At 65.6% G+C, this 906,366-nt stretch carries 846 protein-coding genes, 9 tRNA genes and 4 pseudogenes (2 of these 859 only partly in view); 386 read left to right on the top strand and 473 right to left on the bottom strand.

Going from position 1 to position 906,366, the window contains the following annotated elements; all coding sequences use genetic code 11:
* Positions 1–841, top strand: partial view of a 30S ribosomal protein S12 methylthiotransferase RimO gene (rimO, locus tag BRAD285_RS15960; RefSeq protein WP_006613964.1) — the 3' portion only. 485 nt of this gene lie to the left of the window's left edge; only the last 841 of its 1,326 coding nucleotides appear in the window; its start codon lies off the left edge, out of view; its stop codon occupies positions 839–841.
* A gap of 12 nt (positions 842–853) precedes the next feature.
* On the opposite strand, the gene BRAD285_RS15965 is transcribed toward rimO, so the two are convergent.
* On the bottom strand, positions 854–1,978 hold the full coding sequence (locus tag BRAD285_RS15965; protein ID WP_006613965.1) for a DUF2336 domain-containing protein: 1,125 nt from the start codon (positions 1,976–1,978) through the stop codon (positions 854–856).
* Between the two features lie 386 nt (positions 1,979–2,364).
* On the opposite strand from BRAD285_RS15965, the gene BRAD285_RS15970 reads away from it, so the two are divergent.
* Positions 2,365–3,561 (top strand): acetylornithine transaminase, encoded by a 1,197-nt coding sequence (locus BRAD285_RS15970; RefSeq protein WP_006613966.1) that lies wholly within the window; start codon positions 2,365–2,367, stop codon positions 3,559–3,561.
* A gap of 28 nt (positions 3,562–3,589) precedes the next feature.
* On the opposite strand, the gene BRAD285_RS15975 is transcribed toward BRAD285_RS15970, so the two are convergent.
* The gene (locus tag BRAD285_RS15975; protein WP_035647927.1) at positions 3,590–4,576 is read right to left on the bottom strand and encodes an LLM class flavin-dependent oxidoreductase; all 987 of its coding nucleotides are present in this window, start codon (positions 4,574–4,576) and stop codon (positions 3,590–3,592) included.
* A gap of 252 nt (positions 4,577–4,828) precedes the next feature.
* On the opposite strand from BRAD285_RS15975, the gene BRAD285_RS15980 reads away from it, so the two are divergent.
* Positions 4,829–5,110, top strand: a complete 282-nt coding sequence (locus BRAD285_RS15980) for a hypothetical protein (RefSeq protein WP_006613968.1) — start codon at positions 4,829–4,831, stop codon at positions 5,108–5,110.
* A gap of 124 nt (positions 5,111–5,234) precedes the next feature.
* Entirely contained in the window at positions 5,235–5,987 is a 753-nt protein-coding gene (locus BRAD285_RS15985; protein WP_006613969.1) for a YkgJ family cysteine cluster protein, read from the top strand.
* Between the two features lie 21 nt (positions 5,988–6,008).
* Here BRAD285_RS15985 and BRAD285_RS15990 read toward each other — a convergent pair whose 3' ends face one another.
* The 3 genes from BRAD285_RS15990 to pcsA form a co-directional block, all read right to left on the bottom strand.
* The gene (locus BRAD285_RS15990; RefSeq protein ID WP_006613970.1) at positions 6,009–6,983 is read right to left on the bottom strand and encodes a quinone oxidoreductase; all 975 of its coding nucleotides are present in this window, start codon (positions 6,981–6,983) and stop codon (positions 6,009–6,011) included.
* A gap of 166 nt (positions 6,984–7,149) precedes the next feature.
* Entirely contained in the window at positions 7,150–7,875 is a 726-nt protein-coding gene (locus tag BRAD285_RS15995) for a TerC family protein (protein WP_006613971.1), read from the bottom strand.
* On the bottom strand, positions 7,872–8,606 hold the full coding sequence (pcsA, locus tag BRAD285_RS16000; protein WP_006613972.1) for a phosphatidylcholine synthase: 735 nt from the start codon (positions 8,604–8,606) through the stop codon (positions 7,872–7,874). Before pcsA ends, BRAD285_RS15995 begins: the two co-directional genes overlap by 4 nt.
* A gap of 117 nt (positions 8,607–8,723) precedes the next feature.
* Here pcsA and BRAD285_RS16005 point away from each other — a divergent pair, with 117 nt between their 5' ends.
* Positions 8,724–9,923 carry a UbiH/UbiF family hydroxylase gene (locus BRAD285_RS16005; RefSeq protein ID WP_006613973.1) on the top strand — a complete coding sequence of 400 codons (1,200 nt, stop codon included), beginning with the start codon at positions 8,724–8,726 and terminating at the stop codon, positions 9,921–9,923.
* A 6-nt stretch (positions 9,924–9,929) separates the two neighbouring features.
* Here the strand turns inward: BRAD285_RS16005 and BRAD285_RS16010 are convergent, their stop codons facing one another.
* A complete protein-coding gene (locus BRAD285_RS16010) occupies positions 9,930–10,883 on the bottom strand; it encodes an AEC family transporter (RefSeq protein WP_006613974.1) in 954 nt (317 codons plus the stop codon).
* A 131-nt stretch (positions 10,884–11,014) separates the two neighbouring features.
* Here BRAD285_RS16010 and hspQ point away from each other — a divergent pair, with 131 nt between their 5' ends.
* The gene (gene hspQ, locus BRAD285_RS16015) at positions 11,015–11,347 is read left to right on the top strand and encodes a heat shock protein HspQ (RefSeq protein WP_006613975.1); all 333 of its coding nucleotides are present in this window, start codon (positions 11,015–11,017) and stop codon (positions 11,345–11,347) included.
* 124 nt (positions 11,348–11,471) lie between these two features.
* On the opposite strand, the gene BRAD285_RS16020 is transcribed toward hspQ, so the two are convergent.
* Positions 11,472–12,254 carry an invasion associated locus B family protein gene (locus BRAD285_RS16020; protein ID WP_006613976.1) on the bottom strand — a complete coding sequence of 261 codons (783 nt, stop codon included), beginning with the start codon at positions 12,252–12,254 and terminating at the stop codon, positions 11,472–11,474.
* Between the two features lie 260 nt (positions 12,255–12,514).
* On the opposite strand from BRAD285_RS16020, the gene BRAD285_RS16025 reads away from it, so the two are divergent.
* The 3 genes from BRAD285_RS16025 (at position 12,515) to BRAD285_RS16035 (ending at position 17,246) form a co-directional block, all read left to right on the top strand.
* Entirely contained in the window at positions 12,515–14,341 is a 1,827-nt protein-coding gene (locus BRAD285_RS16025; RefSeq protein WP_035647929.1) for an extracellular solute-binding protein, read from the top strand.
* Between the two features lie 48 nt (positions 14,342–14,389).
* Positions 14,390–15,898, top strand: a complete 1,509-nt coding sequence (locus BRAD285_RS16030) for a class I adenylate-forming enzyme family protein (protein WP_035647905.1) — start codon at positions 14,390–14,392, stop codon at positions 15,896–15,898.
* A 115-nt stretch (positions 15,899–16,013) separates the two neighbouring features.
* Positions 16,014–17,246, top strand: a complete 1,233-nt coding sequence (locus tag BRAD285_RS16035) for a hypothetical protein (RefSeq protein WP_006613979.1) — start codon at positions 16,014–16,016, stop codon at positions 17,244–17,246.
* A gap of 532 nt (positions 17,247–17,778) precedes the next feature.
* On the opposite strand, the gene mfd is transcribed toward BRAD285_RS16035, so the two are convergent.
* Positions 17,779–21,294, bottom strand: a complete 3,516-nt coding sequence (gene mfd, locus BRAD285_RS16040; protein WP_035647907.1) for a transcription-repair coupling factor — start codon at positions 21,292–21,294, stop codon at positions 17,779–17,781.
* On the bottom strand, positions 21,294–21,581 hold the full coding sequence (locus BRAD285_RS16045; protein ID WP_006613981.1) for a succinate dehydrogenase assembly factor 2: 288 nt from the start codon (positions 21,579–21,581) through the stop codon (positions 21,294–21,296). Before BRAD285_RS16045 ends, mfd begins: the two co-directional genes overlap by 1 nt.
* Before the next feature lie 196 nt (positions 21,582–21,777).
* Here BRAD285_RS16045 and recG point away from each other — a divergent pair, with 196 nt between their 5' ends.
* The gene (recG, locus tag BRAD285_RS16050; protein WP_006613982.1) at positions 21,778–23,880 is read left to right on the top strand and encodes an ATP-dependent DNA helicase RecG; all 2,103 of its coding nucleotides are present in this window, start codon (positions 21,778–21,780) and stop codon (positions 23,878–23,880) included.
* A gap of 536 nt (positions 23,881–24,416) precedes the next feature.
* Here the strand turns inward: recG and BRAD285_RS16055 are convergent.
* From BRAD285_RS16055 to BRAD285_RS16065, 3 genes are all read right to left on the bottom strand, one after another.
* A complete protein-coding gene (locus tag BRAD285_RS16055) occupies positions 24,417–25,568 on the bottom strand; it encodes an IS110 family transposase (protein WP_087877652.1) in 1,152 nt (383 codons plus the stop codon).
* Positions 25,569–25,652: 84 nt separating this feature from the next.
* Entirely contained in the window at positions 25,653–26,474 is an 822-nt protein-coding gene (locus tag BRAD285_RS16060; RefSeq protein ID WP_035646190.1) for an NAD(P)-dependent oxidoreductase, read from the bottom strand.
* A 191-nt stretch (positions 26,475–26,665) separates the two neighbouring features.
* Complete coding sequence (locus BRAD285_RS16065; RefSeq protein WP_006611712.1) at positions 26,666–28,549, bottom strand: autotransporter domain-containing protein; 1,884 nt, start codon at positions 28,547–28,549, stop codon at positions 26,666–26,668.
* Positions 28,550–28,811: 262 nt separating this feature from the next.
* Here BRAD285_RS16065 and BRAD285_RS16070 point away from each other — a divergent pair, with 262 nt between their 5' ends.
* Entirely contained in the window at positions 28,812–29,186 is a 375-nt protein-coding gene (locus tag BRAD285_RS16070; protein ID WP_006611711.1) for a VOC family protein, read from the top strand.
* A 95-nt stretch (positions 29,187–29,281) separates the two neighbouring features.
* Here the strand turns inward: BRAD285_RS16070 and BRAD285_RS16075 are convergent, their stop codons facing one another.
* The 3 genes from BRAD285_RS16075 to glmS form a co-directional block, all read right to left on the bottom strand.
* A complete protein-coding gene (locus BRAD285_RS16075; protein ID WP_006611710.1) occupies positions 29,282–30,079 on the bottom strand; it encodes a DUF502 domain-containing protein in 798 nt (265 codons plus the stop codon).
* Between the two features lie 192 nt (positions 30,080–30,271).
* The gene (locus tag BRAD285_RS16080; RefSeq protein WP_006611709.1) at positions 30,272–30,886 is read right to left on the bottom strand and encodes a LysE family translocator; all 615 of its coding nucleotides are present in this window, start codon (positions 30,884–30,886) and stop codon (positions 30,272–30,274) included.
* 379 nt (positions 30,887–31,265) lie between these two features.
* Positions 31,266–33,092 (bottom strand): glutamine--fructose-6-phosphate transaminase (isomerizing), encoded by a 1,827-nt coding sequence (gene glmS, locus BRAD285_RS16085; RefSeq protein ID WP_006611708.1) that lies wholly within the window; start codon positions 33,090–33,092, stop codon positions 31,266–31,268.
* A 230-nt stretch (positions 33,093–33,322) separates the two neighbouring features.
* On the opposite strand from glmS, the gene BRAD285_RS16090 reads away from it, so the two are divergent.
* Positions 33,323–33,550, top strand: a complete 228-nt coding sequence (locus tag BRAD285_RS16090; protein WP_006611707.1) for a hypothetical protein — start codon at positions 33,323–33,325, stop codon at positions 33,548–33,550.
* A 58-nt stretch (positions 33,551–33,608) separates the two neighbouring features.
* On the opposite strand, the gene glmU is transcribed toward BRAD285_RS16090, so the two are convergent.
* On the bottom strand, positions 33,609–34,955 hold the full coding sequence (gene glmU, locus BRAD285_RS16095) for a bifunctional UDP-N-acetylglucosamine diphosphorylase/glucosamine-1-phosphate N-acetyltransferase GlmU (protein WP_035646181.1): 1,347 nt from the start codon (positions 34,953–34,955) through the stop codon (positions 33,609–33,611).
* A gap of 138 nt (positions 34,956–35,093) precedes the next feature.
* Here glmU and BRAD285_RS16100 point away from each other — a divergent pair, with 138 nt between their 5' ends.
* Both BRAD285_RS16100 and BRAD285_RS16105 read left to right on the top strand, forming a co-directional pair.
* Positions 35,094–36,359, top strand: coding sequence for a hypothetical protein (locus BRAD285_RS16100; RefSeq protein WP_006611705.1), 1,266 nt, complete (start codon positions 35,094–35,096; stop codon positions 36,357–36,359).
* Between the two features lie 107 nt (positions 36,360–36,466).
* Positions 36,467–36,847, top strand: coding sequence for a hypothetical protein (locus tag BRAD285_RS16105; protein WP_006611704.1), 381 nt, complete (start codon positions 36,467–36,469; stop codon positions 36,845–36,847).
* Here BRAD285_RS16105 and BRAD285_RS16110 read toward each other — a convergent pair.
* Complete coding sequence (locus tag BRAD285_RS16110; protein WP_244422184.1) at positions 36,807–38,387, bottom strand: beta-(1-6) glucans synthase; 1,581 nt, start codon at positions 38,385–38,387, stop codon at positions 36,807–36,809. The two genes, BRAD285_RS16105 and BRAD285_RS16110, sit on opposite strands and share 41 nt — an antisense overlap.
* 405 nt (positions 38,388–38,792) lie before the next feature.
* On the opposite strand from BRAD285_RS16110, the gene BRAD285_RS16115 reads away from it, so the two are divergent.
* The 9 genes from BRAD285_RS16115 (at position 38,793) to BRAD285_RS16155 (ending at position 48,739) form a co-directional block, all read left to right on the top strand.
* On the top strand, positions 38,793–39,374 hold the full coding sequence (locus BRAD285_RS16115; protein WP_087877653.1) for a beta-1-3, beta-1-6-glucan biosynthesis protein: 582 nt from the start codon (positions 38,793–38,795) through the stop codon (positions 39,372–39,374).
* A gap of 340 nt (positions 39,375–39,714) precedes the next feature.
* Positions 39,715–42,417 carry a glycosyltransferase gene (locus tag BRAD285_RS16120; RefSeq protein ID WP_006614676.1) on the top strand — a complete coding sequence of 901 codons (2,703 nt, stop codon included), beginning with the start codon at positions 39,715–39,717 and terminating at the stop codon, positions 42,415–42,417.
* Between the two features lie 554 nt (positions 42,418–42,971).
* A tRNA-Lys gene (locus tag BRAD285_RS16125) sits at positions 42,972–43,047 on the top strand.
* Positions 43,048–43,208: 161 nt separating this feature from the next.
* Complete coding sequence (locus BRAD285_RS16130; RefSeq protein WP_006614678.1) at positions 43,209–43,880, top strand: hypothetical protein; 672 nt, start codon at positions 43,209–43,211, stop codon at positions 43,878–43,880.
* A gap of 347 nt (positions 43,881–44,227) precedes the next feature.
* Positions 44,228–44,836 carry a hypothetical protein gene (locus tag BRAD285_RS16135; RefSeq protein WP_006614680.1) on the top strand — a complete coding sequence of 203 codons (609 nt, stop codon included), beginning with the start codon at positions 44,228–44,230 and terminating at the stop codon, positions 44,834–44,836.
* Between the two features lie 339 nt (positions 44,837–45,175).
* On the top strand, positions 45,176–45,565 hold the full coding sequence (locus BRAD285_RS16140) for a transposase (protein ID WP_157681650.1): 390 nt from the start codon (positions 45,176–45,178) through the stop codon (positions 45,563–45,565).
* Positions 45,562–45,909 (top strand): IS66 family insertion sequence element accessory protein TnpB, encoded by a 348-nt coding sequence (tnpB, locus tag BRAD285_RS16145; RefSeq protein ID WP_006613318.1) that lies wholly within the window; start codon positions 45,562–45,564, stop codon positions 45,907–45,909. The genes BRAD285_RS16140 and tnpB overlap by 4 nt, the downstream gene beginning before the upstream one ends.
* Before the next feature lie 70 nt (positions 45,910–45,979).
* Positions 45,980–47,632 (top strand): IS66 family transposase, encoded by a 1,653-nt coding sequence (locus tag BRAD285_RS16150; RefSeq protein WP_157681655.1) that lies wholly within the window; start codon positions 45,980–45,982, stop codon positions 47,630–47,632.
* Between the two features lie 111 nt (positions 47,633–47,743).
* Positions 47,744–48,739, top strand: coding sequence for a helix-turn-helix domain-containing protein (locus BRAD285_RS16155; RefSeq protein ID WP_157681683.1), 996 nt, complete (start codon positions 47,744–47,746; stop codon positions 48,737–48,739).
* 59 nt (positions 48,740–48,798) lie between these two features.
* Here the strand turns inward: BRAD285_RS16155 and BRAD285_RS16160 are convergent, their stop codons facing one another.
* Positions 48,799–49,269, bottom strand: coding sequence for a hypothetical protein (locus BRAD285_RS16160; RefSeq protein ID WP_006614682.1), 471 nt, complete (start codon positions 49,267–49,269; stop codon positions 48,799–48,801).
* A gap of 1,048 nt (positions 49,270–50,317) precedes the next feature.
* Here BRAD285_RS16160 and BRAD285_RS16170 point away from each other — a divergent pair.
* Positions 50,318–50,947 (top strand): LysE family translocator, encoded by a 630-nt coding sequence (locus BRAD285_RS16170; RefSeq protein WP_006614683.1) that lies wholly within the window; start codon positions 50,318–50,320, stop codon positions 50,945–50,947.
* Between the two features lie 59 nt (positions 50,948–51,006).
* On the opposite strand, the gene BRAD285_RS16175 is transcribed toward BRAD285_RS16170, so the two are convergent.
* Positions 51,007–51,519 carry a DUF2721 domain-containing protein gene (locus tag BRAD285_RS16175; protein ID WP_035648417.1) on the bottom strand — a complete coding sequence of 171 codons (513 nt, stop codon included), beginning with the start codon at positions 51,517–51,519 and terminating at the stop codon, positions 51,007–51,009.
* A 123-nt stretch (positions 51,520–51,642) separates the two neighbouring features.
* Between BRAD285_RS16175 and BRAD285_RS16180 the strand changes: the two genes are divergently transcribed.
* Positions 51,643–52,632 carry a patatin-like phospholipase family protein gene (locus BRAD285_RS16180; RefSeq protein WP_006614685.1) on the top strand — a complete coding sequence of 330 codons (990 nt, stop codon included), beginning with the start codon at positions 51,643–51,645 and terminating at the stop codon, positions 52,630–52,632.
* 74 nt (positions 52,633–52,706) lie between these two features.
* Here BRAD285_RS16180 and BRAD285_RS16185 read toward each other — a convergent pair whose 3' ends face one another.
* Entirely contained in the window at positions 52,707–54,344 is a 1,638-nt protein-coding gene (locus BRAD285_RS16185; RefSeq protein ID WP_006614686.1) for an isocitrate lyase, read from the bottom strand.
* A gap of 145 nt (positions 54,345–54,489) precedes the next feature.
* Here BRAD285_RS16185 and BRAD285_RS16190 point away from each other — a divergent pair, with 145 nt between their 5' ends.
* Positions 54,490–55,956: a short-chain fatty acyl-CoA regulator family protein gene (locus BRAD285_RS16190; protein WP_006614687.1), complete on the top strand. Its 1,467-nt coding sequence runs from the start codon at positions 54,490–54,492 to the stop codon at positions 55,954–55,956.
* A gap of 65 nt (positions 55,957–56,021) precedes the next feature.
* On the opposite strand, the gene der is transcribed toward BRAD285_RS16190, so the two are convergent.
* The 6 genes from der to BRAD285_RS16220 all read right to left on the bottom strand — a co-directional run bounded on the left by der (position 56,022) and on the right by BRAD285_RS16220 (position 61,888).
* Positions 56,022–57,392 carry a ribosome biogenesis GTPase Der gene (gene der, locus BRAD285_RS16195; RefSeq protein WP_006614688.1) on the bottom strand — a complete coding sequence of 457 codons (1,371 nt, stop codon included), beginning with the start codon at positions 57,390–57,392 and terminating at the stop codon, positions 56,022–56,024.
* 81 nt (positions 57,393–57,473) lie between these two features.
* Positions 57,474–57,995, bottom strand: coding sequence for a hypothetical protein (locus BRAD285_RS16200; RefSeq protein WP_035648473.1), 522 nt, complete (start codon positions 57,993–57,995; stop codon positions 57,474–57,476).
* Positions 57,996–58,066: 71 nt separating this feature from the next.
* On the bottom strand, positions 58,067–58,720 hold the full coding sequence (locus BRAD285_RS16205; RefSeq protein ID WP_006614690.1) for a tetratricopeptide repeat protein: 654 nt from the start codon (positions 58,718–58,720) through the stop codon (positions 58,067–58,069).
* A gap of 180 nt (positions 58,721–58,900) precedes the next feature.
* On the bottom strand, positions 58,901–60,496 hold the full coding sequence (locus BRAD285_RS16210) for a class I adenylate-forming enzyme family protein (protein WP_006614691.1): 1,596 nt from the start codon (positions 60,494–60,496) through the stop codon (positions 58,901–58,903).
* A gap of 111 nt (positions 60,497–60,607) precedes the next feature.
* Complete coding sequence (locus BRAD285_RS16215) at positions 60,608–61,195, bottom strand: NnrU family protein (RefSeq protein ID WP_035648419.1); 588 nt, start codon at positions 61,193–61,195, stop codon at positions 60,608–60,610.
* 96 nt (positions 61,196–61,291) lie between these two features.
* Positions 61,292–61,888, bottom strand: a complete 597-nt coding sequence (locus BRAD285_RS16220; protein WP_006614693.1) for a hypothetical protein — start codon at positions 61,886–61,888, stop codon at positions 61,292–61,294.
* 159 nt (positions 61,889–62,047) lie between these two features.
* Here BRAD285_RS16220 and BRAD285_RS16225 point away from each other — a divergent pair, with 159 nt between their 5' ends.
* The 3 genes from BRAD285_RS16225 to BRAD285_RS16235 all read left to right on the top strand — a co-directional run bounded on the left by BRAD285_RS16225 (position 62,048) and on the right by BRAD285_RS16235 (position 64,133).
* The gene (locus BRAD285_RS16225) at positions 62,048–62,779 is read left to right on the top strand and encodes an aspartate/glutamate racemase family protein (protein ID WP_006614694.1); all 732 of its coding nucleotides are present in this window, start codon (positions 62,048–62,050) and stop codon (positions 62,777–62,779) included.
* 89 nt (positions 62,780–62,868) lie between these two features.
* Positions 62,869–63,735 (top strand): S1C family serine protease, encoded by an 867-nt coding sequence (locus BRAD285_RS16230; protein ID WP_006614695.1) that lies wholly within the window; start codon positions 62,869–62,871, stop codon positions 63,733–63,735.
* On the top strand, positions 63,732–64,133 hold the full coding sequence (locus BRAD285_RS16235) for a response regulator transcription factor (RefSeq protein ID WP_006614696.1): 402 nt from the start codon (positions 63,732–63,734) through the stop codon (positions 64,131–64,133). The genes BRAD285_RS16230 and BRAD285_RS16235 overlap by 4 nt, the downstream gene beginning before the upstream one ends.
* 69 nt (positions 64,134–64,202) lie before the next feature.
* Here the strand turns inward: BRAD285_RS16235 and BRAD285_RS16240 are convergent, their stop codons facing one another.
* Positions 64,203–66,137, bottom strand: coding sequence for an autotransporter domain-containing protein (locus tag BRAD285_RS16240; RefSeq protein WP_244422361.1), 1,935 nt, complete (start codon positions 66,135–66,137; stop codon positions 64,203–64,205).
* A gap of 494 nt (positions 66,138–66,631) precedes the next feature.
* Between BRAD285_RS16240 and BRAD285_RS16245 the strand changes: the two genes are divergently transcribed.
* Entirely contained in the window at positions 66,632–67,048 is a 417-nt protein-coding gene (locus BRAD285_RS16245) for a MarR family winged helix-turn-helix transcriptional regulator (RefSeq protein WP_244422363.1), read from the top strand.
* A 21-nt stretch (positions 67,049–67,069) separates the two neighbouring features.
* Here the strand turns inward: BRAD285_RS16245 and BRAD285_RS16250 are convergent, their stop codons facing one another.
* The 9 genes from BRAD285_RS16250 to BRAD285_RS16290 all read right to left on the bottom strand — a co-directional run bounded on the left by BRAD285_RS16250 (position 67,070) and on the right by BRAD285_RS16290 (position 76,174).
* On the bottom strand, positions 67,070–68,689 hold the full coding sequence (locus tag BRAD285_RS16250; protein WP_006614699.1) for a peptide chain release factor 3: 1,620 nt from the start codon (positions 68,687–68,689) through the stop codon (positions 67,070–67,072).
* Between the two features lie 337 nt (positions 68,690–69,026).
* Positions 69,027–70,034, bottom strand: a complete 1,008-nt coding sequence (locus BRAD285_RS16255; RefSeq protein ID WP_006614700.1) for an inorganic phosphate transporter — start codon at positions 70,032–70,034, stop codon at positions 69,027–69,029.
* 14 nt (positions 70,035–70,048) lie between these two features.
* Positions 70,049–70,693: a DUF47 domain-containing protein gene (locus BRAD285_RS16260; RefSeq protein ID WP_035648421.1), complete on the bottom strand. Its 645-nt coding sequence runs from the start codon at positions 70,691–70,693 to the stop codon at positions 70,049–70,051.
* A 144-nt stretch (positions 70,694–70,837) separates the two neighbouring features.
* A complete protein-coding gene (locus BRAD285_RS16265) occupies positions 70,838–71,806 on the bottom strand; it encodes a branched-chain amino acid ABC transporter permease (RefSeq protein ID WP_006614702.1) in 969 nt (322 codons plus the stop codon).
* 1 nt (position 71,807) lies between these two features.
* Entirely contained in the window at positions 71,808–72,671 is an 864-nt protein-coding gene (locus BRAD285_RS16270; RefSeq protein ID WP_006614703.1) for a branched-chain amino acid ABC transporter permease, read from the bottom strand.
* Between the two features lie 79 nt (positions 72,672–72,750).
* A complete protein-coding gene (locus BRAD285_RS16275) occupies positions 72,751–73,974 on the bottom strand; it encodes an ABC transporter substrate-binding protein (protein ID WP_006614704.1) in 1,224 nt (407 codons plus the stop codon).
* Positions 73,975–74,015: 41 nt separating this feature from the next.
* Positions 74,016–74,762, bottom strand: a complete 747-nt coding sequence (locus BRAD285_RS16280) for an ABC transporter ATP-binding protein (protein WP_006614705.1) — start codon at positions 74,760–74,762, stop codon at positions 74,016–74,018.
* On the bottom strand, positions 74,755–75,510 hold the full coding sequence (locus tag BRAD285_RS16285; protein ID WP_035648423.1) for an ABC transporter ATP-binding protein: 756 nt from the start codon (positions 75,508–75,510) through the stop codon (positions 74,755–74,757). Before BRAD285_RS16285 ends, BRAD285_RS16280 begins: the two co-directional genes overlap by 8 nt.
* A 307-nt stretch (positions 75,511–75,817) precedes the next feature.
* Positions 75,818–76,174: an ArsC family reductase gene (locus tag BRAD285_RS16290; RefSeq protein WP_006614707.1), complete on the bottom strand. Its 357-nt coding sequence runs from the start codon at positions 76,172–76,174 to the stop codon at positions 75,818–75,820.
* Between the two features lie 218 nt (positions 76,175–76,392).
* Here BRAD285_RS16290 and BRAD285_RS16295 point away from each other — a divergent pair, with 218 nt between their 5' ends.
* Positions 76,393–76,593, top strand: a complete 201-nt coding sequence (locus BRAD285_RS16295) for a hypothetical protein (RefSeq protein ID WP_006614708.1) — start codon at positions 76,393–76,395, stop codon at positions 76,591–76,593.
* A 30-nt stretch (positions 76,594–76,623) separates the two neighbouring features.
* On the opposite strand, the gene BRAD285_RS16300 is transcribed toward BRAD285_RS16295, so the two are convergent.
* The 3 genes from BRAD285_RS16300 to BRAD285_RS16310 form a co-directional block, all read right to left on the bottom strand.
* Positions 76,624–79,920: a DEAD/DEAH box helicase gene (locus tag BRAD285_RS16300; RefSeq protein ID WP_035648476.1), complete on the bottom strand. Its 3,297-nt coding sequence runs from the start codon at positions 79,918–79,920 to the stop codon at positions 76,624–76,626.
* 141 nt (positions 79,921–80,061) lie between these two features.
* Positions 80,062–81,039 (bottom strand): oxygenase MpaB family protein, encoded by a 978-nt coding sequence (locus BRAD285_RS16305; protein WP_006614710.1) that lies wholly within the window; start codon positions 81,037–81,039, stop codon positions 80,062–80,064.
* Complete coding sequence (locus BRAD285_RS16310; RefSeq protein WP_006614711.1) at positions 81,036–81,740, bottom strand: glutathione S-transferase N-terminal domain-containing protein; 705 nt, start codon at positions 81,738–81,740, stop codon at positions 81,036–81,038. Before BRAD285_RS16310 ends, BRAD285_RS16305 begins: the two co-directional genes overlap by 4 nt.
* A 126-nt stretch (positions 81,741–81,866) precedes the next feature.
* Between BRAD285_RS16310 and BRAD285_RS16315 the strand changes: the two genes are divergently transcribed.
* A complete protein-coding gene (locus BRAD285_RS16315) occupies positions 81,867–82,214 on the top strand; it encodes a hypothetical protein (protein WP_035648426.1) in 348 nt (115 codons plus the stop codon).
* 3 nt (positions 82,215–82,217) lie between these two features.
* Here BRAD285_RS16315 and BRAD285_RS16320 read toward each other — a convergent pair whose 3' ends face one another.
* Together BRAD285_RS16320 and BRAD285_RS16325 are read right to left on the bottom strand one after the other, a co-directional pair.
* Positions 82,218–82,445 (bottom strand): hypothetical protein, encoded by a 228-nt coding sequence (locus BRAD285_RS16320; RefSeq protein ID WP_006614713.1) that lies wholly within the window; start codon positions 82,443–82,445, stop codon positions 82,218–82,220.
* Positions 82,446–82,525: 80 nt separating this feature from the next.
* The gene (locus BRAD285_RS16325; RefSeq protein WP_006614714.1) at positions 82,526–83,605 is read right to left on the bottom strand and encodes a nitroreductase family protein; all 1,080 of its coding nucleotides are present in this window, start codon (positions 83,603–83,605) and stop codon (positions 82,526–82,528) included.
* An 834-nt stretch (positions 83,606–84,439) separates the two neighbouring features.
* On the opposite strand from BRAD285_RS16325, the gene BRAD285_RS16335 reads away from it, so the two are divergent.
* Entirely contained in the window at positions 84,440–85,780 is a 1,341-nt protein-coding gene (locus BRAD285_RS16335) for a TROVE domain-containing protein (protein WP_006614716.1), read from the top strand.
* A gap of 73 nt (positions 85,781–85,853) precedes the next feature.
* Here the strand turns inward: BRAD285_RS16335 and BRAD285_RS16340 are convergent, their stop codons facing one another.
* Entirely contained in the window at positions 85,854–86,159 is a 306-nt protein-coding gene (locus BRAD285_RS16340; RefSeq protein WP_006614717.1) for a hypothetical protein, read from the bottom strand.
* A 392-nt stretch (positions 86,160–86,551) separates the two neighbouring features.
* Here BRAD285_RS16340 and BRAD285_RS16345 point away from each other — a divergent pair, with 392 nt between their 5' ends.
* The gene (locus tag BRAD285_RS16345; protein ID WP_006614718.1) at positions 86,552–86,938 is read left to right on the top strand and encodes a hypothetical protein; all 387 of its coding nucleotides are present in this window, start codon (positions 86,552–86,554) and stop codon (positions 86,936–86,938) included.
* Between the two features lie 143 nt (positions 86,939–87,081).
* Positions 87,082–87,654 carry an NADH-quinone oxidoreductase subunit B family protein gene (locus BRAD285_RS16350; RefSeq protein ID WP_035648435.1) on the top strand — a complete coding sequence of 191 codons (573 nt, stop codon included), beginning with the start codon at positions 87,082–87,084 and terminating at the stop codon, positions 87,652–87,654.
* A 21-nt stretch (positions 87,655–87,675) separates the two neighbouring features.
* Here the strand turns inward: BRAD285_RS16350 and BRAD285_RS16355 are convergent, their stop codons facing one another.
* From BRAD285_RS16355 to BRAD285_RS16390, 8 genes are read right to left on the bottom strand one after another with little or no spacing between them, the layout of a single operon-like run.
* The gene (locus tag BRAD285_RS16355) at positions 87,676–88,593 is read right to left on the bottom strand and encodes an NAD-dependent epimerase/dehydratase family protein (protein WP_006614720.1); all 918 of its coding nucleotides are present in this window, start codon (positions 88,591–88,593) and stop codon (positions 87,676–87,678) included.
* Positions 88,594–88,597: 4 nt separating this feature from the next.
* Entirely contained in the window at positions 88,598–89,593 is a 996-nt protein-coding gene (locus tag BRAD285_RS16360; RefSeq protein ID WP_006614721.1) for a fumarylacetoacetate hydrolase family protein, read from the bottom strand.
* Positions 89,590–90,168: a cupin domain-containing protein gene (locus BRAD285_RS16365; protein ID WP_006614722.1), complete on the bottom strand. Its 579-nt coding sequence runs from the start codon at positions 90,166–90,168 to the stop codon at positions 89,590–89,592. The genes BRAD285_RS16360 and BRAD285_RS16365 overlap by 4 nt, the downstream gene beginning before the upstream one ends.
* A gap of 16 nt (positions 90,169–90,184) precedes the next feature.
* On the bottom strand, positions 90,185–91,342 hold the full coding sequence (locus BRAD285_RS16370; RefSeq protein WP_006614723.1) for an MFS transporter: 1,158 nt from the start codon (positions 91,340–91,342) through the stop codon (positions 90,185–90,187).
* Positions 91,343–91,386: 44 nt separating this feature from the next.
* A complete protein-coding gene (locus BRAD285_RS16375) occupies positions 91,387–92,517 on the bottom strand; it encodes an FAD-dependent oxidoreductase (protein WP_006614724.1) in 1,131 nt (376 codons plus the stop codon).
* A gap of 41 nt (positions 92,518–92,558) precedes the next feature.
* Positions 92,559–92,924, bottom strand: coding sequence for a Rieske 2Fe-2S domain-containing protein (locus BRAD285_RS16380; RefSeq protein ID WP_006614725.1), 366 nt, complete (start codon positions 92,922–92,924; stop codon positions 92,559–92,561).
* Complete coding sequence (locus tag BRAD285_RS16385) at positions 92,908–93,861, bottom strand: VOC family protein (RefSeq protein ID WP_006614726.1); 954 nt, start codon at positions 93,859–93,861, stop codon at positions 92,908–92,910. The genes BRAD285_RS16380 and BRAD285_RS16385 overlap by 17 nt, the downstream gene beginning before the upstream one ends.
* 39 nt (positions 93,862–93,900) lie before the next feature.
* Positions 93,901–95,055 (bottom strand): S9 family peptidase, encoded by a 1,155-nt coding sequence (locus BRAD285_RS16390; RefSeq protein ID WP_006614727.1) that lies wholly within the window; start codon positions 95,053–95,055, stop codon positions 93,901–93,903.
* 144 nt (positions 95,056–95,199) lie between these two features.
* Here BRAD285_RS16390 and BRAD285_RS16395 point away from each other — a divergent pair, with 144 nt between their 5' ends.
* Positions 95,200–96,108, top strand: a complete 909-nt coding sequence (locus tag BRAD285_RS16395) for a LysR family transcriptional regulator (protein ID WP_006614728.1) — start codon at positions 95,200–95,202, stop codon at positions 96,106–96,108.
* Between the two features lie 85 nt (positions 96,109–96,193).
* Here BRAD285_RS16395 and BRAD285_RS16400 read toward each other — a convergent pair.
* Positions 96,194–97,177: pseudogene (locus BRAD285_RS16400) on the bottom strand (transporter).
* Positions 97,178–98,192: 1,015 nt separating this feature from the next.
* Between BRAD285_RS16400 and BRAD285_RS16410 the strand changes: the two are divergent.
* Together BRAD285_RS16410 and BRAD285_RS16415 are read left to right on the top strand one after the other, a co-directional pair.
* Entirely contained in the window at positions 98,193–98,606 is a 414-nt protein-coding gene (locus tag BRAD285_RS16410; RefSeq protein ID WP_006614730.1) for a response regulator, read from the top strand.
* 135 nt (positions 98,607–98,741) lie between these two features.
* Complete coding sequence (locus BRAD285_RS16415; protein WP_006614731.1) at positions 98,742–99,164, top strand: group II truncated hemoglobin; 423 nt, start codon at positions 98,742–98,744, stop codon at positions 99,162–99,164.
* A gap of 11 nt (positions 99,165–99,175) precedes the next feature.
* Here BRAD285_RS16415 and BRAD285_RS16420 read toward each other — a convergent pair whose 3' ends face one another.
* The 5 genes from BRAD285_RS16420 to BRAD285_RS16435 form a co-directional block, all read right to left on the bottom strand.
* The gene (locus BRAD285_RS16420) at positions 99,176–99,370 is read right to left on the bottom strand and encodes a hypothetical protein (protein WP_006614732.1); all 195 of its coding nucleotides are present in this window, start codon (positions 99,368–99,370) and stop codon (positions 99,176–99,178) included.
* Positions 99,371–99,418: 48 nt separating this feature from the next.
* The gene (locus BRAD285_RS16425) at positions 99,419–99,805 is read right to left on the bottom strand and encodes an NUDIX hydrolase (RefSeq protein ID WP_006614733.1); all 387 of its coding nucleotides are present in this window, start codon (positions 99,803–99,805) and stop codon (positions 99,419–99,421) included.
* Positions 99,806–100,018: 213 nt separating this feature from the next.
* Complete coding sequence (locus BRAD285_RS16430; RefSeq protein ID WP_050886964.1) at positions 100,019–100,666, bottom strand: hypothetical protein; 648 nt, start codon at positions 100,664–100,666, stop codon at positions 100,019–100,021.
* 546 nt (positions 100,667–101,212) lie between these two features.
* Positions 101,213–101,389 (bottom strand): hypothetical protein, encoded by a 177-nt coding sequence (locus BRAD285_RS35795; protein WP_006614735.1) that lies wholly within the window; start codon positions 101,387–101,389, stop codon positions 101,213–101,215.
* Between the two features lie 12 nt (positions 101,390–101,401).
* Positions 101,402–101,653, bottom strand: coding sequence for a hypothetical protein (locus tag BRAD285_RS16435; RefSeq protein ID WP_006614736.1), 252 nt, complete (start codon positions 101,651–101,653; stop codon positions 101,402–101,404).
* A gap of 338 nt (positions 101,654–101,991) precedes the next feature.
* Between BRAD285_RS16435 and BRAD285_RS16440 the strand changes: the two genes are divergently transcribed.
* Entirely contained in the window at positions 101,992–102,345 is a 354-nt protein-coding gene (locus tag BRAD285_RS16440; RefSeq protein ID WP_006614737.1) for a DUF6481 family protein, read from the top strand.
* A 96-nt stretch (positions 102,346–102,441) separates the two neighbouring features.
* Here the strand turns inward: BRAD285_RS16440 and BRAD285_RS16445 are convergent, their stop codons facing one another.
* On the bottom strand, positions 102,442–102,678 hold the full coding sequence (locus tag BRAD285_RS16445) for a pentapeptide MXKDX repeat protein (RefSeq protein ID WP_006614738.1): 237 nt from the start codon (positions 102,676–102,678) through the stop codon (positions 102,442–102,444).
* Between the two features lie 364 nt (positions 102,679–103,042).
* Between BRAD285_RS16445 and dctP the strand changes: the two genes are divergently transcribed.
* From dctP to BRAD285_RS16460, 3 genes are read left to right on the top strand one after another with little or no spacing between them, the layout of a single operon-like run.
* The gene (gene dctP, locus BRAD285_RS16450) at positions 103,043–104,065 is read left to right on the top strand and encodes a TRAP transporter substrate-binding protein DctP (RefSeq protein WP_006614739.1); all 1,023 of its coding nucleotides are present in this window, start codon (positions 103,043–103,045) and stop codon (positions 104,063–104,065) included.
* Between the two features lie 3 nt (positions 104,066–104,068).
* On the top strand, positions 104,069–104,614 hold the full coding sequence (locus tag BRAD285_RS16455) for a TRAP transporter small permease (RefSeq protein WP_006614740.1): 546 nt from the start codon (positions 104,069–104,071) through the stop codon (positions 104,612–104,614).
* Positions 104,611–105,969: a TRAP transporter large permease gene (locus BRAD285_RS16460; RefSeq protein ID WP_006614741.1), complete on the top strand. Its 1,359-nt coding sequence runs from the start codon at positions 104,611–104,613 to the stop codon at positions 105,967–105,969. Before BRAD285_RS16455 ends, BRAD285_RS16460 begins: the two co-directional genes overlap by 4 nt.
* Positions 105,970–106,008: 39 nt before the next feature.
* On the opposite strand, the gene BRAD285_RS16465 is transcribed toward BRAD285_RS16460, so the two are convergent.
* From BRAD285_RS16465 to BRAD285_RS16475, 3 genes are read right to left on the bottom strand one after another with little or no spacing between them, the layout of a single operon-like run.
* Positions 106,009–106,920, bottom strand: coding sequence for a hydroxymethylglutaryl-CoA lyase (locus BRAD285_RS16465; protein WP_006614742.1), 912 nt, complete (start codon positions 106,918–106,920; stop codon positions 106,009–106,011).
* Between the two features lie 24 nt (positions 106,921–106,944).
* Positions 106,945–108,948, bottom strand: a complete 2,004-nt coding sequence (locus tag BRAD285_RS16470) for an acetyl/propionyl/methylcrotonyl-CoA carboxylase subunit alpha (RefSeq protein WP_035648438.1) — start codon at positions 108,946–108,948, stop codon at positions 106,945–106,947.
* A 2-nt stretch (positions 108,949–108,950) separates the two neighbouring features.
* On the bottom strand, positions 108,951–110,558 hold the full coding sequence (locus BRAD285_RS16475) for a carboxyl transferase domain-containing protein (RefSeq protein WP_006614744.1): 1,608 nt from the start codon (positions 110,556–110,558) through the stop codon (positions 108,951–108,953).
* A 319-nt stretch (positions 110,559–110,877) separates the two neighbouring features.
* Between BRAD285_RS16475 and BRAD285_RS16480 the strand changes: the two genes are divergently transcribed.
* Positions 110,878–111,519 (top strand): TetR/AcrR family transcriptional regulator, encoded by a 642-nt coding sequence (locus tag BRAD285_RS16480; protein WP_006614745.1) that lies wholly within the window; start codon positions 110,878–110,880, stop codon positions 111,517–111,519.
* Between the two features lie 5 nt (positions 111,520–111,524).
* Entirely contained in the window at positions 111,525–112,013 is a 489-nt protein-coding gene (locus BRAD285_RS16485) for an Lrp/AsnC family transcriptional regulator (protein WP_006614746.1), read from the top strand.
* A 52-nt stretch (positions 112,014–112,065) separates the two neighbouring features.
* On the opposite strand, the gene BRAD285_RS16490 is transcribed toward BRAD285_RS16485, so the two are convergent.
* Positions 112,066–112,371, bottom strand: coding sequence for an ETC complex I subunit (locus BRAD285_RS16490; RefSeq protein ID WP_006614747.1), 306 nt, complete (start codon positions 112,369–112,371; stop codon positions 112,066–112,068).
* A gap of 225 nt (positions 112,372–112,596) precedes the next feature.
* Here BRAD285_RS16490 and BRAD285_RS16495 point away from each other — a divergent pair, with 225 nt between their 5' ends.
* From BRAD285_RS16495 to BRAD285_RS16505, 3 genes are all read left to right on the top strand, one after another.
* Positions 112,597–113,739, top strand: a complete 1,143-nt coding sequence (locus BRAD285_RS16495; RefSeq protein WP_006614748.1) for an OpgC domain-containing protein — start codon at positions 112,597–112,599, stop codon at positions 113,737–113,739.
* A gap of 176 nt (positions 113,740–113,915) precedes the next feature.
* Entirely contained in the window at positions 113,916–114,320 is a 405-nt protein-coding gene (locus tag BRAD285_RS16500; RefSeq protein ID WP_006614749.1) for a hypothetical protein, read from the top strand.
* Positions 114,321–115,009: 689 nt separating this feature from the next.
* Positions 115,010–117,031: an acyltransferase family protein gene (locus BRAD285_RS16505; RefSeq protein ID WP_157681684.1), complete on the top strand. Its 2,022-nt coding sequence runs from the start codon at positions 115,010–115,012 to the stop codon at positions 117,029–117,031.
* A gap of 100 nt (positions 117,032–117,131) precedes the next feature.
* Here the strand turns inward: BRAD285_RS16505 and BRAD285_RS16510 are convergent.
* The 3 genes from BRAD285_RS16510 to BRAD285_RS16520 form a co-directional block, all read right to left on the bottom strand.
* Positions 117,132–117,208 (bottom strand) — tRNA-Pro (locus tag BRAD285_RS16510).
* Positions 117,209–117,389: 181 nt separating this feature from the next.
* Positions 117,390–118,043, bottom strand: coding sequence for a cold-shock protein (locus BRAD285_RS16515; RefSeq protein WP_006614751.1), 654 nt, complete (start codon positions 118,041–118,043; stop codon positions 117,390–117,392).
* Between the two features lie 196 nt (positions 118,044–118,239).
* Positions 118,240–119,001, bottom strand: coding sequence for a Sir2 family NAD-dependent protein deacetylase (locus BRAD285_RS16520; protein ID WP_035648479.1), 762 nt, complete (start codon positions 118,999–119,001; stop codon positions 118,240–118,242).
* A gap of 344 nt (positions 119,002–119,345) precedes the next feature.
* Here BRAD285_RS16520 and BRAD285_RS35800 point away from each other — a divergent pair, with 344 nt between their 5' ends.
* Positions 119,346–119,510 (top strand): hypothetical protein, encoded by a 165-nt coding sequence (locus tag BRAD285_RS35800; protein WP_172889778.1) that lies wholly within the window; start codon positions 119,346–119,348, stop codon positions 119,508–119,510.
* 77 nt (positions 119,511–119,587) lie between these two features.
* On the opposite strand, the gene BRAD285_RS16525 is transcribed toward BRAD285_RS35800, so the two are convergent.
* Entirely contained in the window at positions 119,588–119,872 is a 285-nt protein-coding gene (locus tag BRAD285_RS16525) for a hypothetical protein (RefSeq protein ID WP_006614753.1), read from the bottom strand.
* Between the two features lie 135 nt (positions 119,873–120,007).
* On the opposite strand from BRAD285_RS16525, the gene BRAD285_RS35420 reads away from it, so the two are divergent.
* Complete coding sequence (locus BRAD285_RS35420) at positions 120,008–120,157, top strand: hypothetical protein (RefSeq protein ID WP_157681685.1); 150 nt, start codon at positions 120,008–120,010, stop codon at positions 120,155–120,157.
* Between the two features lie 462 nt (positions 120,158–120,619).
* Here the strand turns inward: BRAD285_RS35420 and BRAD285_RS16530 are convergent, their stop codons facing one another.
* On the bottom strand, positions 120,620–120,922 hold the full coding sequence (locus BRAD285_RS16530; RefSeq protein ID WP_006614754.1) for an HU family DNA-binding protein: 303 nt from the start codon (positions 120,920–120,922) through the stop codon (positions 120,620–120,622).
* A 580-nt stretch (positions 120,923–121,502) separates the two neighbouring features.
* Here BRAD285_RS16530 and BRAD285_RS16535 point away from each other — a divergent pair.
* The gene (locus BRAD285_RS16535; RefSeq protein ID WP_006614755.1) at positions 121,503–121,955 is read left to right on the top strand and encodes a VOC family protein; all 453 of its coding nucleotides are present in this window, start codon (positions 121,503–121,505) and stop codon (positions 121,953–121,955) included.
* Between the two features lie 293 nt (positions 121,956–122,248).
* Positions 122,249–122,889, top strand: a pseudogene (locus BRAD285_RS16540) (glutathione S-transferase family protein).
* Positions 122,890–123,195: 306 nt separating this feature from the next.
* Here the strand turns inward: BRAD285_RS16540 and BRAD285_RS16550 are convergent.
* On the bottom strand, positions 123,196–123,453 hold the full coding sequence (locus BRAD285_RS16550; RefSeq protein ID WP_035648441.1) for a PilZ domain-containing protein: 258 nt from the start codon (positions 123,451–123,453) through the stop codon (positions 123,196–123,198).
* A 72-nt stretch (positions 123,454–123,525) separates the two neighbouring features.
* Between BRAD285_RS16550 and BRAD285_RS16555 the strand changes: the two genes are divergently transcribed.
* Positions 123,526–123,975, top strand: coding sequence for a hypothetical protein (locus tag BRAD285_RS16555; RefSeq protein WP_035648443.1), 450 nt, complete (start codon positions 123,526–123,528; stop codon positions 123,973–123,975).
* A 169-nt stretch (positions 123,976–124,144) separates the two neighbouring features.
* Here the strand turns inward: BRAD285_RS16555 and BRAD285_RS16560 are convergent.
* A tRNA-Glu gene (locus tag BRAD285_RS16560) sits at positions 124,145–124,219 on the bottom strand.
* Between the two features lie 218 nt (positions 124,220–124,437).
* Complete coding sequence (locus BRAD285_RS16565) at positions 124,438–124,770, bottom strand: Rieske 2Fe-2S domain-containing protein (RefSeq protein ID WP_006614761.1); 333 nt, start codon at positions 124,768–124,770, stop codon at positions 124,438–124,440.
* Positions 124,771–124,977: 207 nt separating this feature from the next.
* Between BRAD285_RS16565 and BRAD285_RS16570 the strand changes: the two genes are divergently transcribed.
* A complete protein-coding gene (locus tag BRAD285_RS16570; RefSeq protein WP_006614762.1) occupies positions 124,978–125,730 on the top strand; it encodes a hypothetical protein in 753 nt (250 codons plus the stop codon).
* A gap of 274 nt (positions 125,731–126,004) precedes the next feature.
* Here BRAD285_RS16570 and BRAD285_RS16575 read toward each other — a convergent pair whose 3' ends face one another.
* The 4 genes from BRAD285_RS16575 to BRAD285_RS16590 form a co-directional block, all read right to left on the bottom strand.
* Positions 126,005–126,220 carry a hypothetical protein gene (locus BRAD285_RS16575; protein WP_006614763.1) on the bottom strand — a complete coding sequence of 72 codons (216 nt, stop codon included), beginning with the start codon at positions 126,218–126,220 and terminating at the stop codon, positions 126,005–126,007.
* A gap of 117 nt (positions 126,221–126,337) precedes the next feature.
* Positions 126,338–126,916 carry a hemerythrin domain-containing protein gene (locus BRAD285_RS16580; protein ID WP_006614764.1) on the bottom strand — a complete coding sequence of 193 codons (579 nt, stop codon included), beginning with the start codon at positions 126,914–126,916 and terminating at the stop codon, positions 126,338–126,340.
* Positions 126,917–127,072: 156 nt separating this feature from the next.
* Positions 127,073–128,302, bottom strand: a complete 1,230-nt coding sequence (hemA, locus tag BRAD285_RS16585) for a 5-aminolevulinate synthase (RefSeq protein ID WP_035648445.1) — start codon at positions 128,300–128,302, stop codon at positions 127,073–127,075.
* Positions 128,303–128,418: 116 nt separating this feature from the next.
* Positions 128,419–129,567 (bottom strand): PLP-dependent cysteine synthase family protein, encoded by a 1,149-nt coding sequence (locus tag BRAD285_RS16590; RefSeq protein WP_006614766.1) that lies wholly within the window; start codon positions 129,565–129,567, stop codon positions 128,419–128,421.
* Between the two features lie 282 nt (positions 129,568–129,849).
* Here BRAD285_RS16590 and BRAD285_RS16595 point away from each other — a divergent pair, with 282 nt between their 5' ends.
* The 4 genes from BRAD285_RS16595 to BRAD285_RS16610 all read left to right on the top strand — a co-directional run bounded on the left by BRAD285_RS16595 (position 129,850) and on the right by BRAD285_RS16610 (position 133,314).
* On the top strand, positions 129,850–130,083 hold the full coding sequence (locus tag BRAD285_RS16595; RefSeq protein ID WP_006614767.1) for a hypothetical protein: 234 nt from the start codon (positions 129,850–129,852) through the stop codon (positions 130,081–130,083).
* Positions 130,084–130,256: 173 nt separating this feature from the next.
* Positions 130,257–131,285, top strand: coding sequence for a PrsW family intramembrane metalloprotease (locus tag BRAD285_RS16600; RefSeq protein WP_006614768.1), 1,029 nt, complete (start codon positions 130,257–130,259; stop codon positions 131,283–131,285).
* A gap of 126 nt (positions 131,286–131,411) precedes the next feature.
* Positions 131,412–131,999, top strand: coding sequence for an HdeD family acid-resistance protein (locus tag BRAD285_RS16605; RefSeq protein ID WP_006614769.1), 588 nt, complete (start codon positions 131,412–131,414; stop codon positions 131,997–131,999).
* 229 nt (positions 132,000–132,228) lie between these two features.
* Entirely contained in the window at positions 132,229–133,314 is a 1,086-nt protein-coding gene (locus BRAD285_RS16610) for a 3-deoxy-7-phosphoheptulonate synthase (protein WP_006614770.1), read from the top strand.
* 52 nt (positions 133,315–133,366) lie between these two features.
* On the opposite strand, the gene BRAD285_RS16615 is transcribed toward BRAD285_RS16610, so the two are convergent.
* Genes BRAD285_RS16615 through epmA form a run of 3 tightly spaced genes read right to left on the bottom strand, consistent with a single transcriptional unit; the run spans position 133,367 to position 135,801 of the window.
* Entirely contained in the window at positions 133,367–133,618 is a 252-nt protein-coding gene (locus tag BRAD285_RS16615) for a hypothetical protein (RefSeq protein ID WP_006614771.1), read from the bottom strand.
* Positions 133,619–133,654: 36 nt separating this feature from the next.
* A complete protein-coding gene (locus BRAD285_RS16620; protein WP_006614772.1) occupies positions 133,655–134,749 on the bottom strand; it encodes a lysine-2,3-aminomutase-like protein in 1,095 nt (364 codons plus the stop codon).
* Positions 134,746–135,801, bottom strand: coding sequence for an EF-P lysine aminoacylase EpmA (epmA, locus tag BRAD285_RS16625; RefSeq protein WP_006614773.1), 1,056 nt, complete (start codon positions 135,799–135,801; stop codon positions 134,746–134,748). Before epmA ends, BRAD285_RS16620 begins: the two co-directional genes overlap by 4 nt.
* A gap of 126 nt (positions 135,802–135,927) precedes the next feature.
* On the opposite strand from epmA, the gene efp reads away from it, so the two are divergent.
* From efp to BRAD285_RS16640, 3 genes are all read left to right on the top strand, one after another.
* Positions 135,928–136,494 carry an elongation factor P gene (gene efp, locus BRAD285_RS16630; protein ID WP_006614774.1) on the top strand — a complete coding sequence of 189 codons (567 nt, stop codon included), beginning with the start codon at positions 135,928–135,930 and terminating at the stop codon, positions 136,492–136,494.
* 51 nt (positions 136,495–136,545) lie between these two features.
* The gene (locus BRAD285_RS16635) at positions 136,546–138,198 is read left to right on the top strand and encodes a M23 family metallopeptidase (protein WP_006614775.1); all 1,653 of its coding nucleotides are present in this window, start codon (positions 136,546–136,548) and stop codon (positions 138,196–138,198) included.
* A 69-nt stretch (positions 138,199–138,267) separates the two neighbouring features.
* Positions 138,268–138,531: a hypothetical protein gene (locus tag BRAD285_RS16640; RefSeq protein WP_035648448.1), complete on the top strand. Its 264-nt coding sequence runs from the start codon at positions 138,268–138,270 to the stop codon at positions 138,529–138,531.
* 300 nt (positions 138,532–138,831) lie between these two features.
* Here BRAD285_RS16640 and BRAD285_RS16645 read toward each other — a convergent pair whose 3' ends face one another.
* Positions 138,832–139,014, bottom strand: a complete 183-nt coding sequence (locus tag BRAD285_RS16645) for a hypothetical protein (RefSeq protein ID WP_006614777.1) — start codon at positions 139,012–139,014, stop codon at positions 138,832–138,834.
* Positions 139,015–139,071: 57 nt separating this feature from the next.
* Positions 139,072–139,542 (bottom strand): carboxymuconolactone decarboxylase family protein, encoded by a 471-nt coding sequence (locus tag BRAD285_RS16650; protein WP_006614778.1) that lies wholly within the window; start codon positions 139,540–139,542, stop codon positions 139,072–139,074.
* Positions 139,543–139,595: 53 nt separating this feature from the next.
* On the opposite strand from BRAD285_RS16650, the gene BRAD285_RS16655 reads away from it, so the two are divergent.
* Both BRAD285_RS16655 and BRAD285_RS16660 read left to right on the top strand, forming a co-directional pair.
* Positions 139,596–140,123, top strand: coding sequence for a MarR family winged helix-turn-helix transcriptional regulator (locus BRAD285_RS16655; protein WP_006614779.1), 528 nt, complete (start codon positions 139,596–139,598; stop codon positions 140,121–140,123).
* Between the two features lie 42 nt (positions 140,124–140,165).
* On the top strand, positions 140,166–141,386 hold the full coding sequence (locus tag BRAD285_RS16660) for a lytic murein transglycosylase (protein ID WP_006614780.1): 1,221 nt from the start codon (positions 140,166–140,168) through the stop codon (positions 141,384–141,386).
* Between the two features lie 167 nt (positions 141,387–141,553).
* Here the strand turns inward: BRAD285_RS16660 and BRAD285_RS16665 are convergent, their stop codons facing one another.
* Positions 141,554–142,339, bottom strand: coding sequence for an NYN domain-containing protein (locus tag BRAD285_RS16665; protein ID WP_006614781.1), 786 nt, complete (start codon positions 142,337–142,339; stop codon positions 141,554–141,556).
* A 249-nt stretch (positions 142,340–142,588) separates the two neighbouring features.
* Here BRAD285_RS16665 and BRAD285_RS16670 point away from each other — a divergent pair, with 249 nt between their 5' ends.
* Positions 142,589–142,987 carry a hypothetical protein gene (locus BRAD285_RS16670; RefSeq protein ID WP_006614782.1) on the top strand — a complete coding sequence of 133 codons (399 nt, stop codon included), beginning with the start codon at positions 142,589–142,591 and terminating at the stop codon, positions 142,985–142,987.
* A 41-nt stretch (positions 142,988–143,028) separates the two neighbouring features.
* Here BRAD285_RS16670 and BRAD285_RS16675 read toward each other — a convergent pair whose 3' ends face one another.
* From BRAD285_RS16675 to recJ, 3 genes are all read right to left on the bottom strand, one after another.
* Positions 143,029–143,559, bottom strand: coding sequence for a 2'-5' RNA ligase family protein (locus BRAD285_RS16675; protein ID WP_006614783.1), 531 nt, complete (start codon positions 143,557–143,559; stop codon positions 143,029–143,031).
* 10 nt (positions 143,560–143,569) lie between these two features.
* Positions 143,570–144,577 (bottom strand): serine hydrolase, encoded by a 1,008-nt coding sequence (locus BRAD285_RS16680; RefSeq protein WP_006614784.1) that lies wholly within the window; start codon positions 144,575–144,577, stop codon positions 143,570–143,572.
* A gap of 822 nt (positions 144,578–145,399) precedes the next feature.
* Positions 145,400–147,241, bottom strand: coding sequence for a single-stranded-DNA-specific exonuclease RecJ (recJ, locus tag BRAD285_RS16690; protein ID WP_006614785.1), 1,842 nt, complete (start codon positions 147,239–147,241; stop codon positions 145,400–145,402).
* A 308-nt stretch (positions 147,242–147,549) separates the two neighbouring features.
* Here recJ and BRAD285_RS16695 point away from each other — a divergent pair, with 308 nt between their 5' ends.
* Positions 147,550–148,635: a methyl-accepting chemotaxis protein gene (locus tag BRAD285_RS16695; protein WP_006614786.1), complete on the top strand. Its 1,086-nt coding sequence runs from the start codon at positions 147,550–147,552 to the stop codon at positions 148,633–148,635.
* 10 nt (positions 148,636–148,645) lie between these two features.
* Here the strand turns inward: BRAD285_RS16695 and BRAD285_RS16700 are convergent, their stop codons facing one another.
* From BRAD285_RS16700 to BRAD285_RS16720, 5 genes are all read right to left on the bottom strand, one after another.
* Positions 148,646–149,365, bottom strand: a complete 720-nt coding sequence (locus BRAD285_RS16700; protein WP_006614787.1) for a haloacid dehalogenase type II — start codon at positions 149,363–149,365, stop codon at positions 148,646–148,648.
* A 15-nt stretch (positions 149,366–149,380) separates the two neighbouring features.
* Complete coding sequence (gene glpX / locus BRAD285_RS16705; protein WP_006614788.1) at positions 149,381–150,382, bottom strand: class II fructose-bisphosphatase; 1,002 nt, start codon at positions 150,380–150,382, stop codon at positions 149,381–149,383.
* Between the two features lie 204 nt (positions 150,383–150,586).
* Complete coding sequence (locus BRAD285_RS16710; protein WP_006614789.1) at positions 150,587–151,903, bottom strand: homoserine dehydrogenase; 1,317 nt, start codon at positions 151,901–151,903, stop codon at positions 150,587–150,589.
* Between the two features lie 36 nt (positions 151,904–151,939).
* A complete protein-coding gene (locus tag BRAD285_RS16715) occupies positions 151,940–153,160 on the bottom strand; it encodes an LL-diaminopimelate aminotransferase (protein ID WP_006614790.1) in 1,221 nt (406 codons plus the stop codon).
* 210 nt (positions 153,161–153,370) lie between these two features.
* On the bottom strand, positions 153,371–153,640 hold the full coding sequence (locus BRAD285_RS16720; RefSeq protein WP_035648452.1) for a hypothetical protein: 270 nt from the start codon (positions 153,638–153,640) through the stop codon (positions 153,371–153,373).
* A gap of 274 nt (positions 153,641–153,914) precedes the next feature.
* On the opposite strand from BRAD285_RS16720, the gene BRAD285_RS16725 reads away from it, so the two are divergent.
* Both BRAD285_RS16725 and BRAD285_RS16730 read left to right on the top strand, forming a co-directional pair.
* On the top strand, positions 153,915–155,723 hold the full coding sequence (locus BRAD285_RS16725; RefSeq protein ID WP_006614792.1) for an alpha/beta hydrolase: 1,809 nt from the start codon (positions 153,915–153,917) through the stop codon (positions 155,721–155,723).
* Positions 155,724–155,795: 72 nt separating this feature from the next.
* The gene (locus BRAD285_RS16730; RefSeq protein WP_006614793.1) at positions 155,796–156,194 is read left to right on the top strand and encodes an MAPEG family protein; all 399 of its coding nucleotides are present in this window, start codon (positions 155,796–155,798) and stop codon (positions 156,192–156,194) included.
* Positions 156,195–156,201: 7 nt separating this feature from the next.
* Here BRAD285_RS16730 and BRAD285_RS16735 read toward each other — a convergent pair whose 3' ends face one another.
* The 11 genes from BRAD285_RS16735 to BRAD285_RS16785 form a co-directional block, all read right to left on the bottom strand.
* Entirely contained in the window at positions 156,202–157,251 is a 1,050-nt protein-coding gene (locus BRAD285_RS16735) for a LacI family DNA-binding transcriptional regulator (protein WP_006614794.1), read from the bottom strand.
* Positions 157,248–157,892, bottom strand: coding sequence for a ThuA domain-containing protein (locus BRAD285_RS16740; protein ID WP_006614795.1), 645 nt, complete (start codon positions 157,890–157,892; stop codon positions 157,248–157,250). The genes BRAD285_RS16735 and BRAD285_RS16740 overlap by 4 nt, the downstream gene beginning before the upstream one ends.
* Before the next feature lie 10 nt (positions 157,893–157,902).
* Positions 157,903–159,000, bottom strand: coding sequence for a Gfo/Idh/MocA family protein (locus BRAD285_RS16745; protein WP_006614796.1), 1,098 nt, complete (start codon positions 158,998–159,000; stop codon positions 157,903–157,905).
* A gap of 22 nt (positions 159,001–159,022) precedes the next feature.
* Positions 159,023–159,871, bottom strand: a complete 849-nt coding sequence (locus BRAD285_RS16750) for a carbohydrate ABC transporter permease (protein WP_006614797.1) — start codon at positions 159,869–159,871, stop codon at positions 159,023–159,025.
* A complete protein-coding gene (locus tag BRAD285_RS16755; protein WP_006614798.1) occupies positions 159,864–160,805 on the bottom strand; it encodes a carbohydrate ABC transporter permease in 942 nt (313 codons plus the stop codon). The genes BRAD285_RS16750 and BRAD285_RS16755 overlap by 8 nt, the downstream gene beginning before the upstream one ends.
* 1 nt (position 160,806) lies before the next feature.
* The gene (locus BRAD285_RS16760) at positions 160,807–162,066 is read right to left on the bottom strand and encodes an extracellular solute-binding protein (protein ID WP_006614799.1); all 1,260 of its coding nucleotides are present in this window, start codon (positions 162,064–162,066) and stop codon (positions 160,807–160,809) included.
* 285 nt (positions 162,067–162,351) lie between these two features.
* Positions 162,352–163,479 carry an RNA ligase gene (locus BRAD285_RS16765; RefSeq protein WP_006614800.1) on the bottom strand — a complete coding sequence of 376 codons (1,128 nt, stop codon included), beginning with the start codon at positions 163,477–163,479 and terminating at the stop codon, positions 162,352–162,354.
* 44 nt (positions 163,480–163,523) lie between these two features.
* Entirely contained in the window at positions 163,524–164,750 is a 1,227-nt protein-coding gene (locus BRAD285_RS16770) for a threonine ammonia-lyase (RefSeq protein ID WP_006614801.1), read from the bottom strand.
* Positions 164,751–164,862: 112 nt separating this feature from the next.
* Entirely contained in the window at positions 164,863–165,852 is a 990-nt protein-coding gene (gene argC / locus BRAD285_RS16775; protein WP_006614802.1) for an N-acetyl-gamma-glutamyl-phosphate reductase, read from the bottom strand.
* Between the two features lie 10 nt (positions 165,853–165,862).
* Positions 165,863–166,513 (bottom strand): FMN-binding negative transcriptional regulator, encoded by a 651-nt coding sequence (locus tag BRAD285_RS16780; protein WP_006614803.1) that lies wholly within the window; start codon positions 166,511–166,513, stop codon positions 165,863–165,865.
* A gap of 234 nt (positions 166,514–166,747) precedes the next feature.
* On the bottom strand, positions 166,748–167,278 hold the full coding sequence (locus BRAD285_RS16785; protein WP_006614804.1) for a DedA family protein: 531 nt from the start codon (positions 167,276–167,278) through the stop codon (positions 166,748–166,750).
* A 272-nt stretch (positions 167,279–167,550) separates the two neighbouring features.
* Between BRAD285_RS16785 and parE the strand changes: the two genes are divergently transcribed.
* The 4 genes from parE to BRAD285_RS16805 all read left to right on the top strand — a co-directional run bounded on the left by parE (position 167,551) and on the right by BRAD285_RS16805 (position 171,824).
* Entirely contained in the window at positions 167,551–169,626 is a 2,076-nt protein-coding gene (parE, locus tag BRAD285_RS16790) for a DNA topoisomerase IV subunit B (protein WP_006614805.1), read from the top strand.
* Between the two features lie 240 nt (positions 169,627–169,866).
* The gene (locus BRAD285_RS16795) at positions 169,867–170,649 is read left to right on the top strand and encodes an outer membrane protein (RefSeq protein WP_006614806.1); all 783 of its coding nucleotides are present in this window, start codon (positions 169,867–169,869) and stop codon (positions 170,647–170,649) included.
* Positions 170,650–170,841: 192 nt separating this feature from the next.
* Positions 170,842–171,027, top strand: coding sequence for a hypothetical protein (locus BRAD285_RS16800; protein WP_006614807.1), 186 nt, complete (start codon positions 170,842–170,844; stop codon positions 171,025–171,027).
* 29 nt (positions 171,028–171,056) lie between these two features.
* On the top strand, positions 171,057–171,824 hold the full coding sequence (locus BRAD285_RS16805; protein WP_006614808.1) for an SDR family NAD(P)-dependent oxidoreductase: 768 nt from the start codon (positions 171,057–171,059) through the stop codon (positions 171,822–171,824).
* 11 nt (positions 171,825–171,835) lie between these two features.
* On the opposite strand, the gene BRAD285_RS16810 is transcribed toward BRAD285_RS16805, so the two are convergent.
* Complete coding sequence (locus tag BRAD285_RS16810) at positions 171,836–173,329, bottom strand: caspase family protein (RefSeq protein WP_035648455.1); 1,494 nt, start codon at positions 173,327–173,329, stop codon at positions 171,836–171,838.
* A gap of 493 nt (positions 173,330–173,822) precedes the next feature.
* Here BRAD285_RS16810 and BRAD285_RS16815 point away from each other — a divergent pair, with 493 nt between their 5' ends.
* The gene (locus tag BRAD285_RS16815; RefSeq protein WP_006614810.1) at positions 173,823–175,280 is read left to right on the top strand and encodes a DEAD/DEAH box helicase; all 1,458 of its coding nucleotides are present in this window, start codon (positions 173,823–173,825) and stop codon (positions 175,278–175,280) included.
* A gap of 339 nt (positions 175,281–175,619) precedes the next feature.
* The gene (locus BRAD285_RS16820; protein WP_006614811.1) at positions 175,620–176,687 is read left to right on the top strand and encodes a GGDEF domain-containing protein; all 1,068 of its coding nucleotides are present in this window, start codon (positions 175,620–175,622) and stop codon (positions 176,685–176,687) included.
* A gap of 28 nt (positions 176,688–176,715) precedes the next feature.
* Here the strand turns inward: BRAD285_RS16820 and BRAD285_RS16825 are convergent, their stop codons facing one another.
* The 9 genes from BRAD285_RS16825 to BRAD285_RS16865 form a co-directional block, all read right to left on the bottom strand.
* Positions 176,716–177,309 (bottom strand): TfoX/Sxy family protein, encoded by a 594-nt coding sequence (locus BRAD285_RS16825; protein ID WP_006614812.1) that lies wholly within the window; start codon positions 177,307–177,309, stop codon positions 176,716–176,718.
* A 125-nt stretch (positions 177,310–177,434) separates the two neighbouring features.
* Entirely contained in the window at positions 177,435–177,824 is a 390-nt protein-coding gene (locus tag BRAD285_RS16830) for an iron-sulfur cluster assembly accessory protein (protein WP_006614813.1), read from the bottom strand.
* A 61-nt stretch (positions 177,825–177,885) separates the two neighbouring features.
* Positions 177,886–178,257 carry an SUF system Fe-S cluster assembly protein gene (locus BRAD285_RS16835; protein ID WP_006614814.1) on the bottom strand — a complete coding sequence of 124 codons (372 nt, stop codon included), beginning with the start codon at positions 178,255–178,257 and terminating at the stop codon, positions 177,886–177,888.
* A complete protein-coding gene (locus BRAD285_RS16840; protein ID WP_006614815.1) occupies positions 178,254–179,501 on the bottom strand; it encodes a cysteine desulfurase in 1,248 nt (415 codons plus the stop codon). Before BRAD285_RS16840 ends, BRAD285_RS16835 begins: the two co-directional genes overlap by 4 nt.
* Positions 179,498–180,820 (bottom strand): Fe-S cluster assembly protein SufD, encoded by a 1,323-nt coding sequence (gene sufD, locus BRAD285_RS16845; protein ID WP_006614816.1) that lies wholly within the window; start codon positions 180,818–180,820, stop codon positions 179,498–179,500. The genes BRAD285_RS16840 and sufD overlap by 4 nt, the downstream gene beginning before the upstream one ends.
* A gap of 23 nt (positions 180,821–180,843) precedes the next feature.
* Positions 180,844–181,596 (bottom strand): Fe-S cluster assembly ATPase SufC, encoded by a 753-nt coding sequence (sufC, locus tag BRAD285_RS16850; RefSeq protein ID WP_006614817.1) that lies wholly within the window; start codon positions 181,594–181,596, stop codon positions 180,844–180,846.
* 119 nt (positions 181,597–181,715) lie between these two features.
* A complete protein-coding gene (sufB, locus tag BRAD285_RS16855) occupies positions 181,716–183,212 on the bottom strand; it encodes a Fe-S cluster assembly protein SufB (protein ID WP_006614818.1) in 1,497 nt (498 codons plus the stop codon).
* An 83-nt stretch (positions 183,213–183,295) separates the two neighbouring features.
* Positions 183,296–184,459: a cysteine desulfurase family protein gene (locus tag BRAD285_RS16860; protein ID WP_006614819.1), complete on the bottom strand. Its 1,164-nt coding sequence runs from the start codon at positions 184,457–184,459 to the stop codon at positions 183,296–183,298.
* Between the two features lie 46 nt (positions 184,460–184,505).
* On the bottom strand, positions 184,506–185,705 hold the full coding sequence (locus BRAD285_RS16865; protein ID WP_006614820.1) for an acyltransferase family protein: 1,200 nt from the start codon (positions 185,703–185,705) through the stop codon (positions 184,506–184,508).
* A gap of 224 nt (positions 185,706–185,929) precedes the next feature.
* Here BRAD285_RS16865 and BRAD285_RS16870 point away from each other — a divergent pair, with 224 nt between their 5' ends.
* Positions 185,930–186,949, top strand: coding sequence for a LytTR family DNA-binding domain-containing protein (locus BRAD285_RS16870; RefSeq protein ID WP_244563592.1), 1,020 nt, complete (start codon positions 185,930–185,932; stop codon positions 186,947–186,949).
* Positions 186,950–187,209: 260 nt separating this feature from the next.
* Positions 187,210–187,857 carry an alpha/beta hydrolase gene (locus BRAD285_RS16875; RefSeq protein ID WP_006614822.1) on the top strand — a complete coding sequence of 216 codons (648 nt, stop codon included), beginning with the start codon at positions 187,210–187,212 and terminating at the stop codon, positions 187,855–187,857.
* Positions 187,858–188,049: 192 nt separating this feature from the next.
* Here the strand turns inward: BRAD285_RS16875 and BRAD285_RS16880 are convergent, their stop codons facing one another.
* The gene (locus BRAD285_RS16880) at positions 188,050–188,724 is read right to left on the bottom strand and encodes a glutathione S-transferase family protein (protein ID WP_006614823.1); all 675 of its coding nucleotides are present in this window, start codon (positions 188,722–188,724) and stop codon (positions 188,050–188,052) included.
* Positions 188,725–188,804: 80 nt separating this feature from the next.
* On the bottom strand, positions 188,805–189,908 hold the full coding sequence (locus BRAD285_RS16885; RefSeq protein WP_006614824.1) for an anhydro-N-acetylmuramic acid kinase: 1,104 nt from the start codon (positions 189,906–189,908) through the stop codon (positions 188,805–188,807).
* A 197-nt stretch (positions 189,909–190,105) separates the two neighbouring features.
* On the opposite strand from BRAD285_RS16885, the gene tyrS reads away from it, so the two are divergent.
* Together tyrS and BRAD285_RS16895 are read left to right on the top strand one after the other, a co-directional pair.
* A complete protein-coding gene (gene tyrS / locus BRAD285_RS16890; RefSeq protein WP_006614825.1) occupies positions 190,106–191,359 on the top strand; it encodes a tyrosine--tRNA ligase in 1,254 nt (417 codons plus the stop codon).
* A 56-nt stretch (positions 191,360–191,415) separates the two neighbouring features.
* Positions 191,416–192,678: an MFS transporter gene (locus BRAD285_RS16895; RefSeq protein ID WP_006614826.1), complete on the top strand. Its 1,263-nt coding sequence runs from the start codon at positions 191,416–191,418 to the stop codon at positions 192,676–192,678.
* Between the two features lie 33 nt (positions 192,679–192,711).
* Here the strand turns inward: BRAD285_RS16895 and BRAD285_RS16900 are convergent, their stop codons facing one another.
* The gene (locus BRAD285_RS16900; protein WP_006614827.1) at positions 192,712–193,194 is read right to left on the bottom strand and encodes an SH3 domain-containing protein; all 483 of its coding nucleotides are present in this window, start codon (positions 193,192–193,194) and stop codon (positions 192,712–192,714) included.
* Between the two features lie 282 nt (positions 193,195–193,476).
* Here BRAD285_RS16900 and BRAD285_RS16905 point away from each other — a divergent pair, with 282 nt between their 5' ends.
* Entirely contained in the window at positions 193,477–193,722 is a 246-nt protein-coding gene (locus BRAD285_RS16905; protein WP_063828211.1) for a DUF2274 domain-containing protein, read from the top strand.
* A 221-nt stretch (positions 193,723–193,943) separates the two neighbouring features.
* On the opposite strand, the gene BRAD285_RS16910 is transcribed toward BRAD285_RS16905, so the two are convergent.
* Positions 193,944–194,522, bottom strand: coding sequence for a TetR/AcrR family transcriptional regulator (locus tag BRAD285_RS16910; protein WP_006614830.1), 579 nt, complete (start codon positions 194,520–194,522; stop codon positions 193,944–193,946).
* A gap of 95 nt (positions 194,523–194,617) precedes the next feature.
* Between BRAD285_RS16910 and BRAD285_RS16915 the strand changes: the two genes are divergently transcribed.
* Together BRAD285_RS16915 and BRAD285_RS16920 are read left to right on the top strand one after the other, a co-directional pair.
* Positions 194,618–195,406 carry an SDR family oxidoreductase gene (locus BRAD285_RS16915; protein ID WP_172889781.1) on the top strand — a complete coding sequence of 263 codons (789 nt, stop codon included), beginning with the start codon at positions 194,618–194,620 and terminating at the stop codon, positions 195,404–195,406.
* Between the two features lie 33 nt (positions 195,407–195,439).
* Entirely contained in the window at positions 195,440–196,255 is an 816-nt protein-coding gene (locus tag BRAD285_RS16920) for an oxidoreductase (RefSeq protein WP_006614832.1), read from the top strand.
* 242 nt (positions 196,256–196,497) lie between these two features.
* Here BRAD285_RS16920 and BRAD285_RS16925 read toward each other — a convergent pair whose 3' ends face one another.
* Positions 196,498–200,208 carry a DUF3971 domain-containing protein gene (locus BRAD285_RS16925; protein WP_006614833.1) on the bottom strand — a complete coding sequence of 1,237 codons (3,711 nt, stop codon included), beginning with the start codon at positions 200,206–200,208 and terminating at the stop codon, positions 196,498–196,500.
* A gap of 505 nt (positions 200,209–200,713) precedes the next feature.
* On the opposite strand from BRAD285_RS16925, the gene BRAD285_RS16930 reads away from it, so the two are divergent.
* Together BRAD285_RS16930 and BRAD285_RS16935 are read left to right on the top strand one after the other, a co-directional pair.
* Positions 200,714–201,415, top strand: coding sequence for a peroxiredoxin (locus BRAD285_RS16930; RefSeq protein WP_006614834.1), 702 nt, complete (start codon positions 200,714–200,716; stop codon positions 201,413–201,415).
* A 106-nt stretch (positions 201,416–201,521) separates the two neighbouring features.
* Positions 201,522–202,883 carry a M23 family metallopeptidase gene (locus tag BRAD285_RS16935; RefSeq protein WP_172889783.1) on the top strand — a complete coding sequence of 454 codons (1,362 nt, stop codon included), beginning with the start codon at positions 201,522–201,524 and terminating at the stop codon, positions 202,881–202,883.
* Positions 202,884–203,211: 328 nt separating this feature from the next.
* On the opposite strand, the gene BRAD285_RS16940 is transcribed toward BRAD285_RS16935, so the two are convergent.
* The 3 genes from BRAD285_RS16940 to BRAD285_RS16950 form a co-directional block, all read right to left on the bottom strand.
* Positions 203,212–204,444 carry a LysM peptidoglycan-binding domain-containing protein gene (locus BRAD285_RS16940; RefSeq protein ID WP_006614836.1) on the bottom strand — a complete coding sequence of 411 codons (1,233 nt, stop codon included), beginning with the start codon at positions 204,442–204,444 and terminating at the stop codon, positions 203,212–203,214.
* Between the two features lie 150 nt (positions 204,445–204,594).
* Complete coding sequence (locus BRAD285_RS16945) at positions 204,595–205,776, bottom strand: PLP-dependent aspartate aminotransferase family protein (RefSeq protein WP_006614837.1); 1,182 nt, start codon at positions 205,774–205,776, stop codon at positions 204,595–204,597.
* A gap of 67 nt (positions 205,777–205,843) precedes the next feature.
* Positions 205,844–207,004: a pyridoxal phosphate-dependent aminotransferase gene (locus BRAD285_RS16950; RefSeq protein ID WP_006614838.1), complete on the bottom strand. Its 1,161-nt coding sequence runs from the start codon at positions 207,002–207,004 to the stop codon at positions 205,844–205,846.
* Between the two features lie 110 nt (positions 207,005–207,114).
* Between BRAD285_RS16950 and BRAD285_RS16955 the strand changes: the two genes are divergently transcribed.
* The 3 genes from BRAD285_RS16955 to BRAD285_RS16965 all read left to right on the top strand — a co-directional run bounded on the left by BRAD285_RS16955 (position 207,115) and on the right by BRAD285_RS16965 (position 211,937).
* A complete protein-coding gene (locus BRAD285_RS16955) occupies positions 207,115–208,551 on the top strand; it encodes a PLP-dependent aminotransferase family protein (RefSeq protein ID WP_006614839.1) in 1,437 nt (478 codons plus the stop codon).
* 348 nt (positions 208,552–208,899) lie between these two features.
* The gene (locus tag BRAD285_RS16960) at positions 208,900–209,823 is read left to right on the top strand and encodes a DUF1837 domain-containing protein (protein WP_006614840.1); all 924 of its coding nucleotides are present in this window, start codon (positions 208,900–208,902) and stop codon (positions 209,821–209,823) included.
* Positions 209,824–209,960: 137 nt separating this feature from the next.
* Positions 209,961–211,937 carry a DEAD/DEAH box helicase gene (locus tag BRAD285_RS16965; RefSeq protein ID WP_244422366.1) on the top strand — a complete coding sequence of 659 codons (1,977 nt, stop codon included), beginning with the start codon at positions 209,961–209,963 and terminating at the stop codon, positions 211,935–211,937.
* Positions 211,938–212,048: 111 nt separating this feature from the next.
* Here BRAD285_RS16965 and BRAD285_RS16970 read toward each other — a convergent pair whose 3' ends face one another.
* A complete protein-coding gene (locus BRAD285_RS16970) occupies positions 212,049–213,281 on the bottom strand; it encodes a LysM peptidoglycan-binding domain-containing protein (protein ID WP_006614842.1) in 1,233 nt (410 codons plus the stop codon).
* Positions 213,282–214,159: 878 nt separating this feature from the next.
* Between BRAD285_RS16970 and BRAD285_RS16980 the strand changes: the two genes are divergently transcribed.
* Positions 214,160–216,310 carry a methyl-accepting chemotaxis protein gene (locus BRAD285_RS16980; RefSeq protein WP_006614844.1) on the top strand — a complete coding sequence of 717 codons (2,151 nt, stop codon included), beginning with the start codon at positions 214,160–214,162 and terminating at the stop codon, positions 216,308–216,310.
* Positions 216,311–216,320: 10 nt separating this feature from the next.
* Here the strand turns inward: BRAD285_RS16980 and BRAD285_RS16985 are convergent, their stop codons facing one another.
* Positions 216,321–216,863: a DUF3124 domain-containing protein gene (locus tag BRAD285_RS16985; protein WP_244422368.1), complete on the bottom strand. Its 543-nt coding sequence runs from the start codon at positions 216,861–216,863 to the stop codon at positions 216,321–216,323.
* 25 nt (positions 216,864–216,888) lie between these two features.
* Here BRAD285_RS16985 and BRAD285_RS16990 point away from each other — a divergent pair, with 25 nt between their 5' ends.
* Both BRAD285_RS16990 and upp read left to right on the top strand, forming a co-directional pair.
* Positions 216,889–218,613, top strand: a complete 1,725-nt coding sequence (locus BRAD285_RS16990; protein ID WP_006614846.1) for a cation:proton antiporter — start codon at positions 216,889–216,891, stop codon at positions 218,611–218,613.
* 48 nt (positions 218,614–218,661) lie between these two features.
* Positions 218,662–219,297, top strand: coding sequence for a uracil phosphoribosyltransferase (upp, locus tag BRAD285_RS16995; RefSeq protein WP_006614847.1), 636 nt, complete (start codon positions 218,662–218,664; stop codon positions 219,295–219,297).
* Between the two features lie 30 nt (positions 219,298–219,327).
* Here the strand turns inward: upp and BRAD285_RS17000 are convergent, their stop codons facing one another.
* From BRAD285_RS17000 to BRAD285_RS17015, 4 genes are all read right to left on the bottom strand, one after another.
* Positions 219,328–220,203: an NAD(P)-dependent oxidoreductase gene (locus tag BRAD285_RS17000; protein WP_006614848.1), complete on the bottom strand. Its 876-nt coding sequence runs from the start codon at positions 220,201–220,203 to the stop codon at positions 219,328–219,330.
* A gap of 3 nt (positions 220,204–220,206) precedes the next feature.
* A protein-coding gene (gene prfB, locus BRAD285_RS17005) for a peptide chain release factor 2 (protein ID WP_139020710.1) occupies positions 220,207–221,341 on the bottom strand; the annotation gives its coding sequence in 2 pieces (ribosomal slippage) (positions 220,207–221,271 and positions 221,273–221,341; 1,134 coding nt in all).
* A gap of 113 nt (positions 221,342–221,454) precedes the next feature.
* The gene (locus BRAD285_RS17010; protein ID WP_006614850.1) at positions 221,455–223,962 is read right to left on the bottom strand and encodes a penicillin-binding protein 1A; all 2,508 of its coding nucleotides are present in this window, start codon (positions 223,960–223,962) and stop codon (positions 221,455–221,457) included.
* A 231-nt stretch (positions 223,963–224,193) separates the two neighbouring features.
* Positions 224,194–225,498, bottom strand: a complete 1,305-nt coding sequence (locus BRAD285_RS17015; protein WP_050886968.1) for an N-acetylmuramoyl-L-alanine amidase — start codon at positions 225,496–225,498, stop codon at positions 224,194–224,196.
* An 815-nt stretch (positions 225,499–226,313) separates the two neighbouring features.
* On the opposite strand from BRAD285_RS17015, the gene BRAD285_RS17020 reads away from it, so the two are divergent.
* A complete protein-coding gene (locus BRAD285_RS17020) occupies positions 226,314–229,550 on the top strand; it encodes a ribonuclease E/G (RefSeq protein ID WP_006614852.1) in 3,237 nt (1,078 codons plus the stop codon).
* 106 nt (positions 229,551–229,656) lie between these two features.
* Here the strand turns inward: BRAD285_RS17020 and dctA are convergent, their stop codons facing one another.
* Positions 229,657–230,994, bottom strand: coding sequence for a C4-dicarboxylate transporter DctA (gene dctA / locus BRAD285_RS17025; RefSeq protein ID WP_006614853.1), 1,338 nt, complete (start codon positions 230,992–230,994; stop codon positions 229,657–229,659).
* 114 nt (positions 230,995–231,108) lie between these two features.
* Positions 231,109–232,308 carry a pyridoxal phosphate-dependent aminotransferase gene (locus tag BRAD285_RS17030; protein WP_006614854.1) on the bottom strand — a complete coding sequence of 400 codons (1,200 nt, stop codon included), beginning with the start codon at positions 232,306–232,308 and terminating at the stop codon, positions 231,109–231,111.
* A gap of 162 nt (positions 232,309–232,470) precedes the next feature.
* Here BRAD285_RS17030 and BRAD285_RS17035 point away from each other — a divergent pair, with 162 nt between their 5' ends.
* On the top strand, positions 232,471–233,871 hold the full coding sequence (locus tag BRAD285_RS17035) for a M48 family metalloprotease (RefSeq protein WP_006614855.1): 1,401 nt from the start codon (positions 232,471–232,473) through the stop codon (positions 233,869–233,871).
* Between the two features lie 99 nt (positions 233,872–233,970).
* Entirely contained in the window at positions 233,971–234,735 is a 765-nt protein-coding gene (locus BRAD285_RS17040) for a DsbA family protein (RefSeq protein ID WP_035648460.1), read from the top strand.
* An 84-nt stretch (positions 234,736–234,819) separates the two neighbouring features.
* Here BRAD285_RS17040 and BRAD285_RS17045 read toward each other — a convergent pair whose 3' ends face one another.
* Positions 234,820–235,491 carry a GntR family transcriptional regulator gene (locus BRAD285_RS17045; RefSeq protein ID WP_035648462.1) on the bottom strand — a complete coding sequence of 224 codons (672 nt, stop codon included), beginning with the start codon at positions 235,489–235,491 and terminating at the stop codon, positions 234,820–234,822.
* A 134-nt stretch (positions 235,492–235,625) separates the two neighbouring features.
* Here BRAD285_RS17045 and tcuA point away from each other — a divergent pair, with 134 nt between their 5' ends.
* The 10 genes from tcuA to aat all read left to right on the top strand — a co-directional run bounded on the left by tcuA (position 235,626) and on the right by aat (position 245,672).
* The gene (gene tcuA / locus BRAD285_RS17050) at positions 235,626–237,056 is read left to right on the top strand and encodes an FAD-dependent tricarballylate dehydrogenase TcuA (RefSeq protein ID WP_006614858.1); all 1,431 of its coding nucleotides are present in this window, start codon (positions 235,626–235,628) and stop codon (positions 237,054–237,056) included.
* Complete coding sequence (gene tcuB / locus BRAD285_RS17055; RefSeq protein WP_006614859.1) at positions 237,043–238,146, top strand: tricarballylate utilization 4Fe-4S protein TcuB; 1,104 nt, start codon at positions 237,043–237,045, stop codon at positions 238,144–238,146. The genes tcuA and tcuB overlap by 14 nt, the downstream gene beginning before the upstream one ends.
* A gap of 183 nt (positions 238,147–238,329) precedes the next feature.
* Positions 238,330–239,085 carry a DUF1236 domain-containing protein gene (locus tag BRAD285_RS17060; protein ID WP_035648464.1) on the top strand — a complete coding sequence of 252 codons (756 nt, stop codon included), beginning with the start codon at positions 238,330–238,332 and terminating at the stop codon, positions 239,083–239,085.
* A 240-nt stretch (positions 239,086–239,325) separates the two neighbouring features.
* Positions 239,326–239,823: a type II 3-dehydroquinate dehydratase gene (locus BRAD285_RS17065; protein WP_006614861.1), complete on the top strand. Its 498-nt coding sequence runs from the start codon at positions 239,326–239,328 to the stop codon at positions 239,821–239,823.
* Positions 239,824–239,856: 33 nt separating this feature from the next.
* Positions 239,857–240,342, top strand: coding sequence for an acetyl-CoA carboxylase biotin carboxyl carrier protein (gene accB / locus BRAD285_RS17070; protein WP_006614862.1), 486 nt, complete (start codon positions 239,857–239,859; stop codon positions 240,340–240,342).
* Positions 240,343–240,426: 84 nt separating this feature from the next.
* Positions 240,427–241,776: an acetyl-CoA carboxylase biotin carboxylase subunit gene (gene accC / locus BRAD285_RS17075; protein WP_006614863.1), complete on the top strand. Its 1,350-nt coding sequence runs from the start codon at positions 240,427–240,429 to the stop codon at positions 241,774–241,776.
* Between the two features lie 117 nt (positions 241,777–241,893).
* Positions 241,894–243,414: a CHASE3 domain-containing protein gene (locus tag BRAD285_RS17080; protein ID WP_006614864.1), complete on the top strand. Its 1,521-nt coding sequence runs from the start codon at positions 241,894–241,896 to the stop codon at positions 243,412–243,414.
* Complete coding sequence (locus BRAD285_RS17085; protein WP_006614865.1) at positions 243,411–243,848, top strand: response regulator; 438 nt, start codon at positions 243,411–243,413, stop codon at positions 243,846–243,848. The genes BRAD285_RS17080 and BRAD285_RS17085 overlap by 4 nt, the downstream gene beginning before the upstream one ends.
* Positions 243,845–244,933: a sensor histidine kinase gene (locus tag BRAD285_RS17090; protein ID WP_006614866.1), complete on the top strand. Its 1,089-nt coding sequence runs from the start codon at positions 243,845–243,847 to the stop codon at positions 244,931–244,933. Before BRAD285_RS17085 ends, BRAD285_RS17090 begins: the two co-directional genes overlap by 4 nt.
* Positions 244,934–244,991: 58 nt before the next feature.
* Positions 244,992–245,672 (top strand): leucyl/phenylalanyl-tRNA--protein transferase, encoded by a 681-nt coding sequence (gene aat / locus BRAD285_RS17095; RefSeq protein ID WP_006614867.1) that lies wholly within the window; start codon positions 244,992–244,994, stop codon positions 245,670–245,672.
* Between the two features lie 6 nt (positions 245,673–245,678).
* Here the strand turns inward: aat and BRAD285_RS17100 are convergent, their stop codons facing one another.
* Complete coding sequence (locus BRAD285_RS17100; RefSeq protein WP_035648470.1) at positions 245,679–246,680, bottom strand: DUF2155 domain-containing protein; 1,002 nt, start codon at positions 246,678–246,680, stop codon at positions 245,679–245,681.
* A 243-nt stretch (positions 246,681–246,923) separates the two neighbouring features.
* Here BRAD285_RS17100 and BRAD285_RS17105 point away from each other — a divergent pair, with 243 nt between their 5' ends.
* The 8 genes from BRAD285_RS17105 to BRAD285_RS17140 all read left to right on the top strand — a co-directional run bounded on the left by BRAD285_RS17105 (position 246,924) and on the right by BRAD285_RS17140 (position 254,421).
* Complete coding sequence (locus tag BRAD285_RS17105; RefSeq protein ID WP_006614869.1) at positions 246,924–247,697, top strand: SDR family NAD(P)-dependent oxidoreductase; 774 nt, start codon at positions 246,924–246,926, stop codon at positions 247,695–247,697.
* A gap of 44 nt (positions 247,698–247,741) precedes the next feature.
* Positions 247,742–248,704, top strand: a complete 963-nt coding sequence (locus BRAD285_RS17110; RefSeq protein WP_006614870.1) for an alpha/beta hydrolase — start codon at positions 247,742–247,744, stop codon at positions 248,702–248,704.
* A gap of 8 nt (positions 248,705–248,712) precedes the next feature.
* Entirely contained in the window at positions 248,713–249,054 is a 342-nt protein-coding gene (locus BRAD285_RS17115; RefSeq protein WP_139020711.1) for a hypothetical protein, read from the top strand.
* Between the two features lie 146 nt (positions 249,055–249,200).
* A complete protein-coding gene (locus tag BRAD285_RS17120) occupies positions 249,201–250,367 on the top strand; it encodes an amino acid aminotransferase (protein ID WP_006614872.1) in 1,167 nt (388 codons plus the stop codon).
* A gap of 25 nt (positions 250,368–250,392) precedes the next feature.
* Complete coding sequence (locus BRAD285_RS17125; RefSeq protein WP_006614873.1) at positions 250,393–251,004, top strand: YitT family protein; 612 nt, start codon at positions 250,393–250,395, stop codon at positions 251,002–251,004.
* A 237-nt stretch (positions 251,005–251,241) separates the two neighbouring features.
* Entirely contained in the window at positions 251,242–252,306 is a 1,065-nt protein-coding gene (locus BRAD285_RS17130; protein WP_006614874.1) for a ketopantoate reductase family protein, read from the top strand.
* 101 nt (positions 252,307–252,407) lie between these two features.
* Positions 252,408–253,421 (top strand): hypothetical protein, encoded by a 1,014-nt coding sequence (locus BRAD285_RS17135; RefSeq protein WP_006614875.1) that lies wholly within the window; start codon positions 252,408–252,410, stop codon positions 253,419–253,421.
* 118 nt (positions 253,422–253,539) lie between these two features.
* Complete coding sequence (locus BRAD285_RS17140) at positions 253,540–254,421, top strand: transporter substrate-binding domain-containing protein (RefSeq protein ID WP_006614876.1); 882 nt, start codon at positions 253,540–253,542, stop codon at positions 254,419–254,421.
* Positions 254,422–254,581: 160 nt separating this feature from the next.
* On the opposite strand, the gene BRAD285_RS17145 is transcribed toward BRAD285_RS17140, so the two are convergent.
* The 5 genes from BRAD285_RS17145 to BRAD285_RS17165 all read right to left on the bottom strand — a co-directional run bounded on the left by BRAD285_RS17145 (position 254,582) and on the right by BRAD285_RS17165 (position 258,674).
* On the bottom strand, positions 254,582–255,250 hold the full coding sequence (locus BRAD285_RS17145) for an amino acid ABC transporter permease (protein WP_006614877.1): 669 nt from the start codon (positions 255,248–255,250) through the stop codon (positions 254,582–254,584).
* Between the two features lie 34 nt (positions 255,251–255,284).
* The gene (locus BRAD285_RS17150; RefSeq protein WP_006614878.1) at positions 255,285–256,535 is read right to left on the bottom strand and encodes an FAD-binding oxidoreductase; all 1,251 of its coding nucleotides are present in this window, start codon (positions 256,533–256,535) and stop codon (positions 255,285–255,287) included.
* 22 nt (positions 256,536–256,557) lie between these two features.
* Positions 256,558–257,316 (bottom strand): SDR family NAD(P)-dependent oxidoreductase, encoded by a 759-nt coding sequence (locus tag BRAD285_RS17155; protein ID WP_006614879.1) that lies wholly within the window; start codon positions 257,314–257,316, stop codon positions 256,558–256,560.
* Between the two features lie 108 nt (positions 257,317–257,424).
* Positions 257,425–257,697, bottom strand: coding sequence for a hypothetical protein (locus BRAD285_RS17160; RefSeq protein WP_006614880.1), 273 nt, complete (start codon positions 257,695–257,697; stop codon positions 257,425–257,427).
* A gap of 38 nt (positions 257,698–257,735) precedes the next feature.
* A complete protein-coding gene (locus BRAD285_RS17165; protein WP_006614881.1) occupies positions 257,736–258,674 on the bottom strand; it encodes a GlxA family transcriptional regulator in 939 nt (312 codons plus the stop codon).
* Between the two features lie 114 nt (positions 258,675–258,788).
* Between BRAD285_RS17165 and BRAD285_RS17170 the strand changes: the two genes are divergently transcribed.
* Positions 258,789–259,484: a DJ-1/PfpI family protein gene (locus BRAD285_RS17170; RefSeq protein ID WP_006614882.1), complete on the top strand. Its 696-nt coding sequence runs from the start codon at positions 258,789–258,791 to the stop codon at positions 259,482–259,484.
* An 84-nt stretch (positions 259,485–259,568) separates the two neighbouring features.
* Here BRAD285_RS17170 and BRAD285_RS17175 read toward each other — a convergent pair whose 3' ends face one another.
* Complete coding sequence (locus tag BRAD285_RS17175) at positions 259,569–259,979, bottom strand: NADH:ubiquinone oxidoreductase subunit NDUFA12 (RefSeq protein ID WP_006614883.1); 411 nt, start codon at positions 259,977–259,979, stop codon at positions 259,569–259,571.
* 166 nt (positions 259,980–260,145) lie between these two features.
* On the opposite strand from BRAD285_RS17175, the gene BRAD285_RS17180 reads away from it, so the two are divergent.
* The 3 genes from BRAD285_RS17180 to BRAD285_RS17190 all read left to right on the top strand — a co-directional run bounded on the left by BRAD285_RS17180 (position 260,146) and on the right by BRAD285_RS17190 (position 266,090).
* Positions 260,146–260,841: a BA14K family protein gene (locus BRAD285_RS17180; RefSeq protein ID WP_087877655.1), complete on the top strand. Its 696-nt coding sequence runs from the start codon at positions 260,146–260,148 to the stop codon at positions 260,839–260,841.
* A gap of 479 nt (positions 260,842–261,320) precedes the next feature.
* A complete protein-coding gene (locus BRAD285_RS17185) occupies positions 261,321–263,606 on the top strand; it encodes a CHASE3 domain-containing protein (protein WP_006611792.1) in 2,286 nt (761 codons plus the stop codon).
* Positions 263,607–263,801: 195 nt separating this feature from the next.
* Entirely contained in the window at positions 263,802–266,090 is a 2,289-nt protein-coding gene (locus tag BRAD285_RS17190) for a CHASE3 domain-containing protein (protein WP_006611791.1), read from the top strand.
* Here the strand turns inward: BRAD285_RS17190 and BRAD285_RS17195 are convergent.
* A complete protein-coding gene (locus BRAD285_RS17195; protein ID WP_035646245.1) occupies positions 266,053–266,946 on the bottom strand; it encodes a DMT family transporter in 894 nt (297 codons plus the stop codon). The two genes, BRAD285_RS17190 and BRAD285_RS17195, sit on opposite strands and share 38 nt — an antisense overlap.
* Before the next feature lie 714 nt (positions 266,947–267,660).
* Between BRAD285_RS17195 and BRAD285_RS17200 the strand changes: the two genes are divergently transcribed.
* The 7 genes from BRAD285_RS17200 to BRAD285_RS17225 all read left to right on the top strand — a co-directional run bounded on the left by BRAD285_RS17200 (position 267,661) and on the right by BRAD285_RS17225 (position 275,062).
* Positions 267,661–271,425, top strand: coding sequence for a vitamin B12-dependent ribonucleotide reductase (locus BRAD285_RS17200; protein WP_035646253.1), 3,765 nt, complete (start codon positions 267,661–267,663; stop codon positions 271,423–271,425).
* A gap of 129 nt (positions 271,426–271,554) precedes the next feature.
* Positions 271,555–271,986, top strand: a complete 432-nt coding sequence (locus tag BRAD285_RS35425) for a hypothetical protein (RefSeq protein WP_139020619.1) — start codon at positions 271,555–271,557, stop codon at positions 271,984–271,986.
* A gap of 7 nt (positions 271,987–271,993) precedes the next feature.
* Entirely contained in the window at positions 271,994–272,848 is an 855-nt protein-coding gene (locus BRAD285_RS17205) for a hypothetical protein (protein ID WP_083846379.1), read from the top strand.
* 97 nt (positions 272,849–272,945) lie between these two features.
* Positions 272,946–273,539 carry a hypothetical protein gene (locus BRAD285_RS17210; RefSeq protein ID WP_006611787.1) on the top strand — a complete coding sequence of 198 codons (594 nt, stop codon included), beginning with the start codon at positions 272,946–272,948 and terminating at the stop codon, positions 273,537–273,539.
* A gap of 152 nt (positions 273,540–273,691) precedes the next feature.
* Complete coding sequence (locus tag BRAD285_RS17215) at positions 273,692–274,459, top strand: metallophosphoesterase (RefSeq protein ID WP_035646242.1); 768 nt, start codon at positions 273,692–273,694, stop codon at positions 274,457–274,459.
* Between the two features lie 46 nt (positions 274,460–274,505).
* Positions 274,506–274,808, top strand: coding sequence for a hypothetical protein (locus tag BRAD285_RS17220; protein WP_006611785.1), 303 nt, complete (start codon positions 274,506–274,508; stop codon positions 274,806–274,808).
* The gene (locus tag BRAD285_RS17225) at positions 274,805–275,062 is read left to right on the top strand and encodes a hypothetical protein (RefSeq protein WP_006611784.1); all 258 of its coding nucleotides are present in this window, start codon (positions 274,805–274,807) and stop codon (positions 275,060–275,062) included. The genes BRAD285_RS17220 and BRAD285_RS17225 overlap by 4 nt, the downstream gene beginning before the upstream one ends.
* 281 nt (positions 275,063–275,343) lie before the next feature.
* Here the strand turns inward: BRAD285_RS17225 and BRAD285_RS17230 are convergent, their stop codons facing one another.
* The 3 genes from BRAD285_RS17230 to BRAD285_RS17240 form a co-directional block, all read right to left on the bottom strand.
* The gene (locus BRAD285_RS17230) at positions 275,344–275,658 is read right to left on the bottom strand and encodes a hypothetical protein (RefSeq protein WP_050886832.1); all 315 of its coding nucleotides are present in this window, start codon (positions 275,656–275,658) and stop codon (positions 275,344–275,346) included.
* A gap of 186 nt (positions 275,659–275,844) precedes the next feature.
* Positions 275,845–276,039: a DUF433 domain-containing protein gene (locus tag BRAD285_RS17235; protein WP_035646236.1), complete on the bottom strand. Its 195-nt coding sequence runs from the start codon at positions 276,037–276,039 to the stop codon at positions 275,845–275,847.
* Between the two features lie 192 nt (positions 276,040–276,231).
* Positions 276,232–277,773, bottom strand: coding sequence for a hypothetical protein (locus BRAD285_RS17240; protein WP_006611782.1), 1,542 nt, complete (start codon positions 277,771–277,773; stop codon positions 276,232–276,234).
* Positions 277,774–277,863: 90 nt separating this feature from the next.
* Here BRAD285_RS17240 and BRAD285_RS35430 point away from each other — a divergent pair, with 90 nt between their 5' ends.
* The gene (locus tag BRAD285_RS35430; protein WP_139020618.1) at positions 277,864–278,070 is read left to right on the top strand and encodes a hypothetical protein; all 207 of its coding nucleotides are present in this window, start codon (positions 277,864–277,866) and stop codon (positions 278,068–278,070) included.
* An 84-nt stretch (positions 278,071–278,154) separates the two neighbouring features.
* A complete protein-coding gene (locus BRAD285_RS17245) occupies positions 278,155–279,300 on the top strand; it encodes a cytochrome P450 (RefSeq protein ID WP_006611780.1) in 1,146 nt (381 codons plus the stop codon).
* Between the two features lie 347 nt (positions 279,301–279,647).
* Here BRAD285_RS17245 and BRAD285_RS17250 read toward each other — a convergent pair whose 3' ends face one another.
* The 3 genes from BRAD285_RS17250 to BRAD285_RS17260 all read right to left on the bottom strand — a co-directional run bounded on the left by BRAD285_RS17250 (position 279,648) and on the right by BRAD285_RS17260 (position 282,764).
* Complete coding sequence (locus BRAD285_RS17250; protein ID WP_006611779.1) at positions 279,648–279,881, bottom strand: DUF2171 domain-containing protein; 234 nt, start codon at positions 279,879–279,881, stop codon at positions 279,648–279,650.
* A gap of 321 nt (positions 279,882–280,202) precedes the next feature.
* Positions 280,203–280,487 carry a hypothetical protein gene (locus BRAD285_RS17255; protein ID WP_006611778.1) on the bottom strand — a complete coding sequence of 95 codons (285 nt, stop codon included), beginning with the start codon at positions 280,485–280,487 and terminating at the stop codon, positions 280,203–280,205.
* 207 nt (positions 280,488–280,694) lie between these two features.
* Positions 280,695–282,764, bottom strand: coding sequence for a methyl-accepting chemotaxis protein (locus tag BRAD285_RS17260; protein WP_006611777.1), 2,070 nt, complete (start codon positions 282,762–282,764; stop codon positions 280,695–280,697).
* Between the two features lie 164 nt (positions 282,765–282,928).
* Here BRAD285_RS17260 and BRAD285_RS17265 point away from each other — a divergent pair, with 164 nt between their 5' ends.
* The 6 genes from BRAD285_RS17265 (at position 282,929) to BRAD285_RS17290 (ending at position 286,055) form a co-directional block, all read left to right on the top strand.
* Positions 282,929–283,708, top strand: a complete 780-nt coding sequence (locus BRAD285_RS17265) for a transglycosylase SLT domain-containing protein (RefSeq protein ID WP_006611776.1) — start codon at positions 282,929–282,931, stop codon at positions 283,706–283,708.
* A gap of 115 nt (positions 283,709–283,823) precedes the next feature.
* On the top strand, positions 283,824–284,108 hold the full coding sequence (locus tag BRAD285_RS17270; RefSeq protein WP_006611775.1) for a DUF2312 domain-containing protein: 285 nt from the start codon (positions 283,824–283,826) through the stop codon (positions 284,106–284,108).
* A 151-nt stretch (positions 284,109–284,259) separates the two neighbouring features.
* The gene (locus BRAD285_RS17275) at positions 284,260–284,610 is read left to right on the top strand and encodes a zinc ribbon domain-containing protein YjdM (protein WP_006611774.1); all 351 of its coding nucleotides are present in this window, start codon (positions 284,260–284,262) and stop codon (positions 284,608–284,610) included.
* Positions 284,611–284,673: 63 nt separating this feature from the next.
* Positions 284,674–284,865, top strand: coding sequence for a hypothetical protein (locus tag BRAD285_RS17280; RefSeq protein WP_006611773.1), 192 nt, complete (start codon positions 284,674–284,676; stop codon positions 284,863–284,865).
* Between the two features lie 555 nt (positions 284,866–285,420).
* Entirely contained in the window at positions 285,421–285,591 is a 171-nt protein-coding gene (locus BRAD285_RS17285; RefSeq protein WP_244422188.1) for a hypothetical protein, read from the top strand.
* Positions 285,592–285,824: 233 nt separating this feature from the next.
* On the top strand, positions 285,825–286,055 hold the full coding sequence (locus tag BRAD285_RS17290; protein WP_006611770.1) for a zinc ribbon domain-containing protein: 231 nt from the start codon (positions 285,825–285,827) through the stop codon (positions 286,053–286,055).
* A 32-nt stretch (positions 286,056–286,087) separates the two neighbouring features.
* Here BRAD285_RS17290 and BRAD285_RS17295 read toward each other — a convergent pair whose 3' ends face one another.
* From BRAD285_RS17295 to BRAD285_RS17325, 7 genes are all read right to left on the bottom strand, one after another.
* Positions 286,088–286,519: a Rieske (2Fe-2S) protein gene (locus tag BRAD285_RS17295; protein ID WP_006611769.1), complete on the bottom strand. Its 432-nt coding sequence runs from the start codon at positions 286,517–286,519 to the stop codon at positions 286,088–286,090.
* A 90-nt stretch (positions 286,520–286,609) separates the two neighbouring features.
* Positions 286,610–287,332 carry a DUF3750 domain-containing protein gene (locus BRAD285_RS17300; protein WP_035646233.1) on the bottom strand — a complete coding sequence of 241 codons (723 nt, stop codon included), beginning with the start codon at positions 287,330–287,332 and terminating at the stop codon, positions 286,610–286,612.
* Between the two features lie 122 nt (positions 287,333–287,454).
* Positions 287,455–288,297, bottom strand: coding sequence for an SH3 domain-containing protein (locus tag BRAD285_RS17305; protein ID WP_006611767.1), 843 nt, complete (start codon positions 288,295–288,297; stop codon positions 287,455–287,457).
* Between the two features lie 175 nt (positions 288,298–288,472).
* Positions 288,473–289,288, bottom strand: a complete 816-nt coding sequence (locus BRAD285_RS17310; RefSeq protein ID WP_006611766.1) for a DUF2066 domain-containing protein — start codon at positions 289,286–289,288, stop codon at positions 288,473–288,475.
* A 25-nt stretch (positions 289,289–289,313) separates the two neighbouring features.
* Positions 289,314–289,607, bottom strand: a complete 294-nt coding sequence (locus BRAD285_RS17315; protein WP_006611765.1) for a copper-binding protein — start codon at positions 289,605–289,607, stop codon at positions 289,314–289,316.
* Between the two features lie 754 nt (positions 289,608–290,361).
* Positions 290,362–291,213 (bottom strand): 3-hydroxybutyryl-CoA dehydrogenase, encoded by an 852-nt coding sequence (locus tag BRAD285_RS17320; protein ID WP_006611764.1) that lies wholly within the window; start codon positions 291,211–291,213, stop codon positions 290,362–290,364.
* A 107-nt stretch (positions 291,214–291,320) separates the two neighbouring features.
* Positions 291,321–292,238: a LysR family transcriptional regulator gene (locus tag BRAD285_RS17325; RefSeq protein ID WP_006611763.1), complete on the bottom strand. Its 918-nt coding sequence runs from the start codon at positions 292,236–292,238 to the stop codon at positions 291,321–291,323.
* A gap of 219 nt (positions 292,239–292,457) precedes the next feature.
* Here BRAD285_RS17325 and BRAD285_RS17330 point away from each other — a divergent pair, with 219 nt between their 5' ends.
* The 11 genes from BRAD285_RS17330 (at position 292,458) to BRAD285_RS17380 (ending at position 300,943) form a co-directional block, all read left to right on the top strand.
* Complete coding sequence (locus tag BRAD285_RS17330; RefSeq protein WP_006611762.1) at positions 292,458–293,840, top strand: MFS transporter; 1,383 nt, start codon at positions 292,458–292,460, stop codon at positions 293,838–293,840.
* A gap of 45 nt (positions 293,841–293,885) precedes the next feature.
* Positions 293,886–294,986 carry an amidohydrolase family protein gene (locus tag BRAD285_RS17335; RefSeq protein WP_006611761.1) on the top strand — a complete coding sequence of 367 codons (1,101 nt, stop codon included), beginning with the start codon at positions 293,886–293,888 and terminating at the stop codon, positions 294,984–294,986.
* Positions 294,983–296,080: an amidohydrolase family protein gene (locus tag BRAD285_RS17340; protein ID WP_006611760.1), complete on the top strand. Its 1,098-nt coding sequence runs from the start codon at positions 294,983–294,985 to the stop codon at positions 296,078–296,080. Before BRAD285_RS17335 ends, BRAD285_RS17340 begins: the two co-directional genes overlap by 4 nt.
* Complete coding sequence (locus tag BRAD285_RS17345; protein WP_006611759.1) at positions 296,077–296,490, top strand: Rieske (2Fe-2S) protein; 414 nt, start codon at positions 296,077–296,079, stop codon at positions 296,488–296,490. The genes BRAD285_RS17340 and BRAD285_RS17345 overlap by 4 nt, the downstream gene beginning before the upstream one ends.
* A gap of 96 nt (positions 296,491–296,586) precedes the next feature.
* Positions 296,587–297,033 (top strand): hypothetical protein, encoded by a 447-nt coding sequence (locus BRAD285_RS17350; RefSeq protein WP_006611758.1) that lies wholly within the window; start codon positions 296,587–296,589, stop codon positions 297,031–297,033.
* A gap of 84 nt (positions 297,034–297,117) precedes the next feature.
* Positions 297,118–297,582, top strand: a complete 465-nt coding sequence (locus tag BRAD285_RS17355; RefSeq protein ID WP_006611757.1) for a DUF2231 domain-containing protein — start codon at positions 297,118–297,120, stop codon at positions 297,580–297,582.
* The gene (locus BRAD285_RS17360) at positions 297,579–298,907 is read left to right on the top strand and encodes a sorbosone dehydrogenase family protein (RefSeq protein WP_006611756.1); all 1,329 of its coding nucleotides are present in this window, start codon (positions 297,579–297,581) and stop codon (positions 298,905–298,907) included. The genes BRAD285_RS17355 and BRAD285_RS17360 overlap by 4 nt, the downstream gene beginning before the upstream one ends.
* Before the next feature lie 32 nt (positions 298,908–298,939).
* Positions 298,940–299,137 (top strand): hypothetical protein, encoded by a 198-nt coding sequence (locus tag BRAD285_RS17365; RefSeq protein ID WP_006611755.1) that lies wholly within the window; start codon positions 298,940–298,942, stop codon positions 299,135–299,137.
* 122 nt (positions 299,138–299,259) lie between these two features.
* Positions 299,260–299,466, top strand: a complete 207-nt coding sequence (locus BRAD285_RS17370; protein ID WP_006611754.1) for a hypothetical protein — start codon at positions 299,260–299,262, stop codon at positions 299,464–299,466.
* A gap of 120 nt (positions 299,467–299,586) precedes the next feature.
* On the top strand, positions 299,587–300,381 hold the full coding sequence (locus BRAD285_RS17375; protein ID WP_006611753.1) for a DUF72 domain-containing protein: 795 nt from the start codon (positions 299,587–299,589) through the stop codon (positions 300,379–300,381).
* A 28-nt stretch (positions 300,382–300,409) separates the two neighbouring features.
* Positions 300,410–300,943 (top strand): DUF4142 domain-containing protein, encoded by a 534-nt coding sequence (locus BRAD285_RS17380; RefSeq protein WP_006611752.1) that lies wholly within the window; start codon positions 300,410–300,412, stop codon positions 300,941–300,943.
* 84 nt (positions 300,944–301,027) lie between these two features.
* Here the strand turns inward: BRAD285_RS17380 and BRAD285_RS17385 are convergent, their stop codons facing one another.
* Positions 301,028–303,103, bottom strand: coding sequence for a methyl-accepting chemotaxis protein (locus BRAD285_RS17385; RefSeq protein ID WP_006611751.1), 2,076 nt, complete (start codon positions 303,101–303,103; stop codon positions 301,028–301,030).
* 441 nt (positions 303,104–303,544) lie between these two features.
* Here BRAD285_RS17385 and BRAD285_RS17390 point away from each other — a divergent pair, with 441 nt between their 5' ends.
* From BRAD285_RS17390 to BRAD285_RS17415, 6 genes are all read left to right on the top strand, one after another.
* Positions 303,545–304,222: a Crp/Fnr family transcriptional regulator gene (locus tag BRAD285_RS17390; protein ID WP_006611750.1), complete on the top strand. Its 678-nt coding sequence runs from the start codon at positions 303,545–303,547 to the stop codon at positions 304,220–304,222.
* A gap of 69 nt (positions 304,223–304,291) precedes the next feature.
* Positions 304,292–306,361, top strand: a complete 2,070-nt coding sequence (locus BRAD285_RS17395) for a sensor histidine kinase (protein ID WP_006611749.1) — start codon at positions 304,292–304,294, stop codon at positions 306,359–306,361.
* Positions 306,362–306,857: 496 nt separating this feature from the next.
* Positions 306,858–307,769, top strand: a complete 912-nt coding sequence (locus BRAD285_RS17400) for a hypothetical protein (protein ID WP_006611748.1) — start codon at positions 306,858–306,860, stop codon at positions 307,767–307,769.
* Between the two features lie 128 nt (positions 307,770–307,897).
* Positions 307,898–308,104, top strand: a complete 207-nt coding sequence (locus tag BRAD285_RS17405) for a hypothetical protein (protein WP_006611747.1) — start codon at positions 307,898–307,900, stop codon at positions 308,102–308,104.
* 115 nt (positions 308,105–308,219) lie between these two features.
* Complete coding sequence (locus BRAD285_RS17410) at positions 308,220–308,609, top strand: hypothetical protein (protein ID WP_035646226.1); 390 nt, start codon at positions 308,220–308,222, stop codon at positions 308,607–308,609.
* A gap of 170 nt (positions 308,610–308,779) precedes the next feature.
* A complete protein-coding gene (locus tag BRAD285_RS17415; protein WP_087877656.1) occupies positions 308,780–309,454 on the top strand; it encodes an HAD family hydrolase in 675 nt (224 codons plus the stop codon).
* Positions 309,455–309,551: 97 nt separating this feature from the next.
* On the opposite strand, the gene BRAD285_RS17420 is transcribed toward BRAD285_RS17415, so the two are convergent.
* From BRAD285_RS17420 to BRAD285_RS17435, 4 genes are all read right to left on the bottom strand, one after another.
* Positions 309,552–310,388: an HD domain-containing protein gene (locus BRAD285_RS17420; protein ID WP_035647580.1), complete on the bottom strand. Its 837-nt coding sequence runs from the start codon at positions 310,386–310,388 to the stop codon at positions 309,552–309,554.
* A gap of 269 nt (positions 310,389–310,657) precedes the next feature.
* Entirely contained in the window at positions 310,658–311,008 is a 351-nt protein-coding gene (locus BRAD285_RS17425) for a cytochrome c (RefSeq protein WP_035647597.1), read from the bottom strand.
* A 46-nt stretch (positions 311,009–311,054) separates the two neighbouring features.
* Positions 311,055–311,939: a hypothetical protein gene (locus BRAD285_RS17430; RefSeq protein ID WP_006613523.1), complete on the bottom strand. Its 885-nt coding sequence runs from the start codon at positions 311,937–311,939 to the stop codon at positions 311,055–311,057.
* A 220-nt stretch (positions 311,940–312,159) separates the two neighbouring features.
* Positions 312,160–312,342 carry a hypothetical protein gene (locus BRAD285_RS17435; RefSeq protein ID WP_006613522.1) on the bottom strand — a complete coding sequence of 61 codons (183 nt, stop codon included), beginning with the start codon at positions 312,340–312,342 and terminating at the stop codon, positions 312,160–312,162.
* 216 nt (positions 312,343–312,558) lie between these two features.
* On the opposite strand from BRAD285_RS17435, the gene BRAD285_RS17440 reads away from it, so the two are divergent.
* The 3 genes from BRAD285_RS17440 to BRAD285_RS17445 all read left to right on the top strand — a co-directional run bounded on the left by BRAD285_RS17440 (position 312,559) and on the right by BRAD285_RS17445 (position 313,487).
* Positions 312,559–312,792, top strand: coding sequence for a hypothetical protein (locus BRAD285_RS17440; protein ID WP_006613521.1), 234 nt, complete (start codon positions 312,559–312,561; stop codon positions 312,790–312,792).
* A gap of 13 nt (positions 312,793–312,805) precedes the next feature.
* On the top strand, positions 312,806–312,967 hold the full coding sequence (locus tag BRAD285_RS35805) for a hypothetical protein (protein WP_172889785.1): 162 nt from the start codon (positions 312,806–312,808) through the stop codon (positions 312,965–312,967).
* Positions 312,968–313,085: 118 nt separating this feature from the next.
* Complete coding sequence (locus BRAD285_RS17445) at positions 313,086–313,487, top strand: hypothetical protein (RefSeq protein WP_006613520.1); 402 nt, start codon at positions 313,086–313,088, stop codon at positions 313,485–313,487.
* A gap of 17 nt (positions 313,488–313,504) precedes the next feature.
* On the opposite strand, the gene BRAD285_RS17450 is transcribed toward BRAD285_RS17445, so the two are convergent.
* The 5 genes from BRAD285_RS17450 to BRAD285_RS17470 form a co-directional block, all read right to left on the bottom strand.
* The gene (locus tag BRAD285_RS17450) at positions 313,505–314,431 is read right to left on the bottom strand and encodes a glyoxylate/hydroxypyruvate reductase A (protein ID WP_035647594.1); all 927 of its coding nucleotides are present in this window, start codon (positions 314,429–314,431) and stop codon (positions 313,505–313,507) included.
* The gene (locus BRAD285_RS17455) at positions 314,428–315,726 is read right to left on the bottom strand and encodes an ArgE/DapE family deacylase (RefSeq protein ID WP_006613518.1); all 1,299 of its coding nucleotides are present in this window, start codon (positions 315,724–315,726) and stop codon (positions 314,428–314,430) included. The genes BRAD285_RS17450 and BRAD285_RS17455 overlap by 4 nt, the downstream gene beginning before the upstream one ends.
* A gap of 37 nt (positions 315,727–315,763) precedes the next feature.
* Complete coding sequence (gene gabT, locus BRAD285_RS17460; RefSeq protein WP_006613517.1) at positions 315,764–317,065, bottom strand: 4-aminobutyrate--2-oxoglutarate transaminase; 1,302 nt, start codon at positions 317,063–317,065, stop codon at positions 315,764–315,766.
* 156 nt (positions 317,066–317,221) lie between these two features.
* Complete coding sequence (locus tag BRAD285_RS17465; RefSeq protein ID WP_006613516.1) at positions 317,222–319,246, bottom strand: methyl-accepting chemotaxis protein; 2,025 nt, start codon at positions 319,244–319,246, stop codon at positions 317,222–317,224.
* A gap of 256 nt (positions 319,247–319,502) precedes the next feature.
* Positions 319,503–320,390 (bottom strand): LysR substrate-binding domain-containing protein, encoded by an 888-nt coding sequence (locus BRAD285_RS17470; protein ID WP_006613515.1) that lies wholly within the window; start codon positions 320,388–320,390, stop codon positions 319,503–319,505.
* A 388-nt stretch (positions 320,391–320,778) separates the two neighbouring features.
* On the opposite strand from BRAD285_RS17470, the gene BRAD285_RS17475 reads away from it, so the two are divergent.
* Positions 320,779–321,024, top strand: coding sequence for a hypothetical protein (locus BRAD285_RS17475; protein ID WP_006613514.1), 246 nt, complete (start codon positions 320,779–320,781; stop codon positions 321,022–321,024).
* Between the two features lie 63 nt (positions 321,025–321,087).
* Here the strand turns inward: BRAD285_RS17475 and BRAD285_RS17480 are convergent, their stop codons facing one another.
* The gene (locus tag BRAD285_RS17480; RefSeq protein WP_006613513.1) at positions 321,088–321,678 is read right to left on the bottom strand and encodes an NADPH-dependent FMN reductase; all 591 of its coding nucleotides are present in this window, start codon (positions 321,676–321,678) and stop codon (positions 321,088–321,090) included.
* Positions 321,679–321,808: 130 nt separating this feature from the next.
* The gene (locus BRAD285_RS17485; RefSeq protein WP_244422296.1) at positions 321,809–322,066 is read right to left on the bottom strand and encodes a hypothetical protein; all 258 of its coding nucleotides are present in this window, start codon (positions 322,064–322,066) and stop codon (positions 321,809–321,811) included.
* Between the two features lie 339 nt (positions 322,067–322,405).
* On the opposite strand from BRAD285_RS17485, the gene BRAD285_RS17490 reads away from it, so the two are divergent.
* Positions 322,406–322,858 carry a hypothetical protein gene (locus BRAD285_RS17490; RefSeq protein ID WP_006613511.1) on the top strand — a complete coding sequence of 151 codons (453 nt, stop codon included), beginning with the start codon at positions 322,406–322,408 and terminating at the stop codon, positions 322,856–322,858.
* A 31-nt stretch (positions 322,859–322,889) separates the two neighbouring features.
* On the opposite strand, the gene BRAD285_RS17495 is transcribed toward BRAD285_RS17490, so the two are convergent.
* The 9 genes from BRAD285_RS17495 to BRAD285_RS17535 form a co-directional block, all read right to left on the bottom strand.
* Positions 322,890–324,086 (bottom strand): acyl-CoA dehydrogenase family protein, encoded by a 1,197-nt coding sequence (locus BRAD285_RS17495; protein WP_006613510.1) that lies wholly within the window; start codon positions 324,084–324,086, stop codon positions 322,890–322,892.
* 27 nt (positions 324,087–324,113) lie between these two features.
* Positions 324,114–324,890 (bottom strand): ABC transporter ATP-binding protein, encoded by a 777-nt coding sequence (locus BRAD285_RS17500; protein WP_006613509.1) that lies wholly within the window; start codon positions 324,888–324,890, stop codon positions 324,114–324,116.
* A 202-nt stretch (positions 324,891–325,092) separates the two neighbouring features.
* Entirely contained in the window at positions 325,093–326,439 is a 1,347-nt protein-coding gene (locus BRAD285_RS17505; RefSeq protein ID WP_006613508.1) for an ABC transporter substrate-binding protein, read from the bottom strand.
* 27 nt (positions 326,440–326,466) lie between these two features.
* A complete protein-coding gene (locus BRAD285_RS17510) occupies positions 326,467–327,522 on the bottom strand; it encodes a branched-chain amino acid ABC transporter permease (RefSeq protein ID WP_006613507.1) in 1,056 nt (351 codons plus the stop codon).
* A complete protein-coding gene (locus tag BRAD285_RS17515) occupies positions 327,522–328,412 on the bottom strand; it encodes a branched-chain amino acid ABC transporter permease (protein ID WP_006613506.1) in 891 nt (296 codons plus the stop codon). Before BRAD285_RS17515 ends, BRAD285_RS17510 begins: the two co-directional genes overlap by 1 nt.
* Positions 328,412–329,326: an ABC transporter ATP-binding protein gene (locus tag BRAD285_RS17520; RefSeq protein WP_006613505.1), complete on the bottom strand. Its 915-nt coding sequence runs from the start codon at positions 329,324–329,326 to the stop codon at positions 328,412–328,414. Before BRAD285_RS17520 ends, BRAD285_RS17515 begins: the two co-directional genes overlap by 1 nt.
* A gap of 9 nt (positions 329,327–329,335) precedes the next feature.
* Positions 329,336–330,448: a dimethylsulfone monooxygenase SfnG gene (gene sfnG, locus BRAD285_RS17525; RefSeq protein WP_006613504.1), complete on the bottom strand. Its 1,113-nt coding sequence runs from the start codon at positions 330,446–330,448 to the stop codon at positions 329,336–329,338.
* A 1,216-nt stretch (positions 330,449–331,664) separates the two neighbouring features.
* Positions 331,665–331,922 carry a hypothetical protein gene (locus tag BRAD285_RS17530; protein ID WP_006613502.1) on the bottom strand — a complete coding sequence of 86 codons (258 nt, stop codon included), beginning with the start codon at positions 331,920–331,922 and terminating at the stop codon, positions 331,665–331,667.
* 60 nt (positions 331,923–331,982) lie between these two features.
* Positions 331,983–333,020 carry a DUF2778 domain-containing protein gene (locus tag BRAD285_RS17535; RefSeq protein WP_006613501.1) on the bottom strand — a complete coding sequence of 346 codons (1,038 nt, stop codon included), beginning with the start codon at positions 333,018–333,020 and terminating at the stop codon, positions 331,983–331,985.
* A 224-nt stretch (positions 333,021–333,244) separates the two neighbouring features.
* On the opposite strand from BRAD285_RS17535, the gene BRAD285_RS17540 reads away from it, so the two are divergent.
* The 3 genes from BRAD285_RS17540 (at position 333,245) to BRAD285_RS17550 (ending at position 336,365) form a co-directional block, all read left to right on the top strand.
* Positions 333,245–333,679: a DUF1810 domain-containing protein gene (locus tag BRAD285_RS17540; protein WP_006613500.1), complete on the top strand. Its 435-nt coding sequence runs from the start codon at positions 333,245–333,247 to the stop codon at positions 333,677–333,679.
* A gap of 152 nt (positions 333,680–333,831) precedes the next feature.
* Complete coding sequence (locus BRAD285_RS17545; protein WP_006613499.1) at positions 333,832–334,077, top strand: hypothetical protein; 246 nt, start codon at positions 333,832–333,834, stop codon at positions 334,075–334,077.
* Between the two features lie 191 nt (positions 334,078–334,268).
* Positions 334,269–336,365, top strand: a complete 2,097-nt coding sequence (locus tag BRAD285_RS17550) for a PAS domain-containing protein (RefSeq protein WP_006613498.1) — start codon at positions 334,269–334,271, stop codon at positions 336,363–336,365.
* Positions 336,366–336,457: 92 nt separating this feature from the next.
* Here BRAD285_RS17550 and BRAD285_RS17555 read toward each other — a convergent pair whose 3' ends face one another.
* The 3 genes from BRAD285_RS17555 to BRAD285_RS17565 form a co-directional block, all read right to left on the bottom strand.
* On the bottom strand, positions 336,458–338,080 hold the full coding sequence (locus BRAD285_RS17555) for an ABC-F family ATP-binding cassette domain-containing protein (RefSeq protein WP_006613497.1): 1,623 nt from the start codon (positions 338,078–338,080) through the stop codon (positions 336,458–336,460).
* A gap of 102 nt (positions 338,081–338,182) precedes the next feature.
* Positions 338,183–338,635 carry a hypothetical protein gene (locus tag BRAD285_RS17560; protein ID WP_006613496.1) on the bottom strand — a complete coding sequence of 151 codons (453 nt, stop codon included), beginning with the start codon at positions 338,633–338,635 and terminating at the stop codon, positions 338,183–338,185.
* A 201-nt stretch (positions 338,636–338,836) separates the two neighbouring features.
* On the bottom strand, positions 338,837–339,871 hold the full coding sequence (locus tag BRAD285_RS17565; RefSeq protein WP_035647576.1) for a glutamine synthetase beta-grasp domain-containing protein: 1,035 nt from the start codon (positions 339,869–339,871) through the stop codon (positions 338,837–338,839).
* 548 nt (positions 339,872–340,419) lie between these two features.
* On the opposite strand from BRAD285_RS17565, the gene BRAD285_RS17570 reads away from it, so the two are divergent.
* Together BRAD285_RS17570 and BRAD285_RS17575 are read left to right on the top strand one after the other, a co-directional pair.
* Positions 340,420–340,614: a DUF2735 domain-containing protein gene (locus BRAD285_RS17570; protein WP_035647574.1), complete on the top strand. Its 195-nt coding sequence runs from the start codon at positions 340,420–340,422 to the stop codon at positions 340,612–340,614.
* Between the two features lie 143 nt (positions 340,615–340,757).
* Entirely contained in the window at positions 340,758–341,531 is a 774-nt protein-coding gene (locus BRAD285_RS17575; protein ID WP_006613494.1) for a tyrosine-protein phosphatase, read from the top strand.
* Between the two features lie 13 nt (positions 341,532–341,544).
* On the opposite strand, the gene BRAD285_RS17580 is transcribed toward BRAD285_RS17575, so the two are convergent.
* The 3 genes from BRAD285_RS17580 to BRAD285_RS17590 all read right to left on the bottom strand — a co-directional run bounded on the left by BRAD285_RS17580 (position 341,545) and on the right by BRAD285_RS17590 (position 343,347).
* Positions 341,545–342,240, bottom strand: a complete 696-nt coding sequence (locus tag BRAD285_RS17580; RefSeq protein WP_139020662.1) for a hypothetical protein — start codon at positions 342,238–342,240, stop codon at positions 341,545–341,547.
* Between the two features lie 98 nt (positions 342,241–342,338).
* The gene (locus BRAD285_RS17585) at positions 342,339–342,557 is read right to left on the bottom strand and encodes a hypothetical protein (protein ID WP_006613492.1); all 219 of its coding nucleotides are present in this window, start codon (positions 342,555–342,557) and stop codon (positions 342,339–342,341) included.
* Between the two features lie 91 nt (positions 342,558–342,648).
* On the bottom strand, positions 342,649–343,347 hold the full coding sequence (locus BRAD285_RS17590) for an SGNH/GDSL hydrolase family protein (protein WP_006613491.1): 699 nt from the start codon (positions 343,345–343,347) through the stop codon (positions 342,649–342,651).
* Positions 343,348–343,478: 131 nt separating this feature from the next.
* Here BRAD285_RS17590 and BRAD285_RS17595 point away from each other — a divergent pair, with 131 nt between their 5' ends.
* The 3 genes from BRAD285_RS17595 to BRAD285_RS17605 all read left to right on the top strand — a co-directional run bounded on the left by BRAD285_RS17595 (position 343,479) and on the right by BRAD285_RS17605 (position 345,333).
* Complete coding sequence (locus BRAD285_RS17595; protein WP_006613490.1) at positions 343,479–344,159, top strand: SDR family oxidoreductase; 681 nt, start codon at positions 343,479–343,481, stop codon at positions 344,157–344,159.
* Positions 344,160–344,254: 95 nt separating this feature from the next.
* Complete coding sequence (locus BRAD285_RS17600; RefSeq protein WP_006613489.1) at positions 344,255–344,953, top strand: DUF2161 domain-containing phosphodiesterase; 699 nt, start codon at positions 344,255–344,257, stop codon at positions 344,951–344,953.
* A 77-nt stretch (positions 344,954–345,030) separates the two neighbouring features.
* The gene (locus BRAD285_RS17605; protein WP_006613488.1) at positions 345,031–345,333 is read left to right on the top strand and encodes a hypothetical protein; all 303 of its coding nucleotides are present in this window, start codon (positions 345,031–345,033) and stop codon (positions 345,331–345,333) included.
* Between the two features lie 105 nt (positions 345,334–345,438).
* Here BRAD285_RS17605 and BRAD285_RS17610 read toward each other — a convergent pair whose 3' ends face one another.
* From BRAD285_RS17610 to BRAD285_RS17620, 3 genes are all read right to left on the bottom strand, one after another.
* Positions 345,439–346,092 carry a GNAT family N-acetyltransferase gene (locus BRAD285_RS17610; protein WP_006613487.1) on the bottom strand — a complete coding sequence of 218 codons (654 nt, stop codon included), beginning with the start codon at positions 346,090–346,092 and terminating at the stop codon, positions 345,439–345,441.
* A 128-nt stretch (positions 346,093–346,220) separates the two neighbouring features.
* Positions 346,221–346,619, bottom strand: a complete 399-nt coding sequence (locus BRAD285_RS17615) for a PaaI family thioesterase (protein ID WP_006613486.1) — start codon at positions 346,617–346,619, stop codon at positions 346,221–346,223.
* A 116-nt stretch (positions 346,620–346,735) separates the two neighbouring features.
* Positions 346,736–348,016, bottom strand: a complete 1,281-nt coding sequence (locus tag BRAD285_RS17620; RefSeq protein WP_006613485.1) for an ArgE/DapE family deacylase — start codon at positions 348,014–348,016, stop codon at positions 346,736–346,738.
* 144 nt (positions 348,017–348,160) lie between these two features.
* Here BRAD285_RS17620 and BRAD285_RS35810 point away from each other — a divergent pair, with 144 nt between their 5' ends.
* From BRAD285_RS35810 to BRAD285_RS17630, 3 genes are all read left to right on the top strand, one after another.
* Positions 348,161–348,313, top strand: coding sequence for a hypothetical protein (locus BRAD285_RS35810; RefSeq protein ID WP_006613484.1), 153 nt, complete (start codon positions 348,161–348,163; stop codon positions 348,311–348,313).
* Entirely contained in the window at positions 348,313–348,582 is a 270-nt protein-coding gene (locus BRAD285_RS17625) for a DUF6719 family protein (RefSeq protein ID WP_006613483.1), read from the top strand. Before BRAD285_RS35810 ends, BRAD285_RS17625 begins: the two co-directional genes overlap by 1 nt.
* 102 nt (positions 348,583–348,684) lie before the next feature.
* The gene (locus tag BRAD285_RS17630; protein ID WP_006613482.1) at positions 348,685–350,031 is read left to right on the top strand and encodes an HlyD family type I secretion periplasmic adaptor subunit; all 1,347 of its coding nucleotides are present in this window, start codon (positions 348,685–348,687) and stop codon (positions 350,029–350,031) included.
* 8 nt (positions 350,032–350,039) lie between these two features.
* Here BRAD285_RS17630 and BRAD285_RS17635 read toward each other — a convergent pair whose 3' ends face one another.
* A complete protein-coding gene (locus BRAD285_RS17635; protein ID WP_244422294.1) occupies positions 350,040–351,848 on the bottom strand; it encodes an adenylate/guanylate cyclase domain-containing protein in 1,809 nt (602 codons plus the stop codon).
* Between the two features lie 57 nt (positions 351,849–351,905).
* Between BRAD285_RS17635 and BRAD285_RS17640 the strand changes: the two genes are divergently transcribed.
* Positions 351,906–353,630: a type I secretion system permease/ATPase gene (locus BRAD285_RS17640; protein ID WP_006613480.1), complete on the top strand. Its 1,725-nt coding sequence runs from the start codon at positions 351,906–351,908 to the stop codon at positions 353,628–353,630.
* Between the two features lie 32 nt (positions 353,631–353,662).
* Positions 353,663–354,436, top strand: coding sequence for a hypothetical protein (locus BRAD285_RS17645; protein WP_006613479.1), 774 nt, complete (start codon positions 353,663–353,665; stop codon positions 354,434–354,436).
* Between the two features lie 32 nt (positions 354,437–354,468).
* On the opposite strand, the gene BRAD285_RS17650 is transcribed toward BRAD285_RS17645, so the two are convergent.
* A complete protein-coding gene (locus BRAD285_RS17650; RefSeq protein WP_050886921.1) occupies positions 354,469–354,861 on the bottom strand; it encodes a hypothetical protein in 393 nt (130 codons plus the stop codon).
* 326 nt (positions 354,862–355,187) lie between these two features.
* Between BRAD285_RS17650 and BRAD285_RS35815 the strand changes: the two genes are divergently transcribed.
* The gene (locus BRAD285_RS35815) at positions 355,188–355,400 is read left to right on the top strand and encodes a hypothetical protein (protein WP_006613477.1); all 213 of its coding nucleotides are present in this window, start codon (positions 355,188–355,190) and stop codon (positions 355,398–355,400) included.
* On the opposite strand, the pseudogene BRAD285_RS17660 reads toward BRAD285_RS35815, so the two are convergent.
* Positions 355,390–355,942, bottom strand: a pseudogene (locus tag BRAD285_RS17660) (CreA family protein). The gene BRAD285_RS35815 and the pseudogene BRAD285_RS17660 sit on opposite strands and share 11 nt — an antisense overlap.
* Before the next feature lie 224 nt (positions 355,943–356,166).
* On the opposite strand from BRAD285_RS17660, the gene BRAD285_RS17665 reads away from it, so the two are divergent.
* From BRAD285_RS17665 to BRAD285_RS17680, 4 genes are all read left to right on the top strand, one after another.
* Positions 356,167–357,900: a L,D-transpeptidase family protein gene (locus BRAD285_RS17665; RefSeq protein WP_006613473.1), complete on the top strand. Its 1,734-nt coding sequence runs from the start codon at positions 356,167–356,169 to the stop codon at positions 357,898–357,900.
* A gap of 154 nt (positions 357,901–358,054) precedes the next feature.
* Positions 358,055–358,630, top strand: coding sequence for a glutathione peroxidase (locus tag BRAD285_RS17670; protein ID WP_035647588.1), 576 nt, complete (start codon positions 358,055–358,057; stop codon positions 358,628–358,630).
* Between the two features lie 174 nt (positions 358,631–358,804).
* Positions 358,805–359,764, top strand: a complete 960-nt coding sequence (locus BRAD285_RS17675; protein ID WP_006613470.1) for a polysaccharide deacetylase family protein — start codon at positions 358,805–358,807, stop codon at positions 359,762–359,764.
* Between the two features lie 19 nt (positions 359,765–359,783).
* On the top strand, positions 359,784–360,344 hold the full coding sequence (locus BRAD285_RS17680; protein ID WP_006613469.1) for a dihydrofolate reductase family protein: 561 nt from the start codon (positions 359,784–359,786) through the stop codon (positions 360,342–360,344).
* Between the two features lie 9 nt (positions 360,345–360,353).
* Here BRAD285_RS17680 and BRAD285_RS17685 read toward each other — a convergent pair whose 3' ends face one another.
* The gene (locus tag BRAD285_RS17685) at positions 360,354–360,809 is read right to left on the bottom strand and encodes a DoxX family protein (RefSeq protein WP_006613468.1); all 456 of its coding nucleotides are present in this window, start codon (positions 360,807–360,809) and stop codon (positions 360,354–360,356) included.
* 147 nt (positions 360,810–360,956) lie between these two features.
* Entirely contained in the window at positions 360,957–363,269 is a 2,313-nt protein-coding gene (locus BRAD285_RS17690) for an NADP-dependent malic enzyme (RefSeq protein WP_006613467.1), read from the bottom strand.
* A gap of 241 nt (positions 363,270–363,510) precedes the next feature.
* On the opposite strand from BRAD285_RS17690, the gene BRAD285_RS17695 reads away from it, so the two are divergent.
* Positions 363,511–365,493, top strand: coding sequence for a hypothetical protein (locus tag BRAD285_RS17695; protein ID WP_006613466.1), 1,983 nt, complete (start codon positions 363,511–363,513; stop codon positions 365,491–365,493).
* A gap of 823 nt (positions 365,494–366,316) precedes the next feature.
* Positions 366,317–366,736, top strand: coding sequence for a LysE family translocator (locus BRAD285_RS17705; protein ID WP_244422292.1), 420 nt, complete (start codon positions 366,317–366,319; stop codon positions 366,734–366,736).
* A gap of 31 nt (positions 366,737–366,767) precedes the next feature.
* Here BRAD285_RS17705 and BRAD285_RS17710 read toward each other — a convergent pair whose 3' ends face one another.
* On the bottom strand, positions 366,768–368,321 hold the full coding sequence (locus tag BRAD285_RS17710; RefSeq protein ID WP_006613463.1) for an ABC transporter substrate-binding protein: 1,554 nt from the start codon (positions 368,319–368,321) through the stop codon (positions 366,768–366,770).
* A 599-nt stretch (positions 368,322–368,920) separates the two neighbouring features.
* On the opposite strand from BRAD285_RS17710, the gene BRAD285_RS17715 reads away from it, so the two are divergent.
* A complete protein-coding gene (locus tag BRAD285_RS17715) occupies positions 368,921–369,508 on the top strand; it encodes a cytochrome b (RefSeq protein WP_006613462.1) in 588 nt (195 codons plus the stop codon).
* 161 nt (positions 369,509–369,669) lie between these two features.
* Here the strand turns inward: BRAD285_RS17715 and aspS are convergent, their stop codons facing one another.
* A complete protein-coding gene (gene aspS / locus BRAD285_RS17720) occupies positions 369,670–371,574 on the bottom strand; it encodes an aspartate--tRNA ligase (protein ID WP_006613461.1) in 1,905 nt (634 codons plus the stop codon).
* A gap of 239 nt (positions 371,575–371,813) precedes the next feature.
* Between aspS and BRAD285_RS17725 the strand changes: the two genes are divergently transcribed.
* Positions 371,814–373,289: a YdiU family protein gene (locus BRAD285_RS17725; protein ID WP_006613460.1), complete on the top strand. Its 1,476-nt coding sequence runs from the start codon at positions 371,814–371,816 to the stop codon at positions 373,287–373,289.
* A gap of 397 nt (positions 373,290–373,686) precedes the next feature.
* Positions 373,687–374,835, top strand: coding sequence for a ribonuclease D (gene rnd, locus BRAD285_RS17730; RefSeq protein WP_006613458.1), 1,149 nt, complete (start codon positions 373,687–373,689; stop codon positions 374,833–374,835).
* A 98-nt stretch (positions 374,836–374,933) separates the two neighbouring features.
* On the opposite strand, the gene BRAD285_RS35820 is transcribed toward rnd, so the two are convergent.
* Positions 374,934–375,101 carry a hypothetical protein gene (locus tag BRAD285_RS35820; RefSeq protein WP_006613457.1) on the bottom strand — a complete coding sequence of 56 codons (168 nt, stop codon included), beginning with the start codon at positions 375,099–375,101 and terminating at the stop codon, positions 374,934–374,936.
* A gap of 41 nt (positions 375,102–375,142) precedes the next feature.
* Between BRAD285_RS35820 and BRAD285_RS35825 the strand changes: the two genes are divergently transcribed.
* Entirely contained in the window at positions 375,143–375,319 is a 177-nt protein-coding gene (locus tag BRAD285_RS35825; RefSeq protein ID WP_172889789.1) for a hypothetical protein, read from the top strand.
* 10 nt (positions 375,320–375,329) lie between these two features.
* On the opposite strand, the gene BRAD285_RS17735 is transcribed toward BRAD285_RS35825, so the two are convergent.
* Genes BRAD285_RS17735 through BRAD285_RS17745 form a run of 3 tightly spaced genes read right to left on the bottom strand, consistent with a single transcriptional unit; the run spans position 375,330 to position 377,159 of the window.
* Positions 375,330–375,908: an isochorismatase family protein gene (locus BRAD285_RS17735; protein WP_006613456.1), complete on the bottom strand. Its 579-nt coding sequence runs from the start codon at positions 375,906–375,908 to the stop codon at positions 375,330–375,332.
* The gene (locus BRAD285_RS17740; RefSeq protein ID WP_006613455.1) at positions 375,908–376,531 is read right to left on the bottom strand and encodes a GNAT family N-acetyltransferase; all 624 of its coding nucleotides are present in this window, start codon (positions 376,529–376,531) and stop codon (positions 375,908–375,910) included. Before BRAD285_RS17740 ends, BRAD285_RS17735 begins: the two co-directional genes overlap by 1 nt.
* Positions 376,518–377,159 carry a hypothetical protein gene (locus BRAD285_RS17745; protein WP_006613454.1) on the bottom strand — a complete coding sequence of 214 codons (642 nt, stop codon included), beginning with the start codon at positions 377,157–377,159 and terminating at the stop codon, positions 376,518–376,520. Before BRAD285_RS17745 ends, BRAD285_RS17740 begins: the two co-directional genes overlap by 14 nt.
* Positions 377,160–377,214: 55 nt before the next feature.
* Between BRAD285_RS17745 and BRAD285_RS17750 the strand changes: the two genes are divergently transcribed.
* Positions 377,215–378,258: a LysR family transcriptional regulator gene (locus BRAD285_RS17750; protein ID WP_006613453.1), complete on the top strand. Its 1,044-nt coding sequence runs from the start codon at positions 377,215–377,217 to the stop codon at positions 378,256–378,258.
* A 3-nt stretch (positions 378,259–378,261) separates the two neighbouring features.
* On the opposite strand, the gene BRAD285_RS17755 is transcribed toward BRAD285_RS17750, so the two are convergent.
* The gene (locus BRAD285_RS17755; protein ID WP_006613452.1) at positions 378,262–379,425 is read right to left on the bottom strand and encodes an autotransporter outer membrane beta-barrel domain-containing protein; all 1,164 of its coding nucleotides are present in this window, start codon (positions 379,423–379,425) and stop codon (positions 378,262–378,264) included.
* 351 nt (positions 379,426–379,776) lie between these two features.
* On the opposite strand from BRAD285_RS17755, the gene BRAD285_RS17760 reads away from it, so the two are divergent.
* Complete coding sequence (locus BRAD285_RS17760; RefSeq protein ID WP_006613451.1) at positions 379,777–379,986, top strand: cold-shock protein; 210 nt, start codon at positions 379,777–379,779, stop codon at positions 379,984–379,986.
* 444 nt (positions 379,987–380,430) lie between these two features.
* Here the strand turns inward: BRAD285_RS17760 and purN are convergent, their stop codons facing one another.
* Entirely contained in the window at positions 380,431–381,084 is a 654-nt protein-coding gene (purN, locus tag BRAD285_RS17765; protein WP_006613450.1) for a phosphoribosylglycinamide formyltransferase, read from the bottom strand.
* A 14-nt stretch (positions 381,085–381,098) separates the two neighbouring features.
* Positions 381,099–382,172, bottom strand: coding sequence for a phosphoribosylformylglycinamidine cyclo-ligase (gene purM, locus BRAD285_RS17770; protein ID WP_006613449.1), 1,074 nt, complete (start codon positions 382,170–382,172; stop codon positions 381,099–381,101).
* 157 nt (positions 382,173–382,329) lie between these two features.
* Between purM and BRAD285_RS17775 the strand changes: the two genes are divergently transcribed.
* From BRAD285_RS17775 to BRAD285_RS17800, 6 genes are all read left to right on the top strand, one after another.
* Complete coding sequence (locus tag BRAD285_RS17775) at positions 382,330–382,884, top strand: CDP-alcohol phosphatidyltransferase family protein (RefSeq protein WP_006613448.1); 555 nt, start codon at positions 382,330–382,332, stop codon at positions 382,882–382,884.
* A 56-nt stretch (positions 382,885–382,940) separates the two neighbouring features.
* The gene (locus BRAD285_RS17780; protein ID WP_006613447.1) at positions 382,941–383,618 is read left to right on the top strand and encodes a DnaA ATPase domain-containing protein; all 678 of its coding nucleotides are present in this window, start codon (positions 382,941–382,943) and stop codon (positions 383,616–383,618) included.
* Positions 383,619–383,760: 142 nt separating this feature from the next.
* Entirely contained in the window at positions 383,761–385,956 is a 2,196-nt protein-coding gene (locus tag BRAD285_RS17785; protein WP_006613446.1) for an RNA degradosome polyphosphate kinase, read from the top strand.
* A 27-nt stretch (positions 385,957–385,983) separates the two neighbouring features.
* Positions 385,984–387,483 (top strand): exopolyphosphatase, encoded by a 1,500-nt coding sequence (gene ppx, locus BRAD285_RS17790; RefSeq protein WP_006613445.1) that lies wholly within the window; start codon positions 385,984–385,986, stop codon positions 387,481–387,483.
* Between the two features lie 267 nt (positions 387,484–387,750).
* Positions 387,751–388,878: an NAD(P)/FAD-dependent oxidoreductase gene (locus BRAD285_RS17795; protein WP_006613444.1), complete on the top strand. Its 1,128-nt coding sequence runs from the start codon at positions 387,751–387,753 to the stop codon at positions 388,876–388,878.
* 81 nt (positions 388,879–388,959) lie between these two features.
* Positions 388,960–391,320: an FdhF/YdeP family oxidoreductase gene (locus BRAD285_RS17800; RefSeq protein WP_006613443.1), complete on the top strand. Its 2,361-nt coding sequence runs from the start codon at positions 388,960–388,962 to the stop codon at positions 391,318–391,320.
* A gap of 77 nt (positions 391,321–391,397) precedes the next feature.
* On the opposite strand, the gene BRAD285_RS17805 is transcribed toward BRAD285_RS17800, so the two are convergent.
* On the bottom strand, positions 391,398–392,261 hold the full coding sequence (locus BRAD285_RS17805) for a TerC family protein (RefSeq protein ID WP_006613442.1): 864 nt from the start codon (positions 392,259–392,261) through the stop codon (positions 391,398–391,400).
* Positions 392,262–392,348: 87 nt separating this feature from the next.
* Complete coding sequence (gene ndk / locus BRAD285_RS17810) at positions 392,349–392,771, bottom strand: nucleoside-diphosphate kinase (RefSeq protein ID WP_006613441.1); 423 nt, start codon at positions 392,769–392,771, stop codon at positions 392,349–392,351.
* A gap of 282 nt (positions 392,772–393,053) precedes the next feature.
* Here ndk and BRAD285_RS17815 point away from each other — a divergent pair, with 282 nt between their 5' ends.
* The 3 genes from BRAD285_RS17815 (at position 393,054) to BRAD285_RS17825 (ending at position 395,649) form a co-directional block, all read left to right on the top strand.
* Positions 393,054–393,329 carry a hypothetical protein gene (locus tag BRAD285_RS17815; protein ID WP_006613440.1) on the top strand — a complete coding sequence of 92 codons (276 nt, stop codon included), beginning with the start codon at positions 393,054–393,056 and terminating at the stop codon, positions 393,327–393,329.
* A 197-nt stretch (positions 393,330–393,526) separates the two neighbouring features.
* Positions 393,527–393,712, top strand: a complete 186-nt coding sequence (locus BRAD285_RS17820) for a hypothetical protein (RefSeq protein ID WP_006613439.1) — start codon at positions 393,527–393,529, stop codon at positions 393,710–393,712.
* A gap of 68 nt (positions 393,713–393,780) precedes the next feature.
* Positions 393,781–395,649: an ABC-F family ATP-binding cassette domain-containing protein gene (locus tag BRAD285_RS17825; protein WP_006613438.1), complete on the top strand. Its 1,869-nt coding sequence runs from the start codon at positions 393,781–393,783 to the stop codon at positions 395,647–395,649.
* Between the two features lie 61 nt (positions 395,650–395,710).
* Here BRAD285_RS17825 and BRAD285_RS17830 read toward each other — a convergent pair whose 3' ends face one another.
* The 3 genes from BRAD285_RS17830 to BRAD285_RS17840 all read right to left on the bottom strand — a co-directional run bounded on the left by BRAD285_RS17830 (position 395,711) and on the right by BRAD285_RS17840 (position 398,385).
* Complete coding sequence (locus tag BRAD285_RS17830; RefSeq protein WP_006613437.1) at positions 395,711–396,211, bottom strand: hypothetical protein; 501 nt, start codon at positions 396,209–396,211, stop codon at positions 395,711–395,713.
* Between the two features lie 206 nt (positions 396,212–396,417).
* On the bottom strand, positions 396,418–396,870 hold the full coding sequence (locus BRAD285_RS17835) for a DNA polymerase III subunit chi (RefSeq protein ID WP_006613436.1): 453 nt from the start codon (positions 396,868–396,870) through the stop codon (positions 396,418–396,420).
* A 15-nt stretch (positions 396,871–396,885) separates the two neighbouring features.
* Positions 396,886–398,385 carry a leucyl aminopeptidase gene (locus BRAD285_RS17840; RefSeq protein ID WP_006613435.1) on the bottom strand — a complete coding sequence of 500 codons (1,500 nt, stop codon included), beginning with the start codon at positions 398,383–398,385 and terminating at the stop codon, positions 396,886–396,888.
* Between the two features lie 338 nt (positions 398,386–398,723).
* Here BRAD285_RS17840 and lptF point away from each other — a divergent pair, with 338 nt between their 5' ends.
* The 8 genes from lptF to BRAD285_RS17880 all read left to right on the top strand — a co-directional run bounded on the left by lptF (position 398,724) and on the right by BRAD285_RS17880 (position 410,425).
* Complete coding sequence (lptF, locus tag BRAD285_RS17845) at positions 398,724–399,893, top strand: LPS export ABC transporter permease LptF (RefSeq protein WP_006613434.1); 1,170 nt, start codon at positions 398,724–398,726, stop codon at positions 399,891–399,893.
* Positions 399,890–400,987 carry an LPS export ABC transporter permease LptG gene (gene lptG / locus BRAD285_RS17850; RefSeq protein ID WP_006613433.1) on the top strand — a complete coding sequence of 366 codons (1,098 nt, stop codon included), beginning with the start codon at positions 399,890–399,892 and terminating at the stop codon, positions 400,985–400,987. The genes lptF and lptG overlap by 4 nt, the downstream gene beginning before the upstream one ends.
* The gene (locus tag BRAD285_RS17855) at positions 400,987–403,494 is read left to right on the top strand and encodes an LPS-assembly protein LptD (RefSeq protein WP_006613432.1); all 2,508 of its coding nucleotides are present in this window, start codon (positions 400,987–400,989) and stop codon (positions 403,492–403,494) included. The genes lptG and BRAD285_RS17855 overlap by 1 nt, the downstream gene beginning before the upstream one ends.
* 341 nt (positions 403,495–403,835) lie before the next feature.
* A complete protein-coding gene (locus BRAD285_RS17860; protein WP_006613431.1) occupies positions 403,836–404,702 on the top strand; it encodes a SurA N-terminal domain-containing protein in 867 nt (288 codons plus the stop codon).
* Positions 404,690–405,700 carry a 4-hydroxythreonine-4-phosphate dehydrogenase PdxA gene (pdxA, locus tag BRAD285_RS17865; protein ID WP_035647557.1) on the top strand — a complete coding sequence of 337 codons (1,011 nt, stop codon included), beginning with the start codon at positions 404,690–404,692 and terminating at the stop codon, positions 405,698–405,700. Before BRAD285_RS17860 ends, pdxA begins: the two co-directional genes overlap by 13 nt.
* Positions 405,697–406,557, top strand: coding sequence for a 16S rRNA (adenine(1518)-N(6)/adenine(1519)-N(6))-dimethyltransferase RsmA (rsmA, locus tag BRAD285_RS17870; protein ID WP_006613429.1), 861 nt, complete (start codon positions 405,697–405,699; stop codon positions 406,555–406,557). Before pdxA ends, rsmA begins: the two co-directional genes overlap by 4 nt.
* Before the next feature lie 26 nt (positions 406,558–406,583).
* Positions 406,584–407,642, top strand: a complete 1,059-nt coding sequence (locus BRAD285_RS17875; protein ID WP_006613428.1) for an alcohol dehydrogenase — start codon at positions 406,584–406,586, stop codon at positions 407,640–407,642.
* A gap of 377 nt (positions 407,643–408,019) precedes the next feature.
* Positions 408,020–410,425 (top strand): hypothetical protein, encoded by a 2,406-nt coding sequence (locus BRAD285_RS17880; RefSeq protein ID WP_006613427.1) that lies wholly within the window; start codon positions 408,020–408,022, stop codon positions 410,423–410,425.
* A 6-nt stretch (positions 410,426–410,431) separates the two neighbouring features.
* Here the strand turns inward: BRAD285_RS17880 and gmk are convergent, their stop codons facing one another.
* From gmk to fabD, 7 genes are all read right to left on the bottom strand, one after another.
* Positions 410,432–411,091, bottom strand: a complete 660-nt coding sequence (gene gmk / locus BRAD285_RS17885) for a guanylate kinase (protein WP_006613426.1) — start codon at positions 411,089–411,091, stop codon at positions 410,432–410,434.
* Positions 411,092–411,094: 3 nt separating this feature from the next.
* Positions 411,095–411,982: a YicC/YloC family endoribonuclease gene (locus tag BRAD285_RS17890; RefSeq protein WP_006613425.1), complete on the bottom strand. Its 888-nt coding sequence runs from the start codon at positions 411,980–411,982 to the stop codon at positions 411,095–411,097.
* A 122-nt stretch (positions 411,983–412,104) separates the two neighbouring features.
* A complete protein-coding gene (gene mltG / locus BRAD285_RS17895) occupies positions 412,105–413,385 on the bottom strand; it encodes an endolytic transglycosylase MltG (RefSeq protein ID WP_087877657.1) in 1,281 nt (426 codons plus the stop codon).
* A gap of 269 nt (positions 413,386–413,654) precedes the next feature.
* Positions 413,655–414,920 (bottom strand): beta-ketoacyl-ACP synthase II, encoded by a 1,266-nt coding sequence (fabF, locus tag BRAD285_RS17900; RefSeq protein WP_006610956.1) that lies wholly within the window; start codon positions 414,918–414,920, stop codon positions 413,655–413,657.
* 213 nt (positions 414,921–415,133) lie between these two features.
* Positions 415,134–415,373: an acyl carrier protein gene (locus BRAD285_RS17905; RefSeq protein WP_006610957.1), complete on the bottom strand. Its 240-nt coding sequence runs from the start codon at positions 415,371–415,373 to the stop codon at positions 415,134–415,136.
* Between the two features lie 434 nt (positions 415,374–415,807).
* A complete protein-coding gene (gene fabG / locus BRAD285_RS17910; RefSeq protein ID WP_006610958.1) occupies positions 415,808–416,545 on the bottom strand; it encodes a 3-oxoacyl-[acyl-carrier-protein] reductase in 738 nt (245 codons plus the stop codon).
* Between the two features lie 33 nt (positions 416,546–416,578).
* Positions 416,579–417,538 carry an ACP S-malonyltransferase gene (gene fabD, locus BRAD285_RS17915; RefSeq protein WP_006610959.1) on the bottom strand — a complete coding sequence of 320 codons (960 nt, stop codon included), beginning with the start codon at positions 417,536–417,538 and terminating at the stop codon, positions 416,579–416,581.
* Between the two features lie 372 nt (positions 417,539–417,910).
* Between fabD and rpsF the strand changes: the two genes are divergently transcribed.
* The 4 genes from rpsF (at position 417,911) to rplI (ending at position 420,368) form a co-directional block, all read left to right on the top strand.
* Positions 417,911–418,390 carry a 30S ribosomal protein S6 gene (gene rpsF, locus BRAD285_RS17920; protein WP_006610960.1) on the top strand — a complete coding sequence of 160 codons (480 nt, stop codon included), beginning with the start codon at positions 417,911–417,913 and terminating at the stop codon, positions 418,388–418,390.
* A 5-nt stretch (positions 418,391–418,395) separates the two neighbouring features.
* Positions 418,396–418,635: a 30S ribosomal protein S18 gene (gene rpsR, locus BRAD285_RS17925; RefSeq protein WP_006610961.1), complete on the top strand. Its 240-nt coding sequence runs from the start codon at positions 418,396–418,398 to the stop codon at positions 418,633–418,635.
* Between the two features lie 144 nt (positions 418,636–418,779).
* Positions 418,780–419,727: a hypothetical protein gene (locus BRAD285_RS17930; RefSeq protein WP_006610962.1), complete on the top strand. Its 948-nt coding sequence runs from the start codon at positions 418,780–418,782 to the stop codon at positions 419,725–419,727.
* A gap of 50 nt (positions 419,728–419,777) precedes the next feature.
* The gene (gene rplI, locus BRAD285_RS17935; RefSeq protein WP_006610963.1) at positions 419,778–420,368 is read left to right on the top strand and encodes a 50S ribosomal protein L9; all 591 of its coding nucleotides are present in this window, start codon (positions 419,778–419,780) and stop codon (positions 420,366–420,368) included.
* 54 nt (positions 420,369–420,422) lie between these two features.
* On the opposite strand, the gene BRAD285_RS17940 is transcribed toward rplI, so the two are convergent.
* A complete protein-coding gene (locus BRAD285_RS17940) occupies positions 420,423–421,223 on the bottom strand; it encodes a hypothetical protein (protein WP_006610964.1) in 801 nt (266 codons plus the stop codon).
* Positions 421,224–421,616: 393 nt separating this feature from the next.
* Between BRAD285_RS17940 and BRAD285_RS17945 the strand changes: the two genes are divergently transcribed.
* The 4 genes from BRAD285_RS17945 to alr all read left to right on the top strand — a co-directional run bounded on the left by BRAD285_RS17945 (position 421,617) and on the right by alr (position 426,475).
* Positions 421,617–422,867 (top strand): cyclopropane-fatty-acyl-phospholipid synthase family protein, encoded by a 1,251-nt coding sequence (locus BRAD285_RS17945; RefSeq protein WP_035645665.1) that lies wholly within the window; start codon positions 421,617–421,619, stop codon positions 422,865–422,867.
* A gap of 438 nt (positions 422,868–423,305) precedes the next feature.
* Positions 423,306–423,428 (top strand): hypothetical protein, encoded by a 123-nt coding sequence (locus BRAD285_RS36530; RefSeq protein ID WP_256387647.1) that lies wholly within the window; start codon positions 423,306–423,308, stop codon positions 423,426–423,428.
* A gap of 305 nt (positions 423,429–423,733) precedes the next feature.
* Complete coding sequence (locus BRAD285_RS17950) at positions 423,734–425,242, top strand: replicative DNA helicase (RefSeq protein WP_035645668.1); 1,509 nt, start codon at positions 423,734–423,736, stop codon at positions 425,240–425,242.
* A gap of 45 nt (positions 425,243–425,287) precedes the next feature.
* Positions 425,288–426,475, top strand: coding sequence for an alanine racemase (gene alr, locus BRAD285_RS17955; RefSeq protein WP_006610968.1), 1,188 nt, complete (start codon positions 425,288–425,290; stop codon positions 426,473–426,475).
* 330 nt (positions 426,476–426,805) lie between these two features.
* Here alr and BRAD285_RS35435 read toward each other — a convergent pair whose 3' ends face one another.
* Positions 426,806–427,330 (bottom strand): hypothetical protein, encoded by a 525-nt coding sequence (locus BRAD285_RS35435; protein WP_139020601.1) that lies wholly within the window; start codon positions 427,328–427,330, stop codon positions 426,806–426,808.
* Between BRAD285_RS35435 and BRAD285_RS17965 the strand changes: the two genes are divergently transcribed.
* Positions 427,308–427,838 carry a hypothetical protein gene (locus tag BRAD285_RS17965; protein WP_035645674.1) on the top strand — a complete coding sequence of 177 codons (531 nt, stop codon included), beginning with the start codon at positions 427,308–427,310 and terminating at the stop codon, positions 427,836–427,838. The two genes, BRAD285_RS35435 and BRAD285_RS17965, sit on opposite strands and share 23 nt — an antisense overlap.
* Positions 427,839–427,871: 33 nt before the next feature.
* Here BRAD285_RS17965 and BRAD285_RS17970 read toward each other — a convergent pair whose 3' ends face one another.
* From BRAD285_RS17970 to BRAD285_RS17985, 4 genes are all read right to left on the bottom strand, one after another.
* Positions 427,872–428,150 (bottom strand): hypothetical protein, encoded by a 279-nt coding sequence (locus BRAD285_RS17970; protein ID WP_006610970.1) that lies wholly within the window; start codon positions 428,148–428,150, stop codon positions 427,872–427,874.
* A gap of 99 nt (positions 428,151–428,249) precedes the next feature.
* On the bottom strand, positions 428,250–428,918 hold the full coding sequence (locus BRAD285_RS17975) for an HAD family phosphatase (protein WP_006610971.1): 669 nt from the start codon (positions 428,916–428,918) through the stop codon (positions 428,250–428,252).
* Positions 428,915–429,481, bottom strand: coding sequence for a GNAT family N-acetyltransferase (locus BRAD285_RS17980; RefSeq protein ID WP_006610972.1), 567 nt, complete (start codon positions 429,479–429,481; stop codon positions 428,915–428,917). Before BRAD285_RS17980 ends, BRAD285_RS17975 begins: the two co-directional genes overlap by 4 nt.
* A gap of 172 nt (positions 429,482–429,653) precedes the next feature.
* On the bottom strand, positions 429,654–429,896 hold the full coding sequence (locus BRAD285_RS17985) for a hypothetical protein (RefSeq protein WP_006610973.1): 243 nt from the start codon (positions 429,894–429,896) through the stop codon (positions 429,654–429,656).
* 26 nt (positions 429,897–429,922) lie between these two features.
* Here BRAD285_RS17985 and xth point away from each other — a divergent pair, with 26 nt between their 5' ends.
* On the top strand, positions 429,923–430,744 hold the full coding sequence (gene xth, locus BRAD285_RS17990; protein WP_006610974.1) for an exodeoxyribonuclease III: 822 nt from the start codon (positions 429,923–429,925) through the stop codon (positions 430,742–430,744).
* Positions 430,745–430,751: 7 nt separating this feature from the next.
* Here xth and BRAD285_RS17995 read toward each other — a convergent pair whose 3' ends face one another.
* On the bottom strand, positions 430,752–431,243 hold the full coding sequence (locus BRAD285_RS17995) for a hypothetical protein (RefSeq protein ID WP_006610975.1): 492 nt from the start codon (positions 431,241–431,243) through the stop codon (positions 430,752–430,754).
* Positions 431,244–431,404: 161 nt separating this feature from the next.
* On the bottom strand, positions 431,405–432,130 hold the full coding sequence (locus BRAD285_RS18000) for an alpha/beta hydrolase (protein WP_006610976.1): 726 nt from the start codon (positions 432,128–432,130) through the stop codon (positions 431,405–431,407).
* 102 nt (positions 432,131–432,232) lie between these two features.
* Here BRAD285_RS18000 and BRAD285_RS18005 point away from each other — a divergent pair, with 102 nt between their 5' ends.
* Positions 432,233–433,216 (top strand): helix-turn-helix domain-containing protein, encoded by a 984-nt coding sequence (locus BRAD285_RS18005; RefSeq protein WP_006610977.1) that lies wholly within the window; start codon positions 432,233–432,235, stop codon positions 433,214–433,216.
* Here BRAD285_RS18005 and BRAD285_RS18010 read toward each other — a convergent pair.
* On the bottom strand, positions 433,208–433,492 hold the full coding sequence (locus BRAD285_RS18010; RefSeq protein ID WP_035645677.1) for a hypothetical protein: 285 nt from the start codon (positions 433,490–433,492) through the stop codon (positions 433,208–433,210). The two genes, BRAD285_RS18005 and BRAD285_RS18010, sit on opposite strands and share 9 nt — an antisense overlap.
* A 257-nt stretch (positions 433,493–433,749) precedes the next feature.
* On the opposite strand from BRAD285_RS18010, the gene BRAD285_RS18015 reads away from it, so the two are divergent.
* The 5 genes from BRAD285_RS18015 to BRAD285_RS18035 all read left to right on the top strand — a co-directional run bounded on the left by BRAD285_RS18015 (position 433,750) and on the right by BRAD285_RS18035 (position 439,426).
* Positions 433,750–434,475, top strand: a complete 726-nt coding sequence (locus tag BRAD285_RS18015; RefSeq protein ID WP_006610979.1) for a sulfite exporter TauE/SafE family protein — start codon at positions 433,750–433,752, stop codon at positions 434,473–434,475.
* Positions 434,476–434,494: 19 nt separating this feature from the next.
* A complete protein-coding gene (radA, locus tag BRAD285_RS18020) occupies positions 434,495–435,994 on the top strand; it encodes a DNA repair protein RadA (RefSeq protein ID WP_006610980.1) in 1,500 nt (499 codons plus the stop codon).
* Between the two features lie 170 nt (positions 435,995–436,164).
* Positions 436,165–436,791, top strand: a complete 627-nt coding sequence (locus BRAD285_RS18025; protein WP_006610981.1) for a CvpA family protein — start codon at positions 436,165–436,167, stop codon at positions 436,789–436,791.
* A 59-nt stretch (positions 436,792–436,850) separates the two neighbouring features.
* Entirely contained in the window at positions 436,851–438,341 is a 1,491-nt protein-coding gene (purF, locus tag BRAD285_RS18030) for an amidophosphoribosyltransferase (RefSeq protein ID WP_050886809.1), read from the top strand.
* Between the two features lie 338 nt (positions 438,342–438,679).
* On the top strand, positions 438,680–439,426 hold the full coding sequence (locus tag BRAD285_RS18035) for an SDR family NAD(P)-dependent oxidoreductase (RefSeq protein WP_006610983.1): 747 nt from the start codon (positions 438,680–438,682) through the stop codon (positions 439,424–439,426).
* 33 nt (positions 439,427–439,459) lie between these two features.
* Here BRAD285_RS18035 and BRAD285_RS18040 read toward each other — a convergent pair whose 3' ends face one another.
* The 4 genes from BRAD285_RS18040 to BRAD285_RS18055 all read right to left on the bottom strand — a co-directional run bounded on the left by BRAD285_RS18040 (position 439,460) and on the right by BRAD285_RS18055 (position 442,578).
* Complete coding sequence (locus tag BRAD285_RS18040) at positions 439,460–439,846, bottom strand: 4Fe-4S binding protein (RefSeq protein WP_035645680.1); 387 nt, start codon at positions 439,844–439,846, stop codon at positions 439,460–439,462.
* A 265-nt stretch (positions 439,847–440,111) separates the two neighbouring features.
* A complete protein-coding gene (locus BRAD285_RS18045; protein ID WP_139020602.1) occupies positions 440,112–440,402 on the bottom strand; it encodes a hypothetical protein in 291 nt (96 codons plus the stop codon).
* Between the two features lie 23 nt (positions 440,403–440,425).
* Complete coding sequence (locus BRAD285_RS18050) at positions 440,426–441,667, bottom strand: patatin-like phospholipase family protein (protein WP_006610986.1); 1,242 nt, start codon at positions 441,665–441,667, stop codon at positions 440,426–440,428.
* On the bottom strand, positions 441,664–442,578 hold the full coding sequence (locus BRAD285_RS18055) for a DUF3313 family protein (protein ID WP_244422141.1): 915 nt from the start codon (positions 442,576–442,578) through the stop codon (positions 441,664–441,666). Before BRAD285_RS18055 ends, BRAD285_RS18050 begins: the two co-directional genes overlap by 4 nt.
* 179 nt (positions 442,579–442,757) lie before the next feature.
* Here BRAD285_RS18055 and BRAD285_RS18060 point away from each other — a divergent pair, with 179 nt between their 5' ends.
* The 3 genes from BRAD285_RS18060 (at position 442,758) to BRAD285_RS18070 (ending at position 445,983) form a co-directional block, all read left to right on the top strand.
* Positions 442,758–443,405, top strand: coding sequence for a TetR/AcrR family transcriptional regulator (locus tag BRAD285_RS18060; RefSeq protein WP_006610988.1), 648 nt, complete (start codon positions 442,758–442,760; stop codon positions 443,403–443,405).
* A gap of 70 nt (positions 443,406–443,475) precedes the next feature.
* Positions 443,476–444,612 (top strand): hypothetical protein, encoded by a 1,137-nt coding sequence (locus BRAD285_RS18065; protein WP_006610989.1) that lies wholly within the window; start codon positions 443,476–443,478, stop codon positions 444,610–444,612.
* A gap of 144 nt (positions 444,613–444,756) precedes the next feature.
* Entirely contained in the window at positions 444,757–445,983 is a 1,227-nt protein-coding gene (locus BRAD285_RS18070) for an ABC transporter substrate-binding protein (RefSeq protein WP_006610990.1), read from the top strand.
* Between the two features lie 107 nt (positions 445,984–446,090).
* Here BRAD285_RS18070 and BRAD285_RS18075 read toward each other — a convergent pair whose 3' ends face one another.
* Together BRAD285_RS18075 and BRAD285_RS18080 are read right to left on the bottom strand one after the other, a co-directional pair.
* A complete protein-coding gene (locus tag BRAD285_RS18075; RefSeq protein ID WP_006610991.1) occupies positions 446,091–447,359 on the bottom strand; it encodes a TCR/Tet family MFS transporter in 1,269 nt (422 codons plus the stop codon).
* Between the two features lie 103 nt (positions 447,360–447,462).
* Positions 447,463–449,112, bottom strand: coding sequence for a tetratricopeptide repeat protein (locus tag BRAD285_RS18080; RefSeq protein ID WP_244422143.1), 1,650 nt, complete (start codon positions 449,110–449,112; stop codon positions 447,463–447,465).
* Here BRAD285_RS18080 and BRAD285_RS36320 point away from each other — a divergent pair.
* Positions 449,074–449,310, top strand: coding sequence for a hypothetical protein (locus tag BRAD285_RS36320; RefSeq protein WP_244422145.1), 237 nt, complete (start codon positions 449,074–449,076; stop codon positions 449,308–449,310). The two genes, BRAD285_RS18080 and BRAD285_RS36320, sit on opposite strands and share 39 nt — an antisense overlap.
* Positions 449,311–449,480: 170 nt before the next feature.
* On the opposite strand, the gene mtnK is transcribed toward BRAD285_RS36320, so the two are convergent.
* The 21 genes from mtnK to BRAD285_RS18185 form a co-directional block, all read right to left on the bottom strand.
* Entirely contained in the window at positions 449,481–450,782 is a 1,302-nt protein-coding gene (gene mtnK / locus BRAD285_RS18085; RefSeq protein WP_006610993.1) for an S-methyl-5-thioribose kinase, read from the bottom strand.
* 201 nt (positions 450,783–450,983) lie between these two features.
* Positions 450,984–451,259 carry a DUF1467 family protein gene (locus BRAD285_RS18090; RefSeq protein ID WP_006610994.1) on the bottom strand — a complete coding sequence of 92 codons (276 nt, stop codon included), beginning with the start codon at positions 451,257–451,259 and terminating at the stop codon, positions 450,984–450,986.
* A gap of 14 nt (positions 451,260–451,273) precedes the next feature.
* Positions 451,274–451,678 carry a methylmalonyl-CoA epimerase gene (mce, locus tag BRAD285_RS18095; protein WP_006610995.1) on the bottom strand — a complete coding sequence of 135 codons (405 nt, stop codon included), beginning with the start codon at positions 451,676–451,678 and terminating at the stop codon, positions 451,274–451,276.
* A 48-nt stretch (positions 451,679–451,726) separates the two neighbouring features.
* Positions 451,727–453,397 (bottom strand): ribonuclease J, encoded by a 1,671-nt coding sequence (locus BRAD285_RS18100; protein ID WP_006610996.1) that lies wholly within the window; start codon positions 453,395–453,397, stop codon positions 451,727–451,729.
* On the bottom strand, positions 453,398–454,204 hold the full coding sequence (locus tag BRAD285_RS18105; RefSeq protein WP_006610997.1) for a biotin--[acetyl-CoA-carboxylase] ligase: 807 nt from the start codon (positions 454,202–454,204) through the stop codon (positions 453,398–453,400).
* Positions 454,205–455,632 (bottom strand): NADH-quinone oxidoreductase subunit NuoN, encoded by a 1,428-nt coding sequence (gene nuoN, locus BRAD285_RS18110; protein ID WP_006610998.1) that lies wholly within the window; start codon positions 455,630–455,632, stop codon positions 454,205–454,207.
* Between the two features lie 40 nt (positions 455,633–455,672).
* A complete protein-coding gene (locus BRAD285_RS18115) occupies positions 455,673–457,181 on the bottom strand; it encodes an NADH-quinone oxidoreductase subunit M (RefSeq protein ID WP_006610999.1) in 1,509 nt (502 codons plus the stop codon).
* Positions 457,178–459,271 carry an NADH-quinone oxidoreductase subunit L gene (nuoL, locus tag BRAD285_RS18120; protein ID WP_006611000.1) on the bottom strand — a complete coding sequence of 698 codons (2,094 nt, stop codon included), beginning with the start codon at positions 459,269–459,271 and terminating at the stop codon, positions 457,178–457,180. Before nuoL ends, BRAD285_RS18115 begins: the two co-directional genes overlap by 4 nt.
* A gap of 64 nt (positions 459,272–459,335) precedes the next feature.
* The gene (nuoK, locus tag BRAD285_RS18125) at positions 459,336–459,644 is read right to left on the bottom strand and encodes an NADH-quinone oxidoreductase subunit NuoK (RefSeq protein ID WP_006611001.1); all 309 of its coding nucleotides are present in this window, start codon (positions 459,642–459,644) and stop codon (positions 459,336–459,338) included.
* Complete coding sequence (locus BRAD285_RS18130) at positions 459,641–460,279, bottom strand: NADH-quinone oxidoreductase subunit J (protein ID WP_006611002.1); 639 nt, start codon at positions 460,277–460,279, stop codon at positions 459,641–459,643. Before BRAD285_RS18130 ends, nuoK begins: the two co-directional genes overlap by 4 nt.
* 9 nt (positions 460,280–460,288) lie before the next feature.
* A complete protein-coding gene (gene nuoI, locus BRAD285_RS18135; protein WP_006611003.1) occupies positions 460,289–460,777 on the bottom strand; it encodes an NADH-quinone oxidoreductase subunit NuoI in 489 nt (162 codons plus the stop codon).
* A 7-nt stretch (positions 460,778–460,784) separates the two neighbouring features.
* Complete coding sequence (gene nuoH, locus BRAD285_RS18140) at positions 460,785–461,855, bottom strand: NADH-quinone oxidoreductase subunit NuoH (protein ID WP_006611004.1); 1,071 nt, start codon at positions 461,853–461,855, stop codon at positions 460,785–460,787.
* 10 nt (positions 461,856–461,865) lie between these two features.
* Positions 461,866–463,935, bottom strand: coding sequence for an NADH-quinone oxidoreductase subunit NuoG (gene nuoG / locus BRAD285_RS18145; protein ID WP_006611005.1), 2,070 nt, complete (start codon positions 463,933–463,935; stop codon positions 461,866–461,868).
* A gap of 97 nt (positions 463,936–464,032) precedes the next feature.
* Positions 464,033–465,358, bottom strand: coding sequence for an NADH-quinone oxidoreductase subunit NuoF (nuoF, locus tag BRAD285_RS18150; RefSeq protein WP_006611006.1), 1,326 nt, complete (start codon positions 465,356–465,358; stop codon positions 464,033–464,035).
* A gap of 19 nt (positions 465,359–465,377) precedes the next feature.
* Positions 465,378–465,593 (bottom strand): hypothetical protein, encoded by a 216-nt coding sequence (locus BRAD285_RS18155; protein ID WP_006611007.1) that lies wholly within the window; start codon positions 465,591–465,593, stop codon positions 465,378–465,380.
* Positions 465,590–466,201 (bottom strand): NADH-quinone oxidoreductase subunit NuoE, encoded by a 612-nt coding sequence (gene nuoE / locus BRAD285_RS18160; RefSeq protein WP_006611008.1) that lies wholly within the window; start codon positions 466,199–466,201, stop codon positions 465,590–465,592. Before nuoE ends, BRAD285_RS18155 begins: the two co-directional genes overlap by 4 nt.
* 14 nt (positions 466,202–466,215) lie before the next feature.
* Positions 466,216–467,175, bottom strand: coding sequence for an FkbM family methyltransferase (locus BRAD285_RS18165; RefSeq protein WP_006611009.1), 960 nt, complete (start codon positions 467,173–467,175; stop codon positions 466,216–466,218).
* Entirely contained in the window at positions 467,175–468,371 is a 1,197-nt protein-coding gene (locus tag BRAD285_RS18170) for an NADH-quinone oxidoreductase subunit D (RefSeq protein ID WP_006611010.1), read from the bottom strand. The genes BRAD285_RS18165 and BRAD285_RS18170 overlap by 1 nt, the downstream gene beginning before the upstream one ends.
* Before the next feature lie 14 nt (positions 468,372–468,385).
* Positions 468,386–468,991: an NADH-quinone oxidoreductase subunit C gene (locus BRAD285_RS18175; RefSeq protein ID WP_006611011.1), complete on the bottom strand. Its 606-nt coding sequence runs from the start codon at positions 468,989–468,991 to the stop codon at positions 468,386–468,388.
* A gap of 11 nt (positions 468,992–469,002) precedes the next feature.
* On the bottom strand, positions 469,003–469,584 hold the full coding sequence (locus BRAD285_RS18180) for an NADH-quinone oxidoreductase subunit B family protein (protein ID WP_006611012.1): 582 nt from the start codon (positions 469,582–469,584) through the stop codon (positions 469,003–469,005).
* Positions 469,581–469,946: an NADH-quinone oxidoreductase subunit A gene (locus BRAD285_RS18185; protein WP_006611013.1), complete on the bottom strand. Its 366-nt coding sequence runs from the start codon at positions 469,944–469,946 to the stop codon at positions 469,581–469,583. Before BRAD285_RS18185 ends, BRAD285_RS18180 begins: the two co-directional genes overlap by 4 nt.
* 610 nt (positions 469,947–470,556) lie before the next feature.
* Between BRAD285_RS18185 and BRAD285_RS18190 the strand changes: the two genes are divergently transcribed.
* Positions 470,557–470,757, top strand: coding sequence for a hypothetical protein (locus BRAD285_RS18190; RefSeq protein ID WP_006611014.1), 201 nt, complete (start codon positions 470,557–470,559; stop codon positions 470,755–470,757).
* Between the two features lie 196 nt (positions 470,758–470,953).
* Here BRAD285_RS18190 and BRAD285_RS18195 read toward each other — a convergent pair.
* Positions 470,954–471,030 (bottom strand) — tRNA-Asp (locus tag BRAD285_RS18195).
* A gap of 610 nt (positions 471,031–471,640) precedes the next feature.
* Between BRAD285_RS18195 and pepT the strand changes: the two genes are divergently transcribed.
* Positions 471,641–472,897, top strand: coding sequence for a peptidase T (gene pepT / locus BRAD285_RS18200; protein ID WP_006611016.1), 1,257 nt, complete (start codon positions 471,641–471,643; stop codon positions 472,895–472,897).
* 18 nt (positions 472,898–472,915) lie between these two features.
* Here pepT and BRAD285_RS18205 read toward each other — a convergent pair whose 3' ends face one another.
* Positions 472,916–473,773 (bottom strand): class I SAM-dependent methyltransferase, encoded by an 858-nt coding sequence (locus tag BRAD285_RS18205; RefSeq protein WP_006611017.1) that lies wholly within the window; start codon positions 473,771–473,773, stop codon positions 472,916–472,918.
* Positions 473,774–474,000: 227 nt separating this feature from the next.
* On the opposite strand from BRAD285_RS18205, the gene BRAD285_RS18210 reads away from it, so the two are divergent.
* Positions 474,001–474,828 carry a metallophosphoesterase gene (locus tag BRAD285_RS18210; RefSeq protein ID WP_006611018.1) on the top strand — a complete coding sequence of 276 codons (828 nt, stop codon included), beginning with the start codon at positions 474,001–474,003 and terminating at the stop codon, positions 474,826–474,828.
* Here BRAD285_RS18210 and BRAD285_RS18215 read toward each other — a convergent pair.
* Positions 474,767–475,252: a Crp/Fnr family transcriptional regulator gene (locus BRAD285_RS18215; RefSeq protein ID WP_006611019.1), complete on the bottom strand. Its 486-nt coding sequence runs from the start codon at positions 475,250–475,252 to the stop codon at positions 474,767–474,769. The two genes, BRAD285_RS18210 and BRAD285_RS18215, sit on opposite strands and share 62 nt — an antisense overlap.
* Positions 475,253–475,395: 143 nt before the next feature.
* On the opposite strand from BRAD285_RS18215, the gene BRAD285_RS18220 reads away from it, so the two are divergent.
* Complete coding sequence (locus BRAD285_RS18220) at positions 475,396–475,605, top strand: hypothetical protein (protein ID WP_006611020.1); 210 nt, start codon at positions 475,396–475,398, stop codon at positions 475,603–475,605.
* A 37-nt stretch (positions 475,606–475,642) separates the two neighbouring features.
* Here the strand turns inward: BRAD285_RS18220 and BRAD285_RS18225 are convergent.
* The 4 genes from BRAD285_RS18225 to BRAD285_RS18240 form a co-directional block, all read right to left on the bottom strand.
* A tRNA-Val gene (locus BRAD285_RS18225) sits at positions 475,643–475,719 on the bottom strand.
* A 176-nt stretch (positions 475,720–475,895) separates the two neighbouring features.
* Positions 475,896–478,319 carry an endopeptidase La gene (lon, locus tag BRAD285_RS18230; protein ID WP_006611021.1) on the bottom strand — a complete coding sequence of 808 codons (2,424 nt, stop codon included), beginning with the start codon at positions 478,317–478,319 and terminating at the stop codon, positions 475,896–475,898.
* Between the two features lie 327 nt (positions 478,320–478,646).
* A complete protein-coding gene (gene clpX, locus BRAD285_RS18235; protein ID WP_006611022.1) occupies positions 478,647–479,921 on the bottom strand; it encodes an ATP-dependent Clp protease ATP-binding subunit ClpX in 1,275 nt (424 codons plus the stop codon).
* Between the two features lie 444 nt (positions 479,922–480,365).
* Positions 480,366–480,998, bottom strand: coding sequence for an ATP-dependent Clp protease proteolytic subunit (locus BRAD285_RS18240; protein ID WP_006611023.1), 633 nt, complete (start codon positions 480,996–480,998; stop codon positions 480,366–480,368).
* Positions 480,999–481,089: 91 nt separating this feature from the next.
* Here BRAD285_RS18240 and BRAD285_RS35440 point away from each other — a divergent pair, with 91 nt between their 5' ends.
* The gene (locus BRAD285_RS35440; RefSeq protein WP_157681687.1) at positions 481,090–481,254 is read left to right on the top strand and encodes a hypothetical protein; all 165 of its coding nucleotides are present in this window, start codon (positions 481,090–481,092) and stop codon (positions 481,252–481,254) included.
* A 40-nt stretch (positions 481,255–481,294) separates the two neighbouring features.
* Here the strand turns inward: BRAD285_RS35440 and tig are convergent, their stop codons facing one another.
* Positions 481,295–482,653: a trigger factor gene (gene tig, locus BRAD285_RS18245; RefSeq protein WP_006611025.1), complete on the bottom strand. Its 1,359-nt coding sequence runs from the start codon at positions 482,651–482,653 to the stop codon at positions 481,295–481,297.
* A 175-nt stretch (positions 482,654–482,828) separates the two neighbouring features.
* Positions 482,829–482,913, bottom strand: a tRNA-Leu gene (locus BRAD285_RS18250).
* Positions 482,914–483,087: 174 nt separating this feature from the next.
* Here BRAD285_RS18250 and BRAD285_RS18255 point away from each other — a divergent pair.
* Together BRAD285_RS18255 and BRAD285_RS18260 are read left to right on the top strand one after the other, a co-directional pair.
* On the top strand, positions 483,088–484,398 hold the full coding sequence (locus BRAD285_RS18255; RefSeq protein WP_006611026.1) for a multicopper oxidase domain-containing protein: 1,311 nt from the start codon (positions 483,088–483,090) through the stop codon (positions 484,396–484,398).
* A gap of 25 nt (positions 484,399–484,423) precedes the next feature.
* Positions 484,424–485,506 (top strand): enolase C-terminal domain-like protein, encoded by a 1,083-nt coding sequence (locus BRAD285_RS18260; protein WP_006611027.1) that lies wholly within the window; start codon positions 484,424–484,426, stop codon positions 485,504–485,506.
* A 61-nt stretch (positions 485,507–485,567) separates the two neighbouring features.
* Here the strand turns inward: BRAD285_RS18260 and BRAD285_RS18265 are convergent, their stop codons facing one another.
* On the bottom strand, positions 485,568–487,067 hold the full coding sequence (locus tag BRAD285_RS18265; protein WP_006611028.1) for a bifunctional ADP-dependent NAD(P)H-hydrate dehydratase/NAD(P)H-hydrate epimerase: 1,500 nt from the start codon (positions 487,065–487,067) through the stop codon (positions 485,568–485,570).
* Between the two features lie 532 nt (positions 487,068–487,599).
* Between BRAD285_RS18265 and BRAD285_RS18270 the strand changes: the two genes are divergently transcribed.
* The 5 genes from BRAD285_RS18270 (at position 487,600) to BRAD285_RS18290 (ending at position 493,201) form a co-directional block, all read left to right on the top strand.
* Entirely contained in the window at positions 487,600–487,938 is a 339-nt protein-coding gene (locus tag BRAD285_RS18270) for a P-II family nitrogen regulator (RefSeq protein WP_006611029.1), read from the top strand.
* A gap of 240 nt (positions 487,939–488,178) precedes the next feature.
* The gene (glnA, locus tag BRAD285_RS18275) at positions 488,179–489,588 is read left to right on the top strand and encodes a type I glutamate--ammonia ligase (RefSeq protein WP_006611030.1); all 1,410 of its coding nucleotides are present in this window, start codon (positions 488,179–488,181) and stop codon (positions 489,586–489,588) included.
* A 410-nt stretch (positions 489,589–489,998) separates the two neighbouring features.
* Complete coding sequence (locus BRAD285_RS18280; RefSeq protein WP_006611031.1) at positions 489,999–490,901, top strand: helix-turn-helix domain-containing protein; 903 nt, start codon at positions 489,999–490,001, stop codon at positions 490,899–490,901.
* 124 nt (positions 490,902–491,025) lie between these two features.
* Complete coding sequence (locus BRAD285_RS18285) at positions 491,026–492,312, top strand: MFS transporter (protein WP_006611032.1); 1,287 nt, start codon at positions 491,026–491,028, stop codon at positions 492,310–492,312.
* Positions 492,305–493,201, top strand: a complete 897-nt coding sequence (locus tag BRAD285_RS18290; RefSeq protein ID WP_006611033.1) for an amidohydrolase — start codon at positions 492,305–492,307, stop codon at positions 493,199–493,201. The genes BRAD285_RS18285 and BRAD285_RS18290 overlap by 8 nt, the downstream gene beginning before the upstream one ends.
* Before the next feature lie 1,578 nt (positions 493,202–494,779).
* On the opposite strand, the gene BRAD285_RS18300 is transcribed toward BRAD285_RS18290, so the two are convergent.
* Both BRAD285_RS18300 and BRAD285_RS18305 read right to left on the bottom strand, forming a co-directional pair.
* The gene (locus BRAD285_RS18300; protein ID WP_035645689.1) at positions 494,780–495,406 is read right to left on the bottom strand and encodes a hypothetical protein; all 627 of its coding nucleotides are present in this window, start codon (positions 495,404–495,406) and stop codon (positions 494,780–494,782) included.
* Between the two features lie 96 nt (positions 495,407–495,502).
* Positions 495,503–496,273, bottom strand: a complete 771-nt coding sequence (locus BRAD285_RS18305) for a gamma-glutamyl-gamma-aminobutyrate hydrolase family protein (RefSeq protein WP_006611036.1) — start codon at positions 496,271–496,273, stop codon at positions 495,503–495,505.
* Positions 496,274–496,533: 260 nt separating this feature from the next.
* Here BRAD285_RS18305 and BRAD285_RS18310 point away from each other — a divergent pair, with 260 nt between their 5' ends.
* Entirely contained in the window at positions 496,534–497,694 is a 1,161-nt protein-coding gene (locus BRAD285_RS18310) for an AI-2E family transporter (protein ID WP_035645692.1), read from the top strand.
* A gap of 19 nt (positions 497,695–497,713) precedes the next feature.
* Here BRAD285_RS18310 and BRAD285_RS18315 read toward each other — a convergent pair whose 3' ends face one another.
* From BRAD285_RS18315 to BRAD285_RS18330, 4 genes are all read right to left on the bottom strand, one after another.
* On the bottom strand, positions 497,714–498,883 hold the full coding sequence (locus tag BRAD285_RS18315; protein WP_006611038.1) for a M20 aminoacylase family protein: 1,170 nt from the start codon (positions 498,881–498,883) through the stop codon (positions 497,714–497,716).
* 121 nt (positions 498,884–499,004) lie between these two features.
* On the bottom strand, positions 499,005–499,553 hold the full coding sequence (locus BRAD285_RS18320; protein WP_006611039.1) for a hypothetical protein: 549 nt from the start codon (positions 499,551–499,553) through the stop codon (positions 499,005–499,007).
* Between the two features lie 18 nt (positions 499,554–499,571).
* Positions 499,572–499,874 carry an antibiotic biosynthesis monooxygenase gene (locus BRAD285_RS18325; RefSeq protein ID WP_006611040.1) on the bottom strand — a complete coding sequence of 101 codons (303 nt, stop codon included), beginning with the start codon at positions 499,872–499,874 and terminating at the stop codon, positions 499,572–499,574.
* 70 nt (positions 499,875–499,944) lie between these two features.
* A complete protein-coding gene (locus BRAD285_RS18330; RefSeq protein WP_006611041.1) occupies positions 499,945–501,174 on the bottom strand; it encodes a diguanylate cyclase in 1,230 nt (409 codons plus the stop codon).
* 391 nt (positions 501,175–501,565) lie between these two features.
* Between BRAD285_RS18330 and BRAD285_RS18335 the strand changes: the two genes are divergently transcribed.
* On the top strand, positions 501,566–503,644 hold the full coding sequence (locus BRAD285_RS18335) for a LamG-like jellyroll fold domain-containing protein (protein WP_035645695.1): 2,079 nt from the start codon (positions 501,566–501,568) through the stop codon (positions 503,642–503,644).
* A 92-nt stretch (positions 503,645–503,736) separates the two neighbouring features.
* On the opposite strand, the gene rpsI is transcribed toward BRAD285_RS18335, so the two are convergent.
* The 3 genes from rpsI to BRAD285_RS18350 form a co-directional block, all read right to left on the bottom strand.
* On the bottom strand, positions 503,737–504,219 hold the full coding sequence (rpsI, locus tag BRAD285_RS18340; RefSeq protein WP_006611043.1) for a 30S ribosomal protein S9: 483 nt from the start codon (positions 504,217–504,219) through the stop codon (positions 503,737–503,739).
* Position 504,220: 1 nt separating this feature from the next.
* Positions 504,221–504,685 (bottom strand): 50S ribosomal protein L13, encoded by a 465-nt coding sequence (rplM, locus tag BRAD285_RS18345; protein WP_006611044.1) that lies wholly within the window; start codon positions 504,683–504,685, stop codon positions 504,221–504,223.
* 158 nt (positions 504,686–504,843) lie between these two features.
* Positions 504,844–505,272 carry a PaaI family thioesterase gene (locus BRAD285_RS18350; protein WP_006611045.1) on the bottom strand — a complete coding sequence of 143 codons (429 nt, stop codon included), beginning with the start codon at positions 505,270–505,272 and terminating at the stop codon, positions 504,844–504,846.
* A gap of 70 nt (positions 505,273–505,342) precedes the next feature.
* Here BRAD285_RS18350 and BRAD285_RS18355 point away from each other — a divergent pair, with 70 nt between their 5' ends.
* The 3 genes from BRAD285_RS18355 (at position 505,343) to BRAD285_RS18365 (ending at position 508,388) form a co-directional block, all read left to right on the top strand.
* Positions 505,343–506,164, top strand: a complete 822-nt coding sequence (locus tag BRAD285_RS18355) for an enoyl-CoA hydratase (protein ID WP_035645698.1) — start codon at positions 505,343–505,345, stop codon at positions 506,162–506,164.
* 128 nt (positions 506,165–506,292) lie between these two features.
* Entirely contained in the window at positions 506,293–506,877 is a 585-nt protein-coding gene (locus tag BRAD285_RS18360; protein ID WP_006611047.1) for a CoA-binding protein, read from the top strand.
* A 227-nt stretch (positions 506,878–507,104) separates the two neighbouring features.
* A complete protein-coding gene (locus BRAD285_RS18365) occupies positions 507,105–508,388 on the top strand; it encodes an O-acetylhomoserine aminocarboxypropyltransferase (RefSeq protein WP_006611048.1) in 1,284 nt (427 codons plus the stop codon).
* Positions 508,389–508,826: 438 nt separating this feature from the next.
* Here the strand turns inward: BRAD285_RS18365 and BRAD285_RS18370 are convergent, their stop codons facing one another.
* Positions 508,827–509,021 (bottom strand): hypothetical protein, encoded by a 195-nt coding sequence (locus BRAD285_RS18370; RefSeq protein ID WP_035645702.1) that lies wholly within the window; start codon positions 509,019–509,021, stop codon positions 508,827–508,829.
* Between the two features lie 318 nt (positions 509,022–509,339).
* Between BRAD285_RS18370 and BRAD285_RS18375 the strand changes: the two genes are divergently transcribed.
* The 3 genes from BRAD285_RS18375 to BRAD285_RS18385 all read left to right on the top strand — a co-directional run bounded on the left by BRAD285_RS18375 (position 509,340) and on the right by BRAD285_RS18385 (position 510,381).
* Complete coding sequence (locus tag BRAD285_RS18375; protein ID WP_006611049.1) at positions 509,340–509,675, top strand: hypothetical protein; 336 nt, start codon at positions 509,340–509,342, stop codon at positions 509,673–509,675.
* Positions 509,676–509,755: 80 nt separating this feature from the next.
* Positions 509,756–509,986, top strand: coding sequence for an AbrB/MazE/SpoVT family DNA-binding domain-containing protein (locus tag BRAD285_RS18380; RefSeq protein ID WP_006611050.1), 231 nt, complete (start codon positions 509,756–509,758; stop codon positions 509,984–509,986).
* On the top strand, positions 509,983–510,381 hold the full coding sequence (locus BRAD285_RS18385; protein WP_006611051.1) for a PIN domain-containing protein: 399 nt from the start codon (positions 509,983–509,985) through the stop codon (positions 510,379–510,381). The genes BRAD285_RS18380 and BRAD285_RS18385 overlap by 4 nt, the downstream gene beginning before the upstream one ends.
* A 567-nt stretch (positions 510,382–510,948) precedes the next feature.
* Here BRAD285_RS18385 and BRAD285_RS18390 read toward each other — a convergent pair.
* Positions 510,949–512,037, bottom strand: a complete 1,089-nt coding sequence (locus BRAD285_RS18390) for a COX15/CtaA family protein (protein ID WP_006611052.1) — start codon at positions 512,035–512,037, stop codon at positions 510,949–510,951.
* 102 nt (positions 512,038–512,139) lie between these two features.
* On the opposite strand from BRAD285_RS18390, the gene BRAD285_RS18395 reads away from it, so the two are divergent.
* Positions 512,140–512,358, top strand: coding sequence for a DUF2842 domain-containing protein (locus BRAD285_RS18395; RefSeq protein ID WP_006611053.1), 219 nt, complete (start codon positions 512,140–512,142; stop codon positions 512,356–512,358).
* A gap of 14 nt (positions 512,359–512,372) precedes the next feature.
* Here BRAD285_RS18395 and BRAD285_RS18400 read toward each other — a convergent pair whose 3' ends face one another.
* The gene (locus tag BRAD285_RS18400; protein WP_006611054.1) at positions 512,373–513,434 is read right to left on the bottom strand and encodes a polysaccharide deacetylase family protein; all 1,062 of its coding nucleotides are present in this window, start codon (positions 513,432–513,434) and stop codon (positions 512,373–512,375) included.
* Between the two features lie 287 nt (positions 513,435–513,721).
* On the opposite strand from BRAD285_RS18400, the gene BRAD285_RS18405 reads away from it, so the two are divergent.
* Positions 513,722–514,942 (top strand): GNAT family N-acetyltransferase, encoded by a 1,221-nt coding sequence (locus tag BRAD285_RS18405; protein WP_006611055.1) that lies wholly within the window; start codon positions 513,722–513,724, stop codon positions 514,940–514,942.
* On the opposite strand, the gene BRAD285_RS18410 is transcribed toward BRAD285_RS18405, so the two are convergent.
* A complete protein-coding gene (locus BRAD285_RS18410; RefSeq protein ID WP_006611056.1) occupies positions 514,939–517,248 on the bottom strand; it encodes an exopolysaccharide transport family protein in 2,310 nt (769 codons plus the stop codon). The genes BRAD285_RS18405 and BRAD285_RS18410 overlap by 4 nt on opposite strands.
* A 351-nt stretch (positions 517,249–517,599) precedes the next feature.
* Between BRAD285_RS18410 and BRAD285_RS18415 the strand changes: the two genes are divergently transcribed.
* The 3 genes from BRAD285_RS18415 (at position 517,600) to BRAD285_RS18425 (ending at position 521,772) form a co-directional block, all read left to right on the top strand.
* Positions 517,600–518,733 (top strand): glycosyltransferase family 4 protein, encoded by a 1,134-nt coding sequence (locus BRAD285_RS18415; protein WP_006611057.1) that lies wholly within the window; start codon positions 517,600–517,602, stop codon positions 518,731–518,733.
* Between the two features lie 153 nt (positions 518,734–518,886).
* Positions 518,887–520,416, top strand: a complete 1,530-nt coding sequence (locus BRAD285_RS18420) for an undecaprenyl-phosphate glucose phosphotransferase (protein WP_035645722.1) — start codon at positions 518,887–518,889, stop codon at positions 520,414–520,416.
* Between the two features lie 87 nt (positions 520,417–520,503).
* A complete protein-coding gene (locus BRAD285_RS18425; protein ID WP_006611059.1) occupies positions 520,504–521,772 on the top strand; it encodes an O-antigen ligase in 1,269 nt (422 codons plus the stop codon).
* Here the strand turns inward: BRAD285_RS18425 and BRAD285_RS18430 are convergent.
* Together BRAD285_RS18430 and BRAD285_RS18435 are read right to left on the bottom strand one after the other, a co-directional pair.
* On the bottom strand, positions 521,769–522,947 hold the full coding sequence (locus BRAD285_RS18430; RefSeq protein ID WP_006611060.1) for a trans-acting enoyl reductase family protein: 1,179 nt from the start codon (positions 522,945–522,947) through the stop codon (positions 521,769–521,771). The two genes, BRAD285_RS18425 and BRAD285_RS18430, sit on opposite strands and share 4 nt — an antisense overlap.
* Positions 522,948–523,071: 124 nt before the next feature.
* The gene (locus BRAD285_RS18435; protein ID WP_006611061.1) at positions 523,072–523,857 is read right to left on the bottom strand and encodes a DUF169 domain-containing protein; all 786 of its coding nucleotides are present in this window, start codon (positions 523,855–523,857) and stop codon (positions 523,072–523,074) included.
* Between the two features lie 202 nt (positions 523,858–524,059).
* Between BRAD285_RS18435 and BRAD285_RS18440 the strand changes: the two genes are divergently transcribed.
* Positions 524,060–525,901, top strand: a complete 1,842-nt coding sequence (locus BRAD285_RS18440; protein ID WP_006611062.1) for a tetratricopeptide repeat protein — start codon at positions 524,060–524,062, stop codon at positions 525,899–525,901.
* Here BRAD285_RS18440 and BRAD285_RS18445 read toward each other — a convergent pair.
* Positions 525,898–526,686, bottom strand: coding sequence for a YdcF family protein (locus BRAD285_RS18445; RefSeq protein ID WP_006611063.1), 789 nt, complete (start codon positions 526,684–526,686; stop codon positions 525,898–525,900). The two genes, BRAD285_RS18440 and BRAD285_RS18445, sit on opposite strands and share 4 nt — an antisense overlap.
* 130 nt (positions 526,687–526,816) lie before the next feature.
* On the opposite strand from BRAD285_RS18445, the gene BRAD285_RS18450 reads away from it, so the two are divergent.
* From BRAD285_RS18450 to BRAD285_RS18465, 3 genes are all read left to right on the top strand, one after another.
* Positions 526,817–527,758, top strand: coding sequence for an acetamidase/formamidase family protein (locus BRAD285_RS18450; protein ID WP_006611064.1), 942 nt, complete (start codon positions 526,817–526,819; stop codon positions 527,756–527,758).
* Between the two features lie 1,036 nt (positions 527,759–528,794).
* Positions 528,795–528,992 (top strand): hypothetical protein, encoded by a 198-nt coding sequence (locus tag BRAD285_RS18460; protein ID WP_006614936.1) that lies wholly within the window; start codon positions 528,795–528,797, stop codon positions 528,990–528,992.
* Between the two features lie 82 nt (positions 528,993–529,074).
* Positions 529,075–529,551 (top strand): GcrA family cell cycle regulator, encoded by a 477-nt coding sequence (locus tag BRAD285_RS18465; protein ID WP_006614937.1) that lies wholly within the window; start codon positions 529,075–529,077, stop codon positions 529,549–529,551.
* Positions 529,552–529,601: 50 nt separating this feature from the next.
* Here BRAD285_RS18465 and BRAD285_RS18470 read toward each other — a convergent pair whose 3' ends face one another.
* Together BRAD285_RS18470 and BRAD285_RS18475 are read right to left on the bottom strand one after the other, a co-directional pair.
* Positions 529,602–530,024: a DUF559 domain-containing protein gene (locus BRAD285_RS18470; RefSeq protein WP_087877658.1), complete on the bottom strand. Its 423-nt coding sequence runs from the start codon at positions 530,022–530,024 to the stop codon at positions 529,602–529,604.
* Between the two features lie 119 nt (positions 530,025–530,143).
* Positions 530,144–531,112 (bottom strand): SDR family NAD(P)-dependent oxidoreductase, encoded by a 969-nt coding sequence (locus tag BRAD285_RS18475; protein ID WP_035646984.1) that lies wholly within the window; start codon positions 531,110–531,112, stop codon positions 530,144–530,146.
* 216 nt (positions 531,113–531,328) lie between these two features.
* Between BRAD285_RS18475 and BRAD285_RS35830 the strand changes: the two genes are divergently transcribed.
* From BRAD285_RS35830 to BRAD285_RS18515, 9 genes are all read left to right on the top strand, one after another.
* Positions 531,329–531,484, top strand: a complete 156-nt coding sequence (locus tag BRAD285_RS35830; protein WP_006612802.1) for a hypothetical protein — start codon at positions 531,329–531,331, stop codon at positions 531,482–531,484.
* Positions 531,485–531,975: 491 nt separating this feature from the next.
* Positions 531,976–533,085: a BMP family ABC transporter substrate-binding protein gene (locus BRAD285_RS18480; protein WP_006612801.1), complete on the top strand. Its 1,110-nt coding sequence runs from the start codon at positions 531,976–531,978 to the stop codon at positions 533,083–533,085.
* Positions 533,082–534,191, top strand: a complete 1,110-nt coding sequence (locus BRAD285_RS18485) for an ABC transporter permease (RefSeq protein ID WP_006612800.1) — start codon at positions 533,082–533,084, stop codon at positions 534,189–534,191. Before BRAD285_RS18480 ends, BRAD285_RS18485 begins: the two co-directional genes overlap by 4 nt.
* A 3-nt stretch (positions 534,192–534,194) precedes the next feature.
* On the top strand, positions 534,195–535,121 hold the full coding sequence (locus tag BRAD285_RS18490; protein WP_006612799.1) for an ABC transporter permease: 927 nt from the start codon (positions 534,195–534,197) through the stop codon (positions 535,119–535,121).
* A gap of 199 nt (positions 535,122–535,320) precedes the next feature.
* On the top strand, positions 535,321–536,004 hold the full coding sequence (locus tag BRAD285_RS18495; protein ID WP_006612798.1) for a cysteine hydrolase family protein: 684 nt from the start codon (positions 535,321–535,323) through the stop codon (positions 536,002–536,004).
* A 50-nt stretch (positions 536,005–536,054) separates the two neighbouring features.
* Positions 536,055–537,530 (top strand): ABC transporter ATP-binding protein, encoded by a 1,476-nt coding sequence (locus tag BRAD285_RS18500; RefSeq protein ID WP_085962830.1) that lies wholly within the window; start codon positions 536,055–536,057, stop codon positions 537,528–537,530.
* A 458-nt stretch (positions 537,531–537,988) separates the two neighbouring features.
* On the top strand, positions 537,989–539,545 hold the full coding sequence (locus BRAD285_RS18505; RefSeq protein WP_006612796.1) for an oleate hydratase: 1,557 nt from the start codon (positions 537,989–537,991) through the stop codon (positions 539,543–539,545).
* Positions 539,546–539,577: 32 nt separating this feature from the next.
* A complete protein-coding gene (locus BRAD285_RS18510; RefSeq protein WP_035646981.1) occupies positions 539,578–540,387 on the top strand; it encodes a hypothetical protein in 810 nt (269 codons plus the stop codon).
* Positions 540,388–540,508: 121 nt separating this feature from the next.
* The gene (locus BRAD285_RS18515; RefSeq protein WP_006612794.1) at positions 540,509–542,068 is read left to right on the top strand and encodes an oleate hydratase; all 1,560 of its coding nucleotides are present in this window, start codon (positions 540,509–540,511) and stop codon (positions 542,066–542,068) included.
* A gap of 467 nt (positions 542,069–542,535) precedes the next feature.
* Here BRAD285_RS18515 and BRAD285_RS18520 read toward each other — a convergent pair whose 3' ends face one another.
* From BRAD285_RS18520 to BRAD285_RS18570, 11 genes are all read right to left on the bottom strand, one after another.
* Positions 542,536–543,417, bottom strand: a complete 882-nt coding sequence (locus BRAD285_RS18520; RefSeq protein WP_006612792.1) for a GyrI-like domain-containing protein — start codon at positions 543,415–543,417, stop codon at positions 542,536–542,538.
* Between the two features lie 116 nt (positions 543,418–543,533).
* Positions 543,534–544,409, bottom strand: coding sequence for a methyltransferase domain-containing protein (locus BRAD285_RS18525; RefSeq protein WP_006612791.1), 876 nt, complete (start codon positions 544,407–544,409; stop codon positions 543,534–543,536).
* A gap of 119 nt (positions 544,410–544,528) precedes the next feature.
* The gene (locus tag BRAD285_RS18530) at positions 544,529–544,741 is read right to left on the bottom strand and encodes a hypothetical protein (protein ID WP_035646978.1); all 213 of its coding nucleotides are present in this window, start codon (positions 544,739–544,741) and stop codon (positions 544,529–544,531) included.
* 9 nt (positions 544,742–544,750) lie between these two features.
* Positions 544,751–544,957 (bottom strand): hypothetical protein, encoded by a 207-nt coding sequence (locus tag BRAD285_RS18535; RefSeq protein ID WP_006612790.1) that lies wholly within the window; start codon positions 544,955–544,957, stop codon positions 544,751–544,753.
* A gap of 209 nt (positions 544,958–545,166) precedes the next feature.
* Positions 545,167–545,244: transfer RNA gene (locus BRAD285_RS18540), tRNA-Pro, on the bottom strand.
* A gap of 104 nt (positions 545,245–545,348) precedes the next feature.
* A complete protein-coding gene (locus BRAD285_RS18545; protein WP_035646976.1) occupies positions 545,349–545,912 on the bottom strand; it encodes a MerR family transcriptional regulator in 564 nt (187 codons plus the stop codon).
* Positions 545,913–546,022: 110 nt separating this feature from the next.
* On the bottom strand, positions 546,023–546,382 hold the full coding sequence (locus BRAD285_RS18550; RefSeq protein ID WP_006612788.1) for an integration host factor subunit alpha: 360 nt from the start codon (positions 546,380–546,382) through the stop codon (positions 546,023–546,025).
* Between the two features lie 135 nt (positions 546,383–546,517).
* Positions 546,518–547,492: a beta-ketoacyl-ACP synthase III gene (locus tag BRAD285_RS18555; RefSeq protein WP_006612787.1), complete on the bottom strand. Its 975-nt coding sequence runs from the start codon at positions 547,490–547,492 to the stop codon at positions 546,518–546,520.
* Positions 547,489–548,550 carry a phosphate acyltransferase PlsX gene (gene plsX / locus BRAD285_RS18560; protein WP_006612786.1) on the bottom strand — a complete coding sequence of 354 codons (1,062 nt, stop codon included), beginning with the start codon at positions 548,548–548,550 and terminating at the stop codon, positions 547,489–547,491. Before plsX ends, BRAD285_RS18555 begins: the two co-directional genes overlap by 4 nt.
* 316 nt (positions 548,551–548,866) lie before the next feature.
* On the bottom strand, positions 548,867–549,490 hold the full coding sequence (locus BRAD285_RS18565; protein WP_006612785.1) for a DUF177 domain-containing protein: 624 nt from the start codon (positions 549,488–549,490) through the stop codon (positions 548,867–548,869).
* A 5-nt stretch (positions 549,491–549,495) separates the two neighbouring features.
* On the bottom strand, positions 549,496–550,032 hold the full coding sequence (locus BRAD285_RS18570; protein ID WP_006612784.1) for a ubiquinol-cytochrome C chaperone family protein: 537 nt from the start codon (positions 550,030–550,032) through the stop codon (positions 549,496–549,498).
* A gap of 130 nt (positions 550,033–550,162) precedes the next feature.
* Between BRAD285_RS18570 and BRAD285_RS18575 the strand changes: the two genes are divergently transcribed.
* From BRAD285_RS18575 to BRAD285_RS18590, 4 genes are all read left to right on the top strand, one after another.
* Entirely contained in the window at positions 550,163–550,624 is a 462-nt protein-coding gene (locus BRAD285_RS18575) for an outer membrane protein assembly factor BamE (RefSeq protein WP_006612783.1), read from the top strand.
* Between the two features lie 156 nt (positions 550,625–550,780).
* Entirely contained in the window at positions 550,781–551,788 is a 1,008-nt protein-coding gene (locus BRAD285_RS18580) for a tripartite tricarboxylate transporter substrate binding protein (RefSeq protein ID WP_006612782.1), read from the top strand.
* A 205-nt stretch (positions 551,789–551,993) separates the two neighbouring features.
* Complete coding sequence (locus tag BRAD285_RS18585; RefSeq protein WP_006612781.1) at positions 551,994–553,076, top strand: DUF2336 domain-containing protein; 1,083 nt, start codon at positions 551,994–551,996, stop codon at positions 553,074–553,076.
* Positions 553,077–553,254: 178 nt separating this feature from the next.
* On the top strand, positions 553,255–553,827 hold the full coding sequence (locus BRAD285_RS18590; protein WP_139020645.1) for an STM3941 family protein: 573 nt from the start codon (positions 553,255–553,257) through the stop codon (positions 553,825–553,827).
* A 95-nt stretch (positions 553,828–553,922) separates the two neighbouring features.
* Here BRAD285_RS18590 and BRAD285_RS18595 read toward each other — a convergent pair whose 3' ends face one another.
* The 13 genes from BRAD285_RS18595 to BRAD285_RS18655 all read right to left on the bottom strand — a co-directional run bounded on the left by BRAD285_RS18595 (position 553,923) and on the right by BRAD285_RS18655 (position 564,908).
* A complete protein-coding gene (locus tag BRAD285_RS18595; protein ID WP_006612779.1) occupies positions 553,923–556,043 on the bottom strand; it encodes a sodium-translocating pyrophosphatase in 2,121 nt (706 codons plus the stop codon).
* A gap of 204 nt (positions 556,044–556,247) precedes the next feature.
* Positions 556,248–557,249: a thiamine-phosphate kinase gene (gene thiL, locus BRAD285_RS18600; protein WP_006612778.1), complete on the bottom strand. Its 1,002-nt coding sequence runs from the start codon at positions 557,247–557,249 to the stop codon at positions 556,248–556,250.
* A 104-nt stretch (positions 557,250–557,353) separates the two neighbouring features.
* Complete coding sequence (nusB, locus tag BRAD285_RS18605) at positions 557,354–557,866, bottom strand: transcription antitermination factor NusB (protein WP_006612777.1); 513 nt, start codon at positions 557,864–557,866, stop codon at positions 557,354–557,356.
* Between the two features lies 1 nt (position 557,867).
* Positions 557,868–558,359, bottom strand: coding sequence for a 6,7-dimethyl-8-ribityllumazine synthase (gene ribH / locus BRAD285_RS18610; RefSeq protein WP_006612776.1), 492 nt, complete (start codon positions 558,357–558,359; stop codon positions 557,868–557,870).
* Between the two features lie 221 nt (positions 558,360–558,580).
* A complete protein-coding gene (locus BRAD285_RS18615; RefSeq protein ID WP_006612775.1) occupies positions 558,581–559,189 on the bottom strand; it encodes a riboflavin synthase in 609 nt (202 codons plus the stop codon).
* Positions 559,189–560,340 carry a bifunctional diaminohydroxyphosphoribosylaminopyrimidine deaminase/5-amino-6-(5-phosphoribosylamino)uracil reductase RibD gene (gene ribD / locus BRAD285_RS18620; RefSeq protein ID WP_006612774.1) on the bottom strand — a complete coding sequence of 384 codons (1,152 nt, stop codon included), beginning with the start codon at positions 560,338–560,340 and terminating at the stop codon, positions 559,189–559,191. Before ribD ends, BRAD285_RS18615 begins: the two co-directional genes overlap by 1 nt.
* Entirely contained in the window at positions 560,337–560,822 is a 486-nt protein-coding gene (gene nrdR, locus BRAD285_RS18625) for a transcriptional regulator NrdR (RefSeq protein ID WP_006612773.1), read from the bottom strand. The genes ribD and nrdR overlap by 4 nt, the downstream gene beginning before the upstream one ends.
* A 13-nt stretch (positions 560,823–560,835) precedes the next feature.
* Positions 560,836–562,137, bottom strand: a complete 1,302-nt coding sequence (glyA, locus tag BRAD285_RS18630; RefSeq protein ID WP_006612772.1) for a serine hydroxymethyltransferase — start codon at positions 562,135–562,137, stop codon at positions 560,836–560,838.
* A gap of 203 nt (positions 562,138–562,340) precedes the next feature.
* Positions 562,341–562,823 carry a hypothetical protein gene (locus BRAD285_RS18635; RefSeq protein ID WP_371507201.1) on the bottom strand — a complete coding sequence of 161 codons (483 nt, stop codon included), beginning with the start codon at positions 562,821–562,823 and terminating at the stop codon, positions 562,341–562,343.
* Between the two features lie 75 nt (positions 562,824–562,898).
* Positions 562,899–563,120 carry a hypothetical protein gene (locus BRAD285_RS18640; protein WP_006612770.1) on the bottom strand — a complete coding sequence of 74 codons (222 nt, stop codon included), beginning with the start codon at positions 563,118–563,120 and terminating at the stop codon, positions 562,899–562,901.
* An 18-nt stretch (positions 563,121–563,138) separates the two neighbouring features.
* Positions 563,139–563,363, bottom strand: coding sequence for a hypothetical protein (locus BRAD285_RS18645; RefSeq protein ID WP_006612769.1), 225 nt, complete (start codon positions 563,361–563,363; stop codon positions 563,139–563,141).
* Between the two features lie 203 nt (positions 563,364–563,566).
* A complete protein-coding gene (gene ldtR, locus BRAD285_RS18650; protein ID WP_006612768.1) occupies positions 563,567–564,079 on the bottom strand; it encodes a transcriptional regulator LdtR in 513 nt (170 codons plus the stop codon).
* 361 nt (positions 564,080–564,440) lie between these two features.
* Positions 564,441–564,908, bottom strand: a complete 468-nt coding sequence (locus tag BRAD285_RS18655; RefSeq protein WP_006612767.1) for a DUF6163 family protein — start codon at positions 564,906–564,908, stop codon at positions 564,441–564,443.
* A gap of 268 nt (positions 564,909–565,176) precedes the next feature.
* On the opposite strand from BRAD285_RS18655, the gene hemB reads away from it, so the two are divergent.
* From hemB to BRAD285_RS18670, 3 genes are all read left to right on the top strand, one after another.
* Positions 565,177–566,238 carry a porphobilinogen synthase gene (gene hemB / locus BRAD285_RS18660; RefSeq protein WP_006612766.1) on the top strand — a complete coding sequence of 354 codons (1,062 nt, stop codon included), beginning with the start codon at positions 565,177–565,179 and terminating at the stop codon, positions 566,236–566,238.
* 165 nt (positions 566,239–566,403) lie between these two features.
* The gene (locus BRAD285_RS18665) at positions 566,404–566,952 is read left to right on the top strand and encodes an RDD family protein (protein WP_006612765.1); all 549 of its coding nucleotides are present in this window, start codon (positions 566,404–566,406) and stop codon (positions 566,950–566,952) included.
* 118 nt (positions 566,953–567,070) lie between these two features.
* A complete protein-coding gene (locus BRAD285_RS18670) occupies positions 567,071–567,847 on the top strand; it encodes an arginyltransferase (RefSeq protein ID WP_006612764.1) in 777 nt (258 codons plus the stop codon).
* 68 nt (positions 567,848–567,915) lie between these two features.
* Here the strand turns inward: BRAD285_RS18670 and BRAD285_RS18675 are convergent, their stop codons facing one another.
* Positions 567,916–569,295 (bottom strand): Nramp family divalent metal transporter, encoded by a 1,380-nt coding sequence (locus tag BRAD285_RS18675; protein ID WP_006612763.1) that lies wholly within the window; start codon positions 569,293–569,295, stop codon positions 567,916–567,918.
* Between the two features lie 190 nt (positions 569,296–569,485).
* On the opposite strand from BRAD285_RS18675, the gene BRAD285_RS18680 reads away from it, so the two are divergent.
* Together BRAD285_RS18680 and BRAD285_RS18685 are read left to right on the top strand one after the other, a co-directional pair.
* Entirely contained in the window at positions 569,486–570,277 is a 792-nt protein-coding gene (locus tag BRAD285_RS18680) for a class I SAM-dependent methyltransferase (protein ID WP_006612762.1), read from the top strand.
* A gap of 90 nt (positions 570,278–570,367) precedes the next feature.
* Complete coding sequence (locus BRAD285_RS18685) at positions 570,368–571,594, top strand: MFS transporter (RefSeq protein WP_006612761.1); 1,227 nt, start codon at positions 570,368–570,370, stop codon at positions 571,592–571,594.
* On the opposite strand, the gene BRAD285_RS18690 is transcribed toward BRAD285_RS18685, so the two are convergent.
* From BRAD285_RS18690 to dmeF, 4 genes are all read right to left on the bottom strand, one after another.
* Positions 571,591–572,025, bottom strand: a complete 435-nt coding sequence (locus BRAD285_RS18690; RefSeq protein WP_006612760.1) for a universal stress protein — start codon at positions 572,023–572,025, stop codon at positions 571,591–571,593. The genes BRAD285_RS18685 and BRAD285_RS18690 overlap by 4 nt on opposite strands.
* A gap of 90 nt (positions 572,026–572,115) precedes the next feature.
* The gene (locus BRAD285_RS18695) at positions 572,116–573,375 is read right to left on the bottom strand and encodes an adenylate/guanylate cyclase domain-containing protein (protein WP_006612759.1); all 1,260 of its coding nucleotides are present in this window, start codon (positions 573,373–573,375) and stop codon (positions 572,116–572,118) included.
* Between the two features lie 41 nt (positions 573,376–573,416).
* Positions 573,417–573,821 carry an arsenate reductase (glutaredoxin) gene (gene arsC, locus BRAD285_RS18700; protein ID WP_006612758.1) on the bottom strand — a complete coding sequence of 135 codons (405 nt, stop codon included), beginning with the start codon at positions 573,819–573,821 and terminating at the stop codon, positions 573,417–573,419.
* A 35-nt stretch (positions 573,822–573,856) separates the two neighbouring features.
* Complete coding sequence (dmeF, locus tag BRAD285_RS18705; protein WP_006612757.1) at positions 573,857–574,846, bottom strand: CDF family Co(II)/Ni(II) efflux transporter DmeF; 990 nt, start codon at positions 574,844–574,846, stop codon at positions 573,857–573,859.
* Positions 574,847–575,044: 198 nt separating this feature from the next.
* On the opposite strand from dmeF, the gene BRAD285_RS18710 reads away from it, so the two are divergent.
* Both BRAD285_RS18710 and chrA read left to right on the top strand, forming a co-directional pair.
* On the top strand, positions 575,045–575,863 hold the full coding sequence (locus BRAD285_RS18710; protein ID WP_006612756.1) for a sulfurtransferase/chromate resistance protein: 819 nt from the start codon (positions 575,045–575,047) through the stop codon (positions 575,861–575,863).
* A complete protein-coding gene (chrA, locus tag BRAD285_RS18715) occupies positions 575,860–577,251 on the top strand; it encodes a chromate efflux transporter (protein ID WP_006612755.1) in 1,392 nt (463 codons plus the stop codon). Before BRAD285_RS18710 ends, chrA begins: the two co-directional genes overlap by 4 nt.
* Before the next feature lie 12 nt (positions 577,252–577,263).
* Here the strand turns inward: chrA and BRAD285_RS18720 are convergent, their stop codons facing one another.
* Positions 577,264–578,238 carry a cation diffusion facilitator family transporter gene (locus tag BRAD285_RS18720; RefSeq protein WP_006612754.1) on the bottom strand — a complete coding sequence of 325 codons (975 nt, stop codon included), beginning with the start codon at positions 578,236–578,238 and terminating at the stop codon, positions 577,264–577,266.
* 267 nt (positions 578,239–578,505) lie between these two features.
* Positions 578,506–580,758: a DNA topoisomerase IV subunit A gene (gene parC, locus BRAD285_RS18725; protein WP_006612752.1), complete on the bottom strand. Its 2,253-nt coding sequence runs from the start codon at positions 580,756–580,758 to the stop codon at positions 578,506–578,508.
* Between the two features lie 370 nt (positions 580,759–581,128).
* On the opposite strand from parC, the gene BRAD285_RS18730 reads away from it, so the two are divergent.
* The 6 genes from BRAD285_RS18730 (at position 581,129) to BRAD285_RS18765 (ending at position 587,826) form a co-directional block, all read left to right on the top strand.
* A complete protein-coding gene (locus BRAD285_RS18730; protein ID WP_006612751.1) occupies positions 581,129–581,959 on the top strand; it encodes an alpha/beta fold hydrolase in 831 nt (276 codons plus the stop codon).
* Between the two features lie 853 nt (positions 581,960–582,812).
* Positions 582,813–583,031: a hypothetical protein gene (locus BRAD285_RS18745; RefSeq protein ID WP_006612748.1), complete on the top strand. Its 219-nt coding sequence runs from the start codon at positions 582,813–582,815 to the stop codon at positions 583,029–583,031.
* A gap of 261 nt (positions 583,032–583,292) precedes the next feature.
* The gene (locus tag BRAD285_RS18750; RefSeq protein ID WP_006612747.1) at positions 583,293–584,504 is read left to right on the top strand and encodes an ABC transporter substrate-binding protein; all 1,212 of its coding nucleotides are present in this window, start codon (positions 583,293–583,295) and stop codon (positions 584,502–584,504) included.
* A 10-nt stretch (positions 584,505–584,514) separates the two neighbouring features.
* Positions 584,515–586,248, top strand: a complete 1,734-nt coding sequence (locus BRAD285_RS18755; protein ID WP_006612746.1) for an FAD-dependent oxidoreductase — start codon at positions 584,515–584,517, stop codon at positions 586,246–586,248.
* Positions 586,245–587,006 carry an SDR family NAD(P)-dependent oxidoreductase gene (locus BRAD285_RS18760; RefSeq protein WP_006612745.1) on the top strand — a complete coding sequence of 254 codons (762 nt, stop codon included), beginning with the start codon at positions 586,245–586,247 and terminating at the stop codon, positions 587,004–587,006. The genes BRAD285_RS18755 and BRAD285_RS18760 overlap by 4 nt, the downstream gene beginning before the upstream one ends.
* Before the next feature lie 31 nt (positions 587,007–587,037).
* Positions 587,038–587,826, top strand: coding sequence for an IclR family transcriptional regulator (locus BRAD285_RS18765; protein WP_006612744.1), 789 nt, complete (start codon positions 587,038–587,040; stop codon positions 587,824–587,826).
* Between the two features lie 3 nt (positions 587,827–587,829).
* On the opposite strand, the gene BRAD285_RS18770 is transcribed toward BRAD285_RS18765, so the two are convergent.
* The 3 genes from BRAD285_RS18770 to BRAD285_RS18780 all read right to left on the bottom strand — a co-directional run bounded on the left by BRAD285_RS18770 (position 587,830) and on the right by BRAD285_RS18780 (position 591,931).
* Positions 587,830–588,453: a glutathione S-transferase family protein gene (locus BRAD285_RS18770; RefSeq protein WP_006612743.1), complete on the bottom strand. Its 624-nt coding sequence runs from the start codon at positions 588,451–588,453 to the stop codon at positions 587,830–587,832.
* Positions 588,454–588,666: 213 nt separating this feature from the next.
* Positions 588,667–590,268 carry an FAD-binding protein gene (locus BRAD285_RS18775; protein WP_006612742.1) on the bottom strand — a complete coding sequence of 534 codons (1,602 nt, stop codon included), beginning with the start codon at positions 590,266–590,268 and terminating at the stop codon, positions 588,667–588,669.
* Position 590,269: 1 nt separating this feature from the next.
* Positions 590,270–591,931 carry an acetolactate synthase large subunit gene (locus tag BRAD285_RS18780; protein WP_006612741.1) on the bottom strand — a complete coding sequence of 554 codons (1,662 nt, stop codon included), beginning with the start codon at positions 591,929–591,931 and terminating at the stop codon, positions 590,270–590,272.
* Between the two features lie 152 nt (positions 591,932–592,083).
* Between BRAD285_RS18780 and BRAD285_RS18785 the strand changes: the two genes are divergently transcribed.
* Positions 592,084–593,127, top strand: a complete 1,044-nt coding sequence (locus tag BRAD285_RS18785) for a LysR family transcriptional regulator (protein ID WP_006612740.1) — start codon at positions 592,084–592,086, stop codon at positions 593,125–593,127.
* A 21-nt stretch (positions 593,128–593,148) separates the two neighbouring features.
* Here the strand turns inward: BRAD285_RS18785 and BRAD285_RS18790 are convergent, their stop codons facing one another.
* The 12 genes from BRAD285_RS18790 to rpoZ all read right to left on the bottom strand — a co-directional run bounded on the left by BRAD285_RS18790 (position 593,149) and on the right by rpoZ (position 604,412).
* On the bottom strand, positions 593,149–593,553 hold the full coding sequence (locus BRAD285_RS18790; protein ID WP_006612739.1) for an ACT domain-containing protein: 405 nt from the start codon (positions 593,551–593,553) through the stop codon (positions 593,149–593,151).
* Between the two features lie 5 nt (positions 593,554–593,558).
* Complete coding sequence (locus BRAD285_RS18795; RefSeq protein WP_006612738.1) at positions 593,559–594,545, bottom strand: glutathione S-transferase family protein; 987 nt, start codon at positions 594,543–594,545, stop codon at positions 593,559–593,561.
* Between the two features lie 152 nt (positions 594,546–594,697).
* Positions 594,698–595,744, bottom strand: a complete 1,047-nt coding sequence (locus BRAD285_RS18800) for a DUF2278 family protein (protein WP_006612737.1) — start codon at positions 595,742–595,744, stop codon at positions 594,698–594,700.
* Between the two features lie 151 nt (positions 595,745–595,895).
* Positions 595,896–596,648 (bottom strand): DNA repair protein RecO, encoded by a 753-nt coding sequence (gene recO, locus BRAD285_RS18805; protein WP_006612736.1) that lies wholly within the window; start codon positions 596,646–596,648, stop codon positions 595,896–595,898.
* Positions 596,649–596,795: 147 nt separating this feature from the next.
* Complete coding sequence (locus tag BRAD285_RS18810) at positions 596,796–597,176, bottom strand: hypothetical protein (protein ID WP_006612735.1); 381 nt, start codon at positions 597,174–597,176, stop codon at positions 596,796–596,798.
* 2 nt (positions 597,177–597,178) lie between these two features.
* Entirely contained in the window at positions 597,179–598,105 is a 927-nt protein-coding gene (era, locus tag BRAD285_RS18815) for a GTPase Era (protein ID WP_006612734.1), read from the bottom strand.
* Complete coding sequence (rnc, locus tag BRAD285_RS18820) at positions 598,095–599,198, bottom strand: ribonuclease III (RefSeq protein WP_006612733.1); 1,104 nt, start codon at positions 599,196–599,198, stop codon at positions 598,095–598,097. Before rnc ends, era begins: the two co-directional genes overlap by 11 nt.
* Complete coding sequence (lepB, locus tag BRAD285_RS18825; protein WP_006612732.1) at positions 599,195–599,956, bottom strand: signal peptidase I; 762 nt, start codon at positions 599,954–599,956, stop codon at positions 599,195–599,197. Before lepB ends, rnc begins: the two co-directional genes overlap by 4 nt.
* 312 nt (positions 599,957–600,268) lie before the next feature.
* On the bottom strand, positions 600,269–600,688 hold the full coding sequence (gene acpS / locus BRAD285_RS18830) for a holo-ACP synthase (RefSeq protein WP_006612731.1): 420 nt from the start codon (positions 600,686–600,688) through the stop codon (positions 600,269–600,271).
* A 12-nt stretch (positions 600,689–600,700) separates the two neighbouring features.
* The gene (locus BRAD285_RS18835) at positions 600,701–601,462 is read right to left on the bottom strand and encodes a pyridoxine 5'-phosphate synthase (RefSeq protein WP_006612730.1); all 762 of its coding nucleotides are present in this window, start codon (positions 601,460–601,462) and stop codon (positions 600,701–600,703) included.
* 82 nt (positions 601,463–601,544) lie between these two features.
* Entirely contained in the window at positions 601,545–603,851 is a 2,307-nt protein-coding gene (locus BRAD285_RS18840; RefSeq protein WP_006612729.1) for a bifunctional (p)ppGpp synthetase/guanosine-3',5'-bis(diphosphate) 3'-pyrophosphohydrolase, read from the bottom strand.
* Between the two features lie 168 nt (positions 603,852–604,019).
* Entirely contained in the window at positions 604,020–604,412 is a 393-nt protein-coding gene (rpoZ, locus tag BRAD285_RS18845) for a DNA-directed RNA polymerase subunit omega (RefSeq protein ID WP_006612728.1), read from the bottom strand.
* 360 nt (positions 604,413–604,772) lie between these two features.
* Between rpoZ and BRAD285_RS18850 the strand changes: the two genes are divergently transcribed.
* On the top strand, positions 604,773–605,429 hold the full coding sequence (locus BRAD285_RS18850; RefSeq protein ID WP_006612727.1) for an NYN domain-containing protein: 657 nt from the start codon (positions 604,773–604,775) through the stop codon (positions 605,427–605,429).
* A complete protein-coding gene (locus BRAD285_RS18855) occupies positions 605,410–606,114 on the top strand; it encodes a uracil-DNA glycosylase (protein ID WP_006612726.1) in 705 nt (234 codons plus the stop codon). Before BRAD285_RS18850 ends, BRAD285_RS18855 begins: the two co-directional genes overlap by 20 nt.
* A 164-nt stretch (positions 606,115–606,278) precedes the next feature.
* Here BRAD285_RS18855 and BRAD285_RS18860 read toward each other — a convergent pair whose 3' ends face one another.
* From BRAD285_RS18860 to dapA, 4 genes are read right to left on the bottom strand one after another with little or no spacing between them, the layout of a single operon-like run.
* Positions 606,279–606,863, bottom strand: coding sequence for a peroxiredoxin (locus tag BRAD285_RS18860; protein WP_006612725.1), 585 nt, complete (start codon positions 606,861–606,863; stop codon positions 606,279–606,281).
* 60 nt (positions 606,864–606,923) lie between these two features.
* On the bottom strand, positions 606,924–607,397 hold the full coding sequence (gene smpB / locus BRAD285_RS18865; protein ID WP_006612724.1) for an SsrA-binding protein SmpB: 474 nt from the start codon (positions 607,395–607,397) through the stop codon (positions 606,924–606,926).
* A gap of 1 nt (position 607,398) precedes the next feature.
* Positions 607,399–607,815: a large conductance mechanosensitive channel protein MscL gene (gene mscL / locus BRAD285_RS18870; protein WP_006612723.1), complete on the bottom strand. Its 417-nt coding sequence runs from the start codon at positions 607,813–607,815 to the stop codon at positions 607,399–607,401.
* Between the two features lie 38 nt (positions 607,816–607,853).
* Positions 607,854–608,744: a 4-hydroxy-tetrahydrodipicolinate synthase gene (gene dapA, locus BRAD285_RS18875; RefSeq protein ID WP_006612722.1), complete on the bottom strand. Its 891-nt coding sequence runs from the start codon at positions 608,742–608,744 to the stop codon at positions 607,854–607,856.
* A 404-nt stretch (positions 608,745–609,148) separates the two neighbouring features.
* On the opposite strand from dapA, the gene BRAD285_RS18880 reads away from it, so the two are divergent.
* Positions 609,149–611,425: a lytic transglycosylase domain-containing protein gene (locus tag BRAD285_RS18880; protein ID WP_050886904.1), complete on the top strand. Its 2,277-nt coding sequence runs from the start codon at positions 609,149–609,151 to the stop codon at positions 611,423–611,425.
* A 136-nt stretch (positions 611,426–611,561) separates the two neighbouring features.
* Here BRAD285_RS18880 and BRAD285_RS18885 read toward each other — a convergent pair whose 3' ends face one another.
* Positions 611,562–613,109 (bottom strand): porin, encoded by a 1,548-nt coding sequence (locus BRAD285_RS18885; RefSeq protein ID WP_035646964.1) that lies wholly within the window; start codon positions 613,107–613,109, stop codon positions 611,562–611,564.
* Positions 613,110–613,670: 561 nt separating this feature from the next.
* Entirely contained in the window at positions 613,671–615,221 is a 1,551-nt protein-coding gene (locus BRAD285_RS18890; RefSeq protein WP_087877659.1) for a porin, read from the bottom strand.
* 382 nt (positions 615,222–615,603) lie between these two features.
* Here BRAD285_RS18890 and BRAD285_RS18895 point away from each other — a divergent pair, with 382 nt between their 5' ends.
* On the top strand, positions 615,604–616,143 hold the full coding sequence (locus BRAD285_RS18895) for a MarR family winged helix-turn-helix transcriptional regulator (RefSeq protein ID WP_006612293.1): 540 nt from the start codon (positions 615,604–615,606) through the stop codon (positions 616,141–616,143).
* 57 nt (positions 616,144–616,200) lie between these two features.
* On the opposite strand, the gene BRAD285_RS18900 is transcribed toward BRAD285_RS18895, so the two are convergent.
* Both BRAD285_RS18900 and BRAD285_RS18905 read right to left on the bottom strand, forming a co-directional pair.
* Positions 616,201–617,295, bottom strand: a complete 1,095-nt coding sequence (locus tag BRAD285_RS18900; RefSeq protein ID WP_063828198.1) for a S9 family peptidase — start codon at positions 617,293–617,295, stop codon at positions 616,201–616,203.
* Between the two features lie 768 nt (positions 617,296–618,063).
* Positions 618,064–619,614 (bottom strand): porin, encoded by a 1,551-nt coding sequence (locus tag BRAD285_RS18905; RefSeq protein ID WP_087877660.1) that lies wholly within the window; start codon positions 619,612–619,614, stop codon positions 618,064–618,066.
* Between the two features lie 694 nt (positions 619,615–620,308).
* On the opposite strand from BRAD285_RS18905, the gene BRAD285_RS18910 reads away from it, so the two are divergent.
* Positions 620,309–620,401 (top strand) — tRNA-Ser (locus BRAD285_RS18910).
* Between the two features lie 163 nt (positions 620,402–620,564).
* Here BRAD285_RS18910 and BRAD285_RS36325 read toward each other — a convergent pair.
* The 9 genes from BRAD285_RS36325 to BRAD285_RS18955 all read right to left on the bottom strand — a co-directional run bounded on the left by BRAD285_RS36325 (position 620,565) and on the right by BRAD285_RS18955 (position 629,089).
* Entirely contained in the window at positions 620,565–620,948 is a 384-nt protein-coding gene (locus tag BRAD285_RS36325) for a hypothetical protein (RefSeq protein WP_244422157.1), read from the bottom strand.
* A 176-nt stretch (positions 620,949–621,124) separates the two neighbouring features.
* Positions 621,125–621,391, bottom strand: a complete 267-nt coding sequence (locus tag BRAD285_RS18920; protein WP_006611209.1) for a hypothetical protein — start codon at positions 621,389–621,391, stop codon at positions 621,125–621,127.
* Positions 621,392–623,045: 1,654 nt separating this feature from the next.
* A complete protein-coding gene (gene gatB / locus BRAD285_RS18925) occupies positions 623,046–624,524 on the bottom strand; it encodes an Asp-tRNA(Asn)/Glu-tRNA(Gln) amidotransferase subunit GatB (RefSeq protein ID WP_006611211.1) in 1,479 nt (492 codons plus the stop codon).
* A 5-nt stretch (positions 624,525–624,529) separates the two neighbouring features.
* Entirely contained in the window at positions 624,530–624,826 is a 297-nt protein-coding gene (locus BRAD285_RS18930; RefSeq protein WP_006611212.1) for a hypothetical protein, read from the bottom strand.
* On the bottom strand, positions 624,817–626,292 hold the full coding sequence (gene gatA, locus BRAD285_RS18935) for an Asp-tRNA(Asn)/Glu-tRNA(Gln) amidotransferase subunit GatA (RefSeq protein ID WP_006611213.1): 1,476 nt from the start codon (positions 626,290–626,292) through the stop codon (positions 624,817–624,819). Before gatA ends, BRAD285_RS18930 begins: the two co-directional genes overlap by 10 nt.
* Positions 626,289–626,522, bottom strand: coding sequence for a hypothetical protein (locus BRAD285_RS18940; protein WP_006611214.1), 234 nt, complete (start codon positions 626,520–626,522; stop codon positions 626,289–626,291). Before BRAD285_RS18940 ends, gatA begins: the two co-directional genes overlap by 4 nt.
* Before the next feature lie 78 nt (positions 626,523–626,600).
* Positions 626,601–626,888, bottom strand: a complete 288-nt coding sequence (gene gatC, locus BRAD285_RS18945; protein WP_006611215.1) for an Asp-tRNA(Asn)/Glu-tRNA(Gln) amidotransferase subunit GatC — start codon at positions 626,886–626,888, stop codon at positions 626,601–626,603.
* A 120-nt stretch (positions 626,889–627,008) separates the two neighbouring features.
* On the bottom strand, positions 627,009–628,085 hold the full coding sequence (locus tag BRAD285_RS18950; RefSeq protein WP_006611216.1) for a nitronate monooxygenase family protein: 1,077 nt from the start codon (positions 628,083–628,085) through the stop codon (positions 627,009–627,011).
* A gap of 8 nt (positions 628,086–628,093) precedes the next feature.
* Positions 628,094–629,089 carry a nitronate monooxygenase family protein gene (locus BRAD285_RS18955; RefSeq protein ID WP_006611217.1) on the bottom strand — a complete coding sequence of 332 codons (996 nt, stop codon included), beginning with the start codon at positions 629,087–629,089 and terminating at the stop codon, positions 628,094–628,096.
* 106 nt (positions 629,090–629,195) lie between these two features.
* Here BRAD285_RS18955 and BRAD285_RS18960 point away from each other — a divergent pair, with 106 nt between their 5' ends.
* The 4 genes from BRAD285_RS18960 (at position 629,196) to BRAD285_RS18975 (ending at position 632,709) form a co-directional block, all read left to right on the top strand.
* Positions 629,196–630,086, top strand: a complete 891-nt coding sequence (locus BRAD285_RS18960) for a LysR family transcriptional regulator (RefSeq protein WP_006611218.1) — start codon at positions 629,196–629,198, stop codon at positions 630,084–630,086.
* Positions 630,087–630,313: 227 nt separating this feature from the next.
* A complete protein-coding gene (locus BRAD285_RS18965) occupies positions 630,314–631,249 on the top strand; it encodes a cyclase family protein (protein ID WP_006611219.1) in 936 nt (311 codons plus the stop codon).
* A gap of 46 nt (positions 631,250–631,295) precedes the next feature.
* Positions 631,296–631,781: a Holliday junction resolvase RuvX gene (gene ruvX / locus BRAD285_RS18970; protein ID WP_006611220.1), complete on the top strand. Its 486-nt coding sequence runs from the start codon at positions 631,296–631,298 to the stop codon at positions 631,779–631,781.
* Positions 631,782–631,785: 4 nt separating this feature from the next.
* Complete coding sequence (locus BRAD285_RS18975) at positions 631,786–632,709, top strand: AEC family transporter (protein WP_006611221.1); 924 nt, start codon at positions 631,786–631,788, stop codon at positions 632,707–632,709.
* 7 nt (positions 632,710–632,716) lie between these two features.
* On the opposite strand, the gene BRAD285_RS18980 is transcribed toward BRAD285_RS18975, so the two are convergent.
* Genes BRAD285_RS18980 through BRAD285_RS18990 form a run of 3 tightly spaced genes read right to left on the bottom strand, consistent with a single transcriptional unit; the run spans position 632,717 to position 635,959 of the window.
* The gene (locus BRAD285_RS18980) at positions 632,717–633,541 is read right to left on the bottom strand and encodes a CPBP family intramembrane glutamic endopeptidase (RefSeq protein WP_006611222.1); all 825 of its coding nucleotides are present in this window, start codon (positions 633,539–633,541) and stop codon (positions 632,717–632,719) included.
* The gene (locus BRAD285_RS18985; RefSeq protein ID WP_006611223.1) at positions 633,538–635,181 is read right to left on the bottom strand and encodes an acyl-CoA dehydrogenase family protein; all 1,644 of its coding nucleotides are present in this window, start codon (positions 635,179–635,181) and stop codon (positions 633,538–633,540) included. Before BRAD285_RS18985 ends, BRAD285_RS18980 begins: the two co-directional genes overlap by 4 nt.
* Positions 635,182–635,203: 22 nt before the next feature.
* Positions 635,204–635,959: a M15 family metallopeptidase gene (locus BRAD285_RS18990; protein WP_006611224.1), complete on the bottom strand. Its 756-nt coding sequence runs from the start codon at positions 635,957–635,959 to the stop codon at positions 635,204–635,206.
* Between the two features lie 109 nt (positions 635,960–636,068).
* On the opposite strand from BRAD285_RS18990, the gene BRAD285_RS18995 reads away from it, so the two are divergent.
* The 5 genes from BRAD285_RS18995 to dprA all read left to right on the top strand — a co-directional run bounded on the left by BRAD285_RS18995 (position 636,069) and on the right by dprA (position 641,707).
* On the top strand, positions 636,069–637,022 hold the full coding sequence (locus tag BRAD285_RS18995) for an aspartate carbamoyltransferase catalytic subunit (RefSeq protein WP_006611225.1): 954 nt from the start codon (positions 636,069–636,071) through the stop codon (positions 637,020–637,022).
* 24 nt (positions 637,023–637,046) lie between these two features.
* Positions 637,047–638,348, top strand: a complete 1,302-nt coding sequence (locus tag BRAD285_RS19000; protein ID WP_006611226.1) for a dihydroorotase — start codon at positions 637,047–637,049, stop codon at positions 638,346–638,348.
* A 30-nt stretch (positions 638,349–638,378) separates the two neighbouring features.
* Positions 638,379–638,975: a glycerol-3-phosphate 1-O-acyltransferase PlsY gene (gene plsY, locus BRAD285_RS19005; RefSeq protein ID WP_006611227.1), complete on the top strand. Its 597-nt coding sequence runs from the start codon at positions 638,379–638,381 to the stop codon at positions 638,973–638,975.
* Between the two features lie 224 nt (positions 638,976–639,199).
* A complete protein-coding gene (locus BRAD285_RS19010; protein ID WP_006611228.1) occupies positions 639,200–640,528 on the top strand; it encodes a patatin-like phospholipase family protein in 1,329 nt (442 codons plus the stop codon).
* A 60-nt stretch (positions 640,529–640,588) separates the two neighbouring features.
* The gene (gene dprA, locus BRAD285_RS19015; protein WP_006611229.1) at positions 640,589–641,707 is read left to right on the top strand and encodes a DNA-processing protein DprA; all 1,119 of its coding nucleotides are present in this window, start codon (positions 640,589–640,591) and stop codon (positions 641,705–641,707) included.
* A gap of 3 nt (positions 641,708–641,710) precedes the next feature.
* Here the strand turns inward: dprA and BRAD285_RS19020 are convergent, their stop codons facing one another.
* A complete protein-coding gene (locus tag BRAD285_RS19020; RefSeq protein ID WP_006611230.1) occupies positions 641,711–642,109 on the bottom strand; it encodes a helix-turn-helix domain-containing protein in 399 nt (132 codons plus the stop codon).
* Between the two features lie 97 nt (positions 642,110–642,206).
* Here BRAD285_RS19020 and BRAD285_RS19025 point away from each other — a divergent pair, with 97 nt between their 5' ends.
* Positions 642,207–642,815 (top strand): FMN-dependent NADH-azoreductase, encoded by a 609-nt coding sequence (locus tag BRAD285_RS19025; protein WP_006611231.1) that lies wholly within the window; start codon positions 642,207–642,209, stop codon positions 642,813–642,815.
* Positions 642,816–643,208: 393 nt separating this feature from the next.
* Here the strand turns inward: BRAD285_RS19025 and BRAD285_RS35835 are convergent, their stop codons facing one another.
* Positions 643,209–643,373: a hypothetical protein gene (locus tag BRAD285_RS35835; protein ID WP_006611232.1), complete on the bottom strand. Its 165-nt coding sequence runs from the start codon at positions 643,371–643,373 to the stop codon at positions 643,209–643,211.
* A 269-nt stretch (positions 643,374–643,642) separates the two neighbouring features.
* On the opposite strand from BRAD285_RS35835, the gene topA reads away from it, so the two are divergent.
* The 7 genes from topA (at position 643,643) to BRAD285_RS19065 (ending at position 653,647) form a co-directional block, all read left to right on the top strand.
* Positions 643,643–646,390, top strand: a complete 2,748-nt coding sequence (gene topA, locus BRAD285_RS19035; protein WP_006611233.1) for a type I DNA topoisomerase — start codon at positions 643,643–643,645, stop codon at positions 646,388–646,390.
* 4 nt (positions 646,391–646,394) lie between these two features.
* Complete coding sequence (gene rnr / locus BRAD285_RS19040) at positions 646,395–648,785, top strand: ribonuclease R (RefSeq protein ID WP_006611234.1); 2,391 nt, start codon at positions 646,395–646,397, stop codon at positions 648,783–648,785.
* Positions 648,782–649,237, top strand: a complete 456-nt coding sequence (locus BRAD285_RS19045) for a DUF983 domain-containing protein (protein WP_006611235.1) — start codon at positions 648,782–648,784, stop codon at positions 649,235–649,237. Before rnr ends, BRAD285_RS19045 begins: the two co-directional genes overlap by 4 nt.
* Positions 649,238–649,275: 38 nt before the next feature.
* Positions 649,276–650,034 (top strand): NUDIX domain-containing protein, encoded by a 759-nt coding sequence (locus tag BRAD285_RS19050; RefSeq protein ID WP_006611236.1) that lies wholly within the window; start codon positions 649,276–649,278, stop codon positions 650,032–650,034.
* Between the two features lie 390 nt (positions 650,035–650,424).
* The gene (locus tag BRAD285_RS19055; protein ID WP_006611238.1) at positions 650,425–651,750 is read left to right on the top strand and encodes an LLM class flavin-dependent oxidoreductase; all 1,326 of its coding nucleotides are present in this window, start codon (positions 650,425–650,427) and stop codon (positions 651,748–651,750) included.
* Positions 651,751–651,879: 129 nt separating this feature from the next.
* A complete protein-coding gene (rpmG, locus tag BRAD285_RS19060) occupies positions 651,880–652,047 on the top strand; it encodes a 50S ribosomal protein L33 (RefSeq protein WP_006611239.1) in 168 nt (55 codons plus the stop codon).
* 247 nt (positions 652,048–652,294) lie between these two features.
* A complete protein-coding gene (locus BRAD285_RS19065) occupies positions 652,295–653,647 on the top strand; it encodes a globin-coupled sensor protein (protein WP_006611240.1) in 1,353 nt (450 codons plus the stop codon).
* 14 nt (positions 653,648–653,661) lie between these two features.
* Here the strand turns inward: BRAD285_RS19065 and BRAD285_RS19070 are convergent, their stop codons facing one another.
* A complete protein-coding gene (locus BRAD285_RS19070) occupies positions 653,662–653,892 on the bottom strand; it encodes a hypothetical protein (RefSeq protein ID WP_006611241.1) in 231 nt (76 codons plus the stop codon).
* A gap of 187 nt (positions 653,893–654,079) precedes the next feature.
* On the opposite strand from BRAD285_RS19070, the gene BRAD285_RS19075 reads away from it, so the two are divergent.
* Together BRAD285_RS19075 and BRAD285_RS19080 are read left to right on the top strand one after the other, a co-directional pair.
* Positions 654,080–655,078: a sensor histidine kinase gene (locus tag BRAD285_RS19075; RefSeq protein ID WP_006611242.1), complete on the top strand. Its 999-nt coding sequence runs from the start codon at positions 654,080–654,082 to the stop codon at positions 655,076–655,078.
* Positions 655,075–655,491 carry a response regulator gene (locus BRAD285_RS19080; RefSeq protein WP_006611243.1) on the top strand — a complete coding sequence of 139 codons (417 nt, stop codon included), beginning with the start codon at positions 655,075–655,077 and terminating at the stop codon, positions 655,489–655,491. The genes BRAD285_RS19075 and BRAD285_RS19080 overlap by 4 nt, the downstream gene beginning before the upstream one ends.
* 235 nt (positions 655,492–655,726) lie before the next feature.
* Here the strand turns inward: BRAD285_RS19080 and BRAD285_RS19085 are convergent, their stop codons facing one another.
* The 5 genes from BRAD285_RS19085 to BRAD285_RS19110 form a co-directional block, all read right to left on the bottom strand.
* Positions 655,727–656,128, bottom strand: coding sequence for a DUF1127 domain-containing protein (locus BRAD285_RS19085; protein ID WP_006611244.1), 402 nt, complete (start codon positions 656,126–656,128; stop codon positions 655,727–655,729).
* Between the two features lie 468 nt (positions 656,129–656,596).
* Positions 656,597–657,007 carry a DUF1127 domain-containing protein gene (locus tag BRAD285_RS19090; protein WP_006611245.1) on the bottom strand — a complete coding sequence of 137 codons (411 nt, stop codon included), beginning with the start codon at positions 657,005–657,007 and terminating at the stop codon, positions 656,597–656,599.
* A gap of 324 nt (positions 657,008–657,331) precedes the next feature.
* Positions 657,332–657,706, bottom strand: a complete 375-nt coding sequence (locus tag BRAD285_RS19095) for a hypothetical protein (protein WP_006611246.1) — start codon at positions 657,704–657,706, stop codon at positions 657,332–657,334.
* 1,234 nt (positions 657,707–658,940) lie between these two features.
* A complete protein-coding gene (locus BRAD285_RS19105; protein ID WP_006611249.1) occupies positions 658,941–660,362 on the bottom strand; it encodes a PleD family two-component system response regulator in 1,422 nt (473 codons plus the stop codon).
* Between the two features lie 12 nt (positions 660,363–660,374).
* A complete protein-coding gene (locus BRAD285_RS19110; RefSeq protein ID WP_006611250.1) occupies positions 660,375–660,740 on the bottom strand; it encodes a response regulator in 366 nt (121 codons plus the stop codon).
* A gap of 218 nt (positions 660,741–660,958) precedes the next feature.
* Between BRAD285_RS19110 and BRAD285_RS19115 the strand changes: the two genes are divergently transcribed.
* Positions 660,959–661,258 carry a DUF3572 domain-containing protein gene (locus tag BRAD285_RS19115; RefSeq protein ID WP_006611251.1) on the top strand — a complete coding sequence of 100 codons (300 nt, stop codon included), beginning with the start codon at positions 660,959–660,961 and terminating at the stop codon, positions 661,256–661,258.
* On the top strand, positions 661,237–662,562 hold the full coding sequence (locus BRAD285_RS19120) for a DNA polymerase IV (protein WP_050886817.1): 1,326 nt from the start codon (positions 661,237–661,239) through the stop codon (positions 662,560–662,562). Before BRAD285_RS19115 ends, BRAD285_RS19120 begins: the two co-directional genes overlap by 22 nt.
* Before the next feature lie 8 nt (positions 662,563–662,570).
* Here the strand turns inward: BRAD285_RS19120 and BRAD285_RS19125 are convergent, their stop codons facing one another.
* Positions 662,571–663,428, bottom strand: a complete 858-nt coding sequence (locus BRAD285_RS19125) for a cell envelope integrity EipB family protein (RefSeq protein WP_006611253.1) — start codon at positions 663,426–663,428, stop codon at positions 662,571–662,573.
* A 205-nt stretch (positions 663,429–663,633) separates the two neighbouring features.
* Here BRAD285_RS19125 and BRAD285_RS19130 point away from each other — a divergent pair, with 205 nt between their 5' ends.
* The 4 genes from BRAD285_RS19130 to BRAD285_RS19145 all read left to right on the top strand — a co-directional run bounded on the left by BRAD285_RS19130 (position 663,634) and on the right by BRAD285_RS19145 (position 666,725).
* On the top strand, positions 663,634–664,101 hold the full coding sequence (locus BRAD285_RS19130) for a RidA family protein (RefSeq protein WP_006611254.1): 468 nt from the start codon (positions 663,634–663,636) through the stop codon (positions 664,099–664,101).
* A 75-nt stretch (positions 664,102–664,176) separates the two neighbouring features.
* The gene (locus BRAD285_RS19135) at positions 664,177–664,929 is read left to right on the top strand and encodes a glycerophosphodiester phosphodiesterase (protein WP_006611255.1); all 753 of its coding nucleotides are present in this window, start codon (positions 664,177–664,179) and stop codon (positions 664,927–664,929) included.
* 101 nt (positions 664,930–665,030) lie between these two features.
* Positions 665,031–666,239: a GNAT family N-acetyltransferase gene (locus BRAD285_RS19140; RefSeq protein WP_006611256.1), complete on the top strand. Its 1,209-nt coding sequence runs from the start codon at positions 665,031–665,033 to the stop codon at positions 666,237–666,239.
* Positions 666,240–666,299: 60 nt separating this feature from the next.
* Positions 666,300–666,725, top strand: a complete 426-nt coding sequence (locus BRAD285_RS19145) for an HIT family protein (RefSeq protein ID WP_006611257.1) — start codon at positions 666,300–666,302, stop codon at positions 666,723–666,725.
* On the opposite strand, the gene nadC is transcribed toward BRAD285_RS19145, so the two are convergent.
* The 8 genes from nadC to BRAD285_RS19185 form a co-directional block, all read right to left on the bottom strand.
* Positions 666,726–667,574 carry a carboxylating nicotinate-nucleotide diphosphorylase gene (gene nadC / locus BRAD285_RS19150; RefSeq protein ID WP_006611258.1) on the bottom strand — a complete coding sequence of 283 codons (849 nt, stop codon included), beginning with the start codon at positions 667,572–667,574 and terminating at the stop codon, positions 666,726–666,728.
* Entirely contained in the window at positions 667,571–669,124 is a 1,554-nt protein-coding gene (locus tag BRAD285_RS19155; protein ID WP_006611259.1) for an L-aspartate oxidase, read from the bottom strand. The genes nadC and BRAD285_RS19155 overlap by 4 nt, the downstream gene beginning before the upstream one ends.
* Positions 669,121–670,107: a quinolinate synthase NadA gene (nadA, locus tag BRAD285_RS19160; protein WP_006611260.1), complete on the bottom strand. Its 987-nt coding sequence runs from the start codon at positions 670,105–670,107 to the stop codon at positions 669,121–669,123. The genes BRAD285_RS19155 and nadA overlap by 4 nt, the downstream gene beginning before the upstream one ends.
* A 68-nt stretch (positions 670,108–670,175) precedes the next feature.
* On the bottom strand, positions 670,176–671,132 hold the full coding sequence (locus tag BRAD285_RS19165) for a membrane protein (RefSeq protein WP_035645825.1): 957 nt from the start codon (positions 671,130–671,132) through the stop codon (positions 670,176–670,178).
* Between the two features lie 15 nt (positions 671,133–671,147).
* Positions 671,148–671,636, bottom strand: coding sequence for a tRNA (N6-threonylcarbamoyladenosine(37)-N6)-methyltransferase TrmO (tsaA, locus tag BRAD285_RS19170; RefSeq protein WP_006611262.1), 489 nt, complete (start codon positions 671,634–671,636; stop codon positions 671,148–671,150).
* 67 nt (positions 671,637–671,703) lie between these two features.
* Positions 671,704–672,048 carry an AzlD domain-containing protein gene (locus tag BRAD285_RS19175; protein WP_006611263.1) on the bottom strand — a complete coding sequence of 115 codons (345 nt, stop codon included), beginning with the start codon at positions 672,046–672,048 and terminating at the stop codon, positions 671,704–671,706.
* Positions 672,045–672,791: an AzlC family ABC transporter permease gene (locus BRAD285_RS19180; RefSeq protein ID WP_006611264.1), complete on the bottom strand. Its 747-nt coding sequence runs from the start codon at positions 672,789–672,791 to the stop codon at positions 672,045–672,047. The genes BRAD285_RS19175 and BRAD285_RS19180 overlap by 4 nt, the downstream gene beginning before the upstream one ends.
* A 102-nt stretch (positions 672,792–672,893) precedes the next feature.
* Positions 672,894–673,820 (bottom strand): lytic transglycosylase domain-containing protein, encoded by a 927-nt coding sequence (locus BRAD285_RS19185; protein ID WP_244422158.1) that lies wholly within the window; start codon positions 673,818–673,820, stop codon positions 672,894–672,896.
* A 202-nt stretch (positions 673,821–674,022) separates the two neighbouring features.
* Between BRAD285_RS19185 and BRAD285_RS19190 the strand changes: the two genes are divergently transcribed.
* The gene (locus BRAD285_RS19190; protein ID WP_006611266.1) at positions 674,023–674,958 is read left to right on the top strand and encodes a glycine reductase; all 936 of its coding nucleotides are present in this window, start codon (positions 674,023–674,025) and stop codon (positions 674,956–674,958) included.
* 60 nt (positions 674,959–675,018) lie between these two features.
* Here the strand turns inward: BRAD285_RS19190 and BRAD285_RS19195 are convergent, their stop codons facing one another.
* Together BRAD285_RS19195 and BRAD285_RS19200 are read right to left on the bottom strand one after the other, a co-directional pair.
* Entirely contained in the window at positions 675,019–675,423 is a 405-nt protein-coding gene (locus tag BRAD285_RS19195; protein WP_006611267.1) for a hypothetical protein, read from the bottom strand.
* A gap of 185 nt (positions 675,424–675,608) precedes the next feature.
* A complete protein-coding gene (locus BRAD285_RS19200; RefSeq protein ID WP_006611268.1) occupies positions 675,609–676,622 on the bottom strand; it encodes a carbon-nitrogen hydrolase family protein in 1,014 nt (337 codons plus the stop codon).
* A 190-nt stretch (positions 676,623–676,812) separates the two neighbouring features.
* On the opposite strand from BRAD285_RS19200, the gene BRAD285_RS19205 reads away from it, so the two are divergent.
* The 5 genes from BRAD285_RS19205 to BRAD285_RS19225 all read left to right on the top strand — a co-directional run bounded on the left by BRAD285_RS19205 (position 676,813) and on the right by BRAD285_RS19225 (position 680,638).
* Positions 676,813–677,769, top strand: coding sequence for a helix-turn-helix domain-containing protein (locus tag BRAD285_RS19205; protein WP_006611269.1), 957 nt, complete (start codon positions 676,813–676,815; stop codon positions 677,767–677,769).
* A 24-nt stretch (positions 677,770–677,793) separates the two neighbouring features.
* A complete protein-coding gene (locus tag BRAD285_RS19210) occupies positions 677,794–677,982 on the top strand; it encodes a hypothetical protein (protein ID WP_035645828.1) in 189 nt (62 codons plus the stop codon).
* Between the two features lie 23 nt (positions 677,983–678,005).
* A complete protein-coding gene (locus BRAD285_RS19215) occupies positions 678,006–678,344 on the top strand; it encodes a cytochrome c (protein WP_006611271.1) in 339 nt (112 codons plus the stop codon).
* 99 nt (positions 678,345–678,443) lie between these two features.
* Positions 678,444–679,868, top strand: coding sequence for an MFS transporter (locus BRAD285_RS19220; RefSeq protein ID WP_006611272.1), 1,425 nt, complete (start codon positions 678,444–678,446; stop codon positions 679,866–679,868).
* 23 nt (positions 679,869–679,891) lie between these two features.
* Positions 679,892–680,638, top strand: coding sequence for a sulfite exporter TauE/SafE family protein (locus tag BRAD285_RS19225; protein ID WP_172889791.1), 747 nt, complete (start codon positions 679,892–679,894; stop codon positions 680,636–680,638).
* Between the two features lie 74 nt (positions 680,639–680,712).
* Here the strand turns inward: BRAD285_RS19225 and clpA are convergent, their stop codons facing one another.
* Together clpA and clpS are read right to left on the bottom strand one after the other, a co-directional pair.
* Entirely contained in the window at positions 680,713–683,103 is a 2,391-nt protein-coding gene (gene clpA, locus BRAD285_RS19230; RefSeq protein ID WP_006611274.1) for an ATP-dependent Clp protease ATP-binding subunit ClpA, read from the bottom strand.
* Between the two features lie 374 nt (positions 683,104–683,477).
* The gene (gene clpS / locus BRAD285_RS19235; protein ID WP_006611275.1) at positions 683,478–683,810 is read right to left on the bottom strand and encodes an ATP-dependent Clp protease adapter ClpS; all 333 of its coding nucleotides are present in this window, start codon (positions 683,808–683,810) and stop codon (positions 683,478–683,480) included.
* A gap of 456 nt (positions 683,811–684,266) precedes the next feature.
* On the opposite strand from clpS, the gene BRAD285_RS19240 reads away from it, so the two are divergent.
* Positions 684,267–686,039, top strand: coding sequence for a pilus assembly protein (locus tag BRAD285_RS19240; protein ID WP_035645832.1), 1,773 nt, complete (start codon positions 684,267–684,269; stop codon positions 686,037–686,039).
* Positions 686,040–686,128: 89 nt separating this feature from the next.
* Here the strand turns inward: BRAD285_RS19240 and BRAD285_RS19245 are convergent, their stop codons facing one another.
* Entirely contained in the window at positions 686,129–686,470 is a 342-nt protein-coding gene (locus BRAD285_RS19245) for a phasin family protein (RefSeq protein WP_006611277.1), read from the bottom strand.
* Positions 686,471–686,909: 439 nt separating this feature from the next.
* Here BRAD285_RS19245 and BRAD285_RS19250 point away from each other — a divergent pair, with 439 nt between their 5' ends.
* Positions 686,910–688,667 (top strand): serine hydrolase, encoded by a 1,758-nt coding sequence (locus tag BRAD285_RS19250; protein ID WP_006611278.1) that lies wholly within the window; start codon positions 686,910–686,912, stop codon positions 688,665–688,667.
* 232 nt (positions 688,668–688,899) lie between these two features.
* Here the strand turns inward: BRAD285_RS19250 and BRAD285_RS19255 are convergent, their stop codons facing one another.
* The 4 genes from BRAD285_RS19255 to BRAD285_RS19270 form a co-directional block, all read right to left on the bottom strand.
* Positions 688,900–689,616, bottom strand: a complete 717-nt coding sequence (locus BRAD285_RS19255; RefSeq protein ID WP_006611279.1) for a DnaJ domain-containing protein — start codon at positions 689,614–689,616, stop codon at positions 688,900–688,902.
* Positions 689,617–689,699: 83 nt separating this feature from the next.
* The gene (locus BRAD285_RS19260; RefSeq protein ID WP_006611280.1) at positions 689,700–690,458 is read right to left on the bottom strand and encodes a hypothetical protein; all 759 of its coding nucleotides are present in this window, start codon (positions 690,456–690,458) and stop codon (positions 689,700–689,702) included.
* A 141-nt stretch (positions 690,459–690,599) separates the two neighbouring features.
* The gene (locus tag BRAD285_RS19265) at positions 690,600–691,487 is read right to left on the bottom strand and encodes an alpha/beta fold hydrolase (RefSeq protein ID WP_006611281.1); all 888 of its coding nucleotides are present in this window, start codon (positions 691,485–691,487) and stop codon (positions 690,600–690,602) included.
* 474 nt (positions 691,488–691,961) lie between these two features.
* Positions 691,962–692,885 (bottom strand): division plane positioning ATPase MipZ, encoded by a 924-nt coding sequence (locus BRAD285_RS19270; protein ID WP_006611282.1) that lies wholly within the window; start codon positions 692,883–692,885, stop codon positions 691,962–691,964.
* 261 nt (positions 692,886–693,146) lie between these two features.
* Here BRAD285_RS19270 and panC point away from each other — a divergent pair, with 261 nt between their 5' ends.
* The gene (gene panC, locus BRAD285_RS19275; RefSeq protein WP_006611283.1) at positions 693,147–693,998 is read left to right on the top strand and encodes a pantoate--beta-alanine ligase; all 852 of its coding nucleotides are present in this window, start codon (positions 693,147–693,149) and stop codon (positions 693,996–693,998) included.
* A 188-nt stretch (positions 693,999–694,186) separates the two neighbouring features.
* Here panC and BRAD285_RS19280 read toward each other — a convergent pair whose 3' ends face one another.
* The 8 genes from BRAD285_RS19280 to mgtE all read right to left on the bottom strand — a co-directional run bounded on the left by BRAD285_RS19280 (position 694,187) and on the right by mgtE (position 700,929).
* The gene (locus BRAD285_RS19280; RefSeq protein WP_006611284.1) at positions 694,187–694,627 is read right to left on the bottom strand and encodes a DUF1489 family protein; all 441 of its coding nucleotides are present in this window, start codon (positions 694,625–694,627) and stop codon (positions 694,187–694,189) included.
* Positions 694,628–694,650: 23 nt separating this feature from the next.
* Positions 694,651–695,586 (bottom strand): hypothetical protein, encoded by a 936-nt coding sequence (locus tag BRAD285_RS19285; RefSeq protein WP_087877734.1) that lies wholly within the window; start codon positions 695,584–695,586, stop codon positions 694,651–694,653.
* A 380-nt stretch (positions 695,587–695,966) separates the two neighbouring features.
* On the bottom strand, positions 695,967–696,158 hold the full coding sequence (locus tag BRAD285_RS19290; protein ID WP_006609003.1) for a hypothetical protein: 192 nt from the start codon (positions 696,156–696,158) through the stop codon (positions 695,967–695,969).
* A 224-nt stretch (positions 696,159–696,382) separates the two neighbouring features.
* Entirely contained in the window at positions 696,383–697,042 is a 660-nt protein-coding gene (locus BRAD285_RS19295) for a glutathione S-transferase family protein (protein ID WP_006609004.1), read from the bottom strand.
* A gap of 159 nt (positions 697,043–697,201) precedes the next feature.
* Positions 697,202–698,098: a hypothetical protein gene (locus tag BRAD285_RS19300; RefSeq protein WP_035644218.1), complete on the bottom strand. Its 897-nt coding sequence runs from the start codon at positions 698,096–698,098 to the stop codon at positions 697,202–697,204.
* A gap of 143 nt (positions 698,099–698,241) precedes the next feature.
* A complete protein-coding gene (locus BRAD285_RS19305) occupies positions 698,242–699,060 on the bottom strand; it encodes an aldo/keto reductase (protein WP_006609006.1) in 819 nt (272 codons plus the stop codon).
* A 75-nt stretch (positions 699,061–699,135) separates the two neighbouring features.
* Positions 699,136–699,429, bottom strand: a complete 294-nt coding sequence (locus BRAD285_RS19310; RefSeq protein ID WP_006609007.1) for a DNA-binding transcriptional regulator — start codon at positions 699,427–699,429, stop codon at positions 699,136–699,138.
* Between the two features lie 81 nt (positions 699,430–699,510).
* Entirely contained in the window at positions 699,511–700,929 is a 1,419-nt protein-coding gene (gene mgtE / locus BRAD285_RS19315) for a magnesium transporter (protein WP_006609008.1), read from the bottom strand.
* 109 nt (positions 700,930–701,038) lie between these two features.
* Here mgtE and BRAD285_RS19320 point away from each other — a divergent pair, with 109 nt between their 5' ends.
* Both BRAD285_RS19320 and BRAD285_RS19325 read left to right on the top strand, forming a co-directional pair.
* Complete coding sequence (locus BRAD285_RS19320; protein WP_006609009.1) at positions 701,039–701,893, top strand: polysaccharide deacetylase family protein; 855 nt, start codon at positions 701,039–701,041, stop codon at positions 701,891–701,893.
* 234 nt (positions 701,894–702,127) lie between these two features.
* On the top strand, positions 702,128–703,309 hold the full coding sequence (locus BRAD285_RS19325; RefSeq protein WP_035644221.1) for a polysaccharide deacetylase family protein: 1,182 nt from the start codon (positions 702,128–702,130) through the stop codon (positions 703,307–703,309).
* A gap of 74 nt (positions 703,310–703,383) precedes the next feature.
* Here BRAD285_RS19325 and BRAD285_RS19330 read toward each other — a convergent pair whose 3' ends face one another.
* From BRAD285_RS19330 to BRAD285_RS19345, 4 genes are all read right to left on the bottom strand, one after another.
* On the bottom strand, positions 703,384–703,758 hold the full coding sequence (locus BRAD285_RS19330; protein ID WP_006609011.1) for a hypothetical protein: 375 nt from the start codon (positions 703,756–703,758) through the stop codon (positions 703,384–703,386).
* Between the two features lie 224 nt (positions 703,759–703,982).
* Complete coding sequence (locus tag BRAD285_RS19335) at positions 703,983–705,221, bottom strand: FAD-binding oxidoreductase (protein WP_006609012.1); 1,239 nt, start codon at positions 705,219–705,221, stop codon at positions 703,983–703,985.
* A gap of 15 nt (positions 705,222–705,236) precedes the next feature.
* Positions 705,237–705,587, bottom strand: a complete 351-nt coding sequence (locus BRAD285_RS19340) for a RidA family protein (protein WP_006609013.1) — start codon at positions 705,585–705,587, stop codon at positions 705,237–705,239.
* 37 nt (positions 705,588–705,624) lie between these two features.
* Positions 705,625–707,121: an amidase gene (locus tag BRAD285_RS19345; protein ID WP_006609014.1), complete on the bottom strand. Its 1,497-nt coding sequence runs from the start codon at positions 707,119–707,121 to the stop codon at positions 705,625–705,627.
* 210 nt (positions 707,122–707,331) lie between these two features.
* Between BRAD285_RS19345 and BRAD285_RS19350 the strand changes: the two genes are divergently transcribed.
* The 3 genes from BRAD285_RS19350 (at position 707,332) to BRAD285_RS19360 (ending at position 708,703) form a co-directional block, all read left to right on the top strand.
* On the top strand, positions 707,332–708,000 hold the full coding sequence (locus BRAD285_RS19350; RefSeq protein ID WP_006609015.1) for a helix-turn-helix domain-containing protein: 669 nt from the start codon (positions 707,332–707,334) through the stop codon (positions 707,998–708,000).
* A gap of 81 nt (positions 708,001–708,081) precedes the next feature.
* Positions 708,082–708,441: a hypothetical protein gene (locus BRAD285_RS36335; RefSeq protein ID WP_244421997.1), complete on the top strand. Its 360-nt coding sequence runs from the start codon at positions 708,082–708,084 to the stop codon at positions 708,439–708,441.
* A gap of 1 nt (position 708,442) precedes the next feature.
* Positions 708,443–708,703, top strand: coding sequence for a hypothetical protein (locus BRAD285_RS19360; protein ID WP_006609017.1), 261 nt, complete (start codon positions 708,443–708,445; stop codon positions 708,701–708,703).
* Between the two features lie 100 nt (positions 708,704–708,803).
* Here BRAD285_RS19360 and BRAD285_RS19365 read toward each other — a convergent pair whose 3' ends face one another.
* Positions 708,804–709,766, bottom strand: coding sequence for an NAD-dependent epimerase/dehydratase family protein (locus BRAD285_RS19365; RefSeq protein ID WP_035644224.1), 963 nt, complete (start codon positions 709,764–709,766; stop codon positions 708,804–708,806).
* Between the two features lie 88 nt (positions 709,767–709,854).
* On the opposite strand from BRAD285_RS19365, the gene BRAD285_RS19370 reads away from it, so the two are divergent.
* A complete protein-coding gene (locus BRAD285_RS19370; protein WP_006609019.1) occupies positions 709,855–710,760 on the top strand; it encodes a LysR family transcriptional regulator in 906 nt (301 codons plus the stop codon).
* A gap of 12 nt (positions 710,761–710,772) precedes the next feature.
* On the opposite strand, the gene BRAD285_RS19375 is transcribed toward BRAD285_RS19370, so the two are convergent.
* From BRAD285_RS19375 to BRAD285_RS19400, 6 genes are all read right to left on the bottom strand, one after another.
* On the bottom strand, positions 710,773–711,369 hold the full coding sequence (locus BRAD285_RS19375) for a hypothetical protein (RefSeq protein ID WP_006609020.1): 597 nt from the start codon (positions 711,367–711,369) through the stop codon (positions 710,773–710,775).
* Between the two features lie 78 nt (positions 711,370–711,447).
* Entirely contained in the window at positions 711,448–711,792 is a 345-nt protein-coding gene (locus BRAD285_RS19380) for a Lin0512 family protein (RefSeq protein WP_006609021.1), read from the bottom strand.
* A 72-nt stretch (positions 711,793–711,864) separates the two neighbouring features.
* Complete coding sequence (locus BRAD285_RS19385) at positions 711,865–712,638, bottom strand: DeoR/GlpR family DNA-binding transcription regulator (protein WP_244421999.1); 774 nt, start codon at positions 712,636–712,638, stop codon at positions 711,865–711,867.
* Complete coding sequence (locus BRAD285_RS19390; protein ID WP_006609023.1) at positions 712,635–714,320, bottom strand: ABC transporter permease subunit; 1,686 nt, start codon at positions 714,318–714,320, stop codon at positions 712,635–712,637. Before BRAD285_RS19390 ends, BRAD285_RS19385 begins: the two co-directional genes overlap by 4 nt.
* Positions 714,317–715,324, bottom strand: a complete 1,008-nt coding sequence (locus tag BRAD285_RS19395; protein WP_006609024.1) for an ABC transporter ATP-binding protein — start codon at positions 715,322–715,324, stop codon at positions 714,317–714,319. Before BRAD285_RS19395 ends, BRAD285_RS19390 begins: the two co-directional genes overlap by 4 nt.
* Before the next feature lie 12 nt (positions 715,325–715,336).
* Entirely contained in the window at positions 715,337–716,344 is a 1,008-nt protein-coding gene (locus BRAD285_RS19400) for an ABC transporter substrate-binding protein (protein ID WP_035644278.1), read from the bottom strand.
* A 273-nt stretch (positions 716,345–716,617) separates the two neighbouring features.
* On the opposite strand from BRAD285_RS19400, the gene BRAD285_RS19405 reads away from it, so the two are divergent.
* Together BRAD285_RS19405 and eutC are read left to right on the top strand one after the other, a co-directional pair.
* Complete coding sequence (locus BRAD285_RS19405; protein ID WP_006609026.1) at positions 716,618–718,006, top strand: ethanolamine ammonia-lyase subunit EutB; 1,389 nt, start codon at positions 716,618–716,620, stop codon at positions 718,004–718,006.
* Complete coding sequence (gene eutC, locus BRAD285_RS19410) at positions 718,003–718,782, top strand: ethanolamine ammonia-lyase subunit EutC (RefSeq protein WP_006609027.1); 780 nt, start codon at positions 718,003–718,005, stop codon at positions 718,780–718,782. The genes BRAD285_RS19405 and eutC overlap by 4 nt, the downstream gene beginning before the upstream one ends.
* A gap of 1 nt (position 718,783) precedes the next feature.
* Here eutC and BRAD285_RS19415 read toward each other — a convergent pair whose 3' ends face one another.
* From BRAD285_RS19415 to BRAD285_RS19450, 8 genes are read right to left on the bottom strand one after another with little or no spacing between them, the layout of a single operon-like run.
* Positions 718,784–719,503 (bottom strand): ABC transporter ATP-binding protein, encoded by a 720-nt coding sequence (locus BRAD285_RS19415; protein WP_083846308.1) that lies wholly within the window; start codon positions 719,501–719,503, stop codon positions 718,784–718,786.
* Positions 719,496–720,251, bottom strand: a complete 756-nt coding sequence (locus tag BRAD285_RS19420; protein ID WP_006609029.1) for an ABC transporter ATP-binding protein — start codon at positions 720,249–720,251, stop codon at positions 719,496–719,498. The genes BRAD285_RS19415 and BRAD285_RS19420 overlap by 8 nt, the downstream gene beginning before the upstream one ends.
* A complete protein-coding gene (locus tag BRAD285_RS19425; protein WP_006609030.1) occupies positions 720,248–721,249 on the bottom strand; it encodes a branched-chain amino acid ABC transporter permease in 1,002 nt (333 codons plus the stop codon). Before BRAD285_RS19425 ends, BRAD285_RS19420 begins: the two co-directional genes overlap by 4 nt.
* Entirely contained in the window at positions 721,249–722,121 is an 873-nt protein-coding gene (locus BRAD285_RS19430) for a branched-chain amino acid ABC transporter permease (protein ID WP_006609031.1), read from the bottom strand. Before BRAD285_RS19430 ends, BRAD285_RS19425 begins: the two co-directional genes overlap by 1 nt.
* A gap of 10 nt (positions 722,122–722,131) precedes the next feature.
* Positions 722,132–723,382, bottom strand: a complete 1,251-nt coding sequence (locus BRAD285_RS19435) for an ABC transporter substrate-binding protein (RefSeq protein ID WP_006609032.1) — start codon at positions 723,380–723,382, stop codon at positions 722,132–722,134.
* A gap of 24 nt (positions 723,383–723,406) precedes the next feature.
* On the bottom strand, positions 723,407–725,782 hold the full coding sequence (locus BRAD285_RS19440; RefSeq protein ID WP_006609033.1) for a xanthine dehydrogenase family protein molybdopterin-binding subunit: 2,376 nt from the start codon (positions 725,780–725,782) through the stop codon (positions 723,407–723,409).
* A complete protein-coding gene (locus BRAD285_RS19445) occupies positions 725,779–726,318 on the bottom strand; it encodes a (2Fe-2S)-binding protein (RefSeq protein ID WP_006609034.1) in 540 nt (179 codons plus the stop codon). The genes BRAD285_RS19440 and BRAD285_RS19445 overlap by 4 nt, the downstream gene beginning before the upstream one ends.
* On the bottom strand, positions 726,315–727,175 hold the full coding sequence (locus BRAD285_RS19450) for a xanthine dehydrogenase family protein subunit M (protein WP_006609035.1): 861 nt from the start codon (positions 727,173–727,175) through the stop codon (positions 726,315–726,317). Before BRAD285_RS19450 ends, BRAD285_RS19445 begins: the two co-directional genes overlap by 4 nt.
* A 263-nt stretch (positions 727,176–727,438) precedes the next feature.
* Between BRAD285_RS19450 and BRAD285_RS19455 the strand changes: the two genes are divergently transcribed.
* Positions 727,439–728,083 (top strand): TetR/AcrR family transcriptional regulator, encoded by a 645-nt coding sequence (locus BRAD285_RS19455; protein WP_006609036.1) that lies wholly within the window; start codon positions 727,439–727,441, stop codon positions 728,081–728,083.
* 1,115 nt (positions 728,084–729,198) lie between these two features.
* On the opposite strand, the gene ccoG is transcribed toward BRAD285_RS19455, so the two are convergent.
* The 4 genes from ccoG to BRAD285_RS19480 are packed head-to-tail and all read right to left on the bottom strand — an operon-like array spanning position 729,199 to position 732,668.
* Positions 729,199–730,644 (bottom strand): cytochrome c oxidase accessory protein CcoG, encoded by a 1,446-nt coding sequence (gene ccoG, locus BRAD285_RS19465; RefSeq protein ID WP_006609037.1) that lies wholly within the window; start codon positions 730,642–730,644, stop codon positions 729,199–729,201.
* 44 nt (positions 730,645–730,688) lie between these two features.
* Positions 730,689–730,892 (bottom strand): DUF2892 domain-containing protein, encoded by a 204-nt coding sequence (locus BRAD285_RS19470; RefSeq protein WP_035644227.1) that lies wholly within the window; start codon positions 730,890–730,892, stop codon positions 730,689–730,691.
* Between the two features lie 52 nt (positions 730,893–730,944).
* On the bottom strand, positions 730,945–731,385 hold the full coding sequence (gene trxC, locus BRAD285_RS19475) for a thioredoxin TrxC (RefSeq protein ID WP_006609039.1): 441 nt from the start codon (positions 731,383–731,385) through the stop codon (positions 730,945–730,947).
* The gene (locus tag BRAD285_RS19480) at positions 731,382–732,668 is read right to left on the bottom strand and encodes an NAD(P)/FAD-dependent oxidoreductase (protein WP_035644230.1); all 1,287 of its coding nucleotides are present in this window, start codon (positions 732,666–732,668) and stop codon (positions 731,382–731,384) included. The genes trxC and BRAD285_RS19480 overlap by 4 nt, the downstream gene beginning before the upstream one ends.
* Positions 732,669–732,786: 118 nt before the next feature.
* On the opposite strand from BRAD285_RS19480, the gene BRAD285_RS19485 reads away from it, so the two are divergent.
* The 4 genes from BRAD285_RS19485 (at position 732,787) to BRAD285_RS19500 (ending at position 737,794) form a co-directional block, all read left to right on the top strand.
* Entirely contained in the window at positions 732,787–733,095 is a 309-nt protein-coding gene (locus BRAD285_RS19485; protein ID WP_006609041.1) for a helix-turn-helix transcriptional regulator, read from the top strand.
* A 119-nt stretch (positions 733,096–733,214) separates the two neighbouring features.
* Positions 733,215–734,204, top strand: coding sequence for an efflux RND transporter periplasmic adaptor subunit (locus tag BRAD285_RS19490; protein WP_035644236.1), 990 nt, complete (start codon positions 733,215–733,217; stop codon positions 734,202–734,204).
* The gene (locus BRAD285_RS19495) at positions 734,201–737,428 is read left to right on the top strand and encodes an efflux RND transporter permease subunit (protein ID WP_006609043.1); all 3,228 of its coding nucleotides are present in this window, start codon (positions 734,201–734,203) and stop codon (positions 737,426–737,428) included. Before BRAD285_RS19490 ends, BRAD285_RS19495 begins: the two co-directional genes overlap by 4 nt.
* Before the next feature lie 9 nt (positions 737,429–737,437).
* Positions 737,438–737,794, top strand: a complete 357-nt coding sequence (locus tag BRAD285_RS19500; protein ID WP_006609044.1) for a carboxymuconolactone decarboxylase family protein — start codon at positions 737,438–737,440, stop codon at positions 737,792–737,794.
* 8 nt (positions 737,795–737,802) lie between these two features.
* On the opposite strand, the gene BRAD285_RS19505 is transcribed toward BRAD285_RS19500, so the two are convergent.
* Genes BRAD285_RS19505 through BRAD285_RS19530 form a run of 6 tightly spaced genes read right to left on the bottom strand, consistent with a single transcriptional unit; the run spans position 737,803 to position 745,260 of the window.
* Positions 737,803–739,017, bottom strand: coding sequence for a M20 family metallopeptidase (locus BRAD285_RS19505; protein WP_006609045.1), 1,215 nt, complete (start codon positions 739,015–739,017; stop codon positions 737,803–737,805).
* Positions 739,018–739,035: 18 nt separating this feature from the next.
* Positions 739,036–740,610, bottom strand: coding sequence for an ABC transporter ATP-binding protein (gene nikE / locus BRAD285_RS19510; protein ID WP_006609046.1), 1,575 nt, complete (start codon positions 740,608–740,610; stop codon positions 739,036–739,038).
* A complete protein-coding gene (locus BRAD285_RS19515; RefSeq protein WP_006609047.1) occupies positions 740,607–741,437 on the bottom strand; it encodes an ABC transporter permease in 831 nt (276 codons plus the stop codon). Before BRAD285_RS19515 ends, nikE begins: the two co-directional genes overlap by 4 nt.
* Positions 741,430–742,377, bottom strand: coding sequence for an ABC transporter permease (locus tag BRAD285_RS19520; RefSeq protein WP_006609048.1), 948 nt, complete (start codon positions 742,375–742,377; stop codon positions 741,430–741,432). The genes BRAD285_RS19515 and BRAD285_RS19520 overlap by 8 nt, the downstream gene beginning before the upstream one ends.
* Before the next feature lie 15 nt (positions 742,378–742,392).
* Entirely contained in the window at positions 742,393–743,943 is a 1,551-nt protein-coding gene (locus BRAD285_RS19525; RefSeq protein ID WP_006609049.1) for an ABC transporter substrate-binding protein, read from the bottom strand.
* Between the two features lie 15 nt (positions 743,944–743,958).
* Positions 743,959–745,260 (bottom strand): M20 family metallopeptidase, encoded by a 1,302-nt coding sequence (locus BRAD285_RS19530; protein WP_006609050.1) that lies wholly within the window; start codon positions 745,258–745,260, stop codon positions 743,959–743,961.
* 81 nt (positions 745,261–745,341) lie between these two features.
* On the opposite strand from BRAD285_RS19530, the gene BRAD285_RS19535 reads away from it, so the two are divergent.
* On the top strand, positions 745,342–746,103 hold the full coding sequence (locus tag BRAD285_RS19535) for a GntR family transcriptional regulator (RefSeq protein ID WP_083846309.1): 762 nt from the start codon (positions 745,342–745,344) through the stop codon (positions 746,101–746,103).
* A 3-nt stretch (positions 746,104–746,106) separates the two neighbouring features.
* Here BRAD285_RS19535 and dhaK read toward each other — a convergent pair whose 3' ends face one another.
* From dhaK to BRAD285_RS19600, 13 genes are all read right to left on the bottom strand, one after another.
* Positions 746,107–747,096 carry a dihydroxyacetone kinase subunit DhaK gene (dhaK, locus tag BRAD285_RS19540; protein ID WP_006609052.1) on the bottom strand — a complete coding sequence of 330 codons (990 nt, stop codon included), beginning with the start codon at positions 747,094–747,096 and terminating at the stop codon, positions 746,107–746,109.
* On the bottom strand, positions 747,093–747,545 hold the full coding sequence (locus tag BRAD285_RS19545) for a hypothetical protein (RefSeq protein WP_006609053.1): 453 nt from the start codon (positions 747,543–747,545) through the stop codon (positions 747,093–747,095). The genes dhaK and BRAD285_RS19545 overlap by 4 nt, the downstream gene beginning before the upstream one ends.
* Complete coding sequence (gene ptsP / locus BRAD285_RS19550; protein WP_006609054.1) at positions 747,542–749,149, bottom strand: phosphoenolpyruvate--protein phosphotransferase; 1,608 nt, start codon at positions 749,147–749,149, stop codon at positions 747,542–747,544. Before ptsP ends, BRAD285_RS19545 begins: the two co-directional genes overlap by 4 nt.
* On the bottom strand, positions 749,150–749,452 hold the full coding sequence (locus tag BRAD285_RS19555) for an HPr family phosphocarrier protein (protein ID WP_035644280.1): 303 nt from the start codon (positions 749,450–749,452) through the stop codon (positions 749,150–749,152). It abuts the gene before it with no gap.
* A gap of 12 nt (positions 749,453–749,464) precedes the next feature.
* Positions 749,465–749,863 (bottom strand): dihydroxyacetone kinase phosphoryl donor subunit DhaM, encoded by a 399-nt coding sequence (gene dhaM / locus BRAD285_RS19560; RefSeq protein ID WP_006609056.1) that lies wholly within the window; start codon positions 749,861–749,863, stop codon positions 749,465–749,467.
* Between the two features lie 2 nt (positions 749,864–749,865).
* On the bottom strand, positions 749,866–750,471 hold the full coding sequence (gene dhaL, locus BRAD285_RS19565; RefSeq protein WP_006609057.1) for a dihydroxyacetone kinase subunit DhaL: 606 nt from the start codon (positions 750,469–750,471) through the stop codon (positions 749,866–749,868).
* Positions 750,472–750,473: 2 nt separating this feature from the next.
* Positions 750,474–751,484: an ABC transporter ATP-binding protein gene (locus BRAD285_RS19570; protein ID WP_006609058.1), complete on the bottom strand. Its 1,011-nt coding sequence runs from the start codon at positions 751,482–751,484 to the stop codon at positions 750,474–750,476.
* Positions 751,477–752,586, bottom strand: a complete 1,110-nt coding sequence (locus BRAD285_RS19575) for an ABC transporter ATP-binding protein (protein WP_006609059.1) — start codon at positions 752,584–752,586, stop codon at positions 751,477–751,479. The genes BRAD285_RS19570 and BRAD285_RS19575 overlap by 8 nt, the downstream gene beginning before the upstream one ends.
* 4 nt (positions 752,587–752,590) lie before the next feature.
* On the bottom strand, positions 752,591–752,809 hold the full coding sequence (locus tag BRAD285_RS19580; RefSeq protein WP_006609060.1) for a hypothetical protein: 219 nt from the start codon (positions 752,807–752,809) through the stop codon (positions 752,591–752,593).
* A complete protein-coding gene (locus BRAD285_RS19585; RefSeq protein WP_006609061.1) occupies positions 752,806–753,759 on the bottom strand; it encodes a carbohydrate ABC transporter permease in 954 nt (317 codons plus the stop codon). Before BRAD285_RS19585 ends, BRAD285_RS19580 begins: the two co-directional genes overlap by 4 nt.
* Positions 753,756–754,718, bottom strand: coding sequence for a carbohydrate ABC transporter permease (locus tag BRAD285_RS19590; protein WP_006609062.1), 963 nt, complete (start codon positions 754,716–754,718; stop codon positions 753,756–753,758). Before BRAD285_RS19590 ends, BRAD285_RS19585 begins: the two co-directional genes overlap by 4 nt.
* Positions 754,719–754,841: 123 nt before the next feature.
* Positions 754,842–756,173: an ABC transporter substrate-binding protein gene (locus BRAD285_RS19595; RefSeq protein ID WP_006609063.1), complete on the bottom strand. Its 1,332-nt coding sequence runs from the start codon at positions 756,171–756,173 to the stop codon at positions 754,842–754,844.
* A 325-nt stretch (positions 756,174–756,498) separates the two neighbouring features.
* Positions 756,499–757,152 carry a 4'-phosphopantetheinyl transferase gene (locus BRAD285_RS19600; RefSeq protein ID WP_035644282.1) on the bottom strand — a complete coding sequence of 218 codons (654 nt, stop codon included), beginning with the start codon at positions 757,150–757,152 and terminating at the stop codon, positions 756,499–756,501.
* Positions 757,153–757,612: 460 nt separating this feature from the next.
* On the opposite strand from BRAD285_RS19600, the gene BRAD285_RS19605 reads away from it, so the two are divergent.
* The 14 genes from BRAD285_RS19605 to BRAD285_RS19670 are packed head-to-tail and all read left to right on the top strand — an operon-like array spanning position 757,613 to position 790,149.
* Positions 757,613–758,767: an MFS transporter gene (locus BRAD285_RS19605; protein WP_006609065.1), complete on the top strand. Its 1,155-nt coding sequence runs from the start codon at positions 757,613–757,615 to the stop codon at positions 758,765–758,767.
* A complete protein-coding gene (locus BRAD285_RS19610) occupies positions 758,764–763,158 on the top strand; it encodes a type I polyketide synthase (protein WP_006609066.1) in 4,395 nt (1,464 codons plus the stop codon). Before BRAD285_RS19605 ends, BRAD285_RS19610 begins: the two co-directional genes overlap by 4 nt.
* Positions 763,155–766,454: a non-ribosomal peptide synthetase gene (locus BRAD285_RS19615; protein WP_006609067.1), complete on the top strand. Its 3,300-nt coding sequence runs from the start codon at positions 763,155–763,157 to the stop codon at positions 766,452–766,454. Before BRAD285_RS19610 ends, BRAD285_RS19615 begins: the two co-directional genes overlap by 4 nt.
* Complete coding sequence (locus tag BRAD285_RS19620) at positions 766,451–770,965, top strand: type I polyketide synthase (RefSeq protein WP_006609068.1); 4,515 nt, start codon at positions 766,451–766,453, stop codon at positions 770,963–770,965. The genes BRAD285_RS19615 and BRAD285_RS19620 overlap by 4 nt, the downstream gene beginning before the upstream one ends.
* Positions 770,962–774,960, top strand: a complete 3,999-nt coding sequence (locus BRAD285_RS19625) for a non-ribosomal peptide synthetase (protein WP_006609069.1) — start codon at positions 770,962–770,964, stop codon at positions 774,958–774,960. The genes BRAD285_RS19620 and BRAD285_RS19625 overlap by 4 nt, the downstream gene beginning before the upstream one ends.
* Complete coding sequence (locus BRAD285_RS19630; protein ID WP_006609070.1) at positions 774,957–776,054, top strand: patatin-like phospholipase family protein; 1,098 nt, start codon at positions 774,957–774,959, stop codon at positions 776,052–776,054. The genes BRAD285_RS19625 and BRAD285_RS19630 overlap by 4 nt, the downstream gene beginning before the upstream one ends.
* Positions 776,051–776,878, top strand: coding sequence for a thioesterase II family protein (locus BRAD285_RS19635; RefSeq protein ID WP_006609071.1), 828 nt, complete (start codon positions 776,051–776,053; stop codon positions 776,876–776,878). Before BRAD285_RS19630 ends, BRAD285_RS19635 begins: the two co-directional genes overlap by 4 nt.
* Positions 776,875–778,101, top strand: a complete 1,227-nt coding sequence (locus BRAD285_RS19640) for an ArsA family ATPase (RefSeq protein ID WP_006609072.1) — start codon at positions 776,875–776,877, stop codon at positions 778,099–778,101. The genes BRAD285_RS19635 and BRAD285_RS19640 overlap by 4 nt, the downstream gene beginning before the upstream one ends.
* Positions 778,098–778,544 (top strand): hypothetical protein, encoded by a 447-nt coding sequence (locus BRAD285_RS19645; protein ID WP_006609073.1) that lies wholly within the window; start codon positions 778,098–778,100, stop codon positions 778,542–778,544. Before BRAD285_RS19640 ends, BRAD285_RS19645 begins: the two co-directional genes overlap by 4 nt.
* 13 nt (positions 778,545–778,557) lie before the next feature.
* Positions 778,558–778,842 carry a hypothetical protein gene (locus tag BRAD285_RS19650; protein ID WP_006609074.1) on the top strand — a complete coding sequence of 95 codons (285 nt, stop codon included), beginning with the start codon at positions 778,558–778,560 and terminating at the stop codon, positions 778,840–778,842.
* Between the two features lie 3 nt (positions 778,843–778,845).
* On the top strand, positions 778,846–780,687 hold the full coding sequence (locus BRAD285_RS19655; RefSeq protein ID WP_006609075.1) for a non-ribosomal peptide synthetase: 1,842 nt from the start codon (positions 778,846–778,848) through the stop codon (positions 780,685–780,687).
* Between the two features lie 2 nt (positions 780,688–780,689).
* Complete coding sequence (locus tag BRAD285_RS19660) at positions 780,690–788,378, top strand: non-ribosomal peptide synthetase (protein WP_244422001.1); 7,689 nt, start codon at positions 780,690–780,692, stop codon at positions 788,376–788,378.
* Positions 788,375–789,250, top strand: a complete 876-nt coding sequence (locus BRAD285_RS19665; protein WP_006609077.1) for a class I SAM-dependent methyltransferase — start codon at positions 788,375–788,377, stop codon at positions 789,248–789,250. The genes BRAD285_RS19660 and BRAD285_RS19665 overlap by 4 nt, the downstream gene beginning before the upstream one ends.
* 11 nt (positions 789,251–789,261) lie before the next feature.
* On the top strand, positions 789,262–790,149 hold the full coding sequence (locus tag BRAD285_RS19670; RefSeq protein ID WP_006609078.1) for a class I SAM-dependent methyltransferase: 888 nt from the start codon (positions 789,262–789,264) through the stop codon (positions 790,147–790,149).
* Here BRAD285_RS19670 and BRAD285_RS19675 read toward each other — a convergent pair.
* From BRAD285_RS19675 to BRAD285_RS19685, 3 genes are all read right to left on the bottom strand, one after another.
* Positions 790,137–790,979, bottom strand: a complete 843-nt coding sequence (locus BRAD285_RS19675; RefSeq protein ID WP_244422003.1) for a methionyl-tRNA formyltransferase — start codon at positions 790,977–790,979, stop codon at positions 790,137–790,139. The two genes, BRAD285_RS19670 and BRAD285_RS19675, sit on opposite strands and share 13 nt — an antisense overlap.
* Positions 790,980–791,172: 193 nt before the next feature.
* A complete protein-coding gene (locus BRAD285_RS19680; protein ID WP_006609080.1) occupies positions 791,173–794,316 on the bottom strand; it encodes an efflux RND transporter permease subunit in 3,144 nt (1,047 codons plus the stop codon).
* Between the two features lie 30 nt (positions 794,317–794,346).
* Positions 794,347–795,528 (bottom strand): efflux RND transporter periplasmic adaptor subunit, encoded by a 1,182-nt coding sequence (locus tag BRAD285_RS19685; RefSeq protein WP_006609081.1) that lies wholly within the window; start codon positions 795,526–795,528, stop codon positions 794,347–794,349.
* A gap of 1,544 nt (positions 795,529–797,072) precedes the next feature.
* Between BRAD285_RS19685 and BRAD285_RS19695 the strand changes: the two genes are divergently transcribed.
* Positions 797,073–798,104: a dienelactone hydrolase family protein gene (locus BRAD285_RS19695; protein WP_371507723.1), complete on the top strand. Its 1,032-nt coding sequence runs from the start codon at positions 797,073–797,075 to the stop codon at positions 798,102–798,104.
* 99 nt (positions 798,105–798,203) lie between these two features.
* On the top strand, positions 798,204–798,689 hold the full coding sequence (locus BRAD285_RS19700) for a hypothetical protein (RefSeq protein ID WP_006609084.1): 486 nt from the start codon (positions 798,204–798,206) through the stop codon (positions 798,687–798,689).
* Between the two features lie 312 nt (positions 798,690–799,001).
* On the opposite strand, the gene blaOXA is transcribed toward BRAD285_RS19700, so the two are convergent.
* The 4 genes from blaOXA to BRAD285_RS19720 form a co-directional block, all read right to left on the bottom strand.
* On the bottom strand, positions 799,002–799,820 hold the full coding sequence (gene blaOXA, locus BRAD285_RS19705; protein WP_006609086.1) for an OXA-1091 family oxacillin-hydrolyzing class D beta-lactamase: 819 nt from the start codon (positions 799,818–799,820) through the stop codon (positions 799,002–799,004).
* Between the two features lie 83 nt (positions 799,821–799,903).
* On the bottom strand, positions 799,904–800,185 hold the full coding sequence (locus tag BRAD285_RS19710) for an EscU/YscU/HrcU family type III secretion system export apparatus switch protein (protein ID WP_006609087.1): 282 nt from the start codon (positions 800,183–800,185) through the stop codon (positions 799,904–799,906).
* Positions 800,182–801,819: a flagellar hook-length control protein FliK gene (locus BRAD285_RS19715; RefSeq protein ID WP_006609088.1), complete on the bottom strand. Its 1,638-nt coding sequence runs from the start codon at positions 801,817–801,819 to the stop codon at positions 800,182–800,184. Before BRAD285_RS19715 ends, BRAD285_RS19710 begins: the two co-directional genes overlap by 4 nt.
* Before the next feature lie 62 nt (positions 801,820–801,881).
* A complete protein-coding gene (locus BRAD285_RS19720; RefSeq protein ID WP_006609089.1) occupies positions 801,882–802,664 on the bottom strand; it encodes an ATP12 family chaperone protein in 783 nt (260 codons plus the stop codon).
* A 90-nt stretch (positions 802,665–802,754) separates the two neighbouring features.
* Here BRAD285_RS19720 and BRAD285_RS19725 point away from each other — a divergent pair, with 90 nt between their 5' ends.
* Positions 802,755–803,195 (top strand): hypothetical protein, encoded by a 441-nt coding sequence (locus tag BRAD285_RS19725; RefSeq protein WP_006609090.1) that lies wholly within the window; start codon positions 802,755–802,757, stop codon positions 803,193–803,195.
* Positions 803,196–803,198: 3 nt separating this feature from the next.
* Here BRAD285_RS19725 and BRAD285_RS19730 read toward each other — a convergent pair whose 3' ends face one another.
* Positions 803,199–804,605 carry an RluA family pseudouridine synthase gene (locus tag BRAD285_RS19730; RefSeq protein ID WP_006609091.1) on the bottom strand — a complete coding sequence of 469 codons (1,407 nt, stop codon included), beginning with the start codon at positions 804,603–804,605 and terminating at the stop codon, positions 803,199–803,201.
* Between the two features lie 106 nt (positions 804,606–804,711).
* On the opposite strand from BRAD285_RS19730, the gene BRAD285_RS19735 reads away from it, so the two are divergent.
* Positions 804,712–805,659, top strand: coding sequence for an alpha/beta hydrolase (locus tag BRAD285_RS19735; RefSeq protein ID WP_050886716.1), 948 nt, complete (start codon positions 804,712–804,714; stop codon positions 805,657–805,659).
* Positions 805,660–805,885: 226 nt separating this feature from the next.
* Here BRAD285_RS19735 and BRAD285_RS19740 read toward each other — a convergent pair whose 3' ends face one another.
* From BRAD285_RS19740 to BRAD285_RS19750, 3 genes are read right to left on the bottom strand one after another with little or no spacing between them, the layout of a single operon-like run.
* Positions 805,886–807,220, bottom strand: coding sequence for a replication-associated recombination protein A (locus tag BRAD285_RS19740; RefSeq protein ID WP_006609093.1), 1,335 nt, complete (start codon positions 807,218–807,220; stop codon positions 805,886–805,888).
* Positions 807,217–808,611 (bottom strand): DegQ family serine endoprotease, encoded by a 1,395-nt coding sequence (locus tag BRAD285_RS19745; RefSeq protein ID WP_006609094.1) that lies wholly within the window; start codon positions 808,609–808,611, stop codon positions 807,217–807,219. Before BRAD285_RS19745 ends, BRAD285_RS19740 begins: the two co-directional genes overlap by 4 nt.
* 60 nt (positions 808,612–808,671) lie before the next feature.
* Positions 808,672–809,049: a helix-turn-helix domain-containing protein gene (locus BRAD285_RS19750; protein ID WP_006609095.1), complete on the bottom strand. Its 378-nt coding sequence runs from the start codon at positions 809,047–809,049 to the stop codon at positions 808,672–808,674.
* Between the two features lie 117 nt (positions 809,050–809,166).
* On the opposite strand from BRAD285_RS19750, the gene BRAD285_RS19755 reads away from it, so the two are divergent.
* Positions 809,167–810,183, top strand: a complete 1,017-nt coding sequence (locus tag BRAD285_RS19755) for a zinc-binding alcohol dehydrogenase family protein (protein ID WP_006609096.1) — start codon at positions 809,167–809,169, stop codon at positions 810,181–810,183.
* Positions 810,184–810,510: 327 nt separating this feature from the next.
* On the opposite strand, the gene BRAD285_RS19760 is transcribed toward BRAD285_RS19755, so the two are convergent.
* Positions 810,511–811,230: a hemerythrin domain-containing protein gene (locus BRAD285_RS19760; RefSeq protein ID WP_006609097.1), complete on the bottom strand. Its 720-nt coding sequence runs from the start codon at positions 811,228–811,230 to the stop codon at positions 810,511–810,513.
* Between the two features lie 50 nt (positions 811,231–811,280).
* The gene (locus BRAD285_RS19765; protein ID WP_006609098.1) at positions 811,281–811,490 is read right to left on the bottom strand and encodes a hypothetical protein; all 210 of its coding nucleotides are present in this window, start codon (positions 811,488–811,490) and stop codon (positions 811,281–811,283) included.
* Positions 811,491–811,646: 156 nt separating this feature from the next.
* On the opposite strand from BRAD285_RS19765, the gene BRAD285_RS19770 reads away from it, so the two are divergent.
* The 3 genes from BRAD285_RS19770 to BRAD285_RS19780 are packed head-to-tail and all read left to right on the top strand — an operon-like array spanning position 811,647 to position 813,236.
* Positions 811,647–812,036 carry a GFA family protein gene (locus tag BRAD285_RS19770; protein WP_006609099.1) on the top strand — a complete coding sequence of 130 codons (390 nt, stop codon included), beginning with the start codon at positions 811,647–811,649 and terminating at the stop codon, positions 812,034–812,036.
* 55 nt (positions 812,037–812,091) lie between these two features.
* On the top strand, positions 812,092–812,772 hold the full coding sequence (locus BRAD285_RS19775) for a site-2 protease family protein (RefSeq protein ID WP_006609100.1): 681 nt from the start codon (positions 812,092–812,094) through the stop codon (positions 812,770–812,772).
* A 59-nt stretch (positions 812,773–812,831) separates the two neighbouring features.
* Positions 812,832–813,236: a hypothetical protein gene (locus BRAD285_RS19780; protein WP_006609101.1), complete on the top strand. Its 405-nt coding sequence runs from the start codon at positions 812,832–812,834 to the stop codon at positions 813,234–813,236.
* Between the two features lie 21 nt (positions 813,237–813,257).
* Here BRAD285_RS19780 and BRAD285_RS19785 read toward each other — a convergent pair whose 3' ends face one another.
* The 7 genes from BRAD285_RS19785 to BRAD285_RS19815 all read right to left on the bottom strand — a co-directional run bounded on the left by BRAD285_RS19785 (position 813,258) and on the right by BRAD285_RS19815 (position 819,918).
* Complete coding sequence (locus BRAD285_RS19785) at positions 813,258–814,046, bottom strand: TonB family protein (protein ID WP_035644252.1); 789 nt, start codon at positions 814,044–814,046, stop codon at positions 813,258–813,260.
* A gap of 16 nt (positions 814,047–814,062) precedes the next feature.
* Entirely contained in the window at positions 814,063–814,542 is a 480-nt protein-coding gene (gene exbD / locus BRAD285_RS19790) for a TonB system transport protein ExbD (protein WP_006609103.1), read from the bottom strand.
* A gap of 6 nt (positions 814,543–814,548) precedes the next feature.
* Positions 814,549–815,490, bottom strand: coding sequence for a tonB-system energizer ExbB (gene exbB, locus BRAD285_RS19795; protein ID WP_006609104.1), 942 nt, complete (start codon positions 815,488–815,490; stop codon positions 814,549–814,551).
* Positions 815,491–815,501: 11 nt separating this feature from the next.
* The gene (locus BRAD285_RS19800) at positions 815,502–816,191 is read right to left on the bottom strand and encodes a Fe2+-dependent dioxygenase (protein WP_006609105.1); all 690 of its coding nucleotides are present in this window, start codon (positions 816,189–816,191) and stop codon (positions 815,502–815,504) included.
* Between the two features lie 2 nt (positions 816,192–816,193).
* A complete protein-coding gene (locus BRAD285_RS19805) occupies positions 816,194–818,623 on the bottom strand; it encodes a TonB-dependent siderophore receptor (protein ID WP_006609106.1) in 2,430 nt (809 codons plus the stop codon).
* 239 nt (positions 818,624–818,862) lie between these two features.
* Positions 818,863–819,123 (bottom strand): hypothetical protein, encoded by a 261-nt coding sequence (locus BRAD285_RS19810; protein WP_006609107.1) that lies wholly within the window; start codon positions 819,121–819,123, stop codon positions 818,863–818,865.
* A gap of 315 nt (positions 819,124–819,438) precedes the next feature.
* Positions 819,439–819,918 (bottom strand): MarR family winged helix-turn-helix transcriptional regulator, encoded by a 480-nt coding sequence (locus tag BRAD285_RS19815; protein WP_006609108.1) that lies wholly within the window; start codon positions 819,916–819,918, stop codon positions 819,439–819,441.
* A gap of 169 nt (positions 819,919–820,087) precedes the next feature.
* Here BRAD285_RS19815 and BRAD285_RS19820 point away from each other — a divergent pair, with 169 nt between their 5' ends.
* Both BRAD285_RS19820 and BRAD285_RS19825 read left to right on the top strand, forming a co-directional pair.
* Entirely contained in the window at positions 820,088–821,257 is a 1,170-nt protein-coding gene (locus BRAD285_RS19820) for an efflux RND transporter periplasmic adaptor subunit (protein WP_035644303.1), read from the top strand.
* Complete coding sequence (locus BRAD285_RS19825; RefSeq protein WP_006609110.1) at positions 821,254–824,400, top strand: multidrug efflux RND transporter permease subunit; 3,147 nt, start codon at positions 821,254–821,256, stop codon at positions 824,398–824,400. Before BRAD285_RS19820 ends, BRAD285_RS19825 begins: the two co-directional genes overlap by 4 nt.
* Positions 824,401–824,420: 20 nt before the next feature.
* Here BRAD285_RS19825 and BRAD285_RS19830 read toward each other — a convergent pair whose 3' ends face one another.
* The gene (locus tag BRAD285_RS19830; RefSeq protein ID WP_035644254.1) at positions 824,421–826,697 is read right to left on the bottom strand and encodes an arylsulfatase; all 2,277 of its coding nucleotides are present in this window, start codon (positions 826,695–826,697) and stop codon (positions 824,421–824,423) included.
* A 153-nt stretch (positions 826,698–826,850) separates the two neighbouring features.
* On the opposite strand from BRAD285_RS19830, the gene BRAD285_RS19835 reads away from it, so the two are divergent.
* Both BRAD285_RS19835 and BRAD285_RS19840 read left to right on the top strand, forming a co-directional pair.
* Positions 826,851–827,573 (top strand): TetR/AcrR family transcriptional regulator, encoded by a 723-nt coding sequence (locus tag BRAD285_RS19835; RefSeq protein WP_006609112.1) that lies wholly within the window; start codon positions 826,851–826,853, stop codon positions 827,571–827,573.
* Between the two features lie 58 nt (positions 827,574–827,631).
* Complete coding sequence (locus tag BRAD285_RS19840; RefSeq protein ID WP_006609113.1) at positions 827,632–828,702, top strand: tetratricopeptide repeat protein; 1,071 nt, start codon at positions 827,632–827,634, stop codon at positions 828,700–828,702.
* Positions 828,703–828,715: 13 nt separating this feature from the next.
* Here BRAD285_RS19840 and BRAD285_RS35445 read toward each other — a convergent pair whose 3' ends face one another.
* Positions 828,716–829,354, bottom strand: a complete 639-nt coding sequence (locus BRAD285_RS35445; RefSeq protein WP_006609114.1) for a hypothetical protein — start codon at positions 829,352–829,354, stop codon at positions 828,716–828,718.
* A 774-nt stretch (positions 829,355–830,128) separates the two neighbouring features.
* Between BRAD285_RS35445 and BRAD285_RS19845 the strand changes: the two genes are divergently transcribed.
* From BRAD285_RS19845 to BRAD285_RS35840, 3 genes are all read left to right on the top strand, one after another.
* Positions 830,129–830,202 (top strand) — tRNA-Gln (locus BRAD285_RS19845).
* Between the two features lie 169 nt (positions 830,203–830,371).
* Positions 830,372–832,615, top strand: a complete 2,244-nt coding sequence (locus BRAD285_RS19850) for a tetratricopeptide repeat protein (protein ID WP_006609115.1) — start codon at positions 830,372–830,374, stop codon at positions 832,613–832,615.
* Positions 832,616–832,691: 76 nt separating this feature from the next.
* Positions 832,692–832,847, top strand: coding sequence for a hypothetical protein (locus tag BRAD285_RS35840; protein WP_172889794.1), 156 nt, complete (start codon positions 832,692–832,694; stop codon positions 832,845–832,847).
* Between the two features lie 263 nt (positions 832,848–833,110).
* Here the strand turns inward: BRAD285_RS35840 and BRAD285_RS19865 are convergent, their stop codons facing one another.
* Complete coding sequence (locus tag BRAD285_RS19865; RefSeq protein ID WP_006609118.1) at positions 833,111–833,617, bottom strand: hypothetical protein; 507 nt, start codon at positions 833,615–833,617, stop codon at positions 833,111–833,113.
* Between the two features lie 156 nt (positions 833,618–833,773).
* Between BRAD285_RS19865 and BRAD285_RS19870 the strand changes: the two genes are divergently transcribed.
* Positions 833,774–834,223 (top strand): NUDIX hydrolase, encoded by a 450-nt coding sequence (locus BRAD285_RS19870; RefSeq protein ID WP_006609119.1) that lies wholly within the window; start codon positions 833,774–833,776, stop codon positions 834,221–834,223.
* Positions 834,224–834,236: 13 nt separating this feature from the next.
* Here BRAD285_RS19870 and hpaD read toward each other — a convergent pair whose 3' ends face one another.
* On the bottom strand, positions 834,237–835,154 hold the full coding sequence (gene hpaD / locus BRAD285_RS19875; RefSeq protein ID WP_006609120.1) for a 3,4-dihydroxyphenylacetate 2,3-dioxygenase: 918 nt from the start codon (positions 835,152–835,154) through the stop codon (positions 834,237–834,239).
* Positions 835,155–835,324: 170 nt separating this feature from the next.
* Positions 835,325–835,846 (bottom strand): Hsp20/alpha crystallin family protein, encoded by a 522-nt coding sequence (locus BRAD285_RS19880; RefSeq protein ID WP_006609121.1) that lies wholly within the window; start codon positions 835,844–835,846, stop codon positions 835,325–835,327.
* Between the two features lie 447 nt (positions 835,847–836,293).
* Between BRAD285_RS19880 and BRAD285_RS19885 the strand changes: the two genes are divergently transcribed.
* From BRAD285_RS19885 to BRAD285_RS19910, 6 genes are all read left to right on the top strand, one after another.
* Positions 836,294–838,048, top strand: a complete 1,755-nt coding sequence (locus tag BRAD285_RS19885; RefSeq protein ID WP_083846310.1) for an ATP-binding protein — start codon at positions 836,294–836,296, stop codon at positions 838,046–838,048.
* 126 nt (positions 838,049–838,174) lie between these two features.
* Positions 838,175–838,669, top strand: coding sequence for a MarR family winged helix-turn-helix transcriptional regulator (locus BRAD285_RS19890; protein WP_006609123.1), 495 nt, complete (start codon positions 838,175–838,177; stop codon positions 838,667–838,669).
* The gene (locus BRAD285_RS19895) at positions 838,666–840,708 is read left to right on the top strand and encodes an FUSC family protein (protein WP_006609124.1); all 2,043 of its coding nucleotides are present in this window, start codon (positions 838,666–838,668) and stop codon (positions 840,706–840,708) included. Before BRAD285_RS19890 ends, BRAD285_RS19895 begins: the two co-directional genes overlap by 4 nt.
* Complete coding sequence (locus BRAD285_RS19900; RefSeq protein WP_006609125.1) at positions 840,705–840,914, top strand: DUF1656 domain-containing protein; 210 nt, start codon at positions 840,705–840,707, stop codon at positions 840,912–840,914. The genes BRAD285_RS19895 and BRAD285_RS19900 overlap by 4 nt, the downstream gene beginning before the upstream one ends.
* A complete protein-coding gene (locus tag BRAD285_RS19905) occupies positions 840,911–841,777 on the top strand; it encodes an HlyD family secretion protein (RefSeq protein ID WP_006609126.1) in 867 nt (288 codons plus the stop codon). The genes BRAD285_RS19900 and BRAD285_RS19905 overlap by 4 nt, the downstream gene beginning before the upstream one ends.
* A gap of 71 nt (positions 841,778–841,848) precedes the next feature.
* Positions 841,849–842,433 (top strand): peroxidase-related enzyme, encoded by a 585-nt coding sequence (locus tag BRAD285_RS19910; protein ID WP_006609127.1) that lies wholly within the window; start codon positions 841,849–841,851, stop codon positions 842,431–842,433.
* A 21-nt stretch (positions 842,434–842,454) separates the two neighbouring features.
* On the opposite strand, the gene BRAD285_RS19915 is transcribed toward BRAD285_RS19910, so the two are convergent.
* Positions 842,455–843,078: a ParB-like protein gene (locus tag BRAD285_RS19915; protein ID WP_006609128.1), complete on the bottom strand. Its 624-nt coding sequence runs from the start codon at positions 843,076–843,078 to the stop codon at positions 842,455–842,457.
* 201 nt (positions 843,079–843,279) lie between these two features.
* Between BRAD285_RS19915 and BRAD285_RS19920 the strand changes: the two genes are divergently transcribed.
* The 7 genes from BRAD285_RS19920 (at position 843,280) to BRAD285_RS19950 (ending at position 848,611) form a co-directional block, all read left to right on the top strand.
* On the top strand, positions 843,280–843,642 hold the full coding sequence (locus BRAD285_RS19920; protein ID WP_006609129.1) for a hypothetical protein: 363 nt from the start codon (positions 843,280–843,282) through the stop codon (positions 843,640–843,642).
* Between the two features lie 205 nt (positions 843,643–843,847).
* A complete protein-coding gene (locus BRAD285_RS19925) occupies positions 843,848–844,129 on the top strand; it encodes an acyl carrier protein (protein WP_006609130.1) in 282 nt (93 codons plus the stop codon).
* 9 nt (positions 844,130–844,138) lie between these two features.
* Positions 844,139–844,609 carry a 3-hydroxyacyl-ACP dehydratase FabZ family protein gene (locus tag BRAD285_RS19930; protein ID WP_006609131.1) on the top strand — a complete coding sequence of 157 codons (471 nt, stop codon included), beginning with the start codon at positions 844,139–844,141 and terminating at the stop codon, positions 844,607–844,609.
* Positions 844,606–845,811 carry a beta-ketoacyl-ACP synthase gene (locus tag BRAD285_RS19935; RefSeq protein ID WP_006609132.1) on the top strand — a complete coding sequence of 402 codons (1,206 nt, stop codon included), beginning with the start codon at positions 844,606–844,608 and terminating at the stop codon, positions 845,809–845,811. Before BRAD285_RS19930 ends, BRAD285_RS19935 begins: the two co-directional genes overlap by 4 nt.
* 36 nt (positions 845,812–845,847) lie before the next feature.
* Positions 845,848–847,122, top strand: a complete 1,275-nt coding sequence (locus BRAD285_RS19940; protein WP_006609133.1) for a beta-ketoacyl-ACP synthase — start codon at positions 845,848–845,850, stop codon at positions 847,120–847,122.
* 17 nt (positions 847,123–847,139) lie between these two features.
* Entirely contained in the window at positions 847,140–848,072 is a 933-nt protein-coding gene (locus BRAD285_RS19945; protein WP_006609134.1) for a lipid A biosynthesis lauroyl acyltransferase, read from the top strand.
* Between the two features lie 161 nt (positions 848,073–848,233).
* On the top strand, positions 848,234–848,611 hold the full coding sequence (locus BRAD285_RS19950; RefSeq protein WP_006609135.1) for a VOC family protein: 378 nt from the start codon (positions 848,234–848,236) through the stop codon (positions 848,609–848,611).
* Between the two features lie 85 nt (positions 848,612–848,696).
* Here the strand turns inward: BRAD285_RS19950 and BRAD285_RS19955 are convergent, their stop codons facing one another.
* The 15 genes from BRAD285_RS19955 to BRAD285_RS20025 form a co-directional block, all read right to left on the bottom strand.
* Positions 848,697–849,053, bottom strand: coding sequence for a DUF5615 family PIN-like protein (locus tag BRAD285_RS19955; RefSeq protein WP_006609136.1), 357 nt, complete (start codon positions 849,051–849,053; stop codon positions 848,697–848,699).
* Positions 849,054–849,055: 2 nt separating this feature from the next.
* A complete protein-coding gene (locus BRAD285_RS19960; protein WP_006609137.1) occupies positions 849,056–849,286 on the bottom strand; it encodes a DUF433 domain-containing protein in 231 nt (76 codons plus the stop codon).
* A gap of 59 nt (positions 849,287–849,345) precedes the next feature.
* Complete coding sequence (locus BRAD285_RS19965; RefSeq protein WP_006609138.1) at positions 849,346–850,452, bottom strand: polyamine ABC transporter substrate-binding protein; 1,107 nt, start codon at positions 850,450–850,452, stop codon at positions 849,346–849,348.
* 12 nt (positions 850,453–850,464) lie between these two features.
* Entirely contained in the window at positions 850,465–851,628 is a 1,164-nt protein-coding gene (locus tag BRAD285_RS19970) for an aminotransferase (protein WP_006609139.1), read from the bottom strand.
* Between the two features lie 9 nt (positions 851,629–851,637).
* On the bottom strand, positions 851,638–851,961 hold the full coding sequence (locus BRAD285_RS19975) for a rhodanese-like domain-containing protein (RefSeq protein ID WP_006609140.1): 324 nt from the start codon (positions 851,959–851,961) through the stop codon (positions 851,638–851,640).
* Between the two features lie 127 nt (positions 851,962–852,088).
* Positions 852,089–854,011 (bottom strand): potassium transporter Kup, encoded by a 1,923-nt coding sequence (locus tag BRAD285_RS19980; protein WP_006609141.1) that lies wholly within the window; start codon positions 854,009–854,011, stop codon positions 852,089–852,091.
* 156 nt (positions 854,012–854,167) lie between these two features.
* Positions 854,168–856,066 carry a potassium transporter Kup gene (locus BRAD285_RS19985; protein WP_006609142.1) on the bottom strand — a complete coding sequence of 633 codons (1,899 nt, stop codon included), beginning with the start codon at positions 856,064–856,066 and terminating at the stop codon, positions 854,168–854,170.
* Positions 856,067–856,345: 279 nt separating this feature from the next.
* Entirely contained in the window at positions 856,346–857,176 is an 831-nt protein-coding gene (locus BRAD285_RS19990) for a flagellar motor protein MotB (RefSeq protein WP_006609143.1), read from the bottom strand.
* A 36-nt stretch (positions 857,177–857,212) separates the two neighbouring features.
* On the bottom strand, positions 857,213–857,986 hold the full coding sequence (locus BRAD285_RS19995) for a motility protein A (protein WP_006609144.1): 774 nt from the start codon (positions 857,984–857,986) through the stop codon (positions 857,213–857,215).
* Between the two features lie 180 nt (positions 857,987–858,166).
* Complete coding sequence (locus BRAD285_RS20000; RefSeq protein ID WP_006609145.1) at positions 858,167–858,529, bottom strand: Hpt domain-containing protein; 363 nt, start codon at positions 858,527–858,529, stop codon at positions 858,167–858,169.
* Positions 858,526–860,721, bottom strand: a complete 2,196-nt coding sequence (locus tag BRAD285_RS20005) for a hybrid sensor histidine kinase/response regulator (protein ID WP_006609146.1) — start codon at positions 860,719–860,721, stop codon at positions 858,526–858,528. Before BRAD285_RS20005 ends, BRAD285_RS20000 begins: the two co-directional genes overlap by 4 nt.
* A 257-nt stretch (positions 860,722–860,978) precedes the next feature.
* Complete coding sequence (locus tag BRAD285_RS20010) at positions 860,979–861,698, bottom strand: RraA family protein (RefSeq protein WP_006609147.1); 720 nt, start codon at positions 861,696–861,698, stop codon at positions 860,979–860,981.
* A gap of 108 nt (positions 861,699–861,806) precedes the next feature.
* Positions 861,807–862,691, bottom strand: coding sequence for a phosphatidylcholine/phosphatidylserine synthase (locus BRAD285_RS20015; RefSeq protein WP_006609148.1), 885 nt, complete (start codon positions 862,689–862,691; stop codon positions 861,807–861,809).
* Between the two features lie 87 nt (positions 862,692–862,778).
* Positions 862,779–863,477, bottom strand: coding sequence for a phosphatidylserine decarboxylase (locus tag BRAD285_RS20020; protein ID WP_006609149.1), 699 nt, complete (start codon positions 863,475–863,477; stop codon positions 862,779–862,781).
* A 120-nt stretch (positions 863,478–863,597) separates the two neighbouring features.
* Entirely contained in the window at positions 863,598–865,541 is a 1,944-nt protein-coding gene (locus BRAD285_RS20025; RefSeq protein WP_035644262.1) for an ABC transporter ATP-binding protein/permease, read from the bottom strand.
* Positions 865,542–865,767: 226 nt separating this feature from the next.
* On the opposite strand from BRAD285_RS20025, the gene BRAD285_RS20030 reads away from it, so the two are divergent.
* Complete coding sequence (locus tag BRAD285_RS20030) at positions 865,768–866,370, top strand: TIGR00730 family Rossman fold protein (protein ID WP_006609151.1); 603 nt, start codon at positions 865,768–865,770, stop codon at positions 866,368–866,370.
* 3 nt (positions 866,371–866,373) lie between these two features.
* On the opposite strand, the gene BRAD285_RS20035 is transcribed toward BRAD285_RS20030, so the two are convergent.
* The 4 genes from BRAD285_RS20035 to cysS all read right to left on the bottom strand — a co-directional run bounded on the left by BRAD285_RS20035 (position 866,374) and on the right by cysS (position 870,489).
* On the bottom strand, positions 866,374–866,751 hold the full coding sequence (locus tag BRAD285_RS20035; RefSeq protein ID WP_006609152.1) for a VOC family protein: 378 nt from the start codon (positions 866,749–866,751) through the stop codon (positions 866,374–866,376).
* A 118-nt stretch (positions 866,752–866,869) separates the two neighbouring features.
* Entirely contained in the window at positions 866,870–868,468 is a 1,599-nt protein-coding gene (gene cimA / locus BRAD285_RS20040; RefSeq protein WP_006609153.1) for a citramalate synthase, read from the bottom strand.
* On the bottom strand, positions 868,465–868,965 hold the full coding sequence (locus BRAD285_RS20045) for a GNAT family N-acetyltransferase (RefSeq protein ID WP_006609154.1): 501 nt from the start codon (positions 868,963–868,965) through the stop codon (positions 868,465–868,467). Before BRAD285_RS20045 ends, cimA begins: the two co-directional genes overlap by 4 nt.
* 114 nt (positions 868,966–869,079) lie before the next feature.
* Positions 869,080–870,489, bottom strand: coding sequence for a cysteine--tRNA ligase (gene cysS / locus BRAD285_RS20050; protein WP_006609156.1), 1,410 nt, complete (start codon positions 870,487–870,489; stop codon positions 869,080–869,082).
* A gap of 373 nt (positions 870,490–870,862) precedes the next feature.
* Here cysS and BRAD285_RS20055 point away from each other — a divergent pair, with 373 nt between their 5' ends.
* Positions 870,863–871,171 carry a hypothetical protein gene (locus tag BRAD285_RS20055; protein WP_006609157.1) on the top strand — a complete coding sequence of 103 codons (309 nt, stop codon included), beginning with the start codon at positions 870,863–870,865 and terminating at the stop codon, positions 871,169–871,171.
* A 153-nt stretch (positions 871,172–871,324) separates the two neighbouring features.
* The gene (locus BRAD285_RS20060; RefSeq protein ID WP_006609158.1) at positions 871,325–872,488 is read left to right on the top strand and encodes a DUF2865 domain-containing protein; all 1,164 of its coding nucleotides are present in this window, start codon (positions 871,325–871,327) and stop codon (positions 872,486–872,488) included.
* 39 nt (positions 872,489–872,527) lie between these two features.
* Here BRAD285_RS20060 and BRAD285_RS20065 read toward each other — a convergent pair whose 3' ends face one another.
* From BRAD285_RS20065 to BRAD285_RS20085, 5 genes are all read right to left on the bottom strand, one after another.
* On the bottom strand, positions 872,528–873,886 hold the full coding sequence (locus tag BRAD285_RS20065) for a nitrilase-related carbon-nitrogen hydrolase (RefSeq protein WP_006609159.1): 1,359 nt from the start codon (positions 873,884–873,886) through the stop codon (positions 872,528–872,530).
* A gap of 12 nt (positions 873,887–873,898) precedes the next feature.
* Complete coding sequence (locus BRAD285_RS20070; protein ID WP_006609160.1) at positions 873,899–874,252, bottom strand: diacylglycerol kinase; 354 nt, start codon at positions 874,250–874,252, stop codon at positions 873,899–873,901.
* Positions 874,252–875,640: a class II 3-deoxy-7-phosphoheptulonate synthase gene (locus BRAD285_RS20075; protein ID WP_006609161.1), complete on the bottom strand. Its 1,389-nt coding sequence runs from the start codon at positions 875,638–875,640 to the stop codon at positions 874,252–874,254. The genes BRAD285_RS20070 and BRAD285_RS20075 overlap by 1 nt, the downstream gene beginning before the upstream one ends.
* Positions 875,641–876,166: 526 nt before the next feature.
* Positions 876,167–876,895: a sulfite exporter TauE/SafE family protein gene (locus BRAD285_RS20080; protein WP_006609162.1), complete on the bottom strand. Its 729-nt coding sequence runs from the start codon at positions 876,893–876,895 to the stop codon at positions 876,167–876,169.
* 41 nt (positions 876,896–876,936) lie between these two features.
* A complete protein-coding gene (locus BRAD285_RS20085; protein ID WP_006609163.1) occupies positions 876,937–877,116 on the bottom strand; it encodes a hypothetical protein in 180 nt (59 codons plus the stop codon).
* A gap of 233 nt (positions 877,117–877,349) precedes the next feature.
* Between BRAD285_RS20085 and BRAD285_RS20090 the strand changes: the two genes are divergently transcribed.
* From BRAD285_RS20090 to BRAD285_RS20100, 3 genes are read left to right on the top strand one after another with little or no spacing between them, the layout of a single operon-like run.
* Entirely contained in the window at positions 877,350–877,673 is a 324-nt protein-coding gene (locus tag BRAD285_RS20090; RefSeq protein ID WP_006609164.1) for a helix-turn-helix transcriptional regulator, read from the top strand.
* On the top strand, positions 877,670–878,080 hold the full coding sequence (locus BRAD285_RS20095; protein WP_006609165.1) for an SRPBCC domain-containing protein: 411 nt from the start codon (positions 877,670–877,672) through the stop codon (positions 878,078–878,080). The genes BRAD285_RS20090 and BRAD285_RS20095 overlap by 4 nt, the downstream gene beginning before the upstream one ends.
* A gap of 42 nt (positions 878,081–878,122) precedes the next feature.
* On the top strand, positions 878,123–878,338 hold the full coding sequence (locus BRAD285_RS20100; RefSeq protein ID WP_006609166.1) for a hypothetical protein: 216 nt from the start codon (positions 878,123–878,125) through the stop codon (positions 878,336–878,338).
* A 38-nt stretch (positions 878,339–878,376) separates the two neighbouring features.
* Here the strand turns inward: BRAD285_RS20100 and BRAD285_RS20105 are convergent, their stop codons facing one another.
* Complete coding sequence (locus BRAD285_RS20105; RefSeq protein ID WP_006609167.1) at positions 878,377–879,603, bottom strand: caspase family protein; 1,227 nt, start codon at positions 879,601–879,603, stop codon at positions 878,377–878,379.
* 280 nt (positions 879,604–879,883) lie between these two features.
* Here BRAD285_RS20105 and BRAD285_RS35845 point away from each other — a divergent pair, with 280 nt between their 5' ends.
* From BRAD285_RS35845 to BRAD285_RS20115, 3 genes and pseudogenes are all read left to right on the top strand, one after another.
* Positions 879,884–880,054: a hypothetical protein gene (locus BRAD285_RS35845; RefSeq protein ID WP_006609168.1), complete on the top strand. Its 171-nt coding sequence runs from the start codon at positions 879,884–879,886 to the stop codon at positions 880,052–880,054.
* A gap of 138 nt (positions 880,055–880,192) precedes the next feature.
* Positions 880,193–880,744, top strand: a complete 552-nt coding sequence (locus BRAD285_RS20110; RefSeq protein ID WP_006609169.1) for a thermonuclease family protein — start codon at positions 880,193–880,195, stop codon at positions 880,742–880,744.
* Positions 880,745–880,816: 72 nt separating this feature from the next.
* Positions 880,817–881,913 (top strand): annotated as a pseudogene (locus BRAD285_RS20115) (D-alanine--D-alanine ligase family protein).
* A 28-nt stretch (positions 881,914–881,941) separates the two neighbouring features.
* Here the strand turns inward: BRAD285_RS20115 and BRAD285_RS20120 are convergent.
* Genes BRAD285_RS20120 through BRAD285_RS20130 form a run of 3 tightly spaced genes read right to left on the bottom strand, consistent with a single transcriptional unit; the run spans position 881,942 to position 886,163 of the window.
* Positions 881,942–883,141, bottom strand: coding sequence for an efflux RND transporter periplasmic adaptor subunit (locus BRAD285_RS20120; RefSeq protein ID WP_006609171.1), 1,200 nt, complete (start codon positions 883,139–883,141; stop codon positions 881,942–881,944).
* A 2-nt stretch (positions 883,142–883,143) separates the two neighbouring features.
* On the bottom strand, positions 883,144–885,510 hold the full coding sequence (locus BRAD285_RS20125; protein WP_006609172.1) for an ABC transporter permease: 2,367 nt from the start codon (positions 885,508–885,510) through the stop codon (positions 883,144–883,146).
* Complete coding sequence (locus BRAD285_RS20130) at positions 885,504–886,163, bottom strand: ABC transporter ATP-binding protein (RefSeq protein WP_172889884.1); 660 nt, start codon at positions 886,161–886,163, stop codon at positions 885,504–885,506. The genes BRAD285_RS20125 and BRAD285_RS20130 overlap by 7 nt, the downstream gene beginning before the upstream one ends.
* A 532-nt stretch (positions 886,164–886,695) precedes the next feature.
* Between BRAD285_RS20130 and BRAD285_RS20135 the strand changes: the two genes are divergently transcribed.
* Positions 886,696–887,181 carry a hypothetical protein gene (locus tag BRAD285_RS20135; RefSeq protein ID WP_006609174.1) on the top strand — a complete coding sequence of 162 codons (486 nt, stop codon included), beginning with the start codon at positions 886,696–886,698 and terminating at the stop codon, positions 887,179–887,181.
* Positions 887,182–887,414: 233 nt separating this feature from the next.
* On the top strand, positions 887,415–887,630 hold the full coding sequence (locus tag BRAD285_RS20140; RefSeq protein ID WP_006609175.1) for a hypothetical protein: 216 nt from the start codon (positions 887,415–887,417) through the stop codon (positions 887,628–887,630).
* 478 nt (positions 887,631–888,108) lie between these two features.
* Here BRAD285_RS20140 and BRAD285_RS20145 read toward each other — a convergent pair whose 3' ends face one another.
* The 5 genes from BRAD285_RS20145 to BRAD285_RS20165 all read right to left on the bottom strand — a co-directional run bounded on the left by BRAD285_RS20145 (position 888,109) and on the right by BRAD285_RS20165 (position 890,415).
* Positions 888,109–888,381, bottom strand: coding sequence for a hypothetical protein (locus BRAD285_RS20145; RefSeq protein WP_006609176.1), 273 nt, complete (start codon positions 888,379–888,381; stop codon positions 888,109–888,111).
* Positions 888,382–888,401: 20 nt separating this feature from the next.
* Positions 888,402–888,806, bottom strand: coding sequence for a thiol-disulfide oxidoreductase DCC family protein (locus BRAD285_RS20150; RefSeq protein ID WP_035644269.1), 405 nt, complete (start codon positions 888,804–888,806; stop codon positions 888,402–888,404).
* 371 nt (positions 888,807–889,177) lie between these two features.
* Positions 889,178–889,591, bottom strand: coding sequence for a GFA family protein (locus tag BRAD285_RS20155; RefSeq protein ID WP_006609178.1), 414 nt, complete (start codon positions 889,589–889,591; stop codon positions 889,178–889,180).
* Between the two features lie 18 nt (positions 889,592–889,609).
* Entirely contained in the window at positions 889,610–890,089 is a 480-nt protein-coding gene (locus tag BRAD285_RS20160) for an SRPBCC domain-containing protein (protein ID WP_006609179.1), read from the bottom strand.
* Positions 890,086–890,415, bottom strand: a complete 330-nt coding sequence (locus BRAD285_RS20165) for a helix-turn-helix transcriptional regulator (RefSeq protein ID WP_035644273.1) — start codon at positions 890,413–890,415, stop codon at positions 890,086–890,088. Before BRAD285_RS20165 ends, BRAD285_RS20160 begins: the two co-directional genes overlap by 4 nt.
* Positions 890,416–891,302: 887 nt before the next feature.
* On the opposite strand from BRAD285_RS20165, the gene murI reads away from it, so the two are divergent.
* The 7 genes from murI to BRAD285_RS20210 all read left to right on the top strand — a co-directional run bounded on the left by murI (position 891,303) and on the right by BRAD285_RS20210 (position 897,012).
* Positions 891,303–892,100 carry a glutamate racemase gene (gene murI / locus BRAD285_RS20180; RefSeq protein WP_006609181.1) on the top strand — a complete coding sequence of 266 codons (798 nt, stop codon included), beginning with the start codon at positions 891,303–891,305 and terminating at the stop codon, positions 892,098–892,100.
* A 12-nt stretch (positions 892,101–892,112) separates the two neighbouring features.
* Positions 892,113–892,886 (top strand): HpcH/HpaI aldolase/citrate lyase family protein, encoded by a 774-nt coding sequence (locus BRAD285_RS20185; protein WP_006609182.1) that lies wholly within the window; start codon positions 892,113–892,115, stop codon positions 892,884–892,886.
* A 61-nt stretch (positions 892,887–892,947) separates the two neighbouring features.
* Complete coding sequence (locus tag BRAD285_RS20190) at positions 892,948–893,334, top strand: cupin domain-containing protein (RefSeq protein ID WP_006609183.1); 387 nt, start codon at positions 892,948–892,950, stop codon at positions 893,332–893,334.
* Positions 893,335–893,464: 130 nt separating this feature from the next.
* Positions 893,465–894,289: a hypothetical protein gene (locus tag BRAD285_RS20195; RefSeq protein ID WP_006609184.1), complete on the top strand. Its 825-nt coding sequence runs from the start codon at positions 893,465–893,467 to the stop codon at positions 894,287–894,289.
* Between the two features lie 218 nt (positions 894,290–894,507).
* Complete coding sequence (gene rpsD / locus BRAD285_RS20200) at positions 894,508–895,125, top strand: 30S ribosomal protein S4 (RefSeq protein WP_006609185.1); 618 nt, start codon at positions 894,508–894,510, stop codon at positions 895,123–895,125.
* Positions 895,126–895,324: 199 nt separating this feature from the next.
* Positions 895,325–895,867: a hypothetical protein gene (locus BRAD285_RS20205; protein WP_006609186.1), complete on the top strand. Its 543-nt coding sequence runs from the start codon at positions 895,325–895,327 to the stop codon at positions 895,865–895,867.
* Positions 895,868–895,944: 77 nt separating this feature from the next.
* Positions 895,945–897,012: a low specificity L-threonine aldolase gene (locus BRAD285_RS20210; protein WP_006609187.1), complete on the top strand. Its 1,068-nt coding sequence runs from the start codon at positions 895,945–895,947 to the stop codon at positions 897,010–897,012.
* Between the two features lie 3 nt (positions 897,013–897,015).
* Here BRAD285_RS20210 and BRAD285_RS20215 read toward each other — a convergent pair whose 3' ends face one another.
* The 3 genes from BRAD285_RS20215 to grxD are packed head-to-tail and all read right to left on the bottom strand — an operon-like array spanning position 897,016 to position 899,164.
* A complete protein-coding gene (locus BRAD285_RS20215) occupies positions 897,016–898,236 on the bottom strand; it encodes a serine hydrolase (RefSeq protein WP_006609188.1) in 1,221 nt (406 codons plus the stop codon).
* Positions 898,237–898,271: 35 nt separating this feature from the next.
* Positions 898,272–898,829, bottom strand: coding sequence for an O-acetyl-ADP-ribose deacetylase (locus tag BRAD285_RS20220; RefSeq protein ID WP_006609189.1), 558 nt, complete (start codon positions 898,827–898,829; stop codon positions 898,272–898,274).
* Entirely contained in the window at positions 898,826–899,164 is a 339-nt protein-coding gene (grxD, locus tag BRAD285_RS20225) for a Grx4 family monothiol glutaredoxin (RefSeq protein ID WP_006609190.1), read from the bottom strand. The genes BRAD285_RS20220 and grxD overlap by 4 nt, the downstream gene beginning before the upstream one ends.
* A 306-nt stretch (positions 899,165–899,470) precedes the next feature.
* Between grxD and egtB the strand changes: the two genes are divergently transcribed.
* Positions 899,471–900,721, top strand: a complete 1,251-nt coding sequence (gene egtB / locus BRAD285_RS20230) for an ergothioneine biosynthesis protein EgtB (protein WP_006609191.1) — start codon at positions 899,471–899,473, stop codon at positions 900,719–900,721.
* A gap of 57 nt (positions 900,722–900,778) precedes the next feature.
* Positions 900,779–901,750 carry an L-histidine N(alpha)-methyltransferase gene (gene egtD / locus BRAD285_RS20235; RefSeq protein ID WP_006609192.1) on the top strand — a complete coding sequence of 324 codons (972 nt, stop codon included), beginning with the start codon at positions 900,779–900,781 and terminating at the stop codon, positions 901,748–901,750.
* A 120-nt stretch (positions 901,751–901,870) separates the two neighbouring features.
* Here the strand turns inward: egtD and BRAD285_RS20240 are convergent, their stop codons facing one another.
* Positions 901,871–902,110 (bottom strand): BolA/IbaG family iron-sulfur metabolism protein, encoded by a 240-nt coding sequence (locus BRAD285_RS20240; protein WP_006609193.1) that lies wholly within the window; start codon positions 902,108–902,110, stop codon positions 901,871–901,873.
* A gap of 229 nt (positions 902,111–902,339) precedes the next feature.
* Here BRAD285_RS20240 and BRAD285_RS20245 point away from each other — a divergent pair, with 229 nt between their 5' ends.
* Entirely contained in the window at positions 902,340–902,705 is a 366-nt protein-coding gene (locus BRAD285_RS20245) for a DUF427 domain-containing protein (RefSeq protein WP_006609194.1), read from the top strand.
* Positions 902,706–902,757: 52 nt separating this feature from the next.
* Here the strand turns inward: BRAD285_RS20245 and BRAD285_RS20250 are convergent, their stop codons facing one another.
* On the bottom strand, positions 902,758–902,931 hold the full coding sequence (locus tag BRAD285_RS20250; protein WP_006609195.1) for a DUF1328 domain-containing protein: 174 nt from the start codon (positions 902,929–902,931) through the stop codon (positions 902,758–902,760).
* A 264-nt stretch (positions 902,932–903,195) separates the two neighbouring features.
* Here BRAD285_RS20250 and BRAD285_RS20255 point away from each other — a divergent pair, with 264 nt between their 5' ends.
* Entirely contained in the window at positions 903,196–904,392 is a 1,197-nt protein-coding gene (locus BRAD285_RS20255; RefSeq protein ID WP_006609196.1) for an acyltransferase, read from the top strand.
* 218 nt (positions 904,393–904,610) lie between these two features.
* On the opposite strand, the gene purL is transcribed toward BRAD285_RS20255, so the two are convergent.
* A protein-coding gene (gene purL, locus BRAD285_RS20260) for a phosphoribosylformylglycinamidine synthase subunit PurL (protein ID WP_006609197.1) crosses the window boundary here: on the bottom strand, positions 904,611–906,366 show its 3' portion. 455 nt of this gene lie beyond the right edge of the window; 1,756 of the gene's 2,211 nt are visible here — the last part of the coding sequence; its start codon lies beyond the right edge, outside the window; it ends in the stop codon at positions 904,611–904,613.

The raw sequence follows: 906,366 nt of genomic DNA on the forward strand, positions 1-906,366 counted from the left end.
CGATCTGGTGTCGCGGCCGGCCGCCGACGTGCTGCGCGAGGCCGAACGGCTGGTCGCGGCCGGCGTCAAGGAACTGCTCGTCATCTCGCAGGACACCTCCGCCTATGGGCTGGACATCAAATACGCCGAAAGCCCGTGGAAGGAGCGCAACGTCCGCGCCCGCTTCCTCGATCTGGCCCGCGAACTCGGCGAGCTCGGGGCGTGGGTCCGGCTGCATTACGTCTACCCGTATCCGCATGTCGACGAGGTCATCGGCCTCATGGCCGAGGGCAAGGTGCTGCCCTACCTGGACATCCCGTTCCAGCATGCCAGCCCGAACGTGCTGAAGGCGATGCGGCGCCCCGCGGCGCAGGACAAGACGCTGGACCGTATCAAGGGCTGGCGCGCGGTGTGTCCGGATCTGGCCCTCCGCTCGACCTTCATCGTCGGCTTCCCCGGCGAGACCGACGAGGACTTCGCCTATTTGCTGGACTGGCTCGATGAGGCCGAGATCGACCGGCTCGGCTGCTTCAAATACGAGCCCGTGGCCGGCGCGACGTCCAATGCCCTGCCCGGCCAGGTGCCGGACGAGATCAAGCAGGAGCGCTGGAACGCTCTGATGGCGCGTCAGCAGAAGATTTCGGCACGTCGGCTGAAGCGCAAGGTTGGAACGCGCCAGCAGGTCATCATCGATGAAGTCGGGCCGACCGTCGCCAAGGGGCGCACCAAGGCGGATGCGCCGGAGATCGACGGAGCGGTCTATATCTCCAGCCGCCGCCCGTTGCGGGTCGGCGAAATCGTCACGGCCAAGATCGAGCGCGCCGACGAATACGATCTGCACGGCTCGGTGGCCGGGTTCTGACGGACCTGCGGATCAGTTCGCGTTCGTGGAGCCCGCTCGGACGTTCCACAGCTTCAGCAGCCGTCCGGCCTCGTCCAGCGTCAGCTCGAGATATTTGGTCTTGAGTTTGATCAGCTCCTCGGGCTTCGTCGCGCCCGAAACGAAGCGGCTGTCGAGAATCGCGGCCACAGTGCTCCAGCTCAGCCCGGCGACCTTGCAGGGAACGAGAATGCCGTCGCTGCGTAAGCTCTGCATCAAGGGCCGCACCAGCTCGATGCTGCATTTCGCAAGCTCCGCGATGGCCGCGATGGTTTCGGCGTAGCGGCGCTGGCGGGCGAAATCGAGCAGCATGGCCTCGTTGAGCTTGCCGGTCTGCTTCAACTGCGCGACCGACGCCTTGGCACCGCCGAAGTCGCGCGACCGCGACATGCCGCGCTCGGCATCCGTCGTCGCCGCTGCAATCGCGCTACGGATTTCCTCGTAGAGATGCGGCGGGGCGGAGGCGAGCAGTCTGGCTTTCACCGCCTCGGACGCGCCCTGCAGCAGCGTGCGGCGCAGCGGCGACGGCAGGTCGGCACGAATGCCGGTCGCAATGGCCAGTTCGGGATCGCCGAGAGCCTGAGACAGGATGATCGAGAAGCCCGCCGCAGAGATCCGGGCGCCGGGATTCTTCATCAGCTTGCGGCTGACGCTCGGAAACCGACGGACCAGCAGCGCGTCGGTCACGACTTCCTGCAGCCACCAGCGGCCGGCGACCGCGATCAGGTGCTGCTCGCCTCTCGTATTGGCGATGTCGATCAGATCTTCGGTCGTGAGCCGCGGCGATTCGGAGAGCACCGGTCCGGCGACGGCGATGTCGTCGTGGTTGGCAAGACGCCGGATCACGGCCACCGGGGTCTGCGGGACAGGCGCCAGCTGAGCGCTCAGTTCGGCAAGCGCGATCCGGGCGCCGGCATCGGCCAGCGCGCGCAGCTCGATCGTGTTGACGAGGCGCTCGAACACGTCGGCGAACAGGGCGTATTGCTCGACATCCAGGCTGCGGGCCTGGGCGATGAACAGGGACGCGACGCGCTCAGCGACGCCGGAGCAGCGTTCGGCTGAGCCGGTGGCAATCGCCGCCTGGACCTCGTCGGCGATCGTGAGATGGGGATCAGACATCGCTCGTCCTGAGCGCTTGCAATTTCAAGCTCGCCAGCACGGTAAATGTTGCCGCTAAACGTTTGGTAAAATTTGAACTAAAGAGTTCTGAGCTAGGCGCCCTCACGGGGTCTACCGGGGGCCGGCGGCCGGACCGCGATCACGGCCGCTCTTGACACGTCTGGCGATCTGCCTGTATGGCCCGCCGCATGATCTTCAACCGGACCAACCGCCGCGCCGCCGTTTGCCGTCGTCACCGCCGTGACGATGCCGGGGCGCGCCATGTCCGAAAACGTTGCTGATCGGTCCAACTCATCAGCATCGGGTTTTCGAGAAGGCCGCTCCCGCAAGGAGCGGCCTTCTCGCTTTTCGGCCGTCGTTTTCCCACTGAGCATAGGAGATTGAACATGCTGACCGCCCCGCATCCGTATGACGCTCTGATGGAGATCACGGCGCGTCCGCGCACTGTCTTCGTGCAGGGCAAGGGCTCATGGCTGTGGGACGACAGCGGCAAGCGCTATCTCGACTTCATCCAGGGTTGGGCGGTGAACGCGCTCGGCCACGCGCCGCCCGAGCTTGCCAAGGCGCTGGCTGATCAGGCCACGCGGCTGATCACGCCGAGCCCGGCCTATTTCAACGACACCAGCCTGCAACTGGCCAAGACGCTCACCGAGCGCTCCTGCTTCGATCAGGTGTTCTTCACCAACTCTGGTGCCGAAGCCAACGAAGGCGCCATCAAGCTGGCGCGCAAATACGGCGCGTTGCGCAAGAACGGCGCTTATGAGATCATCACCTTCGAAGGCGGCTTCCACGGCCGCACGCTGGCGACGATGTCGGCGTCAGGCAAGAAGGCGTTCGAGCCGCTGTTCGAGCCGAAGGTGCCGGGCTTTCCCAAGGCGCGCCTGAACGACATTGCCTCGGTCGAGGCGCTGATCTCCGGCAAGACGGTCGCGATCATGCTGGAGCCGATCCAGGGTGAGGCCGGCGTCTGGCCCGCGACGGACAAGTTCATGCAGCAATTGCAGACGCTCACGACCCAGCATGGGCTGCTGCTGATCGTCGACGAGATCCAGACCGGCATGGGACGGACCGGCAAGCTGTTCGGCTATGAGCATTCCGACGTCCTCCCGGACATCATGACGCTCGGCAAGGGCATCGGCGGTGGCGTGCCGCTCGGGGCTCTTCTCGCGACCGATGAAGCGTCCTGCTTCGAGCATGGCGACCAGGGCGGCACGTTCAATGGCAATCCGCTGATGTGTGCTGCGGGGCTCGCCATGCTCGACGTGATCGAGAAGCCGGAGTTTCTCAAGGCCGTCGCCGACAACGGCCTTTATCTCGAAAGCGAGCTGCAACGCATCTCGGCGCGGCATGGCCTCGGCGAAGTCCGCGGCCGCGGCCTGTTGCTGGCGCTCGATGTGGTCAGGCCGATCGCGCCGTCGCTCGTTGCTCACGCCTTCGAGCTCGGCCTGCTTCTGAACGCGCCGCGTCCGGATACGCTGCGCTTCATGCCTGCGCTGAACGTCACGCGCGACGAGATCGCCGCGATGATCGACATGCTCGACGGCATCCTGACCAAGGCCGGCGTAGCGCGCTGCGTAGCCTAGCGGCTTGGACGCGACGGCCGGTACGCGATCAGTCGCCGGCCCCGCTTTCCAAGATGTGCGTCCGGAACGTCGCCAGCATGTCGCAGCGCCGTCCCGCGTCCACGCTGGCCGGGACCAGCAGCACGCTGCGCGGTCCTGCCGCGGCGAGCTCATTGAGCTTGGTGCGGACTTCTTCATGGCTGCCGATCAGCGAGCGCGCGAGAAAGCTCTCGATGTTGGTCGGCGGCACCACGGCGCCGGGTCCGGCGGACAGTTGCCGCCTGCGGTCGAAGAACTGTTGCAGGAACGGCGCGGCTTCGGCGATGGCCTCGTCCCGGGTCGGCGCGCTGCAATAGAACCGCGAGACTACCAGCCGTGGATCGGCGGTGGCATTGCGTTCCCGATAGCTTCGCAGCATCTGCCTGACGTCATCGAGCGACGATGTCAGGCCAGCCATCAGACCATGGCCATGCGCGGCCGCATCATCGAGCGCGGCTTCGCTCGCCGATGCGATCCAGGTCGGGACGGGGTTCTGCAGCGGCCGCGGCGTTAGCCTGAGACGATCGACCTGGAAGTAGCGGCCGTGATGGGAGACTTCCTCCTCGGCGAGGAGCCGCTGAATCAATTGCAGCGCCTCGAGCATGCGCGGCCGGGTCTCGTCCGGCGACACACCGAAATTCCGGTTCTGCTCGGGAAAAGGTCCGCCGCGCGCGACGCCAAAATCGAGACGGCCGCCGCTCAGGATGTCGATCGTTGCGACATCCTCGGCGACTTCCACAGGTGGACGAAACGGCAGCAGCACGGCCGCGGTGCCGAGGCGAATGCGGGTCGTGCGGGCGGCGAGATATCCCAGCAGCGCGAACAGCGAGGGGCTCGAGCTGCCATCATCGAAATGATGCTCGGAAATCCAGGCTTCATCGAAGCCGAGTGCCTCGGCCTTGAGCACCAGATCGGTTTCGGCCTGGATGGCCGCGGCATGGCCGAGACCGTGATTGTCGTAGGGGCAGAAGATGCCGATGCGGAGACGAGCACTCATGATGACCAAGCTGTACCGGCATCGCGGAGGAATTTCCAGAACTCGTCCTCGGTTGACCTAAATCAAAGACAGCGCGGCTCCTGAAAAACGATCTTGGCGGTGCCAAACACCTGCGGTCCGATGCATGACGTTGTATCCTTCTGGATATAGCGTCGTACGGGATGTGATCAGCTCGTCAGGAACGAGGCTTGCCGGAACCAAGCTGATGATCATTCCGCCGACAACGACGTCGGCATCAGAGGAGATGCAAGAATGGCGAGAGACAATCTGGCGCGCGTGCGGCCGGTGGAGGACACCCGCAGCCATATCGCCCCCGCTGCCGCGACCGAAGAGGTCCTGATCCATGTCCGCTTCTTCCCGAATTCGGACATCAACATGATCGGCGAGAAGCCCGCTGGTCTCACTGCCAACCAATGGTACGAGGGGCTGCTCGACATGGCGCGTCCGCACTATCAGACGTTTGCCGGCGGTCGCGGCTTCTTCCGCATTCCCCGCCCCTGCTTCGAGGCGATCCTCAAGGATGTCGCGGCCTGATCCAGGCCGCCGGCTGTTCGATTGAGGCAGTGGGCGTCCTCTCTGCCTCAGTCCTGTCGACCGCGGTGCGCCGGGTGCGCCGCGGTCGCTGGCGTTCGATCGTCATGTCTGGCGGAGCAAGCGCGTGAGCGATGCAGTGTTCAGTGAAGTACAACGGGGGTTCAGCGACATCGTCGCCGCAGTGTCCGCCTCGCCCCAACTGGCGGATAGGCTCGCGGACCGCGCATTCGATCTGTTCGAAGCCAACATCGACGCGCAGACGGCGCATCTGCCGGCGCTCGCCTGCGCCAAGGGCTGTCCGTCATGCTGTGCGTTGCGCGTGACAGCGACGGCGCCCGAAATTTTCCTGCTGGCGCGCTATGTCCGCCAGATCGATGCGCGGATGCCGGGCTCGGCGCTCGGCTCGCTGTCGCGCCGCATCAGGCTCGCCAACCGCGCGACGCGCGAATTGAGCGAGACCGAGCGCATGCGGCTGCGCCAGCCCTGCCCCTTCGTGGTGCGCGGCGGCTGCATCATCCATCCGGTGCGCCCGCTGGCCTGCCGCGGCCATGCCTCGTTCGACCGGCGCGCCTGCGCGCAGGCAATGGCCGGGCGCGATGTGGATGTGCCGGTCTCTGGTCCGCATATCGCGCTGCGCAGCCTGGTGCAGGATGCGCTCAGGGCAGCGCTCGATCGTGCCGGCCTCGCATCCGACCTCTACGAGCTGAACCAGGGGCTCGCTCTGGCTCTCGCGGATCCCGAACGGGAGGCGGCATGGCGAAGCGGCCAGGACAGCCTGGCGGCGGCGCGGATCGGCCCGCCGGCGGTCGCACAGACTGATGCCGTGTTGTGGAGCCGGGCATCCAGTCATGAAAGCGGGGTCCGCGACGACGCCTGAGTCGACGTCGCGCGCAGCGGGTCATGGCTTGAGGATCGACGCTCCCGTCGTGGCGCGGCTTTCCAGGTCGGCGTGCCCCCGCGCCGCGTCCTTCAGCGCATAGGCATGATTGATCGGCACGTGCAGCTTGCCGCTGATCACGGCCGAGAACAGCGTGTCGGCGCCTTCCAGCAGCTCCGCCCGCGTGCCGATGTAGTCGTTGAGCTTCGGGCGCGTCGCGAACAGCGAGCCGTGGCTGTTGAGCTCGGCGATCGAGAACGGCGGCACCGGCCCGGAGGCATTGCCGAAGCTCACGAACAGGCCGCGCCGTCTCAGGCAGGACAGTGATCCCGGGAAGGTCGACTTGCCGACGCCGTCATAGACCACGTCGCAGCCTTCGCCGCGGCTGATCTGCTTCACCCGTGCGACGAAGTCCTCCTCGTTGTAGAGGATGACGTGATCGCAGCCATTGGCGAGCGCGAGCTCCGCCTTGGCCTTCGAGCCGACCGTGCCGATGACATGCGCGCCGAGCGCGCGCGCCCACTGGCAGGCGAGCAGTCCGATGCCGCCGGCAGCTGCGTGGATCAGCACGCGGTGATGCGGCTCGACCTTGAACGTCTTGTGCAGCAGGTACCACACGGTCAGTCCCTTGAGCATCAGCACCGCGCCCTGCTCGTAGGTGATGTGGTCGGGCAGCTTGACCAGGCGCTGCCAGCCGATGTTGCGCTCCGTGGCGTAGCCGCCGAGGTTCTCGTAATAGGCAACACGGTCGCCGGGGTGGAAATGCGTCACGCCGGGGCCGACCGCAACCACCTCGCCGGCGGCCTCGTTACCGGCGACGAACGGCAGGCCCGGCGCCTTGTACAGGCCAGTGCGATAATAGACATCGATGAAGTTCAGCCCGATCGCGTGCTGGCGGATGCGGACCTCGCCGGGGCCAGGGGCGGCAAGATCGACCGGCTCATAGACCAGCGCCTCGGGGCCGCCCACCTTGTGCACGCGCACCGCTTTGGCCATCGAGCCATCCTCCCTTGCAGAACCTCGCGTGGCCGGATCTGACAATCCGGTCCAGGAGCTTCAGACAATTACCTGATTCTCATCGCGCATCCGGCGCGTTGAACCGCCGGCGCGACCGCCCGCGAAAGCGAAGGCGATCAGGACAGGCTTGTCAACTCGGCCGTCCTCACGCCTTGCGCTTCCTGCGGTTGCGCGAGGCCATCACGTTGAAGGCCTCGACCGCGAGTGCGAAGGCGATCGCGAAATAGATGTAGCCGCGCGGGATGTGGAACTCGAACCCGTCGGCCACCAGCGCGACGCCGATCAGCACCAGGAAGGCGAGCGCCAGCATCTTGGTGGTCGGATGGTTGGCTACGAAGCGCGCGACCGGCCCGGACGAGACGTACATGATGATCACCGCGATGATGACGGCGGCGATCATGATCTCCAGATCCTGCGCCATGCCGATCGCGGTGATGATCGAGTCGAGCGAGAACACGAGGTCGATGACGATGATCTGCGCGATCACCCAGAAGAAGCTGCTGCGGCCGCCGGTTTGCGGTCCCTCCCCCTCGCGTGCCTCCACCTCGGAGTGGATCTCATGCGTCGCCTTGGCGATCAGGAACAGGCCGCCGCCGATCAGGATGATGTCGCGCCAGGAAAAGCCGAGCTTGCCGATCGAGAACACCGGCTGGGTCAGCCCGATCAGCCAGACCAGCACGCTGAGCAGCATGATGCGGAAGATCAGCGCCAGCGCCAGACCGATCTGGCGGGCGCGCGTCGATTGCGGCTCGGGAATGCGCGCTGTGATCACCGACAGAAAGATGACGTTGTCGATGCCGAGGACGATTTCGAGCGCGGTCAGCGTCAGCAACGCGGCCCAGGCTTCGGGACTGGTCAGAAGGTCGATCATGCTTTCAAGGATCTCAACAGGCGGATCGCGGAGTCGCTCGCGACGATGTAGAGGCCGATCGCGCACAGCACAGTCGTGACGATCGGACCCGCGGTGAAATTCTGGCTCAACACATCAATCACCAGCAGGCCCCACAGCACGACCAGAGGCAGCGTCAGCCAGCGCAGCCGTTTCACGCGTACGGGATGGATGACGTGGAACGGCGCGAAGGTCAGCGCGATCAGCAGTGCCAGGCCCAGCGTGGCGAGCAGCGGCGACGGATGCAGCAGGAACAGATAGAACGCGGCGATATTCCACAGGCCCGGAAAGCCGCGGAAATGGTTGTCGTCGCTCTTCATGCGGCGATCCGCGAAGTACAGCGCGCCGCTCACGGCGATGCCGATTCCGATCACCGGCGCGGCCAGCGGCAGCAGCATCCCGCTCGCGGTGATCGCATAGGCCGGCACGAACACATAGGTCGTGAAATCCACGACGAGATCGAGCACGTCGCCAGACCAGTCGGGCTGCACGTTCATCACGTCGAGCCAGCGCGCCAGCGGTCCATCGATGCCATCAATGACGAGCGCCACGCCGAGCCACCAGAACATCGCTGTCCAATGCTCGCGCACGGCCTCCAGCATGGCGAGCAGCGCCACGCCCGCGCCGAGCGCGGTGAAGACGTGCACCGAGAACGCGGCGGCGCGATGCGCCGGCGTGGCTGATACGGCGCTCTCTGGTCTCAACTGATCCATGTCGGTTCACTGCTACCAGGAATCGGAGCGAATTGCATATCGTCGCTTGCGGCGATGCGCCGCGCAGGCGTGCGGAACACTCTTGAAAATGCCGGCGGGAACGTCAAATGTTCCGGCATGACCCACGCAGACACCAGCTTCGATGTCATCGTCGTCGGCGGCGGCCCCGCAGGGCTCGCGGCTGCCATCGCCCTGTCGCAGACCGGCGCCCGGACGGCTCTCGTCGCCCGCCAGGCTCCCTATGCCGACAACCGCACCACCGCCCTGCTCGGCGGCTCCGTCGACTTCCTCGACGAGATCGGGGTCTGGGCCTTATGCCGCGACCGCGCCGCCGGCTTGAAGACGATGCGGCTGGTCGACGACACCGGCCGGCTGATCCGCGCCCCAGAGGTGCGTTTCGTCGCCGACGAGATCGGGATCGAGGTGTTCGGCTACAACATCGCCAATGCTGTCCTGGTGGAGGCGCTGGAGCGGCGCGCCGGTGAGATCGCCGAGCTGACGCGGATTGCCGAAGACGCCGAGAGTGTCAGCTCCGGCGCCGAAGCGGTGACCGTCACCACCGGATCGGGCCGCGTGCTGACCGCGCAACTCGTCGTCGGCGCCGATGGCCGGCATTCGCTGTGCCGCGAGGCGGCGGGGATCGGCGTCAGCCGTCGCGCGCTGCAGCAGTCGGCGCTGACCTTCAACATCACCCATGCGCGGCCGCACCATAACGTCTCGACGGAATTCCACACCTCGCACGGCCCGTGCGTGTTCGTGCCATTGCCGGGCGATCGCTCCAGCGTGGTCTGGGTCGCGGCGCCCAGGGAAGCCGAGCGGCTCCATGCCCTCGATGACGACGAGCTGTCCGCCGCCGCCGAGCGGCAGTCGCATTCGATCTTCGGCCGGGTGCATGTCGAGCCGGGCCGTCATGTGTTTCCGCTCGCGATCGAGCGGCCGCAAGCTTACGCGCAGAACCGCATTGTCCTGATCGGTGAGGCCGCCCATGTCGTGCCGCCGATCGGCGCGCAGGGACTGAATCTCGGGCTGCGCGACGGCATCGACATCGCCGATGTCGTGCGCAAGGCCAAGGCGGCCGGCGAGGATCTCGGCGCATCCCAGGTGATCTCGCGCTATGGCGCGGCCCGCCGGGCCGACATCCTGAGCCGTACCTTCGCGATCGATGTCGCCAACCGCTCGCTGCTCAGCGATCTCCTGCCGATGCAGTCGCTGCGTGCGGTCGGCATGCATCTGATGGGTGGCATCGGTCCGCTGCGGCGGCTGGCGATGCGCGAGGGTTTGGCGCCCTCCTGGCGGAGCTCGCGCCGCGCCGGCTGAGCATAATCAGGGAAACACCAGCCGGCCGCTCTGGATCAGCCACATCACGCTGGTCAGCGTCACCACGGACGCGAAGGTGCCGATCAGCACCGCCGATGACGCGGGCTCGATCCAGCTGTCGTGCTGGCGCGCGATCACGAACACATTGAGCGCGGGTGGCAACGCCGCCATCAGCACCGCTGTCGCAGCCCATGGCTGCGCGAACGGTCCGAACAGCAGCATCAGGCCGAACGAGATCAGCGGGTGGATCACGAGCTTCACCACCGTGAGCACCGGCACCTCCCACGGCAGCCGCTCGAACGGACGCAGCGCCACCGTCACGCCCAGCGCAAACAGCGCCGTCGGCGCCGCCGCATTCTGCAGGAACTGCAAGGTCCGATCGAGCACCGTCGGCGGATGGAACTGAATGGCCGCGGCGAGGATGCCGGCGGCGGTGGCCATGATGAGCGGGTTGCGCAGGATCTGCCGCAGCACCGTGCGCAGCGCATGCCCCAGCGAGGCGTGATCCCGCTCGGTCAGCTCCACCAGCAGCGGAACGATCGAAAACAGGAAGATGCTGTCGCAGCAGAAGATCAGCGCGGTCGGCGCCGCCGCCTTGGCGCCGAGCACCGAGAGAGCGAGCCCCGGCCCCATATAGCCGATATTGCCATAGCCACCCGCCAGGCCAGCCATGGTCGCCTCGCGCAGCGACAGCCGGCCGATCAGCTTGCCGAGCACGAGCGCCAGGGTGAACGTCAGCATGGTCGCGAGCGTCGTTGCAACCAGGAAGGGAGGGTTGCTCAGCTCGGCGAACGGCGTGCGCGCAATGAGGTTGAACATCAAGGCCGGCAGCGACACGTAGAGCAGGAAGAAGTTCATCCAGGACAGCCCGGCCTCGGGCAGCTTCTTCCATTTACCGCAGGCGAACCCTATGAAAACGACGCCGAAATACGGCAGGGCCAGATTGAGAATGTCGAGCATGGGTCTTTGCGAATGACCCGTTGCGGGCCGGGGCTGCAGGAGCGCGCGGCACCGCGCGATTCGGGACTGTCTAGATTAAATCCGCCCCTCGGGCACTAGCATCGGCCTCAATCCTGGTCTATTCGACTCTGATGATCAAAGCGCGAACTGCCAAGTTTCAGATCGGCCAGATCGTCCGGCATCGGGTGTTCTCGTTCCGGGGCGTGATCTTCGACATCGACCCCGAGTTCAACAACACCGAGGAATGGTGGCTCTCGATCCCCGAAGAGGTTCGGCCGCACAAGGACCAGCCGTTCTATCATCTGCTGGCCGAGAACGCGGATTCCGAATACGTCGCCTATGTGTCGGAACAGAACCTCGTTCCCGACGAGTCCGGCGAGCCGATCCGGCACTCCCAGGTTGCGGAGATCTTCATCAAGGACAAGGCCGGCGGCTATCGTCCGCGCAATCCGCTGCTGAACTGAGGGCGACACGCCCTCACCTTTCCGCGTCCGAGCTACACCTCTCCGATACACCCGCTGATCCAACAAAAAAGGCGCTCCGACCGGAGCGCCTTTTGTTTTCGGAACGTGCCGAACCAGGCTGGCCTTACTGCTTCGCCGGCGGCTGGGTCTGCTCCAGCTTCTTGCGCTGCTCCTCGGCGCGCTTCTGCAGCTCTTCCTGCAGCTTCTGCTGGGTCTTCTCGAACTCCTTCGGATCGGTCGGCGGGCCGTCATAGGCCTTGGCGAAGCTGCTGGCGCCTTCCTGCAGCGGCAGCGGCAGGGTCAGCGCCGTGCCGTTCGAGTTGATCGCCTGCACGTACAGGTTCTGACCCTTCTTCAGGCTGGCCAGGAAATCCGGAGTCGCCTCGTAGTCCGACATGCAGCCGTTCTGGAAGCAGATCACGTAGGGGCTTTGCAGCGCCTGGTTGCTGTCGACCACGATGCGGGTGCCGGGCTGCAACTGCATGCCGAGCGGCAGGGTCACGCGCAGGATCTTCTTCGGCTCGCCTTCGGGCTCGATGATCACGGCGGCAACCACCGGCTGACCGGACTCGATGCGGCCGTCCTTGCCGATGAAGCAGACCTGCTTGGCGTTGGCATCCTGCCCCTTCAGGCAGAACTTGGTCCACGGGGCGTAGATCAGCTGCGGCATCTCCGCCGCCTGTGCCTGGGCCTGCTGGCCGCCGGCCGGAGGAGCACCGGCCGCAGGAGGTGCGGCGGGAGCGGGAGCTTTGGGGGCAGCAGCCGGAGCCTTTGCCTTCGGCGCTGCGGGCGGCTGAGCCTGCGCCTGCGCCTCCGAAGCAAAGGAAACGGCCAGCGCGGTGACCGCCAGCAGGGCGACGAGCCGCCCACGCGGCCCAACCGACGAGGCCAAGTCACGGAAATTCATTGCGGAAAACCCTTTCTGAACGGCAGCGCCCGAGACCGCCAAAGGCGCCAACCAAGCCGTCGAAGCGGCTGTCTCCTCAGGAAATGAGGCGGTTAAGTGACAGGCGTTGCCGCCGTAACTCAATCGCCCGCTTTCATAACGCGGTGCGCGGAAGAATCAATGCCGCGGGACCGTGTCCGGGCGGCGGTCTAGCGCGGGCGAGCCTGTGGTAAAAGCCTTTCGTGGCCTGTTCCGAATCAAATGCTTGCGCCCCGATGCTGATGCTGCAGCGCATGTTGCGCGCGGTGGTGGGATGCGGCTTCGCGATCCTGGCGCTGTTGCAGCCGGTCTACACTCCGAGCGCAATTGCTGCCGAAACTGCGGCACTGGCGATGCACGGCAGCCCGGCCCTGCCCCCCAACTTCGACCACATGCCTTATGTGAATCCGCAGGCGCCCAAGGGCGGCCGCGTGGTCTGGGGACTGCTCGGCACATTCGATAGCCTCAATCCGTTCATCGTGCGCGGCGTCGCAGTGCAGCAAATTCGCGGTTATGTCGTGGAAAGCCTGCTCACGCGCGGCAATGACGAGGCTTTCACGCTGTATGGCCTGCTGGCCCGCGGCGTCGAGACCGACGATCGGCGAACCTATGTCACCTTCCGCCTGGATCCCCGCGCCCGCTTCGCCGACGGTCATCCGGTCGAGGCCGAGGACGTCGCCTTCTCCTTCGCGCTGCTGCGCGACCACGGCCGCCCCAATCACCGGCAGTTCTACGGCAAGGTCGCCAAGGCCGAGGTGCTCGATCCCTTGACCGTCCGGTTCGATTTCGGCGGCACCGAAGATCGCGAGCTGCCGCTCATTCTCGGCCTGATGCCGATCCTGCCCAAGCACGCCACCGACGTCGCGGCGTTCGAGGACACTACGCTTTCCGCCCCGCTCGGGTCCGGCCCCTATCGTGTCACCGCAGTGCGGCCGGGAGCGAGCGTCACCCTCACCCGCAATCCCGATTATTGGGGCCGCGACCTGCCGGTCAACCGGGGATTGTGGAACTTCGACGAGGTCAGGCTGGATTATTACCGCGAGTCGAACGGCCAGTTCGAGGCCTTCAAGCGCGGGCTGTACGACTTCCGCGTCGAGACCGAGCCGCTGCGCTGGCACGACGGCTACGACTTCCCTGCCGCGCGCAGCGGCGAGGTCATCCGCGACAGCTTCACCTCGGGCATGCCGCAGCCGTCGCAGTTCCTGGTGTTCAACACCCGCCGTCCGGTGTTCGCCGACATCAGGGTGCGCCGGGCGCTGACCTTGCTGTTCGATTTCGAATGGATCAACCGCAACTACTTCTTCGGTCTGTACCGCCGCAGCGGCGGCTATTTCGCTGGCTCCGAGCTGTCGGCCTATGGCCGCGTCGCCGATGCCACCGAGCGTGAGCTGCTGAAGCCATTTTCCGGGCAGATCCCCCCCGACATCATGGACGGCAGCTATCGTCTTCCGGTCACCGATGGCTCCGGGCGCGATCGCAGCGCGCTGAAGACGGCGCTCGATCTGCTCGGCGAGGCCGGCTATGGCCTGGACGGCACGGTGCTGCGGCACCGGGCGACGCACGCGCCGCTCGCCTTCGAGATCCTGGTGACGACGCGCGACCAGGAGCGCATCGCGCTGGCCTATGCCGGCAACCTGAAGCGCGCCGGCATCAATGCGGCGATCAGGGTCGTCGATCCCGTGCAGTTCGACCAGCGCCGGCTGAGCTTCGAGTTCGACATGATCCAGAACCGCTGGGACCAATCACTGTCGCCAGGCAACGAGCAGGCCTTCTACTGGGGCAGCGAGGCGGCCGACCGGACGGGAACGCGGAACTACATGGGCGCCAAGGATCCGGCGATCGATGCCATGATCGCCGCGCTGTTGCGGGCCCGCGACAGGGAGGAATTTATCTCGACCGTTCGCGCATTGGACCGTACCCTGATGGCTGGGTTCTACGCTATTCCAGTGCTCAATGCCGCCGAGGAATGGATCGCTCGGTGGAATCGTATAGAACGGCCCAAGAGGACAGCTTTGACGGGAGCGCTCCCGGAGAGCTGGTGGCAGCGGCCGGAGCCGGCATCGAAATGACCACCGGGGCAGTTGGTCGGCCGGGTCCGTGAAAGTACGGGGCAACAGGTGAATCAGGCCAATACGTCGCCGACGCTCGACGCGTTGTTTCAACGCATCCTGGCGCGCAAGCCGGATGCGGTTGCGCTGATCGATCCGATCAACAAGCAGCGCATCACTGGCCGGCCTCCGATGCGCCTGACCTATGCCGAAGCCGATCGCGTGATCTCGGCGCTGGCGGCGCACTTCATCGACGCCGGCCTGCCCGCGCATTCTGTGATCGCCGTCCAGCTGCCCAACACGATCGAGTTCGTGCTCACCGTTCTGGCCGCGCATCGCGCCGGGCTGGTCGTCGCCGTGTTTCCGCTGTTGTGGCGGCAGTCGGAGCTGGTGGCGGCGCTCAACCGCACCAGCGCGCGCGCCATCGTCACGATGTCGAAGATCGATGGCGTGATCCATTCCGACCTGGCGATGAATGCGGCGGCCGAGGCGTTCTCGATCCGCCATGTCTGCGGCTTCGGCTCCGATCTGCCGGAGGGCATGTATTCGCTCGACCAGTCGATCGCGAAGCCGTCGCGCTCGACGCGCGGGATCATGCCCGACGGGCGCAAGGCCGCGATCGTCTCGTTCGACGTGACCGCCGACGGCTTCCGTGCCGTGCCGCGTACTCACCTCAGCCTGATTGCCGGCGGGCTTGCCGTGTCGCTCGAAAGCGATCTGCCGCAAGGCGTGAACATGATGTCGGCCTTCATGCCGTCGTCCTTTGCCGGTCTCGCCGCCTCCGTCGTCACCTGGCTGTTGTCCGGCGGCACGCTGGCGCTGCATCACCCATTCGATGCCGACGCGCTCGAGCAGCAACTCGCGGAGCTTGCCTGCGATACGCTGGTCGCCCCCGCACAGCTCGCCTTGCGTCTCGACGAAGGCGATCTCGCGTCCCGGCTGCCGAACCTCCGCTACGTTCTAGGCATGTGGCGCGCGCCCGAGCAGGTGGCATCGAGCCCTCTCTGGACAACGCGCGATATCGAACTCACGGATGTCTATCTGTTCGGCGAAGCCGGCCTGTTCGCGGTGCGGCGCACCGCGGCCGACGGCAGCCCCGGCTCGGTCAAGCCGGGACGCCAGGGCGCGCCGCGCGAGCAGCCGGGATCCTCGATCGCTGGCGAGATCCTGGTGACGCCGAAAGGCACGCTCGGCCTGCGTGGCCCCATGGTCGTCTTGGCCGCCTATGCGCCGCCGCCACCGCCCAGCGACTCGCTGATGCCGGCGCCGGCGCGCGATTTCGTCGACACCGAATATGCCGTGCGGCTCGACCGTGCCCACGACACCATCTCGATCACCGCGCCGCCGGCGGGCGTCATGGCCGTGGGCGGCTATCGCTTCCTCGCGCAGGACCTGCACGAATGGTCGCGCCGGCTCGGCCAGGGCGCGCTGCTCACCGCCCTGCCCGATCGTCTGAGCGGACATCGCTTGGCGGGACGCGCGATGGACAACGCCCGCGCCCGTGAGGCGCTGGCCGAACTCGGCCTCAATCCGCTGATGGTCGAGGCCTTCCGCGACCGTGCCAGTTCAGGCGGCTGAAGCTGCCGTCCGGACGACTGCGGAGCGCTTGCGTGTTCGGAACAGTGTTGACGCCGCGTTAACGGGAGAGACCTAGGATCGCGACGTATCGTCAGCGTATCCTGAGTTTCCCTGGATGTCCCAACAAGGCCCGCTCCTCATCGTCTCCAAGTCCACGCGGCCTTCGCTGACGGCGGCTCTTGCAGCGGCGCAAATTCTCCCGACGACCGAAACCCGTTGGGCCGATGCGGCCGGCGCGATCTCCCGGGTTCAACCGGCCGCCGTGCTCGCGGTGATGGACGACGCTGAAGCCTCCGAGATCGCCACGCTGTCGCGCCATGTCAGCGCGCGCAAGCCCTATATCCCGATGATCGCGATCGCGCCGGGCGACGCCGCCCTGCCCGACAATGCCATTCCGCTGCACGGCAGCGACAACCACGACCGCCTGCTGGCGCGGCTGCGCGCCGCGCTGCGGGTCCGCACGTTGCACACGACGGTTCTTCGTCGCCTCGACGAGAAGAAGACGCCGGACGCGACGCTGCCCGACACCGATCCGCTCAATGACGCAACCGTGCTGCTGCTCGGCCGCGGCACGTCGCTGCCGGGCCTGTCGGTCGCGCTCGGCGAGCGCATGGCGGTGGTCGGTGCATTGAGCATCGAGGCGGCCGCCAAGCATCTGTCGAGCCGCGACATCGATGGCATCGTGCTCGGCGAAGGATTTTCGCCGCGCGTGGTCGATGCGTTCCTCGCCGTGCTCGCCGAGGACACCCGCTTCCGCAATCTCGGCGTCGTCGTCACCGCCAACCAGCCGGCGCCGCTGCAGGAGCTCGCCAATCTCGAGATCATCGCCGGCGAGCCGCAGCGCATCGCGGCGCATGCCTTGCCGCTGATCCGACAGCACGCGTTCGAGAGCCGCCTCAACCGCACTCTGCGCGCGATCGAAGCCGGCGGCATGCTCGATCCCTTGACCGGCCTCCTCACCCGCACCGCCTTCGCGCGCGATTTCGCCACCGCCGTCAGCCAGACCCAGAAGAGCGGCGGCAGCCTGGCCGTCGCCCGCTTCGCCTTCGATCCGGTCAACCCGCGCGCGCAATATGATGGCGCCCGCATCATCAGCCGCCTGATGCGGCGGATGGACTTCGGCACCCATGAAGACAACGGCTCCGTCGTCGTCGTGTTCGCCGAGACCGACCTGCGCTCCGCCCACGCCATCGCCCGCCGCCTCTCCAGCGTGATGCGCCACACCTCCCACGGCAAGCGCGACACGCGCAGCGAGCCATCGATCACCGTCGCGGCGCTGCAGCCGAACGATACCGCGCGCACGCTGCTGGCCCGCGTCTACGGCGAGCCGCAGCGCGCGGCGTCTTGAGATTGATTCACAGCTAGTCCCCCGTCATTGCGAACGCAGCAAAGCAATCCAGGGCGTCAATGGGACTCTGGATTGCTTCGCTACGCTCGCAATCACGCATTGAGTTATCAGCTCGGATCTTATCCAACGACGCCGGACCGTAGGGTGGGCAAAGGCGCATGGAAGGTCTCGCCACAAGCAAGGGATCAGACGGCGCCGTGCCCACCATCTCACGGCGCAACACGCCGCCCGGCGGTGGGCACGCTGCCGCCTGACGGCGGCCGCTTTGCCCACCCTACGGACCGTTGTCTCCGATCACGATCTCTGCCCAATGCGTGCATGTTCAGATCGCGCATCCGCCTTACTCGTTTGGTGCAATCACGCTGATGGACTCGGGGGCATCCAACAAAGCGGAGCATGCGTCATGCAAAACCGGCAATCTCGCGAGGAGACCGATTGGGTCAGCGTCGTTGCGATCGTCTCGGTGTTCCTGATTGCCAGCCTTGCCTTGCACTTCGGCTGGCAACTTCGGTGACATGAAGCCGGCGGCGCATTACGCCGCCTTCTTCTTCTCCGCGAGCTCCGCCAGCTCCTTCAGAATATCCGTCGTGCCTTCGAGGCGCTCCTCCGGCGTCTCCCACACCTGCAGGAACACAACCTTCATGTCGGGGCGCACCTTGGCGGCCTGGCCGTGGCGCTTGATGAAGGCGACGAGGCGATCCGGATAGGCAAAGCTGTTGTCGCGGAAGGCGATGACGGCGCCCTTCGGGCCGGCGTCGACCTTCTCGACATTGGCTCTCCGGCAGTAGTTCTTGATCGCGGCGACCTTGAACAGATAGCGCGTCTCGTCCGGCAGCTTGCCGAAGCGGTCGCGCAGCTCGGCGGCAAAATTCTCGATCTCCTCGTCGGTCTCGAGATCGGCGAGCCGGCGGTACAACGACAGCCGCACCGAGAGGTCGGAGACGTAGTCCTCCGGAATCAGCACGGGCATGCCGATGGTGATCTGCGGCGACCAGCGGTCGACGGTCGGCTCGGTAATTCCGGCCTTGAGGTTCTCGATCGCCTCCTCCAGCATCGACTGGTAGAGCTCGAAGCCGACCTCCTTGATGTGGCCTGACTGCTCGTCGCCGAGCAGATTGCCGGCGCCGCGGATGTCGAGGTCGTGGCTGGCGAGCTGGAAGCCCGCGCCGAGCGTCTCCAGGGATTGCAGCACGCCGAGCCGCTTCTCCGCCTGCGCGCTGACCTTGTGGGTCGACGGCAGGGTGAACAGCGCATAGGCGCGCAGCTTGGAGCGGCCGACGCGGCCGCGCAGCTGATAGAGCTGGGCGAGGCCGAACATGTCGGCGCGGTGCACGATCAGCGTGTTGGCGCGGGGAATGTCGAGGCCGGATTCGACGATCGTGGTCGACAGGAGGATGTCGAACTTGCCGTCGTAGAACGCCGAGATGATGTCCTCGATCACGGTCGGCGCCATCTGGCCGTGGGCGACCGCGACCTTCATCTCCGGCACAGTCTTGTCGAGGAACTCCTTGACCTCGGCGAGATCGTCGATGCGCGGCACGACGTAGAACGCTTGGCCGCCGCGATAGCGCTCGCGCAACAGCGCCTCGCGGATCATCACCGGATCATGCGGCGCGACGAAGGTGCGCACGGCGAGACGATCGACCGGCGGCGAGGCGATGATCGACAGCTCGCGGACACCCGTCAGCGCAAGTTGCAGCGTGCGGGGGATCGGCGTCGCCGACAAGGTCAGCACGTGGATTTCGGCGCGCAGCTGCTTCAGCCGCTCCTTGTGACTGACGCCAAAGTGCTGCTCCTCGTCGACGATGACGAGGCCGAGGTCGCGGAACTTGACGGTCTTGCCGAGCAGCGCGTGAGTGCCGACGACGATGTCGACCGAGCCGTCGGTGAGGCCCTTCTTGACCTGGTTGAGCTCCTTGGTGGAGACGAGGCGCGAGGCCTGCGCGACGTTGACCGGAAAGCCCTTGAAGCGCTCGGTGAAGGTCTTGGCATGCTGTCGCGCGAGCAAGGTGGTCGGCACGACGACGGCGACCTGCTTGCCGTCGAGCGCGACCGCAAACGCCGCGCGCAGTGCCACCTCGGTTTTGCCAAAGCCGACGTCGCCGCAGACCAGGCGGTCCATCGGCCGTCCCGCTTCGAGATCGCCGAGCGTCGCCTGGATCGCGGCGAGCTGGTCCTCGGTCTCGTCATAGGGGAAGCGCGCGCAGAACTCGTCGTAGAGGCCAGCCTGCACCGGCATCTTCGGCGCCTCGTGCAGCATGCGCTCGGCGGCGATCTTGATCAGCTCGCCGGCCATCTCGCGGATGCGGTTCTTGAGTTTCGCCTTGCGCGTCTGCCAGCCCGAGCCGCCGAGCTTGTCGAGCTCGACATTGGTCTGGTCGGAGCCGTAGCGCGACAACAGCTCGATGTTCTCGACCGGCAGGTACAGCTTGGTCTCGCCGGCATAGCGCAGCTCGAGACAATCATGCGGCGCGCCGGCGACCTCCAGCGTCTGCAGACCGACGAAGCGGCCGATGCCGTGATCGACGTGCACGACGATGTCGCCCACGCCGAGGCTCGTCACCTCCGAGATGAAATTGTCGAGCTTGCGGCTGGCCCGGCGCGGCCGCACCAAGCGGTCGCCGAGAATGTCCTGCTCGGAGATGACGGCGATCTGGTCGGTCTCGAACCCGGTCTCCAGGCCGAGCACCGCGAGCATGGTCTCGTTGCGCGGCGTCGCCTGCACCATGCGCCAGGTGTTGACGCTGGTGACATGGATCAGCTTGTGGTCCTTCAACATCGAGGCCATGCGGTCGCGCGAGCCTTCGCTCCACAGCGCGATCACGACGTTCTTGCGCACCGACTGCAGCGCCTGCACATGCGCGACCAAGGCCTCGAACACGTTGACCGCGGCGTCGTTGCGCTCCGGCGCGAAGTTGCGGCCGGCCCGCGCACCGATGTCGACAACGCCAGCGCTCTCCGGCACGGCGAACGGCGTGACCTTCGCAAGCGGAGCGGCGGCGAGCCGCTCGGCCCACTCCGTCGACGTCAGATACAGCCGGTCGACGGTCAGCGGCTTGTAGATCGCGCCGCCGCCGGGATGCTCCATCGCCTCGCGGCGCGCGTCGTAATAGTCGATGATCTGCTTGAAGCGCTCGCGCGCGGCGTCCTCGCCCTGCGGCTCGATCACGATGGGCGTGTTCGGCAGATAGTCGAACAGGGTCTCCATCTTGTCGTGGAACAGCGGCAGCCAGTGCTCCATGCCGGGATAGCGGCGGCCTTCGCTGACGGCCTCGTACAGCGCGTCGTCGCGGTCGGGCGCGCCGAACTCGGCGACATAGCCCATGCGGAAGCGGCGGATGGTGTCGGTGACGAGCTGGAATTCGGAGACAGGCACGAGGTCGAGCGCACGCATGTCGAGCAAGGTGCGCTGCGTCTCGGCGTCGAAGGTGCGGATCGATTCCAGGCTGTCGCCGAAATAGTCGAAGCGCACGGGCTGGTCGAGGCCGGCGGGGAAGAGATCGAGAATGCCGCCGCGCACGGCATATTCGCCGCTCTCGCGAACGGTGGAGGCCCTGATGTAGCCGTTGTGCTCCAGCCAGGCGACCACGGAATCCATCGGCACGACATGGCCCGGCGCCACCGACAGCGCCTGGCCCGCCATCGTGTCGCGCGATGGCACGCGCTGCACGATGGCGTTGACGGTGGTCAGCACGATTAGCGGCTTGTCGCTGCCGGCGAGGCGCGACAGCCGCGCGAGCGTCGTGACACGCTGGGCGAGGATGCCGCCATGCGGCGAGACGCGATCATAGGGCTGGCAGTCCCAGGCCGGAAACTGCATCACCGGAAGATCCGGCGCGAAGAAGTCGAGCGCCCGCGCCAGCTGCTGCATCCGGTTGCCGTCGCGGCAGACCACGGCAAGGCTGACCGCCGGCGGCTTCGGCCGGGCGGCGATCGCGCGCGCGAGATCGGAGACGACGAGCCCTTCGGCGCCCTCGGCGACATTGGCGAGCGTGAGCGCGCGTCCCGGCGCGAGGTGCTCGGCGGGCGACTTGACTGGACTCTTCATCAATCGGCGTCCACCGCGCGGAATTCCTTGATCCGCTCGAACAGCGCCGGCGTCTGCTCCGGCGGCAGCGGCCGGGCGCCGGTGATCGCGGCGTAGAAATCCGGATCGGAGACCTCCAGGAGCTGTTCGAGCTGGTCCAGCTCGCCCTCGGTCAGCGTGCCGATCTCGGCGTCGGCAAAGCGCCCGAGAATCAGGTCCATCTCGCGGGTGCCGCGATGCCAGCAGCGGAACAGCAGCCGCTTGCGACGGTCGTCTAGGCCTTGGCTCGAACGGGTCGTTCCGGTCATCGCGATCTTCCTGCAGGACAACGCCAAAAGCCCGGACGGTGCCGGGCGCGGTTCATATAGCGGCGCGGCGCGCCCCTGTCAGCCCTCTCGGGGTGCAGAACCGGCATGCCGGGCCGCCTGAAAACGGGAAAAAAGAGGTGGATGTCTTGGCGATCACGGCTATTCCGGCCTGCAAAGCAAATTAAGTGTTCGGTCCATGCGCCCTGCCATCCTGAACCCGCTGTTCGCGCCGGTCACGACCCTGTCGGGTGTCGGGCCGAAGCAGGACAAGCTGCTGCGCTATCTGCTGAGCTGCAACGAGACGCCGCGTCTGGTCGACCTCTTGCTGCATCTGCCGGCCAGCGTGATCGATCGCCGGAACCGGCCGAAGGTGCGTGACGCCGAGGTTGGCACGGTGGTGACGCTGGAGGTGACCGTCGATCGCCATCGTCCGTCGCGTAACGCCCGGGCGCCCTATCTGGTTTACGCCAGCGACGAGACCGGCGACGTCGTTCTCACGTTCTTCCGGCCGAAGGGCGACTACATCGAGAAGATCCTTCCCGTCGGCGCCAAGCGCTACGTCTCCGGCACCGTGCAGATGTACGACGGCGTGCCGCAGATCGTTCATCCGCACCCCATTCTCGACGAGGCTGCTTTCGCCAAACTGTCAGGAATCGACCCGGTCTATCCGCTGACCGAAGGGCTTGCGCTTGGCTCGCTGCGGCGCGCGATCGCCGCGGCGCTGACCAAGCTGCCGGATTTGCCGGAATGGATCAGCCCGGAGGTGCTGAGCCGCTGCAACTTCCCCTCGCTGCGGGAGGCGCTGACGCGGGTGCACGTCCCGCAGGAGCTGACGGATATCCTCCCCGAGAACCCGTTCTGGTCACGCCTCGCCTTCGACGAACTGCTCGCCGGCCAATTGGCGCTGGCGCTGGTGCGCGCGCAACTGCGCCGCCCGGCCGGCAACCGTCACGCCGGCGACGGCCGTCTGCGCCGCATGATCATCGACGCCCTGCCCTATGCGCTGACCAATTCGCAGGCTCAGGCGATCGAGGCGATCGCAGCCGATCTCGAAAAGCCGGTGCGCATGCTCAGGCTGCTGCAGGGCGATGTCGGCTCCGGCAAGACGGTGGTGGCGCTGCTCGCAGCGGCGGCCGTGGCGGAGGCCGGCAAGCAGGCTGCGCTGATGGCGCCGACCGAAATCCTCGCGCGGCAGCACGCCAAGACGATCGCGCCGCTCGCCGAGCGCGCCGGCATGAACGTCGCCATTCTCACCGGCCGCGAGAAGGGCAAGGAGCGCCGCGACATTCTCGCCCGGCTGGAAGCGGGCGAGATCGACCTGCTGGTCGGCACGCATGCGCTGATCCAGGACGACGTCATCTTCAAGTCACTCGCGCTTGCCATCGTCGACGAGCAGCATCGTTTCGGCGTCCGCGAGCGGCTGGCGCTGACATCGAAGGGCGAGGCCGTCGACGTGCTCGTGCTGTCGGCGACGCCAATTCCGCGCACGCTGGTGCTGACCTATTTCGGCGATATGGACATTTCCGAGCTGCGCGAGAAGCCGGCCGGCCGGCAGCCGATCGACACCCGCGCCGTGGCCGACACCCGGCGCACCGAGGTCATCGATGCGGTCGGCCGCGCGCTTGACGCCGGCAAGCTGGTGTATTGGATCTGCCCGCTGGTCGAGGAGTCCGAGGCCGAGGGCATCGATCACCTCACCAACGCCACCGACCGGTACGAGAGCCTGCGCGAGCGCTTCGGCGAGCGCGTCGGCCTCGTCCACGGCAAGATGAAGGGCAGCGAGAAGGACGACGTCATGGGCCGCTTCGCGGCGCATGAGCTGCGGCTGCTCGTTGCAACGACGGTGGTCGAGGTCGGCGTCGACGTGCCCGCCGCGACCATCATGGTGATCGAGAATGCCGAGCGCTTCGGCCTGGCCCAATTGCACCAGCTGCGCGGCCGCATCGGCCGCGGCTCGGAAGCCTCGACCTGCATCCTGCTCTATCACGAGCCGCTCGGACAGATGTCGAAGGCGCGGCTCGCGGTCATCAGGGAGACCACCGACGGCTTCCGCATCGCCGAGGAGGATCTCAAGCTGCGCGGCGAAGGCGACGTTCTCGGCATCCGCCAGAGCGGCCTGCCCGGCTACCGTATTGCCCGCCCCGAGGTGCATGCGCAGCTGATCACGCAAGCGCGCGACGAGGCGCTGCGGATTTTGAAGGACGATCCCAAGCTGAAGGGCCCGCGCAGCGACGCGCTGCGCTGCCTGCTGTATCTCTACGAGCGCGACGAGGCGATCCCGCTGCTGACGGCGGGGTAACATTTGTAGGGTGGGCAAAGCGACGCCGAAGGCGACGCGTGCCCACCATCCGCGCCGGCGATCGTGGGCGGTGGGCACGGCGCGTCGAAGAGCTGGACACCAATGACGAGATGGGCGCGCCTTTGCCCACCCTCATATGGGGTCTTGTGAGTCAAGGCTCTATGATAGGTTGGGGGCTGCTTTCGTTCGTATCCTTGAGGCGGACTGGTTGGTGGAGCAAAGCCGACGGCCGCGCGCTCTCCATGTAGCGCTGTAGCGGACGGCGGCTTTGCGGTTGGCATGGCGATGCCGGCCTGGGTATCGGCGGTCTACGGTCGAGGACTGGCTTCGAAGATCCTGCAGCTTGTCCGCTGCATCACCTCATATCCGGTCGGATGATGACGGCATCCGAGCCCATGTTCCGCATGCTTGCGGCGAGAAGCCAGGAGGATGAGACCTATCTACAAGACGGCTGGTGGTACAGCCCTAGGGTGGCACGGTCATCATCCATCCTCGCAAGACCGCGGCGAGCCGCGGGCCTGATCGCAAATCCGTCTTTAGGCCTTCATCAGCGCGTCCTCAGGCACCAGGCCGGTCTCGAGATAGCGCCACAGTGCCACGATGAGCTTGCGCGCCAGGGCCACGATTGCGATGCGCCTGGCACGCTTGCCGGCGTTGAGCGTGCGGGCCCTGAACCATCGGCTGAGCGCGCTGTCCGGCTGATGAAGGATCCAGAGCCAAGTCAGCTCGATCGCCTTCTGACGGACGTGCGGATTGCCCGCCTTGCTGATGCCCTGCTCGCGATCGATGCCGCCGCTCTTCCATGGGCTCGGCGTCAGGCCGCAATAGCTCGCGACCTCGCGCCGGTTGCGGAACTCCTTGTAGAACAGCTCACCAACCAGGGTGATGGCAAACGCCGGTCCGACACCCTTGAGCCGCTGCAGCTGCTCCCGCCGCGTGGCCATTCTCGCGGGAACGGCAGAGGCCTGCGTCGTATCCTGGCTCTGCTCCAGCGCCGCGAGCTGCTCGCGCACCAGCATCAGACGCGCGTGCTCGCGCTTGACCTCGGCCATGACATGGGGCGGCAGCGGCTGGTCCTGCCAGTCACGTTGTTGCTCCAGCCAGGTGAGCCAGTTGCGGCGGCGCGGGTTGCCGACCTGAAGCCCGGACAGCCGCAGCAGCGCCTTGATCCGGTTGGTATGGGCAGTCTGCTCGGTAACCAATCGGTCGCGCTCGCGGCTGATCCGCCGGGCGTCCTCCTGCTCGACTGTCGGCACCCGGAGGATCCGGACTACCCGCGGCTCTCCGCGCAAATGAGCCATCAGCGTCCGCAGCAGCAGCTCGCCGTCGATCCGGTCGGTCTTCGCCCGCCGCGCCCGCTGCTCGACTGCGATGCTGGCCGGGTCGAACACCAGATTGTCGATCCCAGCCGCCACCAGCAGCCGGTGCAGCCAGAAGCCGTCATAGCCGGCCTCGTAGCAACTCGCCACGCGCGGCTCCGATCCGAGCTTCTGCGCCGCTCGGACCCGGATCTTGGCGATCAACGCTAGCAGGCCGGCGTGATCGCCGCCCTCCAGCTTGTAGCGCGACATGCGCCCCTGATCGGGACTGTGCACCGTGACCAGCCAGGTCTTCTGACTGAGTTCAATCGCAGCGAAAATTGTGCCAATGTTTGCCGCGGTGGGCGCGCCAAAAGTCAATATCTGCATCTGACTCTCCGAGGGTTCGAGTGTGGAAACCCAAACCTATCGGAAGGGCTCGCTCACCGCTCCCCCATGGAATCTACGCTGCTATCACGACGGCTTCGCCTTGCAGCTCTCCGCAAACGCCACCAGCTGCGCCGCCTCGGTGCCCTCGCCCTGCACGTCCGCCGCGATGTGCTCGAACAGCCGCACAAAGCCCTCGTAGATCAGCGCGGCCGGATGATCGTCCCCCAGGAAGCCCGCGATCTCGCGCATTTCGGCGACCCATCGATAGGCCTTGGGCAGCATGTCCGGCAGCGCATTGGCGAGCCGTGCCTGGACGTGCGGCAGGCTGAGCGCGAGCTCGTCACGCAGCGCATCCGCTGCGCCGGCGCGGGTTGCCGCCAACACCATCGCGGCGCCGAGCCCGGTCAGGCCCTTGTTGATCCCGGCGTAGGACATCTTCAGCGCCGAGGCGGCGCCGATCGGCCCGTCGATCGGGCGCAAGTCGAGCCCGAGCTGACCAAGCACGGCGACATCGGCCGCGGCCTCGCCACTGACATAGAGCGCCGGTCCCTTCGTGCCGGGCTTGGGCGGCAGGCCGATGATGGCGGCGTCGACCAGACGCGCGCCTGAGGACAGCACGATGTCCTCGATGGTCCGGATGGTCTCGACATTGACCGCGTTGCAATCGACGATGACCGGCTTCTTGGCACTCCGGTTGATGACCGTCGCGAGCTGCTCCGCCAGCGCCACGGCCTCGCCGGGCGGCACGATCGACAGGATGATGTCGCAAGCCGCGATCTCGGCCTCGCCGGCGCCGATCATTCCGGACGCCGCCGCCCTCGCTTGCGTCGCGGCGCTCCGGCCCTCCAGCGAGGTCAGCACCTTGCAGCCGTGCTCGGCAAGGCGAGCGGCGATGGCGCTGCCCATGGCGCCGGGCGCGATGACGGCAATGCTTGGGGGCATGACAACAACTCCGATTCCAACGAGGCTCCCGAAAGACTATCCGGGTTCGATGACGAAACGGAACACGCGAAAACGGAGGGGCAGCCCTTCCGGACTGCCCCTCTCCTGATCCGAGCAGCAGCCGCGCCCCCCAGCGCCTGCTGCTCCGACCGATCTCAGAACGAGACCTTCAAGCCCCCGCTGCCATAGAAGTCGTCGCCGCCGGTCCGCCCGATCGTCCGCGACACGTTGGCCGTCAGCGCCACGTTGCTCCAGAACGGCGCGACCACGCCCGCGGTCACACGGCCGTAGACATTATGCGACGTGCTGTTCGGGACGTTCCAGTTGTTGACGATGACAGGCGCAGAGGTCGCGCTGTACTGGATCAGGCGGCCGTTGCCGATGATGTCGTCATCGAGCGTCAGGTTCAGATACGGATTGATCGTGGCGCCCTGCGCCTGGAACGGCGTTCGCAGCTGCACGCCCACACTACCGACCAGGGTCTCCGCCGTCTGCGAGCCGACCGTCAGCGTCAGCGCGGGATCGCCGGCCTCGGTGAAGCCGTCGACCCTGGCGCGGGCATAGGTCAGGCCGCCGATCGGGCCGAGCTTCGCCGTGCCGGCATCGAACAGATAGCCGGCCTTGCCGGCGACGACGAAGGTCGTGCCGCCGGGATTCGAGGTGATGGTGTCGACCACGCCCGGCCGCGTGTTGCGATAGTCCTGGTGGCCGATCGTGGCGAGGGCTTGCGCAAACAGGTTGCTGCTCGCCCATGCGCCGTAGAGGCCGAACTGATAGGAGTTCGCATCCGTCGTGCCCGCATTGCCGAACAGCCGTGCCTTGGGATTGGAATAGTCGAACGCGGTGCCGATCATGGCGTTCGCCGACAGCCGGTACTCGACCCCGATCGTGCCGCCGACGCTGTCGAGATTGAAGCCGTTCGCGGCGCCGTTGCCGTGGCGATCGCTGATCCCGCCATTGCCCTGCATGTAGAACGACCACGGGTTGACCGCGGCCAATGGCGGCGCCTTCACGGAAGGCGCCTTGGTGATGATGGCGCCATAAGAGTTCATCGCCGACGGCGCGAAGCCCGCGGTCTCGCGGAACTGATCGAGCTTGCCGAACAAGGTCGAGGCGAAGCCCATCGCGGTGATAGATGCGACGTCGCCCTGCGGCGCGAAGGTCAGCGGCGCATTGAGGCGGTTGACGATGTATTGCCCGAGCACCTCGAAGCCGTGCGAGGTCAGGTGCACGCCGTCGACATAGAACAGATACTGGTTCTGCAGCGCCGGATTGCCGATGCAGGCGACCGGACAGGCGCCGACATTGCTGAAGCCGTAGCGCTGCGGATTGGCCTGGATCAGGGAGCCGATGAGGCTCGTATCGACATATTCGACGCGCACGCCGTTGCGCGCCACGTTCGCAAGCGAGGCCTGCATCAGGCTGTTGTAGGTCGTGCTGTAGAGCTTGCCGGTCGGCGCATTGGCGTTGCCGACCGCCTCCGGCAAGGTGCTGACATCGCCGGCCGTGAACACGATGCTGCGCGCGCCGGCGCCGACCAGCGCGTTGATGCCGGTCATGGCTTGCTGCGCGGTGACCGCCGCCGCGGTTGGCGCGCCGGCAAACGTGCCGCCCGCACGGTAATAGGCGCGCGCGTCATTGCCGCCGATCGAAATCTCGACGAGATCGGTCGAGGCGATCTTGCCGGAGAACCCCGTCAGTCCGCTCCATTCCTGAACGAAGCCGGGAATGCCGGGCCCCGCGACGTTGGTCGTGCCGCTGGTCGCGCCGCCGATCGCGTAGTTGAGCTGGGGAATGCCGAGCAGCGCCGAGGTGGTGTCGACGAAATTGGTGCCGCCACTGAAGCGCCCGGTCGGATACAGCGGCAGCTTGCCGATGCCGCCGGTGAAGGTCCAGAGATTGCCCGTGTCGGCGTAGCTGTCACCGAAGGCCTGGATACGCGTGTAGGTTGTTTGGGCGGATGCTGGTTGGCTCAGCGTCAGCCACGCTCCGGACAGCGCCATTCCGCACAGCATTGACGCCTGACTCATACGTCTCATTCTACGCCTCCCCTACGCCTTACTTTTGTTGGCTCAATGTTTCCATGGCGGCGGATTGGGACACCACCGCCCACAGGTTGTAGGGGCGCCGACGACGAATGGCTGTGCCCTGGCAGCATCATCATGCGGCGCAAAATGCCGCTCTGCGCACGACCGGCCGCTTCTCGCACACCGCCGAACACTGCTGACAGAATCTGGCAGCACGCTCCGCTACTGGATCAGTCGACGCGCCGATGCCGGCGCCAGCACCGGAGACACGACGATGCCCGAGTTCAATTTCCTGATCCTGTATGTCGACAACCCGCCGAACAGCGCCGCCTTCTACTCAGACCTGCTGGGCATTCCCGTCATCGAGCAATCGCCGACCTTTGCCATGCTGCCGCTGCGCGAGGGCATCATGCTGGGCTTGTGGTCGCGGCACACGGTCGAGCCGGCCGCGGCTGGCGCGGCGGGGTCGGTCGAAACCGCGTTCGCCGTGTCCGGCGTGGGTGAGGTCGAGCGACTGCACGGGGATTGGAAGGCGCGCGGCCTCCGCATCATTCAGGAACCGACACGCATGGATTTCGGCACGACCTTTGTCGCGCTCGATCCGGACGGGCATCGCCTCCGCGTCTTCGTCCCGCAGGACGCCGGCTAAGCAAGTCGGCTCATGAGAAGACGGCGCGTGTCGTCATTCCTGTTCGAAGGCGGATCGGCCATCGCTGCGGACATGACGATGCGCGTCGGGCTCGCCTAGTCGGCCTTGGCCGGCTCCGGCTCCAGGCGCGGCGCCGGCTGCACCGGGGCGTTGGCGATGCGCGCGGCGTTGGCCATGGTGGCGAGCGCGGCGGCTTTCTTCTGTGCGTCGGAGCCAGGCTGCACCACACCGCAGGACATGATCAGGGTCGCCGCATCCTCGGCGCTCATGTCGACCTCGATGATCTTGCTCTTCGGCAGATAGAAGAAGAAGCCGGTGGTCGGGTTGGGCGCACAAGGCAGGAAGACCGAGATCTGCTCATCATCGCCCGGCAGACGGCTTGCGACTTCCGTGCTCGGCGGCTGCGAGATCAGCACGATCGACCACATGCCCGGCGACGGAAACTCGACCAGGCCGACGCGGCGCAGGCTCGAGCCCTTGCCGGAGAACAGCGTCTCGAACACCTGCTTGAGGCCGCGATAGATCGCACGCACCGCCGGAATGCGCCCGAGCAGCCGCTCGCCGAGATCGACCAAGGTGCGGCCGATCAGGTTGGCGGTCAGGAAGCCGAGCAGCGTCAGGCCGATCACGGCGACGATCAGGCCGGAGCCGGGCACGCCGAACGGCAGATAGGTCTCGGGGCGGTAGACCAGCGGCACGAACGGGCGCACCAGCCCGTCGACCCAGGTCACGAACCACCAGGTGATGTACAGGGTGATGGCCACGGGCCCGGCCACGACGAGGCCGGTCAGGAAATAATTGCGAAACCGGAACATCAACCCATGGTGGGGCGTCTCGGCCTGAGCATCGGCCAAGGGATCGGTCTCAGGCGGCAGGTCGTCGCGGGAACTCATGCGGACTTCCGGATCGGATCAATTCTCAGCTAGGGTCTTAGCAGATTTTTGGAAGGGCAACGCCCCCTTTCCGACACAGCTGCGCGGTTTGACGCCCGCCTGTGGCTGGCCAGCCGGGCTCGAGGGACCTCATATGCGGGGCTGAGCCGCCGGTTTGGCCCCAGCGAGCCCGCCCTGCCTCAATTCGCCGCGCTAGGCGCTGCGCAGCGGCAGGGCGAGGCCGACAGCGATGAAGATGCCCCCGCAAACCTGGTTGAAGCGCCGCCCGGCCCGCGCCAGCCACGGCCGGACCCGGGCCGCTGCGCTGGCAATGGCGACCTCGGTCAGGAACTCCGTGATCGTATAGGTGATGGCCACGATGCCGAACTGCACCGCGAGGCTGCGCGTGGGATCAATGAATTGCGGCAACAGGGCACTGAAGAACAGCAGGCATTTCGGGTTGGTCGCCGCGGTCAGGAAGCCCGCCCGAAACAGCGAATGCCAGCTCGCCCTGACCGGTCCCTGGCCGATATCGACCGCCACCGGCGGCGATCGCCACAGCTTGATGCCGAGCCAGGCAAGATAGAGCCCGCCGACCCATTTCAGGACCACGAGCCAGGTGATCGAGGATTGCACCAGCGCGCCGATGCCGAACATGCACAGCGCCATGATCAGGACGAAGCCGATCAGGCCGCCGGCGATCGTGAACAGCGTCTTGCGCCCACCATGCAGCGCCCCGTGCGTCAGGGCCAGCAAGCCGTTCGGTCCGGGCGTCAGGGAGATGCCGATGCTCGTGAGCAGAAACAGCAGCCAGGTGTCGAGAGCCATGGAGAGCGCCATCATGAAGCGGACTGACCGATCCGCTGCCGGAGTCATCGCCCGCACGCATGTCGGATTGCGGATCAGATGGCAAGCGCGGGGGAGTTCGGCACGACTGCCGCGTCATTCAAAAGGATCGCACGCTCGCGCCCAAATGAAGCGTGAGCGCGAACAAAAACCGGTGTCGTCCCGGACAAGCCCGACAACGCGACAGCGTTGGCGGGCGCCGATCCGGGACCCATACTCCCAGCAGGCGGTTTGGGGCCGGCTGGAGCTGCCAGCGCTGCCAGCCATGAAGCGCGGTGGTTATGGATCCCGGCGTTCGCCGGGATGACACTGAATTTGCGGACGCTGGTCGCAACCCTGAAACGAGCCGAGAGCGGCGCCTCTACTCCACCGTCACCGACTTCGCCAGATTGCGCGGCTGGTCGACGTCCGTGCCCATCACCACGGCCGTGTGATACGCCAGCAGCTGCACCGGGATCGCATACACGATCGGTGTGAAGGTCGCGGCCATGTCGGGCATGGTGATCGTCACCAGCGACTCCACGGTCGCCTCCTCCGCGCCCTTGGCGTCGGTCATCAGGATGATGTTGCCGCCGCGCGCGGCGACCTCCTGCATGTTCGACACCGTCTTCTCGAACACCTTGTCATAGGGCGCGATGACGACGACCGGCATGGTCTCGTCGATCAGCGCGATCGGGCCGTGCTTGAGCTCGCCTGCGGCATAGCCCTCGGCGTGAATGTAGGAGATCTCCTTCAGCTTCAACGCGCCTTCCAGCGCCAGCGGATAGGAGGTGCCGCGGCCGAGATAGAGCACGTCCTTCGACTTGGCGATCTCGCGCGCGAGCTTCTCGATCTGCAGCTCCGTCGTCAGGGCCGCTGCGATCAGGCGCGGCACCTCGACGAGGCCATGCACCAGCTTGGTCTCGTCGGCTTCGGAGAGTTCGCCGCGACCGCGGCCGGCCGCGATCGCCAGCGCCGCCAGCACCATTAGCTGACAGGTGAAGGCCTTGGTGGAGGCGACGCCGATCTCGGGACCGGCGAGCGTGGGCATCACGATCTCGCTCTCGCGCGCGATCGTGGAGGTCGGCACGTTGACGACCGACAGCGTGTGCACGCCCTGCGACTTGGCATAGCGCAGCGCCGCCAGGGTGTCGGCCGTCTCGCCGGACTGCGAGATGAAGATGGCGAGATCGCCCTTGCGCAGCGGCGCCTCGCGGTAGCGGAACTCCGAGGCGACATCGAGCTCGACCGGGACGCGGGCGAAGCGCTCGAACCAGTATTTTGCGACGAAACCGGCATAGCTCGCGGTGCCGCAGGCGGTGATCGAGATGCGCTGAATGTCCTTGAAGTCGAACGGCAGCCGCGCCGGCAACGCGACGCGCTCGGTGCCCATGTCGACGTAACGCGCGAGCGTGTGGCCGACGACCTCCGGCTGCTCGTGGATCTCCTTCGCCATGAAGTGACGATAGTTGGCCTTGTCGACCAGGAACGACGACGCGCCGGATCTCAGCACCTCGCGCTTCACCACCGCGCCTGAGGCATCGTGGATGATACCGGACTCGCGGGTGATCTCGACCCAGTCGCCGTCATCGAGATAGCTGATCGTGTCGGTGAACGGCGCCAGCGCAATGGCATCCGAGCCGAGGAACATCTCGCCATCGCCATAGCCCATCGCCAGTGGCGAGCCCTTGCGCGCACCGATGAGCAGATTGCCGTGGCCCTTGAACAGGAAGGCCAGCGCGAATGCGCCTTTGAGCTGCGGCAGGGATGCAGCCACCGCCTGCTGCGGCGAATGACCCTTCAGCAGATAGGAATTGACGAGATGGACGACCGTCTCCGTGTCGGTCTCCGAGGCGAACTTGGCGCCCTGCTTTTCCAGCTCGGCACGTAGTTCCCGGAAATTCTCGATGATGCCGTTATGCACCACCGCAACGTTATCAGTCGCGTGCGGATGCGCGTTGCTCTCGGTCGGCTTGCCATGCGTCGCCCAGCGCGTGTGGCCGATGCCCGCATGGCCCTTCAACGGCTCCCGTTCGAGCCGCTTCTCGAGGTTCTTGAGCTTGCCCTCGGCGCGGCGCCGATCGAGGTGATCACCTTCGAGAGTGGCAACGCCCGCGGAGTCGTAGCCGCGATACTCCAGACGCTTGAGGGAATCGACGAGATGCTCGGCAACCGGCCCGCGTCCCAGGATCCCGATGATTCCGCACATCAGCGCTAGTCCCCAAATCGTCGAGAGAGATTCAAATGCGTGGCATTGTCTTAACGAAAACCGCGCGCTTTCAGGATTCAATAATTATTGCGGATTGCGACAGGGTTAAGTGGCAGCCTTAACCGAGATATCGGCCCGCAACTCCGGTTCGATGCGGAGGTCCGGTTCGAGGCGGCCTTAACGCCCGGTCAACGCTTTCGCGACGAAACTGTCGCGTCGGAGAGGACGCCATGACCACCAGCCGCCGCCCCACTGATCCCAAAGGCACGAGCTCACTGAGCCTGTCGCATCCCACGTCCGGGAGCCATCTGGCCCACTGGCCGCCGCCCACCATGGGTCACGAGCTCAAGCCGATGCCGATCAAGCATCGCAGCGATGAACCGGTCAAGCACGCCACGCGCCGCGGCTGGCGCCTGACGCGCGCGATGTTTGCCGAGTTCCAGGACGACGACCAGTAAGTTCGGGGAGCGCGCTCGCGCCGCAGAGGCAGCGATCCTCGATCGTGGCCTCACATTCTCATTTCTTCTGGCGTTGCTTGGCGCTCCGGAAGCGCGCCGCCGCGCCTTCGCGCGTCGTCTGCGGGCTGCGCTCGAGCGCCAGCGCGTCATCCGGCACGTCGCGCGTGATCACAGAGCCTGAGCCGATATAAGCGCGCGCGCCGATATTGATCGGCGCCACCAGCGAGGTGTTGGTGCCGATGAACGCGCCTTCGCCGATCGTGGTCTTGTACTTGTTGAAGCCGTCATAGTTGCAGGTGATGGTGCCGGCGCCGATGTTGGAGTTGGCGCCGACATGGGCATCGCCGATGTAGGACAGATGGTTGACCTTGACGCCCGGCTCCAGCACGGCGGCCTTGGCTTCGACGAAATTGCCGATCTTGGCGCCATCGCCCAGCGACGTGCCCGGCCGCAGCCGTGCGAACGGACCGAGCAGGCTGTTGCGGCCGAGCGTCGACTGCACGATGTGCGAGAACGAATGCACGATGGCGCCGTCGCCGATCGAAACGCCGGGGCCGATGACGACGAACGGCTCGATCGTGACATCCTTGCCGAAGGTCGTGTCTGCCGCGAGATAGACGGTCTCCGGCGCGATCAGCGTCACGCCAGCGTCCATGGCCGCCTGCCGCAACCGGGCCTGCATCACGGCCTCGGCCTGCGCGAGTTGCGCCTTGGTGTTGATGCCGCGTACCTCGTCCTCCGAGGTTTCAATGACGACCGCGTCGAGCCCCTGCTCGCGCGCAATCGCCACCGCATCGACGAGATAGTATTCGCACTTGCTGTTGGCGTTGCCGATCTTGTCGAGGATCGCCAGCGCGTGCCGGCCGCTCAGCGCCATCACGCCGGCATTACACAGCGTGATCGCGCGCTCAGCCTCTGAGGCATCGGCCTGCTCGCGAATGGCGATTAGCTTCGATCCATCCATCAGCAGCCGTCCATAGCCGGTCGGATCGACCGCGCGAAAGCCGAGCACGGCCAGCGCTGCGCCCTGCGCCAACGGCGCGCGCAGCCGCGCAAAGGTCTCGGCGGTGATCAATGGCGTGTCACCAAACGCGACGAGAAGGTCGTCGGCCCCGCGTACGATCGCTTCGCGCGCCGCCAGCACCGCATGCGCGGTGCCGAGCCGCTCGCGCTGGACGAAGATATTGGCGTCGGGGCGCAGGCGCCTTGCTTCCTTCTCGACCGCGGCGTGGTCAGGGCCGATCACCACGGCGATGCTGGCGCCGTCCCCTTTCGGAGCGGCCGCCAGCACGTGGGCCAGCAGTGATTCGCCTGCGACGGGATGCAGCACCTTTGGCACGCTCGTGCGCATCCGCGTGCCCTCGCCGGCCGCGAGCACAATGGTCAGACTGGATCGAGCGGTCATCAAACATCCTGGGAAAAGCTGAGCGGCACAGGTGGCGCTGTCATAAATCGTTTTCGGCACGCGGCAAACCTGCAGCGACTGAAACCCATACGGGTTTTCCTGTTAATGTTCGCTTCGTGATTCGATTAAGGCAGGTTCATGGCTAAGGACTCCCACAAATCAGCCGGCGCGCATGGAGTTGAGAAGACCGGCGGAACGCTGCCCGGACTGTTTGCCGACGAGAACGAGCTCGATCGCCGCGCGATGTGGCGGCTGGGCTGGTGGGGAGCCGGGGCCGTCGGTGCCGTGGGCTTGGCCATCTTCGTCAGCCAGGCGGCGCAAGGATGGCGAAAAGACCGCATTTCCGCGGCCGATTTCTCGCGCCAGGCGCAGCTGCTGCAGTCGCTCGCGCGGGACACCCAGGGCGAGGCGCGGCAGCTCGGAGCTGCCATCGAGACGCTCAACGCCGACCGCGACCGGCTCTATGCCCGCGTGACCGTCCTCGAGCAGGGCCTCGAATCGGTGACGGGCGCATTGGCCAAGCAGAGCGTCCAGGCCGGATCGAATCAGACCTCCGCGCCCAAATCCGCACCACTGCCGCAGATCGCGGCGGTTGATTCGCAGCCACCCGCGGCGGCCTCGTCCGGATCCACGCCGTCGACTTCGTCGCCGAGTTCCTTGCCGAGTTCCTTGCCGAGTTCCCTGCCTGCCTTCGCTAACTTGTCGCCGTTCATGCCCGTCCCCGGCGGAGCGGCTGCGACGAATGCCGCGCAGCCCGCGGCAACCCCGTCTGCTGCGGCGAGCGCCGACAAGCCGAAGCCGGAACTGGCCACCAAACCAGCTGACGCCGACAGGCTGGCCAAAGTCGACACAGGAGACGTTGCAGCCAAGGCCGCTGACACGGCGGAAGCTGCCGCGACGGCCGTCCAGAAGACCGAGTTCGCGGTCGATCTCGGCGGCGCCAACTCCATCGCCGGCCTGCGGGCGCTGTGGCGCGGGCTGGCCAAGAGCAATCCCGACCTTGCCGCGCTCCGGCCGATCATCATGCTGAAGGAAGGCCGCAGCGGCCCCGGCATGCAGCTGCGCCTCGGCGCCGGCCCGCTGACCGATGCGGCGGCGGCCGCGCGAATCTGTGCGGCCCTGGCCGAGACCCAGCGTCCTTGCGAGACCACCGTGTATGACGGCCAGCGGCTGGCGGTCGGCGAAGAGCCTGAGAGCACGGAGGCCAAGCCGGCCGCGCCCGCCGCGGCTGTCCAGAAGCCGGTGCAGCGCCGCCGCTACCTGCCACCGCAGGCGCAACAGCAGCAGCGTCATGGCAAGCGCGAGGAGCCGCCGGCCGCCGCGGCCCCGCCGCCGCCCCCGGCCGAGGCGCCGAAGCCGGAGCAGCAGCCGTCGGCGCTGTCGTCGTTCTTCCGCCGTTCCTGACCCCGAATCATCCCATTGCGAAAGCCGCTTGTGGCGGACTGTGAAAGCAGTCCGTGAAGCGGCATTGCGGCTTGTCCGGCGATCCGTTCCGCAGCATAGTCCCGCGCATGAAAAAGACCCCGTTCCGCCTCTCGCCGTATCAGGTGCAATGGCTCCTGATCGTCGGCTTCGTCACCGTCGGCTATGCCCTCTATCTGCGCTATCTCGCAATCGAGCTGTCCAGCGTCGCGCTGGCCTGCGACCCGGGTTTGCAGACGCTGGCCTGCAAGAGCCGGGCGGTCGCGACCACGCTGTTCAAGAATTCGGTGTTCGGCTTGACCGCGCTCGTCATCGCCACGCTGCACGTGATGCGGCCGTCGATCGTGCTCCTGACCGGCGGTCTGATCGCCGCCGGGCTCGGCATCGTGCTCTACAACATCGTGCTGTCGGGCCTGGCGATCGGCTTGCTCATCCTCGGCTTTGCGCGGCCCGCGCCCGCCACAGCGTGAACGCCAGGGTCAGGTACATCGCGCAGGTCCACAGCGCCTGCCAATTGTCGCGGCCTTCATTGTAGATCACGTAGACCGACGAGATTGCGAGCAGGCCGGCAAAGCTGGCCTCGGCGATCGGCCGCGGCCCTTGCGCCGGACGATTGCCGAGCAGCATCGCGAACGGCACCACGGCCATGGTCAGGCTGGCGAACGGGAAGTCGCGGTAGCGCGGGTCGAACACGAAGCCCAGCGCCGTCTCCGCCGCGATCAGCACGGTGACGACAAGCACGAGGCCGAGCGCGTAGGTGATCTTGAGCTGCTTGCGGCCGTCATTCGGCCCGAGCAGATCGAGGAAGGTCGGCAGCGGCCGCCCGGCCATGGCGGCGTTGGCGGCCAGGATCGGCGCCAGCACGCCGGCGGCCAGCAACGCGCCCCATTGCAGCCAGCCGCCGAGACCGAGACTCTCATAGAACATCTTGTCGGCGGCCATGCCGAGCAGCACGCCGGCCGTCGTGGCGGAGATGCCGACCCCGATCCAGGCCGAGACGTGCGGCGGCCAGGGCCGGCGGCGCATGGTCAGCCAGCCGGTCACGAAGACGAAGAAGGACAGGACCATGCCCGCCGCCATCTGCAGCTTCCACATCGGATAGTTGCTGACAGGCTCGCCCGGCGGATATTTCAGCGCGCGCGTGTCGTCGCTGATCAGGCCCCAATAGCCGCCGACCGTGCCCTCGAGCTTGCGCTTCCAGGGCTGGTCATAGGCCTCGATCAGGTTGACGCGGAAATTCTCGCGCTTGGCGAGGCTCAGGATCTCCGACACGACGCGGGCCTGGTTGGCGCGCGACGGCAGCGCGCCCTCGCGCATGCGGCCCTCGCTCGGCCAGCCGGTCTCGCCGATCAGGATCTCCTTGCCGGGAAACGCCACGCCGACCTGCTGGCGGATGGCATCGACATGGGAGGCCGCGAATTTGGCGCGGACCGGCATGTCCTCCCAATATGGGAGAATATGAACGGTGACGAAATCGACGATGTCGTAGAGTTCGCGGTTGCGCAGCCAGAACTCCCAGACGTCGGCATAGGTGACGGGCACCTTGACCTGCGCCTTGACGCTGCGGATGGCCGCGGCGAGATCGGCGGTGGTCATCTCCCCGCGCAGCAGCACCTCGTTGCCGACCACGACCGCCGTGATCACGCTCGGATAGCGCTTGATCAGGTCGACGGCGATGCCGATCTGCTGCTGGTTCTTCAGCTTGTTCGAGCCGAGCCAGATGCCCTGGATGACCTTGATGCCCACGCGGGAGGCGATGGCCGGCACCTGGTCGAGCCCGTTCTCGATCGAATAGGTGCGCACGCACTCGCTGATCTTGGCGAGTTGCACCAGATCCTGCTCGATCTGCTCGGCCTCGATATGGGTGGTCGGATCGAGCGGGCTCTGCTGTCCCCGGAACGGCGCGTAGGACACGCATTGCACCTTCGAATCGAGTTCGATGGGCGCGCGCGCAAGCGTGATGGGCTTGGCCAGCCACCACCACGCAGCGGCGATGACACCCAAGGAAATGAGCAGAAGCGCCAGCGGCGTACGAAGGGATTTCAGTTCCGTGTCTCCAGGCAGGTGGTGTCGATTACCCGGTCGGCGGCGATCTGCCAAGTAGGCGATCTGCCAAGCGATCTCCGGAGGCCGCCGCGGCGCGCGCTGCCCGTCACATCCGTCCTTTACGATGACGCGAGAAAGTTCGGGCGTTGCTGGACAAAATCGGAGATTCCAGTCATTGGGAATCCCCGGGGTTGACCTGCCCGTCGCACCCGAGGCTTCAAGGTGCCGTTCATGCGTCCGTTAGGAACGCCAATTTAGGAACGGCATGCGACGGTCGGAATCAATCTCCCGCCGTAATCGGGGCCGATTTGATCGGCATCAACACTGCGTCCCCGAGGGGACGGCATGAAGGCAACATTCGGGGAATTTATGGGTCGACGCGTGCTCCAGTCCAAGTTTACGGTTTCCCGCCTTGTCGCGTCTGTGGGCCTTGCTTTGGGCCTTGCGGTCCTCGTCGGAATCCCCGGCGCCTTCGCCCAGAGCGGCAACGACCACCCCCAGGACCAAAAGCCGCAGGCTTCGAGCCCGGCCGACCTCAAGGAAAACCAGCGCAAGGCGGATGAATTCACCGAGGCCGCCCAGGCGCTGAGCGGCGGTCCGGCCGGCAATCCCGAATGCGTCTGGCTCGGCCGGCGCGTCGTGCAGTTGATGTACCGCGACGACCTCGATACCGCGTTCCGCCACCTCGACCTCTACGACCGGTTCGGCTGCCCCGGCGGCCACATCCAGGCCTCGTTCCGCTGCCTGACCCGCTTCGTCGCCCAAATCGACGACAAGGTGCCGAACTCGCTGAACAACCACGTCCACACCTGCTGGATCAACCCGGACGCCAAGCCGCAGGTGGCCGCCGCGCCGGCGCCCGCTGCCACGCCGGCCCCGGCCGGATCGGCGCCGGCCACCCAGCCGGCCGCGCCGCAGGCCTCGCCCTCGCCGCAGCCGGCCAAGCAGTAACAGCCGCCGCGCGACGCCCTGCTCGGCCGCGCTGCCGGCTGAGCGGTTTCGATTGCGGATTACAGCACCGCTGCAGTTGTTTAATCGCGCTGCAGCGTTATCGTGTCGCAGGTGGTTCGGCTCCGATCGGTCCAGCGGTTCAGCCCTCGTTCAGTGACGAGGCGGCCTTAATGTGACCACCGGCAAGGCCAATGACGGACGTGCCGGTGCCTGATCGAAGCCGCGCTTCGCCTGACGTGCCTGGGCAGCACGAAGGCCGAGCGTTCCGCCGGTGCGCCGTTCGTCCCGCGTTGTCTCCGCTGCGCGTTCCTCTCTTCAGCCCGCCATGGTGTTCCGACCGATGCGCTTGACCGCAGCCGTCATCCTGTTCGTCGCCGCCGCGCACGCCGCGCTGTGGGGTGTCCTGCAGACCAAGCAGAGCGCGCCCGATTACACCGGCATGCTGCCGAGCGTCTCCTACGCGCCGTTCGAAGGCACCGACCATCCGGATGTCGACAACGTCCCCAATGCCGAGCGCATCCGCTCCGACCTGAAGAAGCTCGCCACCATCACCCGCGCGATCCGCCTGTATTCGTCGACCGGCGGTGTCGAGCTGGTGCCGCCGATCGCCGCCGAAGTCGGCCTCAAGGTCACGCTCGGCGTCTGGATCGACAAGAACGACGACCGCAACAAGCGCGAGATCGCCTCTGCCATCCAGCTCGCCCGCCGCAACAGCAACGTCATCGGCGTCGTCGTTGGCAACGAGACGCTGTTCCGCGGCGAGCTCAAGCCGGACGAGCTGATCGCCTACATCAAGACAGTCAAGAAGTCGGTCAGCGTGCCCGTCACCACCGGCGAGATCTGGAACCTGTGGCGCGACTACCCCGAGCTCGCCTCCAACGTCGACTTCATCGCCGCCCACGTGCTGCCCTACTGGGAGTTCTTCAACCACACCCAGGCCGTCGACCAGGCCGTCGACCGCTATCAGGTGCTGCGCAACAAATTCCCCGGCAAGCGTGTCGTGATCGCCGAGTTCGGCTGGCCGAGCGAGGGCTACAACCGCGGCATCGCCGATCCCGGCCCGTTCCAGCAGGCCTGGGTGCTGCGCAACTTCGTCACCCGCGCCGAAGCCATCGGCATGGAGTACAACATCGTCGAGGGCATCGATCAGCCCTGGAAGTTCTTCGAAGGCGGCGTCGGTCCGTATTGGGGCGTGCTGAACGCCTCGCGCGAAGCAAAATTCTCGTGGACCGGTCCGATCGTGAATCCGGACTACTGGAAGCTCGCGACCATCGCGCTGCTCGTCGGCGTGCTCCTGTCACTGCCGATCGTGCGGCTGCGTCAGCCCACGGTGATGCAGGCGATGGTGCTCGCGATCACGGCGCATGGCGTCGGCGCCTGGGTCAGCAACGTCTTCGCCTATTGGAACGTGCACTATTTCGTCTGGGGCTCGACCTTCGCCCTGACCCTCGGCCTGATCCTGCTGGTGCCGCTGATCCTGATCGCGATGGCCCGCATCGAAGAGATCGCGGCGATCGCCTTCGGCCGCGCGCCGCGCCGGCTGCTCACCCGCGACAAGGTCGCGCGCGACCGCGCCGCGATGCCGGAGGGCTACTGCCCGAAGGTCTCGATCCACGTGCCGGCCTATTTCGAGCCGGTCGACATGATGAAGCAGACGTTGGATGCGCTGGCGCGGCTCGACTACCCGAACTACGAGGTCGTCTGCATCATCAACAACACGCCCGATCCGGCGTTCTGGCAGCCGATCCAGGATCACTGCCGCATGCTCGGCGAGCGCTTCAAGTTCATCAACGCCGAGAAGGTCAAGGGCTTCAAGGCCGGCGCGCTGCGCATCGCGATGGAGCGCACCGCTGTTGACGCCGAGATCATCGGCATCATCGACGCCGACTATGTCGTGACGCCGGACTGGCTGTCCGACCTCGTGCCCGCCTTCGCCGATCCCGCCGTGGGCCTGGTGCAGGCGCCGCAGGAGCATCGCGACGAGGACCTGTCGCTGATGCACTACATCATGAACGGCGAGTATGCCGGCTTCTTCGACATCGGCATGGTCCAGCGCAACGAGGAAAACGCGATCATCGTGCACGGCACGATGTGTCTCATCCGCCGCGCCGCGATGGACATGGCCGGCGGCTGGTCGAGCGACACGATCTGCGAGGACACCGACCTCGGCCTCGCCATCCAGGAGCTCGGCTGGAAAACCCACTACACCGCCACCCGCTATGGCTCAGGCCTGCTGCCCGACACCTACGAGGCGTTCAAGAAACAGCGCCATCGTTGGGCCTATGGCGGCTTCCAGATCGTCAAGAAGCACTGGCGCCGCTTCCTGCCCGGCAAGAGCCGGCTGACGGCCGACCAGAAGCGCGAGTTCTCGCTCGGCTGGCTCAACTGGCTCGGCGCCGAGAGCCTCGGCGTGGTCGTGGCGATCCTCAACTTGATCTGGGTGCCGATCGTCGCCTTTGCCGGCATCGCCATCCCCGACAAGATCCTGACCATCCCGATCATCGCCGCCTTCGTGGTCTCGCTCGCGCACTTCCTGATCCTGTACCGGCTGCGCGTCGCGGTGCGGCCGTGGCAGATGCTGGGCGCGATGATCGCGGCCATGAGCGTGCAGTGGACCGTCAGCCGCGCCGTAGCGCAGGGGCTGATCACCGAGCACCTCGCGTTTGCCCGCACCTCCAAGGGCGGTCTCTCCCGGATGTCGATCGAGTTCCAGGCGTTCTGGGAGGCAGTGATCGGCGCCCTGCTCCTGATCGGCGCCACCATCCTGATCATGACCAATTATCTGGCGATCACCGAGCTCTACATCTTCGCCGCGGTCCTGATCCTGGAGAGCCTGCCGTTCCTGTCCGCGGTCGCCATCGCCGTCCTGGAAATGTCCCGCATCAACTCCTTCGACTTCTGGCGCCACGCCAAGGTCCGCACCGCCGAACTGATCGGCCTCCGCCCGGTCTGGGTGCCGGAGCTGGCGGGCCCGGGCATGCTGCAGCCGATGCAGCCGGCCCCACTGAGCGCGGCGGCGACGAAGGTGACGGAGAAGGTCTGAGGGCCTCGTCTGACTTCTGCGCTGGCCCCTGTCCATCGCATGGACATCCCGCCTGCGACGATCCTTCGAGATGCCCGCCTCCGGCGGGCTCCTCAGGATGGAGGGCGGAGTATGCGGCAAGAGGAGTATGTGGCGGCTCGGAGACCCTGATCCGACGACTCTAGCGCCCAGGCCGCGCAGCCCACACTAAACCCCGACCATGAACACGCCTCTCGGCGTGTTCATGGTCGGTGTGCAGGACCCCTTTGGGTGCCAGCCCCTCATGGTGAGGAGCGCCGCCGCTTGGCGGCGCGTCTCGAACCACGAGGCCCCCGCTGTTACGGCATACTCCTCCGCCCAGCCGCCCGCCGCTGTGGTTTCCCCCGCCCGCCCTATTGACCCGACCGCACCCACCCCCTACACAGCGCCCACGAAAGCATGCGGCCCACGGGCCAGGGGCCTACCCCCTCTCCCGCGCCGCAGTGAACCACGGCGACGCCTCCAGCGTTCTGATGGTCACCTGCCGACGATCCGGACAGTGACGGTTCAAGCCGTCACACCGCTTCCTTGGGAGCGAGCGCGTAGCTCAGCCGGTAGAGCACGTGACTTTTAATCATGGGGTCCCGGGTTCGAGTCCCGGCGCGCTCACCAAGCCGCAAATTAATCCGGCTCCGCCGACGACCCGATAAGTATTACCGGATGGCTCCGAGGGCGGCGCATCAAAAGATTGTCCACATGCTGGCTGGTACGCTCCGCCGATCCGAGGCACAATCGGGCGTTGCGGACTTTTAGATTTTTCCCGGGGCACTTGAATGAATTGGGCAAGAACAGTCGTCGGCGGTCTCCTGTCTGCCATTGCCTTGCAGGGCTGCATTACAACGTCCATGCAGGGATATGCAGACCGACAATTGCCAGCAAAACCGATTGGCCGCATCGTCGCTTACGTTTCCGGACCCGGCCCTCTCGTATCAAGCATCCAAACCAACATCGCCGAGGAGGCGCGTAAACGCGGCGTTGTAGCTGACGATGCGCTGATGCTGTTTCCCCCGACACGTACCTACACGAACGCCGAAGTTCAACAAGGTCTCGCGCGTGACGCGATTGAAGGTGTCCTCGTGATCAGCGTCGGCGACAGCGGTGTCCAGCAACAATACGCCGGGACAATCTTGTCAGGCCAATATTCCGGCACATCCAGCGCGAGCGGTACCGTCAATACGTTCGGCAACACCTCGACGATATCCATGAATGGCACGTCATCGGGTACGATGATTGCCACGGCGACGCCGACCTACCGCTACAAACGTCAGACCACATTCACAGCGCGGCTTCTAGAGGCGAGCACGGGACGAAATCTCTGGGTCGGTAATGGTCAGGTCAATGCCGGCGGTCTGCTCTTTGTCGGCGACGGCGCAAACGCCTCTAGCTCAGTCGCGGCGATTTTTGACGACTTGCAGCGCAAGGGCATCATCGGATCATCAAGCTAGTCGACTGTTGCCGACCACACCCATGCGATCGACTGAACCGCACAGTCCCGAGAAACTTCATTTGCGATCAACAGAGGCCGCCAAGGCTACGTATCATTAGTTCTTTTGTATTGCGGTGACAGCATTTAATCCTCTAGCGCTTCCACCGTGAGTTTTGTGCACCGCAATTCTGTCCGTAATTCTCAGTCGGGCGATGGCCTGGAGATCGTTATGCGCGGGAAGGCGAAAGAGGATGTTTTGACATTACGGACTAGGCCGGGAGGGTTATTGTCTAGTCTGCACCTTTATGTATTCCGGCACCAAGTACTTTATCGCCAATCAATAGGGTCAGCGATGGGCTGAATGACATGAAAGCATTACTGTCGATTGTGGCCATCCCGATCATGCTCCTAAATGCTTTTGGAGGCATTGTCTCGGGAATCTGGCTTGCCATTCTCGGACAATGGTGGGCGATCGGTTACGGCATTGCTGGCCTATTCGTTTCCACTACTCTGCTGGGATTCGCGATGATGCCGGGCCTGATCTTCGCTGCACCTGCTGCGATGCTAGCCGAAAGAGGAAAACTCCTGCTAGCGTTCCCGCTTTTGCTCCTAAGTCAGCTCTATACCTATATAGTCGTCATCGCATGGTGTGTACTTGTGTTCATCTTTTTTATGTCCCACTCCACGGCAAGCTTGTTTTGGCCGCTATTGATCTGGTCATATGGTGCCGCTCTTGGTCCACTGATGTATATGGCGCACCGGGAGGAAATGGCGGGGGATCACAGCGGGGCATGGATGACAACGGCCTTCGCACAGCTATCCTATATCGTCATGGCAGTCACAGCCGCTTTCACCGATGCAGCGCTTTTCATTCTGGCTGCTATTTTTGGCGTACTGATGCTGCTTGGAATGCTGATCCAAACTGGAGCTGCTATAGTTATGGTAATGGAGCAGAAGCGCCTCGAAATGATCTAATAGTTCAAGATGATCAGGTTTTTGGAATCGCTGATGACAGTCCTTGCCGACAATCAGTGCTTGGTACGACCTTCTAGCTGCAGCCATTTGCAATGGGGCCGCTCTTAACTGACCGTGCCTCTACTGACTATGATTCTCGTGCGGCACACATGCAGGAGGAAACCGTTTTGGAGACGATCGCCGAACGGATAAAGAGCCAAGGGCCCGCATTTTTTGACGGTATTGTGTCACGAAGGGAAGAGGAAACGTATCGCTCCGGCGTAGGCCGCCTTGTTCGGCGTCACCGGCCGCCTAAGGATATGGCCTTAAGTCCAGCCTTGAGGTCATGCGGCGATGCAGATGGAAGTTTTGGGCGCCGAACGGCGGCGTCGATGGAGTTATGAGGATAAGGTTCGTCTGATCGAGGAGACGATGCAGTCCGGGCAGACCGTCTGCGGAGTTGCCCGGCGGCATGGGGTGGCTCAGAGCCTGCTGTTCACCTGGCGCCGGCAGGCGCGGCAGGGCCGGCTGGGTGCCGAGGCTGTGCCGGCTATCGTTCCTGTCGCCATCGTGTCGTCGCAGGCTGACGACTTGACGAGGGTGCCATCACCACCGTCGCCATCGCGTGCCGCACCGAGCATGCGGGCCGGAACGATCGAGATCGAACTGGACGACTGCTGCGTGCGCGTCGACCGCGACGTGGACACCGAGGCACTTCGGCGCATTCTCGACCTTTTGAGGCGGCGATGATTCCGATCCCGAGCGACGTCAAGGTCTGGATTGCGACCGGCCACACGGACATGCGCCGTGGTATGCAGAGCCTGGCCCTGATGGTCCAGGAGATTTTGAAGCGAGATCCCCACGCCGGCGATCTCTACATCTTCCGCGGCCGTCGCGGGGATCTGGTCAAGATCCTGTGGCATGACGGAATCGGCTTGTCGCTCTACGCCAAGCGCCTCGACCGAGGAAAGTTCATCTGGCCCTCGGTGTCCAATGGCGCGGTGTCGATCTCGGCCGCGCAGATGGCCTACATGCTTGAGGCGATCGATTGGAGGAATCCGCAGCTGACATGGCGGCCACAGAGCGCAGGCTGAGCAGAGATAGTTGCGGCTTTCCGGTATTTAGGGAGTTCCAACCGGCCTGATCTGTGATTCACTGCGTCGCATGAACGCCGATTGCGATGCTGGACCGGATGACGTCGTCGCCCTGAAACAGGCGCTGGCGGCCGAGCGCGCGAAGGGATTGGAGGTCGCTGCCGAGCTTGCGGCTGCCCGAGCCAAGGCATCGGAAGACGAAGCCCTGATCGCGTCCCAGAAGCTGCAGATCGCCAAGCTGAGGCATCAGATCTACGGGCAGCGGTCGGAGCGTTCATCACGCCTGCTCGAACAACTGGCGCTGACGTTCGAAGAGCAGGAAGCTGGCGCCACCGAGGACGAGCTTGCGGCGGAACGCGCCGCGGCGAAGACCAGCACGGTCCGCGCCTTCACGCGCAAGCGCACCGAGCGACAAACCTTCCCCGAACATCTGCCCCGCGAGCGGGTGGTGATCGAGCCGCCGACGGCTTGCGAATGCTGCGGCAGCAATCGCCTGCGCAAGCTCGGCGAGGACGTGACGCGGACGCTGGAGGTGGTGCCGCGCCAATGGAAGGTGATCGAGACGGTGCGGGAGAAGTTCTCCTGCCGGGACTGCGAGAAGATCAGCCAGGTGCCGGCGCCGTTCCATGCCGTGGCGCGAGGATGGGCCGGGCCGAGCCTGCTGGCGATGATCATGTTCGAGAAGTTCGGTCAGCATCAGCCCTTGAACCGCCAGGCCGAGCGCTATGCGCTGGAGGGCGTGCCGATAGCGCTCTCGACCATGGCGGATGCCGTGGGGTCGGTCTGTGCGTCGCTGGACCCGCTGCTGCGCCTGGTTGAAGCGCATGTCATGACGGCCGAGCGCCTTCATGCCGACGATACGACCGTGCCGGTGCTGGCCAAGGGAAAGACTGACACGGGGCGGTGCTGGATCTATGTCCGGGACGACCGGCCGTTCGGTGGTGCGGACCCGCCGGCAGCGATGTTCTACTACTCGCGCGATCGCAAGGGCGAGCATCCGCAGGCGCATCTGGCGCGGTATGCCGGCATCCTGCAGGCCGACGCCTATGACGGCTATAACCAGCTCTATCTGGCTGGACGCGGCCCTGGACCGATCCGCGAGGCGTCGTGCTGGGCGCATGCGCGGCGCCCGTTCTTTGCCATGGCCGATCTGGAGGAGAATGCGCGCCGCAAGGCTGCGGGCAAGAAGGAGATCCCGCTTTCTCCGATCGCAATCGAGGTCGTGCGCCGGATCGATGCGTTGTTCGAGATCGAGCGTTCCATCAATGGCAAAAGCGCGCAGGAGCGTCTCGAAGCACGGCAGACGCTCAGTCGGCCTTTGACCGAAGACCTGCGGCTCTACATGCAAGAGCAACTCGCCAAGCTCGCCCGGGGGCACGACCTTGCCAAGGCATTCAATTACGTGCTGAAGCGATGGCCGAGCTTCACGCTGTTCCTCGATGACGGTCGTGTGTGCCTCTCCAACAATGCCGCCGAGCGCGGTCTGCGAGGCATCGCCCTAGGTCGAAAATCCTGGCTCTTCTGCGGGTCTGATCGCGGCGGCCGGCGCGCAGCTGCGATGTACAGCCTGATCGTCACCGCCAAAATGAACGGGATCGATCCGCAAGCCTGGCTGACCGATGTCATTGACCGGATTGCCGCTCACCCGTCCCAACGGCTCGACGAACTGCTGCCCTGGAACTGGACGCCTCAGGCCGCAGCGCTCTCCACCCGAGCAGCATGACCACGCACGTCAACAAAGTTCACCACGTCACCACCATCGCCAAGGTTGCCAAGGACCTCGGCGAAGATGAGGAATGGTTGCACGACGTCGCCAGCGAATTGGACATCGAGGATGGCGTCATCTGGGTCTACGGCGGATGCTTACGAGGAAACGCTGCATCTGGAGTTCAAGACTCTCTCACACCCAGGTGGCGAGTTAAAACGAGACGATAAAAAGCTCATTGCCAAAGCCGTGACCGGCCTTGCCAACGCTGAGGGCGGTGTCCTTGTTATCGGCATCGCAACCGCTCGTGTCGACGGAATTGACGTCGCTCAGGAAAAACGTCTCGTGAAGCAACTGTCACGTACAACAAATTTGGTACGAGCGGCGTTGCCCGAAATGCTCTCCCCCCAAAATCGGAAAATGGAGGTTTTCGGAATCGAGGAGAAATATGACGAAGGATTCATTGTCGTTGTTGTGCCCACATCCGCAGATCGCCCTCACTACAGCAACGTGCATCACCAGTACTTTCGACGCGGATCGGATGGCACCCGCCTTATGGAGCATGGCGAGGTTCGCGAGCTGATGTTTGCAGCCCGTGAGGGCAAGCTAGAACTTGTCGGCCGTGTTCTTCCTGGACTGCCCATAGTGGCTCCGGGAAGCGTTTGCTTCGGAATTCGCTACGCTCTCGCTCTCAAGAACTCAGGACCCGTACCAGCGAGAGCGGCCTACATTCGAATTGCGCAACAAGGCTGGAGCCAGAACCTCGGAATAGAAGTTCGATTCTCTGCAAACGAACATCTCGGGTATTACACAACTCGCGAAGACCTAATCCATGTGCAAGATGAACGCCAATTTGCATGGATCGATACTGGACTCGATTTCAGACGTACAGGAGCGCTGAACCTGAGTGACGCGATTCGTGCCGTTGAGAGCCAAGGCTGGCAAGTGTTCTCAATGATGCCAATAGCTCAAATGAAGCCGCTTGGAATGCAGGTTGCCGACGTGAATATTCGTGTGTCTGGCCTCTTTGGGGCAGAGAATGCCGTGTCTAAAGAGTTCGAATTGTTAATCGACAAAACTGAACTATTTCGACAGTTCTGCGAAGTCAATTCAATGTCGGCGTAACTCAGTAACCCGACGCTTCCGCAAATTGTCGTGACACCTAGCGACGAAACCTCCGTCCCTCACCTCCCGGCGCCATCCACCTCCAACACCACCTTCGCGACCGGATAACGCCAGTCGTTCTTCGTGTTGTCGGCGGCGGCGTCGATGCCGGCGACGATGACTGCGCCGAGGATGCCGCCATTGACGCCGCTGGCCAGACGCGCCTGGCGCGTGGCGTCGTACGGCGAGACCGTGATCATCCGCTTCTGATAGCCGGGCTTCTGGCAGGTCACGGCGAGCGTGCTCGACTGGCCGCGATAGAGCGGCACGCGCACCTTCGCGGGGCTCGTCATGGTCGCCGTGAAGCCGGAGGCTTCCAGGGAGCAGGAGGCCCCGGCCATCTCGACCTCGCCTCCCCCTTCGGGATTGTGGAACGTCCGCACTTCCACGAGCTGGTCACCGGCGAAGTCCGGCACGCTTGCGTCGGTCCGGCGCTTCTGCTCGTAGACGTCGATCCCGCGGCTGCCCGTCGTCGACCTGATGTCGGTCACATTGTTGACCGCAAGCGGCGCAGCACAGCCGCCAAGACACGACGCTCCAGCGATGGCCAGCCAAGTGGCCATCCTACGCAAACAGTTCATTTGAGCCCCCCACAGCGTCCCAGCTGTCGTTCACCAGCGGTAGCAGCGGCCGATCTGGGGAACAATAGCCGCAACCTCGGAGGGAATAGAGCAACTAACAAAAAGCGGACTACGTTGCGGACCGGTCACAGTTGCTGACGTCCTCCAACATCAGGCGCACGCGTTAGTTGCAGTGGCCGGCGGGCTTTCATCGGGCGAAGACCGGACCATGGTGCGACGGCGCAGCGTTTCCCAGCAGGATGTGCCGGTAGCGTGCGCGGATAAACGCATTTCCTCCGGCAGTTCAAGACGATCACCCCCGTCCAGTCCTCAGCGCAAAAATATTGTACTTCACTTTTTCCGAATTTCATGATTGACTGTCCCCATCCCGTGCTCCTCGAGAGGGGCGGATCGCGATCGTCACGGACGTTGGGCGCGGGGAGCGGTGGCCGCGGTCGGCTGCAGCGCGCTTTGGGCGTGCGGACGAACAGCCGGTCGCGGACATGAAATCGCGTGGTCCTGGCGCCCCGAAGCTGGCGCCAAGTCCTGGGGGATGATGACCCCTCGGGGCGACGGTGGCTACCAAGCCGGACACCGGGGAGATCGCGTATAAATGTTAAGACCACCGCGCGGGGAATGCCGGATGTCGGCTGAACCTGTGGTGACTGCCGCCTGCTTTTTGTGTTGCAGGCGGGCCATGGGTTGCGGCCTGCAGCCCGGCATTCCCCGCGCCCTCTATATTTCCGAGGGCGAGACGACCGGACACATTCGGGCGCGACCGCGCCGCGAAGACGGTCGAACGCGTCCCCTGCCCTGATGTCCCCTCACGCGCCGCGGTGTCGGCGCCTGCGCCACGCCCAGGCGGCTCGCCGTCACGTGAAGCGCGGCCCGCTATCGTCCGACGGTGCGGTGTGGAATGTTGGGGTTTGTTTTTGAAAGACGCCGGCCGCCCTCGCGGCCGCGAACCCGGGAGCCGCCGATGTCCACTGCCTTCCTGCTGACCTCGCTGATCGTCGTCGCCTCGCCCGGGACCGGCGTGCTCTATACGCTGGCGGTGGCGCTGACGCGGGGATCGCGGCTGAGCATCGCGGCCGCGTTCGGCTGCACGCTCGGCATCATCCCGGCGATGCTGGCTGCGATCATCGGCCTCGCGGCCGTGCTGCACACCAGCGCGCTGGCGTTTGCCACGCTGAAATATTGCGGCGTCGCGTATCTCCTGTACATGGCCTGGCAGACGCTCGGCGAGCGCGGCGCGCTGTCGGTGGAGGCCAAGGATGATGACAAGCAGGATGCGGATGCGCGCTCGGCCGTGCGGGTGGTGCTGACCGGCTTCCTGATCAACATCCTCAATCCAAAACTGTCGATCTTCTTCCTCGCCTTCCTGCCGCAGTTCATCGCGGCCGACGAGGCGCATCCGCTCGCTGCCATGCTGGAGCTGTCGGCCACGTTCATGGCGATGACGTTCGTGGTGTTCGTGGTCTACGGGCTGTTCGCGGCCGCGGTGCGCGATCGCGTCGTGAGCCGTCCCCGCGCGATGGCCTGGTTGCGCCGCGCCTTTGCCGGCGGCTTTGCTCTGCTCGGCGCGCGGCTGGCGCTGAGCGAGCGCTGAGGACGTCGATGTGAGCGCGGCGCGCCGGGCGATGGTTCGGATCGCTCGCCGGCGCGCCATCACAGCGCCCGGTCGCGCGGCGCGCGCGACAGCCGGCCGGGCTCCAGGCCGGTGCGGTGCGCCAGGTCGGGCACGTCGAGCAACTCGGCATCGAGTTGGCGATGCGTGTAGGACGCCTCGACGATCACCAGCACCGTGGCTGCGATGACCAGCGCGAAGCCGCCGAGCGCGCAGAGCGTGCCGAACACCGTCACGACAGGCGTATCGGGCACGATGACTTCCACTCCGCCCGCGATCATGGTCAGGAGAAACAGCACCGCGGCGGCAAGGCCGCCGAGACAGGCATAGCCCATCAGCGCACAGCGCCGCTTGAACAGCAGCACCTGCTCCCTGACATTGTCGCGGCGCTCCGGCGCGTGCTCGGCGCTGCGGAAGTCGCTGATCGCCGCGCGATAGCGATCGATCGCGGCATCGTAGCGCTGTTGCAGGAAGCCCATGAAGATCCAGGCCGCGAAGATGATCGAGGCGGTGGGACCGATGGCCTTGAGAATTTCGGAGAGCTGAAAAGTCATCCGCGGGAAACCGCCCGTCGGCCGCATCGTTCCTGGCAGGAAGTCCGAGGAACCATCGCGCGCGCGGTGCCGTTGCCCCTGCCCGCGCGGAGCGCCGCGCTTTCCAGGCCATTTCAAACGCACATGACGTCAGACCACAAACAGACATGCCTGGTGTTCTCGGGCGGACTCGGGCTCGGCGCCTATCATGGCGGCGTGTTCGACGCCCTCGTCGCACAGGGCCTGCCCCTCGATTGCGTGACCGGCGCCTCCGCCGGCGCAATCTCGGCGGCGCTGATCGCAGGCAGCGCGCCTGAGGCGCGCGTCGAGGGTCTGCGCAGCTACTGGCAGGCGGAAGCGTCCGCACAGATCGGAATCGGCGATCCCAACCGGCATCTGTCGGCCTGGATGAGCTCGCTCTCGACTCGGCTGTTCGGCTCTGCCGGCTTCTTCCATCCGCGCCTACCCTCGCCGGTGACGCGCTTCAGCGGCTTCTACGATCTCGCGCCGACCCGCGCGCGACTGCGCGAGCTGATCGATTTCGGACGACTCAACAGCGGCGAGCCGCGTCTGGCGATCGTCGCCACGGATCTTGCGAGCGGCGATGCTGTGGTGTTCGATTCCGGCCGCGACCGCATCGAGATCGACCACATCCTGGCGAGCTGCGGCTTCATTCCGGAATTCGCACCGGTCGAGATCGGCGGACGCTGGCTCGGCGATGGCGGCCTGTCGCTGAATGCGCCGTTCGAGCCGGTGCTCGATGCCGAGCGGCCGCTGCGCCTCTTTGTCGTCGACCTGTTCGCCCGCGACGGTGCCGTGCCGGATGGCATCGAGTCGGCCGCGGAGCGCAAGAACGATTTGATGTTCGGCAACCAGACCTATCAGCGCCTGCGCCACGCGCTCGCCGCCCGGCGGCTACGGCGCCAACGTGATGGCCTCGACGACACCGACGAGGTGCATCTCCTCAGCTACCGACCGGGCGACGAAGAAGCCGGTCCGGAAAAGTCCTTCGACTTCTCGCGCACCGCGATGGCACAGCGCTGGCGCGCCGGCCTGCTCGACATGCACCATGCAGCCCAGCCCGTGGCCGCCGTCGACGGCATCCAGATCGTCAGGCGTCCGAGGAGCGCATGAGCCAACAAAGAACCCGCCTGGAGCGTTGCCGCCCCAGACGGGTTGTCTCAGATCAACAATTCAGCAGGCTCAAATCAGCCGAACTGGTTCATCGTGTTGTGCGCGCCGCCGGCCTTGAGGGCCTTCTCGCCGGCGAAGTACTCCTTGTGGTCGTCGCCGATATCGGAGCCGGCCATGTTCTGGTGCTTGACGCAGGCGATTCCCTGGCGGATCTCGGCGCGCTGGACGTTCTTGACGTAGCCCAGCATGCCCTGCTCGCCAAAGTACTCGCGGGCGAGGTTGTCGGTCGAGAGCGCGGCCGTGTGGTAGGTCGGCAACGTGATGAGGTGGTGGAAGATGCCGGCGCGCTTGGCCGAGTCCGCCTGGAAGGTGCGGATGCGCTCGTCGGCCTCCTTCGCCAGCGGGGTGTCGTCGTACTCCGCCTTCATCAGCTCGGCGCGGTTGTACTTGCTGACGTCCTGGCCCGCCTCCTTCATCGCGTCATAGACCTGCCAACGGAAGTTGAGGGTCCAGTTGAACGACGGCGAGTTGTTGTAGGCGAGCTTGGCGTTCGGGATCACCTTGCGGATGCGGTCGACCATCTTGGCGATCTGCTCGATATGCGGCTTCTCGGTCTCGATCCACAAGAGGTCGGCGCCGTTCTGCAGCGAGGTGATGCAGTCGAGCACGCAGCGGTCCTCGCCAGTGCCGGGACGGAACTGATAGAGGTTCGAGGGCAGCCGCTTCGGCCGCATCATCTTGCCGTTCTGGTTGATGATGACGTCGCCGCTGCGCGCGGTCTCCGGCGTCACCTCCTCGCAATCGAGGAAGCTGTTGTACTGGTCGCCGAGATCGCCCGGCTGGCTCGAGAACGCGATCTGCTGCGTGAGACCGGCGCCGAGCGAGTCGGTGCGGGTGACGACGATGCCGTCCTCGACGCCGAGCTCCAGGAAGGCGTGGCGGCAGGCGCGGATCTTGGCCAGGAAGACGTCATGCGGCACGGTGACCTTGCCGTCCTGGTGGCCGCACTGCTTTTCGTCCGAGACCTGGTTCTCGATCTGCAGCGCGCAGGCGCCCGCCTCGATCATCTTCTTGGCGAGCAGATAGGTCGCCTCGGCATTGCCGAAGCCGGCATCAATGTCGGCGATCACGGGCACGACGTGGGTCTGGAAGCCGTCGATCTTGGCGATGATCTCGGTCTCCTTCGCCTTGTCGCCGGCCTTGCGGGCCGCGTCGAGGGTGCGGAAGAGATCGTTGAGCTCGCGCGAGTCGGCCTGGCGCAGGAAGGTGTAGAGCTCCTCGATCAGCGCGGGCACCGAGGTCTTCTCATGCATCGACTGGTCCGGCAGCGGGCCGAACTCGGAGCGCAGCGCCGCGATCATCCAGCCGGAGAGGTAGAGGTAGCGGCGGTCGGTGCGGCCAAAATGCTTCTTGATCGAGATCAGCTTCTGCTGCGCGATGAAGCCGTGCCAGCAGCCGAGCGACTGCGTGTACTTGGTGCTGTCTTCGTCATAGGCGGCCATGTCGGCGCGCATCACGGACGCGGTGTAGCGGGCGACGTCGAGACCGGTCCGGAAGCGGTTCTGCAGGCGCATGCGCGCCACGGCCTCGGCGGTGACGCCGTTCCAGGTCGGGTTGGCCTCGAGCAGCGCACGCGCCGCCTCGACCTCGGCCTGGTAGGATGAGGAGCCTTGGAGAGCCTGGTCGTTCAGTCCACGCGGTTGGAAGTTCATGTCCGTGATCCCTTGGTTAAGGACAACCTGGGACCTGTTGTAAGCAGCCTGCGCGCCCGGACCAGACATTGCGCAGAAAACTTGTCACACTTTACAAATCTCTCGTGTATAGCTGTAAGGAGCTTACAGACGGAGGTGACCGGCCATGAGTACCGCCACGGCACGCTCGATCTTCATGGGCCCGCGCCTGCGCCGGCTGCGCCGCGAGCTCGGCCTGACCCAGGCCGACATGGCCGCAGACCTCGAAATATCAGCACCTTACGTCGCCCTTTTGGAGCGAAACCAGAGGCCGGTGACCGCCGACATGCTGCTGCGGCTGGCCCGGACCTACAAGATCGACCTGGCTGATTTGGCCGGCGACGGCGGTGCCGACCATACGGCGCGGATGCAGTCGGTCCTGAAGGATCCGATGTTCTCCGACATCGACATTCCCGCGCTGGAAATCTCCGACCTCGCCGTCAGCTATCCCGGCATGGCCGAGGCCTTCCTGCGGCTCTACACCGCCTATCGCGAGGAGCAACTGGCGCTGGCCGAGCGCGCGCCTTCGATCTCCGGCGGCGCGCCTCTGCCCGAAGGCTTCGACGCCAACGATCCCGTCGCCGATGTCCGCCGCTTCCTCGCCGCCCGCCGCAACTATTTCGCGGGGCTGGACGACGCCGCGGAGCGGCTGGCACAGGCGGTCTTCCAGGGCTCGGCGACCGGATCTCCGCAAGTCTCGGCGAGCCCCGCCGGCTTCATCGAACGCTTCCGCGAGAAGCACAAACTGCAAGTCCGCTACATGCCGCCGAACGTGATGCTCGGCTCGCTCAGGCGGCTCGATCTGCATCGCCGTCAATTGCTGATCGAGGATTCGCTCGACAGCGCCAGCCTCAAGTTCGAGCTGGCGCGGCAGCTCGCTTATCTCGAACTCGACAATGAGATCAGCGCGGCGCTGGAGGACGGCAAGTTCGCCAGCAAGACCGCCGAGCTGCTGGCACGGCGCGCGCTCGCGGCCTATGCGGCAGCGGCGATCATCATGCCCTATTCGATCTTCGCCAAAGCGGTCGATGCCAGGGCCTACGATCTCGAAGCGCTGGCGCGACAGTTCGGCACCAGCTTCGAACAGACAGCGCATCGCGTCACGACCTTGCAGAAGCCGGGCGCGGAAAAGATCCCGTTCTTCCTGATCCGCGTCGATCCCGCCGGCAACGTCTCAAAGCTGCTCGACGGCGCCGGCTTCCCGTTCGCGCGGCACGGCGGGGCCTGCCCGCTGTGGTCGGTGCACGGCATCTTCAAGACGCCGCGCCAGATCGTGACGCAATGGCTGGAGCTGCCCGACGGCCGCCGCTTCTTCTCGATCGCCCGCACCGTGACCGCCGGCGGCGGCTCCTATGGCGCGGTCCGCGTCGAGCGCGCGATCGCGGTCGGCTGCGCGGCCGAGCATGCCGGGCAGCTGATCTACACCCGCGACGGCCACGGCCCCGATGCCGGCGCGCCGACGCCGATCGGCACAGCCTGCCGCGTCTGTCACCGGCCGAAATGCGCGGCCCGCTCGGCGCCGCCGATCGGGCGCGAGATTTTGCCGGATGATTTCAGAACGTCGTCGGTCCCGTTCGGGTTTTCGTCGGATTGAGGAGACTGATGGAGGCCGGCTGCGATCTGATCAACAGTCTCGAAGCGAGCTCTCCAACGAGCCGATCAGTTCGGCCGCTTGCGCTTGTGGGCGAACGGGTTGGCCTTCTCGCGCAGCGTAATGCGCACCGGGGTGCCCGGCAGCTCGAAGGTCTCGCGCATCGAGTTTGTGAGGTAGCGCAGATAGGATTGCGGGATGGCGTCGGCGCGCGAGCAGAACAGCACGAAGCTCGGTGGCCGCGCCTTGGTCTGGGTGATGTAGTTCAGCTTGAGGCGGCGGCCCGACACCGCCGGCGGCGGATTGTTGGCGATGGCGCCTTCGAACCAGCGGTTCAGCGCCGCGGTCGGCACGCGGCGATTCCAGACCGCATAGGCCTCGACGATCGCCTGCATCAGCCGGTCGATGCCCTCGCCCATCAGTCCGGAGACGGCGACGATCGGCACGCCCGCGACCTGCGGCAACCAATGGTCGGCATCCCTGCGCAGCGCGGAGATCTGGCCGGGCTGAGCGTCCATCAGGTCCCATTTGTTGACCGCGATGACCAGCGCCCGCCCCTCGCGCTCGATCAGGTCGGCGATGCGCAGATCCTGCTCCTCGAAGCGGTTCTGCGAATCCATCATCAGCACCACCACCTCGGCGAACCGCACCGCGCGCAGCGCATCGGCCACCGACAGCTTCTCCAGCTTCTCCTCGATCCGCGAGCGGCGGCGCAGGCCAGCGGTGTCGAACACGCGGAAGCTGCGGCCCTTGTGCTCGATCTCGACGGCGATCGAGTCGCGCGTCGTGCCGGCTTCCGGGCTCGTGAGCAGCCGCTCCTCGCCGAGCAGGTGGTTGATCAAGGTCGACTTGCCGGCGTTGGGGCGGCCGACAATGGCGACACGGATTGGCCTTGCGGCCCGCTCCTCGTCGGTCTCCTCGCGCTCGTCGTCCTCGTCCTCGGTCGGTGGCACGAGCTTGCTGACGGCGTCGTAGAGCTCGCCCATGCCCTCGCCGTGCTCGGCGGAGATCTGGATGGGATCGCCGAGACCGAGCGCGTAGGACTCCATCGCGCCGAGCTCGCCATGCTTGCCCTCGCTCTTGTTGGCGAGCAGCAGCACCGGCTTGTCGGCGCGGCGGGCAAAATCGGCGAAGGCGCGGTCGGCGGGCGTGAGGCCGATTCGGGCGTCGATCACGAAGAACAAGGCATCGGCGAGCGCGATCGCGGTCTCCGTCTGCTCCTGCATCCGCGCGGTCAGCGAGCCCTTCGGGCCCTCGTCGAGGCCGGCGGTGTCGATGATCGTGAAGCTGAGATCGTGCAGTCTCGCCTCACCCTCGCGGCGGTCGCGGGTCACGCCCGGCATGTCGTCGACGAGCGCCAGCTTCTGCCCAACCAGGCGGTTGAACAGGGTCGATTTGCCGACATTGGGCCGGCCGATGATGGCGATGGTGAAAGACATGATGATCCCGCGCGTTGGCGCGCAGCTTTAGCGCATCCGGCCGCAAAACCGAACGGGCGATCGGCCGATTCGCAGCTGAGATTAACGGCTGAACGAGCCGCTCGGCACCGGCGCCTGGAACTGGCCGCCCGACTGCGGCGCGGGCGCGGCGTCATCCGCCGGCGGAGCGGTGGTGCGGCGGCGGACGATCTTCTTCGGCTTCGGCGCCGCCGGCACGGCCGAGGCGCCCTCCTCGACCGCAGCCGCCTCGCCGTCCTGCGGGTCGGCCGGCGCGGGATTGCTCACGGCCGCCTGCTGGCGGCCCTTGGCGCCCTTCTTGGCCTTCGGCTGCTCCACCGGAGGCGTCGGCGCCGCGGCTTGGGCCGCCGGATCCTCCATCGGCTGCTGCTGGGCGCCCTTGTAGAGCTCCTTCGGCACGCCCTGCTCGAGACCGGGCACGCCCTCCGGGAACACCGGCTTGCGGTCGCCCGGCAGCTTCTTCTTGGTATCCAGGAAGTCGAGCATATCCGACGGGTCGAAGCTGCCGCCGCTGGCGCAGCCGCCGAGAACGCCGGTCAGCGCGGTAAGGACGGTGAGGGCGATGAGACGTTGGGGGCGACGCATGGTGGTCATTTTCCGATCAAACTCAGTCTCGCCGGCGCAACGTTTGCGATCGGCGCACCATCAGCTCCTGGTCAGCTCTTGGCGACGGCAGGCAGCAAGGCCTGCAACGCCTCTGCGCGCGAGCGCAGGCCCGGCGGGGTCTCTCCGTCCAGGGCAATCATGTCGAGCCATTGACGGGCCGCGGCGGCATCGTTGGCCTTCCAGGCCGACAAGGCCAGCAGCTCGCGAGAGGCATGGCGGAACGGCGCACCGGCCGCAGCTTCGCCTTCCAGGCGCTGCTTGAGGTCGGCATAGGGCGCGGTATCGACCAGCAGCCCCGCGGCGCGCAGGCGCGCCATCGACTGCTGCTCGGCGCCGATGCTCCGATCGGCCGCCAGCTCGTCAAAGAGCTTCACCGCAGGCGCCTTGTCGCGCACCGCAGCCTCGGCGGCCTGGTGGAAGCGGGCCAGCATGCGGTATCCCGATGGGGCGGTGGCGGCGACATCGGCAAAGGCCTTTTCAGCCTCTGCGTGCTTGTTCTGCTCCGACAGCTCGATGGCCTTGTTGAAGGCCGCGCCCGCCTCGGCAGCCTTCTGGGATTCGAGGTACTGGTATCCACGCCAGCCGCCGACGCCCGCGATGATCAGAACCGCCACGGCGATGATCAAGAGCGAGTAGCGGTCCCACAGCTTCTTGAGCTGTTCCCGACGGACCTCCTCGTCGACCTCATCAATGAATTCAGACACTTAGTGACATCCCGTCAGAGTCGCTGCGAGCTCGCGCGAATGATGTTGAAGTGCCGCGCGAGCCGCCCGTTGCCCGCACGCCGGCGCCGATACCGTATCGGTATGGCGGTGGCAAGGCGAGTCCAGCCGAATCAAAGCGTTACTGCTGTCCCGGCCTGCCACAACGGTCGACGGCGGCTATCATGCCCCCAAGCCTTCGCGCAACTGCCGTTTCATCACCTTGCCGTTGGCGTTGCGCGGCAGGGGATCAGCGGTCACGGTCAGGGTCTCCGGGACCTTATAGTCCGACAGCCGTTCGGCGCACCAGCGCCGCAGCGCTTCGCCGCTCATCGGCTCGCGCGTCACCACCACGGCATGAACGCGCTCGCCGAGCACCGGGCACGGCTTGGCGACGATCGCGCTCTCGATCACCGCCGGATGACCTGCCAGCACCGACTCGACCTCGGCCGAATAGATCTTCAGCCCGCCGCGGTTGATCATGTCCTTCTGGCGGTCGAACACCCGGACGAAATCGTCGGCGTCGATCGAGCCGAGGTCGCCCGAATGCCAGTAGCCGGCGGTGAAGCTCTCAGCGGTCGCCTCCGGCCGGTTCCAATAGCCCTTGATGACCTGGCCGCCGCCGATCCAGATCTCGCCGATCTCGCCGCGCGGCAGCTCCCGGCCCTGCGCGTCCATCACCAAGATGCTGGCCCCTGGACAGGGCAACCCGACGCTATCGATATGGCGGGCCGTGAGATCCGGCGGCATGAGGGTCGAGGGCGAGGTCGTCTCGGTCGAGCCGTAGGCGTTGACCAGCCGCAGCCCCGGGATCTTCGCCGCCAGCTTCTCGATCGTCGCCACCGGCATCGGCGCGCCGCCGAAGCCGCCGATCCGCCAGGACGACAGGTCATGGCTGTCGAAGTCGGGCTGCAGCAGGCAGAGATTGTACATCGCCGGGACCATGACGGTGTAGGTCACGCGTTCGCGCGCGGCGAGCTTGAGATATTCGCCGGCCTTGAACTCCGGCATGATGATCAAGGTCCCGGCGCAGCGCGCCATGCTGGTGACGTTGGCGACCACGCCGGTCACATGGCCGAGCGGCACCGCCGCGATCGAGCGATCGGATGGCGTCAGGCCGAGGCAGGCCTCGTAGATCATCGAGGAATGCACGATGTTGCAATGCGCGAGCATCGCGCCCTTCGGTCGGCCCGTGGTGCCGGAGGTGTAGAGGATCATCGCGGTGTCCTCTTCGCCCACGACGATCTCATCGACATGCGGCGCGTGGCCGGCGAGCGCAGCGAAGCCGGAGCGCGCCGGATTGTCGTGAACCGCGATGCGCTCCAGCAAGTCAGGCGTTTCGGCCGCAGCCGGCAGCCGCTCAGTCAAGGTCGCTTCGTGCAGCAGCAGCCGGGCGCCGCAGTCGTTCAGCACATAGGCGATCTCCGGGGTCTGCTGCCGCGTCGACAACAGCACGGTGATCAAGCCGAGCCTCGCGGCGGCAAACAGCGTCAGCACGAACTCGATGCGGTTGCCGAGCAGCAGCGCCAGCCGGTCGCCCTTGCCCAGGCCCCTCGCCTGCAGCCCGCCGGCAATGCGCCTCGCGGCGCCGGCGACTTGACGCCACGACAGGCGTTGCTCACCACAGATCAGCGCTTCGCCCTGGCCGTTCCGCGCGGCCGCCTGTTCGACCATGTCCCAAATGCTGGCCGGACGCTCCGCAAACAGCGGAACCACGCGATCACCGAAACGCTGCTCACGCCGCCTCGGCATGATCGCGGCATGCTGCGACCACTCCATTGGATCGCCTCCCCTGAACTGTTCTTGTCGTTGCCGGTTGGCACCGGTCATGGGCGTCGCCCGGTCCGGGCGATGCGCAATTGTGCGGCAGAACGCGGCTGCCGAGAACAGCTAATTGCCGATGACGGGAATGCCGAGCACGACGGGATGGAACGCGAAAGCCAGCGCTGCATAGACGATGATGCCGACCACCACCGCGATGACGTCGTTGCCAACGCCGCCGACGGGGATCGGCGGTCCTCCGGCGTCAGCGCGGCGCTTCAAGGAAATGCGGTCGAACACGGCCCAAGCCAGGATCGAGCCGAACAGGATGATGCCGCCGAGATCGCCATTGGCGAGCAGATGGCCGAACGCCCACAGCTTCACGCCGGCCAGCATCGGATGCTTCAGCGTGGTGTAGATGCGGCCGCGGATATAGGCGGCGACGATCATGATGACGGCTGGCAGCATCAAGGCGAGATTGATGTGCTTGAGCGCCTTCGGCGGCGTCCACACCTGAATCCAGCCGCCGCCATGTCGGTACTCGGCAAAGCCCCAGACGATCAGCGCCAGACCCGCCAGCGCAACGACGGTGTAGACGAGCTTATAGGGCGCCTCGCCCAGCTTCGCGATCACCTGCGCCCGCGCCTCGCGCCGGGTCGTGAACACATGGGCGCCGAGAAACAGCACCAAGCCCACCACCATCACCACAAGTCCCACGGCGTCCCCCTCTCGTGCACGCAACTCGTGGGGAACTGGGTATCATCTTCGGGGGCCGCCTCGCAACGTGGTGTCGACCTGGTGGCGTCGATAGAGCTATTGCTGCTGCGACGTTTTGCTCAGGTCGCGATTGTCGACATAGCGGATGGCGATGGGCCGGCCGGCCAGCGCGCCGCCGAGGCCGGAGGTGAACTTCAGCGGCAGGCAGGCGTCGAGCGAGGCATTGATCGCCTTGAGATAGGTCGCACGGGTATCGGCCGATACGCCCGAGGTGGCGAAGGTCACGCGCGGCGGCGCCACCATGTCGCCGGTCCGCTTGAAGCTGAAGCGGACCGTCATCTGCATGCCGGCGCGGGCGCTGTCCTCCGTCGGCGGTGTCCAGCACGCGCGGAGCGCGGCGAACAGATCTCCGATGGTGTCGAGATCATGGTCCGGCCTCTCGTACTTGGCCGCCTGGTCCTTGGCCGGCTTACTCTCGATGGTCAGCTGCAGGTTCTGGCCGTAGGGATAGTTCATCTCCGGGATGCATGGCCAAGGTCCGTACACGCTGCAGAACGACGGCGTGCATGGCTGCTCGTCGAGCACGCTGCACGGCGTGTGCGCGAACGGCACCGGGTTGATCTGGCGCCGGCGTGCGTCGGCGGCGCCCGAGGCGGCCAACATCAGCAGGAGAAGCACGATCACACGCAGCATGGCACACTCGGGATGGGACGGTTCAGATCTGGTCGTGGCCAGGGAATTCGCAAGCTCAATCCCGTTCACTTCCGTGCGTTCCCGCAAGCCCACGGCTCTCGACCGTTGCAGCGGAACTCGGCTAGAACACGGCAGGACACGATAACAACGGACGTACCGATGAGCCGCCCCAGCGAGACCGTGATCAACGTCATCAACCCGAACATGACGGCGACGATGACCGAGCTGATCGCGAAGGCCGCGCAAGTCAGCGCCAGCCCGAATACGCGCATCGTCGGCCGCACCGCGCGGTTCGGCGCGGCCTCGATCGAGGGGCATTATGACGAGGCGATCGCGGCGGTCGGCATGCTCAAGGAGGTCGAAGCCGGCGATGCGGAAGGCTGCCACGCGCATGTGATCGCCTGCTTCGGTGATCCCGGCCTGCTGGCCGCGCGCGAATTGTCCGCGGCGCCCGTGCTCGGAATAGCCGAGGCCGCGATGCATGCGGCCAGCTTCGTTGCGACGCATTTCAGCGTCGTCACCACGCTGTCGCGTACCAAGGTGATCGCAGAGCACCTCGTGCGCAACTACGGCATGGAGCATCACTGTCGCAAGGTGCGCGCGGTCGACGTCGCCGTGCTCGATCTCGATAAGCCGGAGTCCAATGTCCGTGGCACGCTACTCGGCGAATGCCGCGCGGCGCTGCGCGAGGACGGCATCGGCGCCATCGTGCTCGGCTGCGCCGGCATGGCCGATCTCGCGCACGACCTCTCCAGTGAGCTCGGCATTCCCGTGATCGACGGCGTGGCTGCCGCGGTGCGCTTCGCCGAGGCGCTGGTCGGATTGGGGCTGAAGACATCGAAGCACGGCGATCTCGCATTTCCGCTGCCGAAGGCGCGCACGACGATTTGAGCGGAGCTGCGGACGAGGGGCCTGCCCACCTGGGGAGTTCCGAAACGACCATCGACGCTCCACATTGGTTGCAACCGATGGAGCTCAAGATGTCCGATCTCTCTGCCCTCTCCGCGCTGTCGTCAGCGCTCTCCACCACGGTGGCCTCTGCTTCGCCGTCTCTGGTCTCCGTCCATTCGCACCGCTCGCGGGCCTCCGGCTTCCACTGGAAGCCGGGCCTCGTAGTCACGGCGGACGAGGCGCTGGCTGACGAGGGTGAGGTTTCACTCGTCTTCGCCGACGGCACCGCTCGGCCAGCCACGATCGTCGGGCGCGATCACACCACCGATATCGCCCTGCTCCGCTTCGACGGCCAGGACGCGCCGGCTGCGCCGCTCGCGAGCGATGTCCCGCCGCTTGGGTCGCTTGCCGTCATCACGGCCGCAGATCAGGGAACGCCGGTTGCGGCGCTGGCGCTGGTGTCGAAATCCACCGGTCCCTGGCGCAGCCTGCGCGGCGGCGACATCGACGCTCGGATCGAGCTCGACACGCGGTTGCGTCACAGCTCCGAAGGTGGCCTCGTGCTCGACGCGCAGGGGCGCGCGATCGGCATGGCCGTGCGCGGGCCGCGCCGCACGCTGGTCATTCCTGCCGCGACCATCACGCGCGTCGCAAGCAAGCTCGAGGCCCATGGTCGCATCGCCCGCGGCTATCTCGGCGCGGGCCTGCAACCGGTCCGACTCGATGATGGCCTCGGCGCGATGGTGATGAGCGTCGACAAGAATGGACCCGCCGCGACCGCTGGCCTCCGCCAGGGCGATGTCATCACCGCGCTCAACAAGGAGCCGTTCCGGGGCATGCGCGCCTTGATGCGCGAGCTCGGCCCGGACAGCGTCGGCGCCGTGGTCGAGATCGCCGCGCTGCGCGGCGGCGAGCCGTTGCAACTGGCCCTGACCATCGGCGAGCGCCCTGCGTGAGCGCCGACGACATCGCGCCGATCACGATCGCCATCGCGGTCGGCGATGCCGAGCTGGCCGACCGGCTGGCGGCGCTGCTCGGCGGCGTCGCCGGCCTGCGGCTGGTCGCACCCGGTGAGAGCGCCGACGTTGCAGTCATCGCGCCGAGCAGCGGCGATGCGGGCGAGAACGATGCGGATCGCAACCAAGCGAGCGACGCGTTTCAACTCACCGCGCGCGAGCGCGACGTGCTGGCGCTGATGGCCGAGGGCTGCTCCAACAAGGAGATCGCGCGCAGCCTCGGCATATCAGTGCATACGGCAAAATTCCACGTCGGCTCACTGCTCGACAAGCTCGACGCCACCGGCCGGACGGATGCGGTCGCGCATGCCGCGCGGCGCGGGATCATCGAGTTATGAGCGGCGCCGGCGCAGCATGTTTGCAAGGAGACGGCGAACGACGCCGTAAGCCGCCCATCCCGCGCAAGCTCAGAACGCGACCTTGAGTCCGCCGTTCACGCCATAGTCGTTGCGATCGGATCCGGCGAACGTGCTGACCACGCCGACATTGATGCTGATCTTGTCGGTGATAGCCGCGGCCAAGCCGGCCGCTGCTTTCCCGTAGGTCGCCCTGCGTCCGTCGATCGGGGTCAGGACCGGCAACAAGGGCGTCGTCACCTGGGTCGTGATCAGCGTGCGTGCGGAGCCGAGGAAATCGTGCTCGACGGTCAGGTTCAGGTATGGATTGTAGAACGCTCCCGCCGCTGCGAACGGCGCGCGAAACTGGACGCCCGCGCTTCCCGTCAGACTCTCCAGGCTCTGGCGGTTGACGATGTTGGTGAGCAGGATGTCGCCGGTTTCGGTGTAACCTGCGATCTGCGCACGGGTATAGGACAGTCCGCCGATCGGTCCCATCCGCAACGCGCCGAGATCCCAGAGATAGCCCCCGCGGGCGGCGACAGTGAACGTGTCTGCATGGGTCGAGCCGCGGATCGTATCGATGACGCCCTGACGGTCGGTGGCGATCGCCTGCCGGCCATAGGCGAGCAACGCATCGGCAAACCAGTTGGCGCGGCTGTAGGCGGCGTAGGCGCCGATCTGATAGGCATCGATCTTCTCGTGCGCGTTCTGCACGGAGAGATTTACGTTGGGCTGAGCATAGCTGAACAGGCCGCCGAGCATCAGGTCGGGCGATAGCTGATAGTCAAGCCCGATCCGCCCGCCGAGCGATTGATAGTTGTAGCTCGACAGGAATTGCTGGGAGTCGCGACTGCCCCCGGCATAGGCGACATCGCCATAGACCGACCAGGGGTTTTGCACGCCGGTGGTGGCCGCACGGATCGCCTTTGCCGGCATGTCCGCCGCCAACGCGTTCATGGCATTGGCGGCCCCGGAGACGTTGCGATAGGCGTCGATATGGCCGAACACCGAGCCGGCAAAGCCATTGGCAAGCGACATCGCCACCTCGCCCTGCGGGGCCACCGTCAACGGCGCATCGATCTGGTTGGTCTGATAACGCCCGATCAAGGCGAAGCCGGCGGTCGTGAAATGCAGGCCGTCATAGGACAGAAACTGGTTCTGCGCAGCGACGCTGCCACCGACGCAAGAGGGCACGGCCGTACAGGCCTGTGTGACGTTGGCGAAGCCGTAGAGGGACGGATTGGCGACGACCTTCTGCGTCAGGGTGCCTAGATCGAAGAAGAAGATGCGAACGCCGGAGCGCGCCAACGGCGCCAGGCTGGCCTGCTCCATCTGCGTCAATATAGATTGGAAATAGTGAATGTTCGCATTGCCGGGGGCGATCGGCAGATATGACAGATCTCCCACCGACATGATCGCGATGTTGCGTGCGCCGACCTGAACGAGTTGCTGAACGCCCGACATGATGTTGGACGTGGTCTGCGCAGCGGCCGCGTTCATCTGGGCTTGCGTGATGGCCGGATTGAACAGGATCGGCACGCCGTCATTGCCGCCCGCAGTGGTGATGCTGACGAGATCTTGCGGGCCGAAACGCCCGCCCGCCGCAACGAACGTCCTGATTTCCGTGCCGGTCCCCGGCAGCACCGGAACGGGCGGCCCCAACAGGTTTCCGACGTTGGTGTCGCCGCTCATCGCGCCGCCGGTCGCGTAGTTGGCGACTGCCGAGGTGGGAAGACCATAATGGAGCTGGAGCGCGTCGGCCATCGACAGCCCCGCGCTGTAGCGACCGCTCGGAGGGACTGCCGATCCGGCCCGCAGCGCATTTCCCCAATCGGCGTAGCTGTCGCCGAACACCGTCAGCCTCGTGAACTGGCCCGTGACCGTCGGACCGAACAGTCCTCGAACAGATGGATTCTGCTGGATGTAGGCATAGGCATCGGAGGTCGGAACGACCGCGATCGGCGTATAGGTTTGGGCTGAGGCGTTGGTCGAACTCCAAGCCATCCCCGTCGCGGCCACAGCCGCAGCAAGGACCCAGCGACCGCACGATGACGTGCGGGCCGCCCCGATCGGTCGTTGATGATAAGCGTGCTTGTAGCTTGCGTGCTTGCCCTCGGCGGTCTTGGACCTGCCCCGTCCGACACTGCGCATTTCGACTCCCCCTCATGAGCGCCGGCGCGTTGATCGCGTTGCGGACACGCTTGGACAGGAGGAGGTGAGAGGCCTGCGAAACTACTCAGGGGTATCTCACTCCCGACGTCAGCGCGTCATATGGTCGCTCTTATGCACATAATGTTCATGAGCTGATCTGTTCACGCCAAGAACAATTGCACATTCGGTTTGTTTCGACGGCACGATGGGGCAATGTGTGGCTTGGATACATCAGATATGAGGGTAACTTGGCGGATCGGACTCAACTAGCCTCGCGCGGCGCACTCGCACGTCCGAAACGACGGGTGGTCACCTCAGAGGCAGGCAAGGATCGGCCTGAGATCAGCGTGGCGGCCCTGACGGGGCTTGCGGGCTATCTGATCCGGCAGGCGCAGCTCTGGGTCTTCGAGGACTTCAACGCCACGCTAGCGCCGCTCGACATTCGCCCCGCCCAATATTCGATCCTGGTTGTGGTCCGCGACAATCCCGGTCTGTCGCAAATGGCGCTTTCGGAGGTGCTCGGCATCAGCCGCTCCGGGATTATCCCCCCGCTCGACGAGCTTCAGGAACGGGGCCTGCTGGAGCGTTTGCCGTCGTCAGACCGGCGTACCAACGCCTTGCATCTGACCGCAGTCGGCACCGAGTTGCTCGCGCGTGCCGACCGTCTGGTGCAGGAGCACGAGCAGCGGCTGATCGACAAGGTCGACGCCGAGGGACACCAGCAGCTCCTGCAGGTGCTCGAGGTCTTCGGCCGAAATCGATAGTCCAACGACGAGAGAGTTGGCTTACGCCTTCTTCTTCACGTCCTTGACGTTGGAGAACACGATGCCTTCGGCGCGCTCCTTGGTGTAGCCGAGATAGAACTCGTTCTTGGCCAGGAACACCGGATCGCCGTCGACGTCGTCGGCAACGCCGGAATTGTTGGAGGCGATGAACGCTTCCAGCTTCTTCTTGTCGTCGCAGGAGATCCAGCGCGCCAGCGAGAACTCGGAGATTTCGAACTCGACGGGCAGCGAGTATTCGGCATCGAGCCGCGCTTTCAGCACGTCGAGCTGCAGCGGACCGACGACGCCGACCAGCGCAGGCGCGCCGTCGCGCGGGCGGAACACCTGCACGACGCCCTCTTCCGACATCTGCTGCAGCGCTTCCTTCAGCTTCTTCGCCTTCATCGCGTCGGTGAGGCGAACGCGGCGGACGATTTCGGGCGCAAAGCTCGGCACGCCGACGAATGTCAGATCCTCCCCCTCGGTCAGCGTGTCGCCGATGCGCAAAGAGCCGTGATTGGGAATGCCGACGACGTCGCCGGCGAAGGCCTCGTCCGCGACCGAGCGGTCCTGCGCGAAGAAGAATTGCGGGCTCGACAGCGGCATGGTCTTGCCGGTGCGCACCAGCTTCGCCTTCATGCCGCGGTTGAGCTTGCCCGAGCACAGCCGCGCGAACGCGATGCGGTCGCGGTGGTTGGGATCCATGTTCGCCTGGATCTTAAAGACAAAGGCGCTCATGCGCGGCTCGGCGGCGTCGACCTTGCGCAAATTGGAGTCCTGCGCGCGCGGCGACGGCGCGTAGCGGCCAAGGCCTTCGAGGAGATCGCCGATGCCGAAATTGCGTAGCGCGCTGCCGAAATACACCGGCGTCAGATGGCCCTCGCGGAACGCGTCGAGCTCGAACGGCTTGCAGGCTTCCTTGACCAGCTCGAGCTCGTCGGTGATCTGGCTCATGTCCAGATTGGCATTGAGCTTGCCGAGCTCGGAGATTTCGATCTGCTGCGCCGCGCCGGTCTTGGCGCCGCCGCCCTCGAGCAGCCGCACGCCGCCGTCTCTCACGTCATAGGTGCCGATGAAGTCGCGACCGCGACCGACCGGCCAGGTCATCGGCGTGGTGTCGAGCGCCAGCGTCTTCTCGATCTCGTCGAGGAGATCGAAGGTGTCGCGGCTCTCGCGGTCCATCTTGTTGATGAAGGTGATGATCGGGATGTCGCGCAGGCGGCAGACCTCGAACAGCTTTCGCGTGCGCGCCTCGATGCCCTTGGCGGCGTCGATCACCATGACCGCGGAGTCGACCGCAGTGAGTGTGCGATAGGTGTCCTCGCTGAAGTCCTCGTGGCCGGGCGTGTCCAAGAGGTTGAACACCAGTCCTTCGAACTCGAAGGTCATCACCGAGGTGACGACGGAGATGCCGCGCTCGCGCTCGATCTTCATCCAGTCCGAGCGGGTGTTACGGCGTTCGCCCTTGGCCTTGACCTGGCCGGCGAGGTTGATGGCGCCGCCGAACAGCAGCAGCTTCTCGGTCAGCGTGGTCTTGCCGGCGTCCGGATGCGAGATGATGGCAAAGGTGCGCCGGCGCGCCACCTCGTCTGACAGAGGCGAGCGGGACGGCTGGTCGGTGGTGACGGCGGTATCGGACATGGGGCGGCGGACGTCGGTTCGGGGCCAGAGAGCGGCGATGTCGTGGGAAAAGCGCGGGCTCACGGCCGCCGCGCGCCCTCCATATAGGCGTTTTGCACCGCAACTCCAACCGGGGAGTTAACCGGGCGGAACGTAGGCCAGTCGGAATTGGCACCCCGCCCGTGGCCGTCCTTCGAGACGCGCGCCAAATGGCGCGCTCCTCAGGACGAGGTCCGAATGTGCAGCGAAATCCCTAGACTCGGCAAAATCCCAACCCTCATGGTGAGGAGCGCCGCCCTTGCGGCGCGTCTCGAACCATGAGGCCCCAATCGTTCCGAAACCGGCCTCGCTCCGGGTGTCAGTGCCGCAGCACCGAGACCAGCCAGAAGCTCAGCGCCGAGACGATCGCCGAGGCCGGGATCGTGAAGATCCAGGCGTAGACGATCGATCCGGCGACGTTCCAGCGTACCGCCGAGGCGCGGCGGGCGGCGCCGACGCCGACGATGGCGCCGGTGATGGTGTGGGTGGTCGAGACCGGCACGCCGAGGAAGGTCGCCAGGAACAGCGTGATGGCGCCGCCGGTCTCGGCGCAAAAGCCCTGCATCGGGTTCAGCTTGGTGATGCGCAGGCCCATGGTGCGGACGATGCGCCAGCCGCCCATCAGCGTCCCCAGCGCCATCGCCGTCTGGCACGACAGCACGACCCAGAACGGCACCGTGAAATGCTCGCCGAGATGGCCCTGCGAGTACAGCAGCACGGCGATGATGCCCATCGTCTTCTGCGCATCGTTGCCGCCATGACCGAGCGAGTACAGCGACGCCGAGGCGAATTGCAGGATGCGGAAAGCGCGGTCCACAGCAAAGGGCGTTGAGCGCACCGATGCCCAGGACACGATCGCGACGAGGATCATTGCCAGGATCAGGCCGACCAGCGGCGACAGCACGATGGCGAGGATTGTCTTCGTCAGTCCGCTCCAGACCGCGGCCGAAATGCCGGCCTTGGCGACCCCTGCCCCGACCAGTCCGCCGATCAGCGCATGCGAGCTCGACGAGGGAATGCCAGCCGCCCAGGTGACGAGGTTCCAGACGATGGCGCCGACAAGGGCTGCGAAGATCACCTGCGCGTCGACGATCGCCGGGTCGATAATCCCCGTGCCGATGGTCTGAGCGACATGCAGGCCGAACACGCCGAAGGCGACGAAATTGAAGAACGCGGCCCAGAACACCGCATATTGCGGCCGCAGCACGCGGGTCGAGACGATGGTCGCGATCGAGTTGGCGGCGTCGTGCAGGCCGTTCAGGAAGTCGAAGGCGAGCGCGACGGCGATGAGGCCGACCAGGATGGGAAGGCCGAGATGAGCGTCCACGGCGGGGCCCTACCCTAGACCTGTTCGATCATGATCGAATTGATCTCGTTGGCGACGTCGTCGAAGCGGTCGGCGACCTTCTCCAGATGGTCGTAGATCTCGGCGCCGACGATGAAGTCCATGGTGTTGGCGTTGCGATGCTTGAGGAACAGCTCCTTCAGGCCGATATCATGGAGGTCGTCGACGCGGCCCTCGAGCTTGGTCATCTCCTCGGTGATCGCGGTGATCATCGGCACGTTCTGGCCGATCGCCTGCAGCAGCGGCAGCGCGCGACCGATCAGATTGGCGCAATCGACCAGCAAGGTGCCCATCTCGCGCATCGTCGGCTCGAACTCCTTCACCTCGAACAGCACCACAGCCTTGGCGGTCTGCTGCATCTGGTCGATGGCGTCGTCCATCGAGGTGATCAGGTTCTTGATGTCGCCGCGGTCGAACGGGGTGATGAAGGTGCGGCGGACGGCGGTCAGCACCTCGCGCGTGATGTTGTCGGCCTCGTTCTCGAACTGGCTGACGCGCTGGCAATGGGTCAGCACGTCGTCGCCGCCCTTGAGCATGTCCTGCAGCGCATGCGCGCCCTGGATCACCACCTTGTTGTGGCGGGCGAACAAATCGAAAAACCGCTCCTCCTTGGGGAGGACGGCGCGAAACCAGTTCAGCATGGGACGAGATCCATCCAATCCGAAACGGGCCAGGGCTGGCCCGTCACGGAAGTGTCATACTCCGGATTGTGCCGCAGAAGAAGCGGAGGGCGGGTCATCCACCGCTTTCCGCCATTCCGGCATTATCCTCGTTAGATCAGAGGCTTAGAGCGATCGCTTGAGCAGGTGGGCGATTTCTCCGATCACGCCGCGGCGGAAGGTGAGCACGCAGGACACGAAGATGACGCCCTGGATCACCGTCACCCACTGGCCGAACCCGGCCAGATATTGCTGCATGCCCACGATGACGAAGGCCCCGACCACCGGTCCAAACACCGTACCGAGCCCGCCGACCAGCGTCATCAGCACGATCTGGCCGGACATGGCCACCTCGACGTCGGTCAGCGACGCATTCTGGGCAACGAAGACCTTCAGCGCTCCCGCGAGACCGGCCAGCGTGCCGGACAGGATGAAGGCCAGCAGCTTGTACTGGTCGGTCTTGTAACCGAGTGAGATCGCCCGCTGCTCGTTCTCGCGGATCGACTTCAGCACCTCTCCGAACGGTGAGTTGATGGTGCGGAAGATCATGAGGAAGCCAGCCAGGAAGCCGACAAGCACGACATAATAGAGCACGGTCGGCTTGGACAGGTCGAGGATACCGAACATCCGGCCCTGAGGAATGCCCTGGATGCCGTCCTCGCCATGCGTGAACGGCGCCTGCAGATAGATGAAGTAGAGCAATTGCGAGAGCGCCAGCGTAATCATCGCGAAATAGATGCCCTGGCGACGGATCGAGATGTAGCCGGTGATCACCGACAGCACGAACGATCCGGCGACGCCGGTGAGGATGCCGAGCTCCGGCGGCAGTCCCCACACCTTCAGCGCATGCGCGCTGCAATAGCCTGCGGTGCCCAGAAACATCGCATGCCCGAATGACAGCAGGCCGCCATAGCCGATCAGGAGGTTGAAGGCGCAGGCGAGCAGCGCGAAGCACAGAGCCTGCATGACGAAGAACGGGTACAGCCCGGTGAACGGCACGATGGCGAGCAGCGCCGCCATGATGACGAACACGATCATCTCGTCGCGCATGGCGCGCGGGGTGATCGGCTGGGTGTCGTCGGTGATCGATGTCATGTCAGGCCGCCCGTCCGGTCAGACCCGTCGGCTTCACCAGCAGCACCAGGACCATCAGAACGAAGACCACGGTGTTGGAAGCCTCGGGATAGAAATATTTGGTCAGTCCCTCGATCACGCCGAGCGCGAAGCCGGTGATGATCGAGCCCATGATCGAGCCCATGCCGCCGATCACGACGACCGCGAACACGACGATGATGATGTTCTCGCCCATCAAGGGACGGACCTGGTTGATCGGGGCCGACAACACGCCCGCAAGCGCGGCAAGCCCCACGCCGAGGCCGTAGGTCAACGTGATCATGCGCGGCACGTTGATGCCGAACGCCCGCACCAAGGTCGGGTTCTCGGTGGCCGCCCGCAGATAGGCGCCGAGCCGGGTGCGCTCGATCAGGAACCATGTGGCGAGACAGATCACGAGCGAGAAGATCACCACCCAGCCGCGGTAGATCGGCAGGAACATGAAGCCGAGATTCATGCCGCCGCGCAGTTGCTCGGGAATGGCATAAGGCAGGCCGGACGAGCCGAAGAAGTTCTGGAACACGCCCTGGATGATCAGGGCCAGTCCGAAGGTCAGCAGCAGGCCGTAAAGGTGATCGAGCCCGGCGAGCCATTGCAGCATGGTGCGCTCGAGCACCATGCCGAAGGCGCCGACGATGATCGGCGCCAGCAAAAGCGCGAACCAATAATTAATGCCGCCGAGGTTCAGCAGAAAATAGGCGCAGAACGCGCCCATCATGTAGAGCGCGCCATGCGCGAAATTGATGATGTTGAGCATGCCGAAGATGACGGCAAGCCCGAGACTGAGCAGCGCGTAGAACGAGCCGTTGATCAGTCCGACCAGGAGCTGTGCGTAGAGGGCCTGCATCGTCTTGTTCTGTTTTTCTCGGCGTTTCCCAAAGGTCAAACGACAGCCCCGGCGGCGAACCGCCGGGGGCTGCAGCGGCTTACTTCTTCAACAGCGCGCAGGCGCTCTTGTCGAGCGGGGTGAAGGCCTGGTCGCCCGGCACCGAGCCGACCAGCTTGTACAGATCCCACGGGCTCTTCGACTCCGACGGCTTCTTGACCTCGAATAGATAAGCGGTGTGGATGGTGCGGCCGTTGGGCTGGATCTCGCCCTTGCCAAACAGCGCATCCTCGGTCGGGATCGACTTCATCTTGTCGACGATCTTCACGCCGTCATGCGGGTTCTCACCGAGCGCCTCCAGCGCCTTGAAGTAATGCAGCAGGCCCGCATACACGCCGGCCTGGACCATCGTCGGCGGTGCGCCGTTCTTCATCCGCTTTGCGAAGCGGTCGGAGAACGCGCGGGTCTGGTCGTTCATGTCCCAGTAGAAGGTCTCGGTGAAGTTGAGGCCTTGCGCGATGTCGAGCCCGATCGACTTCACGTCGGTGAGGAAGAGAAGCAGCGCAGCGAGCTTCTGGCCGCCTTTGGTGATGCCGAACTCGGCCGCCTGCTTGATCGAGTTGGTGGTGTCGCCGCCAGCATTGGCGAGGCCGATCACCTTGGCGCCAGACGACTGCGCCTGCAGCAGGAAGGACGAGAAGTCCGAGGTGTTGAGCGGATGCTTGACGCCGCCGATCACCTTGCCGCCATTGGCGGTGACCACCGCCGTGGTGTCGCGCTCCAGCGCGGCGCCGAAGGCGTAGTCCGCCGTCAGGAAGAACCAGCTCGTGCCGCCCGCCTTGACCAGGGCCTGGCCAGTGGTGTGGGCGAGCATGTAGGTGTCGTAGGTCCAGTGCACGGTGTTCGGCGAGCACTGTGCATTGGTGAGGTCGGAGGTCGCCGCGCCCGAATTGATGTAGACGCCGTTCTTCTCCTTGACGACGTTGTTCACCGCCAGCGCCACGCCGGAGTTCGGCACGTCGACGATGATGTCGACCTTGTCGACGTCGAACCACTGCCGGGCGATCGAGGTCCCGATATCAGGCTTGTTCTGGTGGTCGCCGGTGACCACGTCGATCTTCCAGCCCTTCGCGGTGAGCCCGGAATCCTCGATCGCCATCTGCGTCGCCAAGGTCGAGCCGGGCCCGCCGAGATCGGAGTACAGGCCGGACTGATCGGACAGCGCGCCGATCTTGACGGTCTTGTCGCCCGCGAAGGCGATGCTGCCAGTGGCGAGCGTGAGTGCCGTGCCCAGCAGCAATGACGCGATGAATTTGTTCTTCATGTCCAACTTTCCAAAATTCCAAGAAACAGTCGCGGCGCCGGTCAGACGCCGAGATAAGTATGCAGCTTGTCCATGTTGGCGGACAGATCGGCATTGGCGAAGCCGTCGATGACCTTGCCGTGCTCGACGACGTAGTAGCGATCGGCGACGGTCGAGGCGAAACGGAAGTTCTGCTCGACGAGGAGGATCGTAAACCCCTCCTTCTTCAGCCGCGCGATGGTGTGGCCGATCTGCTGGATGATGACGGGCGCGAGACCTTCGGTCGGCTCGTCCAGCATCAGGAAGCTCGCACCCGTACGCAGGATGCGCGCGATCGCCAGCATCTGCTGTTCGCCGCCGGAGAGCTTGGTGCCCTGGCTCTTCAGCCGCTCTTTCAAATTGGGAAACAGCTCGAAGATCTGGTCGAGCGAAAGCCCACCCGGCCGCACCACCGGCGGCAGCAGCAGGTTCTCGCGCACATCCAGGCTGGCGAAGATGCCGCGCTCCTCCGGACACAGCGCGATGCCGAGGCGCGCGATCTTGTCCGAGGTCATGCGGATCAGCTCGCGGCCATTGAAAGCGACCGAGCCGCTGCGCTTGCCGATGATCCCCATGATGGACTTCAAGGTCGTGGTCTTGCCGGCGCCGTTGCGCCCGAGCAAGGTGACGACCTCGCCGGCATTCACGTGGAAGTTCATGCCGTGGAGAATGTGGGACTCGCCGTACCAGCTCTCGAGATTCTTGACGTCGAGAATGGTGTTCGTCGCAGCCGCCTGCCCGGGTTTGTTGGCCGTCATCACCTCAGGCATGTCCGGCTCCCAGATAGGCTTCCTTGACGCGCTCATCCTTGGAGAGCTCGGAATATGGTCCCTCGGTCAGCACCTGCCCGCGCGTCAGCACCGTGATGGTGTCGGAGAGGTTGGCGACGACGCTGAGATTATGCTCGACCATCAGGATCGTGTACTTGGCCGAGATCCGCTTGATCAGGGCGGCGATCTTGTCGATGTCCTCATGGCCCATGCCGGCCATCGGCTCGTCCAGCAGCATCATCTCCGGATCGAGCGCGAGTGTGGTCGCGATCTCCAGCGCACGCTTGCGTCCATAGGGCATTTCGACAGCCGGAATATTGGCGAATTCGCTCAAGCCGACATCGTTGAGCAACTCCAGCGCCCGACCGTTGAAGCGGTTCAGCACGCTTTTGGAGCGCCAGAAATCGAACGACGAGCCATGCTGCCGCTGCAGCGCGACGCGGACGTTCTCCAGCGCGGTGAGATGCGGAAACACTGCCGAGATCTGGAACGAACGGACCAGGCCAAGGCGCGCCACGTCGGCCGGCGCGACAGCCGTAATGTCCTGCCCCTTATAGAGAATCTTGCCGGCCGAGGGCCGCAGGAACTTGGTCAGGAGATTGAAGCACGTCGTCTTGCCGGCCCCGTTCGGGCCGATCAGCGCGTGAATGGTGCCCCGGCGGATCTTGAGCGAAACATCGCGAACGGCAAAAAATCCCGCGAATTCCTTCGTCAATCCGTGGGTCTCGAGAATGAACTCGTCAGCCAAACAGATTCCCCCCGAGCCGGCGCGTGTCGCGGCCGGCCCTCGCTTCTTCCTGTACGGCGGCTCTACTGGAGGGCTCGAACGTATCAGCGTCGCCCTCCGCGACCGCTTCGGGCCGGAATATGCCGTCAAACGAGGGAGTTAAGCAAGGCGGAAAGCTGGGCAAACGGCCCGCGAGGCGATCGATGAACCTCGCGTTGATTCGGCTGTGGCCTACTCGCAGACATAGAGTAACGGACCACCGCCGTTTGCTTCGCCTGGGCTCGCGCCCGCGGATGTCGCGAGCGCGACGATGGGAACAGCCGAGTTGCTATTTGGCGACCTTCACTTCGGTCGCGTAGACGTCCGGCTTGAAGCCAACCACGCGCTTGGCTCCGAGATCGAGCACCGGGCGCTTGATCATCGAGGGCTGCGCCAGCATCAGCGCGATCGCCTTGCTCTCGGAGAGTCCCTCCTTGTCCGCATCGGGCAGTTTCTTGAACGTCGTCCCGGCGCGATTGAGCAAAACCTCCCAACCCACCTCGTCGCTCCAGGCCTTCAACGTCGCCTTGTCGATTCCCGCCGTCTTGTAGTCGTGGAAGTCGTAGACCACGCCGTGCTCATCGAGCCAGGCACGCGCCTTCTTCATCGTGTCGCAGTTCTTGATTCCGTAGATCGTGATGCTCATGCCACTCGTCCTCAACCCATCGTGTGCGCCTGCAGCGAATGTCTCATGTTGCGACAATCCACCTCGCATTTTGCAGTGCGATTCACCTGCTTTTGATGCGCAAACGCCGTTCGTTCCGCCGTCGGAATTCATACGGACCTTTGCCATGAAAGTGTCGGCTGAGCATTACATTTTCTTCGCATCCCCGGCGTATCTGGCGCGCGAACAGGAGACTGCGAATGGGCAAGATCATGGTGCGTTGTCCGCAGACCGGCCGCAGCATCGAGACAGGAATGGAAATGGATGCCGCGCGCTTTCAGCGCATGCCCGTGTTCTTCTCGCGCGCCTACTGCCCGCACTGCCGAACCTATCACGAATGGTTCGCCGCCCATGCCTGGGTCGAGGAGATCAGCGATCGCGAGGACATCGCGCTGGCCTGAGCGTGAGATGGGCGATGACGCGATCATCGTTCAGGACAGCAGCGCGGCAATATCGTCCTCGGTGAGCGCCTTGCCAATGTTGCCTTCGTTGTCGAACAGCCGATCGGCGATCGCCTGCTTGCGCTGCTTCAACTCGCCGATCTTCTCCTCGATCGTGCCGGCGGTCACCAGCCGATAGACGAAGACCTTCTTGTCCTGGCCAATGCGGTGGGCACGGTCGATCGCCTGGGCCTCGACGGCGGGGTTCCACCAGGGATCGTAGATGATCACGGTGTCTGCGGCCGTCAGGTTCAGCCCGACGCCGCCAGCCTTCAGACTGATCAGGAAGACCGGACTCTTCCCTTTCTGAAACCCTTCGATCGCGCGCTTGCGATCGCGAGTCTCGCCGGTGAGAAGTTCGTAACCGATCTCAGCCGCTTGGAAGCGCTGCTCGATCAGCGCCAGCATCGAAGTGAACTGCGAGAAGATGATGATCTTGCGTCCCTCGCTGACCAGTTCCTCGACCATCTCCATGAGACGGTCGAGTTTGGCCGAGGGCCGCTCGGTCTTGTCGTCGAGCTTCACCAGCCGCGGATCGCAGCAGACCTGGCGCAGCCGCAGCAGCGCCTCGAGGACGACGATGTGGCTGCGCGCAAGCCCCTTCTCATCGAGCGCCTTGCGCACCTTCTTGGCCATCGCCGCACGGATCGAATCATAGAGGTCGCGCTGCTTGCCCTCGATCGCGACCGTTTCGACGATGTCGACCCTGGCCGGCAGCTCGGAGGCCACCTCCTCCTTGGTCCGTCGCAACAGGAACGGCTTGACCCGGCGCGTCAGCGCCGCCGCCCGCATCTGGTCGCCCTCCTTCTCGATCGGCGAACGCCAGTTGCGGGTGAACGCGGTCTTGTCGCCGAGATAGCCGGGGTTGACGAAGCTCATGATCGACCAGAGCTCGCCGAGATGGTTCTCCATCGGCGTGCCCGTGAGGCAGAAGCGATGACTGGCCTTGATGGCGCTGAGCCAGCGCGTCGTTGCTGCGTTCGGGTTCTTGATGGTCTGCGCCTCGTCGAGGATGGCCATGTGCCAGTCGCGGCCGAGGATCAACTCATGGTCGCGCGCGATCAGGGGATAGGTCGTGAGCACCACGTCGTGCTGCGGGATCTGATCGACCAGCTCCTTGCGCGCGGCGCCGTGGAACACCAGGACCTTCAGATCAGGCACGAACTTGGCGGCCTCGTTGGACCAGTTCGTCATCAGGCTGGTCGGCGCGACGATCAGCACCGGCGCCTTGATCGCACCGCGCGCCTTTTCCAGCGCGAGCAGCGCCAGCACCTGCACCGTCTTGCCGAGGCCCATGTCGTCGGCCAGCACGCCGCCGAGATTGGCCTGCCGCAAGAGATCGAGCCAGGCGACGCCCTGCTGCTGATAAGGCCGCAGCTTGGCCTTGAAGCCGGCAGGTAGCTCGATGTCATCGTGCCGATGCTGCCGGACCAGATCGGCCAGCCGCCGCAGATCGTCAGGTCCCTTGAATGCCTCCGCGTCATGCGCCAGCAGCGGCACCAATTGCGCACGCGACAGCCGGAGCTTGCCGGAGGCATCGAAGCTGCCGCCGCTCAGTCCCATCGTCTGCAGGGCCAGCAGGACCGGCAGGAAACGGCCGGCCGCGAGCGCCAGGTGTCGGCCGTCGGGCAGCGGCACATACATGTGCTTCGCACTGGCGTCCGCGTCGGCCAGCGCGTCGACGATCCCGGGCTGCGCGAGCAGCCGCGCCAGCAGTTCGGCGAGATCATGCGGCTTGCCGTCGATGTCGATCTTGAAGCCGAACTCGAACCAGTCGATCCCGCTGCCTTCGATCTCCATGTCGACGACGCCGGAGGACTCGGCCATCCGGAACGGGAAGGTGTCATCGATGCGGATCTCGAAGCCCTCCGCCCGCAACGCATCGACGTCGAGATGCATGAACTGCAGCCAGCGGCCCTCGTCGGCAAAAGTGAGATCACCGCCGAAGCCGCCGAAGCTGTAGGTCTGGACTTTCCTGAGCGGAACGAGCCCGAGGTCGCTCAGCCTCTTCGACGTCTTGCGCTCGTCCGCCTTGGCGCGCGTCACAAGGTGCACGCGGCCGTCGTGAAAAAGCTCGGTCTCGTTGCCGCCCTGGTCGGCTTCGATCTCGATCGGACCATAACGGAAGACCTGGCGGACCACGCCGAGCGGAAGCCCGCTGGTGTGGACGCCCTGGAAACCATAGCCCGGATAAGGTCCGCGTCGCAGGTGCAGGATCGGCACCGGCTTGGCCTCGATCTTGACGACCTCGCTCGGCGGCGACGGCAGCAGGGCGGGATCGAGCGCGGGCAGCCGCTGGCTGAGATGCCGCGAGACCTCGCCGATCACCGCCTTCGGCAGCGTCGGCGCACTCAGCAGGTGCTGCGCCATTTGCGGATCGATCCCCGGATCGACCTCGCCGACGATTCCGGTCTTTTCCTCGGCGTACACGGGCGGATTGGCATGCAGCGCCGTCACGCCTTCGACGACGAGCCTTGCACCGACGCCTCGCAGACCGACTGGCTGCCATTCGATGCGACCACTGCGCTTGTCGCCCCAGCGCAGCAGCGGGCCGGCATGGTCGCGCCAATAGGCCCGCCCCGTGTCGACGATCCGCTTCAACAGCGCGGGAGAGCCGATTCGGAACGCCCACTGTCCGTCGAGAAAGACGTGGGGTCCAAGCCGCGTCGCGATATCGAGATCGCTGTCGCGGTAGTACGCCGCCGCATAATCGGCGCCTGCTGGCATCCTCTCGACCTTCGAGAACGCTCCGGAAAAGCTGTTGTCCTTGCCGACCCGAACCGACCACAGTCGGACGACCGGATAGGCTGCGCCTCCGGACTCGGAATGCGGCTGCACACCATAGATCAGCCTCTGCTTGACCGCGGGAGGATAGGCCTCCCCACGGCTGACCGCGCCAATCCTGTTCAGCCAGGTCGTAATCTCCGGCGGCAGCACCACCGGGCTCGCCTTCTCCAGCTTCGCCGGTTTCCTCACGTCGGCGCCATCTTCCTCCGGCGGCTCGATCGCTTCGAGCAGCACGGCCGCGACATGCTTGCAGTTGAATTGCATCGGGCACGTACACGTTCCGATGACGCCGACGCGCCCGTGCTTGTCCGGCTTCAGCCTGATCTCGACCTCATACGGCCAGGATTGCGAGCCATTTACCGACGCGGCCAGCTCGAGGCCGTCGTCGCTGATCTCGAGATCGAAAACGCCGCCACCGCGCTGGAGGAGCTCCGCCTTCTGAAAGGCGGCATGGCTGAAAAGCGAACGGATGGCCCCGGGCTTTTTGAAGGGAAGCGGCATGATGGTGAACCTGACGCACGCCAACGTGGCTGCGCAGCACCCATGTAGCACGATCAGCGCCGAAAGATGGGCGTAGGCCTGCGGCCTGGGGATATCTCCGCGGAACGGCGCGCCTGTTGGCCCCAACCGCGCAACGCGAGTTCAGCTCTGCGCGGAAGGGCGCCGCACGCCAGCGGCGTTCGCAGCCGGCATGAGCGGCTGCCCGATCCAGCCGCGGTTGAGCAGCCGCGTGAAGGACGGACAAGGCTCGCCGCAGAGGCGCGCCATGGCCTCCTGATAGGGGCCGACGGTGCGTAATCTCGGCGGCAACGCCGCGTAGAGCCGCGGCAGCCAGATCCGCGCCCGCGCGGCGCTGCGATGCTCGCGCGCGCCATCCGGCAGATCGAACGCCAACCGCAACCTCTCCGGCAGCATCTCGGCAGTCAGCGCGGAGAACCAGCGCGGCGGCCCGACCCAGGTCGCCTCGCCCGAGAAGATGCGCTGGGCGATATCGCGCGCGGCGGTGCTGACCGTCAGTGTCTCCGACTCCATCATCGCGGCCGTGTAGATCTTGAAGGACACCCAGTCCGCCGGCAGCACGTCGCGAGGAATGCCGAACAGCCCGGCGAAGCGCATCGCCTCGCGCCAATACTGTTCGCGCTCGGCATCGGTCAGCGGCGGACACAGCAGGCCGTACGACATCATCGCCGTCTCGACCAGCGTCGCATGCACCCAGCGCAACGCCTCGACGTCATTGGCGCGGTAGCGCGAACCGGCCGCGAACGGCCCGGCCGTCTCCGTCATCACGCCACCGACGGCCGCGTGACGCCGGTACAGCCAACGTGCGACGGCGGCCGCCTGGTCGCGCGTGCCGAACACCATCGTGTAGACGATGCTGAAGGTGCGGTGGAAGCGGCCGAGCGGGTCGGCGAACACCTTCGACTGCTCGGCAATGCCGGCCGACACCCAGGGATGAGCGAGCTGCAACAGCAGCGCGCGGCCGGCGCCGAGAAACAGCGCCGCCTCGCGATGCACCCGCCACATCACGCTGTCGGGGCCGAGCACGCCGTCGCCCGCTTGCGCGGGCGCCGAGAGCACCTCGTCGAGGCAACGCGCGAAATCGGCCTCGCTGACGATCACGGCCGCTTCGGGATCTCCAGCCCGCGTTGCACCGCCGGCCGCGCCAGGCCGCGCTCCAGCCAGGCCGGCACGTGCTTGAGTTCGTCGAAGGCCGAGATTTCGCGCGCGCCGTAGAAACCGATCAGGTTGCGCACCCATCCCAGAGTTGCGATGTCGGCGATGGTGTAGTCGCCGTCCATGATCCACTCGCGCCCGTCGAGCCGCGCCTCGAGCACGCCGAGCAGCCGCTTGCTCTCGGCCACGTAGCGCTGCAGCGGCCGCTTGTCCTCATACTCGCGACCGGCGAATTTGTGGAAGAAGCCGAGCTGGCCGAACATGGGCCCGACGCCGCCCATCTGGAAATGCAGCCACTGGATGGTCTGCCAGCGCCGCGCCGGATCGCTCGGCAGGAATTTTCCGGTCTTCTCGGCAAGGTACTGCAGGATCGCACCGGATTCGAACAGGCCGAGCGGCTGGCCGCCAGGACCGTCGGGATCGATGATCGCCGGGATCTTGCCGTTCGGATTGAGCGACAGGAATTCCGGCGTCTTCTGGTCGTCCTTGCCAAAATCAATCGTGTGCGGCTCGTAGGCCAGCTCGGTCTCCTCCAGCATGATCGAGACCTTCACGCCGTTGGGCGTCGGCAGCGAATAGAGCTGGATGCGGTCGGGATGCTGCGCCGGCCAGCGCTTAGTGATGGGGAAGCTGGAAAGGTCGGACATGATGGCTTGGCTCGCCTGTTGCGTTGAGGTCTCAATCTAAGCCCATGCGCTCGCGTCGCAAGACATGAGCTGGGAACCGGTGCGGCAGGATGGTCTTATCGTGCAGCCGATGTGCAGAGATGGCGCATGCCGAGTCCGACCTATGACCTGATCATGCAGGCGATGATGAGGCGCCAACAGTTGCTGTGCATGTATCGCGGCCACGCCCGCGCGGTCTGTCCGATCATTCTGGGCCACACAGCGGGCCGCGAGCGCGTGCTCGCCTTCCAGTTCGCGGGTGGCGCGAGCAGCGGTCTGCCGCGGGGCGGTCAGTGGAAGTGCTTCGACGTGGCCGAGATGAGCGAGGTCGAGTTGCGCGAGGGACGCTGGCATTCCGGGCGCAGCCACAGCCAGCCGCAATATTGCGTCGCCGATGTCGATCTCGACGTGAATCCGGACAGCCCGTACGATCCGAAGCGCAAGCCCAGGCGGTGAGGTTTACTGCGGCTCGCGCAGACGCACGCGCAGGAGCGCCGGCAGCTTCGACGTCGTCTCGTGCTGTGCGAGTTTCGCCGCAACCCGGCGCATCAGCGCCAACGCGCCCTGCTTCGCAAACAGCTTGATGCCGCGATAGCTGAAGTCGACCACCACCTCATGATAGCGCATGCCCTTGCCGCCCTTGACCAGGCCAAGGTCGCGCACCAGGCAATAATGCCCGTCGCTCATGCGTGCCAATCGGGTGTTCTCGAACATGGGAGCGAAGCAATGCACCGAGTCGCGAATCCGTCAAGATTGACAGGAACGACTCAGGAACTGAGCACGTCCGCCACGCGGCGTCGGGGCGCGAATGGCAGCGAGGGTCCATAGCCGAAGCGCAGCACGAGGTCCGGCCGTCGGTCTGTGCCGATCAATCGCGCCAGTTCGGGACGCAGCGCGGCCACTTCGACCGGCTGGTTGATGAAGGCGAGCTTCAGTCCGAGCTGTGTCGCTTCGAGCGCGAAGCGCTGGCAGGCCTGCCCTGCCCTGATCCAGCCGGCTGGATCAGCCTGCTCGGCCACGAACACGGCAATCCCAGCCGATGAAGTGATCTGGCGCGCATATTTGTCGTTCTCGGCCGCCGCATCGAACACCCGATCGAAAGCGACGCCGCCGAGCACCGAAGGCAGCGACGGATTGCCGCTCGCGGCCGCGAACAATCCGTCACCACTCTCCATCGCACTGCGCGGATTGAACCGGATCCAGCTCTTCAACTCGCGCATGAAAGCCGCATCATGCATCTGCGCGTCATTGCCGGCGATCACGAGATCGCGGATATCAGCAACACGTGCGGGCGCCGTGATGAGGACGAGATCGACTCCGGGCATGGATGCCGCCGACTGCAGCGCGACGAGTTCGCCGGTCGGCACCGGACGTCCGTCATATTCGCTCCGCGTCGACTGCCTGCGGACGATCGAACCCAACAACGGATCGTCGTTCCGATCGGCCGTCGTGAAGGTGTATCGCACCGTCTGTCCGTCGATGCTGATCTCGCCGGGACGGCCGCTGCACGCAGCGGCAATCGCAAGGTTGGTCGCGGCGCAGCCCAGGCTGACGAACAGGTGATGATCGTCGGGATCGACCGCCGACGTCCGGCGCGACAGATCAGGTCGCACCTCGATGACATCTCGCGCCACGCGAAAGCGCCACGGCTGGGTGTTGTGGCTGTTGGCCGCGAGCGTCGCGTAGCGGATGACGTCGGAGATCTCCGGCGACAATGGGCCACGCAGCCGCGCGCTGTACTCGTCATACTCGGACATCGTCCCGGTGGCGGCCCGCCAGGCAGCCGAGCCGAGCGCGCCCGTGAGCAGCACGCCACCCGCTCCCAAAAGGATCTGCCGTCTGTTCATCACAACACGCCCGCCATCATCCTCGTGAGATCACGATAGAGGCGCATCAGAGCCTCGCGTTGCTTCAGATCAAGCCGTAACACGCTAATAATAAAATTCGCCCGCCGCTGTTGACACCACCAGCAAAGGCGCGTAGTTACGCCGGCCTCGCGGGCAACTGCGCACGCGACACTGATGAGCAAGACCATGTCATTTCGCTTCGAACATCTGATCTGCACCTCCAGCGGCTTCGTGCCGATGGATGGCGCATGCCTTGCTCGGGGGAGCGGTCTTGCTTGAGGCAAGATCAACAGTCTGTTCACACGGACCCTCCCGAGCCAGCCGCTCCGGAGGGTTTTTTGTTGCCCTCGCGAGCCGGCGGCACGGCGAACTACACGAAATGCCCCGGCCATCGGCCGGAACGGGAGACCCGGATCCCGGGGCTCGCGCAGGTGATGCGCGTGCCCAAGAGCGCGGGGCCTGTCGGAGGGAACGAGGCGTGAAGCCGGACACCAATGACAGAGCGAACTCCAAGGAGTTCGCAACAGGCGGCGCCAATGAGCGCCGCAGACAAGTTATTTGACTTCCCGGCCGTTCACGGCCGGGAGCTGCTGGTGGTGAAGGGCTCGGCTCCTTCGTATCATTGGTGCTGCGGGTTCGACTCCCGCCCGGCGTTCCATGCGCCGGTAGCTCAGTGGCAGAGCACTATCCGCTCCACGCAAGTGGTGCGGACCTCAGCATTCGCCCGTTCCCGGCGCGTGGTCCCCATCATGCGTGATCCCCTCGGGGATCACGCATGTCGGCCGCTTCAGGCCATTTCATCGACATCAACAACCCAACGAGAGGAGGCCAACCATGGTCAGGCTCAACACGTTCCTGCGCGCCTTCACCCATGAGGGTGCGCCGTCCCGCCAGCTCGCGCCGGTGCAGGCGCTGCAGCGCACGCTGATGAGCTGCCTGCTGTGGGAGGACCAGTTCTACGAGGACGGGGTCGCGATCGCCGATCGGATCAAGTCGCTCGTGGCGCAGGTCGAGCCGCGCGAGGTCGCTCAGCTCGCGGTGCGCGCGCGCGAGGAGATGAAGCTGCGGCACGCGCCGCTGCTCGTCGCCCGCGAGATGGCGCGGCTGCCCCAGCACCGCGCGCTGGTCGCCGAGACCCTTGCGCGCATCATCCAGCGGCCGGATGAGATGACCGAGCTGCTCGCGATCTACTGGGCGGATTCGCTGGGTCCGCAGCAGCAGCGCAAGCGGCAGCCGGTGTCGGCGCAGGTCAAGAAGGGGCTGGCGAAGGCGTTTGCGAAGTTCGACGCCTATCAGCTCGCGAAGTATGACCGCGAGGGGCCAGTGCGGCTGCGCGACGTCCTGTTCCTGGTGCACGCCAGGCCCAAGGACGACGCCCAGGAGGCGGTGTGGAAGCAGCTCGTCGATGGCGAGCTGCCCTCGCCCGACACCTGGGAGGTCGCGCTCTCGACTGGTGCGGACAAGCGGGAGAGCTTCGAGCGGCTGCTCGCGTCGAGGCGGCTCGGAGCGCTGGCGCTGCTGCGCAACCTGCGGCTGATGCGTCAGGCCGGGGTGGAACGCGAGACGATCGCGGCCGCGCTGGAGACGATGCGGACGGACCGCGTCCTGCCGTATCGGTTCATCACGGCGGCCCGGCACGCGCCTGATTTCGAGCCCGAGCTCGAGCAGGCGATGCTGCGCGCGATCAAGGGCTACGCGCGGCTGCGAGGCCGCACGCGGCTTCTGATCGACGTGTCCGGTTCGATGTTCGCCAAGCTGTCCGCGCAGTCGGAGATGACGCGCGCGGAGGCCGCGTGCGGGCTTGCGATCCTGGCCCGCGAGGTCTGCGACGAGGTGGAGATCTTCACGTTCAGCGACAAGGTCGTGAAGGTGCCGCCGCGGCGTGGCTTCGCGCTGCGCGACGCGATCCTCGGGTCGCAGCCGCATTCCGGGACCTATCTCGGGCGTGCGGTGGGCGAGGTCGACCGCAAGGGCGACCGCCTGATCGTCTTCACCGACGAGCAGAGCCACGATCCGGTGCCACAGCCCAAGGCGCGCGGGACCATGGTCAACGTGGCGTCGTACCAGCACGGGGTCGGATACGGACCCTGGACGCGGGTCGACGGCTTCTCCGAGGCCGTGATCGCTTGGATCGCGGCGCAGGAGGAAACTCTGCGCGGCGCCACCCTGCACTGAGAACGAATGGCCCGGACGCGTCGAAGACGCGCCCGGGCCTTTTTGCGTTTGAAGTCGGCTCAACCATTCAAGATCAGTGCGTGCTGACGCGTCGCGCTCCGGCCTCCTTCAGGATGCTCTCAAGCTCGCTCGGCGGCTCACCGCGGCATTCCACCGACACCTCGATCTCGCCTTCGAGCTCAGGCGCGCCCTGCTTGTCGACGCCGGGATGGCCGCTCTCGACATCGGCCCCGGCGGCTTCCGAGCCGGCGCTGTTGGCCACGCCCGGCGCCTGCACGGAGACGTCGGTGCGGTCAATTCCGTGATCCTGAACCAGGTGCTCGACGGCAAGCTCGGCCTCGCGGCGTGTGGCGAAGTGACCGATGATCGTGCGTTCCATGCGTCTCTCCTGGTGTGCTGCCCGGCCCGGCCGGTCCTGTCCAGGTTCGAACGCAGGCGCAGCGAGAGCCGTTCCACCTCCGTGGACGTACGCAGCGGGGCCTCGGACCGCCCACTGCGGCAGCAATCCACATCTGGCGCTGGGCGGCACGATTCTGTTCTCGGCTGTCGGGAGCCCTGAACCCTCTTGGCCTGGGAGGCCCGTCCCCCCCGGCTTCCTGGGCGTCCTCTGGACCCGAGCGCGCCAGGATTTCCGGGCCGCAACACCCTAAAACACCTCTAAACCGCCCCTTCTGGACGTCGCCCTTGACGAACCAGTCATAAACCGGACAAAGATTGCGCCAAAATGTCGCGGCGGAGGGTGATCCCATGAGATACGTCGACGGCGCGGTGATGTTCCTCAGCCTGTGGCTGCTGGCCTCCATGGTCCTGGACGCGGTGACGCCGCCCGAGCTGAATTTCTACATGATCGGCCCGATCATCGCGCCCGCCGCGATCATCACCGGATTCCTGTACTGGCTCCGCATCCCCTCCCGCGATTTCGTCCTGGTATCCGCAGCCATCTGGATGGTCTGTGAGATGATGCTGGAGATGATCACGCCCAAGCCGCTCTCGCCGCTGCTCGCGGTGGCAGCCGTGGCGCCGCTGCTGGTGGCCGGAATCCTGCTGCACCTCCAGCACTGGCGGCGGCCCAACGGTCGGGCGGGGGCGACCGATACAGCCTCCGTTGCGAACCTGCCGGCCTCCTCCAACGCCATGCCGAGCCGCCGTCCGTTCTGATCCGGGCCGGCGCCCCAAACAGGCGACCGCAGCCTGATCGCTGCCGATTAGGAACAGCAGCCCCTCCATTCCATTGTCGCACCGCGTTCGCAGGGAGGCCCTGCCGGACGCGCGTCGGACGACATCTGAGTGTGAAGGCAGCGATGGCGAGCGGACCGTTTCAAGATCCTCCCCCCGCAGGTCGGCTCCTGCGTCCCGGCGTGGACAAGCCGGACAATTCCACCGACGCCTATTTCATCCGCGTCCGCGATGATCTCGCGGACAAGGGCTTCTTCACGGCGAGCGCCGAGGAGCTGATCACCTGGGCGCGCGCCGGCTCGCTGATGTGGATGACCTTCGGGCTCGCCTGCTGCGCGGTCGAGATGATGCAGATGTCGATGCCGCGCTGGGATGCCGAGCGGTTCGGCTTCGCGCCGCGCGCCTCGCCGCGGCAATCCGACGTCATCATCGTCGCCGGCACGCTCACCAACAAGATGGCGCCGGCGTTCCGCAAGATCTACGACCAGATGCCGGAGCCGCGCTACGTCATCTCGATGGGCTCCTGCGCCAATGGCGGCGGCTATTATCACTACGCCTATTCCGTCGTCCGCGGCTGCGACCGCATCGTGCCGGTCGATGTCTACGTGCCCGGATGCCCGCCGACGGCGGAGGCCCTGCTCTACGGCGTGATGCTGCTGCAACAGAAGATCCGGCGCACCGGCACGATCGAGCGGTGAACGGCACCGCGACCACCCGGATCACCCAGCCGCCAGGGCATACGAGATCAGCGCCGCCACCGATCCATCATGGTCGAAGCCCAGCGCCGTCGCGGCCCGCGCATCCAGCGCGGGATAGCGCCCGAACACCGCCTCGATGCGCTCATCGGGCGCGTAGCTGACCAGCCGCGCCCGCCCAGCGCCGAACAGCTGCGCAAGGCCTTCCGCCACCTCGGCGATGGAGAGATGCAGCGCCGGCAGCTGCAGCGGTCCGCAGATCTCGGCTGCCCCCGCCAGCACCAGATGGTCGACCACCGCCTTCTGCGACAGCCACCAGCAGGTCGCCACCGCGGAAACCGGACAGACATAGGGCTCGCCCGCGGCCAGCGCGTGCAGCAGCTCGCTCATGAAGGCCGAGCCGAAGCCGCTCACCGGGCGCGGCCGCGCCACGATCCCTGGCAGCCGCAGCGAGACGCCCGAGAGCTTGCCGCGCCGGGTGTGATCGGCGAGCGCGATCTCCACCATCCGCTTGTGGGCGCCGTAGGTCGTGGTCGGCCGCGGCTCGGTGCGCGCGCTCACGACCGGCTCCGTAAACGTGCCATACACGGCGATGCTGCTGGCATGGACGACGCGTGGGCGATGCCGTGCTTGCGCAAGCCATTGCAGCAGGTCGAGCGAGGCGTCGAGATTGACGCGACGCCCGAGCCCCGGATCTGCCTCGGCCCGCGCGCCCGGGACGCTGGCGAGATGAAACACCAGAGCGAAGGCGGGCTCGCCGAGTCGGGCCAGCATGGCCGCATCGAGCGTGCCGCTGATCCAGCGCAGACGAGGATCGGACAAACCCAATGGCGTCTCCGCGAGATCAATCGCGACGATCTCGGCGATTGTCGCGTCTATCAACAACCGGCGCAGCAAGGCTGAGCCGATGAAGCCCGCGGCGCCGGTGACCAGGATGCGCATCGCTTTACCCCGTCGCGCCGGCGGCGCGCACGACCTGCTGATGGATGCGGCCGAACGGCCCGGCGCGGCCGTCGGCGAAGCGGGCTTCGATGGTGACATGCTCACCGAAGCTCAGGAACGCTGTCCTCGCCTCGCCCCGCTCGATCATCTCGATCGCCCGGACCTCCGCGAGGCAGCTCGATCCGGCCTTGCGATCGGCGTTCGAGACCGTGCCCGAGCCGATGATCGTGCCCGCGCTCAAGCGGCGCGTCCGTGCGGCATGCGCGATCAGCTGCGGAAACGAGAACGCCATCTCGCCGCCCGATGCCGCGCCGATCCGCTCGCCGTTACGCTCGACATGCAGGGCCATGTCCACGCGGCCGCCGTGCCAGGCGGCGCCGATCTCGTCAGGCGTCACCGCGATCGGCGCGAAGCTCGTGGATGGCTTCGCCTGCAGGAAGCCGAAGCCGGTGCGCACCTCGCGCGCGCCGACCGCGCGCAGGCTCCAATCGTTGATCTGCACCAGCAGCCGGATGCACTGCGCAGCCTGCTCGGCCGACGATCCCATCGGGACCTCATCGACGATCACGCCGAACTCGCCCTCGCAATCGATGCCGTCGGCTTCGGACATGAACGGGACGTCGACCTGTGGGCCGAGAAAGTCGTCGCTCGCGCCCTGGTACATGACCGGAATGGTCTCGAAGTCCGGGATCGGCGGCTTGTTGAAGGCGATATCCATCAGCCGCCCATGATTCAGAAACGCCGAGCCGTCCAGCCATTGCGGCGCGCGCGGCAGCGGCGCGGCACAGCGCGCGGGATCGAACGCGAAGACGTCCGATGCTGCGCCCGTCTCGAGCCGGCCGGCGAGATCGCGCAGCGGCCCCTCGACCTCGCGCCAGCGCCGCAGCGCGCTCGCGAGATCCGGCACGATGGCGGCTGCGCTGACGGCGCGCGCCTGATCGCTGGAGACGATGACGAGGCGGCCGTCGAGGCTGCCGTTCTGATAGGTCGCGAGCTTCATCGGTCGGCCTTGCCAGGATTGGCGTCGGGACCGAACTCACCGTCGACCAGGATGAACAGCATCCGGCAGGTCTTACCGCTGCGATTGGCCCACGCATGGTTGGTGCCGCGCTGGATCACCACGTCGCCGGCTTTTAGGTCCGCCGTGCCCTTGTCGAGCACCAGCGTGATCTCGCCGGAGATGACGATGCCGTAGTCGATCGTCTCAGTGCGATGCATCAACGGATGCGGCGATTCCTTCGTCACCGTCGAGGCGTGGGGATCACCGATCTGGCCGAAAGCAGCCTGCATGCGCTCGGCGCCGTGGCGCAGGAAGTCCTCGGTGTCCGGCGGGATATCGACGAAGCGGATGCGGCTGCCATGTGCCGGCGGCGGCAGCCGTAGCGGCCCGATGGTCGGATCTGGGCCGTTGTCGATCGGCGCGGGCGTCGCCTGCGTGCTCCACACCTCGTGGAAGAAGGTGCGGGGGATCGCCGCGAGCTCGGTCACGGTCGGCAACGCGCCGTCGGACGAGATCACGGCGGCGCCTTCGGCGTCATGTCCGGTGACGACGCGGCGGATCTGGGGAAGGGTCATGCAACTGGTCTCCTGGTCAGGCGATTTCGAGAGAGGTGGCGGAGGCGGTCTCACGCGCGGCGAACACGCGCGAGAACATCACGACGGCGACCGACGAGATCACGACGGCGCCGAGCCCGAGCGCGGGATAGCCGAACAGTTGCACCAAGGTGCCGCCGAGAATGGGACCGATCGCCGCGCCGATCATCAGCATCGCCGGCGTGCCGGCGAGCGCGCGCGCCGTCGGGTCGAGCCGCGACAACAGGCCGAAGGCGAACGTGTGTGTGAAGATCATCACCGCCGCAAACACCGCGGTCGGGACGGCATAGGCGAGCAGGCCCGAGCCGAAGGTGATCGTCACCGCGATCAGCGCCTGGCAGACCGGCCCGGCCAGCAGCACGTGGCGCGCCGGCAGCCGTGTCTCCAGAAGCGCGGCCAACGGCGCCGGCAGCAGGTTGACGAAGCCGAGCGCGATCAGCACGCCGGTGACCGTCTCCGCGCCGAAGCCGTGATCGATGCCGATGCGCTCGATGAAGCTGAACAGCATCGCCTGCGTCAGCGCCATCGCGCTGATGCCCGCGATGCCCAACCACACCGCGCGCGGCAGATGGCTGACCTCGGCGATGAGATCCTCCTCGCTGCGCACGACGCCCTTGGGAAACGATATCGCTGACGCCAGCGCCGCGATCGCCATGACGCCTGCGAACACGATGAACAGCGCCGGCCCGCCGAAGCTCTCGACGAGATTGGGTGTCAGGCCGAGGAACAGGATTGCGAACACCCCGAGCGCCATCCCGACGATCGCGAACAGCCGGTGCGGGTTGGCGCTGCGTGCGATGGTGCCATGGGTGAAGCTCAGGCCGCAGGCCGCCGTCGCGCCCGCCAGCGCATGCAGCAGCGCGAGCAGCGGAAATTCCGACGTTCGGCTCGCGGCCACGAACACCAGCGCGGCCGCCGCGTATCCCGCGGCGGCTGTCAGCCGGGCGTTCAGGCGGTTGAGCCGCGGCGCAAAGAACAAGCTGCTGAGCACGGCGCCGAGCAGGAACAGAGTGGCCAGCAATCCGGCCTGCTGCGGGCTGAATTTGTAGCGTGCGATCAGCGTGCCCACCCACACCGGCAGCGCCACGAGGTCAACCATCCCGGCGCAATGCGCGACCATCAGGGCGATGCGCCCGCGCCAGGTTTCCGTCGTCACCGTCATTGTTTCCTCCCCTTGATATTTGTTTTGTTTGTTGCGGCTCAGATCGGCTGCGTCAGCCCGATGGTCGACTCCCGCATGATCCTTGCGTGCTCGGCCTTGTCGCCGTTCTCCATCTCGATGCGGCAGAGTTGCGCGGAGTTCTCGATCACCATCCGGCAGCGCTCCCAGCGCCGCGCATGGAAGCGGTCGAACGCCTCCTGCAACGTCTCGGCACGCGCGAGCTCCTCGGCGAGCACGATGCCGCTCTCGATGCCGATGCCCGCTCCGGAGGCGAGATGCGGCGTGGTCGCGGCCACGGTGTCGCCGATCAGGATGACGCGCCCGCGATTCCAGGGCGCCGGCACCAGCAGGTTCGAAAGCGGGCGGTAGTCGATCGCGGCCTCCGCGCTGAACAGATGCGGCCGCAAGCCGGTCAGAACGGGATCACTGAACGGCGCCAGCAAGTCCGCGACCATCTGCGGCCAGGCCGCGCGCTCGATCTGCTGCTTGTCCGGCCGCGCCTCGGTGACGAACATGTACATCAGGCTCGGCGACACCGGGTTGACTCCGGCCTTGACCGCTCCGCCCAGCCACATCCGTGGGCGCACGATCTCGTCCGGCCGCGGCAGCACCGCACGCCACACCACCTGCCCGATATATTGCGGCGGCTTGACCTCGGGAAACAGCCGCGCCCGTGTCTTCGAATGCACGCCGTCGGCGACGACGACGAGATCGTAGCGCCCGGTCGTGCCGTCGGTGAAGGCGACCTCCACGTCATCGTCGTGCTGCGCGATGTCAGTGTAGCTGCAGCCGACCCGGACGCTGACGCCGGCCGCGCGCGTCTCATCGGCGAGGATGCGGCCGAGCTCGGGGCGCATGATGCCGCCGCCGCCGGGCACGTCCGATCCCACCGGCTTCGGCGTCGGAATCTCGCCGATGCGATGACCTGCCGGTGTGAACAGCTCGACGCCATCAGACAGATAGCCGCGTCGTTTGAATTCGCCGAGCACGCCGATCTGGTCGAGCGCCCGCAAGGTCGGCCCACTGACGGTGATGCCGGCGCCCTCCGGCCGCCAGCTCGCATCGAGCTCGACCAGATCGACTGCGATGCCGGCCCTGCGCATCTGGATCGCCGCGGCCATGCCGGAAAATCCGCCGCCGATCGTCAGCACCCTGCTCACCACTGCCATGGTGCCCTCCTCCCTCTACTGTCCCAACCCTTGCGGGCTTGTTATGACTTCACGAACAGCCCGCCGTCGGCATCGACGACGAGCTCGATCCCACCTAGCCGCTCACCGCGGCACGGCCCCTGCACGCACAGCCCGCTGTCGGGCATGAACTCGGCGCCATGCGCGTGACAGACGATGCGCGTGCCCGCCGCGTTGAGATACGCATCCCTGCGCCAAGCCATGGGGGCACCATCGACATGCGGACAGGCATTGCGCCAAGCATAGAGCTGTCCCTGCCAGCGCACGACGAACAGGCTGTCCTGCCCCTCATCGTCAGGATCGAAACCGCGTGATTGCCCCTCGCCGATCTCGCCCGCGCGGCACAGACGGATCCAGCCTGGGCGCGCGCCCTCACGCGTAGTCGCCATTCTCGGGAATTCCGGGGCCGGGGTACCATTTCTTGCGCATCTTCAACAGGAAGGTCTGCGAGTTGTCGGCCGAGGCCGTGGCCTCGCGCGGCTGCCAGCTCGCATCATGCTGGTCCATGTCGGCATCCATCTCGATGTGGCAGCCGAACGGGCTGTTGAAGTACCAGAACCAGTTGGAGCCGAGGATGTGACGGCCGGGGCCCCAGAACGCCTGGTAGCCCTTCTCGACGAAGCGATAGCCGTTGGTGATCATTTCCGACGGGCCGCCGAAATGGAAGGTGAAGTGCTCGACGCCATGCATGTGCGGCGGCGCGCCGATCAGGAAATGGGTGTGATGATCGAGCGAGCCGGCGGGCTGCAGGAACGGCCCGGTGCCCGCGAAGCGATCGGTGCAGCGGAAGCCCAGGCGGTTGACGTAGAAGGCCTCCGCCTTCATCACGTCTGGCACGAAGTACACGACATGCGACAGCGAGCGCGGGCGGATCACGCTGCCCGGCGGCGGCACGCCGAGACTGTTGACGGGCCTGAACACCACGCCACCCGGCGCATTCGAGATCTCGCTGGGGAGTACGAAGGGCCGCCGCGCCGTGAGCTGGAAGCCGATCACGAAGCCGCAATCGTCGATCGACTCGATCGAGCCGTCCGGCAGCCGCCGGACCTCGCGGTCGCGCCGCAGCTCGGCGGCAATCGCGCCCAATGTCGCTTCGTCGGCGACGCCCATCACCGTCTTGCGCAGGCGGCAGCCCGGCGTCGGCCCCGGCGGCAGCGACGGGTCGTCCTGCCGCGCGATCACGACAGCCGTCCCGTCCATCGCCTCGAAGCGGCCGCCGCGATCCGAGAGGTCGACCGCCGTCAGGCCGTAGTCGACCAGGAAGCGCGCCGCGCCCCTGACGTCGTCGACAGCGAAGACCAGGCTTTCCAGACCGACAATTTTCATGGCTTTCCTCTCCGCCTGTCGCTCAGGCGACCCTTCCGTTCAAGGTCTCGCGTTCAAGGTCTCGGCCACCCAATCCGCGATGTAGTGGCCGGCATTGATGCTATTGTCGAAGCTCGCATGCTGCGCGCCGCCTTCGCGATCGGTGAAGATCTTCAGCTCGCGCTTCGGCGAGTTGACCAGCTGCTCATAAGTCCGCTCGGCCCAATGCAGCGGGATCTGCGAATCCTTCTCGCCATGCGTCACCAGGAACGGCACCTTGATGCGATCGAGGACGCCGTCGAGGTGAACCCGCTCGGCGATCTGCATGAACTCGTCCTGGTCTTGCGCACCCCACACCCAGCGCACATGCGCCCAGTAATGCGGGACCGGGAAGTTGCCTTCCTTCTGCAGCCGCTTCTTCTGCACGTCGCGCCAATCATGATTGGCGCCCCAGGCGACGCCGCAGGCGAAGCGCGGCTCGAACGCCACCGCACGCGGGCAGTAATAGCCGCCGAGCGAGACACCCTCGAGGCCGATGCGACTGGGATCGACGTCGCTGCGCGTCTCCAGCCAGTCGACGACGCGCGAGGCCCAGTGCTCGCTGTCATAGCGCGCCGTGAGCCCTTGCAGGCGCAGCGCCTCGCCCGAGCCCGGCTGATCGATGATCAAGGACGAAACGCCGCGCTTGGCCAGCCACGCTGGCAGCCCCACGCGATATTTCATCTCCTTGGTCGAGTCCAAGCCGTTGACCTGCACCAGCAGCGGCGCTGGTCCATCGCAGCCTTCCGCGCGCACCAGGAGGCCGGCAATGTGGCTGCCTTCATAGGGGATCTCGACGCGCTCGCAGTTCTCCCGCGCCAGCGCAATTCCCTTGGCGAAGGTGTCGAGACACTTGCGGTACAACGCCAGCCGGCCGGGCGCCTCATGCGCCTGCAGACGCTCGCAGGTAATCAGATAGCTCGCGGCGCGGCCATACTTCTCGCCGGCCGAGAGCAGCCGGCCCTTCGCCTCGTCCTCGGCGGCGAGCTCGCAGAGCTTGTCTGCCATCCGTGCCCAGGTCTCGCGAAACGCCTGGGTGCCGCTGGCGTCGGGCTGCCGCGCCGCGTCCTGCAGCGGCGCGCACATCTCCTCGATCTCGCCGATCCTGGCACCCATCTCGATCGCCAGATCGACCGACAGATTCCAGACGTAGTTGGTCGGAAAATACTTGAACATGCTGCACTCGCGACGCGCGGACCGGCCGCGCGTCTCCTTGACGTTTCTTCCCGGGATCTGGAGTAGCGCCGTTTGACCATTCCGAAAAATTGATTATCAAGATCGTTGGCATTGATCCTCTGAATACCTCCCGCGAGGCGGCCGATGCGGTTCAACAACAAGTTCGATCTCAATCTGCTGGTCGCGCTCGGCCATCTGCTGCACCTGCGCAGCGTCAGCGGCGCGGCCGCGCGCATGAACATGACGCAGTCGGCGATGAGCAACGCCCTGCTCCGCCTGCGCACCTATTTCGACGACGAGCTGCTGGTGAAGATCGGCCGCAAGATGGAGCTGACGCCGCGGGCGGAGGTGCTCAAGGACTCGATCAGGGACCTTCTGGTGCGGGTCGACTGGGCGATCGCCTCATCCACGGAGTTCGACCCCGCGCAGTCCGACCGCTGCTTCAAGATCCTCGCCTCGGACTACACGCTGGTGACGCTGATCCCGCGGCTGCTGGCGCGCAGCGAAACCCTCGCCCCAGGCATCCGCTTCGATTTCCTGCAACAAGTGCAGCGGCCCGAGCGCGCGCTCGAGCGCGGCGACGTCGACCTGCTGATCATTCCCGAAGAGTTCAGCTCGAAGCTGCATCCGTCGGAGGTCATTTTCGAAGACGATTTCTGCGTGATCGCCTGGAGCAAGGGCAAATATGGCAAGGGCAAGCTGTCACGACAGGATTTCGCCAGCGCGTCCCATGTCGTGATGCGGCCCGCGATCGCCGCGCAATCGCTCGAGACTCATTACCTTGAGCAACGTGACACCAGCCGCCGCGAGGACATCTCGGTCTACGCGTTCACCGCCATTCCGCATCTCATCACCGGGACGGACCGCATCGCCACCGTGCATCGCAAATTGGCTGTCGCTGCCCAGCGCAGCCTGCCGATCCGCATCATCGATCTGCCGGTGAAGCTTCCGGTTCTGCGCCAGCGCGTGCAGTGGCACCGCTATCGCTCCAACGATGCCGGCCTGCTGTGGCTGCGCAACCTGATGCGCGAGGTCGTCGCCGAGCTGCCGTGATCGACGTCCGCGGTCTCTCATGAAAACGGCCGGCGCAAGAGCGCCGGCCGTTCGTAGCTCGCAATCATCGGGGCTGCAGCGCGGCTCAGTGCCTGGCCGGTCCGGCGCCCGGCGGAGGCGCCGGTACCCAGATCGGGAACGCCACGTTCGCCCACACCGTGTCGCTGCGGCTGCCGTTCTCGACAAGGAAGGTGTGCTAGTAGTTCACATTGACCTGGAAGGACCCGCCATCATAGCTCAGTGACGGCCCGAGATTCAGCGACTTGAGGCGGTTGCCGTCCTGGACGCCCGCCAGATTGAATGCCTTGACGCCATTGACCTTGTCGTCCTGATACTGATGCGTGTAGCCGCCGACCGCGCCGAACTTCCAGGCGCCGATGTTGTAGCCGATGTTGAAGTCGACCACGAACGCATCGCCGCTGCGATACTGCTGGCCCAGCTGCGTGAACGCGTTGACCGAGTCCGTATTGGTGGTGTTGAGCAGGAGACGCGGCGAGACAGCGAGCTCGAACCCCTTCGGATCGGCATAGCGATAGGCGACCACTGGCGAGATGGTCGTGTAGTTGGTGCCGACGTTCAGCGGCTGCCGCGCCGAGTAGGTGCCGGTATTCGGCATGATGTCGAGCCCGGCGGTCACGCTCTGGGTGGGCGACAATGCCCAGCGCAGGATCACCGGCGAGAAGGTGATGTTCGCAAGCCCGTTGGCCTGGGACGAGCCGCCCGGCGTGGTGTTCTCGAGATGCACGAACGGGACGACCAGCTGCGAATAGACATGGGCGCCGAAGAACTCGCCGGGATAACTGGCGAGAAAGCGCATGGTCTCCGACACCGCAGACAGCCTGAAGTTGATCGGCAGCTTGTTGCCCTGGCCGTCATACAGGCCATTGGCGCTGGTGTAGCTGGTCTGGCTGATCGCAAACAGGCCGGGAATCGGCGGCATCGTTCCGATGAAGATGCCGGGTGACCCCGCCGGATAGTTCGTGGCGCCATTCTCCGCCGCCATTGCGCCTTGCAGCATTCCAGCCAGCATCAATGTCGCCAGAGCGGACTGCTTCAGTCCTCTTCTCATATTCCCCCCTCAGTGGCGCGCTTCTTGAATGAGCTTGCCCCCATCGACCGCCGGGGCGGCGCACCGGCGCCCGACTGATCACGTCATTGATGAGCGATTTCGGAACATTCGTAAAATTGATCGTTGTGATCTCATGTATTGAACAGCTTGATGCATCCGCGAGGGCTCAGCCGATGGGGTGCCCGCTCACCGCCCGCTGCTTGCTCTCGGATTGATTTGCCCGTCGGGTCGCCCAGGGCGGCCTTCCCAGCGGCCAAGCGGGGCAGCGAACTAACAACTCACGATGCGCCGGAAAACGGGTTTGGCATGGCGCATCAGTGACATCACCGCTGTCCAGTCCTGTCGCTCGAAAAATTGGACTTTCGTTTTTCCAAAAATGATGTTTTCTATCCCGGTCCCGTGCTCCTCGAGGGGGGCGCTTCGCGATCGTCACGAACGTTGGGCGCGGGATGCGGTGGCCGCTGGCATGTCGCAGCACAGGAGACTGTGTGGACGGACGGCAGTTGGCGGACGTGAAATCGCGTGGTCCTGGCGCCCCGACGCTGGCGCTAAGTCTTCCGGTGAAGATGATCCCCGGAGGCGACGGTGGCTAAACAGCCGGACACCGGGGAGAGCGCGACATAAGCGTGAAGACCATCGCGCGGGGAATGCCGGGTTGATCCGGCTGAACCTGTGGTGACTGCCGCCTGCTTTTTTGTCTGCAGGCGGGCCATGGGTTGCGGCCAGCAGCCCGGCATTCCCTGCGCCCTCTGTGCTGAGGGCGAGCCCATTCGCAAAGCTCGGGCGCCGAAAGGCGTCGCGTTGACGATGGCCTATGACCGCCGACAACAGCTCGCCTCCGCGAAGATGCGCCGCGCGCGAGCACAATGAATCCGTTCGCGCATTCATACACAATATACGATGACGTGCAGAACCGCACGTAATTCTACGGGATCGAAAATTTACGTCGAACTCAGAAACCGCCTCTTAAGCTCCACTCGCCCATCAGAGGCCGACACATAGCCGCGCGGGGACCATGCTGAACGAACTTCTCGTGATCGAAGATGCCGATGTTCATCTGTCGATCCTGCGCAAGATCGCTGTGCAGGCGGGCTTTGCCACGACCGGCGTGAATTCGGTCGACGGCGCCATGAGCGTGCTGCGCCGGCGCAACTTCGAGTGCATCACCCTCGATCTCAATCTCGGCGAACGCTCCGGCACGGAAGTGCTGCAGCTCCTCGCCGACATGAAGTCGCGGACGCCGATCCTGATCATCAGCGGCTCCGACGACCAGACCCGCGACGTCACGGTGCGGGCCGGCAAGATCCTCGGCTTGAACGTCTACCCGCCGTTCTCGAAGCCCGTGGATCTCGCGCTGCTCCGGCAGACGCTGCGCCAGATCGCCGCCGACACCGATCGGCAGCGCCTCGTCAAAGCCAATTTGCGCTAGAGTTCACGCACGTTTGTGACGCGTGCCCGCGGCGATGCCGCGCCGCGGCCATCGCCATGTCGCCTTTGATGCAGATCAAGGCGTCAGGCAGCCGTCGCCTATTGGCTGCCTTGGGGCGAACGGAATCGAGATGCAATGACGGCAGTGGAGCAAGCCAGCGAAGCAGTGGTGGTCGAGGCGACACCGTACGATCTGATCGGCGGGGAAGCGGGCGTGCGCCGCCTGGCGGATCGCTTCTACGCGATCATGGACGAGGAGCCGGACGCGCGGCGCATTCGCGCGATGCACGATGCCGACCTCGGCCCTATCCGGCAATTGCTGTTCGAGTTTCTCAGCGGCTGGCTCGGCGGACCGCCGCTGTATTTCGAGCGCGCCGAGCACCGCTGCATCATGTCGGCGCACCGGCCCTATCCGATCGGCGACAGCGAGCGCGACGAGTGGATGACGTGCATGCGCCGCGCGATGTTCGATTGCGACATCACGGGCGACATGTACGATCTGCTGGATCGGGCCTTCCTGCGGCTGGCGAACGCGTTCCGAACCCGTCCCGCCGGCTGAGCCGGACCGGCTCAGCCGCGCTTTTCGGCCGACTCGCGCGCCAATCGTTCGGCACGCAAACGTTCACGGTTCTTGTAGAAGGCCCGCTGGGCCTCCTCGTGCTCTCGCATGGCCTGCTCGGCATCGGCCCTGCGCATGGCATCGCGCGCCCGGCGCTCTTCAGGCGTCAGGACGCGTGGCGGTCTGGCTGTGCTTTCGTAAGTCATGGCGATATAACGCCGGGGTGCCCCAGGTGTTCCCGCCGGGCCGGTCGTTTAGTCGGCTTTGCGCGGAAACAGCCGGTCGCGGATGTAGCGCGACGTCGGCGTCAGGCTGATCCCATAAGGCTTCTGCCACACCGCGCGGTCGATCTCCTTCTTGTCGCCGATCTCGAGCCGCCCCCTGGCGTTCTTGGCGATGAAGATCGCATCACTCATCTTGCGCCCGGATCGCTTGTTCTTGGCCGTGACTTCCTTCCACAGCCGCAGACGGCCGAGCTTGAGCTTCGGCAGTTCCTCCTTGATCTCGCGCTTGATGCAGTCCTTCGCGGTCTCGCGCGCCCGCTTGCGGCCGCCCGGAAACATCCAGCGGCCGTCGATGCAGCGCCGGACCAGGAGAACCTTGCCGCCCTTCGCGGCAACCAGCTTGGACGCCTTGGTCATTGCTTCCGAAACTCTCACCTCGCCTTGAAGCGGAGCCTAACAGGATTCGTTCCAACTCCCGCTCCGGACGATTGCGGAGGCCGGACCGGAGCTCGTGATCGAATCCGCGTCCCTCATCAGTCGCGGACCACGCGTCCGGGTTCAGCCGCGCCGCCGCACAAAGCTGCTATCAGCGCCAACTCAGCCGTAGAGGCCAGGTCATTCGCAGTGAGATCAGTAGCAGGAGCGCGGATCGACCGCGACATACTCTCCCGACGGATAGCGATAGTAGCAATTGCCCTGCGACAGGTAATAGCCCGGCCGCGAGGCGGCGGTTGCGCCGGCGATCGCTCCCGTTGCGCCACCGATCACCGCGCCCGCCGCGGCACCACCGGCCTTGCCGGTCAGGATGCCGCCCAGAACGCCGCCGATGAGGGCGCCGCCGAGCGCGCTGGCGCCGGGATCGGGATCCGCAGGCGGCGGCGCCGGCTCATAGGCGACCGGCGGAGGCGCGGCCTCGTAGACGGTCGCGGGGGCGTAGACGACATCGTCGGCATATTCGTCGGAGACGTAGGTCGGCGGGCCTTCCATCGGCTCGGGATAATAATACCAGACGCCGCCAACGTCCCACCACCAGCCCTGCCGCCCATTGTGGACGGTGTGGTGCCAGCGGCCGCCTTCCCAGCCGACCCGGCCCCGGTAGGACTGTCCGCCATAATCCCGGACGCCGATGGCGCCGCGGGCAAAGCGCGCATCCGGGCCACGGCCCATGACCGCCGGACCGGGCCCCGGCGCATAGCCGTGGCCACGATCATAGCCGGCACCCGGCGGGCCTCCCTGCTGCTGTGCGACCGGCGCGGGCAGCCGCCCCTGCGGCGGCATCGCCACGCGGGGCGCTGGTCCCACTGGTTGTGCGGCCACGGGACCTTGGCTGGGCGCCGGTATGCGGCCTTGAACAGCTCCCGAAATCGCCCCTTGGCGCGGCCCCTGCTGCGCTTGCGGCTGACCGGCGGGCGGTTGCCCGCCCTGCCCCTGGCGAATGACGCCGGGCGGACGGCCCTGCGTCGGATGGCCGGGGCCGGCTTGGTCCGGTGCTGGCCCCTGTGCGTATCCCACGGACGGCAGAACGACGCCCGTCAGCAGGGCCAAAGCCGGCAGCCAGGATCTGGTTTGGTTGAACGATGTCATGCTTGCCTACCCTTTGCTCGCCCGCCGTCTGCAATGCGCCTGCGCTGGCCAGGGCCATGGCTCATCAATGTGAGGCCGAACACTCCGCGGAGGCGATCGGCCACATCATATTCTTCGCGACAAACCGGTAAGATCGCGACAATTTTGCGGCCAGCTGCGCCCGGCGAACTGAGGATAGCCGAAAAGGGCGCCGATTCGCCGCGACGATCACTCCGCCGCGCCAAGCAGCGTCCGGCGGATCTAGCGCTCCGGCGCGATGACGTTGCAGTTGGTCCGGCCCGACATCAGGCAATCCTGCATCTTGCTTGCCGTGGTCAGGCTATGGGCCAGCCAAAGGCCGAATGCGACCATGATGGCCGCAAACACCAGCGCTGCGATGGCCCCGCCTCGCCCGCCGCTATCGTCCTGCCCGCTCATGCCGTGACGCGGCTAGGCGGCGCGCAGGTCGGCCGCGGCGCCGTGGGGCGCGTGGTGGTGGCGCGATGCCGGGGTGACGGGCTCGATCCGGGTGCAGCTCGTCACCCAGAACAACTGTCCGCATTCCCATTCGGCGCCCAGCACACCGGCTGGGACGGGGGTTGGACGGGCGAACACGGCCGTCGCCACGCAGGCGCTCACCACGAGACAGGTGAGCGCAACAGCGAGCGCCATGCGCCCGCGCCCTCGAAAAATGGAGGTCATGCCGGTCATCTCCGTTCGATGTCGCACCCGAGCGGTGCGCCAGTGCCCGCGAGGTGTGAGGCGACTCACAGCCGGCCGACCTTCGTCAGCTTGACGGGAGGCTTACATAGCGATCGCTACAGAGCATGCAAGCGCCGAACAGGCACCATGTGGAGGAGCAGCGATAAAGCATTTGTCATCGACGCATGCGATCCTATACACACGGCCTCGCGTCAGCCTTCGCACGTGTTCACGACACCGTGGAAGAATGGCCTGGCGGCGCAAGCGGCCCCTGACCGAACCACCCAGATCAAACCAGATCAGTCAAACCACACCAGTAGCGAAGTGACGACGTCTCCATGAGAGGATTCAAGGAACCTGGATTTGCCGATCGGCAGAAGGCTGCGCAGCAGGCCCGCCAGAGCATCGTGCAGAAATTCAAGTCGCAGCCCGGGCCGGACGATCCCGAAGTCGTGAAGCGCCGGCAGGAGCGCGAAGCCGCGGCGGCCCGCCGCGAGCAGCAGCGACTGGAGCGCGAGGCTGCGAAGGCCGAGCAGAAGCGGCTCGAGGAAGAAGCCAAGGCTGCCGAGGCGGCCCGCCTGGCCCGTGAGGCGGAAGAAGCTGCCGCCCGCGCAGCCGAGCTCGAAGCCGAGCAGAAAGCCAAGCGCGACGCGCGCTACGCTGCACGCAAGGCGCGCGGCAAGAAGAAGTAGCAAGCAGAGGCGCCACGGCGAAAACATCTCGCCCTGGCGCCCCGCTCAACCGGAAGGCTCGAACCGGGCCTTCCGATGCAATCGCGACGACGCGGCTCAGTTCTTCTTCATCATGCCGTCGTCCTTCTTCATCCCGTCCTTGGACATGCTGTCTTTCTTCATGCTGTCCTTGGCCATCGTGTCCTTCTTCATGCTGTCGTGGGATATCGAGTCCTTCTTCATCCCATCGTCCTTGCCCATCTTGTCCTCGGCAAAGGCCGCAGGCGCAGCGGCGACGCTGAAGGCGAGAGCGGCGGCAGAGAAAGCGAGGATGAGGCGGCTGCGAGAAGTCATGTTGATCGCTCCTTCGAGGTGCGGGGTTGGACGGCGATCGATGCGCCGCTCATCGATCTCGACGTTGCCGGACGCGCTGTTGTTACGGACCTCCGAAAAAATTCTCATGGATCAATTTTGAGTCGCGTTTTGCGGTGTTTCGAAGCTCGACACAATTTCGCCCCGGCGAGCCGATGTTAGTACAACCGCTGCACGGGACTCAGAGGCCGGTATTTGCGCCGCAGCAATATGTCGCCTCCCCTGCATTTGACCTCGAACGGACTGTATAGTTCGGCTAGAGGTAAATCCGGCAGTTTGGCTCGTATCGGTAATGCCAGCGAACCGGGGTCGGGAACCCAACCAGAAGTTGTCCAGGGGAAGTCTCATGCTTTCACGCCGTCATGTCATCGCGTCCGCGCTCGCCGCGCCGGCCATCCTGCGCTTTGGAACCGGCACGGCCCACGCGGCCACCACGCTGAAAATTTCGCATCAGTTCCCCGGTGGAACCATCGACAAGGGCGACTTCCGCGACCGGCTGTGCCGGGTCTTTGCCGAGGAGGTTTCCAAGCGCTCGGGCGGCGAGATCGCGGCCGAAATCTATCCTAACTCCTCGCTGATCAAGACGGTCGCCCAGTTCTCGGCGATGCGGAAGGGCGCGCTGGACATCAGCCTCTATCCGATGCCCTATGCCGGCGGTGAGCTTCCGGAGACCAACATCGGACTGATGCCTGGCCTCGTGACGACCTACGACCAGGGCATGCGCTGGAAGAACGAGCCGGTCGGCAAGGCGCTCAGCGACTTCCTCGCCGACAAGGGCATCATCCTGCTGACCTGGGTGTGGCAGGCCGGCGGCGTCGCCAGCCGCTCGCGTCCGCTGCTGACGCCCGACGATGCCAAGGGCATGAAGGTGCGCGGCGGCTCGCGCGAGATGGACATGGTGCTGCAGACGGCCGGTGCGTCCGTGCTCTCCGTCCCCTCCAACGAAATCTACACCGCGATGCAGACCGGCGCCTGTGATGCCGGCCTCACCTCGTCGACCAGCCTGATCTCGTTCCGTCTCGAAGAGGTGGCCAAGGCCCTGACCTCCGGCGCCAAGGCGTCGTACTGGTTCATGCTCGAGCCGCTGATGATGTCGAAGGCATCGTTCGACAAGCTGCCGAAGAACCAGCAGGACATCCTGCTGACGGTCGGCGCGGAGATGGAGGCGTTCGGCCGCAAGGGCGCGCAAGAAGACGACATCGAGGTCGCCAAGGTCTACGAGAAGGCCGGCGCGAAAGTCGTCGAGCTCGATGTCGAGATCGTCAACAAGTGGCGCGATATTGCTCGCGATACCGCCTGGAAGGACTATGGCGGCAAGTCCGCCAACTGCGCCAAGCTCCTCAAGCTCGCCTCCGACGTCGCGGCCTGAGCAATGCACGCGCCCGTCTCCGATACCGAGACCACGACAATCATTGGCGCCAGCGGACCGCTGGCGCCAATTCAGCGTCTCGTCTCGCTGCTCAATCGCATCATCGTCGTCCTGGCCGCGTTCGCACTGATCGCAGCCTGCGCCATCCTCAGCTACAGCGTCGCCGGCCGCGCGCTGTTCAAGGCCGCCAACTACTGGCAGGACGAGGCCGCCGTGTTCCTGCTGGTCGGCGCGACCTTCATGACCGCGGCCTACGTGCAAGAGCATCGTGGTCACGTCAGCATCGAGGCCTTCGTCGGCCTGATGTCGCCGCTCGCCAACAAGATCCGGCTCTGGCTGGTGGACGTCGCGAGCTTTCTGTTTTGTGCCTTTTTCACCTGGAAGTCCTGGACCCTCACGCACGAGGCCTGGGTTGATGGCCAGGTCTCGAACTCGATGTGGTCGCCGCCGCTGGCGATTCCCTATGCCTTGATGGCCGCCGGAATGACGCTGCTCTGCGTGCAGATGCTGCTGCAGATCGCGGCGCCGCTGACTGGAGCCCGTCGATGAGCGTTTTTGGAATTGGTGTCGCTTACGGGCTCTCCACCCTGTTTGCGATGTTCGCAGGCATGCCGATCGCGTTCGCGCTCGGCGCCGTCGCCGTGGTGTTCATGGCGATCTACATGCCGGCCGCCTCGCTCGATACGGTGACGCAGAACGTCTACGAGGAAATGGCGTCGATCACGCTGCTGTCGATCCCGCTGTTCATCCTCAAGGGTGCCGCGATCGGCCGCTCGCGCGCCGGCCAGGATCTCTACTCGGCGCTGCACGCCTGGCTGCACCGTGTGCCCGGCGGCCTCGGCGTTGCCAACGTCTTCGCCTGCGCGCTGTTCGCGGCGATGGCCGGATCGTCACCGGCAACCTGCTCGGCGATCGGCTCGGCCGGCATTCCCGAGATGCGCAAGCGCGGTTATTCCGGCGGCTTCGCGGCCGGCATCATCGCCGCAGGCGGTACGCTCGGCATTCTGCTGCCGCCCTCCATCACGATGATCCTGTTCGCGATCGCCGCGGAGAAATCACTGGGACGGCTGTTCCTCGCCGGCATCGGCCCGGGACTGCTGCTGGTCACGCTGTTCGGCCTCTATGCCGTGGTGCGCTTCCGGCAGGAATATGCGCGGGCGAAAGTCGTCTATGAGAAGTCGGGCGCCTGGTCGGACATCCTGACCAAGGACGAGTACACGATGGCGCAGCGCTTCTCGGTGCTACCGCGCGTGATCCCGTTCGTGCTGCTGCTGACCGGCGTCATGGTTGCGCTCTATGGCGGACTGGCCACGCCGTCGGAGACGGCAGGCCTCGGCGGCATCCTCGCGCTCGTGCTGATCGCGATCATCTACCGGGTCTGGAGCCCGGCCGATCTCGCCCCGATCATGAAGGCGACCTTGCGGGAATCGACCATGCTGATGCTGATCATCGGCATGTCGCTCTTGTACTCCTACGTGATGAGCTATTTGCACATCTCGCAGTCCGTGGCGGAGTCCATCGTGGCGATGCATCTGCCGCGCTGGGAGCTGTTGTTCGCGATCCTGCTGATGGTCGTGGTGCTCGGCTTCTTCCTGCCGCCGGTCTCGATCATCCTGATGACCGCGCCGATCATCCTGCCGCCGCTGCGCGCAGCGAATTTCGACATCATCTGGTTCGGTGTCGTCATGACGATCGTGATGGAGATGGGCCTCATCCACCCGCCGGTGGGCCTGAACATCTTCGTCATCCGCAACGTCGCGCCGGACATTCCCTTGCGGGAGGTGATCTGGGGCACGCTGCCCTTCGTGCTGCTGATGATGGCCGCGGTGCTGCTGCTGTGCTTCGTGCCGCAGATCTCGACCGCGCTGCCGGACCTCGTGATGGGCCCGGATCTGAGCCGCTGACGCGGGCGGCGAATACGGAGTAGCGAATAAGGCTGGCCCTTACTCGCTACTCGCCCGCCTTGCTTTCGCATTCAATGCAGCGGCGACGCGGCTGACCGGCGGACGGCCGAGCAGGCGGCTCATCTCGTTGGTGGCCGCCAGCAGCTTGGCCATGTCGACGCCGGTCCCGATGCCCATGCCCTCAAGCATGTAGACGACATCCTCGGTCGCGACATTGCCCGTCGCGCCCGGCGCGAACGGACAGCCGCCGAGGCCGCCGGCGGCGGCATCGATGACGCGCACGCCCTCCTCCATGCCGGCATAGAGGTTGGCCAGCGCCTGGCCGTAGGTGTCGTGGAAATGCATCGCCAGGTGCGAGACCGGGACGTCGTCGCAAACCGCACGCAGCATCTGCTTAGCCTTCACCGGGGTGCCGACACCGATGGTATCGCCGAGCGAGACCTCATAGCAGCCGAGATCCCACAGCGCTTTGGCGACGTCGGCGACGGCCTGCGGCTTGATCTCGCCCTCATAGGGACAACCCAGCGCGCAGGACACGTAGCCGCGCACCTTGATGCCGTCGGTCTTGGCGTGCGCGATGACCGGCTTGAAACGCTCCAGCGATTCTCCGATGGAGCAATTGATGTTGGCGCGGGAGAAGCTCTCGGAAGCCGCGGTGAACACCGAGATCACCTTGGCACCGGCGGCGTGGGCGGCCTCATAGCCTTTCACGTTGGGCACCAGCACATGGAACTCGCCGGGCAGTGCGGCGACGCTGCGCATCACCTCGTCGGAGCCGACCATCTGCGGGATCGCCTTGGGCGAGACGAACGCGCCGACTTCGACCGTGGTCAGGCCGGCGTCGACCAGCGCGCGAACGAAGGCGATGCGGTCGGCGACGCTGACCGACGTCTTCTCGTTCTGTAGGCCGTCGCGCGGGCCCATTTCGATGATGCGCACGCTCTCGCTCATGCTGACCTCTTTGAAGTTGGAGGATCAGGCGGAAGGTTCGACTTCCGCCAGCTCGACGCCTTCCTGCACGATGTCGCCGACCTTGCACCTGATGGCCTTGAGCACACCCGCGAACGGCGCGCGCAGGGTCTGCTCCATCTTCATCACCTCCAGCGTCAGGATCGCCGCGCCCTTCTCCAGCACGGCACCTTCCTGCGCCAGCAGCGCCACCACGGTCCCCGGCAAGGGCGCGACGATCTTGTCCTCACCGCCCTGCTCCTCGTCATCGCCGCCGAACGGATCGATCCAGTGCAGATCGAAGCGGCCGTTGCGGGTGCGCAGATACAGCTCGTGCCCCTCGATCACGGCCACGACATGGGACTTGATGCCGTCGCGCACAAGGTCGAAGCCGCCATCATCGGTCGGGTTGGCCGAGAACGAGGTTTGCCGGCCATCGATCGACACTGTCTGCACGCCCGGGCCATAGGCCAGCGTCACCGTCCGCGGATCGCTGCCGGGATGGCGGAACGAGAATACGCGCTGCCGCAGACCCACCGGCATCCAGCCTGACGATCGCCATGGCGATCCCCGCTCGCTTGCCACGGCCTTCTGCTCGTCAATGAGAATGGCCGCGACAGCGGCGCACAGCTCGACATCTCCGACAGCGGAGCCTTCTTGTGTCAGCTGCGTCAGATGCCGCTCGATGAAGCCGGTATCGATCGCATTCGCCTGCACGTCCGGGTGCGTCAGCAGCGCCGACAGGAACGGGATGTTGCTGACGATGCCGCGAACGTCCGTGTCCTCCAGCCCGCGGTTCAGCCGCTCGATCGCGACCTCGCGCGTCGGCGCCCAGGCGATCATCTTGGCGAGCATCGCGTCGTAATAGGGCGAGACCGCATCGCCTTCGCGATAGCCGGCATCGATGCGCAAGCCGCCGCCCTCAGCCGGCGTCCGCCAGGTCTTGATGCTGCCGACCGACGGCATGAAGTTCTTCGCCGGATTCTCCGCGTAGACGCGCGCCTCGATGGCATGGCCGTTGAGCTTGATCTGGTCCTGCGTCAGCGGCAGCGCTTCGCCGAACGCGACACGCAGCTGCCATTCGACCAGATCGACGCCGGTGATCAGCTCGGTCACGGGATGCTCAACCTGGAGCCGCGTATTCATCTCGATGAAGAACACGTCGCGGCCGTCGGAGACGAACTCGATGGTGCCCGCCCCGACATAGTTCACGGCGCCCGCCGCGCGGCGGGCCGCAGCACAGACCGTCTCGCGCTGCGCCGGTGACAGCGTCGGCGACGGCGCCTCCTCGATCACCTTCTGGTGCCGGCGCTGCAAGGTGCATTCGCGCTCGAACAGCGAGACCAGATTGCCGTGGCTGTCGCCGATGATCTGCACCTCGATGTGGCGCGGATTCTGGACGTATTTCTCGATCAGCACGCGGTCGTCGCTGAAGGCCGCCTTGGCCTCGCGCTTGGCGCTGGTCACGGCATCGGCGAGATCGCCGGCTGCATTCACCACGCGCATTCCGCGCCCGCCGCCGCCGGCGGATGCCTTGATCAGCACGGGGTAGCCGATCCGCGCAGCCTCATTGGCCAGCGTCGCCTCGTCCTGCGCCTCGCCATGATAGCCGGGCACCAACGGCACGCCGGCCTGCTCCATCAGGAATTTGGAGCCGGACTTCGATCCCATCGCAGTGATCATCGCAGCCGTCGGGCCGACGAACACCAGCCTCGCGTCGAGACAGGCCTGTGCGAACTCGGCGCTCTCCGACAGAAAGCCGTAACCGGGATGGACCGCCTCGGCCCCGGTTTGCTTCGCGGCCTCGATCAGCCGTTCGATGTTGAGATAAGAATCGCGGGCGCGGGCAGGGCCGAGCAGCACGGCCTCGTCGGCGAGCGCGACATGCAGCGCATTGCGGTCCGCCTCCGAGTACACCGCAACGGTCTTCAATCCCATCGCGCGCGCGGTGCGGATGACGCGCACGGCGATCTCGCCGCGGTTGGCGATCAGGAGCTTGCGAAAACGACGATACAATTCGGGACGAGCCATCATCACATCCTGAACAGGCCGAACTTGGTCGGCTCGACCGGGGCATTGGCGGCAGCTGACAATCCGAGCCCGAGCACGAGGCGGGTGTCGGCGGGATCGATCACGCCGTCGTCCCACAGCCGAGCGGTTGCGTAATATGGATTGCCCTGCGCCTCGTATTGCGCGCGGATGGGGCTGCGAAATTTCTCTTCCTCTTCGGCCGGCCAGCTCTCACCCTTGGCCTCGATGCCGTCGCGGCGGACCTGGCTCAGCACCATCGCCGCCTGCTCGCCGCCCATCACCGAGATGCGCGCGTTCGGCCACATCCAGAGGAAACGCGGCGAGTACGCCCGCCCGCACATGCCGTAATTGCCGGCACCATAGGAGCCGCCGATCACGACGGTGAACTTCGGCACCGAGGCGGTGGCGACCGCGGTCACCAGCTTGGCGCCGTCGCGGGCGATGCCGCCGGCCTCGTATTTCTTGCCGACCATGAAGCCGGTGATGTTCTGCAGGAACACCAGCGGGATGTTGCGCTGGCAGCACAGCTCGATGAAGTGCGCGCCCTTCAGCGAGCTCTCGCTGAACAGGATGCCGTTGTTAGCGATGATGCCGACGGGATAGCCGAAGATGTGGGCGAAGCCGCACACCAGCGTCTGGCCGTAGAGCTTCTTGAACTCGTCGAACTCCGAGCCGTCGACCACCCGGGCGATGATGTCGCGCACGTCGAACGGCTTGCGACCATCTGCCGGCACCACGCCGTAGATTTCCTCGGCCTGATAGCGCGGCTCACGGACCTCGCGCATGTTCAGCACCGTGCGCGCACCCGGCGGCTTCAAGGTGCCGACGATGCGGCGCGCGATGCCGATCGCATGGGCATCGTTCTGCGCGTAGTGATCGGTCACGCCGGACTGCCGCGAATGCACGTCGGCGCCGCCGAGCTCCTCGGCGCTGACGACCTCGCCGGTCGCGGCCTTCACCAGCGGCGGGCCGCCGAGGAAGATCGTGCCCTGGTTGCGCACGATGATGCTCTCGTCAGACATCGCCGGCACATAGGCGCCGCCCGCCGTACACGACCCCATGACGATCGCGAGTTGCGGGATGCCCGCGGCCGACATCTGCGCCTGATTGAAGAAGATGCGGCCGAAATGCCGCTCGTCCGGAAAGATCTCGTCCTGCAGCGGCAGGAAGGCACCGCCGGAATCGACCATGTAGACACAGGGCAGATTGTTCTGCCGCGCGATATCCTGGGCGCGCAGGTGCTTCTTCACCGTCATCGGATAATAGGTGCCGCCCTTGATGGTGGCGTCATTGGCGACGACCACGCATTCGCGGCCCGCGATGCGGCCGATGCCGGTCACGATGCTCGCGGAGTGGACATCGCCGCCGTAGAGGCCGTGCGCCGCGAGCGGCGACAGTTCGAGGAAGGCCGTGCCGGGGTCCAGCAGCAGGTCGACGCGTTGCCGGGCCAGCATCTTGCCGCGCGCGAGGTGCCGCTTGCGCGAGACCTCGCCGCCGCCGTCGGCGACCTGCGCCAGTCTGCCGCGCAGATCTGCAACAAGTGCGCGCATGGCCTCGGCATTGCGTGCAAACTCGGTTGACGAGGGATCGATGGTGGAATGAAGCGTCATGATCGGCGTCTTCGTGTCTCAGCTTGGAGGGAAAGCCGCGGGGAGCACGCGTCAGACTGCGCGCGACGGGGAGGTTCGCCGCAACCACGGGTGTATCACCTCTGCCGGCATGCTGTCCTCCCTGGACCTTTCGCGGCCATTCAGGCCGTCCGTCGCTCTCGAATTAAACGATCATACGTTTTTATATCGAGTTCTCAAGAGGATTGTTGTATGGTTTGATCCGGGCAGCAGCCCTTTGAGACGACACGGGTTTTGACACTGGCCGCCGCGTCCGCGATCTCCGGAGATCGCCCCGCGGAACGAGTCTGGCGAGGACGAGATGGCGCGCACGATCGGGTCACATGGTCCGACGACGATGGAGGCGATCCGCAAGGCCGGCCTGCGGCTGATCTTCGAGCACGGCTACGAGGCCATGAGCCTGCGCCAGCTCGCCGCCGAGGTCGGCATCCAGCCGGGCTCGCTCTACAACCACATCAGCACCAAGCAGGAGCTGCTGTCGCAGCTGATCCAGGACCACATCAACGACCTCCTGAGCGAGCTCGAGCTGGCGCTCCAGGACAAGCAGGGTTCGGTCGAACGTCTCAGAGCGTTCGTCGCCTTCCATGTCAGCTATCACATGACCCGGAAGCGCGAGGTCTTCATTGCCAACTCAGAGCTGCGCAGTCTCGAGCCGCGCAACTATGAGGCCGTGGTGGCGCTGCGCGGGGCCTATGAGCGCCGGCTTGCCGATATCCTCACCGATGGTGTCGCCGAGGGCGTATTCGACGTGGATGACATCCAGGTCGCGACCTTTGCCATCATTGCGCTGCTGACCGGGCTGTGCAGCTGGTATCGTCCGGGCGGCCGGCTCACCAAGGACGCGATCATCGCGGCCCACGAAAAGCTCGTGCTCTCAGGCGTCATGCCGCACAGCGCGGCATCCCCCTCGGGCGGTGACGGCAGAACGGGCGAACAGGCATAAAGGCGATGGCAGAGCGCCCCGACCTCGACGCGATCGACCGCAGGATCCTCGCGGAGCTCCAGGCCGACGGTCGCATGCGCATCAATGAGCTGGCCGACCGCGTCGGCATCTCGCATCCGAACTGCCTGCGCCGGGTCCGCGCGTTGCGCGGCAGCGGCGTGATCAAGGCGATCCGCGCCACGATCGACGAACGCGCGCTGGGGTATGAGGTCGTCTCGTTCGTGACGATCCAGCTCGAGAGCCAGAACCAGGCCACGCTGGCGGCGTTCGAGGCGGCGATCATGCCGCTGCCATGGGTGCAGCAATGCTGGCGGTTGTCGGGAGACGCGGACTTCCTGCTGAAATGCGTCTCGACCGGGGTGGAGGGCATGAGCCGGCAGCTGCGACAATTTGCTGCCCTGCCCGGCGTTCGCACCATCAGAAGCTTGCCGTCGCTCGGGCAGTCCAAAGACGGACCCCTGCCGATCCCCGCTGCGGACGGTACGCCCGATTAAGGCTCGAAGACACGGCCGGCTAGCCCTGCCCCAAGCCAATAGTCTGTCCCGATCAGTGCGTCCAAGGCTCGCCGCGGCGGAACGAGAAATTGTCGGCATAGGCGACTTGCCGCTTCACCGGCTCCTTGGGCTCGATCACCTGGTACGGGATGCCCTTGCGCTCGCAATAGGCGATCGCCTCTTCCTTGCTGTCGAAGCGCAGGGTGACCTGCTGGTTCATGTCCGAAGACGACGTCCAGCCCATCAGCGGCTCGACCGCGCGCGGCTGCTCGGGCTCGTAATCGAGCTGCCAGTCGCGGGTCTTGGCCTTGCCCGATTGCATCGCGTTCTTGGCCGGCTTGAAAATGCGTGCGGTCATGGCTGGAAGAGCCTCTCGGAGCAGCGGTTCGTCATGCGTTTGGCGGAAACGGCCGGGATGGGGTACACGAATCCTTCAGCACGGAACGGTGATTCCCATCCTGGACGTGACCGTTTATCGTGCTCGTATAGTCATTCTGCCGTCCCGTGACAATCTCGCTCGACTGCTACCGCGCCTCCCTGCTCCCCGAACGTTTTCCATTCAAAACAGTGCGTTGAAGCGGCCATGAAAATCAATGCCACGCTGCCCGAGAGGGGGCGCGACCTTCGGCTCGACCTGTTTCGCGGGATTGCCAACTGGGCGATCTTCCTCGACCACATCCCCGACAATGTGGTGAACTGGATTACCACCCGCAATTACGGCTTCAGCGACGCCGCCGACCTGTTCGTCTTCATCTCCGGCTATACGGCCTCGTTCGTCTATGCCCGCATGATGATCGACCGCGGCTTCATCGTCGGCGCCACCCGGCTGTTCAAGCGGGTGTGGCAGCTCTACGTCGCCCACATCGTGCTGTTCGTCATTTACATTGTGGCCATCAGCTATCTCGCCACGCGCTTCGGCGTCTCCGAGATCATCGACGAGTTCAACGTGGCCGGCCTCGTCGACCATGCCAGCGATACCCTGGCGCAGGGCCTGATCCTGAAGTTCAAGCCGGTCAATCTCGACGTGCTGCCGCTCTATATCGTGCTGATGGGCTTCTTCCCGCCGGTGCTGTGGATGATGCTGCGCCAGCCCGACGTGACGATGATCGCCTCCATCGTGCTGTGGCTGGTCGCGCGGCAGATGGGCTGGAATTTCGCCGCCTATCCGGCGGGCACCTGGTACTTCAATCCGTATTGCTGGCAGGTGCTGTTCGTATTCGGCTCATGGTGCGCGCTCGGCGGCGCCCGCCGCTCGATGGGCATCATCATGGCCCCGGCGACACTCTATTTTTGCGTCGCTTACCTGCTGCTCGCGCTGGTCATGACCATGGCCGGCCGCTTCCCCGATCTCGGGGCGATGTTTCCGCACTGGCTCTATTCGGCCTTCAACCCGAACGACAAGACCAATCTCGCCCCCTATCGTTTCCTGCATTTCGTGGTGATCGTGATCATGGTGATCCGCTTCGTGCCGAAGGAATGGCCGGGGCTGGAGTGGAAGGGGTTCGATCCGCTGGTGGTCTGCGGCCAGCAATCGCTGGCCGTGTTCTGCGTCGGCGTCTTCCTGTCCTTCATCGGTCATTTCACGCTGATGCTGAGCTCAGGCTCGCTGCTCGCCCAGATCCTGGTCAGCGCCGCCGGCATCGCGATCATGACGACGGTCGCCTATTACATCTCCTGGTCGAAGCGGCAGGACAAGCCGTTGCCGAAGCCGCCTGCTCCGAAATAGCGGACGCAGACAAGCCGCGTTCGCGACGGCGCATCGGTTGACCTGCATCAAGGGGCCCGGTTTCGGGCTCGCTAAGGTCCGCAGCACAAGAGAGGCCGCTTGCCGCGGCGCGCGCTCTCCACGAGCGCGCCAGCCGCCACGGCGATTGCTGACAATTTGCTGACGAGGACCAGATCATGCCGACCCATTTCCATGCCGTCGTGTGGCTCGATCACAGCGGGGCCAAGCTGTTTCACATCGGCCTCACCGGCGCCGACGAACTGACACTGCATCCGCAGCTGCAGACCAAGCATCTGCATCACAAGGCCAACTCGATCGGCAGCGGCCACGCGGCGCCGGACAAGCATTTCCTCGAGGAGATCGCGCACGCGCTCAACGATGCCGGCGAGATCCTGATCATCGGCCCGGCCAGCGCCAAGACCGAGCTTGCCAAGTACCTGCACGAGAAGCATCCCGCCGTCGGCAAGCGCATCGTGGCCGTCGAGGCCGCCGATCATCCGACCGATCGCCAGATCGTCGCCTACGCCAAGCAGCACTTCAAGATGGCGCCGCCGCGCGTGATGACGGGCACCGCGGGCTGAGCATCGCCGCAACTGATGACAAGACCCGGCCGGTGCCGGGTCGATTGGACACTCGCCTTCACGCCGGCCGCCGATCGCGGCCGGGGTTGCTTTGACCAGCCATCTGAACGCGGCTGACACGATGCTCAAGGAGCGCGTCGGCACCCGCGCGATTGATTTGATTTAGCGCAAAGACGCGAAATCTCGATTGCGATGATGTGACGGCTGGCGGATGTTCCTTCCCCGGATTCACCCGCACCACTTCGGATGCTCCCGGGTCTTGCCGCTGCGGGAGCATCCGAACTTTTTCGTCGACCGCGCCGGCATGGACGGCCCATGCTGAGCATTCGGCACAGGCTTGCTGGTCGACAACATCCGATTCATTGAAGCTGCCGCAGCCTCGGTCTCGCAATGGCCGATGCCTGCCGAGCGCGCCCGCCAATGCTCGCGGAGGTCATTCCTTGTCCTGACGGCAGCGAGACCGAAGCCATCGAAGCCATCATCGCGCTTCTGAGAATCGGCACGCTATCGGCCTGAACTCGCCACATCAAAGGCGGCACGTCGTCGGCATCGCGGCGGGCTCGCGGCCCTTCGCCGAGATCGCCAGCCCAACTCCGTCTTCGTCGGCTTGTTACCAAATATTGCCATTCATTTCGCCTTGTGTCCGCGACGCGCTAGGTGTCGGGGTATGGAAGGTGCGGCTGACTGTGATGCGTTTGTCATTCCGCCCCGACGTGGACTATCTGCGCGCCATCGCAGTCTTCTCGGTCATCGGATTCCACTACGACGTCCCCGGCTTTGGCGGCGGCTTCGTCGGGGTCGACATCTTCTTCGTCATTTCCGGCTTCCTGATCTCCCGACTGATCTGGGCCGACATCCGCATCGATTCATTCTCGTTCGTGAATTTCTACGAGCGGCGCGCCAGACGACTCTTGCCGGCGCTCTACGTGGTTCTGCTCGCGACCGGCATCTGCGCGTGGCATCTCGCGCCGCCCCATGACTACCGGGCGTTCTTCGAGAGCGCCGTCGCCACGCTGCTGTTCGGATCGAACATCTACTTCTGGTCCCAAGCCGGCTATTTCGACCTGCCGGGGATCAGCAAAGTCCTGCTTCACACCTGGTCGCTGTCGGTCGAAGAGCAGTTCTACTTCGTCTTTCCGCTGGCGACGTGGTTGTGGAGCAAGTGCTTTCGGGATCCTTCGTCACGCTGGTCGCTGCTGCTCGTCGTCGGCGGCGCCGTGGGGCTCTGCGTCCTCGACGAGCTCATGATCAAGCAGCAGGCGCAGGCGGCGTTCTATCTTTCACCGCTGCGGGCCTGGGAGTTTCTCATCGGCGGGGTCGTCTATCTCGCTGAACGCTGGTCGCCCTCGGACTTCAGGATCCGCTGTGCCTTCGCGTTGGCCGGCTTGGCGGCGATGCTGCTGCCCGTCGCCCTGTTCAGCCCGGAAACGCGCTTCCCCGGCGTGCATGCCCTGGTCCCATGTCTGGGCGCCGCGCTCTTCATCTTCGCGTTCAACGGAGAGGGATCGCGGCCGCCTTTACCAGCAGAAGCCGCCGGTCTTTTCTTCGGCAAGATCTCCTACTCGCTCTACCTTTGGCACTGGCCCGTGTTCGTGCTCGGAACGGCGGCGCTGCCGCGCGACTGGGCGACGGGACCGGCAGCGAGCGGCCTGTTCTTGTTGTGCTCAATCGTCCTCGCTTGCGTGACTTATCGCCTGGTCGAAGCTCCCGCCCGCGCGACAGTCATGTGGAGGGAGTTGCGCATCACCAGCCTGATCGCGGTGGCCTCGTCGCTCCTGATCGCGATCGCTTCGGTTGGGATCATCGGCAACGGCTATCCAAATCGCTATCCGCAGGCGCAGCAGCGGATGCTGAGATACGATTCCGCGGCGCTCGTCCCCTACTACCGCCAGCACGTCTGCTTCCTCGATCGGCAAGAGCCGATCTCGGTCTATCGGAGCTCGGAATGCCTGGCATTCGCCGCCGACAGGAAGAACGTGCTGATCGTCGGTGACAGCACCGCGGCTCACTATATCCCCGCCCTCCAGGATTATTTCGCAGCTACCCACTATGAGCTGCTTCAGCTGAACTCTGCGGGCTGCGCGCCGCTCCTCGGATTGCACCAGGACGGATCGAGCAATTGTAACGAGGTCACCGCACGGATCGGCGAGCTCATCCGCAGCCGCAGGCTTTCGGCGATCATCATCTCAGCGCATTGGCGCGCCTACCTGCACGGGCAATTGCCGCCGTCGGCTGCGACCGCCAGCGAACGAGCCGATTATACCACGCCTGCACTCGACGCCTATCTCAGCGCGACCCTGGCGACGGCGAACGACGCAGATCTGCCCGTCCTGCTATTTGGTCCCTCGATCGAATTTCCCGTACCGCTCGCCAGCAGCCTGGTCAGCCGGGACCTGACTCACTTCCCGCCCGACAAATCGTTCGTTGCGCTCGATGCGAGCTTCGCCGCCGATGACCATCTGAGGCAGCTGTCGCGCCGCTATGAGAACGTCAGATTCATCTCGGTGCTGCGGGCCGCCTGCCCGAACCGGATTTGCCCGCTGACAGCGAACACGGATACGCCGATCGTATGGGACACGCTGCACCTCACGCCGGAGGGGTCGCACTACGTCATCGAGCGGCTGAAACCACAACTCGACGGCTTTTTCCGCAGCGATGAAGAAGCGCCGTCCTCCCTTGGACCAAGGGCCGCGGCTGGTGTCCCCCAATGATCTCCAGTCCTGATCGCGTGCCAGGGCGACGCCGGCGAGCAATATCAGAGCCGCCCGTCAGAATTGCGTGGCAAAAACGTAGGAGATTCAACGGTCGAGATGGTCGGGGCAGCTGGATTCGAACCAACGACCTGCAGTACCCAAAACTGCCGCGCTACCAGGCTGCGCTATACCCCGATGTCCTCGAAGGACCACTGTTGTGGAGTGACCACGTCACTACACGGTCGCGACGCCCGCAGCAAGCCGCAGGCGCGGCTCATGAGCCATCGTCCGAAAAAGCTCAATCCCAAGAACGACATCCCAAAAACCGACAAAGCCCCGGATCCCGGGGCTCTGCGAAAGCGATCGAAGCGTCCGCTCAGTGCGAGGATAGCGCCGGCGATCCCGCCTCGGGGTGGATCTCAGCGGCCATCATCCCCTTGGAGCCCGGCCCATAGCGGACCAGAACCCACTGGCCCGGACGCAGCTCGGTCATGCCGAAGCGGCGCAGGGTCTCCATGTGGACGAAGATATCCGGGCTCCCCTCGCCGCAGGTGACGAAGCCGAAACCGCGCAAACGGTTGAACCACTTGACCTGGGCCCGCTCCAATCCACTGGTCGGTGTCACCGTCACATGGGTGCGCGGCGGCAGCATCTGCGCCGGATGGATCGCCGTCGACTCGTCCATCGAGACGATGCGGAAGGCCTGATAGCCCTTGGCACGCTGGACGCACTCGACGACCAGACGGGCACCCTCATAGGCCGTCTGATATCCGTCTCGCCTGAGCACCGTGACGTGCAGCAGCACATCCGGCCAACCATTGTCGGGAACGATGAAGCCGTATCCCTTCGACGCGTCGAACCATTTGATGACGCCGCTGATTTCGACGAGGTTCTCGCCGAGACCAGCCAATGCATCGATCGCCTGATCGCGCGCTATACCGCTCTGATAGTCAGCCCCGAGCCGGTTTGGTGTAGCTACACCAGCAACCGGTACTCCAAGCTTCTTGGACTCAAATCCGTCCGACCCCATAACCCCGGACCTCACAGATGAATTGTGAGCCGCCACCCCTGCAACGGCGTCTGCGCGTGCTCATCACTTATACCCAAGACGATTCACGCGAATCTCTCGAATCAAAGATAACATTCCCTCGTGCCGCGCATAGACAAAAATCGGATTCAGTGAGGCATATGAACAGACTTGCCGACAAAAATGCATCAATTTCCGTTCAATTACGGACGAACGAACCGAGCACTTCGCCGATGTCGTGATGGATGACGAGGTCGGCAACGTCGTCCTGATCGGTCGGTTCCCGGTTGATGATCACCAGTCGTGCATCCGCCTGCTTTGCCATCAATGGAAAGCCCGCCGCCGGCCATACAACCAGCGATGAGCCGATGGCGAGAAACAGATCGCAATGCTGCGCAAGCTCGGTCGCGCGCTGCATCTCATTCTCCGGCATCGCCTGGCCGAACGAGACCGTCGCCGCCTTCACCGGCTCGGCGCATGCCGGACAATCCGGCGCGGCGCCGTCGGCGATGAACCGCTGCTGCACCCAATCCAGCTCATAGCGCTGCCCACATCCGATGCAGCGTGCATAGGTGGTGTTGCCATGCAGCTCGATGACGTGATCCCCCGCGAAGCCTGAGTCCTGGTGCAGGTTGTCGATGTTCTGGGTGATGACCGCGGGAATCTTTCCCGCCCTGTAGAGCGCGGCAAGCGCGCGGTGACCGCGGCCCGGTCGCGCCGCGGCAAAGGTGTCCTGCATCGCGAAGCGCCGGCGCCACGCCTCGTCGCGCGCGTCCTGGCTGGCGACGAATTCCTCGAAATGGATCGGCCGGTTACGCGTCCACAGCCCTCCCGGGGAGCGGAAATCGGGAATGCCGGCTTCCGTCGAAATCCCGGCCCCGGTAAATGGCACGATCACGCGTGCAGCGGCGATCATGTCGCCTAGCCGGTTCACGCCGTCCTGCAGATCGGATGCAATCATCAGCGGCGGCTCCCGCGCGTCACACATCGGATCATTCGCTTCCCCTCATACCATGTCATGGCGCGCCGCTGGCGGTACTGAGTCAATCCTGCATCAGTTGGAACCATGCGCTTCGCGCTGCAAGCGAGACGAGTCCCTGCCGAGCGTCTCTACCGCCAGACAGAACAGATGTGTGCCTTGCCGCCGCACCACTCAGCAAAACCCGTGCATCATATCGTCCGGGCCACGTCCCTCCGCAATCACGCCTCAATCGGGCATCCACATCGCGCCAGCGATTCGCCAGGAAGTTTGTCACGCGTCTCATGGCTGGACTCGCCGGATAGCGACCGGAGCAGAGAGGATCCGTGGGACAGAACCAGACGCAGGACGATCGGCGCACTCAGGAGCGTGCCGAGATCACGGCCAGGATTGCACAATTCAAGTCCACCCAGGACAGGTTCGCGCGCGAGCGCGAGCAGTTCGCGCGGGAGGCTTGGCGGAAGGCCAAGCGCGGCGAAGCCGCGGAATAGAGACGTATTCCGCAACACGAAGAAAAGCCCGGAGGCACGTTGCCGTCCGGGCTCTTCTTCTTTGGTTTGGCGCGCGCTTACCAGTGGTGACGCCAGTAGTGGTGGCTGTGATAGTAGGGTCCGCCATAATAGGCATACGGTCCCGGCCCATACGCGTATCGCGGACCGTAGTCGTAATAGCCGTAGCTCGGGCCATAGTAGTAGGGATGCGAGGACGCGATGGCGCCAGCCGTCAGTGCTCCAGCGGCGAGGCCGAATGCCAGTCCCGGTCCGAGGCCGCGCGCCTCAGCCGGCGCAGGGACGGCCAGCGCGGTGGCGGCAATCGCGCCTGCGGCGGTCAGAACAGCCAAAGTCTTTCTCATGGTCAATATCCTCCAAATTCCGATGCGTCCAAACAACGCAGACGCCGGCGAATTGGTTGCAGGCAGAGGCTCGACCAAGACGAGCGGAACCGCGGGTAGCTGAGGACGTTCACTCACGTTCAACGTGGATCGGTCATGGCATCCTGGCTGGAACTTCTGTTCAACATCATCGGCTATGGCGGCTTCGTGCTGGTCGCCTCGCGTCACCACGGAGCGGAGACATCCGTCACGGGACTGGACGTGCACAGCAGCGAGACGGGACAGGCGGATCCGGATCGACTGTGAGGCCTCTTCCCCACAGGCTCTCCACAGTTCATCCGCAGCATATCCACAGACCGTCCCGTTCGATCTGAAGCTCAGAGATCAATAGCTTGCTGCGCAATATGACCTGGTTGTCCTAGGGGGCCCGTCTGAGACGATCGGCTTGGGATGCCGTGTCTCGACGGCCTGCCCGCGCTCCGGGCCTGCCTGCGCCTCCCAGCGGCTCACCCAGCCGTTCTCGCGCGGGCCTTGAACCTTTTCACTGGGAGCCAAGACACATCAGTACTGGGGATTTCAGGGCCCAGTGTTCGAGGGTGGCGCCACGCGACGAAGATATTCCGTCGCGCTGGCGCTGCTGTCGTTTCCGGCCCTCTCGCACAGCGGCCGCGATAGCGGCTTCAGGGCCACAACACACCAACATGCCGCAACGAAAAAGGCCCCCTTTGCAGGGGGCCTCTGGTCGCCATCACGACTGACGAAGTCTGATCAGGCGACCGCGTCCTTGGCGGCCTTGACCGGGCGAGCGCGCACGATCTTGCGGGCCGGCTTGGCCTTGAACATCATCTCTTCGCCGGTGAAGGGGTTGGTGCCCTTGCGCGCCTTGACGGCCGGCTTCTTGACGACGACGAACTTGGCGAAGCCCGGCACCAGGAACACGCCGTTCTTCTTCAGCTCCTTGTGGCCGACGTCGGTGAGCGTCTCCATGACGTTCTTGACGTCACGCTTGGACAGCTCGGTGGTGGTCGCGATCTTCTCGATCAGTTGCGACTTGGACAGTTGGGTAGCCATCGTATCTCCTTGTGATTGGTACCGATGTGATTGGCACTGATGAATGACGTGACGACTGCGCGGCTATCAGCGCATTGCTGCGCAGACTGGTCGGGGTTTTCTGGCTGCATTGCACAGCCGGGACTTCAGTCGTCTGGTGGTGTAGCACCCCGCGATTTTCGGGATTCTCCTGCATTTCAAGGGGCCCCGAAGCACCCACAGCGGCGCCAAAATTCCAACGGAGCGCGGAGAAGTCAAGCTGCGATGCCGATCGAACGGAGCATGCGATTCATTTTCCCCTATATTTCCAGGCATTTTCGATGCTGCTGCGTGATTTTGGTCGCACATCACCTGCAAAAAGCGCTGAAAAACCCGTATACGCCCGCATGGCGCGCGTTCGCTCGCGCTCCGAATCACCGCTGAAAACAGCGATTCGCAGCCTTCCGACCCGACCGCAGCCTCATCGCGCGCCCCACAATTCCGCGCGAGCCGGCATTGCTGAAGGCCGCGGCGTGATGCGCAAACAAGGCGATTGCTGCTATGGATCGGCATCCGCAGGCGGCCGTTGAACAACCGCTTCAAGCTCAGGGAGACCAGGACGATGCGTTATCTCCACACCATGCTGCGCGTGCGCAATCTCGACGTCGCGCTGAAATTCTATTCCGATGCGCTCGGCCTCAAGGAGGTCCGCCGGATCGACAACGACAAGGGCCGATTCACCCTGGTGTTTCTCTGCGCACCCGAAGATGAACACCTGCTGAAGAGCCTGCCCTCGACGCGCGGCGCACCGCTGGTCGAGCTGACCTACAATTGGGACGAGGAAAAATACGGCGAGGATCGCTTCTTCGGCCACCTCGCCTATGAGGTCGACGACATCTACGCCACCTGCGATCGCCTGATGAAGCTCGGCGTCACCATCAATCGGCCGCCGCGCGACGGCAACATGGCGTTCGTCCGCTCGCCCGACCTGCACTCGATCGAGCTGCTGCAGAAGGGCGAGCCGAAGGCGCCGGCCGAGCCTTGGCTGTCGATGCCGAACACCGGCCACTGGTAGACACCTCGCAATCGTCCGCACACAGGTCCGGAACATCAAGGCCACCCTCGCGTTGTCGCCCCGATTGACGGAGAGGACATGAGGAGGCCGAGATGGGTCGAGGAATCTTGCTGTGGTTGTTGGGCGTGCCGATCCCGGTGATCATTCTGCTGTGGCTGTTCTTCGGCCGCTGATCGCCGGGAACGACTGAGAGACTGATCGCGCGACGCGTTCAACCGAAAAGCCCCGCCAAAAGCGGGGCTTTTTGCGTGAGATGCGCTATGACGATCAGCGGAAAAACACAGGAGCCGCACGTGCCCACCGCGAAGCAATTGACGATCTGGGGCCGCATCAATTCGGTCAACGTGCAGAAGGTGCTGTGGTGTCTTGCCGAGCTCGATCTCGGCTACGAGCGCATCGATGCCGGCATGCAGTTCGGCCGCAACAACGAGGCCGACTATCTCGCGATGAACCCCAACGGCCGCATCCCGACGCTGGTCGACGGCGACTTCGTGCTGTGGGAGAGCAATGCGATCATGCGCTATCTCTGCCTGGCCTATGGCCGTGACACCCTGCTCTACCCTGCGCAGCCGCGGCACCGCGCCGCGATCGAGCGCTGGCTCGACTGGACGCTGTCGACGGTGCAGCCGACCGAGCGCCCACTGTTCTGGGGCCTGGTGCGCACCCCGCCCGAAGAGCGCGACATGATCGCACTGCAGAAGGCCGCCGACGACGCCGCGACGATGTGGCGCGTCCTCGACGCGCACCTGGCCACCGCAGCCATGTCGAAGCGGAGAGCTTCACGCTGGCAGACCTCGCGCTCGGCGCCTACGCGCGGCGCTGGTTCGGAGTCGAAGGCGTCGAGAAGCCGGAGCTGCCGAACCTGACCCGCTGGTACGAACGCATCGCGCAGCGGCCGGCCTTCATCCGCCACATCGCGCCGCCGCTGTCGTAAGGGCGTCAGCGCCCGACGGACGTGCCTGTCTCGAGGCGCAGCGCCCCGCCGACCTTCACGCAGGTGTCCGTGCCTTCGATGCGGACGAAGATCGCGCCGTAGGAGGCACAGGGATTTCGATTGACGACAGCGGGCCGAGACAGCGGCTTGCCGCCACCCGCGGCGTTCGACGTCAGGAGCGATGTCCCCGGCGAACCGGCAGATGCGGGCAGCGCAACCGCGAGCCACGCGATGATGCCAAGACTGAAAGACCTGCACATACCAGCTTGATAGCGCGTCAGCGGCGCGGACGCGATGGCCGATGCGCTACTTGCCGATGAACTTGACGCCGACCGAGGCGCCGCGGCGCCACACCACCTGGCACAGCCGGCCGGTGCGCGCATCCCGGGCGAAGGCGAGCCGTATCGTGGCCGGCAGCGCCGCCGCATCCTCCAGGGTCAGCTTGGCGCCGGCGCTGGAGATGTCCTGGACGAGGCAATGGCGCACCGCGAATCCGCCCTCCAGCGTGATCCACGCCGGCTGCCTCATCGACTTGCGGGCTTCCCGCTTCTTGGGTGCGGCCATCATCCTGCTCCTGCTCGCCCGCTGCAGTACGGCAAGGACCCTAATGGACGGTTGATTGGATCAACCACGTCGATGACGGTCGTGGTATTCGAATGGGTGAGAATCGACGCCAGTGGCGGTCCCTGGCGGAAGCGGTTTTCGGCTGTGGGCTTCCCCCGGCAAGCCTCCGCTCAAGGCTCGGCTGGGATTGATCTCGCTCCCAAGTTGCGTTCCTATTTGACCATGGAGGACGCTATGCGGTTTGGTTTGATCGTTGTTTTGATGCTGTTTGTCAGCGGCTGCATGACCGACAATGGTGGGAACAGCCTGGTTCAGTCGACAGTCTTTGCGCAGCCTGCAGTGGTTTATCACACAGGCGATAATCTGGAGGTCTCCTATTACAATGGCGGACTCCAGCAGTCGTATAATGAACGAAACGCGATGGAGCTCTTGAAGAAGGAATGTGGAGGCGCGTTTCGCATCGTGGGCCGATCGAACGCGCCAAGCGGCGATGCGTATGTCGATGCCGTCTGCGTGCGCTGACGCGTTTGGCTCTTGGCAATTGACAGTTTAGGACCGGCCAAAACCCCCGCGAGCCGCAGGCGCCTCGCCCGACCTTCGAAAAATGCTTTGGCCAGCGTGATGCCGTTCTGATCGGCGACGCTCAAGCGCCGCCGAAACGACCAATAAAATCAAGGGGAAAAGGTGCCAATGGCGCTCCCTAGCGGAATCGAACCGCTCTCTCCACCGTGAAAGGGTGGCGTCCTAACCGATAGACGAAGGGAGCACGACGTACGATGTCACGGAGACACAGGGTCCCGGCGCCATCGCCGTTTGCGCGCTCAAGGAAAAACCGTCTGCAAAACAACAGCTTGTGGCCGCGATTTGCGAGGTCGGCTGAACCGCCGGAGGTGATTCCGTGCCGCGCGCGGCGAACGTATAGAGGCGTTTGATCGCCCGGGCAAGCCGCCAATGGACGTCTTTACCGGCCCGGTCGCGCCATGCTCAACGCGCCGCAAACAACGGCGAGATCCCGTCGGTGTCGATATAGACCACGCCCTCCTCGACCCTGACCGGATATTCGGCCAGCGCGCTCTCCGGGGGGTGCAGCGGCTCGCCCGTCAGCGCATCCCACGTCCAATTGTGCACGGGACAGCTCAGCACCCGGCCGTCGAAGCCGGCCTCCTCCATCGGCGCCGCCGTATGCGGGCAGACGCCCTGGAACGCCTTCAGCTCCCCATTATCGGGCCAGGCGAGAATGATGAGCTGGGCGTCGGCGATGACCAGGCGCATGCCGCCTTCGTCGATCGTATCGGCCTTGCAGACGCGGGTGAACATGCGCGGTCCCTCTCCGTCGTTTGTTGCGGTGATCGCAAGCGATGGCCGGAGCAAGACTCGTTCCGACTGCGCCTCGTCCCCACGAGCACAGCAAGACGATGGCACCCTTCTTGCTGCCTTCCTGTCGAGATCTCGCTGGACGCGCCGTCCTGTCGCAAACGCGACAGAGCGACGTCGCAGCAGCGGACAGCGGCGGCGGAGTGCGACATGACCGACATGACGGAGCTGAGGACACGCAAGGAGCCGCTCAACCTCGCCATCGTCCATGTCGATCCCGACGCCTTCATCGCCCATCTGATGGGCTGGCTCGAGATCACCGCCTTCATCAAGGCGCAGCGCAGCGGCGAGGCCACTGTGCCCGCGGACGGCAAGACACCGGCTCTATCGCCCGCGCAGCTCAAGAATGGCGGCGTGCACGAGGTCGGCAACGATGCGCTGTTTGCGTTCGCGATGACGGCGGCGCTGAAGGGCGACAAAGCCGCGGTCGACAAGGTCGAGACCGCCCTGCTCGATCAGATGGGCCCAGATTTTCCGGGCTCGTTCGCGCTGTGGCACTTCCGCACCACGATCGACGCGCCGACCACGCTCGATGATTTCGTCGGCCAGGCCGGCAAGAAAATGCTGGCGGGCGACCTGCCGCCCCCGCCGCTGCGGGCCAAGGAATATTGGAGCGCGGGCCTGCGCTTCTTCGAGAAGGCGCGCAAATCCAACTTCGTCCACGAGATCATGTATCCGCTGGCCAAATGGACGCGCGCACGCTGGACTGAGACCGCCGAGAAGGGCGTCGCCTTCCTGCATCACATCGAGGACAACGTCCCGGTGCTGCGCGAGGTGCTGGAGGAGCCGCGCAACGACCAGGCGTTCATTGCCAACACCCTGCTGAAGCTCGCGCCGGCCGTCGACATGGAGCTGAATGAGGAATACCAGGGCTTCCTGCGCTCGCTCGCGCGCCGCAACTGAGCGCCGCCTGAGCCTAACGGCCGACGCAAAAAGGCCGGCGGGCGTTACGCCGCCGGCCTCTTGTCGCGACTGCCGGCTCCGGCCGTCCGGTTCCGTCGCACTCCTGGGGGAGTATGCGAACAGGGTCTCGCGGCCTGGTTAATGATGATTTAACGCGAGATGAGCAAACCGAGGCGACGGACAAAACTGCACGTCTGGCGAGCACCGCACGCAATCAGGGTTACCCGCTCGCTCATCGGCTGGTCGGGATTTGAGACCCGGGCAACGCCAGCCATCAACTCAAAATCAATGCGCGCTTCTTCTCGCGGCGCAGCGCACGCTCCTGGCAGCCCGACAGCCGGACGAACTCCTGCGGATGGATATCGTAGCCCTGACAGCCGAAGGCGCTCTGCTGCGACATCGGCGTCTGCGCCGGACCGTCCGGCCGATCGCTCCTGGCTCCGGCCAACGAAGCCCGGCCCGGCTCGAGCCCTGTATTCAACGCGGTCATAGCCAACTCCGTGAAAGAGTGCCTGCCCCCAACGATCGGGAACTATAGCCCCCTGGATTTCCTGTGCAATTGAGACAAAGCGTCCGTGAGGCCAAGTGTCCCTCAGCTCGGTGTCCCTCAGCTCGCAGCAGCGCGCGCCTGCTCCGCCTCCTGCTCCCAGCGCAGGATGGTCCGCTCGAGGTTGTGGAATTTTTCCGCGACGTCGCCGTCGAACAGCGGGTCCTTGCGGTCGGACATGCGGGCGTCGATGTCGGCCCAATCCTCCGGCTGCAGGGCGCGCAAGGCTGCCGGAAACAGCAGCGTCTCCTCCTTGCGCAGATGCTCGCGCTGGCTGTCGATGAACTCGAGGACGGCGGCGTGGAAGCTCTCGCGCAGGATCTCCTGGTCGGACAGCACGGCGTTGACGGCATCGGCAAAGCCGCGCAGCCGCTGTGCCTCGGTCTCGTGCTCGTCGTCGACATCGCCATAGGTGGCGGCCGCCGCCGGATCGCGCGCGCGCAACTTGCCGAAGATCATCTCCTCCTTGGGATGATGGCAGCGCTGCGGATAGTCCTCGAAATAGGCGATGATGCTCTGAAGGATGTCGTAGTCCGGCCGCCGATTATGATCGAACAGCTCCAACTCGTGCTCGAGCACCGAAAGAAGCTTCTCGAGGTTCTGGTGCTCCTGCAGCAGCGCTTCGATGATCTTTGCCATGGCTGCCTCTTTGCGCCGGGCCGGGTTCTGCCGAGCCGGCATGCTCCCCTGATCGCAAAAGACTACGCCCGCGCGGGCGCGGGCGGCATTGCGGCAGATCAAACTGACAGGGTCATCTGACAGGCCAGGAGAACAATCGACAGGACAGCCGGCGGCCTACTCCGCCGCCAGGGCCTGCGGGGCTCGCACCAGGCCGAGCCGGTCCCAGACATCGACCAACGCCTCGGCCAGCGCATCGATCAGGCCGTCGTCGTGGTACGGCGACGGGGTGATGCGCAGCCGCTCGAGGCCGCGCGGCACCGTCGGGTAGTTGATCGGCTGGATGTAGATGCCATGCTCGGCCAGCAGCAGGTCGGATGCCGTCTTGCACTTCTCGGGATCGCCGACATGCACCGGCACGATGTGGGTGTCCGACGGCATCACCGGCAGGCCGGAGGCATTCAGCACGGCCTTGAGACGGGCGGCGCGGTCCTGGTGGCGGTCGCGCTCCCATTGCGAGGTCTTCAGATGACGGATCGCGGCGGTCGCGGCGGCGCAGACCGGCGGCGGCAGCGCAGTCGTGAAGATGAAGCCCGGCGCATAGGACCGGACGGCGTCGATCAGGTTGGCGTTGGCGGCGATGTAGCCGCCGAGGCAGCCGAATGCCTTGGCGAGCGTGCCTTCGAGGATGTCGATACGGGCCATCGCCCCGTCGCGCTCGGCGATGCCGCCGCCGCGCGGGCCATACATGCCGACGGCATGGACCTCGTCCACGTAAGTCAGCGCGCCATAGCGCTCGGCGAGATCGCAGATCCGATGCAAGGGGGCGACATCGCCGTCCATCGAATACAGGCTCTCGCAGACGATCAGCTTCGGCCGGTCCGGATCGGCGGCGCGCAGCAGCTCTTCCAGATGGGCGAGATCATTGTGCCGCCAGATCTGCCGTTCAGCGCCCGACTTGCGGACGCCCTCGATCATCGAATTGTGGTTCAGCGCATCCGACAGCAGCAGGCAGTTCGGCAGCAGCTTTGCGATGGTCGAGATGCCCGTCTCGTTGGAGACGTAGCCGGAGGTGAACACCAGCGCGGCTTCCTTACCGTGGAGATCGGCGAGCTCGCGCTCCAGCTCGATCAGCGGATGGTTGGTGCCGGCAATGTTGCGGGTGCCGCCGGCGCCGGTCCCCATGCGCGCGGCAACGTCGACCATGGCGCCGATCACCTTGGGGTGCTGGCCCATGCCGAGATAATCGTTGGAGCACCAGATCACGACATCCTTCGGCCCCTCCGGCGAATGCCAGATCGCCCGCGGAAAGCGGCCGGCGAGACGTTCGAGATCGGCGAACACGCGGTAGCGGCTTTCCCTGTGCAGCTGGTCAAGGGCGCGGTCGAAATAGCTGTCGTAGTTCATCACCTGATCCGTCCTTCCCCTGCCCGGCGGCCCGACGCCAGCGTTCCAGCGCCCCTTTAAAGGTCTGTTTCGGCTCGGACAAAAGCCCAGTTCGGCCGGGCGATCGTTGATCCAGATCAGGGATGGGGAGGATTGCCGGCGTCGGGAATGTCGAGCGCGAGCGGCGCGCCGGTGTCGAGGAAGGCCGACAGCGCCGCCTCGACCGGCGCGGGATCGAGCCCGCGTCCCGCCAGCCATTGCGGCTCGTAATAGGTCTGGCGGTAGCGCTCGCCGGAATCACAGATCAGCGTGACCAGCGAGCCGGTCTGCCCCTGCTGCCGCATCTCCGCCGCGAGCCGGCACAGCGCCAGGAAGTTCGTCCCGGTCGAGCCGCCGACCGGCCGGCGCAGCTTGCGCGTCAGCACGTTCATCGCCGCGATCGAGGCGGCATCCGGCACCTTCATCATGCGGTCGACCACGCCCGGTACGAAGGACGGCTCGCAACGGGGGCGGCCGACGCCCTCGATCAACGACGGCTTCTCGCAGGTCCTGGCGCAATCGCCGCTGCAGAACGCATCGAAGAAGGCGGAATGCTCGACATCGGCAACGCAGAGCCGTGTCGGGAAGCGGCGGTAGCGCAGATATCGCCCCATCGTCGCCGACGTGCCGCCGGTGCCGGCCCCCATCACGATCCATTCCGGCAGCGGGCAGCGCTCGCCCTGCAGCTGGTTGAAGATCGACTCGGCGATGTTGTTGTTGCCGCGCCAGTCGGTCGCGCGCTCGGCGAAGGTGAACTGGTCCATGTAGTGGCCACCGAGCCGGGCCGCGAGCGCCGCCGCTTCGGCATAGAGGAAGCGGCCGTCGTCGATCAGGTGGCAATTGCCGCCGTAATGCGTGATCGCCGCGATCTTCTCCGCCGAGGTCGTACGCGGCATGACCGCATAGAACGGCACGCCGATCATCTGCGCGAAATAGGCCTCAGACACCGCCGTCGACCCCGACGACGCCTCGACCACCGGCGTGCCCTCGCGGATGTGGCCGTTGCACAGCGCATAGAGGAACAGCGAGCGCGCCAGGCGATGCTTCAGGCTGCCGGTTGGATGCGTCGACTCGTCCTTGAGATAGATATCGATGCCGGCGAGCGCCGGAACGATGAGGCGGATGAGGTGCGTGTCGGCGGTCCGGCACTGGTCCGCCTCGATGGCGGCGACGGCGTCGTCGACCCAGCCGCGGCGATAGCGTGGCAGGCAGGGCTCGGCAGGGCGAAACGGACTCGGCTGGTTCATGCGGGCATACCGATCATGATCCCCTGGCCGCATCAAGCCCGCTCTCGGGCTGGCCTGGCGCATGCTGAACGGGCGGTAGCTGCCGCGCGCCGCGTGTCCGTTGCCCCCGATGCGGGCATTGCGCCGCATTCGCACCTACGTCGAGGCAAGGAAATTTGAATCTCGGCGAGATTGGCCAAACAATTGCACACTTTCAGGGCGAACTAAGGCGCTGCATTGCCATAGACTGGATCTCGTCGAGGGTTGCATGACGGGCCGTAAGGCCTGCATACGAGGGGCACAATGAAAGTTTTTCCGCTTGTCGTCATTGCGTGCGCAGTCAGTCAGGCCGCCTTTGCCGAGGGTCTGGAGTGCCGGCGCGTCGCCGATCCCACGCCGCGGCTGAGCTGCGTCGAGACACCGACCACCGCCCAGGCCCCGGCCCCGTCTCGGACCGATGCGTGGACCCCGGAGCCGCGTCGGGAGACGCCGGCGCGTGACGGCAATCAGGCTGCGGGCGGATCCCGGATCCGCTGACCGGGTACCCCTGCGGCCGAAAGCGGCAGCAGGGCATCTCGGTGATCCCATGCCTTGATGATCGGCCGTTTTTACCGACATGTGGATTCTGCCCCGCGGCTCCCGATCTCGCCGTGATGCCGCGCGGGAGGTGAAGGGCTGGATCCTCCAGCGGCACGAGACGATTGGAGACCATGGCCTACCTGCCGTCGCAAATGAACCTGCTCGAAGCGCTCGCCACCGTGGTCGGAACCGCGGCGATTGCGCCTGCGTTGCTGATCCTGTGGCTGGTGGTTGCGGCGGGCGATAATTCCGGACCTCCTCTGAAGATCTGGACCGCGTTCCTGCTCGGCGCCGCCAGCGTGCTGCTACTCGGCATTGTCCGGATCCCGTTCCAGAACGTCGGATTGACCATCGAGAACCCCTGGATCGCGCAGGCCGTCCGGGCGCTGTTCAACGTCGCTCTGCCTGAGGAAATCGCCAAGGTCGCCGTGATCGCCGCGCTGTGGTCGCGGCGCCGGCAGGTCGGCAATGCCATGGACACGGTGTTCTATGGCGCGGCGGTCGGGCTCGGCTTCGCCGCGTACGAGAACCTCGCCTACCTCGTCCAGCATGCCGAAATGTGGCGCTCGCTCGCCATCCTGCGCAGCGTGCTCACCGTGCCGTTCCACGGCGCGCTCGGCATCATCGCCGGCGCCTATCTCGCAATCGCCCGGACCTCGACCGCGCTCGGCGCCAACCGACACAATCGCGAGGGGGCGCGGATGTCGAGCTGGGCCCTGGTGCTGGCCGCTCCGGTGATGCTGCATGCGGCATTCGACTATCCGCTGCTGCTGCTGCAGCGCGCCTCCAATCTGGATCCGACCTCTCGGCTCTGGCTCGGCGCGGTCAGCGTCCTGATCGGCTTCTCCTCGATCGGGCTCGCGATCCGGCTGGTGCGCCGCGTGGCGCATCACCACACGCCGCGGACCGAGGTGGCAAAGGCTCGGCTGAGCCAGCTGCGGCGGATGTGGGCACTGCTGCTGCTCGGCGGTGCCGCCGGCTTCATCGGCCTCGGCTTCGTGCTGACCTCGATCCGGCACTGGCTGCTCAATCCCGACCGTAACATCGCCAGCGTCCTGGTGCCCCTGGGCCTTACGGCGATCCTGCTCGGCGTCGCCCTGCTGATTGTCACAACGACGATCTATATCTTCGGCCGCAATCGGATGCGGACCACCGCCTAGGCGCCCGCCGCAGGGCTCGATTGCAACGAAACGCGCCTGGCGCGCTTGTTCCGGCCGCCGTTCCTCGCCATCTTGACGGGCGGCGGTTACGGCGTCCAGCGCGTGGCCTTGCCCGGAGTGATGAGCATGACCCTTCCCCAGGATACGATCCCGCCGGAGCTCGAGCGCATGAGGTCGCAGATGGGCGCGGCCGTCCGCGCACATTGGAAGGCGGTCCTGATCGAGGGCATCCTGCTCGCCGTGCTCGGCCTGCTCGCCATGGTCCTCACGCCGCTGGCCAGCCTGGCGGTCACGATCTTCCTCGGCTGGATGTTCCTGATCTCGGGCATCGCAGGGCTCGCACTCACCTTCTGGGCGCGTGGCATGCCGGGCTTCTGGTGGTCGTTGCTCTCGGCCCTGCTCGCCATCATCGCCGGCTTCATTCTCGTGGCGCAGCCCGTCCAGGGCACGGTGACGCTAACGATCGTGATCGGCGTCTATTTCCTCGCCGAAGGCGTCGCCACGATCATGTATGCGCTTGAGCACCGGCGCGAACTGTCCGGCCGCTGGTCGTGGCTCGCGATCTCCGGCGTCGTCGACATTGCCATTGCCGGCATCATCATTTCCGGCCTGCCGGGCACGGCGCTGTGGGCGATCGGCCTGCTCGTCGGCATCAACCTGTTGTTCGGCGGTCTGTCGATGATCGGCATGGCGCTGGCGGCCCGAAACGCCTGACGACCCGAGTTTCAACTTTTGGGATGACAAGCGGCGCCGCGGCCGCTATAGGACGTTCATGATCAACGCCGCCACCAGCTATTATTGGTACTTTACCTACGACAGCTCGCTGGCGGCGGGAGGATCGCGCTCAATCTGACACATTGCAGCAAGATATCCGAACAAGCCGCCAGACCTGGCGGCTTTTTTGTGCCGGCAGGTGCCCATCGAAAGACTTCAGGAGCCCGCCGTGCTGAGCACCACAGACGATCTTCGTATCAAGGAAATCAAGGAATTGAGCCTGCCTGTGGAGGTGATGGGCGAGATTCCGCGCACCCTCACCGCCACCCGCGTGGTCATGGCCGCGCGCAACGCGATCCACGCCATCCTGACCGGCAGCGATGACCGCCTGCTGGTCATCGTCGGCCCCTGCTCCATCCATGATCCCGAAGCCGCGCTCGACTACGCCAGCCGCCTCGCCGCCCTTCGCGAGCGCCTCAGTGACCGGCTGGAGATCGTGATGCGGGTCTATTTCGAGAAGCCGCGCACCACCGTCGGCTGGAAGGGCCTGATCAACGATCCCGACCTCGACAACTCGTTCGACATTAACAAGGGCCTGCGGCTGGCGCGCAACGTGCTGTCGGCGGTCAACAATCTCGGCCTGCCCGCGGCTACCGAATTCCTCGACATGACGACGCCGCAATACATCGCCGATCTCGTCGCCTGGGCCGCAATCGGCGCGCGCACGACCGAAAGCCAGATCCATCGCGAGCTCGCCTCCGGACTATCCTGCCCGGTCGGCTTCAAGAACGGCACCGACGGCAACATCCGCATCGCGACCGATGCGGTGAAGTCGGCCGCGCATCCGCATCATTTCATGGCGGTGACCAAAGGCGGCCGCTCGGGCATCGCGGCGACCACCGGCAACGAGGACTGCCACATCATCCTGCGCGGCGGCGCTGGCCCGAACTACGACGCCGCCCATGTCGAGCAGGCCTCCGCCGAGCTGGTCAAGTCCGGCCTGCCGGCGCGGCTCATGATCGACACCAGCCACGCCAATTCCAGCAAGAAGCCGGAAAACCAGCCGCTCGTGGCCGCCGACATCGCCGGCCAGCTCGCGAACGGCGAGCAGCGCATCATGGGCGTGATGATCGAGAGCCATCTGGTCGCCGGCCGCCAGGACGTCAAGCCGGGCGTGCCGCTGACCTACGGCCAGAGCATCACCGATGGCTGCATCGGCTGGGACACGACGGTGGAGGTTCTCGAGCAGTTGGCCGACGCCGTCACGGCACGGCGCGAGAAGCGCGGCGACTCGCTGCGCGAGCGCTCGGCCTAAGGCATCGCGGATCAATCGAGCGGCGCGCCTCGCGCGCGCCGCAGCCGAACGTTCAGCAGCCGCGGCAGATGCTCTTGATCTTGCGATCGAGCTCGCGGTCTTCCTTGCTCATATTGCTCATCGAGCTCTCGTCGGCCTGCTCGGCCTTCGGCAGGTCGCTCGGCCGTGGCTGGCGGCGCTTCTTGGCGCCCTGCGTCGTCGAGTCACTGCTCATGCCGCCGCTCTGCGCCAGCACGGCGCCGTCGGCCACCAGGATCAGGAGCCCCATCGCGATCGCAAATGTCTTCATCGCAGGTGTCTTCATGTTGCTCCTCCGTGTCAGCGGAATCAGCCGATCACTTCATTCCCCAGCGGGCGGATAGAGGTGCGCCTCGCCGCAATAGTCAACCACACGATAGCGCGTTTGCAGAGCGGCAGCATGATCCTGCGCAACAAAATCCTCGGCAGTGATGTATTGCGGCCCGACCGGCGCCTTGCCGTAGCCGCCGGGAATGTCGAGCACGTAGTCCGGCTGGCACAGGCCGGACACCCGCCCGCGCAGCGTCCGAATCAGCGCCTGTCCTTCCGCAAGCGTCGTGCGCAGATGCGCCGTGCCCGGCGCGAGGTCGCCATGGTGCAGGTAATACGGCTTGATGCGGGTCTCGACGAAGGCGCGCATCAGGGCCTCCAGCGTCGCCGCATCGTCGTTGACGCCGCGCAGCAGCACCGACTGGCTGACCAGAGGAATCCCTGAGTCGATCAGCCGCGCACAGGCGGCGCGCACCTCCGCACTCAGCTCGCGCGGATGATTGGCATGCAGCGCGACCCAGGTCGCGGCTCCCTGCACCTTCAGCGCATCCACCAGCGAAGGCGTGATGCGCTGGGGATCGGCGACGGGCAGCCGCGTGTGGATGCGGATGATCTTCACATGATCGATCGCGGCGAGATCGGCCATGATCTCCTTGAGCCGCCGCGGCGACAGCATCAGCGGATCGCCGCCGGTGAGGATGACCTCCCAGATCTCGGCATGCGACTTGATGTAGTCGAGCGCGCCGCGGTAGGCGTCCTCCGACAGCGCATTGTCCTTGCCGGGCCCGACCATCTCGCGACGAAAGCAGAAGCGGCAATACACCGCGCAGACATGCACGAGCTTGAGCAGCACGCGATCGGGATAACGGTGCACGATGCCCGGCACCGGCGCATGCGCATCGTCGCCGATGGGGTCGCCGCGCTCGCCGGGCGCAGCTACGAGTTCATCCGCCGACGGCACGAACTGGCGCGCGATCGGATCATTCGGATCGTCGCTGTCGATCAGGTCGGCGAGATGCGTCGTCACGGCCACGGCATAGCGCTGCGCCACCCGGTCCAGCGCCTCCTGCTCTGATGGCGCAGCCAAGCCCTGCGCCACCAGATCGGCCGCGCTGCGCAAGGTCGTGGGCCGTTCGATCCGGTTCATCGCCGCTCACCTGCCGGCGGCGTCCACACCACCTGATCGATCCTGACCGCGCCGGCCGCCAGCATCACCAGCCGCTCGAAGCCGAGCGCGACGCCGCTCGCCTGCGGCATCTGAGCCACGGCGGCGAGGAAATCCTCGTCGAGCGGATAGCGCTCGCCATAGCGCCGCTGCTTCTCCGCCATCTCCTGCTCGAACCGCCGGCGCTGCTCGGCGGCATCGGTGAGTTCGCCAAAGCCGTTGGCGAGCTCGACGCCGCAGGCATAGACCTCGAACCGCTCGGCGACCCGGAGCTCGCCGGCCTTGGCGCGCGCCAGCGCGGCTTCCGGCGACGGATATTCATACAGCACGGTGACCCGTCCGTTGCCGAGCTGCGGCTCGACATGCTCGACCAGGACCTTGCTGAACAGGTCCGACCAGGTGTCGTCCTCGCTGATCCGGATCTTGCCAGCGGCCGCAGCCGCCAGCGCATCGCGGTCGCCCATGCGATCGCGGATTGTGGCCAAGAGGTCAATGCCCGCGTAGCGCGCGAACGCGCCCGCCACCGTCAGCAGCTCAGGCTCGGCGTAGGGATCGGCAGTGCGGCCGCGGAAGCCGAACTGCCGGATTCCGGTGGCCTGGGCCGCATGGGCAATGACCACGACGGTATCGGCCATGATCGCATCGTAAGGCGCCTCCGCCCGGTACCATTCCAGCATGGTGAATTCCGGCAGATGCAGGTCGCCGCGCTCACGGTCGCGGAAGACACGGGCGAACTCGAAAATGCGGCTCTCCCCGGCCGCCAGCAGCTTCTTGCAGGCGAATTCCGGCGAGGTTCTCAGATACCGCCGATGCCGGGTTCCGTCCGCCGCGGTCAGCTCGGTCGCCGGCGCGTGCAGATGGGTCTCGTTGCCCGGCGACACCTGCAGGACGCCGGTTTCGACCTCGGTAAAACCCTGCTCCTCGAACCAGGCGCGCAGGGCGCGCGTGATGGCGGCCCTGGCTTGCAGAAACGCCCTGACATCGGCGTGCCGCTGCGGCGACCACCAGGGTGACGGGGATGGCTCCTGGGGCATCACGGGATCGCCAAAAGGCTGGCAACCCCGGACAAAATCAGTATGTTGCCGGCCGAAACCGCATCCCGCGTCCCGCGGCGCCCAGGCCATGCCCGGCGCCCTCCCCTCAGTGTCAGGAAAACAGCTTTGAAAGTCATCGCCAGCTCTATTCGCAAGGGTAACGTCATTGAGCAAGATGGAAAGCTCTATGTCGTCGTGACCGCCGAGAACATCCATCCCGGCAAGGGCACCCCGGTCAGCCAGATCGAAATGCGCCGAATCAGCGACGGCGTGAAGATCTCCGAGCGCTTCAAGACCACCGACCAGGTCGAGAAGGCGACGATCGAGGAGCGCAACTTCACCTTCCTGTACGAGGATGCTGACGGCTTCCACTTCATGAACCCGGAGACCTATGACCAGGTCCAGGTGCCGAAGGACGTGGTCGGCAATCAGGCCGCCTATCTGCAGGAGAACATGACCGTCAAGCTGTCGATGCACGACGTGGTGCCGGTGGCGATCACCCTGCCGCAGCGCGTCACGCTCGAGGTCGTCGAGACCGAGCCGGTCACCAAGGGCCAGACCGCGTCGTCGTCCTACAAGCCGGCCGTGCTCTCCAACGGCGTGCGCACCGGCGTGCCGGCGCACATCACCGTGGGCACCCGGATTGTGGTCATGACCGAGGACGGCTCCTATTGCGAGCGCGCCAAGGACTGACGCATGATGCTGGCGACGATGGCATGATCTGACGCCGGGGGGCGCAGGGGATTGGGGGCAAGGATCACCTTTATCACCGCGGCCCTGGCGGCGGTGATCGCGCTGGCGGCGACCTCCTGGGCGCGCGCGGCAGACTCCCTCGCGACGCCCGCCATCTCCCTTCAGCGCGCCGACTGGCGTGCTGCGCTGGACCAGCTTCGGTCCGAGCTCAATGCGGCCCCCGACGTCGCCGCCGATTTCGCACTGTCAGCGCGGCGGCGAAGCGTCGCCGGCAATGACCCGCGCCGGCGGCCCGCGCTGCTGCAGCTCAACGGCGTGACCTCGACCATCTTCACGGGGATCGGACGCAGTCCGGTCCCCGTCTTGCTGCCGTTCGACACGGCTGCCTATCTCGGGGCACGCCGCCGCGGCGCGGTCGACCCGCAGACCCTGCCGCGCTACCAGGCCGACTTCCAGACCGACCTGTTCGATGCCGGTCCCTCCGGCTACGACGCGGTGTTCTCGCTCGCCCCCGAGGTGACCTCCGGCCTGCCCTCGCGCATCTTCGCCAAGCCGGTCGAGGTCCAGATCACGGGATCGAGCATCACCTACGACATCGCCGATCCCGCCGGCGGCAAGGGCGATCCGGTCAAGGCGCTGTCAGCACAATATCCCGATCTCCGCCGCTTCATCCGCGAGGGCTATGTCCGCTACGCCTTCACCCGCTTCGGCGTGCCCTATGTGGTGTCGATCCAATGCCTCGACAGCGCGCCGCGGCCGAAGCGCCTCGCCTGCCGTGAGGCTTACCCGATCGCCGAGCGCTTCCTCAGGGCGTTGCGCGTCGCCGGCGGCCAGCCGGCACGCAGCGCACCGGAGATCGCCCAGCTTGCCGCCGAGCAGCCATCGACGCTCGACGCCGATTTCAGCTACCGTCCGCCGGGCGATATCGTCGCCAATTCAGGCGCGCGCGGCCAGAGCGGGCGTGCTGATCGCATCGTCTACTCGCAGATCCGCTTTCCCGTCGACGCGCCGGCCTATGTCCATTCGCAGTCGTTCGGCCGCCGCCGCGCCAGCGACAAGCTCGACCAGCCTCGAAGCCAACAGCCCTGGAGCCAGTATCCCTGGCGCGACAGCTTCTGCGAGGCGCGCGATTTCAATGTCGGGCAATGCGCCAGCGGCTTCGGTCATCAGGGCCAGGACATCCGGCCGGGCATCTGCCCGGTGCGTCGCGAGGGACCCGATGGCTGCGATCCGTGGCGGCAACGCGTGCTGGCGGTGCGCGACGGCGTCGTCATCCGCTCGACCAGGCAGCAGGCCGTCACCATTCAGGTCAACAGCGGCACCGAGCACATCCGCTTCCGCTATATGCACATGAACCCGACCGCGATGGACAATGACGGCCTGCTCAACGGCCGCAGCCTTCGCGCAGGCGAGCCGATCGGCGTGGTATCGAACTATCTCGACCATCCCAACGGCACCACGCGGCATGTGCATTTCGACATTCAGTTGTTCACCCGCGACGGCTGGATCTGGGTCAATCCCTACATGACGCTGATCGCCGCATATGAGCGCCTGATCGGCGGCCGCGGTCGCGAGATCGGCGCAGACCCGGAGATGGCCGCCTCGCCATCTCCCGTCACCACCGGAACGATCAAAGCGCCGGCGCAAGCCGTCTCGCCGCTCGGCCCCTCCGCCGACGCCGCCGTGGGGCGTGACCGGAACTGATCGCGCCGCGGCGCCCGCGCCGGAACCGACCTCCCCGGCTGCGGGTTGATGGGCGAAGGAGGATGTCGGATGACGGCAGTCACATCGCATCACAGAATGGGACCTGCGCTGGTGTCGGCAGCGATCGCGCTCGTCTGCGTCGGCGCGCTCATCATGCTCGTGCGCGATCGCTGGCATCCGCCGGAGATCAAATCCGCCGACGCGGCCCGTCACTCGATGACCGGCCAGGTCGCCCGCGCCGCCGGCGCCCACGTGATGCCGACGGATCCCAGTCTCGCCGTGGAGCCGAAGCCCGAAGGCCCCAAGCGCGCGCAGCCGGCAAATCCGTTTTGAACAAGCGCGAGCTGATGAGTGCGAGCTGATGGCAGGCGGTGCCTGCTTCAATGCGAGCCATCGATACAACTCTCGCACCATCGCCGCTGTCCTCCCTCTCCCCGTTCTTACGGGGAGAGGGTCGGGGTGAGGGGCAGCTACACGGGTAGGAGTGGCCGTTGAGACTGTATCAGGCTTACCTATCAATGCCCATCGACCTGTCTCCACGAGCGAAGCTCGTCGAGCCGAGCATCCACCTTCACTCTTCGAGCCACCGCGGACAAGAGCCGGGCTACGCTAACAGGACTCACGACTCCGCGCTCACGCCGACCACTTGTCCTCCTCGCGCCGGTGCTCCTCGGCATTGAGACGCTCGGCGATCTCATGCGCCATCGCCTCGTCCTTGGTCCTGGCGATCGGCTTGCCGTCCTTGCGCCGCACGCGATCCTCATCGGCTTCGAGAGGGAAATCGTCCGGCTTCAGCGGCTCGTCGGGCTCGGTCATCTGCGCCTCCTCGTTTGTAGGCACAACTCGTGCGACTTCGCCGCGGTTCCACCGACGTCAGCTGGCAGCGCGCGCCGGCCGCTCCGCCGGTGTCCAGCGGAAGGCGACGCCGTAGCGGTTCCAGAGATTGATGACGCCGATCGCCGATGTCAGGAACACCAGCTCCGTCTCGGAGAATTCCGCGCGCGCCAGCGCATAGACCTCGTCGCCGACGCCACCATCCAGCTTCGTCAGCGCCTCGGTGAACGCCAGCGCCGCACGCTCGCGCGCGGAGAATTGCGGCGCCTCGCGCCAGACCACGACGAGGTTGAGCTTGTCGGCGGACACGCCGAGCTTCTCCGCCAGCAGCACATGATGCTGCACGCAGAACGCACAGCCGTTGATCTGCGACGCGCGGATCTTGACCAGCTCGAGCAGCTGCTTGTCGAGGCCGGCCTTGGCCGCCTGCTGGCTGACCGCAAGGATGGCGTCATACAGCCCCGGCGCCTGCCGCCTGAAATCCGCATACTCGCTGCGCGCATGTGACATGGTTCATCTCTCATGTTATCTGTTCTCTGATAACTTATCAGAGCTCTGATAATATGCGCAAGACACGGACATCTTCACCTTCGCGCGCGCAGCGGCAAACGCGGGCGGCGCGCACCGGTCAGCCCGCGCGCCCGCCCGCCCCCGGCGAGGGCAAGCGCGGCGAGGACGGCCATCTCGCTTATCTCTTGCGCCAGGCGCAGGCCGCGGCGCGGCTATCGCTCGAGCGCGCACTCGTCTCGACCGGCCTCACACATCCGCAATTCGTGGTGCTGACGATGCTGAAGGCCTATCCCGGCCTGTCCGGCGCCGACTGCGCCCGCGTCGCGCTGCTGACGCCGCAGACCGTCAACGTCATCATCGGCAATCTGGAACGTGACGGCGCCATCGCGCGCTCGCCGCATCCAGTGCATGGCCGCGTGCTGCAATGGACGCTCACCCGCCGCGGCCTCGCCTTGCTCGCCAAGGCGCGACGCCACGCGTCGGCGCTGGAACGCCGGCTCGCGCGCGGTGTCAGCCGGCGCGAGCTCGCGACCATCCGCCGGTGGCTGGCGCGGATCGCGACCGAGTTCCATCCGGATTGAGCCCCCTGCCGCCGGCCCGCACCAGCGGCTACACTGGCGGCCATGACCCAGCCCGATTCCCCGACCCGCCGCACCCTGCTCCGCTCCGGCCTCGGCGCCGCCGCGCTGCTCATCCCCGCGCTGCCCGCCGCGGCCGCGCCGGCCGAGTTCGACACCTGGCGCGACGGATTCCGCACCCGGGCGCTGGCCAAGGGCATCTCGCAGGCGACCTGGATACGCGTCATGTCCAGGCTCGAGCCCGACATGTCCGTGTTCAAGGAGATGCGCAACCAGCCGGAGTTCAAGGAGCAGCTCTGGCAGTACATCAACCGCCGCGTCTCCGACTGGCGCGTCATCAACGGCAAGATCGCGCTCCAGAAGAACGAGGCACTGTTTGGGCGCATCGAAAAGGATTTCGGCGTCGAGCGCGGCACCTTGCTGGCGCTGTGGGGCGTCGAGTCGGCCTACGGCGATCCGCTGGTGCAGCAGAACCACATGCGCCCGGTGTTTCCCGCGCTCGCCGCGCTCGCCTGGAACGAGCCGCGCCGCAAGGCCTATTGGGAGACCGAGCTCACCAACGCGCTGAAAATCGTCGACCGCGGCTGGAGTACGCCGGAGGAGATGCGCGGCTCCTGGGCCGGCGCGATGGGCCACACCCAATGGATGCCCGAGGTGTGGCTCAATGTCGGGTTCGACTATGACGGCGACGGCAAGATCAACCCGTTCGGCCGGCCCGACGACGCGCTCGGCTCGACCGCGCGCTATCTCGTCAACCGCGGCAAATATCATCGCGGCGAACATTGGGGCTGGGAGGTCCGCGCGCCCGGCAATATCGGCGGCAGCAAGACCTACGCAGCCTGGCAGGCCGCCGGCGTCACCCGCGCCGACGGCGAGCCCTTCCCGCAGCCGAACGCGTCAGCGCAGCTCTGGATCCCTGTGGAAGGCGGTCCCGCCTTCCTGCTGGGTCCGAACTTCTATTCGGTGAAGTCATACAATCCGGCGATGAGCTACGCGCTCGCGATCTGCCATCTCGGCGACCGCATCCTGGGCGCCCCGCCGTTCCTACAGCCCTTCCCTGGCTCCGAGCGCGCGCTCACGCTCGCCGAAGTCCAGGAGATGCAGAAGCGCCTGACCGCGGCCGGCTTCGACACCGGCGGCACCGACGGCCGCGTCGGCAACGACACGATGAAGGCGATCCGCGATTTCCAGGCGAAGGCCGGCATCACACCTGCCGATGGCTATGGCGGGCTGAAGGTGCTGGCGAAGCTGCGGCAGGGTGGTTGATAGTTCGAGATTCGTAGGGTGGGTAAAGGCGCTGCCGTACTGTCTCGTCGTTCGAGATCGCCATGGCGCCGTGCCCACCATCTCACCGCTGAGCACGCCGCCCGACGGTGGGCACGCTGCCACCTTCGGCGGCCGCTTTGCCCACCCTACTGATACGCCCTGCTCAATCAGGCCTTCGCCGCGGCATCGCGGTGTCCCCTCGGCGCCTTCGGCTTCGGCTGAGAACCCTCCGCCGTCTTGACGCGGATGCGCATCGAGCCGCCCTTCGCCTGCTCGCCGATCTCGAAGGCTCCGCTCTTGCGGACGAGATCGCTGAGCTTGCGGCAGCCATAGGTGCGCGGATCGAAATCGGAGACCAGGTTGGTGAGCTGGGTACCGACCACGCCGAGCTCCACCCAGCCGTCTTCGCTCTCGATCTGGCCGATCACCTTTTCGATGATCTCGGTCGCGGCGCGGATCGGCATCAACGACCTCGCGGCCGGCGCGGCATCCTTGCTGCTCGAAGCGCCGCCGCGCAAATTCTCGGTGTAGATGAACCGGCGGCAGGCCTGCCGAAAACTCTCGGGCGTCTTCTGCTCACCGAAGCCGAACACGTCGATGCCCTGCTCGCGGATGCGCGCGGCGAGCCGGGTGAAGTCGCTGTCGGACGACACCAGGCAGAAGCCGTCGAAGCGGCCGCTGTGCAGCAGGTCCATCGCGTCGATCACCAGCGTGATGTCGGAGGCGTTCTTGCCGCTGGTGTAGGCGAACTGCTGCTGCGGCACGATGGCGTAGCGCGCCAGCGTATCCGCCCACGGCCTGGAGCGCGGACTGGAGAAGTCACCATAGATCCGGCGCACGCTGGCCTCGCCGATCTTGGCGATCTCCTCGAACAGCCCGTCGACGATCTTGGCCGAGGCATTGTCGGCGTCGATGAGAACGGCAAGTCGCGGCGAGCGGGCTTCGGATGGCATTGAATATCCTTCGAACTGACTTCGGTCTGGTTCCCTTATACCCTGCAGTGAAGGATGCAGTCCGACAAACATCACAGCAAGAGCCGTGAATTGGCAGGATTCGGGGCGCCACCGGCTGAGCGCGGCCGCCCGCTCACCATTTGTGTACGAATAAATCCCGGGTTCCCACGGGTTTGGCGCGGCCGCTTTCACCTTCCTTTAATTTGCGATGCACAACGATGGCGCGATCGATCGACCGGGTGCTCGCCCATGATGAGAGAAGGTACCTACTCCGCCTGGTTCAAGACCCCGAAGGGCCAGGGGACCGGCATCGTGCAACTGATCGCGGGCCAGGTCTGCGGCGGCGACGGCGTGCTGACCTATAGCGGCAGCTACGAGGCTCAGGGCGATCGGTTCACGGCCATCATCAGGACCAAACGGCACGCCCCGGGACAGCCTTCGCTGTTCGGTCCCGACGAGCTGACGCTGTGCCTGGAAGGCTGCTGCCGCACGATTCCCGTCACCTGCTCCGGCCGGGCCGCCGAAGCGCCGGACATCCCGTTCGAAGCGTTCCTGCTGTACTCCTCTCCCGACAACGCGCCTCCGCCGGCTCCCCGCCCGGCGCCAAAATTCAATCCCGAGCATTTGCCGAAGCCGTTCTGGCGCTGAGGCCCTTCTCGACGTTCGCCTGGTGCCCGCGCGGGCCGCACTCAAGCAAGCCCTTGCTCCGCCACGATCTGCACAGGCGGAAATGTGACGCAATCGGCAACGTCGAATACGACAGAGAAAGACTGGTCGAACGCGCGTGCAAACGCCATCGCGTCGGCTCGGCGTGCATCCGAGATCCGCGTGCCCAGCGTGCAGTGAGGACTCCAGGCACCAGGTCGATAGTGCTCTCGGCAATGAGCCGGGTCGATGGCTGCCGCGATGGCAGCGTGCCAGCGCGACAATGTCTCGTCGGGTTCAGGCTCTGCCCAGAGGACGAAGCGTGGATGCGCAAACCACGCAAGGCGGCGGAACTCGATCTTCAACGCTCGACCACCTTCTACCACGTCCCGCATGGCCTGCCACGCGGCCGCTGCGTCGATCTCCGGAGTGTCGTAGATCGCAAGGGTGAAATGCGGTCGATATCCGAGATCGCGCATGGATGGCACGTCCTCGAACGCTGCGACCTGATCCCACAGATGCTCGATCTCATCCGCCGAGACGTGATCGGATCTCAGATTGAGCGCGATTGCCATCGCATGCTCCTCACGGCACCGAGGCGCTGATCCTGCTCACGAGATCGAGAACGCGCTGGGTCCTGACACCGTGCGGGTTGACATCGAGATCCACCAGCTCGACGAGCACCAGACGCTTCGATGGAACGACGACCACCAACTGGCCGCCATAGCCATTGGCGAAGAACGCGTTCAGACCTCCATTTGCCTTTGTATACGTCCACCAGAGATAGCCATAGCCGCGTTCCGGCTGCTCGGTGTCCGACAGGCGCGTGGTCGATTCCGTCACCCACTGCGCCGGGACGATCTGAGTCCCGTTCCAACGTCCGCCGTTGAGATACAGCACGCCGAAACGCGCGAGGTCGCGGGCGCTCATGTGAAACACATAGGCCGGATGAGAGGACGAGTCCTCCTTCTGGTCATGACCATCCTTCGCCGAGTAATCCTCCATACCCAGCGGCCGCGCGATCTGCGTCTCGAAATTCTTGAACACGTTGCCGACCGACTGCCGATAGATCGTGCCGAGCGCGTTGAAATCCCAATTGTTGTAGTACCAGAAGCTGCCGGGCGGATGGCTTCCGCGTGCCGGCCGGAGCTCTTTCATCTGCGGCGTCTCGTAGGCCGCGAGATGATAGATGCCCGACCGCGCCATCAACAATTGGCGAACCGTCGCGGTCTTCTCGGTTGGCGACAAGGCGTCGGGCCGATCGTCGATCGCACGTTCGGCAAGAGTGCTGTCGAGATTGATCCGGCCCTCCTCCACGGCCATGCCGTACAGCGCGCTGATCAGGCTCTTGCGCTCGGACCGGATATTCACCTTGGCGGCGATGTCGCCCGACGAGGCAATGATCTCGTCGTCTCTCACCACCATGATCGATGTCGGCTTCTGCTCGTCGGCGAACTGCTGGACGTCCCGTGCAATCGCCGCGATCCAAGGCTTGTCGGCGGGGTTGGCCGCCTGCCAGTGCGCTCCCGGTTCGGCATGGGACCACGATGGAGACAGCAGCAGACCCATGAGCACGGCATATAGACGCAGCATCGAAGACCCTCATTCCAGTTGGCCGATTCGGCGCGACCCTAGCGGAGGACCGCACGGTCGAACATGGCGCTTCCCGGCGCCCACGTCGCGTCGACGGCCCCTCGCTGAGGCCGCGCGCCGAGCGTCATGCGTTCCTGCGATGTCAATCGGATGACGAAAACCGCCGGGAGCGCACAAAAGATTTCGCTTGCTTTTCTTCCGAAAATCGGAAACAATATGCGCGTCCTGTCCTCATGAGAGGGACGCTTCGCGATCGTCACGAACGTGGAGGATGGGATGCGGTGGCCGCTGATGTGTCGCAGCGTACTCGATGTGCGCGGACGAACGGCAATTGGCGGACGCGAAATCGCGTGGTCCTGGCGCCCCGAAGCTGGCGCCAAGCTTTCGGGTGATGATGAGCCCGAAGGCGACGGTGGCTATCAAGCCGGACACCGGGGAGATCGCGTATAAGCGTTAAACCCATCGCGCAGGGAATGCCGGTTGAAACGGCTTTGCCTGTGGTGACTGCCGCCTGCTTTTTGTTTGCAGGCGGGCCATGGGTGAGGCCTTCACCCGGCATTCCCTGCGCCCTCTTTCATCGATGAGGGTCTTGATCAGGCAATCACTCGGGCGCGATGGCGCGGCGGGATGCAACGTCGCGCGCATTGATGGGAAGCACGATGGGCGCATCATCCTCCGCCGTCGTCCCGGTCTCCGAGCCGGGACTCATACCCACAGGGAGAACTGTGAAGCAGGAGGGCAATGGGCATCTCGCTCTCACAACATCCGCTGCGGCGTATGGGTCCCGGCTCGGAGGCCGGGAAGACACCGTTGATGTTGCCGCTACCTGATCATCGCCGGACCGTGATCCGGCACGGCGACGTCCAGCACGCGCAGTTGCACGCGCTCGACGCCCTGGTAGCGGTCGACGGTCAGCGTGCCCGCGACATGGAGGACCTGGCCGCGATGCTGGACGAGCGCGTTGCCGAGCTTCTGGCCGACCGAGCGGAACGCGATGGCGTTCACGGTGGCGCCGTCGCCGGACTTGAAGCGCAGCTTGAGATGCGCCTGCCCGACCTCGTCGGCATAGACGAGCTGATGCGACGGGAGCGCCACGATCGGCTCCGGATTGCCGCTGCCGAAGGGCCCGGCGCGATTGAGCGTATTGACCAGCTCCGGCGTCGCTGCGCGCGCGCTGATCGCGCCGTCGATCAGGATCTCGTTGACGTGCCGCGCCTCGGCGACATCGGCGGCGAGCGCGTTTTCCAGATAGGCGCGAAACTCCGCCAGCCGCTCCTTGCGCAGGGTGACGCCGGCGGCCATCGCATGCCCGCCGCCCTTCATCAGGATGCCCTGCTCCACCGCATGGCGCACGGCACGGCCGAGATCGACGCCCGGAATCGAGCGGCCCGAGCCGGTGCCGATGCCGCCCGGCTCCAGCGCGATCGCAAACGCAGGCCGCGCAAACTTTTCCTTCAGCCGCGACGCCACCAACCCGACCACGCCGGGATGCCAGCCCTCGGACGCGGTCACGATGACCGCACCCTTGTCCTCCAGCCCAAGCGACGCCAACGCCTCGGCCTCGGCCTGCGCCTCCGCATGCTGCTCGATGACGCGGCGCTCGGTGTTGAGCCGATCGAGCTCGGCCGCGATCCGCGCCGCCTCCGACACGTCCGTCTCCAGCAGCAGCCGCACGCCGAGATCGGCGCGACCGATACGGCCGCCGGCATTGATGCGCGGCCCCAGCATGAAGCCGAGATGCCACGCCTCCGGCGGACCGTTGAGCCGGGCGACATCCATCAGCGCGGTATGGCCGACATGATCGCGTCGGCGCATCGCGATCAGGCCCTTGGCGACGAAGGCGCGGTTGAGCCCGACCAGCGGCGCCACGTCAGCGACGGTGCCGAGCGCGACGTGGTGCAGCATGCCGAGCAGATCGGGCTCGGGCCGCGTGCTGCTCCAGAAGCCGCGGCCCCGCAGCTCCCTGTTGACGGCCACCAGCGTCACCAGCGTCAGCCCGACCGCGGCGAGATGGCCGAGGCCGGAGAGATCGTCGGGCCGGTTCGGGTTCACCAGCGCCTCGACCTCCGGCAGCTCCTCGCCGCATTGATGGTGGTCGATCACCACCACGGCCATGCCGAGCCGCCGCGCCTCCGCCAGCGGCTCCAGGCTGGTGGTGCCGCAGTCGACCGTCACCAGCAAGGTTGCGCCTTTGTCGGCAAGCCCGCGGATCGCTTCGACGTTCGGCCCATAGCCCTCGAAGATGCGGTCGGGAATGTGGATCAGCGGGTCGAGCCCGCAATGCCGCAGGTGCCAGGCGAGCAGCGCCGCCGACGTCGCGCCGTCGACGTCGTAGTCGCCGAAAATCGCGACCTTCTCACCTTTCACGGCGGCATCCGCGATACGCTGCGCCGCCACCTCCATCTGCGTCACCGTGAACGGGTCCGGCATCAGCTTGCGGATGGTGGGGTCGAGGAAGTCGTTGACTGCATCGAGGGCGACGTCACGCCCGGCGAGCACCCGCGCCAGCATTTCCGGCAACTGATAGCGCTGCACGATCGCCAGCGCCCGCGCCGCGCCGCGCGTGTCCAGCCGGTCGCGCCACAGCTTGTTGGTCAGCGACAGCCGCACGCCGAGGAACGCCGGCGGGGCGCTCAAGGGCAAGGCAAGGGCAGACGGTGCCATCAGGCTATGGGCCTCGCATGCGGCATGGCGATTCGAAAACGACGGCGCCGAATCTACAGCAAGTCGGCGGTCGCGGCAGGCTCCGTCGCAGGAACCCACTGGAATCGCACTGCATCATCGCGGAAATCAGGGCCTCAGAGGGGGTGTTTGATGACATATAGTGCGACTTGCCTAAAATTACAGCTGTGTTCAGGATCGTGCATTAAACGCGCGTTAGGCGAACTCCGTGACATTTCAATCAAATTATACCGACTGAATTGCTCGCAGTCTCCGCATCGGCCGAGACAGCGATGAAATGGAGTTGTTCAATGTTGGCAGCGCCTGAGCTGAAGACCTCCCCCTCGATTGCGCCGTCTCCCACGGCTCCCCAGGACGAGACCGACGTCTCCGCGCTGATCGCGCGGCTCACCGGCGAGGTCAATCAGATCGCCTGCGAGAAGACCAAGTCGATCCAGCAGATCACCAATCAGATGAAGATGCTGGCCCTGAACGCGCTGATCGAAAGCTCCCGGGTGGGCGCGCAGGGCGCGGGCTTCGCAGTCGTCGCGCAGGAGGTGCGCGCGGTCGGCCAGCAGGTCGAGACCATCGCGCGCGAGCTCGAAGGCCAGCTCACCACCCGCACCGGCAATCTCAAAAGCTCGATCGAGCGCATGACCGAGCGGGCCCGCGGCGAGCGCATGGTCGATCTCGCGCTCAACGCGATCGAGCTGATCGACCGCAATCTCTATGAGCGGACTTGCGACGTGCGCTGGTGGGCGACCGACTCCGCTGTCGTCGATTGCGCCGCCACACCGGACGCCGCCCGCGTCGCCCATGTCTCCGAACGGCTCGCGGTGATCCTCTCGGCCTACACGGTCTATCTCGATCTCTGGCTGTGCGATCCCTCGGGCAAGGTGATCGCGAACGGCCGCGCGGACCGCTTCAACGTGGTGGGCCAGAGCGTCGCCGATACGAAGTGGTTTCGCGAGGCGCGCGGCCTGCGCTCGGGGGACGACTACGTCGCCGGCGACGTCGAGTGCCAGCCGCTGCTCGGCAACGCCCAGGTCGCGACCTATTGCGCCTCGGTACGCGAGAACGGCAACGCCCATGGCAAGCCGCTCGGCGTGCTCGCGATCCATTTCGATTGGGAGGCCCAGGCGCGCGCGATCGTGCAAGGGGTCCGCGTCAGCGAGAGCGACAAGGCTCGCGCGCTGCTGGTGGATTCCAGCCACCGCGTGATCGCCTCCTCGGACGGACAAGGCATTCTCAGCGAGCGCGTGTCGCTGAAGCTCGACGGCAAGCGCAGCGGTTTCTATCAGGACGCATCCGGACGCATGGTCGCCTTCCATGCCACGCCCGGCTACGAGACCTACAAGGGCCTCGGCTGGTACGGCGTGATCGTGTCGGGCGCGTGAGAGCGGAGGGTCAGCAGCCGAGCCGGTCGGCGATGCCGTTGAAGTCGGCGGCCACGATGTCCCAGGCCCCGGTGGCTTCGAAGTCGCGGTTCTGCAGCGGGCCGTATTCGGTGGGCCGGGCAACAAAGGCGGTCTTCAGACCGTAGCGTTGAGCCGCCTCGAGATCATTGTTGTGCGCGGCGACCATCATGACCTCGCCGGGCGAAAGACATAGGAGACGCGCGGCGCCGAGATAGGTCTCGGGGTCGGGCTTGTAGTGCTCGAACAGCTCGGCGGAGAGAACGAGGTCCCAGGGAAGCCCTGCGAACTTCGCCATGTTGGTGAGCAGCGCGACATTGCCGTTGGAGAGCGGCGCGATGATGTATTTGGACTTCAGCCGGGTCAGCCCGGCAACACTGTCGGCCCACGGATGCAGCCGGTGCCAGCCGCGGGTGAGATGATCGAGATCGGCTTCGGTCAGGCCGACGATGCCGAGCTTGGCGACGAGCGTCTCCAGCGACCGCCGGTGCAGCACGTCGAGAATGACGTAGCCGCGCTCCGGATGCCTGCGGACCTCGTCCATCGAGCCGACATAGAGCCCGCGCCAGCTGTCGACCAGCGCGGTCCAGTCGCCCTGGATGCCGCGCGTCTTGGACCAAGCGGTGAAGTCGTTGATCAGGCTGGTGCGCCAGTCGACGACGGTGCCGAACACGTCGAAGACCAGCGCCTTGACCATCGAGAGATCGGACATCGCGGCGCTCCGCCGTCAGTCGAGGTGAAACTTCTCGAGCTGCCGGTGCTCGGCGCGGATGTAGCGGACGGTGCCGGTGACGGAGCGCATCACGACGGTCTCAGTCTCGATCACGCCGTCCTTGCGGAACTTGACGCCGGAGAGCAGCGAGCCGGTGGTCACGCCAGTCGCCGCGAACAGGCAGTCGCCGCGCGCCATGTCCTCGATGCCATAGATCATCTTGGGATCGTTGACGCCCATCTTGGCCGCCCGCTCCCGCTTCTCGTCGGTGTCGAGGATCAGGCGGCACTGCATCTGACCGCCGATGCAGCGCAGCGCCACCGCCGCCAGCACGCCTTCCGGCGCGCCACCGGTGCCCATATACATGTCGACGCCGGTGTCCTCAGGCGTCGCGGTGTGAATGACGCCGGCAACGTCGCCATCGGTGATCAGGCGGACCGCGGCGCCGGTCGAGCGCACGCCCTGGATGATGTCGGCATGGCGCGGACGGTCGAGCACCAGCACGGTGATCGCGCCGGGCTCGACGCCCTTGGCCTTGGCGAGACGACGGACGTTGTCGGCCGGGCTGGCATCGATGTCGACGACGCCCTTGGCGTAACCCGGACCGACCGCGATCTTCTGCATGTAGACGTCGGGCGCATGCAGCAAGGTGCCGCCATCGGCCATCGCCATGGTCGCGATCGCGCCGGGCATGTTCTTGGCGCAGAGGGTGGTGCCCTCGAGAGGGTCGACCGCGATATCGACCTTCGGGCCGGCGTTGAGGCCGACCTTCTCGCCGATGTAGAGCATCGGGGCCTCGTCGCGCTCGCCCTCGCCGATCACCACGGTGCCTTCGATCGGCAGCTTGTTGAGCTCGCGGCGCATGGCGTCGACCGCCGCCTGGTCGGCCGGCTTCTCCTGGCCGTGGCCCCGCAGCCTTGCCGCCGACACCGCCGCGCGCTCGGTCACGCGCACCAGCTCCAGGGTCAGGATGCGCTCGAGCAACAGCTGTTGCGGGACGGAAATCTGCGTCGACATCGGTCAACTCCTCAAGACGTCAAGGCGGCTCAGCGCCATCAAATTCTACCAGCCGGAGGCCGCCATCGGGGGCGGCTCACGGTGCAGCGGAATGGCCCGGATGGCCGCTCCTCACCGCGCGATTCCACCGGTTTGAGCATGAACCTAACCCAAACGCCACGCGTTTGTTTAAGCAGGGACAACCGGTTCCCTGGGCATCCCAGGTTAATTCTTCTCGATCCGGATCACCTGCGGCTTGCCGCTGATGACCTTGTCGCGCTGCACGGCCTGGAGCGCCTTGTGCACAGCGTCCTCATGCGTCGCGTAGGTGATCAGGATCACCGGCACGGGACCGCCCTTGGCGCCCGCCTTCAGCGGCTCGCTGCCAGGGGGATGACGCTGCACGATCGACTCGATCGAGATCTTCTGCTCGGCCAGCCGGGTCGCGATCGTCGCCGCGGTGCCGGCATGATCGCGCGCCATCAAGCGGATGTAGTAGCCGCCCTCGTGCCGCTCCATCGGCGCCTTCTCGGTCGCCTGCAGCTTCTCGACCGGACGCCCGAATGGCGCCGAGCGGATGCCGCGCGCGACGTCGGCGATATCGGCCACGACGGCGGACGCGGTGGCCGCGCCCCCTGCTCCCGGCCCGACCAGGGTGATCGGCGGAATGCCCTCGCCGTCGATCGTGACCGCATTGGTCACGCCCATCACCTGGGCGATCGACGAGGATTTCGGCACCATGGTCGGATGCACCCGCTGCTCGATGCCCTTGGCGGTGCGCATCGCGACCCCGAGCAGCTTGACGCGGTAGCCGAGCTCATCGGCGGCCTTGAGATCCTCAGGCGCGATCGAGGAGATGCCTTCCACATAGATGGATTTCTCGGCCACCTGGGTGCCGAAGGCGAGGCTCGCCAGGATCGCGAGCTTCTGCGCGGTATCATGGCCATGGATGTCGAACGACGGATCGGCTTCGGCATAGCCGAGCCGCTGCGCGTCCTTCAGGCACTCGTCGAACGACAGACCCTCCTGCTCCATGCGGGTCAGGATGTAGTTGCAGGTGCCGTTGAGGATGCCATAGACGCGACTGACGCCGGTCCCCGCGAGGCCTTCGCGCAAGGTCTTGATGACCGGAATCGCAGCGCCGACGGCGGCCTCGAAGTTCAGCGCACCGCCGGACTTCTCGGCAGCCTTGGCGAGCTTCAGGCCGTGCTTGGCGATCAGCGCCTTGTTGGCCGTGACCACCGACTTGCCGGCCTTCAGAGCGGTGTCGATCGCCGACAGTGCCGGATCGCCGGATCCGCCCATCAGCTCAACGAAGCAGTCGACCTCTGGATCGCTGGCCAGCGCCAGCGGATCCCTAGCCCATTTGATGCCCGTGAGGTCGACGGCGCGCTTCTTCTTCGAGCGCGCCGTCACGGCAACCACCTTCACAGGACGTCCCGTCCGTTCGGTGAGCACGCGCCCCTGCTGCTCGATCAGACGAACGACCTCGGCACCCACGGTGCCGAGGCCCGCGATGCCCACTCTCAGGGGTGCGACCATGGAATCAACGAACCTGCAGCAAGGAAACGGGAAGACTCAGCGCCGGTTGGCGAGAGGCACCACGTTGTGCAACGTTTCGATGCCGCTTTCAAGGAAGCGGCGGACGCCGCGGGCGGCCTGCCGGATACGCTGCTCGTTCTCGACCATGGCGATGCGGACATAGCCTTCGCCGTGCTCGCCGAAGCCGACACCGGGCGAGACCGCGACGCCGCACTTCTCCACCATGAGGGTGGCGAACTGCATGCTGCCGAGGCTCTTGAACTTCTCCGGGAGCGGCGTCCAGGCGAACATCGAAGCCTCCGGCGACGGGATCTCCCAGCCGGCCCGGCCGAACGATTCGACCAGCGTATCCCGACGCTTGCGGTAGACGTCGCGCATTTCGCGAATGCAGTCGTCGGGACCGTTGAGCGCTGCGGTGGCCGCGACTTGCACCGGCGTGAACGCCCCGTAGTCGAGATACGACTTCACCCGCGCCAGCGCCGCGATGATGCGCTCATTGCCGACCGCAAAGCCCATGCGCCAGCCGGCCATCGAGTAGGTCTTCGACATCGAGGTAAACTCGACCGCGACATCCATCGCGCCCGGCACCTGCAGCACCGACGGGGGCGGGTTGTTGTCGTCGAAATAGACCTCGGCATAAGCGAGGTCCGACAGGATCAGGATCTCGTGCTTTTTCGCGAATGCGACGAGGTCGCGATAGAAATCGAGGCTCGCGACATAGGCGGTCGGGTTGCTCGGATAGCAGACGATCAGCGCCAGCGGCTTCGGGATCGAGTGAATGATGGCCCGCTCGGCCGCCTCGAAGAACTGCGGCGTCGGCTCGGCCGGCACCGAGCGGATGACGCCGCCCGCCATCAGGAAGCCGAAGGCGTGGATCGGATAGCTCGGGTTCGGGCACAGGATCACGTCGCCCGGCGCGGTGATCGCCTGCGCGACGTTGGCAAAGCCTTCCTTGGAGCCGAGCGTCGCCACGATCTGGGTGTCGGGATTGAGCTTCACGCCGAAGCGGCGGTCGTAATAGGCCGCCTGCGCGCGGCGGAGGCCAACGATGCCGCGGGACGCCGAGTAGCGGTCGGTGCGCGGCTTGCCCAAGGTCTCTTTGAGCTTCTCCAGCACATGCGCCGGCGCCGGCAGGTCCGGATTGCCCATGCCGAGGTCGATGATATCGGCCCCGGCGTTCCGCGCGGCCGCCTTGGCCCGGTTGACCTGCTCGAACACGTAAGGCGGCAGACGGCGGATGCGATAGAAATCTTCCATGGGTCTCTCGGCTCCGGCAACCGGGGGCGGATTCGCCAGCTCGGCTGGCGCTGCGACGCCGCAGCCCTGAAACCCGTGCTAGAACATAAGCTTAGCACGGCCATACGGCCTGGCTGGCGGCGACACGCAAGGGTGCGGTTGATTCCGGTGTTTTATCATGGACGCCGCGCCGCGCCAGACAATTACGTCAGGGGGATCGGGCTGAAGCGCTTACCGGTCCCTGGTGCCGGACGCAGCCGAGGCTTGGCGGTCGCGCGCGGCCGTAAGCTCCTTTTCGATCCTGGCGCGCTCTTCCGGCGAGATCGTCGGCGTTCCGCGATCGCGCGGGACGTCGTTCACGGGGAGATAGCCGGCGGGCTCCTTCGGGTGCGCGGCGGCGTCGGCGTCGAGGGACGGCATGTCGACGATCGAGCTGGAGCAGCCGGCCAGCGCCAGGCTGCTGCACAGCACGACGGCCGCTACCGCGGCACGCGCCCACATCCTCTCGCCTTGCCCCGCCGTCCTCACACCAAAGTCCCCACCGACCCAACCAACCCCAAATCGCAGTGCGGCACATTTTGCCGCAGCACAACCAATTGTCACCCGAAACGTTACACGGTTGAACAGGAATTTCGTCCCGTATGCGAGCGCATTGTGTCTGAAGCGAGCGTCTTTTTCGCAATGCAACACGCAGAAATCGAATTAACTGCAAACTCGCGGATTGTTGATCTCGCGCGGTGACGAGCGGCTTCCGAAGCGATAGTGTGATCAGGCCATGACCGACGTTTCGAACAACACCACCCAATCAACAAAAACATTCGACGCCGAAGCCTTCGCGACGAACATCGCGAGAGCAATGGAGACCAGCGGCAAGGCGCTCGCGGCGTATCTGAAGCCGCGCGAAACCGGCGAGGTTCAGGACCGGCCGCCGACCGAGCTCGCCGAGGTCGTCAAGTCGTTCACCGCCGTGGCCGACTACTGGCTGTCCGACAAGGATCGCGCCAGCGACATCCAGACCAAGATCGCCAAGGGCTATCTCGACCTTTGGGGCTCGGCCTCACGGCGGCTGGCCGGAGAGCAGGCGCCACCGACGATTTCGCCGTCGCCGCGCGACAAGCGTTTTGCCGATCCGGAATGGAAATCGAACCAGTTCTACGACTTCGTCATGCAGGCCTATCTGCTGACGACGCAGTGGGCGCAGGACCTCGTGCACAATGCCGAGGGCCTCGATCCGCATACGCGCAAGAAGGCCGAGTTTTACGTCAACCAGATCACCAATGCGCTTGCGCCGTCGAACTTCGTGCTGACCAATCCGGAAGTGCTGCGGCAGACGGTGGCGTCGAGCGGCGACAATCTCGTGCGCGGCATGCAGATGCTCGCCGAGGACATCGAGGCCGGCAAGGGCACGCTGAAGATCCGCCAGTCCGATCCGGCCAATCTCGAGGTCGGCGTCAACATGGCAACGACGCCAGGCAAGGTGATCTTCCAGAACGAGATGATGCAGCTGATCCAGTACGCGCCGACGACGGAGAACGTGCTGCGTACGCCGCTCCTGATCGTGCCGCCCTGGATCAACAAGTTCTACATCCTCGATCTCAGGCCGGAAAAATCCTTCATCAAATGGTGCGTCGATCAGGGCCTCACCGTGTTCGTGATCTCCTGGGTCAATCCCGACAAATCGTTGGGGACCAAGACCTGGGAAGACTACATGAAGGAAGGCCCGCTCACCGCGATGGACGTCATCGAGAAGGTGACGGGCGAGATGAAGGTGCATACGATGGGCTATTGCGTCGGCGGCACCATGCTGGCGACGACCTTGGCTTGGCTCGCGGACAAGCGTCGCCAGCGCGTGACCTCGGCGACGTTCCTGGCAGCCCAAGTCGACTTCACCCATGCGGGCGATCTCCTGGTGTTCGTCGACGAGACCCAGATCTCGGCGCTCGAGCGCGACATGCAGGCCTCGGGCGTGCTCGAAGGCAGCAAGATGGCGATGGCCTTCAACATGCTCAGGTCGAACGACCTGATCTGGTCCTATGTCGTGAACAACTACCTCAAGGGCCAGCCGCCGCAGGCGTTCGACCTGCTGCACTGGAACTCGGACGCGACGCGGATGTCGGCCGCGAACCATTCCTATTACTTGCGCAACTGCTATCTCGAGAACCGGCTGACCTCGGGCACGATGGTGCTCGACAACGCCCTGCTCGATCTCTCCAAGGTGAAAGTGCCGGTCTACAACCTCGCCACCCGCGAGGACCATATCGCGCCGGCCGACTCCGTGCTGTACGGCTCGCAGTTCTTCGGCGGCCCCGTGAAGTATGTGCTGTCGGGCTCCGGCCACATCGCCGGCGTCGTCAATCCGCCCTCGTCCGGCAAGTACCAGTACTGGACCAACGACCAGATCCGCGACATCTCGCTGAAGGACTGGATGAAGGGCGCCGAGGAGCACAAAGGCTCGTGGTGGCCGGACTGGCGCGCCTGGTTGAGCGAGCTCGATCCGGAGCAAGTTCCCGCGCGCAGCATCGGCAGCGAGGCCTATCCACCGCTCGAGGATGCGCCGGGCTCCTATGTCCGCGTCCGCGCATAGCGTGATCAACCGCGATTGACTATAACCGCTCCGTCCCGCCGGGACGGGACGGAATCAGTTGAGGGGATCTCGATGACGCGCGAACTGTTCTGGCTGACGCTGACGGTCATTCTGACCGGCCTGCTGTGGGTTCCCTACATCCTGAACCGCTGCCAGGTCCGCGGCCTCACCGGCGCCATGGCCAACCCCTCCCGCAACGACAAGCCCCACTCGGCCTGGGCGAACCGGCTGATGTTCGCCCACGACAACGCCGTCGAGAACCTCGTCATTTTCGCGCCGCTGGTGCTGATCCTCAATTCGATCGACTACTCGACCAAATGGACCGTGCTGGCCTGCGCCGTCTATTTCTGGTCGCGCGTCGCCCACGTCATCGTCTATGCGATCGGCCTGCCCGTGTTCCGGACGCTCGCCTTCGTCGTCGGCTTCGTCGCGCAGGCGGTGCTGGCACTGGCGATCTTCGGCTGGCTGTAAGCCGGCTTTAAGGCAGATTGTCCCGCAGGAAGATGTCGATGCGGATGCGCTCCTGATCGGGGCTGATCGGCTCGCCCGAGCAATGCGCAAGCAAGACGCGCGCTGCCGAGCGCGCCTCGTGGCCCGGATCCTGGTTGATGATGGCGTCCAGCGTGCCGCGGACCAGGAAGCGCCGGGTGTGCTGGGTCAGCTCATGCGTGATCCACACCACCTCGCGCGCCCGCCCCGACGCCTCCAGCGCATCGGCAATGCCACGGTTGCCGGCGCCGCAGCAATAGATGCCGCGGAGGTCGGCGTGGCGGGCGAGCAGCTCCGCCGTCAGCTCCCGCGTGCGCTCGCTGTCGTCGCGGCCCTCGAGCACCGGTAGCGCCCGCAGGTTCGGATACTCGCTCGACAGGATCTGGTTGAAGCCGAACTGCCGCTCGGCATGATCGCGCAGCGACAGTGAGCCGGCGATGACCGCGACGGTCCCCTCCTGGCCGCCGAGATAGCGCCCCATCAGGGTGGCCGCGGTTCGTCCCGCCGCGGGATTGTCGATGCCGACGTAGTGCAGGCGGCGCGAGCTCGGCGCGTCCGACACCAGCGTCACGACAGCAACGCCACGCGCGGTGAGCTCGTCAATGGCGGCACGGACTCGCGGATGGTCAAGCGCAATCACTGCGACGCCGTGATAGGCCGGCGACAGCGTCTCCAGCGCACTCGCCAGCACGTCGGGATCGAACACGTCGACATGGAGAATGTCGATGAAGCCGCGCTGGCCGGCCAGCCAGTCGGCAGTCTGTCGGACCTGCTCGGACAGATGGGTCATGAAACTGTTGCCGCCGGTCGGCAGCACGAAGGCGAAGCGGAAGCTCTGGCCGCGCGCGAGCCGCGCGGCGGCGATATCGGCGCGGTAGCCGAGCTTCGCCACCGCGGCCTCGACGCGCGCCACCGTCTTCGCCCGCACACCCTCGCGCCGATTGATGACGCGGTCGACAGTTGCGAGCGAAACGCCGGCCGTCCGCGCGACGTCTTCGAGCGTGGCGCGGACTGGCATTGGCGTTGCGTCAGGAGTCACTCGCGGGCCGCCCATAGCATGCCACGCGTCATGAGCGTGCGGATTTCCGGCACGTCGAGTTCATAGGCGCGGTGACCCAGCGAAGAATAGAATACCCTGCCCTCGCCGTACCGCTTCTTCCAGACCACGGGCATCACGACACCCTCGATCCAGGGAGCGTGCTCGCCGCTGAACGTCGTGGTCGCCAACACCTCGTTGGCCGGGTCGACATGCATGTAATACTGCTCGGACCGATGCTCGAAACTCTTCAGTCCCTTCATGATGGGATCGTCCGGCCTGGTCAAGTCGACCCGGTAGTCAATGATATTGCCGGGATGCGCGACCCATTGCCCGCCGCACATGAACTGGTAGTCCACCGAATCGCGGAAGGCATCGCCCATGCCGCCGTGATGGCCGGCGAGACCGACGCCGCTGCGCACCGCCACGCAAAGGTTGAGCGCCTCAGCTTTCTCGATCTTCGACATCGTATAGATCGGGATGATCAGCGAGAGATCGTGGATCGCGGGATCCGCAAACGCGGCCGTCGTGGTCTCGATTCGGACGTCGAAGCCTTCGGCCTTGAGCCAGCCCCGGATCATCGAGGCACAGAGATCGGGATCGTGTCCCGGCCAGCCGCCCCATACAATCATTGCCTTGCGCATGTCTCTGTCCTCAGTCGATCTGTCCGGTGTCGCGTCCCGCCGGCAGCATCGCCGGCCGCTCGACGCGGCTTTCAATTTTGACGCGGCGGCCTTCGTTGGCGGAGGTCTGGAATGCCTCCATCACCTCCAGCACGTGAAAGGCCAGCGCGCCGCTGGCGCGATGCGGCCGGTCGTTCAGGATCGCGGTGGCCATATCGGCGACGCCGATCGAGCGGAATTCGCCATCGACATGCCCGTGCGTCAGCTGCATCGTCTCCCAGTCGCCGCCGGTCTTGGCGACCTGCACCTCGCCGCCGAACCGGTTGGGGTCCGGCACCAGCATGCTGCCCTGGTCGCCATAGATCTCGATCGGCGCATGCCGATGCTTCGGGACATCGAAGCTCATCGTCACCGATACCACCGCCCCGCTCTCGAACTCGAGCGTGCCGGAGACATGCGTCGCGACCTCCACCGGGATCAGCGTGCCGTTCATCGGCTGGCTGGTGACGAGACGCTCCGCCCGCGGACGCGCGGTCGACCCCATCACACTCGCGACGGGACCGAGCAGCTGCACGAGATCGGTGATGTAGTACGGCCCCATGTCGAGCATCGGGCCGCCGCCGCGTAGGTAGTAGAAGCCCGGCGCCGGATGCCAGCGCTCATGTCCCGGACAGCCGAAGAAGACGCTGCCGGCGACCGGCGTGCCGATTGCGCCGTCGTCGATCAGCTTGCGCGCCGTCTGGTGCCCGCCGCCGAGAAACGTGTCCGGCGCGCAGCCGACGCGCAAATTCTTCTGCGCGGCCAGCTCCATCACCTTGCGCGCTTCGGCGACATCGATGCCAAGCGGCTTCTCCGAATGAACGTGCTTGCCCGCATTCAGCACCGCGAGACTCACGTCGGTATGCGCCAGCGGCACGGTGAGATTGATGACGATTTCGATGTCGTCGCGCTTGAGCAGTTGGTCGACCCGCATGCCCGGCAGGCCGAAGGCGGCGCCCTGGCGCTCGGCCGCCTCGCTGCGCATGTCCGCGAGCGCCTTGATGTCGAGGACCGGGAACCGCTGCGCCGCCTTCAGATAAGCGGTACTGATGTTGCCGCATCCGATGATGCCGATGCCGACGCGTCTCATTGCATTCTCCGTGAGGTCTGTTTCATCCCTTGACCGCGCCCGATGTCAGGCCGGCCACGATGTGCTTCTGCGCCAGGAGGAACAGGATGATGGTGGGCAGAATGGTCAGGGTGATGAAGGCGAGGATCAGGTGCCACTCGGACGAGTATTCGCCCTGATAGACCATGATGCCGAGCGGCCAGGGATACAGCGCATCGGTGTTGAGCATCACCAGCGGCAGCAGATAGGCGTTCCAGCTGTTGACAAAAGTGATGGTGCCGACCGTCGCCAGGATCGGCCGCGACAGCGGCAAGGTCACGTAGCGGAAGAATTTGACATAGCTGCAGCCATCGACCAGCGCGGCTTCGAGCAGCTCGTAGGGGATGTCCTTGAAGAACCGGCGCAGCAGCAGCACGCTCATCGCCAGACTGAAGGCGACCTGCGGCAGCGCCACGCCGAAATAGGTATCCAGCAGACCGAGATCACGCACCTTGATGAACAGCGGCAGCACGGCAGTCGCTGCCGGGAACAGCAGGCCGAGCGTCAGATAGCTCAGCAGCATCGAGCTGCCGAAGAACCGGACGTGAGCGAAGGTGAACGCCGCCATCGACGCGACGATCAGGGTCAGGATCACCGTGAGCGTGGAGATGATCAGCGAGTTGCGCAGCAGCTGCCAATAGCGGCCGGAGAACAGGATGTCGGCATAGTTCTGCCACTCCCAGTGTTGCGGCAGGCCGAACGGATTGACGCGCAATTCGCCTAGAGATTTGAAGCCGCCGAAGAACGTCGCGAGCAGCGGCACCAGCACGAAGATGGCGACGAGTGTCAGGAACGCCGCCTTGAACAGCACGGCCGGATCGAACGGCTCTCGGGTGGTCTCTGCCCTATTCATCGCGCATGAACCATCGCTTGTAGGTGAAGGCAAAGGTCACGCAGATCACGAACAGGATGACGCCGATGGCGCTGCCGTAACCGACGCGCATGCGCGAGATGCCGTTGTTGTAGAGGAAGCTCACCATCGTGTTCGAGGAGTCCGCTGGCCCGCCGCGCGTCAGCGGCATCACCAGGTCGAACAGTTGCAGCGAGCCGATGATGGCGAAGAAGACGGAGAGCCGAATGGTCGGGTAGAGCAACGGGATGACGACATGGCGCAGGCTCTGCGTCCGCGTTGCGCCGTCGATCCGGGCGGCCTCGATCAGGCTCTTGTCGATGCTCTGAAGGGCTGCGATGAACAGCATCATGTGGAAGCCGAAATACTTCCAGACGATCACGATCAGAACGGCCAGCATCGCCGTGTCGGTCGAGGCAAGGAGATGCGGCGGCTCGGCGCCGAAGCTGCGCCAGATCGAGGCGACGAGGCCGTAGTCGCCGTCATAGACGAAGCTGAAGATCAGCCCGGTCGCGATCTCCGCGAGAATGTAGGGCATGAAGAACAGCATGCGCAGCGCCACCGCGCCGCGGAACCGCTCCGCGAGCATCAGGGCCAGCGTCAGCGCCAGCGGGAGCTGCACGCACAGCGAGACCGCGATGATCAGGCCGTTGTTGCGCAGCGCGAGCCAGAACGCGCGCGTCTCCAGCACGAAGCGGTAGTTGTCGAAGCCGATCCAGTTGGTCGGCCTGCCGAACCCGTTCCAGTTGAAGCCGGAATACCAGGCGGCCTCGCCGATCGGCAGCACCACGAACAGCGTGAACAGCAGCAGCGCCGGCGGCAGGAACAGGATGATGACCGTGAAACGGCCATCCCAGCTGGGGCCGCGGCTGGCGTGCGCGGCCACCGGCGGCCGCGCGACCTGCAGCGACGACGTACTCGCGATCGGACGCGCCACGTCAGTTGCCCTGCTTGCGCGCCGCTTCGATCGCCTTCGCCGCGTCCTGCGGGCTCATGCTGCCGCCGGCGATCTCCGAGCTGACGTCATTGACGACGCGGCCGACCGACGGTCCGAGACTCTGATCGTAGAAGTTCTGGTGATAGTTCGACTTCGCCAGATTGGCCGCGATCTGCTTCATGAAGGCGTTGGTGAGGCCGGAATCGGCGCCCTGCACCACCGGAATGATGAAGTTGCCGGCCGCAAGCCGTGTCTGCACGTCCTTGGAGATGAAGTATTTCAGGAAGTCCGTCGCTTCCTTCGGCGAGCCTTTGGTGACGAGCCAGCCGGTGATGCCGCCGAGCGTATCGGTCGGTGCACCCTTGCCGCCGGCAACCGTCGGGAAATCGAACCAGCAGATCTTGTCCTCGCTCAAGCCCACCTTATCGGCCGCGAGCGCGCGCTGAAGATTGTAGACCGAGCTGATCGCCAGCGTCATCGCGGCCTTGCCGTCGCCGAAATAGCCAACTGCCTGCGGGTTCTTGAAGCCGAGGAAGCCGTTCTGGAACGGCTGGAGATCGACCAGTTGCTTGAACAGCTCTCCGGACTTCACAAAGGTGTCGGCGGCAAAGCCGCCATTCTCGCCGCGCAGTGCCGCCTCGAACGCTGTCTTACCGCCGAGGCGGACCGCGAGATGCGTCCAGTAGAAGTGCAGCGGCCATTTGTCGGCACCGCCAACCACGATCGGGGTCACGCCCGCAGCCTTCAGGTTCTTCACGGCTCCCAGCAGATCGTCCCAAGTTTTGATCGCGGCGGGATCGACCTTGGCCTTGGCCATCAGCTCCCTGTTACAGACGAAGCCGACCTGCGAGAGCGAGATCGGCAGCCCGTACACGTGGCCATTGTCGGTGAAGGCGGCGAGCGCGGCCGGGGTGATGCTGTCGCTATAGCCCTTCACCTGATCGCTGATGTCCTCCAGCACGCCGGCCTCGATCTGCGCCTTCAGCACGCCGCCGGCCCAGCTATAGATGATGTTCGGCCGATCTTTCGATTGCAGGATCGTCGGCAGCTTCGCCTTGTAGGCCTCGTTCTCGAGGAACTGCATCTCGATCTTGGTGCCCGGATGCGACGCCTCGTAGGCGCGCGCCACCTCCTCCCATATCTTCACCTGAGCCGGATTGACCTCGATGTGCAGCCATTTGACGGTGGTCTCGGCGACAGCGGCAGTGCCTGCAACCAGACATGCGACAGCCGTGAGTGCCAGCTTCGCGAGCAGTCTCATCAGAATCCTCCCAACCGTTTTCTTTGTTGAGGTAATCCTGTCCTCAATTCCTGAGGTGCGCAACTAAAATTCTGACCTGACCACCTCACTGAGAAAGACATTTGCAAGCGCAGCAGAATTGCTGCGGCGCACGAACGCTCTCGCGAATCACTCCGATCTCGCAAGCAGCATTCGGTGCAATGACAACAAGTCTGATGGCGGCAGATCGCGCGGACCCACGCGATGGCGTCCAGCTGCAGCGCGAGCCAGCGCCCGACTCGCTCAGCGAGCCGGAGCAGTCGACACTCAGCCGTCGAGGGCGTCGATCAGCGTCTCATCCACCAGAGCACGCAGACTGAAATCGTCCTTCAGCCGCGTGCGTCCGTACCAATCGAGCAAGGTGACCTCCTTGCCGAGATAGCGCTGCATCGCCAGGCCGAACAACGGATGATCCTTGTTGGCGATCGCGAAGCTTTTGCGATCAAGATCACGGTCGCGCTGATAGATGGCCTCGATCTCATCCAGGAAACCGGCGAGCATGCCCTTCAACCGCGCCTCGACCTCATCTACCGCGGCCAGATCAATACCAGCTTCTGCCAAATGGCCCTTGACGTCATCGAGCTCTTCGTTGAGCGCGAGCCAGGCGATATCGCGCTCGCGCAGGAACGAGAGGCTGCGATGGATGCGCAGGTACCAGGGGCACTTGACCTTGACCATGTCGCCACTGGCGAACTGGATGACATAGCCTTCCCTGCCCTCCATCTCGGTGAGCGAGTCGATGGCGGCCGAAAGCGACAGCCCGTCGAACCGATGCACCAGCGGAACGCGATAGCTGGCGATGAGGTCATGGACGGAGTGACCGCCATCGAGCATCACATATTGGCCGGTGACGTTGTCGCGCACATGCAGCAGGCGCAGCTCGGGCTGCTCCTGCGCAACGACGATCCGCGCATCAGGGTGCGTGAGCTCGAAGATCGCCGTCATGCCACCGCTCGCGACCTCCTTGGCGAAGGCGCTGATGCGGGCATGCGCCGGCTGGTCCATGAGCTGCGTCGCCAGACGGACGACGTCGGAGTTGAATGACTTCTTCGACCGCCACTTCAACTGATCATCGACCCAGGCGGTCGCGACCATGCTGCCGTCGAGCTTGTCGTAGATCGCGACGATATCGTCGCGCGACAGCAGCCGGTCCGGGGCCAGCCATTCCTTTTCGCCGACATTGAAGAACTTGTGCAGCGGCCGCGACACGATGTGGCCGGCGCGATCGAACGCGATGCCGCGGCACTCCAGCGCCTCCGGGGAATCGAAGGTCTTGGAGTCCATGAACAGATAACAGCCGAGCGTGATGCCGTTGGGCTGGGAGAGGAAACGGATCTCCTTCTTCCCGGCGACCGCGGGCTCGACATCGGAAATATGCCGGATGGTCTTGAACATCTCTGACGTTCCACACTCAGTTTCAATCGGACGCGAAGCTCGTTCTACGTGCAGCGAGCTTTGAAATTGGCCGCCGTCAGCTTTGCCATCACATCATTAAGATGGGCCTGATCGCGCGTCTCGATCACCAGTTCCAGCAGGGTTGCCTTGGCCGGCAGGTCCGAGAACGTGCGCTGATGCGACACCTCGATGATGTTGGCGCCGGCGTCTGCGAGCAGGGTCGAGACGGCGGCGAGCTGTCCCGGGCGGTCGACGATGTCGATCGACAGCTGCGTCAGACGACCCTCGCGCGCGAGCTCGCGGGTCAGCACCGAGGCAATGAGGCGGGTGTCGATGTTGCCGCCGCTCAGCACCAGACCGACATTGCGCCCGGCAAACTGAGCGGGATGCGCGAGCACCGCGGCCAGCCCGACGGCGCCGGCACCTTCGACGACCGTCTTCTCGATCGAGATCAAGGTGGCCAGCGCCCGCTCGATCTGCGGTTCGGTCACGAGCAGGATGTCGTCGACCAGGTGGCGGATGATCTCGGTGGTGATCCGGCCCGGCGACTTCACCGCGATGCCCTCGGCCAGCGTATCGCCGCGCATCGGCAGGCCGCTGCTGTTGATCGCGTTGAACATCGACGGATAAAGCTCGGCCTGCACGCCGACGATGCGCAGGCCCGGTTTGATCGCGCGCGCCGCCACGGCCATGCCCGAGATCAGCCCGCCGCCGCCGATCGGCACGACCAGCGTGTCGAGCTCGGGGACGACAGCCAGCATCTCCAGCGCGACCGTGCCCTGCCCCGCGATGATCAGCGGATCGTCGTAGGGGTGAATCATGGTCATGCCGTGAGCTGCGCCGTGCTCCCTGGCGAAGGCGCCCGCCTCCTCCAACGTGGCACCGGATATGACGACCTCGGCGCCGTGCCGCTTGGTGTTCTCGATCTTCACCATCGGCGTGCCCACGGGCATCACGATGGTCGCGGGGATGCCGAGGCGGCGCGCATTGTAGGCGACGCCCTGCGCATGGTTGCCGGCCGACATCGCGATGACGCCACGCTCTCTCTGCTGAGCCGACAGCGCATTGAGCCGGTTCAGCGCGCCGCGCTCCTTGAACGAGGAGGTGAACTGCAGGTTCTCGAATTTGAGCCAGATGTTGCAGCCGCAGATCTCGCCGAGCGTCCGGCTCTGGTTGCAGGCGGTCGCAAGCACGGCGCCGCCGATGGTGTCCACGGCGGCGCGGACATCGTTCACGGTGACGGGCAGCGCGTTCAGGTCAGAGGCGGTCATGGATCAGCCCAGCTTTGCGTGCGACGGTGCACGGCGAGGCCGACGGGTGGTCGGTCTCGCAAGATGTCGTTGCGTATCACGCCGGCCGCTCGCGCGGCCGGGTCGATCGATCTCAGCCGAGATCGGGGAGCCCGAGCATCAGCCGCATGTTCTGCACGGCTGCGCCCGAGGCGCCCTTGCCGAGATTGTCGAGCCGCGCCACCAGAACGGCCTGATGATGCCTGTCGCTGGCGAATACGTGCAGCTCGAGCTGATTGGTCTCGTTGAGCGCCTCGGGCTCGAGCTTGCCGCTCTTGGCAGCCGCCCCGTCGAGCGGCATGACCGAGACGTATTTGCTGTCAGCATAATGCTTCGCCAACGCCGCGTGCAGGTCTGAACCCGCGGGCTTGCCAGGAAGCGTGTCGAGTTGCAGCGGCACCGAGACCAGCATGCCCTGCCGGTAGTTTCCGACCGAGGGAATGAAGATCGGCCGCCGCGTCAGCCGCGAATATAGCTGCAGCTCCGGCAGGTGCTTGTGCTCCAAGCCGAGACCATAAAGCTCGAAATGCGGCGCCGTGCCGGCCTCGTAGGCCGCGATCATGGTCTTGCCGCCTCCGGAATAGCCGCTGACGGCGTTCACCGTGATGGGATAGTCCTGCGGCAGCAGGCCGGCATCGACGAGCGGCCGCAGCAGCGCGATGCCACCGGTCGGATAGCAGCCGGGATTGGAAACCTTGCGCGCATTGCGGATCTTGTCGGCCTGGTCGGCGGCGAGCTCGGGAAAGCCATAGGCCCAGTCCGGCGCGACCCGATAGGCGGTCGACGCGTCCAGCACCTTCGGTGCCGATGAGCCCATGCCGTCGATCAACGCGACCGTCTCCTTCGCGGCATCATCGGGCAGACAGAGGATCACGAGATCGACCTCGGCCATCAGCGCCCGCTTGGCGGCGGGATCCTTCCGCTTGTCCTCGGCAATCGCCTTCACGACGATGTCGTTCTGATGCGCGAGCCGCTCGGCAATGCCAAGTCCTGTCGTGCCCGAGCCGCCGTCGACGAACACGGAGCGGGTCGCGGTGCCGGTGGCAGTGTGAGCTTTCGGCGGATTGCTATCGATCACGGACATGACACGCTCCTTAGGTCTGGGGTTCACCGGCAAAGGCCTGGGGCCGCGCCTGCCGCATGAGAGAGGAAATCTGTTGCGAGCCGATGTCGGGCTGCTCACCGAGCCTTGTTGCAACGGCTGCGTAGTCGGCCTCGGACTTGTGCTGGTTGAGCTTGAAGCTGCCCTCGACCGCGTCGATCGTCATCACGATGCCGACGATCGCCTTGCGCATCGCCTCCAGCCGGCCCGCGGTCATCTTGTCGGAGGTCCAGGGCTTTTTCGGCAGCAGCCGCTGCTCGAACTTGGCGCTGAGCGTGTCGGCCTGCGCCGCAAGCTCCGCGTCCGACAACAGCCGCGCCGTGCCGGTCAGATGGACAGCCTGATAGAGCCAGGTCGGCACCTGGTCCGGAGAGACGTACCAGTCAGCCGAGACATAGGCATCAGCGCCATTGACGGCGAGCAGCCACGGCGTCGCGCCGTCGGCGAGCTTCGCCAGGGGATTGTTGCGGGCGACGTGAAAGAACGCCTGCGGCGTGCCGTCGTTCAGCGCCCCCAGGTGAAACGGCAGCGGTGACGCGATCGGCTTGCTGCCGTCCCATGCGCAGACCGTGCCGAAGCCGCGCGCATCCGCAAAGCCGAGGCTTGCGGCGCGGTCTGGCTTGAAGGGCGGTGGCGTGTACATCGGTCACTCCTGCTGGACGAAGGAGCCGCCTGATCGATCACGCTGCAAGGGGAAGAATTGCCGCGGGATCGGGTCCGGCGGCAAGGGGGATGATCTAGACGCAGACCATCGCCCGTACCGCGGGGGTACGACGGCGCATGGCGGCGATGAAAATGGTCGCGGCGTTGATCATGGGCGCAGGGCTATAAGGCCGCGGGGTTCCTGCGTCAAGGTCGCAACTCGCCGAGGCCAGCGTCAGACGGCGCGCCAGAGCCATTCCATGATGCGGCCGATGATGTCACCGAACAGCAGCAGCACCGCCGACCACACCAGCGCCGAGACGAAATTGGCGATCTGGAACATCATGTAGGGCATCTCGAAGATGCCGGCCGCCAGCGGTACCGAGGCGCGCAGCGGCCCGAAGAACCGGCCGATGAAGATGCTCGGCACGCCCCAGTCGCGCACGAACGCCTCGCCGCGCGGCAGCAGTTCCGGATAGCGCGACAGCGGCCACATCTGGGCGACGCGGTCCTTGTAGCGGTAGCCGAACCAGTAGGAGACCCAGTCGCCGAGCGCGGCGCCAATGCCGCCGGCCAGCCACACCGGCCAGAAGCTGATGCCGGTGGCGCCGATCAGGGCGCCGATCGCCACCAGAGCGCCCCAGGCCGGAATCAGCAGCGAGATGAAGGCCAGGGACTCGCCAAAGGCCAGCAGCAGGACGACGGGAGCAGCCCAGGCCTGATGGTCGCGCACGAAATCGGCAACCGCGCGGCCAAAATCTTCCATCTGCTCGACGCCTTTCCTGCGACCCGGCTGTAAGTGCTTGAAGCCCTTCGCGGTTCCCTGCCGCCGACTGGTACGCCACGGAGCGGGGCAACTTCAAGTCACAACAACCGGCTGCGGCGCGTGAACAAGCGGGAGCGGAATGATCAAATGCTGCCGTTTGCTGCAGTTCCGCTTCAAGGCGGTGTTTCCAGGATCATTGTCTTATGCCGGTCCATGGCATAGTCAGGCGCAACGATTCGTTCCATATCGCGCAAGCGCAACATCAAGATTCCATGGGTAAGCCGTTGAAATCAGCTGCAAAAGCCAAGGCCAAGGGCGTCGCCGACCCGCTGGCGGCGTTCGCCGCCAAGGGCAAGGCCCCGACCAAGCCCCAGGCCAAGCCAGCCGCCCGCGCGGGCGGCTCCGAGGGCGAGTACACCGCCCGCGACATCGAGGTGCTCGAAGGCCTGGAGCCGGTGCGGCGCCGCCCCGGCATGTATATCGGCGGCACCGACGAGAAGGCGCTGCACCATCTGTTCGCCGAGGTCATCGACAACTCGATGGACGAGGCGCTGGCCGGCCACGCCACCTTCATCGAGGTCGAGCTCGACGCCGAGGGCTTCCTGACCGTCACTGACAACGGCCGCGGCATTCCGATCGACCCGCATCCGAAGTTCCCGAAGAAGTCGGCGCTCGAAATCATCATGTGCACCTTGCACGCCGGCGGCAAGTTCGACTCCAAGGTCTACGAGACCTCGGGCGGCCTGCACGGCGTCGGCATCTCGGTGGTGAACGCGCTGTCGACGCGGCTCGAGGTCGAGGTCGCGCGCAACCAGAAGCTCTACCGCATGATCTTCGAGCGCGGCCATCCCAAGGGCAAGCTCGAGGAGGTCGGCAAGGCCCCCAACCGCCGCGGCACCAGGGTGCGCTTCCAGCCGGATCCGACCATCTTCGGGGCCAAGGCCACCTTCAAGCCGCAGCGCCTGTTCAAGATGGCGCGCTCCAAGGCCTATCTGTTCGGCGGCGTCGAGATCCGCTGGAAGTGCGATCCGTCGCTGCTCAAGGGCATCGAGGACGTCCAGCCCGAGGCGACCTTCCATTTCCCCGGCGGCCTGAAGGACTATCTCGCGGCGGCGATTCACGCCGACACGCTGGTCCATCCGGACATCTTCGCCGGCAAGTCCGGCCGCACCGGAGGCCATGGCGGCTGCGAATGGGCGGTCGCCTGGACGGCCGATGCCGACGGCTTCTTGTCGTCCTACTGCAACACGATTCCGACGCCGGACGGCGGCACGCACGAATCCGGCATCCGCAGCGCCCTGCTCCGCGGCCTCAAGGATCACGCCGAGCGTGTCGGCCAGGGCAAGCGCTCGGCCAACATCACCTCCGAGGACATCATGGCGGGCGCTGCCATCATGCTCTCGGTGTTCGTGCGCGAGCCGGAATTCCAGGGCCAGACCAAGGACCGTCTGGCCACCGCCGAAGCGCAGCGTATCGTCGAGCAGGCGGTCAAGGATCCGTTCGATCACTGGCTGTCGGGCAATCCGGTGCAGGCGAACAGGCTGCTCGACTTCGTCGTCGAGCGCGCCGAGGAGCGCATCCGCCGCCGCCAGGAGAAGGAAACGGCGCGCAAGACCGCGACCAAGAAGCTGCGCCTGCCCGGCAAGCTCGCCGACTGCACCGACGCGGGCACCGAAGGCTCCGAGCTGTTCATCGTCGAGGGCGATTCGGCCGGCGGCAGCGCCAAGCAGGCGCGCGACCGCAAGAAGCAGGCGGTGCTGCCGCTGCGCGGCAAGATCCTCAACGTCGCCTCGGCCGGCAAGGACAAGCTGACCGCCAACGCCCAGCTCGCCGATCTGGTGATGGCGATCGGCGCCGGCACTGGCACGTCGTATCGCGAAGAGGATCTGCGCTACCAGCGCATCATCATCATGACCGACGCCGACGTCGACGGCGCCCATATCGCTTCGCTCTTGATCACCTTCTTCTATCGGCAGATGCCGCGGCTGATCGACGAGGGCCATCTGTACCTCGCCGTGCCGCCGCTCTACCGGCTGACGCATGGCAGCAAGACGTTCTACGCCCGCGACGACGCCCATCGCGACGAGCTGCTGAAGCGCGAGTTCAACGCCAACGCCAAGGTCGAGATCGGCCGCTTCAAAGGCCTCGGCGAGATGATGCCGGCGCAGCTCAAGGAGACCACGATGGATCCGGCCAAGCGGACGATGCTCCGGGTCGTCCTGCTCGCCGACGATCGCGACGGCACGGCCGACTCGGTCGAGCGGCTGATGGGGACCAAGGCGGAGGCGCGCTTCGCGTTCATTTCGGAAAAGGCCGAATTCGCCAGCGACGAACTGCTCGACGTCTAGCTTTTGACCCGAATTCGCGCCCCAATTGCAGGTTCCATGCGCTCGCGTGGGCCTGCTTTTGTTTTTGATCAACAAAGGCTTACGGAAATGATGGCGGTCCCGCACCGCACTTTCCCCCCTACTGTGGTCAACCGGCAACAGCTTTTGGGCACCAATCGGCTATAGTTCAGGCACATCAGGCGAGTGAATCGCCGCCACCTTCCGGTCTTTGCGACCCGCCGATCTCTTGGGGAATTGAATATGAAAAAGCTTTTGCTTGCAGCGACCGCGGTGATGGCCCTGACCGGTGCGGCTTCGGCTGCTGATCTGGCCGCCCGCCCCTACGCCAAGGCCCCGATGATGGCGCCGGTGGCTCCGAGCTGGACCGGCTTCTACATCTTCGGTGGTGCTGGCGGCGGCCTCTGGAATGCCGACAGCAACGTCAACACGGTTGGTGGCCTCGCGATCACGCGCGATCAGCGCCTCGGTGGCAACGGCTGGTTCGGCACGGTTGGCGCCGGTTACGACTGGCAGTTCAATAGCTCGTGGCTGGCCGGCGTGTTCGCCGACGGTCAGTTCGGTGACATCCGTGGTTCGCTGACGGATCCGAACTTCGCCCTCGAAGGACGCGAAAAGCTCCGCACCAGCTACGCGGCCGGTGTCCGCGTCGGCTACCTCGTCGCTCCGAACGTTCTCTCTTACGTCAACGGCGGCTACACCGGCTCGGAGTGGTCGGGTGCTGGTCTGTCGACCCTGGCTGCGGGCGGTGGCGCTGTCGTTGCGAACACGCCTTCGTTCCATCGCGACGGCTGGTTCATCGGCGGCGGCGTCGAGAACAACCTGAACATCTTCGGCATCACCGCGCCGGGCTGGTTCATGAAGACCGAATATCGCTCGGCCTATTACGGCCGTGTCACTCTCCCGGAGACGGCGGTCGGCGCTGCTGCCCCGTTCCAGACCGTGACCTTCAAGCCGTGGGTGCAGACCATCAGCACCTCGCTGGTCTATCGCTTCAACTGGACCGGCCCGGTCGCCAAGTACTGAGCGGTCCCCGCTCTGGTCAGATCGAACTCTCTACGAAAGCCCCGGTCACTCCGGGGCTTTTTGTTGTGGCCCGCGACCCGCTGGCCATTCGTCGCGTCCACCGCTAGCTTCCGCTTCATAAAACTTCACAAAAAAGGCGGCAGCGGCGTCTCCCATGCGGTCACGCCAGTCGACGAGGGAGAGCAAACGGCCATGCGGAGATTCCTGATGATCGGCGGCCTGCTTCTGCTCGCCGTCGGCCTGTTCTGGGTTGGTCAAGGCACCGGCGTGGTGGCCTGGCCCCGGACGAGCTTCATGATCAACCAGCTGCAATGGGCCGGCTATGGCGTCGGCATGGGCGCGCTGGGCCTGGTGATGCTCTGGCAGGGTACCTGCTGACCTCTTTTGCAAATTGTTGGAGACGATAAATGGCGGGCCGTTTCGACCTGAGGGGCAAAGTTGCGATCGTGACCGGAGGCAATGGCGGAATCGGCCTGGGCATGGCCCGCGGCCTCGCCGATTCGGGCGCTGACATCGCCGTGGTCGGCCGCAACGAGGCCAAGTCGCAGGCGGCAGTGGCCGATCTCGCGGCCCGCGGCGTCCGCGCCATCGCGGTCGCGGCCGACGTCAGCAACAAGGACGCTGTCGCTGCGATGGTCGATCGCGTCGTGGGCAGCCTCGGCCGAATCGACATCCTCATCAACAATGCCGGCATGAGCATCCGCAAGCCGCCACACGTGCTCGAGCTGGACGAATGGCGCGAGGTGATCGACACCAATCTCACCAGCGCCTTCCTGTGCTCGAAGGCCGCCTACCCGGCTCTCAAGGCCAATGGCGGCGGCAAGATCATCAATATCGGCTCGATGCTGTCGATCTTCGGCGCCGGCTTCGCGCCGGCCTATGCCGCCAGCAAAGGCGGCATCGTGCAGTACACGCGCGCCTGCGCCTGTGCCTGGGCGCCCGACAACATCCAGGTCAATGCGATTCTGCCGGGCTGGATCGACACCGACCTGACGCGTGCCGCCCGCCAGCAGATCGACGGGCTCCACGACCGGGTGCTGGCGCGCACGCCGGCCGCGCGCTGGGGCGACATCGACGATTTCGCCGGCATCGCAACCTTCCTGAGCTCGCCCGCCTCGGACTTCGTTACCGGCACCGCGATTCCCGTCGACGGCGGCTATTCGATCATGGCCTGACAGCCCTCGCCTCAGCGACGGAAGCTCTTGATCTCCGATACGCTGCCGTCGCGATAGGTCAGCTCGACCGAGACGAACTTCGTCGCCGGCGGCAGCTTGAGATAGGGCGTGGCGTTGGAGGGAATCGCGATGGGATCGCGCATGTCGCAGCCGGGCATGTTCAGCACCTTGTCCGGCACGGATGTGTCGATGCCGATGCGCACCTCACGAATCGCGCAGCGATACGACATCAGATGCGTGTAGTAGACGAGCAGCCCGTTGAACTCGCGGAACGACAGCCAGCTGGTCGCGGTCATGTCGAGGATCTTGCGCTGGTCGCGCACCAGCGCGGCCTCCGGCTCGAACCTGATCGGAAACGGCCCCTGCATCTCACCTGATGCATCGACATAACGCACCTGGATCGTACCGGCCGGCGCGTCGGCCGGCAGTTGGATCGAGGGATTCGGCATGCGCTTGCGCGTGCGCGGGTCGAGCACGTCCATGAAGCCGGTCTCGCGGAATTCGCCCGTCTCGCCCAGGCGCCAGGAGATGCCGAGCGTCGGATCGGCGATCGAGAACGTGACCGTCCAGCCGCCATTGTGGCGCGAGAACATCGCAATCGGCGCGTTCAGAATCTCGTTGGCCGGCGGAATCTTCGGCGCAGAGACCGGCGGCAGCGCGGCGAGCTTCTGCTGCGGCTCAGCGGGCTTCTCCGCGGCAGGTGCTTTCGTCATCCCGTTCAGGAAGACGTCATCCACCATCTGGTCGAAATACACCGGGATCTGCTTGTGACGCACGGTCTCGGCGAGTTCGCTCACTGCGCGCCGGGTGCGCTGCGCGACCTGCACCAGGTTCACACCCGGCTGCGTCAGCTCCTTGGCGAAGGTGCGCGTGAACACCGAGTTTGGATTGGTATCATCATTTGAAAGCCGGTCGAGCGCGGTCTGCCGCGGCCCGGCCGAGAACACCGAGAACACGCCTTCGGGCAGCTGCGTCAACGGCGCCAGTCCACCGCCGCCGGCGACCGCGCGCGTGCCCGAACGCTCGAACGGATTGTTGCGGCAGGCGTCGAACACCAGGATCGATGTCCGCGCCTTCTTGTTCTGCAGCCGCTCGATGATGCGGTCCGCGAGAATCGAGGCGTCGCGCACCAGCTCTTCCTGTCCTTCGGTCGCAGCCGGCACGTCGGTCGGCAGCAGGAAGTTCTGGCCGGCGATCTCGAAGCCGTGGCCGGCGTAGAAGAAGAACGCGGTATCGCCGGGCTCGACGGCATTGTCGAAGGCGAGCAGCGTCTGGCTGAACTGCTGGCGGTTCAGATTTTCAGCAACCATCACGTTGAAGCCGAGCTGCTTCAACGTATCGCCCATCGTGCGCGCGTCGTTGACCGCCTTCTGCAGCTTCGGAACGTAGCGGTAGTCGTTGTTGCCGACGACGAGCGCGACGCGCTTCTCGGCATGGGCCGCCGGCGCCAGAACCATGCCCAGCACCACCAGCCCGCACGCCAGCCACGTTCGCATCGATCTCATCGTCTGTCCCTGCCCCCGGTCGCGTGAGGTCACCGCTTCGATAGTCGGTCACATGATCCGGCCGGTTCACGCGATCGGTCACCAGCCCCGCAGGGCTCTACGCCATGATGCCGAACACACGCCGCAATTCCGTCGACAATTCGACGAGACCGCTCATTCGACGCCCAGGCGCGGCCTTTGGAGACCACGAAATACGACGCGCTGACGACGGTTTGCCCGCAAATAATGCAAAAACATTAAGCTTTTTCGGTACTTCGCTGCCCGCTTCCATTGACTTTGCCGATTTCGCCCCTATCTTCCGCAGCAGCGCGGCACGGATAGGATCCGATTCCCTCAGGAATTCGCCGCCGGTCAGCGTAAGTCAGACACCCCCAGCTTCGTTAGAGCATGCCGTTTCGGGGTTGAACGCGACCACAGCCTTTTACCCCTCGATTCCTAACGGCGGCGTCGAATAGAGGCCCCGTCGCCTGTTGGCGCGTGACATAGAGGCTCGATGTCTTTTTCCAATCTCGGCTTGTCCGACAAGGTGTTGGCTGCAGTAGCGGCAACCGGATACACCACCCCGACTCCCATTCAGGAACAGGCGATTCCCCACGTGCTGTCGCGCCGCGACGTGCTCGGCATCGCCCAGACCGGTACCGGCAAGACTGCCGCCTTCGTCCTGCCGATGCTCACCATCCTCGAAAAGGGCCGCGCCCGCGCACGAATGCCGCGCACCCTGATCCTGGAGCCGACCCGTGAGCTCGCGGCCCAGGTCAAGGAGAATTTCGATCGCTACGGCGTCGGACAGAAGCTCAATGTCGCCCTGCTGATTGGCGGCGTCTCGTTCGGCGACCAGGACGCCAAGCTGACCCGGGGCGTCGACGTCCTGATCGCAACGCCGGGCCGCCTGCTCGACCACACCGAACGCGGCGGCCTGCTGCTGACCGGTGTCGAGCTCCTGGTCATCGACGAAGCCGACCGCATGCTCGACATGGGCTTCATTCCGGACATCGAGCGCATCTGCAAGCTCGTCCCCTTCACCCGACAGACGCTGTTCTTCACCGCGACCATGCCGCCGGAAATCCGGCGCATCACCGACGCCTTCCTGCACAATCCGCAGAAGGTCGAAGTCTCCAAGCCGGCCACGACCGCGATCACTGTTACCCAATTGCAGGTGCCGTCGGGACGCGAGGCCCATCAGAAGCGCGACGTGCTACGCCGTCTGCTGCGCGAGGCCAAGGACCTCAAGAACGCGATCATCTTCTGCAACCGCAAGCGCGATGTCGCCATCGTGCATAAGTCGCTGCAGAAGCATGGCTTCAGCGTTGGCGCGCTGCACGGCGATATGGACCAGTCGGCGCGCACGGCCGCGCTCGACCAGTTCCGCAAGGGCGAGCTGCCGTTGCTCGTGGCCTCCGATGTCGCGGCCCGCGGTCTCGACATTCCCGAAGTGAGCCACGTCTTCAACTTCGACGTGCCGCATCATTCCGACGACTACGTTCACCGCATCGGCCGCACCGGTCGTGCCGGACGTACGGGAACGGCGATCTCGATCGTCGCTCCGGCCGATCAGAAATCAGTCACCGCGATCGAGAAGCTGATCGGGCAGAGCATTCCCACCATCGAAGGCAACTACGAGGTGCAGGAGTCCTCGCACGATGACGAGCAGCGGGAGCGCCGTCCGCGCGATGCCTCTCGCCGCAGCCGGAGCAAAACGTCGCGAGAACGCGAGCCGCGTGAGCGTGAGCCCCGTGAACGGGAACCGCGCGAGCGTGAGCCGCGTCCGGTCGCGGCATCGCCACGTCCGGCAGCGTCAGCACCTTCGCGGCCTGCGCGTAGCGAGCAGCCACGTCATGAGCAGCCGCGCAACGAGTCGCGTCGGCCGCGGCGTGACCACGACAACGAGCCGGCCGATCATTCGCACCTGCCCGCTTTCCTGCTGCGCCCCGTCCGCGCGCCGTTGCCCTGATCGAGTGAGGGTTCCGAGCTATCAGTTGGCTTGGAACTCTGCTCTCTCGGCTCTTGAACTTCACATAAGTTAAGCGCGTTGATCGCACTCCTCAGCGATGGTGCATCGTTGATGCGAAGCGAGATGTCCTGCGACGAAGCGGGGACGCAGTGCTCGCGAAACGGCACGCTTATGTAGCTCATTGCACATATACGCGACCGCCATGTTGTAAGCGTTGCTTGACGCTTCTCCGTGACTCTACGGCCGTATTTACCCCTGGTTCACACACGTCCTTTAGCTTGGCCGGCATTAATTATTTCATTGTTGTGACGGCGACGCGGGCGATTGGGAGAACCTGTGGTGGTCAATGCGCTTGACGAACACGAACGCACGCTGGCCTACGCCGAGGTCGCGCTCAGCCAGATCAAAACGCTGCGCCACCTGGCCAACCCGCGCAACTACGAGATCTGGTACGTCTATGCGACGGGCTACAACGCGCCGCTGAACGAGGTGATCAACGAGACGCTGTCGCGCAACGGCAAGCTGTCGCAATCCGAGCTCGACCAGCTCTACGAATCCTACCTCACGCATCTCAAGACATCGGACCGCATCGACAAGGTCGGCGCCCGCGTCGTCGGCGAGATCGACGACCTCATGGGCATGCTCACGGATGCTCTCGGCCGGACGGCGAGCTATGATGCGAGCCTCGCCGGCGCCGATCGCATGCTTGCATCGGCCACCAGCCGCGAGCAGCTCGTCGACATCATCGAGGCGCTCGCGCATTCGACCAAGCAGATGCGCGAGACCAACCAGGTGCTCGAGGAGCGCCTGTCGCTATCCAAGGACGAGATCAGCGGGCTGCAGCAGAGTCTGGAGGCAATCCGCGCCGAGAGCCTCACCGATCCGCTCACTGGCCTCGGCAACCGCAAATATTTCGATCGCATGATCGAGACCACGGTGCAGACGGGGCTCGCCACCAGTCAGCCGCTCTCGCTGCTGATGTTCGACATCGATCATTTCAAGTCGTTCAACGACTCCTATGGCCACCTCACCGGTGACCAGGTGCTGCGCCTCGTCGGCATGACCCTGAAGCATGCGATCAAGGGACAGGACATCGCCGCACGCTATGGCGGCGAGGAATTCGCCGTCGTGCTGCCGAACACCTCGCTACGACAGGCGCTGACGGTCGCCGACCAGATCCGCCGTGCGGTCACTGCCAAGGAGCTGAAGAAGAAGTCCACAGGCGAGATCCTGGGGCGCGTGACGATTTCAGTCGGCGTGTCGATGCTCCGATCCGGCGATGATACAGACGCGTTGATCGAGCGTGCCGACGCCTGCCTCTACGCGGCCAAACGCAACGGCCGAAATCGCGTGGTCTGCGAAACCGACCCTGAATACGCCGCAGAGACGCGCGGCCAGGTCGCGTGACGGACACGCGATAGTCCGATCCTCGATCTCAGCGGCGTCTGGCCGACGGAGCACGGGACGTACGAGCCCGCTGCTTTGCAGCTTTGCCGGTCGCTTTGGCGGACTTCGCCTTTTTCGGCTTCGCCAGCGTCTTCTTGGCCGCAGTCTTTTTCGCCGACGTCTTTTTCGCCGGGGTCTTTTCTGATCCCGACCGTTTTGGCGCGGTCTTCTTCAAGGTGCTGGCCTTTCCAGCCGAGCCCTCATTTCGTCCGGTAGACGGCTCGCGGCGCTTTCGGGACGTCGCGCGCTGCTTCATCCGCTTGGCCAGCGCTGCCGTTTGCGCGGCGCCAAACGCCTCCCTCGCCCACAGCGTGAACTCGTCGCTATCGTCGAACAGATGCGCGGGGACCTGCCAATAGGAGCGAACTGTCATCGATCGCGCCCTTGTCTCGTAGGAGAACGGCTTGGAGCCCGCGGCTTCGAACTTGGCAAAGCTCGCTTCATCAGCGCGCAGATAAAGCCCGCTGCGCAGCGCCAGAGCGAAATTGATGCCATCGGCAGAGATGCCGAAGCCGGAGAACATCCGCCGGATGGTGACCGGTCCGAAGCCGGCGAACAGCTCCTCGAGATATTCGCGATCCATCGCGGCGTGACCTCCGGCCGGGACGATTCAAAAACGCATGATGCGTTTGTCGGCCTGCCGAGGCCAGCCTGTCAATGTCGCGAACACGACAGATGTGCCGGATATGCCGGGTCGAAATCCGACGATCAGACCTCGGCGGGCTTCAGCTGCACCGACTCGCCGCAGCCGCAGGCGCTGATCTGGTTCGGATTGTTGAAGACGAACTGCGCCTGCATCTTGTCGGTCTGGTAGTCCATCTCGGTGCCGAGCAAAAACAGCACGGCCTTGGGATCGACCAGGATCTTGACGCCCTTGTCCTCGACGACTTCGTCGGTTGGCCGGATGTCATGGGCATATTCGACCGTATAGGACTGGCCGGCGCAGCCGCCGTTCTTGACGCCGACCCGCAGGCCGATGATCTCGGACTCGGCACGCGCGGTCAGCTCACGGATGCGCGTCGCGGCGGCATCGGTCAGCCGCATCACCTGCGGACGGGGCCGCGGCTTGGGCTTACTGGCGACTGGCGTGTTGGTCATATCGGTCATTTGGTCAATCCCGGCGGTGGATCAATCCCGCCCACCATTCAAACTTCGTGCCTCACCACATGTTGAGGACGAGGCGGGCCTCGTCGCTCATCCGGTCCGGAGTCCATTGCGGCTCCCAGACGATGTTGACGCTCACCACACCCACGCCCGGGACACTGGCAATGGCGTTCTCGACCATGGTCGGCAGTTCGCCGGCCGCCGGGCAGTTCGGCGTCGTCAAGGTCATCACCACATCGACGCTGCGATCGTCCTTGATATCGACCTTGTAGATCAGGCCTAGCTCGTAGATGTCAGCCGGGATCTCCGGATCGAACACCGTTTTCAACGCGGCGATGATCTCACCCGAGAGACGCTCGGTCTCCTCTGCCGGCAGCGCCGACTGCGTTTCGACGGACTGAGTTTTGACTTCGGCCGTGTCGGTCATGCAAACAAATCCCGCGCCTTGATCAGTGCCTGTGCCAGCTGATCGACCTCTTCCCTCGTATTGTACATGCCAAACGAGGCCCGGCAGGTCGCCGTGACGTTGAATCTCTCCAAAAGCGGCATCACGCAATGTGTGCCCGCGCGCACCGCGACGCCCTGGCGGTCGATCACGGTGGCGACATCGTGCGCATGCGCGCCCTTCATCTCGAACGAGATCACCGGCCCCTTGCCCTTGGCGGTGCCGATCAGCCTGACCGAATTGATCTCGCGCAGCCGCTCCTGGGCATAGGTGAGCAGGTCGTGCTCATGCGCGGCGATGCGCTCCTTGCCGACCGAGTTGACGTAGTCGATCGCAGCGCCGAGCCCGACCGCCTCGACGATCATCGGCGTGCCCGCCTCGAACCGGTGCGGCGGATCGCCATAGGTGACGACATCGCGCGACACCTCGCGGATCATCTCGCCGCCGCCATTGTAGGGGCGCATCGCGGCGAGCAGATCGTATTTGCCGTAGAGCACGCCGATGCCGGTCGGCCCGTACAGCTTGTGGCCGGTGAAGACGTAGAAGTCGCAGTCGATGTCCTGGACGTCGATCGCAAGATGGACGGCGGCCTGGCTGCCGTCGATCAGCACGGGGATGCCCCGCGCATGCGCGATCCGGACGACCTCCTTCACCGGGACCAGCGTGCCCAGCATGTTGGACATCTGCGTGATCGCGACGAGCTTCGTCCTCGGCGTCAGCAGCTTCTCGAACTCGTCGATCAGGAAGTTGCCGTCGTCGTCGACTGGCGCCCACTTGATCACGGCGCCCTGGCGCTCGCGTAAGAAATGCCACGGCACGATGTTGGAGTGGTGCTCCATGATCGAGAGCACGATCTCGTCGCCCTCGCCGACATTCGGACCGCCCCACGACGACGCGACGAGGTTGATCGCCTCAGTGGCATTGCGGGTGAAGATGATCTCCTCGCTGCGCCGCGCATTGAGGAAGCGGGTCACGCGCTCGCGGCCGCCCTCATAGGCTTCGGTCGCGGCGTTGGCGAGATAATGCAGGCCGCGATGCACGTTGGCATATTCGCTGGTGTAGGCCTGCGTCATGCGATCGAGCACCGCGCGCGGCTTCTGCGCGGAGGCGGCGTTGTCGAGATAGACCAGCTTCTTGCCGTAGACCTTGAGCGCCAGCGCCGGGAAATCCTCGCGGATGCGGGCGACGTCGTAGGACCCGTTGGAAACGGCCGGATGCGTGCTCATGCGCGGCCCTCCAGCCAATCCTGGGCGGTCGCAATCACGCGCTCGCGCAGGCCATCGTCCTCGATCGCCTCAATGGCCTCGCCAACGAAGGCCTGGATCAGCAGCGCCTGCGCCTGCTTCTCGGGGAGGCCACGGGCGCGCAGATAGAACAGCAGGCTGTCGTCGAGCGCGCCGGCGGTGGCGCCGTGCCCGCAGGAGACGTCGTCGGCGAAGATCTCGAGCTCCGGCTTGGAGTCGGCCTCGGCCTCGTCGGACAGCAGCAGTGCCCGGGTCATCATCTTGCCGTCGGTCTGCTGCGCGTCGGGGCGGACGATGATGCGTCCCTGGAACACCGAATGGGCGCGATCGTCGAGCACGGCGCGGAAGTTCTCGCGGCTGGTGCAGCCGGGCACGGCGTGGTCGACCACCAGTGTCATGTCGCCATGCTGCTTGTCACGCAGCAGGTTGACGCCGTTAACGATCAGCTCACTGGATTCGCCCGCTAGCGTGAAGAACGCCTGCAGCCGGCTGACCGCGCCGCCGCTGGTCATGTTGAACAGGCTGAGCTTGGACTTGGCGCCGACCGTGAACAGCTCGGAGGAGATGTTCACCGCATCGGCGGCATCGCGCATCAGACGGATGTGCGACAGCTGGGCGCCGTCGCCGACCCAGATCACGCCCGTATCGTTGGCCTGATAGGCGGCAACGCCATCAGCGGCGATGGACGTCTCGACCAGCGTCGCGCGAGCGCCCTGCCCGACCTTCACATGCGAGCGGCTGTAGCGTGCGGCCTTCGAAGTCGTGGCGACGTGGATCAGGTGCAGCGGTGCAGACAACTGGGCACCATCGGCCACCGTGACCACGACGCCATCGGTCGCAAGCGCCGCGTTCAGCGACAGCATTGGATCGGTGGCCTTGGTCAGCAGCAGGTCACCGCGGGACTCGTTCGAGGCCTCGTCCAGCACCGCGCGCAACGTACGCACGGTGACGCCCGCCGGAAGCGCGGCGAGGTCGGACAGTTCGGCTGCGACCACGCCATCGACCAGCACCAGCTTGGCCGCGCCGTCGATCGCGACCAGGGCGATTGCTGCTTTCGCCTTCGCCAATGCAGCCGCATCGGGCGCACCGGCCAGCGGCAGCACCTCGCGCACCAGGGCGCGCAAGTCCGTGTACTTCCATTCCTCGATGCGCCGGTGTGGCAGGCCGGTGCGTTCGAAGGCCGCGAAGGCCTCGCGCCTGACATCCGCCACCTTGCCGGCGCCGGGCAGCCGGCCCTGTGCGGCAGCGAACACGCTGCTCGCCGCCGGACCGCTGTCGTTCTTGACCAGAGCTACGTTCATCACAGATCCATTCCGGCCAGCGATCAGGCCGCGTCTTCGAACTGGGCGTAACCGGACGCCTCCAGCTCGAGCGCGAGCTCCTTGCCGCCGCTCTTCACGACGCGGCCCTTCGACATCACGTGAACGACGTCGGGCACGATGTAGTTCAGCAGCCGCTGATAATGGGTGATCACGATCATCGAGCGCTCCGGTGAGCGCAGCGCGTTGACGCCGTCGGCCGCGATGCGCAGCGCGTCGATGTCGAGGCCGGAATCCATCTCGTCGAGGATGCAGAGCGACGGCTGGAACAGCGCCATCTGCAGCACCTCGTTGCGCTTCTTCTCGCCGCCGGAGAAGCCGACATTGACGCCGCGCTTGAGCATGTCCTGCGGAATGCTGAGCTGCTTGGAGATCTCTCGCACCTTCTTCAGGAAGTCGGGCGTCGAGTACTCCTCCTCGCCACGCGCCTTGCGCTGGGCGTTCAGCGCGGTGCGCAGGAACGTCATGGTGGCGACGCCGGGGATCTCGACCGGATACTGGAACGCCAGGAACACGCCTTTGGCGGCGCGCTCGTCCGGCGCCATCGCCAAGAGATCCTCGCCCTTGAACAGGATCTCGCCCCCGGTCACCTCATAGCCCGGCTTGCCGGCGATGACGTGGCTCAGCGTCGACTTGCCGGAGCCGTTCGGCCCCATGATCGCATGCACCTTGCCTTCGTCGATCGTCAGCGTCAGGCCGTGAAGGATCTCGCGCTCCTCGACGCGGACCTGCAGGTTCTTGATTTCGAGTAGTGCCATGGTTTTCTCTTCTATCTGTCCCTCGTCCTCTCGGAGCGCCGCAGGCGCATCGCGAAGGACCGAGGCTCACAAAGCGGATGCTGGAGAAGGCCGCGCGGCGGCCCTCTCGGAAGGCGGCCTTAGCCGACCGATCCTTCGAGGCTGATCGAAATCAGCTTCTGCGCCTCGACGGCAAACTCCATCGGCAGCTGCTGCAGCACGTCCTTGACGAAGCCGTTGACGACGAGCCCGACTGCTTCCTCTTGGCTCAGGCCGCGCTGGATGCAGTAGAACAGCACGTCCTCGGAGATCTTGGACGTCGTTGCCTCATGCTCGAAGGTCGCCGAGGAGTTCTTGGCCTCGATATAGGGCACCGTATGCGCGCCGCATTTGTCGCCGATCAGGAGCGAATCGCAGGCGGTGAAGTTGCGCGCGCCGGTGGCCTTCCGATGCGCCGTCACCAGACCGCGATAGGTGTTCTGCGAGCGGCCCGCGGCGATGCCCTTGGAGATGATCCGGCTCGACGTGTTCTTGCCGAGATGGATCATCTTGGTGCCTGAGTCGACCTGCTGGAAGCCGTTGGAGATCGCGATCGAGTAGAACTCGCCGCGCGAATTGTCGCCGCGCAGGATGCAGCTCGGATACTTCCAGGTGATCGCCGATCCCGTCTCGACCTGGGTCCAGGAGATCTTTGAATTGGCGCCACGGCAGTCGCCACGCTTGGTGACGAAATTGTAGATGCCGCCCTTGCCTTCCGAATTGCCAGGATACCAGTTTTGCACCGTCGAGTACTTGATCTCGGCGTCGTCCATCGCGACCAGCTCGACGACCGCCGCATGCAGCTGGTTCTCGTCGCGCTGCGGCGCCGTGCAGCCTTCGAGATAGCTGACATAGGCGCCCTTGTCGGCGATGATCAGCGTGCGCTCGAACTGGCCGGTGTTGCGCTCGTTGATGCGGAAATAGGTCGACAACTCCATCGGGCAGCGCACGCCCGGCGGCACGTAGACGAACGAGCCGTCGGAGAACACCGCCGAGTTCAGGGTGGCGTAGAAGTTGTCCGACGTCGGCACCACGCTGCCGAGATATTTCTGCACCAGCTCGGGATATTCGCGGATCGCCTCCGAGATCGGCATGAAGATCACGCCGGCCTTCTTCAGCTCCTCCTTGAAGGTCGTCGCCACCGACACCGAATCGAACACCGCGTCGACGGCAATCTTGCGCGTCTCCGGAGTGCCAGCGCCGGGCACAGGCTCCACGCCCTCGAGGATCGCGACCTCGCGCAGGGGAATGCCGAGTTTCTCATAGGTCTTCAGGATCTCCGGATCGATCTCGTCGATCGAGGAGAGCTGCTTCTTCGGCTTCGGCGCGGCGTAGTAGTACAGGTCCTGGAAGTCGATCTTCGGATAGTCGACGCGCGCCCAGGTCGGCTCCTGCATGGTCAGCCAGCGGCGATAGGCCTCCAGGCGCCATTCGAGCATCCAGGCGGGCTCGTTCTTCTTGCCCGAGATGAAGCGGATCGTGTCTTCGGACAGGCCCTTGGGGGCCTTCTCGGATTCGATGACTGTTTCGAATCCATAGCGATATTGGTCAACGTCGATCCGCCTGACGCGGTCGACCGTCTCTTGTACGGCTGGCATTCCATCCTCCGCTCGCGGTTTCAAGGACCGCGGTGGACATCTCTGGAACCGTCTTACGACGTTTCGCAGACGAAATCACGCCCTTAGAATCGCTCAAGCGCTGTTTCGTCACGTCCTTTAAGTAGGGTCATCGACAGCTTTCGCCAAGCCTCGACGGCCCGATCGACCTCCGCTGACGTCGTGGACCAGCCCAGACTGAGGCGCACCGCTCCCTGGGCGGCGGCGGAACTGGCGCCCATGGCCTCCAGCACGTGCGAGGCCTGAACCTTCCCCGAGGAGCAGGCCGAACCGGAAGATACTGCAATACCTTCAAGATCGAAGCCGATCACGGCGGTTTCGGCCTTCAGCCCGGGTGCCGTAAACAGCGTGGTATTGGGCAGCCGCGGGGCATCGGACGAAAAGACGGTAACGCCGGCCGTCTTACGCAGGCCGGTCTCCAGATTGTCGCGGAGCGCCGTAAGCCGGGGGAGATCCGCCTCAAGTCCCGCCAGAGCCGCGCCCGCCGCGGCGCCGAAGCCGGCGATCCCAGCCAGATTTTCGGTTCCGGCGCGGCGCCCCCGCTCCTGGCCGCCGCCCCTCAGGACCGGGATGACGTCCTCGACCCCGGCGCCCAGCACCAGCGCGCCGACACCCTTGGGGCCTCCGATCTTGTGCGCAGAGACTGTCACAAGATTTGCACCCATCTGGTTGATATCGAGAGGAATTTTGCCGAACGCCTGGATCGCGTCGACATGCAGCAGGCCGCCGGCCTGGCTGACGATCTCAGCGACTTGCGAAACCTGTTGAAGCACGCCGGTCTCGTTGTTGGCCCCCATCACCGAGACCAGCGCCGGCGGACCGCCGGCCAGGAGCGCTGCCAGCCGGCCGAGATCGACCACGCCGGACCGATCGACCGGGATTATCTGCACCGCCTCCGGCGCAAACCGGCCGCCGGCCAGCACCGAGGCATGCTCGACCGCCGAGACCAGCAGCCGCTCCACCGGTCCGGCCGGCGCCTTCAGCCCGGGGCTCAAGGCCAGCGTATTGGCCTCCGTGCCGCCGGAGGTGAACACGACGCGGCGTGCGACCGTGCCGAGGCCGCGGGCGATCGCCGCGCGGGCCTCTTCCATCATCCGCCGCGCCTTGCGGCCTTCATCGTGCACCGACGACGGATTGCCGACGAGATCGAACGCGGCCAGCATCGCCGCGCGCGCCTCGGGCCGCAGCGGCGTGGTGGCATTCCAGTCGAGATAGACGCGATCCGGCATGGCCTCTCTTACCACCTTGTGCGACCGCGCCAATCGGAACCGCATCTCAGGCCGACTGCTGAACGGCCTTCACCGGCGCGTTCGTCCCCATCCGCAACCCGAACAGCGGCCGCAGCCAGCTGACCCGCCTCACGATCTCGTAGGTAACAACGCAGGTGGCGACAGTGCCCGCCATGATGATCCCCGCTTCCAGCCCGGCGGAGAGGCCGCTGCCCTGCAGAGCGTGCGCGATCATGATGATCGCGGTCTGATGCACGATGTAATAGGGAAACATCGCATCCGTGAGATAGCGCCGCACCGGCCCATCGGCCGTGACCAGGCGCCGCGCCATCCCGAGCACCGCAGCCATCGCCAGCCATTGATAGCAGCCATAGACGACACCAGCGATCGTCTTGAGCGTCGGCAGCGGCGCGAGCGTCAGACCGAAGCCCGCACGGATCGAGAGGAAGACCGTGAAGACACCGGCCGCGGCCGCCAGCGCAACCCAGCGCCACCGCTCCAGCGTGGCCCACACAGTCTCATCCCTGGCCAGCAGGAAGCCGATCAGAAAGGAGGTCGCATAGTCGGCGTGATCGTACCAATCGCCCAGCAGTGCATGGGTCGACGGAAACAGCGGGAACAGAACCACCCGCCAGGCAACGAACAGAAGGCACGGCAGGATCAACAGCCAAGGCCCGCGGAGCACGGCGCCAAGCCCCGCGCCGAGCCGCTCCGCCAGCGCCGGCCAGATGGCCAGCACGCCGATCACGGACGCGGTGTAGACCCAGAGATAGAGCACGAACCAGAGATGGTTCCAGGTCGGCATCATGATGCAGGGCCCCGGGCAAAACTGCACGGAGAAGCTGAGATAGTGCCGAAGGTAGAAGTCAGGAAAGCCGCCGGAATAGCCGACGCTCTCGATGACCTGCGCATAGGACTGCAGCGGCACGATCACCAGCATGCCGAAGACGAGCGGAATGAGCAGCCGGGCCGAGCGCGCGCGGAGCAGCGCCCTCCGGTGGTTTTTGCCGAGCATGAAGCGGGTCGCGACGCCGGAGACCAGGAACAGCAGCGACAGCCGCCACGGGTTGACCAGCAGCATCACTGGCTCCAGCCAGACCAGCCGATGGTCGCTCTTGATGTGGAAGCCCCAGGATACGTAGAGCATGCCGACGTGGTAGAGGATCAGCAGGCCGAAGGCGCCAATCCGGACCCAGTCAAGATCGATGCGCCGCTCCGAGGGCGAGTATGGTTGGGATGCCGACATAATGATCGCCTTCCTGGGCCGGACGCGGGTGTGATCGTCGCGCCGGCGCTGCGTTGAGATGTCCGACACGCAATCTGCAAGCCAAGCGACCGAAGTCGAGCCGGTTTGGGATCGGCCCGCCCGCCCGCGGGATGAAAAGCCGCCACCGGGGACGAGCGGTGGTCATCGCGGGATCAGCGGTGACTGGGTGATAGTCGGGGCGACTGCAGTGATCGCGATGCGACGTGTCGGCGGCCGGGGACGCGGCAAGCCCCATGCTGCCGACCAGGCGACATGGTGATATCGTCGCTCGCCTGGAGAATGGCGGGTGCGGTCCCATGAACAAGATCAATGATCTGATCCTGCGTCCGAACGATCGGATCTTCTATGCGACGACAGCCGCGCTATCCGTCGGCATCGGCATCATCAACGCCTTTTCATCAGCCCACGATGCCTTCCGGCGAGGCGCCGCCTACGACCTCGAAAAGCCGATGCTGTTCGAATTGACGAGCATTCTGTTCGTCATTCTGCTGGCGCCCTTGCTGGTGGCGACCGTCCGATCGATTCGCGGCTCATCTGGTATCGTCCGTCGCGCGATCCTCGCCGCGGCAGCTCTCCTCGCCTTCTCGGCGCTGCACATGCTCGGCATGGTGGCGTTGCGCAAGCTGCTGATCTGGACTGTGGGCGGCAGCTACGATTTCAATCTCTCCTGGCCGACGCTGCTGTACGAGTTCAGGAAGGACATCATGACGGTACTGCTCATCAGCACCACGCTCTGGCTCTGGGACGGCTACCACGCCGGCAGCGCACGGAGCGTGTCCCCGGAGCGGGAGAACGACACGGCTGTCCCGGCCGCCCTCTGGTTGCGTGATGGCACGAGCCGGACCCGGATTGCGCCGGCGGAGATCCTGTGGGTGGCGTCGGCCGGCAATTATATCGAGTACACCATGGCAGGCGGACGCCAGCACCTGATCCGCGGGACGCTCTCGGCCGCCGAAATCGAGCTCGCTCGTTTCGGGCTCGTTCGCATCCACCGCAGCCGGCTGGCCAACCTCGCGCGGGTGACCGCGCTCTCGGTGCTGCCATCAGGCGATTTTGGCCTGACCTTCGACACCGGACAGTCCATCCAAGGCAGCCGTCGCTATCGCAGCGCCGCGGTGCAGTTGGAGCAGATGTCCGCACCGAGCCCTGGCGCCGCTCCGCCGGAGGCGGAAAATTCCAAGACTTTCAACCAGCTGCAGGGAGATCCTGAGCGGACGGGCTGATCTCGCGCGCAAGCGCGGCTCGCGCCGACGACGTGGGTTCGAAGCCCTTCTCCCCGTCGCCGGGCGTTGAAAATCCTTGCTTTTTGCCCCGCGCTCCATGCTAGAAGGCCAACTTCCAGTCACGCCAGCGCTGCTCCGTCCAAGCGAACGGATGGCGCTCGATCACCACTTTTCCTGCTGATGTCCCCAGCTGATGTCTTCGGCGAGGCGCCAGATGAGGCACGGACGAAGTCGGTCGATGCTCTGCCAAGGATTCTCTGATGCCTGAAGTCATCTTCAACGGTCCGGCCGGCCGCCTCGAAGGCCGTTACCATCCGGCGAAGCAGAAGAACGCGCCGATCGCGATGATCCTGCATCCGCATCCGCAGTTCCATGGCACGATGAACCATCAGATCGTGTACCAGTGCTACTACGCCTTCGCGCATCGCGGCTTCTCGGTGCTGCGCTTCAATTTCCGTGGTGTCGGCCGCAGCCAGGGCTCGTTCGACCACGGCACCGGCGAGCTGTCGGATGCCGCCTCGGCGCTCGACTGGGCGCAGACGATCAACCCCGAGGCGCGCGCCTGCTGGGTCGCCGGCTTCTCGTTCGGCGCCTGGATCGGCATGCAGCTCCTGATGCGCCGCCCCGAGGTCGAGGGCTTCATCTCGATCGCCCCGCCCGCCAATCTCTACGACTTCTCGTTCCTGGCGCCCTGCCCGTCCTCGGGCCTGATCGTGCACGGCGAGAAGGACGCGGTGGTGCCGCCGAAGGACGTCAACACCCTGGTCGAGAAGCTGAAGACGCAGAAGGGCATCGTGATCGACCAGCAGGTCATCCCCGGCGCCAACCACTTCTTCGACGGCAAGCTCGAGCCGCTGATGGAGACCATCACGGCCTATCTGGACATGCGGCTCGCTAATGTGAGGTGAGGCTAAGCGCATAGCTGCTGTAGGGTGGGCAAAGGCGCATCCGACGCTCCATCGACTCGGATGGTCGTCGAAGCGCCGTGCCCACCATTCCCAACCGCCGGCGCGGAGCCAACGGTGGGCACGCCTTCGATCGCCGCTTCGCGCCGATCTGCGGCTTTGCCCACCCTACGAACTATCAGCCACACGCTCGAACTACGCCGCCTGCTTCAACAAATAGGCATCGTGCCGCGCCAGGAATGCGCGGAGCAGCTGCGGATAGTCGTTGCTGACTGCGGCCGCGACGCTCAGCCGCTGCGCCAGCTGATCGCGCCACGCACGAACCTTCGGGGTGGCGGCGAAGATACCGAGATCAACGTAACCATCGAACACATCGAAGTAGCGGAAGATCGGCGCGAACACCGCATCGACCAGGCTGAACTGCGCACCCGCGAAAAACGGCCCCTCGCCCAGCGCCGCTTCGACGCGTGCGAACTTCGCGATCAGCGCCTCGCGCTTGGCGGCGAACACGGCAGCATCCTGCGTCGTCTCGAGACCCCAAAGATCGCCTGATATCGCCGAGCCGAACTCCATCCAAGCCCGATGCTGCGCCCGGGCCAGCGCATCGTCAGGATGCAGCTTCGCGCCGCCTTGCGTCTCCTCGATGTACTCGCAGATCACGTTGCTCTCGAACAGCGCCACCTCGCCTTGCGGCGTGGGCACCACCAGCACCGGCACCTTGCCCAGCGGCGAGATCTTCAGGAACCAGTCGGGCTTGTTGGCGAGATCGATGTCGATCCGCTCGAAGGCAATGCCCTTCTCGGTGAGCGCGATGACCGCGCGCTGCACATAGGGGCAGAGCGTGTGGCTGATCAGCTTCAGAACAGGCATGACATCCCCGGCAGTTTGATGCAGATGCATCAAACTAGATGCATCTGCATTGACTGTCAAGTTTGATGCACCTGCATGGATCAGGGCCGCGCGATCACCCCGCCGGTCATCGGGAACGGCACGCCCGTGGTCGTCGGATAGCTCAGCGGCAGCCCCTTCATGCCGCGGACGGCCAGGAAGCCGAATGCCTGGGCCTCGATCGCATCGGCCGACCAGCCGAGCGCATCCGCCGACTCGACGCTCGCCGGCGCGAGACGCTGGCGCAGCATCCGCATCATGGTGTGGTTGCGTGCGCCGCCGCCGCACACGATCCAGCTCGCCGGCGGCTTGGGCAGCAGCGGCACGATGCGCGCGATCGCGGCCGCCGTGAACGCCGTCAGCGTCGCCGCGCCGTCGGCCGCGCTCATATCGCCGAGCTTCAGCGCAGCGAAGTCGTTGCGGTCGAGCGATTTCGGCGGCGGCAGCGCGAAGAACGGCAACGCCAGCGCGCGCGCGATCCACGCCTCGTCCGGCGTGCCCTGCTCCGCCACGCGGCCATCCTGATCGAACGCCTGCCCGGTCGTGCGGTGCATGAAGTCGTCGAGCAGCGCATTGCCCGGTCCGGTGTCGCAGGCGATCAGCACGTCCTCGCCGTCGATATAGGTGATGTTGGAGACGCCGCCGATATTAACGACAGCGATCGGCCCCGGCCGCGACAGCGATTGCGCCAGCGCACGGTGATAGACGGGCACGAAGGGGGCGCCCTGCCCGCCGAAATCGACGTCGGCAGCACGGAAATCGTGCATGACGGGGATATGGACGGCTTTGGCGAGCGCGCCGGCATCGCCGATCTGCACCGTCAGGCGTCGCTCCGGCCGGTGCAGCACGGTCTGGCCGTGGAAGCCGACGATGTCGATGTCCTCGGGCTTCAGCCTGTGCTGGGCGAGGAACGCCGCGATCGCCTCGGCATGCGCCAATGTCACGGCCTGCTCGGCGTCGCGTACCCGCCCCGGGCGCGCCTCGCGCCGCTCGATCTGCACGGCATCGGCGAGCGCCTCGCGCAGCAGGCTGCGCTCAGCGGGGCTGTAAGGCCGATAGCCGGACGGACCGAGGCTCTTGATCTGCCGCCCGTCGGTCTCGATTAAGGCCAGATCCACCCCGTCCAGCGAGGTGCCACTCATGAGGCCAAGTGCGGTCAGAATCATTGCAGTCGAACCTGAAAATCCCGGCCTCGCCCGGAAGTGCGGCTGATTTGAGGTCCCGCCGGCATCCTGCACATGACCTTGTACAAGCCCGGCGCGTCCTATAATGCCACAACGCCCGGACCGGCGGCAGCCACCCTCCCGCAGCCGGCCGCGACATCAGGCCAATACCGTAAACAAAAGCTCAGAGCAGCCCGACCATGACTGGCTTCAAGTCTGATTTCCTGAACGTGCTGCAAAGCCGCGGGTTCATTCATCAGTGTTCGGATTTCGAGGGCCTCGACGCGCTCGCCGCCAAGGGCCAGGCGACCGCCTATGTCGGCTATGACTGCACCGCACGCTCGCTGCACATCGGCAACTTCCTGACCATGATGATGCTGTACTGGCTGCAGCAGACCGGGAATAAGCCGATCACCCTGATGGGCGGCGGCACCACCATGGTCGGCGATCCCTCCGGCAAGGACGAGACCCGCGCGATGCGCACGGTGGACGAGATCGAAGCCAACAAGGCCTCGATCCGCGGCGTGTTCGCGAAGGTCCTGCGCTACGGCAACGGCGCCACCGACGCCATCATGCTCGACAATGCCGAATGGCTGACCAAGCTCAATTGGATCGAGATGCTGCGCGACATCGGCCGGCACTTCTCGGTCAACCGCATGCTGACCATGGACTCCGTGCGGCTGCGGCTCGAGCGCGAGCAGGAGATGAGCTTCATCGAGTTCAACTACATGGTCTGCCAGGCCTACGACTTCGTGGAGCTTTCACGCCGTACCGGCTGCCGGCTGCAGATGGGCGGCTCCGACCAGTGGGGTAACATCGTCAACGGCGTCGAGCTCGGCCGCCGCATGGGCACCGAGCAATTGTTCGCGCTCACCACGCCGCTGCTCACCACCGCCTCCGGTGCCAAGATGGGCAAGACCGCGCAGGGCGCGATCTGGCTCAACGCCGACCAGTGCAGTCCGTATGATTTCTGGCAGTACTGGCGCAACACCGAGGACGCCGACGTCGTCAAGTTCCTCAAGCTGTTCACGACCCTGCCGCTGTCGGAGATCGAGAAGCTCGGAGCGCTCCAGGGCGCCGAGATCAACGAGGCCAAGAAGGCGCTGGCGGATGCGGCGACGACCTTGCTGCATGGCGAGGAGGCCGCGCGCACCGCGGCCGAGACCGCGCGCCGCACCTTCGAGGAAGGCGCAATCGCCGAGAACCTGCCGACGGTCGAGGTCGCCAAGAGTGAGCTCGACGCCGGGCTCGGCGTGCTCAACGCTTTCGTCAAAGCCAGCCTCGTCGCCTCCAACGGTGAGGCACGGCGCCAGATCAAGGGCGGCGGCCTGCGCGTCAACGACGTCGCGGTCACCGACGAGAAGATGGCGCTGACGTCCAAGGACCTGACCAGCGAGGGCGTGATCAAGCTGTCGCTCGGCAAGAAGCGTCACGTGCTGGTCAAGCCTGCATAGCCGCATTCGCTTTTGCCTGCTTGTCAGGGCGCGCCGAAAAGCGCTCCCTGACAGCCATGACGATCAGCGCGCCGCCAGAGCCAGCGCCAGTCGAGGAGACGCCGATCCCGCCGACCAGAGCGCGGCGGACCGCGTTCGTCGTGCTGAGCCTGTGCTTCGCATTGTCGGTGCTCGGCCGCGGGCTCGGCGAAAGCTTCACAGTCTTTCTCAAGCCGATCTCCGACAGCTTTGGCTGGGACCGCTCTGAGGTGGTCTCGATCTATTCGATGACCGCCTTGGCCGGCGGCCTTGCCGCGCCTGCCATCGGGCGGTTGTTCGACCACTCCGGACCACGCGCCGTGTTTGCGCTCGGCCTCCTGCTACTGGGTTCGGCCTTCACGGCCGCCGCGCATGCGCAGGCACTATGGCAGTTCCAGCTCAGCATCGGCCTGTGCGTCGGTACCGGCATTGCGCTGATCGGCAATGTGCCCAACTCCATCCTGCTCGGCCGATGGTTCGGCAGGAAGCTGCCGACCGCCATGGCCGTGATCTACTCGGCGACCGGGGCCGGCGTGCTGATCCTGCTGCCGGGCTCACAGCTCGTGATCGAGGCCATCGGCTGGCGCAGCGCGTATCAACTATTCGGTGCCCTGGCCTTCCTCCTGCTCGTGCCGCTGGCGCTGCTGCCATGGCGGCTGTTTGCCGCCGGTGCGCCTCACATCACCAAGCCGATGACAGATGAACTCGCCGACGACGCCTGGACCTTGGCGCGGGCGCTGCGCCACCATGCCTTCTGGGCGCTGTTTGCGACCTTCTTCTTCACCGCGATCGGCATGTATGCGATCGCGCCGCAGGTCGTCGCCTATCTGATCGATGCCGGCTTTGCACCGCTACAGGCCGCCACCGCCTGGGGCTTCTCCGGGGTCGTCCTGCTGTTTGGCATGCTCGGCGTCTCTGCGCTGGACGGGCTGATCGGGCGCAGGCCATCGGTACTGTTCTCCTACGCGGTGTCGATCGCGGGCATCCTGATGCTATGGGCGTTGCAATTCTGGCCCAACATCTTCCTGCTCGCCGGCTTCGTCGTCTGCTTCGGCAGCATGATCGGCTCGCGCGGCCCGCTGTTATCAGCGACCGCGATGAAGATCTTCCGCGGCAAGCGGCTCGGCACGATCTACGGCACCATCACGATCGGCAGCGGCCTCGGCTCCGCGCTGGGATCGTGGAGCGGCGGCGTCATCCACGACCTCACGCACGGCTACGACGCGGTGATCCTGCTGGCACTGGTCAGCGTCGTCATCGGCATGATCCCGTTCCTCGTCGTTCCTGCGCTGCGATCGTAATGCTTCGGAGACGACGTCGAGGATCCATCCGTATCAGTCGTCGTCGTGGCCGGAATAATCATCATCCCAATTGTCTCGCCAGCCGGGCGGCGGATTGTTTTCGTCCCAATGATAGTCGACCCACCGCGGCAAGTCGCCGTAGAGCGGCAGTTCGCGGTAATAGTCGCGCCAGTACGTATCGATGTGAAACGTCACGATCGGCATCTCGACGCGCGGCGCACAGGCCGGAACATAGACGCGCCGCGTCTCGTAGCTGAACTGAATGAGGGCGCCCGACGCCCAGCCACGGAATCCGGAGGCACTGACGTCGCACCAGGTGTAGCCGGTCAGGCAGCCATGGATCGTCAGCGGCGAGCCTGCTCCGAGAACGCCGACCGTCGGGAAACGCACGTTCGGCCCAGAGCGAACGTTGAGATTGACCCCAGCATAGCCTTCAAAGCTGGCCGCCGCAGCCTTGCCACTCGGGCCGAGGACGACCAGCAGCGCGACAAGACGGAAAAGCGATGTGATCTTCATATAGCAACTCCTTGTAGGTCATCCGTCTGCCACTTGACGCGGTCAGAGCGTGACCCGCTGGATGTCTCTCCGGATGGCAGCCGATGAGATGCGGGCCATTAACCGTCGGAGAGTTACGGCAGACTGACGGATGGCTTGCCGCGCTGCCGCCGGTCGGCTGACAGGCCGCGCGTCCCCGCGCCACAACGGCGGCCGTCCCCACGAATGCCAGAGCGCGATCGATACGGGATGGCGTGGGCACCTCTGACTGGGGTTTCTCCAGGGCCGCTCGGGACAGTGCGCATGGCGATCACTCTTCCCGAGCCGCTCAAACCGGAACTCGATGAGCACGCGGCGGAATACAGCCGCCTTTATGAGCCTGTCGGGGCGGCGGCCCTGATCCCGCATATGGTCGAGGCCTTCATCCGCTCGGATCGCGGCTACGGCAGCCGCAAAGCACACGGCGCGCGGCGACGAGGTCGCCAACGGGACGCTGGCGTGCCGGGTCCGGAACACGACACTACACAGGGCAACGGCGACTCGGCTTGACGCTCTTGCCGGTGGAAAAACTCTGATGGAGAGGATGGCCTACGACGGAAAACCAGGATCGGCCGATCATGCGTGACCGCTGCAGAGGCTGAAGGGGAAGCAATGACCCAAGACAAACGATCAGCTTCGCTGTCCTAACGGCTGCAACGGGCGGAGGGCGGACGTCCACAGCGGCTGGCACGAACAGCCGGCGTGTGGCCATTTGCCGAAAATCCATATTCTCACGAGCTGCCGCCGCAGGGGTTTCGCCCTTTCCGGTCCTGCGCGGCGAGCCACTCTCGTGTCTGACTAAGAACCTCTTCCGATAACTCTCGATCATCGCTCATGCGCGCCAAGATCAGGGCGCCCACCATCGCGGCCCAACTGCCGATCGCGGCACGGCGCCTATGGGCCTGATCCGAGCCTGGGGCCACCTGACTGAGGCGATCGATTTGACGCTTGAGCCCCGCTGTCATCTCAGCACGGGCTCCGCCGGGTTGATGGATGGTCTCTGACGCGAGCGCGGCAACCGGACAGCCGCACGCAAAATTGTCTCGGTGCTCCAGTGTCAGGTATTGCTCCCCAAGGGTCGCAAGATCGGCGGTGAGCGGCTCGGTTCCCCCCTGTAGCTCGGCCAAGGTCTGGGCGATCAGATCATCCTTGGACTTGAAATAGCTGTAGAACCCGCCGTGCGTCAGCCCGGCTGATTTCATGACGTCAGTCACGGTAACGGTCTCGAACCCACGCGCGCGGAACAGCCGGCCCGCGGCTTCCATAATGGTTCGCTTGTTCTCCAAGACCTGCTGCCGGCTCACCCTCATCGTCGTCTCCTCAGATTCCGATTGACATTATACATGACAACCATCATGTATCTATATATATGATGACCATCATTTATAAGTCAGGGAGCACTCTCTTGAGCATGAAGCCTGCCGTCCTCGTGACTGGCTCGTCGACAGGGATCGGTGCCGTGTACGCCGATCGTTTTGCACGCCGCGGCCACGACCTCGTGCTGGTTGCGCGCAATTCCGCGCGTTTGGGCGCGCTGGCCGAGCGCCTCCGAAGCGAAACCGGTGTCTATGTGGATGTGGTGCCTGCCGACCTCACCGACCCGCAAGACCTTGCCAGGATCGAGCAACGTCTGCGCGAGGATGCGCGCATTGGGGTGCTGGTCAACAATGCCGGCACAGCTATTCAAGGTGGCTTTCTGAGGCAACACGGTGAGGACTTGTCCAAACTGATCGCGCTCAACGTCACAGCCGTCACCAGGCTCGCCAACGCCGTCGCCCTGCGCCTTGCCGAGGCCGGAGAAGGCGCGATCATCAATCTCGCCTCGGTGGTCGGTCTCGCTCCGGAAATGAGTGCGACAGTGTACGGCGCGACTAAGGCGTTCGTGCTGTTCCTCTCTCAGGGACTTAGTATCGAACTGGCGCCCAAAGGGGTCTATGTCCAGGCGGTGCTACCTGCCGCAACCCGCACCGAGATCTGGGAGCATATCGGTGTCGACGTCGATACGCTCCCCGGCGTGATGGAGGTGAGCAAGTTGGTCGATGCCGCGCTGGTCGGATTCGACCGCCGTGAACCCGTGACCATCCCGCCGCTGCCCGATGCCTCCCAGTGGAGCGCCTTCGACGCCGCTCGCCAGATGATGTTGCCTAATTTTGCGCAGACCGAACCGGCCGAGCGCTATCAACCCGCCGCTTGACAGCACGAAACTGACTAAGCCCGTGGTGAAACAATGAGAATGCAATCAGGAAAAGTCGCAATCGTGACCGGAGCCTCCTCGGGGATCGGCAAAGCCACCGCTGAGGCGATGGCGCGGGCGGGGTTCACAGTATTCGGGACAAGCCGTCGGGCAATTGATACTGGGCCGAAGCAGGTCACCATGCTGGTGTGCGATGTGACGAATGACACATCGGTCAATGAGCTCGTCTCCGAGGTATTGTCACGGACCGGTCGGATCGATGTTCTGGTGAACAATGCTGGTCTCGGCCTATTTGGTGGGGCCGAGGAGTCATCCATCACGCAGGCAAAGTCTCTGTTCGAGGTCAACTTCTTCGGCCTCGTCCGCATGACCAATGCCGTTATGCCCTCGATGCGGAAGAACGGTGGTGGACATATCGTCAATATCAGCTCGGTCCTCGGCTTCTTGCCCGCGCCATATTCGGCACATTACGGCGCGACCAAACACGCGGTCGAAGGATATTCCGAGTCGCTTGACCACGAGACCCGCGCGTTCGGTGTCCGCGTGACGCTGATCGAACCGGCCTTTACCAAAAGCTCCTTCGATCAGGCTGCCCTCAAGCCGGACACCATGTTGAAAGAATACGACGATGCCCGGGCCGGCATGGACAAGCTCGTCCAGCAGGCGATGACCATTGGAGACCCCCCGGAGGTGGTCGCCGATACCGTAGTTATGGCTGCAACAGCCGCACGCCCAAGGCGCCGCTATCCGGCCGGGAAGGCCGCGAGGCAAGTAAGCTTTGCACGTCGGTTCGTGCCCGCCGGGCTGTTTGACAAGAGCTTGCGCAAGCAGTTTGGTCTGCCGGTCTAGTAAACTCCGAGACCGTGGCGAAGGCGCCGAAGGCAAACCCAGCCGACAACCACAGGGGGACCAAGCGTCGGACTTTGAGCAATAGCATCCGCCGCTCCACTTCGCCGCCAAGCAGGCTGAGGGCTTGTGCTGCGCCATGCGCTGGTTGGCAGTTCGTAGAGCCCGAGGCTCATCGGTCTCGCTGCCGGAGCATTCATCGAAAGAAGCGGCTTCAGCCCCCCGCCGCGAAGCCGCCAGTTGCGTCAATTGTTCGGCGGCAGCTCGGCCGGCGGGTATGGCTGCTTGCCGGTGTTGAAGTCCATGATCTTGCGCGTCACGCCCGGCAGCATGGCCGAGATCGGATTGATGCGCACCACAGGCTGGCTCGGCGTGCCGACGACCTCGTAGGTGACGCCGAACAGGCCTTCGTTGCTGCCGCCAAGGAACAGGCCGACGATCGGGATCTGGTTGAACATGTTGTTCAGCCCGTACAGCGGCACGATCGTGCCGGAGGCGCGGACCTGGTTGACGTTGTAGTCGATGCTGCCTTCGATGGTCAGGCCGAGCGTCGGCCCCTTGACGACGCCATCGCGGATCGAGAGCAGCCCGTTCTGCCGGGTGAACTCCGCGCGCAGCATCGTGAAGGCAATGCCTTGCGAGGCTTGCTGCGTGGCGCCGGAGGCGGCGCGGTCCAGCGCCTGCTCGCCTCTGACCGTGAAGTTACGGACGATCGCGAGACCTTCCTTGGGGCTGGTGTCGGCCGTCGGCGGCTCCATCGCGAGCTCGAGCTCGCCGCCGGCCATCTTCGAATAGGTGTCGGCGAAACGCAGCAACGCGCCGGCGTCGTTGGTCACGAGATAGATCACCTCGCGTCCCTGCCGGCGCGCGCGCGGATCGGCGCTCGGCGCCTCGCGGCCGACGCGGATGTCGGCGGTGACGGGCGTGTCGCGGCCGACCTTGCCGGTCAGGTTGAAGCTCTTGAAGGCGCCGCCGCGCCGCGACAGCTTGACGTCGACGCTGCGCAGCGCCTCGCCGTTGAAGCCGGCGACGGCGCCGAGCTTGACCTCGGCGTCGAAGTCGAGATTGGAGCGCGCCTTGTTCTTGTCGGCATCCTTGTTGGTGCCGGAGATCGCCGTCTTCAGGAAGCCGCGGCCGTCGAACACGTCGCCGCGCATCGACAGCTTGAGCACGCCGTCCTGGCCGCGCTCGGCCTTGAGCTGCGTCTTGTCGCCTTCCGAGGGCGAATAAGTCGGGAAGTTTGCATTCATCAGGTCGCCGTTCTGGTCGACCTCCAGCGAGCCTTTGATCGCGACGCCGCCGCCTTCGATGTTGATGTCCTCGAAGCGCGTCGATTGCTGCTTCGCCACGACATTGAATGTCGCCTTGCCGGCCTTGCCCGGATTCTTCACCCAGCCCGGCAGCAGATTGTCGAGCTTGAGCTGGGTCAGGTCGGCCTCGACGCCGAGCCGGCTGTCGCGATCTGGCGAGCCTGCGATCTTGCCGTTGAGCTTGAGTGGCACGTTGCCGCTGATGGCGGTGCCCAGATCCATGCCGAGCCGGGCGCGGCTGGCGTCGTCGAGGATCGCCTGCATCTTGATGTCGGCGTCACCCTCGCTCGGCTTGCGATAGTCGAGCGTCGCCGGCTGGCCGTTGATCTTGACGTCGCCCTTGACCTGATAGCCTTGTGTATTGGCTACGATCTTGAGCGTGTTGGCCTCGAGCTTCTGGTTCATCACCAGCTTGTCGGCGGCGAAGCCGTTGAGATCGGCCGTGACCGTGTAGTTGGTGTCGGCCTTGGTCAGTTCGCCCTTGACCGGCATCGCCAGATTGACGTTCGCCTTGAATTCACCTTTGGTCTGGGCGGGATCAATCGGAAAGGACGAGAGATCGTTGAGCCGGTCCGAGGACAGGATTTCGGCCGCCGCTGCGACCGGACCGTCGACACGCATGCGCACCTTGGACGGCGACGGCTTCGGCGCCATGTCCGGCACCTCGAACACAACGTCGGAGAAGTTGAGCTTGCGCCCCGCAGGCGTATCGGCGACGCCCTGCCCGACGGTCACCGTCGCGGTGCGTCCGGTGACGTGGGCCTTCATGTCGGCGTCGCGCACCGCCGGCAGGCCATCGACAGGTCGCACCGTCACATTGGTCGCGACCACATTCACGTCGAGGCCGTCGTCGGGAATCGGCGGGCCCTTGCGCGGCAGGTTGCGGGTCGGCGAATTGACCGCGATGTCGATGCGCTGGACGTTGCCGCGCTCGATGCGCTCGATCATCCAGGCCCGGACCTCCGGCACGATCAGCGCCGGCCACAGCCGCTTCATCGCAAGCGCCGGCATCGGCGTCGCGGCGAAGCCGAGCTTGAGCCTGGGCTCGCCGGCATAGTCGATGCTGCCGGTGCCGGCGACGCCGATCTCGCCGTTGGAGACTTCGGCCTGCGTCAGCAGCACGCGCTTGCCTTCGGTGTCGAAGCGAACGTTGATCGAGATCCGGTTGAAGATCAGCGGCTGATCGTTAGCGATCGCGCCGAGTAGGATGGTGCCGCCGCTGAGGTTCAGCCGCCAGTCATTGACCGCGTCATTCGGCGGCTCGAGATTGGCGTTGAGCGTGACGCGGTTGGCGCCCGAGATGACCTTGAACGGAGCGACCAGCACGCGGCGGCCGGCATCCCACTCCATGTTCAGCTCGGCGGAATCGATCGCCATCGGATAGTCGGGCGTATCGGTGTCGATGATGTTGCCGGCGCCGATGTTGATCTTGCCGCGCAGATAGGTCGGCAATCCGTCACGCGCGAGTTCGCCCTTGACCTCACCGGTGAGCGGCAGATCCGCCATATAGGTGAGATCCTTCAGCCGCAGCGCGAGCAGGATGTTGCTGGTCGAGACCTTGTCGGCTTTGACTTCGATCGCGCGCACGCCGTTCGCCGGCGCCCCGACCAGGACGCGCAGCGACCACGGCTTGGCGCCCTCCTCGCCGAGACTTAGTGCGACGCCGCCGCCCGACGGCCGGCGCAGGCTCAGGCTGATGTTCTCGAACGTCCATTTGTTGCCGCGCTGCTGATCGTCGACGGTGAGCACGCCGTTCTTGAGGCCGATCTCGTTCAGGTTCTGGCCATCGAGCCCGGTGAGGCTGAGGCTGTCGAGCCAGTCGAGCCCGGCCAGCAGGCCGGACTGGGCGCCCGCGGGGGGCGCAGCGGTTGGATTTGCCGGCGCCTGCGGCGAGGCAGCCTGGGGTGCACCGGGCGGCGGCGCAGACGCCTGACCCGGCCGTGGGAAGGTCGGCGGCAGGCCCGCATCACGCTTGGAGGCGACGCCGGTCGCCAGCGGCTTGGCGGTCTCGCCCGTGGACACCGTGACGGTGCCGTCGGGCGTGATCCGAATCGCGAGCTCGGCATCGACCAGCTTGAGGCTTTCGGCGCGCAATTGCCCCATCAGCAGCGCGGCGCCCGACAGCCGCACCTCGGCCTTGGGCGCGCTGGCGACGACCGCGTGATCCTGGTCGCGCACGACGATGTCGCGGATGCGGACCGCAACCCGGATCCGTCCCGCGCGCTCGATCTGCGTGCCGCCCACCTCGACCGTGTTGCCATGGCCGATATTGTCCTCGATCGCCGCCGCAAGCCACGGCGTCGCCAGATCGAGGCTGATCGGACCGGCACCGAGCCGCAGCCACAACCCGCCGAAGCCGACCGCCACGATCAGCAGCAGCACGAAGCAGGAGACCGCGACTCGCCGCAGCCACCGCCGGCGCGGCCGGCGTGAACCGAGTTGGCCGGCAGCGGTCGGATCGGCAGGCGCGCCCGACAGCAGGCGATGCGCGCGTTGTGCGCTCGAATCGTCATGCTTGGCTGCGTCTTCGTACTGATCCTGATCGGCCAAATGCTGATCGGCGACATCCCAGTCGGCCTCATCCCACTGTTGGCCCTGGGTGTCCGCTTGCAGATGGGGCCGGTGGGGTGATGATTGTCTTGCCATTGCCTCTCGGTGCTGGCCCCTGGTGTCCGATCCTGTGGAGACAATCTGGCCCCAGCCAGATTGGTCGCCGATGTGGCCCCGACCGTTCACGGAGTGCGCCCGCTGCTCGCCCGCATCGGCCGCGTCCTCCGTCGATCCCGTCGCGCTTCAACGGGCGCTCTGCAAGCCGCCCGCCGCCGTCATGCCCGCCACGCGGGCCAGACGAAGCGCCCAATCCGCGTCACTATACCCTGCCGTCGGCGGGTTTGCCCACCCGCTCGTACCGGTCGACCGGCGCCACGCCAGACGGGATCGAAATTTGTGGCCGGGACGTCTGATCCGGAGACGGTACGAGAGTCGTCATGGCTTTGGTACTCACGCATGCTGGTACCCGTGATTTCCCGAGCGCCGCAAGAGGCATCGCCCCCACACGCCGAAGCACGGATGCAAGATCGATCCCGGGACACCGGACAAGAACCGAGATAGTTTCAGTTTTGAGCCGCCGAAAGCGACGAAAGGAAGGCGTATGTCAAAGGAATCACGGAAGAAATCCTCCAATCCGGCAACGTACGGACAATCCGCCGGGAACCGGGCGGCCGCCGCCGCCAAGAAGGCGGTGAAAAAGACCGCCGAGCCCGCAACGCCCAAAGCAGCCAAGAAGACCACCACCAAGGCCGCAAAGACCGTGACCGCCAAGGCTGCGACCAGCAAGACCGTGACAAAGGCCAAGCCTGCGAAGCCTGCCGCATCCGCCGCCGCTGCAACCGGGCTCGCCGAAGGCGCCAAGGCTCCCGCCTTCAAGCTGCCCCGCGATGGCGGCGGAACCGTTTCGCTGGCAGATTATGCCGGCAAGAAGCTGGTGCTGTTCTTCTATCCCAAGGCCAACACGCCCGGTTGCACCAAGGAGGCGATCGACTTCACCCGGCTATCGAAGGACTTCGCCGCCGCCGGCACGGCCGTGCTCGGCGTATCCGCCGATTCGGTGAAGGCGCAGGACAATTTCCGCGACAAGCACGACCTCGCCGTCCCCCTGATCTCCGACGAGACGCATGAGATGCTGGAGGCCTATGGCGCCTGGGGCGAGAAGTCGCTCTATGGCCGCAAGTTTCTCGGCATCATCAGAAGCACCGTGTTGATCGGCGCCGACGGCCGCGTCGCCAAGATCTGGCGCAACGTCAAGGTCGACGGCCATGCCGACGCGGTGCTGGCCGCAGCCAAGGCGCTGTAGGACTCCGAGGCATGGTGTTGGGGGAAAATTAACCATGCAGGGGTCAAATCCCTCCCGTAAATGACGCCGCTGGACACGACGATCTCCGGCCGGCGCGGGAGTGTCGATGTCGCATCGTTCCGGCCAGTACGCCGAATATCCCCAACACCATTCTCATGACCGCGGGCGCGCCGTGCAGCAGCGGCGGTCCCCGGTCAGTCATCCCGCTCCTCCGCCTTCCGCCTCGCAGAGCGACTACACGCTCGTGCATGCCGGCAAGCAGGTGCGCATCGGCCCTGTCGTGTTCTGGATCGTGGTCGGCACCGTCAGCCTGCTCGGCATCTGGTCGGCCGCGACCGCGACCTACTTCGCGTTTCGCGACGACGTGCTGACACGGCTGATCGCGCGCCAGGCCGAGATGCAATACGCCTACGAGGATCGCATCGCCGAGCTGCGCGCCAAGGTCGACCGCGCCACCAGCCGGCAGCTGCTCGATCAGGAGCAGTTCGACCAGAAGCTCGACCAGATCCTGAAGCGCCAGACCGCGCTCGAGGGCCGCGCCGCCGCGCTCGGCAGCATGCCCGACATCACCGGCTCGATCCGCGCGCCGGCGCGTGGCCCGGCGATCGAGCCCTCGGCTGCGCCGTCGACGCCGAAGCCGTCGCCGATCAGCGACACCGTGATCTTCACCGCGCCGCCGGACCGCGAGGCACGGCTGGAATCGCGCAGCCCCGTGCTCGCCAATGTGCAACCGAGCCAATCCACGAAACTCGCCGGCGTCGACAACGTGCTGACGCGGCTGACGCGTTCGCTCGACCAGGTCGAGGCGCGCCAGGTGGCGATGCTGGCCTCGGCCGAAGAGACGCTGGAATCCAAGCTGCGCCGCATGCGCGGCGTGATCACCGATCTCGGCCTCGACATGGGCCAGCTCGAAGCCGCCGCGCCGAAGGGCGGCATGGGCGGCCCGTTCGTGCCGGTCAAGCTCGGCGCCGAGTCCGGCCCGTTCGAGCGCCAGCTCTACCGCATCAGCATCACCCGCGCGCAGGTCGACAAGATGAACCGCACGCTGTCGCTGGTGCCCTATCGCAAGCCTGTCATCGGCGAGGTCGAGTTCACCTCGGGCTTCGGCGTGCGCTCCGATCCGTTCCTCGGCCGCCCGGCCATGCATACCGGCCTCGACTTCCGCGCCGCGACCGGCGATCCCGTGCGCGTCACCGCCAATGGCAAGGTGGTCAATGCCGGCTGGGCCGGCGGCTATGGCCGCATGGTCGAGGTCGACCACGGCAACGGCCTCTCCACCCGCTACGGCCATCTCTCCGAGATCAACGTCAAGATCGGCCAGCAGGTGAAGATCGGCGACATCATCGGCGAGGTCGGCTCGACCGGCCGTTCCACCGGTCCGCATCTGCACTACGAGACCCGCATCGATGGCGAAGCCGTCGACCCGCAGAAATTCCTGCGCGCCGGCGTGCGGTTGAGCGCGGGTTAGAACGGCCTCTGCCGACCTGTTGCGCGGCTGACCGCGAGCCGGCATCCTGACAGCACCATTGAATGGCTTCTCGACAAAGTCGTTTTGAAGCGCGAGGTGCCGGTGTGCTGATTTCGGACTATTCTGGAGCGCCCGCGAAGCAGATCGCGCGCGAGACGTATTTCCTGCAGAGCACGTCGAAGAGTCGGGAGACGGCGGCCTAGCAACGCCGCGTTCGACACCATGTTTGCGACATCCCTTTGGAAGTTGTTCAGAGCCGAATGGTCAAAACCTCGAGCGACAATCGTCCGATCCGACTGCTCTCTCTGATGGAGAGAAGGCGCCTCGTCTACGGCTTCTCGGGAATCGTGAAGACCTGGCCGGGATAGATCAGATCCGGACTGCGGATCTGCTCGCGGTTGGCCTTGTAGATCACGGCGTAGCGCATGCCGCCGCCGAGCAGGCGCCGGCTGATGTGCCACAGGCTGTCGCCGCGCGCGACCGTCACCGTCGCCGCCTTCGGCTCGGGCTTGGCGGCCGGCAAGATCGCCTCGCGCGGATCACCTGCGGCCGCGAGCAGCGTCGGCTGCGCCGCCGGGCGCGTCGTGTCGGTCGTGGATGCAGCAGCGGCCGAAGGCACCGATGCGGTCGTCGTCGGGTCGTCGGGCAGGCTCAGCGGCACCTCGGCACGCGCCTGGACGGAGCCCGAGGCGGCATCGACCTCGTCGAGCCTGATGCGGTCATCGCCGGCCCGGCTGAGGCCCTTGCCGACGGTGATGCCGAGCCGTCCATCGGCGGCCGCGACCGTCGACGAGATCAGCCGGTCGTTGAGATACAAACGCACCGTTGCGCCGGGACGCGCGCGACCATTGATGCGCAGCACGCCGTCCGACTCATGATCGACCGCGTCGACCCCCAGCGCCTGCGGGATCGCGGCACTCGGCTTGGAGAGCACGCGGGTGGGCTCATCCGGCGCCAGCAGCGCCACCGTTGCCGGCTGCCGGCTCGCCTCGATATTCACCGCGACGCTCTGCTTCGAGGTCACCTCGCGGCCATCGGCCAGCTTCGACTGCAGCGTCAGCTCATAGCTGCCGGCCGGAAGGCGGCGCGGCACCATGGCGAATTGCCCCGCCCGATCGGCGACGGCCCGGTCATGCACCTCGCCATTGCGCAACAGCTCGACCGTCGTGCCTGGCGCCGCACGCCCGGCAACGACAGCATCCCCTGAGGGATCCACATTGACCACGTCGAACGCCGGCAGATCGGTCTGAACGGCCGACTGCGGAGCCAGCGAGCCAAGCACGTCGGCAAGGCCGCTGGCCTGCTGTTGCACCTTGGCGAGCGGGCTTGTCCCCTGCTGATTTGCCCCCTGCTCCTGCATGCGGCCTTGGCTGAGCCCGGCGTCGCGCAGTGCTCCGGCGGCCGCATTCGTCGGCTCACGCGCGGCTGTCGTTTCCTGCCCGTTGATCGCGGGATCGCGATTGGAGATCGGACCAAGCACGAACACGAACGCTGCGGCGGAGGCCGCAAGCGCCACCACGCCGAGGATGATCCCGACCATCGGCTTGCCGTTCAAGATCATGCGTCGGTCCGTCCCTCGTCATGTCGATGGTGCGCGAATCGCGCCATATCATTCGCGTTCGACAAACACCATTACGGCAGCCCGACGGCGAGACCGTAGCATTCCGGACTGCTGCACCAAGTCAGCATCTGATGCAGACCGGCCACTACACTAGGCGCTCGCGGAGGACGACACGCCGAGGGCGTCGAGAAAGCGCGACAGGTCCTGCCAGAGTTCGCCCGGCTCCTCCAGGCCGATGCTCAGCCGCACCAATCCCTCGCGCGCATCCCACGGCCTGATGGTGCGACCGGCGACGACGTTCATCGGCGCGATCAGGCTGTGCGTGCCGCCCCATGACGCGCCGATCGCAAACAGCCGCAATTGCCCGAGCGCGTGATCGATACGCGAGGTGTGCTCCGGCTTGATGACGATGCTGAACACGGTGCTCGCGCCGGCGAAGTCGCGCGCGAACACCTTGTGCCCCGGACAGGACGGCAGCGCCGGATGCAGCACGCGGGCAACCGCAGGCGCATCCTGCAGGCGCTTGGCGAAGTCCAGCGCGACGCGGCCGGAATGCGCCATGCGCACGCCCATGGTCTCGATCCCCCGCAGCGCCAGCGCCGCCTCGTCCGGCGACACGCCGATCCCGAGCGGGCCCAGCACATCCTTCAGCGCCTTGCGTAAGCCCAAATCCTTCACCGTGATCGAGCCGAGCAGCAGGTCGGAATGTCCGCCGACATATTTCGTCAGCGCCTCCACCGCAAAATCGACGCCATGCGCCAGCGGTTTGAACAACAGAGGGCTGGCCCAGGTGTTGTCGCATCCCGTGAGCACGCCGCGCGCCTTCGCGGCCGCCACGATCGCCGGGACGTCCTGCACCTCCATCGTGGCGGACCCCGGCGACTCCATCCAGATCAACCGCGTCGCGGGATCGATGAGCTCTGCGATGCCGCCGCCGACCAGGGGATCATAGATCTGGTGGGCGATGCCGCGCGCAGCCAGATAGCCGGCGCACAGGCCCTTCACCGGCGGATAGACGTGGTCCGGGACCAGCACCTTGTCGCCGGGCGTGAGCACGGCGAGCATCGTGAGTGCCACCGCAGCCTGGCCGGAGGGCACCAGCACGGTGCGCTCGCCGCCATGCAGCGCCGTCAGTTGCGCCTCCAGCGTCCGCGTTGTCGGCGTGCCGAGCAGGCCATACGTGTAGCCGTCGAGCCCGCGCTCCGCCCGCTGCGCGAAAGCCTGCGGATCGTCATACACGATCGTCGAGGCGCGATAGGTCGGGACAGCGAGCGACTTGAAGCCGTCATGGGACACTGCGGGATGCTGAACGCAACGGGTGAGATCGTGCATGGGAACCTCGTGGAGCAAGGCTGCCATGCTACCGCAATCAGGTGACGCGCGCGCCATCAAGGCCGGCTCAATCCGCGGTCATTTGCTTCGACCGCGCGACCGACTTCAACGCCTCTGACAGCCGCCCCAGCGCCTCATCGAGGTCCGGCGCTCCCAGCAAGCCGAAGCCGAGACGAACCACGTGCACCTCATCTCCGAACCACGATCCCGGAGCGACGCGGGTCTCGCGAACCGCGAGTTCGTCGTGGAAGCGCGAGACGTCGGCCTCGCTGAACACGCCGCGCTTGAGCCTGACACAGCAGAGCGCGCCGGCGTCCGGCCTGACCCATTCGATCAGATCCGCGTGGGCGGCGACGAATGCCGCGGTCCGCTGCAGTCCCGACGCCAGGTGCCGCCGCCGGCCACGCATGATCGTCTCTCCCCGCTGCAAGATGCGTAACGCGAGCGCTTCATCGACCACGGAGTTGGAGATCGTCGTGTTGAACTTGCCCAGAATGAGTTGCGTCCGCAGGGCCTGGTGCTGCGTGATCAACCATCCCGTGCGGATGCCGGGCGCGCCGTGGCACTTGGAGAACGAGGCACAACTGACGAGACGGCGATCGCGCCCGACCAGACTCGGCCGCACCTCCGCCTCGCCATACACCGCTTCGCGATAGGTCTCGTCCACCAGCAGGAACGCACCGGGACAGATCGCGTCCATGGTTGCGAGCAGATCGTGCATTTCGCGATCCGTCAGGACGACGCCCGACGGGTTCTGCGGCGAAGCCAGGCTGACCAGCCGCGTCCGTGGCGTCAGCACCGCCCTCAGCCGGTCGGCATCGAGACGATACCCGTCGTCGAACCTGACCGGCAGATCGGCAATGCTCATGCCGACGGATTGAAGCACGGTGCGTGCGTTGGGAAAGGCAGGCTGCCCGATCACCACCTCGGCGCCCGGCTCGCTCAAAACGAAGGCGATCAGAAAGAGCGCCTGCATGCCGCCGGCGGTCGTGACGACGTCGTCCGCTGTCACCCCTTGACGCGCCGCGATCAGCTCACGCAGTTCGGCCCGGCCCTCCGTCGGTCCATAGGCGAGCGCAAGATCCCGTAGCTCGTCACCGCGGAGATCTGCAAGCAATTCGCCGAGCCGGAGATCCGGACCGAGACTCTCGGCGAGATCGAAGCGGACCGGGTGTGAGGTCAGGGACATGATGTCGTTATGCGGAAAGCGGCGCGGCACGTGGGTCATCGCAGACCTCCAGGAGAATGTGCAAGGACGCTACCCCCGCCGGGAGCCTGGATGACAGATACAGACAGTGACAATTGTCACCAGAACAGATTTACGCTTGAATTGTCTGTATGGACCGGCGCACACCTGCTCTGCCCCTCTACGAAGCTCTCGCCGACAGCGTAACGGCGCTCGTCGATGACGGCGTGTTGCGCGCCGGGATGCGCGCGCTTTCGGTCCGCAGCTTCGCGGCCCAGCACGGTGTCAGCCTGACGACCGCGCTGCAGACCTATCGCCTGCTGGAGGATCGCGGCGTGCTCGAGGCCCGGCCCAAATCCGGCTTCTACATTATGGCCAGGCCGCACCAGCAACGCCCGCTTCCGACAGCCTCGCAGCCGCCGTTGCGCGCCACGCAGGTCTCGGTCAGCAATCCCGTCTTCAGCGTGCTGTCCTACGCCAGCGATTTCTCCTATGCGCCGCTCGGCTGTGCGATTCCCAGCGCCGGCCTGCTCGCGGCCGAACGGCTCGACCGTCATCTCGCCCGCTGTGCGCGGGTCCACGGCCGCCGCTACAATCTCTACGCCGATCCTCATGGGGATGCCGAGCTGCGGGTCCAGATTTCCGAACGGGCCTTGCGCCTGGGGCACGCGGTGGCCCCCGAGGGCGTGCTGATCACCAACGGCTGCACCGAGGCGCTGAACATCGCTCTGAGCGTGACCACCAGGCACGGCGACACCGTCGCCATCGAATCCCCGACCTATTTCGGCCTGCTGCAGGTGCTCGAGGCGCGCGGCCTGCGGGCGCTGGAGCTGCCGACCGATCCCGTGAACGGCATAGACGTTGCCGCGCTGGACAGGGTGCTCGGCGCGCGGCGCGTGTCGGCCTGCCTTCTGGCATCGAGCTTCAACAATCCGCTGGGTTACCGGACCGGCGATAAACGCAAGGCCGAAATCACCAAGGTGCTCACGCGTCACGGCGTCCCCTTGATCGAGGACGACATCTACGGCGACATCAGCTTCGGCGAAGAGCGGCCGCGCCCCTTCGCCGCGATCAGTCCGAAGGCCGACATCATCCTCTGCAGCTCGTTCTCCAAGACGATCGCGCCTGGCTATCGCATCGGCTGGCTTGCCGCCAATCACCGTCACGACCAGATCCTGGCGGCCAAGTTCGCGCTCTCGCTGAGCGGCGCGGCGCTGCCGCAGAAAGCGATGGCCGACTTCCTCGGCTCGGGCGGCTACGACGCCCATCTCAGGCGCATCCGCAAGGTGTTCGCCGGCAACGTCGACCGGATCCGACGCGTGGTCGATCGCAGCTTCCCGACAGCGACGCGGATGACCAACCCGCAGGGCGGCTTCGTTCTCTGGCTGGAGCTGCCGAAGGGGTTCGACTCCGACGCGCTCTACGCCCGCGCCATCCGCGAGCGCATCTGTTTCGTGCCCGGCGGGCTGTTCACCGCCAGCGGCGGCTATCGCAACTGCCTGCGACTGAGCTGCAGCCATGATTGGGACGCGCGCATCGAGCGCAGCGTCGCGCGGCTCGGCGAGCTGGCTCACGAGCTACTGGCATAGACCCTTGGCTCCGCAATAAGCGGCAATCGGTGCTGCGTTGAGGTCTCGCCGTCTCCACTGTCGTTATGCTCCGCCACCCGGTCTGACCACCGGCAAGCTGGTAACCGTTACCCCTTGCTCGACATGGAACCAGAGGCTCAGCTCCGACGCAGACCTGCAGGGATGCGCAAAATTCCCGTAGAATAACGGGGTCTTCTCCGACGCCTCCTAAATCGACGCAACCAACGAGCGAACAGAAGACTATGGGAAAACCATATTGGCCGCATGCTACCTAAGCATGTACATAGGAGTAGCGACCTATCCGTCACATCATGTTCTTTGACCTGATTCGCAAGGACGCTCGACTCGATGCCCGGCCTCTCATTTGAAATCCTCGTTGATGACGCCCTAGCCGAAGTAACCTCCGCTTCCCAACTCGCGACGGCAGTCAACAAGAGAGTTCTCAGCCTAATCAACGACTTTGAAGACGGCGAGTGGCGCTACCCAAAGTTTCAGAGCTACCTTTGGGACAATATTGCTCACACCGCTCTATCGCAAAGAGAGCGATCCGCATTGATCGACCACAGTCATAGTAGCCTTATAGCCGCCGCCCAGAACCTCCGACTAACTGACAAGGACGAATTGGGCCAGGGCAGTGAGATAGCCGAAGTATTTTTGTACGGATTGATGCACCATCGCTTTGGCGCACTACCCGTTGTTCCAAAGATCTTCTACAAGCAAAACGTTCAAGACAACGCAAAAGGCGCAGACAGCGTCCATATCGTGGTGAATGGGGACGACTTCACGCTTTGGTTCGGCGAGGCCAAATTCTACAACTCCATCGTCGATGCGAGATTAGACGCGATTGTAACCTCTGTACTCAACTCGCTATCGACGGATAAACTCAAAAAAGAGAACGCAATAATCACAAGCGTCTCCGACCTAGATGGCCTGCCAATCGCCGCGAACGTTCGCGAAAAGATAAAGGCCGCCTTGAGCAATCGCGAGTCCATCGATTATCTAAAGCCCAAAATTCACATCCCAATTCTTCTGCTGCACGAATGCACAACAACCAAAGAGACAAAGGAATTATCAGAGCAGTACAAATCAAAGATAATTGCATATCATAAAGACCGAGCGGCTTCGTATTTCTCAAAGCAAATTGCAAAGTCTGGAGCAATTAACAAATACGACAAAATTAACTTTCATATTATTCTCTTCCCAGTTCCGAGCAAAAAAACAATCGTTGACGCATTTGTGCACGCAGTAGCTTTCTATAAAGGGCAAACATAGTGGAAATTTTCGAGACTTGCCAGGAAATCAACGGGCTGTTGTCCGGGCGAAACGAGATGGCGGCTCGAAACCTACTGATTCGACTGCTAGCCGAACTAGAACGAACTAAGACGCCCTACCCTCAGCTTGTGAATCATATGATACGGGAAACTGGGCTGTTTCCTTATCTTCAGCTTGCCAGCGCATCTTGGGACCAGAAATACGTCCACCATGCGTTTGAGGTCGACGTCGGCCGTCGGCTCGCAACTCTACACCGAGAACAATCAACAGTTCTTGCCAGGCTACTAAATGGAAAGAGTATCGCTGTAAGCGCTCCAACAAGCTTCGGCAAGAGCTTCATAATAGACGCGTTCATAGCAGCAAAGCGCCCCGACACGGCCGTCATTATAGTCCCAACCATCGCTTTAATGGACGAAACCCGAAGGCGGCTCTTTAAGAAGTTCTCCGAACATTACACCATTATAACCGCACCAGACACGCGTCTTGGCACAAAGAACATTCTGATCTTCCCTCCAGAGCGCGCATTTGGATATCTGAAGTTACTCGAACAAATTGACCTCCTCGTAGTAGACGAATTCTACAAGGCTAGCCAAGAGCACGACCCCGCCCGAGCCCCTGCACTTATCAAAGCCATTCTAAAGCTCTCCAAGAATGCCACTCAACGATACTACCTTGCCCCCAATATAAAAACACTAAAGGATAATTTGTTCACGCGCGACATGGAGTTCATCGAACTCTTGGACTTCAATACAGTGTACCTAAATATTCAGGAGCCATATAAAGAGATCAGAGGAGACATAGAGAAAAAAGGCGCAAAGCTAATAGAATTAATGTCTACCGATAAGCAGAAGTCGTTGATATATGCGGGAACCTATTCTGAGATCAGAAAGATCTCTGAACTTGTTGTAAAGCACCTCCCTCTCGTAGACCGGATATACACGTCATCTTTCGCAAAATGGCTCAGAATAAACTATCAATCCGACTGGACACTGGCCGACCTAGTTGAACGGGCCGTCGGAGTTCACAACGGCAGCATGCACAGATGCCTTAGTCAACTTCAGATAAAGCTATTTGAATACGAAGATGGCTTCGACAGTATAATATCGACTTCATCAATCATCGAGGGGGTAAACACTTCTGCGCAGAATGTAGTTGTATGGCGAAGCAGAGCAGGAAGCACCAATCTAAAAGATTTTACATATAAGAACATCATCGGGCGCGGCGGCAGGATGTTCAAGTACTTCGTCGGCAACATCTACCTGCTAGACGCGCCACCGCGACCCGAGGACAACCAGCTTGACATTGTATTTCCGGACGAGATGCTCGGAACCTTGGACGAAGTCGGCGACGTAGAACAACTGACGGACCATCAACTCGAACGCATTATCGAGTACAAGACCCAAATGGCCTCCATCATTGGGGAGCAGGAATTCGCTAGACTTAAGCGCGAGAATGTTTTGCAAGACAGCGACGCAGATTTTCTACTGCGGCTAGCGAAAAACATGAAGGAAGCCCCCGAAGAGTGGAGGGGATTTGGCTATCTCAACTCTTCAAATCCTGCTGATTGGGACACAATGTTATTCAAAGTAATTGGCCTCAAACCGGCTGGATGGGATTCCGCATGGTCTAATGTGGTGAATGTCGCTAAAGCAATTGCTCACAACTGGCGCCGAGACCTACCTCAAATCATTTCGTCTTTGAAGAACAACGGAATAAGCATCGAAGAATTCTTCAAGCTAGAACGCACGATTACATTCAAGCTGACCGCTCTTCTTAGCGACACCAATGAGCTGCACAAAATAATCATTGACCCCTCTGTAGATATTTCAGGATTTATAGGGCGTATGAGTCGGGCATTTCTGCCGAGCGCAGTTTACCACCTAGAGGAGTACGGCCTTCCACGAATGATCTCGAAGAAGATCCATGCGGCCGGCTTAATCGATTTTGAGGAACCCGAGATGGATCTCAGCAATACGCTCGAACGCTTCAAGGCTCTGGGGAGAGAAACCGTGTTAGCCGTAAAATCTCTCGGTCCCTTCGATCGCTATGTAGTACGCTTCTTCTTTGACGGGATAACTCCTGACGAGCCGCAACTGGCAGAGGTCTCTGAATAGATGTTGCGTATACGTGATCGTAGCGGCCGTCGAGAACGTTCTCCCCGGACGCTCCATCACGCCAGCGTGTAGGGAATGTCGCATGCTGGAGAAGGCAGTATCAAGCCGTCCCTATCGCTTCGCCGGCAACACGAACACCTGGCCGGGATAAATCAGGTCCGGCCGGCGGATCTGTTCGCGGTTGGCGCGGTAGATGATGGCGTAGCGCGTGCCCTCGCCGAGCAGACGCCGGCTGATGTGCCACAGGCTGTCGCCACGCGACACGGTGATCGTCCTCGCGCCCGTGCGGCCGGGTGACGGCGCCATATCCTTGAGGTCGCCGGGCGAGGCCGATGCGAGCTGCGTGCGCGCGCCACTTCCCTGCCCTTGTTCCCGGCCCGCGGCCGCAGGCAGCGAGGCCGTGGTCAGCGCCTCCGGCACATTCAACGGCACCTCGGCGCGCGCCTGAACGGTGCCGGTCTTGGCATCGACCTCGTCGAGCCGCAGCCGGTCCTTGCCGACCCAGGTCGCATCCTTGATGGTCGCCGCGATGCGGCCATCCGCACCGGCTGTCGTCGTGTTGACGAGCCGATCGTTGAGATAGATCCGCACGGTCGCCCCGGGCCGGCCCCGGCCGCTGACGCGCAGATTGCCGTTCGGCTCGAAGTCGACGGCCTCGACCGCAACCGCCAGCGGCGCCGATGCGGCCGGCTTCGACAGGACGCGCGTCGCCTGGTCCGGCGCGATCACCGCAACGGTCGCCGGCCGCTTGCCAGCCTCGACCACCACCGCCACGCTCTGCTTGGACGACATCTCGCGGCCCTCCGGCTGCTTGGCCCGCAAGGTCAGCTCGAACGTCCCGGCCGGCAGCGGCGCCGGCACCATGGAGAATTGCCCCGAGCGATCGGCGACCACTCGCGCATGCGGCTCGCCATTGCGCAACAACTCGACGGTCGCGCCGGGTGCAGCACGACCGGCTACGACGGTGTCGCCCGACGGCTCCACGCTGACCACATCAAATGACGGCCCGTCGCTCTCCGCCGCAGACGGCGCAACCGGTCCCAGCAGCGCAGCCAACCCGCTCGCCTGCTGCTGCGCCGTCGCCAGCGCGGCCGCGGCCTGGCTCGGAGCCCCCTTGCCTGCCGCGACCGGCTCAGCCGCCGCAGCGTGCTGCTGCGCAGCGGGCGCTCCGCCCGTCGGAGAGCTTGGCACCGCGGCATTCTGGCTCGCAGACGTCCCGTCACGCTTGAAGATCGAGAAATCGAGACCAAAGCCGTGCGCGACCGCGATGGCTACGCCTGCGATCGCCAGCACCGCAACGGCGCCGCCGCCCCAGATCAATCGTCCGCCGGTTCCGATGCTCATGCGGTGATCCGTCCCTGTGCGAGCGCGAAGACGACGGCTCCGTCAGCGGGGAATCTCTCTTCGCTCATAACATCATGTAGGGCGGAATGCCATTGCTCGGCGGCCCGGGTCGCTCATCGAACCGCCCAACCTCCTCAAGTGTGACTTCGGCGCGTCGGGTAACGCAGGATCTGCCGCGGGACGTCATGGAGCCCAACCAGACGTCGTATGACGACACGCCCGGGCGCTTCCGGGATTCGGAAGAGATCGACGCACACGCAATTTTTCTCTTTCGCTTTTCCAGAATTGATGTATGATCCGCGCATCCTGCCTCGTTGCGAGGGACGTACGCGTCGTCACGGACGTTGGGGCGGGGATGCGGTGGACGTGGCTGCGGTGCATGACGGGCATGGTGGCGCGGACGGCGAAGTCGCGTGGTCCTGACCTCCCGACGCTGAGGTCAAGTCGGTGCTGGCAGACGCAAGGCACTGATGACGGGGGCAAAAAAGCCCGGTCCCCGGGGAGATCGCGTATAAGCCGTAAAACCATCGCGCGGGGAATGCTGGGTCGAACCGGCTGAACCTGTGGTGACTGCCGCCTGCTTATTCTTCTGCAGGCGGGCCATGGGTGAGGCCTTCACCCGGCATTCCCCGCGCCCTCCTCTTGAGGGCTCGCTGCCGAAACACTCGGGCGCCGGCGCGCTGCGAGATCAATTCTGCACGTTGCCGCGCACATCGTCGACCTCTGTACTCGTCCCACCCGCAAAGCCGAACGCACAATGCGTAATCATACGGTGCCCAGGCTTTACGCAAGGTTTAACGATCGGTGGCTCTCTTGCGCTTGTTCCAGAGTGGGAATTTCGAATCCGAATGCAATGATGCAGCAGGAGACCATTACGCGTGCGCAAGAATCTCCCGGTCACGACCAATGAATACCCGATCACTGACGAGACGCTGATCGTCTCGCGTACCGATCTCAAGGGCAGGCTCACTTATTTCAACGAGCAGTTCGTCGATGCCGCGGGCTTCACCCCCGACGAACTCATGGGCCAGCCGCACAACATCATTCGTCATCCCGACATGCCGCCGGCGGCGTTCGCCAATCTCTGGGACACGCTGAAGCAGGGCAAGCCATGGGCCGGCGCGGTCAAGAACCGCCGCAAGAACGGTGACTTCTACTGGGTGCTGGCGACCGCCTCCGCCATCCGCGAGAACGGCGAGATCACCGGCTACACCTCGATCCGGACCAAGCTCCCCGCCGACCAGCGCGCCGAAGCCGAGAAGGTCTATGGCCTGCTCAACGAAAACAAGGCGCAGGATTACGCAATCAGCGCCGGCGTCATCCGTCGCCGCTCGGTGTTCGACCGGTTGTCGTTCTTCACGGGCACGGTGAGGGCGCGACTGACGACGCTCGCCGCGGTGCTCAGCGTCTTCATGCTGGTCATCGGTGCGGCCGGCCTGCTGTCGACCCGCAGCAGCAATATCGGCTTGAAGTCGATGTATGAGGACCGCACCGTGCCGCTGGCACAGCTGTTCGAGATCAACGACCGAGTGCTGCAGAACATGTCGGCGCAACAGTCGGGAGCGATCAACGGAAAGGCAGGAAAATCGATCGATGGCATCGCGCCGCTGATCGAGGAGAACAGTGTCCGCATCACGAAGCTGTGGGCCGACTACATGGCGAGCTATCTCACTCCGGAGGAGAGGTCGGCCGCTGACGCCTACGCGATCAAGCGCAAGACCTATCTCGAGGAGGGCATCAAGCCGGCGCTGGCGCTGCTGCAGCAGCGCAAGTTCGACGAGGCCAGCCAGCACATCGCCACCAAGGGACATGATCTGTTCGAGGCAGCCAAGCACGAGCTCGACAAGCTGGTCGCCATCCAGGTCAAGGAAGCCAAGGGACTCTATGAGGAAGCCGAAGGTCAGTACTATGCCGTGATCTCGCTCGTCGCTGCGTTGATCCTCGCCGGCATCGGCCTCGGCGCGCTGTTCAGCCTTCAGACCATCCGCGCAGTGCTGCGGCCGGTGAAAGTCCTCAACGAGGCGATGCAGAGCATCACCGCGGGCAAGCTCGACAACCGCATTCCGGTGGAGCGTGACGACGAGATCGGCGAAGCGCTGCGCCATCTGCAGACCGTGCAGTCGATCGTTCGCTTCAACAGCGAGGAAGTCAAAGCGGTGCAGCGCACCGCCGAGGCCAAGCGCAAGGCGGGAATGAGCCAGCTCGCCACCGAGTTCGAAAGTGCGATCGGAGGCATCGTGCAGACGGTCTCAACGGCGTCGTCGCAGCTTGAGACCTCAGCGGGCACGCTGTCCTCGAGCGCGGCGCGCTCGCAGGAGCTCGCCACCACCGTGGCGGCCGCGTCGGAGCAGGCCTCGACCAACGTGCAGTCGGTGGCCTCGGCCACGGAGGAGCTGACCTCCTCGGTGACCGAGATCAGCCGTCAGGTGCAGGAGTCCGCGCGGATCGCGACCGGCGCCGTCGAGCAGGCCCGCGTCACCAACGACCGCGTCAACGAGCTGTCGAAGGCGGCCGCGCGGATCGGCGACGTGGTGGAGCTGATCAACACCATCGCCGGCCAGACCAACCTGCTGGCGCTGAACGCGACGATCGAGGCGGCGCGTGCCGGCGATGCCGGCCGCGGCTTCGCCGTGGTCGCCTCCGAGGTGAAGGCGCTCGCCGAGCAGACCTCGAAGGCGACCGGCGAGATCGCCCAGCAGATCTCGGGCATCCAGTCGGCCACCCAGGAGTCGGTCTCGGCGATCAAGGAGATCAGCACGACGATCGAGCGGCTGTCGGAAATCTCCTCGACCATCGCCGCTGCCGTCGAGCAGCAGGGCGCGGCGACGCAGGAGATTTCGCGCAACATCCAGGAGGCCTCACGCGGCACCACCGAGGTCAATACCAATATCGTCGACGTCCAGCACGGCGCAGCCCAGACCGGCTCGGCCTCGGGCAACGTGCTGTCGGCCGCGCAGTCGCTTTCTCAGGAGAGCGACCGTCTGCGCCAGGAGGTCAACCGCTTCCTCAGCAACGTCCGCGCGGCCTGAGCCGCTCCTCTCACCGCCCGATCTGCCGGATCGGGCGGCCCTGGCTGATGAAGGCGTAATGGCCGGCGCCGATGCCGCCGACCATCAGCGCCTCGACCACCGGCTCGGCGATCTCGCCGGTCGCGGCCCAGTCGACGACGAAATTGGCGCCGGTGCCGCCGCGGGTGTCCTTGGTCGGGACGAAGATCTCGATCGTCGCGAACGGCTTCAAGGCGACCGGCGCAGCGAGGTGGGCTTCGACCAGCGCGCCGGCCGTGTCGTAATAGTTGATGCGCCGGATGATCAACGGCCGCTGCTCGGAGGCGTTGTGGATGCTCAGGGTGACGGAGAAATCGGCCTGGATCCTGCCGGGCGTCATCGCGACGCTGGAATAGACGGGAACATAGACCGCGCCCGTCACGGTCGCCGCCTCGGCCGGAACCGCGGTCAGCGAGCTCGCAAAGGCGGTCGTCACGCTGTCGGCGGCCCGTGCAACGCCACCTGCGAGCCACAGCGCGAGGAGCGCCGTCCCGATGTGACAGATTGCGGGTTTCCTTGTGCGGCGGCGCGACATAAGTTGCCGCCCCGGGGGTTGCTTCATGCATGAACTGATCGGCGACATCACGCTCTGCATCCTGTTTGCGTGGGTGCTTGGACTGGCCGCGCATCGCTGGCGCCAGCCCTCGATTCTCGCTTATCTGGTCGCGGGCTTCGCCATTGGCCCCTTCGGCACCGGCTGGGTCAAGTCCCAGGAATCGATCTCGGTGATCTCCGAGCTCGGCCTGATCTTCATGCTGTTCATGATCGGGCTCGAAATCGACCTGAAGAAGATCATCCGCGCCGGCCCGGTGATCCTCATTGCGGGCGGCGTCCAGCTGCTCGGCGGCGCCGCGCTCGGCATCCTGTTCTTCGTCGCCATCGGCATGCGGATGGGCGCCGAGAGCTACGACGCGCTGTATCTGTGCGTCGCCTGTGCGCTGTCCTCGACCGTCATCATCGTCAAGGTGCTGTACGAGAAGCGCGAGCTCGACACCCTGCCCGGCCGCATCACGCTCGGCGTGCTGGTCTTGCAGGACGTATTCGCGATCCTGTTCCTGGCGGTGCAGCCGAGCCTCGACGACCTGCACTTTGGCGTCATCCTGCTTTCCTTCGCCCGCGCCGGTACGCTGGTCGCGATCGCGCTGCTGCTCAGCCGCTATGTGCTGCCGCCGGTGTTCCACCGCATCGCGCGAACCCCCGAGCTGATCCTGCTCGGCGCGCTCGCCTGGTGCTTCCTGATCGGCGAGATCGCCGAGCGCCTGCACCTGTCGCGCGAGATGGGCTCGCTGATCGCCGGCGTGTCGCTGTCGACCTTTCCTTACGCGCTCGACGTCACCGCCAAGGTCACGACCCTGCGTGATTTCTTCATCACGCTGTTCTTCGTCGCCCTCGGCATGACCATCCCGATCCCGACCATGTCGGTGGTCGGGCTGGCGCTGGTGATCGCGCTGTTCACGGTGGCGAGCCGGCTCGTCACCACCTTCACGCCGCTCTACATGATGCGTCAGGGCTTGCGCGCGAGTCTGTTGCCGGCGCTCAACCTCGCCCAGATCAGCGAGTTCTCGCTGGTGGTGATCCAGACCGGTGCGGCCGCCGGACATCTGAAGACCGGCACCTCGGCCGCGGCATCCTTCGCCTTCGTGCTGCTCGCGGTGCTCTCGACCTTCGTCATCGTGCGCTCCGATCCGATCGTGCGGCGGACGATTCCGCTGCTGAAGCGCGTCGGCCTGCATGACCTCGACGCAAGCAAGGACGGCGAAGCCGGCCACGAGGGCGGCCATGCCGGCCGGCCGATCGTGCTGCTCGGCTTCTTCCGCACCGCCAGCGCCCTGCTCAGCGAGATCGAACGCAATGAGCCAGCGCTGCTGGAGCAGATCGGCGTCGTCGACTTCAATCCGGTGGTGTTCCGCACCCTCTCCGATCGCGGCATCCAGGTGACCTATGGCGACATCAGCAATGTCGATACGCTGGTGCATGCCGGCGTCGGACAGGCCGAGCTGATCATCCTCAGCATTCCGGATTCGCTGCTCAAGGGCGCCAACAACGAAAAGCTGGTGCGGCATGTCCGCAGCATCAACGCCACGGCCAAGATCGTCGCGACCGCGGATCTGCTCGCCGATGTCAACGACCTCTACGAGGCCGGCGCAGATTATGTGACCGTACCGCGGCTCAGCGATGCGCACGTGCTGCTCAATCTGATCCAGGACGCGAGCGCGGGCCTGTTGTCGGAGCGGCGCAGCCAGGCCGAAGCCATGCTCGCCGACCGCCGCGAGGTGCTGCCGTGACCCGCATCAGCTCTTATCCATCACTCCAGACCCGCCAGATGCAATGCAATGACCAATAGCCACGTCCACGTCGTCGATCACCCGCTGGTTCAGCACAAGCTCACCTTGATGCGCGAGCGCGACCGCTCGACAAAAGGTTTCCGCGAGCTGCTCAACGAGATCGGCATGCTCCTGGCCTACGAGGTCACGCGCGACCTGCCGATCGAGCTGGTCGACATCGAGACGCCGATCGCGGCGATGAAGGCGCCGAAGATCGCCGGCAAGAAGCTGACCCTGGCGCCGATCCTGCGCGCCGGCGTCGGCTTCCTCGACGGCATGCTGGCGCTGATGCCGTCAGCGCGCATCGCCCATATCGGGCTCTACCGCGATCCCAACACGCTGCAGGCCGTCGAGTACTACTTCAAGGCGCCGCAGGATTTGTCAGACCGCACCGTGATCCTGATGGACCCGATGCTCGCGACCGGCAATTCGGCCTGCGCCGCGGCCGAATTGCTGAAGGCGCGCGGCGCCCGCGACATCCGCTTCGTCTGCCTGCTCGCGGCCCCCGAGGGCATCGCGCAGTTCGAGAAGGAGCACCCGGACATCCCGATCTGGACGGCCGCGATCGACGAGAAGCTGAACGACCACGCCTATATCGTGCCGGGCCTCGGCGACGCGGGAGACCGGATGTTCGGGACCAAGTAGTTACCGGCGGAGCCGCCGATGCGTTGGGAGCTAGCCCTTCGGCCGCGAGACCAGCTCGATCATGCGGCCTTCGTCTTCGTCGGGCATCGCCGCCTTCGCCTGCGCGTAGGCTTCGACCGCCGCCTGCGTCATCAGCGGACGCGTGCCGAGCAGCTCTTCGGCGAGCCGGAGGGCGTAGGCGGCATCCTTGTGGCGGAGCGCGGCGGTGAAGCTGGCGTCAGCGAAGTTGCGGGCGATCATCCGCGGGGCGTGGCGCAGCACCTGCGGGCTCGCCGCGACGCCGCCCTGGATCGCCTCGAGCACGAGGCTCATGTCGAGCCCGGCCTGCTCGGCGATGGCGAGTCCCTCGGCGAGGCCCGCGATCTGCATCGCGCCGAGCAGGTTGTTGATCAGCTTGTAGACCGTCCCGGCGCCCACCGGGCCGAAGTGGCGAATGGTGGAGCCGATCGGCGTCAGATACGGTCGCGCCCGTTCGAGATCGGCAGCATCGGCGCCGACCAGCAGAGTAAGCTTGCCGCTCGCGGCCGCTTCGGGCAGGCCTGTCACAGGGCAGTCGAGATAGGTGACACCGCGTGCATCAAGCTCGCGCGACAGGCGCAACGCATGATCGCGCGAGACGGTCGAGCATTCGATCGCAATCGTGCCGACGCGCATCGTCGCCGCTGCGCCATCGGGCCCGAGCCACACGGCCCGGGAGGCATCGTCATCGGCCACCATGGTGACAACGGCGTCGGCGTCGATCGCGGCATCGGCCGGCGAGGTCGACCAGCGCGCACCGCGCGCGATCAGGTCCTCGGCCTTGGCCTTGCTGCGATTCCAGACCGCCACCGAATAGCCAGCGTCGAGATAACGGCCGGCCATGCCATGGCCCATCCGCCCGAGCCCGATGAACGCGACGCGCGCCACCGGCTAGTCCACGTCCTCGATCGCAGCCCCTGGCGTGGTGCCGAAGGCGCGCTGCGCCAAGGTCGCCGCCATGAACTCGTCGAGATCGCCGTTGAGCACGCCGGATGTGTCGGAGGTCTGCACGCCCGTGCGCAGGTCCTTCACCATCTGGTACGGCTGCAGCACGTAGGAGCGGATCTGGTGGCCCCAGCCGATCTCGGTCTTGGCCGCTTGGTCGGCCGCCGCCTTCTCCTCGCGCTTCTTCAGCTCGATCTCGTAAAGGCGTGCGCGCAGCATGTCCCACGCCTGCGCACGGTTCTTGTGCTGCGAGCGGCCGGCCTGACAGACCACCGCAACGCCGGTCGGGATATGCGTCAGCCGCACCGCCGATTCGGTCTTGTTGACGTGCTGACCGCCTGCACCGCCCGACCGCATGGTGTCGACGCGGACGTCCGACTCCTTGATGTCGATCTTGATCGAGTCGTCGATCACCGGGAAGATCTGCACCGACGAGAACGAGGTGTGGCGGCGCGCGTTCGAATCGAACGGCGAGATGCGCACCAGGCGATGCACGCCGGCTTCGGTCTTCAGCCAGCCATAGGCATTGTGGCCGGAGATCTGGATGGTGGCCGACTTGATGCCGGCCTCTTCGCCGAGCGATTCTTCGAGGAACTCGACCTTGAAGCCGTGGGTCTCGGCCCAGCGCGTGTACATGCGCAGCAGCATCGAGGCCCAATCCTGACTCTCGGTGCCACCGGCGCCGGCATGAACCTCGAGATAGGTGTCGAACTTGTCGGCCTCGCCGGACAGCAGCGCCTCGAGCTCGCGGCGGGCGACTTCCTTCTTGAGGTCCTTGAGCGCGTTCTCGGCCTCGGTGACCACGCCGGCATCGTTCTCGGCTTCGCCGAGCTCGATCATCTCGATGTTGTCGTTGAGCTCACGCTCGACCTTGCCGATGCCCGTCAGCGAATCCTCCAGCGAGGTTCGCTCCTGCATCAGCCGTTGAGCTTTTTGGGGATCGTTCCAGAGATTGGGATCTTCGGCGAGCTTGTTCAGCTCGGCCAGCCTTGCCGTCGATGTCTCGACGTCAAAGATGCCTCCTCAGCAGCCCGACCGACTGCTTGATCTCTTCTACGATTTTTTCGATTTCAGCGCGCATATCGCTCTCTTCGGGCAGCAGTCGAAACCGCCGCGTCATGTTCGACAGGGGATGTAGCGGCGCACGGTGCAAAGCGCAATCGCCTGCACCGCGCCACCGCGAGTTTCGCCCGCCTAATAGAGGCTGCCGGTGCCCGGACGGATGATGAAGTTGCCGGCGTCAGGCTGACCGCCGCTCTGAGACGGCATCATGCGCCCGTCGGCATCGGCGACGCCGATGACCGAGTAGTTGTCCGGCGGCGCCGTGCCCGGCTTGAACGCCTCCATGATGGTACGGCCGCCATCGCCCGGGCTCGCGCGCATGCCGGTCTTGGCGTCGACGCGGACCAGCTTGATGCCGGCCGGGATCTTGAAAGGCGTGGCCGGCTTGTCGGCCAAAGCGAGCTTCATGAAGTCCTTGGCGATCGGCGCGGCCAGATGGCCACCCGTCGCGGCGTTGCCTTTGCCGAGGGGGCGCGGCTTGTCGTAGCCCATGTAGATCGCGACTGCGAGATCCGGCGAGAAGCCGACGAACCAAGCGTCCTTGGCCTCGTTGGTGGTTCCCGTCTTGCCGGCGATCGGCTTGCCGACCTCCTTGAGCACGGTCGCCGTACCGGCCTGAACCACGCCCTCGAGCATCGAGGTGATCTGGTAGGCGGTCATCGTATCGAGCACCTGCTCGCGGCGGTCGACCAGCTGCGGCTCGCTCTGGTTCTTCCAGCCATCCGGCGCGTCACAGCCGCGGCATTCGCGGGCGTCGTGCTTGAAGATGGTGTGGCCGTAGCGGTCCTGGATACGGTCGATCAGGGTCGGCTTCACCCGGCGGCCGCCATTGGCGATCATCGAATAGGCCGTAACCATGCGCATGGCGGTCGTTTCGCCGGCACCCAGCGCGTAGGACAGATAGTTCGGCAGCTCGTCATAGACGCCGAAGCGGCGCGCATATTCCGAGATCAAGGGCATACCGACGTCCTGCGCGAGCCGCACGGTCACCGTGTTCAGCGACAGCCGCAGCGCGTTGCGCAAGGTCGTAGGTCCGAGATACTTGCCGTTCGAGAAGTTGTCAGGACGCCAGACCTGACCGCCCTGCCCCTGGTCGATCTCGATCGGCGCGTCGACAACCTGGGTCGATGGCGTGTAGCCGTTGTCGAGCGCCGACGAATAGACGATCGGCTTGAACGACGATCCGGGCTGGCGGTAGGCCTGCGTGGCGCGGTTGAACTGGCTCTGGTCGAAGGAGAAGCCGCCGACCATCGCCAGCACGCGTCCGGTATTCGGGTCCATCGCGACCATGGCGCCGGAGACTTCGGGCAGCTGCTCGAGGCGATACTGGCCCTCGACCGGATTGCCCTCCTTGAACAGCGGGTCGGCATAGATCACGTCGCCCGGCTGCAGCACCTGGGCGACCGACGTCGGAACCTTGCCACGGCCGTTGCCGGTCGCCGCGCGCGCCCACTTCACGCCGTCGAGCGTGATCAGGCCGGTCTGGCGTTCCTTGCTGACGGCGCCGCCGAGCTCACGCGGCGGCTGAAAGCCGATGCGCGCCGACTGGTCGCTGGTCTCCAGCACCACGGCCATCCGCCACGGCGAGATGTCGGACAGCGACTTGATCTCGGCGAGCTTCAGGCCCCAGTCACCGGAAATGTCCAGCTTGGAGACCGGCCCGCGATAGCCCTGCTCCTGGTCATATCTGACGAGGCCGGCGACCATGGCCTTGCGCGCCATCACCTGGACCTTCGGGTCGAGCGTGGTCCGGACGGAGAGCCCACCCTCATACAGCTTCTTCTCGCCGTAGCGCTCGAAGATGTCGCGCCGCACTTCCTCGGCGAAATACTCGCCGGCGAAGATGTGCGCGCCGGTATTGCGGCTGGCGATGGTCAGCGGATCCTTGCGCGCCTTCTCGGCGTCGGCCTGCTTGATCCAGCCGTTTTCCAGCAGACGGTCGACGACGTAGTTGCGGCGCTCGATGGCGCGATCGCGGTTGCGGATCGGATGCAGGCTGCCCGGCATCTTCGGCAGCGCCGCGAGGTAGGACGCCTCGGCGACCGTGAGCTCGTTGACCGACTTGTCGAAATACACCAGCGACGCCGCAGCGATGCCATAGGCGCCGGAACCGAGATAGATCTCGTTCAGGTACAGCTCGAGGATCTTGTCCTTGGAATAGGTGCGCTCGATGCGCATCGCCAGCAGCGCTTCCTTGATCTTGCGCGCGAAGGACACCTCGTTGGTCAGCAGGAAGTTCTTGGCGACCTGCTGGGTGATGGTGGACGCGCCCTGCGGACGGCGGTTCGAGCCAAAGTTCTGCGCGTAGACGACGGCCGCACGCGCCATGCCGGTGAAGTCGATGCCGCCATGCTCGTAGAAGTTCTTGTCCTCCGCAGCGAGGAAGGCGTTGATGACGAGCTTGGGAACCGCCTGGATCGGGAGATACAGCCGACGCTCCCTGGCATATTCACCGACGAGCGAGCCATCCGCAGCGTGAACGCGCGTCATCACCGGCGGCTCGTAATCCTGCAGCTGGGAGTAGTCGGGCAGGTCCTTGGAGAAATGCCAGATCAGGCCGGCCGCTGCCGCCACACCGACCAGGAACACAACCGTACCTGCGGCGAACAGGAAGCCCAAAAACCGCACCAGAAAGCGCATCGGCGAATATCCGTTCCAACTCTTGTTCGTCTCTCGGCTCGGACACGACGCGTCTCGCAAGACGCTGCCGCAAACATCACGCGGGCGGCTGCAATGCCGCGCAACCCATGCCGGAGAACCGCACGGTCAAGCCCATCAGCGGTCAAGCCTATCACAAGTCTGCAGAGAAGGAATCCTCACCTGATTCCTGGTGCCTCGCAGCACGTTTATACGGCGGTTGCTGTGGCCAAACTAGGGCTTTGCACGGCCGGGCGCGGGCTTGTCCGGCCGCTCGGCGACGGCATTGGCCACCCGCTTGGCCAGGAACGCATCGATCGCCCGCGCCATCGCCTCCGCCGTGCGCGACCGCCATGCCTCCGACACGAGGTTCCCCATGTCGCCCTTGTTCGAGACATAACCCAGCTCGACCAGCACCGAAGGCACGTCGGGCGCCTTGAGCACCCGGAATCCCGCCGATTTCAACGGCCGCTTATGCATATGCACGGCGGTCTTCATGTCATTCATCAGCACCCGGGCGAAGCGGTTGGAAAACGTGCGGGTTTCCCGCCTCGCCAAGTCGATCAGGATGTCGGCTACGTCGGCAGGCTCCTCGGTGAGGTTGACGCCCCCGATCTGGTCGGCGCGGTTCTCCGCCTCGGCCAGCCGCTCCGCCTCGACGTCCGACGCCTTGTCCGACAACGTATAAATGGTGGCGCCCTGCGCGCTTCCTTCACCCTTCGGCAGCGCGTCGGCGTGAATCGACACGAACAGCGCGGCCGACTGCTTCTGGGCGATTCGCACGCGGTCACCGAGCGGGATGAAGGTATCATCGTCACGGGTCATCACGATGCGGTATTTACCGGCGCGTTCGAGCCGGTCGCGCAGCGCCTGGCCGAAGGCGAGCACCAGGTTCTTCTCGGGAACCTCGCCGCCCTGAGTGCCGTAGTCGATGCCGCCATGACCGGGATCGATCACGACCACAGGCCTCGTATCCGGCGGTCCGCCGGACGGGGGCGTTGCGACCGCGACGGTGGTCGGCGGCGGCCTGACGGCCGGAGGCCCTGCCGTCGCCGCGGACGACGCGGTCGAATCGGCTTGCTTGGAAGGTGATCGGCCATCGACGCCGATGGAGCGGGCAAAGGTGGCCTCGTCGACCTCCTCCAGCTCGAGCACCAGCCGGGGCGGCTGGCCGTTAGCGGCATCGAGCACCGTCGAATTGGCGATTCGGGCCGGCCCCGTGAGATCGAACACGATGCGGGAGCCGCCGGGCATCACCAGCCCGTAGCGAAACGCCTTGACCAGTCCGCGGCCGCCGCTGCCGGCGCCGGTCGGCAGGTGGAAGCTCACCTGCGGTAGATCGACAACCACGCGATAGGGATCACTCAGGGCGAAGGCGCGGAAGGGAACCGTTCGATCGAGATCGAGGACGAACCGGGTCTGTCGGGAATCACCGGCCAGCCGCGCATCGGTGGCGATCGGAAATACCGGCGCAGCGATCACGGGTTGGGGCTGGACGACCGGCGCGCTCTGGGCCTGCGCCGGGGCCGCGCATAACATTTGCGTGACGCAGAGCGCCGCGCATCCCAGCAAAGAGAAGGTGTTTGCCCGGCCAGCTGCCAATTCCATGCCTCCGCGGGACCGTCTTACCGCAACCAATCCCAGGGGTTAATCGCCTAATTTTGTTATTTTCGTTAAAGGCCACCGATTGTTGCGGTTCCGCGACGCTTCCCTTGCACCGCCTGACCATTCCTCGTATGTACGAAGGGCTGAAGGCTATTCCTTACTGCCGGTTGTGTCGCGTTCAACCTCCCGGTGAAACGCCGGAAGCTTCGTGATCGGGTTCTCAAAGTCGGGCCCTCGATCGTTGCGGAGATTCCAGCGCCTTTCCGACGCTCCCAAGTCTGCGCGCCCCCGCGCGACTGCGACGGAGAGCCGGTCACGAGCCGAGTAGCGCCTAGCGCAGGCGCCGTCTCGCAGAGACCGCACGGGCACGAGGTCAGATATGGCCAAGGTCAGACACGGCGTAGCCTAATACCACATTCCTGACGGGGTGGGTATTATTCCAGGGCAAGCGTTTCGACGCGATCTGGCCTTCGGCAAGAGACAGGCGGCACCCGCTGCCGCCCACATATTCCAGACGGGCCGACGCTTGATGCGCCAAACTGAGTTGCCAACCATGACCAGCGGACGATCCGCGCCGATGCGGGGCCAGACCCCCGCCCGGCCAGTCGCCCCGCCGGCATCAGGGTTGGCGCGGCGCCAGACGCGTTTAGGCCTTCCCCTCACCCCCGAATCAGGTGGACCGTCGCGTCATCCGACAGCGCGCCACGCGCTCGCGGCCAACCGCGTCCGTCGCCTCCAAGAGTTCCAATATGCCCAACAAGATGTTGATCGATGCTACCCACCCGGAAGAGACCCGGGTGGTTGTCGTCCGCGGCAACCGCGTCGAGGAATTTGATTTCGAAACTGCCCAGCGCAAGCAACTCCGCGGCAACATCTACCTGGCGAAGGTCACCCGCGTTGAGCCTTCGCTCCAGGCCGCTTTCGTCGAGTACGGCGGCAACCGCCATGGCTTCCTGGCCTTCAGCGAAATCCACCCCGACTACTACCAGATCCCGGTCGCCGACCGGCAGGCGCTGATCGAGGCCGAGGAGCGCGCCCACCGCGAAGCCGAAGAGGAGAGCGAGAACCGCTCCAATCGCCGGCGCAACCGCCACCGCAGCTCGCGGCGCCGCGGCAGCGGCGAGCGGGTGCAGAGCGAGATCGTGGAGGCGGTGGACGGCGATCAGGCCGTTCACGCCGAAGGCCACGAGGCCGACCACGAGGCGCATGAGCATCACGCTTACGCGCAGGATGATCATACGGATCAGCCGCACGCCGAAGCCGGCGAGCACGACGAGACACACGACGAGGCCCATGGCTTCTCCGAGGCGCCGCTGAGCGCCCCCGCGCACGATGACGCGGCCGACGCGCATCAGGGAGCGGCGGAGCCGTCGCACGACCATGCCGACGACCATCATGATGCGGTCGCTGCGCACGCGCCGGCGGAACCCGCCGCCGCTGCTGAGCAACCGGCCGTGGAAGCCGCAGAGACCGCGGCTGCCTCGATCAACGACGCCCCCGCCGAAGCCTCCGCGCCCGCCGCTGAGGTCGCTGAGGCAGACGACGATCATGAGACCCACGCTCATGACGAGCATGATCGTGAGCACGATCATCATGACCATGACGAGCATGACCATGACGATGACGTCGCTCCGGTCGGCGAGCATGAGGGCGAGGGCGTCACGATCGTCCCGGGTGACGAGAACGGCGCCGAGCCGGTCTCCGACGAGCATGAGGACGACGACGAGGAGATCGAGGAAGAGGTCGTCGAATCCGTCGGCGGCGACGACGTGCTCGAGGAGGTGCCGGAGCGCACCTTCCGTCCGCGTCGCCAGTACAAGATCCAGGAAGTCATCAAGCGCCGCCAGGTGATGCTGGTGCAGGTCGTGAAGGAAGAGCGCGGCAACAAGGGCGCTGCTCTGACGACGTATCTGTCGCTGGCCGGCCGCTACGCTGTCTTGATGCCCAACACCGCCCGCGGCGGCGGCATCAGCCGCAAGATCACCTCGGCGCAGGATCGTTCGCGCCTGAAGGAAGTGGTGCAGGACCTCGACGTGCCCGAAGGCATGGGCGTCATCCTGCGCACCGCCGGCGCCAACCGCACCAAGCCCGAGATCAAGCGCGACTTCGAATATTTGCTGCGTCTGTGGGAAACCGTCCGCGACATGACGCTGAAGTCGCAGGCCCCGACCCTCGTCTATGAGGAAGGCTCGCTGATCAAGCGCTCGCTGCGCGATCTCTACAACAAGGAGATCGACGAGATCCTGGTGGCCGGCGAAGCCGGCTATCGCGAGGCGCACGACTTCATGAAGATGCTGATGCCGACCAACGTCCGGGCGGTGAAGCAGTATCGTGACGGCCAGCCTCTGTTCTCGCGCATGGGCGTCGAGAGCCAGCTCGATGCGATGTTCTCGCCGACCGTGCAGCTGCGCTCCGGCGGCTATATCGTCATCAACCAGACCGAGGCGCTGGTCTCGATCGACGTGAACTCCGGCCGCGCGACGCGCGAGCATCACATCGAGGACACGGCGCTCAAGACGAACATGGAGGCCGCCGAGGAAGTGGCGCGTCAGCTGCGGCTGCGCGACCTCGCCGGCCTGATCGTCATCGACTTCATCGACATGGACGAGAAGCGGAACAACCGCTCCGTCGAGCGCAAGCTGTCGGACTGCCTGCGGCAGGATCGCGCGCGTATCCAGGTCGGCCGCATCTCGCATTTCGGCCTCTTGGAGATGTCGCGTCAGCGCATCCGCGCCAGCGTGCTGGAGAGCTCGACCGAGCCGTGCGCGCATTGCGGCGGCACCGGCCATGTGCGCTCCGTCTCGTCGGTCGCGCTGCAACTGCTGCGCAGCCTGGAAGAGGCGCTGATGAAGGGCGCGACCCACAATCTCGTGGTCCGCACCCGCACCGAGGTGGCGCTGTATGTGCTCAACCATAAGCGCGGCCATCTGCGCGACCTCGAGAACGGCTTCAAGGTCTCGCTCGCCGTCATCGCCGATCCGAGCGTGAGCGGCCAGCAATCCTTCATCATCGATCGCGGCGAACAGGTGCATACGCTCGAGGCGGCCAAGGCGCTGCTCGTGGCGCAGGCCTCCGCGCCACCGCTGGTGGCCGAGGAGATCTACGACGAGGACGAAGCGTTCGACGTCGAGACCGAATCCGAGGTCGAGACCGAGGAAACCGAAGGCCTGTCCGAAGACGCGACTGAGGGCAGCGCCGGTGAGGGTGAACGCGACGGCCAGCGCCGCAAGCGGCGTCGACGCCGCCGCGGCCGGGGCAGCGAAGCCCGCGAGGGTGCGCTTCCGGAAGGCACCGTCGCAGCACCGAACGCCGAGCCGGGCTTTGCTGGCGAGCAGGCTGTCGAGGAATCCGATGCCGAGGATGACGAGAGCGAGGAGCAGCCCGCTTTCGCCCAAGGCGAGCAGACCGATCAGCCCGGCGGCGAGCGGCGTCCTCGCCGGCGCGGACGCCGCGGTGGCCGCCGCCGTCGTGGTGGCGCCGAGGATGGTCTCGCGGCTTCGATCGGTGATGAACTCGCGCCGGCCTCGGCCTCAGAGGTTGAAGCCGCGGTCGCCGACTTCGACGGCAATGGCGCGCCCCATCACGAGGACGAGCCAGCCGAGCATGCGGCGCCGGTCCATGCCGCGGCCGTCGTTGAGGTCGATGAGCCCGCTGCTGCGACACCGGCGGCTCAAGCCCCTGCCCCCGCGGTCCATGAGACCGAGGCTCCGAAAGCTGAAGCTGCGAAGACCGAGGCTCCCAAGGCTGAGTCCGAGAAGACCCCGCGGCGCTCGACCGTGCGCGAGAAGGTCAGCTTCGTGACCGAGCCCAAGCCGGAGAGCACGGCTACGGCGTTGAACGTTGCCGAGAGCAACCCGGCCGCTCCGGCAGCCGAGACGGCACCGTCCGAGCCGGTCGCAACCGAACCGGCGGCCACGGACGGCACAACGCCTGCAGCCCCGCGCCGGGCCGGCTGGTGGTCGCGTCGCTTTGGTGGCGGGCAGTAAGCCGTCCGCCGGTTTCAGACACTTTCATGCAAAACGCCCGGCCAGACGGCCGGGCGTTTTCGTTTGAGCTTGGTTCTGTTTCGGCTTGACGTTGATGCCGGACGACTCAGCCGGTCGTGACCGCCGTCTCGACATCGGACGGGTCGATCTGCTGGTTGAGCCGCTTCTGCAGCAGGTCGTGATCGAGCTCGCCTTCCCACCACGACACGAACACCGCGGCGATGCCGTTGCCGGTGATGTTGGTGAGCGCGCGCACCTCGCTCATGAACTTGTCGATCGAGAACACGATCGCCATGCCCGGCACCAGCGCGGGATTGACCACCGACAGGGTCGCGGCCAGCGTGATGAAGCCGGCGCCGGTGACGCCGCTGGCGCCTTTCGACGTCAGCATCGCCACGACCAGGATGGTGACCTGCTGGCCGAACGAGAGGTCGACGCCGAGCGCCTGCGAGATGAACAGCGTCGCCAACGTCATGTAGATGTTGGTGCCGTCGAGATTGAAGGAGTAGCCGGTCGGCACGACCAGACCGACCACCGGCTTGGAGCAGCCGAGCCGCTCCAGCTTCTCCATCAGCTGCGGCAGCGCGCTTTCCGAGGAGCTCGTGCCGAGCACGATCAACAGCTCGTCCTTGATGTAGGCGATGAACTTGAAGATGCTGAAGCCGATGAAGCGCGCGACCAGGCCGAGCACGATCACGACGAACAGGCCGGCCGTGATGTAGAACAGCGCGATCAGACCGATCAGATTGCCGAGCGCCGCCGGACCGTATTTGCCGATCGTAAAGGCCATGGCGCCGAACGCGCCGACCGGGGCCGCCTTCATCACGATGGCGATGACGCCGAAGACCGCGTGTGCGGTATCGTCGATCACGTCCCGCAGCCGGTGGCCGCGCTCCCCCAGCGCCATCAGCGCGAAGCCGAACAGGATCGCGAACAGCAGCACCTGCAGGATGTCGCCGCGCGCCAGCGCGCCGACCACGCTGTCGGGAATGATGTTCAGCACGAAGTCGACCGACTTCTGCGCTTCCGCTTGCTTGACGTAATTGGCAACCGCGGCGGCATCGGGCTTGGCGGCCAGACCATGGCCAAGCGGGGCCAGGTTACCGACGATCAGGCCCAGCACCAGCGCGAAGGTCGAGACGATCTCGAAATACACCAGCGCCTTCACGCCGACGCGGCCGACCTTGCTGGCATTCTGGATGTGGGCGATGCCGGACACCACGGTGCAGAAGATGATCGGCGCGATCACCATCTTGATCAGCTTGATGAAGCCGTCGCCGAGCGCCTTGATCCAATCATTGGTGGCGAAGTTCGGGAACAGCCAGCCGACCAGGACCCCGATCACGATCGCGATCAGCACCTGGATGTAGAGAATGCTGTACCAGGGTTTGCTGCCCGCTTGTGAAGGGACGCCGCGCGTCCCGGTTTCCGTCGCTGCCGCCATCGGCCTCATCCACCTTCGTCTGTCGGGCCTCGACTGTCCCAGCCCTTGCCACGCGCACCTCAGACAAATTGTCGCGGCCGAGTCAATGACGACGAAGGATGGTGGCGCCGGGCGCTAGCCCAGCCAGCGCGCGATCCGGGCCACGGCTTCCCGCATATCCTCAGCCGAACGTGCATAGGAGAAGCGCATGAAGCTACGGCCGTGGATCGGATCGAAGTCCACGCCCGGCGTCGCCGCGACATGCGTCTCTTCCAGCATGCGCTTGGCAAACTCCAGGCTGTCGGAGGTAAAGTCGGAGACGTCGGCGTAAAGGTAGAAGGCGCCATCAGCCGGAAGAAACCGGGTCAGGCCAGCCTTCGGGAATCCCTCGATCAGGATGCGGCGGTTCTCCTGATAGCCGTGCTTGATGGCTTCCATCTCGGTGCGACCGTCGAACGCGGCCTCCGCCGCGATCTGCGACAAGGTCGGAACGGAGATTGCGAGGTTCTGCTGCAAGCGCTCGATCGGACGAACCAGCGCGTCCGGCACCACCATCCAGCCGATGCGCCAGCCGGTCATGCAGAAGTATTTCGAGAACGAGTTGATGATCAGCGCATCGCGCGACAGCTCCGCCGCCGTCACCGCCGGAAACGCGTAGTCGAGCCCATGATAGATCTCGTCGGAGATGAAGCGGATGCCGGCGTCGCGCGCGGCCGCGATGACACCGCCGAGCGCGTCGCGCGACATCATCGTCCCCGTCGGATTGGCCGGGCTCGCCACCAACACGCCCTTGAGCGGCGTCTTGCGATGCGCTGCGAGCAGCGCCTCGCCGGTCAGCGCATGGCGATTCTCCGCCGTGGTCTCGATCAGCACCGGCTCGCAACCCAGCGCCGTCAGGATGTGGCGATACGGCGGATAGCCGGGAACGGTGACCGCAACGCGATCGCCGGGCTCGAACATCGCGAGGAATGCCAGGATGAAACCGGCCGAGGATCCCGTGGTGATCACGATCCGCGCCGGATCGATCTCGCAGGCATGCGTCTCGCGATAATGCCGCGCGATCCGCTGCCGCAGCGACGACAGGCCGAGCGCTGACGTATAATCGATGCGGGCCTGGTCGAGCGCGGCATGGGCGGCCGCAATCGCGGTGCGCGGCGCCGGCGCGGCCGGCTGGCCAACCTCCATGTGAATGACATGGCCTCCGCCCGCCTCGATCCGCTCGGCCGCGGCCATCACGTCCATCACCATGAACGGCGGAACATTGCTGCGCGCGGACGGCGCGGTCAGGTTGGCGAGCCGCTGTTCCAATGTCGGTATCACTGTCGCATCCACCATGGATATCTGCTATTGACGCCGCCTGTTCGGACCCGCTCTCTCGACCGGCCGGCATGAGGACCATGGCATGATTGGGCCTCATTCGCCGCAGATGAGCCGCATTCCGCAGTTTGGTGGGCAATAGCCCGTATCGAGCCTCGCGCCAATTGCAAAGATCGACCGATGTTGCTCCCAATCGTGCTTCGCAAGAAATTGTCCGGCGGGCTGGCCGCGATCCTCGCGGCTGCCATGGCGCTCGGACCGGTTGCGCCGGCTTCGGCGCAGCAGGGCAAGGGACCGCCGATCCTGCGCGATACCGAAACCGAGGTGCTGCTGCGTGAATACACGCGGCCGATCCTGCGCGCCGCCGGGCTCGAGAAGCAGAACATCCAGATGGTCATCATCAACGACAGCTCGTTCAACGCGTTCGTCGCGGACGGCCGTCGCATCTTCGTCAATTACGGCGCGATCATGCAGTCGGAGAATCCGAACCAGCTGATTGGCGTGCTCGCGCACGAGACCGGCCATCTCGCCGGCGGCCACCTTGCCAAGCTGCGCCAGCAGCTCGCCACCGCACAGACGCAGATGATCATCGCCACCATTCTCGGCGCCGGCGCGCTCGCCATGGGCGCCTCCCGCGGCGGCGGCAATGGCGGCCTTGCCAATGCCGGCGCCGCGACGCTGTCGGCGCCGGGCGAGGTGATCCGCCGCTCGCTGCTGTCCTATCAGCGCCAGCAGGAGGAGAACGCCGACCGCGCCGGCGTCAAATTCCTCACCGCCACGGCGCAATCGCCGAAGGGCATGTACGAGACCTTCAAGCGCTTCACCAATGAGAGCCTCTTCGCGGCGCGCGGTTCGGACCCCTACCTGCAATCGCACCCGATGCCGGCCGACCGCGTCGAGGCGCTGGAAGGCCTGGCGCGCCAGTCGCCCTATTGGGACAAGAAGGACGACGCGTCGTTGCAGATGCGCCATGACATGGTCCGAGCCAAGATCTCGGCCTTCATGGAGCGGCCCGACACGGTGGCGCGGCGCTATCCGCTGTCCGACAACAGCCTGCCGGCGCGCTATGCGCGGGCGATCTCCACCTATCTCCACGGCGACCTGCGCAGTGCGCTGACCCAGATCGACGCCCTGATCCAGGTGCAGCCCAACAACCCCTATTTCCACGAGGTTCGCGGCCAGGCCCTGCTCGAAGGCGGCCGTCCGACCGAGGCGATCGCACCGCTGCGCAAGGCGGTGCAGCTGTCCAATAACGCGCCGCTCATCGAGATGTTACTTGGCCAGGCCTTGGTGGCGTCGGAGAACAAGGCCTACACGGAAGAGGCGATCTCGATCCTGCGCGCGGCGGTGGCGCGCGAATCCGAAGCGCCGATCGGCTACGCCCAGCTCGCGATGGCCTACGGCCGCAAGGGCGACTATGCCGAGGCCGACCTCGCCTCGGCCCAGGCGGCCTTCCTTCGGGGCGACAACAAGACCGCCCGCGAGCTTGCATCGCGGGCCAAGACCCGCTTCGCGGTGGGTTCGCCGGGTTGGGTGAAGGCAGACGACATCGTCGCTTCCAAGCCGCTTTCGAGCCAGTAGAACGACCGATTTGCTGCTAACATCACGCCAAGATTACCAAGATACCGCTCACAGCCTTCGACAAAGGACCCGATCATTTTGACCCAGAGGACCTCCTTCATGCCGTCATTCCGCACGCTCCTCCCCGCGGCGCTGCTCGCGCTCTCGCTCTGCGGCGCCCCGCAGGTGGCGTCGGCTGAGAGCTTTTCCGACAGCCAGCGCGGCGAGATCGAGACCATCGTCAGGAACTACCTGGTCGCGCATCCCGAGGTGCTCGAGGAGGCGATGGCCGAGCTGCAGAAGCGGCAGACCGCGGCCGAGGCGGCCAAGCACGAGGCTGGCATCGCCAAGAATGCCGACACCATCTTCAACTCGCCGCGCGGCGTCGTGCTCGGCAACAAGGACGGCGACGTCACCTTCGTCGAGTTCTTCGATTACAATTGCGGCTACTGCAAGCGCGCGATGACCGACATGATGGAGCTGATGAAGAGCGACCCGAAGCTGAAGGTCGTGCTCAAGGAATTCCCCGTGCTGAGCCAGGGCTCGGTCGAAGCCGCGCAGGTCGCCGTCGCCGTGCGCATGCAGGCGCCGCAGAAATATCTCGACTTCCACCAGAAGCTGCTCGGCGGCCGCGGCCAGGCCGACAAGGCCCACGCGCTCGCCGTGGCGAAGGATCTCGGGCTGGACATGGCTCGGGTCGAAAAGGACATGGCGAGCCCCGAGGCAAAGGCGACAATCGAAGAGAATTTCAAGCTCGCCGAGGAGATGGGCATGAACGGCACGCCCAGCTACGTGATCGGCAAGCAGGTCGTGATCGGCGCCGTCGGCGTCGAGGGCTTGCGCGAGAAGATCAGCACCGCGCGCTGCGGCAAGGCGAGCTGCTGAGCCGCGCAGCACGGGATGCAAACGAAAGGCCGGCTGGATCAGCCGGCCTTTTTTTGTTTTTGGATGTGAGCCGCTGGCGCGTGTTCAGGCCGTCAGCTTCATGCCGAGCCGGGTCCGCAGCGCCTCACGGATGTGATTGCGCGCGATCGCCTCGGCACGGTCGGGATCGCGTGCCGCGATCGACTCGATCAGCTCGCCGTGCTCGATGGCAGCCGTAGACGGACGCCCCTCCGCGGCAAACGTCGTGGTGCCAAGCAGCGAAATCGCGACATGCATGTCGGCCAGTGCGGCATCGAGATAACGATTGCGCGCCGCCCGCTGCATCGCGCCATGCATCAGCCGGTTCAGCCGCGCGAGCTCGGCTGCGTCACCGGCTGCGGCGACGAAGCGCGCGTGAATATCGCGGAGCGCCGCGATCTCGGCTGGCGCGGCGTATTGCGCGGCGAGCCGGGCCGCCGCTCCTTCGAGGATCTCCCGCATAGCATAGAGCTCGAGAACCTCGCTCGGATCGAGGCTGCGCACGATCAGGCCGCGACCACCGGCCGGCTGCACCCAGCCTTTCGCCATCAACCTCCCGAACGCTTCCCGGACCGGCGTGCGGCTGACGTTCAGCCGCTGGGCGACCTCGTCCTCGCGCAGCCGGTCTCCCGAACGATAGACGCCGTTCTCAAGAGCCTCGCACAGCGCGCGGAACACCGCCTCGCCGAGGGAGACGTTGTCGCGGTCGATCGTGAGCGTGGGTGCAACGCTGGCCATGGCTGGCACTGTCTCACAGCCGCGAGGCGAGGAAAAGGTCCATTGCATATTTTTGTATACGATAGTATACGATATTCAGCGGAGCGCCGCAGGTTTCCTGGTGCCGCCGTGCCCGACTCCGGAGAGATCGCGTCATGACGACCGATGGCGACATCGCCGACCATCCCAAAACCTACGACGTCGTGGTCGTCGGCGGCGGCAACGCGGCGCTGTGTGCCGCCATTTCGGCGCGGCGCGCCGGTGCCTCGGTCGTCGTTCTCGAAGCGGCCACAAAATTCTATCGCGGCGGCAACACGCGCCACACCCGCAACATGCGCTGCGCCCACGACGCGGCGACGGCGACCTTGAGCGGCCCCTACACCGAGGACGAGTTTTGGGACGATCTGCTGCGCGTCACCGAGGGCCAGACCAATGAGCAGCTGGCGCGGATGATGATCCGCGAGTCCAAGGACATGCTCGACTGGATCGTCGAACAGGGCGTCCGCTTCCAGCCCTCCCTCGGCGGCACGCTGAGCCTCGGACGCACCAACTCGTTCTTCCTCGGCGGCGGCCGCGCGATGCTCAATGCACTGTATCTGACCGCGGAGCGTCTCGGCGTCGACGTGCTTTACGAGGCCGAGGTGGTGGCGCTCGACATCGAGGAGGACCGTTTCCGCGCTGCCATCGTGCAGCAGCCTAACGGCAGGGTCCGCATCCGCGGCAAGGCGCTGGTCGCCGCGGCCGGCGGATTCGAATCCAACATCGACAAATTGGTCAAGGGCTGGGGCGAGATCGCGCGCAACTTCCTGATCCGCGGCACGCCCAACAATCGCGGCACGGTGCTGGACATGCTGCTGGGCGCCGGCGTCGACAGCATCGGCGATCCGACGCAATGTCATGCGGTCGCGATCGATGCGCGCGCACCGAAATATGACGGCGGCATCATCACGCGGCTCGACTGCGTCGTGTTCGGCATCGTCGTCAACAAGCGCGCGGAGCGCTTCTACGACGAGGGCGAGGACGTCTGGCCGAAGCGCTACGCCATCTGGGGCCGGCTGGTCGCCGCGCAGCCGGACCAGATCGCCTACATCATCTTCGATGCCAAATCGGCCAATCTGTTCATGCCCTCGCTTTACCCTGCGATCCAGGCCAACAGCATCGCCGAGCTCGCCGCCAAGCTCGAGCTCGATCCCGCCAAGCTCTCGGCTACCGTTGCGGAGTTCAATGCCGCGGTGCGCGACGGCAGCTTCAATCCCGACATTCTCGACGATTGCCGGACCGAAAACCTGACGCCGCCGAAATCGCATTGGGCGCGACGCATCGAGACGGGCCCGTACTACGCCTACCCTGTCAGGCCCGGCATCACATTCACCTATCTCGGCGTCCGCGTGGATCACGAGGCCCGAATGATGATGAGACGAGGCGGACGCGCCGACAACATGTACGCGGCCGGCGAGATCATGGCCGGCAACGTGCTCCGACGCGGCTACGCCGCCGGCATCGGCATGACCATCGGCAGCGTGTTCGGACGCATCGCGGGCCAGGGAGCAGCACGACATGCAGCAGCACGACATGCAGCGCAGTGAGGCGTTGGCCGAGGCGGATCGGCTGATGACGATCTGCAATTCCTGCCGCTATTGCGAGGGGCTCTGCGCCGTGTTTCCAGCGATGGAGATGCGCCGAGCGTTCAACGGCGGCGATCTCAACTACCTTGCCAACCTCTGCCATTCCTGCGGCGCCTGCTATATCGACTGCCAGTTCTCTCCGCCGCACGAATTCGACGTGCGCGTGCCCGCGGTGCTCGCTCGCGTCCGGCATGAGAGCTACGCGGACTACGCCTGGCCGCGCGCGCTCGCGCCGATGTTCAAACGCAACGGGCTTGCGATCGCGCTCACCGTGGTGTTGAGCATCGCCGTCTTCATCCTCGGCTTCGTCGCCTTCAACGATCCGGCCGCGTTGCTGCAAAGCCGGCATGGCCCCGGATCGTTCTATGCGCTGATGCCGCACAACACGATGGCGCTGGTGTTCGGCGCAGCGTTCCTGTGGGCGATGATCGCCTTCATCAAGGGTATCAGCGCCTTCTGGACCGATATCGGCGACCCGCAGGCGACGCTCACCCAGGCGCGTCCCTTCCTGCGCGCCGTGCGCGACGCCGGCAGCCTGCGCTATCTCGATGGCGGCGGCGTCGGCTGCTACAACGAGGACGAGAAGCCTGATGACAACAGGCGCTTCTATCATCATCTCACGTTCTACGGCTTCCTGCTCTGCTTTGCCTCCACCAGCGTCGCGACGCTTTATCATTACCTCCTGCATCGCGAGGCGCCCTACCCGCTGTGGGATCTGCCGGTGGTGCTCGGCACGCTCGGCGGCCTTGGCATCGTGATCGGTCCGCTCGGACTCTATGTCGCGAAGTCCAAGCGCGAGCCGGCGATGACGGATGGCGGCAGCCGCGGCATGGATGTCGCGTTCCTGGCCATGCTTGTTCTGACCGGTGTGACCGGCCTCGCTCTCCTGCTGTTGCGCGAGACGAGCGCGATGGGCCTGTTGCTGGCGCTGCATCTCGGCGCGGTGTTCGCGCTGTTCATCACCATGCCCTACGGCAAGTTCGTGCACGGCCTCTATCGTTTCCTGGCGCTGGTCCGCTACGCACGCGAGCGCCACACGTCGGCCGTGTAGTTTGCCGGAACAACACGATGGCACGCCGAACCCGCTGATTGTCATGCTGCATTCATGACTCTGAGCATCCGTTCATAAAGTTGCGATCTGCGACATTTTTTCGGAACGATCGGAGCCGTGCGGAACGACTCCAACCTCCTGCCGTTGTCGGCGCGGGCAGTGCCAATACGAGGAGGATCGAGGATGACTAATCGCTTGATGGTATCAGTTGCTGCAATCGCGCTCCTGGCGGGTGCGAGTTTTGCTCATGCGCAGGGCACCGGTGGTGCGGGCGGCGCGGGCGGCCAATCCGGCGGCGCGGCGGCGCAGAGCGGTGCGACCGGTGGTGCTGCCGGCGGCGCATCGAGCGGTGGCATGAACGCCCCCGGCGGCACGATGCATCGCGACAGCGCCTCGCCTTCAGCCGGCGGCCCCTCGGACATGCGCTCGAGCCAGTCTGAGCAGAAGTCCGGTGCGACGAAGGGTCAGCACGCCGAGGACAACATGAAGGGACCGGCCACCAAGGGTGCCAGCTCCGAGAGCGACACCAAGGGCGGCAAGAACATGAAGGCCGAGAGCCGCGACAGCAAAACTGGCAATAGCGCTGCGGAGAACCGCGACAGCAAGACCGGCACCAGCACCAACGCCGAAACCAAGACCGGCGGCGATCGCTCGCAGACCACCACCGGCCAGGCTGGCGCCAGCGCCAAGCTGACCACCGAGCAGCGCACGAAGATCACCAGCGTGATCCGCAGCCAGCGGGTCGAGCCGGTGACCAACGTCAACTTCAACATCTCGGTCGGCACCCGGGTGCCGCGCGAGGTCCACTTCCATCCGCTCCCGGCCGAGGTGGTGACGGTTTATCCGGAATGGCGCGGATATGACTTCATCCTGGTTCGTGAGCAGATCGTGGTGATCGACCCTCGGACCTACGAGATCGTCGCAGTTCTCGACACCTGATCCCCGACCAGGCAGGTGACGGGACCAGGGGCGGGCAGCAATGCCCGCCCCTTTCTGCTGCCCGATCACACGCAGCGCGTGCAACACGGCGACCGTGGTGGTTAATGAGCCATTTCCGAGACTTGGCCAGGGTTTTTCGTGTGACGGACAAGCCGTCCTATCCCCATAAGCGGCGCTGAAAGGCTTCCCCTGGACGGCTTTGTTACCTATAACGCCGCCCACCGCCGCCACACCGCCGGAATGGGAATGGCCGAAGACGCAAACAAGACGATCTATGTGCTCCATGGACCCAGCACCGATCTATCGGGAACGTGCGAGCCGCAGACATCCGGCCTGACCACGCTGGCCGACGTCGAGCGTCTGTGTGCGGACACGGCGGCCCGTTTCGGGCTGACAAGCCAATGCCGGCGGTCGGACCACGAAGAAGGGTTGGTGCAGTCGATCCATGAGGCCCGCGCCCGAGCCGTGGCCGGCATCGTCCTGAATACCGGCACATACTCCCGTACCTCAGTCGCCCTGCACGATGTGCTGGTACGGAGCAACATCCCCATGGTCGCGGTGCGGATCGGCAACACTTGTGGCCGCGACAGCTTCCGGCACCACACTTTCACCGCCAAAGCCGCGTTTGCGTCAATTTCTGGCTTTGGGGTCGACGGCTACCGACTCGCCATCACCGGCCTTGCTGCAAAGCTTGGAGCGAAGGCCGCCCCACAGACCGACCTCTCGGCGCAAGCCTGACGTCCCCTCACCCAACGTTTCTGGATCACGATCATGGCGCCTCAGCCCGACGACAAGACCACGGCCAAGTCTGAAGACAGCCAGCTCATTCGCGAGTTGGCCGCGCTGCTGGATGAAACCAGCCTGACCGAGATCGAGCTGGAGCGCGCCGGCCTGCGCATCCGCGTCGCCCGCAATGTCACGATTGCGGCCGCCGTGCCATCGGCCGTTCCGATGGCGGCTTCCGCGGTTCCCTTGGTCGCCGCCGCCACGGCGGCCGCTGCCGGCGCCGATCTGTCCAAGCATCCCGGCGTCGTGCCCTCGCCGATGGTCGGCACCGCCTATTGGGCGCCGGAGCCCGGCGCCAAGCCGTTCGTCGAAGTCGGCTCCAAGGTCTCGGTCGGCCAGACCCTGATGATCATCGAGGCGATGAAGACGATGAACCAGATTCCGTCGCCGCGCGCCGGCACGGTGACGCAGATCCTGGTCGAGGACGGCCAGCCGGTGGAATTCGGCGAGCCGCTCGTGATCATTGAATAATTGCGACTAGCCCAATGGCGAATAGCGAATAGCTGTCCGTTCCCTGTTCGCTACTCCCACTTCGCTACTCGCGTCCGAGGCACCATGTTCGACAAGATCCTCATCGCCAACCGTGGCGAAATCGCCCTTCGCATCCTCCGGGCCTGCAAGGAGCTCGGCATCTCCACGGTGGCGGTGCATTCCACGGCCGACGCCGACGCGATGCATGTGCGCCTGGCCGACGAGAGCGTGTGCATCGGACCGCCGCAATCGAAGGACAGCTATCTCAACATCCCCGCCCTGCTCGCGGCGTGCGAGATCACCGGCGCCGACGCGGTGCATCCCGGCTATGGCTTCCTGTCAGAGAATGCGCGCTTTGCCGAAATCCTCGGTGAGCACAATCTGCATTTCATTGGACCGAAGGCCGAGCACATCCGCCTGATGGGCGACAAGATCGAGGCCAAGAAGACCGCCAAGCGCCTCGGCATTCCCGTCGTGCCCGGCTCCGACGGCGCCGTGACGCCCGACCAGGATGCGATGGCAATCGCCAAGGAGATCGGCTTCCCGGTGCTGGTCAAGGCAGCCGCCGGTGGCGGCGGCCGCGGCATGAAGGTCGCCCACACCGAGGCCGACCTGCAGCTGGCGCTGACCACCGCAGCCAACGAGGCCAAGTCGGCGTTCGGCGATGCCTCGGTCTATCTCGAGAAGTATCTGCAGAAGCCGCGCCACATCGAGATCCAGGTGCTCGGTGACGGCCGCGGCGGCGCCATCCATCTCGGCGAGCGCGACTGCTCGCTGCAGCGCCGCCACCAGAAGGTCTGGGAGGAAGGCCCCTCCCCGGTGCTCGACGCGACGGCACGCGCGAAGATCGGCAACACCGTCGCCAAGGCGATGCAGGAGCTGAAATATATCGGCGTCGGCACCATCGAATTCCTCTACGAGGATGGCGAGTTCTATTTCATCGAAATGAACACCCGCATCCAGGTCGAGCATCCCGTCACCGAGATGATCACCGGGATCGATCTCGTGCTCGAGCAGATCCGCATCGCCGCCGGCGGCGACCTGCCGATGACCCAGGACCAGGTCGTGATCAACGGCCACTCGATCGAGTGCCGCGTCAACGCCGAGAACCCGGTCAGCTTCCGGCCGTCGCCCGGCAAGATCCAGCAGTATCATCCGCCAGGCGGCCTCGGCGTCCGCATCGATTCCGCGGTCTATCAGGGCTACGTCATCCCCCCTTATTACGACTCGCTGGTCGGCAAGCTGATCGTCCACGGCAAGAGCCGGGTCGAGTGCCTGATGCGGCTGCGCCGGGCGCTGGACGAAATGGTGGTCGACGGTATCGAGACCACGCTGCCGCTGTTCCGGGCCCTGGTCCGCGAGCCCGCGATCATCGACGGCGACTATCACATCCATTGGCTCGAGCAGTATCTCGCCGGCCAGAAGGCGGACTGAGCAGTTTTCGTTCAGAAAACCACACCCGAGGCGGAACCATCTGGGCGCCACCGCGTTTTGCTGGGTCGGCGCAGTTCCGCCAGGGGGCAGTGATTATCAAAGACGTGCGAGTGTGAAGTGGCGCCTGAGGTGAGACGAAGGCGCACACTGGGCCAGGTCCTGCTGTTGTCAGCGGGATTTCTGGTGCTGGTCGCCGTCAGCACGGCGTCGGTTCTGCTGGTCAACAAGGCGCGCAGCGACAGCGCCTGGGTGGTACACACCGTCGAGGCCGAAAACCAGATCAACGCCTTGCTGCTCGAGGTCCGGCGCGCCGAGAGCGCGGCCAGAGCCTACCTGCTCACCCAGGGACAGGAGTTCCTGAACGACCATGAGGCGGCGGTCGCGGCGATCGGTCCGGTGCTCGACAAGCTCAACACCCTGGTGGCGGACAACCCTGCACAGGTTGGGAATCTCGCTCAACTGCGCAGCGTCATCGAGACGCGGCTGTCGCAGTTCGACCGCGAAAAACAGCTGGTTGCGCGCGGCGATCTCGCCGCCGCGATCGCTCTTGTCCGCGACGCCGGCTCGACCATGAGCAGCAAGACGATGCGCGAGACTGCAGAGGCGATGCGTCTGGAGGAGGAGCGCCTGCTGGCGCTACGTACGGCCAACGCGGATGCGAGCCAGCGGCTCGCGGCGATCGTCACCATCACCGGCTCAGCGCTCGTCGTGGTGCTCGCGGTCATTTCAGTGCTGCTGGTGCGGCGCTCGACCCGCGCGCGCAACGACGCCGAGGCGCAGCTGCGCGAGAGCAATCTCAACCTTGAGTCCACCGTGGACGAGCGCACCGCCGATCTGCGCGAGGCCAATGAGGAGATCCAGCGCTTCGCCTATATCGTCAGCCATGACCTGCGCTCGCCGCTGGTCAACATCATGGGTTTCACCAGCGAGCTCGAGGAGTTGCGCAACGACATCTTCCGGCGCATCGCGAGCTTGGCGCGCGCCGTCTCGGCCGCTCCGCCGCCCCCCGAGGGCGCCGAGCCGGAGCTCCAGGGCGCCGACAAGCAGCTGTCGGAGGACTTCTCCGAGGCGCTCGGCTTCATCAAGTCGTCGATTGCCAAGATGGACCGGCTGATCAGCGCGATCCTCAACCTCACCCGCGAAGGCCGCCGCGAGTTCGTCCCGGTCCGCATCGACACCCGCGAGCTGATCGAGCAGATCGTCTCGACGCTGGCGCATCAGGCGGAAGAGGCCCAGACCACGATCCACGTCGAGCCGCTGCCCCCTATCGTCAGCGACCGTCTGGCGCTGGAGCAGATCTTCTCGAATCTGATCGACAATGCGATCAAGTACATGAAACCGGGCGTGCCCGGCGACATCAGGATCCGCGCCAGGACCAAGCTGGGCTTCGCGATCTTCGAGGTCGCAGATAACGGCCGGGGGATTGATCCGCGGGATCACCAGCGTATCTTTGATCTGTTCCGCCGCGCCGGGACCCAGGACCGTCCGGGTCAGGGGATCGGATTGGCGCATGTGCGCGCCCTGGTGCGCCGACTCGGGGGAACCATGTCGGTCGCGTCGGAGCTCGACCAGGGCAGCACGTTCACGATAACGCTCCCGATCAACTGGAACGTCTCAAACCGGAACTCAGACCGATGACCATGCCCGTGACCATCATCATGATCGAGGACGACGAGGGCCACGCCCGGCTGATCGAGCGGAACATCCGCCGTTCCGGCGTCAACAACGAGATCAAGCCGTTCACCAACGGTACAGACGCGGTGAAATATCTGTTGGGCGCTGACGGCAGCGGCCTCGATCACAAGGGCCACGCCCTGCTCATCCTGCTCGACCTGAACCTGCCGGACATGACCGGCATCGACATCCTCAAGATGGTCAAGCAGAACAGCTACCTGAAGAGCGCCCCGGTGGTGATTCTGACCACCACGGACGACTCCCAGGAGATCAAGCGTTGCTACGAGCTCGGCTGCAACGTCTACATCACCAAGCCCGTCAACTACGAGAGCTTCGCCAACGCCATTCGCCAGCTCGGACTGTTCTTCTCCGTCATCCAGGTTCCGCCCGCCGCATGAGCTCCCCAGCCCCGACGCTGCTGTACATCGAGGACGACGCGGCGCTGGCGCGGCTGGTCGAGCGCGGCCTGAAGCGTCTCGGCTTGGCGGTAGAGCACGCGCCCGACGGCAGCGCGGGCCTCGAGCGGCTGCAGCGTGGCGGCATCGACGTGGTTGCGCTCGACCAGCACATGCCGGGGCTCGACGGGCTGGAGACGCTGGAGCGCATCATGGCGCTGCCGGACCCGCCGCCGGTCGTGTTCGTCACGGCGTCGCAGGATTCCAAGATTGCGGTCACCGCGCTGAAGGCCGGCGCCGCCGACTATCTCGTCAAGGACGTCCAGGGCGAGTTCATCCCGCTCCTGCAGGTCGCCGCCGAGGGCGCGTTGCGGCAGGCGCGGCTGCAGCGGGCGCGCGACGAGGCCGAGGCCGAAGTGCGCGCCTCGCGCGACCGCTTCGCGGCGCTGGCGGCCGAGCGCGAGGTGCTGCTGCGCGAGGTCAATCATCGCGTCGGCAACTCGCTGCAGATCATCGCCTCGCTGCTGCATCTGCAGGCCAATTCGAGCACGCAGGACGACGTCAAGGCGGCGCTGACCAACGCGATGGGCCGCGTCGCCGCCGTGGCCCAGGTGCACCGCCGGCTCTATACGTCACAGGACCTCAAGAGCGTGATGCTCAACCAGTACCTGGACTCGTTGCTCGACGATCTCCGCCGCTCCGCCGAAGGCAACCGGATGTCGCGGCTGACGCTGAAGGCGGAGCCGGTGGAAATCGATCCCGACCGCGCGGTCGCGATCGGCATCGTCGTCAACGAGCTGGTGATGAACGCCGTCAAATACGCCTACCCCGACGGCCCCGGCCCGATCCATGTCGAGCTGAAGCTCCAGGGCAACGACATCGTGCTGTCGATCGCCGACAATGGCGTTGGCCTCAACGCGACCAGCGATCCGCGCTCGACCGGCATGGGCCAGCGCATCGTCAGCGCGATGGCCACCAAGCTCGACGCGACGGTGGAGCCCGATCCGAGCCACGACGGCACGAAGATCGTGGTCCGCTTCCGTCTCCACAAGGATGTTCCGAAGCCAGCCGCTGCCGCTGTGGGCTGATTGGGAACGGCGGGCAGGACCCATCGCGCGCGGGCCCGCATCCTGCTAGACTGATCGGATGAATTCGCGCGACTCCGCAGCGTCCGAGATCACGCCCGAGGTTCTGCTGCGTGCCTATGCCTGCGGCATCTTCCCGATGGCCGAAAGCGCCGACGACCCCTCGCTGTTCTGGGTCGAGCCGGAGCTGCGTGGCGTCATCCCGCTCGAGGGCTTTCGCGTAGCGTCGCGGCTCGCACGCACGGTGCGCTCCGATGCCTTCACCGTGACCGTGAATCAGGCCTTCAAGGCGGTGATGGATGGTTGCGCCGAGCCGCAGCCGGGGCGCGAGGATACCTGGATCAACCGGCGCATCCGCGAACTCTATAGCGGGCTCTATGCGATGGGCCATTGCCACAGCGTCGAGTGCTGGCAGGAAGGCGAGCTGGTCGGCGGACTGTATGGCGTCAGCCTGGGGCGCGCCTTCTTCGGCGAGAGCATGTTCCACCGCACCCGCGACGCCTCCAAGGTGGCGCTCGTGCATCTGGTGGCCCGGCTGATCGCCGGCGGCTTCGAGCTGCTCGACACCCAATACGTGACCGAGCATCTCAAGACCTTCGGCGCGGTCGAGATCCCGCGCCGACGCTATACCGTGCTGCTCGAAAAGGCGATCACCGGCCCCGCCGCGAACTTCGTCCGGCTTCCGATCGACCGGCCGATCAGCGGTGCCGAGGCGCTCGGCATCATTGCCGAGCGCGGCTGAACGTCTCTACCGGAACACGCCGCCGAACGGCCCACCAGCCTGTGGGGGCGGCGGCGGTGGCGGCGGCACCTGCTGGGTCTGGTACTGCGGCGGCGGACCGGGCGGACGCGGCGCGGCCTGCTTCTGCTGCGGCGGACGCTTCTGCGCGGGTTGCGGCTGCGCCGCCGGCTTCTGATCGGGCGCGGCGCTCACGACCGTGTTCTGCGGCTCTTTGCAGTCGACCAGCCAGATGTCGTAGATCGGGTGCTCGACGCCGTGCAGGCCTGGGCTCGCGGCGAACATCCAGCCCGAGAAGATCCGCTTCACCTCGCCCTGCAAGGTGATCTCATCGACCTGCACGAAGGCATCGGTATTGGCGGCCTCGGTGGCGGGCCGGGTGTAGCAGGCGTCGGTCTTCACCCGGAGCGCGCCGAACTGCACGGTCTCGCCGATCTCCTCGTCGAAATTGATGATGCGCCCGGTGATCTTGTCGAGGCCGGAGAAGCTCGCCTTCTTGTTCACGATCTTCTGCGCCGGCGGCTCGGTCACCACCTCGTCGCCGGGCTGAATGGTCGCCGGTGTCTGCGGCACCGCGCCGTTCGGCGGGATGGCGGCATTCTGGGGCGCACCGCGCGGCGGCGCCGGCCGCTGGCCGGGCTGAGCCGGCGCAGCACCGGGCTGGCCAGGCGGCGCGACCGCGACCGGGGGATTGTTCTGCGGCAGGACCGTCGTTCCGGGCGGCGGCGCCAGCGGCTGCGATTGGACTGGGCCCGGCAAGGCAGCACCCTGCCCCGGCGGCGGACGGGTGGGCGCCGGCAGCACGCGGCCTTGCGGCAGCTCCGGAATTTCCTCCTCCTCGTCGGGCGGCGGCGGCGGCATCGGCTCTCCGCGACGCGGAATGTTGCCCGGCGGACGCGGCACGGGATCAGAGAAAATGGTCCCGATCTGGGCGCGTGCGGGCACGGCCAGCGCGAGGGATGTGGCGGCCAGGAATGCCGCGATACCGGTCAGGACGATTGTTCGGTGCATCTCGCGCGGCTTTATCAGGCGAATCGGGGTTCGGGACAATCAAATCGCGTCATGACCCATCCGCCGCTCTCGATCAGCCCTCCCGTTAACATGCCGAATACGGCGGGGAAAGGGCGACTTACCAGCGCACCGCGAGGTGGCCATCCGGTTCATCCAATGAGATAGTCGCATGATCAGAAGATAGCGTGAAACCAACACGCGACAAGGCCGCGGCCACGCCGCCGTGGCGCACGGGAGAAACACATGGCTGATTCGATCAGGCTCGATGGCCGGGTCGCCGTCGTCACCGGCGCGGCCGGGGTGATCGGCGCTGCGACCATGCAGTTGCTGGCGGCACGCGGCGCCCGCATCGTCGCCGTCGACCGGCGCGAGCAGGACCTGAATGAAGCCACGCGCACCCTGCCCGCCGGCACCGAGGCGCTTGCCATCTCCGCCGATGTCACCGACGAAGCTGAGGTCGCAGCCTACGTGCGTAAGGCCTGCGACCGCTTCGGCACGATCGACGTGTTCTTCAACAATGCCGGTATCGAGGGCGAGATCAAATCGATTACGGACTATCCGCTCGACGCGTTCCGCCGTGTGCTCGACGTCAACGTCACCGGTGTGTTCCTCGGCCTCAAGCACGTGCTGCCGGTGATGCTGAAGCAGAACCGCGGCTCGATCATCAACACCGCCTCGATCGCCGGACTGATCGGCTCGCCGCAGATCGCCGTCTACAGTGCGAGCAAGCATGCCGTCATCGGCCTGACCAAGAGCGCATCGTGGGAATGCACCGGCACCAATGTGCGCGTGAACTGCATCTGTCCCGGACTGATCGACAGCCGCATGCTGAGCGCCATCATCGAAGGCCGCAGCGGCGCCCCCGTGCCCGTCGACAAGGTCGTCGACCGCGTGCCTGCTCGCCGGCTCGGCCAGGGCTCGGAGGTCGCGGCCATCGTCGCCTTCCTCGCCTCCGACGATGCGAGCTACGTCTCCGGCGCAGCCTACACCGTCGACGGCGGCCGCACCGCCGCCTGAAAAAGCTTTCACATCAACCCGCTCAACTCACAGGTCGCTCGTCAATGCCCGTTCAACTCGATGCCGATGCCGCAGCCGTCTACAAGGCGTTCCAGGAGGCCGGCCGTCCCGCTTATGAGACGCTGACGCCGCAGGAGGCGCGCGATTATTATCTGGCCGCGCGCACCGTGAGCAATCCCGAGCCGCCGGAGCTATCCGAGGTCAGGGATCTCGCCATCCCCGGTCCCCACGGCGCGATCCCGGCACGGCTCTATCGGCCGAAGATGGTGCGGCAGACCAACGGTCTCGCACCGGGCCTGGTGTTCTTCCACGGCGGCGGCTGGGTGATCGGCAATCTGGACTCGCACGACGTGGCCTGTCGCGCGCTGGCGCATGAAGGCGAGCTGATCGTGATCTCGATCGACTACCGCCTGGCGCCGGAGCACAAGTTTCCCGCCGCCGTCGATGACTGCCTCGCGGCCACGCAATGGGTCGCCGACAATGCAGCGGCGCTCGGCATCGATGCTGCCAAGCTCAGCGTCGGCGGCGACTCCGCAGGCGGCAATCTTGCCGCCGTGGTCGCGTTGTCCGCGCGCGACGGCAAGGGCCCCAAGCTCTCGGGCCAGGTGCTGATCTATCCCGCCACCGACTTCACCATGAGCCATCCCTCGCACAGCGAGCCCGAGACCAGCGTGCTGCTGACGCATTCGGTGATCCGCTGGTTTCGCGACCACTATCTCAACAGCACAGCCGACATCCACGACTGGCGCGCCTCGCCGGCCAAAGCGGAGTCTCTGGTGGGCTTGCCACCGGCCTATGTGCTGACCGCCGGCGCCGACCCGCTGCGCGACGAAGGCGATGACTACGCCCGACGCCTGCGCGAGGCCGGCGTGCCGGTGACTCATCGTACGCATCCGGGCCAATTCCACGGCTTCTTTACCATGGGCAAGCTGCTCGATCAGGCTAATGTCGCCGCGCGCGATATCGGCGCCTGGCTGAAGCAGCTCGACTGGCCAGCGGGCATATGAGCGACCAGTTGAGACCGGACCGGGAGCTCGAGGACGCTGCGAGCGTCGAGCACGTCATGGTGTTGGGCGTCGCCTGGTTCAAACGTGAGGAATGGGACGAGGTGAAACAGATCTGCCCGGATCTGCACGACACCTACGACGAATGGCTGGCCGACGCCGAGGCTGTCGTCGACAGCCTCGCAAGCTTGGAGGGACATCAGGTCGTCAAGACCATTCTGACGGTCGACGAGCTCCGCCGGTGGAAGCGCGCCACTGGACGTGAGGTCGACGGCAGCGCCAAGTCGCGACTGAGGCAGAGGCGCGCCGGCCATCGCCATCCCGCTCCGCTCGCAAGAGCAAGGAGCGGCTGATCCAGCCGCTGCCCCTTTCCGCATTCGCTGCAGGCAGCCATGCAGTGCGGAAATTCTCGCTGATTTCGCGCTGCAACCAAGCTAGGGTCGGCGCGGCCGCCGCGATGACCACCCGGCGGCCCGCGCCCCAATAGGAATGCTGCCCGATGTTCGAACGCCTGAGCCGCCAGCCCGATGATCCCCTGCTCGCCCTGATCGGCATCTTCAAAGCCGACCCGCGGGCCGACAAGGTCGATCTCGGCGTCGGCGTCTATCGCGACGAGGCCGGCCATTCGCCGATCTTCCGCGCGGTAAAGGCGGCCGAGCGTATGATCTGGGAGAGCCAGGACAGCAAGGCCTATGTCGCCCCGGAAGGCGATCAGGGCTTCCTGGACCTGCTGTGGACGATGGTAGGCGGCAAGGCGTCCCCGGTGCAGGCCGCTGGTGTCCAGACCCCCGGCGGCTCCGGCGCGCTGCGGCTCGCCGCCGATCTGATCCGGCAGGCCGGCACCGGCAAGATCTGGCTCGGCCTGCCGAGCTGGCCCAATCACGCCGGTATCTTCGCCGCCGTCGGGCTCGAGATCGAGACCTATCCCTATTTCGACGTCCCGTCGCAGACCCTGCTGCTCGACGGCATGCTCGAGGCCTTGCAGCGGGCCCAGCCCGGCGATGCCGTGCTGCTGCATGCCTCCTGCCACAACCCGACCGGCACCCCGTTGGGGGCCGCGGAATGGGCGCGCATCACCGAGGTCATCGCCGCCCGCGGGCTCGTGCCGCTGATCGACTCGGCCTATCAGGGATTTGGCGCCGGCTTCGATGGCGACGTCGCCGGCCTGCGCGCGATGATCGCTGCGATCCCCGAGGCGCTGGTCGCCGTGTCCTGCTCGAAATCCTTCGGGCTCTATCGCGAGCGCACCGGCGCACTGTTCGCCGTCGCCGCCAGCGAGGCTGCAGCGGCCACGGCCCGCTCCAATCTGGTCGCCATCGCCCGCACCAGCTACTCGATGCCGCCCGATCATGGCGCCGCGATCGTGAGGACGATCCTGGGCACGCCGGAGCTCTACGACGACTGGCGGGCCGAGCTTGAGTCGATGCGCGAGCGTCTCGTCAGCTTGCGCCGGGCCTTCGCGGAGGCGCTCGGTGACCGCTGGTCGAACTCGCTCGCGATCGGCCAGCAGGAGGGCATGTTCTCGCTGCTGCCGCTTTCGCCTGCAGAAGTGATGGCGCTGCGGGAGAAGCACGGCGTGTACATGCCCACCTCGGGCCGCATCAACATTGCCGGCTTGAAGCTCGCCGACGTCGCCCGCGTCGCTGGCCTGTTCAAGGCCATCTGAGCGGCGGCAGGCGAGGACCACCGGCGTGAGCGAGATCGTGCAGGAGCGGCACAAGCTCTATGAGGACGCGATGGCCCTGACGCTGGGCACGCTGTTCGTATCGCTGGGCATGCTGATCTACAGCAAGACGGTGCTGCTGGTCGGCAGCACCGCGGGCTTGTCGTTGCTGCTGAGCTACATCAGCGGCTACGGCTTTGGGATCAGCTTCTTCCTGATCAACCTGCCGTTCTACGTGCTCGCTGTCAGGCGCATGGGCTGGCCATTCACGATCCGCACCTTCGTCGCGGTCGGCCTCGTCGCGGTGTTCTCGCGCCTCACGACGTCATGGGTCGACATCGCTGAGATCAACCCGATCTATGCCACCGTGATGGGCGCCGGCCTGACCGGCACCGGCCTGCTCATGCTATTCCGCCACCGCACCGGTCTCGGCGGCATCAACATCCTCGCGCTCTACCTGCAGGAGCACTGGAAGATCCGCGCCGGCTATTTCCAGCTCGCGGTCGACTTCCTGATCATGATCGCCGCGTTCTTCGTCATCCCGGTCAACCGGCTGGCGCTGTCGATCCTCGGCATCGTGATCGTCAACGTGATCATCGCCATCAACCACAAGCCCGGCCGCTACATGGCGCTGAGCTGAGCCGGCACGCTCAGGGAGACATCCTGCCCAGCCACCCGCGACGAGTGTTGTCGCAGATGTGCGCTGCACCTTGCCAGCCGGGCCGTTCCATGGGATGAAGGCTCTGGTATGCCAGCGATCATGGCATCCGGTTACCGATTTCCCTCCGCCCAAGCGGTGTCAGACGGGCCCGTCGGTGCGGCTGATCGCCAATACAAAATCGCAAACGCAAAACCAAGCTCTGGGGAACACCAAGGTATGGCACGTAATATTCTGATTCTCGGAGCCTCCTATGGCTCCCTCCTCGGCACCAAGCTTCTGATGGCCGGCCACAATGTCACGCTGGTCTGCCGCAAGAAGACGGCGGAGCTGATCAATCGTGAGGGCACGGAGGTCCGCATCAAGCTGCGCGACGAGCCCAATCATCGCTCGATCTTCTCGCGCGACCTGCCCGGCAAGCTCGACGCCGCCACGCCTGACGCCGTCGATCTCACGCGCTACGACCTCGTCGGCCTGGCGATGCAGGAGCCGCAATACACCAACCACACCATCCGCGTGCTGATGGTGAAGATCGCCGAGGCCAAGCTGCCGTGCCTCTCGATCATGAACATGCCGCCGCTGCCCTACCTCAAGCGCATTCCGGCGCTCGCCAACAGCGATCTCGAAGAGGCCTACACCAATGCGCAGGTGTGGGAGCGCTTTACCCCCGGCCTCGTCACGCTGTGCTCGCCCGATCCGCAGGCCTTCCGTCCGCCGGAGGAAGGCGCCAACGTGCTGCATGTCGGCCTGCCCACGAACTTCAAGGCCGCCGCTTTCGACGATGAGAAGCACAACGCGCTGCTGCGGGAGCTCGAGCGCGACATCGACGCGGTCAGGCTCGACGGCCAGGACGTGCCGGTGAAGCTGAAGGTGTTCGACTCGCTGTTCGTGCCGGTCGCAAAGTGGTCGATGCTGCTCACGGGTAACTATCGCTGCATCACCCGTGGCGAGCCGCAGGCGATCCGCGACGCCGTGCACGGCAATCTCGCTCAGTCCAAGGCGATCTACGAGCATGTCGACGCGATCGCGCGCAAGCTCGGCGCCGATCCCAGCGACCAGGTGCCGTTCGAGAAATACGCCAAGGCAGCCGAGAGCCTGCTGAAGCCGTCTTCGGCCGCGCGTGCTGTCGCCGCCGGCGCGCCGTTCATCGAGCGCGTCGATCTCCTGGTGAAGCTGATCGCGCAGCAGATCGGCATGCCCAATCCCGAGATCGACCAGACCGTGCAGACCGTCGACTTCAAGCTCAACGAGAAGATCGTGACGGGCGGCTCGACCGCGCAGTGACGGCCGGCGCCGACATGCTCGGTAACCAGATGTGACTTTGCAGGAACGCGCGGCCATCGCATGGTTCGCGCGTTCTTTGATTCACATCGTTTGGAATTTCGATGCCGACCTCCGGGCCTCTCGCTGTTCCCCTGCGGGCCCTGAGCTGGCTCGGCAACCAGGGCACGCGCGCCATCGTCTTGGTGCTGATCGCCGCCATCGCGGTGCCGCCGCTCGGCGAACTGGCGCGCCCCTACGTCACAGAAGCGATCTTCCTGCTGCTCTGCATCTCGTTCATGCGCGTCGACATTGCGATGCTGCGCGCGCATCTGCGCCGGCCGCTGCTGGTCGTCGCCGCGACGGCGTGGACCACCATCGCCGTGCCGCTCGCTGTCGGCACGATCGCGCGCCTGACCAGCCTTGATACCGTCGCGCCCGAGCTGCATCTCGCGCTGATGCTGCAGGCGACGGCCTCGCCGATGATGGCCTCGCCGGCCCTCGCCGCGCTGATGGGATTAGATGCAACGCTGGTGCTGATCACGCTGGTGACGTCGACTGCGCTGGTGCCACTGACCGCGCCGCTGTTCGCCTATGTCTTCCTCGGACAGACCCTGGCGCTGTCGCCGGCCGCGCTTGGGGGGAAGCTCGCCGGCATCCTCGCCGCCGCGCTGGCCGTTGCCGTCGCGATCCGCGTCGTCTTTGGCATCGACGCGATCCGTCGACAGCGCGCGCCGATCGACGGCGTCAACATCTGCATCCTGTTCGTGTTCGCATCAGCGATCATGGCGCACTTCCTCGCCGACCTCGTGACGAGTCCGTTCCGCATGTTGGGACTGGCGGTGCTGGCCTTCGCCGTGTTCTTCCTGCTTCTGGGTATCACGATGCTGCTGTTCCGCCATGCGGGCCGCGAACGCGCGATGGCGCTGGGCGTGATGGTGTCGCTGCGCAACATGGGGCTGATGCTGGCCGCCACCGAGGGCGCGATCCCCGGCACCACGTGGCTGTATTTCGCGATGAGTCAGTTTCCGATCCACCTCGCGCCGCAGCTGCTAAGGCCATTCGCCGAGCGGCTACGTGCGAAGCGACTTCCATCCGGCGGGACCGACCACGGCGTGATCAGCCCTGCACGGGAATGAGGCAGCGCAGCATGATCTCCTACGACGAGCCACTGCTTTCGTAGCACGGTTGCTATCACGTGTTGCCGCTGCGCACAGCCAACGCTACGCTCCGCGCCGATTGGTGCAGGAGGATGTTGTGACCACATCAGACGATCAGAAGATTTCCGAAGACCGCCGCGAGGCGCTGCGCTATGCGCTCGCGATCGGCTCCGGCGCCGCGCTCGCGTCCGCAATGACAACGACGCCGGCCTCGGCACAGGCCGCCGGAGACAACACGCTCGATCGCGTCCGCGCCGCCAAAGTGCTGCGCATCGCCGTGCTGCCGGGCGAGCTGCCCTACTTCAACAAGGACCTCGCCTCCGGCACCTGGTCGGGCTTCTCGATCGAGATGGCCAACGACATCGCCAAGCTGCTCGACGTGAAGCTCGAATATGTCGAATCGACCTACGGCAATTCGGTGCTCGACCTGCAGGCCGGCAAGATCGATCTTGGCTTCGCGCTCAACCCGACCCCGCAGCGCGCGCTGGTGATCGACTTCTGCGGTACGGTGTTTCCGCATCCGTTCGGCGCCATGCTGAAGAAGGGCATCGAAGCCAAGACCTGGAACGACATCAACAAGCCGGAGATCAAGATCGCCGTCGACGTTGGCTCCGCCAACGAGGCGGTGGCGCGGCGGTTCGCGCCGAACGCGACCATCAAGTCGCTGAAGTCGCGCGACGAGGTGATGCTGGAGATGGCCTCGGGTCGCGTCGACGTCGTCGTCAACGCCCTGATCCTCGGTCTCACCGCGATCGCCAAGAACCCCAATCTCGGCACCTACAAGATCCTGCAGTCGCCATCGGTCGCGATCCCCTCCAGCATGGGCGTCCGCCGCGAGTCCGACAAGCGCTGGCGCGACTTCCTGGCGGTGTGGATCGACTACAACCGCGGCATCGGCCAGATGCGCGAATGGTTCATCAAGGGCCTGGGCCTCGCCGGCGTCAAGGCCGAGGACGTGCCGGTGGAAGTGAACATCTGAGGGAAGCACCGCTCTTTCCGCCGTCATTGCGAGGAGCGCAGCGACGAAGCAATCCAGGGCTCAGGTTGCCGCCCTGGATTGCTTCGCTTCGCTCGCAATGACGGAGAAATTCGATGGAGCCTTGCTTCGCCCCTCGCAATGACGGCTGATAGCTTACCTCTCACGCCTTGTCGTAGCTCATGCCGCGCTCGAAGCGGCGGCCGAGCAGCGTGGCCGGGAACAGGATGGCGAAATAGATGATCGCGATGATGGTATAGACCTCGAGCGGCCGGTAGGTGTCGGCGTTGATGAGCGTCGCGTTGTAGACGAGATCCGGCACCGCGATCACCGACACAAGAGAAGTGTTCTTCAGCTGCGTCACCGACTGGTTGACGTAGGGCGCGAGCATCGGCTTCAGCGCCTGCGGCAGGATCACGAGCCGCATCATCCGCCACGGGCGCAGGCCAAGCGCGCGCGCCGCGTCCCACTGGCCGCGCGGCACGCTCTCGATGCTGCCGCGGATGATCTCGGCATAGAACGCCCCGCCATACAGCGACAGCACGGTCACCGCCGCGACATGCGCCGGGATGTTGACGCCGATCACCACGGGGAACGCGTAGTAGAACCAGATGATCTGCACCAAGAGCGGCGTGCAGCGGAACAGCTCGATATAGGCGATCAGCAGCCAGTCGATCACCACGGGGCGGCGCAGCCTGATGATGCCGACGAGCAGCCCGATGAGCGTGCCGAGCACAATTGTGCCCAGCGTATAGGCCATGGTCCAGCCCAGCCCCACCCAGAACAGGTGGCTGTATTTGCCGAGAATGGCAAAATCCCAGGTGTAGTTCATCGCGGCTCCGAGCCTTGCGAGGTATCGCGGCTCATCACAGATACCGGCTCGGCACGAAGGCCGAGGCGTCGAAGGACGGCGCCTCGCCTGCGATCATCGCGGCGATCGCCGCGCCCGTGGCCGGCCCCGTGGTGAAACCGATGTGCTGGTTGCCGAATGCAAGCCACAGGCCGGAATGACGCGGCGCCGGTCCGATCATCGGCAGCGCATCCGGCAGGCTCGGCCGCGACCCGCGCCAGGGCGGCGCGACGGCGTCACCGAACTCGACGACACCGCGCGCCAGCGGCACCACCTGCTCGAGCTGGGCGAAGTTCGATGGCGCATCGCGGTCGGTCAGTTCGACGCCGGAGGTGACGCGCACGCCGTTCTCCATCGGCGCCAGCACGAAGCTGCGCTCGGCATCATTGATCGGCCGCAGCAGCTTGCGGTTGGGGTTCGGCGTGAACTCCTGGTGATAGCCGCGCTCGAACGCCATCGGCACGTGATAGCCGAGCGGCCGCAGGATGTCCGGCGACCACGGCCCGAGCGCCACCACGACGTGCCGCGCGCGGATCTCGCCATCGCCGAGCACCACGCGCCAGCCGTCATTGTCGCTCAGCAGTGCCCGGATCTCGGACTGGCGCAACGTTCCGCCCGCGCCCTCGAACATCCGCGCATAGGCCTTCGTCACGTTGCCCGGCGAGTCCACCGACGCGGTCTGGCTGTGCAGCAGTCCGACCTTGTAGACCGGCAGCATGTTGGGCTCGAGGGCGGAGATCGCCTGGCGGTCGAGCAGCTCGCTCTTGATGCCGTAGTCGGCGAGAAACGCCTGCTCGGCCGTGGCCGCTCCGACGGCGTCGCTGCGCCACGCCTTGAGCCAGCCAGTCTCGCGCACGCGCTGCGGCTCGCCGGCGCGGACGATCCAGTCACGGTGCAGCGTCAGCGACGCACGGATCAGGCCGTGCAGCGCGATCGCGCGCGGCTTGACGCGGGACTCGACGGCGTTGGCGAGGAAGCGCAGCACCCATTCGATGTTGCGCAACGTCCAGGATGGACTCCAGCGCAGCGCGGCACTCTGGTTGCCGAGATAGGACGGCAGCGCCTTGAACAGCGAGGGCTTGTTGAACGGCAGGATGGAGGCAGAGGAGAGAATGCCGGCATTGCCGTAGGAGGTCTCCTCGCCCGGCGCCTTGCGGTCGACCAGCGCCACCGACAGCCCGCGCTCGCGGATCGCATAGGCGCAGGAGACGCCGACGATCCCGGCTCCCAGCACGACGACGTCGGCTGTCTGCTGTCCACTCTGCATCGTCTCTCAATCCATCTCAGATCTACATCAAGGTGAGGCCGCCATCGACCGGCAGCACGGCGCCCGTGACATGGCCGGCCTCTGTCGACAGCAGGAAGGTCACGGCGGCTGCGACGTCGTCCGGCTCGGCGAGCCGCTGTTGCGGATTGGCGGCCGCCGCCTTCTGCCAAGCCGCCGGATCGAGCGAGCCGAGCCGGCCCGCGTCCTTGCGCGTGTAGCCGGGCACGACGACATTCGCGGTGCCGCCGGTGGCGGCGAGCTCGATCGCGAGACATTTCACCAGCGCCTCGAGCGCGGCCTTGGCGGCAGCCGAGGCCGGAAAAGTGCCGCCCGGCACGAAGCGATGCGCGACAAAGCTGGAGATCGCGACCACGCGCGCGGCCTCGCTCTGCAACAGGTCGGGCAGCGCCGCACTGGCGAGCTCGTGGAAGGCCGCCGGCATCACCGCCAACGAACGCTCGAGTCCCTCGCGCGGCAGGTCGCGAAAGGTGCGGCGATCGGCGAAGCCCGCCGCGTGCACCAGCGCATCGACACGCCCGAACCTGGCGCGCGCGGCAGCCACGAGCTCCGACGCTGCGCCTGCCGTGGCAAGATTTGCGCAATGAAAGGCCACCTCGGCGCCGGCCTGCCGGCACGTCTCTGCAACGGCCTCCAGCCGCGCGAGCCCGTCGGCGTCAGCGCCCTGGCCATGCAGCATGAGGCCCTGCCCCGGTGCCGCAAGGCGGCGCGCCACAGCGGCGCCGATCCCGGCGCCGCTGCCGGTGATGATTGAAACGCGCATGATCCCCAGTGCCGAATGCATTTCGAGGCGCGGACTATAGGTCTCGCATCCGCCAATGCAAACCGCCGCATCGGCATGCCTGCAAGACGATGACGCAACCGCGCCAGCTCAGACCGACAATCCGCTGCAGGTCAGGATGATGCGCGTGGCGCGCCAAACCCAGGTCTTGCCGTCGCGCGCCGCCTGCAGGCTGAAGACCCGCTCATTCCAGTGCGGATCATGCGCGAAGCGAATGTTCTCGATCACGAAGTCCTGCTGCTGCCGCTTCCATTCGATCGCCCAGGCGAGGTGCGCCTCTTCGAGCTGCTGCCGCAGCTTGGAGACCTCGATCACATAGGGCGACGGGACGATGATCCCCAGAGCCATCGGAGTGCCGGCCATCGCGCGACCTCAGTGATCTCTCACGACGTTGCCCGACCCTATCCCGCCCGCGCCGCGCGCCGCAAGGCTTGCGGCGGCTGGCCGAAGGCGCGGATGAAGGCGCGGCGCATGCGCTCGGGATCGCGAAAGCCGGCGGCTTCGGCCACCAGCTCGATCGGCTGATGCGAGGCCTGTACGCGGTCGCGCGCCACCTCCAACCGCAGCCGTTCGATCGCCTTGGACGGCGTGGTGCCGGTCTCGGCGACGAAGGCGCGGGTGAAATGCCGCGTGCTCATGCCGGCGCGCTCGGCGAGGTCATCGACCGTGAGCGGCGCATCGAGATGCTCGCGCGCCCAGGTGAGCAGATCGGCGAAGCGGCCGCTCGGCGCCTTCAGCTCCAGCAGCGAGGAGAACTGCGACTGCCCGCCGCTGCGACGGTGATAGAGCACGAGCTGGCGCGCGGTCTTCTGCGCGATCTCCTCGCCGTGATCCTCAGACACCATGGCGAGCGCGAGATCGATGCCCGCAGTGATGCCGGCCGAGCTCCAGACCTGGCCGTCGCGGACATAGATGCTGTCGGGCTCGAGCTTCACGTTGGGATAGGTGCGCAGGAACTGCCGCGTGCGCTGCCAATGCGTGGTCGCCCGCTTGCCGTCCAGCAGGCCGGCTTCGGCAAGCACGAAGGCGCCCGAGCAAACGCTGGCCACGCGCGTGCCGCGGCGCGCGACCTTGCGCACGAAATTCAGCGTGCAGGAATTGCGGCTCGCCGCCTCGACGCCGTCGCCGCCGGCGATCAGCAAGGTCGAGAGCGCCGCGACCGGACCAAATTTGCGCGCCAGCATCTCGGCGCCGGACGAGGAGCGCACCGGGCCCGGCGCCGCCGCCACCACCCGGATCTGCGGCGCGGCGCTCGCGTAGCGCGCGGCGATCTCGAACACCGAGATCGGGCCGGCGGCATCGAGCAACTGAAAATCCGGAAAGATGAGCACGCCGATCATGCGGAAAGCTCCGTCAGCCGTCTGTCCGAAATCGGGGGAACTTTGGCATATGAGACAGCAAGGGGATCATGCAGGATGGCCGGCGTCAACCCATCATCGCTCGTGAGATCCGCCATGGCCGAACCGCTTTCGATCGCTCTCGTGCTGTTTCCCCAGGTCACCCAGCTCGATCTCACCGGCCCGGTACAGGTGTTCTCGAGCGTGCCCGGCGCGACGCTGCATTTGGTCTGGAAGCGGATCGAGCCGATTCCGACCGACTCCGTTCTCACGCTGCTGCCGACGACGACGTTTGCCGAGTGCCCGCAGGCCGACGTGATCTGCATCCCCGGCGGCTTCGGCGTCGATGCCATTCTGGACGATGCCGAAGTCATCGGCTTCATCCGCCGCCAGGCCGAAGACGCCAAATACATCACCTCGGTCTGCACCGGCTCGCTCGCGCTCGGAGCCGCTGGCCTGCTGAGGGGCTATCGCGCTGCGACCCATTGGAGCGCGCGCGAGTGCCTGCCGCTGTTCGGCGCCACCATCAGCACCGAGCGCGTCTGCATCGACCGCAACCGCGTGACCGGCGGCGGTGTCACCGCCGGCATCGACTTCGCGCTGACCCTGGTGTCGCAACTGGTCGACCGCGCGACGGCGGAGGCGATCCAGCTCAGGCTCGAATACAATCCGGCGCCACCGTTCGCGGCCGGCTCGCCCGACACCGCACCGCCCGAGGTCGTGTCACGAATGCTGGAGCGAATCGCCCCCTTCCGCCAGCGGCGTGTCGCGGCGGCCGAGCGCGCCGCGGCCATGCTCAGGGGCAGCGCCTAGCAGCGGCCCGCTCAGCCATGCCTAAGCAAAGAGGCCGCCCGGAGCCCGGACGGCCTCAGAAACCTGATTCAAGCAGCGATCGAGTTAGCTGCCGGGAGTCCAGGGCTGATAATCGCCGGTCGCCTTCGGACGGCGGCCGCTGGCCAGGGTGGAGCCGGCCGGACGATAGGCGAGCGCAGTGCCGGTCAGGTTCGGCTGATGCGGCTTCTCCCATTCGCGCGGCTTGTATCCGTCCTGGGTCGGCGGCACGTCGACCATGTGATGGATCCAGGCGTGCCATTCCGGCGGGATGCGGCTGGCCTCGGCCAAGCCGTTGTAGATCACCCAGCGGCGCTCGAAATGCAGCACCGGATCGATCTTGCCGCCGGCGGTCCTATAATAACGGTTGCCCTGCGCATCCTGCCCCACGAGCTCGCCGAACCGCCAGGTCCACAGCTGGGTGCCGAAGGTCTGGCCGTTCCACCACGTGAAGAGCTTGAGAAAGAACTGTTTCATGCGCTCGAGGCCGGTTCTGTGAAGATCCCGGCTGTGATGCCACCCCGCTTGCGACTTGTCCAGTGTTGCACCGCCCCCGCCCGCGACGATGCACCGGTTCACGCCGGGGAACGACATCCCGGCCCTGCGGTTAGGTCATTTTCCCCGAATGGACGGAGCGAGAGCGATGACCAGACTGAAGACATGGAGCGCCGCCGCGGCAGTGGCGCTGATTCTGCCGCTCGCGGCAGCGACCACGAGCTTTGCCCAAGGCCCCGGCGGCGGCCGTGGTCCGGGCGGCGGTGCCGCCATTGCGGGCGGAGGTGGCGCTGCCATCGGCGGTGGTGGTGGCGGAGCGATCGGCGGTGGTGGCGCGATCGGCGGCGGCGGACGTGGCGCCTTTACAGCCGGGCCGGGCGGCGCCGTGGGCGGCGGTAGCTTCTCCGGGCGCACAGCCGTTGGCGGCGCAGGCCTGGTGGGTCGCGGTCCGGCGGCCGGCGCCAATGTCGCCGTCAACAATGGCGGCAGCCGCGGCAACTGGACCGGCGGCGGCGGCAATTGGAACGGTGGCGGCGGCAACTGGAGCGGCGGCGGCTGGCGAGGCGGTCACCATGGCGGTTGGCACCGCGGCGGCGGCTTCTGGCCCGGCGTCGGTGTGGGCGTCGGCATTGGTCTCGGCAGCTCCTACGCCTACTACAATGATCCGTACTATTACGGAAACGACTACTACAACGACTACTCCTACTACGATGACTCCGCACCGGTCGCCGTCATCGGCACCGAGGGTGTTGATCCGAGCTATTGCGCCCGCCGTTACCGCTCCTACGACCCGGCGTCGGGAACTTACCTCGGCTACGACGGCCTTCGGCATCCCTGCCCGTAAGCGGCCGCGGCAATTCCGTCACGCGACAAACAAGGCGGCGAGGTACTTACCTCGCCGCCTTTTGCTATAAAATTGTTCCAATGTTGTTTGTTATGTGTCTCATCCGCCACGTTGCCGAATGAATGTCGACGAAATTGCATGAATGTGCCCCGCGACGTGCAGATGTATTGCGCGTTCCGGTCCAATATCAATCAGGCTCGTGATTCTGCTTCGATAAGCTGGTCGCAGGCGGGTTTGATTACTAACGACGGACCCTCGACTGACGGACAAATGGATCGCGCAAACCCGAGCGCAGTGCAGATCGCTGCACGCCGGCGGTTGACCGCGCCATCGCGCCAAAACTTTCGAACAAGGAGGCGCGCCTTGCAGACATATCATCACCGCCTTCGATGCAGCGGTATTGAGAACCGGACGCATCAGGCACGTCGCGATCATCCCGCGAAGCGCGGGCGGGCCACGTCGATGATTGAGAAACGCGGATGATTCATCAGCGCCTCGCTTTGGGGCTCGGCCTTGGCACTCTGCTTGCGATCGGCGCCGCATCGACGGCGCTCGACATCAAGTCGCGCCATGACGCGGCCTGGGTGACCTCATCGCTGGACATCCTGCAGAGAACGTCCGAGCTGCGACTGCTGCTGAGCGAAGCCGAAGCGACTTCGCGCGGATTCGTGTTGACGGCGGCCGAACCGTTCCGAGCCGAGTTCGAGGATGTTCGCGGCAAGATTCCTGCCGCCTTTGCCGAATTGCAGCGTGCCGTCGCCGATAGTCCGATGCCGACGCAGCTTCTCAGCCAGACGGACGCCCTCATCATCCGCAGGATCGAGATCGCGTCAGACGTGATCCGATTGAAGGCAGCATCCGACCGCGCCGGCCTCGAAGCGCTGGCGCGTAGGGCCGAAGGCCCGGCGACCATGAGCGCGATCACGGCCAATCTCGACCGGTTCGCAACCGAACAGCGCGCGCTGCTGGCGCAGCGCTCGGCGACCTCGAAGGCCACGGGATCACTGCTGCTGACGATCGACCTGTGCGGCCTGGCGCTGCTGCTGGTCATCGCCGGCTACCTGATCCGGCGCGCCTATCTCGACGACCAGGCGCTGCGCGCCTCCCTGGTCCGCTCCGAGGCTGAAGCCGTCTCGCTCGCCGAGCGGGCCGAGAAGCAGCATCTCGATCTCGTCGAGGCGCACGAGAAGCTGCGCCACTCGGCCGAAATCCTGCAGAACACGTTCAACAGCATGGCCGAAGGCGTGCTCGTGATCGATGCCGCCGACACCGTGGTGTTCTCCAACCCCGCCGTCGAGGACCTGTTGGGCTATCGTCACGGCAGAAGGCTGTCGGAGGTCCGGTCCCGTCTGCGCGTCTATGAGAGCGACGGCGTGACGCCGATCGCGCCGCACGATCTGCCGACGCCGCGGGCGTTGCGCGGGGAATCGTTCGACCGGCGCGAGATGATCGTCCACCAGCCCGACCGCGACGCGACGCTGCGCCTGATGATCAGCGGCCGCCCGCTGCGCGATGCGGCCGGCAACATCACCGGCGCGGCGATGGTCTATCACGACATCACGATGGCCCATGAAACCGAGCGTCTGCTGCAGCAGGCGCAGAAGCTCGATGCCATCGGCAAGCTCACCGGCGGCGTCGCGCATGACTTCAACAACATGCTGACGATCATCACCGGCACCATCGAGACCCTTGCCGACGAGGTCAGAGACCGTCCTGCGGCCGCCGCCACTGCCGCCTTGATCGGACAGGCGACCGATCGCTGCACCGAGTTGATCCGGCATCTCCTCGCCTTCGCACGCAAGCAGCCGCTGCATCCGCGCGACAGCGACGTCAACAGCACCATCGTGGACATCGCCAAGCTGTTGCGCCCGACCCTCGGCGAGCAGATCGAGATCAACTCGATCCTCGAAGAGGAGACGCTGATCGCGCATATCGACTCGGCGCAGCTTGCCAATTCCCTGGTCAACATGGCGATCAACGCGCGCGACGCGATGCCCAATGGCGGCAAGCTGCTGCTGGAGTCGCGCCGCATCTTGCTCGATGAATCCTATGCTGCGGCCAACGCCGGGGTGACGCCCGGCTCCTACATCATGATCGCGGTCAGCGACACCGGCACTGGCATGTCCACGGAGGTCCGCGATCGCGCCTTCGAGCCGTTCTTCACCACCAAGGAGGCCGGCAAGGGCTCGGGCCTCGGGCTGAGCATGGTCTACGGCTTCGTGAAGCAGTCCGGCGGCCACATCAAAATCTACAGCGAGGAAGGCCGGGGCACCACGATCCGCCTCTACATCCCCGTGCCCAAGGGCCAATCGGCGACCCCTGCCCGGCCCGAGCCGCCACCGCCGCGCGGCGAGGAGACGATCTTCATTGTCGAGGACGACCTGCTGGTGCAGGACTTCGTCGTCTCACAGCTGCAGAGCCTCGGCTACAAGACGATCACCGCCTCGACCGGCGTCGAGGCCCTGGCCAAGATCGAATCCGGGCAGTCCTTCGATCTGCTGTTCACTGACGTGATCATGCCCGGCGGCATCAACGGCAAGGAACTCGCCGAGGAGGCGCTCCGGCAGCGGCCGGGCACCAAGGTTCTCTACACGTCCGGCTATACCGACAATGCGATGGTCGAGCACGGCCGCATCGACCAGGCGGCGCTGCTGCTCACCAAGCCGTATCGGAAATCGGAGCTCGCCTGGATGGTGCGGCGCGCGTTGGTGGGCCTTGCCGAGGACACGTCCATCGCAGCGGAGCAAAGGCGTGCGCACTCCTGACCGCGGCCCGCATTTGGAACGACAATTGGCCTGCATAATTGAAATGGAACTCAAACAGACGATTGGCAGCACGCGCGGCCTTGCTTACAACTCATGACATTGTTGACCGAACTATTCGCCAGTCACGATAGAGCAACTCATAGTCACGATGCGGCTTGATCGACCGCGCGCATCCAGCGCCTCTGGAACTCACCAATGATTCGCCGCCGGGTGGCGATCGGGCTCGGCCTTGGAACCCTGCTGGCTGTCGGCGCCGCGTCGACCGCGCTCGACCTCAAGGCGCGCAGCGAAACCGCCTGGGTCGAGCACACCATGGAGGTTCTCGAAAAGGCCTCTGAGCTGCGCCTGCTGCTGCGGCAGGCCGAGGCGGCCTCGCGCGGTTTCGCCTTGTCACGCGCCGAGCATTTCGCCACCGAGTTCCAGGAGACGAGCGGTGTTATTCCGGGCGCTTGGGCGGACCTGCGGCAGCTCGTCGCCGACAACCCCGAGCAAAGCGAGCGGCTGCAATCGATCGACAGCGTGGTGCCACGGCGCATCGAGCTCGCAGGCGAACTGATCCGTCTTCAGGCGGCGAACGATCGCGAGGGGTTGCAGACCCTGATGGCCAACGCCGCCGGTCCCGCCGCGATGGCAACAATCAACGACACGCTCGACGCCTTCTCCGAGCAGGAGCGCCGGCTGCTCGCCGAGCGCGGCGCGACCTCGCGACGGACGGGATCGTGGCTGCTGGCGATCGACCTCGCCGGCGTCGCCATCGTGCTCGCGATCGCGGCCTATCTGGTCCGGCGCGCCTATCTGTCGGATCGCGCGCTGCGGACGTCCCTCACCCGCTCGCAGGCCACGGCAACTTCACTCGAAGCGCAGGCGCTGCAGCAGCGCGGCGACCTCGCCGCCGCCTATGACGAGCTGCGCCGCTCCTCCGCCATCCTCGAAACCACCTTCAACAGCATGGCCGAGGGTGTGCTGGTGGTCGATCCCGAAGGCACGATCATGCTCTCGAACCAGGCGGCGGGACATTTCCTCGGCACGGCTGTCGGCAAGACCTTCGGCGAAATGCTGGCCGCGAACCGGTTCTATGAGAGTGATGCCGTGACGCGCATCGACGATCAGGATCTGCCGATCGCGCGCGCGTTGCGCGGGCTCTCGTTCGATCGCCGCGAGGTCGTGGTCAAGCCGACCGACGGGCGGCCGCAATTCCGCCTGATGGTCAGCGGCCGGCCGCTGCGCAATTCGGCAGGCGCGATCAGCGGCGCGGCGCTGGTGTATCACGACGTGACGGAGGTGCACGAGATCGAGCGCCTGCTGCAGCAGGCGCAGAAGCTGGACGCGATCGGCAAGCTCACCGGCGGCGTCGCGCACGACTTCAACAACATGCTGACGATCATCACCGGCTCGATCGAAATGCTGATCGACACCGTCCAGGACCGGCCCGCGGCGGCCGAGCTCGCCGTCCTGATCAGCAGGGCAGCCGATCGCTGCACCGAGCTGATCCGTCATCTGCTTGCCTTCGCGCGCAAGCAGCCGCTGCGCCCGCGCGACATCGATGTCAACGCCACGGTCGACGACATCGCCAAGCTGCTGCGGCCGACGCTCGGCGAGCAGGTCGAGATCAGGACCATTCTGGCCGACGGGGATCTCATCGCCCATGTCGACTCCGCCCAATTGGCGAACTCGCTGGTCAACATGGCGATCAACGCGCGCGATGCCATGCCGGACGGCGGCAAGCTGCTGCTGGAGACCACGAAGACCGTGCTCGACGAGGCCTATGCAACAGCCAATCCAGGCGTCGTGCCGGGCAGCTACGTCATGGTGGCCGTCAGCGACACCGGCGCCGGCATGCCGGCCGAGGTCAGGGACCGCGCGTTCGAGCCGTTCTTCACCACCAAGGATGCCGGCAAGGGCTCCGGCCTCGGGCTCAGCATGGTGTATGGCTTCGTCAAGCAGTCCGGCGGCCACATCAAGCTCTACAGCGAGGAGAACAGCGGCACCACGATCCGGCTCTATCTGCCGGCGGCGCAGCGGCTGCAGCAGGCGGAGCCGGAGCACGAGCAGGTTCTGCCGCGCGGCACCGAGACGATCCTGGTGGTCGAGGACGATCCGCTGGTGCGCGATTTCGTGCTCGCCCAGCTGCAGGGCCTCGGCTACGCCACGCTGGTTGCTTCCCAGGCAGCGGAAGCGCTGACCATCGTCGCGCGCGACCAGCCGTTCGATCTGCTGTTCACCGACGTCATCATGCCCGGCGGGATCAGCGGCAGCCAGCTCGCGGAAACGATCACGGCGACACGGCCCGGCCTGCGGGTGCTCTACACCTCCGGCTACACCGACAATGCGATCATCGAGAACCGCCAGCTGCTGCCCGACGCCCTGCTGCTGACGAAACCCTATCGCCGGACCGAGCTCGCCCAGATGGTCCGCCGCGCCCTCGATGGCGCTCGGGCCGGCGATGCTATCCCCGCGTTGCCAGCGCCACCGCTCCAAGCGTGAAGGCCAGCGCTGCGATTTGCCCTGCCCCCAGCGGCTCGCGCAACGCGATCGCCGACGCCACGACGCCGATCACCGGCACCGCCATGGTGCCGATCGCCGCCACCGAGGCCGGCAGCCGCGACAGCGCCGCGAACCAGGCCACATAGGCGACGCAGAACTGGATCACGGTGGAATAGAACATCAGCGCCCAGTCGAGCTGGTCGAGCCTCGTCCAGTCGGAATGCTCAAGAGCTAATCCGACGATCACGATCGGCACGCAGCCGATGCCGATCTGCCAGGCGGCGGCCGAGAGCGGCGGCAGCTTGATCGGCAGCTTCTTGGCCATGACCGTGCCGAGCGCGAAGCCGAACGCGCCGCCCAGCACCATCAGGATCCCCGGCAGCTTGTCGCGGCTGGCATTCAGGCCATTGGCGCCCATGATCGAGGCGAGCCCCGCGAAGGCCAGCACCAGCGCCAGCACGCGCAACACGGTCGGCCGCTCGCCGAGGATCGGCCAGGCCAGGAGCGAGGCCCACACCGGCATGGTGTAGGCGATCAGCGCCGCCTCTCCCGCCGGCAGCCATAACAGCGCCAGCCCCATCAGCACCATCCAGGCGGTGACGTTGAGCATCCCCGCCAGGATCAGCCGGGGCCAGATTTCGCGCGGGACCGCGAGGCTCTGGCTCCGGATCACCGCGAGCAGCGCCAGCAGCAGTGCGCCGACCACGCCGGTGGTGCCGCGGAGCGTCAGCGGCGGCAGCGCGCCGACCAGGTGCTTGGTCACAGGCCAGTTGAAGCCCCAGCCGAGCGAGGTGATGGCGAGAAACATCAGCCCGGCGGGCGTGATCCGCCCGCTGGCCGTTGGCTTGTCTGACATGGAATCAACCGGCGCCGTCTGTGGGAGCCTCAGACTGCCGGCGTTTTCTTGGGCACACCAGGGATTGTGGGACATGCCTGCCCCGCGCCCTGCCCGTAAGCCGCCGTGAGTCCCGCCGATGCAAGCAAAACACACCCGTATGACGCGAATATATTTGCCCCTGTGAACAGCGGGACGAAGCCCTGTGGACAGGGCGCGGGACAAATTTTTTTGGTTTCGAATCCGTAAGGACTCGCCGATAGTTACGGCCATCACGATACCGGCACGCGCCCTACTTATCCCGCACTTTCCCCCATATTTAGTGTTTAGTTAGGGAACCCCCACTAGTCCTTGACGGGCGAAGCGGAGTCGTCCTAGCTTCCGGCCCGGTTCGGCGCTTGATCGTGTTTCTCGTTTCGCCGCCCGCCTCCCAGAAGGGTTTGAGGACGACCGCGCCAGAAGGCCACAAGGCCCGGCGTGCGGTTCGTCGTCTGTCCCGCGGCGGGGTGGTCGCGAGGACGGGGCTGCGAAGGACCCCACTAGATGTGGGGGCTGTCTTGCAGCGGCGATAGAGCCGGACGGCACGCGTGAGGCGTTGAAGAAAGACGGGACCGGGCGACCGGTTGAACTGCGGCGGCACACGAGATCTCGGGGATGGGACTCGCTCGCCACCGCCTTTGGATGCAATGATCCCGGCCGCCAAACGCGGTCCGGCAAGAACAATTGGGGCTCGCGATGCGGATTGAACGGCGCAACACCACCGAAGGGCAGTCGGCCTATCAAGGGATCGACTTCCGCCTGACCACGTCCGAGATCAGGAATCCGGACGGCTCGGTGGTGTTCCGGCTCGAGAATGTCGAAGTGCCCGAGTTCTGGTCGCAGGTCGCCTCCGACGTGCTGGCGCAGAAGTATTTCCGCAAAGCCGGCGTCGCCGCGCGCCTGAAGAAGGTCGAGGAAGAGTCCGTGCCGTCCTGGCTGTGGCGCTCGGTGCCCGACACCGAGGCGCTGGCCGCCCTGCCCGAATCCGAGCGCTACGGCAGCGAGCGCTCCGCCAAGCAGGTGTTCGACCGCCTGGCCGGCTGCTGGACCTATTGGGGCTGGAAGGGCAACTACTTCTCGTCGGAGGAGGACGCCGTCGCGTTCTACGACGAGCTGCGCTTCATGCTCGCCAAGCAGATGGTCGCGCCGAACTCGCCGCAATGGTTCAACACCGGCCTGCACTGGGCCTATGGCATCGACGGCCCCGGCCAGGGCCACTATTACGTCGACTATAAGACCGGCAAGCTGACCAAGTCGAAATCGTCCTACGAGCATCCGCAGCCGCACGCCTGCTTCATCCAGGGCGTCGAGGACGACCTCGTCAATGACGGCGGCATCATGGACCTCTGGGTGCGCGAGGCGCGCCTGTTCAAATACGGCTCCGGCACCGGCTCGAACTTCTCGCGGCTGCGCGGCGAAGGCGAGAAGCTGTCGGGCGGCGGCCGCTCGTCCGGCCTGATGAGCTTCCTCAAGATCGGCGACCGCGCCGCCGGCGCGATCAAGTCGGGCGGCACCACCCGCCGCGCCGCCAAGATGGTCGTGGTCGACGCCGACCATCCGGATATCGAGGCCTATATCGACTGGAAGGTGAAGGAGGAGCAGAAGGTCGCGGCGCTCGTCACCGGCTCCAAGATCAACCAGAAGCACCTCAAGGCCGTGATGAAGGCCTGCGTCAATTGCGAGGGCTCCGGCGACGACTGCTTCGATCCCGAGAAGAACCCGGCGCTCCGCCGCGAGATCAAGCTCGCGCGCCGCGCTTTGGTGCCCGACAACTACATCAAGCGGGTGATCCAGTTCGCCAAGCAGGGCTACAAGGACATCGACTTCCCGATCTACGACACCGACTGGGATTCGGAAGCGTATCTCACGGTCTCCGGCCAGAACTCCAACAATTCGGTGTCGCTGAAGGACGACTTCCTGCGCGCGGTCGAGACCGACAGCGACTGGAATCTCGTCGGCCGTACCAACAAGAAGATCGTCAAGACGCTGAAGGCGCGCGACCTCTGGGAAAAGATCGGTCACGCCGCCTGGGCCTCGGCCGATCCCGGCCTGCACTTCAACACCACGATGAACGACTGGCACACCTGCAAGGCGTCCGGCGACATCCGCGCGTCCAATCCGTGCTCGGAATACATGTTCCTGGACGACACCGCCTGCAACCTGGCCTCCGCCAATTTGCTGACGTTCTACAACACGTCCACCAAGCATTTCGACGTCGGCGCTTACGAGCATCTCTGCCGGCTCTGGACCATCGTGCTCGAAATCTCCGTGCTGATGGCGCAGTTCCCGTCCAAGGCGATCGCCGAGCTGTCATACGAGTTCCGCACCCTCGGCCTCGGCTATGCCAATATCGGCGGCCTCTTGATGACCATGGGCCTGTCCTACGACTCCAAGGAAGGCCGCGCGCTGTGCGGCGCGCTGTCGGCGATCATGACCGGCATCGCCTACAAGACCTCGGCCGAGATGGCCGGCGAGCTCGGCGCCTTCCCCGGCTACAAGAAGAACGCCGCGCACATGCTGCGCGTCATCAAGAACCATCGCCGCGCCGCGAAGGGCGAGGCGACCGGCTATGAGGCGCTGTCGGTCAACCCGGTGCCGCTCGACCACGCCCACTGCCCGCAGGTCTCGCTCGTCAGCCACGCGATCCAGGCCTGGGACGACGCGCTCGCGCTCGGCGAGACCAACGGCTATCGCAACGCCCAGGTCACCGTGGTCGCCCCCACCGGCACCATCGGCCTGGTGATGGATTGCGACACCACCGGCATCGAGCCTGATTTCGCGCTGGTGAAGTTCAAGAAGCTGGCCGGCGGCGGCTACTTCAAGATCATCAACCGCGCCGTGCCCGAGGCGCTGCGCGCGCTCGGCTACCGCGAGAGCGAGATCGCCGAGATCGAGGCCTATGCCGTCGGTCACGGCTCGCTGTCCAACGCGCCCGGCATCAACGCTTCGACCCTGAAGGCCAAGGGTTTCACCGACGAGGCCATCGCCAAGGTCGAGAAGGCCTTGCCGACCGCGTTCGACATCAAGTTCGTGTTCAACAAGTGGACGCTCGGCGAGGACTTCATCACCAAACAGCTCGGCGTCTCCGCGGAGGCGCTGGCGTCTCCGACCTTCGAGCTGCTCGCCGCGATCGGCTTCACCAAGCGCGAGATCGAGGCCGCCAACGTGCACATCTGCGGCGCGATGACGGTCGAAGGTGCCCCGCACCTGAAGGCCGAGCATTACGCGGTGTTCGATTGCGCCAATCCCTGCGGCAAGATCGGCAAGCGCTATCTCTCGGTCGAGAGCCACATCCGCATGATGGCCGCGGCGCAGCCGTTCATCTCGGGCGCGATCTCAAAAACCATCAACATGCCGAACGACGCCACGGTCGAGGACTGCAAAGCGGCGTATCTGTTGTCCTGGAAGCTCGCGCTGAAGGCCAACGCGCTCTACCGCGACGGCTCGAAGCTGTCGCAGCCGCTCAACTCGCAGCTCATCTCCGACGACGAGGACGAGGACGATGCGGTCGAGTCGTTCTACGAGAAGCCGATGGCGGCGCGTGCGACGCAGGTCTCGGAGAAGATCGTCGAGAAGCTGGTCGAGCGCATCGTGGTGATGCGCGAGCGCGAGAAGATGCCGGATCGCCGCAAGGGCTACACCCAGAAGGCGGTCGTCGGCGGGCATAAGGTTTATCTCCGCACCGGCGAGTATGATGACGGCCGCCTCGGCGAGATCTTCATCGACATGCACAAGGAGGGCGCGGCGCTGCGCTCCTTCATCAACAACTTTGCCATCGCGGTGTCGCTGGGCCTCCAGTACGGCGTGCCGCTGGAGGAGTATGTCGACGCCTTCACCTTCACCCGCTTCGAGCCGGCCGGCCCCGTCCAGGGCAACGACTCGATCAAATACGCGACGTCGATCCTCGACTACGTCTTCCGCGAGCTCGCCGTCAGCTACATGTCGCGCTTCGACCTCGCCCATGTCGACCCCTCCGAGAGCAATTTCGATGCGCTCGGCCGCGGCGTCGACGAAGGCAAGCCGTCGGAGGACGGCCCGAGCCAGCAGGCCGCGAAATACGTCTCGCGCGGCCTGACCCGCTCCCGCACCGACAACCTCGTCGTGATGCGCGGCGGCACGTCGTCGAGCACGGCGGCGGTCTCCGCCCCGCATGACGGCGGCCCCTCGGGCCGCGTCACCGCCCTCTCCGGCTCCCGCGCCGGCGACGCCATCGAAGGCGCCGTCGCCCTGAAGCAGGAAGCGCAACACGACCTCTCGCCCACCGAGAAGCTCGAAGCCCTGCAATGGAGCAAGGCCGGCACGGCCGCGACGCAAGTCGCCTCCAAGGCCGAACGCCGCGCCGAAGCCAAGGCCAAGGGCTACGAAGGCGAGATGTGCTCGGAGTGCGGGAATTTCACCCTGGTCCGGAACGGGACCTGCATGAAGTGCGATACGTGCGGAAGCACGACGGGGTGTTCGTGAGCCATGAAAAAGAAAGGGGCCGCTTCACAGGCGGCCCCTTTTTACACCTGCCAGCACCCATAACCTTAAGTAGAAAAAGGCGTAGACACGAGAAGGAAGATTCGCTTTATTGATTCGGGGGACTAAACAATGACCGCATTAGCAACCGATGATAGCACCTACGATCTAATAGCCTCGTCATTAAAGCTAACAAAGCCTACGCCACTTTTAGAAGACGAGCACGCCGGAAAGCCCTTAGTAAAATTTATAATAGACCGGCCATTCTCTAGATCGGCTCAGATTGTTGCCTACAACTTCATCATCGACTTTTATCAACTAACTGGAACACAAATACTTCACGCTTCAGCACAAGATGGCTGCATAAGCGTAGTACTTCGCCTGGATAGCCACGTAGACTACAGTGGAATAGATATTCGTCATCTGATCGTATCAAGAAGTTCTTTTCACGACCTCCTTTATAGATACGACGTTTCGAAAATCTACTTCTCGGGATTCCCAAACTCCTCAAACTTTGACAGCGCATTTAAAATCGGAAGAGAGGGGAGCCCTATCAGGCCCTAGCAAACCCATGACCATTGAAAAAGAAAAATTTATACCCAGCGTAGGCATCATAGCCGCCCTGGTATCGCCAGAGCTCGAATCTTTTTGGTCCGCACTCGAGTCCCAAGGCTGGACCCGGAAGAAAGTATCACCAAAACTCCGTGACGCATCGATCGATCAATGGACGAAACGCACTGGAGACACTGACGCGATAATTCATACCGGTGTAATTGGCGAGAAAGGCCAAGCCACTGCAGCCGTAGAAACTATCGCTTTCTTAGAACGCTGCCAACCGACAAACGTAATCCTATGTGGAATTGCAGGCTCGCTCAATCGAACTAAATATCCTAAGCGCGAGGTAGTAGTTGGCAGCTCAGTGCACTGGAAATTTCAGGACAAGATCGAAGATAATGGCGGCCACTGTGAGGATGGAAGCCCTTGCTTTAAGTACCGGCCGGGAGGCAGAAACACGAACTACTTGGACGCAGATCTCTCGAAGAGGCTTGAACGCCGAATCGGAGAACTCTTCAAGCCTTCGGAGATGCAGCGCGGCTACTCGGTCCACTACGACGCAATCTTCAGCTGGGATTATGTTGCATCTGGCGATCAAGTGACCAAAAGAATACTGTCGCAGGGACATAATGTAGCATGCGTAGAAATGGAAGCCGGAGGATTTTTGTACTCTCTGCATCGATATGCAAAAATCAGCGGCCGGCGAAACATCAAAGGCTTTGTCGTTAGGGGCATATCGGATTACGCAGAACTTAAGGACAACAATTCAACCGATCGATACGCCGCTAGCGGCAATGCCGCATGGGTGTCGGTACGACTTGCTCAAGACATGTTTGACCCGAACGGCCTCGACTTGATGAGCATGTCCTAAATGGATCTACTTAGAGGGAACACCTCGATTATCGCTAATTCCGAAGCGAGGCGCCGACAGGCAATGCTGATAGTCTTGTCCAGCGAGTGAGCTTACAATGCAATTGGCGGATATTTTGTCGCGCGCCCAACCACCGGAAGATGCACGTGCCGCTTTAGAATTTGGAAAAATGCGTTTCGAGCTATCTTGGCGCTACTTCGATTTCCACGCTCGACAGCGCACGCAGCTATTCCACTTCTTTATCATCTTAGCTCCATTCATGTTTGGCGGATGCTTTTATTTGTTTAGAGAAAGGGAAACGGTTGGCTACATGCCCGGACAAATCGCCTCATGCGCCGGCGCCATCTTGTCGATCATCTTTTTCGGATTAGATAGGCGAAACCGCCGACTGATCCATTTCAGCGAGCGAGTCATCCGACTGATTGAAGGACAGTTCCTATTCACTGAAGCTCGGGCTCTTAAAGAGAACGGAACGACCTTCAAAGGCGTATTGACTACGGAGCACGCAGAGACAACCGCCCGGGCGGTACGATGGCTCCGTGGCCATAGCTTTCTAATTGGATGTGTGTACTGGCTGGCTTTCTTCGCCTTCACCGGCTTATTGTTCTATTCAACTTGCGTACAAACGGGAAAAGTGATCTTGCCGCCATCTAAACCAACTAAGATTCAGATGATCTGGAGCATGCATTAATGGCCAACGAATTTCGCTCAATTAAAGATTCCCGATGATGGCAATCGGTGGGCGAATTGGCGCGGCGCAATCCGCTGCTTGACCGGAGCGGCGCGTTACGCTTCGCTAACGCGCCCTACGCACCGAGCCCTGGGCTCCACCTCCCCGCCCCCATGCACCTCCACATCTTCTCCGATCTCCACGCCGACGTGGCCGACATCAAGCCGATCGAGGCGCTGCCCGGGGTCGATGTGGTCGTGGTCGCCGGCGATGTTGGCGAGGGGGCGGTGAACGGGTTTGCGCGGCTGCGCGAGATCGTGGCCGACGACGTGCCGATCGTCATGGTGATGGGCAACCATGAGTTCTATCACCGCACCTATCCGGAGGAGCTGAAGCTGGCGCGCGCGGAGGCGGCGCGGTTCGGCGTGCATCTCCTGGAGAACGACGCGGTCGTGCTCGCGGGCGTGCGCTTTGCCGGCTGCACGCTGTGGACCGACTATGCGATCTTCGGGCCGGGCAGCGAGGTCCACACCATGGCGGTGTGCCGCGACCGGATGAACGACCATCGCCGCATCACCTGGCGGAAGCAGCCCTGGCTACGCTTCCGCCCGCAGGAGGCGCTCGGCCTGCACCGGAGCTCCCGCACCTGGCTCACGGGTCTCCTAGAGACGCCGTTCGACGGCCCGACCGTCGTCGTCACCCACCACGCTCCCGGTTGGGGCTCCGTCGCCGAGACCTATCGCAACGACCGCGTCACCGCCGCCTACGCCTCCGATCTCTCGGCGCTGATCCAGGCGACGCGCCTCGCGCTCTGGATCCACGGCCACATCCACACGCCCTCGGACTATTCGATCGGCACCACCCGCGTGATCTGCACCCCGCACGGCTATGGCCGCGAGAACCCGGCCTTCGATCCGGCCCTGGTGGTTGAGGTCGCGTAGCCCGGATGAGCGATAGCGACATCCGGGTTCGCCTCTGACGGCAGCGATGAACCCGGATATCGCTGCGCTCATCCGGGCTACGCAGACCGATGCCGTTCCCCTTTCCCTTCCCCTGATGCGATGTTACCTTCGTCACATGACAACAGCCGAAGATCTCGAAAAAGCCATCGAGCAGCTGCCGCCGGCGGAGCTGGCGCGCTTTCGGGCGTGGTTCGAGCGGTTCGACGCGAAGCAGTTCGATGCAGCGATCGAGCAGGACGCACAGGCCGGCAAACTGGATACCAAACTGAATGAATTGGCTGACGAGGCGCTGGCGGCGCATCGCGCCGGCCGCTCGCGCGAGCTGTGAGGCACTTTGCGTCTCCGAAGTTCTGGGCTGCCTATGAGGCGTTGCCCTCAGCCATTCGAGATCTCGCCGACACGAATTTCGAGCTGCTAAAACGCGATCCCCGTCATCCCTCCCTGCACTTCAAGAAAGTCGGGCGCTATTGGTCTGTCCGAGTCGGACTGCGCTATCGCGCGCTCGCGGCCGAAACCGGCGACGACCTGGTGTGGTTCTGGATCGGCAGCCACGCGGATTACGACAGGCTGATCAACGGCTAGCGGAAGGCGGATGAGCGATAGCGACATCCGGGTTCCTTACTGCTGCGGCGGAGACCCCGGATATCGCGTCCGCCTTCGCCCGTTGGGCTTCGGCGGACAAGTCGCTCATCGGGCTGCACGGGTGCTACGTAGGGTGGGCAAAGAGGCGCACGCGGCAACGCCGCGTCGCATTGTGCCCACCGTGTCGCGGGTGGTGACAATGGTGGGCACGCGCCGCCATGCGGCGGTGCTTTGTCCACCCCACGGCACGATCCAAGCCGCGCCGAGCAAACATACACACGTCACAGATCGACCCTGATCTCGGCTGCGTCAGGGTTCTTTGGTTCGCCGTATCGCTTGACCACGAAGCCGCCGCGCGTCACCGGGGCCGCCTTCAGGAAAGGCGCGATGACACCGAACAGTTGATCCGCGTCGGCACCGTACATGAAGAGGACGCAGCGTCCGCCGCCGAACTCGTCGCCATCGAATTCACCTACGCCGTGGTGATCGATCGCCTGCTGCAGCTCTGCTGCGAGATCCGCGATCTCGGCACATTCGCGCTCGGACCCGAATTCACCTTCTCGCAGCCGAATATACACTAAGACCGCCTGCTCCATTTGCGCTTCCAATTCATATGCCCGGACAAGCAGTAGCACGCGTCGGGCGCGCAGGCGAACCGCACGAGGTTCCAGTCCTGCCAACCGCTCTTCCCGAGATGGGTGACGTAATCCGCCTCATAGCCGAGGCCTTCGCGACTCCCACCAAGGCGCCGCTCAGACACTCGTCAATCAGGAAGCGCTCGCTCAACGTCCGGCTGCCGCCTCCTCTGACGTCCGCCATTCGGCTCCATACGTGGCCTCCGCCCAGCGGATCACCGCGTCGATTCCGTCGATCGGGAGGCTCGGATAGTCGGCGAAGATGTCGTGCGCCGGATAGCCGGCGCGCAGATAGGCCAGGATGGTTTCGGCAGGCGCGGGTGCCGCGGACCACCGGGTCACCACTCATCACCGTGGGATCACGCACGACTTCGGCTCTGACGGCGACCTTGATGGTCATGGCTACGTTCCTCTTCCGCAGCTGTCATCGTAGCGCGATCCGGGTGCGGAGGCGAGGCGGGAGTTCGCGGTCGTAAAGAGGCTGCATGGTGGGCACGCGCCGCCATGCGGCGCTTTGCCCACCCTACCCTTTCCCTACTTAAAGCACACCGACTTGTCGTTCGGATCGAACGAATTCCCCGGCATCGGCCGCAGCGGGGTCAGCTTGGGGTTGGCATTCGTCAGCCGCTTCGAATAGGCCCCCAGCGCGGCGTTCATCGTGTTCAGGCGGTCCTGCGCGTCGGTGCGTTGCAGCGGCAGGGTGATCACACCGGAATTGTAGACCTCCGCGCGCGACCATTGCTGGCCCTGCACGATGCGGCCGATCAGGCGCGATTTCAGGTCGGCGGCGCTGTCGCCGGCGGCGCTCTTGCCCCCGACGACGTTGGGCGGCAGCAGGCTCGGATTGACGATCCAGCCGCGCGGCTTGGCGACGTTGTTGCCGAACAGGATCAGCTCGTCGAGCGTGTTGTTCAGCGCCACGTAGTCGCGCAGCGGCAGGCTGGTGTCGCCAGTGCCGGTCTCCTGGACGTGGCTCGCCAGATGCGGCCCCGTCGCGCAATAGGTGCCGAACACCAGATTGATGCTGCCGGAGCTCATGAACATGTAGCTGCCGACATCCGAGCCGCCCGGCGGCGACGGCGCATCGTCGCCGCAGAAGGTGCCGTGCGAGGAGGCATCCTGGAGGGAGTGCAGATAGAGCCCGATGCGGGCGATCTGCACCGGCACCGGCGGCTTCCGGGGATCGTCGAACAGCACGCCGGTGGTCTTGGTCTTGTCGTCCAGCCAGGACTTCAGCTGGGTGTAGTCGACCGTGCCGCTGCTGTTGTCGAGCACCTTCGGCCCCGAGGTGATGTTGATCGCCGGCCCGAGCGCATAGTTCTCCAGCAGCGGCACCTTGCCGCTGATCGGAACGTTCGCCAGGCATTTCGGACCGCTGAAGTTCGAGGAGCCGTTCGGCACCGTGTATCCCGCGGTGCATAGCAGGCCCGGCGCCTCGTCGGGCTTCATGGCCCATTGCCGGAGGTCGTACAGCGTCCCCTGATAGACGTCATCGATGGTGATGGGATAGCCGGGCGGCGGATAGTGAAATGGATACACCGCCTGAACACCGCTGGCGCCGTGCACATCGGTGCCCTGCCCGTTCGGCGAGAAGTTCAGGAGATAATGATAGAGCGGGCCGTCCGTGGTGTTGTTGGTGCGCTTGAAGCCGTTGAACGCGGCCGTGATGTAGCCGGCGCCCGAATTGCTCGAGCTCGCCTGCACGCCGCACTGATCGATCGGGAGGTACTGCCCATAGTCGGAGTTCTCATTGTAGGCGGCGATCCAATACGCGACGTCGGCGCGATAGCCGAGCGCTTGCGCGATGAAATAGGTGGAATCGGCATGGATCATGCTGCGGCCCGACGGGATGAGCGCGAACTGCACCGCCTCGAGCAGACAGCCCCGGTTCAGCGCCTCCGCCGGATCCTTGCAGGCGCTGGCCGGCGCCAGACAATTCCTTAGGCCCTCGCCAGCGCGATGGACGCAGATATCCTCCAGGAACGCGCGCGCGGGGCGTGGCGTGGTCAGTCCCCAGCCGAGCACGGCTGATCCTACGACAATGGAGAAGGTCGAAACGGCAAGGCCCATGCGCATGAAAAACTCCTTGGTGAATCGAAATCGGGTCGGCGCGGCAAACGGCATCTCTTAAATATGAGCGTTGGAGACGCTGCGTCGGCCTCATGCATGAAGATTCGGCAGGCGGATTTGACCCCATATCAAATGACTAATCAACCTGAAGTTGTCTGCGTATATGATCGGATCTTCCTCTCCATCGTTGCGAGCTACGTGGAGAATGCGGCGGTAGCGTCGATCGCAAGGGCCGACGCATTACACACCGCGCCATCGTTCCATCCTGCCGCCGCCGATCATCATCGCGCGAGCAAGGATTGATCCGGCGCACAGCCGTCCTACGTCAGGCCGAGGGCCGCCACGCTGTGCGGCCATCGCAAGTTCCAGATCGCCGTGAGCTTCAACATGACCGCACCGCCCTCGACACGCGCATCGATCGCCAAAAGCCCGGCCGTGATCCGGATCGACCGCTTCGCCGCGGCGCGCGAGGTGCTGCGCTCGGGCGATGTCCGGCAGGCCGGCTTCAATGCGGAGCTGGTGCATCGCTTCATCGGCCCGCGCCACGCCCCGGTGCTGTACCAGGACGGCGAGCCGCATCAGAAGCAGCGCAGCGCCACCGCGCGGTTCTTCACGCCGCGCGTGGTGGCGACGCGCTATTGTCAGCTGATGGAGACGACCAGCCGCAATCTCGTGGCGCAGTTTTGCCAGACGCGCCGCGCCCGCCTCGACGATCTGAGCCTGACGCTCGCGGTTGCCGTGGCCGCCGACATCATCGGGCTGACGAACAGTCCGCGCGACGCGATGGCCGCCCGGCTGAACCGCTTCTTCACGGCTCCCTCGGGCCAAGGCTCGCTCGTGACGCTACGCAACGCCATCTTCGGCCAGCTCCGTACCCTCGCCTTCTATTGGTTCGACGTGCGCCCGGCCATCCGCGCCCGCCGCCGTCAGCCGCGCGAGGACGTCGTCTCGCATCTGATCGCCGAGGGCTATTCCAACCGCGAGATCCTGACCGAATGCCTCACCTATGGCGCCGCCGGCATGGCGACCACGCGCGAGTTCATCGTGATGGCGGCCTTGCGCCTGTTCGACGACGATGCTCTGCGCGCGCGCTTCCTCGCCGCCGACGAGCCACAGCGCCTGACCCTTCTCGAGGAGGTGCTACGGCTCGAGCCGGTTGTGTCCGTGCTGAAGCGCCGCACGGCATGCCCGATGACGCTGCACACGGATGCGGGCGCGACGACGATCCCGGCCCGCAGCCTGGTGGAGATCGATGTCGGCGCCGCCAACCGCGACGAAGCCGCCGCCGGCGCCTGCCCGCATCAGCTCGATCCGGACCGCACGCGCCCCGCCAAAGGCTCCGCCAGCCTGATGAGCTTCGGCGACGGCCCCCACCGCTGCCCCGGCGCGGCGGTGGCGCTGCACGAGGCCGCGATCTTCCTCGATCAGCTGATGCGCGTTCCAGGCCTGCGCCTGGAGCGGCGGCCGACCAAGACCATCAACCCGGTGAGCGGCGGCTATGAGCTACGCGATGCGGTGATCGTGGTGGAGTGAGCCGATGGTGTACTATCAAGTCATCATCTCGGGAAGCTAATGAGCAACGAACCGCGCTGCCAATAAATGCGCCCTCTCCCCTTGCGGGAGAGGGCATGTAGGACAGTGCGACAAGCTCGCTTGGGTGAGGGGTATCTCTCCACAAGTCTCACTCGCGGAGAGATACCCCTCACCCCACCGCGTATGAGGATGCGCCGGCGATGCCCTCTCCCGCAAGGGGAGAGGGCGCATTCATGGGCAGCAGTGGGTTGGCGCTATGAGCAAGCCACTGGAGACCCCAGACATTGCGTCGTTCATCCGAGCTACAATTCTCGCGGCCTAAGGACAACGCTGACCAGGCTTAGCCCCTACTTCTCCTCCTCCATCGTCACCGCCACGGCGCCCACCGCCGACAGCCGCACCTTGTCGCCCTCGACGTCGGCGATCAGGCCCTTGTCGATGAAGTGATGATGGCCCTTGTGGCTGCCTTCGCCGCTGTCCTTCTTGGTCAGCTTGATGCGGTTGCCGTCGACGCGGTCGACCGTGCCGACATGCACGCCGTCGGCGCCGATGACTTCCATGTGTTCCTTGATGTCCAGCATGACGAGTTGCTCCGTGGTTGATGTGAGAGCTGCGTCAACCGGCGTGTGAGACAAGGGTTCCGGAGCCGTCGGGTGGGCAAAGGCGCGCCCAACCCGGGGCCGTATGGCGCGCCGTGCCCACCGCCCGCACCCAGCGGCGCCGATGGTGGGCACGCGTCGCCTCCGGCGCCGCTTTGCCCACCCTACGGCAGTCTCGTTCGACGCGCGACCGGAGCATCACACGACTCCGAGACTTCCGACAAAAATAATCATCTTGCTATTTTTCGGAATTCGTGCTTTTCTCCCGCCATCCCGGCCCGCGAGAGGGGCGCTTCGCGATCGTCACGAGACGTGGGGCCGGTGATGCGGTGGCTGTGAGTTTGCTGCAGCGGGCTGATGCTCGCCGACGAACGGCAGGCTTGCTGACGTGAAGACGCGTGGTCCTGGCGCCCCGACGCTGGCGTCAAGCTTTCTGGTCATGATGATCCGGGGAGCGACGGTGGCTACCAAGCCGGACACCGGGGAGATCGCGACATAAGCGTGAAAACCATCGCGCGGGGAATGCCGGGTGATCTCGGCTGAACCTGTGGTGACTGCCGCCTGCTTTTTTTGCTGCAGGCGGGCCATGGGTGCGGCCAGCGCCCGGCATTCCCCGCGCCCTCTCTCCTTGGGGGGCCGCTGATGAGCAGCACTCGGGCGCATCCATGCGCCGCGGGATCGCTCTCGCGCATCCGCTCGCAGCGAGATCTGCTCGGCCCGCTGTTTGACACTCGTTCAGTGCATGCGCTGCCGACGACGCGCGCTCGCGTCGTGGCGACCAGCGACTCCTGGGCCTCACGCCTTGCGCACCGTGCCGAGGAAGCCCTCCACGGCTACGCGGAAACGATCGGCATCATCAGACATGCGGCGCACCGACTCGACCATCGCAGCACCGGCATTGCCGGTCTGGCGGTTCAGCGCTGCGACCGAGCCGATCGTGTCGGTGACGGCGCGGGTGCCCTGAGCGGCCTGCTGGAAGTTGCGCGAGATCTCGGTGGTGGCGGCGCGCTGCTCCTCGACCGCAGCAGCGATCGCCGTCATCTTCTCGTCGATGCCCGAGATGTTCTGGCTGATGCCGCGGATCGCCTCGACGGACTCGCCGGTGGCGGCCTGGATCTCGGCGATCTGACGGGTGATGTCATCGGTCGCGGTCGCCGTCTGCGCCGCGAGGTTCTTGACCTCGCCGGCGACCACCGCAAAGCCGCGGCCGGCCTCGCCGGCGCGCGCCGCCTCGATGGTGGCGTTGAGCGCGAGCAGGTTGGTCTGGCTCGCGATCGCGGTGATCATCTTGACCACCTCGCCGATGCGGTTGGCGGCACGGTCGAGCATTTCGACCGTGGCGTTGGTCTGGGCGGCGCGCTCGACCACCTGGCGCGCATCGGCGGCGGAGGCCTGCACTTGGGCAGCGATCTCCGAAACCGACGCGGTCAGCTCCTCGGTGGCGGCGGCGATGGTCTCGAGATTGGTGGTCGCTGTCTCAGCGGCGCTGGCGACAGCGGCGGTCTGCTCGGTCGAATCGTCGACCAGCTTGCGCACGTCGGTGGCGCTGGAATCGAGCTGGCCGGTCGATTGGCTCATGCTGACGATCACCGCCTGCACGGTGTCGTCGAAGCTCTTGCAGGCGCTGTCGATGGCCTGCGAGCGCTCCAGCCGCTTGCTCTGGTCGAACTCGCGCTCGCCCGCGAGCCGCTCGGCGGTCGCGGCGCTCTCGCGCAGGCCTTCGAGGGCTGCGGCCATCGCGCCGAACTCGTCGGCATGTGCGAATTGCGGCACGGGCGTCTGGTAGTCGCGCTGGCCGATGCGGTGGATGGCCTGCATCAGCGCGCCAACGGGACGCACCAGACGGACGCGCACGGCGCGTAGCGCCATGCCAGCGACAAGCAGCGCGGTGATGAAGGAGAGCGACTGCACGATCAGGCTGCTCAGTGCTGCAGTCTTGATCGCTTCGGCGCGGGCGATGGAGCCGTCGAGCGCGGTCATGCCGATATTGATGATGCCCTGGAACGGGCCCTGGCAGAACGCATTCCACTCCGGCGCCGGCATGGCCGGCTTGCCGCTGCCGTCGAAGCCCTTGGCGAGTTGGTCCATGCGCTGATGCGCAGCCTCGACCTCCGCGCGGGACGTCTTGACCGTCGCCGCGAGCTCGGCGCTGCCCGCGCCCGCCAGGAGATCGTCGAGTCCGGACCAGCCGGCGGCAACGGTGCCGCGCCATTGCGCAATCGAGCCCTTCTGCGCCTCGTCGAGCGGCTTGGAACTGTTGATGTTCGGGCGCATCGCCGAGCACTGCAAACCGTAGCGATCGCGCACCTGCCAGGCCAGGCGACGGGCCTGTACCATCTTGGCGATGGCGGGATCCGTCATCCAGGCGCGGTTGGACACGGCGAGCGAGGCCGCATTGGCGGCGTCGAGCGTCTTGGTCATCGCGTCGTACCAGGCCTGGGTGCGGGCAAGCACGCGCTCGGCGCGCGGCTTAGCCGCTTCGTCGAACAGCAGCTTGAACTGCGGAACCGTCGCGTCCCAGCTCGATTTCAGCCTACCCGTGAGGTCATCGCGCTCGGGCATGTCGACGCCGGCGAGCGCTGTGACGATGCCGTCATAGCCTTTGGCCTCGATGCCCTGGTATTCCGTGAGCTTGGCGCGCGGATCCTCCTCGCTGAGCAGAACGCTCTGGATGTCGCCGCGATGGGCGCGCATGACGAGGACATTCTGGAAGATGGCCTTGTCAGCCGCCGTCAGCTGCTCGGTCGCCACGCTCTCGCGATAGCGGCTCGCAGCGCCGCTCATCAGGATCGCCGTGGACACGAGGATGCCAGCTGCGAGCACCGACAACAGCACCATCAGCAGGGTACTGACCGACTTCTTCATCACACACCGCCCTACACCAGAAAGTGGCAGGATGAAGCGATTGCACAAATTCTTCCTTAACCATGCACCGGCAGACCGAAGATCGAGGTAATCAGTTGCCGAACAGCCCCCCTCCACTGCAAAAAAAAGTGCGCAGGCTCCCTCGCGCAGCTCGCTGGCGTGCGATGGCGCGCGAGGGAAAGCGAATCGGACAGCGCGGCGCGCGCCGGCTGCGGCAGGTGGCGGGCGCAGCGCCGCGATGGCTGAAGATCGCCTGCGGCGTGATGCTGGCGCTGTGCCTCTTTGCGCTCATCAATCTCGCCTATCATGTCGCGCGCAAGCCGACCGAGCTGTTCGTCGTCACCGGCCACTCGCTGGACAAGGAGCCGGAGGAGACGTGGCGGCAATATGGGGCACTGTTCCGCGCCCACGCGACGCGCGCGATCACCGCGGAGCTGCTGGCTGCGCTGGCGCAGACAGAGAGCTCCGGCAATCCGGTGGCGCGCACCTATTGGCGCTGGCGCTTGGCCTGGAATCCGTTCGCGCTCTATCAGCCGGCCTCGAGCGCGGTCGGCCTGTTCCAGATGACCGACGGCGCCTTTGCCGACGCCGCACGGTTCTGCATCCGGGATCACGAGGTGACGAGCGACGGCTGCGGCCCGTCGAGCCTGTATATCCGCGCGTGGCCGGCGCATGCGGCAGAGCTCACCGTGATCTCGCTCGACCGCCAGGTCGCCGCCGTCCTCGCACGACACCCCGCCGCGAAGCCGACGCTGGCACAGAAGCAGGATCTCGCCGCGGTGATTCATCTCTGCGGCGCAGGGCCGGCCACAGGCTTCGTCCGCCGCGGCTTCAAGCCGGAGAGCGGCGAGCGCTGCGGTGACCATTCGGTCGCCGGCTATCTGGGCAAGGTCAACGCGATGAAGAAGCTGTTTCAGAAGCTCGCGGCCTCGGAACGGAGCTAGCGCCCAGTTCCACGTTAAGCACGTCGGATGCGCAAATGTGGGCAAGCATCGCGTGTTAACAGATTGGCAACGAAGTCGGCGGCATTTTCGGGCTCCCATTAGTACAGGAGTCACCATGTCAGAGATCGGCATTCCCGGCGCGCGCATCCGGTCCTTCGTCGAGCGGATCGAGCACCTCGATGGCGAATTGGCGGAGCTGAACGAGCAGAAGAAGGAAGTGTTTGCCGAGGCCAAGGGTGAAGGCTTCGACGTCAAGATCCTGAAGGAGATCATCAAGCTGCGGAAGCAGGACCAGGACGAGCGCGACGAGCACGAGACGCTCCTCGACACCTACCTGCGGGCGATGGACGCGGCCGAGTCCGAGTCGGCCGCCAAGACGCCCGAACGCAAAGCGGCGTGAGACCCGGCGAGGCGACCAGCCTCAGGGCCGATATCGGCGGCGCGCAGCAGCTCCTCCGCATTGCGCGCTGCCCGCCTCCGGGATTTTCCTTGCCCGGTTCCATCCGAGCCTCTATCGCTGCGCCACGCTTCCTGCAGCGCCCGAGGATGAGATGACCGACGCGATGACCTGCCCGCAATGCCGCTCCGAGCACGCCTATCAGGACGGCGCCTTGTGGGTCTGTCCGGAATGCGGTCACGAATGGAGCGCGGATGCCGCCGTTGCCGCGACAGCCGGCGATGATACCAGCATCCGCGACGCCAACGGCAATGTGCTCGCGGATGGCGACAGCGTGATCGTCATCAAGGACCTCAAGGTCAAGGGCTCGTCTTCGACGGTGAAAGGCGGCACCAAGGTGCGCAACATCCGTCTGCAGGAAGCGAGCGACGGTCACAACATCGCCTGCAAGATCGACGGCATCGGCCAGATGAACCTGAAGTCGGAGTTCGTCCGCAAGGCGTAGAGCGCAGTCCTCCCGGAACATTCGCGACGCCCCAGCGTTCGCATGAACAACGGGAGGATGGCCATGCTGACGGACGACCAGATCGCGACGCTTTCGGACATCGGCCAGGCGATCGCCTTCTCACCCGACCGGCACGACGAGATCGATGGTCTCATTCGCGAAGGTTACGTCGCCAAGGACGGCGACATCTACGAGCTGACCGCCAAAGGCCAGAAGGTCCTGACCGACCGCGGTGCCGGGCTGAACGAAGCCTGAGGATGACCTTAAGCGAACCGGCCTCATGACCGGTAGAGTGGCGGCCGCTTGGATCGAATCGGAAGTCGGCGCCAATGCTTCGCCAGATGGCGAGACCTGAGATCGATGGCGTTATGCCGGGCCCGCCATCTAACAGCGCGTACCGCCACCTCTGGGGAATCACACCTTCAACGCCCACTTGAAGCCGCGGGCGGTATCGAAATCCGCAGAACTCTCATCCGCAAACGCTACAAGACTGCGCAACCGCTGCCTGATGTTTGGCAACACACAGGTTGCGGTCAGCGACCGACTGACGCTGCGGCCCCTCATTGGCGGTCTCATCAGCAGCGGTGCACCGTCACACCCACCGGCCCGTGCGTGACATCAGCGGTGAATCCATCACGCTTCTGTAGCCATGAAGTGACACCCGTATCACTCCCTTCCGTAGCAGCACGGCATGGCTTCATAACTTGGCATGAACTCTGCTTTGTTGATCCTCACCGGGTCCCACTCTTTGGAGGCAGAATCAACGTGCTCGTCACTCTCGTCGCACTACTTTGCAACGGCCAGCTCTGCATGGAGAAGGTCGTTACCAACAGCGAGATGTCCGGCATCACGATGACATCCTGCGCGGTCAACGCGCAGATCGGAATCGCAGACTGGATGTCCAAGGGTCCGTATCACGAGTGGCGTCTGCAGAGTTACAAGTGCGTCGCCGGCCAATACGTGCCGAAGACCCACGCCTGAGTCCGTCCACGGCTGGCCGGCGCCCACCATTGGACGCCGGCTGCCGCGCGGGACGCCCTCAGATCGCGGTGGCGCCCGACGTCAGCCGCGTCGCGTTTGAGACAGGACCCGGAGCCAAGGACCTCCGTTTGCACGCAAACGACCCCGGACCGGGCCGAAATCAGGAATTTTTGCGCCCGTTTCACTGGCCCGCTTCGTGCAATGCCCCCTGATGTCAACGAGGGGGATGCGTCATGCCGTTCTACAGCTTCCACTGCGCGACCTGTGCCGAAGACGTCGAGTTGCTGATCGGGATATCGGAGAAGCCGGTCTGTCCGACCTGCGGCGGCCGCAAGCTGACGCGCCTGCCGTCGCTGCCTGCCCCGCCCGCGCGCAGCCCTGGACTGATCAAGGCGGCGCGGGCCCAGGCCGCGCGCGAGGGGCATTTCAGCAACTACAGTCGCGCCGAGCGGAAGAAGCGCTGATCAATCGGCGCCGGCAATGTCGGCGCCTGATGTCAATCGGATGTGATCTGCACTTCGGGGACGTTATCCTCGGGATCGTCAATGTCGAGACCGTCCTCCTCGTCGAGATCGATGCCGGACAGGCAGATGTCACCGTCATCGATGACGAGCGTGATCGGCAGCAGCGCCTTGCCCTGACAGGGTCCGATGAAACATTGGCCGGTATCGAGATCGAACTGCGCGCCGTGCTGGCCGCAGACCAGGAAGTTGCCCTCCTCGTCCATGAACTCGCCAGGAATCTTGTCGAGGCGCGCGCCCTGGTGGGGACAGGCATTCTCGAATCCGTAGAAATTGTTGCCCTTGCGGGTGACCAGGATCGGCCAGGGCTTGGCGCTGCCATCCGCCTCACGCCGCTGCAGGACGAAGCCGCGCGCCGTGCCGTCGTCCACCTCATAGGTCGCGCAGATCGCAAACAGCGTGCTCATCACGGGCCTCCACTGGCGCATATGCGACATCGCGTGGCGCCTGGAGCAGAAGCGCAGCAAGCCGCATGCCAATGGCCCTTGTCGGAGGCCTTACGCCAGCGGCACGCCTAGCCGGCCAATACCAGGGAATTTCAGAGCAGGCCGGCGCAGGTCGATGCCGAGAACTCCGCCGAAGAAGTTCAGCTCGATTCCCTCGACCCAACCGATGGTCAGGCCGAGATAGCCGCCCGCCGACACGAACAGCCCCGTTCGGGACGCGGTCCGTCCCCACCAGCCATCGTAGGGAAAGTCCTTTCCGATCGCCGTCGGCGGCAGCACGGCGTTCAGTTCGGGGACCGCATTCAATGCCGCCTGCACGAATGTATTCGAATTCGGTCCCGGCCAGGCGTTGTAGTCGCCATAGGTGCGGAAGCGATAGGTCTCGACGACGCCGCGGATCTTCGGGATCACGCGCTCGGCTTCGTCGCCGTCAACGGCCAGCACCGTCTCGGGCAGCGCCCCGAACCAGCGTCCGTCCGGCGCGAAGCCATCGACGCGGATCGGCTCTCCCCAGGCCGTGTAGTCGTAGCGGGTGTAGCGCGGTGCGCCCTTCTCCTTCACCACGATCCAGCTGTGAACCGCGAAGATGCCGCGCCAGCGCACGGTGCGTGCAGCGAACACGCGAACGATGGCGTCGGCATGTTGGGCAGGAGGCGGCAAGAGGCCCGCGCTCGAACGGTCCGCGGTCTGCCAATTGCCGCGGCGATCGCCGCGCAGATAGTTCGCGGCTGAGAGCGAGAGGGGCGCGATGATGAGCAGCAGGAAGACGAGCACGAGTTTTTTCACGACCGGCAAGAACGGCGAGCATGACTGAGAATGAGACGCATGTAGTCATTCTCCGCGCAACCGCCAGCGGCGACGCGCGGTTCGTCGTCACACAAGCAGGCAGGCGCGCGTCAATGCCGGCGGAAGCCGCCGCCACCCGAACCGGAGCGGCCGCCGCCACCGCGCATACCGCCGGGGCTCATGCGAGGCGCGCTCATCGCGGCCATGCCTCCGGCCTGGGGCGCGCCGCCCATGGAGAGAGAGCTCCCGCCCCCGCTCCGCATGCCCACCATCTGCGCACGGGCTCCCTGTGCGCCGGCCCCCCGTCCCATGCCGGGCTGCGCAACGCGCCCCGGCATCGCCGCCTGGCCAGGAGAACCCGCTGGAACGGCGGGTCCCGCAGCAGGGCCACCGGCGGGCACGGGCGAGCCGCCGGTCGCCATACGCGGCGGAGGCGTGGATCCGGTCATCGCTCCCGCACCGCCCGCGGCCTGCCCGACGGCGCCCGGACCGCGCGCTGGGCTGCCGGGAGTCATGCCGGTCGGATGCGGATTTTGCGCCATCATCGGCGGGTGGCGGAGCCAATAGCGGTTCCAAAACGCGTGCCGATGAAACCAGGGGCGGCCGAAGTAGAAGCTGCTCCAATAGGTGGTCAGCACGAAGGGCGTCACCGGAACGTATTCGACATATTCGGGCAGGTAGACGTACTGCTCGCGATACAGGTACCTGAGCGTCCTCGCGGCGACCCAGCCGCGCTCGCCTTCGAAACTCACGTCGCACCACGCGCCGCCTTCGATGCAGCCGTGAATGGTGATGCGGGCGCCTGCGGGAATCTTGTCGACCACCGGAAAACCGGTGCCGGGTCCTGCGCGCATTGTGGCCGATGTTCGCACCAGGCCCGGCGCGGCAACGGCGAACGAGGCCGGTGTCGCGATCAGCAGCGCAGCGACGAGACACGTTTTGAGTTTCACCACGAGCACCCTCCTGTCTGGTTCAGCAGGGAGCGTGGCAGTCCATCGCGGCAACCTCACGGCGCCGCCGTGGAGGCAGCACTCTGCTGCGCCTCATTGGAGCCGCCTGAAGAAAATGAGATCACATCGTCAGCCCCGCCGACGCGCGTGCCGCGGAGAAGTCCCTGAATGTAGCGGCCTATGGCGCGCCGTTGCCGGACAGGATCTGCGCCACGCCCCCCAGTCCGCGGCGAAAGGCCTCATCGAAGGTGACGCCGCGAAACTGCCATCGATGCTTCGCGCCCGCCGCGTCGAGCTCCCATTGCGAGACCCAGCCGAGATCGGAATCATCCCAGGTGAGACGACCGAGCAGCGTCACCTCTGCGCCACGCAATGACGCCGCCAGCGTCGCAGGCGGAAGATCAGCGCTGCCAATTGCGACGGGTCCGGCCTGCGACGCATCGGGAAGCACGACATCGAGGCCGCGCTTGCTGGCCGCTGCGCGCAACGCATCGCGCTGCAGATCAGACTGCTTGTCGTCTGAGGTCACCAGGAACGTCCGGCTGCCGGACGACATCGCCACAATGACGGCAATCGACGGCCGCGGCATCAGCCACGGCCGCACATTGAGCGTTTGCAGCAGACCGTCGATCTTGCCGCGATCGAAGGTCACGGTCAGGTCGTACGGCCGGTCGCGCGTGCCCTGCTCGTCACGCTTCGGCTTGCCCGACATCTGGTCGTGATAGTCGAAGGCGGTGACGAAATCGCCGGCCCGCGTCTTCAACGGCGCCAGCCGGCCATCATCCTTCAATTGGAATGCGCCCGACACCTTGATGAGGACATCCTCGAGGCAGGCGGCAAAGCCGACCCGGCGATTGTCATCGCCCTGTCCCGTTACGACGGTCTGCGCTTGATACAGCAGGTCGTTATCCGCGCGGACGGCATCGCCCGTGGTCACGAGCCAAAGACCGACCCACAATGCACTCCAGGCGCGGCGAACGTTGCGCAGTCTCATCATGTCGCCTCGGCGACCCGCCGGGTTATTTCTGCCGATCGAGCTTGGTGATCGTCTTTGCTGCACCGCTGTCGGATGTCGAGAAATTGACGCGGTCGCCGGCGTGAACGTTCTCGATCATGGCATTGTCCTTGATCTTGAAGTCCTCCGCGGCCGTGTTCGCACCGACGGTTCCGCTCTGTACGCGCTTGATCGAGATGGTGCCGTTGAGCCGGTTGATTCCCGTCACAACACCCGCGGTGCCTTGGTCCGCCGCGAAAGCGGGCACACTCCACACCAGAGCCGCGACTGTGGCCAGAGTGATCGTTGCTGCTTTCATCGCTGTTCTCCTGCTTTCCATCCGCGGCAGACAAGCTTCCGCGAATTCTTTGGTTCCCTCGAATGCCACGTGTCATTTGACGCCAGCCTGCATGCGACGGTTTGACCCGCCGCAACTCCACAGACGACGACCGCGCATCGCGCCCTCGAACTGGCGCGCCACTCAAATAGTCATTTCCAGCGATTTGTCATCAGAGATGAGCGCAGGTGCTCTTGCACTGGGCTGCCCGCGCAACAGCATCATGTAACGCCGAATTCATCATTGCGTCATCATGCGCCTTGACAGCATCGATGCCCAGGAGGACGATCACGCACGTCGCTCGATCGACGTAGTTCATCCATGAGCAGCGACATCGATCAGGCGGCAACCCGCAACTGAGACGACCAGGAGGATCAATGACTCCACCTCAGTACCACGTCCGCTGAATGCGACGATATCGCTTCGGATCATCGCATCGCGGCAACTCACGAACGGCACGCCGGGCGACGGCTTAGAGGGCTGCACAGTGAGGCATGGCCCCTTGCCGGCCCGGCGCTGTTCGTGTGCGCGCCTTCACTTGGCCAACAGCGATCACGCTGCTTGCTTCGCAAGCGACGTCGCAAGCTCAAGCGACATCGCTTCTGGAGTTGAACCCAAGCGAGCTAGCGCTTGCGTTGGCGCGACGGGCTAGCGGTCCGCCGCTCCTGTGTGCTGGTCCATGGCTCATGGACTAATAAATCACGGCGCTGAGCGCCGGGGCTGCTGATTGCCGCGACTACTTGCTGTAATCGTAGAAGCCCTTGCCGGTCTTGCGACCGAGCTGGCCTGCGGCCACCATCTCCTTCAGCAGCGGCGCCGGACGATATTTCGGATCGTTGAAGCCGTTGTAGAACACCTCCATCACCGACAGCATCGTGTCGAGGCCGATCAGGTCGGCCAGCGCCAGCGGTCCGATCGGATGATTGCAGCCGAGCTTCATGCCCTCGTCGATGTCTTCAGCCGTCGCGATACCTTCCGAATAGGCGAAGATCGCCTCGTTGATCATCGGGCACAGGATGCGGTTCACGGCAAAGCCGGGGCTGTTCTTGGCAGTGATCGCGACCTTGCCGATCCGCTTGGCGAAGTCGGCCGCAGCCGCATGCGTCGCATCCGAGGTCTGCAGGCCGCGGATCAATTCGAGCAGCGCCATCATCGGCACCGGATTGAAGAAGTGCATGCCGATGAAGCGATCCGGCCGGTCGGTCGCGGTGGCGAGCTTGGTGATCGAGATCGAGGAGGTGTTGGTCGCGATCAGCGCCTCCGGCTTCAGGCTGGCGCAGAGATCCTTCAGGATCTTGAGCTTGAGCTCCTCGTTCTCCGTGGCCGCCTCGATGACGAGATCGCAGCTCGACAGCTTCGTCTTGTCCGTGGTGCCGGTGATGAAGGACAGCGCCTTTTCTTTGTCGGCGGCCGTCAGCTTGTCCTTCTTGACCAGGCGATCGAGGCTCGAGCCCACGGTCGCAATGCCGCGCGCCACGGCCTGCTCCGAAATATCGACCATGACGACCGGCACGCCGGCCGCTGCGCAGACCTGCGCGATGCCGTTGCCCATGGTGCCTGCTCCGATGATGCCCACCGTCTGAATCATTGCCGATACCTCTTTCGTGTCATGCGGATCACACGCCGCTTCGGGTGCTGCTTAACAGGCTATCGCACCGCCCGGTAGGTCCCAAAAGCGGGCCCAGCCGCGGCGCGTCAGGAGGCCGCGAGGCGCGCAGGCTGGCCTTCTCCCACGGCACGGAAGGCGTCGCGGATCGCCGACAGCAGTGTCTGCACGCGTGCGAGATTGACCCTGGTCGTCGGCACCAGCGCCTTGACCCAGAGATCGGGCACCAGGACCTCCGGCAAAACCTCCACCAGCGCCCCACTGCGCAGCCGCGGCGTCATCGCTGTCCGCGACACCACCGCGATGCCGCCGCCGGCGCTCAAGGCTTCGATCAGCAGCGCGTTGTTGTTGGTCACGAGGCGCGGCCGCACCGCGACGGTGGTGAGGCCGCTCTTGCCGTCCAAGGTCCAGACCGGCCCCATCGGCGCAAACACCAGACAGTCGTGATCGGCGAGATCGCGGACGTGACGCGGCTGGCCGCGGCACGCGATGTAGGACGGCGCAGCGCACAGCACGCGCGGAAACGCCAGCAGCGGCTCTTCGACGACGCCGTGAAATGACGTCGGCATCATCGTCAGCACGATGTCGAAGCCCTCCTCGACCGGATTGACCGTGCGGTCGACCATCACCGCTTCGAGCGTGATGCGCGGATATTTGATCTGGAAGCTCGCCAGCAGTCCGCAGAGATCGATCGCCATCGGCGAGCCCGGCGCCTTGATCCGGATCTGGCCCTCGATCTCGTCGGGCGAGCGCTTCACGCCGGCAGCCATCTCGTCATACTCGCGGACGAGGTGCTGCATCGTCTCGAGATAGCGTTCGCCGACCTCCGTGAGCTGCAGGCGCCGCGTGCTCCGGCGCAGCAGCTTGCACTTCAGCGACCATTCGAGCTGGCCCACCCGCTTGGTCACGACCGAGGGCGCCAGACCGAGCCGGCGCGCCGCTTCGGAAAAGCTGCCGCCCCGCGCCGTCGCCACAAAAGCCTTCATGTTCAACAGGCTGTCGCTCATTTCATCCAATCCGGAAAAAATGTCCTTCCAAATTAGCCTATTCTCCCTCGATCCCGAAGCAAATAGCCTGCAGCCGCAAACTGCTTTGGCTGCGGACGCGTCCCCAGGTTGCGTCCTGACGCTGGCCGCTCCGCCCAGACCGGCCGGCCGTCGCCAGAGTGGTTTGCAACAAGCCGTCATTCACGAACGGCAGACAACAGGCCAGGGGAAGGAGCGACCATGAGCGCCACAGCTGTCATTGACGTCAGCGACGTCATCGAGCGCCAGCGCCGCAACGGCGTGGTGCTGCGCGTGATGATCCTCTCCACCATCATGATGTGCCTCGACGGCTACGACCTGCACGCAATGGCCTTTGCCGCCCCGTCCCTCATTCGCAACTGGGGCATCGACAAAACCACGTTGGGCGTGGTGTTCAGCGCAGGCGTGTTCGGCATTCTCGTCGGGGGTCTTGTCTTCGGTTATCTCGGCGACCGCATCGGCCGGCGCCTTGCGATCGTTGCGGCCACGGTGACCTTCGGCGGCTTCAGCCTGCTGACGGTATGGGCCGGCGATCTGAATACGCTGATCACGCTCCGCTTCCTCGCCGGCATCGGGATCGGCGGACTTGCGCCGCTGTGCTTCTCGCTCAATCTCGAATATGTGCCGAGCCGCTATCGCGGCACCGTGGTCTCGATCATCATGCTCGGTTACGTCGCCGGCGGCAGCGCCGGCGGGCTGATCGCAGCCTGGCTGGTGCCGCAGTTCGGCTGGCCGATCGTGTTCTGGATCGGCGGCGTGCTGCCGCTGATCGCGGCGGTCGTCAGCTTCTACGCGCTGCCCGAGTCGATCAAATACCTCGTGGTGCACGGCAAGCAGCCTGACGAGGTGGCGCGCATCGTCAACCACATCGAGCCGGGCCTGGCGGCGACGCCGGCCAGCAGGTTCGTGGTTCACGAAGAGCCGAGCCCGGCCGGGAGCGGCGTGCTGGCGCGTGTGACGGCGCTGTTCGACGGCAAGCTCGCGCTCATCACACCGCTGCTGTGGCTTGCCTACATCGCCAGTTCGATGACGATGTTCTTCCTCAACAGCTGGACGCCGATTCTCGCCGAGGCATCCGGCTATACGCCCGCGCAGGCCGCGTTCGGGCTATCCATGTTCAGCCTCGGCGGCGCCGTCGGCGCGCTGCTCGCCGGCGTCGTGCTCGACCGCTACGGCGTGCTCGCGATCGCTGCCGTGCCGATGATCGCCTGCCCGCTGGTCGCCTCGCTGGGCCTCGCCGGCTTCAGCGATGCCGGCTTCCTCCTCGCCATGATGTGCGTCGGCTTCTTCGTGGTCGGCGGCCATCAGGGCCTGAACAGCGCGGTCGGGCAGTTCTATCCCAGCGCCAACCGCTCGACCGCGGTCGGCTGGGCGCTGTCGGTGGCGAAGATCGGATCGATCGGCGGGCCGCTGATCGCCGGGCTCCTGCTCGCACGCCACCTGCCGGCGTCGAGCCTGTTCCTGCTCGCCGCGCTGCCGCCTCTGGTCATGGCGAGCTGCGTCCTCACGCTCGGGCTGTCGCAGCGCCGGCGGACGGTCGCGGCAGCCGAGCCGGACAAAGTCGATCAGGCCGCGCCGGCCTGATCACAGGCTGCTGGCGACCTCGCTCACATCATGACGGAGCCGACGATGAGACTGCCTTATGCGGGCGCGATCGATTGCGATCTCCACGTCCCCTCACCGACCATTCCTCAGCTGCTGCCCTATCTCGACGACTACTGGCGCGACCAGATCGTCAACCGCGCCCTCGACCGCATGCCGTTCGCGATGATGAGCTATCCGCCCAATGCGCCGATCAGCATGCGCGACGACTGGCGCGCTTCCCCCGCCGCGACAGCGCTGGAGACGGTCCGGGCCCAGGCGCTCGACACCTTCGGACTCCGCTTCGCCATCGCCAACGTCATCCATGGCTGCGTCGCGCTCCACAATGACGACATGGCGGCGGCGCTGTGCCGCGCGGTCAACGACTGGCTGCGCGTCGAATGGCTCGACCGCGAGCCGCGGCTGCGCGGCTCGATCCTGATCCATCCGCAAGACATTGCCCAGGCCGTGGAAGAGGTCGAGCGCCTCGCTCCCGATGGACGCTTCGTGCAGGTCCTGATGCTGGCGATGGGCGAGCGGCCGCTCGGTCGCCGTGAGTATTTCCCGATCTACGCGGCCGCGGAGCGCCATGGGCTCGTCGTCGCGGTGCATGCCGGCAGCACCTATCGCTATGCGCCGACCATCGTCGGCTGGCCCTGCTATCAGTTCGAGGACTATGTTGCGCAGGCGCAGGCGTTCGAGAACCAGACGGTGAGCCTGATCGCCGAGGGCGTGTTCCAGCGCTTCCCCGGCCTCAAATTCGTCTTCATGGAATCCGGCGTCAGCTGGTTGCCGGTGACGATGTGGCGCACCGACAAGACCTGGCGCGGTGCGAGGCCGGAGACGCCCTGGGTCGACCGCTGGCCATCCGACATCATCCGCGAGCACATCCGCCTGACGACGCAGCCCTTCGATGCGCCGGATGCGGCAGCCGTGGCGCAGACCATTGAGCGCATCGGCTCGGACGACGGGCTGCTGTTCGCCACCGACTATCCGCACTGGCAGTTCGACGGCGACGACGTGCTGCCGGATGGGCTGTCGGCCGCCACCTTGAGGAAGCTGCTGATCGACAATGCGATGGCGACCTATCCGCGCCTGGCGCAACAGGCGCTCGGCGACGCTGCCACGATCGAGGAGACGATCCGATGAACGCACCGTTCCAGGAAGTGCAAGCACGCCAGACGCTCGCCGTGGTCGATTGCGATATTCATCCGGCCCACCGCACACCGGGCGAGCTCCTGCCCTATCTGGCGCCGCGCTGGCGGGAGCATTACCAGACCTACGGCGTGCATGTGCGGCAGGCGCTGTCGAGCACCCTGATGTATCCGCGGATGATGGCCGCCGGCATGCGCGCGGATGCGCTGCCGGCCAGCGGCCCGGCCGGCTCCGATCTCGACATGCTGCGCCAGCAGCATCTCGATCCCGTCAATGTCGAGTTCGGCCTCCTGATGGCGCTCAGCAAGGGCGGCATGGAGGAGCGCAACCCGGAATTCGCGGCCGCGATGTCGCGCGCCACCAATGAGTGGCAGATCGACCATTGGGTGCGGCAGGAGCCGCGGCTGCGCGCCGGCATCGTGGTGCCGCAGGAATTCCCCGAGGCCGCCGTGGCCGAGATCGAGCGTTGCGCCGGCGATCGCCGCTACGTCCAGATCATGCTGTCGTCGCGTCCGTCGGATCCGCTCGGACATCCGCGCTACTGGCCGATCTACGCGGCCGCCGAGCGTGCCGGCCTGCCGATCGGCCTGCATCCGGTCGGCTACAATGGCGGGCATCCGTCGACGGGCTCGGGCTGGCCGACCTATTACCTGCAGGAGCACTATGTGTTCGTCGCCTGCATGGAGGCACTCGCCGCGAGCTTCATCCTCGGCGGCGTGTTCGAGCGCTTCCCCGGCCTCAAGGTGGTGCTCGTCGAGGGCGGCTTTGCCTGGGCGCCGGCGCTGGCCTGGCGCATGGACAAGCATTTCGACAAGTTCCGCAAGGAGGTGCCGCACCTCAGGCAGCGGCCGTCCGACTATCTGCGCCAGCACGTCTGGTGGACGACGCAGCCAATCGAGGAGCCCGAGCACGCCCGGCATCTGGTCGAGATCATCGACTGGATCGGCTGGGACCGCCTGCTCTACTCGTCGGACTATCCGCATTGGGACTACGACAATCCAAGCTTCTCCTTCAAATTCCCGATGACCGAGGCCCAGCGCCGCCAGATCTTCAGGGACAATGCGATGGCATTGTATCGTCTGTCATGAGCCGCCACGTCGTCTGTTCCGCGGATGAGCTGCCGCCGGGAGCGCGCCGCACCGCCTTCGTCGACGGCCGCGAGATCGCGCTCTTCAATGTCGGCGGCCAGTTGCATGCGCTGCTGAACCGCTGTCCCCATGGCGGCGCGCGGATCTGCAACGGTGTCATCACCGGCATTGCGACGTCATCGGGCCCCGGCGACTATCGCCTCGAGCGCGATGGCGAGTTCCTGCGTTGCCCCTGGCACGGCTGGGAGTTCGAACTCGCCACCGGACAGTCCTGGTGCGACCCGCGCACCACGCGGCTGCGCAACTACGAGGTCAGGCGCGAATCCGGCGGGAACCTGGTGAAGGGCCCGTACGTCGCCGAACGCTTCCCGGTGGTGGTCGAGAACGACTACATCATCGTCGAACTCTGACGCTCGGGTTCAAACGAGGAACGGATACGAATCCCTCTCGTTGGTGCTGGGTCGGCGGCGAGGTCCGCCGGAGCAGCAGCGCGGGAGGCGATCGGCATGAACGGCGGAGCAGCAACATTCTGGGGATGGGGTCTTGCCATCGTCATCCTCGGCCTCATTCTCGCTTATGCCGCGCCCCGGTCGGGACGGCTACGGCCGGGCGAGCGCGCAAGGCTCGACGAGAATACGCGCGCCTCGATCAATGCGCACGACCAGGCTGAGCGGGCCAGCGGCGCCGGATCGCGCGTTCCGGGCATGCAGAGCAACACCCCTTATGCGCTGCTGATCCCGATCGTGGTCGTGGCGGCCGCCATTGCGCTGATGTTCTGGTCCTTCGCCGGCGACAAAGGACCGCGCCAGGACGCGCAGTCGAGCAGCGAGCAGACCACGGGCAACGCGGCACCGAAGCCGGCCGCACCGATGGCAACTACCCCGACTGCACCGGCCAACGATACGGCGAGCGACAGCGCGCGCGGCTCTGGACCGTTGAACAAGAGCCGTTGAGACCCTTCGCAGCCCTCGTCAGCGACGCATGCGACAGCAGACGGCCTTTCCGACGGCCGCTGCCATCCACATCAGGAGACCCTCGTGACGTCAGTCGAAACCGACCGCCCGCCGCTCGAGCCCACAGCGCGAATCGCGCGCCATCCGATCCATCCGATGCTGGTGCCATTCCCGATCGTCTGCTTCATCGGCGCGCTCGTCACCGACATCGCCTATTGGCGCACGGCTGAGATCATGTGGGCAGACATGTCGGCTTGGCTGCTGCTCGTCGGCTTGATCATGGGCATCCTGGCCGGCATCGCCGGCTTGATCGATTTTCTCGGCAACCGCCTGATCCGCGTACAGGGACCGGCTTGGCCGCACATGATCGGCAATTTGATCGCGCTGGTACTGGCCTTTTTCAACAACATGGTGCACGCGCGCGACGCCTGGACGTCGGTGGTCCCCACCGGTCTCATCCTGTCGCTGGTCACCGTGCTGATCCTGCCGATCACCGGCTGGCTCGGCTGGTCGCTCGTCTATCGGCATCGCGTGGGAGTCGCTCGATGAGAACCTCGCGCACCATAGCATGGACGGCGCTGCTCCTCGGCGCATCGGCACTCGCCCTCACGGGCTGCAACGAAGGCGGCGATCCCAAGGCGGAGGTCGGTCCGAACGTCAAACTGCCATCCCTCACCCAATACCTGCTGCCGCCGATGAATGTGGCGACCGTGGTCGGCTGGAAGCAAGGCGAAACGCCGAAGGTTGCGCCGGGCCTGAAGATCGAGGCGCTGGCCACCGGGCTGCAGCATCCGCGTTCGCTCTACACGTTGCCCAATGGCGACGTGCTGGTGGTGGAGTCCAAGGCGCCGCCTCCGCCGCCCCCCAAGCGGCCGAAGGACATCGTCATGGCGTTCGTCGAATCCTGGGCGACGTCGGGCGGCAGCACCGGACCGAGCAACCGCGTCACCCTGCTGCACGATGCCAATGGCGACGGCGTGCCGGAGCAGAAGAGCGTCTTCATCGATCACATGAACTCCCCCTTCGGCGTGGCGCTCGTCGGCAACGATCTCTACATCGCCAACACCGACGCGATCGTCCGCTATCCGTACACGCCGGGCGAAACGCAGATGAAGGATGCCGGCACCACGCTCACGGCGCTGCCCGGCGGTCCGATCGATCACCATTGGACCAAGAGCTTGACCGCCAGCCCGGACGGGCGGCTGCTCTATGTCGGCGTCGGCTCCAACAGCAACATCACCGAGAACGGCATCGAGGCCGAGAAGAACCGCGCCGCGATCCTGGAGGTGGACCGCACGACCGGTCGATGGCGGGTGTTCGCGAGCGGCCTGCGCAATCCGAACGGCTTGACCTTCGAGCCGCAGAGCGGCGCGTTGTGGACGGTCGTGAACGAGCGCGACGAGATCGGCCCGGATCTCGTCCCCGACTACATGACCTCGGTGAAGGATGGCGCCTTCTATGGCTGGCCCTACAGCTATTACGGCCAGCATGTCGACCCGCGCGTGCAGCCGCAACGGCCAGATCTGGTCGAGAAGGCGATCGCGCCAGACTATGCGCTGAGCTCCCACGTCGCGCCGCTCGGCATGACGTTCTACACCGCCAATGCCCTGCCTCAGGCGTATCGCGGCGGCGCATTTGTCGGGGAGCACGGCAGTTGGAATCGGACGCCGCTGAACGGCTACAAGGTGGTGTACGTGCCCTTCTCCGGCGGCAAGCCGAACGGCGCAGCGCAAGACGTCGTCACCGGCTTCCTCAACGATCAGAACGAGGCGCGTGGTCGGCCCGTCGGATTGGCCGTCGACAAGACCGGCGCGCTTCTCATCGCCGACGACGTCGGCAACACGGTCTGGCGCGTCACCGCGTCCGGCGGCTGAGCCCGCTTTCAGCAGCAGTGATGGAGGATGGAATGGGACTGGCACAATATGCAGTCATTGCGGTCGGCGATCACTGGAGCGTGCTGCATGATGGCAATGCGCAAGGCGACTACGCGACCCGGGAAGCAGCGTTCGAATCGGCCGCAGCGGCGGCCACGCTGGCGCTCAAGCAAGGACACGAGGTGCATCTCAGCGTTCCCGGCAACGACCCGGAGCGGTCGAACAACTAATCAGTTTCATGCGCGCGTTCCGTTCGCCTCGCCTTCCAGAACGTGATCTGCACGCTAACGTGGGTTAGCGACATCACGGCGCTGATGTCGCAAGCTCCTGCCGAGAGGAACAGGAGTTTCCCATGACGCAAAAGAGAAACCGGCGCAAACAAACCGTCTCGTTTGCCGATCGCTTGCAGCAGGCTGCCCTGGCCGCGCGCAATGCAGCGCAGCTGCTGCCCGCAGGGCCGGAACGTGAAATGATGTTGAAGAAGGCGCTCCAGGCTGAAACGGCCGCTCACATCAACGAACTCCTGAGCGCCCCCATCATGCAGGCCGCGGAACGCTAGAGATCGGCGTCGTGTCGAGATTGCTTATCCGTCGGCGGCGCCGGATTCGACCCGGCGAGGAACCAGCAGGAGATCCAGCGCTTCTCATCGAGACAGTCGTGATCGCGACGAGGCAGGTGGATGGCTCGAGTCGTCGTCGGAACCTCAGGGTGGCACTATGACTCCTGGCGCGGTCCCTTCTTTCCGCCCGGCCTGCTGATCAGGCATCAACTGCCTTATTACGCCAGCCAATTCGAGACGACCGAATTGAATGGCGTATTCTACCGGACGCCGACCGAAGCGGCTGTGCGCAGCTGGCACGACCAGACCGGCCCCGATTTCGTCTTCGCCTGGAAGGCGTCGAAATTCATCACCCATTGGAAACGTCTCTCCGATCGCTCGGTCAACAGCCTCGAGCTGATGGAAAGCCGCCTGAAGCTGCTCGGCGACAAGGCAGGGCCTGTGCTGTTTCAACTACCGCCGCAGCTCGAGGCAGACAGCGAGCGGCTGGAATCATTTCTCCGGCTGCTGCCCCGACACCGGCGCTACAGCTTCGAATTCCGCCATCCGAGCTGGTATGCCCCGTCAATCATGCGGCTGCTGAAAGAGGCCAACATCTCGCTGTGCCTGTCGGACCATCACGACGCGCCTGCTCCCTGGCGACGCACGGCGGACTTCGTCTACGTGCGGGGCCATGGCCCGGGAGGCTGCTACAAGGACAATTATCCCGCCGCGACGCTCGAGGCGTGGGCCAAGCGCATCCGCACGTGGTCGACACATGGCATCGAGGTGTTCGTGTACTTCGACAACGACCAGAAGAGCGCAGCGCCCGCCGACGCTTTCAGGTTTCGCGCTCTCCTTTCCTCGCCGCGCAGCCCTGCACGGGGCCCCTCGCGCAAAGCCGCAACGGAACCTCGCGACCAGCTCTCCGTTTAGTCCTCAACCATTGAGGAGAGGACCAATCATGAAACGTACGATCATCGCCGTCAGCTGCCTGCTGATCGCGGGCCCCGTGCTCGCGCAATCGGTCGGCGAGAAGACCGGCGTCAATTCGGCGCTGGGGATCACGCCGAGCACCGAGGATTTCGTCAAGCAGGTCGCCATCAGCGACATGTTCGAATTGCAGTCGAACCAGCTCGGCGAGCAGAAGGGCAACGCGCAGGAGAAGAGCTTCGCCACGCAGATGGTCAAGGACCACACCAAGACGTCGAGCGAGCTGAAGAGCATGGTCGAGAGCGGCAAGGTCAAGGTGCAGCTGCCGACGGCGCTCGACAGCGCGCATCAGAGCAAGCTGGACAAGCTGAAGGGCGCCCAGGGCAAGGATTTCAGCTCCGATTTCGACGATATGCAGGTGAGCGCCCACAAGGATGCGGTGTCGCTGTTCGAGCGCTACGCGAAGGGCGGAGACAATCCCGAGCTGAAGGCGTGGGCCGGCAAGACGCTGCCGGCGCTGCAGCATCATTTGGAGATGGCGCAGAACCTGGAGAAGGGCAAGTAACGTCCCTGAGCGGCTTGTCTATCAACGCAGAGCGCCGGACCCACGCGGTCCGGCGCTCCTTCCATATCGAGCGCCGATCGATCGTCAGGCAACGCGGACCGAGCCGAGGAAGCGCGTCACTTCGCGCTTGAGGCGGCTGCTTTCGCCGGCGAGCGACTTGGCTGCGTTCAGCACTTGCGCCGACGCCTGGCCGGTCGCGCTGGCGCCGCGCTGCACGTCGGTGATGTTGGACGAGACCTGCTGCGTGCCATGCGCAGCCTGCTGAATGCTGCGCGAGATCTCCTGCGTCGCGGCGCCCTGCTCTTCCACCGCCGACGCAATCGTCGAGGCGATCTCCGACATCTTCTCGATCGTCTCGCCGATTTCCCTGATCGCGTTCACCGACTCCTGCGTCGCCGACTGGATGCCGTTGATCTGCTGGCTGATCTCGTCGGTGGCCTTGGCGGTCTGCTCGGCAAGCGCCTTCACCTCCGAAGCCACGACGGCAAAGCCGCGCCCGGCTTCACCGGCACGGGCCGCTTCGATCGTCGCATTGAGCGCCAGAAGGTTGGTCTGCCCCGCGATCGAGTTGATCAGCTCGACAACGTCGCCGATGCGACCCGCTGCTTTGGCGAGCTCGCCGACGCGGTCGTTGGTGCGCTGCGCCTGCTGCACGGCTTCATTGGCGACGCGGGCGGAGTCCTGCACCTGCCGGCTGATCTCGCTCACCGAGGATGACATCTCCTCCGTGGCTGATGCCACTGAATGCACGTTAGTCGACGCTTCCTCCGAAGCAGACGCCACGGTGGTGGCCAAACGCTCCGACTGCTCCGCCGTCGAGGTGAGCGTCCCCGCCGAGCTCTCCAGCGCGGTGGAGGCCGACGATACGACCTCAACGATCTCGCTGATGACAGCCTCGAACTCGCGGGTGATCGCGTCGACGCGCTGTCCGCGCTGGATTTTCGCCTCGGCCTCGGACGCGGCCGCACGATCGGCGGCCTTCTTCGCCAGCAGCGCGTCCTTGAACACCTGCAGCGAGCCGGCGAGCGTTCCGATCTCGTCCTGGCGGTCGCTCGCGGGAATGCTGACGTCGTCACGGCCGGCCGCGAGCTCGCCCACGACGCCGGTGAGGGCCGCGAGCGGCGCGATCACGCGACGGCGCAGCATGAAGGTGACGACGCCGAGCATGCCGAGCAGCGCCAGAACGGCCGCGCTGCCGAGCAGCAGCATCAGGCGCGCCTCGTCCCGCTCCGCTTCGGCGCGTTCACGCGCCTCCGCCAACGCCTTGTCGCGGACCGACAAGAACTTCAGGATCGGCGGGACCGCGAGATTGCCGAGCTCCTCGGGCGTCAGTGAGTAGTTGCCGTTGCTGCGTGAGGCGGCGACCTCCTTCTCGATCAGCGCTGCGGTCTTGCTGAAATAGCCATCGACGGCCTCGTTCATGACCTGGACGACGCTTGGAGGATTACCGATCTGATCGATGCTGGATTCGATCCGCTCGCGGTTGGCCTCGACGCGACCCTGGGCGCGATCCATGGCGGAGATCTCGGCCGCGGTCAGCGGACGCTTCGATCCGAGCACCGGCGACAGCATGGCGGCGCGTCCGCCTGCGGTCAGCCTGAGGTCCTGCGCGGTGCGCGCGATGATGAGCAGCGGCGTCAGCGAGGAATCGGCGGCTGCCACGCGGCTTTCCAGCCGGTTCAACAGCGGCTCCATGATCTTCAACGTCTCGGAGATGCCAGGAAGGACGCTTCTGGTCGCGCCCTGGTCGCGTGAACTCAACGGCACCTGGACGGCGCGATCCACCATCGCTCGGACGTCGCCGAGTTTCGCCATCGCCTTGGTCAAGCCATCGGTGATCGCCTGGCTGTCGGAGATCGATTCCACCGTGCTGCGCGCTTTCGCAAATGCCGCATCAGCTTGCTGACCAGCCTTGGCCATCGCCTCCAACTGCGCAGGGCTTGCAGGCGCCTCCTGGAACAGCGTCGTGGCGTAGGACGTCCTGAACCCGGCGACGGCCTGTCCGGTGAGCAGCACCGCCCCGAACGCATCGACGGACCTGATCGCCTCCGTCTTGCTTGCATAGGAACGATATTGCGTGACGACGATCTCGCCTCCCAAGACGCAGGCGAGGCCCGCCACTGAGAGCATAGAGACCGCAAAGAGCTGACCGACCCGCATGATACGTTTCCAACTGATTGATTTTCGCCAACTTAGGAAGCGGAGCCTAAGAGGGTCTTAATCTTTTCGGATTCGGTTTGACAGAAATGCCGCGCAAGGCTGAATCCCGTAGTTTCACGGGTGTCATTTGCACGCGTAGTTGGAGCTCTGTCGCCTCTGCTGAACACGCGGCTCTGTCTGGCTTGCGCATCATCCGCAGGCGCAAAGACTCATTTGGTTATCCAAGAACAACCTTCTTGCGCGATCCCGCATAAAAGGGCGAGCGCGTTGGTTCCTGCGCGGCGAAGAAAATTGCGCTGATTGATGAGGTAATATGCTAACATAAGTTATTGTGGGCGCACCACATGGAACCCCTATAAGCGAACTCGGGGGAACCGTTCCTTGAGTCATCTGGTTCGAAAGCTTGAGAATTTCGTCCGCCTCTCTGCGGCGGATCGGCTGATGCTGAACCGCGCTGCTGCGCAGCGTGTGAGGACGTTTGCGCCGCGCACGGACGTTGCGCGGGAAGGCGAAAAGCCCAAGGATGTCCACCTGATCTTGAACGGCTGGGCCTGCCGCTACAAGCAGCTCGAGGACGGCCGCCGCCAGATCGTCTCGTTCTTCCTGCCTGGTGACATCTGCGATCTCAACATCTTCATCCTGCGCGAGATGGACCATTCGATCGGCACCATCACGCCGGTCTCCATCGCCGACCTGCCGCGCGAGTTCTTCGATGAGATCAGCGCCGGCTACCCGCGCATCGCCACCGCGTTCTGGTGGGAGACGCTGGTGAACGCCGCCATCCAGCGCGAATGGACGATGAATCTCGGACAGCGCACCGCCTCCGAACGGATGGCGCACCTGTTGTGCGAGTTGTATTTCCGGTTGCGTCTCGCCGGGCTCGCCGACGAAAACAGCTGCAGCTTCCCCCTGACGCAAGCCGATCTCGCCGAGGCGACGGGGCTGTCGAAGGTTCACGTCAATCGCACCCTCCAGGAGTTGCGCGCCAGCAATCTGATCGTGCTCAAGGGCAAGATGCTGGTGCTCCCGGATCTCGAGCGGCTGATGGGTGCCGGACTGTTCAACGCCAATTACTTGCATTTGGACCGCGAAGGTCGTCAGCTTGACGCGAATGAGTGAGACGTTCCTCCCAGAGCCCGCGGATTGAGCTGGACTGCCGGGCGGTGACGTTCTGCCGGGGACACGGCGATGGCCGAGCAGCGTGTGCGTGACGACGAGCCTTTCGAGCAGGAGATCGCGCTCCGCCTCGGGCTGATGCCCAACCTGTTCCGGCTGGCGCCGTCGGCCCCGCAGACGACCCGCCAGCTGTGGCAGTTTGCGAAATGTTCCTATCTGGACGCGTCGCTGCCGGCCCTGTTCAAGGAGCGGCTCGCCGTCCATCTGTCGCGCATCAACGCCTCGTCCTACTGCCTCGCCCGGCACGTCGGTTTCCTGGTCGGACTGGGGAGACCCGGCGGCGATTCGGAGTGCCGCCCGGAGACGGTCGATCAGGCGCTGGCGCTGCTCTCGCGGCCGCCTGCAGATTCGGCGCGGATCTCGGCGGCGCTTTGCCGCCTGGAGGCGATCGGCGAGCCCATCGATATTCCCGATCCGCGCAGCGACACCGAGGCCGACCTGTTCGATACGGCGGGAGCGGTGTTTCTGCAGAGCGCGGTGGCCGGCCGCGCCGGCCGCGCGATCTGCAACGCCTTCGGCGTCGCCCGTTTCGAACTGCTGACGTCTTTCATGGCCTATCTGCGGATGGCGCAGTTCTGGGCCGATGCGCATCCCGAGCTCGCGATCGATCCGGATGTGCTGGCCCTGGCACAGTCCCATCCCGAGCTCGCTGCTCACCTCGGCTGCGGTGAGCAGCGTCAAGCATCTCCACCCGCAAACCCGGCCTTGAACGGCAACGGTTCGAGCGCGCATCCGCTGCATCGCCTGCTGGAAATCGATACGGTCGGCGTATTGTTCTTCAATCACGCTGAGGGGACGCTGGTCGATGCCAACGATGCCTTCCTCGCGATGACGGGCTATTCCCGCGAGGAGGTGGAAAGCCGTCAGCTGACCTGGCAGAGCATGACGCCGCCCGAATGGGTCGACAGCTCCGCATCCCAGATCGAGCAATTGCAGCGCACCGGCCGGATCGGTCCTTATGAGAAGGAATATTTCCGCAAGGACGGCGAGCGCACCTGGATGATGTTCGCCGGCCGCGATCTCGGCGACGGCACGCTGGTCGAGCTCGCGATGAACATCGACGACCACAAGCGCACCGAGGCCGCGCTGCGCGACAGCGAGGCGCGCTTTCGCCAGTTCGGCGAAGCCTCTTCCGACGTGGTCTGGATTCGCGATGCAAAGACGATGCAGTGGGAATATCTGAGCCCTGCGTTCGAGCCGATCTATGGCGTGCCCCGCACCGCCGTGATCCAGGGGGATCACATCACCCCCTGGACCGATCTGATGCTTCCCGAGGACCGGCCGCGCGTCGTCGAGGGCCTCGAGCGCGCCAGAGGCGGCGAACGCGACAGCTTCGATTTCCGTATCATCAGGCAGACCGACGGCGCCGTCCGATGGCTGCGCATCCGGAGCTTCCCGATGGTCGATGCCGTCGGTCAGGTCCAGAGAATCGGCGGCATCACCCAGGACATCACGGCGCTCGTCTCGGCCGCCGAGCACCAGAAATTTCTGTTGGCCGAGCTGCAGCATCGCGTGCGTAACATGCTCGGGGTGATCCGCTCGATCATCAGGCGCACCGGCGACAGCAGCGACAGCGTCGAGGATTTCGCCGGTCATCTCGAGGGCCGCATCTCCGCGCTGTCGCGCATCCAGGCCGTCGTCACCCGTGATCCGCTCGCCGGCTTCGATCTCGCCGAGCTGATTGCCGATGAGTTGCGCGCCGGCGCCGCGCGCGAGGATCGCCAGGTCTCGCTGTCAGGTCCTGCCGTCCGGATCAAGCCCAAGGCGGCCGAGAGCATCGGGCTTGCGATGCACGAGCTCGCGACAAACGCGCTGAAATACGGCGCGCTGACGGTGCCGCGCGGCTTCATCAGCATCGCGTGGCGTCTCGACGAGCACGATGGGCGCCGCTGGCTCGTCATCGACTGGGCCGAGACCGGCATGTCGGGCCGCGAGCTGGCGTTCAACAAACACGGCTTTGGAACCGTGCTGCTGGAGCAGATGCTGCCCTATGATGTCGGCGCACGCGTCGTCAGGCGTTTCGAGCCGAGCGGCCTGAATTGCGAGATCTGGCTGCCGGCCGACGACATCCTCACGCGCTGACGCGACGGCAGGAATGGCCGAGGCGGCCATGCGCTGTCGGCGTAGCCTTCGCCATCCATTCGGAGTATGCTCGGGCCACACGGCCTGAGGAGCGGCCGTCGAATGCGGACGACCTGCCATGCATCTGGCTTCGCCATGCGTTTGCCTTGGTTTGGCCTGATATGGCAGGGAGTGCGGGAGCACACGAGGAATCAGCTGAGCGTCGAGGCGGCGGAGCGATGATGGGACGTTCCGAGGCCTCCGGCTCAGACCAAGATCAACACCATGCACATGCAGGCGCATGCGCATGTGGGACAACCGGTATCCAGGTTCTGTTCTGAAGCGGCCTTCGGGCCGAGCGTCGCGTGACGTCGTCATCAGCAGACGATCTCACCAGGCGTTGCTACCCGCGAGACGTTTGTACGACGCGTAGGCGTAGAACGTTGCGTTGGTCGGAGACATCGGGACGGAGCCGAGCGCCGCCGGCAGGCGGACGACAACGGAGGACGGAGCGTCAATGCTTGCAACGACGACGACGAAAGAAGCCGATCAGCAGCCTCACGCGGTGATCGACCCCGATATCGTGCTGGCAGCGCGCGCCGACCGGCACGGCGTCGAACCCGAGCGGCGCAGCGCACAGCGTCCGCCGGAGGTCCCCTCGCCCAAGATCGATCCCAGGATCGATCCAAAGATCGATGCCGAGTTCCGGACCCAGGGTGCCAGCGGCGTTCCTGACACCGAGGGACGCACCACCATCGGCACCTGGATTCTCCGCACCGTCCTGGCCGTGCTGTTCGCGGTCGGCAGCGCCGTCGCCGCAGCCGCCTGGCAGAGCTATGGCGACCAGGCGCAGGAGGTGATCGCGCACTGGATGCCGCGGATCTCGCTGGTGTCGAGTGCGGACAAGGATTCGACCACCCAACCGACCTCGGCGGCCGCGCAGGAGACCGCCGCGGCAGCGCCCACGCACGCCACGGAGCCGGCGACGGGAGCGATCAGCGCCAATGCTTCGCAGGAGCAGGCCCAATTGCTGCAATCCATGGCGCAGGATCTCGCCGCCCTGAACCAGCAGATCGGCGAGCTGAAAGCGAGCCTCGCCCAACTCAAGTCAGGCCAGGAGCAGATGGCGCGGGAGATGACCCGCGTGGCAGAAGCCAAGGCGAGCGAGCGCACCGCCGAGGCGCGGCCGTTCGACCCGCGCGCCATCGAGCAGACCATCCGGCCTCGCCCGGCACCCCGTCCGGCGACTGCCGCCGTGGCGCCCGGGCAGCCTGCTGCTGCCGTGGCTCACCGGCCGCGGCCGCCCCAGCCGTCCGCAGGCAGCATGGTTCCCCCGCCTCCGGCTCCGATGGCGCTGCCATCCGCACCGGCGCAGGCGGCGGCCGATCCGGACCAGCCGGTGGTGCGTCCGCCGATGCCGGTGCGCTGACGCACACCGTCGTTGGCTCGCGCGCTGAGGCCAGCCGCGGCACGGTTGCCTGCGCGTCGTGATGCACTTGTCGGGCTGCAGCGATCCGGCTAAGGAACTGCGCCTGAAAGCGCCGATGCGAGGGGTTCATGAGCCTGACCGATCCGACCAGCCTGTCCGCAGCAGACCTCGCCGACCGCATCGCGATCCTGCGCGACAACATCCGCCAGATCACCGAGCAGGCCGCCTCGCAGTCCGGCGCGGCCGACGAGGAGCGCAACGCCGACCGCCTCGCCCAGCAGAGCGAGGAGCTGGACGCGCTGCTCAAGGAGCAGGAGCGCCGGCTGAGCAAGTAGCTCGGCCGCCACTTTCGGCGCGATCAATTCGCGCGTGTTGCACTGCCCTCCTTGTTGATCGCGCTGCGACCAGACGCTAGCCTTCCCGAAAACAACCGGGAGGTGCCCTTAAGTGATGCGTTTGAAGTCGACGATCGCGGCCGTGCTGACGGCCGCTGCTGCCGTGGCTCCGGCCAGCGCCGAGCCGCGCCATGTGTATACGTCCATGGTGCTCGAGGCCTTTGCCACCAAGGTCGAATGTCCCGGGATCGACGTGGTCTATCAGGACCTCGTCAAGAAGGCCCAGGACATGCAGATGCCCGACGGCACCACGGAGAAGGTACGCCAGGCGATCGCCTATATGCACACCGGCGGCAAGATGGGCCAGAAGCAGGACGATGATCTGATGGCCGAGGTGGCGGTCGCCACACAGGCGATCGACATGGATCAGCGCCGCCTCGGCATGAGCAACTGGTGCGAGGAGCACAAGAAGACCCTCGCGGGCTTCATCCGCCCGAAGAACTGAGCAGGCTCGCGGACGCGCCGACGGGCGGCATTGTCCGCGGCGCGTCTGCATCCTGTTGAGACGTCGCGGCAAGCTTGGCCCGCCCGGGATGACCGTTACCGCGCAGACCAGGAACCCGGACCGGCGCCGATGCTTGGCACTGTTTCATCGCGGCCCTCCGGAGCAACGCCATGCGCAACGAAACCGCCTTCCTGTTCGACCTCGACGGCACGCTGGTCGACAGCGTCTATCAGCATGTGCTGGCGTGGAAGACCGCGCTCGACGCCGAGAACATCGAGCTGTCGGTCTGGCGCATCCATCGCAAGATCGGCATGAGCGGCGGCCTGTTCACCAACCAGCTGCTGCGCGAGACCGGCTTCGCGATGGAGCCGGACCGAATCGAGCGGCTCCGGCGCGCCCACGCCGCCGCCTATCAGGGCCTTGGACGGCAGGTCCGCCCCCTGCCCGGCGCCCGCGAACTGCTCGCCTTCCTGACCGATGCCGGCATTCCCTGGGCGATTGCGACATCAGGCCGGATGGAAACCGCGGCTGTCAATCTCGCCGCGCTCGGCGTCGATCCGAAGCAGAGCGCGGTCGTCACCCGCGACGAAGTCCGCTACGCCAAGCCCGATCCCGACCTGTTTCTTGCCGCGGCCGCGCGCCTGGATGCGCCGATCGAGCGCGCCGTCGTCGTCGGCGACAGCATCTGGGACATGCTGGCGGCGACGCGCTGCCGGGCGCTCGGCGTCGGCCTGCTCAGCGGCGGCTACGGCTCGGAAGAGCTGCGCCAGTCCGGCGCCATTCGCGTCTATGAGGATCCAGCCGATCTGCTCGACCATATCGACGAGGTCGGCGGGCGGCGCTAAAGCATGATCCGGAAAAGTGCGCAGCGGTTTTCCGAATAGATCATGCGCAAACAACAACCTAAAGCGCGATGATGATTCATCCTGATCTCATCGCGCTTTAGCTCTGCGGGCCGGACAACGAGATGTCGCGCTCGGCGCGGAAGACGTTGGCGTAGAGATTGGCGATCCACTGCCGCCCGGTCGAGGTCATGTTGAGATAGCGGATCTCGGTCTGGATGTGCGGAGCGACGCTGTTCCAATAGAACTGCGGATAGCGATTGACGATATCGGCCGGCGACTCGTAGCCGAGCTGCCGGTTGATGCCGACCTCCTCGAACTCGTGATACAGCGCATTGGCCTTGCGGATGTAGTTGGGATCGCCGAGCTGACCGATCAGATCGGCGGCCCGCACGATCGACTGCTCCTCGTCGAACTGCTGGCCCGCAAGCGGCGGAAAGCGCGTACCCTCGATGGCGCGCGCGATGCGATCCTTGTCGAGCGGCGCCATGCCCTCGATGCGGTTGATGACGTACAGCTTGGAGCGGTCGACGTGATACGGCATCAGGCTGGCATCGGAGGAGCCGCGCGGCAGGCAGATCTTGCGGCCGCCGCGATCGATCACGAAGCCGTCGCTGTCGTCCTCCTTGAACAGGCCCCTGACATAGCCGATGTCGTGCAGCAGGCAGGCCATGATCACATGGACGTAGTCTTCCGCCGTCATGTGACTATGCAGCGCACGCCCGCGCAGGATCTCATGTCCGGCCAGCGTGACCAGCAGCGTATGCTCGACATTGTGATACAGCGCATCGCTGTTGCCGATGCATTCGAGCGCAATGCGCGCCGCGGCCGGAAGCATCTCCGACAGCTGCGTGTGGGAGGATCCGAACCGCCGGCGCATATACGAGCTGAGAAACCGCTCCAACGCCGCTGCCGCGAGCTCCGGTAAGGTCATCATCGCTGCTGCCCCGCCTCAAGACAGCTGAAAACACAACTCTAAAAGACACAACGCGGCAAAACACAAATCACGAAAACGCTTCTCGCGAAGGGCACCGCGCAGCAGGACAGGGCCGATGTCCGGCGAACGACGTCGATCTTCACGGCAGATGCGGCCGCCTTCCGACAGCATAGCGCAGGTTGCAGGGGGCGGCCACACCCGGATGACGACGCCCGGGAAATTGCGGACGCAGCACGACTTTGGGTTGTCACGGCTGCGTCCGAGGCGTTCTAGCGTCCCCGCACCGGCAGCGGCGGGCGCGGCGGCCGGGCCTCGCGGCGGTCCGACGGCCGGCGCGCGCTCGACTTGCGTACAGGCGCTGCTGCGGACGTGTCGACGGACTGCAGATAGCTGCTGAGCGCCGACGCGGAGTCGGCGCTGCTCGTGTAGTGCTTCTGCAGGAACAGATAGAGCGTGAGCCGGAAGCGGCCCTTGGCGAGGCCGCGAGCGGACCGGTGGCACGTGGCACAACTGTCGGCGAACAGCCGCGCACCCGATTTCCCCGCATCGAGATTCTCGGCCCGGGCGCTGCTGACAATGATGAGCAGCAGCACCAGAACCGGCAGCGTCAGGAAAGGCATCGCCAAGACGCCCCGGCGCGTAACGGCGCCTGCCCCGTTGCGACGCTCACGCGACATCGGCGCGCGGAGTCTCCTCGACAGCGACGCCGAGTGCGTCGAGATCGATCAGCGCCGGATCATCCGGCTGCGGCTCGGTCTGCTGCGGCCCGCTGCCATGGACATGCATCAGGGTCTGCACCCGTCGCGCATTGAGATAGTCGACGTGCTGATGCGCCAGCGCGAGCGGCAGCAGCGCCTTCGGCAGCGCCGTCATGGTGAAGGCGGCCACGCGCTTCACCTCCTCGCCCTCACGCCAGGTCAATGGGCTCAGCGTGTAGATCATCTGGCGGTCGGTCTCCGGTGCGAGCAGCTGCCTCACATCCGGAGGCGCCAACAAGGCGACGTTGATATTGCCCGCGCGCGTGCGTGTCGCCGCTGCGCGCAGCTCCCAGCAGATCAGCTCCGCGGCAGAGAGTACCTCGCGCCTGATATCATCGACATCGGCTGCAAAGCGGCTGGCTTCGCTCAGCGCCGCACGGCCGCGCGCGACGGCATCGACGAGTGAGGCCGCACCGATCTCGAAGCGCGGAACCGCCTGCTCGATGGCTGAGGCGACCGCTTCGATCTCATTGGCCGCGCGGTCGCGGTCGCGCTGCGCCACGGCGTCGGCAAAGGCGCGCTCCGCCAGGACGATCTGCTCGTCGCATTCGGCGACGGAGGCGCGCAGCGCCTTGGCCTTCTGCTCCACGGCCTGCATCTTCGCTTCGGCGCGGTCGAGCTGGCCATTGGTGGCGCCGGCCTTGGCGAGCCGCTCGGCGGCGACGCGCTTCTCCTCCAGCGCAAGCTCGGCCACGCGCAAGCGCTCCGCGAGCTTCTGCCGGGCGGCCTGTTTGTCCTTCAGCGCGCGCTCGAAGATTTCGACCGGGCTCAGCTCGCGCTTGAAAAAGACCATGGCAATCATCCCTGGACGGCGGTCGCGCCGACGACGGTGGTCAACGGCGAATCCGCTGCCGAATCATTGCCTGAATCTTGCGGGCAAATTGGGTCGGAAACCAGGATGAGAATGCGGCCGCGCCCTCTTGACGGGCCCGCGCCCACGCCACAGGCCGCACCGCAGAGTCGGCCGCCTCGACGTCATCCGATCGTAATTTCCGTGAAAAAGAAACCCGGCATCAACTCTGATGCGGTCCGCGCATCAGCTTCATCGCGTCCGCGATATGGCGCCATTCACGGGCCTCTTCGGATTCGCCGTCACTCTCGCATGACAAGGCCTTCTGTGAAGCCTGGGCGATGGCGGCGGGCCCATGCATCTCGAGCATCTGCCGGGCGACCGCATGAATCTGGGTCTCGGACATCATGCGTGGTGCTCCTATCGCACTTGACTGCGGTCTTAACCACACGACGTCTCACGAGTTCCAAAAACCGCACTCCGCGTGATTGCGGTCACGGGCGATGCGGTTCCAAAAGGCCACACTGCGCCCGTAATTTACCTTACGTGGTCATTCGCAATATCGCAGCACGCGTTGCGCTGTTACTGGTGGATGAGATTCGGGGTGGCTGAGGAGTGCGACATGACGCAGGTCTTCTTTCATTGCTCCAACGAGGATGAGATCCTGATCGACCGCCGCGGAACCGCGGTGCTCGATCTGGCGGAAGCCCGCGATCACGCGACGCGCGTGATGCACGAGCTGATCTCGGCTGAGAGCGAGGAGGACTGGCGCGACTGGGTCCTTCACGTCGCCGACGATCTCGACGAGGAGATCTTCGCCATGCCGTTCACGTCCGTTCTCGGTCCGATGCATTAGAGGCGACGTCCGGATGTTCTTCGCTGGTACCCGTCGCCTGGCTACGTTGCGTGATCGCTGGAAAAGCTTCTTTGCGCTGGTCAGTGATCCCTATCGCCCCGAGCGCTACTACATGCGCGGCCCTGGCCCGAAATGGCGCGCCAAATACGGCCACCACAGAGTGACGCAGAGCTGACGCTCACGATCCCCTCAGCAACACGTGCCAAGCCGGCGCACGGCGCAGCCCCTCGACCGCATTCTTCTCGCCACATTTATCCTTCATTTCGGCGGCGGTAAGACGGAGGGGACATCGCATGACCAGAATTCTGGCCACAACGGCGCTCGCACTCACACTCGCGACATCGGCCGTGATGACATCGGCGCGGGCCGACGAGCACCGCGGCGGTGATGCTGCGCTCGGCGCGCTGTCGGGAGCTGTCGTGTTCGGTCCCGTGGGGGCCGTTGCCGGCGCCGTGGTCGGCTACACCGCCGGCCCGTCGATTGCGCGCTCCTGGGGCTTCCGCCGGTCGCGCACAGCGCGATCGCAGCAAGTCCGCCGTCCGGTCCGCGACAGCCAGGCCTTGATGACCGACCCGCAGCAGCCGCCGCAAGCGGCCGCGCCGCGCGCTCCGCAGGCACAGCCGAAGACCATCGCGGCAGCGCCTCCGCCGGGGCCGCAGGGACCGGTCGCGCCGCCGGTGCAGACGCTCGAATAGGAGCGCCGCCGCGCGGCTCAGTAGCCGCGCGCGCGGTCGACGACATTCAACAGAGTCTCGCCGCGCAGGAGTCGTCTGGCGTTCTCGGCGACCTGCTGCGCGATCGTCTCCCAGGATGCGATCGCCGCCATATGCGGCGTCACCAGAACACCCGGCTCGCGCCACAACGGATGATCCGATGGCAGCGGCTCCTGCTCGAACACGTCGAGCACGGCGCCGCGCAGATGCCGGCTCCGAAGCAGCGCGACGAGATCATCCATCACGACGTGCTCGCCGCGACTGCACAGGATCAGCGCCGCGCCCTTGGGCAGGCGACTCAGCCGCGCCGCATCGAGCAGCCCGACCGTCGAGGACGTCAGCGGCAGCAGCGAGACCAGAATGTCGGTCTCGCTCAGGAAGGGGTCCAGGGCGTCAGTGCCGCTGAACGTTCTCACGCCGGCGAGCTGCTTCGGCGACCGCGACCAGCCGCTCACGGCGAAGCCGAGATCGACCAGACGACGCGCGGCGTCGGTGCCGAGCTCGCCGAGACCAAGAATGCCGACTCGGGTGTCCTTCGCCGCGCGCTGATCATAGCGTTGCCAGCGGCCGTCCCGCGCATTGCTGATGACGCGGTCGAAGTCGCGATGGATATACAGCGTGCCCCACAACACGAACTCGGTCATCGCCGCGGTGATGCCGGGATCGACGATCCGGCACAGCGGCACATCGGGCACGGTGGGATCTGACAGGATGTTGTCGACCCCGGCCGCGATTGAATGAATGAGCTTCAGCTTCGGCATCGCCGCCAGCGCCCCAGGCTCCGGCTTCCAGCACACCGCAAGCTCGGCGTCACGCGCTGCAGCCTCCGACCATGACGCGACGGTCACGCCCGGCAGCTCGCGCGCAAGCAGCGATTTCATTGGGTCCATCAGCCCGGGACGGCTGAGAAGCGCAACACTGATCATGCTTTGCGCAGCCCGCACCATTGCGCGACGAACATCGCGATCGACAGCGTGGTCTTGCGCACGCTATCGAGATCGACGCGCTCGTCGAACGCATGCGGTCCGATTCCGTAGGGCCCGTAGCACAGCGCGGGGATGCCGTAGTCGACGGAATAGTAGCGGGTGTCGTTGACGGCGGTGGAGAGCCGCACGTCGAGCGGCTGCTCGAACACGCGCGCATGCACTTCGGCGAGCGCGGCTTCGGCCGCGCTGCCGGGCTCGCACACCGCGGGATCGGCCTGGAAGCCGCTCCACACCAGCTCGACCGGATTCTCCGACAGGAAGCTGTCGGCCGCCTGCGCCTTGGCGAGGCACTGTTCGATGCCGGCCATCGCCTCCGCCGGCGTCTCGCCGGGCAGCACGCCGAGCCGGCAATCGAGATCGCACCACGCCGGCGTCGAGCTTGCCCAGTCGCCGCCCTTGATGATGCCGACGTTGAACTTGATTGGATTCTTCACGCCCGAGAACCACGCATTCGAGGTGGCGCGCGCGTTGATCTCGTTGGTGTGCTCCTGGAACGCGCGGATCAAATGCATTGCCGACAGGATCGCATTGGTGCCGGTCTCGGCATAGGCGACGTGCACCGGCGTGCCGCGCACGCGCAGACGGAACCAGATCGCGCCGACCTGGGCGCGCGTGAGCGTGTGTCCGGTCGGCTCGGGGATGAGGCATGCGTCAGCCGTGTAGCCGCGCATCAGGGTGGAGAGCGCGCCGTTGCCGGTGCTCTCCTCCTCGGTCACCGTCTCCAGGTGAACGCGTCCGTCCGGCACGAAGCCGGCGGCCTTGATCGCGTCGAGTGCGAAGATCATCGCGGACACGCCGGACTTCATGTCCTGCGCGCCGCGGCCGATCATCCAGCCGTCGCGCACGATCGCTTCGTAAGGCGCATCGCCCCACAGGTCAGTCGGCCCTTCCGGCACCACGTCGATGTGCCCCTGCAGGATCAGGCTGCGCCCCTTGCCCTCGCCGTCGAGCGTCGCCACCACCTGCCTGGAGCCGTCGAGCGCGATATTGTCCATCGGCGCCGCTTTGGGATGCTTCATCAGGTCGACATCGGCGAGGCTGAAGCGATCGACCTTGTAGCCGCGCGCCTCGAATTCCTTCGCCAGCCAGTCCTGCACCGGCGCTTCCTCGCCGCGCAGGCTGCGGAATTGCACGAGCTGCTGCAGGAAGGCGACCTGCTGCTTGAAGTTGGCATCCACAGCGGCGGCGAGCCGCTCCATCACATCGTTCGGCACAGCCGCCGCAGTTTCAGTCACGCAAAGCCTCCAGCCTTCCCAACTCACCCTGCCCGCGTCACGCGGCCAGGCATTTCTCCAGGATCGCGAGCCCTTCGTCCACGATCACATCCGACGCCGTCAGCGGCACGAGGATGCGGATGGTGCTCGCCGTCACGCCGCAGGATAGCAGAATGAGTCCGTTCTCGTGCGCCACCCGGGTCACGCGCTTGGTCATCTCCGCATCCGGCTCATCGCTGCCGCGCTGCCTGAGAATGTCGAATGCAACCATCGCGCCAGGACCGCGGGGCTCGGAAACCGGAACCAGGTTGTTGGCGCGGGAGAAGCGCGTGATCGCGGCGCGGAGCCGGTCGCCGATCGCATTGGCGCGGTCGAGCAGCTTCTCCTGCTCGAACACGTCGAGCACCGCGAGGGCCGCCGCACAGGCCAAGGGATTGCCGCCATAGGTGCCGCCGAGGCCGCCCGGCTCCGCCGCATCCATGATCGCGGCACGGCCGATCACGCCCGACAGCGGCATGCCGCCGGCGAGGCTCTTGGCGACGCAGATCAGGTCCGGCTGCACGTCGTAATGCTCCATCGCGAACATCTTGCCGGTGCGGCCGAAGCCGGTCTGCACTTCGTCCGCGATCAGCACGATGCCGTTGGCGTCGCAGATCCGGCGCAGGCCGCGCATCAGCTCAGGCGGCGCGGGGTGGAAGCCGCCCTCGCCCTGCACCGGCTCGATGATGATGGCCGCGACCTGCGAGGCGTCGATGTCGGCCTTGAAGATGAAGTTGATGTAGGACAGCGTGTCCTCGACCGAGACATTGCTGCCGGCGATCGGGAATGGCGCATGCCACACGCCCGGCAGCGGCGGCCCGAACGGCTTCTTATAGGGCATCACCTTACCGGTCATCGCGTTGGCGAGCGCGGTTCGGCCGTGGAAGGCGCCGGTGAAGGCGATGATGCCGCTGCGCCCCGTGGCCGCGCGCGCGATCTTGATGGCGTTCTCGGTCGCCTCTGCGCCGGTCGTCAGCAGGATCGACTTGGCTGGGCCGGAGATCGGTGCCAGCGCATTGAGGCGTTCGCTCAGGCGGACGTAAGGCTCGTATTGCAGCACCTGGAAGCAGGTGTGGGTGAAGCGATCGAGCTGGGCGCGGATGGCGGCCACGACATGCGGATGGCAATGGCCGGTGTTGAGCACGGCGATGCCGCCGGCGAAGTCGACATAGCGCTTGCCTTCGACATCCCAGACCTCGCTGTTCAGGGCACGGTCGGCAAACAGCGGCGTGGCGTAGCTCACGCCCCTGACGACGGCCTCGTGCCGACGTGCCAGCAGGTCTTCGTTCTTCGCCAGATTCGCAGCCAGATTCGTAGTCATGGCTCACCTCCTCGTCCAACAGATCGAGGGAAGGCTAAGGAACCGGCGGCGGTGATCAATCAGCTTGTTCCGCGGAACAGGTGACTTTAATGCACCAGAGCTGTGCTTGGATCGAGGGCCGCCTTAAGACGTGGCGCGGCGAAGGAGATCGGACGATCAGCCGATGCGCTTCAGCTTGTCGATCTCTCCCATGACCCCCGCAAGCTCGGCGCTGCGCTCGCGCACGAAGGTACCGAGCTCGGCGAGCACCCCGGTGATCGTCTCGAGCTTGGTGAACATTTGCTCGATATGGGTCACGATCCCGCTATAGCCTTCGCCCGCCTGGACCAGCTGACCGCGGGTTTCCTGGATGTTCGAGCCGAGCGAAGCGAGCGAGGTTTCCATCCCGCCGATCGAGGCATGGGTGCGCGACAGGCTGGAGCGCGTATCCTGGGCGAGCTTCTTCACCTCGCTTGCGACCACGGAGAACCCGCGGCCGGCCTCGCCCGCGCGCGCGGACTCGATGGTGGCGTTCAGCGCCAGCAGGTTGGTCTGGCCGGCGATCGTATCGATGATCTTGAGAATGTCGCGCAGGCCGTTCATGGCTTGCGTCAGCCCGGTGAATTCATCCGCGAGCGCGGTCGTGTCGGTCGCCTTGATCGCCGAATCCGCACTGGTCAGGATCACCGAATGGATATCCTTGACGATCGTGTTGATCGCGGCGGTCTGGCCGAGCGCGTTCTCGACCTTCTCGCTCAGCAGCGCGCTGGTGCCGAGATATTCCGTGAGACGCGCAACAATGCCGTCCTTGATCCGGTTCAGCAGGATCATCCGGTTGAGATGGCTGCGGGTGAAGTAGCTGGCGAAGTTCGCATAATGGACCGGAAACATGTCCGCGAACGCATCCTGCAACGTCTGGCTCCGCGTGTCGAAGAACACCACCGCCGTCAGCGTCTGGTTGATGTTGATGCCGAACAGCTCGCCGAAGGTGGAAAACCCGGCAACGGGCATCGGCCACAGGCCGGACAGATTGCGCAGCGCGCTCTCATTGTTCAGGCGGCGCAGGATGCAGTCATTGAGAACCGCGCCGATCGCCGGCGGCTTGCCGTGCAGGAAGGCCTGGAGATCGCGCCGGGTCTGTTCGACGAAATCGGTTGCCTCCAGCAGCTCGAGGCGATCACCCGAGTTCACGTCGCAGAAGAAGGAGATCACGCCGGTCTCGGCATTGATGTCCGCAACCGAACGGACGAACAGATCAGTTCCGACCTCGATTCCGAAAGAGTAGCGCTGCATCTTGGACATGACGCCGGCGGGCGTGGTCTTGAGCGCCTCGGCGACGGCGTTGGCGAATGGCCGAATTTCGTTGGTGCGCTCGTCGAGCACGCCGGAGGCGGTGCGCCGGTTCGGGTCGGCCCCCATCACGACGAAGGACTGTCCTGTCTTCTTGAAGTTCTGGCTCTTGAACAGGCTGAATCCGCGTCCATCAGCCATCTTCATGAAGATCAGGAGCGCATGATTCTCGATCACGCGGTTGCCGTCGAAGATGTAGGTGTTCTTGAAGTCGAGCTTGCCTCCGGCGGAGCCGCCGACGAAGGCACAAGGAAACTTGCCGGCGCGGTAGACCGCTTCCATGAAATAGTTCTCGCTGGCCGAGACGCCGTCCACCAGCGTGAAGGCGAGCGTGTCGCGCACGTCGATCCCGAACGGCGTCCGCACCGCAGCGAGCGACCGGACGATCGCCTCGATCCGCTGATCGTGCGGCAAGGCCGGCGCGCCCTTGCGGATGTCGTCGTTCTGAAGGGGCACCGCATGGATGCTCACCGCCTGAAACAGGTCGGGGGGAAACACCTGGATCACCACCGACGACCAGCGATCGCCCGTCGGCTTGTAGAGCGTCGTGGGCGAAGCCGCGCAGAGTTCCCCCGCGGTCGAGACGGCGATCACGGTCGTACGGCCGGCCAGCCTGCGCAACTCCGTCGTGACCTTCACGAAATCGAGGTGCGGAGAGACGAAGGCGAAGGCGAGCGGCGATGCGGCGCCGTCGAACATGAAGCTGTCGGCGGAGAGCCCTGCGAGCCTGTCATCCGTATCGATGACACGGATCGTCTGCGGCATGGGTGCGTTGGACGGCTCCGCATCAGCAGCAGGCGCGAGCGAGGATTTCACCGTGGCTTGTGAGCTTTTCGAGAACAGTGTCAACATCAGCGCGGCCCGCTTCGGTGATCGACATGATTATGAGTTGGTTAAGTCGATCGAATTGCTTTTTGGTGTACGAACGCGGCGTTGCCGCCGCCGTGCTCCACAATCCGCACCCGTATGACTACGGCCGCTCCGGGGAATGATTCTCAATGTCACATCGCGCGCGGCGAGGAGCCCGTTCGATCTGCCGCGAACTAATTACGTGACATCGGCAGATCGCGCGCCACGCGACGTGGCGGGTTGAGCTCGAACGATCGAGCTACAGCGCCAGCACCTTCTTCAGCCACCCGCGCAGAGCGATGATGGCGGGCTCGTCCCAGCGCTCCTTGAGCGCAATGAGCTGATAGGCGCCCATGCGAACCGACGACGGCAGCACCTCAACCAGGGCGCCGCTGCGCATGTCGTCGGCGACCAGCACCTCATTGGCGAGCGCGACGCCCTGCCCGATTCGAGCCGCCTCGATCGCGAGATGCGCGTGCCACAACCGCTGGCCGCGCAGGGTGACGTGCTCCGGATGCCCCGCCAGCTCGAACCACTGCTCCCATTGCGCGGTCGACTCCTCGTGGATCAGCGAGGCCTTGGCGAGGCCGGGCAGCGTCGCGATCGCCGGGAAGCGCGCGAGATAGGCCGGGCTTGCCACCGGGAAGACGCGCGGGCGCACCAGCGCCTCGGCCGTCAAGGGACCGCGGACGTCGATCGCATCGGCATAGACGATCTCGGCATCCGCCTCGCCGCGGAGCAGGTCGGGATGCGCCAAGGTCGGCTGCAGGTTGATGTCCCAGTTGCGCGGCGGACCTGTCAGCTCGGGCAGCCGCGCCAGCAGGCGCCGGTTGGCGAGGCCGGGAATGCACCAGATGTTCAGCGTCGGGCGCGCCAGCGGCCGCACCTGCGTGGTGGCGCGGGCGATGATGTCGAAGGCCTGTGTGACCTCGGCATGAAACTGGCGTCCGGCCTCGGTGAGCGCGAGACCGCGCCCCTCGGCGCGGACCAGCGCGACGCCGAGGCTGCGCTGCAGGTTCTGCAGATGGCGGGAGACGACGGTGTGGCTGACGGCGAGCTCGTCGCCGGCGGCACGCACGCTGCCCTTGCGCCCGACGGCCTCGAAGGCGCGCAGCGCGATGAGAGAGGGCAATCGGGGTCGCGTCATGCTCGCACAGTTGTCCGCCTGCGCGCTTCCCGCCCTCGTTCGCCTCTGCAGCGAACCGCCACGATCCGTCGTTGCCGCGGCAGATGATCGGAGCGCCGGCCACCCTGCCGACGTCCGTTGGCCGAACACGGCGCTCCGGTCGGAGTACCGCGTGAGGCCCATGAGGGCGCATATGCGCGTCGGATCGCTCTTAGCGTCCGCCGCGGCGCGGCGCCAGCCCAGATGCCGCCACAGTCGCGCGCCCCGTCGCCGCGCTCGGCGTCACCGTTAATGCGCCCAGCGGGCCGGCAAATGATCCTTAAGGACCGCGTCGAGGTCCGGACGATTTGCCTCAAAGTTTCCACAATTCGACTCTGAATCGGCGGTGCTTCGAGCAGGAGAACCCCATATGCGGATCACCCCCGTGATCTTCGTCGGTTCGCTGGCTGCCCTGGTCACAACGGCAGCTCCCGCACTGGCGAAGAATTCCCAGACACCCCGAGCGGACGAGCAGGCTACCTCCTCGTCCCCCTGTCGCGCCTATCAGCAGGCCGCCGATGGCAGCTGGAAGGAGCTGCCCTGCCAAGGCCAGGCTGCGGCCGCACCACGCCGACAGCAGTCGGTGACCACCACGTCGAGCAGCGCAACGCGCTAGCCGGCCGACGGACGATGCCGGGGCGCCTGGTGCGCTCCGGCTGTCCTCTGCAAACCTTCGTGCTCAGTAAGGCGGCGCCTTGCGCGCCCGCTGCTCCCGGCCCGCCTCGACCCACCACAACAGATCATCGGCGAAGCGCGGAAACGCGTGCGCGAGCGCCTTGCCCGAGTCGCCCGTCGGCTTGCCGTCAGCCGACAGCGCCTGTCCGATCGGGCCGACCGCGAGCGTGCTCGACACCACCACCATGCCCATCTCCGATAAAGTGCCGTGCCAGGCGGTCGCGGCCCGCGCGCCCGACAGCCGGCCGGCCGAGTAGCTCGCGATCGCCGCCGGGCGCCAGAACCATTCCTCCAGGAAGTGGTCGGTGAGGTTCTTCAGCCCGGGCTGCATGCCCCAATTATATTCGCCGGTGACGAACACGAATCCATCCGCCGCGCGGATCTTGGCCGCGAGCTCGGCCATGGCCGCCGGCGCCTCGCCCGGCTTGTATTCCTTGAACATTCTGTCGAGCATCGGCAGGCCGATGGCCTTGGCGTCGATCAGCTCGACGTCCTGGCCCTTGCCGCGCAGCCCGTCGACGACGAATTGCGCGAGCCGGATGCCCATCCGGTCGACACGATAGGAGCCATAGAAGACGAGGATGCGATTGCTCATGGCGGGTCAACTCCTGGCCGGACGATCCGTGCCAGTCTACCACGCCGCACTGCAATCCGAGTGATGGTGGGGGACGCCGCGGATCGGAGGAACCAGCGGCGCGTCGTCGTTCAAAGCAAAGCAGGTAAGCTCAGCGCGTCACCGTGGCCGAGGCGGAGCGTTCGCTCGGCCGGCCGAACACGCTGCGGCAGCCGTCGCTGAGGCTGGCGCGCTGCTTCATCATGCAAGCGATGATGCGGTCGCGATCGGGAATCTCCGACGAGCACAGCCGAAACACGTCGCCGGTGCACAGCCGCCGCTGGTCGTCCTCCGTGAAGGCATGGCCGGCGCGCGGGCCGGCGATCATCGCCAGCGCAAGCCCGGCCATCGCCACATTCAAGTTCCGCATCCTGAACAGATGAGTTCGCATCCTCGTCCCCAATTCGCCCGCTGTTTGCCCGGTTCACCCGCTGCCTTCGCTGACCCCGCGAAGCAGTTGCCGCCGCAGAATCAAATGATGACACACGGCCGCGCGCCTTCAACAAGCGCTCTTGGTCCTGCACCACTATTTTGCCGGCTGTTGCATCTTCGACTCCTTTGTCCTCTCGGAACCTGTGAGACGCCGTCAAATTGTCATTAGGCGAACGCAATCCGGCCCAGCGGCGCTCACACTCTCCCGGCGTAGTGACGACGAACCGATGGCGCTTCGGGCCATCGTCCCAAGAGTCGATGGTTGGGAGTCGAGGTCATGGCGTACACGATGATCGCCGAGCGGGAGCAGCAGAAGATCCGCAAGCAGCGCGAAAGCGCGCTGATCGTGATCGCCAATGCGCAGGTGATGGAGGCCGAGGGCTGGACCGTCGTGATCACCGACGAGGACGGCAAGACCCTGCCGCTCGCCGAGTTCGAGGCCACCCTCTCGCAGAAATTCGCGTCCTGGTACAAGGCGAAGTCGCGGCCGGTGGTGCCGACCACCATCCCCGGACCGAACCTGTTCTCGGAGCCGGCCAACGACGACGCCGCGCCGGAAGCCGTGGTCGCCGCCGAGCTCGAGGCCGAAGCGGTCGAGACTGAAGCCGTCACTGAAGTGAAGGAGATCGCCGAGGACGATTTCGAAACGGCCGAAGCCGCCAATGCGGTGCCTGCCGAGAAGACCGAGCGCGAGGAGATCGCGCTCGTCGCCGAAGAGATGGCGGATTGATGCTGCGGCCGCGCCGCAGCATGTTAAGGCTCTATTCCCCGCCTTCGTAGAACAGCTCGAGCGGCAGCCCGACCTGGGCCTTCCCGATCCATTCCCGCGCGATGATGTTGGACGGCCCCATCGCGATCGCCGCACGGGCGTCGCGGAAGGCGCGCTCGATCGGGCCGCGATGGTAGCCGTAGCCGCCGGTCACCGTCAGCGCCGTTGACGCCACCTTGTTGGCGACCTCCGCGGCATGCACCTTGAACTCGGTCAGCGGGATCAGGATCTCGCTCTGCGGCTTGCCGGCGCGCCAGAGCTCGTCGAGCTTGTGCGCGAGCTCGATCCGCCACGGACGCAGGCTCTCGACCAGCACCTTGGCGGCCCCGAGCTCCTGCCGGATCGCCTGGTAGTCGGAGAGGCTCTTGTTACGGTCCTTGTGCACGAAGCCGGTGGTGTGCGCCACGGCGGCATTGAGCACGCCGCGCGCCAGCCCCTCCCAGACCGCGCCGAGACCGATCAGGTAGACCGGCGAGACGCCGTCATAGATGATCTCCTTGCCCTGCCCCTCGGCGCCGAGGCGATCGCGCTTGGGCACATGCACGTTCTTGTAGCTGATGCCGCCGGAATGATTGGCGCGCACACCGAGCGCCTCCCACGGCTTGGACTCGATGCCCTCGGCCTTGCCGTCGACGATGAAGAAGATGATGTCGGCCTGGTCCTTGGCGCCTGGCGTACGGGTCTGGGCGACGTAGAAGTCGGCCTGCCCCGAGCTGGTCGTGAACGACTTGTCGGCGTTCAGGCGATAATCCTCGCCGTCGCGCGCGGCCTCCGACAGATTGTACCACCAGTGCCCGCCGGTGGCGCGCTCGCTGGTCGAATAGGTGCCGAGCAGGCGGCCATGGTCCGCCTTGAGCCAGCGCTCCTTCTGGTCGTCGGTGCCGAACAGATTGATGGTCTGGGCAGCGCCGACATGCATGACATAGACGAGGCCGGTCGACGCATCGGCCTGGCCGATGCGGTAGGCGGCTTCGGCAAAGTCGACATGGCCGAGCCCGAGCCCGCCAAAACGGCGATCATTGAGCACGCCGGTCCAGCCGGCCTCGGCCAGCGCGAGCAGGTTCTCGCGGGGAAAGCGGCCCTCGCGGTCGTTGCGATCGGCATTGGCCCTGATGACGTCAGCCACGACGGCGTCGAGCTGCGGGTATGGGCTGTCGTCGATCTTGCGTGCGGCAGTGCTGGTCGCCATGAACGGTCTCCTCTTGCTGTGATGAAGTCAGGCCACGGCCTGGGTGGTCTCGGCTGGCGCGGTCGCGCCGCCGAGATAGAGATGCTTGATGTCCGGCCGCTGCCTGAGCTCGCGCGCAGGTCCCGCGAGCACGCTGCGGCCGCCTTCGAGCACGATGGCGTGGTCGGCGAAGCGCAGCGCCACCGTGGAGTTCTGCTCGGCCACCAGGATCGACAGCCCCTCCTCCGCATTGAGCCGCTTGAGCGCGCGAAAGATGCCTTCGACCACCAGCGGCGCGAGCCCCATCGAGGGCTCGTCGAGCACCAGGAGCCGCGGCCGCGACATCAGCGCGCGGCCGATCGCCGTCATCTGCTGCTCGCCGCCGGAGGTCAGCCCCGCCACCGAGCGGCGATGCCGCGTGAGCTGCGGAAACAGCGCGTAGACACGCTCGAGATCGGCCGCGATCTCGCCGCGCCTCGCATCGCGACCGATCGCGCCGGTGATCAGATTCTCCTCGACGCTGAGCGAGGCAAAGCAATGCCGGCCTTCGAGCACCGGCACGAGGCCGGCGCGCACGAGCTGCGCGGCCGAGGACGACGACACGTCGCGTCCGTCATAGCTGATCCGTCCGCCAGTGATCTGGCCGCGCCGCGCCGGCAGCAGCGCCGAGACCGCCTGCAAGGTGGTCGACTTGCCGGCGCCATTGGCGCCGAGCACCGCGACGATCTCGCCGGCGTGGACCGCAAACGAGACGTCGCTGACCGCGCGGATCGCCTGGTCATAGGTCGCCGCGAGATGCTCGACCGACAACAGCACATCGCTCACAATGAAAACTCCTTCTGCGCAGAGCGTCGCCGAGAGCTCCTCCGCGGCCGTCCTTCGAGACGCACGCCCGCGGCGTGCTCCTCAGGACGAGGACTAAATTCGCGGGAAGTCCGAACCCTCATGGTGAGGAGGCGCGCAGCGCCGTCTCGAACCATGAGGCCCCAATCAGTGCGCGGGAGGTTCGCTCCCGCGCACGCCGACGTCACTGCCCGACCGGATCGTCACCCGACGTGCGGATCTTGATGCCGCGCTCCTGCGCATAGGCCGTCGACGACTTCTCGATGATCGGGCGCAGCGCCGCCCAGTCCGGCGAGATCCAGTCGGACACGACCTTCCACTTGGCGCCGTCCCATTGCTGGAAGGTCACGCGGCCATTGCCCTCGTGATTGTCCCAGGTGACGTTGATCGAGTGGAACAGGCCCTTGGCGCCGAGCGCCTCGACCCGGGCCGGATCGAGCTGCAGATGCTCGAACCCCCAACGCACCTCGTCGCCGGTCAGGGTCCGCTTGCCGAACTTCTCCTGCGCGATTCTGACCGCCTCGACATTGAGGATGCCGTTCACGATGCCGAGGTTGTGGTAGACGCTGCCGATGCGCTTCTTGTCGTCGAGATTGCCCTTGCCGGCGCCGTAGACGGTCTTGATCACCTCCTGCAGCACCGGATATTCCGCGCCCGACGCCTGCGTGGTAATCGCGACATAGCCCTTGGCAGCGTCGCCGGCCGGGATGACGTCTTCTTCCGAGTTGGACCAGACGTTGCCGATGATGTGGTCGACCGGGAAGCCGGTCTTCTGCGCCGTCTTCAGCGCCACCGGGTTCATCACGCCCCAGCCGCGCAGCACGACGTAGTCGGCCTTGGCGCGGCGGATCGACAGCCATTGCGACTGCTGCTCATTGCCGGGATGCGGCACCTCGATCTGCTCCAGCTCGAAACCGTATTTGTCGGACAACAGCTTGTAGATCGGGATCGTCTCCTTGCCGTAAGGCGAGCCGTGATACAGCACGACGATCTTCTTGCCCTTCAGCTTCTCAGGCCCGCCCTCACGCGTCGCGATGTAGTTCACGATGCCCGAGGTCTCGCTGTAGGGATTGAGCAGCAGCGGGAATACGTACGGAAAGACGCGGCCATCAGTGGAGTCGGTGCGGCCGTGATTGATGGTGATCAGCGGCACCTTGTCCTTGCTGATGCGGTCGATCATCGCATAGGCAATGCCGACCGAGAGCGGATTCCACGCCGCGACACCCGGACGGCTCTTCAGCCGCTCATAGACCTCGACGCCGCGCTCGACCTCGTATTGCGTCTCGCCCTCGTCCCAGGTCAGCTTGACGCCATTGACGCCGCCGTCGCGGGTGTTGATCAGGTTGAGATAGTCGATGAAGCCGCCGAAGAAGCCGGTGCCGCCGGCCGCATACGGTCCGACACGATAGCTCTGCAGCGGGAAGAACTGCTCGTCGGCTTTCGCCGGCGATGTCAGCGCCGGGAGGCTGGTGACCAGCCCGAGGGCGAGCGCCGCCCCCAAAGCCAGCTTCGCTTGTCTGAACGTCGTCATCATGAATCTCCTTCTGGTATGACTGTTTCAGGTCTGGGTTGAACGGAGGCGACGCGCAGCGCCGATTGCGCGGTCGATCAGCGCGACGAGGCCGCGCGGCTCGGCTATCAGGAAGGCGATGATCAAGGCGCCGATGACGATGCGCTGGCTCATCTCGAGCACGCCGGAATCGAACACGCTGCCGAGCAATGCGGCGCCGAGCCGGGACAGCAGCAGCGGAAAGACGACGATGAAGGCCGCGCCGATGAAGGCGCCACGCAGCGAGGCGAGCCCGCCGATGATGATGATGAACAGGATCTGGAACGAGCGATCGAGGTTGAAGCCGGCCGGCTCGACCGTGCGTAAGTACGCGAACGCCCAGAGCACGCCGGCGACGCCGATCAGGAATGACGAGAAGCCAAAGGCGAGCAGTTTGGTGCGGAGCAAGGGCACGCCGATCACCTTGGCCGCGACCTCGTGGTCGCGCACCGCAATGAAGTTGCGCCCGGTCTGCGAGGCCAACAGCCGCGCCGTCAGCGCGGTGGCGATCACCACGATCGAGAGCGAGAACACGTAGCGGCCGGTGGCCGAGGAAAACGTCAGGCTGCCGATGCGGAGCACGGGCGCGTCGATCACCCCCGAGGCATTGTCATTGGAGAACCAGCCGAACTTGGTCAGCGCCCATTGCACGAAGAACTGCGCCGCGAGTGTCGAAACCGCCAAGTAGAAGCCGCGCAGCCGCAGGCTCGGCAGGCCGAACACGATCCCGACCGCCGCGGCGATGCCGCCGGCCAGCACGATGTCGGCGAGCAGCGGCAGGCCCGGCAATCTGAGATTGAGATTGTAGGCCGCATAAGCGCCGACCGCGAGGAACGCCGCCGAGCCCAGCGACACTTGGCCGGCATAGCCGGTCAGCACGTTGAGTCCGACCGCGGCCAACGCCAGCGCCAGGAACGGCGTCAGCACCGCGTCCATCAGATAGTCCGAGCCGATCCACGGCACGATGATGTAGCCGAGCAGGAGCAGCAGCACGACGCCGAGCAGGTTCGGGGTGAGCCAGGCCAGTCGCGCGGGCGTGGCAGCGGTTTCTGTGATCGTCGTCATCACACCCGCTCCACCAGCTTCTGGCCGAACAGGCCGGAGGGCCGCACCAGCAGCAGCGCCAGCGCCACCACATAGGCGGCCCAGGCCTCGATGCCGCCGCCGAAGAACGGCCCGACATAGACCTCGGCGAGCTTCTCGATCGCGCCGATCAGGAGCCCGCCGACGATCGCGCCGGTGATGGAGTCGAAGCCGCCGAGCACCAGCACCGGCAGCGCCTTGAGCACCACCAGCGACAGCGAGAACTGCACGCCGAGCCGCGCGCCCCACAACAGCCCTGCCACCAACGCGACGATGCCAGCCGCTGTCCACACCGCGGCCCAGACTCGCGGCAATCTCAGACCGACCGCGAGCGCGGCGAACTGATCATCGGCGACCGCGCGAAACGCGAGGCCGGTGCGGGTGTAGCGGAAGAACACCGTGAACAGCGCCACCAGGCTGCCAGCCACACCAGCGGCAAACAGGTCGAAGCGGCTGATGAAGACGCCGCCGATGTCGAACGGAATGTCGCTGACGCCGATCTCGAGCCCATGGACCTGCGTGCCCCACAACAGCTGCGCGGCGCCCTCGATCACATAGGACAGGCCGAGCGTTGCCATGAACAGCGTGATCGGCGGCTGGTTGATCAGCGGCCGCAGCACGGCGCGCTCGATGGTGATGCCGAGCGCGACCATGATGGCGAGCGTCGCCAGCAGTGCCAGCACGAACCGCGTGCCGCGCTCGACCAGGCTGACGAAGGTCAGCGCCGCGAACAGCAGCATGGCGCCTTGCGCGAAATTGAGCACGCCCGAGGTCTTGTAGATCAGCACGAAGCCGATCGCGACCAGCGAATACATCACCCCGGAGAGCAGACCGCCGACCAGCACCTCGATGAGAAATTGATAGTCGAACATCAGATCGCGAGCTCCGTCTCGTCCTCATGGGCGACGCCGAGATAGGCATCGATCACCGCCTGGTTGGTCTTGATCTCAGCCGGCGGCCCGTCGGCGATCTTGCGGCCGTAATCGAGCACGGCGATGTGGTCCGAGAGATCCATGACGATGCCGATGTCGTGCTCGATCAGCACGATGGTGGTGCCGTAGCGGTCGCGCGCGCCGCGCACGTGCTGCGCCAGCTCCTGCTTCTCGCTCACGGTGACGCCGGCAAAGGGCTCATCGAGCAGCAACAGTCTTGGACGCGCGACCAGCGCGCGCGCCAGCTCGACGCGCTTCTGCAGGCCATAGGGCAACGTGCCGGCAATGCGGTCGCGCACTGCCTCAAGATGCAGGAAGCCGATAACCTCCTCCGCGGCGGCGCGGTTCTCGGCCTCGATGCGCCGCGCCAGGGGCGTGCCGACGAGCTGGCGGATGAAGCCGGCGCGCACGCGGTGCGCCAGCCCCATCAGCACATTGTCAAACACGGAGAGCCCCTTGAACAAAGCGAGGTTCTGAAAGGTGCGGGCGACGCCGTGACGTGCCAGCTGCGCCGTCGGCACCTGCCGGAACGCATGAGCGCCGAACCAGACCTCGCCTTGATCCGGCCGGTAGAGCCCGCTGACCACGTTGAGCAGCGAGCTCTTGCCGGCACCGTTCGGACCAATGACCGCGCGGATCTCGCCCTCCGCGACATCGAGATCGATATCGCGGAGGGCAGCGAGACCGCCGAACGACAGCGAGATGTTGGCGAGCCGCAACACCGCAGGCGACCGGTCCGCGACCGGCGCCGACGCGCCGGACGGCTCCGCGGCGAGCACCTGACGCGCTGTGCCCGGCGACCAGGTCTCCAGCGCCAGCACGTCCAGCGGAGTGGTGAGCCCGCTCAACAACATCGCCGCGCCCTACTCGGCCGCCTGCACGTGCGCGCCGGCCTTGGCCGCGGCTTTGGCCTCGAGCTCGCGCACCAGCGGGATCACATGCTTGCCGAAATAGGCCACCTCCTCCTGGAAGTGCAGGAAGCCGAGCAGGATGAGATCGACGCCGACGTCTTTCAGCGCGACGATGCGCTCGGCGATCTGCTGGGGCGTGCCGATCAGATTGGTCTTGAAGCCGTCATTGTACTGGACGAGATCCTCGAAGGTCGATTTCGCCCAATTGCCCTCGCGCTCCGGCGAGGCCTTGCCGGCATTCGCCACCTCATGCGCGAAGGCATGCACGGCCTCCGGATTGGCGTGGTCGATGATGTCCTTGAGCACGGCCTGCGCCTCGGCCTCGGTGTCGCGCGCGATCGCAAACGCGTTGACGCCGATCTTGACCTGATGGTTGTTGGCCTTCGCCTTGGCCCTGATGTCGTCGACCTGCGCCTTGATGCCTTCGACGGAATTGCCGTTGGTGAAGTACCAGTCGGACACGCGCGAGGCCATGTCGCGCGCCGCGCGCGAGCTGCCGCCCTGGAAGATTTCCGGCTGCGGGTCGATCGGCTTCGGCTTCAAGGAGTAGTTCGTGAAGCGGTAGAAGTCGCCGCGCAGATTAAAATTGTCCTCGGTCCAGATGCCCCGGAGCGCACGGATGAACTCCTCCGAGCGGCGGTAGCGCTCGTCATGGTCGAGCCAGGGCTCGCCGATCGCCGCGAACTCGCCGCGAAACCAGCCGCTGACGATGTTGACGGCGACGCGTCCCTCGGTGAGATGATTGATGGTCGCGATCTGCTTGGCGACGACCGCCGGATGCCACGGTCCGGGCAGGATTGCCGCGATCACCTTCAGCTTGGTGGTTGCCTCCAGCAGAGCATGGCTGAACGAGACGGACTCATGCTGATACTCGGCGCCATAGCCGGCAGTGAAGCGGATCTGGCTCAGCGCATAGTCGAAGCCGCTGGCTTCGGCGATCTGCGCCAGCTTCTTGTTGTAGCCGATGTCCCAGCTCGTGCGCTGCTCGATGTTGGAGATCACGAGGCCACCCGAAACGTTGGGCACCCAATAGGCGAATTTGATCGACGAATCCGTGGTCGTCATAGGCTTCCCTCACTTATCCTGATCGTCATGAATGCCGCTCCGCCCCAATGAAGACGGCCGTCGGCATCTGCGCTGCCGGGGCCGGCGGCACATTTGGTTTGCTTGGTGATGTCGCTTGATGAGCAGGCCATGCCTGCCGGTGCCGAGGCGTCGATGCGCCTCGACCGTCATGTCAGTGTATCAACAGAACCAGGCGCAGACCGTGCGCAACAGGCTCCCATTCATGCGCGACAGCGCATCACTGGAGTTATTGCCGTTGTTGCCGATCATGCAGGTCCCCTCTGTCAATCACTGTTCGACCGACGCACGAAGTCTCGCAGAGAAGCGCTGATGCAGCGAGTCCAAGACCGTCTCTTTTTGGATGAGGAGGTAAAAACGTCTTCCGTAGTTTGGCCCGACGTGGATCAATTTTGCTTCCGGCCCCGTTTCAGTTCCGTCGAACGAAACCTCGCCGTGAGATGCGAACTAACAAGCGCAAATCTCGCTTCTCCGCCGGTCGATCCAACCTCGAGAGAGAACAACAACGCTGCCCGTCGGGCAAATCAGTACCAATTCTTTCAGGATCCATGGACATCCGGAGGTTGAACCGATCGATCCAGCGCTGCGCGCAGACACGATTTTCTTCAGGCGCATCAAGCTGATTTGCCCTGTCCAGTCCCGCCGTCAAAAATATTCCGCTTTTCCTAAGCCAGATTCGGTGCTCTCTTAGGCTCATCTCCTGCTCGCAAGAGGGGCGGTTCGCGGTCGTCACGGACGTGGAGCGGGAGGAGCGGTGAACGCGATGGCAGCGCAGCGCATCTTGCGCCGACGAACGCCGTCATCGCGTACGGTCAAGTCGCGTGGTCCTGGCATCCCGACGCTGATGCCGCGCTGGTGCGAAAGCATCATGCGCAACGGTGACCAGAAAGCCCGGCGCACCGGGGAGAACGCGAAGCAGCCGTTCAGATCGCCGCGCGGGGAATGCCGGTTGCCCGGCTGAACCTGTGGTGACTGCCGCCTGCTTTCTTTTCTGCAGGCGGGCCATGGGTTGCGGCCAGCAGCCCGGCATTCCCCGCGCCCTCTGTTTGTGAGGAGGGCAAAACGGACGGATCACTCGGACGCGGTGCGTCGCGAGGACGCGAGGCCATGCGAGAATGGGTTGCTTTTCACGAGGCGTTTGAGCGGAATGAGGTCGTGCCCTCGCACCCCTGCAGAGCTCCCAAGAATGACTCAAGGCTCACAGCAGCTTCGCGCTCACGAACAGCGTGCGCACCGCATTGGTCGCCTGCACCGTCATGATGGCGTTGTCGGCCGCGGCCTGCAGCGCCGACATGGCGGCGTCGTGCAGCGACTTGAACTCCATCCATTCGACGGCGTTGAGGCTGGTGAGGAACTGATGCGCCTGTCCGACCGTCGAAATCACGACCGGCTTGCCGTTCACCTTGATGTTGAACGTCGTACGCAGACGCGTTTCCGAATGTGCGGGATCAATCATGGGGACCTTCTGGAAGCTGCGACAGGCGGCGCCGCCGCGGTCGCGCCCGAGGACGAAGCGTCACTCGGTCTTCTGCGCGGTCCGCGTCGGGGTGCCAGCCTCGAGCCCGACGACGACGACGAGTCGGTTGAACTCGCCGTCATCATACGCCTTCAGGAAGCGATCGTAATTCTTGATCGAGACGCAGCCGTTCGAATCCCCTTCGGGACCCAGCATATAGGGGTGGGTCAGCAAGCCGCTGCGGCCGAGGGTCGTGCCCTCGACCACGTTCATGCGCAGGGCGCGCACGCCGTGGAACGGCTTTTCCCGCGGTTTCAGGTCATAGGTCGCGGGCGGCGTCGCGCCGACCATGCGCTGGTTGACGTGCTCGGGGTCGTCGCGCAGGTTGCCCATGCCGGAATGCGCCTCGAGCCCGATGCCCGAGGGCAGATAGACCATCTTGGCCTTGATGTCGTAGACGGCGGTCTTGTCATAGCCGAGCGCCGCGAGGTCGACGCCAGAGCGGACGATGCCGGCGTCGGGCCCGAGCGAGGCGAATTTGGTCGGGCTCGGCAGCAGATCCGACAGCTTCTGCAGGATCGAACGATCATCGACACGGCCCACCGCCTCGGTCGCGCTGGCCGTGACGAGGCTGGTCGGCATGTTTGCGAGCGACGGACGCGGACGCGGCAGCGGCACGCCGGGGGCAGGCATCGCGACCGTGTTGCCTTCCGTCAGCATCGGCCGCCAGTCGCTGTTATTGAGGTCGCGCGCGGCGGGATCGCGGGATTCCATCCCTTTCACCAGCGCAGCCCGCGCATCCAGCAGCTGACGATCGATGCCGCGCAGTGCGAACCGGTCAAGCGCGCGGATTGCGTCCTTCTCGGAATAGGCCGAGGCCGATGCGGAAGCCGGCGCGAAGCGGGTTTCGAAAGTGATGGGCGGGGCGGCGGGAAGCGCGGCGGTCACAACCGGGGCCGCCGGTTCGCTGCTGGCATCGATCCATGCGGCAGCGCCCGCCGCGATCGCCAATGCGGCGAGCACGACAGCAATCGCTTCGGAGCGCCCGAAGCGGCTTTGCGACAACAGAACGTCTACGCTTGCTTCACTGGAAGCCATCACGTCCCCGATATACCCCCCTTTTCGAACACCCGCAGAAGGTGTCGACCCCAAGGGGTACGATTCGACCCGTCATGACATAGGATGGCAAGAGTGCGGCATAATCTAGACAAAGGCCAGCCCGGATTGCTCCGGTCAGGCCGGAAAGCGGGGCGGCGAAAGTGCGTGGCCCGCCGCGGACAATCGACTGATACTATCGACTGTTCAATGGGTTGGAGAAGAAAATGAATGCCAATTCTGGCGACCTCAGCCGATTTGTCGACGCACAGAATTCGATTTATTCGCGCGTGACCGCCGAACTTGCGGCCGGCCACAAGCAAAGCCACTGGATGTGGTTCATCTTCCCCCAGGTTGCGGGGCTGGGCAGCTCGTCCATGGCGCAGCGCTACGCCATCGGTTCACGCGCAGAGGCCGAGGCCTATCTCGCGCACCCTGTGCTCGGGCCGCGTCTCCTCGAATGCACCCGCCTGGTGCTCGCGGTGACCGGCAAATCGCTTCGGCAGATCCTGGGCTCGCCTGACGATGCCAAGTTCCGCTCCTGCATGACGCTGTTCGATTCCGTCAATCCGAATACGGATTTCGCCGCGGCGCTGGATCGGTACTGCGACGGCGAGCGCGATCCGGCGACGTTGGCCTTTCTGCAGCGCGGGAGCGTCTAGCCATGCTGGTCATACGAGCGTCATCGGTAGCATGCTGATGAGCAGACCGCTGGTCGTGCCGGATTTCGGGTGATAGCCGGAACAGCAAACTTGATCGCGCCAAGATTTGCGGCTCCCATCCGCCGCATTGATTGTCCCAAGGAGACACGCTCATGAAGAAGTTTTTCCTGATTGCCGCGCTCGCGACCTTCGCCGCCGGCTCCGCCTTCGCCGAGGATAGCTGCGAGACCAAGGCGGTCGGCAAGGACGGCAAGGCGCTGTCCGGTGCCGCCAAGACCTCGTTCATGAAGAAGTGCATGGCCGAGACCTGCGAGACCAAGGCCGTCGGCTCCGACGGCAAGAAGCTCGCCGGCGCCGCCAAGACCTCCTTCATGAAGAAGTGCGAGGCCGGCGGCTAAGAGATTCGTTCGCGACACCGACGCCCCGCCGCGACACCGGCGGGGCGTTTGACAACCATTCCGCAAGTTCCATCGGAGGGAGCGTACCGCAGGCCTTGTTGACATGGTATGTTGTCAGCCGAACTCCACATCGAGCTGCTCATGCCTTGTAACGCCCCCCTGATTTCGAAGTCCGACGAGGCTTGTGCCGCGTGAGTTCCGTGGAGGCCGACGCGCTCCGCCAGCGCCTGCTGGAGCTTGAAACCGAGAATGCCCGCCTCAAGGCGCTGTTCGCCGCCGATGCCGGCAAGCGCGCCGAAGCCGAAACGGCGCTCGCCGAAAGCGAGGAGCGCTACCGCACGCTGTTCAACTCGATCGATGAAGGCTTCTGCATCATCGAGTTCCTGGACGGCCCGCACGGTCCCTTGAGCGACTACGTCCATGTCGAGGCCAACCCGGCCTATGCGCTGCATGCCGGCATTCCGAACGTGGTTGGGCAGAAGGTCCGCGAGATGGTGCCCGCCGAGGCCGGCGGCTGGGTCGATCTCTATGGCGCCGTTCTGCGCACCGGCGAGCCGATCCGCTTCGAGCGCGAGCTGGTCGCGACCGGCCGCTATCTGGAGCTCGCGGCGTTCAGGGTCGAGCCGGCCAGCCGGCGTCAGGTCGCAGTGCTGTTCCAGGACATCACCGCCCGCAAGCGCGCCGAGGTCGCGCTGCAGGAGATCAACGATACGCTGGAAGCGCGCGTCGTCGCCGCGCTGGCCGAGCGCAAGCTGCTCGCCGACATCGTCGAGGGCACCAACGCCTTCGTGCAAGTGGTCGACACGCGGTTCCGCCTGATCGCCATCAACAGTGCCGCCGTGCAGGAGTTCGGCCGCATCTTCGGCGTCCACCCCAAGGTCGGCGACGACCTGCTTGAGCTGTTCAAGCATCTTCCGGAGCACCAGTCGGCCGTCCGCGCCGTGTGGGCGCGCGCGCTTCAGGGCGAGGAGTTCGTCGAGATCGGCGAGTTCGGCGTGGCCGGCCGCGACCGCCGCTTCTACGAGCTGCGCTTCTCGGTGTTGCGCGACGCCGGAGGTGAGCAGATCGGCGCCTATCAGTTCGCCTATGACGTCACCGACCGGCTGCGCGAGCAGGCGCGGCTGCGCGAGGCCGAGGAGGCGCTGCGCCAGTCGCAGAAGATGGAGGCCGTGGGCCAGCTGACCGGCGGCATCGCCCACGACTTCAACAATCTGCTGACCGGCATCATGGGCTCGCTGGAGATGCTGCAGACCCGCATGCGCCAGGGCCGCTTCACCGAGGTCGACCGCTACGTCGCGGCGGCCCAGGGCGCCTCGAAGCGCGCCGCCGCGCTGACCCACCGCCTGCTCGCCTTCTCGCGCCGGCAGACGCTCGATCCCAAGCCGACCGACGTCAATCGCCTCGTCATGGGCATGGAGGAGCTGGTGCGCCGCACGGTGGGCCCGCAGATCCACCTGGAGGTCGTAACCGCCGGCGGGCTCTGGCCGGCGCTGATCGACTCCTCGCAGCTCGAAAGCGCCCTGCTCAACCTCTGCATCAATGCACGCGACGCCATGCCGGAAGGCGGCCGCATCACGATCGAGACGGCGAACAAATGGCTGGATGACCGCGCCGCGCGCGAGCGCGATCTGTCGCCAGGCCAGTACATTTCGCTGTGCGTCACCGATACCGGCACGGGCATGACGCCAGATGTGATCGAGCACGCTTTCGATCCGTTCTTTACGACCAAGCCGATCGGCCAGGGCACCGGCCTCGGCCTGTCGATGGTCTATGGTTTTGCGCGGCAGTCCGGCGGGCAGGTGCGGATCTATTCCGAGCTCGGCCAGGGCACCACGATGTGCCTTTACTTCCCGCGTCATTATGTCAGCGAAGCCGAGGCCGCCGGTCCTGCCCAAGCCAGCGCTGCGACGTCAGCGCGGACCGGCCAGACCATTCTCGTGGTCGACGACGAGCCGACCGTGCGCATGCTGGTGATGGAGGTGCTCGACGAGCGCGGCTACGCGGTCATCGAAGCGAAGGACGGCCCGAGCGGCCTTGCGGCCCTGCAGTCCGATGCACGCATTGATCTGCTGATCACCGATGTCGGCCTGCCCGGTGGCATGAACGGCCGTCAGCTCGCAGATGCCGCGCGTGCGACGCGCACCGATCTCAAGGTGCTGTTCATCACCGGCTACGCCGAGAACGCGATCCTCAACAGCGGCCAGCTTGCGCCGGGCATGCAGGTTCTAACCAAGCCGTTCGACGTCGAGGCGCTCGCCGGGCGGGTCAGGGAGATGATCGAGGGGTGAGCATGGGGAAAGGTCACCGATGATCGCGCTCGCTCCGACGTGCCGCCCCGCGCGTGTTCGAATGGCTGAAACAATGACCCGTGGCCGACGCCTCAGCTGCGCAGACCGGGCGCCTCATGGCCGCTGCGGGCGACATATTCGGTGTAGCCGCCGCCATATTGATGCAGCCCGTCGGACGTCAGCTCCAGCACACGATTGGAGAGCGCGGCGAGGAAGTGCCGGTCATGCGAGACGAACAGCATGGTACCCTCGAAATTCGAGAGCGCTGCGATCAGCATCTCCTTGGTCGCCATGTCCAGATGGTTGGTCGGCTCGTCCAGCACCAGGAAGTTCGGCGGATCGTAGAGCATCTTGGCCATCACCAGCCGCGCCTTCTCGCCGCCCGACAGCACCCGGCAACGCTTCTCGACGTCGTCGCCGGAGAAGCCGAAGCAGCCGGCGAGCGCGCGCAGCGAGCCTTGGCCCGCCTGCGGAAACGAATGCTCGAGCGACTCGAATACGGTGTCTTCGCCGTCCAAGAGGTCCATCGCATGCTGTGCGAAGTAGCCCATCTTGACGCTGCCGCCGATCGTCACCGAGCCGTCATCGGGCTCGGCCGTGCCGGCGATGAGCTTCAACAAGGTCGACTTGCCGGCGCCGTTGACGCCCATCACGCACCAGCGCTCGCGGCGGCGGATCGTGAAATCCAGCCCGTCATAGATGCGGCGGCTGCCATAGCTCTTCGACACCTTCTTCAGCGCCACCACGTCCTCGCCCGAGCGCGGCGCCGGCAGGAAATCGAAGGCCACGGTCTGGCGGCGCTTCGGCGGCTCGACGCGCTCGATCTTGTCGAGCTTCTTCACCCGGCTCTGCACCTGCGCCGCATGCGACGCCCGCGCCTTGAAGCGCTCGATGAACTTGATCTCCTTGGCGAGCATCGCCTGCTGGCGCTCATACTGGGCCTGCTGCTGCTTCTCGTTCAGCGCCCGCTGCTGCTCGTAGAAGTCATAATCGCCGGAATAGGTCGTGAGCTGGCCGGCGTCGATCTCGATGACCTTGTTGATGATGCGGTTGATGAACTCGCGGTCATGCGAGGTCATCAGCAGCGCACCCTCATAGCCCTTGAGGAAGTGCTCCAGCCAGATCAGGCTTTCGAGATCGAGATGGTTCGACGGCTCGTCGAGCAGCATGACGTCGGGACGCATCAGGAGAATGCGGGCCAGCGCGACGCGCATCTTCCAGCCGCCGGACAACAGGCCGACGTCCTTGTCCATCATCTCCTCGGAGAAGCCGAGGCCGGCCAGCGCCTCGCGGGCACGGCTGTCGAGCGCGTAGCCGTCGAGCTCCTCGAAGCGGGCCAGCACCTCTCCATAACGGGCGATGATGTCGTCCATCTCGTCGGCGCGATCGGGATCGGCCATCGCGGCCTCGAGCTCCTTGAGCTCGGCGGCCACCGACGACACCGGCCCTGCCCCGTCCATGACCTCGGCCACGGCGCTGCGGCCAGACATCTCGCCGACGTCCTGGTTGAAATAGCCGATCGAGATGCCGCGATCGGTCGAGACCTGGCCCTCGTCCGGCTGGTCGCGGCCCGAGATCATCCGGAACAAGGTCGACTTGCCGGCGCCGTTGGGGCCGACCAGCCCGATCTTCTCCCCACGCTGCAGGGCCGCGGAGGCTTCGATGAACAGGATCTGGTGGCCGACTTGCTTGCTGATGTTGTCGAGGCGGATCATGAGGGCTCAGGCGGTGGACGGGTTGCCGCCGCTCTTAGTCGATGCGCGCCGCCGGTGGAAGGCGCAATTTCGCACCGCAACTCAAGCCTCACGAGGGCTCGGTCAGCGGCCCTGCGGCCGGAAATCCTGGTTGCCGAACGGCTTCTCGGTCGGGATCCGGATGGCGACGTAGCCGCGCTCCATGGTGGCGTGGCACGCATTGCAGCCCGAGGTCAGCTCGGTCACGGCAGAGGCGAACCGCTTGCCGTCCTTCGCCGTGATCGCATCGGAGATCGACTGGATCGGCTGGCTCAAGGTGGTCACATTGTCCACCGGCAGCCCCGAATAGAAGCCCGCGGCATCGGCGAGGCTCTGCTTGAGCTGCACCAGCTCATAGGCGGCGAGGTCCCAGTTCTTGGCCTGCCCGGCGAACCACAGCTTGGCGTGCCTGACCTGCACCAGGTTCATGATGTCGCCGAGCCGCGGCAGATATTGGTCTGCATTGGACGGTGCCACGGCCAGCGCGATTGCCGTGCCGGCGAGCGCGACGCCAACCACCCATTTCCGATAGCTCATTCGACACTCCGCTTCCCAGATCCGCGTCTCCGCCGTCCAAGACAGACATACCGCCACTGTCGGACGCCGGACTTGCGATTGATCAAGACGGACCGCCAGACCCCGCACCCGACCTGCCGTCACAAACGAATGATCCGCCGGAGCGGCTGCTCCGGCGGATCATCACGTCAGCCCCTGCCCCGGGGTATGATATTCGGCGTCTTAGGCTGCGGCTTTCGCGCCGGTCGGGACCGTCGCGATCGTCTTCAGGACCTGAGACGCGATCTGGTAGGGGTCGCCCTGCGAGTTCGGACGGCGGTCTTCCAGATAGCCCTTATAGGCGTTGTTGACGAACGAGTGCGGCACGCGGATCGAGGCGCCACGGTCGGCAACACCCCAGCTGAAGGTGTCGATCGAGGCGGTCTCGTGCTTGCCGGTCAGACGCATGTGGTTGTCCGGACCGTACACGGCGATGTGGTCGGCGCGGGCTTCCTTGAAAGCGTCCATCAGCTTCTCGAAGTACTCCTTGCCGCCGACTTCGCGCATGTGCTTGGTCGAGAAGTTGCAGTGCATGCCCGAGCCGTTCCAGTCGGTGTCGCCGAGCGGCTTGCAGTGGAACTCGATGTCGATGCCGTACTTCTCGGTGAGGCGCAGCATCAGGTAGCGAGCCATCCACATCTGGTCGGCGGCCGTACGCGAGCCCTTGCCGAACACCTGGAACTCCCACTGGCCCTTCGCCACCTCGGCGTTGATGCCTTCGTGGTTGATGCCGGCCGCGAGGCAGAGGTCGAGATGCTCTTCGACCATCTTGCGGGCGACGTCGCCGACGTTCTTGAAGCCGACGCCGGTGTAGTACGGACCCTGCGGAGCCGGGTAGCCGTATTCGGGGAAGCCGAGAGGACGGCCGTCCTTGTAGAAGAAGTACTCCTGCTCGAAGCCGAACCAGGCGTCCGGATCGTCAAGGATGGTCGCGCGCGCGTTCGACGGATGCGGGGTCTTGCCGTCCGGCATCATCACTTCGCACATCACCAGCACGCCGTTGGTGCGGGCGGCATCGGGATACACGGCGACCGGCTTCAGCACGCAGTCGGAGCTATGGCCTTCGGCCTGCATCGTCGACGAGCCGTCGAAACCCCAAAGAGGCAGCTGTTCCAGGGTCGGAAAAGAGGAAAATTCCTTGATCTGTGTCTTGCCGCGCAAATTCGGCACCGGCTTGTAGCCGTCGAGCCAGATGTACTCGAGCTTGTATTTCGTCATTGAGCCTCTCTGTCTTATCGAAAGGTGGGAGCCCAGCAATCGAAGGCTCCCCGCGCTTACCCGGCCACGATCGGCCAGCGCACTCTTAAGCACGGAACGTGCCAAGTCCCGCGACGTCCCGCCGCAGGCGCTACGGACGATCCAGGCACCGCCAGCCTCGGCTGGCACACCCAGGAGGTGCGACAAAGCCGCGCGGCCGGGTTTGCACGGAGCGCATGGCGGCGCGCGGGCGATGTCAAAATCCCGCTTGATTCCTTGGCATTTGCGGCGTCGCGGAAAATCGCCCGAACAAGGTATCGGCAGTCCCGGGACATTTTCGAAAAGACGGAGCCGGGGTTCTCGCAACCTTTGGTCCGGCCCAAGCGTTAGTCAGCTGCACGTTGCTTCGCAGGAGGCAAAACCCGGAATGCCTTCCAAATGCGCAACATGTGATTTCATTTTCATCATGTTGCATTCCCCGGGGCAGCCACCGATATCGAAAGCGGTAACCACAAGAGAACGAGTCGGGCGCACCATGACCTCGCCCCGATGGGAAGGAGACTTAGCGAATGGAGACCAATGTGACCGAGGGATCCGCAAGGATCTACCAATTTCCGCGCGGGGGGCGAGCCGGCCTCGCATCCCGCTCTGCCGGAGCTTCGGCAGCCCGGCCGACGGCGCCATCGATCCAGCCGACCATCTACAGCGGCAGCTGGTATCACGACGAGGCGATTCAGGAAGCCAAGCCGGCGTGGGACCGCTGATGTCGACAAGTCCCGTAACGCATGTTTCGCGCATCTGCTGAGGGGTCGGACCGACGAGGTTCCGGCCCTTTTTCTTTCTCCGCGCTTCAGAGCAACGTCTAGACCGTCGGTTGAGCCTTCGCAGGTTTCACAGGGACGCTCGGTTGACGTACAGTGCCCTTATGTCCGCTGCAGAGTCGCCGTCCCCTCCCCGTCATCTCGGCCTTCAAGGCGCCAGCAACTTCAGGGATCTCGGCGGCTATGCCAGCCGCGCTGGACGTCATGTCCGCTGGCGGCAGATCTTCCGTTCCAACCATCTCGGTCGGCTGACGGAAGCCGACACCGCGGCTATCCGCGGACTGGGGATTCGTTCCGCGCTGGATTTTCGCGGTCAGCAGGAGCGCACTGCTGGCGTCTGCACCATTGCCGAGATTGCCGTTCACACGCTGCCGATCGAACCGAGCGTCGTCCCAGCTCTCAGAGAACGCTGGGCGGCTGGACGATTGACGACCGACGATGCGCTAGAGCTGATGCGGGACTCCTATCGCAACTACATCCGTCACTACACGCCGCGCTTCCGCGCTTTGTTCGATCATCTTCTCGCCGACCATGCTCCTGTGGTGATTCACTGCACGGCCGGGAAAGACCGCACGGGTGTAGCTTGCGCGCTGGTCCTGTCCGCTCTCGATGTGCCGGACGAGACCATCCTCGACGACTATCTGCTCACCAATCAGTATTTTCGCCGCGAGACAGCGGCTCATCCCGATCTTCCCGACGAGGTGCTCGAGGCGATCGGCACGGTGCAGGCGTCGTTTCTCGCCGCGGCCCTCGACACGATCCGCCAAGAGCATGGTGATATCGACACCTATCTTCGCCGTGGCCTGGGCATCGATCAGGCCGAGCGCAAGGCGCTGCAGAAGCGGTATCTCACGAGCTGACCGTCGTACTTGATCAGTTGGGCAGCTTGGCCCGCTCAACGGATATCACACGCGCCGCAGCAGCCGATTTCACCGTCTTGATCATGAGCTCGACTCGGAAGCCGAGCGCCGGTTCCTCGCTCTTCGGGATGAAAAGGATCGCAGCAAAGGTCAGGCGGCCATCAGCTTCAAGCTTCACAGGCAGATCCTCACGCACGCGAAACACGCGCCCCTTCTCCACCTTCTTCGCAGCCTTCGCGCGCACCGCCGGCTCGACGAGATCATGCAGATCGAGGCTGACCAGGCCGGCGTCGCCGATCGCGTAGAAGCGGAACGCGTCGGTGTCCCATCGGCTGTTGGCGACCTCGACCACGGCACGACTGTCGGGCGACCAGGCGGCGATCAGGTCATAGCGGTTGGCGCGCATCTCGCCGGTCGCCCAATAGGCGCCGCCGAGCCGGCCGAGCACGGCGCCGTCCGACAGTTTGACCAGGACGTTCTCGACATCAGCGGCCGGCTCCGCCTGCCCGCTGGGCAATCCCTTGGATGTCCGCCAACCGAAGGCGAGCTGTCGCGACGGTGAGATCGTATCGGGAAAGATGCGGATTGCGGCTGTGCCATCGCCGCAGATGAAGCTCTGATGCTGATCGGGAGCGCAGCCGGCCTTCGCCGCAACCGAGCCCAGGCTCAGGGCGAAGGCAATGATCGCGACGGTGCGAATCCGGTCCATGCGGAGCATGCTAGCGGCGGCGCGCCCGGAGTGCACGCCGAGATATCATCGTTGTCGACCACTCCGCGCGCAGGGGCACGACGTCTTCCGATGTCGGATCAGGCCGCTTCGATGTCGGCGCTTTCGGCCGCCTCGAGCGCATCGAGATCAGCGATGACCTCTTCGAACGCGGAAATTGCCTGCTGCACGGCGGCGATCTGCATCAACTCCCAGCCGCTCACCGGCCCCGACCGGTTCTGCAAGGCGACCACGAGATCCCGCCGCTGCTCCTTCAGCTGCACCAGCGGCAAACCGTGGTCCTGCAGATGTCTCATCATGACAAAGCTCCAACGCCCATCAAACGGCACTGGACGAAGCTACCCCGCGACGCTGGCGATCTGCTTACGAAACTCGGGCAAATTTTATCGATCAGGCGGCGGGTGCCGGGCTCGCCATGATGGCATGCGCAAGAACCTCGCTGACCTGGGCGGTCGCGCATTCGCTCATATGGAGATGATCGTCATGACCGTCGTCCAAGGCTGACAATGGCAGGCCGGCGTCACACCAGCCCTTCATCAGGTCCCAGCGCCGGAACAGGTTGACGCCCGCGGCCGTCGTGACCTGTTCGATCCGCCGTTGCATGTCCAAAGCGAAAGCCAGCCGATCGGGCTTCTCGACGATCGCGGCCGTGTACTGCAGGTCCATGACGATGACATCCATTCGCTGCAACCCGGTCAACCATCCGAGACCGACGCGCAGCGCCGCCTCGACCTCGTCGGGACTGTAGATGCCCGCCCGATAGGCCGCATTGGTGCCGACCTGCCAGATGACGAGCGACGGCTGCTCCGCCAGCACATCGCATTCGAGGCGCGACAGCTCCTCGGCCGCTTCCTGTCCACCGATGCCGCGATTGAGGACATCGATCATGCAGCCGAAATTGGCCTTGCGCAGCCGTTGCTCGATCCGCGCGGGAAACGCGACGATATTGTTGGTGCCCGCCGTGGAGGATGAGCCGAGCGCCACGATCCGGGTCTTGCGCTGTGCGCCCACACTCTGTTGGAAATGCCGCAGCGGATGCCGAAACGCGGTCAAAACGTTGGGAAATGCGGACGAGTTTGTCGCGGTCATGGTCACCTCGGACGAACCACGCTTTCTGATTGCAATTGCATGCCGCGGCTGCGCAGCCATTGCAACTGGTCCGCTTGGCAATAGTATAAAAAGACGACGCTGCGGGGCGTGGCAACGGGATCAGGGACGGAATGAACGGAGCAGTGATTGTCATTACGGGGGCGCAGGGCGCGCTCGGGCGTAGCGTGGCCGATCTGGCGCTGGCGCGCGGGGCGCACGTGGCCGGGATCGATCATGCCCAGGCCGAGATCCCGGCGAGTGATGACCGGATCGAGCTTGGCGGCGTCGATCTGTCGGATCCTGAGCAGGCCAAGGTCGCAATCGACTCCGTGGCGGCCCATTTCGGCACGTTGGACGCCCTGATCAACATCGCGGGCGCCTTTGCGTTCGAGAATGCCGCCGAGGGCGACGACAGCGTCTGGGAGAAGATGCATGCGCGCAACCTGATGACGGCACTGCACACCTCTCGCGCCGCGATCCCGCATCTGGTTCGCTCCAGCACCGGGCGCATCGTCAATATCGGCGCCATGGGCGCGCTGCAGGCCGGCGCCGGCATGGGCCCCTACGCCGCCTCCAAATCCGGCGTGCACCGCCTGACCGAGGCGCTCGCAGCCGAATGGAAGGGCAAGATCACCGTCAACGCGGTGCTCCCTTCGACGATCGACACGCCGGCCAATCGCGCCAGCATGCCCAAGGCTGATTTCGACAAATGGGTCACGCCGCAGGAACTCGCCGAGGTCATCCTGTTCCTGGCCAGCGACGCCGCGAGCGGCGTCACCGGCGCGTTGATACCGGTGGTTGGCCGCATGTAGCAGCTACAATCGGTATCAGGAATGTCGTTGCCCGCTGACATCGCAGGATGCCTCGGGCTAGACTCGCCCGCCTGAGTCGCAAACGTGGACGCCCCTTGGAAACCGCGCTCTACCTCCCCGTCAAACGCTTCCTGGAAAGCCTCGGCTTCTCGGCCAAGGGGGAAGTCGGCGGCTGTGACGTGGTGGCGCTGAAGGGCGAGGATCCGCCGATCGTCGTCATCTGTGAGCTGAAACAGGCGTTCAACCTGGAATTGCTGCTGCAAGCGGTCGATCGCGCCGGAGCCTGCGACGAGGTCTGGGTGGCGGCGAAACTATCGGCGCGCGGCAAGGGCCGCGAGAGCGATGCACGCTACCGCAACCTGTGCCGCAGGCTCGGCTTCGGCATGCTGGCCGTCACCTCCAACGGGCAGGTCGAGGTGCTGGTGCATCCGCCGACCACGGCGCCACGCAAAAATCCCAAGAAGCGATCGCGTCTCGTCAGCGAGCATCAGCGCCGCAAGGGCGACCCCGTCGCCGGCGGCTCGACGCGCGCGCCGATCATGACGGCCTACCGGCAGCAGGCGCTGGCCTGCGCCTCGGCGCTGTCCGGCGGCCCGAAGCGGGTCCGCGATCTGCGCGCGGACATCCCGGACGCACCGAAGATCCTACAGCGGAATGTCTATGGCTGGTTCGACCGCGCCGAGCGCGGCATCTACGCCCTCACCAAAGCCGGGCACGCGGCCTTGCGCCGCTGGCCTCAGGATATCCACATCACCAAGGCAGCGTTGCCCGATCGCGACACGGTGAACGCATAGCTGGGCTGCCGCGCAGATTTCATATTGCAATGCAACAATGCTGCTTCTAGGTATCCCGGACGATTCACGAGGCCCCCATGAGCGAAGATTGGAACACCAAGTACGGTCCGCGTCGCGTCAGGCGTGATCCCCCGACTCTGGAGGAGGCGATCTTCGCGGCGTCCGGCATCACCGATGACGTGCAGGCTCAGGCAGAGATTGCCTCGGCGCTGATGGGACTGCCCCTCGAGCAGGTGCTGCCCGAGGTCAAGAAGGCCGTCCGGGTCGCGGCGCGCACCAACACCCGCGTCATCACCGCGGATCAGGGCACGCAGCAACGCGCCGTCGTGGTCGAGCGCCGCACCGTGCGCCGCTTCAACTTCGACAAGCGCACCGCCTGAGCGTCCTCGACAGGCGTCGACGCAACCAACTCAATCACGTCAAATGAAAGGGCGCTGCAGCGATCATCGCTGCAGCGCCTTTTTTGATGGAGAACGGCGCGCGCCTCAGGCGGCGCGCTTATCGTACATGCGCGTGACCAGCTTCCAGCAGGCGCGATTGAGATTGAAGAATGCGCGCGCCGCGGCGATCGGCGTCTCGATCACGAGCTTGGCGAACTCATCCTGCGGCTGCTGGCTCAGATCGATCGTGCCGGTCGACTCGCCATGGCGGAACGCCAGATGTGCGCCGAACTTCGCCGCCAGCGCCCGCATCGCATGGTTCTGCGATCCCGTCGTCACGCGCAACTCGCGATAGCCCTTCCAGCGCGCTTCCGAAATCACGCGCTCGAACAGCAGGCTGCCGACACCGCGACGGCGCACGCAGGATTCGACGCTGAACGCGATCTCCGGAAGGCCGTCCTCGGACTGCTCCGGAGGATGCAACTCGGCGGCGCCGCGCACCACGCCGTTTTCCATATAGGCGACGACGATGGTGCCATCGGCCGCACAACGGGCCGCGTAGCGTTCGATGAAACTGTCATCGAGAAAACCGTTGAATCGATCATGCCGGCTCTCGGGATCGAGCCGCAGCAAATGATCGCGCAGCAGCGGCAGTTCCTCGTGCTGGCTGAGCGTCCGCACATAGCCGAAGCCCGGCCGGGGACGAAAGATATCTACCTGTGACACTGCCAAAGACTCCTCTTCGAAGCCCTCCCGCACAGACGTCTTTCCCTAGACAGGAGATATATTGTGCATCGCAACATTCATTGCAAGCCCCGCGCTCTACGGGGAGAACATGACGCCATGCACCGGATGCGTGAGTTAACAGGTCGTTTGTGTACGAATCATCACAGCACGAGCTGAGTCTGGGTCACGATCGCCACCAGCTTACCGTCCTCGGTCTCGATTCGCGTCTGCCACACCTGGGTGCGGCGGCCACGATGCACCGGTGTTGCGATGGCCGTTACGACGCTCCCTTCCTTGGCGCCGCCGATGAAGTTGGTCTTGCTCTCGATGGTCGTCGTGCCTTTCGCATCCTCCGGCAGGTTGATCACGGTCGCGGCCGCCCCGACGGAATCCGCGAGCGCCATGACGGCGCCGCCGTGAATCGTGTGATGCAGTGTGCAGAGATCAGCCCGGACCCGCATCTGCGCCACCACGCGCTCGGTGCTGGCCTCGGTGAAGATCACGCCCTTCAATTCCGCGAACGGCATCTTCAGCGAATTGATCTTCTCGAGCGGCGTCATGCCGGGCCCTCCCCTTTCGCGGCGACACGTCTGCGCGCGTCTGCCGAGTCTGAATGTTTGATAGAGCCGAAGGCAATGACCTGGGAGGTCATGGCCTTCGGCCCGAATGTTGGCGCTCAGGCCTTCTCGACTCCGCACCACTCGGCGATGAACAGCGCCATGGTCTTGGTGACCTGGCGCAGCGAGTCGAGCTCGACATATTCGTTGAAGCCGTGCATGGCCGCACCGGTCGCGCCGAAACACAGGCTCGGGATGTTGTAGTTCAGCCCATAGAAGCGCGTGTCGGTCAGCGCCGTGAAGACGAGATCCTGCACCTCGCCGCCATGGACGGCATTGAAGGCGCGGCCAAAGGCGGCCTCCGGCTCGGCCGAATTCGTCAGCTCATAGCCTTCCGACAGGAAGCCCGACCATTCCACGACCGGCGGATTGTTGGACAGGAAGCGGTGATCGCGCGAGGCCGCGGCGACGCAGGCGAGGATCTCGTTCTGGCAGTCCTTGATCGACCAGCCCGGCAGGACAGCGATGCGGCAGTCGAGATCGCACCAGGCCGGCACGCTCGAGGCCCAGTCGCCGCCCTGAATGATCCCCGGATTGAAGTTGATCGGATGCGCGAGCGTCTTGAAGTGGCGGTCGCTCTTGGCGCGCTCGTTCCAGTCGGCCTCGAGCTTCTCCAAGGCGTGGATGAGATGATAAGTCGCCTTGATCGCATTGGCGCCGATCCCGGCCTCGAACACATGCGCCGGGAAGCCGCGCACCTTGATCCGGAACCAGATCACGCCGACCTGCGAGCGCACCATCTTCTCGCTGGTCGGCTCCGGGATGAAGCAGGCATCGGCGCGGTAGCCGCGCTGCAGGGTCGAGAGCGCGCCGACGCCGGTGCTCTCCTCCTCGATGACGGACTGCAGGTGAATGCGCGCGGTCGGCTTGAAGCCGGCGGCCTTGATGGCGTCGAGCGCGTAGAGCGCGCCGATGGTGCCGGACTTCATGTCGCACGCGCCGCGGCCATACATCCGGCCATCGCGGATGACCGGAGAGAACGGCGGCGTCTCCCACATGTCGAGCGGACCGGCGGGCACGACGTCGCAATGCCCCTGCAGGATCAGCGAGCGTCCGGCCGCGGTCGCCAGCCGATACGTTCCGATGACGCTGCGCGCCTTCGAGAAATCGTGCTCGATCGGGCCGTAGCCGCGCATGTCCTTGAGGTCATCGAGATGGATGTGCCAGTCGTCGACCTCGTAGCCGCGCGCGCGCAGGAGATCGCCGAACATGTCCTGGCATGGCCCTTCCGCGCCGCGCGTCGAGGGAATCGCGACGAAGTCGCGCGTCGTGGCGATCTGGCGATCGAAGCCGGCGTCGACCGCCTCGACGAGCCGTTGCGTAATGTCCTGGGTGATCATGCCTGTCCTGGTTCCCATTGCTGATCGCCGGAGCAAATCACATTCCGATGCACAACGGCACCGGATTTGCCGCTGCTTTCAGAATCGCAGGGCCGCCCGTACATTCGCGCATACGCATCAGGACGGTGCTCTTTGGAATTTCGCATGTCGGATCACCGCAACATTCTCTATTTTCTGCTCGGCATTCTGAGCGCCGCGGTAATCGTGCTCGGCTACAATCTCTATCAAGCCAAGAGGCAGCCGACCGGCGTCCAGATCAATCTCGGACCCAACGGACTGAAAATCGAAGGAAAGTGATGCGGTTTCGAATCCCGGTGTTTCCGAGCATGGCCGCACGCGGTCTCAGTGGTCTAGCTCTCCTGCTTCTGCTGGCCGCCCCCTCCCATGCGCAATATGTCGGGCGCGAGGAGGACGTCACCGATCTCCGGCTCGGCCAGCGCGTGCTGGTCGATGACGGCACCTGCCCCGCCGGACAGGTCAAGGAGGTCTTGGGGTCGAAGATGGCGGAGACCGGCATCGTCCGCACCGTCCAGTGTGTGCCGCGCTTCGGGCCGAAGAAGAAGTAGCGCGCGTCTTATCGCGCCTCCTGCGCCAGCGTGACCCACCGCACAGTCCCGTAGCGCGGAATCGCCGATGCTCCCTGCCGTCGATGATGGCGGGGGACGAACATGGCGATGTCACTGGCGCAAGATCAGAGCTTCTTCGAACCGGCCGACCGGCCGCAGCCGGTCAAGGCCGATTTCGGCCGCTACGCCCTGCTCGGCTACGTCTCGATCGCGCTCGTCTTCGGTGGCTTCGGCGTGTGGGCCGGCTTTGCGCCGCTCGATCGAGCAGCGATCGCACCGGGCACCGTCTCCGTCTCAGGCGACCACAAGGTGGTGCAACACCGCGAAGGCGGGATCATCAGAGAGATCCTCGCCAAGGAGACTCGCGCCGTTCACCGCGGCGACCTGCTGTTCCGGCTGCAGCCGATCGAAGCCCAGGCCAACACCGACCTGTTGCGCAAGCAGATGGACGCCGCATTGGCCGAAGAAGCGCGTCTGCTCGCGGAGCGCGGCAATGCCCGGATGATCACCTTTCCCGACAGCCTGCTCAATCGCCAGAATGTGCCGGAGGCTGCGCTCGCCATTGCCGACCAGCAGCGCTTGTTCATCGAGCGTCGCAACGGCCTGATCAGCCAGATCAACATCCTCAATTCGCAGATCGTCCAGCAGCAGCAGGAGTTCGCCGGCCGCGACCGCCAGCGCACCGCGCTCGCAGCCCAGCTCGCGAGCTTCGACACGCAGATGAACAATGTCCGACCCGCGGTCGCGGCCGGCTATTATCCGCGCAACAAGTTCCTTGAGCTGGAACGCGACCGCGCCCGCATCGAAGGTGACCTCGGCCAGGCTCAGGCCGACGTGGCGCGGCTGACCCAGACCGCGGCGCAGACGCGCCTGCAAATCGACCAGGCCCTGCAGAAGTACCAGACCGAGGTCGGCCAGCAGCTCGATGCCACCCGCGCCAAGCTGTCCGAGCTGCGCGAGAAGCTCGTCATCGCCGAGGACGTGCTGCGCCGCGTCGACATCTACGCCGAGCGCGACGGCATCGTCATGAACATGAAGGTCCACACCGTCGGCGCCGTCGTGAAGCCCGGCGATACGCTCGCCGAGATCGTGCCGGTCGGCGAAGGCGTCGACGTGATGGCCCACGTCTCGCCGCGCGACATCGAGAGTGTCGCCGTCGGCCAGAAGGCCGAGGTGCGCTTCGCCAATTTCTCCTCGCGCACGACGCCGACGATCTTCGGCAAGGTCCAGAGCGTCTCAGCCGACGCGGTGACCGACGAGTCCTCCAAGCAGAGCTATTACAAGGCGCGCGTCGTGATCGACTACTCGACCATTCCGCCCGAGATCGCCGAGAAGATCCTGCCGGGCATGCAGGCGGACGTCATCATCTCCACTGGCGAGCGCACCGTGCTCGAATATCTGGTCGGTCCGCTGCTCAACACGCTCGCCAAGACCTTCCGCGAAAAATGAGCCAACGCCTAACCAGAGGCCGCTTGTGCGGCGCCCGTCACGACAGCGATGTCGCGGGCGCGGCTCACGCCGATCACGTCGGCCGTCCCGCCTCCTTCAGCGCCCACGAGAGTCTCGCGGGTCGTCCCGGCGAGATCACTCCAGCCAGCCCGCGTGGCAACGTCGTCCGACATCACAAGCTGCCAACCGCGCGCATCCGCAAGCTGCGCCATTCGCGCCGGCCGCTCCGTTCCAAGTCCGAGCACGGCGACCTGCGTCATGCGTCCCAGGCTCAACCGTCCGACGACAGTGTTGCTGATATCAGCGCCGATCGCGAGTTCGACCGGGCGGCCGATCTCCGCTGCGATCTTCTCGTTCACGCGGTCCATGGCCAGATCCATCGCATGGACAGCCTGCAGCGCGTCGCGACAGGCCTGATCGAGTTCCTGCTGCTCACCGAACACGGCGAGCACGCCGTCGCCGAGGAAACGGTCGATGCGTCCGGCATGGGCGTCGACAGCCGTACCAATGGCGCCGAAGATCTCGTTCATCATGAAAGCGAGGTCGGACGCCAAGCGGTCACCAGCGATGGTCGCGAAGGCGCGCACGCGGACAACAACGAGACAGACGGTTCGGCGCTCACCCGGACCATCACCTTGTGCCGCCACGAGCGTCGGCGCGTCCCCGCCTCCGACCAAAGGCGTGACCGTGAGGGGCGCCGTGGGACGGATCTGACAGGCGAGCCGCACATTCTCCGGCGCAGCCAAGTTCGCGAGCACCGCGCGCTCGGAACGGTCTGGCGCGGGCAGAGTCTCGGCGCCCTTCTCGATACGAACCCGGCACAGGCCGCAGCGGGCGCGCCCGCCGCATTCAGAGCCATCGGAGAGATCGTTGCTCCTGATGCTGTCGAGCAGCGTTGGACCGATCGCCGCCTGGATCGTCGTGCCTCCGGGAAAGGCGATGGCCACCTTCGGCGCCGCGAGCAGCGCGATGTGGCGGAACACCACGATTGTCGCGCCGGCCACGAGCAGCGCCGCCACAGCGATCCATGCCGACATCTTCAACAGACCGATCCACTTCGCATCGAGCTCGCTCGGCCAATGCGTGACATCGCGCATCCGCTCAGCCATTGCCGGATCACTCAGCAACGCAGCGACGGCGCGCCCGGACACCACGAAGCCCATCAGCGCCGCCATCGGCACCGCGACGGCCAGGATGATCAGCAGCGGCTGCGCCAAGCGGTACCAGCTGCGGAATTTCAGCCAGTGGTGCAGGCCGACACAGCCATGCGTCCAGACCAGCAGCAGCAACGCGCTCTGCACCCACGCCAGGTTCGGCCACAGCAAGGCGAGCGCGTAGAGGTAGCTGTCCTGCACCCCGAACAGCGCATGCGCCACGTGTGTCTCGATGATGTGGGGCAGCAGCAGCGCTGGGACCGCAAATCCCGTCGCGAGCTGGATCAGCTCCCAAGCCGGCAGCCGCCAGGTGCCACGCCGGATCGTCTTAAAAACCGCGAGTGCGGCATGCACGAGCAGCGCCGCCACCAGAACGATCATCCCGGGCCAGGACCTCGTGACGAAGAGCCGCCACTCCTGAACCTCGTCCATGGCTTCGAGGCTGAACAGACCGACGGCATGGTTGAGAAAATGCGTGGCCGCGAATGCAAACAGGACGAGGCCGGAGACGAGCCGGATGGTCTGGGACGTGACGGCAGGCATGAGGTCTCTACTGATGAGGCAAGCTTCGAGATCTGAGCAGGTCTGATCCATCCGGTAGCGGCTGCAACTGGCCAACTCAAGCGCCCGCAGATCGGCATCGCGCTGTGTGATGCCGATCACGGTCGCTGACGCTCGCTTGCGCGAAGCTCCCCAGCGTCACTGCAAGGGGATCTGATCATGACGACGAGCACCACACGAAGCCCGCTGGGAACCGCGCTCCGCGCCTGCTTTCCCGCGCTCACCGCGACCTTCGTCCTCAGCCTGTTCATCAATGCGAGCATGCTGGCCTCGCCGCTCTACTCCATGCAGGTCTATGACCGTGTGCTCACCAGCCGCAATCTCGGCACGCTGGTGATGCTCACGCTGATCGTCGGGGTTTTCCTTGTGCTGTACGGCGTCCTCGAATTCGCCCGCTCCGGTGTACTGGCGCGCGCCGGCGTCCAGTTCGAAGGCACGCTGCGCCATCCGCTGTTCGAGACCATGATGAAAGCCGAGCTGTCGCCGCGGCATCGCTTCGGCCAGCAGATCATCCGTGACGCCGAGACCATCCGTGATTGCATCTCGAGCGGCACCGCGGCGATCGCCTGCGACCTGCCGTGGACGCCGGTGTTCGTCGCGCTGTGCTTCCTGCAGCATGCCTATCTCGGCATCCTCTCGCTGCTCGGCGCGACCGTGCTGTTCTCGCTGGCGCTGTTCACCGAGTTCTACACGCGCTCCAGCGTCGAGCGCACCAATGCGCTGGCCAACGAAGCCTCGCGCTTCGTCGCAGCGGCGCTGCGCAACGGCGAGGTCGTGCGTGGCCTCGGCATGGGCGATATCGTGCTGGATCGCTGGAGCTGCCGGCAGTCGGCGATGGTCGATGCCCACAGCACGCTGGTCGAGCGCGGCGCCGCGATGCATTCCGTCACCAAGTTCGCCCGCATGGCCGTGCAGACCTCCCTGCTCTGCATCGGCGCCTGGCTCGCGATCGAGCAGCAGATCTCGCCCGGCGCCATGATGGCGACCTCCATCATCATGGGCCGCGCGCTGGCCCCCGTTGAGCAGGTGGTCGGCCAGTGGAAGCGCATCATCGCCTTCCGCTCAGCCTATCGTCGCCTCGAGGAGCTGTTCCAGGCCCTGCCCGTGACCGCCGCACCGACCGCGCTGCCGACGCCGCGCGGCGACATCGAGGTCGAGAACGCCGTGGTCTGGCCGCCAGCGGCGGGCCGTCCCTCGGTCAAGGGCGTGAGCTTCTCGCTCAAGGCCGGTGAGAGCCTTGCGATCGTCGGCGCCTCCGCCAGCGGCAAATCGAGCATGGCGCGCGCCATGGCCGGCGTCTGGCCGCTGCGCGAGGGCCAGATCCGCATCGACGGCGCCGCCTACAGCCAGTGGGACCAGAACCGCCTCGGCAAGCACATCGGCTATCTGCCGCAGGACATCGAGCTGTTCTCGGGCACCGTGGCCGACAACATCGCGCGCCTTGCGAAGGTGGATGAAGCGGCCGTCGTCGCCGCTGCCAAGGCTGCCGGCGCGCATGACGTGATCCTGCGCCTGCCCAACGGCTACGACACGCCGATCGGCGAAGGCGGTGTGGCGCTGTCCGGCGGCATGCGCCAGCGCGTCGGCCTCGCCCGCGCCCTTTACGGCAATCCGCGGCTGCTGATCCTCGACGAGCCGAACTCCAACCTCGACGAGGATGGCGAGCGCGCGCTGGCTCACGCCATGGCCCAGGCGAAGGCCGCCGGCCGAACTGTGATCGTCGTCACGCACCGCCCGCAGCTTTTGGCGCATGTTGACCGCATCATGGTGATGGCCTTCGGCAAGACGCTGGCATGCGGCCCGCGCGACGAGGTGATCGCCAAGATGCGCGGCCAGCGCGTCGTCGTCGCCCACGACCGGGCGACCGCCAGCGCCGCGGCCTGAAAGCAACGAACACAGATTGCAAGGAGCCAGCCATGACAAAGTTCACATCGCGCGCGACGACCCTCCAGCTGACGCTTGCGGCCGCGGTCCTGTGGCCGATGGCAGCCTTTGCGGAAACACCGATGACGGCACGGCAGATGCTGGCTCACGCCCAGACGCAGGCCCTCAATGTCCCCGGCGACATCAAGAAGCCGGAGCTGGACCGGAGCGAGAAGATCACCAGCGCGTCCATCGCCGCCCCCGTGGAGACGACAGCCATCGCTGCGCCGCTGCCGGTGATCGAGCCCCCTGCGCCGATTGCGCCGCCGAGCGCGACGCTCACGGCGGTCCCTGCGCCTGTCATCGCGCCGGAAGCAGCTTCGCCGCAACTCCGGGCCAACGCAGTGGTGGCCGCTGCGCCCACAGCCGATATTGTCAAAGCATCCAACACGACGCCCGTCGCGCCGCCCGTTGTCGCCAACACCGTCGCGCCACCGCCTGCAGTTCCGGCAACGCCTCCTGCCGCAACCGTCGCCGCACCTGCCCCAGCATCGCCCACCGCTGCTGCTCCGGCGGCATCGGCCGCCCCGCCGTCCCGGGCCCAAGCCGTTGCCGTCGCCCCGTCGACCAAGTCGCCGACGCCCGAGAAGACCGTTCAGGCGCAGCGTCAGCCGACCCCGACCAGCGCGGCCCCGGCACACCCTGCCCGCAAACCGGCAGCAAGATCGTCCGCACGCGGCACCGAGACGAGCGTCGAGACCCAGATCGCCCGCATCATGCGCCGGCCCGAGGTACAGTCGCTGATGTCGCAGTATGGCTTGGAATGATCGTAAGCGTGGACAGCCGACGTGGTCAGCGCTCAGTTCTGCGGCACGTCGGCCGTCTGATGGTCAGCGGGTGGATCGAACAGGCATTGCAGAGCAGGTTTGGCGATCCTGGTGAAGGTTGGGCCGATCTCGCCCCGCTTGGCCGGCGGCACCCACGCCGTCTCGATCGTGGGCACGCCGGTCTCCCTGATCCCGCGCAGCAGTGCCTCGCGCAGATCGACATCCTCCACCACGGCAGCGGCCTGGTCATGCAGGCAGGAGCAGACAGCTTCGGGATGCCCCCATCGGCCGATCATGTGAGGGGCGCATTGACGGACGAACTCGCTCCGCAGATCGGACCATTGCGCTGCAGGCTGGGCATCGACAGGAGACCAGGAGAGACAGGACAGAACGGCCAGCGCCGCAGCACCCAGTCGAATGAGCATGATGGACCGCTGGCCTCGTATTCTTCTCATGACACCCGCGCCGAACCGGACGACACAATGGATGACATCGCCGCCCGCCGATGTTTCATAGCCATTTCACGTTTCATCCGGGCGGCGCCACAAGCCTGAAATGGTTTCGTCGACCGCTGTTTTGTTTCGTGCGGCTTGCCCGACGACACAAAATGCAATCCAAACGAGAAGCTCCGGCGTCCATCAAACAGGGGATGCCCACGCGGTGGATCGGCACGGAAGCAATTGACCGCGCGGCCCGACCTCAGATTCGGGCCATGCAGGGCTTCTTAAGATCGGTGCTGTAACGCTGCCACATGAACAAGACGCCCATCCCTGCCTCCGCCGCCAAAACGCAGCACCGGCGCAGTCCGCTGTCCGCACCGATGGCTCAGCAGAGTCGCGAGAGCTTTGCTGGCTCGACACCGCAAAGCCTGGTCCAACTGATCGGCTGCCACGATCCGGGCCAACGCAGATTGCATGGCAAGACGGACAGCCGATCGGCGATCGGTGCACTTCCTATTGAATGAAGTCGCCGCACTTCTGGACTTCACCATCGTCGGACTTGCCCCAGGGCATCACCGGGACCGATGACGTCGAGTTCTTCGGCGAACCTTCGATCAGCTTGTCGGAATAGACCATGTAGACGAGCACGTTGCGCTTGGCGTCACAGCCGCGCACGATCTGCATCTTCTTGAAGAACAGCGACCGCCGCTGCCGGAACATGTCGTCGGCCTGCTCGCAGCTTGCGCTTGAAGCGAATCGGTCCGATCTGCCGGCAAGCGAGCGAGATGTCCGAGACCTCCTCGGAAAGGCCAAGCCAGCCGGCATAGCCGCCCTTCTGAGGAACGGTGAAGTGGCAGGCCACGCCCTCAACCTCTGGATCATCAACGCCATAGGTGGCGAGCTTGTCATTCGGGCTCAGCAGCTTGAACACCGTCGACCGACGGAAGATCAGATCCGGCTCATCGGCGGCGTAGGCTGACACCACGGGCGAGGACAGTCCAATAAGCGATAGGAATGCTAAGGTTTTCAGCCACAGATCAAACCGTTTGGTGGCTCTGAACGACATGTCGGTCTCCGTTATACCGCCGATGCTCGGCGTACCGCCCATGTAGGAACACAAACGCCTGCAAGGAAGGCACTGCCTGCCGCTGCGCGATGCGCGTTTAACGGGATGTGAGGCTTTTCTGCTACGATCGGAACGAAAATCAGGGCGGGCAGAAGCCCCAAGCTGGTGAACGCAGACTCCGTCTGCGACACTAAAGACCAGATGGTTCTTGAGGATTTGCCGGAATGCTCTGCGTTCGTGCAGCCGCCAGGGGGCGGTTCTTTTGTGCAGCAATCGTTTCAGTACCGCTTGTTCTAGCCGCCACATCATGGGCTGACGCTGCGTCCTATTATTATTGGAATGACCAGCAGCCGGTCACCATCGCGCCACCTGTGCGTCCGGCGATGTCGCCCCGCAAGCCGAAGGTCAAGAAGACCGCGACGATCGAGAAGGAAGCAGCCAAGCCACAGGGGCCGCTCACGATCGCTGTGTCGATCAACAAACAGCAAGTCAAGGTGTATGACGCCAACGGCCTGTTCGCCGAGGCGCCGGTCTCGACCGGCATGAAGGGGCACTCCACGCCGATGGGCGTGTTCAGCGTCATCCAGAAGCAGAAATTCCATCGCTCCAACATCTACAGCGGCGCGCCGATGCCGTTCATGCAGCGCATCACCTGGTCTGGCGTCGCGCTCCATGCCGGCGTTCTTCCGGGCTATCCCGCCTCGCATGGCTGCATCCGCATGCCCGCGAGCTTTGCACCCAAGATCTATGGCTGGACGCGGATGGGATCGCGCGTTCTCGTGACGCCAGGTGAGGTGGCGCCGGCCAGCTTCTCACATCCGATGCTCGCCGCACTGAAGGCGCCGCAGCCGAGCGCCGCGGTGCAGCCCGACGCCAGCGCTCCTGGGACCAAGTCGGACAAGGGCGCAGCCGTGGCGACGCCGACCATCACCGTTGCCACGATCGACCTGCGCGCCACGATCGGCCACGCTGAGGGCGCCAGCGACATCAGTGCGGCCGCCCGCCCGTTGCGAACCGCCGATGCCAGCAACGCCACCGGCATGCCGGCCACGACCTCCATCGCTTCGCCGAGCGCCGAACAACCGCGGTCGAACACGAGCGAAGCTCCCAATCCAGCCGCCGATCTGAAGCCTGCCGTCGCCGACACGACAACCAGCGAGGCCGCGCCCACCTCAAGCGCTGCGCCGGTCAAGGCCGAAGCCGCGACTTCGGACGAGCCCAAGCCGGCTGAGAGCGAGACCGGACCGGCTCTGGCGAGCCAGCCCGCACCGAGCGACAGGGGCCATGCGGAGGCGACGGGATCCACCGACCTCAAGCCCGACGAAGCAAAGCCTGCCGAGGCAAAGGCTGGTGACGCGAAGATCGCCGACCAGCCTGCCGGGCCGTCCACGACGACCGCCGACACTCCGGCAAAGCCTGCCGATGCCAACGATCTCACCAAGGACCAATCCCGCGTCGCCGCGCCCGACAAGCCGATCGCACCGAAGCCGGAGTTGAAGCGCAACAGCCAGATCGCGATCTTCATCAGCCGCAAGGATTCCAAGCTTTACGTCCGCCAGAACTTCGCGCCGGTGTTCAACACGGCAGTGACCATCGCGCCCTCCGACAAGCCGCTCGGCACCCACGTGTTCACCGCGGCGACTGACAAGGCGGATCCGGCAACGATGCGCTGGACGGTGATCTCGCTGCCGACCTCGGCGCGCGGCGCCGCAGCCAATGAAGGGGCCGACAAGGCGGTCCGACGCGGCAAGAAGGTCGCGGAGGCGCATGTCGAAACAAAGCCGGCGGTCGTGTTGAGCACGCCGTCCGAAGCGCTCGACCGCATCACGATCCCTGCCGACGTCATGGCCTGGCTCGGCGAGGCGCTGTCGACCGGAAGTTCGCTGATCGTCTCCGACCAGGGCATCAACCAGGGCGAGACCGGCGAAGGCACCGACTTCATCGTTTCGCTGCGCTGACGACCGACGACCTCCCTCTTTCCGCCCCAGGGCAAGGGTATCCCTTGCTGGAAAGCAGCCTGATCCAACGCAATGCCGCGCCCGTTGATACAACGGCCGGCCGAGCGCGGGCGCATGCATGCTGACGGGGCTGGCTCTGCACAGGGAGATTCACATGATCGATCGCAGGATGGTTGTTCTCGGCCTCGGCGCGTCCTTGTCCGGCACAATGCTCGCGTCGCGCGCGGCTCACGCCGACAACGCGGTGAGCAAGACCACGGCTTACCGCTTCACCTTCCCAGTGCCGTCGGGCGAGCCGATTCGCTTGGCCGATTTCACCGGCAAGCCGGTGCTGGTCGTGAACACCGCCTCGCAATGCGGCTACACGCCCCAATATACCGGGCTGCAGCAGCTCTGGAGCGAGTTCCATGAGCGCGGCCTGACCATCATCGCGGTGCCATCGAACGACTTCAACCAGGAGCCGGGGATCGGTGGCGACATTGCCGAGCTCGCCAACAAGGAATACGGCGTTACCTTCCCGATGACGTCGAAGGCTGTCGTCACGGGCTCCAACGCCCATCCGTTCTACCGTTGGGCGGCCGAAGCGCGGCCCAAGGAGACCCCGCGCTGGAACTTCCACAAGTACCTGGTCGGCCGCGACGGCTACATCGCCGACGTGTTCGCCTCGTCGGTCGAGCCGACCGATACGCGGGTCAAAACCGCGGTGGCCCGGATGCTCGCCGCCGGCTGAGCCTCCCTTTAAGCAACACTTGGCAAGAATGCGGCGGGAGCCGGCAACTTCCCCGTGTTTTTGCCTCGTTTCCTTTTGGCGCCGATCCGGCCGCTGGGGTAGTATTCCAAGCCGGATGGTGGAGCGACTCTGGATCCCCGACGCTCCCGTTGCAACAACCCCCGAGGAAACACGATGCGGATTGCGGCTGGATTGGTGTTCGCAGGTTCTCTGGCGGCCTCGCTGTTGGCGTCTGGCGCCGCCTGGTCGCAGGCGCAGCGCACGGCGGCAGCGCCGACGCCCGCTGCAGCTCCGGTGCCGGTCGCAGCCCAAGCGGCTGCGCCCCAGGCCCAGCCGCCGCGCGCGCCCTGCATGAACCCCGAGGCGCTCGGTGTCGGCCGCACCGTCGAGATCGACACGACCGGCGGCCCCGGCTTCGGCTTCGAGCACTTCAAGGACCTCGACTTCCTGAAGGACCATGAAGTCGTGCTGACCTTCGACGACGGCCCGTGGCCGGAGAACACCCCCGGCGTGCTCAAGGCGCTCGCGGACCAGTGCACGACGGGCATCTTCTTCATCATCGGCAAGCACGCGACCTACTATCCGGAGATCCTCAAGCAGGTCTACAACGCCGGCCACACGGTCGGCACGCACACCTGGTCGCATGCCGCGCTGACCAACAAGAAGCTCACCGAGGACCAGCGCAAGGAAGAGATCGAGCTCGGCATCAGCGCCGTGAAATGGGCGCTCGGCGGCAACTCGCCAGCGCCGTTCTTCCGCTTCCCGGCGCTGCAGCACCCGCCGGAGATGGTGACCTATCTCGGCACCCGCAACATCGGCATCTTCTCCTGCGACCTCGACTCGTTCGACTTCAAGGCGAAGAACGCGCAGGCGGTGATCGACGTCACCTTCAAGAAGCTCGACAAGCTCGGCAAGGGCATCATCCTGATGCATGACTTCCACAAGCACACCGCCGAAGCCCTGCCCGAGATGCTGCGCCGCCTGAAGGCCGGCGGCTATAAGGTGGTCGCGATGCGCGCCAAGGCGCCGGTGCAGTCGCTGCCGCAATATGATGAGCAGCTCGGCAAGGTCGCGAAGCTACCGACGGTGAGCCAACGGCCGGTCTCGAGCGTTGTGACGACAGTATCCGAATGAGACAGGATTCCTTTCGTCAGTGACCAAGCTTCGTATTGAAGGTTATGTGATCGTATCGGCCGACGGCATGTTGGCCGATACGGATAATGTGATGCCCGGGGTTCTCAAATTCCCGGGTGACGCTCAGTTCTTCTCCAGCGCGCTGGACGGCGCCGATCTGATCGTCCATGGCCGCAACTCCTATGAGGACCAGCCGAACTCGCCGAAGCGCCGCCGGCTGGTGGTGACCCGCAAGGTCAAAGCGCTGGCGCCCGATCCGGACAAGCCGCTCTCCACGCTGTGGAACCCCGTCGGCGCCTCGTTCGAGCAGGCCTGCGAGGCCGCGGGCGTCGCGACCGGCACCGTGGCGATCATTGGCGGCCCCGTCGTGTTCGACATGTTCATGGACCGCTACGATACCTTCTTCCTGTCACTCGCACCCCGCGTGCAACTGCCCGGCGGCGCGCCCTGCTTCACCGAGGTCGGCCCCGGCCGGTCGCCGCAGCAGGTGCTGACGGCGCACGGCCTGACACCGGCCAATCAGCTGATGCTCGATCCCGACCACGACGTCAGCGTCACCGCCTGGCAGCGCGCAGCCTGATCCGGACCGTCAGATGTCGCCATAGGCGCTTTGCTCAGGCGCCTTGGGGCCCTTGCCGTAGCCGAAGATCATGAACAGCGCGCCGATGATCGAGAGGTTCTTCAGCGCGTCGATCAGGGTCTTGGCGTTGTCGGGCGGGGTCTGGTTCCAGAAATCGTGGAAGTAGAAGATCGTCGCGCCGACGAAGAGGATCATCAGCGCCGCGAAGAACCGCCCGAGGAAATTCAGCGCGATCATCGCGCCGGCGAACACCTCGAAGGCGCCGGAGGCAATGGCCAGGATCTGCGGCATCGGCATCTTCGCTGCCGCCTCGAGCTGCGCCGCATAGGGCGCGAGCAGCGGCGGAATCGTGACCTTGGCGGCGATGATGTCAGCGGTCACCGGAATGCCGAACAGCTTGGTCGCGCCCGAATAGATGAAGATCACGGCGAACAGAACGCGCCCGAACGTAATGAAACCCGGCATTCTCGCCCTCACGGCTGAACTTCAAACAGATACCGCCGGCCTACGCGGCCGGATGTGTGACATCGCGAACGCTTTTCACCAACAAAGGCGGGCGGAATGCGACCGAAACCGGACGAATTCCGCCACACTTCGATCACGTCAGGCGGATCACGCAAACAGCGTCGGCTGCGCCCTCCCCGCCCGCTCCTGGGCTTCGACGGCGGCCACCGCCGTCATGTTGAGAATGCCGCGCGCCGTCACCGACGGCGTCAAGATATGCGCCGGGCGCGCGGGGCCGATCAGGATCGGCCCAACCGGAACCGCATCCGCCAACACCTTGATCATCTGATAGGCCACGTTGGCGGCATCGAGGTTCGGCATGATCAGCACGTTGGCCGAGCCTTCGAGATCCGAATGCGGCAGGATCGCCTTGCGCGCGGTCGCCGACAGCGCGGTATCACCCTGCATCTCGCCGTCCGCTTCGAGGTCCGGGCGATGCTGCTTCAGCAGCGCCGTGGCCTGCCGCATCTTACGGGACGAATCCGTGTCGTAGCCGCCGAAATCGGAGTGTGAGACGAAGGCGATCTTCGGCTTGATGTTGAAGCGCGTGACGTGATTGGCCGCGAGCGACGCCATCTCGGCGAGCTCCTCGGCTGTCGGATCGGGGCGCACCTGGGTATCGCCGATGAAATACGCGCCCTTGCTGGTGATGGTGAGCGCCAGCGCCGCGTAGTCGCTGACCCCCGGCATGAAGCCGATGATCTCGCGCACGTGACGCAGATGGCTCATGTAGCGGCCCTCGACGCCGCAGATCATTGCATCCGCCTCGCCGCGCACGACTGCGAGCGCAGCGATCACGGTGGCATTGGTGCGCACCACCGTGCGCGCCGCATCCGGCGTCACACCACGCCGGCCGGCGATCTCGATGTAGCTCTGCACATAGGAGCGGTAGCGCGGATCGTCCTCGGGGTTGACGAGATCGAAGTCACGCCCGGCCTTGATCGACAGGCCGAAGCGCTTGATGCGCGCCTCGACGACGCTCGGACGTCCGACCAGGATCGGGCGCGCCAGCTTCTCTTCCAGCACCACCTGAGTGGCACGCAGCACGCGCTCGTCCTCGCCCTCGGCGTAGATCACGCGCACCGGCTGCGCCTTCGCTTTCGCGAACACCGGCTTCATCACGAGGCCGGAGCGGAACGCGAAGCGCTCGAGCAGCGCGGTGTACTCGTCGAAATTGGTGATCGGCCGGGTCGCCACGCCCGACTCCATCGCGGCCTTCGCCACCGCCGGCGCGATGCGCAGGATGAGGCGCGGATCGAACGGCGACGGGATCAGCGAGCCCGGGCCAAAGCCCTGGGTCTCGCCGGTGTCGAAGCCGCGGCTCACCGCGTCCGACGGCGGGTCCTGGGCGAGCTGCGCGATCGCATCGACCGCCGCCTGCTTCATCGCCTCGTTGATCGCGGTCGCGCCGACGTCGAGCGCGCCGCGGAAGATGAACGGGAAGCAGAGGACGTTGTTGACCTGGTTCGGAAAGTCCGAACGCCCGGTGCAGATCATCGCGTCCGGCCGCGCCGCGCGCGCCTCCTCCGGCATGATCTCAGGGTTCGGGTTGGCCAGCGCCATGATCAGCGGCTTCTCGGCCATCTGCTTCAGCAGCTCCTGCTTCAGCACGCCGCCGGCGGAGAGCCCTAAGAAGATGTCGGCGCCGCCGATCACATCGGCCAAGGTCCGCTTGTCGGTCTTCTGCGCATAGACCGCCTTCCACGGATCCATCAGCGTGTTGCGGCCCTCATGCACCACACCGTCGATGTCGCAGACCCAGATGTTCTCGCGTTTCGCGCCCATCGAGACGAGCAGATTGAGGCAGGCAATCGCGGCGGCGCCCGCGCCCGAGGTCACGATCTTGACCTCGGAAAGCTGCTTCCCCGCCAGGGACAGCGCGTTCTTGATCGCGGCGCCGACGATGATCGCGGTGCCGTGCTGATCATCGTGGAAGACCGGGATCTTCATCCGCTCCTTGAGCCGCGCCTCGATCTCGAAGCACTCCGGTCCCTTGATGTCCTCGAGATTGATGCCGCCGAAGGTCGGCTCCAGCGCGGCCACCGTCTCGACCACGCGATCAATCGTCTCGGCATTGATCTCGATGTCGAACACGTCGATGCCGGCGAATTTCTTGAACAGGACCGCCTTGCCTTCCATGACCGGCTTGGAGGCCAGCGGGCCGATATTGCCGAGGCCGAGCACGGCGGTCCCGTTGGAAACGACGGCGACGAGGTTGGCGCGCGCCGTCAGCGAGGCGGCCTCCGCCGGATTGTTGGCGATTTCGGTGCACGCTGCCGCCACGCCCGGGGAATAGGCCAGCGCCAGGTCACGCTGGTTGGCGAGCGGCTTGGAGGCCTGGATCTCCAGCTTGCCGGGCCGCGGCAGGCGGTGATAGGCCAGGGCTGCGGAACGAAGATCTTCAGAATAGGACGACGACATACGTGCTCCAGCGTTTCCGACCCGGAATTTTGGTCTCTTGCGTTTCGTTCAGACGTCGGTTTTTCCGGCCGGTGGAAGCGCATGTGATGCACGTTGGACGGCTTTCATGCAACATCCGAAACCATGTTCGTCGGCATCCCGGGCCAGCGATTCCTTAATTCGCAGAAGTACATCCCTACTCCATCGATTTCCCTGAGACCATCACCCTCCTGCTGCCTAAGCGTTGGGCGGAGCATATCGAATGAAACGTGTCGTCATCGCAGTCCTCGTAGCGGTAGCCCTGGGCGCAGCCGGCTTCATCGGCGTCCCCTGGTACGCCCAGGCGCGCGCCGAGCGCGAGGTCGAGGCCAATTTCGCCCAGATCCGCCAGAGCGGCGCCACCGCCACCCACGGCAAGGTCGCCTTCGACCTCTGGTCGCGCAAGTTGACGATCGCCGACGTCAAGCTGGAATCGGCCAGCCAGCCACCGGCGAGCGCCAGCTTCGGCACCGTCACCGCGACCGGGCTGAGCCAGCCCGACAGCGAGCACGTTTCCGCGGCCAGCATTGAGCTGAACGACGTGACGATGAGCGGCCAGGCCGCCGGCCCCGCCGCGCTGCGCATCAGCTACAAGATGCCTCAACTGGTGGTGAAGGATTATGCCGGCCCCGCCCGGTTCGCCGCGATCCCTGCCGGCACCGGCACGCTCGACGTCTACCGGGCGCTCGTCCAGCAGTTCGTCGCGATCAACGCCACCTCGATCACGGTGCCGCGCACCACGGGCACCATGGACGGCGGCGCCGCGACCGGCCCGGCCGAATTCACCTATTCCGGGCTGAGCTTCGACGGCATCAAGGCCGGCCGGATCGCGAGCTACAAGCTCGACGAGGTCACCTTCACGATGAGCCCGCAACAGCCTGGCGGCAAGGCCGATAAGATGCAGGGACGCATCGCGGACATCGTTCACCACGACCTGGACACCAACGCGCTCCTCGCTTTGCTCAGTCCCGATGCCGCCAAGGACGATCGCACCTACCGCGTCTACGGCAAGGTCACGATGGGAGCCTACGAGATCAACTCGTCGGCCGGCATACGCATGCGCATCGACGGCGCGACGCTCGACGAGTTCAACGTCCGTCCGTCGCGCCTGCAACTGCCGGCGCTGATCGCAGCCTTGCCGACCATGCCGTCCGGCCCTCCCACGCCCGAGCAGGGACGCGATCTGATGGAGCGGGTCGCCGGCGTCTATGAAGGCATGGCGATACGCAATGCCGAGATCCGCGGCCTCGCGGTGGAAACCCCGCAGGGCCCGTTCAAGCTCGCGGCGATCCGCGCCGACCTGAAGGACGGCAAGGGCGACATCGCCGTGGAGGGTCTCGACGGCCGCGCGCCGAATGGGCCGGTCAAGCTCGGCCGCTTCGCCCTGAAGGGCTTCGACTTCGCCGGCCTGATGCATTTCGCAGCCAAATATTCCGCCGCCGGCGCCAAGCCCGCCGCGGCCGACGCCGCCGAATTGTTCAAGATGCTCGACGGCGTCGAGCTGAAGGCGCTGACGACGCCCTACACGACCGGCGACAAGCCGGTGCAGATCGACAATATCAGCCTCGACTGGGGCCAGTTCGTCGGTCCCATCCCGACCAAGGCGCGCCTGGTCGCCAAGATGGCCGGGCCACTCGATCCGTCGAACCCGGCGTTGCTGCCGCTGCTGGTCGCCGGCATCGACACCGCCGCGTTCGATGCCGATCTCGGCCTCGGCTGGACCGAGAGCGCTGGGACCTTCGCGCTGGAGCCGTTCAAGCTCGAAGTCAGCAATCTCGTCGCCGCCTCCGCCACCGTGTCGCTGGCGCAGGTGCCGCGCGAGGTGTTCACGGTCGACGTGCAGCAGGCCATGATTGCGGCGGAGAAGATCGAGGCGGCCGGCCTCGCTCTGACGCTGCGCGATCTCGGCGCCGTCGACGTGCTCGTCGCCAACTACGCGCGCGGCCATTCCATCCCCCGCGATGCCGCGCGCAAGGCGCTGGTCGACAGCATCAAGGCGATCGGCGCGCAGGTCGCAGCCGACAATGCCGACGTGGCAAGCGCGGTGGATGCGCTCGGCCGCTTCGTCGAGAGGCCGCGCCAGACCTTCACGCTGAAGCTCTCGCCACGCGCCAAGGTCCCGGCCATGCAGCTCGCCCAGTTGATCGCCATCGACCCGCCGAGCGCCCTGGCGCAGTTCAAGATCAAGGCGCAGACGGCGCCGTAGTTGTTCACTCCCACCTCGCGCAAACGGCGCTCTCTCTCCCCGTCCTTCCGGGGAGAGAGAGCGTTGGCCGCCGCCCCAACTTCAACTTCAACGCAATCCCTTTGATCTACGACGCGTCCCCCGCATGTAGTCGTCGCTCTAAGCAATCACTTTGATGAGCTGACGGACACACCTCCGCGATCCCGCGGCTGACTACGCCCGAGTTATTCCGTTCGTTCGCCCCTCTCTCCTACGAAGAGGGCGCAGGGAATGCCGGGTGCTGGCCGCAACCCATGGCCCGCCTGCGTAAGAAAATGCAGGCGGCAGGTACCACAGGTTCAGCCGGTCATCCGGCATTCCCTGCGCGGTGGGCTTGTCGGCTGCTTCGCGCTCTCCCTGGTGCGCCGGCTTGTTGGCCACCATGGCGACAATACGCTGACGCGCATTGCGCTGGACACCAGCGTCGGGGTGTCGAGACCACGCGACTTGACCGCCTGCACCGTGTCGTTCGTCCACGCACTTACGCACGTTGCGACACGATGCAGCCACCGCCTCCCCGCCTCACGTCTCGTGACGACCGCGAACCGTCCCTCTTCATCGAGGCGGGATGGCCGGAAATGTGGATGTGATTTGCCCGACGGCGCAAGGGAAATGTTTGCGACGAACTAACACGACGGGCAGTTTGCGCATGCGTCGGATGCGACAATTGCCCGTCGGGCGCAAATGAGACGTACGGCATCCCTATTAGTCTGATTACTCACCACGATCGCACCGTGCTTCAGCTATCAACGCAAGGCGCGCCTGTGTACCGATGCAGCCTCTTTCCGTTTGGTCCTGGACGAGCATGACTGTGGCCGTCGAGAACATGAGGCGCAAGGCATTCTACCTGATCTGGCTCGGCGTGAAGACCTGGCGCGACGCGCGGGTCGTGGGGCCGGCCGAGGTGACGACGACCGGCAGCCGGCAGGCGTTTCGCGACGGCATCATCGTGGAGGCGCTCAATCCGAAGACGGCGGCATTCTTCCTGGCCTTCCTTCCGCAATTCGTCGATCCCTCAGGCGACGTCGCCGCGCAGTTCGTCGTGCTCGGGCTGATCTCCGTGGCGCTCAACACCAGCGTCGATCTGGCGGTGACATGGTGGGCGGCCAAGGCCCGGCAAGGGCTCGTCACACGCCCGAGCCTCGTGACGCGGATGCGGAAGGCCTCGGGCGTCGTCATGTGCGGACTCGGCGGCGCACTGCTGCTGGCGAGGCGGGCGAGCTGAGTTGCGCTCGCCACGCCACTATGCTTCGTGCCTACTCCAGCTCGATCGCCTGGTAGGTGCCGGTCTCGTCCAGCGCAGTGCCCCAGATCTTGTGCGAGGCCTGGTGCTCGGCACGGCCGAACGACAGCTTGCTACCGAGGCCGAGATCGATGTTCTGCATCGACTCCAGCGTGTCGACCAAGCGCTCGGTGTCGAGCGGCGTCGTCTGCTTGAGCGCCTGAATCAGGATGTTCGCCGAGATGAAGCCCTCGAGCGAGGTGTAGTCCGGCGCCTCGCCCGGGAAGTACTTCTCCAGCGCCGTCTTGTAGTCGAGCACCAGGCTCGAATAGCCGGCGACCGACGGGACGCCCTGGGTGACGATCACATTCTTGGTGTATTTCGGCCCGAGCAGCTTCAGTTCCGCCGCAAGCGACGACGATCCGACGGCGGAGATGTTGGCGTAGATCAGCCCCGGCACGGCCTCGTGGGTCTTTTCGATGAACTTCGCCGCCGCGCGGTCGGTCGCGATCATGATCACGGCCTTGATCGTGGGCTTCTGCGCCTTCAGCTGGCTGACGGCCTCATCGACCTCGAGCGTGCCACGCGGAAAACCGTAGCGGATGATCGGATCGGTGATGCCTTGCGCGCGGAACGCCTTGGCGACGCCGTTGGCGCCATCGTCGCCATAGCCGTCGTTCTGCGCGAATACCGCGATCTGCTTGGCGGGGATGCGCTTGACCTTCATCAAATAGTGGACGATCGCCGCCGTCTCCTCCGCGTAGCTCGCACGGTAGTTGAAGACGTAGCGGTCGGGCGGGTCGCGGCGCACGATGGCCGAGCCGCTATAGGGCGCGAAGAACAACGCGCGGCGTTCCAGCGCGTACGGGATCGCCAGCGCGTTGTTGGCGGTGCCCATGTTGCCGATGAAGCCGAACACCTGCTCCTTCTCGTAGAGGTGCGTCATCGCGCCGATCGTCTTGGAGGGATCATAGGCGTCGTCGGCCGCGATCAGCCTGAGCTTGCGGCCGTTGATGCCGCCGGCGTCGTTGGCGCGGTTGAACGCCGTCTCGATGCCGACCTTCATCTGGCGCGCGGACTCCTTGCGGACACCCGAGAACGGAATGACGGTGCCGAAACGGATCTCGGTCTCGCTGACGCCACGCGGCAGCGGCGGCGGAAGGTTGGCGGTGGGCTGCGTTGCGGCAGCCGCCGTCGAGGGCGCCAGGGAGAAGGACAGGCTGGGCGCAGCCGACTGCTGCTGGCTGAGCGACCGCTCGAGCTCGGCCAACTGACGCTCAGCGGTCTGGCAATTCACCTGCGAGGACGCGACGCGACCGCGGCCCTCGGCGATGTAGCTGTTGAAGCTGCGGATCAGCCCATCGCGCTCGCCGGTGTTCGACGAACCCTGGCGGATCACCTCACTGAACTGATCGATGATGGTCTGGACCCGCCCCTGGGCGATCTCGCGGCAGGTCGCGGCCTGGCCGACCACCGGGCCGACCCGGGAGGCGAGATCACGAACAGCATCGGGAGAGATGGCAAGAGCGGAGGCGGGAGAAGCGAGGAAGCAGACACCGAGAAGGAGCGCACACCAGCGAACGGTCATATTTGAACTATCCGTTTTCTTCTGATTGGTTGGCCATGCTCACTACATGAGTCAGACAGCAATCCTATTAAGGACGGGTTGCATGACACCGCAACAACCATTCGTCCGATCGGACTGGCCGGGAGCCTGCCACGCGCCGTCCCGCGAGATGACGCGACGAGCGACCACACGCAAGGCGCCGAACTAACAGCCGACCTGCGCGATTAGTTCTCGGAATCAACGGTTTGCCGCATTGCTCTATGGCTTGCCTCGCCGGCCGGACGATGGCGCCGGCGCAGAGCGCTGCCAAGCATCCAACCCGGTCCGGACGCTATCGGACGCCGCGAGAAGTTGTTGGCAGTCTTAACCAGCCTTAACGCGAGACCATCAAATGCACGGCGACGCCTTCAAGGCTGGGTCATCTTGCGTCCGAGCGAGATCGCGCCATGCGGGAGGACTGGCGACGACATGCCGCAGCTCGCAATCGATAACGACCCGGTGAGAGGAAATTGACCCGGGGAGCCGCTCGGTCCCGGCGCAGGCCGCTGGCTGAACCGGCGGTTTGACGATAGCAGCAGGTCGTTAGCTGCGGTGCGGCGTGATGTGCGAGGGGACCTGGAATGCCGTGGACGAATACGAAGCTGGAGTTTGGCGCGGTCGCCAAGATCTTTCATTGGACCAGCGCGGCGGCGTTCATTGCGGCCTATGCGGTGGTCTACTACGTGATCTGGTTCATGGACGACACTGCACCCGAGGTCCTGCCGGTGCTCAACATCCATTGGGTGCTGGACATGATCGTCGGCTTGTCGGTGTTGCCGCGCCTGCTGTGGCGGCTCGTCAACGTGCAGCCGGATCAGCCGCACGCCTCGCATGCCGAGGCGTGGCTCGCGGAATCAGCGCATTGGGGCCTCTACGGCCTGCTGATCCTGATGCCGCTGACCGGCTATATCGGCACCGATGCGCCGACCGATTTCGGACTGTTCGCGCTGCCGAGCTTTCGCGAGACGGCGTTGTTCGGCTGGATGGAGTCGCAATGGGGGATCACCTGGGAGGGGTTCGAGCCGCCGGTCGACGCGGTCCACCATTTCGTCGGCAAATGGATCGCGTGGGTCGTCGTGGCCCTGCACGTCGCCGCCGCGCTGTTTCATCACGTCGTCCGTCGCGACGGCGTGCTGACGCGGATGCTGCCGGGGCGGTCGGTGGCGTGAGGGGGACGTAGGGTGGGCAAAGGCGCTCCCCTGCACTCTCCTCACGGCCATCTGTGGGAGCGCCGTGCCCACCATCTCACGCGGAATGCGCGTATGAACGGTGGGCACGCTGCCGCCTGACGGCGGCCGCTTTGCCCACCCTACATTCGAACGCTGCCGAACTACTTGTTCGGCAAGTTGGGCTTGATGTGCAGCTCGCGGAGCTGCTTGACCGTCGCTTCCGACGGCGCGCCCATCAAGAGGTCCATGGCCTGCTGGTTCATCGGGAACAGCGAGATCTCGCGCAGGTTGGTGGTGCCACAGAGCAGCATCACGATGCGGTCGACGCCGGCGGCCATGCCGCCATGCGGCGGCGCGCCGTACTGGAAGGCGCGGTACATGCCGCCGAAGCGGTCGACCACCTCCTGCTCGCCATAGCCCGCGATCTCGAACGCCTTCACCATCGCTTCCGGCTTGTGGTTGCGGATGCCGCCGGAGGCGATCTCGTAGCCGTTGCAGACAATATCATACTGGAATGCCCGGATGGTCAGTGGATCTTCCGCCTGAAGACCTTCCAAGCCACCTCGCGGCATTGAGAACGGGTTATGGGAGAAATCGATCTTCTTCTCTTGCTCATCGTACTCGTACATCAAGAAGTCGACGATCCACGCAAGCTCGAAGCGATCCTTATCAATAAGTCCCATTTCCTCGCCGATTTTCGTTCGAACGAGGCCGGCGAACTTATAGATGTCTTTCGGCACTCCCATCACGAAGAAAACGGCATCTCCATCGAGCAGACCATTGGATCGCAAATCCCGGTATGGCCGAGCTACCTCGATCGGAAAATTTTCGTCCAGGAAGCTTTCCAGCATGGTCTGTTCCTCGACCGGTACGGGTAACCGGACGAATTGCCCTAATCGACCATTAAGCTCTCGCATGAGGATTGCGGTTCTTTCTGGACCGAGATTCTTGGCAATTGGTCCTGCTCCGGCAACGTCGCCGTCCCTCCAGAAAATATAGCCTAGACCGGGCTGTCCCTCCCCCTTGGCCCAACTGTCCATGCGGTCGCAGAACGCCCGGCTACCACCCTTGGGAGCCGGAATGGCCCAAATCCGAACTTTCTCGTTGTTTGCGATCCCGCGTGCAAACAAGCCAAACCCGGAATCTCGGAAAATGTGTGTGACGTCGTGAATTAGCAGCGGATTCCGCAGGTCTGGTTTGTCTGAGCCGAAGGCGCGAATTGACGCCGAATAAGAAATCCGCGGCCACCCCTTAGTAACCGGCTTGTCCTTAGCAAACTCTTCGAACACGCCGGTGATGACCGGCTCCATCGCCGCGAACACGTCCTCCTGCTCGACGAAGCTCATCTCGACGTCGAGCTGATAGAACTCGCCAGGCAGGCGGTCGGCGCGCGGATCCTCGTCGCGGAAGCAGGGCGCGATCTGGAAGTAGCGGTCGAAGCCGCTCATCATGAGCAGCTGCTTGTACTGCTGCGGCGCCTGCGGCAGCGCGTAGAACTTGCCGGGATGGATGCGCGACGGCACCAGGAAGTCGCGCGCGCCCTCCGGCGACGACGCGGTCAGGATCGGGGTCTGGAATTCGAAGAAGCCCTGCTCCTTCATGCGCCGGCGCATCGAATCGATGATCGCGCCGCGGGTCATGATGTTCTGGTGCAGTCTGTCGCGGCGCAGGTCGAGGAAGCGATATTTCAGCCGGATGTCCTCGGGGTAGTCCTGCTCGCCGAACACCGGCAGCGGCAGCTCGGCCGCGGGGCCCAGCACCTCGATGTCGGCGACATAGAGCTCGACCTGGCCGGTCGGCAGCTCCGCGTTCTCGGTGCCCGCGGGCCGATGGCGCACCTTGCCTTCCATGCGCACGACCCACTCCGAGCGCAGCTTCTCGGCCAGGCCGAACGCCTTGGAGTCGGGATCGACGACGCATTGGGTGATGCCGTAATGGTCGCGCAGATCGACGAACAGCACGCCGCCATGGTCGCGGATGCGATGGCACCAGCCGGACAGCCGGACCGTCTCTCCGATGTTGCTGTCGCGGAGCGCGCCGCAGGTATGGGTCCGGTAGCGATGCATGGTCGTCCTGAATGGTCGGCGTGAGGAAAAGGGAATCGGCGCAGCCTTGAAGGCGCAGGCCGAATGCGCGCTGGGTTTAGCCGAGCCGCCCCGGCGCGGCAACCGCAGGAACGGCTTTTCCGCCCCGGAGGCCCTCATTGCAACCACCGGCGCTGCCGCCGAATTGGGCTGGCGCTGAAGCGCTCATCTGACGGCCGTTTGGGCTCGAAAACCGGCCGCCTTGCGCCTATCTTGGAGTTATGACCGTGCATTTCCCCTTCCAGAACTCCTACGCCGCGCTGCCGGACAATTTCTTTGCCCGGGTGGCCCCGACCCCCGTTGCCGCGCCGCGGCTGATCAAGCTCAACCGACCGCTGGCCGAGGAGCTCGGGCTGAACCCGGCCGAGCTGGAGACGCCGGAGGGCGCGGAGATCCTGGCCGGCAAGACCGTGCCGGAGGGGGCCGAGCCGATCGCGATGGCCTATGCCGGGCACCAGTTCGGGCATTTCGTGCCGCAGCTCGGCGACGGCCGGGCGGTGCTGCTCGGCGAGGTGGTCGACCGCAACGGCGTCCGCCGCGACATCCAGCTCAAGGGCTCCGGCCCGACGCCGTTCTCGCGCCGCGGCGATGGCCGCGCGGCGCTGGGGCCGGTGCTGCGCGAATACATCGTCAGCGAGGCGATGGCGGCCTTGGGCATCCCGACGACCCGATCACTGGCGGCGGTCGTCACCGGCGAGCAGGTCTATCGCGGCACCGCCCTGCCCGGCGCGGTGCTGACGCGGGTCGCCACCAGCCACATCCGGGTCGGCACGTTCCAGTATTTCGCCGCGCGTCAGGACGTCGAGGCCGTCCGCCGGCTCGCCGACCACGTCATCAGCCGGCATTATCCGGATCTCGCCCGCACCGAGCGGCCCTATCACGCGCTGCTCGACGCGGTGATCTCCCGGCAGGCGAAGCTGATCGCCGACTGGCTGCTGGTCGGCTTCATCCACGGCGTCATGAACACCGACAACACGTCCGTCTCGGGCGAGACCATCGATTACGGCCCCTGCGCCTTCATGGATGCCTATGATCCCAAGCAGGTGTTCTCCTCGATCGATGAGTTCGGCCGCTACGCCTTCGCCAACCAGCCGCGCATCGCGATGTGGAACCTGACCCGGCTGGCCGAATGCCTGCTGCCCCTGTTCGACCCCGACAAGGACCAGGCGATCAAGCAGGCCGAAGCCGCGCTCGACGGCTTTGCCGCCCAGTTCACCGAGGCGCACCAGGCCGGCCTGCGCCGCAAGCTCGGGCTATCAACGCAAACGGAGGGCGACCAGCCTCTGGCGCAGGCGCTGTTCGACACCATGGCCGCGGCCAAGGCCGATTTCACTCTGACCTTCCGCCGGCTCAGCGACGCCGCCGGCAGCGGCGATCTCAGCGCGGTCCGCGCTTTGTTCGAGGATCCCACCGGCTTCGACGAATGGGCGGCGCGCTGGCAGCAGCGCCTGGCCCAGGAACCGCAGACGCCGGCCGAGCGGCGCGAGGCCATGCGCAAGGTCAATCCGGCCTTCATCCCGCGCAACCACCGCATCGAGGCGGTCATCACGGCAGCCGTGGAGAACGACGACTACAAGCCGTTCGAAGAGCTGCATGCGGTGCTGGCAAGGCCCTATGAGGACCAGCCGGAGCGGGCTGATTATGCCGAGCCGCCGCAGCCTGAGGAGCGCGTGCTGCAGACCTTCTGCGGCACCTGACACGCAGTCTTAACTTCGCGTCCACCATCGCCTCGACCGCGCCGGGGTCCTTAAGAAACGATCAACGCAGCCCCGACAAGTTGAAGCAACAACTCGGAGGTCTGAGACGTGGACGCGCTGGTGTTCGAATTCATGGGTCTGGCGATGATCGCGCTGTGCCTGATCGTGCTGGCGGTGCCGTCCGGACGGCGCCCGTCCGGCCGCGTCCGGCATCACTGAGGGCTCTACGGGACCGCCCGGCATCAACCATAGAGCGATCAGCTGACATTGCGGCGCTTGCGTTCCGGCCCGATAAGGCCGACAAGCGGAGATGAATTTCGTCTCGTACCCTTTGCCGACACCCTTGACTTGTCAGCGTTTTCGGACGACGGCGTAAGAGCCTCGTCATGGATCGTTCATGGACTTGATCACCACCACCGCGGACCTCGCAGCCGCCTGCGCCCGCCTCGCCCAGCACCCGGTCATCACCGTCGATACCGAGTTCCTGCGGGAAACCACCTACTACCCCCTGCTCTGCGTCGTGCAGCTGGCCAGCGCGGATGAGGCCGTGGTGATCGACGCGCTCGCGGAAGGGATCGATCTCAAATCCTTCTTCGAGCTGATGGCCAATGAGAAGGTCCTGAAGGTCTTCCACGCCGCCCGCCAGGACATCGAGATCATCTGGCACCGCGCCGGCATCGTCCCGCACCCGATCTTCGACACCCAGGTCGCCGCGATGGTGCTGGGGTACGGCGATAGCATCGCCTACGACCAGCTGGTGGAGCGCATCACCGGCCACCGCCCCGACAAGACTCACCGCTTCACCGACTGGTCGCGCCGCCCGCTCACCAAGGAGCAGGCCCACTACGCCGAGGCCGACGTCACCCATCTGCGCGACGTGTTCGCAGCCCTGGACGCCGACCTGAAGAAGCGCGGCCGCAGCGACTGGGTCAGCGAGGAGATGGAGATCCTGACCTCGCCCAAGACCTACGACTTCCATCCCGAACGCGCCTGGGAACGGCTGAAGACCCGTGTCCGCAAGCCGAAGGAGCTGGCGGTGCTGATCGAGGTCGCCGCCTGGCGCGAGCAGGAGGCGCAGAGCCGCGACGTGCCGCGCAGCCGCGTGATGAAGGACGACGCGGTCGGCGACATCGCCACACACGCGCCGACCTCGATCGAGAAGCTCGGCAACCTGCGCTCGCTGCCCAAGGGCTTCGAACGCTCCAAATGGGGGTCCGACATCGTCGCCGCCGTGCAGCGCGGGCTGGCCCGTGACCTCGCCGCCCTGCCGAAGCTGGAGAAGCCGCGCAACAACTCCAACGGCGCTGCGATCGTCGAACTGCTCAAGGTCCTGCTGCGCATGACGTCGGAACGGCATGCGGTGGCCAGCAAGGTCATCGCCACCGTCGACGATCTCGAGCAGATCGCCGCCGACGACCATGCCGACGTCGCTGCACTGCAGGGCTGGCGCCGTGAGCTGTTCGGCGAGGCCGCGCTGGCGCTGAAGCACGGCAAGCTCGCGCTGGCCATCGACAAGGGCCGCGTGATCCGCGTCGACAGGACCTGACGGACTGCTGGCCCTCACGACACTACGATCGGTTGCCGCTCAGGGAATTTACCCAGGTGATTGCGGAGCGCCGCATGCGCGGCGATTCTGCCACACTTTCACTCTGAATCGGCCGAGCCCCTCAACTCCGCCTCGATTGTCTGGGACACCTCGACCAGGGCCAAGGAAAGGATGTAGGCGCTCGTCGGCAGGTTGAGCTGGCGCGCCCTCGCGATGGCCGCCTGGAGGCTGCTCGCCAACTCTTTGAGCTCTTCCTCTCGGGTCATGTCGTGGTCTCGATCGTGATGTCGGTGCTGGAGCTGCCCGTGTGAGCAAAGACGATTGCGAGCCGCCGGAACAGAAGCTGCTGCGGCTGCTGAGCGAAAATCCTGTTGATTTGCACGTCGTCGAGGCGTTGCGTCTGGTCGTTGCATTCAACAAGATCACCAACCCATCGGATCGGCGCATGGTGATCGAACTAGCGGAGCGGCTCGCAGGCTGCTGACGGCGCCGTCTCACACCGCGAGACGGCCGCTCGCCCCGATCAGTTCAGCGCTGTCGATGATGCCCGCGAAATTGCCGATCACCCGGGTCACGACCAGCTTGTAGGCGACGACGTCACCGTCACAGGCCTTGCGGCAGGCCACCGCATCCCCGATCACCTGGTAGCGGTGGCTGCGATGGAAACCGTCCACCACCGTCGAGAGGATCGTCTCGTCCAGCGAGAAGCCGAGCATCACGCAACGGATGCTGCGCATGTTCGACATGTAGTCGGCGAACCGCGCCGAGCTGTAGGCCGATGGCAGCGGATGCTCGAACGTGAGTTCGCCCGGCTTCGGCTTGAAGTCATCGAGCCAGTTCGTGAGGTTGGAGGCCGGGTTGAACCAGGCCGCCCGAGCAATCCGCTTGAGGTGGACCACCGGCCAGAGATGATCGCGCCAGAGCTCGATCAACTGCCGGCACCGGGTCATGACCACCTCGCCGTCCGCGATCAGGTGCTTGCGTCCTTCAGCGAGATATTCGCACTGCAGATCGGCGCACACCAGAACCGGCGGGTCGGTGTCGGTCGCGCCGAACGGATCGCGGCTCTGCATCAGGGTCTCGCTGCAGCAAATTCACGCAAGGGCGAGGACGCCGGACGCCCTGCGGAGAGATCGAGCACGCCCGGCCGATCCCAATCGCCCTCGGGACGAATGATCATGTAGGGATCGCTGTCGAGCGTGATCGCATCGGAGCACGGCTCGAGATCCAGCACCATCTCCGTGTAGGAGAAATCTGAGAAGGTCAGCTTCCGATTATGGCCGAGCGGCTTGGCGCCGAAATGAGCCCAGAAGTCGACCAGGCGATCCTGCGCATGGCCATAGGCCTTCTTGAAGCCCTTGCGCCGGCAATAATCCAGCGCCTCGCGGACGAGCTTGAACGACAGCCGCGAGCGCCGATATTGATGGCGCACGGCGAGCCGTTCGACCTTGGCGAACTCGCCGAAGAAGCGCACACGCACGCATCCGGCCGGCTCGTTGCCGACGAAGCCGAGGAAATGCGCGGCGACGAGATCGTTGCCGTCGAACTCCTCCTCCATCGGACAATCCTGCTCGGCGAGATAGACCGCCGACCGGATCGCGGTGACGAGCATCAGATCGTTCGGATCGCGCGCGATGCGCACCGTGATCGCACGTGGATTCGATTTCGTCGTCTTGACCGAACTAATGCCGTGCATCCGCCAGACTCCCTTTCACGAACTGCGTGGTCGATTGAAGCGAAGGCGCCAGCACCTCCGGCAGACGGTTCCAGGGGCGTTGGTACCACCAGAGATCCGGCTGAAAACTCGCAAGCGGCGCGAAGCCGAGCGCACCGAGGAACGCCCGTCCTTCCGCGCTCGATGGCTGCGCATAGTAATCAGCCGCGCGATATCGCGGCGCGCGCATCGCATGGGCGACGTTGCCGAGCCCGACGGCGCCGCGTCCCCGCGCCACCAGCGCCCAGACATAGATCGCTGCAGCGTCTTCGTCGGGTCGCGCCAGATATTGGCGCGGCGGTTCGTTCAAATTGAACTCATCCAGCAGCAGCGCGTCGAGGCCGGCGCAATTCAGATAGAGAAAGGCAATGCCGCCGAGCAGCCGCTTGCCGCGGCAGAGCGCGAAGATCGACTCCGGGTCGTGCCGCAAGAACTCCGCGAGCTCACGCTCGGACGCGCGCACCCCCGGAATTTCCCGCCGCGCCAGTGCGGCGAGCTCGCCCAGCAGATCGGGCGTGACCGGATGTGCTGCGATCATTTCTGTTAGCGGCAATGCGTCCAGCTGATGTCTCGCTGTGAATTCTGTGCTTCCGCGCTGCAGGATCTGCATCTATGTTTCCAGCTTGGCTTTGATGACGTCATCATACTTGTCGGGGCTGGAGTGTATGCGGCAACATTTGCATCGGGGTGCTGCATCCACGCAGCGCGGGAAATCTGACGAAACGCTTAATGCGTCCTGGGAAGATTTAAGAGCATTTCTACTATGTACCCGGCACCGGAGTTTCAGGAACGCGGCGGAGGTTCTCGGCCTCACCGGAACCACATTGATGCGTAAGATCGATCGGCTGGAGGACGAGCTCGGCTTCAAGCTCTTCATTCGTGATCAATCGGGCCTGTCGCTCAGTGACGAAGGTCGATCGCTGCTGTTCGACGTCGAACAGATGGAACGGCTGAGCTTCAACATCTTCCGGCGCGCCTCGCTTTCGACCGATACGCAAGGCTCGGTGCGTGTCGCCGTGACGGAGGGGCCGGGCAATTTCTGGATCCTGCCGCGACTGATCGATTTCCAGAAGACCTATCGCAGGATCACCGTCGATCTGAGCTGCGCGATGCAGCAGGCCGACGTCTCGCGCCTGGAGGCGGACATCTCGATCCAGTTCGAACGGCCGACCAACCCCGACGTGATCGTCGCAAAGCTCGGGCGGCTGCACATCTACGGCTTCGTGTCCGAGGCCTATCGCGAGGCGCATGGCCTGCCGACATCGCTGGCCGATCTGAAGAACCATCGGATCGTCAAGCAGCACGGCGTGCAGCTCGACGAGACGGGCTATGCGCGCATCCTCGGACTGGAGTCGCTGGAAGGCATCGTCGGCATCTCCACCAATTCAAGCGTGGCCGTGCTCTACGCCGTCGAGCGCGGCGCCGGCATCGGCTTTCTGCCGACATCGGCCATCGCCCTCGGCGCGCCGCTGGTTCCCGTCGATCTCGGCATCAACTACCACATGGATCTGTGGCTCACCTATCACAAGGAGTTCCGCACGTCCGATCGGCACAAGGTGGTGATCGACTGGTTGAAACGCATCTTCGATCCGAAGGTGCACGCCTGCTTCCGGGACGAGTTCATCCATCCCACCGATCTCGTGCCGCTGATGGCCGAGGCGCGCGAGGTCGTCGGCTTCAATGGCTACGTGGCGCCGAAGCCGGTCTGACCGCTACCACTTGAGCTCAAGCCCGAGCGTGCCCTGGTGCGACTGCAGCACCGAGCGGAGTTTGGCGTCGTAGTTGAGGTAGACGCGCGCCGTGCTGTTCAGCGACAACGACAGGGCGGCGCCGGTATCGGCGCCGTAGCGCCCTTCGCCGAGGCCTTGCAGCGTAATGCTCTGCGCACCAAGGCTGACCGTGATTGCGCCGAGATTCTGCATGAAATTGTCGACGAACTTGCCGTAGGCCGAGACGTCGAGGATCTTGCCGTCCAGGATGAAGTATCGGCCCACCTCGGCGCCCGCCAGTACGCGGCCGCGCTCCAGCGAGGTGCCGCTGACCGCCAGCGGATCCAGACCACCGGCCTCCTGGAACGCCGCGGTCGTGGCGCGCGCATATTCGAAAGCAAGCTTCGGGACCACCCGGCTCTCGCCGGAGCTCCAGTAGTAGTCGAGCTCGCTGAGTACGCCGGTGATATGGGCGCCGTAGCCCGCGGTGCTAGCCCCCAGGCTGGTCTGGCGTCGCGCATTGATGCCGCCGAAGCCGTGGACGATGGCGATGGCCCAGGTCCAGGGACCGTGGTCGACCGAGGCGTTGAAGCCAAACTGGGTGAGGTCCAGCGTGGCGGACTGCAGCGCGAGCGGCACGTCGACGCGGGTGCGGCTCTGGTCGATCGACAGCCCGGCATTCACGCCGGGAGCCAGACGCATGCCGACACCAGCGACGCCGCCCCAGGTGGTTCTCTTGTCGCCGACGAAATCACCTTGCGCGCTCGAGCGCGCGTTGAGGCCATAGGCCTCGCCCCAGGTCCGGAACCTCGGCTGCTCCGCCGCTTCGGACGCACCCCCGCCGCCGGGATTGCTGCGCTGCAGCCTGCTGCCTCCGAACGTCGCCTGATTGCCGAGCCGTTCGAGAAAATTCGATCCGAGATCGAGCACTGACCGGCCGGAGGACAGGTCAGAACTAATCGCGCCCGGAACCGGGCTGGGCGATGGGCTCGGTGTCGGCGTCGGAGTAGGCGTAGGTGTGGGGCTGGCCGCGATACTGGGGAGACTTGCGGCATGAGCCGAACGCAACGCCGGAACCCCGGCTGCGAGCGCGGCGGCGAACGACACTGCGAGGCATGCGCCGGCCAAGGATCGTTCGCCTCGTCTGACCTGAGATGGTCCCCGCATCGCCGTCCCGTCGCGCGCTCAAATTGCTTAAAAATTCCCTGGCAGGATTTGCCCGCAGTCCCAGCGGCGGTCAATCACGATCACCGCCTTCGGACCTGCCCTCAGCAGGATAGTGGTTCCCGCGCCACAACGCCTCTGCACGGCAGGCGCGACTCCGCGACGCGTTCTCATCTGCCCGGCAAACTTGCTATCGCCGAAAAATCGTGTTGCAATCCCGACAACAATCGGATCTGGCCGTTCGACTGTGCGTTTCGTTACACCTGAAATTCAGCAGACTTCGGAGAGCCCGCTTGTGGCGTGGCACGCGAGAGCGTGACCGCGTCTTTTTTTCGTCTAGACGAGGAGACAGCGATGCCGACCCACAAAGGCAGCGTGAAATGGTTCAACCCGACCAAGGGGTATGGCTTCATCAAACCGACCGGTGGAGACAAGGACGTGTTCGTCCACATCTCGGCCGTCGAGCGTGCCGGACTGACCACGCTCAATGAGAACCAGGCGATCGAGTATGATCTGGTCGAGAGCCGCGGCAAGACATCGGCGGAGAACTTGAAGCTCTCTTGAGTTGCTGCGGGGCTCGGCGTGCTGACTGCGCCGGTCTCTATCAACAAACTTCGCGCAACACCAACGCGCGCGAATGACCAGACTTCGTCAGCCCTTGATGCCCCCGGCCTTGCCGGGGATTTTTTTGTCCATCGCGACCTCAGCGATGACGATGCACGACTGTATCTGCGGAGAGATACCCCTCACCCGAGCGAGCCCGCGGATCGGCCGTCGATGCCCTCTCCCACAAGGGGCGAGGGCACTGCATCGAGCAGTCTCGTCGCTGCAACAAGCCGTGCTTCAAGCTCGATATTAGAGCCAACGCGGTGATTATGAATGCGCCCTCGCTCCTTGTGGGAGAGGGCTAGACGGTGGCAGCGTCACACTCTTTCGGGTGAGGGGTTCTCTCCGCGCGCGCCCTGCCTCAGCCAGATCTCGATATTAGCAAATAGAGTCTAACCCCAACTACGAAACTAGCGGCCAGATCATCACCTGATCCGCCTGCTCCGTCGCCGAGGTCCGGCAGAGATCGCCTTCCAGCCGGACCAGATCCTTCGCAAGCAGCTTCAGCGCTTCGGGATAGATCCGATGCTCGACGCCAAGGATGCGCTCCGACAGCGTGTCGGCCGTGTCGTCATCCCGCACCACGACCGCTCCCTGCATCACGATCGGGCCGGCGTCGGTCTCCGGAATGACGAAATGCACGGTCGCGCCGGACAGCTTGACGCCGGCGCGCAGCGCCTGGCCGTGCGGATCGAGTCCGGGGAAGGACGGCAGCAGCGAAGGGTGGATGTTCAGCATCCGGCCATACCAGCGCTGCACGAACCCGGCGGTGAACAGCCGCATGAAGCCGGCGAGGCAGATGATCTCGATGCCGCGCGCATCCAGCGCCGCCTGCAGCTTGGCCTCAAAACCGGCGCGATCCTTGCCGAACGGCTTGCTCTCGATCACCTCGACGGCGATCCCGCTCTCCGCCGCCTTTTGCAGGCCGGCGGCATCGGCACGGTTGGAGATCACGACGGCGATCTCGGCCGGGAAATCCGGCTGCGCCGCCGCGCGGATCAAGGCGGCCATGTTGGAGCCGCGACCGGAAATCAGGATGGCGACGCGGCGCTTCATCGTAACGGCTCGTCTCACAGCGCCAGATCGAGCGCGCCGGTGTAGATCACGCGCTCCTCGCCTTCGGCCGCCACGACCTCGCCAAGCCTGGCGACGTGCTCGCCATTGGCGCTGAACACCTCGGTGACGGCATCGACCGCCTCGGCCTTGACGATCACGATCATGCCGATCCCGCAGTTGAAGGTGCGCAGCAGCTCGCGCTCGGCGATGCCGCCCTGCCCGGCCAGCCATTTGAACACCGGCAGCACCGGCAAATGCGTCAGGTCGATCGAGACGCCGAGATGCTTCGGCAGCACGCGTGGGATGTTGTCGGTGAAGCCGCCCCCGGTGATGTGCGCCAGCCCCTTCACGGCGCCGGTCTCGCGGATCGCGCGCAGGCAGGACTTCACATAGAGCCGGGTCGGCGTCAGCAGCGCGGCGCCGAGGGTCAGGACCGGCGCGAACGGCGCCGGCGCGTCGAAGCCGAGGCCCGATTGGGCGACGATCTTGCGCACCAGCGAATAGCCGTTGGAATGAACGCCCGAAGAGGCCAGGCCGAGCACGACGTCACCGGCCGCAATGTCCGGCGACGGCAGCAGCGTGCCGCGCTCGGCCGCGCCGACCGCAAAGCCGCCGAGATCGTAATCGCCGTCCTTGTAGAGGCCCGGCATTTCAGCCGTCTCGCCGCCGATCAGCGCGCAGCCGGACTCCCGGCAGCCTTCGGCAATGCCGGCGACGATCGAGGCGGTCGCCTCGGGATCGAGCTTGCCGCAGGCGAAGTAGTCGAGAAAGAACAGCGGCTCGGCGCCCTGCACCACGAGATCGTTGACCGACATCGCCACCAGGTCGATGCCGATGCCGCCATGCAGCCCGGTCTCGATCGCGATCTTGACCTTGGTGCCGACGCCATCGGTCGCGGCCACCAGGACCGGGTCCTTGAAGCCAGCGGCCTTGAGGTCGAACAGGCCGCCAAAACCGCCGATCTCGGCGTCCGCCCCGGGGCGCGCGGTGGCACGCACCATCGGCTTGATCAGATCCACCAGCCGATTGCCGGCATCGATATCGACGCCCGAATCTGCATAAGTGAGCCCGTTCTTGCGCTCGGTCATGGTCAAAACCCCTAATTTGGCCGCTGGTTACGTCGGATTCCGGCCGCGCGCAATGGCTCGCAAGGGAGCCGTCCCCATCCTATCTAAGAACCGGACCGGTTCGCCACGCTTCGGAATCGGGTTGTCTATTGATCGAGTTGTCGTCGGGACCAGCTGCGTGACCATTCCCCACTCTATCCCCAACCTGATTACGCTGGGCCGAATCCTGCTGGTTCCGATCGTGGTCTGGGCCATCGCCGCCGGCGAGATGGAGATCGCGTTCATCGTGTTCGTCATTGCCGGCGTCAGCGATGCGGTCGATGGCTTTCTGGCCCGCCGCTTCAACCTCCGCTCCGAGCTTGGCGCCCTGCTCGACCCGCTCGCCGACAAGGCGCTGCTGGTGTCGATCTTCGTCACGCTCGGCATCTGGGGGGCCATCCCGCGCTGGATCGTCATCCTGGTGGTCTCGCGCGACATCATGATCGTGGCTGCCGTAATCGTCTCCTGGCTGTTCGACCGCCCGGTCGCAATGAAGCCATTGATGGTGTCGAAGCTGAACACCGGGGCGCAGGTAGGATTCGCCGCGCTCGTGCTGGCATCGCTCAGCTTCGGCTTCGAGCCCAAGCCTTATGACAGCGTGCTGATGGTGCTGGTGACGGCCTTTACCCTCGTGTCTGTCGGGCTTTACCTGGTGGACTGGGTGCGCCACATGAACACCATCGAGGTGCGGTGAGCCGGCTCGCGCGCCCTCTCATCCACGCCGACGACACTGTACGGAGCACGTCACCCTTGGCCGGCCATATTCCCCCCCGTCAACTGGCCCTCGCGCTGCCGCATGCGGAGAGCCTGACGCGGGACAATTTTCTCGAAGGCCCCGGCAACGCCGCCGGGCTCGCGCTGGTGGATGCCTGGCCGGAATGGCCGGCGCGGACGATGTTCCTGGTCGGCCCGGACGGCTCGGGCAAGAGCCACCTCGCGGCGATCTGGGCCGAGCAGTCCGGCGCCCGCTCGCTGTCGGCCCATGCATTGGAGGCGAGCGCCGTCCCGGGGGCCCTTGCCACCGGAGCGCTGGTGCTGGAGGACCTGACGACCGCCGATCTCGACGAGCGCGCCCTGTTTCACCTGCTCAACCTGGCCCGCCAGGACGAGGCCTTCGTGCTGATCACGGCGCGCGAGGCGCCGGCAAGCCTGCCGATCGCGCTGGCCGACCTCCGGTCGCGGCTGCGCGCCGTTCCGGTGGTCACGCTGCTGCCGCCCGACGACCAGCTGTTCCGCGCGCTGATCGTCAAGCTGGCCGCGGACCGGCAGCTGGCGATCGATGAGACGGTCGTCAGCTACCTCGCCAGCCGCATCGAACGGTCCTACGCGGCGGCCCGTCAGACCATTGCCCTGCTCGACCAGGAGTCGCTGCGGCTGGGACGTCCGGTCACGCGGGCGCTGGCGGCGGATCTGCTCCGCAGCGTGTGACCGCCGGCCATCTTGACGGCGGCCGTGGGCGGAACCTCAATGGTGCCAGCAACGTCATCCCTCTGTCATACGGGTTGCGCTACTGGTTCTCGCTCTTGCGCAAAGTGATTTGGCGCCTCCACCGAATTTGGATCGATTTCTGATGGACACCGAGCAAGTGACTGAGATTGCAGCGCAAGAGCCGGTTGCGGCCGCCAAGCTGGAGATCGCCTCCAGCCCCGAGCGTTTCATCAACCGGGAACTGTCCTGGCTGCATTTCAACCGCCGCGTGCTCGAGGAATCGGTCAATCCGCGCCATCCGGCGCTGGAGCGTGTCCGCTTTCTCTCGATTTCGGCCAACAACCTTGATGAATTCTTCATGGTCCGCGTCGCCGGTATCCGCGCCCAGGTGCGCGAGGGCATCACGGAGCGCAGCCCTGACGGCCTGACGCCGCTGGAACAGCTCAAGGTCATCAACGAAAGCGTGTCGCAGCTGGCGATCGACCAGCAGGCGATCTGGCGCGACCTGCGCAAGTTCCTCGCCGAGCTCGGCGTCGTGCTGGTCGACGGCCAGGACGTCACCAAATCCGAGCGCGCCTGGATCGAGGACCATTTCCTCGCCAGCATCTTCCCGCTGCTGACGCCGCTGGCAATCGACCCCGCGCATCCGTTCCCGTTCATCCCGAGCCTCGGCTTTACCGTCGCGCTGCAGCTGATCCGCACGGCCGACGGCAAACCGATGAACGCGCTGATCCGCATGCCCGGCAAGATCGACCGCTTCATCCGCTTCCCCGGCGCCAAGGACGGCGTGATCCGGCTGATCACGCTGGAACAGGCGACCAGCCTGTTCATCGGCCGTCTCTTTCCCGGCTACACCGTGAAGGGCCAGGGCGCCTTCCGCATCATCCGCGACAGCGAGATCGAGATCGAGGAAGAGGCCGAGGATCTGGTGCGGCTGTTCGAGACCGCGCTGAAGCGCCGCCGCCGCGGCTCGGTGATCCGGCTCGAGATCGAGGCCAACATGCCGGAGGAGCTGCGCTTGTTCGTGCAGGACGCGCTGGCGACCACCGATGACGAAGTGTTCGTTGTCGACGGCGTGCTGGCGATGAACGAGCTGTCGCAGCTGACCCGCGTCGACCGGCCCGACCTCGAATTCGCACCCTACGTGCCGCGCCATCCCGAGCGCGTGCGCGACCACGGCGGCGATATTTTCGCTGCGATCCGTCAGAAGGACCTGATCGTCCATCACCCCTACGAGTCGTTCGATGTCGTCGTGCAGTTCCTGCAGCAGGCGGCGCGCGATCCGGATGTGGTTGCGATCAAGCAGACGCTGTATCGCACCTCCAACAACTCGCCGATCGTGCGTACGCTGGTAGAAGCCGCCGAGGCCGGCAAGTCGGTCACCGCGCTGGTCGAGCTCAAGGCGCGGTTCGACGAGGAAGCCAACATCCGCTGGGCGCGTGATCTCGAGCGCGCCGGCGTGCAGGTGGTCTACGGCTTCCTGCAGCTCAAGACGCATGCGAAATTGTCGATGGTCGTGCGCCGCGAGGGCGGCGGGCTCACCACCTATGTCCACACCGGCACCGGCAACTATCATCCGGTGACGGCGCGCATCTACACCGACTTGTCCTACTTCACCTCGGACCCGGTGATCGGCCGCGACGTCACGCGCGTGTTCAACTACATCACCGGCTATGCCGAGCCGATCGACATCGAAAAGATGGCGGTGTCGCCGCTCACGCTTCGCAAGCGCATGATCGAGCACATCCATGGCGAGACCAGCTTCGCTCGCCAGGGCAAGCCGGCCGTGATCTGGATGAAGATGAACTCGCTGGTCGATCCCGATATCATCGACGCGCTGTACGAGGCCTCGCAGGCCGGCGTGTCGATCGAGCTGATCGTGCGAGGCATCTGCTGCCTGCGCCCAGGCGTTCCCGGCCTGTCCGACAACATCCGCGTCAAATCGGTGATCGGGCGTTTCCTCGAACATGGCCGCATCTACTGTTTCGGGATGGGCCAGGGCCTGCCGAGCGCCAAGGCGGCCGTTTACATCTCCTCGGCCGACATGATGCCGCGCAATCTCGACCGCCGCGTCGAGGTGCTGTGCCCGCTGCAGAACCCGACCGTGCACCAGCAGGTGCTGGAGCAGATCATGGTCGCGAACCTCAAGGACACCGAGCAGAGCTGGCAATTGTTGCCGGACGGGTCGTCAACGCGTATGAAGGCCGCGAAGGGCGAGGAGCCGTTCAACCTGCACAATTACTTCATGACGAATCCGAGTCTGTCCGGCCGTGGAAAGTCGCTCAAGGAATCCTCACCGCGCCGGCTCACCCGCCGGAATGAACGCCATCAGTCCTAGCGACCTGCTTATCAAGGGAATGCCGCGGTGAAACGGCCCACGACCAGGGCCGGCAGCGTCGGTGTCATCGACATCGGCTCCAACTCGGTCCGCCTCGTCGTCTATCAGGCGATGGAGCGCAGCCTCGTCACCGTTTTCAACGAGAAGGCGCTGTGCGGGCTCGGCCGCGAGGTGCAGACCACCGGTCTGCTCGCTACTGATGCCGTCGACAAGGCGCTGACCGCGCTGAAGCGGTTCCGTGCGCTGTGCAAGGTGCAGAAGGTCGGCGAAGTCCATGCGATCGCCACCGCCGCCTGCCGCGACGCCTCGAACGGGCCCGACTTCATCGCCAAGGCCGAGAAGATCTGCGGCGTGCCGATCCAGATCCTCACCGGACCCGAGGAGGCGCGCTATTCGGCGCTCGGCGTCATCTCCGGCATCCACAAGCCCGACGGCATCGTCGGCGATCTCGGCGGCGGCTCGCTGGAGCTGATCGACGTGCGCGGCCATCAGGTGCGCAGCGGCATCACCCTTCCACTCGGCAGCCTGGCGCTGCAGGACCTCGCGGAGAAGTCGCTGAAGAAGGCGCAGCGGATCGCCAGCGAGGCGCTGACCGACCTGCCGCAACTCCTGGCTGGCGAGGGCCGCACCTTCTACGCAGTCGGCGGCACCTGGCGCGCGCTGGCGCGAATCCACATCATCCAGAGCGGCTATCCGCTCGGCGTCATGCACGGCTATGCGATTCCAGCCGCGGAGGCGCTCGCCTTCGTCCGCCGGCTGCGCCGGCTGGTCGCCGCCGACATGCTGGCGGACATCGAGGCCATCGCCGAGGCGCGTCGCCCGCTGCTCGCCTATGCCGCGCTCGTGCTCGAATACGTCATCCGCGTCGCCAAGCCGACCAACGTGGTGTTCTCCACCTTCGGCGTACGCGAGGGCCTGCTCTACTCCAAGCTGCCCGATGCCGAGCGCGCCAAGGACGGCCTGCTCTGCGCGGCGCAAGGGTTGAACGAGCTGCTGTCGCGCTCGGAGCAGCACGCGCGCGAGCTGATCGACTGGACCGACCGGCTGTTTCGCGTCGTCCACATCCGCGAGACCGAGGACGAGCGCAGGCTACGCCACGCCGCTTGCCTGATGTCCGACATCGGCTGGCGGATGCATCCCGATCATCGCGGCGAGCAGACCTACGGCATCATCCTCAACGGCAATTTCGGCTCGATCAGCCATGAGGGTCGCATCTTCGCCGCGCTGTCGGTGTTCTTCCGCTACGAGGGGCAGCGCGACGAGGCGGCAGCCCCTGCCCTCACCCAGCAGCTGAGCCCGGCCCAGATCGATCGCGCGCGACTGCTCGGCACCGCTTTCCGTGTCGCGCATCTGATCTCAGCGGCGCGGCCGGGCGTGCTGCCCGCCACGCATTTCCGCACCCAGGACCGCAAGCTGATGCTGGTGTTCGAGCATCATCTGGTCGACCTCGTCGCCGACCGCGTCGGCGGCCGCTTCAAGCAGCTGGCGCGGCTCGTCGGCCGTTCCGGCTCGGTGGTGCTGAGCTAGCTCGTGTTGCCGCCGCGATCCCCTCCACGATCCACTGTTTGCAAGGGCTAGCGTCTCCACAGCGTCTGATATAGTTTCGAGTTGTCGCGAAAAACGATGGCCTGATCCGAACCAGCGAGTTCGAACGGCTGTCGAGCACACGCCCAACCATGCGCATGGCGCGGTTCGGCCAGCGTCTCCCAAGCAACACCCGGCCGTGTGTCGGGGCAATCTCAGTCGTTTGGCGCCTTCGGGGCGCTGCGCGTCTGCGACAACAGGAGCGCAACAGTGCGACATCCGATCGCGATCATCGGCGCGGGCCTTGGCGGGCTCACGCTTGCCCGCATCCTTCATCTGCATGGCGTCCCAGCCAAAGTCTACGAGGCGGAGTGTTCGCCGAAGGCGCGAGGACAAGGCGGCCTGCTGGATATTCACGACCATAACGGGCAGGTCGCGCTCAAGGCCGCCGGCCTGTTCGCATCCATCCTGAGGCTTGTCCGTCCCGGCGAAGACGCCAAGCGCGTCGTCGATCAGAACGGCGTGATTCTTTTCGACCATCCCGGCAGCCGTACCGTCAAACGCCCGGAAATCGACCGCGGCGACCTGCGCAGGATGCTGATCGAGTCCATTCCCCAGGATAGCATCGCGTGGGGTCACAAGGTCGTGTCGGCGACCGCGATGGGAGGCGGACATCACACCATCGCTTTCGCCGGCGGCACGACGATCACCGCCGATCTCCTCGTCGGCGCCGATGGCGCGTGGTCGAAGATCCGGCCACTGGTCTCAGATGCGAAGCCCGCCTACACGGGCGTGTCCTTCGTGGAGACTCGCCTCTTTGACGGCGAGACGCGCCACAAGGCCAGCGCGGCTGCGATCGGCACCGGTACGCTCATCGCCGCTGCTCCAGGCAAGGCCATCCTGGCGCATCGCCATGCGGATGGAACGCTCCACACTTACGCCGCCCTGCAGAGGCCCGAGGCGTGGTTCGACGGCAGCGATGCCCACGCGATCTTGGCGCGTATCGTCCTGGAGTTCGAAGGTTGGGCGCCGCCCCTGACCGCCCTGATCTCCGATAGCGACACGGATCCGGTGCTGCGCCCGATCCATGCCCTTCCCGTCGGGCATCGCTGGGCTCGCAGGCCCGGCGTAACTCTCCTCGGCGACGCCGCCCATTTGATGTCCCCCTTCGCCGGCGAAGGCGCCAACCTCGCGCTGTACGACGGCGCGGAGCTTGCCCGGGCGCTGATCGCCAGGCCCAATGACACTGAAGCTGCGCTCGCCGCCTTTGAAGGTGATCTGTTTGTCCGCAGCGCCCGCGTGGCGGACGAGACGGCTCGCAATCTGGAGACCTTCTTCGATGACACCGCGCCATATGGCGTCGTCGAGCTGTTCAGCAGACATCTTGCGACTCCCTAGGCCAGCCGCTGCGATACGACGTTGGAACGGCACCGTCGGTGCCACGTTGGCCAAGCTTCCTGCATCCGCCGGAGAGTCGATTTGGCCGAGACCCGCAAGACCATCGTCAACAGCCCGGCCGGCGGCTGGGGCGCGCTGAACGCCACTGAGACGCATCTCGCGCGCCAGGAGATCCTGGTGCGCGGCAATCGGGCACTGTTGTCGATGAACAAGCCGGGCGGCTTCGACTGCCCAAGCTGCGCCTGGCCCGATCCGCGCAAGCCGCACACCTTCGAATATTGCGAGAACGGCGCCAAGGCGGTGGCCTGGGAGGCGACGCGCAAGCGCGCCACGCCGGAGTTCTTCGCCGAGCATACCGTGAGCGAGCTCAGCGGCTGGACCGATCACGACATCGAGGATGTCGGACGGCTCACCGAGCCGATGCGCTACAACGCCTCCACCGACAAATACGAGCGCACAACGTGGGACGAGGCCTTCGCCGCCATCGGCGCCGAACTGCGCGCGCTCGATCCCCGGCGGATCGAGCTCTACACGTCGGGCCGCACCTCCAACGAGGCCGCGTTCCTGTATCAGACGTTCGGCCGCCTGCTCGGCACCAACAACTTCCCCGACTGCTCGAACATGTGCCACGAGACCACGACGGTGGCGCTGCCGGAGAGCATCGGCGTCGGCAAGGGCACGGTCGATCTCGACGACTTCGAGGATTGCGACGCGATCTTCATCTTCGGCCAGAACCCGGGCACCAACAGTCCGCGCATGCTCGGCTATCTCCACGACATGGCCAAGCGCGGCGTGCCGATCGTCACCTTCAATCCGTTGAAGGAGCGCGGCCTCGTTGCCTTCGCCAACCCGCAGAATGCCGTGGAGATGCTGACCGGCGGCGGCCAGAAGATCTCGTCGCAATATTTCCAGCTGCGCGTCGGCGGCGACATCGCCGCCGTGCAGGGCATCTGCAAGGCCGTGCTCGCAGCGGCGGCTGCCGCGACAGGAAGCAAGCGCATTCTCGACGAGGCATTCATCGCGCAGCACACGCACGGCTTCGAGGCGTTCGCGACATATCTGCGCAACCTGCCATGGGAGCGGCTGGAGCACTATAGCGGCCTGTGCCGCGCGGACATGGAGACCGCGGCCGAGATCTACATGAAGGCCGACCGCGTCATCGCATGCTGGGGTATGGGGATCACGCAGCATCGCCGCGGCGGCGATGCCATGCAGCAGATCATGAATTTGTTGTTCCTGCGCGGCAATGTCGGGCGCAAGGGTGCCGGCGCCTGCCCGATCCGCGGCCACTCCAATGTGCAGGGCGACCGCACTGTCGGTATCTATCAGAAGCCGAAGGAGCCGTTCCTCCAGAAGATGGACGCGGCCTTCGGCTTCACCTCACCGCGCGAGCCGGGCCACGATGTCGCGCAATGCTGCGAGGCCATCCTTGCCCACGAGGTCGACGCCTTCATCGGGATGGGCGGCAACTTCTTCCGCGCCATTCCGGACAATGCCCGCGTCGCGGCCGAGGTGCCGCGGCTGCGCATGACCGTCTATGTCGCGACCAAGCCGAACCTGTCTCACATGACTCATGGCCAGTCGTCGTGGCTCCTGCCCTGCCTCGGTCGCACCGAGCGTGACGTCCAGAACGGGCAGGTGCAGACGATCACGGTGGAGGACAGTTTCTCGATGGTGCACGGCTCGGTCGGCCTGCTGGAACCGGCCAGCCCGCAGCTGAAATCGGAGGTCGACATCGTCTGCGGTCTGGCGAAGGCAACCGTCGCCGATCGCGCCGCGATCGACTGGGATGCGTTCTCCAACGACTACGGTTTGATCCGCGACAAGATCGAAGCGGTGTTTCCCGAGCAATTCCAGAACTACAATGCCCGCATCGCCCAGCCCGGCGGCTTCCGCCTGCCCAATGGCGCCCGCGAGCGCAAATGGGACACGCCGACCGGCAAGGCCAACTTCCTGTTCAAGGAGGGGCTGATCGATGCCGATGACGATGCCCCGGAGGCGCCGCATCTGCAGCTGATCACGCTGCGTAGCCACGACCAGTTCAACACCACGGTCTACTCCAACGACGATCGCTACCGCGGCGTCCGCGGCGAGCGGATGGTGGTGTTCATGAACGCGCGCGACATTGCCGCGCTCGGACTGCACGAAGGCGCGATGATCGAGTTCAGCACGGTGTGGCATGACGACATCGACCGCCGCATCGGCGGCTTCCGCGTCGTCGGCTTCGACATCCCGCCCGGTTGCTGCGCCGCCTATTATCCGGAGACCAACGGCCTGCTGCCCCTCGCCCATCGCGACGAGCGCAGCAACACGCCCGCGGCCAAGTCGGTGCCGGTGCGGATCACCGCGGTGGCGCAAGGCGAGCCGGTGGCCGCCGATGGCGGCGTCGCCGAGCATGGCCGTGCCCGAGAGACCGATCCGGCGAGCGTGCCGCTGGCCTGAGCCTGGTCGGGGTCACGCTGCCTCGCGCTCAATCGCGATCACGCGCGGCGATGAGATCACAAAACTCGACTCCGCAGCTACGGCAGTTCGACGCCGCGCGCCGGAACAGCTTCGATCTCGGGCTCGCCCTTGTGCTGCAACGCGCGGCCGCGCCAGATCGAGCCGGCGATCAGTACCACCAGCGCGCCGAGCAGCGACATCAGGGTTTCCATGACGTCGACATGGCTGGTCAGATTCGACTTGCCCGCCCAGAGCGCCGAGGTCGCATCGATGCTGATGTTGACGGTGCCGTCGAGCAGATGGTGCAGCATCGGCTCGATCGCGGGATCGGTCGCGATCACCTCACCCGCGACCCAGCCCAGCAGCATGGCGCCGAGCCAGACCAGCAGCGGGAAACGGTCGAGCACGAGCATGATCAATGCGGCGCCGGCGATGATCAGCGGGATGCTCATGGCGAGGCCGATGATCAGCAGCGACGCCTGGCCGTTGGCGGCGGCAGCCACCGCAATGACGTTGTCGAGGCTCATCACGAGATCGGCGAGCGCGACGATGCGCACCGCATGCCACAGCGTCGTGCCGGCCGCGATGTCGTCGTTCTCGTCCTCGGGAACAAGCAGCTTGGCGGCGATCACGAGCAGCGCGAGGCCGCCGATCAGCTTCAGATAAGGCAGCGCCATCAGGGTGGCGACGATGCCGGTGAAGGCGATGCGGAGCGCAACGGCGATGCCGGAGCCCGCCACCATGCCCCAGAAGCGGTGCTTGCCGTGCAGGCCGCGGCAGGCGAGCGCGATGACCAGCGCGTTGTCGCCCGACAACAGCACGTTGATCCAGATGATCTTACCCAGCGCGAGCCAGAAGCCCGGGCTTTGCAGGTCGGCTTCGAATTGAGCGAGGAGATGGCCGTAAGTGGCGGGATCGGCGAGCTGCGACAGCCAGTTCACGGCCAGACCTTTCAGATGCGTTCAATCCGGGATCGCACAGGCGATCGGTGTGCGGCGGAGCAAGGCTCCGCCGCAGCGATGCTCGCCTTAGCCGACGATCTCGTTGCCGGAGAAGAACTGCGCGATCTCGATCGCCGCCGTCTCGGCCGCATCCGAGCCGTGCACCGAGTTCTCGCCGATCGACTTCGCGTGCAGCTTGCGGATGGTGCCGTCGGCCGCCTTCGACGGATCGGTCGCGCCCATCACGTCGCGGTACTTCAGGATGGCGCCCTCACCTTCGAGAACCTGGACCACGACCGGGCCGGAGATCATGAAGTCGACCAGTTCGCCGAAGAACGGGCGCGCCTTGTGCACGGCGTAGAAAGTCTCGGCCTGATCGCGGGTCATGCGGATCCGCTTTTGGGCCACGATGCGCAGGCCGGCCTTCTCGATCAGCGCGTTGACGGCGCCGGTGAGGTTACGCTCGGTCGCGTCGGGCTTGATGATCGAAAAGGTGCGCTCAATCGCCATGATATCGTCCTTGGAGATGGGGGATTTGGGTGAGTTGCGGGCTTATATCGACGTGATCGGTCGACGGCAAGCGACCGGGGCCCGCCCCGAGGCGCGACGCCTTACGACAATTTCACGATTCTGAACATAGTCTGAAGGACTCGTGCGCCCGTCGTTCAGCTGTCATGTCCTACATTGTCGGTATCGGGCGATGACGAGCCACCAGCGTAAGGTAGCCGCCTTCTCCCCGCCTCATCCGTCGGACAATTCGCGCCTCTCAGCGCTGTCATCCAGGAGACGATCATGTTGCGCAAACTCTCCCTCATCGTGGCGGCCGCCGTGTCCCTCGGCGCAGCCGCCCTCGCCCCCACCGCCGCTTCGGCCCATTGGCACGGTGGCTGGCATGGCGGCTGGCACCACGGCTGGCACGGTGGCTATGGCTGGCACCGCCCGTTCTATGGTCCGCGCGTGTTCGTCGGCGGCCCGGTCTACAGCTACGGCTATGGCGGCTGCTACGTGCGCCGCGTCGTTCCGACCCCGTGGGGACCGCGCTGGCGCTGGATCAACCGCTGCTACTGATACCTCCCCTGATACGAGCCTCGGACGGCATCCGCCCCCCGCCGCTCCGAACTCGCATTGCCCCGGCGTCCCCCCACGCCGGGGCTTTTTTTGTGCATTATCAACCCATTTTCCGCCGCTTGGCGCTTCCACGGAAACAATTCAGCTCTCAACGACTTGATAAGGCACTGAATTGCAACTGCTCGTGGAACTCCATCATGTCTGGCCGCACCGCCGAATTCAGCGAGGCGCTCGATCGCAAGACCAGCCGATCGATCTGTGAGGCCGTGGGCGAACGCCTGCAGCGCAGCCTGCCGCCCGATGGCGCCAGCCTGCCCGATTCCCTGGCACATCTGCTGAACGAGCTGCGCAAGCGGGACGAGCCCATGGCTCGCTTCGATTGACGGGCTCCAGCGGCTGAAACCGGCATAAAGCGGTTGCGTTTGGGCTCGCGCGCGGTGACAACGCGCGCATGCTCTCCATCACCGACATCTCCATCCGTCTCGCCGGACGGCTTCTCATCGACCAAAGTTCGGTGCAGATCCCGCCCGGCGCCCGCGTCGGCCTCGTCGGCCGGAACGGCACCGGCAAGTCCACCCTGTTCAAGGCCATCCGCGGCGAACTGTCGCTGGAGAACGGCAGCATCAGCCTGCCGCCGCGGTGGCGGATCGGCAGCCTGGCGCAGGAGGCGCCGAGCGGCCCCGAGAGCCTGATCGAGGTGGTGCTGCGGGCCGATCTCGAGCGTGATGCCCTGCTGCGCGAGGCCGAGACCGCCGAAGATCCCGACCGTATCGCCGAGATCCAGACCCGCCTCGTCGACATCGACGCCCATTCGGCCCCCGCCCGCGCCGCCGCCATCCTCAGCGGTCTCGGCTTCTCCGCCGCCGACCAGGCGCGCGCCTGCTCCGAATTCTCCGGCGGCTGGCGCATGCGCGTCGCGCTCGCGGCGACCTTGTTCGCCGCGCCCGACCTCCTGTTGCTGGACGAGCCGACCAACTATCTCGACCTCGAGGGCACGCTGTGGCTCGAGGATCATCTCGCGCATTATCCGCGCACGGTGATCGTGATCAGCCACGACCGTGATCTCCTGGAAACGTCGGTCGACCAGATCCTGCATCTCGACCGCGGCAAGCTGACGCTCTACCGCGGCAGCTACTCGTCGTTCGAGGAGCAGCGCGCGACGCGCGAGATGCTCGATGCCAAGGCGGTCAAGCGCCAGGAGGCGGAGCGCGCACGACTGCAGGCGTTCGTCGAACGCTTCAAGGCCAAGGCGTCGAAGGCGCGGCAGGCGCAATCGCGCGTCAAGATGCTGGAGCGGATGAAGCCGATCACCGCGCTCGTGACCCAGGACGTCGGCGAGATCACGTTCCCCGCGCCGGACAAACTGTTGTCGCCGCCGATCATCGCCGTCGACAACGCGACCGTCGGCTACGATCCGGCGCAGCCCGTGCTCAATCGCGTCACCTTACGCATCGACAATGACGATCGCGTCGCGCTGCTCGGCTCCAACGGCAACGGCAAGTCGACGCTGGTGAAGCTGCTCGCCGGACGGCTGGCGCCGTTCTCCGGCAAGATCACGCGCGCCGACAAGCTGTCGATCGCCTATTTCGCCCAGCATCAGCTCGACGAGCTCGACGAGGACGGCTCCCCCTACACCCACGTCCGCAAGCTGATGGGCGACATGCCGGAATCGAAAGTGCGCGCCCGCGCCGGCGCCATCGGCTTCTCCGGCAAGGCGGCGGACACGCTGGTGAAGAGCCTGTCCGGCGGCGAGAAGGCGCGGCTGCTGCTCGGGCTTGCGACCTTCTACGGTCCGAACATGATCATCCTGGACGAGCCGACCAACCATCTCGACATCGACAGCCGTGCCGCGCTCGCCGAGGCCATCAACGAGTTTCCGGGCGCCGTGATCATGGTGTCGCACGACCGCTATCTGATCGAAGCGTGCGCCGACCGGCTGTGGGTCGTCGCCGATCGCACCGTCAAGACCTATGACGGCGATCTCGATGAGTACCGCCGCATGATCCTGTCCTCCCGCGGCGGCACGGCCGCGCGTGAAACGGAACGGCCGCAGGTGAGCGAGAAGACCGAGCGGCCGCGCGGCGACAACAAGCGTGGCGCGCTGAAGCAGAAGATCTCCGCCGCTGAAGCCGAGATCGCCCGCATCACCGAGATCATCGCCAAGATCGACGGCGCGCTGTCGCTACCCGACATCTTCACGCGCGATCCGAAGCAGGCGGCGCAACTGTCGAAGGCAAGGGCGAATGCAGCGGATGCGTTGGCGCGCGCTGAGGAGCAGTGGCTGGAAGCCAGCACGCTGTATGATGAAGCGACCGGCTGACGAACCCGCCTTCGTCGACTGAACAAAGACAGTCGACTGAACAAAGAAGCGGTGAGCGGGCTCAGGTCGCGCGCTTCTTCGCCTTGCTGGGCTTCGCCACCTTCGGGGCCGGACCGGCGTCAGGCGCGCGCTCGACCGATGTCAGGCGGCCCGCCGTGAAGGTGTAGACACCCGCACGCGCGCCGCGCAGCCAAGTCACGGTCGCAACGCGGTCGCCGCCATTGTTGCCGATGTTGACGCTGTCGGGCGCGCCGATACCGCGCACCACGTCACACTCGGTGTGACCCAGCGCAACCGAGCCGCCGGCAGCCGGCGGCGGCGCAGCGGCCGCATCATTGCTGAGCGCATTCGCACCCGCAGCTCCACCCGCCGGCGCCATGCCCGGACAGCCGCCCTCGGCGGTGACGAGATCATCAGCGGTCACGGGCTTGTCCGGCGTCAGGGGCGGCGCGTCGATCGAGATGTTCCTGATGAACAGGCGCTGCGGCCGGTTGAACCACTCGGCATCCTTCGACAGGAAGTCGGGCGTGCTCGAGCATCCGGCCACGACCGGGGCAAGCACAAGGAACGCCAGAGCGCGCGTCAGCTGTTTGGTGTGGTCTCGCACGATGAACCTTGCTGAATTGCAACCTGTGGACACTCTAACGTGTTGTCCCAACATCACTTTGCGGCACGTTCGTGACTTTGCCAACGCTCTGCCGGTAAATCGGCAGATTATCATTAATCGCGCGGCGCTGCCATTAGGGCACGCCGTTCGGCATTACGCCATCACTGCCGACGTTGCCAGCGCCCGCGCTCATCGGCCTGCCAATAGGTGACCTCGAATCCACGGCTTTTGCAATCGGTCCATGCCGACCGCGCTGCAGCGAGCGCATCGGGATCATCGCCGTTGAACACCAGCACCATGCGCTCGTAGCTGTGCGCATCGGATGGCAGCGGGGCGTTATCTACCAGGAATCGCACGTGGGCGCGGTTCGGATTGCCCTCCTCGATCGCCAGAACGATCGGCTGCTCGGCCACATCGGCCACCCGCCAGGTGGCGTGCGGCAGAAACGAATCGTCACGATAGGTCCACAGATGCGCATCGAGCGCATCTGCACGTTCCTCCGACGTGGACTGGACCACCACACGCCAGCCGCGCTCGAGCGACTTCTCGAGCAGCGGCGGCAGCACGCCTTCCAGGGTCATGTTCTGCAGGTGATAGAACAGGACTTCGGTCATGCACGCTGATGTCCCTTACGATTTCGCTTCGTAGGAATCCCAGACGAGACGATCGAGCAGGCGTACGCCATAGCCGGATCCCCAGCTCTGGTTGATCTCGGATTTCGGCGCGCCCATCGCGGTGCCGGCGATGTCGAGATGCGCCCATGGCGTATCGTTGACGAAGCGCTGCAGGAATTGCGCCGCCGTGATCGAGCCGCCATGACGGCCGCCGGTGTTCTTCATGTCCGCGAACTGCGAATCGATCAGCTTGTCGTATTCGGAGCCGAGCGGCATGCGCCACACCTTCTCGCCGGTCTCCTGCCCTGCCTTCAACAGCTTGTCGGCAAGATCGTCATTGTTGGAAAACAGGCCGGCATGCTCGGTGCCGAGCGCAACCAGGATCGCGCCGGTCAGCGTCGCCAGGTCGATCATGAATTTCGGCTTGTACTTGGTCGCGACATGCCAGAGCACATCGGCCAGCACGAGCCGGCCTTCCGCGTCGGTGTTGATGATCTCGATGGTCTGGCCGGACATCGAGGTGACGATATCGCCGGGGCGCTGCGCGTTGCCATCCGGCATGTTCTCGACCAGGCCGATCGCGCCGATCACATTCGCTTTGGCCTTGCGCGCCGCCAGCGCATGCATCAGGCCGACGACGCAGGCCGCGCCGCCCATGTCGCCCTTCATATCCTCCATCGAGCCGGCCGGCTTGATGGAGATGCCGCCGGTATCGAAGCAGACGCCCTTGCCGATGAAGGCGACCGGCTGCTCGCTCTTCTTGCCGCCGTCATAGCGCATGACCACGGTGCGGCTGGGCCGCGCCGAGCCCTGGCCGACGCCGAGCAGCGCGCCCATGCCGAGCTTCTTCATCGCGGGGACATCGAGAATCTCGACGGTGACGCCGAGCTTGCGCAGCGCGGCCGCGCGCTTGGCGAACTCCTCGGGGTAAAGGACGTTCGGCGGCTCGTTCACGAGATCGCGGGCGAGAATCACGCCGTCGGTCACATGGGCGCGCGGCGCGAACGCCTTCTTCGCCGCGGCGACGTCGGCCACCGCGATCGAGACATTGGCGCTGACGTCGCCCTCCTCGTCCTTCTTCTTGGTCTTGTAGCGGTCGAATCGGTAGGCCCGCAGCCTGACGCCCGCGGCCAGCGAGCTGACCTGGTCGGGCGTCATCGGCCCGGAGGGCAGCTCGGCCAACACCGTCACGGCTTCAGTTCCGGCGTTGAGTTTTCCGGCTAAGCTGCCGCCATATTTCAGGAAATCCTTTTCCTTGTGATCGCCGCCCTTGCCGGTGCCGATCACGATCAAGCGCTGAATCTTGATTCCCTCGGGCGCCAGGAGATCCAGCACCGAGCCATCCTTGCCCTTGAAGCGGGCGGCTCCGGCGGCGCGCTTGATCAGGTCCGAGGCTCCACCGAGCGCCTTCTCGGTCGCGACTCCTAGCCGCAGCGCGTCGTCGCAAAAGGCCACCGCGATACCGCGCGGAGCGGTCGACAGCGGGACGAAGCCGACCTTGACGGTGTCGGACATCAAGCAATCCTCCAAAATTTCGACATGAGAGCCGCCGCGACCGGGCCAAAATCCCAGCGGACAGACGGGGATGGCAGCAGTTCGGAACCCAATCTGGCAGCAGTATGGCCTGCCGGAGCGCAGGCTGCCAAGTCTTCCCGTGGCGGGGCGGCCACAACGATGAAATTTCGACCACATTTTCGTGGCGCCACGCCACAGCCATTTTGTCGACGGATCAAAGGGATGGTAAAGATATTCACCGGCCTTGGAACGTCACGGCGCAGGCAGCCTGGGGACCCCGTTTCAAGGGTGCTGCAGCGCTCGTTCCGAGACTGCTGATTGGGGATCGAGCGCGCACGATGGGGTCCATCGACAAGTACATCTTTCGCACGACGCTCGCGTCGTTTGCGTTGGTGCTGGTCAGCCTCACCGGCGTGATCTGGATTACCCAGGCGCTGCGCGGCATCGACCTGATGACCAGCCAGGGCCAGACCATTCTGACCTTCCTCGGCATCACCGGGCTGGTGATTCCCTCCCTGCTCGGCGTCATCGCGCCGATCGCGCTGATGATCGCGGTCTCGCATACGCTGAACAAGCTCGCGACCGATTCGGAAATCATCGTCATGAACGCCGCCGGCATGTCGCCGATCCGGCTGTTCGTGCCGTTCGCCTATGCGACCTGCGTGGTCGCCCTGCTCGTCACCATCCTCGCCTCCTATGTCGCGCCCGACGGACTGCGCCGGATCAAGCAGTGGGATGCCGAGATCACCGCCGACGTGCTGACGAACATCCTGCAGCCCGGACGGTTCGCGCAGCTCGACCAGAACCTGACGATCCGGATCGGCGAACGCCAGCCCGGCGGTGAGCTGAAGAGCATCCTGATCGACGACCGCCGCGACCCCAAGGAACGGATCACGATCATCGCCGAGAAGGGCACGGTGGTGAAGAACGCCGACGGCTCGTTCCTGGTGCTGGAGGACGGCAATCTGGAGCGCTTCGAGATCGGCAAGCGCGAGCCGGCGATGGTGGCATTCGCCCGCTACGCTTTCGACATGTCGAAATTCTCGAATCAGGGCCGCGACGTCACGCTCGGCATTCGCGAGCGCTATCTGTGGGAGCTGATGGCGCCCTCGGAGAACGACCCGATCTACAAGCAGATCCCCGGACAATTCCGGCAGGAATTGCACGACCGTTTCCTGGCCCCGATCTATCCGTTCGCCTTCGCCGCCCTCACTTTCGCGTTTCTCGGCGCGCCGCGCACCACGCGCCAGAGCCGCAACTTCTCGTTCGGCAGCGCCATCCTGGCCGTGTTCGGCGTGCGCATGGCCGGCTTCGCCTGCTCGGTCATGACCGTGAAGACGCCGATCGCAGCACTGATCCAGTATCTGATGCTGCTCGGCGCACTCGGCCTGTCCATCTGGGTCATCGTCGGCGGCGTGGTCATCGAGCCGCCGGCGCGGCTGATGGAGGCGATCAACCGCTCCAATGCGCGGATCGCGCGGCTGTTCAGAAGGCCGGTCACCGCATGAGCATGGTCACCAACACGCTCGGACGCTACTTCGCCGGCCGCTTCCTGGTCTCGGCGGTGGGCGTGTTCGCGAGCATTTTCCTGCTGCTGGTGCTGGTCGATTACATCGAGATGGTGCGCAGGACCTCGGGGCTCGCCTCCGCCTCGGCGCTGATGGTCGCGGAAACGTCGCTGTTTCGGGTGCCGCAGCTACTCGAGAAGATGATGCCGTTCTGCGTGCTGATCGGCGCGATGACCTGCTATCTGGCGCTGTCGCGACGGCTCGAGCTGGTGGTCGCCCGCGCCGCCGGCGTCTCCGCCTGGCAGTTCATTGCGCCGGCGCTCGCCAGCGCCGTCATGCTGGGGCTGATGGCGACCACGCTCTACAACCCGATGTCGGCCAATCTGCGCGAGCTCTCCAAGCGCATGGAAGCTGAGCTGTTCGGCGGTGCGCCGGGTGGCGGCGTGCAGGATGCGTCGGGCTTCTGGCTGAACCAGGTCAACCCGGACGGCTCCGTGATCATCAACGCCGCGCGCAGCGAACAGCAGGGCGTGCGGCTGACCGGACTGACGCTGTTTCGTTTTGATACGAAGAATCGATTCAAGGACCGAATCGAAGCGCGCGAGGCGACGCTCGACGAGGGCCAATGGGTGTTCAAATCGGTGCGCCGATTCTCGCTCGATGCGCCGCCGGTTGACGAACCGACGTTCATTTTGCCCACGACTCTGACGCCCGCGCAGGTCCGCAACAGCTTCTCCACCCCCGAAACTGTGTCGTTTTGGCAACTGCCGAGCTACATCCGTTCGTCGGAAAGCTCGGGCTTCGCGACCGCGGGGTACCGACTGCAGTATCATAAGCTGATCGCACAGCCGTTTTTGCTGGCTGCGATGGTCATGCTGGCTGCGTCCGTGTCCCTCAGGTTCTTCCGTATGGGTGGCGTTCAAAAAATGGTTTTGAGTGGCGTGGGCGCCGGCTTTCTGCTCTACGTGCTGTCGAAAGTAACGGAAGATTTGAGCAAGGCTGCGTTGATGAATCCGATCGCTGCGGCGTGGCTGCCGGTGTTCGTCGGCGGCCTCACCGGTTTTATGGCCTTGCTCTACCAGGAGGACGGCTAGTGTCGTTCGTTGCCGTCCGTCAGACCGCGCTCGCCGCGCTCCGGCTGCGTGCCGTCGCGCGCCTTGCTGGCGTGCGCGCCCGTTGCGCCGGGTCTGCCGTACTCGCTTGCGCGTTTGCGCTGACGCTCGGCTTCGCGGTCACCACCGCTGTCGACGGCGCGCTGTCGCCTGCCGCTGCACAGAGCTTCACCTACAATCCCCGCCCGCCGAAGGCGCCGCCGCCGCGCGTCGCCAACGACAACCAGATGCTGGTTCAGGCGACCGAGGTCGACTACGACTACAACAACTCGCGCGTGTCAGCGGTCGGCAACGTGCAGCTGTTTTACAATGGCACCTCGGTCGAGGCCGACCGGGTGATCTACGACCAGAAGACCAAGCGCCTGCATGCGGAAGGCAACATCCGCATGACCGACGCCGACGGCAAGATCACCTACGCCAACAGCCTGGATCTGGCGGACGACTATCGCGACGGCTTCGTCGATTCGCTGCGCGTCGAGACCGAGGACCAGACGCGGATGGCGGCAACGCGCGCCGACCGTTCCAAGGGCAATTACACCGTTTTCGAGAACGGTGTTTATACGGCCTGCGCGCCGTGTAAGGACGATCCGAAGAAGCCGCCGCTGTGGCAGGTCAAGGGTGCACGCATCATCCACGACCAGACCGAGAAGATGCTGTACTTCGAGAACGCCCAGCTCGAATTCTTCGGCGTCCCGCTGGCCTACATCCCTTACTTCTCGACGCCCGATCCGACGGTGAAGCGCAAGAGCGGCTTCCTGATGCCGGGCGTCACCCAGACGGGCGGCTACGGCTTCGGCGTCGACATCCCCTATTACTGGGCGATCGCGCCGGATTACGACGCGACGTTCACCCCGCGCATCACCTCCAAGCAGGGCGTGCTGGTGCAGACCGAGTTCCGCCAGCGCCTCAGCAATGGCGGCTATCAGGTGCGCCTGTATGGCATCGACCAGCTGAACCGCAACGCGTTCGCCGGCCAGCCCGGCGACCGTCAGTTCCGTGGCGGCATCGACACCAAGGGCCAGTTCGCACTCAACGACAAATGGGTGTTCGGCTGGGACGGCATCCTGCTGTCCGACTATACGTTCCTGTCGGACTACCGGCTCGCGCAGTACCGCGACCCGTTCAACTCGTTCATGAGCCTGCCGACCGAAGCGATCTCGCAGCTGTACCTGACCGGTGTCGGCAGCCGCAGCTTCTTCGATATCCGGGCGATCCACTATCTGAGCTTCTCGGGCAACCAGCAGACCGTGCCGATCGTGTATCCGGTGCTGGATTACTCGAACGTGCTCAACTATCCGGTGTTCGGCGGCGAGTTCAGCTACAAGACCAACTTCGTCAATCTGACCCGCGAACAGGCGGTGTTCGACCCGATCACGACGACGGCCAACACCAACGGCCTGTGCACGACGACGTCGGCCGACCCGATGGCGCGGCTGCCCACGCAGTGCCTGCTGCGCGCCACGCCCGGCACCTACACGCGCCTGAGCGCGCAGGCGCAGTGGCGCAAGTCGTTCACCGATCCCTACGGCCAGATCTGGACGCCGTTCGCGATCCTGCGCGCCGACGCGATCAACGCCAACGTGACGGCGCAGCCCGGTGTCGGCAACTTCCTGCCGACTGGCGACACCCAGGCGCTGCGACTGATGCCGACCGTCGGCCTGGAGTACCGCTATCCGTTCATCAACGTTCAGCCGTGGGGCACCACGACGATCGAGCCGATCGCCCAAGTGATCATCCGGCCGAACGAGACCTATGCCGGCCGGCTGCCGAACGAGGACGCCCAGAGCATGGTGTTCGACGCGAGCAACCTGTTCAGCGTCGACAAGTTCTCCGGCTACGACCGCACCGAAGGCGGCGGCCGCGCAAATGTCGGCGTGCAGGCCACCACCCAGTTCGACCGCGGCGGCACCATCAACGTGCTGTTCGGCCAGTCCTACCACCTGTTCGGCCTGAACTCCTTCGCCGTCCAGGACATGAACAACACCGCCATCGGTTCAGGCCTCGACAAGAACGTCTCGGATTACGTGGCCCGGGTCGATTACTCGCCGAACCGGACCTACACCTTCAGCATGCGCAGCCGGTTCGACCAGCAGACTCTCAACGTGCAGCGCTTCGAGGCGGAGGCGAAGGCGAATTTCGACCGCTGGTCGGTCGCCCTGACCTACGGCAACTATGCCGCCGATCCGGCGATCGGCTACCTGAACCGCCGCGAGGGCATCCTGGGCAGCGGCTCGGTGAAGGTTGCGCCGAACTGGGTGGTGACGGGTGCAGCGCGATGGGATCTCGCCGCCAACAAGATCAACCAGTATGTGATCGGCGCGGGCTATGTGGACGATTGTTTCGTGCTGGCCGCCAACTATGTAACGTCGTATAATTATACGACTGGTGTCACCACACCCGTTCTGAGCCATGCCTACATGCTCCAGATCGGACTCCGGACGCTCGCGAATTCCTCGTCGACCGGAACCGGGGCTGGAGGCCTTCAGTAGCACGCGCCAGTCCCTGATCGGTGTTCCCTTGGTGCTTCCCTTGGGGCTCGGCGGGGCTCGCAAGGCCAACGCCAAGGGCTATGCGTTTCTGGTCATGCGTTTCTGCTCATGGGGTGGTAAGCCGTGGTCTGGGAGCCACGGTCTCGTGGCTATGGTCTTGGAGCCCTGGTTTGCGACAGTGACTGTCTGAGCCGTGCGAAGGGATCCATGGCGCCGCTCCCAATTGGAATCATTGCCAACAGCGAAGCTGAGTCATGACGACTGCGTTCCTTCCTCACCTTCGAACTCGCCTTCAAACCCTGGCCCTCTGCGCACTTGCCGCGCTGGTCTGGGGCTCTGGAATGACATCCGCTCACGCCCAGAGCATCGTCGTGATGGTGAACGGCGATCCGATCACCGATTACGACATCGAACAGCGCACGAAGCTGAACTTCCTGAGCACCCGCAAGCAGCAGTCTCGCCAGGAGATCATCAACGAGCTGATCGACGACAAGGTGAAGATCAAGGAAGGCAAGAAGTTCGGCGTCGAGCCGACCTCCGCCGATATCGACCAGTCCTATGCCGGCATGGGCTCTCGCATGCGTGTCAACGCCGAGCAGCTCACCAGAACGCTCGAGAGCCAGGGCGTGCGGCCTGACACGCTCAAGGCTCGCATCAGGGCCGAGATCGTCTGGACCAGCCTCGTGCGCGGCCGCTACAAGGAGCGCCTGATCATCTCCGATAAGGAGGTGGCGGCAGCCGTCACCGCGGCCGGCGGTGACAACGACCAGCAGGGTCAGGCGTTCGAATACAAGATGCAGCCGGTGGTTCTGATCGTCGCGAACTCGTCCAATCAGGGCGCGATGGAAATCCGCCACAAGGAAGCCGAGGCTCTGCGGGCACGCGTGCAGAGCTGTGCCGACGCCAACACCATCTTCAAGACCACGGCGAACGCCGTCATCAAGGAGATCGTGGTCAAGACGTCAGCGGATATCCCGCCCAATCTGCGCAAGCTGTTGGACGATACCCCGATCGGTCACCTGACGCCGCCGGAATCGACCAAGCAGGGCATCCAGATGGTGGCCCTCTGCTCGCGCACGCCGACCACGATCGACACGCCGAAGAAGCGCGAGATCAAGGAACAGATGTACGCCAAGAAGTACGAGGCGACGTCGAAGGCCTATCTGCAGGAAGTCCGCAAGGCGGCGATGATCGAATATCGCCGATGACGAAGCCGCTCGCGCTGACCTTGGGGGAACCGGCAGGTATCGGCCCCGATATCACCCTGCAGGCCTGGCTGCGCCGGAGCACACTTGGACTTCCCGTCTTCTACGTGCTCGGTGATCCCGCGTTTCTGGCGCAGCGGGCCAGGCTCCTCGACCTGCAGATCCCGGTGGCCGAGGTGCGACCTGAGGAGGCATCGCAGGCCTTCGCCAGCGCCCTGCCCGTGGTTTCCACCGGCCATCGTGTCACGGCCCTGCCCGGCCGGCCCGATGCCACCAGTGCAGACGCGGCCATCGGTTCGATCCGGCACGCCGTTGCCGACGTCCAGGCCGGACGCGCCGCAGCCGTCGTGACCAATCCGATCGCCAAGGCCGTGCTGTATCGCGCCGGCTTCTCCCATCCCGGCCATACCGAATTTCTCGCCGAGCTCGCCGCCGACGGCGGAGCCGTCCCGCAACCGGTGATGATGCTGTGGTCGCCTGATCTTGCGGTCGTGCCGGTGACCATCCATGTCGCCCTGCGCGATGCGATCGAGCAGCTCACGAGCCCGCTGATCACCTCGACAACGCGCATCGTGGCCGCCAGCCTGCGCCGTTATTTCGGGGTGTCACGGCCGCGCATCGCGATGTCCGGCCTCAATCCGCATGCCGGCGAAGACGGCACGCTCGGCACCGAGGAAGACACGATCATTGCGCCTGCAATCGCGACGTTGCGCAACGCCGGCCTCGACGTGCAGGGACCGCTGCCCGCCGACACGATGTTTCACGCGGCCGCGCGCAAAAATTATGATTGCGCCGTCTGCATGTATCACGATCAGGCGCTGATCCCGATCAAGACACTGGCGTTCGACGAGGGCGTCAACGTCACGCTCGGCCTGCCGTTCATCCGGACCTCGCCGGATCACGGTACGGCGTTCGGCATCGCCGGCAAGGGCACCGCCAATCCGGCGAGCCTGATCGCAGCCTTGCAGCTCGCCGCGCGCATGGCCAGCCAATCGTCATGAGCGCGATCGACGACCTCCCGCCGCTGCGCGAGGTCATCCGCGAGCACCAGCTGTCGGCGCGCAAGGCGCTCGGCCAGAACTTCCTGCTCGATCTCAATCTCACCGCCCGCATCGCGCGTGCCGCAGGTCCGCTCGAGGATGCCACCGTGGTCGAGATCGGCCCGGGCCCGGGCGGCCTGACGCGCGCTTTGCTCGCGCTCGGCGCCCGTCACGTGATCGCCATCGAGCATGACGAGCGCGCCATCCCCGCGCTGCAGGCGATCGCAGCGCGTTATCCCGGGCGCCTCGAGATCGTCTGCACCGACGCCCGCACCTTCGACGTCCGTCCCTATCTCGGCAGCACCAAAGCCAAGATCGTCGCCAACCTGCCCTACAACATCGCGACGCATCTGTTGATCGGGTGGCTCTCCGCGGAGCCGTGGCCGCCCTGGTACGACATGATGGTGCTGATGTTCCAGCGCGAGGTCGCCGAGCGCATCGTCGCCACGGAGGACGAGGAGGCCTATGGCCGGCTCGGCGTGCTCGCCAACTGGCGTTGCGAGACCAAGATCCTGTTCGACATCTCGCCGTCGGCCTTCGTGCCGCCGCCGAAAGTCACCTCATCCATCGTGCGGTTGGTGCCGCGCCCGGAGCCCGAACCGTGCGACCGCCGTGCGCTCGAGCAGGTCGCCGCTGCCGCCTTCGGTCAGCGCCGCAAGATGCTGCGGCAGAGCCTGAAGTCGCTGCCCACGGATCCCGCGCGCCTCGCCGCCGCCGCCGGCATCGATCCGACCCGCCGCGCCGAGACCATTCCCGTCTCCGGCTTTGTTGCCATGGCCCGCGAATTGACCAATAGTCGCAACGATAACAAGACCTAACAACAAGCATTTCAGGGAGATTCATCATGGCGTTGATGCGTCGTCAGTCGCTCGTCAAGTTCGATGCACCGCTGTGCGAGACGATCGTCGAAACTCCAAAGCCGCAGGGACGTGAAGTTCTCGTGCGCATCGAACGCTGCGGCCTGTGCCACTCCGACCTGCACATCCAGGATGGCTACGCCGATCTCGGCAATGGCAAGCGCCTGGACACCACGCGCGGCATGACGCTGCCGTTTACGCTTGGGCACGAGATCGCCGGCGTCGTCGACGAGGTCGGACCGGAGGTGCCCAAGGAGCTGATCGGCGCCCGCCGCGCGGTATTTCCGTGGATCGGCTGCGGCCAGTGCCGCGACTGCGCCAATGGCGACGAGAATTTGTGCGCCAAGCAGCGCTTCCTCGGCGTCTCGATCGACGGCGGCTTTGCCACCCACGTGCTGGTGCCCGACGCGAAATACCTGCTCGAATATGATCCGCTGCCGGTGAACCAGGCCGCGACCTTGATGTGCTCGGGCGTCACGGCCTATGGCGCGCTGAAGCGACTCGTCGATCGACCACGCCAGCGCAACCTGCTGCTGATCGGTCTCGGCGGCGTCGGCATGATGGGCCTGTCATTCGCGCAGGCGATGTTCAAGCAGCCGATCTCGGTGGCCGATCTCTCCTCCGCCGCACGCGAGACGGCGCTGCAGAACGGCGCGGCGACGGCCTACGATCCGGCCGAGCCTGATGTGATCAAGCGCATCCTGAAGGAGACCGAGGGTGGCTTCGACGAGGTCGTCGACTTCGCCGGCAACGAGAAGTCGATGACGTTCGCAGTCTCGGTCGTGGCGCGCGGCGGCAAGATCGTGGTGTCCGGACTGATGGGCGGCCAGTTCACCCTACCGATGGTGCAGTGGGTCTACAAGCGCATGACGATCGAGGGCTTCATGGTCGGCACGCTCGCCGAAGGCCATGAGCTGATGGCGCTCGCGCGCGCCGGCAAGATCAAGCCGCCGCCGATGCGCGAGGAGCCGATGGCGGACGTGCAGAAGTGGATCGACGCGCTGCGCGCCGGCCATGTCGTCGGACGTGTCGTCCTGACCAACTAATAAGTCGCATTCAGCGGGCGGTGGTATTTGGCGCATCGCCGCCCGCTGACGATCTGCAGCTCCGCAGAGCGTTCGATCAGAGAACGACGGCACGTTTTCCAACGGCTTTCGTCGCCGATCATTTGTCCACAAACGCTACGGTTGTCGGCCTTGGCACGCGATCGCCACGGATGAATTGCGCCGCAGGCCTTCACCGATGTGACCACTTTGGCCCGAGATCACGGCCGAATTCGTCAGGCGAGACGAAATCTCTTGTGGGGAAAATGCCGCACTCGACGACGAAACAACCGAGCCAGAATTAATCCGGAATTGCGGCTCATTGCCACCCAACTTGTCTCCGAGAACGCGCCGTTGCGTAAGCGTATCCGGAGTCGTCAATGGCAGGCCGAACGGCAGGAGTTGCATTTGCCATTGCCGTTGGCGTCATCGGGACGGTCGTGGTCGCGCTGCCGCGTGTTGTCATTGCAGCAGAGGAGTGTCTCACCGAGCCGACGGGGGAGAAGTCCGATGCGCAGCGCTGGTACTATCGTTTTGATCGCGGCACCAACCGGCGTTGCTGGTATCTGAAGGATGCCAACGGCAGCAACACCGCGGCTTTGGCCCGGCCGGCCCAGCAACCGGCGCCGTGGGACTTCGCCCAGCCGGCTCCTCCCAAGCTGACGACGCGCCGGACCGACGGCCCTGCTCCCCGCGCGGCGGCCGACGCTCTTGCAGAAGCACCGCAGCCACGCCTGCGCACTGACCTCGCCGTCAGGGGCACGCCGAAACCACAGAACGTCGCGATCACGCCGACGACCTTGACGGCCTCGGACGCCAGCCTGCCGCGCGGCCTCGATAGCGCCTCGCCCTGGCCCTCGGCACCGCCGCCGCAGCAGCAGGCTGAGACGGCCAGCGGAGATTCAACCTCCGCCGCCATGGCCGACGACGGCAATGCCGACATGGCCAACACCACGCCGGCCTTCGACGGCCAAGGTGCCAACATTTCGAAGACGGCCAAGCCGGAAGCTCCGATCCACATGCTGATGCTGGTGGTGATCGGCGCTCTCGCGATTTCGGGCCTGCTCGCCAGCGCGCTCTACCGGCTCAGCCGCATGGGACGTCGCCGACGCGGCAACCGAAGCTGGCACGCGGATGCGGCGCGCAACCGTCGCTCCCGCACGCAGCCGCGGACCAAGGCGTCGCCCGCGGGCTCGCGCGCCGATCGTGGCGGCATGCCGCCCGCACCATCGCACGCCGGCAACAGCCGCGGTGCACAGCCGGCTTCAGCGCTCGATCTCGCCAGCGCGCGGCTGGCGTCTGCGCAGCCGGAGCCTGTCGAGCCTCGCGGATACCATCCAGGCCCCGCGCATCAGCACGGCCATCACCAGGCCGTCTCCGCGCGGCGGCGTGAGCTCGACGCCGCCTCGGACATGCAGCGGTCGCAAAACACGGACGCCGTGTGGCAGGCGGCCGATCAGCTCGCGGAGCACGCCGCGGCACGACGGGCTCCGCCCACAGCTCCCGACCACATCGCGGCGGCCGCTCAACCTTCCAGTACCGCGCCGATGCCCGCCGCTTCCCAGGCCCAGCAGGCGCAGACCGCTGCGGCCCAGATCGCCGCCGCACAGATGGCATTGGCGCAGGCCGCTGCGGCAAAGGCGAAGATGACTGCGGCCCAGACCAATGCCGTCGCACCTCCGGCTTCGCCTGGTCATGCCGCCTGGAGCGAGCCGACCGCGAATGAGACCTGGCCCGCACAGCGGACCGCTGCGCAAGCCCCCGCATTCGTCGCTCCAAACTCATCTCCGGCCGCTCCACTGCCGCAGCCGGTCCAGCCTGCCGCGGCCGCTGAGCCGCCCGCGCCGGTCGATGTCAGCGAAATCGTGACGGCGTTGCGCAAGGCCCGCGCGGGCGAAGCCGCATCACCGTCCGCCGGCGCCGCGCCGCTCGACGCCGCCAAAGTCATCGCCGCGCTGCTGGTGTCACGCGCGGCCAAGCGGCGCAACACGCAGCCCGCCACCGAGACCGGCGAGGCGCCGCATGCCGTCCCCGGTCCGGCCCTAGCTGTTTCGCAGCCGATGGCGGAGGCTGCCGCACCGCAGCCCGCCCAGGCACCGCAGCAGATGATGCCACAATTGCGCAGCGCGCAGCCGATCGCTCAGCCGGATTTTGCCATGTCCCAGCAAACGACCGGAGTCTCCGCGCAACCAGCCGCCGCCGATCCAGCGGCCGCGCTGATCGAGACGCTGCGCGCGCACGCGGCGCGACAGCCGACTTATCAGGCCGACGAGCGCGTCGGCGCGGCTGAACCGGAAGCGGTGTCGGACGAGAGCCGTGCGACCGCGGAGGAGGACGAGCTCGACGATCCCGCAGCGGCGCTGATCAACCTGCTGCAGTCGCGCTTCTCATTGCCGGAGGATGAGCTGGAGCCGGAGCAGCCGCCCGAGGAAGAGCTCGCGGCGTTCGCGGCCGAAGCTCCGCACAATGTGGCGCACCTGCATGACGATCCTGCCGCGCAACTGATGAGTCTGCTCGAGTCGCGGTCATCGATCCCGGCGGCGGTCCCGCCAGCGGCCGTCGAGCAACCGCGGCAGCGGCCTCAGCAGGCTCCGCAGCAGCAGCCGCAGCGAACTCCGCAGCAGCGCCCGCTGTTTGCCCCGACTCCGATGGAGGATTCGGCAACGCCGCCGCTCGATTTCATTCCGCGGCCGCCGGCACTGCGGCCGCGGCCACGCAATATTCAGCAGGACGAGTCGCTCGACGGCATCCAGGACATCTTGGCGCGCCTCGGTCGGCGCGCGTAGGAGGCGTCAGCTCTCGAGCTGGCTTTGCAGCTCGCGCACGAACGTCGTCAGTCCCGTGCGGCGCTCGCGCTTCAGCCGCTCGGCCTTGAGGATCGATTGCACCTCGGCAAATGCATCGTCGACGTTACGGTTGATGACGATGTAGTCGTACTCGGCCCAGTGGCTCATCTCATGGCTGGCGCGGCTCATGCGGCCGCGGATGACCTCATGGGAGTCCTGCGCGCGCGTATGCAGCCGCTTCTCCAGATCGGCCGCCGACGGCGGCAGGATGAAGACGCTGACGACGTCCTGGCGCGCCTTCTCGCGTAGCTGCTGTGTGCCCTGCCAGTCGATGTCGAACAGCACGTCCTGGCCGGCCGAGAGCGCGGCTTCCACCGGCCCGCGCGGCGTGCCGTAGCGGTTGTCGAACACGGTCGCCCATTCCAGCAGTTCGTTGCGCTTGACCATCTCCTCGAAGCGCGCGCGGTCGACGAAGTGATAGTCCCGGCCGTCGACCTCACCCGGCCGCATCGGCCGCGTCGTCGCCGAGACCGACATCCGCAGGCCCGTCATGCGCTCGATCAGCAGGCGCGACAGCGTCGTCTTGCCCGCGCCCGAAGGCGACGACAGCACGAACATCAGGCCGCGCCGCTCAACCCCGTCGAAGCTTCCGTCGTGAGCCGCCATGGATCACTCCAGATTCTGAACCTGTTCGCGAAACTGCTCGACCACCGTCTTCAGCTCGAGGCCGATATTGGTCAGCTCGATGTCGTTCGACTTCGAGCAGGTGGTGTTGACCTCGCGGTGGAATTCCTGGGCGAGGAAGTCGAGCCGGCGGCCGACCGGCCCGCCTTTGCCGAGCATCTCGCGCGCCTGCGCGATATGCGAGGCAATGCGATCCAGCTCCTCGCGGACGTCGGCCTTGGCGGCGATCAGCAGCGCCTCCTGCGCCAGGCGATCGGGATCGAAGCGGTCAGACGTGTCGAGCAAGGCTGCGACCTGTTCGGCCAGGCGCGCCTTGATGGCCTCCGGCTTGCGGCCCGGCGAGGCCTCCGCCCGCTTCGCCAGCCCCTCGATCTCATCGACGCGCTGATTGAGGATCTGGCCCAACGTATCGCCCTCACGCCGGCGCATTTCGACGAGCTGCTTCAACGCGGTCTCGAACGTCGCGATCGCCACCTCCTGGGCAGCCTTGTCCTCGGCCTCGTCGGTCTCGGGCTCGGCCACCTCGATCACGCCCTTGATCGACAGCAATCCGTCGATGCTCGGCGCGACCGCGTCGATGCGGCCGGACAGCGAGCTCGCGACCTTCACGACCGCCGCCAGCACGTCCTCGTTGATGCGCACCGTCGAGCCGGTCTCGGTGCGCTTGACGGTGAGGTTTGCATAGACGGTGCCGCGCGACAGCACCTCGGTGGCGCGCTTCTTGGCGAAGGCCTCGACCTCGTCCCAGCCCTGCGGCAGCCGCACCCGGACGTCCAATCCCTTGGCGTTGACCGACTTCAACTCCCACTCGAACGAGTAGGGACCGCTTGCCCCGTGGTGACGGGCAAAGCCGGTCATGCTCGACAGCGCCATTTCGTCAATATCTCCGGCAAATCAGCAGCGGGCGACAGACTCGCCCGCCAAAAGTGCGCGAACCTTACGGCCTTTTGGGCAAATGTTAAGCCCGGTTCTGCGCGGCCGGCATGCGTGGAAAATTATTGCTGAACGACCGGCGGGCTTGGCTGGGCCGCGCCCTGGCGCGCGCCGTTACCAGGCGCCGCACCTCCGGACGCACGGGGGGCCGGCGGCCTCTTGGCCCCCGCAGGCGCCCGCGGCGCGCCCGCGGCGGCGGCCGGATCAGCCGCTCCGCCAGCCACCGCCGGAGGCGCCTCCTCCGGCTCGATGGTGTCGTTCTGGGTCTGCCGCTCCATCGCCCGGAGCTTCGCAACGTTCTTCTGGTGAAGATCGTACGTCTCGGTGAAGGCGTGACCGCCGGTACCGTCGGCGACGAAATAGAGATCGCGCGTGCGTGCCGGGTTCGCGGTCGCTTCCAGCGAGGCACGGCCGGGATTGGAGATCGGCCCCGGCGGCAGGCCCTCGATCACATAGGTGTTGTACGGCGACGGCTGGGTGATCTCGCTGCGCTTGATCGGCCGGCCCAGCGTGCCCTTGCCGCCGACGAGACCGTAGATGATGGTCGGGTCGGACTGCAGCTTGATCCGCTGCCTGAGCCGGTTCACGAACACCGCAGCGACGCGGCTGCGCTCGTCGGGCTTGCCGGTTTCCTTCTCGACGATGGAAGCCAAGGTCACGAGTTGCTCGGGCGACTTCACCGGCAGATCCGGGCTGCGGCGCTCCCAGATCTCGGCGAGCACGCGCTTCTGCGCCTGCTGCATGCGCTGGATCACCTGATCGCGGCTGGTGCCGCGCGGGAACTTGTAGGTCTCGGGCAGCAGCGTTCCCTCACGCGGAATCTCGCGGACACTGCCGGTGAAGATCTCGTTGTCCGACAGACGGGCGACGATCTGCTCCGAGGTCAGGCCCTCTGGAATCGTGACGCCGTGCTGCACGACCTTGCCTTCGACGATCACGCCGATCACTTCGCGCAGCGAGGCATTCTTCTGGAACGCGTACTCGCCGGGCTTGAGATCGGAACTGGCCTTCAGCGCGTAGACGCCGCCGATGAAGATCCAGGGATTGACGTCGATCACGCCCTCGCGCGCGAGCACGTCGGCGATGTCGCGCTTGCCGGCGCGCTGCGGAATGTTGACGATCTTGTCGTCCTGCAGCGGCCCCGGCGCTTCGAGAATCTGACGGCCGTAATAATAGGCCGCGCCGGCACCGATCATCGCCAGGATCAGTAGGGTGATGATGGCATTGCCGACGACGACGAATGGATTGCGCGCCCGCTCGGAACGACGCGGCGGTGGCGGCACCCGTTCGGGCTCCAGCGCTGCGCGCGGACTACGGGGCGAGATGGGCGGCCGTTCACTCATCGATGCAACCTTCAGTCCTGTCGCTCTCGTCGTGGCCGCGCGCACCCCACGCCACCGACCCGCAGTTCTCGCCCATCCCTAACGATTCGTCATCGAATACGGCGAAAAGGTGTTTTCGCCTGCTATCGCCGCCATGCACATCCGCGTACCGCGGCGGTGCTCGGCCGCCTCGTGAAAGACACGCGAAGTGTTGGGTTCTAGTGTGGCTGCAGTCGGAAATCCGCGTGACAAACTGGCAACAGGCCCACGCGTCCGTCCGTCCTTCCTCACTAGTTCACCACGCGCCGCAGAACCACCGACGCGTTGGTGCCGCCGAAACCGAACGAGTTCGACAGCGCCACATTGATCTCGCGCTGACGCGGCTTATGCGGAACGAGGTCGATCGCGGTGTCCACCGACGGGTTCTCCAGATTGATCGTCGGCGGCGCGATGTTATCCCGAATCGCGAGAATGCTGAAGATCGCTTCGACGGCGCCGGCTGCACCCAGGAGATGACCGATCGACGATTTGGTCGAGGACATGGAGATCTTCGAAGCGGCATTGCCGAGCAGACGCTCGACCGCGCCGAGCTCGATCTCGTCGCCCACCTGTGTCGAGGTGCCGTGCGCGTTGATGTAGTCGAGGTCGGCGGCCGTGATGCCCGCGCGCTTCAACGCCGCGCTCATGCTGCGGAAGCCACCGTCGCCATCCGGTGACGGCGAGGTGATGTGATAGGCATCGCCCGACAGACCGTAGCCGCAGACCTCGGCATAGATCCGCGCGCCACGCGCCTTGGCGTGTTCATACTCTTCGAGCACGACGACACCTGCGCCCTCACCCATCACGAAGCCATCGCGATCCTTGTCGTAGGGACGCGAGGCCCGCTCCGGCGTCTCGTTGAAGCCGGTGGACAGCGCGCGCGCCGCGCAGAAGCCGGCCATGCCGATTCGGCAGATCGGAGATTCGGTTCCGCCGGCCACCATCACGTCGGCATCGCCGAGCGCGATCAGACGACTCGCATCACCAATGGCGTGCGCGCCGGTCGAACAGGCGGTGACGACGGAATGATTGGGACCCTTGAGGCCATGCTCGATCGAGACGTAACCGGAGGCGAGATTGATGAGGCGTCCGGGAATGAAGAACGGCGACACCTTCCGCGGACCGCGCTCCTTCAGCAGGATCGCGGTGTCGGCAATACCAGACAGACCGCCGATGCCGGAGCCGATCAGCGTGCCGGTGGCGCAACGGTCTTCTTCCGTCGCAGGGTGCCAATTGGCGTCATCGAGCGCCTGGCGCGCTGCGGCCATCGCGAAGATGATGAAATCGTCGACTTTGCGCTGGTCCTTCGGCTCCATCCACTGGTCGGCATTGAAAGTGCCATCGGAGCCATCGCCGCGCGGCACCTGACAGGCGACCCTGGCGGGCAGATCGGAGACCTCAAACGACTCGATCACGCGCGCGCCGCTTTGGCCCTGGAGAATTCGCTGCCAGGTCGTTTCCACCCCGCAGCCAAGCGGCGAAACCATGCCAAGGCCCGTGACGACAACCCGCCTCATATCCGTTTCTCCAGACCAGACCTTGCACGCAGGCAATGGGCTCGCGGCTTCACCTGCACCTCGGGTCATTGTTTCGAGCAACAATCTCGCGTGACGGAGCTTGCTGGTCGTAAGCCGGCGGCCGGCGGCAGCCGCGACAACACCGCCAACAGCAAGAAACCGGTCGACCGCACAAGACGGATCGGCCGGTTTCGCGCAACTCTCGCCGGAGCGTTAGCTCTTGGCGTTCTTCTCGAGGAACTTGGTGGCGTCGCCGACCGTCAGGATCGTCTCCGCGGCGTCGTCCGGAATCTCGCAGCCGAACTCTTCCTCGAAGGCCATGACGAGCTCGACCGTGTCGAGGCTGTCGGCACCCAGGTCGTCAATGAAGCTCGCGTTGTCGACCACTTTCTCGGGCTCGACACCAAGGTGTTCGACCACGATCTTCTTAACCCGCTCGCCAATCTCACTCATCGTTCAACCTCGTGCTTGTTCCTTTAAGACCCGACCCCCGGATGATCCGCGTCATCCCGGCCGCTAAACTTCCCTCGCAATCGCGCAAAACCAGATTTGCCCCGCAGCGCCCCTTTACCGAAGCTTGGCCGCCGACTTGCGGTCCGCAAACTTAGGAAACGGGGCCACTCACAACTCCAATCCTCACTCCACCAGTCCGGTACGCCTTCGACCCAGAGCGCTCAAACAGGAACCCAGATCAGCAGCACCAGCCGACGGAGGCCCGGCGAACGATGGCAGCTCGCCCCGCCAATATACAGGGTTTGGAAATCCTGCAATGGCGTTCTTCGTGCCCCCATCAGCCGCCCGGTTACCATACACGCGAATCATTGACCACACGGCCCGGCGCGGTCGCTGCGACGTCTTTTCGCCGCATTCCGAGCCGCAGCAGGCGGCTAGATCATCGCCATGCCGCCGTTGACGTGGATGGTCTGTCCGGTGACGTAGGCCGCCTCGTTGGAGGCGAGATAGACCGCAGCTGCAGCAATATCCTCGGGCGTGCCCAATCGCGCCGCCGGCACCTTGGCCAGGATGCTCTCGCGCTGCTTGTCGTTGAGCGCGTCGGTCATCGGCGTCTTGATGAAGCCGGGTGCGATGCAGTTGGCGGTGACGCCGCGCTTGGCATATTCGGCGCCGAGTGTCTTGATCATGCCGATGATCCCGGCCTTGGACGCCGTGTAATTGCCCTGACCCGGATTGCCGGTGACGCCGACGATCGAGGTGATCGCGATGATGCGGCCGAAGCGCTTGCGCATCATCAGCTTGGTAGCAGCGCGCGACAGGCGGAAGGTGGCGGTGAGGTTGACCTTGATGACCTCATCCCAGTCCTCGTCGCGCAGCTGCACGAACAGGTTGTCACGGGTGATTCCAGCGTTGGCGACGAGAATGTCGACCTGGCCCATCGCCTGCTCCGCAGCCGGCACGAGCGCTTCGACCTCGGCCGCATCCGACAGGTTGCAGGGCAGCACGTGGACACGGCTGCCCAGCTCGCCTGCCAAAGTCTCCAGCACCTCGCGACGCGTGCCGGACACGGCAACGGTCGCGCCCTGGGCATGCAAGGCCTTGGCGATCGCATTGCCGATGCCGCCGGTCGCGCCGGTGACCAGCGCGGTCCTGCCACTCAGATCGAACATCTCAACTCTCCTCACTGCCGCAGACGCGGCCCTTTACGATGCCTTCGCTGCGGCCAGCGCATCCTTGGCGGCCGCAATGTCCGCCGGTCCGCCGACGGCGATGCCGACCGCGCCATCGGCGATCCGCTTGACCAGGCCGCTGAGCACCTTGCCGGCGCCGATCTCGAAGAAGCGCGTCACGCCCTGGCCCGCCATATAGGCGATCGATTCGCGCCAACGCACCGTGCCGGTGACCTGCTCGACCAGACGACGGCGAATCTCGTCGGGATCGCTGATCGGCGCGGCGAGCACGTTGGAAATCAGCGGCGATGCCGGCGCCTTGATGACGACCTTGGACAACGCCTCGGCCATCACGTCGGCCGCCGGCTGCATCAGCTGGCAGTGGAACGGCGCGGACACCGGCAGCAGCATCGCGCGCTTGGCGCCCTTGGCGCGAGCGATCTCAACGGCGCGGTCCACAGCGGCCTTGTTGCCGGACACCACCACCTGGCCACCGCCATTGTCATTGGCAGCCTGGCAGACCTCACCCTGGGCCGCCTCTTCGGCGACAGCCACCGCGGCCTCGTAATCCATCCCGAGCAGCGCCGCCATCGCGCCGACCCCGACCGGAACCGCCTTCTGCATGGCAAGACCACGCGTGCGCAGCAGGCGGGCGGTATCGGCAATCGTCAGACTGCCGGCGGCCGCCAGCGCCGAATATTCGCCGAGCGAATGGCCGGCCACGAAGGCGGCGTCGCGGCCGACCGAGAACCCGGCCTCAGTCTCGAGCACCCGCAATGTCGCCATCGAGACCGCCATCAGGGCAGGCTGGGCATTTTCGGTGAGTTGCAGGGTTTCGGCGGGGCCTTCCCAAATAATGGTCGTCAGCTTCTCGCCAAGCGCGGCGTCGACCTCATCGAAGACCGCACGGGCGGCCGGAAACGCGTCCGCGAGCGCCTTGCCCATGCCGACGGCCTGGGACCCCTGCCCCGGAAAAGTGAATGCTGCCGTCATGGCCGCTCCCTGAACGTTTCAAAATCCCTGGAATTGAGTAACTTTGGCCGGAAAGACACTGGCCGGCCCCGTGATGTCAAGCGCGTGGCGGGCGCATTTCGACCACTTTCCCTTGCCTTGCGGCCCAAAATCGGTATAAGGCCCGCCATCCGTGGATCCCGAGCCGGGAGCTGAACGGACGGTCCCAGCAAATCCGCTTTGCTCGTTCCTGGGGATGTACCCTCTCCAGGATGTCCAGGCGACTTTGATGTGGCAGGGCCAGTCGGCCCGTCGTCCCGTGTTCCCGCCTTCTGAGCTGACGTCTGCGAGTCCTTTCCACAAGGGCTCGAAGGGCTTGACGCCGGGATTTGCGCCAACTTGGAAAGGACAGCCATGCCGCTTTACGAGCATGTTTTCCTCGCGCGTCAGGACGCGAGCACCCAGCAGGTGGAAGAACTGACGGCTCAGATGACCGGTATCGTCGAGGGTCTCGGCGGTAAGGTCATGAAGACCGAGAATTGGGGCGTTCGCTCCCTCACCTACCGCATGAACAAGAACCGCAAGGCGCACTTCGTGCTGCTCAACATCGACGCGCCGTCCGCGGCGATCGCCGAGATCGAGCGCCAGGAGCGGATCAGCGAGGACGTGATCCGTTACCTCAGCGTCCGCGTCGAGGAGCTCGAGGAAGGCCCGTCGGCGATGATGCGCAAGGCCGATCGCGACCGTGAGCGCGACGACCGCGGCGGTGGATTCCGCGGCGAGCGCGAAGGCGGCGGCTTCCGTGGCGATCGCGGTGACCGTGGCGATCGCGGTGACCGTGGCGATCGTGGCCCGCGCCGGCCCCGTGACGAAGAAACTGCGGACGAGGAGTAAGATCAATGGCTGAAGCCCCCGCACGTCGCCCGTTCTTCCGCCGCCGCAAGACCTGCCCGTTCACGGGTCCGAATGCGCCGAAGATCGACTACAAGGATTCGAAGCTGCTGATGCGCTACGTCTCCGAGCGCGGCAAGATCGTGCCGAGCCGCATCACGGCGGTGTCCGCCAAGAAGCAGCGTGAGCTGGCCCGCGCCATCAAGCGCGCCCGCTTCCTCGGCCTGCTGCCCTACGTCATCCGCTAAACGCGGATCCAAGACCTGATCCAAGACCGGCGGCCTCGCGCCGCCGGTTCTCTTTGTCGAAATCTCATAAGGCTTCCGGGTCGTCCGGTCGCCGATGGTTGGGGCCTCCTCGCCTCTAACCGCTCGAAGGGAGCGGGACAGCTGATGATCGGAACGCTTCTCATCGCGCTCGCGGCAGGCGCTGCCTCCGCCGTCATGTTCGCCTCGACGGTGTCGGGCGTGATGCTGTCGCTCGTGCTTGCGCTGTTCGCTGCCGTTCCGCTGATGGTCGCCGGCATCGCCTGGGGCCGCCTCTGCGCCGCGATCGGTGGCATCTTCGCCACGGCTTGCGTGCTGGCCGCCTTCAGTTTCTCGCGCGCCGAGATCTTTGCGATATCCGTCGCCCTTCCCGCCTGGTGGCTGAGCCATCTGATCCTGCTCGGCCGGACGGTGACCGGTCCGTCCGGTCAGGACAGCGTCGAATGGTATCCGCCCGGCAGCATCCTGCTGTGGGTCGCCGTGATCGCCGCGCTGATCGTCGCGTTCGCCTTCGGCACCGACGTGTCCGCCACGAATCAGTCGTTCCGGCGGCTGCTCGAGCGGGTGCTGGCCAGGACCGGCGCGCCAGAGGGCCTCGACGTTCCCCGGCTGCTCGAACTGCTGGTCTTCATGGCGCCGGTCATGGTCGCGATGATCATGACCACCATCCTCACGCTCAACGTCGTGATCGCCGCCAAGATCACCGCAGTCTCCGGCCGGCTGCTGCGTCCCTGGCCGCGCCTGCGCGAAACCAAGCTGCCGGTGATGACGCTGCCCGCTTTGTTCGCCGTGATCGCCTTCTGCTTCCCCGACGGCCTGGTCGGCCTGCTGGCGCGCATCGCGGCTGCAGCGCTGCTGACGGCCTATGCGCTCACCGGCTTTGCGGTGCTGCATACGCTCACTTTGCCAATGCGGACGCGGCCGCTGTGGCTCGGCCTCGCCTACGCGCTGATGCTGACCTTCATCTGGCCGCTCCCCGTGCTGGCCATGGTCGCGCTCGGCCTTGCCGACGCCGCCTTCGACCTCCGCCACCGCTTCGGCCCGCGGCAGCCGCCGCCGCTGCCGGTGCCGTAAGAATTTCACCTCATACCAACCACTTCCGAACATCTTGAAGGAGAACATCGATGGAAGTCATTCTGCTGGAACGTGTCGCCAAGCTCGGCCAGATGGGCGAGATCGTGAAGGTCAAGGACGGGTTCGCCCGTAACTTCCTGCTCAAGCGCAAGAAGGCGCTGCGGGCGACGGCCGAGAACAAGGCCAAGTATGAGGGCATGAAGGCCGAGCTCGAGGCCAACAACATCAAGGCCAAGGGCGAGGCGTCGAAGGTCGCCGAGAAGATCGACGGCCGCGACATCGTCATCATCCGCCAGGCATCGGAATCGGGCCAGCTGTTCGGCTCGGTCTCGGTCCGCGACATCGTTACCGCGCTCGCCGCCGACGGCATCACCGTCAGCCGGCCGCAGGTCTGGCTTGATGCGCCGATCAAGACCATCGGCCAGCAGAAGATCACCATCGCGATCCACCCGGAGGTCGAGACCTCGGTGACCGTGACGGTGGCCCGCAGCGCCGACGAGGCCGAGCGCATCAAGCGTGGCGAGGACATCTCGACCCGCCAGGAGGACCGCGACGCCGCCGCCGAAGCCATCGCCGCCGCCGGCGAGTTCTTCGATCCGGAGGCCCAGGACGAGGGCGCTGCCGAGCCGGCTGCGCAGTAAGCGCGCTGCATCAAAAAACAAAGCCCGGCTCATCGAGCCGGGCTTTTTTCAGTCTCACCGCGATGGCGACGACGGCACCGAGGGATCCGCCGGGACCGACTGGGTGGTCGCCGGGGCCGGCGTCACCGGCGGCACCGGATCGGCGCGGAGCGCGGGCGCCGCCTCGCTCGACCTGGCCGGCTCGACCCGCGGCGGCTCGGAGCGTGACGCGCTGTCGTCGCGAGCCGGAGCCGGAGCGGTCGCGCCGGTCGGCTCGCTCTTGGTTTCATCCGCGGCGGCGCCGTCCTGGGCCGGCTTCTTGCGCTTGCCGAGCTTGCCCTTCTTGGCGGGCGCTGCCGCCTCGCCGTCAGCAGGCGCGGCAGCCGGATCCGCGCCGGCTTCGGGCTTTGCCTCGGCCGGTGCCGAACGCTTCGAATGATGGCCGCGGCGGCGCGGCTCGGCCGGGCTCGCGGCATCATCCGCAGGCTTGGTCTCAGGCTTGGCCTCGGACGGCTCGGCCGCAGTCGCCCGCGCCCGCCGCTCGGAGCGCGTCTCCTTGCCCTCCTTATTACTGTCCTTGCCCGAATGACCCATGTAGCGCGCATCGGCGGCGCCGTTGGAGATCAGGTAGTTGGCGAGCACGCCGGCCATCTCGGGGCTCGTCGTGTAATGCTGGCGAAGAAATCCCGGCAGCGATCCCGCCGACACCGTCTTGGCCAGACCGCGCGGGGATTTGTGGCACACCACGCAGCTGCCGTTGAACAACTGAGCCGGGGACTTCCCCGCGTCCAGATTCTCCTGCGCCCTGGCCACCCCCGCCAGGCCCACGCAGAACACGGCAACCACCGCCGCCAAATTGAGCGCTCGGCCCACCATTCTCATTCTCCAGCCTATGGTTTTGCCCCACACGGCACCGTTCGCGATATCAGTCGCCGTGCTTCCCTCGCCACCGGCGACGTTCGAATTGTCGCCTGCGGTCATCCCAGGCCTCGCTCGGCACCAGTGTGCCGAACACCGGCTAAAGTCCGGTGGCCACCGCCTTTTTAGCGGATCGGAGGGGGAATGAAAGCGCACAGATGTCCCGCCGCGGAGATGTCCCAGCTTCAATATGCGTTCGAAATAACTGCATTGTGTCCGTCGACGAGGTCCACATATGCCTTCCAACCAACATAGGTAACATTGGAATGGGAACCAATCGGTTCTCAATGCGTCGAGTGCGACGGTCGGGCAAGTCAGCATCTTACGGGGGTAGCTCGTTGGGTGATGCGAATGGACCGTTTGCTGCGTACTCTGTTGGCTAACTTCATCTGCCGTGGGTCGATCAACTTCACGACCGCCGACGGCGCAACATTCAGCTGCGGAGACGGGACCGGCGTCCCGGTCGCGGCGCGCTTCGTGACCCGCCAGGCCGAGCGCCGGCTCCTGGCCAATCCCGAGCTTGCGCTCGGCGAGACCTATATGGATGGCACGTTCGTGATCGAGCGCGGCTCGGTCGCGGATCTGCTCTCCATCGTCATGAGCCAGCCGGCCGTGATGCCCGACTGGGCCAAGCCGCAATGGTGGGTGCGCTATCTCATCCGGCCGCTGCGCCAGCTCAACCTCAAGGCTCGCGCGCGCCGGAACGTGGCGCATCACTACGATCTCGACGGCCGGCTCTACTCGCTGTTCCTCGATGCCGACCGGCAATACTCCTGCGCCTATTTCGACGCACCGAATACGACACTGGATGATGCCCAGCTCGCCAAGAAGCGGCATCTCGCCGCCAAGCTGCTGATCGACCGCGGCCATCGCGTTCTCGACATCGGCTGCGGCTGGGGCGGGCTCGGGCTCTATCTGGCGGAGATGTACGAGGCCGACGTCACCGGCGTGACCTTGTCGGCCGAGCAGCTGCAGGTCGCCAATGCCCGCGCCGCGGAGCGAAACCTTTCGGCTTCCGCGCGCTTCCTGCTGCAGGATTATCGGGACGTGCCCGGCACGTTCGACCGCATCGTCTCGGTCGGCATGTTCGAGCATGTCGGCGCCGCGTTCTACGACACCTTCTTCCGCCGCTGCGCCGAGCTGCTCGACGACGACGGCGTGATGCTGCTGCATTCGATCGGGCGCTCGGAGGGGCCGGATTCCACCAATCCCTGGATCGCCAAATACATCTTCCCGGGCGGCTACATCCCGGCGATGTCGGAGGTGCTGCCGGCGATCGAGCGCGCCGGACTCCTGGTCTGCGACATCGAGATCCTGCGCCTGCATTACGCCGAGACGCTGAAGGCCTGGCGCGAGCGCTTCATGGCCCGCCGCGAGGAGGCCGTGCAGCTCTATGACGAGCGCTTCGCGCGAATGTGGGAGTTCTATCTGGCGGCGGCGGAAATGGGCTTCCGCAAGCAGAACATGATGAACTTCCAGATCCAGCTGACGAAGCGGCAGGGCATCGTGCCGATGACCCGCGACTACATCCCTCGCGAGGAGGCGCGGCTGCGCGCGCTGGAGCGTGGCGCACGTCCGGCGCTGCGGATGGCGGGGGAGTAGCGTGTGTCGCCAGCGCGCAGGATCTCGATGAGCCGACGCGTCGCGAGGACTCAAGGTGTCTCCACGCCCCCTGCTGTGGTCCCTGCGAACGCAGGGACCCATAACCACAGGCGGCTGTTGAGGCGCGCAACTGGGTCGGCATCTCGCGTCAGCATGCCTCCCTGTGGTTATGGATCCCGGGTCGGCGCCACGAGGCCGCTGACGCGGCCTCGCGGCTTGCCCGGGACGACAGCGGAGAACATCTGCTGGATCTCGAACTGCCGAAGGAAAGTCGTCGCTCTGCAGCTGCTCGCTGAGCTTCTCTATTTTGGGATGCGCCTTGTATTGCTCACACTCTAAAAGAGAGATCGCGCTCATCCGTCTCAAACTTTCGAACAAATCGTTCGATCTGTGAACTGGCTCACAGACCCCGGGAAAGCCCGGCCGTAATGTCCCGGCATGATCAAGAACCCGGCCCCAGCCATGTTGGAACCTCAGACCGACTTCAGCACCGACTACGCGCTGATTGCCGCCGGTGTGGGCGCTTCGCTCCTGGCCCTTCTGTATCTGCTGCTGATCTGAGCTCTCGCGCGGAGCGGACGCCAGACGCCGCACGCCTGCCTGCCGGCATCTCTCCCACCTCATAAGATCCTGCCCGCGATCATCATCTCGTACGCGCGCGTCGCATCTCGCCGCGTGATTGCACCGGAGTTCCGCTTCCCTGTCGGGAACGTTGAGTCCGCGGGTTCCCGTCAAGCACGGCATCTGGCGAGTCCGGATTCATCCACCAGATTTACCGGACAGTGAATTGCGCTCAGCTTTCGCTTCCGCTTCGTCGGCGACTGGCGCTTTATCCCCTCCCCTTCAAAGCTGCTAAACACGCATCCATGGCATTGACCGATTCGAACGTACTCAAGCTGGCTCCTCCGGACGCCGCGACCCCGGCCTATCGCACCGCGCCTCACAACATCGAGGCGGAGCAGGGTCTGCTCGGCGCGATCCTGGTGAACAACGACGCGTTCTATCGTGTGTCCGATTTCCTTGAGCCGAAGCATTTCTTCGAGCCGCTGCATCAGACCATCTTCGAGACCACCGGCAGCCTGATCCGCATGGGCAAGGTCGCGACGCCCGTGACCTTGAAGACGTTCCTGCCGGCCGATGTCGATCTCGGCGGCATGACCGTCGGCCAGTATCTGGCGCGGCTTGCCGCCGAAGCGACCACGATCATCAACGCGCAGGACTATGGCCGCACGATCTACGATCTGTCGTTGCGCCGCGACCTGATCGGCATCGGCGAGGACATGGTCAATGTCGCCTATGACGCGCCGGTCGACTTCGCGCCGCGCAACCAGATCGAGGACGCCGAGCGCAGGCTGTATGAGCTCGCGGAGTCCGGCCGCTACGATGGCGGGTTCCAGAAATTCTCTCAGGCGCTGACCACCGCGCTCGACATGGCCGCGAAAGCGTTCCAGCGCGACGGCAAGCTGTCGGGCATCTCGACGGGCCTGCGGGATCTCGACGCCAAGATGGGTGGCCTGCAGCACTCCGACTTGATCATCCTCGCCGGCCGTCCCGGCATGGGCAAGACCTCGCTCGCCACCAACATCGCCTACAACGTCGCCCAGGCCTACGTTCCGGAACTGCAGCCCGACGGCACCTACAAAGCGGCGCAAGGCGGCGTGGTCGGGTTCTTCTCGTGCGAAATGAGCGGCGAGCAGCTCGCCACCCGTATCATCGCCGAGCGCTCGGGCGTTCCCTCCAGCATGATCCGCCGCGGCGGCATCTCCGAGGCCGATTTCGAGAAGCTGCGCGAATGCTCCATCGAGCTGCAGTCGCTGCCGTTCTATGTCGACGAAACCGGCGGCATCTCGATTGCGCAGGTGATGGCGCGCGCCCGCCGGCTGAAGCGCCAGAAGGGCCTCGACCTCCTGGTGATCGACTACATCCAGCTGCTGTCGGGTTCGGGCAAGCGCGGCAATGACAACCGCGTGCAGGAAATCACCGAGATCACCACCAGCCTGAAGGCGCTGGCCAAGGAGCTCAGTGTTCCCATCATCGCGCTGTCGCAGCTGTCGCGTCAGGTCGAAAACCGCGAGGACAAGCGGCCGCAGCTGTCGGACCTGCGCGAATCCGGCTCGATCGAGCAGGACGCCGACGTCGTGCTGTTCGTGTATCGCGGCGAATACTACCTCGCCGCCAAGGAGCCGCGCCCCGGTACCGAGGAGCACCAGAAGTGGCAGATGGAAATGGATCTGGCGCTGGGCAAGGCCGAAGTGATCATCGGCAAACAGCGCCACGGTCCGACCGGCACGGTCGAGCTGCACTTCGACGCCTCGGTCACCCGGTTCGGCGATCTCGCGCATGACGGCCTGCCGCCGCAGAATCACGACTACTGACCGTGTGCTGTTGAACAGATGCGCTGCGGCGCGTAAAAGCGCCGCATGAGTGTTCCCGAGCAGAAACCCGCCGAGCAGCCGGTATTGGCTGACGAGGTCAGCCAAGTCCCCGCCAGCGCCACCGGCGTGCTGACCATCGACCTCGATGCGCTCGCCGCCAATTGGCGCAAGCTGGAAAAAACCGCGGTGCCGGCCGAATGCGCCGGCGTGATCAAGGCCGACGCCTATGGCTGCGGCATTCCGCAGGTGGCGCGCACGCTCGCCGCCGCCGGCTGCAAGACCTTCTTCGTCGCCACGCTCGGCGAAGCCAAGGTGGCCCGCAGCGCCCTGCCCGACCAGGCCGCGCTCTACGTGCTCGACGGATTCTTCCAGAACACCGGCGAGGACTACGCCGCGATCAATTGCCGCCCCGTCATCGGCGATCTCAACGAGCTCGCCGAATGGGACATGTTCTGCCGGCGCACGGGCTGGAAGGGCGGCGCCGCCATCCATGTCGACACCGGCATGAACCGGCTCGGGCTCTCGCCGGTCGACGCGCAAGGCATGATCCCGCGCATCCAGAGCGGCGACCACGGCATCACCCTGGTGATGAGCCATCTCGCCTCCGCCGAGCAGGTCAACAGCCCCGCCAACGCCCGCCAGCTCGCGGCCTTCCGCGAGGTCACCAGCGTCTTCACCGGCGTCCCGGCCGCGCTCGCCGCCTCCTCCGGCATCTTCCTCGGCGCCTCCTTCCAGTTCGACATGGTGCGCCCCGGTGCTGCGCTCTACGGCGTCAACCCGACGCCCGAGGCCGACAATCCGATGCAGCCGGTCGCCGGGATCAAGGCCCGTATCGTGCAGTTGCGCGACCTCGCGCGCGGCGATGTCGTCGGCTATGGCGGCACCTGGACGGCACGCCGGCCGACCAAGATCGCGATCCTTTCCGCCGGCTATGCCGACGGCTATTTCCGCGCCGCCTCCTCCAACGACGGCACCCGCGGCGCCGACGTCATCATCGCCGGCCAGCGCTGCCCCGTGGCAGGCCGCGTCTCGATGGACCTCATCGCCGTGGATGTCACCGACCTGCCACCGAAGGCCGCCCGCCGCGGCCACTTCGCCACCCTGCTCGGCGAAGGCATCACGGTGGACGAGCTCGCGCATCATTTCGGCACCATCGGCTACGAGGTCCTGACCAATCTCGGCCACCGCTATCACCGGATCTATAAAGGTGGTGCGGCGGTTGCGGAGAGCTGAGTTTCCGCAGCAGGCGCAGACGTTGGTTTGCGTTGCTGTTTCCCCGACGTCATTGCGAGCGCAGCGAAGCAATCCAGAGTCCCGCACACCACCCCTGGATTGCTTCGCTACGCTCGCAATGACGGGCTGATAGATATCGGCACCAACTCGCGACGGCGCCCGCTGTCGCTTCGTTCGTGGTGCCGGCGCTCGAACATGCGTTCTCATTCTCGCGGCATCCAGCGCCCGAGTTTTTCTTCTCGTTTTCACCCTCTTGAAGACGAGGGCGCAGGGAATGCTGGGTGCTGGCCGCAACCCATGGCCCGCCTGCAGCAAAAAAGCAGGCGGCAGTCACCACAGGTCCAGCCGGTCAACCGGCATTCCCTGCGCGATGGCTTCACGTCTTATGCGCACTCTCCCCGGGGATCGGCTGTCTTGCCCCCGTGACCGGCGGATCATCATCACCACCAGCGTAGCATCGGCGTCGAGATGCCAGGACCATACGTTTTCGACGTGCGCCTCGAGCCGTTCGTCCGCACGGCCAAGCCATGCTGCGACCCGAAGCGCCCACCGCATCCCACCCCGCGTGCCGTGACGATCGCGATACGCCCCTCGTGCCGAGGCGGGACGAAGCGAGTGAACCATATTTTTCTGATAAACGGAAGTCGAATATTTTTCGCGAAGGGACTGGACAGGGGTTGTCGCGTTGAGATTGCTCGCGAATTTCGTCGCGTCGCGCAGGGTCGACGGCACCGTCGAACTGATCAGAGAGGATCGGTGACGACCATGTCTCGTGCTACAAGGACGGGCCAGCCGCCCCCTCGAGATGAACGCCTCTTCGATGAATCGCACAATGGCTCTCGTCGCGATGATCATGTTCGCCACCACAGCAGCTCCGGCGCATCAAGACAGGATTTTGTCGCTCGGCTCAGACGGCACGATCTCGGGCCTCCCGCCTGCCTATCAGACAACGCGACTCCACGTTGCGTTCTCGAACGGCGATACGGGAGTGCTCCACGAGTTGAGCTTCTTCTCCTCAGGGCGAGAAACCCGCCTCCAACCATGTCTGCTGCGGCTCGTCGCCAAGGGCTCGCTTCGCGAACTATTTCTGACAGGTTCTTGGGATCATGAAGAAACGATCATGCCTCCCTATGTCCTCGTCGAATTCCGCCATCCGACTCCGCAGCAAGCCCCGGATCCGACTAGCGTTCGATTCCTGTTCAGCCTTCGAGACTCGACACTACTCGGCGTGACACTGCTCGTTATGATGCCGCCGTCTGCAAAGAGTCCAGAAGACGCCGCCGATGGACCCGAACGCAGGCAAGCAGCGATTCAATTCCAGCCGGTATCGGTCCTCGATGGTTGTCCAGCGTCGGCCCAGTGAACCGGTGGACTACCGAATGCCTCCGGATCTTCGTTATTGCCCGATCCCCAGCGAGCCGGGCCGCGGCTCGCTGCGCGCGACCGGCGGGGCATAGGGGCTGGTGTCGACCCGGTCGTCCTCGGGGCGATAGCGGTAGCGCGGGACGATGTTGTAGTCGGGGATCCAGAATGGATCCCGTGCGGCGGGCACGTCGATCACGAGCCGCTCCGGCCGTTGAACCACACGACGCGACTCGAGCCGCGACGCGGCCTGGGCGGTGGCGCTGAGCGCGGCTGCCGTTGCGAGCGCCAAGGTGATGGTGATTGCTCTCATGTGTCGGACCTTTCCTGGCGATAGACCAGTGCAACGGTCGTTGAGGGCCGGTGTTCCATGACGGCATCAAGCCCAGGTGTCCAAGCCAACTCCATCCGCTCAGCCGAGCCCAAGCTCGGTGAAGCTTCTGATCTCCCTGGTCGCAGCCGAGAAGTCGTGCCTTGTGTTGAAGCCATGGCGGATGGCGATGCAGCCGCATCCGGCCGAGGATGCGGCGGTCAGCCCGGCCAGCGAGTCCTCGAACACTAGCACGGCTGTCGCATCCACGCCCAGCCGCGACAACGCGAGCCGATAGGCTTCCGGATCGGGCTTGTGCCTGATGACGTCCTCCTGGGTGATGACGATGTCGAACGCGCCCGTCAGATCGAGCCTGGCCAGGACCTTCTCCGCCATCCACGATGCCGCGGAGCTGACGAGACCGACCTTCATTCCGCGATCGCGAGCCGAACGGACGAACTGCACGGCTCCGTCGGTTGCGGCAACCTCGCGCTCGAGGAGATCGAGGTAGATGCCACGGAAGCGCGCGTTGAAGGCGTCGCGCGCCGGATTGATGCCGTAGCGGGTGAAAAAGTGGCCGGTCACGGTGGTCCAGTCCTGTCCCATCACATCGGCATAGATCAGCGGATCGGCTTCGACGCCGTAGCTCGTACAGGCCTGCGCCAGAGCGCGCGCCTTCAAGGCCTCGCTGGCCGCCAGCGTGCCGTCGAGGTCGAACAAATAGGCCGTCAGGGATGATCCATCGGAGCGACGGCCGGCCGCGGTGCTCATGGTATAACCGCGCCAGGTCGCTCCGTCGCCAGCAGCGCGTACAGCATGTCGTCGCGCCATTCGCCGGAGACGCGCAGATGGTCGCGCAGCCTTCCCTCGCAGCGGAAGCCGAGCTTTTCGGCCAGCCCGCGCGAGGCGGCGTTGTCGGGATGGATGAAGGCCTGCACGCGGTGCAGGCCGAGCTCGCCGAAGCAGAAGTCGAGCATCGCCGCGACCGCCTCGGTGGCGATGCCGGTGCGCTGCCGCCCGGGATCGACGATGTAGCCGATCGTGACGCGCCGGCTGCGCATCTGACCGTCGTGATAGTTGACCATGCCGATGCAGCGGTTGCTCCCGGCCTCCGCCACCGCCCAGAACCGGTAGTAGGACGGCGTGCAGTCGATGAAACGACGCACGGCGCGCTCGCTCTCGCTCGGCTTGGCATAGGCTGCGTGATTCCAGAACCGCATGGCCGCGGCGTCGCCGAAGCAACGATGCATGCCTTCGGCATCGTCGGGGCGAAACTGCCGCAGGCGCAGACGCGTGGTCGAGAGGATCGGATGCGGGATGGGGGCTTTGGCCATGGCGGGTGTCCTCGGTGCGCGGCACGACCGTACCAGTGACCCCATGGGTCGCGCCAGTTCGCAGCAGATGCACCGACCGCCCGGTCGAGACGCTCGCGTGGTCACCGGCAGCAAGGCGGACTGAGCGCGCGGTCCTCGCGCTCAGTCAGCGCCCGAGCAGCCGTGTCGAGCACTACTCCTTGCCCTCGGCCTTGGTGGCGTCCAGCATCTTCTTGCAGCTGTCGGCGAGCTGGGCATAGTTGCGCGTGAGGCAGGCGATGATGCGGCCGCCGCCGGGGATCATGCCGAGACAGAACTTGTCGTAATCGGCCTGGCAGGCGGCGCGCTCCTCGTCGGTCGGCTGCCGCTGCGCGTGCGCCGCGGGGGCCGCCGCGACCGTCAGCGTGAACAAAATGGCGGTTGCGAGCTTTTTCATCCGACGTTTCCCCGATCGGCGGCATCATGAAGATCGCGACCTTCAACATCAACAATGTCCGGCGGCGTCTCCCCAACTTGCTGCGCTGGCTGCACGCCGCCAAGCCCGACGTCGTCTGCCTGCAGGAGCTGAAATCCGCGCAGGACGAATTTCCGATCGATGAGATCGAGAAGGCCGGCTATGGCGCGGTGTGGCAGGGACAGAAGACCTGGAATGGCGTCGCGATCCTCGCGCGCAAGGCCGAGCCGGTGCTGATCCGCACCGCCCTGCCCGGCGCGCCCGCCGACAAGGAGGCGCGCTACATCGAGGCCGCGGTGCGCGGCATCGTGATCGGCTGCCTGTATCTGCCGAACGGCAATCCGCAGCCGGGGCCGAAATTCGACTACAAGCTCGCCTGGTTCAAGCGGCTGCACAAGCATGCGGCCAAGTTCATCAAGGACGACCTGCCGGTCGTGCTCGCCGGCGACTACAATGTCGCGCCGACGCCGCTGGATATCTATCCCACCAAATCGTGGGACAAGGATGCGCTGATCCAGCCGAAGAGCCGCGCGGCTTACAAGGCGCTGGTCGATCAGGGCTGGTGCGACGCGATCCGCAAGCTGCATCCGTCTCAGCCGATGTTCACCTTCTGGGACTACAAGCGCAACCGCTGGCCGCGCGACGCCGGCCTGCGGCTCGATCATCTGCTGCTCAGCCCGCAGCTCGCGCCACGCCTCGCCAAGGCCGGCGTCGACCGCGCCATCCGCGGCGAGGACGGCGCCAGCGATCACGCACCGGCCTGGATCGTGTTGAAACGGAGCGCAGGTCCAAGCCGGTCGAGCAAACGGACTAACAAAAACGGAGCGTGAGATCGGTTCAGCCGCGATCCGGCCAGACCTCCTCGAGCCGGGTCGAGCGTTCCGGCAGGCCTTCGGTGAGGATGGCGGTGCCGCCGCACACCGGCAGATGCACCACGAGGCTCGCCGCATCCGGGACGTTGGCGCGCGGGGTGATGTTCCACAGCATGATCTCCTGGCGCGTGCGGCGGATCTCCTTGAACTCGTAGCTGTAGGTCTCGGAGCCGCGCGGATATTCGCGCCAGATGTTGCCCTCCTTGCGGAAGCTGCTCTGCGTGCCGCCGAAGCGATCGCTGTAGGTCAGGCAGGCCGGCAGGTTGAGCATGTCCAGCGTTGCCTCGCCGATGTTGGAGACCGCAGGAATGACGCTGTTCACCGCGCCGATGACGGCGAACACCGTGGTGAGCGCGCCGGCCGCCATCGCGAGCCAGGTCTTCGATGCGCCGGGCTTCGCACTGATGGCCTTGCCGGACAGAACCTTCGACGACGACGTCAGATGGAGCTGGGTCATGACTGCGTTCTCCGATGTTTCGCAGGGGGTTTGCTGACCAACCGGGTCCGTTCATCGGAGAACAATCTCGCAGGTCTCAGCCGTGGCGAATGTGAGGCGGATCACAACCATAAATTTCCGTCTCCACTCGCTGCACGGCTAACGTCAGAGTCGCTGCCCTATCAGTCGCGTCCCGCATCCATGATCGCCTGCGCCAGCCGCGCCGGATCGGAGAAGCAGAGCTCGTGGCTGCCGGGCACCTGCACCAGCCGGAACAGGCCGAGCTTGCCGGACAGACGCGGATGCCATGGCAGGCTGTGCGGCAGCGCCGTGTCCTCGGTGCAGTTGATGTAGGACTTGGCGATGGTCATCTCCGCGGGATTGGTCTTCAGCTTGATCGCATCGGTGAAGGTCTTGTTGGGATGCGGATTGAGCATCTCATAGGTGCGCGTCGCGGTGGCAAGGTCGGCATCGTTGATGAAGGCCTCGCGCCAGATCGGAAACGGCAGCACCACCGAGCCGTCGCCGCGCTCGGCGGCGACGGCGTCGAACAGCGCGACATAATGCGGCGGCACCATGTCGTTGAGGCATTCGCCGTCATTCGGCACGAATGCATTCCAATAGACCAGCCGGCGGATGCGCTCGGGGAGGCGGTCGGCGACGCCGGTGATGACCATGCCGCCATAGGAATGGCCCATCAGCACGGCGTCGGTGATGTCGTGCGCGGTGAAGTAGTCGACGATCGAACTGATGGCCTCGTCGAGGCCCACGGTCTTGGCGTCGCCCGGACGGTTGCCGCTGATGGTCGGCAGGTGGACGGTATGGCCGGCGGCGCGGATCGGCGCCGCGACCGGCTCGAGCTCGGCGCCGGTGTGCCAGGCGCCGTGGACCAGGACGTAGGTTGACATGATCATGTTCCTTTGCACGATGAGGGACGGTGCAAGGAGGATGGCCGGAGCGCGGTCGCCGCGCTTGGCTGCAACTGAACCAATTGGTCTCGGAGTGAACCGATGCCGGGCGCGGAGGTTGAGCGTCAGCGGAGCTGGAATACGGCGGCGGTGCGGCCCGCCGAGCAGTTCTCGTACTATCGCGAGGCGATCTGCCAGGCCTTCATGAACCTGACGCCTGAGCCCGCGCGCGGCACCGGCTTTGCGGCGGAGGTGCAGCATGTCAGCCTCGGCAGCGGCGCCATCAACCGCGTCGCCTTCCCGGAGCACACCGTGCGCCGCTCGCGCACCGACATTGCCGCCTCCGGCCAGCGCTGCTTCTACTTGAACCTCAAGCTCGCCGGCCGCTGCACCATCCTGCAGGACGAGCACGAGGTCAGCCTGTCGGCCGGACAGGTCGGCATCTTCGACAGCGACCGCACCTTCGTGCTGCAGCATGATCGCGGCCCGTCGCTCGGCGTCATCTCATTCCGCGTCCCCTCGGATGCGCTGTTCGGCCGCCTGCCGGCTGCGACGGATATCGCGCCGGCGCGGCTGTCCGACGATCCCTGCCTCGGCGCGCTGATCGTCGAGACCGCGCGCTCGCTCAACGCCAATGTCCTGCGGCTCGCACCCGATCAGGCCACCGCTCTGTTCAGCGTGCTGCTCGATCTCGTTGCGCTGAGTGTGTCGCGCAGCCGCGAGGCGCATGCAACGGCCTCATTCGCCGACGCCACGACCCTGGCGCTGCGGCGCGCCATCCACGAGCGGCTGCGCGAGCCCGGCCTGACCGTGGCAACTATCGCCGCATCAGTCGGGATCAGCGAGCGCTACGTGCACAAGCTGCTGGCGCGCGCCGGCACGAGCTTCTCGGAGATCGTGATGGCGCGGCGGCTCGACGGCGTCGCGCGCGACCTGCGCGATCCCGCCTGCGCGGGCCATGACATCGGCCGCATCGCGTTCGACTGGGGCTTTTCGGATCTGTCGCACTTCTCGCGCCGCTTCAAGCAGCGCTTCGGCCTGCGCCCGCGCGACTGGCGCGCGCAGGCTGCTGATAGCTCAGGCTGACAGCCGCCGCGCGTTCGCCGCGACGTGCTCGCGATAGCGGCCGACGATATCAGCCGGAGATGCGCCGGCGCACAGGCTTGCCGCCGCCTCGAACGCCGCCGCGATCTTCTCGGCCACCATCAGCTGCGCCTCGTGCGAGGCGTCATCATCGCAGCGCACGAACTTCTCGAGCCGCAGGCAGATCACCTCCCCCGCCTCCATCGCCAGCATCGCGCCTGCGAACAGCGGAAACGCGGATGCGGATGGCGTGGGTGTCGGCTGATGATCTCTGCGCATCGTCGTCTCGCTCGAAAGATGTCGGCTCACATGCGACGAATACGCTTCAACTTTTAATGATGCAGACGCACAATCATCGGCGATTACGAGTCGGATCGAACCAGCTGTTAACCACCGGCGCAGCTCTCTCCTCCGTCATTGCGAGCGCAGCGAAGCAATCCAGGGCTATGCGTGACGCCCCTGGATTGCTTCGTCGCTTTGCTCCTCGCAATGACGGGCGGAAAGGTCGTGCCTCATCCCTGTGGAGGACGACACCCTTGGGCTTCCTCTTCGTCCTCGCCGTCGGCCTCGTTGCCGGCACGCTGTCCGGCATCGTCGGCACGGGCTCGTCGATCATGCTGATGCCGGTGCTCGTCTATGAGTACGGGCCGAAGGAAGCCGTGCCGATCATGGCGGTGGCGGCCGTGATGGCGAACCTGTCGCGCATCCTGGCGTGGTGGCGCGAGGTCGACTGGCGCGCCTGCGCGGCCTATTCGATCACGGGCATTCCGGCCGCCGCGCTCGGCGCGCGTACACTGTTGATCCTGCCATCGCACGCGGTGGACATCACGATCGGGCTCTTTCTCATGGCGATGGTGCCGGTGCGGCATTGGCTGGCGCGGCACGACATCAAAGCCAACCTCTGGCATCTCGCGCTCGGCGGTGCGGTGATCGGATTTCTGACCGGCATCGTGGTCTCGACGGGGCCGCTAAGCGTGCCGCTGTTCCTGTTCTACGGCCTGTCCAAGGGCGCCTTCCTGGCCACCGAGGCCGCGAGCTCGCTCGGGCTCTATGTCTCCAAATCCATCACCTTCCAACGCTTCGGCGCGCTGACGCCGGACATCCTGCTGAAAGGCCTGATCGCGGGCGGCTCGCTGATGGCCGGCGCCTTCGTCGCCAAACGCTTCGTGCTGCACATGAAGCCGGACGTGTTCCGGCTGGTGATGGATGGCATCATGCTGGCCGCGGGCCTAAGTATGTTATGGAACGCCCCCCACTCCTGACCGCATCGATTCTCCTCCCATGGCCAAGAACGCCCTCTCCTTCGTCTGCCAGAACTGCGGCGCGGCCTATTCGCGCTGGCAGGGCAAATGCGAGGCCTGCGGCGAGTGGAACACGCTGGCCGAGGAGGACACCACGGGCGCGACCTCGGCGCCGGTGTCGCTGCGCTCCAAGCGCAAGGGCCGCACCTTCCAGCTGGAATCGCTGACCGGCAAGAGCATCGACGCGCCGCGGCTGTCGTCCGGCATGACCGAGCTCGACCGCGTCACCGGCGGCGGCTTCGTGCGCGGCTCGATCCTGCTGGTCGGCGGCGACCCCGGCATCGGCAAGTCGACCTTGCTCACCCAGACCACCGCGATGATGGCGCGGGCCGGCCACCGCGCCGTCTACATTTCAGGCGAGGAAGCCGTGGCCCAGGTGCGGCTGCGCGCCGAGCGGCTCGGGCTCGCTGACGCGCCGGTGCAACTGGCGGCCGAGACCTCGGTCGAGGATATCATCTCGACCCTGTCCGAAGGCACGGTGCCGCGGCTGATCGTGATCGATTCGATCCAAACGATGTGGACCGATACGGTCGAATCGGCGCCGGGCACGGTGACCCAGGTGCGCGCCTCGGCGCAGAAGCTCATTCGCTTCGCCAAGAAATCCGGCGCCGCCATCATTCTGGTCGGCCACGTCACCAAGGACGGCCAGATCGCGGGTCCCCGCGTCGTCGAGCACATGGTCGACGCGGTGCTGTCGTTCGAAGGCGAAGGCTCACAGCAGTTCCGCATCCTGCGCGCGGTCAAGAACCGCTTCGGCCCCACCGACGAGATCGGCGTGTTCGAAATGACCGGGCTCGGCCTGCGCGAGGTCACCAACCCCTCCGAGCTGTTCCTGTCCGAGCGTGACCTCGGCAGCCCGGGCACGGCTGTGTTTGCGGGCATCGAGGGCACGCGGCCCGTGCTGGTCGAAATGCAGGCATTGGTCGCGCCGACCTCGCTCGGCACGCCGCGCCGTGCCGTGGTCGGCTGGGATCCGAGCCGGCTGTCGATGGTACTGGCGGTGCTGGAGGCGCATTGCGGCGTCAAGCTGTCCGGCCACGACGTCTATCTCAACGTCGCCGGCGGCCTGCGCATTCATGAGCCTGCGGCCGATCTCGCCGCCGCGGCCGCGCTGGTATCATCCCTGGTGAACGCGCCGTTGCCGCCCGATGCCGTCTATTTCGGCGAAATCTCGCTATCCGGCGCGGTGCGGCCGGTGGCGCAGACCTCGGCGCGGCTGAAGGAAGCCGCCAAGCTCGGCTTTCTCCGCGTCGTGCTGCCGGAGCGGGCGCGCGGCGAGGCCGGCGGCGATGCCGGCCTCAACCTCAACACCGTCGGCGGACTGACCTCGCTGGTTGCAGACATCGCCGCCCGCGGTACGCCACGCGCGCGCCACGGCAGCAGCGGAGAAAGCGACGAATCGCGCGATCAGGGCCGCCGCGCGCCGAGCCATGCCGAAAAAAATGCCACACCAGCGAGATTCCGCCGCCAGGACGGCTAGCCGGACCGTGACGTTCCCGTGACTCGCCGCTATACAACGCCGCATCCGGGCCCGCACGGGATCGTGTGACAGACCGGACTTGCCGGGGAACCCTGCTTTCCTGCACCTGGGAAGGCCGTCCTCCGTCGATTCGAAGCGAACCTTGACCTTGAAGCGGACCTGAGCAGCCGATGCCCGTAACGATCCTCGATCTCATCCTGCTCGGTGTCATGCTGATCTCGGGGCTGCTCGCGATGGTCCGCGGCTTCATGCGCGAGGTGCTGTCGATCGCGGCCTGGGGCGCGGCGGCCCTGGTCACGCTTTATTCATTCTCCAAGCTGCTGCCGACCGCCAAAACGTACTTCAACAACGATACCGTCGCGAGCGTGGTGGTCGTTGCCGGTACTTTCGTCGGCACGCTGCTGATCGTTTCGGTGATCACGGTCAAGATCTCCGACATGATCCTCGATTCGCGGATCGGCGCGCTCGACCGCACCCTCGGTTTCCTGTTCGGACTGGGCCGTGGGCTGTTGATCGTCGTGGTCGCGTTCCTGTTCTTCAGCTGGCTGGTGCCGGACAAGCAGCGTCCGGACTGGGTTACAGGCGCAAAATCCCGTGTGGTGCTGCAGGGAACCGGGGATTGGCTGATGTCGCTCTTGCCTGATGATCCCGAGAACACCATTTTAAAGAAATTCAAGAAGAACAAGCCGGACGAAGACCAGACTGACACCGAGTCGCCCGGAGCGGGCGGCGATGGGTACAGCAAGCCTGCCCGCGACAGCTTGAAGAAGCTGATCGAGAAACCCGCGGCCAAGTGAGCCAAGCCCAGAAGAGAGGCGCGATGGACCAGCACCACGATTCTTCCGGCGAAGCCCAAATGGACGCGGATCTGCACTTCGGACCTCAAGCCTACACCAGAGACCCAGACCTAGATGGAGACACGCTGCGCGAGGAGTGCGGCGTGTTCGGCATTTATGGGCACAATGATGCCGCCGCGATCACCGCGCTCGGCCTGCATGCGCTCCAGCATCGCGGCCAGGAAGCCGCCGGCATCGTGTCCTATGACGGTGCGCGCTTTCACAGTGAGCGCCGCCTCGGCCTGGTCGGCGACACCTTCTCCCGCCGCGAGGTCATCGAGCGTCTGCCGGGCAACGCCGCGATCGGCCATGTGCGTTATGCGACGACCGGCGCCACGATCCTGCGCAACGTGCAGCCGCTGTTCGCCGAACTCGGTGCCGGCGGTTTCGCTGTCGGCCACAATGGCAATCTCACCAACGGCCTCACTCTGCGCCGCGAGCTGGTGCGCGCCGGCGCGATCATGCAGTCGACGACCGACACCGAGGTCATCCTGCATCTGGTCGCGCATTCCCGCCGCACCAATTTCATCGACCGCTTCATCGAGGCGCTGCGCGCGATCGAAGGCGCCTACTCGCTGGTCTGCATGACCAACAAGAAGCTGATCGGCGCCCGCGATCCCCTGGGCATCCGCCCGCTGGTCTATGGCGAGCTCGAAGGCTGTCCGATCCTGGCGTCGGAGACCTGCGCGCTCGACATGATCGGCGCCCGCTACATCCGCGACATCGAGCCGGGCGAGGTCGTGATCTTCGACGAGACCGGCATGCACAGCCACAAGCCGTTCCCGCCGAAGCCGGCGCGTCCCTGCGTGTTCGAATACATCTACTTCGCGCGTCCCGACTCAGTCGTCGGCGGCCGCTCGGTCTATGAGGTGCGCAAGGCGTTCGGCGCGCAGTTGGCGCGTGAGAGCCATCCTGAGGTCGACGTCGTCGTTCCCGTGCCGGATTCCGGCGTGCCGGCCGCGATCGGCTATAGCCAATATTCGGGCGTACCGTTCGAGCTCGGCATCATCCGCAACCACTATGTCGGCCGTACCTTCATTCAGCCGACCCAGGCGATCCGCGAATCCGGCGTGCGGATGAAGCACTCGGCCAACCGCGCCGCCATCGAAGGCAAGCGCATCATCCTGATCGACGACTCGCTCGTCCGCGGCACCACCTCGCGCAAGATCGTGCGCATGATGCGCGACGCCGGCGCCACCGAGGTGCACTTCCGCCTCGCCTCGCCGCCGATCCTCTATCCCGACTATTACGGCATCGACCTGCCGGACCGCGGCGGCCTTCTGGCGGCCACGCATTCCCTGGAGGAAATGCGCGAGTTGATCGGCGCGGATTCGCTGGCGTTCCTGTCGATCGACGGCATGTACCGCGCGATGGGCGAGCCGGCCCGCGACCCCGCCGCGCCGAAATACGCCGACCACTGCTTCACCGGCAGCTACCCGACCAACCTCACCGACCAGTCGCTGGTCGAGCCGACCCAGCACCAGCTGTCGCTGCTGGCCGAGGCGAGCTGAGGCGGGAGGGCACAGCAAGCGTAGCCCGGATGAGCAATAGCCTGCGCCCGAAGGGCGGAGGCTATTGCGATATCCGGGGGGGCACACACACTGTCGCCGGTGAACCCGGATATCGCTGACGCGCTTCGCGCGCCGGCTGTCGCTCATCCGGGCTACGACGAGCATCGTCCCGAAATGACGGGGGTGTAGTTGGCCGTCGTCCCGGCGAAAGCCGGGACCCATAACCACCGCCGCCTGTTGCGCCGACGGGGCTAGCCACACGCACCTAACTCCCTCATAACCGCCGCGGACTATGGGTCCCGGCTTTCGCCGGGACGACGAAGATCGAGATTGCGGCCATGACCACCCTTCCCCTCGCCAACCGCATCGCCCTCGTCACCGGCGCCTCGCGCGGCATCGGCCATGCGACCGCGCGCGCGCTCGCCCGCGCCGGCGCGCATGTCGTCGCCGTCGCCCGCACGCAAGGCGGACTGGAGGAGCTCGACGACGAGATCCGCAAAGAGACCGGCAACGGCGCCACCCTGGTGCCGCTCAGCATGACCGACAGCGACGGCATCGCCCGGCTCGGCGCCGCGCTTCATGAGCGCCATGGCAAGCTCGACATCCTCGTCGGCAACGCCGCCGTGCCCGGCCCGTCCTCGCCGCTCGGCCATATCGACCTCAAGCCGTGGAACGACGTCGTGGCCGTCAACCTCACCGCCAACTTCCAGCTGATCCGCTGCATGGAGCCGCTGCTGAAGGTCTCCGATGCCGGCCGCGCCGTGTTTGTCACCTCGGGCGCCGCGCACAAGGCGCAGGCCTATCTCGGCCCCTACGCCGCCACCAAGGCGGCGCTGGAGACGCTGGCGCGGGTCTGGGCCCACGAGACCGAGCGCACGCCGCTCCGCGTCAATCTGTTCAGCCCCGGCCCGATCCGCACCCGCATGCGCGCCACGGTGTTCCCCGGCGAGGACCCGATGACGCTGGAGACGCCCGAGCAGGCCGCCGAGTTCATCCTGCCGATGTGCCTGCCGTCCTGGACCGAGACCGGCAAATTCTACGACTACAAGAACCGCACGCTGAAGAGCTTTCAGCCGCCGGCGTGAGATCGACGAACGCCGGCCACGTCCGGTGACGTGCTATCTCACTCTCCCGCTGCGCGCCGCGACCTCCACGAGAGCGATGGCGCGTTCCGGACAGGCCACCACGCACAGGCCGCAGGCGAGACAGCGATCGCTGTTCGGCGTGGTGGCCGTCTTCATGCCGTGGAAGCGGACGCGCATTCTGCCGAGGAAAGACAGCGCGCGAAAATCATCCTCGCTGATGGGTACCACGTCGAACACGTCGTAGGGGCAGACCTCGACGCAGTCGCCTTTGGCCTCGCATCTGTTGCGGTCGACAACCGGCACGAAGCTTCCCGGCTCGGCCTTGCAGCCGACGCCTGGCCGCTTCGGATGCTGTGCCGCCTTGCGCACCTTGGCGGCATTGGTGCGCTTCGAGAGTGTCGGCGGGGTCGGTTCGGTCAATTGGTCTGCTCCTGGTGGATGCTGGTCAGGCGATGCTGAGGACGAAGGTGTTGCCGGCCCAGCTACTAGCGACACCCACCGCCGTCGTCCCGGCGAACGCCTGGACCCACAACCACCTACGTTGTGGCGGATGATCGCAATCCAGACTGTCTTTCCTCACATGCATCACGCGGTATGGGTCCCGGCGTTCGCCGGGACGACGCCTGGGCTTAGTCTGCACTGCGGATCGCTCGCAGAGCGCCGCGTGGCCGGTACTTCATCTGGCCTATTTCGGAGCAGGACTCTGTGCCGGCTTCGTTGGCGTCCCCTTCACGGTTGGCGGCAGCTGGCGATCGCGGACGGTCATCAGCTCCTTGCGCAGCTTCTCCTGCTGCTCCACCGACAGCACCGGCCGCTGATCGTCGTGCGGCACGTCGTTGACGGGCAGATAGTTGTAGGTGTTGTGAAACTGCCCGTCCGTCTCCGGCGCAGGCGTGCTCGAGGTGGCGCATCCCCCGAGCGGCAGGATCATCAGCAAGGTCCCGCAGGCCAGCGCCGCGCGCACAGAGGCTCTCACGCCGGACCGACACGTCGATGGGATCATCGCGCAGCCGCCGCCATGGTGTGCGCCGGGATCTGTGCGGTGATGGCATGCTCGTTGGATTGCAGGCCCGGCAGGGCCTTCACCCAGGGATAGCCGCGCCGTCCCATGTCGAAGCCGCGATCGAACAGAGCGGTCATGTAGCTGCGGTCGAACGGACCATCGGCCTTGGCCAGGAAATCGGCCGGCACGCTGGCAAGGTTGAAGTCGATGCCATTGAATTTCGCCACCGAGTAGATGCGGTAGATGTCGCCGATGCCCTGGTTCTTGACCAGCGTCGCCAGCGAGCGTTGCGTCACCGAGAGCACGTCGGCGCCGACGCTTTCGAATTGCGGATCGATGCGGGCGTTGCGGATGACGTAGAGATGCGCGCCGCTCACGCTCCTGCGCGGGCCGCGGCCGGAGACGAGGCGCAGCACCGACGGGCCGATGAACACCTGCCGGGTTACGCCGCCATCGACATGCAGCTCGTCGAAATCCTTGTCGCCAATCCGCACCTTGATGCGGACCGGCGCAAAGGCGCCGGGCACGGTGGCGGAGGCCAGCAGCACCTGCCGGAAGAGATCGATCGCCTCGGGCGTGTCGGCGGCGGCGATGCGGCCCATGTCCCACAGCACCGGACGCTGCGCATCGAGATTGGTGGTGCCGACCAGCAGCACCCTGCCCCTCGCGCTCTCGCGGGCGACGTCGCGCAGGAAGTCGCGGTCGACATATTTCTCGATCAGGCGCGACAGCGGCGTGTTGTCTGCCAGCGCCGAGCCCTGCAGCAGGCCGGGAATGTTGACGGTGAATATGTCCTTGCGCTCATAGGCGGTGAAGATCTCGCGCAGCCGCTCATCATGGGCGCGGCCGAGGAAGACGAACGGCGCGATCAGCGCGCCGGAGCTCACGCCCGTCACCATGTCGAAGCTCGGCCGGTTGCCGGCTTCGCCCCAGCCGGCCAAGAGGCCGGCGCCGAACGCGCCGTTTTCGGCGCCGCCTGAGATCGCCAGGAAGTTCAGCGGGCGCGACACGGCCATTTCGGCCGATGCGCGCTGCATCGATGCTTCCGTCATGCGCGGCGACGGCTCGTCGCCCCAATAGCGCACGTCGCGAAAGCCGACCGGCTCGGCGTTGAGCGCCGCCAGCTCGGACGGCGCATTGCGCGGCATGATCGCCGCGCAGGCGACGAGCTGCAACGACGCGGCGAGCACGATCGCGACACGCAGGACAACGGTACGGAAGCTGGCGGCGGGCATCATCGCGACGGCTGCAGCTCCATGCTCGCGACCTCCGGGGCGGATTCGGGGGCCGCTGGCTTGAGCCCACTCTTGGCCTCGTCAGCGCCCTTGTCGGTCCAGCCCGGCGGCAGGCCGAGGCCGGCGCCGACAAATCCCTTCAGGCCCGGGAAGCGACCAAACTGCTCACATGCGGCATATTTAGGGGCGCCGCCCAGCTTGGCCGGCACGCTCGACACCGATGGCAAAGACGTGAACGAGGCGACGCCTGAAAACGGCGACTCGCCGGTCGACACGAGCTTTGCGAAATCCGCGCCGAACTCGCCCGCCAGATCGTAGGCATCGCCGTCATTGGCCATTCGTGCCGTGGACACCGAATTGGCTGCGCGCGCCCACACCATCGCGGCCTCCTGGAAGCCGGCGAAGTCGCGCGCCTCGGCTTCGACCGACAACGTGCCGAGCCCGACCGGCAGCCGCGGCACCGGCACGGGGACGCCAGGCAGCGCGACGGTCTTGGCGATGGACGCCGCCTGCGAGGCCGCTGAGGCGGTCGCATTGGTCGCCGTCGCATGGGTAACGGTCGCCTTGATGATCAGGTCGGCATCCTCGCCCGGCGCAACCACTTGGAAGCGCTCGCTCAGCCGCAGGCACATTTCGCGGCTGATGGCGTTGGCCACCAGCTTGCGCTCGGTCTCGTCAAAGCCGACGTCGGCACGGGACGAAAAGGCGGTCGGCTCGATCCGGACCGTCTTGGCCTCGAGCAGCTCCTTCTTGTTGGCCTTGATCTGGGCGCGCGTCACCAGCCCGTTGGCGTCGGCGAGGCGGTCATAGTTCTTGAGCGAGCCGGCGCGCTCCAGCGGCGCGGTGGCGCAGCCGGCGGTGCTGATGGCCAGCGAAGCCAGCGCCGTCCACTGGAGCGGAGCAAAAGGCACCATACCGCGGAGACTCATTGATAGATAACTCACTCTATTTTATTTCACGGGCTTCGAGGCCTGTCCATGTAAACTAGATCAAATTCTCTAGATGAGAGCGGCGAGAAATATTATTTTATATTACAATCAGTTGGCTCACCTTCTACAATGAGGCGGGATTTGGGCAGACGAGATCTGGCGCGATGAGGAAGGTCGATCCGGTCAAGCACGAGCAGAAGCGGTTGGAGATTCTCCAGGCCGCGCTGGCGTGTTTCGTCAAGGACGGCTTTCACGGCGCCAGCACCACCGACATCTGCGCCGAGGCCAAGATCAGCCCCGGCCACCTGTATCACTACTTCCGCAGCAAGGAGGCGATGATCCAGGCGCTGGTCGAGCGCAACCTCAGCCATGCCGCCGGCAGGCTCGAGGCGATCCTGGCGGCGCCTGATGTGATCGAGGCGCTGGTGCAGGAGCTCGAGAGCACCAGCATCCACCAGCCGCAGGCCCAGGTCCTCAGCGCCGAAGCGCTGGCCGAAGCCTGCCGCAATCCCGGCTTCGCCCCCATCGTCCACGCGCAGGGGCGCGCAATGCGAGCCCTGCTGGTCGACTTCCTCATCAAGGCGCAGCGTCGCGGCGAGGTCGATGCCAGCCTCGATCCCGAAGCGACCGCGAATATCCTGTTAGTCATCGTCGATGGCGCACGCGCGCTGCCGATCCGCAATCCCTCTGTCGACCTCAAGCGAAGCAGCGAGCATCTGCGGCTCATGCTGACGCGCTTCCTCCGGCCGTCCATAGAGAGGCCGCCGCCGACAACGGCCGCCGCCGAGGCGGATCGCGTCAGCTGCGATTGACACCCCTCCCCGCCCGCGATTGACTGCGTCCAACCAAGCGGATGACCGCAGCAGCGATCGGGAGGATGCCATGACGCGAGCACGACGCGGACGCGCGACGGGTCGCGCCCACCCCCTCCTCTTATTCGCCGCGATCGCCCTCAGCCTCCTGCTGCCGCGCAGCGTCAGCGCCGCCGACATCCCGGCCTTCGCCGTCGAGCCGTCCTGGCCGAAGCAGCTGCCCAACAACTGGATCCTCGGCCAGGTCGGCGGCATCACCGTCGATGCCCAAGGCCACGTCTGGGTCATCCATCGCCCGCGCTCGCTGACCGATGACGAGAAGGGTGCAGCTCTCACTCCGCCGCGTTCGAAATGCTGCATCCCCGCGCCGCCGGTGCTTGAGTTCGACGCCGAGGGCAATCTCTTGCGCGCCTGGGGCGGCCCGGGCCCAGGCTACGAATGGGTCGGCCGCGAGCATGGCATCGAGGTCGACGAGCGCGGCTTCGTCTGGATCGGCGGCAATGCCGATAACGACAATGCGATCCTGAAATTCACCCTCGACGGCAAGTTCGTCGCGCAGATCGGATCGATCGCGCCGAGCAAGGGCTCGAACGACACCACGCAGCTCGGCAAGCCGGCGGAGACGGCGATCGACAAGGAGGCGAACGAGATCTACGTCGCCGACGGCTACGGCAATCGCCGGGTCATCGTGTTCGATGCGACGACGCTCGCCTACAAGCGTCACTGGGGCGCCTACGGCCATGTCCCTGACGATGCCAAGCAGGCGGCCTATGATCCGAAGGCACCGGTCTCACAGCAATTCGGCAATCCCGTGCATTGCGTGAAGATCGCCGATGACGGCCTCGTCTATGTCTGCGACCGCATCAACGACCGCATCCAGGTGTTCAAGAAGGATGGCACGTTCGTGACCGAGTGGTTCTTCGAGAAGAACACGCTCGGCAATGGCGCGGTGTGGGACATCGCGGTCTGGCCCGATCCGAAGCAGACCTACCTGCTGTCCGCCGACGGCGAGAACAATGAGATCCGGATCATCCGACGCGCCGACGGCCAGGTGGTCGGGAGCTTCGGCCACAATGGCCGCAATGCCGGCCAATTCCACTGGGTGCACGCGATGGCCGTCGACAAGCAAGGCAACGTTTATACCGCCGAAGTCGATACGGGGAAGCGCATCCAGAAATTCCGGCTGACCTCGGACGCGCTGCGTTAACGCTCAAGGCAGACGCACAAAGCTTGGGCGCCTGTCCCCCCTTTTGGCGCATTGCCGCAACTGACGAGACCGGCTAATCAGGACGGTAGACGGCAAAGGGCGCTCAAGATGCCCCGCCGCGACACGACACCAGGGAGGACTTTGATGACGACGTCTCATGCGCGGCGGATTGCCGCGCTGCTTGCCGCCACTACGCTCAGCTTTGCCGGCTCCGCCTTCGCCGACGACAAGGTCGTCAAGATCGGCGTGCTCAACGACATGTCGAGCCTCTATGCCGACATCGGCGGTCCGAACTCGGTGGCTGCGATCAACATGGCGGTCGAAGACTCCGGCATGAAAGCCAAGGGCTGGACCATCGAGGTCATCAGCGGCGATCACCAGAACAAGCCCGACATCGGCGTCAATATCGGCCGGCAGTGGATCGACACCCAGAAGGTCGACGTGATCATGGACACGCCGAACTCCGGCGTGGCCCTGGCCGTCTCCAACTTGGTCAAGGAGAAGAACTCGATCCTGATCAATTCCGGCGGCGCCAGCGCCGATCTCACCGGCAAGGCCTGCAATGCCAATACCATCTCCTACACCTACGACACCTACATGCTGGCAAACGGCACCGGCAAGGCGCTGACCAAGGCCGGCGGCGACAGCTGGTTCTTCCTGACCGCGGACTACGCGTTCGGCCACGCGCTGGAGCGCGACACGTCGGCGGTGGTCACCGCCAATGGCGGCAAGGTGCTGGGCTCGGTCAAGCATCCGCTCAACACCGCCGACTTCTCGTCCTTCCTGCTGCAGGCGCAGTCGTCCAAGGCTAAGGTCATCGGCCTTGCGAATGCCGGCGGCGACACCACCAACGCGATCAAGCAGGCCTCCGAGTTCGGCATCGTCCAGGGCGGCCAGAAGCTCGCCGCGCTGCTGTTGTTCGTCAACGACGTGCATGCGCTGGGACTCAAGGTCGCGCAGGGCCTGACCTTCACCGAGTCGTTCTACTGGGATCTCAACGACAAGACCCGCGAATGGTCCAAGCGTTTCCAGAAGGTCTCGCCCAAGGGCACGATGCCGTCGATGACGGTGGCCGGCGTCTATGCCGGCACGCTGCATTACCTGAAGGCGCTGGACGCGATGGGCGGCAATCCGCATGACGGCGCCAAGGTCGTCGCCAAGATGAAGGAGATCCCGACCGACGATCCGCTGTTCGGCAAGGGCCCGCTGCGCGCCGACGGCCGCCGCCTGATCCCGGCCTATCTGTTCGAGGTCAAGAAGCCGGAAGAGTCGAAGTATCCGTGGGACTACTATAAGCTGGTCGCGACCATCTCGGCTGAGGACGCCGCCAAGCCGCTCGAAGCCAGCGAATGCCCGCTGGTGAAGAAGTAAGTTCGCCGATCCTCAAACCCTCATGGTGAGGAGGCGCGCAGCGCCGTCTCGAACCATGAGGCCCCGAGATCGATCAACCCTCATCCGAAACGCATCGCAGGACGCGTTCAGGCTGAGGGTTTTTCTTTGCCCGCACGCAGTGTCCGCACCGCAATTACGAACGCCACGACCAGCAGCGCCGAGGCCAGCAGAAACGGCGCGCCGGGCAGATGCAGCGGCGCATTCGCGCCGATGAAATACGCAAAGGTCAGCGTGAACAGGAAAGGGCCGGCGAGCTGGGCCATGCTCTGCACGCTCGACGTCGCCCCCTGAAGCTGGCCCTGCCGGTCCGGCGGTACCAGCCGCGTCATCAGCGCCTGGATCGCCGCCCCCGACACACCCCACAGCGCCATCGCCGGAATGCCCGTCCAGCTCAACGGCCCGGTCGGCGCCAGGCCGAAGATCAGGAAGCCGAGCGTGCCCGAGCAAAGCCCCAGCATCAGCGCGCCGCGCTCACCGAGCGAGCGCACGATGAAGCCGACCGCGCCGCCCTGCACCACCATCGCGCAGACGCCGACGATCGCGAGCGTCAGGCCGACCGTGCGCGTGTCCCAGCCATAGCGATAGGTCGCGTACAGCACGAAGGTCGACGGCAGCACGACATGAGCGAGCTGGGTGATGAAGTTGACCAGCGACAGCCCCGCAAGCGTGCGGTCCGAGCGCAACAAGCGCAGCGCGCCCAGCGGATTCGCCGACCGCCAGCGGAACGGGCTGCGACGCTCTGATGGCAAGGATTCCGGCAGCACAAGGAGGCCGTAAAGCGCATTGGCGAAGCTCAAGCCCGCGGCCGCCCAGAACGGCAGCCGGGGATCGATGTCGCCGAGCAGACCGCCGGTCGCGGGACCGAGCACGAAGCCGGCGCCGAACGCGGCCCCGATGCGTCCGAAGATCGCGGCGCGCCGCTCCGGCGGCGTCAGGTCGGCGATGTAGGCAAACGCTGTCGAGATGCTGGCCGAGGTGACGCCGGAGATCAGCCGGCCGACGAACAGCCAGGCCAGCGACGGCGCCAGCGCCATCAGCACGTAGTCAGCGGCGAGGCCAAAATTCGACAGCAGGATCACCGGGCGCCGGCCGAACCGGTCCGACAGGCTGCCGAGCACCGGCGAGAATACGAACTGCATCCCAGCCCAGGCGGTACCGAACAGGCCGAAGATGCGCGCGGCGCTCGCGGTGTCATTGCCGACGAAGCTCTCGATCAGCTTCGGCAGGATCGGCATGATCAGGCCGAGCGCGAGCATATCGAGCAGGATGGTGACGAAGATGAACGCGACCGCGCCGCGGCGCGGAGCCTGCGGCGCTACAGCCTCGTCGGATGTCGTGCTGTCGGTTGGAAGCATGGCCTGCCATCGGAGCGGCGCCTACGGCAGCCGCAGACGGGGGCCGACTTATACACCGCCAACCGCGGTCAGCAATCCGGACCACAAGGCCGCATGGTGCAGCTCAGCCGGGCTCTTTCCGAAGGCTGATCGTATCCTGCAGCGCGGCCCGGATCCGGCCGATGACCTCGGCGTAGTCACGGCGCTCGTCCTGCCGGAACAGGCGCATGGTCGGATACCATGGGCTGTCGTCACGGCCGAGCAGCCAGCGATAGTCCGGCACATAGGGCAACAAGATCCAGGTTGGACGCCCGAGCGCGGCCCCGAGATGCGCGACGCTGGTGTCGACCGTGATGACGAGATCGAGGCTGGAAACGAGCGCCGCCGTCTCGACGAAGTTGGTGAGATCAGCCGTCAGGTCGATCACCTCGGTCCGCTCGCGCAGCCCCGGCCGATCCTCGGCGCGCGGGTCCTTCTGCAGGCTGATGAAAGTCGCATCTGCATCGAGCAGGCCGGCGACCGTCCGGAACGGCATCGAGCGCGCGCGGTCCCGCGGGTGCCGGGGATTGCCCGACCAGACAAGCCCGACCCGCAAGCGATCATGCGGCCCCAGGCGCTGGTCCCACGCCGCGACGCGATCCGGCGGCGGCGCCGGAAGATAGGCGGTCTCGGCCGGTATGGTGTCGAGGCGGGTCTGGAACACCAGCGGCAGGCTGGTCAGGGGGCAATGGACGTCATAAGGCGGCACCATCGCGGCCGATTTCGGAATGCACTGCGCGACCCCGGGAAGCCGTGACAGCAGCGGCTGCAATTCGTCCTGAACCAGCAGGATTACCCGCGCCCCGCGTGCCGCCAGCATCGGGACGTAGCGGACGAACTGGATGACATCGCCGAGCCCTTCATCCGGGCAGACCAGGACGGTCTTGCCGTCGATCGGCTCGGCTCCTTGCCAGAGCGGACCCGACAGCTTGGGATAACCGTCGACGAGGACAGGAATTCGCCAGCGCGCCGCCTCTCGCCCCGCCCAGCCGGCTTCGAAATTGCCGGTCAGCAGATGAAGGAGCGCGAGATTCCAGGCGGCACCGGCATCATTGGGGTCATCGGCGACGGCGCGGCGATAACCGGCCAGCGCCTCGTCGTAGCGGCCGAGCTGCTCGAGCGCGATCGCCTTGTTCTTCAGCGCATGCTTGTCGCCGAGCGCGAACGCCATGTCATAAGCGAGCAAGGCGTCGCCGTAGCGGCCGAGCGCCGACAGGCAGTTGCCCATCTGGTTGCAGACATCGGCATTGGTCGGATCGAGCAAACGAAGCGTTTCGAGGTCGCCGAGGGCCTCCGAATAGCGCGCGAGATTCATCTGTGCCGTCGCGCGCAGGCTCAGTGTCCGCGTGTTGCCGGGTTGCAGGCGCATGCACAGATCGAGATGGACGAGCGCATCCTCGAAACGCGCGGCCTGATGCGAGAGGATCGCGGCGTTCTGTGCGGCGTCCAAATTGCCGGGATTGAGCTTGAGCGCTTGCTGGAAGCTGAGAATGGCGTCGTCATTGCGCCCGAGCTGGGCGAGCACCAGACCCAGATTGTGCCACCGCTCCGCGCAGCCGGGCTCGAGTTCGACGGCTTTCTCGAACGCCTTCAGCGCCTCTGCGCCGCGCCCCTGCTGCAGCAGCACCGTGCCGAGCGTGGTGAGATAGAGCGGCTTGGGCTCGCGCCTGAGCGCGTTGGCGAGCCACTCCACGGCATGGTCGAGCTGCTGGCTCTGGAGGCACAACAGCCCCATCAGATGCAGCGTGTCGGCATGACCGGGATCCTGCGCCAGCAGCTGCTGGCAACAGAGCTGCGCATCGAGCATTCGGCCTGCGCGCATGTGCTGGACCGCGATCTCGTGCAGTTGGGCCAGATCGCCGCCCGGTGCCTGGCCGGCCTTGTTTCGATCCTGAGCCTTCTGATCCTTGCGACCAGCCATTGCGCCACCTGACATTGCAGATCGGGCCGAACGGTATTTGATTCCGCTCTGCGCCGAAAGGCAGAGGCCGCCGATCCCTGGGCGGGATCGGAGGACCCCTGTCGCTTATGGCTCGGTCGAGCGCGGCGTCCGGGACGTCAGAGCCGAGGGAGTCGTACTCTCGCTGGACTAACAAGGACCGTTCAAAACTGCGGCTGCCAATGCCGCAGCTCGCGCGCGGCCTTCGTCACCGCGCCGATGGTTGTGAAGGATGCCGTCTCGATCATCAGCGTGCGCGCCAGGCGCAGCGCCCGCGCCTCGCAGGTCGCGCGCCGCCTCGTGTCTTCGACCAGCTCGAAATCGATGTTGTGCGCCAGTCCAAGGATGCGACGGATGATCTTCGCCGCCGTGAAGCCGACGGCGTCCTGGAACAGCCTCGCCATATAGGCCTGCCGTTCCGTTTCCAGCCGCGCGGCGCCAGCCTCGCCGGGAAACAGCGACAGCGGATAAGCATCACCGGTCGCCTGGCTCCGCCACAGCGTCAGGAACTTCTGCGAGAATCCGCTCCACACCTGATCGACGGTGCCGAGCACCCAGCTCTCGAACGCCTCCCGGTCGCCTTGCGACCGCTCGTGCCCGGCGGAGGCGAAATAGGCCATCAGCAGGTTGGCCAGGACGGCGCCGACGTCGAAGCCCATCGGACCATAGAAGGCGAATTCGGGATCGATCACCTTGGTTTCGGTGTCCGTCACCATGATCGATCCCGTGTGCAGATCGCCATGGATCAGCGCCTCGGAGCTCGACACGAATTTGAGCTTCAACCGGGAGATCGCAACGTGCAAATCGAGATCGCCCCGAATGTCCGCCGCGGTCGCGTCGAGCCATGGCGCGGTCCAGCGGTTCTGCTCGGCGATGCGATAGGGATCGGTGAAGATCAGGTCCTCGGTGATCTTGCACAGCGCATGATTGCCGGCAAAGCTTGCGATCGCCTCCTTCTTCGATGCGGCCGACAGCGCGAGATCGGACGAGAAGAACAGGGTCCGCGCCATGAAGGTCGTGATGTGATCGACGAAGCCCGGATAGATCGTGCCGGCAACCAGGCCCTTGCGCATGATGATATGCGGCTCGAGCAGCTCCATGGCCGTCAGCGCCAGCGCCGGATCATGATGCACGATCGCCGGCACCAGTCCGGGCGCGAGGCGGTTCTGATGCGTCAGCGCCAGATGCTCATAATGGGCGCGTGACAGCGGCAACGGCCAGCTCTCGCCGACCAGGCGCACATAAGGCAGCGCCTGCTTCACCGCGAGGCCGCCGGTCGATCCCTTGACGATGAAGACGAGATTGAGATTGCCGTCGCCGACCTCGGTGATCTCCCAACGCTCGGCCGGTCCGCCGAGCTGCGCCGCGACCGCCGGTGTGGCCGCGAGCGTGCGGCGAAGATCCGTTTCATTGAGAATGCGATAGCCCGGCGGCGTCCCCTGCCCGGCTGCGGCCGATGTCGTCACGCGCGACCTCCCTGTCGATCTTGTTGTGACCTCCTATAGCAAAAAAGCCGACGCGCGTCCGCGCATCGGCTTTGTCGAGATGTTGTGCGACGCAAGCGGACTAAAGCGCGATGAGATCAGGATGAATCGTCATCGCGCTTTAGGTTATTGTTTGCGCATGATCTTTTCGGAAAACCGCTGCGCACTTTTCCGGATCATGCTTTAGAACGGCAGGCCCATCAGCTTGGACAGTCGCTCGATGCTGAGATAGCCGGCCTGATAGGCTGCCAGCGCGAGGCCGAAGATCACGGCCGACAGAAATGTGGTCCAGATCAGGCGGCGCCCCATCAGGCTGATCGTCGGTGCGCCGGGATCGGTGCCGGGCGCGGCACCGCCGGTCTCGTGCTGGCTGCGCACACCGAAGGGCAGCGTCACGAACAGGGTGACCCACCACAACACGAAGTAGATCGCGAGCCAGGTTGAGATCGTATAGACCATGATCGTGCCGAGCCTCAGGCCTGCTCGATCTCGACGAGCGCGCCGGAAAAATCCTTCGGATGCAGGAACAGCACCGGCTTGCCATGGGCGCCGATGCGCGGCAGCCCGTCGCCGAGCACGCGGGCGCCCTCCTTGATCAGCGTGTCGCGCGAGGCGATGATGTCGGGCACCTCGTAGCAGACATGGTGGATGCCGCCATCGGCGTTGCGCTCCAGAAACTTCGCGATCGGCGAGGACTCACCGAGCGGCTGGATGAACTCGATCTTGGTGTTGGGCAAGGTCACGAACACGGTGATGACGCCGTGGTCCGGCAGCGACAGCGGCGCGGAGATCTCAGCGCCGAACGCCGCGCCATAGATCTTCGCCGCCTTCTCGGCGTCCTTGACCGCGATGGCGACGTGGTTCAGCCGGCCCAGCATGAGATCCTCCACTCTTCGATTTCAGGCCGTTCAATCGGCCTTGCGTGCTCAGACTTCCAATACGTGGACGAGGCAGATCGGTTTCTTGCCCCACTGCTCGTTGACGGCGGATCGCACGGCACGCCGGACCGATTCCGCGGCGGCATCGGGATCGCGCCGGCGCGCGCGCGGCAGGCCTTCGAAGGTCGAGACGACGGCGTCGAACACGATGTCGTCCATCTGCTCGCCAGCTGTCGTCTTCTCGGGGATGCCGACCATGTCGACTTCGGGATCGTCGACCAGCTCGCCCTTCTCGGTGACGGCCATGGCCACGAAGATGCAGCCGGCGAAGCTCATCTTGCGGCGCTCGACGACGGCGCGTGACTTCGAATCCTCGAGGATGGTGCCGTCCTTGTAGAGGCGTCCCGCCGGCAACTGATCGATGATCCCGGGATCGCCGGGACCGAGCTTGATCAGGTCGCCGTTGCGGCAGGTGATCACCTTGGGCACGCCGCAGGCGCGCGCGAGACGTGCGTGCTCGTGCAGGTGCAACGCCTCGCCGTGGACGGGAATCAAAAGCTGCGGCCGCGTCCAGGCGATCATGTCGCGCAGCTCGTCACGGCGCGGATGGCCCGAGACGTGAACGAGATGATTGCGGTCGGTAATGATCTCGATGCCCTGCTGCACCAGCCCGTTGATGACGGCGCCGACTGCTTTCTCGTTGCCGGGAATGGTGCGCGAGGAGAAGATGACGGTGTCGCCCTTGTTCAGGGTCACTAGCGGATGATCGTCGTTGGCGATGCGCGCCAGCGCCGCGCGCGGCTCGCCCTGGCTGCCGGTGCACAACGCCAGCACCTTGTCCGGCGGGAAGTGGCCGTAGAGATCCATGCCGCGGAAATTCTGCACGCCGTCGAGATAGCCGGTCTCGCGCGCGACCTGGACGACGCGCTCCATGGCGCGGCCGACGATGACGACCTCGCGCTCGGCCTCGCGCGCGGCGTCGGCAACGGCGCGAATGCGCGCGACGTTGGAGGCAAACGTGGTGACGGCGACGCGCCCCTTGGCTTCCTTGACCAGCGCGGTGAGCGTTTTGGCAACCTCGGCCTCGGAGGGCGAACGTCCCTCGCGCACGGCATTGGTGGAGTCGCCGATCAGCGCGAGCAGGCCGGCATCGCCGAGCTCGCGCAGCCGCTTCTCGTCGGTCGGCGCGCCCAGCACCGGGGTCGGATCGATCTTCCAGTCGCCGGTGTGCAGGACGGTGCCGACCTCGGTGTGGATCGCGAGCGCATGCGATTCCGGGATCGAATGTGCGACTGGAATGAACTCGACGTTGAACGGGCCGATATCGACCCGGCCGCCTGATGGGATCACCCTGACCGGGATCTTGGCCGGCAGCCGCTCGGCCTCGCACTTCGCCTCGAACAGCGCGGCGCTGAACTTGGTCGCGTAGATCGGGCATTTCAGCCGCGGCCAGAGATCGATGATGGCGCCGAAATGATCCTCATGCGCGTGCGTCAGCACGAGGCCGACGAGGTTCTTGCCTTCCTTCTCCAGGAAACTCACGTCGGGCATGATCAGGTCGATGCCCGGCAGATGCTCCTCGTCGCCGAAGGAGACGCCGAGATCGATCGCGAGCCAGGAGCGCTGGTGGCGATTGCCGAGGCCGTAGATCGACAGGTTCATGCCGATCTCGCCCACGCCGCCGAGCGGCGCAAATGTCAATTCGTCGGGACGCGCCATCTAGACCGCTCCTTTGGATGCAACCGAGCCGAAATGAACATCACCGGCCGTGATCGGCTCCAATCGTCCCTCCGCGGTCCGCACCAGCATACAACCCTGTTCATCGATCGTGTCGAAAATCCCCTCGATGATAGCATGTCCGGACCTGATGGCGACGGGCTGACCGAGGCCTGCGGCACGCTCCAGCCACAGCTTTCGGATCTCGCCGAAGCCACGCCCAGCGTTCCAGATGCCGAAATATTCGACCCAGCAATCGGACAGAGCGGTGAACAGATCCTCGGCGCTGACCTCGACTCCGAGATCTCGCAGTGAGACCGCCGGTGTCGGGGTATCGGTCGGCGCGGCCACCACGTTGGTTCCGATGCCTGCCACCACTGCCAGGCCGCCGGCCACCTGCTCGGCCTCGAGGAGCATGCCGACGATCTTGCGGCCGCCGGCGAGCACGTCGTTGGGCCATTTCACGGAGAAATCGAGGTTCGAACTGCCACCCGATCGCAGCACGGCCTCCCGGCTCACCTGCCGCAGGGCGCTCGATATCGCCAGGCAGGCGGCAAAGCCGAGCGTGGCCGCAACGGCGGGCGCGACGTTCAGCACTTCGAGGACCGATGACGCGAGATTGCCGCGCGGGGCGATCCAGGGGCGCTGGCGACGACCGCGCCCGGCCGTCTGTTCCGTCGTGACGAACCAGCTCGCCTTGGCGCCCTGGCGCGCAGCGGCCATGGCCTCGATATTGGTCGAGCCGGCCTGATCGAAGACGACGAGCCCGTAGCCGCTGGCCGCGGCACGGGCTCCGAGAGCAAAAATCATCTAGAACAGCGACTTCGCCGCGGCCGCGGCGGCGCTGACCAGCGGGCCGGGATAGGCGAAGAACAGAATGTTGAAGATGCCGGAGATCGCAAGCACGGTGCGCAGCTCGATCCGGACCGGATCGACCGTCGGCAGCGGCTCGTCGAAATACATGGTCTTGACGATCAGCAGGTAGTAGTAGGCGCCGACCACGCTGGTGAGCACGCCGATCACCGACAGCGTGAACAGCCCGCCCTTGATCGCGGCGACGAAGACGTACCACTTGGCGAAGAAGCCCGCGAGCGGCGGCACGCCGGCCAGCGAGAACAAGAGCATCGCGAAGAAGAAGGCGAGCAGCGGATTGGTGCGCGAGAGGCCTGCGAAATCGCTGATCTTCTCGAATGACTGGCCGTTCCGCTTGATCGCCATGATCACCGCGAACGAGCCGAGCGTCATCGCGACGTAGATCGCGATATAGGTCAGCACGCCCTGCGCGCCCTCCACCGTGCCGGCGGCGAGGCCGACCAGCGCGAAGCCCATGTGGCCGATCGACGAATAGGCCATCAGGCGCTTGATGTTGGTCTGGCCGATCGCGGCGAACGAGCCGAGCGCCATCGAGGCGATCGAGACGAACACGATGATCTGCTGCCACTGGAAGGTGATGCCGGGGAACGCGGTCAACGCGACGCGGGCAAACACCGCGATCGCCGCGACCTTCGGCGCGGAGGCGAAGAACGCAGTGACCGGGGTCGGCGCGCCCTCGTAGACATCAGGCGTCCACATGTGGAACGGCACCGCCGAGACCTTGAAGCACATGCCGGCGAACAGGAAGACGAGGCCGAAGATGATGCCGACGCTGCCGGTCTTAGTCGCCGCCGCGATCCCGGCAAAGCTCACCGTGCCGGTGAAGCCATAGACCAGCGAGGCACCGTAGAGCAGCATGCCCGACGACAGCGCGCCGAGCACGAAGTACTTCAGGCCGGCTTCGGTCGACTTAACGTTGTCGCGATGGCTGGCTGCGACAACGTAGAGCGCGAGCGACATCAATTCGAGGCCGAGATAGAGAGCGATGAGGTCGCCGGCCGAGATCAGCACCAGCATGCCCAAGGTCGAGAGCAGCACCAGGATCGCGTATTCGAAGATGCGCCGGTCCGGCTTGGAGAGAAACTCCGCCGACATCGCCAGCGTTCCGATCGAGCCGATGATCGCCAGGATCTTCAGGAAACGCGCGTAGCTGTCGGCGATGAAGCTGCCGCCGAACGCCTGTCCGGCCGGCTGCCTCAGAACGAGGATGCCGACCACGATCAGCAGCACGACCGCCAGGCCGGTGACGATCCCCGTCGTCCCCTGCCCGCGAAACGCACCCAGCATCAACAGCGCCATGGCCCCCAAGGCCAGCAGCAGCTCCGGCAGCACCACCCAAAGCTGAGGCCCAAGATTCTCGATCATCGTCTCTGTCCCGACCCCAGGGGTCTCATCATTAGTCTCATCATTGGAGCAGCGCGGCGGCCTTCACGGCCGTCACGGCGGTATTGTAGTTGGTGACGAGCTGCTGCACCGAGGCCGCCGACAGGTCCAGGATCGGCTTCGGATAGACGCCGAACAGGATGGTCAGCGCGACCAGCGGGAACAGGATCACGCCTTCACGCAGCGTGAGGTCCTTGATGCTCGCGAGCGACGGCTTGGTCAGCGCGCCGAACACCACCTTGCGGTACAGCCACAGTGCGTAGCCGGCCGAGAGGATGACGCCGAAGGTCGCGAAGAACGCGGTCGGGATCGACACCTTGAAGGTGCCGAGCAGGGTCATGAACTCGCCGACGAAGCCGGAGGTGCCGGGCAGACCGACATTGGCCATGGTGAACACCATGAACACCAGCGCGTAGATCGGCATCCGGTTGACGAGGCCGCCATAGGCCGCGATCTCGCGGGTGTGCATGCGGTCGTAGACGACGCCGACGCAGAGGAACAGCGCACCCGACACGATGCCGTGCGAGATCATCTGGAACACGCCGCCGGCAACGCCCTGCATGGTGCCGGCGAAGATGCCCATCGTGACGAAGCCCATATGCGCCACCGACGAGTAGGCAATCAGCTTCTTGATGTCCTCCTGCATCAGCGCGACCAGCGAGGTGTAGATGATCGCGATCGCCGACAGCGTCCAGACCAGCGGCGCGAAGTCGTGCGACGCCAGCGGGAACATCGGCAGCGAGAAGCGCAGGAAGCCGTAGCCGCCCATCTTCAGGAGGATCGCGGCCAGGATGACCGAGCCGGCGGTCGGCGCCTCGACGTGCGCATCCGGCAGCCAGGTGTGAACCGGCCACATCGGCATCTTCACCGCGAAGGAGGCAAAGAAGGCGAGCCATGCCCAGGTCTGCAGGTTGCGCGGCACCGCAGTGTGCATCAGGGTCGGAATGTCGGTGGTGCCGGCGTTCCAGTACAGCGCCATGATGGCGAGCAGCATCAGCACCGAGCCGAGCAGCGTGTAGAGGAAGAACTTGAACGACGCGTAGACCCGGCGCGGACCGCCCCAGACACCGATGATCAGGAACATCGGGATCAGGCCGCCCTCGAAGAACAGGTAGAACAGCACGAGGTCGAGCGCCGAGAAGGTGCCGACCATCAGCGTTTCCAGGATCAGGAACGCCATCATGTATTCGCGCAGGCGGTTCTTGACCGACTTCCAGCTCGCCACGATGCAGAACGGCATCAGGGCAGTGGTGAGGATCACGAACGGCAGCGAGATGCCGTCGACGCCCATGTGATAGCTGATGCCGGCCGCCAGCCAGTTCTTCTTCTCGACGAACTGGAAGTCGGTCTGGCCGGGGTCGAAGCGCAGCACCAGGATCACGGACACCGCGAAGGTGATCAGCGTGGTCCACAGCGCGATCCAGCGCGCATTGCGGTGGGCGGCCTCGTCGTCGCCGCGGACCAGATAGATCAGCAGCGCACCGACGAGCGGCAGGAAGGTGACGACAGAGAGAATTGGCCAGGTGGTCATTGCTGGCCCCCCATGAACATGAACCAGGTGATCAGGCCGGCGACGCCGATCAGCATGGCAAAGGCATAGTGATAGAGATAACCGGTCTGGATCTTGACGACGTTGCGCGTGACGTCGAGCACCCGCGCGGAGACGCCATCCGGACCGAACCCGTCGATGACGAAACCGTCGCCCTTCTTCCAGAGGAAGCGGCCGAGCCACTTCGCCGGACGGACGAAGATCACGTCATACAGTTCGTCGAAGTACCACTTGTTGAGCAGGAAGTTGTAGAGCAGCGGCTGCTGCGCGGCGAGCTCCTCCGGAATGTCCGGACGCTTGATGTAGAAGAAGTAAGAGACCGCGAAGCCACCGACCATCATGATGAAGGGCAGCTGGCCCAGCCAGAACGGCATGTGCTCCATGTCCTCCAGGATGTGCGGGTTCATCTTCAGCGACTCGCCGAAGAAGTGCTCGACACCGTGGGGGTCGACGAACAGGCCCTTGAACGGGAAGCCCGCCAGGATCGAACCGGCCGCGAGCACGCCGATCGGGATCAGCATCCAGATCGGGCTCTCGTGCGCCGCGTCGTAGTGATGCTGGTCGTGCGGCGCGCCGAAGAAGGTCTTGAACACCAGACGCCAGGAGTAGAACGAGGTCAGGCCGGCCGCGACGATCGTGAGGAAGTAGGCATAGGTCGCGAACGGATTGTGCGCGGCATAGGCGGCCTCGATGATCGCGTCCTTGGAGAAGAAGCCGGCGAAGCCCGGGAAGCCGGTTAGCGCCAGGGTGCCGACCGTCATCACCGCGAAGGTGTAGGGGATCTTGCGCCACAGGCCGCCCATGTTGCGGATGTCCTGCTCGTGGTGCATCGCGTAGATCACCGAGCCGGCGCCCAAGAACAGCAACGCCTTGAAAAAGGCATGCGTGAACAGATGGAACATGCCGACCGAGTAGGCTCCTGCTCCCATCGCCACGAACATGTAGCCGAGCTGCGAGCAGGTCGAATAGGCGACGATGCGCTTGATGTCGTTCTGCACGAGGCCGACGGTCGCCGCGAAGAAGGCGGTGGTGGCGCCGAAGAACATCACGACGGCCTGCGCGTTCGGCGCGAGCTCGAACAGCGGCGACAGGCGCGCCACCATGAACACGCCGGCGGTGACCATGGTTGCGGCGTGGATCAGCGCCGACACCGGGGTTGGACCTTCCATCGCATCCGGCAGCCAGGTGTGCAGCAGGAACTGCGCCGACTTGCCCATCGCGCCCATGAACAGCAGCAGACAGGTCAAGGTCAGCGCGTCGGCGTGCCAGCCGAGGAAGTTGATCGTCGTCTTGCCCGCAATGCTCGGCGCAGCGGCGAAGATGGTTTCGAAGTCGGTGGACTTCGTCAGCAGGAAGATCGCGAAGATGCCGAGCGCGAAACCGAAGTCGCCGACGCGGTTGACGACGAAGGCCTTGATGGCGGCAGCATTGGCCGAGGGCTTCTGGAACCAGAAGCCGATCAGCAGGTAGCTCGCCAGACCCACGCCCTCCCAGCCGAAGAACAGCTGCACGAGGTTGTTCGCGGTCACCAGCATCAGCATCGCGAAGGTGAACAGCGAGAGATAGGCGAAGAAGCGCGGACGGTTCGGATCCTCGTCCATGTAGCCGATCGAATAGAGATGCACGAGCGAAGACACGCTCGTCACCACGACCAGCATCACCGCCGTCAGCGTATCGACGCGCAGCGACCAGGACACCTGCAACTCGCCGGAATTGATCCAGGGCAGCAGCTCCTTCACACCAGCTTCGTGGTGCATGAAGCCGACGCTGACCAGGGTCGCCCAGGACAGCGCGGCCGAGACGAACAGCAGCGCTGTGGTGATCGCCTGCGCGGCCCAGGTGCCGGAGGCTGGCGGCTCGGCGACATGGTGATCGTCGTGGCCATGGCCATGGTCGTCGTGAGCGTGGTCGTCATGCGCATGGGCATGCGCGTCGGCGGCGCCATGCGCATGACCGTGATCGTGATGCTCGACCTCCTCGCCGCTCGGATGGCGCCCATGCGCACCGAGCAGCGCGATCAGGCCGGCCAGGATCGCGCCCAGCAGCGGCAGAAAGACAATGGCCTGGATCATTCGCCCGTTCCCTTACGCATGACCTTGCCGGCGAGCCGGCCCCCACTCTTGCGGATCATGCGCCTTAGCCCTTCATCAGATTGACGTCTTCGACCGCGATCGAGCCGCGGTTGCGGAAATACACCACCAGCACCGCAAGACCAATCGCGGCCTCGGCCGCGGCAACCGTCAGCACCAGCAGCGCGAACACCTGGCCGACGATGTCGCCGAGGAAGGTCGAGAACGCCACCAGGTTGATGTTGACGGCGAGCAGGATCAGCTCGACCGACATCAGGATCACGATGATGTTCTTGCGGTTCAGGAAGATGCCGAGGATGCCGAGCGTGAACAGCATCGCGGCGACCGCGAGGTAGTGCCCCAGTCCGATGGTCATTTCACCCACTCCGCGGCATCCGTGTCCTGCAGCCCCTGCCCGACCGCGACCTTGCGAACGGCCATCGCCATCTCCGGCGTGCGGGCGTTCTGGACGTTGATGTCCTGGCGCTTGACGCTCGCCTTGTGGCGCAAGGTCAGCACGATCGCGCCGATCATCGCCACCAGCAGGATCATGCCCGACAGCTGGAAGTAATGGACGTACTTCGTATAGAGCACGAGGCCGAGCGCCTCGGTGTTGGTGACGTTGGTCGGGATCGCCGCCGTGATCGCCTTCGGCGTCGTCGGGTTGATGACCCAGTAGGACACCGTCAGCAGCAGCTCGAACAGGAAGATGCCGCCGATCACGAGGCCGATCGGCATGTACTGCAGGAAGCCCTCGCGGAGCTCGGTGAAGTCCACGTCGAGCATCATGATCACGAACAGGAACAGCACCGCGACCGCGCCGACATAGACGACGATCAGGATCATCGCCAGGAACTCCGCGCCCATCAGCACGAACAGGCCGGAGGCGTTGACGAAGGCGAGGATCAGATAGAGCACCGAGTGAACGGGGTTCTTCGAGACGATCACCATCACGGCCGAGGCCACGCAGACCGCCGCGAACAAATAGAAGAAGAGCGCAGGAAGGATCATCGGACGGCCTCAGCGGTACGGCGCGTCGAGCGCGATGGCTTTGGAGATCTCGCGCTCCCAGCGGTCGCCGTTCGCGAGCAGCTTGGCCTTGTCATAGTACAGCTCCTCGCGGGTCTCGGTCGCGAACTCGAAGTTCGGGCCCTCGACGATGGCGTCCACCGGACAGGCTTCCTGGCACAGGCCGCAATAGATGCACTTCACCATGTCGATGTCGTAGCGCACGGTGCGGCGGGTGCCGTCGTTACGGCGCGGACCGGCCTCGATGGTGATCGCCTGCGCCGGGCAGACGGCCTCGCAGAGCTTGCAGGCGATGCAGCGCTCTTCGCCGTTGGGATAGCGGCGCAACGCATGCTCGCCGCGGAAGCGCGGCGAGATCGGGCCCTTCTCGAACGGGTAGTTCAGGGTCGGCTTGGGCTGGAAGAAGTAGCGCATCGCGAGGAAGAACGCGGAGACGAACTCCTGCAGCAGCAGCGACCGTGCAGTGGCGGAGATGTTCATGACAGCCTCATTTCGGCGCGATGCCGGCGAAGTGCAGAACGCCCGCGACAACGACCACCATGACCAGCGACAGCGGCAGGAACACCTTCCAACCGAGTCGCATCAACTGGTCGTAGCGGTAGCGCGGCACGATCGCTTTCGCCATCGCGATCAGGAAGAACATGAAGAACAGTTTCAGCGAGAACCAGATGACGCCCGGCACCCAGTTAAACGGCGCGACGTCGATCGGCGGCAGCCAGCCGCCCAGGAACAGGATCGTCGCCAGCGCGCACATCGTGGTGATCGCGACATATTCGCCGAGCATGAACAGGAGATACGGCGTCGAGCCGTATTCGACCATGAAGCCGGCGACGAGCTCCGATTCCGCTTCGACCAGGTCGAAGGGCGGGCGGTTGGTCTCGGCCAGCGCCGAGACGTAGAACACCACGAACATCGGGAACAGCGGCCAGACGTACCAGTTCAGGATCGTCAGCTGCGGCAGGCCGATCAGGCTGGCGAGGCCGCGCGCATGCTGCGCCTCGACCACGGCCGACAGGTTCAAGGTGCCGGCGCACAGCAGCACGGTGATGATCACGAAGCCGATCGAGACCTCGTAGGACACCATCTGCGCCGCGGAGCGCAGCGCCGCCAGGAAGGGATACTTCGAGTTCGACGACCAGCCGGCCATGATGATGCCGTAGATCGACAGCGACGAGATCGCGAAGATGAAGAGGATGCCGACATTGATGTCGGCGATCGCCCAGCCGAGATTGGTCGGGATCACCGCCCAGGCCGCCAGCGCGAGCACGCAGGACACCAAGGGCGCCAGCAGGAACACACCCTTGTTTGCGCCGGCCGGAATGATCGGCTCCTTGAGCACGAACTTCAGGAGGTCGGCAAACGACTGGAACAGGCCCCAGGGCCCGACCACGTTCGGACCCCGGCGGATCTGCACGGCTGCCCAGATCTTGCGGTCGGCGAGCAGGATGTAGGCGATCGCGACCAGGAGGACGACGAGGAGCAGCACGCTCTGCGCGATCATGATGATCAGCGGCCAGAGGAAGCCGGTCCAGAACGAGCTTGCGAAGAAATCAGCCATCAGGTCACGCTCACTCCGCTGCCGTCAGCATCTGCCCGGAAGCCAGGCGGGAGCATTCCGCCATGACCGCCGATGCGCGCGCGATCGGATTGGTGAGATAGAAGTCGTCGATGACAGGCTTGAACGGCGCCTTCTCGAGGCTGCCGCCCTTGCCCGCCAGGGTCTTGATGTCGGCGATTGTGCCGGCCTCGATCTGGTCGATGCGGCCGAGATGCGGCACCGCCTTGATGATCTCGGCGCGCAGCGCCGCCAGCGAGTCGTAGCCGAGCTTGCGCCCGAGCACGTCGGAGAGAGCGCGGATGATCGCCCAGTCCTCGCGGGCCTCGCCCGGCGGGAACGATGCACGCGCCGCGATCTGCACCCGGCCCTCGGTGTTGACGTAGAGGCCGGACTTCTCGGTGTAGGCCGCGCCCGGCAGGATGACGTCGGCGCGATGCGCGCCGCGGTCACCATGGGTGCCGATGTAGACGGTGAACACGCCCTCGGGCACCTCGACCTCGTCGGCACCGAGCAGGAACATCACGTCCATGGTGCCGAAGGTGGTCATCTGGGCGCCAGTGAGGCCGGTGCCGTTGAAGCCGATGTCGAGCGCGCCAACGCGGGAGGCGGTGTCGTGCAGCACGGCAAAGCCGTTCCAGTCGTCGCGCACCGCGTTGACGTCCATCGCGATCTTGGCGGCCAGCGCCAGGATCGCGCCGCCGTCATGGCGCGAGGCGGCGCCAGCGCCGACCAGCACGATCGGGTTCTTGGCGTTGCGGAACGCGGTCGCGAAGGAATGCTTGCCGGCGGCGACGTCGCTCAGCGAGTCCGTGCCCGCGCCGATGTGCTCATAGGAGTAAGTGAGATCGGCCTTCGGGCCGACCACGCCGACCTTGAGCTGGCCCGAACGCCAGCGCTTGCGGATGCGGGCGTTGAGCACGGCCGCTTCCTTGCGCGGATTGGCTCCGATGAGCAGGATCGCGTCGGCCTGCTCGATGCCGGCGATGGTCGGATTGAACAGATAGGACGAACGGCCGAGCTTGGCATCGAAGCTGTCACCGCCCTGCACCGCCACATTGGTCGAACCGAGCTTGGCGAGCAGATCCTTCAGCGCGTACATCTCCTCGACGGCCGCGAGATCGCCGGCGATGGCGCCGATGCGCTTGCCGTCGATGCGGGAGAGCTTGGCCGCGATGGCCTTGAACGCCTCCGCCCACGTGGCCGGGCGCAGCTTGCCGTCCTCACGCACATAGGGACGATCCAGTCGCTGCGTGCGCAGGCCGTCGACGACGTGGCGCGTCTTGTCGGAGATCCACTCCTCGTTCACGGAGTCGTTGACGCGCGGCAGGATGCGCATGACCTCGCGACCGCGTGTGTCGACGCGGATCGCCGAGCCCAGGCCGTCCATGACGTCGATCGACTGCGTCTTGCCCAGCTCCCACGGACGGGCGGCGAAGGCATAGGGCTTCGAGGTCAGCGCGCCCACGGGGCAGATGTCGACCAGATTGCCCTGCAGCTCTGAGCTCAACGCCTGCTCGAGATAGGTCGTGATCTCCATGTCCTCGCCGCGGCCCGTCGCGCCCATTTCCGGCACGCCGCACACCTCCGCCGAGAAGCGGACGCAGCGCGTGCACTGGATGCAGCGGGTCATCGAGGTCTTGACCAGCGCGCCGAGATATTTGTCCTCGACGGCGCGCTTGTTCTCGGCGTAGCGGCTGGTGTCGACACCATAGCCCATCGCCTGGTCCTGCAGGTCGCACTCGCCGCCCTGGTCGCAGATCGGGCAGTCCAGCGGATGGTTGATCAGAAGGAATTCCATCACGCCTTCGCGTGCCTTCTTGACCATCGGCGACCGCGTCGAGATCTCCGGCGGCTCGCCCTTCGGGCCCGGCCGGCAGTCGCGCACGCCCCAGGCGCAGCTCGCGACCGGCTTCGGTCCGCCCTTCACCTCGACGAGGCACATCCGGCAGTTGCCGGCGATCGACAGCCGCTCGTGATAGCAGAAGCGCGGAATCTCGGCGCCCGCCGCCTCGCACGCCTGCAACAGCGTGTACTCCGGCGGCACATCGATCTCTTTGCCATCGATGATGATCTTGGTCATTGCCTCACATCTCTCTCAAACCACGGACCACCGCGCCGCGCGCCGTGAGGGCGCAAGCGCGGGGGAAAACCTCGCTGGCGGACAGGACCGCCATCACCTACTCCGCCGCCACCATGTGCGCGGGATCGCGCACGCCGACATCGTCGACATCGGCCTTGTGCGAATACTGGTCGATGCGCGCTTCGATCTCGTGACGGAAATGCGTGATCAGGCCCTGGATCGGCCAGGCCGCGGCGTCGCCCAGCGCGCAGATCGTGTGTCCCTCGATCTGCTTGGTGACCTCCAGCAGCATGTCGATCTCGCGCTTGTGTGCGCGGCCCTCGGCCATGCGGGTCAGCACGCGCCACATCCAGCCGGTGCCCTCGCGGCACGGCGTGCACTGGCCGCAGCTCTCATGCTTGTAGAAATAGGAGATGCGCGCGATCGCCCGGATCAGGTCGGTCGACTTGTCCATCACGATCACGGCCGCGGTGCCCAGGCCCGAGCGCAGCTTCGACAGGCTGTCGAAATCCATCGGCGTGTCGATGATCTGCTCGGCCGGCACCATGCGCACCGACGAACCGCCGGGGATGACGGCCTTCAAATTGTCCCAGCCGCCGCGGATGCCGCCGCAATGCTTCTCGATCAGCTCGCGGAACGGGATGCCCATCGCCTCTTCGACGTTGCAGGGCCGCTCGACGTGACCGGAGATGCAGAACAGTTTCGTGCCGACATTGTTCGGGCGGCCAATGCCGGCGAACCACGACGCGCCGCGGCGCAGGATGGTCGGCGCGACCGCGATCGACTCGACGTTGTTGACCGTGGTCGGGCAGCCATAAAGGCCGACGTTTGCCGGGAATGGCGGCTTCAGCCGCGGCTGGCCCTTCTTGCCCTCGAGGCTCTCGAGCAGCGCGGTCTCCTCGCCGCAGATATAGGCGCCGGCGCCATGCGCGACGTAGATGTCGAACGGCCAACCGTGGATGTTGTCCTTGCCGACCAGCTTCGCGTCATAGGCCTGGTCGATCGCCGCTTGCAGCCGCTCGCGCTCGCGGATGAACTCGCCGCGCACATAGATGTAGCAGGTGTGCGCGTTCATCGCGAAGCTGGCGAGCAGACAGCCCTCGACGAGATGATGCGGATCGTGCCGCATGATCTCGCGATCCTTGCAGGTGCCGGGCTCGGACTCGTCGGCGTTGACGACGAGATAGCTCGGCCGGCCGTCGGTCGATTCCTTCGGCATGAACGACCATTTCAGGCCGGTCGGGAAGCCGGCGCCGCCGCGGCCGCGCAGGCCGGACGCCTTCATCTCGTTGATGATCCAGTCGCGGCCCTTGTCGATCAGCCCCTTGGTGCCGTCCCAGCTTCCTCGACGGCGTGCGCCTTCGAGGCCCCAATCATGCAGGCCGTAGAGGTTGGTGAAGATGCGGTCCTTGTCGTCGAGCATCAGACGGCTTCCTCTGACATCAGCGGTTCGACTGCATGGTGGCGATGAAGGCGGCGCAGCCGCCGAATACCAAGGCCCACAGCAGACTGGACTGAAGCGTCGCGTTCAGCGCGAACCGCTGCAGTACGAAAATGAAAGCGGCGGCTGCAAGCGTATGCAGCGCCACGTAGCGCCAGTTCTTCATCGCGGCGCCCTCTTGGCTCAGGGCCGCAACGCGGATGCGATTGCGGCTCATGTCTTCTCCTTGAGCGTCGTCGGTCCGCCCGCCGGCGCCGAGAACTGGCGGCCGTTCTGCGGACCCGGCGTCGGCAGATTGCCGGTCGCGAAGCCGTCGAGCACCTTGCCGAAGCTTTCCGGCGTCAAGTCCTCATAGGTATCCTTCCAGACCTGCACCATCGGCGCATTCACACAGGCGCCGAGGCACTCGACCTCTTCCCAGCTGAAGTCGCCGTCCTTGGAGAGGTGGAACGGGTCGTGATGGATGCGGTGCTTACAGACCTCGATCAGCTCCTCGGCGCCGCGCAGCCGGCACGGCGTCGTGCCGCAGACCTGGACATGCGCCTTCTTGCCGACCGGCTGCAGCTGGAACATCGTGTAGAAGGTCGCGACCTCGAGCACGCGGATATAGGGCATGCCCAGCATGTCGGCGACGACCCGGATGGCCGCTTCCGACACCCAGCCGGCGTTCTGCTCCTGCGCGCGCCACAGGATCGCGATCACGGCCGAGGCCTGGCGGCCTTCCGGATATTTGGCGATCTGGGCCTTGGCGAAGGCGAGGTTTTCCTCCGTGAACGCAAAGCTCGCGGGCTGGACTTCCTTCGGGGCAAGACGGCGGACGGACATGGCTCTCTAGTCTTTCATTGCATGCGGCGCGCGGCACTTGCATTGAGCGCTGCGACGCGATTCTGCCAGAAGGCACTTGCAGTTCCGAACACGTTATAGCCGACGTGCGTGGACACCTTGATGCGGTCGAGGATCGACAGCTCGGTCACGGTCTCGAAGCGACCGCTCGCGGGGTCGTAGACCAGGAGTTGCATCGGCGTCTCGTCGAGGATGTAGCGCGACACCGTATGATTGCGGTCCTGGCCGTGCTCCTCGCACAGGATCATGCTGTCGGTCGCGAGCAGCCGCGCCCCGCCCTTGATCGCTTCGATCTCGACACCTTCGACGTCGAGCTTGATGAGATACTTGCCGGAGGCCGCGACCTTGCCGTCGTCGATGAGGTCATCGAGCGCCAGCACAGGCACCTGCTCGCCGCCGTCGCTGCCGCCGGCGATGCTGAACGCCTCGTGTTTGGTCCCGGTCAGGACCGCCGTGCCGCGACGTTCGCCGATGGCACACTTCATCACCTCGAAGCGGCCGCCATTGATGTCAGCATTGTTGGCAAGCTTGGCGAAGTTCGCCGCGGACGGCTCGATCGCGATCACCTTGTGCGCGCCATAAGGCGCGCTGGAGACCAGCACCGACCAGTAGCCATAGTTGGCACCGCCATCGATGAAGGTGTAGTCGACGTCGACAGCGCCGAGGAACAGCAGCTCGAGCTCATCCTCGTAAGTGTAGTCGCGGTTGAGCAGCTTGCTCCAATAGCCGTCGCCGTAGGGGAACTCGAACACGGCGTCCGAATTGAGTTTTACCGCGAGATTGCGCTCCGGCAGGGCCAGGCGCAGCAGATTGGCGCAGCGATTGTAGCCGCGATGCGAGAAGTGCGAAGAGATCTTCGAGCCGGTGGACAGCGCCAATGCAGCCGTGCGCTCCCAGAGGTTCGCTCCTTCGAGCGCCCCTGAAGCACGGTCGAACTGGATCGGCGCATGGCCCATCAGCGATCCACCTCTCCGAACACGATGTCGAGCGAGCCGAGGATGGCCGACACGTCGGCGAGCAGATGGCCGCGGCACAGGAAGTCCATCGCCTGCAGATGGGCGAAGCCCGGGGCGCGGATCTTGCACTTGTACGGCTTGTTGGTGCCGTCGGAGACGAGATAGACGCCGAACTCGCCCTTCGGCGCCTCGACGGCGGCATAGATCTCGCCGGCCGGCACGTGGACGCCTTCGGTGTAGAGCTTGAAGTGGTGGATCAGCGCTTCCATCGAGCGCTTCATCTCGCCACGGCGCGGCGGCGCGATCTTGTTGTCGGTGATCAGCACCGGGCCCTGCCCGTCCGGCGCGCGCAGCTTGGCAATGCACTGCTTCATGATGCGCACCGACTGACGCATCTCTTCCATGCGGATCAGATAGCGGTCGTAGCAGTCGCCGTTCTTGCCGATCGGAATATCGAAATCCATCTCGGCGTAGACGTCATAGGGCTGGGACTTGCGCAGGTCCCAGGCCGCGCCCGAGCCGCGCACCATCACGCCCGAGAAGCCCCACTCCCAGGCCTGCTTCAGAGTGACGACGCCGATATCGACGTTGCGCTGCTTGAAGATGCGGTTGCCAGTGAGCAGCTGGTCGAGGTCGTCGACCACCTTGAGGAACGGATCGCAGAACGCGTCGATGTCGTCGATCAGCTTGGTCGGCAGGTCCTGGTGGACGCCGCCGATGCGGAAGTAGTTGGCGTGCATGCGCGAGCCGGAGGCGCGCTCATAGAACACCATCAGCTTCTCGCGCTCCTCGAAGCCCCACAGCGGCGGGGTCAGCGCGCCGACGTCCATTGCCTGCGTGGTGACGTTCAGCAGATGCGACAGCAGCCGGCCGATCTCGGAATAGAGCACGCGGATCAGCTGGCCGCGGCGCGGAACCTCGATGCCGAGCAGACGCTCGGCGGCAAGGCAGAACGCATGCTCCTGGTTCATCGGCGCGACGTAGTCGAGCCGATCGAAATAGGGCATCGCCTGCAGATAGGTCTTGCTCTCGATCAGCTTCTCGGTGCCGCGATGCAGCAGGCCGATATGCGGATCGACGCGCTCCACAACCTCACCATCGAGCTCAAGAACAAGGCGCAACACGCCGTGCGCCGCCGGATGCTGCGGACCAAAATTGATCGTGAAATTGCGAAGTGCGGGGCTCTGCTCGTTCATGCCTGCGCTCCCACTCACTTATTCGCTTTCTCGTCGCCCGGCAGCGGATAGTCCGCGCCTTCCCAGGGCGAGAGAAAATCGAACTTGCGGAATTCCTGGTTGAGCCGGACCGGCTCGTAGATCACCCGCTTCTCCTGGTCGTCGTAGCGCACCTCGACGAAGCCAGTCGTCGGGAAGTCCTTGCGCAGCGGATGGCCATCGAAGCCGTAGTCGGTGAGGATGCGGCGCATATCGGGATGGCCGACGAAGATCACGCCGTAGAGATCGTAGGTCTCGCGCTCGAACCAGTCGGCGCCCGGGAAGACGTCGATCAGCGACGGGATCTGCGTCGTCTCGTCGGCCTCCGCCTTGAGCCGGATGCGCGTGTTCAGGGCCGGCGACAGGAAGTGGTAGACGACCTCGAAGCGCTTGGCGCGCTCGGGGTAGTCGACCGCCGTGATGTCGGTAAAGTTGATGAACCGGCAGGCCGGGTCATCGCGCAGATGCTTCACGACCTCGACGATCCGGGCCGGCTCGACGTTGACCGTGAGCTGGTTGAAAGCGACCGAATGACCGAGCGCCGCGCCCGGGAGCGCGCTCACGATCGTCTGCCCAAGGGCGTCGAGCCTGCCGTCGTCCATGACCAAAACCTTCAGCGTTCGATGGTGCCGGTGCGCCGGATCTTCTTCTGCAGCAGCAGAACTCCGTACAGCAGCGCTTCCGCGGTCGGCGGACAGCCGGGCACATAGATGTCAATGGGAACGATGCGATCGCAGCCGCGGACCACCGAATAGGAATAGTGGTAGTAGCCGCCGCCATTGGCGCAGGAGCCCATCGAGATGACGTAGCGCGGCTCCGGCATCTGGTCGTAGACCTTGCGTAGCGCCGGCGCCATCTTGTTGGTCAAGGTGCCTGCCACGATCATCACGTCGGACTGGCGCGGCGAGGCACGCGGCGCGAAGCCGAAGCGCTCGACGTCGTAGCGCGGCATCGAGACCTGCATCATCTCGACGGCACAGCAGGCCAGGCCGAACGTCATCCACATCAGCGAGCCGGTGCGGGCCCAGGTGATGAGATCGTCAGCGGTGGCAACGAAGAATCCCTTGTCCGACAGCTCGTGCTTGACCTCGAGGAAATACGGGTCGTTGGCACCAACAGGCCTGCCGGTCGCGGGATCGAGAATGCCCTTCGGGGCCGGTGCGATCACCGGACCGGAGGACGGGGTCGGGCTCAATCCCATTCAAGCGCGCCTTTCTTCCATTCGTAGGCAAACCCGACCGTCAGCACGGCCAGGAACACCAGCATCGACCAGAAGCCGGCCGCGCCGAGCTTGCCGAATGCGACTGCCCAGGGGAACAGGAAGGCGACTTCGAGGTCGAAGATGATGAAAAGGATGGCAACCAGGTAGAAGCGGACGTCGAACTTCATGCGCGCGTCATCGAACGCATTGAAGCCGCATTCGTACGCGGAGAGCTTCTCGGGATCGGGCTGCTGGTAGGCGACCACGAACGGCGCGATCAGCAGCACCACGCCGATGATGGCTGCAACACCTATGAAAACGACGAGGGGGAGATAGTTCTGAAGGATGCCGGTCATCGGCGCCACTTTCCTCTGCGGTTTCGGTGCAAACCGCAGACTCGCTGCATTGGAATTGGTCGAAGCCTTAGCGCAGCGCACCAAGCCGCGCAAGACAAGCCATCTCAAGCCCGTCATCCCTCCCCACATTGCGGAAACCCGGACACACAGGTGAGTGCGACCGCCGCAGCATGGGGGCTACGCTCGCATCACGGACCCGGAGCAATACGGTGTTCGACTCGACATCGACCGATTGCTGAGAGGGTCAGCGATCGCGAGCACGCACGACACTGTGCGCAGGCAGAGCTGGTCGGAGACGGGGTGCGGAGCAGCGATCGGATAACCGCGGGTGGGGTGCGGTTGGCTGATGACCCGATACGCTTCCGCTATCGAGTTAGATGGTCGCGGCACCCTGCCGAATCAAGGAGCAGCGTAGCGCAGCCGGCGCCTGGATCACGGCGCCGCTGGCGCTGATCGAGGCGGCCATCGACCGGGCCGCTTACTCCCGATTGCTGCGCCGAGCCCTGCAACCGATGAAACCATTTTGAGGAAACCAAGAAACCGGATCGAAACAAAGCGGCGGTAGATATACGGCCAACAAAGTGGCGCTCTGAGACGCCGGGAGGCTGACATGAACCACTCGATCCATTCCGCAGACCGCTCGACCCATCTCAAGATCGTGGTCGTGGCCCTCATTGCAGGCATCGCCGTGACCGCCTTCGGGATCGCGGCCCGGACCAATGCCGACTACAGCCAGACGGCCTCGCATGCGCCCGTCAAGGCCGGCAAGGCGGTGGTCGTGACCAGTTCCAACGACTCGATGGTGCGCTGAGCGCCGTTCGCGCTGCGCCGGTCAGCTCCAGATCTGTGCTGGGCCGCCCTTGGGGCGGCCTTTTTTGTTGTCCAGCCAGCCGATCAGCGAGTTGCCGCACGCGAAGCGCAGCACGAGGGCATACCGAGAGGTCGACTGAGGCTGGAGCGTTTGGAGAGGGAGCCGGCGGGCGGATCAACGAGGGAGCCATTTGAAATGGCGCGAGAGACGGGGCTCGAACCCGCGACCTCCGGCGTGACAGGCCGGCGCTCTAACCAACTGAGCTACTCCCGCGTGATCGCGAAATCCCGCGGAGGAGTGCGACTTAAAGGGGCGATGTTTCGAAGTCAAGGACAATGAAACCGGATTTGTGAGAAGTCGTTGATGGGCGCCCAAGACGACCCGACACCATCGCTGCTACGCCTGCACGGGGTCGATCAGGACCATTTCCACGCGGCGATGAGCCAGCCGCAGGCCGCAAGACGCCGTATCGTCCGGCTCTCAGCAGCAGATCAGCTGGGACTCGCATCCAACGAGGCTTGAACCGGATCGCCGACCTCCTGCCCCGGTCACTCGACTCACCCTCAGGCTCTGACCGCCCGAACTCCCCTTCACTCGCCTTGCAGCACATCGGGATGAATGGCCGCGAATCGTCACCACCATCGAAGCGGAGGGTCCTCCGAACCGCTGGACACGCGGATCCAAGAGGCGCCCAGTTGAGCCGAAACGCCGGCCCCGCCCCCTGATCCGATCAGAGCGAAGCGCGGATTCCGAATGGCTCCTCCCGCGCCTAGTGTGACATACTAACGGCGGCGCGCAGAACTGGTATGTGGTATACGCAACCTGATATATTAATTATCTTTGCTATTGAAGGTAATATAATCCTCCAGCATTTCTGGTGCTCATGCCTGACCCGTCGCTGAACTTCACCCACTCCGTCCTCGAGCGGTTTCTGCGCTATGTCGTGATCGACACCCAGTCGGACCCGACATCGCCCACCTGCCCCTCGACATTGAAGCAGAAGAATCTCGGCCGTCTGCTCGCCGCCGAGTTGCAGGCGATGGGCCTGGCGGATGCTCACCTGGACGATCACGGCTACGTCTATGCGACGATCCCGGCGACCACCAACAAGACCGTGCCGGTGATCTGCTTCTGCTCGCATATGGACACCTCGCCGGATTGCTCCGGGGCCAATGTGAAGCCGCAGATCGTGCGCAACTATCAGGGCGGCGAGATCGTGCTGCCGGGTGATCCGGCCCAGGTGATCCGCCCGGCCGAGCATCCGGCCCTGAAGGACCAGATCGGCTGCGATATCGTCACCTCCGACGGCACCACCCTGCTCGGCGCCGACAACAAGGCGGGCATCGCCGAGATCATGGATGCCGCGCAATTCCTGCTCAGCAATCCCCAGATCAAGCACGGCACGATCAAGGTCCTGTTCACGCCAGACGAGGAGATCGGCCGCGGCGTCGACCGCGTCGACCTGAAGAAGCTCGGCGCCGACTTCGGCTACACGATGGACGGCGAGACCGCCGGCAACATCGAGGACGAGACGTTTTCGGCGGACGGTGCGACCATCATCGTCAACGGCGTCAGCGCGCATCCCGGCTTTGCCAAGGGCAAGATGGAGCACGCCATCAAGATCGCCTCCGCGATCGTCGATCGACTCCCGAAGGACACCAGTTCGCCGGAGACCACCGAGAGCAAGGAAGGCTTCCTGCATCCCGTCGGCGTGTCCGGCACGCTGGAGCAGGCCCGGCTCGACTTCATCGTGCGCGATTTCAGCGAGCAGGGACTGCGGCAGAAGGAGGCGCTGCTCGAGGACATCGTCAAGGACGTGATGCGGGACTACCCGCGCTCCAGCTACGAGATGCAGGTCAAGGCGCAGTATCGCAACATGAAGGAGGTCATCGACCTCCACCCGGAGATCGTGACCTATGCCGAGGACGCGATCCGTCGCGCCGGGCTGACTCCGGTTCGGACCTCGATTCGCGGCGGCACCGACGGCTCACGGCTGTCCTTCATGGGACTGCCCTGCCCCAACATCTTTGCCGGCGAGCACGCCTTCCACTCCAGGCAGGAATGGGTCAGCGTCCGCGACATGGAGAAGGCGGTGCAGACCATCGTGCATCTGGCGATGATCTGGGAGGAGCGCTCCTGAAGCCGCGCGGCGCGGGCCTCAGGCGCGCGCCGTCACCAGCCAGATCGAGCCCGACAGCGTGACGCTGCCGCCGCTCTCGTATTGGGCGAGCAGCTCGCGGACCGACTGGCGCGCGGCCTCGCGCGTCTCAGCGGGATGGCCCTCCAGCGCGCGGCTGGCGGGGCCGATCTCGAACGCCGATTGCACGGCCGCCTCGAGCCCATGCCCGCGCGCGATGTCGAGCGACAGCGCATGGGCCTCGAGCGCCACATCGCTGAAGCCCGCCTGGCCGAGAATGCGCGTGACGCGCGTCTCGGATGCAAAGGCGAAGGGACCGGGATCCTCCGGCGCCATCTCCGGCAGCTTCGGCACATGGCGATACACCGCCTGCAACGGCGCGATCATCCAGGGATTGGTCTTCGGCTCGCGCCAGCAGGCGAACACGACGCGGCCGCCCGGCTTGAGCGCCCTTCGCAGATTGGCAAACGACGTCACGGGATCGGCGAAGAACATCACGCCGAAGCGCGACACCAGCAGGTCGAAGTTCGCCGGCGGGAACGGATGCACGGTGGCGTCCGCCAGCACGAACTCGACCGGAAGATTGGCCGGCGCCACCTCACGCGCCCGCGCCAGCATCGGCGCGGAGATGTCGACGCCGAGCACCGATCCACCAGGCGCCACCTGCCCGGCCAGCGCGATCGACAGGCCGCCGCAGCCGCAGCCGACGTCGAGAATGCGATCGCCCGGCTTGGCCGCGATGCGCTCGATCAGGATCTGCGACACCGGCGCCAGCAGGACGTCCTGCGCCTCCTGGCGATCCGACCAGCGCTGGCCGCCCGGCCCGTTCCAATAGGCGATCTGGTCGGCATTGCGGTCGTGGCCTGCGGGCAGTTGCATGATGCGCCTTGTCTGATGCCGTCGTCGAGACCGCATCGCGCACGCATGGCTCTCGCCTGTCAAGGCACGAGCGCGCGACCCGACCGCAGCGAAGACCGCCTGCGATACCGTCAATGGCCGGCCGACCGATGCAAGGACTTGGCCTGCTGGCGCTGGCGGCGTCGAGATGCGATAGCGGAGCAGAATCTGGTCCCGCTCTTGCTTCGACCCTGCGCGTCAGGAGCCTCATGCGCTGTCTCGTCGTTGCCGATCTTCACTACACGCTGCCGCAGTTCGACTGGCTGGTCGCGGCGGCCGATCATTTCGATACGGTCATCTTCGCCGGCGATGCGCTCGATCTCGCCTCGATCGTCGACATCCGGGCGCAGATCGTGGTGGTGAAAAAATATCTGGCGCTGCTCGCGGCCAAGACCCGCGTGATGATCTGCTCCGGCAATCACGATCTGGAGGAGCGCAGCGCGGCGGGCGAGAAGATCGCAGCCTGGATCGGGACGGTCCGGGAGCTGGGCATTGCCGCCGATGGCGACGACGTCGCGGTGGGCGACACGCTGGTCTCGGTCTGCCCCTGGTGGGACGGTCCGCTCGTCCAGGCGCAGATCGGACGCCAGCTCGCCGCGGCCGCCGCGCGCCATCCGCCGCACTGGATCTGGGTGCACCACGCGCCGCCGGCGAATTCGCCGGTGAGCTGGGGCGGCAAGCGCTATTTCGGCGACACCGCGCTCGAGGGCTTCATCGCGCGGCACCGGCCGGCGATGGTGATCTCGGGCCATGTCCACCAGTCGCCCTTCATTACGGACGGCTCGTGGTTCGATCGTCTCGGGGAGACCTGGTTGTTCAACACCGGCCGTCAGCCCGGACGGCCACCGACCTACATCGTGATCGACACCGGCGAGCAGCGCGCATTCTGGCTGGCAGCCGGGCAAGCCGAGTGGATCGATCTCGCAAAGCCGCTGCAGCGACCAGCCCAGCCTGTCACGGTGGCGCCCGACTGGCTCAGAGCCTTGGATCGGATTCCAGATCCGTTCCTGGCGCGACCTGCTGCGGCGGCAGGTTGATCATGCTCTGCAGGACGTCGCCGACCATGGCCAGATGCGTGCCGTGCCCGGCATATTGCCGCTTGAGATCGGCAAGATAGGTGTTGGCGACATTGAGCCGCTGCGCCAGCATGCGCGCGATCGCCAGTGTCGCTTCGGGATTTTCAGCGAGGAAGTGCGGCGCATCCAAGATTTCGTAGATCCGGCAATCCGTCAGCGCCCGCACGGTCGCCGTATGCGGCTGCTCCAGCAGCAGCGACATCTCGCCGAACAGCGCACCCGGCTCCGACACGACGGCCACCGTGGCGCCGGCTTTGATGACCTCCAGCCGCCCCTCCAGCAGGATGTAGAGATGCCCGGTGTCGCCGCCCTCTTCCAGGAGGGCAACACCCGCATTGATCGTCCGTTCAGCGCCTCCGGTGCAATGGCGCAGAAAGTCGGTCATGTATTTGCCTCGACCTCGGTCCACGCAGCAGGGTAACGGAAGCACGGCCAATCGCCACACGAATTTGCGCGACTGGCAGTAACCGGTGCGGGCGAGACGTCAGCCTGCGGGAGTCGACAAAGAATGGGGGTTGAAGAGTAGGCATGAAGAACCAATGGGTTGATTTATTCTTTTCGTGGCTGCCGTTTCTGAGCCTGATCGCGATCTGGTTCGCCTTCAGCAAACGAATGAATGTCACGAAGATGTCGACCGACCTGCATCAACACTATGAGCGGCAGATCGCGGAAACCCAGCGCATGAACACGTTGCTGGAGCGGATTGCGGTCAGCTTGGAGAAACGCGCGGCTGGATAGTCGTTGTTCGACGAGCGGGCTATTGGCCTTGCCCGGATGGTAGGCGGCGAGAGATTCGAACTCCCGACCCTCTCGGTGTAAACGAGATGCTCTAACCAGCTGAGCTAGCCGCCCTCACGCGCGCTTCTTTACCCCCTGCCCGACGCGCAATCAACGCCGGAACCGCACGGCACCGCGGGAAAGCCGCGTCGCTGGCGCGACTTTCAGACGCCCCCGGCAGCAGCCAGACCGAGCCCTCAAACGAAAACGGCGCCCTCTCGGGCGCCGTTTCCTTTGGATCAGTTCTGACCTCAGTGGGCGGTCAGGCCGCCGGCGGCTTCGTCGCCATCGGCCTTCACGGGCACCTTGGTGTCCTCTTCCCAGACGATCGGCACCGGCTTGCGGACCAGGGCCCGGGCGACGACGTCGTCGAGACGGGCAACCGGGATGATCTCCATGCCGCCCTTGATCGCATCGGAAATCTCCGTGAGATCCTTGGCGTTGTCCTCGGGGATCAGCACCGTCTTGATGCCGCCGCGAGCGGCCGCCAGCAGCTTCTCCTTCAGACCGCCGATCGGCAGCACGCGACCACGCAGAGTGATCTCGCCGGTCATCGCGACGTCGTGACGAACCGGGATGCCGGTCATCACCGAGATAATGGTCGTCGCCATGGCCACGCCGGCCGAGGGGCCGTCCTTCGGGGTTGCCCCCTCCGGCACGTGGACGTGGATGTCGCGCCGGTCGAACAACGGCGGCTCGATGCCGTAGTTGATCGCCCTGGAGCGGACGAACGAGGCCGCAGCCGAGATCGACTCCTTCATGACGTCGCGCAGATTGCCCGTCACCGTCATCTTGCCCTTGCCGGGCATCATGACGCCTTCGATCGTCAGCAGCTCGCCGCCGACATCCGTCCACGCCAGACCGGTCACGATGCCGACCTGATCGTCGCTCTCGATCTCGCCGAAGCGGTACTTCGGAACACCCAAGAATTCCTCGACGGTCTTCTCGGTGATCTTCACCGACTTCTTCTTGGACATCATGAGCTCCTTCACGGCCTTGCGGGCCAGTGTGGAAATCTCACGCTCCAAATTACGCACGCCCGCTTCGCGGGTGTAGCGCCGGATCACGAGCAGCAGCGCGTCGTCGTCGATCGACCACTCCTTCGAGTCCAAGCCGTGCTTGGAGATCGCGCTGGGGATCAGGTGCTTGCGGGCAATCTCGAGCTTTTCGGTCTCGGTGTAGCCCGCGATGCGGATGATCTCCATGCGGTCCATCAGCGGCCCGGGAATATTGAGCGTATTCGCGGTCGTGATGAACATGACGTTCGACAGGTCGTAATCGACCTCCAGGTAGTGATCGTTGAACGTCGTGTTCTGCTCGGGGTCGAGGACCTCCAGCAGCGCCGACGACGGGTCACCCCGGAAGTCCGAGCCCATCTTGTCGATCTCGTCCAGCAGGAACAGCGGATTCGAAGTCTTGGCCTTGCGCATCGACTGGATGATCTTGCCGGGCATCGAGCCGATATAGGTCCGGCGATGACCGCGGATCTCCGCCTCGTCGCGCACGCCGCCGAGCGACACGCGAACGAACTCGCGGCCCGTGGCCTTCGCGATCGACTTGCCGAGCGAGGTCTTGCCGACGCCGGGAGGTCCGACCAGGCACAGGATCGGGCCGGTCAGCTTGTTGGCGCGCGACTGCACCGCCAGGTACTCGACGATGCGGTCCTTGACCTTCTCCAGACCATAGTGATCCGCATCCAGAACCGCCTGCGCGGCCTCCAGATCCTTCTTCACCTTGGACTTCTTGTTCCACGGAATCGACAGCAGCCAATCCAGGTAGTTGCGCACGACGGTCGCCTCCGCGGACATCGGCGACATCTGGCGCAGCTTCTTCAACTCGTGCTGGGCCTTCTCGCGCGCTTCCTTGGAGAGCTTGGTCTTGTTGATCCGCTCTTCCAGATCGGCGAGCTCGTCGCGGCCGTCCTCGTCACCCAGCTCCTTCTGAATGGCCTTCATCTGCTCATTCAGGTAGTACTCGCGCTGGGTCTTCTCCATCTGGCGCTTGACGCGCGAGCGGATGCGCTTCTCGACCTGCAGCACCGAAATCTCGCTCTCCATCAGGCCCAGCACCTTCTCCAGGCGCGTGGTGACGGACAGCGTCTCCAGGATGCCCTGGCGATCGGCGATCTTGACGGCGAGATGCGAAGCGACGGTGTCGGCTAGCTTGCCGAAATCCGTGATCGACTGAACGACGCCGACGACCTCAGCCGAGATCTTCTTGTTCAGCTTCACATAGCTTTCGAAATCCGACACGACGGAGCGGCCGAGCGCTTCGGCCTCGACCGACTTCGCATCGGTGTCCTCGAGCGCAACGGCGGTGGCTTCGTAGTAGTCGGCGCGATCGGTGTACTTCTCGACGCGCGCGCGCTCCAGGCCTTCGACCAGCACCTTCACGGTGCCGTCGGGCAGCTTCAGGAGTTGCAGCACGCTGGCGAGCGTCCCGGTCTCGTAGATCGCATCCGGAGCTGGATCATCGTCGGACGCGTTCTTCTGCGTCGCCAGCATCACGAGCGCGTCGTTCTTCATGACCTCTTCGAGGGCGCGAATGGATTTCTCGCGGCCGACGAACAGCGGAACGATGTTGTGCGGGAAGACGACGATGTCGCGGAGCGGCAGCACCGGATATGCGTGGCTCTCGCCGTAAACGATGGTCGGCCGGGGTTTGGGGGTCGTCATGGCCTGTTCCTTTTGTTTAGCCCCCTTGCACGCAGTCCGCCATCGTGCGCAACCGCCACAAGGTGCGATCTGATCCTGACGTGGCTGGCGCGTCGATATTGCCCGCTCGTTTCGGATCGTCTGTGAGGCGAATCCCGGGATTGAGATTTGTATCGCCACGCGACATTAGGTGGCTATCGACCCGGGGGGTGTCAAGTATCGGTAAACGCCCGCCAAAAACGGCTTTACGCAGCGGGACTCTGAAACGCTGCGACGCCGCGGACTGGGCGTCCGCAGCGATCGCTGAACTGATAAATCGAGGTCGTCTATCGATCGTGCCAGCGCGCATCACGCGCTGGCGCTGCTTTCCACGGCGCGATCGGAACGATCGGCATAGATGTAGAGCGGACGGGCCGTCCCTTCGACCACCTCGCGCGAGATGACCACTTCCTCGACGCCTTCGAGACCCGGCAGGTCGAACATCGTCTCGAGCAGGATGCTCTCGAGGATCGACCGCAGACCGCGTGCGCCGGTCTTGCGCTCGATCGCCTTGCGCGACACGGCGCCAAGCGCCTCATCGGCGAAGGTGAGCTCGATGTTCTCCATCTCGAACAGACGCTGATACTGCTTCACCAGCGCGTTCTTCGGCTCGGTCAGGATCTTCTTCAGCGAGTTCTCGTCGAGATCCTCGAGCGTCGCCACGACCGGCAGACGGCCGACGAACTCGGGGATCAGGCCGTACTTCAGGAGATCCTCAGGCTCGACGTGACGGAAGATCTCGCCGGTGCGGCGGTCTTCCGGCGCCAGCACCTGGGCCGCGAAGCCGATCGAGGTCGACCGGCCGCGAGAGGAGATGATCTTCTCGAGGCCGGAGAACGCACCACCGCAGATGAACAGGATGTTGGTGGTGTCGACCTGCAGGAACTCCTGCTGCGGATGCTTGCGGCCGCCCTGCGGCGGAACCGATGCAACGGTGCCTTCCATGATCTTGAGCAGCGCCTGCTGGACGCCCTCGCCCGAAACGTCGCGGGTGATCGAGGGATTGTCCGACTTGCGACTGATCTTGTCGATTTCGTCGATGTAGACAATGCCACGCTGAGCACGCTCGACATTGTAGTCGGCCGCCTGCAGCAGCTTCAGGATGATGTTCTCGACGTCCTCACCGACATAGCCGGCCTCGGTCAGGGTCGTCGCGTCGGCCATCGTGAACGGCACGTCGAGGATGCGGGCGAGCGTCTGCGCGAGCAGCGTCTTGCCCGAACCGGTCGGACCGATCAGCAGGATGTTCGACTTCGCGAGCTCGACGTCCGAGTGCTTGGTCTGGTGGTTGAGACGCTTGTAGTGGTTGTGAACGGCGACCGACAGCACCTTCTTCGCATGGTTCTGACCGATGACGTAATCGTCGAGAACCTTGCAGATCTCCTTCGGGGTCGGAATGCCGTCACGCGACTTGACCAGCGAGGACTTGTTCTCCTCGCGGATGATGTCCATGCAGAGTTCGACACACTCGTCGCAGATGAAGACGGTTGGACCTGCGATCAGTTTGCGGACTTCGTGCTGGCTCTTGCCGCAGAACGAGCAATAAAGCGTATTCTTGGCGTCGCCCGTGCCGACCTTACTCATTCCTGTCTCCGTCCGCGGTTCGCTCTTGTCCGCTCGTTCGCTCCGACCCGGCGCGGGCCGGACCGAATTGGTGAAAGAGCAAATTTCGTACCAAAATTAAAACCTTGTTCTCGACCCGCCGTGCACCCACGACTTACGCGAATCCCCCACGATCCATAACTGGGCAGTCTAGCCAATCATGCTGTCATCCGACTATCAAGAATTCGCTAATCGGAGCACAGACCCTAGACCGTGACATTACCGTGATTTTGGGGCTTGACACGGTAAGAACACGCGAAATCGGCTGAACGTTGCGTGTTTGCCACGCCTGTTTGCCGGTTGCACGGCAGGGTTGCGACCCTTTTGGGACCCCACCTTAGTACCTCTGCCGGCCGGAGCCGGCAAAGGCGATTGCCGTGATGCATCGAAGCCCGTCCACCGGACCTCGCCTTACTCAGTTACGGCTCACTTGCCCATCGCCGCCGGATCTTCCGGCCGCTTGTCGAGCACCTTGTCGATGAGCCCGAACTCCTGGGCGGCTTCCGCCGTGAGGAATTTGTCGCGTTCCAGCGCATCCTCGATCGCCTTGTAGGGCTGGCCGGTGTGCTTCACGTAGATCTCGTTGAGCCGCTTCTTGAGGCTCAGGATCTCCTGGGCGTGCAGCATGATGTCGGTCGCCTGGCCCTGGAAGCCACCAGACGGCTGATGCACCATGATGCGCGAGTTCGGCAGCGAGAAGCGCATGTCCTTGTGACCGGCGCAGAGCAGCAGCGAGCCCATCGACGCCGCCTGGCCCGTGCACAGCGTGGACACTGCCGGACGGATGAACTGCATCGTGTCGTAGATCGCGAGACCCGACGTCACCACGCCGCCCGGCGAGTTGATGTACATCGCGATCTCCTTCTTCGGGTTCTCGGCCTCAAGGAAGAGAAGCTGTGCGACGATCAGGGTCGCCATGCCGTCCTCGACCGGACCGGTCACGAAGATGATGCGCTCCTTCAGGAGGCGCGAGAAGATGTCGTAGGCGCGCTCACCGCGGTTGGTCTGTTCGACCACCATGGGCACAAGGTTCATATAGGTTTCGACGGGATCGCGCATGAATCACCCAAGGGTTGGACCAGCAGTTGAAGACGACCGGCCGCCGCAGGTGAGGCTCGTTCAGCGAGCAGCGACGGACGATGGCCCCGTGATGCAGAACTTCAAGACCGAGCCCAAAGATATGGACCAATTTCCCGGTGACAAGACCGGTAACCGGCCAACCGCAAGCGAGGTCGTTGCCCTGTTCAAGCTGATTCCCGCAGCGGCGGCCAGCGCCGGAACCGGGCTGACCGGCGCTTTCGCCGGTCAACCTTAATCATGCGCTGATGTCGCAAACCCGACCAGAGGTGGCCTGATCAGGCCGCCTTGTCGTTCTCGTCGTCCTTGAACAGCTCGTCCTTCGAGACCTTCTTCTCGGTGACGTTGGCGAGCTCGAGGATGAAGTCGACGACCTTGTCCTCGTAGATCGGCGCGCGCAGCTGCGCGAGCGCCTGCGGGTTGCTGCGATAGAAGTCCCAGACCTCCTTCTCGCGGCCAGGCATCGAGCGGGCCCGCTCGATCACGGCGCGGCTGACCTCGTCGTCGGTCACGGTGATCTTGTTCTTCTCGCCGATCTCCGACAGCACGAGGCCGAGGCGGACGCGGCGGTCGGCGATGGTGCGGTACTCTTCCTTCGCCTTGTCCTCGGTGGTGTTCTCGTCGGCGAAGGTCTTGCCGCTCGACTTCATTTCGGCCTGCACCGAGTTCCACATCAGGTTGAACTCCTCGTCGATCAGCGACGGCGGAGCATCGAACTTGTGGGTCTCATCGAGGCGGTCGAGCAGCGCGCGCTTGACGCGCTGGCGGGTCGCCTGGCTGAACTCGCCGGCGAGCCGGTCGCGCATCAGCTCCTTCAGCTTGTCGAGCGATTCGAGGCCGAGCGTCTTGGCGAACTCGTCGTCGACGACCTTGTCCTCCGGCGCTTCGATCGCGGTCGCGGTGGTCTCGAACTCCGCCGCCTTTCCGGCCAGCTCGTTGTTCAGATAGTTGGTCGGGAACGAGACCTTCAAGGTGCGGGTCTCACCGACAGCGATGCCGACAAGCTGGTCCTCGAAGCCCGGGATGAAGGTGTTCGAGCCGATCACGACATCGATGCCCTCGCCGGTGCCGCCGTCGAAGGCGACGCCGTCGATCGTGCCCTTGAAGTTGACCTTCACGCGGTCGCCGCTCTCGGCCTTCGCGCCCTCAGCCTTGGCGGCATAGCTGCGGTTCGCATCGGCCAGCCGCTTGATCGCCTCGTCGACGTCGGCGTCGGTGATGTCGGCGACCGGCTTCTCGACCGAAAAGGTCTTGAAGTCGGCGAGCGCGATCGCCGGCACCACTTCGATCGCCACGGTGTAGGTCAGGTCGGTCTGGCCGGCGAGGATCTTCTCGACCTCGGCCTCTTCGGTCGGCATCGTCACCTTCGGCTCGGTGGCGAGCCGGAAGCCGCGCTCCGTGAAGATCTGCGTGTTGGTGTCGCGGATGGTCTGGTCGATGGTCTCGGCCATGACCGACTTGCCGTAGATCTTCTTCAGATGCGCCACCGGCACCTTGCCCGGACGGAAGCCGTTGATGCGGACCTTGTCCTTGAGATCGACCAGCTTCGCATCCGCCTTGGCGTCGAGATCGGCAGCGGGAACGCTGATCTGGAACTCGTGCTTCAAGCCTTCCGACAAGGTTTCTGTGACCTGCATGGCGTCAATCTTCTTCCGCTACGGTCCGGACCCTTGCGATCCGGACACACCTGATTCAATTGTGGACGACGCGCGGCCAACGAGCCTTGCGCCGGTGGGATCGGTGCCGCCGCTCTCCCGAGATCAGGAGCGCGGCTGCGCCGTGAAACTTTCGGCAAACGCCTGAGGAAGCGCTTGGTGCGGGCGGAGGGACTCGAACCCCCACAACTTTCGTCACTGGAACCTAAATCCAGCGCGTCTACCAGTTCCGCCACGCCCGCGTGAACTGCATCGATAGCCCGGCCGCGATGCCGCGGGCGGCGCGGCTTATACCACGCGTGAAACCGTCCGCAGCAAAAAAATGGGCCCCAAAGAGCGCCCGCGGCCGGCCGATCGGCCAAGCTCGCGGCACAGATAAGGGAAAACGAGATGATCCGCATCCCCCTCAACGCACAATGTTTTGTCGCATGACGCAGCCTGTGGACGGGGTCAACCGCCGCGCCGTGCTCGGCGGCTTTGCCGCAGCCTGTGCGACGGCAATTCCGTGTTTCGCCGGCGCCGCCGAACGCACGTCCGTGACCTTGGAGGCCCGGGCCGAATCTCTGGTCTTGTCCGAGGGTCGACTCCCGGCACGGGTATGGCAGCTTGCGGGAGGCTCCCCGGTGCTCCGGCTGGCGCGCGGCGCCGCGCTCGACCTCTCCCTCACCAATGGTCTCTCGATACCGGCGACCCTCTCCGGGCGCGGCCTCGCTTTGCCCCCAGCGTTGCTCGTCCAACAGCCGCTCGCGGTGGGCGACCGTACCAGCATCGCGGCGACGGTGCCGCGGACGGGAACCGGATTGCTCGACCTGCGGCTGCTCGCCGATGGTGCGGCCGCACCGATCCGGCCATTGCCTGTGATCGTCGATGAGGTCTCCACGGTAACGTTTGACCGCGACGAGGTTTTCCTGGTCGAGGACTTCCGACTGAAACCGGACGGCACGGCGATCGCGCCCGGCACGGACCCGAAGGACTCCGAGCTGCTCTACACCGTGAATGGTCAGGTCCAGCCCGAGATCGCGTTGCGCGCAAACGCGCGGGTCAGGCTGCGCTTCATCAATGGCTGCCAGCGCGCTGTGATCGCGATCAAAATCGCCGAGATCGACACCGTCAGGGTGATGGCGATCGACGGCCAGCCGGCAGAGCCGTTCCTGGCCCGCAACGGCGCCGTCGTGCTGCCGCCGGGCGGCCGTACCGACGTGGTCATCGACATGCCCGCGGCGAAAGCGCCACTGCCGGTGCTGCTGCATGACGGCACGGCGGCACGCCCCCTCGCCCGCCTCGCGCTGTCGAGCGAGCCGCCGCAGCGCGCCGCGGCGCTTCCGCCGCCGTCGCCCCTGCCCGCGAATGGCTTACCGGACAAGCTCGACCTGCGCTCGGCCATCCGCGCCGAGCTCGCGCTCGACGGCGCCGACTGGCGTCTGCCCACCCAGTTCAAGCCCGGCAGCGCCCCCGCCTTCCAGGCCAAGTCCCGCCGCGTCGTGGTGCTGGCGCTGGCCAACAAGGCCGCAGGTACGACGGTGGTCCACCTCCAGGGCCAGCCGTTCCGACTGCTCGACCGGCTCGATGACGGCTGGAAGCCGTATTGGCTCGACACGCTCGCACTGGAGGCCGGCCAGACCCAGCGCATCGCCTTCCTGGCCGAGACCGCTGGTCGCTTCCTGATCGAGCGCATGGCCACGGACTGGGCGGCGCCGCGGCTGTTGCGGTGGTATGAGATCGGGTGAGGAAACGAACCAGGTAGAACTCCCCATGACCACAGCCGCCATCACCGGCGTCACCGCGCGCGCCGTCGTCACCCCGATGAAGCGCCCGCTGCGCAACGCCTTCGGCATCATCGACGCCGGGCCGCTGGTGCTGATCGACGTCGCGACCGATCAGGGGGTTACCGGCCATTCCTATCTCTTCGCTTACACCCGGCTCGCCTTGAAACCGCTCGTGCATCTGGTCGAGGACATCGGCCGCGAGCTCACCGGCAAGGCGCTGGCGCCGGTCGATCTGATGAAGGTCATGGACGCCAAATTCCGCCTGCTCGGCTGGCAGGGCCTGGTGGGCATGGCCGTCTCGGGTCTCGACATGGCGTTCTGGGACGCGCTCGGCCAGCTCGCGGGCAAGCCCGTGGTCGAGTTGCTCGGCGGCAGCGCCCGTCCCATTCCCGCCTATGACAGCTACGGCGTGCTCGATGCCAAGGCAGACGAGCGCACCCTGCACGCCGCCCGCGACGAGCACGGCTTCCGCGCCATCAAGACCAAGGGCGGCCATGGCGACCTCGCGACCGACGCAGCGATGATCAAGGGCCTGCGCGGCCTGCTCGGCCCTGACATCGCGCTGATGCTCGACTTCAACCAGTCGCTCGATCCCGCTGAGGCCACGCGCAGAATCGCTGTTCTTGCCGATTACGACCTGACCTGGATCGAGGAGCCGGTGCCGCAGGAGAATCTCTCGGGCCACGCTGCGGTGCGCGAGCGCTCTGAGATCCCGATCCAGGCCGGCGAGAACTGGTGGTTTCCGCGCGGCTTTGCCGAGGCGATCGCGGCCGGGGCGTCAGACTTCATCATGCCGGATCTGATGAAGGTCGGCGGCATCACCGGCTGGCTCAATGTCGCAGGCCAAGCCGACGCCGCATCGATCCCGATGTCGAGCCACATCCTGCCCGAAGCCAGCGCGCACGTGCTGGCAGTGACGCCGACGGCGCATTGGCTCGAGGTGCTGGATTTTGCCGGCGCCATCCTCACCCATCCGCTGCAGGTGATCGACGGCAAGGTCACCGCGAAAGGTCCGGGCCTCGGCCTCGCGTGGAACGAGAGCGCAGTGGCGAAGTATCAGGTGACGTGAGCGAGGCGCGCTGACGCCACCACAAGCACAACTGTCATCGCCCGGCTTGACCGGGCGATCCTCAGTATTCGATCTCAAACTGGTCATACAGCCTTCGGAACACCGCCGGCAGCGTCTCCGTCAGGTCCTCCGCGATCAGTCCCGGCCCCGCCTCCGCGCCCGCCTCGCCATGCATCCAGACGCCGATGCAGGCGGCCTCGAACGCGGGCACGCCCTGCGCCAGGAGCCCTGCGATGATCCCGGCGAGCACGTCGCCGGCACCGGCGGTGGCGAGCCAGGGCGGCGCGTTGGCGGCGATGGCGGCGCGGCCGTCCGGAGATGCGACGGTGGTGTCGGCGCCCTTCAACAGCACGACGGCGCCGCAGCGCGCGGCCGCGGCGCGCACCCGCTCGAGCTTGGAACGACCGGGATTCTTGTTGCTGAGATCCGAGAACAGGCGCGGGAATTCGCCCTCATGCGGCGTCAGCACGATCTGCGCGTCGGCCACCGCCCTGAGCTGCTCGAACAGCCGCTCCGGCGCATCGGCAAAGCTCGTCAGCGCATCCGCATCCAGCACCAGATGACGCTGCGCGGTGAGCCCGGTGAAGACGAGATCGCGCGTCCGCTCGCTGACACCCGTACCCGGCCCGATGATGCAGGTGTTGAAGCGCTTGTCGCCGAGCAGTTCGCCGAACTCGATCGCGGTGTCGGCGGCGCGCACCATCACCGCCGTCAGCGCCGACGCGTTGACCGCCAGCGCATCGCGCGGCGAGGCCAGCGTGACGAGGCCGGCGCCGGCCCGCAAGGCCGCCCGCGCGGCCATCCGCGACGCGCCGGTCGCGGTGACATCGCCGGACACCGCGAGCACATGCCCGCGCGCGTATTTGTGGCCGTCGATGCGCGGGACTGGAAAGCGGCCCTGCCAGAGCTCCGGCTCGTTCTCGAACGCCTGCGGCTTGATCTCGTCGAGCACCTGCGGATCGATGCCGATGTCGGCGAGCCGGACGCGGCCGCAATGCTGGCGCCCCGGCAGCAAGAGATGCGCCGGTTTCTTGCGGAAGAAGGTCACGGTCTCGGTCGCCCTCACGGCGATGCCCATGACCGCGCTGGTCGTCCCGTTGATGCCGCTCGGCAGATCGACCGCGAGCACCGGCGCGCCATTGGCATTGATCGCCGCGATGACATCGTGCGGCTCGCCGGTGACCGGGCGGCTGAGCCCGGCGCCGAACAGCGCATCGATGATCAGCGCGGGCTTGCCGATCGCCTGCGGCGTGAACGGCAGCACCGGAAACTTCCAGCCCTTGGCGGCAGAGGCCGCATCGCCCTGCAGCGCATCGCGCTCGCACATCAGGATGACGGAGACGTCGCGGCCCTGGGCGGCCAGCTCGGCGGCCGCCACGAAGCCGTCGCCGCCATTATTGCCGGGACCGCATACGACCAGGATCGGCCCCTCCTCGACGAGGTCCATGGCGGCCGCGGCGACGGCTTGGCCGGCGCTCAGCATCAGCGAGAATCCGGGCGTGCCGGCTGCGATCGTCAGCCGGTCGGCGCGCTCCATTTCGCTCGTGGTCAAGACTTCCATTGCGCTCTTATATCCCCTGCAGCCGCCGCGTGCCGGCTGCTCGACATCGATCGTGGCGCACCGGCTCGCCCCAAGCCGGTCCACCCCACCGAATCCCGCATCCCTATTGCCGTGCCCGGCAGCAAGTTCCAAGAGCCGAGGCCTGTTGCCTCTCCTCTGCGCGGGCGCACCGCCGCTCATCCCGCCTTTTCCCTGGGCATTTTCGCCGACGTGCGAACGCCGCACCGGCACCTGCACAACTTCTGGCCTGTTTGCCTAATTCGCGAGCTTCGGTATTCTGGACGCTGCCACGGGGAATCGTCGGGCCGATGCGAAAGACCGGAATATCCGCTCGATTTGGCCTCGTTAATGAATTGGCATAGACCCTGCTTTTGTGGAGCCACTTCGGCACGGGGCAAGACGGGCTGTCAATCACCGGGCCTCCGCCGGAGAGTGTCAGGCCCGGTAACGAAGTGATCGAACGACCTGCGCGGTGGCGCAGCCTGACGATGACCCTACTGTTTCTTAATGCGGAATGCCCGGGAGGCGCTCAGTGAAGAAGATCGAAGCCATCATCAAGCCGTTCAAGCTCGACGAGGTGAAGGAGGCGCTTCAGGAGGTGGGACTGCAGGGCATCACCGTCACCGAGGCCAAGGGCTTCGGCCGGCAGAAGGGCCACGCGGAGCTCTACCGGGGTGCTGAATACATCGTCGACTTCCTGCCGAAGGTGAAGATCGAGATCGTGATCGGCGACGAGCTGGTCGAGCGCGCGATCGAGGCGATCCGCCGCGCCGCCCAGACCGGCCGCATCGGCGACGGCAAGATTTTCGTGTCCAACATCGAGGAAGCCATCCGCATCAGGACCGGCGAATCCGGACTGGACGCGATTTAACCCAGGGCTGGACGCCCCAAACGGACGGTTTGGAACGGCGATGTCGCTCCAGGCTCTCCGCCGAGAAGATCTGCTGCGCCAGCAGCGTTCAGGCAGCTCAGATGTCCTCTAAGAGGCATCTGCATGCGGCCTTTTTGGCGTTTTCCGATATTGTCTTGGTCCCCCGGCGAGGCTAATGGAGCATGACCCGCGGACGCCGTCCCGCGCCGGGCCGTGACGTTTCAGCCAAGAGGGGTATTCATGAAGACCGCCAAGGACGTCTTGAAGGCAATTAAAGACAACGACGTCAAATACGTCGACCTCCGCTTCACCGATCCGCGGGGCAAGTGGCAGCACGTCACCTTCGACGTCAGCATGATCGACGAAGACATTTTCGCCGAAGGTACCATGTTCGACGGCTCCTCGATCGCCGGCTGGAAGGCGATCAACGAATCCGACATGTGCCTGATGCCCGACCCGGTCACCGCGACGATCGATCCGTTCTTCGCCGAAACCACCATGATCATCACCTGCGACGTGCTCGAGCCGACCACCGGCGAGCCGTACAACCGTGACCCCCGCGGCATCGCCAAGAAGGCCGAGGCCATGGTGAAGTCGATGGGCGTGGGTGACACCGTGTTCGTCGGCCCCGAAGCCGAGTTCTTCGTGTTCGACGACGTGCGCTACAGCTCCTCGCCCTACAACACCGGCTTCCGCCTGGACTCCTCGGAGCTGCCGACCAACTCCGACACCGAGTATGAGGGCGGCAATCTCGGCCACCGCATCCGCACCAAGGCCGGCTACTTCCCGGTGCCGCCGCAGGACTCGGTGCAGGACATGCGCTCGGAGATGCTCGGCGCGATGGCCCGCATGGGCGTCAAGGTCGAGAAGCACCACCACGAGGTCGCCTCTGCCCAGCACGAGCTCGGCATGAAGTTCGACACGCTGACGCTGATGGCCGACCAGATGCAGATCTACAAGTACTGCATCCATCAGGTCGCGCACATCTACGGCAAGACCGCCACCTTCATGCCGAAGCCGGTCTATGGCGACAACGGCTCGGGCATGCACGTCCACCAGTCGATCTGGAAGGACGGCAAGCCGGTGTTCGCGGGCAACAAGTACTCCGACCTGTCGGAGACCTGCCTGTCCTACATCGCCGGCATCATCAAGCACGCCAAGGCCATCAACGCCTTCACCAACCCGTCGACCAACTCCTACAAGCGTCTGGTCCCGGGCTATGAGGCGCCGGTGCTGCTCGCCTACTCCGCGCGCAACCGCTCGGCCTCGTGCCGCATCCCCTACACCTCTTCGCCGAAGGCCAAGCGCGTCGAGGTCCGCTTCCCCGATCCGCTCGCCAACCCCTATCTCGGCTTCGCCGCGATGCTGATGGCCGGCCTCGACGGCGTGAAGAACAAGCTCGATCCGGGCCCGGCGATGGACAAGGATCTCTACGACCTGCCGAAGGAAGAGCTGAAGCAGATCCCGACCGTCTGCGGCTCGCTCCGCGAGGCGCTCGAGAACCTCGACAAGGACCGCGCCTTCCTGAAGGCCGGCGGCGTGTTCGACGACGACTTCATCGACAGCTACATCGCGCTGAAGATGACCGAGGTCGAACGCTTCGAAATGACCCCGCACCCGGTCGAGTTCGACATGTACTACTCGGGCTAGGGCCCGGCAAAGATCGGCGGATCACGAAGGCGCCCCTCGCGGGGCGCCTTTTTGTTTGGTGGCTGGTTGTGTCGTGCGCAGCCGTCACGGCCTCGTCCTTCGAGGCGCTTGGCTTCGCCAAGCTCCTCAGGATGAGGGGATGGATCTGTCATGTTCATGGTCCGCTGTGCCGCGCCACCGTCACCGCTTCATCCTCATGGTGAGGAGGCGCGCGCCCGTCGGCACCTGGAAGCAACGAACAAAGAACCGCGCGCCGTCTCGAACCATGAGGCCCGAACCGCAGCGGCGACCATTTCGTCGCGGTACCAGACCGATTGCTGCGCAGGCGAACGCTGGGTCCTGCGGTGGCCAGCCCTGCAGAACGGTGCTAAAAAATGCGTCAGTCCAATCAGTCAGACGCTCCCTGCCCCATGCAGCTCAATCCGCTTCGCCATGCCGAGCGCGTCACGGGACGACGGCAGTCGGCGCTGATCGATCTGTGGTCGACGGCGGGCTTTGCCGCGGCTGTCAGCGAGGTCACCGGGCCGCATCTCTACGAGTATGGCGAGCTGCCGGTGCCGACGGTGGCGATCACACTGTACGACGTCCGCCGCCACGTGCTGATAGAGGACGGAACGGTCCGGCGCGATGCGCCGGTCAGCGCGGGGCGTTTTCGGATCGGCCAGCCCGGATGCAGCGTGGTGGTCGATGCCGTGCCAGAGGTCCGCTCGGGCCGGCTGCTGCTGCTGTATCTCGGTGATGCCCTCTTGAAGGAGGTCGCGGCGTCCCGCGGCTCTGCTGCCCCCGTCACCCTGATGCGCCAGGCCTGGGACACCGAAGATCCGATGCTGGAAGCCGCGGCGAAGCGGCTGGTCGAAAGCTGCGGTGACGGCGAACGGCCAAGCCGCCTGCTGGCCGAGCAGTTCGCCTACACGCTCGCGCTGCACGTCTCGGACCGCTACGCGATGCAGCGCCCGTCCGGATCGGAGCGAACGCCGCCCCTGGACGAGCGGATGCGGGCGCGCATCACCGAATTCGTGTGCTCCGATCCCGGCGCGCCGGTCACGCTGGCCGCGATGGCCGAGGTCGCCGGGATGAGCCCATCCTCCTTCATCCGCAGCTTCAAGCAGGCGACCGGAACGACGCCGCATCGCTTCGTCGTCGAGCAGCGCGTGCTCGCGGCGCGACGGCTGCTCGCGACGTCCGACCTGCCGATCGTGGACATCGCATTGTCGCTCGGCTTTTCCTCGCAATCGCATTTCGGCGCCGCCTTTCGGGCGGTGACGGGCGAGAGTCCCGCGCGCTATCGCCGCCTGCAGCGCGGCGGCCGGTGATTTCCTGACAAAACAAGGCGCGGCAGCGCCCATCCTGGCGATTTTCTGACAGACGTCCTCAGATCTTTCAGCGAACTCTGGCGCCGGACGACCGTTCAAGAAGAGCGGCGCATGGGAGGCGAGGATGTCGACAGCGACAGAGACGGTGGTACCGATCGAGGATACGAGCCTCACCGGCTTCTACAATGGCATGACCACAGCCGAGCGGCGCACCTTCTGGGCCTGCGCCACGGGCTGGGCGCTCGACGGCATGGACTTCATGATCTACCCGCTGGTGATCGGCACGATCATCGCGCTGTGGAAGGTCGATGCCGGCACCGCAGGTCTCGCCGGCACCGTCACGCTGCTCGCCTCGGCGATCGGCGGCTGGGCGGCGGGCTATCTCGCCGATCGCATCGGCCGCGTTCGCACGCTGCAGCTCACGATCATCTGGTTTTCGCTATTCTCGCTGTTGTGCGCGTTCGCGCAGAACTTCGAACAATTGCTGGTGCTCCGCGCCCTGCTCGGGCTCGGCTTCGGCGGTGAATGGGCGGCCGGCGCGGTGCTGATGGGCGAGACCATTCGCGCCGAGTATCGCGGCCGCGCCGTCGGTAGCGTGCAGTCCGGCTGGGCGGTCGGCTGGGGCATGGCGGTGCTGGCGCAGGCCGCCTTGTTCTCGCTGCTGCCGGCCGATCAGGCCTGGCGCTGGATGTTCGCCATCGGAGCCTTGCCGGCGCTGCTGGTGCTGTATCTGCGCGCCTACGTCAAGGAGCCGGAGGTCGCCGCAGCCGCGCGCGCCAAGGTCGCCGCCGCGGGCGACAGCCCGTCGATCCTGGAGATCTTCCAGGGGCCGATCCTGAAGACCACCATCCTCGCCTCGCTGGTGGCGACCGGATGCCAGGGCGGCTACTACGCCATCACCTTCTGGGTGCCGCGCTTTCTCACCACCGAACGCAAGCTCTCGATCGTGAGTTCGACCGGCTATCTCGCCGCCCTCATCATCGGCTCGTTCATCGGCTATCTCGTCGGCGCATGGTATGCGGACCGCTTCGGCCGGCGCAATTTGTTCCTGGTGTTCTCGCTCGGAGCCATGGTCGTCGTCGCCGCCTACACCCAGCTGCCCTTGTCGAACGAGTTGCTGTGGGTGCTCGGCTTTCCGCTCGGCTTCTTCGCCTCGGGCTATTTCTCCGGCATGGGCGCCTTCCTCACCGAGCTCTATCCCACCCGCTTGCGCGGCTCCGGCCAGGGCTTCTGCTACAATTTCGGCCGCGGCATCGGCGCGCTGTTTCCGTTCCTCGTCGGCTATCTGTCGCAGATGACCTCGCTCGCAACGGCCATCTGCCTGTTCGCTTTGTTCGCCTATGCGCTGTTCTTCGTCGCCGCCTACGCGCTGCCGGAGACGCGCGGCAAGGTGCTGCACGCCGATGCGTGAACTCGTGTGCGAACCAGACCGGGCTCCCGCCTGCGCGGGGCCCGATCCGAATCCGCGCACGGCCACCCGGTTCGTGGTGCCGCCGGGCGCGGTCGACACCCACGCCCATGTCATCGGGCTGCCGCCGCGCCATCCCTTCGTGGCCGAGCGCAGCTACACGCCCCCCGAGGCCACCGCTGCATCATATCTCGCAATGCTCGATGCCACCGGCATGACCTATGGCGTGCTGGTCCAGGTCAGCGTCCACGGCACGGACAACAGCCTCATGGTCGAGACGTTGCGCGCCAACAGCAAGCGGCTACGCGGCATCGCGGTGATCCCGCTGGGCCTGCCCGACCGCGAGCTGGCGGCGCTGCAGCAGGCCGGCGTGGTCGGGCTGCGCCTGAACGTCCTCTACGGCGGCGGCATTGGGTTCGATCAGTTGCACGCCTACGCGGCGCTCGCCCGTGAGCTCGGCTGGCATCTGCAATTCCTGATCGACGCCGCCGATCTACCGGCGCTGGCACCGCGGCTGGAGGGGCTCTCCGTACCGATCGTGATCGACCACTGGGGCCATTTCCCGGTGTCGCGCGGGCTTGCCGATCCCGGCTTCCAGACTCTGGTGTCGCTGGTGCGTGATGGCGCCTGGGTGAAGCTGTCTGGTGCTTACCGCAACACGGTCGCAGGACCGCCCTATGCCGACACCGTGGCCTTCGTCCGCCGCCTGCACGAGGCCGCGCCCGACCGCTGCGTCTGGGGCTCCGACTGGCCGCACGTGGCGCACCGCGGCCACATGATGAACGTCGGCGACCTGCTCGACCTGCTCGCCGACTGGGTGCCCGATGCCGCCGCCCGCAATCGCGTCCTCGCCGACAACGCACAGCGGCTATACGGGTTTGCGGCGGGGTGAGGTGGTGAGCACTCGTCACAAGCGTCCGTGGACCAAACGTCAAGGAAGAGTTTTGTGCAGCGTCACCGTGCTTTCCACCGCTGTTCCGAAGCAAGCCACGATGGGCGAAGGTCCGTTGCGGACTTGGACTAACGCACCCGAAGGTCGAGCATCTGCTCTTCACGCCGCATGGGTGATTTTGGGTCCTGCGCCAGAATGCTCGCAATCCATTTCACGAGCACAAGAAGTGTCGTCGCCTCAAACTCGCGGCGCATAGCGTCGACCTGTTCTAACGGGACCGAGCCCACACGAACGTATAGGCGTTCATAGGGAGCATTGGGATTGGGCGGCCAAAAGTGTGCGTCAAATAGTGCGCCAGGCTGTCGAATGAGGTGGACGTCGATTGAAACACCGGCGCGCTTAAGCGCATCCTCTAGCGTTGATGGGCGAAGCGGATAGCCTTGTCCCTTGGGGAGCCTTGCAGTCTCGGACCTCATCTTTCCAGTGTGCCAGCGGATTGCTCGATCAATCAATAGGCGCAGTCCAACCGGAATCGGATAGTGGTTTGTTTGGTGACATCTTGTTTGACGACAGTGCATAAACTCCGCGAAGAGTTCGATTCAGAATTTACTGCAATCAGAGCGTCACGCGCAGCGAGAGACCCCTCACCCGACCGAGGACGAGGATGCGCCGGCGCTGCCCTCTCCCACAAGGGGCGAGGGCACTGCATCTCGCATCGGTGCAGAGGCCAGGGTCGTTCGATCAAAATCCACCGCGATCAATAGAAAGAAGGACTAACAAGGTCTCTGCGAGCGCGGTGGCCGTAACTGCGCCCTCTCCCCTTGTGGGAGAGGGCATGTATGACGGCGCAACGGGCTCGATCGGTGAGGGGTCTCCTTCCACGTGCGTTGATCGCGGAGAGAGCCCTCACACCTTTTTGGATATTTTTTCCTCGCACCCGACGGGCAGTCCTCGCATCCCCCTCATGCGCAAACTGCCCGTCGAGCCAGTTTGTCGCACGTTGTGCGACTTGTGTCGTCGGGCAAATCAAGAGGATCTTGCCGGCCATCCCGTTCGCGATGAAGAGGGACGTTTCGGCCGATCGTCACGGAGCGTAGCAGCGGGGAGCGATGGACGTGTCGGGCTCGGGGATCCGCGCAAGCGGGCCGGCGAATGAGCCTGGTGCGTACGGTCAAGTCGCGTGGTCCTGGCCTCCCGATGCTGAGGTCAAGCCGGTTGATGATGCCTGGGTCAGTCCTTGCGCGTCTCGCCGGTGATGGGGGCAAACAAGCCGGTCCCCAGGGAGATCGCGAAGCAGCCGTTAAAACCAGCGCGCGGGGAAGGCCGGGTCGTCCGGCTGGACTCGTGGTACCTGCCGCCTGCATTTTTTTCTGCAGGCGGGCCACGGGCCTCAGTCGAGGTCCGGTCTTCCCCGCGCCCTCTCAAGATCGAGGGCGATGACGGCAGCATGACTCGGGCGCGGATGCGCCGCGGGACTGCGGCGGGCTGTTTGCAAACATCGTGGAGTGGACAAGCGAGACCGGTATGGGCTCCGACGCAATGGCCGGTGCTGCGGTCCAGCGGCGGAGACGCCTGCGATCACTTCGCAGCGAAATTCACGCCGATCTCCGTGACGACAGGCGCGAGCTTCAGCAGCGCCGGATTGTCGGACGATACCTTGACGCCGTCGCCGGAGAGCGCCCGCGGCGTGTCCTTGTCGGTGCCGAAGCGCAGCGTGATCGAGCAGCCGCCGGGCAGCATGCGCCCCAGCGCGCCATTCTTGAAGTCGGTGACGTAGCCGCCATAGTCCCAGCCGAAGCCGGCGACGGCGAACGGCTTGCCGTTGGCCTTCTGCACTGCTGCGAGGCTCGCGCCGATCGTGATGCCGGCGACGCTCCAGCGGCTGGTCTTGGCCGTGTCGCGCAAGGTGAGCCCCGACACCGTCGCGGCCTTGTCCTCGATAAAGGCGACCTCGATGCGCCGGTCCATCGCGCGCGGAAACAGCACGACGCCTTTGTAGGTCTCGCCCTCCGCCCCGGGCAGATCCTCGATCGCAGCTTCACTGCCATAGCGCTGCTTGAGGGTCTTCGCTGTGTCGGTCGCCGCCACAGGCAACGTGCAGGTGATCGGCCCTTCCGTCGGTGGCGCGGTCTGGGCAAGGACGGGACCGGCAACAACCAGCGCAATGACGGTGGTCAAGACTCGGCGAATAAGGACATGGCGCATAACGACATGGCGCATCAGTGAACCCTTGTGAAATTGCAAAACAGCGCGGCCGACAGTCTTAGGTCTGTTTCACCGCATCTCGGGTTCAGGCTGACATCAGGCCGCGAGACGCCGCTTCCTCACCGCGTCCCCAAATGCCTCGAACAGCTTGCGGTTGATCGGGTTCTTCTGCGGGTCGTATTCGGCATGCCATTGCACGCCCAAGGCAAAGCTCGGCGCGTCGGCGATGCGGATCGCCTCGATGGTGCCGTCCTCGGCGATGCCCTCGATGACGACGCGGTCGCCGGGCTCGAGGATGCCCTGGCCGTGCAGCGAGTTCACCTTGATGCTGTCGCAGCCGAGGATGCCGGCGAAGGCGCCGCCTGGCGTCAGCCGGACCTCGTGGCGATCGGCGAAGATCACGGTCGGGTCGGGATGGATCTCGCCATTCTCGAGCCGGGGCATGCGGTGGTTCATGCGGCCGGGAATCTCGCGGATCTCCGGATGCAGCGAGCCGCCGAAGGCGACGTTCATCTCCTGCAGGCCGCGGCAGATGCCGAACAGGGGAATGCCTCGGGCGACGCAGGCCTCCGTGAGTTGCAGCGCGACCTCGTCTCGATGGATGTCATAGGGCTCGTGCTTGAGGCTGGGCTCGGTATTGAAGCGGGTCGGATGCACGTTGGCGCGGGCGCCGGTCAGCACCACGCCATCAACCACGTCGAGCAGCGCCGCGATATCGGTGATCTCGGGGACGCCGGCAAACATCAGCGGCAGCGCGCCGGCGACCTCGGCCACGGCGCTCAGATTGCGCTCACCCACCATCTGCACGGTGAACCTGTTCTCGACGCGATGGCTGTTACCGATCACGCCGACCACGGGACGTTTCATTGCCCTCGTTTCTCTCCCTGTGCGACCAAGCCAATCCTGGTCTCAGCCCGATATGGTCCCGGCCTGGAGGCACAAATCATGCCTCTTCAAATCATGCCCGCGTCGCAAAGCCGGATCAACATATGACCGCGCGGGTCCCCAATGCCAATTCCGGGCACCCCCGCATGGCTTCCAGCGGATGAACGGTCACGCAAGCCTTTGCTTGATCCGTCAGCCGTTTTCGCCAATGTGTGGGAGCCGATCAGCACAGAGGACGCCGCATGACCGCCCCCGCCGACCCCCGCCTCCAGGCCCGCAGCGAGCACCGCAGCGACCTGGCCTGGGCCATCACGGTGGGTGGCATCGGCGTGATCCTGTTCCTGGCCGCGCTCGCCTTCAGCTGGTATTACGCTGCGGCCCTGTTCCTGCTGTTCTCCGGCATGCTGCTCGGCGTCGCCCTCAACGCCATGACAACCCTGCTCGGACGGGTGCTGCCCTGGCCGCATCCGCTGCGGCTCGCCATCGTCTGCCTGACGCTCGCGGCCCTGCTCGTCGGCATCGTCTTCCTGGGCGGCACCACCATCGCCGACCAGGCCAAGGTGCTGAGCGACACGATCAAGTCGCAGCTCGGCAACATCAAGGGCTTCCTCGACCGCAACGGCATCGACACCAGCTTCTTTGAGTTCAACAGCGCCAACACGGCGACCGCAGCGCCCGATGGCGGCACAACCACCCCGACGCAATCCTCGTCGCATGGCCTGCCAGGTGGCCTGCCCTCGCCGAGCGCGCTCGCCTCCTCCGGCGGCGCCATCGTCAGCCAAACCTTCAAGCTGCTGCTGGGCACCGTGAGCGCCGTCGGAAACTTCTTCATCGTGCTTTTCTTGGGGCTGGCCTTCGCTGCGCAGCCTTCGGTCTACCGCAGCGGATTGCTATTCCTGGCCCCGGCCAAGTATCGCGACGAGGCCACGGTGATCATCGACCGCATCAGCTATACGCTGGAGCGCTGGCTGATTGCCCAGATCACCACCATGTTCGCGGTGTTCCTGGTCACCTGGATCGGGCTTGCCATCATCGGCGTGCAGAGCTCGTTCATCCTCGGCATTCAGGCGGGCCTCCTGGCCTTCATCCCGACCGTCGGCGCGATCATCGCCGGCGTCATCGTCGTGCTGGCGAGCCTCGCCTCGGGCTGGGTCGCGGCGGTCTCCGCCTTCGTTCTGTTCCTCGGCGTGCACGCGATGGAGAGCTATGTGCTGACGCCGCTGATCCAGCGCCAGGCGCTGGACATCCCGCCGGCGACGCTGTTCGCGTTCCAGATCCTGCTCGGCATCGTGTTCGGCGTCTGGGGCCTGACCCTGGCGCTGCCGCTGATGGCGATCGCCAAGGTCATGATTGACTACTTCAAGAGCGACCGCAGCAGCGAGGATGCCGCGGCCGCGATCTGAGCGCCGGGTCTTCGAGGGCTCAGCCGGCCGGCATCGCCGTCTCGACGAGCTTGGCCCAGTAACTGATGCCGTGCGGGATCACGTCGTCGTTGAAGTCGTATTCCGGGTGATGCACGCCGGCGCCATCGCCGATGCCCATGAACACGAACGCGCCGGGCCGCGCCTGCAGCATGTAGGCGAAGTCCTCGCCGCCGAGCCGGGGCGGCATGTCGGTTTTGACCTGATCCGGCCCGACGACGCTGCGCGCGACGTCGGCGGCAAACGCGGTCTGCTCGGCGTGGTTGATCACGACCGGATAGCCCCATTCATAGTCGATCTCGACCTCGACGCCCATGCCGTTCGCAAGCCCCGTCACCACGCTCTTGAAGCGCTCGTCCATCAGGCGGCGGACCTCCTCGTCGAGCGTGCGCACGGTGCCGCCGATCACCGCGGTCTGCGGAATGATGTTGTCGGCCGAGGTGCCGGCATGGAAGCGGGTGATCGAGAGTACCGCGCTCTCGACCGGATCGACGTTGCGGGCGACGATCGACTGTAAGGCCGTGACGATCTGCGCGCCGGCGATGATCGGATCGACGCATTTGTTCGGCCGCGCGGCGTGACCGCCGAGGCCCTTCAGGCGCACCTCGAAAGTGTCGGCCGCGGCCATCACCGCACCGGGGCGCGTCGAGACATGTCCGAGCGGCAGCCCCGGCGCGTTGTGCAGGCCGTAGACCTCCTCGATGCCGAAGCGCTCCATCAGGCCGTCCTCGACCATGGCGCGGCCACCGGCGCCGCCCTCCTCGGCCGGCTGGAAGATCACGACCGCGGTGCCGGCAAAGTTGCGGGTCTCGGCGAGATAGCGGGCGGCGCCGAGCAGCATTGCGGTGTGGCCGTCATGGCCGCAGGCATGCATCCGGCCCGGGATGGTGGATTTGTGCGGGATGTCGCGGGTCTCCTGCAGCGGCAGCGCGTCCATGTCGGCGCGCAGGCCGATGACGCGCTCCGACGGCTGGCGTCCGCGGATGACGCCGACCACGCCGGTGCGGCCGATGCCGGTGACGACCTCGTCGACGCCGAATGACGTCAACAGCTCGGCGACCCGCGCCGCCGTCCGGTGCACCTCGTACTGCAACTCGGGATGCTGGTGAAAATCACGACGCCAGACCGTGGCGTCCTCCGCCAGCTCGGCGGCGCGGTTGATGATCGGCATGATGGAGTTCCGAAAAATGAGGCGCGCGCCAGGACGGCGCGCATATGAACTCATTGCATGTCGCGCGACGGCAAAACACAAGCGCTATCAGCACATACGTGCTGCGCGGACTGCATTCCTGCTAGGATCGGAGCTGTTTCAGCTCGCGCGCCAGATTGGCCCGCGCCTTCGCGTCGAGCGCGGCGGCGAAGGCGGGATCTGGGTAGATCACCGGCCGACTTGCAAACCGTTCCAGCACGGCGGCACGCCCGGCGCGGTAGGCGTCATCAGGCACATGGGCATATTCGCGCCGGATCGCCTGCGCATACGCATCGTAGGTCGCGTCGTCGGCGCCAAGCACCGCAAGGTCGATCGAAATGAGCAGCGCGCCGCGACGATCACCTGGCGCAACATCGTGCGTCCGCGTCAGGCGGATCAGCCGGCCGACCTCATCGCGCAGCTCCGGCGCGACGTGCTGCTCCGCGAGCACGGCGCTCCGCTCCTCATTGTCGGACCGCGTGGGATCGTAGACGACGTCGTGCCACCAGATCGCCTGGGTCAGGATCTCGCGATCGCCGACACTGAGATCGGCGACGCAAGCGAGCCGGGCGAGGCAATCCTCGATATGGCTGAGATCGTGGTAGTGCCGCCCCGGCGCGGTGTAGGCCGCGACCAGTTCCTCATGCGTCATGGTCGCGGCTCGCGCTGTTCAGCCGGCCGAGGTCAGCACAGTCTCGGTGTGCTCGACATCCGGAGGGCTGGCGAAGTACTGACCGACGAGACCGCGCCACTCCGTGAAGTTCTCCGAGCCGCGGAAATCGACGGTGTGGTTCTCGAGCGTCTCCCACTTCACCATCAGGCGATAGCGCTGCGGCTTTTCGATTGATTTGTGCAGCTCGAAGCCGTGAAACCCCTTGGAGCGGCCGAAGGCGGCGCGCGCCTTGGCGACAGCGGCCTCGAAATCCTTCTCGGTGCCGGGCTTGACGTCGATCTGGGCGATTTCGGTGATCATGGGCGGTCGGCCTCCCCTGGTTGTTGGGCCGTTTGTCTAGCCCAGACCAGGGGAGAGAGAAAGCCGGGCGTCAGCTGGAGAGCGCGGCGTGCCCGGACTGTGGCGCCGGAGCAGCCGTCGCCGCGGCCGCACGCTGGCGACGGTAGCGCTCCAGCGACAGCGGCAGTTCGGCCGAGGCTTCGACGCGATTGCGGCCGGAGCGCTTGGCCTTGTAGAGCGCCGTATCGGCGGCGGCGAGCAGCACGTCGAGATCGGTGCCGGCCGGCCCGCCGGCGACGCCGATGCTGACCGTGGTGTCGACGGCCTTGTCCTCGCAGACGACGCCGGACGCAGCGAAGGCCTGGCGCACGCGCTCGGCCGCGACCATTGCCTCCTCGATCGAGCACGGGAGCAGCGCCGCAAATTCCTCGCCGCCGATGCGTCCCGAGAGATCCGTGAGCCGCAGCTTGTCGACGACGACGCCGGCAAACAGCTTGAGCACCTCGTCGCCCTCGGCGTGGCCGAAGCGATCGTTGATCGACTTGAAATGATCGATGTCGAAGATCAGCACGCTGACCGGCCGCTCCGCGCGCGCCTCGCGCTCGATCAGCTGGGCGCTGGCGTCGGCGAAGCCGCGGCGGTTGAGCAGCCCGGTCAACGGGTCCGTCGTCGCCGCGCGCTTGTGGGCAGAGACGATGCGCTCGGACACCAGCATGAAGATCACGAACACGGTGCCGACGGCATAGAGCACCAGCTCGATCGAGAAGATCGTGACCCAGGCGGCGGCAAAGGCGCCGTTCGCGTCGCGCAGCACGTTGCCAAGCAGGATCGGGAGCATCAGGACAAAGCCGTGCATGGCCGGCACGATCACGGCAGGCCAGCGCTTGTGCAAGGTGCGCCGCCGCTCCTGCCAGAGCTCGGTCGCCGTCAGCGTCGCGTAGATCACGACGATCGCCGCGCCGATCGTCAACCGTAGCGCTTGCGCCGTGGGATCGAGCAGCATGCCGCTCGCGATCCAGACGATCGCGCCGAGCGCAAGACCTGGGACGCTCGGGGATTTGCCGTGGAAGACACGCGCCGCGTTCCAGACCATGGCGGTGGCGATCAGGCCGATCGAGCTCAGGAACAGCGACACCACCTCGCCATAGCTGTCGGCGGCCAATGTCCACAGCGCGATCGCGACCGCGCCGAGGATGTAGGCTGCCCCCCACCAGCGTAGCGCCGGCGTGTTCTCCTGCCGTCCGAAATACAGCAACATGGCGCCAAGCAGCGCCGCGACCATTGTCGCTACGATGTCGAGCGTCATGCTGTCGAGTGCCATGCGTCACCTCGGTTGCTGCGGCGGCGCGGGATCTCAGGGTTAGCGCGGCCTTATCGCGAGCAACCTAACCGGCGGTCTGTTCGAAAGACGTTTGCCTGGGATGCCAAGTTTTCTCGAAAAGCTCGGCACAACTCGCCCGTAAATTGCTGCGCAAAAATGCAGCAAAAAGGATTCAAAACCGATCCCGGGCGCGGGACACGACGCCCGCTTGGATTGCACAGCGGCGACCAACGATCATTGATAGTTGAGCACGAAGGCGAGACATATGAACCAGTTCACATCCGATGGCGGACACTCATCGAAACGATAAGAAACCTTCTCAAATTTGAGATCATCTCTTCCTAACACGGTCCGACCGCGGCGCGGTGCGCCGCATGAGGTGGGAACGAGAATGTCTTTCGACGAATCAAACGACAAGAAATCCGCGGCAGATCATCCGGCTGGGCGCGTCGATCGCCGCACGCTGCTGCGCAACGCCATGGGCGCCTCGGCGCTCGGCCTCGGCGCCAGCATGCTGCCGGGCCAGGCGCAGGCGCACTGGCATTGGCGCATGCACCATCACCATCATCATGTCACCACCAGCTTCGCGCTCGCGGTGCTGCCGGACACGCAGTTCTACTCGCGCTATGCGACCTCGGAAGAAGGCCAGGCCTATCAGCGCCAGTATGGCAGTACGCCCTATCCGGCGCAGACGCAGTTCATCGTCGACAACGCTGCGAAGTATCACATCCCGTTCACGATCCATCTCGGCGACGTCGTCGACCAGGTCAAGCATCCGCAACAATGGGCGGTCGCCGACGCCGCGATGAAGCTGCTGGAGAACGCAGGCCGGCCCTACTCCGTGCTCGCCGGCAATCACGACGTGCTGCAGGCGCTCGAGTTCGAGAATGCAGCGAGCCAGAGCTCGGGCACGGACGCGCAGCGCGGCTCATCCGAGCCGTATTTGTCCTGGTTCCCGGCCAGCCGCGCCGCCAAGCAGCAGACCTTCCTGGAGCGGCATCCGAGCGGCTGGCACGAAGCGCATGTGTTCCACGCCTGCGGCGTCAGCTTCATGGTGCTGTCACTGTCCTGGCGCGCGTCCGACGACGCCATCGCCTGGGCGCGCAGCATGATCGCGCGCTATCCGATGCTGCCGGTGATCCTCGCCAATCACCAGCTGCTCAACATCGCCAATGACGGCGTGAGCCCGCTCGAGGTCGCCTATGGCCAGTATCTCTGGGACAAGCTCATTCGCAGCAACGACCAGATCTTCATGACGCTCAACGGCCATTATCACGGCGGCGCGCATCTCGTGAAGTTCAACGACTTCCACAATCCCGTGCACGAGATGGTCGTCGACTACCAGATGGCCTATCAGGGCGGCAACGGCCTGATGCGGCTGTACGAGTTCGACTTCACGAAGAACAAGATCGACGTCGCCTCGTTCTCGCCGTGGGTCGTGGAGAAGCCGAAGGACAGCCTCAAGCAGTTCGACCGCGCCTGGCTGACCGAGGAGAACCACGAGTTCACCATCGACATCGACTTCCAGCGCCGGTTCTCGCGCTTCACCCATTTCTGCCATCTGCCGGCCTTCGCCGGCACGCCGATCCTGCCGCGCGTCAAGCAGGACCTCTACGCCAACTACACCGAACAGCCCGAGCCCGTCGTCGTGCCGCCCGCCAACGAGCAGGACTATCCGCTGATCGCCGAGACGGTCGCACACTGGCGCATCGCCTCCTCTGCGATCGGCAAGGCCGTCGCCGCCGGCACCGCGCTGCCGGACCTCACCTCGGGCAATCCGATGCAGCGCGCCTCGCTCGCCGGCGCCGCCCAGGTCGCCGACGTCGTCTTCACCGCCGATAAGCATCGCCTGTCGTCGGCCGCAGGCAGCGTGCAGTTCCTCAACACCACCAAGCAGGGCGGCGGCCGCTTCAGCTGGTTCACGACGGCGGCCAACGCGCCGATCAATGCAGCGACCTTCGCCAAGGGCTACACGGTCGAGGCCTTCATCAAGATCGATCCGAACTGGAAGGCGGCCGATCACGCCTGGTGCAACATCCTCACCCGCTTCGGCAACCGCGGCTGGCTGCCGGGCTATGCCGGCGGTGATCCGGAATCGCCGCCGATCCTGTTCGCGATTTCCAACCTGCGCGAGGTGCAGTGGGAGATCGTGCCGTCGAGTGCGACCACGCAGCCGCAGACCGACTGGTCCGGCGAGATCATGCTCAACACCTGGTACCACCTCGCGATCGTCAACGACCCCAAAGACAATTCGACGGTGCTCTACATCGAGGGCGCGCCGGTGGTGCGCAGCGTGATCGGCGGCAACGGCCTCGCCAGCGTCGCGGCGTCCCAGCCCTGGGCGCTCGGCTGCGGCTGGTGGGACCGGGCACCATCGGACGGCTTCATCGGCAGCATCGGCGAGGTCCGCGTGGTGTCGAAGCCGCTGGCGCCGAACCAGTGGCTGACGGCGCGCCGCGCCAGCGCCTGATCAACGCACGCACAAAGCAAAACGGGCGCCCGCGAGGGCGCCCGTTCGTATTCGAGGCTGAGAGATCCGGCCGAAGCCGGATCGCCTGGACATCAGCGCTTCGAGAACTGGAAGGAGCGGCGAGCCTTGGCCTTGCCGTACTTCTTACGCTCGACGACGCGCGAGTCGCGGGTCAGGAAGCCGCCCTTCTTGAGGACGCTGCGCAGCTCCGGCTCGAAGTTGGTCAGCGCCTTCGACAGGCCGTGACGGACCGCGCCGGCCTGGCCGGACAGACCGCCGCCGGCGACCGTGCAGATCACGTCGTACTGGCCCTTGCGGGCGGCAACGACCATCGGCTGCTCGATCATCATGCGCAGCACCGGACGGGCAAAGTAGACTTCGATGTCGCGGGTGTTGACGGTGACCTTGCCGGAGCCCGGCTTGATCCAGACGCGGGCAACCGCGTCCTTGCGCTTGCCGGTGGCATAGGCGCGGCCGAACTTGTCGACCTTCTTTTCATACTTCGGAGCGTCCGGAGCGGTGACCGCGCCCTTGAGCTGCGACAGCTGATCGAGAGACTGGATGCTTTCGGCCATCTTATGCGGCCCTCGTGTTCTTGCGGTTCATCTTGGCGATGTCGACCTTCTCGGGGTTCTGCGCCTCGTGCGGATGATCAGGTCCGCCATAGACACGCAGATTGCCCATCTGCACGCGGCCGAGCGGCCCGCGCGGGATCATGCGCTCGACGGCCTTCTCGATCACGCGCTCCGGGAAGCGGCCTTCGAGGATCTGGCGCGCGGTGCGCTCCTTGACGTGGCCGACGTAGCCGGTGTGCTTGTAGTACGTCTTCTGCTCGCGCTTGCGGCCGGTCAGAACGGCGTGCGCGGCGTTGACGATGATGACGTTGTCGCCGCAGTCGACGTGCGGCGTGTAGATCGGGAGGTGCTTGCCGCGCAGCCGCATCGCGACCAGCGTGGCGAGACGACCGACGACCAGACCCTTGGCGTCGATCACGACCCACTTCTTCTGGACCTCGGCCGGCTTTGCCGAAAAGGTTTTCATGAGAGATATCCGTGACAGGGAGAATGCGGCGCGGATGACGCGCCGAACTGGTCGCAGCTTCTAGAGAAGCGCCCCGCATTCGTCAACGCCATCAACGCAAAATTCCTATAACAAAAACAGTAGCTTGGAAATATGGTGCTATAATACCCTCGAAAAGCTCACGCATTCGGAATGGAATAGGTGGCCGTGACGTGGGCAATCGGATCGGGGGATTCCCCTGACAGCAGAGTGACTTCGCCGACCGCGAGCCGCTTGCCGAGCTTCAGCAGCCGGGCCTCGGCGAGCACGTCGGCGCCGGCCGCGCCCTTGCGCAGGAAGTTGATGTTGAGGTTCGTGGTCACCGCGAGCCCGACCGGGCCGATCGCCGACAGCAGCACCACGTACATCGCGAAATCGGCCAAGGCCATCAGCGTCGGCCCGGACACGGTTCCGCCGGGGCGCAGCATACGCTCGTTGAAGCGCTGCCGCAGCACGCAGCTCTTGCCATCAGCGCTTTCGATCGCGATGTCGCCGCCGGTCCGGAAGGCCTGGGGAAATTCCGCGTGCAGGAACGCCTCCAGCTCCGGAATGGTCATCTTCGCCGTCATGTCTCCCCCTGCTCTGGTTGTTGGCAATCTGTTACATTAGCTGCAACCACACGCCCATATGGAAATCGGAATGTCCGCCCCTGCCCTCGCCCATGCTGCCGACGCACCGATCCTGTTGCGCGAGATGGCCGGCTCCGTCGCGGTGCTGACGCTGAACCGGCCGGCCCAGCGCAACAGCCTGTCGGAGTCGCTGATCGCCGAGCTGCATCGGGCGCTCGCCGAGATCGGCGCCGACAAGGCGGTGCGCGCCGTCGTGATCGCCGCCAACGGCCCGGCCTTCTGCGCCGGCCATGACCTGAAGGAGCTCACCGCGCGCCGGGCCGACGCCGATCGCGGCCGCGCCTTCTTCGCGCAGCTGATGACTGCCTGCAGCGCGATGATGCAGGCCATCGTGCATCTGCCGAAACCCGTTGTCGCCTCCGTGCAGGGCATCGCCACCGCCGCCGGCTGCCAGTTGGTCGCAAGCTGCGACCTCGCGGTGGCCTCCGAGCGCGCCTCGTTCGCCACGCCCGGCGTTGATATCGGCCTGTTCTGCTCGACGCCGATGGTCGCGCTGTCGCGCAATGTCAGCCGCAAGCAAGCCATGGAGATGCTGCTGACCGGCGAGCCGGTTCCGGCCCCGCGCGCCCGCGAGATCGGGCTGATCAACCGGGTGGTGACACCGGGCACGGAACGCGACACCGCGATTGCGCTGGCACAACAAGTCGCGCGCAAATCCGCGCATACGATCAAGCTCGGCAAGGAAGCGTTCTACCGCCAGGCCGAAATGAACCTTGCCGACGCCTATCGTTATGCGGCAGAGGTGATGACCGAGAACATGCTCGCCCGCGACGCGGAAGAAGGCATCGGCGCCTTCATCGAGAAGCGGACGCCGACCTGGCGGGATGAGTAGCAACGTCGCTGCTGCCCATTCCTCATCCTGAGGAGCCGCGAAGCGGCGTCTCGAAGGATGAGGCCCGACCGGGGCCTCATGGTTCGAGACGCTTCGCTCCTCACCATGAGGAACTAAGGACATCGAGAATGAATCACGACACCTATCCCGACGACTACATCCGCGGCATCCTCAACGGCGTGAAGGTGATCGCGATGGTCGGCGCCTCGCCGTCCGAGATCCGGCCGAGCTTCTTCGCCTTCAAATATCTGGTGCAGCGCGGCTACGACATGATTCCGGTGAACCCCGGTCATGTCGGCAAGAGCCTGATGGGCCGCCCGTTCGTCGCCTCGCTCGCCGACATCGGCCGCCCGCTCGACATGGTCGACATTTTCCGCAGCTCACAGCACATCATGCCCGTGGTCGACGAGGCGCTGAAGCTCTCCCCCCTGCCGAAGGTGATCTGGATGCAGCTCGGCGCCCGCGACGATGCCGCCGCCGAGAAGGCCGAGGCCGCCGGCATGAAGGTGGTCATGAACCGCTGCCCCAAGATCGAGTATGGCCGGCTGTCGTCGGAGATCTCTTGGATGGGCGTCAACTCCCGAACCATCAGCGCCAAGCGCGCCCCGATCCCCACGCAGGGCATGCGGCTGTCGCTGAACCGCACCAGCGTCGGCGGCGGCGCCACCGCAGCCGCGGATCGCGCCGCGAAGGACAGAAGCGATCCGACCTGACGCATCTGCGAAAGGAACGTGTCGCGGATATGGCGCGACACAGCAACGCATTTCAAATCGGGGCTGAAGTCGCCTGCCGCCTTGACGGCATCCCGGCCGCTGGCAAATGTCCTCCGCCGGGATGACGCGGAGGCGCACAACGACGCGCTATCGACACCGTCTCCCATCATCGATTCCCGTGCCGGCCGGCGCCGCCGCGCGAGGGATCAAGCCCACGAGGAAACACCATGACCGAACGTGCCCCCGGATTCGCCACCCTCGCCATTCACGCCGGCGCCCAGCCCGACCCGACCACCGGCGCGCGGGCGACGCCGATCTATCAGACCACCTCGTTCGTCTTCAACGATGCCGACCACGCCGCCTCGTTGTTCGGCCTGCAGGCGTTCGGCAACATCTACACCCGCATCGGCAACCCGACCAACGCCGTGCTCGAGGAGCGCGTCGCCGCGCTCGAGGGCGGCACCGCCGCGCTTGCGGTCGCCTCGGGCCACGCCGCGCAGGTCGTGGCCTTGCAGCAGCTGCTGGCGCCCGGCGACGAGTTCATCGCCGCGCGAAAGCTCTATGGCGGCTCGATCAACCAGTTCACGCATTCGTTCAAGAGCTTTGGCTGGAACGTGGTGTGGGCCGACACCGATGATATCGCGAGCTTCGAGGCCGCGGTGAGCCCGCGTACCAAGGCGATCTTCATCGAGTCCATCGCCAACCCCGGCGGCACCATCACCGACATCGAGGCCATCGCGCAGGTCGCGCGGAAAGCGGGCGTGCCGCTGATCGTCGACAACACGCTCGCCTCGCCCTACCTGATCCGCCCGATCGATCACGGCGCCGACATCGTGCTGCACTCGCTGACCAAGTTCCTCGGCGGCCACGGCAACTCGATCGGCGGCATCATCGTCGACGCCGGCACCTTCGATTGGGCCGGCAGCGGCGACAAATATCCGATGCTGACGCATCCGCGTCCCGAATATCACGGCATCCGCATCCACGAGACCTTCGGCAATTTCGCCTTCGCGATCGCCTGCCGCGTGCTCGGCCTGCGCGATTTGGGTCCGGCGCTGTCGCCGTTCAACGCGTTCATGATCCTGACGGGCATCGAGACCCTGCCGCTGCGCGTGCAGAAGCACAGCGACAATGCCAAGGCGGTCGCGGAATTTCTCAGCAAGCATCCGGCCGTCGCCGCGGTCAACTATGCCGGCCTGCCCGAGGACAAGTATCATGCGCTCGCCCGCAAATACTGCCCGAAGGGCGCCGGCGCCGTGTTCACCTTCTCACTCAAGGGCGGCTATGATTCCGGCGTCAAGCTGGTGTCGAACCTGAAGCTGTTCTCGCACCTCGCCAATGTCGGCGACACCCGCTCGCTGGTGATCCACCCGGCCTCGACCACGCACAGCCAGCTCGACGACGCCGCCAAGACCAAAGCCGGCGCCGGCCCCGACATCGTCCGCATCTCCGTCGGCATCGAGGACAAGGAAGACCTGATTGCCGACCTGGAGCAGGCGCTGAGCGCGTAAGCAGCGAACCACGCGTTGAACTGACGTATGCGCCGCAAGCGTCTGTCACCAGCGCTTGCGGCCGTCCTTCGAGACGCCCGCCTCCGGCGGGCTCCTCGGGACGAGGTCTCAGCTTGCGGCAGCATCCAAGGCATTCGGACTCGACCCTCTCCATGAACACGCCTCTCGGCGTATTCATGGTCGGTGTGCAGGACCCCTTGGGTGCCCGCCCCTGATGGTGAGGAGCGCCGCGCGCGGCGCGCCTCGAACCATGAGGCCCCGCTCGACCTCACCGCAAGCCTCGCTCCGCGTGAGGCCAGCTCCTGTCCTCCAGCGCCCGACTTTCTGATTGAAAAACAAGGAGAGCGCGGGCGGCCCCCCTGGGCTTCCGCGCTCTCCTTCGTCCCACGGTCGGGCCGTTGCCGGCTTCTCGGACCGCGCCCTCGTTAACTGATCATGTCACGTCATCTGGTGCAGCATCCGCGCATGCGCCTTGCCAGCCAGCGGCAACGCCGTTGTCGCAATCAGCCGGCTCACAGCCAACGCCCGTAAGCAGGCGCCGTCCTCATCGAGTGCAGCAAGATCGGAATTGAATGAGCCGGTCCGTGATTGCAGATGCTGGCGCGCCGATGCGCAAAACGGAATCACCGACATGCTCGAAACCTTCTGGTCTGAGACTCTGATGAAATGCAGCAGAGATTCTGTCCCGAACGCGGACCTCCGGCCCTTCGTTCCGCCAGCCTTCAAAATCGCCAGCGGCCGTAAACTTGCACCAGCAGATGTTAACGAAAGCTGAAAAAGCCCGTCCTTCTACGGGCGATTGCAGCCGCACTCAGCCCGCGAGAAAGTTTTCGTTAACCATAAACAGCCCATCCTGCCGACCATGGAATCGCGCGGCACTTGGCGCCGCCTCGCAAGCGCCGGATTGGACATCTTGCGCGCGATCGATGTGACAAGAGGCAGGAGAGCAGAATGCGTACCCTCGTGATCATGATGCTGCTGGCGGCCACCGCAGCAAACGGCGTCGTGCTTGCCGCCGACCTGCCTGGCATCCACGACAAGGTCGTCCACTACAAGGCCCGCCGTGCCGTCAGGGCCGCTCCGCCCGTCGTCATCGTCAAGGACCAGGACTCACTGATCTCCCCGATGCTGCCCTCGACGCCGCTCCTGCTCGGCCGCCAGGAGCTTCCCGGCTATTACGGCCGCGCATTCTCGTATGACTACCAGGGCCCGTATTACGGCGGCGAAGGCTACACGAACTACATGTTCCGTTTGCCTTATGCGTGCGGCGTGACGGGGTATTGCTGAGCAGAGCGCCGCAAAGGCACCTTGAAAAGGAGCTTGGTCCGGCGCATCCTGCAGTCCAGGACCATCGCCAGGAAGTGGACATGCAGGTTATCAAAGTGGACGACAGCCTTGCGGTGCTATTGCCCAAAAAGCTGGTCGACGAGCTCGGCATCAAGGAAGGTGACGACGTCAGCGTCCTTTCGCTCGCCAAGGACGCGATCGCGGTGCAGAAGGCCGCAACGCGCGCCGAGTTCCTGAAGCAAATCGAGCCATTGCGTTTTCCTCTCCCCGCAGACTACAAGTTTGACCGGGACGAGGCAAACGGGCGGTGAGCACGTTCTTCGACAGCAACATTCTCGTCTACGCCTATTCCACTGACCCGCGGCGTGATCGCGCTATTGATGTGATCGCCGATGGTGGCGTCATCAGCGTCCAGGTGCTGAACGAGTTCACCAACGTTTTGCGCAGAAAGCAGAAGCTCGACTGGCCTACCGTCGAAGCCGCGCTATCCTCAATCATCTTTCGTTTCCCCGACGCGCGGCCATTGACCGTGGCTACCCACACCACGGCGATCGCCCTCGCCCGCGATCACGGCCTGCAATTCTACGATGCTCTCATCGTCGCCTCAGCGCTAGACGCCGACTGCGATACCCTCGTCAGTGAAGACTTGCAGCACGGTCGCAGCTTTGGCAGCCTCACGATCGTCAACCCGTTCCTGGGTTTATGACCCGCGAGTCGATGCTGCCAAGTCCTAGTCAGCCAGACTTCCCGGGGGGTTTGAGCCCTCCTCCAATGAGTCACTTGTAAATTTCGGCAAATCAGCATATCCTGCACCTATTCTCATCCAGCCGAGGGGCGCTTCCGGATCGTCCAGTTGCGTGGGATGGGACTGCGGTGGATGTGGCGGGCCGAGCGCGGGCGTATGCTGGCGCGGACGAGCGGCCTGTCATGGACGGCGAAATCGCGTGGTCCTGGCGCCCCGACGCTGGCGCTAAGTCTCATGTCGGTGCTTTCAGCATCGCATGAGGTGACGGGGGCAAGACAGCCCGGTCCCCGGGGAGATCGCGTATAAGCGTTAAAACCATCGCGCAGGGACGGCCGGGTGTTTCCAGGCCGTACCTGTGGTGACCGCCGCGTGCTTTTTTTGTTGCACGCGGGCCATGGGTGCCGGCCAGGCATCCGGCCTTCCCTGCGCCCTCGCGTGTTTCGAGGGTGAGACGAACCGCATGCCTCGGCGTGATCGGCGCGCGAGGGTGAGGAAGTGTGCCTGCTGATGAGATCGAAGGGCCGTACCCTACCCGACCTGCCCCGCAGCCACAGCCGCCTGCGGCAGGGTGATCACAGCACTTCGCCGCGGCGACATCCGCTCCGCCTGCAGCACCGCGAACGTCAGCACGATGATCGCCGTGCCCTGATGCAGCAGCGCAAGCGAGATCGGCACCACCATCAGCAAGGTCGCGATGCCGAGCACCGCCTGGACCAGGATCGCCGCGAGAAGCCGGTGGGCCCCGCGCACCATGTCGCGGCCGGCGCCCGCACGCATCACGTCGAAGGCGTGCCACGCCGCCAGCGCCAGCAGCGTATAGGCCGTCATGCGATGCATGAACTGCACCGTCAGATGGTTCTCAAACAGATTGATCCACCACGGCGCGTGGGCGAAGAGATCGGCCGCCTGGGGGATCAGGCTGCCGTCGATCTCCGGCCAGGTGTTGTAGACGAGACCGGCGCGGAGACCTGCGACCAGGGCGCCGAGATAGAGCTGCACGAAAGTGACGCCGACCAGCATCCAGGCGGTGAGCCGCAGCCGGGCCGGCACGTCGGCCTCGTCGCGCGGCTTGAGTCGCCGCAAGGTCCAGACGATCGAGGCGAAGATCAGAAGCGCCAGCGACAGATGCGTCGCCAGACGGACCGGCGCCACCTCGGTGCGCTCGGTGAGGCCCGACGCCACCATCCACCAGCCGACCGCGCCCTGCAGCGCGCCGAGGCCGAAGATCAGCCAGAGACGGCGGCCGAGCGGCCCGGAAACGGCGCCACGCCACAGGAACCACAGGAACGGCAGCAGATAGACCATGCCGATGACGCGGCCGAGCAGCCGGTGACCCCACTCCCACCAGAAGATCGTCTTGAACTCGTGCAAGGTCATGCCGGCATTCATCTGCCGGTATTGCGGGATCTGCTTGTACGCTTCGAACGCGTCGGTCCAGGCCTGCTCCGAGAGTGGCGGCAGCGTGCCGGTGACCGGCTTCCATTCGACGATCGACAGTCCGGATTCGGTCAGCCGGGTCGCACCGCCGACCAGCACCATCAGCGCGATCAGGCCGGCAACGATCGAGAGCCAGACGCGGATCGCGGCAGTGTCTCGGGCGTGGGGAACCGTGGTCATGGAGGTTGAGCGCTCGATTGAACCTAAGCTGTCAGGCCCTTATAATCCCGGTGAATTCACGCGCAAGCCGCGCCGCCCCAAACCCAGGCTGACATTCCCGTCATGACCATCCGCACCCGCAAATTGATCGGCGCGATCGCGCTGTTGCTGCTCGCCTTCGCCTGGTCGATGATGGGCATGGTGCTGGCGCAATTCCCCCTGATCGCCAATTCCGGCTGGATGCAGGCGGTGTATTACGTCGTGGTCGGCATGGGCTGGGTGCTGCCGGCCATGCCGATCGTGAGCTGGATGCTGCGCCCCGATCCGGCGCAGGAAAGCTGAGTCGGCCGGGCTAATCAGCCGAGGTCGAGCTCGGGTCGCGGCGCGAATTTTTGTCGCGGCAGGGTCACCCCGGCCATCAGCACCTTCAGCGCCCGCAGCGAGCGCGAGCGGCCGTCCCAGGCGATACGCGGCAGCATGTGCAGATCGGTGCGGCCCTCGCTCTGCACGACCCCGCCGATCGCCGTGGCGGCGCTGACGAAGCCCGCCTGCTCCGCAAGCACTACATCGCTGCGGCGGAAGGAGTCGCGATCGCCGAACGGATACGCCATGTGCCGGACCGGGCGCCGCAGCGCCGTCTCCAGCACCGCCTTGCCCATCGCGATCTCGCGCTGGGCATCGGCGTCCTTGAGATGCGCGAGCACAGGATAATGCACCGTGGCGCTGCCGATGGTGACCTTGGGATCGGCCGCCAGCCTGGAGATATCGGCCCAATCCATCGACGTCTCGCGCGTCAGTGCCGACAGATCGAATCCATGGCGCGAGCAGAGATCGCGGATCGCGCCCGACAGCTCCGCGGGCGGCAGCTTGCGCAGCCAGGCGAAGAGATAGGCGTACAGCTCGGCCTTTTCGGCCGGCTTGAACACGGAGAAGCGCTGTTCGCGATGATCGATGACCAGATTGATGCGGGCTTCCCGCGCGGTGACGGCCTCGAGCGCCAGCCACCAGGCTTCGCCGAGCCCGTCAGGAAAGGCGGTGGGCACATAGGCCGTGAACGGCACGCCGTGGCGGGCCAGCACGGGATAGGCATGCGTGATCAGGTCTTTCGCGCCGCCATCGAAGGTCAGGCAGGCAAACTGTCGGCTTTCGGGCAGCCGCACCGAGCGCTCACAGGCCTCGTCAAGCGAGACGATATCATAGCCCCAGCGCTTGAGCGCACGGATGACCTTGTCGAGAAAGGCCGGCGTGATCTCGGAGCGCTTGAGCGGCTGAAACGCATCCTTGCGGCGCGGGCGCACGCGCTCGAACCGAAGGATGGCACCGGCGCCCCGCGTCGCGCGCGAGGCCAGCAACGCGCGGCCGCTGAAATAGGCCAGTTCGAGCCGGGCGCTGCGCAGCCACCTGTTGTCCGACGACAAATCCCGCGTCCCTTCCGCAAAGCCCACTTGAAACCAAACCGACTGCGCCCACCTGATGCTGACAGACCATGGCGCGATCGCGTCATCGTCGAGGTCGCATGATCTTTAAGAACATTTCCTCTTAAGATCGGGTGGCAGATGCCGATTTGAACAGGTCTTTTAGTCCGTCTTTCCCGATTTGGGACGCGATCATTGCCATTACCTTTTGTTGAGACTTCTTTGCGAGGGTCTCTCGACGCCAAGCAACAAAATTCCAAGACATCCTCCACGACAACGCGAGCTGCGCGATGACCATGGCCGCCGTGATCGAGAGCCGGACGGCGCAGGCGCCCGCGCAAAAACTGATGTCTGGCATCGCTGAAGTCGACATCATCTCCGATCTTGCCGCCGCCGAGCCGGTCTGGCGCGCGCTCGAATCTCCCGACCATGTCTCGACGCCGTACCAGCGAATCGATTTGCTCGGCGCGTGGCAACGCGCTGTCGGCACGCGCGAGCATGCGTCACCGTTCGTCGTCGTCGGGCGTGATGCCGAGCAGCGTCCCCTGATGCTGCTGCCGCTGGCATTGCGTAACGCCTTCGGCGTGCGTGTCGCCACCTTCATGGGCGGCAAGCACACGACCTTCAACATGCCGCTGATGGATCGCGACTTCGCCGCGCGCGCGGACGCCGGCGATCTCGACGTCCTGCTCGCAGGATTGCGCGATCACGGCGGTGTCGACGTGCTTGCGCTGTCGCAGCAGCCGATGCGCTGGCGCGACCTCCCCAATCCCATGGCGCACTGGCCGCACCAACCGTCGGTGAACGACTGCCCGGTGCTGCTGATGCCACCCGGCGCCGCGCCGACGGCGCTGTTGTCGAACTCCTTCCGCAAGCGGCTCAAGAGCAAGGAGAAGAAGCTGCAGGCGCTGCCCGGCTATCGTTACATGATCGCCGACAGCGACGCCGAGATCGGCGAGATGCTGGACTGGTTCTTTCGCGTCAAGCCACTCCGCATGGCCGAGCAGAAGCTGCCGAACGTGTTCGCCGAGCCGGGAATCGAAGAATTCGTACGGCTGGCCTGCATGGCCAAGCTCGGCTGCGGTCGTCGCGCCATCGAGATTCACGCATTGCGTTGCGACGCCGAGATCATCGCCCTGTTCGCCGGCGTCGCCGACGGCACGCGCTTCTCGATGATGTTCAACACCTACACGCTGTCCGAGAACGCGCGCTGGAGCCCGGGGCTGATCCTGATGCGCTCGATCATCGATCACTATGCGCAACAGGATTTCCGCGCGCTCGATCTCGGCATCGGCTCGGACGACTACAAGCGGGTGTTCTGCAAGGACGACGAGCCGATCTTCGACAGCTTCATTCCGCTGACCGCGCGCGGCCGCGTGGCCGCGAGCGCCATGGCTGCGATCGGGCGGGCGAAGCATGCCGTCAAGCACAGCCCCGCCCTGTTCCGCCTCGCGCAGCGTCTCCGCGGCGCGCTGCAGCCGCGGAGGGGCAACGTGAAGGATGAGGACTAAGCCGCGACGCCGCGCGGGTCCGGCTGGTTGAGGCTGGCACCGCCGAGCGGCGCGGTCAGCATGGTGACGGCGCCGAAGCCGACCTCGCGCAGCTGCTCGCTCATCTGGCTGCGCGCCTCCGCAGGCATGGCGGGATCGGGAACAACGACGGCGCGCGCTGACGTTGTCAGCAACTCGGCCGGAAGATCGGAGGCGTTGCCGGCGTCGAGCAGCACGTGGTCATAGACCCGCAGCAGCGCATCGATCGCAAGCGCCAACCGCGGCGATTGCAGCTGGTTGCGATCGGCACCGGGACGGCCGGCATTGACGAGATGCAGCCGGGAGGCCCGGTCCTTGGTGATGATGGACGCGAACGTCGCCTCGCCCAGCATCAGCTCGATCAATCCCGGCGCAGCCGGATCGACCGAGAGGCTGGCGAGCAACTGGGGCCGGCCGGCGAGATCGACGAGCACCACCCGCGCCTCTCGCGCCAAGGTGCGGGCGAGCGACAGAGCGGTAGCGGTGACGGCCTCGCTGCCCGCGGTGCCGAGTACGGTAATCTTGCGGGCAGCCTCGCCCGCGGCAAGCAGGCTGGCCGAGAGCTGGTCGAGCTCGGTTGACGGCGGAGGCGCCGGCTTCACGGGCTCGGGAGCCGGCGGCGAGCCGGCGGCGGATGGCGGAGCGACGGCAACGGGAGCCGGAGGGGCGACTTGGGCGGTGACGGGTTGGGCGACGACGGGAGGTGCGGTAACAGGGGGTGGCGCAGCCACGGAGAGTGCAGGAGCCGCCATCACCGGCTCAACCCGCGCCGTCGGCGCCACCGCGACGACGACGGGCGTGATCGGCCCAAGAGCTGTTGCACGCGGCGCAGTGAGGCGCAGCAGCTCACCGGTCATGACCACGCCCGAGGTGAGCATCAAGGTGGCCAACGTCGCGATCAGCACGATCGGCAGCTTCTTCGGATAGGCCGGCGTGTTCGACACCACCGCCCGCGAAATGATCCGCCCTTCCGCCGGCGGCGTGTCGAGCGACTCGCGGGTGTTGGCTTCACGGTATTTGGCAAGATACGACTCGAGCAGGTCGCGCTGCGCCTTGGCCTCACGGTCCAGCGCCCGCAGCTTGACGTCCTCGCCGTTGGTCGAAGAGGCCTGCTTCTTGGCCTGCTCCAGATTCTGGGTCAGCATCTGCACCCGCCCCTCGGCAATGCGCGCGTCGCTGTCGAGCGAGCGCGAGATCTTGCCGGCTTCGTCGCGGATCTGGCGGTCGAGGTCGGCCAGCTGAGCCTTCAGCTCCTTGATGCGCGGATGGTTGTCGAGCAGCGTCGACGACTGCTCGGCCAGCTGCGCGCGCAGATTCACGCGCTGCTCGGACAGCCGCCGCATCAGCTCGGAGTTGAGGACCTCGGAGGCCTCGATCGGCTGCCCGCTCTGCAGCATCTCACGGATCAGCCGCGCCTTGGTCTCGGCATCCGACTTCAATGCCCGGGCATTGTTGAGCTGGGTGCTGGTCTCGCCCATCTGTTGGTTGGAGAGCGAGGTGTTGTTGGTGCCCATGAACGAATTCGACTTGGCACGGAACTCCTCGACCCGCGACTCCGCCTCCTCGACCTTCTTGCGCAGGCTCTGAATCTCCCCGGCCAGCCACTGGCTCGCCGACTTCGCCTGAGCCTGCCGCGCAGTCTGCTGAACAACGAGGTAGCCGTCGGCAATGGAGTTGGCGACCTGGGCGGCGAGCTCCGGATCCTGCGACTGGAATTCGATGACGAGGACGCGCGACTTGTCCACGGCATAGACGGTCAGCCGTTCATAATAGGCGTCCATGACGCGCTCATCCGGCGTCATAGCTAGGGGATCCCTGACCAGTCCGAGCATCGCGGCAATGGACTTCAGCGGCGACACGCCGCGCAAGACGGAATCAAACTCCGGCAGTTCGTTGAGCTTGTTCTTCCTGATGATGTCGCGGGCCAGGTCGCGCGACAGCACCAGTTGCACCTGGCTCGTCACCGCCTCGGCGTCGAGCGCCTGGCGCTCTTCCACGCGCTCGCTGTTCGGACGCAGAAACACGTTCTCGCGGCCGTCGATCAGGATGCGCGCTTCGGACTTGTAGCGCGGCGTGATCATGTTGACCGCCGTGACCGCCAGGCCCAATGCAAACAGCGTCGGCAGCAGAATAAACCAGCGCTTTCGCGCCAAAGCGCGACCGATCAGCCGAATGTCGAGATCGCCGGACGCGACGGGCTCGGCCGAAGACGACGAGCTTCTAACAGGCTGAACCGAAGCCTCATCCGCCCCTTTCTTCTTGCCGGCACGCCAGAACGCCAACTGCATCATCCACTCCCGCGGGATCTACGCCACGCCGCCACCATACGTGGTACAATTACACTCCATTAAGGTTGCTGACGGGTTAACCGAAAAACCGTCCAGCGATCCTTGCAGCAAACATGGGAGATCCTGACTTTAAAGTTGAGCTCGGCTTGCGCCAGATCGTCACAATCTCGCATCGAGTGAGGGGGCGAAGGGCACCAGGTGAGACTTTGTTAACCATCAATAATCTATCGAGAGGAGGTGATAACAGGAATGAGACGAGAGGCGCCCGTGCTTCCTCTATCCGCCAGTCGTCAGATCGGCTCACGCAGCGGCGCCTGGCAGGTCGCAGCCGGTGGCTCTGACGAGCGCGACATGGTTCCGTCTCCTGACAAGCCGCTGAAGATCCTTCATGCCGTCCGGGCTCCGGTCGGCGGCATCTTCCGGCACATCCTCGACCTTGCCAACGGCCAGGCCGACCGTGGCCACGACGTCGGCATCGTCGCCGACAGCCTGACCGGTGGCGAACGCGCAGATGCAGCGCTGGCGCAGATCGCGCCGCGATTGAGGCTGGGCGTCCACCGCATCGCCATTCATCGCGAGCCCTGGCCGACCGATGTCGTGGCGTTGAGCCGGTTCTCTCGACTGGCGCGCAACATCGGTCCGGACGTGCTGCACGGTCATGGTGCCAAAGCCGGCGCGTTCGTCCGCCTGCTTCCGCATCGCCCCGGCACGATCCGAATCTACACGCCTCACGGCGGCTCCCTGCACTATCCGCGCAACACGCTGAAGGGTGCACTCTACGGACGGCTCGAACGGGCGCTGATGAACCGGACCGACCTTTTCCTGTTCGAGAGCGTGTTCGCCCGCGACACCTATGAGCGGATGATCGGCCATCCCCAGGGCCTCGTTCATTGCGTCTTCAACGGCGTGACCGCCGGCGAATTCGATCCGGTCACGGTGGCCATGGATCAGACCGATCTCGCTTATGTCGGCGAGTTCCGGTACATCAAGGGCGCCGATCTTCTGATCGATGCCGTGGCGCAGCTGCGCGATCGCGGCCGGCCGGTGACGCTCACGCTGGGCGGCGATGGCGAAGAGATGCCCAGGCTCCAGGCGCAGGTCGAGCGCCTGGGTTTGACAACTGCCGTGCGTTTCATCGGACACGTGAAGGCGCGTGACGGATTTTCCAAGGGCCGCCTGCTCGTCGTGCCCTCGCGCGGCGACTCCATGCCCTATGTCGTGATCGAAGCTGGAGCAGCCGGGGTTCCGATGATCGCGGCGAGGATCGGCGGCATCCCGGAGATCTTCGGGCCGCACAGCGAGGCGCTGTTCATGCCGGGCAATGCCGTCGCGATGGCCGATGCGATCGCAGCGGCGCTCGACGATCCCGCCACTGCGCAACTGCGCGCCAAGGCGCTGCGCGAACGCGTCTTCCAGCACTTTTCGCAGAAGGCCATGGTCGAAGGCGTGCTCGACAGCTACCGCGAAGCGTTTACCAAGACCTGACGGCATTTACCATCGCTAACCGTTTCTTCCGATTTACCAATTAATCCCGCCGATGGGGAATTTCCCCCGGCGCTTTCAGCGCTTACATGACCATGAATACTAACAAACATAATCCGGGCTTGTACGACTGTGGAACCGATCAACGCTCGCTCGATGTTGGATGCTGCGGCCGCCACGGCCGCATCGACCGCCGCGGCCGGACGGCCGGCCGTTGAACGGCGCCGCCGCCTGTCGCCCGCCGCCCTTGCTGTCGCCAATCAAAAGGTTCACCGCGCCTACTCTCCCATCGTTCTCGCCGGAGTCGTGCGCATCACGGACTTCATGCTGCTGAGCATCGTCGGCAGCCTCGTCTACTTCGGCTACGTCGTTCCGCTCAGCGGCTTCCATTGGGAGTATCTCGTTGCCATCCTCGGCTTGGCAGTGAGCGCTGTGGTCTGCTTCCAGGCCGCCGACATCTATCAGATCCAGGTCTTCCGCGCGCAGGTGCGGCAGATGACCCGGATGATCTCGTCCTATTGCTTCGTGTTCCTGTTGTTCATCGGGCTGTCCTTCTTTGCCAAGATCGGCAGCGAGGTCTCCCGCCTGTGGCTGGCGGCGTTCTTCTTCATCGGGCTGGGTGCGCTGATCGCGAGCCGCGTCGTGCTGCGCAACCTGATCCGCAGCTGGGCGAGACAAGGTCGGCTCGATCGGCGCACGATCATCGTCGGCGCCGACCAGAGCGGCGAAGACCTGGTGCGGGCGCTGAAGGCGCAGGACGATTCCGAGATCGAGATTCTCGGCGTATTCGATGACCGCAACGACTCCCGTGCGCTCGAGACCTGCGCCGGCGCGCCCAAGCTCGGCAAAGTCGACGACATCGTCGAGTTCGCCCGCCGCACCCGCGTCGACCTCGTGCTGTTCGCGCTGCCGATCTCGGCGGAGACACGCATCCTCGACATGCTGAAGAAACTGTGGGTGCTGCCGGTCGACATCCGCCTCTCGGCCCATACCAACAAGCTCCGCTTCCGCCCCCGCTCCTATTCCTATCTCGGCACCGTGCCGACGCTCGACGTCTTCGAGGCGCCGATCACGGATTGGGACCTCGTGATGAAGCTGCTGTTCGACCGGCTGGTCGGCGGCCTGATCCTGCTGCTCGCGCTGCCGGTGATGGCGCTGGTCGCGCTCGCGATCAAGCTCGATAGTCCGGGACCGGTGCTGTTCCGGCAAAAGCGGTTCGGCTTCAACAATGAGCGGATCGACGTCTTCAAATTCCGCTCTCTGTATCATCATCAGGCCGATCCGACGGCGTCGAAGGTCGTCACCAAGAACGACCCGCGCGTGACCCGCGTTGGCCGCTTCATCCGCAAGACCAGCCTCGACGAGCTGCCGCAGCTGTTCAACGTGGTCTTCAAGGGCAATCTCTCCCTCGTCGGGCCCCGGCCGCATGCCGTCCAGGGCAAGCTGCAGAACCGGATGTTCGACGAGGCCGTCGACGGCTACTTCGCCCGCCATCGCGTCAAGCCCGGGATTACCGGCTGGGCGCAGATCAATGGCTGGCGCGGCGAGATCGACAACCAGGAGAAGATCCAGAAGAGGGTCGAGTTCGATCTTTACTACATCGAGAACTGGTCCGTGCTGTTCGACCTCTACATCCTGCTCAAGACGCCGCTGGCGCTGATGACGAAGAACGAGAACGCCTACTGATGTCTGGGATCCGAAGCAGGCACCAGCCCGCTTCGTGTGTTTGTTGGATCGGTCCCGCCACGCGTTGCGTATGAGTGTGAGTTCGTGATGGCGTACACGGCGGCAGCCGGAGAGTTTGCGTCGAGGCCGATCGCTCCTCCGGGCGTGATCGGCCTGCAGCGCGTGCTTGTCTGGCTGATCGGAGTCTCCGGCGCGATCGTCTTCATCGAACCGAGCCCCTATGAGCTGGTGACACTCGCCTCCGCCGCGGTGTTCGTCGCCAGCGGAATCAGGCTGCGCGCGGTCTTCCTGCCTCTTCTTCTGCTCCTCTTCCTGGTCAATCTCGGCTACACGATCAGCGCCGTTCCGCTGCTGGACGATTCCAAGATCGCGAGCTGGATCGCAACCTCCTGGTACATGGCGGTCACAGCCATGCTGCTGGCCATGGTCACCGCCGAAGACACCGCGGCGCGGCTCGACATGCTCCGGCGCGGCCTCGTGATGGGCGGCGCGATCGCCGGTCTTGCCGGTGTGGCCGGCTATTTTCATCTCGTACCGGGCGGCTACGACCTCCTCACACTGTATGGCCGTGCGCGCGGCACGTTCAAGGACCCGAACGTGCTCGGCGCGTTCCTGATCCTGCCGGCACTGCTCGCGCTGCAGAATGTCGTTACCGCCCGCCTCGCCGCAACCTTGCGCGCCAGCTTCGCGCTCGGCATCATGGCGCTTGCCATCCTGCTCGCCTTTTCCCGGGCGGCCTGGGGCGGCCTCGTGCTCACCGCCGCCTTCATGCTGGTGTTGATGGTGCTCACCAGCAAGACGCGGAGTGAACGCTCGCGCATCATCGTCATGACGCTCGCGGCCGCCGTGGTGGGCATGCTCCTGATCGGCGTTCTGCTCTCCATCGACGCCATCGCCGACATGTTCAAGCAGCGGGCGAGCTTCGACCAGAGCTATGACGAGGGCCGCTTCGGCCGGTTCGGCCGCCACATCCTCGGCGCCGACATGGCACTCGATCTGCCGTTCGGGATCGGACCGCTGCAGTTCCACAACTACTTCCCCGAGGACACCCACAATTCCTATCTGAACGCCTTCATGTCAGGGGGCTGGCTGTCCGGCATCTGCTATCCTGCGCTCGTCTTCACAACTGTCATTCTCGGCTTCCGCTATCTGTTCGTGCGCGTGCCGTGGCAGCGCACCTATATCGCCGTGTTCTCCGCCTTCCTCGGCACCGTCGGCGAAAGCTTCATCATCGACACCGACCATTGGCGGCACTTCTTCCTGATGCTCGGCACGATGTGGGGCATGATCGCCGCCACCCGCGCCCATCAGGCAGCGAGCCGATCCGCAGAGACCGGCTCGCACGCGGTCTCCTAATCCTCCGCCGTGAACGTCAGCCCGGCATTGTCGACCAGCCGCTTGATCAGGCTGTCCTGCAGCGCTGCGCCCGGAGTCCAGAAGCCGCCCTTCACACTGGCACCGTCGCGCAGCAGGCCAACGGCACATTCAGAGATCATCTTCGAGGTCGAGCCGTAGCCGGGATCGCGGTCGCCCTTGACGGTGGCGCGGACCTGGCGACCATCGGGGGCGATCGCGACAAAGAGGAGGTTGTAGTAGCCATTGTCGCGCTCCTCCTTCGAGGGGCCCTCGCCCGGCTTCGGCGCGTTCGGTCCGGTCTTCTCGGCATTCGCGGCCATCACCTTCTTGGCGTTGGCCTCGCCCTTCTCGCCCTGGCCGGTCAGCACCATCTCGTCGTAGACGAAGTCCTGGCCGTAGGGGAAACCCATCAGCATGTTGGAGCGGTGAACGTTGCGGGTGTTGATCAGCGCCATCATGAACGGCGCCGCCCAGGACTGCAGGTCCTCCTCATAGACCGGCTTGTTGCCGGCCGGCTGCTTCGGGCCCTTGAAGCCCGGCGTCAGCGCGAAGAAATCCTTCAGGATCGAGACCAGGCTGAGATCCTTGGCGACCGCATCGAACGTCGCCTTGGCGCTCGCGGCGGTGCCGCCCGACAGCGTGCCGCTCATGCCGCGGACGCGGCCCTTGACGCGGGCGGCCGGCGCGCCGAGCACCTTTTTCGCCTGCTGCTGCACGAAGTAGACGCCGAGCTCGAACGGCACGGAATCGAAGCCGCACGAGAACACGATGCGGGCGCCGCTTTTCTCCGCGGTCGCTTGATGCTTGTCGATCATCTGCCGCATCCACACCGGCTCGCCGCAGAGGTCCACATAGTCGGTGCCGGCTTCGGCGCAGAGCGCGACGAGCTCGTTGCCATAGAGCTGATACGGACCGACGGTGGTCAGCACCAGCCTGGTCTGCGCCACCATCGCCTTCAGCGACTCCGGATTGGACGCATCGGCTGCGATCAGCGGCGTATCCGCCGGCGCGCCAATTTCGTCACGGACCGCGGCGAGCTTGTCGAGACTGCGGCCGGCCATCGCCCAGCGCAGCGAGCTGTCGCCGCGATACTGCGTGGCGAGATAATCAGCGACGAGCTTGCCCGTGAAGCCCGTGGCGCCGTAGACGACGAGGTCGAATTTGGATGACGTCATTCTTGTTTCCTAGCGATCAACTGCAAATCTGTTGCTCCGTCATTGCGAGGAGCCCTTGCGACGAAGCAATCCAGACTGTCGCTGAGCCTCTGGATTGCTTCGCTACGCTCGCAATGACGTTCATTTACTTCTTCCCGTACGACACGCTCATGCCCGCGCGGACGTCGTTCTGGATGCCATAGGGCGCGATCGGATAGCGCAGGCCGTTCTTGGCGAGTTGCTTCATGCCGGCGATCGCCTTGGCCAGATCGGCCGGCTTCAAGGCCATCAGCATCTCCTCGTCGGGCACGCCGCCATAGCGGCGCTCGGCGAAGCAGGGCAGCGACAGGCTGGGCTCGCCGGTCTTCAGCGCACGGCCCCAGGAATCGGCGCAAGCGGTCTCGCCGACGACGCCCCATTCGAACTTCTTGTAGCCGACATATTGCAGACCGTTGATCAGGATGATCATCTGGCCCGGCGTGGCATAGACGAGGCAGATGTCCGGCGGATCGAGCCGGCCGCTCGCCAGCGGGCTGACGGCCATTGCTTGGTAGCGGCCGAACGGCACCACGTCGAGCGCCTCCTGCCGCTTGCGCGCGTCCTCCGCGGTGCCATGCCAGACGCCGACATAGCCTTCACCCTTGAGCCACGTCTCGTCCTGCGGGCCGAGCCCGATCACGGCGCGGCACTGCGCGCCGACGAGGTCGTCGCCGGTGATGCCGACGGTCCAGCCGAGCCGCGCGGCCATGCTGACGATCTGGTCGGTGGTGTGCACCGCATTGGGCCGGCGGATCTTCTCCACCGCCTCCATGTCGGCGACGCCGGCGAACATCTTGATGCCGATCACGGTGGTCTTCAGCCGCAGCAGAGCGTTGAGGTCGGCCACCATCGCCGCCAGATCGAGCCGTTCGGAGGCGTTCGGCTGTTGCATGTGGCGCTTCCCTCTCTGCTCCGCGATCCGAGCCCGCGTCACGTGTCATGGCAAGGCCTGGTTCGACTTCGGGGCGCTTGTTAGACGCTCGCAGCCCGGGAGGCCAGCCCCTCCGCCGTCCTGGTTCGCCTACCCTACCATGATCCTTCTCGATCCCCCGGGAATCACTTATGAATTTTCGATCCCCAGACAGGATCGAGCGATGAGCCGCAGTGACCGGAACAAAGGCGCGATGAGCGCGAAGCCCGGCCCGACGGCGGCGGCGCCGCTGTCGGCCTCGCTCTACGAGGCCGGTCTGCAACACCTCGGCGGCGGCCGTATGCTCGACGCGCAGATGTCCTGCGAGCAGGCGCTGGCGGCCGACCCGAACCATGCCGACAGCCTCGCGCTGATGGGCATCATCGCGCTGCAGACGGGCCAGCACGACCATGCCGTGGCGTGGTTCTCGCGGGCGATCCGGCAAAGCCCGAAGATCGACTATCTCACCAGCCTCGGCTTCACGCTGAAACAGATGGGCCGGCTCGACGATGCGCTCGCGGTTTTCGACAAGGCGATCCAGCTCAAGCCCGATGATGCCGAATTGTGGAAGCACATGGGCGGCGTGCTGCTGGCGCAGAACCGCAGCGCCGAAGCGCTGCTGAGCTATCAGCACGCGCTGTCCATCAATCCCGTCCACCGGGAGGCCGCGTTCCAGAGCGGCCTGCTGCTGCATGGGGAGCAGCGTTATCAGGAAGCCGTTCAGGCTTTCACGGTCTGCCTGACCCAGCAGCCTGACGACCTCCAATCGCTGCAGATGCGCGCCCGCTGCGCCCGCCAGATGAAGCGTTACGACGACTATCTGGCCGATTGCCAGCGCGCTCAAACGCTCGCGCCGACGGATCCCCTCGTCTGCAACAATCTCGGCGATGCCCTCGTCTGTCTCGGCCGCAGCGCAGAGGCTCTGGCCTGGTTCGACAAAGCGCTGGCGCTGCGGCCGGGCTTGGTGGACGTGCTGCACAACAAGGGCTTTGCGCTGCTGCAGCTGTTGCGCTTCGAGGAGGCGGCTGCGATCTATCGCGAGATCCTCGCGATCGAGCCCGACAACGCCAAGGCTGAGTGGCAGCTCGCCCATGTCGAGCTGCAATGCGGCGACTACGAAGCCGGCTGGGCACATCGCGAGGCGCGCTGGAAAATGCCGGATTTCTCGCCCGACTATCCGCGCTTCGCCCAGCCGAAATGGCTGGGGAAGGAGGAGATCGCCGGCCAGACCATCCTGATCGAGGAGGACGAGGGTTTTGGCGACAACATCCAGTTCGCACGCTATCTGCCGATGGTCGCGGCGCGCGGCGGCAAGGTGATCCTGGTGGTGCGCGAGCCGCTGCAGCGGCTGATGGCCGGAATTGACGGGGTCTCGCAATGTCTCGCCTTCACGCCGGACCTGCAGCGGCCGGCGTTCGACATGCATTGCCCGATCATGAGCCTGCCGCTCGCCTTCGGCACCACGCTCGCCACCATTCCGCCCGCCGACTATCTGCCACCTCCCCCGGCCGACCGCGTCGCGGTCTGGGAGCAGCGGCTGGGATGGCACGACCGGCTGCGCGTCGGCCTCGTCTGGTCCGGCAACCCGCACCAGGCCAATGACGGCAACCGCTCGATGCCGCTGTCGACCCTGCTGCCGCTGCTCGATGTCGAGGCGGACTTCATCAGCCTGCAAAAGGAGCTGCGGCCGGCGGACAAGGCGCTCCTCGCGCAGCAGAGCGGCATCCGCGACGTCACCGCTGATCTCTCCGACTTTGCGGAGACGGCGGCTCTGATGTCGTGTCTCGACGTCGTCGTGACCGTCTGCACCAGCGCCGCGCATCTCGCCGCGACCTTGGGACGGCCGACCTGGATCATGCTGCCCTATGCCGCCGATTGGCGCTGGCTGCGGGATCGCGATGACAGTCCGTGGTATCCGAGCGCACGGCTGTTCCGGCAGGATGCCGGCTGCCGCTTCGAGCCGGTGGTCGCGCGCGTGCGCGGCGAGCTGGCGGCGAAGGCGGCCGCCTTCACACCAACGCCTTAGGTCGGGCCGGGAAACAGATCGTCGGTGCGGCCGCGCAGGCGGTAGGCCAAAAGCCCCACCCATTCGCGCACGGCAATGTCGGCGCGGCGCAGGCCGAGCAGCGAGATGCCGTCGACATCGAGCACGCGGCCGACGCGCCAGTCCACCGGATAGGGCTCGACCGGGAAGCCGGCTTTGCGGAACAGGCCGATCGAACGCGGCATGTGATAGGCCGAGGTGACCAGGAGCCAGCGCTCGCCGGGCTTCGGGGAGATCATTGCCTTGGAGAAGATCGCATTCTCGTAGGTGTTGCGCGACTGCCGCTCCAGCAGCAAGCGCTCCTTGGGCACGCCGAGGCTCAGCAGGATTTCGGCGCCGACGTCGGCTTCCTTGGCTTCCGTCGCAATCAGGTTGGCGCTGCCGCCGGTGAACAGGATTCGCGCATTCGGATAGCGCCGCGCCAGCACCGCAGCCTGGATCACCCGGTCGGCGCCCGCGACCGTCACCGGCATGCCGTACATGACGGAGAGATCGGAATCGACGGGACCTCCGAGCACAATGATGCCGTCCGGCGGGCCCTTCGCCGGGTCCCATTTCGGGAAGCGGCTTTCCAGCGGAGACAGCATCAGGCTGCCGAGCGGCGTCAGCCCGACGATCGCCAGCAGCAGCATCGCCGACACCACCAGCCTGCGTCCCGCCCGGGCAAACCGCGTCAGCATCAGGAGAGCGCCGATGAGGCCCAGCGCGATCATGAAATTGGTCGGCAACGCCAAGAGGCCGAGCGTCTTCGACAACACAAAGAACATTCCTGGCTCCGGCGCGCGGTGAGAGACAACGGCTGCCCTCATACACGACAGCCGCCATGCGTTGCCATCTCTCTGCGAACGCGACGTGATGGGCTATGCTCTTCGCCGAACCGGCACGAATGAGAGCACCATGGCCCATCATCATCTGCACGCCAGCCCCGAGACCTGCCATTGGGGCTTCTTCGAATCCCGGCTGAAGCCCGTGCTGACGGTCGACAGCGGTGACGAGGTCACGATCGATTCGATCAGCGGCGGGCCCGACGTGGTGCCGGATACCAGCAAATTCCACGTGCCGCCGGAGCTGTTCGATGTGCACGCGCGCAGCGAGCGCATGGTGCCGGGCCATATCCTGACCGGGCCGGTCGCGGTGCGCGGCGCCGAGGTCGGCGACGTGCTGGAAGTCGAGATCCTCGACGTTCAGCTGCGGCAGGATTGGGGCTACAATTTCATCCGGCCACTGGCCGGCACCCTGCCCGACGATTTCCACGAGAGCCGGCTGATGAACATCCCGCTCGATCGCGAGCGCATGGTCGGCAAGATGCCGTGGGGCCTGGAGTTGCCGCTGGCGCCGTTCTTCGGCGTGATGGGCACGGCGCCGCCGCCGGCCTGGGGCCGCATCACCTCCCTGATCCCGCGCGCGATGGGCGGCAATCTCGACAACAAGGAGCTGGGCGCCGGCGCTAAACTGTATCTGCCGGTGTTCGTGCCGGGGGCACTGTTCTCCTGCGGCGACGGCCATGGCGTGCAGGGCGACGGCGAGGTCTGCGTGACCGCGATCGAGACCGCATTGCAGGGCCGCTTCCGTCTCACCGTACGCAAGGATCTGACATTCGACTATCCGCGTGCGGAGACGCCCACGCACTACATGACGATGGCGATGGACCCGGATCTCGACCAATGCGTGGTGAAGGCGCTGCGCGACATGATCGTGCTGCTCGGCGAGAAGCGCAATCTGTCGCGCGAGGATGCGTATACGCTGTGCAGCCTCGCGGCGGACCTGCGGGTGACGCAGACGGTCAACGGCTCCAAGGGCATTCACTGCATGATCGCTAAGTCGGTCGTGCACGGCTGAGTTTTGCGTCGGGAGCGCACGGTAGCGCCACACACACGGCGGTCGTCCGGGGCTTGACCCGGGACCCATAGCCACCGGCGGATGTGGTGACACGAGGGGGCCGGACCTGCGCAAGCCAACTGCTCCCTGGGGTTATGGGTCCCGGGTCAAGCCCGGGACGACGGCGGAGTGTGAGGCGCGAGCGGAGCAACCCACCGACACGAGTGGAGACGCGCGCGAACACACATCCGCGGTCTCGCGACAATCCTGCCCGAGTCATGCTGCAACTTCCGCCCTCTGAAACATCGGAGGGCGCAGGGAAGGCCAGGCGTCGGCTGACGCCTGCGGCCCGCCTGCGAGAAAAAATGCAGGCGGCAGGTACCACAGGTGCAGCCGAGAACGCCCGGCCTTCCCTGCGCGATGGTTTTCACGCTTATGGCGCGCTCTCCCCGGTGTCCGGCTTAATAGCCACCGTCGTCAGCGGGATCATCGCCCGCTGATTTGGCGCCAGCTTCGGGGCGCCAGGACCACACGCTTTTGCGTCCGCAATCAGCCGTTCGTCCGCGCATCCGTGAGAACACGCTGCGGCTCCATCGCGGCCATCGCATCCCCGCCTCGCGTGTCGTGACGATCGCGCGCTACGCCCCTTCCGAGTGAGGCGGGATACGCGGAGTAAAGCACGATTTCCGGAAAAACGAAAGCGTTATTTTCTGAATCGTAGAAATCGTCGTTCGGCGTCGCCGCCGCCAGGCCGGCCGGGGGCGCGCGGCGCCGGGAACCATCGCAACACACGTTCGATTGGCTGGGGACCAGCCATCGGAGGAGTCCCGCCGGTTGCAGTGCGAATCCCCTCCACCCGCTCGTGCACCGTACCATTCCGGGCCGGGACTCGCCGAGCGCGCGGAGAGTCATCGCCGCGCCCCGTCGGATTCGTCACATTTCTTTAAAATTCAATGCCTTAACCACTTATCCCCAAGTGGCTGTACAACCCATTGGATTCCTAATAGAGTCTAAAAAGTTACTTTTCTGTACACCGGTTACGGACTAGCTTTTGGGCATGGCGACGGAAAAAGCCGAGACTGACCGCATCCCCGTAACCCTGGCCCTGGCCACCATTGGCTATCTCGAAAAGCTCGTGAAACAGGGCACCCACGGCACCAGCGTTCCGGGTGTCTGCAGAACGTTGATCGAAGAAGGCATCCGGCTCGCCATCAAGGACGGGCTGCTGTCGATTCGCGACAACGGACGGGCGTAACAGGGACACGTAAGCGGAGACAGTTTCGGGTGCAGCCGTCGGCCAGGACGATCCAGGACGGATCAAACTTGGAAGCGACACAATGCCCGCCGAACGACAGACCCAACCCACCTGGACCGAGGAACGGCTCCAGGCCCTGAAGCAGCACTTTGAGGCCGGGCTGACCTGCCGAGAGATCGCCGCCGAGCTCGGCGTCAGCCGCAATGCCGTGATCGGCAAGATCTCCCGCCTCGCGCTGACGCGCGACAATGGCGGCGACACCAGGCGCATGGTCCGGGACAACGCCCGCGACGGCGCCCGCCGCCCCGTGCCGAAACTGCGCCGCCGCATCCTGCGCGCGGTGCCCAACGATCCGCCGCCGATCGTGATCGAGGAGCCGCCGGCCGGCCCGGTCGAGAACGGCTGCTCGCTGTTCGAACTCTCCAAGGAACGCTGCCGCTGGCCGATCTCCACGCCCGGCGCGGACGATTTCTGCTTCTGCGGCTCGAAGCCGATCGAGGGCTTGCCGTATTGCCCGAGCCATACGCGGATGGCGTATCGGGTGGCGTCGTCGCGGTAGAAGAGAACGACAGCTTAAACCCACAAGCCTATCGGCTTGTACGCACGCGATCACGCTTTGCTCGGTCTCCGTGTTCTGCGGGGACGGCGCGGCCGTCTCGTCTCCCCTCCCCCTTGCGGGGAGGGGTCGGGGGTGGGGGTCCACGCGCACTGAATTTCGTGAAGCCCGCCTTCAATGTTGCCAAGCACGTCGTTGTTCCAGAATCGAAGAACGCGATAACCAGCAGCTTCGATTTGCTTGGTGCGAGCAGCGTCTTCTTCTTTCCGCCAATCATGCTGGCCACCATCGACTTCGATTACCAGTTTTGCTTTGCGACTGACGAAGTCGACGATGAAGGGACCAATCTGCGCCTGACGACGGAAGTGAGAGCCGGCCAGCTTGAGGTCGTGGCGAAGATGTTGCCAGAGGACTCTCTCGGCGTCAGTGGGCTCGGCGCGCATACGCTGCGCGAAAGATCGTCGGGCGTCATCCATGGCGTTCGATCTCACTAGCAGCGGGACTCGTGGACCCCCACCCCCGACCCCTCCCCGCAAGGGGGAGGGGAGCTCACTGTCCGGGCCGTACGAGCGATGTCCACAACTAACAGGTATCCCTACCCCAGCTTCCACCCCGCCTCCTGGGCAAACCGCTGGAAGAACTCCGGCTCGTAGGCCTGCTCCGGGGATTGCCGCACGCGCATGTCGAGCAGCTTGGCGTCCTCGCCGACCAGGATGCGCCATTGCTCGGCCTTCACGCCCTCGAGGATGATCTTCGCCGCCTGTGCGGCCGTCGTCGGCGCATCCTCGAGGAAGCTGCGGGCGCGTTCGCGGGCGGCGTTCTGGATGTCCTGATCGCTCATCGCTGAGACGTCGATGCCCATGCCCTTCATGCGCTGGCGGGCCTGGGCGAGCTCGGTCTCGCTGAGCTCGTCGGAGGCGCCGCCGCTCTGCACCTTGCGTGAGTTCGAGACGATCGAGGTGCCGATGTGGCCGGGCATCACCACCGAGCATTTGATGTGCGGGGCGTTGAGGCGGAGATCGTTGATCAGCGCTTCCGTAAAACCCTTCACGGCGAATTTCGCGGCGCTGTAGGCGGTGTGCGAGACGCCCATGCCGACCGAGGCCCAGAAGCCGTTGACGCTCGACGTGTTGACGATGTGGGCCTCGTCGGCCTTCAGCAGCATCGGCAGGAAGGTGCGGACGCCGAGATAGACGCCGCCCCAGCAGATGTTGAAGGTGCGCTCCCACTGCTCGCGGCTGTTGCTGAACAGGCTGCCGCCGCCGCCGATGCCGGCATTATTGAACAGCAGATGGATCTTGTCGGTCGCCTGCTGCTCGGCGAGCTCATCGCGGAAACGCTGCAGCTGCGCCTCGATCGAGACGTCGGCGACGTGCGTGGTGACGCGCAGGCCCTGCGGCAGCCCATCGGCCTCGCACAGCCGCCTGGTCTCGGCCATCGCCTCGGTCGAGATGTCGCACATCGCGACGTTGCAGCCCTCGGCAACGAGCTGTCGGGCGAGCTCGCGGCCCATGCCCGTGCCGCCTCCGGTGATCACGGCGGTCCTGCCGGCGAAATCCTTCATCGACGTCTGTCCTTCCCTGTGGCCGGCGCGACAGCCGGCGACCTGCTCGTTCTCTTCGCGGAACGCGCGCCGAGCTTAGGGCGTTTGCCGGACAAGACCAGAGAAGATGTCGCGGTCGACGTTGCAACGCACCACCGAAAAGACTCATCTCCCGGTTGAACCGCGCGCGATCGCCTCCGACATATTCCATGGGGAGGCAGGCTCGAGGAGGTTCGCATGGCGTACCAACAGGGGCACTGGCAGGACGAGAGCTGGCACGACACGATGGTCGACCAGGTCGTCGCCGACAACGGCGCTTATGTCACAGGCTGGACGATCTCAGGAATTGCGGTGATCGGCACCATCGTCGCCGTGTGGCTGCTCGGGATCTGACCAGCGCGACGCGCTTCATCATGACGTGGCGGGCCGCGCCAAGCGTGGCTTCGCTGCCGTGTGCGCCGCTCTTTCCTCCGTCATTGCGAGCGCAGCGAAACAATCCAGAGTCCCGCCCACAGCCCCTGGATTGCGTCGCTGCGCTCGCAATGACGTGGGGAGAGCCCACGGTCTCGCAGTAGCTTGGCGCTCGGAACAAAGTTCTCACAACCGTCATGCGCGCACATACCGGGTGACTTTCCGAAGGTCTCGCGAGCCTGAACTCGTTGCATACAATTGAAGTTGATTGATTAAAATATAGGCGAAAATTTGCTCACGCCGCTCGTTGCCCACATTGGAAGCAATCTTAAAGCTAAGTGACTTCAGTAGCTTAGCTCCTCTGCCCGACCGAAAGTCCCTGGCACGAAGCTTGCGATCTCCCTTTCCGAGGCGGCGCCGCGACGGTGAAGCCGAGAGGCGCGGGCGCGACAGCCCGCCGAGGGAGCACACCAATGGACTTTGGCAGGATTTCACGACGGCATCTGTTGCAGGGTGGCGCGGCGCTGACGCTCGGCGCAGCCGCGGGCCTGCGGCCGGCCTTCGCAGCCGATACGACGATCGGCTTCATCTATGTCGGCTCGCGCGACGACTACGGCTACAACCAGGCGCATGCGCAGGGCGCGGCCGCACTGAAGAAGCTGCCCGGGCTGAAGGTCATCGAAGAGGAGAAGGTGCCGGAGACCGACGCGGTCGAGAAGACGATCGAGTCGATGATCAATCTGGACGGCGCCAGCCTGCTGTTCCCGACCTCGTTCGGCTACTACAATCCGCACATGATCAAGATGGCCAACAAGTACCCGAAGCTGCGCTTCGAGCACTGCGGCGGCCTGTGGAGCGAGAAGGATCCGAAGAACGCCGGGTCCTATTTCGGCTACATCGACGAGGCGCAATATCTGTCCGGCATCGTCGCGGGCTACACCAGCAAGAGCGGCAAGCTCGGCTTCGTCGCCGCAAAGCCGATCCCGCAGGTGCTGCGCAATATCAACGCCTTCACCCTCGGCGCGCAGCTCGCCAATCCCAAGGCGACCACGCAGGTGATCTTCACCGGCGACTGGTCGATGCCGGTCAAGGAGGCCGAGGCCACCAACAGCCTGATCGACCAGGGTGTCGACGTGCTGACCTGCCATGTCGACGGTCCGAAGACGATGGTCGAGAACGCGGCGCGCCGCGGCGCCTTCGTGACCGGCTATCACGTCAACCAGTCGCCGCTGGCGCCGAAGGCGTATCTGACCGGCGCCGAGTGGAATTGGGAAGCGCTGTATCCGAAGTTCGTCAAGATGCTGGCGGCCGGTGAGAGCATTCCGAACTTCTATCGCGGCGGACTCAAGGAAGAGCTGGTGAAGGTGTCGCCCTACGGCGAGGCCGTCTCGGAGCAGGCGCGCAAGCATGCCGACGAGATCAAGGCCAAATTCCTCGGCGACGGCTATACGATCTTCAAGGGCCCGATCAAGGACAACAAGGGCAACACGGTGATCACCGCGGGCACCGAGCGCGGCCAGAAAGATCCCGAGCTCGAGAAGATGGACTATCTGGTCGAGGGCGTGATCGGAGCGACGTCGTGACAACAGAGGCGGCCGATACGGTTGATGCGGCCGCCATCGCGCCGGCCGCCGACGCAGGTTTTCTGCAACGCTACGGCGCGAGCATTGAGTACATATTGATCCCGGGCGCGGCGCTGGTCGCCGCGCTCCTGGTATTTGGTGGGTTCGTGGCGCTGTTCGGCAAGAACCCGCTCGATCTCTATTGGTACATGTATTACGGCGCGTTCGGCACCTGGTTCTCCTGGCAGAACACGCTGAGCCGCGCCGCGCCGCTGATCCTGACCGCGCTGTGCACCGCCCTGCCCGCGCAATTGGGCATGGTGATCATCGGCGGCGAAGGCGCGCTCTTGATCGGCGCGCTGTCGGCGACGTCGGTCGCGCTGGCGCTGCAGGGCATGCCGCCGCTCGTCGTTCAGGTCGCGATGGTGATCGCCGGCATGACCGGCGGCGGATTGTGGATTTTGCTGTCGGGTGGACTGCGCCAGTATCGCGGAGTGAATGAGACGATCTCCAGCCTGCTGCTGGTCTACATTGCGCTCGCCATCCTCAACCATCTCGTCGAAGGCGTGATGCGCGATCCGGCGAGCCTCAACAAGCCGTCGACGCGCGAGATCGGCGCCGCCAACATGATCGGCACCATCCCCGGCACCGACGTGCATTGGGGCCTGGTGTTCGGGCTAATCCTGGCGATCGCGTCCTACGTGCTGATCTATCACACCACCTTCGGCTTCGCCGCGCGCGTCGCCGGCGGCAACATCCGCGCCGCCAAGATCGTCGGCCTCTCCGTCGGCAAGCTGATCCTGACCGTGTGCTTCCTCGCCGGTGCCTGTGCCGGCCTCGCCGGCATGGTCGAGGTTGCCGCCGTGCAGGGCCGCACTAATGCCAACCTCGCGGTCGGCTACGGCTTCACCGGCATTCTCGTGGCGTTCCTGGCGCGGCAAAATCCGCTGGCGATCGTCCCCGTGGCGATCCTGCTCGGCGGCATCAATGCCTCCGGTGGCCTGTTGCAGCGCCGGCTCGGCCTGCCCGATGCCTCCGTGCTGGTGCTGCAAGGGATCATCTTCATCTCGGTGCTGGCGAGCGACGCGCTCTACGGGCGCATCGGGTTTCTGAAAGGAAAGTCCTGAGCCATGGCTGACGGCAATATCGGGCTCTGGACGGTCCCGCTCGCGGTGCTCGGCGGCGCCATCCGCGTCTCCACGCCCTTCCTGTTCGTCAGTCTCGGCGAATGCATCACCGAGCGCTCGGGCCGCATCAATCTCGGCCTGGAGGGCACGCTGGTGATGGGCGCGATGAGCGCCTATGGCATCTCCTATCTCTCGGGCTCGCCTTGGCTCGGCGTGCTCGCCGCCGGCCTCACCGGAGCGCTATTAGGCGCGCTGCATGCCGGCATCTGCTCGCTGCCGCGCGTCAACGACGTCGCGGTGGGAATCTCCTTGATGCTGTTCGGCACCGGCCTCGCCTTCTTCCTCGGCAAGCCGCTGATCGAGCCGACCGCGGCGCGGCTGCCGGCGATCGATTTCGGCTGGTGGAGCGACGTGCCGCAGGTGCGCGCCGCGCTGCGCATCAACGTGCTGTTCCTGATCGGCGTCATCCTCGCGCCAATCCTGTTCTGGGCATTCAAGACCACGCGCTGGGGTCTCCTCATCCGCACCGCCGGCGAGAGCGCCGATGCGGCGCGCGCGATGGGGCATTCGGTGCTGGCGATCCGGCTCCGCGCCACCATGGCCGGCGGCTTTCTCGCCGGCATCGGCGGCTCGTTCCTGTCGCTGTTCTATCCCGGCAGTTGGAACGAAGGACTCTCCTCGGGCCAAGGCATCACCGCGGTCGCGCTCGTCATCTTCGCGCGCTGGGATCCGATGCTGTGCCTGTGGGCCTCGCTCGCCTTCGGCGGTGCTGCCGCGCTTGGACCTGCGCTGCAATCGGTCGGCGTCACCTCCGGCTATCATCTGTTCAACGCCGCGCCCTACATCCTGACGCTTCTCATCATGGTCATCACCTGCTCGCCGAAGCGCACCCTCAGCGGCGCGCCGGCCGAGCTGTCCATCACCCGATGATGAAAGCCGGCGATGCGAAGGACGTTGAAGCAGCTAATCTTCGCGCGGCCATCCTTCGAGACGGCCGCCTGCGGCGGCCTCCTCAGGATGAGGAGTCTTTGCGCGGCGACCGGCCAACCAAACCCTCATGGTGAGGAGCGTCGCCCTTGCGACGCGTCTCGAACCATGAGGCCCCAGACGATTTGACGGGAGTTTGACCATGACCCAGCGCACCATCCGCTCCGAGCCCTATGCCTGGCCGTACAACGGCGATCTGCGTCCTGAGAACACGGCGCTGATCGTGATCGACATGCAGACCGATTTCTGCGGCGTCGGCGGCTATGTCGACAAGATGGGTTATGACCTCTCACTGACCCGCGCGCCGATCGAGCCAATCAAGAAGCTGCTCGCCGTGATGCGCGCGCAGGGCTTTTGCATCATCCACACCCGCGAGGGCCACCGCACCGATCTCTCCGACCTGCCCGCCAACAAGCGCTGGCGCTCGCAGCAGATCGGCGCGGGCATCGGCGATCCCGGCCCGTGCGGCCGCATCCTGGTGCGCGGCGAACCGGGCTGGGAGATCATTCCGGATCTCGCGCCCCTGCCCGGCGAGATCATCATCGACAAGCCCGGCAAGGGCTCGTTCTGCGCCACCGACCTCGAGCTGATCCTGCGCCTCAAGGGCATCCAGAACATCGTGCTGACCGGCATCACCACCGATGTCTGCGTCCACACCACGATGCGCGAGGGCAACGACCGCGGCTTCGAATGCGTGCTGCTGTCGGACTGCTGCGGCGCCACCGACAAAGGCAATCACGACCACGCGCTGAAGATGATCAAGATGCAGGGCGGCGTGTTCGGCGCGGTCGCGACCTCCTCCGCGCTGATCGAGGCGCTGTCGTGATCGGCGACGATCCGACGCCCTCGGACGCGTTCGGCGTCGAGGCCATCGCGATGACGATGCGCTTCGGCGCGTTCACCGCGCTCGACAATGTCGAGCTGAAGGTGCGTCCCGGCTCGTTCCACGCACTGCTCGGCGAGAACGGCGCCGGCAAGTCGACGCTGGTCAAATGCATCATGGGCTACTATCGCCCGACCGAGGGAGACGTGCTGATCGCCGAACGCGCGCGCGCCATCGGCAATCCCAAGGACGCCCACGCGCTCGGCCTCGGCATGGTCTATCAGCACTTCACGCTGGTGCCGGCGATGACGGTCGCGGAGAATTTGGTGCTGGCGCGCGACGACGTGCCTGCCGTGGTCAATTGGGCCAAAGAAAAGCAGGAGCTGCAGGCGTTCCTGTCGCGTATGCCGTTCCGTGTGCCGCTCGATGCCAAGGTCTCGGACATCTCCGCCGGCGAGCGGCAGAAATGCGAGATCCTCAAGCAGCTCTATCTCAAGCGCCGCTTCCTGATCCTGGACGAGCCGACCTCGGTGCTGACGCCCGGCGAGGCCGACGAGGTGCTGGGCATGCTGCGCAAGATGGTCGAGGCCGGCGAGCTGACCATCCTGATGATCACCCACAAGTTCCGCGAAGTGATGGCGTTTGCCGACGAGGTCACCATTCTCCGCCGAGGCAAGCTCGCGGGCCGGGGCAAGGTCTCCGAGCTGACACCCGATGACATGGCGCGGATGATGATCGGCGCCGAGCAGCTCACGGTGCAGCCGTCGCGCACCGGCGAGGCCGGGAAAGTCCGGCTCGAGGTCGAGAAGCTGGTCGCGCGCGACGATGCGGGCGGGCTCGCCGTGCACGATCTGTCGCTCACCGTGCGCGCCGGGGAGATCGTCGGCATCGCCGGCGTCTCCGGTAATGGCCAGCGCCAGCTGGTCGAGGTGCTGGCCGGCCAAGGCGAGGCCGAAAGCGGCGCGGTCAAGGTGTCGGGCGCGCCCTATTCCGCCACGCGCGAGGAGATGCGCCGGCACAAGATGTCGCTGCTGCCCGAGGAGCCGCTGAAGAATGCCTGTGTCGGCGGCATGAGCGTCGCCGACAACATCGCGCTGCGGGAGTTCGACCGCGCCCCGTTCGCCAGCGGCGGCTGGTGGCTCAACAAATCGGCGTTCCGCAAGGACGCGACCAGCAAGATCAACCGCTACAAGATCAAGACCCGCACGCCGGACACGCCGATCTCGGCGCTGTCAGGCGGCAACGTGCAGCGCGCGGTGCTGGCGCGCGAGCTCGGCCATGACGTCGAGGTCCTGATCGCCGCCAATCCCTGCTTCGGCCTCGACTTCGCGGCGGTCGCGCAGATCCACGCCGAGATCATGGCCGCCCGCAACCGCGGCGCCGCGGTGCTCTTGGTCAGCGAGGACCTCGATGAGCTGCTGGAGCTGTCGGACCGTCTGGTGGTGATGTTCCACGGTCAGCTGGTCTACGAGACCCGCGCCGACGAAGCCGATCTGACGGAGATCGGCCGGCACATGGCGGGGCATTGAGGACGTGGTCCGTAGCTATGTAAATCGACGCCTCAGCCTTTCAGACTGCTATTGGCGTAGCTCGCTCGTTGCCCGTCATTGCGAGCACAGAGCGTAGGGTGGGCAAAGGCGCCCTGCTCCGCTGCATCGACGCACGATGCTGCTGCGGCGCCGTGCCCACCATTCTCGACCGAGGGACCGCGGTGGGCACGGCGCGCGATGGACCATGTCCGATCAACAGCATCGTGGGCGCGCCTTTGCCCACCCTACGCCTCGTCGCGGTGAGCGCAGCGAGACTGCCCGACGCGAATGTCGGGACATTGCGCCGCACCTGGACAAACGACCTCAAGCTGTTGACGACTAATTCATCCCGCTGCGGTAACATGACCTTCGGCAGGCTTTGTTACGGCCAGTGGTTCGCGGCGCCTGCCGGCATTTTTCCTATTTTGTTTCAAACCTTTAAATCGCAGGTCGGCATCATGAAGGCCTATTTCATCGGCGGTGGCATCGGCTCACTTTCAGGCGCAGCATTCATGATCCGGGACGGCGGCGTGCCCGGACAGAGCATCACCATCTTCGAGAAGCGGCTCTACGGCGGCAGCCTGGACGGCGCCCGGTTGCCGGACGGCTCCTACTCGATGCGCGGCGGGCGGATGCTCACCACCACGCAGTACGAATGCACCTGGGATCTGTTGTCGACCATCCCGAGCGCCTCGCAGCCCTCGGAGGACATCCTCAGCGAAACCGAGATGTTCAACAAGCTGCACGTCACGCATGCGCAGGCGCGGCTGGTCGATCGCAACCGGCACAAGGTCGACGTCTCCACCATGGGCTTCTCGATGCAGGACCGCATTGAGATGACCAGGCTCACCGAAACCTCCGAGGACAAGCTCGGCAATTCGCTGATCTCGGACTGGCTGTCGCCGCCGTTCTTCACCACGAATTTCTGGCTGATGTGGCAGACGGCGTTCGCCTTCCAGCCGTGGCACAGCGCGGTCGAGTTCAGGCGCTACATGCGCCGCTTCATGAACGAATTCCCGACGATGAATACGCTCGGCGGGGTCAAGCGCACGGTCTACAATCAGAACGACTCGATCGTGAAGCCGCTGATGCGCTGGCTCGAGGACCACGGCGTCAACTTCGTCGGCGGCGCCGATGTCACGGACATCGCGCTCTCGACGGAGAACGGCCGGCATCGCGCCACGCGCCTCGACCTGGTGCAGGACGGCGTGAGCCGCAGCATCGATCTCGCCGCCGATGACCTCGTGTTCTACACGGCCGGCTCGATGACAGACGCGACCAGCCTCGGCAGCCACCACAGCCCGCCGAAGCAGCTGACCAAGGACGACAGCCACGGTTGGGACCTATGGGAGAAGCTCGCTGCCGGCCGGCCCGAATTCGGCAATCCCGCGGTCTTCAACTCCAACATCCCGGAGTCGAGCTTCGAGTCGTTCACGGTGACCTGCCGGAACGCGCGCTTTTTCGATGCGATGCAGGCCTTCAGCGGCAACGTCGCCGGCACCGGCGCCCTCGTGTCCTTTAAGGATTCGAACTGGCTTCTGTCGATCGTGCTGTACGCCCAGCCGTATTTTCCGGACCAGCCTGAAGCCATCCAGATCTTCTGGGGCTATGGTCTCTATCCCGATCGCGTCGGCAATTTCGTGCCCAAGCCGATGTCCGAATGCAGCGGCGCGGAGATCCTGAAGGAGCTGTGCGGGCACCTGCGCTTCCCGCTCACGGTGTTCGACGACGCCACCTGCGTGCCGTGCTGGATGCCCTACATCATGAGCGAGTTCATGCCGCGCAACCCGGGCGACCGGCCATTGCCGGTGCCGCCGACCTCGCAAAACCTCGCTCTCCTCGGCCAGTTCGTCGAGCTGCCGGAGGATGCCGTGTTCACCATCGAATATTCGGTGCGCGGGGCCATGCACGCGGTCTATCAACTCATGAACATCGACCGCGCCATTCCGCCTGTGACGCCTTACGACAAATCGTTGAAGGTGCTATTGCAGGCAGCGGTGAAATCATTCGCTTGAACCACTGTCTCACAGTGAAGGCCCGATTGGACATGCGTGCCCTGCTGATTGTTCTCTGCCTGGTTCCCGGAATTGCATTCGCAAAACCTGTCAAGACCGAGCTGTTCGGTCACACCATCGAGATCAAGGAAGTCCCGCCCGACGATGACGACCAGCTGTTCGTCGACGGCAAGCTGCTCCTGACGAAGCACATCATCGATCTCGACAACAACGGCCGGATCGGTGCCACCGATTTCGTGATCGGCTCGAGCAGCGACGGCGGCAACGCGTGCGACGAATCGCCCTTCGTGCTCCGGTTCACGGCGAACCAGCCCGTTCGCCTGGACGGGCCGCTCAATAACTGCGCGATGGTGAAACAGACGATCGAGCCCGATCGGATCGTGTTCGAGACGGCGCCCAGGTCGACACTCCGCGGGCACCGTTGGACATGGACGGCGAACGGATTCGGTCCGGTCGAGGACTTGAAATTCCAGACCGCCGCCAAGGGATGGGACGCGCTGAGCCGCGGTGCCATCTACAAGACGGAGGAGCTCCTGGGATACGCCGAGCTGGCCAAGGCTCTCAAGGCGGCAGTGTCGAGCGCCCGATATCCTGATCTCCAATGGACCCTGAGCGGGCTGGGGAAGGTCCGCTACGACGGCAAGATCTTCATCGGCGAAGCCTGCCAATTGCATAACTGTAGCACCACCGCGGCGCTGGTGGTGATGGATGCTGCGAAGAAGCGGGTCGCGGTGGCGATGCGCTACAATGACAAGCCGCTCCTGATCGTGCCGGCGGATGCGAAATGGCCCGCGGAGGCCCAGAAGGACTTGGAGAAATGGCGCCGCGACAATGTGCGCTAACGTCGCAGCGCCGCGCGCGAGATCGTGATCACGGCGCCTGCGCGAGTTGACCTGGATCAGTTCCGCCCCTTCCTCCAGTCGCTAAGCCCCGGATCGTCAATGACGATCCGGGTGAACCATCATGAAAGCGTACTTCATCGGCAGTGGCATCGGCGCCCTTGCCGGAGCGGCATTCCTGATCCGCGACGGCGGTGTCGCGGGAAGCAACATCAGCATTTTCGAGAAGAACCTCCCATTCGGCGGCAGCCTCGACGGCACGCAATTGCCGGACGGCTCATTCTCGCTGCGCGGCGGCCGCATGCTGACCACCGATCATTACGAATGCACGTGGGACCTGCTCTCGACGATCCCCGGCGCCAGCGATCCGAACCGCACGGTGCGCGACGAGACCATTGCCTTCAACAAGGACCATGTCGCGCACTCTCAGGCACGCCTCGTCGACCGCAACCGGCACAAGGTCGACGTCTCGACGATGGGCTTCTCGATGCAGGACCGGCTCGAGCTCGTCAGGCTGACGGAAGCCTCCGAGGAGAAGCTCGGCAATTCCCGCATCACCGACTGGCTGTCGCCGCCGTTCTTCACGACGAACTTCTGGTTCATGTGGCAGACGACCTTCGCCTTCCAGCCCTGGCACAGCGCGGTCGAGTTCAAGCGTTACCTGCATCGCTTCATGAACGAATTTCCGCGCATCGAGACGCTCGCCGGCGTCAAGCGTACCGTGTTCAATCAGTACGATGCGATCGTGGTGCCGCTGGTGAAATGGCTGGAAGGCCGTGGCGTGACGTTCGAGGGCGATGTCGACGTCACCGACATCGCGCTCGCGACCGAAGCGGGCAAGCATGTCGTCAAGCAGCTCACGCTCGATCGCAACGGCAAGACCGAGATACTCGCCGTGTCCGCGGACGATCTCGTGTTCTTCCAGAACGGCTCGATGACCGATGCCACCAGCCTCGGCTCGCAAGATGCGGCGCCGCCGCGCCTCACCAAGCGCGAGAGCAAGGGTTGGACATTGTGGGAGAAGATCGCGCAAGGCCGGCCCGAGTTCGGCAATCCCGCCGCGTTCAACTCCTCGATTCCGGAATCCTGCTGGGAGTCGTTCACCGTCACCTGCCGCAACGCGCGCTTCTTCGATGCAATGGAGGCGTTCAGCGGCAACAAGGCGGGCACCGGCGGCCTCGTCACCTTCACCGACTCCAACTGGCTGATGTCGATCGTGCTGTATCACCAGCCGCATTTCGTCGGTCAGCCGAAGGACGTGCAGGTGTTCTGGGGCTACGCGCTGCATCCCGACCGGATCGGCAATTTCGTGCCGAAGGCGATGGCCGATTGCAGCGGCGCCGAGATCTTGAAGGAGCTTTGCGGCCACCTCAACTTCGAGCTCGCGGTGTTCGACAATGCGAGCTGCGTGCCCTGCCGCCTGCCCTACATCACCAGCATGTTCATGCCGCGCCACAAGAGCGACCGGCCGCTGCCAGTGCCGGCGAATTCAAAGAATCTCGCCTTCGTCAGCCAGTTCGTCGAAATCCCCGACGATGTCGTGTTCACGGTGGAATATTCGGTGCGCGCGGCGCAGATGGCGGTCTATCAGCTGCTCGGCATCACCCGGGCCATCCCGCCGATCACGCGCCACGACAAGTCTTTCCGCGTGCTGATCGAAACCGTGGAAAAGGCGTTCGCCTAGTCGGCACACCCGAAGCAAGCGCGCCCGGATCATCTGACCCGGGCGCGCTTGACCTGATAGGCGCAGCTGCGCCTATGCACATTAGCGTGCGTTGCTAGTAACCCAGCAACGCCAGACCGATCCAGCTCACGGCAAACAGCGAAGCCACCGAACTCGCGGCCGCAATCACCGATAACGACACCTTCAAAGCTTTGAGGACCATACGCGCCTCCGCAAAAAGCTGCTCCCGAGGATGAACCCCGGCGCCCGATTAAAATTTCCTGAAAAGCGGCTCTCGACCGAGCCGACCATCAGGTTGGTGCGCGCATGCGCGCAAAGGTTCAATGCCAGGGTGTGACCGCCCGGCGCTTACGGCAACAACGCCGGCAGGTGCCGGGGCGTTCCGTCAGCGGAACTGGAACCCTTCGAAGCGCGTGGCGGAAACACGGCTGCCTTGAGGATTCTTCGTGCGCGCCCGAGCGGAGCCCTCACTTGAGCGGCAGGAACAGGTCCGCGATCGTCTCGTGCTCCGGAACTTCGGGGAATAGGCTCAAGCGCTGGCAGTAGATCGGGAAGTCACGCGCCTCCTCGCCGCTGGCCGGAAGCCAGTCTCGATACAGGTACAGTGCAGGCGGCTCCAGATTGTGGCTGTTGCCGACCACGCGGATCACGGCGCAGCGTCCTCCAGGGATCTCGCCGGCCTTGATGTCAAAGCCGAGCGCCGCGATTGGCCGATCGGTGCCGACGCAGAGGTCCACGCTGTAGTCGACAGGCGATGCGGGACGCCGCTCGGAGCGCCACACCGTGAAGGTCGGGTTCGTCTTGGGATGAAGGCCCGCCGCCTTGCGCCAGGCGATGAAGCGCTGGATCGTGGCGCCGAGTAACGCTGGATCGCCACGATGCTCCATGATCGCCACCGGTGTCGGCGGCACATCGCGAATCGTCACGTCGTCAGGAATGAAGGTCGTCCGCATCAGCTTGCTCCTCGCGTCGTCGAGAGGCCCGAAGGCCGCAAGCCACGGCTCCCAATCGGGAGACTTCCGGAACGATGACGGCGATTGCCCGAACCTCTGTCGAAAGGCGCGGGCAAAAGCGTCCGGCGCATCATAGCCGGCGTCCATTGCGACATCGGTGACCGTGTGGGCATCGCTATAGGCCAGCTGGTAGGACGCGCGCTTCATGCGGGCGAGCTGGATGTAGCGATGCACCGAGAGACCGAAGGTCGCCGTGAACTGCCGGTGGAAATGATACTTCGAATAGGCCGCGATGCTGCTCAGGGCGTCCAGATCGAGATCATCGTCCAGATGCCGGTCGATATGATCCAGCACCCGTTGCATCCGGGCGTGGTAGTTTCTCAGCGCCGCTGTCATCGTTCCCTGCTCCGTGGCAGCCGCAACTAAGCGCGCCGGCAGCGGATGCGCTCGACCGATCTTGCGCTTTGTCGCGCGGCTGGTCCTGGCGCGGACTGCTCCGACCGTAGCGCGCGTTACGGATCGACGGCGGTCACGATCCAGAACGAGGCGGGCACCATCACGCCCTGCCCCTTGGCATGGCGCGCGAGCGCCTTCCTCACCGCCGCTGTCGCGGCTTGCAGTGGCTCGGCCGGCTGACCGGCGACGGCGCGGCTGGCAGGACCGATCGCGAGCGCCGTCTGCACCGCGGCATCGAGGCCCCCGCCGGCGCCGAGATCGAGCGTGACATCGCAACGCTCCAGCCGGACTCGGCGCAAGCCAGCATCGGTCATCACCTTCTCGACCCAGTCGGGCGGGCCGAAGGCGAAATCATCCGGCGCATGCGGCCGCAAGCCCGGCAGCTTGGGCACGTGGTCATAGGCCGCCTGTAGCGGCTCCAGCGCCCAGGGGTTGTCACGCAGCTCGCCCCAGCAGGCGAAGGCGACGCGGCCTTCCGAGCGCAGGGCATTGCGGATGTTGAGCACGGCGCGCACGGGATCGGCGAAGTACATCACCCCTAAGCGCGAGATCACGAGATCGGCGCTCGCCGCCTTGAAGTGATGCACCATGGCATCGCCCTGCACGAAGCTGACCGGCGCCTCGGCCGGCGCGAGCTCATGCGCTGATGTGAGCATCGAAGCGGAGACGTCGAGGCCGAGCACGCTGCCGCCGGAGCCGACCTTCTCCGCCGCGGCGATCAGGGTCGCGCCGCAGCCACAGCCGATGTCGAGCACTCGCTCGCTCGGCTGGATCGCAGCCCGCTCCAGCAGTGCCTCCTGCACCGGCGCCAGCATCGCGTCGATCTCCGCGCGCCGCGCCACCCAGCGCGCCCCGCCCGTCCCGTTCCAGAAGGCGATCTGCTCGGCGTTCTCAAAATGGCCAAAGGAGGTGTCGACGACGGCGGCGTCCATGTGGGAACTCGGAGCATTATTCAAAAACAAAAGCGAACTCCGGCGCCGAACGGGCGCCGGGAGCCCCAGGCGGGGAGTTTAGGCGGCAGCCGGCGCGTTGAAAAGCCGGCGCGACGCGCTCACGAGGCAACGTCGCGCTCACGCGCGTCCTCACCATCATGGTTCTGCCGATGAGCCAGGACCTCCGACCGCAGCATGGCGCTTTCGAGCATGGTCAGGCGCAGCCGGTCACGCAGCGGCCCGAACTCCTCATGCAGGAGCCGGCGCTCCTGCCGGATCGTGGCGCTCTCTTCGATCGCGAGCTGGGCGCGGGCGAACAGAGGGTCCATCATCCACCATGCTCACGCCGGAGGGGTGTCGCCGCCGCCGTTTTCCCCCCCAGCGTCGCTCGGCGTTGCCTCGCTCGGGAATGGCTCGTAGCTCTTTCGTCCCAGAAACGTGTCCGGCCGATTCTGTTTCAGAAGCTCGAGGGACTCCGCCAAAGCCTTCCGGACACCCTCGATGGTCTCGGAATCGATCTTCAATGGAAAATAGACGTACTTCCGCATCGCGGCGCGCTCCCCTGATCATGCAGGCGGGAGCGCGATCGGTCTCTCAGCCCCCAGCGCCTACGGGCAGAGCCTCAGCCGGGAATGGTGGACAATAGCGCGGAACGGGGGTGGTTCCAAACTGAAACCTACTGCGGTCGCGAAATGGCGCTGGCGGATGATGCGTGCCTCAAGAGGAGGCCTGGTCAACAGATGAAAAGCGGGAAAAATGGTCGGAGCGGCGGGATTCGAACCCACGACCCCTAGTCCCCCAGACTAGTGCGCTAACCGGGCTGCGCCACGCTCCGATGGCCGATCCTGTAGCCGCGATTGGGATGGGATGCAAGGTCGGGCGGGCGGGTTTCGTGGGGCGACGGATGGAGCGGAGGCTTAGAAGCTCCCGCCCGGCGCGTCAGACCTCTTTCATCGCCCTGTCGAGCAGGGCGCGGCAGTCGAGCAGCTCCTTGAGCACGCCTTCGAGCTTTTCGCGCTCCTCCGGCTTCATGCCGGCGCGGGTGGGTGGGCCGACGCGGAAGGTGTCGAGGATGTCATCCTCGGTGTCGACGAAGCGGAAATCGATGCCTTCCTCCTCGGAGGCCTCCTCCTCTTCATCCTCCGATTCGACCTCGGCCTCGCCGATCGGCCCCTCTTCCATCATGGCCTGGCCGAGGGTTTCCTCGAGCGCGCCGAAGGAGACCGCGGCGGAGCTGTCGGCCAGCCCCTGCACCGACTTGACGCCGTGCTCCTTCAGGATCCGCTGCACGCCCTTGATCGTGTAGCCTTCGCTGTAGAGCAGACGGCGGATGCCCTTGAGCAGATCGACGTCGTCGGGCCGGTAATAGCGCCGGCCCCCGCTTCGCTTCATCGGCTTGATCTGGGCGAACCGCGTCTCCCAAAACCGCAGCACGTGCTGCGGAATGTCGAGCTCCTGCGCGACCTCGCTGATCGTCCGAAACGCATCCGGCGCCTTGTCCAAATGCCCGTTCCCCTTCGATCGTGCTGACAAGATGTGACGCTAGGCTACGCTGACAAATGACGCTTTTGGCCTGCCCGTCGGACCGGGCCCGCTCTGGGCCGGGCCCGAGGCTACTCGGTCTCGGCGCTGAACTCGGAGGCAGCCGCCTCGCCGTTCATCTTGCCGTTGGACTGCTGGCCGTTGATGCGCTGCTTGAGGATCGCGGACGGCTTGAACACCATCACCCGCCGCGGCGAGATCGGCACTTCGGTGCCGGTCTTCGGGTTACGTCCGATGCGCTGACCCTTCTTGCGCACCATGAACGACCCGAACGACGACAGCTTGACCGTCTCCCCACGCTCAAGGCAGTCGGTGATCTCCTTCAAGACCAGCTCGACGAAGGCGGACGACTCCGTCCGCGACAGGCCCACCTTCTGGTAGACTGCCTCGCACAGATCAACCCGTGTAACTGTTTTTCCGGTTCCCGCCATCGCCTGCCCCAAACTCACGGCGAATAATTCGGTCCGGAAATTAAGAGGTTAAGCGGCGATGGTCAACAGCAGCGTGAACGGAACTGCAGGGCTAAGCGTCAATCGCCCCAGCTAAATCTCGTGGGGCGGAATGGCTCACCAGCGCACCAGGGCCGAGCCCCAGGTAAATCCGCCGCCCATCGCCTCCAACAGAACGAGGTCGCCCTTCTTGATCCGGCCGTCCTTGACCGCGACATCGAGCGCCAGCGGGATCGACGCGGCCGAGGTATTGCCGTGCCGATCGACCGTCAGCACCACCTTTTCCGGCGCGATGTGCAGCTTGTGGGCGGAGGCGTCGATGATTCGCTTGTTGGCCTGATGCGGCACGAACCAGTCGATGGTCTCGGCCGACTGGCCGGTGGCTTCGAAGGCATCGACGATCACGTCGGTGATCATGCCGACTGCGTGCTTGAACACCTCGCGGCCCTCCATGCGGAGATGGCCGACGGTCTGGGTCGAGGACGGGCCGCCATCGACATAGAGCTTGGACTTGTGCCGGCCGTCGGAGCGCAGATGCGTGGTCAGCACGCCGCGATCGGCGGAGGTCCCGTCCTGCTTCTGAGCATCCAGCACCAGCGCGCCGGCGCCGTCGCCGAACAGCACGCAGGTGGTGCGGTCATTCCAGTCGAGGATGCGCGAGAAGGTCTCGGCGCCGATCACCAGCGCGCGCTTGAACGCGCCGCTGCGCAGGAAATTGTCGGCGGTCGCGAGCGCAAAGACGAAGCCCGAGCACACCGCCTGCAGATCGAAAGCGGCGCCGTGGTGGATGCCGAGCCCGTTCTGCACGGCGACTGCGGTCGCCGGAAAGGTATTGTCCGGCGTCGAGGTGCCCAGCACGATCAGGTCGATCGACTGCGGATCGACATCGGCATGGGCGAGCGCCGCGCGGGCGGCATTGATCGCGAGGTGAGAGGTGAACTCGCCGTCGGCTGCGACATGGCGCTCACGGATACCGGTGCGCTGGACGATCCATTCGTCCGAGGTCTCGATGCGGCTTGCCAGCTCGGCATTGGTCACGACCCGCTGCGGGAGATAGGAGCCACAGCCGAGCACGACCGAACGAATTGTCACGAGACAGCCTCCTGGGCGACTGGTTCGGACGCCAATGCGCCGCCGTCGCGATTGAGTGTTTGAGTGATCTTGGTCAGGAGATCGCAGCGGGCCATCTCATAGCCAACCCTGACGGCCGAGGCAAAGCCCTCGGCATCGGTGCCGCCATGGCTCTTGACCACGATGCCCTTGAGCCCGAGCACCACGCTGCCATTGGAGCGGCGTGGATCGAGCCGGGCGCGCAGCGCTGCGAAAGCGCCGCGGGCAAACAAATAGCCGATCCGGGCCATGACGCTCGCCTGGATCGCGCCGCGCAGGAATTCGGTGACTTGGCGGGCCGTGCCCTCGGCCGCCTTCAGCGCGATATTGCCGCTGAAGCCTTCGGTCACGACCACGTCAGCGGCGCCCTTGCCGATACCGTCGCCCTCGACGAAGCCGATATAGTCGAGCTGCGGCAGGTTCATGGCGCGCAGCTGCTCGGCCGCCTCGCGAATCTCCTCGTGGCCTTTCATCTCCTCGACACCGATGTTGAGGAGCCCGACGGTCGGCTTGGGCTTGCCGAACAACACGCTCGCCAGCGCGCTGCCCATGACCGACAGCGCCACGAGATGATGCGCATCGCCGCCGATGGTCGCGCCGAGATCGAGCACCACCGATTCGCCGCGTGTCGTCGGCCAGATCGCCGCCAGCGCCGGCCGATCAATGCCATCCAGCGTGCGCAGGCAGAAGCGGGCCATCGCGACCAGCGCGCCGGTGTTGCCGGCGGACACCGCGACATCCGCCTCGCCCTTCTTCACCGCCTCGATGGCAAGCCACATCGACGAGGTCTTGCGTCCGCGCCGCAGCGCCTGGCTCGGCTTGTCGTCATTGCTGACGGCGACATCGGTGTGGATGACGCGCGAGACCGCCTTCAACCGCGGGTGCTGGTCGAGCTGGGCGGCGATTTTGCCACTGTCACCGAACAGCAGGAATTCCGCATCGGGATGGCGGCTGAGCGCGATCGCGGCACCGGGTATGACGACGGACGCGCCGAAATCCCCGCCCATGGCGTCCAGCGCGATTCGAACCTTTTGAGGCATGACGTCCCGGAAACCTGATCCTGATCTCGTCTCGGCCGTGTCGAGCTTGGCCGTCTTGTTGTGGTCGTGAGAGGCCCCGCACTGCCAAAGGGCAGTCCCAGGACCGGCTGAGCGGCTTGGTCACCCTCCGACCCGGGCGCGACAATAGCGTCTCTCCGTGTCGAAACAACCTCCCGGCCCGATGCCATTTTGCAACCATTGCTGTCCTGGCACTCCCGAAGAAAGCGCAGATTGACTTTCAAGAACAGTCACTTGCGCTCATTTTCGAAGCTTTCCGGCCAGGATCGGCCGGCATCCCATTGTCGGGAGTAACGTCTCAATCCTCGCTCGCCTTCTTCGGCCCGCCCTTGCGCGGGGGCGCGTCCGCACGCGCTTGGAGCGACTTCAGCGCGGCAAAGGGGTGGTCCTCCGGAGACGTCGCCTCCGCCGGCTGTTCGAACACGGCGCCCGGCTTGCGCGGATAGGGATCGATGGCCAGGAACAGCGCGTCGGCCGCGAGGCGGCCGAGGTCGATCTGGCCGTTGATGATCGGCTCCGGCGGGTCTGCGGTGTCGACATCGCTGTTCGGATCATCCTCGACGAAGTCGGCCAGCTCCGGAATCTGCTCCGGTGGGGCAAACATTTGATCGATCGGCTCATCGATCTCGGTCTCGATCGGATCGAGGGTGACGACACAGGTCTGGCCGATGCGGGCGCGCACCCGACCCTCGACATGCACCTTGCCGTCGCGCTTCTCCACCAGGTCGAAAGAGGCATGGGCGGAGAGCACCTCGCGCAGTTCGCCGATCTCGGCCAGCGCGGCCAGCGCGGCCGCATCCGCCTCGATCTCGCGATGCAGTCCGGCCTCGGGGATCTGCGCCACGATCACCGGCGCCGCGCGCCAAGGGTCTTTGGCGGGGTCGCGCGTCGTCTCGCGGGATATGTCTCTGTCTCTGCTCATGTCGCTCAGTCCTGCTGCACCGGGCGCGGAAAGCTCCAGGCCGCGCCGAGCAGCTTGTTGTCGTCGAGCGCAGCGAGTTGCGCGGCCACCCGTCCGGCATAGGCAGCGAGGCCGGCCGCGCTGTCCGGATGCTCTCCGTTCAAGATATTCTTCCGCAAGGCGTCCGCCAGTTGGGCGTCGCTCTCCGACCAGGCGAGGTCATAGGCCGCGGTGCGGCCATAGAACGCCTCGCCGAATTTCTGCATCCGCTTCGGAACGGTGAGGTCGCCCACGCCCATCTCGCGGAGATTGTCGTCCATGTCGTCGCAGAACCGATCGAACAGCGCCTGTGACAGGCCCGCCCCCACCCCGCGCAGCCGGCGCAGCACCAGCCAGAGGTGCAGAATCAACAGATCGAACCGTCCCTCGACCGTGTCAGGGACATTTAAGTGTCTATAAAACAACGGTTCTCGGGTTTGCGCCACGATCATGCCATAGATCGGCTCGATGGTCCCGCGCGGGGACGGTCGCAACTTCCTGAGATGGTTGAATGGCCAGAGCATGAAGGTTCCGCGGCTTGAGTTTCCGTGACCCGGTGCGGGGGCATGTTGCAATCCGCTGCTTTGCCCGGTACGTCAACGCCCTGCCCGACGCAAGGGGACGGGATCCGATCTGAAGAAGATGACCCAGACAATGCGAATGACTGCCCGCCTGCTCAACCATGGCCTCAGCACCCGTCTGCGCACCGCCGGCGCCATCGCGCTGACCTGCCTCGCGCTGGCCGCCTGCACCGGCGAGCAGTTCCAGAAGGGCTACATCATGCCGCCTGGCGCGCTCGAGCAGATTCCGATCGGGGCCAGCCAGGATCAGGTGCTGATCGTGATGGGCACGCCCTCCACGGTCGCGACGCTCGACGGCGAGGTGTTCTATTACATCTCCCAGCGCGCCGAGCGCACGGTCGCCTTCATGAACCAGAAGGTGGTGGATCAGCGCGTGGTCGCGATCTATTTCGACAAGAACCGCCAGGTCCGACGGCTTGCCAATTACGGCATGAAGGACGGCAAGATCTTCGACTTTGTCAGCCGCACCACGCCGACATCAGGCCAGGAGCTCAGCTACCTGACGCCGCTGTTCAAGCTGCTCAGCTTCAACTGATCGCCATCCGATCGCCACCGCCCGGAATATGATTCCGGGCGACGGCAGGAATTGGCTTGGCTGCGCTGATTGGCGCAGCGCATGGACGTTTCCCGTGCTTGCTCTGGCGGCGCAATCGTCCCTACCCTCCCACACAACAAAAGCTGGGAGGAATCATTGGCTCATCGCATCGCGCTGTCGCGCCGCAAGCTGCTGTCCGGCGCTGCCGCGCTGTCGACCGCCGCCATTCTGCCGCGCACGAGCTTCGCCGACTGGCGCCCGACCGAAACGGTGAAGCTGATCGTGCCGGCTGCCCCAGGCGGCAGCACCGATGTGATGGGCCGGCTATTGGCCGCGCATCTGCAGACGGCTTGGGGACAATCCGCCGTGGTCGAGAACCGCTCCGGCGGCGGCGGCACCATCGGCACCGCCGAGGTCGCGCGCAACACCAAGGGCGACGGCTACACCATCCTGATCGGCAATCCCGGGCCCAACGCGATCGCCTATTCGATCTTCCGCAACCTCGCCTACAAGCCGGATCAGTTGCAGGCGGTGTCGAACATGATCCGCATCCCGAACATCGTCTCGGCACATCCCTCGACCGGCATCAAATCGATCCCGGAGCTGATCGCGTACCTGAAGGCCAATCCCGACAAGCTGAACTACGGCTCGTCCGGCGTCGGCCAGAGCCCGCATCTCACCGGCGCCTGGTTCCTGCAGCTCACGGGCCTGAAGATGACGCATATCCCGTTCCGCGGCGCCGGCCCTGCCTTGCAAGCCGCACTCGCCGGCGACATCCAGATCCTGTTCGACAATCTGTTTCCATCGCTGCCGCAAATCCAGGACGGCAAGCTGACCGGGCTCTGCGTGACGACGCCGGAGCGCAGCGCCAACGCGCAGGAACTGCCGACGATGCGCGAGAGCGCGCCGGAGCTCGCCAAGTTCGACGTATCGTCCTGGTTCGGCGTGTTCCTGCCCAAGGCCTGCCCGCCCGAGATCGTCAATGCCCTCAACCTGCAGGTCAAGGCGCTGCTGGAGCGCGAGGACATCCGAAAGAACATCGCCGCGATGGGCGCTCGGGGCGATTACGGCACACCGCAGCAGTTCGGCGATTTCGTCCAGGCGGAGACCACGAAATTCGCCGCCATCATCCAGAAGGAAGGCCTGCAGATGGATGTGCAGTGACCGGCGGCCGATCCGGCCGGCGGCGGAGTATTGCGATAGGGCTCGCGGTGTAACGGCACCTTAAGCGAGATGGTGCGATAGATGGCGGCCGCGTGTCTTTGATCTGGTTGCAAGATACCGTCAGCGGATGCCGGGTCGAGCCTATGGAGGCCTGACCTGATCCCGGGGGGCAGGCAGCGGCAACGTCCATCCCGTGAGCCGTGCCTTGCCCAACAAAGTCCTGCATCAGCTCGAAGACATCCTCGCCAGCCGCTATGTCTCGCGGCGCGCTGAAATCCTGGAGCGCGTGACCGACCTGTTCGTCGTCGGGTCGGGCAAGTTCAACGAAGAGCATGTCGACCTGTTCGACCACGTGCTGTTCAAGCTGCTCGACAACGTCGCCGTCGCGGCACGCGCGGAGCTCGGCACCCGGCTCGCGGTGCTGCCGGACGCGCCGCCGCGCCTGATCAAGCTGCTTGCGAGCGACGAGACGATCGCGGTCGCCGGCCCCGTGCTGCGTCAGAGCGAGCGGCTCGACGAGCAGACGCTGGTCGCCACAGCGCAGGCCCGCGGCCAGGAGCATCTGCTGGCCATTTCCGGCCGCAAGATCCTGACGGAAGCGATCACCGACGTCCTGGTCGACCGCGGCGACCAGGCGGTGGTCGCCAACACCGCCAATAATGACGGCGCACGCTTCTCCGATCACGGCTTCTCCGGCCTCGTGACGAAGGCCTCGGACGATCCGGGATTGGCGATGAAGCTCTGGAGCCGACCCGACAGTCCACGCGAAGTGCTGGTCCGCCTGTTCGTCGAAGCTTCCGATGCCGTGCGCAACCAGCTCGCCTCGGCCGACAGCGCCCGCTCGGAGATCGTCGAACTCGCGGTCGCCCAAGCGTCGGACCATCTGCAGGCCGCGGCACGGACGCGCTCGCCCGACTTCGCCAATGCCAAGGCCTATGTCGAGCAGTTGCACGCCACCGGCCAGCTGCAGGAGGCGCAGCTGCATGGCTTCGCCAAGGAAGGCAGCTTCGACAAGGTCACGCTGGCGTTGTCATTGCTATGCAAGCTGCCGCTCGACATCGTCGAGCGTGCCTTCGCGCGCAAGCAGCCCGACCAGCTCCTGGTGCTCGCCAAGGCGCTCGATTTGTCCTGGGTCACCACAACGACGCTGCTGTTCATGCAGGCCCATGTCAGCGGCAGCGCCCGCCCGCAGCTCGACCAGCATCTGGCAAGCTTCACCCAGATGCAGCCGCGCATGGCGCAGAGCACGTTGCAGAGCTATCGGACACAGCAGCGCGCGGCGGAGTAGCGGGCCGCGCGCGCAACCTCGCGGACACCACCTGCCACTGACGCCACATTGCTATCATGATGGCTGCACTGGACACGCGAACTGAGATGCTATCCTCTGACCAAGTCAGCAGATGCCGCAAGCGCAATGTGGATTAGTCCGACACTTCAGTATTTCGTAAGCCGACCGGATCTGGATGATGACGATCGATACCAACGGCGAGTTCAAGGTCGAAGCTTCGCCGTTAAAACTGCTCCGTGCAGCCCTCATCGGAGCTGTCGTTTCGGCCATCTGCATCGGGGTGGCGCTCGGCTGGTTTGACAACGTTCAGCCCGGCAGCTTCAGGGAGTTCGTCTGCTATGTCGGCGCGGTGTTCTTCCCGCTCCTCACCTTGAGAGCGCTGTGGCGGGCATTCGCAACGCCGGGGCCTGTTCTGATCCTTTCGCGCGAAGGAATCCAGGATCTTAGGCTGGCTGCCGAACTGATCCCCTGGGATGCCATTCAAGACATTGCAGTCCGGGGCGCGGGCCGGAGCCGATCGATCATGCTCAGTATCGACCCGGCGGTCGAGACCAAGCTCACCTTCAACACAATCCTTCGTTGGACAAGGACGGCCGACCGGGCCTTCGGCATGAACGGCCTGTCCGTCAGAGCAGGCGATCTCAAGATCGGATTTGACGAACTCCTTGCAGCGACTCTGGCGTTTGCCCGTGCAGGTCAATCACACGATGCCGCGTCGCGAAGGTTCAGCGCCTTCCAAGCCATCCGATAGAGCGGCGGGTCGGCCATATCGTCCCGCGCCACGGACTGAAAAAGCCCGCGGATGTGATCCGCGGGCTTTTCCGATCAGCAGTTTAATCGACTGCCTCAGTGCGCCAGGATCGCCAGCAGCAGCAGGGCCACGATGTTGGTGATCTTGATCATCGGGTTCACGGCGGGGCCCGCAGTGTCCTTGTAGGGATCGCCGACAGTGTCACCGGTGACGGCCGCCTTGTGGGCATCGGAGCCCTTGCCGCCGAAGTGACCGTCCTCGATGTACTTCTTGGCGTTGTCCCAGGCGCCGCCGCCTGAGGTCATCGAGATCGCGACGAAGAGACCGGTGACGATGACCCCGAGCAGCATGGCGCCGACGGCGGAGAACGCCGCCGATTTTCCGGCCGCGCCACCGCCCGCGATCGCGTAGATCAGGAAGTAGACCACGATCGGCGACAGCACCGGCAGCAGCGAGGGGATGATCATTTCCTTGATCGCCGCCTTGGTCAGCAGGTCGACCGCCTTGCCGTAGTCAGGCTTGTCGGTGCCCTGCATGATGCCCGGCTTCTCGCGGAACTGGCGGCGCACCTCCTCGACGATCGCGCCGGCGGCGCGGCCAACCGCGGTCATGCCCATCGCGCCGAACAGATACGGCAGCAGGCCGCCAAACAAGAGGCCGACCACGACGTAGGGGTTGTTCAGCGAGAAGTCCGGCTTGATGCCCGCGAAGTAAGGATGCTTCGCGGAGTCGGCGATGAAGAACTGCAGGTCCTGGTTATAGGCCGCGAACAGCACCAGTGCGCCCAGACCGGCGGAGCCGATCGCGTAGCCCTTGGTGACGGCCTTGGTGGTGTTGCCGACGGCGTCGAGCGCGTCGGTGGACTTGCGGACCTCCTTGGGCAGGCCGGCCATTTCGGCAATGCCGCCGGCATTGTCGGTGACCGGACCGAAGGCATCGAGGGCGACGATCATGCCGGCCAGGGCCAGCATCGTGGTGGTCGCGATCGCGATGCCGAACAGGCCGGCGAGGCTGTAGGTCACCAGGATGCCGGCGATGATCACGATCGCGGGCAGCGCGGTCGACTCCATCGAGATGGCGAGGCCCTGGATCACGTTGGTGCCATGGCCGGTGACCGAGGCCGACGCGATCGACTTCACCGGGCGGAAGTCGGTGCCGGTGTAGTATTCGGTGATCCAGATGATGAGGCCGGTGACGATGAGGCCGACGACGCCGCAGACGAACAACGCGGAGCCGCTGTAGTCGACGCCGTCGAGCTTGCCGAAGCCGATCAGCCATCCGATCGCCAAAGCGACGCCGGCGAGCGACAGCACGCCGGTCGCGATCAGGCCCTTGTAGAGCGCGCCCATGATCGACTGGCTGGCGCCGAGCTTGACGAAGAAGGTGCCGGCGATCGAGGTGATGATGCAGATGCCGCCGATGGCGAGCGGCAAGGTCATCATGTTGGTCAGCAGCGACGACTTGGCGAAGAAGATCGCGGCCAGCACCATCGTGGCGACGGCAGTCACCGCGTAGGTTTCGAACAGGTCGGCGGCCATGCCGGCGCAGTCGCCGACATTGTCGCCGACATTGTCGGCGATGGTCGCGGGGTTGCGCGGATCATCTTCCGGGATGCCGGCTTCGACCTTCCCGACGAGGTCACCGCCCACGTCGGCGCCCTTGGTGAAGATGCCGCCGCCGAGACGGGCGAAGATCGAGATCAGCGAGGCGCCGAAGCCGAGCGCGACCAGTGCGTCGATCACGGTGCGGCTGTCGGGCGCGAGCTTCATGAAGCCGGTGAGGATGCCGAAGTAGATGGTGACGCCGAGCAGCGCGAGGCCGGCGACCAGCAGACCCGTGATGGCGCCAGCCTTGAACGCGAGCTCGAGGCCGCCGGCGAGCGAGGTGGTCGCCGCCTGCGCGGTCCGCACGTTGGCGCGCACAGAGACGTTCATGCCGATGAAGCCGGCCGCGCCGGAGAGGATTGCACCGATCGCAAAACCGATCGCGACGAGCATGCCGAGGAAATAAGCAAGGAGCACGAAGATCACGACGCCGACGATTCCGATCGTCGTATATTGGCGGCGAAGATAGGCCTGCGCGCCTTCACGCACGGCCGCCGCGATTTCCTGCATGCGCGCATTGCCGGCGTCCGCGCTGAGCACCGATTGTGTGGCCCAGATCGCATAGACGATCGACAGCGCTCCGCAGAGCACGATCACCCATAAAGCTGACATTTAGTTTCCTCGGCTCTTTGCTTTTTTGAACTACGTCACGCCGCGATGGTGCGACGCACGCCCCCTTGTCAGGCCGCTCCGGGCGGAGCCGCCTCGAACATCATGAAGCTTGCCAAAATCGCCATGATGACGCAACGCCGCGACACCTGAACCGCTCCAAATTCAGACGCTTCTTTGGTCGCATTGTGCGGCTGCGAATGGGTGTCAGAAGTGGCTGTAGGACAGGCGTTTCAAGCTGATTGGACGGCCCTGACCGTCAAGGAAGCGGGGCGCGTGCGAGCCTTCGACGATGGCGCCGATCTCCGTCACGGCAATGCCGGCCACGTTAGCTGCAGCGCAGAATGAGTCGCATTGCGCTGCGGGAACCGTGCAGAGGATCTCGTAGTCGTCGCCGCCGGAGATCAGAGTTTCAAGTTCAAGCGATCCCGCAGCAACAAGCTTGCCGGCTGCTGATGAGATCGGAACGTGTGACAGAGTGATGTCGGCGCTTACGGAAGAGGCAGCACAAAGCTTGGTCAGGTCGCCTGCGAGACCATCTGAGACGTCCATCGACGCTGTCGCGTAGTCCCTCACGGCAATGGCCAGCGGAATGCGCGGCTGCGGCACGCGATAGCGGCCGACCAGCATGTCGCGTGCGGCGGCATCGCCTTGCAACGCGCCCGCCTCCGCTCTGCCCTGAAGGATACGCAGGCCGACCGCGGCATCGCCGATCGAGCCGGTGACCATGACCCGGTCGCCCGGCCGTGCGCCGAAGCGATGCACCATGCGGCCCCGGGGCACCCGGCCCCACGCCGTGACCGAGATCATCACGGGGCCTGGCGTCGACACGGTATCGCCGCCGACCAGCGGGCAGCCGAACGCGGTGGCGTCCTCGCCGAGGCCGCGGGCGAAGGCGGCGAGCCAGGCCTCGTCCTTTTGCCGCAATGCGAGCGTCAGCAGGAAGCCGGCGGGGATCGCGCCCTTTGCGGCGAGATCGGACAGATTCACCCGGAGCGCCTTGCGCGCGATCGTGTCGGGCGGATCGTCGGGAAGATAGTGGACGCCCTCGACGATGGCGTCGGTGTTGACGACGAGGTCGTCGGCTCCGGCCGGGATGATGGCGGCGTCATCGACGAGGCCGAAGGCGCCGGGGTCGGTGGCGAGCGGCTTGAAGTAGCGGGCGATGAGGGAATCTTCGCCGGATGGGACGTCTGGGCTGCCCGACATTCTGCGATCCTGCTCCCCCGCGTCGTCATTGCGAGCGCAGCGAAGCAATCCAGAGTCCCGCCCGCAGCCCTGGACTGCTTCGCTACGCTCGCAACGACGGAAACCTACTTCGGTCCCAGCTCGTCGCCGCGGTACTGCCGGGCGAGCTGCTCCAGCACGGCATTGACCATGCCGGTCTCGTCGCGCTCGACGAAGGCGTGGGCGATGTCGACATATTCGGAGACGACGACCTTGGCCGGCACGTCCTTGCGCCGCTCCAGCTCATAGGCGCCAGCGCGCAGCACGGCGCGCAGGATGGCGTCGATCCGCTGCAAGGGCCAGCCGCGCTCCAGCGCGGTGTCCAGCACGGGGTCAATCTTGGTCTGGTCGCGCACCACGCCGGAGACGATGTCGCGGAAGAACGCCGCTTCAGCGGGCAGATACTGCTCACCCTCGACCTCGTTGCCGAGCCAGTGGCTCTCGAACTCCGCCAGGACGTCGTTGATGCCTGCGCCGGCGATATCCATCTGGTACAGCGCCTGGACGGCGGCGAGCCGCGCGGCGCCGCGGCGGTTGGCCTTGCGGTCGGTGTTGGCGCGGATCGGGCCCTTGAACGGTCGGTTGCTGCTGTCAGCCATCTCAGCCTCGCGACAGACGGCGTTTGATGCGCAGTACGGCGAGCGCGGCGCGGGCGGCATCGCCGCCCTTGTTCATCTCGGAGACGCGAGCGCGCGCCCAGGCCTGGTCCTCATTATTGACGGTGAGGATGCCGTTGCCGAGCGGCAGGCCGCGGGCGACCGACAGGTCCATCAGCGCGCGGGAGGATTCCTGCGACACGATCTCGAAATGGATGGTGTCGCCGCGGATCACACAGCCGAGCGCGATGGCGAGATCGTAAGGCTTGCCGGTCTTCGCGGCCGCATCCAGCGCGATGGCGATCGTCGCCGGGATCTCCAGCGAGCCGGTGACGGTGAGGATGTCATAGCTCACGCCAGCCGCCTTCAGCTCGGCGATCGCGCCCTCCAGCATTGCGTCCTGAATGTCGTCGTAGAAGCGGGCTTCCACGATCAGCGCGCGAGCGCCGGTGATGTCGGTCTGGTCTTTCAGCGGCGCGCGCCGTGCGTCTGCCATCAATGTAATCCGTTTTTATAAGGTGCCTCACCCTGAGGAGCGGCCTCTTGGCCTGACCTCGAAGGGCCGAGAACGACTAGGGCCTCATGGTTCGAGACGGCGCCTTCGAAGAGCAACGGTGGCTTCCGGCCTCGCAACTGCTCGGCCTGCTCCGGTGCATGCGCCTCCTCACCATGAGGAGTTGGGCCGGCGTTTTAGGCGCCAGCGTCTTTGATTCCAAGCTACTTCATTTCCGTGAGGCGCGCCGCGTAGCGGGCCATCAGGTCGACCTCGATATTGACCTCGCTGCCCTCCTGCCAGGATGACAGCGTGGTCACGCTCAGCGTATGCGGAATGATCAGGACCGAGAAGGTCAGCTCGTCCACGGTGTTGACCGTGAGCGAGACGCCATCGAGGGTGATCGAGCCCTTGGTGGCGATGAAGCGGGCGAGCTCGCGGGTGGTCTTGAACACGAACCGCGCCATGTCAGGCAGGTTCTCACGGCTGACGATGGTCGCGATCCCGTCGACATGGCCGGAGACGATATGGCCACCGAGCTCGTCACCGATCTTCAGCGCGCGCTCCAGATTGAGCTTGGTGCCGACTCGCCAATGCTTGGCGGTCGTCAGCGCCAAGGTCTCCGCGGCGGCATCGACTTCGAACCAGGTCTTCCCGTCAGCTGTGCCCGACTGCACAACGGTGAGGCAGACGCCGTTGTTGGCGATCGATGCGCCATCGGCGATCGTCGACTGGTCATAGCCGCAGGCGATGCGCAGCCGGTGCAGCTTGCCTTCGGTCCGCGGCGTCAGGCTGACGATCTCGCCGATGTCGGTGACGATGCCGGTGAACATTACGCGCGCTCGTAAATCGTGAGGATGTCGGGATCGAGCGTTTCGCTAGCACGAACGCGATAGGCGGGCGACTGCGTGATTGCGGTCAGCGGCAATGCGTCCAGCGCAGCAATCCCGTCGGCGCCGATCTCGCCGGGGCCGCGCAAGAGCCAGATTTCATCGACCAGGCCGCTTTGCATGAAAGATGATGCTACGCGGCTGCCGCCTTCGATCATCAGGCGCGTGATGCCCTTCTCGGCGAGCGCCTTGAGCACGGCGGGCGGCTCCAGCGCCGAGGGCTCGGCCTGCGGCGGTACACGGATCACCTGGGCACCGGCAGCACCGAGCTTCGTCGCCGCCGCGGGCTCCGCAAGCGCAGACGCGACCATCCAGAGCGGCGTAGTTCGCGCCGATTGCACCAGGCGGCTGGTCATGGGCAGCCGCAGCATCGGATCCAGCACGACGCGCACCGGCGAGCGGGCCTCCATGCCCGGCAGCCGGCAGGTCAGCAGCGGATCATCGGCGATGGCGGTGCGGACGCCGATGAGGATCGCGTCGCTCTGGGCCCGCAGCAGATGCACGCGCGTCCGCGCGGGCTCGCCGGTGATCGCCACCGGCTTGTTGCCGGCGGCTGCGATCTTGTCGTCGGCGGAGACCGCGAGCTTGAGGATCACATGCGGCCGGCCATCGCGGATACGGCGGAAATGCCCGGCATGGTCGCGCTTGGCGTCCGCCGAGCACAGGCCGACCTCGACCTGGATGCCGGCGGTTCGGAGCTTGGCATGGCCCTGCCCCGCAACTTCCGGATTGGGATCCTCGATCGCCGAGACGACCCGGGTAATACCCGAGGCAATGACTGCGTCGACGCAAGGCGGCGACTTGCCGAAATGCGAGCACGGCTCCAGCGTCACATAGAGCGTGGCGCCCTTGGCCGCCTCGCCGGCGCGCCGCAGCGCCTCGGGCTCGGCATGCGGCCGTCCGCCCGGCTGGGTCCAGCCGCGGCCGACGATCACGCCGTCCTTGACGACGACAGCGCCCACCGCCGGGTTCGGCCAGGTGCGTCCCTGCCCGCGACGGCCGAGCGTCAGCGCCAGCTGCATATAGCGGCGATCGGCGTCCTTCTGCGCCTTCAGCTTCTCGCCGACCTGATCGACCAGGACCCGGAAGATCATTTGCGGACCGGCGCCAGCCGCGGGGCTTCGTCCTCGGCCGAGAGCTCGCCGAGCACCGCCTCGAAATCCTTCGCCTCGCGAAAGTTGCGGTAGACCGAAGCGAAGCGGACATAGGCGACGTCGTCGAGATCGCGCAGATGCTCCATCACGATCTCGCCGATCGCCTCCGAGGACACTTCCGACTCACCACCGCTCTCGAGCTCGCGCACGATCGCCGACACCATCTTTTCGACCCGCTCCGGATCGACCGAGCGCTTGCGCAAGGAAATCTGCACCGAGCGCATCAGCTTGTCGCGGTCGAACGGCACGCGGCGGCCGTTGCGCTTGATGACGGTGAGTTCGCGCAGCTGCACCCGCTCGAAGGTCGTGAAGCGGAAATTGCAGGTGACGCAGACCCGCCGCCGCCGGATCACCGAGGAATCCTCGGTGGGGCGGGAGTCCTTCACCTGCGTATCGAGGCTGTTGCAGCTCGGGCAGCGCATGTCGCCTTAAGCCTTACTGATAGATCGGGAACCGGTCGGTCAGCGCCTTCACCTTCTCCTTGACCGCGGCTTCCACCAGCGGCGCGCTGCCATCCGGGCCTTGTGCGATCGCGTTCAGCACCTCGGCGATCAGGCTGCCGACCTGCTGGAATTCGGCGACGCCAAAACCACGGGTGGTCGCCGCAGGCGTGCCGAGACGCAGGCCCGAAGTGACGAACGGCTTCTCGGGGTCGAACGGAATGCCGTTCTTGTTGCAGGTGATGCCGGCCCGGACCAGCGCCTTCTCCGAGACGTTGCCCTTCAGCCCCTTCGGCCGCAGGTCCACCAGCATGAGGTGGTTGTCGGTGCCGCCGGAGACGATGTCGAAGCCCTGCGCACGCAGCGATTCCGCCAGCGCCTTCGCATTCTCGACGATGTTCTTCGCGTAAGTCTTGAACTCCGGCCGCAGCGCCTCTGCGAACGCCACCGCCTTGGCTGCGATCACGTGCATCAACGGGCCGCCCTGCAGGCCAGGGAAGATCGCCGAGTTGAACTTCTTGGTGAACTGCTCGTCATTCCAAAGCATCAGACCGCCGCGCGGACCTCGCAGCGACTTGTGGGTCGTCGTGGTGGTGATGTGGGCATACGGCACCGGCGAAGCATGCACCCCACCCGCGACTAGGCCCGCGAAGTGGGCCATGTCGACCAGCAGGTAGGCGCCGACGCTGTCCGCGATCTCGCGGAAGCGCTTGAAGTCCCACGGGCGCGAATAGGCGCTGCCGCCGGCGATGATCAGCTTCGGCTTGACCTCTTCGGCCTGCTTGGCCACCGCGTCCATGTCGATCAGGTGGTCGTCGCGGCGGACGGTGTAATGCGCGGCCTTGAACCACTTGCCGGACATGTTGACCGGCGAACCGTGGGTCAGATGGCCGCCCGCGGCGAGGTCGAGGCCCATGAAGGTGTCGCCGGGCTGCAAGAGCGCCAGGAACACGGCTTGGTTCATCTGGCTGCCGGAGTTCGGCTGGACGTTGGCGAAATTGGCGCCGAACAGCTTCTTGGCGCGGTCGATCGCGAGGTTCTCGGCGACATCGACCCATTCGCAGCCGCCATAATAGCGCGCGCCCGGATAGCCCTCGGCGTACTTGTTGGTCATTACCGACCCCTGGGCCTCCAGGACCGCCCGGCTGACGATGTTTTCGGACGCGATCAGCTCGATTTCGTGCCGTTGCCGACCGAGTTCACCCTTGATGGCGGCGGCGATCTCGGGATCGGCCTCGGCCAGGCTGGCGGAGAAGAAGGAATCGACGGCGGATGCGGGCTTGGCGGAAGCGGTCATCGGCGTAATATCTCCACGTCCGCAAGACCTTAGGCGGTCTGCGGTCGGTTCAGTGAAGGCGGTCGGAAAAGACCCCTGCCCTTACCATACGGGCGGCGACAGGCCAAGGGACACGGGAAGGGACAGGCAAGCCGTTGAGGGTCGGTCCAAATCTTTATGCCAGATATGGTGGACGCGTGGCAGGCGGAAGACCCGCCGGCCCCTCAGGCGCCGCCGCAGGTATGCGGGTCGTCCGGCATGGTCCAGGCTTCGTTGGTCCTCAGATTGGTGGTCTCGTAGACCCGGCCGCGGTCGTCGCCCGGTGGACAGTCCTTCGGAATCGACACGAGACATATCCGGACGCGATCGCCGACGTTGGAATGCGCCAGTGCCGCGCTCCACTCGTACGATACCTGCGTGGTCTTGTTGGTGTACTGCACGAAGCTGCCGCCGTCCTTGGCGGGCTTCGGCTGCCGGGCCGGCAGCCTGTCGTTCATGCGGGTCGAGATCGACGCGATGGTCCTCTCCGCGCATTCTCCGACCTTGCTCGGATTATCCACCATAACCGGCGCAGCGGCGGCGACGGGCGTTGCCACATCGGTCGCCGGCGTCTCATTCTGCGAGCAGGTCGCGATCATGAGCAGCGGCACAAATGCCACGCGAGACAGCCCAAATACATCGCCCCCCAAACAAAAAACAACCTGCATGAAACCGGATGGTCTCATACAGGTTGTCGGTATCATGAGGCAAGCGCGTGGCGCGAGCAACGCGCGAGGGTCGCATCAAAGTCCGGTGTAGCCCGCCTTCACCGGATCGACGCGACCATCGAGCTGGCGCAGATAGGTCAGGCCGCACACTGTAAGACGATGCGGATCGCGCTCGCCAGCTTCGAAAAGCGTCTGTATGTAGGCGCTGACCTTCCGGCGCGCCTCCTCGCTGGCCGCAGCGGTGCGGTTCGCCAGCAGGTCGTACGTATGCATGATGCGATCGATGGCGGCTTCCATATCATCCCCTCTTGATGGTCAGGCCGCGTAGGCCATCTCGAACATCGAGATCGCCTTGTTCGCGAGCCTGAGCTTGTTGAATTCTCCGCGGTGGATCAGCTGCACGATGATGTCGACGAGCCGCTCATCGGGCGTGATCGTCTCCGGCAAGACGCCGGACATGCGCAAATAGTTGGCGGCGATCGCATAGGCGTCGGCCACCAACTCCACGTTCATGACCTGCATTCCGCGATCGTGCAGCATTGTCCGACCTCCGGCCGAGATAAGCCTCGAAGGCGCGATTGGTTCCAGTTCGCAACGAAACTTTCTCGCAATGGCGAAGAACGACCGCGAACAAAGAAAAGCGCCGGCACCGCAAGGCGCCGACGCAAGCTGAAACTCATAGGTTGTCCGGTCTTACGTCTCCGCGAGCAGAGGCCGGATCAACTGAGACGATGTGAGCGCGATCAGAGGCGATACAGGATCTGGTCGGTCCAGAACCGCTCGAGGCGGTGCAGCGACTTGTTGAGCGTGGAGAACTCCTCGCTCGAAATGCCGCCGACCTGCTCCACGGTCTTGACGTGCTTCTGATACAGCGCATCGACGATGCGGCGGATCTCCTGGCCCTGCGGCGTCAGGCGGATGCGGACCGAGCGGCGATCGACGCGCGAGCGCTGGTGATCGAGGAAGCCGAGCTCGACCAGCTTCTTCAAGTTGTAGGAGACGTTGGAGCCGAGATAGTAGCCGCGCGTGCGCAGCTCGCCCGCGGTCAGCTCCTTGTCGCCGATGTTATAGAGCAGCAGCGCCTGGACCGAGTTGATGTCGGAACGACCGCGGCGGTCGAACTCGTCCTTGATGACGTCGAGCAGACGGCGATGCAGCCGCTCCACCAGAGTCAGGGCTTCCAGATAGAGCGACTGGACGGTGCCGCCCTGGCCCGGCGCAGCAGTCTCCACGGCCGTCGCAACGGCTTTCATCATGACACTTCCCCTGTCGTCGTTTTTGTCGACTTATTCGACGAAACTTTTGTCCCGTCTGATAGAGCGAACTTAAGGGGCGTGCTTTGAAGATCGCCTTAAATAAGAGCATAAAGAGAGAATGAATCGCGGAGAGTGAATCGTCTTTTAATTCAGTAATTACAGAGGGTTTCGCAAGAGTCCGTTGACGGTCGAGGAGCCATGTTCGCGCTTCGTTTCACCCACCTGTCGCATTCCAAAACACGCCTGGGTAGCGCTGCTAAGGTCTCTGTAACAGCTGTGGCAACCGCTCTTAAGGTGTTCGAAACATTACTTGCATCGCGCGGAAAAGATTGACGGCGTGCAACGAGTTCCCTGCACCAACCTACGGTGGCCGCTCTCGCGCCGACATCCAGGCCAGCACGAGGTAGGCGGCCAGCATGACCGCCTCGCCGGCGACGACCAGCAGGTTGCCGCCATAGATGCCCGGGAACATCAGCTCGATCACCGCCATCGACACGACCGTGGTCAGCCACACCACCGCGCCCCATGGCGTCGCAAGCCACAGGCCGACGGCGGCGACGAGCTCGATCACGGCGAAATAGACCGTCGCGGCCTGCCAGGCCATCGCCTGGTTCTCGAACGCGTCATCCTCGCCGCCGATGAAACCGGTGACCTGAGCCCAGTGATAGAGCCCCTTCGCGATCGACAGCATCGCCATGACGCGCAGGAACAGCACCAGCCGGCGGGTCCAGACATTGTCGTCGCCCTCCCGCCGGTCGGATGACATGGCGGCAATCGACATCGCGGCGTTGTCGCGCGCCAGATCCCGCGCCGAGGGAATCTCAGGCATGGCAGCTCGCGCGGGTCTGGCTCGTCATCGTCGGCAACATCGGGGCTCTCAAGACCAGGAGGATGGCGATTCTTGGCCGGGAATCTCGGCTGGGCTCGCTGGCCAGATTCTTGGCCGGGCGGCACCGTGAAACCAACCGCGGCGGAAATCAACCCGGGCCGCTTGCGTCAGGTCAAGTGACGCGCGACGGGCAAGGTGCTACAGATTGTTGGAATACCAACAAATCAAAACTTCCGGCTCGCCGGCCAGCTCAAGGAGCCAGCACCCCATGGCGATCAAATTCGGGCGCCCGATCGATGTGCGCGACGTCGCGCGTAACCCTGCCACGGGAACCCCGCCGGTGCTCGATTTGACCATCCGCCCTCGCCGCAACCGCAAGGCCGAATGGGCGCGCCGCCTTGTCCGGGAGAACGTGCTGACCACCGACGATCTGATCTGGCCGCTGTTCGTGGTCCAGGGCAACCGGACCCGCACGAGCGTCGCCTCGATGCCGGGCGTCGAGCGGTTGAGCGTCGACGAGATCGTCCGCGACGCCGAGCGCGCGGCCAAGCTCGACATACCCTGCATCGCCCTGTTCCCCTACACCGAGCCGTCGCTGCGCGACGAGCACGGCTCCGAGGCCTGCAACCCGGACAATCTGGTCTGCCAGGCGGTCCGCGCGATCAAGAAGGAATTCCCGGAGATCGGCGTGCTCTGCGACGTCGCGCTGGATCCGTTCACCAGCCACGGCCATGACGGGCTGATCCAGGACGGCCGCATCCTCAACGACGAGACCGTCGCGGTGCTGGTCCGCCAAGCTCTCGTGCAGGCCGAAGCCGGCTGCGACATCATCGCGCCGTCGGACATGATGGACGGCCGGGTCGGCGCGATCCGCCAGGCGCTCGATCAGTCGGGTTTCCTCGACGTGCAGATCATGGCCTACGCGGCCAAATATGCCTCCGCCTTCTATGGCCCGTTCCGCGATGCGATCGGCTCGGCCAAGACGCTCAGCGGCGACAAGCGCACCTATCAGATGGACAGCGCCAACACCGACGAGGCGCTGCGCGAGGTCGAGCTCGACATCGCCGAGGGCGCCGACATGGTGATGGTCAAGCCGGGCATGCCCTATCTCGACGTCGTCAGACGCGTGAAGGACACGTTCAGCATGCCGACCTTCGCCTACCAGGTGTCCGGCGAGTACGCGATGATCGCGGCGGCCGCCAACAATGGCTGGATCGACGGCGACCGGGCGATGATGGAAAGCCTGCTCGCCTTCAAGCGTGCCGGCGCCGATGGCGTCCTCACTTATTTCGCGCCGCAAGCCGCCGAGCGGCTGCGTCGGCAGGGGTGAGCCGCCAGCACGTCGTGGCGGCTTTGCCTCGGCCGCGGCATTGCCCGTTCGACCTCAAACGATCGCGAGATCGCCGAAAATTTGCCGTGGGCGTTGCAAGGATCGCCCCTTGCAAGCGCACGCGTTGTTCCCATGTCCTGGTGGCCAATTCGGGAGGGTAATTCGATGGCGTATACGAGCCCCGGCAATGGCGGCGGCTGGTCCAGCGGCGGACCTAGCGTGCGGCCGCATGCCTACGATCCCACCCAGCAGCCGGAGCTGTTTCGCGGCGTACTGACGCGGCGGATGATTGCGTTCCTGATCGATCTGCTGGTGCTGTCGGTCCCGGTGATCCTGGCCGTCATCTTCATCGCGCTGTTCGGCGTGGTCACGCTCGGCCTCGGCTGGGCGCTGTTCTGGCTGGTGTCGCCAGCCTCGGTGATCTGGGCCATCGTCTATTACGGCGCCACCATCGGCGGACCGAACTCGGCCACCATCGGCATGCGCATGATGGATCTGGAGCTGCGCACCTGGTACGGCGCGCCGGGCTATTTTGTGCTCGGTGCCGTGCATGCCGTGTGCTTCTGGATCTCGGTCTCGGTGCTCTCGCCGTTCGCCCTGCTGATCGGATTGTTCAACGGGCGCCGCCGACTGCTGCATGACTATGTACTCGGCACGGTCGTGATCAACACGTCGGTGCGGGCGCAGCTCGGCGAACCCGCCCGCACATGGTGAGCCCCTCAGGTGGCGCATCAAAAGCGATTGACCAGCCGCCTTCGGAGCGCAATTCTGTTCACGATCACCTTCGTAAGTTCGCCTTGCCTAAGTTCGCCCCGGAGGCTGACGACGTTCCTTGACCCAGCATTCGCGTGACACCCCGCAATTCTACCTGACCGCCCCCTCGCCTTGCCCGTATCTGCCCGGGCGGCAGGAGCGCAAGGTGTTCACGCATCTGGTGGGTGACAAGGCGACCGATCTCAACGACCTCCTGACCCATGGCGGCTTCCGCCGCAGCCAGTCGATCGCCTATCGTCCCGCCTGCGACCAGTGCCGCGCCTGCGTCTCGGTGCGTGTGATCGCCAATGAGTTCCGGCCGTCACGAAACTTCCGCAAGGTGCTGGCGCGCAACTCCGATCTGGTCGGAGAGCAGCGCAGCGCGGTGCCAACCTCCGAGCAATATTCGATCTTCCGCGGCTATCTCGACCAGCGGCACCGCCACGGTGGCATGGCCGACATGACGGTGCTGGACTACGCCATGATGGTGGAGGACAGCCATGTCGAGACGCGAATCATCGAGTACCGCAAGCGCAACCTGAGCAATGGTCCAAACGCTCGCGGCGGCGAGCTGATCGCGGTCGCCCTGACCGACGTGCTCAGCGACGGACTGTCGATGGTGTACTCTTTTTTCGACCCGTCGGAGACAACGCGCTCGCTCGGCACGTTCATGATCCTCGACCATATCGCGCGGGCGCGGCGCCAGGGGCTGCCTTACGTTTATCTCGGCTACTGGATCGAGGGCTCGAAGAAGATGGACTATAAGAGCCGCTATCTGCCGCAACAGCGGTTGGCGGCCGCCGGCTGGCTGCGCGTCGACGCCGAGGGCGAGACGGCACCCGAGCCGCAGGAGTGAATTGGGCGACTCGCGAAGAGGCAGTGGCGAGGAGAGCTTCCTGAGTCCCTATTCGTTACTGCCTGTCCTCACCCGGTTGCCAGATCCCACACCAACTTCGCATTCAGCGCGATGATCACGACGGCGATGAGCCCGGCCAGCGCCGTCAACCAGCGCGGCGCCACGAATTGCCCCATCTTGGCCCGGCTCGCGGTGATCAGCACCAGCGGCACGACGGCAAACGGAAGCTGCAGGCTGAGGACGACCTGACTGAGGATCAGAAGCTGGCCGGTCGCCTTTTCGCCAGCCCAGATCGTCACGACGACGGCGGGCACGATGGCGATCATGCGCGTGATCAGGCGGCGCAGCCATGGCGCGATACGCCACTGCAGGAAACCTTCCATCACGATCTGCCCGGACAGCGTCGCAGTGATCGTCGAGTTCAGTCCACAGCACAGCAGCGCGATCGCAAACAGCGTCGGCGCTAGCGTCGATCCGAGCAGCGGTGCCAGGAATGAGTGCGCCTGGTCGAGCTCGGCAATGTCGTGCTGTCCGGTCCGGTGAAAGGTCGCCGCCGCGAGGATCAGGATCGACGCGTTGATGGTGAGCGCCAGGCACAGTGCGATTGTGGAATCGAGGGTCGAGAGCGTGATCGCCTCGCGCTTTTCCTCGGGGCTGTCGCCATAGCCGCGGGTCTGCACCAGCCCGGAATGCAGGTAGAGGTTGTGCGGCATCACGGTCGCGCCGAGAATGCCGAGCGCCAGATAGAGCATCTCGGGATTGGCGATCAGCTGCCCGCTCGGGACGAAGCCCTTGATCACCTGCGCCCAGTCCGGCTGCGCCATCGCGATCTGGATCGCAAAGCACAGCGCGATGACGCCGAGCAGCGCGACCACGAAGGCCTCGATCCAGCGGAAGCCGAACGCTTGCAGCGCAAGGATCAGGAAGACGTCGAGCGCGGTGACACAGACGCCGATCGACAGCGGCAGGCCGAACAGCAGGCTGAGGCCGATCGCGGTGCCGATGACCTCGGCCAGATCGGTCGCGGTGATCGCGATCTCGGCCGACAGCCACAACGGCACCGACACCCAGCGCGGGGTCGAGTCGCGGCAGGCCTGCGCCAAGTCGCGCCCCGTGGCGACACCGAGCCGCGTGCACAGCGACTGGAGCACGATGGCCATCAGGTTGGAGAGCAGCGCGACCGACAGCAGCACGTAGCCGAACTTGGCACCGCCGGCGAGCGAGGTCGCCCAGTTGCCAGGGTCCATATAGCCGACGGCGACCAGATAGCCGGGGCCGAGAAACGCGATCAGCTTCCGCCACAGGGATCCCTTGCCGGAGGTTCGCACCGAGCCGAACATGTCGCCCAGCGATGGCTCGCCGCGCTCGTTGCGCCACCCGTTCATCCGGCGGTCGCTCGGCGGAACCATGGCATGCAGCTGCGAAAGGTCAGTCGATTTTGCGTCCATTGTCTCATCCTGAACGAAACCGACCTTTAATGCAACTTACTTGCAAGAGCAGCCAGCGATGGCGAAGCAGCGCGGACGCTGGAAATATTCCCATACCACTCCATCATCGGAACACGACGCTCATGCGATTCGCGGCTGATCTGGCGCAGCGGCAGCATCGGCCTTCATTGGTCCCCTGACGGAATTCAACATGCTGTCTGCCCAACTCGGTCTCCGGCCCGTTTCGAATGCGCCCATGCCTTGCAAGATCTGTGACGGTCCCGCCAAGCTCTACGGCGTCGTCGACATGAACCGTCCGTGCCAGACCGCGCACGTGCACCAGGCCGCCCTGACCGGCGTGCCGATCTATTACCGCCGCTGCGCCGACTGCGGCTTCCTGTTCACAGACGCATTCGACAACTGGAGCATCGAGCAGTTCAAGACCCACATCTACAACGATGGCTATGAGGCCGTGGATCCAGACTATCGGGTCAAGCGCCCGACCGACAATGCGGCTGCCGTGGCCCGCTTCTGGGCGCCGCATAAGGCCAGCATGCGCGTGCTCGACTTTGGCGGCGGCAACGACGTGTTCTGCACCAGCCTGCGCGCCCATGGCTTTGCCGAAGCTCTCACCTACGATCCGATGGTGCCGGAGCACGCGACGCCTCCCGACGGCAAGTACGACCTCGTGACCTGCTTCGAGACGCTCGAGCACGTACCCGATCCACTGGCCACCATCGGCGCGATGGCGGCCTGCGTCGCCGAACCGGGCGCGGTGTTCTATTCGACATTGACCCAGCCGGACGACTTCGAGAGCCAGGGCATGTCCTGGTGGTACATCGGCCCGCGCAACGGCCACATCTCGATCTACACCAAGCATGCGCTGGCGCTGGCCTGGCACAGGTTCGGTTTCAAGACCGCGCCGCTGAATGCCGGCACGCATCTGGCGCTCCGCACTCTGCCCGAGCAGTGGGGACTCGCTGCGGCGTCCGGCGCGGGCTGAGCGGCGCGCGGCTGGGGCGATCGGAAAGCGGGTGGGCGCGATGCGACCCGCAGTTGATCATGGCAGCATCATCACATTGGGTTGCCCGACATGCTGCCATCCTCTGCCCTGCCCGCCAGCTTCCATCGTCTCGCCTGGTCCAACCTCACGGCGCAATCGGCCGAGCAGATCGCGCTCGCCGCCGCACCGATCGTCGCCGTGCTGGCGCTCGGCGTCGGCGAGGGCGAGACCGGCTTGCTGCAGACGGCGCTGACCGCGCCGTTCGTGCTGTTCGCCATTCCGGCCGGCCTGCTCGCCGATCGCATGCCGCGGCGGCGGTTGATGGCGGCGGCCGAAGCGCTGCGCGCGCTGGCGCTGCTTGCGATCCTCGTCGCTTTTGCGGCCGGTTATCTGACCTTGCCGCTGCTCGCCACGCTGGGCTTCGCCGCGGTGTGCGGCACCGTCGTGTTCAGCGTCGCCGCGCCGGCTCTGGTGCCGAGCCTCGTGTCCCCGACGCAATTGGCCACTGCCAACGCACGGATCGAGCTGGCCCGCACCATCGCCTTCGCGGCCGGGCCTGCTGTCGGCGGCATGCTGGTCGGATGGATCGGCGGCGCGCCAGCCTTCGGTGTCGCGGCGGCGCTGTCGCTGAGCGCGGCGCTGTGCCTCGCCGGCATCGCCGAGCCTGCCCGCGCGCCCGCGCCACGCCGGCATCCGTTCGCCGATATCCGCGAGGGCGCCACCTTCGTGCTGCATCATCCGCTGCTGCGGCCGGTGTTCGTCACGCAATTCATCTTCAACACCGCGCATTTCCTGCTGCTCGCGATCTTCGTGCCCTATGCGGTGCATCGGCTCGGCCTGTCGGCGGGCGGCGTCGGCACGGTGTTGTCGATGTTCGGCGTCGGCATGGTCTGCGGTGCGCTGCTGGCCACGCGCCTCATGCGGCGCTTGCCGTTCGGCACGGTCATCGGATTAGGCCCAGTCACCGGCTTCGCCGCGGCGCTGGTGATGGCACTCACGACCTTCGTTCCCTCCCCACTGCTCGCCGCCCTCAGCTTCTTCCTGCTCGGCGCGGGCCCGATCCTGTGGGTGATCTCGACCACCACCTTGCGGCAAGCCGTGACGCCGGCCGGACTGCTCGGGCGCGTCTCGGCCATTAACATCCTGAGCTACGGCGCCCGCCCGCTGGGCTCGCTGCTCGGGGCCATCATCGGCGGCCATTTCGGTGCCGACGACTGCATTTATGCCGCTGCCGCGATTTTCGGCCTGCAGGCGCTCGTCATCCTCGTCTCACCCGCGGTCACGATCGCAGAGCAACCTGCGCCGCAGCCGGCCTAGCGATAGACCAGGATCGGTACGGTCGAATGCGTCAGCACCTTCAAGGTCTCGCTGCCGAGAATCGCGGAGACGCCGCGCAGCCCATGCGAGGCCATCAACACGAGATCGCAGTCCTCCTTGCGCGCGGTCTCGACGATCGCCTCATATGGCTTGTCGTGCTCGACGCACAGCGTGGCGCAGGCGACGCCGGCCTGCTCCGCGTCTTCCTTCACATGATCGAGATATTTCGCGGTCTGATCGGCCACCAGCGACTTGTATTGCGCGAGTGCCTTGGTGGCGGCGTGGGGATCGACGACCAGCGAATGCAAGGGCGTCGACACCACCAGCGCCGTGACCTTGGCCCCTGTCGTCTTTGCCAGCGCGATGCCGTGCTTGATGGCCGCCTTTGACAGGTCGGAACCATCGGTCGGCAGCAGAATATGTGAGTACATGAGCGTCATCTCCCCGGCAGATGATGCTGGGCAGATCAGGCTGTTCTGGGCATTGACGTGGGTCAAGGGTGCGACATCTCGTCCGCCAACTCATTCTGACGCCAGGTAGTTTTCGTAGGCGCGCGTCGCGGGCTGGCTCGCCGCGATCTCCGGATCGAGCGTGTAGAGATCCTGCGCACGGCCGATGCCGCGCAGCGCGTAGCGGCCGGTCGACACCAGATAGCGGCGTCCCTCATCGTCGAGCCCGGCGCAGAATTCCGAGGACGCCAGCAACTCGCGATCGACCGAGCGGCACATCGACGCGATGCGACTGACCTCGTTCACCGCAGGCCCTACCACGGTGAAATCGAGCCGGTCCTCGCTGCCGATATTGCCGTAGAACACCTCGCCGATGTGCAGGCCGACATAGGCCGTGGTCACGGGCCGCCCCTCCCCACTCCGCCGCGCATTCAGCTTCAGGATGTTCAATCGGAAGCGGTGCTCGGCGCGCAGCGCGGCCTGCCGCGCGGTGGCCATGTCGCCGGTGAAGATCGCCAGCACGCCGTCGCCGATCAGCTTCAGCACGTCGCCGCCGGCCTCGTAGATCGCGTCGATGGACGCCTCCGCATAGTCGTTGAGCAGCGGGATGATCTCGTCCGGCGAGATGCTCTCGGAGATCGCGGTGGAGCTGCGCAGGTCGGAGAACCACAGCACGGCGTTGATGCGCTCGGTGACACCGCGGGAGATCCGGCCGCGCAGCACCTGCTCGGAGGCATCGCGGCCGAGATAAACCCTGCCGAGCGTCCGAACGATGTCGACCTGCTGCGCCGACTTGATCGTGAACGCCAAGAGCGGGATCAGATCGCGCAAGGCGCTGATCTGATCCTCGGTGAAACCGTCATGGCGGCGCGTCAGCCAGTTCGAATAGAAGCAGTCCATCTGCCCGAGCGTGCCGGCCTCACCAAACCGGTGCACGAAGGCGAGGTAGTGCTTATGACCCTGGGCCGAGAGCTCCTCGATGACCGGAAAATCGAGATGCGCCGAGTTCAGCAGGTCGATGCGGAACTCGTCGTCGCCGGTCTCCAGCATGTGATGGAAGACCGAGCGCCGCCAATTCTGCGCGGCCTCCCCCTCGTTGCTGGAGCCATATTCGAAGCTGTCGGGTTCGTTGGTGTCGAGATCGTTCCAGCGGAAGCCGCGTCCTTCGAAAATCGGATGCAGCGTATCGATGATCGCGAGGCTGCGCGACAGTTCGAGGCCGGCCGCGCAGCAACGCTCGCAGAAGCCGCGCAGGATTTCGTTTTCCGGCACGCCGGTGAGGCCCTGCGCGGTGAGCCAATTGATCACTTCGAGACGGGTCGCCGTGTCCATGGGTCAACTCACCAACTTCTCGCAACAGGCGCGACAAAGCGTCAGGCAGGCCGGCTCACCACCTCGCCATCCTCCTTGGTGAACGAGGAGACGGGATGATCGAGCAGATCGAGCACGAGCTCTGACGGGCGGCACAGCCGCGCGCCCTTGCCCGTCACCACAATCGGCCGGTTGATCAGGATGGGGTGCGCGAGCATGGCCTCGATCAACTGGTCGTCGGTCCATTTGGGATCGCCGAGGCCGAGCTCGGCATAGGGCGTCCCCTTCTCACGCAGCACGTCGCGCACCTTGACGCCCATGGCATTGATCAGCGCGACCAGTTGCTCGCGGCTCGGCGGCGTCTTCAGATATTCGATCACATCCGGCTCCTCACCCGAGGCGCGGATCATCGCCAACGTGTTGCGCGACGTGCCGCAGGCAGGATTGTGAAAGATCGTGACAGTCATCCAAACAGATCCCCAACTTCAATCATATCCAGGTCTCAGGCATGCAGGCCGCGCTCGACTTCGACGGTGACGTGGCTCAGGCCGTGCAGGTCCCTCAGGCGCTGCTTGTACATGGCCGGCGCCAGAGGGGAATTAGAGACGATCGAAACGACGACGGCCCGATGTCCTGGTCCGACCTGCCACAGATGCAAGTCCGTCACCCGATCGCCGCCCGCCTCCAGCCGCGCCCGGATCGTCGCCTCCAGCCGCCGGTCGCCGTTGACATCGAGGAGCACCGCGCCGGCATCCCGGATCAGGCCGTAAGCCCAGCTCGCGATGACCGCGCTGCCGATCAGTCCGACCGCGGCGTCCGCCCAGCTCCAGCCGAGATACATGCCAATCAGCAGCGCGCCGATCGCCAGCAGCGATGTCGCCGCATCCGCCAGCACGTGCAGATAGGCCGCGCGCAGATTGTTGTCGTGATGGCCATGGTGATCATGATGATGGTGATCGTGGTCATCGCGGTGGTCGTGGTCGCCGTGATCATCATGATGATGCTCGGCCTGATGAGAATGACCATGATGATGGTGATGCTCCCCGGCCAGCAGCCAGGCGCTGACGAGATTGACGAGCAGGCCGAGAACGGCCACCGCAATCGCCTCGCCATAGGCGATCGGCTCCGGGCTCAGCAGCCGGACCGCGCTCTCATAGGCCACCTGGACGGCGATGATCAGCAGGATGAGTGCGCTGGAGAACGCCGCCAGCTCGCCGAACTTGCCGGTGCCGAAGGTGAAAGAGGGATTGCGGGCGTGACGGCGGGCAAAGAGATAAGCGAGCCCGGCAATGCCGAGCGCGGCCGCGTGCGTGCCCATGTGCCAGCCATCGGCCAGCAGCGCCATCGATCCGAACAGGGATCCGGCGGTGATCTCGCCGGCCATCATCACCAGCGTCAGGCCGACCACGAACCAGGTGCGCCGCTCGTTGCGCTCGTGCTGGGCGCCGAGGAAGACGTGGTCATGCGCCCAATGATCGGCTTGTGATGGCATCGGCCGTTCTCCTCATCAGTCTCGCGGGCCCCGCAGGGCGCGGCACGCACGTTACCATAGGACGACGTAACCACCCTGCACCACGATTGACAGCGCAAACCGGTTCCGCTGTAATGTTCCATATGGGGACATCGCGATCTCCCCACGAGGCGACATGCCCAAGTATCGCGTCCCGTCATTCTCGCACGAGGACGCATCATGTCATCCTTTGCATCGATATCTCCAGACAAGCTCAGCCGCCTGATCGGAACCCCGCAGGGGCCGATCCTGATCGACGTTCGTACCAAGGAGGATTTCGCCGCTGATCCACGGCTCATTCCCGGTGCGATCCGGCACCCTGCGCTGGAAGCCGCGCAATGGAGCGCGGAGTTCAGCGGCCAATCCGTGATCGTCATCTGCCAGCGCGGCGCGAAGCTGTCGCATGGCGCGGCGGCCTGGCTGCGCGTCGCCAAGGCCTCGGCGGAGAATCTCGAGGGCGGCTTCGAGGCCTGGAAAGCGGCGGGCCTGCCGCTCGTTGCGGTCGAAAGACTGCCGCCGCGCGATGCCGACGGGCGAACCGTCTGGGTGACCCGCGCCCGGCCGAAGATCGACCGCATCGCCTGCCCCTGGCTGATCCGCCGCTTCGTCGACCCGCATGCCGTGTTTCTGTACGTCGCGCCATCCGAGGTCATGGCGGTTGCCGAGCGCTTTCAGGCTGCGCCGTTCGACGTCGAGAACACCTTCTGGAGCCATCGTGGTGAGCTCTGCACCTTCGACGTGATGGTCGAAGAATTCGGGCTGACGACCCCTGCCCTGCAGCGCCTTGCTCTCATCGTCCGTGCAGCCGATACTGCCCGGCTCGATCTCTGCCAGGAAGCGCCGGGCCTGCTCGCCGCGTCGCTCGGCCTGTCCCGCATGTACGATGACGATCTCGCCCAACTCGAGGCTGGCCTTGGGCTCTATGATGCGTTCTATCGCTGGTGTCGGGACGCTACGAGCGAATCGCACAACTGGCCGACGAACAAGGTGAAGCCATGACCGAGCTGGTCTCATCGACTGCCCCCTCTGAAGCTGACGCCAGCCATGGCGTCAGCTTCGCCGAGGCCTTCAAGGTCTGGCTGCGCGTGGCGTCGCTGTCGTTCGGCGGACCGGCCGGGCAGATCGCGGTGATGCATCGGATCATCGTCGACGAGAAGCGCTGGGTGTCCGAAAGCCGGTTCCTGCATGCGCTCAATTACTGCATGCTGCTGCCCGGGCCCGAGGCGCAGCAGCTCGCGACCTATATCGGCTGGCTGATGCACCGGACGGCAGGCGGCCTGATGGCCGGCGGCCTGTTCATCCTGCCCGGCATCATCGCGATCATGGCCTTGAGCTGGATCTACGTCGCGTTCGGCCATGTCTGGTTCGTCGAGGCGCTGTTCTTCGGCCTGAAGGCGGCCGTGCTCGCGATCGTGATCCAGGCCGTGGTGCGCATCGGCAGCCGCGCATTGCGCAACAATGTCATGATCGGGCTCGCGGCGGCCGCGTTCATTGCGATCTTCTTCTTCGCGGTGCCCTTCCCGCTGATCATCATCGCCGCCGGCGTGATCGGCTATCTCGGCGCGCGCGCCGGCCGGCCCGAATTCGCCGCGGCGGGTCATGGCTCCAGCGGCAATGGCGATAGCGAAAGCGCCCTCGGCGAAGTGCTGCCCGATCACGCCAAGCCGAACGCGCGTCGCACGCTGCTGACAGCAGCGGTCTGGCTCGCGCTGTGGCTGATTCCGGTCGCCGCGATCGTGGCGGTGACGGGCATCGGCAGCACGTTCAGCCAGATCGCGCTGTTCTTCAGCAAGATGGCGATGGTGACGTTCGGCGGCGCCTATGCGGTGCTCGCCTATGTCGGGCAGCAGGCGGTCGAGCACTTTCATTGGCTGAAACCTGCGGAGATGCTGGACGGGCTCGGCATGGCCGAGACCACGCCGGGCCCGCTGATCATGGTGCTGCAATTCGTCGGATTCGTCGCGGCGTCGCGCGATCCCGGATCGTTCTCACCGCTGATCGCGGGCACGCTCGGCGGCCTGCTCGCGACCTGGGTGACGTTCGCGCCCTGCTTCCTGTGGATCTTCGTCGGCGCGCCGTATATCGAGCGCCTGCGCGGCAACAAGGGTCTCGCCGGCGCGCTCGGCGCGATCACCGCGGCGGTGGTCGGCGTGATCCTCAATCTCTCGATCTGGTTCGCGCTGCATACGCTGTTCCGCCAGACCGTGCCGGTGAGCGGCTTCGGCCTCGACTTCGATGCACCGGTGCTCGGGAGTGTCGACCTGCCGGCCCTGGTGCTGTCACTGGCTGCGGCAGTTGCCATCCTCCGCTTCAAGCTGGGCATGCTGACCGTGCTCGCCGCCTCCTGCGCCGCCGGTGTTCTGCTTAGGCTGGCGGGGGTGAGCTGAGGCATCAGCGGCTCACACCACGTCGGCCGGCGCCAGCTTGCACGGCTTGCCGTCGGCTTCGATCTGCAAGGTCGGATGCTGGATGTTGAAGCGGCGGGAGAGCTCGGCGCAGATCCGGTGCAGGAAGGCGTCGTCGGTGCCATCGGGGCACACCAGATGCGCCGTCAGCGCGGTCTCGTTGGTGCTCATCGCCCAGATGTGGAGGTCGTGCACCTCGTGGACGCCGTCGAGCGAGGCGAGATAGTCGCGCACCTCCGGCAGCGCGATGTCGCGCGGCACGGCATCGAGCGCGAGGTTGACGCTGTCGCGGGCGAGCTCCCAGCCGCTCAACAGCACGACGAGCGCGATGACGAGGCTGACGACCGGATCGACCCACAGCCAGCCGGTCCAGATCGTGATGAGCGCCGCGACGACGACGCCGAATGACACGGCGGCATCGGCTGCCATGTGCAGGTACGCACCGCGGATGTTGAGGTCGGTGTCGCGACCGCGCATGAACAGCATCGCGGTGGCGCCATTGATGACGATGCCGAGCGCCGCGACCCACAGCACGGTGAGGCCGGCAACTTCGCCCGGATTGCGCAGGCGGTCGACGGCTTCGACCGCGATGCCGCCGACCACGAGCAGCAGGAGGCCGGCATTGATCAAGGCGGCCAGGATCGAGGCGCGGCGATAGCCGTAGGTGTGCCGGTCGGTCGGCCGTCGGCCCGAGAGCCACAACGCGCCCCAGGCCAGCAGCAGCGACATCACGTCGGAGAGATTGTGGATCGCGTCGGAAATCAGGGCCAGCGAGTTGGCGGCGTAGCCGAAGATCAGCTCGGCGATGACAAAGACGGTGTTGAGCGCGACGCCGATCGCGAAGGCCGCGCCGAAGCTGGCGGGCGCGTGGCTGTGGCCGGCGTGGGAGTGGGAATGAGAATGCGCGTGGGAGTGATCGTACGGGTGATCGTGATCTTCGTGGTCTTGATGGGAGTGTGACTGCACCATAGGACCTAACACTCGCTGCTAATGAGCACTCTCGATGTCGTCCCGGCGAACGCCGGGACCCATAACCACCGGCGGCAATTGGTTGGCAGGCTCGTCGTTCCAGCGTGCCCCATCCAGCGTCCTGTGGTTATGGGTCCCGGGTCGGCGCCCCACGCGCTAAGCGCGCGGGGCTTGCCCGGGACGACGACCTCTTTTGCCGGTCCGGCTGATGCACGATCGAACAGTCGTGGGATCGCCGGGCCTTTGTTCATCTCACCCCTGCCCGCCTCACTCGATCGGCCGGTTGAACTTGTTCGACTTCGGCAGGCCCTGCGCGATGCGGCCGGCGTCGGCGCGGTTGCCGCGGTAGTCGGCGAGGTCCTTCCAGCTGAGGCCCTGGTCGCGGCCGGCGGAATCCTTCCAGGCCAGGCCCTGCTTCTGCTCGAACGTGGTGACGTCGGACAGCTGCGCGCTGGTGTATTTCTGCAGGCGGACGCCGCGGCCGCGTGCCATCTCCGGCACCTGGTCGAGGCCGAACACCACCATCTTGTGGTTGGTGCCGATGACCGCGACCTGATCGCCCGTGACCGTGCAGATCGCGCGCGCTTCCGCTGGCGCCGTCACGTTCAGCACCTGCTTGCCCTTGCGGGTGTTGCTGACGCAGTCCTCTTCCTTGACCACAAAACCCTGGCCGTCGGAGGCCGCCACCAGGAACTTGCGCTCGCCCTTGGTGACGAACATCGACACGATCGAGGCATCCTGGTCGAGGTCGATGAACATGCGGATCGGCTCGCCATGGCCGCGGCCGCCCGGCAGCTTGCCGACATCGAGCGAGTAGAATTTGCCGTTGGTCGCGAACAGCAGCACCTTCGAGGTGTTCTCGGCGAAGAACCATTGACCGAGCTGGTCGTCGGTCTTGAACTGCAGGTTCGACAGATCGGCGACGTGACCTTTCAGTGTACGCACCCAGCCCTTCTCGGAGACGACCACCGTGACCGGCTCGCGCTCGATGAAGGCCTCCTCGATGGCGGCGAGATCGTGCTCCGGCGCATCGGCGAAATTGGTGCGGCGCTTGCCGAGCGGCGTCTTCGGCCCGAACATGTCGCGCACGGTCTTGACCTGCTCGCCGACCTTGGCCCACTGGATCTGCTCGGAGCCGAGCAGCTCGTTGATGCCCTTCAGCTCGCCGCGCAGGTTCTTGTCCTCGGTGCGGATCTCCATTTCCTCGAGCTTGCGCAAAGAGCGCAGGCGCATGTTGAGGATCGCCTCGGCCTGCACCTCGGTGAGCTTGAAGGTCTTCATCAGGACCGGCTTCGGCTCGTCCTCGGTGCGGATGATCCGGATCACCTCGTCGATGTTGAGATAGGCGATCAAATAGCCGCCGAGAATCTCCAGCCGGTTCTCGATCTGCTTCTTGCGGTAGTTCGAGCGGCGCAGCAGCACGTCGCGCAGATGGTCGAGCCATTCGCGCAGGCACTCGGCCAGCCCGACCACCTTCGGGATCTTGCCCTTGATCAGCACGTTGAGGTTGAGCGGAATCTTGCTCTCGAGATCCGTCAGCCGGAACAGCGATTCCATCATCAGCGCGGGATCGACGTTCTTCGACTTCGGCTCGATCACCAGCCGCACGTCCTCCGCGGATTCATCGCGGACGTCGCCGACCAGCGGCAGCTTCTTCTCGTTCAAGAGCTCGGCGATCTTCTCGACGAGCCGCGACTTCTGCACCAGATACGGGATCTCGGTGATGACGACGATCCAGGTGCCGCGATTGCCCTCTTCCTGCTTCCACTTGGCGCGGACGCGGAACGAGCCGCGACCGGTGGTGTAGGCCTCGATGATCGACTCCTTGGAGTCGATCACGGTGCCGCCCGTTGGGAAGTCCGGGCCCTTCACCCAGCGCAGCAGCGCGCGCGACTTGGCATCGGGCTTCTCGATCAGATGCAGCGCGGCGTCGCACAGCTCGGCGGCGTTGTGCGGCGGGATCGAGGTCGCCATGCCCACGGCGATGCCCTGCGCGCCGTTGGCGAGCAGGTTCGGGAAGCCGCCCGGCAGCACCACCGGCTCCTTCGACTGGCCGTCATAGTTCGGCCGGAACTCGACGCCGTCCTCGTCGATGCCTTCGAGCAGCAGCCGCGCCACATCGGTCATGCGCGCTTCGGTGTAGCGATAGGCGGCCGGATTATCGCCGTCGATATTGCCGAAATTGCCCTGGCCGTCGACCAGCGGATAGCGCGAGGAGAAGTCCTGCGCGAGACGCACCATGGCGTCATAGATCGCCTGGTCGCCATGCGGATGGAACGAACCCATCACATCGCCGACGATCTTGGCGGACTTCTTGAACGCCGTGCCGGGGTCGAGCCGCAGCAGCCGCATGCCGTAGAGGATGCGCCGGTGCACGGGCTTCAGGCCGTCGCGCGCATCCGGAAGGGCGCGGTGCATGATGGTGGAGAGCGCGTAGGCGAGATAGCGCTCTTCCAGCGCCTCGCGCAGCGCGACCTCGTGAATCTCCGCGGGCTCCGGCGGAATCAGTGATTTTCCCATAAGCGTCGAGCTTTCAGAGGGTTAGCCCAGAGACTTGAGCCAACGTGAACGATTTGGGAACAGGCTTTATGCGATCGCGGGCCGCGGTGCAACGATGGGGTCGCCCGGTTCCGCCAGCCGATTCGCTGGCACCTGCCGCGGAACCCCGGGGAACGCGGAGAAATCGACCAGCTTCGCTCCTCCTGCAAGACGGCGGTTAGCTCACGATTTGAGCAGCCGGAGCCGATCCCCGTACGGCGCGACAGTGTCGCACATACCTCAGTATTGCTGAGAACGTCACGCGCCCTCGCTAAGGTGCTGCCACGCCGCCTCGCAGGGCTCCAGCCCGGGCGCGGAGCGTCCCCCGATCCCCCATCAGAAAGGCAGACCCATGAGCTCAGGATTTGTGACGACATCGGACGGCACGCAGATCTTCTACAAGGATTGGGGGTCGGGGCAGCCCATCGTCTTCCATCACGGCTGGCCGCTGTCGTCCGATGACTGGGACGCGCAAATGCTGTTCTTCCTCGCCAAGGGTTTTCGCGTCATCGCCCATGACCGGCGCGGTCACGGACGCTCGAGCCAGACCGAGAACGGCAACGAGATGGACACCTACGCGGCCGACGTCGCCGCGCTTGCCGCCAAGCTGGACCTCAGGGACGCCGTGCATGTCGGCCACTCCACCGGCGGCGGCGAGGTCGCGCGTTATGTGGCCAAGCACGGCAAGGGCCGCGTCGCCAAGGCCGCGCTGCTCGGCGCGGTGCCGCCGATCATGCTGAAGACCGAGAGCAATCCGGGCGGACTGCCGATCGAGGTGTTCGACGGCTTCCGCACGGCGCTCGCCGCCAACCGCGCGCAGTTCTTCCTGGATATCCCGACCGGCCCGTTCTACGGCTTCAACCGCGACGGCGCCAAGATCTCCGAAGGCGTGATCCGCAATTGGTGGCGGCAGGGCATGATGGGCGGCGCCAAGGCGCACTATGATTGCATCAAGGCGTTCTCCGAGACCGACTTCACCGAGGACCTCAAGGCGATCGACGTGCCGGCGCTTTTGATGCATGGCGAGGATGACCAGATCGTGCCGATCGATGACTCCGCGCGTATCGGCATCAAGCTGCTGAAGCATGGGACCCTGAAGACCTATCCGGGCTTCCCGCACGGTATGGCCACAACCCATGCAGATGTGATCAACGCGGACCTGCTGGCGTTCATCAGGGGGTAGTTCCAACTTCGGCGTCGCTGAGGCAGCATTCGGTGCTGATGAGGCGGGAGACCGTCAACTCTTGCTCGTCATGGCCGGGCTTGTCCCGGCCATCCACGTCGCACCACGTCCGCCGAACGACGTGGATGCCCGGGACAAGCCCGGGCATGACGAACTCGGGGTTGGCAATTGCTCCACGTCCATCGAGCCTTTGCATCAGGCATGCGTGTCTTCCTTCTCGCGACGCAATTCGCGCCCGAGCTATCAAGTTAAATCACCCTCTCTACAGAGGGCGCAGGGAAGGCCGGACCTCGACTGAGGTCCGTGGCCCGCCTGCGAGAAAGAATGCAGGCGGCAGGTACCACGGGTCAGCCGGACGACCCGGCCCTCCCTGCGCGATGGGCTTCCGACTTATACGCAGTCTCCCCGGTGTCCGGGCTTGTTAGCCACCGTCATCAGCGCGATGCCCCGAGGGCATCCATCGCCGACTTGACGCCAGCATCGGGGCGCCAGGACGCTGCGACTTCATCGTCCTGCCGGGCTCGTTCGTCCACGCACCCAAGGGCACGCTGCGAGCCGACAGGCCACCGCTCCCCGCCTCGCGTGTCGTGACGATCGCGCGCAACGCCCCTCCGATGTGAGGCGGGATGCGCGGAAACATCGTCCTGATTTGCCCGACGACACAAGCTCACGCAACTGCGGCAGATTGGCTCGACGGGCAGTTTGCGCATGGGAGATACGCGTTTCTGCACATCCGAAGCAGCAGCCGGCCGGAACCGGGCTGCGGCGAGCCGCGTTGGTTCAGATGAAATTCTCGAGCCTCGCAGCGTAATGCGTGATTGTCAGTCGAAGCTCCTGCTGCGGACAGCCTGCTATGAAGGACTTTTCAGACGCTGCCTTTTCGCCCGACGTGATCGAACTGATGACCCAGGCGCTCAACGGCGCGGTGGCCGCCCTGCCCGAACCTGTGAGTTCGACACACGTCACTTGGCTCGCCGAGTCGGTGCTACGAACCGCCAAGACCGGCGAGCGCGATCCCACGGTGATGCAACGGCTGGCACTGCTTGAATTACAGCTTATGCCGCGCGTGTAGAGTGGACCTTATTACGATCAGCCCACCCGTCATCCTGGGGTAAGACCGCAGGCCCTCCCCCTCAAACGGATGGTAAAGGCCAACGCCTGCTTTTTCATTGTCTGTCGTGGCTCGCTGCTTTCCGGGACCATGAGTACATCCGACCTCGCCGGAGGCGGTTGTGCGCCGCACCGCGCCTATTCGTCATTGACAAATCTATTCGCCATTGCCTAACTTCCCGGCATCACCGCCGACAGAGCGGACGAACCGGGGAGGATCTTCATGCGACGGCAACTGCTCGCCTGCGCGTTTCTGGCAACCACATCACTCATCGCGACCAACGCATCAGCCCAGGTCTCCGACGACGTGGTCCGGATCGGCGTGCTGACCGACCTCTCCAGCTGGGGCCGCGACAACAGCGGCCCGGGGTCCGTCGAAGCCGCCAAGATGGCCCTTGAGGAGTTCGGCCCCACCGTGCTCGGCAAGCCGATCGAGATCATCAGCGCCGATCATCAGATGAAGACCGACGTCGGCACCACGGTCGTGCGTGACTGGTTCGACAACGGCAAGGTCGACGCCGTGGTCGACATTCCCAATTCCGGCATCGCCATCGCCGTGCACAACATGGTGCGCGAGCGCAACAAGATCGCGCTGCTGTCCGGCCCCGGCGCGAGCTCGCTGACCGACGAGCTGTGCAGCCCGAACACCGTGCACTTCACCTACGACACCTACGCGCTGTCCAAGGTCACGACGTCGGCCGTCATCAGCCAGGGCGGCAAGTCCTGGTACTTCATCACTGCGGACTACGCGTTCGGCCAGCAGCTGGAGAAGGACGCCACGCGCTTCATCAAGGAGCTCGGCGGCACCATCCTCGGCGGCGTCAAGCATCCGACCAACACCGCCGACTTCTCCTCGTTCGCGCTGCAGGCGCAGAGCTCGAAGGCCGACGTCGTCGCCTTCGCCAATGCCGGCCAGGACACCGACAACGCGATCAAGCAGTCCGGCGAGTTCGGTCTCGTCAAGGGCGGACAGAAGCTGGTGGGCCTGTTGATGTTCGACACCGACGTGCATGCGATCGGACTCGAGGCCGCGCAGGGCACCTACATGACGACCGCGTCGTACTGGAACATGGACGAGGCCACCCGCGCCTGGTCGAAGAAGTTCTATGCCCGCACCAAGGTGATGCCGACGATGATCCAGACCGGCGTCTACGGCTCGGTGCTGCATTATCTCAAGGCCATCAAGGCGGCGGGCACCGACGATCCCAAGGCGGTCATGGCAAAGATGCGCGAGCTGCCGATCGAGGATACCTTCGTGCACGGCGGCAAGCTGCGCGAGGACGGCCGCGTCATCCGCGACATGTATCTCGCGCGGGTCAAGAAGCCGTCGGAATCCAAGGAGCCGTGGGACTATCTGGAGATCGTCAAGACCGTGAAGGGCGAGGATGCGTTCCGGCCGGTCTCCGAATCCAAGTGCCCGCTGTTGAAGAAGTAGGAGCACGCGCATGAGCGGAGCTGATCCCAGAACCGGCGAGACCTATGATTGCGACGTGCTGGTGGTCGGCTCCGGCTGCGCCGGGCTGTCGGCGGCGGTCACCGCCGCCCATGCCGGGCTGAAGGTCGTCGTCACCGAGAAGGAGCCGCGCTTCGGCGGCACCACGGCGCGCTCCGGCGGCTGGCTGTGGATTCCCGGCACGTCGCTGGCGAAGGCCTGGGGCATCGACGAGCCGCCCGAGCTGGCGCGCACCTATCTGCGCCACGAGGCCGGCAACAGCTATGACGCTGCGCGCGTCGACGCGTTTCTGACCAAGGGGCCGGAGGCGGTCGACTTCTTCACCAGCAAGACCGCGCTGAAGTTCGACATGCCGCTGACCTTTCCGGACTATCACGCGGAGGCGCCGGGCGGCACGCAGGGCGGCCGCTCGATGGTCACGCGGCCGTTCGACGGGCGCGAACTGGGCGACCACATCAAGGATCTCGGGCAGCCCCTGCCCGAGCTCACCGTGTTCGGCATGATGCTCGGCTCCGGCAAGGAGATCATCCATTTCATGCGCGCGACGAAGTCGCTGACATCGGCGTTCTACGTCGCCAAGCGGCTGTCGAAGCATGCGATGGATGTCCTGCGTCACGGCCGCGGCATGACGTTGACCAACGGCAATGCGCTCGCGGGACGGCTCGCAAAGTCCGCCTTCGATCTCGGCATTCCGCTGTGGCTGTCCTCGCCGGTCGCCGAGCTGATCCGCGACGGCGACGCCGTGCGCGGCGCCGTCATCACGCGGCAGGGCAAGCGTGTCAGGGTGAATGCGCGGCTCGGTGTGGTGCTCGCCTGCGGCGGCTTCCCGCATGACGTCATCAGGCGCAAAGCGATGTTTCCGCATGCGCCAAGCGGCCAGGAGCATTTTTCGCCGGGCCCCACCGGCAACACCGGCGACGGCTTGCGGCTGGCGGAAGCCGTCGGCGGCCGCGTCGAGGATGGGCTGCCGCATGCGGCGGCCTGGGTGCCGGTCTCCGTCACCACGCGCAAGGACGGCAGCAAGGGCGTGATGCCGCACTTCATCGACCGCGCCAAACCGGGCGTGATCGCGGTGACCGCCGACGGCGTGCGGTTCGCCAATGAAGGCAATTCCTACCACGATTTCGTGCAGGCGATGGTCAAGGCCGCGAAGCCTGGCCGCGAGATCGCAGCCTTCCTGATCACCGATCATCGCTCCTTGCGCCGCTACGGCCTCGGCTGCGTGCCGCCGTTCCCGATGCCGCTCGGACATCATCTCAGCACCGGGTATCTCAAGTGCGGCGCGACGCTCACCGAGCTCGCGCGCGTCACCGGCATCGACGCGATGTCGCTGGAGGCGACCGTCGCCGCGTTCAACGCCGACGCGGCGCTCGGCCAGGATCCGAGCTTCGGCAAGGGCTCACGCGCCTATAACCGCTATCAGGGCGATGCGCTGCATGGACCGAACCCGTGCGTGGCGCCGATCAAGGACGGGCCGTTCTATGCCATCAAGATGGTGATCGGCGATCTCGGCACCTATGCCGGCATCCGCACCGACGAGCACGCCCGCGCCCTCGATGCGCAGGGCCAGCCGATCGAGGGGCTGTATGCCGCCGGCAACGACATGGCGAGCATCATGGGCGGCAACTATCCCGGCGCCGGCATCACGCTCGGACCGGCGCTGACCTTCGGCTACATTGCCGGCCGGCATCTCGCCGAACGCGGCAAGCAAAGGAGCGCCGCATGAGCGACCAGCAGATGTTGACGGCTAAGCTCGCGCTGGTCACCGGCGCGGCGCATGGCAATGGCCGCGCGATTGCGCTGGGGCTCGCGGGCCACGGCGCTGACGTCGTCATCACCGACATCGACCTGGAGGGCGCCGAGCGCTGTGCGGCCGAGATCCGCGGCCACGGCCGCAAGGCGTGGGCGCATCGGCTCGATGTCACCGACGCCGCCGGCTGCAAGGCGCTGGCGGCGCAGCTGCGCGCCGAGGTCGGCGCGATCTCCATCCTCGTCAACAATGCCGGCATCATCATCCGTGAGAACATCGACTCGCCTCGCGCTCCAGAGAATTGGCAGCGCGTGCTCGACGTCAATCTCAACGGCGTGTTCAACGTCACCTATGCGTTTCTCGCCGCGTTGCGCGAGACGCGCGGCACGATCGTCAACATCGCCTCCGTCGCCTCCTTCGTCGGGATCAGCAACACGCTCGGCTATTCGCCGTCCAAGGGCGGCGTGAAGTCGCTGACGCAGGCGCTGGCGCGCGAGCTCGCCGCCGACGGCATCCGCGTCAATGCGATCGCGCCCGGCGTGATCGCGACCGCGATGACCGAGTCCACGCGCAACGATCCGGAGCGGCTCAAAGGCTTCATGAGCCGTACGCCGCTCGGCCGCGTCGGCCAGCCGGAGGAGCTCGCAGGTCCCGTCGCGTTCCTGGTCTCCGACATGGCCTCCTACGTCAACGGCGTGACCTTGCCGGTCGACGGCGGCTTCCTGGCGGTGTAGGCAGCAGCCGAACCAGGGGGCACCACAGATCATGGGACGAGAGAGCCGCGGCATCCAGTCGATCGAGGTCGGCGGCGCGCTGCTGCAGGCCCTGGCGCGCAGCGGCGAGCCGATGATGCTGCGCGACCTCGCCCGCGAGGCCGGGCTGCCGCCGGCCAAGGCGCATCCCTATCTCGTCAGCTTCTCGCGCATCGGCCTGATCGAGCAGGACGAAACCACCGGCCGCTACGAGATCGGCCCGCTCGCGCTGGAGCTCGGCCTGATCAGCCTGCGGCGGCTGTCCGCAGTGCGGATCGCGACGCCGAAGATCGCAGCCCTCGCGAGCGCGATCGATCACGCCGTGTCGCTCGCGGTGTGGGGCACCAACGGGCCGACCGTGGTGCGGCTGGAGGAGCCGAGCCATGCCGTGCACATCGTGATGCGCGTCGGCTCGATCATGGCGCTGCTGGAGACCGCGACGGGGCGCGCGTTCGCGGCGTTCCTGCCGCCGAAGACAATCAAGGCCGCGCTCGACTCCGGCCTCGATCATCTCGGCGTCGGCTACAATCCGAAGCGCGCGCCGAAGAGTCCGAAGGTCGCGGAGATGCTGGCCGAGGTGCGCGCGCAGGGCCTTGCCCGCGCCGTCGGCGATCCCCTGCCCGGCGTCAATGCCTTTGCCGCGCCGGTGTTCGATCACGCCGGCCACGTCGCGCTGGTCATCACCGCGATGGGCCCGGCCGGCACCTTCGATGCCGGCTGGGAGTCGCCGCTGGCGAACCGGCTGCGCGCCTGCGCCGCCGAGATCTCCAAGCAGCTCGGCCACGGCACGGTGCAGCCGTAGAATCTACGCGGCGGCCGACTGCTTCTCGGGCCACGGCTCGGCCCAGGCCGGCAGCCGCATCAGGCTGTCGAGCCAGCGCACGATGCTTGGAAACGTTTCCAGCGGCATCTCGGCCTCGCGCCAGTCGGTCGCCATCGACGCCGCCGCGAAATCCGCGATGGTCAGCCGGTCGCAGGCGATGTGGCTGTGCGAGCGCAGGTGGGCATCGAGCACGGACGCGCAGGTCTTGAGCGGCGCGACCTTGTCGACCAGCGCCGCGCGGTTGGGCGCGCCGAGGTTAAAATTCTTTCGCACGATGTGCTCGAAATAGAACGGCGCGACGGCCGGATTCCAATGGCTGTCGGTCCAGGCCAGCCAGCGCAGCACCTCGACCTGCTCCTGCGGATGGCGCATCGGCCACATGTCGCAGCTTTCGCGGATGCAGAGATGCGTCATGATGGCGGTGGACTCCCACAGCACGGTGTCGCCGTCGACCAGCGCCGGCGCCTTCATGTTCGGATTGAGCGCGGCGAACTCCGGGGTCTTTAGGCCACGCGTGATATCGATGAACTCGGCGGGAACGCCGAGATGCTTGACCAGCGCGAGCACGCGGCGCGGCGCCTGGGCCTTGATCCAGTAGATCTTCATGAGGGGTCTCCATGGCTGATGCCTGGAAGACGAACGCGCGAGGGGCGGATCGACAGGGGGTGGCGAAAAACTTTACAGCTGTGTTCCACGCACAGAGCCGCAAACACCTCCCGTGCGGCGGCCCCTCACCCCAATCCTCTCCCCGTAAGAACGGGGAGAGGGAGCGCACCAGTTGTGATGCGAGGACTTGCTTCTATCGGCCCTTGGCGCCCGTTACATCGCCCGCACTGCTGCGCGTGCTGTGAGGATGCAGCCTGGCAGAAAGGTTCCCTCCAGCGATCGCTTGCCCGAGGCGCCGCCACCGCCGAAGCCTGCCGCTTCACCGACGGCGTAGAGGCCGCTGATCGGGTTGCCTGCGCCATCGAGCACACGGCTGTGCAGGTCGGTCTTGAGGCCGCCGAGGCTCTTGCGGGTGATGAGCTGCATGTGAATGGCGATGTAAGGGCCTGCCCCACTCATCTGCAGTGGCGCGGGCTTGCAGGTGCGGAGCTTGTCCGGGCCCCATTGCCGGGCGTGCAGGATGCGGCGGATCTGATCGTCATTGTGGAGCTTGTCGCCATTCGCGAAGTTGGCGTCGAAGGCATCGGCGGTGGCCTGCAGCACCTCGGGCTTGACATCGGCCGTTCCGGTCAGCGCATTCATCTTGGCCGCAAGACCTGCGAGCGTCTCGTCGACCAGAAAATGCCGGCTCTCGCGCTGCATCTGCCTCACCAGGCGATGATTGCCGAACAGCGTCTCCTTGAGGAACATCGGCATCTGCCGCTCGCGGATGCGGAGGTTGTGCTCGGCGCCTGATATCGCGAACTCCTTGGCTGCGATGCGCCAGTTCAAGAGATGCCACGTATACGGCTTCTCCTGCGCCGCGACGCGCTCACAGAGATCGTGCGTGTCGAAGCAGGTGACCAGCGGCGCCGGACCGATGCGCTCGCCGCGATGATTGAGCCACAGCGCCGATTTGCACGGCACCAGCGACAGGCCGTGGCCCTCGAAATGCGGAAACGGATGCGGGATTCCGGCGGCATAGTTCCACATCTCGCCGGCGCGGGTGATCTCTGCGCCAACGGTCTCGGCCGCATGGTGATGCAGCTTGCCGTCAGAGAACGGATGGGCGCCGTTGAGCATGGATGCCGGCAGCGGCCGTCCCTTCGGCCAGTTCGCCCGCGCCTCCGCGTGACTGCCATTGATGCCGCCCATTGCGAGCACCGTCAGCGGCGCGGCGATGCGGACCTCGGCGCCGGTCTCCTCGTTGACAGCCACAACGCCCGATACCGCGCCGCCGGCGCGATCGAGACTGACGACGCGGTGCCGATGCAGCACCGTCAGCCGGCCGCCGTTGTCCGCCGCGCGCATCGCCTCGATCATCACGCGCGTCAGCCGCCGCGAGGTGCCCCAGACAATGTGATAGCGCGGCAGCGCATTGCCGTCGCCGTTGAGGCCGCGCTCGACCCAGTTCACGGCGGGCATGAAGGTCACGCCATGCGACGAGAGCCAGTCGTAGACCTCGCTACGCGAATGCTCGACGTAGTAGCGCGCCCATTGCAGCGGCCAGTGCTCTGTTGCGTCGAGCTCACCGAACCTGATCCAGTCGCGCAGCGCGATCTCCGGCGTGTCCGGGATCTTCATCCGCGCCTGCAAGGGTGTGCCGACCAGCGCCATGCCGCCGAACGCCCACAGCGCCAGCCCGCCGAACCGCTCCGGCGTATCGCGATCGATAATGATGACCGACTTGCCGGCGCGCAGCGCCTCGAGCGCGGTGACGATGCCGGCGAGGCCGCCGCCGGCGATGACGACATCGGCTTGCCGCATCGCGCTCATCTCACGGCGCCAGCTTGCGCTTGAGCATGCGCGCCATCGGCAGCGGCATGCGGTCGAGCGATCCCAGCAGATGCGGCAGCAGCTTCAGCTTGAGGCCGCTCAGCGTCGGCGGCACCATCGCCTCGATCAGATGCGGCCCTGGCCGTTCCAGCGCGCCCTTCAGCGCGTTGGTGAATTCATCGGGCGTGCTGACGCGGGTCGCGCGCACGCCCATGCCGTCGGCGATCTGCGCCAGCTTCAACACAGGACCATGTAGATCGAGCTGCGCCTTGGCTTTCGGCCCGATCTCCTCGGCGCCGACGCGTTCGAGCTCGACATTGAGCACGGAGTAAGAGGCGTTGTTGAAGATGACGGCGGTGACGTTGAGGCGTTCGCGGGCGATCGTCCACAGCGACTGGATGGTGTACATCGAGCTGCCGTCGCCGATCAGCGCGATCACCGGGCGATCGGGACAGGCAATCGCCGCACCGATCGCATTCGGCAGCCCCTGCCCGATCGCGCCGCCGGTCAAGGTGATCAGGTCATGCCGCGGCGCACCGGCGGTGAACTTCGGCAGCATCAGCCCGGAGCTGATCGCCTCGTCGACGATGATGGCGTTCTCGGGCAGCAGATGACCGACGGCTTTGCAGACCTTCTCCGCCGTGAGCTTCTTGCCGCGCGGCCGTCCGGGCCGCCACGGCGCGGACACCACCGGCGTGGCGCCGTCCGCCCCGAGGGCCTTGGCGAGCCGGGCCAGACTGCATTCGGCGGCCTGCGACGGCGTCGACAAGGTCACGACCTCGCAGCCGTCATGCGGCAGATAGCTGCGCTTGCCGGGATAGGCGAAGAACGACACCGGCGCCTTGGCGTCGACCAGGATCAGCGTATCGATCTCCTTGAGCTGGACCTGCGCCATCTCCGCAAGATAGGCGATGCGCTCGACCTGCGGCAGGTCGGCGCCGCGCTCCATGCGCGTCGGAAACGTCTCGGCGAACACCTTCACCCCGCAAGCCGCGGCAATGCGCGCGGCCCACAGCAGCGACTCCTCGTGCAGCGCCGTGCCGCCGAGCAGCAACGCGCAGCGGCCGCCCGCCTTGATGATGTCGGCGACCGCCTGCACGGTCGCATCATCGGCCGGCGGCGGACGCTCGATGTCCGGACCCGGCTCGGGCACGCCGCCCTCGCCCCAGGACACGTCGGCGGGCAGGATCAAGGTCGCGACCTGGCCCGGCCACGAGCACGCCGCCTTCACCGCCGCGACGGCGTCGCGGCACAGCTCGGAGGTCACCTGCGACGTCCAGACGAAATTCGGCGAGACGTTGCGTGCGACGGTCTCGATGTCGGACTGGAGCTGCGCGTCATATGGGACGTGATAGGTGGCGTGGTCGCCGACGATGTTGACCACGGGGACCTTGCCCTTGCGCGCATTGTGCAGGTTGGCGAGGCCGTTGCCGAGCCCGCAGCCGAGATGCAGCAGCGTTGCCGCGGGCATGCCGGTCATACGGGCGTAGCCATCCGCCGCGCCGGTCGCGACGCCTTCGAACAGGCACAGCACCGCGCGCATCTCCGGGGCGGAATCCAGCGCCGCGACGAAATGCATCTCAGAGGTGCCGGGATTGGTGAAGCAGACCCGAATGCCGGAATTGACCAGGGTCCGGATCAGAGCTTGTGCGCCATTGGGCATGAAAAGCCTCTTATAGGGCGGCGCCGTGTCTCAAGCCCGAGCTGATCGGCCTCGCTCCGGCGTTCCCCGCAATTTGTTTCTGCCATTGTGGGATTGACCGGCTCAGAAATCCAATGAATTGTTATGGCAGGATCAATGAGCTGGTGTCATCGATGCACACGCCCTCCCTGCGGCAGTTGCAGCAGCTGGTCTACCTGGCGGAAGAGCGGCATTTCGCCCGCGCCGCCAAGCGCGCGCACGTCACGCAGTCAGCGCTGAGCCGCAGCTTGCAGAGCTTGGAGGACAGCGCGGGGATGCGGCTGTTCGACCGCAGCTCGCGCTCGGTCGAGATCACCCCCGTCGGTGAGCGGCTGGTGGCGCGCGCCCGCGCGCTGCTGTCGGGCGCCGACGATCTCGGCCGCGAGATGCGGCTGCTGCGCTCGGGAGATGCCGGCGAGGTGACGGTCGGCGTCGGCGCGTTCACGGGCCTGACGCTGCTGCCGGACGCGATGGCACGGCTGTATTCGGAGCATCCGTCGGTGCGCTTGACGGTCGTGCAGGACAATTGGCGTGCTCTCATGGAGGTGCTGCAACAGGGCAAGCTCGATTTCTTCCTGGCGCACACCACCGAGATCCGCGCCGATGACAGCCTCGAGATCGAGCCGCTCGGCAGCCTGCCCGGACATTTCTACTGCCGGGCCGCGCATCCCCTGGCCGGACGGCGCGAACTCTCGGCCCGCGATCTCGCCGGCCAGCACTTCGCCTCGGTCGCGCTGCCGCCGGAATTCAGCCGGCGACTGGATGAGTTGATCGCGTCGCCGGGGGAACGCGGCTTCGAGGTCGCGCTCGAATCCGAGAATGCCGGCCTGCTGGTGCAGATGGCGCTGCGCTCGGACGTCATTCTCGTCGCCGGCGATGCGGTTCTCACCCAGGAGCTCGCCTCCGGCCAGTTGGTTCGACTCAACATAGCTGAACTAAGCGAGCCACGCGCGTCGGACCTGCTGCTGGCGCAGTTCGGCATCCTGCGGCTGAAGGGCCGGACCCTGTCGCCGGCAGCGATGATGCTGATGGACCTGGTGCGGGCACAGGCCGCGCGGACGCTGACGGGACCGCGCCGGCCGCCCGCTCCCCGCGCCGCACGAACCACGCGATCCCGGCCGGCCCCACGCAAGAAGCCGCCCCCAGCGAGACGCAGGCACAGCAGGGGCAAAGCCTGACTGCGGTGCCGATCCGCGGATTCACTTGGCGTTGCGGGACATCTCCCGCAGAACGGTCAGCGCCTGCTCCGCCTGCGCTTCAGGTACGAACAGGTGATCATGATGAAACGCCGAGACCGCATTGACGCTGATGCCGGCGGCCGCCAGCGCCGTGGTCACGGCGGCCAGGAAGCCGACCGCGTCGAGCGCGGAATGCACCGATAGCGTGATCAGGCGGGCGGCGAACTGATAGGTCAGGCCGGCCTGCTCGGCCTCCTCACGCCGGACGATCAGCGTGAGGCCTTCACGCTCACGAAACAGCATCAGCGGCGTCAGCGCAGCGGGAGGCTCGTGGCCGGCAGCCAGGCTGCAGAACACGAAGACACCCTCCTGCAACTCGGGCGTCATCTTCAGCAGCAGCGCGCCGAGGTTACGTTCGCCTGCCATGGCGATCAGCGAGACGCGAGCCGCTCGCGGCCATGCGGCGCGGTGAAGTCCTGCTGCGGTCCGACCGGCACGATGCCCGTGGGATTGATGGTGAGGTGGCTCTCGTAATAATGCCCCTTGATGTGCTGGAAATTCACCGTCGCGGCGATTCCCGGCCATTGGTAAAGATCGCGCGTATAGGCCGCGAGATGCGGATAATCGGCGATGCGGCGGATGTTGCACTTGAAGTGGCCGACATAGACGGCATCGAAGCGGATCAGCGTCGTGAACAGGCGGATATCGGCCTCAGTCATGGCGTCACCGAGCAGGAAGCGGCGCGTCGCCAGGCGCTCCTCGAGCCAATCCAGCGTCGCGAACAGCGGCGCGATCGCCTCCTCATAGGCGGCTTGCGTGGTCGCGAAGCCGCATTTGTAGACGCCGTTGTTGAGCGTGTCGTAGATGCGCGCATTGATCGCGTCGATCTCGGCGCGCAGGGCTTCAGGATAGTAATCGCCTGGCGCGGCTCCGATACCGTCGAAGGCCGAGTTCAACATCCGGATGATCTCGGAGGACTCGTTGTTCACGATCCTCCGCTGCGCCTTGTCCCACAGCACCGGCACGGTGACCCGGCCGGAATAATGCGGATCGGCCGCGGTATAGACCTGGTGCAGAACCTCGGCATGATTGATGCCATCGGCGACGACGCCTGGCCCATCGGCAAAGGTCCAGCCCTGCTCGCGCATCAGCCAGTGTACGACCGACACCGAGATCATCCCTTCCAGCCCCTTCAGCGCGCGCATGATCAGGGTGCGGTGCGCCCAGGGACAGGCGAGGCTGACATAGAGATGATAGCGCCCCGCCTCCGCGTTGAAGCCCCCGCTGCCGGTCGGCCCCGGACTGCCATCTGATGTCACGAAGCTGCGGAAGGCCGAGTCCTTGCGGATGAAGCGGCCGCCGGACGCTGCCGTGTCGTACCAGACGTCATGCCATTGGCCGTCGACCAGAAGTCCCATCACGCTCTCCTCGGCATCAGCGCCGCGCTGCAAGCCACACTGAGCTCCCTCGCGGACCAGCGAACTGCATCAGAGGAGTACACGCCGGCCAGCCAGGGCGCCAGTGCGCCGACCCGTGTCCTGTCGGCCAGGACACGGGTGCGAAGCGCGGCTCAGGACTGGAACGGAATGGTGCGGCCCGGCTGGGCGGCCTGCTCTCGCGTATAGGACACGCCGTGCACCTTGACGGCCGCCGCGTTCAACAGCGTGATGATGCCGCCCTTGTTGGACAGCGCCACCGGCGCGGTGATCGGAACCACCATGGTCGCGCCGCGCGCGATCGTGCCTGTCAGCCGCATGACGTTCTTCTGCTTGTCCTTGATCTGCCAGCCGTCGAGATCGATGTCGACGTCGGCGGTGTTGAGCAGCGTCACCGTCTCGTGCTCCGGTGTGCGCACGTCGTTGACATAGGCCGCGATGATGCGCACCAGCCCGTCGGGCACGTCGAGTGGCGGAATGTGGTCGCGGTCGGGCGGCGTATGCGGCGCTTCCGGATGATCCGGATCGCGAGGCAGAATGACCTCGCCGCTGGCATCGTCCGAATGCCAGGCCTGGGTCTGGAATTTGAGGAAGATCGCGACCCATTGCTGCTGATCGGGAAACTCGAAGATCAGCCCGCCATCCTGCCACGGCCCGTTGTCACCGGCGAATTTGCCGGGCGGATTGCCCTGGTTGAAATGGATGTCGTGGATGCCGCGGCCAGGCTTGAAACCGAAATAGCGGTCGGCCTTGTCCTCCGGTCCCCAGGCGACGCCGAAAGCGTAGATGAACGCATTCTCGTCCGACATCGCACGTTGCACGTAAGCGTCGATCTTCTCGTTGAGATCATTGTCGGGACCGGCCGCCGACAACGGCAGCGGCTTCAGCTCCCAGGGCTGCATCAGGTTGCCGCGGATGAAGTCGAGCGCCACGCCGCCCGGTTTGCTCGGCAGCGGATGCAGCCCTTCCGAGAAGTCCTTCAAGCCATCGACGATCGGATGCTCGAAACGCGAGCGGACCAGGAATTCGACTTCGCTGCCGTCCTGAGAACGGACGTTGATGGCGATGCGATAAAGCTCGCCATCAGCTGACACCTGCACCTGATAGTGCGGGCTGCTCCCCGTCGCGAGACGGTTGCCGATGGGCCTTCCCTTCAAGAGCGAATAGTCCTTCAAAGGCATGGTCGCCTCCCCGTGTGCCCGTGGGCGGTTTCGATCACGGCGCGTGGACGCCGGCCGGGATGTCTGTCCCGGGGCTTTAGATTACAACCACTCTCCAGACGAGACTGTGAAAGACATCACGCGTGCTGCGTGCTTTCCGGGATGCGGCGGCTCACTCCGCCGACCGCGCGAGGCGGCCCCGGGCGCGCGTCATCGCGTTGATGAAGCCCTCGCGCGCATCGGAGTGGACCTGCCCACGCGGCTCCAGGACGTGGCGCAGCAGGAACAGGCCGGTCAGGCGGAAACCGTCGAGGAGATCCTGATCGGACCAGCCATGGTCCTCGTCGCTCTCGCGCAGGAATTGCGGCAACGGCAGCAACCGGTCGGCCCAAGGGGCCCCGGCGCTGCGCGACACCGCGCCGCCGGATTTCGGCGAGACATAGATCAGATCGGTGGTCTCGCCTGTCGCGGCACAGGATTCGAGATCGAGGCCGAAGCCGAGTTCGGTGAGGATTGCGAGCTCGAAGCGCACGATATGGGCGGCGGCGCCGCCGGCATCGGCGAAATCATCGAGCGCATGTTCGAGCCTGAAATACATGTCCTCGTGCGGATCCCGCTCCGGCAACAGCCGCGCCAGCGACGCCAGATGCGTGACCCCATAGGCGCCGTGGGAAGCCGACATCAAATCGGCCGCCCGCAAGGTCAAGCCATCGATCGTGTACATGCCGAGGTGCTCGTCGAGCCGCGCTCGCCAGATCGCGCGTACCGTGTTGCCCGGCTGCAGCACCGGCCGCATCCGCTTGCCGCTGGCCCCGCGGACGAGGCCGAGATGCCGGCCATGCTCACGCGTCAGCAACTCGACGACGGCGGAGGATTCGCCGTGACGCCGGATGCCGAGCACGATGCCGTCATCGGTCCATTCCATCGGGAGACGGTCTCCGGGGAGCACGACCCGACGGTCGCGCCCCAACAACGAAATCGTAGGGTGGGCAAAGCGCAGCGTGCCCACCATCCGCAGCAACGCGACTGTCGCGGCGGGCACGCTACGCTTTGCCCACCCTACACGCCAACATCACGCGTCGAACCAGCCGCGCGCATCGCCGGTGAACGAGTAGTACAGGCCGATCGTGGTCAGCGCGCAGGAGATGACCTCGATGCCGGCGTCGAGTGTCATGCCCTTCTGGCTGATGACCTCGATCAGCCCGATGTCGGACAGGACCAGCGCACCGAGCAGCACCCAGCGCGGCCAGTTCTTGCGCCGCTGCGCCGCCAGATAGACGAAATAGAACAGCAGCAGGATCATGACCCCGCTGAAGATCGTCTGCTGCGTGATCATGGATTCGGTCATGTCGAAGGTCGGCGTGCGGTCCGACACGGCAACCGACAGCGCATCCAGCATCAAGGAGATGTAGAGCAGCACTTCGAACCACAACACGTTGCGCGGCACGCTCATCGTCATTCCCTGGGGAACTCGAGCCCCATCTCCCGATAGCGGTCGGGATCGTCGCCCCAGTTCTCACGCACCTTCACGAACAGGAACAGGTGCACCGGCACGCCGGTGATCTCGGCGATCTCCTTGCGCGACTGGGCGCCGATCGACTTGATGGTCGCGCCGCCCTTGCCGAGCACGATCTTGCGCTGGCTGTCACGCTCCACGAAGATCGTCTGCTCGATGCGGATCGAGCCGTCCTTGCGCTCGGTCCAGCTGTCGGTCTCGACCGTGGACTGGTACGGCAGCTCCTGATGCAGATGCGAATAGATCTTCTCGCGGGTGATCTCGGCCGCGAGGTGGCGCATCGGCGCGTCGGACATCTGGTCTTCGGGGTAGTGGAACGGTCCCGGCGGGACCATCTCCGCCAGTGCGCGCCGGAGATCGTCGACGCCGTCGCCCGAGATCGCCGAGATCATGAAGGTGCGCGCGAAGGACAGCTTCTCATTGGCGGCCGCGACCAGCGCCAGCAGCTTTTCGCGCGGCACCAGGTCGACCTTGTTGACGACCAGGATCTTCTCGTGCGCAACCGAAGCCGCCTTGTCGATGATCGCCTGCGCCTCGTCGTCGATGCCCTTCTTGGCGTCGAGCAGCACGCAGACGAGATCGGCGTCATGCGCGCCGCTCCAGGCGGTCGTGACCATCGCGCGGTCGAGCCTTCGCTTCGGCGAGAAGATGCCGGGCGTGTCGACAAGGATGATCTGCGATTGGCCTTCGATCACGATGCCGCGGATCAGGGCGCGCGTCGTCTGCACCTTGCGTGAGACGATGGTGACCTTGGAGCCGACCAGCGCATTGACGAGGGTCGACTTGCCGACATTGGGGGCGCCGATCAGCGCGACGAAACCGCATCGGGTCGCGGTCGCCGGCCCGGCCTGTTGTTCAGCCGTCATTGCTGCCGCCGCTGACGCCTTCGCGCTCGATCATGACGGATGCTGCCACCTTCTCTGCCGCGCGCTTCGAGCCGCCAACGCCTTCGGCCGGCTCCAGGCCGGGGAGATCGACAGCGACGCGGAATTGCGGATCGTGATGCGGACCGGTGCGCTCGACCTCGCGATAGACCGGCGTCGGCAGGCCCTTGCCCTGCGCCCATTCCTGCAACACGGTTTTGGGATCGCGTAGCGGACGCCGCGGCTTGTGCATGCGCTCGGTCCAGTTGCGCTCGACGAAGCCGGAGGCGGCGGTGTAGCCGCCATCGAGGAAGATCGCGCCGATCACCGCCTCGCAGACGTCACCCAGTACCGATTTGCGCAGCCGCGCGCCGGCACCGGCACCGACCGCGCCGAGCTTGATGTCGTCGAGCAGGCCGAGCGACTTGGCCACGTCGGCGCAGCTCTCCTTGCGCACGAGGTCGGCCAGGCGCTTCGACAATTCGCCCTCGTCGGCGCTCGGAAACGAGCGATACAGCATGTCGGAGACGATCAGGCCGAGCACGTGGTCGCCGAGGAACTCGAGCCGCTGATAGCTGTCGCCGCGCTTCTTGGAGGATTTCAGCGCCGAGACATGGGTGAAGGCGGTGCTGAGCAGCGACGGATCGGCAAAGCGATGGCCGATGCGGGCCTCGATGGCGGCGTTGGCCGCCTTCTCAGCGACCTTGGCGCTCTTCGTAGCGCCGCTCCCGGCGCTCTTGGTGCGACGGCTGCCCTTGGCCTTGCCTGGCTTCTCATGGGAGTCGGTACCGGCGTCGGGCGCGGCGATCTCCGGTCCCTGCTCCGCAACCGTCCCGCTCGCGTCGGCACTGCTCGGCCTGGTGTCCGGCTTCGCCTCGATCTTGGCGTCAGGTTTGGCTTCGCTCTTAGTCTCGGCCTTCGCCTCGCTCTTAGTCTCGGTCTTTGTCTCGGTCTTGGTCTCGTTCTTGGGCTCGGCCTTCACCTCAGGCTTCGGGCGCGGCGCCGCCTTCGGCGCGGCCTCGAGGGCGGTCGCGCCGGCTTGCGGGCTCGCCGCGGCGGCCTGCGTGGTCCTGATATCGTGTGAGTCGTCGATCATCGCACGATTTTGAACAGACGTTCCCAACGGATGGACATCGGCCAGCGCCAGAACGCCCAGGCATGCTCGCCTTCCCGAATCGAGAAGAAGATCATCTGGGCGCGGCCGATGATGTTTTCGAACGGGACGTAGCCGACCGCCGTCGGCACCCGGCTGTCAGTGGAGTTGTCCCGGTTGTCGCCCATCATGAAGAAATTGCCGGGCGGCACAGTGTATACGTCAGTATTATCGTAAGGTCCGTGGTCGAAGCAATCCAAGCTCTCGTAGCTGACGCCGTTCGGCAGCGTCTCCTTCCAGCGCTTCACGCGGGCAATGGAGTCGGCCGTGCCGCAGGGATCCTCGCCGACGAAATCGGACAGCCGTTCGCGCTGGACCGGCGTGTCGTTGATGTACAGCAGGCCATCCCGCATCTGGATGCGGTCGCCGGGCAGGCCGATCACGCGCTTGATGTAGTCGATCTCGGTGTCCTTCGGCAGCCGGAACACCACGATGTCACCGCGCCGCGGCTCCGAGCCGAAGATGCGCCCCGAGAAGATGTTGGGCGACTGCGGGATCGAGAAATGGCTGTAGCCATAGGAATATTTCGAGACGAACAGATAGTCGCCGACCAGCAGCGTCGCCTTCATGGAGCCCGAGGGGATGTTGAAGGGCTGGAACAGAAAGGTGCGGATCACCAGCGCGATCAGGAGGGCATGAACGACGACACGAACGGTTTCACCGAGGCCGCTCTCAGTCTTGGTTCCGGAGGTCACGCTCATCGCTCTTTCACTGTCCCTTGGCCAATGTCTCTTGGCGAAGTCTCTGGCGAATGGTCCGAGGATTCGCCAGCCGTTGCATAACACCCCTCCGTCCGCGAACAACGTACTGTTCCGCGGTTTAAAGGAGTCTGTCCTGATTCTGGTGGTTAAGGCCAACTCCGGTTTGACCCAGAATCCGCCCGGTGAAGCCGGCTCATTCGCTGCGGGTTTTAGACGACTGCGCGGAGCGGCGCAATCAAGGGCCGCATCAAAACTGCATAACCCTCTGGAATCGATTGTTTTTTTGTTTTATCGCCCAATGGTGAACGGGGGTCAGGCCGGCTCGCTTCGCTCCGCCGAGATGATGACGAAGGCCTGCGCCAGCGGCCAGTCGTCCGTGATCGACAGGTCGATCCGGGCCTCGTGCCCCGCAGGCGTCAGCGCCTTCAGCCGCTCGGCGGCACCTCCCGTGAGTTGCATCGTCGGCCGGCCACCCGGCAGGTTGACCACCCCCATGTCCCGCCACCACACGCCCTGCCGGATGCCCGTCCCGAGCGCCTTGGAGCACGCCTCCTTGGCGGCGAAGCGCTTGGCATAGGTGGCGATGACCATCTTCTCGTTCTTGGCCCGCCGCTCGGCCTTGGCGCGCTCGGCCGGGGTGAAGATCCGGTTCAGGAAGCGCTCGCCATGGCGCTCGATCACCTCGCCGACGCGGCGGATGTCGATCAGGTCGGAGCCGATGCCGATGATCATGCTGGCGTGTTCCTACACGCCGGCCCGGGCGCGGCCCCGATCCATCGCCGCACGCATGCTCCGCACCGTCTCGGCAAGGCCCACGAACAGCGCCTCGCCCATCATGAAGTAGCCGATGTTGAGCTCGCGGATTTCCGGCAAGGTCGCTATCTGCTCGGCGGTCGCATAATCGAGACCGTGGCCGGCATGGACCTCGAGCCCGGCCGCATAGGCCTGCCGGGCGCCGGCCACGATGCGCTGCCATTCGGCCTCCGCCTTGTCGTGATGGCCGTCGGTGATGGCGTCGCACCAGCCGCCGGTGTGGATCTCGATCACCGGCGCGCGCAGCCGTGCCGCCATCTCGATCTGCGCCGGATCGGCGGCAATGAACAGCGAGACGCGGATGCCGGCCTCGCTGAGCCTCGCGATCGCAGGCGCCAGCGCGTTGTGCTGGCCAACGACGTCGAGACCGCCCTCGGTGGTCAGCTCCTCGCGCCGCTCCGGCACCAGGCAGCAGGCATGCGGCCGGGTCGCGAGCGCGATCCGCACCATCTCCTCGGTGGCCGCCATCTCGAAGTTCAGGGGCTTGGAGATCTCGGCCTTGAGCCTGGCCATGTCGTCGTCGCGGATGTGCCGCCGGTCCTCGCGCAGATGCGCGGTGATGCCGTCGGCGCCGGCCTCGATCGCCAACAGGGCCGCCCGCACCGGATCCGGCAAGCGGCCGCCCCGCGCATTCCGCAACGTGGCGATGTGATCGACATTGACGCCGAGGCGCAGCTTCGGGGGATGGGACATCGGCGGGGCTCGCAGAGTTCTCGAAACGCAGATTGCTGGTTTAACGCATCGCCAATGGAAACGCTGCCGTCAAACCCGCAGATTAGCCATTCACCCGGTCGACCCGCGCCACGATGGTCTTGGCGCGCAGCTGGTTGATGATCGCCGAGAGATGCTTGAGATCGTAGACCTCGAGGTCGATCGTGAGCTCGGTGAAGTCAGGCGAGCGCCGGCTCATGCTGATATTGTCGATGTTGCCGTCATGCTCGGCGATGACGGTCGCGACCTGCGCGAGACTGCCGGGCTCGTTGACGTTCTCGACGCGGATGCGCGCGGGGAAGCGTTGCGGCGAGGTCTCGTCGACGTCCCAGCGCACGTCGAGCCAGCGCTCGGGCTCCTCCTCGAAATCCTTCAGCGCCGGCGACTGGATCGGATAGATCGTGATCCCCTCGCCCGGCGTGACGATGCCGACGATGCGGTCGCCCGGCACCGCGCCGCCATTGGGCGCGAACTTCACCGGCAGGCCGGAATTGAGCCCGCTGATCGGAATCGCGAACGGGCCGCGGTGCGGCTCGGCCGCCGGCGACGTTGCCGCCTTTGCCGCGCCTGCCGGCGCAGCCGTCTTCTTGGCGCCGTAGCGCACGACGCGCTCTTCCTTGTAGTCCGGATACATCGCGCGCGCGACGTCGGACGCCTTGATCTCGCCGCGGCCGACCGCGGCCATCACGTCCTCGACCGAGGCGCGCGCCAGGCGCGGCAGCGCGCCCTTGAGCTTGTCGTCGGCATATTCGAGCTTGGTTCGCTCGAACAGGCGTTCGACGATGCGCCGGCCGAGCCCGGCATATTGATCGCGCACGGCGGTGCGCGTGGCGCGCCGAATCGCCGCCCGCGCCTTGCCGGTGATCGCGAGCGTCTCCCAGGCCGAGGGCGGCGCCGATTGCGCATCCGAGGTCAGCACCTCGACCTCGTCGCCGTTCTGCAGCTCCGAGGACAGCGCTGCGAACTTGCCGTTGATCTTGCAGCCGACCGCGCTGTTGCCGACGTCGGTGTGGACGGCGTAGGCGAAGTCGATCACATTTGCGTGGCGCGGCAGCGCGATCAGCTTTCCCTTCGGCGTGAAGCAGAACACCTGATCGTGAAACAGCTCGAGCTTGGTATGCTCGAGGAATTCCTCCGGATTGGCGCTCTCCGAGAGAATGCCAATGGTGTGACGCAGCCATGCGAATGCGTTGGATTCGCGCTTGAGCAGCTCGGTCGGCGAGCCGATGTCGTCCTTGTAGAAAGCGTGGGCGGCGATGCCGAGCTCGGCGATCTGGTCCATGTCCTCGGTGCGGATCTGCAGTTCGACGCGCTGCTTGCCAGGACCGATCACAGTTGTGTGTATCGAGCGATAGTCGTTCTGCTTCGGCGTCGAGATGTAGTCCTTGAAGCGGCCCGGCACGACCGGCCAGGTCGTATGCACGATGCCGAGCGCGCGATAGCAGGATTCGAGATCCGGCATGATCACGCGGAAGCCGAAGATGTCGGACAATTGCTCGAAGCCGATGGATTTGCGCTCCATCTTGGTCCAGATCGAGAAGGGCCGCTTGCGGCGGCCGAACACGCGCGCGGTCAGGCCATGGTCGCGAAACTTGCGCGCCAGCTGGCTCTCGATCTCGCCGATCAGGTTGCGATTGCGATCCGCCAGCGCATCGAGCCGCTGCATGACCACGCTGTAGGCCTGCGGGTCGAGCGTGCGGAACGAGAGATCCTCGAGCTCCTCGCGCATCTCCTGCATGCCCATGCGCCCGGCAAGGGGCGCATAGATGTCGAGCGTCTCCTCGGCGATACGGCGGCGCGAGGCCTCCGGCACGAATTCGAGCGTGCGCATGTTGTGCAACCGATCCGCGAGCTTGACCAGCAACACACGGACGTCATCGGCAATCGCCAGCAACAGCTTGCGCAGGTTCTCGGCCTGCTTGGCCTCGCGCGAGACCAGCTCGAGGCGCTTCAGCTTGGTGAGGCCCTCGACCAGCGCACCGATCTCCGGCCCGAAGAAGCGGTCGATCTCGGCACGGGTCGCCTCGGTGTCCTCGATCGTGTCGTGCAGCAGCGCCGCGACGATGGTCGCGTCGTCCAGCTTCAGGTCGGTCAAAATGGCCGCGACCTCGAGCGGATGGGTGAAATATGGATCGCCGGAGGCACGGGTCTGCGAGCCGTGCGCCTTCATCGCGTACACATACGCCCGGTTGAGGAGATCCTCGTTAGTATCCGGATTGTAGGAGCGGACCCGCTCGACGAGGTCATACTGGCGCATCATGCGCGAGCGCGGCTTCTGCGAGCGCGGCCGTTCAGCCGGCGGCGGAGGCGCCACCGCGGCCTGATCGGCCGCTGCCTGCATCTGCTGTGGAGTGTGGCCCGGAACCACCATGGAAAATGACTAAACCTTTATCTTTGGGACCGAATCCGCCGGCGGCAGGCGATTGCCGCAACGCTATGGTAATCACGAAACGCCGCTCAAATGCAAAGGCCCGGACGAGGTCCGGGCCTTCACATTCTCACAAGTTAATCCGGGCTGCGGCGGACGGTGATACGATGATCACTCGTCCTCTTCCGGCTGCTCCTCCGGAGGAGCGAGGCCCTCGAGGCCCTTCAGCAGTTCTTCCTCGGTCATGCGCTCGACCGCGACCTCGGTGTCGTCGGCATCGACGCTGGCACCGGCCGAGCCGATCAGCGGCACCGTGTCCGGCTCCGGCTCGTCGACCTCGACGAACTTCTGCAGCGAATGCACCAGTTCTTCCTTCAGATCCTCGGGAGAGATGGTCGAATCCGCAATCTCCCGGAGTGCCACAACGGGATTCTTGTCATTATCTCTGTCAATTGTAAGTTGTGATCCCGACGAGATCATGCGCGCGCGATGCGCGGCCAGGAGGACCAGGTCGAACCGGTTGTCGACCTTATCGATACAATCTTCCACAGTGACGCGCGCCATTGTCGCTCCGGTCCTTTGTGTGCTTAATATGCTGATTATGCTCGGCTAGTTATAGAGACTGACCGGCTTTCGCAAGGCCAAACTGGTGTCAGGCCTTGGTACGGGGCAAGGAGTACGGGTCGGCAACCTTGGCTGGCGATGCCCACAGGATCCGCAGAATTCGGGCCTTGGACAAGAAAACGCTTCATTACGTCGTCACAAGTGCGCCTTTGTTGCCCCGATCACTCCTATTTGCGGTATCGTCACACCAGATCAACCGCGCAAGCCTTGGCTGTATCCTTGGCAGTATCTTGAAATGGAATGCGCGACCGGCCTCGAGTCGCGCCAAGAAACAGAAGCTAACTTAACGCGAGACACTGAATGTCATCTTCGACCAACAAAATTGCGCTCTTCATTGACGGCGCCAACCTATACGCGACAGCCAAGACTCTCGGCTTCGACATCGACTACAAGCGCCTGCTCAAGGAATTTCAGAGCCGCGGCACGCTGCTGCGTGCATTCTACTACACGGCGATCATCGAGGATCAGGAGTACTCGTCGATTCGCCCGCTGATCGACTGGCTCGACTACAACGGCTACACCGTCGTCACCAAGGCGACCAAGGAATTCATCGACGCCAGCGGCCGCCGCAAGGTCAAGGGCAACATGGACATCGAGCTCGCCGTCGACGCCATGGAGCTCGCCGAGCACATCGACCAGATGGTGCTGTTCTCGGGCGACGGCGACTTCCGCTCGCTGGTCGAAGCGATGCAGCGCCGCGGCGTTCGCGTCACCGTGATCTCGACGATCTCGAGCCAGCCGCCGATGATCGCCGACGAGCTGCGCCGCCAAGCCGACGTCTTCACCGACCTCGTCGAGCTGCAGTCGAAGCTCGGCCGCGATCCGTCCGAACGCCCTGCCCCGCGCGAGCCGCGTCACCATTCGCCGCAGTTCCTGCAGCGCTCGACCGCGCCGGCCGCTCGGACTCCCACGCCCTCCACCACGTCCACGTCCCCCGATGACGACTTCGAGGACTAGAACGGTCGCGCGCGGCGCCCGGAAGACCGATTCGGCCTCACCTCCCTCAGCAGCACATCCGACCGATCCCGATCGCGACTGTCCGCTGTGTCCCCGTCTGGTTGATTTCCGCAACACGCAGCGGGCGCGCGAACCATCCTGGTTCAACGCGCCCGTTCCGTCGTTCGGGGATGCAAACGCGCGCCTCCTGATCGTCGGCCTGGCGCCGGGACTGCAGGGCGCCAATCGCACCGGCCGCCCCTTCACCGGCGATTACGCCGGCGAGCTGCTCTATGGGACACTGCTGCATTACGGCTTTGCAAAAGGCCGCTTCGAGGCGCGCCCGGACGACGGGTTGACGCTGGTCGATTGCCGCATCAGCAACGCGGTGCGTTGCGTGCCGCCGCAGAACAAGCCGCTGCCGGCCGAGATCAACCAGTGCCGCAGCTTCCTCGGCGCCAGCATCGCCGCGATGCCCCGCCTGCGCAGCATCGTCGCGCTCGGCCGCATCTCGCATGACACGATGCTGAAGCTGCTCGGCCTGCGCGCCGTCGCCGCCCCCTTCGCCCACGGCGCCGTGCATCAGGCCGGCGGCATCAGGCTGTACGACAGCTATCACTGCTCGCGCTACAACACGAACACCGGCGTGCTGACGACCGAGATGTTCCACGCCGTGTTCGCGCGCGTGAAGGCGGAGCTGGATTAGGTCGGCCTCGCGTAGGGTGGGCAAAGGCGCAGCACCGCTCTTTCCCCACGCGGGATCGCGATGGCGCCGTGCCCACCATCTTGCTGATGCGTTCGCCGAACGACGGTGGGCACGCTGCCACCTTCGGTGACCGCTTTGCCCACGCTACCCCGCCTCTCGTACAATCATGTCGTAGCGAGGGGTTTGTCCTTCAGCCACGCCAGCACATCGCCCGCGTTCCGGTCCGGCGGAAACACCGGATAGAACACGTGGGTGATGCGGGCGTCGTCCACGATCAGCGCGAGACGCTTGATGAGGGTCAGCCCGGCGATCTCCATCGTCGGCAGCCGCAGCGCCTGCGTCAGCTCGAGCTTCTCGTCGGAGAGCACCGGGAACGGCAGATGCAGGCGCGAGGCCATTTCGGTCTGATAGGCATTGCTCTGCGTCGACAGGCCGAAGACATGCGCGGCGCCGGCGGCCTTGAGCTCGCCGAACAGGTCGCGGAAGCTGCAGGTCTGCGGCGTGCAGCCGCGCGCGCCCGGGATCATGTCCCAGTCCTCGACGAGCGACACCTTGCCGGGCTCGCCGGTGCGCGGATAGGCGAACACCACCGTGCGCCCCGGGAGCTCCGACAGTGTGACCAGCGTATCGTTGGTGGCGCGGAGCCCGATCGACGGAAGTGTCATGCCGGCCAGATGATCGGCTGCGCCATCATCGGTCGGCGCCGGGATGACGCTCCAATCGACGTCCAACAGGTTCTTCTGGTTCATCGATCGCCTCCCTGCTCAGCCGGACGGCAAAGGAGAGCGCGGCAACAGCTTAAGGCCTCGTTACCCGCGCGCCCGCAGCAGCCGGCCCTTCTCGCGGCCCCAATCGCGCTTCTTCTCGCTCTCGCGCTTGTCGTGCAGCTTCTTGCCCTTGGCGATGGCGAGTAGCAGCTTGGCGCGGCCGCGCTCGTTGAAATAGAGCTTGAGCGGGATCAGCGTCATGCCCTCGCGGTCGACCGCGCCCATCAGCTTGTTGATCTGCTTGCGATGCAGCAGCAGCTTGCGCGGCCGCTTCGGCTCGTGGTTGAAGCGGTTGGCCTGCAGATATTCGGGAATGTTGGCGTTGATCAGCCAGATCTCGCCGTCGCGGGAATCCGCATAGGATTCCGCGATCGTCGACTTGCCGCTGCGGACCGACTTCACCTCAGTCCCGGTCAGCGCGATGCCGGCCTCGATGGTGTCCTCGATCGCGTAGTTGAACCGCGCCTTGCGGTTCTCGGCGGCGACTGTGATCTTCGGCTCGTTGTTATTCGCCACGTCAGGCTTTCTTCAGGAGATCCCTGATTTCGGTCAGAAGCTCGACCTCGGCGGTGGGCTTCGCCGGGGCCGCGGGCGCCGCCTCCTGCTTGCGCTTCAGCTTGTTCATGCCGCGGATGATCATGAACAGCACGAAGGCGACGATGAAGAAGTTCAGCGTCAGCGTCAGGAAGCTGCCATAGGCCAGAACCGCGCCCTGCTTCTTGGCGTCAGCCAGGTTGGTTGCGTTGACCGCCTTGGAGAGCGGAATGAAATAGTTCGAGAAGTCGAGGCCGCCGGTGATCGCACCGATGATCGGCATGATGACGTCACCGACCAGCGAGTTGACGATGGCGCCGAAGGCCGCGCCGATGATGACGCCGACCGCGAGGTCGACGACGTTGCCCTTCATCGCGAATTCACGAAATTCCTTCAACATGTCTGTCTCCCCCTCAGACTTGCAAGAAACGACTGAACTCAGTTGATCAGACCCGCGTGAACCATGGCATCGCGGACGGCAACCCGCGTCGGCTCGGACACCGGCACCATCGGCAGCCGCAGCTTCTCCTCGATCTTGCCGAGCAGCGACAGCGCATACTTCACCGGCGCCGGATTGGACTCGATGAACAGATTGGTGTGCAGTGGCATCAGCTTGTCGTGGATCTTCAGCGCGGTCGCGACATCGCCCTTCTGCCAGGCCTTGTGGAACTCGGCACACAGCCGCGGCGCGACGTTCGAGGTGACGGAGATGCAGCCATGGCCACCATGGGCCATGTAACCGATGATGGTCGCATCCTCGCCCGACAGCTGGTTGAAGTCCTCGCCCAGCACCGCGCGTTGCTGCGACACCCGCACCATGCTGGCGGTCGCGTCCTTCACGCCGGCGATGTTCTTCAGATCATACAGCCGCTTCATCGTATCGACGGACATGTCGATCACCGAGCGCGGCGGGATGTTGTAGATGATGATCGGAATGCCGATCGCGTCGTTGATCGCCTTGAAATGCTGATACAGGCCTTCCTGCGTCGGCTTGTTGTAGTACGGCGTCACCACCAGAACCGCATCCGCTCCGGCCTTCTCGGCGTGCTGAGCCAGCTCGACGGCCTCCTTGGTCGAATTGGAGCCGGCGCCGGCCACCACCGGGACCTTGCCCTTGGCCTCGGCGATGCACCACTCGACCACGCGCTTGTGCTCGTCATGGCTCAAGGTCGGGCTCTCGCCGGTCGTGCCCACCGGCACGAGACCGTTGGTGCCCTCATCGATCTGCCAGTTCACGAGGCTGCGGAACGCCGCCTCGTCCACGGAGCCGTTCTTGAAGGGGGTCACGAGGGCCGTGAAAGAGCCTCGGAAATTCGTCTTGGCCGCCATGAAACTCCCTCCCAAACGCTTGTTGCCCCAGAGCGAAGCGCACTTCATACCGGGTCTGGACATCCGGCGGAAGGCCTGCCCTGATCCCGGCTGCCTTCTCAACAGGCACGCGCGCCGGCCGAATCGGTCCCGGCTCGAGCCAGCGCCGGCAAGCAGCACGAGGTACCGTCCCGGCCGGACTCGGGCCGAACTGGCAGTTCCATCTGCGTTGCAGAGCCGCAGCGCCGCCCTTCGGTCGTGATTTCGCCGCGGTGTTGGCGCAGGTTGAATCCGATCCCGGTACATTTAGTATTTGTTCACCTTTTCGATAGACCAAGGTCGTCAGGGATCGAAGTCACCCGCCGCAAAGGAACGCCGTGCCCTTTTTTGCCCGCGCCGCCGCATTGCGATCGACCGCCCTGTCGATGTCTCTCTCGGTGTCCCTGGCCGCCAGCCTGACGCTCGGCTGGGCTCTGGTGGACATCGCCCTTGCAAAAGACAAGGTTCCGCTGCCGAAAGCGCGGCCCATTGCGCGCAGCGCGATGCCGGCAACCGCCCCCAAGGAAGCCGAGTCCCGCAGCAAGCAGGACGCCCGCGCCGAGGCCAAGGCGGACCTAAAGGCGGACACGAAGGCCGACATCAAGAGTGGCGCCAAGGCAGCGGCGGGCGAGCCGCTTCGCGTTGCTCCCCGGGACATCACGCCGGCTGCGACGATGAGCCTGCCGCCGCGCCAGCACGCGGCCATTCCCGCTTCCCGCAAGCCGATCATGCCTGCGGCGGTCGCGGTGACGTCTTCGACCTCGCAATCCGACAAGGATGCGCTCGAAAACGTGATCGAGCTGGTGCGCAAGCGGAAGCCTGATGACGCCACCCAGGTCGAGCAGGCGATCTCCGATCCGGTCGCGCGCAAGCTTGCCGAATGGGTCATCCTGCGCAGCGACAACAACAACGCCACCGTCGAGCGCTACCGCGCCTTCATCACCGCCAATCCGAGCTGGCCGTCGCAGAGCTTCCTGCGCCGCCGGCTGGAAGCGGCGCTGTGGGACGACAAGCGCGACGATTCCGTCGTGTGGTCCTGGTTCGAGAACGAATCGCCGCTATCGGCCAAGGGCCGGTTCGCGCTCGCCCGCGCGATGCTCAACCGCGGCGATCGCGCCAATGCCGAGCGTCTGGTGCGCGAAGCCTGGCGCAACGACACGATGTCCGAGGACACCGAGAACGTCATCCTCGACCAGTTCGGCGCCCTGCTCTCCGGCGGCGACCACAAGGCGCGCATGGACACGCTGCTGTATGGCAGCGAGCACGAGGCGGCGCTGCGGGCGGCGCGTCGGCTCGGCTCGGGTCACGTCGCGCTGGCCAAGGCGCGGATCGCGACCTACCGCAAAGCCTCCAACAGCCAGGCGCTGCTCGACGCCGTTCCGCGCGAGCTGCATGGCGACGCCGGCTTTATCTTCAGCCGCATCCAGGTGCTGAGGCGCGACGAGAACTTCACGGAAGCCGCCCAGCTGATGCTGAGCGCGCCGAAGGATCCCGGCCGGCTGCACAATCTCGACGAATGGTGGATCGAGCGCCGCCTGCTGGCGCGCAAGATGATCGACACCGGCGAGTATCGCAGCGCCTATCTGATCGCCCGCGACGCCGCGCTGCCCAACCGCGACATCTACAAGACCGAGCAGGAGTTCACCGCGGGCTGGATCGCGCTGCGATTCCTCAAGGACCCGGCGACGGCCGCCCAGCACTTTGCGCGCATCGGCGTCGGCAGCGTCAATCCGACCACGCTGGCACGTGCGGGCTATTGGCAGGGGCGCGCAGCCGAAGCGATGGGCCGGATGCAGGAGGCTCGCGCGGCCTACACATCGGCGGCGGAGCAGTCGACGAGCTATTACGGTCAGCTGGCGCGCGCCAAGCTCGGCCTGCCGCAGCTCGGCCTCAATGCGGCGCCGGCCGGGCGCGGCCGCGGTGTCGAGCGGCTGGAAGTGGTCCGCGCGGTGCAGCTGCTCTACGACCTCGACGAGGGCGAGGTCGCGATCCCGATCTTCTCCGACATGGGCGACAATGGCGATCCCGACGTGCTGCTGGGCCTGGCCGAAATCGCCGCCCGCAACAGCGATGCTCGGGCGACGCTGCTGGTCGGCAAGGCCGCGCTCAATCGCGGGCTGCCGTTCGATCATTACGCCTATCCGGTCAACGGCATCCCGGCGTTCCGCTCGATCGGCCCGGAGGTCGAGCAGAGCGTGATCTTCTCGATCGCGCGCCAGGAGAGCGCCTTCAACCAGGCGGTGGTGTCGCCGGCGCAAGCCTATGGCTTGATGCAGGTGACCCCCGATGCGGGCCGCTATGTCTGCAAACGCGCAGGCGTCAGCTTCGACCTGAACCGGATGAAGACCGACCCCGTCTACAACGCCCAGCTTGGCGCAGCCGAGCTCGGCGGCCTGCTCGAGGACTATCGCGGCTCGTACATCATGACGTTCGCGGCCTATAATGCCGGCCGCGGCAGCGTGAGAAAATGGATTGAGCGCTATGGCGATCCGCGCGATCCCAAGGTCGACGCCGTCGACTGGGTGGAGCTGATCCCGTTCGCGGAGACCCGCAACTACGTGCAGCGGGTGATGGAGAATCTGCAGGTCTATCGCGCCCGCTTCGGCGGCGGCTCGCGGCTGCAGATCGAGGCCGATCTGCGCCGCGGCGCGGTGATCGAGTAGCGAGTAGCGAGTAGCGAGTAGCGAGTAGCGAGTAGCGAGTAGCGAGTAGCGAGTAGCGAGTAGCGAGTAGCGAAACTGACCGCGATTCGCCGGTCAACCCACTCTTCGCTACTCCCTGTTCCCTACTCGCCTCTCGTTACCAGTTGCGCTGAGCGCGGAGCAGCAGCGAGACCGAATCCTGGTCCTTCAGCTGATAGGTCGTCGCCGGCTTGGCGATGGCTGCCGCCGCCGGCGCATTCGCAACGCCAGCAAACTTCTGGTCCAGCCGGGTCCAGGCGACGTCGGCCGAGAAGGTCAGATTCTTGACCGGCGTCCAGCGCGTGATCACACCCAGGGTCGAGACGTTGAAGTCCGGGTTGCAGTTCGCGCCGACGATGCCGAGAGCGATCATGCCCGCACCGTTGCAGATCAATCCCTTGGCGGTTGCATTGTAGCGAACGGCGCTCCAGGAGCCGTAGAGCGCCGTGTTCCACGCCGGATCCCAATTGTGGGTGAAGGCGCCGCGGAAGCCGTAGGTCGTCGTCAGCTGCTGCTGGGTGCCGTTGGCGAAGACCGAATCAGTGACGCCGGCAAAGCCCAGGCTCTGAAACGCCCCGGCCATGTTGCTGCCGCCGTACATCGCATAGTTGATCGGCGCCAAGCTCTGGAAGTTGTATCGGCTGGCGCCGTTGGTGTAGACGCCCTGCACGTTCAACGTGTCGCCCACGCCTGTCGGGATGTTCTTGATCGACAGCGCGAGCTGACCGGCATAGCCCCACTTGTCGGCAGGGTGGCCGTTGGTCTCGAGACCAGGCCCGAAGAAGCCGGCATGATTGTCATGAGCGGCGAACGAAGCCTGGAATAGACCCCAAGCCTGATCGACGCGCACCATGCCGACGATATCCGGCGCCACCTGGCCACCGAACGAGTTGGCACCGTAGGCGCCGCCGATCACGCCCGCCGCGGTCTGCAGCGACGTGTTGTACATGTTCGACTGTCCGTACAACGCCGATTCCTGCGCGGAGATCGCGGCCGTGATGCCGGATCCGAAGTCGGCGGTGTAGGTCAGCTGATTGACGCCGGTGATCGAACCGCCGCCGCCGGTGAGGCCGTCGAAATTGTTGCCGGGATAGTTGCTCCAGGGGGCGTCGAACTGCGACACCGCCTTACCCATCGTGAAGCCGGCAAACTGGATGAAGGCGTAGAACACGCCAAGCGTACCGCCGCCAATGCCGTCGTTGGACAAGGCGTTCACGTTGGTCAGCCCGGCGGTGTTGGCCGCGCCGGTGTTATAGAAAGTGCCGCCGTTTCCAGCCCCCGCATAGGTGCCGGACGTCCACTGGAACACCGCGTCAAAGAACGTCCGAACCACGCCGTATTCGGTCGACGTCCGGGTGTCGATGTTCAGGTCGGCGCGCGACCGCGTCGTGTAGTAGTTGCTGTAGCGATTCCGCGCGCCCGCGACCCCGTTCACGGCGTTCTGGAAGATCGTATTGGTACCGAAGCCGACCTCGGCGCGCAGATAGCCGCCCAGCTTGATGCAGGTGTCCGTGCCCGGGATATAGAAGAATCCCGCGCCGTACATCGAGCAGACCCTCACATACTCGACCGGCTTGGCCTTGATCGGAAGGTCGGCCGCTTGAGCCCCACTCATGGCGAGCCACGTCGCCGCTGAGCCCAGAACAAGGCCCCTCACAGTCTTCATACTAACCTCCAAATTGCTCACGTCGTACCGGTCGCGAAGCAGGGTCCATCGCCCCTGCTCTACGAGTCACCGCATTTCCAGCCGGCTCACACCGTGCCCGCGCATAGCGTTGCAGTCGGAACGATCGCGCGGCGAATTTGGTGTTTTATCGGACCATTCTCGTGACGCCGCGAAACGCAGCTGTGGCGAAGTCCGGGCACGGCAAGCCGGCGCCGAACGCACGCCATCCGCACGCCCGAATTGCGGATCACCGCCGCGCTGATGCCGTCGACGTGACAGGAATGCTGCGGCGGCCGCAAAGAGGACGAATTTGCTCGGCGCGCCATGGACGCTGCGAGTCCTTCATTCGGCCCACTGCCGCGCACGGGCAGCGCCGGTCCTTTCACCCCATCGGCGATCCGCACGGCGCGGGATTATCCGGCGCTTGCGATCGGATGAATCGGGCGCGTGCCTTGGCAGGATTCCCTCGCCGAAGGCGATGCGCAGCTCTGCAGCATCGGTCAAAGAAAAACCCCCGGCAGTTGCCTGCCGGGGGGCGTGATCGAGATCAGATGATCAGGATCAGAAGTTGCGCTGGGCGCGCAGGAGCAGCGAGACCGAGTTCTGGTCCTTCAGCTCGTACACGGCAGCCGGCTTCGCGGTCGCGCCGCTGGCGGCCGGGAGAACGGCGTTGCCCGTGAACTTCTGGTCCAGGTTGGTCCAGGCCACGTCAGCCGAGAAGGTCAGGTTCTTGACCGGGGTCCAGCGGGTGATCAAGCCCAGCGAGGAGATGTTGAAGTCCGGGTTGCAGTTCGCGGCAGTGATGCCGAGACCAGCCACACCAGCGCCGCCGCAGATCAAGGCCTTGGCGTTGCCGTTGTAGCGCAGAGCAGCCCACGAACCGTAGATCGCGGTGTTCCAGGCCGGGTTCCAGTTGTGGGTGAAGCCACCACGGAAACCGTAGGAGGTGGTCAGCTCCTGAGCGGTGCCGACGCCGTACACCGAGTCGGACACGCCAGCGAAGCCGACGCTCTGATAAGCGCCGTTACCCGAGCTGCCGAACAGCTGGTAGGTGGTCGGAACGAGGCTCTGCGCGTTGTAGCGCGTCGCACCGTTGGTGTAGACGCCCTGGATGTTGATCGTGTCGCCAGGTCCGGTCGGGATGTTCTTGATCGACAGAGCCAGCTGACCAGCCCAGCCCCACTTGTCCGACGGATGACCGGAGGTCTCGGCCACGCCGTAGTAGCCAGCGTGGTTGTCATGCGCCGCGAACGACGCCTGGAACAGACCCCAAGCCTGGTCGACGCGGACCATGCCGACGATATCCGGAGCAACCGTGCCGCCGATCGAGTTGGTGCCGTAGGCGCCACCGAACACGCCAGCCGCCGACTGCAGAGCACCCGAGGTGTTCCAGATGTTGGTCTGGTAGTACGCCGCCTGCTCCTGAGCCGAGATCGTGGCCGTGATGCCGGAGCCGAAGTCAGCGGTGTAGCTGAACTGGTTGACACCGGTGACGGTGCCGCCGCCGCCCCACAGACCGTCGAAGTTGTTGCCCGGGTAGTTGGTCCAGGGCGTATCGAACTGCGACACGGCCTTACCCATGGTGAAGCCGGCGAACTGGATGAAGGCGTAGTACACACCGAGCGAACCGCCGGCGATGCCGTCGTTGCTCAGGCCGTTGACCGAGGTCAGGCCAGCGGTGTTGGCAGCGCCGGTGCTGTAGAAGGTGCCGCCGTTGCCCGTGCCGGCGTAGTTGCCGGAGGTCCAGGTGAAGGTCAGGTCAGCGAAGGTGCGGACCACGCCGTACTCGGTCGCGGTGCGCGTGTCGATGTTCAGGTCCTGACGCGCGCGGGTGTAGAAGTACGGGCTGTAGCGGTTGTTCAGGCCCGACGGAGCCGTGACCGCGTTGTTGAACGAACCGTTCGCCATAACCGCCGTCTCCGCACGGAGATAGCCGCCCAGCTTGATGCAGGTGTCGGTGCCGGGGATGTAGTAGAAGCCCGCACCATACAGGGAGCAAACCTTCACATATTCGACCGCTTTGGCCTTGATCGGAAGGTCGGCCGCCTGAGCCGCGGACATGGCGAGCAGCACTGCCGCCGAGCCGAGGACAAGGCTCTTAACCGTCTTCATTTAAACCTCCAAGTTGCTCTTTTGAGAAAGAACCGGATCTAGATCCCCCAGGACGATCCGCTTCCTCCGCTCCCGAAAAACCGCTTCAGCCGCTTCGCGCTCTCGGACACACCCGCGTCACGCGAGGGACTTAAGCGAACCACCTGTAACGGGACGATCGAGTAACCCCCCACCGTCGTTAGGAACTATGCCTTCGCTCATTCGGTAAGCAAAATAGTTTATGCAGTCAGGTAATTGAATGAAGCCGAAATGTGTCCTCAGGGCAACACCAAGGCAGGCTATTGTGCGACGCAAGGGGGTCTGCGGACTACCTCCTAGATAAGTGATTTTGCTGCGGATTTTTTTTCTTTAGGGTCTCGCCTCGGATTGGAACTGCTGAGCAATGGCGCCCTTGAAGAATACCTCTGCCGCACCTGTGGAAACGGACGCGCAGTCGCAGACGACGATAGATCTGCCGAAGAATCGCGACGCCATCATTCGCTTCGCCCGGGAGATCTCGACGATCAACGTCCATCTGGAGGAGCTGCGCTACTTCTGGGCCAAGAGAATCGGAATCAGCGGTCCGCAATGGATGATCCTGATGGCGATCTCCGAGCTGGACCGGGGCGAAGGCGTCGCCGTCAATGCGGCGGCCAAGCGGCTCCACGTCGACCCCTCCTTCGTCACGACCCAGTCGAAGTTGCTCGAGAAGAAGGGCTTCATGGAGCGCAAGCCGGCGCCCAACGACGCCCGCGTCGTGCTGATGTCCTTGACGGCCAAGACCTCGGAGCAGTTCGCCGAGCTCGAGACTCAGCAGGCGCAGGTCTTCGCCTTCATCTTCGAGGAGTTCGACACGCGCGAGCTCGCGACCTTCACCGACAAGCTTTCGGGCCTCAAGGACCGGTTCGAAAAAGCCAGCACGAGGCTGTCGGTCGGCCTCTGACGCCGATCGACGGCACGGCCTGCTGCCTCCCACGCCACAGCGCGGGCGGGCACGGATCTAGCCGGACGATTGGGGCGGGCTCGCCAGACGATTTGCGATCCAGTCGAACACGAAGACGTCCGCGTCGCGCGAATCTGCGCACTGGCTCGAGACGATCTTCAGCGTGATGTCGGGATGCTCGCGCTTGATCTGCGCGACCAGCCGGGTCGCGATGTCGGCCCGCAGCCAGCCGCGCTCCGGCACATTCACCAGCAACGGACACATGATTTGCCGGGCGGCCAGACCATCGCTTGCGATCGGCACTCTGCCCCGCTCCCGGGCAGCCTGACGACGCGACAGGAAGACGCGTTCATGGATGTCCCACAGCCCGGCATCGCAGACTGCCGCCGCATAACGCGGGTCGAGGGCGATGCCCCGCGCGACGAAGGATGAGCTCCAATCGTCGGCAAGGATCGCAATCCGGTCCTCGTCCACATCATCGCGCCCGGTCACATAGTCGGTGACGCTTGCGATGGCCGATTCGAGATCTCGGCTTCCGACGATCTCCTCGAAACGACAGTCCGGACCACTTCCCAGGAGGTCGACGACGAGCAACGCCAGGCCGTGCCGCTCCGCATGAGCCGCGAGCTTGAACAGCGAGGGCTCCTTCCGACGACCGGGTTCGCCGATGCAGATGACGGTGGGCGCCCCGCCCCGCTCACCGCGGGCGGGCAGAAAATAGGCTTCGAGCTGATAGTCGGCACGCCAGGGAATCGTGACAACCTCACCTTGCGGATCAGCACAGCGGAGGAATTCGCGGGCACAGTCGCGCATGCGCGACAGGACGACTGCCTGCCGGGGTTGCGAGCCACTGAAGGGACAGGCCGCAGCCTCATAGCAATGGACGGCGCCGGACCATTTCCGGATGGCCAGCTCGGGCCGGCCATTGCGCACGGCATCACGGGCGGCAGCGCCTAGTGCGTCGGCGCACTGCATCCACTCGCGATACCAGGACTCATCGTCGCTCGGATCGATCCGCCGGGCGGTCGCCAGGATTTCAGCCAGCTCTGCGCAGCCTTCCGGCCGCGTTTCGAGCATCCTCCTGATCGCCTCTGCCTGATCGTCCTGCTCCGACCAGGGACGCAACACTCCCAGAGAGCTTTCCAAACTCATCTTGGACCGATTCCTCACTCGCGTGACGGTGTCAGGCTCCGTCATCTCTTTGTCAGACTGTGACGACGCGGAAATGCCCGGTCAAGCCGGGGCGAGTAAGTTTTTCGACCAATGGAATTGCCGCGGGTTCGTGGCAGGACGTTCTGCGCCGCCGGACCTACGGTCCCTTTGGCGGACTCACGTCGCGCGGCCGGGAGCTGGCGGATCAGCATCCGCAGGGGCCGAAACGAAGAAACCTCCAGCGGGGCATCGCCGGAGGCTTCGGAGGTCTAACTTCAGATCAATCCGATCGGATCAGTTGGAACCTAGGGACCCAACTTCATCGGCAGCGCTGAAAAATTATCTTATCAACTCATCTATTTTCAACACCTTTTCTGCGAAATCTCCAACATTCTGACAAGGCATTGAAAAACAAAGACATCTGGAGAGAATGACACGCGAATGGCGCCTCGTCTCATCTCATCGGATCATGCCACCGTGGCGCATCTCATCAGATCGCCAGCTCACGATACGCCGGTTGCCCTCAGCTGCCTCAAGGGCACGCGATGGCCGACGGCAGTTGATGACTGGCACCGGACGCCGGCGATGATGACGCTTCGTGAAGGCCATACCGTCTCCTGACCCACCGGCAGGACACGTTGCAGCGCGGCCCATGAGGCCCTCACCTGACGCGAAGAAGCGCCGGTTCACGCGCGAAAGCCAGTTACTCAAACAAAAACCCCCGGCAGTTGCCTGCCGGGGGTCGTGATCGAGATCAGGTGATCAGGATCAGAAGTTGCGCTGAGCGCGCAGCAGCAGCGAGACCGAGTTCTGGTCCTTCAGCTGATACACGGCAGCCGGCTTGGCCGACGAACCGCTTGCAGCAGCCAGCGTGGCGTTGCCCGTGTACTTCTGGTCCAGGTTGGTCCAGGCCACGTCAGCCGAGAAGGTCAGGTTCTTGACCGGGGTCCAGCGGGTGATCAAGCCCAGCGAGGAGATGTTGAAGTCCGGGTTGCAGTTCGCGGCAGTGATGCCGAGACCAGCCACACCGGCGCCCGAGCAGATCAGAGCCTTGGCGTTGCCGTTGTAGCGCAGAGCAGCCCACGAACCGTAGATCGCGGTGTTCCAGGCCGGGTTCCAGTTGTGCGTGAACGCACCACGGAAACCGTAGCTGGTGGTCAGCTCCTGAGCGGTGCCGACACCGTAGACCGAGTCAGACGCACCGGCGAAAGCGACGCTCTGGTAGGCGCCGTTGTTGGAGCTACCGAAGATCTGGTAGGTGGTCGGAGCGAGGCTCTGAGCGTTGTAGCGCGTCGCACCGTTGGTGTAGACGCCCTGGATGTTGATCGTGTCGCCAGGTCCGGTCGGGATGTTCTTGATCGACAGAGCCAGCTGACCAGCCCAGCCCCACTTGTCCGACGGATGACCGGAGGTCTCGGCCACGCCGTAGTAGCCAGCGTGGTTGTCATGCGCCGCGAACGACGCCTGGAACAGACCCCAAGCCTGGTCGACGCGGACCATACCGACGATATCCGGAGCAACCGTGCCGCCGATCGAGTTGGTGCCGTAAGCGCCGCCGAGAACGCCGGAAGCCGACTGCAGAGCACCCGACGTGTTCCAGATGTTGGTCTGGTAGTACGCCGCCTGCTCCTGAGCCGAGATCGCAGCCGTGATGCCGGAGCCGAAGTCAGCGGTGTAGGTGAACTGGTTGACACCGGTGACGGTGCCGCCGCCGCCCCACAGACCGTCGAAGTTGTTGCCCGGGTAGTTGGTCCAGGGCGCGTCGAACTGCGACACGGCCTTACCCATGGTGAAGCCGGCGAACTGGATGAAGGCGTAGTACACACCGAGCGAACCGCCGGCGATGCCGTCGTTGCTCAGGCCGTTGACCGAGGTCAGGCCAGCGGTGTTGGCAGCGCCGGTGCTGTAGAAGGTGCCGCCGTTGCCCGTGCCGGCGAAGTTGCCGGAGGTCCAGGTGAAGGTGAGGTCAGCGAAGGTGCGGACCACGCCGTACTCGGTCGCGGTGCGCGTGTCGATGTTCAGGTCCTGGCGCGCGCGGGTGTAGAAGTAGTTGCTGTAGCGGTTGTTGAGGCCCGAGGGAGCCGTCACAGCGTTGTTGTACTGCCCGTTGCTGGCGAACGAGGTCTCCGCACGGAGATAGCCGCCCAGCTTGATGCAGGTGTCGGTGCCCGGGATGTAGTAGAAGCCGGCGCCGTACAGCGAGCAGACCTTCACGTACTCGACCGCCTTGGCCTTGATCGGAAGGTCAGCTGCCTGGGCCCCAGACATGGCGACGAGAACTGCCGCCGAGCCCAGGACGAGGCTCTTGATCGTGTTCATAGTGTTAAACCTCCAAGTTGCTCAGTCAGGGAAGGTTCCGCGTCCGCTGGGTGTGAGACACCCTCGAGGTTTGGCCCTTGTCCCCCTTCGACCCGTCGCTCAGCCGCTTCGCGCTATCGGACACACCCGCATGAACGCGAGGGACTTGAGCGAACGACCTAAACGGGACGACGTCGGGATGCCCCCCTTCGTCGTGCTGGGAGAATTACCGAAGGACTTTGCACACGCAACAAAGGAACCATCATTGCGGCGGCCGGCGGGCGCCTTTTCGGAGCGGTGTTGCACAAAAGGCACGAAACCGTGGTTCTGCGGGATCGCTTAAGCCCCTGTTTCTTTTCAGGTTTTGCAACAACGCAATCTTGGGTGCTTAAGCCGGGACACACTCGCCCGGCAAGAACCGGGCGCAACTCGGGCGTCCCGACCCTCGAATCTCGGCGGCAGCCGACAGGAATCGCCGCCGAGCCGCGGAGCTGTTGCTGATCCGCCTCAGACCTGCATGTCGGCAACTTATGAGATCAAATTTGACAAACAACACCCTGAACAGGAGCCGCGCTCCAATCAGGAGAGGTGCTCTGTGGCGACCTGTCGGGCTCAAAAGAGCAGGAGCGGAGCACGCGATCCTGTGAGGATTTGAGATCGGCGCGCAATCTGCCGCTTGCGGCTCAGCGCGCCGTGGGGCATACCGACGCCAGCCGGAGAGGTGGCCGAGTGGCTGAAGGCAACGCTTTGCTAAAGCGTCATACGGTCTCAAGCTGTATCGAGGGTTCGAATCCCTCCCTCTCCGCCAGCCTGCAATTGTGGCCAGTCTGCAATCAGTCCTCATCCTTGGCTGCGACGACATCCTTGCTGCGAGGACATGCGACCGGCCGCGACGTTCATTCGAACACCGGCTGAAGCTTCCGTCGGAGCCGCACTTCATCCGCCACCCGACGAATGAGGCAACGGGCGCGTCAATCGAACAGGCTGCGACTGATGTTGATCACGAAGGCGGCGGGCACGCCGATCACGGCACCGACGAAGCCATAGAAAAACGCGGCCCATAACGAGGCCGTGCCCCCTGCTCCCATCACCGCGCCATAGAGAAGGCCGAGACCCGCGCAAAGCGCGGTCACCACGACGAGCCGCCGGTCGTTGCTCGCCTCGATCCGCAGTCGCTGCAACTCGCGCCGGCTCTGCACGGCAGGCCCGGCCGGCTCCGTCGAGCCGCAATGCGGACACGCCAGCGCGCTGAACGACACGCCGTTCCCGCAGTCGTGGCAGTCGATCAGCTCTTGCCGTTTCGCCTGTCGCTGCTGCGCCTGCTCCATGCCGTCATCCTGCTTCGATCGTCGCATGCGACGACAGATAGGAGATTTGTGGGCGGAGGACGAGGCTTGCCCCCGGAGGATGAAGCAAGGATCCGAGACCGTCGCGATGCGACGGAGGTGTCAGGCGGCCCCAGCCGCCGGCGGCCGACCTCGCATTCACCTCATGACGAGGCGCGAGGCCGGAGAGCCCCAGCACACCATCATCAGCGCGCGGTCATCCAGGCGCGGGCCTCGCGCTGCGCGGCAGCGATCTCGGCCTCCGACATCTGCTCGGCGACCTCGCGACGCATCGCGACCGCATCGACGCGGCCCTTGAGCGCAGCAAGATTGAACCATTTATGCGCGGAGATCAGATCGACCACGCCGTCGCGGCCGCTCGCATAGAGCATGCCGAGCTCGAACAGCACGTCGCCATTGGCGCCCTGCTCGGCGGTGGTCACATCAACGAAATTGAGTTGTCCCTGAAACATCGTCGCTCTCCTTCATTCAAGGAGGCGGCTCCCCTGGAGCGCGGCCCCCGTCCAACTGTTCAACGCCTGGTTAGTCCCCATGTCGTTTGACGGCTTATGCGCGAAGGATGACCGATCAAGTTTGAAGGGCAGTTTAAACATCTTGCTGAAAGAAGCTTGAACACGAAACCCGCGATTGTCCGGGCCTGACCGCAAGCGATTGATTCACATGCGATTCTCAAAAGCGGCAAACAGCGGTTTACCGTTCTGTTTGGCAATCCTCTAACCATCCGCAAAACGCGATGGGTCGGCCGCTGCAACCGCCGGCACGGATGCCCGGGATGCGATCGCTCCGGCGAGTAATCCATGGGTCGAGATCGCGCGCGAGAGCGTCGCGATGCGGGAGTTGATTAAAGGCAATCGCCGAGGGCTGCACCGTGCAGGAGGCACGTGCCTGCCGCCGCCCTTCGAAGCACGAAGCTCGTCGAGCTGTTCAGGGACAAGGCTCCGCGGCGACGCACGTCGAGCCTCTCATGGGAGAACGCTGCCTCGGGCGCGTTCAGATGATGCTCCGGCATCGCCAGCAGAACCACAGGCCTGTCCGACTTCAGCCGTCATCTGCGCCGGCACATCAGAGACAACAGATAAGAGACGGCAGCGACCGTTGCGGCGCCGCACCGCATAAGCAATCGAGATTCAAAAAATGGAAAGGATGCCGGGCCCGCCGCCATCGGCGCGGTGCCGGGGATCGAGGGCGTCGGCGAACACGTCAGGATCAGATCTCACTCTGGCTGTTAGCCGCTCGTGAGATTGCAGACCGAAAGCGCGATCTGCACCGAACGAAGAAATCCTGTTTCTTCTACCGGACCGTCCCGCAGCAGCGAAGCTGCCTTGGAGTTCGATCCGACCGTTGACCTGATGTCTCGCCGACACCCTCTATCGTCGATTGGAGCCTAAGATGATCCGCCGGCTCTGAACGAGCTGCGCGTGCCTTCGTTCCAATGACGTGCCGGCTTCAAGCTGCCGGACTCATCTCGCAGCGGACTGCGAGAGTTACTTCTTCTTGGCGACCTTCTTGGTCTTCTTGGCAGTCTTCTTCGCCGCGGTCTTCGCGACCTTCTTCACTGCCTTCTTCGCCTTCTTCGCTTTCTTGGCCATGTTGCCCTCCGATGTGAGTTGGCTTAGTCGATGCGTGCACTCGGGAATCGAGATGCACTCCATATCGATACACCAACGAGTGAAAAAAAACAGCTTCCGGCTTAAGGAAGTGTTGACACGCGCGCGCGTGTACGGCTGGCGAAACGCGCGAAGCAGCACGACGGCCGACATCGGAAATGCGTTTCCGCGTCGGCGCAACGCCGAGCTTGCTACTAATAGCGATCGCAAGAAAAGCCTACGCTGCAAGGATTTCCTGAATTGCTGCAAGACAGAGCGGCAGCGGCGACAACTCCATTACGCCGCGTAGACTCACGTCAGAAGAGCCGCGCGCGGACTCCGAGTCGTAAATTTTGGCAACGAAAAAATTTTCATCGTACACACCGTCGTGCGCGTTCGATCGCTCGCGAACGGTGGCTTTTTTGCGAATCGCGTGCGGCGATTCGCTGGACGCGAGCCCAAACGAAAACGGCGCGCACCTTGGTGCGCGCCGCCGGAACGAAGAACAGCGATCGTCGTTTCAGATGCCGAGCTTGCTCTTCAGGAGATCGTTGACCGCCTGCGGGTTGGCCTTGCCGCCCGACGACTTCATCACCTGGCCGACGAACCAGCCGGCGAGCTGCGGCTTCGCCTTGGCCTGCGCGACCTTGTCCGGGTTGGCGGCGATGATCTCGTCGACCACCTTCTCGATCGCGCCGAGGTCGGTAACCTGCTTCATGCCGCGGCTCTCGACCAGCTCGCGCGGATCGCCGCCCTCGCTCCAGACGATCTCGAACAGGTCCTTGGCGATCTTGCCGGAGATCGTGCCCTCGCCGATCAGCGCGACGATGGACGCGAGCTGAGACGCCGATACCGGAGAGGACGAGATGTCGCGGCCTTCCTTGTTGAGACGTCCGAACAGCTCGTTGATCACCCAGTTGGCGGCGAGCTTGCCGTCGCGCGCCCGGTCGGACAGCGTCTCCAGCACGCCTTCATAGAAGGCGGCGCTCTCGCGCTCGGCGACCAGCACGGAGGCATCGTAGGGCGACAGGCCGAGATCGGCGATGAAGCGCGCCTTTTTCTGGTCGGGCAGCTCCGGCAAGGCAGCCTTCAGCTCGTCGACGAAGGACTGCGAGAACTCGAGCGGCAGCAGATCCGGGTCGGGGAAGTAACGGTAATCATGCGCCTCCTCCTTGGAGCGCATCGAGCGGGTCTCGCCCTTGTCGGGATCGAAGCGGCGGGTTTCCTGCTCGATGACGCCGCCGTCCTCGATGATCTCGATCTGGCGCCGCGCCTCGGCCTCGACCGCCTGGCCGATGAAGCTGATCGAGTTGATGTTCTTGATCTCGCAGCGGGTGCCGAGTGGCCCGCCCGGCTTACGGACGGAGACGTTGACGTCGGCGCGCAGGCTTCCCTTCTCCATGTCGCCGTCGCAGGTGCCGAGATAGCGCATGATCGAGCGCAGCTTGGTGACGTAGGCCTTGGCCTGCTCGGCATCGCGGATATGAGGCTTGGAGACGATCTCCATCAGCGCCACGCCGCAGCGGTTGTAGTCGATATAGGACAGCGACGGCGACTGGTCGTGCAGCATCTTGCCGGGATCCTGCTCGATGTGCAGGCGCTCGATGCCGATGGTGGCGGTCTTGCCGCCGTCGAGTTCGACCGTGATCTCGCCCTCGCCGACGATCGGGTCCTTGTACTGGCTGATCTGGTAGCCCTGCGGCAGGTCGGGGTAGAAATAGTTCTTGCGGTCGAACACCGAGCGCAGGTTGATCTTGGCGTTCAGCCCGAGCCCGGTGCGCACGGCCTGGCGCACGCACTCCTCGTTGATGACCGGCAGCATGCCCGGCATTGCGACGTCGACCAGCGACACATGGCTATTGGGATCGCCGCCGAAGGCGGTGGAGGCGCCCGAGAACAGTTTGGACTTGGAGGTGACCTGGGCATGGATCTCCATGCCGATCACGACCTCCCAGTCGCCGGTGGCGCCCTTCATCAGCTTGCCGCTGGTTGCCGTCATGGCCCTCAACTCCCCATCAGCGCGGAGACGATCCGCTCGAATTCGATATCCAACGCATCGGTCGCCACCGGCTGCCCGGCCTGGCGGTACCAGTAGCCGGCATTGCCGAGGTCGCCCTCGACGCGATGCAGATGCGCGTGCGCCCAGGCCGCGTCGCGGCCGGTCTCGTCCTGAATGATCTTGTGCGCTCGGTCCCAGTCGCCCTTCGCCAGCCACCATAGGCCGGTCAGTACGGGCGTGAGCCCAGTCGCGGGCTGATCGCCCGCGAGGCTCGTCCTGAAGTCGGCGACGCCTACCACCAACGGACCGGCGTGAAGCGTCCCGCCGCCTGCTCGATGACCTCGCCGAGCGAGAACAACGTCTCCTCGTCGAACGGGCGGCCGATCAGCTGCAGGCCGAGCGGCAGGCCTTGCGCGTCCTTGCCGGCGGGCACCGCGATGCCCGGCAAACCGGCCATGTTCACGGTCACCGTGAAGATGTCGTTGAGATACATCTCGACCGGATCGGCGCCGCCCTTCTCGCCGATGCCGAAGGCGGCCGACGGCGTCGCCGGCGTCAGGATCGCGTTGACGCCCTTGGCGAAGCAGTCCTCGAAGTCCTTCTTGATGAGGGTGCGGACCCGCTGCGCCCGGATGTAATAGGCGTCGTAATAGCCGGCCGACAGCACATAGGTGCCGATCATCACGCGGCGCCGCACCTCGGGCCCAAAACCCTCGGCACGGGTGTTCTCGTAGAGCTCGCCGATCGACTTGCCGGGCACGCGCAGGCCGTAGCGGACGCCGTCATAGCGCGCGAGGTTCGACGACGCCTCGGCCGGCGCCACGATGTAATACGCCGGCAGCGCATATTTGGTGTGCGGCAGCGACACCTCGACCAGCTCGGCGCCGGCCGCCTTCAGCCACGCCGCGCCCTCGCTCCACAGCTTTTCGATCTCGGCCGGCATGCCGTCGAGCCGATACTCCTTGGGGATGCCGATCTTCATCCCCTTCACCGACTTGCCGATCGCGGCCTCGTAGTCCGGCACGGGGATGTCGACCGAGGTCGTATCCTTCGGATCGTGTCCGGCCATCGAGCGCAGCAGGATCGCGGCATCGCGCGTCGAGCGCGCGATCGGGCCGGCTTGGTCGAGCGACGAGGCGAAGGCGACGATGCCCCAGCGCGAGCAGCGGCCATAGGTCGGCTTGATGCCGACGGTGGCGGTGAACGCGGCGGGCTGGCGGATCGAGCCGCCGGTGTCGGTCGCGGTCGCGCCCATGCAGAGCAGCGCCGCCACGGCCGAGGCCGAGCCGCCGGACGAGCCGCCCGGCACCAGCGTGGTGTTCGACCCCTCGCGGCGCCAGGGGTTGCCGACCGGTCCGAAATACGAGGTCTCGTTCGACGAGCCCATCGCGAACTCGTCATTGTTGAGCTTGCCGAGCATGACCGCGCCGTCGCGCCACAGCTGCGAGGTGACGGTCGACTCGTAGGTCGGTACGAAATTGCCGAGGATCTTCGAGCACGCCGTGGTGCGAACGTCCTTGGTGGCGAACAGGTCCTTGATCCCGAGCGGAATACCCGCCAGCGGACCGCCCTCGCCCTTATTGATCTTCGCGTCGGCGTCGCGCGCCATCGCGCGCGCCTGGTCCGGCGTCTCCATCACAAACGCATTCAGCGCCCGCGCATCTTCCATCGCCTTGAGATGGGCGTCGGTCAGCTCGAGCGACGTGAAGGTCCTGCTGTCGAGACCCTTGCGAGCCTCGGCGAGCGTCATCGAAGTCAAATCGGTCATTTGTTGATCGGGCTGCAGAAGAATGGGGAGAGCGTCTTGTCGTCGGCGGCATCGTCGGCGAAGAACTTGTTGTTCGCCGGCTTGGGCTTGTTGGCATTGGCCGCCTCGAGCTGGTCGAGGATCTCGTTGACGGTCTTGTCCGGATCGGCGGCCTTACCCTGCCGCTCCATCGCGTCGAGATAGTCCATATAGGCCTTGTAGGCCGCTTCATCGTCGCAGAGCAGGCACATGGCGTTGGCTCGCTTGTCGGTTGAAGGAACAGATGGCGCGCGAGGGGCGCGCCGACCTGTCTTTGCTATTCCACCTGGCTATTCCACGACCTTCGGCACGAGAAAGAAGTTGTTCTCGGTCATGGGCGCGTTCTTGACGATGTCCTCGGCGATCTCGCCGTCGGTGACGACGTCCTGGCGCTTCTTCATCGCCATCGGGGTCACCGAGGTCATCGGCTCGACGCCCTCGACATTGACCTCCGAGAGCTGCTCGACAAAGGCCAGCATCGCGTTGAGCTCGCCCTGCAGATGCGGGACCTCGGCGTCAGTGACAGCGATCCGCGCCAATTGCGCGATCCGGCGGACAGTGGCGGCATCGACCGACATTATATAGGGCCTCACGGGAAACAGTGAACCCGCCCTATAGCAGAGCCCGCTTTCGCGCCGCAACCGGCAGGGTTCAGGCTTTCCCGGGGCAGCGCCCTGCCCTTGACGTCTCCTTCGGCGTCAGCCCGCCAGCTTGGCGAGCCGCGCCAGCGCCTGCTCCGCCAGCGTCCGCGTCAGCTCGGCCGCCGGTATCTCCCGCCCCAGCGGCAACGCCTGTCCCGCCCAGAGATTGGTGAAATCGACCTTGCCCTGCTTCTCCGCGGCCGCCTTGAGCGGGCCGAGAGCGGTCGCCGCATGCGGGAACGCCGGCGCGTCGGGCGAGATCGGTCCGACCTCGCGCATCACCCGGTTGGCGACGCCGCGCGCCAGCCGGCCGGTCATCACGTTGGTGATGACCGTCGATTCGTCGTCGGCCGCGGCGAGCGCGGCGCGCGCGATGGCACTGACCTTCGATTCCGGGCAGCGCAGAAAGGCGCTGCCGATCTGCACGCCTGACGCGCCGAGCGCGAACGCCGCCGCAATGCCGCGCCCATCGGCAATGCCGCCGGCCGCGATCACCGGCAGCTTCACCGCATCGACGATCTGCGGCACCAGCGCAAAGGTGCCGACCTGCTCGGCAAGCTTGTCGGTCAGGAACATGCCGCGATGGCCACCGGCCTCGGCGCCTTGCGCGATGACGACGTCGGCGCCGTTCCGCTCCAGCCATACCGCCTCGCGCACGACGGTCGCGGACGCCATCACCACCGCCCCGGTGGCCTTCACGCGCGCCAGCAGCGCCGGCTCGGGCAAGCCAAAATGAAAGCTGATGATCTCCGGCTTCAGCTCTTCCACGACGCCGCACATCGCCGCGTCGAACGGCGCGCGGTTCGCCGCGGTGACAGGCGCCGCCGGATCAACGCCATATTCTCGATAGTACGCGCCCAGCCGCTGCTTCCAGCCCGCCTCACGGGCCGCGTCGGCCTCGACCGGCGTATGGCAGAAGAAGTTCAGGTTGATCGGTGCCGAGACGCGCTGCCGGATGATGTTGACCTGCTCGCGCACCTTGTCGGGGGTGAGCATCGCTGACGGCAGCGAGCCGAGCCCGCCGCCTTCCGCGACGGCGATGACCAACTCCGCGTCCATCACACCGGCCATCGGCGCGAGTACGATCGGATGCTCCGTCTTGACGAGATCGAGAAAGCGACGATCGGGCCACATGGTTCACCTCACTCTTTCGTTCCATTGCGCGGCAGCCGCGACGAGTTGCTCCGCCCTGCCAGGATCTGCTCGGCCTCGCCGACGATCCGCGCGACGATCTCGCCGGCCGGCGGGATATCATGGATCAGCCCGACCGCCTCGCCGGCGATGACGGCGGCGACCTCGAAATTACCCTCGGTCCTCGCCTTCATGTAATCGGCCGAGACGCGCTCGACCTGCTGCAGCAGCTCGACCTCGCGCCCCATCCAGCGACGCGCATGGTCGTTGATCAGACACCGTCCGGTGAACGGCGCCGGCCAGACATTGTTGCGCGACAAATCGAAGATGATGCCGCGCACCGTCTCGCCGGATTTTGCCGCGCAGATGCGCCGCTTGGCTTCGTCGGCCCCGGCGGCTTCCTGGCTGGCATAGAAGCGCGTGCCGAGCAGCACGCCATCGGCGCCGAGCGTGAGCATGGCGGCTAGGCCGCGGCCATCCGCGAGTCCGCCAGCAGCAACGACCGGCACCCGGCCAGCCGCGAGATCGACGACCGCCGGCACGATGTCGAGCGTCGTACGCAACGCCCCATGGCCGCCCGCCTCGGTTCCCTGTGCGATCAGGATGTCGGCGCCGGCCATCAGCGCCTGCCCTGCCATCGCTTCATCCTGCACCTGGCAGATCAAGCGCGCGCCTTCTTGCTTGATATCAGGTGCGAAGCGCGCGGGATCACCAAACGACAGCATGATCGCGGCGGGCTTGGCGGCCAGCGCGATGTCGAGCAGTTCCGGCTGCTTGGCCAGCGACCAAGTGATGAACCCGATGCCGAACGGCTGACGCAAGCCGGCGAGCTTCGCCGTTTCCTGCGCGAGCCACGCGCGGTTGCCATAGCCGCCGCCGAGGATGCCGAAGCCGCCGGCCGCGCTGACCGCGCGCACCAGCTTCGCATCGGCAACGACATCCATCGGCGCAGACAGGACCGGATGGTCGATGCCGAGCGTCTCCGTCAGCCGCGTTCGCAGCGCCATGCGCATCTCTCCTCACGTCTGGACGCGAACCCTAGGCGCGGCTAGCATTCTCTCAAAATGAATAGTTGAGAACCCTGCCATCGCAGATTCAAAACGGAGAGCGGCCGTGGAACTGAGCGACCTCGAGACCTTCGCCGCAGTGGCCCGCACTGGCGGCATCACGCGCGCCGCTGAAATCCTCAACACGGTGCAGTCCAACGTCACGCAGCGGATCAAGGCGCTGGAAGCCGAGATCGGCACCGCCTTGTTCGAACGCCACAGCCGCGGCATGACCCTGACCAGCGCCGGACAGCGGCTCCTGCCCTATGCAGATCGCATGGCGGCGCTGTCGCGTGAAGCCGTGCTCGCCGCCCGCGACGACGGCGAGCCGCAGGGCCCGCTGATGATCGGCTCGATGGAGACGACCGCCGCGGTGCGCCTGCCAACGCGGCTCGCCGACTTTCACCGGCGCTTTCCTGCCGTGGCCTTGAGCCTGCGCACCGCGCCGACGGCGGATCTCGTGGCGGGCGTGCTCGACGGCTCACTCGACGGCGCCTTCGTCGCCGGTCCGATCGACCACCCGGAGCTGACCGGCGTGGTCGCGTTCGAGGAGGAGTTGATGCTGGTGACCGCCCGGCGGTTCGAAAGCCTGTCCGCGTTGCGTGCAGCCACCGCGGGGTCCGGCCCGACCGCGCTGGTGTTCAGGGCCGGCTGCACCTATCGGCAGCGGCTGGAGCAGGTGTTCAACGATTTCGGCTGGCCTGCCGCATCCCGCATCGAACTCGGCACGCTCGACGGCATGATCGGCTGCGTCGCCGCCGGGATGGGCGTCGCGCTGCTGCCGCGCGCGGTGGTGACGCGGCACGCGATGAGCGGCAGCATCGGCTTGCATCCGCTCGATCCGTCCCATGCGCAGGTCGAGACGCTCTTTATCCACCGCCGCGCGGGGCACCGCAGCAGCGCGCTTTCCGCGTTCATGGAAGGCCTGAGCCGCCGGGATCGCGACATCGCCGCATAGGCCTGCTCGCCCAGAGATTGTGCATCGGCGATGCCGGAACGCGACCCATTCCACGGCGCGAAATGACCGGATGCTATAGTAAAACACGGCCATTTCGACCGATGCGACGTTCGGGCGCTGTGCAGCGCACGCACCGGAAAAACACTTTGTCCGGCGGTCCCGCACTACGCTAGGATGCAGCGCTGGCCAGCGCGAAACACAACAAACAACATGTCGGAGGAAATGCGATGCGCAACGCGGTCGTGTTGTGCTGCTCGATCGCCATGATGGGGGCGATCGGGACGGCGAATGCTCAGGACTGGACCAAATCGAAATGGGGACCGGACGACGAGATCGGCGCGGCCAACTACATGACGCCGGAGCTCGTGGTCAAAGCGGCCTCGCTCGTGAAGACCGGCAAGACCTACCCGCTCGGCATGATCGTGGATTCGAAGACCCCGGCCTACCCGCCGCGCTCGTTCAAGATCACGGTGGTGCAGCCCGGACAGGCCGGCATCCCCGGACTCGGGCCGAACAAGGCGACCTATAATGACGACATCGTCGAAGGTTGGGTCGGCGTCGGCAGCCAGATCGACGGCCTCGGCCATCTCGGCATCGAGCACGTCTACTACAACGGCAACAAGCTGCTCGACTTCGCCGACCCGACCGGCCTGAAGAAGCTGGGCATCGAGAAGGTCCCCCCGCTGGTCGCGCGCGGCGTGCTGCTCGACATGGCCGCCTATTACGGCACCGATGTCGTCAAGGAAGGCACCGCCTTCAACGTCAAGGAGATCGAGGAGGCCGCCAAGAAACAGGGCGTCGAGATCCGCCAGGGCGACATCGTGATCTTCCACACCGGCTGGCTCGGGCTGATCGGCAAGGACGACAAGCGCTACAGCGCCGGCGAGCCGGGGCTCGGCGTCGAGGGCGCGAAGTACCTGACCTCGAAGGGCGTCGTCGCCGTCGGCGCCGACAACTGGGCGGTGGAAGCGATCCCGTTCGAATCGAACAACCTGTTCGAAGTGCACCAGATCCTGCTCGCGATGAACGGGACCTACATCCTGGAGAACATGGACACGGCAGCGCTCGCCAAGGACAAGGGCTACGAGTTCCTCTTCGTCCTCGGCCAGCCGCGCTGGCGCGGCGGCGTGCAAGGCAACATCAACCCGATTGCGATCCGGTAGCCTACGGCTTTGCCTCTCGGGCTTGGCGCGTGCTAAGCGGCGCGCCATGCCTGCTCCCATCCTTCCCCTCATCGAAGCCGCCGGCCGCTGGCCCGAGCGCGGCGCGCTCGTCGGCCTCGATCTCGGCACGAAGACCATCGGCGTGGCCGTGTCCGATCCGGACCGCCGTCTCGCGACCGGTGTCGAGACCATCCAGCGCAAGGCGTTCAAGGCTGATGCTGCGCGGCTGCTTGCCATCTGCGCCGAGCGCAAGGTGGTCGGCTTCGTGCTGGGCTTGCCGATCAACATGGACGGCAGCGAAGGACCGCGCGCGCAGTCGACGCGGGCGTTTGCGCGCAACCTCGCTAGCCTCACCGACCTGCCGATCGGGCTGTGGGACGAGCGGCTGTCGACGGCGGCCGTCGAGCGCGAGCTGATCGGCATGGATGTCAGCCGCGCCAGGCGCGCCGAGGTGATCGACACCCATGCGGCGATCTTCATTCTGCAGGGCGCGCTCGACCGGCTGACGACGCTGCGCCGCTCCGGCCAGTAAGCCCATGAGCGCAGTCGTCGCGGCGCTGGCGCCGGTGTTCCTGCTGATCGTGATCGGCTTCGGGCTGCGGCGCAGCCTGATCCGGCTCGAGGCGCATTGGCACGGGCTCGAGCGCCTCACTTATTACGTGCTGTTCCCTGCTTTGCTGCTGCAAAGTCTGATCAAGGCGGATCTCAGTACGGTGCCGGTGGCCGGCGTCGGCGGCGCCCTGTTCCTGGCGATGCTGGCGATGTCGGCGCTGTGTCTTACGCTGCGCCCTTTGCTCGCGCGTGCCGGCGTCGACGGCCCGGCCTTCACCTCGATCTTCCAGGGCGCGACGCGCTGGCAGACCTATGTCGCACTCGGCGTCGCCCGCAGCCTGTTCGGACCGACCGGCCTTGCGGTCGCCTCGGTCGCGATGATCGCGATCATTCCGATGGTCAACGTCTTCAGCGTCGCGGTGCTCGCGCATTACGCCTCGCCGGTTCGCCGCTCGCTCAGCCAAATCCTCGCCACGATCCTGCGCAACCCACTGATCTGGGCCTGCGTCGTCGGGCTCGCGCTCAACGTCGCGCAGGTGCCGCTGCCGAAGCTCTGGCACGATGCCGCCGATGCGCTCGGCCAGGCCTCGCTGCCGATCGGCCTCCTGGTCACCGGCGCCGGCCTACACTTCGAAGGCCTGCGACGCGCCGGACCGGCCGCCGCGCTCGGCGTCGTGCTCAAGCTGGTGCTGATGCCGATCCTCGCGATCGGGCTTGCCGGATGGTTCGGCGTCACCGGCCCGAGCCTCGTGGTGGTCGCGATCTGCGCCGCGGTGCCGACCTCGCCGAGCGCCTACGTCCTCGCCAAGCAGATGGGCGGCGACGCGCCGCTGCTGGCCCAGATCATCTCGCTGCAGACGGTGCTGGCGGCGATCACCATGCCGCTCGCGATCGCCTGGACGAGCTGAGGTCCTCTCAGGATTGGCCGCTCGCCAGCCACATCGTCTGGATCGTGGCCGCGAGGTTGTTCAGGCCGTGCAGCACCATGGTCAGATAAAGCGAGTGGGTGCGGTAGCGCAGATAGCCGAACCACACGCCGAGCGAAAACACGTTCAGCAGGGCGAACCAGTCGTATTGAAGATGCAGGACGGTCCAGACCGCTGATGATAGCAGGATGGCCCCGGGCACCCGCAGGAAGGAGTCCGACCAGCCGCGATAGAGAAAGCCGCGCGCCATCAGCTCTTCGGACACCGGCGCCGCGACGCAGAAGGCGATGACCATCAGCCAGACCACGCCGTCGCCTCTCGCCGTCTTCAAGATGTCCACCATGAAGCTCGACGAGGTGTCGCCACGTCCGGTCAGATGCGCCGCCAGCTCCCAGCAGCCGAGGATCACGACCATCCCGACCACGCCGAGGGCAAAATTCTTCCAGCCGGTCCAGCGCAGGCCCAGATAGTCGGCGAAGGACATGCGGGTGTGGCGGACGGCGAAATAGATCGGCAGCAGGATCGCCGGCACGCCCATGATCGCCGACAGCGACACCGTCAGAGACCGGCTTGCGATCTGGACTGCGGCGGTCTGGAGCTCGACGGGCCCCGTGAATGCGCCATCATGGCGCAGCAGCAGATAGAGGATCGGCGTCAGCTGACCGATGAAGAAGAGGACGATGATGAGGAGGCCCCACAACGTCGTCCGCCAGAAGCCGAGCGTGCGCGGCTGATGCTGCGCCGGAGCGATCTGCTGTGGCGGCTCGAGCGGGTCGAGGGAATCGACGACGGCGGCGTCAGGCGTATCGGTCAAGGCAGGGCGCGCTCCAGCAAGGCACGGGTGGCGGCGGGTCCGAGATCGACGGCGCCATACATGCTCGGATGAATGTTGGCGAGCCGGGTGGTGGCGAACAGCTCGGCGTGAGCAGGCGTCACCGCATTGAGCGCGGCCGCGGCCGCCAGCAGAGCGAGCTTCTCGACGGCGAGGCGTGCGATACGCTCGCTGTCGCCACGCCGGAAGGCCTGGCCGATCATGGCGACCGCGTCCGCTGCGCCGGGCAAGCCACGCGTCTCATCGGCCAGGGTTTTCATGACGGCAGTCGCCGCCTCCGCCTCGCGCGACAGCGCGCGCAACACGTCGAGGCACATCACATTGCCCGAGCCTTCCCATATCGCGTTGACCGGCGATTCCCGGAAGTGGCGCGCGAGGATGCCGTCCTCGACATAGCCATTGCCGCCGAGGCACTCCATCGCCTCATAAAGAAACGGCGGCGCGCTCTTGCATACCCAGTATTTGATCGCGGGCGTCAGCAATCGCATGTAGGCCGCTTCGTCCGGGTCCCCATGCATGCGATCGAACGCGCGGCACAGCCGCATCACCAGCGCCACCGTCGCCTCGACATGAAGCGCCATGTCGGCGAGCACCGACTGCATCAGCGGCTGGTTGGCGAGATGCTTCTGGAACACGCTGCGATGGCGCGCGTGATGCAGCGCATGCGCCAGCCCCGAGCGCATCAGGCCGGCGGACGAGATCGCGCAGTCCTGCCGGGTCAGCTGCACCATCTGGATGATGGTGCTGATGCCCCTGCCCTCCTCGCCGACGCGCTCGGCATAGGCGCCTGTGAACTCCACCTCGGAGGACGCATTGGAGCGATTGCCGAGCTTGTCCTTCAGCCGCTGGAAGCGCAGCGCGTTGACTGATCCGTCCGGCGCAAAGCGCGGCATGAAGAAACAGGTCAGGCCGCCCTCGGCCTGCGCCAGCACCAGGAAGGCGTCGCACATCGGCGCCGACATGAACCATTTGTGCCCGGTGATGCGATAGCCCTCACTCGTACGCTCAGCTGATGTCATGTTGGCGCGCACGTCGGTGCCACCCTGCTTCTCGGTCATGCCCATGCCGAGCGTCATGCCGCGCTTCTGCCACCACGGCGCAAACGCCGGGTCGTAGCCGCGGGTGGCAATCACGGGCATCGTCCGCGCCAGCAGATCGGGCTGCGCGGCCAGCGCCGCGACTGAAGCGCGCGTCATCGTGATCGGACACAGGTGCCCGCTCTCGACCTGAGAGGCGATGTAGAATTTGGCCGCGCGCACGACCTCGGAGCTGCCGCCTGCGGGCTTGCCCTGCGCGGTCCAGGTCGAGTTGTGCAGACCGGCTTCGACCGAGCGCGTCATCATCCGATGATAGGCCGGATGAAACTCGACGAGGTCGCGACGAAAGCCCTTGGCGTCGAAGCTGCGCAGCTTCGGCGTGCTCTCATTCGCGAGCCGGCCCTGCTCGGCCATCTCGGCCGATCCCCACAGCGCGCCAAAAGCCGTCAGTTCGTGCTCGGCGTCAGCGCCGCCACTCGCCTTCACGGCCTCCATCAGCGGCCGGTCGGCCGTGAACAGGTTCACGTCCTCGAACGGCGGAGATTGATTGAAGACCTCGTGGGTCTCGAACGATGTCGGGGTCATGGCCGTACCCTGGAGAGTTCGATCATCGGCGCGGCCGAATGGGAAAAACATAGGTGGTCGCGCCGGCGCCCGGCAGTGAAAAGTGCCACCACTCCCTGGCATAGTTCACAAACCCTTGCCGCGCCATCACAGTCACCAGCTCGTTGCGCCAGCGGCGCTGCTCCGGCGTCAGGTCTCGTGCTGCAGTATGAGCCTTGACGTCGAAACAATCGTAGCCGGTCCCCATATCGACGCTGCCTTCCGGCGCACGCAGCGCCGCCGGCGCCGTGCAGTCCGCATAGTCTTTGGCAGGATCGAACACGGCGGAATTGTCGGCCGCCAGCTCGACCAGCGTCAGATCGAGCGCCGCCCCGGTCGAATGGCTGGAACGCACGGCGATGTAGCCGAGCCGGAACAGGTCGCGCTTCGCAACGCCCGGCGTATAGCGGCGGCCGGCGGTGGTCTCGACGCCATCTTCGGACCACGCCAGCATCTCCGCGACGGCGCGCACCGGCCGGTAGCAGTCGAGCATCTTCAACGACAAGCCGCGCGGCCGCAGCTCGGTCTGAGCCGCCTGCAGCCGCAGCCCGACATCACGCCTCACGATGCATTCGGCCGCCTCGTAGCGCGGCAAGGGACGGCCGACGAAGTTGTTGCTTCCGGCATAGCGGATGTCCTGCTGGATCGTCGGGTCGATGTCGCGGAGGTAGACGAAATCCGCCAGCAGCTTGGCCGCCGAGGCGGGAACGATGCCCGCCAGCAGGACCGCCCATGGAAGCAGGACACCGGCGGCGATCAACCGCCACCTCGCGAATGTCCGGCGGCCCCGGGACGGAACGGGGGATAACTCGGAACCCCGGCTTTCGGCCTTGCCCGCCGTGGAAACCGCGCCTATAGCTCTGGCTTTAATGGCAACCTCTCCGAAATCGACTTTCGTCCTCGGGCACCGGCATTTGCTGGGAATCGAGGGCCTTTCCGCCCACGACATCACCGGTCTCCTCGACCTGTCCGAGGAGTATGTCGAACTGAATCGTCAGGTCGACAAGAAGCGCACCGTGCTGCGCGGCCGGACCCAGGTCAACCTGTTCTTCGAGGCGTCGACGCGGACACAATCCTCGTTCGAGCTCGCCGGCAAGCGGCTCGGCGCCGACGTCATGAACATGTCGGTGTCGTCCTCGTCCATCAAGAAGGGCGAGACCCTGATGGACACCGCCGTCACGCTCAATGCGATGCATCCGGACATCCTGGTGGTCCGTCACCACGCCTCCGGCGCGGTGGAGCTCCTGGCCCGCAAGGTCGACGGCTCCGTCATCAATGCCGGTGACGGCGCGCATGAGCATCCCACGCAAGCGCTGCTGGACGCACTGACGATCCGCCGCAACAAGGGCCGCATCGAGGGGCTGGTGATCGCGATCTGCGGCGACGTGCTGCATTCGCGCGTCGCGCGCTCCAACATCCTCCTGCTGAACACGATGGGCGCGCGCGTGCGCGTCGTCGCGCCCTCCACGCTGCTGCCGCCGGGCATCGAGCGGATGGGCGTCGAGGTCGCGCGCGACATGCGCGAGGGCCTCAACGGCGCCGACATCGTCATGATGCTCCGCCTGCAGCGCGAGCGCATGAACGGCTCGTTCGTGCCGTCCTCGTCGGAATATTTCCAATATTTCGGCCTCGACCAGAAGAAGCTCGCCTACGCCAAGCCCGATGCGCTCGTCATGCATCCCGGCCCGATGAACCGCGGCGTCGAGATCGACTCCATCGTCGCCGACGGCGCGCAGTCGCTGATCCGGGAACAGGTGGAAATGGGTGTCGCCGTGCGCATGGCCGTGCTCGAGGCGCTGGCCCGCAACCTGCCCAATGCTTGATTTGAGACCTCGGGACGAAACGACATGCTGACCGATCGCCGCCCGATCCTGCTCGCCAATGCGCGCGTCATCGATCCCTCCCGCGACATCGACGGGCCCGGTGACGTGCTGATCGCCGACGGCGTCATCCGCGACATCAAGCGCGGCATCGGCGCCGCAGGCGTGCCCGAAGGAACCGACGTCATCAACTGCGCCGGCCAGATCGTCGCGCCCGGCCTGGTCGACATCTGCGCCTTCGTCGGCGAGCCGGGCCTCGGCCATCGCGAGACCTTTGCGAGCGCGAGCCAAGCGGCAGCGACCGGCGGCATCACCACCATCATCTGTCAGCCCGGCACCGAGCCGGTCATCGACAATTCGGCGACCGTCGACTTCGTGCTGCGCCGCGCCCGCGATACCGCGATCGTCAACATCCAGCCGATGGCGGCCTTGACCAAGGGCCTGCGCGGCGAGGAGATGACCGAGATCGGGCTGTTGCGCGCCGCCGGCGCGGTCGCCTTCTCCAACGGCCATACCAGCGTGATGAACGCTCAGGTGATGCGCCGCGCGCTGACCTACGCGCGCGACTTCGACGCCTTGATCGTGCATCACACCGAGGACCCGAATCTCGTCGGCGAAGGCGTCATGAACGAAGGCGAGTTCGCCTCGCGCCTCGGCCTCTCCGGCATTCCGCCCGCGGCCGAAGCCGTGGTGCTCGAGCGCGACATGCGCCTCGTGGCGCTGACCAAGGGCCGCTATCACGCGGCCGCGCTGAGTTCGGTGGACTCGCTCGACGTCCTCAAGCGCGCGCGTGACGCGGGGCTCGCCGTCAGCGCCTCGGTCTCGATCAACCACGTCACGCTGAACGAGAACGACATCGGCCCCTACCGCACCTTCCTCAAGCTGACGCCGCCGCTGCGCACCGAGGTCGACCGCCGCGCGCTGGTCGAGGCGCTCGCGTCCGGCCTGATCGACGTCATCATGTCCGACCACAATCCGCAGGACGTCGAGGTCAAGCGGCTGCCGTTCGCGGAGGCCGCGAGCGGCGCCGTCGGCCTGGAGACGATGCTGTCGGCCGCGCTGCGGCTGGTGCACAGCGGCGAGCTGAGCTGGACCACCTTGATCCGCGCGATGTCGACGCGCCCCGCGGAACTGCTCGGCCTGCCCGGCGGCACCCTGCGCGCTGGCGCGCCGGCCGACATCATCGTGATCGATCCGGACGTGCCCTGGATCCTCGATCCGGCCGACCTCAAATCGCTGTGCAAGAACACGCCGTTCGACGAGGCCCGCTTCACCGGCCGCGTGGTCCGCACCATCGTCGGCGGCCGCACGGTATTCGAACATGTCTGACGCACGGCATCGCGCGCAAGGAGTTGTGTGATGGGTTCCGAAGCCTTCCTGCCCGTGGCTCTCATCATCGGCTATCTGCTGGGCTCGATCCCGTTCGGCCTGATCCTGACCAGGCTCGCCGGCACCCAGGACCTGCGCAGCATCGGCTCCGGCAATATCGGCGCCACCAACGTGCTGCGCACCGGCCGCAAGGGGCTGGCCGCAGCCACCTTACTTGGCGACGCGCTGAAGGGCACGGCCGCCGTCCTGATTGCCGGCTACCTGGGCGGCCCAAATGCTGCGATGGCGGCGGGGCTCGGCGCCTTCCTCGGGCACTTGTTCCCGGTGTGGCTGAAATTCCGCGGTGGCAAGGGCGTCGCGGTGTATATCGGCATCCTCATCGGCCTGTTCTGGCCCGGCGCGATCTTCTTCTGCCTGGTCTGGCTCGCGACCGCATTCGCGTTCCGCTACTCATCATTGGCTGCACTCGTCGCGAGCGTGCTGACGCCGATCGTATTGTGGGCTTTCGGTCACACCGCGCTGGCCGCGTTGTTTGCCCTGCTCACCTTGTTGCTCATTTACATGCATCGCGAAAACATCAGGCGCTTGCAGGCCGGCACCGAGAGCAAGATCGGCGCCAAGAAGTAATCACTCCGAACAAATACGGAGCAAATGCGGATATCCTGTGTCTCGCCCTGGAATTACAGAGGCAACGCAGCAACACCGCCACATCATCAGCTAATAAGTTAACGCCGACTCTGGTGTGAATCATGATTGCCTGTCATGATTCCGGCATCTGAACACGCAAGACCAATTCAAGCGGCGCGCGACTTCCGCGCGAGCACCGCACTGATGAGGAGTCGGCGCAGCAAATGTCTACACCCATTCGATCGAGCGCCAGCGCCCTCCTCTCCGCGGCCCAGATCTGGTCGACCGACGACCCGTTCGCATCCACCGGCAACACCGCCGAACCGACGCAGGCTGCAGCGATCGAGCCGGTCGCTCACGAGGTCGCAGCCGATCCGATTGCCGAGAGCCCGGCTGCCCCGATTGCGTCAACCGCCGCGACCACGCCATCCGAAAGCGCCACGGCCGTCGTCGAGATGATGATCGCCGCTACGGGCTCGGCCGCCACCACGGAGCCAAAGACCGCCGACGCGCCGGAGCGATCCCTGGCCGAGACGATCGCCAACGCCAAGCTGCCGCCGCCGCCGCGCGTGTGGCCGCCGCGCAAGCTGTCGCTGGCGCTGCAGGGCGGAGGAACCTTTTCGGCCTTCACCTGGGGCGTGCTGGACCGCCTGCTGGAGGAGCCGGCCTGCGATTTCGACACGATCAGCGGCGCCAGCGCCGGCGCGATCAATGCGGCGCTGCTCGCGAGCGGGCTCGCCAATGGCGGCCGCGACGAAGCCCGCGGCCGTCTCGCCGAGTTCTGGACAGGGCTTGCCGATGACGCCTCGTTCCGCGCGCTGATGCTGATCGGCGGCTATTCGCCGGCCAGCAGCGCGGTCTCTTTCGGCACTGGCCTGCGCGGCGGCCGCGCCGACCCCCTCGATCTGGCGCCGCTCCGCGACATCCTCACCACGACAATCGATTTCGCCGCCGTGCAGGGCGCAGGCGCGCCGCGGCTGCTGGTCGCGGCCACCCGGGTCCGCGATGGCCAGCCGCAGATCTTCCGCAACGGCGACATCACGCCGGACGTGCTGCTCGCCTCGACCTGCCCGGCCCAGATGCTTGCGGCCGTCGAGATCGACGACGAAAGCTACTGGGACGGCGGCTACGCGGCCAATCCGCCGCTGATCCAGATTGCGCATGAGTCCAGCGCAGCCGATCTGCTGGTCATTCAGGTCACGCCGGCGCGGGACGGCTTCGTGCCGATGACCTCGGCCGCGATCGATCGCCGCCTCGACCAGATCGCAGCCAATGCCGTGCTCAACGCCGAGCTTGCGGCGCTGGAATGGGCCCGCAGCGACGGCCTGCACCCGCCCCGCCTGCATCGGCTCGCCGCCGAGGACGAGATCGAGTCGCTGGCGCAGCGCGAGGCCACCGACTTCGGCAGCGACTTCATCGCCATGCTGCATCAGCGCGGGCGCGAGGCCGCCGATCGCTGGCTGCGCGAGGCCCCTGCGGGCACGATGCCGGCGATCGCCGAGGAGCGGCCGGCCACCGCGACCGAAGAGGTGCGCGAGGTCGCTCCGGCGTAGCGCGCCCTCTTCCCTGCGCCCTCGGGTTGCTCCATGCTGGCCTTCTTCGAGGAGGCTGGCGTGGACGCGATCAACACGACGATCGAGCTGAGCGACACCGAGCGGCGCGACCGGCTGCGCCTGATCCGCTCCGACAATGTCGGCCCGCGCACCTTCCGTGCGCTGCTCGACCAGTTCGGCACCGCCCGCGCCGCGCTGGAGCGTCTGCCGGATCTGGCGCGCCGCGGCGGCGCAGCGACGAGCGGCCGGATCTGCACCGCAAGCCAGGCCGAAGCCGAGCTCGAGGCCTGTAAACGCCAGAGCGTCCAGCTCCGGGCGCCGGACGAGGACGGCTATCCGCCCCGCCTCGCCACCTGCGAGGATGCGCCGCCTTTGCTCGCCGTGCGCGGCGCCCGCGACGCCCTGATGCGCCCGATGATCGCCATCGTCGGCTCGCGCAATGCTTCCGCCGCCGGGCTCAAATTCGCTGGCCAGATCGCCCATGAGCTCGGCCAGGCCGGCTTCGTCATCATCTCAGGCCTGGCGCGCGGCATCGATCAGGCCGCCCATCGCGCGAGCCTCGGAAGGGGCACGGTCGCGGTGCTCGCCGGCGGCCACGACCGCATCTATCCGCCCGAGCATGTCGATCTGCTCGGAGCCATCGTGAGCGGCAGCGGCGCCGCCATCTCCGAGATGCCGCTCGGACACGAGCCGCGCGCCCGCGACTTCCCCCGCCGCAACCGGCTGATCTCGGGCGCCTCGCTCGGCGTCGTCGTGGTCGAGGCCGCGCACCGCTCGGGGTCGCTGATCACCGCCCGGATGGCCGGCGAACAGGGCCGCGAGGTGTTCGCAGTTCCCGGCTCGCCGCTGGATCCCCGCTCGGCCGGCACCAACGACCTGATCAAGCAGGGCGCCACGCTGGTCACCGAGGCCGCCGACGTCATCCAGGCTGTCGGCCCCATTCTGGAGCGGCCGCTGCCATTGTCGCTGGGCGAGCCCGACGAGGAGCTGTTCGCGCCCGATCCCGAGAGCCACGACCGCGCGCAGATCACGGCCCTTCTCGGCCCGACGCCGGTGTCGATCGACGACCTGATCCGGCTCAGCGGCCTGTCGCCCGCAGTGCTGCGCATGGTGCTGCTGGAACTCGAGCTGGCGGGCCGGCTGGAACGTCACGGCGGCGGGATGGTGTCGCTGACCTGACGCTCAGCCGCCATCTTTGCGTGCGTCGAAGCGCGAGCGTGCCTGCTCGATCTTGTCCTGGTGCTCGATGGCCCAGTGCCCGAGCGCCTGCACCGGCTGCGACAAGCCGCGGCCGAGATCGGTCAGCTCATAGTCGACCCGCGGCGGGATGGTCGGAAACACCGTACGCGTCACCAGCCCGTCGCGCTCGAGCCCGCGCAGCGTCAAGGTCAGCATGCGCTGGGAGATGCCGCCGACCAGGCGCTTCAGCTCGTTGAAGCGCTTCGGCCCGTCCTGCAGCATCATGATGACGAACACGCTCCATTTGTCGCCGACACGCGCCAGGATCGACGCGACGCCGCGGCAGTCATTGTACTGCGGCACCGGCGGGAGGTCAGGATCATCGCTGTCAGCAGGTGTCACGGATGTGCCCGGGTTTCAAAAATGTGCGTTCTTGTGGGGTTACAGCACAGTCACTCATAGTGCGCCAGTTACAAACCAATACCGAGGTGACTGACCTATGACACAACTGCTCCATATCGACTCCAGCGTGCTCGGCCCCAACTCCGTCAGCCGTCAGGTGTCAGCCGCGATCGTCAATCGCTTGCGCGAGATCACGCCGAGTCTCGAAGTCACCTACCGGGATCTCGCAGCGACGCCGCTGTCGCATCTGTCCGGAGCGCATGTGGCGATTGCTCATGGCGGATCGGTTGCAGACCCGGCCGTGCAGGCGGACGTTGCCGCCGGGCAAGCGGTGCTCGAAGAATTTCTCAGCGCCGATATCATCGTGATCGGCGCCCCCATGTACAACTTTTCTGTTCCGAGCCAGCTGAAGGCCTGGATCGATCGCATCCTGATCCCGGGCAAGACATTCAGATATGACGCCAATGGCCCCGAGGGACTCGTTGGCGGTAAGCGCGTGATCGTCGCGCTGTCACGCGGCGGCTTTTACGGCTCTGCACCAGCGGCAGCACTCGAGCATCTCGAAACCTATCTGCGCGGTGTGCTCGGCTTCATCGGCGTGACGGCGCCCGAATTCGTTGCGGCCGACGGCATCATGGTCGGACCCGAGCAACGCGAGCAGGCGCTGGCAAATGCGTTGAAGACGGCAAGCGATCTCGCGGCCTGAGATGCTTCGGCGACTGCCGCAAGCGCTAGGCAGTCGCCGTTCGCATCGTCAGGGACGCGGCGAGCTGTCGGGTTAGATCGGCACGCCGGCTGGCAAACTGGTGCGGCGCCATCGAGGAACAGCTCTTGTCCCTGCATGTGCGCGGCATCGTCCCAGGCACGAACAGCACGGTACCAGCGATGTTGGACCGAGCGGCGTCGTCGCAGCGATCCTGGCTCGACGATCTTCGCGTCGCCAACGCGGCGTGCGGATCGCAGCCGGCGCGACCATGTTGAGGCGGATGCCGCGCGGGGACAGATCGGACACCAACGCGCCCGCCATTCTGCTCTACTCAAATGACTGGACGCCGCTGCCCCCCCAGGAGACGACCTTGGTGCCGCGTCGAGCCGCAATTCAGGACAGCTTGCGCCGGCTGCGCAGCCGCAGGTGCTCCTCCGCTTCGAGATTGGCCATCCGCAGCAGATAATCGAGCATGTCCAGATTATGCCGCTGCGCGAGCTGCGACAGGCTCGCCGTGACCTCGGCAATCAGCGCCGCCGCGGCATCGGGATCCTCCATCGACTCTTCTATATCCGGGCCGCGTTTGTCCGCTTCCTTGACCAATCGACCTATCCCATGACGGGTATTCGGGGAAAAACATCGGAAAAAGAGCACGGTTCCAATGGCGCTCCCTACAACCTGATAGGTACTTCCCCAGGGGGACGCAATCGACTTTCGGCGCCCCCCGATTTGACAGGAACCCCCTCACCACCCATGTTCGGGTCAACGAGGCAGGCGCGAATCCCGCGAAACCGGCTTCAATCCCTCCACTAAGTCATTGGAAATACATGAATATCGTCATCGTGGAGTCGCCTGCCAAGGCCAAGACGATCAATAAGTATCTGGGCTCCTCCTATGAGGTTCTGGCCTCGTTCGGCCATGTCCGCGACCTCCCTGCGAAGAACGGCTCCGTCGATCCGGAAGAAAATTTCCGGATGATCTGGGAGGTCGACCCCAAGGCGGCCGGCCGACTCAACGACATCGCCAAGTCCCTGAAAGGCGCCGACCGCCTGATTCTCGCCACCGACCCTGATCGCGAGGGCGAGGCGATCTCTTGGCACGTGCTGGAGGTGCTGAAGGAGAAGCGTGCGCTCAAGGATCAGAAGATCGAGCGCGTCGTCTTCAACGCGATCACGAAGCAGGCCGTCTCCGAGGCCATGAAGAACCCGCGCCAGATCGACGGCGCGCTGGTCGACGCCTACATGGCGCGCCGCGCCCTCGATTACCTCGTCGGCTTTACGCTCTCCCCCGTGTTGTGGCGCAAGCTGCCGGGCGCGCGCTCCGCGGGCCGCGTGCAGTCGGTGGCGCTGCGCCTCGTCTGCGACCGCGAGATGGAGATCGAGAAGTTCGTCCCGCGCGAATACTGGTCGCTGATCGCCACCCTCGCGACGCCGCGCGGCGACACGTTCGAAGCGCGCCTCGTCGGCGCCGACGGCAAGAAGATCCAGCGACTCGACATCGGCACCGGCGCCGAAGCGGAAGACTTCAAGAACACGCTGAACGCGGCGACCTACACGGTCGCGACCGTCGACGCCAAGCCGGCCCGGCGCAATCCGCAGGCGCCCTTCACCACCTCGACCCTGCAGCAGGAAGCGAGCCGCAAGCTCGGCTTCGCGCCGGCGCATACGATGCGCATTGCGCAGCGGCTCTATGAGGGCATCGACATCGGCGGCGAGACCACCGGTCTCATTACTTATATGCGTACCGACGGCGTGCAGATCGACGGCTCGGCAATCACCCAGGCGCGCAAGGTGATCGGCGAGATCTACGGCAACAAATACGTGCCGGACAGCCCGCGCCAGTATCAGACCAAGGCCAAGAACGCCCAGGAAGCGCACGAGGCGATCCGCCCGACCGACCTGTCGCGCAAGCCGGCCGATCTGCGCAAGCGGCTCGATGACGACCAGGCCAAGCTCTATGAGCTGATCTGGACCCGCACGATCGCCAGCCAGATGGAATCCGCCGAGCTGGAGCGCACCACGGTTGACATCGTCGCCAAGGCAGGCGGCCGCACCTTGGAGCTGCGCGCCACCGGCCAGGTCGTCAAGTTCGACGGCTTCCTCGCGCTGTACCAGGAAGGCCGCGACGACGAGGAGGACGAGGACAGCCGCCGCCTGCCGCAGATGAGCCCGAACGATCCGCTCAAGCGCCAGAACCTCGCGGTCACCCAGCACTTCACCGAGCCGCCGCCGCGCTTCTCGGAGGCCTCGCTGGTCAAGCGCATGGAAGAACTCGGCATCGGCCGGCCCTCCACCTACGCCTCGATCCTCGATGTGCTCAAGGCGCGCGGCTATGTGAAGCTGGAGAAGAAGCGCCTGCACGGCGAGGACAAGGGCCGCGTCGTCATCGCCTTCCTGGAGAACTTCTTCCGCCGCTATGTCGAATACGATTTCACGGCGGACCTGGAGGAGCAGCTCGACCGCATCTCCAACAACGAGATCGCCTGGCAGCAGGTCCTGAAGGATTTCTGGACCGGCTTCATCGGCGCCGTCGACGAGATCAAGGATCTGCGCGTGGCGCAGGTGCTCGACGCGCTCGACGAGATGTTGGGTCCGCACATCTATCCGCCGCGCGAGGATGGTGGCGACGTCCGGCAGTGCCCGACCTGCGGCACCGGCAGGCTGAACTTGAAGGCCGGCAAATTCGGCGCCTTCGTCGGCTGCTCCAACTATCCGGAGTGCCGCTACACCCGCCCGCTCGCCGCCGATAGCGAGGCCGCGGCCGACCGCATGCTCGGTCAGGATCCGGACTCCGGCCTCGAGGTCGCTGTCAAGGCCGGCCGGTTCGGACCCTACATCCAGCTCGGCGAGCAGAAGGATTATGCCGAGGGCGAGAAGCCGAAGCGCGCCGGCATCCCCAAGGGCACGCAGCCCTCGGACGTCGATCTCGACCTGGCGCTGAAGCTGCTGTCGCTGCCGCGTGAGATCGGCAAGCATCCGGAGACGGGTCTGCCGATCACCGCGGGGCTCGGCCGCTTCGGGCCGTTCGTCAAGCACGACAAGACCTATGCGAGCCTGGAAGCCGGCGACGAGGTGTTCGACATCGGCCTCAACCGCGCGGTCACCCTGATTGCCGAGAAGGTCGCCAAGGGCCCGAGCAAGCGGTTCGGTGCGGATCCCGGCAAGGCGCTGGGTGATCATCCCTCGCTCGGACCGGTGGCCGTGAAGGCCGGCCGCTACGGCGCCTATGTCACCGCTGGCGGCGTCAACGCCACTATCCCCGGCGACAAGGAGAAGGACACGATCACGCTCGCGGAAGCGATCGCCCTGATCGACGAGCGCGCCGCGAAGGGCGGCGGCAAGGCGAAGGCGGCAAAGAAGGCTGCGAAGCATGCCAAGGCCGCCAAGCCGAAGGCGGGCGGAGACGACGACACACCGAAGCCGGCCAAGAAGGCCGTGGCGAAGAAGGCCGCGGCCAAGCCGAAATCAGAGTCCACCAGCAAGGCGCGTGCGCCGGTTGCCAAGGCCGCCAAGACATCGGCCAAGCCCGCGACCAAGGCCACGCCCAAGAAGAGCGCCGGCAAGGCCCGCGGATGAGAAAATGATCAAAAAGCGCGACATCGGCTTCCCTCCGCGGGAGGCCATCGTCGCCTTCATCCGCGCCAATCCGGGCAAGATTGGCACCAAGGACATCGCGCGCGAGTTCGGCCTGAAGAACGCCGACCGCGCAGCACTCAAAGAGCTGCTGCGCGAGCTCATCGCCGACGGCACGGTCAAGAAGAGCGGCCGCAAGAAGATCGTCGAGCCCGCGACATTGCCGGCGACACTGGTGGCCGACATCACCGGCCGTGACAGCGATGGCGAGTTGATTGCAAAGCCGGCCGAATGGGACGAGGCCGAGCAGTCCGAGCCGCCGCGCATCCGCATCTACGCCTCTCGCTTGGCCAAGCCAGGCGCCACCGCCGGCGTCGGCGATCGCGCCCTGCTCCGCGTCGAGCCGATCAATGATACCGACGGGATCGCCTATCGCGGCCGTGTGCTGAAGGTGCTCGACCAGGCGCGCAACCGCGTGCTCGGCATCTTCAAGAGCAACCCCAATGGCAACGGCGGCCGCCTGATCCCGGTCGACAAGAAGCAGGCCGGACGCGAGCTGTCGATTGCCCCTGGCGATACGAAGGATGCCCAGGACGGCGACCTCATCAGCGTCGATCTGCTGCGCGGCCGCGGCTATGGCCTGCCCGCGGGACGCGTCAAGGAGCGCTACGGCTCGGTCGCGACCGAGAAGGCGATCAGCCTGATCGCTATCCATGCCCACGAGATCCCGATGGAGTTCTCGGCTGCTGCCGTTGCAGAAGCCGAGGCGGCGCAGCCGGCGACCCTGAAGGGCCGCGAGGACTGGCGCGAGCTGCCGCTGGTCACAATCGATCCGCCCGACGCCAAGGACCATGACGACGCCGTTCACGCCGAGCCGGATCCCGACCCGAACAATGTCGGCGGCTTCATCCTCCATGTCGCGATCGCCGACGTCGCCTACTACGTGCGTCCGGGCTCGGCGCTCGATCGCGACGCGCTGATCCGCGGCAACTCGGTCTACTTCCCCGACCGCGTCGTGCCGATGCTGCCGGAGCGCATCTCCAACAATCTGTGCTCGCTGGTGCCGGGCGAGGCGCGCGGCGCGCTCGCGGTGCGCATGGTGATGGGCGCCGACGGTCGCAAGCGCTCGCACTCGTTCCACCGCGTGCTGATGCGCTCGGCCGCAAAGCTCTCCTACGCGCAGGCGCAGGCCGCCATCGACGGCAAGCCGGACGACGTCACGGGTCCCCTGCTCGAGCCGATCCTCAAGCCGCTCTACGCTGCCTATGAGGTCGCCAAGCGCGGCCGCGACGCGCGCGATCCGCTCGATCTCGATCTTCCCGAGCGCAAGATCCTGCTGAAGACGGACGGCACCGTCGACCGCGTCGTCGTGCCGGAGCGGCTCGACGCGCACCGGCTCATCGAGGAGTTCATGATCCTCGCCAATGTCGCCGCGGCGGAAGCGCTGGAGAAGAAGGCGCTGCCGCTGATCTACCGCGTGCATGACGAGCCGACGGTCGAGAAGGTGCATGCGCTGCAGGAGTTCCTGAAGACGCTCGACGTGCCCTTCGCCAAGTCGGGCGCGCTGCGGCCGTCGCTGTTCAACCGCGTGCTGACCTTGGTCGCCGGCCAGGATTACGAGAAGCTCGTCAACGAGGTCGTGCTGCGCTCGCAGGCGCAGGCCGAGTACTCCTCGGAAAACTACGGGCATTTCGGCCTGAACTTGCGCCGCTACGCCCACTTCACCTCGCCGATCCGCCGCTATGCCGACCTCGTCGTCCATCGCGGGCTGCTGCGCGCGCTGGGTCTCGGCGACGGCGCCCTGCCCGACAGCGAGACGCCGGATCATCTGGCCGAGGTCGCGGCGCAGATCTCGGTAACGGAGCGGCGCGCGATGAAGGCCGAGCGCGAAACCGCCGACCGGCTGATCGCGCATCACCTCGCCGACCGCGTCGGCGCGACCTTCCAGGGCCGCATCTCCGGCGTCACCCGCGCGGGCCTCTTCATCAAGCTCGAGGACACCGGCGCCGACGGCCTGGTTCCGATCCGAACCCTCGGCACGGAATATTTCGATTACGACGAGACGCGCCATGCGCTGATCGGCCAGCGCAGTGGTGCCATGCACCGGCTCGGTGACGTCGTCGACGTGCGTCTGGTAGAAGCTCAGCCAGTGGCCGGCGCGCTGCGCTTCGAGCTGCTGACGCAGGCCGATGTCCTGGTGTCGCGGCATCCGCGCGGCGCCGGACCGAGGCGCAAGAATACCGTCGGGACGAACGCCAAAGCGGTTGCCAAGGCGACCAAGCGGGGCAAGTCCGAAGCGCGCACGAAGCATAAAGACAAGAGCCGTAAGAAAAGCCAGAAGGCAGGGGCAAAACGCAAGCCCGGCACATCGAAGAAAGGCCAATCATGGACGCCATGAGCTCAACGCCCCGCGCATTGCCCCAAGCTTTGCCCCAGACTTGGACCCGCGACACCGGCCTCGCCGAGAAGCGCGACGTCTGGACCGCGATGAAGCGCGGCCTGCGCTGCCGCTGCCCGCGCTGCGGCCAGGGCAAGCTGTTCCGCGCCTTCCTGAAAGTGGCCGACAATTGCGATCGCTGCGGCCAGGATTTCTCCGGCCATCGCGCCGACGATCTGCCCGCCTATCTCGTCATCGTCATCGTCGGCCACATCATCGTGCCGATGGCGCTGTCGATCGAGACCAACTACGCGCCGCCGGTCGCGCTGCAGCTCGCGGTGTATTTGCCGGTCACGCTGATCTCGTCGCTCGCCTTGATTCAGCCGATCAAGGGCGCCGTGGTCGGGCTGCAATGGGCGTTCCGCATGCACGGCTTCGACGACAATCCGGCAGACGGCATTCCGCCGGTTTGAGCGGATTGATCAACTCATAAGAAAAAAACGGGGAGGCTATGAGCGAGACGGCACAGGCGACGAGCGCGCCGGCGGGCAAGCCCGCCGAGAAGGAAGCGGATCATCATCCCTACACCAAGCCGCGCGATGCCGCGACGTTGATCCTGGTCGACCGCAGCGGCGCCGTGCCGAAGGTGCTGGTCGGCAAGCGCCACGACAAGGTCGTGTTCATGCCCGGCAAGTTCGTCTTCCCCGGCGGCCGCGTCGACAAGACCGATCACCGCATCCCGGTCGCCGCTCCCATGCCGGCCGAGCTCGAAGCCAACCTGTTCAAGGGCAAGCCGCAAACCACAGCGTCGCGCGCTAAATCGCTGGCCGTCGCCGCGATCCGCGAAGCCTGCGAGGAGACGGGTCTCTGTCTCGGCCGCAAGGTCGACGGCCCCGCGCCGAAGCTCGAAGGCCCCTGGGCGCCCTTCACTGAAGCCGGCCTCCTGCCCGATCCCTCCGGCCTGTTCCTGATCGCCCGCGCCATCACCCCGCCCGGCCGCATCAAGCGCTTCGACACCCGCTTCTTCACAGCGGATGCCTCCGCCATCACCCACCGCGTCGACGGCGTCATCCACGCCGATGCCGAGCTGGTCGAACTGGTCTGGGTCGAGCTCGGCTCCAAGCCGCTGGCCGATTTGCACCCGATGACCAAGAACGTCCTCCACGAACTCGACAAGCGCCTCGCCACCGGCCCGCTCCGCCACGACGCTGACGTGCCGTTCTTCCACTTTTACGGCGGCAAAATGCAGAAGGACGTGCTGGGCGCGTAGCATCGACGCGGCGATGCACTCGCTTCTCGCGAATGAACTCCGCTGCGCTCGCAATGAGACGGCGATCACGCCAACACAACAAAGGTGTTGTCCCGGACAAGCCGCGACGCGCGCAAGCGCGACGCTGCGCTGATCCGGGACCCATACTCTGCGGCGGTCGTGATAGGTACAAATGCCAATGACCAGCCTGCCTCGAACTCCTCCCTGGGGGTATGGGTCCCGGCGTTCGCCGGGACGACACCGTTGATTGGGTCGGCTGCTCGACTCTCATCGACATGAGCGTGCTACGCGCGGCCCCAAAAACGAAATCGTGTTCTGCGGCGGGTTGCTGACACGCATTGGCAGAGTTCCTATCTCCTGAAAGACAGCAACCATCCGCGGACGCCCCTCATGGCCCCTCGTCAACTCAAGCTCGGCGCCTTCATGCGCCCGGTGTCGATCCATACCGGCGCGTGGCGCTATCCCGGCGCCTGGCCGGACGCCAATTTCAACTTCGCGCATCTGAAGCAGCTGATCCGCAAGCTCGAGGCCGGCAAGTTCGACGCCTTCTTCATGGCGGATCACCTCGCCGTGCTGAACATGCCGATCGATGCGCTCAAGCGCAGCCATACCGTGACCTCGTTCGAGCCGTTCACGCTGCTGTCGGCATTGTCGGCGGTCACAGAGAACATCGGCCTGATCGCGACGGGATCGACCACGTTCGACGAGCCCTATCACGTCGCCCGCCGCTTCGCCTCGCTCGACCATATCTCGGGCGGGCGTGCGGGGTGGAATATCGTCACCACGTCGAACCCCGACGCCGCGCTGAACTTCGGTCTCGACGATCACATGGAGCACGCCGAGCGCTACAAGCGCGCCCGCGAATTCTACGACGTCGTCACGGGGCTCTGGGACTCCTTCGCCGACGACGCCTTCGTGCGCGATGTCGAGAGCGGGCTGTTCTTCGATCCCGAAAAGATGCATGTGCTCGACCACAAGGGCAAATACCTGAAAGTCCGCGGCCCGCTGAACATCGCCCGTCCGGTGCAGGGCTGGCCGGTCATCGTTCAGGCGGGCGCGTCCGAGGACGGCAAGCAGCTCGCGGCCGAGACGGCGGAAGCCGTGTTCACCGGCGGCGGCAGCCTCGCCGATGGCCAAAAACTCTATGCCGACATCAAGGGCCGCATGGAGAAGGTCGGGCGCAACCCGGAGCATCTGAAGATCCTGCCCGGCGCCTTCGTCGTGGTCGGCGACAGCGTCGATGAAGCGAAGGAGAAGCGCGCGCTGCTCGACAGCCGGGTGCACTACGACAGCGCCATCGCCTCGCTCTCGGTCATCCTCGGCACCGATGCCTCGGGCTTTGATCCCGACGGCCCGCTGCCCGAGATCCCCGAGACCAACGCCTCCAAGAGCGGCCGCCAGCGCCTGGTCGACGTCGCCGCCCGCGACAAGCTGACGGTGCGGCAGTTGGCGCAGCGGGTCGGCGGCTATGGCGGGCTCGCCTTCGTCGGGACGGCAAAAACCATCGCCGACCAGATGCAGGACTGGCTGGAGAGCCGCGGCTCGGACGGCTTTAACATCATGTTCCCGTTCCTGCCGGCCGGGCTCGACGACTTCGTGGACAAGGTGATTCCCGAGCTGCAGCGCCGCGGGATCTTCCGGACGGAATACGAAGGCCCCACCTTGCGGGACAATCTCGGCCTGCCCCGGCCGAAAAACCGGTTCTTCGCGGCCTAGGGGCCGAGAATCTGCCCCGGATCTCGCCCGGCAACCTTGACTTTGGGGGCTGGCTGGGTAGGTTGCCGGCCAACGGCGCCCCCTCTTTGGCCGGCGTCCACCCCCGATTCCATTGCAGAGGTTCAAGACATGGCCAAAGCGGTCACCATCAAGGTCAAGCTCGTGTCGTCGGCCGACACCGGCTTCTATTACGTTGCCAAGAAGAATTCGCGCACCATGACCGACAAGATGGTCAAGAAGAAGTACGACCCGGTCGCGCGCAAGCACGTCGAATTCCGCGAAGCCAAGATCAAGTAAGTGCTCAAGTAAGATCGCGGATCTGCTTTCGACTTCGACGGGGCCGTTCGGCCCCGTTTTTTATTGCGCCTCCCTCTCGCTCGATCGGCCAAGCCAAGGCCGGCCGCCGGTAATATTCGCCGGTCGGTTGGAATTGAGGTTCCGGCCGTAAGGAACCATCAACCAAACCCATGCAAATTCAGGGTAGAGAAGCACCCGCGCGTCGGCGGGGCCTCCTCCTGTTCACCCAGCTTACCGGGCCCTTGCGATGACCGACCCACAGACCCTGCAGTCTCGTCTCGACTTCATCGGCATCGACAATGCGACCCGCGAACATCTGCGCGAGCTGCGGCCGCTGATCGGCAAGGTGCTGCCCGGCCTGCTCGACCAGTTCTATGCCCATGTCGGCAAGGTCCCCTCGCTCGCCAAGATGTTCTCCAGCCAGGCCGCCATGCGCCACGCCCACAAGGCCCAGCTCGACCATTGGATGTCGCTGGCATCGGCCAAGTTCGACGCTGACTACGTGAAATCGGTGACCCGCATCGGCCAGGCCCACAACCGGATGGGGCTGGAGCCGCGCTGGTACATCGCCGGCTATTCGCTGATCGTCACCGGCTTGCAGAAGGCGATCGAGACCGAGCTGTCCGACGGCTGGTTCGCTGGCCAGGCCGCGCGCGAGAAGAAGGCGGCGCTGCAGGCGGCGATCACCAAGGCCGCGATGATCGACATGGACCTCGCGATCTCGGTCTATCTCGACGCCGCCAAGACCGAGCAGCACACCGCCATGCAGCGCATGGCCGACGAGTTCGAATCCACCGTGGGCCAGATCATCAACAAGGTCCATGCCGACGCGCGCACGCTCGAGGTTTCGGCCAATACGCTGAGCAAGACTGCCGAGCAGACCCAGCAGCTGTCGACCAGCGCCGCCGCGGCCTCCGGACAAGTCTCGGCCACGGTGCAGTCGGTCGCATCGGCCGCGGGTGAGATGACATCGTCGGTCCACGAGATCGGCCGCCGCGTGACGGAATCGACCAGCATCGCCAAGGAAGCGGTCCGCCAGATCGAGCAGACCGATGTCGGGATCAGCGAGCTGTCGCGCACCGCCGAGCGCATCGGCGATGTCTTGAAGCTGATCACCTCGATCGCGGCCCAGACCAACCTGCTCGCGCTGAATGCCACCATCGAGGCGGCCCGCGCCGGCGATGCCGGCCGCGGTTTTGCGGTGGTCGCCTCGGAGGTCAAGGCGCTGGCGTCGCAGACCGCCAAGGCGACCGAGGAGATCGGCCAGCAGATCGAGGGCATCCAGAACGCGACGCAGTCGTCGGTAGCCTCGATCAAGCAGATCGGCGGCACCATCCAGCAGATTTCGGAAATCGCCGCCGGCATCGCCGCGGCCGTCGAGCAGCAGGGCGCCGCCACGGGACAGATCTCGCGCAACGTCCAGGAGGTCGCCGGCGGCACAGCGCGCGTCGCCGGCAACATCGGTGACGTCAGCAAGGGCGCTGACGCCACCGGATCCGCGTCCTCCCAAGTCCTCACGTCAGCACACTCGCTGTCGCGCGAGAGCGATCGGCTGAAGGACGAGCTGGAGAAATTCCTGCGGAAGGTCCGCGCCGCCTGACCGGCGCTTGCGAACTACATGCCGTGGCTCTGGAATACCGCCGAGCAGCGCTTGCTGAGCTTGGCGCGGTTCTGCGTCAGGCAGTTCTGCACGCCGAAATCATCGCCGAGCTGAGCGCGGCAGAAGCGCTTGGCGTCTCCGGCGCACGCCTTCTGCTCCTGCGGCGTGCCCATATGGCCCTGCGCCAGGGCAAACGACGGCAGAACGGACAGCGACACGGCAACCGCGAACATCAGCTTTGTCATTGGGATTCCTCCTTGGGGCCCAGACAAACGTCCGCCGCGCCGGGCGGTTCCGGCTCGCACCTCCGGCGTCCGAAACCGATGTTGCAGCGGTTTCAGAGTTGTAACAAAGTACCTTATCTGAGGGTTGGACCAACCTGCCGGACCGGTGCTGTCGACCGTAGTTGGCGTCTTGACGAGACAAGAACAAATGAACCTCGAAGATCTGTATCGGCTTCTCCGCAGCAGCCATGTTCAGGCGCAGGGGATCGTGGACACGATCGATGAGCCGCTGCTGGTTCTCGACGAGAGGGGCGTCGTGCTCGAAGCCAACCGCGCCTTCTTCGCCACCTTCCTCGTCGAGCGCGACGACACGATCGGGACGCCGCTGTCCAATCTCGGCAATGGCCAGTGGAACATCCCTGAGCTCAAGCGTCTCATGGCCGACATTGTCCCGAAATCCGCTGCGGTGATCGACTACGAGGTGACGCACGAGTTTCCGGTCATCGGCCGTCGCACCTTCCTGCTGACGGCCCGGCGCCTGATCAAGCCGGACAACAACAGCACGCATCTGTTGCTGGTGTTCTCCGACGTGACCGCGAGCAAGGCCAAAGAGCGTGAAAACTCCCTGCTGTTCTCAGAGCTCCGCCACCGCCTGATCAATCTGCTCGGTGTCGTCCAGGCGATCGCCAACCAGACCGAGACGAAGGGCGTGACGGCGGAGGACTACAAGAGCGCCTTCCTGGCGCGCTTCCAGGCGCTGGCCAAGGCCCAGGCGCTGATGGCCGGCGGAAGCGGATCCATCGACCTCGCCACGCTCCTGTCTCACATCCTGTCGTCCTGGAAAGCCGGACAGCTGATGTTGTCGGGAGGGCCCGCGGTGACCGTCCCGGACAAGCAGGTCGTCCCGCTGGCGATGATCGTCAGCGAGCTCGCCACCAATGCGTTGAAATACGGAGCGCTCGGCCAGGACGGCGGCACGGTCGAGCTGAGCTGGCAGATCACCTCCGCTGCGCCGGAGCAGCGTTCGCTTCACCTCGTCTGGCAGGAAGCCTGCACGACCCCGGTCTCACCGCCCGATCGCGCAGGCACGGGAACGCTGATCATCGAGGAGATCACGAAATTCAGCCTGCAAGGAAAGGTGGAACTTAACTTCGACAATGGCGCTTTACGAGCAGACCTCGTTTTTCCACTGACCGAGTCGCGATGAACGGAAACGGCGATCAAGCCTTCGTTGCAATGGCTCGAGCTCGGCTCGTGCTCGTGGTCGAGGACGAATATTTCATCGCCATGGACCTCCAGGCCGTGTTGGCCGACGCGGGCTACGATGTGCTGGGCCCCGCCAGCACAGCGACGGACGCGCTGAAACTGCTGGACGACAACAGCCCGTCCGCCGCGGTTCTCGATGTCAATTTGGGAGATCATCGCGTGACTCCCGTCGCTCACGCGCTCGCCGTGAGGCGCATCCCCTTCGTGCTGGCCAGCGCCTACTCCGATCTGGACCTCGCCAACGAGCCTCTGCTCGCCAAAGCGCCGAACGTGGGGAAGCCGACCGCGCCCGGCCCGCTTCTCGATGCAGTCGGGCGCATGCTCAGCGCAGTGCCAGTCGCGGATGAGCGCTAAAGCATGATCCGGAAAAGTGCGCAGCGGTTTTCCGAATAGATCATGCGCAAACAACAACCTAAAGCGCGATGATGATTCATCCTGATCTCATCGCGCTTTAGCGGGCGCGATTCCGATGACGCCGTCGTGAACGGCACGTCCTTCAACAACGTGCATCATCTGGGCAGGCAGCATCGTCAGGGCAGATCGAGCTGATCCACCCTGCCGAAAGATCTGCTCACAGCGATGGCCGCAGCTACATCACGCCGTGCGACATCATGACATTCGCCATGTCGTATCTGAGGCGCTCGAGGGTGCGGTGGGCTGCGAGATGATCGAGGTCGCCTTGCGACAGGCCGATGTCGATCAGCTGCGCCTCGCTCAAGTCACGCAGATGGAGTCGCATTCTCCTGCGCCGACCGCTGTCCTGAAAGGCGTGCCAGGAGCGTGCAATCAGTCTGAACAGCCACGACGTCGCCAAGCCCGGCGGCCCGGCCGCATTCTTTTCCGACAGCGCATCGCGCAGCCCATTGGCGGATGCGCCTGGGCGCGGCGCCGCTGGCACCAGATGCGCCGCGTTCTTTACCAATGTGAGGTGACGATCGCGCGTGGCGGCATTGTGCGCGATCTCGGCTGTGAGGTGGGTCTGAGGTGGCATCGGTCGCTCCTGCTGCGTGATGCCGGCAGGGAACGTGACCCAACAAAAAGGCCCCGTCCGATGCCGGCGGGGCCTGGTGGAATGATCGTGTCGTCGAAATCCTAGCGCACGACTCCTCCCACGGCCCGGCTGCAGCGGGTCGTATGTTTGCGGTTGGAGCGGCGCACGACGTTGATCATGGTTTGCAAGTACCACGAGGATTGCGCCAGATCAAGGCATGTAGTTCCTGCGCTCACAGATGAGCACCTATGCGCTCAGCTTGCCGGGTGCTTTTACGCTCGACCATTTTTCGACAGAGCGCTGGTTCGAAGAGAAGCCGATCTCTCCTCCGTCATTGCGAGCGCAGCGAAGCAATCCAGAGTGATGTGCGAGACCCTGGATTGCTTCGCTGGCGCTCGCAATGACGTCGCGGCGACCATCGCGCGCAATCGGCCGACCGTCCCCTGCATCGCGACGGTCCGCGACCGGCTACACTCCCCTCCGCGAAACGAGCCCGACATATCGCGGGTCGTGCCTCAAGCTCTCGAGCGTCTGCAGCGCGGCGATGTGCTCGATCTCGGCACGGGTGATGCCGATATCGGTGAGCTCGCGTTCGCTCAGCTCGGACAGGCTTGCCCGCACGTACTCCCGGCGTTGCCGCGCTTGGATGGCGCGCCAGCACCGGCCGATCAGGCGGATGATCAGCCAAGTCGGCGTGGCCGGCGGACCGGCCGCGTCCTTTTCCGACAACACCTCGCGCAACGCAGCGATCGACGCATCGGATTGCGTCGATGGCTGCACGCTGCTGATCGCGCCGGTGGCTGACGCGATCGAGAGATCAACGTTGAGCCCTGACACATGCCCGGCGTCGATCGTCGAATGAGTCTGGTGGGGTGGCATCCTATGCTCCTGCTGTTGTGCCGGCAGGGGAGCAAAGGCCAAACGAAAAGGCCCCGTCCGATGCCGGCGGGGCCTGGTGAGAACATCGCGTCGTCGATCTCCTAGCGCGCGACTCCTTCCATGGCCCGGCCAAGGCCGGTCATGTGATCGAAGTTGACAATGCGGATCGATGTTCTCATGGCATTTCAATACCACAATGCATCTGCCGTATCAAGCGATAGTTCTGGATTTAACATCCTCAAGGCGAGTTGCCGCGAACTAACAACACCTGCCCAGACGACCTGCACGCCGCACTATGCTGGCCGCCACCTGCATGAAATCGCCCTACGACTGCCCTGCTTCTGGATCTACGCTTGGGACCAGATACATGTGCAACTGTTCAGAATATAGCTCGAAGCTGGTTGCTCCATCGGTCGCTTCGATTCCGAAGGGGACGAGTGTGTTGACATGAATGACGTCGCGACCTGCGTGGTCCATCGCTGTTGCGACGACCTCGCAAGCGATCAAAGCCGGCTGAGGATATTTGCTCCCGCGTCGAAGATCGTCGGTAGAGACCACCGGCAATTTGTCGACGATTGACCACTCTTTGCCAAAGCGATCAGTGAAGCGACACTCGACCCAGCCGGGAAAGTCATCGCTGACCCATCGCGTGATAAGGGCACGAATATGTGCGGTCGGCGTTTTCTTTTGCATGCCCATGGCCGTTCCCCATCCAGTATCGTAGGGCGGATTTAGCGTAGCGTAATCCGCCGTTTGACGGGCAAACAGGCGGCGGATTACGCTGCGCTCATCCGCCCTACGCAGTTGATCCGCTCTACAGCACTCGCGCTCATTCGCAGAGCGGTCTCATTGTTGCTGCCGTCCGCCAATCTGACAGCACCAGCGTGACTTCTGCCCTGGCGATGGCCTCGTCCACGGGCATGTCGACCAGGATCTCGATTATCCGGTGCAACCCCGGTCCGTCGGTTGTATCGCCGACATACATCCCCGGGCGTCGTTGGACGACATCGCTACCATCAGGAGCCATGGGATCCAACCATCGCAGTTGTCGTGGGGCTAGACACTACCATTTTTCACTTTCTTTTTTTCAGAACTCATGCTACATTTCGCCCATCCCACCTCGCCAGAGGGGCGCGATCGCGATCGTCACGAGCGTGAGGTGGGTTGCGGTGGGCGTGTCGGGGTGCAGCGTGGCTTGGCCGCGCGGACGAACATCCTGATGCGCACGGTGAAGCCGTGTGGTCCTGGCCTCCCGACGCTGAGGCCAAGCGGGCGCTGACGAAGCGCGCTCGTGACGGGGGCAAGAACGCCGGTCCCCGGGGAGAGCACGGAGTAAGCCGTAAAGCCATCGCGCAGGGAGGGCCGGATGTCCGGTCCGTACCTGTGGTTCTGCCGCGTGCTTTTTTTGCTGCACGCGGACCATGGGTGCGACCAGCACCCGGCCTTCCCTGCGCCCTCTGTTCTCGAAGAGGGTTTTGATGGGCACAACTCGGGCGCGGAGGCGCGGCGAGGATGATTGCTTATGTCTTGGAGTCTGCAGACACACACTCGCTGTCATTCCGGGGCGCGACGCAGTCGCGAGCCCCGGAATGACGTGTGGAGAAAGTGGTGGCCGCTTGCAATCAGCTCATTCGCAGCAGCAATCGGGCTATCGACCCGCCCAGCCCGTCACCGCCCGCGGACGTCCTTCGAGACGCACGCCTGCGGCGTGCTCCTCAGGACGAGGTCGGTGGGCTTGGTGTGGTCTCTGAGGGAGCTCGGAGCGATCCTGACGACACTCTCACCCCTCATGCTCACCCCTCATGCTGAGGAGCGCCGCTTGCGGCGCGTCTCGAAGCACGAGGCCCGGATAAATGCGATGGCGGACGCGATACGGTCGACAGATGCGGGGCAACTTCAGCGGAGCACTGAAGGCGCGGATTCTCTCCGCCCTCTATCGGCCCCTGCCCGCGGCCTGCGGCAGGAAGGGCGGCGCCTGATGCACAGGTGCGATCGCGACCGCGCGGTTGCGGCCTTCGTTCTTGGCGCGGTACAGCGCGACGTCGGCGCGCTTCATGACGTCGGCGATCGGCTCGCCCTTCTGCTCCAAAGTGGAGATGCCGATCGAGACCGTGACATCGATGCGCTTCTCGCCCTTGTGCACGGCGAACGGCTCGTTGGCGACCGAGCGGCGCAGACGCTCGGCGACCATGCCGGCGACGTGCAGGTCGGTCTCGGGCATCACGATCACGAACTCCTCGCCGCCGTAGCGGCAGGCGAGATCGATGCCGCGGATCGACTTGCGCACCCGCATCGCGAACTCGCGCAGCACGTCGTCGCCGGCATCGTGGCCGTAACTGTCGTTGATCGACTTGAAGTAATCAATGTCGAGCATCATCAGCGCCAGCGGCTTGCCGCGGCTCGCGGCCTGGTCGGCGAGGGTCGCCAGATGCGTCTCCATGTAGCGGCGGTTGTGCAGGCCGGTCAGCGCATCGGTGATCGCCATCTCGATCGAGTTCTGCACGTTGTCGCGCAGATGATCGGTATAGCGCCGCTTGCGGATCTGGGTGCGGGCGCGCGCCAACAGCTCGTTCTTGTCGACCGGGCGCAACAGATAGTCGTTGACGCCGATCTCCAGCCCACGCAGCAGCCGCGAATTGTTCTCGGCCTCCGCGATCGCCAGGATCGGCACGTGCCGGGTGCGCTCCAGGGAGCGCAGCTGGCTGCACAGCCTGAGACCATCGAAATCATTGAGGTCGAGCGAGACGATGACGAGGTCGTAATTGCCGTCGGCGGCGTTGAACACCGCCTCCGACGGATGGGTCTCAACGTCGACCGTGTGGTCGATCGCGAGCATCGGTCCGAGCCGCTCATAGGACGACGGCCGGTCGTCGACCAGCAGCACCTTGCCGCCCCGGCCGCTGTCGGCCACCGCATTGCGCTCGGGCGCCTGCACGCCGATTTCCAACGAGGTCAGCGCACGCATGCGCAGCTCGTCGGTCATCATCTTCAGCCGCGTCAGCGAGCGCACGCGCGCGATCAGCACGACGTCGGAGACCGGCTTGGTCAGGAAATCATCGGCGCCCGCCTCAAGGCCACGCACGCGGTCGGCGGGACTGTCGAGCGCCGTCACCATGACGACGGGAATGAAATGCGTGGCGGGGTTGGACTTCAGCCGGCGGCACACCTCGAAGCCGTCCATGTCCGGCATCATGACGTCGAGCAGGATGATGTCGCATTCGGCGCGCTGGCAGATCTGCAGCGCCTCGGCCCCGTTCGAGGCGGTCAGCACGTCGAAATACTCAGCCGACAGCCGCGCCTCCAACAGCTTGACGTTGGCGGGGACGTCGTCGACCACAAGGATGCGCGCGGACACTGCAAAAACTCCTCAGCCGATAAAACGTCGCACGGTTTCTATGAATTTTCCGACCGAAATCGGCTTAGAAAGATAGGCTTCGCAGCCACCCTCGCGGATGCGCTCCTCGTCGCCCTTCATGGCAAAAGCCGTCACCGCGACCACCGGGATCGCGCGCAGATCCGGATCGTCCTTGATCCATTTCGTCACTTCCAGCCCCGAGACCTGCGGCAGCTGAATGTCCATCAGGATCAGGTCGGGCCGCGTCTTGCGAACGATGTCGAGCGCCTCCACGCCGCTGGACGTGCCGGACGTCTGGTACCCATGGGCTTCCAACAGATCGCGGAAGAGCTTCATGTTGAGCTCATTGTCTTCCACGATCAGGACGGTCTTGCCCATCCGCCCCTCCGAATCACTGACACCGGCATGTCCTCTGGCGGACGCCTGTCCACCGCTACTGATCTAATTCAAACTAGCCCCAGATTCGTTCAAAGCCGTTAAGTCGGTATTCCATCTTTGCCCGAGATGGTTTCCACTTGCTTGAACCGGCTCCGAAGACTCGGGCATGTTGGCCCGCAAAGTAGAGACGACAAGTTAATGGAAAGGCAAATGTCCCGTTGAAAAAGCGTTCTCAAAATCCGCGCGAAGTGGCTGAAATCGTTGCTGTTCAGGCCCTTTCTTTCCTGGCCGGGGAACCCGAGCGCATCGGCCGTTTCCTGGCCGAGACCGGGATCGGGCCGGAGACGCTGCGATCCTCGGCGGCCGACCCCAATTTCCTGGTCAGCGTGCTCGATTTCGTGCTGCGCGACGAGGAAACGGTAAAGGCTTTTGCCGCCCACTCCAAGTTACATCCGACCAATATCATGGCCGCGCGGCAGGTATTGGGCGACCGCCAATGGGAGCGCGACGTGCCGTGACCACGCTGGCGCCAGAGGGTGCATCGCGCGGCGCAGGCGGGCCGACCGGCTTCTGCCGCGACTGTCTGGCGGACTTGGCCCCTGCCGTGCGGCGCTGCTCCGCCTGCGGCTCGCCGCGCCTGGTCCGCCACCGCACCCTCTCGGCGCTGACGCTCGCCCATATCGACTGCGACGCCTTCTATGCGACGGTCGAGAAGCGCGACAATCCCGAGGTTGCCGACCGTCCGGTCATCATCGGCGGCGGCAAGCGCGGCGTGGTCTCGGCCGCCTGCTACATCGCCCGCACCTATGGGGTGCGCTCGGCGATGCCGATGTTCAAGGCGATGGAGCTGTGCCCTTCCGCGGTGGTGATTCGCCCTGATATGGCGAAATACGTCCGGGTCGGTCGCGAGGTCCGCCAGGCGATGCAGGCGCTGACACCGCTGGTCGAGCCGCTGTCGATCGACGAGGCGTTCCTGGACCTCGCCGGCACCGAGCGGGTCCACGGCATGATCCCCGCGAAAGTGCTGGCGCGCTTCGCCCGCGATGTCGAGCGCGACATCGGCATCACCGTCTCGGTCGGGCTGTCCTGCAACAAATTCCTCGCCAAGATCGCCTCCGATCTCGACAAGCCCCGCGGCTTCGCCGCGCTCGACCAGGACGAGGCCGTGACGTTGCTGGCCGACAAGCCGGTCGGCTTCATCTTTGGCGTCGGCCCCGCCACCCAGCAGAAGCTGGCAAGCCACGGATTTCGTCTGATCGCCGATTTGCAGCGCGCCGACGAGATCGAGCTGATGAAGCAGTTCGGCGGCGATGGTCGCCGGCTGTGGCGGCTGGCGCGCGGCATCGACGATCGCAAGGTGGTGGTCGACCGCGGCGCCAAGACGATCTCGAGCGAGACCACCTTCGACACCGATATCCGAGACTATGCGACCTTGGAAAAGCTGCTGTGGCGGCTGTCGGAGAAAGTCTCGGCGCGGCTGAAGGCGAGCCAGCTTGCCGGCTCGACCATCACGCTCAAGCTGAAGACATCAGATTTCCGCCAGCGCACCCGCTCGCAGTCGATCGCGGCCCCTACTCAGCTGGCCGGCAAGATCTTCGCGATCTGCAAGGAGATGCTGGCGCGCGAGACCGACGGCACCGCGTTCCGCCTGATGGGCGCCGGCGTCAGCGCGCTGCGTCCGGGCTCGGAGTCGTCAGACACCGACATGCTCGACCGCCGCTCGGCTTCGGCCGAGCGCGCGATGGATTTGCTGCGCAAGAAGTTCGGCCAGGCCGCGGTCATCCGCGGCATCGCCTATGACGGGCCGGAGCAGATCGAATGACGCCCGCCTCAGTTATTGCAGGCCTTCACGTCCTTGGTGTCCTTGACGTCGAACTTGCCCAGGGAGCCTGCGATGACGAAGTCGTTGTAGTCGAGCACGAGCGCGCGCGAGACGCCGTTCTCGTACAGCTCGAACGACATCGCATAGACCGGCGTCTGCTCGCCCTCGGTGCGCTTGGCATCGCGATCGTAGTAACTGACCGTCACCGGCCAGCGCGTCAGTGTCTTCATCTCGCTGTTGTCGGTCGAGGCGTCCGGCTTGGCGACCGCCTTGTCGCCCGGCACGGCCGCGCCGATCACGGTCAGCGTGTTGTAGACCTTCTCGCCATTGTCGGAGCCGTCATAGACGGACAATTCGAGCAGCGACTTGCCCTCCCGGGCGGCTGCGATGATGCGCTGGATCTGCTCGGTCGGAAACACGGTGGAGCCGTCGAGCGTGAAGGTCTTCGCCTCCGGCTGCTTCAGCTTGACGGTGATGTGGTCGCCGGTGCGCTCGGCCATGCCGTCGACCGGGCTGGAGGCCTGGTCGTTCATGCGCGAGTCGATCTTGAAGCGATAGCTCTTGCCGGCGCCGTCCTCCCACGCCGTCGAGCGCAGGTCACTCAGGGTCGTCTTGCCCTCGCCGAGATCGAGCTCGGAGACCTGGCGGAAGTCCGACGTGTAGCCGGTGCAGGCATTGCCCGAGAAATTGTAGAGGATGCGGCCGCGGGCGCTGTTGACCGGGCTCGATCCGCGGGACTTGAGCAGGCTCAGCTCATAGAGCGCCTGATGTGGCAGGAACGGCACCCCGGCTCCGGCTTGCGCCGGACCGAACGTGATCGCCGCGACAGCCAGCGCTCCCATCGACAGTCGAAACGAATGAGCCATGAGTTTTCCTCGGGGGACGTATCGTTAAGGCGTCACATTAGAGACCGCTGCATTGCGTCGCAACTGCGGCTGGCTCACGGAAACGTGCGCTCCAGGCGGCCAATTCGCGCTCGCGCTGGCTGCTTGCATGTCACTGGCAACTGCGCCAAACAGGGCCGCGGTCCGGCACGGGACCGGCGCTCTCGCGACAGAATGGGGATTTCAGATGGCGGGTACGGTTGAACAGACTCTGGCGGCACAGGGCATCAATTTGCCGGCACCGAAGGCGCCGGTCGCCAATTATGTCCCGTTCGTGCGCACCGGCAACCTGCTGTTCGTCTCGGGCCAGGTCTGCCTCGGAGGCGACGGCAAGCTGATCGCGGCCGGCAAGCTCGGCTACAACGTTTCGCTCGAGGACGGCTATGCGGCCGCCAAGGGTTGCGGCGTCAATTTGCTGGCCCAGGTGAAGGCCGCCGTCGGCGACCTGGACAAGGTCGTGCGCGTGGTCCGTCTTGGCGGCTTCGTCAACTCGGCGCCCGACTTCCTCGACGGACCGAAGGTGCTCAACGGCGCCTCCGACCTGATGGTCGCCGCGTTCGGCGACAAGGGCCGCCATGCCCGCACCACGGTCGGCGTATCGTCGCTGCCGTCGGATGCGGCGGTGGAAGTCGAAGGCGTGTTCGAGGTTGAATAGTCGAGCGCGCATGATCCGGAAACGAGTGAAGCGGTTTTCCGGCGAGATCATGCGCCAGCAAAATGGACGGGGCGAATGCGCGCACCTGACTGGCTGACGGCCCGCCCCGTCGCCCACCGCGGCCTGCATGATGCGGCCCGCGGCATCATCGAGAACATGCCCGCCGCCGCCCGCGGCGCCGTCGCCGGCCATTTCGCCATCGAATGCGACATCCAGCTGTCGGCCGATGGCGAGGCGATGGTGCATCACGACTACGAGCTCGGCCGCCTCACCGAGGGCTCTGGTCTGCTGATCGAAAAAACCGCGGCCGAGTTGAAGGCTGTCCGCTTCAAGCAGACCGATGAGCGGATGATGACCCTCAAGGACCTCTGCGACCTGATCGGCGGACGCGTGCCGCTGGTGGTCGAGGTCAAGAGCACCTTCCAAGGCGATCGCCGGTTGGTCCGGCGCATGGCCGAGGTGCTGTCCGCCTATTCCGGCCCGGCCGTCGGCATGTCGTTTGATCCGGACCTGGTTCGTGCCATGCGCGAGATCATGCCGAACCTGACGCGCGGCATCGTCGCTCAGCGCACCTACAAGGACGGCTATTGGGACAAGCTCACCGAGGCGCAGCGCGACAGCATGCTGCATCTCAAGCACGGCATGAGCACGCAGCCGCACTTCGTCGCCTATTGGGTGCAGCAGTTGCCGGCGCCAGCGCCCTGGATCGCGCGCAACGTGTTCGGCTGCCCGCTGCTGACCTGGACCGTCCGCACGCCGGAGCAGCGCGCCACCGCGGCGCGCTATGCGGATCAGATGATCTTCGAAGGGTTTACGCCGGAGACGTGAGGCCGGCCTTGAAGTCGGTGCTGCGATGCACGATCTTGGAAGCAAGGCAATCCGGACGCGTCCGCTGAGCGTTCCCTGCCCGTCTCGTTTGCAAGGGTTCGATGGCCTCACCTGAGATCACACTCGAAGCCGTTCCCGGGATCTCCGAGATTCCGGCCGCCGCCTGGGACGCCTGCGCCAATCCCGCCGGCCGCCTCGCGCCCGGCTCATCCCCCGCCTGCGGCCCCTCCTTCAACCCGTTCGTCTCCCACGCCTTTTTGTCCGCCTGCGAAGCCTCCGGCTCCGCGACGCTCCGCACCGGCTGGGCCCCTCGGCATCTCGTGGCGAAGCTCGGCGACGAGGTCCTCGGCGTCGTGCCGTGCTATCTGAAATCGCATTCGCAGGGCGAGTACGTCTTCGACCGCGGTTGGGCCGACGCCTATGAGCGTGCCGGCGGGCGCTATTATCCGAAGCTCCAGGTCTCCGTGCCCTTCACCCCGGCCACCGGGCCGCGGCTCCTGATCCGGCCCGACCAGGACCGCGAAATGCTCGGCAACGCCCTTGCCCAGGGCCTGAAGGCGCTGTGCGGGATCAGCGAAGCCTCCTCGGTCCACGTCACCTTCGCCAAGCAGGCCGAGTGGGAACTGCTCGCCGCGCAGGGCTTCCTGCAGCGGACCGACCAGCAGTTCCACTGGCACAACCAGGGCTTTTCCAGCTTCGACGATTTCCTGGCGACGATGAATTCGCGCCACCGCAAATCGATCAAGCGCGAGCGGCGCGATGCGATCAGCGCAGGCATCACCATCCATTGGCTGACCGGCAAGGATATCACCGAGGACGCCTGGGACGCGTTCTTCGATTTCTACATGGACACCGGCTCGCGCAAATGGGGCCGGCCTTACCTGAACCGCAAGTTCTTCTCGCTGATCGACGAGAGCATGGCCGACGACGTGCTGCTGGTGATGGCCAAGCGCGACGGCCGCTGGATCGCCGGCGCCATCAACTTCATCGGCTCGGACACCTTGTTCGGCCGCAACTGGGGGGCGATCGAGCATCACCCGTTCCTGCATTTCGAGGTCTGCTACTACCAGGCGATCGATTTTGCGATCCAGCACAAGCTCGCAGTGGTCGAAGCGGGTGCGCAGGGCGAGCACAAGATCGTGCGCGGCTACCTGCCGCAGACCACCTACTCCGCCCACTACATCGCCGACCGCGGCCTGCGCCGCGCCATCGACGACTATCTCAAGCGCGAGCGCGCCTATGTCGAGCAGGCCGGCCGCGAGCTCGCCGAATCCGGCCCGTTCCGGAAAGGCATGGACGAGCAATCTTGACCGGCGGCACGGGCCAATGAGAGTAAGGCGCACCACGAGGAACCGCACGAGGACCTGCCGATGACCGCCTACGATCCCAACAACCCGTTCGCAAAGATCCTGCGCGGCGAATTCCCCTGCGTGAAGGTCTACGAGAACGACCACGTGCTGGCCTTCCTCGACATCATGCCGCGCGTCCCCGGCCACACGCTGGTGATCCCGAAGGCCCCGGCCCGTAACATCCTCGATATCACCGAGGAAGACTACCTCCATGTCGGCCGCGCCGTGCGCTTAATCGCCCGCGCCGCCAAGACTGCCTTCGCCGCCGACGGCATCACCGTGCAGCAGTTCAACGAGCATGCCGGCGGCCAGATGGTGTTTCACCTCCACGTCCACATCATGCCGCGCCACAACGGGGATTCCCTGCTGCCGCCGGCAAGCCGCAAGGAGGATCCGAAAGTGCTGGAGGAGAACGCCGCGAAGCTGATCGCGGCGCTGAAGGGCTGATCAGGCGTCGTCGAGGCCGATGTCGAGCGCGGCCGAGGAATGCGTGATCCAGCCGACCGAGATCAGGTCGACCCCCGCAGCGGCAATCGCGGGCGCGGTGTCGACCGTGATCCGGCCCGACGCCTCGGTGATGGCCTTGCCGCGGGCCATGCCGACCGCGCGCTCGAGCTCCGCCGGAATCATGTTGTCGAGCAGCACGGCATCGACACCGAGCGCCAGCGCCTCCTCGAGCTGCGCGAGGTTGTCGACCTCCACCTCGATCTTCACGAGATGGCCGGCATGAGCCTTGGCCCGTGTGATCGCCGCCTCGATGCCGCCAGCAATGGCGATGTGGTTGTCCTTGATCAGCACGGCATCATCGAGCCCGAACCGATGATTACCGCCGCCTCCGGCGCGCACCGCATATTTTTCCAGCGCACGCAGCCCGGGCGTCGTCTTGCGCGTGCAAACGATCTGCGCCCGCGTCCCCTTCACCGCGGCGACCAGCGACGCGGTCGCGGAGGCGACGCCGCTAAGGTGACAGAGGAAGTTGAGCGCGACGCGCTCGCCGGTCAGCAACGCCCGCGCCGGGCCGCTGAGGGTGGCGATGACGTCTCCAGGCGCGACGACGCTGCCGTCGCCGCGGATGATCTCCATGCGGACCTCGGGCGAGACCGTCCGGAAGGCGCAGCGCGCGACCTCAAGCCCGGCGATCACGCCACGCTGGCGCGCCCGCAGCTTAAGAGACGCGCGCTGCTCGGCGGGCACGATCGCATCGGTGGTGATGTCACCGGCGCGGCCAAGATCCTCCAGCAGCGCCATGCGGACCAGCGGCTCATAGAGCAAGGGCGAGAGTGGATTGAGGGTCATGATGCGACGCTCCTGAACGATGGCTGCCTGGTCTCGGCGATCTCGCGCGCGGCCGCGATCGCTGAGGACAACGTGAGGCGGGACGGCTGCGCGACGGGCAGCGTGTCCGGACAATCGGTGCGGCAATGCCCGCCGCGGCTCTCCTCGCGCGCCAGAGCCGCAACCGACATCATCAGGCCCACCAGGGCAGGATCGGCCGCAGCGCCTGGTCCGAGCGTGAGCGGGAGCAGGCTCCGGATGGCGGCTGTCATCCGATCACGATCGCGAAGCACGCCGAGCGCATCGGACAGGAGCGGACGCACCGCAGCGGGATCGGATGCACCGGGGATTGCTTCGGCCTCTGTAGCCTTGGCCGCGCGCGCCGACGTGCCAGCGACGCTCTCGGCCACCCATTGCGCGCAGACGATCGCTTCCATCAGCGAGTTGCTGGCGAGCCGGTTGGCGCCGTGCAGGCCGGTGCGACTGGCTTCGCCGCACGCCCACAGGCCATCGACCGAGCTGCGCCCCATCGCATCAACGGCGATGCCGCCCATATGGTAGTGCACCGCAGGCCGCACCGGGATCGGATCGACAGCCGGATCAATTCCGGCCATGCGGCAGAACGCGCTGATCACCGGATAGCGCGCGGCAAACGCCGAGCCTGGCTTCTCCCGCGCATCGAGGAACGTGCGGTGGCCCGCTGCGCGATGACGCCACACCGCCCGCGCCACCACGTCGCGCGGCGCCAATTCCGCGCCGGGCTCGTCGGCCATGAAGCGCGTGCCGGTCTCGTCGATCAGCACCGCACCGTCGCCACGGATCGCCTCGGTGAGCAGCGGCAACGGCCGCGACGGACCGTCGAAGGCGGTCGGGTGAAACTGCACGAATTCGAGATCGGACAGCACCGCCCCTGCCCGCGCCGCCAGCGCCAGGCCCTGGCCGAAGCAGCCAGAGGGATTGGTGCTGTCGAGGAACAGGCCGCCGATGCCGCCGGTCGCGATGACGACGCGCGTCGTGGCGAGCACGAGCGGCTCCTCGCCACGCACCGCAAGAATGCCCTGGACCACATTGTCCTCGACGATCAGCCGGCGCGCCTCGACGTCCTCCAGCAGCGTCACCGAAGGGCACCGCCTGACGGCCGCGATCAGCGCGCGCATGATCTCGCGCCCGGTGCCGTCGCCGGTTGCATGGACGATGCGGTTGCGACTATGGGCGGCTTCCAGTCCCAGGCGCCAGCGCCCTGCAGCGTCGCGGTCGAACGCGACGCCGAGTCGGACGAGGCGCTCGACCGCGGCCGGGGCAGCTTCGATGATGCGGCGTGCGGCGGCGTCATCGCACAGACCCGCACCGGCGAGGATGGTGTCCTGCAGATGCAGCGCCGCATCGTCGTCAGCACCGACGGCAGCCGCCAGGCCGCCCTGCGCCCACATGCTCGACGCCTCCGCGCCGAGCGGCGACTTCGACAGCAGCACCACCGGCTCGGGTGCGAGAGCAAGCGCGGTCATCAGTCCGGCGGCACCGCCGCCGATGATCACGGGACGACCTGCGAGGTCAGAAAGATCAATACTCATAGCGCCAGCATCCTTTCCACCGAACGCCGCGCGCGCTCGGCCATCCCGGGATCGATCGTCACCTCATGCGTGTTGGTTTCGAGCGCATGACGGATGTTCTTCAAGGTGATCCGCTTCATGTGCGGGCACAGGTTGCAGGGCCGGACGAACTCGATGTCCGGATACATCACCGCGACGTTGTCGCTCATCGAGCACTCCGTCAGCAGCACCACCCGCGCCGGTCGCTTCATGCCCACAAAATCAGACATCGCAGCGGTGGATCCGGCGAAGTCGGCTTCCGCCACGACCTCGGGCGGACACTCCGGATGCGCCAGTACGGTGACGCCGGGATGGTTGTCACGCAAGGTGCGGACGTCCTCGGCGCTAAAGCGCTCGTGCACCTCGCAATGGCCCTTCCACGCCGTGATCCTCACCTTGGTCTGCGCAGCCACGTTGCGCGCGAGATACTCGTCGGGCAGCATGATGACGTGATCCGTGCCGAGCGACTCCACGATCGCAAGGGCATTGCCCGAGGTGCAGCAGACATCGGACTCCGCCTTCACCGTGACGGACGTGTTGACATAGGCAACCACCGGCACGCCGGGATGGCGCGCGCGCATCAGCCGGACATCGTCAGCGGTGATGGATTCCGCGAGCGAGCAGCCCGCCTCCATGTCCGGGATCAGCACCGTCTTCTCAGGATTGAGCAGCTTGGCGGTCTCCGCCATGAAGTGCACGCCGGCGAGCACGATCACCTCGGCATCCACCTTGGTCGCTTCCCGGGCCAGCAGCAGGCTGTCGCCGACGATGTCGGCGACGCCGTGGAAGATCTCGGGCGTCTGATAGTTATGCGCGAGCACCACGGCATTGCGCCGGCGCTTGAGCGCCAGGATGGCGTCGACATCCTCCTCATAAACAGCCCATTCCGGCGGCGGGATCACCCGCCGCAAGCGATCAGACAGCGCTCCATCAGGCGCGACAACAGGCAGGACAAGCTCGGCCATTTATACTCTCCATGAGCATAAGATGGATTATACTTATCCTGAGTATAAGTCGTGTCAAGGGCCGTCGATCACGAGCGCGAGAGCGGCAGCTTGGTTCCGACGACGGCCCGTTCGGCCAGAACGCCCTGGCGGAAGCGGAACAGCTTGGCCGGCCGCCCGATGGTGTCAGCCGCTATTGCGCCAGTCTCCTCAACGAGTTCCTGCTGCTCGATGAGACGGCGGAAGTTCTGCTTGTGGACCAGCCGGCCGGCCAGCGCCTCGACGCTGCGTTGCAGTTGCAACAACGTGAATTCGTCCGGCAGCAGCTCGAACACGACCGGCCGGTATTTGATCTTGGCGCGCAGCCGGGCAATGCCCGTGGCGAGAATGCGCCGGTGGTCACCCGTCATCGCGCGGCCGGGGACGGCCGCCTCGCCGCCCTTCTCACGCACGCTCTCCGGGATCAGTACGGCCTCGTACAGCAGTTCGTAGCGCTGCAGCGCCAGCTCTTCATTCCACTCGCGCCCGTCGAGGCCGAAGGTGATCGCGGCCCGCCGCCATCGCGTCTTTTGCAGCGCCGGTTCATCAGCGGACCGCGCCCACGCCTTCAGCTTCGGCGCGATGATCTTCGACAAGATGGCGGGATCACCATCGCGATGATCCTCCCAGGGGAAGTACTCGTACCAGGACGACCATTGCGCATCGGCGCCCTCTCGCCCCTCCTCCTCGCGCGTCAGCCCAAGATAGCTGATGGAGATGCGGTGCGGCGCGTCGGGGTCACCCGAGCGACCACGATCGGCGAAGGTGTAGAGCTGCTCGACATAGCCCAGGGGATGCCCGGTCTGCGCCTCCACCCAGGCGCGCAAGCCCGTCTGCAGCGAGCGGTGACCGAACTGAAACGGTCCGCTCGGCAAAGCCGCGGCGTGTGCGATGGTCATGATCCTCGGCTGCCCGTCGGTCACCGCCACCAGTACCGCGACGAGGTCCGCGGTGATTGCATCGAGAGCCGTTACGGTCTTCTGCGGCCGCTTGTTCACGTTGAGTATCGAGCTCCGTCGATCTTATGCGTTGTCGTTGTCCCCCGACGCACGCGCCTGCGTAAACACGCAATGATCGGGCTTCAGATCGATCAACGGCGTCTCGTCGAGACAGTCGAGGCCACGCACCAGCACCGTGCTGCCCTCCAGCGCGACGAAGCGGACGGTCGAGACGCCGATCGGATTGGGGCGCACCGGCGAGCGTAGCGCGAAGGTGCCGCGCGTCTCGCCGTCATGGTGGCGCGGGCTCTGCTTGACGAGGTCGCGGCGCGCGCGGTTGAGCCAATACAGCACCTGGAGATGGCTGAAGCCGTCGATGCCCTGCAGCGCCGGCACCCAGGGCTCGAAGATTTCGAGTCGGCACACCGGGCCCTCGAAGCTGCCCTGCCGTGGCGTTTCCAGCCGCGAGGTCCAGGGCGTGCGGATGCGGCCGATGAAGTACAGCGAAGCATCACGCGGCTGCGGCGCCTCGATCGCGACTTCACCCGGGCGGAGATCGGCATCAGTGGTCATTTCGAAATCCTCAGATCTCCCCGCAATCTAGCCGAACGCGGCGGCATCGCAATTGCGGTCGCGCAACTCAGCCGAGCCACCATTTGCCGGCCAGCATGACCGCCTCGCCGCAGACGACCCCGGCGAAGATCGAGCGGCGCGTCACGAGAAAGGCCGCGAGGCCGGCTGCGACAGCGCCATAGCGCAGCTCCCAGGGCACGCTGGCGAGCGCGCCCGGCGGCTGCACGAGGATCTGTGCGATGACGCCGGCGAGGATCGCAGTCGCAACTGCCTTGACCCACATCAGCAGGTCCGAGCCCTCGTCGAGGCCACTGCCGAACCACAGGCCGAGCAGCCGCCAGATCTGGTTCGGGATGACGCCCGCGACCAGCAGCACCACCAGGGCATGCCAATCGCCGATGAAGTCACTCATGCCGCCTCCCGCCGCTCGCGCCATTTGTGGACGGCGAAGGCAATCGTACCGGCGACGACGCCGCTGACCAGGATGTCGACGCCGCTGTTGAGCCGGGCAGCCAACGGATACAGCACGAGGCCGAGGCCGAGCGCGAGCACGTCGGCGAGCTCCTTGGCATTGCGCAAGGTGGAGAACAGGAACGCCAGCGGCGTCAGCAGCAGCACGGCGGCGCCGAAGGTCTGGGACAGGTTGGCGGCGAGCAGATAGCCGATGATGGTCGCGACCAGCGCCACGCCCATGAGACCGGAGCCGAGCCCGTGCACGAAGGCGATGCGGCGTTCGCGCGGCACATGCGGCAGGAGGCGATAGCATTCCACCCACAGGGTCACCGCGGTGAAATGCGCGATCAGCACCAGATGCCGCCGCTTGGTGTCGGGCGAGCGGATCAGCGGCAGCACGGCCACCACCATTGGAAACAGCCGGATCGCGCTCATCGTCACCGCGATGGCCGATTGCAAAATCGTCTGGCCGGAGCCGAGCGTCGACACCAGGATGATCTGCGCCGGCCCGGCCCATACCAGCACGGTGCTCAGGATCGCCCAGAGCATGCTGAAATGGGTGTCGTGGGCAAGCGCGCCGATGCCGATGAAGGTGACGAACAGCACGACGGACAGAATGGTCGCCGATGTCGCGCGCAGCCCCCAGACGAAGGCCCGGAGCGAACCATGCCATTGCGGCGAATCGAGCGGAGGAAGTGTCACGGGCGCCCCAGCGAAACGGACCGCGATAAGGCTTTCGAAACCACCCGGCGTCAACCGCCACGGCACGCGCGCGGCTCTGCACACGGCGCAAGCCGCCGGCCCTCAGGCGCGGTTGCGCAGCACGAAACAGGCGCCGCCGGCACCGCGGATGCGGTTGCACAGCGCGTCGGCCTCGCCGCGCGTGTCGGCGCCGATCCGCACCTGGTAGAAGGCGCGGTTGCCGCGCGTGCGCATGACAGACGACAGCAGGCTCGGATCACGGTCGCCGATCACCGAGCCCAGGCCTTTGATCGCCCGTGCGTACATCGACAGCGCCTTGTTGCGATCGAAGCCGGCCGCCAGTTGCACGCCCCACGATTTCGCGGCGGACACCGCGACATGCTGCTCCAGCTGGGTCACGAACGGGTTCGGCGCGCGCTTCAACAGCGCCATCAATTGATGACAGGAAGTCGGCCGCGCGCTCGGCGGCGTCTTGCCCCCCTTGCCAGCGGTCGCCCACTCGTCGATCGATGTCCCCGTGATGGCCGAGACGTAGTTGCGCGTCTCCCACGGCATCTGGCCCTTGCCGGCGAGCCAATTCTGCACCCGGCGCGGACCGGCATTATAGGCCGCCGCGGCCAGCCCGAGATTGCCGAACTGATCGCGCAACTCGGCCAGGAACTGCGCCGATTTCGGCAGCGCCTGCACCGGATCGAACGGATCGAGCAGCTCGCGCTCGCTCGCCGTGCCGGGCATGAACTGGGCAATGCCTTGCGCGCGCTGGCCGTTGCGCGTGACCGGCCCGACCGCATCGCTCTGGAAGCGGCTCTCCTGCCAGATCACGCGGGCAAAGAATTCGAGCGGCAGATCGTTGGACTTGGCGGCGGACTCGATCATCAGGCAGATCGCCTCGCGCGTGCCGCTCTCCTTGGGGTCATCAGCCTTTGCGGCCGCGTCCTTCGGATCATTCTGGGCCGGAGGTGCCCCGTCCACCAGCGGCCACACGGTCTCGCCCTCATTGGCGGCGGCGCTGCCCAGCGTCGCGACCATGAGACAGATGACGATGCCGAGGGACTGGCAAGCTGTCGAAACCCAAACGAGCATGGAAACGATGAAAAAAGCCGGCTTGACCGCCGGCGGACCCAACCGCGGACAGACAAAGCCTCAAGCGACCTCCGGTTCCAACGCGCGGCGCCTTGACACAGACGGTCCGGCGGCTAGCACATCGGCGATCTCTCAGGGAGCGCGACCGATGGCCACCCGCACCGACGACACACTCGGCTTCGCCCCTGAGGAGGCCGCGCCGCTGGCCTATATGGCGCGCACCCGCGACTATTACCTCGCCATCGGCTACGAGACGCCATATCGCTGGGCCCACTACATTTCAGCCCCCTTCCAACGGCTGCGCAAACCGCTCGCGCAATCGCGCGTCACCATCATCACAACGGCCGCACCTTTCGATCCGGCCAAGGGTGATCAGGGACCCGGCGCGCCCTATAATGGCGGCGCCAACTTCTACTCCGTCTATGACGGTGACACGTCGGCGTCGCATGACCTGCGCATCTCGCACATCGCCTACGACCGCACCCATACGACCGCGACGGATCCCAACACCTGGTTTCCGCTGCCGCAACTGATCCGCCTTGCCGGCAAAGGTCGCATCGGCGCGGTCGGGCCGCGCTTCTTCGGCGCGCCGACCAACCGCAGCCAGCGCGTGACGATCGAGACTGATGCGCCGGAGATTCTGGCGCGATGCCGTGCTGACGAGATCGACGCCGTCGTGCTAGTACCGAACTGCCCGGTGTGCCACCAGACGGTCACTCTGGTGGCGCGCCATCTCGAAGCCAACGGCATCCCGACTGTCGTGATGGGCTGCGCGAAGGACATCGTCGAGCACGCGGCCGCGCCGCGCTTTCTGTTCTCGGACTTTCCGCTCGGCAATTCCGCCGGCAAGCCGCACGACACGGCATCGCAGGCGTTCACGCTGGAGCTCGCCCTCGATGTTCTCGAGCGTTCACCGGCCGCACGGACCACCGTGCAGTCGCCCTTGCAATGGAGTGATGATCACAGCTGGAAGCGCGACTACAGCAATCCCGCGTTGCTCGCGCCCGACGAGCTCGCGCGCCGGCGCGCGGAGTTCGACGCACAGAAGGCGATCGCACGCGGCCTTCGCGATAGCCCGACCTAGGCGCTCTCGCACTGAGGCGGCCGGATTTGAAGGAAACGACCGACCGCGGAAACCGAACGCCTATTTTTCTTCAGCCTTCGGCTCGGGCCTTTGAAACTGAATATTGCACTTCTTGGCGATCGAGGCCTGCTCGATGGCAACCATCTGGCCCTTCATGTTGGCCAGCTCGGCAGCCGTCTGCTTATCGCCTCCGACCAGAAATGCCGCCGGCCAGAAGACCACGACGGCAGCGGTGGTCGCAATCGTATCATTCGTCCGCTGCTTGTCCTGCGCCCCGGAGAGAACGGCTGCGCGCGATGAGACGCTCTGCGCTTCCATCGCAAGCTGCTGGCAGTTGTACGACTGAAAGATCATCGGAGATACGTAGGTCGGGGTGATGTCGGCCGAACTCGACGCACAGGCGCCAAGAGCCAGAGCACCCAACAGAGCGCCCAGAAGACCGATATTGCGCCACTCAACGAACATGATTCCCCCCTTGCCCACGAATTCGTGAAGCAATCTGAGGGCGAGCGCAAGCCGCCGAGGCGATCGCGGACAAGATTAGGCCTGAATAATCCCGTCAGCACGATCGATTCGGCAGCGCTGTTGATCTCGGAGCAACAGCTGAGGTCGGGCCCTCTGACCTCCGTCGCTCCGAGGACGCAGCGGGGTCATCCCGCCACGTGTGTCTCCGTGGGCGCAACGGTGTCGACCGGAAGCGCAAATGGCTCGACCCGATTGAACGGCTTCTTGTTGAGCAGCAGCCGCGTCACGTCGGGCCGCGAATAGTGCCCCGCCGGATCGGCGGCGTTCTTGGCGATGCCGATCATGCCGAGATCGATCTCGGCGATCAGCAGCCCTTCCTGTTCCGGCGGCAGCTTCTCGGCCAGCATCGAGCCGTCCGGGCCGAAGATCGCGGCATGGCCGCCGCCGACATGCAGCAGCGCGTGCTTGTCGGGCCGGTCGCAGAGCTCGTCGATCATCGCCTGCGAGACGGTCGCGCACGGCGCCAGCACGAAGCACGAGCCTTCGACAGCGTAGACGCGCGACGCTGCATTGTTGACCTCGGCGCCGAGCGCCGGCGCGAACGGGTCGTAGAGCGAGAAGCTCGGCCAAGCTGCGACGTGCACCTGCTCGTTCTGGGCGTACATCGCATATTTCGACAGCGGCTGCAGATGCTCCCAGCAGCACAGCGCGCCGATCCGGCCGATATCGGCCCGGTCGTGTACGGCGAGATCGCTGCCGTCGCCCTCGCCATAGACGGTGCGCTCGGCATGGGTCGGGCGCAGCTTGCGGCGCTTGGCGATCGTCTCGCCGTCCGGACCAATCAGCCATTGCGCGATGTAGAGGCTGCCGCCGTCGCGCTCGGACAGGCCCAGCACGGCGGTGAGCTTCGCCTTGCGCACGGCCGCACGGAGCGCCTCCGCCTGCGGGCTGTCATAGGCGAGCGAATTGTCGAAATAGCGCTGCACGAAACCGCGGCCGATGCACCAGGCCGGCGAGTCCATCCAGATGTGCCAGGGATAGCCGGGGATGAAGACCTCCGGAAAGGCGATCAGCTTGGCGCCCTTGTCGGCCGCCTCCTCGATCAGCGCGATCGTCTTCTTGATCGAGCCATCGAGATCGAGCCAGGCCGGCGCCGCCTGCACCACCGCCACCTTGTATTTCGGATGTGCCAGTCCCATCGCTCGTCTCCCCTTTTGCGGATCGGCAGCGTACCGCCGCGCTTCGATCGGGAGTATTGACCTCAGCCGCCATTCGCGCTCGTCTGGCTCGGCACGAAAACTCGACTGCGGCAGGCCGTCAGCGGCCCGCCGGCCCGGAATTTGCTGCATTTCCAACCGTCCATTGGCACAGGTGCAAAGGGAGACCGCGATGCCGGTCCTGTTCACCACGGAGGGAAGCCCGGGCCACCGCCGGCTGGCGCTGTGGCAGGACATTGTCTGCGACGTCTATGTCGGGCTCGACTGCACGTCCGATCTCGGCAGCGCGTTTCGCGGCTCGGTCACCCACACGACGCTGGGGCGGGCCGTCTGCTCCGAGGTCGCCTCGGACCGGCAGCGCGTCCACCGGACATCGCAGCGCATCGCGCGGGCGGATGCGGACTACGTGCTGGTCGCGCTCGGACGCGAGGGGATCGGCGGTGTGACCCAGGACGGCCGCGACACCGTGATCCGATCAGGCGAATTCGCAATCTACGACACCACCCGGACCTACGAGCTTCAGTTCGATGCCGCCTTCCGGCAGACCGTGTTCAAGCTTCCGCGCGAGATGCTGCAACGCAGGATCGGCGCCACTGAGGCCGTGACGGCGATCACCTTCGGCGCCGACAGCCCGCTGCAGCCGCTCGCCTACGACTTCATCATCAAGCTCTGCGAACGCGCCGACCACATCGGCACAGAACATGCCGAGCGCCTAGCCGACCAGGCCGCCGACCTCGTCGCCATGACCCTGGCCGAGCGGCTTCGCACGCAGCCCCTGCCCGCCTCGAGCCATCGCGCGGCCCTGCTCTACCGCATCAAGGCGCATGTCCGCACGCGGCTGTCTGATTCCGATCTGTCGCTGCCGGAAGTCGCCCGCGAGCTCGGCCTGTCCCCGCGCTATGTCAATGACCTGTTCTCGGACGAACAACTGTCATTCCAGCGCTTCCTGCTGGCCGAACGCCTGAAGCAATGTCATCGTGACCTCGCCACGCCGGCGCTGGCGCCTCGCCAGATCAGCGAGATCGCGTTTTCCTGGGGCTTCAACGACCTCTCGCATTTCGGCCGGGTGTTCCGCGAGCAGTTCGGCATGACGCCGCGCGAGTGGCGGCGCAGCGCCGTGACGCGCTAAGCTTGCCGCCACGCGGTCGCCGACGTGCTGGCCGACCGCCCGGACGATGCCATGCGCCGCTTTGCCCTCAAGGCCCTGTTCGCCCTGCTGACGCTCAACCGCGACGATGACGATCCGCCGCGCTGGGATCGCATCGTCCTGATCGCATCCATGGTCGTGACCATTGGCCTGATCGCGCTTTACGCCTATGGGAAGGCGACCGGCCGCTGGTAGCCGGCAGCGGCTGAGAGACCATCATGAGGATGCAAGCAGGATTAGGTTTGGTGTTGCTGTGCACCATGATCAATCCAAGCCATGCGCTGGACAGCGAGCAGAAGCGTGGAAAAGCGCTCTTGCAAAGCCTTTGCAGCCGATGCCATGCGATAGGTCCCACCGGCGCCAGCCCGCATCCCGACGCGCCCCCGTTCAGGACCTTCGGTGACAGCAAGCTCTATGACGAGGACTTCGCCCAGCGGCTGCAGACCGGCCTCTCGACGATCCACAAGGACATGCCGAGCTTCCAGTTCGACCGGCCCGAGGCCGAAGCCGTGGTCAATTATCTCAAGGCCATCCAGGTCCGCGCCAAGCGGCGCTGACGCCTCGGTCCCGCGAGAGCGCATGGAACGCGGGTTGTGCGGCGCGGTTGCCCGTGCCCGTCCCTTATCCGCGGCCCGGCTGCGGCCGGAGCCTGCGCAATGACGTCCACGCCCACGATGGTACATGCCGACGGCCTGCCGCTGCCGCAGCGGACCTGGGCGATCGTCACGATCGCGCTCGGTATCGTGCTGGCGGTCGTCGACGGCGCCATCGCCAATGTGGCGCTGCCGACGATCGCGCGCGACCTCAACGCCAGCCCGGCGTTCTCGATCTGGATCGTCAACGGCTATCAGCTCGCGGTGACGATCTCGCTGCTGCCGCTGGCCTCGCTCGGCGAGATCATCGGCTATCGCCGCGTCTATCTCGCCGGCCTCGTGCTGTTCACGGCTGCCTCGTTGTTCTGTGCGCTGGCCGACAACCTGCTGCTGCTGACGCTCGCGCGCATCCTGCAGGGTTTTGGCGCCGCGGGCATTCTCAGCGTGAACTCGGCGCTGGTTCGCTTCACCTATCCGCAGGCGCTGCTCGGCCGCGGCATCGGCATCAATGCGATGGTGGTCGCGGTCTCAGCCGCGGTCGGTCCGACGATCGCGGCAGGCATCCTCGCGGTCGGCAGCTGGCCCTGGCTGTTCGCGATCAACGTGCCGCTCGGCATCGTCACCTTCGTGTTCGGCTTCCGCTTCCTGCCGCATACGCCGCGCGCGCCGCATATGTTCGACTGGCAGAGCGCCGCGCTCAGCGCGGTCACGTTCGGCTTTTTGATCGCCGCCGTCGACAGCCTCGGTCACGGCGAGGCGCTGGTGACCTGCGCCATCGAGTTCGTCGTGGCCGTCGTCGCCGGCATCTGGCTGGTCTATCGCCAGACCCACATGGCCTCGCCGCTGCTGCCGCTTGACCTGCTGCGCATCCCCGTGTTCGCGCTGTCGATCGCGACGTCGATCTCGTCGTTCTGCGGCCAGATGCTCGCCTTCGTCGCGATCCCGTTCTACCTGGAAAGCCATTTCGGCTATTCGCCGGTGCAGATGGGCCTGTTGATCACGCCCTGGCCGATCGCGGTCGGCCTGACCGCGCCGATCGCGGGCCGTCTGGTGGAGCGCGTTCCGGCCGGTCTGCTCGGCGGCATCGGCCTTGTCATCTTCGCGGCCGGCCTGTGCGCGCTCGGCCTGCTGCCGCAACAGCCCTCGTCATGGGACGTCGTGTGGCGGATGGCGCTGGCGGGCTGCGGCTTCGGCCTGTTCCAGACCCCGAACAACCGCACCATGATCGCCGCCGCGCCGCGCGAGCGCGCCGGCGGCGCCAGCGGCATGCTCGGCACAGCTCGCCTGCTCGGCCAGACCACCGGTGCGGCGCTGGTGGCCATGTTCCTGGCGATCGACCCAAGCGATGGCACACGGCTGTCGCTGTTGACCGGCGTCGGCTTTGCGCTGGTCGGCGCGTTCCTGAGCATGCTCCGGCTGTCGCCAGCCGGTGCCCGCGGCGCCGAGCATGTTCGAATTCATGACGGCCAACGGCTGAAGGGCGAGTAGCGGCAGTGACGACGAACTGGACCATGCTCGCTTTGCTCGCGCTGGCTGCCTTCGGCTCGGGCATCGTCAACGCGCTCGCGGGCGGCGGCGCATTCCTGACCTTCCCCACTCTGCTCGCCGCCGGCATCCCGGCGATCGACGCCAATGCGTCGAGCACGGTTGCGCTCTGCCCAGGTCAGTTCGTCAGCGCCTTCGCATCCCGTGACATCTTACGAGATGCCGAGGCGTCGTGGCGCCGCGATCTGGTGCGGCTGTCGATCATCAGCCTGGTTGGCGGCACGCTCGGAGCCGTGCTGCTGCTCGTGACGCCATCGGCAGCCTTCAGCCGCCTGGTGCCGTGGCTCCTGCTGTTCGCCACCGTCGTGTTCGCCTTCGGCATGCGCTTCACGCCGAAGGACGGCAAGCCTTGGCTCGGGCCGCTGACCATCCAGGCCGTGCAGTTCGTGATCGCGATATACGGCGGCTATTTCGGCGGCGGCATCGGCATCCTGATGCTGGCCGCCCTGGTGTTCTATGGCATGCGCGACATCCGCGCGATGAACGGCCTGAAAATCTGGCTCGCCGCGCTGATGAACATCATGGCCTCCATCATCTTCGCCTTCTCCGGCCGCGTGCATTGGTTGGAGACCTTGACGATGATGTGCACGGGCATGCTCGGCGGCTTCGTCGGCGCCCGGCTCGGCCGGATCATCCCGCCGGCCTATGTGCGCCGCTTCATCATCGCGGTCGGCTGCGGACTGACGGTGTACTTCTTCATCAAGCCGGCCTGAGCTTTAGGTCTTCGCCCGGACAAAGAAAAAGGCCGGCGCAAAGCCGGCCTTTCGCATTCGTTGGGTCGAAAGCCTCACGCCTTGACCAGCGGTCCCTTCGGCGCCGGGCCCTTCGGGCCGCTGCCGCCGGACTTGGGCTTGCGCTTGCGCGCCGCCGGGACTTCCGACTTCGGCGAGACCGGGCCGTCGACGAACTCGAAGCCGATCTTCTCGTCCACGCCGGATTCGTCCTTGACCAGGACGACGCGGACGTGGCCGCCGCTCTTCAGCCTGCCGAACAGCACCTCGTCGGCCAGCGGCTTCTTGATGTGCTCCTGGATCACGCGGCCCATCGGGCGCGCGCCCATCTGCTCGTCATAGCCGTGCTGGATCAGCCAGGCCTTGGCCGGTTCCGACAGCTCGATCGTGACGTCGCGGTCGGCCAGCTGGACCTCGAGCTGCAGCACGAACTTCTCGACGACCATGCCGATCACGTCGACCGGGAGATGGCCGAACGAGACGATGGCATCGAGGCGGTTGCGGAATTCCGGCGCGAACTGCCGGTTGATCGCCTCGTGGTCGTCGCCTTCCCGCTTCGAGCGGTGGAAGCCGAACGCCTGCTTGGCGAGGTCAGCCGCACCCGCATTCGTCGTCATGATCAGGATGACGTTGCGGAAGTTGACCTGCTTGCCGTTGTGGTCGGTGAGCCGGCCATGATCCATGATCTGCAGCAGCACATTGTACAGATCCGGATGCGCCTTCTCGATCTCGTCCAGCAGCACCACGCAATGCGGATGCTGGTCGACGCCATCGGTCAGGAGGCCGCCCTGGTCGAAGCCGACATAGCCGGGAGGTGCGCCGATCAGCCGCGACACCGTGTGTCGCTCCATGTACTCCGACATGTCGAAGCGCAGGAGCTCGACGCCGAGGGTCGCCGCGAGCTGCTTGGCCACCTCGGTCTTGCCGACGCCGGTCGGGCCTGAGAACAGGTAGCAGCCAATCGGCTTCTCCGGCTCGCGCAGGCCGGCACGCGCCAGCTTGATCGAGGCCGACAGCGAGTCGATCGCCTTGTCCTGACCGAACACCACGCGCTTCAGGGTCTGCTCGAGATGCTTGAGCACCTCGGCATCGTCCTTCGACACGCTCTTCGGCGGAATCCGCGCCATTGTGGCGATCGTGGTCTCGATCTCCTTGATGCCGATCGTCTTCTTGCGCTTGTTCTCGGCGAGCAGCATCTGCGCCGCGCCGGATTCGTCGATCACGTCGATCGCCTTGTCCGGCAGCTTGCGGTCGTGGATGTAGCGCGACGACAGCTGAACCGCGGCCTCGATGGCCTCATTGGTGTACTTCAGGCGGTGATAGTCCTCGAAGTAAGGCTTGAGGCCCTTCAGGATCGCGATCGCATCTTCCACCGACGGCTCGTTGACGTCGATCTTCTGGAACCGGCGCACCAAAGCGCGGTCCTTCTCGAAGTGCTGGCGATATTCCTTGTAGGTCGTCGAGCCCATGCAGCGGATCGAGCCCGAGGCCAGCGCCGGCTTGAGCAGGTTCGAGGCATCCATCGCCCCGCCCGACGTCGCACCCGCACCGATCACGGTGTGGATCTCGTCGATGAACAGGATCGCGTTCGGATGCGCCTCGAGCTCCTTCAGCACCTGCTTCAGACGCTCCTCGAAGTCACCGCGATAGCGCGTGCCGGCGAGCAAGGTGCCCATGTCCAGCGAGAACACGGTCGCGGCCGACAGCACCTCGGGCACATCGCTGTCGACGATACGCTTGGCGAGACCTTCGGCGATGGCCGTCTTGCCGACGCCGGCTTCACCGACGAACAGCGGGTTGTTCTTCTGCCGGCGACACAGCACCTGGATCGCGCGGTTGATTTCCGAGTTGCGGCCGATCACCGGATCGATCTTGCCGTCGCGGGCCTTCTTGTTGAGATTGACGCAATAGGTTTCCAGCGCCTCGCCCTTTTTCTTGGAGTCCTCGTTGCCCTTGGTCTCGGTCTCTTCGTCGACGCCGCGCACTGGGCGGGCTTCGGAGACACCAGGGCGCTTGGCGATGCCGTGGCTGATGTAGTTCACGGCGTCGTAGCGCGTCATGTCCTGCTCTTGCAGGAAGTAGGCGGCGTGGCTCTCGCGCTCGGCGAAGATCGCGATCAGCACGTTGGCGCCGGTCACTTCTTCGCGGCCCGACGACTGAACGTGAATCACCGCGCGCTGGATCACGCGCTGGAAACCCGCGGTCGGCTTGGCGTCGTCGCTGCCGTCCGTGACCAGATTTTCAAACTCGGTTTCGAGATAATTGACGAGACTGCCGCGCAGCTTGTCGAGGTCGACGCTGCACGCGCGCATCACGGCCGCTGCATCGCTGTCATCAATCAAGGACAGAAGGAGATGTTCCAATGTCGCGTATTGATGATGACGCTCGTTGGCAATCGCCAGCGCACGATGCAGGGATTGTTCAAGGCTTTGAGAAAAAGTCGGCATGCGCGTCCTCTGTGGCCCCCTGCCATCATGATCGCCGCCGCCCGGTCAGGCAACAACAACCTTTGTCAAATATAGTTATAACCGAGTGCGACAAAAGACCGGCCGAGCGTCTCGATTACGGGTTCACCGGATCGTCAATGCAAAACCCGTTCCGATTGCGGCAAACCCCGGCTTCCGGCAACCGAACGGGAGAAATTCTAGACGGTCGGGATCCGGCCGTAGTTCTCCGGGCGAACGCTGCCCGGTGATTGCCGACCGAAACGTCCGCTCCGACGTTTCCGCCCGTGCATTTCAGTCCTTGGCGCGGAGCAAGCAGTCTCGATCGGACGGCGGAGAGCATGGACCTGCCGGCTCCGCGCCCCGCGACGCCAGCGCTATTTCTTTTCCATCACACACTGCAGAGGATGCTGGTGCTTGCGGGCGAAATCCATCACCTGCGTCACCTTGGTCTCGGCGATCTCGTAGGTGAAAACGCCGCACTCGCCGATCCCGTGATGATGCACGTGGAGCATGATCTTGGTCGCAGCCTCGACGTCCTTGTTGAAGAACTTTTCCAGGACGTGAACCACGAACTCCATCGGCGTGTAATCGTCGTTGAGGATCAGGACGCGATAGAGATTGGGGCGCTTGGTCTTCGGCTTGACCTTGGTGATCACGGACGTGGCCGGACCACCGGTGCCACCGGATTTATTGTCGTTATTGCTCATCCTAGGCGCGGATCGGTTCAATCTGGAATTTGGCTGCGACATCTTGCACGCGTTAGATAATGCTGCGAGCCTCCCAATAAAGGGTTTCTCGCACTGTCCCCTACCGGGCCGCTTCCGCCACCCGGTCCTGCGTTCCAGATCGCCTGTCCCAGCCGACCGGTCCGGTTGGACCGACACCAGGAATATGGGTCAGCGGCCGGTTTGCCGCAAGCGCATCCGATCAATGGACGGACGCTCCGGCAGGACCGATTCCCTGCCCCGGCGATGAGGCCGAAGGTTAAACAAACCGCTCGCATTTTACAAAGCCCATTCACCGGGCATTGACAGGGAACCAGCGGCGGCGGCGCCGCGACGGCCATACTGCGGTATTGGCTCGGCTTTTCGAGCTTTCGATTTACCCACCCTTGACGAAGCCGCCCCGAAATGGCCCGCGGAAAATCATCATTGGTGAGCGACATGACCGCCGAGACCTTCGTCCGCTTCTGCCGCAAGACCGTGCGACGCTTCGTCCGCGACACTAGCGGCAATATCGCCGTAACGTTCGCGATCGCGCTGCTGCCGATTCTCGCCTTCGTCGGCGCCGGCATCGACTACAGCCGGGCCAACGCCGCGAGATCGTCGATGCAGGCGGCGCTGGATTCGACTGCGCTGATGCTGTCGCGCGATCTAGCTCAGGGAACGATCACCTCAACCGACATTCCAACGAAGGCATCGGCCTATTTCAAGGCGCTGTACACCAGTGCGGATGCCAAGGGCATCGGCGTCAACGTCAGCTATACCGCAGCGACCACCACCACGGCATCCAACATCCAGCTGACCGCTTCGGGACAGATCGTCACGCAGTTCATGAAGCTCGCCGGCTTCCCGACGATGGACTTCAGCACCAAGGCGACGACGACCTGGGGCGACGTGAAGATGCGCGTCGCGCTGGCGCTCGACAACACCGGCTCGATGGCCTCCAGCAACAAGATGACCGCCCTGCAGAACGCGGTCGCCGGCAGCGGCGGGCTGATCGACCAGCTCAGCGCCCTCGCCAAGGCCCCCGGCGACGTCTACATCTCGGTCGTTCCCTTCGCCAAGGTCGTCAACGTCGGCGAAAGCAATTACGCCCAGAACTGGCTGGATTGGACCGACTGGCAAAATCCGCCCACCGTTCAGCCCGCTAACGGCTCCTATCAGGCCGCAATCCCGAACGGCAGCTTCTCGCAGGCGCAGTGGGACATGGTCGGGCCGGGATCCTCCTGCCCGTTCAAGTCGAGCAACGGCTTCTCCTATTTCGGCTGCGTCAGCGGTCCGACCACGGGCAGCGCCAGCGTCTCGACCATCCCGAAGACCGGCGACGCCAATGCGGGCCAGATCTGCCCGGGCTACGATTCAGCGTCGCACAGCTATTACAATGGGTGCTGGACGACGACCAAGACCTCGACCGTGGTCACCTATTGCACCGGCTCGAGTTGCAAGTGCAGCAACGGCGCCAATGAAAGCTGCACCTGCACGGGCACGTCAGGCACCAGTGGTTACACCTGCAAGGTGAACACGTACACCAAGACCTGGGTCGCCAACGCCAAGAGCACCTGGACGGGCTGCGTCGCCGACCGCACCCAGCCGAACGACGCAAATGCAGTCTCGCCATCGACGTCCGACGTGACCACGCTGTTCCCGGCCAACCAGCACATGGAGAACAACACCCAGTATTGCAGCAGCAGCGCCTCGACCAAGCTCGCGCCGATCGTTCCGCTCAGCTACAATTGGAACTCGCTGAAGAGCGCGGTCAACGCGATGCAGCCGACCGGCGGCACCAACCAGGCCATCGGCCTCGCCTGGGCCGTGCAGTCGCTGATCCCGAACGGCGTCCTGGGGGCTCCGGCGGAAGCCGCGAGCACGACCTATAATCGAGTCATCATCCTGCTGTCGGACGGTCTCAACACGGAAGATCGCTGGCCGGAATACGGCAACGGCTCGAGCCAGGCCTCCGGCAACCCGATCGACGCGCGCCAGGCGCTGCTGTGCTCCAACCTGAAGAACACCAAGGATGCCAAGGGCAATTCGATGTACACGATCTACACGATCCAGGTGAACACCTCATCGCCTGCCGATCCGACGTCGACCGTGCTGCAGAACTGCGCCAGCAGCCCGGACAAGTTCTACATGCTGACCAGCTCCAGCCAGATCGTGACCACCTTCAACTCGATCGGAACCGCGCTGTCGAAGTTGCGTGTTGCCAAATAAAGGCGGCACTCACTCCATCGATCATTATCGCCCAACAAAAAAGCCCGGCGCGAGCCGGGCTTTCGACTGTCACCTCGCGGTGGCTGCGATCAATGCGCGGCCGGCGGGGTGAACTTGGCGGCAAGGCCTTCGAGCGGCTTGAACGCGTGCTTGGCGAGATCCGAATACAGGCCGGCGATCTTCTGCGAATCGGCGACGAAGGTCTCGTAGGCGGACTTGGCGAACTCGGTCTGGACCTCGAGCACCTTGTCGAGCGACTTCACGCCCTGCAGCTTCTCGACGAAGGACTTGGTGTCCTCGAAGGATTTCTTGGTGTAGTCGCCATAGGCGGTGGCGATAGCATGGAGGCCGTTCTGCACCGTGGTCGCGGAATTCACGACGGTCTCGAACTGCTCCTTGCCGTAATTCTGGAAGTCTTCAACCTTAAACATGTGGCATTCCTTTCCCTGACTTATCACCCTCAGGGAGGCCCGGCTCCCTGACGCAGTCCCAATTTAGTGCACCGCACAATAAAAAGCAAGAATCTTGTGCAATGCACCATCGCGGGCATTAGGGCGGGCCAAATTCTGCTAAAGCCTCGGATCGCTTCAAGTCGGGCCAGTTCGACCGAAATCCCCGCCATCGGCGCAAGGTTTCTTTAATCCTTTGGCAACTCGACCGTCCTAACCTCTCCTGTGGTCCCGGCCAATGTCGGCCGAACCGTAAAGCTGTTCTAAAACAGCGTCTTAACAAAACCTCAGTTGGGGCCTTTCGATGCATGACCGCGTCGAGGCGCAAACTGGAGGTCCGACAGGCAAAGATCGCGGAGGCGTTTTGGCACAATTTCGCCTCAACTCCCGGTGATCACGTCAGAAATTGGACGGGGATTTCATGCTTCGCAAAAACCTGGCTTCCTCGCGCCTGCTGCGGGTTGGCGTCTACGGGCTGCTCACCCTCACGGTGGCGGCAGTCGTCACGGTGGACAGCGCAGAAGCGCGCCGGCGTCATCGGCACCACCACGCGCGTCATTCTCCCCATGCCGACGAGGGCAGCTACAGCCCGGCATTCGCCTCGATCATCGTCGACGGCAATTCGGGCGCGACCCTGACCGCGACCAACCCGGACGCGCTGCGGCATCCGGCCTCGCTCACCAAGATCATGACGCTCTATCTGCTGTTCGAGCGCCTGGAGTCGGGCAAGATGAAGCTCGACACCGAGATGCCGGTGTCCGAGCACGCCTCCGAGCAGTCGCCGACCAAGCTCGGCCTGCGTCCCGGCCAGACCATCCGCGTCGAGGACGCGATCAAGGGCCTGGTGACGCGCTCGGCCAACGACGCCGCGGTCGTGATTGCCGAGGCGATCGGCGGCGACGAGGACGACTTCGCCAAGCTGATGACGCGCAAGGCGCGCTCGCTCGGCATGAGCCGCACCACCTATGTCAACGCCTCGGGCCTGCCGGCCGACGAGCAGATCACGACCGCGCGTGACCAGTCGATCCTCGGCCGCGCCATCCAGGACCGCTTCCCGCGCTACTATCGCTACTTCTCGACCGAGGTCTTCAATTATCGCGGCCAGTCGATCCGCAACCACAATCATCTGCTCGGCAGCGTGGAGGGCATCGACGGCATCAAGACCGGCTATACCCGCGCCTCCGGCTTCAACATCGTGACCTCGCTCCGCCGCGGCAACCGCCATCTGGTCGGCGTCGTGATGGGCGGCCGCAGCGGCGGCTCGCGCGACGCGATCATGCGCAACCTGCTGGCCGAGAACCTCGAGAAGGGCGCGACCAAGCGCACTGTCGCTGCGATCGGCGAGCGGGGCAATTCCGATGCCGGCGACGATCAGGGCACGGTCCAGCTCGCCTCGGCCGCGCCGGAGACCCCGGCCCCGAGCCGCGCCGCCAAGCTGATGTCGACCCTGTCGGAGGCCACCGCCGCGCTGCCGCCGGCGGCGCCGAAAGAGGCCAAGGTCGAGCCCGCGCCGATGACATCAGGCGTAATCCAGAATCAGCCGATCTCTCTGGTCCCCGGCTCGACCGAGCCGATGAAGCCGGTCAAGGTCAGAACGGTTCAGGTCAAGGCCGGCGCCGTGAAGCTCGCCACCGCAGCCCCGCAGCCGGTCGCACCGCCGCCCGCTCCGATCGCGCAACGCATCGAAGCGATCGAGCCGGCACCGCCGATCGCCCGCACTGAGACCGCCGCGCGCCCCGAGATGCCGCCGCAGCCGGCGGGTCATGGCACCGGCAACGGCATCCTCGGCGTGCTGCCGGCCTCCAGCCTGCCGCCCGCCTCGTCCCAGGCGATGGCCTATGCCGCGCCCGCTACTCAGCCGTCAGCGCCGGCGCCGACCCAGCTGGCTTCTGCGAGCCCTGCTCAGGAACTGCCGGCCCGCCCTGCCGTGGCGCGGAGCGGCTGGATCATCCAGGTCGGTGCGCTCGACAACGAGGCCGAGGCGCAGAAGCGCATCGAGGCCGCGCGCAGCTCGGCGCAGGGCCTGCTGAGCAAGGCCGATCCGTTCACCGAGACGGTCTCGAAGGGCGACAAGAAGCTGATCCGCGCCCGCTTCGCCGGTCTCGATCGCGATCAGGCCGAAGCGGTGTGCAAGAAGCTGAAGCGCGCCGACATCTCCTGCATGACCGTGCACAACTAAGCAGATCGACATCACTGCACATGAGGCCCGCGCGACACACGCGCGGGCCTTTTTCGTTGCGCGCGCGCGAGACTGCGGCGAGCACGCTCGCGCAAACCACTCGTCAAGGAATTGCCGCTAGAAGTTTTTCACCATGTCGAACGATCGCGCCTGACAAAGCCGAGAGCCGCTGATGTCGACGTGACTGTGATGGAAGCCGTTTCGATCTGTAGCGTTGGTGGCGTTGCCGGAGTTAGCCGTGATGCGTACGAAGCAGAGTGTCCTTGGCCTCGTTTACCCGGGCGGCGAGATACGTCGACCCCCCTTGGTCGGGATGCAGTTTCTTCATGAGCGCACGGTGGGCACGCCCGATCTCGTCACGCCCCGCGCCAGGCTGCAGGCCAAGGATCTGATAGGCCTCCTCTTCCGTCATTTTGGAGCTCGACGCCGCGCGGCGCTGCCCCCCTGCCGCATCGCCTTGCGCGTGCTGACGCCAAGCGGGAAACCGGCGGTCCAGATAAGTTTCAAGTAGCGCGACACTGTCGGCGTCGAGGCTCGGCATCATCGCCGCAAGCTGCGGCAGATCGAACTGATCCAGCGACCGGCCGGCATGTGGGCCGGCCACGAAGCGGCCCTGCAGCTGGCCGCTGTCGTGATCGAGCGTCATCTCGATGAACTGCGAGCGCACCCGCGAGTTCTGCCCCGACGATCGCGGTCCGCCGATCCCGAACATGCCGCCGAGTGTGCCGAGCCCGCCCGGCGACCAGCCGAGCAGCCCTGCCCCGAACAGCCCGATCGGAATCGCGACAACCAGCTCGCCGCGGATCCCGGTGAAGGCGGCGATCGCAAGACAACCGACACCGCCGGCCATCTTGATGGCGCGCGCCAGCACCGCCGGGTTGGCGGCCCGGAACATCTGCAGCAGAAGATACAGGGTGATGACGGCAACGGCGCCAGCGATCAGGGTCATGCGGCGAATATAGAGCCTGTCGGGACAAAATGCATGATCGCCAGGGCGCCGCGCCTGCGGGCCCGGAGATCAGCGAGCGAGCCTCATTTCATCTGGCCGAGCAGATGCGCCGCGCCGCCTTCGGATGCGGCCAGGCGCAGCAGCGCCTCACGTCCGCCGGCGGCATAGGCCGCGGCGGCGCGCAAGAGCTCGCGCAGCTGCGCCGCGGCGCCTGGATCGAAACGGCACCACGCGCCGCCGGACAGGCGCGCCATCTCGCGAAACGCCCGCTCCGCGGCCGGATCGTTGCCTTCCTGGAACATGAACAGCGGGACTTTCAGCAACCCAAGCTCACCGGCCCTGGCGCAGAGCTCGTCGACGCTCTCCTCCATGGCGTCACCGACGAACACAACCGCGCGAATTCCGGCCGAGGTCGCGTGACGGCGCGCCTCGGCGAGCACCTTGCTGATCTGGGTCTGGCCGCCGCGGCAATCGATCTTGCCCATCAGCCGCGCCAGCTCGGCGCTGTCGGAGATCCAGCCGGTGGCGCGGCACTCGTTGAGGCCGCGATAGTAGACCAGCCGGATGTCGAGGCTGCCCAGGGCGGCGGCCTCGCGAAACATGTCGGCCTGCAGCGCGCAGGCCATGTCCCAGGTCGGCTGGCGGCTCAACGTTGCGTCGAGGGCAAATACGAGCCGGCCCCGCGTGCCCTGCGCCGTGGGCGCCATGGCCTTCGCCTGCGCGACAAAGGCCGCAATGGCATCGGCCGTCGAGTGCTCCGCCTCCGGCAGCCGCTGGTTGCCCTTATCGGGGCCAGATGGAGTAACCGGACCGGAACGGGATCGGGAGGGATTATCGACCATGCGCACACCTGCTCGGGGTGAGCATGATGTGGGCAGACCAAGCGGCGGCTACAATGAGTGCCGCTGCAACCGCCGGCACCTGGCCTCCACGGGCGCAGGTAAGGCGTCAGCGGTCTTGGAATCCGGAGATCCGCGTGGAAATCAGTGGGTCAGCGCCTTGGCGGGGGTCGCCGTCTTGCCGACCGGCGCATAGGGCGCAACCGGGCCGGGATCGAGCAGCGGCGTCTTGGTCTTCACCGGGCGGATGTCACTGGAGCTGTCGCTGTCGGCCAGGAACTTGTCGAGCATAGCCTGGATCGACGACTTGGCTTCGTCGGGCCCCGTGTCACGCATGTCGTTGTGCTGGAAGTCGGTGTTCACGACCGTGATGCCTTCCTTCTCGCAGATCTCGCTGTCCGGGATCACGCCCGGGTCGGTCTTGAACTGCGGGTCCTTGGAGCGGAAGGACAGGATCTTGAACTTGCCTTCGGTCACGAACGGGACGCGCAGGTTGTCGAGCGTGACGACCTTGCGGACATCGTCCGGGTACTGCTTGGCGAAATACATCGAGATGTCGCCGCCCATGGAATGGCCGACCATGGTCAGATGATCATAATCGGCATTCGGCTGCAACTGGCGCATCTGCTCGACGGCAAAGCGAATGTTGGCGACGCCGCGCTGGATCTGCGGCAGGCGGCCGACATAGGGCTCGCCGATCTTGGTCACCATCGGCGGATCGGTCGGCAGGTCGTGCTGGATGCTGACCGCCATGTAGCCGCGCGCAGCAAACACATTGGCGACGAACGAATATTCGGTGAACTTGACGGTGTTGCCGTGGTTGAGGATCGCGACCGGCAGCTTGATCATGCCAGCCTCGGCCTGCATCTCCTTGTCGCGGCGGACGGCGACGGCGACCTCGACGAGGCGATTGCCGCGGGAGGCATCATAGAACCGGACGGTCTCGTGGCGGATCGCCCACTTGCTGGCGGTGAAGTAGCCGACGGCCGCCAGGACGCTGACGGACAACAGGACGGTTATTCCACGCTTCATGTTCGTCCCTCGGGAGCTACAATCAAAGGTAGTCCAAAACCTGCAAGACTCTCGTGACCCGTTTTGTTCAGTATATGTAACCGCGCTGTGACAGGAAGGCTAAATGTTGTGTATTCATCGCCCGTTCGTTGTGCGGCGCACCTAGTTGCTATGCAACATGAGCGCCTGCGTGCGCTCCCTTTGTGACGTGAACCCTGAACGTCAGGTTCAAATCAGTCGCGAATTTGACGGTAATCTAGCCAAAACTGGCATTCTGGCCTTGACCTGGGACAATCCGGGCAAAAAACAGCCGGGACATCCGATCGCGAGCCCGTCAGCAATTGATAGCGAAGTCGAGATGATGCCGACAAGGCGCACAATGTCTCAGGCTGACGCGCCTCTCCCCGGACCACGGGACGCGTCCGGCCGCTCGTCATCAGCATGTAGCAAAGGACGTAGTCAGCGCCGTGGATTCAGCGCCGTGGATGATGAGGCTCAGGCGCTGATGATGTCGTGCAGGTCGAGCGGCTTGTCGACCTGGGCAAACCATTCGGCGCGGTTGGCGGCGCGGCGGCGACCGCGCTCGTCGAGCGGCAGCTTGAGCTGGCGCAGCAGGCTGGTGACCTCCTCCCGCGCCGTGACATGGCCGAGATTGGGCCGCGTGCCGAGCGTCGCCTCGTCGATGTCGTCGAGCGCGGTAAGCCCGCGCGGGAAGAACTCGCGATAGACGACGCGCTCGGCAAAACCATCGATGGCGCGGAAGCCGAGCCGCAGCGACAGGTCCTTCAGACCCTCGGCGACCAGTTGCTTGTTGCGCGAGCCCAGCATCGACAGGCGGTTGCGGACCACGATCCAGTCGGTCATCGCGCCGTCGATCTGGCGGCGCTTGCGCCTGACGTCGCGCACCATCTCGGCGTAGTGACTCTCGCCGGTGACGGCATAGGTCGCGGGATCCACGGTTCCCAGCACGTCGAAATCGAGGAAGCTGTCGTTGATCGGGGTGACCAGCGTGTCGGCCATCGAGTGCGCCAGGCGCATCAGATAGCTGTCATTGCCCGGCGTATCGATGACGATGAAGTCGAACGCATGTTCGACCGCGCTCACCGCCTCCATGAACTGCTGGAATTCGGTGTTCTCGTTCTCGTCGATCTGCAGCGTCTGACCGAGCTTGATGCAGTAGTGGGTCGGCAGCTCCAGGCGCAGGCCGGTCCGGCGCGCCCAGGCGCTGCGGTTGTTGATGTAGTGGGTGAAGCTCTGCTGACGGCAGTCCAGATCGATGGTGGCGACGCGCTGGCCCGCCTTCAGAAGCGCCACGGCAATGTGCAGGGCGGTGGTCGACTTGCCTGACCCGCCCTTCTCGTTTCCAAGCACAACCACGTGGGCCGAGCCCGATTGTCCTTGGCTAGTCTGCACCAGCATGTTTTCGACCCCTTACGATCATCTTCGAGTCACGCTCGTCCGTGGTCAAGTGAAATGCAGCATCATCGTGAATCCACGGGGGTCGCATCCTCCGCTACTACTTGACGCGCGCGTTTACCAGCTCCGCATGTGATGCGCAGACGTGCTAACAGACGTATTCAAGTAAGCTGAGCGGCTTGTGGCCTCCTTGTTAAAGGCGGTCACAGAGGCGTCAAGGCCGAACAGGAAAACCGCGTTTTTTCGCTGTGAGATCGAGCAAAAATGTCACGAACGCCGCGCGTCGCCCGCACCCTTCCCGCCCTTCGCCGCGAGCTCGACAGCTTGCGCGCGCGAAAAGCCAGCACAGCGCTCGTGCCGACGATGGGCGCTTTGCATGAAGGCCACATGTCGCTCGTCCGCCTGGCGAAGCGGCGCGCCGACAAGGTCGTGGTGTCGATCTTCGTCAACCCGACTCAGTTCGCGCCGACAGAAGATTTCGGCTCGTACCCGCGTACCTGGAAGGAGGATGTTGCAAAGCTCGAAGCAGAGCGCGTCGATCTGATCTGGCACCCCGATGCGAAGGCGATGTATCCGGACGGCTTCGCCACGCGGATCGTTCCCGACGGCCCGGCGCTCGCGGGCTTGGAGGATCGCTTCCGTCCGCACTTCTTCGGCGGCGTTGCCACCGTGGTCGCCAAGCTGTTCACGCAGTGCCGGCCCGACGTCGCTGTTTTCGGCGAGAAGGACTATCAGCAGCTCCGCGTGGTGTCGCAGATGGCCCGCGACCTCGATCTCGGCGTCCGCGTCGTCGGATCGCGTACGGTGCGCGAACGCGACGGGCTCGCGATGTCGTCGCGGAATGTCTATCTCAGTGCAGACGAGCGCCGTGTTGCCCCGACGCTGCACCGGGTGCTGAAGCAGATCGCAACGCGGCTCCGCGCGGGCGACGGCATGCAGGCTGCGGTTCGCGACGGCGCTGCGACAATCACCGACGCCGGCTTTGCTCTGGACTATCTCGAGGTCCGCCACGCCGAGACATTGGCCCCGATCGGCGCGAAGGAGTCCGGACCGAAGCGCATCCTGGTCGCAGCCAAGATCGGAACCACGCGACTGATAGACAACATCGCGGTGTGAGACTGGTCAGCAAAGGCACATCGACGCCCTAACCACAACAGCCTGTCCTGTCTGCGCAGTGCCAGTGACTGCGCCCTCTCCCCTTGCGGGAGAGGGCACAGACACTGGCACCGTGGAAAGGATGCAATGAGCTTCCCGTCGAACCAGAGTGTCGGCGGGGAGCAGGCGCCGCGCGGCACACCAAGAGGCTACAACAACCCCAAATCCCGCAACTCCCGCCGCAGCGGCTCGGGCATGGCCTCGACACCGGCGGCGCTGGCCTTGCCGAGGTCGGCGGGGGCATCCTCTGCGGTCAGATAGCGCCAGCCCTGGAACGGGCGCATCGGCCGCGGCGAGACCGAGATCACCTTCGGCTGCATGATGATGCGGCAGCGGCCGATGCCGTCGCCGTCGCGGAACGGCTCGATGCCCACGATCTTCTCGCGCGCGGCGACCTCACCGCGAATCACCCAGTACAGCGAACCGCCGCCGAGGATGTCCTCCACCCGCTTCGGCGTCATCCGCGTGACATGGACGTGCTGTTGCGGCAGGCCCTTCTTCTTGGCCGCGAGCATGCGCTCGGCGATCCATTCCTTGAGCTCTTTGACCGACTCGCAGCCGACGGCCAGCTTGATCAGATGCAGGGGCATGATGGCGGTTCGATCAGCGGGCTCTATTCGTCCTTGGCGGCCGGCTCGGCGGCGTCAGGCGCGGCCTGTGGCGCGGCCGCTGCCGGCTTCGGCTTCGGCGCGGCCTTCTTGGCCGCCGGGGGCGCCTGGGCATGGCTGGCGGCGACGGTCGGCGGTGCCGCCGGGGCCGGTGCGAGCTGGGTCGGCGGCTGCGGCTTCGGTGCCGCGGCGGGCGCGACCGAGCGGGTCGAGGCCGTCGGCTCGGGGTTCATGATGCTGACGGGCGGCGTATTGGCCGAGCTCGGAAACTCCGCGGTCGTGGGCTTGCCGGTCGGGGTCGACGGCGCGAGGCCGGCGAAGGTGCCGACCGCCGGCTGGCCGGGCGCCGCCGGCGTTGCGTTCCACTGCGAGGCGTAGCGCGTCACCAGCCCCTCATAGGTCCGCCCCTCCATGTTGTTGACCAACTGCTGGCGGTCGCCGACCGCGCGGAACATCACGCAATCGTTCGGCGTGCAGCGGTCGCGCGTCAGCAGCACATAGGCCATCAGTCCATAGCGGTCGCGCTCCACCGCCCGCCGCAGCGCCAGCAATTCGGCGGTCATCACCTTGTTGGCACTGGCGACGTCGCCGGCCTGCGACAGCCGGCTCAGCATGCCCGCCGCATAGCTCACGGCCGCCGCCGTCATGTCGGCCGCGCCGAACAGGCTCTTCTCGCAGTTCGACAGCACGAGATCGCCGGCCATGTCATCGATGCAGGCCAAGGCGGGCGCCGACAGGCCGACCGCCGCGGTCGTCGCAGAATCGCCATTGCCACCCCGCTGCGACGGATCCTGGCTGCGCATCATGGAGGCGACGGCAATCCCGACGGCCAGCAGCGTGATCACGGTCAGAGCGCCATTGGCGACCGACTTCTCGGCCCGCAGCAACGTGACCAGCACGATCAGGGCGAAGAAGCCCGCCGCGGCCACCGTGAGCCACATCGGAAACGCCGGCGAGTTCAAGAGTTGGTCGAATGAAGCGGGCCAGGCCGAATTCGAATTCATGCGCGCTGATTCCTGACGCGGGCCAACCAAAACGGCCCCGATGGCGCCCCGACATGGGACGGCCGTGAAACGATCACCAAATTCAAACGATCACCCAAATCCGTCGCGGCCCCACGCCCTGATAATACGGCGATTCCATGCACCGAGGGGTGCCGGATGGTGTGGAGCTACCCGCTATCCCCAGGAGGGATTGCGCAGCCTTCGTAAGAGCTTCGGGCCGTGGCTTTCAGCCCCGTGACATCTGCCGGGTCTCTCCTCCTCCGATCGGCAGCCGCGTCCGCCGACGCGCGCAGCCTGACGTCCTCAATCCGAGCGGCTCAAGACAAGGCCAATTGGCTCTCTCTTGCAACCCGCTCAAAGGCTTCCGTCGAGCTTTTGATCCGGTACTGGCAGTCATCCCCTTCCGTCGGAAGTTGCCGGATGATCTCGTAGGTACCGCTGGCCGCCGGCCGCGAGACATTGCTCGCGGTAAAATAGACCGTCGACCCAATGGGGAACTTGTGTTTCAACGCCCTCTCCTGCTCGCATGCCGGCAAGAGCCCCTGGTCCCGCTGCCCGGGCCGGCGTGTCTTTATAGATAGCGCTCTATAGCACGCCGCCGCCGGCCCTGGCCAGCGGCGTTGCAACGTGGCAAACACTGATATTGCGAGTTTCTTCAACGAGATGGCGGCTGGAGCGGTACTCCTGGACTAACAACGAGCACCGCCCCCCGCGCAGCCCGCGCCGAGATCGGTCAGACCTTCTCGACCCGCTCGATGATCCAGCTTTCCGCCAGCCCGTCTTTGACCCAGGCGGCGAAGGCCGGCATCGCCATCATCGTGTCCATGTAGGCCTTGGTATCCGCCGCAACCGGAACCGCGAAGGTCTGGAACCGGGTCACCACCGGGGCGTACATGGCGTCGGCTCCGCTGAAGCGACCGAACAGGAACGGGCCCCCGGCGCCGTAGCGGGAGCGGCAGTCGCGCCAGATGTCCTCGATCCGGGCAATGTTGGCCTTGGCGTCGGCGGAGAGCTCCACCCGCCGTACCGGGCGGTGCAGGTTCATCGGACACTCGTTGCGCAACGCCTGGAAGCCGGAATGCATCTCGGCGGAGACGGAGCGCGCATAAGCGCGCGCGGCCGCATCGGCGGGCCACAGCCCAGCCGCGGGAAAGCGCTCGGCGAGATACTCGATGATTGCCAGCGAATCCCACACGGTGACGGCGCCGTCGATCAGGATCGGCACCTTGCCGGCCGGCGAATGCGCGAGGATGCGGGCCTTGTCGGCGGGATCATCGGTGTAGAGCGGGATCACAATCTCTTCGAAGGCGATGTCGGCGCCGCGCAGCGCCAGCCACGGCCGCATCGACCATGAGGAATAGTTCTTGTTGCCGATCACCAGCTTCAGGGTCATGTCCGATCATCTCCGCGTTCAAACGATCCAGAGCCGCACATCGGCGACCTATGGGCAGCCTTGCCGCCCGGCACGCATACAGGATGATCGACGACTACGTCGAGCGACGTCCGTCGATCCTGTCAGACATCGTGGGCGGACCTGAAAGGGCTCCCGCAATCAGCGGCTGAAATCCTGCGGCGTGAACGACATCTCGATCACTCTCCACTCGTCGTATCGATCGGGCGGCAGCATCGTGTAAGGCTGGCACGCGTTCAGCGCCTGGACTGCGCTTTCCTTCAACTGCGCAGCCTTCAGCGGAGCAATGACCTCCCGCACCTCCGGCTCCGTGGCCAGCCTGCCATCGGGGGTCATCGCAAAACGCAGCCTGACCAGGACGCGATCATTCGGCGACATCGATGCCGCGAGATGCGCGCAGCTCCTGACCCGCTGACGGAGCGCCGCCTCGAGATTGGCCGCGAGAGTCGTTGTCGCCATCGCTCCGGTGTCCTGGCTGTCCTCCGGAGCGTTCGCCGGCGGCAGCGGCGAGATCGGCGCCAGGGGCGCCGGCAGACCAAGCATGACGCCGTATTTCACAGTGAGGTCCGGCTCGGGTTGTACATAGCTCGGTGGGGTCGCAGGTGGCGCCGACTTGGCTGCCGGCTTCGCCTCTGACTTAACATCGGGCTTGGCTTCGGGCTTGGCTTCCGATTTGGCCGCCAATTTCGCAGCAGATTTCGGCGATGGCGACGGCGACGCTGAAGGCTGCGGCGACTTCGGCGGCTCCTTGGCCTCCTGCTGCGGCGTCTGCGAGGGCTGCGGCGCGGCCGCCGCCGGCGAGGCGCTGGGGGCCGACTGCGGCAGGGTCAGCTCGGGCGTCGGGGACGGCGATGGCGTGGGAACGGACTCCGGCGCCTTCTTCGGCTCGTCGGCATCGACGATGTCGACTGCGACCTCGTCGCTCCGAGGCAGTTCGTAAGGCCGGACGGATGTCGAGACCACGACCCCGCTGACCAACAGGACATGCGCGAGCACGGACGCGGCAATGCCCCAACGGATGAACTGCCAACGTTCCATGCTGCTCACGACGCCCGCGCACGAGCGGATGCGCGCGCATTCGCTCCGATCATCGACCGGGAGTGCGGCGCCACCTGCCGCGCGGCCCGCCGGCCGCTCTCCCTGTCATCTCGGGCTTTAGCATAAACGCGAAGGCCGCGCGCTCAATCCCATTTGGGGGCGAAGGCGAAGTTGGTCATCCGCCCTTCCGGGCTGCCCATCGCGAAGATGTCCGCCATCTCCTGCTCGGACAGCTCGAAATCGAACAGTTCGAGGTTCTCGGACAACCGTTCGATCTTCGAGGTCCGCGGGATCGCCACGACGTTCTGCTGCACCAGCCAGCGCAGGCAGATCTGCGCCGGGCTCTTGCCATGGTCGCGGCCAATCCGCGTCAGGGTCGGATCGTTCTTGATCTTGCCCTTGGCGATCGGGCTGTAGGCGACCACGGCCATGCCGTGCCGCGCGCAGGCCTCGCGGACCTTGGTCTGGTCGAGATAGGGATGATACTCGACCTGATCGCACACCAGCGGCTCCGTCGACAGCGCCATCGCCTCGTCGAGCAGCGCGACCGTGAAATTCGACACGCCGATGTGCCGCGCCAGGCCGAGCGTCTTGGCATGCGCCAGCGCGCCGAGCGTCTCGGCCAGCGGCACGTGCGAATTCGGCCAGTGCAGCAGCAACAGGTCGACCTCGGAGACCCGCAGCCGGACCAGGCTCTCCTTGGTCGAGCGTTCGAGATCATTCGGTGCGAAATGCGTCGTCCACACCTTGGTGGTCAGGAACACCTCGTTACGGCGGACGCGCGAGGCGCGCAGCCCCTCCCCGACTTCGGTCTCGTTCTCGTAGACCTGGGCGGTGTCGATGTGGCGATAACCCAGCGTCAGCGCCTGCTCGACGATGCGGGCGCAGGTCCGCCCTCGCAATTCCCAGGTCCCGAGACCCAGAGCGGGAATCCTTGCACCATTGGCCTCGATCGTCAGCATGGCCGTGCACTCCAGACGCGTGCAGGATTATGTAGGCACTTAGGAGTAGTTGCCAACGCGCGACCGGTTTTTAGCTTAAGTCTTAGCTAAGGCCGCAAACACGGTATCGGGCGCATGCGCAATCACGGTCAGCAGAGCGCGCGCCGGGCCGCGCGGCATGCGCTTGCCCTGCTCCCAGTTGCGAATGGTCTCGACGGGCACGCCGAGCTTGGCGGCGAACTCCTGCTGCGTCAGCTGCACCCGCCGCCGGAGATCGCGCACCTCCAGCGGGCTTGCCGGCGTGGCCGTCGACGGCGCCAGCGGAAACTCCCCGCCGTCGCGCAGTTCCACGATCCGTCCGTCCGCCTTCAGCCGCAAGCGTTGTTGCATGGTCCGACTCCATCTCGATGCCGAGTGTCGCCGAGCCGCGTTAAGGCCGAATTAACGATATAAGTCGTTCAGCCGCTGGGCTTATTTCAAGCCGAACCAGAGCGTCGCGATGCCCAGAAACGAGAAGAAACCAACCACGTCGGTTACCGTGGTGACGAAGGTTCCGGAGGCGACGGCCGGATCGGCGCGAACGCGCTCCAGCACCATCGGGATCAGGATGCCGCCGAGCGCACCGGCGACGAGGTTGGAGACCATCGCCAGCCCGATCACAATGCCGAGGCCGGGCGTCTTGAACCAGGCCACCGCGGCGATACCGGTGACGAGCGCGAAGGCGAGGCCGTTGACGAGCCCGACCGTGGCCTCGCGCATGACCACGCGCAACGCATTGTTCGGCCCGAGCTCGCGCGTCGCCAGCGCCCGCACCGCAACGGTCATGGTCTGGGTGGCGGCATTGCCGCCCTGGCTCGCCACGATCGGTGCGAGCACCGCGAGCGCCACCATCTGCTGCAGCTGGCCCTCGAACAGGCCGAGCACCGAGGATGCGAGGAACGCGGTGGCGAGATTGATCAGCAGCCAGTTGAAGCGGCCCTTGGCAATGGTCCAGACGCTGTCGGACAGCTCCTCGTCGCCGGACACGCCGCCGAGCGCCTTGAAGTCCTCGTCGGCCTCCTCCTCGATCACGTCGACGACGTCGTCGATCGTGATCACGCCGACCACGCGATTGTCGGCATCGACCACGGGGGCTGCGACCAGATTGTACTTGCCGAACAGCCGCGCCACTTCGGCGAGATCGTCGGTGACGGTGATGCGGCGGCGGTCCGCGTCGATCAGCTCGGCGAGCGGCACCGGACGCCGCGCGCGCAGCAGCGCATCGAGCGACACCGCGCCCTGCCAGTGTCTGGACTCGTCGACGGCATAGATCTCGTAGAAACGCTCCGGCAGGTCCGGCGTTTCGCGCATGTAGTCGATCGCTTCGCCGACGGTCCACGCCGGCGGAACCGCGATGAACTCGGTCTGCATGCGCCGGCCGGCCGAACCTTCGGGGTAATCGAGGCTGCGCTCGAGGACGTCGCGTTCCGATGGCGGCAGGCGCTCGAGGATCTCCTCCTTGTCCTCTTCGTCGAGGCTTTCCAGCAGCTCGACGGCGTCGTCGGATTCGAGCTCGCGAACGCCTTCGGCGACGGTGGCCGGCTCCAGCTCTTCGAGGATCTCCTCACGAACGGCGTCATCGACCTCGTTCAATGCCGAAAAGTCGAAATCGGTACCGGTCAGCTCGACCAGCCTGACACGGTCCTCGGGCGCGAGTGCTGCGATCAGATCGCCGAGATCGGCCTCGTGCAGCTCGGCGACCTCCGCGCGGAGGAACGCCTCGTCCTCCGCCGCGATCGCGGCGGTCATCGCCTCGATGAATTCGGCGCGAATCTCACCGGATTCGGTGCGCATCGCCGCGCGATCGGCTAGAGTTGCATCGGCAGGGGCAACGTCCAATGTATCGTTCATGACGTGCCTCACGAGTTCTTATTCAGACAAATGGTCTGATTTGTGCTTTCACGCATTACATAATCGGCAACAGCGAGCGCAACGGGAAAAGATGTCTCAGGCGCGGTGGATGACGGGATGGGTAAACGCAGCCGGCGCGCTGGCCGCGCTGCTGGTGATGCACGGCGCCTGCGCCGAGCCTGCTCCCTGTCCACGCGAGGGCACGCTCGGCACCTCACGCGTGCTCAGCGTGAACCCGAAGAACTATCCCCGCGTCGGCCTGAAGAGCTTCCCTGATACCCTGCCGCTGGAAGACGGCGAGGTGATCCTGACCTTCGACGACGGCCCGTCGCCGCCGATGACCAACAAGGTGCTCGCGGCGCTCGCCAGGGAATGCGTGCGCGCGACCTTCTTTCTGGTCGGCCAGCCCGCGTCGGGCCGCGCCGAGCTGGTGCGGAAGATCGCGGCCGAAGGCCACACGGTCGGCCATCACACCTACACGCACGCGCATCTGGCGCACATCACGCCGGAACAGGCCGTCGACGAGATCGATCGCGGCATTGCCGCCGACGAGAAGGCGCTCAACGGCGCCGAGACGACCACGCCCTCGACGCCGTTCTTCCGCTTCCCCTACTTCGAATCGACACCGGCGACGCTGGAGCTGCTGCAGTCGCGCGGCATCGCCGTGTTCGGTGCGGACTTCTGGGCCAGCGATTGGACCGCGATGTCGCCGCAGCAGACGTTGAAGCTGCTGGTCAAACGGTTGAACCTGGCGCGCAAGGGCATCATCCTGCTGCACGATCCGCAGCCGCGCACGGTCGCGATGTTGCCTGCGTTCCTGCGCTACCTGAAAGATCACGGTTATCGCGTGGTCCACATCGTGCCGGCGAAGTCCGAGACGGCGGCGGAACCGCAGACTGACCAGCACAGCGGCGAGCAGCACAGCGGCAGCCCCTCGCCTGCCGAGCCGCATGGCGGTGGTTAATCCGCCGTTCAGGGCCGCCGTTTACGCTTGACTGTCGCAGCGTCGGCGATTCCAGCCGATTGCAATCCGGCAACAGCTACCGGCAAACCGGAACTCAGGACGATGTGATGTCGCGACGGCTCAACATCCCTGCTATGTCTCGGTGGGAGCTTGCCAGCAGGGCTGCGACCTATCATGGACCATCGAGGAGCCGGGCTGAAGGATCCGGCCCGGTGAAGGGAATCGAGCAGCGTGATGCGTGATCGTAAGTCTGCTTGCGTCGGACGGCCCACACGGCTCGCAGTGCTGTTGGGGACTGTCGCCGGAATGGCGTTGAGCTTGGGATCGTCGGACGCATGGGCCGCGGACTGTCCCGGCAATCCCAACGCGCTCGGCACCTCGCGCACCCTGGTCGTCGATCCGCACGAGCATCCGCGCCTCGGCGCGATGCAGTACAAGGAGACGCTGCCGCTCAAGGATCACGAGGTGGTCATCACCTTCGATGACGGGCCGCTCCCGAAATACAGCAACAAGGTGCTGCAGATCCTTGCCGACCAGTGCGTCAAGGCGACGTTCTTCACGATCGGGCGCCAGGCCAAGGCCGATCCCGAAGGCGTGCGCAAGCTCGCCGCTGCCGGTCACACGATCGGCACGCACAGCCAGAACCATCCGCTGAGCATGAACCGGATGACGCTGGAGCAGGTGCAGCCGGAGGTCGATCAGGGCATCGCCTGGACGAAGGCGGCGTTGACCGATCCGTCGGCCCTGTCGCCGTTCTTCCGCGTCCCCGGCCTGCTGCGCGGCGACGCCGTCGAGAGCTACGCGGCCTCGCTCGGCCTGCAGGTATGGAGCGCGGACTTCCTCGCCGACGATTGGCGCAGCATCTCCGGCGCCAAGGTCTATGAGCTCGCGATGAAGCGGCTGGAGGCGCGCGGCAAGGGCATTCTGCTGCTGCACGATATCCAGGCGCGCACCGTGGCCGCGCTGCCGAAGATCCTCGCCGATCTCAAGGCGAAGAATTACCGCATCGTGCATGTCGTGGCGGCAACGCAGGACCGGCCGGCGACGCCGACCGAGCCCGAGGACTGGCTGGTGCACCGTCCGTCGGACGAGACGCCAGTCGCGCATTGGCCGGCGATCACGCCGGTCGATCCGGCGGGCGCGGAGACCCGCGTCCGCGCCAAGCTCGACGATTTCGGCAATCTGGATGTGCGCCCGGCCGCATCGATCAGCCTGCCCAAACCGGCCTGGCCACGTCCGGCGATCACCCCGAAAATCGCCACGGCGCCGGCCTTGCCGGCTCCGGCAGCGGACCTGTTCGCATGGCCTCCCGCCGCACCGTTGTCGGCGCGACGTCACCATCTCGCTCGCATCGAGACTCCCCCGGCCAAGCCGGCCGCTCGACCGGTCAAGCTCGCCAGTCTCCGCAAGCGCTGAAGACGTCCAGGCGCATCGTCCAAGAGCATCGTCGCCGTGCGAAGCGACGGGTCGCTTCGCGCGTGGCGTATGAACTACTTCGTCACAAGCTTGCTGACGCAGAGGATGACGGCCGCGGCCAGGAAGAACAGATCCATATAGGACATCTTCTCGCCGTCTCGCCGCAGCGAGCCGACATCGTTCATCGTCTGCTTGTTGACGACCTGGCCGACGGGGCCGTCGCCCAGCATCCCGGACAGCCGGCGAACGTCGGCCTCGAGCTTCTCGATTCGGCTGTAGAAGTGGAACGAGCGCACCACGGTGAACGAGCGCATGCCGGCGTAGACCAGGATGACGAGCGCGAGCAAGGCGCGGTTCTGATAGTTCTCGATGTAGTTCAGGCTCATGTAGACCGCGCCGAGAAATACGAAATTCGACACGAATCGGTAGGCCAGGCCCGCGAAATTCATCTGCTCCCCCACAGGATGTTCGGATCACCGGTGGACCACAGAACGTGCGACTAGCGCCTCGCCCCCGCGTTCTGCTCCAACCGCGATGACCGTAGGAGCGCGGACTTGCGAATGTATGAAATGCAGATTTCTGCACCGCAGAAACGGGCGTCGTTGGTAAACAAGACGCTGCGTTGAGCCGCCGGCTGCAGCCTGAAATTGCGGGCTGCAGCCGCTTTCGCGGCTTACGCGCCGAAGCGCGCCGGCGCGCAGGCCGCGACGTCGACGCTCGCATCCTCGCCGCTCATCAGCTCGGCGAGGATGCGGCCGGTCGCCGGTCCGAGCGTGAAGCCCTGATGACCGTGCCCAAAATGCAGCCACAGGCCCTTGTGCCGCGCGGCTGGGCCGACGACCGGCAGCATGTCCGGCATGCACGGCCGTGTGCCGATCCACGGCTCGGGCTCGACCGGCTTTCCGAGATCAATCAACTGGCGCGCGGCCGCTTCGGCCTTGCCGAGTTGAACCGGCGTCGGCTTCGCATCCGGCGACGACAGCTCCGCGCCGGTGGTGATGCGCACGCCCTTCGCCATCGGGTTCATCAGATAGCCGAACGCGGCATCGCGCAGCGGCAGGTCGAGCGGCGCGCCGCCTGAGTAGTGCCGGTGATAGCCGCGCTTGCGCACCATCGGAATGTCCATGCCGAAGCGCTTCAGGAACTCCGGCGACCACGGACCGAGCGCGACCACCGCGGCCTCGGCCTCGATGTGGCCCTCCTGCGTCGTCACCGCCCAGCCGCTGCCCTGTTGTGCGAGCGTCGTCGCATCGCCCACCAGCAGCTTGCCGCCACGCTTGACGAACAAGTCGGCATAGGACGTGACGAGACTGCCGGGATCGGACACCGTCCAAGGCTCCTGCCAATGCAGGCCGCCGATGCCGCTATCGGTGAGGCCGGGCTCGGCCTTCGCCAGCTCGCTCGCGCTGAGCAGCTTGAACTTGACGCCGAACGCCTTGCCGACCGCTTCGGCCTCCTTGGCTTCCTTGTCGAACTGCGCCTGCGTCCGGTGCAGCACCCGGAAGCCGTCGCGGCGCACCAGATTGCCGGCGCCGGCGGCCTGGATCAGCGGCTCGTGCTCGGGCGCGGCGCGCGCAATCAGCTGCGCATAGGTCCGCGTCAGCACCTCATGGCGCGCGGGAAACGAATTCCACCAGTAACGCAGCAACGGCTTGACGTGATGCGGCAAGGCCATCAGCCGGTAGTGCACGTCGTTGGTGCGCGCCAGCGCGATATCGAGCACGCCGGCGAGGTCATAGGGCATCGCATACGGCCGGACGGCCTCACTCTGGATGATGCCGGCATTGCCGTAGCTGGTCTCGCGGCCGGGCTCGCGGCGGTCGACCAGCGCCACCGACCAGCCCCTGCTCTGCAGATGCAGCGCCGTGCCGACGCCCACCATGCCGCCTCCGAGAACGATTGCGCTCCGCATCGTCATCACTCCCAATCAGGTCCGCGCCGCCGCGACGACGGTGACCTCTAGCCGAACATCCGCGATCATCTGCGCCTGCACCGTGGTGCGCACCGGCAGCGGATCCTTGAAGTGCTTGCGATAGGCTGCGTTGTATTCGGCAAAGTCCGCCTTGTCGGCGAGATGCACCATGCAGGACACGATATCGTCGAGCGTCAGCCCCTCGCCCGCCAGCGTCTCCGAGATGTGCTTGAACACCAGGTCCGTCTGCGCGGTGATGCCCTCGGGAATGCTGCCGTCATCGGCGACCGGGACCTCGCCCGACAGGAACACCAGTCCGCCGGCGCGGCGCACCAGCGAGAACGGCCATGAGTTTGCGTCGGACATTGTCAGCTCCAGAAGATGTTGGTCATTGCGGCCGGTCCTAGTCCCAGGCCATGAAGCCCGGCGTCTGCGCCAGCGGCGGCAACGCGGCAAGCTTGGCGAGATCGGGCTGCGGTCGCCGCAGCTCGGCATCACCGGCAAACGCCTGCTCCAGCGCCGCGGCCACGCCGAGCACCAGCGCATCGCCGCCGCGCGGACCGATGATCTGCAGGCCGAATGGCAGCCCGTTCTCGTCAACGCCGAGCGGCAGGCTGAGTGCCGGATGTCCCGCCAGCGTCACCGCATAGGCCAGCGCCAGCCAATGGAAGTAGGACTTGGTCGGCACGCCGTCGATCTCCGCCGGATACAGCTCCGACCACGGCCGCGGACTGAGCGTGATGGTCGGGCTGATCAGCACGTCGTGCTTGGCGAAGAAGCTCAGATAGGCGCGATAGATGCGGGTCTGGTTGGCGGCCGCGCGCGAAAAATCCTCAAGGCTGTAGGACAGCCCCTCCTCGACATTGGCACGCACGTTCGGCCCGATCATCTCCGGCCGCTCGCGATAATTCTTGCCGTGCTGCGTCAGGAACAGCGAGGCGCGCAGCACCGCGAAGGTTTCATCCGCGCCGCTGCAATCCGGCGTCGCTTCGGCCGCGTCGGCAAACAGTGGCGCGATGCGCGTCACCCGCGCACGGAAGGCGCGGCGGATCAGTTGCTCGGTCGGCGCAAAGCCAAAATCCTCGGTGAAGGCGAGCTTGAGCCTGCGCAAGTCGACCTGGGGCGGCACGGCCCAGCGCGCGGGCTGCCCGCGCACCGCCTCGCCCGGCAGCGTGTAGGCGAGCGGATCGCGCGCATCGTCGCTCGCCATCACCGACAGCATCAGCGCGGTGTCGGCAACGTTGCGCGCCATCGGCCCGTCGGTCGACAAGCACGACCAGCCATGGGCACGCTTGTCGCTGGCGACGAGTCCATAGGACGGCCTCATGCCGACGATGCCGCAGAAGCCGGCCGGATTGCGCAAGCTGCCGCCGGTGTCCGAGCCCGAGGCGAGCGGCGCCATCCCGCAGGCGAGCGCCGCGGCCGAGCCGCCGGAGGAGCCGGCCGCCGAGCGCAACGTGTCGAACGGATTGCCGGTGGCGCCGAACACGGGATTGCGGGTGTTGCCGCCCGCAGCCCATTCCGGCGTGTTGGTCTTGCCGAAGATCACCGCACCCGCCGCCCGCAGCCGCGCCACCGAGGCCTGGTCGGCCACCGGCACGTTGTCGGCGAGGATCGGGCTGCCATAGGTCGAGCGCATCCCGGCGGTGTCCTGGGTGTCCTTGATCAGCACCGGCAAACCGTGCAGCGGACCCTTGTCCTCGCCCTTGGCGAGCTCAGCCTCGGCGCGCTTGGCGGCTGCCCGGGCGCCGGCCTCATCGAGGGTCACCACGGCATTGACCGCCGAGTTGACCGCCGCGATCCGCTCCAGGCAGGACTCGAGCAGCGCCACAGGCGAGATGGCCTTTGATTTCAGCAGCTTGACCAGCTCGCCGGCAGTCTTGTCGCAAATCGAGTCCACAGGGCTTCTCTTTTCTGTTTCGGAAAACTATTTAGCACATAAGAAATCGAATGCACGACTTAAAAACGCAATGTTCCACCGCGCGTCACGCATGGGCGTGAGCCCCCGGTCCAGCCCATTGATTCACCAACCAGTTTCGCGCGACATTCCCCGACTGCCGGCCGCGCCGCAGACAACCCGATCCGCTAACGGATTTTCCGGAGCCCTGAAGTGACCGACACCGTCGTCAGCGAGACCGCCGCCGAAGGCCCGCATTCCCAGCTCGGCCACTGCCTGAAGGCGGCCCGCCAGGCGCGCGGCCTGACCCTGAAGCAGGTGGCGGAGAAGACCGGCATGGCGCTGTCGACCCTCTCCAAGGTCGAGAACGGCCTGATGTCGCTGACCTACGACAAGCTGCTGCAGCTCACCTCAGGCCTGCAGATGGACATCGCCGAGTTGTTCAGCCCGGCCGCGCCGCGCCCCGAGGCCGGCCGCGCCGTGACCGCCCGCCGCAGCATCAGCCGCGCCGGCCAGGGCCAGGTGGTGAACACCAAGTTCTACACCTACACCTATCAATGCACCGACCTGATCGGCAAACGCATGGTCCCGATGATCACCGAGGTGCGCGCCCGCACATTGGAAGAGTTCGGCCCCCTGCTCCGCCACAGCGGCGAGGAATACTTCCTGGTCACCCGCGGCACCATCGCCGTCCACACCGAGTTCTACGCGCCGGAGATCCTGCACGAAGGCGACGGCATCTATCTCGACAGCACCATGGGCCACGCCTACCTCAACGCGGGTGAAGCGGAGTCCGCGCAGGGCGTCTGTCTGTGCACGAGCGAGCAGGCCGACCTGTTCGAGCAATTGCACCGGATCGCGAAGAAGGATGCGGTGGAGTGAGGGCGTCGACAAATATTGAACCAAAGCGCCCGAGCGATTATGTTGAACAAAGCTGACTTTCGTTCAACAGGTTCAACGCTCATGGCCAAGATGAAAGTTCGGAAGTCGCCGGCTCGCCGGGGCAAGACCAGGGCAAGTGATAAGACGCTGCCGGGCTCCGACATTAAATCCTCAGCCAATCGGGTTGTTGCGGTCGAGACGCGAGTTGACGCTGTCATGCGGGCGGCAGAGCAGTCCGGGCTGCTGAAAGACAAAACCGGCCGCATTGGCGGACGTGTGAGTTCGGAGCTCGTCAGGCAGGCCAAACGTCAAACCGGGATCGAGGCAGATACGGATCTCATCGAGTTTGCGCTTGCGACCATTGCGTTGGAAGACAACTTCGCGACCGTCTTCAAAGAGACCCGCGGCACCGTCGACCCGAAGCTGAAGCTCGGCTTCTGAGGTGGTGGCGTTCGACTTCGATGCGGCTCGGCGCTGGTCGCGCTTTGATCCAGGCAAGACGCTTGCACGACGCCGAGACGAGGAGCTGCCTTTTCTCAGTCCGGACCATATCGCTGGTCAGGGACTGCTGCTCGATACCTGCGTCTATATCGATCAGATGCAGGATCGTTCTCCCGCGATACTGGACGAATTGCTCGCGAGTCGACTGGTCAATCATTGTGCTTTTGCAGCTTGTCCCCGCCGCACGGGCGCTTTTCTATAAGCGACGCGTTCACTAGCACGGATCATTAGTAAACGTCGCCACCGCGTGACGCGCCGTCCGACGGGATGAGCAGCCACGCGCCGGTTGCGGATGTCAGATATCAATCAGAACTTAGCGCCGCCCTCACCGCCTCATCCAGCGGCGTATGCGGCTCCTGCCCGAGCAGTCCGACCAGCCCGCGGTTCTCCAACGCGAGTCCCTGCTTCCACAGCCAGCGCATCTCGATCGCCTCGCGCATGAAGCCGACGAAGGGTGCGGCGAGCCAGAGGATGATCCAGGGGAACGGCTTCACGGGCAGATCGGGCCGGCCGAGGACGCGGCGGACGGCGTCGGTCATGTCGTGGCCCGTCGCATCGTAATGCCCCGCAAAATTCAGCATCGTGTAGTTGGGCAGATCGGCGCGGATGTCGACCAGGCGGGCGAAGGTCTCGGCCAGATCGGGGACGTAGGCCCAGGCGTGGCCGATGCCCGGCCGTGTCAGGCGCTGCACGGATGTCGCGGCCATGCCGCCCTTCGCCAGCACCTGGGCAAACCACGAATTGGTCACGCCGGGACCGAAGAAGTCGCCGGCCCTGATGGCGATGACGCGGACGCCGTGGTCGCGCGCGGCCTGCTCCAGCATCTCCTCCATCTCGAGTCGCACCTGCCCCTTCCGCGTCGTCGGCCGCCGCGGCGTCGTTTCACTGACGACCGAAGGCGATGCTGATGAGTAGACGTAGACGTTGCCCGGAAACAGGATCGTCGCGCCGACCGCCTTGGCGGCTGCGATGGTGTTAGCGAGCATCGGCAGCGCATCCTCGCGCCAGCGCGCATAGCGCGGCGGATTGACGCCGTGCACGATCAGGCTGGCGCCCTCGGCAGCCGCGCGCACGGAGGCCGCATCGCGCGCATCGCCGTCGCGCCAGTCGACCGGGAAAGCAAAGGACGGCCGCTCGGCCGGCCGCCGGCGCGTCAGCGCACGGAGGGTGAAGCCGCGCTGGGCCAGCGCCTTGGCAATGGCGCCGCCGATGGCGCCGGTCAGGCCGAGGATCAAGGCGGTCGGGACGGTGGTGTCGTGGGACATGGGTCGATCTCCTGCTGTCCCAGCTATTTGGCCCGATGGCATCAAAACGAAAATTGCCAATCATTCTTGAGATGCTATACATTTTCGTATGATAGAGCCTTCGGACTGGAGCCTGCTGCGTTCGTTCCTCGCCGTCGTCAGGCGGGGCAGCCTGTCCGCGGCGGCGCGCGCGACCGGGCTGACGCAGCCGACCATCGGCCGGCACATCGACGAGCTGGAAGCCGGCCTCGGCGTCGCCCTGTTCACCCGCTCCCAGGCCGGCCTGCTGCCGACCGAAGCGGCGGCGGCGCTGGTGCCGCATGCCGAGGCGATGGAGGCGGCGTTCGCCGCATTGGTGCGCGCGGCCAGGACCGGCGGCGATGCAGGGCAGCCGCGCGGCGTGGTCCGGATCTCGGCGAGCGAGATCGTCGGCACCTTCGTGCTGCCGCCGATCCTCGCCGGCATCCGCAGGCGCTATCCGGAGATCGTCATCGAGCTCGTGCTGAACAACCGCACCGACGATCTGCTCAGGCGCGACGCCGACATCGCGGTGCGGATGATCCGGCCGAAGCAGGACGGCCTTGTTGCACGGCGGCTCGGCCGCATCCCACTCGGCCTCTACGCCCACCGCGACTACATCGCGCGCTTCGGCCTGCCCGACACGATCGAGGCGCTCAAGGTGCATCAAATCATCGGCTTCGACCGCGACGATCATTCGGCGCGCTCGGTCGCCAGCGCACAGCTGCCGCTCTCGCGCGAGCTCTTCTCCTATCGCACCGATTCCGACGTCGCCCAGGTCACCGCGATCGAAGCCGGCCTGGGAATCGGCGGCATGCAGACGGCGATGGCCCGCCGCAATCCGGCGCTGGTCCCGGTGCTCGCCGACCAGATCGCCTTCGAGCTCGAGTGCTGGCTCGCCGTGCACGAGGACCAGAAGGACGCCCCGCCGATCCGCGCGCTGTTCGACGGGCTGGCGGAGGGACTGGCGCGGTGGGTCAGCGAGGGCAGCCGCTGACGGAGCAGAGCCTCAATCGGGATCTTGCTGCGGTCCCGGCAGATCGAGCGCCGAGCGCAAGCGGCCCTGCCCCCGCCGATACAAGGTGGCGTAGCTCGCGGCCGCCAACAGGTCGGGATAGGGCTCGAAGCCGTCGACGACCTTGTTGAAGGGGATCTGGCCGCAGCCCGGCACGTCGCATTTCGGCTTGCCCTTCGGGCAGGTGTTGTAATTGCAGAGCCGGCCGAGATAGCGATCGGTCCCGGGCTCGATCAGAAAGATCTCGACCTGGTGATTGGCGGTGCTTGGCCCGTGGCCGGCCTTGTAGGCATTGAGCAGCGCGGCATCCCGCGCGCGGCGGATCGCGTCGAGCCGATGCTGCGACCTGATCCAGACCGCGAGGTCGAGATCCCCGCACTCGTGCCAGACCTCGATGCCGGCGCGGCGATACGCGCGAAAGCGCGGCACCTCCTTCCACAGCGGCTTGGCGACCGAGCCGATCACCGCGATCGCTTCGATTTCCTCGAACGCGGCCAGCGCATCCGTCACGATGTCCGCGGCCCTGCGGAAGTCGTGCTGCTGACGCAGCAGGTAATCATTCTGCTGTTTGATCTCGGTGCGTGATACCATGGTTGTCCAAGTCGATTTTGCGAGCCGTCTGCGCTCGGCTCCGCCGCAGCTGACGGGTCAAGCGGATCATGGGCCTGCTCACTTGCCGTCGTCGAGATGCACCAGCACTGCGGCATTGGCGATGATGATCGCATCGCTGCCGGCCTCGGCCGGAATCTCCAGCCCGCCCTTCACGGCGGTGACCGTCACCGTGCCATAGGGCAGCTCCTTGGCGACCGCGTCGGTGTCGACCGCCTCCGGATTGGGAACCGCGACGGTGACGTCGACCAGCATGTCCTGCGGCGTCTTGCCGACCATGCGGAAAAAGCCGAGGCTGGAATGGCGGATCGCATCCGACACCGCGCGCTTGGCAGCCTTGGTAGCGTCGCGGCCATGGACGTCGACGCCCATGCCCATCTCGGTGATACAGCGAATGCGCGCCATGGCGGTGTTCCCTTGAAATTGCGTTTGCTTGGCGCGCGACCTTAGCGCCGTGCCCGCGAAGCGCAACCGACCTCAGGCGATCACGACCTCGCCGACGACGCCGCGCAACGCGCCGAGCGCGGGCTGGTCGGCGGCGCGCGCATCTGTGACCAGACTGTCGATGCGGTCCGGCGCGCAATAGGCAACGCGACTGGTCTGGCCGATCTTGCTGTGGTCGGCGAGAATCACCACGCGCTTGGCGGCGGCCGTCATTGCGCGTGCGACGTTCGCCTCCTCGATGTCGAAGCTGGTCGCGCCGTAGCGGTGATCGACGCCGACCGGCGACAGCAGCGCGACATCGGCCTGCCAGCGCTGGATCTCCGCCACGGTGGTCGAACCGAAAGTCGCCGGCAAGGTGCTGCCGAGTTCGCCGCCGAGCACGATGACGCGGTTGCTGCGCTCACCGGGAGCTCCGCCGATAATGGTCGCGACCTCGAACGAGTTGGTGACGATCGTAAGACCCGACAACGTCGCAAGCTCGCGGGCGAGGATCGAGACCGTCGAGCCGACGTCGAGGAACAGCGTCTGGCCGGGACTGACCATGCGCGCCGCAGCCTGCGCGATGCGCGTCTTCTCGGCGAGACGCACGCGGGCGCGCACCGTGATCGGCGGCTCGGCCTCCGGCGCGATCGCGGCGACGCCGCCATGGACGCGGCGCAGCTCGCCGCGCGCCTCCAGCGCCAGCACGTCGCGGCGCACGGTTTCGCGGGAGACGCCGAGGTCGGTGGCGATGCGGTCCGTCGTCGCGCGGCCGACGGTGGCAAGCAGTGCGCGGATGCGCTGGTGGCGGTCTTCCTGCAGCATCATCGGCGCCCGCCGCGCGCCAGCCATCTCAGCGCCAGCTGCGTGACAAGTGCCGACGCGCAGACCACCGCCATGATGCAGGTCGAGAATGCCGCGGCCTGCGAGACGAAGCCGGCCTCGTCGAGCCGCATCACCGAGACGGCGGCCATGCCGAGTGATGGCGTGACCAGGAAGATGACGGCCGACAACGTCACCATCGATCGCATGAACAGGAAGAAGAACACCGAGACCAAGATGGGCGACATCACGGGAATGATGACATTGGCGAGCACTTGCGCAGCGCCGCTGCCGAGGCAGGTCGCGGCTTCCTCCAGCGCCGGCGGCACCGCGCGCATGCCGGTCACCATCGTGAGAAAGCCCTGGGTGTGGTAGTGATAGAAGTTGCAGAGAGCGAGCAGCAAGGTCGAGCCGTACAGCACCGAGAGCGGCGATCCCGCGATGTTGAAGGCGAAGATGTAGGACAGGCCGAGCACGAGGCCGGGCACGCCGACCGGCATGACCGCAACGAGATAAACGATCTTGGCAGGCCATGACGGCAGTCGGCGGATGCCATAGACCAAAGCGAACAGCAACAACGTGCCGAGGCCGGCGGCGATCACCGAGACCAGCAGCGAGGTCCACAGCGGCGCGTAGCCGCCGCTCAAGGTGATGTCGTAGTGCTTCAGCGTGAAGGTCAGCCGGTAGGGCCACAGCCGCATGAAGCTTGCATAGATCACGACACCGATGACGGCGAGCACGGAGAGCGTCGCAAGGCCGCTGACGATCGCGAGCGTCACGTCCCGCGCCGGTACGAAGCTCGTCTGCGGCGGCACGGCGCCCTCGGATCCACCGCCGAACTGGCGCTGCGCGGCCACGCGCTCGATGTAGACGGCGAGCCCCGTCGGCGCGAGCAGGAGCAGACCGACGACGGCACCGATGCCGAACTTCATCTGTCCCGTGACCTGGTTGTAGATCTCGGTCGCCAGCACCGCATAGTCGCCGCCGATGACGGCGGCATTGCCGAAATCGGTGATGGTGACCGTGAAGACGACGAAGCCCGCGCTCAGCAGGCCGAACTTCACGTTCGGCAGGGTGATGTCGAAAAACTGCCGCCACCGCCCCGCCCCCATCACCTCGGCGGCGTCGTAGTAGCGCGCATCGGCATGGGCGAGCGCAGCTTTCAGGATCAGCACCGCCTGCGGAAGGGCGTAGAGCACGTCGGCGATCAGCAGGCCCGGGAAGCCGTAGATATCGATGCGCTTGCCGAGCATGCCGCTGATCAGGCCGTTGCGCCCGAGCAGGAAGATCAGCCCGAGCCCGAGCACCAGCGACGGCGCCAGCATCGGCAGCGCCAGCACCGCGGAGATGAGGCGCGCGCCGGGCACGCGGGTCCGGGTCATCGTGTAGGCGAGCACGAAGCCGAGGATGAGGCAGACGGCGGTCGTGGCGAGCCCGAGCATCAGGCTGTTCAAAGTGGCCTTGACGATGCCGGGCGTGCGCAGAAGTGCGAGATAGTTGGCAAAGCCGATGCTGCCGTCGTCGGCGACGAGGCTGCGCCACAGCATCATCGCCAGCGGGAAGAGGAAGAAGATGAGCAGCGCAACACATGGCAGCGCGATGGCGACAGCGATCAGCGGCCGGTCATTGCCGGTGCGCCGCAGACGGAAGCCGGTGCGCTCGGCGACCTCGACCGCGGCAATGCTCACGCGCGCACCCAGCCGCAGCCGGAGACATCGGCGGAGACGGCCACAGCGGCTCCGGGCGCGACTCCGTCGATCGCGCTGGTCTGCACCAGCAGCTCGCGGCCCTTCCAAGCCACGCGGGTGCGGCTGATGTTGCCGAGGAAGCTGATGTCGACCACCCTCGCCTCGCCGGACGCAAGGGGCTGAAGCCGCACCTGCTCGGGACGAAGGCAGGCGAGGAAATCAGCATCGGCGCCGTCGGGGCGAGAGGCCAGCAATGCCGGCAGCGCGTCACGCACCCAGTCGGTCGGCAGCAGGTTGCTGCTGCCCATGAAGTCAGCGACGAACTTCGTCGCCGGACGCAGATAAAGCTCCTGCGGAGTGCCGACCTGCTCGATACGGCCGCCATTCATGCAGACGATCCGGTCGGACAGCATCATCGCCTCCTCCTGGTCGTGCGTGACCATGATGGTGGGGATGCCGAGCCGGCGCTGCAGCTCGCGGATTTCGACGCGCAGATCGGCGCGCACCTTGGCGTCGAGCGCAGAAAGAGGCTCATCGAGCAGGATCAGCCGCGGATCGACCGCCACCGCGCGCGCAAGCGCGACGCGCTGCTGCTGGCCGCCGGACAACTGATAAGGCAACCGGTCGGCCAGATGCGGCAGCTTGATCAGCTCCAGCAGTTCGGCCACGCGCGCGGCGATCCTGCTACGCTCGACTTTGCGGATACGCATGCCGTAGCCGATGTTCTCGGCCACCGTCATGTTGGGAAACAACGAGTAGGACTGGAACACGATGCCGAAGCCGCGCTCGCGCGCCGGCACCGCGCTGAGGTCCTTTCCGTCGAGCAGCAGCCGGCCCGAGTCCTGCGTCAGCAGCCCGGCGATGATCCGCAGCAAGGTGGTCTTGCCGCAGCCGCTCGGCCCGAGCAGGCAGACGAACTCGCTACCCTCGACCTTCAGCGAGATGCGGTCGAGGGCTGTGAAATCGTCGAACGTCTTGTGCAGCCGGTCGAGCTCGAGCGTCATGATCCGCTCCGCTCAGCGGCCGATGCTGGTCTGCCAGGTCTTCAGGATGCCGTCGCGCTCTTTGGCGGAGCGGGCGAAGTCGATCGGATACACCGCCTTGGCGACATCTGCAGGAAAGCCCGCGGCCTGCGCGGCCTTCGACGGCGGCGTGCCCGAGATGGTGACGAGCTCCTTGTAGCTGGTGTAGAGCGCGGCGGCTTCCGGCGACAAGGTCCAGTCGAGGAAGCGCTTGGCGTCGGCCTTGTTCTTGGCGGCCTTCATCAGCCCGGAGGCCTCGAGCTCATAACCTGCGCCGTCGGTCGGGATCACCATCTTGATCGGAAAACCCTCCTCGATCGACTTGATCGCGGCGAACGCCAGCGAGCCGCCGATCGCGAACTCGCCGCCGCGCGCCGCCTTGCACGGCCGCGAGCCGGACTTGATGTATTGGGCGACGTTGCCGTCGAGGGCTTTCAGGAACTGCCAGCCCTTCTCCTCCCCCTGTGACTGCAGGATGCCGGCGACCTGCATGTAGCCGGTGCCGGACGAGACCGGGTTCGGCAGCACCACCTCGCCCTTGTAGACGGGGTTGGTGAGATCCTTCCACGAGGTCGGCATCGGCAGGTTCTTCGCCTTGAGCACCTCGGTGTTGACGCAGAACGCGGTGACATAACCGGTCGCGGCGAACCAGCTCGCATCAGCACCCTTGGCGGAGGCCGGCAGCTTGTCGGCGCCCTTGACCTCATAGGGTTCGAGCAGCGCGGTGATGCGCGGATCGAGCATGTTGGTGACCGCCCAGCCCCAGATCACGTCATGCTGCGGATTGCCCGCCTCGGCGATGATGCGGGCGCCGAGATCGCCGGTGGAGAGCCGGAGCACCTTGAGGTCGACATCGGGCAGCGCTGTCTTGGCCGCCTTCACATAGTCGGCGATCTCGTCCTCTTCGAGAGCCGTATAGACCGTCACCGTACCAGCCTGCGCAACTGCGCCGAGCATGAGCAGAGCAAGACTCGCGGAGACGCCCTTCAACAACTGCAACATCGTCGTGCCCCTCATGTGCTGCGGCGGGCGCATTCCCGCCCGATCGTCTGTGGATTTGAGTGATTATTTGCAAATTTGTGGAACCACGTCTACGCTGATTGCGCATATGTCGTGCAAATCAGCAATTGCCCACGTTAAAGGCACCTCCCGTTGGGCAGGCGCTCTCTCTTCCCGCGCACGCCGTTTGCAGGTGGATGGCGGGCACGTGGTTTGCGACGACGACATTTGCCGCTGATATTGACCTGACGGCGTGAGGACACAGGGCGGAGACAGATGGGCTTTTCACACACGCTGGGCAGCACGACTTATCGTTTCGACGACCTCCGAACACTGCTCGCGAAGGCAACCCCGTTACGATCAGGCGACGTGCTCGCCGGGCTCGCTGCGCAGGATGCGGCCGAGCGCGTGGCGGCTCGCATGGCACTCGCCGATCTGCCCTTGCGCCACTTCCTCAACGAGGCCGTCGTTCCCTATGAGAGCGACGAGGTCACGCGGTTGATCGTCGACCAGCATGACAACGCCGCCTTCGCTGCCATCGCGAGCCTGACGGTCGGCGGCTTGCGCGAATGGCTGCTGTCGGATGCGACCGACGCGACGACGCTTGCGGCGGTGTCGCGCGGGCTGACGCCGGAGATGGTCGCCGCCGTCAGCAAGATCATGCGGCTGCAGGATCTCGTCACGGTCTCAGCCAAATGCGAGGTCGTGACCCGCTTCCGCTGCACCATCGGCCTGCCCGGGCGGATGTCGACACGGCTGCAGCCCAATCATCCGCTCGACGATCCCAAGGGCGTCGCGGCCTCCATCCTGGACGGGCTGATGTATGGCGTCGGCGACGCCACGATCGGCATCAATCCCGCCAGCGACGATGTCGAGACCATGATGCGGCTGCTCGACATGATCGAGACGCTGCGGCTCGCGTCGAACGCGCCGATCCAGTCCTGCGTGCTCGCGCATGTCACGACGGCGCTGAAGGCCATCGAGCGCCGCGCGCCGGTCGACCTGGTGTTCCAGTCGCTCGCCGGCACCGAGGAAGCCAATCGCGGCTTCGGCATCACGCTTTCGCTGCTCGATGAAGCCTACGCCGCCGCGCAAAGCCTGCAGCGCTGCCCCGTCGGTGGCAATGTGATGTATTTCGAAACCGGCCAAGGCAGCGAGCTGTCATCATCGGGCCATTGCGGCGTCGATCAGCAGACCCTTGAAGCCCGCTGCTACGCTGTCGCGGGGCGCTACCGGCCGCTGCTGGTCAACACCGTCGTCGGCTTCATCGGCCCCGAATATCTCTACGACGGCAAGCAGATCCTGCGCGCGGGGCTAGAGGATCATTTCTGCGGCAAGCTGCTGGGACTGCCGATGGGCTGCGACGTCTGCTACACCAACCACGCCGAGGCCGACCAGGACGACATGGACGCGCTGCTGACGCTGCTGGGCGTCGCCGGCTGCACCTACATCATGGGCGTGCCCGGCGCCGACGACATCATGCTGAACTATCAGAGCACGTCGTTCCATGATGCACTGTATGTCCGCAAGGTGCTGGGCAAGCGCGCCGCGCCGGAGTTCGAGGCATGGCTGGCGGCCACCGGCATCAGTGACGCACAGGGCGAGCTGCGCTTCGAACCGGCGCGGCTGATGCCGGCGCTGCCGTTGCTGGAGGCCGAGCGATGAGCGGCGCAGATGACAAGATGCTCGCAACCTCGTCGGCCGATGACTGGACCTGGCTGTCGCGCTACACCGAAGCGCGCATCGCGCTCGGGCGCTGCGGTCCCGGCCTGCCGACATCGGCGCATCTCGCCTTCCAGGCCGCGCATGCCGAGGCGCGCGATGCCGTGCTCAAGCCGTTCGATGCGGAGCAGTTGGCAACTGACATCGGCGCGCGCGGCTGGCCGGCGCTCGCCGTGCACAGCCGCGCCCCGGATCGCGCCACCTATCTGCAGCGCCCCGACGAAGGCCGCCTGCTCTCCCCCGAGTCTGAGGCGCTGCTGTCGGAGCCGCGCGCGCCGGCCGATATCGTGCTGGTGGTGGCCGACGGCCTGAGCAGCCGCGCGGTGCAGGTCAACGCCCTGCCCGTGCTCGATGCGCTGATGCCGCTGCTCGCGGGGGCCGGCCGGCGGCTGTCGCCGGTGATCGTGGCGTCGCAAGGCCGCGTCGCGCTCGCCGATCACGTCGGCGAGCTGTTCGGCGCATCGGCCTCGATCATCCTGATCGGCGAGCGCCCGGGCCTCAGCGCCGCGGATTCCCTCGGGCTCTATCTCACCTGGATGCCCCGCCGCGGCCGCGTCGATTCCGAGCGCAACTGCATCTCCAACGTCCGGAACGGCGGACTCGCGCCCGCGGACGCTGCGAAGCAGGCCGCGGAGCTGGTGGAGCGCATGTTCCGGCATCAGGCCGCCGGCGTCAGCCTCGCCCGGCTGCCGCAACTGCCCGCGCCAGAGGAGCGATAGCTCACACCGCGCAGTAACGGTCCTGAATGTCCTTGTCGGCGAGCAGCGCGGCCGCACTGCTCTCATGCACGACCTCGCCCTGGTCGATGATGACGGCACGATCGGCCAGCCGCAGCGCCCATTCGACGTTCTGCTCGACAAGCAGCAGGGTCTTGCCCTGGTCACGCAGCCGACGGAACAGCACGCCCATCTCCTCGACCAGCACCGGCATGATGCCTTCGGAGGGCTCGTCGAGCAGCACCATGCGCGGCCGCGCGATCAGGGCGCGCGCGATCGCCAGCATCTGCTGCTCGCCGCCGGACAGCGTGACGCCCTCCTGGTCGAGCCGCTCGCGCAGGCGCGGAAAGGTCTCGGAGATTTCGGCGATCGCCGCGCGTTCGTCGATGTCGGCTTTCGCAGCAACGAGGCCGAGCCGCAGATTTTCGCGCACCGACAGCCCGGGCACGATGCGCCGCTCCTCCGGCACGTAAGCGAGGCCGAGATGGAAGCGCCGATGAGCAGCAAGCGGCAGCAGGTCCTGGCCGGCGAAGCGCACGCGGCCCTCGGCCCTTGGCATCAGCCCCATCACCGTGCGCAAGGTCGTGGTCTTGCCGGCGCCGTTGCGGCCGACCAGCGCGACCACCTCGCCCTCGTTCACGCGCAGTGAGATGCCGTGCAGGACGTGGCTGGCGCCGTACCAGGCCTGGACACGATCGAGCTCGAGCAATGCGGTCTCAGCCATAGCCTTCACTCTGTCCCAGATAGACCCGGCGCACATCCGGATTGCTGCGGATGTCCTCGGGCTTGCCGTCGGCGAGCAGCCGGCCGTGATGCAGCACGATCACGCGCTGGCTCAGGCCGAGCACCATCTTCATCTTGTGCTCGACCAGCAGAACCGTGCGCTTCTCGGCCAGCCGCTCGAGCAGCGCCACCATCTCCTTGGTCTCTTCCGGCCCCATGCCGGCGGTCGGCTCGTCGAGCAGCAACAGCTCCGGCTCGGACACCAGCGCGATCGCGATCTCCAGCGCGCGCTGCTGGCCATGCGCGAGGTACTTCGCCTGCTCGGCTCGCTTGCCGATCAGGCCCACCGCCGTCAGCGCCGCATCGGCGCGCCCGCTCAGCTCGACGAGGTCAGCCCGCCTGCGCCAGATGTCGTAGCTCACGTGCATCGCCTGTGCAGCGACCCGGACGTTCTCGTGCACCGACAGGTCCGGAAAGATGTTGGTGATCTGGTAGGAGCGCGAGATGCCCTGGTGCACGAAGCGGTGCTGCGGCAATCCGTTCAGCTCGCGCCCCTTGAACCTCAACGTGCCCATGCTCGGCGACAGCGTGCCGGAGAGGATATTGAAGAACGTGCTCTTGCCGGCGCCGTTCGGCCCGATGATCGAGGTCAGCTCGCCCTTGGCGAACGACACCGAGATGCCCTCCAGCGCGGTGAAGCCGCCGAAGCGGCGGCCGATGCCCTCGGCCTGTAGCAGCGCGGTACTCATCGCCGCTCCCTCGCAAACGGCAGGACATCGAGCAGCGTGCCCCAGATGCCCTTCGGCAGGAACAGCACGAACACGACGAAGATGGCGCCGACCACGATCTGCCAATGCGGCGTCCACAGCGACACGACATCCTCCAGGATCAGGAAGGTCGCCGCCCCGATGAACGGACCGAAGAAGCTGCGGGCGCCGCCGAGCAGCACCATCATCACGATCATGCCGGAGGTCTGGTAATGCAGAATATCCAGCGGGACGATCGACAGATGCAGCGCCGACATGCAGCCGCCGATCGCCGAGATCGCACCCGACAGCATGAACACGATCAGCTTGCAGCGCTCGACATCGTAGCCGCAGGCCCGCGCCCGCTGCTCGTTCTCCCGGATCGCCTCGATGACGGCGCCGAACGGCGAGTTGAGGATGCGCGACTGCACCCAGAGCGCCAGCGCCGCGAACACCATCAGGACGTAATATTTGTTGACCGGGTCGAGGAAGTTGACCTGCCAGCCGAGCAGGTTGATGCGGTCGACGATGAAGCCGCGCAGGCCGTTCTCGCCGCCGGTGAAGGACGAGGCCTGCAACGCGACGTAATAGACGAGCTGCGCCAGCGCGAGCGTGACCATCGAGAAGTAGATGCCGCGGGTGCGCGTGGAGATCGTTCCGATCAGCGCAGCGAGCGCGGTGCTCGCCATGATCGCGAGCGGCACGGCGGCAAACCACGGCAATCCAAAGCGGCCGATGGCGATGCCGGTCAGATACGCGCCGGTGCCGAAGAAGGCGGCGTGGCCGAACGACAGCAGCCCGGTGTAGCCGAACAGGAGATTGTAGCCCATCACCACGACGCCGTAGATCAGGACGTTGACGGCGAGCGCCTTCGACGGCAGCAGCCAGGGCAGCAAAGCGAGCGCTGCGAGCGAGACCAGCACGCGGTGATCGGACAGGACCGCGAACAGGCGCCGGCTCTGGGACAGCGAAGGGGCCTCGCCGGTCGACTCCACCGTCATCACGCCCTCCCCTTCAGGCCGAACAGGCCCTGCGGCCGGACCAGCAGCACGGCGGCCATCAGCGCGAACATCACGATCGTCGCCATCTCAGGCGCGAACAGCGCCACCATGCTGATGCAGATGCCGACCATCAGCCCGGCGACGACGGCGCCGATGATCGAGCCGAGACCGCCGATCACGGTGACGACGAAGGCCTCCGCCAGCACCAGCGTTCCCATCTCGGGGTTCACGCTTCGCATCGGCCCCGCCAGCACGCCGCCAAGTGCGGCAAGCCCGACGCCGAGGCCGAAGATCGCCAGCCACACCTTGCCGATATCGACGCCGAGCACGCGCATGATCTGGGGATCGCGCGCACCGGCGCGGACGATCAGGCCGACGCGGGTCCTCTCCAGCATCAGCCAGAGCACCAGCAGCACGATCGCCACCAGCGCGATCACGAACAGACGATATTTGGGAAAGAAGCCAACACCGAGATCGACGACGCCGATCAGCTGCGACGGCGTCGGAAACGGAATGCCGTCGCTGCCGAACACGATGCGCACGCCCTCGACCAGGATGTAGCTGAGGCCGAAGGTGAGCAGCAGGGGATCATCGATCGACCGCCCATACAGGCGACGGACGAGGACGAACTCGATCAGCATGCCGAACACGCCGACCAGAATGGGAGCGAGCAACAGCCCCCACCAGAAGCTGCCGGTCAGCGATGCCAGGTACAGCCCGGCATAGGCGCCGATCATGAACAGCGCGCCATGGGCGAAATTGACCACGCCGAGCATGCCGAACACGATGGTGAGGCCGAGCGCCGTGATCACCAGCACCGCCCCGAGGGCGATGCCGGAAAACAGCTGCATGATGATCAGCGAGAGGTCCATGCCGGCGGGATCAGGTCGCGTGACCGAGCTCGCTGCAGCTCCGCAGCATCTCGTCGGCGCCGGGGTCATTGGCCACGATCGCGAACAGGTCGTTCTCGCCAGCCATCGCCGACTTCTTCTTCGATTCCAGCACCAGCACCGACTGCACCGACTGATGGTCGCATTTGCGATAGTGCTGCGGGCCCTTGGTCAGGTCATATTGCAGACCCTCCAGCGCCGCGACGACCTTGTCGGTCTCGGTGCCTCCGGCCGCCTGCATCGCCTGCAGCAGCGAGCCGACGCCGGAATAGCCGTAAGCGCCGTAGTCTGTCGGGATCGCACCGCCATTGGCCGCGCGGAACGCCTTGTTGAACTCGGCCGCCGTCTTGTTCTGGCTTTCGAGACCCCAATAATAATTGGCGCCGCCGACGACGCCCTCGAACACGTCGGGACCGACCGCGAGACGCTGATTGTGCAGAAGCACGGGCACCACGATCTTCATCTGCTGCTTGATCCCGAAATCGACCGCCTGCTTGATCGCGTTGGCCTGGTCGCGGCCGAAATTGCTGATGCACAGCACGTCCGGACGCATCGACATCAGGCGCGGCATGAACGTCGAATAATCGGCGGCGCCGAACGGATGCAGGATCTCACCGACGCTCTCGGCGCCGATCGAAGCCTGGGCGCGCTTGAAGCCGCGCAGCATCTCATGGCCATAGGCATAGTCGGCGACGAGATGGGCGACCTTCATGCCCTTCTTGATCGTCTGCCGCGCCACGGCCGCCGTGGTCATGTGCGGATTCAGCGCCTCGTGGAAGGTGTATTTGCTGAAATCCTTGGCCTCGTTGATGGTGTCGGACTGGCTGATCGAGACGTAGATCACGCCGCGCGCGCGAGTCACCTCGTTCACCGCCAACTGCACGGCGCTGGAGAGCGCGCCGACGACGGCATGCACCTTGTCCTTCTCGATCAGCTCCAGCGTCCGCGTTGCCGCCTCGCCCGCATTGAGCTTGTCGTCGCGCACCAGCAACTCGACCTTGCGGCCGGCGATGCCGCCCTTGTCATTGACCAGCTTGACCGCGAGCTCGGCGCACTTGACTTGGTCGCGCGCCTCGGCCGCGAACGGGCCGGTCAGCGGCGTCGGGAAGCCGATGCGGATGGTGTCATCGGCGGCGCGCCCCAGCCGCGGCATTGCGAGCGCGGCGATGCCCGCCGAGAGGCCCATGACAGCGGTGCGGCGGGAAATTCCTGCTGGTCGCGACTTGCTCTCGTAGACTGGCATGATGTCCTCCCTCATCTCGTTTTCTTAGTAGCGGTTGAGCGCCTTGAGCACGCGCGCGGGCGTGATCGGAATGGCATTGATGGACGCGCCGAACGGCGTCAGCGCGTCATTGACGGCATTGAGCACGCAGGCCGACGCCGCCGCCGTGCCGGCCTCGCCGCAGCCCTTCGCGCCGAGAATGGTATCAGACGTCGCCGTCTCCACATGGTCGATGACGATATCAGGCATTTCCATCGCCATCGGCACGAGATAGTCGGCGAGGGAGCCGTTGAGCAACTGGCCGGTGTCACCGTAGCGGCATTCCTCGAACAGCGCAGCTCCCAGCCCCTGCACGACGCCGCCGCGCAGCTGCTCGTCCACCAGCATCGGGTTGATGATGCGGCCGCAATCCTCGACGACGTAGTGCTTCAGCAGCTTGACGAAGCCGGTGTCGACATCGACCTCGAGATAGCAGCCCTGGATGCCGTTGGTGAAGGCGAAGGGATAGCCCTGCGGGGCGAAGTGATGGCTGACGGTCAGTTGCGCCTGGGTGCCCGGCGGCAGCGTGTCGGAACGGAAATAGGCGATCCGCGCGATCTCGGCGACCACGAGGCGCGGCTGCTGCGTCGCCTTGCTCACGACCTGCCCGTCGACGATGTCGAGCGCCGACGGCTGCTCCTGCAGGATCAGTCCGGCGATCTCCAGAATGTTGGCCTTGAGCTGCCGCGCGGCCTGCAGCGCGGTCTCGCCGCCGATGCCGGCGCCGCGGCAGGCCCAGGTCGCGCCGCCATGCGGCGTCACCTCGGTGTCGCCGGTCAAGATCTTGACGTGCTCCTGGGCGAGGCCGAGCTGATCGGCAACGATCTGGCTGATGATCGCCTCGGTGCCCTGCCCCTGCTCGGTCACGGAGATCGCGCAACGCACCTCGCCGGATGGCGTCAGGCTGAGCGTCGCGCCGTCCTGCGAGGAGATCCGCGCGCCGCCGACGCCATAGAACGCCGGGCTCGGATTGGTGATCTCGACGAAGGTCGCAATGCCGATGCCGCGATGAATGCCGCGCCGGCGCAGCTCAGCCTGCTCGGCGCGCAAGCGATCATAGTCCATGATCTCGCGCAGCCGCGCCAGGCACGCCTGATGCGACAGCGCCTCGAACCTGTAGCCAGTGGGCGATGCCGTCGGGTAGGCATCATCGGCGATCACGTTTGTCGCGCGGATCGCCAGCGGATCGAGGCCGACGCGTTCAGCCGCCAGATCCACCATCCGCTCGGTGACCGCGCAGGCGATGGGGTGGCCGACGGCGCGATACTGGCTGGTCTGTACCTTGTTCTGGAACACGACCTCCAGCGCCGCACGATACGACTTGAAGTCATAGGGCGCGCCGATCAGGCGGATGACCTGGTTGCCCTCGACCACGCTGGTGCGCGGATAGGTCGAGAAGGCGCCGATCGCGGTGGCGTCGTGGACATCCATGGCGAGGATCTTGCCCGCGGCATCCACCGCCATGCGCGCCCGCACCTGGTGATCACGCGCGTGGATATCGGAGGCAAAGGACTCGATGCGATCGGCGACATATTTCACCGGGCGCCCGAGCAGCATCGACAGCCCGACCACCGCCATGTCCTCGTGATAGACATGCAGCTTCATGCCGAAGGAGCCGCCGATATCTGGCGCGATCACGCGCACGCGCGCTTCCGGGATGCCGTAATGGCGGGAATAGAGATCCTGGAACTGATACGGCGTCTGCGTGGCGTGGTGCACCGTGAGCATGCCGCTGTCGGACTCGTAGTCCGCAATGATCGCGCGCGGCTCCAGCGTGACCGGCGTATGCCGGCCGAAGCTGAACGTCTCCTCGATCACATGCGCGGCCGAGCCAAAGGCGTCATCGACACCGCCGCTATCGAGCTGGGTGCGGAAGCAGATATTGGAGCTCGCGGCAGGATTGACCCGCTCGGCACCCGGCTGACGCGCGGCACCGAGATCGACCACCGCGGGCAGCTCCTCATAGTCGACCGAGATCAGCTCCAGCGCATCCTCGGCGAGCGCCCTGCTCTCGGCGACGACGGCGACGACCGCCTGGCCGGCCCAGACCACGCGCTCCAGCGGCAGCGGCCATTGCGGCTCGGAGGTCATGCCCTTGAAATGGTCGAGCGTCCCGGTCCACGGCGTGCAGATCTTGGCGAGGTCGGGACCGGTCGCGACCAGATGCACGCCGGCGAGCGTGCGCGCCGCCTCGGCGTCGATCCTGATGATCCGCGCATGCGCATGAGGACTGCGCAGGAACGCCGCATGCAGCATGCGCGGCAGGCGGATGTCGGTGACATAACGCCCGCGTCCTGCGAGCAGCCGCTTGGCGTTCGGCCGTGGCACCGCGCGGCCGATATAGGAATTCGGACGATCCAGCGAGGTCAGCGGCGCACTCATGGCGACGAGCCCTCCCCAGGCTGCGACGCCTTGGTCGCGCGTGCATCGGCCACCGCTTCGATGGCGTCGACGATCGCCTCGTAGCCGGTGCAACGGCAGAAATTGCCCGAGAGCGCATCGCGGATGATCTCTCGATCCGGCGTCGCGTGGTGGGTCAACAATTCATGCGCGGTCATCAGCATGCCCGGGGTGCAGAAGCCGCATTGCAGGGCGTTGCGCCGGTGAAACTCGGCTTGCAGGTCGGCAATCACGCCGCTTTCCGCGAGGCCTTCGATCGTGTCGATCCGCGCGCCATCCGCCTGCACGGCGAACATCAGGCAGGCATGGACGGCGCGGCCGTCGAGCTGGACCAGGCAGGCGCCGCAGGCGCCCATCTCGCAGCCGGCATGAGTGCCGGTCAGCTCGAGCTGATTGCGAAGACAGTCGACCAGCGTGTCGCGCGGCGCGACATCGCACGTCGTCTTGCGGCCGTTGACAACCATGCGAACGCGCACGGCTTCGTCAGCGTCGTCGAGATCGACCGCCCTGCTGCTCATGCTGCCTCCCTGAGGCGACCAAGCAAACGGCCGAGCAGCACCCGCGCCAGATGCAGACGCATCGCGGCGGGCACGTCGTCGCTGTCGTCAGGCGCGAGATCACCACCCAGCGCCGCCTGGGCCGCAGAGATGCGGTCGGCGTCGAGGCGAGTTCCTGCGAGCGCGGCCTCCGCGGATTTCGCGCGCGTCGGCACATTGCCGACGGAGAACAAGGCGATCCGGATATCCGCGATCAGATCCTGTTCGACCGTCGCGATCATGCCACAGCCGACAAGCGCGTAATCCCCGCGGCGACGCGCCAGCTCGTCGAACGCAATGCGCTGATTGGCGCGCAACAACGGCACATGAACCGCAACCAGCAGCTCGCCGGGCGCGAGCGCCGTCTCGAACAGATCGATGAAGAACTCATCGGCCCCGACACGCCGCCGGCCGGCAGGACCGGCGATCTCCATCTCGGCGCCGAGCGCCAGGACGACCGCTGGAAATTCCGAGGCGGGATCAGCGAGCGCAACGCTGCCGCCCAGCGTGCCGCGATTGCGGATGGCGGGATGCGCGACATATGGCGCGGCGGCCCGCAGCAGCGGCGCGAATTCACCGATCAGCGGCTCGGTCAGCATCTGGCAATGCCGCGTCAGCGCGCCGATGCGCAGCCACTCGCCCTCGCGCCTCACGCCGCAGAGATCGTCGATGTGGTTGATGTCGATCAGCAGGCGCGGCGCCTGCAGACGCAGCGCCAGGGCTGGAACGAGGCTTTGTCCGCCGGCGATGAAGCGCGCCTCATCGCCGCTGCGCGCAGCAGCGTCGAGCGCCTCGTCGATCGTGCGTGCACGAAAATAGCTGAAAGCCCGCGCTTTCATCCGTTTCCTCGTCTCCAGGGCTCATCAGCCCGGACTGCCAGATTTGTGACCATCTGGTCTCAAAACAGTGCACGAGGTTGCCGCCGCGGTCAACCAGAAACGAACGATTGGTCACAAAACTGCTTTCGGCTATCACATGCGCATTGCGGCAACCCAATCAGATCATGGCCAAGCCCCCAAAGACAGCCAACGCGACCAAGACGGCAAACCGCGCCGCACGCGCGTCCAAACCGGACAACTTGCCGCAGCCCCGGCGCCGCAACATGCGGGCGGCCGACCGCGAGCGGCTGATCGTCGATGAAGCGATCCGCTTCTTCGCCGAGCGTGGCTTCGAAGGCCAGACCCGGGAGCTCGCCAAGCGCATGGGTATCGCGCATTCGGTGATCTACCGGCACTTTCCTTCCAAGGAAGCGCTGATCGAGCGGGTCTATCAGGAGGTCTATCTCAGCCGCTGGTCGCAGGACTGGGGCCCGCTGATCCGCGACCGCAGCCAGCCGCTGCAGACGCGCCTGACGAGCTTCTATCTCGACTACGTCGCGCGCGTGTTCGAGTACAATTGGGTGCGGATCTTCGTGTTCTCGGGCATGAAGTCGTTCGGCATTACTGGACGCTACCTCGATCTCGTCCGCCAGGAGATCATCGAGCCGGCCGCGATCGAGCTGCGCCACGAATTGAAGCTGCCGGATGCCGCGACCTGCCCGCTCGAAAGCCGCGAGACTGAAATGTTCTGGGGCCTGCATGGCCGCATCTTCTATCTCGCGATCCGGAAATTCATCTACGAGACGCCGGTGCCGCCTGATCTCGAGCAGACCGTTCGCGACGCGATCCTGCTGTTCATGGACGGCGCGCGGGTAGCGCTTCCCCGCCTCCTTCAGGAGCGCAACTCACACACCGCACCCGGCGTCTAGGGCTGGAGGCTAGAACGACGGCCCTCTGTCGCGCGCCCCGAGGAGACCACGGTCATTTTGGCCCGACGGGCGACTCGGCCGGAAGATGCAGGTCGATCAGCGCTGCGGCAGCCTCTGGCGGCCGTCGCAGCAGGAAAATTCTTCGCCAGCAGGATCAACATCCTGGCCACCGCCACATGCTGCCCTCGCCATTTTCAACTTTCGTTTTTACAGAAACTGCGATTGAATATCGCCGTCCCGCCTCGGCAAGAGGGGCGCATCGCGATCGTCACGACACGCGAGGTGGGATGCGGTGGCCGCGATCATGCTGCAGCGTGCTTCAGTGCGCGCGGACGAACGGCTGATGGCGGACGTAAAGACGCGTGGTCCTGGCGCCCCGAAGCTGGCGCCAAGCTCTCTGGTCATGATGATCCGGAGAGCGACGGTGGCTAACAAGCCGGACACCGGGGAGATCGCGTTATAAGCGTGAAGACCATCGCGCGGGGAATGCCGGGCTGTCTCGGCTGAACCTGTGGTGACTGCCGCCTGCTTTTTTCTTGCAGGCGGGCCATGGGTGCGGCCAGCGCCCGGCATTCCCCGCGCCCTCTTCTTCGCAGGGCGGAACGACTGGAGCAACTCGGACGCCTCGGCGCCGCGGGAACGCTTCATGATGTCTGGTTTGTGCGATCGCTCTTGAAGGGCTGTTTGATTTCGTGAACGTCCCAAACAGGCTTGGCACACGTCGAGCTGTGAGTTGTGGGGCAACAGCTGGGCCTCGCCCTTCGAGACGGCCGCCGCTGGCGGCCTCCTCAGAGGGTGTGAATCTTTCGATTTCGGCAATTTTCGACATGAGTCAAATCAACGACTTAGCTCGTCCGAAAACTGCAAAATTCGAATTCTTTCTCATCCTCTCAGGGTGAGGCGCGAAATCTGTTCCCTTAACGTGCAACCTGAGCTCCTGGAGCTAAGCTCTCTCTCTCCAGGCAAACCCTCTTAGTCGGCGTGCAGCGTCGCCCTCGGTGCTAGACCCTCATGGTGAGGAGCGCCGCGCCGATCGCGCCGATGCGAGGACAGATCGCGGACCGCGGCGCGTCTCGAACCATGAGGCCCGAACGGGGCGAACCGAGCATCGCTTTCTATCGCGTTGCCGGCACGAAGTGATCGTGCTTGCTCACCGCCGTGCCGGTCGCGGGATCCGTGATCCTGATCTCGATATCGACCGGCGCCGGCGGCAGGTCGGCCCCCTTGGCTTCGATCGACATGCGGATCTCGCGGGTCTGGTCCTGACCGACATCGATCATCATGCGGCCATCGGCCTCGCGCGTCTCACCGGCCACCGTCACCTTGGCATTGGGCAGGCCGACGACGTCGAGCACGAAGTCGCGCGCGCCGCGCTTGTTCAAGAGGCGAACTGTGTAGTCGTTGCGCACACCGCCATCCGAGAGCTGAACGAACAGCGGGTTGCGCTCATGCAGCACGTTGATGCCCATGGTGCCGCGCGTCGCCAGCGTATAGAGCATGATGCCGCCGACGATCGCGATGAAGCTCGCATAGATGATCGTACGCGGCCGGATGATCCGGTAGATCTCCGGCTTGCCTTCCCTGCGGCGCTGAACATTGATGTCGGTATCATAGCCGATCAGTCCCGTCGGACGACCGATCTGCGTCATCACGCTGTCGCAGGCGTCGATGCACAGGCTGCACTGGATGCAGCCGAGCTGGATGCCGTTGCGGATGTCGACGCCGGTCGGGCAGACATTGACGCATTGATGGCAGTCGACGCAGTCGCCGGCCGGGGCGCCCTGCAGCCGCGCCGCCTCCGCCTTCTTCACCGACATCCGCGGCTCGCCGCGGTCGCCCTTGTAGGTGACGTTGAGCGCCCATTCGTCGGTCAGCGCCGCCTGGATGCGCGGCCACGGGCACATGTAGATGCAGACCTGCTCGCGCGCGTGGCCAGCGAACATGTAGGTCGTGGCCGTCAGGATGCCGATCCAGAGATATGCGGTGAAGGGCGCCTGGAAGGTGGCGAGGTCCTTCACCAGGGTCGGCGCGTCGTCGAAATACAGCACCCAGGCGCCGCCGGTCCACCAGCCGATCATGATCCAGAGGAAGTGCTTGGTCGCGACCTGGCGGATATGGGTGAAGGTCCAGCCCTTCTTGTCGCTCAGCATGCGCTCGCGCCGGTCGCCCTCCACCCAGCGCTCGACGGCGTAGAACAGGTCGGTCCACACCGTCTGCGGACAGAGATAACCGCACCACAGCCGGCCCGCGACCGCGTTCATCAGGAACAGGGCGACGGCTGCAATGATCAGCAGGCCGGTGAAATAATACACCTCCTGCGGCCACAGCTCGATGAAGAAGAAGTAGAAGCGGCGATGCGGGAAATCGACCAGCACCGCCTGGTTCGGCATGCCGGGCCCGCGATCCCAGCGCACGAACGGCAGCAGATAGTAGATGCCGAGCGTGATGCAGAGGATCGTCCACTTGATGCGGCGGAAGCGGCCGCGCACGGCAGCCGGATAGACCTTGTCGCGCGCCTTGTAGAGCGGCCCGACAATATAGGTTTCGTCCGAGTCAGCCATGATGCCCTCGCTTCATCGTCATCTCGCCCCACCTTCTTGGCCGTTCAGGAGAATGCGTTGCCGCTACGCAGCCCAAGCTTCTTGAACACGATCGCCGCCGGGCAGAAGCCGGTGAACGAAGCCTGGATCATGTTCACGCCGGCGAAAGCCGTGAGCAGGAACCAGTACGGATTGACATACCAGCCGAGCGCGAGGCCGAGCAGGACCACGAACCCTGCGAAGGTGAGAACTGCTTTGTCGACGTTCATGGCATAGTCCCTCATGGTTGCATTTGAGCGTAATCAAGCCGGCACCGCGGCATCATTGCCGCAGGCCGGACAGCGTCCAGGCAACGATTCGTTGCGAGTCCATCGCACCCGAGATCCGCTGCAGCTCCCGGCCCTTGTGCAGCAGCAGCAGGGTCGGGATTCCGGAGATGCCGAACTTCGCCGAGACCTCCGGCGCCTCGTCGGAGTTCAGCTTGAGAAGCTGCACGCGCGGCTCGAGCTCTTGAGCTGCGCGCGCGAACATCGGCGCCATCGCCCGGCATGGGCCGCACCAGGGCGCCCAGACATCGACCAGCAACGGCAGGTCGCTATTCGCGAGGTGGCGGGCGAAGGCGGCCTGGTCGACCTCGATCGGATGGCCGGAAAACAGCGGCGCGTGGCATTTGCCGCATTTGCCCTGGCCCGGCGCGCGGCCCGCCGGGAGGCGATTGATCTGCCCGCACTGGCCGCACACCAGTTGAAAGCTCTCGCTCATGTGCCCGTCCTGACTTCCTTGATCTTTCCAATGTTGAGCCGGTCGAGCAGGAACTTCTCGTAGAACGGCTCAGGCGTGCCGCGTCTCATCTTGCGCAGGAAATACTTCTCGAAGGCGACCTTGGCGTAATGCACCCACTCCCCCTTCGACGACCAGTTGACATTGCGCGGCGGGATCTGCGGCTGCGCCAGGAAGGCGACGCCGGAATCGCCGAAATCGGCGAGGCAGATCGCATTCCAGGTCGGCTGCGACTTCGGCGCCTCGCCACGCAGCAGCGCGCCGATGTTCAGCGCGGTGGCCGTGACCATCGACTCGATCATGAAGCCGGTCTTGGGCACGCCGACCGGCACCGGCGTCGGCCCGATCGGCGGGATCGCGACGCACACGCCGATGGCGAACACGTTGGGAAAAGCCGGATTGCGCTGATGCTTGTCGACGATGACGAAGCCGCGCGGGTTGGTCAGCTTGTCGATGCCCCTCACCGCGCCGACGCCGCGAAACGCCGGCAGCATCATCGAATAGGCGAACGGCAGCTCGTGCGTCTTGCGCACCGAGCCGTCGTCGGCCACCTCCTCCACGACCATCCGCCCGTCCTCGACCTTGGTGACGCGCGCGCTCGTGATCCACTTGATGTGCTTTTCGCGCATCTCGCTTTCCAGCAGCCCCTTGGTGTCCCCGACGCCGTCGAGTCCGAGGTGGCCGATATAGGGCTCGGAGGTGACGAAGGTCATCGGCACCTGGTCGCGCATCTTGCGGCGGCGCAGCTCGGTCTCGAGGATGAAGAGGAATTCGTAGGCCGGCCCGAAGCACGACGCGCCCTGCACCGCGCCGACGATCACCGGACCCGGCTTCTCGGCGAGCTTGTCGAAGGCCGCCTTGGCATGCGCCGCGTGATCCACATGACAGACCGACTGGGTATGGCCGTCCGGGCCGAGCCCCGGGATCTCGTCGAAGGCGAGTTCGGGACCGGTGGCGACGACGAGATAGTCGTAAGGAACCATGGTGCCGTCGGTCAGCTCGACCTGGCTGTCGTCCGGATGCACCCGCTTGGCGCCCTGCGTCAGCAGCCGGATGCCCTTGCGCTGCATGACGTCGACGAGATCGATCTCGATGTCGTCGCGCTTGCGCCAACCCACGGCCACCCAGGGGTTGGACGGCACGAAATGATACGAGGACCCTTGCGAGATGACGGTCACGCGATCCTCCTTTCGCATCTGGGGCAGCAATTCATAGGCCATCAGGGAGCCGCTCAGCCCCGCTCCGATCACGACAACGTCCGCCATTGGGTCCTCCATCGCCTTGCTTCGTTCTTGTTTTGCTCAGCCCCGACCTTCCGGGCCGGCCTTGACTATATATTTGTATATCCGTATATACGCAACTATGAAATTTGATGCTGACATCATGGAAGTGGCCGCTGACAAAGCCAGCGATCTCCTGAAGGCGCTGTCGAACCGCCACCGGCTCCTGATCATCTGCCAGCTGGTCGACGGTGAGCGCTCGGTCGGCGAGTTGGCTGCGTCCCTGGGCCTGCGCGACTCGACCGTCTCCCAGCACCTCGCACTGCTGCGCAAGGACGGCCTGGTCACTGCCCGGCGCGACGGACAGACGATCTACTACTCGATCAGCAGCGAGCCGGCGCGCGAGGTGCTGAAGACGCTCTATCAGGTCTATTGCGCGACGCCGCCGCCGGAACCCGGGTCGAGACTATGACCGTCGAACGCCTACGAGTTGAGCAGCATCAAGTGGGAACCCGCCGCCCAGTGGGATGGATGGACTGCCCGTTTGGCTCGACCACTCGAATTGATTCAAAAGAGAACAGGATGAAGCCAATGCGCAGATTATCGCTCCTGAGCTTGATCGCTATGATGAGCTGGCAGTCGGTAGCAGCCAATGCCGAGACGCTCACGGTGGCTCCGCGCCAGGTGGCCGACGAGAAGGCGGTGTTCGCGACCGTGGAAAGCGTCAGCGTCGTCCCCGCGCGCGGCCGCATCGGCGGCACCGTTGCTCAGCTGTCCGTGCGCGAGGGCGATCCCGTCAAGCGCGGCCAGCCGATCGCTCTGATCGGCGACGAGAAGCTCGCGCTGCAACTCAAGTCGCTCGACGCCCAGATCGAGGCGTTGCAGGCGCAAGCCAACCAGGCGCAGATCGACTTCACCCGCACCGAGGGCCTCGTCGAGCGCGGCACCCTGCCCCGGGTCAAGCTCGACGAGACGCGCACTGCGCTGAACGTCGCCGAGAACGGCCTGCGGGCGAAGACGGCCGAGCGCGCCGTGGTCAATCAGCAGATGAGCGAAGGCCAGGTGCTGGCGCCCGACGACGGCCGCGTGCTGAAGAAGCTCGTCGTCGTCGGATCCGTGGTGCTTCCCGGCGACCCTGTGGTCACCGTGGCGCAGCAGAACTTCAAGCTGCGGCTGCGCGTGCCCGAGCGCCATGCGCTATTCTTGAAAGCCGGCGACAAGATCCGCATCGATGGCGCCGAGTTCGGCGACAGCGGCGACAAGTTTGGCGTGATCGACCTCGTCTATCCGCAGATCGAGGAAGGCCGCGTCGTCGCCGACGCCATCGTCCCAGGCCTCGGCCAGTACTACGTCGGCGACCGGCTGCGGGTCTGGATCTCCGGCGGCCAGCGCGACGCCTATGTCATTCCCTCGCGCTACGTCACCACCCGCTTCGGCATCGACTACGTGAAGCTGCAGCAGGGCGCGCAGCAGGTGAGCGTCCCGGTGCAGCGCGGCCGCGCGCTGCCCAGCGCCGATCTCCCCGATGGCCTTGAAATCCTGTCCGGCCTGCGCGCCGGCGACCAATTGGTGCAGCCGTGAAACTTGGACTCTCGGGCAAGCTGACCCAGGCGACCATCGCCTCGCCGCTGACGCCGCTGTTCCTGCTCGCTTCCCTCGTCGTCGGCCTCATCGCCGTGGTCGTGATCCCGCGCGAGGAGGAGCCGCAGATCAGCGTCCCCATGGTCGACATCCGCGTCAACGCCGACGGCCTGCGCGCGCCTGATGGTGTCGAGCTCGTGACCAAGCCGCTGGAGACGATCGTCAAGGCGATCGACGGCGTCGAGCACGTCTACAGCCAGACCGAAGATGACCGCGTCATGGTCACCGCGCGCTTCCTGGTCGGCACCAAGTTCGAGGATGCGATCCTGCGCGTCCATGAGAAGATCCGCGCCAATCTGGACCGCATCCCGGTCGGAATTTCTGAGCCACTGATCGTCGGACGTGGGATCAACGACGTCGCGGTCACCGTGCTGACCCTGTCGCCGAAGCCGGAGGCCGCCGAGCGCTGGTCCGACAAGGACCTCTATGAGCTCGCCGACAAGCTGCGCGCGGAACTGACGAAGGTCGACAATATCGGACTGACCTACATTTCCGGGGGCGGCGCCCAGCAGATCCGCGTCGAGCCAAGCCCGGAGAAGCTGTCGCTGTTCGGCGTGACCTTGCAGCAGCTCGTCGCCAAGGTGAAGGATGCCAACCGCTCCTTCCTGGCGGGCGACGTCCGCGACGGCGGCATCGTCCGCAACGTCACTGCGGGCCAGACCCTGACAGGCGTCCCCGATATCGGCCTCCTGCTGATCTCGACCCGCGACGGACGCCCGGTCTATGTGCGCGATGTTGCGACCGTCGTCATCGGCCCCAACCTCGCCGAGCACCGCGTCTGGGACGACGCGCGCAACGACAAGGGCGACTGGCATCGCGTGCCCGCGGTGAGTCTCGCGCTTGCCAAGCGCGCCGGCGCTAATGCGGTCGTGGTGTCGCACGACATCGCGCAACGGTTGGACGGGCTCAAGGCGAGCCTCATTCCGAGCGACGTCGCGGTCACGGTGACGCGTGACTATGGCGAAACGGCCAATGAAAAGGCCAACGAGCTGCTGTTCCATCTCGGCCTCGCGACGATCTCGATCGTCGTGCTGATCGCGATCGCGATCGGCTGGCGCGAGGCGGTGGTCACCTTCGTCGTGATCCCGACCACGATCCTGCTGACGATGTTCGCGGCCAATTTGATGGGCTACACCATCAACCGCGTCAGCCTGTTCGCGCTGATCTTTTCGATCGGCATCCTGGTCGACGACGCCATCGTCGTGGTCGAGAACATCGCACGCCATTGGGGCATGCGCGACGGCCGTCCGCGTCTGCAGGCGACCATCGAGGCCGTGGCCGAGGTCGGCAATCCGACCATCGTCGCTACTCTCACCGTGGTCGCCGCCCTGCTCCCGATGCTGTTCGTCTCGGGCCTGATGGGCCCGTACATGGCGCCGATTCCGGCCAACGCCTCGGCTGCGATGCTGTTCTCGTTTGTCGTGGCGATGGTCGTGGCGCCCTGGCTAATGCTGCGCCTCGCGCCGAAGCCAACCACCGCCGCGGGGGCCGGAGCGCATCACGACGCGCATGGCGAAGGCCGGCTCGGCCGGATCTATCGCAGCGTCGCGCGTCCGATCGTCGCCAGCAAGCGCTCCGCCTGGATCTTCCTGCTCGGCGTCGGGATCGCCACGCTGCTGTCGATGACGCTGTTCGCGACCAAGTCCGTCACTGTCAAGCTGCTTCCGTTCGACAACAAGTCGGAGATCGCCGTGATGGTCGATCTGCCGGAAGGCGCGAGCCTGGAAGACACCGAGCGGACGCTGTTCGCCGCGGCCGACATCGCGCATCAGCTGCCGGAGATCAGCAACGTGCAGAGCTATGCCGGCACGGCGGCGCCGTTCAACTTCAACGGCCTCGTCAGGCACTATTACCTGCGCGAACGGCCGGAGCTCGGCGAGCTCCAGGTCAATCTCGCCGCGCGCGGCGACCGCAAGCGTTCCAGCCACGACATCGCGCTCGACCTGCGGCAGCGGCTGAAGGCGGTCTCGGTGCCCTCCGGCACCAGCATCAAGGTGGTCGAAGTGCCGCCGGGGCCGCCGGTGCTTGCGACCTTGCTGGCCGAGATCTACGGCCCGGATGCCGCGACGAGACGCGCGGTCACCACCGAGCTGAAGAAGGTGTTCGCAGACGTGCCCTTCATCGTCGACATCGACGACTCCATCGGTCAGCCGCGGCCGCGGCTGCGGCTGTCGATCGACCAGGACAGTCTGGAGTTCTTCGGCGTCGAGCAGCGCGACGTCTACGACACCATCCAGACCCTGTTCGGCGGCGTGTCGGTCGGCTACTCGCATCGCGGCGAGGACCGCAATCCGATCGAGATCGCGGTCAAGCTGCCGAAGCGCGCCAAGAGCTGGAGCGAGGCCCTGGCCTCGACGCCGGTGCCCGCCAACACGCTGCCCGGCAGCAAGACCGTGGTCGAACTCGGCCAGGTCGTGAAGGCGACGATGGAAGAGGGATCGCCGATGATCTTCCGCCGCGACGGCCGCTTTGCCGACATGGTGATGGCCGAACTGGCCGGCCGTTTCGAGGCGCCGCTCTACGGTATGCTCGCGGTCGCCGACCGCATCGATGCGCATGACTGGGGCAACCTGCCGAAGCCGGTAATCGGCTTCCATGGCCAGCCGAAGGACGAGTCCCATCCGACGCTACTGTGGGACGGCGAATGGGAAATCACCTATGTGACCTTCCGCGACATGGGCGCGGCGTTCGGCGCCGCCATCCTCGGCATCTACGTGCTGGTGGTGGCACAGTTCAAGAGCTTCCGGCTGCCGCTCGTCATCCTGACGCCGATCCCGCTGACCTTGATCGGCATTCTGCTCGGCCATTGGCTGCTTGGCGCGCCGTTCACCGCGACGTCGATGATCGGCTTCATCGCGCTCGCCGGCATCATCGTGCGCAACTCCATCCTGCTGGTGGACTTCATCCGGCACAGCGGCGACGAGGGCAAGACGTTGCGCGACGTCGTGCTCGAAGCCGGTGCCGTGCGCTTCAAGCCGATCCTGCTGACGGCGCTGGCGGCCATGATCGGGGCGGCGACGATCCTGCTCGATCCGATCTTCCAGGGCCTGGCGATCTCGCTGCTGTTCGGCCTCGCCTCCTCCACCCTGCTCACCGTGCTCGTCATCCCCGCGATCTACATCGCGCTGCGCGATCCCGGCAAACCGACCATGAAAGCACCCTAGGACATCTCCATGACCAAGAACTACAACGAGATCTGCAAGGACATCTCCGGCAACCTGAAGACGCTGCGCAAGGACATCCCTGATGTGATGCAGGGCTTCTCCGCGCTGGCGCGGGCCGCCGGCGCCGACGGCGCACTCGACAAGAAGACCAAGGAGCTGATTGCGCTCGCGATCGGCGTCGCCGTCCGCTGCGACGGCTGCATCGGCTTCCATGCCGAGGCCCTGGTCCGTCTCGGCGCGACGCGCCAGGAGGTCGAGGAGACGTTGGGCATGGCGATCTACATGGGCGGCGGCCCGTCGCTGATGTACGCCGCCGACGCGATCGGCGCGTTCGAGCAGTTCCAGCAGCAGGCCGCCACCGCTTGAGCGCGGGCTCAGCCGCAGATGTCGAGAATGGCCAGCATGTAGATGCGGATCATGTCGAGATAGTCGGGAATGTCGACGCGCTCGTCCGGCATCGTGTTGTACCGGCCACCGGGCCCGCAGACGATGCCCTCCATGCCGCCCGAGGCATAGAGATGGCCGGCATCGGTGCCATAGAAGCAGCTCGGCGCAACCGGCCCCGTCGGCTGCGCCTCGCCGCGCACTGCGCGATAGGCGTCGTTGATCGCGCGGACGATCGGACTCTCCGGCGCGACCTCGAACGGCGGCATCGTCGGCACGCCGGCCCGGTCTTCCGACATCAGATGCGCCTTGAGGCCGGGAAACCGTGTCTCCAGCGCATCGAGCTCACGCCGCATGTCGGCGAGTGCGCCCTGCTCGGTCTGGCCGGGTGCATAACGGCCGGAGCCCTTGATGCGGACGAAGTCCGCCACCTGCGGCGTCCGCCACTCGTGCAGCTCGCGGCCGAGCGCGCCGTGAACGACGCCGACATGGACGCGGTTGATCGCCGCATGGGCCGGCGACCGGGCGCCGGAGAACGTCATCGCGTTGAGGCGCGGGATGAGATCGCAGGCGGCGCTGATGGCATCGACCGCCTCCTCGCGCTTGGACAGATGCCGCGTGTTGCCGACCAGCTCGATGATAAACATGAACGCCGCCGCGTGCATGGTCATCGCCTTCAGATCAGTCGGCTCCGAATTGATGAAGTAGTCCGCGCGCAGCCCCTGCTCGATCAGCGAATAGGTGCCGACGCCGCCCTGCAGCTCGCCGACCACATAGGTCAGGATGACATCGCCCTTCAGCTTCACGCCGGCTTCGATCAACGTCTTGACGGCGCAGAAATAGGCGGCGTCGCCGGCCTTCATGTTGGACACGCCGATGCCGTAGATGAACTTGTCGTCGACCTTTCCTTCCCATGGATCGACCGTCCAGCCCTCGGTCACCGGGTTGGTGTCGACGTGACCGTTGAACAGCAGGCTCTTGCCGCCCCCGGTTCCTTTCCAGCGCCCGACGGCGTTGACGCGTCCCTCATCGCCGAACGGCGCAACGGCCGCGTCGAGCCCGATCTCGCGCATCTGGTCGGCCATGAACGTGGCGAGCTGCTTCTCGCCCTCTGTCTTCGAATAGCTCTTGTGCTGCACCATGCGCGACAGCAGCGCGAGCGCAGCCGGAACATCGATGCGGGCGAGCAGATCCTTGCGGTCCATACGTTGAAATCCTTGCGGTCAGCCGACCGGAACGGGCGAAGCCGCCATCAGCTCGCGTGTATAGGGGTGAACGTCCTCGGCGCTGAAGGCATCGACGGCGCGGCTGTCGACGAGCTGGCCGTGGCGCATCACGACGATGCGGTGGGCGATCTGCCGAATGAGATTCAGATCGTGCGTAATGAACAGATAGGCCGTGCCGGTCTCGGCGCGCAGCGCCAGCAGAAGCTCGACGATCTGGGCCTGCACGGAGACGTCGAGCGGCGCGGTGATCTCGTCGCAGATCACGAGTCGCGGGCGTGCCGCAAAAGCGCGGGCGATCGCGACGCGCTGCTTCTCGCCGCCCGACAGCTGATGCGGCCAGCGCGTCGCATAGGATGCCGGCAGCCGCACCTGCTCGAGCAGTCGCGGCACCGACGACGGATCGCCGCCATAGAGCTTCAGCGGCCGCGACAGGATCTCGCCGATCCGGTGGCGTGGATTGAGCGAGGAATCCGGATGCTGAAACACGATCTGGACGTCGCGGCGATAGGCCCGGTTCATGTCGCCGGCCGCGTGAAGCGTCCGCCCATCAAAGCTGATCGCGCCCGAGAACCGCGCAAGCCCGGTCAACGCCCGCGCCATCGACGATTTGCCAGAGCCGGATTCACCGACGAGACCGACGATCTCGCCCGCACGGATGTCGACGTCGACGGCCTGGGTCGACGGCGGCGGCGCCGCACGGAACAGGCCGCGCCTGCCATAGTGAACCTCGATGCCCCTGGCTTCGAGCAGCACGTCAGAGCCCGGCGTATCGTGCACCAGCCGCCGCTCAGGACGCGGCACAGCCGCGATCAACGATTTGGTGTAGTCATGCTGCGGCTTACGGAAGATCTCGGACGCACTCGCCTGCTCGACCACGCGGCCATGCCTGATGACTGCGACGCGGTCGGCGACGCGGGTCATCATCGCGAGGTCATGCGAGATGTACAGCGCAGCAACGCCCGTCTCCGCGCGCAGGCGGCCGAACAGGTCGACGATGCGCGCTCCGGTAATGACATCCAACGCTGTCGTCGGCTCGTCGAACAGGATCACATCGGGCCGGCAACCGAACGCGGTTGCAATGATCACGCGCTGCTTCTCGCCGCCGGAGATCTCGTGCGGATAACGCCGCAGCATGGCAGAGGGATCACGCAGCTCGACATGGCCGAGCAGCTCGATTGCAAGAGTCGTAGCGTCGCGCGCGTTCAGAGCCCAATGACGCATCAGCGCCTCCGTCACCTGACGGCCGATGGTCAGCGTCGGGTTGAGCGCGGTGGACGGATCCTGGAACACCATGCCGATCCGGCGGCCGCGCACCTCGATCAGCCGTTTCGGTCCGAGCGCCTGCAGATCGATGTCGCCGAGCCGAAGCGAGCCCGAGACCTCGCGCGCATTGGCCGGCAGATGCCGCATCAAGGCCCAGGCGAGCGAGCTCTTGCCGGAGCCGGATTCACCGACCAGGCCGAGCACCTCGCCCGGCGCGATGGCGAGCGAGACGTCCCGCAGCACGGGGATGGCGCCCGCTGAAGTCACGTAGTCGAGGCTATATTGGGTGATCGCGAGCGCCGGTGTCATCGATCGTCTCGCGGGTTGAGCGCATCACGCAAGGCGTCGCCGACGAGATTGAAGGCAATGGCCGACAGCGCGATCGCCGCCGACGGCGCGATCAGGATCCACGGCGCGCGATGCATATACTGGCGCGCATCGGCGACCATCAGTCCCCACTCCGACGCGGGCGGCTGCGCACCCAGGCCCAGGAAGCTGAGCGTCGCAAACAGCATGACCGCGAACGACACCCGGATGGTCGCCTCGATGACGATGGGTCCCATCACATTGGGCAGCAGCTCGCGAAAGATGACGTGCGGCGCCGCCTCGCCGCGTGCCACCGCCGCCTTGACGTAGTCCTGATTGCGGACGGCAAGCGAGACCGAGCGCGTCACCCGGGCCATGCCCGGCGCGAAAGCCAGCGCGATCGCGACCACGGCGTTGCCGGCGCCATTGCCGAGCGTGCTGACCAGCAGCAGCGCCATCAGCAGGCCGGGGATCGCCATGACCGCATCATTGGTGCGCATGATGGCCTCGTCGGCCTTGCCGCCGAGATAGGCCGACGCGACGCCGACGACGGCACCGATGGCGCTGCCGGCCAATGTCGCTGCCAGCGCCATCGGCACGGTCGCCCGCGCGCCGGACAACAGCCGGCTCAGCACATCGCGGCCGAACTGGTCGGCGCCGAGCCAATTCTGCCAGCCCGGCGCGCGAAACCGGCCAAGAAAGTCCATCTTCTCCGGACCGTAAGGGGCAAGCCATGGTCCCAGGAGACAGACCGCAGTGAGCACGACGAGCAGTGCCAGCCCGATCGCGCCCTGCGGCTTGCGGATCATCCGTCGGAGCACCTCAGTCATAGCGGATCCGCCGGTCGAGCAGAGCGTAGACCACGTCCGCCAGTGTGTTAGTGATCGCGTAGGTCACCGCCATGATCAACGCGCCGGCCTGGATCGACGGCAGATCGCGCGTGGTGATGGCGACCATCAGCGCACGCCCGATGCCGGGAATGGCAAAGATCTCCTCGATCACGATGATGCCGCCGAGCAGATAGCCGACGTCGAGCGCGACGATGGTGATGACCGGCAGCAGCGCGTTGCGCATGACATGGCGGACCAGCACCGTGCGCTCCGGCAAGCCCTTCAATCGGGCGGCACGAACGTAGTCGGATTGCAGCACGTCGAGAGTCTCGGAGCGCATCATGCGCATGACATGCGCGACGAGGATTACCGACACTGTCAGGACCGGCAGCGCCAGATGACGCAGCGCCAGCCCGATATTCTCGAGCGGCGACACATAGCCGGTTGCGGGCAGCAAAGGCAGGATATCCGTCAGCAGCAGAGCGAGCACGGTCGCGGTCACGAACTCCGGCAGCGAAACGCCGAGATAAGCGATCACGCTGGTTGCAGTGTCCGCCACACGCCCCTGGCGCAGCGCCGCAAACATCCCGAGCGGCACCGCGATCAGAAGTGTCAGCGCGAGCGAGCCGGCGGCGAGCAGCAGCGACCGCGAGAGCGCGGTCAGCATCTCCGGCGCGACCGGCAGACCTGTGCGCATGGAGACGCCGAAATTGCCGCTGACCGCGTGCTCCACCCAATGGACGAATTGCAGCCAGACCGGATCATTGAGCCCCAGCCGTGCGCGGACCGCCGCGAGCGCTTCGGCCGACGCGTTCTCACCCAGCAATGTCTGTGCGGCATCGGCCGGCAGCGCCTGCGTGATGGCGAACACCAGCACGCAGACGACGGCGACCGTATAGATCATGAGCAGCAGCCGCCGCAGCAGCCAGGCAAGCGACACCGATGGACCTCGTTCTCAGGCGCGCTTGGGCGCACCGGCGCCAAGCGAGACCAGATCGAACCGGAACACCGAGCCCCGCGGATGCAACTGGTAGCCTTCGACGTAGGACCGCTGCGCTGCGAGAATGTCGAAGAACACCGGAATCACCGACGGCACCTCCTCGCTCATCATTGTCTGGGCCCGCGCATAGAGCGCGGCACGATTGGCATCGTCGGTCTCGCTCCGCGCCGCATTGACGATCTCGTCGAAGCGCGCATTGTTCCAGCGCGTCTCGTTCCAAGCCGCGTCCGACGTATAGAGCAGCTTGAAGACGGCGTCCGCGGTCGACTGCATGTTGTAGAAGCCGACGTAGAAATTGCCCTTCTTCCAGACCTGGTCGAGATAGGTCGCGTGCGGCATGGTCTGAACGTTGATGCGGAAACCGGCAGGAGCCGCCATCTCGCGGATCGCAACGCCGAGCTGCGTGCGCGTGTCCGGTTTGTCGGACGCCACCATCGTCAGGTCGATGCCGGAGGGGTAGCCGGCCTCAGCAAGCAGCCGCTTGGCCTTGGCGATATCTGGCGTCTTCAGCTTGCTGTCACGATAGAAGCGGTAGGCAGGGCTGAGCGGGGTGTCGTTGCCGGGGGTGCCATAGCCGCCCGCCACGAAACCGGCCATCGCCTCGCGATCGATGGTCAGGGCGAGCGCCTGGCGCACGCGAACATCGTTGAACGGCTTCTGGTCGCATCCCATGTTGACGTTCAGAAACTGCCCCGAGGGGATCCGCAACGCCTTGACGCCGGAGGCCTTGCCGAGCCGCTCATATTCGCCTGATGTGGTCGACAGCATCAGATCGATGTCGCCCGAGATCAGAGCCGATGCCTCGGCGGTGCGGTCGGGATAGACGAGGATCTCGATGCGATCGAGTGCAGGCCGCGCCGGATCGTAATAGGCCGTGTTGCGCTCGACCACGATCTTCCGATCCGGTTCGTAGGATACGAGCTTGAACGGGCCTGAGCCATTCGGCTTGGTGGCGAGGCTGGCAAGATCCGCAGCAACGACTTTCGCCGGTACGATGCGCGCATTGTTGTAGGCGAGCGCGACCGGGAAGTCGGCGAAGGGTACGAACAACGTGAACTTCACGGTGGCGGCATCGATGGCAACCACGTCCTGGATCGGTCCGACATTGGTGCGCGCGGGCGAGGCCGTCTTCGGATCGAGGATCGCCTTGAAGGTCGCGACGACATCATCCGCTGTCAGTGGTGATCCGTCGTGGAAGCTGAGATTGGGCCGCAGCTTGAACGTCCACTCGGTCAGGCCCGCGCCATGTTCCCAGGACAGCGCCAGATCCGGCTCGACAGCCATGTTCGGCTTCAGCCGAGTCAGGCTGGAGTAGAGCAGCTCCGCGACGAGATACTCGGGATTGACGCGCGCCAGCAGCGGATGGATCACCGCGGCGCCCTGATCGACAGAAATGCGCAGCACGCCCCCGCGCTTCGGCGCGTCGCCGGCGAGAGAGATCTGCGGCAGGGCGCCCAGTGCGAGCGCGGTACCAGCGAGGAAATGGCGGCGGGTGACGGACGACATCTAGGCGGAGTCCTCTTAGGGCGTCGTGTGTTCGGGAGAGAGTTCGGGACAGAACTCGGCTGAAAGATAAGCGAGCACCGATTTCGCCAATGCGACGATATCGGTCAGCGTGGTCGCCTCGCCGGGCGCATGAATGCGGCTGTCCGGCTTGCCAAGGCCGGTGAGAAGAATCTCCTGCATGCCCGTAGCCTGTTGGACCCAGCCAAAATCTGAGCAGCCGGACGCGCCCCATCGTGCGAAGTCATCAGGCGCGTAGCCGAATCCGGCCGAAAGCGCCCGTTGCCAACGCGGCCAGTGCGGACCGCCGGGATCGGCGGTCGGCATCAGATGGCCGGTCAGGATGATCTCGAGGTCGAGTCCAGCTGCTGCCTGTCTGATCGCAGTCTCGATCTCGCTGCGCGCGGCGGCAAACTCCTCTTCAGGGGCGTAGCGGCGGCACAACAGGATCTCGAGCTGCGACGGAATCTGGCCGCCGCATTGCCCGCCGTGAACAGCCGAGATGTCGAGGCTCGCGGCCAGCGGTCCGGCCGCCTGTGGTGGTGGCGGCAAGCGCGACGTCCGCTGCGCGATGACGGGCTTCAGGCCAGCGATCGCATTCAGGATCGGCAGCGCCGCCTCGATCGCATTGGCGCCGGCGCTACGCTGTTCACCCGCATGGGCCGCCTTGCCGCGCACGCGCACCGTCAGCGTGAACAGGCCGAAGCAGCCGGCCCAGATTCGGGGCATGGCGCTGCCGTTGAAATTCAGAATGTGGCCTTCGAGACGTCCCTGCTCTGCGAGGTAACGGACCCCTGGATAGAGTCCCGCCTCCTCGTCGGTGCACAAAAGCAGCATCGGATCATAAGCGAGCGTGAGGCCTGTCGCCCGCGCGGCGCGCAACGCGAGCAGTGCGGCTGCGATCGAGCCCTTCATGTCCGCGGCGCCGAGGCCGATGAGACGATCACCCTCGCGAGCAAGTTGCAGCGGATCACCGATCCAGCCCGGCGCAGCCGGCACGGTGTCGACGTGGAAATACAGCCCGAGCACCGGACGGCCGGAACGACGCCGCGCAATCACGTTCGTGCGCGGTCCATAGGCCCCGGGAGCACGCCAAAGTTCCTCAGGCACGACCACGCGTTCGCAATCCAGCCCCAACGGTGCCGCGAGTTGCTCCATCAGATCGGCGAACGATTCATAGCCGGCGCCGGGCGGGAAACTCGTATTCACCGCCACCATGCGACTGAGGTCGTCGACCGCCGTTTCCGACAGCCGCTCGATCGCAGCGAAGGCGTCCGCCAAATTGGCCACGCTCCGATCCGAGATGCCCTGAGAGTCCATCGTCCGCCGATTTAATGCTATATTCTATATAGAAATAGAAATCACAATGTGGCACTTGTCAATTCCATGAAAAAGGCAGGCGTGGCCAGCAAAGCGGCAGAAGGCGTGGGCGCAGGTCCCGGCGCTCTGCCCGTGCCGCTCTACGAGCATGTGAAGCGGCAGATCGCGGATGCGATCCTGATCGGTGATCTCGCGCCGGGCACGGTGCTGCCCGGTGAGGTCGCGCTCGCCAATCAATATGGCGTCGCGGTCGGCACGATCCGACGCGCGCTGGCTGATCTGACGGCCGGCGGCATGCTGATGCGGCGGCGGAAGACCGGGACGGTGGTGACCGGCCGGGCGTCACGACATGGCCTCAGCTTCTTCTTTCAGTATTTCCGGCTGCTCGGCGAAGATGGCAGCCTGCTGCACTCGGATGCCGAGGTGCTGTCGGTGACCACGCGCCCTGCCGGACCGGACGAAGCCGCGCTGTTTGCGGTCGGCGCCGGCGAGCCGCTGCTGCATCTGCAGCGAATTCGCCGGGTGGCCGGCGCGCCGGTGCTGCACTCGCGCATCTCGATGGTCGCGAGCCGGATGCCGGACTTTCCGCATGAGGCCAAGAAAGTCCCCGCTTTGATCTATCGGCACCTGCTCGAGGCCTATGGCATCCGCGTCGCGGCGGTGCGCGAGAAGGTGACGGCCGAGGTCGCCAGCAAGGAAGACCGCAAATTGCTCGGACTGCCCTCCCCGAGTGCCGTGCTGGTCATCGACGAGGAGGCCTACGACCAGACCGGCGCGCTGGCGATCCTCAGCCAGCACCGCGCCACGACGGCGCATCACTATTATTCGAACGAGATCCGCTGAACGTCAGCAGCCCCAGCGCAGCGCCGCGGTGTGCACGGGCGCATCCCATAGCGCCAACGTTGCATCATCGAGCGCGGTGACCGTCAGCGAGCAGCCGGCCATGTCGAGCGACGTGACGTAGGAGCCGACCAGGCCGCGCGCGATCGCGAGCCCGCGTGCTTCCAGGATGCGGCGGGCGGCGTTGGCCATCACATAGAGCTCCATCGCGGGCGTGCCGCCGAAGCCGTTGACCAGCAGCAGGCATGGCGTGCCGGGCTTAGGCGCGAGGTCGGCGAGGATCGCGCCCATCATCTCCTCGGCGATCGCATCGGCGGAGGCGAGCTTGACGCGGCGCCGGCCGGGCTCGCCATGGATGCCGACGCCCATCTCCATCTCGTCCTCGCCGAGCGCGAAGGTCGGCTTTCCGGCCGCGGGCACGGTGCACGAGGTCAGCGCCACGCCCATCGAGCGCGTCCGCTTGTTCACGTCATCGCCAAGCAACTTGAGCGCATCGAGATCGCGCCCCTGCTCGGCCGCAGCACCGAGCATCTTCTCCACGACCAACGTGCCGGCGACGCCGCGGCGGCCGGTCGAATAGGTCGACGTCTCCACCGCGACGTCGTCATCGGTGATGACCGTGGCGACCTTGGTCTCCATCATCTCCGCGGCCATTGCGAAGTTCATGACATCGCCTTCGTAGTTCTTGACGATGAACAGCGAGCCGCCTCCCGTCTCCACCGCCTGCGCAGCCGCCAGCATCTGGTCGGGGGTCGGCGAGGTGAAGACCTGGCCGGGACAGGCGGCATCCAGCATGCCCTGACCGACGAATCCTGCATGCAGCGGCTCATGGCCGGAGCCGCCGCCGGAGATCAACGCGACCTTGCCTTGTTTGAGGCTCTTGCGGCGGACGAACTTGTTGTCCTCGCCAAGGGCGACGATGTCGCCATGCACGGCGGCAAAGCCGTGGAGGCTTTCGGTCAGCACGTCGTCGACAGCGTTCATCAACTTCTTCATGGCTTCCCTCCCGGTTCGGCATCGTCTTTGTTTTCGTTGGCTGAGATCAGCGCCGTGATGCCGCGCGCGACGCCGGTGATGATGCGGTCGGCATGGGCATTGAGCGCGGCATCGCCGAAATCCGGCAGCTCGACCACGAGGCGCCGCATCGGCCGCTGCGTTTCTGCTTCTTCGAGGCGGCCGGGATGCGCGGCGCGGTAGGCGGCGAGGAACGCCTGCTGTTCATGCGGCGAGAAATGGCAAATGTGGAAGATGGTCTCGAGATGCTGCAGCGGGATCGGCGTCGGATAGGCCGGATTGATGATCTGCGAGATGAAGCTGCGGTTCTTGCCGATCGCCTCCGCCAGCCGCTGCCGCGTGCCCGACGGGCGGCTGTCGATGACCGCTCGCAGGATCGCCTTGTAGTCGGCCAGCGGATTCACCGATCCGGTTGCGTCCTGCTCGCTCATGCGTCCTCCGCAAGAGCCGCCAGATCGATCGTCCGGATTGTGGCCTTCACCTGTGGCAGCAGTCCCGGCGAGACCGACAGCGCACGCACGCCCACTTTCAACAGCGCCGGAATGGCCCTGACATCGCCGGCGGCGTCACCACAGATCGAGACGTCGACGCCTTTCGAACGGCCGGCGCGCACCACATGGGCAATCATCGCCATCACCCCGGGATGCAGCACGTCGGCATAATCGGCAACCTCGGCGCCGTCGCGCGAGGCCGCAGTCGCGTATTGAGTGAGATCATTGGTGCCGATCGAGAAGAAGTCAGCCGCGAACTCCTGCGCGGCGAGTGCCGCAGCGGGCACTTCGATCATGATTCCGAAAGCCGGCTCGGCGAAAGCGATGTTGCTGTCGCCGAGTTCAGCGAGCACCGCACGCAGATGCATGCGCGCCTCTCCCAGTTCTGCGGCGTTCGTCACCATCGGCAGCATCACCTTCAACGGCCCCGCTACGGCCGCGCGCGCCAGCGCCCGCAGCTGAACGCGGAAGATGTCGGGATGACGAAGCGAAAGGCGAATGCCGCGCAGGCCCAGGAACGGATTGCTTTCGCCATCGACCGTGTATCCGGGGATCGGCTTGTCGCCGCCAGCGTCGAGGGTGCGGATCGTCACCGGACGTCCATCCGCCCATCGCATGAGCTCGGCATAGGCCTGATATTGCGCCTCCTCGTCTCGGAGCAGATTGCCCGTCAAAAACTCCGTCCGCGCCAACCCCACGCCATCACAGGCCGCAGCAGGCAGCGCCGTCATGTCGGCGGGACCGGAGATGTTGACGAGCACCGAAATCGCCGTGCCATCGCGCGTCAAGGCGGGCTCAAGCTGATGCGCGGTCGCATCGGCCCGCTGCCGCAGGAGAGCCGCGCCCTGCGCGCGCGCATTCTCGACGTGCTCCGCGCTTGGATCGGCCTCGACGAGACCAGCACCGCCCTCGACGAGCAGCAAGCCGGAGAGTGTCTCCCACGCTGGACCGAGCCCCACGACCATCGGCACGCCGCGGCCGCGCGCCAGCATGGCGACATGACTGGTCGGGCTGCCCTCGCCGAGCGCGATGCCACCGCCCTTCGACCAATCGATCCCGAGAAAGGCGGATGGTGCGAGATCGCGGGCGACGATGATCGCCCCGTTCGGCATCGCGCCGTTGTCCTCGAGGCCGAACAGATGCCGGAGTACGCGATCCCTGATGTCGGCGAGATCGCTGGCGCGGGCGCGAAAATATTCGTCATCGGCCGTCTCATAGCCCGCGATTTCCGCGGCCATCGCCGCACGCCAAGCCTCGTCGGCCGCAGCGCCGGTCTCGATCTCGGCATAGGCGGCTTCGGTCAGCGCATCATCTTCGAGCAGCGCGAGCTGAAAGCCGATCAGCTCAGCGGCGTCGCCATCGAGGCGCGTGATGAGATCGGCGACCGCCAATCGCGCGCCCGCCACCGCCGCCGCCAACGCCGCGTGCTCCTCCGCGATCGAGCCCTTGACCCGGCTGGCGCCGTCGAGCGGGCGCAGGATCACCGCCGGTCCGACGGCCACTCCTTCCGACGCTGCGCGACCTCGGATGCAGCGTTCCACCATCTACTCCTCGTCGAACTTGCGATTGACGAGATCGGCCAGCGCGCGCACCGCCTCCTCGGCGTCAGTGCCGTTCGCCCGCATGTACAATGTCTCGCCCTTGGCTGCCTTGACGCGCATGATCTTCACCGGGCTCTTGGCATCGGTCCATGGACCATCGGCCGCGATCGCGATCTCGACCGTCGCAGCGAAGCGCTTGGCGAGCTGGGTGAGCTTGACCGAGGGGCGCGCGTGCAGCCCGACCTCGTTGGTCAACAGCGCATGCGCCCTGACGTCCTGCATGCCGATCTCTCCACCATCAACCATCGTCATTCCCACTCACCCAGCCATCAGCTCTTCGGCAGTGGCACGGACAGCATCGAGCGGCGAGCCGCCGGACGCCTCCGTCGCCGCCATGACCGCACCTTCAACCAGCGGCGCATTGCAGATCACGATGCGCTCGCGCCGCTCCTCCGGCATCATCTCGACCGCCATCTCGCTGTTGGTCTCGGCGCCGCCGAGATCGACCAGGATCGCGACGCCGGCGTCCGACCATGCCTTGTCGATCGCGCTCATGATGGCGCCGACATCGGTGCCGAGCCCGCCATCGGCATTGCCGCCGACGGCGGCGAGCGGCACGCTGTCGCCGACCATCTGCCTGACCATGTCGGCCGCGCCCTCCGCCACCTTGGCGGAATGCGACACGATCACGATGCCGACGTTCTTCTGCTCACCCATGTTCAGGCCTCGTTGAATACACTGCAGATCGCCTGCACCAGCAGGCTGGACGAGCGCGCACCGGGATCCATGTGCCCGATCGAACGCTCGCCGAGAAAGGATGCACGGCCGCGAATGGCCTTCATCGGGATCGTTGCGTCAGCGGCCTCGGCCGCGATCGCCGGCAACCGGGTCGCGAGATCGGCGCCGCCCACGGCGAAGGCCGCTTGCACCGGAATCAGGACATCGAGCATCGTCTTCTGCCCGGCCTCGGATTTGCCGCGCGCCTTGACGTCCTCGATCGCCCGACCGAACGCCGCCGCGGCGTCGGCCGCAGAGGGCCCCGCCGGCAGCGCCTTGCCGAGTCCCATCGCCAACGTGCCGTAGAGCGGACCGGAGGCGCCGCCGACCTTCATGACAAGGGCCATGCCGACCGCCTTCAGTGCGTCCGGCAGTGGCTTGGCCGCGATGTTGTCGGCATCGGCGAGCACCGCCTCGAAGCCACGTTTCATGTTGAGGCCGTGATCACCGTCGCCGATCGCCGAATCCAGCTCAGTCAGTTCCTCGGCATGCGCAATGATGGCATCGGCCATCGCCACGATCAGTCTGCGCTTGAATGCCTGGTCCATCTCTATCTCACCCGCTGACCCGCCCGGTCGAACAGCAGCGGCCGGGTAAACTCGATAGCGACGGAGTCGCCGACTTTCAATTCGGTGTCCGGCTCGACCAGGCTGACGATCTTCTGGTCGTTCAGCGTGATGTGAAGGTGGCTCTGGTCGCCGAGATGCTCGATCCATTTCACCTGCGCCGGCGCGCCGCCATTGGCGCGACGCACGATCATGTGCTCGGTGCGCGCGCCGATGGTCGCAACGTCGCCGGGCACGGCGAGATCCGGAAACAGCCCGCGCGGCAACAGATTGATGCCGGGGCTGCCGAGCCGGGTCGCGACATAGGTGTTCGCCGGGTCTTCATAAATCTCCCGCGGCGTTCCCACCTGCACCAGCCGGCCCTGGTCGATGACGCCGATGCGGTTGGCCAGCGTCATCGCCTCGATCTGATCGTGGGTGACATAGAGCATGGTGGCGCCGAGATCCTGCTGGATGCGCTTCAGCTCAATGCGCAGATCGGCGCGCAGCTTGGCATCGAGCGACGACAGCGGCTCGTCGAGCAGCGCAATCGCCGGCCGGCGCACCAGCGCGCGCCCGATCGCGACGCGCTGCATCTGGCCGCCCGACAATTGCGTGGCGCGGTTGCCGAGCTTGTCCTCGATCCGCAGCATCGCCGCGACATCGCCGACGATGCGCTTGATCTCGGCTTCCGGCGTCTTGCGCACCGGCGAGCGTAGCGGGAAGGCGAGATTGTCGTACACCGACAGATGCGGGTACAGCGAGTATTGCTGAAACACGAAGGTCACGTCGCGCGCGGCCGGCGTCGCACCGGTCTGGTCAACACCGCCGATGATCACCGAGCCACGGTCCGGCGTCTCCAGCCCGGCGACCAACCGCAGCGTGGTGGTCTTGCCGGCGCCGGTCGGCCCGAGCAGCACGACGAGCTCGCCGTCGCGGATGGTCAGCGAGAGATCGCGTACCGCAGGCTTGGTGCCGAAGGATTTGCTGACGGCGTTGAGGCGCGTCTCAGCCATGGCGGCCTCCCCTCGCCGGCTGCTCATACAGCGCCGTGCGGATCGCGCGGCCGGATGCGGCATCGAACAGCGACAGACGGTCAGCCCGGAAGCTCAGGCCGACCGGTTCCGCGCGCTCGACGCGAACCGCTGCAGGGATGCGAGCCTTCACCATGCCGTGCGCGGTGGTGATGGAGACGATCTGGGTGGTGCCGAGGTATTCGGCGCCGAACACCTCACCGCGTAGCCCGCCATCGGTGGTCAGCGTCACCTGCTCCGGACGGACGCCGAGCACCAGCGCGCTGCCATCGGCATCCTCACGCAGCACGGGCACGCCGATGTCAGCGCCATCGATGCGGACCGTCTCAGTGCCGGCGGCAAGCTTTGCGTCGAAGCGGATGAAGTTCATCGCCGGCGAGCCGATGAAGTCGGCGACGAACATCGATGCCGGACGGTCATAGATCTCCTGCGGGGTGCCCAACTGCTCGACCACGCCGCGGTTCATCACCGCGATCTTGTCGGCCATCGACATCGCCTCGAGCTGGTCGTGGGTCACGAACACCGTGGTGGCCTTGAGGCGATCATGCAGCGCGCGCAGCTCGCCGCACATGATGTGCCGGAACTCGGCATCGAGTGCACCGAGCGGCTCGTCCATCAGGAACGCCTTCGGCTCGCGCACGATGGCGCGGCCGAGTGCGACGCGCTGGCGGTCGCCGCTGGACAATCCGCTGACGGGACGATCGATCAGATGATCGATGCGCAGGATGCGCGCGGCTTCCTCGACCCTGCGCTTGATCTCGGCCCTGGGCACGCCCATCGACACCAGCGGAAAGGCGATGTTCTTGCGGACGTTCATGTGCGGATACAGCGCGAACAGCTGGAACACCATCGCGATGTCGCGCTCCCTGGCGCGGCGGAAGGTGACGTCCTCGCCGCCGAGGCTGATCGTGCCGGAGGTCGGCAGCTCCAGGCCCGCGATCATGCGCAAGGTCGTGGTCTTGCCGCAGCCGGAGGGGCCGAGCAGGCAGAAGAACTCGCCATCGGCGATGGTGAAGCTGGTGCCGCGCACGGCCGCGAAGCCGCCGAACTGCTTCTCGAGGTTTTCGATCCGGATCTCGGCCATGGTGTCAGTCCGGGAACTTGGAGACGATGGTGAACATCACGACACCTGCCAGCGTCGTGACAAAGGAATAGGTGTAGAGCACCAGCGCGAACGGCTGCAGCAGCATCAGCACGCCGGCCGCGATCAGGAGCGTCGCCACCGTCTCCATCGGCCCGCGGCGCAAGACCCGGGGCCAGCGCGTGGCGCGAGTGTCGGCAGGAAGGCTCTGGGTTGCCTCGCTCATTTGCGCACCGCTCCGAAGGTGATGCCGCGCAACAGATGCTTTCGCAGCACCACGGTGAACACGACGATCGGGATCAGGAACAGCGTCGTGCCCGCCGCGACCGCCGGCCAATCCTGACCGCCCTCGCCGATGATGATCGGGATGAAGGGCGGCGCGGTCTGGGCGGTGCCGGAGGTCAGAAGCACCGCGAAGGCGTATTCGTTCCAGGCGAAGATCAGGCAGAAGATCGCGGTGGCGACGATGCCGGTCGTGGCCTGCGGCAGCACCACCTTGAAGAAGGCCTGCAACCGCGTGTAGCCATCGACCATCGCTGCCTCCTCATACTCGCGCGGGATCTCGTCCATGAAGCCCTTGAGCAGCCAGACGGCGAGCGAGATGTTGACAGACGTATAGAGCAGGATCATGCCGAGCTTGGTGTCGGACAGTCCGAGCTCGCGATACATCAGGTAGATCGGGATCGCGACCGCAATCGGCGGCATCATCCGGGTCGACAGGATGAAGAACAGCAGATCGTCCTTCAGCGGCACCTTGAACCGTGAGAACGCGTAGGCCGCGAGCGTGCCGAGCACGATCGACAGCGCGGTCGAGCCGAACGCGATGACGAGCGAGTTCACGTAGCGCGGGATGTAGTTCGACGGTCCCGCGATCACCATGTTGCGTTCGCGCGAGATGCGGTCGCACAGGCCCGTGGCCGGCGGCAGCTTGGCCATATACTCCGGCGCCTGCCGCGTCCGCGTCGTGAACAGGTTGCAGTAGCCCTCCAGCGTCGGCTCGGCGACCAGCTTCGGCGGATAGGCGATCGCATCCGACGGCGACTTGAAGCCGGTCATCACGATCCAGAGCAATGGCACCAGCGTGACGACGGCATAGACGATTACCACTGCCGCCGCGATCCGCTTCACCAGCGGCGACGGGTCGACCACGGAATGGGCTGAGACGAGACCGGTCATCGGCTTTTCACCCGGTTGAGCGCCTTGACGTAGATGTTGGCGAGGCCGAACACGGTGACGAACAGGATGATGGCGAAGGCGGAGGAATAGCCGGTGCGCCATTTCTCGAATGCCTCGCGCTTCAGGGTGATCGAGGCGACCTCCGTGGTCGAGCCGGGCCCGCCGCCGGTGAGCAGGTTGACCATGTCGAACATCTTGAAGTTCTCGATGCCGCGGAACAGCACTGCGAGCATGATGAAGGGCAGCGCCATCGGAAGCGTGATCGACCAGAACTGCCGCCATGGCGAGGCGCGGTCGACCTCAGCCGCCTCGTAGATGTAGTCCGGGATCGAGCGCAGGCCGGCGAGGCAGATCAGCATCACGTAAGGTGTCCACATCCAGGTGTCGACGATGACGATCGCCCACGGCGCCAGCGGCACCTGCGCCAGCATCTGGAACGAGGACGCCGGCGTGCCGGTGAGGGCCGAAACGACGTAGTTGAACAGGCCGGTCTGCGGCTGGTAGAGGAAGGTCCAGAAATTGCCGACCACCGCCGGCGACAGCATCATCGGCAGCAGGATCAGGGTGGTCCACAGGCCGTGGCCGCGGAACTTCTTGTCGATCAGCCAGGCCAGCGCGAAGCCGAGCACGGTCTGGATCAGGATGCTCCAGAACACGAAGCGCGCCGTCACCGTCATCGCCGCCCAGACATCCGGGTCGGTCAGGATCGACTGGTAGTTGGCGAGGCCGACATCGAGCACAGTCGCGTTGGGACGATTGGCGCGGTAGTTGGTGAACGACAACCGGATGGTCCAGATCAGCGGAAAGATGTTGATCGCCAGCAGCAGCAGCATCGTCGGCGTGATGAACAGCCAGGCGATGGCGCGCTCGGACAGGCCGCGCGCGTGACGCGCCACGACGGGCGGCGTCACCAAGGCGGCGCGGTCGACGAGGCTGCTCAATCCGGTTTGGTCGGTCATGCGAGAGGCTGCTTCACTGCTGTATCGAACTGATGTGAGGCCGGTTGGTCCGTCCGGCAGACGCAAGCCTGCCGGACGGAATGATGATCATGCTGCGCATGAGGTCGCGAGGCGCCGCGGCGATCAGAGCTTGCCGTCCTCCTTGAACACCTTGGTCCAATCCGCGATCAGCCCGTCGAGCGCGCCCTTCGCCGTGCCCTGGTCGGCGACCACATAGTCGTGGACGCGCTTCTGCATGGCGAGCAGGAGCTGCGCGTAGGATGGCTCGGCCCAGAAGTCGACCACCTGGTCCATCGCCACCAGGAAGTCGGCGGCGAACGGCGCGGTGGTCTTGAAGTTGGGATCGTTCAGCACGCCCTTGTGGCAGCTGTAGCCGCCGAGCGCCCACCACTTCTTCTGGGTGTCGAGCGAGGCGAACCACTTGATGTAGGCCAGCGCCTCGGTGCGGTTCGGCGAATAGGCCACCACCGAGATGCCCTGCCCGCCGAGCTGCGAGCCCTTCTCCTTCTGCGCGGGATTGACGAAGAAGCCGATTTTGTCGCCGCCGACATTCGGATCCTTGTAGAGGCCCGGGAAGAACGCGAACCAGTTCATCTGCAGCGCGACCTGGCCGGACTTGAAGGCGTCGAGGCCCTCCTGCATGTAGCCGTTGGAATAGCCCGGCGGCGTGCAGCACTTGTAAAGCGCCTTGTAGAATTCGAGCCCCTTCACCGCGTCGTCGGAGTTGACGAAGCCCTGCATGTCATACGGCTTCTTCGGGTTCTGATACTTGAATCCGAACGGATAGAGCGCGTTGGTGACGCCCATGGTGATGCCTTCCGAGCCGCGCTCGGTGAAGATCGCCGCGCCATAGACGGTCTTGCCGTCGATCACGCGCTTCTGGAAGAACTCGGCGATGTCCTTCAGCTCCTCCTGCGTCTTCGGCACCTCAAGCTCGCGGCCGAACTTCTTTTTGAACTCCTCGCGGATCTCCGGCCGCGCGAACCAGTCCTTGCGGTAGGTCCAGCCGTTGGCGTCGCCCATCGCCGGCAGCGCCCAGTAGTTCGGCGTGCCCTTCGGCCATTCGGCGTAGCCGGCGACGGTCGCCGGCATGAAGTCGGAGATCTTGATGCCTTCCTTGTCGAAGAACTCGTTGAGCTTGACGTATTGGCCGTTCTCGGCGGCGCCGCCGATCCACTGGGAATCGCCGATCATCAGGTCGCACAGCTTGCCCTTGGAGTTGAGCTCGTTGAGCATGCGGTCGGCGAAGTTCGGCCACGGCACGAACTCGAACTTCATGTTGACGCCGGTCTTGGCGGTGAAGTCCTTCGACAGCTCGACCAGCGCGTTGGCCGGGTCCCACGCAGCCCAGCACAGCGTAATGGTTTTTCCTTCGGCCCGTGCCGGCGCGGATGCGCCGAGCACTGTCGCGGCGGCGACGGTCGCCGTCAGTGCAAATGTCTGCAGCAACTTCATCTGGCACTCCCTCCCTGTTGGCGCCGCCCGCTTTTTGCGGATGACGGCGATCTCTGCCCGCAGCGAAATGTGCCGTCACAACGACAGCGCGAGCCGCAGGCGTTTCCCCATGCCCTCGGATCAATCGCCCGAGTTAAGTATTTTGTTTAGTAAATTGGCGATCACTAAACATGTCAAGCGCATTCGGCGGCTTTCGTGGGCCGTCAATGTTTAGCGCCTGCGGTAACCTGCTTGTCTGTCGAGACATTCCAGAATCCGGGCGGTCGCAAATTCTTTGCGGCCAGGCCCTCGTCCCGACGCACCCCAACCTCAGGGTGCACCAGGATCAGCCCGGCGCGAGCTCGACACCGCAGCCGACCCGATCATCATCGATCAGAAAGCGCCCGGACAAACAGGCCACCGCCGCCGGCCACGCCGGCTTGAGAACGCGCGCCGTGTAGGTCCCCGACGCCCAGTCGATCGCCAGCTCGACATCCTGGAAGTCGAGAAAGCCACTGGTGACCGGATACTGACATTTGTAATAGGCTTCCTTGGCGCTGAAGATCAGGATCGGCAGCGTCGGCCGTAGCTCCTCGCGCTGGGTAGCAACCCATTGCCGTTCTGCAGGCGTCAGCACCAGATCCTGCATCGCCCGATCGAGTTCGCGCCGATTCTCGACATCGAGCCCAACCGAGATGAGATCGGTGCTCCGCGCCACGACCACGGCACAGAAATTGTCACAGTGTGAGATGCTGCCGGTGAAGCCACGTGGCCAGGTCGGCGCACGGTCCGGCCCCGGGACGAGCGGGATGGGCGCGGCCCCGAGCGCGCCGAGCGCCTTTCGCGCCAGGATCCGCGCCGTCGCGAATTCGGCCCTCCGCTTCGGCACGGCCGCCTGAATGAAAGCGCGCTCCTCGGGAAACAGTCCCATTTCGGCAGGCGACAGACCAGACGCCTCCACCGCAACCGGGCACCGAAACAGAGTTTCTATTGCCGTCATCAAGAAGCTCTGCACTCCAGTGCCGGGTCAGGATGGCCTGCCGGCGGTGATCAATCGAGGACGATCTTACCTGAGACCGCCTCAAATTCCCATCATCGTACACAAGCATGGTGCTTACGCACCATCAGACCCATCTTGGTATATTCTCCAACAGCGTACTCAGCGCCTCAGCGCGCGACAGCTACACGCCAAATTAGTCAGTCGTTTCAATCGAACTACGACGACTTGGAGTGGAGCGAAGTCTTGTAGTTGTCGGGGCTGTGCACAACGCCGCCGCGTCCTTGTTCGCCTTTGCACCAAATTATATGGTACGACTTATGCGATAGTTCACAGGGACACAGCTTCTAATCGGATAGTCTGTTGTCATGATTCGGTGTGCGGCAACTCCGTCGGACCAATGAGCGAAGCTTTCAAGCTCGATACACGCTTCATTCCGACGCTGGCAGGTGCAGCCATCGTCATGTCGCAGCTATCAAATTTCGTTTTTGCTCCGGCCCTGCCGGAGATCGGTCGATACTTTGAGATTTCCGCTGGCCGTTCGCAGATGCTGATGAGCGTTTTCCTTTCGGGCTATGCCTCGGTCCAGATCGTGGTGGGTCCCCTCGCCGACCGTTTCGGCCGTCGCCCCGTGCTGATCGGGGGCATCGCGCTGCTCGCGGTCGGCGCCGTGACAGCAGCGGTGGCGCAGATCGTGGCCGGCGTGTTCGTCGGCATCTTCATTCTATCGGTCGGCGCCGGCGTCCTGCCGACGGTCGGTCAGGCGATGATCCGCGACAGCCGGGATGCCCAGGCGACGTTGATGATCCTCGCGCGGCTCGGCACGGCGCTGGCGCTCGCCTCCGCCCTCACTCCCATCATCGGCACCTCGCTGGTTGGCACGCTCGGCTGGCGCGGGCTGTTCGCGGTGCTGGCTGCCGTCGTCCTCGCGCTGGGGCCGTTCGCCTTCGTCAGCCCGGAAACCCTGACGCCGCCGGTCGAACAGGACAAGACACGCCCGCATTTGGCCGTCACGCTGGAGAGCTATCGCATCGCGCTCAGCCAGCGGCGGCTGGTGCTGTACGCCACCATGATCGGCTGCCTGACCGGTGCACTGACCATCTTCTTCATCGGCGCACCGTTCCTGTTCATGCACAAGCTGAAGGTGTCGGTGCACACCTATGGCATTCTGGCTTTCATAGCCTTTCTCCCGTTCATCATCGGATCGATCGCGGTGCGGGTATCGTTGCGGCGGCAATGGCTGTCGCTTCACGCCAACATCCTCGTCGGCTGCGGCCTCGCGGTGATCGGTGCGGCAACCGGTTGGCTCACCAGCGTGCTCGAGCCCTCGGTGACGCTGATCCTGCTCGCAGCCGGCACCTTCACCTTCGGTCTCGGAATGGCGGTGGTGGTCGGCCGGTCGGCGGCGCTGAGCGAGGCAACGCGCGACATTGCGACGTCATCGGCGCTCGTCACGTTCCTGATGACGGTGCTGGCGGCTGCGATCTCAGCCACGGCCGGAGTTATCGAGACCATCGAGCATGCGCCGATCTTCAGCCTGATGCTCGTGAGCGCGCTGATCGGATTCGCCGCCGCCTTTGCCGGCAACTCCATCGCGCGCGCGGCTGCCGCCACATGACGTCGGCATCCGTGCCCCCCGGCAGCACCGCGATCGTCGGCATGGCCGGGCGCTTCCCGGGCGCCGCCGACATTGCGGCGTTCTGGTCGCTGCTGCGCGAGGGGCGCGATGGCGTGCGCCGCCTCTCCCGCGACGAACTGATCGCGGCCGGACTTCCCGCATCGCTGGTCGACCATCCCGACTATGTCCCAGCCAAGGGACTGATCGAGGAAGGCGACTGCTTCGATGCGGAGTTCTTCGGCATTGCGCCGCGCGAGGCCGCTTATCTCGATCCGCAGCACCGCTGGTTTCTGCAGAGCTGCTGGCACGCGCTCGAGGATGCCGGCTGCGATCCCGCGACGTTCAAAGGCTGGATCGGCGTCTTCGCCGGCGAGGCCGAGCAGAGCCACCAGGCAGCCCTGCTCGCGCGCACGCGTGATGTTGTGGAAGCCGCGCAGTCGACTCCGATCTTCTTCGGCAACAGCCCCGATTTTCTCGCCACCCGCGTCTCTTACAAGCTCGATCTGCGCGGGCCGAGCCTGACCGTGCAGACGGCCTGCTCGACCTCGCTTGTCGCGGTTCACCTGGCCTGCCAGTCGCTGCTGACGTTTGAATCCGATCTCGCGCTGGCCGGCGGCGTATCGATCAGCACGCCGAATGCCGAAGGCTACAGATTCGCCCACGGCTCGGTGGAGTCACCCGACGGCTGCTGCCGGCCGTTCGATGCCGACGCAGCGGGCACCCTGCCCTCGAACGGTGTCGGCGTCGTCGCGCTCAAGCGGGTCGAGGATGCGCTCGAAGCCGGCGATCGCATCTACGCGCTGATCCGCGGCACCGCGATCAACAATGATGGCGGCCGCAAGGTCGGCTTCACGGCACCGAGCATCCAGGGTCAGGCCGATGTCCTGACGCTGGCGCGCAAGGTGGCCGGAATCGACTCCGCAGAGATCGGATTCATCGAGGCGCATGGCACCGGCACCGTGATGGGCGATCCGATCGAGATCGCCGCGCTGGCTGAGGCGTTCGGACCGGCCGAGCCGGGAGCGCCGCGCTGCTGGATCGGCTCGCTGAAGAGCAATGTCGGACATCTCAAGGCTGCGGCAGGCGTCGCCGGGCTGATCAAGGCGGCGCTCGCGCTCCATCACCGGGAGATTCCGCCGACCCTGCACTATCGTAGCGCCAATCCCAAGCTCGAGCTGGGGCGCACGCGGTTTGCCATCAACGACCGTCTAGAGCCATGGACGTCGGATCGCGCGCGGCTCGCCGCCGTCAGCTCGTTCGGCATCGGCGGCACCAATGCCCATGCCGTGCTGCAGGAAGCGCCTGCGCCGGTCGTTCGCGCGGCGACGAACGAACAGCCATTGATCCTGCCGCTCTCCGCACCGGACGATGACGTCGCCGATGCGATGGTCCGCCGGCTCAGTGCCGCGCTGTCGGCATCGCAGCCGCCGGACATCACCGATGTCGCCTTCACGCTGCAGACGCGGCGGCGCCATTTCCCCCGGCGGCGCGCCATCGTGGCGGCAACGACCAGCGAAGCGCGCGACATCTGCAACGGCAATGGAGCGGTGATCACGAGCCGCGTCGGCGCCACAAAGCGCCCGCTATGCTTCATGTTTCCCGGCCAGGGCGCGGAATTCATCGGCATGGGCAGGGGCCTGCTCCGCACCGAGCCGCTGTTCAAGGAGGTCGTCGATCGTTGCGCCGCAACCGTCCAGCGGCTGACCGGGACCGAGATCCGGCAAGTGATCGAAAATGGTCGCGTGGACACGGCCGCCCTCGGCGACACCCGCTGGACCCAGCCGGCGCTGTTCGTGATCGAATATGCGCTCAGCCGACTCCTGATGCATTGGGGGCTCGTCCCGGCCTGCCTGATCGGTCACAGCATTGGCGAGCTCACCGCGGCCTGCCTTGCCGGGGTCATGTCGGAAGACGCTGCCCTGGCGCTGGTGGTCGCGCGCGGCGAAGCCATGCAAGCGAGCCCTGACGGCGCGATGCTCGCGGTCGCCTTGAGCGAGGCCGGGATCGGCGAACTAGGCCCAGACCTGCGGCTCGCTGCCGTCAATGCAGCCACGCAATGCGTGATCTCCGGCACGCCGGAAGCGATTGAACAGCAGGACGCCCGCTGGAGAGCGATGGGCGTGCAGACGCGGAAACTGCCGGCCGGCCGCGCCTTCCATTCGCACCTGCTGGAGCCCGCACTCGACACATTCAGGTCGACGCTCTCGCAGACGCCATTGGCTGCACCGCGCATCCCCATCGCCTCGAACGTCCATGGTGGCTGGCTCAGCAACGGAGAAGCTTGCGATCCCGCCTACTGGATCCGCCAGGCGCTCTCGCCGGTGCGCTTCCTGGACGGGTTGGCCTCCGTGCTGGCGCAGCAACCTCATATCCTGATCGAGGTGGGGCCAGGCAGAACACTGGGCGGCTTTGCGCGTCGGCATGCTGCGCGCACGCCCGACACCGAGATCGTCGCCGTGCTGCCGCAGCCGTCGTCCGCCGACATCGACGAGACACGCGCCACTTACACGGCGCTTGCCGAACTGTACGCGCAGGGCTGCGAGCTGGATTGGCAGGCCTTCAACGAGGGCCGACAGCGACAGCCGGTGTCACTGCCGCCCTATCCTTTCCGGGCCACCCGCTACGCCGTGGACATGATCGCCGATCTCGCGCGATCGACGCCGCCGCCTCCTGCCGGCCGACCGTCTGCATCAGGCGAGATCCTGTTTGTGCCGGCCTGGGAGCGCAGGCCGCGGCGTGTTCCGGATGCGCTGGACGGGACGACCTGGATCGTTGGTGACCCCGAGGGTGACCTCACCCGGACCATCGCCGCCGCCGTCGGCCGTGCCGGAGGACGGCTGATGCAGGTGTCGGCGGCTGCCGACCGCGACGAGTTGACCGCGCACCTGCGTGCCGGCGTTCCCGACCGTATCGTGCACCTCGCGCTGCGGCAAGAAGTGAGCGGCGATGCACGCGAACGCGGCTATCAGTCACTGCTCCGGATCGGAGCTGCACTGGGAGCCGCCAACGTCGCGGCACTGATCGACCTGATCGTTCTCGCACGCGATGTGTTCGCGGTGGACAACGCGGATCGCCCCGATCCCGAGGTCGCCCTGATGCTCGGGCCGGCCATCGTATTGGGTCAGGAACAGCCGAACGTCACCGTGCGCATCATCGATGTCGGCCGTGACGTGCGAGACACTGCTGTGGTCACCGCCTGCGCCGCGTCGGGCGCTTCCGTCTCTGCCTTGCGGGGCGACCGCGTATTGGAACGCAGCTTCCGTCCGGTCGGCAGCATCGATCACACCGCCAAGCTCGACGGCCACTATCTCATCACCGGCGGTCTCGGCCGGCTCGGCCTGACCGTGGCGCGCGAGCTCGCCAGCCGGCATGGCGCCCGCCTGTCGCTGCTCGGCCGCTCGGTGCCCAATGACATTGCCAGCCGGCTTGACGGCATTACGACCCACGGCGGATCTGCCCAGACGTTCTCGTGCGACGTCACAGACATCGACGCGCTTGCCAAGACGGTTTCCGTCGCCGAAGCGACGTTTGGGCCGCTCGACGGCGTCATCCACATGGCCGCCGAGACCCGCGCCTTCGCATCCATTCCCGACACTGACGGCGCCAGGTCGAAGCGTATGCTCGCGGCAAAAGTCGCAGGCGTGCAGGCGCTCGACAACGTGCTCGGCCGGCGAGAGCTGAGCGTGCGCATCCTGATGTCATCGCTCGCCTCGCTGCTCGGCGGGCTCGGCTTCTCATCCTACGCGGCCGCGAATGCCTGGCTCGATGCCTATGCAGAGCGTGATGGCCGCTGGGCTTCGCTGTGCTGGGACGCGTGGTCGGAAGGATTGAAGGCTGACGACGTTGCGTCGGCGGGCTACGCGCTCACGACGTCGCAGGCGATCGACGCCATCGAGCGTGTCGTGGCCGGAGGATTGACTGGCCAGCTCGTCGTCTGCGGCGGTGATCTCGACGAACGCCTTGCGCGCTGGACTGCATTGGCCCGACAGGCCACCACCGCGAACGATGCTATCTTCGACGATGCGACGGATCGCGCGCACGGCATTCGCGACATCTTCGCCGAGGTGCTCGGGCGCTCCGATCTGCCTCACGACGGTGATTTCTTCGATCTCGGCGGCGACTCGCTTCAGGCCATCCAGGTCGTCTCGCGCCTGCGGCTGCGCTTCGCATTGCCGGTCACACCCGATCTGTTGTTCGCGCACACCACTCCGGTTCAGCTCGCGGCCGCGCTCGATCATCTCGCGGCTGCGCAGCCGCCGGGTGCGGCCACCCCTGCTGTCGATCTGGTCCGCCCGGTGAGCGAGGAGGCCCGCCGCATGGTCGAAGTGATGTCGGGCGATGAAGTCAACCGGATGCTGGAGCGGCTACTGGCGGAGGGGCAACCCACATGACCGCCGCGCGGCTCACGCCAGACATGGCCAAGATGTCCGCGGCAGAGCAGCGCGCCCTGCTGACGCAACTGCTGAGCCGCCGCACCGATCAGCCGCACAGCTACCCGCTCTCATTTGCGCAGCAGCGGCTGTGGTTTCTCGACCGGCTCAATGCCGGCAGCCCGGCTTACAACATCCCGGGCGCCTTTGACCTGTCAGGGCCGCTCGACGTCGCCGCCCTGACGGAGGCGCTGAATGACCTGGTCGCGCGGCACGCGCCGCTACGCACCGTCTTTGCCGAGATCGACGGCAAGCCCGTGCAGACTGTGCTGCCCACGCTTCACGTCGCGCTGCCGCTCGTCGATGCGGTCGATGAGGATGCCGCCCGGAGCCTGGTCGACGCTGAAGTGGCCAAGCCGTTCGATCTACGCGAGACAGTGTTCAGAGCCAGGCTGATCCGCCTGACCCCATATCGTCACGTCCTCATCGTCGTGCTCCATCACATCTGCGCCGATGGCTGGTCGCTCGCGGTTTTCAATCGCGATCTCGCTGCCGCCTATGCGGCGCGCCGGGATGGCCAGGATCCGAACCTTGCCCCCCTCGGGACAGACTATGCGAGCTTCAGCGTGGCGCAGCGAACCGCGCTCAGCGGCACGCGGCTGCACCATCTGCTCGATTTCTGGAAGGCCAAGCTTGCCGGTCTGCCTGTGATCGACCTGCCGCTCGACCGGCCGCGGCCCGCGCTCGCAAAGCTGCGTGGCGACTCGATCGATGTCAGCCTCGAACCGGATCTGATCGCCGCGGCGAGCGAGTTGGCGCGGCAGCAGTCGACGACGCTCTATTGCGTGCTGCTCGCCGCATTCCGCGCCGTGCTCGGCCGGATCGCGGGCCAGACCGATTTCGCGATTGGAGCGCCCGTGGCTGGACGAACCGATCCTGCGCTGGAGAATCTGATCGGCTTCTTCGTCAATACGCTGGCGATCCGGGTCGATCTCGCGCAGGCGAAGGATTTCAGCCATCTCGTCCGCCTCACCAGGGAGACGATGATCCAGGCCCAGGCGCGTCAGGACCTGCCATTTGAGAAGCTGGTCGATGACCTGAACCTGCCGCGGGACACCAGCCGCAATCCGCTGGTGCAGGTGCTGTTCGCGCTGCAGAATGCGCCGATGCTGCCGCTGCAGCTCGAAGGCCTGTCGACAGCCGCGTTTCCGTATCGACTGCCCGCGGCGCGCTTCGATCTCGAGCTGCATCTGTGGGACGGCCGGCAGAGCTGGACCGGCGCGCGCGATGTGGACGCCGGGCTGACTGGCACCTTGTTCTACAACAGCGATCTGTTCGATCGCGCGACGATGACGGACCTGCTCAGGATGCTGAAGGTCTGGCTCGCGGCCGCGCTTGCGACGCCAGACCGTCCGCTCGCCAGCTATCCGCTGCTTGATGCGGCCGCACAGGCCGGCATCATCGCGACCGGCGATGGCGGTCCGGCGCCGGATGTTGACCTGCCCGCGCTGCTGGAAAAAGCGCGCGTGCGTTTTGGCGAACGCTGCGCGTTACACGACGGGTGCGGCCAAGATCTCACCTATGATCAGCTCTACGATCGTGCCGACCGGATCGGATCGGCGCTCTGCGCACGGGGCCTCACCGCCGGAGACGTCGTCGCGCTGGTGCTCCCCCGTGGCCGCGATCTTGTCGCCGCCATGCTGGCTTGCGCCCGCTTCGGCTTCCCGTTTGCGCCTGTCGATCCTGAGCTGCCGCCGCTCCGCCTCACGCAGCAGATCGCGCTCGCCGGTGCCGCGCTAGTGCTCTGCGCAGACGAACATGGGGCCGACGCGGCGATCAGTGCGTCGTGCACGACGATCGGCACCTTGATCGGCAACATCGGCCGCGACGTCATTGCCCGACCCAACGCGCGCAATCACGCCCCGCTCTACATCGTGTTCACCTCGGGTTCGACCGGCACGCCGAAGGGCGTCCGTATGCCGATGCGCGCCTTTGCCAACTTGATGGCCTCTCAGCTCGCCATCCGCCCGCAGCCGATGCGGACGCTGCTGGCCTCTGCGGTCGGCTTCGACGTTGCTATCCAGGAGGTACTGTTCACGCTGTCGACGGGCGGTGTGCTGATCCCGGCAACGGAGGCGCAACGGCGCGATCCGCAGCAACTCGCTGCGCTGATCGCACGAGAGCAGATCGAGCGCGTCTTTCTCCCTTTCCCGCTCATTGCGCTGCTGGCGCGCGGCGTCGTCACTTCCGGGCAACGCCTTGTATCGCTGCGCGAGATCATCACGGCGGGTGAGCAGCCCCACCTCACCGACGAGGTCCGGCGTCTTTTCACAGGGCATCCGGGCCTGCGGCTGATCAATCAGTACGGTCCCGCCGAGACCCATGTGGTGAGCGAGGAAGTGCTCGACGGCGATGCCTCGCACTGGCCCATGCTGCCGTCGGCAGGGCGCGCGCTCCCGGGCAATCGCCTGTATGTCCTCGATGCAGAAGCCCGGCTACAGCCCTACGGCCTTGCCGGCGAACTCTGCATTGCCGGCGTTCAGGTTGCCGATGGCTATCTCGGCGGCGGCGCCTTGGCGGATCGCTTCGTCGCTGATCCGTTCGCCGCCGACGCCCGCATGTATCGCACCGGCGATCTCGTCAAGCTGAACCGCGATGGGCGTCTCGCATTCCTGGGCCGGCGCGACAACCAGATCAAGATCCGGGGCTACCGCGTCGAACCGGGCGAGATCGAGGTGGTGCTCGCCGCTCATCCCGGCGTTACCGATTGCGCTGTCGTCGCCGAGCGCGATGGGGGCGGCCACCGCCACCTCGTCGCCTGCGTCGTTCCCGGCTCACCGGCTTTTGTGCCGCATGCCCTGCGTGACTGGCTGCGGCCCCGCCTGCCCGACTACATGATGCCGGCGCGCTTCCTGCAACTCGATGCGCTCCCCTTGTCTGCCAACGGCAAGGTCGACCGCGCCGCGCTGACTGCTGCCGGCCGACCATTCGCCTCGTCGTCGCTGGACCAACCCGCGCCGCGCAGCGCGACCGAACAAGCGATCGCTGCGATCTGGAGCGCTGTGCTCCGCCGCGACGACGTCGACGTCGACAGCACCTTCTTCGAGCTCGGCGGCAATTCGCTGCTGCTGGTGGAGGCCTACGACAAACTGGTGAGCAGCTTTGCCGTGCCGCTCGCCATCGCCGACCTGTTCCAGTTTCCGACGGTGGCGGCGCTGGCGCGTCACATCGATGCGGCCGCGCAGCCGGCCGCCGTCAGCACCGCGACCGGAATCCGCGGGCGTGCGCTGCGCATGCGCGGAGAGGGCTTGCGATGACCGGGAGCTCCTTGAGCGCGCGTGAGGCCATCGCCGTGATCGGCATGGCCGGTCGTTTCCCCGGCGCTGACGATGTCGAGACATTCTGGCGCAATCTGCAAGCCGGCGTCGAATCCGTGCGCCCCTTGAGTGACGACGACCTCGTCAAGGCCGGCGTTCCCGCCTCACTGTCCACCCGACCGGACTATGTGCGCGCCAAGGCCGTGCTCGACGACGCCGACTGTTTCGATCATGAGTTCTTCGGCTATTCGCCGCGCGAAGCCATGCTGATGGATCCGCAGCATCGGCTGCTGCTCCAGGTCGGCCATGCCGCGCTCGAAAGCGCTGGCTATCGCAAGGGCGGCATCGCCGGCTGGACCGGGGTGTTCGCCGGCGCCGCCCGTGCGGGCTATTGGCTGTCAAACCTCACCGACAATCCGCGCGCGGCCGAAGGCGACGACCAGATCTTCATCGGCAACGAGAAGGACTTTCTCGCCACCCGGCTTGCCTTCAAGCTCGACCTGCACGGACCGGCCGTCGACGTCCAGACGGGGTGCTCGACGTCACTGGTCGCTGTCCACATGGCATGCCGCGCTCTGCTGGCCTTCGAATGCGACGTCGCGCTGGCCGGCGGCGTCACCGTCAGCCTGCCGCTCACGGGCGGCTACCTGCATCAGGAAGGATCTGTGCTGGCCCGCGACGGCCATTGCCGGCCGTTCGATGCGGCGGGCGACGGCATCGTTCCCGGCAACGCCGCCGCGATGGTCCTTTTGAAGCGCCTGTCGGAAGCGGTCGCCGATGGCGACATGATCCATGCCGTGATCCGCGGCAGCGCCATCAACAATGATGGCGGACGCAAGATGAGCTTCACCGCGCCGAGCGTCGAAGGACAGGCCGAGGCTGTGCTGCTGGCGCAGCAGCTTGCCGGCATCACGGCCGACGAGATCGGACTGATCGAGGCCCATGGAACGGGAACGCGGCTCGGCGACCCCATCGAGGTCAGCGCGCTCACGCAGGCGTTTCGCGAGACGACGCAGCGGAACGGCTTCTGCGCGCTGGGCAGCCTGAAGGGCAATGTCGGTCATCTCGATGCCGCCGCCGGCGCCGCCGGGCTGATCAAGGCGGTGTGCGCCGTGCGCGACGGCATCATTCCGCCGACCATCAACGTCAACACGCCCAACCCTGCGATCAACTTCGCCGGCAGTCCGTTCTATCTGGCCACTGAAGCCAAGACATGGCCGGAGGCGGTGCGCCGCGCCGGCGTCAGCGCCTTCGGCATCGGCGGCACCAACGCGCATGTCATCGTCGAGAGCTTTACGCCGACGCGCGCGACAGGACGAGATGGCAGCTGGCGCGTGCTGCCCTTCTCGGCACGCGACGAGGATGGCTTCACTCGGCTGAGCACGGCGCTCGCTGACCGTCTTGCCGACGGACAGATCACGCTCGCCGACGCTGCCTACACGCAGCAAGCCGGACGCACGGCTCACGACCAGCGCGGCGCGATCATCGCACGCGATGCGGCCGAGGCGGCAGCGGCGTTGCGAGGCGACAGTGGCAGTCGCCGCGTATCGGCCCGGGCGTTGATGCGGCCCAAATGCGCTTTCCTGTTTCCGGGCGGCGGTGTCGCCTATCCCGGCATGGCGCGCGGACTGCTCGCGCAGGAGCCAGCATTCCGAGAGGCATTGCTGGAGGTCGCGGCGCATCTCAGCACGGCGGGGGCCGATGTGCTGCCGCTGATCCGCGATGCGTCCGACACGCCTGCCGATCGCAGCGCTCGGATCACCCTGCCCGCCACTTTCGCTGTCTCCTACGCGCTGGGCCGGCTGTGGCAGGCGCGCGGCGTCAAAGCCGACATCATGCTCGGCCACAGCCTCGGCGAATATGCTGCCGCAACGCTCGCTGGCGTGTTCACGCTGGCAGAAGCCGCACGGATCGTGGCGTTACGCTCGGCGCTGCAGGATGCGAATGCCGGCGGCGCCATGCTGGCCATCATGGGGTCGAGCGAAGCCGCAATGGCACTGGCAGGCCCGGAGGTCGATCTCGCCGCCATCAATGGCCCCGATCTGTGCACCGTCTCAGGACCACACGCCGCCATCGATCAGCTCGAACGCAAGCTCGACGCGTACGGCCTGCGCAGCCAGCGCCTCGTTCTCAACGTCGGCGGCCACTCCCGTGCGATCGACGCTGTCATGCCGGAGTTCAGGACTGTGTTTGCGGGCGTGCCGCAGCGTGCGCCATCATGCCCTATCATCTCCAGCCTGACCGGCGACTGGCTTCGCGCCGGCGAGCTGACGCCCGACTACTGGGTCACGCATCTGCGCCACACCGTCCGCTTCGACCGCGCGCTCGCCACGCTGTTGCGCGAGCCCGACCTGGTGCTGATCGAGTGCGGTCCGGGCGAGGCTTGCACGATGCTGGCCGCACAGCATCCAGCCTCCAGCACGAGCCATCATCGCGTGATCTCGGTGCGAAAGGCCGGAGCCGCCGATGATGATAAGGCCGTGCTGCTGACCGCGGCCGCGCAGCTTTGGTGCTCCGGCGTCGAAGTCGATCTCTCCGCGACAGCCGGCGTCGCCGACGGTGTTCGCGTGCCACTGCCGACCTATCCGTTTCAGCGCAACCGACTCTGGATCGACGCCCCGGCACCCGGCCAGCGCAGCAGCGCCGCAACTGACAAGCCGATTGACGATTGGTTCTATCTGCCTGCCTGGCGCAGGGCGCTGCCGCCTGTGGCGCGAACCGACGCTGCTTCCGGCGCTGCGCTGGTGTTCGACGACGGCAGCGCCATTGCTGCCGGCGTTATCGACGGACTGCGCATGGCCGGGCATGATCCCGTGCTGCGCGTGCGCCCCGGTGACGGTTTCACCATCGACGAGCAGGATGTCTTCCAGGTTCGCCCGGGATCAGCCGAGGATCTCGGCCTGCTGCTGATCGCGGCCGGCGCAGCGCCTGCGCTGGCGGTCCATCTCTGGAGTGCAGATGCCGACCGAGGCGCTGCAGCCGAAGTCGACCATGGCTTCATGTCCATCGTCGCCCTGATGCAGGGCTGCGCCACGGCCGGATTTGCGCCGCCGGCGCGCACGCTGATCGCGACACGGCGTGCGGTGCTGGTTGATTCCGCCGATGAGCTGATCCCGGCGCGCACAACGGTGCTCGGCGTGGCACAGGTTCTGCCGCAGGAGTTTCCGGGCTGCGAAGCCTCCGTAATCGATCTCGATCCCTCGGCAACGCCTGAGGCTGCCACCGAATCCCTGCTGCGCGAGATCAGCGCGGTCAGCGTGGAGCCGGTCGTAGCCCTCCGCAGCCGCCGCCGCTGGCTCAAGGACTACACACACGTCCAACTCAGTGCCAAATCACCGGCCATCCGCGGCATTGCGCGCGGCGACCTCGTGGTGATCACGGGCGGCCTCGGCCGCGTCGGCCGACTGCTCGCCGCTCATCTGGCACGCCGGTTCGGCGCCAAGGTCGCGCTGATCGTGCGGCCCGGCTTTCCGGACGAAGGCCGTTGGGACGTCGCCGATCCCACCCAGGCCGAGCGCATCGCCGCGCTCCGACAATGGCGCAGCGAAGGCCTGTCGATCGAGGTCGTGCAGGCCGACGTTGCCGATCCCGTGGCCATGGCCCAGGCGTTCGCGACGCTGGAGCGGAAGCATGGGCCTATCGCCGGGATCATTCATGCGGCCGCCGTCACCAGCGGCACGGCGCTGATCAGCCCGATCCTCCAGCTGACACCGGAGGACGCCGCGACGCAGTTCGCGCCCAAGCTCGCGGGACTCGACGGCCTGGATGCCGCCGTTGCCGCCTGCGCGACTTCGCCGCGCTTCGTGGTGCTATTGTCCTCGAACGCCGCCATTCTCGGTGGTCTCGGCTTTGCCGCCTACTCGGCCGCCAACCAGGTCCTGGATGCGGCCGCAGCACTCCGCAGCCGGGGCGGCAGCACCGACTGGATCAGCACCAATTGGGATCGCTGGCTCACGCGCGACGATGAGCTCGCGACGGGCGCCGGCACCAGCATGGACGCGTTCGCGATGCGGCCGTCGGAGAGCCTCGATGCCATCATGCGCATCATCCTGCGGGGCGAGGCCGAGCAGTTCGTGGTCACGCGCGGAGACCTCGCGCAGCGCCGCCAGATCTGGATTGCGCGCGAGGCAAGCGCCGAGACGACGCCCGCGCTCCAGCCGCTGACCTCCCAGCGCCGGACCGCCTATCGCGCGCCCGAAGGCGAGATCGAGCGCGGGCTTGCCGCGCTGTGGAGCCAGCTGCTCGGGATCGAGCGGATCGGCGCCGACGACAATTTCTTTGATCTCGGCGGCCATTCGCTGCGCGCCGTGCAGTTGCTGGCGCGGATCACCGATCAGTTCGGCGTTCGGCTATCTCTGAAGACGTTCTTTGCCGCACCGACCGTGGCCGGCCTCGCCCTCAGCATCGGCCAGGCTCTGACGGAAAGCACGGACAAGGCGACCTTGACCGCGCTGCTCGACGGGCTCGATCAGCTTGCGGGCAAGAGCGTGCCGGAGACGCTGGCATCATGAGGGCTGCAGCAGATATCGCCGAACGGCTACGGCAACTCTCGCCCGCGCAACGCGCCGCGCTGGACGCGCAACTCGCAGCGGCGCGTACGCCCCAGGCGAAGCCCGCACCGATCGCCAAGGTGCTGCCCGCCACGGGCGGAACGGCACCGCTGACATCAGCGCAGCGCCGTCTCTGGTTCCTGGATCGGCTGTCGCCGGGCGACTACGCCTACAACTCGCCACTGCCGCTGCGACTCAGCGGTCCCGTCGATGTGAAGCGCCTCGAAGCCGCGCTGGGCGCGCTGATCGCGCGCCATGCCGTGCTGCGAACCTCGTTCGGCGAGCGTCACGGCGAGCCGTGCCAGTCGATTGCGCCCAGCGTCGATTTCAGGCTTGAACGGAGCGACCTGTCTCACCTCGCCCGCGATGCGCGCGACGAGCGGCTGAGCACGGCCATTGTCCGGCACGCCCAGCATCGGTTCGACCTCACCTGCGCGCCGCTGATTGCGGCCGAACTGATCAAGCTCGGCGAGCGCGATCATGCGCTGCTGCTCAATCTCCACCACATCATCACCGATGGCTGGAGCGTCAGCGTGCTGCTGCGCGACCTCGACGCGCTCTATCGGGGCGAGACGCTGCCGCCATTGGCAATCGATTATGCCGACCTCGCCTATCACGAAGCCGGCGATGACGAGCGGCTTGCCAACGAGCTGGAATGGTGGCGCGAGACTCTGGCAGACCTGCCGGTGACCGAGCTTCCGACCGATCGGCCCCGACCGCCGCAGCAGAGCCACGGAGGCGATGCCGTCGCGGTCGCGATCTCGCCTCAGCATGGTCGTCTGATCGACGCGCTGGCGCGCCAGAACGGCACGTCCGCCTTCGCCGTGTTTCTCGCCGCGTTCACAGCTCTGCTGCATCGCTACACCGGCGAGCCCGATCTCGCCATCGGCTCGGTCACAGCCAATCGCGCGCGGCCCGAGCTGGAGCCGTTGATCGGCTTCTTCGTCAACACACTGGTGATGCGCCAGCGGCTCGATCCGGAGCGCAGCTTCGCAGACCTGGTCAAGCAGACGCATCGCACCGCGATGGCCGCGCTCGACCATGCGCTGACGCCGTTCGACCGGTTGGTCGAGACGCTCAACCCGCCGCGCGATCCCTCGCGCAATCCGCTGGTCCAGGCGGCGCTGTCGGTGCAGCCGGATTTCCCGGCCAAGGGCCGGCTCGGCGACAGCACGGTCGAGATCCTCTCGGCCGACTACAAGGCGACCCGCTTCGATGTCGAGCTGCATCTGTTTCCGGATGGCACCGGCGGCTGGCGCGGCGTGCTGACCTATGCGGCCGACCTGTTCTCGCGCGCCAGCATGGAGGCTTTCGCCGCGCGCTTCAGGACGCTGCTCACCGGCGCCGTGACGCGCCCCGCGACCGCCATTGCCGACCTCGCCTTGATTACGGCAGCCGAGCGCGATGCGCTCGCAGAGCGGGCGACGGGCGCACCCGCGCTGCCTTATGTGAGTCTGCCCGAACGCTTCGCGCGCCATGCCGACGCGCGCCCGAGTCATCCCGCGCTGATCTGCCGCGGCGAACAGATCAGCTACGGCGAGCTCGCATCACGGGTCGACAGAGTCGCCGCCGCACTGACCGAGCTGACGCCGGACGGCACAGTTGTCGCGGTGCTTGGACCTTCGTCTCCGGCACTGATCATCGCGCTGCTGGCAATCTGGCGCAGCGGCCGCTGCTATCTGCCGCTGGGCCATGATCTTCCACCGGCACGAGTCGCCGAGCTGATCGCCGATGCGCGGCCGGCCATGCTCCTGACCACCGATCCGGCGCAGCAGCCTCTTGCGACCGATCTTCCGCAGGCCTCCGTGACCGAGTTGCTCGCGAACGCCGTGCCACGAGCGTTGCCGCCGCCAGCCGCCGGGCAGCTCGCCTACCTCATCTACACCTCCGGCAGCACGGGACGTCCGAAGGGCGTCATGGTCGAGCATGGCGGCCTATCCAATCTCGCCGACGCGCAGGCCGACGACATCATCCCGGACGGGACGGACGCGCGGGTGCTGCAATTCGCCGCGATCACCTTCGACGCCTTCATCTTCGAGGCCGTGATGGCGATGGCGCATGGCGGCACCCTGCTGCTGCCCGAGCACGGCAACACCGTCGACCGGCTCTCCGTCTCCGCTCGCATTCGCGCCGACGGGGCGACGCATGTCACGTTGCCGCCCAGCATGCTGCTGCACCTGCGCCCCGCCGATCATCCGTCGTTGCGCAGCGTCGTCGTGGCCGGAGAAGCCTGCCCCGGCGGCCTCGGTGAATGGGCTGAAGCGACACGGCTGTTCAACGCCTATGGCCCGACCGAGACAACCGTCTGGAGCACGATCGAGCGGATCGAAGGCAACGCCGCGCCGACCATCGGCCATCCGATCCGCGGTCATCGTGTCGCCATGGTCGATGCCAAGGGCGCCGCGCTGCCGTCCGGCATCGCCGGCCAGATCGCGATCGGCGGCATCGGCCTTGCCCGCGGCTATCTCGGCGATGCCGAGCAGACGGCCGCGCGCTTCCGGGCCGATCTGCGGCTCGCGCCGGGCGAGCGCTTCTATCTCAGCGGCGATCGCGGCCGGCTGCAGCACGACGGACGGATCGCCTATCTCGGCCGGACCGATCAGCAGCTGAAGCTGCGCGGCCACCGCATTGAGCCCGCCGAGATCGAGGCTGCGCTTGGCCGACACCCTGATGTCGCCGAGGCCACGGTGACTCTCCATGAGGCCAGCCTCGTCGCCTTCGCCGTCCCGCGCGGCTCCGCGAAGCTCGAAAGCACATCGTTGACGGCTTTCTTGCGAGAGCGTCTCCCGGCCTATCTCGTCCCGGATCGCATCGTCGTGATTCAGTCGATGCCACGGACGCGGCATGGCAAGCTCGATCTGGCGGCGCTGTTGGCGGCGGCGGAGGTTGCGTCTGCCCCGCGCCGCACCGGTCCAAGCGGCCCGATTGAGACGCAGGTGGCGACCGTCGTCGCCGACGTGCTCGGCCGCAATGCCGCCGAGGCCATCGCGCTCGACCGCGACGCCGACTTCTTCACGCTCGGCGGCCATTCCTTGCTGCTGCTGACACTGAGAGACCGGCTGCACCGCGCCACCGGCCGCGAGCTGGCTTTGGCGACATTGTTCGCAGGCTCGAGCATCGCGCAGATCGCCGCTGCGCTCGCCTCCGACCATGACGCGGCGGGTTTGCCAAGCCAGGTGCTGCCGTTCCGGCGTGACGGTGGCGCGCCGCCGCTCTTTCTCGTGCATCCGGCCATCGGAACGTCGCTCGGCTATGGCGCGCTAGCCGAGGCGCTGCCGAAGCACTGGCCGGTGTTCGGCCTCGAGGCACCGGCCGCCGCGCAGGCGAGAGACCTTGCGCGGCTGGCAGCAAGCTATGTTGAGCTCGTCAGACGCGTCGCGCCACAGGGTCCCTATCGCGTCGGCGGCTGGTCGCTCGGCGGCGCCATCGCCTTCGAGATGGCGCGTCAATTGGAGGCCGCAGGCGAGCGGGTGCAGCTCGTACTGATCGACGCCGGCCTGCCCTGGCGCGGCGGCAAGCTCAGCCCGCTCCGCGTCGCCGCATTGGCCGTTGGGCTCGGCCGCGAATTGCTGCGCAGCGTGCCGCGGTCGCGAGCCGACATCACCGATCTCGCGCGGCTGGCCGGCGACCGCCACACCGGCATGGCCCGCGTGATGATCGGGCTCGCGCGCGAGCTGATCAGCCGCTGGCCGTGCTTCACCGCACTCAGCCGCGCCTGGCTCGACTATGAGCCGGGCCGGTATGGCGGACCGACGCTGATCGTGCGCGCCAGCGTCGATGGCAGGATCGCTCCCGACGATCCGCTGGTGGCGACCGTCAGCGCTCATCTGGCGAGCGCCCCCAGGATCGAAGTCGTGCGCGCGGCGCATCTGACCTTGCTGGGGCGCAAGTCCGTCGCGGCCCTTGCGGCAGCGATCACCAACGGACTCGCCACAGGCGATGGAGTCCAGCCATGACACATCAGCGCATCCTCGCGATGGATGGCGGCATCAGCGGCTACATCACGGCCGAGGTGCTGCGCCGCACGGCCGACCGCATCGGCCGCAACGGCGGCCATTTCCTCGACAGCGCCGACATCATCGCCGGCACGTCGGCCGGTGGCCTGAACGCCCTGTTCCTCGCCGCCCATGAGGATCCCGATCACGGCATCGAAGGCGCGCTGAGCTTCTGGGAGCACATCCTCGACACCACCTTCACCTTCAAGCCGACTCGCCTGGTCGCCGGCTTCGTCGGCGCCAAGGCGTTCGACGACCGCAGCCGGATGATCGATTTCCTTGTCAGCTATTTCGGCGCCGACACAAGGCTCGGCGATCTCAAGCGGCGGGTCATCGTGCCCGCCTTCCAGCTGCATCACGAGAACGCCAGCGAGCGGCAGCGGCAATGGCGTCCGCGGCTGTTCCACAACATTCCCGGCATCCTCGACTACTCGCCCGACGAGCGCGTCGTCGATGTCGCCCTGCGCACCAGCAACATCCCGGTGATCAGCCCGATCTTCGCCGGCATCGCCGGCGGCGACATCGGCTATCTCGACGGTGGCCTCGTCGCGAACAATCCGTCGATGTGCGCGGTCTCGGCGGTGTTCGAGCAGCGCCGCGCCGCCGGCGAGCCGATCGACGTCGAAAGCATCAGCGTGCTCTCGGTCGGCTGCGGCCGCAAGCCGCTGTCGGTGAAGCCCGAGATCGTCAACGGCATTGCCGATTGGGGCTACGGCCAATGGTTGCTGTCGCCGAAGGAGCCGATGCTGCTGGTGCGGCTCGCGATCCGCGGCGGTGGCGCCATCATCGAATATCAATGCGCGCAGCTGCTCGGCGCCAACTTCAAGCGGATCGATCCGTATTTCAACACCGCGCCGCATCCCTTCGACATCGCCGAGACACGCAAGGTCATCGACGAGGCGCTGGCTCATACCGACGTCGAGGCGGCGGTCGACGAGATCTGCCAATGGCTCCATATCCAAGGCTGGATCGGCGACATTCCGCCCGGCCCTGAAGGCCGCGACGTCTTCACCCCGATCATGCAACCCAGCGCAACCTTCGAGCCGGACGCATGAGCACGACGACATCTGCAGGCGCGAAGAGCGGCACGGGTCGCGCATGGATCGGCGGCGATCCCGAGACGCCGCGCCGGCTGCGGCTGTTCGCGCTGCCCTTCGCCGGCGGCAATGCCGCAAGCTTCGGTGAATGGCCGTCACGGCTGCCGGGCTGGATCGCGTTCTCGCCCGTGCACCTGCCGGGCCGCGAGCGCCGCATCATGGAGCCCGCGATCGACGAGGCGCACGCGCTGATCTCGCAGCTCGTCCCAGCCATCACGCCGTGGCTCGACCGCCCGTACGCGTTGTTCGGCCACAGCATGGGTGCGATGCTCGCTTATGAGCTGGCGCAGGCGCTGCAGCAGCGCGGATTGCCGCTGCCCGAGCTGCTGATCGTCTCGGGACATGGCGCGCCCAATCTGCCGCGCCGGTTTCGCGACGTGTCCCACCTCGACGATGCCGCATTCGTGGCGGCCGTCACCGAGCTCGGCGGCCTGCCGTCCATGCTGCTCGACGAGCCCGAGCTGTTGGCCCTGGTGCTGCCAGCGCTGCGTGCCGACTTCAGGCTGTGCGAAACCTATCGCTGGAGCCAACGGCCACTGCTATCCTGCCCGATCCTGGCGATCGGCGGCCGCAGCGATCCGATTGCCGGACTGCCCGAGCTTCAGAGCTGGCAGGCCATGACGTCGGCGCCTCGCACCTGTGAGATGTTGGACGGCAATCACTTCTTCATTCATCACGCGATGCCGGCCGTCGTGGCGTTGATCGCCCGCGCCATCGCGGAACGGCTGCGCGACGCATCAGTCGCGCGCGGCCCAACAGCTTCGGAGTTGCGACCGTCATGACCGGGACTGAACCTACGCGGACCAAGCCGCGCATCATCATGGTCTCCGGCAAGGGCGGGGTCGGCAAGACCACCGTCGCTGCCGCGACCGCGGTGGCGCTGGCCGCCCGCGGCCGCAAGACCATCGTGATGTCGTTCGACCTGGCGCACAGCCTCGCCGACAGCTTCAACATGAGCGAGGAGCTGTTCAGCACCGCACGCGGCCAGCCGGTGAAGGTGCGCGACAATCTCGACTTCCAGGAGATCGACGTCCAGGAGGAGATGCAGCGCAACTGGGGCGACGTCTACAAATACATCGCCTATCTCCTGATGGGCGGCGGGCTCGACGGCATCGTCGCCGAGGAGGCGGCGATCATGCCGGGCATGGAGGATATCATCGCCCTCCTCCACATCAACCAATATGCCCGCGAGGGCACCTACGACGTGATCGTGGTCGACTGTCCGCCGACCAGCGAGTCCTTGCGCTTCGTCTCGATCATCGGCTCGATCGACTGGTATGTCCGCAAGCGGCTCAAGATCGACCGCCGGGTCGCCAGCGTGCTGCGGCCGATTGCCAAGAAATTCGGCGGCGAATCCATGATGCTGCCGGAGGACGGCTATTTCGCCGCACTGCAGAGCTTGTTCGAGAAGCTCGAAGGCGTCGAGACCATGCTGCATGACCCGACGATCACCTCACTGCGGCTGGTCACGGTGCCCGATCAGATGGTCGTCCGCGAGACCCAGCGGGCCTATATGTATTTCAACCTCTACGGGATCGCCATTGACACCGTCGTCGTGAACCGCATGCTACCCAAAGGCGACGGCTACTTCTCGCACTGGGTGGAGCGACAGACCGCAATGATCGAGACGGTGCATAGCTACTTCGACCCGGTGCCGATCGCGATTATCCCGTTCCAGCGGAGCGAGGTCGTCGGCATCGAGCGGCTGGAGGAATTCGGCGCCCAGCTCTACGGCGAGGCCGACCCGGCCGAGGTTCGCATTTCGACGGCGCCGTTCGGCTTCGCCAAGATCTCCGACAACGAACACAGGCTCTCGGTGCAGCTCCGGTTCGCACCAAAGGACAAGGTGGAGATCTCCCGCGACAACGAGGATCTCTTCATCCGGATCGGGACGTTCAAGCGCGTCATCCTGCTACCCCGCGCCCTGGTAGCAATGCAGACGGCGGGCGCAAAGATGAACGGCGATGCACTCGAAATCACATTCAGAAAGGATGCGCATTCATGATCAGCCGCGGAAGCTTCCCGTTCCTGAAGCGGGCCATGGACTCATCGCAATCGCTGACCGACGATCTGCGCGAGGTCGCGGACACGCATAATTCGGCGATGAGAACGCTGCTCGAGCAGGCGCTGAAGGCGCAGGCCGAGCTCTACAAGGGTCAGCTCGCGGTGGTCGAGAACCTCATTGGCAAGCTGCACAAGCCATCATCGCCGCCGCCAGCGACCCATGCGCGCCCGGCAGCAACAGCTCCGGCCCCGGCGCCTGCCAGCACGCCGACCTCGACAGCAGCCGCCAACGTCAGCCCGGTTCACGGCAGCCGCGCCCAGGCGATCGCGACCGCTACCGCTGCGGCCACTGAATCGGCGACGCTGGCCCAGCAGATCAGACCAACCGCCGAGCTGCGCACCGCCATGCCGTCCCGCCCGACTCCCCTCCCCAAGGATTCCTGAAAGGACCAGACCGATGACCGAGGCCCATGACAAGGACGACGCCACCGTCGACGCCGCAACGCTCGGACTGAAAGCGATCGATCTGCAGCCGCTGCTCAACTACGCGCAGGCCGCCATCAACCAGGTGCTCGGGCCGCTATTGGCCGGACGCAACGAGAGCGTCCAGATCATGCGCAAGCACATCCTGCGCAGCGAGGCCGAGCTGCTCCGCGGCCTGCTCGCGGTGGTCGAGAAGGAAGAGCAGCGCGCTGACAGCGGCCCCAAGGAGCGCCGTCCGCAACGTGTTCCGGTCGAGTAGGCCATGGACGGGATCATCGCCGGGATCGGCCCGCGCATGATCGTCGACCCCGAGCTGTCGCTGGCCTGGCACGATCACCCTGAGCCGGAGCGCGGCAGCATTAGCGATCTGGTCCGCAGCGCGGCTGCGCGATCCCCTGACGTGCCGGCGCTGATCGGCCCCGCTGGCACGATGACCTATGGCGAATTGATTGCTCGCGCCGATCACATGCGCGCCGCCTTGATCGCCCGCGGAGCACGGCGCGGCGACCTGATCGCCGTGCTGTCAGGCCGTGACCTCGACCTGCCGGCGCTGCTGCTCGGCGTGCTCGATGCCGGCTGCGGCTATGTCCCGATCGCGCCGCATTATCCGCGCGCGTTCACGGAGAGCGTGCTTGCAGCGGCACAGCCATCCCTGATCGTCGTGGCCGCCGGCATGTCACAACAGTTTGGTCCGGAGTGGCAGAATCGCGTCATCATGACCGATGCCATCACGCGCGCAGGGACAGCACCACCGCCAGCCGCCCGCGCCTCGGACACCGCCTATGTGATCTTCACGTCGGGCTCGACCGGTCGACCCAAGGGCGTCGTCGTCCGCCATGAGAACGTCACCCGGCTGATGGTCTCGCCGAGCTACGCCACGATCGACAGCCGCAGCATCGCGCTGGCGCTGTCGCCGCCGAGCTTCGATGCCGCCGTGTTCGATCTCTGGCCGTTCCTCGCCGCGGGCGCGCGCGTGGTGCTGCATCCGGATGCGCCACCGACGCCCGACAGCATCGCCGAGCTGGTGCGCCGCCATGGAGTCACGACGGCTTTCATCACAACCGGCGTGTTCAACCGCACGGCCGAAGATCGTCCCGATGCGCTCGCCGGCGTGGAGGTCCTGACCGGCGGCGAACGCGGCAGCGCCGAGGCCGCCCGGCGGATCCTCGATGCCCGCGCGAGCGCCGTCGTGCATTGCTACGGGCCGACGGAGACGGCCGTGTTCACCACGACCGCAAGATTCACCCCTGCCTCGTCTCCCAGCGAGCCGTTCCCGATCGGCCGGCCTGTTGCAGGAACGGCGTGCTACGTGCTCGATCCCGACCAGCGCCCGGTCGCGTTCGGCACGGAAGGCGAACTCTGGATCGGCGGTGAAGCCGTCGCGACCGGCTATCTCGGCGATGTCCAGCTGACCCGCGAGCGGTTCCGGCCCGATCCCTTCCGCCCGGGCGCGCTGATGTATCGCAGCGGCGACGGTGTCTGCATGCAGCGCGATGGATCGCTGGTCTTCCTCGAACGTCTCGACGAGCAGCTCAAGATCAGGGGTCATCGCGTCGAGCCCGGCGCCATCGCGCGCCACCTCGAAGCGATCGATGACGTGCGCGGTGCGATCGTGCTGGCGGCCGAGTTGTCGCCAGGCGATGTCCGGCTTCATGCGTTCGTGACCACGTCGGCAACTCACGGTCTCACCGAGGCCCAGCTCCGATCGCAGCTGCAGGCCGACCTGCCGGCCGCCATGGTGCCGTCGCGGATCGTGATCGTGCCATCGTTTCCGCTGTCGGCCAACGGCAAGATCGATCGCGAGGCGCTGCTATCGCGCCTGCGGGCGGACGCAAGCAGCGAGATAGCCTTCGATGACCCCAATGAGGCGGCGGTCGCGGCGCTGTTCACCTCGATCCTGAAGCTTGCGCCAGCCGGAGCCGCCGACGACTTCTTCGACCTCGGCGGCGACTCCTTGTTGGCGATGCGCCTGCTCGGACAATTGCGGGCGCAGCTCGGCTGGCACGGGACGTTGCAGGACCTCTATACCGACGCGACAGTGCGCGGCATCGCCCGACGTCTGGCTGATGCGGCGGCCATGCCGTTCGAGGCGGGCGTGTTGTGACCGTGTCCTCGCTTCTCGCCAAGCTCCAGAGCCGCGGCATCGTCCTGTTCCTGGACGGCGAGCAGTTGCGCTTTCACGCCCCCGCGGCCGCGCTGACGGCAGAGCTGCGCCAGGCGATCGCAGCACGCCGGGACGACATCATCGCTCATCTGCGTGATGCGTCGCGCCTCTCGGCTGCCGAGAAGAGGTTGTGGTTCGCCAGCCGGCTTGCGCCCGATGAGGCACCCTACAATGTCTCGGCGGCTTATCGCATAAGGGGGCGTCTCGACGTCGGCGCCCTCGAAGCCGCCTTTGGTGATGTCGTCGCCGCGCATGACGCCTTGCGGACCGGTTTTCATGACGTCGATGGCGAGCCCGTCCGTGTCATTGCCGCAGCCTGCCGATTTCATATCACGCGCCTCGATCGCTCCGAGGTCGCCAACCATGAGCGCGAGTCCGTCGCGCGCGACCTCGCCTCCCGCCTCACGCGACAGCCGATCTCGCTGGATCAGCCACCGCTCATCAAGGCCACTCTGATCCGCTTCGCTGAAGACGATCACGTCCTCGTTCACATGATCCACCACATCGTCACCGACGGCTGGTCGCACGCCGTTTTCTGCCGCGATCTGGCTTCGGCCTATCGCGCGCGCCTGAATGACCAGACGTGGCAATTCCCGCCACGTCCTGTGATGGCTCCCGCTCCGCCAACGGTCAGTCAGACCACACCGGCCCGATTGCCCGACGCAAGCCCCGCACCGGTGCCGCACGACGCGATCCGCCCGAGCGGCCGGCGCTTCGATGGCCACACGCTGGCCGCCCGAGTTCCGTCCCCACTGCACGCGCGCTTACGCGCATTCGCCCGCCAGCACCGGACCAGCGTCGCAACCACGCTGCTGGCGGTGCAGATGCTGCTCGTTGTCCGTCTGTCGGCAAACCCGACGCCGATCATTGCGGTACCGGCCGCGGGCCGCCGCGATGCCGCGCTGGCCGATCAGATCGGCTTCCATGTCGACACCCTGATCGTCACCGCGGATTGCAGCAGCACGCTGCGCTTTGCCGACCTGCTCGGTCAGGTTCATGACAATCTCACGGCTGCGCTCGACGCCCCGTACGATGAAGCGACCAGCGGATCGCCGTTCTCCGCCCTGCTCGCCGATCCCGCGCTCACGAGCTTCGCCTATCAGGCCACGCCCGACACGCCACTCTCGCTGCACGGCCTTGATGTCAGGGTCATCGGCTTCGAGCGCGGCACCACGCGCTTCGATCTCGAACTTCACGTCTGGCCGCTTGCCGGCCACGCCACATCGGCGCTGCTGGAGCCCGCCCCAGACAGTGAGATCAAGCTGACGGACAGCAATGCAGCCGATCAGGACGGCCTGCGGCTGATGCTGACCGCGCGCAGCGACAGCTTTACGCGCGAAGGTGCCGCGCGCTGGCTGCGCCGCTATGTCCATCTGCTCGATGTCTGCCTGGCCGCGCCCGACGCTCACGTTGCGGACCTGCCGCTGGACCCGCCGGCCGATCTGCTGGCCCAGCGGCAGCGACTGGAGCGGCCACGCGCGCTGCCCGGCGGAGAGACCGGTCTCGCTGCCCGCTTCGCCACGATCGCTGTTGCGCAGAGCCAGCGGATCGCCGTTGAAGGCGATGACGGGCGGACGCTGAGTTATGCCGAACTCGACTTCGCCAGCCGCGCCCTCGGTGAACGACTGGCCGCTGCCGGCGTCGCTCTCGGCGACATCGTGGGTGTGGCCATCGAGCGCTCGGTCGATGCCATCGTGATGCTGCTCGCCGTCATCCGCGCCGGCGGCGCCTATCTGCCGCTCGATCCGGCGCTGCCGCGGGCCCGGCTCGAACTGATGCTGCAGCAAGCCGGTGTTCGCCATGTCGTCACTACAGCCAGGCTGCGCGACGTCTTCATTGGAGTTCGCGTCTCTCTCGAGATTGTTGTTGCAGACGAGGCTTCGGCCGGCGTCGCCGGCGCGTCGCTGCCCGCATCGGAGCTGATGGGAGCCGACAGCCCGGCCTATGTCAACTTCACCTCGGGCTCGACCGGCACGCCGAAGGCGATCCTGGTGCCGCAGGGCGCGGTCGCCAATCTGGTGCTCGACACCGACTACGCCGCGCTCATGCGCGAGGATCGTATCGCCCACGCCGCGCCGCTCTCGTTTGATGCAGCGACCTTCGAAATCTGGGGCGCGCTGCTCACTGGTGGCTGTATCGTCCTGGTGGACAAGCACACCTTGCTCGATCCCGAGGCGCTCGCGCGCGACCTGAAGGCACGCGCGATCTCGGTGATGTTCCTGACCACGGCGCTGTTCAATCAGGTTGCTCAGTCGAAGCCTGCTGCGTTCGCGCCGCTGCGCCTCGTGCTGTTCGGCGGCGACGCGGTCAACGCCGATCATGTCCGCAGCGTGCTCGCGGCAGGTCCCTCCAGCCGCCTGCTCCACGTCTACGGGCCGACGGAGACCACGACCTTCGCCACCTTCCATCCGGTCGAGCAGTTCTCTGATCGTGCGGCCACCGTGCCGATCGGACGCCCGTTGCCCGGCGTGATCTGCCGCATCCTCGATGCCGATCTGAAGCCCGTCCCGGCCGGCATGGCCGGCGAGCTTTGCATCGGCGGCAACGGCCTCGCCATCGGTTATCTCGGCGACACCACTGCCACCGACGCTCGTTTCATCACCGCTCCCGATGGCATCAGGCTGTATCGCAGCGGCGATCTCGTGCGGTTCGATCCCGAGGACAACATCGAGTTCGTCGGCCGCCGCGACAACCAGGTCAAGATCCGCGGCCATCGCATCGAGGTCGAGGAAGTCGAGCTGGCGCTTGCGCGCCATCCGGCTGTGACTGACGCTGCCGTCATAGTGTGCGGCGATGACGACCGGAAGTCTCTGGAAGCCTTCGTCACCCTCGACGATGACAGCGCCGAGCCCGCTTCCGTCCGGCGCTGGCTGCGGCAGGTGCTGCCGGACTACATGATCCCATTCCGGATCGCGCAGATCGCGCGCATGCCGGTCAGCGATCACGGCAAGATTGACCGGGCTGCACTGCGTCTCATGAGGTCCGCGACGCCGACGTTCCCATCGGATATGGACGCAGCAAGCGATCTCGAAGCCGATATCATCGCAATCTGGTCGCAGCTCCTCGCCCGCCCGATCGAACGCGACAGCGACTTCTTCGAGCATGGCGGTCACTCGCTACTCGCCACCCGCGTGATCTCGCAGCTGGCGCAACGGCGCCGCCTCGCTGTGCCGTTGCGGCTCGTCTTCGAGCAGCCGACGCCGCGCCTGCTCGCCGCCGCGATCGCGCTGAGCGCTCCAACGGCGCCGAACCGTGAGGTGATCGCCGGCAGGGCCGCACCCGGCGCCGCGGCGCTGTCCTTTGCGCAGCAACGGCTCTGGTTTCTCGAACGTCTCGATCCGGGCACGGCCGGCTACAACGTGCCGATCGCCTACCGGCTCGATGGGCCGCTGGACATCGGCGCACTCCAGCTCGCGCTCGATCACATCATCGCCCGCCACGAGCCGCTGCGCAGCCGGATGCTGGAACGCGACGGGCAGTCCGTGCAGGAGCCGCTGCCGCCGATGCGCTGCCCGTTGCGCCGGATCGATGTCAGTGATCGAACGGAGGCCGGTGAGCAGGCGCGCACGCTGGTTGCCGAGGCGGCGCGCGAGCCTTTCGATCTGTGGCAACCGCCGCTGTTGCGCGCGACGCTCGTCCGGATCGCCCCCGACAGCGCCGTGCTGGCGCTGGTGATGCATCACATCGCCTGCGACGGCTGGTCGCTGACCGTGCTGGCGCGCGAGCTGTCGCTGCTGATGAGCGGCGCTACAGTGCGTCCGCTGCCGCTGCGCTATGCCGATTTCGCGACATGGCAGCGCGACTGGTTCTCCGGCGCTCGCGCGCGCGAGCAGCTCGAAGCCTGGTCGGCCCGCCTTGCCGATTTGCCCGAGCTGCGCCTGCCGCTCGACTATCGCCGTCCCACCAGGCAGTCCTATCGCGGCGGCATCGTGCCGATCACGATTGACGCCCAGACGACGGCGCGTCTGAAGGGGCTCTCGGAGCGCAGCAATGCAACGTCCTTCATGGCGCTGCTCGCGATCTACGGCGCCGTCATCGGCCGAGCCGCTGCGCAGGAGGACTTCGCGGTGGCGAGCCCGATCGCCAATCGCCACCACCACGAGACCGAGAACCTGATCGGCTTCTTCGTCAACACCCTGGCGCTGCGGCTCGACCTGTCGGGCACGCCGTCGCTCGAGGTGCTGATCGCGCGCGTGCGCAATGTCGCGCTGGAGGCCTACCAGCACCAGGACCTGCCGTTCGAGCAGCTGGTGGAACGCTTGCATCCTGATCGCGACCCCGCCCGCAATCCGCTGGTCCAGGTCGCATTCGCGCTGCAGAACGCGACCGACGACCGCCTCGCTCTGCCCGGCATCGAAGCTTCGCCGTTTCCAGTGGACATCCGCACCACGCGGTTCGACATCGAGACTCATTTGTTCGAACGCGACGGTGCCATAGAAGGTCTGCTGGTCTATGCCACCGATCTCTTCACGCCAGCTACGGCAGGTCGTCTCGCCGCGCAGTTCACCACGCTGCTGACGGCCGCGCTGGACGCGCCCGCCACTCCCCTTGCCTCGCTCCTCCTGGCACTGCCGTCTGATCTGCAGACGCAACAGCGGGCGCTGGAGCGGCCGCGCCCGCTTCCGAGCGGCAATGCCGGGCTCGCTACGCGCTTCCAGACGATCGCGACGACGCATGGTCATCGCATCGCCATCGAAGGCGATGACGGCCGGGCGCTGAGCTACGCTGCACTCGACACGGCGAGCCGGGTGCTCGGCGAGCAATTGGTCGCAGCCGGCGTCGAGCTTGGCGACATCGTCGGTATCGCCGCAGATCGCTCGACCGAAACGATCGTCATGCTGCTCGCCATCATTCGCGCCGGCGGCGCCTATCTGCCGCTCGATCCTGCCCTGCCCCAGGCGCGGCTTGCGCTGATGCTGACGCAGGCCGGTGTCCGCCATGTCCTCACCACCGCCGCATCTCGCGACGTGTTCAGGCGGATCAATGAATCGCTCGGCATCGTGATCCCGGGCGACATGGACGAGCGCGCCCGGGCGGCGCTGCCCGCGCCGGATCTGATCCGCGCCGAGAGCCCGGCCTATGTCAACTTCACCTCCGGCTCGACCGGAACGCCGAAGGCGATCCTCGTGCCACAGGGCGCCGTCGCCAATCTCGTTCTCGATACCGACTACGCCGCGCTGACGCCTGACGATCGTATCGCGCAGGCCGCCCCGCTCTCGTTCGACGCCGCCACCTTCGAGATCTGGGGCGCGCTGCTCAATGGCGGCTGCATCGTACTCGTCAACAAGCAGACCCTGCTCGATCCCGATGCGCTCGCGCGATATCTGAAGGCGCGTGCAATGTCGGTCATGTTCCTCACCACGGCGCTGTTCAACCAGGTCGCCCAGCTGAAGCCTGCAGGCTTCGCGTCGCTGCGGCTCGTGTTGTTCGGCGGCGAGGCGGTCAATGCCGAGCATGTCCACAGCGTGCTCGCGGCCGGTCCGCCGGCCCGCCTGCTGCACGTCTATGGACCGACCGAGACCACGACCTTTGCAACGTTCCATTCGATCGCGCAGCTCGCGGAGCACGCCGCCACCGTGCCGATCGGACGGCCGCTGCCGGGCGTGACCTGCCGCATTCTCGACGCCGACCTCAGGCCCGTCCCGGCCGGCATGCCCGGCGAGCTTTGCATCGGCGGCAACGGCCTCGCCATCGGTTATCTCGGCGATACCGACGCGACCGAGGCCCGCTTCGTCACGGCGGCCGACGGCACCAGACTCTACCGCAGCGGCGATCTCGTGCGGCTCGATCCGGACAATAATATCGAGTTCGTCGGGCGGCGCGACAATCAGGTCAAGATCCGCGGTCATCGCATCGAGATCGAGGAGATCGAGCTCGCGCTCGCGCATCATCCCGCGGTCGCCGAGGCCGCCGTCGTCGTTCGGACGGCAGATGACGACAAGTTTGTCGAAGCCTTCGTCACGCTCAAGCCGGACGTTGCAACCGTGCAGCACCAGCAGCATGGCCAGGCGTTCGTGTCCGACTGGCGCGAGTTGTACGAGATCACCTACGCCCCTGCCGCCGATGCGGCGGATGCCGATCTCGCCGGCTGGCACGACAGCTACACCGGCCGGCCGATCGCGGTCGCCGAGATGCGCGAATGGCAGGCCAGGACCACCGAGGCGCTGCTGGCACTGAAGCCACGCCGGGTGCTGGAGATCGGCTGCGGCACCGGGCTGCTGCTGCGTGGCCTCGCCGAGGCGGTCGAATCCTATCACGGCACGGACTTCTCGCCGCCGGCGGTGGCCGGCACTCGCGAACTCGCGCGCCGCAACGGCTGGAGCCATGTGACGATCGAGCAACGTGAGGCCAATGATTTCGCCGGCTTGCCGCAGCAGCATTTCGATCTCGTCATCCTCAATTCCATCGTCCAGTACTTCCCGAGCCGGGACTATCTGCGCCACGTTCTCGATGGCGCGTTCGCCTGCCTCGCGCCATCTGGTCGGATCTATCTCGGCGACATCAGGTCGCTGCCCCTGCAGCGCCTGTTCGCGGTCTCGGTCGAGGCACGGCAGCATGCGCTCGGGGGCCCCGCCATTCTCGCCCGTGCCGCCAATCGCATCCGCTTCGACAAGGAGCTGGTGCTCGATCCTGCCTTCTTCACCCGCATCGCGGCCGAGCATGGCGCGACGGTCCGGCTCGCCGCCAAGCGCGGCATGGCGATCAATGAGCTAACCAAGTACCGCTACGAGGTGGTGATCGAGACTGGCGCCACTCACGCGTCGCCTCCCGCGGTCAGCATGGCCTGGGCGACGCTCGATGCCGCCGACCCGGTCACCGCGATGATCGCTGCCGCGCATAAGCATGGATCGCTCTGCATCACCGGTGTGCCCGACGGTCGCCTGACGGACGATCTTGAGCTGCTTGCCTCCATCGATCCCGATGCGGCGCCGCCGGCGCCAGCCCCGCATCCCGAGCAGCTCGCGCAGGCCGCAGCCGCCGCCGGCTTCGCGGTGGACTTTGCGCTGTCGGAGCGCGCCGGCGACAGCGTGTTCGACGTGCTGCTGTATCCGCAAGGCGGCCCTCGTCCAGCCTCGCCCCTGGAGGTCTTGCGGACGACGAGGCCATGGGACGAGCTGTCCAACGATCCGCTGCAGACCGCGCTTGGCCGCAGCATCGGACCCGAGTTGAAGCTGCATCTCGGCCAGCTGCTGCCCGAGTACATGATCCCCGCCCAGATCGCGGTGATCGAGCGGATGCCGCTCGCCCGCACCGGCAAGATCGACCGTCGCGCGCTGCCGCCGATCGCAGCCGCACCTGAGATGAATGAGGCGGCCGCTCCCGCCGGCGACGCCGAGCATGCGGTCCATGCGGTCTGGCAGGAGCTGCTGCAGCGCGAGCGCATCGACCGGACCACGAACTTCTTCGATGCCGGCGGCCACTCACTGCTGCTGGTGCGCCTGCTCCATCGCATCAACAGCCATTTCGGCCGCGAGCTTGCGCTGATCGACCTGTTCCGCGCCACCACCATCGCCGATCAGGCCAGGCTCGCGACCGAGGACAAGGCCGCCATGACCGAGACACCGGACGTCGACGACCGCGCCGAGCGCCGCCGCCATGCCCTCCTCGACCGCCGGCGGAGCCTCCGATGAACTCGCACGATCCCATCCCGTCTCCCGGTCTTGGCGACCGCCTCGGGGTTGCACCGGCGCAGCTCAAGTCGCGCGTCATCGATTTCTACAACGGCCTGAATACCTATCTCTCCGACAGCAGCCTCGATGGTTATGTGCAGTTCTTGAACTGGGGCTACCTGCCAGTCGAGGGCCGGCCCGACGATTGGAGCGGCAGTCTGCCAGCCGCGATGCTCGATCGCCATGCGGTGCGGCTGGTGCTGGAACTGCTCGGGCCGCTTGGCGTCCATGGTCTGGATGTGCTCGACGTCGGCTGCGGCCGCGGCGGCACGCTGGCGACGCTCGCCGCGCGCTTTTCGCCGCGCAGCCTCACGGGTGTCGATCTCAACCCGACGAGCATCGCCCATTGCCGCCACGCTCAGGCCGATCCGCGCCTGCGCTTCTTCCAGGGCGACGCCGAGGACCTCGCGTTTGGTGACGGCAGCTTCGATCTCGTCACCAACATCGAATCTTCCAACGCTTATCCGGACATCGACCGCTTCTACCGCGAGGTCAATCGCGTGCTGCGGATTGGCGGCCATTTCGCCTATACCGACCTGCTGCAGCCGGCGCAGTTCGCGCATGCGCGCGATTTCCTCACCGCCAACGGCTTCGTCATTGCAGCCGATCGCGACATCACCGCCAACGTACTGGCCGCGCGGCGCGAGGCGGCGCAGGTGCAGCTGCGGGCCTTCAATGCGGAGGAGACCGGCGCGGCCGACCCGACGCGCGCCGCCCTAATGAGCTACTTCCTCGCGCCGGAAGGCTCCGAGTTCTTTGACAGCATCGAGGATGGCCGCTTCGAATATCGCATCCTGCGCCTGCGCAAGGTCGCCGACTGCATCGAGCTGTAGCGAGACCGCCCATGTCCGACCACGACACTTACGACCTGCCCGACAAGGCGACTGCGCCCGAGGCCTTCAAGTCGCGCATCCAGCGCTTCTACGGCTATTGGAACCGGCGCGTCGACGGGCTGCCGTTCGGCGAGGTCAGCCTGTTCATGAACTGGGGCTATCTGCCGTCGGGCCAGGACGAGGCGCGCCTGCTGCCCACGCCCAATGCCGTCAACGCCAGCTCGGTGCGGCTGATCCTCGAACTGGTCGGCGACACCGATCTCGCCGGCCGCGACGTGCTCGATATCGGCTGCGGCCGCGGCGGCACCGTACACACGCTGCTGAACTACTTCCAGCCGCGCGGGGTCACCGGCATCGACCTCACGCCGGAGAACATCGCTTTCTGCCGCCGCGCGGTCGATGCCCCGCGCAGCCGCTTCCTGGAGGGCGACGCCGAGCAGCTGCCGTTCGCCGACCAGAGTTTCGATGTCGTGACCAATGTCGAGAGCTCTCACTGCTATCCGCATATCGCGCGGTTCTATGCCGAGGTGGCGCGGGTGCTGCGGCCGGGCGGCACGTTCCTCTACACCGACGTGTTCGACCGCGACGACGTGATGGCGCGGCGTGCCGAGATGGGGGCCTGCGGGCTCGACGTGCTCGGCGACCGCGACATCACGCCGAACGTGATGCTGGCGCGCGCCGCGGAAGGCGACGCGCAGCTCGCAGGCTTCGGCGCCGGAGCGCCCGCAGAAGAAGACGTCACCGCGCAATCCGATGCCCGCGTCCTCGACCTCATCATGGCCCGCCCCGGCTCGGAGATGCAGGTTGCGATGACCGAAGGCCGCCTCTCCTACCGCATCCTGCGCGCACGCAAGCGCGAGAGGCTGTCGAGCCGACTGCGCGGCCCTCATCGCGGCTGATCATCGGTCAGCTCCACGCCTGTCAGCTCGACCAACCGCAGCGCCGGCGGACGCTCATACGACGTGATGCGGACGAGCCCATCCGCGGCCGCCACCAACAGCTCATCGTCGCCGGCCGCGATCACCTGTCCGGCCGCCGCGCGTTCAGCGGCGACATCACTGGCCTCCGCGCGCCAGATCAGCAGCGGCTCATTGTGGCCGGCGACGAAGCTGCGTGCGGGTTTGAACGGACTCAGCGCGCGCACCCGCCGCAGCACGGGTTCACGCGGCTCGGTCCAGCGCAGCACGTCATCATCCGGCTTCAGCTTTCCGAAATAACGCCGCGGCCCCGTCCCCGGTGCACCGCGCTCACCGGACAGCACAGCCAGCACCGCCTCGCGATAGAAGCCGACGGCCCCCTCGCGTAACCGCTCCTCGACGACGTCGCGATACGGCTCGTCATCGATCGCGATGCGGCGGGTGCGGATGATCGGGCCATCGTCGAAGGCGGCGCTCATCAGATGGGCCGTCTGAGTGATCGCCGGCCAGCCCTCAACGATGGCCGCGAACACCGGCTCGAGCCCGCGTGCGCCCGGGATCTCGCCGGGATGCAGATTGAGAACGCCGAGCCGCGGCAATGCCAGCACGTCCTGCGAAAAGCGCTCGGGATGGCCCCAATTCACGTAGAGGTCGGCCCGCAGCAGCCGCAGCCGCTCGATCGTATGCGGGTCATTGATCGACGGTCCGACATCGCACACCGGCCACCCGCGCGCAGCCGCGCGCCGTTCGACTCCGCGTCCGAGCCCGCCGCGCGGCGGCACGATCGCGCAGATGTCGCAGCCGTCGGCCATGAGAACATCGGCAAGTTCGAAGCTTGGCATTGAACTGCCGAGAATGGCGATCCGCGTTGCGGCCACTGCGTCACTGCCCCCAAATGCCGACCATTCCAACTCCTCAGTCCTGTCTTCCCTGCTCTCCTTCCCTGAGGATATCACGAGCCGAGACGAGCAAGAACCGGCGTCCCGGCATCGTGCGGACCAGGCCCTAATGCGCAGCCGAAGGCACCTCCTCCTTCGGCACTGCGGCGACCGCCGACTTGCCGCGCGTGAAGAACCGGATCACCATGACGAAGAATACCGGCACCCAGAACACGGCCAGGAAAGTCGCCGTGATCATGCCGCCGAGCACGCCGGTGCCGAGCGCCTGCTGGCTGGCGCCGCTCGCGCCGGTGGCGATCACCAGCGGCACGACGCCGAGGATGAAGGCGAGCGACGTCATGATGATCGGCCGGAAGCGCAGTTCGCACGCCGTCACCGTCGCCTCGATCAGCGGCGTGCCGCGGGCCCGAAGGTCCTTGGCAAACTCGATGATGAGAATGGCGTTCTTGGCCGACAGGCCGATGATGGTGATGACGCCCACCGTGAAATAGACGTCGTTGGGCAGGCCGCGCAGCCAGGCGGCGGCGACCGAGCCGATGAGGCCGAGCGGCACCGCGAGCATCACGGCGAACGGGATCGCCCAGCTCTCATACAAAGCGGCCAGGCACAGGAATACGAACAGGATCGACAGGCCGAGCAGGAACACCGCCTGCGATCCCGCCAGCTTCTCCTGCAAGGACTGCCCGGTCCAGGCGTAGCCAAAGCCCTTCGGCAGCGTGCCCATCAGCCGCTCCATCTCGGCGATCGCGTCGCCCGAGGTGTAGCCGGGCTTCGGATTGCCGGTGATGCGCACCGACGGATAGCCGTCGAAGCCGACGACCTGGGTCGGCCCGACCGACCAGGCGATGCGGGCGAACGAGGAGAAAGGCACCATCTCGCCGGCATTGTTGCGGACGCTGTAGGTCAGCAGATGATCGGGCTTGGTACGCTTGTCCTCGTCGGCCTGGACGACGACGCGCTGCATGCGCCCGAGATTCGGGAAGTCGTTGATGTAGTTCGAGCCGAGGCTGGTCGACAGCGCGCCGTTGATCGCGGCGAAGGTCACCCCGAGCGCGGCCGCCTTGGCGCGGTCGATCTCGAGACGCACCAGCGGCGCCGGCGGCAGGCCTTCGACGCTGAGCTTGCCGAGCACGGGCGATTCCGCCGCGGCCTTGAACAACTGGTCCTTGGCCGACATCAGCGCGTCGTAGCCGCGCTGCGAACGGTCCTGCAGGCGGAAGCTGAAGCCCGAGGTGTTGCCGAGATTGTCGATGGGGGGCGGCGCCAGCACCGAGACTTCGGCGTCACGGATCTTGGCCAGTTCCGGATTGAGACGCGCGATCAAGGCGTCCGCACTCTCGTTGCGGCCGCGTTCCGACCAGTCCTTCAGCGTCACGAAGGCCTGCGCCGTGTTCGAGCCCTGGCCGTAGAAGCTGAAGCCGGCGATGAAGGACACCGTGTCGATGCCGGGCGTCTCCGCGAGCTTCTTCTCCACCGTCTGCACCACGTCGAGCGTGCGGTTGGTGCTGGCGTCGGCCGGCGTGAGCACGTCGACCATGACGAAGCCCTGGTCGTCGACCGGCAGGAAACCGCCCGGCAGCCGCCACAGCGAATAGCCGAGCCCGGCGAGCAGCAGCACATAGATGATCATGAACCGGCCGCCGCGCGCGACGACCCAGCGCGTCGCGCCGGTGTAGCGTTCCGTCACCCGGCCGAACCAGCGATTGAACCAGCCGAAGAAGCCGCGCTTGGCATGGCCGTGGCCCTTCTCGATCGGCTTGAGCAGGGTCGCGCACAATGCAGGGGTCAACGACAGGGCCAGGAAAGCCGAGAAGCCGATCGACACCACCATCGACGCCGAGAACTGCTGATACATGATGCCGACCGAGCCGGGGAAGAAAGCCATCGGCACGAACACCGCCATCAGCACCAGGGTGATGCCGATGACCGCGCCGGTGATCTGCTCCATCGCCTTGACAGTGGCCTCGCGCGGCGAGAGCCCCTCCTCCGCCATGATGCGCTCGACGTTTTCGACCACGACGATGGCGTCGTCGACCAGGATGCCGATCGCGAGCACCATGCCGAACATCGTCAGCACGTTGATGGAGAAGCCGAGGCTGAGCAGCACCGCGCAGGTGCCGAGCAGCGCGATCGGCACCACGATCGTCGGAATCAGCGTGTAGCGGATGTTCTGCAGGAACAGGAACATCACCAGGAAGACGAGGATCACCGCCTCGCCCAGGGTCATCAGCACCTTCTTGACCGAGGCGGCGATGACCGGGGTGATGTCGTAGGAGACCTCGTATTTGACGCCCGGCGGGAAGAACGCGGCGAGCTCGGCCATCCGCGTCTTCACCGCCGTCGCCGTGGCGAGCGCGTTGCCGCTCGGTGCCAATTGCACCGCGACCGCGGCGGCCGGCTTGCCGTCGAGCCAGGACGAGAAGGCGTAGGTCAGGCCGCCAACCTCGATCTTGGCCACGTCCGACAGCTTGACCGTGGAACCGTTGAGATTGGCGCGCAGCACGATGTTGCCGAACTCCTCCGGCGATTCGAGCTGCCCCTTCACCAGCACGGTGTTCTGCGTGCGCTGCGCCCTGGGCGACGGCGGCACGCCGAGAATGCCGGAGGCGACCTGTGCGTTCTGCGCGGCGATCGCGGCATCGACGTCCTGCGCGGTCAGGCCCAGACCGAGCAGCTTGTCCGGATCGAGCCAGATACGCATCGCGCGCTCGGAGGCAAACAAGCGGGCACGGCCGACGCCCGGCAGGCGCCGCAACTCCGGCAGCACGTAGCGGGTGGCGACGTCGCCGAGACCGATTTCGTCGAGGCTGCCATCGGTGGAGGTCAGCGTGACGAATTGCAGGATGGCGCTCGAGGCCTCGAGAATGACGATGCCCTGCTTGCGCACGGCCTCCGGCAGGCGCGGCTCGATGCGCTTGATGCGGTTCTGCACGTCGACCGCGGCGAGCTCGATATCGGTGCCCGGCTTGAACTGGGCGATGATCTCGACTTCACCCGTGGTGTCGCTGGTCGATTCGTAGTTCAGGATGCCGGCGGCGCCGTTCAGCTCCTCCTCGATCAGGCGCGTGACGCTGTAATAGAGGTTCTCGGTCGACGCGCCGGGATAGGCGGTCGAGATCGAGATCGAGGGCGGCGCGATGATCGGATATTGCGCGACCGGCAGGAACGGAATCGAGAGGATGCCGCCGAGACAGATGAAGATCGCCACGACCCATGCAAAGATCGGACGTGCGATGAAAAAGGGTGACATGTGAGATGCTCTCCGGGCCGCAGGCCACGTTTACTTCGCAGCGGACGGCTTGTCGGCGACCGACATCTTCCACGGCACCGGCGTGACCGCACTGCCGGGCGCGAACTTCTGGAAGCCGTCGACGACGATTTTCCAGCCGGGCTTGAGACCATCCTCGATCAGCATGCCGCCGTTGAGCGAGCGCCCGAGCCGCACCGGCTGCAGGTTCGCCCGCCCCTCATTGTTGACGACGTAGACGGCGCTGTTGCCGGCCGTCGTCCGCTGCACGGCCTGAACAGGCACGACGATGCCAGCAGTGTCGATCGCCTCCTCGATCTGAACGCGCACATACATGCCGGGGAGCAGCTCGCCCTCCGGATTCGGAAACTCGCCGCGCAAGGTGACCTTGGCCGTGGACGGATCGACGCTGACATCGGAGAACAGCAGCCGTCCGGCATGCTTGTAGGTCGAGCCGTCGTCGAACACGAGACGGACCCGCGCCGCCTCGGGCGACACGCTCTTGAGCCGGCCTTCGGCAAGATCGCGCCGCAACTGATTCAGTTCGTCGACGGACTGCGTGAAGTCGGCATAAACAGGATCGAGCTGCTGGATGGTCGCAAGATGCGTCGTCTCGTTGGGATTGACCAGCGCGCCTTCGGTCACCAGCGCACGTCCGATGCGGCCGGAGATCGGCGCCCGCACCGTGGCCCAGTCGAGATTGAGCTGCGCCTGCGCCACCGAGGCCTTTTGCGAAGCGACCTCGGCCTGAGCCTGACGCTCCGCCGCTACGGCGAGCTCATACTGCGCCTGCGTGGTCGCCTCGCCCTTCAACAGGTTCTTCAGTCGGTCTTCCTGCCGATCGGCCTGATAGAGCACCGCCTCGGCCTTTGCGAGCGCGGCGCGCGCCTTCTCGAGCTCGACCTCGAACGGAGCCGGATCGATCCGGTAGAGTACGGCGCCCGCCTCGACCATCGCGCCCTGCTGAAAGCTGCGCTCGACGACGATGCCGCTGACGCGCGGACGGACCTCCGCAATCCGCATCGACGTGATCCGCCCCGGCAGATCCTTGGTCAAGGTCACCGGCGCCGAGATGACATTGACGACGCCGACCTCCGGAGGATTGCTGGTCCCCGGCGCTGACGCGGCGTTAGGGTCACTACACGCCGCAAGCGTCAGAAGCAATGCGGCGCAGACCGTCGCACCGGCAGAACGGATCAACTTCTCTCTCAACATGAAGCCCATCTGATTACTTCGCGGCGCGCATAGTTCTGAGGTTGCTTCAAGGCCGGTCCGATCACTGAATAAGGACCGGTGGCCCTGCCCCAGGCCGTCGCTCACAAACTTGGCGCGCCGTATACCACGGTCGCGAGCTGACGGACTTTCGTGCGGCGGTTACATAGTTGACCTGTTAGCTCACAGCCAGCTTCTTTCCTGAACAAAACGCCGCCTGCGACAATGACGCCGTGGACGGTCGACGGCGGCTGCGCACTTTGTCGCGGTCTTCCAGTTCGATGCGGGTCATGAGATCGCGCATGAGCCCGCAACGATAAGACGACCGCATATCCGTTACGGATCAGTGACGCTGCAGACTGCGCGACATTTTTTCGCGGGGCTCGCTACTCATCAGTCTCGCTTTCCAAGGCGGCCCAGAGCGCATTGTCTTCGATTGACAGCTCCCGGCGCGCAATACCCACAGGGTTTCGTCGAGCTGCTAACGGACCGTTCACGATGTCGTCATCTGGTGTCATCACACCAACTCCGTTGATGTCACTGCGTGACATCATCCTCTCGATGTGCATCGACGCGGACGCGTCAAACAGCGGATATGACGCAGCGATCCCGCGGCGACTTGCGCCCGAGCTTTGCATTCGGCCAACCTCTTCTCTGGAAGAAGAGGCGCAGGGAAGACCGGGTATCGACTGACACCCGCGGTCCGCGTGCAACAAATAAGCACGCGGCAGAACCACAGGTTCAGCCAAATATCCGGCCTTCCCTGCGCGACGGTTTTGCGACTTATAGGTGCTCTCCCCGGGGACCGGCTGTCTTGCCCCCGTCACCAGCGGATCATCACCACCGGCTTGGTCTCAGCGTCGGGAGACCAGGACCACACCATTTCGCCGTCGCCTCACTCCGTTCGTCGGCCCGGCTGTGACACCAGGCTGCAGAGCGACGCGCCCATCGCATCTCCGGCTCGACGCTCGTGACGATCGCGAAACGTCCCTCTTCAGCGAGCGGGGATGCGCTGATTTGTGCAGCTGATTTGCCCGACACGGCAAGTCTGACGACCGCGACAAACTGGCACGACGGGCAGTTCACGCATGTGCATCATGCGGAGATTGCCCGTCGTGCAACGTCCACGGCGACACGAGCTGTCAGAAATCCGGGCGTCAGGATACTCTAGGCGATATCGTCACGAGCATTTCGATGCCCGCAGCAATCATCAGGATTGCTCGTCCTCGGGGCGCAGCGGAGTTCGGCACCAATCGATTTCCTCCAGCGAGCGCGTCGCGTCCGCATCGCATTCCTTTCGGAGGCAATGATCAGCTGCATTCGTTGTCGCTGCGTTGGTAGCTCGGCGGCCTGCCTGCCGCAGCGCACCACGCTGCAGGCAGATCACGTTCTCCACTGCTGTCCATATCGCAGCTTCATGTGGCCGTTTGACAGCATCGCAACGCATCGTTCTACTCGGGTGCGACGCTGCACAACAAGCGGCGACCAGGAGGACGGCCATGGAGCGACGCATCAATGCCGTGCCGGCGGTGTCCGCGACGCGCGGGATGTTTGGTTTCCAATGGACGATACCATACGTAGTGCGGCGCTCATGGGCCTGGACGGCCGTGGCGGTGCTGACGATCCTCAGTCTCGCGCTTGCCAGCAGCGCGAACGCTCAAGGCATCACCAAGGATGTGCCGGCCCGGGTCGAGATGTATCCGATCCCCTCGTTCACGCTGTCCGATCGGCAGTTCCTCGCAGGCGACGACGGCGGCAAGCCGGTCACGGTGGTCGGCGAGCTGCGCGTGGCGCAGGGCAGCGGCAGGCTGCCGGTGGTGGTGCTGATGCATGGCTCTGGCGGCGTCGGCGCCAACATCGCGGCCTGGAGCCGCACCTTCAACGCCATGGGGATCTCGACCTTCGTGATCGATGGCTTCACCGGGCGCGGCATCACCGCGACGAGCACCAACCAGGCGCTGCTCGGCCGGCTCAATTTGATCATGGACATCTATCATTCGCTCGACGTGCTCGCGAAGCACCCGCGCGTCGATCCCGAGCGCATCGCGCTGATGGGCTTTTCGCGCGGTGGGCAGGCAGCCCTCTATGCCAGCCTGGCGCGTTTCCACAAGCGCTGGAACACCTCCGGGCTGCAATTCGCCGCCTACATCCCGTTCTATCCGGATTGCTCCACGACCTATCGCGACGACACCGAGATTGTGGCGCGGCCGATCCGGATCTTTCATGGCGGACCTGATGACTACAACCCGGTGCGGACCTGCAAGGCCTATGTCGAGCGGCTCAAGGCTGCGGGGCGCGATGTCGAGCTGACCGAATATCCGGATTCGCCGCATGGCTTCGATCTCGGCCTGCTCGGCGCCAACATGCTCGCCCTCGCGCCGAAGGCGCAGACCGTGCGCAACTGCCGGATCGTCGAAGCCGACGGCGGCATGCTGATGAACGCCGAGACGCAGCAGCCCTTCACCTATCAGGACGCCTGCGTCGAACTCGATCCGCATGTCGGCGGCAACCCGGCCACCGCGGAAGCCGCGCGCCAGGCGGTGACGGACTTCCTGCGCGCGCTGTTCAAGCTCTCGTGACCAAAATAAAACGATTTGGATCAATTTTTGAGGTGACGGATCGAACGTATCCGGTGTTCCTGCGTTGTCGCTCGCTTTTCGACGATGAAACGGAGCCCGATGATGCGCGCCTCTCGCCTTGCCATTCCGACTTTGCTCACCGCCCTCGCATTCGGGAGCGCAGCCCATGGCGCGCCCGCCTCGCCGTTCCGCGCGCTGGAGGGCGCCTGGACCGGCGGCGGCGTCATCAACCTGTCCGACGGCAACCAGGAGCGGCTGCGCTGTCGCGCCGCTTATGACGTGGGCGGCGCCGGCGAGCAGTTGCGGCTCAACATCCGCTGCGCCAGTGACAGCTACAATATCGACCTTTCCAGCGACGTCGCCTATCGCGGCGGCGAGATCTCGGGGCAATGGACCGAGTCGAGCCACAACGCGTCCGGTACGATCGAGGGCCGCGCCGTCGGCAACCGAATCGAGGCCCAGGCGCGCGGCCAGACCTTCTCCGCCGGACTGGCGCTGACGACGAGCGGCAAGCGGCAGACGGTGTCGATCCGGCCGGCAGGCACGGACATCAAGGGCGTCGATCTGGAGCTGGCGCGGCGGTGATGAAAACGTAGGGAGGGCAAAGGCGCGCAGGCGCGACGCATTGCGTCGCGCCGAGCACCGTGCCCACCACAGCAGATGCGTCGTGCGAGATGGTGGTCACGGCGCGTTACACGACCGCTCACAACTCACAGCCTGCCTCGCGCCTTGGCCCACCCTACGACTCTGCGTCCATGGCCATGGCAACTCTCCCCCGTCATTGCGAGCGCAGCGAAGCAATCCAGGGTTCAGGGTGAGACTCTGGATTGCTTCGTCGCTTCGCTCCTCGCAATGACGTGGTAAAAGCGTGGGCTACCAATAACAGGGTAACGAAGATCAGAGCGCGCCGATGTCCTTCAGGCACGCCTGAGTCAGCGTCATGCGGGCTTCGACGTGGCGTGGTTCGGGGCAGTCCATGTTGAGCGCGAATACGGTGGGCTGGTCGCCCTTGTCGACCCAGCCGACCATCCAGCCGAGCGAGCCTTGCTCTTTTCCAAGCAGTCCCGACTTGGCGTGAATCACCGCATCGCCGACCTTGGTGGTCGGGATGATGTCGCGCGTCAGATCCTGGCTGCGCTTCGAGACCGACAACGCGCCTCGCCGCAGCCGGTCGACGAAATCGACCTGCTCCACCGGATCGATGCGCAACGCGCCGGTGAGCCAGAACTGATCGATGCCGCCGCCGATGTCGTGATTGCCGTAGTCGAGCTCCTCCAGGAATTTCTGCATGCGCTCAGGCCCGATGCGGCGGGCGATCTCCTGATAGACCGGCACGGCGGAGACGGCGATCGCGCTGCGCAAGGTATGATCCTTGTTCCAGGCCTCGATCGGTCTTGTGACGCCGTCCCATTTGAAGATGTCCTTATCGGGATCTTCGACCACGCCGGTCTCCAGCGCGATCAGCGAGTTTGGGATCTTGAAGGTTGAGGCCGGCAGCCTTGCCTCGTTGGAGCGATCAGTGTCGCTGGCGATGATCAGATACTCCTCGACCTTGTAGGCGAGGAACGTGCCCTTGGTGCCGAGCTCGGTGAAGCGTTGCGCGAGGCCGGCGCGGATCTCGTTGCGCGGTGGCGCCACATGGGCGAAGGCACGCGCGGGCAGCAGGCTGGCGCCGGCCATCAGGCCAAGGGCGTGGCGGCGGCTCATCATCGGCATCGTGTATTTCTCCGTCGAAGTCCGCCCCTCCCTATCACAGGGCGATGACGAGCGAAGCATGACGGAGATCACGATGCGGCGCGCTAGCGGACCGGCCGCGACAGATTGAGCACAAACACCAGCACTTCGGCGACCGCCTTGTAGAGCTCTTCCGGGATCTCGTCGCCGAGCTCGACATTGGAGAGTGCGCCGGCCAGCACCTCGTTCTCCTCGATCGGGATGTCGTGCGCTTTCGCGACCTCGATGATCTTGGCGCCGATCGTGCCCTTGCCCTTGGCGACGACGCGCGGGGCGCCCTGGCCCTTGTCGTAATGCAGCGCGACGGCAAGCTGGGTCTTGCTGGCGGCCTTCACGTCGATGCTCATAGCGCGCGATCCAGGAAATGGCCGGCCTTCGGCGGCATCGCCGCGGGCGGCGCGCCGTCCTGCACGACGAGATCGCCGGGCGACAGTTCGGCGCGGCTGAGCGCCTGGCTCAAATCGGAGAGACCGGCGCGCAGCCGCGCGGCGGTGACCGGGCGCTCGGCCCACATCCGCACGGAGGTCCGTTCGGCGTTGAAGGAGATCAGCGCATGCACCGGGCCGGCGGGCTCGACGTCGAGCGAGAAGCGCGCGCGCCAGACGCGCTTGGCGGCTTGCGGCGACTGCGTGCCGCCATCGCGCGAGATCTCGAACTGCGCCATCGCCGTGCCCTGCGGCGTGGCGAACGGAATCTCGAAATTCCAGCGCGGCTGCGTCGCATCGTTGCGCGGGGCCGATGCGTCGGGGCGATCGGGCAGCGAGGCAACCTGCAGCAGGGTCTGGCGTGACAGCGCCTGGTCGGTCTCGTCGAGCAGGCGATGGGCGATCGCCGGCAGCGGCGAATCCTGATTGAGCGTCGGCGTCGCGACGTGCTGCGGCACCGGCGCGCCACCACGGAACGGCGGTGGCGGCGTGTTGGTGCGGACGACGACCTCACCGCGGCCATTGCGGCCGGGAACGAGGCCGGCAGCGCGCGGAATCTGCTGCTGCGCCTCCTGCAAGACAGCCAGCACCGCACCAGGGGTCAGTGACTGCGCCTTGGCGCCGGTCAGGCTCTCGAGCAAGGCCGAGCCGGTGAAGCCGGTAGAGGCCGCGTCAGGCCGCGCCATGCCGGTGCCCCAGGGCTGGGACGGCAGCTCGATCTCGATGTCCGGCACCAGCGAGGGCGCGGCGTTCTGTTGCGCGGCCGCGGCGCGCCCCGCTTCCGACAGCACCGAGGCATAGGAGGCGCCGGACTGCGGCGTCGACGCGGTCGTGCCGGCATCGACCGTCTGCAGCACCGCGGCCAGCGTCTGGCGCAGCACGATCAGGGCGGCCTTCAGGTCCGAGGGCGCCGATGCGGTGCTGCCCTTGGCGAGCGAGGTCTCGAGGAAGAGGCCGGAGTTCTGGACCGCGGCTTGAACATCATCCGCCGTCAGCGCGGCTGAGAGCGGCGTCTGCTGCGCCAGCACCTGATTGACGGCGGCGCGCAGCGCGGGCGGCAGGTTCGGCGAGTCGGCGACCGCCTGGAGATCGGCGAACAGCTGGCCCTGGCTGCCCTGCCGGGTCGCCGCCTCTTCGCTCGCGATCGAGACCGCCAGCCGCTCCAGCCCGGTTAAAGGGTCCGGCGGCGGCGCCAAGGTCGGCGCGAGGCGGCCGGTGACATCGACGACCGTCGCGGCGGGAGTCGGCGTGCCGCTGGTGCCGGAGGCCGTGCCCTGCCCGACGATGGCGAGCTGCAGACCTTGTGCAGTCTGCGAGACCGCGACCTGCACGAATTGGCCGGCCTGCAGCGGCAGCTCGGTGGCGAGCTCCAGCGACAGGTTTCCGATCGCGACCTGGACCAGATTCTCCGCGAGCACCTGCTGCACCCTGGCGCTGACCAGCGCACCGACCTGCAGGGTGGTGCCCGACGTCGCGTTCGGTGTCGCGCTGGTCGCCGCAGTTCCCACGCTGCGGACGGCGCTCACTGATGGCGGCGGGGTGACACTCTGGACCATGCGCGTACTCGGGTTACGCGCGGCAGACTAGCGTCTCGCCCTAAACCCGGCGTTAACCGGGCTCAGCTGGCGGCGTCGACCGCCCTGAGGATGCGGACGGCCGCGAGATAGTCGACCTGCCGGGCGGCGCGGCGGCTCATGGCCTCCTCGTCGGCGCCCCATTGCTCGATATTCCAATCCTCGTCGACATTGGCCGCGGCCCAGACCTGGTCGGCATCGCGAATGCCATGCGCCAGCGCCAAGGCGAGCAGCGCCGAGCCGGTCACGGTGGTCACGACATGCGCGGCCGCGACAGCCCACGGTCCGGTCGGCAGCGCTTCCCGCGCCGCCTGCACGGCAGCGTCCGGCTGGGTCACATGCATGATGCCTTCGGAGAGGATGAAATGGGCGCCGAGCGTGTCGCGCGCCCAGTCCAGCACCGGGTCCCAATGCGCGGCCTCCTGCTCCACCAGCCCCTCCGGATGACCGGCCCGGTAGAACAGCAGGTCCGACTGGAGGTATCTGGCCATGTCCTCGCGGACGTCCTCGACGCGGTCGACCACCGACTGCACCACGCTATTGGCGAAGCGGGTCAGCGGCATGGTCGCGGGATCGATGGTCTCGCCTTGCGCACCCCATTCCGCGGCCACCGCCTCGGCAAGCTCCCGGACGGGAACGACGACGACGCGGCCCGAGGGTGTACGGATCGGCCGGCCATCGAGCGTGACGTGATGGCCGCCCTCGGCCTCGGCCGTGCCGGCGTCCTTGTAGAAGCGCTTGCGCTGCGGCGTCCGCATCGCCTGCCGCGCCGCCTCCTGCGGATCTGGCTTGCCCTGGCCGACCACCTCGTCAAACAGCTCACGCATCGGAATTCCGGCCCTCTTGCAGGGAAGATCACACGAGATCGATTGTTTGCGCGGTAGATAAGGCCTGATCGATCGAAATGCGAGCCGGCGATGCGCCTCCTGCTCTCTGTCCTCCTCCTGCTCGGCAGCGCCGTCTCCGCCGCCGCCGGCTTTCGCACACCGGAATCGCTGGTGCGCAACATCTATGCGCATTACGGCCAGGGAACGCCGGAGCTCTCCGCCGGACTGCCGCATACGGACGAGGTCGCGGCGCAGTTCTTCGATCCGAGCCTCGCGAAGGCTTGGATCGCTCCGCGGCGCGAGCCCTACGACTTCCTGGTGCAGAGCCCGCGCTGGAAGCTCGGTCCAGTGGCGATCTCGATCCTGCGCAAGCAGTTCGACAGGACCTATGTCGCGGCGAGCTTCGACAACCAGGGCCGCCGCGTCTCGCTCAACTTCATCGTGGTCAAGGGACCGGATGGCTGGGTCATTCTCGACGTCGAGACCCCGCACGATTCGCTGCGGCTGTTCCTGGAGCAGTTCAGGAACTGAGGCTCACTCCTCCGGCGCGTTCTCGATCGGGTCGAAGCGGTCGTGCTCGAGGCCGAGCAGGTTCCAGGATTGCAGCATGTGCGGCGGCAGCGGCGCCGTGGCGTCGATCACGCCGCCGCGCGGATGCGGGATGACGATGCGGCGCGCCAGCAGATGCAGCCGGTTCTGCAGGCCGCCGGGCAGCGACCAGTTCTCGATGTTGAAATATTTGGGATCGCCGACGATGGGATGGCCGATATGGGCCATGTGCGCGCGCAGCTGATGGGTGCGGCCTGTCACCGGCTTCAGCGACACCCAGGCGAGCTTGTTGGCGGAGGCCTCGACCACCGCGTAGTAGGTCACCGCATGGCTGGCGCCCTCGTCGCCATGGGCGGCGACGCGCATGATGGTGTCGTCCTCGCCCTCGTCCTTGGCGAGATAGGTCGAGATGCGGCCCTGCTTCGGCTTGGGCACACCGGCCACCAGCGCCCAATAGACCTTGCGGGCGGAGCGATGACGGAAGGCGCCGGTCAGATGCGTCGCCGCGAAGCGGGTCTTGGCGATCAGGAGACAGCCGGAGGTCTCGCGGTCGATGCGGTGCACGAGCCGCGGCTTCTGGCCCTTGGCGTCGCGCATCACCTCCAGCATCTGGTCGATGTGGCGCGTCATGCCGGAGCCGCCCTGGACCGCGAGTCCGGCAGGCTTGTTGAGGACGAGGACGTCGTCGTCCTCGTACAAGGTCATCGCCTCCAGGCTGTCGAGGGTCTTCTGCTCCGCCTCCGACAGCACGCCCGCGACCTTCGGCGCGTCGAGCTTGAGCGGCGGAATGCGGACGGTCTGGCCTTCCTCCAGGCGGTCCTTGGAGTCCGCGCGCTTGCCGTTCACCCGCAGTTCGCCTTTGCGGACGATGCGCTGGATGTGGGAGAACGACAGGCCGGGAAAGCGCGCCTCCAGGAAGCGGTCGACGCGCATGTTGTTCTCGTCGGCCGACACCACGACGGTCTGCACCTTGGTCGGCAGCACCGTGGTCTCCGGCTCGGGCTTCGGCGGCGGAGGCGCAGCGACCGGCTTGCGCGCGGACCGCTCGGCGCCGAAGCGCGCGGGCTTGGCCGCCGCGGCGCGCTTGCCGCGCGGCTCGAAGCTCTCGCGCCGGTCCTCGCGCTCGCCGCGGGGGGCGCGGACGCGATCACCCTTGCCGCGCCCGAACTCGCTGCGCGGTGCGGCGTCACGTTCGCCAGCAAAGCGCTCGCGCCGCGGACGCTCGTCATCCGTCCGCTTCACCGGCTCACGCTTCGCCGACTCGCGCTTGGCGGGCGCGCCGCTGCTGCGCGCGGCCTCGCTCTTGGGGCGCTCGCTCTTGGGCCGCTCGCTGCTGCGGCGGTCGGTCGGGCGGTCGGATCGGGTCTGGGTTCGCTTGATGCGGCGGCTCATGCGTGGTGCCTATCGCAAAAGCCCCTGCCAGTCACGGCGAATCCGCGATAAATCCGCCCGGCAACGCGCTACCTTGCACGAATCGGATGCGATCGGAGCTGACCTGATGATGCTGACCAGACTGGCTTTGACGATCCTGACAGCCGCGCTGACGCTCGGTGCCGCACAGGCGCAACAGAGCCCGATGCCGGACGACATTGCCTGGAAGCTGATCGAGATCGGCCGCGCCATCGACCCGCCAAAGACGGCGGCGATCTACGCGCCGTTGCAGGCTCGGGAACCCTACACCGGCGTCAAGGTCCAGCGCGACCTCCGCTACGGCACGGCCGAGCGCAACCTGCTCGACGTCTTCACGCCGGAGACCGCGGCGGCTGCGCGCCCAATCCTGATCTTCGTGCATGGCGGCGCGTTCATCGGCGGCAACAAGCGCACCACGCCGGACAGCCCGTTCTACGACAACATCATGCTGTGGGCGGTGAAGAGCGGCTTCATCGGCGTCAACATCACCTATCGCCTGGCGCCCAAATTCCCCTGGCCCGCCGGTGTCGAGGACGTCGCCAGCGCGGTGCAGTGGGTGGCCGCCCACGCCGCCGAGAACGGCGGCGATCCCGCACGCATCTATCTGATGGGACACTCCGCCGGCGCGGTGCATGTCGCGACCTATGTGGCGCATCCCGAATTCCACAAGGTCGGCGGCGGTGGCCTCGCCGGCGCGATCATGGCCTCCGGCATCTACGACCTTACGGCGACGCCGCTCGGCGACCAGGAGATGGCCTATTTCGGCACCGATCCCTCGCGGTTCAAGGAACGCTCGTCGCTGCAGGGTTTGCAGGCGTCGAGCCTGCCGCTGATGATCGCCTCCGCCGAGATGGACCCGCCGCGGTTCGTCGAGCAGTTCGATCTGTTGAAGCAGGCGGCATGCAAGCGGCTCTCAGGGTGCGCGCGTGCAGTGATGCTGCCGCAGCATAGTCATATGTCGGAGGTGTACTCGATCAACACCGACGACGACCGGCTGACGCAGGAGATCGCGGAATTCGTGCAGACCGGGAAGTAGCGACGCACTCTCTTCACCTTCATTGCGGGGCGCGCGTCAGCGGGGCGCGCGACTGCCCTGTAATGACGCATAGAGAAGCACGTGCGCTCTCTCCGCCGTCATTGCGAGCGCAGCGAAGCAATCCAGAGTCCCGCCCACCACCCTGGATTGCTTCGCTGCGCTCGCAATGACGTGGTGTAGGCATCGGACAACATAAATGAGACAGCCCGCAGCGACGTGCGTATCCCTACTCGCCCCGCTCCTTCCTGAGTTTCGCCCAGTAGTCCAGGCGCTTCCTGATTTCGCGCTCGAAGCCGCGCTCGGGCGGGTCGTAGAACTGCTGGCGACCCAGCGCTTCCGGGAAGTAATCCTGCCCTGAAAACGCGTCCGGTGCATCGTGGTCGTACTGATAGCCGGAGCCATAGCCTTCGCTCTGCATCAGCTTGGTCGGGGCGTTCAGGATGTGCTTGGGCGGCAGCAGTGAGCCGCCCTCTTTCGCGGCGCGCTTGGCGGCGCCGAAGGCCTTGTAGGCGGCGTTGGATTTCGGCGCGGTCGCGACGTAGATCACCGCCTGGGCGATCGCGAGCTCGCCCTCGGGTGAGCCGAGAAAGTCGTAAGCATCCTTGGCGGCATTGGCGATGACGAGCGCCTGCGGATCGGCGAGGCCGATGTCCTCCACCGCCATGCGGACGATACGACGGGCGAGGAACAGCGGATCCTCGCCGGCGTCTAGCATGCGGGCGAAGTAGTACAGCGCGGCATCCGGATCCGAGCCGCGCACCGATTTATGCATCGCCGAGATCAGGTTGTAGTGGCCGTCGGCCGACTTGTCGTAGATCGGCGCGCGACGCTGCAGAATCTCCTGCAACTGCGCCGCGTTGAAGATCTCGCCCTTGCGCGCCGAGCGCCAGACTTCCTCGGCCAGCGTCAGCGACGCCCTGCCGTCGCCGTCGGCCATGCGGATCAGCACGTTTCGCGCGTCATCATCGAGCGGCAGCTTGCGGCCTTCGATCGCCTCCGCATGGCTGTAGAGCTTCTCGATCGCGGCGGCGTCGAGCGAATGAAACACCAGCACGCGCGAGCGCGACAGCAGAGCGGCGTTGAGCTCGAAAGACGGATTCTCGGTGGTCGCGCCGACCAGCACGACAGTGCCGTCTTCCATGACCGGCAGGAATGAGTCCTGCTGCGCGCGATTGAACCTGTGCACCTCGTCGACGAAGAGAAGCGTGCCCTGCCCGGTCTCGCGGCGCGCACGGGCTGCGTCGAACACCTTCTTCAGGTCGGCGACGCCGGAGAACACCGCGGAGATCTGCTCGAAATGCAGCTCGGTGGCATCCGCGAGCAGCCGCGCCACCGTGGTCTTGCCGGTACCCGGCGGGCCCCAGAAGATCAGCGAGCCCAACGTGCGCGTCTCCAGCATGCGGGTCAGCGCGCCGTCGGGCCCCAAGATGTGATCCTGTCCGACCACATCGGAGAGCTTGTGCGGGCGCAGCCGCTCCGGCAGCGGCCGCGGCGCATCGTGCTCCATCCCCGCCGCGGCGAAGAGGCTTGGACCTCCCTGCTGGGGACGTTTCGGACTCATCCGCCGAGCGTGACGTTGATCTGCTGGCCGCCGCGCAGCACGGTGATGCGCCAGATGCGGGCGGCTTCGCGCGAGGCCTTGTCGAGATCGGCGGTCTTGGCGATCTTCTGGTTGTTGACCGCCATGATGATGTCGCCCTTCTGGAAGCCGACATTGGCCGCGGTGGTGCCGTCGCCCGGCTCGAGCACGACGACGCCCTCGGTGTCGGCATCGAGATGCAGCTCGTCGGCCACCGCCGGCGAGATGTTGGCGACCTTGGCGCCCTGGAACGGCGAGCGGCCGTTGATGACCATCTCGTTGCGACCGGTGTCCGGCGCCGTCTCCAGCGCGACCGCGACCTTCACCGGCTTGCCGCCGCGCTGCACCTCGATCTGCGCGGTGCCGCCGAGCGGACGGGTGGCGAAGCGGTAGTCGAAGGCGTTGGGATCATCGACGGTCTGGCCGTCGATCGAGACGATCAGATCCGACGACTTGATGCCGGCGCGGGCCGCCGGGCTGTTCGGGGTGACGCTTGCGACCAGCGCGCCGGTCGGCGAGCGCAGGCCGAGGCTTTCGGCGATCTCCGGCGTCACCGCCTGCAGCCGCGCGCCGAGCCACGGACGCTTCACCGCCTTGCCGCCGGCCTTGGCCGACGCCACGACGACACGAACCATGTTCGCCGGGATCGCGAAGCCGATGCCCTGCGAGCCGCCGGATTTCGAATAGATCGCGGTGTTGATGCCGGCGAGACGCCCGGTCATGTCGACCAACGCGCCGCCGGAATTGCCGGGATTGATCGCGGCATCGGTCTGGATGAAGAACTGATAGTCGGTGATGCCGACCTGCGTGCGCGCGAGCGCCGAGACGATGCCGTGCGTCACGGTCTGGCCGACGCCGAACGGATTGCCGATCGCGAGCACGACGTCACCGACCAGCAGGTCATCCGAGTTGGCGAGCTCGAGCGTCGGAAACTGCTCCTTGGTGCCCTTCAGCCTGAGCACCGCAAGATCGGTGCGGCTATCCTTGAGCACGATCTCGGCTTCGTACTCGCGCTTGTCGGCGAGCGACACCTTCACCTCGTCGGCGCCCTCGATGACGTGCACGTTCGTCACCACGAGACCGGAGGCGTCGATCATCACGCCCGAGCCGAGCGAACGCTGCATCTGCTCCTGCGGGCCGCCCTGCAGGCCGAAGAAGCGGCGGAAGACGGGATCGTCGAGGAAGGGGTTGCGGTTCTGCACCACCTTGGCGGCGTAGACGTTGACGACCGCCGGCTGCACGCGCTGCACGATCGGCGCATAGGACAGCCGCAGCTCGGCCTGGGATTGCGGCACGCGCCGGTCCTGCGCCGCGAGCGGAGACGCGGCCAACAGCGAGAACAGCAGGACCACGGTGGAGCGAATCAACGTCATGCGAACAATCCTGGGAAAATGACGGCCTCGATATAGGCGGAACGGCCGGTGCGGCCAAGCTCAGGCGGTCTGATGCGGCGTTTTGATGGTCTCTGCAACCGGGGCGCAGGACAGCCGTTCATGGTGGCGCTCGCCCCAGCTCCTGAGCACCTCGATGACCGGCCGCAGGCTCTCGCCGACTTCCGAGAGGCTGTACTCCACCCGCGGCGGCACCTCGGCGTAGACCTTGCGGACCACCAGCCCGTCGTCCTCCAGCGCGCGCAACTGCTTGGTCAGCATGCGCTGGGTGATGCTCGGCATCAGCCGCTTGAGCTCGCCGAAGCGCTGGCTGCCGCCCTGCAGGTGGTAGAGGATGACGCCCTTCCACTTGCCGTCGATCAGGTCGAGCGTGGCTTCGACCGCGCAGCCGGGGCGGCGGGCGAAATTCTTCCGTTTCATGGCGTTTTGGCCCAATAGTATCCAAACGGGGACTAGTTCCCCATTTTTACAGTACTTGTCGAAATGACGCCAGCAGGACAAGTAGGCCCTATCGAAAGGCCAGCCAGGAGGTTGTTCATGAAGGCCGTCGGTTACCAGCAGTCTCTGCCCATCACCGAGGAGCGCGCGCTGTTCGATTTCGAAGCCGCCAAACCCGAGCCCAAAGGGCGCGATATCCGCGTCGCGGTGAAGGCGATCTCGGTCAATCCCGTCGACACCAAGGTGCGCAAGCGCGCGGCGCCGCCCGCCGGCGAGACCAAGATCCTCGGCTACGACGCCGCCGGCGTGGTCGAGGCCGTCGGCCCCGAGGTGACGTTGTTCAAGGCAGGCGACGAGGTGTTCTACGCCGGCTCGATCCTGCGCCAGGGCACCAATGCCGAATTCCATCTGGTCGACGAGCGCATCGTTGGACGCAAGCCCAAGAGCCTCTCGTTTGCGGAGGCCGCCGCCCTGCCCCTGACCTCGATCACCGCCTGGGAGCTCCTGTTCGATCGCCTCGGCGCCATCCCCGGCAAGAGCCTCGACGACCGCACGTTGCTGATCACCGGTGCGGCCGGTGGCGTCGGCTCGATCCTGATCCAGCTCGCCCGCCGGCTTACCGGGCTCACCGTGCTCGCCACCGCGACGCGGCCGGAATCGCGCGACTGGTGCCTGTCGCTCGGCGCCCATGCGGTCGTCGATCACGCCAAGCCGATGAAGGAGCAGATCGACGCGCTGAGGCTGCCGCCGGTCGGCCTCGTCGCGAGCCTCACCCACAGCGACCAGCACTACAAGGCGATCGCCGAGTTCATGGCGCCGCAGGGCAAGTTCGGCCTGATCGACGATCCCGCCGAGTTCTCGATCGCCGCCTTCAAGGGCAAGGCGATCTCGATCCACTGGGAGTCGATGTTCACACGCTCGATGTTCACGACGCCCGACATCATCGCCCAGCACAATCTGCTCAACGACGTCTCCGACCTGATCGACAAGGGCGTCATCCGCACCACGCTCGGCGACAACTACGGCACCATCAACGCGGCCAATCTCAAGCGCGCGCATGCGCTGATCGAGAGCAACACCTCGCGTGGCAAGATCGTGCTGGAGGGATGGGGTTAGCTGATAGTCCGTAGGGTGGGCAAAGCAGCCGCCGCAGGCGGCAGCGTGCCCACCGTCCATCAGCACATTCCGCTGCGCGATGGTGGGCACGGCGCCACTGCGAGCTCGCCCGCTGAAAGAGCTTACCTTCGCCTTTGCCCACCCTACGACCCTTCTCTGTTGCGGCATCGACCATCAAACCCGCAACCCCCGCTCTCTCCGTCATTGCGAGCGAAGCGAAGCAATCCAGAGTCATCGCGGGACTCTGGATTGCTTCGTCGCTGCGCTCCTCGCAATGACGACTGTGAGAGCACGTGTCGCCCGTCGGCGCTGAGATTCCCGCGCGGCTCAGCCCGGCGTGAACTGATTCAAATCGAAGATACCCATCTGCTGCTCCAGTGCGGCGACACGGGCGGTCATCTTCTCGAAGCCATCGGCGCCGAACAGTTCGTGCTCCTTTTTCTCGAAGTCCTCGGCCATGGCATCGTATTCGTGCGCGGAGACGACGTCCTTCAGCTTCGGGAACAGCTCCGTGTCCTCGCGCGCGGCGTGCGGGCGGTACATCGTGATAAAGGACTGCATCGCCGCGACGAGTTGCCGGCGGTCGTCGGCATTGCTGCGGCCGGAGGGAGCCAGGCGCAGGATCGTGTCGGTCACCTTGCGGCCAGCCTCATGCTGGTGCTCCAACGTGCCGACGAGATCGGTCATCTTCCCGGCTGCCCTGAAGCGCGGGAAGACGTGATGCTCCTCTGACTTCTCGTGATAGTCATGGATGAAGTCTTTGACGATGCCGGCCGACTGCGTGATCAGGCCGGGGTCGAAATCCTCGTTGGCGGCGAACTTCCGCATGCCGGCTTCGTACAGCAGCAACACGCGGTCGAGCACGCCGTGCTCACGCATCAGGTCCTCGGGCGGCGTGACCTCCTCGCCCGGCGTCTCCTTTTCGCTTTGCTTCGCGCCCTTCGGCTGCGCGAAGGTCGGCGCGGTGAGCACAGCAGGCGCAGCGACCGCCGCCGCGAGTCCGGTGAGCAGCAGCCGGCGTCGCCGGCTCGGTACGATCAGCTCCATAGGGGCGCTCCCTTTCCATGATCGGATTGCGGCGGCCGCTGTCGAGGCGCTCAGCGCCAGGCCTTCTCGTTCTTCTGCTCGTAGTCCTGGAACGCCTTCGCCAGGCCGCCGAGAACCTCCGCGGAGGTCTCGAACATGGCCTTCAGCTGCGGCTCGTCGACCTTGTCGATGTCGTCCCGCAGATGATTCCGGATGTCCTGCAGCGCCTTCTGCATCTTCTGGGTATGGTGTCGGGGATCACGATCTGCTGCACTTGCCATGATCAGTCTCCTCGTTGTGAGATGGCTGGCGGAACATCGGGGAATGCCCGGCCAGACCGCGCCTCAACCGGTGGCGAGCGCCCCCGTTCCAACACGCAAACGCACACCCGCGTGCGGACGCTCCGCACGACGCGATCCCCTGAGGGAGCCGACACCATGATCCATCACGGCGGATGCTTCTGCGGCGCGGTGCGCTTCGAATGCCGGGGCGAGCCGATCAACGTGCGCATCTGTCATTGCCGTAATTGCCAGAAGGCGATGGGCTCGCCGTTCTTCGCCCGAGCGCTGTTCTCGCATGATGCGCTGACGATTCACGGCGAGACCGCGCGCTTCCCCTCCTCGGATGCGCTCGACCGGATGTTCTGTCCGCGCTGCGGCGTCAGGCTGTTCTCCTGGCGCAACACCCGGCCGGTGGTCGGGGTGGCGCTGGCCTGCTTCGACGATCCCAATGCGTTTGCGCCGACCGAGCATATCTGGACCTCGGCCAAGATCGGCTGGGTCGCGATCAACGACGCTCTGCCGCAATTTCCGGAAAATCCCGCGTAGCATCGCGGAACCATCGTGCCTATGTAAGGCGTCAACGCTCGCCGGAACCTGCTCCTTGAACCTCTCGCTCTATGGCATCTCCATCTGGATCCTGCCGATCGTCATCGCCATTACCTTTCATGAGGCCGCCCATGCCTTCGTCGCCTGGCGGTTCGGCGACGACACGGCGCTCAAACTGGGCCGTGTCAGCTTCAACCCCGTCAAGCACATCGACCCGTTCGGCACGATCCTGCTGCCGGGCATGCTGCTGCTGTCCGGCTCGCCGTTTTTGTTCGGCTACGCCAAGCCGGTCCCGGTCAATTTCCGCAACCTGCAGCCGCTGCGGGTTGGCATGATCATGGTGGCACTGGCGGGCCCGGCGACCAACATCGCCCTGGCCCTGGCTGCCGGGCTGGCGTTCCATGCCCTGCCCTTCGTCCCGGCCGGGAGCGCGCAGTGGGTTGCTCACAATCTGCTCAATGCCTTTTCCTTCAACATCCTGCTGGCGGTATTCAACATGCTCCCGATACCGCCGCTCGATGGCGGCCGGGTCGCCGTCGGCCTGCTGCCATCAGTGCTGGCGCGGCCTTTTGCCCGGCTCGAGCCCTACGGCATGCTGATTCTGATCGGATTTTTGATCCTGCTGCCCCTGGCGGGTTCCCAGTTCGGTCTTAATCTTGATTTTGTGTCGGGGCTGCTCCGCGCCACGACCGATTCTCTCAAGCAACTGCTTCTGTTATTGACGGGTAACACCTAAGTCTCTCGCATCAGGGACGGTAAACGAGCTCCGAGGCACTCTTGGTCAAAGCCGCTGACATGATGATCGCGCGCCGCGCCGATACGCGCGCCCGTGCCGATTTCGCGACATGGAAGATGATCGCCAAGCTGAACGGCGCCTCCGGGCTGCCGCCGGCCGCGCAGGAGTTCCTGGCGAGCTACAAGACCCGGCTCACCGACATGACGGAGCACGATGCGACCGAGGCCACCATCCGCGAGATGTACAAGGCCTATTACGCCGAGATGGGCGGCGGCGGCGCGCCGCCCGAGGTCAAGCCGGTGAAGGCCGAGCCGGTCACCGGCAACGTCACCGCCTTCCGCAAGCTGCCGCCGAAGCCGAAGGCTGCGCAAGGCGGCACCACCGCGCCGCGCAAGCTGCCGGTGGCGCTGATCTTCGCGGCGCTCTGCGTGGTCTATGTCGGGATCCGGCTGTACTTGCAGTGAGGCCTGACGGACCTCACCCGCTCATTTCGGCGGGTTGAACTTGACCGGCAGGACGAAGGAGAACTCGTCCTCGGTGAGCCCCGCCGGAGGCTTCGGCACCGGATCCGAACGGCGCACCATGTTGACCGCGGCCTGATCGAAGTCCGGATCGCCCGAGGTTTCCTTGACGTCGACCGAGACGATGCGGCCGAGCCGGTTGAGGACGAGCGCCAGCTTGAGCTGGGCGGCGACCTTCTTTCCAGCAGGATACTTTTTGTGCAGCTCGAAATAGGCGCTGATCTTGCGGCCCCAATTGGCCGTCAGCCGCTCCACGTCCTTGCCGATGCCGGCGTTCGGCGCCTTGGTTTTCTCGGCTTCGGGCGTCTTCTCGTCCAGCGCCTTGCGCGCACTGTCCTCGGAGGCCTCCTGCGCCTCTGAGGCCTGGGTCTGGACGGTCGCGACCTTCTGCTCTTCGGTCGGCTTCTTCACATCCGAGGTCGTGACCTCACGGTCGGCCTCTTCCGTCGTGGTCGGGACATCCTTCTGTAGATCGGTCTGCTCGACCTCGGCCTTCTGCTCCTGCATCTGCGGAGCGGCCGCCTGGGCCACCGAGTCCTGCCCGACCGGCACCTCATCATTGTCGACCTTGGGCGAGCCCATCTCGATGTCGATGACTTCGGCACCGGCCGCGCCGAGGCCACCGGTCTCCTCGTCATCCTTGAGATGCGTCAGCGCCAGCGCTGCGCCGCCGACATGCAGCAGCAGCGCGCCGAGAATGGCCAGCAACCAGAGGCGTCGCGAAGAGGCGTGACCGTGATCGAGGTCGCTCATGGTAGGCAGCGCTCCCTCACGGCTGCGCGGGCTGGGCTGCCGGCGCCGCGGCAGATCCCTGGGCGGCCGCGGCAGACGGCGCTTCCAGCGCAACAAGCTTGATCTTGGTGTAGCCGCCGACGCGCAGCAGCTCCAGCACCCCCATCAGCTCGCCATAGGGCACCAGCTTGTCGGCGCGCAGGAAGATCGGCCGGTCCTTCGGCTGATCGGTCATGGCGTCGAGGTCGCGCACCAGATCGACGCGCTTCACCAGGTTTTCGCCGATCGCAAGCGACAGGTCCGGCTTGATCGAGACGTAGGTCGGCTTGTCCGGCTTCTTCTGCGGCGTCGCGCTCGACGACGGCAGGTCGATCGGCAGGTCGACGGTCGACAGCGGCGCGGCCACCATGAAGATGATCAGCAGCACCAGGATGACGTCGATGAACGGCGTCACGTTGATGTCGTGGGTCTCGTCGAAATCGGCGTCGAGATCACCTTCGGAGAGCGAGACGGCCATCGCCTGCTACTCCGCCGCGCGCGCATGGACGCTGATGTGGCTGCGATCGAGATCGCGCGACAGCAGCCGCCCGGTGGCGCCCGAGGCACGGTTGACGAGCTCAAGATAGCCCTTCGTGACGCGCGAGAAGTGATTGTAGATGATGACCGCGGGGATCGCGGCGGCCAGGCCGATCGCGGTCGCCAGCAGCGCTTCGGCGATGCCCGGCGCGACCACGGCGAGATTGGTGGTCTGCGATTTGGAGATGCCGATGAAGCTGTTCATGATGCCCCAGACGGTGCCGAACAGGCCGACGAAGGGCGAGATCGCGCCGACGGTGGCGAGCAGGCCCATGCCGACGCGTACGCGCCGCGCCTCGGCGCGCACGATCTCGGTGAAGCTCGAGGCCGCGCGCTCCTTGATGCCTTCGTCGCTGTTGAGCCCGGCCGACAGCCGCGCCTCAGAGATCGCGGCATGCAGCAGCGTCGACGCGACGTTCTTCGCGCTGTTGCCTTGCCCGAGCGCGAGCTGCGCCTCGGCGAGCGACTTCGCAGCGGTCAGCTTGCGCAGCGCGGCCGTGAGGCGACCACGCAGCACCGAGAACTCGATGCTCTTGGCAATCAGGATCGTCCAGCTCGCGACCGAGGCCAGCGCCAGCGCGATCATGACCGCTTTGACGATCATGTCGGCCTTGAGGAACATGCCCAGCGGTGACAGCTCGTCGAGCCCGGTGGCAACTGCCTTGCCAGCGCGTGCAGCGCCGCTCTCGGCACTCGCCGGCGCCGTCGAGATGGGCGAGGCCTGCCCTGCCGCCGGCTGGTTTGCGGCGGGCTGCGCCGACACTTCTGTCGAGATCACTGGCGCGGCCGGCGCCGGCTGACCGACCTGCTGCGCGCCCGCTGGGTTAACGGCTGAAATGGTCAAAAATGACAGGACGATTGCAAACCTAGCGAGGAACGATGTCATCATATCTCGGCCCACTAAACCTCGGCCCATTGCCGGATCAGATTGTGATAGATGCCGGTCAGCTTGACCGCATCGGGATCGTCCCTCCCGAGGCGTTCCGCCAAGCTCTGGATCGCCGTGTCCAGATCGAAGATCATGCTCCGGACATGAGCATCCCGTATCATGCTCTGCATCCAGAAAAAAGAGGCGACCCGGGCGCCTCTCGTCACCGGCGTGACCATGTGAAGGCTCGATGACGGATACAGCACCGCATGCCCTGCGGGCAACTTGACTTCGTGCGATCCGTAGGTGTCCTCGATCACAAGCTCGCCACCGTCATAGGTGTCGGGCTCGGCCAGGAACAGCGTCATCGAGAGGTCGGTGCGGATGCGAAGCCCTGTCAACGGATCGCCGCGCACGGCGTTGTCGACATGGATGCCGAAATGGTCGCCGCGCGACGCCGTGTAGCGGTTGAACAGAGGCGGAAAGATCTGCAGCGGGATCGCCGCCGATAGGAAGCGCGGATTCTTCGTCAACGCACTGATGATGCGCTGGCCCAGCACCCGCGCCGCCTCGCCGTCCGGCGGCAACTGCTCGTTGCGCTTGACCATGGCCGACTGCGCCCCGGCCGTCGAGCGGCCGTCCTCCCACCCCGCCGCATCCATGATGCGGCGGAAGTCGGCGACCTCGTCTTTGGACAGAACGTCCGGGATGCAGATCAGCATGATCAGAACTTCGCAGTGGTGACGATGTAGAAGGCGCGCCCCGGGGCGACGGCGACGAACGGCACCGCGCTCCGATACAGCGTGTCGTAGTAAAGCTTGTTGGTCAGGTTCTGCGCGTACAGCTTCATCGTCCAGTTCTTGTCGATCTTCTTCTCGACAAACGCATCGAAGCGCCAGTACGCCGGCAGCTCGTTGCCGGTGTTGGCCGCGAAGGTGCCGCCATAGACCTTGGAGCGGTACACCGCCTGGCCGCCGATCTCCCAGCCATTGTCGAACTTGTACTTCGACAGCATGCTGAAGGACTGATGCGCGATGTTGGCGAGCTGCAGGCCGACGTTCGAGGGGATGCCGCTCTGCGTCACCTTGGACTGCATCAGCACCAGGCCGCCGAAGATGCTCCAGCGGTCGGTGAGCTTGCCTTCCGCCTCGATGTCGATGCCCTGGATGCGATAGGCCGCGCCCGAGGTGAGGACGCTGTTGACCGTCTCGCGCGCATTGTCCTTGGTGGTCTGGAACAGCGCACCGGACACCAGGAGGTGGCGATCGACCAGCTCCCATTTGGTGCCAAGCTCGGCGGCCTTGTTGCGCTCCGGCCCGAGCAGCACCGCGGTGTTGGCGGGCACGCCGCCGTAATCGGTGGCGGTAGCATCGAGCTCGGAGCCGAACGGATTGGCCGAGGTCGCATAGGCTGCATAAATGCTGCCGATCGGCATCGGCTTGTAGACAAGTCCGACATTGTAGTTGACCAGGTCGGCATTCATCTTGAGGTATTTCGGCGAGTTGGTCGACGAGCTCATGTTGTAGCCGTCGTAACGTACGCCGCCATTCAGGATGATGATGTCCCGCCAATTGGCAGTGTCCATCACGTAGACACTGTTGGTGTTGACGCCGTAGCGCGTCGGATTGCCCGTCAGCGACGGCAGCGTCGTGTACTGCCTGTAGGTGTACTGCGGCGAGTAGAGATTGACGCCGGTGACCGCGGAGGTACTCGTCGAGCCGGCGCCGAACAGCTCCGCCGCCAGACCGGTGTAACGGTCGATCGAGATGTTCTCGTTGGAAAACTCCGTGCCCACCACCGCGGTGTGCTTCACGCCCCAGGTATCGAGCTTGAAGGTGGCGTCGTTCTGGTTGGCCCAGACGTCGACGGTCTGAAAGCGGCTCTGCGTGCTCGCCGTTGTGGTCCAGAGCAGTGGATTCGGGCTGGTCGTAATCGGGTTCTGCGGCAGCGTGCCGATGTAGTTCAGCTCGGAATGCTCGCCGCGGAACTTGCTGGTCAGCGTGATCGCCTCGTTGACCTTATACTCGGCCGTGGCGGTGCCGAAATCCTGGCGCGCGGCCTGGAAGTCACGGTTTAGGAAGCCGTACCAGGTGTTGCGCGGAATGCCGGCCGAGGTCACCGGAACGTTGCCCTGCTTGTAGTAGGGCACACCGAAATCCGGATAGCCGGAGAGATCGGTGTGGACGTAGTTCGTGGTGAACTTGAGATCCTCGGTCGGCGTCCACTTGGTCGAGAGGAACGCGCCCCAGCGATCGTCGGTGACGAAGTTGCGTCCCGCGACGTTGGAATCCTGGAACACGCCGCCGCTGCGCACCGAGACCGTCGGCGAGATCACCTGGTTGACGTCGAGCGTGACCCGCTTCTGCTGGTCGGTGCCGAACTCGGTATCCATGCGCTTGAAGTTGGTGTCGCCCGCCTGCTTGGTGACGATGTTGATGGCGCCGCCGGCGGTGCCGCGCCCCGCATAGGACGACGCCGGGCCGCGCAGGATCTCGATCTGCTCGGTGAAGAAGTTCTCCCTGATCGACACCGCGGGATCGCGGATGCCGTCGATGAAGACGTCGTTGCGGGCATCGAAACCGCGGATGAAGAAGCGGTCGCCGAACGCGTTGCCGCCCTCGCCCGAGCCCAGCGTCACGCCGGCGGTCGAGCGGCCGATCTCCTTGAGCGCCGTGACGTGCTTGTCCTGCAGCACCTCCTTGCTCATGACGGTGATCGTCTTCGGCGTGTTCAGCAGCGGCTCCGGAAACTTGCCCGAGGCCTGGACGCGGTTGACCTTGTAGGGCTCGGCAGCATCCGCATAGGGGTTGGCATCGGGCGCGGAAAGCCCGCCGGCGTTCGGGAACGCCACCGCGGCCTGCTGCGCCCCCTGCGTGCGGGCGGCGCGGCGCAGGGCATTGCGCGTGCGAACCTGCTCGGCACTCGGCTTGGACGACGTCGGCTTGGCGCGCGCGACCGGGGCATCGACATTGACCGGCGGCAGATCGGAGGCGGGTTGCGCCTCCACCGACGACACCGATGCCACCGCCATCAACCCGGCGACCGCCGATACTTTGGTGACGAACGGCCCCTCGCCCCGTCCGTCATTGAACTTCCCGGCAAACTTCATCGCTGCGCCCTCGCGCAGCGAACGCGGTGCTCTCACCTGTCCCATTTGAATTTCACGCGCCCCAGATTTTTCATTTCACATCGCGACCGCGGATCATTCGCAGTGCGACGATGTCTGTTGGTATCGGGCGTGTTTCAGGGGGTCAATTTGAGGAGCCCTAATTTGGCCTTGAATAGTTCCAGATCAAAACAATTCTAAAAACGCTCAACTAATAACGATGCGGAACTTGAAATCGTTCTAAACAGCGCGATTGGGCACGCGCTGTTGTCGAGACGCCTCACATCTCAGCTCGCCGGGCCGGCCGGCTCGTCGCTGCTCGGCGGCTTCATCAGCGAGAACAGCTCGTCCACGGTCTGCACCGCGACCGCCCGCACGCGATCCGAATTGTCGACGCCCGCAATGCGCACGCCGTTGACGACCGCCCTGATCTCATCGCGAAAATCGGTGAGGAAGCGCAAGGGATCGCGCTGCTCGTTGGCGACGCGCGCGATCAGGCCGGTGACCAGGATCTGGCACGCGAGCATCTTGCCGTTCAGTTCTTCCATCGAAAGCTTCCCATGTTATGTGGTCGCACGGCGGGTCGTCGCCACACCGGCCGACGCTGCCCTGCTCTGGTTGAAACCGCGCTTGCCCGGCCGCTTCATCGAGCCGCCGACATCAACCGCTTCTAATCAGCTCTCATCGGGCGCGACAAGACGGCGACAATACGTCAACCGACGGCGCGGCGGTCAGCCTTGCGGCCATCACGGATCGGAAACAAGCGACGGCGGCCTATCGCTCGAACCCGAGCGATCGACTCTCCGGTTTTTCGCACTCAGGATGTCTCATCCAGGAAACGCAACTCTGGATCGGAAGAACGCCTATCCGAGCGAGCCCGGCGATTTGATCGCGATGCCGGTCTTAGTTTCGGACAACGTCTTGATGCGCTCCTTCAGCTCGCGCAGCGTGGCGAGGCAGGAGGTCACTGCGGCGTCCGGGATGTCGTGCAGCACGTCGGCGACGACCGCGTCGCGCACCTCGTCGAGGCTGTCGGCGAGCTCGCGGCCGGCCGCAGTGAGGTAGAGCCGATTCGCGCGGCGATCCCTCGGATCATGCCGGCGCTCCAGCAATCCCTGCTCGACGAGCCGGTCAAGCAAACGCACCAGCGATATCGGCTGCAGTTCCAGCACATCGGCGAGATCGACCTGCGACAACCCTTCCTGCGCGCGGAGCCGAAACAACACCACCCATTGCGCGCGCGTCGTGCCGCGCTGCTTGGCACGATGATCAATATAGTTGCGGAGAATGCGCGAGCTTTCGACAAGCTGCGCGATCAGCTGACGTCTGTCGTCCAGCGACATGGCCGTGACCTCCCGTGAAGACTTGTGATCGCACTGCGAAGCTTGCCAATTGTTTAGGTTCGGCCAAGCTCTCGTGTGTTTACACATTAATTGCGTGCGTACTATATCTGGGCCGCTGGGAATGGCTTTAAAGACCCGTTATCCTGTCCGTCTCAGCATGTGGGCCAGCATGAAGACATCACGAACCATCACATGGATCCTGCTGCTCGCGGCCCTCGGCGGCGCCGGCTATTACGGCTGGCAGCGTTATCAGGATGCTGACGCAGCGAAGAAGACCGCCGCGCAGAAATCGTCTCGGCCGCCGGCGGTTCGAGTATCGACCGTCCCGGTCGAGAAGACGGACTTCCCGGTCTTCCTCACCGGCCTCGGCACCGTGCAGGGCTTCAATACCGTCCAGGTCCGCACCCGCGTCGATGGCCAGATCGACAAGATCGCCTTTACCGAAGGCCAGCTCGTGAACGAGGGCGACCTCCTGGTCGAGATCGATCCGCGACCGTTCCAGGCCGCCCTCGACCAGGCCAAGGCCAAGAAGGCCCAGGACGAAGCCAATCTCAACAACGCCAACCTCGATCTGCAGCGCACCACCAAGCTCGGCGAGTTCGCGACCCGGCAGCAGCAGGACACACAGCGCTCCACCGTCGCGCAGCTGACGGCGCAGATCGCCGCCGACGACGCCGCCATCGCCAATGCCCAGACCCAGCTCGGCTACACCCAGGTGAAGGCGCCGATTTCCGGCGTGGCCGGGCTGCGCCAGGTCGACATCGGCAACATCGTCAATTCGTCGAGCCAGACCGGCATCGTCTCGATCGCGCAGATCGAGCCGATCGCGGTGATCTTCACCGCGCCGGAGGAGCAGCTGCCCTACATCAACGAGGCGCAGAAGACCGCAGCGCTGAAGGTGATCGCGTTCACAACCGACGGCAAGAAGCAGCTCGCCGAAGGCAAGCTGATGGTCGTGAACAACCAGGTCGACACGTCCAGTGGAACGATCCGGCTGAAGGCGGTGTTCGACAACAAGGACCACGTGCTGTGGCCGGGCCAGTCGGTCTCGACGCGTCTGCTGGTGCGGACGCTGAAGGATGCCACGGTGGTTCCTGACGACGCTGTCCAGCATTCCACCAGCGGGCTCTATTCGTACACCGTGAGCCCCGACAACAAGGCCGAGCTGCGCAAGGTCAAGGTCGGCGCCTCGATCGATGGCCGCACGGTGATCGAAGAGGGTCTGACCCCCGGCCAGCAGGTGATCACGGGCGGTCAATTCAAGGTACAGCCGGGCTCCCTCGTGACCACCGCGGTCGCCAGCACGGAGCCGGCGGCAGCGAAGGTCCGGCAGGAATGAACGGCGGCGGCATCTCGGCACCCTTCATCAAATACCCCATCGGCACCTCGCTGCTGATGGCGGGCATCCTCTTCATCGGTCTGGTGGCCTATCCGCTGCTGCCGGTGGCGCCGCTGCCCCAGGTCGACTTCCCGACCATCCAGGTGACGGCCAACCTGCCCGGCGGCAGTCCCGAGACCATGGCGACCTCGGTCGCCCAGCCGCTGGAGCGGCAGTTCGCCCAGATCCCCGGCATCGCCCAGATGACCTCGACGAGCTACCTGGGCACCGCGGCGATCACCATCCAGTTCGATCTCAACCGCAACATCGACGGCGCCGCCAACGACGTCCAGGGCGCGATCAACGCCGCCTCCGGCCAGCTGCCGAAGAACCTGCCGTCGCCGCCTACCTATCGCAAGGTCAACCCGGCTGACTCCCCGATCCTGCTGCTATCCGCCACCTCCGAGACCTTGCCGCTGACCTCGGTCAGCGACGCCGTCGACGCCGGCCTCGCCCAGCAGATCAGCCAGATCTCGGGCGTCGCCCAGGTCATCATCGGCGGCCAGCAGAAGCCGTCCATCCGCATCCAGATCGACCCGGCCAAGCTCGTCGCCAAGGGTCTGTCGATGGAGGACGTGCGCAGCCAGATCGCCATCACCACGGTCGATGCTCCCAAGGGCAATATCGACGGCGAGCGGCGCGCCTACACGATCTACGCCAACGACCAGCTGACCGACGCCAAGGACTGGAACGACGTCATCATCGCCTACCGCAATGGCGGTCCCCTGCGCATCCGCGACATCGGCAAGGCGGTGTCGGCGGCCGAGGACGCCAAGCAGGCCGCCTGGGCCAACGGCACGCGCGGCGTGTTCCTGGTGATCTTCAAGCAGCCCGGCGCCAACGTCATCGAGACCGTCGACCGCATCAAGGGGCTGCTGCCGCGGCTCGTCGCGGCGATCCCGCCGGCGATCAAGATCGACGTCATCTCCGACCGCACCACGACCATCCGAGCCGCCGTCGAGGACGTCCAGTTCACGCTCATCCTCACCATTTTCCTGGTGGTGATGGTGATCTTCATCTTCCTGCGCAGCTTCTGGGCGACGGTGATCCCGACCATCACGGTGCCGCTGGCGCTGCTGGGGGCCTGCGCCATGATGTGGGGCGTCGGCTACACGCTCGACAATCTGTCGCTGATGGCGCTGACCATCGCGGTCGGCTTCGTGGTCGACGATGCCATCGTCATGCTCGAGAACATCTCGCGCTATGTCGAGGAAGGCGAGTCGCCGATGGCCGCCGCCTACAAGGGCGCCAAGGAGATCGGCTTCACCATCGTCTCGATCTCGATCTCGCTGGTCGCGGTGCTGATTCCGCTCTTGCTGATGGGCGGCATCATCGGCCGCCTGTTCCGCGAATTCGCGGTCGTGCTGGCGATGACCATCTTCGTCTCGATGTTCGTGTCGCTGACCCTGACACCCATGATGGCCTCGCGCTTCCTGCGCAACGAGCACGCCACGCAACACGGCAAGTTCTATCAGTGGAGCGAGGCGGCATTCGACGCGATGCTGCGGGCCTATGAGAAGGGCCTCGACCTCGCGCTGCGCTGGCGCTTCGTCACGTTGATGGTGTTCTTCGCCACGCTCGGGCTGTCGGTCTATTTGTTCATCCTGATCCCGAAGGGCTTCTTCCCACAGCAGGACGTCGGTCTGATCACGGCGACCTCGGAAGCCTCGCAGGACATCTCGTTCAAGGCGATGCAGTCGCGCCAGGAGGCGCTCGCCAAGATCGTGATGGCCGATCACGACGTCGCCAGCATTGCGATGAACATCGGCGGCTCCGGCCGCGCCGGCAACAACGGCAACATGTTCATCACCTTGAAGCCGCGTGAGGAGCGCGACGCCACCGCGCAGCAGATCATCGCCCGTCTCCGGCCGCAGCTCGAGAAGGTCGAAGGCGCCCGCCTCTACATGCAGGCGGCGCAGGACATCCGGCTCGGCGGCCGGCCGTCGCGCACCCAGTTCGAGTTCACCTTGCAGGATCCGAACCTGTCCGAGCTCAACGAGTGGGCGCCGAAGATCCTGGAGAAGATGCGCTCGCTGCCGCAGCTGCGCGACGTGGCCACCGACCAGCAGGCCGACGGCACCACCGTGCAGCTCGTCATCAACCGTGATACCGCCTCGCGCTACGGCATCTCGCCGCAGCTGATCGACGACACGCTGTATGACGCGTTCGGCCAGCGCCAGGTCGCGCAATACTTCACCCAGCTCAACTCCTATCGCGTGATCCTGGAGATCCTCCCGGAGCTGCAGGGCAACCTCGACACGCTGAACAAGCTCTATGTGAAGTCGCCGACGACCGGCGACCAGGTGCCGCTGTCGACCTTCGCCAACTGGACCACTGTGCCGGTCAAGCCACTGTCGATCAGCCACCAGGGCCAGTTCCCTTCGATCACGATCAGCTTCAACCTTGCCCAGGGCGTCGCGCTCGGCCAGGCCACCGACGCGGTCCAGCGCGCCATGGTCGAGATGGGCGCGCCATCGACCTTGAACTCGAGCTTCCAGGGCACCGCGCAGGCGTTCCAGCAGTCGCTGTCGACCGTGCCGCTCCTGATCCTCGCGGCGCTCGTCGTGGTCTATCTGATCCTCGGCATCCTCTACGAGAGCTACATCCACCCAATCACGATTCTCTCGACGCTCCCCTCGGCCGGCGTCGGCGCGCTCGCGATCCTGATGGCGTTCGGCTACGACTTCAGCCTCATCGCTCTCATCGGCGTCATCCTGCTGATCGGCATCGTGAAGAAGAACGGCATCATGATGGTCGACTTCGCCATCGCCGCCGAGCGCGACCAGCATCTGCCGCCGGAGCAATCGATCCGCCAGGCCGCCCTGCTCCGCTTCCGTCCGATCATGATGACCACGATGGCCGCCCTGCTCGGCGGCGTGCCCTTGATGCTCGGCAACGGCACCGGCTCGGAAATCCGCCAGCCGCTCGGCTACGCCATGGTCGGCGGCCTGATCGTCAGCCAGATGCTGACCTTGTTCACGACGCCGGTGATCTATCTCTACCTCGACAAGGTCAACAACGCCTTCTCACGCTGGGGCCGCGCGCATATCGAGCACGAGCCGGAGACCGCGGCCGCAGGGCCAGTGAAGGAAGCGGCGGAGTAACCGCCGCTTCGCGCCCTGCTCTACTGCCGCGCCATCTCGGCATTGCCGACGCTCTCGCCATCCAAACTCTGCTCGTTCTGCATCGTTACCGTCACGTGCGAAAGCCGGCCGGTGAAGGCAAACGGGGCGGTGTAGTCCGAGACCGGGCTACCGCGGTCATGGCCGATGTCGAGACCCGACCAGGAGATCAGGGTGTGGAAGGCGAGCTGGGTGGTCAGCGCGCCGGCCTCCTCGCCGTCGATCAGCAAGGTGTACTGGCTGATGCCGGTGCGCGCGCCCTTGGCCGGCTCGGTCTGCCGCCGAAGACGCTCGACGCACAGGCCGAGGCGATGTGCGCCGGCCGGCACTGGGCGTGTCGAGCGGACGATCTCATGGCGGCCGCCGATGTTGAGATCGTGCACGAGATGGCCGTCCTTGAGGTAGAGGCTGTAGCCCGAGGTGGCGTCGCCATGGGCGATCAGCACGCCGCTCGCACCCTCCTCGGTCTCGACATGCGCCTCGATCAGGTAGTCACGACTGCGCACGTCGGGCGCGACGTCGGTCGGCACATGGCCCATGCCGGCATGGAAGGTGAAGCGCGTGCGCGCGCCATGGACGCGCGCGGCGTTCTCGGCAAAGCGCGGGCCTAAGCGGTCGTCGAGCGGCAGCACCTGGTGCGCCTCCGCCTGCTCCCACCACAGCTTCACCAGTGCCGCGAGCCGCTCCGGCTCGGCGGCGGCGAGATCATGCGTCTCGGAGAAATCCTGCGCAAGGTGAAACAGCTCCCATTTGTCGTTGTCGAACGGCGTGCCGGTGGGATGAAACGCGACCGCCTTCCAGCCGTCATGCCAGAGCCCGCGATGGCCGAACATCTCGAAATATTGCGGCACCGGCTTCGACGGCGCATGCGCATCCCGGATAGAGGACGCGAAGCTCACGCCCTCCAGCGGCATCTGCGGCACGCCGGCGATCACCGCCGGCGCAGCGATGCCGATCAGGTCGAGCAAGGTCGGTACGAGATCGCAGGCATGGACGAATTGATGGCGGAGCTCGCCACGCGCGGCGATCCGCTTCGGCCACGACAGGATGAAGGGATCGCGGATGCCGCCGCCATGGGTGTTCTGCTTGTAGCGCTTGAGCGGCGTGTTCGACGCCATCGCCCAGCCATGCGGAAAGTTCGAGTGTGTATCGGGGCCGCCGATGTCGTCGATCCGTGCGAGCTTCTCGGCGATCGGCTCCGGCTTGAAGTTGAACGGCCCCATCGCATTGACGAAGCCGAGCGGCCCGCCCTCCTGGCTGGCGCCATTGTCGGACATCACGATGACCAGCGTGTTGTCGCGCTGACCCGTCTTGTCGAGGAAGGCGAGCAACCGGGCCAGGTGCCGGTCGGCATGGTCGAGCATGCCGGCAAACGCCGATTGCAGCCGGGTGAAGACGCGTCGCTCGTCCAGGGAATGCGCCTCCCAGGCCTTCACGCCGTCATTGCGCGGCGGCAGGTCCGTCGTCTCCGGCACCAGCCCCATCGCCTTCTGCCGCGCCAGACGCTGGGCGCGCTCGACATCCCAGCCATGGGCGAAGACGGCATCGTAGCTCTCGATGATGTCCCGCGGCGCCTGATGCGGCGCGTGGCAGGCGCCGAGCGCGAGCCAGGTCAGCCATGGCAGCTCGGGCCGGTCGGCGGTGTGGTCGGCGATGAAGCGGATGGCCTGATCGACGAGGTCCGCGGTTAAATGATAGCCGTCGGCGTAGCTGCCTGGCGGCGGGATATGCGTGTTGTCGAGCACGAGCTCGGGCGCATATTGATCGGTCTCGGCGTCGAGAAAGCCGTAGAAGCGATCGAAGCCGCGGCCGAGCGGCCAGCCGTCGAACGGCCCGGTGGCCCCGCTCTCTGTCAGCGGCGTGACGTGCCATTTGCCGACCATGTAGTTGCGATACGCGTGCGCGCGCAGCATCTCGGCGAGCGTTCCCGCTTCGCGCGCGATCTTGCCGCGATAGCCGGGATAGCCTGAATCGAAGTTGGCGAGGCAGCCGACGCCGACCGAATGGTGGTTGCGGCCGGTCAACAGCGCCGCGCGCGTGGTCGAGCACATCGCGGTGGTGTGGAAGCCGGAATAGCGCAGCCCCTGCGCCGCCAGCGCGTCGATCGCGGGCGTGAGGATCAGCGAGCCGTAGGAGCCGAAATCGGAGAAGCCGACATCATCGAACAGCACCACCAGGATGTTCGGCGCGCCCTCAGGGGGCTGCGGCGGCGCCGGCCACCACGGCTTTGAGCCCGCGATGGTCCTGCCGATCGTGCCGCCGAATGCAGGCTCGCTCATGGCTCGTCCTCCCCTGTCGCTCGCGTCGCGGCCCCAGGCGGCCTTGCGACAGCGGCGTTGGTCTGGTTGCGGCAATCGCACTCCTTGGAGGGCAGCGCCGCTTGCCTCAGATCATAATCATAATTATGATTACTATTCCAGACGGAGAGTTTCATGCCCCCCCAAATTTCAGCGGTCGACCTGCCCGGCGTCACGCCCTCGCGGCAGCAGCGCAGCCGCGAGACGACGCTGGCGCTGCTGACTGCCGGCGCCGAACTGCTGCGCACGCGCAGCCTCGCGGAGCTGTCCATCAGCGACCTTTGCGCTGACATCGGAGCCACCGTCGGCGCCTTCTACAGCCGCTTCGACAGCAAGGAGGCCTATTTTAACGCCCTGCTCGCGCTCACCCTGGAGGACGGTCGGGAGCAGCTCCTGAAGCTGCCGGCATCGGAAGCGGCCCCTGCCGGCGACCTCGACGCGCAGTGTCATCTGCTGGTCCGCGGCACCGTCCTCTGGATGCGCCGCCACAAGGGCGTGCTCCGCGCCGCCCTCGTTCGCAGCGAAAACGGGTCCAACAACTGGACCGGCTTCAAGGATCTGGCGCAGGCGCTGTCGCAACGCGCGGCGCTGCTGCTCCGCCCGACGGCTGACGGCGCCAGCGCCGGCCGGCGCAAGCCGACGGCGACCGCGGAGGAGCGCAAGACGGTCGCGTTCGGCATCCAGGTCGTGCTCGGCACGCTGGTGAATGCCATCCTCAACGATCCCGGCCCGCTCTCGATCGACGACGACGAGATCGCGGAGCGGCTGGGTGCCTGCCTCGTCCTGCTGCTGCGGTCCGCGCCGGGCGGTGGGGAGTGCGGGCACCTTCGCCCGGCAACAGAGAAAGACACTTTTTAGTTCGCTAAGGTTCGACTATAAAAAGAAGAAGATCAACATTGCCTGGAGGACGCGGTAGATGTCTTACGGGAAACCGATTTCATTATTGCGCGGCTGCACTGCGATGGCGCGGGTTCCAGCGAATAGACGGCTAGCCTCCGCCGCACTCCTAGCAGTTTCACTCTCACAAGTCAGTGCTGCTGCGGACGAATTGGCTAACTGCGCGCAGGCTGACGGCGATGCCGCTATTTCCAGCTGCTCATCGATAATCGATGTAGGAGAGTATTCTAATCCGGACCTAGTTCGCGCCCACCTCCTTAGAGGTTATGCCTATTCTGTAAAGGGAAACTACGACCGCGCAATAAAGGACTACAATGTAGCAATTGACCTTGACCCCAACAATGCGGTTGCGCACTACAACCGGGGGACGATTAAAAGCAACATCGGCGAATACGACCAAGCCATTTTAGATTACACTAAAGCTATTGAGCTCAAGCCGGGGCTTTCTGACGCCTTTAACAATCGCTGCTTTGCTTACAACGCAAACGGAAATTACGAGAAAGCCGAAGCGGACTGCCGCCGTGCAATAGAACTCGATCCGAACCAAGCGAATTTCCACCTGGGACTAGGAAACGTTTTGAATAGCAAGAAGGAATATGAGAGATCCTTAGAAGAGTACGGCAGAGCAATTCAACTGGATAGCTCAAACTCGAACGCCTTCCTCGGCCGCTGCAGCGTCAACATCAAACTTAACAAGCTCGATCTTGCAATCAGGAATTGCAGCAAGGCTATTGAACTACAACCAAATAATCCGATCGGGTGGAATAATCGCTGCTGGGCACAGGCAGTTCTCGGGCAACTAGAGCCTGCTTTGAGCGACTGTAATAGAGCTCTAGATCTGCAGCCGAACGATCCATATTCGCTCGACAGCAGAGGACTTACCTTTTTCAAAATGGGGGCCCTTGACAAGGCGATACTCGACTATGATCAAGCCCTGCTACTTCAGCCTGGTCGACCGAACTCACTTTACGGAAGAGGCCTGGCAAAGCTGAAGAAAGGAGATTTAACAGGAGGAAATAAGGATTTGGATGCAGCGAAGAAGGCAGACTCTGAGGTTAGCAACCAACTAAGCTTGTTTGGAGTCAAATGAGCGCCTTCTGCAATCAGATTAGTTTATCCCTTTTTTTTACGCTTGACGCCGAATTAGAAGTCTCAGTGCGAGTTAGCTTTTTTACAGTCACCTTACCAATATCGATAGTTCTGAAGAAAGGATCGATCGTTGCCTCGTCTCGCTTGAACAAGCTCCAGAATGCCCACCACGGCGGCGGCTCGATCTTCGGCAACGGCTGGGGGCCCCAGCCAGAACTAGCTGGGAAAGAGATGACGATCTTAGGCAGGCGCCCCTCACTCTCTTCCGGAACTTTAAACCTAAAAGTCGCCCCGTCGTGACCAAGAATATTTGGATGCGTTCGGACATCCATTTGACTAAGTACTTGCTCTAGCGCGTCAATGTCTCCGCCGGATTCGTCAGTCAGACTGATTTCACCCCGAATTTCCCAATATGGACGGATAGCACTACCTATATAGTTCTTCGTCGCATCAACTTGTGACTTTATAAGCAGAAAGATGATCAAGTATGCAGCAAATGCGCCTCCGGTATTAATTGTCAGACCGGCAAGAGGTCCCGACGCAGCAAGGGGGGCGTTGGGGAAAAGACGGTAGATCAAAATTGCAGGCAAAAGGGGCAACGCCACCCATATGGCCAGCAACAAAAGAAGAGAAACTAATGTGAAAAGTATCATACGCCGCCCCGCGGTACTACTCGGCCACCCGGGTTAAAAGAAAGCTCGGCTCGCTAACGCGGGTCAGCCATCACGCAAGTGATCGCCGGACTCCCCGGAGAGCATAGCAGGCCAGTCATCAAAATCACAGTGAGAGTCGCAACAACAAATTTCTTCATGGCTACCCCCTAACGTTTCGATCAGAGTAACTTAGCTTATAGCTTACCGCAAGTAGAACGCATATTTGCTACCCGGACTGCATCTAGTATGGCCTAGGTGACATTTGCGCTTGTAACAGAGCGTTTTTTTTCGGCGTTCTAGATCCCGTTGTAAGTCTCCGCCGTCGCTGATCTCGATCTACGTCTCAGCCCCAAGTGCAACTTGGCCCCGTATCCCGTGTACTCGCGACGCAGAATTGGGATCAGCAGCAGCTGGCCAAGCTTGCGGAGCCTCTGCTTTCTTACTTGCTAGTGTTGGCATGACCGTTGGCGCCCCCTCCCCAACGGCCCGCTCTTAAAATACCGCAGAAAGTGCCCCTGCGCCGTCCAGAGCTCAGCCCGCAATCTTAGACATCCGGCGTCCAGACCGCGTGAACGCGAGCCGGCCGACCCGGGCAGGCCGAGCCCCGGGGCCAACGCGTTGCAAACCAGGTTGAAATCCGTCATCCAGCGGCTTGCCAAAGCCGCGGACATGCGGGTAGAAGGACGCGTCGCCGCCGCCGGCCTGCTTCGCGGACCGGTTCGCAAAACGATGCCAGACAGTCCACCAAATGGTTGAAACTGCTCGGCATTCCGTTGGGGAATGGTGTAACGGTAGCACAACAGACTCTGACTCTGTTTGTCTTGGTTCGAATCCAGGTTCCCCAGCCAGCTTGATCTCGCCGCGACGGCCTGCGGCGTGACGCCTCCCTCTTCGTGATCCAAGCCGGCTCTCTCACGCGCCCCTTCGACGCCCCCCTCGTTAACCTCTGCTCATTGCGAATCGACGAGAACGGAACAACCATTCCGGACAACGGAACGCGTCGGCGGAGGAGTCCACGTGCAGAGCAGCGTCGGGTCGCGGGCCTTTCAGAACGCACGGCTTCAGAAGCGCGCCAAGAAGCAGGCGGACGCGCTGTTGCCGGCGGCCGTGAAGGCCTATCGCGAGGGCCGCCATCAGGAGGCGCAGGCGCTGTGCCAGCAGATCCTGCAGGAGCTGCCGCAGCATTTCGGCGCCCTGCATCTGCTCGGCGTGTCCGAACGGGAGTGCGGCCGGTTCGATCAGGCCGTGCTGCTCCTGACGCGAGCGGTCGAGATCGACCCGCGCGCGGCGGACGCCCAGTCCGATCTCGGCGTCGCGCTGTCCCGGCTCGGCCGTCACGAGGACGCCCGCGCCCGCTTCGAGCGCGCCATCGCGCTCAAGCCGAACTTCCCGACCGCGCTCACCCATCTCGGCAATGCGCTGATGAGCCTGTTCCGTTTCGAGGAGGCGATCTCGGCGCATGACCGCGCCATTGCGCTGAAGCCCGACTATGCCGAGGCCTACGCCAATCGCGGCATGACGCTGCTGTTCACGAGCCGCCACGCTGAGGCCGGCCAGAACTTCGACCGCGCTCTCTCGCTGCAGCCGCGGTTGCTGTCCGCCCTGTTCGGCAAGGCCGTCGCCAGCACCTATCTGCGCGACTTCGACGCTGCACTGGCCGCGCTGAATACGGCGCTGGCGATCAATCCGAATGCGGGTGCCGTGATCGCCCAGCGCGGGCGGGTGTATCAGGAGCTCGGCAAGTTCGAGCAGGCGGAGGCTGATTTCGACGCCGCGCTCGCGCGTGAGCCGCTTCTCGAAGCCGCCCTTTGCGGCAAGGCCACGGTCACACTCGCCAATGGCCATCTCGCGCAGGCGATCGCCGTCAGCAACAAGGTGCTGGCCCAGAACCCGAACTCGGAGCTCGCCTGGACCCTGCTCGGCGTCTGCGCCGCGGCGCAGGGCGACACCGCCACGGCGATCGAGCATTACGACCGCGCGCTCGCGATCAACCCGCATCATGAGGACGCGATCACCAAGAAGATCTTCGCGCTGGATTTCCTGCCCGACGTGACGGTCAAGCGCCTTCAGGCTGAGCGGAAATATTGGTGGGACGCGATCGGGTCACGCCTGCCACAGCGCTCGCTCGGCGCGCGGGATCTCGATCCGGATCGGCGGCTGGTCGTGGGCTACGTCTCGTCGGATTTCCGCGACCACTCGGCCGCTTTCGCCTTCATGCCCATCCTGCGCCACCACGATCACGCGAAGTTCGAGATTATCGCTTATTCCTGCTCGCCGATGCAGGACGCCAAGACCGAGCTGTGCCGTGCGCTGGTCGATCGCTGGGTCGACGCCTCGCTGTGGAGCGACGACAAGCTCGCCGATCAGATCCAGGCCGACAAGGTCGACATCCTCGTCGACCTCTCCGGGCATTCCGCCGGCCACCGGCTCACACTGTTTGCGCGCAAGCCCGCCCCGATCCAGGTCTCGGCCGTCGGCAGCGTCACCGGGACGGGTCTGCCCGTGATGGATTATCTGCTGGCCGATCCCGTCGTGATTCCAGCCGCGGTCCGGCCGCTGTTTGCCGAGCGGATCTACGACTTGCCGTCGCTCATCACGATCGAACCGCCGCCTCCTGTTCCGCCGTCGCCGCTGCCGATGCTTCGGAACGGTTACGTCACCTTCGGCGCGTTCAATCGCATCGACAAGCTGTCGGACCCGACGCTCAGTCTCTGGTCGAAGCTGATGGCTGCAACGCCGGGATCGATCATCGTCGTCAAGAACCATTCCATGGGCGATGCCCTGATGCGTGACCGATTGATCGCGCGCTTCGTCGCTCACGGCATTGCCGCGGACCGCGTTCGTTGTGAGGGAAAGACGACGCGCCAGGCCCATCTTGCAATGTTCGCCGATATCGACATCTCGCTCGATCCGTTCCCGCAGAATGGCGGCATCTCGACCTGGGAGTCGCTGCAAATGGGCGTACCCGTCGTCACCAAGCTCGGCAGCGGCCCCGCCGCTCGCGCCGGCGGAGCGATCGTCAAGGCGGTCGGCCTCGACGACTGGGTCGCCGAGGATGACGACGCCTATCTCGCCATCGCGCTGAAATTCTGCTCCCGGCCCGCAGAGCTCGCCGCGCTGCGCGCCCGTCTGACGGACCTGGTCTCGCATTCAGCCGCCGGAGACAACGCGCTCTACACGCAGCAGGTCGAACAGGGCTATCGCAAGTTCTGGCAGGACTACTGCGCACAAGCGACGGCCGGCGCGGGCGATCGGAATTAACCCGCCATTCACCACGATGTTCACCCGCCCGGAACGATGCAATTTGCATCAAATTATCAGTTCAGGGAGACGGGACATGAGCAGACTGATGGATCTCGAAGACCAGATTGCGCGGGCCGAACGGCTGCAGCGGAGCATCACCGATACGGTGACGATCGAGCGTCTCAGGCAGTTCGCGGCCGAGTGCCGCCGCGAGGCCGAACGGCTGTCGCACCACCGCCACGCAGCGTGAGGCGCGGCGCGCGTCAGGATGGTCACCGCAGGCCCGCAGCGGACGCGGGGCGATTGGACATTCGGAACTGTCTCAGCGAACGATCCTGCCGATGATTTTATCCGTCATGCCCGGGCTTGTCCCGGGCATCCACGCGGTTCTCAGCGCGCCGGACGACGTGGATGGCCGGGACAAGCCCGGCCATGACGTTGTGGAGATGGACCAGCGCAAAACCTCGATCGTCATATGCAATCGTCATCGTCGCGGACGGCGCGCGCGGCCGCTCACGAGCAGGTCGTGACCATGTTGGTGCAGAGCTGCCGGGTCCAGCCGATGCCGGCCTTGACGCGGATCTTGGCGAATGGGCCGGAGCAGCCGAGCAGTTCGACCGTCTGATCGCCGCTCGCATGGGCGTCGAGCTTGGCGCTGGTGGCGACGGGATCACGATAGATCACCGCGCCGTTCTGCAGGCCGCCGACGCCGACAACCGCGCGGTGCATGAAGCCCCTGCCCTGGAAGATCACCGTCTCCTTGTCCTGATCGACATCGATGAGGACGGCACGGTCGATCTCGAACCAGTCGCCCTGCTGCGCCGTCAGGTGCACGACGATCCAACCATTGCTGGTCGGATTCTTCAGCGCCTTGAGCACCGTGCCGCCCGGCTCGGCGCGCACATTGGCGCCGTTCGGATCTGGATCGGTGATGTCGACCGCGACATTGCAGGCCTCGCGGCCAGCCGCAACCGCTCCGGACGTCGAGAGCAGCAGCAGCAACAAAATTCGTCCAAGCATTGCGGGACCCGGGTTGATGGTCTCTGTCCGGTTTGGTCGCTGTTGCCGCTGCGAAGTTCACCCGCCATTGGCCCGCTCTCGCGCACACAAAGGCGTGTCGTCCGGCTAAACGCGTGCTAATCGCCGCGTGCTCTTTGCGGAACGTCGAAAGCCTCCATGCGTGAACGCCCCTCCTCGCGCCTGCTCGTCCTCGATCCCGAGGGTCGCCTGCTGCTGTTCAAGTTCGTGCATCTCGCCGGCGCGCTGGCCGGACAGGCGTTCTGGGCGACGCCGGGCGGCGGGCTTGATCCGGGCGAGAGCTACGAGGCCGCGGCGTGCCGGGAGATGTTCGAGGAGACCGGCATCCGCATCGATCATCCCGGGCCTGAGATCGCGCAGCGAGCGGTGATCTTCACGCTGGTCGACGGCGAAGAGGTCAGCGCGGACGAGCGTTACTTCCTCATCAAGGTCGCGCAGGCCGAGCTCTCGTCGATGCATTGGACCGAGCTCGAGCGCGCGGCGATCGCCGCGCAACGCTGGTGGCAGAGGGACGAACTGGCGGCGACGTCCGACCAGGTGTTTCCCGAGGACATCGTCGAGATGCTGACGCGCGCCGGGGTCTGGTAAGGCAAGCGCGCCGTCAGAGCCGCCCACCGGCAAGTGCCGCGGCGCGCGGGCGGCCGACATCCTCGAGTGCCGGCGGCATCGGCGAGACCGGAAACACCGCGTTGATCTGGCCCGTCCCCGAGGATGGGAAGAACGGCGTCACCACCTCGACGCCGCGGTCGTAATGGTTCCAGCCGAGCGCACCGAGCAGCATGGCGGTGTCGTGCATGAAGCCCTCGCCATGGCCCTTGCTGGCATATTCCGGCAGCATGTCGCAGAAGTCGGGCCACTCGCCCTGCTCCCACATCTGGATCACCTCGTGGTCGAGCCGCTCCAGGAACGGGCTGAACATCTTGTCGCGATATTCGTCGGCCGTGCCGTTCTGGGCGAAGCGATGGCTGAGGGAGCCCGAGGCGAAGAACGCGACCGTGCCGTCATAATAGTCCTCGACCGCGCGGCGGAACGCCCAGCCGAGCTTGGCGCTGTCGGCGAGATAATGCGAGGTGCACAGCGCCGACACCGACACCACCTTGAAGTGGCGGTCGGGGTTCATGTAGCGCATCGGCACCAGCGTGCCGTATTCCAGCGCCAGCGAGGTCGCGTCATGCGCCATGGTCGCCACGCCATGCGCGTTGGCGCCGTTGGCCAGGATGTGGCCGAGCTCCGGATTGCCGTCGTATTCATACGTCATGTTCGCGATGAAGTGCGGCAGCTCGTTGGAGGTATAGAGCCCCTGGAAATGCGGCGCGCAATTGATGTGATAGCCGGCATTGACCAGCCAATGCGTGTCGAACACGACGATGGTGTCGACGCCGGCCTCGCGGCAGCGCCGGCCGATCTCGAGATGGCCGTCGATCGCCGACTGCCGCTTGCCCTTGGCCGGGCCATCGAGCTCGCTGAGATACATCGACGGCACATGTGTGATCTTCGCCGCCAGCGCGAGCTTGCCCATCCCTCGTCTCCTTCCGATCGTTCCCCGGCCTGACAGCGCCGGACATTTTGCTTGGGCGGCAGATTACCCCTCCAGCCAGACGAAAAAAAGGGCCGCAATCGCGGCCCTCCCTGAGCGTCCGAACCATCTGCTGTCCCATGATCCTGGGACAGCGCGCGCGGCTGCGCGGCTCACGCCGCCTTGATGTCGATGGTCTTGGCGGCCTTCTGCACCTCCGGCTTCTTGGGCAGGGTCACCTTGAGCACGCCCTGTTTGAACACCGCCTCGATCTTGTCGGTGTCGACGCCGTCAGGGATCTGGAAGGAACGCTCGAACGAGCCGAAGCTGCGCTCGCGGACGTAATAGTCCTTCTTCTTCTCCTCCTTGTCCTCCGACTTCTCGCCCTTGATCGACAGCACGCCGCTGGCGACCTTCACCTCGACATTCTTCTCGTCGAGTCCGGGCAGCTCCGCCGTGACCTCGTAGGCATTGTCGTGCTCGGCGACGTCGACCGCCGGCGCCACGGCAAACGATCTCGCGCGCGCAAGGCCCGGCAGTTGGTCGAACAGCGACGGGGTGCGCCAGACTCCGCCGTGGAAGTCCTCGAACACGCGATCGATCTCGCGGCGCAGGTTCTCGAACGGCCGCCATCCCTGCAAGGATGGCGCATTCGCCTTGTCGGTGTTGACGGGCAGCTTGGTGGGTTCAGCCATGATGTCATCCTCCTGCTTCACGCGAGGATCGGCTCTTCAGCGGCATGAGCGGCCGGTTCACAGCGCGATATCGGCCGCATCCGCTCCCTCGCGCTTGACGGGAAGAATATACCGGGCACACGGCCGTTCCAGATTGATCGCGATCAAATCGCCGCGCGCTCGCCCTCGCCGTCGTTCAATCGATCAGCCCGCGCGCAAAGCTGAAGCAGCCCTTAAAAATGGTAAACCGAACGTAAACCGGAGCAGCTCGCGCGACGCTTTAGCAAAGCCTGCAGAAAGCGTTACGTCCCAATGCGTTACGCGCAGTTGAGGAACCGCGCTTGCAGCGCAGGGCAGCATCCTCCCACGCCGCGGAAGGCAGGCCATGCGTTCATCATGATGAGCGGTTTAACAAATTGTCCAGTCAGAGCGGCGAAGGTGTCGGCGCAACAATTCACCACAGGTTTCATGACCGTGACATCCTTCGGACGCGTGATCTCGGTGCGAGGCTCCCAGGCCCGCGTCGGCATTCTGTCGACACAGCAGATGACCGTCTCCGACATCCGCGCGACAGTCGGCCGCTTCATCAGCATTCGCTGCCCCAGCGCCACCATCATCGCCATCATCACCGAGGTCACCAGCGAGGACCTTTCGCAGGCCAGCGAGTACGTCGCGACCGCGTCGGTGGACCTGCTCGGCGAGATTCTCGGCCCCGCCGAGAAGCCGAAGTTCCAGCGCGGCGTCACCCATTATCCGACCATCGGCGACGCCGTGGACATGATCACCAGCCAGGAGCTGCGCACGATCTACACGCCGACCGCCGGCGACCACATCGACATCGGCGCGCTGCAGCAGGACACCTCGGTGCGCGCCTGCGTCAATGTCGAGGAAATGCTGTCGAAGCACTTCGCGGTGCTCGGCTCGACCGGCGTCGGTAAATCGACCGGCGTGTCGCTGCTGCTCAACGAGATCCTCAAAGCGCGACCCAACCTGCGCATCTTCCTGCTCGACGTCCACAACGAATATGGCCGCTGCTTCGGCGACAAGGCGCTGGTCCTGAACCCGCGCAATCTGAAGCTGCCGTTCTGGCTGTTCAATTTCGAGGAGATCGTCGACGTCCTGTTCGGCGGCCGTCCGGGCGTGCCGGAGGAGCTCGACATTCTCGCCGAGGTGATCCCGCTGGCGAAGGGCATCTACACCCAGTACCAGAACACGGACCGCATCGGCCTGAAGCGCATCGATCCGAAGACGGTGGGCTACACGGTCGATACGCCGGTGCCCTACCGCCTCGTCGACCTGATCAACCTGATCGACGAGCGCATGGGCAAGCTCGAGAACCGCTCCTCGCGCATCATCTATCACAAGCTGATCTCGCGCATCGAGACCGTCCGCAACGACCCGCGCTACGCCTTCATGTTCGACAACGCCAATGTCGGCGGCGACACCATGGCCGAGGTCATCAGCCATCTGTTCCGCCTGCCCGCCAACGGCCGGCCGATGACCGTGATGCAGCTCGCCGGCTTCCCGGCCGAGGTGGTCGACTCCGTGGTCTCGGTGGTCTGCCGCATGGCGTTCGATTTCGGCCTCTGGAGCGATGGCGTCTCGCCGCTGCTGTTCGTCTGCGAGGAAGCGCACCGCTACGCCTCCGCAGACCGCTCGATCGGCTTCGGCCCGACCCGCAAGGCGATCTCGCGCATCGCCAAGGAAGGCCGCAAATACGGCGTCTATCTCGGTCTGATCACGCAGCGTCCGGCCGAGCTCGACGCCACCATCATCTCCCAGTGCAACACGCTGTTCACGATGCGCCTCGCCAACGAGCGCGACCAGTCGCTGCTGCGCTCGGCGGTGTCGGACGCCGCCGCCAACCTGCTCTCCTTCGTGCCCTCGCTCGGCACCCGCGAGGTGCTGGCGTTCGGCGAAGGCGTCGCGCTGCCGACCCGGCTGCGCTTCAAGGAGGTGCCGCCGCATCAGATGCCGCGCAGCGAGGCGACCATCGCCACGGTGCGCTCGGTCAATGCCGGCCACGACATGCATTTCGTCAGCGCGGTGCTGGAGCGCTGGCGTGGCGCCACATCGAGCCGCGACGCCGCAAATGGCGACGGCGGCATGAGCGTGGGCAGCGATCGCGGCAGCCTGCCGAACTCGCTGGACGCCCCGATGCTGCAGCCGTCGATGGGCCTCGATCCGGACCGGTTCTCGCTGCTCAAGAAGCCGCTGCGCTAACCCTCCCGAACCTTCGAAGACGGAATGCTGGCGGCCGTTTCCCGGCCGACTGGCTCGGGAACTTGCGCCCAAAGACGTGTGAGCAAATAGATTGCAAGCTATCAATTCTATTCCTATCTATTGGCCATGCCCTCCGTTCCCCCGAATTTTGCCGCGGAAATCGGCCTCCTCGTCGCCCGCGTCGCGCGGCTGTGGCGCCGCGAGGCCGATCAGGCGCTGGCCGATCACGGCCTGTCGCAGGCGACCGCCCACCCGCTGCGGGCGCTCGCCAGGCACGGCACCGACGGCAAGGGCATCCGCCAGGGTGCGCTTGCCGAGGACGTCGGCATCGAGGGCCCGTCGCTGGTCCGCCTGATCGACCTGCTCCAGGCCGAGAAGCTGGTGGAGCGCCGCGAGGATCCGAGCGATCGCCGCGCCAAGACGCTGCATCTCACCGCCAAGGGCGCATCCAAGGCCACGGAGATCGAAGGCGTGCTGCGGGATGTCCGCGAGGATCTGCTGAAAGGCATTCCGGCTGAGGACCTCGCGACCGCCTACGACGTTTTGCATCGCATCGAGCAGCGCATGACGCGGCTGCACGAGGCCATTCCGCCCGATGCTGGTCCCGCAGGCGAGCCATGAACAGATTTCCGCTGCGCGGCGCCGATCTCGCATTCTCGGTCAAGACGTTTGGCGCGGCCATGCTGGCGCTGCTGATCGCGCTGTGGATCGACCTGCCGCGGCCGTATTGGGCGATGGCCACCGTCTACATCACCTCCCAGCCCCTGGCCGGCGCAACCGCCTCGAAGGCGCTCTACCGGGTGCTGGGAACGCTGGCCGGCGCAGCCGCCGCCGTCGCCATCGTGCCGACCTTCGTCAATGCGCCCGAGCTGCTCAGCCTGGTCATCGCGCTTTGGACCGGCGTCTGCCTCTATGTCTCGCTGCTCGACCGCACGCCGCGCAGCTATCTGTTCATGCTGGCCGGCTACACGTTGGCGCTGATCGGCTTTCCCGCCGTGACCGATCCCGGCAGCATCTTCGATGTGGCGGTGTCGCGCGCGCAGGAGATCACGCTCGGCATCGTCTGTGCGACGCTGGTCTCCACCATCGTGCTTCCGCGCAGCGTCGCTCCTGTCGTCGCCGCCAAGGTCGAGCGCTGGCTCGACGATGCGCGCCGACTGAGCCGGGACGTGCTGCTCGGCGGTGGCGGAAGCGAGGAGGATCGCGCGCACCGCCTGCGGCTCGCAGCGGAAGCGCTGGAGATCGATACGCTCGCCACGCACCTCGCCTTCGACCGCCAGGCGGACCACGACGCCGTGGAGGGCCTGCGATCCCTGCGGCTACACATGCAGCTGCTGCTGCCGCTGCTGGGCTCGATCCACGACCGGCTGGCCGCGCTCGAAGGCCATATCCAGCAGGAGCTGAGGGATCTGCTGCAGCGCCTAGCCGGCTGGGTCACCGCCGCTGGCGACCGCGAGCCCGCCGATCGGCTGCGGGCCGAGATCGACGCGCTCCGGCCCTCGCTGGAGGCGAATTCGTCCTGGGACCAGATCATGACCGCGAGTCTGCTGATCAGGCTGCGCGAGCTGGTCGACATCGCCGATGATTGCCGGGCTCTGAACGCAGCCCTCGCGGCCGGCGAAGACACATCCCAGGTTCCGCTCGCCTTCCGCACCGAGCAGGGCATCGCGCCGGCCCGGCATCGCGACCACGCATTGGCGCTGTGGTCGGCCGCCGGCGTGGTCATCGCCATTCTGGTCTGCTGCGCGTTCTGGATCGCGACCGGATGGACCGACGGCGCCTCCGCGCCGATGATGGCCGCCGTCGCCTGCTCGTTCTTCGCCGCGCAGGATGATCCCGCCCCCAGCATCGTCAGGTTCACGGCGTGGTCGCTGGTCGCGATCGTCATCGACGCCGTCTACCTGTTTGCGATCATGCCGGCGATCTCGGACGTCGAGCTGCTGATCGCGGCGCTGGCGCCGGCGTTCCTGCTGTTCGGCGTCCTGATCGCCCGCCCGCAGACGACGCCGATCGGCATGGCCCTCGGCGCCAACGGTGCCACGCTGCTGGCGCTGCAATCGACCTACAGCGCCGACTTCCAGAGCTACGCCAACTCGGCGATCGCCTTCATGGTCGGCATGGTCGCGGCCGTCGTGCTGACCCGTCTCGTGCGCTCGGTCCGCGCCGAATGGATCGCCCAGCGGCTCTTGCGCACCAGCTGGGAGACCCTGGCGCTGACCGCCGAGCGCCGCGGCCAGCATGACCGCGCCGCCTTCATCGGCCTGATGCTCGACCGGCTCGGACTGCTGGCGCAGCGCTTTGCCGCGATTCCCGAGGACGACCGCCGCGAGCTCGACAGCCTGAGTCAGCTGCGCGTCGGCCTCAACATCATCGACCTGCGCCGCGCCCGTCATGGACTGACGGCGGCGACGCTGGGCGCCATCGACACCATGCTCGACCGTCTCGCCGCCGCGTGCCGCGGCCGGGGCGCGGGAGCCGGCGTCATGCCCACCAGCCTGCTCGCCGCGATCGACGCGGCGCTGTTGAAGACGCTCGCAGAGCCGGCCGCAGCCGCCAAGGAGGATGCGCTGATCGGGCTGGTCGGCATCCGCACCGGATTGTTTCCGGACGCGACGGCCTATCATGCGAGCCAGACCGATCTGGGGAGTCTCGTCGCATGAGACACGACATCGACATCGCCGGGTTGCTGGTGCCCTCGCTGCTGCTGTGGCTGGTCGTGGCCTATGGCTGCGTCGCCCTGCTCAGCGCGGGACTGCGCCGGATCGGCTTCTATCGCCTGGTCTGGCACCGCGCATTGTTCGACTTTGCGCTGTTCGTCTGCGTGCTCGGCGGCATCGTCTATCTTGCTTCGGAGTTCTCGTCGTGAAAGGCACCTTTGCTCTGCTCGGCCGCGTGGCGGTCACCGCCGCTGCTGTTGTCGCAGCGATCCTGGTCGGCAGCTATCTGTGGGGCTACTACATGAAGGCGCCGTGGACGCGGGACGGACGCGTGCGCGCCGATATCGTCCAGATCGCCCCCGACGTCTCCGGCTTCGTCACCGAGGTGCTGGTGCGCGACAATCAGCCGGTGCATCAGGGCGACGTCATCTTCCGGATCGATCGTGCCCGCTTCAAGCTCGCGCTGCAGCAGGCCGACGCCGTCGTCGCCGGCCGGCTCGCGACGCTCAACCAGGCCAATGCCGACCTCGACCGCTACCGTTCGCTGACCACCGAGGCGGTCTCGCAGCAGAAGCAGGAACAGGTGCTCGCCACCCAGCAGCAGGCGCAGGCATCCTATGACCAGGCGCTGGCCGACCAGGCCGTCGCCAAGCTCAATCTCGAGCGCAGCGAGGTGCATGCGCCGGTCAACGGCATCATCACCAACATGGACCTGCGCCCCGGCACCTATGTCGGCGCCGGCAAAGGTGTGATGGCCTTGGTCGACACCGACACGCTGCACGTCGAGGGCTATTTCGAGGAGACCAAGCTGCCGCGCATCCGCGTCGGCGCGCCCGTGCGCATCCGCCTGATGGGCACCGGCGAGGTGCTGACCGGCCACGTCGAGAGCATCGCCGCGGGGATCGAGGACCGTGATCGCGCCGAGGGCGCGAGCCTGCTCGCCAACGTCACCCCGACCTTCAACTGGGTGCGGCTGGCGCAGCGCGTCCCCGTGCGCATTGCGCTCGATGACACGTCGCGGCGGAGCGAGCTGGTCGCGGGACGCTCCGCCACGGTGGAGGTGCTGAACTGAGCTCGGCCGTTGCGCGCCCTCGCCGATCGACTAAGGTTCGCTGCCCACACGCCATGCCGGACCCATCGCCCATGACCCAATCCACGATCAGCCGCTTCCCCGTCCCCGCGATCGCTTCGCTGCCGGAGGACATCCGCACCCGTCTGCTGGGCGTGCAGGAGAAGAGCGGCTTCGTGCCGAACGTCTTCCTCACCCTGGCGCATCGCCCCGACGAATTCCGCGCCTTCTTCGCCTATCACGACGCGCTGATGGAGAAGGACGGCGGGCTGACCAAGGCCGAGCGCGAGATGATCGTGGTGGCGACGTCGAGCGCCAACCAGTGCCAGTATTGCGTGATCGCCCACGGCGCGATCCTGCGCATCCGCGCCAAGAATCCTCTGATCGCCGACCAGATCGCGATCAACTACCGCAAGGCGGATATCACCCCGCGCCAGCGCGCCATGCTCGACTTCGCGATGAAGGTCGCGCTGGAGGCACAGACCGTCGGGGACGCCGATTTCAAGGCGCTGGCGGAGCACGGCTTCAGCGATGACGACATCTGGGACATCGCCGCGATCGCGGCCTTCTTCGCGCTCTCCAACCGGATGGCCAATGTCACGGGCATGCGGCCCAATGACGAGTTCTATCTGATGGGGCGGCTGCCGAAGGCCAAGTAAAGCTATAAGTAAGCGCCGCGATCAATCGTCCGACGCGGGCCCGCACCAGCCGGGCAGATAGACCGCATCATGGCTCTTGGCGAACGCCAGCGCGTGCTCCATCGCGCCGGCGAAGTCGGTCTCGACCGTCTTGCGCTTGACCTTGCGGCGCAGGAAGTCGGCCCACAGGAACTCGCTGAACGGCGTGGTGTCCTTGGCGAAGCCGCCGGCGCGGCGCAGCTCGCCGGCGAGGCTGCGGAACGGATCGTCCTTCAGGTCGGCGACCGTCTTGGGCAGGTCCTTGAAGTGCCGCCGCTCGCCCTTGGCGTCGTAGGGATAGACCCAGCGCTTGTTGTCCATCACGTTCCAGAAGCCATCCGGGTCGACCATCGTAAGATCGCCGATCACCGTGACCAGCACGTCCTTGACGCCCTCGTCGTGCAGCGCGCGCGCCAGATGATGATGGTCGACCACGTAGTGGCGCTTGTCCGGTCCGAGCACGACCGGGATCATGTGCTTGCCGAGCAGCTCGGCCTTTTTCTTGGCCTTGTGCTCGCGGAAGCGCACGCGCTTCTCCTTCACCTCGCGCATGCCGACCGTCATCTGCGTCGGACGCAGCGACAGGATCGGGATCGGATGCAGCAGCGGCTCGCGGGTATTGGCCATGGATAAGGCTCCGGATCAAATGATCCGCATTATGCCACGTCTCCCGGCCCGTTGCAGCGCGCCTGCCGGCCTATCCGCCGGTCGGTTTCCAGTCGACCGCATCTACAGAGCGAGAGGCTTCGCTGATGCAGCTCAATCCGGGCAAAGTTCCTTTGTGAGAGGTTGTGCCCGCGTGCTAAGAAAGAGCATCGGAGTCGAGACATGAAGTCCCAGCGCCCCATCGCAGCGGAGGAAGAGCATCGCGTGGTGCCGTTCCGGCCGCGCAATGGTCCGGTGCGGCGCGCTGTCGAAGGCGGCAGTGCAAACGTGAGTCCCCCTGTGCCGCTGCGGCGTCCCGAGCCGGTGTCGCTCGACCTCTCCCGCTATGAGCGGCCGCGCGAGGAGCCCGACGATTTCCGTCACCGCATCCTGGCCAACATCGCAGCTATCGCCTTCACCATCGCGCTGACGGCGATCGGGATCTGGCTGGCCATGAGCATCGCCGATCTCCGCAAGACCCAGGACTGCCTGCTGACCGGACGGCGCGACTGCGCCCGCATCATCACCGAAACCTACACGCCCTGAGGGCCGCGCCAGCTCTTCCTGACAGGGCATCACAATCCCGCCACACCCCGCGTGCCCGGCTCCATTGAACTCACGGCGGCGCTCCGATATACGGGCACACGACTCCTGGGCGACGGGGGTAAAAGGGCTCGCATCAGACGCCCCCGGGGCGGTGTCCTCTCGTTGCCCTTCTCCGGATTAGCTCCAAAATATCAAAGGCTTAGTGATGTCCTCAACATTCGATCAGGTCGCCACGATCATCGCTGAAACCTGCGACATCCCGCGCGACACGATCACGCCGGATAGCCACGCCATCGACGATCTGGGCATCGACAGCCTCGATTTCCTCGACATCGCCTTCGCGATCGACAAGGCGTTCGGCATCAAGCTGCCGCTCGAGAAGTGGACGCAGGAAGTCAACGACGGCAAGGCCAGCACCGAGCAGTATTTCGTGCTCAAGAATCTGTGCGCCCGCATCGACGAGCTGGTCGCCGCCAAGGGCGCCTGAGCGCCCGCCATGCAGATCGAATACTTCCTCCTGATCGACCGCATTCTCGACCTCAAACTGGACGAGAAGACCATCACCGTCGAAGCCAAGGTTCCGACCGAGAGCACGATCTTCGAAGGGCATTTTCCGGGCTATCCGATCATGCCCGGCGTGCTGCTGATCGAGTCGATGGCGCAGACCTCCGGCTGGCTGCTGCTCGCGCTGATGAAGTTCGAGCGGATGCCGTTCCTCGCCGCCGTGAAAGAAGCCAAGATGCGCGGCTTCGTGCAGCCGGGCGAGGTGCTGACTGTCGAGGCCAACGTGCTTCATGAAGGCTCCGGCTACGCCATGACCGAGGCCCGCGTGAAGGTCGGCGGCAAGCTGCGGTCGAACGCGACGATCACGTTCAGCCACGTCCCCTTCCCTAATCCGGAGCTGCGCGGACACATGGACGCCGTCGCCGAGCGCGTCGGCTTTCCGCAACAGATCCTGCAGCGATGAGTGAGACGCCTTCCGTGACATCAGCCCCCGTCGAAGTCTGGATCACCGGCATCGGCCTTGCGACCTCGCTCGGCGAAGGTCTCGATGCGAACTGGGAGGCTCTCAACGCCGGCCAGATCAATGTCGATGAGAAGGGCTTTGCGCCCTACATCGTGCATCCATGGGCCAAGGTGAATCTGGAAGCGCAGATCCCCAAGAAGGAACAGCGCCAGATGGAGGGGTGGCAGCGCATCGGCACCTACGCTGCGGGCCTCGCGCTGGATTCGGCAGGCCTCAAGGGCAACAAGGACATCCTGTCCCGGATGGACATGATCGTTGCCGCCGGCGGTGGCGAGCGCGACATCTCCGTCGACACGGCGATTCTCAACGCCGAGGCCGAGGGCAACTGCACGCCGGGCTTCCTCAACGACCGGCTGATGAGCGATCTGCGTCCGACGCTGTTCCTGGCGCAGCTGTCCAATCTTCTCGCCGGCAACATCGCGATCTCGCACGGCGTGTGCGGGACCTCGCGCACCTTCATGGGCGAAGAGGTCGCGGGCGTCGATTCCTTCAAGATCGCGCTCGCACGCATCGCGGGCGGCCAGAGCGACATCGCGCTGGTCGGCGGCTCGCACAATGGCGAGCGCAAGGACCTGCTCGTGCTCTATGAGTTCGGCGACTACAATCTGAAGAACGAGTTCAAGCCGGTGTGGGCGCGCAAGGAGCATCCGGGCTTTGCGCTCGGCTCCGCCGGGGCCTTCCTGGTGCTGGAATCCAAGCCGCATGCCGAGGCCCGCGGCGCGAAGCCATTAGCGCGGCTGAGCAAGGTCGTCGCCGACCGCGCCCGCCGCAAGGAAGCCGGCTCCGTCACCGGCACGCTCGACCGGCTGTGGTCGGCGCTCGACGTGCACGACGCACCCGGCGCGATCATCACCGGCGCGACCGGCGCGGAGCCCGTGACGTCGGAGGAACGCGCGTTCCTCGACCATCACAAAGCCTTCGCGGTGCGCTCGAGCGGAACCCGCTTCGGCCACACGATGGAGGCGCATTTCGCGCTCGATCTGGCGCTCGCCGCGCTGTCGATCTCGCGGGGCGCGCTGTTCGCGCCCGGCGATAGCTCGGGCGTCGAGAGCGAGATGAAGGAGGCTCCGACCCAGATCGTGGTGGTCGGCGCCGGCCATTACCGCGGCGAAGGCATGGCCTTGGTCGAAGCTGTCAAGTGAACGCGGCGCGCGGCTGACGACGCGACGGGGGACATCATGAGTGTACGCGACAAGTTTGGACGCCCCGTCGTGGTCGTGACGGGCATGGGCATCGTCACCTCGCTGGGTGCGGGCATGTCCGACAACTGGACCAAGCTGGTGGCCGGCGAGTCCGGCATCCGCACCATCACGCGCTTCCCCATCGACGGGCTGAAGACGACGATGGCCGGCACGGTGGACTTCGTGCCGGTGGCGCCGTTCACCTCGACCGGCCTCTCCGAGCGGCTCGGCCATATGGCCGTCGAGGAAGCGATTGCCCAGGCCGGCATCGGCTCCAAGGGCGACTTCCCGGGCCCGCTGTTTCTCGCGGTTGCCCCTGTCGAGATCGAGTGGCCGCAGCGGCTCGAGCTCGCGCATGAGGTCGGCGGCACGCACTTCACTTATGACGACCTGCTGAAGGTCTGCGGCGGCGGCAAGTTCGTCAACTACCACCACCGCTTCCTGTTCGGCTCCGTGGCGGATTCGCTGTCGGATACGTTCGGCACCAAGGGCTCGCCGATCTCGTTGTCGACCGCCTGCGCGTCCGGCGCCACCGCGATCCAGCTCGGTGTTGAGGCCATCAGGCGCGGCGAAACCGATGTGGCGCTGTGCGCTGCCACCGAAGGCTCGGTCAATCCGGAAGGCTTGGTCCGCTTCTCGCTGCTGTCGGCGCTGTCGACGCAGAACGATCCGCCGCAGGCCGCCTCCAAGCCGTTCTCCAAGAACCGCGACGGCTTCGTCATGGCCGAAGGCGCCGGCGCGCTGGTGCTGGAGAGCTATGATGCGGCCGTGGCGCGGGGCGCCAAGATTCTCGGCGTCGTCGCCGGCTGCGGCGAGCTGACCGACTCGTTCCATCGAACCCGCTCCTCGCCGGACGGCAAGCCGATCATCGGCTGCATCCGCAAGGCGTTGGCCGATGCCGGCATGGCGCCGGAGCAGATCGATCACATCAACGCCCACGGCACCGCGACGCCCGAGAACGACAAGATGGAGTATGTCGGCGTCTCCGCCGTGTTCGGCGAGCACACCGGCAAGATTCCGGTGTCGTCCAACAAGTCGATGGTCGGCCACACCATCTCGGCGGCCGGCGCGGTCGAGGCGATCATCTCCCTGCTCACCCTCGAGCATCAGCTGATCCCGCCGACCATCAACTACGACATTCCGGATCCCGCGATCCTGTTCGACGTCGTCGGCAACAAGGCCCGCGAGGCGCGCGTCACCGCCGTGATGTCGAACTCGTTCGGCTTCGGCGGTCAGAACGCCTCGTTGATCCTGACCCGCGAACCGGCCTGATCGGCCTGTCGGCATCGATGAGTGTCATTCCCCTCCGGACCAAGCTCGTCATTCGCCAGAAGGTGAAATCGCTCGGGTCCTCGGCCGTCGGTGCGCTGACGGTCGGCATGCTCAAGACCACGCGCTATTTCGACCCGCAGAAGACGGCCGACCGCTTCGCGCGCATCGCGCAGTGGATCGGCCCACGCTTGCGCGAGCAGCGCATCGGCCGCGACAATCTCACCAAGGCCTTCCCGGAGAAATCGCCCGAGGAGATCGAGCGGATTCTTGCGGGCGTCTGGGACAATCTCGGCCGCGTCGGCGCCGAGTTCGCCCATCTCGACAAGATCTGGGACTATGACGAGGAGCATCCCGAGCGCAGCCGCATCGAGCTGACGCCGCGGACGCACGAGCTGTTTCATCAGCTTCGCCTCGACGGCAAGCCGGCGCTGATCTTCGCGAGCCATCTCGCCAATTGGGAGATGCCGGCGCTCGCCGCGGTCGCCCACAAGCTCGATACCGCGATCCTCTACCGCCGTCCCAATATCGCCGCCGCCGACCGCATCATTCAGGAGATGCGCCAGGTCAAGATGGGCACGCTGATCCCGGCCGGCCGCGACGCGCCGCTGCGGCTGGGCCAGGCGCTGAAGAACGGCCAGCACGTCGCGATGCTGGTCGATCAGTACCTCACCGGCGGTGTCGAGGTGACGTTCTTCGGCCGCAAGACCCGCGCCAACCCCATGCTGGCGCGCCTGCTGCGCCAGGTCGAATGTCCCGTGCACGGCGTGCGCATCATCCGCCTCCCCGGCAACCGCTTTCAGGCCGAGCTGTCGGAAGAAGTGAAGCCGGTGCGCGATGCGAATGGACAGATCGACATCCAGGGCATGACGCAGGCCGTGACGAACGTGGTCGAAGGCTGGGTGCGCGAATATCCGGAGCAATGGCTCTGGCTTCACCGGCGCTGGCGGTAATCGCTTCGTACGGTCGAATTCCACCATGAGGAAGACGCCCGATAGGACGAACTTTCGTCAACAGGCGCTCTGAAGAAAACTCTTACCTCATGGAGCGACGCTCGCTACCTTGGTGCCGTATCCGACACGCCGTTCGGAATTTCCAGGGAGGATTAGCGCTGATGTTTTCGCACATCATGATCGGCACCAACGACCTCGACAAGGCCAAGGCCTTCTACGACAAGCTGCTCGGCACGCTCGGCGTACGCCCGGCCAAGGTCGACGGCCACCGCATCTTCTACATCACCCCGACCGGCATCTTCTCGGTCTCCAAGCCGATCAACGGCCAGCCCGCCACACCGGCCAATGGCGGCACGATCGGCTATGCCTGCAGTTCGACCGAACAAGTCGACGCCTGGCATGCGGCGGGCCTCGAAGCCGGCGGCACCACCTGCGAGGACCCGCCTGGCGTTCGCCAGGGCTCGACCGGCAAGCTGTACCTCGCCTATTTGCGCGATCTCGACGGCAACAAGCTGTGTGCCATGCACCGGCTGGCGTGAGGCAGGTTTGAACAAGCCTGGATCGCTCGATCGCGGGCGATCCTTGCTTCCGGCACTGTAGGCCAATGTGGGCCCGTAAGCTTCGTCAGTTTGCAAGCGGTCGCATGCGAACGCGACCAGGCTCGATGACCGAGAAGTGGCCCACCCAGTCGTCCCGTGAGAGAATCAAATCGGCGATGCGCTTGCCAGCAACTTGCGGTGGCGGCATAGGAACACGCAGCAGAATCAGGCCGCAGGCGAGGGGCAGCGAGGAGCTTCTTGCCAGCTCGCCGAAATCCTTATCGAAGGTCAGAAGTATCCGCTCTTCCAGAATGGCTTGCGACAGTACGCTCCTGTCGGTCGCTCCAGGCGAGATGAGGCTCACCCAAGTAATATCATGTCCTGCGGCCTCGATTGCTCTTACCGCTGCAGCAGGAAAGTTTTCGTTTGCCAGAAAGCGCATCGCTAGGCTGCGCTCGGAAAGACCCTCTCGGTCCCCACAATGTCTCGGGCATATGCGAGACATGCGATGACGTCATCGTGGGAAAGGCCGGGATAATTGGCGAGAATGTCCGCCTCTCCCCACCCGTCGGCCATCAAGCCGATCAGGAACTCAACCGAAAGACGCGTACCACGAACGACCGGCTTGCCAGACAGCACGTCGGGAGAAAGGGCGATACGTGGGTGCTCGGACATGATCAAAGCCTCTGCGCTTGCCCATACTACGTCATTTCTGCGCCAAGGCCAACTGGCGTTCACCGCCCCGTCTTCACCTTGGTCCAGAGCCGGTTGATCACGCGCTGCGTCGCCGGCTCGCGGGCGGTGATGACGAACAGCTTCTTCAGGGTCGCGTCATCGGGATAGATGTTCTTATCGCCGAGAATCTTCGGATCGATCAGCTTTTGGCTCGCCAGATTGCCGTTGGCATAGGACAGGAAGTCCGAGTTCTTCGCCGCCACCTCGGGACGATAGAGATAGTTGATCAGCGCATACGCCTCGGGCACGTGCTGGGCGTCGGCGGGAATGGCCAAATTATCGAAGAACATCTGCGCGCCCTCCTTCGGGATCGCGTAGCCGATCTCGATGCCGTTCTTGGCCTCCTCGGCGCGGCTCCGCGCCTGCATGATGTCGCCGGACCAGCCGACGACGAGGCAGATCTCGCCGGTGGCGAGCGCGCTCAGATATTCGGACGAATGAAACTTGCGCACGGAGGATGCGACCTTACCGACCACATCGGCAGCCTTCTCGAGGTCGGCCTGCTTGGTCGAGTTGGGATCGAGGCCGAGATAGTTCAGCGCCGCCGGAAAGATGTCGTCGGCGGAATCCAGCATGTGGACGCCGCAATCCTTGAACTTGGCGAGGTTCTCCGGCTTGAACACCATGTCCCAGCTGTCGATCCGCGCGCCCGCACCGAAGATCTTCTCGATCGTCTTGACGTTGTAGCCGATCCCGGTCGTGCCCCACATGTAGTTGGCGGCGAACTGGTTGCCGGGATCGTAGATCGCGAGGCGCTCGGTGACGACCGGCCAGGCATTGGCGAGGTTCGGTAGCTTGGATTTGTCGAGCGGCTGGAAAATCTTGGCCTTGATCTGGCGCTGCAGGAAATACGCCGTGGGCACCACGACATCGTAGCCGGACTTGCCGGCGAGCAGCCGCGTCTCCAGCGTCTCGTTGGCATCGAAGGTGTCGTAGACCACCTTGATGCCGGTCTCCTTGGTGAAATCCTCAAGGACCCCGGGCGCCATGTAGTTCGACCAGTTGTAGAAGTTCACCACGCGGTCTTCGGCCCGGCCAGCCGACACCGAAAGCGCCAGCAATGCCGCGGCCAGCGCCAGAGCCGAACGAATGCAGCCGCGCGTCATGATGTCAGTCTCCTAGCGTCGGTGAATGGCGTCGGAGAGCCGCTCCAGCGCCGTGTCGAGCGTCGCGTCCTTCTTGGCGAAGCAGAACCGGACGACGGAGGTCACGGCATCCTTCTCGTAGAACGCCGACACCGGAATCGCGGCGACCTTGTAGTCATGCACGATGCGCCGGCAGAACTGCTCGTCGGTCTCATTGAGGCCGAGCGGCGACAGGTCGACGGTGAGAAAATACGTCCCCTGCGCCTTCAGCACGGGGAAGCCGAGGCTCTCGAGCCCGGCTGTCAGCCGGTCGCGGCTGCGCGACAGCTCGGCACGCATGTTGACGAAATAGTCGTCGGATTTGCCGAGGCCATAGGCCACCGCCATCTGCAGGTTCGGCGCGGTCGTGAACGTCAGGAATTGGTGCACCTTGGCGGCGACGCGCAACAGCTGCGGCGACGCGCAGACGAAGCCGATCTTCCACCCTGTGAGCGAGAAGATCTTGCCGGCGGAGCCAACCTTGATGGTGCGGTCGCGCATGCCGGGGATGGTGATCAGCGGGATGTGCTCGCGGCCGTCGAACACCACGTGCTCCCACACCTCGTCGCAGATCGCGACCGCATCGAACTCCTGGCAGAACCGGGCCAGCAGTTCGAGGTCCTCGCGCGGATAGACCACGGCGGCCGGGTTCAGCGGGTTGTTGAACAGCACCGCCTTGGTCTTCGGCGAGAATGCGGAGCGCAGCATCTCCTCGGACAGCCGCCAATGCGGCGGCTCCAGCCGCAGCAGTTTTGGAACGCCGCCGGCCTGGCGGATGATCGGCAGATAGGAATCATAGACCGGCTGGAAGCAGATCACTTCGTCGCCCGGCTCGACGACCGACAGGATCGCCGAGGTCAGCGCCTCGGTGCCGCCGGAGGTGACCATCACCTCGCTCATCGGGTCGAGATCGAGCTTGTGCCAATGCTTGTAGTGCGCGGCGATCGCCTGGCGCAGCTCCGGCAGGCCCATCATCGAGGGGTACTGGTTGTAGCCGTTCAGGACCGCGTCCGCAGCGGCGCGGCGGATGTCCTCCGGACCGGGATCGTCGGGAAAACCCTGCCCCAGATTGATGGCGTTGTTGTCGCGCGCGAGCTGCGACATCTGCTCGAAAATGGTGACGGGCAGATCGGCGAAGACCTTGTTCTGCGAGATCATGATCGCCTGTCAGCCGCCGGTCTTGATCGGCAGGCCGGCCGCCTTCCAGCCGAGCATCCCGCCCTGGAGATGCTTGTCATACGGCAGGCCCGCGGCCTGCGCGGCCATCGAGGCCGTCACCGAGCGCTTGCCGGAGCGGCAGGCGAACACGACGTCCTTGCCGGCGGGATCCGGGATCAGCTTCGGGTCGAAAGCCGACAGGGGAACAACGATACCGTCGGGATAGGCTTCCGCAGCAACTTCGTTCGGCTCGCGCACGTCGACCAGGAGAATTCGCCCCTCGGCGATTCCCTTGGCCACGTCCTGCGGGGTCAAATCGTGCACAACAGCCACGCCATCCTCCAAGCCTTCAACCTTCGAGCCTTCAGCAGAGCCGCACAAGGCACCGAACCGGCGCCAAACTCGCCCCGGACGCGCGGAAAATCAAGCGCTTCGGCGACCTGTCGGAGGCCCTGCCCCGTCAGATCGTGACCTGCGTTCCGACCTCGACCACGCGCCCGCTCGGGATCTGGAAATAGTCGGTGGCGTCGTTGGCCGAGCGGCTCATCGTGATGAACAGATGATCCTGCCAGCGCGGCATGCCGGAATGCGCCGCCGGCTTCAGCGCACGGCGCGACAGGAAGAACGAGGTCGACATGATGTCGAACTGCCAGCCGAGCTTGCGCGCGATCGCCAGTGCCCGCGGCACGTTCGGCGATTCCATGAAGCCGAAGCGGAGCGTGACCTTGGAGAAGGTCGGACTGATCTGCTCCAGCCGTACGCGCTCGGAGGGATCGATGCGCGGCGTCGGCGCCGTCTCGATCGTCAGGATCACGTTTTTCTCGTGCAGCACCTTGTAGTGCTTGAGGCTGTGCATCAGCGCGGTCGGCGCGCTCAGCGGATCCGAGGTCAGGAACACGGCCGTGCCGGCGACCCGCTGCGGCGGCCGCTTCTCCAGCATCTCGACCAAGTCGGCGAGCGGGAATTCCAGCTTGCGCGACTTCTCGAACAGCAGCCGGCTGCCGCGCCGCCACGTGTACATCAACGTCATCACGAAGCCGCCGAGCGCCAGCGGCACCCAGCCGCCTTCCAGCACCTTCAGGAGGTTCGCCGACAGGAAGGTCAGGTCGAGGAACAGGAACGGCGCGATCAGCGCAGCCGCCGCGAACGGCGACCACCGCCAGACCTTCCAGATCACGACGAAGCCCATCATCGCCGTCACCACCATCGTGCCGGTGACGGAGATGCCATAGGCCGAGGCCAGCGCGCTGGAGGATTTGAACAGCAGCACCAGCAGCACAACCGAGACCAGCAGCAGCTTGGTGATCCGCGGAATGTAGATCTGGCCGGAATGCGCCTCGGAGGTATGGCGGATCTCGAAGCGCGGCAGCAGGCCGAGCTGGATCGCCTGGCGGGTCAGCGAATAGGCACCGGTGATCACGGCCTGGCTCGCGATCACGGTCGCGACGGTGGCCAGCGCGACCATCGGGATCAGCGCCCAATCCGGAAACATCAGGAAGAACGGGTTCTCGATCGCCTTGGCGTCTGCAATCACCAGCGCGCCCTGCCCGAGATAGTTCAGCGCCAGCGACGGCAGCACGATGAACAGCCAGGCGGTCTGGATCGGCCGTTTGCCGAAATGGCCGAGGTCGGCATAGAGCGCCTCGGCGCCCGTCACGGCCAAGAACACGGCACCGAGCGTGATGAACCCGATGATGCCGTGATGGAGCATGAAGGTGACGGCGTTGAACGGGTTGATCGCCCAGAGCACCTCGGGATGGCGCAGGATCGGCGGCAGCGCCGCGACCCCGATCACCACGAACCAGAGCAGCATGATCGGGCCGAAGAAGGCTGCGACCTTGGCGGTCCCGCGCACCTGGACCGCGAACAGCATGACCAGGATGATGATCGTCATCGGCACGACATAAGGGTCGAACGCCGCCGTCACGAGCTTGACGCCCTCGATCGCCGACAACACCGACAAAGCCGGCGTGATCACCGCGTCGCCATAGAACAGCGCGCCACTGATGATGCCGAGCAGGACGATGATACTGGCGCCGCGGGTGACCCCGCGCTGAGCCAGGGCCATGAGGGCCAGCGTGCCACCCTCGCCATGGTTGTCGGCGCGCAGCAGGATGACGACGTATTTCAGGGTGACCACGACGATCAGCGCCCACAGGATCAGCGAGATTACGCCCATCACGGCGTGCGGCGCCGGCTCACCGCTGCTGCTGGCGGCCATCACGGCTTCGCGCAGCGCGTAGAGCGGACTGGTGCCGATGTCGCCATAGACGACCCCGATGCTCCCCAATGTCAGGGCGGTGAAACTGGCCGTGGAATGGGCATCGCCATGCCCGTTGGTCGCCGGCGTTTCCGCGGGCGTGGCTGCGATGTCGGCTGTCATTGGGGTAGCCCCCTCGAGGACTGGTTGAATGCTTCACTGCACAAGATGGCAGAGCGCGCGGCTTATAGCTGCAGTGATCAAGCGCTGCCCTGCAGTTATTGCAGGTCAGCAACGCTCGATTAACATATCTTCAACGATTCGCGGACGCTGAAACCGCTAAATCGTTACCTGAGTACCCACTTCCACAACGCGTCCCGTCGGGATCTGGAAGTAGTCGGTGGCGTCATTGGCCGACCGGCTGAGACCGATGAATAGATGGTCCTGCCACGCCGGCATGCCCGATTGCGACGACGGCTTGAGCGATCGGCGCGACACGAAGAACGACGTCGACATGATGTCGAACTGCCAGCCTAGCTTGCGCGCCACGGCCAGCGCCCGAGGCACGTTCGGCGATTCCATGAAGCCGAAGCGCAGCCGCACCTTGGAAAACTTCTCGCTGACCTTCTCCATCCGCACCCGCTCCGACACGTCGACCCGCGGCGTCTGCGCGGTCTCGATGGTCAGGATGACGTTGTGCTCGTGCAGCACCTTGTTGTGCTTGAGATTGTGCAGCAGTGCCGTCGGCACCGAGGTCGGGTCACTGGTGAGGAACACCGCGGTGCCCTTGACGATGTGCGGCGGCCGCTTCTCCAGGCTGGACACCAGATCGTCGAGAGGCACCTCGATCTTGCGGGTCTTGAGCATCAGGATCGCCGAGCCGCGCCGCCAGGTCCAGATCGTCACCACCATCGCCGCGCCGAACAGCAGCGGCACCCAGGCGCCCTCCAACAGCTTCAGCAGGTTGGCCGCGAAGAAGCTCATGTCGACGATGACGAACGGCGCGATCACCGCCGCAGCGACCGCGGCGCGCAGGTTCCAGAGCTTCCAGATCACGACGAAGCCCATGATGCCGTCGGCCACCATGGTGGTCGAGACGGCAATGCCGTAGGCGGAAGCGAGATTGCTCGACGTCCGGAACAGCAGGACCAGCAGCATCACGCCGATCAGCAGCAGGCGGTTGACGCGCGGCAGATAGATCTGGCCGGCATGGCTCTCCGAGGTGTAGCGCACCTCAAACCGCGGCAGCAGTCCGAGCTGCACTGCCTGGCTGACCAGCGAGTACGCGCCGGTGATCACGGCCTGGCTGGCGATCACGGTCGCGGCGGTCGCCAGCACCACGAGCGGCAGCAGCAGGATCTCGGGCACCATCCGATAGAACGAGTTCTCGAGCGCGCTGGGATCGGACAGCACCAGGGCGCCCTGCCCGAAATAATTGATCAGCAGCGCGGGCAGCACGAAGAACAGCCACGCCGATTGGATCGGCTTGCGGCCGAAATGCCCGAGATCGGCATAGAGCGCCTCGCCGCCGGTGACGGCGAGAAACACGGCACCGAGCGTCACGAGGCCAATGGTGCCGTGGGAGAGCAGGAAGTGCACCGCATAATAGGGATTGATCGCGGCAAGGACGGACGGATCGTCGCTGATGTGCACGAGGCCCATCACCGCCAGGCATGCGAACCACGTGACCATGACCGGGCCGAAGGCGGAGGCCACCCGCGCCGTCCCCTTGCTCTGCACCGCGAACAGCACCACCAGGATGATCACGGTGAGCGGCACGACATAGTGCTCGAGCGCCGGTGCGGCGAGCTTGAGACCTTCGACCGCCGACAGCACCGAGATCGCCGGCGTGATCATCGAATCGCCGATGAACATCGAGGCCCCGATGACGCCGAGCGCCATCAGGAACATGCTGCGCCGGCCGAGCGCGCGCTGCCCGAGCGCCATCAGCGACAGCGTTCCACCCTCGCCATTGTTGTCGGCGCGCAGCAGCAGCAGGACGTATTTGGCGGTCACCACGATGAACAGCGACCAGAGGATCAGCGAGAGCACGCCGAGGACGATGATCCGCGACACCGGCTGCCCATGGGCGGCGCCATGTGCGGCCTCGCGAAAGGCGTAGAGGGGTGAAGTTCCGATGTCGCCGAACACGACGCCGATGCTGCCGAGCGTCAGCCCCCAGAACCCCGAGGTGGTCGCGGTTTCCTGTCCTTCGGTCGATGTGGCGCTGGCCGTCATGTCGCTTGGAACGCATCTTCCCTGTTTGGCCCGGCGCGTGTGAACGCAGACCGGCCGCAGGTCAAGTCTCAACCGTAGCAGACCTTGGTTCGGAGGCCGTGGCCAAAGAGCATCCGGTTCACAGATGTCTCTTGCCGCGCCGCGGCAAGCCGCCGGGGTATGCAGGGGTCGTGATGCGAATGTCGGATCGGCCGCAGCCGAATCAAGGGCTTGCGACGCTGTTCGTTAGCAGTCGCAGACCGGGCGTGCGGCAATATGCTGCGGATCGTTGATGCGCGACTACGGCTTCAGGTCGGGCGGCAATGGCGGGTCTTCCCGCATCAAGGTGATCGTGACACGGCGGTTGGCCGCCAGCGACGGGTCATCGGGGAACAACGGCTGGGTATCCGCCTTGCCGGAGACCGCAAAAATATGACTGGGCGGCAGCCCTTCCCGCTCCAGGATCTGGCGCACGGCGTTGGCCCGATCGGCCGACAGGTCGAACCCGCCGTAGTCGCTGCGTGACGGGACGAAGCCGGCTGCGGTGTGCCCGGTGATCTGGACCCGCAACGGCGTCGCCTTGAGCGGCGCGGCGAGCTTTTCGATCAGGCGCCGGGTGCGATCGAACGGCGTCTTGGAGCCGTCCGCGAACATCGAGCGTCCGTCCTGATCGACGATCTCCAGATTGAGCCCCTGCTTGGTCTCCTCGAACATGATGTGCTTGGAGATTTCGGTCATCTCCGGCATGTCCTGCAGCGCCTGGCGCAGCGAGGCGGAGGCCAGCGCGAACTGCCGGTCGGTCTTGAGCTTGGCGCCATTGGTGTGCTGGCGCTCCTCCTGCTCGGGGCTCGGATCGCGCGCCGTCTCCTCCGGAGAGATATGGGCGGCGTTCTTCAGCTTCGGCCGGGTCGGCAGGCCATCGGATTCGACGATGCCGGAGTAACGCGACTCGGTTTGCACGCCGAACGCCTCGCGCATCGAGCCGGCGACGACCTTCAGCTTGTTGTTGTCCATGGTCGAGAACGCGACGAGCATCACGAAGAAGCTCATCATCAGGCCCATCAGGTCGGCGAAGGTCACGAACCAGCCGTGCCCGCCGCCATGCGCGTCGCCCCTTTTCTTCTTGGCCATCCCCTAAGCTCCGCTGCCCCCCACGACGCCGCGCTGTTACGCCGGCACCGGCTCGCCTTCTGCGTGACGATGTTTCTCCGGCAGGTACGCCAGCAGCATCTCCCGGACCAGCGCCGGGCTCTTGGAGTCGCGGATCATCAGGATGCCGTCGATGATCAGGGTGCGATTGGTCTCTTCGTCGAGCAGCTTGCCGTGCAGCTTGTCGGCAATCGGAAGACAGAACAGGTTGGCGACCAGCGCGCCGTACAGGGTCGCGAGCAGCGCGGTGGCCATGAACGGGCCGAGCTTCGAGGGGTCGGTCATGTTGGCGAACATCTGCACCATGCCGATCAGCGTGCCGATCATGCCGAAGGCCGGCGCGCAGTCGCCGATCGCCCGGTAGATCTTGCTGCCTTCGTCGAGATGCATCAGGAAATTGTCGCGGTCGCGCTCGAGGTTGTCGCGGATGAATTCGAGGTCGTAGCCGTCGGCCACGTAGCGGATGCCCTTGGCGAGGAACGGCTCGTCGGTCTCGACCTTCTCGAGCCCGACCGGACCCTGCTTGCGGGCGATCTCGGCGATCCGGGCGAGTTCTTCGACCAGGTCGCGCGCCGACAGCCGGCTCATCGTGAAGGCGAATTTGGCGCCGAGCGGCAGGCCGTGCAGCATCGCGCCGAGCGGAAAGCGGATCATGGTCGCGGCGATCGAGCCGCCGAAGATGATGATCATGGCGTGCTCGCTGATGAACATCTCGACGTCGCCGCCGAGCAGCATCATTGTCGCGATCACGATGAAGCCGGCGACCAGCCCCACCCCCGTCATGATATCCATGAGCTTACTCCACCCGCATACGCGAACAACCGGCCATCCTGGACGGGCGCGACGGCCCTGCCCCACGCGCAACCAACACTAGATGCGCGCCATTAAGGACGGGTTACTGAATCTGGTAGGCATAATGAGACGTAAACAGAATGCGGCGAGCGCACGCACGTCTGCGCGCGCGGACAGGTCTCAAGCCGCGGCCGCGCCGGACTTGAGCAGGTTCGTCTCGGCGAAGCGGACCGCCTGCTCGAACGATTGCTGCATCTTGTTGACCATCTCCAGCATCTGCGCCGGCTCCATCGTCGCCGAGCCGACTTCGAGCTCGCGTGACAGCCGCGACAGCGCCGCAAAGCCGAATGTCGCCGACGAGCTCTTGATCGAATGCGCCTCGCGCTTCAGCTCCATGCGGTCCTCGAACTTCGCCGCGAGCTTGCCGAACTTGCCGGAGGTGTCGTCCAGGAAGGTCCTGAGCACCTCCAGCGCATCCTCCTCGCCGAGCTCCGAGATCAGGATCTGGTAGACGGATTCATCGAATTGCACCAGGTCGGTCATGCGACAAGCCTTTCCTTGTGTGTGACGGCCGCGGCGCGAAGCAGAGCGGCGTTCAGTCGATCGCGCGTGACCGGCTTGGTCACGAAGTCGTTCATGCCGGCGTCCGTGCACGCCAGATGGTCCTGGCTGGTGGCGTTGGCCGTCAGAGCGATGATGTAGATGTCCTGGGCGGGCGGCGGCAACGAACGGATCATCCGGGTGGCCGTGAGCCCGTCCATCTCGGGCATCATCATATCCATGAGGATCAGGTCGTAGCTCTGCTTCTGCACGGCCGCGACCGCCTGGGTGCCGTTCTCGACGAGGTCATAGCCGTGGCCGAGCTTGTCGAGCAGCTTCTTGATCACGAACTGATTGGTGAGGTTGTCCTCCGCGACGAGGACCTTGAGCGGCTCGACGTTCGCCGGGCGCTCCTCGACCGGCGTCTCGCCGACCGGCACGATCGTCGCCTCGGGTGCGCTGACCTGCTCGACCTCGGGCTGCGGTTGCGGCTGAACTTCGATCGAGAAAGTGAAGGTGCTGCCCTCGCCGACCTTGCTCTGCACCTTGATGTCGCCGCCCATGCAGGTGACGAGGCGCTTGCAGATGGCGAGGCCGAGGCCGGTGCCGCCGAAGCGGCGCGAGATCGAGTTGTCGACCTGCGAGAACTGCTTGAACAGCCGGCCGACGGCCTCCGCCGGAATGCCCACACCCGTGTCGGCAACCGAGAACACCAGCGTCAGGTTCGGGCCGGCCAAGTTCTCCGCCCTCACATCGATATGGACGCTGCCCGCTTCCGTGAACTTCAACGCATTGCCGACGAGGTTGAACAGCACCTGCCGCAGCCGCGCGGGATCGCCGACGACGTAGTTCGGCACCTCCGGCGCAATCGAGGTCGTCAGCTGCAGGCCCTTCTCCTTGGCGCGCGACACCAGCAGCTCGGCGGTCGCCGTCACCGACCGGTGCAGGTCGAACTCGATATGCTCGATCTCGAGCCGGTCGGCATCGAGCTTGGAGAAATCGAGGACGTCGTTGAGGAGCTGCAGCAGATAGTCGGCGGACTCGCGCAAGGTGGTCGCGATCTTGCGCTGCTCGGGGGCCAGATCCGCCGACAGCAGCAAATCGGCCAGCCCGATCACGCCATTCATGGGCGTACGGATCTCGTGGCTCATCATGGCCAGGAATTCCGACCGCGCCCGCGTGCCAGCCTCGGCGGCGTCGCGCGAGGCGGCAAGGCCGGCCTGATAGCGCGCGATCAGGATGGTGATGATGCCGATGATCACCGTCAGCAACGCGCCGACCAGGAGATCGCGATCGCGGTTGAGCTTGAAGGCGGCGAAGATCTCGTCGGAGGCCTGGCCGACGATGACCACCAGCGGCTGGTCCTTGATGCGCTGAAACGTATAGATGCGAGTGATGCCGTCGATCAGGCTCTTGACCGTGTAAGAACCGCTGCTCTTCTGCTGAATGGCCGACATCACCGGGCTGCCGGCCAGCGAGGAGCCGACGCCGGCGGGACCGGCCGAGGCGCGCGCGCGCACGATGCCGTCGAGGCCCACCAGGGTGACGTTGCCCTTCTTGCCGAGATCGACCGAATTGTAGAAGCTCGACAGATATTCGGGATCGAGCGAGACCACCACGACGCCGCCGAACGAGCCGTCCGGCATGATGATCCGGCGCGTCAGCTGGATCGACCATTTGTTGGAGACGCGGCCGAAGATCGGCTTGCTGATGAAGAGGAAGTCATCCTTGCCGTCGGCATGGACGCGGAAATGCTCGCGATCGCGCAGGTCGAGGCCGCGCATCTTCGGATCGATGTTGCTGGACAGCATGATGCCGTCCTTGCCGATCACGACCACCTGGAACGAGAAGTCCGACAGAAACTGGCTGTTCTTCGCCCACAGCGACATGTCGAAGCTCTGCGGATCCTTGGCATAGGAATCGCGGACATAGAGCAGCGTCTGATCCGCGGCGCGGATCGAGCGAATGATCTGTTCTTCGAACGCGCGCGCGAGATTGGAGCCGTTCTTCAGCGCCGACTGCTCGGTCCGCGCATGCTCTTCCGTGATCGTGTAGAAGATGCCGGCCCACACCAGCGCGATCGCCGACAGTCCGATCACGGCGCTGCCGAAATGCCCGATCAGCCGCACCATCCTGTCGACGGCCCGGTCGAGCCGGCCGAACAACGGCATCGATTTGGATATCAGCCTACGCATGTCTCTCGCCCTCGGAGGACATGCCTAGCGATACAGGCTCGCCATCAGGTAAAGCTTGATGGATAAAATCTTCTCAATGGGCGAGAGCTGCTTAACCTTCGGCCCGTCCGGCGCAATTATGGGTAATCAGTCACCGCGACTGCAGCGCCCCCGTAATGATCCGGGGAAGATCATCGCACGGCTTATCGCAATCAGGTCGCAACGACACTGAGCTGATGAGCCGCACCGGCGTCGCGGCGCGGCTCTGTCAGAAATGCTCAATGAATTTCGGCCGAGCGCGCCAGCGCTGCCTTGAGCTTCTCGAGCGAGAAATCGGCCGAGCGCGCGATCTCCAGGATCGGCGTCTCGCGGCGGGCGCACAGTTCGGCCGCCTCGGGCAGGCTGGCTGCGATGTCGTGGGGGATCACGATCGCGCCGTGACGGTCGGAGTGGATCAGGTCGTCCGACCGCACCGTCATGCCGGCGACACGAACCTGCCCGCCGAAGCTCTCGGCATGCACCCAGGCATGCGACGGGCCGACCGAGCCGGCCAGCGCCTGGAAGCCCGGGGCCCATTGCGGGATGTCGCGGATGGAGCCGTCGGTGATCACGCCGAGACAGCCGAGCGCCTTGTGCACGTTGCTTTGCACCTCGCCCCAGAACGCGCCATAGCCGATATCGGGGCCGTCGATGTCCTGGATCACCACAATGCGCGGACCGTGGCCGGTGCCGACATATTCGTAATAGTCGGTGCGCCGCTGCGCCTGCTCTGCGACGCTCATCCCGGACTTGACCACGGAGCGGATCGTCGCGGTGCGGGCATAGCCGACCATCGGCGGCAGATCGGGAAACGGACAGACCAGAGGCTTGGTCGTATAGCCGATCAGGCGGCGATCAGGCGCCACGATCTCCATCGCATTGCAGATGGTCGGCGTGTCGTAGCGCGCGAGCGCCTCGAGGACGGCGGGAGCGACGGGCGCGGCGGCAGGACTTGTCACGGGCGTTTTCTCCGGATGATGCGGACGGATGTCATCGCCGTCCTTGCATCCGGTATAACTGACGCCTCCTACGCGGCAAAGCTTCGGGCGGCGCGCACCGCCCTGCGCTCAGTGCAGCCGCTCCTGCGGTCGCTGCTCCTGCTCGGGTGCGGCACCCGGCGTGAATGTCGGCGCCGCGGGTGACGGCGACTGCGGGGCTGCCGCGGCAGCGGCCAGAGCCGCGGCATGCCGCGCCGCCTGCTGGCGGTACAGCCGCCACCCGAACGGCAGGCTCACCATGTACAGGATCGAGACCGCCGACAGGATGTGCCAGGGATAGACCACGATCAGCGCGACGAAGAACACCACGGCGGCGAACACCGGCAGCACGAGTTCCGGCGAGACGCGCATCCGCGTGGTCTTGCCGGAAAACACCGGCAGCCGCGACACCATCAGGAAGGCGATCAAGAGCGTGTAGAGCGCCGTCACCAGCGCCGGCGGCCTGGGCAGGTCGAGGAAGGCGAGATAGACGGGCAGCAGCACGGTGATGGCGCCGAGCGGCGCCGGCACGCCGGTGAAGAAATTGGCGGCGAAGGGCGGCTTGTTGGGATCATCGATGCTGGCATTGAAGCGCGCCAGCCGCAGCCCGCCGCTGATGGCGTACATCATTGCGGCGATCCAGCCGCCGTCACGCAGCTCATGGAGCTGCCAGAAATACAGGATGAGACCGGGCGCGACGCCGAAATTGACGAAGTCGGCGAGGCTGTCGAGCTCCGCGCCGAATTTCGACTGGCCCTTGATCATGCGGGCGATGCGGCCGTCGATGCCGTCCAGGAAGGCGGCGAAGACGATGGCGCCGACCGCGAGCTCCATGCGCCCTTCGGTCGACAGCCGGATCGCGGTCAGGCCGGCGCAGATCGCCAGCAAGGTGATCATGTTCGGCACCAGCAGCCGCACCGGGATCGGGCGGAAGCGGCGACGGCGCAGGTCGGGAGAGGTCGGATCGAAGCTCATGATCACACCGCAAAGTGGATGGTCCAAACCTTGTGCCGCGACGCGGCCCAAGGTCCCGTTAATGAGTCACGCCGACCGGGCGGCGGTTCACTGACTCCGGAAGCTCAGGCCGGGCACCGTGACGTCGAAATCGGCCAGGATGGTCTCACCGGCGATCGCGGTCTGTCCTTCGGAGACCAGAACCTCGACGCCGTCGGGAAAATAGACGTCGAGCCGCGAGCCGAAGCGGATCAGGCCGAAGCGCTCGCCTGCCCCCAACGTCTGCCCCTCTCGCACGAACGAAACGATCCGCCGCGCCACGAGGCCCGCGATCTGCACCACGCCGATCTTGCCGTGCGGCGTCGAGATCGCCAGCGAGTTGCGCTCATTGTCCTCGCTCGCCTTGTCGAGCTCGGCATTGAGAAAGGCGCCGGGGCGATACGAGATCTTCTCGATCCGGCCGGCCACCGGGCTGCGATTCACATGGACGTTGAACACGCTCATGAAGATGGACACCCGCAGCAGCGGCCGGTCACCGAGGCCGAGCTCGGCGGGCGGCAGAGCCCGGGTGATCATGGAGACGCGCCCGTCGGCCGGCGACACCACCAGCCCGTCCCGCTGCGGGGTGACGCGGATCGGATCGCGGAAGAACAGCGCACACCAGACGGTGAGCAAGGTGCCGATCCAGCCGAGCGGCGTGAAGATCCAGAACAGGATCAGGCTGACCAGGGCGAAGGCGCCGATGAACGGATAGCCTTCGGGATGGATCGGCGGGATCTGGGCACGGATGGAATTGCTGATCGACATGGCCTGCTTCGTTGAGATGTCGTCCCTCTGACCTCAGAGCGGACCGCCGCCTTGACTAGGTCGCTGCGCGGCGAAGGTCAAAATGATTCCTTAACTGTGGATCAAGGCGGTTCGAAGGGCTCATTCGGCGGCGGTGGCCACCGGATCGGTCGCTAACGGCGGATTTCGGTTCGGCGCGGCCGCCTCGTCGCCGATCTGGGCCAGCTTTTCGCGCGCCTCCTCGGCCTCGCGCTGCCGGTTCCACATGCCGGCATAGAGCCCGCCGCGGGCCAGGAGGTCGGCATGGGTGCCCCGCTCGGCGATCCCGCCGCGGTCGAGCACGATGATCTCGTCGGCGGCGACGATGGTCGACAGCCGGTGCGCGATCACCAGCGAGGTGCGGTTGCGCGACACGCCGTCCAGCGCCTCCTGGATCTCGTGCTCGGTATGGCTGTCGAGCGCCGAGGTGGCCTCGTCGAGCACCAGGATCGGCGGCCCCTTGAGAATGGTGCGGGCGATCGCGACGCGCTGCTTCTCGCCGCCCGACAGCTTCAGGCCGCGCTCGCCGACCTGGGTCTCGTAGCCCTTCGGCGCCATCCGGATCAGGCCGTCGATCTGCGCCAGCCGCGCCGCCTCCTCGACCGCGGCATCGTCGGCATCCCAGCGGCCATAGCGGATGTTGTAGCGGATGGTGTCGTTGAACAGCACGGTGTCCTGCGGCACCATGCCGATCTGCGCCCGCAGCGACACCTGGGTGACGTCGCGGATATCCTGGCCGTCGATCAGGATGCGGCCGCCGGAGACGTCATACAGCCGGAACAGCAGCCGGGAGATGGTCGACTTACCGGCGCCGGACGGACCGACGATCGCAACGGTCTTGCCGGCCGGCACCTCGAAGCTCAGCCCCTGCAGGATCGGCCGCTCCGGCTCATAGGCGAAGCGGACGTCCTCGAAGCGGACAGCGCCCGATGTCACCACCAGCGGCTTGGCACCGGGCGCGTCCTTGACCTCGGCATCCCTGGTGAGCACGCCGAACATCATCTCGATATCGATGATCGCCTGCTTGATCTCGCGATACACCATACCCATGAAGTTCAGCGGCTGGTAGAGCTGGATCATCATGCTGTTGATCATGACGAAGTCGCCGACCGTGTTGCGCCCTTCGCGCACGCCCTGGGCGCACATCAGCATCGCCACCGTCAGGCCGATCGTGAAGATCACCGCCTGCCCCGCATTCAGCACGGCCAGAGAGGTGTAGGTCTTCACGCTGGCGCGCTCGTAGCGCTCCATCGATCGGTCGTAGCGCTCGGCCTCGCGCGCCTCGGCACCGAAATACTTCACCGTCTCGTAGTTCAGCAGCGAATCGATCGCCTTGGTGTTGGCGTCGGTGTCGGAGTCGTTCATCCGGCGCCGGATCTCGATCCGCCACTCGGTCGCGATGTACGTATAATAGAGATAGGCGCCGACCATGGTCAGCGTGACCAGCACATAGCGCCAGTCGAACTGCCAGAGCAGCACGGCGGTCAGCAGCGACACCTCGACGATGGTCGGGATCAGCTGCAGGATCACCATGCGCACGATCGTCTCGATGGCGTTGCGGCCGCGCTCGAGCACGCGCGTCAATCCACCGGTCTTGCGCTCCAGATGAAAGCGCAGCGACAGCTCGTGCATATGGACGAAGGTGATGGTGGCGAGCTTGCGGACCGCATGCATGGCGACGCGGGCGAAGATACCGTCGCGCCATTGCGTCAGGACGGCCATCAGCACGCGCACCGCGCCGTAGCTCGCGGTCATCACGATCGGCGAGGCCACCAGCCAGAATGCCCAATCGTCCGGCTTGATCGGCGCGGTGTTGGCCCCGGTCAGCGCGTCCGTCGCCCATTTGAAGGTGAAGGGCAGCACCAGGGTGGCGACCTTGGCTGCCAGCAGCAGCACCACCGACCACAGCACGCGCATCTTCAGGTCGGCGCGATCGCTCGGCCAGATGAAGGGCCAGAGGTGCCGCAAGGTGCCGGCCAGCGTTCCCTGCTCGAGGGAGGCTTGCGGCTGGGCGGCGCCATGATGAGGAGACGAATCGGGAGGCATCAAACGATCTGGAACAGCGGGGGTGTTGGCCTGTTATGAGGCGGGGCGGCCCGCCCCATATAGAGTGTCCGACCGCCAGATGCACCCGCCCGTCGACGGAATCCGTTGCGGCGGCGCAGTAATTGCATAACTTGATTCAGATCGCCTGGATTGCCCGTAAAACTCCGCGAACCGCTCCATCCGCCCTCGTCTTGACGCCTTTCAGTTGCAGTGTCACACCCGTCCAATGACTGATATTCGCACCGTCTGTGTCTATTGCGGCTCCGGCCCCGGCACCAATCCCAGCTTCATCGAATCGGCGAAAGCACTCGGCAAGGCGCTCGCCGAGAACGGCGTCCGGCTCGTCTATGGCGGCGGCTCCATCGGCATGATGGGCGCGGTCGCCAAGTCCGTGCTGGATCACGGCGGCGACGTCACCGGCATCATTCCGGACTTCCTGGTGAAGAAGGAAGTCATGATGCCGCTCAAGGATCTCATCGTCACGCCCGACATGCACGAGCGCAAGCGGCTGATGTTCGAGCACTCCGATGCGTTCGTTGCCCTGCCCGGCGGCGTCGGCACGCTCGAAGAGCTGGTCGAGCAATTGACCTGGAAGCAGCTCGGCCGCCACGCCAAGCCCGTGCTGATGGCCAACATCGACGGCTTCTGGGAGCCGCTGTTCTCCCTGCTCGCCCATATGCGCGAGACCGAGTTCATCCGCCCGGGCTTCCAGATCGAGCTGCTCAAGGCCGACCGCGCCGAGGACATCCTGCCGCGGCTGCGCGAGGCTGCCGCCCGCGTCGCCAAGGAAGAGACGCAGATGGCGCCGGAGATCGCCAAGCGGCTCTGAGCCCTACTCGCTCGGAAACGTCACGGCCTCGATCCGGTTGCCGTCGGGATCGAGCACGAAGGCCGCATAATAGCGCACGCGATCGTGCGGCCGCAGCCCCGGCGCGCCATCGGAGACACCGCCCGCCTCCACCGCGGCCGCGTGGAACGCATCGACCTCGGCGGTGGTCTTGGCACGGAAGCAGATATGCGAGCCCGTGTCGGGCGAAATACGCGGCATTCCCGCTCGCAAGTTGATCCACAGCTCCGGATAAGTCTTGCCGAAGCCGATAGTCGCCGGCCGTTCGATCAGCCGGGTCATGCCGAGCGGCGCCAGGGCCAGCTCATAAAAGCGGGCGCTACGGACGAGGTCGCTGACGCCGACGGAGACGTGGTCGATCATGCGTTTGCTCCCCGCTCTCTCCTTTCGTCATTGCGAGGAGCGAAGCGACGAAGCAATCCAGAGCCGCGCACTCGGTCCTGGGATTGCTTCGCTTCGCTCGCAATGACGGTCCCCTAACTCATCCCGCCGCGCCTGACTTCACCAGTTTGTAGAACACCGAGTCCATCAGCGCCTGGAACGAGGCATCGATGATGTTCGGCGATACGCCGACCGTCGTCCACCGCTCACCTGTCTCGTCCTCGCTCTCGATCAGCACGCGCGTCACCGCCTCGGTGCCGCCGTTGAGGATGCGGACGCGGTAGTCGATCAGCTTCAGGCCGTCGATGAAACCCTGGTACTTGCCGAGATCCTTGCGCAGCGCGACGTCGAGCGCGTTGACCGGGCCGTTGCCTTCCGCCGCCGAGATCAGCCGCTCGCCGGCGACGTCGACCTTGACCACCGCCAGCGCCACCGTGACGCGCTCGCCGAGCGCGTTGTAGCGCTGCTCGACATTGACGTCGAACTGCTCGACCCGAAAATACTCCGGCACGGAGCCGAGCGTGCGCCGCGCCAGCAGCTCGAACGAGGCATTGGCGGACTCATAGGCGTAGCCTAGCGACTCGCGCTCCTTCAGCTCCTCGACCAGCCGCGTCAGCTTCGGATCGCTCTTGCTGAACGGAATGCCGCCGCGCTCCAGCGCCGCGATGACGTTGGAGCGGCCGGCCTGATCCGACACCAGCACCTTGCGATGATTGCCGACGCTCTCCGGCAGGACATGCTCATAGGTGTGCGGATCCTTCAGCACGGCCGAGGCATGGATGCCGGTCTTGGTGACGAAGGCGCTCTCGCCGACGTAAGGCGCGTGCCGGTTTGGCGCCCGGTTGAGCATGTCGTCGAGCGTGCGCGACACCTTCATCAGGCTCGCGAGCTGCTGGTCGGAGACACCGATCTCGAAGCGCTCGGAGAACTCCGACTTCAGCTTGAGCGTCGGGATCAGCGAGCACAGATTGGCGTTGCCGCAGCGCTCGCCGAGGCCGTTGAGGGTGCCCTGGATCTGCCGCACGCCCGCGCGCATCGCAGCGAGCGAATTCGCCACCGCCTGCTCAGTGTCGTTATGGGCGTGGATGCCGAGGTGATCGCCTGGCACATGCTTGACGACTTGGCCGACGATCGCCTCGATCTCATGCGGCATGGTGCCGCCATTGGTGTCGCACAGCACGATCCAGCGCGCGCCGGCCTCATAGGCGGTGCGGGCGCAGGCGAGCGCGAATTCGGCATTCTCCTTGTAGCCGTCGAAGAAATGCTCGCAGTCGAGCATCACCTCGCGCCCCGCGGCCTTCGCCGCGGTCACGCTGTCGCGGATCGAGGCGAGGTTCTCCTCATTGGTGGTCTCGAGCGCGACGCGGACCTGATAGGCGGAGGATTTGGCGACGAAGCAGATCGCGTCCGCCTTGGCCTCCAGCAGCGCCGCGACGCCGGGATCATTGGAGACCGAGCGCCCGGCGCGCCGTGTCATGCCGAAGGCGGTGAAGCGGGCGTGACCGAGCTTGGGCTTATGGGCGAAGAACTCCGTGTCGAGCGGGTTGGCGCCGGGATAGCCGCCCTCGACATAGTCGATGCCGAGCTCGTCGAGCAGGCGCGCGATCACCTGCTTGTCGGCCAAAGTGAAATCGACACCGTTGGTCTGCGCGCCGTCGCGCAAGGTGGTATCGAACAGATAGACGCGTTCCCTGCTCATGATTGCGCCCCTGCGCCGAGCGGCTTCTTCATCGTGGTGTTGGCGAGCCACTCGCCATTGATCGAGACGCTGTTGCGCTGCTGCGCGACGTAGCCGCGCTTGCGGAAGAAATCCACCGCGGTGTCGCTGGCGTCGACCAGCAGCCCGGTGGTGCCGCGCGCGCCGGCGAGCTTCTCCAGCGCATCGCACAGCATCGCGCCGACGCCCTGCCCCGCGACGCTCGGATGGACGTAGAGCATGTCGATGTGATCATTGCCCTTCAGCGAGGCGAAGCCGACCGGCGAGCCCTGCAAGGTCGCGATCAAGGTCAGCGTCGACGCCAGCTTCTTGCCGAAGCTCGCTTCGTCATCGGCCGCGGCGGCCCAGGCCTCCTGCTGCTCCTCGCTGTAATCGTCAGAGGTGAGCTGCTGAATGCTCGCGGCGAAGATCGCGGCCAGCACCGGCGTATCGGTCGGGAGAAACGGCCGCAGCGCGGCCTTCGGCAGTGACTGTCCCATATCCTCACCAGGTCCCATAGAGCTTCGTGACCAGCGCCACGGCGCCCGCGATCACCGCGAGCTTGATCACGATGTAGTACAGCCAGTGCCGCGGGAACGGCGTGTCGGGCCTCTTCATCGCGCGATCTCCCAGGTCGTGACCGGCTTGCCGTCGGCACCCTTGCCGTCCTTGAGCACGACTCCCATGGCGACCAGCTCGTCGCGAAGGCGATCGGATTCCTTGAAGTCCTTGCGCGCCCGCGCAGCGGCCCGCTCGGCGATCAAGCCCTCGACCTTGGCCGCGTCGACGCCCTTGGCCTCCTGCTTGCGGGCTTCCCATTGCGCTGACGTCTCGGACAGGAAGCCGACATAGCGCAGCGAGCCGGCGAACGCCGCCCGCTCGGCTTCTCCCCCGGACGCCGCACGGCTTCGCAACGCATGCAACTCGGCAATCATCAGCGGCGTGTTGATGTCATCGAGCAAGGCATTGATGATCGCAGGCTCCGGCTGCTCGCCCGGCGCATCGGCGGCGACGCGATACCAGTCGTCGAGCGTCTTCGCGCTCTCCTCCAGGTTCTTGACCGTCCAGTCGGCCGGCGAGCGATAGTGCATCTTGAGCATGTTCAGCCGCAGCACCTCGCCCGGCCAGTCGGCCAGGAGGTCGCGAATGGTGACGAAGTTGCCGAGGCTCTTCGACATCTTCGCGCCCTCGACCTGCACGAACTCGTTATGCAGCCAGTAGTTCGCCATCACGGACGTGCCATGGGCGCAGCGCGATTGCGCGATCTCGTTCTCATGATGCGGGAAGATCAGGTCGAGCCCGCCGCCATGGATGTCGAAGACCTCGCCGAGATAGGCCGCGCTCATCGCCGAGCATTCGATGTGCCAGCCCGGACGGCCGCGGCCCCACGGGCTGTCCCAGCCCGGCTCCTCGTCCGAGGATTGCTTCCACAGCACGAAGTCGGCCGGGTTCTTCTTGTGCGCATCGACAGCGACGCGCGCACCGGCGAGTTGCTCGTCGAGCCTGCGGCCCGACAGCGCGCCATAGTCCGGCATCGACTGAGTATCGAACAGCACCTCACCGCCCGTTTCATAGGCGTGGCCACGCGCTATCAGCTGCTTGATCAGGGTGACCATGTCGGCCTTGCCGTCGGGACGCGGCAACACGAAATCGGTGGCGCGCGGCTCGAAGGTCGGCGGCAGGCTGCCGAGCGCCGCCGTGTCGCTGTGGAACTGATTGGCCGTGACTTCGGTGACCTTGCGGATCGCCTCGTTGAGCGGCAGGCCAGGAAAATCCCGCGCCGCGCGCGCGTTGATCTTGTCATCCACGTCCGTGATGTTGCGGACATAGGTCACATGCTCAGGGCCATAGACATGCCGCAGCAGCCGGAACAGCACGTCGAAGACGATCACCGGCCGTGCGTTGCCGATATGGGCGAAGTCGTAGACCGTCGGTCCGCAGACATACATGCGGACATTGTTGGGATCGAGCGGCACGAAGGGGCGCTTCTCCCGCGACGCGGTGTCGTACAAACGCAAGTCCATGGTCAGTCCCCGAATGCCTGTGCCACGTCCCGCCGGGCGAGACGCAACGGGTGTCCTGCGCCAGATGACGGCCCGGATTAAGGGCGGCCACGGCCAAAATCACGCTACCGACCTGCCGGCCGGGCGTCCTGATCATCTCTGTTGAGAAAAGACGGCCTCAGCCAGCGAATCGCTAGCGCGTAATCTCGCGGCAAATGCAGCAGATGGCGAGGAAACCGTTCATGGGTTTCACCATGATCCAGCGGGGTGTTGCCGTCAAGAGCCGCAAAACGGCCGTTTTCGCCGCTCAAACGCTCCGGCCCTGCCTCAAGGTTAATCATTATTAACCTTTTTGGCCTAACCATGGGGCGTTTCCTACAGCCACCGGTGCACCATGCGATTCTCCTCAGGCCTGCTCGCCTGCTGTGCTCTCCTCGCCGTCGCGACATCAGCCTCCGCAGAGAGCCGAATCTTCATCATCGCCAACGAAGCCGACGGCTATGGCGTCGACCAGTGCCTGGCCAAGGGCGACCGATGCGGCGCCTCCGCCGCCCGCTCCTATTGCCAATCACGCGATTTTGCGCAGGCCTCATCCTACCGCCGCGTCGACCCTGATGAAATCACGGGATCCGTGCCGAAAGCCGGCGGAAGCTGCGCTCATGGCGCCTGCAGCGACTACGTCGCCATCACCTGCCAGCGCTGAGACGCCAGGGAACGGCTGTTCCCGCCACCGGGGCGCCCCGGAAACGACGTGACGATGCCCGACAAAGCGGCTATGGGATGCCCGCCGCTGCCGCGAATTTTCCGAATTCTGTGCTAGCTCCGCGGCAGCACCCATGGACCGGAATACCGCATCTTGATCGCATCCCTGTCTCCGCGCCTGCTGGCCTTTTCTGCGTTGCTCGGCCTCTCCCTGACCGGCTCGCAGGCCCTGGCCCAGTCCAGTTCCGATTCCTATGCGCAGATGCCGCCGGGCCCTCCGGGTGCGCAGGCCGGCGTGAACCCGATCTGCCCGCGCCTCGAGGCGCAGCTCGCCACGATCGATCGCGGCGGTGGCGGCGATCCCGCGCGCGAGGACCAGATCCGGCGCTATCAGGACGCGGCGGCCAAGCAGCAGGCGGAGCTAGATCGGGTCAGCATGCAGGCCAAGCGCTCGGGCTGCGACAGCCCCGGCTTCTTCTCGATCTTCAACGGCCGCGCTGCCGAATGCCAGCCGATCAACAACCAGATCCAGCAGATGCGCTCGAACCTGGACCAGATCACCGGCAGCCTGGAGCGGCTGCGCGGCGGCGGGTTCGGCGGCGAGCGCGACAACCAGCGACGCTCGGTGCTGGCTGCGCTCGGCCAGAACAATTGCGGTCCGCAATACCAGCAATATGCAAACGCGAATCGCGGCGGCGGCAATGCCGGCGGCAACTTCCTGACCAGCCTGTTCGGCGGCGGCGGCGAGACCAACCCGGCCGCTTCGCTGCCCCCGCCGAGCGCCGATCTCGCCGCGCCGCAAGGCACCTATCGCACCGTCTGCGTGCGCACCTGCGACGGCGCCTATTTCCCGATCTCGTTCGCCACCGTTCCCGGCCGCTTCGCCGATGACGAGCGCGCCTGCAAGGCGCAGTGCCCCGCCGCCGAGGCGACGCTGTTCACCTATCGCAATCCCGGCGAGGACATGAACCAGGCGGTCTCGATCAACGGCCAGTCCTACAGCGCGCTGCCGAACGCGTTCAAATATCGCACCGAGTTCAACCCGAGCTGCTCCTGCAAGGCGCCGGGCCAGACCTGGGCCGAGGCGCTGAAGTCGATCGACGAGCGGGCCTCCGCCGCCGAGCAAGGCGACATCATCGTCACGGAGGAAAGCGCCAAGCGGATGCAGCAGCGCCAGACCGCCAAGCCGCCGGCCACCGCTGCCAAGAAGGGCGCGGCGCCGGCCGAGGCCGCAGCTCCGAACACGGCGACCGCCGACGGCGCCGCGGGCGACAAGCAGATCCGCACGGTGGGCCCGACCTTCATCCCGGCGCGCTAAGCGGAATCGCCGGGGCGTCAGCCTCGGTCGTCGCGCGCGTCAGTCGCCGCAGATGAGATCCGGCGCAATGACCTCGCCGAGCGCTCCGAGCGCGTCCGCAGGCTGCCAGCGGTTGCGCAGCGCTGCGAGGCGACTGAGCTGCGCGGGAGGGATGTCGGCGAGGAGATTGAAGCCGCGGCCGATCTCGTCGCCTTGCAGTTTCGATGCTTCCCCCGTGCCGAGGGCGAGAGCGCCGAAGAGACTCGCCAGCGCATTCAGCAGCGTCGCGCGCACCTGCGCCAGCAGCGCGCGATGCGGGCCGCTCGCAAGCTGTCCCGGCAGGATGGTCTCGAAGCCGGCGACAGCGGCCGCGATCGGCATCACCTCGGCGGCAACACCGAGCCGCGCCGCGGCCGCGATCGCCACCTCTTGTGCCTGCGCCGCCATGTCCGCCCCGGCCAGCACGACGCCGCGCACCTTCGCGGGCCCGAGTGCATCCACCGCAATCGCCAATGACAGCGCGGTGTCGAGACTCGCGGTCAGCCCAAGCACGACTCCATCGAACCCGCTCTTGGCGACGTGGTCGCGCAGGCCCAGCACGCGCGCCGCGTAGTCGGCCTCGTCGCCCTCGATCAGCTTGGCCACCGGCCCCGCGCCTTGCCAGCCGTCCGCATCCCTGCTCCACGCCAGCGTGGTGACGTCTTCGACGAAGGCCAGGAGTTGTGCGGCCACGGAAAGATCGGCGTTGAGCGCGAAGGACGCGCCGTCGAACACCTGGCCGACCTGCCCGCCGGTCTGGTTGAGCCAGATGAGCGGCAGGTCGCTTTCGGTCACGCGGGCCACCGCAGCCGAGAGCCGCCGATCACCGCCGCCGCGCACATAGCAAGCGGCGGCGGGGACCACGACCAACTCGGCGCCGGTCTCCGCCAGGGTCTCGACGACGTTCTCGTCGCCGGGCCTCTCGGGCCAGATGTCCTCGCCGATCGCGATGCCGATGCGCACACCGCGCACGCTGACCGGGCCGGCCGCGGGTCCGCGCGTGAACGACCGCTTCTGATCATCAGGCAGATTGATCTTGAGGCGCGTGGCGGCGACGCGGCCGGCGTCGAGCAGCGCGACGGCGTTATACAGCTTGCCGTCTTCGAGCCAGGGCGCGCCGATCAGCACGGCCGGTCCGCCATCCGCGGTCTCGCGTGCCAGCGCTTCGATCGCCGCGCGGCACGCTGACAAAAACGCGGCGTCCAGAATGGACTGCTGCGGCGGAGCGCCGGCGAGGAACAGCTCGGGCAGCACCAGGAGATCGGCGCCATCGGCCGCCGCCTTGCTGCGCGCCTCGCGCACCTTCGCCGCGTTGCCCGCGACATCGCCGGCCACGGGATTGAGCTGGGCCAGCGTGATCCGGAAGCTGTCAGCGGCCATCGCTCAGCTCATTCACAACAGCCCGAGCCGCTCGGCGATCGCGAACAGCCAGAAGCCGCCGGACATCAGCAGCGCGGCGCCCACGGCGGCGGAGCCGAGGTCCTTCACGCGGCCGATCTGCAGATCGTGCTCGGTGGTCAGGCGATCGGCGAGCTTTTCGATCGCGGTGTTGAGCAGCTCGACGACCAGCACCAGCATGACAGCGCAGACCAGCTCGACGCTGCGCATCGGCGTCGCGCCGATCACGTAAGCGAGCGGCAGCGCCAGGATCAGCGCGATCACCTCCTCGCGCACCGCCTGCTCGGAGCGGAGCGCGAAGGCCAGTCCATTGCGCGAGTTGAGCGTCGCGCGCCAGAGACGCAGCATCAGAAGCCCGCGACCGCCGGAATCGGGGACGACTTGCCGCCGCGCTGCTGCTTCAGCAGCTCGGCGATCAGGAACGCCATGTCGATCGACTGCTCGGCGTTCAGCCGGGGATCACACACCGTGTGATAGCGGTCGTTGAGATCCTCATCGGTGATCGCGCGCGCGCCGCCGATGCATTCGGTGACATCCTTGCCGGTCATCTCCAGATGAATGCCGCCGGCATGGGTGCCCTCCGCGGCATGCACTGCGAAGAACGCGCGCACCTCGGAGATGATGCGGTCGAACGGCCGGGTCTTGTAGCCGGAGTTCGAGGTGATGGTGTTGCCGTGCATCGGATCGCACGACCACACCACCTTGCGCCCCTCCCGCTGCACCGCGCGGATCAGCCCCGGCAGGTGATCGCCGACCTTGTCGGCGCCGAAGCGGTTGATCAGGGTCAGCCGGCCCGGCTCGTTGTCGGGGTTGAGGATGTCGATCAGCTTGATCAGCTCGTCCGGCTTCAGCGACGGGCCGCATTTCAGGCCGATCGGATTCTTGATGCCGCGGAAATATTCGACATGGCCGTGATCGAGCTGGCGGGTCCGGTCGCCGATCCAGATGAAATGGCCTGAGGTCGCGTACCAATCGCCGGTCGTGGAGTCGACGCGGGTGAAGGCCTGCTCGTAGCCGAGCAGCAGCGCTTCATGGCTGGTGTAGAAATCGGTCGCACGCAGCTCCGGATGGCTTTCGAGATCGAGGCCACAGGCGCGCATGAAGTTGAGCGCCTCGGAAATGCGATCGGCCAGCTCCTTGTAGCGCCGCGACTGCGGGCTATCCTTGACGAAGCCCAGCATCCACTGGTGCACGCTGCCGAGATTGGCGAAGCCGCCGGTCGCGAACGCGCGCAGCAGGTTCAAGGTGGCCGCCGACTGCCGGTAGGCGTCGAGCTGACGCTGCGGATTGGGGATGCGCGCTTCGGCGGTGAAGGCGGTGTCGTTGACGATGTCGCCGCGATAGCTCGGCAGCTCGACGCCATTGATCTTCTCGGTCGGCGACGAGCGCGGCTTGGCGAACTGGCCGGCGATGCGGCCGACCTTCACCACCGGCACTGCGCCGGCATAGGTCATGACCACCGCCATCTGCAGCAGCACGCGGAAGAAGTCGCGGATGTTGTTGGCGCCGTGCTCGGCAAAGCTCTCGGCGCAGTCGCCGCCCTGCAGCAGGAACGCCTCGCCCGCGGCGACCCGCGCCAGCGATTTCTTCAGGTTGCGCGCTTCGCCGGCGAACACCAGCGGCGGGAAGGTCGACAGCTGCGCCTCGACCTCGGCCAGCGCTTTCTGGTCGGGATAGTCGGGCACCTGCTGCACCGGCTTGGACCGCCAGCTCTCCGGGCTCCAGCGCTCCGTCATGGCTCTCTACTCCCTCTCGACATCAGCGCGCTTCGTTCCCCAACAGCGGCGCGCCGCCTTATACACAGCCTGTCTACCAACTGCCATCTGGAATTTGAGTCGTTCGGCCAAGCCCTTGCGGCGATGGATGGATTCGTCCCGGCCAAGATTCCGGTGTCATGGAGACCCTGCTCTCCCCGTCATTGCGAGCGCAGCGAAGCAATCCAGGGCGATGGGCGGGACTCTGGATTGCTTCGCTCCGCTCGCAATGACGATCGTGGCGACTTTCTCTTCTCGAACGTCGCGTCTTGTCCCGGATTCACCGGCGCTACCCCTACACCCCCGCCATCCCGGCGCACGCCGGGATCCCTGACCACCGGAGAGCGTCGTGACGCGAGATGCCGGCGCTTGCGCAAGCCAATTGCCGCCGCGGAGTCTGGGTCGCGGATCGGCGCACCGCCGCCGCTTCGGTCATGACAATTCGAACGCAACGCGGAGAGTGGTCGACGCCCCTCTCCGATGACATGCGTGACTTGGTCAGAACGATTCAGACCACCAGCAGCAGCCCCGACGCCAGCAGAATTCCGAGGATGATCTTCCTGAACAGCGCGTCGTTGACTTTGCGGAAGGCGAGGATGCCGAGCGCGGTGCCGGCGAGCAATGCCGGGATGCTCAAGGCTAGATCGATGACCACCTTGGACGACAGGTCCTGGCGGGCCAGCATCACCGCGAGCGAGGCGAGCTGGATGGCGGCGATGAACGGTTGCACAAGACCGCGCTGCTCGGTCTTCGGCAGGCCGTGCATTTCGCACCAGATCGTCGGCAGCGCGCCCGGCATCGCGGTGAGGCCGCCGATGAGACCGCCGCCGAAGCCGACGATGGCGGTGCGGCTGCGGTTCATCGGCTGAAGGCTGCCGAGCGCGGGCTTGAACAGCATGGTGCCGGCGTAGATCGCAATGGTCGCGCCGAACACCTGCTGAAACAGGCGCGCATCCGCGTTGTGCAATAGCCACAGCGCGAGCGGCACGCCGAGCAGTCCGCCCACAATCAGAACGAGGCTCTCCCTCCACCGGATGCTGCTGCGAAGCGCCCAGAGATTGGTGGCCTGCACGCCGACGCTGCACGCCATCATCAACGGCACAGCTTCCAGCGGCTGCAGGCTGTGCAGCAGGATCGCGCCGGCCACGGCGGAAAAGGCAAATCCGGCCAGGCCGGAGACGAAGGCGCCGAAGAAAACGGCGGCACTGAGCAGCAAGAATGATCCGAGCCCGGGCATGAAAACTCTCCGGCTGATGAGCTTGAAAATGAGAGTGCTGGTCAATCGAACGATTGGAGCGTCGCAACCGGCTTCGGGGGCGCACCGTCCCGTGTGTCGGCCCCTCGCAGGATTGCAACCGCGACGATGTGCAGGATGAGGAACGTGACGAGCACGGCGGTGGCGAGCACCGGCCTCGGCGTGACCGGCTTGCGCTGCATCGGATCTTGATTGGCTTGCATGTCCGTCACTCCCGCAGGTGGTATCGGATTGCTAGCAGCTCAGCGTCCCCTCAGCGTCCCCCGAGCGGAGGACCAGGGTGCACGTCCTGCTTCTCGCAAGCGGAGGGTGTCGATCTGATCGGCTCTCTCGTGCGTCATCAGCCATCTCATCCTCACGTCACGCCAATTGCCGCTTGACCAACCCATAACTCGGTGGTTATGCAATATTTCATAACCAACGAGTTATGGATCGAATGGCCCGCTCTCCCGACCTGCTGTTCCGCACGCTCGCCGATCCGACGCGGCGCGCGATCTTCGAGGGGCTGTGCCGCCATGGCGAGCAGACGGTCAGCGCGCTGACCGCCAAAGCCGGCGTGTCGCAACCGGCGGTGTCGAAGCATCTCGGCCAGCTCAAGCAGGCGGGCCTGGTGCGTGAGCGGCACGAAGGCCGCCGGACGCATTATCGCGCGCAGCCGAAGGCGCTGGCGCCGCTGCTCGACTGGACCAGCCGCATGGCCGCGTTCTGGGAGAGCCGGTTCGACGATCTGGAAACTCTGCTCAACAGGATGGATCAATGACCTCAGCTTCGCCGGAGACCCGCACCGTCATCGTCGAGCGCGAATTCGCGCATCCGCCCGAAAAACTCTGGCGCGCCCTGACGCAGCCGCATCTGATTGCGGAATGGCTGATGGCCAACGACTTCGTGCCGGCGGTCGATCATCGCTTCAAGCTGAAGGCCGATTGGGGCGTCGTCGATTGCCAGGTCATGACCATCGAGCCGCAGAAGATGCTGTCCTACAGCTGGGCCGCGCTCGGCCTCGACAGCGTCGTGACCTGGACGCTGACGCCGACCGCGACAGGAACACATCTGCGCATGGAGCAGACCGGCTTCGCCGCCGACCAGACCCGCGCCTATCAGGGCGCCCGCTACGGCTGGCCGAAGTTCTTCGACGGGCTGGAGCAGACTCTGGCGCGGCTCGACTGAGCCGCAAAGAGTCTAGGGCAACATCATCATGGGGAGGAACAGATGAACTCGACCAACACCATCCGCCAGGTCCATCGCTGGGTGTCGATCGCCTTCACGCTCGGCGTCATCATCAACATCGTGGCGATGGCGCAGACACAGCCGGCGTTCTGGATCGGCCTGCTGGCCTTGATCCCGCTGATCGTGCTGCTGGCCACCGGGCTGTATCTGTTCGCTCGGCCCTATTTCGCGCCGAGACCCGTCAGGGCGGAAAGTTGAGCCGACGCGATCGCTGAAGACCTACGCTTTGGCGCGCCCTACTCCAGCCCGTTCGACGACACCCAGCCGACGACGCCGTTCCAGACGGCGCGGCACGACGTGAACCGGCTGACACCGTCGCCGGGCATCAGGCACCCGCCGACCATCGCGGTCTCGCCGGCGGGAATGCGGGTCAGGATCTCCGACTTCTGCCCCGGCTCCCGGCGCAGATTGAGATAGCCCTGCGAGACGTTGCGCTTGATCATGCGCGGCACGAGATGCGGATTGGGCAGGATCGCCTGCGCGCGCTCGATCGGCGACTCCGCCGGCCGCGCAGCCGTCTGCGTCGTCTTCAGCTCATCGATGCGCGCCCGCGCCATCGAGCCGTAGGGCGTCGCGCCGAACTGACGCACGAAATCCTCGAGCACGGCGATGCTGGTGGTGTTCTGCGTCACTGCCCAGGCGCGCTCGGCCGGATCCGGCGACGGTCCCGCCGCCGAGGGCGACGTCGAGGCCGGCGCGACCGTCTGGCCGGCGAAGAAGAAGTCGCCGTCAACCGGCGAGCTCGACACCCAGGGCTGCTGGGTGCCCCCGGTCGCCCGCTTCACCTCCAGCCCGACCTGGTTGAACGTCTTGAAGATGTCGAGGCCGGGCCGCCGGATCGTCTCGGCGAGCGCCTTGGTGAATGGGCTGTTGCCATCGCGGCCGTCGAGCGCGACATTGCCGGGCTGGGTCGCGAACGAGATCAGCGTCCCCTCTGGCGCGCGCATCTGCGCAAGGCCGCTGGTGCCGTCGCGCAGGCCGCGGCCGCCGAACGGATTGTTGCGGCAGGCATCGAGGATCACGAGATTGAGCTTGGTGCCCGCGCTCTCCATCTGCCGCAGCACGACGTTGACGTCGAGCATCTGGAAATCGACATCGGCCTCGCGCGACGGGTTGGCGTCGACGGGCACCAGATAGTTGGCGCCGCGCACCTGCACGCCATGGCCGGCATAATACACCAGCGCGACATCGGCGCCGCGCGCCTTGGCGCCGAACTCCTGCACGGCGCGGCGCATCGTGGCCTCGTCGAGATCGAGCCGCGCACTGCCGCCGACCAGGTCGAAGCCGAGACCTTGAAGCGTCTCCGCCATCAGCGCTGCATCATGCTTGGGATTGTCGAGCCGGCTGACGCTGCGATAGGCGGAGTTGCCGATGACCAGCGCGATGCGCGTATCAGCCAGCCCAGAACCGCACAGGCTGAGCCAACTCAATGCTGCCAACGCCAGCACCATCCATCGCCGCATCGGTTCCCCCAAACGATCGCTTGACCCGGGGAACTTATACGCGGTCTGTCGGAGCTGAAAAGCGCAGCGCCTCTCTTGCCGTCTCGCCAGAGGCGGCGCTCGGCGTGTGCGCCTGGTGAGCAGTTGCTCGGCTCGGCGAACGACCGCGTCATTCAGAGGTATTCTGATCGGGCCATGAGCAAGCCGGTCGAAAAATCCCTGCGCCTCGCGGAACAATGTTGAACAATGGCCGTTTCGAAAACTTGCCGGCGCGGCAGGGAAGCGAAAGATGTCAGAGTTGATGACCCAGCCCGACAAGCTGCGGGCCGACGCGGCCGAATGTGCCCTCATCCGCGACCTCGCCACCGACCGCGACAAGCGCGAGCTATTCGCGCGCCTCGCCGAACATCTCAGCAACCTCGCCGCCGAAGTCGAGCGCGCCGCGCGCGCCGACGGGTCGCGCGTGAGCTGAGGCGCGCCGCAACGCGTGCGCTAATCATAGCTGCCGCGACATCGTCGTGGTGTTCAGCCACACAATCGCACAACTCGGCTTAGCTATAGGGCAGGATGATCCGCGTCGATTCGCGCCAGCGAACGCTCGTCCCCCTCCGTGCCACAGGTCCCGATCTTGCGATCCATCTTCCTTCGCCTCTGCTGCGTCGTTCTCGCCTTCATGGCCACTCAGCCCGCGACCGCAGCCGATCTCATCGGCCGCGCCAGCGTCGTCGATGGCGACACGCTGGATGTCCACGGCGAGCGCATCCGTCTGTGGGGCATCGATGCGCCGGAGAGTGCGCAGCTCTGCCGTGGTCGCGATCGCAAGCCCTATCGCTGTGGCGCGCTGGCCGCCAACACGCTCGATGCTTTCGCACGCGGCAAGCTCGTGCGCTGTCGCCCGATTGAGGGCGATCGCTACGGCCGCATCGTCGCGCGCTGCGCCGCCGGCGGCGCCGATCTCGGACAGTTCATGGTGTCGCACGGCCTCGCGCTCGAGGAGCCGCAATATTCCCACGGCGCGTATGCGGCCGACCAGCTCGCCGCGCGCCGTGCCGGCCGCGGCATCTGGTCCGGCCGCTTCGTGGAGCCGCCGCTCTACCGAAGTTGCATGCATGCCGGCGGCACGACGCTGCTGTGCTCGGATGTCGAGATGCGATCTCGGTGAACGCGCGATTGCGATGGCCCGAGCTCTCGCTGTACGGTCACGCACCGCAATGACAACGGCCGGTGACGAACGATGACTGACAAGAAGATCCGCGTGGCGATCCTGTTCGGCGGACGCTCGGCGGAGCACGACGTCTCCCGGGCCTCCGCTGCCAACATCTTTCGCTCGCTCGATGCCAGCCGCTACGCGATCACCTTGATCGGCATCGCCCCTGACGGCCGCTGGGTGCTTGCCGATGCCGCCAATGATGCGCCCGGTACGGCGCTGACCGTGCCTGCCGACGGGCCCGCCATCGTGCTGCTGCCCGCGGGCCAGGGCCGCGCGCTGGTCCTTGGCGACGGCGCCCCGCGCGAGCTCGCTTTCGATGTCATCTTCCCGGTGCTGCATGGTCCCAACGGCGAGGACGGCACCGTTCAGGGCGCGCTGGAGCTCGCCGATGTCGCCTATGTCGGCGGGCGCGTGATGGGATCGGCGGCGGCGATGGACAAGGACGTCGCCAAGCGTCTGCTGCGCGACGCCGGCCTGCCGATCGTGCCGTTCGTCACGATGACGGAAGCAGCGCCGGTGAGCTACGAAGCGGCGGTCGCCGCCGTCGGCTCTTCCGAGCTGTTCGTCAAGCCGGCCAATCTCGGCTCCTCCGTCGGCATCTCCAAGGCGCGCAACGCCGATGAATTCGATGCGGCCTGCAAGCTTGCGCTGCGCTTCGACCGGAAAATCCTGATCGAGCGCTGCATCTCGCCGGCCCGCGAGATCGAATGCGCCGTGCTGGAGCACGCCAACGGCGAGGTCAAAGCCTCCGAGCTCGGCGAGATCGTGCCGGCCGACAGCCACGGCTTCTACTCCTACGAGGCGAAATACACCGACGCCAAGGGCGCCTCGCTGCATGTCCCGGCGCAGGTCGAGCCGGCGCTCGCCGCGCGCATCCGCAAGATGGCAGTCGAGGTGTTCAGCGTGCTCTGTTGCGAGAGCCTCGCGCGCGTCGATGTCTTCGTCCGCGGCGAGGAGGTCTACGTCAACGAGGTGAACACCCTGCCCGGCTTCACCAACATCAGCATGTACCCGAAATGTGGGAAGCCACCGGCCTGCCCCAGCCGGCGCTGATGGACGAACTGATCGCGCACGCGCTGGCGCGGCACGCGCGGCTGCGGGAGCTGGCGTCGCAGCGCTGACGCGCTCTTGCCCGCCCGGCGCCGCAGCTCAACGCGGCGCGACCTTGGCGCCGTCAGCAACGCGATCGCTGGGATAGATGATCACGACATCGCCGCTGGCGACGCCGTCGGCCACCGCCGCGAGCCGGCCGGAGCGGCGGATGATCCTTACTTTGCGCAGCTCGGCACGGCCGTCCTTCAATGCGAACACCGACCAGTCCTCGCCGCGCTTGAACAGCGCACCGGTCGGCACGATGGTTACGTCATCCTGGGTGAAGACGACGATCTGGGCATCGAGCTGATAGCCATCGCCGAGCCGCGACCATTGCTCGGCCGGCGAAACGATGTCGATCAGCACGTTGACGCGCTGCTCCTCGACGCCCAGCGTCGAGATCTTGGTGAAGGCCGCCGGCTCGACGCGGCGAACCCGGCCTAATAGCCGGCCCGGACCGCCCCAGCGATCGATCGTGACGTCGGCGCCGGGACGGATCTCGACCGCATCGGTGCTCAAGACATCGATGACCACTTCGAGATCATGGGGATCGCCGAGCTCGAGCAGCGCCGCGCCCGGCAGCACCGTCGTCTCGCTCTCCTGGATCACTTTCAGCACGAGCCCGCCGACCGGTGCCGTGATGGTCCAGCTCTCCGCGGGCGCATCGGCATCGGTGCTGCTGCCGTAGCGCGCCAGCATCGCGCGGAGCTGGTTGAGCTCGTGTCCGGCGGCATGGTCGACATATTCTGCTGCGCGCAGGTCGCGTTCGGCAATCCGCATCGCGAGCTCGGCGCGCTCCTTGGCCTGCGCCGTCGCAGCCCCGGAGGCAGCCAGCGCCGTGGTGCGCGCCAGATCGGCGCTCGCCTGCGCGCTCTGCGCCTGTGCCCGCGCCACCACCGCCTTGGCGCGCTCGACATTGGCCTCGGCCGCGCCGAGCCGCTCCTCGACCTCGCGGCGGGCGCGCGGATCGAGCAGCGGCGCCGGCGCCGGCGTGATGCTGGCGACCACATCGTCGGCCTTGACCTGATCGCCAGCCTTGAAGCGGATGCGTCCGAGACGTCCGGCGAGCGGCGCGGCGACGACGTAGCGCTGGCGCACCCGGGTCTTGCCGTCGTCCTCGACGGTCGCAACGAACCGCCCTCGCGTCACGACAGCCGTCTCAACCGGGACCGGGCTCGGCATCATCATCCAGACGACACCGGCGCCGACCGCCAGAGCTGCTGACAAGATGACGATACGGCGCAACACGAGACTCATGCTCATTCCCTGGTCTTGAGGGCGGCGACCAGATCGAGCCGGTCGACCCGCCGGCGGACGATGATGGCGCTGATCGCGGCGCTGGCCAAGACCACCGCGGTGGCGATCAGATAGGTCCGCGGCGCGATCACGCCGGGAATCTGAAAAGACTCGCTGGAATGCAACCGTGCGATCAGCGCGATGATGCCGCGCGACAGCAGCAGCCCGAGCGGAATTCCGACCGCGATCTCCAGCGCGAATTCGCCGAACAGGATGCCCGCGACCTCTGCCCGCGTGAAGCCGAGCACGCGCAGGCTGGCGAGTTCCCACGCCCGCTCCTGCAGGCTGATGCGGGCGCTGTTGTAGACCACGCCGACGGTGATGATCGCGGCGAAGCCGGTGAGAATGCCTGCGGTGACGAACACCAGGCCCGCGATCTTGTCCATGAAGGATGCGACGGCATAGGCCTTCATCGAGACGGATTCGATCATCGGCAGGCTCTTGAACCGCGTACCGAGCGCGGCCAGCGCCGTGGGATCGACATGCAGGCTCGCGGCCGAGATCACCGTGCCTTCGCCGGTGAAGCGGTTGAGCGTGTCGATGTCCATGTAGGACGCCATCCCGATCGCCTCGTCGACGATGGCGCTGACCGGCACGTCGCGGCGGCGCCGCCGGCCCTCCATGGCTTCCACCGTGACGAGATCGCCGGCGCTCAGCGCCAGCCGCTCGGCAAGCCGTCGCGTCAGCGTGAGGCCGTCCGGCACCGCCACGATCGGACGACGCGCCGCATCGTGCGGCCGACGCAACTCGTCGGTCGGTGCCAGCCCCACCACCGAGGTCAAATAGCTGCGATGGCCGGCGCGCAGCCGCACCGGCACGATGCGCTGCCCCTCGGCCAAGAGCACGCCCGGCTCGCGTGCGAGATCACGCAACACCGCGCGGTCCACCGGATGCGGAAAGGTGATGCTGGCGTTGCCGCGCTCGACCAGGTTGAACTGCAGCTCGATCATCTCGCCGATCGCATCGCGCCAGAAGATTCCGAGCACCATCATCGGCACGGCAAAGGCGATGCCGACGACCGTGAACAGTGAGCGGAACGGACGCCCCGCGACGTTGCGCAGCATCATCATCCGCCGCGCGCGCCGTGCCCCGCCGGGCATGATCAGTTCGATCCAGGACCGGCGAAAGCCGAGCGGCATTGCCGGCCGCATCGCCTCCGCCGGCGCGAGGCCAACGACGGCCCGTAGCGCGGTGATGACACCGAGCGACCCGGCGGCGGCGCTGATCGCGACGCCCGCCAGCATCGCCCACGGCGCAAGCCGGAACGGCAACTGCGGCAGGCGGAAGAAGCCATGATAGCTCGCAATCATCGCCTGCCCGAAGCCGAAGCCGCCGGCGATGCCGAGCAGAGAGCCGGTCAGCACGATCACCAGCATCAGCGCGAGATAATGCAGCGTCAGCGCCGAGGTCGGAAACCCCAGCGCCTTCAGCGCGGCGATCTGCTCACGCTGCGCGGCGACCAGCCGTCCGAGCGCGCTGTTGAGCAGGAAGGCGGCAACGCCGAAGAAGATGATGGGAATGGTGATCGACATCACCTTCTGCTGGTTCAGCTCGTCCTCGAGAAAGCGGTTCGAGGGCTGGTCGCGCCGCGCGATCGCGCCGATCGAGCCATAAGGCTCGAGCAGCCGGTCGAGCTCCTCGATGACGGGCTGCGCATCGGCCCCCGGCGCGAGCGCGACCACCGCGTCGTTGAACGCCCCCTTCATGTCGAAGGCGGCCTCGGCCGCGCTACGGTCGACCCACAGGATGGCGTAGAGCCGATCGTCCGGGATCGGCAATCCCGGCCGCACCGCATAGACATATTCCGAGGACAGCGCGATGCCGGAGACCCGGAACGCCTGCAGCCGGCCGTTGAGCAGCACGCGGATCTCGTCGCCGGGCTTGACGCCGTTCGCCTCCGCAAAGGCCTCGTTGACGGCGGCGCTGCGCGCATCGCCCGGCCCTGGCGCCGCGCCGCGGCGCAGATGCAGCCGGGCCAGCGGCTCGTCGCCGGCGCGGCTGAGCGAGACCAGGCGCGCCGACACCGGCTGCGACGCGGCGGGCGCATCGACGATGACCTCGCGCACGATGCGCGGCTCGACCGCCAAGATGCCGGCGATCGCGTTGAGCCGGGCGACCAGCGCCAGCGGCGCGCGCTTCAGGGTGACGAAGACCTGCGGAAACCGCGCCTCCGCATAGAACTGCTCGCAGCCTGCGCGCAGCGATTGATAGGTCGAGACCGAACCGACGAACACGGCGACGCCCGCGGCGACCAGCAGCGCGATGGTGATCACCTGCCCGCGCATGGCGCCGATGTCGCGCCAGAGCTTGCGGTTGAGCAGGCTCACCACGTCACCTCCTCGGCCGAGAGCCGCCGCGGGTTGCGCGTCTCGCCGACGATGCGGCCGCCGCCGAGCCGCAGCACGCGATCGGCCATGCCGGCGATCGCCGCATTGTGGGTGATGACGATGGTCGTGGTGCCGAGCCGCTCGTTGGCGCGCGCGATCGCTGCCAGCACCACCTTGCCGGTGTCGTAGTCGAGCGCGCCGGTCGGCTCGTCGCATAGCAGCACATCGGGCGCCTTGACGATGGCGCGGGCCACCGCCACGCGCTGCTGCTCGCCGCCTGACAGTTGCGACGGAAAATGATCGATCCGCTTCTCGAGGCCGACGAGCTTCAGCACCTCCAACGGATCGAGCGGCCGGTCGGCGATCTCCGTCACGAGTTGGACGTTCTCGAGCACGGTCAGGCTCGGAATCAGATTGTAGAACTGGAACACGAAGCCGACATGCTCGCGCCGGTAGCGCGTCAGCGCGGCATCGTCGGCCCCGACGAGCTGATGATCGCGCCATTGCGCGTCGCCCGACGTCGGACTGTCCAGCCCGCCGAGGATGTTCAGCAAGGTCGACTTGCCCGAGCCGGAGGGTCCGAGCAGCACCACGAACTCGCCCTCGTAGATGTCGAGATCGACGTCACGCAACGCATGCACCTCGACATCGCCCATGCGGTAGGTCTTGGAGAGCTTGCGGGCGCGGAACACGGGCGCGGCGCCCGGTGGCTCCGGAGGCGCGGCAGCATTCGGGTCGTCGATGGTGGTCGGACTCGTCAAGCTGTGCTTCCGTGGCGGCACGCGTCCCGCGTCCCATGCCCGCCAACCATCGGTCAGCAACCGCCCGTGTCAGTTGATGCAGGTCAAGCGCGCGCAATCACTCGCGCCTTCATGTCCATTCGACGGCTGCGATCACGTCCATCAGCACGCCGCCCGGCCACCGAGTGGCCCACGGAGCCTCTATCCGAAGATGCGGGAAGCCACCGGCCTTTGCCAGCCCATGCTGATGACCGTCTGATCGCCCGCGCCCGGCCCGGCATGCGCAGTCAAGGAGCTGGCGTCGCAGCGCTGAACGCCTATATCCGGCCAGCGACATCGTTGCCCCAAGTTCAGGGATTGGCCTGAGTAATCTCGATCATGGCAAGGACACCAGTGAGCAGACACCGCCCCTCCATCTCTCGGACGTTGCTGATCGCGCTCTGTCTGATTGCGGCGATCGCCGCGCCCGCACGCAGCGAAGACGAAGCCTCCCCACATCAAGAAATACGAAAAAGCTGAGTTCGACGGCATCGACTTCCAGGGACAAAGCGAATTCGAAATTCACGATCCGGAGCTCTTGCCGAAGCAGCTCGTGCGCGCGATCGAGCAGACCAATTGCCGATACAAGGAAGATCTCAAGACGCTGCCCGTCCGTTTCCTCGTCATCGAGAACAAACGATTCGTGCTCGTTCCCTGTTTCGGGATCGCGATCAGGCACGAAATCTTCGACCTTCAGAACAGCCGACGGCCGCGGTTGCTGCCGCTCGCAAAGATGGCCCCCGAACGCGGCTTTGTGGCAGCCGACAGTGCCGGCTTCGTCACCTGGAACAAGGACGACCAGGTGTTCGAGGCCACCGGGGGAAACGACACGTGTGTACGGGAGCGGTCAGGCACATCTACAAGATCGCGCCTTATGGAACAGAGCTGTCGCTGATCCGGGTCGACTTCCGGCTGGACAATTGCACAGCGGGTGCATGGAAGACGTTATGGACCGCGCCGCCCTGGCCTACACGCGAGCAACTTCAGTGATAGTGCCCTCGGCCTAACACCGATCGAGCGAGTTCGGGGGCGAAACACAACAGCGTCATGCCGATTCACGTCCGATCCGACATACGCCCGCCATACGCCGCGGCTACCAATCGACGCACAGCGTTGACGAGGAGCACCATGGCCGACAACGACCTCGAAATCTTCCTGACCGCGCGCAATGTGCTGGTCGAACTGCGCCTGAATTTGGCCAAGGCCGTTTCGGCCGGCTACAAGAAGGGCGAAACGGAAACTGCGGTCAAGAGCCTCATCGAGGTCCAGCAGGCCATCGACGTGATCGACCACGCGAGCGAGGAGCTGGAGGAGCTCGACGAAGCCGAGCACGACGAGGACTGAGGCGCCGGGTGCGGTCAGGCCGTGCACCGGGTCGCAGGTCGGCATGGCGCCGCGCCCACCGTCTCAGGGCAGAATGCGCGGCCTGATGGGCTTTTGCCCACCTCTCACGAGCGGTGTCATGAGCCAACGACGCCGCCAGATGCAGCGCCCTCTCCCCCTTGTGGGAGAGGGCATGTACGGCCGATCCGCATGCGCGGTTGGGTGAGGGGTATGTCTCCGCGAATGACATTTGTGGAGACATACCCCTCACCCAAGTGAATTTGCCGCGCCACCTACATGCCCTCTCCCACAAGGGGAGAGGGCACAGTTACAGCCACCGCGCTCCTGTTCGCAATGGCAGCACTGCCGGGACGAGCGCTACCAAGTGGCGCAGCGAGGCCAGACGACCGCGTAGCTCGCAAACGGCTGAAGGCTTTGCTCTCAATATCAGGATGGCATGGAACGACGGACCACTGCTCACGTTCCCAGCGCAAATCGACTACACCAAGGTTGCGATCTCATAGATCAGCACAGCGGCCCCGAGGCAGCGCCGCCAGGGATTGACGCCGCGCACGAGCTCGTCGACGGCCCAGACGACGAGACTGGCCTTGACCAGGCAATCCAGCTTGTCGCCGGTCGGGCCCTGCGGATGCCAGACCCATCCTATGAGGCTACCCAGCAGCGCGATCCATAGCGCCGGGTTCGGCATCTGCGCGATGGTGATCTCGCCGGTTTCACGATTGCGGAAGAACCAGTCGATGAGGCGCGACATCGCACCGCCAGCCTGCCCGGTCACGCTCCGCGTCCCTCCTGCTTCCCACGCTGCAGGATGCGCCCCAGGCTGCGGGAGATCAACGGTCGCACTGGAAGGAACAGTCTGTAGCCCAGCTCCAGGACCACCAGCGCCCCCGGCAGCGACGCCACGCGCGCCGCCCCGCGCCACCGCGGCAGACGGCGCCAGACCTCGACGAACGCCGCGGCGCCAGACAGCAACCGCCCGTCGGCTGCGCGCACGTGAAATCGCGCCATCGCCTGCCCTTGGGTGAGGCCCTCCGGAGTCGCGGCGCCGGCCTTGGAGATGTCGACGAAGCACAGCGCGCCCGCCTGATCCGTGCGGCTGTAATAGCCGATCTCCGCCCGGCACAGCGGACAGGAGCCGTCGAAGTAGACGGTCGATTGTGCAGGCTCTTGCGCCATGCGGATCTCCAAGACACCGACTGCGGTGCCGGAGTATAAACGCCCAGGCGAGCGATTTGGGTCTGTGGCCCGCTGAATTTCAGCGGAAGGACGCCGACAGACTCAGCTATTGCAGTTGAAGAATGCGCCATCGCTGAAAACGATTGCCGATTTGTTACTCCGTCATGCCCGGGCTTGTCCCGCCTGCACGGCCGAAGCCGCTTCGGCGCGGCGAAGGCCCGGGCATCCACGTCCATCGGAGTGCGCCTGACGACGTGGATGGCCGGGACAAGCCCGGCCATGACGACGTGGAAACAGTCCAGCCCGACCGATAGAGCGCCGCACGCGACAGGGCCGCGGTCACAATCCGACCTGTCACCGCAGCACCCCACTCACCGCGGCGGCATCTTCTCGAATGTCGGCAGCGCCGGATCGAGGTGATCCCAGGCATATCCGGCCGCGGTCCAGGACACCAGTTGCGGTCGGTAGCGGCTGGGATCGTCGAGGCTTGCAGGGGTGACGATGAACACGTCCGGCATCGCCGGAAACGTCATGTGCATCGACGAGCCGCAGGTCGGACAGAAGGCGCGCCGCTTCACTGTGCCGCCGTCGCCGGTCGTCTCCCAGTGCGACACCTCGCCGTCGACCTTCACCTCGGCTGCGACGAAGATGAGGTGCGACTGATGTCCGGTACCGCTGTCGCGCTGGCACTGCCGGCACTGGCAGTCCAGCATCACCGCGGGCTCACCCTTGATCTCGTAGCGCACCGCGCCGCAGGCGCAGCCGCCGGCATAGACATTGGTCATGATGGTTCTCCGTGTGCGTCAATGCGGCCGCTGCAGCGATGTCTCGTCGGTGACGAGCTGATCGAGCTTCTTGACCACCGTCTTCCAGCCCTCGCCCATCTTGCGATACGCGGTCTCGTTGGCCGGCAGCACGAAGCCGGAATGGACGAGGCGCAGGCGCGTGCCGTCGTCCGCTCTCGCTAGGCTAAAAGTGACCACGGTCTCCAACGGCGCGCCGTAGCCGACATTGCCGGCATGGCCGCCCTTCCACGCATAGGACAACCGCTCGTTCGGCACGACCTCACGCACCTCGCAATGAATGGTGCCGTCCCATTCGCCGGCCGGCGTGGTCTGGAAGGTGAAGCGCGTCCCCACCACGGCCGCGAACCCCGTGGGCGCCATCAGCCAGCGGCCGATCAGTTCACCATTGGTCAGCACCTTCCAGACCACCTCAGGCGCATGCGGAAAGACCTCCTCCACCACGATGGCGTGCGTGTCCGGCTTCACGTCTTGATTCATGGATCGATGTCCTTCAGCAGTTTCCTCAGATCGGCGAAGCGGTCGCGCCAGAAGGCGCCGTAATGGCTCATCCAGTCGGCCAGCGGCTCCAGGCCGCGTGGCTCGGCGCGGTAGTAGACCTTGCGCCCCTCGGGGCGCTCGCAGACCAGGCCCGCCTGCTTCAAGGCTTTCAGATGCTGCGAGATCGCGCCCTGTGTGACGCTGCTGCCGCGGGTCAGTTCGACCACGGTGATCTCGTCGGATTGGACGATGCGCTCGAACACGGCCCGCCGCGTGGGGTCGGCCAAGGCGCGCATGACGGTGGTGATGGGTTCAGTCTGGAGCATGCAGAAAGAATAGCAATCGCTAATGAATTAGTCAACGCTAATGTTTACTACTCTCCGCAACCGCATCGCGATCGCGTAGCTCCGCGCCACCCACCCGAAAATCCGAATCTTTTTTCTTCCGTTTTTCAGAAGACAGTGCTATGGTGTCGCATCCCGTCTCACTTGAGGGGCGTTTCGCGATCGTCACGAGCGTGGAGTGCGGGATGCGGTGGGCGTGTCGGGTTGCAGCGTGAGCGATCATGCCGACGAACGATCCGATGCGCACGGCGAAATCGTGTGGTCCTGGTCTCCCGGTGCCGAGACCAAGTCTGCGTCGCAAAGTCTGGACGAGCGCGCAAGGCGACGGGGTCAAAAGCCGGTCCCCGGGGAGAGCACGTATAAGCCGTAGCGCCATCGCGCGGGGAAGGCCGGATGATCCGGCCCGTACCTGTGGTGACTGCCGCCTGCTTTTTTGTTGCAGGCGGGCCATGGGTGCGACCGGCACCCGGCCTTCCCCGCGCCCTCATTTCGAGAGGGCGATGAGATGAGCAACACTCGGACGCGACAGCGGGTGCGAGGATGAGATGCCGTGGCTACACACTCCGTCGTCGTCCCGGGCAAGCTGCGACGACGCGACAGCGGCGGCGCGGCGCCGACCCGGGACCCATAATCCGGGGCGGTTGTATGAGGCACGCTGGAGCTGCCAGCCTTGCGCAACAAATTCCGCCGGTGGTTATGGATCCCGGCGTTCGCCGGGATGACACCGATTGTTGGGGGGCTGCGGGGGCAAACCCATGCATGTTTGAACCTTCGCCTCCGCCACTGGAACACACCGAGACGCCCTACTCCCGCCAAACCCTGCAGAAAAACCGACTGAACCGCCCTCTCCGATCCGGTACACTCGCGACGTGACAAACCGCCCGACGATTCTCGTGTTCGACTCCGGCCTCGGCGGCCTCAGCGTGTTGCGCGAGGTGGTGCGCGCGCGTCCCGATGCGCATTACGTCTATGTCGCCGACGATGCGTTCTTTCCTTACGGCCATCACAGCGAAGCGGCGCTGATCGCCCGCGTGGTGCCGCTGATGGGCGAGTTGATCACAACGCACGAGCCGGACCTGATCGTCATCGCCTGCAACACCGCCTCGGTGCAGACGCTGGCGCCGCTGCGGGCCGCCTACACGACCCCGTTCGTCGGCACCGTGCCGGCGATCAAGCCGGCCTGCGCGCAATCACAAACCAAACGCGTCTCCGTGCTCGGCACCAAGGCCACCGTGCAGCGCGAATACACTCACGCGCTCATCCGCGACTTCGCGCAGGGCTGCGCGGTCACGCTGGTCGGCTCGCCGGATCTGGCCTCGCTGGCCGAAACCGCGCTCAGCGGAACCGCCGTCAGCGACGACGCGATCGCGGCCGAGATCCTGCCTTGCTTCACCGGCGATGCCGATGACGTTGGCGCCCGCACCGACACGGTCGTGCTCGCCTGCACGCATTATCCGCTGCTGCTCGACCGGCTGCAGAGGCTCGCACCCTGGCCGGTCGCCTGGATCGATCCTGCGCCGGCGATCGCGCGCCGGGTCGTCGACCTGCTAGGTCCGCAGTCCGACCGCGTCGATCACGGCGCCGCCAAGATGATCTTTACCTCGAACAAGCCGCATCAGCTCAGCCGCGCACTCACGCCGTTTTTCGGCGGCCGCGTGCCGGCCTGACGGAGACGTCCGATGTCCGCGTCCCCCAAAGCCCTCAATCGCCTCAAGCAGGCCTGGCACGACAGGCGGCCGACCTTCGGCGCCATTGCCACGATCCCGAGCATCCAGACCGTGCGCATCATGGCGCAATCGCTCGACTGGATCATCGTCGACCTCGAGCACGGGCCGATCGATCTCTCCACCGCGCATGCGATGATCACGGCGACCGCAGGCACGCCCTGCGTGCCGCTGGTGCGGATCGCCGCCAACGAGCCGCATCTGGCGAAAGCGCCGATGGATCTCGGCGCGCTCGGCATCAACTTTCCGATGATCTCCAGCCGCAGCGAGGCTGAGAAGGCGGTGCGCAGCGTACGCTACCCGCCGCGCGGCGACCGTCTCTGGGGCCCGTTCCACGCGCCGTTCCACTGGAACGTCTCGATGGCCGAGTACATGGCCACCGCCGACGACGACATGATCTGCATGGTGACCATCGAGCATGTCGAGGCGGTCGAGCGCATCGACGAGATCATGGCCACGCCCGGTATCGACATCGCGGTGATCGGCCCCGGCGACTTGGCCACCTCGATCAACAAGCGCGGCCAACTCGATGATCCCACGGTCAAATCGCTCATCGCCCGCGCCGAGGCCGGCATCCTCAAGTCAGGCGTGCCGATCGGCGGCGCGGCCCGCTCGGCCGAGCAGGCCAATGCGATGATCGAGCGCGGCTACCTCGCGCTCGCGCTCGGCTTCGATTGGTCCTTGTTCCAGCGCGGGATTGCCGCCAGTTTTGAAGGGATCAAACGCTGATCAGGCCGCGGATCTCAGCGCTTCACGTTCCGAACGAAAAACAACATTGGGGGAGAAGACCATGGTGAAGAAGATGATTTTCGGTCTGTCGCTGGCCGTGCTCGGGCTCGGCGCGGCGCTGGCGCAGCAGCCGGCGATCAAGCGCACCTTGCTGAACAAGACCGATTTTCCGGACGGCCATACCATCGTGCAGGCACTCGCTGAGGTTCCCGCCGGCGGTGCTGCAGGCCGGCATACCCACCCCGGCGTGGAGACGGCCTACATCCTGGAAGGCGAGGCCGAGCTTATCGTCGAGGGCCAGCCCGACCGGCACCTGAAGCCTGGAGACTCGTTCCAGATCCCGGCCGGCGTCGTTCATGACGCCAAGGTTCATGGCGACAAGGGCCTGAAGGTGCTCGGCGTCTACGTGGTCGACAAGACCAAGCCGCTGGCCTCGCCGGCGCCCTAACGGCAAGACGAGGCTTTCACCGCGCGGCGACCCGGGGTAACAGGGCCGCCGGGCGGAGCGGTCCGGGTCTGACCGATAACGGCTGCATCAGACGGCCATCGACACCAATGTATGGGAGTACCGATTTCAGATGCGCGGACAGACCAGGCCGATTTCGCTGCACCGCCGTCTGATCATCGATCTGATGCACGCCTCGCGCGACGTGCCGTTCGTGTCGCTGGAGCGCACCCTCCAGCTCGGCCCACTGCTGGAGGCCCGCGCCGCGGCCGATCGCCCGCCCGGCTTCGCGGCGCTGTTCGTCAAGGCGTTCGCTCTGGTCGCTCGCGACGAGCCGGTGCTGCGCACGCTCTATGTCAAATGGCCGTGGCCCTGCTTCTACGAGCTGCCGCGCAGCGTCGCGACCGTGACCATCGCAAGGGTCGAACATGGCGAGGATTGCGTGCTGCCGCAGCGCGTGTCCGGGCCGGAGACCATGACCCTGGCCGAGATCGACGCGGTGATCCGGCAGGGCAAGGAGGCGCCGGTCGAGGACGTCCCTATGTTCCGCAAGATCATGCGGGCGACCCGGTTACCCCTCCCGCTGCGGCGGTTCGCCTGGTGGGTCGGCCTCAGCTTCGGCCGGCAGCGCGCCAACTGGTTCGGCAATTTTTCGGTGACCAGCGTCGCCGCCTGCGGCGGCGGCCAGTTGCTCGCGTTGAGCCCAGGACCGTTCATCATCAATTACGACGTCATCAGGCCCGACCAGACCACCCGCCTTCTGATCCGGTGGGATCACCGGGTGACCGACGGGGCCATGATCGCCAGGACCGCGATCCGGCTGCAGGAGGTGCTGAACGGGGAGATCGCGGCCGAACTGAGGGCCACCCCGGCTGTCGGACCGGGATTGGCGGAGGTCGACCGGGCGTGCGAGGGGAAACGGCCGAAAATCACCGCCATCGGGGAGCCGCAGGGGTGATTTCCCGGCAAAATCGGCGGTTAAGGTTTGACAAGTCAGCGGTTTCTCCCTTAAGAACCGCCCTGCTCGCGGGCCGCTTTCGGCCCGCGTTGCGTTTCGCGACCCGTGGCTTTGTCCCCTCACGCTTTGGGGATCGGCCTGTCGGTGGACCGGGCTTCCCGGACACACAGGAGGGCGCGTTTCCTCAAACCCGAACGAAAGATTTTTAAGAGGACGCGATGACTAAGCGCAGTGAGGCGAAGTACAAGATCGATCGCCGCATGGGCCAGAACATTTGGGGCCGCCCGAAGAGCCCCGTCAACCGCCGCGAATACGGCCCCGGCCAGCACGGCCAGCGCCGCAAGGGCAAGCTCTCCGACTTCGGCGTGCAGCTGCGCGCCAAGCAGAAGCTGAAGGGCTACTACGCCAACATCTCCGAGCGCCAGTTCCACGGCATCTATGTCGAGGCCGGCCGTCTCAAGGGCGACACCGGCGAGAACCTGATCGGCATTCTCGAGCGCCGTCTCGACACCGTGGTGTTCCGCGCCAAGTTCGTCTCGACGATGTTCGCCGCACGCCAGTTCATCAACCACGGCCACATCAAGGTGAACGGCCGCAAGGTCAACATCGCGAGCTACCAGGTCAAGCCGGGCGACGTGATCGAGGTCAAGGAAGCCTCGAAGCAGCTCGCCGTGGTGCTCGAAGCCAGCCAGCTCGCCGAGCGTGACGTGCCGGACTACATCGAGGTCGATCACTCCAAGATGACCGCGAAGTTCATCCGCATCCCCGCGCTGTCGGACGTGCCGTTCGCGGTGCAGATGGAGCCGCATCTGATCGTCGAGTTCTACTCGCGCTGATCTTGACGGAGCGCCGCTCCGGCCACATCTGATAATCAGAAGGCCCTGGCATGCGCCGGGGCCTTTGTTTTTTGGATTTTCGGATCATGCGAACCGATTCCCGAATGCCACACTTGCCTCGAATTCGCCCCAGCTGGGCTGACAGCGTGTCGATCCCGTGATTCACTGTCCGCAGTTGTAAAGTAGCGGGGCGTTCGCCATGGAGTTCAACAGGCGCAATATCATCTTCGGTGCGTTGCCGACCGATGCGGTCGGTGCCCCGCCTCTGCCGCCATTGCGGCCGCCGCCCCTCCACGCTTCTCCGTTACGCGCGCGTCCCTCGGGAATCCGCTACCGCTTCAATGACGGCCTGTATCCGTCGACCGTCTTCGACCTTCTCGAACGCTCCTGCTGGCACGTCCAGTCCGACGCGACCGCCCATGTGATCCGCCATGTCGGAACCGGGCTCACCTTTGCCGACGCGCAACTTCGCTACGATCCGTTCGCGCTCGAACTTCTCCATTGTTTCGACAATTCTCCCGAACCCGCCGACGATTGGCAAACCACGCTGGTCGGCTGGGCCGCCGTGAACATGGGCTGGAACATCAAGCGGCAGCGGCCGGGGGCGTCGCTGGTTCTTTCGCCCTCGCGGCGCAGCCCGATGGAGTCCTGGGTGTTCGATTGCGCGGATGCGCCGCTTCTGGTGACCCGGCCGATCGATATCTCAAGGCCGCTGCGGCCGGATATCTGGCTCGCGGCGTGATCCGGACGGGGACGCGTTTTGCGAGAGCGGTGCGAGTTGGGTAAGGTCGTCAGGTGAAAGCCGAACGAGGACTGCCGATGTATTACACCCCGCCCCCGCGCGATCCCAAGGCGCCGCCCGTGCGCGTCAATTTGTTGTCGGATACGCAGACGCGCCCGACTCCCGCGATGCGCGAGGCGATGGCGCGGGCCGAGGTCGGCGACGAGCAGATCGGCGATGATCCGACCGTGCACGAGCTCACCGCCCGCGTCGCCGCGCTCATGGGCAAGGAAGCCGCGGTGCTGATGCCGTCGGGCACGATGTGCAACGTCGCGGCGACCTTGGTGCACTGTCGCCCCGGCGACGAGATCCTGGCGCATGAGACCGCGCACATCATCTCGCGCGAGGGCGGCGCGCATGCCGCGCTCGGTGGTTTCCAGGTGACACAGCTCAAGGGGCTCGACGGCCAGTTCACGCCGGAGACGTTCCGCGCCGCGCTGCATCCGCGTTCACGTTATCAGCCGCCGCAAACCGTGGTCAGCGTCGAGCAAACCGCCAATATCGGCGGCGGCACGATCTGGAAGAAGGCTGCGCTCGATGAGATCGCTGAGATCGCCAAGGCGAATGGCATGGCGACGCATATGGACGGCGCGCGGCTGCTCAATGCCACCGTGGCGACCGGCATCTCGGCGGCCGAGATGACCGCCGGCTGGGATTCCGCCTGGATCGACTTTTCCAAGGGCCTGGGCGCACCGATCGGCGGCGTGCTTGCCGGCAGCGCCGCGTTCATCGACGAGGTCTGGCGCTGGAAGCAGCGGCTCGGCGGCGCGATGCGCCAGGCCGGCGTCGTCGCCGCCGCCTGCATCTACGCGCTCGATCATCACGTTGACCGTCTCGCCGAGGATCACGCCAATGCCCGCGCGCTGGCGCGCGGTCTGTCGCAGATCCAAGGCATCGAAGTGCAGGAGCCCGAGACCAATCTCGTGTTCTTCAAGCCCGACGGCGCCGGCGTCTCCGGCGACAAGATGGTGAGCGAGCTGCGCAAGCGCGGCGTGCTGCTCGCCATGATGGACGGCCGCATCCGCGCCTGCACGCATCTCGATGTGTCAGCCGCGATGATCGAGGAGACGATCGGCCACGTCAGGGAGATCGTCCGCGGCGCATGAGGATCATGGCACGAGCGCCGAGTAGACCAGCTGCCGCATGTCGCTCGCGATGCGGCCGCGCTGTGCAGGCGCCTGCATCATGACGATCACGAAAAGGTCGTCGGCGGGATCGATGAAGAAGAACGTCCCGCCGACGCCATCCCAGCCATATTCGCCCGCTGGCAACGGCGGCTTCGCCGCGAGGCGCACGGAGAAGCCCAGACCGAAGCCGTGCTCGGCGCCAGGAAAATAGAGGTCGTCACGACGAATCCCCGCCCCCACGACATGGTCCCGCGTCATCAGCGCGACCGTCTCAGGCTTAAGGTAGCGGCGACCGTCCAGCGCGCCGCCGTTCAGCAGCATCTGCGCGAACCGCGCGTAGTCCGAGATGGTGCTGATCATGCCCGCCCCGCCCGATTCCCAGTGCTTCGGACGGATCGGATCATCGAGGCCTGCGATCGGCCGATCGAACCAGTCGCGCGGCGACGGCTCGGCGACGCGGCCACGCTGGCCCTGGTCGGCGAGGAAGAACGCCGTCTCGCGCATGCCGAGCGGACCGAGCAGCCGCTCCTGCTCGAATTGATAAAGCTGAAGGCCGGACACGATTTCGATCACCCGGCCGAGCACGTCGGTCGAGTGGCCGTAGTCCCACAGCGTGCCCGGCTGCTCGGCAAGCGGCAGCCTGGCCAGGCGCTCGACGAAGATGGCGTTGTCGATGTCACCATCGAAAAGGCGCGCCTTGGCGTACTGACGGCGAACCGCGGTCTCGCCATAGAAGCCGTAGGTGAGACCGGAGGTGTGGCGCAGCTGATCGAGGATGGTGATCGGACGCACGAGCGGCGCGCCATCGACCTTCACATCCGCGAACGCCGGGATCAATTTCGACAAGGGATCATCGAGCCGCAGCCTGCCGTCATCGACCAGCATCATCGCGGCCACCGACGTGATCGGCTTCGACATCGAATAGATGCGGAAGATCGCGTCCTCCGTCATCGGCGCGCGGGTGGCAGGATCGCGCAAGCCGAAGCTCTGCAGCAGGACCGGACTGCCGTGCTGCTGGACCAGGACGACGGCGCCAGGAATGTTGCCGGCGGCAACCTCGTGACGAAAATAGGCGGAGACCTGATCGAGGCGCAGCCGATCGAGATTGCGCCGGGAAGATATCCCTGCACGAGCCAGAGCAGGCCATATCGGCGCCGCGAGAAAGGCGCCGAGCAGCGTTCGTCGCGAAACCGGCCGATCCACGCTAGCTGCCCTGCTGCAGAGAGATCCCGTCACAGCTACAGACCGGCTCGGCTTGCGATCGCCTCGCTGAGCGCGTGGTCGTGCAGCTCAGCGCTCTGGTCGGAGAAGCAGCAGAACACGATCTGCGACAGCGAGGTCTGCTCGCTGATGGCCGCGATGGAGGTCGCGACCGCAATGGACGCGGCGCGATCGGCGGGAAATCGAAAGATCCCGGTCGAGATCGCGGGAAAGGCGACGGAGTCCAAGAGATGCTTGTGGCACAGCTCGATCGAGCGCCGATAGCACGAGGCCAACAGCTCCGGCTCGCCGCGATCGCCGCCTTGCCAGACCGGGCCGACGGTGTGGATCACATGGCGCGCCGGCAGCCGGTAGCCCTTGGTGATCTTGGCCTCGCCGGTCTTGCAGCCATGGAGCATGCGGCACTCCATGACGAGGTCCGGACCGGCGGCGCGGTGGATGGCGCCATCGACGCCGCCACCGCCGAGCAAAGACGAGTTCGCGGCGTTGACGATGGCGTCAACGCCGAGCTTGGTGATGTCGGCGGTGACGACCTCGAAGCGGGTCGCGCCGATGGTGCGGACCGGATAGCTCAGGCGGAAGCCGCCGTGCCGACCGGAATGCCCTTGTCGGTGAACAGCTGCTGCAGCTCGCCGCTCTGGAACATCTCACGCACGATGTCGCAACCGCCGACGAACTCGCCCTTCACGTACAGCTGCGGAATCGTCGGCCAGTTGGAGAACGTCTTGATGCCGTTGCGCAGCTCGGCCGATTCCAGGACGTTAAGGCCCTTATAGCCGACGCCGACATGATCGAGGATCTGCACGACCTGCCCGGAAAATCCGCACTGCGGAAACTGCGGCGTCCCCTTCATGAACAGGACGACGTCGTTCGACTTCACTTCGTTGTCAATGAATTGCTCGATGCTCATCTTCGCTTCCTCTAGGGCGCCTCAAGGAACGCCTGGGGCTCGGTGCCGCTCCGGTCGCTTCGGGCCCATTTTCGCCCGGGGACGACCGTCACTCCCGCTATATGTAGCGCAAACCGTTGGTCCGCCAAAGTAAAATGCCAAGGATCGGCCCGCAAGGCAGGCCCTCGCGCGGGCCATGGGCTGATGACGGCAATATTATCGCCGGGGCGAGGGTTTCATCCCGTAACCAAGCCCCCATCTAGGACGAACTGTCCGAAGGAACTTGTTCCGTCGAAAATCGTTCTCTCCATCCAAACGGAGACCCGCGTGACCAGTTCAGCCTCCGCCACAGCCTCGCTTCCCGCCACCGCCGCGCAGACCCCGAGCTCCCGTCCCCTGGCCGAGAGCCTGACCGAGGCCTTTTTGGCGGTCCGGGGCGAGACCGAACGCCGAGCCGCGCCGCTCAGCGCAGAGGATCAGGTCATCCAGTCGATGCCGGATGCCAGCCCGGCGAAATGGCATCGCGCCCACACCACTTGGTTCTTCGAGCAATTCGTGCTGGGCGCGCATTGCCGGGGCTACACGCCGTTTCACCCGGACTATGCCTTCCTGTTCAATTCCTATTACGTCAGTGCCGGCCCCCGCCACACGCGGGGCGAGCGCGGACTGATCACCCGCCCTGGTGTCGCCGACATCAGCGCCTATCGCCGCCATGTCGACGCGGCCATGGTCGACTTCCTGGGCCGCGCTGATGCGTCGACCTTGGAGGCCGTCGCCCCGCTCGTGGAGGTCGGGCTCAACCATGAGCAGCAGCATCAGGAGCTGATGCTGACGGACATCCTGCATGCCTTCGCGCAGAATCCGACGGCGCCCGCCTATGATCCCTCATGGCGCTTCCCCGTCCCAGCCCGCGGCGGCGAGGATTGGATCAGCCTTCCCGAGGGCATCCACACCGTCGGTCACGCCGGTGACGGCTACCATTTCGACAATGAGCGACCGGCGCATCGCGCGCTCGTCGGGCCGGTGAAGCTGGCGCGCAACCTCGTCACCAATGCCGAGTGGCTCGCCTTCATGGCCGACGGCGGCTACCGGACCGCCACGTTGTGGCTGATGGACGGCTTCGCCGTAGCCAGCCGCGAAGGCTGGCAGGCGCCGGGCCATTGGTATGAGGTCGCGGGCGAATGGCGCATGATGACGCTCAGCGGGCTGCAGCCGGTCGATCCGGATGCTCCGGTTTGCCACGTCAGCTATTACGAGGCCGACGCATTCGCGCGCTGGTCCGGCAAGCACCTGCCGACCGAGATGGAATGGGAGGTCGCCGCGCGCGGCAACCAGTTGAATGACGCCTTCGGCATCGTCTGGCAGTGGACCCGCAGCGCCTACAGCCCCTATCCCGGCTACCGTGCCATGGAGGGTGCGCTCGGCGAGTACAACGGCAAGTTCATGGTCAATCAGCTGGTGCTGCGCGGCTCGTCGCTTGCCACGCCGGCGGACCACAGCCGCATCACCTACCGCAACTTCTTTTATCCGCATCACCGCTGGCAATTCACGGGGCTGCGTCTCGCCGACTACGTCTAAGAGAGTCGCGAACATTGTTGCCGATCATCGCGCCTCTTGCGCGTCCAGGAGAGTATCATGAACGTGCACGTCAACGCTCTGGTCGATGCCCATCTTCCCGACGACAAGACGTCGGCCTTCGCGCAGGATGCGGTCGCGGGCCTCAGCCAGCAGCCCAAGCAGCTGTCACCGAAGTACTTCTATGACGCCGCCGGATCGGATCTGTTCGAACAGATCACGCGGCTGCCGGAATACTATCCGACGCGGACCGAGCTCGGCATTCTCCGAGACCGCGGTGCGGAGATTGCGGCTGTTATCCCCGAGGATGCGGCTCTGATCGAGTTCGGCGCCGGCGCCACGACCAAGGTGCGGCTGCTGCTGGAGAGCTGCCGCTTTGCGGCTTATGTGCCGGTCGATATCTCCGGCGACTTCCTCACTGCGCAGGCCGACAGCCTTCGCCGCGATTTCCCCGATCTCGCGGTCCATCCGGTGGTTGCCGACTTCACCACGGCGTTCAAGCTGCCCGAGGCCATCGCAGGCAAGCCGAAGGTGGGCTTCTTTCCGGGATCGACCATCGGCAATTTCGAGCCGCACGAGGCCTGCCGCTTTCTGCGGTCTGCGCGGGAGATCCTGGGCGCCGGCGCGCTGATGATCGTCGGCGTTGACCTGGAGAAGGACGAGCGCGTGCTGCATGCCGCTTACAATGATGCGGCCGGCGTCACCGCGCGTTTCAATCTCAATCTGCTGCTGCGCATCAACCGCGAGCTCGGCGGCAATTTCGACCTCTCCGCCTTCGTCCACCGCGCGATCTATAATCGCGAGCAGCACCGTATCGAGATGCATCTGGTGGCGCGGAAACCTCAGACAGTTCGCCTGCTCGGCACCACGATCTCCTTCCGTGCCGGCGAAAGCATCCACACCGAGAACAGCTATAAATACAGCATCGACCGCTTCGGGGCGTTGGCTCGCGGCTCAGGCTGGAAGGTGCAGACGGTCTGGACCGATGCCGAGAAGATGTTCTCGGTTCAGGCGATGGTGGCCGACGCGTGAGGCTCCGGCTTCGCCGGATCGGATAGCGTCCCACGGTCCAGCGATCTGCTGGAATAACAGGCATCCGCGCCCGGCACGGGTGGTTCGGTCGGCAGAGGCGCAAACAGCCGATACGAGCCGTCAGCGCTGGTCCGGCACTCCGGTCTGAAGAGCCAGCGCGTGCAGGACGTCGCCCATCTGGCCGCGCAGCGACTGATAGACGAGCTGATGCTGTTGCACGCGCGACTTGCCGCGGAAAGCCTCGGAGATGACGGTCGCAGCGTAGTGGTCGCCGTCGCCGGCAAGATCACGAATCGTCACCTGGGCGTCGGGAATGGCGGCCTTGATCATCTGCTCGATCACGTGGGCATCCATAGGCATCCCAGTCCATCTCCTTCTGTAGCGGCGCGCGTGTCCAAAGAGCTGCTGGCCGCAGCTCCCCTGTGTGGCCCGTCGAACGGCACGAATCAAGGCGCTCTCGCGCGACCGTGATGGTGGAATTTAACGTGAACCGGTTTCGAGGTCACGCCCGGAACCACTATATGTCCAGCTCACGCACAATGCGCTGGACCGGGTGACGCACCCGAGTCCCGATTGCGAGGGAGACGACATGAAGATTCCAGGGCCGGATCACCCGATCACCATCACCCCAAATCCGAGACGGGTGCGTGTCATCGCCGATGGCGTCATCATCGCCGATACCACGCGCGCACTCACCTTGAAGGAGGCGAGCTACCCGGCGGTCCACTACGTGCCCCGGGCCGATGCCAACATGGCGGCGCTGCAGAAGACGGATCGCGTCACGCATTGTCCCTACAAGGGCGATGCCAGCTATTTCAACATCGCCGTAGGCGGCAAGACGCTGGACAACGCGATCTGGAGCTATGAGACGCCGTTCCCGGCGATGGCCGAGATTGCGGGCCATCTGGCGTTCTATCCCGACAAGGTGCGGATCGAGGAAGTTGCTGCCGGCTGATTCCCGCCGCCCGGTGGGGTACCGGTGCGGCGGGCGTTTGGTTCGCGGCCTCTTAGACCCTGAAGATCGTCAGGCCGAGAATCAGGAGCACGAGGAAGATCACCAGGAAGATGTAGAACAGGATCCGCGCTACGTCTGCGGAAGCCGCCGAGATTCCCGTGAAGCCGAGAACACCGGCGACGACCGAGATCAAGAAAAACAGCAGCGCCCATTTGAGAATAGTCACGGTATGGTCCTCCAGTCAGGCGCCGTGCCGGCGCGTTCGCCTTACTAACGACGCTGCCGGGAACCGGTTCCTTTAGATCGGGGCAGTCGGAGAACATCCGCAACTTCGAGCAGACCTGCCCGTAACTTTCGCGGCTGCGGCTTCGTAAGCTGGAGAGGACGACAAAGTAGCGGGAGGTGTGAGAAATCGGGTTGCGGGCGGCTTCGGCAACTGATTTGCAGCACCGATCAGGATCGAGCGAGACGGCAGCGGGGCTTGGGGCACATGGTCATATCGGTTACGCAATCGGCGGCGGCCGCGAAGGTGGAGCTTCAGGTCCGGCCAAAGGCACGGGCGCGAAACGCTGCGCTCGATCACGCCCGCACCTTTCTGACACTGGTGGTGCTGCTGCATCACGCCGTGATTCCCTACACCTATTTCGGGCACACCGACCCGACCTCCTTCCTCGGCTTCGACGGCATCGTGCTGGCCACCGACAGCTTCTTCATGGCCATGTTCTTCTTCCTGTCAGGACTGTTCGCGTGGTCCGGCCTTGCGCACAAGTCGACCTGGCAGCACCTGCGCGATCGCCTGCTGCGGCTCGGCCTGCCCTTCGTCATCGCCGCGCTGACGCTGATTCCGCTCGCTTATTATGCGATCGAGCTGCGCGCCAATCCCGACGCCAGCTTCGCCGCCTTCTGGTGGAAGACCGTGACCGTCGGTCCGTGGCCGAGCGGGCCGATCTGGTTCATCTGGGTGCTGCTGGCGTTCGACGCATCGGCGGCCCTGCTCTACCGCATCTCGCCCGGCCTGCTCGATCCGATCAACCGGCTGTCGCTGCGCGGATTCGAGCACCCCCGCGACTTCTTCTTCGTCTTCCTGTTGATCACGGGCCTGCTCTACATCCCGTCGCGGCTGTTCTTCGGACCGACCCATTGGTTCGAAGCCGGCCCCTTCTCGGTGCAGGCCAGCCGTATCCTGCTCTACGCCGCCTATTTCTATGTCGGTGCCGGCATCGGCGCGGCCAATTTCGAGCGCGGCCTGCTAGCCGCCGAGGGGCAGATGTCACAGCGCGGACTCGGCGCCTGGATCGTCGTGACGCTGGTGCCCTACGCGCTGCTGTGGGTGCTGATCACGATCAAGCGTCAGGTGCTCGGCAATCCGCCGGAGCTCCCGGATTGGTATGAGGGAGCCTACGGCTTCTTCTTCGTGATCTTCAGCGCCGCGATGATGTTCGCAATCCTGTCCTACTTCCTCAACCACCGCCGCTCGGAATTCTCCGTGCTCGACCGGCTGCAGGCCGACGCCTACGGCATGTTCCTGGTGCACTATCCGATCGTGCTGTGGATCCAGTACGGGCTGTTCGACCTCAACCTGCCGGCCGTCGCCAAGGCGACGATCGCCTTCGTTGGTAGCGTGCTGCTGAGTTGGGGGGCGACTTGGGTGCTGAGGCAGATTCCGGGCGCGAAGAACGTGCTTTAAGGCGCGCTCGTGGTGACGCCGCGGGCGCCCCCCCCCGCTCGGACGGCAACCTCCGCCGTCGTCCCTGCGAACGCAGGGACCCATAACCACAGGACTTTGTTGTTCGCACAGGTCGACGACCAGCGTGCCGACAATAACGGCCGCGGCGTATGGGTCCCGGATCGGCGCCACGTCGGCGCAATGCGCCGTCGTGGCTTGTGCGGGACGACGGCTGAGGGTTATGCGGCGCTACCGCCCATGTAGCTCGGCAGCCAACCTTCGAACCGAGTCTTGAGCGTGGCGACCTCGACCGAGGCTTCGCCGGCGATCGCCAGCGCTCTGCCGCCGGTGGTGCCGATGCGGGTGCATGGCACGTTGGCGCCGCGCATCTTGGCGAGGACGCGGCCGGCCTCGGTCTCCGGCACGGTCACGAGATAGCGCGCCTGGTCCTCGCCGAACCAATAGGCGTGCGGCACGATGGAGGCAGGTGAAGCCAGCAGGCGCGCGCCGATGCCGGAGGCCATCGCCATCTCGGCGAGCGCGACCAGCAGGCCGCCGTCGGAGAGATCGTGCGCGGCCGTCGCCGTACCCGCATGGATCATGCCGCGCACCACATCGCCGATGCGCTTCTCGGCGGAGAGATCGACCGGCGGCGGAGCGCCCTCCTCGCGGCCGCAGACGTCGCGCAGGTAGACCGACTGGCCGAGCCAGCCGTGGGTCTCGCCGATCAGCAGGATGGCCTCGCCCTCGGCCTTGAAGGCGATGCTGGCCGACTTGGTGAAGTCATCGAGCAGGCCGACGCCGCCGATCGAGGGCGTCGGCAGGATGGCCCGGCCGTTGGTCTCGTTATAGAGCGAGACGTTGCCGGAGACGACCGGGAAGTCGAGCGCGCGGCAGGCCTCCGAGATGCCCTTCAGGCAGCCGACGAACTGGCCCATGATCTCGGGCCGCTCCGGATTGCCGAAATTGAGATTGTCGGTGATCGCGAGCGGCCGGCCGCCGACGGCAGTGATGTTACGCCAGGCCTCCGCCACCGCCTGCTTGCCGCCCTCGAACGGATCCGCCTCGCAATAGCGCGGCGTGACGTCGACGGTCAGCGCCAGGCCCTTCGGCCCATCCTGCACGCGCACCACCGCGGCATCGCCGCCGGGGCGCTGCACGGTGTTGCCGAGAATGACGTGGTCGTACTGCTCCCAGATCCAGCGCTTGGAGCACAGGTCCGGCGTCGCGATCAGCTTCTCCAATGCCGGGATGATGTCCATCGGCGGCTTGACCTCGCGGGCATGGATCACCGGCAGCGCGGGTGACGGGACATGCGGACGGTCATAGAGCGGCGCCTCGTCGCCGAGCTCCTTGATCGGCAGGTCGGCCATGACGCCGCCGCCGTGCTTCACCACGAAGCGCTTGCTCGGCGTGGTGTAGCCGACCACGGCGAAATCGAGGCCCCATTTGCGGAAGATCGCCTCGGCTTCCTTCTCCTTCTCCGGCTTGAGGACCATGAGCATGCGCTCCTGGCTTTCCGAGAGCATCATCTCGTAGGCGCTCATGCCGGTCTCGCGGGTCGGCACAGAGTCGAGATCGAGATCGACGCCGAGGTCGCCCTTGGCGCCCATCTCGACCGCCGAGCAGGTCAGGCCGGCCGCGCCCATGTCCTGGATCGCGATCACGCAATCGGCCGCCATGATCTCGAGGCACGCTTCAAGCAGCAGCTTCTCGGCGAAGGGATCGCCGACCTGCACGGTCGGGCGCTTCTCTTCCGAGCTGTCGTCGAACTCGGCCGAAGCCATCGAGGCGCCGTGGATGCCGTCGCGGCCGGTCTTGGAGCCGAGATAGACGATCGGCATGTTCACGCCGGAGGCCGCCGCATAGAAGATCTTGTCGGCGTCGGCGAGGCCGACCGCCATGGCGTTGACCAGGATGTTGCCGTCGTAGCGGGTATGGAAGCGGGTCTGGCCGCCCACCGTGGGCACGCCGAAAGAGTTGCCGTAGCCGCCG

Source organism: Bradyrhizobium sp. ORS 285, assembly GCF_900176205.1.
GTDB lineage: Bacteria > Pseudomonadota > Alphaproteobacteria > Rhizobiales > Xanthobacteraceae > Bradyrhizobium.

Bases quoted from the DNA above. Each gene is read 5' to 3' on its own strand.
- BRAD285_RS15965 (WP_006613965.1), bottom strand. From the start codon at position 1,978: ATGTCTGATCCCCATCTCACGATCGCCGACGAGGTCCAGGCGGCGATT.
- BRAD285_RS15970 (WP_006613966.1), top strand. From the start codon at position 2,365: ATGCTGACCGCCCCGCATCCGTATGACGCTCTGATGGAGATCACGGCG.
- BRAD285_RS15975 (WP_035647927.1), bottom strand. From the start codon at position 4,576: ATGAGTGCTCGTCTCCGCATCGGCATCTTCTGCCCCTACGACAATCAC.
- BRAD285_RS15980 (WP_006613968.1), top strand. From the start codon at position 4,829: ATGGCGAGAGACAATCTGGCGCGCGTGCGGCCGGTGGAGGACACCCGC.
- BRAD285_RS15990 (WP_006613970.1), bottom strand. From the start codon at position 6,983: ATGGCCAAAGCGGTGCGCGTGCACAAGGTGGGCGGCCCCGAGGCGCTG.
- BRAD285_RS15995 (WP_006613971.1), bottom strand. From the start codon at position 7,875: ATGATCGACCTTCTGACCAGTCCCGAAGCCTGGGCCGCGTTGCTGACG.
- pcsA (WP_006613972.1), bottom strand. From the start codon at position 8,606: ATGGATCAGTTGAGACCAGAGAGCGCCGTATCAGCCACGCCGGCGCAT.
- BRAD285_RS16005 (WP_006613973.1), top strand. From the start codon at position 8,724: ATGACCCACGCAGACACCAGCTTCGATGTCATCGTCGTCGGCGGCGGC.
- BRAD285_RS16010 (WP_006613974.1), bottom strand. From the start codon at position 10,883: ATGCTCGACATTCTCAATCTGGCCCTGCCGTATTTCGGCGTCGTTTTC.
- hspQ (WP_006613975.1), top strand. From the start codon at position 11,015: ATGATCAAAGCGCGAACTGCCAAGTTTCAGATCGGCCAGATCGTCCGG.
- BRAD285_RS16020 (WP_006613976.1), bottom strand. From the start codon at position 12,254: ATGAATTTCCGTGACTTGGCCTCGTCGGTTGGGCCGCGTGGGCGGCTC.
- BRAD285_RS16025 (WP_035647929.1), top strand. From the start codon at position 12,515: ATGCTGCAGCGCATGTTGCGCGCGGTGGTGGGATGCGGCTTCGCGATC.
- BRAD285_RS16035 (WP_006613979.1), top strand. From the start codon at position 16,014: ATGTCCCAACAAGGCCCGCTCCTCATCGTCTCCAAGTCCACGCGGCCT.
- mfd (WP_035647907.1), bottom strand. From the start codon at position 21,294: ATGAAGAGTCCAGTCAAGTCGCCCGCCGAGCACCTCGCGCCGGGACGC.
- BRAD285_RS16045 (WP_006613981.1), bottom strand. From the start codon at position 21,581: ATGACCGGAACGACCCGTTCGAGCCAAGGCCTAGACGACCGTCGCAAG.
- recG (WP_006613982.1), top strand. From the start codon at position 21,778: ATGCGCCCTGCCATCCTGAACCCGCTGTTCGCGCCGGTCACGACCCTG.
- BRAD285_RS16055 (WP_087877652.1), bottom strand. From the start codon at position 25,568: ATGCAGATATTGACTTTTGGCGCGCCCACCGCGGCAAACATTGGCACA.
- BRAD285_RS16060 (WP_035646190.1), bottom strand. From the start codon at position 26,474: ATGGGCAGCGCCATCGCCGCTCGCCTTGCCGAGCACGGCTGCAAGGTG.
- BRAD285_RS16065 (WP_006611712.1), bottom strand. From the start codon at position 28,549: ATGAGACGTATGAGTCAGGCGTCAATGCTGTGCGGAATGGCGCTGTCC.
- BRAD285_RS16070 (WP_006611711.1), top strand. From the start codon at position 28,812: ATGCCCGAGTTCAATTTCCTGATCCTGTATGTCGACAACCCGCCGAAC.
- BRAD285_RS16075 (WP_006611710.1), bottom strand. From the start codon at position 30,079: ATGAGTTCCCGCGACGACCTGCCGCCTGAGACCGATCCCTTGGCCGAT.
- BRAD285_RS16080 (WP_006611709.1), bottom strand. From the start codon at position 30,886: ATGGCTCTCGACACCTGGCTGCTGTTTCTGCTCACGAGCATCGGCATC.
- glmS (WP_006611708.1), bottom strand. From the start codon at position 33,092: ATGTGCGGAATCATCGGGATCCTGGGACGCGGGCCGGTTGCCGAGCAT.
- BRAD285_RS16090 (WP_006611707.1), top strand. From the start codon at position 33,323: ATGACCACCAGCCGCCGCCCCACTGATCCCAAAGGCACGAGCTCACTG.
- glmU (WP_035646181.1), bottom strand. From the start codon at position 34,955: ATGACCGCTCGATCCAGTCTGACCATTGTGCTCGCGGCCGGCGAGGGC.
- BRAD285_RS16100 (WP_006611705.1), top strand. From the start codon at position 35,094: ATGGCTAAGGACTCCCACAAATCAGCCGGCGCGCATGGAGTTGAGAAG.
- BRAD285_RS16105 (WP_006611704.1), top strand. From the start codon at position 36,467: ATGAAAAAGACCCCGTTCCGCCTCTCGCCGTATCAGGTGCAATGGCTC.
- BRAD285_RS16115 (WP_087877653.1), top strand. From the start codon at position 38,793: ATGGGTCGACGCGTGCTCCAGTCCAAGTTTACGGTTTCCCGCCTTGTC.
- BRAD285_RS16120 (WP_006614676.1), top strand. From the start codon at position 39,715: ATGCGCTTGACCGCAGCCGTCATCCTGTTCGTCGCCGCCGCGCACGCC.
- BRAD285_RS16130 (WP_006614678.1), top strand. From the start codon at position 43,209: ATGAATTGGGCAAGAACAGTCGTCGGCGGTCTCCTGTCTGCCATTGCC.
- BRAD285_RS16135 (WP_006614680.1), top strand. From the start codon at position 44,228: ATGAAAGCATTACTGTCGATTGTGGCCATCCCGATCATGCTCCTAAAT.
- BRAD285_RS16140 (WP_157681650.1), top strand. From the start codon at position 45,176: ATGGAAGTTTTGGGCGCCGAACGGCGGCGTCGATGGAGTTATGAGGAT.
- tnpB (WP_006613318.1), top strand. From the start codon at position 45,562: ATGATTCCGATCCCGAGCGACGTCAAGGTCTGGATTGCGACCGGCCAC.
- BRAD285_RS16150 (WP_157681655.1), top strand. From the start codon at position 45,980: ATGAACGCCGATTGCGATGCTGGACCGGATGACGTCGTCGCCCTGAAA.
- BRAD285_RS16155 (WP_157681683.1), top strand. From the start codon at position 47,744: ATGGCGTCATCTGGGTCTACGGCGGATGCTTACGAGGAAACGCTGCAT.
- BRAD285_RS16170 (WP_006614683.1), top strand. From the start codon at position 50,318: ATGTCCACTGCCTTCCTGCTGACCTCGCTGATCGTCGTCGCCTCGCCC.
- BRAD285_RS16175 (WP_035648417.1), bottom strand. From the start codon at position 51,519: ATGACTTTTCAGCTCTCCGAAATTCTCAAGGCCATCGGTCCCACCGCC.
- BRAD285_RS16180 (WP_006614685.1), top strand. From the start codon at position 51,643: ATGACGTCAGACCACAAACAGACATGCCTGGTGTTCTCGGGCGGACTC.
- BRAD285_RS16185 (WP_006614686.1), bottom strand. From the start codon at position 54,344: ATGAACTTCCAACCGCGTGGACTGAACGACCAGGCTCTCCAAGGCTCC.
- BRAD285_RS16190 (WP_006614687.1), top strand. From the start codon at position 54,490: ATGAGTACCGCCACGGCACGCTCGATCTTCATGGGCCCGCGCCTGCGC.
- der (WP_006614688.1), bottom strand. From the start codon at position 57,392: ATGTCTTTCACCATCGCCATCATCGGCCGGCCCAATGTCGGCAAATCG.
- BRAD285_RS16200 (WP_035648473.1), bottom strand. From the start codon at position 57,995: ATGCGTCGCCCCCAACGTCTCATCGCCCTCACCGTCCTTACCGCGCTG.
- BRAD285_RS16210 (WP_006614691.1), bottom strand. From the start codon at position 60,496: ATGGAGTGGTCGCAGCATGCCGCGATCATGCCGAGGCGGCGTGAGCAG.
- BRAD285_RS16220 (WP_006614693.1), bottom strand. From the start codon at position 61,888: ATGCTGCGTGTGATCGTGCTTCTCCTGCTGATGTTGGCCGCCTCGGGC.
- BRAD285_RS16225 (WP_006614694.1), top strand. From the start codon at position 62,048: ATGAGCCGCCCCAGCGAGACCGTGATCAACGTCATCAACCCGAACATG.
- BRAD285_RS16230 (WP_006614695.1), top strand. From the start codon at position 62,869: ATGTCCGATCTCTCTGCCCTCTCCGCGCTGTCGTCAGCGCTCTCCACC.
- BRAD285_RS16240 (WP_244422361.1), bottom strand. From the start codon at position 66,137: ATGGCTTGGAGTTCGACCAACGCCTCAGCCCAAACCTATACGCCGATC.
- BRAD285_RS16250 (WP_006614699.1), bottom strand. From the start codon at position 68,689: ATGTCCGATACCGCCGTCACCACCGACCAGCCGTCCCGCTCGCCTCTG.
- BRAD285_RS16260 (WP_035648421.1), bottom strand. From the start codon at position 70,693: ATGCTGAACTGGTTTCGCGCCGTCCTCCCCAAGGAGGAGCGGTTTTTC.
- BRAD285_RS16265 (WP_006614702.1), bottom strand. From the start codon at position 71,806: ATGACATCGATCACCGACGACACCCAGCCGATCACCCCGCGCGCCATG.
- BRAD285_RS16270 (WP_006614703.1), bottom strand. From the start codon at position 72,671: ATGCAGGCCCTCTACGCACAGCTCCTGGTCGGACTGATCAACGGCTCG.
- BRAD285_RS16275 (WP_006614704.1), bottom strand. From the start codon at position 73,974: ATGAAGAACAAATTCATCGCGTCATTGCTGCTGGGCACGGCACTCACG.
- BRAD285_RS16280 (WP_006614705.1), bottom strand. From the start codon at position 74,762: ATGCCTGAGGTGATGACGGCCAACAAACCCGGGCAGGCGGCTGCGACG.
- BRAD285_RS16290 (WP_006614707.1), bottom strand. From the start codon at position 76,174: ATGAGCATCACGATCTACGGAATCAAGAACTGCGACACGATGAAGAAG.
- BRAD285_RS16295 (WP_006614708.1), top strand. From the start codon at position 76,393: ATGGGCAAGATCATGGTGCGTTGTCCGCAGACCGGCCGCAGCATCGAG.
- BRAD285_RS16300 (WP_035648476.1), bottom strand. From the start codon at position 79,920: ATGCCGCTTCCCTTCAAAAAGCCCGGGGCCATCCGTTCGCTTTTCAGC.
- BRAD285_RS16310 (WP_006614711.1), bottom strand. From the start codon at position 81,740: ATGTCCGACCTTTCCAGCTTCCCCATCACTAAGCGCTGGCCGGCGCAG.
- BRAD285_RS16315 (WP_035648426.1), top strand. From the start codon at position 81,867: ATGCCGAGTCCGACCTATGACCTGATCATGCAGGCGATGATGAGGCGC.
- BRAD285_RS16320 (WP_006614713.1), bottom strand. From the start codon at position 82,445: ATGAGCGACGGGCATTATTGCCTGGTGCGCGACCTTGGCCTGGTCAAG.
- BRAD285_RS16325 (WP_006614714.1), bottom strand. From the start codon at position 83,605: ATGAACAGACGGCAGATCCTTTTGGGAGCGGGTGGCGTGCTGCTCACG.
- BRAD285_RS16335 (WP_006614716.1), top strand. From the start codon at position 84,440: ATGGTCAGGCTCAACACGTTCCTGCGCGCCTTCACCCATGAGGGTGCG.
- BRAD285_RS16340 (WP_006614717.1), bottom strand. From the start codon at position 86,159: ATGGAACGCACGATCATCGGTCACTTCGCCACACGCCGCGAGGCCGAG.
- BRAD285_RS16345 (WP_006614718.1), top strand. From the start codon at position 86,552: ATGTTCCTCAGCCTGTGGCTGCTGGCCTCCATGGTCCTGGACGCGGTG.
- BRAD285_RS16350 (WP_035648435.1), top strand. From the start codon at position 87,082: ATGGCGAGCGGACCGTTTCAAGATCCTCCCCCCGCAGGTCGGCTCCTG.
- BRAD285_RS16355 (WP_006614720.1), bottom strand. From the start codon at position 88,593: ATGCGCATCCTGGTCACCGGCGCCGCGGGCTTCATCGGCTCAGCCTTG.
- BRAD285_RS16360 (WP_006614721.1), bottom strand. From the start codon at position 89,593: ATGAAGCTCGCGACCTATCAGAACGGCAGCCTCGACGGCCGCCTCGTC.
- BRAD285_RS16365 (WP_006614722.1), bottom strand. From the start codon at position 90,168: ATGACCCTTCCCCAGATCCGCCGCGTCGTCACCGGACATGACGCCGAA.
- BRAD285_RS16375 (WP_006614724.1), bottom strand. From the start codon at position 92,517: ATGGCAGTGGTGAGCAGGGTGCTGACGATCGGCGGCGGATTTTCCGGC.
- BRAD285_RS16380 (WP_006614725.1), bottom strand. From the start codon at position 92,924: ATGGCGACTACGCGTGAGGGCGCGCGCCCAGGCTGGATCCGTCTGTGC.
- BRAD285_RS16385 (WP_006614726.1), bottom strand. From the start codon at position 93,861: ATGAAAATTGTCGGTCTGGAAAGCCTGGTCTTCGCTGTCGACGACGTC.
- BRAD285_RS16390 (WP_006614727.1), bottom strand. From the start codon at position 95,055: ATGTTCAAGTATTTTCCGACCAACTACGTCTGGAATCTGTCGGTCGAT.
- BRAD285_RS16395 (WP_006614728.1), top strand. From the start codon at position 95,200: ATGCGGTTCAACAACAAGTTCGATCTCAATCTGCTGGTCGCGCTCGGC.
- BRAD285_RS16410 (WP_006614730.1), top strand. From the start codon at position 98,193: ATGCTGAACGAACTTCTCGTGATCGAAGATGCCGATGTTCATCTGTCG.
- BRAD285_RS16415 (WP_006614731.1), top strand. From the start codon at position 98,742: ATGACGGCAGTGGAGCAAGCCAGCGAAGCAGTGGTGGTCGAGGCGACA.
- BRAD285_RS16420 (WP_006614732.1), bottom strand. From the start codon at position 99,370: ATGACTTACGAAAGCACAGCCAGACCGCCACGCGTCCTGACGCCTGAA.
- BRAD285_RS16425 (WP_006614733.1), bottom strand. From the start codon at position 99,805: ATGACCAAGGCGTCCAAGCTGGTTGCCGCGAAGGGCGGCAAGGTTCTC.
- BRAD285_RS16430 (WP_050886964.1), bottom strand. From the start codon at position 100,666: ATGCCGCCGCAGGGGCGGCTGCCCGCGCCGGTCGCACAGCAGCAGGGA.
- BRAD285_RS35795 (WP_006614735.1), bottom strand. From the start codon at position 101,389: ATGAGCGGGCAGGACGATAGCGGCGGGCGAGGCGGGGCCATCGCAGCG.
- BRAD285_RS16435 (WP_006614736.1), bottom strand. From the start codon at position 101,653: ATGACCTCCATTTTTCGAGGGCGCGGGCGCATGGCGCTCGCTGTTGCG.
- BRAD285_RS16440 (WP_006614737.1), top strand. From the start codon at position 101,992: ATGAGAGGATTCAAGGAACCTGGATTTGCCGATCGGCAGAAGGCTGCG.
- BRAD285_RS16445 (WP_006614738.1), bottom strand. From the start codon at position 102,678: ATGACTTCTCGCAGCCGCCTCATCCTCGCTTTCTCTGCCGCCGCTCTC.
- dctP (WP_006614739.1), top strand. From the start codon at position 103,043: ATGCTTTCACGCCGTCATGTCATCGCGTCCGCGCTCGCCGCGCCGGCC.
- BRAD285_RS16455 (WP_006614740.1), top strand. From the start codon at position 104,069: ATGCACGCGCCCGTCTCCGATACCGAGACCACGACAATCATTGGCGCC.
- BRAD285_RS16460 (WP_006614741.1), top strand. From the start codon at position 104,611: ATGAGCGTTTTTGGAATTGGTGTCGCTTACGGGCTCTCCACCCTGTTT.
- BRAD285_RS16465 (WP_006614742.1), bottom strand. From the start codon at position 106,920: ATGAGCGAGAGCGTGCGCATCATCGAAATGGGCCCGCGCGACGGCCTA.
- BRAD285_RS16470 (WP_035648438.1), bottom strand. From the start codon at position 108,948: ATGGCTCGTCCCGAATTGTATCGTCGTTTTCGCAAGCTCCTGATCGCC.
- BRAD285_RS16475 (WP_006614744.1), bottom strand. From the start codon at position 110,558: ATGACGCTTCATTCCACCATCGATCCCTCGTCAACCGAGTTTGCACGC.
- BRAD285_RS16480 (WP_006614745.1), top strand. From the start codon at position 110,878: ATGGCGCGCACGATCGGGTCACATGGTCCGACGACGATGGAGGCGATC.
- BRAD285_RS16485 (WP_006614746.1), top strand. From the start codon at position 111,525: ATGGCAGAGCGCCCCGACCTCGACGCGATCGACCGCAGGATCCTCGCG.
- BRAD285_RS16490 (WP_006614747.1), bottom strand. From the start codon at position 112,371: ATGACCGCACGCATTTTCAAGCCGGCCAAGAACGCGATGCAATCGGGC.
- BRAD285_RS16495 (WP_006614748.1), top strand. From the start codon at position 112,597: ATGAAAATCAATGCCACGCTGCCCGAGAGGGGGCGCGACCTTCGGCTC.
- BRAD285_RS16500 (WP_006614749.1), top strand. From the start codon at position 113,916: ATGCCGACCCATTTCCATGCCGTCGTGTGGCTCGATCACAGCGGGGCC.
- BRAD285_RS16505 (WP_157681684.1), top strand. From the start codon at position 115,010: ATGCGTTTGTCATTCCGCCCCGACGTGGACTATCTGCGCGCCATCGCA.
- BRAD285_RS16515 (WP_006614751.1), bottom strand. From the start codon at position 118,043: ATGGGGTCGGACGGATTTGAGTCCAAGAAGCTTGGAGTACCGGTTGCT.
- BRAD285_RS16520 (WP_035648479.1), bottom strand. From the start codon at position 119,001: ATGATTGCATCCGATCTGCAGGACGGCGTGAACCGGCTAGGCGACATG.
- BRAD285_RS16525 (WP_006614753.1), bottom strand. From the start codon at position 119,872: ATGAGAAAGACTTTGGCTGTTCTGACCGCCGCAGGCGCGATTGCCGCC.
- BRAD285_RS35420 (WP_157681685.1), top strand. From the start codon at position 120,008: ATGGCATCCTGGCTGGAACTTCTGTTCAACATCATCGGCTATGGCGGC.
- BRAD285_RS16530 (WP_006614754.1), bottom strand. From the start codon at position 120,922: ATGGCTACCCAACTGTCCAAGTCGCAACTGATCGAGAAGATCGCGACC.
- BRAD285_RS16535 (WP_006614755.1), top strand. From the start codon at position 121,503: ATGCGTTATCTCCACACCATGCTGCGCGTGCGCAATCTCGACGTCGCG.
- BRAD285_RS16550 (WP_035648441.1), bottom strand. From the start codon at position 123,453: ATGGCCGCACCCAAGAAGCGGGAAGCCCGCAAGTCGATGAGGCAGCCG.
- BRAD285_RS16555 (WP_035648443.1), top strand. From the start codon at position 123,526: ATGACGGTCGTGGTATTCGAATGGGTGAGAATCGACGCCAGTGGCGGT.
- BRAD285_RS16565 (WP_006614761.1), bottom strand. From the start codon at position 124,770: ATGTTCACCCGCGTCTGCAAGGCCGATACGATCGACGAAGGCGGCATG.
- BRAD285_RS16570 (WP_006614762.1), top strand. From the start codon at position 124,978: ATGACCGACATGACGGAGCTGAGGACACGCAAGGAGCCGCTCAACCTC.
- BRAD285_RS16575 (WP_006614763.1), bottom strand. From the start codon at position 126,220: ATGACCGCGTTGAATACAGGGCTCGAGCCGGGCCGGGCTTCGTTGGCC.
- BRAD285_RS16580 (WP_006614764.1), bottom strand. From the start codon at position 126,916: ATGGCAAAGATCATCGAAGCGCTGCTGCAGGAGCACCAGAACCTCGAG.
- hemA (WP_035648445.1), bottom strand. From the start codon at position 128,302: ATGAACTACGACAGCTATTTCGACCGCGCCCTTGACCAGCTGCACAGG.
- BRAD285_RS16590 (WP_006614766.1), bottom strand. From the start codon at position 129,567: ATGAACCAGCCGAGTCCGTTTCGCCCTGCCGAGCCCTGCCTGCCACGC.
- BRAD285_RS16595 (WP_006614767.1), top strand. From the start codon at position 129,850: ATGAAAGTTTTTCCGCTTGTCGTCATTGCGTGCGCAGTCAGTCAGGCC.
- BRAD285_RS16600 (WP_006614768.1), top strand. From the start codon at position 130,257: ATGGCCTACCTGCCGTCGCAAATGAACCTGCTCGAAGCGCTCGCCACC.
- BRAD285_RS16605 (WP_006614769.1), top strand. From the start codon at position 131,412: ATGACCCTTCCCCAGGATACGATCCCGCCGGAGCTCGAGCGCATGAGG.
- BRAD285_RS16615 (WP_006614771.1), bottom strand. From the start codon at position 133,618: ATGAAGACACCTGCGATGAAGACATTTGCGATCGCGATGGGGCTCCTG.
- BRAD285_RS16620 (WP_006614772.1), bottom strand. From the start codon at position 134,749: ATGAACCGGATCGAACGGCCCACGACCTTGCGCAGCGCGGCCGATCTG.
- epmA (WP_006614773.1), bottom strand. From the start codon at position 135,801: ATGCCCCAGGAGCCATCCCCGTCACCCTGGTGGTCGCCGCAGCGGCAC.
- BRAD285_RS16640 (WP_035648448.1), top strand. From the start codon at position 138,268: ATGACGGCAGTCACATCGCATCACAGAATGGGACCTGCGCTGGTGTCG.
- BRAD285_RS16645 (WP_006614777.1), bottom strand. From the start codon at position 139,014: ATGACCGAGCCCGACGAGCCGCTGAAGCCGGACGATTTCCCTCTCGAA.
- BRAD285_RS16650 (WP_006614778.1), bottom strand. From the start codon at position 139,542: ATGTCACATGCGCGCAGCGAGTATGCGGATTTCAGGCGGCAGGCGCCG.
- BRAD285_RS16655 (WP_006614779.1), top strand. From the start codon at position 139,596: ATGCGCAAGACACGGACATCTTCACCTTCGCGCGCGCAGCGGCAAACG.
- BRAD285_RS16660 (WP_006614780.1), top strand. From the start codon at position 140,166: ATGACCCAGCCCGATTCCCCGACCCGCCGCACCCTGCTCCGCTCCGGC.
- BRAD285_RS16665 (WP_006614781.1), bottom strand. From the start codon at position 142,339: ATGCCATCCGAAGCCCGCTCGCCGCGACTTGCCGTTCTCATCGACGCC.
- BRAD285_RS16670 (WP_006614782.1), top strand. From the start codon at position 142,589: ATGATGAGAGAAGGTACCTACTCCGCCTGGTTCAAGACCCCGAAGGGC.
- BRAD285_RS16675 (WP_006614783.1), bottom strand. From the start codon at position 143,559: ATGGCAATCGCGCTCAATCTGAGATCCGATCACGTCTCGGCGGATGAG.
- BRAD285_RS16680 (WP_006614784.1), bottom strand. From the start codon at position 144,577: ATGCTGCGTCTATATGCCGTGCTCATGGGTCTGCTGCTGTCTCCATCG.
- recJ (WP_006614785.1), bottom strand. From the start codon at position 147,241: ATGGCACCGTCTGCCCTTGCCTTGCCCTTGAGCGCCCCGCCGGCGTTC.
- BRAD285_RS16695 (WP_006614786.1), top strand. From the start codon at position 147,550: ATGTTGGCAGCGCCTGAGCTGAAGACCTCCCCCTCGATTGCGCCGTCT.
- BRAD285_RS16700 (WP_006614787.1), bottom strand. From the start codon at position 149,365: ATGTCCGATCTCTCGATGGTCAAGGCGCTGGTCTTCGACGTGTTCGGC.
- glpX (WP_006614788.1), bottom strand. From the start codon at position 150,382: ATGTCGACGCAGATTTCCGTCCCGCAACAGCTGTTGCTCGAGCGCATC.
- BRAD285_RS16710 (WP_006614789.1), bottom strand. From the start codon at position 151,903: ATGGTCGCACCCCTGAGAGTGGGCATCGCGGGCCTCGGCACCGTGGGT.
- BRAD285_RS16715 (WP_006614790.1), bottom strand. From the start codon at position 153,160: ATGGAAGATTTCTATCGCATCCGCCGTCTGCCGCCTTACGTGTTCGAG.
- BRAD285_RS16720 (WP_035648452.1), bottom strand. From the start codon at position 153,640: ATGTGGGCGCGTGCCGCGGTAGCGGCCGTCGTGCTGTGCAGCAGCCTG.
- BRAD285_RS16725 (WP_006614792.1), top strand. From the start codon at position 153,915: ATGACCGACGTTTCGAACAACACCACCCAATCAACAAAAACATTCGAC.
- BRAD285_RS16730 (WP_006614793.1), top strand. From the start codon at position 155,796: ATGACGCGCGAACTGTTCTGGCTGACGCTGACGGTCATTCTGACCGGC.
- BRAD285_RS16740 (WP_006614795.1), bottom strand. From the start codon at position 157,892: ATGCGCAAGGCAATGATTGTATGGGGCGGCTGGCCGGGACACGATCCC.
- BRAD285_RS16745 (WP_006614796.1), bottom strand. From the start codon at position 159,000: ATGAGACGCGTCGGCATCGGCATCATCGGATGCGGCAACATCAGTACC.
- BRAD285_RS16750 (WP_006614797.1), bottom strand. From the start codon at position 159,871: ATGAATAGGGCAGAGACCACCCGAGAGCCGTTCGATCCGGCCGTGCTG.
- BRAD285_RS16760 (WP_006614799.1), bottom strand. From the start codon at position 162,066: ATGAGACTGCTCGCGAAGCTGGCACTCACGGCTGTCGCATGTCTGGTT.
- BRAD285_RS16765 (WP_006614800.1), bottom strand. From the start codon at position 163,479: ATGTTCAAGACCATCCGGCATATTTCCGATGTCGAGCCCGCGGTCGCC.
- BRAD285_RS16770 (WP_006614801.1), bottom strand. From the start codon at position 164,750: ATGACCGCCTCTGACCTGAACGCGCTGCCCGTCACCGTGAACGATGTC.
- argC (WP_006614802.1), bottom strand. From the start codon at position 165,852: ATGTCCGTGATCGATAGCAATCCGCCGAAAGCTCACACTGCCACCGGC.
- BRAD285_RS16780 (WP_006614803.1), bottom strand. From the start codon at position 166,513: ATGTACACGCCACCGCCCTTCAAGCCAGACCGCGCCGCAAGCCTCGGC.
- BRAD285_RS16785 (WP_006614804.1), bottom strand. From the start codon at position 167,278: ATGGAAGATTTTGGCCGCGCGGTTGCCGATTTCGTGCGCGACCATCAG.
- parE (WP_006614805.1), top strand. From the start codon at position 167,551: ATGGGTAAGCCGTTGAAATCAGCTGCAAAAGCCAAGGCCAAGGGCGTC.
- BRAD285_RS16795 (WP_006614806.1), top strand. From the start codon at position 169,867: ATGAAAAAGCTTTTGCTTGCAGCGACCGCGGTGATGGCCCTGACCGGT.
- BRAD285_RS16800 (WP_006614807.1), top strand. From the start codon at position 170,842: ATGCGGAGATTCCTGATGATCGGCGGCCTGCTTCTGCTCGCCGTCGGC.
- BRAD285_RS16805 (WP_006614808.1), top strand. From the start codon at position 171,057: ATGGCGGGCCGTTTCGACCTGAGGGGCAAAGTTGCGATCGTGACCGGA.
- BRAD285_RS16810 (WP_035648455.1), bottom strand. From the start codon at position 173,329: ATGAGATCGATGCGAACGTGGCTGGCGTGCGGGCTGGTGGTGCTGGGC.
- BRAD285_RS16815 (WP_006614810.1), top strand. From the start codon at position 173,823: ATGTCTTTTTCCAATCTCGGCTTGTCCGACAAGGTGTTGGCTGCAGTA.
- BRAD285_RS16825 (WP_006614812.1), bottom strand. From the start codon at position 177,309: ATGGATCGCGAATATCTCGAGGAGCTGTTCGCCGGCTTCGGACCGGTC.
- BRAD285_RS16830 (WP_006614813.1), bottom strand. From the start codon at position 177,824: ATGACCAACACGCCAGTCGCCAGTAAGCCCAAGCCGCGGCCCCGTCCG.
- BRAD285_RS16835 (WP_006614814.1), bottom strand. From the start codon at position 178,257: ATGACCGACACGGCCGAAGTCAAAACTCAGTCCGTCGAAACGCAGTCG.
- BRAD285_RS16840 (WP_006614815.1), bottom strand. From the start codon at position 179,501: ATGAGCACGCATCCGGCCGTTTCCAACGGGTCCTACGACGTCGCCCGC.
- sufD (WP_006614816.1), bottom strand. From the start codon at position 180,820: ATGAACGTAGCTCTGGTCAAGAACGACAGCGGTCCGGCGGCGAGCAGC.
- sufC (WP_006614817.1), bottom strand. From the start codon at position 181,596: ATGGCACTACTCGAAATCAAGAACCTGCAGGTCCGCGTCGAGGAGCGC.
- sufB (WP_006614818.1), bottom strand. From the start codon at position 183,212: ATGCCAGCCGTACAAGAGACGGTCGACCGCGTCAGGCGGATCGACGTT.
- BRAD285_RS16860 (WP_006614819.1), bottom strand. From the start codon at position 184,459: ATGCCGGATCGCGTCTATCTCGACTGGAATGCCACCACGCCGCTGCGG.
- BRAD285_RS16865 (WP_006614820.1), bottom strand. From the start codon at position 185,705: ATGTCGGCATCCCAACCATACTCGCCCTCGGAGCGGCGCATCGATCTT.
- BRAD285_RS16875 (WP_006614822.1), top strand. From the start codon at position 187,210: ATGCCTGAAGTCATCTTCAACGGTCCGGCCGGCCGCCTCGAAGGCCGT.
- BRAD285_RS16880 (WP_006614823.1), bottom strand. From the start codon at position 188,724: ATGCCTGTTCTGAAGCTGATCAGCCACACGCTCTGCCCCTATGTGCAG.
- BRAD285_RS16885 (WP_006614824.1), bottom strand. From the start codon at position 189,908: ATGATTCTGACCGCACTTGGCCTCATGAGTGGCACCTCGCTGGACGGG.
- tyrS (WP_006614825.1), top strand. From the start codon at position 190,106: ATGACTGGCTTCAAGTCTGATTTCCTGAACGTGCTGCAAAGCCGCGGG.
- BRAD285_RS16895 (WP_006614826.1), top strand. From the start codon at position 191,416: ATGACGATCAGCGCGCCGCCAGAGCCAGCGCCAGTCGAGGAGACGCCG.
- BRAD285_RS16900 (WP_006614827.1), bottom strand. From the start codon at position 193,194: ATGAAGATCACATCGCTTTTCCGTCTTGTCGCGCTGCTGGTCGTCCTC.
- BRAD285_RS16905 (WP_063828211.1), top strand. From the start codon at position 193,477: ATGGCGATCACTCTTCCCGAGCCGCTCAAACCGGAACTCGATGAGCAC.
- BRAD285_RS16910 (WP_006614830.1), bottom strand. From the start codon at position 194,522: ATGAGGGTGAGCCGGCAGCAGGTCTTGGAGAACAAGCGAACCATTATG.
- BRAD285_RS16920 (WP_006614832.1), top strand. From the start codon at position 195,440: ATGAGAATGCAATCAGGAAAAGTCGCAATCGTGACCGGAGCCTCCTCG.
- BRAD285_RS16925 (WP_006614833.1), bottom strand. From the start codon at position 200,208: ATGGCAAGACAATCATCACCCCACCGGCCCCATCTGCAAGCGGACACC.
- BRAD285_RS16930 (WP_006614834.1), top strand. From the start codon at position 200,714: ATGTCAAAGGAATCACGGAAGAAATCCTCCAATCCGGCAACGTACGGA.
- BRAD285_RS16935 (WP_172889783.1), top strand. From the start codon at position 201,522: ATGTCGCATCGTTCCGGCCAGTACGCCGAATATCCCCAACACCATTCT.
- BRAD285_RS16940 (WP_006614836.1), bottom strand. From the start codon at position 204,444: ATGATCTTGAACGGCAAGCCGATGGTCGGGATCATCCTCGGCGTGGTG.
- BRAD285_RS16945 (WP_006614837.1), bottom strand. From the start codon at position 205,776: ATGCACGATCTCACCCGTTGCGTTCAGCATCCCGCAGTGTCCCATGAC.
- BRAD285_RS16950 (WP_006614838.1), bottom strand. From the start codon at position 207,004: ATGACCCACGTGCCGCGCCGCTTTCCGCATAACGACATCATGTCCCTG.
- BRAD285_RS16955 (WP_006614839.1), top strand. From the start codon at position 207,115: ATGGACCGGCGCACACCTGCTCTGCCCCTCTACGAAGCTCTCGCCGAC.
- BRAD285_RS16960 (WP_006614840.1), top strand. From the start codon at position 208,900: ATGCCCGGCCTCTCATTTGAAATCCTCGTTGATGACGCCCTAGCCGAA.
- BRAD285_RS16965 (WP_244422366.1), top strand. From the start codon at position 209,961: ATGATACGGGAAACTGGGCTGTTTCCTTATCTTCAGCTTGCCAGCGCA.
- BRAD285_RS16970 (WP_006614842.1), bottom strand. From the start codon at position 213,281: ATGAGCATCGGAACCGGCGGACGATTGATCTGGGGCGGCGGCGCCGTT.
- BRAD285_RS16985 (WP_244422368.1), bottom strand. From the start codon at position 216,863: ATGTCGCGCCGCCGCACAAGGAAACCCGCAATCTGTCACATCGGGACG.
- BRAD285_RS16990 (WP_006614846.1), top strand. From the start codon at position 216,889: ATGCATGAACTGATCGGCGACATCACGCTCTGCATCCTGTTTGCGTGG.
- upp (WP_006614847.1), top strand. From the start codon at position 218,662: ATGACCAATAGCCACGTCCACGTCGTCGATCACCCGCTGGTTCAGCAC.
- BRAD285_RS17010 (WP_006614850.1), bottom strand. From the start codon at position 223,962: ATGCGCTTTCTGGTGCGGTTTTTGGGCTTCCTGTTCGCCGCAGGTACG.
- BRAD285_RS17015 (WP_050886968.1), bottom strand. From the start codon at position 225,498: ATGTTATGCGCGGCCCCGGCGCAGGCCCAGAGCGCGCCGGTCGTCCAG.
- BRAD285_RS17020 (WP_006614852.1), top strand. From the start codon at position 226,314: ATGCCCAACAAGATGTTGATCGATGCTACCCACCCGGAAGAGACCCGG.
- dctA (WP_006614853.1), bottom strand. From the start codon at position 230,994: ATGGCGGCAGCGACGGAAACCGGGACGCGCGGCGTCCCTTCACAAGCG.
- BRAD285_RS17030 (WP_006614854.1), bottom strand. From the start codon at position 232,308: ATGGTGGATGCGACAGTGATACCGACATTGGAACAGCGGCTCGCCAAC.
- BRAD285_RS17035 (WP_006614855.1), top strand. From the start codon at position 232,471: ATGTTGCTCCCAATCGTGCTTCGCAAGAAATTGTCCGGCGGGCTGGCC.
- BRAD285_RS17040 (WP_035648460.1), top strand. From the start codon at position 233,971: ATGCCGTCATTCCGCACGCTCCTCCCCGCGGCGCTGCTCGCGCTCTCG.
- BRAD285_RS17045 (WP_035648462.1), bottom strand. From the start codon at position 235,491: ATGGCCAGCGTTGCACCCACGCTCACGATCGACCGCGACAACGTCTCC.
- tcuA (WP_006614858.1), top strand. From the start codon at position 235,626: ATGACGACCGATGGCGACATCGCCGACCATCCCAAAACCTACGACGTC.
- tcuB (WP_006614859.1), top strand. From the start codon at position 237,043: ATGCAGCGCAGTGAGGCGTTGGCCGAGGCGGATCGGCTGATGACGATC.
- BRAD285_RS17060 (WP_035648464.1), top strand. From the start codon at position 238,330: ATGACTAATCGCTTGATGGTATCAGTTGCTGCAATCGCGCTCCTGGCG.
- BRAD285_RS17065 (WP_006614861.1), top strand. From the start codon at position 239,326: ATGGGAATGGCCGAAGACGCAAACAAGACGATCTATGTGCTCCATGGA.
- accB (WP_006614862.1), top strand. From the start codon at position 239,857: ATGGCGCCTCAGCCCGACGACAAGACCACGGCCAAGTCTGAAGACAGC.
- accC (WP_006614863.1), top strand. From the start codon at position 240,427: ATGTTCGACAAGATCCTCATCGCCAACCGTGGCGAAATCGCCCTTCGC.
- BRAD285_RS17085 (WP_006614865.1), top strand. From the start codon at position 243,411: ATGACCATGCCCGTGACCATCATCATGATCGAGGACGACGAGGGCCAC.
- BRAD285_RS17090 (WP_006614866.1), top strand. From the start codon at position 243,845: ATGAGCTCCCCAGCCCCGACGCTGCTGTACATCGAGGACGACGCGGCG.
- aat (WP_006614867.1), top strand. From the start codon at position 244,992: ATGAATTCGCGCGACTCCGCAGCGTCCGAGATCACGCCCGAGGTTCTG.
- BRAD285_RS17100 (WP_035648470.1), bottom strand. From the start codon at position 246,680: ATGCACCGAACAATCGTCCTGACCGGTATCGCGGCATTCCTGGCCGCC.
- BRAD285_RS17105 (WP_006614869.1), top strand. From the start codon at position 246,924: ATGGCTGATTCGATCAGGCTCGATGGCCGGGTCGCCGTCGTCACCGGC.
- BRAD285_RS17110 (WP_006614870.1), top strand. From the start codon at position 247,742: ATGCCCGTTCAACTCGATGCCGATGCCGCAGCCGTCTACAAGGCGTTC.
- BRAD285_RS17120 (WP_006614872.1), top strand. From the start codon at position 249,201: ATGTTCGAACGCCTGAGCCGCCAGCCCGATGATCCCCTGCTCGCCCTG.
- BRAD285_RS17130 (WP_006614874.1), top strand. From the start codon at position 251,242: ATGGCACGTAATATTCTGATTCTCGGAGCCTCCTATGGCTCCCTCCTC.
- BRAD285_RS17135 (WP_006614875.1), top strand. From the start codon at position 252,408: ATGCCGACCTCCGGGCCTCTCGCTGTTCCCCTGCGGGCCCTGAGCTGG.
- BRAD285_RS17145 (WP_006614877.1), bottom strand. From the start codon at position 255,250: ATGAACTACACCTGGGATTTTGCCATTCTCGGCAAATACAGCCACCTG.
- BRAD285_RS17150 (WP_006614878.1), bottom strand. From the start codon at position 256,535: ATGCAGAGTGGACAGCAGACAGCCGACGTCGTCGTGCTGGGAGCCGGG.
- BRAD285_RS17155 (WP_006614879.1), bottom strand. From the start codon at position 257,316: ATGCGCGTTTCAATCATCACCGGCAGCGGCGCCGGGATCGGCGCCGCT.
- BRAD285_RS17160 (WP_006614880.1), bottom strand. From the start codon at position 257,697: ATGGCCGGCACTCCGATGGCTCTGGGGATCATCGTCCCGTCGCCCTAT.
- BRAD285_RS17165 (WP_006614881.1), bottom strand. From the start codon at position 258,674: ATGATCGGCGTGCTCATCTTTCCGGATTTTCAGTTGCTCGATGCCGCC.
- BRAD285_RS17170 (WP_006614882.1), top strand. From the start codon at position 258,789: ATGGCCGAACCGCTTTCGATCGCTCTCGTGCTGTTTCCCCAGGTCACC.
- BRAD285_RS17175 (WP_006614883.1), bottom strand. From the start codon at position 259,979: ATGAAACAGTTCTTTCTCAAGCTCTTCACGTGGTGGAACGGCCAGACC.
- BRAD285_RS17180 (WP_087877655.1), top strand. From the start codon at position 260,146: ATGACCAGACTGAAGACATGGAGCGCCGCCGCGGCAGTGGCGCTGATT.
- BRAD285_RS17185 (WP_006611792.1), top strand. From the start codon at position 261,321: ATGATTCATCAGCGCCTCGCTTTGGGGCTCGGCCTTGGCACTCTGCTT.
- BRAD285_RS17190 (WP_006611791.1), top strand. From the start codon at position 263,802: ATGATTCGCCGCCGGGTGGCGATCGGGCTCGGCCTTGGAACCCTGCTG.
- BRAD285_RS17195 (WP_035646245.1), bottom strand. From the start codon at position 266,946: ATGTCAGACAAGCCAACGGCCAGCGGGCGGATCACGCCCGCCGGGCTG.
- BRAD285_RS17200 (WP_035646253.1), top strand. From the start codon at position 267,661: ATGCGGATTGAACGGCGCAACACCACCGAAGGGCAGTCGGCCTATCAA.
- BRAD285_RS35425 (WP_139020619.1), top strand. From the start codon at position 271,555: ATGACCGCATTAGCAACCGATGATAGCACCTACGATCTAATAGCCTCG.
- BRAD285_RS17205 (WP_083846379.1), top strand. From the start codon at position 271,994: ATGACCATTGAAAAAGAAAAATTTATACCCAGCGTAGGCATCATAGCC.
- BRAD285_RS17210 (WP_006611787.1), top strand. From the start codon at position 272,946: ATGCAATTGGCGGATATTTTGTCGCGCGCCCAACCACCGGAAGATGCA.
- BRAD285_RS17215 (WP_035646242.1), top strand. From the start codon at position 273,692: ATGCACCTCCACATCTTCTCCGATCTCCACGCCGACGTGGCCGACATC.
- BRAD285_RS17220 (WP_006611785.1), top strand. From the start codon at position 274,506: ATGAACCCGGATATCGCTGCGCTCATCCGGGCTACGCAGACCGATGCC.
- BRAD285_RS17230 (WP_050886832.1), bottom strand. From the start codon at position 275,658: ATGGAGCAGGCGGTCTTAGTGTATATTCGGCTGCGAGAAGGTGAATTC.
- BRAD285_RS17240 (WP_006611782.1), bottom strand. From the start codon at position 277,773: ATGCGCATGGGCCTTGCCGTTTCGACCTTCTCCATTGTCGTAGGATCA.
- BRAD285_RS35430 (WP_139020618.1), top strand. From the start codon at position 277,864: ATGAAGATTCGGCAGGCGGATTTGACCCCATATCAAATGACTAATCAA.
- BRAD285_RS17245 (WP_006611780.1), top strand. From the start codon at position 278,155: ATGACCGCACCGCCCTCGACACGCGCATCGATCGCCAAAAGCCCGGCC.
- BRAD285_RS17250 (WP_006611779.1), bottom strand. From the start codon at position 279,881: ATGCTGGACATCAAGGAACACATGGAAGTCATCGGCGCCGACGGCGTG.
- BRAD285_RS17255 (WP_006611778.1), bottom strand. From the start codon at position 280,487: ATGGCCCGCCTGCAGCAAAAAAAGCAGGCGGCAGTCACCACAGGTTCA.
- BRAD285_RS17260 (WP_006611777.1), bottom strand. From the start codon at position 282,764: ATGAAGAAGTCGGTCAGTACCCTGCTGATGGTGCTGTTGTCGGTGCTC.
- BRAD285_RS17265 (WP_006611776.1), top strand. From the start codon at position 282,929: ATGGCGCGCGAGGGAAAGCGAATCGGACAGCGCGGCGCGCGCCGGCTG.
- BRAD285_RS17270 (WP_006611775.1), top strand. From the start codon at position 283,824: ATGTCAGAGATCGGCATTCCCGGCGCGCGCATCCGGTCCTTCGTCGAG.
- BRAD285_RS17275 (WP_006611774.1), top strand. From the start codon at position 284,260: ATGACCGACGCGATGACCTGCCCGCAATGCCGCTCCGAGCACGCCTAT.
- BRAD285_RS17280 (WP_006611773.1), top strand. From the start codon at position 284,674: ATGCTGACGGACGACCAGATCGCGACGCTTTCGGACATCGGCCAGGCG.
- BRAD285_RS17285 (WP_244422188.1), top strand. From the start codon at position 285,421: ATGGAGAAGGTCGTTACCAACAGCGAGATGTCCGGCATCACGATGACA.
- BRAD285_RS17290 (WP_006611770.1), top strand. From the start codon at position 285,825: ATGCCGTTCTACAGCTTCCACTGCGCGACCTGTGCCGAAGACGTCGAG.
- BRAD285_RS17295 (WP_006611769.1), bottom strand. From the start codon at position 286,519: ATGAGCACGCTGTTTGCGATCTGCGCGACCTATGAGGTGGACGACGGC.
- BRAD285_RS17310 (WP_006611766.1), bottom strand. From the start codon at position 289,288: ATGAGACTGCGCAACGTTCGCCGCGCCTGGAGTGCATTGTGGGTCGGT.
- BRAD285_RS17315 (WP_006611765.1), bottom strand. From the start codon at position 289,607: ATGAAAGCAGCAACGATCACTCTGGCCACAGTCGCGGCTCTGGTGTGG.
- BRAD285_RS17320 (WP_006611764.1), bottom strand. From the start codon at position 291,213: ATGATTCAGACGGTGGGCATCATCGGAGCAGGCACCATGGGCAACGGC.
- BRAD285_RS17325 (WP_006611763.1), bottom strand. From the start codon at position 292,238: ATGAGCGACAGCCTGTTGAACATGAAGGCTTTTGTGGCGACGGCGCGG.
- BRAD285_RS17330 (WP_006611762.1), top strand. From the start codon at position 292,458: ATGAGCGCCACAGCTGTCATTGACGTCAGCGACGTCATCGAGCGCCAG.
- BRAD285_RS17335 (WP_006611761.1), top strand. From the start codon at position 293,886: ATGAGACTGCCTTATGCGGGCGCGATCGATTGCGATCTCCACGTCCCC.
- BRAD285_RS17340 (WP_006611760.1), top strand. From the start codon at position 294,983: ATGAACGCACCGTTCCAGGAAGTGCAAGCACGCCAGACGCTCGCCGTG.
- BRAD285_RS17345 (WP_006611759.1), top strand. From the start codon at position 296,077: ATGAGCCGCCACGTCGTCTGTTCCGCGGATGAGCTGCCGCCGGGAGCG.
- BRAD285_RS17350 (WP_006611758.1), top strand. From the start codon at position 296,587: ATGAACGGCGGAGCAGCAACATTCTGGGGATGGGGTCTTGCCATCGTC.
- BRAD285_RS17360 (WP_006611756.1), top strand. From the start codon at position 297,579: ATGAGAACCTCGCGCACCATAGCATGGACGGCGCTGCTCCTCGGCGCA.
- BRAD285_RS17365 (WP_006611755.1), top strand. From the start codon at position 298,940: ATGGGACTGGCACAATATGCAGTCATTGCGGTCGGCGATCACTGGAGC.
- BRAD285_RS17370 (WP_006611754.1), top strand. From the start codon at position 299,260: ATGACGCAAAAGAGAAACCGGCGCAAACAAACCGTCTCGTTTGCCGAT.
- BRAD285_RS17375 (WP_006611753.1), top strand. From the start codon at position 299,587: ATGGCTCGAGTCGTCGTCGGAACCTCAGGGTGGCACTATGACTCCTGG.
- BRAD285_RS17380 (WP_006611752.1), top strand. From the start codon at position 300,410: ATGAAACGTACGATCATCGCCGTCAGCTGCCTGCTGATCGCGGGCCCC.
- BRAD285_RS17385 (WP_006611751.1), bottom strand. From the start codon at position 303,103: ATGCGGGTCGGTCAGCTCTTTGCGGTCTCTATGCTCTCAGTGGCGGGC.
- BRAD285_RS17390 (WP_006611750.1), top strand. From the start codon at position 303,545: ATGCTGAACCGCGCTGCTGCGCAGCGTGTGAGGACGTTTGCGCCGCGC.
- BRAD285_RS17395 (WP_006611749.1), top strand. From the start codon at position 304,292: ATGGCCGAGCAGCGTGTGCGTGACGACGAGCCTTTCGAGCAGGAGATC.
- BRAD285_RS17400 (WP_006611748.1), top strand. From the start codon at position 306,858: ATGCTTGCAACGACGACGACGAAAGAAGCCGATCAGCAGCCTCACGCG.
- BRAD285_RS17405 (WP_006611747.1), top strand. From the start codon at position 307,898: ATGAGCCTGACCGATCCGACCAGCCTGTCCGCAGCAGACCTCGCCGAC.
- BRAD285_RS17410 (WP_035646226.1), top strand. From the start codon at position 308,220: ATGCGTTTGAAGTCGACGATCGCGGCCGTGCTGACGGCCGCTGCTGCC.
- BRAD285_RS17415 (WP_087877656.1), top strand. From the start codon at position 308,780: ATGCGCAACGAAACCGCCTTCCTGTTCGACCTCGACGGCACGCTGGTC.
- BRAD285_RS17420 (WP_035647580.1), bottom strand. From the start codon at position 310,388: ATGATGACCTTACCGGAGCTCGCGGCAGCGGCGTTGGAGCGGTTTCTC.
- BRAD285_RS17425 (WP_035647597.1), bottom strand. From the start codon at position 311,008: ATGCCTTTCCTGACGCTGCCGGTTCTGGTGCTGCTGCTCATCATTGTC.
- BRAD285_RS17430 (WP_006613523.1), bottom strand. From the start codon at position 311,939: ATGGTCTTTTTCAAGCGCGAGCTGAGCCCGGTCGAAATCTTCGAGCGC.
- BRAD285_RS17435 (WP_006613522.1), bottom strand. From the start codon at position 312,342: ATGTCCGAGACCCAGATTCATGCGGTCGCCCGGCAGATGCTCGAGATG.
- BRAD285_RS17440 (WP_006613521.1), top strand. From the start codon at position 312,559: ATGACGCAGGTCTTCTTTCATTGCTCCAACGAGGATGAGATCCTGATC.
- BRAD285_RS35805 (WP_172889785.1), top strand. From the start codon at position 312,806: ATGTTCTTCGCTGGTACCCGTCGCCTGGCTACGTTGCGTGATCGCTGG.
- BRAD285_RS17445 (WP_006613520.1), top strand. From the start codon at position 313,086: ATGACCAGAATTCTGGCCACAACGGCGCTCGCACTCACACTCGCGACA.
- BRAD285_RS17450 (WP_035647594.1), bottom strand. From the start codon at position 314,431: ATGATCAGTGTTGCGCTTCTCAGCCGTCCCGGGCTGATGGACCCAATG.
- gabT (WP_006613517.1), bottom strand. From the start codon at position 317,065: ATGACTACGAATCTGGCTGCGAATCTGGCGAAGAACGAAGACCTGCTG.
- BRAD285_RS17465 (WP_006613516.1), bottom strand. From the start codon at position 319,246: ATGTTGACACTGTTCTCGAAAAGCTCACAAGCCACGGTGAAATCCTCG.
- BRAD285_RS17470 (WP_006613515.1), bottom strand. From the start codon at position 320,390: ATGACGCGACCCCGATTGCCCTCTCTCATCGCGCTGCGCGCCTTCGAG.
- BRAD285_RS17475 (WP_006613514.1), top strand. From the start codon at position 320,779: ATGCGGATCACCCCCGTGATCTTCGTCGGTTCGCTGGCTGCCCTGGTC.
- BRAD285_RS17480 (WP_006613513.1), bottom strand. From the start codon at position 321,678: ATGAGCAATCGCATCCTCGTCTTCTATGGCTCCTATCGTGTCGACCGG.
- BRAD285_RS17485 (WP_244422296.1), bottom strand. From the start codon at position 322,066: ATGCGGAACTTGAATGTGGCGATGGCCGGGCTTGCGCTGGCGATGATC.
- BRAD285_RS17490 (WP_006613511.1), top strand. From the start codon at position 322,406: ATGGCGTACACGATGATCGCCGAGCGGGAGCAGCAGAAGATCCGCAAG.
- BRAD285_RS17495 (WP_006613510.1), bottom strand. From the start codon at position 324,086: ATGGCGACCAGCACTGCCGCACGCAAGATCGACGACAGCCCATACCCG.
- BRAD285_RS17505 (WP_006613508.1), bottom strand. From the start codon at position 326,439: ATGACGACGTTCAGACAAGCGAAGCTGGCTTTGGGGGCGGCGCTCGCC.
- BRAD285_RS17510 (WP_006613507.1), bottom strand. From the start codon at position 327,522: ATGACGACGATCACAGAAACCGCTGCCACGCCCGCGCGACTGGCCTGG.
- BRAD285_RS17515 (WP_006613506.1), bottom strand. From the start codon at position 328,412: ATGTTCGACTATCAATTTCTCATCGAGGTGCTGGTCGGCGGTCTGCTC.
- BRAD285_RS17520 (WP_006613505.1), bottom strand. From the start codon at position 329,326: ATGTTGTTGAGCGGGCTCACCACTCCGCTGGACGTGCTGGCGCTGGAG.
- sfnG (WP_006613504.1), bottom strand. From the start codon at position 330,448: ATGACGACCACGGATTCGTCGATCAAATTCGCCTATTGGGTGCCCAAC.
- BRAD285_RS17530 (WP_006613502.1), bottom strand. From the start codon at position 331,922: ATGATTGATCCCGCACATTCGGAAACGCGTCTGCGTACGACGTTCAAC.
- BRAD285_RS17535 (WP_006613501.1), bottom strand. From the start codon at position 333,020: ATGGCTTCCAGTGAAGCAAGCGTAGACGTTCTGTTGTCGCAAAGCCGC.
- BRAD285_RS17540 (WP_006613500.1), top strand. From the start codon at position 333,245: ATGAATGCCAATTCTGGCGACCTCAGCCGATTTGTCGACGCACAGAAT.
- BRAD285_RS17545 (WP_006613499.1), top strand. From the start codon at position 333,832: ATGAAGAAGTTTTTCCTGATTGCCGCGCTCGCGACCTTCGCCGCCGGC.
- BRAD285_RS17555 (WP_006613497.1), bottom strand. From the start codon at position 338,080: ATGATCCGCCTCGACAACATCAGCAAGCAAGTCGGCCACCAGATCCTG.
- BRAD285_RS17560 (WP_006613496.1), bottom strand. From the start codon at position 338,635: ATGAGCTATCGGAAATGGGTGGTTGGCGTCGCGCTCGCCGGCACGGCA.
- BRAD285_RS17565 (WP_035647576.1), bottom strand. From the start codon at position 339,871: ATGACGAAATACAAGCTCGAGTACATCTGGCTCGACGGCTACAAGCCG.
- BRAD285_RS17570 (WP_035647574.1), top strand. From the start codon at position 340,420: ATGGAGACCAATGTGACCGAGGGATCCGCAAGGATCTACCAATTTCCG.
- BRAD285_RS17580 (WP_139020662.1), bottom strand. From the start codon at position 342,240: ATGGACCGGATTCGCACCGTCGCGATCATTGCCTTCGCCCTGAGCCTG.
- BRAD285_RS17585 (WP_006613492.1), bottom strand. From the start codon at position 342,557: ATGATGAGACATCTGCAGGACCACGGTTTGCCGCTGGTGCAGCTGAAG.
- BRAD285_RS17590 (WP_006613491.1), bottom strand. From the start codon at position 343,347: ATGACCGCGACAAACTCGTCCGCATTTCCCAACGTTTTGACCGCGTTT.
- BRAD285_RS17595 (WP_006613490.1), top strand. From the start codon at position 343,479: ATGAACGGAGCAGTGATTGTCATTACGGGGGCGCAGGGCGCGCTCGGG.
- BRAD285_RS17605 (WP_006613488.1), top strand. From the start codon at position 345,031: ATGAGCGAAGATTGGAACACCAAGTACGGTCCGCGTCGCGTCAGGCGT.
- BRAD285_RS17615 (WP_006613486.1), bottom strand. From the start codon at position 346,619: ATGACGCCGCTCGAGAAGATCAATTCGCTGAAGATGCCGTTCGCGGAA.
- BRAD285_RS17620 (WP_006613485.1), bottom strand. From the start codon at position 348,016: ATGATCACCCAGGACATTACGCAACGGCTCGTCGAGGCGGTCGACGCC.
- BRAD285_RS35810 (WP_006613484.1), top strand. From the start codon at position 348,161: ATGTCGGATCACCGCAACATTCTCTATTTTCTGCTCGGCATTCTGAGC.
- BRAD285_RS17625 (WP_006613483.1), top strand. From the start codon at position 348,313: ATGCGGTTTCGAATCCCGGTGTTTCCGAGCATGGCCGCACGCGGTCTC.
- BRAD285_RS17630 (WP_006613482.1), top strand. From the start codon at position 348,685: ATGGCGATGTCACTGGCGCAAGATCAGAGCTTCTTCGAACCGGCCGAC.
- BRAD285_RS17640 (WP_006613480.1), top strand. From the start codon at position 351,906: ATGACGACGAGCACCACACGAAGCCCGCTGGGAACCGCGCTCCGCGCC.
- BRAD285_RS17645 (WP_006613479.1), top strand. From the start codon at position 353,663: ATGACAAAGTTCACATCGCGCGCGACGACCCTCCAGCTGACGCTTGCG.
- BRAD285_RS17650 (WP_050886921.1), bottom strand. From the start codon at position 354,861: ATGCTCATTCGACTGGGTGCTGCGGCGCTGGCCGTTCTGTCCTGTCTC.
- BRAD285_RS35815 (WP_006613477.1), top strand. From the start codon at position 355,188: ATGAACAAGACGCCCATCCCTGCCTCCGCCGCCAAAACGCAGCACCGG.
- BRAD285_RS17665 (WP_006613473.1), top strand. From the start codon at position 356,167: ATGCTCTGCGTTCGTGCAGCCGCCAGGGGGCGGTTCTTTTGTGCAGCA.
- BRAD285_RS17670 (WP_035647588.1), top strand. From the start codon at position 358,055: ATGATCGATCGCAGGATGGTTGTTCTCGGCCTCGGCGCGTCCTTGTCC.
- BRAD285_RS17675 (WP_006613470.1), top strand. From the start codon at position 358,805: ATGCGGATTGCGGCTGGATTGGTGTTCGCAGGTTCTCTGGCGGCCTCG.
- BRAD285_RS17685 (WP_006613468.1), bottom strand. From the start codon at position 360,809: ATGCCGGGTTTCATTACGTTCGGGCGCGTTCTGTTCGCCGTGATCTTC.
- BRAD285_RS17690 (WP_006613467.1), bottom strand. From the start codon at position 363,269: ATGTCGTCGTCCTATTCTGAAGATCTTCGTTCCGCAGCCCTGGCCTAT.
- BRAD285_RS17695 (WP_006613466.1), top strand. From the start codon at position 363,511: ATGAAACGTGTCGTCATCGCAGTCCTCGTAGCGGTAGCCCTGGGCGCA.
- BRAD285_RS17705 (WP_244422292.1), top strand. From the start codon at position 366,317: ATGACTGTGGCCGTCGAGAACATGAGGCGCAAGGCATTCTACCTGATC.
- BRAD285_RS17710 (WP_006613463.1), bottom strand. From the start codon at position 368,321: ATGACCGTTCGCTGGTGTGCGCTCCTTCTCGGTGTCTGCTTCCTCGCT.
- BRAD285_RS17715 (WP_006613462.1), top strand. From the start codon at position 368,921: ATGCCGTGGACGAATACGAAGCTGGAGTTTGGCGCGGTCGCCAAGATC.
- aspS (WP_006613461.1), bottom strand. From the start codon at position 371,574: ATGCATCGCTACCGGACCCATACCTGCGGCGCGCTCCGCGACAGCAAC.
- BRAD285_RS17725 (WP_006613460.1), top strand. From the start codon at position 371,814: ATGACCGTGCATTTCCCCTTCCAGAACTCCTACGCCGCGCTGCCGGAC.
- rnd (WP_006613458.1), top strand. From the start codon at position 373,687: ATGGACTTGATCACCACCACCGCGGACCTCGCAGCCGCCTGCGCCCGC.
- BRAD285_RS35820 (WP_006613457.1), bottom strand. From the start codon at position 375,101: ATGACCCGAGAGGAAGAGCTCAAAGAGTTGGCGAGCAGCCTCCAGGCG.
- BRAD285_RS17735 (WP_006613456.1), bottom strand. From the start codon at position 375,908: ATGCAGAGCCGCGATCCGTTCGGCGCGACCGACACCGACCCGCCGGTT.
- BRAD285_RS17740 (WP_006613455.1), bottom strand. From the start codon at position 376,531: ATGCACGGCATTAGTTCGGTCAAGACGACGAAATCGAATCCACGTGCG.
- BRAD285_RS17745 (WP_006613454.1), bottom strand. From the start codon at position 377,159: ATGCAGATCCTGCAGCGCGGAAGCACAGAATTCACAGCGAGACATCAG.
- BRAD285_RS17750 (WP_006613453.1), top strand. From the start codon at position 377,215: ATGCGGCAACATTTGCATCGGGGTGCTGCATCCACGCAGCGCGGGAAA.
- BRAD285_RS17755 (WP_006613452.1), bottom strand. From the start codon at position 379,425: ATGCGGGGACCATCTCAGGTCAGACGAGGCGAACGATCCTTGGCCGGC.
- BRAD285_RS17760 (WP_006613451.1), top strand. From the start codon at position 379,777: ATGCCGACCCACAAAGGCAGCGTGAAATGGTTCAACCCGACCAAGGGG.
- purN (WP_006613450.1), bottom strand. From the start codon at position 381,084: ATGAAGCGCCGCGTCGCCATCCTGATTTCCGGTCGCGGCTCCAACATG.
- purM (WP_006613449.1), bottom strand. From the start codon at position 382,172: ATGACCGAGCGCAAGAACGGGCTCACTTATGCAGATTCGGGCGTCGAT.
- BRAD285_RS17785 (WP_006613446.1), top strand. From the start codon at position 383,761: ATGGACACCGAGCAAGTGACTGAGATTGCAGCGCAAGAGCCGGTTGCG.
- ndk (WP_006613441.1), bottom strand. From the start codon at position 392,771: ATGGCGATTGAGCGCACCTTTTCGATCATCAAGCCCGACGCGACCGAG.
- BRAD285_RS17815 (WP_006613440.1), top strand. From the start codon at position 393,054: ATGTTGCGCAAACTCTCCCTCATCGTGGCGGCCGCCGTGTCCCTCGGC.
- BRAD285_RS17820 (WP_006613439.1), top strand. From the start codon at position 393,527: ATGTCTGGCCGCACCGCCGAATTCAGCGAGGCGCTCGATCGCAAGACC.
- BRAD285_RS17825 (WP_006613438.1), top strand. From the start codon at position 393,781: ATGCTCTCCATCACCGACATCTCCATCCGTCTCGCCGGACGGCTTCTC.
- BRAD285_RS17835 (WP_006613436.1), bottom strand. From the start codon at position 396,870: ATGACCGAAGTCCTGTTCTATCACCTGCAGAACATGACCCTGGAAGGC.
- BRAD285_RS17840 (WP_006613435.1), bottom strand. From the start codon at position 398,385: ATGTCCGACACCGTCAAGGTCGGCTTCGTCCCGCTGTCGACCGCTCCG.
- lptF (WP_006613434.1), top strand. From the start codon at position 398,724: ATGGGGTCCATCGACAAGTACATCTTTCGCACGACGCTCGCGTCGTTT.
- lptG (WP_006613433.1), top strand. From the start codon at position 399,890: ATGAGCATGGTCACCAACACGCTCGGACGCTACTTCGCCGGCCGCTTC.
- BRAD285_RS17860 (WP_006613431.1), top strand. From the start codon at position 403,836: ATGACATCCGCTCACGCCCAGAGCATCGTCGTGATGGTGAACGGCGAT.
- rsmA (WP_006613429.1), top strand. From the start codon at position 405,697: ATGAGCGCGATCGACGACCTCCCGCCGCTGCGCGAGGTCATCCGCGAG.
- BRAD285_RS17875 (WP_006613428.1), top strand. From the start codon at position 406,584: ATGGCGTTGATGCGTCGTCAGTCGCTCGTCAAGTTCGATGCACCGCTG.
- BRAD285_RS17880 (WP_006613427.1), top strand. From the start codon at position 408,020: ATGGCAGGCCGAACGGCAGGAGTTGCATTTGCCATTGCCGTTGGCGTC.
- gmk (WP_006613426.1), bottom strand. From the start codon at position 411,091: ATGGCGGCTCACGACGGAAGCTTCGACGGGGTTGAGCGGCGCGGCCTG.
- BRAD285_RS17890 (WP_006613425.1), bottom strand. From the start codon at position 411,982: ATGGCGCTGTCGAGCATGACCGGCTTTGCCCGTCACCACGGGGCAAGC.
- mltG (WP_087877657.1), bottom strand. From the start codon at position 413,385: ATGAGTGAACGGCCGCCCATCTCGCCCCGTAGTCCGCGCGCAGCGCTG.
- fabF (WP_006610956.1), bottom strand. From the start codon at position 414,920: ATGAGGCGGGTTGTCGTCACGGGCCTTGGCATGGTTTCGCCGCTTGGC.
- BRAD285_RS17905 (WP_006610957.1), bottom strand. From the start codon at position 415,373: ATGAGTGAGATTGGCGAGCGGGTTAAGAAGATCGTGGTCGAACACCTT.
- fabG (WP_006610958.1), bottom strand. From the start codon at position 416,545: ATGTTCGATCTGAGTGGCAGGACCGCGCTGGTCACCGGCGCGACCGGC.
- fabD (WP_006610959.1), bottom strand. From the start codon at position 417,538: ATGACGGCAGCATTCACTTTTCCGGGGCAGGGGTCCCAGGCCGTCGGC.
- rpsF (WP_006610960.1), top strand. From the start codon at position 417,911: ATGCCGCTTTACGAGCATGTTTTCCTCGCGCGTCAGGACGCGAGCACC.
- rpsR (WP_006610961.1), top strand. From the start codon at position 418,396: ATGGCTGAAGCCCCCGCACGTCGCCCGTTCTTCCGCCGCCGCAAGACC.
- BRAD285_RS17930 (WP_006610962.1), top strand. From the start codon at position 418,780: ATGATCGGAACGCTTCTCATCGCGCTCGCGGCAGGCGCTGCCTCCGCC.
- rplI (WP_006610963.1), top strand. From the start codon at position 419,778: ATGGAAGTCATTCTGCTGGAACGTGTCGCCAAGCTCGGCCAGATGGGC.
- BRAD285_RS17940 (WP_006610964.1), bottom strand. From the start codon at position 421,223: ATGGTGGGCCGAGCGCTCAATTTGGCGGCGGTGGTTGCCGTGTTCTGC.
- BRAD285_RS17945 (WP_035645665.1), top strand. From the start codon at position 421,617: ATGGACCGTTTGCTGCGTACTCTGTTGGCTAACTTCATCTGCCGTGGG.
- BRAD285_RS36530 (WP_256387647.1), top strand. From the start codon at position 423,306: ATGATCAAGAACCCGGCCCCAGCCATGTTGGAACCTCAGACCGACTTC.
- BRAD285_RS17950 (WP_035645668.1), top strand. From the start codon at position 423,734: ATGGCATTGACCGATTCGAACGTACTCAAGCTGGCTCCTCCGGACGCC.
- alr (WP_006610968.1), top strand. From the start codon at position 425,288: ATGAGTGTTCCCGAGCAGAAACCCGCCGAGCAGCCGGTATTGGCTGAC.
- BRAD285_RS17965 (WP_035645674.1), top strand. From the start codon at position 427,308: ATGGCTCTCGTCGCGATGATCATGTTCGCCACCACAGCAGCTCCGGCG.
- BRAD285_RS35435 (WP_139020601.1), bottom strand. From the start codon at position 427,330: ATGATCATCGCGACGAGAGCCATTGTGCGATTCATCGAAGAGGCGTTC.
- BRAD285_RS17970 (WP_006610970.1), bottom strand. From the start codon at position 428,150: ATGAGAGCAATCACCATCACCTTGGCGCTCGCAACGGCAGCCGCGCTC.
- BRAD285_RS17975 (WP_006610971.1), bottom strand. From the start codon at position 428,918: ATGAGCACCGCGGCCGGCCGTCGCTCCGATGGATCATCCCTGACGGCC.
- BRAD285_RS17980 (WP_006610972.1), bottom strand. From the start codon at position 429,481: ATGGCCAAAGCCCCCATCCCGCATCCGATCCTCTCGACCACGCGTCTG.
- BRAD285_RS17985 (WP_006610973.1), bottom strand. From the start codon at position 429,896: ATGAAAAAGCTCGCAACCGCCATTTTGTTCACGCTGACGGTCGCGGCG.
- xth (WP_006610974.1), top strand. From the start codon at position 429,923: ATGAAGATCGCGACCTTCAACATCAACAATGTCCGGCGGCGTCTCCCC.
- BRAD285_RS17995 (WP_006610975.1), bottom strand. From the start codon at position 431,243: ATGACCCAGCTCCATCTGACGTCGTCGTCGAAGGTTCTGTCCGGCAAG.
- BRAD285_RS18000 (WP_006610976.1), bottom strand. From the start codon at position 432,130: ATGTCAACCTACGTCCTGGTCCACGGCGCCTGGCACACCGGCGCCGAG.
- BRAD285_RS18005 (WP_006610977.1), top strand. From the start codon at position 432,233: ATGCCGGGCGCGGAGGTTGAGCGTCAGCGGAGCTGGAATACGGCGGCG.
- BRAD285_RS18010 (WP_035645677.1), bottom strand. From the start codon at position 433,492: ATGCGCAGAGATCATCAGCCGACACCCACGCCATCCGCATCCGCGTTT.
- radA (WP_006610980.1), top strand. From the start codon at position 434,495: ATGGCCAAGAACGCCCTCTCCTTCGTCTGCCAGAACTGCGGCGCGGCC.
- BRAD285_RS18025 (WP_006610981.1), top strand. From the start codon at position 436,165: ATGCCCGTAACGATCCTCGATCTCATCCTGCTCGGTGTCATGCTGATC.
- purF (WP_050886809.1), top strand. From the start codon at position 436,851: ATGGACGCGGATCTGCACTTCGGACCTCAAGCCTACACCAGAGACCCA.
- BRAD285_RS18035 (WP_006610983.1), top strand. From the start codon at position 438,680: ATGACCACCCTTCCCCTCGCCAACCGCATCGCCCTCGTCACCGGCGCC.
- BRAD285_RS18050 (WP_006610986.1), bottom strand. From the start codon at position 441,667: ATGATGCCCGCCGCCAGCTTCCGTACCGTTGTCCTGCGTGTCGCGATC.
- BRAD285_RS18055 (WP_244422141.1), bottom strand. From the start codon at position 442,578: ATGGTGCCTTTTGCTCCGCTCCAGTGGACGGCGCTGGCTTCGCTGGCC.
- BRAD285_RS18060 (WP_006610988.1), top strand. From the start codon at position 442,758: ATGAGGAAGGTCGATCCGGTCAAGCACGAGCAGAAGCGGTTGGAGATT.
- BRAD285_RS18065 (WP_006610989.1), top strand. From the start codon at position 443,476: ATGACGCGAGCACGACGCGGACGCGCGACGGGTCGCGCCCACCCCCTC.
- BRAD285_RS18070 (WP_006610990.1), top strand. From the start codon at position 444,757: ATGACGACGTCTCATGCGCGGCGGATTGCCGCGCTGCTTGCCGCCACT.
- BRAD285_RS18075 (WP_006610991.1), bottom strand. From the start codon at position 447,359: ATGCTTCCAACCGACAGCACGACATCCGACGAGGCTGTAGCGCCGCAG.
- BRAD285_RS36320 (WP_244422145.1), top strand. From the start codon at position 449,074: ATGGTCGAGCTGCTGGCTCTGGAGGCACAACAGCCCCATCAGATGCAG.
- BRAD285_RS18080 (WP_244422143.1), bottom strand. From the start codon at position 449,112: ATGGGGCTGTTGTGCCTCCAGAGCCAGCAGCTCGACCATGCCGTGGAG.
- BRAD285_RS18090 (WP_006610994.1), bottom strand. From the start codon at position 451,259: ATGGTCTATACGATCTCAACCTGGCTCGCGATCTACTTCGTGTTGTGG.
- mce (WP_006610995.1), bottom strand. From the start codon at position 451,678: ATGCTGGGCCGGCTGAACCACGTCGCCATCGCGGTCAAGGACGCCGAG.
- BRAD285_RS18100 (WP_006610996.1), bottom strand. From the start codon at position 453,397: ATGGCGCGTCCCGACGAATTGACATTTGCGCCGCTCGGCGGCGTGGGC.
- BRAD285_RS18105 (WP_006610997.1), bottom strand. From the start codon at position 454,204: ATGATTTTTGCTCTCGGAGCCCGTGCCGCGGCCAGCGGCTACGGGCTC.
- nuoN (WP_006610998.1), bottom strand. From the start codon at position 455,632: ATGATCGAGAATCTTGGGCCTCAGCTTTGGGTGGTGCTGCCGGAGCTG.
- BRAD285_RS18115 (WP_006610999.1), bottom strand. From the start codon at position 457,181: ATGACCACCTGGCCAATTCTCTCTGTCGTCACCTTCCTGCCGCTCGTC.
- nuoL (WP_006611000.1), bottom strand. From the start codon at position 459,271: ATGATCCAGGCCATTGTCTTTCTGCCGCTGCTGGGCGCGATCCTGGCC.
- nuoK (WP_006611001.1), bottom strand. From the start codon at position 459,644: ATGACCATCGGACTGGGGCACTACCTCGCGGTCGCCGCGATGCTGTTC.
- BRAD285_RS18130 (WP_006611002.1), bottom strand. From the start codon at position 460,279: ATGATCCTTCCTGCGCTCTTCTTCTATTTGTTCGCGGCGGTCTGCGTG.
- nuoI (WP_006611003.1), bottom strand. From the start codon at position 460,777: ATGAACATCTCCGCCACTGCACGGTCGCTGCTGCTGCAGGAGTTCGTC.
- nuoH (WP_006611004.1), bottom strand. From the start codon at position 461,855: ATGGCTGATTTCTTCGCAAGCTCGTTCTGGACCGGCTTCCTCTGGCCG.
- nuoG (WP_006611005.1), bottom strand. From the start codon at position 463,935: ATGACCAAGATCATCATCGATGGCAAAGAGATCGATGTGCCGCCGGAG.
- nuoF (WP_006611006.1), bottom strand. From the start codon at position 465,358: ATGCTCGACGACAAGGACCGCATCTTCACCAACCTCTACGGCCTGCAT.
- BRAD285_RS18155 (WP_006611007.1), bottom strand. From the start codon at position 465,593: ATGAGCCGCAATCGCATCCGCGTTGCGGCCCTGAGCCAAGAGGGCGCC.
- nuoE (WP_006611008.1), bottom strand. From the start codon at position 466,201: ATGTCCGTCCGCCGTCTTGCCCCGAAGGAAGTCCAGCCCGCGAGCTTT.
- BRAD285_RS18165 (WP_006611009.1), bottom strand. From the start codon at position 467,175: ATGGGCCATGCGCCGATCCAGTTCGACCGTGCTTCAGGGGCGCTCGAA.
- BRAD285_RS18170 (WP_006611010.1), bottom strand. From the start codon at position 468,371: ATGAACGAGCAGAGCCCCGCACTTCGCAATTTCACGATCAATTTTGGT.
- BRAD285_RS18175 (WP_006611011.1), bottom strand. From the start codon at position 468,991: ATGGACGACGGCAGGCTCGACGCCCTTGGGCAGACGATCGTGAGCGCG.
- BRAD285_RS18185 (WP_006611013.1), bottom strand. From the start codon at position 469,946: ATGACCGGCATCCTTCAGAACTATCTCCCCCTCGTCGTTTTCATAGGT.
- BRAD285_RS18190 (WP_006611014.1), top strand. From the start codon at position 470,557: ATGAACCACTCGATCCATTCCGCAGACCGCTCGACCCATCTCAAGATC.
- pepT (WP_006611016.1), top strand. From the start codon at position 471,641: ATGCCTGACCCGTCGCTGAACTTCACCCACTCCGTCCTCGAGCGGTTT.
- BRAD285_RS18205 (WP_006611017.1), bottom strand. From the start codon at position 473,773: ATGCAACTGCCCGCAGGCCACGACCGCAATGCCGACCAGATCGCCTAT.
- BRAD285_RS18210 (WP_006611018.1), top strand. From the start codon at position 474,001: ATGCGCTGTCTCGTCGTTGCCGATCTTCACTACACGCTGCCGCAGTTC.
- BRAD285_RS18215 (WP_006611019.1), bottom strand. From the start codon at position 475,252: ATGACCGACTTTCTGCGCCATTGCACCGGAGGCGCTGAACGGACGATC.
- BRAD285_RS18220 (WP_006611020.1), top strand. From the start codon at position 475,396: ATGAAGAACCAATGGGTTGATTTATTCTTTTCGTGGCTGCCGTTTCTG.
- lon (WP_006611021.1), bottom strand. From the start codon at position 478,319: ATGACGACCCCCAAACCCCGGCCGACCATCGTTTACGGCGAGAGCCAC.
- clpX (WP_006611022.1), bottom strand. From the start codon at position 479,921: ATGAGTAAGGTCGGCACGGGCGACGCCAAGAATACGCTTTATTGCTCG.
- BRAD285_RS18240 (WP_006611023.1), bottom strand. From the start codon at position 480,998: ATGCGCGATCCCGTCGAAACCTATATGAACCTTGTGCCCATGGTGGTC.
- BRAD285_RS35440 (WP_157681687.1), top strand. From the start codon at position 481,090: ATGCAGAACTTCAAGACCGAGCCCAAAGATATGGACCAATTTCCCGGT.
- tig (WP_006611025.1), bottom strand. From the start codon at position 482,653: ATGCAGGTCACAGAAACCTTGTCGGAAGGCTTGAAGCACGAGTTCCAG.
- BRAD285_RS18255 (WP_006611026.1), top strand. From the start codon at position 483,088: ATGTTTTGTCGCATGACGCAGCCTGTGGACGGGGTCAACCGCCGCGCC.
- BRAD285_RS18260 (WP_006611027.1), top strand. From the start codon at position 484,424: ATGACCACAGCCGCCATCACCGGCGTCACCGCGCGCGCCGTCGTCACC.
- BRAD285_RS18265 (WP_006611028.1), bottom strand. From the start codon at position 487,067: ATGGAAGTCTTGACCACGAGCGAAATGGAGCGCGCCGACCGGCTGACG.
- glnA (WP_006611030.1), top strand. From the start codon at position 488,179: ATGAAGACCGCCAAGGACGTCTTGAAGGCAATTAAAGACAACGACGTC.
- BRAD285_RS18280 (WP_006611031.1), top strand. From the start codon at position 489,999: ATGCAGCTCAATCCGCTTCGCCATGCCGAGCGCGTCACGGGACGACGG.
- BRAD285_RS18285 (WP_006611032.1), top strand. From the start codon at position 491,026: ATGTCGACAGCGACAGAGACGGTGGTACCGATCGAGGATACGAGCCTC.
- BRAD285_RS18290 (WP_006611033.1), top strand. From the start codon at position 492,305: ATGCGTGAACTCGTGTGCGAACCAGACCGGGCTCCCGCCTGCGCGGGG.
- BRAD285_RS18300 (WP_035645689.1), bottom strand. From the start codon at position 495,406: ATGCGCCATGTCCTTATTCGCCGAGTCTTGACCACCGTCATTGCGCTG.
- BRAD285_RS18305 (WP_006611036.1), bottom strand. From the start codon at position 496,273: ATGAAACGTCCCGTGGTCGGCGTGATCGGTAACAGCCATCGCGTCGAG.
- BRAD285_RS18310 (WP_035645692.1), top strand. From the start codon at position 496,534: ATGACCGCCCCCGCCGACCCCCGCCTCCAGGCCCGCAGCGAGCACCGC.
- BRAD285_RS18315 (WP_006611038.1), bottom strand. From the start codon at position 498,883: ATGCCGATCATCAACCGCGCCGCCGAGCTGGCGGAGGACGCCACGGTC.
- BRAD285_RS18320 (WP_006611039.1), bottom strand. From the start codon at position 499,553: ATGACGCATGAGGAACTGGTCGCGGCCTACACCGCGCCGGGGCGGCAC.
- BRAD285_RS18325 (WP_006611040.1), bottom strand. From the start codon at position 499,874: ATGATCACCGAAATCGCCCAGATCGACGTCAAGCCCGGCACCGAGAAG.
- BRAD285_RS18330 (WP_006611041.1), bottom strand. From the start codon at position 501,174: ATGGCACTCGACAGCATGACGCTCGACATCGTAGCGACAATGGTCGCG.
- BRAD285_RS18335 (WP_035645695.1), top strand. From the start codon at position 501,566: ATGTCTTTCGACGAATCAAACGACAAGAAATCCGCGGCAGATCATCCG.
- rpsI (WP_006611043.1), bottom strand. From the start codon at position 504,219: ATGGCCGAAAGCATCCAGTCTCTCGATCAGCTGTCGCAGCTCAAGGGC.
- rplM (WP_006611044.1), bottom strand. From the start codon at position 504,685: ATGAAAACCTTTTCGGCAAAGCCGGCCGAGGTCCAGAAGAAGTGGGTC.
- BRAD285_RS18350 (WP_006611045.1), bottom strand. From the start codon at position 505,272: ATGACGGCGAAGATGACCATTCCGGAGCTGGAGGCGTTCCTGCACGCG.
- BRAD285_RS18355 (WP_035645698.1), top strand. From the start codon at position 505,343: ATGTCCGCCCCTGCCCTCGCCCATGCTGCCGACGCACCGATCCTGTTG.
- BRAD285_RS18360 (WP_006611047.1), top strand. From the start codon at position 506,293: ATGAATCACGACACCTATCCCGACGACTACATCCGCGGCATCCTCAAC.
- BRAD285_RS18365 (WP_006611048.1), top strand. From the start codon at position 507,105: ATGACCGAACGTGCCCCCGGATTCGCCACCCTCGCCATTCACGCCGGC.
- BRAD285_RS18370 (WP_035645702.1), bottom strand. From the start codon at position 509,021: ATGTCGGTGATTCCGTTTTGCGCATCGGCGCGCCAGCATCTGCAATCA.
- BRAD285_RS18375 (WP_006611049.1), top strand. From the start codon at position 509,340: ATGCGTACCCTCGTGATCATGATGCTGCTGGCGGCCACCGCAGCAAAC.
- BRAD285_RS18380 (WP_006611050.1), top strand. From the start codon at position 509,756: ATGCAGGTTATCAAAGTGGACGACAGCCTTGCGGTGCTATTGCCCAAA.
- BRAD285_RS18390 (WP_006611052.1), bottom strand. From the start codon at position 512,037: ATGACCACGGTTCCCCACGCCCGAGACACTGCCGCGATCCGCGTCTGG.
- BRAD285_RS18395 (WP_006611053.1), top strand. From the start codon at position 512,140: ATGACCATCCGCACCCGCAAATTGATCGGCGCGATCGCGCTGTTGCTG.
- BRAD285_RS18405 (WP_006611055.1), top strand. From the start codon at position 513,722: ATGACCATGGCCGCCGTGATCGAGAGCCGGACGGCGCAGGCGCCCGCG.
- BRAD285_RS18410 (WP_006611056.1), bottom strand. From the start codon at position 517,248: ATGCAGTTGGCGTTCTGGCGTGCCGGCAAGAAGAAAGGGGCGGATGAG.
- BRAD285_RS18415 (WP_006611057.1), top strand. From the start codon at position 517,600: ATGGTTCCGTCTCCTGACAAGCCGCTGAAGATCCTTCATGCCGTCCGG.
- BRAD285_RS18420 (WP_035645722.1), top strand. From the start codon at position 518,887: ATGTTGGATGCTGCGGCCGCCACGGCCGCATCGACCGCCGCGGCCGGA.
- BRAD285_RS18425 (WP_006611059.1), top strand. From the start codon at position 520,504: ATGGCGTACACGGCGGCAGCCGGAGAGTTTGCGTCGAGGCCGATCGCT.
- BRAD285_RS18430 (WP_006611060.1), bottom strand. From the start codon at position 522,947: ATGACGTCATCCAAATTCGACCTCGTCGTCTACGGCGCCACGGGCTTC.
- BRAD285_RS18435 (WP_006611061.1), bottom strand. From the start codon at position 523,857: ATGCAACAGCCGAACGCCTCCGAACGGCTCGATCTGGCGGCGATGGTG.
- BRAD285_RS18440 (WP_006611062.1), top strand. From the start codon at position 524,060: ATGAGCCGCAGTGACCGGAACAAAGGCGCGATGAGCGCGAAGCCCGGC.
- BRAD285_RS18445 (WP_006611063.1), bottom strand. From the start codon at position 526,686: ATGTTCTTTGTGTTGTCGAAGACGCTCGGCCTCTTGGCGTTGCCGACC.
- BRAD285_RS18450 (WP_006611064.1), top strand. From the start codon at position 526,817: ATGGCCCATCATCATCTGCACGCCAGCCCCGAGACCTGCCATTGGGGC.
- BRAD285_RS18460 (WP_006614936.1), top strand. From the start codon at position 528,795: ATGGCGACGGAAAAAGCCGAGACTGACCGCATCCCCGTAACCCTGGCC.
- BRAD285_RS18465 (WP_006614937.1), top strand. From the start codon at position 529,075: ATGCCCGCCGAACGACAGACCCAACCCACCTGGACCGAGGAACGGCTC.
- BRAD285_RS18470 (WP_087877658.1), bottom strand. From the start codon at position 530,024: ATGGATGACGCCCGACGATCTTTCGCGCAGCGTATGCGCGCCGAGCCC.
- BRAD285_RS18475 (WP_035646984.1), bottom strand. From the start codon at position 531,112: ATGAAGGATTTCGCCGGCAGGACCGCCGTGATCACCGGAGGCGGCACG.
- BRAD285_RS35830 (WP_006612802.1), top strand. From the start codon at position 531,329: ATGGCGTACCAACAGGGGCACTGGCAGGACGAGAGCTGGCACGACACG.
- BRAD285_RS18480 (WP_006612801.1), top strand. From the start codon at position 531,976: ATGGACTTTGGCAGGATTTCACGACGGCATCTGTTGCAGGGTGGCGCG.
- BRAD285_RS18490 (WP_006612799.1), top strand. From the start codon at position 534,195: ATGGCTGACGGCAATATCGGGCTCTGGACGGTCCCGCTCGCGGTGCTC.
- BRAD285_RS18495 (WP_006612798.1), top strand. From the start codon at position 535,321: ATGACCCAGCGCACCATCCGCTCCGAGCCCTATGCCTGGCCGTACAAC.
- BRAD285_RS18500 (WP_085962830.1), top strand. From the start codon at position 536,055: ATGACGATGCGCTTCGGCGCGTTCACCGCGCTCGACAATGTCGAGCTG.
- BRAD285_RS18505 (WP_006612796.1), top strand. From the start codon at position 537,989: ATGAAGGCCTATTTCATCGGCGGTGGCATCGGCTCACTTTCAGGCGCA.
- BRAD285_RS18510 (WP_035646981.1), top strand. From the start codon at position 539,578: ATGCGTGCCCTGCTGATTGTTCTCTGCCTGGTTCCCGGAATTGCATTC.
- BRAD285_RS18515 (WP_006612794.1), top strand. From the start codon at position 540,509: ATGAAAGCGTACTTCATCGGCAGTGGCATCGGCGCCCTTGCCGGAGCG.
- BRAD285_RS18520 (WP_006612792.1), bottom strand. From the start codon at position 543,417: ATGACAGCGGCGCTGAGAAACTACCACGCCCGGATGCAACGGGTGCTG.
- BRAD285_RS18525 (WP_006612791.1), bottom strand. From the start codon at position 544,409: ATGGACGCCGCCGTCGTCGACACCTCCTTTGGCCATTTTGAGAACGCC.
- BRAD285_RS18530 (WP_035646978.1), bottom strand. From the start codon at position 544,741: ATGATGGACCCTCTGTTCGCCCGCGCCCAGCTCGCGATCGAAGAGAGC.
- BRAD285_RS18535 (WP_006612790.1), bottom strand. From the start codon at position 544,957: ATGCGGAAGTACGTCTATTTTCCATTGAAGATCGATTCCGAGACCATC.
- BRAD285_RS18550 (WP_006612788.1), bottom strand. From the start codon at position 546,382: ATGGCGGGAACCGGAAAAACAGTTACACGGGTTGATCTGTGCGAGGCA.
- plsX (WP_006612786.1), bottom strand. From the start codon at position 548,550: ATGCCTCAAAAGGTTCGAATCGCGCTGGACGCCATGGGCGGGGATTTC.
- BRAD285_RS18565 (WP_006612785.1), bottom strand. From the start codon at position 549,490: ATGAGCAGAGACAGAGACATATCCCGCGAGACGACGCGCGACCCCGCC.
- BRAD285_RS18570 (WP_006612784.1), bottom strand. From the start codon at position 550,032: ATGCTCTGGCCATTCAACCATCTCAGGAAGTTGCGACCGTCCCCGCGC.
- BRAD285_RS18575 (WP_006612783.1), top strand. From the start codon at position 550,163: ATGCGAATGACTGCCCGCCTGCTCAACCATGGCCTCAGCACCCGTCTG.
- BRAD285_RS18590 (WP_139020645.1), top strand. From the start codon at position 553,255: ATGACGATCGATACCAACGGCGAGTTCAAGGTCGAAGCTTCGCCGTTA.
- BRAD285_RS18595 (WP_006612779.1), bottom strand. From the start codon at position 556,043: ATGTCAGCTTTATGGGTGATCGTGCTCTGCGGAGCGCTGTCGATCGTC.
- thiL (WP_006612778.1), bottom strand. From the start codon at position 557,249: ATGTCGGGCAGCCCAGACGTCCCATCCGGCGAAGATTCCCTCATCGCC.
- nusB (WP_006612777.1), bottom strand. From the start codon at position 557,866: ATGGCTGACAGCAGCAACCGACCGTTCAAGGGCCCGATCCGCGCCAAC.
- ribH (WP_006612776.1), bottom strand. From the start codon at position 558,359: ATGGCAGACGCACGGCGCGCGCCGCTGAAAGACCAGACCGACATCACC.
- BRAD285_RS18615 (WP_006612775.1), bottom strand. From the start codon at position 559,189: ATGTTCACCGGCATCGTCACCGACATCGGCGAGATCGTCAGCCTGACG.
- ribD (WP_006612774.1), bottom strand. From the start codon at position 560,340: ATGATCTTCCGGGTCCTGGTCGATCAGGTCGGCGAGAAGCTGAAGGCG.
- nrdR (WP_006612773.1), bottom strand. From the start codon at position 560,822: ATGCGCTGCCCGAGCTGCAACAGCCTCGATACGCAGGTGAAGGACTCC.
- glyA (WP_006612772.1), bottom strand. From the start codon at position 562,137: ATGACCGCTTCCGCCAAGCCCGCATCCGCCGTCGATTCCTTCTTCTCC.
- BRAD285_RS18635 (WP_371507201.1), bottom strand. From the start codon at position 562,823: ATGCAGGTTGTTTTTTGTTTGGGGGGCGATGTATTTGGGCTGTCTCGC.
- BRAD285_RS18640 (WP_006612770.1), bottom strand. From the start codon at position 563,120: ATGGAAGCCGCCATCGATCGCATCATGCATACGTACGACCTGCTGGCG.
- BRAD285_RS18645 (WP_006612769.1), bottom strand. From the start codon at position 563,363: ATGCTGCACGATCGCGGAATGCAGGTCATGAACGTGGAGTTGGTGGCC.
- ldtR (WP_006612768.1), bottom strand. From the start codon at position 564,079: ATGATGAAAGCCGTTGCGACGGCCGTGGAGACTGCTGCGCCGGGCCAG.
- BRAD285_RS18655 (WP_006612767.1), bottom strand. From the start codon at position 564,908: ATGCCTGAGATTCCCTCGGCGCGGGATCTGGCGCGCGACAACGCCGCG.
- hemB (WP_006612766.1), top strand. From the start codon at position 565,177: ATGGCGATCAAATTCGGGCGCCCGATCGATGTGCGCGACGTCGCGCGT.
- BRAD285_RS18665 (WP_006612765.1), top strand. From the start codon at position 566,404: ATGGCGTATACGAGCCCCGGCAATGGCGGCGGCTGGTCCAGCGGCGGA.
- BRAD285_RS18675 (WP_006612763.1), bottom strand. From the start codon at position 569,295: ATGGACGCAAAATCGACTGACCTTTCGCAGCTGCATGCCATGGTTCCG.
- BRAD285_RS18680 (WP_006612762.1), top strand. From the start codon at position 569,486: ATGCTGTCTGCCCAACTCGGTCTCCGGCCCGTTTCGAATGCGCCCATG.
- BRAD285_RS18685 (WP_006612761.1), top strand. From the start codon at position 570,368: ATGCTGCCATCCTCTGCCCTGCCCGCCAGCTTCCATCGTCTCGCCTGG.
- BRAD285_RS18690 (WP_006612760.1), bottom strand. From the start codon at position 572,025: ATGTACTCACATATTCTGCTGCCGACCGATGGTTCCGACCTGTCAAAG.
- BRAD285_RS18695 (WP_006612759.1), bottom strand. From the start codon at position 573,375: ATGGACACGGCGACCCGTCTCGAAGTGATCAATTGGCTCACCGCGCAG.
- arsC (WP_006612758.1), bottom strand. From the start codon at position 573,821: ATGACTGTCACGATCTTTCACAATCCTGCCTGCGGCACGTCGCGCAAC.
- dmeF (WP_006612757.1), bottom strand. From the start codon at position 574,846: ATGCCATCACAAGCCGATCATTGGGCGCATGACCACGTCTTCCTCGGC.
- BRAD285_RS18710 (WP_006612756.1), top strand. From the start codon at position 575,045: ATGTCATCCTTTGCATCGATATCTCCAGACAAGCTCAGCCGCCTGATC.
- chrA (WP_006612755.1), top strand. From the start codon at position 575,860: ATGACCGAGCTGGTCTCATCGACTGCCCCCTCTGAAGCTGACGCCAGC.
- BRAD285_RS18720 (WP_006612754.1), bottom strand. From the start codon at position 578,238: ATGGTGCAGTCACACTCCCATCAAGACCACGAAGATCACGATCACCCG.
- parC (WP_006612752.1), bottom strand. From the start codon at position 580,758: ATGGGAAAATCACTGATTCCGCCGGAGCCCGCGGAGATTCACGAGGTC.
- BRAD285_RS18730 (WP_006612751.1), top strand. From the start codon at position 581,129: ATGAGCTCAGGATTTGTGACGACATCGGACGGCACGCAGATCTTCTAC.
- BRAD285_RS18745 (WP_006612748.1), top strand. From the start codon at position 582,813: ATGAAGGACTTTTCAGACGCTGCCTTTTCGCCCGACGTGATCGAACTG.
- BRAD285_RS18750 (WP_006612747.1), top strand. From the start codon at position 583,293: ATGCGACGGCAACTGCTCGCCTGCGCGTTTCTGGCAACCACATCACTC.
- BRAD285_RS18755 (WP_006612746.1), top strand. From the start codon at position 584,515: ATGAGCGGAGCTGATCCCAGAACCGGCGAGACCTATGATTGCGACGTG.
- BRAD285_RS18760 (WP_006612745.1), top strand. From the start codon at position 586,245: ATGAGCGACCAGCAGATGTTGACGGCTAAGCTCGCGCTGGTCACCGGC.
- BRAD285_RS18765 (WP_006612744.1), top strand. From the start codon at position 587,038: ATGGGACGAGAGAGCCGCGGCATCCAGTCGATCGAGGTCGGCGGCGCG.
- BRAD285_RS18770 (WP_006612743.1), bottom strand. From the start codon at position 588,453: ATGAAGATCTACTGGATCAAGGCCCAGGCGCCGCGCCGCGTGCTCGCG.
- BRAD285_RS18775 (WP_006612742.1), bottom strand. From the start codon at position 590,268: ATGAGCGCGATGCGGCAAGCCGATGTCGTCATCGCCGGCGGCGGCCTC.
- BRAD285_RS18780 (WP_006612741.1), bottom strand. From the start codon at position 591,931: ATGCCCAATGGCGCACAAGCTCTGATCCGGACCCTGGTCAATTCCGGC.
- BRAD285_RS18785 (WP_006612740.1), top strand. From the start codon at position 592,084: ATGCACACGCCCTCCCTGCGGCAGTTGCAGCAGCTGGTCTACCTGGCG.
- BRAD285_RS18790 (WP_006612739.1), bottom strand. From the start codon at position 593,553: ATGGCAGGCGAACGTAACCTCGGCGCGCTGCTGCTGAAGATGACGCCC.
- BRAD285_RS18795 (WP_006612738.1), bottom strand. From the start codon at position 594,545: ATGGGACTTCTGGTCGACGGCCAATGGCATGACGTCTGGTACGACACG.
- BRAD285_RS18800 (WP_006612737.1), bottom strand. From the start codon at position 595,744: ATGCCTTTGAAGGACTATTCGCTCTTGAAGGGAAGGCCCATCGGCAAC.
- recO (WP_006612736.1), bottom strand. From the start codon at position 596,648: ATGGAATGGACCGATGACGGCATCGTGCTCGGCATCCGGCGTCACGGC.
- BRAD285_RS18810 (WP_006612735.1), bottom strand. From the start codon at position 597,176: ATGAGCGTGCCGCGCAACGTGTTGTGGTTCGAAGTGCTGCTCTACATC.
- era (WP_006612734.1), bottom strand. From the start codon at position 598,105: ATGACGGCTGAACAACAGGCCGGGCCGGCGACCGCGACCCGATGCGGT.
- rnc (WP_006612733.1), bottom strand. From the start codon at position 599,198: ATGATCGACGACTCACACGATATCAGGACCACGCAGGCCGCCGCGGCG.
- lepB (WP_006612732.1), bottom strand. From the start codon at position 599,956: ATGAGCGTGACCTCCGGAACCAAGACTGAGAGCGGCCTCGGTGAAACC.
- acpS (WP_006612731.1), bottom strand. From the start codon at position 600,688: ATGATCATCGGCATCGGCTCCGACCTGATCGACATCCGCCGCGTCGGC.
- BRAD285_RS18835 (WP_006612730.1), bottom strand. From the start codon at position 601,462: ATGTCCCATCCCCCGAAGCTGCGCCTCGGCGTCAATGTCGATCACATC.
- BRAD285_RS18840 (WP_006612729.1), bottom strand. From the start codon at position 603,851: ATGGTGGTTCCGGGCCACACTCCACAGCAGATGCAGGCAGCGGCCGAT.
- rpoZ (WP_006612728.1), bottom strand. From the start codon at position 604,412: ATGGCGCGCGTCACTGTGGAAGATTGTATCGATAAGGTCGACAACCGG.
- BRAD285_RS18850 (WP_006612727.1), top strand. From the start codon at position 604,773: ATGTCATCTTCGACCAACAAAATTGCGCTCTTCATTGACGGCGCCAAC.
- BRAD285_RS18855 (WP_006612726.1), top strand. From the start codon at position 605,410: ATGACGACTTCGAGGACTAGAACGGTCGCGCGCGGCGCCCGGAAGACC.
- BRAD285_RS18860 (WP_006612725.1), bottom strand. From the start codon at position 606,863: ATGAACCAGAAGAACCTGTTGGACGTCGATTGGAGCGTCATCCCGGCG.
- mscL (WP_006612723.1), bottom strand. From the start codon at position 607,815: ATGTTGAAGGAATTTCGTGAATTCGCGATGAAGGGCAACGTCGTCGAC.
- dapA (WP_006612722.1), bottom strand. From the start codon at position 608,744: ATGGCGGCCAAGACGAATTTCCGAGGCTCTTTCACGGCCCTCGTGACC.
- BRAD285_RS18880 (WP_050886904.1), top strand. From the start codon at position 609,149: ATGTCTCTCTCGGTGTCCCTGGCCGCCAGCCTGACGCTCGGCTGGGCT.
- BRAD285_RS18885 (WP_035646964.1), bottom strand. From the start codon at position 613,109: ATGAAGACTGTGAGGGGCCTTGTTCTGGGCTCAGCGGCGACGTGGCTC.
- BRAD285_RS18890 (WP_087877659.1), bottom strand. From the start codon at position 615,221: ATGAAGACGGTTAAGAGCCTTGTCCTCGGCTCGGCGGCAGTGCTGCTC.
- BRAD285_RS18895 (WP_006612293.1), top strand. From the start codon at position 615,604: ATGGCGCCCTTGAAGAATACCTCTGCCGCACCTGTGGAAACGGACGCG.
- BRAD285_RS18900 (WP_063828198.1), bottom strand. From the start codon at position 617,295: ATGAGTTTGGAAAGCTCTCTGGGAGTGTTGCGTCCCTGGTCGGAGCAG.
- BRAD285_RS18905 (WP_087877660.1), bottom strand. From the start codon at position 619,614: ATGAACACGATCAAGAGCCTCGTCCTGGGCTCGGCGGCAGTTCTCGTC.
- BRAD285_RS36325 (WP_244422157.1), bottom strand. From the start codon at position 620,948: ATGCGACGATCGAAGCAGGATGACGGCATGGAGCAGGCGCAGCAGCGA.
- BRAD285_RS18920 (WP_006611209.1), bottom strand. From the start codon at position 621,391: ATGTTTCAGGGACAACTCAATTTCGTTGATGTGACCACCGCCGAGCAG.
- gatB (WP_006611211.1), bottom strand. From the start codon at position 624,524: ATGACGGCAACCAGCGGCAAGCTGATGAAGGGCGCCACCGGCGACTGG.
- gatA (WP_006611213.1), bottom strand. From the start codon at position 626,292: ATGACCGATTTGACTTCGATGACGCTCGCCGAGGCTCGCAAGGGTCTC.
- BRAD285_RS18940 (WP_006611214.1), bottom strand. From the start codon at position 626,522: ATGTGCCTGCTCTGCGACGATGAAGCGGCCTACAAGGCCTATATGGAC.
- gatC (WP_006611215.1), bottom strand. From the start codon at position 626,888: ATGTCGGTCGATGCCGCCACTGTCCGCCGGATCGCGCAATTGGCGCGG.
- BRAD285_RS18950 (WP_006611216.1), bottom strand. From the start codon at position 628,085: ATGTGGCCCGATCGTCGCTTTCTCGATCTCGTCAAGACGGAGCATCCG.
- BRAD285_RS18955 (WP_006611217.1), bottom strand. From the start codon at position 629,089: ATGGCGCTGCGAACGCGGCTGACGGAGACGCTCGGCATCGACCATCCG.
- BRAD285_RS18965 (WP_006611219.1), top strand. From the start codon at position 630,314: ATGCGCAACGCGGTCGTGTTGTGCTGCTCGATCGCCATGATGGGGGCG.
- ruvX (WP_006611220.1), top strand. From the start codon at position 631,296: ATGCCTGCTCCCATCCTTCCCCTCATCGAAGCCGCCGGCCGCTGGCCC.
- BRAD285_RS18975 (WP_006611221.1), top strand. From the start codon at position 631,786: ATGAGCGCAGTCGTCGCGGCGCTGGCGCCGGTGTTCCTGCTGATCGTG.
- BRAD285_RS18985 (WP_006611223.1), bottom strand. From the start codon at position 635,181: ATGACCCCGACATCGTTCGAGACCCACGAGGTCTTCAATCAATCTCCG.
- BRAD285_RS18995 (WP_006611225.1), top strand. From the start codon at position 636,069: ATGGCAACCTCTCCGAAATCGACTTTCGTCCTCGGGCACCGGCATTTG.
- BRAD285_RS19000 (WP_006611226.1), top strand. From the start codon at position 637,047: ATGCTGACCGATCGCCGCCCGATCCTGCTCGCCAATGCGCGCGTCATC.
- plsY (WP_006611227.1), top strand. From the start codon at position 638,379: ATGGGTTCCGAAGCCTTCCTGCCCGTGGCTCTCATCATCGGCTATCTG.
- BRAD285_RS19010 (WP_006611228.1), top strand. From the start codon at position 639,200: ATGTCTACACCCATTCGATCGAGCGCCAGCGCCCTCCTCTCCGCGGCC.
- BRAD285_RS19025 (WP_006611231.1), top strand. From the start codon at position 642,207: ATGACACAACTGCTCCATATCGACTCCAGCGTGCTCGGCCCCAACTCC.
- BRAD285_RS35835 (WP_006611232.1), bottom strand. From the start codon at position 643,373: ATGGAGGATCCCGATGCCGCGGCGGCGCTGATTGCCGAGGTCACGGCG.
- topA (WP_006611233.1), top strand. From the start codon at position 643,643: ATGAATATCGTCATCGTGGAGTCGCCTGCCAAGGCCAAGACGATCAAT.
- rnr (WP_006611234.1), top strand. From the start codon at position 646,395: ATGATCAAAAAGCGCGACATCGGCTTCCCTCCGCGGGAGGCCATCGTC.
- BRAD285_RS19045 (WP_006611235.1), top strand. From the start codon at position 648,782: ATGAGCTCAACGCCCCGCGCATTGCCCCAAGCTTTGCCCCAGACTTGG.
- BRAD285_RS19050 (WP_006611236.1), top strand. From the start codon at position 649,276: ATGAGCGAGACGGCACAGGCGACGAGCGCGCCGGCGGGCAAGCCCGCC.
- BRAD285_RS19055 (WP_006611238.1), top strand. From the start codon at position 650,425: ATGGCCCCTCGTCAACTCAAGCTCGGCGCCTTCATGCGCCCGGTGTCG.
- rpmG (WP_006611239.1), top strand. From the start codon at position 651,880: ATGGCCAAAGCGGTCACCATCAAGGTCAAGCTCGTGTCGTCGGCCGAC.
- BRAD285_RS19065 (WP_006611240.1), top strand. From the start codon at position 652,295: ATGACCGACCCACAGACCCTGCAGTCTCGTCTCGACTTCATCGGCATC.
- BRAD285_RS19070 (WP_006611241.1), bottom strand. From the start codon at position 653,892: ATGACAAAGCTGATGTTCGCGGTTGCCGTGTCGCTGTCCGTTCTGCCG.
- BRAD285_RS19075 (WP_006611242.1), top strand. From the start codon at position 654,080: ATGAACCTCGAAGATCTGTATCGGCTTCTCCGCAGCAGCCATGTTCAG.
- BRAD285_RS19080 (WP_006611243.1), top strand. From the start codon at position 655,075: ATGAACGGAAACGGCGATCAAGCCTTCGTTGCAATGGCTCGAGCTCGG.
- BRAD285_RS19085 (WP_006611244.1), bottom strand. From the start codon at position 656,128: ATGCCACCTCAGACCCACCTCACAGCCGAGATCGCGCACAATGCCGCC.
- BRAD285_RS19090 (WP_006611245.1), bottom strand. From the start codon at position 657,007: ATGCCACCCCACCAGACTCATTCGACGATCGACGCCGGGCATGTGTCA.
- BRAD285_RS19095 (WP_006611246.1), bottom strand. From the start codon at position 657,706: ATGGGCATGCAAAAGAAAACGCCGACCGCACATATTCGTGCCCTTATC.
- BRAD285_RS19110 (WP_006611250.1), bottom strand. From the start codon at position 660,740: ATGGGCAAGACCGTCCTGATCGTGGAAGACAATGAGCTCAACATGAAG.
- BRAD285_RS19120 (WP_050886817.1), top strand. From the start codon at position 661,237: ATGGGAGCGCGACGTGCCGTGACCACGCTGGCGCCAGAGGGTGCATCG.
- BRAD285_RS19125 (WP_006611253.1), bottom strand. From the start codon at position 663,428: ATGGCTCATTCGTTTCGACTGTCGATGGGAGCGCTGGCTGTCGCGGCG.
- BRAD285_RS19130 (WP_006611254.1), top strand. From the start codon at position 663,634: ATGGCGGGTACGGTTGAACAGACTCTGGCGGCACAGGGCATCAATTTG.
- BRAD285_RS19135 (WP_006611255.1), top strand. From the start codon at position 664,177: ATGCGCGCACCTGACTGGCTGACGGCCCGCCCCGTCGCCCACCGCGGC.
- BRAD285_RS19140 (WP_006611256.1), top strand. From the start codon at position 665,031: ATGGCCTCACCTGAGATCACACTCGAAGCCGTTCCCGGGATCTCCGAG.
- BRAD285_RS19145 (WP_006611257.1), top strand. From the start codon at position 666,300: ATGACCGCCTACGATCCCAACAACCCGTTCGCAAAGATCCTGCGCGGC.
- nadC (WP_006611258.1), bottom strand. From the start codon at position 667,574: ATGACCCTCAATCCACTCTCGCCCTTGCTCTATGAGCCGCTGGTCCGC.
- BRAD285_RS19155 (WP_006611259.1), bottom strand. From the start codon at position 669,124: ATGAGTATTGATCTTTCTGACCTCGCAGGTCGTCCCGTGATCATCGGC.
- nadA (WP_006611260.1), bottom strand. From the start codon at position 670,107: ATGGCCGAGCTTGTCCTGCCTGTTGTCGCGCCTGATGGAGCGCTGTCT.
- tsaA (WP_006611262.1), bottom strand. From the start codon at position 671,636: ATGACCACTGATGCCGATCTCCGCCCGGGTGAAGTCGCGATCGAGGCG.
- BRAD285_RS19175 (WP_006611263.1), bottom strand. From the start codon at position 672,048: ATGAGTGACTTCATCGGCGATTGGCATGCCCTGGTGGTGCTGCTGGTC.
- BRAD285_RS19185 (WP_244422158.1), bottom strand. From the start codon at position 673,820: ATGGTCGCGACGCTGGGCAGCGCCGCCGCCAATGAGGGCGAGACCGTG.
- BRAD285_RS19190 (WP_006611266.1), top strand. From the start codon at position 674,023: ATGGCCACCCGCACCGACGACACACTCGGCTTCGCCCCTGAGGAGGCC.
- BRAD285_RS19195 (WP_006611267.1), bottom strand. From the start codon at position 675,423: ATGTTCGTTGAGTGGCGCAATATCGGTCTTCTGGGCGCTCTGTTGGGT.
- BRAD285_RS19200 (WP_006611268.1), bottom strand. From the start codon at position 676,622: ATGGGACTGGCACATCCGAAATACAAGGTGGCGGTGGTGCAGGCGGCG.
- BRAD285_RS19205 (WP_006611269.1), top strand. From the start codon at position 676,813: ATGCCGGTCCTGTTCACCACGGAGGGAAGCCCGGGCCACCGCCGGCTG.
- BRAD285_RS19215 (WP_006611271.1), top strand. From the start codon at position 678,006: ATGAGGATGCAAGCAGGATTAGGTTTGGTGTTGCTGTGCACCATGATC.
- BRAD285_RS19220 (WP_006611272.1), top strand. From the start codon at position 678,444: ATGACGTCCACGCCCACGATGGTACATGCCGACGGCCTGCCGCTGCCG.
- BRAD285_RS19225 (WP_172889791.1), top strand. From the start codon at position 679,892: ATGCTCGCTTTGCTCGCGCTGGCTGCCTTCGGCTCGGGCATCGTCAAC.
- clpA (WP_006611274.1), bottom strand. From the start codon at position 683,103: ATGCCGACTTTTTCTCAAAGCCTTGAACAATCCCTGCATCGTGCGCTG.
- clpS (WP_006611275.1), bottom strand. From the start codon at position 683,810: ATGAGCAATAACGACAATAAATCCGGTGGCACCGGTGGTCCGGCCACG.
- BRAD285_RS19240 (WP_035645832.1), top strand. From the start codon at position 684,267: ATGACCGCCGAGACCTTCGTCCGCTTCTGCCGCAAGACCGTGCGACGC.
- BRAD285_RS19245 (WP_006611277.1), bottom strand. From the start codon at position 686,470: ATGTTTAAGGTTGAAGACTTCCAGAATTACGGCAAGGAGCAGTTCGAG.
- BRAD285_RS19250 (WP_006611278.1), top strand. From the start codon at position 686,910: ATGCTTCGCAAAAACCTGGCTTCCTCGCGCCTGCTGCGGGTTGGCGTC.
- BRAD285_RS19255 (WP_006611279.1), bottom strand. From the start codon at position 689,616: ATGACCCTGATCGCTGGCGCCGTTGCCGTCATCACCCTGTATCTTCTG.
- BRAD285_RS19260 (WP_006611280.1), bottom strand. From the start codon at position 690,458: ATGGTCGATAATCCCTCCCGATCCCGTTCCGGTCCGGTTACTCCATCT.
- BRAD285_RS19265 (WP_006611281.1), bottom strand. From the start codon at position 691,487: ATGAAGCGTGGAATAACCGTCCTGTTGTCCGTCAGCGTCCTGGCGGCC.
- BRAD285_RS19270 (WP_006611282.1), bottom strand. From the start codon at position 692,885: ATGCTGGTGCAGACTAGCCAAGGACAATCGGGCTCGGCCCACGTGGTT.
- panC (WP_006611283.1), top strand. From the start codon at position 693,147: ATGTCACGAACGCCGCGCGTCGCCCGCACCCTTCCCGCCCTTCGCCGC.
- BRAD285_RS19280 (WP_006611284.1), bottom strand. From the start codon at position 694,627: ATGCCCCTGCATCTGATCAAGCTGGCCGTCGGCTGCGAGTCGGTCAAA.
- BRAD285_RS19285 (WP_087877734.1), bottom strand. From the start codon at position 695,586: ATGTGGCTCACGGTGGCCGCGGCGGGCTTCTTCGCCCTGATCGTGCTG.
- BRAD285_RS19295 (WP_006609004.1), bottom strand. From the start codon at position 697,042: ATGACCCTGAAGCTGGTGATCGGCAACAAGAACTATTCCTCATGGTCG.
- BRAD285_RS19300 (WP_035644218.1), bottom strand. From the start codon at position 698,098: ATGGAACGTTGGCAGTTCATCCGTTGGGGCATTGCCGCGTCCGTGCTC.
- BRAD285_RS19305 (WP_006609006.1), bottom strand. From the start codon at position 699,060: ATGCTGACGATCGAGGCCAATGGTGCAAGGATTCCCGCTCTGGGTCTC.
- BRAD285_RS19310 (WP_006609007.1), bottom strand. From the start codon at position 699,429: ATGCAACAACGCTTGCGGCTGAAGGCGGACGGACGGATCGTGGAACTG.
- mgtE (WP_006609008.1), bottom strand. From the start codon at position 700,929: ATGAACGATACATTGGACGTTGCCCCTGCCGATGCAACTCTAGCCGAT.
- BRAD285_RS19320 (WP_006609009.1), top strand. From the start codon at position 701,039: ATGACGGGATGGGTAAACGCAGCCGGCGCGCTGGCCGCGCTGCTGGTG.
- BRAD285_RS19325 (WP_035644221.1), top strand. From the start codon at position 702,128: ATGCGTGATCGTAAGTCTGCTTGCGTCGGACGGCCCACACGGCTCGCA.
- BRAD285_RS19330 (WP_006609011.1), bottom strand. From the start codon at position 703,758: ATGAATTTCGCGGGCCTGGCCTACCGATTCGTGTCGAATTTCGTATTT.
- BRAD285_RS19335 (WP_006609012.1), bottom strand. From the start codon at position 705,221: ATGCGGAGCGCAATCGTTCTCGGAGGCGGCATGGTGGGCGTCGGCACG.
- BRAD285_RS19340 (WP_006609013.1), bottom strand. From the start codon at position 705,587: ATGTCCGACGCAAACTCATGGCCGTTCTCGCTGGTGCGCCGCGCCGGC.
- BRAD285_RS36335 (WP_244421997.1), top strand. From the start codon at position 708,082: ATGGCCAAGATGAAAGTTCGGAAGTCGCCGGCTCGCCGGGGCAAGACC.
- BRAD285_RS19365 (WP_035644224.1), bottom strand. From the start codon at position 709,766: ATGTCCCACGACACCACCGTCCCGACCGCCTTGATCCTCGGCCTGACC.
- BRAD285_RS19370 (WP_006609019.1), top strand. From the start codon at position 709,855: ATGATAGAGCCTTCGGACTGGAGCCTGCTGCGTTCGTTCCTCGCCGTC.
- BRAD285_RS19375 (WP_006609020.1), bottom strand. From the start codon at position 711,369: ATGGTATCACGCACCGAGATCAAACAGCAGAATGATTACCTGCTGCGT.
- BRAD285_RS19380 (WP_006609021.1), bottom strand. From the start codon at position 711,792: ATGGCGCGCATTCGCTGTATCACCGAGATGGGCATGGGCGTCGACGTC.
- BRAD285_RS19385 (WP_244421999.1), bottom strand. From the start codon at position 712,638: ATGATGCTGCAGGAAGACCGCCACCAGCGCATCCGCGCACTGCTTGCC.
- BRAD285_RS19395 (WP_006609024.1), bottom strand. From the start codon at position 715,324: ATGACGCTCGAGCTCGACCGGCTGCACAAGACGTTCGACGATTTCACA.
- BRAD285_RS19400 (WP_035644278.1), bottom strand. From the start codon at position 716,344: ATGTTGCAGTTGTTGAAGGGCGTCTCCGCGAGTCTTGCTCTGCTCATG.
- BRAD285_RS19405 (WP_006609026.1), top strand. From the start codon at position 716,618: ATGGGCTTTTCACACACGCTGGGCAGCACGACTTATCGTTTCGACGAC.
- eutC (WP_006609027.1), top strand. From the start codon at position 718,003: ATGAGCGGCGCAGATGACAAGATGCTCGCAACCTCGTCGGCCGATGAC.
- BRAD285_RS19415 (WP_083846308.1), bottom strand. From the start codon at position 719,503: ATGGCTGAGACCGCATTGCTCGAGCTCGATCGTGTCCAGGCCTGGTAC.
- BRAD285_RS19420 (WP_006609029.1), bottom strand. From the start codon at position 720,251: ATGAGTACCGCGCTGCTACAGGCCGAGGGCATCGGCCGCCGCTTCGGC.
- BRAD285_RS19425 (WP_006609030.1), bottom strand. From the start codon at position 721,249: ATGACGGTGGAGTCGACCGGCGAGGCCCCTTCGCTGTCCCAGAGCCGG.
- BRAD285_RS19430 (WP_006609031.1), bottom strand. From the start codon at position 722,121: ATGGACCTCTCGCTGATCATCATGCAGCTGTTTTCCGGCATCGCCCTC.
- BRAD285_RS19435 (WP_006609032.1), bottom strand. From the start codon at position 723,382: ATGCCAGTCTACGAGAGCAAGTCGCGACCAGCAGGAATTTCCCGCCGC.
- BRAD285_RS19440 (WP_006609033.1), bottom strand. From the start codon at position 725,782: ATGAGTGCGCCGCTGACCTCGCTGGATCGTCCGAATTCCTATATCGGC.
- BRAD285_RS19445 (WP_006609034.1), bottom strand. From the start codon at position 726,318: ATGAGCAGCAGGGCGGTCGATCTCGACGACGCTGACGAAGCCGTGCGC.
- BRAD285_RS19450 (WP_006609035.1), bottom strand. From the start codon at position 727,175: ATGAAAGCGCGGGCTTTCAGCTATTTTCGTGCACGCACGATCGACGAG.
- BRAD285_RS19455 (WP_006609036.1), top strand. From the start codon at position 727,439: ATGCGGGCGGCCGACCGCGAGCGGCTGATCGTCGATGAAGCGATCCGC.
- ccoG (WP_006609037.1), bottom strand. From the start codon at position 730,644: ATGGCTGACTCGGACGAAACCTATATTGTCGGGCCGCTCTACAAGGCG.
- BRAD285_RS19470 (WP_035644227.1), bottom strand. From the start codon at position 730,892: ATGAACGTCGACAAAGCAGTTCTCACCTTCGCAGGGTTCGTGGTCCTG.
- trxC (WP_006609039.1), bottom strand. From the start codon at position 731,385: ATGAGCGAGAGCTTTCAACTGGTGTGCGGCCAGTGCGGGCAGATCAAT.
- BRAD285_RS19480 (WP_035644230.1), bottom strand. From the start codon at position 732,668: ATGGCGGACGTTGTCGTGATCGGAGCGGGGCTGAGCGGCTCCCTGATG.
- BRAD285_RS19485 (WP_006609041.1), top strand. From the start codon at position 732,787: ATGGAAGTGGCCGCTGACAAAGCCAGCGATCTCCTGAAGGCGCTGTCG.
- BRAD285_RS19490 (WP_035644236.1), top strand. From the start codon at position 733,215: ATGCGCAGATTATCGCTCCTGAGCTTGATCGCTATGATGAGCTGGCAG.
- BRAD285_RS19500 (WP_006609044.1), top strand. From the start codon at position 737,438: ATGACCAAGAACTACAACGAGATCTGCAAGGACATCTCCGGCAACCTG.
- BRAD285_RS19505 (WP_006609045.1), bottom strand. From the start codon at position 739,017: ATGGACCGCAAGGATCTGCTCGCCCGCATCGATGTTCCGGCTGCGCTC.
- nikE (WP_006609046.1), bottom strand. From the start codon at position 740,610: ATGACACCGGCGCTCGCGATCACCCAATATAGCCTCGACTACGTGACT.
- BRAD285_RS19515 (WP_006609047.1), bottom strand. From the start codon at position 741,437: ATGACTGAGGTGCTCCGACGGATGATCCGCAAGCCGCAGGGCGCGATC.
- BRAD285_RS19525 (WP_006609049.1), bottom strand. From the start codon at position 743,943: ATGTCGTCCGTCACCCGCCGCCATTTCCTCGCTGGTACCGCGCTCGCA.
- BRAD285_RS19530 (WP_006609050.1), bottom strand. From the start codon at position 745,260: ATGGACTCTCAGGGCATCTCGGATCGGAGCGTGGCCAATTTGGCGGAC.
- dhaK (WP_006609052.1), bottom strand. From the start codon at position 747,096: ATGAAGAAGTTGATGAACGCTGTCGACGACGTGCTGACCGAAAGCCTC.
- BRAD285_RS19545 (WP_006609053.1), bottom strand. From the start codon at position 747,545: ATGAGCGAGCAGGACGCAACCGGATCGGTGAATCCGCTGGCCGACTAC.
- ptsP (WP_006609054.1), bottom strand. From the start codon at position 749,149: ATGGTGGAACGCTGCATCCGAGGTCGCGCAGCGTCGGAAGGAGTGGCC.
- BRAD285_RS19555 (WP_035644280.1), bottom strand. From the start codon at position 749,452: ATGGTTGATGGTGGAGAGATCGGCATGCAGGACGTCAGGGCGCATGCG.
- dhaM (WP_006609056.1), bottom strand. From the start codon at position 749,863: ATGGGTGAGCAGAAGAACGTCGGCATCGTGATCGTGTCGCATTCCGCC.
- dhaL (WP_006609057.1), bottom strand. From the start codon at position 750,471: ATGGACCAGGCATTCAAGCGCAGACTGATCGTGGCGATGGCCGATGCC.
- BRAD285_RS19570 (WP_006609058.1), bottom strand. From the start codon at position 751,484: ATGGCTGAGACGCGCCTCAACGCCGTCAGCAAATCCTTCGGCACCAAG.
- BRAD285_RS19575 (WP_006609059.1), bottom strand. From the start codon at position 752,586: ATGGCCGAGATCCGGATCGAAAACCTCGAGAAGCAGTTCGGCGGCTTC.
- BRAD285_RS19580 (WP_006609060.1), bottom strand. From the start codon at position 752,809: ATGAGCGAGGCAACCCAGAGCCTTCCTGCCGACACTCGCGCCACGCGC.
- BRAD285_RS19585 (WP_006609061.1), bottom strand. From the start codon at position 753,759: ATGACCGGTCTCGTCTCAGCCCATTCCGTGGTCGACCCGTCGCCGCTG.
- BRAD285_RS19590 (WP_006609062.1), bottom strand. From the start codon at position 754,718: ATGACCGACCAAACCGGATTGAGCAGCCTCGTCGACCGCGCCGCCTTG.
- BRAD285_RS19595 (WP_006609063.1), bottom strand. From the start codon at position 756,173: ATGAAGTTGCTGCAGACATTTGCACTGACGGCGACCGTCGCCGCCGCG.
- BRAD285_RS19600 (WP_035644282.1), bottom strand. From the start codon at position 757,152: ATGACGGCAATAGAAACTCTGTTTCGGTGCCCGGTTGCGGTGGAGGCG.
- BRAD285_RS19605 (WP_006609065.1), top strand. From the start codon at position 757,613: ATGTCGCAGCTATCAAATTTCGTTTTTGCTCCGGCCCTGCCGGAGATC.
- BRAD285_RS19610 (WP_006609066.1), top strand. From the start codon at position 758,764: ATGACGTCGGCATCCGTGCCCCCCGGCAGCACCGCGATCGTCGGCATG.
- BRAD285_RS19615 (WP_006609067.1), top strand. From the start codon at position 763,155: ATGACCGCCGCGCGGCTCACGCCAGACATGGCCAAGATGTCCGCGGCA.
- BRAD285_RS19620 (WP_006609068.1), top strand. From the start codon at position 766,451: ATGACCGGGAGCTCCTTGAGCGCGCGTGAGGCCATCGCCGTGATCGGC.
- BRAD285_RS19625 (WP_006609069.1), top strand. From the start codon at position 770,962: ATGAGGGCTGCAGCAGATATCGCCGAACGGCTACGGCAACTCTCGCCC.
- BRAD285_RS19630 (WP_006609070.1), top strand. From the start codon at position 774,957: ATGACACATCAGCGCATCCTCGCGATGGATGGCGGCATCAGCGGCTAC.
- BRAD285_RS19635 (WP_006609071.1), top strand. From the start codon at position 776,051: ATGAGCACGACGACATCTGCAGGCGCGAAGAGCGGCACGGGTCGCGCA.
- BRAD285_RS19640 (WP_006609072.1), top strand. From the start codon at position 776,875: ATGACCGGGACTGAACCTACGCGGACCAAGCCGCGCATCATCATGGTC.
- BRAD285_RS19645 (WP_006609073.1), top strand. From the start codon at position 778,098: ATGATCAGCCGCGGAAGCTTCCCGTTCCTGAAGCGGGCCATGGACTCA.
- BRAD285_RS19650 (WP_006609074.1), top strand. From the start codon at position 778,558: ATGACCGAGGCCCATGACAAGGACGACGCCACCGTCGACGCCGCAACG.
- BRAD285_RS19655 (WP_006609075.1), top strand. From the start codon at position 778,846: ATGGACGGGATCATCGCCGGGATCGGCCCGCGCATGATCGTCGACCCC.
- BRAD285_RS19665 (WP_006609077.1), top strand. From the start codon at position 788,375: ATGAACTCGCACGATCCCATCCCGTCTCCCGGTCTTGGCGACCGCCTC.
- BRAD285_RS19670 (WP_006609078.1), top strand. From the start codon at position 789,262: ATGTCCGACCACGACACTTACGACCTGCCCGACAAGGCGACTGCGCCC.
- BRAD285_RS19675 (WP_244422003.1), bottom strand. From the start codon at position 790,979: ATGGCCGACGGCTGCGACATCTGCGCGATCGTGCCGCCGCGCGGCGGG.
- BRAD285_RS19680 (WP_006609080.1), bottom strand. From the start codon at position 794,316: ATGTCACCCTTTTTCATCGCACGTCCGATCTTTGCATGGGTCGTGGCG.
- BRAD285_RS19685 (WP_006609081.1), bottom strand. From the start codon at position 795,528: ATGTTGAGAGAGAAGTTGATCCGTTCTGCCGGTGCGACGGTCTGCGCC.
- BRAD285_RS19695 (WP_371507723.1), top strand. From the start codon at position 797,073: ATGTTTGGTTTCCAATGGACGATACCATACGTAGTGCGGCGCTCATGG.
- BRAD285_RS19700 (WP_006609084.1), top strand. From the start codon at position 798,204: ATGATGCGCGCCTCTCGCCTTGCCATTCCGACTTTGCTCACCGCCCTC.
- blaOXA (WP_006609086.1), bottom strand. From the start codon at position 799,820: ATGCCGATGATGAGCCGCCGCCACGCCCTTGGCCTGATGGCCGGCGCC.
- BRAD285_RS19710 (WP_006609087.1), bottom strand. From the start codon at position 800,185: ATGAGCATCGACGTGAAGGCCGCCAGCAAGACCCAGCTTGCCGTCGCG.
- BRAD285_RS19715 (WP_006609088.1), bottom strand. From the start codon at position 801,819: ATGGTCCAGAGTGTCACCCCGCCGCCATCAGTGAGCGCCGTCCGCAGC.
- BRAD285_RS19720 (WP_006609089.1), bottom strand. From the start codon at position 802,664: ATGCGTGAGCTGTTTGACGAGGTGGTCGGCCAGGGCAAGCCAGATCCG.
- BRAD285_RS19725 (WP_006609090.1), top strand. From the start codon at position 802,755: ATGCGCCTCCTGCTCTCTGTCCTCCTCCTGCTCGGCAGCGCCGTCTCC.
- BRAD285_RS19730 (WP_006609091.1), bottom strand. From the start codon at position 804,605: ATGAGCCGCCGCATCAAGCGAACCCAGACCCGATCCGACCGCCCGACC.
- BRAD285_RS19735 (WP_050886716.1), top strand. From the start codon at position 804,712: ATGATGCTGACCAGACTGGCTTTGACGATCCTGACAGCCGCGCTGACG.
- BRAD285_RS19740 (WP_006609093.1), bottom strand. From the start codon at position 807,220: ATGAGTCCGAAACGTCCCCAGCAGGGAGGTCCAAGCCTCTTCGCCGCG.
- BRAD285_RS19745 (WP_006609094.1), bottom strand. From the start codon at position 808,611: ATGACGTTGATTCGCTCCACCGTGGTCCTGCTGTTCTCGCTGTTGGCC.
- BRAD285_RS19750 (WP_006609095.1), bottom strand. From the start codon at position 809,049: ATGAAACGGAAGAATTTCGCCCGCCGCCCCGGCTGCGCGGTCGAAGCC.
- BRAD285_RS19755 (WP_006609096.1), top strand. From the start codon at position 809,167: ATGAAGGCCGTCGGTTACCAGCAGTCTCTGCCCATCACCGAGGAGCGC.
- BRAD285_RS19760 (WP_006609097.1), bottom strand. From the start codon at position 811,230: ATGGAGCTGATCGTACCGAGCCGGCGACGCCGGCTGCTGCTCACCGGA.
- BRAD285_RS19765 (WP_006609098.1), bottom strand. From the start codon at position 811,490: ATGGCAAGTGCAGCAGATCGTGATCCCCGACACCATACCCAGAAGATG.
- BRAD285_RS19770 (WP_006609099.1), top strand. From the start codon at position 811,647: ATGATCCATCACGGCGGATGCTTCTGCGGCGCGGTGCGCTTCGAATGC.
- BRAD285_RS19780 (WP_006609101.1), top strand. From the start codon at position 812,832: ATGATGATCGCGCGCCGCGCCGATACGCGCGCCCGTGCCGATTTCGCG.
- BRAD285_RS19785 (WP_035644252.1), bottom strand. From the start codon at position 814,046: ATGAGCGACCTCGATCACGGTCACGCCTCTTCGCGACGCCTCTGGTTG.
- exbD (WP_006609103.1), bottom strand. From the start codon at position 814,542: ATGGCCGTCTCGCTCTCCGAAGGTGATCTCGACGCCGATTTCGACGAG.
- exbB (WP_006609104.1), bottom strand. From the start codon at position 815,490: ATGATGACATCGTTCCTCGCTAGGTTTGCAATCGTCCTGTCATTTTTG.
- BRAD285_RS19800 (WP_006609105.1), bottom strand. From the start codon at position 816,191: ATGCTGATCTGCATCCCGGACGTTCTGTCCAAAGACGAGGTCGCCGAC.
- BRAD285_RS19805 (WP_006609106.1), bottom strand. From the start codon at position 818,623: ATGGGACAGGTGAGAGCACCGCGTTCGCTGCGCGAGGGCGCAGCGATG.
- BRAD285_RS19810 (WP_006609107.1), bottom strand. From the start codon at position 819,123: ATGGAAGAACTGAACGGCAAGATGCTCGCGTGCCAGATCCTGGTCACC.
- BRAD285_RS19815 (WP_006609108.1), bottom strand. From the start codon at position 819,918: ATGTCGCTGGACGACAGACGTCAGCTGATCGCGCAGCTTGTCGAAAGC.
- BRAD285_RS19820 (WP_035644303.1), top strand. From the start codon at position 820,088: ATGAAGACATCACGAACCATCACATGGATCCTGCTGCTCGCGGCCCTC.
- BRAD285_RS19825 (WP_006609110.1), top strand. From the start codon at position 821,254: ATGAACGGCGGCGGCATCTCGGCACCCTTCATCAAATACCCCATCGGC.
- BRAD285_RS19830 (WP_035644254.1), bottom strand. From the start codon at position 826,697: ATGAGCGAGCCTGCATTCGGCGGCACGATCGGCAGGACCATCGCGGGC.
- BRAD285_RS19835 (WP_006609112.1), top strand. From the start codon at position 826,851: ATGCCCCCCCAAATTTCAGCGGTCGACCTGCCCGGCGTCACGCCCTCG.
- BRAD285_RS19840 (WP_006609113.1), top strand. From the start codon at position 827,632: ATGTCTTACGGGAAACCGATTTCATTATTGCGCGGCTGCACTGCGATG.
- BRAD285_RS35445 (WP_006609114.1), bottom strand. From the start codon at position 829,354: ATGATACTTTTCACATTAGTTTCTCTTCTTTTGTTGCTGGCCATATGG.
- BRAD285_RS35840 (WP_172889794.1), top strand. From the start codon at position 832,692: ATGAGCAGACTGATGGATCTCGAAGACCAGATTGCGCGGGCCGAACGG.
- BRAD285_RS19865 (WP_006609118.1), bottom strand. From the start codon at position 833,617: ATGCTTGGACGAATTTTGTTGCTGCTGCTGCTCTCGACGTCCGGAGCG.
- BRAD285_RS19870 (WP_006609119.1), top strand. From the start codon at position 833,774: ATGCGTGAACGCCCCTCCTCGCGCCTGCTCGTCCTCGATCCCGAGGGT.
- hpaD (WP_006609120.1), bottom strand. From the start codon at position 835,154: ATGGGCAAGCTCGCGCTGGCGGCGAAGATCACACATGTGCCGTCGATG.
- BRAD285_RS19880 (WP_006609121.1), bottom strand. From the start codon at position 835,846: ATGGCTGAACCCACCAAGCTGCCCGTCAACACCGACAAGGCGAATGCG.
- BRAD285_RS19885 (WP_083846310.1), top strand. From the start codon at position 836,294: ATGACCGTGACATCCTTCGGACGCGTGATCTCGGTGCGAGGCTCCCAG.
- BRAD285_RS19890 (WP_006609123.1), top strand. From the start codon at position 838,175: ATGCCCTCCGTTCCCCCGAATTTTGCCGCGGAAATCGGCCTCCTCGTC.
- BRAD285_RS19895 (WP_006609124.1), top strand. From the start codon at position 838,666: ATGAACAGATTTCCGCTGCGCGGCGCCGATCTCGCATTCTCGGTCAAG.
- BRAD285_RS19900 (WP_006609125.1), top strand. From the start codon at position 840,705: ATGAGACACGACATCGACATCGCCGGGTTGCTGGTGCCCTCGCTGCTG.
- BRAD285_RS19910 (WP_006609127.1), top strand. From the start codon at position 841,849: ATGACCCAATCCACGATCAGCCGCTTCCCCGTCCCCGCGATCGCTTCG.
- BRAD285_RS19915 (WP_006609128.1), bottom strand. From the start codon at position 843,078: ATGGCCAATACCCGCGAGCCGCTGCTGCATCCGATCCCGATCCTGTCG.
- BRAD285_RS19920 (WP_006609129.1), top strand. From the start codon at position 843,280: ATGAAGTCCCAGCGCCCCATCGCAGCGGAGGAAGAGCATCGCGTGGTG.
- BRAD285_RS19925 (WP_006609130.1), top strand. From the start codon at position 843,848: ATGTCCTCAACATTCGATCAGGTCGCCACGATCATCGCTGAAACCTGC.
- BRAD285_RS19930 (WP_006609131.1), top strand. From the start codon at position 844,139: ATGCAGATCGAATACTTCCTCCTGATCGACCGCATTCTCGACCTCAAA.
- BRAD285_RS19935 (WP_006609132.1), top strand. From the start codon at position 844,606: ATGAGTGAGACGCCTTCCGTGACATCAGCCCCCGTCGAAGTCTGGATC.
- BRAD285_RS19940 (WP_006609133.1), top strand. From the start codon at position 845,848: ATGAGTGTACGCGACAAGTTTGGACGCCCCGTCGTGGTCGTGACGGGC.
- BRAD285_RS19945 (WP_006609134.1), top strand. From the start codon at position 847,140: ATGAGTGTCATTCCCCTCCGGACCAAGCTCGTCATTCGCCAGAAGGTG.
- BRAD285_RS19950 (WP_006609135.1), top strand. From the start codon at position 848,234: ATGTTTTCGCACATCATGATCGGCACCAACGACCTCGACAAGGCCAAG.
- BRAD285_RS19955 (WP_006609136.1), bottom strand. From the start codon at position 849,053: ATGCGCTTTCTGGCAAACGAAAACTTTCCTGCTGCAGCGGTAAGAGCA.
- BRAD285_RS19960 (WP_006609137.1), bottom strand. From the start codon at position 849,286: ATGTCCGAGCACCCACGTATCGCCCTTTCTCCCGACGTGCTGTCTGGC.
- BRAD285_RS19965 (WP_006609138.1), bottom strand. From the start codon at position 850,452: ATGACGCGCGGCTGCATTCGTTCGGCTCTGGCGCTGGCCGCGGCATTG.
- BRAD285_RS19970 (WP_006609139.1), bottom strand. From the start codon at position 851,628: ATGATCTCGCAGAACAAGGTCTTCGCCGATCTGCCCGTCACCATTTTC.
- BRAD285_RS19980 (WP_006609141.1), bottom strand. From the start codon at position 854,011: ATGACAGCCGACATCGCAGCCACGCCCGCGGAAACGCCGGCGACCAAC.
- BRAD285_RS19985 (WP_006609142.1), bottom strand. From the start codon at position 856,066: ATGACGGCCAGCGCCACATCGACCGAAGGACAGGAAACCGCGACCACC.
- BRAD285_RS19990 (WP_006609143.1), bottom strand. From the start codon at position 857,176: ATGGCCAAGAAGAAAAGGGGCGACGCGCATGGCGGCGGGCACGGCTGG.
- BRAD285_RS19995 (WP_006609144.1), bottom strand. From the start codon at position 857,986: ATGGATATCATGACGGGGGTGGGGCTGGTCGCCGGCTTCATCGTGATC.
- BRAD285_RS20000 (WP_006609145.1), bottom strand. From the start codon at position 858,529: ATGACCGACCTGGTGCAATTCGATGAATCCGTCTACCAGATCCTGATC.
- BRAD285_RS20005 (WP_006609146.1), bottom strand. From the start codon at position 860,721: ATGCGTAGGCTGATATCCAAATCGATGCCGTTGTTCGGCCGGCTCGAC.
- BRAD285_RS20015 (WP_006609148.1), bottom strand. From the start codon at position 862,691: ATGAGCTTCGATCCGACCTCTCCCGACCTGCGCCGTCGCCGCTTCCGC.
- BRAD285_RS20020 (WP_006609149.1), bottom strand. From the start codon at position 863,477: ATGTCGATCAGCAATTCCATCCGTGCCCAGATCCCGCCGATCCATCCC.
- BRAD285_RS20025 (WP_035644262.1), bottom strand. From the start codon at position 865,541: ATGCCTCCCGATTCGTCTCCTCATCATGGCGCCGCCCAGCCGCAAGCC.
- BRAD285_RS20030 (WP_006609151.1), top strand. From the start codon at position 865,768: ATGACTGATATTCGCACCGTCTGTGTCTATTGCGGCTCCGGCCCCGGC.
- BRAD285_RS20035 (WP_006609152.1), bottom strand. From the start codon at position 866,751: ATGATCGACCACGTCTCCGTCGGCGTCAGCGACCTCGTCCGTAGCGCC.
- cimA (WP_006609153.1), bottom strand. From the start codon at position 868,468: ATGAGCAGGGAACGCGTCTATCTGTTCGATACCACCTTGCGCGACGGC.
- BRAD285_RS20045 (WP_006609154.1), bottom strand. From the start codon at position 868,965: ATGGGACAGTCACTGCCGAAGGCCGCGCTGCGGCCGTTTCTCCCGACC.
- cysS (WP_006609156.1), bottom strand. From the start codon at position 870,489: ATGGACTTGCGTTTGTACGACACCGCGTCGCGGGAGAAGCGCCCCTTC.
- BRAD285_RS20055 (WP_006609157.1), top strand. From the start codon at position 870,863: ATGCGATTCTCCTCAGGCCTGCTCGCCTGCTGTGCTCTCCTCGCCGTC.
- BRAD285_RS20065 (WP_006609159.1), bottom strand. From the start codon at position 873,886: ATGGCCGCTGACAGCTTCCGGATCACGCTGGCCCAGCTCAATCCCGTG.
- BRAD285_RS20070 (WP_006609160.1), bottom strand. From the start codon at position 874,252: ATGCTGCGTCTCTGGCGCGCGACGCTCAACTCGCGCAATGGACTGGCC.
- BRAD285_RS20075 (WP_006609161.1), bottom strand. From the start codon at position 875,640: ATGACGGAGCGCTGGAGCCCGGAGAGCTGGCGGTCCAAGCCGGTGCAG.
- BRAD285_RS20080 (WP_006609162.1), bottom strand. From the start codon at position 876,895: ATGCCCGGGCTCGGATCATTCTTGCTGCTCAGTGCCGCCGTTTTCTTC.
- BRAD285_RS20085 (WP_006609163.1), bottom strand. From the start codon at position 877,116: ATGCAAGCCAATCAAGATCCGATGCAGCGCAAGCCGGTCACGCCGAGG.
- BRAD285_RS20090 (WP_006609164.1), top strand. From the start codon at position 877,350: ATGGCCCGCTCTCCCGACCTGCTGTTCCGCACGCTCGCCGATCCGACG.
- BRAD285_RS20095 (WP_006609165.1), top strand. From the start codon at position 877,670: ATGACCTCAGCTTCGCCGGAGACCCGCACCGTCATCGTCGAGCGCGAA.
- BRAD285_RS20100 (WP_006609166.1), top strand. From the start codon at position 878,123: ATGAACTCGACCAACACCATCCGCCAGGTCCATCGCTGGGTGTCGATC.
- BRAD285_RS20105 (WP_006609167.1), bottom strand. From the start codon at position 879,603: ATGCGGCGATGGATGGTGCTGGCGTTGGCAGCATTGAGTTGGCTCAGC.
- BRAD285_RS35845 (WP_006609168.1), top strand. From the start codon at position 879,884: ATGACCCAGCCCGACAAGCTGCGGGCCGACGCGGCCGAATGTGCCCTC.
- BRAD285_RS20120 (WP_006609171.1), bottom strand. From the start codon at position 883,141: ATGAGTCTCGTGTTGCGCCGTATCGTCATCTTGTCAGCAGCTCTGGCG.
- BRAD285_RS20130 (WP_172889884.1), bottom strand. From the start codon at position 886,163: ATGGGCGATGTCGAGGTGCATGCGTTGCGTGACGTCGATCTCGACATC.
- BRAD285_RS20140 (WP_006609175.1), top strand. From the start codon at position 887,415: ATGGCCGACAACGACCTCGAAATCTTCCTGACCGCGCGCAATGTGCTG.
- BRAD285_RS20145 (WP_006609176.1), bottom strand. From the start codon at position 888,381: ATGTCGCGCCTCATCGACTGGTTCTTCCGCAATCGTGAAACCGGCGAG.
- BRAD285_RS20150 (WP_035644269.1), bottom strand. From the start codon at position 888,806: ATGGCGCAAGAGCCTGCACAATCGACCGTCTACTTCGACGGCTCCTGT.
- BRAD285_RS20155 (WP_006609178.1), bottom strand. From the start codon at position 889,591: ATGACCAATGTCTATGCCGGCGGCTGCGCCTGCGGCGCGGTGCGCTAC.
- BRAD285_RS20160 (WP_006609179.1), bottom strand. From the start codon at position 890,089: ATGAATCAAGACGTGAAGCCGGACACGCACGCCATCGTGGTGGAGGAG.
- BRAD285_RS20165 (WP_035644273.1), bottom strand. From the start codon at position 890,415: ATGCTCCAGACTGAACCCATCACCACCGTCATGCGCGCCTTGGCCGAC.
- BRAD285_RS20185 (WP_006609182.1), top strand. From the start codon at position 892,113: ATGTCCGCGTCCCCCAAAGCCCTCAATCGCCTCAAGCAGGCCTGGCAC.
- BRAD285_RS20190 (WP_006609183.1), top strand. From the start codon at position 892,948: ATGGTGAAGAAGATGATTTTCGGTCTGTCGCTGGCCGTGCTCGGGCTC.
- BRAD285_RS20195 (WP_006609184.1), top strand. From the start codon at position 893,465: ATGCGCGGACAGACCAGGCCGATTTCGCTGCACCGCCGTCTGATCATC.
- rpsD (WP_006609185.1), top strand. From the start codon at position 894,508: ATGACTAAGCGCAGTGAGGCGAAGTACAAGATCGATCGCCGCATGGGC.
- BRAD285_RS20205 (WP_006609186.1), top strand. From the start codon at position 895,325: ATGGAGTTCAACAGGCGCAATATCATCTTCGGTGCGTTGCCGACCGAT.
- BRAD285_RS20210 (WP_006609187.1), top strand. From the start codon at position 895,945: ATGTATTACACCCCGCCCCCGCGCGATCCCAAGGCGCCGCCCGTGCGC.
- grxD (WP_006609190.1), bottom strand. From the start codon at position 899,164: ATGAGCATCGAGCAATTCATTGACAACGAAGTGAAGTCGAACGACGTC.
- egtD (WP_006609192.1), top strand. From the start codon at position 900,779: ATGAACGTGCACGTCAACGCTCTGGTCGATGCCCATCTTCCCGACGAC.
- BRAD285_RS20240 (WP_006609193.1), bottom strand. From the start codon at position 902,110: ATGCCTATGGATGCCCACGTGATCGAGCAGATGATCAAGGCCGCCATT.
- BRAD285_RS20245 (WP_006609194.1), top strand. From the start codon at position 902,340: ATGAAGATTCCAGGGCCGGATCACCCGATCACCATCACCCCAAATCCG.
- BRAD285_RS20255 (WP_006609196.1), top strand. From the start codon at position 903,196: ATGGTCATATCGGTTACGCAATCGGCGGCGGCCGCGAAGGTGGAGCTT.